Origin of the sequence: Sedimentitalea nanhaiensis DSM 24252 (genome assembly GCF_000473225.1) — a bacterium.
GTDB classification, from domain to species: domain Bacteria; phylum Pseudomonadota; class Alphaproteobacteria; order Rhodobacterales; family Rhodobacteraceae; genus Sedimentitalea; species Sedimentitalea nanhaiensis.
In genome coordinates this window covers 954,095-1,714,382 of sequence record NZ_KI421509.1, presented here as the reverse complement: position 1 = coordinate 1,714,382, position 760,288 = coordinate 954,095, and the positions used below count along the sequence as shown (strand labels likewise).

Annotated in this window: 726 protein-coding genes, 9 tRNA genes, 1 other RNA gene, 13 pseudogenes and 2 riboswitches; of the genes and pseudogenes, 420 read left to right on the top strand and 329 right to left on the bottom strand. The window is 61.1% G+C overall.

Annotation, left to right across the window (positions count from 1 at the left end):
* Window positions 1-439 precede the first annotated feature (439 nt).
* The 3 genes from NANH_RS0110085 to NANH_RS0110075 form a co-directional block, all read right to left on the bottom strand.
* Window positions 440-514, bottom strand: a tRNA-Gln gene (locus tag NANH_RS0110085).
* Between the two features lie 67 nt (window positions 515-581).
* On the bottom strand, window positions 582-1,892 hold the full coding sequence (locus NANH_RS0110080) for a mechanosensitive ion channel family protein (RefSeq protein ID WP_027261936.1): 1,311 nt from the start codon (window positions 1,890-1,892) through the stop codon (window positions 582-584).
* A 75-nt stretch (window positions 1,893-1,967) separates the two neighbouring features.
* Window positions 1,968-2,957: an NADPH:quinone reductase gene (locus tag NANH_RS0110075; RefSeq protein ID WP_027261935.1), complete on the bottom strand. Its 990-nt coding sequence runs from the start codon at window positions 2,955-2,957 to the stop codon at window positions 1,968-1,970.
* A 314-nt stretch (window positions 2,958-3,271) separates the two neighbouring features.
* On the opposite strand from NANH_RS0110075, the gene NANH_RS0110070 reads away from it, so the two are divergent.
* Window positions 3,272-3,880 (top strand): LysE family translocator, encoded by a 609-nt coding sequence (locus NANH_RS0110070; protein ID WP_027261934.1) that lies wholly within the window; start codon window positions 3,272-3,274, stop codon window positions 3,878-3,880.
* 87 nt (window positions 3,881-3,967) lie between these two features.
* Window positions 3,968-4,930, top strand: coding sequence for an acetyl-CoA carboxylase carboxyltransferase subunit alpha (locus NANH_RS0110065; protein ID WP_027261933.1), 963 nt, complete (start codon window positions 3,968-3,970; stop codon window positions 4,928-4,930).
* A 37-nt stretch (window positions 4,931-4,967) separates the two neighbouring features.
* Here NANH_RS0110065 and NANH_RS0110060 read toward each other — a convergent pair whose 3' ends face one another.
* From NANH_RS0110060 to NANH_RS0110040, 5 genes are all read right to left on the bottom strand, one after another.
* A complete protein-coding gene (locus NANH_RS0110060) occupies window positions 4,968-5,762 on the bottom strand; it encodes an ABC transporter permease (protein WP_027261932.1) in 795 nt (264 codons plus the stop codon).
* Window positions 5,755-6,522, bottom strand: a complete 768-nt coding sequence (locus tag NANH_RS0110055; protein ID WP_027261931.1) for an ABC transporter ATP-binding protein — start codon at window positions 6,520-6,522, stop codon at window positions 5,755-5,757. Before NANH_RS0110055 ends, NANH_RS0110060 begins: the two co-directional genes overlap by 8 nt.
* Window positions 6,523-6,528: 6 nt before the next feature.
* Window positions 6,529-7,542 (bottom strand): ABC transporter substrate-binding protein, encoded by a 1,014-nt coding sequence (locus tag NANH_RS0110050; protein WP_027261930.1) that lies wholly within the window; start codon window positions 7,540-7,542, stop codon window positions 6,529-6,531.
* A 131-nt stretch (window positions 7,543-7,673) separates the two neighbouring features.
* Window positions 7,674-8,852 carry a YbfB/YjiJ family MFS transporter gene (locus NANH_RS25910; protein WP_036049664.1) on the bottom strand — a complete coding sequence of 393 codons (1,179 nt, stop codon included), beginning with the start codon at window positions 8,850-8,852 and terminating at the stop codon, window positions 7,674-7,676.
* Between the two features lie 3 nt (window positions 8,853-8,855).
* Window positions 8,856-9,995 carry a serine hydrolase domain-containing protein gene (locus tag NANH_RS0110040; protein WP_036049662.1) on the bottom strand — a complete coding sequence of 380 codons (1,140 nt, stop codon included), beginning with the start codon at window positions 9,993-9,995 and terminating at the stop codon, window positions 8,856-8,858.
* A 255-nt stretch (window positions 9,996-10,250) separates the two neighbouring features.
* Between NANH_RS0110040 and pheS the strand changes: the two genes are divergently transcribed.
* Window positions 10,251-11,324, top strand: coding sequence for a phenylalanine--tRNA ligase subunit alpha (pheS, locus tag NANH_RS0110035; RefSeq protein ID WP_027261928.1), 1,074 nt, complete (start codon window positions 10,251-10,253; stop codon window positions 11,322-11,324).
* Between the two features lie 343 nt (window positions 11,325-11,667).
* On the opposite strand, the gene NANH_RS0110030 is transcribed toward pheS, so the two are convergent.
* The 7 genes from NANH_RS0110030 to NANH_RS0110000 form a co-directional block, all read right to left on the bottom strand.
* Window positions 11,668-12,342 carry an energy-coupling factor ABC transporter permease gene (locus tag NANH_RS0110030; protein WP_027261927.1) on the bottom strand — a complete coding sequence of 225 codons (675 nt, stop codon included), beginning with the start codon at window positions 12,340-12,342 and terminating at the stop codon, window positions 11,668-11,670.
* A 31-nt stretch (window positions 12,343-12,373) separates the two neighbouring features.
* Window positions 12,374-12,584: riboswitch (cobalamin riboswitch) on the bottom strand.
* A 28-nt stretch (window positions 12,585-12,612) separates the two neighbouring features.
* Window positions 12,613-13,377, bottom strand: a complete 765-nt coding sequence (cobF, locus tag NANH_RS0110025; RefSeq protein ID WP_027261926.1) for a precorrin-6A synthase (deacetylating) — start codon at window positions 13,375-13,377, stop codon at window positions 12,613-12,615.
* Complete coding sequence (gene cobA / locus NANH_RS0110020) at window positions 13,370-14,098, bottom strand: uroporphyrinogen-III C-methyltransferase (protein WP_027261925.1); 729 nt, start codon at window positions 14,096-14,098, stop codon at window positions 13,370-13,372. Before cobA ends, cobF begins: the two co-directional genes overlap by 8 nt.
* The gene (locus tag NANH_RS0110015; protein WP_027261924.1) at window positions 14,095-15,411 is read right to left on the bottom strand and encodes a cobyrinate a,c-diamide synthase; all 1,317 of its coding nucleotides are present in this window, start codon (window positions 15,409-15,411) and stop codon (window positions 14,095-14,097) included. Before NANH_RS0110015 ends, cobA begins: the two co-directional genes overlap by 4 nt.
* Window positions 15,401-16,195 carry a precorrin-4 C(11)-methyltransferase gene (gene cobM / locus NANH_RS0110010; RefSeq protein ID WP_027261923.1) on the bottom strand — a complete coding sequence of 265 codons (795 nt, stop codon included), beginning with the start codon at window positions 16,193-16,195 and terminating at the stop codon, window positions 15,401-15,403. Before cobM ends, NANH_RS0110015 begins: the two co-directional genes overlap by 11 nt.
* Window positions 16,192-16,575 carry a cobalamin biosynthesis protein gene (locus NANH_RS0110005; protein WP_245601433.1) on the bottom strand — a complete coding sequence of 128 codons (384 nt, stop codon included), beginning with the start codon at window positions 16,573-16,575 and terminating at the stop codon, window positions 16,192-16,194. Before NANH_RS0110005 ends, cobM begins: the two co-directional genes overlap by 4 nt.
* On the bottom strand, window positions 16,557-17,756 hold the full coding sequence (locus NANH_RS0110000) for a bifunctional cobalt-precorrin-7 (C(5))-methyltransferase/cobalt-precorrin-6B (C(15))-methyltransferase (protein WP_027261921.1): 1,200 nt from the start codon (window positions 17,754-17,756) through the stop codon (window positions 16,557-16,559). The genes NANH_RS0110005 and NANH_RS0110000 overlap by 19 nt, the downstream gene beginning before the upstream one ends.
* On the opposite strand from NANH_RS0110000, the gene NANH_RS0109995 reads away from it, so the two are divergent.
* Complete coding sequence (locus NANH_RS0109995) at window positions 17,755-18,507, top strand: cobalt-precorrin-6A reductase (RefSeq protein WP_027261920.1); 753 nt, start codon at window positions 17,755-17,757, stop codon at window positions 18,505-18,507. The two genes, NANH_RS0110000 and NANH_RS0109995, sit on opposite strands and share 2 nt — an antisense overlap.
* On the opposite strand, the gene cobJ is transcribed toward NANH_RS0109995, so the two are convergent.
* From cobJ to NANH_RS0109955, 8 genes are all read right to left on the bottom strand, one after another.
* Window positions 18,480-19,232, bottom strand: a complete 753-nt coding sequence (gene cobJ / locus NANH_RS0109990) for a precorrin-3B C(17)-methyltransferase (RefSeq protein ID WP_027261919.1) — start codon at window positions 19,230-19,232, stop codon at window positions 18,480-18,482. The genes NANH_RS0109995 and cobJ overlap by 28 nt on opposite strands.
* On the bottom strand, window positions 19,229-19,957 hold the full coding sequence (locus NANH_RS0109985) for a precorrin-2 C(20)-methyltransferase (protein WP_027261918.1): 729 nt from the start codon (window positions 19,955-19,957) through the stop codon (window positions 19,229-19,231). Before NANH_RS0109985 ends, cobJ begins: the two co-directional genes overlap by 4 nt.
* Complete coding sequence (locus NANH_RS0109980; RefSeq protein ID WP_027261917.1) at window positions 19,954-20,583, bottom strand: precorrin-8X methylmutase; 630 nt, start codon at window positions 20,581-20,583, stop codon at window positions 19,954-19,956. The genes NANH_RS0109985 and NANH_RS0109980 overlap by 4 nt, the downstream gene beginning before the upstream one ends.
* A complete protein-coding gene (gene cobG, locus NANH_RS0109975) occupies window positions 20,583-21,716 on the bottom strand; it encodes a precorrin-3B synthase (RefSeq protein ID WP_027261916.1) in 1,134 nt (377 codons plus the stop codon). The genes NANH_RS0109980 and cobG overlap by 1 nt, the downstream gene beginning before the upstream one ends.
* On the bottom strand, window positions 21,713-25,009 hold the full coding sequence (gene cobN, locus NANH_RS0109970) for a cobaltochelatase subunit CobN (protein WP_027261915.1): 3,297 nt from the start codon (window positions 25,007-25,009) through the stop codon (window positions 21,713-21,715). The genes cobG and cobN overlap by 4 nt, the downstream gene beginning before the upstream one ends.
* A gap of 21 nt (window positions 25,010-25,030) precedes the next feature.
* On the bottom strand, window positions 25,031-26,086 hold the full coding sequence (cobW, locus tag NANH_RS0109965; protein ID WP_027261914.1) for a cobalamin biosynthesis protein CobW: 1,056 nt from the start codon (window positions 26,084-26,086) through the stop codon (window positions 25,031-25,033).
* A 1-nt stretch (window position 26,087) separates the two neighbouring features.
* On the bottom strand, window positions 26,088-26,477 hold the full coding sequence (locus NANH_RS0109960; RefSeq protein WP_036049659.1) for a DUF1636 family protein: 390 nt from the start codon (window positions 26,475-26,477) through the stop codon (window positions 26,088-26,090).
* Window positions 26,478-26,557: 80 nt separating this feature from the next.
* A riboswitch (cobalamin riboswitch) is annotated at window positions 26,558-26,751 on the bottom strand.
* Between the two features lie 785 nt (window positions 26,752-27,536).
* Entirely contained in the window at window positions 27,537-28,457 is a 921-nt protein-coding gene (locus tag NANH_RS0109955) for a manganese-dependent inorganic pyrophosphatase (RefSeq protein WP_027261912.1), read from the bottom strand.
* 183 nt (window positions 28,458-28,640) lie between these two features.
* Here NANH_RS0109955 and NANH_RS25905 point away from each other — a divergent pair, with 183 nt between their 5' ends.
* From NANH_RS25905 to NANH_RS0109930, 6 genes are all read left to right on the top strand, one after another.
* Window positions 28,641-29,276, top strand: a complete 636-nt coding sequence (locus NANH_RS25905; protein WP_051372332.1) for a sulfotransferase family 2 domain-containing protein — start codon at window positions 28,641-28,643, stop codon at window positions 29,274-29,276.
* Window positions 29,266-29,976 carry a DUF2161 domain-containing phosphodiesterase gene (locus NANH_RS0109945; protein ID WP_027261911.1) on the top strand — a complete coding sequence of 237 codons (711 nt, stop codon included), beginning with the start codon at window positions 29,266-29,268 and terminating at the stop codon, window positions 29,974-29,976. The genes NANH_RS25905 and NANH_RS0109945 overlap by 11 nt, the downstream gene beginning before the upstream one ends.
* A 284-nt stretch (window positions 29,977-30,260) precedes the next feature.
* Entirely contained in the window at window positions 30,261-30,515 is a 255-nt protein-coding gene (locus NANH_RS28470) for a hypothetical protein (RefSeq protein ID WP_139236383.1), read from the top strand.
* Window positions 30,516-30,888: 373 nt separating this feature from the next.
* The gene (locus NANH_RS0109940; protein ID WP_027261910.1) at window positions 30,889-31,200 is read left to right on the top strand and encodes a co-chaperone GroES; all 312 of its coding nucleotides are present in this window, start codon (window positions 30,889-30,891) and stop codon (window positions 31,198-31,200) included.
* Between the two features lie 49 nt (window positions 31,201-31,249).
* On the top strand, window positions 31,250-32,899 hold the full coding sequence (groL, locus tag NANH_RS0109935) for a chaperonin GroEL (protein WP_027261909.1): 1,650 nt from the start codon (window positions 31,250-31,252) through the stop codon (window positions 32,897-32,899).
* A 134-nt stretch (window positions 32,900-33,033) separates the two neighbouring features.
* On the top strand, window positions 33,034-33,849 hold the full coding sequence (locus NANH_RS0109930; protein ID WP_245601431.1) for an isocitrate lyase/PEP mutase family protein: 816 nt from the start codon (window positions 33,034-33,036) through the stop codon (window positions 33,847-33,849).
* 180 nt (window positions 33,850-34,029) lie between these two features.
* Here the strand turns inward: NANH_RS0109930 and NANH_RS0109925 are convergent, their stop codons facing one another.
* The 6 genes from NANH_RS0109925 to NANH_RS0109900 all read right to left on the bottom strand — a co-directional run bounded on the left by NANH_RS0109925 (window position 34,030) and on the right by NANH_RS0109900 (window position 39,952).
* On the bottom strand, window positions 34,030-34,446 hold the full coding sequence (locus NANH_RS0109925) for a F0F1 ATP synthase subunit epsilon (protein ID WP_027261907.1): 417 nt from the start codon (window positions 34,444-34,446) through the stop codon (window positions 34,030-34,032).
* Between the two features lie 11 nt (window positions 34,447-34,457).
* On the bottom strand, window positions 34,458-35,882 hold the full coding sequence (gene atpD / locus NANH_RS0109920) for a F0F1 ATP synthase subunit beta (RefSeq protein ID WP_027261906.1): 1,425 nt from the start codon (window positions 35,880-35,882) through the stop codon (window positions 34,458-34,460).
* Window positions 35,883-35,900: 18 nt separating this feature from the next.
* On the bottom strand, window positions 35,901-36,776 hold the full coding sequence (locus tag NANH_RS0109915) for a F0F1 ATP synthase subunit gamma (RefSeq protein WP_027261905.1): 876 nt from the start codon (window positions 36,774-36,776) through the stop codon (window positions 35,901-35,903).
* A gap of 12 nt (window positions 36,777-36,788) precedes the next feature.
* Entirely contained in the window at window positions 36,789-38,327 is a 1,539-nt protein-coding gene (gene atpA, locus NANH_RS0109910; protein ID WP_027261904.1) for a F0F1 ATP synthase subunit alpha, read from the bottom strand.
* Entirely contained in the window at window positions 38,328-38,888 is a 561-nt protein-coding gene (locus NANH_RS0109905) for a F0F1 ATP synthase subunit delta (RefSeq protein ID WP_027261903.1), read from the bottom strand.
* A 323-nt stretch (window positions 38,889-39,211) separates the two neighbouring features.
* Entirely contained in the window at window positions 39,212-39,952 is a 741-nt protein-coding gene (locus NANH_RS0109900) for a class I SAM-dependent methyltransferase (RefSeq protein WP_027261902.1), read from the bottom strand.
* Window positions 39,953-40,014: 62 nt separating this feature from the next.
* On the opposite strand from NANH_RS0109900, the gene gloB reads away from it, so the two are divergent.
* From gloB to NANH_RS0109885, 3 genes are all read left to right on the top strand, one after another.
* Window positions 40,015-40,782: a hydroxyacylglutathione hydrolase gene (gene gloB, locus NANH_RS0109895; protein ID WP_027261901.1), complete on the top strand. Its 768-nt coding sequence runs from the start codon at window positions 40,015-40,017 to the stop codon at window positions 40,780-40,782.
* A gap of 175 nt (window positions 40,783-40,957) precedes the next feature.
* Entirely contained in the window at window positions 40,958-43,279 is a 2,322-nt protein-coding gene (gene clpA, locus NANH_RS0109890) for an ATP-dependent Clp protease ATP-binding subunit ClpA (RefSeq protein WP_027261900.1), read from the top strand.
* A complete protein-coding gene (locus tag NANH_RS0109885) occupies window positions 43,279-44,241 on the top strand; it encodes a M23 family metallopeptidase (RefSeq protein ID WP_027261899.1) in 963 nt (320 codons plus the stop codon). Before clpA ends, NANH_RS0109885 begins: the two co-directional genes overlap by 1 nt.
* A gap of 3 nt (window positions 44,242-44,244) precedes the next feature.
* Here the strand turns inward: NANH_RS0109885 and NANH_RS0109880 are convergent, their stop codons facing one another.
* The 3 genes from NANH_RS0109880 to NANH_RS0109870 form a co-directional block, all read right to left on the bottom strand.
* Complete coding sequence (locus NANH_RS0109880; protein ID WP_027261898.1) at window positions 44,245-46,608, bottom strand: peptidoglycan -binding protein; 2,364 nt, start codon at window positions 46,606-46,608, stop codon at window positions 44,245-44,247.
* Window positions 46,609-46,611: 3 nt separating this feature from the next.
* Window positions 46,612-47,808 carry a hypothetical protein gene (locus NANH_RS25900; RefSeq protein WP_036050683.1) on the bottom strand — a complete coding sequence of 399 codons (1,197 nt, stop codon included), beginning with the start codon at window positions 47,806-47,808 and terminating at the stop codon, window positions 46,612-46,614.
* A 70-nt stretch (window positions 47,809-47,878) separates the two neighbouring features.
* Window positions 47,879-48,409, bottom strand: a complete 531-nt coding sequence (locus tag NANH_RS0109870; RefSeq protein WP_027261897.1) for a gamma-glutamylcyclotransferase — start codon at window positions 48,407-48,409, stop codon at window positions 47,879-47,881.
* 66 nt (window positions 48,410-48,475) lie between these two features.
* Here NANH_RS0109870 and NANH_RS0109865 point away from each other — a divergent pair, with 66 nt between their 5' ends.
* Window positions 48,476-49,477, top strand: coding sequence for a DUF2125 domain-containing protein (locus NANH_RS0109865; RefSeq protein ID WP_027261896.1), 1,002 nt, complete (start codon window positions 48,476-48,478; stop codon window positions 49,475-49,477).
* Between the two features lie 12 nt (window positions 49,478-49,489).
* Here the strand turns inward: NANH_RS0109865 and NANH_RS0109860 are convergent, their stop codons facing one another.
* The 8 genes from NANH_RS0109860 to rpsD all read right to left on the bottom strand — a co-directional run bounded on the left by NANH_RS0109860 (window position 49,490) and on the right by rpsD (window position 55,612).
* Entirely contained in the window at window positions 49,490-50,332 is an 843-nt protein-coding gene (locus tag NANH_RS0109860; RefSeq protein WP_027261895.1) for an extensin-like domain-containing protein, read from the bottom strand.
* Window positions 50,329-51,249, bottom strand: coding sequence for a prephenate/arogenate dehydrogenase family protein (locus NANH_RS0109855; RefSeq protein WP_027261894.1), 921 nt, complete (start codon window positions 51,247-51,249; stop codon window positions 50,329-50,331). Before NANH_RS0109855 ends, NANH_RS0109860 begins: the two co-directional genes overlap by 4 nt.
* The gene (hisC, locus tag NANH_RS0109850) at window positions 51,246-52,331 is read right to left on the bottom strand and encodes a histidinol-phosphate transaminase (protein ID WP_027261893.1); all 1,086 of its coding nucleotides are present in this window, start codon (window positions 52,329-52,331) and stop codon (window positions 51,246-51,248) included. The genes NANH_RS0109855 and hisC overlap by 4 nt, the downstream gene beginning before the upstream one ends.
* Window positions 52,332-52,396: 65 nt before the next feature.
* A complete protein-coding gene (locus NANH_RS29685) occupies window positions 52,397-52,528 on the bottom strand; it encodes a hypothetical protein (RefSeq protein WP_322786795.1) in 132 nt (43 codons plus the stop codon).
* 111 nt (window positions 52,529-52,639) lie between these two features.
* Complete coding sequence (locus NANH_RS29680; RefSeq protein WP_027261891.1) at window positions 52,640-52,843, bottom strand: hypothetical protein; 204 nt, start codon at window positions 52,841-52,843, stop codon at window positions 52,640-52,642.
* A gap of 64 nt (window positions 52,844-52,907) precedes the next feature.
* Window positions 52,908-53,135 carry a hypothetical protein gene (locus NANH_RS29675; RefSeq protein ID WP_027261890.1) on the bottom strand — a complete coding sequence of 76 codons (228 nt, stop codon included), beginning with the start codon at window positions 53,133-53,135 and terminating at the stop codon, window positions 52,908-52,910.
* Between the two features lie 341 nt (window positions 53,136-53,476).
* Window positions 53,477-54,898 (bottom strand): homospermidine synthase, encoded by a 1,422-nt coding sequence (locus tag NANH_RS0109830; protein WP_027261889.1) that lies wholly within the window; start codon window positions 54,896-54,898, stop codon window positions 53,477-53,479.
* A gap of 93 nt (window positions 54,899-54,991) precedes the next feature.
* Window positions 54,992-55,612: a 30S ribosomal protein S4 gene (gene rpsD / locus NANH_RS0109825; protein WP_027261888.1), complete on the bottom strand. Its 621-nt coding sequence runs from the start codon at window positions 55,610-55,612 to the stop codon at window positions 54,992-54,994.
* A gap of 242 nt (window positions 55,613-55,854) precedes the next feature.
* Here rpsD and NANH_RS0109820 point away from each other — a divergent pair, with 242 nt between their 5' ends.
* Window positions 55,855-56,757: a ribokinase gene (locus NANH_RS0109820; protein ID WP_139236381.1), complete on the top strand. Its 903-nt coding sequence runs from the start codon at window positions 55,855-55,857 to the stop codon at window positions 56,755-56,757.
* On the opposite strand, the gene NANH_RS0109815 is transcribed toward NANH_RS0109820, so the two are convergent.
* From NANH_RS0109815 to NANH_RS27405, 4 genes are all read right to left on the bottom strand, one after another.
* Complete coding sequence (locus NANH_RS0109815) at window positions 56,742-59,057, bottom strand: molybdopterin guanine dinucleotide-containing S/N-oxide reductase (protein WP_027261886.1); 2,316 nt, start codon at window positions 59,055-59,057, stop codon at window positions 56,742-56,744. The genes NANH_RS0109820 and NANH_RS0109815 overlap by 16 nt on opposite strands.
* A 56-nt stretch (window positions 59,058-59,113) precedes the next feature.
* Entirely contained in the window at window positions 59,114-60,856 is a 1,743-nt protein-coding gene (locus tag NANH_RS0109810) for a hydantoinase B/oxoprolinase family protein (protein ID WP_027261885.1), read from the bottom strand.
* Window positions 60,853-62,913 carry a hydantoinase/oxoprolinase family protein gene (locus tag NANH_RS0109805; RefSeq protein ID WP_036050680.1) on the bottom strand — a complete coding sequence of 687 codons (2,061 nt, stop codon included), beginning with the start codon at window positions 62,911-62,913 and terminating at the stop codon, window positions 60,853-60,855. Before NANH_RS0109805 ends, NANH_RS0109810 begins: the two co-directional genes overlap by 4 nt.
* Window positions 62,914-63,002: 89 nt before the next feature.
* Entirely contained in the window at window positions 63,003-63,794 is a 792-nt protein-coding gene (locus NANH_RS27405; RefSeq protein WP_051372330.1) for a copper chaperone PCu(A)C, read from the bottom strand.
* A gap of 30 nt (window positions 63,795-63,824) precedes the next feature.
* Between NANH_RS27405 and NANH_RS0109795 the strand changes: the two genes are divergently transcribed.
* From NANH_RS0109795 to NANH_RS0109770, 6 genes are all read left to right on the top strand, one after another.
* Window positions 63,825-65,231, top strand: a complete 1,407-nt coding sequence (locus tag NANH_RS0109795; protein WP_245601430.1) for a hypothetical protein — start codon at window positions 63,825-63,827, stop codon at window positions 65,229-65,231.
* A gap of 107 nt (window positions 65,232-65,338) precedes the next feature.
* Window positions 65,339-66,631 carry an ABC transporter substrate-binding protein gene (locus NANH_RS0109790; protein ID WP_027261882.1) on the top strand — a complete coding sequence of 431 codons (1,293 nt, stop codon included), beginning with the start codon at window positions 65,339-65,341 and terminating at the stop codon, window positions 66,629-66,631.
* Between the two features lie 38 nt (window positions 66,632-66,669).
* Entirely contained in the window at window positions 66,670-67,596 is a 927-nt protein-coding gene (locus tag NANH_RS0109785; RefSeq protein WP_027261881.1) for a branched-chain amino acid ABC transporter permease, read from the top strand.
* Entirely contained in the window at window positions 67,593-68,537 is a 945-nt protein-coding gene (locus NANH_RS0109780) for a branched-chain amino acid ABC transporter permease (RefSeq protein WP_027261880.1), read from the top strand. The genes NANH_RS0109785 and NANH_RS0109780 overlap by 4 nt, the downstream gene beginning before the upstream one ends.
* Window positions 68,534-69,241: an ABC transporter ATP-binding protein gene (locus tag NANH_RS0109775; protein WP_027261879.1), complete on the top strand. Its 708-nt coding sequence runs from the start codon at window positions 68,534-68,536 to the stop codon at window positions 69,239-69,241. The genes NANH_RS0109780 and NANH_RS0109775 overlap by 4 nt, the downstream gene beginning before the upstream one ends.
* Window positions 69,241-69,936 carry an ABC transporter ATP-binding protein gene (locus tag NANH_RS0109770; RefSeq protein WP_027261878.1) on the top strand — a complete coding sequence of 232 codons (696 nt, stop codon included), beginning with the start codon at window positions 69,241-69,243 and terminating at the stop codon, window positions 69,934-69,936. Before NANH_RS0109775 ends, NANH_RS0109770 begins: the two co-directional genes overlap by 1 nt.
* Window positions 69,937-69,939: 3 nt before the next feature.
* Here NANH_RS0109770 and NANH_RS0109765 read toward each other — a convergent pair whose 3' ends face one another.
* Window positions 69,940-70,371, bottom strand: coding sequence for a MarR family winged helix-turn-helix transcriptional regulator (locus tag NANH_RS0109765; protein ID WP_027261877.1), 432 nt, complete (start codon window positions 70,369-70,371; stop codon window positions 69,940-69,942).
* A 59-nt stretch (window positions 70,372-70,430) separates the two neighbouring features.
* Here NANH_RS0109765 and NANH_RS25885 point away from each other — a divergent pair, with 59 nt between their 5' ends.
* From NANH_RS25885 to NANH_RS0109740, 5 genes are read left to right on the top strand one after another with little or no spacing between them, the layout of a single operon-like run.
* Window positions 70,431-71,318 (top strand): FAD binding domain-containing protein, encoded by an 888-nt coding sequence (locus NANH_RS25885; protein WP_245601429.1) that lies wholly within the window; start codon window positions 70,431-70,433, stop codon window positions 71,316-71,318.
* The gene (locus tag NANH_RS0109755; protein ID WP_027261876.1) at window positions 71,315-74,062 is read left to right on the top strand and encodes a molybdopterin-dependent oxidoreductase; all 2,748 of its coding nucleotides are present in this window, start codon (window positions 71,315-71,317) and stop codon (window positions 74,060-74,062) included. The genes NANH_RS25885 and NANH_RS0109755 overlap by 4 nt, the downstream gene beginning before the upstream one ends.
* A complete protein-coding gene (locus NANH_RS25880) occupies window positions 74,055-75,506 on the top strand; it encodes a 6-hydroxynicotinate reductase (protein ID WP_036049656.1) in 1,452 nt (483 codons plus the stop codon). Before NANH_RS0109755 ends, NANH_RS25880 begins: the two co-directional genes overlap by 8 nt.
* Window position 75,507: 1 nt before the next feature.
* Window positions 75,508-76,356 carry a UPF0280 family protein gene (locus tag NANH_RS0109745; RefSeq protein ID WP_027261875.1) on the top strand — a complete coding sequence of 283 codons (849 nt, stop codon included), beginning with the start codon at window positions 75,508-75,510 and terminating at the stop codon, window positions 76,354-76,356.
* Window positions 76,349-76,930: an amino acid synthesis family protein gene (locus tag NANH_RS0109740; protein ID WP_027261874.1), complete on the top strand. Its 582-nt coding sequence runs from the start codon at window positions 76,349-76,351 to the stop codon at window positions 76,928-76,930. The genes NANH_RS0109745 and NANH_RS0109740 overlap by 8 nt, the downstream gene beginning before the upstream one ends.
* Here NANH_RS0109740 and NANH_RS0109735 read toward each other — a convergent pair whose 3' ends face one another.
* The gene (locus NANH_RS0109735; protein ID WP_245601427.1) at window positions 76,931-78,916 is read right to left on the bottom strand and encodes a multiheme c-type cytochrome; all 1,986 of its coding nucleotides are present in this window, start codon (window positions 78,914-78,916) and stop codon (window positions 76,931-76,933) included. It lies immediately after the preceding gene.
* A gap of 235 nt (window positions 78,917-79,151) precedes the next feature.
* Here NANH_RS0109735 and NANH_RS0109730 point away from each other — a divergent pair, with 235 nt between their 5' ends.
* Window positions 79,152-80,735, top strand: coding sequence for an arylsulfatase (locus tag NANH_RS0109730; protein WP_027261872.1), 1,584 nt, complete (start codon window positions 79,152-79,154; stop codon window positions 80,733-80,735).
* A gap of 593 nt (window positions 80,736-81,328) precedes the next feature.
* Here NANH_RS0109730 and NANH_RS27400 read toward each other — a convergent pair.
* From NANH_RS27400 to NANH_RS29060, 4 genes are all read right to left on the bottom strand, one after another.
* Complete coding sequence (locus tag NANH_RS27400) at window positions 81,329-81,865, bottom strand: hypothetical protein (RefSeq protein ID WP_139236379.1); 537 nt, start codon at window positions 81,863-81,865, stop codon at window positions 81,329-81,331.
* Between the two features lie 71 nt (window positions 81,866-81,936).
* Window positions 81,937-82,200, bottom strand: a complete 264-nt coding sequence (locus tag NANH_RS27395; protein ID WP_027261870.1) for a hypothetical protein — start codon at window positions 82,198-82,200, stop codon at window positions 81,937-81,939.
* Window positions 82,201-82,235: 35 nt separating this feature from the next.
* Window positions 82,236-82,322, bottom strand: a complete 87-nt coding sequence (locus NANH_RS29795) for a hypothetical protein (RefSeq protein WP_081710452.1) — start codon at window positions 82,320-82,322, stop codon at window positions 82,236-82,238.
* 70 nt (window positions 82,323-82,392) lie between these two features.
* Window positions 82,393-82,722, bottom strand: a complete 330-nt coding sequence (locus NANH_RS29060; protein ID WP_211237084.1) for a hypothetical protein — start codon at window positions 82,720-82,722, stop codon at window positions 82,393-82,395.
* Window positions 82,723-82,956: 234 nt separating this feature from the next.
* Here NANH_RS29060 and fmt point away from each other — a divergent pair, with 234 nt between their 5' ends.
* Genes fmt through NANH_RS0109690 form a run of 3 tightly spaced genes read left to right on the top strand, consistent with a single transcriptional unit; the run spans window position 82,957 to window position 84,348 of the window.
* Window positions 82,957-83,868, top strand: coding sequence for a methionyl-tRNA formyltransferase (fmt, locus tag NANH_RS0109700; RefSeq protein ID WP_027261869.1), 912 nt, complete (start codon window positions 82,957-82,959; stop codon window positions 83,866-83,868).
* Between the two features lie 4 nt (window positions 83,869-83,872).
* Complete coding sequence (locus tag NANH_RS0109695; protein WP_027261868.1) at window positions 83,873-84,109, top strand: hypothetical protein; 237 nt, start codon at window positions 83,873-83,875, stop codon at window positions 84,107-84,109.
* A gap of 2 nt (window positions 84,110-84,111) precedes the next feature.
* On the top strand, window positions 84,112-84,348 hold the full coding sequence (locus tag NANH_RS0109690; protein WP_407694885.1) for a GlsB/YeaQ/YmgE family stress response membrane protein: 237 nt from the start codon (window positions 84,112-84,114) through the stop codon (window positions 84,346-84,348).
* Between the two features lie 13 nt (window positions 84,349-84,361).
* On the opposite strand, the gene NANH_RS0109685 is transcribed toward NANH_RS0109690, so the two are convergent.
* The 6 genes from NANH_RS0109685 to NANH_RS0109660 form a co-directional block, all read right to left on the bottom strand.
* Complete coding sequence (locus NANH_RS0109685) at window positions 84,362-84,985, bottom strand: trimeric intracellular cation channel family protein (RefSeq protein WP_027261866.1); 624 nt, start codon at window positions 84,983-84,985, stop codon at window positions 84,362-84,364.
* Entirely contained in the window at window positions 84,982-85,449 is a 468-nt protein-coding gene (gene rnhA, locus NANH_RS0109680) for a ribonuclease HI (RefSeq protein ID WP_027261865.1), read from the bottom strand. The genes NANH_RS0109685 and rnhA overlap by 4 nt, the downstream gene beginning before the upstream one ends.
* Window positions 85,442-86,035: a class I SAM-dependent methyltransferase gene (locus NANH_RS0109675; RefSeq protein WP_027261864.1), complete on the bottom strand. Its 594-nt coding sequence runs from the start codon at window positions 86,033-86,035 to the stop codon at window positions 85,442-85,444. The genes rnhA and NANH_RS0109675 overlap by 8 nt, the downstream gene beginning before the upstream one ends.
* Window positions 86,032-86,481, bottom strand: coding sequence for a DUF3429 domain-containing protein (locus NANH_RS0109670; protein WP_407694883.1), 450 nt, complete (start codon window positions 86,479-86,481; stop codon window positions 86,032-86,034). Before NANH_RS0109670 ends, NANH_RS0109675 begins: the two co-directional genes overlap by 4 nt.
* Entirely contained in the window at window positions 86,481-87,431 is a 951-nt protein-coding gene (ispH, locus tag NANH_RS0109665) for a 4-hydroxy-3-methylbut-2-enyl diphosphate reductase (RefSeq protein WP_027261863.1), read from the bottom strand. The genes NANH_RS0109670 and ispH overlap by 1 nt, the downstream gene beginning before the upstream one ends.
* A 281-nt stretch (window positions 87,432-87,712) precedes the next feature.
* Entirely contained in the window at window positions 87,713-88,288 is a 576-nt protein-coding gene (locus NANH_RS0109660; protein WP_027261862.1) for a LabA-like NYN domain-containing protein, read from the bottom strand.
* Window positions 88,289-88,443: 155 nt separating this feature from the next.
* Here NANH_RS0109660 and folK point away from each other — a divergent pair, with 155 nt between their 5' ends.
* The 12 genes from folK to recO all read left to right on the top strand — a co-directional run bounded on the left by folK (window position 88,444) and on the right by recO (window position 97,682).
* Window positions 88,444-88,995: a 2-amino-4-hydroxy-6-hydroxymethyldihydropteridine diphosphokinase gene (gene folK / locus NANH_RS0109655; RefSeq protein ID WP_245601426.1), complete on the top strand. Its 552-nt coding sequence runs from the start codon at window positions 88,444-88,446 to the stop codon at window positions 88,993-88,995.
* A 91-nt stretch (window positions 88,996-89,086) separates the two neighbouring features.
* Window positions 89,087-89,440, top strand: coding sequence for a DNA-directed RNA polymerase subunit omega (gene rpoZ / locus NANH_RS0109650; RefSeq protein ID WP_027261860.1), 354 nt, complete (start codon window positions 89,087-89,089; stop codon window positions 89,438-89,440).
* 31 nt (window positions 89,441-89,471) lie between these two features.
* Window positions 89,472-91,604: a RelA/SpoT family protein gene (locus NANH_RS0109645; protein WP_027261859.1), complete on the top strand. Its 2,133-nt coding sequence runs from the start codon at window positions 89,472-89,474 to the stop codon at window positions 91,602-91,604.
* A 28-nt stretch (window positions 91,605-91,632) separates the two neighbouring features.
* A complete protein-coding gene (locus tag NANH_RS0109640; protein WP_027261858.1) occupies window positions 91,633-92,289 on the top strand; it encodes a DUF2062 domain-containing protein in 657 nt (218 codons plus the stop codon).
* 33 nt (window positions 92,290-92,322) lie between these two features.
* Window positions 92,323-93,069: a pyridoxine 5'-phosphate synthase gene (locus NANH_RS0109635; protein ID WP_027261857.1), complete on the top strand. Its 747-nt coding sequence runs from the start codon at window positions 92,323-92,325 to the stop codon at window positions 93,067-93,069.
* A gap of 1 nt (window position 93,070) precedes the next feature.
* Window positions 93,071-93,523: a hypothetical protein gene (locus NANH_RS0109630; protein ID WP_027261856.1), complete on the top strand. Its 453-nt coding sequence runs from the start codon at window positions 93,071-93,073 to the stop codon at window positions 93,521-93,523.
* A 73-nt stretch (window positions 93,524-93,596) separates the two neighbouring features.
* Window positions 93,597-94,016 (top strand): holo-ACP synthase, encoded by a 420-nt coding sequence (gene acpS, locus NANH_RS0109625; RefSeq protein WP_027261855.1) that lies wholly within the window; start codon window positions 93,597-93,599, stop codon window positions 94,014-94,016.
* Between the two features lie 80 nt (window positions 94,017-94,096).
* On the top strand, window positions 94,097-94,936 hold the full coding sequence (lepB, locus tag NANH_RS0109620) for a signal peptidase I (protein ID WP_027261854.1): 840 nt from the start codon (window positions 94,097-94,099) through the stop codon (window positions 94,934-94,936).
* Complete coding sequence (gene rnc / locus NANH_RS0109615) at window positions 94,933-95,619, top strand: ribonuclease III (RefSeq protein ID WP_027261853.1); 687 nt, start codon at window positions 94,933-94,935, stop codon at window positions 95,617-95,619. The genes lepB and rnc overlap by 4 nt, the downstream gene beginning before the upstream one ends.
* The gene (era, locus tag NANH_RS0109610) at window positions 95,616-96,518 is read left to right on the top strand and encodes a GTPase Era (protein ID WP_027261852.1); all 903 of its coding nucleotides are present in this window, start codon (window positions 95,616-95,618) and stop codon (window positions 96,516-96,518) included. Before rnc ends, era begins: the two co-directional genes overlap by 4 nt.
* 3 nt (window positions 96,519-96,521) lie before the next feature.
* A complete protein-coding gene (locus NANH_RS0109605; protein ID WP_027261851.1) occupies window positions 96,522-96,854 on the top strand; it encodes a DUF1491 family protein in 333 nt (110 codons plus the stop codon).
* 102 nt (window positions 96,855-96,956) lie between these two features.
* Window positions 96,957-97,682 carry a DNA repair protein RecO gene (recO, locus tag NANH_RS0109600; RefSeq protein ID WP_027261850.1) on the top strand — a complete coding sequence of 242 codons (726 nt, stop codon included), beginning with the start codon at window positions 96,957-96,959 and terminating at the stop codon, window positions 97,680-97,682.
* Here recO and NANH_RS0109595 read toward each other — a convergent pair.
* The gene (locus NANH_RS0109595; RefSeq protein ID WP_245601425.1) at window positions 97,666-98,085 is read right to left on the bottom strand and encodes an META domain-containing protein; all 420 of its coding nucleotides are present in this window, start codon (window positions 98,083-98,085) and stop codon (window positions 97,666-97,668) included. The genes recO and NANH_RS0109595 overlap by 17 nt on opposite strands.
* Window positions 98,086-98,099: 14 nt before the next feature.
* Entirely contained in the window at window positions 98,100-99,797 is a 1,698-nt protein-coding gene (locus tag NANH_RS0109590) for an acyl-CoA dehydrogenase family protein (RefSeq protein WP_027261848.1), read from the bottom strand.
* Window positions 99,798-99,940: 143 nt separating this feature from the next.
* On the opposite strand from NANH_RS0109590, the gene NANH_RS0109585 reads away from it, so the two are divergent.
* On the top strand, window positions 99,941-100,708 hold the full coding sequence (locus tag NANH_RS0109585; RefSeq protein WP_027261847.1) for a sulfite exporter TauE/SafE family protein: 768 nt from the start codon (window positions 99,941-99,943) through the stop codon (window positions 100,706-100,708).
* A 39-nt stretch (window positions 100,709-100,747) separates the two neighbouring features.
* Here NANH_RS0109585 and NANH_RS0109580 read toward each other — a convergent pair whose 3' ends face one another.
* Entirely contained in the window at window positions 100,748-102,346 is a 1,599-nt protein-coding gene (locus NANH_RS0109580) for a phosphoenolpyruvate carboxykinase (protein ID WP_027261846.1), read from the bottom strand.
* Window positions 102,347-102,687: 341 nt separating this feature from the next.
* Here NANH_RS0109580 and NANH_RS0109575 point away from each other — a divergent pair, with 341 nt between their 5' ends.
* Genes NANH_RS0109575 through NANH_RS0109545 form a run of 7 tightly spaced genes read left to right on the top strand, consistent with a single transcriptional unit; the run spans window position 102,688 to window position 108,089 of the window.
* Window positions 102,688-103,389: a response regulator transcription factor gene (locus NANH_RS0109575; protein WP_027261845.1), complete on the top strand. Its 702-nt coding sequence runs from the start codon at window positions 102,688-102,690 to the stop codon at window positions 103,387-103,389.
* A 9-nt stretch (window positions 103,390-103,398) separates the two neighbouring features.
* Window positions 103,399-105,129, top strand: a complete 1,731-nt coding sequence (locus tag NANH_RS0109570) for a sensor histidine kinase (protein ID WP_027261844.1) — start codon at window positions 103,399-103,401, stop codon at window positions 105,127-105,129.
* A 4-nt stretch (window positions 105,130-105,133) separates the two neighbouring features.
* Window positions 105,134-105,583, top strand: a complete 450-nt coding sequence (locus tag NANH_RS0109565) for an HPr kinase/phosphorylase (protein WP_027261843.1) — start codon at window positions 105,134-105,136, stop codon at window positions 105,581-105,583.
* The gene (gene rapZ, locus NANH_RS0109560; protein WP_027261842.1) at window positions 105,580-106,476 is read left to right on the top strand and encodes an RNase adapter RapZ; all 897 of its coding nucleotides are present in this window, start codon (window positions 105,580-105,582) and stop codon (window positions 106,474-106,476) included. The genes NANH_RS0109565 and rapZ overlap by 4 nt, the downstream gene beginning before the upstream one ends.
* Complete coding sequence (locus NANH_RS0109555; RefSeq protein ID WP_027261841.1) at window positions 106,473-106,865, top strand: PTS sugar transporter subunit IIA; 393 nt, start codon at window positions 106,473-106,475, stop codon at window positions 106,863-106,865. The genes rapZ and NANH_RS0109555 overlap by 4 nt, the downstream gene beginning before the upstream one ends.
* Window positions 106,866-106,880: 15 nt before the next feature.
* Complete coding sequence (locus NANH_RS0109550) at window positions 106,881-107,150, top strand: HPr family phosphocarrier protein (protein ID WP_027261840.1); 270 nt, start codon at window positions 106,881-106,883, stop codon at window positions 107,148-107,150.
* Window positions 107,151-107,186: 36 nt separating this feature from the next.
* Window positions 107,187-108,089 carry a lysophospholipid acyltransferase family protein gene (locus tag NANH_RS0109545; RefSeq protein ID WP_027261839.1) on the top strand — a complete coding sequence of 301 codons (903 nt, stop codon included), beginning with the start codon at window positions 107,187-107,189 and terminating at the stop codon, window positions 108,087-108,089.
* Window positions 108,090-108,126: 37 nt separating this feature from the next.
* Here the strand turns inward: NANH_RS0109545 and NANH_RS0109540 are convergent, their stop codons facing one another.
* The gene (locus NANH_RS0109540) at window positions 108,127-109,002 is read right to left on the bottom strand and encodes a 3-hydroxybutyryl-CoA dehydrogenase (RefSeq protein ID WP_027261838.1); all 876 of its coding nucleotides are present in this window, start codon (window positions 109,000-109,002) and stop codon (window positions 108,127-108,129) included.
* Window positions 109,003-109,162: 160 nt separating this feature from the next.
* On the opposite strand from NANH_RS0109540, the gene NANH_RS0109535 reads away from it, so the two are divergent.
* Window positions 109,163-109,975 (top strand): DUF6473 family protein, encoded by an 813-nt coding sequence (locus NANH_RS0109535; RefSeq protein ID WP_036049645.1) that lies wholly within the window; start codon window positions 109,163-109,165, stop codon window positions 109,973-109,975.
* Window positions 109,976-110,024: 49 nt separating this feature from the next.
* On the opposite strand, the gene NANH_RS0109530 is transcribed toward NANH_RS0109535, so the two are convergent.
* The 6 genes from NANH_RS0109530 to NANH_RS0109505 all read right to left on the bottom strand — a co-directional run bounded on the left by NANH_RS0109530 (window position 110,025) and on the right by NANH_RS0109505 (window position 114,324).
* A complete protein-coding gene (locus tag NANH_RS0109530) occupies window positions 110,025-110,951 on the bottom strand; it encodes an electron transfer flavoprotein subunit alpha/FixB family protein (RefSeq protein WP_027261836.1) in 927 nt (308 codons plus the stop codon).
* Entirely contained in the window at window positions 110,951-111,709 is a 759-nt protein-coding gene (locus tag NANH_RS0109525; RefSeq protein ID WP_027261835.1) for an electron transfer flavoprotein subunit beta/FixA family protein, read from the bottom strand. The genes NANH_RS0109530 and NANH_RS0109525 overlap by 1 nt, the downstream gene beginning before the upstream one ends.
* A 215-nt stretch (window positions 111,710-111,924) precedes the next feature.
* On the bottom strand, window positions 111,925-112,497 hold the full coding sequence (locus tag NANH_RS0109520) for a cob(I)yrinic acid a,c-diamide adenosyltransferase (protein ID WP_027261834.1): 573 nt from the start codon (window positions 112,495-112,497) through the stop codon (window positions 111,925-111,927).
* A 5-nt stretch (window positions 112,498-112,502) separates the two neighbouring features.
* The gene (locus NANH_RS0109515) at window positions 112,503-112,706 is read right to left on the bottom strand and encodes a twin transmembrane helix small protein (protein WP_027261833.1); all 204 of its coding nucleotides are present in this window, start codon (window positions 112,704-112,706) and stop codon (window positions 112,503-112,505) included.
* Window positions 112,707-112,776: 70 nt separating this feature from the next.
* Window positions 112,777-113,604: an SDR family NAD(P)-dependent oxidoreductase gene (locus NANH_RS0109510; RefSeq protein ID WP_027261832.1), complete on the bottom strand. Its 828-nt coding sequence runs from the start codon at window positions 113,602-113,604 to the stop codon at window positions 112,777-112,779.
* Window positions 113,605-113,679: 75 nt separating this feature from the next.
* On the bottom strand, window positions 113,680-114,324 hold the full coding sequence (locus NANH_RS0109505; protein WP_051372328.1) for an SH3 domain-containing protein: 645 nt from the start codon (window positions 114,322-114,324) through the stop codon (window positions 113,680-113,682).
* Window positions 114,325-114,523: 199 nt separating this feature from the next.
* Here NANH_RS0109505 and NANH_RS0109500 point away from each other — a divergent pair, with 199 nt between their 5' ends.
* The 3 genes from NANH_RS0109500 to tuf all read left to right on the top strand — a co-directional run bounded on the left by NANH_RS0109500 (window position 114,524) and on the right by tuf (window position 118,839).
* On the top strand, window positions 114,524-116,872 hold the full coding sequence (locus NANH_RS0109500) for a DNA topoisomerase IV subunit A (RefSeq protein WP_027261830.1): 2,349 nt from the start codon (window positions 114,524-114,526) through the stop codon (window positions 116,870-116,872).
* Between the two features lie 99 nt (window positions 116,873-116,971).
* The gene (locus NANH_RS0109495; protein ID WP_027261829.1) at window positions 116,972-117,553 is read left to right on the top strand and encodes a hypothetical protein; all 582 of its coding nucleotides are present in this window, start codon (window positions 116,972-116,974) and stop codon (window positions 117,551-117,553) included.
* Between the two features lie 110 nt (window positions 117,554-117,663).
* Window positions 117,664-118,839, top strand: coding sequence for an elongation factor Tu (gene tuf, locus NANH_RS0109490; RefSeq protein WP_027261828.1), 1,176 nt, complete (start codon window positions 117,664-117,666; stop codon window positions 118,837-118,839).
* Between the two features lie 126 nt (window positions 118,840-118,965).
* Here the strand turns inward: tuf and NANH_RS0109485 are convergent, their stop codons facing one another.
* Complete coding sequence (locus NANH_RS0109485; RefSeq protein WP_027261827.1) at window positions 118,966-119,946, bottom strand: LysR family transcriptional regulator; 981 nt, start codon at window positions 119,944-119,946, stop codon at window positions 118,966-118,968.
* A 93-nt stretch (window positions 119,947-120,039) separates the two neighbouring features.
* Between NANH_RS0109485 and NANH_RS0109480 the strand changes: the two genes are divergently transcribed.
* The 20 genes from NANH_RS0109480 (at window position 120,040) to NANH_RS0109385 (ending at window position 139,932) form a co-directional block, all read left to right on the top strand.
* Window positions 120,040-120,906 carry an ABC transporter permease gene (locus tag NANH_RS0109480; protein ID WP_027261826.1) on the top strand — a complete coding sequence of 289 codons (867 nt, stop codon included), beginning with the start codon at window positions 120,040-120,042 and terminating at the stop codon, window positions 120,904-120,906.
* An 8-nt stretch (window positions 120,907-120,914) separates the two neighbouring features.
* Window positions 120,915-121,700 (top strand): ABC transporter permease, encoded by a 786-nt coding sequence (locus tag NANH_RS0109475; RefSeq protein WP_027261825.1) that lies wholly within the window; start codon window positions 120,915-120,917, stop codon window positions 121,698-121,700.
* Window positions 121,701-121,739: 39 nt separating this feature from the next.
* Window positions 121,740-122,891 (top strand): extracellular solute-binding protein, encoded by a 1,152-nt coding sequence (locus tag NANH_RS0109470; protein WP_245601424.1) that lies wholly within the window; start codon window positions 121,740-121,742, stop codon window positions 122,889-122,891.
* 57 nt (window positions 122,892-122,948) lie between these two features.
* A complete protein-coding gene (locus NANH_RS0109465; RefSeq protein ID WP_027261823.1) occupies window positions 122,949-124,025 on the top strand; it encodes an ABC transporter ATP-binding protein in 1,077 nt (358 codons plus the stop codon).
* Window position 124,026: 1 nt separating this feature from the next.
* Window positions 124,027-125,358, top strand: coding sequence for an aminotransferase family protein (locus NANH_RS0109460; RefSeq protein ID WP_027261822.1), 1,332 nt, complete (start codon window positions 124,027-124,029; stop codon window positions 125,356-125,358).
* Window position 125,359: 1 nt separating this feature from the next.
* Window positions 125,360-126,286 carry a BKACE family enzyme gene (locus NANH_RS0109455; RefSeq protein ID WP_027261821.1) on the top strand — a complete coding sequence of 309 codons (927 nt, stop codon included), beginning with the start codon at window positions 125,360-125,362 and terminating at the stop codon, window positions 126,284-126,286.
* Entirely contained in the window at window positions 126,286-126,762 is a 477-nt protein-coding gene (locus NANH_RS0109450) for a GNAT family N-acetyltransferase (RefSeq protein WP_027261820.1), read from the top strand. The genes NANH_RS0109455 and NANH_RS0109450 overlap by 1 nt, the downstream gene beginning before the upstream one ends.
* Window positions 126,759-127,784 (top strand): histone deacetylase family protein, encoded by a 1,026-nt coding sequence (locus tag NANH_RS0109445; RefSeq protein WP_027261819.1) that lies wholly within the window; start codon window positions 126,759-126,761, stop codon window positions 127,782-127,784. The genes NANH_RS0109450 and NANH_RS0109445 overlap by 4 nt, the downstream gene beginning before the upstream one ends.
* Complete coding sequence (locus tag NANH_RS0109440; RefSeq protein ID WP_027261818.1) at window positions 127,781-128,890, top strand: NAD(P)/FAD-dependent oxidoreductase; 1,110 nt, start codon at window positions 127,781-127,783, stop codon at window positions 128,888-128,890. The genes NANH_RS0109445 and NANH_RS0109440 overlap by 4 nt, the downstream gene beginning before the upstream one ends.
* 7 nt (window positions 128,891-128,897) lie before the next feature.
* Window positions 128,898-129,245 (top strand): RidA family protein, encoded by a 348-nt coding sequence (locus NANH_RS0109435; protein ID WP_027261817.1) that lies wholly within the window; start codon window positions 128,898-128,900, stop codon window positions 129,243-129,245.
* Window positions 129,246-129,562: 317 nt separating this feature from the next.
* Window positions 129,563-130,297 (top strand): universal stress protein, encoded by a 735-nt coding sequence (locus tag NANH_RS0109430; RefSeq protein ID WP_027261816.1) that lies wholly within the window; start codon window positions 129,563-129,565, stop codon window positions 130,295-130,297.
* 311 nt (window positions 130,298-130,608) lie between these two features.
* Window positions 130,609-130,980 carry a DUF2946 family protein gene (locus NANH_RS27390; protein WP_139236622.1) on the top strand — a complete coding sequence of 124 codons (372 nt, stop codon included), beginning with the start codon at window positions 130,609-130,611 and terminating at the stop codon, window positions 130,978-130,980.
* 28 nt (window positions 130,981-131,008) lie between these two features.
* On the top strand, window positions 131,009-133,180 hold the full coding sequence (locus tag NANH_RS0109420; protein WP_027261815.1) for a NosR/NirI family protein: 2,172 nt from the start codon (window positions 131,009-131,011) through the stop codon (window positions 133,178-133,180).
* Window positions 133,181-133,200: 20 nt separating this feature from the next.
* On the top strand, window positions 133,201-135,111 hold the full coding sequence (nosZ, locus tag NANH_RS0109415; RefSeq protein WP_027261814.1) for a TAT-dependent nitrous-oxide reductase: 1,911 nt from the start codon (window positions 133,201-133,203) through the stop codon (window positions 135,109-135,111).
* A gap of 3 nt (window positions 135,112-135,114) precedes the next feature.
* On the top strand, window positions 135,115-136,377 hold the full coding sequence (locus NANH_RS0109410) for a nitrous oxide reductase family maturation protein NosD (protein ID WP_027261813.1): 1,263 nt from the start codon (window positions 135,115-135,117) through the stop codon (window positions 136,375-136,377).
* Window positions 136,370-137,269: an ABC transporter ATP-binding protein gene (locus NANH_RS0109405; protein WP_051372324.1), complete on the top strand. Its 900-nt coding sequence runs from the start codon at window positions 136,370-136,372 to the stop codon at window positions 137,267-137,269. Before NANH_RS0109410 ends, NANH_RS0109405 begins: the two co-directional genes overlap by 8 nt.
* Window positions 137,269-138,090 (top strand): ABC transporter permease, encoded by an 822-nt coding sequence (locus NANH_RS0109400; protein ID WP_027261811.1) that lies wholly within the window; start codon window positions 137,269-137,271, stop codon window positions 138,088-138,090. The genes NANH_RS0109405 and NANH_RS0109400 overlap by 1 nt, the downstream gene beginning before the upstream one ends.
* Window positions 138,087-138,605 (top strand): nitrous oxide reductase accessory protein NosL, encoded by a 519-nt coding sequence (locus NANH_RS0109395; RefSeq protein ID WP_027261810.1) that lies wholly within the window; start codon window positions 138,087-138,089, stop codon window positions 138,603-138,605. Before NANH_RS0109400 ends, NANH_RS0109395 begins: the two co-directional genes overlap by 4 nt.
* A complete protein-coding gene (locus NANH_RS0109390; RefSeq protein ID WP_027261809.1) occupies window positions 138,602-139,537 on the top strand; it encodes an FAD:protein FMN transferase in 936 nt (311 codons plus the stop codon). The genes NANH_RS0109395 and NANH_RS0109390 overlap by 4 nt, the downstream gene beginning before the upstream one ends.
* A gap of 17 nt (window positions 139,538-139,554) precedes the next feature.
* Window positions 139,555-139,932 carry a c-type cytochrome gene (locus NANH_RS0109385; protein WP_036049638.1) on the top strand — a complete coding sequence of 126 codons (378 nt, stop codon included), beginning with the start codon at window positions 139,555-139,557 and terminating at the stop codon, window positions 139,930-139,932.
* Window positions 139,933-140,098: 166 nt separating this feature from the next.
* On the opposite strand, the gene NANH_RS27870 is transcribed toward NANH_RS0109385, so the two are convergent.
* Entirely contained in the window at window positions 140,099-140,236 is a 138-nt protein-coding gene (locus NANH_RS27870; protein ID WP_074920793.1) for an entericidin A/B family lipoprotein, read from the bottom strand.
* Between the two features lie 474 nt (window positions 140,237-140,710).
* Complete coding sequence (locus NANH_RS0109370) at window positions 140,711-141,469, bottom strand: alpha/beta fold hydrolase (protein ID WP_027261806.1); 759 nt, start codon at window positions 141,467-141,469, stop codon at window positions 140,711-140,713.
* A 90-nt stretch (window positions 141,470-141,559) separates the two neighbouring features.
* Between NANH_RS0109370 and NANH_RS0109365 the strand changes: the two genes are divergently transcribed.
* Window positions 141,560-141,934: a hypothetical protein gene (locus NANH_RS0109365; RefSeq protein ID WP_027261805.1), complete on the top strand. Its 375-nt coding sequence runs from the start codon at window positions 141,560-141,562 to the stop codon at window positions 141,932-141,934.
* 52 nt (window positions 141,935-141,986) lie between these two features.
* Here NANH_RS0109365 and glyA read toward each other — a convergent pair whose 3' ends face one another.
* A complete protein-coding gene (gene glyA, locus NANH_RS0109360; RefSeq protein WP_027261804.1) occupies window positions 141,987-143,282 on the bottom strand; it encodes a serine hydroxymethyltransferase in 1,296 nt (431 codons plus the stop codon).
* 173 nt (window positions 143,283-143,455) lie between these two features.
* Between glyA and NANH_RS25865 the strand changes: the two are divergent.
* A pseudogene (locus tag NANH_RS25865) lies at window positions 143,456-144,218 on the top strand (NAD kinase).
* Between the two features lie 266 nt (window positions 144,219-144,484).
* Here NANH_RS25865 and NANH_RS0109350 read toward each other — a convergent pair.
* Complete coding sequence (locus NANH_RS0109350) at window positions 144,485-145,906, bottom strand: amidase family protein (protein ID WP_027261803.1); 1,422 nt, start codon at window positions 145,904-145,906, stop codon at window positions 144,485-144,487.
* Window positions 145,907-146,061: 155 nt separating this feature from the next.
* Here NANH_RS0109350 and NANH_RS0109345 point away from each other — a divergent pair, with 155 nt between their 5' ends.
* Entirely contained in the window at window positions 146,062-147,090 is a 1,029-nt protein-coding gene (locus NANH_RS0109345) for an endonuclease/exonuclease/phosphatase family protein (RefSeq protein WP_051372322.1), read from the top strand.
* Between the two features lie 15 nt (window positions 147,091-147,105).
* Here the strand turns inward: NANH_RS0109345 and prpE are convergent, their stop codons facing one another.
* Entirely contained in the window at window positions 147,106-148,995 is a 1,890-nt protein-coding gene (gene prpE / locus NANH_RS0109340) for a propionate-CoA ligase PrpE (protein WP_027261801.1), read from the bottom strand.
* 212 nt (window positions 148,996-149,207) lie between these two features.
* Window positions 149,208-151,481 (bottom strand): NADP-dependent malic enzyme, encoded by a 2,274-nt coding sequence (locus NANH_RS0109335; RefSeq protein ID WP_027261800.1) that lies wholly within the window; start codon window positions 151,479-151,481, stop codon window positions 149,208-149,210.
* A 147-nt stretch (window positions 151,482-151,628) separates the two neighbouring features.
* Here NANH_RS0109335 and NANH_RS0109330 point away from each other — a divergent pair, with 147 nt between their 5' ends.
* From NANH_RS0109330 to NANH_RS0109285, 10 genes are all read left to right on the top strand, one after another.
* Entirely contained in the window at window positions 151,629-151,955 is a 327-nt protein-coding gene (locus NANH_RS0109330) for a hypothetical protein (protein ID WP_027261799.1), read from the top strand.
* A complete protein-coding gene (locus NANH_RS0109325) occupies window positions 151,952-152,344 on the top strand; it encodes a cytidine deaminase (RefSeq protein WP_027261798.1) in 393 nt (130 codons plus the stop codon). Before NANH_RS0109330 ends, NANH_RS0109325 begins: the two co-directional genes overlap by 4 nt.
* Before the next feature lie 4 nt (window positions 152,345-152,348).
* A complete protein-coding gene (locus tag NANH_RS0109320) occupies window positions 152,349-153,653 on the top strand; it encodes a thymidine phosphorylase (RefSeq protein ID WP_027261797.1) in 1,305 nt (434 codons plus the stop codon).
* Window positions 153,653-154,864 carry a phosphopentomutase gene (locus NANH_RS0109315; RefSeq protein ID WP_027261796.1) on the top strand — a complete coding sequence of 404 codons (1,212 nt, stop codon included), beginning with the start codon at window positions 153,653-153,655 and terminating at the stop codon, window positions 154,862-154,864. The genes NANH_RS0109320 and NANH_RS0109315 overlap by 1 nt, the downstream gene beginning before the upstream one ends.
* A gap of 78 nt (window positions 154,865-154,942) precedes the next feature.
* Entirely contained in the window at window positions 154,943-155,575 is a 633-nt protein-coding gene (gene upp / locus NANH_RS0109310) for a uracil phosphoribosyltransferase (protein ID WP_027261795.1), read from the top strand.
* Window positions 155,576-155,699: 124 nt separating this feature from the next.
* Window positions 155,700-156,692 (top strand): BMP family protein, encoded by a 993-nt coding sequence (locus NANH_RS0109305; RefSeq protein WP_027261794.1) that lies wholly within the window; start codon window positions 155,700-155,702, stop codon window positions 156,690-156,692.
* A 41-nt stretch (window positions 156,693-156,733) separates the two neighbouring features.
* Window positions 156,734-158,248: an ABC transporter ATP-binding protein gene (locus tag NANH_RS0109300; RefSeq protein ID WP_027261793.1), complete on the top strand. Its 1,515-nt coding sequence runs from the start codon at window positions 156,734-156,736 to the stop codon at window positions 158,246-158,248.
* Window positions 158,248-159,312 carry an ABC transporter permease gene (locus NANH_RS0109295; protein ID WP_211237119.1) on the top strand — a complete coding sequence of 355 codons (1,065 nt, stop codon included), beginning with the start codon at window positions 158,248-158,250 and terminating at the stop codon, window positions 159,310-159,312. The genes NANH_RS0109300 and NANH_RS0109295 overlap by 1 nt, the downstream gene beginning before the upstream one ends.
* The gene (locus NANH_RS0109290) at window positions 159,312-160,253 is read left to right on the top strand and encodes an ABC transporter permease (protein ID WP_036049634.1); all 942 of its coding nucleotides are present in this window, start codon (window positions 159,312-159,314) and stop codon (window positions 160,251-160,253) included. The genes NANH_RS0109295 and NANH_RS0109290 overlap by 1 nt, the downstream gene beginning before the upstream one ends.
* 10 nt (window positions 160,254-160,263) lie before the next feature.
* Window positions 160,264-161,553, top strand: coding sequence for an amidohydrolase family protein (locus NANH_RS0109285; protein WP_027261790.1), 1,290 nt, complete (start codon window positions 160,264-160,266; stop codon window positions 161,551-161,553).
* 4 nt (window positions 161,554-161,557) lie between these two features.
* On the opposite strand, the gene NANH_RS0109280 is transcribed toward NANH_RS0109285, so the two are convergent.
* The gene (locus NANH_RS0109280; RefSeq protein ID WP_027261789.1) at window positions 161,558-161,962 is read right to left on the bottom strand and encodes a rhodanese-like domain-containing protein; all 405 of its coding nucleotides are present in this window, start codon (window positions 161,960-161,962) and stop codon (window positions 161,558-161,560) included.
* Window positions 161,963-162,081: 119 nt separating this feature from the next.
* Between NANH_RS0109280 and NANH_RS29575 the strand changes: the two genes are divergently transcribed.
* Together NANH_RS29575 and NANH_RS25860 are read left to right on the top strand one after the other, a co-directional pair.
* The gene (locus NANH_RS29575; RefSeq protein ID WP_254774026.1) at window positions 162,082-162,297 is read left to right on the top strand and encodes an SDR family NAD(P)-dependent oxidoreductase; all 216 of its coding nucleotides are present in this window, start codon (window positions 162,082-162,084) and stop codon (window positions 162,295-162,297) included.
* Window positions 162,254-162,832, top strand: a complete 579-nt coding sequence (locus NANH_RS25860) for an SDR family NAD(P)-dependent oxidoreductase (protein ID WP_254774025.1) — start codon at window positions 162,254-162,256, stop codon at window positions 162,830-162,832. The genes NANH_RS29575 and NANH_RS25860 overlap by 44 nt, the downstream gene beginning before the upstream one ends.
* Before the next feature lie 12 nt (window positions 162,833-162,844).
* On the opposite strand, the gene NANH_RS0109270 is transcribed toward NANH_RS25860, so the two are convergent.
* The 5 genes from NANH_RS0109270 to NANH_RS0109250 form a co-directional block, all read right to left on the bottom strand.
* Window positions 162,845-164,077, bottom strand: coding sequence for a serine hydrolase domain-containing protein (locus tag NANH_RS0109270; RefSeq protein WP_027261788.1), 1,233 nt, complete (start codon window positions 164,075-164,077; stop codon window positions 162,845-162,847).
* A 72-nt stretch (window positions 164,078-164,149) separates the two neighbouring features.
* Complete coding sequence (locus NANH_RS0109265) at window positions 164,150-165,175, bottom strand: extracellular solute-binding protein (protein WP_027261787.1); 1,026 nt, start codon at window positions 165,173-165,175, stop codon at window positions 164,150-164,152.
* A 34-nt stretch (window positions 165,176-165,209) separates the two neighbouring features.
* On the bottom strand, window positions 165,210-166,013 hold the full coding sequence (locus tag NANH_RS0109260) for an ABC transporter permease (protein ID WP_027261786.1): 804 nt from the start codon (window positions 166,011-166,013) through the stop codon (window positions 165,210-165,212).
* Window positions 166,006-166,914, bottom strand: coding sequence for an ABC transporter permease (locus tag NANH_RS0109255; RefSeq protein WP_027261785.1), 909 nt, complete (start codon window positions 166,912-166,914; stop codon window positions 166,006-166,008). Before NANH_RS0109255 ends, NANH_RS0109260 begins: the two co-directional genes overlap by 8 nt.
* A gap of 2 nt (window positions 166,915-166,916) precedes the next feature.
* Entirely contained in the window at window positions 166,917-168,008 is a 1,092-nt protein-coding gene (locus NANH_RS0109250) for an ABC transporter ATP-binding protein (RefSeq protein ID WP_036049631.1), read from the bottom strand.
* A 254-nt stretch (window positions 168,009-168,262) separates the two neighbouring features.
* Between NANH_RS0109250 and edd the strand changes: the two genes are divergently transcribed.
* Window positions 168,263-170,071, top strand: a complete 1,809-nt coding sequence (gene edd, locus NANH_RS0109245) for a phosphogluconate dehydratase (RefSeq protein WP_027261783.1) — start codon at window positions 168,263-168,265, stop codon at window positions 170,069-170,071.
* Between the two features lie 4 nt (window positions 170,072-170,075).
* Entirely contained in the window at window positions 170,076-170,717 is a 642-nt protein-coding gene (gene eda, locus NANH_RS0109240) for a bifunctional 4-hydroxy-2-oxoglutarate aldolase/2-dehydro-3-deoxy-phosphogluconate aldolase (RefSeq protein ID WP_027261782.1), read from the top strand.
* On the opposite strand, the gene NANH_RS0109235 is transcribed toward eda, so the two are convergent.
* Window positions 170,706-171,368 (bottom strand): TetR/AcrR family transcriptional regulator, encoded by a 663-nt coding sequence (locus tag NANH_RS0109235; RefSeq protein ID WP_027261781.1) that lies wholly within the window; start codon window positions 171,366-171,368, stop codon window positions 170,706-170,708. The genes eda and NANH_RS0109235 overlap by 12 nt on opposite strands.
* A 61-nt stretch (window positions 171,369-171,429) precedes the next feature.
* On the opposite strand from NANH_RS0109235, the gene NANH_RS0109230 reads away from it, so the two are divergent.
* From NANH_RS0109230 to NANH_RS0109180, 11 genes are all read left to right on the top strand, one after another.
* A complete protein-coding gene (locus tag NANH_RS0109230; protein ID WP_027261780.1) occupies window positions 171,430-172,746 on the top strand; it encodes a flavin-containing monooxygenase in 1,317 nt (438 codons plus the stop codon).
* A complete protein-coding gene (locus NANH_RS0109225; RefSeq protein WP_036049628.1) occupies window positions 172,746-173,645 on the top strand; it encodes a bile acid:sodium symporter family protein in 900 nt (299 codons plus the stop codon). Before NANH_RS0109230 ends, NANH_RS0109225 begins: the two co-directional genes overlap by 1 nt.
* Window positions 173,642-174,574 (top strand): SDR family oxidoreductase, encoded by a 933-nt coding sequence (locus NANH_RS0109220; protein WP_027261778.1) that lies wholly within the window; start codon window positions 173,642-173,644, stop codon window positions 174,572-174,574. The genes NANH_RS0109225 and NANH_RS0109220 overlap by 4 nt, the downstream gene beginning before the upstream one ends.
* On the top strand, window positions 174,571-175,329 hold the full coding sequence (locus NANH_RS0109215) for an SDR family NAD(P)-dependent oxidoreductase (protein ID WP_027261777.1): 759 nt from the start codon (window positions 174,571-174,573) through the stop codon (window positions 175,327-175,329). The genes NANH_RS0109220 and NANH_RS0109215 overlap by 4 nt, the downstream gene beginning before the upstream one ends.
* Before the next feature lie 103 nt (window positions 175,330-175,432).
* Window positions 175,433-176,383, top strand: a complete 951-nt coding sequence (locus tag NANH_RS0109210; RefSeq protein WP_027261776.1) for an ABC transporter substrate-binding protein — start codon at window positions 175,433-175,435, stop codon at window positions 176,381-176,383.
* 10 nt (window positions 176,384-176,393) lie between these two features.
* Window positions 176,394-177,455: a quaternary amine ABC transporter ATP-binding protein gene (locus NANH_RS0109205; RefSeq protein WP_027261775.1), complete on the top strand. Its 1,062-nt coding sequence runs from the start codon at window positions 176,394-176,396 to the stop codon at window positions 177,453-177,455.
* On the top strand, window positions 177,452-179,518 hold the full coding sequence (locus NANH_RS0109200; protein WP_027261774.1) for an ABC transporter permease: 2,067 nt from the start codon (window positions 177,452-177,454) through the stop codon (window positions 179,516-179,518). Before NANH_RS0109205 ends, NANH_RS0109200 begins: the two co-directional genes overlap by 4 nt.
* A gap of 100 nt (window positions 179,519-179,618) precedes the next feature.
* Window positions 179,619-180,152, top strand: a complete 534-nt coding sequence (locus tag NANH_RS0109195) for a DUF2478 domain-containing protein (RefSeq protein ID WP_027261773.1) — start codon at window positions 179,619-179,621, stop codon at window positions 180,150-180,152.
* A 42-nt stretch (window positions 180,153-180,194) separates the two neighbouring features.
* Window positions 180,195-182,285, top strand: a complete 2,091-nt coding sequence (locus NANH_RS0109190) for a hydantoinase/oxoprolinase family protein (RefSeq protein ID WP_027261772.1) — start codon at window positions 180,195-180,197, stop codon at window positions 182,283-182,285.
* Window positions 182,278-183,984, top strand: coding sequence for a hydantoinase B/oxoprolinase family protein (locus NANH_RS0109185; protein ID WP_027261771.1), 1,707 nt, complete (start codon window positions 182,278-182,280; stop codon window positions 183,982-183,984). Before NANH_RS0109190 ends, NANH_RS0109185 begins: the two co-directional genes overlap by 8 nt.
* On the top strand, window positions 183,984-185,207 hold the full coding sequence (locus NANH_RS0109180) for an NAD(P)/FAD-dependent oxidoreductase (RefSeq protein WP_027261770.1): 1,224 nt from the start codon (window positions 183,984-183,986) through the stop codon (window positions 185,205-185,207). The genes NANH_RS0109185 and NANH_RS0109180 overlap by 1 nt, the downstream gene beginning before the upstream one ends.
* A 31-nt stretch (window positions 185,208-185,238) precedes the next feature.
* Here the strand turns inward: NANH_RS0109180 and NANH_RS0109175 are convergent, their stop codons facing one another.
* A complete protein-coding gene (locus tag NANH_RS0109175; RefSeq protein ID WP_027261769.1) occupies window positions 185,239-186,924 on the bottom strand; it encodes a hypothetical protein in 1,686 nt (561 codons plus the stop codon).
* Between the two features lie 124 nt (window positions 186,925-187,048).
* Between NANH_RS0109175 and NANH_RS25855 the strand changes: the two genes are divergently transcribed.
* From NANH_RS25855 to NANH_RS0109160, 3 genes are all read left to right on the top strand, one after another.
* Window positions 187,049-187,399 (top strand): hypothetical protein, encoded by a 351-nt coding sequence (locus NANH_RS25855; protein WP_139236494.1) that lies wholly within the window; start codon window positions 187,049-187,051, stop codon window positions 187,397-187,399.
* A 146-nt stretch (window positions 187,400-187,545) separates the two neighbouring features.
* Window positions 187,546-188,925, top strand: coding sequence for an amidase family protein (locus NANH_RS0109165; RefSeq protein ID WP_027261767.1), 1,380 nt, complete (start codon window positions 187,546-187,548; stop codon window positions 188,923-188,925).
* A gap of 26 nt (window positions 188,926-188,951) precedes the next feature.
* A complete protein-coding gene (locus tag NANH_RS0109160; RefSeq protein WP_036050662.1) occupies window positions 188,952-189,632 on the top strand; it encodes a DUF1045 domain-containing protein in 681 nt (226 codons plus the stop codon).
* Here the strand turns inward: NANH_RS0109160 and NANH_RS0109155 are convergent.
* Window positions 189,629-190,294: a GntR family transcriptional regulator gene (locus NANH_RS0109155; RefSeq protein WP_027261765.1), complete on the bottom strand. Its 666-nt coding sequence runs from the start codon at window positions 190,292-190,294 to the stop codon at window positions 189,629-189,631. The two genes, NANH_RS0109160 and NANH_RS0109155, sit on opposite strands and share 4 nt — an antisense overlap.
* Window positions 190,295-190,435: 141 nt before the next feature.
* Here NANH_RS0109155 and dctP point away from each other — a divergent pair, with 141 nt between their 5' ends.
* Genes dctP through NANH_RS0109130 form a run of 5 tightly spaced genes read left to right on the top strand, consistent with a single transcriptional unit; the run spans window position 190,436 to window position 196,118 of the window.
* On the top strand, window positions 190,436-191,422 hold the full coding sequence (dctP, locus tag NANH_RS0109150; RefSeq protein WP_027261764.1) for a TRAP transporter substrate-binding protein DctP: 987 nt from the start codon (window positions 190,436-190,438) through the stop codon (window positions 191,420-191,422).
* Window positions 191,423-191,479: 57 nt separating this feature from the next.
* Entirely contained in the window at window positions 191,480-192,028 is a 549-nt protein-coding gene (locus NANH_RS0109145; RefSeq protein ID WP_027261763.1) for a TRAP transporter small permease, read from the top strand.
* Window positions 192,028-193,344 carry a TRAP transporter large permease gene (locus NANH_RS0109140; RefSeq protein ID WP_027261762.1) on the top strand — a complete coding sequence of 439 codons (1,317 nt, stop codon included), beginning with the start codon at window positions 192,028-192,030 and terminating at the stop codon, window positions 193,342-193,344. Before NANH_RS0109145 ends, NANH_RS0109140 begins: the two co-directional genes overlap by 1 nt.
* On the top strand, window positions 193,341-194,588 hold the full coding sequence (locus tag NANH_RS0109135; RefSeq protein ID WP_027261761.1) for a malonyl-CoA decarboxylase: 1,248 nt from the start codon (window positions 193,341-193,343) through the stop codon (window positions 194,586-194,588). Before NANH_RS0109140 ends, NANH_RS0109135 begins: the two co-directional genes overlap by 4 nt.
* Window positions 194,589-194,600: 12 nt before the next feature.
* Complete coding sequence (locus NANH_RS0109130) at window positions 194,601-196,118, top strand: malonate--CoA ligase (RefSeq protein ID WP_027261760.1); 1,518 nt, start codon at window positions 194,601-194,603, stop codon at window positions 196,116-196,118.
* A gap of 683 nt (window positions 196,119-196,801) precedes the next feature.
* On the opposite strand, the gene NANH_RS0109125 is transcribed toward NANH_RS0109130, so the two are convergent.
* The 3 genes from NANH_RS0109125 to NANH_RS25850 all read right to left on the bottom strand — a co-directional run bounded on the left by NANH_RS0109125 (window position 196,802) and on the right by NANH_RS25850 (window position 200,166).
* The gene (locus tag NANH_RS0109125; protein WP_027261759.1) at window positions 196,802-197,587 is read right to left on the bottom strand and encodes a formate/nitrite transporter family protein; all 786 of its coding nucleotides are present in this window, start codon (window positions 197,585-197,587) and stop codon (window positions 196,802-196,804) included.
* A 589-nt stretch (window positions 197,588-198,176) separates the two neighbouring features.
* A complete protein-coding gene (locus NANH_RS0109120; RefSeq protein ID WP_027261758.1) occupies window positions 198,177-199,223 on the bottom strand; it encodes a ketopantoate reductase family protein in 1,047 nt (348 codons plus the stop codon).
* The gene (locus NANH_RS25850; RefSeq protein WP_074920668.1) at window positions 199,147-200,166 is read right to left on the bottom strand and encodes a hydrolase; all 1,020 of its coding nucleotides are present in this window, start codon (window positions 200,164-200,166) and stop codon (window positions 199,147-199,149) included. The genes NANH_RS0109120 and NANH_RS25850 overlap by 77 nt, the downstream gene beginning before the upstream one ends.
* A 191-nt stretch (window positions 200,167-200,357) precedes the next feature.
* On the opposite strand from NANH_RS25850, the gene NANH_RS0109110 reads away from it, so the two are divergent.
* The 10 genes from NANH_RS0109110 to NANH_RS25845 all read left to right on the top strand — a co-directional run bounded on the left by NANH_RS0109110 (window position 200,358) and on the right by NANH_RS25845 (window position 212,671).
* Window positions 200,358-201,074: a GntR family transcriptional regulator gene (locus NANH_RS0109110; RefSeq protein WP_027261757.1), complete on the top strand. Its 717-nt coding sequence runs from the start codon at window positions 200,358-200,360 to the stop codon at window positions 201,072-201,074.
* A gap of 28 nt (window positions 201,075-201,102) precedes the next feature.
* Window positions 201,103-202,863 (top strand): oxalyl-CoA decarboxylase, encoded by a 1,761-nt coding sequence (gene oxc / locus NANH_RS0109105; RefSeq protein ID WP_027261756.1) that lies wholly within the window; start codon window positions 201,103-201,105, stop codon window positions 202,861-202,863.
* Window positions 202,864-202,886: 23 nt separating this feature from the next.
* Entirely contained in the window at window positions 202,887-204,161 is a 1,275-nt protein-coding gene (gene frc / locus NANH_RS0109100; RefSeq protein ID WP_027261755.1) for a formyl-CoA transferase, read from the top strand.
* A gap of 12 nt (window positions 204,162-204,173) precedes the next feature.
* Complete coding sequence (locus NANH_RS0109095; protein ID WP_027261754.1) at window positions 204,174-205,091, top strand: methionyl-tRNA formyltransferase; 918 nt, start codon at window positions 204,174-204,176, stop codon at window positions 205,089-205,091.
* A 7-nt stretch (window positions 205,092-205,098) separates the two neighbouring features.
* Window positions 205,099-206,775, top strand: coding sequence for a formate--tetrahydrofolate ligase (locus NANH_RS0109090; protein ID WP_027261753.1), 1,677 nt, complete (start codon window positions 205,099-205,101; stop codon window positions 206,773-206,775).
* Between the two features lie 11 nt (window positions 206,776-206,786).
* A complete protein-coding gene (locus NANH_RS0109085; RefSeq protein ID WP_027261752.1) occupies window positions 206,787-207,644 on the top strand; it encodes a universal stress protein in 858 nt (285 codons plus the stop codon).
* A gap of 119 nt (window positions 207,645-207,763) precedes the next feature.
* Entirely contained in the window at window positions 207,764-208,726 is a 963-nt protein-coding gene (locus tag NANH_RS0109080) for a Bug family tripartite tricarboxylate transporter substrate binding protein (RefSeq protein WP_027261751.1), read from the top strand.
* 48 nt (window positions 208,727-208,774) lie between these two features.
* Window positions 208,775-209,278 carry a tripartite tricarboxylate transporter TctB family protein gene (locus NANH_RS0109075; protein WP_027261750.1) on the top strand — a complete coding sequence of 168 codons (504 nt, stop codon included), beginning with the start codon at window positions 208,775-208,777 and terminating at the stop codon, window positions 209,276-209,278.
* A 42-nt stretch (window positions 209,279-209,320) separates the two neighbouring features.
* Window positions 209,321-210,841 (top strand): tripartite tricarboxylate transporter permease, encoded by a 1,521-nt coding sequence (locus NANH_RS0109070; protein ID WP_027261749.1) that lies wholly within the window; start codon window positions 209,321-209,323, stop codon window positions 210,839-210,841.
* A 78-nt stretch (window positions 210,842-210,919) separates the two neighbouring features.
* On the top strand, window positions 210,920-212,671 hold the full coding sequence (locus tag NANH_RS25845) for a hypothetical protein (protein WP_036050654.1): 1,752 nt from the start codon (window positions 210,920-210,922) through the stop codon (window positions 212,669-212,671).
* Between the two features lie 29 nt (window positions 212,672-212,700).
* Here NANH_RS25845 and NANH_RS27385 read toward each other — a convergent pair whose 3' ends face one another.
* Together NANH_RS27385 and NANH_RS0109055 are read right to left on the bottom strand one after the other, a co-directional pair.
* Entirely contained in the window at window positions 212,701-213,225 is a 525-nt protein-coding gene (locus NANH_RS27385; RefSeq protein ID WP_051372318.1) for an outer membrane protein, read from the bottom strand.
* Window positions 213,226-213,369: 144 nt separating this feature from the next.
* Window positions 213,370-214,344, bottom strand: a complete 975-nt coding sequence (locus NANH_RS0109055; protein ID WP_036050649.1) for an NAD(P)H-quinone oxidoreductase — start codon at window positions 214,342-214,344, stop codon at window positions 213,370-213,372.
* 197 nt (window positions 214,345-214,541) lie between these two features.
* Here NANH_RS0109055 and cobO point away from each other — a divergent pair, with 197 nt between their 5' ends.
* From cobO to NANH_RS28920, 5 genes are all read left to right on the top strand, one after another.
* Window positions 214,542-215,150: a cob(I)yrinic acid a,c-diamide adenosyltransferase gene (gene cobO / locus NANH_RS0109050; protein WP_027261747.1), complete on the top strand. Its 609-nt coding sequence runs from the start codon at window positions 214,542-214,544 to the stop codon at window positions 215,148-215,150.
* Between the two features lie 6 nt (window positions 215,151-215,156).
* Entirely contained in the window at window positions 215,157-216,602 is a 1,446-nt protein-coding gene (locus tag NANH_RS0109045; protein WP_027261746.1) for a cobyric acid synthase, read from the top strand.
* Window positions 216,603-216,863: 261 nt separating this feature from the next.
* Window positions 216,864-217,517, top strand: coding sequence for a protein-L-isoaspartate O-methyltransferase family protein (locus NANH_RS0109040; protein ID WP_027261745.1), 654 nt, complete (start codon window positions 216,864-216,866; stop codon window positions 217,515-217,517).
* A gap of 77 nt (window positions 217,518-217,594) precedes the next feature.
* A complete protein-coding gene (locus NANH_RS0109035; protein ID WP_027261744.1) occupies window positions 217,595-219,013 on the top strand; it encodes a TolC family outer membrane protein in 1,419 nt (472 codons plus the stop codon).
* A gap of 74 nt (window positions 219,014-219,087) precedes the next feature.
* The gene (locus tag NANH_RS28920) at window positions 219,088-220,173 is read left to right on the top strand and encodes a hypothetical protein (protein ID WP_027261743.1); all 1,086 of its coding nucleotides are present in this window, start codon (window positions 219,088-219,090) and stop codon (window positions 220,171-220,173) included.
* Window positions 220,174-220,679: 506 nt separating this feature from the next.
* On the opposite strand, the gene NANH_RS0109025 is transcribed toward NANH_RS28920, so the two are convergent.
* Window positions 220,680-221,000: a DUF6280 family protein gene (locus NANH_RS0109025; protein ID WP_027261742.1), complete on the bottom strand. Its 321-nt coding sequence runs from the start codon at window positions 220,998-221,000 to the stop codon at window positions 220,680-220,682.
* A 218-nt stretch (window positions 221,001-221,218) separates the two neighbouring features.
* Here NANH_RS0109025 and efp point away from each other — a divergent pair, with 218 nt between their 5' ends.
* Window positions 221,219-221,782, top strand: coding sequence for an elongation factor P (gene efp, locus NANH_RS0109020; protein ID WP_027261741.1), 564 nt, complete (start codon window positions 221,219-221,221; stop codon window positions 221,780-221,782).
* Window positions 221,783-221,789: 7 nt separating this feature from the next.
* On the opposite strand, the gene NANH_RS25835 is transcribed toward efp, so the two are convergent.
* The 3 genes from NANH_RS25835 to NANH_RS0109000 form a co-directional block, all read right to left on the bottom strand.
* Window positions 221,790-222,737: an ABC transporter transmembrane domain-containing protein gene (locus NANH_RS25835; RefSeq protein WP_051372316.1), complete on the bottom strand. Its 948-nt coding sequence runs from the start codon at window positions 222,735-222,737 to the stop codon at window positions 221,790-221,792.
* Between the two features lie 81 nt (window positions 222,738-222,818).
* Window positions 222,819-223,553, bottom strand: a complete 735-nt coding sequence (ygfZ, locus tag NANH_RS0109005; protein WP_027261738.1) for a CAF17-like 4Fe-4S cluster assembly/insertion protein YgfZ — start codon at window positions 223,551-223,553, stop codon at window positions 222,819-222,821.
* A 92-nt stretch (window positions 223,554-223,645) separates the two neighbouring features.
* Complete coding sequence (locus NANH_RS0109000) at window positions 223,646-225,502, bottom strand: ABC transporter ATP-binding protein (protein WP_027261737.1); 1,857 nt, start codon at window positions 225,500-225,502, stop codon at window positions 223,646-223,648.
* A 168-nt stretch (window positions 225,503-225,670) separates the two neighbouring features.
* Between NANH_RS0109000 and NANH_RS0108995 the strand changes: the two genes are divergently transcribed.
* Window positions 225,671-226,882, top strand: a complete 1,212-nt coding sequence (locus NANH_RS0108995) for a pyridoxal-phosphate-dependent aminotransferase family protein (RefSeq protein ID WP_027261736.1) — start codon at window positions 225,671-225,673, stop codon at window positions 226,880-226,882.
* A 12-nt stretch (window positions 226,883-226,894) separates the two neighbouring features.
* Here NANH_RS0108995 and NANH_RS28460 read toward each other — a convergent pair whose 3' ends face one another.
* The 3 genes from NANH_RS28460 to NANH_RS0108980 are packed head-to-tail and all read right to left on the bottom strand — an operon-like array spanning window position 226,895 to window position 228,611.
* Entirely contained in the window at window positions 226,895-227,047 is a 153-nt protein-coding gene (locus NANH_RS28460; protein ID WP_154665567.1) for a hypothetical protein, read from the bottom strand.
* Between the two features lie 60 nt (window positions 227,048-227,107).
* Entirely contained in the window at window positions 227,108-228,214 is a 1,107-nt protein-coding gene (locus NANH_RS0108985) for a pyridoxal phosphate-dependent aminotransferase (protein ID WP_027261735.1), read from the bottom strand.
* Between the two features lie 43 nt (window positions 228,215-228,257).
* On the bottom strand, window positions 228,258-228,611 hold the full coding sequence (locus NANH_RS0108980) for a YbaN family protein (RefSeq protein ID WP_036049617.1): 354 nt from the start codon (window positions 228,609-228,611) through the stop codon (window positions 228,258-228,260).
* A gap of 203 nt (window positions 228,612-228,814) precedes the next feature.
* Between NANH_RS0108980 and NANH_RS0108975 the strand changes: the two genes are divergently transcribed.
* Entirely contained in the window at window positions 228,815-229,597 is a 783-nt protein-coding gene (locus NANH_RS0108975; protein WP_027261733.1) for a crotonase/enoyl-CoA hydratase family protein, read from the top strand.
* Window positions 229,598-229,666: 69 nt separating this feature from the next.
* On the opposite strand, the gene NANH_RS0108970 is transcribed toward NANH_RS0108975, so the two are convergent.
* The 3 genes from NANH_RS0108970 to NANH_RS0108960 form a co-directional block, all read right to left on the bottom strand.
* Window positions 229,667-229,999 carry a DnaJ family domain-containing protein gene (locus NANH_RS0108970; RefSeq protein ID WP_027261732.1) on the bottom strand — a complete coding sequence of 111 codons (333 nt, stop codon included), beginning with the start codon at window positions 229,997-229,999 and terminating at the stop codon, window positions 229,667-229,669.
* A gap of 60 nt (window positions 230,000-230,059) precedes the next feature.
* Window positions 230,060-233,173: a valine--tRNA ligase gene (locus NANH_RS0108965; RefSeq protein WP_027261731.1), complete on the bottom strand. Its 3,114-nt coding sequence runs from the start codon at window positions 233,171-233,173 to the stop codon at window positions 230,060-230,062.
* 293 nt (window positions 233,174-233,466) lie between these two features.
* Window positions 233,467-233,901 carry an Lrp/AsnC family transcriptional regulator gene (locus NANH_RS0108960; protein WP_027261730.1) on the bottom strand — a complete coding sequence of 145 codons (435 nt, stop codon included), beginning with the start codon at window positions 233,899-233,901 and terminating at the stop codon, window positions 233,467-233,469.
* Between the two features lie 106 nt (window positions 233,902-234,007).
* Between NANH_RS0108960 and NANH_RS0108955 the strand changes: the two genes are divergently transcribed.
* The 6 genes from NANH_RS0108955 to NANH_RS0108930 all read left to right on the top strand — a co-directional run bounded on the left by NANH_RS0108955 (window position 234,008) and on the right by NANH_RS0108930 (window position 241,791).
* Window positions 234,008-235,165, top strand: a complete 1,158-nt coding sequence (locus NANH_RS0108955) for a type III PLP-dependent enzyme (protein ID WP_027261729.1) — start codon at window positions 234,008-234,010, stop codon at window positions 235,163-235,165.
* Window positions 235,166-235,197: 32 nt separating this feature from the next.
* The gene (locus tag NANH_RS0108950; RefSeq protein WP_027261728.1) at window positions 235,198-237,498 is read left to right on the top strand and encodes a xanthine dehydrogenase family protein molybdopterin-binding subunit; all 2,301 of its coding nucleotides are present in this window, start codon (window positions 235,198-235,200) and stop codon (window positions 237,496-237,498) included.
* On the top strand, window positions 237,473-238,552 hold the full coding sequence (locus NANH_RS25830; RefSeq protein WP_051372314.1) for a DUF2235 domain-containing protein: 1,080 nt from the start codon (window positions 237,473-237,475) through the stop codon (window positions 238,550-238,552). Before NANH_RS0108950 ends, NANH_RS25830 begins: the two co-directional genes overlap by 26 nt.
* 105 nt (window positions 238,553-238,657) lie before the next feature.
* The gene (queA, locus tag NANH_RS0108940) at window positions 238,658-239,704 is read left to right on the top strand and encodes a tRNA preQ1(34) S-adenosylmethionine ribosyltransferase-isomerase QueA (protein ID WP_027261727.1); all 1,047 of its coding nucleotides are present in this window, start codon (window positions 238,658-238,660) and stop codon (window positions 239,702-239,704) included.
* 110 nt (window positions 239,705-239,814) lie between these two features.
* Entirely contained in the window at window positions 239,815-241,086 is a 1,272-nt protein-coding gene (locus tag NANH_RS0108935) for an MFS transporter (protein ID WP_027261726.1), read from the top strand.
* Window positions 241,087-241,212: 126 nt separating this feature from the next.
* Window positions 241,213-241,791: a DUF924 family protein gene (locus NANH_RS0108930; RefSeq protein ID WP_027261725.1), complete on the top strand. Its 579-nt coding sequence runs from the start codon at window positions 241,213-241,215 to the stop codon at window positions 241,789-241,791.
* 15 nt (window positions 241,792-241,806) lie between these two features.
* On the opposite strand, the gene NANH_RS0108925 is transcribed toward NANH_RS0108930, so the two are convergent.
* A complete protein-coding gene (locus tag NANH_RS0108925) occupies window positions 241,807-242,256 on the bottom strand; it encodes a DUF1515 family protein (RefSeq protein WP_027261724.1) in 450 nt (149 codons plus the stop codon).
* A gap of 156 nt (window positions 242,257-242,412) precedes the next feature.
* Here NANH_RS0108925 and lpdA point away from each other — a divergent pair, with 156 nt between their 5' ends.
* The 4 genes from lpdA to NANH_RS0108905 all read left to right on the top strand — a co-directional run bounded on the left by lpdA (window position 242,413) and on the right by NANH_RS0108905 (window position 247,997).
* Complete coding sequence (gene lpdA / locus NANH_RS0108920; protein WP_027261723.1) at window positions 242,413-243,807, top strand: dihydrolipoyl dehydrogenase; 1,395 nt, start codon at window positions 242,413-242,415, stop codon at window positions 243,805-243,807.
* A gap of 69 nt (window positions 243,808-243,876) precedes the next feature.
* Window positions 243,877-244,437, top strand: coding sequence for a methyltransferase domain-containing protein (locus NANH_RS0108915; RefSeq protein ID WP_027261722.1), 561 nt, complete (start codon window positions 243,877-243,879; stop codon window positions 244,435-244,437).
* A gap of 78 nt (window positions 244,438-244,515) precedes the next feature.
* On the top strand, window positions 244,516-247,368 hold the full coding sequence (uvrA, locus tag NANH_RS0108910; RefSeq protein WP_027261721.1) for an excinuclease ABC subunit UvrA: 2,853 nt from the start codon (window positions 244,516-244,518) through the stop codon (window positions 247,366-247,368).
* Window positions 247,369-247,406: 38 nt separating this feature from the next.
* Window positions 247,407-247,997, top strand: a complete 591-nt coding sequence (locus NANH_RS0108905; protein ID WP_027261720.1) for a VOC family protein — start codon at window positions 247,407-247,409, stop codon at window positions 247,995-247,997.
* 7 nt (window positions 247,998-248,004) lie between these two features.
* Here NANH_RS0108905 and NANH_RS0108900 read toward each other — a convergent pair whose 3' ends face one another.
* The 5 genes from NANH_RS0108900 to NANH_RS0108875 all read right to left on the bottom strand — a co-directional run bounded on the left by NANH_RS0108900 (window position 248,005) and on the right by NANH_RS0108875 (window position 253,314).
* Window positions 248,005-248,385: a hypothetical protein gene (locus tag NANH_RS0108900; protein WP_027261719.1), complete on the bottom strand. Its 381-nt coding sequence runs from the start codon at window positions 248,383-248,385 to the stop codon at window positions 248,005-248,007.
* A gap of 87 nt (window positions 248,386-248,472) precedes the next feature.
* The gene (mmsB, locus tag NANH_RS0108895; protein WP_027261718.1) at window positions 248,473-249,351 is read right to left on the bottom strand and encodes a 3-hydroxyisobutyrate dehydrogenase; all 879 of its coding nucleotides are present in this window, start codon (window positions 249,349-249,351) and stop codon (window positions 248,473-248,475) included.
* A gap of 10 nt (window positions 249,352-249,361) precedes the next feature.
* A complete protein-coding gene (locus tag NANH_RS0108890) occupies window positions 249,362-250,414 on the bottom strand; it encodes an enoyl-CoA hydratase/isomerase family protein (protein WP_027261717.1) in 1,053 nt (350 codons plus the stop codon).
* A gap of 8 nt (window positions 250,415-250,422) precedes the next feature.
* Complete coding sequence (locus NANH_RS0108885) at window positions 250,423-251,565, bottom strand: acyl-CoA dehydrogenase family protein (RefSeq protein WP_027261716.1); 1,143 nt, start codon at window positions 251,563-251,565, stop codon at window positions 250,423-250,425.
* Window positions 251,566-252,198: 633 nt separating this feature from the next.
* Window positions 252,199-253,314, bottom strand: coding sequence for a carboxylate-amine ligase (locus tag NANH_RS0108875; RefSeq protein WP_027261714.1), 1,116 nt, complete (start codon window positions 253,312-253,314; stop codon window positions 252,199-252,201).
* Window positions 253,315-253,481: 167 nt separating this feature from the next.
* On the opposite strand from NANH_RS0108875, the gene NANH_RS0108870 reads away from it, so the two are divergent.
* Entirely contained in the window at window positions 253,482-254,330 is an 849-nt protein-coding gene (locus tag NANH_RS0108870) for a class I SAM-dependent methyltransferase (protein WP_027261713.1), read from the top strand.
* A 120-nt stretch (window positions 254,331-254,450) separates the two neighbouring features.
* Window positions 254,451-254,894 carry a DsrE family protein gene (locus tag NANH_RS0108865; RefSeq protein ID WP_036050637.1) on the top strand — a complete coding sequence of 148 codons (444 nt, stop codon included), beginning with the start codon at window positions 254,451-254,453 and terminating at the stop codon, window positions 254,892-254,894.
* Between the two features lie 64 nt (window positions 254,895-254,958).
* Here NANH_RS0108865 and NANH_RS0108860 read toward each other — a convergent pair whose 3' ends face one another.
* Window positions 254,959-255,552 (bottom strand): L,D-transpeptidase, encoded by a 594-nt coding sequence (locus NANH_RS0108860; RefSeq protein ID WP_027261711.1) that lies wholly within the window; start codon window positions 255,550-255,552, stop codon window positions 254,959-254,961.
* A gap of 283 nt (window positions 255,553-255,835) precedes the next feature.
* Window positions 255,836-257,335, bottom strand: a complete 1,500-nt coding sequence (locus NANH_RS0108855) for a CoA-acylating methylmalonate-semialdehyde dehydrogenase (RefSeq protein ID WP_027261710.1) — start codon at window positions 257,333-257,335, stop codon at window positions 255,836-255,838.
* 103 nt (window positions 257,336-257,438) lie between these two features.
* On the opposite strand from NANH_RS0108855, the gene NANH_RS0108850 reads away from it, so the two are divergent.
* From NANH_RS0108850 to coaD, 3 genes are all read left to right on the top strand, one after another.
* Window positions 257,439-258,335, top strand: coding sequence for a LysR family transcriptional regulator (locus tag NANH_RS0108850; RefSeq protein WP_027261709.1), 897 nt, complete (start codon window positions 257,439-257,441; stop codon window positions 258,333-258,335).
* Window positions 258,336-258,395: 60 nt separating this feature from the next.
* Complete coding sequence (locus tag NANH_RS0108845; protein WP_027261708.1) at window positions 258,396-258,833, top strand: CBS domain-containing protein; 438 nt, start codon at window positions 258,396-258,398, stop codon at window positions 258,831-258,833.
* Between the two features lie 189 nt (window positions 258,834-259,022).
* Window positions 259,023-259,526: a pantetheine-phosphate adenylyltransferase gene (gene coaD, locus NANH_RS0108835; RefSeq protein ID WP_027261707.1), complete on the top strand. Its 504-nt coding sequence runs from the start codon at window positions 259,023-259,025 to the stop codon at window positions 259,524-259,526.
* A gap of 25 nt (window positions 259,527-259,551) precedes the next feature.
* On the opposite strand, the gene NANH_RS28915 is transcribed toward coaD, so the two are convergent.
* Together NANH_RS28915 and gap are read right to left on the bottom strand one after the other, a co-directional pair.
* Window positions 259,552-259,695 (bottom strand): hypothetical protein, encoded by a 144-nt coding sequence (locus NANH_RS28915; protein WP_027261706.1) that lies wholly within the window; start codon window positions 259,693-259,695, stop codon window positions 259,552-259,554.
* Window positions 259,696-259,778: 83 nt separating this feature from the next.
* Window positions 259,779-260,783 carry a type I glyceraldehyde-3-phosphate dehydrogenase gene (gene gap / locus NANH_RS0108825; protein WP_027261705.1) on the bottom strand — a complete coding sequence of 335 codons (1,005 nt, stop codon included), beginning with the start codon at window positions 260,781-260,783 and terminating at the stop codon, window positions 259,779-259,781.
* Between the two features lie 180 nt (window positions 260,784-260,963).
* On the opposite strand from gap, the gene NANH_RS0108820 reads away from it, so the two are divergent.
* Together NANH_RS0108820 and NANH_RS0108815 are read left to right on the top strand one after the other, a co-directional pair.
* Window positions 260,964-261,932, top strand: coding sequence for a DUF808 domain-containing protein (locus NANH_RS0108820; protein ID WP_027261704.1), 969 nt, complete (start codon window positions 260,964-260,966; stop codon window positions 261,930-261,932).
* Window positions 261,933-262,056: 124 nt separating this feature from the next.
* Entirely contained in the window at window positions 262,057-262,332 is a 276-nt protein-coding gene (locus NANH_RS0108815; RefSeq protein ID WP_027261703.1) for a hypothetical protein, read from the top strand.
* A gap of 114 nt (window positions 262,333-262,446) precedes the next feature.
* On the opposite strand, the gene tkt is transcribed toward NANH_RS0108815, so the two are convergent.
* Window positions 262,447-264,465: a transketolase gene (gene tkt, locus NANH_RS0108810; RefSeq protein WP_027261702.1), complete on the bottom strand. Its 2,019-nt coding sequence runs from the start codon at window positions 264,463-264,465 to the stop codon at window positions 262,447-262,449.
* Between the two features lie 268 nt (window positions 264,466-264,733).
* Between tkt and NANH_RS0108805 the strand changes: the two genes are divergently transcribed.
* Window positions 264,734-265,267: a hypothetical protein gene (locus NANH_RS0108805; protein ID WP_027261701.1), complete on the top strand. Its 534-nt coding sequence runs from the start codon at window positions 264,734-264,736 to the stop codon at window positions 265,265-265,267.
* The gene (locus NANH_RS0108800; RefSeq protein ID WP_027261700.1) at window positions 265,267-265,662 is read left to right on the top strand and encodes a cell division protein ZapA; all 396 of its coding nucleotides are present in this window, start codon (window positions 265,267-265,269) and stop codon (window positions 265,660-265,662) included. Before NANH_RS0108805 ends, NANH_RS0108800 begins: the two co-directional genes overlap by 1 nt.
* Before the next feature lie 183 nt (window positions 265,663-265,845).
* Here NANH_RS0108800 and grxD read toward each other — a convergent pair whose 3' ends face one another.
* The 5 genes from grxD to NANH_RS0108775 all read right to left on the bottom strand — a co-directional run bounded on the left by grxD (window position 265,846) and on the right by NANH_RS0108775 (window position 272,387).
* On the bottom strand, window positions 265,846-266,208 hold the full coding sequence (grxD, locus tag NANH_RS0108795) for a Grx4 family monothiol glutaredoxin (protein WP_027261699.1): 363 nt from the start codon (window positions 266,206-266,208) through the stop codon (window positions 265,846-265,848).
* Between the two features lie 26 nt (window positions 266,209-266,234).
* A complete protein-coding gene (locus tag NANH_RS0108790) occupies window positions 266,235-266,477 on the bottom strand; it encodes a BolA/IbaG family iron-sulfur metabolism protein (protein WP_027261698.1) in 243 nt (80 codons plus the stop codon).
* 90 nt (window positions 266,478-266,567) lie between these two features.
* On the bottom strand, window positions 266,568-268,727 hold the full coding sequence (gene purL / locus NANH_RS0108785) for a phosphoribosylformylglycinamidine synthase subunit PurL (RefSeq protein ID WP_027261697.1): 2,160 nt from the start codon (window positions 268,725-268,727) through the stop codon (window positions 266,568-266,570).
* Between the two features lie 164 nt (window positions 268,728-268,891).
* A complete protein-coding gene (locus NANH_RS25825; RefSeq protein ID WP_139236363.1) occupies window positions 268,892-271,171 on the bottom strand; it encodes a mechanosensitive ion channel family protein in 2,280 nt (759 codons plus the stop codon).
* A 298-nt stretch (window positions 271,172-271,469) separates the two neighbouring features.
* Window positions 271,470-272,387, bottom strand: coding sequence for a LysR family transcriptional regulator (locus tag NANH_RS0108775; RefSeq protein ID WP_027261696.1), 918 nt, complete (start codon window positions 272,385-272,387; stop codon window positions 271,470-271,472).
* 167 nt (window positions 272,388-272,554) lie between these two features.
* Here NANH_RS0108775 and NANH_RS0108770 point away from each other — a divergent pair, with 167 nt between their 5' ends.
* From NANH_RS0108770 to NANH_RS0108725, 10 genes are all read left to right on the top strand, one after another.
* Window positions 272,555-275,977, top strand: a complete 3,423-nt coding sequence (locus NANH_RS0108770) for an indolepyruvate ferredoxin oxidoreductase family protein (RefSeq protein ID WP_027261695.1) — start codon at window positions 272,555-272,557, stop codon at window positions 275,975-275,977.
* 76 nt (window positions 275,978-276,053) lie between these two features.
* Window positions 276,054-276,938, top strand: a complete 885-nt coding sequence (locus NANH_RS0108765; protein WP_036050634.1) for a lysophospholipid acyltransferase family protein — start codon at window positions 276,054-276,056, stop codon at window positions 276,936-276,938.
* 18 nt (window positions 276,939-276,956) lie between these two features.
* Entirely contained in the window at window positions 276,957-277,766 is an 810-nt protein-coding gene (locus tag NANH_RS0108760) for a glutamate racemase (RefSeq protein WP_027261693.1), read from the top strand.
* A 91-nt stretch (window positions 277,767-277,857) separates the two neighbouring features.
* On the top strand, window positions 277,858-278,886 hold the full coding sequence (gene argC, locus NANH_RS0108755; RefSeq protein ID WP_027261692.1) for an N-acetyl-gamma-glutamyl-phosphate reductase: 1,029 nt from the start codon (window positions 277,858-277,860) through the stop codon (window positions 278,884-278,886).
* An 8-nt stretch (window positions 278,887-278,894) separates the two neighbouring features.
* Entirely contained in the window at window positions 278,895-279,341 is a 447-nt protein-coding gene (gene ccmE, locus NANH_RS0108750; protein WP_027261691.1) for a cytochrome c maturation protein CcmE, read from the top strand.
* A 113-nt stretch (window positions 279,342-279,454) separates the two neighbouring features.
* Window positions 279,455-280,066 (top strand): holin-associated N-acetylmuramidase, encoded by a 612-nt coding sequence (locus NANH_RS0108745; RefSeq protein ID WP_027261690.1) that lies wholly within the window; start codon window positions 279,455-279,457, stop codon window positions 280,064-280,066.
* Entirely contained in the window at window positions 280,057-280,635 is a 579-nt protein-coding gene (locus tag NANH_RS0108740; protein ID WP_027261689.1) for a holin family protein, read from the top strand. Before NANH_RS0108745 ends, NANH_RS0108740 begins: the two co-directional genes overlap by 10 nt.
* 79 nt (window positions 280,636-280,714) lie before the next feature.
* Entirely contained in the window at window positions 280,715-282,682 is a 1,968-nt protein-coding gene (locus NANH_RS0108735) for a heme lyase CcmF/NrfE family subunit (protein WP_027261688.1), read from the top strand.
* Entirely contained in the window at window positions 282,679-283,161 is a 483-nt protein-coding gene (locus NANH_RS0108730) for a cytochrome c-type biogenesis protein (protein ID WP_027261687.1), read from the top strand. Before NANH_RS0108735 ends, NANH_RS0108730 begins: the two co-directional genes overlap by 4 nt.
* Before the next feature lie 69 nt (window positions 283,162-283,230).
* Window positions 283,231-284,007, top strand: coding sequence for an enoyl-CoA hydratase-related protein (locus NANH_RS0108725; RefSeq protein WP_027261686.1), 777 nt, complete (start codon window positions 283,231-283,233; stop codon window positions 284,005-284,007).
* A 213-nt stretch (window positions 284,008-284,220) separates the two neighbouring features.
* Here NANH_RS0108725 and NANH_RS0108720 read toward each other — a convergent pair whose 3' ends face one another.
* Both NANH_RS0108720 and gltX read right to left on the bottom strand, forming a co-directional pair.
* On the bottom strand, window positions 284,221-285,516 hold the full coding sequence (locus tag NANH_RS0108720) for a citrate synthase (RefSeq protein WP_027261685.1): 1,296 nt from the start codon (window positions 285,514-285,516) through the stop codon (window positions 284,221-284,223).
* A 122-nt stretch (window positions 285,517-285,638) separates the two neighbouring features.
* Window positions 285,639-287,051: a glutamate--tRNA ligase gene (gltX, locus tag NANH_RS0108715; RefSeq protein ID WP_036049602.1), complete on the bottom strand. Its 1,413-nt coding sequence runs from the start codon at window positions 287,049-287,051 to the stop codon at window positions 285,639-285,641.
* A gap of 80 nt (window positions 287,052-287,131) precedes the next feature.
* On the opposite strand from gltX, the gene NANH_RS0108710 reads away from it, so the two are divergent.
* Window positions 287,132-289,198: a ComEC/Rec2 family competence protein gene (locus NANH_RS0108710; RefSeq protein WP_027261683.1), complete on the top strand. Its 2,067-nt coding sequence runs from the start codon at window positions 287,132-287,134 to the stop codon at window positions 289,196-289,198.
* Here the strand turns inward: NANH_RS0108710 and lexA are convergent.
* From lexA to NANH_RS0108680, 6 genes are all read right to left on the bottom strand, one after another.
* A complete protein-coding gene (gene lexA, locus NANH_RS0108705; protein WP_027261682.1) occupies window positions 289,192-289,890 on the bottom strand; it encodes a transcriptional repressor LexA in 699 nt (232 codons plus the stop codon). The two genes, NANH_RS0108710 and lexA, sit on opposite strands and share 7 nt — an antisense overlap.
* A gap of 77 nt (window positions 289,891-289,967) precedes the next feature.
* Complete coding sequence (locus NANH_RS0108700) at window positions 289,968-291,140, bottom strand: molybdopterin molybdotransferase MoeA (protein WP_027261681.1); 1,173 nt, start codon at window positions 291,138-291,140, stop codon at window positions 289,968-289,970.
* Window positions 291,137-291,610 carry a cyclic pyranopterin monophosphate synthase MoaC gene (moaC, locus tag NANH_RS0108695; RefSeq protein ID WP_027261680.1) on the bottom strand — a complete coding sequence of 158 codons (474 nt, stop codon included), beginning with the start codon at window positions 291,608-291,610 and terminating at the stop codon, window positions 291,137-291,139. Before moaC ends, NANH_RS0108700 begins: the two co-directional genes overlap by 4 nt.
* 1 nt (window position 291,611) lies before the next feature.
* On the bottom strand, window positions 291,612-292,424 hold the full coding sequence (trpC, locus tag NANH_RS0108690; RefSeq protein WP_027261679.1) for an indole-3-glycerol phosphate synthase TrpC: 813 nt from the start codon (window positions 292,422-292,424) through the stop codon (window positions 291,612-291,614).
* Window positions 292,421-293,440 carry an anthranilate phosphoribosyltransferase gene (gene trpD / locus NANH_RS0108685; protein WP_027261678.1) on the bottom strand — a complete coding sequence of 340 codons (1,020 nt, stop codon included), beginning with the start codon at window positions 293,438-293,440 and terminating at the stop codon, window positions 292,421-292,423. Before trpD ends, trpC begins: the two co-directional genes overlap by 4 nt.
* Window positions 293,437-294,018, bottom strand: a complete 582-nt coding sequence (locus tag NANH_RS0108680; protein ID WP_027261677.1) for an anthranilate synthase component II — start codon at window positions 294,016-294,018, stop codon at window positions 293,437-293,439. Before NANH_RS0108680 ends, trpD begins: the two co-directional genes overlap by 4 nt.
* A gap of 173 nt (window positions 294,019-294,191) precedes the next feature.
* Here NANH_RS0108680 and NANH_RS0108675 point away from each other — a divergent pair, with 173 nt between their 5' ends.
* Together NANH_RS0108675 and NANH_RS0108670 are read left to right on the top strand one after the other, a co-directional pair.
* Entirely contained in the window at window positions 294,192-295,817 is a 1,626-nt protein-coding gene (locus NANH_RS0108675) for a divergent polysaccharide deacetylase family protein (protein WP_036049598.1), read from the top strand.
* Between the two features lie 220 nt (window positions 295,818-296,037).
* Window positions 296,038-297,456 (top strand): VPLPA-CTERM sorting domain-containing protein, encoded by a 1,419-nt coding sequence (locus tag NANH_RS0108670; RefSeq protein ID WP_027261675.1) that lies wholly within the window; start codon window positions 296,038-296,040, stop codon window positions 297,454-297,456.
* A 72-nt stretch (window positions 297,457-297,528) separates the two neighbouring features.
* On the opposite strand, the gene trpE is transcribed toward NANH_RS0108670, so the two are convergent.
* From trpE to fabI, 6 genes are all read right to left on the bottom strand, one after another.
* The gene (gene trpE, locus NANH_RS0108665; RefSeq protein ID WP_027261674.1) at window positions 297,529-299,040 is read right to left on the bottom strand and encodes an anthranilate synthase component I; all 1,512 of its coding nucleotides are present in this window, start codon (window positions 299,038-299,040) and stop codon (window positions 297,529-297,531) included.
* Window positions 299,041-299,052: 12 nt separating this feature from the next.
* Window positions 299,053-300,897 carry a peptidylprolyl isomerase gene (locus NANH_RS0108660; RefSeq protein WP_027261673.1) on the bottom strand — a complete coding sequence of 615 codons (1,845 nt, stop codon included), beginning with the start codon at window positions 300,895-300,897 and terminating at the stop codon, window positions 299,053-299,055.
* Window positions 300,898-300,986: 89 nt separating this feature from the next.
* Window positions 300,987-302,162, bottom strand: a complete 1,176-nt coding sequence (locus NANH_RS0108655) for an aminotransferase (RefSeq protein ID WP_027261672.1) — start codon at window positions 302,160-302,162, stop codon at window positions 300,987-300,989.
* 72 nt (window positions 302,163-302,234) lie between these two features.
* A complete protein-coding gene (gene gpt / locus NANH_RS0108650) occupies window positions 302,235-302,762 on the bottom strand; it encodes a xanthine phosphoribosyltransferase (RefSeq protein ID WP_027261671.1) in 528 nt (175 codons plus the stop codon).
* A 16-nt stretch (window positions 302,763-302,778) separates the two neighbouring features.
* Window positions 302,779-303,384, bottom strand: coding sequence for a LysE family translocator (locus NANH_RS0108645; RefSeq protein WP_322786794.1), 606 nt, complete (start codon window positions 303,382-303,384; stop codon window positions 302,779-302,781).
* Between the two features lie 5 nt (window positions 303,385-303,389).
* Entirely contained in the window at window positions 303,390-304,196 is an 807-nt protein-coding gene (gene fabI, locus NANH_RS0108640; RefSeq protein WP_027261669.1) for an enoyl-ACP reductase FabI, read from the bottom strand.
* Between the two features lie 131 nt (window positions 304,197-304,327).
* Here fabI and pdxH point away from each other — a divergent pair, with 131 nt between their 5' ends.
* From pdxH to NANH_RS0108620, 4 genes are all read left to right on the top strand, one after another.
* Entirely contained in the window at window positions 304,328-304,933 is a 606-nt protein-coding gene (gene pdxH / locus NANH_RS0108635; RefSeq protein WP_027261668.1) for a pyridoxamine 5'-phosphate oxidase, read from the top strand.
* Between the two features lie 123 nt (window positions 304,934-305,056).
* Window positions 305,057-305,590: a cold-shock protein gene (locus tag NANH_RS0108630; protein WP_027261667.1), complete on the top strand. Its 534-nt coding sequence runs from the start codon at window positions 305,057-305,059 to the stop codon at window positions 305,588-305,590.
* A 1-nt stretch (window position 305,591) separates the two neighbouring features.
* Window positions 305,592-306,056, top strand: a complete 465-nt coding sequence (locus NANH_RS0108625) for a DUF192 domain-containing protein (RefSeq protein WP_036049595.1) — start codon at window positions 305,592-305,594, stop codon at window positions 306,054-306,056.
* A 43-nt stretch (window positions 306,057-306,099) separates the two neighbouring features.
* Window positions 306,100-306,176: transfer RNA gene (locus NANH_RS0108620), tRNA-Pro, on the top strand.
* Between the two features lie 20 nt (window positions 306,177-306,196).
* On the opposite strand, the gene NANH_RS25820 is transcribed toward NANH_RS0108620, so the two are convergent.
* Entirely contained in the window at window positions 306,197-306,643 is a 447-nt protein-coding gene (locus tag NANH_RS25820) for a hypothetical protein (RefSeq protein ID WP_051372311.1), read from the bottom strand.
* A 553-nt stretch (window positions 306,644-307,196) separates the two neighbouring features.
* Here NANH_RS25820 and NANH_RS0108605 point away from each other — a divergent pair.
* Both NANH_RS0108605 and NANH_RS0108600 read left to right on the top strand, forming a co-directional pair.
* Window positions 307,197-310,868: a vitamin B12-dependent ribonucleotide reductase gene (locus NANH_RS0108605; RefSeq protein WP_027261664.1), complete on the top strand. Its 3,672-nt coding sequence runs from the start codon at window positions 307,197-307,199 to the stop codon at window positions 310,866-310,868.
* A gap of 735 nt (window positions 310,869-311,603) precedes the next feature.
* Window positions 311,604-311,843 carry an EF-hand domain-containing protein gene (locus tag NANH_RS0108600; RefSeq protein ID WP_027261663.1) on the top strand — a complete coding sequence of 80 codons (240 nt, stop codon included), beginning with the start codon at window positions 311,604-311,606 and terminating at the stop codon, window positions 311,841-311,843.
* A gap of 63 nt (window positions 311,844-311,906) precedes the next feature.
* Here the strand turns inward: NANH_RS0108600 and NANH_RS0108595 are convergent, their stop codons facing one another.
* Window positions 311,907-313,457, bottom strand: coding sequence for a trimethylamine methyltransferase family protein (locus tag NANH_RS0108595; protein ID WP_027261662.1), 1,551 nt, complete (start codon window positions 313,455-313,457; stop codon window positions 311,907-311,909).
* A gap of 391 nt (window positions 313,458-313,848) precedes the next feature.
* Between NANH_RS0108595 and NANH_RS0108585 the strand changes: the two genes are divergently transcribed.
* On the top strand, window positions 313,849-314,364 hold the full coding sequence (locus NANH_RS0108585) for an outer membrane protein (protein WP_027261661.1): 516 nt from the start codon (window positions 313,849-313,851) through the stop codon (window positions 314,362-314,364).
* Here NANH_RS0108585 and NANH_RS25815 read toward each other — a convergent pair.
* Window positions 314,361-315,566: a pyridoxal phosphate-dependent aminotransferase gene (locus NANH_RS25815; protein ID WP_036049592.1), complete on the bottom strand. Its 1,206-nt coding sequence runs from the start codon at window positions 315,564-315,566 to the stop codon at window positions 314,361-314,363. The two genes, NANH_RS0108585 and NANH_RS25815, sit on opposite strands and share 4 nt — an antisense overlap.
* 234 nt (window positions 315,567-315,800) lie before the next feature.
* On the opposite strand from NANH_RS25815, the gene cysS reads away from it, so the two are divergent.
* From cysS to NANH_RS0108560, 4 genes are all read left to right on the top strand, one after another.
* Window positions 315,801-317,198, top strand: coding sequence for a cysteine--tRNA ligase (cysS, locus tag NANH_RS0108575; RefSeq protein WP_027261660.1), 1,398 nt, complete (start codon window positions 315,801-315,803; stop codon window positions 317,196-317,198).
* Between the two features lie 148 nt (window positions 317,199-317,346).
* Window positions 317,347-318,957, top strand: a complete 1,611-nt coding sequence (gene cimA, locus NANH_RS0108570) for a citramalate synthase (protein WP_027261659.1) — start codon at window positions 317,347-317,349, stop codon at window positions 318,955-318,957.
* Window positions 318,957-319,676, top strand: a complete 720-nt coding sequence (locus tag NANH_RS0108565) for a class I SAM-dependent methyltransferase (RefSeq protein WP_027261658.1) — start codon at window positions 318,957-318,959, stop codon at window positions 319,674-319,676. The genes cimA and NANH_RS0108565 overlap by 1 nt, the downstream gene beginning before the upstream one ends.
* Complete coding sequence (locus NANH_RS0108560; protein WP_027261657.1) at window positions 319,673-320,449, top strand: squalene/phytoene synthase family protein; 777 nt, start codon at window positions 319,673-319,675, stop codon at window positions 320,447-320,449. Before NANH_RS0108565 ends, NANH_RS0108560 begins: the two co-directional genes overlap by 4 nt.
* A 3-nt stretch (window positions 320,450-320,452) precedes the next feature.
* Here NANH_RS0108560 and NANH_RS0108555 read toward each other — a convergent pair whose 3' ends face one another.
* Entirely contained in the window at window positions 320,453-321,667 is a 1,215-nt protein-coding gene (locus tag NANH_RS0108555) for an MFS transporter (protein ID WP_027261656.1), read from the bottom strand.
* A gap of 74 nt (window positions 321,668-321,741) precedes the next feature.
* Between NANH_RS0108555 and NANH_RS0108550 the strand changes: the two genes are divergently transcribed.
* The gene (locus NANH_RS0108550) at window positions 321,742-322,497 is read left to right on the top strand and encodes a cobalt-precorrin-6A reductase (protein WP_027261655.1); all 756 of its coding nucleotides are present in this window, start codon (window positions 321,742-321,744) and stop codon (window positions 322,495-322,497) included.
* A 7-nt stretch (window positions 322,498-322,504) separates the two neighbouring features.
* Window positions 322,505-323,140 (top strand): DNA-3-methyladenine glycosylase family protein, encoded by a 636-nt coding sequence (locus NANH_RS0108545; RefSeq protein ID WP_027261654.1) that lies wholly within the window; start codon window positions 322,505-322,507, stop codon window positions 323,138-323,140.
* Between the two features lie 13 nt (window positions 323,141-323,153).
* Here the strand turns inward: NANH_RS0108545 and NANH_RS0108540 are convergent, their stop codons facing one another.
* Both NANH_RS0108540 and NANH_RS27380 read right to left on the bottom strand, forming a co-directional pair.
* Window positions 323,154-324,050, bottom strand: a complete 897-nt coding sequence (locus NANH_RS0108540) for a DUF2950 family protein (protein ID WP_036049589.1) — start codon at window positions 324,048-324,050, stop codon at window positions 323,154-323,156.
* 4 nt (window positions 324,051-324,054) lie between these two features.
* A complete protein-coding gene (locus tag NANH_RS27380) occupies window positions 324,055-325,329 on the bottom strand; it encodes a DUF3300 domain-containing protein (protein ID WP_051372308.1) in 1,275 nt (424 codons plus the stop codon).
* Between the two features lie 190 nt (window positions 325,330-325,519).
* Between NANH_RS27380 and NANH_RS0108530 the strand changes: the two genes are divergently transcribed.
* Window positions 325,520-326,185: an alpha/beta hydrolase gene (locus NANH_RS0108530; protein ID WP_027261652.1), complete on the top strand. Its 666-nt coding sequence runs from the start codon at window positions 325,520-325,522 to the stop codon at window positions 326,183-326,185.
* A gap of 13 nt (window positions 326,186-326,198) precedes the next feature.
* Window positions 326,199-326,498 carry a putative quinol monooxygenase gene (locus NANH_RS0108525; RefSeq protein ID WP_027261651.1) on the top strand — a complete coding sequence of 100 codons (300 nt, stop codon included), beginning with the start codon at window positions 326,199-326,201 and terminating at the stop codon, window positions 326,496-326,498.
* A 5-nt stretch (window positions 326,499-326,503) separates the two neighbouring features.
* Here the strand turns inward: NANH_RS0108525 and NANH_RS0108520 are convergent, their stop codons facing one another.
* Together NANH_RS0108520 and NANH_RS25805 are read right to left on the bottom strand one after the other, a co-directional pair.
* The gene (locus tag NANH_RS0108520; protein ID WP_051372306.1) at window positions 326,504-326,935 is read right to left on the bottom strand and encodes a VOC family protein; all 432 of its coding nucleotides are present in this window, start codon (window positions 326,933-326,935) and stop codon (window positions 326,504-326,506) included.
* Between the two features lie 20 nt (window positions 326,936-326,955).
* Window positions 326,956-327,513: a pseudouridine synthase gene (locus NANH_RS25805; protein WP_036050620.1), complete on the bottom strand. Its 558-nt coding sequence runs from the start codon at window positions 327,511-327,513 to the stop codon at window positions 326,956-326,958.
* A 221-nt stretch (window positions 327,514-327,734) separates the two neighbouring features.
* On the opposite strand from NANH_RS25805, the gene NANH_RS0108510 reads away from it, so the two are divergent.
* Window positions 327,735-328,319 carry an HNH endonuclease gene (locus NANH_RS0108510; protein ID WP_027261649.1) on the top strand — a complete coding sequence of 195 codons (585 nt, stop codon included), beginning with the start codon at window positions 327,735-327,737 and terminating at the stop codon, window positions 328,317-328,319.
* Window positions 328,320-328,556: 237 nt separating this feature from the next.
* Here the strand turns inward: NANH_RS0108510 and NANH_RS0108505 are convergent, their stop codons facing one another.
* On the bottom strand, window positions 328,557-329,462 hold the full coding sequence (locus NANH_RS0108505; protein WP_161631366.1) for a LysR family transcriptional regulator: 906 nt from the start codon (window positions 329,460-329,462) through the stop codon (window positions 328,557-328,559).
* A gap of 77 nt (window positions 329,463-329,539) precedes the next feature.
* On the opposite strand from NANH_RS0108505, the gene NANH_RS0108500 reads away from it, so the two are divergent.
* The 3 genes from NANH_RS0108500 (at window position 329,540) to NANH_RS0108490 (ending at window position 330,845) form a co-directional block, all read left to right on the top strand.
* Entirely contained in the window at window positions 329,540-329,770 is a 231-nt protein-coding gene (locus tag NANH_RS0108500) for a hypothetical protein (protein WP_027261647.1), read from the top strand.
* A gap of 52 nt (window positions 329,771-329,822) precedes the next feature.
* Complete coding sequence (locus tag NANH_RS0108495; protein WP_027261646.1) at window positions 329,823-330,020, top strand: hypothetical protein; 198 nt, start codon at window positions 329,823-329,825, stop codon at window positions 330,018-330,020.
* A gap of 93 nt (window positions 330,021-330,113) precedes the next feature.
* Entirely contained in the window at window positions 330,114-330,845 is a 732-nt protein-coding gene (locus NANH_RS0108490; protein WP_027261645.1) for a class I SAM-dependent methyltransferase, read from the top strand.
* A gap of 60 nt (window positions 330,846-330,905) precedes the next feature.
* Here the strand turns inward: NANH_RS0108490 and NANH_RS25800 are convergent.
* Together NANH_RS25800 and NANH_RS25795 are read right to left on the bottom strand one after the other, a co-directional pair.
* A pseudogene (locus NANH_RS25800) lies at window positions 330,906-331,676 on the bottom strand (D-alanyl-D-alanine carboxypeptidase family protein); the annotation flags it as partial.
* A gap of 144 nt (window positions 331,677-331,820) precedes the next feature.
* Window positions 331,821-332,978 carry a transglycosylase domain-containing protein gene (locus NANH_RS25795; RefSeq protein ID WP_051372303.1) on the bottom strand — a complete coding sequence of 386 codons (1,158 nt, stop codon included), beginning with the start codon at window positions 332,976-332,978 and terminating at the stop codon, window positions 331,821-331,823.
* A 183-nt stretch (window positions 332,979-333,161) separates the two neighbouring features.
* Here NANH_RS25795 and NANH_RS29265 point away from each other — a divergent pair.
* A pseudogene (locus NANH_RS29265) lies at window positions 333,162-333,283 on the top strand (HNH endonuclease); the annotation flags it as partial.
* A gap of 219 nt (window positions 333,284-333,502) precedes the next feature.
* On the opposite strand, the gene NANH_RS0108475 reads toward NANH_RS29265, so the two are convergent.
* The 4 genes from NANH_RS0108475 to rocF form a co-directional block, all read right to left on the bottom strand.
* Entirely contained in the window at window positions 333,503-334,141 is a 639-nt protein-coding gene (locus NANH_RS0108475) for a ZinT family metal-binding protein (protein WP_211237082.1), read from the bottom strand.
* A gap of 184 nt (window positions 334,142-334,325) precedes the next feature.
* Window positions 334,326-335,372, bottom strand: a complete 1,047-nt coding sequence (locus NANH_RS0108470) for an ornithine cyclodeaminase (protein ID WP_027261643.1) — start codon at window positions 335,370-335,372, stop codon at window positions 334,326-334,328.
* Window positions 335,373-335,383: 11 nt separating this feature from the next.
* Entirely contained in the window at window positions 335,384-336,298 is a 915-nt protein-coding gene (ctlX, locus tag NANH_RS0108465; RefSeq protein ID WP_036049586.1) for a citrulline utilization hydrolase CtlX, read from the bottom strand.
* Window positions 336,299-336,306: 8 nt separating this feature from the next.
* Window positions 336,307-337,221: an arginase gene (rocF, locus tag NANH_RS0108460; RefSeq protein ID WP_027261641.1), complete on the bottom strand. Its 915-nt coding sequence runs from the start codon at window positions 337,219-337,221 to the stop codon at window positions 336,307-336,309.
* Window positions 337,222-337,329: 108 nt separating this feature from the next.
* On the opposite strand from rocF, the gene NANH_RS0108455 reads away from it, so the two are divergent.
* Window positions 337,330-337,755, top strand: coding sequence for an Lrp/AsnC family transcriptional regulator (locus NANH_RS0108455; RefSeq protein WP_027261640.1), 426 nt, complete (start codon window positions 337,330-337,332; stop codon window positions 337,753-337,755).
* Window positions 337,756-337,765: 10 nt separating this feature from the next.
* Here the strand turns inward: NANH_RS0108455 and NANH_RS0108450 are convergent, their stop codons facing one another.
* A complete protein-coding gene (locus NANH_RS0108450; RefSeq protein ID WP_027261639.1) occupies window positions 337,766-338,227 on the bottom strand; it encodes a disulfide bond formation protein B in 462 nt (153 codons plus the stop codon).
* Window positions 338,224-338,802 (bottom strand): YqaA family protein, encoded by a 579-nt coding sequence (locus tag NANH_RS0108445; RefSeq protein ID WP_027261638.1) that lies wholly within the window; start codon window positions 338,800-338,802, stop codon window positions 338,224-338,226. Before NANH_RS0108445 ends, NANH_RS0108450 begins: the two co-directional genes overlap by 4 nt.
* Before the next feature lie 134 nt (window positions 338,803-338,936).
* Between NANH_RS0108445 and NANH_RS0108440 the strand changes: the two genes are divergently transcribed.
* Window positions 338,937-339,022 (top strand) — tRNA-Leu (locus tag NANH_RS0108440).
* A 370-nt stretch (window positions 339,023-339,392) separates the two neighbouring features.
* Here NANH_RS0108440 and NANH_RS0108435 read toward each other — a convergent pair.
* The 13 genes from NANH_RS0108435 to NANH_RS25790 form a co-directional block, all read right to left on the bottom strand.
* Window positions 339,393-340,676 (bottom strand): TRAP transporter large permease, encoded by a 1,284-nt coding sequence (locus NANH_RS0108435; RefSeq protein WP_027261637.1) that lies wholly within the window; start codon window positions 340,674-340,676, stop codon window positions 339,393-339,395.
* On the bottom strand, window positions 340,669-341,196 hold the full coding sequence (locus NANH_RS0108430) for a TRAP transporter small permease (protein ID WP_027261636.1): 528 nt from the start codon (window positions 341,194-341,196) through the stop codon (window positions 340,669-340,671). The genes NANH_RS0108435 and NANH_RS0108430 overlap by 8 nt, the downstream gene beginning before the upstream one ends.
* A 54-nt stretch (window positions 341,197-341,250) precedes the next feature.
* Window positions 341,251-342,231, bottom strand: coding sequence for a TRAP transporter substrate-binding protein (locus NANH_RS0108425; RefSeq protein ID WP_027261635.1), 981 nt, complete (start codon window positions 342,229-342,231; stop codon window positions 341,251-341,253).
* 74 nt (window positions 342,232-342,305) lie between these two features.
* A complete protein-coding gene (locus tag NANH_RS0108420) occupies window positions 342,306-343,196 on the bottom strand; it encodes an NAD(P)-dependent oxidoreductase (RefSeq protein ID WP_027261634.1) in 891 nt (296 codons plus the stop codon).
* Window positions 343,197-343,283: 87 nt separating this feature from the next.
* Complete coding sequence (locus NANH_RS0108415; RefSeq protein ID WP_027261633.1) at window positions 343,284-344,771, bottom strand: aldehyde dehydrogenase family protein; 1,488 nt, start codon at window positions 344,769-344,771, stop codon at window positions 343,284-343,286.
* Between the two features lie 173 nt (window positions 344,772-344,944).
* Window positions 344,945-345,148, bottom strand: a complete 204-nt coding sequence (locus NANH_RS0108410) for a hypothetical protein (RefSeq protein WP_027261632.1) — start codon at window positions 345,146-345,148, stop codon at window positions 344,945-344,947.
* Between the two features lie 115 nt (window positions 345,149-345,263).
* Window positions 345,264-346,403, bottom strand: a complete 1,140-nt coding sequence (locus tag NANH_RS0108405; protein WP_027261631.1) for a M20/M25/M40 family metallo-hydrolase — start codon at window positions 346,401-346,403, stop codon at window positions 345,264-345,266.
* 83 nt (window positions 346,404-346,486) lie between these two features.
* Window positions 346,487-347,662, bottom strand: a complete 1,176-nt coding sequence (locus tag NANH_RS0108400) for a M20 aminoacylase family protein (RefSeq protein ID WP_027261630.1) — start codon at window positions 347,660-347,662, stop codon at window positions 346,487-346,489.
* Complete coding sequence (locus NANH_RS0108395) at window positions 347,659-349,344, bottom strand: ABC transporter ATP-binding protein (protein ID WP_027261629.1); 1,686 nt, start codon at window positions 349,342-349,344, stop codon at window positions 347,659-347,661. The genes NANH_RS0108400 and NANH_RS0108395 overlap by 4 nt, the downstream gene beginning before the upstream one ends.
* A 3-nt stretch (window positions 349,345-349,347) precedes the next feature.
* A complete protein-coding gene (locus tag NANH_RS0108390) occupies window positions 349,348-350,235 on the bottom strand; it encodes an ABC transporter permease (RefSeq protein WP_027261628.1) in 888 nt (295 codons plus the stop codon).
* 1 nt (window position 350,236) lies between these two features.
* Window positions 350,237-351,178, bottom strand: coding sequence for an ABC transporter permease (locus tag NANH_RS0108385; RefSeq protein ID WP_027261627.1), 942 nt, complete (start codon window positions 351,176-351,178; stop codon window positions 350,237-350,239).
* Window positions 351,179-351,274: 96 nt separating this feature from the next.
* Window positions 351,275-352,885 carry an ABC transporter substrate-binding protein gene (locus tag NANH_RS0108380; RefSeq protein WP_027261626.1) on the bottom strand — a complete coding sequence of 537 codons (1,611 nt, stop codon included), beginning with the start codon at window positions 352,883-352,885 and terminating at the stop codon, window positions 351,275-351,277.
* A complete protein-coding gene (locus NANH_RS25790) occupies window positions 352,879-354,486 on the bottom strand; it encodes a M81 family metallopeptidase (protein ID WP_051372301.1) in 1,608 nt (535 codons plus the stop codon). The genes NANH_RS0108380 and NANH_RS25790 overlap by 7 nt, the downstream gene beginning before the upstream one ends.
* Before the next feature lie 132 nt (window positions 354,487-354,618).
* Here NANH_RS25790 and NANH_RS0108370 point away from each other — a divergent pair, with 132 nt between their 5' ends.
* The gene (locus NANH_RS0108370) at window positions 354,619-355,428 is read left to right on the top strand and encodes an IclR family transcriptional regulator (RefSeq protein ID WP_027261625.1); all 810 of its coding nucleotides are present in this window, start codon (window positions 354,619-354,621) and stop codon (window positions 355,426-355,428) included.
* Between the two features lie 181 nt (window positions 355,429-355,609).
* Here NANH_RS0108370 and NANH_RS0108365 read toward each other — a convergent pair whose 3' ends face one another.
* The 9 genes from NANH_RS0108365 to glmU all read right to left on the bottom strand — a co-directional run bounded on the left by NANH_RS0108365 (window position 355,610) and on the right by glmU (window position 364,592).
* Window positions 355,610-356,677, bottom strand: coding sequence for a glycosyltransferase family 4 protein (locus tag NANH_RS0108365; protein ID WP_027261624.1), 1,068 nt, complete (start codon window positions 356,675-356,677; stop codon window positions 355,610-355,612).
* Window positions 356,670-357,977, bottom strand: coding sequence for a 3-deoxy-D-manno-octulosonic acid transferase (locus NANH_RS0108360; protein WP_027261623.1), 1,308 nt, complete (start codon window positions 357,975-357,977; stop codon window positions 356,670-356,672). Before NANH_RS0108360 ends, NANH_RS0108365 begins: the two co-directional genes overlap by 8 nt.
* Window positions 357,977-358,984, bottom strand: coding sequence for a GTP 3',8-cyclase MoaA (gene moaA, locus NANH_RS0108355; RefSeq protein WP_027261622.1), 1,008 nt, complete (start codon window positions 358,982-358,984; stop codon window positions 357,977-357,979). The genes NANH_RS0108360 and moaA overlap by 1 nt, the downstream gene beginning before the upstream one ends.
* A gap of 202 nt (window positions 358,985-359,186) precedes the next feature.
* Window positions 359,187-359,957 (bottom strand): THxN family PEP-CTERM protein, encoded by a 771-nt coding sequence (locus tag NANH_RS0108350; RefSeq protein ID WP_027261621.1) that lies wholly within the window; start codon window positions 359,955-359,957, stop codon window positions 359,187-359,189.
* 232 nt (window positions 359,958-360,189) lie between these two features.
* The gene (locus NANH_RS0108345) at window positions 360,190-360,867 is read right to left on the bottom strand and encodes a DNA alkylation repair protein (protein ID WP_027261620.1); all 678 of its coding nucleotides are present in this window, start codon (window positions 360,865-360,867) and stop codon (window positions 360,190-360,192) included.
* Window positions 360,864-361,250 (bottom strand): pyridoxamine 5'-phosphate oxidase family protein, encoded by a 387-nt coding sequence (locus NANH_RS25785; protein ID WP_322786793.1) that lies wholly within the window; start codon window positions 361,248-361,250, stop codon window positions 360,864-360,866. The genes NANH_RS0108345 and NANH_RS25785 overlap by 4 nt, the downstream gene beginning before the upstream one ends.
* A complete protein-coding gene (locus NANH_RS29670) occupies window positions 361,225-361,410 on the bottom strand; it encodes a pyridoxamine 5'-phosphate oxidase family protein (protein WP_322786792.1) in 186 nt (61 codons plus the stop codon). Before NANH_RS29670 ends, NANH_RS25785 begins: the two co-directional genes overlap by 26 nt.
* A 3-nt stretch (window positions 361,411-361,413) precedes the next feature.
* The gene (gene glmS / locus NANH_RS0108335; protein WP_027261619.1) at window positions 361,414-363,237 is read right to left on the bottom strand and encodes a glutamine--fructose-6-phosphate transaminase (isomerizing); all 1,824 of its coding nucleotides are present in this window, start codon (window positions 363,235-363,237) and stop codon (window positions 361,414-361,416) included.
* Window positions 363,237-364,592, bottom strand: a complete 1,356-nt coding sequence (gene glmU, locus NANH_RS0108330) for a bifunctional UDP-N-acetylglucosamine diphosphorylase/glucosamine-1-phosphate N-acetyltransferase GlmU (RefSeq protein WP_027261618.1) — start codon at window positions 364,590-364,592, stop codon at window positions 363,237-363,239. Before glmU ends, glmS begins: the two co-directional genes overlap by 1 nt.
* A 127-nt stretch (window positions 364,593-364,719) precedes the next feature.
* On the opposite strand from glmU, the gene NANH_RS0108325 reads away from it, so the two are divergent.
* The 8 genes from NANH_RS0108325 (at window position 364,720) to NANH_RS0108290 (ending at window position 373,808) form a co-directional block, all read left to right on the top strand.
* The gene (locus tag NANH_RS0108325; protein ID WP_027261617.1) at window positions 364,720-365,382 is read left to right on the top strand and encodes an HAD-IA family hydrolase; all 663 of its coding nucleotides are present in this window, start codon (window positions 364,720-364,722) and stop codon (window positions 365,380-365,382) included.
* A 49-nt stretch (window positions 365,383-365,431) separates the two neighbouring features.
* Window positions 365,432-366,625, top strand: coding sequence for a DegT/DnrJ/EryC1/StrS family aminotransferase (locus NANH_RS0108320; RefSeq protein ID WP_027261616.1), 1,194 nt, complete (start codon window positions 365,432-365,434; stop codon window positions 366,623-366,625).
* 148 nt (window positions 366,626-366,773) lie between these two features.
* On the top strand, window positions 366,774-367,937 hold the full coding sequence (locus NANH_RS0108315; RefSeq protein WP_027261615.1) for an isovaleryl-CoA dehydrogenase: 1,164 nt from the start codon (window positions 366,774-366,776) through the stop codon (window positions 367,935-367,937).
* A gap of 172 nt (window positions 367,938-368,109) precedes the next feature.
* On the top strand, window positions 368,110-368,478 hold the full coding sequence (locus NANH_RS0108310; protein WP_139236311.1) for a hypothetical protein: 369 nt from the start codon (window positions 368,110-368,112) through the stop codon (window positions 368,476-368,478).
* Between the two features lie 5 nt (window positions 368,479-368,483).
* Entirely contained in the window at window positions 368,484-370,088 is a 1,605-nt protein-coding gene (locus NANH_RS0108305) for a carboxyl transferase domain-containing protein (protein WP_027261613.1), read from the top strand.
* A gap of 77 nt (window positions 370,089-370,165) precedes the next feature.
* Window positions 370,166-372,103, top strand: a complete 1,938-nt coding sequence (locus tag NANH_RS0108300) for an acetyl/propionyl/methylcrotonyl-CoA carboxylase subunit alpha (RefSeq protein WP_027261612.1) — start codon at window positions 370,166-370,168, stop codon at window positions 372,101-372,103.
* Window positions 372,104-372,165: 62 nt separating this feature from the next.
* On the top strand, window positions 372,166-373,023 hold the full coding sequence (locus NANH_RS0108295; protein WP_027261611.1) for a hydroxymethylglutaryl-CoA lyase: 858 nt from the start codon (window positions 372,166-372,168) through the stop codon (window positions 373,021-373,023).
* Window positions 373,023-373,808 (top strand): crotonase/enoyl-CoA hydratase family protein, encoded by a 786-nt coding sequence (locus NANH_RS0108290; RefSeq protein WP_027261610.1) that lies wholly within the window; start codon window positions 373,023-373,025, stop codon window positions 373,806-373,808. Before NANH_RS0108295 ends, NANH_RS0108290 begins: the two co-directional genes overlap by 1 nt.
* On the opposite strand, the gene NANH_RS0108285 is transcribed toward NANH_RS0108290, so the two are convergent.
* Entirely contained in the window at window positions 373,805-374,875 is a 1,071-nt protein-coding gene (locus tag NANH_RS0108285; protein WP_051372299.1) for an NAD(P)H-dependent flavin oxidoreductase, read from the bottom strand. The genes NANH_RS0108290 and NANH_RS0108285 overlap by 4 nt on opposite strands.
* A 248-nt stretch (window positions 374,876-375,123) precedes the next feature.
* Between NANH_RS0108285 and NANH_RS0108280 the strand changes: the two genes are divergently transcribed.
* The 25 genes from NANH_RS0108280 (at window position 375,124) to NANH_RS0108160 (ending at window position 396,556) form a co-directional block, all read left to right on the top strand.
* A complete protein-coding gene (locus tag NANH_RS0108280) occupies window positions 375,124-375,489 on the top strand; it encodes an NADH-quinone oxidoreductase subunit A (RefSeq protein ID WP_027261608.1) in 366 nt (121 codons plus the stop codon).
* Window positions 375,480-376,010 carry a NuoB/complex I 20 kDa subunit family protein gene (locus tag NANH_RS0108275; RefSeq protein WP_027261607.1) on the top strand — a complete coding sequence of 177 codons (531 nt, stop codon included), beginning with the start codon at window positions 375,480-375,482 and terminating at the stop codon, window positions 376,008-376,010. The genes NANH_RS0108280 and NANH_RS0108275 overlap by 10 nt, the downstream gene beginning before the upstream one ends.
* Window positions 376,011-376,092: 82 nt before the next feature.
* Window positions 376,093-376,698 carry an NADH-quinone oxidoreductase subunit C gene (locus tag NANH_RS0108270; RefSeq protein WP_027261606.1) on the top strand — a complete coding sequence of 202 codons (606 nt, stop codon included), beginning with the start codon at window positions 376,093-376,095 and terminating at the stop codon, window positions 376,696-376,698.
* The gene (locus NANH_RS28910) at window positions 376,698-376,871 is read left to right on the top strand and encodes a hypothetical protein (RefSeq protein ID WP_027261605.1); all 174 of its coding nucleotides are present in this window, start codon (window positions 376,698-376,700) and stop codon (window positions 376,869-376,871) included. Before NANH_RS0108270 ends, NANH_RS28910 begins: the two co-directional genes overlap by 1 nt.
* Window positions 376,871-378,112, top strand: coding sequence for an NADH-quinone oxidoreductase subunit D (locus NANH_RS0108260; protein ID WP_051372296.1), 1,242 nt, complete (start codon window positions 376,871-376,873; stop codon window positions 378,110-378,112). Before NANH_RS28910 ends, NANH_RS0108260 begins: the two co-directional genes overlap by 1 nt.
* A complete protein-coding gene (locus NANH_RS0108255; protein WP_027261603.1) occupies window positions 378,109-378,669 on the top strand; it encodes a hypothetical protein in 561 nt (186 codons plus the stop codon). The genes NANH_RS0108260 and NANH_RS0108255 overlap by 4 nt, the downstream gene beginning before the upstream one ends.
* Complete coding sequence (locus NANH_RS0108250; RefSeq protein ID WP_027261602.1) at window positions 378,669-379,898, top strand: NADH-quinone oxidoreductase subunit E; 1,230 nt, start codon at window positions 378,669-378,671, stop codon at window positions 379,896-379,898. Before NANH_RS0108255 ends, NANH_RS0108250 begins: the two co-directional genes overlap by 1 nt.
* Window positions 379,899-379,937: 39 nt before the next feature.
* Entirely contained in the window at window positions 379,938-380,162 is a 225-nt protein-coding gene (locus tag NANH_RS0108245; RefSeq protein ID WP_027261601.1) for a DUF5337 domain-containing protein, read from the top strand.
* A 6-nt stretch (window positions 380,163-380,168) separates the two neighbouring features.
* Window positions 380,169-381,467 carry an NADH-quinone oxidoreductase subunit NuoF gene (gene nuoF, locus NANH_RS0108240; RefSeq protein WP_027261600.1) on the top strand — a complete coding sequence of 433 codons (1,299 nt, stop codon included), beginning with the start codon at window positions 380,169-380,171 and terminating at the stop codon, window positions 381,465-381,467.
* A 148-nt stretch (window positions 381,468-381,615) separates the two neighbouring features.
* Window positions 381,616-381,966 carry a hypothetical protein gene (locus NANH_RS0108235; protein ID WP_027261599.1) on the top strand — a complete coding sequence of 117 codons (351 nt, stop codon included), beginning with the start codon at window positions 381,616-381,618 and terminating at the stop codon, window positions 381,964-381,966.
* A gap of 71 nt (window positions 381,967-382,037) precedes the next feature.
* Entirely contained in the window at window positions 382,038-382,439 is a 402-nt protein-coding gene (locus tag NANH_RS0108230) for a DUF5333 domain-containing protein (RefSeq protein WP_051372295.1), read from the top strand.
* 3 nt (window positions 382,440-382,442) lie between these two features.
* Window positions 382,443-384,464, top strand: a complete 2,022-nt coding sequence (nuoG, locus tag NANH_RS0108225; protein WP_027261597.1) for an NADH-quinone oxidoreductase subunit NuoG — start codon at window positions 382,443-382,445, stop codon at window positions 384,462-384,464.
* A 249-nt stretch (window positions 384,465-384,713) separates the two neighbouring features.
* Entirely contained in the window at window positions 384,714-385,751 is a 1,038-nt protein-coding gene (nuoH, locus tag NANH_RS0108220; protein ID WP_027261596.1) for an NADH-quinone oxidoreductase subunit NuoH, read from the top strand.
* Window positions 385,752-385,753: 2 nt separating this feature from the next.
* A complete protein-coding gene (locus NANH_RS0108215; protein ID WP_027261595.1) occupies window positions 385,754-385,951 on the top strand; it encodes a hypothetical protein in 198 nt (65 codons plus the stop codon).
* 1 nt (window position 385,952) lies between these two features.
* Complete coding sequence (gene nuoI, locus NANH_RS0108210; RefSeq protein WP_027261594.1) at window positions 385,953-386,447, top strand: NADH-quinone oxidoreductase subunit NuoI; 495 nt, start codon at window positions 385,953-385,955, stop codon at window positions 386,445-386,447.
* The gene (locus NANH_RS0108205) at window positions 386,444-386,848 is read left to right on the top strand and encodes a carboxymuconolactone decarboxylase family protein (RefSeq protein ID WP_027261593.1); all 405 of its coding nucleotides are present in this window, start codon (window positions 386,444-386,446) and stop codon (window positions 386,846-386,848) included. The genes nuoI and NANH_RS0108205 overlap by 4 nt, the downstream gene beginning before the upstream one ends.
* Window positions 386,841-387,248: a carboxymuconolactone decarboxylase family protein gene (locus NANH_RS0108200; protein ID WP_027261592.1), complete on the top strand. Its 408-nt coding sequence runs from the start codon at window positions 386,841-386,843 to the stop codon at window positions 387,246-387,248. The genes NANH_RS0108205 and NANH_RS0108200 overlap by 8 nt, the downstream gene beginning before the upstream one ends.
* The gene (locus NANH_RS0108195; RefSeq protein WP_027261591.1) at window positions 387,245-387,847 is read left to right on the top strand and encodes an NADH-quinone oxidoreductase subunit J; all 603 of its coding nucleotides are present in this window, start codon (window positions 387,245-387,247) and stop codon (window positions 387,845-387,847) included. Before NANH_RS0108200 ends, NANH_RS0108195 begins: the two co-directional genes overlap by 4 nt.
* A gap of 73 nt (window positions 387,848-387,920) precedes the next feature.
* Entirely contained in the window at window positions 387,921-388,226 is a 306-nt protein-coding gene (gene nuoK, locus NANH_RS0108190; protein ID WP_027261590.1) for an NADH-quinone oxidoreductase subunit NuoK, read from the top strand.
* 7 nt (window positions 388,227-388,233) lie between these two features.
* Window positions 388,234-390,363 carry an NADH-quinone oxidoreductase subunit L gene (gene nuoL, locus NANH_RS0108185; protein ID WP_027261589.1) on the top strand — a complete coding sequence of 710 codons (2,130 nt, stop codon included), beginning with the start codon at window positions 388,234-388,236 and terminating at the stop codon, window positions 390,361-390,363.
* Window positions 390,363-391,904, top strand: a complete 1,542-nt coding sequence (locus tag NANH_RS0108180; RefSeq protein WP_027261588.1) for an NADH-quinone oxidoreductase subunit M — start codon at window positions 390,363-390,365, stop codon at window positions 391,902-391,904. Before nuoL ends, NANH_RS0108180 begins: the two co-directional genes overlap by 1 nt.
* Window positions 391,905-391,917: 13 nt before the next feature.
* The gene (nuoN, locus tag NANH_RS0108175; RefSeq protein ID WP_027261587.1) at window positions 391,918-393,357 is read left to right on the top strand and encodes an NADH-quinone oxidoreductase subunit NuoN; all 1,440 of its coding nucleotides are present in this window, start codon (window positions 391,918-391,920) and stop codon (window positions 393,355-393,357) included.
* On the top strand, window positions 393,347-394,099 hold the full coding sequence (locus NANH_RS0108170) for a biotin--[acetyl-CoA-carboxylase] ligase (RefSeq protein WP_027261586.1): 753 nt from the start codon (window positions 393,347-393,349) through the stop codon (window positions 394,097-394,099). The genes nuoN and NANH_RS0108170 overlap by 11 nt, the downstream gene beginning before the upstream one ends.
* Window positions 394,100-394,110: 11 nt before the next feature.
* Window positions 394,111-394,884 carry a type III pantothenate kinase gene (locus tag NANH_RS0108165; protein ID WP_027261585.1) on the top strand — a complete coding sequence of 258 codons (774 nt, stop codon included), beginning with the start codon at window positions 394,111-394,113 and terminating at the stop codon, window positions 394,882-394,884.
* Between the two features lie 4 nt (window positions 394,885-394,888).
* Entirely contained in the window at window positions 394,889-396,556 is a 1,668-nt protein-coding gene (locus NANH_RS0108160; protein WP_027261584.1) for a ribonuclease J, read from the top strand.
* A gap of 78 nt (window positions 396,557-396,634) precedes the next feature.
* Here NANH_RS0108160 and NANH_RS0108155 read toward each other — a convergent pair whose 3' ends face one another.
* The 3 genes from NANH_RS0108155 to NANH_RS0108145 form a co-directional block, all read right to left on the bottom strand.
* Complete coding sequence (locus NANH_RS0108155; protein ID WP_027261583.1) at window positions 396,635-398,080, bottom strand: DEAD/DEAH box helicase; 1,446 nt, start codon at window positions 398,078-398,080, stop codon at window positions 396,635-396,637.
* A gap of 151 nt (window positions 398,081-398,231) precedes the next feature.
* Entirely contained in the window at window positions 398,232-399,233 is a 1,002-nt protein-coding gene (locus NANH_RS25780; RefSeq protein WP_051372615.1) for a glycosyltransferase family 2 protein, read from the bottom strand.
* Between the two features lie 17 nt (window positions 399,234-399,250).
* Window positions 399,251-400,858: a peptide chain release factor 3 gene (locus NANH_RS0108145; RefSeq protein ID WP_027261582.1), complete on the bottom strand. Its 1,608-nt coding sequence runs from the start codon at window positions 400,856-400,858 to the stop codon at window positions 399,251-399,253.
* A gap of 222 nt (window positions 400,859-401,080) precedes the next feature.
* Here NANH_RS0108145 and NANH_RS0108135 point away from each other — a divergent pair, with 222 nt between their 5' ends.
* The gene (locus NANH_RS0108135) at window positions 401,081-402,715 is read left to right on the top strand and encodes a SulP family inorganic anion transporter (RefSeq protein ID WP_027261581.1); all 1,635 of its coding nucleotides are present in this window, start codon (window positions 401,081-401,083) and stop codon (window positions 402,713-402,715) included.
* A gap of 37 nt (window positions 402,716-402,752) precedes the next feature.
* Here NANH_RS0108135 and NANH_RS0108130 read toward each other — a convergent pair whose 3' ends face one another.
* Window positions 402,753-403,358: a flavin reductase family protein gene (locus NANH_RS0108130; protein WP_027261580.1), complete on the bottom strand. Its 606-nt coding sequence runs from the start codon at window positions 403,356-403,358 to the stop codon at window positions 402,753-402,755.
* Window positions 403,359-403,438: 80 nt separating this feature from the next.
* Here NANH_RS0108130 and NANH_RS0108125 point away from each other — a divergent pair, with 80 nt between their 5' ends.
* The 7 genes from NANH_RS0108125 to ptsP all read left to right on the top strand — a co-directional run bounded on the left by NANH_RS0108125 (window position 403,439) and on the right by ptsP (window position 409,944).
* Entirely contained in the window at window positions 403,439-403,936 is a 498-nt protein-coding gene (locus tag NANH_RS0108125; protein WP_027261579.1) for a GNAT family N-acetyltransferase, read from the top strand.
* 48 nt (window positions 403,937-403,984) lie between these two features.
* The gene (locus NANH_RS0108120) at window positions 403,985-404,743 is read left to right on the top strand and encodes an EcsC family protein (protein WP_027261578.1); all 759 of its coding nucleotides are present in this window, start codon (window positions 403,985-403,987) and stop codon (window positions 404,741-404,743) included.
* A 122-nt stretch (window positions 404,744-404,865) separates the two neighbouring features.
* Window positions 404,866-405,330: an NUDIX hydrolase gene (locus NANH_RS0108115; protein WP_027261577.1), complete on the top strand. Its 465-nt coding sequence runs from the start codon at window positions 404,866-404,868 to the stop codon at window positions 405,328-405,330.
* Between the two features lie 70 nt (window positions 405,331-405,400).
* Entirely contained in the window at window positions 405,401-405,832 is a 432-nt protein-coding gene (locus tag NANH_RS0108110) for a DUF1178 family protein (RefSeq protein ID WP_027261576.1), read from the top strand.
* Between the two features lie 210 nt (window positions 405,833-406,042).
* The gene (locus NANH_RS0108105; protein WP_051372293.1) at window positions 406,043-406,273 is read left to right on the top strand and encodes a cysteine rich repeat-containing protein; all 231 of its coding nucleotides are present in this window, start codon (window positions 406,043-406,045) and stop codon (window positions 406,271-406,273) included.
* Window positions 406,274-406,415: 142 nt separating this feature from the next.
* Window positions 406,416-407,654: an aspartate kinase gene (locus NANH_RS0108100; RefSeq protein ID WP_027261574.1), complete on the top strand. Its 1,239-nt coding sequence runs from the start codon at window positions 406,416-406,418 to the stop codon at window positions 407,652-407,654.
* A 46-nt stretch (window positions 407,655-407,700) separates the two neighbouring features.
* Complete coding sequence (ptsP, locus tag NANH_RS0108095) at window positions 407,701-409,944, top strand: phosphoenolpyruvate--protein phosphotransferase (protein WP_027261573.1); 2,244 nt, start codon at window positions 407,701-407,703, stop codon at window positions 409,942-409,944.
* A 64-nt stretch (window positions 409,945-410,008) separates the two neighbouring features.
* Here ptsP and NANH_RS0108090 read toward each other — a convergent pair whose 3' ends face one another.
* Both NANH_RS0108090 and NANH_RS0108085 read right to left on the bottom strand, forming a co-directional pair.
* Window positions 410,009-410,698: a GntR family transcriptional regulator gene (locus NANH_RS0108090; protein WP_027261572.1), complete on the bottom strand. Its 690-nt coding sequence runs from the start codon at window positions 410,696-410,698 to the stop codon at window positions 410,009-410,011.
* On the bottom strand, window positions 410,698-412,053 hold the full coding sequence (locus NANH_RS0108085) for a formimidoylglutamate deiminase (protein WP_027261571.1): 1,356 nt from the start codon (window positions 412,051-412,053) through the stop codon (window positions 410,698-410,700). The genes NANH_RS0108090 and NANH_RS0108085 overlap by 1 nt, the downstream gene beginning before the upstream one ends.
* 73 nt (window positions 412,054-412,126) lie before the next feature.
* On the opposite strand from NANH_RS0108085, the gene hutI reads away from it, so the two are divergent.
* Genes hutI through hutU form a run of 4 tightly spaced genes read left to right on the top strand, consistent with a single transcriptional unit; the run spans window position 412,127 to window position 417,316 of the window.
* The gene (gene hutI, locus NANH_RS0108080; protein ID WP_027261570.1) at window positions 412,127-413,323 is read left to right on the top strand and encodes an imidazolonepropionase; all 1,197 of its coding nucleotides are present in this window, start codon (window positions 412,127-412,129) and stop codon (window positions 413,321-413,323) included.
* On the top strand, window positions 413,320-414,858 hold the full coding sequence (gene hutH / locus NANH_RS0108075) for a histidine ammonia-lyase (RefSeq protein ID WP_027261569.1): 1,539 nt from the start codon (window positions 413,320-413,322) through the stop codon (window positions 414,856-414,858). Before hutI ends, hutH begins: the two co-directional genes overlap by 4 nt.
* Window positions 414,855-415,655, top strand: coding sequence for an N-formylglutamate deformylase (gene hutG / locus NANH_RS0108070; RefSeq protein ID WP_027261568.1), 801 nt, complete (start codon window positions 414,855-414,857; stop codon window positions 415,653-415,655). The genes hutH and hutG overlap by 4 nt, the downstream gene beginning before the upstream one ends.
* A complete protein-coding gene (hutU, locus tag NANH_RS0108065) occupies window positions 415,652-417,316 on the top strand; it encodes a urocanate hydratase (RefSeq protein ID WP_027261567.1) in 1,665 nt (554 codons plus the stop codon). Before hutG ends, hutU begins: the two co-directional genes overlap by 4 nt.
* 147 nt (window positions 417,317-417,463) lie before the next feature.
* Here hutU and NANH_RS0108060 read toward each other — a convergent pair whose 3' ends face one another.
* The 3 genes from NANH_RS0108060 to parE form a co-directional block, all read right to left on the bottom strand.
* Window positions 417,464-418,051, bottom strand: coding sequence for a tetratricopeptide repeat protein (locus tag NANH_RS0108060; protein ID WP_027261566.1), 588 nt, complete (start codon window positions 418,049-418,051; stop codon window positions 417,464-417,466).
* Window positions 418,048-418,401 carry an SEL1-like repeat protein gene (locus NANH_RS0108055; RefSeq protein ID WP_139236309.1) on the bottom strand — a complete coding sequence of 118 codons (354 nt, stop codon included), beginning with the start codon at window positions 418,399-418,401 and terminating at the stop codon, window positions 418,048-418,050. Before NANH_RS0108055 ends, NANH_RS0108060 begins: the two co-directional genes overlap by 4 nt.
* Window positions 418,402-418,885: 484 nt before the next feature.
* Window positions 418,886-420,841 carry a DNA topoisomerase IV subunit B gene (gene parE, locus NANH_RS0108050; protein WP_027261564.1) on the bottom strand — a complete coding sequence of 652 codons (1,956 nt, stop codon included), beginning with the start codon at window positions 420,839-420,841 and terminating at the stop codon, window positions 418,886-418,888.
* 312 nt (window positions 420,842-421,153) lie between these two features.
* On the opposite strand from parE, the gene NANH_RS0108045 reads away from it, so the two are divergent.
* Window positions 421,154-421,888: an NYN domain-containing protein gene (locus NANH_RS0108045; protein ID WP_074920556.1), complete on the top strand. Its 735-nt coding sequence runs from the start codon at window positions 421,154-421,156 to the stop codon at window positions 421,886-421,888.
* On the opposite strand, the gene NANH_RS0108040 is transcribed toward NANH_RS0108045, so the two are convergent.
* Window positions 421,885-422,763 (bottom strand): alpha/beta fold hydrolase, encoded by an 879-nt coding sequence (locus NANH_RS0108040; RefSeq protein WP_027261562.1) that lies wholly within the window; start codon window positions 422,761-422,763, stop codon window positions 421,885-421,887. The two genes, NANH_RS0108045 and NANH_RS0108040, sit on opposite strands and share 4 nt — an antisense overlap.
* Before the next feature lie 7 nt (window positions 422,764-422,770).
* Window positions 422,771-424,060, bottom strand: a complete 1,290-nt coding sequence (locus tag NANH_RS0108035) for an alpha/beta hydrolase family protein (protein WP_027261561.1) — start codon at window positions 424,058-424,060, stop codon at window positions 422,771-422,773.
* 163 nt (window positions 424,061-424,223) lie between these two features.
* Between NANH_RS0108035 and ppk2 (NANH_RS25775) the strand changes: the two genes are divergently transcribed.
* Window positions 424,224-425,174, top strand: a complete 951-nt coding sequence (gene ppk2 / locus NANH_RS25775; RefSeq protein ID WP_036049572.1) for a polyphosphate kinase 2 — start codon at window positions 424,224-424,226, stop codon at window positions 425,172-425,174.
* A 223-nt stretch (window positions 425,175-425,397) separates the two neighbouring features.
* Here the strand turns inward: ppk2 (NANH_RS25775) and NANH_RS0108025 are convergent, their stop codons facing one another.
* Together NANH_RS0108025 and NANH_RS0108020 are read right to left on the bottom strand one after the other, a co-directional pair.
* On the bottom strand, window positions 425,398-426,081 hold the full coding sequence (locus NANH_RS0108025; protein WP_139236307.1) for a DUF6778 family protein: 684 nt from the start codon (window positions 426,079-426,081) through the stop codon (window positions 425,398-425,400).
* A gap of 205 nt (window positions 426,082-426,286) precedes the next feature.
* Window positions 426,287-426,748 (bottom strand): peroxiredoxin, encoded by a 462-nt coding sequence (locus NANH_RS0108020; RefSeq protein WP_027261559.1) that lies wholly within the window; start codon window positions 426,746-426,748, stop codon window positions 426,287-426,289.
* An 81-nt stretch (window positions 426,749-426,829) separates the two neighbouring features.
* On the opposite strand from NANH_RS0108020, the gene NANH_RS0108015 reads away from it, so the two are divergent.
* Window positions 426,830-430,198, top strand: coding sequence for an AsmA family protein (locus NANH_RS0108015; RefSeq protein WP_051372288.1), 3,369 nt, complete (start codon window positions 426,830-426,832; stop codon window positions 430,196-430,198).
* Here the strand turns inward: NANH_RS0108015 and NANH_RS0108010 are convergent.
* On the bottom strand, window positions 430,195-430,695 hold the full coding sequence (locus NANH_RS0108010; RefSeq protein WP_027261557.1) for a PaaI family thioesterase: 501 nt from the start codon (window positions 430,693-430,695) through the stop codon (window positions 430,195-430,197). The two genes, NANH_RS0108015 and NANH_RS0108010, sit on opposite strands and share 4 nt — an antisense overlap.
* Before the next feature lie 53 nt (window positions 430,696-430,748).
* A complete protein-coding gene (gene metF, locus NANH_RS0108005; protein ID WP_027261556.1) occupies window positions 430,749-431,615 on the bottom strand; it encodes a methylenetetrahydrofolate reductase [NAD(P)H] in 867 nt (288 codons plus the stop codon).
* A gap of 85 nt (window positions 431,616-431,700) precedes the next feature.
* Here metF and NANH_RS0108000 point away from each other — a divergent pair, with 85 nt between their 5' ends.
* Window positions 431,701-431,895 (top strand): YqaE/Pmp3 family membrane protein, encoded by a 195-nt coding sequence (locus NANH_RS0108000; RefSeq protein ID WP_027261555.1) that lies wholly within the window; start codon window positions 431,701-431,703, stop codon window positions 431,893-431,895.
* Between the two features lie 6 nt (window positions 431,896-431,901).
* The gene (locus NANH_RS0107995) at window positions 431,902-432,807 is read left to right on the top strand and encodes a LysR family transcriptional regulator (protein ID WP_027261554.1); all 906 of its coding nucleotides are present in this window, start codon (window positions 431,902-431,904) and stop codon (window positions 432,805-432,807) included.
* 142 nt (window positions 432,808-432,949) lie between these two features.
* On the opposite strand, the gene NANH_RS0107990 is transcribed toward NANH_RS0107995, so the two are convergent.
* Together NANH_RS0107990 and NANH_RS0107985 are read right to left on the bottom strand one after the other, a co-directional pair.
* Window positions 432,950-433,654, bottom strand: a complete 705-nt coding sequence (locus tag NANH_RS0107990; RefSeq protein WP_027261553.1) for an MOSC domain-containing protein — start codon at window positions 433,652-433,654, stop codon at window positions 432,950-432,952.
* Window positions 433,655-433,661: 7 nt separating this feature from the next.
* Window positions 433,662-434,687 carry an NADP-dependent oxidoreductase gene (locus tag NANH_RS0107985; RefSeq protein WP_027261552.1) on the bottom strand — a complete coding sequence of 342 codons (1,026 nt, stop codon included), beginning with the start codon at window positions 434,685-434,687 and terminating at the stop codon, window positions 433,662-433,664.
* A 172-nt stretch (window positions 434,688-434,859) separates the two neighbouring features.
* On the opposite strand from NANH_RS0107985, the gene NANH_RS0107980 reads away from it, so the two are divergent.
* Window positions 434,860-435,645 carry an inositol monophosphatase family protein gene (locus NANH_RS0107980; RefSeq protein ID WP_027261551.1) on the top strand — a complete coding sequence of 262 codons (786 nt, stop codon included), beginning with the start codon at window positions 434,860-434,862 and terminating at the stop codon, window positions 435,643-435,645.
* Between the two features lie 77 nt (window positions 435,646-435,722).
* Here NANH_RS0107980 and NANH_RS0107975 read toward each other — a convergent pair whose 3' ends face one another.
* The 3 genes from NANH_RS0107975 to putA all read right to left on the bottom strand — a co-directional run bounded on the left by NANH_RS0107975 (window position 435,723) and on the right by putA (window position 440,707).
* Window positions 435,723-436,466, bottom strand: coding sequence for a rhomboid family intramembrane serine protease (locus NANH_RS0107975; protein WP_027261550.1), 744 nt, complete (start codon window positions 436,464-436,466; stop codon window positions 435,723-435,725).
* Between the two features lie 92 nt (window positions 436,467-436,558).
* A complete protein-coding gene (locus tag NANH_RS0107970) occupies window positions 436,559-437,176 on the bottom strand; it encodes a hypothetical protein (RefSeq protein ID WP_027261549.1) in 618 nt (205 codons plus the stop codon).
* Between the two features lie 123 nt (window positions 437,177-437,299).
* The gene (gene putA, locus NANH_RS0107965) at window positions 437,300-440,707 is read right to left on the bottom strand and encodes a bifunctional proline dehydrogenase/L-glutamate gamma-semialdehyde dehydrogenase PutA (protein WP_027261548.1); all 3,408 of its coding nucleotides are present in this window, start codon (window positions 440,705-440,707) and stop codon (window positions 437,300-437,302) included.
* A 105-nt stretch (window positions 440,708-440,812) separates the two neighbouring features.
* Between putA and NANH_RS0107960 the strand changes: the two genes are divergently transcribed.
* The 7 genes from NANH_RS0107960 (at window position 440,813) to NANH_RS0107930 (ending at window position 446,153) form a co-directional block, all read left to right on the top strand.
* Window positions 440,813-441,301 carry an Lrp/AsnC family transcriptional regulator gene (locus NANH_RS0107960; protein WP_027261547.1) on the top strand — a complete coding sequence of 163 codons (489 nt, stop codon included), beginning with the start codon at window positions 440,813-440,815 and terminating at the stop codon, window positions 441,299-441,301.
* 30 nt (window positions 441,302-441,331) lie between these two features.
* On the top strand, window positions 441,332-441,901 hold the full coding sequence (locus NANH_RS0107955) for a tetratricopeptide repeat protein (RefSeq protein WP_027261546.1): 570 nt from the start codon (window positions 441,332-441,334) through the stop codon (window positions 441,899-441,901).
* Between the two features lie 68 nt (window positions 441,902-441,969).
* Entirely contained in the window at window positions 441,970-442,620 is a 651-nt protein-coding gene (locus NANH_RS0107950; protein WP_322786791.1) for a paraquat-inducible protein A, read from the top strand.
* On the top strand, window positions 442,617-443,309 hold the full coding sequence (locus NANH_RS0107945; RefSeq protein WP_081710444.1) for a paraquat-inducible protein A: 693 nt from the start codon (window positions 442,617-442,619) through the stop codon (window positions 443,307-443,309). The genes NANH_RS0107950 and NANH_RS0107945 overlap by 4 nt, the downstream gene beginning before the upstream one ends.
* Window positions 443,310-443,331: 22 nt before the next feature.
* Window positions 443,332-445,431: an MlaD family protein gene (locus NANH_RS0107940; protein WP_027261543.1), complete on the top strand. Its 2,100-nt coding sequence runs from the start codon at window positions 443,332-443,334 to the stop codon at window positions 445,429-445,431.
* Between the two features lie 4 nt (window positions 445,432-445,435).
* Window positions 445,436-446,005, top strand: a complete 570-nt coding sequence (locus tag NANH_RS0107935) for a PqiC family protein (RefSeq protein ID WP_027261542.1) — start codon at window positions 445,436-445,438, stop codon at window positions 446,003-446,005.
* 61 nt (window positions 446,006-446,066) lie between these two features.
* Window positions 446,067-446,153: transfer RNA gene (locus NANH_RS0107930), tRNA-Leu, on the top strand.
* A 222-nt stretch (window positions 446,154-446,375) separates the two neighbouring features.
* Here NANH_RS0107930 and NANH_RS0107925 read toward each other — a convergent pair.
* Window positions 446,376-446,449, bottom strand: a tRNA-Ile gene (locus NANH_RS0107925).
* Window positions 446,450-446,844: 395 nt separating this feature from the next.
* Between NANH_RS0107925 and purM the strand changes: the two genes are divergently transcribed.
* The 3 genes from purM (at window position 446,845) to rnd (ending at window position 449,760) form a co-directional block, all read left to right on the top strand.
* Window positions 446,845-447,891: a phosphoribosylformylglycinamidine cyclo-ligase gene (gene purM, locus NANH_RS0107915; RefSeq protein WP_027261540.1), complete on the top strand. Its 1,047-nt coding sequence runs from the start codon at window positions 446,845-446,847 to the stop codon at window positions 447,889-447,891.
* Window positions 447,888-448,484: a phosphoribosylglycinamide formyltransferase gene (gene purN / locus NANH_RS0107910; RefSeq protein ID WP_027261539.1), complete on the top strand. Its 597-nt coding sequence runs from the start codon at window positions 447,888-447,890 to the stop codon at window positions 448,482-448,484. Before purM ends, purN begins: the two co-directional genes overlap by 4 nt.
* A 118-nt stretch (window positions 448,485-448,602) precedes the next feature.
* The gene (gene rnd / locus NANH_RS0107905; protein ID WP_027261538.1) at window positions 448,603-449,760 is read left to right on the top strand and encodes a ribonuclease D; all 1,158 of its coding nucleotides are present in this window, start codon (window positions 448,603-448,605) and stop codon (window positions 449,758-449,760) included.
* Between the two features lie 17 nt (window positions 449,761-449,777).
* Here rnd and NANH_RS0107900 read toward each other — a convergent pair whose 3' ends face one another.
* Window positions 449,778-450,293, bottom strand: coding sequence for a hypothetical protein (locus NANH_RS0107900; RefSeq protein WP_027261537.1), 516 nt, complete (start codon window positions 450,291-450,293; stop codon window positions 449,778-449,780).
* Window positions 450,294-450,427: 134 nt separating this feature from the next.
* On the opposite strand from NANH_RS0107900, the gene NANH_RS0107895 reads away from it, so the two are divergent.
* Window positions 450,428-450,838 carry a SufE family protein gene (locus NANH_RS0107895; RefSeq protein WP_027261536.1) on the top strand — a complete coding sequence of 137 codons (411 nt, stop codon included), beginning with the start codon at window positions 450,428-450,430 and terminating at the stop codon, window positions 450,836-450,838.
* A 14-nt stretch (window positions 450,839-450,852) separates the two neighbouring features.
* Here the strand turns inward: NANH_RS0107895 and tsaA are convergent, their stop codons facing one another.
* The 3 genes from tsaA to NANH_RS0107880 all read right to left on the bottom strand — a co-directional run bounded on the left by tsaA (window position 450,853) and on the right by NANH_RS0107880 (window position 452,834).
* A complete protein-coding gene (gene tsaA / locus NANH_RS0107890; RefSeq protein ID WP_027261535.1) occupies window positions 450,853-451,332 on the bottom strand; it encodes a tRNA (N6-threonylcarbamoyladenosine(37)-N6)-methyltransferase TrmO in 480 nt (159 codons plus the stop codon).
* Window positions 451,333-451,418: 86 nt separating this feature from the next.
* Window positions 451,419-452,132 carry a DUF1638 domain-containing protein gene (locus NANH_RS0107885; RefSeq protein ID WP_027261534.1) on the bottom strand — a complete coding sequence of 238 codons (714 nt, stop codon included), beginning with the start codon at window positions 452,130-452,132 and terminating at the stop codon, window positions 451,419-451,421.
* Between the two features lie 3 nt (window positions 452,133-452,135).
* On the bottom strand, window positions 452,136-452,834 hold the full coding sequence (locus NANH_RS0107880) for a corrinoid protein (RefSeq protein WP_027261533.1): 699 nt from the start codon (window positions 452,832-452,834) through the stop codon (window positions 452,136-452,138).
* A 192-nt stretch (window positions 452,835-453,026) separates the two neighbouring features.
* Here NANH_RS0107880 and NANH_RS0107875 point away from each other — a divergent pair, with 192 nt between their 5' ends.
* On the top strand, window positions 453,027-454,124 hold the full coding sequence (locus NANH_RS0107875) for a PA0069 family radical SAM protein (protein ID WP_245601421.1): 1,098 nt from the start codon (window positions 453,027-453,029) through the stop codon (window positions 454,122-454,124).
* Window positions 454,125-454,283: 159 nt separating this feature from the next.
* On the opposite strand, the gene bmt is transcribed toward NANH_RS0107875, so the two are convergent.
* Both bmt and NANH_RS0107865 read right to left on the bottom strand, forming a co-directional pair.
* Window positions 454,284-455,309: a betaine--homocysteine S-methyltransferase gene (bmt, locus tag NANH_RS0107870; RefSeq protein WP_027261531.1), complete on the bottom strand. Its 1,026-nt coding sequence runs from the start codon at window positions 455,307-455,309 to the stop codon at window positions 454,284-454,286.
* 174 nt (window positions 455,310-455,483) lie between these two features.
* A complete protein-coding gene (locus tag NANH_RS0107865; protein ID WP_027261530.1) occupies window positions 455,484-455,801 on the bottom strand; it encodes a DUF1476 domain-containing protein in 318 nt (105 codons plus the stop codon).
* A 195-nt stretch (window positions 455,802-455,996) separates the two neighbouring features.
* On the opposite strand from NANH_RS0107865, the gene NANH_RS28795 reads away from it, so the two are divergent.
* The 6 genes from NANH_RS28795 to NANH_RS0107835 all read left to right on the top strand — a co-directional run bounded on the left by NANH_RS28795 (window position 455,997) and on the right by NANH_RS0107835 (window position 461,464).
* Entirely contained in the window at window positions 455,997-456,452 is a 456-nt protein-coding gene (locus NANH_RS28795) for a tellurite resistance TerB family protein (RefSeq protein WP_027261529.1), read from the top strand.
* 108 nt (window positions 456,453-456,560) lie between these two features.
* Window positions 456,561-457,322 carry a phosphoribosylaminoimidazolesuccinocarboxamide synthase gene (purC, locus tag NANH_RS0107855; RefSeq protein ID WP_027261528.1) on the top strand — a complete coding sequence of 254 codons (762 nt, stop codon included), beginning with the start codon at window positions 456,561-456,563 and terminating at the stop codon, window positions 457,320-457,322.
* Window positions 457,323-457,408: 86 nt separating this feature from the next.
* Complete coding sequence (purS, locus tag NANH_RS0107850) at window positions 457,409-457,639, top strand: phosphoribosylformylglycinamidine synthase subunit PurS (protein ID WP_027261527.1); 231 nt, start codon at window positions 457,409-457,411, stop codon at window positions 457,637-457,639.
* Complete coding sequence (gene purQ / locus NANH_RS0107845) at window positions 457,639-458,307, top strand: phosphoribosylformylglycinamidine synthase subunit PurQ (protein WP_027261526.1); 669 nt, start codon at window positions 457,639-457,641, stop codon at window positions 458,305-458,307. The genes purS and purQ overlap by 1 nt, the downstream gene beginning before the upstream one ends.
* Before the next feature lie 36 nt (window positions 458,308-458,343).
* Window positions 458,344-460,116 (top strand): sensor histidine kinase, encoded by a 1,773-nt coding sequence (locus tag NANH_RS0107840; protein WP_081710442.1) that lies wholly within the window; start codon window positions 458,344-458,346, stop codon window positions 460,114-460,116.
* Between the two features lie 13 nt (window positions 460,117-460,129).
* Complete coding sequence (locus tag NANH_RS0107835) at window positions 460,130-461,464, top strand: sigma-54-dependent transcriptional regulator (RefSeq protein ID WP_027261524.1); 1,335 nt, start codon at window positions 460,130-460,132, stop codon at window positions 461,462-461,464.
* Here NANH_RS0107835 and NANH_RS0107830 read toward each other — a convergent pair.
* Complete coding sequence (locus NANH_RS0107830; protein WP_027261523.1) at window positions 461,382-462,014, bottom strand: hypothetical protein; 633 nt, start codon at window positions 462,012-462,014, stop codon at window positions 461,382-461,384. The two genes, NANH_RS0107835 and NANH_RS0107830, sit on opposite strands and share 83 nt — an antisense overlap.
* A 552-nt stretch (window positions 462,015-462,566) precedes the next feature.
* On the opposite strand from NANH_RS0107830, the gene NANH_RS0107825 reads away from it, so the two are divergent.
* Window positions 462,567-465,326 (top strand): Rne/Rng family ribonuclease, encoded by a 2,760-nt coding sequence (locus NANH_RS0107825; RefSeq protein WP_027261522.1) that lies wholly within the window; start codon window positions 462,567-462,569, stop codon window positions 465,324-465,326.
* A 59-nt stretch (window positions 465,327-465,385) separates the two neighbouring features.
* Here NANH_RS0107825 and NANH_RS0107820 read toward each other — a convergent pair whose 3' ends face one another.
* Entirely contained in the window at window positions 465,386-465,619 is a 234-nt protein-coding gene (locus NANH_RS0107820) for a sulfurtransferase TusA family protein (RefSeq protein WP_027261521.1), read from the bottom strand.
* Window positions 465,620-465,723: 104 nt separating this feature from the next.
* Between NANH_RS0107820 and NANH_RS0107815 the strand changes: the two genes are divergently transcribed.
* The 3 genes from NANH_RS0107815 to NANH_RS0107805 all read left to right on the top strand — a co-directional run bounded on the left by NANH_RS0107815 (window position 465,724) and on the right by NANH_RS0107805 (window position 469,145).
* Complete coding sequence (locus NANH_RS0107815; protein ID WP_027261520.1) at window positions 465,724-466,476, top strand: cytochrome c biogenesis CcdA family protein; 753 nt, start codon at window positions 465,724-465,726, stop codon at window positions 466,474-466,476.
* 69 nt (window positions 466,477-466,545) lie between these two features.
* Window positions 466,546-467,796, top strand: a complete 1,251-nt coding sequence (locus NANH_RS0107810) for a hypothetical protein (RefSeq protein WP_027261519.1) — start codon at window positions 466,546-466,548, stop codon at window positions 467,794-467,796.
* Window positions 467,793-469,145: a cytochrome P450 gene (locus NANH_RS0107805; RefSeq protein ID WP_027261518.1), complete on the top strand. Its 1,353-nt coding sequence runs from the start codon at window positions 467,793-467,795 to the stop codon at window positions 469,143-469,145. The genes NANH_RS0107810 and NANH_RS0107805 overlap by 4 nt, the downstream gene beginning before the upstream one ends.
* Window positions 469,146-469,522: 377 nt before the next feature.
* On the opposite strand, the gene NANH_RS0107795 is transcribed toward NANH_RS0107805, so the two are convergent.
* The 3 genes from NANH_RS0107795 to NANH_RS0107785 all read right to left on the bottom strand — a co-directional run bounded on the left by NANH_RS0107795 (window position 469,523) and on the right by NANH_RS0107785 (window position 471,351).
* Entirely contained in the window at window positions 469,523-470,344 is an 822-nt protein-coding gene (locus NANH_RS0107795) for an arginyltransferase (RefSeq protein WP_027261516.1), read from the bottom strand.
* Window positions 470,345-470,406: 62 nt separating this feature from the next.
* Window positions 470,407-470,850, bottom strand: coding sequence for an RDD family protein (locus NANH_RS0107790; RefSeq protein ID WP_027261515.1), 444 nt, complete (start codon window positions 470,848-470,850; stop codon window positions 470,407-470,409).
* Between the two features lie 84 nt (window positions 470,851-470,934).
* Window positions 470,935-471,351 (bottom strand): DUF2852 domain-containing protein, encoded by a 417-nt coding sequence (locus NANH_RS0107785; protein WP_027261514.1) that lies wholly within the window; start codon window positions 471,349-471,351, stop codon window positions 470,935-470,937.
* Window positions 471,352-471,665: 314 nt separating this feature from the next.
* Here NANH_RS0107785 and NANH_RS29790 point away from each other — a divergent pair, with 314 nt between their 5' ends.
* Together NANH_RS29790 and NANH_RS0107780 are read left to right on the top strand one after the other, a co-directional pair.
* Entirely contained in the window at window positions 471,666-472,031 is a 366-nt protein-coding gene (locus tag NANH_RS29790; RefSeq protein WP_081710441.1) for a transposase, read from the top strand.
* Window positions 472,032-472,395: 364 nt separating this feature from the next.
* Window positions 472,396-473,757 (top strand): MATE family efflux transporter, encoded by a 1,362-nt coding sequence (locus tag NANH_RS0107780; protein ID WP_027261513.1) that lies wholly within the window; start codon window positions 472,396-472,398, stop codon window positions 473,755-473,757.
* An 88-nt stretch (window positions 473,758-473,845) separates the two neighbouring features.
* On the opposite strand, the gene NANH_RS0107775 is transcribed toward NANH_RS0107780, so the two are convergent.
* The 3 genes from NANH_RS0107775 to NANH_RS0107765 are packed head-to-tail and all read right to left on the bottom strand — an operon-like array spanning window position 473,846 to window position 475,574.
* Entirely contained in the window at window positions 473,846-474,250 is a 405-nt protein-coding gene (locus NANH_RS0107775) for a hypothetical protein (RefSeq protein ID WP_027261512.1), read from the bottom strand.
* Window positions 474,247-474,375: a hypothetical protein gene (locus tag NANH_RS29570; protein WP_281171013.1), complete on the bottom strand. Its 129-nt coding sequence runs from the start codon at window positions 474,373-474,375 to the stop codon at window positions 474,247-474,249. The genes NANH_RS0107775 and NANH_RS29570 overlap by 4 nt, the downstream gene beginning before the upstream one ends.
* A complete protein-coding gene (locus tag NANH_RS0107765; RefSeq protein WP_027261511.1) occupies window positions 474,372-475,574 on the bottom strand; it encodes a pyridoxal phosphate-dependent aminotransferase in 1,203 nt (400 codons plus the stop codon). Before NANH_RS0107765 ends, NANH_RS29570 begins: the two co-directional genes overlap by 4 nt.
* Before the next feature lie 92 nt (window positions 475,575-475,666).
* On the opposite strand from NANH_RS0107765, the gene NANH_RS0107760 reads away from it, so the two are divergent.
* The 3 genes from NANH_RS0107760 (at window position 475,667) to NANH_RS0107750 (ending at window position 476,889) form a co-directional block, all read left to right on the top strand.
* Complete coding sequence (locus NANH_RS0107760) at window positions 475,667-476,062, top strand: helix-turn-helix domain-containing protein (RefSeq protein ID WP_027261510.1); 396 nt, start codon at window positions 475,667-475,669, stop codon at window positions 476,060-476,062.
* Window positions 476,059-476,319 carry a succinate dehydrogenase assembly factor 2 gene (locus tag NANH_RS0107755; protein ID WP_027261509.1) on the top strand — a complete coding sequence of 87 codons (261 nt, stop codon included), beginning with the start codon at window positions 476,059-476,061 and terminating at the stop codon, window positions 476,317-476,319. Before NANH_RS0107760 ends, NANH_RS0107755 begins: the two co-directional genes overlap by 4 nt.
* 72 nt (window positions 476,320-476,391) lie before the next feature.
* Window positions 476,392-476,889, top strand: a complete 498-nt coding sequence (locus tag NANH_RS0107750) for a MarR family winged helix-turn-helix transcriptional regulator (RefSeq protein ID WP_407694818.1) — start codon at window positions 476,392-476,394, stop codon at window positions 476,887-476,889.
* 1,265 nt (window positions 476,890-478,154) lie between these two features.
* On the opposite strand, the gene NANH_RS0107745 is transcribed toward NANH_RS0107750, so the two are convergent.
* From NANH_RS0107745 to NANH_RS25770, 4 genes are all read right to left on the bottom strand, one after another.
* Window positions 478,155-478,829 (bottom strand): DUF1194 domain-containing protein, encoded by a 675-nt coding sequence (locus NANH_RS0107745; RefSeq protein ID WP_051372285.1) that lies wholly within the window; start codon window positions 478,827-478,829, stop codon window positions 478,155-478,157.
* Window positions 478,830-478,880: 51 nt separating this feature from the next.
* Window positions 478,881-479,309, bottom strand: a complete 429-nt coding sequence (locus NANH_RS0107740; RefSeq protein WP_027261506.1) for a VOC family protein — start codon at window positions 479,307-479,309, stop codon at window positions 478,881-478,883.
* Between the two features lie 69 nt (window positions 479,310-479,378).
* Window positions 479,379-480,815 (bottom strand): tetratricopeptide repeat protein, encoded by a 1,437-nt coding sequence (locus NANH_RS0107735; protein WP_139236303.1) that lies wholly within the window; start codon window positions 480,813-480,815, stop codon window positions 479,379-479,381.
* An 11-nt stretch (window positions 480,816-480,826) separates the two neighbouring features.
* Window positions 480,827-481,717 carry a hypothetical protein gene (locus NANH_RS25770; RefSeq protein WP_074920549.1) on the bottom strand — a complete coding sequence of 297 codons (891 nt, stop codon included), beginning with the start codon at window positions 481,715-481,717 and terminating at the stop codon, window positions 480,827-480,829.
* A 184-nt stretch (window positions 481,718-481,901) separates the two neighbouring features.
* On the opposite strand from NANH_RS25770, the gene thyX reads away from it, so the two are divergent.
* The gene (gene thyX, locus NANH_RS0107725; protein WP_027261504.1) at window positions 481,902-482,804 is read left to right on the top strand and encodes an FAD-dependent thymidylate synthase; all 903 of its coding nucleotides are present in this window, start codon (window positions 481,902-481,904) and stop codon (window positions 482,802-482,804) included.
* A 615-nt stretch (window positions 482,805-483,419) separates the two neighbouring features.
* On the opposite strand, the gene NANH_RS0107720 is transcribed toward thyX, so the two are convergent.
* Complete coding sequence (locus NANH_RS0107720; RefSeq protein ID WP_027261503.1) at window positions 483,420-483,626, bottom strand: cold-shock protein; 207 nt, start codon at window positions 483,624-483,626, stop codon at window positions 483,420-483,422.
* Window positions 483,627-483,843: 217 nt separating this feature from the next.
* On the opposite strand from NANH_RS0107720, the gene NANH_RS0107715 reads away from it, so the two are divergent.
* Window positions 483,844-484,161: an arsenate reductase family protein gene (locus NANH_RS0107715; protein ID WP_027261502.1), complete on the top strand. Its 318-nt coding sequence runs from the start codon at window positions 483,844-483,846 to the stop codon at window positions 484,159-484,161.
* A 27-nt stretch (window positions 484,162-484,188) separates the two neighbouring features.
* Here the strand turns inward: NANH_RS0107715 and NANH_RS0107710 are convergent, their stop codons facing one another.
* The 5 genes from NANH_RS0107710 to thrS form a co-directional block, all read right to left on the bottom strand.
* Entirely contained in the window at window positions 484,189-484,737 is a 549-nt protein-coding gene (locus NANH_RS0107710; protein WP_027261501.1) for a DoxX family membrane protein, read from the bottom strand.
* Window positions 484,738-484,741: 4 nt separating this feature from the next.
* Window positions 484,742-485,497, bottom strand: a complete 756-nt coding sequence (locus tag NANH_RS0107705) for an HvfC/BufC N-terminal domain-containing protein (protein ID WP_027261500.1) — start codon at window positions 485,495-485,497, stop codon at window positions 484,742-484,744.
* The gene (gene bufB, locus NANH_RS0107700) at window positions 485,494-486,351 is read right to left on the bottom strand and encodes an MNIO family bufferin maturase (protein WP_027261499.1); all 858 of its coding nucleotides are present in this window, start codon (window positions 486,349-486,351) and stop codon (window positions 485,494-485,496) included. Before bufB ends, NANH_RS0107705 begins: the two co-directional genes overlap by 4 nt.
* A gap of 62 nt (window positions 486,352-486,413) precedes the next feature.
* On the bottom strand, window positions 486,414-486,716 hold the full coding sequence (locus NANH_RS0107695) for a BufA1 family periplasmic bufferin-type metallophore (RefSeq protein ID WP_027261498.1): 303 nt from the start codon (window positions 486,714-486,716) through the stop codon (window positions 486,414-486,416).
* A gap of 231 nt (window positions 486,717-486,947) precedes the next feature.
* Entirely contained in the window at window positions 486,948-488,894 is a 1,947-nt protein-coding gene (thrS, locus tag NANH_RS0107690) for a threonine--tRNA ligase (RefSeq protein WP_027261497.1), read from the bottom strand.
* Window positions 488,895-489,095: 201 nt separating this feature from the next.
* Here thrS and NANH_RS0107685 point away from each other — a divergent pair, with 201 nt between their 5' ends.
* The 4 genes from NANH_RS0107685 to NANH_RS0107670 all read left to right on the top strand — a co-directional run bounded on the left by NANH_RS0107685 (window position 489,096) and on the right by NANH_RS0107670 (window position 492,171).
* Window positions 489,096-490,220: an alpha/beta hydrolase gene (locus NANH_RS0107685; RefSeq protein WP_027261496.1), complete on the top strand. Its 1,125-nt coding sequence runs from the start codon at window positions 489,096-489,098 to the stop codon at window positions 490,218-490,220.
* 50 nt (window positions 490,221-490,270) lie between these two features.
* The gene (locus NANH_RS0107680; RefSeq protein WP_027261495.1) at window positions 490,271-491,023 is read left to right on the top strand and encodes an alpha/beta fold hydrolase; all 753 of its coding nucleotides are present in this window, start codon (window positions 490,271-490,273) and stop codon (window positions 491,021-491,023) included.
* Between the two features lie 72 nt (window positions 491,024-491,095).
* On the top strand, window positions 491,096-491,524 hold the full coding sequence (locus tag NANH_RS0107675) for a VOC family protein (RefSeq protein ID WP_027261494.1): 429 nt from the start codon (window positions 491,096-491,098) through the stop codon (window positions 491,522-491,524).
* A gap of 17 nt (window positions 491,525-491,541) precedes the next feature.
* Window positions 491,542-492,171 carry a hypothetical protein gene (locus NANH_RS0107670; protein ID WP_027261493.1) on the top strand — a complete coding sequence of 210 codons (630 nt, stop codon included), beginning with the start codon at window positions 491,542-491,544 and terminating at the stop codon, window positions 492,169-492,171.
* Here NANH_RS0107670 and NANH_RS0107665 read toward each other — a convergent pair.
* Together NANH_RS0107665 and phaZ are read right to left on the bottom strand one after the other, a co-directional pair.
* Entirely contained in the window at window positions 492,162-492,740 is a 579-nt protein-coding gene (locus NANH_RS0107665; protein ID WP_027261492.1) for a DUF6151 family protein, read from the bottom strand. The two genes, NANH_RS0107670 and NANH_RS0107665, sit on opposite strands and share 10 nt — an antisense overlap.
* A gap of 20 nt (window positions 492,741-492,760) precedes the next feature.
* Window positions 492,761-494,047 (bottom strand): polyhydroxyalkanoate depolymerase, encoded by a 1,287-nt coding sequence (gene phaZ / locus NANH_RS0107660; RefSeq protein WP_027261491.1) that lies wholly within the window; start codon window positions 494,045-494,047, stop codon window positions 492,761-492,763.
* Between the two features lie 117 nt (window positions 494,048-494,164).
* Here phaZ and phaC point away from each other — a divergent pair, with 117 nt between their 5' ends.
* The 3 genes from phaC (at window position 494,165) to phaR (ending at window position 497,401) form a co-directional block, all read left to right on the top strand.
* The gene (gene phaC, locus NANH_RS0107655) at window positions 494,165-495,979 is read left to right on the top strand and encodes a class I poly(R)-hydroxyalkanoic acid synthase (protein ID WP_027261490.1); all 1,815 of its coding nucleotides are present in this window, start codon (window positions 494,165-494,167) and stop codon (window positions 495,977-495,979) included.
* 122 nt (window positions 495,980-496,101) lie between these two features.
* Window positions 496,102-496,545 (top strand): phasin, PhaP, encoded by a 444-nt coding sequence (locus NANH_RS0107650; protein WP_027261489.1) that lies wholly within the window; start codon window positions 496,102-496,104, stop codon window positions 496,543-496,545.
* A gap of 298 nt (window positions 496,546-496,843) precedes the next feature.
* A complete protein-coding gene (phaR, locus tag NANH_RS0107645; protein WP_027261488.1) occupies window positions 496,844-497,401 on the top strand; it encodes a polyhydroxyalkanoate synthesis repressor PhaR in 558 nt (185 codons plus the stop codon).
* A gap of 39 nt (window positions 497,402-497,440) precedes the next feature.
* On the opposite strand, the gene NANH_RS0107640 is transcribed toward phaR, so the two are convergent.
* From NANH_RS0107640 to secG, 16 genes are all read right to left on the bottom strand, one after another.
* On the bottom strand, window positions 497,441-498,652 hold the full coding sequence (locus NANH_RS0107640; protein ID WP_245601418.1) for a DegT/DnrJ/EryC1/StrS family aminotransferase: 1,212 nt from the start codon (window positions 498,650-498,652) through the stop codon (window positions 497,441-497,443).
* Window positions 498,653-498,773: 121 nt separating this feature from the next.
* Window positions 498,774-500,078, bottom strand: a complete 1,305-nt coding sequence (locus tag NANH_RS0107635; RefSeq protein ID WP_027261486.1) for an NAD(P)/FAD-dependent oxidoreductase — start codon at window positions 500,076-500,078, stop codon at window positions 498,774-498,776.
* Between the two features lie 67 nt (window positions 500,079-500,145).
* The gene (locus NANH_RS0107630; RefSeq protein ID WP_027261485.1) at window positions 500,146-501,504 is read right to left on the bottom strand and encodes a glutamine synthetase family protein; all 1,359 of its coding nucleotides are present in this window, start codon (window positions 501,502-501,504) and stop codon (window positions 500,146-500,148) included.
* Complete coding sequence (locus NANH_RS0107625) at window positions 501,501-502,184, bottom strand: type 1 glutamine amidotransferase (RefSeq protein WP_027261484.1); 684 nt, start codon at window positions 502,182-502,184, stop codon at window positions 501,501-501,503. Before NANH_RS0107625 ends, NANH_RS0107630 begins: the two co-directional genes overlap by 4 nt.
* Window positions 502,185-502,305: 121 nt before the next feature.
* Window positions 502,306-503,112 (bottom strand): ABC transporter permease, encoded by an 807-nt coding sequence (locus NANH_RS0107620; protein WP_027261483.1) that lies wholly within the window; start codon window positions 503,110-503,112, stop codon window positions 502,306-502,308.
* The gene (locus NANH_RS0107615) at window positions 503,109-503,996 is read right to left on the bottom strand and encodes an ABC transporter permease (protein ID WP_027261482.1); all 888 of its coding nucleotides are present in this window, start codon (window positions 503,994-503,996) and stop codon (window positions 503,109-503,111) included. The genes NANH_RS0107620 and NANH_RS0107615 overlap by 4 nt, the downstream gene beginning before the upstream one ends.
* Before the next feature lie 61 nt (window positions 503,997-504,057).
* Window positions 504,058-504,816, bottom strand: a complete 759-nt coding sequence (locus tag NANH_RS0107610) for a transporter substrate-binding domain-containing protein (RefSeq protein ID WP_027261481.1) — start codon at window positions 504,814-504,816, stop codon at window positions 504,058-504,060.
* Window positions 504,817-504,846: 30 nt separating this feature from the next.
* A complete protein-coding gene (locus NANH_RS0107605; RefSeq protein ID WP_027261480.1) occupies window positions 504,847-505,623 on the bottom strand; it encodes an ABC transporter ATP-binding protein in 777 nt (258 codons plus the stop codon).
* A gap of 124 nt (window positions 505,624-505,747) precedes the next feature.
* Window positions 505,748-506,482 carry a phosphate/phosphite/phosphonate ABC transporter substrate-binding protein gene (locus tag NANH_RS0107600; RefSeq protein ID WP_027261479.1) on the bottom strand — a complete coding sequence of 245 codons (735 nt, stop codon included), beginning with the start codon at window positions 506,480-506,482 and terminating at the stop codon, window positions 505,748-505,750.
* Window positions 506,479-506,916, bottom strand: coding sequence for a tellurite resistance TerB family protein (locus tag NANH_RS0107595; RefSeq protein ID WP_027261478.1), 438 nt, complete (start codon window positions 506,914-506,916; stop codon window positions 506,479-506,481). Before NANH_RS0107595 ends, NANH_RS0107600 begins: the two co-directional genes overlap by 4 nt.
* A 36-nt stretch (window positions 506,917-506,952) precedes the next feature.
* A complete protein-coding gene (locus NANH_RS0107590; RefSeq protein WP_027261477.1) occupies window positions 506,953-507,405 on the bottom strand; it encodes a tellurite resistance TerB family protein in 453 nt (150 codons plus the stop codon).
* Between the two features lie 42 nt (window positions 507,406-507,447).
* A complete protein-coding gene (locus NANH_RS0107585) occupies window positions 507,448-507,741 on the bottom strand; it encodes a DUF1330 domain-containing protein (protein WP_027261476.1) in 294 nt (97 codons plus the stop codon).
* A 70-nt stretch (window positions 507,742-507,811) separates the two neighbouring features.
* Window positions 507,812-508,699, bottom strand: a complete 888-nt coding sequence (locus NANH_RS0107580) for a nickel/cobalt transporter (RefSeq protein ID WP_027261475.1) — start codon at window positions 508,697-508,699, stop codon at window positions 507,812-507,814.
* Window positions 508,684-509,334 (bottom strand): DUF1007 family protein, encoded by a 651-nt coding sequence (locus NANH_RS0107575; protein ID WP_027261474.1) that lies wholly within the window; start codon window positions 509,332-509,334, stop codon window positions 508,684-508,686. The genes NANH_RS0107580 and NANH_RS0107575 overlap by 16 nt, the downstream gene beginning before the upstream one ends.
* A 59-nt stretch (window positions 509,335-509,393) precedes the next feature.
* A complete protein-coding gene (locus tag NANH_RS0107570) occupies window positions 509,394-511,037 on the bottom strand; it encodes a CTP synthase (protein WP_027261473.1) in 1,644 nt (547 codons plus the stop codon).
* Window positions 511,038-511,207: 170 nt separating this feature from the next.
* Window positions 511,208-511,570, bottom strand: a complete 363-nt coding sequence (gene secG, locus NANH_RS0107565) for a preprotein translocase subunit SecG (protein WP_027261472.1) — start codon at window positions 511,568-511,570, stop codon at window positions 511,208-511,210.
* A 125-nt stretch (window positions 511,571-511,695) separates the two neighbouring features.
* Between secG and nthA the strand changes: the two genes are divergently transcribed.
* From nthA to NANH_RS28455, 9 genes are all read left to right on the top strand, one after another.
* Window positions 511,696-512,310, top strand: a complete 615-nt coding sequence (nthA, locus tag NANH_RS0107560) for a nitrile hydratase subunit alpha (RefSeq protein ID WP_027261471.1) — start codon at window positions 511,696-511,698, stop codon at window positions 512,308-512,310.
* Window positions 512,307-512,981 (top strand): nitrile hydratase subunit beta, encoded by a 675-nt coding sequence (gene nthB / locus NANH_RS0107555; RefSeq protein ID WP_027261470.1) that lies wholly within the window; start codon window positions 512,307-512,309, stop codon window positions 512,979-512,981. Before nthA ends, nthB begins: the two co-directional genes overlap by 4 nt.
* Window positions 512,978-513,295, top strand: coding sequence for a nitrile hydratase accessory protein (locus NANH_RS0107550; protein ID WP_027261469.1), 318 nt, complete (start codon window positions 512,978-512,980; stop codon window positions 513,293-513,295). The genes nthB and NANH_RS0107550 overlap by 4 nt, the downstream gene beginning before the upstream one ends.
* A 97-nt stretch (window positions 513,296-513,392) precedes the next feature.
* Window positions 513,393-514,685: an adenylosuccinate synthase gene (locus tag NANH_RS0107545; RefSeq protein ID WP_027261468.1), complete on the top strand. Its 1,293-nt coding sequence runs from the start codon at window positions 513,393-513,395 to the stop codon at window positions 514,683-514,685.
* A gap of 1 nt (window position 514,686) precedes the next feature.
* Window positions 514,687-514,926, top strand: coding sequence for a DUF2842 domain-containing protein (locus NANH_RS0107540; RefSeq protein ID WP_027261467.1), 240 nt, complete (start codon window positions 514,687-514,689; stop codon window positions 514,924-514,926).
* A 449-nt stretch (window positions 514,927-515,375) separates the two neighbouring features.
* Window positions 515,376-515,813, top strand: coding sequence for a universal stress protein (locus NANH_RS0107535; protein WP_027261466.1), 438 nt, complete (start codon window positions 515,376-515,378; stop codon window positions 515,811-515,813).
* Window positions 515,814-515,824: 11 nt separating this feature from the next.
* A complete protein-coding gene (locus tag NANH_RS0107530) occupies window positions 515,825-517,372 on the top strand; it encodes an alanine/glycine:cation symporter family protein (protein WP_027261465.1) in 1,548 nt (515 codons plus the stop codon).
* A gap of 427 nt (window positions 517,373-517,799) precedes the next feature.
* Window positions 517,800-518,729 (top strand): SH3 domain-containing protein, encoded by a 930-nt coding sequence (locus NANH_RS29055; RefSeq protein ID WP_211237081.1) that lies wholly within the window; start codon window positions 517,800-517,802, stop codon window positions 518,727-518,729.
* Window positions 518,730-518,802: 73 nt separating this feature from the next.
* Window positions 518,803-518,973 (top strand): hypothetical protein, encoded by a 171-nt coding sequence (locus tag NANH_RS28455; protein ID WP_154665566.1) that lies wholly within the window; start codon window positions 518,803-518,805, stop codon window positions 518,971-518,973.
* A 102-nt stretch (window positions 518,974-519,075) separates the two neighbouring features.
* Here the strand turns inward: NANH_RS28455 and NANH_RS0107510 are convergent, their stop codons facing one another.
* Genes NANH_RS0107510 through NANH_RS0107500 form a run of 3 tightly spaced genes read right to left on the bottom strand, consistent with a single transcriptional unit; the run spans window position 519,076 to window position 521,101 of the window.
* Window positions 519,076-519,870: an iron chelate uptake ABC transporter family permease subunit gene (locus tag NANH_RS0107510; RefSeq protein ID WP_036049561.1), complete on the bottom strand. Its 795-nt coding sequence runs from the start codon at window positions 519,868-519,870 to the stop codon at window positions 519,076-519,078.
* Window positions 519,870-520,625 carry an ATP-binding cassette domain-containing protein gene (locus tag NANH_RS0107505; RefSeq protein WP_027261462.1) on the bottom strand — a complete coding sequence of 252 codons (756 nt, stop codon included), beginning with the start codon at window positions 520,623-520,625 and terminating at the stop codon, window positions 519,870-519,872. Before NANH_RS0107505 ends, NANH_RS0107510 begins: the two co-directional genes overlap by 1 nt.
* Window positions 520,622-521,101 (bottom strand): Fur family transcriptional regulator, encoded by a 480-nt coding sequence (locus tag NANH_RS0107500; RefSeq protein ID WP_027261461.1) that lies wholly within the window; start codon window positions 521,099-521,101, stop codon window positions 520,622-520,624. Before NANH_RS0107500 ends, NANH_RS0107505 begins: the two co-directional genes overlap by 4 nt.
* 91 nt (window positions 521,102-521,192) lie before the next feature.
* Between NANH_RS0107500 and NANH_RS0107495 the strand changes: the two genes are divergently transcribed.
* Window positions 521,193-522,152 carry a zinc ABC transporter substrate-binding protein gene (locus tag NANH_RS0107495; RefSeq protein WP_027261460.1) on the top strand — a complete coding sequence of 320 codons (960 nt, stop codon included), beginning with the start codon at window positions 521,193-521,195 and terminating at the stop codon, window positions 522,150-522,152.
* A gap of 103 nt (window positions 522,153-522,255) precedes the next feature.
* Here the strand turns inward: NANH_RS0107495 and NANH_RS0107490 are convergent, their stop codons facing one another.
* The 5 genes from NANH_RS0107490 to NANH_RS0107470 all read right to left on the bottom strand — a co-directional run bounded on the left by NANH_RS0107490 (window position 522,256) and on the right by NANH_RS0107470 (window position 526,783).
* Window positions 522,256-524,280, bottom strand: a complete 2,025-nt coding sequence (locus NANH_RS0107490; protein ID WP_027261459.1) for a PhoX family protein — start codon at window positions 524,278-524,280, stop codon at window positions 522,256-522,258.
* Between the two features lie 121 nt (window positions 524,281-524,401).
* The gene (locus NANH_RS0107485; RefSeq protein ID WP_027261458.1) at window positions 524,402-525,460 is read right to left on the bottom strand and encodes a YeeE/YedE family protein; all 1,059 of its coding nucleotides are present in this window, start codon (window positions 525,458-525,460) and stop codon (window positions 524,402-524,404) included.
* Window positions 525,461-525,506: 46 nt separating this feature from the next.
* Window positions 525,507-525,863 (bottom strand): ArsR/SmtB family transcription factor, encoded by a 357-nt coding sequence (locus NANH_RS0107480; RefSeq protein WP_027261457.1) that lies wholly within the window; start codon window positions 525,861-525,863, stop codon window positions 525,507-525,509.
* A 24-nt stretch (window positions 525,864-525,887) separates the two neighbouring features.
* Complete coding sequence (locus tag NANH_RS0107475; protein ID WP_027261456.1) at window positions 525,888-526,394, bottom strand: GlcG/HbpS family heme-binding protein; 507 nt, start codon at window positions 526,392-526,394, stop codon at window positions 525,888-525,890.
* Entirely contained in the window at window positions 526,391-526,783 is a 393-nt protein-coding gene (locus tag NANH_RS0107470; protein WP_036049558.1) for a thioredoxin domain-containing protein, read from the bottom strand. Before NANH_RS0107470 ends, NANH_RS0107475 begins: the two co-directional genes overlap by 4 nt.
* Window positions 526,784-526,893: 110 nt before the next feature.
* Between NANH_RS0107470 and NANH_RS0107465 the strand changes: the two genes are divergently transcribed.
* From NANH_RS0107465 to NANH_RS0107375, 19 genes are all read left to right on the top strand, one after another.
* A complete protein-coding gene (locus NANH_RS0107465; RefSeq protein WP_027261454.1) occupies window positions 526,894-527,631 on the top strand; it encodes a cytochrome c biogenesis CcdA family protein in 738 nt (245 codons plus the stop codon).
* A gap of 14 nt (window positions 527,632-527,645) precedes the next feature.
* Window positions 527,646-528,224: a thioredoxin family protein gene (locus NANH_RS0107460; RefSeq protein WP_027261453.1), complete on the top strand. Its 579-nt coding sequence runs from the start codon at window positions 527,646-527,648 to the stop codon at window positions 528,222-528,224.
* 121 nt (window positions 528,225-528,345) lie between these two features.
* Complete coding sequence (gene soxX / locus NANH_RS0107455; protein WP_027261452.1) at window positions 528,346-528,819, top strand: sulfur oxidation c-type cytochrome SoxX; 474 nt, start codon at window positions 528,346-528,348, stop codon at window positions 528,817-528,819.
* Window positions 528,820-528,847: 28 nt separating this feature from the next.
* Complete coding sequence (gene soxY / locus NANH_RS0107450) at window positions 528,848-529,267, top strand: thiosulfate oxidation carrier protein SoxY (protein ID WP_027261451.1); 420 nt, start codon at window positions 528,848-528,850, stop codon at window positions 529,265-529,267.
* Window positions 529,268-529,309: 42 nt separating this feature from the next.
* Window positions 529,310-529,639: a thiosulfate oxidation carrier complex protein SoxZ gene (soxZ, locus tag NANH_RS0107445; RefSeq protein ID WP_027261450.1), complete on the top strand. Its 330-nt coding sequence runs from the start codon at window positions 529,310-529,312 to the stop codon at window positions 529,637-529,639.
* A 26-nt stretch (window positions 529,640-529,665) separates the two neighbouring features.
* Window positions 529,666-530,532: a sulfur oxidation c-type cytochrome SoxA gene (soxA, locus tag NANH_RS0107440; protein WP_036049555.1), complete on the top strand. Its 867-nt coding sequence runs from the start codon at window positions 529,666-529,668 to the stop codon at window positions 530,530-530,532.
* Window positions 530,533-530,627: 95 nt separating this feature from the next.
* Complete coding sequence (gene soxB, locus NANH_RS0107435; protein WP_027261448.1) at window positions 530,628-532,325, top strand: thiosulfohydrolase SoxB; 1,698 nt, start codon at window positions 530,628-530,630, stop codon at window positions 532,323-532,325.
* Between the two features lie 30 nt (window positions 532,326-532,355).
* The gene (gene soxC / locus NANH_RS0107430; protein WP_027261447.1) at window positions 532,356-533,624 is read left to right on the top strand and encodes a sulfite dehydrogenase; all 1,269 of its coding nucleotides are present in this window, start codon (window positions 532,356-532,358) and stop codon (window positions 533,622-533,624) included.
* An 82-nt stretch (window positions 533,625-533,706) separates the two neighbouring features.
* On the top strand, window positions 533,707-534,246 hold the full coding sequence (locus tag NANH_RS0107425) for a c-type cytochrome (RefSeq protein WP_407694808.1): 540 nt from the start codon (window positions 533,707-533,709) through the stop codon (window positions 534,244-534,246).
* 41 nt (window positions 534,247-534,287) lie between these two features.
* Window positions 534,288-534,998: a c-type cytochrome gene (locus tag NANH_RS0107420; protein ID WP_027261445.1), complete on the top strand. Its 711-nt coding sequence runs from the start codon at window positions 534,288-534,290 to the stop codon at window positions 534,996-534,998.
* 27 nt (window positions 534,999-535,025) lie between these two features.
* The gene (locus NANH_RS0107415; RefSeq protein WP_027261444.1) at window positions 535,026-536,285 is read left to right on the top strand and encodes an NAD(P)/FAD-dependent oxidoreductase; all 1,260 of its coding nucleotides are present in this window, start codon (window positions 535,026-535,028) and stop codon (window positions 536,283-536,285) included.
* Window positions 536,286-536,436: 151 nt separating this feature from the next.
* A complete protein-coding gene (locus NANH_RS25760; protein WP_051372280.1) occupies window positions 536,437-536,742 on the top strand; it encodes a peptidoglycan recognition protein family protein in 306 nt (101 codons plus the stop codon).
* 6 nt (window positions 536,743-536,748) lie between these two features.
* Window positions 536,749-536,904, top strand: a complete 156-nt coding sequence (locus NANH_RS27860) for a peptidoglycan-binding domain-containing protein (protein WP_081710440.1) — start codon at window positions 536,749-536,751, stop codon at window positions 536,902-536,904.
* Window positions 536,905-537,053: 149 nt separating this feature from the next.
* Complete coding sequence (locus NANH_RS0107400; protein WP_027261443.1) at window positions 537,054-537,686, top strand: ATP-dependent Clp protease proteolytic subunit; 633 nt, start codon at window positions 537,054-537,056, stop codon at window positions 537,684-537,686.
* 155 nt (window positions 537,687-537,841) lie between these two features.
* Entirely contained in the window at window positions 537,842-539,110 is a 1,269-nt protein-coding gene (gene clpX / locus NANH_RS0107395; protein WP_027261442.1) for an ATP-dependent Clp protease ATP-binding subunit ClpX, read from the top strand.
* A 3-nt stretch (window positions 539,111-539,113) separates the two neighbouring features.
* Window positions 539,114-539,476 (top strand): RidA family protein, encoded by a 363-nt coding sequence (locus NANH_RS0107390; protein ID WP_027261441.1) that lies wholly within the window; start codon window positions 539,114-539,116, stop codon window positions 539,474-539,476.
* Between the two features lie 121 nt (window positions 539,477-539,597).
* Entirely contained in the window at window positions 539,598-539,981 is a 384-nt protein-coding gene (locus tag NANH_RS0107385; protein WP_027261440.1) for an NADH:ubiquinone oxidoreductase subunit NDUFA12, read from the top strand.
* 24 nt (window positions 539,982-540,005) lie between these two features.
* The gene (mlaD, locus tag NANH_RS0107380) at window positions 540,006-540,458 is read left to right on the top strand and encodes an outer membrane lipid asymmetry maintenance protein MlaD (RefSeq protein WP_027261439.1); all 453 of its coding nucleotides are present in this window, start codon (window positions 540,006-540,008) and stop codon (window positions 540,456-540,458) included.
* The gene (locus tag NANH_RS0107375) at window positions 540,458-540,817 is read left to right on the top strand and encodes a DUF2155 domain-containing protein (RefSeq protein ID WP_036050594.1); all 360 of its coding nucleotides are present in this window, start codon (window positions 540,458-540,460) and stop codon (window positions 540,815-540,817) included. The genes mlaD and NANH_RS0107375 overlap by 1 nt, the downstream gene beginning before the upstream one ends.
* On the opposite strand, the gene aat is transcribed toward NANH_RS0107375, so the two are convergent.
* From aat to accB, 3 genes are read right to left on the bottom strand one after another with little or no spacing between them, the layout of a single operon-like run.
* Window positions 540,784-541,416: a leucyl/phenylalanyl-tRNA--protein transferase gene (aat, locus tag NANH_RS0107370; RefSeq protein ID WP_027261437.1), complete on the bottom strand. Its 633-nt coding sequence runs from the start codon at window positions 541,414-541,416 to the stop codon at window positions 540,784-540,786. The two genes, NANH_RS0107375 and aat, sit on opposite strands and share 34 nt — an antisense overlap.
* Before the next feature lie 46 nt (window positions 541,417-541,462).
* Window positions 541,463-542,815, bottom strand: coding sequence for an acetyl-CoA carboxylase biotin carboxylase subunit (gene accC, locus NANH_RS0107365; protein ID WP_027261436.1), 1,353 nt, complete (start codon window positions 542,813-542,815; stop codon window positions 541,463-541,465).
* Between the two features lie 9 nt (window positions 542,816-542,824).
* Window positions 542,825-543,307, bottom strand: a complete 483-nt coding sequence (gene accB, locus NANH_RS0107360; protein ID WP_027261435.1) for an acetyl-CoA carboxylase biotin carboxyl carrier protein — start codon at window positions 543,305-543,307, stop codon at window positions 542,825-542,827.
* 427 nt (window positions 543,308-543,734) lie between these two features.
* Here accB and NANH_RS28445 point away from each other — a divergent pair, with 427 nt between their 5' ends.
* Together NANH_RS28445 and NANH_RS0107350 are read left to right on the top strand one after the other, a co-directional pair.
* Window positions 543,735-543,908: a long-chain fatty acid--CoA ligase gene (locus NANH_RS28445; protein ID WP_139236299.1), complete on the top strand. Its 174-nt coding sequence runs from the start codon at window positions 543,735-543,737 to the stop codon at window positions 543,906-543,908.
* Between the two features lie 26 nt (window positions 543,909-543,934).
* Window positions 543,935-544,234, top strand: coding sequence for an SDR family NAD(P)-dependent oxidoreductase (locus tag NANH_RS0107350; RefSeq protein WP_027261434.1), 300 nt, complete (start codon window positions 543,935-543,937; stop codon window positions 544,232-544,234).
* A gap of 108 nt (window positions 544,235-544,342) precedes the next feature.
* On the opposite strand, the gene NANH_RS0107345 is transcribed toward NANH_RS0107350, so the two are convergent.
* The 6 genes from NANH_RS0107345 to NANH_RS0107320 all read right to left on the bottom strand — a co-directional run bounded on the left by NANH_RS0107345 (window position 544,343) and on the right by NANH_RS0107320 (window position 550,016).
* Window positions 544,343-544,603 (bottom strand): hypothetical protein, encoded by a 261-nt coding sequence (locus tag NANH_RS0107345; RefSeq protein ID WP_027261433.1) that lies wholly within the window; start codon window positions 544,601-544,603, stop codon window positions 544,343-544,345.
* A gap of 173 nt (window positions 544,604-544,776) precedes the next feature.
* Window positions 544,777-545,532 (bottom strand): ABC transporter ATP-binding protein, encoded by a 756-nt coding sequence (locus NANH_RS0107340; RefSeq protein WP_027261432.1) that lies wholly within the window; start codon window positions 545,530-545,532, stop codon window positions 544,777-544,779.
* Between the two features lie 12 nt (window positions 545,533-545,544).
* Window positions 545,545-546,300: an ABC transporter ATP-binding protein gene (locus NANH_RS0107335; RefSeq protein ID WP_027261431.1), complete on the bottom strand. Its 756-nt coding sequence runs from the start codon at window positions 546,298-546,300 to the stop codon at window positions 545,545-545,547.
* Window positions 546,301-546,311: 11 nt separating this feature from the next.
* Window positions 546,312-547,505 (bottom strand): branched-chain amino acid ABC transporter permease, encoded by a 1,194-nt coding sequence (locus tag NANH_RS0107330; protein WP_027261430.1) that lies wholly within the window; start codon window positions 547,503-547,505, stop codon window positions 546,312-546,314.
* Window positions 547,506-547,508: 3 nt separating this feature from the next.
* Window positions 547,509-548,540 carry a branched-chain amino acid ABC transporter permease gene (locus tag NANH_RS0107325; protein ID WP_027261429.1) on the bottom strand — a complete coding sequence of 344 codons (1,032 nt, stop codon included), beginning with the start codon at window positions 548,538-548,540 and terminating at the stop codon, window positions 547,509-547,511.
* An 84-nt stretch (window positions 548,541-548,624) separates the two neighbouring features.
* Window positions 548,625-550,016, bottom strand: coding sequence for a substrate-binding protein (locus NANH_RS0107320; protein ID WP_027261428.1), 1,392 nt, complete (start codon window positions 550,014-550,016; stop codon window positions 548,625-548,627).
* Between the two features lie 230 nt (window positions 550,017-550,246).
* Between NANH_RS0107320 and NANH_RS0107315 the strand changes: the two genes are divergently transcribed.
* The 5 genes from NANH_RS0107315 (at window position 550,247) to NANH_RS25755 (ending at window position 556,266) form a co-directional block, all read left to right on the top strand.
* Window positions 550,247-551,554: a helix-turn-helix domain-containing protein gene (locus NANH_RS0107315; RefSeq protein WP_027261427.1), complete on the top strand. Its 1,308-nt coding sequence runs from the start codon at window positions 550,247-550,249 to the stop codon at window positions 551,552-551,554.
* Window positions 551,555-551,639: 85 nt separating this feature from the next.
* Complete coding sequence (locus tag NANH_RS0107310; protein WP_027261426.1) at window positions 551,640-552,020, top strand: response regulator transcription factor; 381 nt, start codon at window positions 551,640-551,642, stop codon at window positions 552,018-552,020.
* The gene (locus NANH_RS0107305) at window positions 552,017-552,334 is read left to right on the top strand and encodes a hypothetical protein (RefSeq protein WP_027261425.1); all 318 of its coding nucleotides are present in this window, start codon (window positions 552,017-552,019) and stop codon (window positions 552,332-552,334) included. Before NANH_RS0107310 ends, NANH_RS0107305 begins: the two co-directional genes overlap by 4 nt.
* Window positions 552,334-555,012: an ATP-binding protein gene (locus NANH_RS0107300; protein ID WP_027261424.1), complete on the top strand. Its 2,679-nt coding sequence runs from the start codon at window positions 552,334-552,336 to the stop codon at window positions 555,010-555,012. Before NANH_RS0107305 ends, NANH_RS0107300 begins: the two co-directional genes overlap by 1 nt.
* 93 nt (window positions 555,013-555,105) lie before the next feature.
* Window positions 555,106-556,266 carry a FliM/FliN family flagellar motor C-terminal domain-containing protein gene (locus NANH_RS25755; RefSeq protein WP_051372278.1) on the top strand — a complete coding sequence of 387 codons (1,161 nt, stop codon included), beginning with the start codon at window positions 555,106-555,108 and terminating at the stop codon, window positions 556,264-556,266.
* Window positions 556,267-556,331: 65 nt separating this feature from the next.
* Here NANH_RS25755 and NANH_RS0107290 read toward each other — a convergent pair whose 3' ends face one another.
* Both NANH_RS0107290 and NANH_RS27855 read right to left on the bottom strand, forming a co-directional pair.
* Window positions 556,332-556,757 carry a TIGR01244 family sulfur transferase gene (locus NANH_RS0107290; RefSeq protein WP_027261423.1) on the bottom strand — a complete coding sequence of 142 codons (426 nt, stop codon included), beginning with the start codon at window positions 556,755-556,757 and terminating at the stop codon, window positions 556,332-556,334.
* Window positions 556,758-557,072: 315 nt separating this feature from the next.
* Window positions 557,073-557,488 (bottom strand): annotated as a pseudogene (locus NANH_RS27855) (transposase); the annotation flags it as partial.
* A 534-nt stretch (window positions 557,489-558,022) separates the two neighbouring features.
* On the opposite strand from NANH_RS27855, the gene NANH_RS29665 reads away from it, so the two are divergent.
* Both NANH_RS29665 and NANH_RS0107275 read left to right on the top strand, forming a co-directional pair.
* Window positions 558,023-558,448 (top strand): iron-sulfur cluster assembly scaffold protein, encoded by a 426-nt coding sequence (locus tag NANH_RS29665; protein ID WP_027261421.1) that lies wholly within the window; start codon window positions 558,023-558,025, stop codon window positions 558,446-558,448.
* A 275-nt stretch (window positions 558,449-558,723) separates the two neighbouring features.
* Entirely contained in the window at window positions 558,724-558,939 is a 216-nt protein-coding gene (locus NANH_RS0107275; RefSeq protein WP_027261420.1) for a hypothetical protein, read from the top strand.
* A 21-nt stretch (window positions 558,940-558,960) separates the two neighbouring features.
* Here NANH_RS0107275 and NANH_RS0107270 read toward each other — a convergent pair whose 3' ends face one another.
* Window positions 558,961-559,179, bottom strand: coding sequence for a hypothetical protein (locus NANH_RS0107270; protein ID WP_027261419.1), 219 nt, complete (start codon window positions 559,177-559,179; stop codon window positions 558,961-558,963).
* 129 nt (window positions 559,180-559,308) lie between these two features.
* Here NANH_RS0107270 and NANH_RS27850 point away from each other — a divergent pair, with 129 nt between their 5' ends.
* Together NANH_RS27850 and NANH_RS0107260 are read left to right on the top strand one after the other, a co-directional pair.
* Window positions 559,309-559,500: a DUF2312 domain-containing protein gene (locus NANH_RS27850; protein ID WP_407694801.1), complete on the top strand. Its 192-nt coding sequence runs from the start codon at window positions 559,309-559,311 to the stop codon at window positions 559,498-559,500.
* A gap of 101 nt (window positions 559,501-559,601) precedes the next feature.
* Complete coding sequence (locus NANH_RS0107260) at window positions 559,602-559,865, top strand: DUF2312 domain-containing protein (RefSeq protein WP_027261417.1); 264 nt, start codon at window positions 559,602-559,604, stop codon at window positions 559,863-559,865.
* Between the two features lie 518 nt (window positions 559,866-560,383).
* Here NANH_RS0107260 and NANH_RS0107255 read toward each other — a convergent pair.
* The 5 genes and pseudogenes from NANH_RS0107255 to NANH_RS27840 form a co-directional block, all read right to left on the bottom strand.
* Window positions 560,384-561,483 (bottom strand): IS3 family transposase gene (locus tag NANH_RS0107255; protein ID WP_245601386.1). Its coding sequence is split into 2 segments (ribosomal slippage): window positions 560,384-561,234 and window positions 561,234-561,483, totalling 1,101 coding nucleotides; the frame shifts between segments, so codons are not numbered across the junction.
* Between the two features lie 66 nt (window positions 561,484-561,549).
* Window positions 561,550-562,991: pseudogene (gene tnpC / locus NANH_RS25740) on the bottom strand (IS66 family transposase); the annotation flags it as partial.
* Window positions 562,903-563,400, bottom strand: coding sequence for an IS66 family insertion sequence element accessory protein TnpB (gene tnpB, locus NANH_RS27845; RefSeq protein WP_027261416.1), 498 nt, complete (start codon window positions 563,398-563,400; stop codon window positions 562,903-562,905). The gene tnpB and the pseudogene tnpC, both read right to left, overlap by 89 nt.
* A complete protein-coding gene (gene tnpA, locus NANH_RS0107235; protein WP_027261415.1) occupies window positions 563,397-563,801 on the bottom strand; it encodes an IS66-like element accessory protein TnpA in 405 nt (134 codons plus the stop codon). The genes tnpB and tnpA overlap by 4 nt, the downstream gene beginning before the upstream one ends.
* A 399-nt stretch (window positions 563,802-564,200) precedes the next feature.
* Window positions 564,201-564,606 (bottom strand): annotated as a pseudogene (locus NANH_RS27840) (IS5 family transposase); the annotation flags it as partial.
* 82 nt (window positions 564,607-564,688) lie between these two features.
* Here NANH_RS27840 and NANH_RS0107230 point away from each other — a divergent pair.
* Window positions 564,689-565,714 (top strand): IS110 family RNA-guided transposase, encoded by a 1,026-nt coding sequence (locus tag NANH_RS0107230; RefSeq protein ID WP_027260321.1) that lies wholly within the window; start codon window positions 564,689-564,691, stop codon window positions 565,712-565,714.
* A gap of 276 nt (window positions 565,715-565,990) precedes the next feature.
* On the opposite strand, the pseudogene NANH_RS28440 reads toward NANH_RS0107230, so the two are convergent.
* Together NANH_RS28440 and ettA are read right to left on the bottom strand one after the other, a co-directional pair.
* Window positions 565,991-566,353, bottom strand: a pseudogene (locus NANH_RS28440) (transposase); the annotation flags it as partial.
* 82 nt (window positions 566,354-566,435) lie between these two features.
* On the bottom strand, window positions 566,436-568,085 hold the full coding sequence (gene ettA / locus NANH_RS0107225; RefSeq protein ID WP_027261414.1) for an energy-dependent translational throttle protein EttA: 1,650 nt from the start codon (window positions 568,083-568,085) through the stop codon (window positions 566,436-566,438).
* A 78-nt stretch (window positions 568,086-568,163) separates the two neighbouring features.
* Between ettA and NANH_RS25730 the strand changes: the two genes are divergently transcribed.
* Entirely contained in the window at window positions 568,164-568,802 is a 639-nt protein-coding gene (locus NANH_RS25730; protein WP_074920810.1) for a nicotinate-nucleotide adenylyltransferase, read from the top strand.
* Between the two features lie 66 nt (window positions 568,803-568,868).
* Window positions 568,869-570,365 carry a D-alanyl-D-alanine carboxypeptidase/D-alanyl-D-alanine endopeptidase gene (dacB, locus tag NANH_RS0107215; RefSeq protein ID WP_027261413.1) on the top strand — a complete coding sequence of 499 codons (1,497 nt, stop codon included), beginning with the start codon at window positions 568,869-568,871 and terminating at the stop codon, window positions 570,363-570,365.
* 101 nt (window positions 570,366-570,466) lie between these two features.
* Here the strand turns inward: dacB and NANH_RS0107210 are convergent, their stop codons facing one another.
* Window positions 570,467-571,087: an outer membrane protein gene (locus NANH_RS0107210; RefSeq protein ID WP_027261412.1), complete on the bottom strand. Its 621-nt coding sequence runs from the start codon at window positions 571,085-571,087 to the stop codon at window positions 570,467-570,469.
* Between the two features lie 239 nt (window positions 571,088-571,326).
* On the bottom strand, window positions 571,327-571,728 hold the full coding sequence (locus NANH_RS0107205) for a tellurite resistance TerB family protein (protein WP_036049544.1): 402 nt from the start codon (window positions 571,726-571,728) through the stop codon (window positions 571,327-571,329).
* Window positions 571,729-571,863: 135 nt separating this feature from the next.
* Here NANH_RS0107205 and NANH_RS0107200 point away from each other — a divergent pair, with 135 nt between their 5' ends.
* The 3 genes from NANH_RS0107200 (at window position 571,864) to NANH_RS0107190 (ending at window position 577,215) form a co-directional block, all read left to right on the top strand.
* Entirely contained in the window at window positions 571,864-572,979 is a 1,116-nt protein-coding gene (locus tag NANH_RS0107200; protein ID WP_036050587.1) for an NnrS family protein, read from the top strand.
* 86 nt (window positions 572,980-573,065) lie between these two features.
* On the top strand, window positions 573,066-574,646 hold the full coding sequence (locus tag NANH_RS0107195) for a lysine--tRNA ligase (protein WP_027261409.1): 1,581 nt from the start codon (window positions 573,066-573,068) through the stop codon (window positions 574,644-574,646).
* Between the two features lie 283 nt (window positions 574,647-574,929).
* A complete protein-coding gene (locus NANH_RS0107190) occupies window positions 574,930-577,215 on the top strand; it encodes a glycosyl hydrolase family 28-related protein (protein WP_027261408.1) in 2,286 nt (761 codons plus the stop codon).
* 87 nt (window positions 577,216-577,302) lie between these two features.
* Here the strand turns inward: NANH_RS0107190 and NANH_RS0107185 are convergent, their stop codons facing one another.
* Complete coding sequence (locus tag NANH_RS0107185; RefSeq protein ID WP_036050584.1) at window positions 577,303-577,968, bottom strand: hypothetical protein; 666 nt, start codon at window positions 577,966-577,968, stop codon at window positions 577,303-577,305.
* A 137-nt stretch (window positions 577,969-578,105) separates the two neighbouring features.
* Between NANH_RS0107185 and parA the strand changes: the two genes are divergently transcribed.
* The 3 genes from parA to NANH_RS0107170 all read left to right on the top strand — a co-directional run bounded on the left by parA (window position 578,106) and on the right by NANH_RS0107170 (window position 579,591).
* A complete protein-coding gene (gene parA / locus NANH_RS0107180; RefSeq protein ID WP_027261406.1) occupies window positions 578,106-578,741 on the top strand; it encodes a ParA family partition ATPase in 636 nt (211 codons plus the stop codon).
* A 27-nt stretch (window positions 578,742-578,768) separates the two neighbouring features.
* Window positions 578,769-579,089, top strand: coding sequence for an antibiotic biosynthesis monooxygenase family protein (locus NANH_RS0107175; protein WP_027261405.1), 321 nt, complete (start codon window positions 578,769-578,771; stop codon window positions 579,087-579,089).
* 94 nt (window positions 579,090-579,183) lie between these two features.
* On the top strand, window positions 579,184-579,591 hold the full coding sequence (locus tag NANH_RS0107170) for a universal stress protein (protein WP_027261404.1): 408 nt from the start codon (window positions 579,184-579,186) through the stop codon (window positions 579,589-579,591).
* 3 nt (window positions 579,592-579,594) lie between these two features.
* On the opposite strand, the gene NANH_RS25725 is transcribed toward NANH_RS0107170, so the two are convergent.
* The 5 genes and pseudogenes from NANH_RS25725 to NANH_RS0107150 form a co-directional block, all read right to left on the bottom strand.
* Complete coding sequence (locus tag NANH_RS25725; protein ID WP_036050581.1) at window positions 579,595-580,101, bottom strand: hypothetical protein; 507 nt, start codon at window positions 580,099-580,101, stop codon at window positions 579,595-579,597.
* 604 nt (window positions 580,102-580,705) lie between these two features.
* Window positions 580,706-580,834 (bottom strand): annotated as a pseudogene (locus NANH_RS28435) (IS3 family transposase); the annotation flags it as partial.
* A gap of 23 nt (window positions 580,835-580,857) precedes the next feature.
* Window positions 580,858-580,986: a hypothetical protein gene (locus tag NANH_RS29565; protein ID WP_281171011.1), complete on the bottom strand. Its 129-nt coding sequence runs from the start codon at window positions 580,984-580,986 to the stop codon at window positions 580,858-580,860.
* 286 nt (window positions 580,987-581,272) lie between these two features.
* A complete protein-coding gene (locus tag NANH_RS0107155; protein ID WP_027261402.1) occupies window positions 581,273-581,980 on the bottom strand; it encodes a hypothetical protein in 708 nt (235 codons plus the stop codon).
* A 75-nt stretch (window positions 581,981-582,055) separates the two neighbouring features.
* Window positions 582,056-582,132 (bottom strand) — tRNA-Arg (locus tag NANH_RS0107150).
* A 208-nt stretch (window positions 582,133-582,340) separates the two neighbouring features.
* Between NANH_RS0107150 and NANH_RS0107140 the strand changes: the two are divergent.
* The 3 genes and pseudogenes from NANH_RS0107140 (at window position 582,341) to NANH_RS0107125 (ending at window position 586,014) form a co-directional block, all read left to right on the top strand.
* Window positions 582,341-583,468 (top strand): annotated as a pseudogene (locus NANH_RS0107140) (IS3 family transposase).
* 432 nt (window positions 583,469-583,900) lie between these two features.
* Window positions 583,901-584,629, top strand: coding sequence for a response regulator (locus NANH_RS0107130; RefSeq protein WP_027261400.1), 729 nt, complete (start codon window positions 583,901-583,903; stop codon window positions 584,627-584,629).
* Window positions 584,626-586,014, top strand: coding sequence for a sensor histidine kinase (locus NANH_RS0107125; protein WP_027261399.1), 1,389 nt, complete (start codon window positions 584,626-584,628; stop codon window positions 586,012-586,014). Before NANH_RS0107130 ends, NANH_RS0107125 begins: the two co-directional genes overlap by 4 nt.
* Window positions 586,015-586,025: 11 nt before the next feature.
* Here the strand turns inward: NANH_RS0107125 and NANH_RS29780 are convergent, their stop codons facing one another.
* Entirely contained in the window at window positions 586,026-586,202 is a 177-nt protein-coding gene (locus tag NANH_RS29780; protein WP_211237080.1) for a DUF2933 domain-containing protein, read from the bottom strand.
* Between the two features lie 265 nt (window positions 586,203-586,467).
* Here NANH_RS29780 and NANH_RS0107115 point away from each other — a divergent pair, with 265 nt between their 5' ends.
* The 10 genes from NANH_RS0107115 to NANH_RS0107070 all read left to right on the top strand — a co-directional run bounded on the left by NANH_RS0107115 (window position 586,468) and on the right by NANH_RS0107070 (window position 595,875).
* Window positions 586,468-586,920 carry a c-type cytochrome gene (locus NANH_RS0107115; RefSeq protein ID WP_027261398.1) on the top strand — a complete coding sequence of 151 codons (453 nt, stop codon included), beginning with the start codon at window positions 586,468-586,470 and terminating at the stop codon, window positions 586,918-586,920.
* 46 nt (window positions 586,921-586,966) lie between these two features.
* Window positions 586,967-588,361, top strand: coding sequence for a multicopper oxidase family protein (locus tag NANH_RS0107110; protein WP_027261397.1), 1,395 nt, complete (start codon window positions 586,967-586,969; stop codon window positions 588,359-588,361).
* Complete coding sequence (locus NANH_RS0107105; protein ID WP_027261396.1) at window positions 588,358-588,858, top strand: c-type cytochrome; 501 nt, start codon at window positions 588,358-588,360, stop codon at window positions 588,856-588,858. Before NANH_RS0107110 ends, NANH_RS0107105 begins: the two co-directional genes overlap by 4 nt.
* 41 nt (window positions 588,859-588,899) lie before the next feature.
* Window positions 588,900-589,196 carry a hypothetical protein gene (locus NANH_RS29660; protein WP_322786790.1) on the top strand — a complete coding sequence of 99 codons (297 nt, stop codon included), beginning with the start codon at window positions 588,900-588,902 and terminating at the stop codon, window positions 589,194-589,196.
* On the top strand, window positions 589,175-589,663 hold the full coding sequence (locus NANH_RS29655) for a DsbA family protein (protein WP_322786789.1): 489 nt from the start codon (window positions 589,175-589,177) through the stop codon (window positions 589,661-589,663). The genes NANH_RS29660 and NANH_RS29655 overlap by 22 nt, the downstream gene beginning before the upstream one ends.
* 234 nt (window positions 589,664-589,897) lie before the next feature.
* Window positions 589,898-590,557, top strand: a complete 660-nt coding sequence (locus tag NANH_RS25705) for a TVP38/TMEM64 family protein (protein WP_051372613.1) — start codon at window positions 589,898-589,900, stop codon at window positions 590,555-590,557.
* A 115-nt stretch (window positions 590,558-590,672) separates the two neighbouring features.
* Window positions 590,673-591,734 carry a YncE family protein gene (locus tag NANH_RS0107085; RefSeq protein WP_027261394.1) on the top strand — a complete coding sequence of 354 codons (1,062 nt, stop codon included), beginning with the start codon at window positions 590,673-590,675 and terminating at the stop codon, window positions 591,732-591,734.
* A gap of 62 nt (window positions 591,735-591,796) precedes the next feature.
* A complete protein-coding gene (locus NANH_RS0107080) occupies window positions 591,797-594,142 on the top strand; it encodes a copper-transporting P-type ATPase (protein ID WP_027261393.1) in 2,346 nt (781 codons plus the stop codon).
* A gap of 157 nt (window positions 594,143-594,299) precedes the next feature.
* Entirely contained in the window at window positions 594,300-594,482 is a 183-nt protein-coding gene (locus tag NANH_RS0107075; protein ID WP_139236538.1) for a hypothetical protein, read from the top strand.
* A gap of 28 nt (window positions 594,483-594,510) precedes the next feature.
* The gene (locus tag NANH_RS0107070; protein WP_036049541.1) at window positions 594,511-595,875 is read left to right on the top strand and encodes an APC family permease; all 1,365 of its coding nucleotides are present in this window, start codon (window positions 594,511-594,513) and stop codon (window positions 595,873-595,875) included.
* 506 nt (window positions 595,876-596,381) lie between these two features.
* On the opposite strand, the gene NANH_RS0107065 is transcribed toward NANH_RS0107070, so the two are convergent.
* Entirely contained in the window at window positions 596,382-596,693 is a 312-nt protein-coding gene (locus tag NANH_RS0107065) for an ETC complex I subunit (RefSeq protein WP_027261390.1), read from the bottom strand.
* A 199-nt stretch (window positions 596,694-596,892) separates the two neighbouring features.
* Between NANH_RS0107065 and uvrB the strand changes: the two genes are divergently transcribed.
* The gene (uvrB, locus tag NANH_RS0107060; protein ID WP_027261389.1) at window positions 596,893-599,079 is read left to right on the top strand and encodes an excinuclease ABC subunit UvrB; all 2,187 of its coding nucleotides are present in this window, start codon (window positions 596,893-596,895) and stop codon (window positions 599,077-599,079) included.
* A gap of 55 nt (window positions 599,080-599,134) precedes the next feature.
* On the opposite strand, the pseudogene NANH_RS28425 reads toward uvrB, so the two are convergent.
* The 3 genes and pseudogenes from NANH_RS28425 to NANH_RS0107050 form a co-directional block, all read right to left on the bottom strand.
* Window positions 599,135-599,409 (bottom strand): annotated as a pseudogene (locus NANH_RS28425) (transposase); the annotation flags it as partial.
* A 120-nt stretch (window positions 599,410-599,529) separates the two neighbouring features.
* On the bottom strand, window positions 599,530-600,927 hold the full coding sequence (locus tag NANH_RS0107055; protein ID WP_027261388.1) for a diguanylate cyclase: 1,398 nt from the start codon (window positions 600,925-600,927) through the stop codon (window positions 599,530-599,532).
* Between the two features lie 321 nt (window positions 600,928-601,248).
* A complete protein-coding gene (locus NANH_RS0107050; RefSeq protein WP_027261387.1) occupies window positions 601,249-601,746 on the bottom strand; it encodes a single-stranded DNA-binding protein in 498 nt (165 codons plus the stop codon).
* A gap of 184 nt (window positions 601,747-601,930) precedes the next feature.
* Between NANH_RS0107050 and NANH_RS0107040 the strand changes: the two genes are divergently transcribed.
* The gene (locus NANH_RS0107040; protein ID WP_175543429.1) at window positions 601,931-602,530 is read left to right on the top strand and encodes a lytic transglycosylase domain-containing protein; all 600 of its coding nucleotides are present in this window, start codon (window positions 601,931-601,933) and stop codon (window positions 602,528-602,530) included.
* A gap of 101 nt (window positions 602,531-602,631) precedes the next feature.
* On the top strand, window positions 602,632-603,030 hold the full coding sequence (locus NANH_RS25700; protein WP_036049539.1) for a hypothetical protein: 399 nt from the start codon (window positions 602,632-602,634) through the stop codon (window positions 603,028-603,030).
* A gap of 19 nt (window positions 603,031-603,049) precedes the next feature.
* Here NANH_RS25700 and NANH_RS0107030 read toward each other — a convergent pair whose 3' ends face one another.
* From NANH_RS0107030 to miaA, 5 genes are all read right to left on the bottom strand, one after another.
* A complete protein-coding gene (locus NANH_RS0107030; RefSeq protein ID WP_027261385.1) occupies window positions 603,050-605,134 on the bottom strand; it encodes a dipeptide ABC transporter ATP-binding protein in 2,085 nt (694 codons plus the stop codon).
* 94 nt (window positions 605,135-605,228) lie between these two features.
* A complete protein-coding gene (locus NANH_RS0107025; RefSeq protein ID WP_027261384.1) occupies window positions 605,229-606,422 on the bottom strand; it encodes an ABC transporter permease in 1,194 nt (397 codons plus the stop codon).
* A gap of 15 nt (window positions 606,423-606,437) precedes the next feature.
* A complete protein-coding gene (locus NANH_RS0107020) occupies window positions 606,438-607,490 on the bottom strand; it encodes an ABC transporter permease (protein WP_027261383.1) in 1,053 nt (350 codons plus the stop codon).
* A gap of 115 nt (window positions 607,491-607,605) precedes the next feature.
* Window positions 607,606-609,270 carry an ABC transporter substrate-binding protein gene (locus NANH_RS0107015; RefSeq protein WP_027261382.1) on the bottom strand — a complete coding sequence of 555 codons (1,665 nt, stop codon included), beginning with the start codon at window positions 609,268-609,270 and terminating at the stop codon, window positions 607,606-607,608.
* A gap of 305 nt (window positions 609,271-609,575) precedes the next feature.
* A complete protein-coding gene (gene miaA / locus NANH_RS0107010) occupies window positions 609,576-610,466 on the bottom strand; it encodes a tRNA (adenosine(37)-N6)-dimethylallyltransferase MiaA (protein WP_036050568.1) in 891 nt (296 codons plus the stop codon).
* A gap of 111 nt (window positions 610,467-610,577) precedes the next feature.
* Between miaA and pyrH the strand changes: the two genes are divergently transcribed.
* The 13 genes from pyrH (at window position 610,578) to lpxB (ending at window position 622,668) form a co-directional block, all read left to right on the top strand.
* Window positions 610,578-611,324 (top strand): UMP kinase, encoded by a 747-nt coding sequence (gene pyrH, locus NANH_RS0107005; RefSeq protein ID WP_027261380.1) that lies wholly within the window; start codon window positions 610,578-610,580, stop codon window positions 611,322-611,324.
* Between the two features lie 44 nt (window positions 611,325-611,368).
* The gene (gene frr / locus NANH_RS0107000; RefSeq protein ID WP_027261379.1) at window positions 611,369-611,935 is read left to right on the top strand and encodes a ribosome recycling factor; all 567 of its coding nucleotides are present in this window, start codon (window positions 611,369-611,371) and stop codon (window positions 611,933-611,935) included.
* Between the two features lie 9 nt (window positions 611,936-611,944).
* Window positions 611,945-612,679, top strand: coding sequence for a polyprenyl diphosphate synthase (gene uppS, locus NANH_RS0106995; RefSeq protein ID WP_027261378.1), 735 nt, complete (start codon window positions 611,945-611,947; stop codon window positions 612,677-612,679).
* Window positions 612,676-613,467, top strand: coding sequence for a phosphatidate cytidylyltransferase (locus NANH_RS0106990; protein ID WP_027261377.1), 792 nt, complete (start codon window positions 612,676-612,678; stop codon window positions 613,465-613,467). Before uppS ends, NANH_RS0106990 begins: the two co-directional genes overlap by 4 nt.
* Complete coding sequence (gene dxr, locus NANH_RS0106985) at window positions 613,467-614,642, top strand: 1-deoxy-D-xylulose-5-phosphate reductoisomerase (protein ID WP_027261376.1); 1,176 nt, start codon at window positions 613,467-613,469, stop codon at window positions 614,640-614,642. The genes NANH_RS0106990 and dxr overlap by 1 nt, the downstream gene beginning before the upstream one ends.
* A gap of 1 nt (window position 614,643) precedes the next feature.
* The gene (gene rseP, locus NANH_RS0106980; RefSeq protein ID WP_027261375.1) at window positions 614,644-615,993 is read left to right on the top strand and encodes an RIP metalloprotease RseP; all 1,350 of its coding nucleotides are present in this window, start codon (window positions 614,644-614,646) and stop codon (window positions 615,991-615,993) included.
* Window positions 615,994-616,156: 163 nt separating this feature from the next.
* Window positions 616,157-616,282, top strand: coding sequence for a hypothetical protein (locus tag NANH_RS29560; RefSeq protein ID WP_281171010.1), 126 nt, complete (start codon window positions 616,157-616,159; stop codon window positions 616,280-616,282).
* 128 nt (window positions 616,283-616,410) lie between these two features.
* Window positions 616,411-618,798 (top strand): outer membrane protein assembly factor BamA, encoded by a 2,388-nt coding sequence (gene bamA, locus NANH_RS0106970; RefSeq protein ID WP_027261374.1) that lies wholly within the window; start codon window positions 616,411-616,413, stop codon window positions 618,796-618,798.
* 72 nt (window positions 618,799-618,870) lie between these two features.
* The gene (locus tag NANH_RS25695) at window positions 618,871-619,380 is read left to right on the top strand and encodes an OmpH family outer membrane protein (protein ID WP_245601417.1); all 510 of its coding nucleotides are present in this window, start codon (window positions 618,871-618,873) and stop codon (window positions 619,378-619,380) included.
* A gap of 85 nt (window positions 619,381-619,465) precedes the next feature.
* Window positions 619,466-619,930, top strand: a complete 465-nt coding sequence (gene fabZ, locus NANH_RS0106960) for a 3-hydroxyacyl-ACP dehydratase FabZ (RefSeq protein ID WP_027261373.1) — start codon at window positions 619,466-619,468, stop codon at window positions 619,928-619,930.
* A 3-nt stretch (window positions 619,931-619,933) separates the two neighbouring features.
* Window positions 619,934-620,719 (top strand): acyl-ACP--UDP-N-acetylglucosamine O-acyltransferase, encoded by a 786-nt coding sequence (gene lpxA, locus NANH_RS0106955; RefSeq protein ID WP_027261372.1) that lies wholly within the window; start codon window positions 619,934-619,936, stop codon window positions 620,717-620,719.
* A gap of 3 nt (window positions 620,720-620,722) precedes the next feature.
* A complete protein-coding gene (locus NANH_RS0106950) occupies window positions 620,723-621,517 on the top strand; it encodes an LpxI family protein (RefSeq protein WP_027261371.1) in 795 nt (264 codons plus the stop codon).
* Entirely contained in the window at window positions 621,517-622,668 is a 1,152-nt protein-coding gene (gene lpxB / locus NANH_RS0106945; RefSeq protein ID WP_027261370.1) for a lipid-A-disaccharide synthase, read from the top strand. Before NANH_RS0106950 ends, lpxB begins: the two co-directional genes overlap by 1 nt.
* A gap of 1 nt (window position 622,669) precedes the next feature.
* Here the strand turns inward: lpxB and mnmA are convergent, their stop codons facing one another.
* Complete coding sequence (gene mnmA, locus NANH_RS0106940; protein WP_027261369.1) at window positions 622,670-623,815, bottom strand: tRNA 2-thiouridine(34) synthase MnmA; 1,146 nt, start codon at window positions 623,813-623,815, stop codon at window positions 622,670-622,672.
* Between the two features lie 132 nt (window positions 623,816-623,947).
* Here mnmA and sciP point away from each other — a divergent pair, with 132 nt between their 5' ends.
* The 5 genes from sciP to NANH_RS29555 all read left to right on the top strand — a co-directional run bounded on the left by sciP (window position 623,948) and on the right by NANH_RS29555 (window position 629,609).
* Window positions 623,948-624,226: a CtrA inhibitor SciP gene (gene sciP, locus NANH_RS0106935; RefSeq protein ID WP_027261368.1), complete on the top strand. Its 279-nt coding sequence runs from the start codon at window positions 623,948-623,950 to the stop codon at window positions 624,224-624,226.
* A gap of 98 nt (window positions 624,227-624,324) precedes the next feature.
* Window positions 624,325-625,041, top strand: a complete 717-nt coding sequence (gene ctrA, locus NANH_RS0106930) for a response regulator transcription factor CtrA (RefSeq protein ID WP_027261367.1) — start codon at window positions 624,325-624,327, stop codon at window positions 625,039-625,041.
* A 153-nt stretch (window positions 625,042-625,194) separates the two neighbouring features.
* Window positions 625,195-627,288 (top strand): NAD-dependent DNA ligase LigA, encoded by a 2,094-nt coding sequence (gene ligA, locus NANH_RS0106925; RefSeq protein ID WP_175543430.1) that lies wholly within the window; start codon window positions 625,195-625,197, stop codon window positions 627,286-627,288.
* The gene (gene recG, locus NANH_RS0106920; RefSeq protein ID WP_027261365.1) at window positions 627,285-629,375 is read left to right on the top strand and encodes an ATP-dependent DNA helicase RecG; all 2,091 of its coding nucleotides are present in this window, start codon (window positions 627,285-627,287) and stop codon (window positions 629,373-629,375) included. Before ligA ends, recG begins: the two co-directional genes overlap by 4 nt.
* 111 nt (window positions 629,376-629,486) lie before the next feature.
* Window positions 629,487-629,609, top strand: coding sequence for a hypothetical protein (locus tag NANH_RS29555; RefSeq protein WP_281171009.1), 123 nt, complete (start codon window positions 629,487-629,489; stop codon window positions 629,607-629,609).
* A gap of 188 nt (window positions 629,610-629,797) precedes the next feature.
* Here NANH_RS29555 and NANH_RS0106910 read toward each other — a convergent pair whose 3' ends face one another.
* A complete protein-coding gene (locus tag NANH_RS0106910; RefSeq protein WP_027261364.1) occupies window positions 629,798-630,250 on the bottom strand; it encodes an iron-sulfur cluster assembly scaffold protein in 453 nt (150 codons plus the stop codon).
* 67 nt (window positions 630,251-630,317) lie between these two features.
* On the opposite strand from NANH_RS0106910, the gene hisI reads away from it, so the two are divergent.
* A complete protein-coding gene (hisI, locus tag NANH_RS0106905; protein WP_027261363.1) occupies window positions 630,318-630,677 on the top strand; it encodes a phosphoribosyl-AMP cyclohydrolase in 360 nt (119 codons plus the stop codon).
* Between the two features lie 57 nt (window positions 630,678-630,734).
* Here hisI and gluQRS read toward each other — a convergent pair whose 3' ends face one another.
* From gluQRS to NANH_RS0106885, 4 genes are all read right to left on the bottom strand, one after another.
* Window positions 630,735-631,580, bottom strand: a complete 846-nt coding sequence (gene gluQRS, locus NANH_RS0106900; protein ID WP_027261362.1) for a tRNA glutamyl-Q(34) synthetase GluQRS — start codon at window positions 631,578-631,580, stop codon at window positions 630,735-630,737.
* Window positions 631,577-632,191, bottom strand: coding sequence for a class I SAM-dependent DNA methyltransferase (locus tag NANH_RS0106895; RefSeq protein ID WP_027261361.1), 615 nt, complete (start codon window positions 632,189-632,191; stop codon window positions 631,577-631,579). Before NANH_RS0106895 ends, gluQRS begins: the two co-directional genes overlap by 4 nt.
* 22 nt (window positions 632,192-632,213) lie before the next feature.
* Window positions 632,214-633,569, bottom strand: coding sequence for a methylenetetrahydrofolate--tRNA-(uracil(54)-C(5))-methyltransferase (FADH(2)-oxidizing) TrmFO (gene trmFO / locus NANH_RS0106890; RefSeq protein ID WP_027261360.1), 1,356 nt, complete (start codon window positions 633,567-633,569; stop codon window positions 632,214-632,216).
* Between the two features lie 127 nt (window positions 633,570-633,696).
* Window positions 633,697-634,482 carry an enoyl-CoA hydratase gene (locus NANH_RS0106885; RefSeq protein WP_027261359.1) on the bottom strand — a complete coding sequence of 262 codons (786 nt, stop codon included), beginning with the start codon at window positions 634,480-634,482 and terminating at the stop codon, window positions 633,697-633,699.
* A 56-nt stretch (window positions 634,483-634,538) separates the two neighbouring features.
* Between NANH_RS0106885 and NANH_RS0106880 the strand changes: the two genes are divergently transcribed.
* From NANH_RS0106880 to rpsI, 3 genes are all read left to right on the top strand, one after another.
* On the top strand, window positions 634,539-634,970 hold the full coding sequence (locus tag NANH_RS0106880; RefSeq protein ID WP_027261358.1) for a PaaI family thioesterase: 432 nt from the start codon (window positions 634,539-634,541) through the stop codon (window positions 634,968-634,970).
* Between the two features lie 232 nt (window positions 634,971-635,202).
* Window positions 635,203-635,661, top strand: coding sequence for a 50S ribosomal protein L13 (gene rplM / locus NANH_RS0106875; RefSeq protein ID WP_027261357.1), 459 nt, complete (start codon window positions 635,203-635,205; stop codon window positions 635,659-635,661).
* Between the two features lie 6 nt (window positions 635,662-635,667).
* Window positions 635,668-636,171: a 30S ribosomal protein S9 gene (rpsI, locus tag NANH_RS25690; protein ID WP_036049530.1), complete on the top strand. Its 504-nt coding sequence runs from the start codon at window positions 635,668-635,670 to the stop codon at window positions 636,169-636,171.
* Window positions 636,172-636,410: 239 nt separating this feature from the next.
* Here rpsI and NANH_RS0106865 read toward each other — a convergent pair whose 3' ends face one another.
* On the bottom strand, window positions 636,411-637,367 hold the full coding sequence (locus tag NANH_RS0106865) for an IS5 family transposase (protein WP_036049083.1): 957 nt from the start codon (window positions 637,365-637,367) through the stop codon (window positions 636,411-636,413).
* 109 nt (window positions 637,368-637,476) lie between these two features.
* Between NANH_RS0106865 and NANH_RS0106860 the strand changes: the two genes are divergently transcribed.
* Entirely contained in the window at window positions 637,477-638,469 is a 993-nt protein-coding gene (locus NANH_RS0106860) for an LLM class flavin-dependent oxidoreductase (protein WP_027261355.1), read from the top strand.
* A gap of 3 nt (window positions 638,470-638,472) precedes the next feature.
* Here NANH_RS0106860 and NANH_RS0106855 read toward each other — a convergent pair whose 3' ends face one another.
* From NANH_RS0106855 to metA, 3 genes are all read right to left on the bottom strand, one after another.
* On the bottom strand, window positions 638,473-639,087 hold the full coding sequence (locus NANH_RS0106855; RefSeq protein WP_027261354.1) for a TetR/AcrR family transcriptional regulator: 615 nt from the start codon (window positions 639,085-639,087) through the stop codon (window positions 638,473-638,475).
* The gene (gene ppk2, locus NANH_RS0106850; RefSeq protein ID WP_027261353.1) at window positions 639,080-639,949 is read right to left on the bottom strand and encodes a polyphosphate kinase 2; all 870 of its coding nucleotides are present in this window, start codon (window positions 639,947-639,949) and stop codon (window positions 639,080-639,082) included. The genes NANH_RS0106855 and ppk2 (NANH_RS0106850) overlap by 8 nt, the downstream gene beginning before the upstream one ends.
* Before the next feature lie 118 nt (window positions 639,950-640,067).
* Window positions 640,068-640,985 carry a homoserine O-acetyltransferase MetA gene (metA, locus tag NANH_RS0106845; RefSeq protein WP_027261352.1) on the bottom strand — a complete coding sequence of 306 codons (918 nt, stop codon included), beginning with the start codon at window positions 640,983-640,985 and terminating at the stop codon, window positions 640,068-640,070.
* 169 nt (window positions 640,986-641,154) lie between these two features.
* On the opposite strand from metA, the gene NANH_RS0106840 reads away from it, so the two are divergent.
* Window positions 641,155-641,730: a hypothetical protein gene (locus NANH_RS0106840; protein WP_027261351.1), complete on the top strand. Its 576-nt coding sequence runs from the start codon at window positions 641,155-641,157 to the stop codon at window positions 641,728-641,730.
* Here NANH_RS0106840 and NANH_RS0106835 read toward each other — a convergent pair.
* From NANH_RS0106835 to NANH_RS0106825, 3 genes are read right to left on the bottom strand one after another with little or no spacing between them, the layout of a single operon-like run.
* Window positions 641,727-642,587 carry a hypothetical protein gene (locus NANH_RS0106835; protein WP_027261350.1) on the bottom strand — a complete coding sequence of 287 codons (861 nt, stop codon included), beginning with the start codon at window positions 642,585-642,587 and terminating at the stop codon, window positions 641,727-641,729. The genes NANH_RS0106840 and NANH_RS0106835 overlap by 4 nt on opposite strands.
* A gap of 44 nt (window positions 642,588-642,631) precedes the next feature.
* On the bottom strand, window positions 642,632-643,534 hold the full coding sequence (locus NANH_RS0106830; RefSeq protein WP_027261349.1) for a DMT family transporter: 903 nt from the start codon (window positions 643,532-643,534) through the stop codon (window positions 642,632-642,634).
* A gap of 27 nt (window positions 643,535-643,561) precedes the next feature.
* The gene (locus NANH_RS0106825) at window positions 643,562-644,443 is read right to left on the bottom strand and encodes a DMT family transporter (RefSeq protein ID WP_027261348.1); all 882 of its coding nucleotides are present in this window, start codon (window positions 644,441-644,443) and stop codon (window positions 643,562-643,564) included.
* A gap of 296 nt (window positions 644,444-644,739) precedes the next feature.
* Here NANH_RS0106825 and NANH_RS0106820 point away from each other — a divergent pair, with 296 nt between their 5' ends.
* Window positions 644,740-644,994 carry a hypothetical protein gene (locus NANH_RS0106820; RefSeq protein ID WP_139236473.1) on the top strand — a complete coding sequence of 85 codons (255 nt, stop codon included), beginning with the start codon at window positions 644,740-644,742 and terminating at the stop codon, window positions 644,992-644,994.
* A 451-nt stretch (window positions 644,995-645,445) separates the two neighbouring features.
* On the opposite strand, the gene guaA is transcribed toward NANH_RS0106820, so the two are convergent.
* Window positions 645,446-647,008, bottom strand: a complete 1,563-nt coding sequence (gene guaA / locus NANH_RS0106815; protein ID WP_027261346.1) for a glutamine-hydrolyzing GMP synthase — start codon at window positions 647,006-647,008, stop codon at window positions 645,446-645,448.
* A gap of 58 nt (window positions 647,009-647,066) precedes the next feature.
* On the bottom strand, window positions 647,067-647,792 hold the full coding sequence (locus NANH_RS0106810; protein WP_081710436.1) for a DUF2270 domain-containing protein: 726 nt from the start codon (window positions 647,790-647,792) through the stop codon (window positions 647,067-647,069).
* Window positions 647,793-647,919: 127 nt separating this feature from the next.
* Here NANH_RS0106810 and NANH_RS0106805 point away from each other — a divergent pair, with 127 nt between their 5' ends.
* The gene (locus NANH_RS0106805; protein ID WP_027261344.1) at window positions 647,920-649,464 is read left to right on the top strand and encodes a trimethylamine methyltransferase family protein; all 1,545 of its coding nucleotides are present in this window, start codon (window positions 647,920-647,922) and stop codon (window positions 649,462-649,464) included.
* On the opposite strand, the gene NANH_RS0106800 is transcribed toward NANH_RS0106805, so the two are convergent.
* A complete protein-coding gene (locus NANH_RS0106800) occupies window positions 649,457-649,756 on the bottom strand; it encodes a DUF6477 family protein (protein WP_027261343.1) in 300 nt (99 codons plus the stop codon). The two genes, NANH_RS0106805 and NANH_RS0106800, sit on opposite strands and share 8 nt — an antisense overlap.
* Window positions 649,757-649,986: 230 nt before the next feature.
* Here NANH_RS0106800 and NANH_RS0106795 point away from each other — a divergent pair, with 230 nt between their 5' ends.
* On the top strand, window positions 649,987-651,141 hold the full coding sequence (locus NANH_RS0106795; RefSeq protein WP_027261342.1) for a DUF6456 domain-containing protein: 1,155 nt from the start codon (window positions 649,987-649,989) through the stop codon (window positions 651,139-651,141).
* 80 nt (window positions 651,142-651,221) lie between these two features.
* On the opposite strand, the gene NANH_RS0106790 is transcribed toward NANH_RS0106795, so the two are convergent.
* Entirely contained in the window at window positions 651,222-652,145 is a 924-nt protein-coding gene (locus NANH_RS0106790; RefSeq protein ID WP_139236475.1) for a hypothetical protein, read from the bottom strand.
* 223 nt (window positions 652,146-652,368) lie between these two features.
* On the bottom strand, window positions 652,369-652,917 hold the full coding sequence (locus NANH_RS0106785; RefSeq protein ID WP_027261340.1) for a peroxiredoxin: 549 nt from the start codon (window positions 652,915-652,917) through the stop codon (window positions 652,369-652,371).
* Window positions 652,918-653,183: 266 nt separating this feature from the next.
* Between NANH_RS0106785 and lipA the strand changes: the two genes are divergently transcribed.
* The 8 genes from lipA (at window position 653,184) to rpoD (ending at window position 663,755) form a co-directional block, all read left to right on the top strand.
* Window positions 653,184-654,134, top strand: a complete 951-nt coding sequence (gene lipA, locus NANH_RS0106780; protein ID WP_027261339.1) for a lipoyl synthase — start codon at window positions 653,184-653,186, stop codon at window positions 654,132-654,134.
* Between the two features lie 145 nt (window positions 654,135-654,279).
* Complete coding sequence (locus NANH_RS0106775) at window positions 654,280-655,533, top strand: sarcosine oxidase subunit beta family protein (protein WP_027261338.1); 1,254 nt, start codon at window positions 654,280-654,282, stop codon at window positions 655,531-655,533.
* A gap of 68 nt (window positions 655,534-655,601) precedes the next feature.
* Window positions 655,602-655,877, top strand: coding sequence for a sarcosine oxidase subunit delta (locus tag NANH_RS0106770; RefSeq protein ID WP_027261337.1), 276 nt, complete (start codon window positions 655,602-655,604; stop codon window positions 655,875-655,877).
* Window positions 655,874-658,807, top strand: a complete 2,934-nt coding sequence (locus tag NANH_RS0106765; RefSeq protein ID WP_027261336.1) for a sarcosine oxidase subunit alpha family protein — start codon at window positions 655,874-655,876, stop codon at window positions 658,805-658,807. The genes NANH_RS0106770 and NANH_RS0106765 overlap by 4 nt, the downstream gene beginning before the upstream one ends.
* Window positions 658,800-659,345, top strand: coding sequence for a sarcosine oxidase subunit gamma (locus NANH_RS0106760; RefSeq protein WP_027261335.1), 546 nt, complete (start codon window positions 658,800-658,802; stop codon window positions 659,343-659,345). Before NANH_RS0106765 ends, NANH_RS0106760 begins: the two co-directional genes overlap by 8 nt.
* 36 nt (window positions 659,346-659,381) lie before the next feature.
* A complete protein-coding gene (locus NANH_RS0106755; RefSeq protein ID WP_027261334.1) occupies window positions 659,382-659,717 on the top strand; it encodes a hypothetical protein in 336 nt (111 codons plus the stop codon).
* A 1-nt stretch (window position 659,718) separates the two neighbouring features.
* The gene (dnaG, locus tag NANH_RS0106750; RefSeq protein WP_027261333.1) at window positions 659,719-661,656 is read left to right on the top strand and encodes a DNA primase; all 1,938 of its coding nucleotides are present in this window, start codon (window positions 659,719-659,721) and stop codon (window positions 661,654-661,656) included.
* Window positions 661,657-661,769: 113 nt separating this feature from the next.
* Complete coding sequence (rpoD, locus tag NANH_RS0106745; RefSeq protein ID WP_027261332.1) at window positions 661,770-663,755, top strand: RNA polymerase sigma factor RpoD; 1,986 nt, start codon at window positions 661,770-661,772, stop codon at window positions 663,753-663,755.
* Between the two features lie 66 nt (window positions 663,756-663,821).
* On the opposite strand, the gene NANH_RS0106740 is transcribed toward rpoD, so the two are convergent.
* From NANH_RS0106740 to NANH_RS0106730, 3 genes are read right to left on the bottom strand one after another with little or no spacing between them, the layout of a single operon-like run.
* Complete coding sequence (locus NANH_RS0106740) at window positions 663,822-665,513, bottom strand: Na/Pi cotransporter family protein (protein WP_027261331.1); 1,692 nt, start codon at window positions 665,511-665,513, stop codon at window positions 663,822-663,824.
* Between the two features lie 4 nt (window positions 665,514-665,517).
* Window positions 665,518-666,291, bottom strand: coding sequence for an inositol monophosphatase family protein (locus tag NANH_RS0106735; protein WP_027261330.1), 774 nt, complete (start codon window positions 666,289-666,291; stop codon window positions 665,518-665,520).
* On the bottom strand, window positions 666,278-667,078 hold the full coding sequence (locus NANH_RS0106730) for a DeoR/GlpR family DNA-binding transcription regulator (RefSeq protein WP_036050563.1): 801 nt from the start codon (window positions 667,076-667,078) through the stop codon (window positions 666,278-666,280). Before NANH_RS0106730 ends, NANH_RS0106735 begins: the two co-directional genes overlap by 14 nt.
* A 295-nt stretch (window positions 667,079-667,373) precedes the next feature.
* Here NANH_RS0106730 and NANH_RS25685 point away from each other — a divergent pair, with 295 nt between their 5' ends.
* The 3 genes from NANH_RS25685 to NANH_RS0106715 all read left to right on the top strand — a co-directional run bounded on the left by NANH_RS25685 (window position 667,374) and on the right by NANH_RS0106715 (window position 671,666).
* Window positions 667,374-668,396, top strand: a complete 1,023-nt coding sequence (locus NANH_RS25685; RefSeq protein WP_036049520.1) for a putative 2-aminoethylphosphonate ABC transporter substrate-binding protein — start codon at window positions 667,374-667,376, stop codon at window positions 668,394-668,396.
* 118 nt (window positions 668,397-668,514) lie between these two features.
* Window positions 668,515-669,648, top strand: a complete 1,134-nt coding sequence (locus tag NANH_RS0106720) for a putative 2-aminoethylphosphonate ABC transporter ATP-binding protein (RefSeq protein ID WP_245601415.1) — start codon at window positions 668,515-668,517, stop codon at window positions 669,646-669,648.
* Window positions 669,645-671,666 carry a putative 2-aminoethylphosphonate ABC transporter permease subunit gene (locus tag NANH_RS0106715; RefSeq protein WP_027261327.1) on the top strand — a complete coding sequence of 674 codons (2,022 nt, stop codon included), beginning with the start codon at window positions 669,645-669,647 and terminating at the stop codon, window positions 671,664-671,666. Before NANH_RS0106720 ends, NANH_RS0106715 begins: the two co-directional genes overlap by 4 nt.
* Before the next feature lie 5 nt (window positions 671,667-671,671).
* Here NANH_RS0106715 and NANH_RS0106710 read toward each other — a convergent pair whose 3' ends face one another.
* Genes NANH_RS0106710 through NANH_RS0106690 form a run of 5 tightly spaced genes read right to left on the bottom strand, consistent with a single transcriptional unit; the run spans window position 671,672 to window position 677,941 of the window.
* The gene (locus NANH_RS0106710) at window positions 671,672-672,682 is read right to left on the bottom strand and encodes a 2-hydroxyacid dehydrogenase (protein ID WP_027261326.1); all 1,011 of its coding nucleotides are present in this window, start codon (window positions 672,680-672,682) and stop codon (window positions 671,672-671,674) included.
* Window positions 672,679-674,040: a (R)-1-hydroxy-2-aminoethylphosphonate ammonia-lyase gene (pbfA, locus tag NANH_RS0106705; RefSeq protein WP_036049515.1), complete on the bottom strand. Its 1,362-nt coding sequence runs from the start codon at window positions 674,038-674,040 to the stop codon at window positions 672,679-672,681. The genes NANH_RS0106710 and pbfA overlap by 4 nt, the downstream gene beginning before the upstream one ends.
* Window positions 674,037-675,491 carry a phosphonoacetaldehyde dehydrogenase gene (gene phnY / locus NANH_RS0106700; protein ID WP_027261324.1) on the bottom strand — a complete coding sequence of 485 codons (1,455 nt, stop codon included), beginning with the start codon at window positions 675,489-675,491 and terminating at the stop codon, window positions 674,037-674,039. The genes pbfA and phnY overlap by 4 nt, the downstream gene beginning before the upstream one ends.
* Window positions 675,491-676,735, bottom strand: coding sequence for a phosphonoacetate hydrolase (gene phnA, locus NANH_RS0106695; protein ID WP_027261323.1), 1,245 nt, complete (start codon window positions 676,733-676,735; stop codon window positions 675,491-675,493). Before phnA ends, phnY begins: the two co-directional genes overlap by 1 nt.
* A gap of 18 nt (window positions 676,736-676,753) precedes the next feature.
* A complete protein-coding gene (locus tag NANH_RS0106690; protein ID WP_027261322.1) occupies window positions 676,754-677,941 on the bottom strand; it encodes a 2-aminoethylphosphonate--pyruvate transaminase in 1,188 nt (395 codons plus the stop codon).
* 117 nt (window positions 677,942-678,058) lie between these two features.
* Here NANH_RS0106690 and NANH_RS0106685 point away from each other — a divergent pair, with 117 nt between their 5' ends.
* The 4 genes from NANH_RS0106685 to NANH_RS0106670 all read left to right on the top strand — a co-directional run bounded on the left by NANH_RS0106685 (window position 678,059) and on the right by NANH_RS0106670 (window position 684,035).
* Complete coding sequence (locus tag NANH_RS0106685; RefSeq protein WP_027261321.1) at window positions 678,059-678,943, top strand: LysR substrate-binding domain-containing protein; 885 nt, start codon at window positions 678,059-678,061, stop codon at window positions 678,941-678,943.
* A 375-nt stretch (window positions 678,944-679,318) separates the two neighbouring features.
* Window positions 679,319-681,109, top strand: coding sequence for an FAD-dependent oxidoreductase (locus NANH_RS0106680; RefSeq protein WP_027261320.1), 1,791 nt, complete (start codon window positions 679,319-679,321; stop codon window positions 681,107-681,109).
* Window positions 681,106-682,986 (top strand): 2-oxoacid:acceptor oxidoreductase subunit alpha, encoded by a 1,881-nt coding sequence (locus tag NANH_RS0106675; protein WP_027261319.1) that lies wholly within the window; start codon window positions 681,106-681,108, stop codon window positions 682,984-682,986. The genes NANH_RS0106680 and NANH_RS0106675 overlap by 4 nt, the downstream gene beginning before the upstream one ends.
* Window positions 682,986-684,035 (top strand): 2-oxoacid:ferredoxin oxidoreductase subunit beta, encoded by a 1,050-nt coding sequence (locus tag NANH_RS0106670; protein ID WP_027261318.1) that lies wholly within the window; start codon window positions 682,986-682,988, stop codon window positions 684,033-684,035. Before NANH_RS0106675 ends, NANH_RS0106670 begins: the two co-directional genes overlap by 1 nt.
* Before the next feature lie 65 nt (window positions 684,036-684,100).
* On the opposite strand, the gene NANH_RS0106665 is transcribed toward NANH_RS0106670, so the two are convergent.
* Window positions 684,101-684,883, bottom strand: a complete 783-nt coding sequence (locus tag NANH_RS0106665; RefSeq protein ID WP_027261317.1) for a dimethylarginine dimethylaminohydrolase family protein — start codon at window positions 684,881-684,883, stop codon at window positions 684,101-684,103.
* A 143-nt stretch (window positions 684,884-685,026) separates the two neighbouring features.
* Here NANH_RS0106665 and NANH_RS0106660 point away from each other — a divergent pair, with 143 nt between their 5' ends.
* The 4 genes from NANH_RS0106660 to NANH_RS0106645 are packed head-to-tail and all read left to right on the top strand — an operon-like array spanning window position 685,027 to window position 688,161.
* The gene (locus tag NANH_RS0106660) at window positions 685,027-685,827 is read left to right on the top strand and encodes an ABC transporter ATP-binding protein (protein WP_036049511.1); all 801 of its coding nucleotides are present in this window, start codon (window positions 685,027-685,029) and stop codon (window positions 685,825-685,827) included.
* 31 nt (window positions 685,828-685,858) lie between these two features.
* On the top strand, window positions 685,859-686,632 hold the full coding sequence (locus NANH_RS0106655) for a transporter substrate-binding domain-containing protein (protein WP_027261315.1): 774 nt from the start codon (window positions 685,859-685,861) through the stop codon (window positions 686,630-686,632).
* A gap of 9 nt (window positions 686,633-686,641) precedes the next feature.
* Window positions 686,642-687,394: an ABC transporter permease gene (locus tag NANH_RS0106650; RefSeq protein ID WP_027261314.1), complete on the top strand. Its 753-nt coding sequence runs from the start codon at window positions 686,642-686,644 to the stop codon at window positions 687,392-687,394.
* Complete coding sequence (locus tag NANH_RS0106645) at window positions 687,391-688,161, top strand: ABC transporter permease (RefSeq protein ID WP_027261313.1); 771 nt, start codon at window positions 687,391-687,393, stop codon at window positions 688,159-688,161. The genes NANH_RS0106650 and NANH_RS0106645 overlap by 4 nt, the downstream gene beginning before the upstream one ends.
* A 6-nt stretch (window positions 688,162-688,167) precedes the next feature.
* On the opposite strand, the gene NANH_RS0106640 is transcribed toward NANH_RS0106645, so the two are convergent.
* The 7 genes from NANH_RS0106640 to NANH_RS0106610 all read right to left on the bottom strand — a co-directional run bounded on the left by NANH_RS0106640 (window position 688,168) and on the right by NANH_RS0106610 (window position 696,239).
* The gene (locus NANH_RS0106640) at window positions 688,168-689,271 is read right to left on the bottom strand and encodes a mandelate racemase/muconate lactonizing enzyme family protein (protein ID WP_027261312.1); all 1,104 of its coding nucleotides are present in this window, start codon (window positions 689,269-689,271) and stop codon (window positions 688,168-688,170) included.
* On the bottom strand, window positions 689,268-690,899 hold the full coding sequence (locus NANH_RS0106635) for a GMC family oxidoreductase (protein WP_027261311.1): 1,632 nt from the start codon (window positions 690,897-690,899) through the stop codon (window positions 689,268-689,270). The genes NANH_RS0106640 and NANH_RS0106635 overlap by 4 nt, the downstream gene beginning before the upstream one ends.
* Before the next feature lies 1 nt (window position 690,900).
* Window positions 690,901-691,725 carry an ABC transporter permease gene (locus tag NANH_RS0106630; protein WP_027261310.1) on the bottom strand — a complete coding sequence of 275 codons (825 nt, stop codon included), beginning with the start codon at window positions 691,723-691,725 and terminating at the stop codon, window positions 690,901-690,903.
* Window positions 691,725-692,609 carry an ABC transporter permease gene (locus tag NANH_RS0106625; protein WP_027261309.1) on the bottom strand — a complete coding sequence of 295 codons (885 nt, stop codon included), beginning with the start codon at window positions 692,607-692,609 and terminating at the stop codon, window positions 691,725-691,727. The genes NANH_RS0106630 and NANH_RS0106625 overlap by 1 nt, the downstream gene beginning before the upstream one ends.
* Window position 692,610: 1 nt before the next feature.
* Entirely contained in the window at window positions 692,611-693,696 is a 1,086-nt protein-coding gene (locus tag NANH_RS0106620; RefSeq protein WP_139236477.1) for an ABC transporter ATP-binding protein, read from the bottom strand.
* Window positions 693,697-693,762: 66 nt separating this feature from the next.
* Window positions 693,763-694,803, bottom strand: coding sequence for an ABC transporter substrate-binding protein (locus NANH_RS0106615; RefSeq protein ID WP_027261307.1), 1,041 nt, complete (start codon window positions 694,801-694,803; stop codon window positions 693,763-693,765).
* Window positions 694,804-694,901: 98 nt separating this feature from the next.
* The gene (locus NANH_RS0106610) at window positions 694,902-696,239 is read right to left on the bottom strand and encodes an NAD(P)/FAD-dependent oxidoreductase (RefSeq protein ID WP_081710435.1); all 1,338 of its coding nucleotides are present in this window, start codon (window positions 696,237-696,239) and stop codon (window positions 694,902-694,904) included.
* A 155-nt stretch (window positions 696,240-696,394) separates the two neighbouring features.
* Between NANH_RS0106610 and NANH_RS25680 the strand changes: the two genes are divergently transcribed.
* From NANH_RS25680 to NANH_RS0106585, 5 genes are all read left to right on the top strand, one after another.
* Window positions 696,395-697,312, top strand: coding sequence for a LysR family transcriptional regulator (locus NANH_RS25680; protein ID WP_051372267.1), 918 nt, complete (start codon window positions 696,395-696,397; stop codon window positions 697,310-697,312).
* A complete protein-coding gene (locus NANH_RS0106600; protein WP_051372266.1) occupies window positions 697,309-697,899 on the top strand; it encodes a dimethylsulfonioproprionate lyase family protein in 591 nt (196 codons plus the stop codon). The genes NANH_RS25680 and NANH_RS0106600 overlap by 4 nt, the downstream gene beginning before the upstream one ends.
* 297 nt (window positions 697,900-698,196) lie before the next feature.
* Window positions 698,197-698,273, top strand: a tRNA-Asp gene (locus NANH_RS0106595).
* Window positions 698,274-698,323: 50 nt separating this feature from the next.
* Window positions 698,324-698,400: transfer RNA gene (locus tag NANH_RS0106590), tRNA-Asp, on the top strand.
* 50 nt (window positions 698,401-698,450) lie between these two features.
* A tRNA-Asp gene (locus tag NANH_RS0106585) sits at window positions 698,451-698,527 on the top strand.
* A 65-nt stretch (window positions 698,528-698,592) separates the two neighbouring features.
* Here the strand turns inward: NANH_RS0106585 and NANH_RS0106580 are convergent.
* Window positions 698,593-699,363 carry a hypothetical protein gene (locus NANH_RS0106580; protein ID WP_245601414.1) on the bottom strand — a complete coding sequence of 257 codons (771 nt, stop codon included), beginning with the start codon at window positions 699,361-699,363 and terminating at the stop codon, window positions 698,593-698,595.
* A gap of 83 nt (window positions 699,364-699,446) precedes the next feature.
* Here NANH_RS0106580 and NANH_RS0106575 point away from each other — a divergent pair, with 83 nt between their 5' ends.
* Window positions 699,447-700,319, top strand: coding sequence for a glycosyltransferase family 2 protein (locus NANH_RS0106575; protein ID WP_027261303.1), 873 nt, complete (start codon window positions 699,447-699,449; stop codon window positions 700,317-700,319).
* Between the two features lie 14 nt (window positions 700,320-700,333).
* Here NANH_RS0106575 and NANH_RS0106570 read toward each other — a convergent pair whose 3' ends face one another.
* The 3 genes from NANH_RS0106570 to NANH_RS0106560 all read right to left on the bottom strand — a co-directional run bounded on the left by NANH_RS0106570 (window position 700,334) and on the right by NANH_RS0106560 (window position 702,998).
* Window positions 700,334-701,110, bottom strand: a complete 777-nt coding sequence (locus NANH_RS0106570; RefSeq protein ID WP_161631365.1) for an META domain-containing protein — start codon at window positions 701,108-701,110, stop codon at window positions 700,334-700,336.
* A 116-nt stretch (window positions 701,111-701,226) separates the two neighbouring features.
* Window positions 701,227-702,603 carry a M20/M25/M40 family metallo-hydrolase gene (locus tag NANH_RS0106565; RefSeq protein WP_027261301.1) on the bottom strand — a complete coding sequence of 459 codons (1,377 nt, stop codon included), beginning with the start codon at window positions 702,601-702,603 and terminating at the stop codon, window positions 701,227-701,229.
* Window positions 702,604-702,668: 65 nt separating this feature from the next.
* Entirely contained in the window at window positions 702,669-702,998 is a 330-nt protein-coding gene (locus NANH_RS0106560) for a hypothetical protein (RefSeq protein ID WP_027261300.1), read from the bottom strand.
* Window positions 702,999-703,531: 533 nt separating this feature from the next.
* On the opposite strand from NANH_RS0106560, the gene hemA reads away from it, so the two are divergent.
* From hemA to ispG, 3 genes are all read left to right on the top strand, one after another.
* On the top strand, window positions 703,532-704,755 hold the full coding sequence (hemA, locus tag NANH_RS0106555; protein ID WP_027261299.1) for a 5-aminolevulinate synthase: 1,224 nt from the start codon (window positions 703,532-703,534) through the stop codon (window positions 704,753-704,755).
* Window positions 704,756-704,878: 123 nt separating this feature from the next.
* Window positions 704,879-706,093, top strand: coding sequence for a helix-turn-helix domain-containing protein (locus NANH_RS0106550; RefSeq protein WP_027261298.1), 1,215 nt, complete (start codon window positions 704,879-704,881; stop codon window positions 706,091-706,093).
* A 76-nt stretch (window positions 706,094-706,169) separates the two neighbouring features.
* Window positions 706,170-707,300: a flavodoxin-dependent (E)-4-hydroxy-3-methylbut-2-enyl-diphosphate synthase gene (ispG, locus tag NANH_RS0106545; RefSeq protein ID WP_027261297.1), complete on the top strand. Its 1,131-nt coding sequence runs from the start codon at window positions 706,170-706,172 to the stop codon at window positions 707,298-707,300.
* Window positions 707,301-707,390: 90 nt separating this feature from the next.
* Here ispG and NANH_RS0106540 read toward each other — a convergent pair whose 3' ends face one another.
* Window positions 707,391-708,140, bottom strand: coding sequence for a DsbA family protein (locus tag NANH_RS0106540; RefSeq protein ID WP_027261296.1), 750 nt, complete (start codon window positions 708,138-708,140; stop codon window positions 707,391-707,393).
* Window positions 708,137-709,513 carry a M48 family metalloprotease gene (locus tag NANH_RS0106535; RefSeq protein WP_245601413.1) on the bottom strand — a complete coding sequence of 459 codons (1,377 nt, stop codon included), beginning with the start codon at window positions 709,511-709,513 and terminating at the stop codon, window positions 708,137-708,139. The genes NANH_RS0106540 and NANH_RS0106535 overlap by 4 nt, the downstream gene beginning before the upstream one ends.
* Before the next feature lie 22 nt (window positions 709,514-709,535).
* Here NANH_RS0106535 and NANH_RS0106530 point away from each other — a divergent pair, with 22 nt between their 5' ends.
* The 5 genes and pseudogenes from NANH_RS0106530 (at window position 709,536) to NANH_RS0106510 (ending at window position 716,402) form a co-directional block, all read left to right on the top strand.
* Window positions 709,536-710,681: a pyridoxal phosphate-dependent aminotransferase gene (locus tag NANH_RS0106530; RefSeq protein WP_027261294.1), complete on the top strand. Its 1,146-nt coding sequence runs from the start codon at window positions 709,536-709,538 to the stop codon at window positions 710,679-710,681.
* Window positions 710,682-710,765: 84 nt separating this feature from the next.
* A complete protein-coding gene (locus NANH_RS0106525; protein WP_027261293.1) occupies window positions 710,766-711,986 on the top strand; it encodes an N-acetylmuramoyl-L-alanine amidase in 1,221 nt (406 codons plus the stop codon).
* A gap of 96 nt (window positions 711,987-712,082) precedes the next feature.
* Window positions 712,083-714,635, top strand: coding sequence for a penicillin-binding protein 1A (locus NANH_RS0106520; protein WP_027261292.1), 2,553 nt, complete (start codon window positions 712,083-712,085; stop codon window positions 714,633-714,635).
* Between the two features lie 63 nt (window positions 714,636-714,698).
* Window positions 714,699-715,117, top strand: a pseudogene (locus NANH_RS27835) (transposase).
* 185 nt (window positions 715,118-715,302) lie between these two features.
* A protein-coding gene (locus NANH_RS0106510; protein WP_245601412.1) for an IS3 family transposase occupies window positions 715,303-716,402 on the top strand; the annotation gives its coding sequence in 2 pieces (ribosomal slippage) (window positions 715,303-715,552 and window positions 715,552-716,402; 1,101 coding nt in all).
* A 92-nt stretch (window positions 716,403-716,494) separates the two neighbouring features.
* Here NANH_RS0106510 and NANH_RS0106505 read toward each other — a convergent pair.
* On the bottom strand, window positions 716,495-718,408 hold the full coding sequence (locus NANH_RS0106505; RefSeq protein WP_139236569.1) for a hypothetical protein: 1,914 nt from the start codon (window positions 718,406-718,408) through the stop codon (window positions 716,495-716,497).
* Window positions 718,409-719,742: 1,334 nt separating this feature from the next.
* Between NANH_RS0106505 and NANH_RS0106500 the strand changes: the two genes are divergently transcribed.
* The 6 genes and pseudogenes from NANH_RS0106500 to NANH_RS0106475 all read left to right on the top strand — a co-directional run bounded on the left by NANH_RS0106500 (window position 719,743) and on the right by NANH_RS0106475 (window position 725,448).
* Complete coding sequence (locus NANH_RS0106500) at window positions 719,743-720,174, top strand: hypothetical protein (protein ID WP_027261289.1); 432 nt, start codon at window positions 719,743-719,745, stop codon at window positions 720,172-720,174.
* Between the two features lie 15 nt (window positions 720,175-720,189).
* Window positions 720,190-721,311, top strand: a complete 1,122-nt coding sequence (prfB, locus tag NANH_RS0106495) for a peptide chain release factor 2 (protein ID WP_027261288.1) — start codon at window positions 720,190-720,192, stop codon at window positions 721,309-721,311.
* Window positions 721,312-721,407: 96 nt separating this feature from the next.
* A complete protein-coding gene (locus NANH_RS0106490; RefSeq protein WP_081710433.1) occupies window positions 721,408-722,493 on the top strand; it encodes a calcium-binding protein in 1,086 nt (361 codons plus the stop codon).
* Window positions 722,435-723,172 carry a calcium-binding protein gene (locus tag NANH_RS25675; RefSeq protein ID WP_161631364.1) on the top strand — a complete coding sequence of 246 codons (738 nt, stop codon included), beginning with the start codon at window positions 722,435-722,437 and terminating at the stop codon, window positions 723,170-723,172. The genes NANH_RS0106490 and NANH_RS25675 overlap by 59 nt, the downstream gene beginning before the upstream one ends.
* Before the next feature lie 77 nt (window positions 723,173-723,249).
* A pseudogene (locus NANH_RS25670) lies at window positions 723,250-724,646 on the top strand (amidase).
* Between the two features lie 25 nt (window positions 724,647-724,671).
* Window positions 724,672-725,448, top strand: coding sequence for a DUF2189 domain-containing protein (locus tag NANH_RS0106475; protein ID WP_027261286.1), 777 nt, complete (start codon window positions 724,672-724,674; stop codon window positions 725,446-725,448).
* A gap of 44 nt (window positions 725,449-725,492) precedes the next feature.
* On the opposite strand, the gene NANH_RS0106470 is transcribed toward NANH_RS0106475, so the two are convergent.
* The 8 genes from NANH_RS0106470 to fumC form a co-directional block, all read right to left on the bottom strand.
* Window positions 725,493-725,708, bottom strand: a complete 216-nt coding sequence (locus tag NANH_RS0106470; protein WP_027261285.1) for a hypothetical protein — start codon at window positions 725,706-725,708, stop codon at window positions 725,493-725,495.
* A complete protein-coding gene (locus NANH_RS0106465) occupies window positions 725,705-726,865 on the bottom strand; it encodes an aromatic ring-hydroxylating oxygenase subunit alpha (RefSeq protein ID WP_027261284.1) in 1,161 nt (386 codons plus the stop codon). The genes NANH_RS0106470 and NANH_RS0106465 overlap by 4 nt, the downstream gene beginning before the upstream one ends.
* A gap of 111 nt (window positions 726,866-726,976) precedes the next feature.
* Complete coding sequence (locus tag NANH_RS0106460) at window positions 726,977-727,774, bottom strand: helix-turn-helix domain-containing protein (RefSeq protein ID WP_027261283.1); 798 nt, start codon at window positions 727,772-727,774, stop codon at window positions 726,977-726,979.
* A gap of 541 nt (window positions 727,775-728,315) precedes the next feature.
* On the bottom strand, window positions 728,316-728,876 hold the full coding sequence (ilvN, locus tag NANH_RS0106455) for an acetolactate synthase small subunit (protein ID WP_027261282.1): 561 nt from the start codon (window positions 728,874-728,876) through the stop codon (window positions 728,316-728,318).
* A gap of 70 nt (window positions 728,877-728,946) precedes the next feature.
* Window positions 728,947-730,698 (bottom strand): acetolactate synthase 3 large subunit, encoded by a 1,752-nt coding sequence (locus NANH_RS0106450; RefSeq protein WP_027261281.1) that lies wholly within the window; start codon window positions 730,696-730,698, stop codon window positions 728,947-728,949.
* A 926-nt stretch (window positions 730,699-731,624) separates the two neighbouring features.
* Window positions 731,625-731,843, bottom strand: coding sequence for a ribbon-helix-helix domain-containing protein (locus tag NANH_RS0106445; protein WP_027261280.1), 219 nt, complete (start codon window positions 731,841-731,843; stop codon window positions 731,625-731,627).
* Window positions 731,840-732,016 carry a DUF4169 family protein gene (locus NANH_RS0106440; protein ID WP_027261279.1) on the bottom strand — a complete coding sequence of 59 codons (177 nt, stop codon included), beginning with the start codon at window positions 732,014-732,016 and terminating at the stop codon, window positions 731,840-731,842. Before NANH_RS0106440 ends, NANH_RS0106445 begins: the two co-directional genes overlap by 4 nt.
* A complete protein-coding gene (gene fumC / locus NANH_RS0106435; protein WP_027261278.1) occupies window positions 732,016-733,407 on the bottom strand; it encodes a class II fumarate hydratase in 1,392 nt (463 codons plus the stop codon). Before fumC ends, NANH_RS0106440 begins: the two co-directional genes overlap by 1 nt.
* Before the next feature lie 207 nt (window positions 733,408-733,614).
* Between fumC and NANH_RS0106430 the strand changes: the two genes are divergently transcribed.
* Window positions 733,615-734,181, top strand: coding sequence for a hypothetical protein (locus NANH_RS0106430; protein WP_027261277.1), 567 nt, complete (start codon window positions 733,615-733,617; stop codon window positions 734,179-734,181).
* A gap of 63 nt (window positions 734,182-734,244) precedes the next feature.
* Here NANH_RS0106430 and NANH_RS0106425 read toward each other — a convergent pair whose 3' ends face one another.
* The 4 genes from NANH_RS0106425 to NANH_RS0106415 form a co-directional block, all read right to left on the bottom strand.
* Entirely contained in the window at window positions 734,245-734,715 is a 471-nt protein-coding gene (locus NANH_RS0106425; protein WP_027261276.1) for an SspB family protein, read from the bottom strand.
* A 750-nt stretch (window positions 734,716-735,465) separates the two neighbouring features.
* Window positions 735,466-735,897 carry an ester cyclase gene (locus NANH_RS0106420; RefSeq protein WP_027261275.1) on the bottom strand — a complete coding sequence of 144 codons (432 nt, stop codon included), beginning with the start codon at window positions 735,895-735,897 and terminating at the stop codon, window positions 735,466-735,468.
* A gap of 78 nt (window positions 735,898-735,975) precedes the next feature.
* Window positions 735,976-736,321, bottom strand: a transfer-messenger RNA (tmRNA) gene (gene ssrA / locus NANH_RS27830).
* Window positions 736,322-736,452: 131 nt separating this feature from the next.
* The gene (locus tag NANH_RS0106415; RefSeq protein WP_027261274.1) at window positions 736,453-737,184 is read right to left on the bottom strand and encodes a FadR/GntR family transcriptional regulator; all 732 of its coding nucleotides are present in this window, start codon (window positions 737,182-737,184) and stop codon (window positions 736,453-736,455) included.
* 328 nt (window positions 737,185-737,512) lie between these two features.
* Between NANH_RS0106415 and NANH_RS25665 the strand changes: the two genes are divergently transcribed.
* From NANH_RS25665 to NANH_RS0106320, 18 genes and pseudogenes are all read left to right on the top strand, one after another.
* Complete coding sequence (locus NANH_RS25665) at window positions 737,513-738,055, top strand: DUF1326 domain-containing protein (protein ID WP_081710544.1); 543 nt, start codon at window positions 737,513-737,515, stop codon at window positions 738,053-738,055.
* Window positions 738,042-738,551, top strand: a complete 510-nt coding sequence (locus NANH_RS0106405; RefSeq protein ID WP_027261273.1) for a DinB family protein — start codon at window positions 738,042-738,044, stop codon at window positions 738,549-738,551. Before NANH_RS25665 ends, NANH_RS0106405 begins: the two co-directional genes overlap by 14 nt.
* Window positions 738,548-739,657, top strand: coding sequence for a dimethylsulfoniopropionate demethylase (locus tag NANH_RS0106400; RefSeq protein WP_027261272.1), 1,110 nt, complete (start codon window positions 738,548-738,550; stop codon window positions 739,655-739,657). The genes NANH_RS0106405 and NANH_RS0106400 overlap by 4 nt, the downstream gene beginning before the upstream one ends.
* Before the next feature lie 91 nt (window positions 739,658-739,748).
* Window positions 739,749-740,741 carry an acryloyl-CoA reductase gene (gene acuI, locus NANH_RS0106395; protein ID WP_027261271.1) on the top strand — a complete coding sequence of 331 codons (993 nt, stop codon included), beginning with the start codon at window positions 739,749-739,751 and terminating at the stop codon, window positions 740,739-740,741.
* A 221-nt stretch (window positions 740,742-740,962) separates the two neighbouring features.
* A complete protein-coding gene (locus NANH_RS0106390; RefSeq protein ID WP_027261270.1) occupies window positions 740,963-741,382 on the top strand; it encodes a universal stress protein in 420 nt (139 codons plus the stop codon).
* A gap of 61 nt (window positions 741,383-741,443) precedes the next feature.
* Entirely contained in the window at window positions 741,444-743,078 is a 1,635-nt protein-coding gene (locus tag NANH_RS0106385; protein ID WP_027261269.1) for a BCCT family transporter, read from the top strand.
* A gap of 559 nt (window positions 743,079-743,637) precedes the next feature.
* Window positions 743,638-744,861, top strand: coding sequence for an aminotransferase class V-fold PLP-dependent enzyme (locus NANH_RS0106380; protein ID WP_027261268.1), 1,224 nt, complete (start codon window positions 743,638-743,640; stop codon window positions 744,859-744,861).
* Window positions 744,862-744,904: 43 nt separating this feature from the next.
* The gene (locus tag NANH_RS0106375; protein ID WP_027261267.1) at window positions 744,905-746,326 is read left to right on the top strand and encodes a cryptochrome/photolyase family protein; all 1,422 of its coding nucleotides are present in this window, start codon (window positions 744,905-744,907) and stop codon (window positions 746,324-746,326) included.
* Window positions 746,327-746,401: 75 nt separating this feature from the next.
* Window positions 746,402-747,610 carry an SAM-dependent methyltransferase gene (locus NANH_RS0106370; RefSeq protein WP_027261266.1) on the top strand — a complete coding sequence of 403 codons (1,209 nt, stop codon included), beginning with the start codon at window positions 746,402-746,404 and terminating at the stop codon, window positions 747,608-747,610.
* A gap of 15 nt (window positions 747,611-747,625) precedes the next feature.
* Window positions 747,626-748,066, top strand: a complete 441-nt coding sequence (locus NANH_RS0106365) for a TrgA family protein (protein WP_027261265.1) — start codon at window positions 747,626-747,628, stop codon at window positions 748,064-748,066.
* Entirely contained in the window at window positions 748,048-749,220 is a 1,173-nt protein-coding gene (locus NANH_RS0106360; RefSeq protein ID WP_245601411.1) for an NUDIX domain-containing protein, read from the top strand. Before NANH_RS0106365 ends, NANH_RS0106360 begins: the two co-directional genes overlap by 19 nt.
* A gap of 67 nt (window positions 749,221-749,287) precedes the next feature.
* Window positions 749,288-750,322, top strand: a complete 1,035-nt coding sequence (locus NANH_RS0106355) for a cysteine synthase A (protein ID WP_027261263.1) — start codon at window positions 749,288-749,290, stop codon at window positions 750,320-750,322.
* Between the two features lie 5 nt (window positions 750,323-750,327).
* On the top strand, window positions 750,328-752,727 hold the full coding sequence (locus tag NANH_RS25660) for a DUF3772 domain-containing protein (RefSeq protein ID WP_161631363.1): 2,400 nt from the start codon (window positions 750,328-750,330) through the stop codon (window positions 752,725-752,727).
* 507 nt (window positions 752,728-753,234) lie between these two features.
* Window positions 753,235-753,396, top strand: a pseudogene (locus NANH_RS29650) (hypothetical protein); the annotation flags it as partial.
* An 859-nt stretch (window positions 753,397-754,255) separates the two neighbouring features.
* The gene (locus NANH_RS0106335; RefSeq protein WP_074920735.1) at window positions 754,256-755,395 is read left to right on the top strand and encodes an AAA family ATPase; all 1,140 of its coding nucleotides are present in this window, start codon (window positions 754,256-754,258) and stop codon (window positions 755,393-755,395) included.
* Window positions 755,396-755,715: 320 nt separating this feature from the next.
* On the top strand, window positions 755,716-756,894 hold the full coding sequence (locus NANH_RS0106330) for a MobA/MobL family protein (protein ID WP_027261261.1): 1,179 nt from the start codon (window positions 755,716-755,718) through the stop codon (window positions 756,892-756,894).
* A gap of 443 nt (window positions 756,895-757,337) precedes the next feature.
* Complete coding sequence (locus NANH_RS0106325) at window positions 757,338-758,219, top strand: ArdC family protein (protein WP_027261260.1); 882 nt, start codon at window positions 757,338-757,340, stop codon at window positions 758,217-758,219.
* A 146-nt stretch (window positions 758,220-758,365) separates the two neighbouring features.
* The gene (locus tag NANH_RS0106320) at window positions 758,366-760,090 is read left to right on the top strand and encodes a restriction endonuclease (RefSeq protein WP_027261259.1); all 1,725 of its coding nucleotides are present in this window, start codon (window positions 758,366-758,368) and stop codon (window positions 760,088-760,090) included.
* A 67-nt stretch (window positions 760,091-760,157) separates the two neighbouring features.
* On the opposite strand, the gene NANH_RS28420 is transcribed toward NANH_RS0106320, so the two are convergent.
* Window positions 760,158-760,288 (bottom strand): ATP-binding protein (locus NANH_RS28420; RefSeq protein ID WP_245601518.1); only part of this gene is annotated, 131 nt, incomplete at its 5' end.

Below are 760,288 nucleotides of genomic sequence, written 5' to 3'. Positions count from 1 at the left end.
TTCTACAATCCGCGTCGACGGCACTCAGCATTGGGTTGGAAAAGCCCGGTCGCCTTCGAACGGAACGTGGCTTAAACGAGCACTTGGGACAGCACAAAAGCGCGACACGTCCAGTGGACGTCGATCGGGCGGGAGTGCCAAGGGTCCTCTATGTCTCCCATTGTCCACCTATCTTCTTATTCTAGGTCGGGAAGGAAGGATAACACCGGGTCCTCTTCCCTTCCGCTTTCTATTCATTACTTATACCTATTCCCCTAGCCTTAGAACCCCAAGAACTAGGGAAGAGAGGGATCTCCGGCTAGTCCCGAGACATCCACTCAAGCAAGGCTAACGCGGCCCCTAGGCTCGTCTCTGTATGCAAACCAACTGGGGCACTAAACGGGGGCATTTCCCCGCCAGCGGGTGGGTCGGGTGCTTGGTCTGTTGATCGGAAGATCACTGGCTGGGGTGGTAGGATTCGAACCTACGATACACAGTACCAAAAACTGCTGCCTTACCACTTGGCTACACCCCAACGGTGTGCGGCTAATTAGTCTGGTCGGGGCGGCTGTGCAAGACCAGAAATGGGAAAAATCGACTGCCTATTCACTGGGGGCTTCTCTGTTCAGCAGATCATCGTCTTCTTGGCCTGCCCGCTCTTTGTCGACAATGCGTTCCAGTTCCTGATTGGCCGTTGCGGCGACGTCGTGCGGGGCGGGGCTGGACTGGGGGCGTGGGGGGCTTGCGACCGGTTGCGCCTGCGCTGGGGCGAGCGGATCCAGCCCGGAGATTCGAAAGGTCGGTTCGGGCATGGCAATGCCGGCTTTCTCGAAAGCCAGGATTGTCAGGCGAATCGCCTCGCTGCGCGCCAGGGTGAACGAGGTTTCGTGCTGGGCGATCCAACCGGCCATCTGCAGGGTGATGGTGCTGTCACCGACTGTTTCGACCCAGGCCGAGGCGACCGGGCTGGGCAGAACAAAGGGCAAGCGGTGCAGCGTGTCCAATGCCACCTGCCGGGCCATGGCCAGGTCGGTATCGGGTGCGACCGACAGTTCGAACAGGAACCGGCGTTCGTCGTTGCGCGTGTAGTTGATGATCCGGCTCTTGAACACGGTCGCGTTGGGAATACGGATATGATTGCCGTCAAAACTGAGCAAGATGGTGGCGCGGCTGGTCAACCGAATCACCTTTCCGATATCGCCTTCGATCTCAATCGTGTCATTGGGGCGAAACGGCTGGCGTATGGACAACAGCACAGAAGCGATGAAATTCTCAACCGTATCGCGAACCGCGAACCCGATGGCCAGACCGACGATCCCTGCCGCTCCGAGGATGGTCGACAACAGAGCGGTGGCTCCCAGGATGTCCAATGCGATCACAATCGCGGCCACAACAAAAACCAGCCGCAGGATTTGGCGATAGATGTCGGCGATAAAAGCATTCGGTGCCAGCCGGTCCCATGGTTGTGCCCGCCGCGCCAGCAGGAAACCCAGCAGAACCACCAGAACAAAGACCGCAACTGCGATGGTGAGAAGCGGCAGAAAAGCGATGGCCTGAGCCAGACGGGCCATAAACCGGGCGATTGCCGGGTTCAGCCGTTCGACCACGTCGGTGGTTTCCGTCACCTCGTTCTCGATCGCCACCACACCCTGCACCCGGCTGGCCAATGCGTTCAGGCGGCGCGCCGCCTCTCCGTCCAGCGTGCTGCCGCGCAAGGTCACGATCCCGGAGGTCACCGAGACCGTAACGTCGTCGAACCCGTCCAGCTCGTCCAGGATATCGCGGATGCGAGTGGCGATCGCGGCGTCCTGCGCCGCGCTTTCCTCTACCTCGATGATGCCGGTAGGCTGAGTATCCTGGGTTGCGACAAGCGTTGGTGCAAGGCTCAGCATGCAGATAAGAAGAAAACGCATCAAAAAATCTCTCCGATCATGGCCTCAAAGGTGGCCTGCTACAGAACAAATGCCAATGACAATCCGCCAGATTGCTCACGCAGTGCGTAACAGAATCGATCCGGCACGTCCGCCCGCCTGAACCGCCTCATGCGCGGCGGCGCAGTTTGACATCGAAAACACTTGTTGGACCGGGAAATCCAGTACCCGGTCGTTCAGCGCCTGCGTCAGCCGGTCAATGGCCGCGCTCCTCTGTGCGGGCGTCAGCAGATAGATCAGTACGATCTCGATCGTCACGGCCTTGAACAACAAGGGATAGAAGGGCAACACGGGGCTCATCTGGTGGGCTGAACCATAGGCGCAGATCACCCCGTTTTCCGCGATCACTTCGGTGTTTGTCGCAATGTTGGCACCAAATTCAACCTCGACAATCCGCTCGACCGGCTGTCCGTCGTTGGCCGCGAGGATCTGATTCGCCAGATCGGCCGCGGAATAATCCAGCACTACATCGGCGCCTGCTCGCCGCACCCGGTCCACACCTTTGCCGCGCGCCGTCGCGATGACCCGCGCACCGCCCCATTTCGCCAACTGTACCGCAAGCAACCCGACGGTTCCCGCGCCGCCCTGTATAAGGAGAGTCTTATCCGTAACATCACCGCCGCTGAAGACGGTAAAACAGGCGGTCAGGCCGGGGATGCCCAGGCTGGCACCGGTTTGCAGGTCGACATGATCGGGCAGGGGTACGGCCTGTTCCTGCGGCAATGCGATCTGGCTGGCGGCGGTGCCAAAGGCGCGTCGCCATTGTCCGTTCCAGACCCAGACCCGTTGCCCGATACGGTCCGGATCGACCCCGTCTCCGACCGCGCTGATCACGCCTGCGCCATCGCTGTGCGGAATAACGACGGGAAACGGTGGTTTGGTTACGCCAGGGCGGCTTCCTGCCCGCGCCTTTACATCCGATGGGTTCACGCCGGAATATTTCAGATCGACACAGACTTCGCCATTGCCTGGCGCGGGGGTGTCGATCTGGGCCAGTGTCAGAACATCTTGGGCGGGGCCAAAGGCGCTATAGGTCACGGCTTGCATGGATGGGTTCCTTGAGCTGAAGTTTCGGTACGTCAGGGGTGGCGGGACCGGTCGCGCCAGTCAGGTTCGAGGTATCAGAACGGGGAGGCGACATGAAAGCCCTGCGTACTCCCGACGTGTGGTTTATAACCCTGCCCGACTATCCCCATGGCACCAATTACCTGTCGGTCGACGACACCTAAGGCGGCACTCAGCGGGTACATTACCTGGACGAAGGCCCGCACGGCTCCGCCCCGGTCTTTCAGGATTGTGGCGGGCCGATCCGGGTGCCGGCCCGGCTTTACTCGGGGCGGGAGATCCCTTAAATCTACGTCATGAATAATGACCTATTTCTGGCGCTGGTTCTGTTTGCGTTCGTTTCGTCGATCACGCCAGGGCCGAACAATCTGATGCTGATGGCATCAGGCGCAAATTTCGGGTTTCGCCGCACGATCCCGCATATGCTGGGCGTCGGCCTGGGTTTCGTGTTGATGATCCTGCTTTTGGGTGCGGGGCTGGTACAGGTGTTCGATGCCTTTCCGGTGACCTATGACGTGCTGAAAATCGCCAGTGTGGTCTATCTGCTGTATCTGGCCTTCAAGATTGCGACTGCGGCACCGGTGCGCCGTCAGGACACCGGGGGCGCACCGATGACTTTCCTGCAGGCGGCGGCGTTTCAGTGGGTCAACCCCAAAGCCTGGGCGATGGCGCTGACCGCGATCAGTGCCTACACGCCGTCGCAGAGTTTTGGTGCCGTGGTTCTGGTCGCGCTGATTTTTGGTGCCGTCAATATTCCCTCCGTCGGCAGTTGGACGATTCTGGGACAACAAATCGCACGGTTTCTAACCAGTTCCGCGCGCCTGACCGCATTCAACTGGACCATGGCGGCGCTGTTGGTCGCCTCGCTCTATCCGATCCTGTCGCCCATTGGCGGGGTGCAATGATTTGGCGCAATCTGATCGCGACGCGTGCTGCCAATTGCAAACCGTGCAGGCTTTGGCCATATACACGTCAATCTGTGAGGTGCGGCAATGACTCAATATCTGGATTTCGAGAAACCCCTGGCCGAAATCGAAGGCAAGGCTGAAGAGTTGCGCGCCCTGGCGCGGTCCAACAAAGAGATGGATGTGGCCGACGAGGCCGCCGGTTTGGATGCAAAGGCCTCCAAGCTACTGGACGATCTTTACCGGGACCTGACCCCCTGGCGCAAATGCCAGGTTGCGCGGCACCCGGAACGCCCACATTGCAAGGACTACATTGCAGCGTTGTTCACCGAATACACCCCGTTGGCGGGCGACCGCAATTTTGCTGACGATCTGGCGGTGATGGGCGGCCTGGCGCGGTTCGAGGACCAGCCGGTGATGGTGATCGGCCACGAAAAGGGCAGCGACACCAAGTCCCGCATCGAACGCAATTTCGGCATGGCGCGGCCCGAAGGGTACCGCAAGGCGGTGCGCCTGATCCAGACTGCGGACCGGTTCAATCTGCCGGTGGTAACGCTGGTGGATACGGCTGGGGCCTATCCTGGCAAGGGTGCCGAGGAGCGCGGTCAGTCCGAAGCTATCGCCCGCTCGACCGAGGCCTGTCTGCAGGCCGGTGTGCCGCTGGTCAGCGTGATTATCGGCGAGGGTGGCTCGGGTGGGGCGGTGGCCTTTGCCACGGCCAACCGTATCGCCATGCTGGAACATTCTATCTATTCGGTGATCAGCCCCGAGGGGTGCGCCTCGATCCTGTGGAAAAACTCGGAAAAGATGCGCGAAGCCGCCGAGGCCCTGCGTCTGACCGCGCAAGACCTCAAGAAACTGGGCGTGATCGATCGTATCATCCCCGAACCCAGGGGCGGGGCGCATCGCGACAAGGCGCAGACGATTGCGTCGGTCAAGAAAGCTCTATCGACGATGCTCAAGGAGTTTAAGGGCATGGACCGTGCGGCCCTTTTGCAGGACCGGCGCAGCAAATATCTGGACATGGGCTCAAAGGGGCTCGCGGCCTAGGGGAGCGGCCCCGACTCCGCAGGCCAGGCCCATTCAATCAAACCCGCCAGCGCAGCAGTCGTTTTTCGGCCAAGCCAATAAGCCAGCTGCTCAGCACGCCAAGGGCTGACAGGATCACCACCCCTGCAAACAGTCGTTCCAAGTCATAAAGCGAGCCCGCCTGCAGGATATAGGCGCCAATGCCGTATTCGGCACCCAGCATCTCGGCAGCGACCAGCAGGATGATACCGATGGCGATCGAGACCCGCAGACCCGACAGAATGCCGGGCAGTGCACCGGGCAAGACGATTTTGCGCACGATACTGGCCCAGCTCAGCCCGAAACTCTGGCCCATGCGGATCAGGGTGCGGTCTACGTTGTCCACAGCTCCATAGGTTGAGACCACTGTCGGAGTGAACGTTCCCAACGCGATCAGAGCGTATTTGCTGCCTTCGTCGATGCCAAACCAGATTACGAACAGCGGTAACAGTGCAATCTTGGGAATCGGGAACAAGGCGGCAACCAGCGGGATCAGCCCGGCGCGTACATAGCTGAACAGCCCGATCGCCACCCCAACGCCGATCCCGGTAGTAATGCCCAGCACCGATCCCGCCAGCAGCCGTGACAAAGAAAGGCTCAGGTGCGTCCACAACAGCCCCGAGCGGGCGAGATCGATCAGCGTTGTGGCCACGTCGCTGGGGCGTGGCAGGGTGAGGTTGGAAATCCAGCCCACCCGCGTGCCCCATTCCATCAGCGCCAGCAGCGCCACGAAAACCGCCAAGCCGGCACCGCGTTTGGCGACCGGGCGGAACCCGCCGCCGCGAAACGGGACTGGGCGTGCGGCGTCAGACATCCAGCAGCTCCTGATCCGCCGCCATGGCTTCGTCTTTCATCAATTGCCACAGGCGGGCCTGCAGCGCTTCGAGTTGCGGATCGCCCGGCTGTCGGTCCGCCAGCGGCACATCGACATCGATCAGTTCGCGCAGTTGCCCGGGGCGGCGTGACAACACGGCAATGGAATGGCCCAGCCGCACCGCCTCGGCCAGGTTGTGGGTGACATAAACGCCGGTAAAGGGTGCGCGTTCCCACAGCGCCACCAGATCCTCCATCAGCAATTCCCGGGTCTGCGCATCCAACGCGGACAGGGGCTCATCCAGCAGCATCACGGCCGGGTTCACCGCCAGCGCGCGGGCAATTGCGACCCGTTGCTTCATGCCGCCGGACAGCTGTCGCGGCAGAGCATTGTGAAAATCGTTCAGCTTGGTGCGAGCCAGAACATCGTCGATGATAGTCTCCGCCGCCGGGCCGCGAATGCCGTGATCTTCCAGCACCAGCGAGATGTTGCCCGCCACACTGCGCCATGGCAACAGGGCAAAGTCCTGAAACACATAGGTCAGCGGGTTCAGACAACCGGGCGGCGGCGTGCCCAATTGCAGAACCTGCCCTTCGTCGGGCCGCTCGAGCCCGCCGATCAGCCGCAACAGGGTGGACTTGCCACAGCCCGACGGGCCGATCACGCACAGGATCCGCCCCGCCGGAATGCGCAGCGAGATATCCTTTAGCACCGGCATGTCGCCATACCGGTGCGTTACCCTGTCCAGCGTCAGATCCATGTCGCGTCAGATTGTTTGCACATATGTTTGATCGACCAGCGTATCGGTGGTGATGCCGTCCTTGACCAGACCTTCGGCTTTGAACCAGTTCAGTTGATCGGTGACCGACCCCATGTTCAGCGCCGCATCCTTGTTGATGCGCATGGCACCGTTGATGATCGACGGCGCTGCCTTTTCAAGAGGTTGATCCGCATAGACATATTTGTGGATCAGCGAGACCATCCCGGCCTCAGCATCCGGGCCTGCCGACTTGTCGACCAGCGCGGCGTTGAAATCATCCGCCCCCTTGCTGAAGGCGCGCAGGAATGCTTCGGACTTGGCGCGTTCGTTCGCGGCATTGGCGGCCGAGGTGAAAACCGTGGTGACCTGATAATCGGGGATGTAGTCGGCGACCATGCCGATGTGCTGCACCGCGCCCGCCCCGGTCAGCGCCTTGCCGATATGGGGCACGATGGTCCAGGCATCGACCTGGCCGGATTTCATCGCACCGATGATCGTGCCGACTTTCTGCAGGGGCTTAAAGGCCACATCCGCGTCATAGGCGTCGGCGATCCTGGATCCCATGTAGTGGAACGAAGACCCGGTTTGCGTCACTGCAAAGCTCTTGCCGTTCAGTTCCGACGGGGCGTTCAACCCGGCCGCATACGCGGCGTTGCTGGCCAGAATCATCTGTCCGTCGATGCCCGGCTCTTCGCTCAGCGCACCGCCGATTACCTTGGTGGCCCCTTTTTCCGCCAGCGAGATCAACCCGCCGGATATCGCCGTTACCGCGAAATCCGCATCTCCTGACGCGATGGCAACGGCCATCGGCTGCGCGGCCTGAAAGAATTTGAACTCGACATCCAGACCTTCGTCGGCGAAATATCCTCGCTCGAAGGCCACGAAACTGGGCGCGTGGCTGGTAAAGCGCAACGCGCCGACATTGACCTTGGTATTGGCCAGGACCGGGGTTCCCAGCATTGGCAGGCTTGCTGCACCCCCGATCAGCACCAATGCACCCCTGCGTGAAAATTCTGTCATTGTCGAGTCCTCCCTGTTGCTGCCGACCTTATCGCCCGCTGTCTGCTCAAGGGCAATCGCCCGCGTCTTTTTCCTGCCGGAATTGTCCCCGCGGCAGCCTGAAACCGCCAAGCCGCGGCGCGCGACAGCCGTCAATTTTGCGGCAAGGGTTTTTGCTGCAACGCCACCAGTGCTCCGGACAGCAAGACGCCCGAGGCCGCCAATAGGCTGATCCCCAGATCGGTCGTCAGGTCGCCCAGCCAGCCCGCCGCATAAGGGCCAATGGTCTGGGCCACGGCAAACACCAGGGTGAACAGGCTGATCGCCGCCCCCCAATTCTGCATCGGAAGGTTGTGGCGGATAAAGCTGGTTACCGCGCTGGGGGACATGAACACCGACAACCCAAAGGCCATTGCGGACAGCAACAGGCCAACCGGTCCGGGCCACAGCACCGGCAGTGCGGTGCCGGTCGCGATGCAGGTCAGGATCATCGCCAGAGGCGCACCGGAGTTGAAGCGCGCAAAGACCGGTCGCCAGACGAAAGGCGAGACGCACAGGCACAGACCGAGCAGCACCCATACCGTCGCAATCATACCTGCGCCAAACTGCCGTTCCGTCATCCAGACCGATAGAAAGGTGAAATAGACAAAGTAGCCCAGGCCAAAGGTACCATAACCGACCATTTGGGCCAGTATCGGGCGCAGAGGCAGGCGAATGGGCCTGGGACCTTGTTGTCTGGGGCCGCTCAACTGTGCCGCCGCCCACAGGCTGAGCGGGACAAAGGCAAAACTGGTCAGCCCGATCAGGATCCAGCCCTGCGGCCACGCGCCATTCCCGAACCGGTCCAGCATCAAGGGAATGACCGCACCGGCCAAAAGGATCCCCAGCCCGCCGCCGAAGCCGAACAGCAATCCGATCGCCAGCGCATTGCGCCGGGCATCGTGTTGGAACAACTGGGCCGCCAGCGCGCCGCTGGAGGAAAACGACATCGCCCCGAACAGCCCTGCGGCAACGCGCCAAAGGGTCTGCCACCACAGCGCCTCCTGCAACCCGGTCGCCATCAGGCTGGCCGCCGTCGTGACCATGCCAAACGAAAACAGCCGGGTCGCGCCGACGCGTCCGATCAGCCCCATGGTCAGCGCCGCGCCCAAAATGTACCCGATTGCATTGGCGGTGTTCAGCCACCCGGCCTGGGTATAGTTCCAGCCCATTTCCGTTTTCATTGCCGGCAGCATCAAGCCATAGGCGAAGCGCGCAAAGCTGTTGGTTACGCACATGCCCAGGGCCAGCCCGAACAGGACCAGCCAAGGGCGGGTGGGGTCGCGGCTCATGGGTCAGAGCGCGGCATATACAGCCCGTTCATAGGCGTCATAGGCAGCGAGCAACCCCGGCTCGACGAAAGGCAGGCTCTGGGTCATGATCACGGCGGCGACGTCCTTGGCGGGATCGACCCAATAATGCGTGTTGCACACGCCCGCCCAACTGACGGTCCCGGCGCTGCGTTTGCCGGGAATGTCGGTTTCGGTGCGGCAAAAGGCAAAGCTGTGGGTGGTTCCGGGCGGCAGTTCGACGTCCGCGCTGACCGGCGGTGCAACCGATATCATGTTCTGAAAGGTCAGCCCGTTCATCTGATCCGCCATCAACTGGCGGAACGCATCCGCCGACAGCAACCGGTTGCCGCCCAGTTCGCCGCCATTCAGCACCATCCGCAGGAACCGCATGTAGTCAGGCGCAGTGGAATAAAGCGCGTGCCCCATGCCGTAGAATTCCGGTCGCGGCGGCGGAGCGAGTTCGAACGGGCCAAAGCCACCATCCTCGCCGCGCATCGACACGCTGCACAGACGATCGGCCAGCGCATCGGATTCAAACGCCGTGTCCACCATGCCCAGCGGATCGAAAATCTCCGCCTGACAGAACGCATCGATGCGCCGCCCGTCCACCGCCTCGACCATCTGCCCCAGCCAGTCGATCGACGGCCCATAGCCCCAGCGTGTGCCGGGATCGGTGGTGAGCGGATACATCAGCGCCGATTTCAGCCCCGACAGCACCGTTGGGTGGCCGGTCAATTCCATGTATTTCGGCACATCCGGGTTCCAGAACTCGTACTCCATCCCGCTGGTATGGGTGGCCAGATGGCGCAAGGTGGCCACGGTCTTTGGCTCCCGCAGGATCGGGGTCTCGCCGTCGAACCCTTCGAGCACCCTCAGATCGTTCCAGGCCGGCAGTACATCGGCGACCGGAGTGTCCAGGCTTAGCTGGCCGCGATCAACCAATACCATCGCGGCCAGCGAGCCAATCGCCTTGGTCATGGAAAAGATGCGAAACGCGGTGTCTTCGGCAGCTGCGCGCCCTTCGGCCGCATCCCCGGCGGCACCGCTGAAGGTTATCCCGTCCGCGTTGCCGACCATGCCGACGACAAAGGGCACTTGCTGTGCCGCCACCGCCAGGTTCAGAACCGTCTGTAAGTTACTCATGCTATCCCTCCCGCGTTGATATGGCCGAACGCTAACGGCGCGGCCCCGGCCTGTCCATTGCCACGCTGACCGGAAAGCGCACCGACGTGCCCGTTCCGTGCCCTGACTGCATACTGGACATCGGGGGGAAACCGGCCTCGCCCCCCTCCGATGCGATCACGGCAAGATGCGGGATCATCCTCAGAACGACCCGCCCGTCTTGCTTTCATCGTCCCTTGTGATAGCAGGGCGCGAGCAGACTGCAGGAGAGCGGGCATGGATGACCTGAAAGCCAAATATCTGGAACAAATCGCCGGGGCCGCGGATGAATCCGCACTCGAGTCCATTCGCGTCACTGCCATCGGCAAAAAGGGCGAGGTGGCGCTGAAAATGCGCGAGCTGGGCAAGATGACCCCCGAGGAACGCCAGATTGCCGGGCCTGCGCTGAATGCGCTCAAAGACGAGATCAACAGCGCTTTGGCGGCCAAAAAAGCCGCCCTTGCCGATGCCGCGCTGGACGAGCGCCTGCGGACCGAATGGCTGGATGTAACCCTGCCGTCGCGGCAGCGCGGGCAGGGCACGGTGCATCCGGTGTCGCAGGTCACCGAAGAACTGACCGCGATCTTTGCGGAACTCGGGTTCTCGGTTGCCGAAGGTCCACGCATCGATACCGACTGGTACAATTTCGACGCTCTGAATATCCCGTCCCACCATCCGGCACGGGCCGAGATGGACACGTTCTATATGCACCGCGCCGAGGGCGATAACCGCCCGCCCCATGTGCTGCGCACCCATACCAGCCCGGTGCAGATCCGGTCGATGGAACAGCAGGGTGCGCCAATTCGCATTATCTGCCCTGGCGGTGTCTATCGCGCGGATTACGACCAGACCCACACGCCGATGTTCCATCAGGTGGAAGGACTGGCCATCGACCGTGACATCAGCATGGCCAACCTGAAATGGACGCTCGAGGAGTTCTTTGCCGCATTCTTTGAAATCGACGGTATCAAGACCCGTTTTCGTGCCAGCCACTTTCCTTTTACAGAACCGTCCGCAGAGGTCGACATTCAGTGTTCATGGGTCGATGGCCAGTTGCGGATTGGCGAGGGCGACGGCTGGATGGAGGTTCTGGGCAGCGGCATGGTGCATCCGCATGTGCTGCGCTCTGCCGGTGTCGACCCCGATCAATGGCAGGGCTTTGCCTTTGGCATGGGTATCGACCGGCTGGCGATGCTGAAATACGGCATCCCCGACCTGCGGGCGTTTTTTGATTCCGATCTGCGCTGGCTGCGGCATTACGGGTTTGCGGCGCTGGATATGCCGACACTGCATGGCGGGCTGAGCCGCTAGAATCGGGGTTGGCGTACCGGTGAGCGCAATCCAGACTTTGGCCAGTTAGGGCTTGATCGCGCGACCCAGGCCATGCGGGCATTGATGCCGTTTGTACAGCGGATGTATCGTTAACCCTGCGTCCGCTGCTTCAATGGCAGTAAGCCTCTGACACGGCGAAATCGATCCATTCCACGATCCGCGTTCTGTTTGCACCGGATGGCGATCTGGTTGTGCGCTTCTTCGTTGTTGCCGTTCCGGATGGGTACGAGGTCGACGTCCTGGAATGCGGCGCCTGAGGGGCGGGCAAGCAAATGCCCGCCGGAGAGAACCGGCGGGCATCGTTACAGTTGTGACCGGGCGATCAGGCGGCGTTGTACAGCCGACGGGTGACCAGACCGGAGTTGCGCGCCTTGAGCGCCTTGGCACCGGCCAGAACGGCCAGATCGAATACCGGCTCGACCAGAATGACCAGCGCATAGGCCATCCCAAAGGCACCAACCGAAGCAAAGGTTTCCGCAGTCACGCCCTGGCCGTAGAAGGCCCAGAATGCGACCCAGGCGATCACTCCGCCCTGATAGGCGGCGGACAGTTTCAGCACATCTCCATAGCCCAGATCGACATAGGCCACGTTCTGCGGCAGCACCTTGCGGGCCATGGCGTGGATCGCGAACAGTGGCACCAGCAGGGTGGTGATGTTGACGAAATACATCGGCAGATCAGTCGGAGCAAAGAACATCCCCTGAATCGCCAGCCCTGCGGCCAGACCAATGGCGGCTGGTGCCGTTCCAAGTATAAGAAGCAGCGTCGTGCCCATGATAAAGTGGACTTCGGAAACACCGACCGGGAAATGCGGCAGCAGTTCGAAAAAGATAAGAACCGCCAGCGTGGCAGCAACGCTGCGGGCCATTAGCGACGCAATGGGGCGGGTGTTGATTTCGTCGTTGACCAGCTTGACGCTGTAACCGGCAGCGCCAGCCGCCGTTCCATAGGCCAGCACCATTTTGGCCCCGTGGACTACTCCAGGTTCGATATGCATGTCTGTCTCCTTTTCGCCGCACCCGACGATGGTTTGTGTTCAGCGTCCGGCAGGTCTCCTGGCTTGTGGGTCAGTGCCTCTGTCCGCCTTCCCCGTGCAGAAAAGCACGAGTGGCATGCTGAACAGAGGCTCGCCACTTACAGTCGCGGGGGCGGCTCTGGCTTGGGTCACGATTGTGTCCGCACCATATTCCCTCTTAGCCCATGACTTTCGACGATGGGACCAGACGATTTAGTTAACCGAGAATTCGCCGGTCTGGCAATGGGTATTTTATCCGTCAGCGCTGTCAGCGTGGTGTTTTTTCAGCAGGTATATGTCCATGATCCAGCCATGGTCGGCCCGCGCCCGCGCTCGTGCGGTTTCGATCTGCTGAGTGACCTGATCCAGCCGCCCGCTGATCAGCAATTCCTGCTCCATACCCAGGTACGCGCCCCACCAGATATAGAAATTCTTGCCTGTCAGGGTCCGGAATGAACAGTCCCCGTCCAGCATGATGGCTAGCGTTTCGGTGTCTTGCGGCCAGCCTTCGTCGCGCAGTCGTCGTCCCGTCGTCACCGTAAAGGGTTCGCCGATCTCGTTGATCGGGATGGCATGGGCTGCCGTTAGGGCCTGCAATGCTGTGATGCCCGCAATCACGCGAACGCGCGGCTGCGGGTCCAGGCGCGTCATGATCCGCAATGAGCTGTCGTACAGCGAGGGATCGCCCCAGATCAACAGGGCGACGGTCCGCGGGGCCGGGGTGGCCGTGGCAAAGGCTGCCTCCCAGGCGCGGGCGATGGCATCGTGCCAGTCGTCCACTCCTTGACGATAGCCGCTGTCAGACCGGCGGGGCGGGATGTCGAAATAAGCCAACGGCGGAGGGTTGCCGTCGGTCGCATCATCTATGATTCGCTCGCGCAATTCGGCCAGATCCGCCTTGTGGTCACCTTTGCGCGGGATCAGGATGAGGTCGGCGTCGCGGATCGCCCGCGCACCCTGTCGTGTCAAATGGTCCGGGTTGCCGGTGCCGATTCCGATCAGACACAGATCAAACATCGCTTCCCTCTGCCAACGGGCCATACAGGATCAGGGCCGGGGCGTCGCCGATTCCATTGGCCAGCCGGTCCGACAGATTGGCGATGGTGCCGCGATACAGGGTTTGTTCGGGGGTGCTCACGGCTTCGGCCAGAAGCGCAGGCGTCTGTGGCGACAATCCGTGATCGATCAGCATCGCGGCCAGGGCGGGAAATGTGCGCATTCCCATGAAAATTACGGTGGTGGCCTGACTGTCGGCCAATGCAGCCATGTTCAGGTCTTCGGGCAGTTTGCCGGTCACATCGTGGCCCGTTACAAATTGCACCCGTCGTGCCGTCAGGCGCCGCGTCAGGGGGATGCCAATGGCGGCGGCGGCGGCACAGGCCGACGGCACTCCTGGGATGATCTCATGTGTAATACCGGCGGCGCGCACCGCGATCAGCTCTTCCTCGAGCCGCCCGAACATGCCGCTGTCGCCCGACTTCAGTCGCACGACCCGCGCGCCGCCTTGGGCATACTCCACCAGCAGGCGGTTCACATGATCCTGCTTGGCCGAAGGACGCCCGGCCCGTTTTCCAACTCCGACCAGATCGGCACCTGGGCGGGCGTGGCTGAGGATCGGTCCCGAACTAAGGTCGTCGAACAGGATCGCATCTGCCTGTTTCATCCTGTTGACTGCTTTCAGCGTTATCAACTCCGGGTCGCCCGGTCCGGCTCCGACAAACGAGACAAATCCACTCATGTGCTGGCCTCCGCGATCAGGTGAAAGAAGGTGCCGGTGACATTACCGCGAAGCGAGCCGGTTTCGGGTACCTCGGTGTCCTCGGCGTCGGTGACAATGGCCAGCGGGGCGTCGGGTTGCTCGAGAATCGAGCAGTAGTGGAATTCATGCCCGCGCAATGTGCACCCTGCGGCAAAGCCCGGCATTGCCGCGGACAGGCTGGCTTTGCGATAGCCCAGATGAAATTTGCGTTTTTCATACGAGGTGACCAGCCCCAGCAACCCGGCCATTTGGTGCCGCGCGCCGTCCTTGTCAATCAGCGCTGCTCCCAAGGCCATATAGCCGCCGCATTCGCCGTGCACCGGGCGGGTTTGCGCATGGGCGCGCAGCCCGGACAGGAAATGATCGGCGGCTGAAATGCGCCCAGCATGCAGTTCCGGATAGCCGCCGGGCAGCCAGACCAGATCCGCATCCGGGGCAGGGGCCTGATTTGCCAGCGGTGAAAAAGGCAGTATTTCAGCCCCCGCCGCACGCCAGCCTTCCAACAGATGCGGATAGGTGAACGAAAACGCTGCGTCCTGCGCCAACGCAATCCTTTGGGCCGGAGGTTTGGGCAGCGAGCCGCCAGGAGCGATTGCACTGCTTTGGGCCGCCGCCCGAATTGCCGTCAGATCCACATGGTCGCGCAGAAACGCCGCATATCCGGCGATTGCGGTTTCCAGATCCGGATGTTCGACCGCCTGAATCAGACCAAGATGGCGTTCGGGCAAGGTCAGATCGCCCCGGCGCGGCAACACGCCAAGCACTGGCAAGCCGGCGCGTTCCATGCCCAGCCGGGTCAAACGCTCGTGACGCGGGCTGGCGACGCGGTTCAGGATCACTCCGGCAAACGGCAAGTCCGGATTGTACATGCGAAACCCCAGCGCCGTGGCCGCCGCAGATTGCGCCTGACCGCCCACATCCAGCACCAGAACCACGGGCCAGCCCATGCGCAACGCTGTTTCCGCGCTGCTGCCATGGGCGATCTCGCCCGGTTTCGCCACCCCGTCAAACAGCCCCATCGATCCTTCGGCGATTGCGATATCGGCTCCCTCGGCCTGGGCTGCCACGGCGTTCAGCAAACCGTCGTTCATCGCCCAGGTGTCGAAATTGAAGCTGGCCCGCCCGGCGGCGGCGCGGTGAAAGGCAGGGTCTATATAGTCAGGGCCGCTTTTGAAGGGCTGCACCGCCAGACCGTCCTCGGCCAGCGCGCGCAGAAGCCCGAGCATCACGGTTGTCTTGCCGGTGCCCGACGACGGGGCCGAGATTAGCAGGCCGGGGGGGTTAGTCATCATTGTGGCTCCAGCTGGACCAGGGGCTGTCGGCACTCTGTGGGCGATAGCGACGGTCGTAGTCGGTGGAATACAGGCAACTTTCTGTGAACCCCTCGCCCGCAAGCGCGGGGCCAACCAGGATCAACGCGGTGCGTGATATGCCATTGTCCATTGCGTCTTTCAATGTGCCCAGGGTTGCGCGGATGATGCGCTCGTCCGGCCAACTGGCACGATAGACCACCGCCACCGGACAGTCTTTGCCGTAGGCCGGGGACAGATCCGAAATAACCGCGTCCAGGTTGCCAATTGACAGGTGGATCGCCAATGTCGCGCCAGTGGCGGCAAAATTGGTCAGGCTTTCGCCCTCTGGCATTGACGAGGCACGCCCCGGCGTGCGGGTCAGAACCACAGATTGTGCCAACCCCGGCAAAGTCAGTTCCGTGCCCAACGCGGCGGCGGCGGCGGCGAATGACGGTACGCCAGGTGTCACGCTGACCGGGATGCCCAGGTCGCGCAGCCGACGCATCTGTTCACCCATGGCCGACCAGACGGACAGATCACCCGAATGCAGTCGGGCCACGTCTTGCCCTGCGGCATGCGCCTTGCTGCATTCGGCAATGATTGCGTCCAGATCCATCGAGGCCGTGTTGATGATCGTGGCCTCTTTGGGGCAATGGGCCAGGATTTCTTCGGGTACGAGCGAGCCAGCATAAAGGCACACGGGGCAGGTCGCGATGATGTTGCGCCCGCGCAGGGTCAACAGGTCTGCGGCGCCGGGTCCGGCTCCGATGAAATTTACGGTCATTTCTGTTCTCCGATGGCGACCGCGCAGGTGGCGAGGCGGTCGGGCGAAATCTGACGCGGTGCAAGCAGCCGCGCGTTGGGGCCTGCGACAGCAAGTGCGGCGGCTTCGGCAACGCTTCCGGTACCGCGCAATGTCTTGATACGCGATGAGTTTGTGAGAGTTTGGGCCTGTTCGATGGATCTTGCTGATACGGCGTGAACCGGTAGGTTCAGATGCGCGCCCAGGGCCGCCAGGGATGCGGCCTGCGCTTTGTCCGTCGGGGCAGCCAATGCGGTGATCCTTTGCGACCCGGCGGCCATCCGCAACGCCGCCTGCAAGCTGTCGATATTGGCCGCAGCACGAAATCCGAACCCCGCCACGATCACAGCGTCACGCTCCATTGCACCACCGGATATGCGGATTTCCAGCCGGTTCTGGCTCCCAGCGGTGCGGCCTGCGCCAATTCGATCCGCAGCAGATCTCCTCCCAGACGTGCCTGCCAATGGATCAGCAACGCCTCGCTTTCCAGGGTGACGGCATTGGCCACCAGCCTTGTGCCCGTGGGCAGGTGATCATTCAGCCAGGTGAGCAAATCTTGGCTGAGCCCGCCGCCGACGAACACGGCATCCGGGGACTTTAACCCGCTCAGCGATTCGGGGGCCGACCCGGTGATGATCCGCAGCCGGTCCACCCCCAGGGCATCGGCGTTGGCGCGGATCCGCGCCGCGCGGTCTGGGCGCGGTTCGATGGTTGTGGCGCCGGTCGCGGGATGGCTCAGCAGCCATTCGATTGCAATCGATCCCGAGCCGCCGCCAATGTCCCACAGGTGTTCGCCAGGTCGCGGTGCCAGTGTCGACAAGGTCAACGCGCGCACCGGGCGTTTGGTGATCTGCCCGTCGTTCTCAAATATCGCATCCGGCAGCCCTGACACCCGCGGCAACGACAGCCCGCTACCAGCGATATCCAAGCCCACGCAGACAGGGTGGCCAATGTCCTTGAACCCGAGCGCCGCTGCCATTCCGGATCGAACCCGTTCGCGCGGCCCGCCCAGGGCCTCCATCACATGCATATGCGTATCGCCGAACCCCGTTTGCGCCAGCCAATCCGCCAGTTCGGTCACCGCCGCCCCGTTGCGCAACAGGACGACCAACCTTTGTCCCGACACAAGATGCGGTCGCAGCCGGGTAAGTGGGGCCGCGTGCAGGCCCAGCGTCAGCGTGGTTTCCAGTGGCCAGCCCAGCCGCGCGGCGGCCAGCGTAAAGGTCGATGGGCCGGGCAGGGCGCACCATTCGCCACAGTCCAGATGCCGCGCAATCACACTGCCTGCGCCAAACCAGAACGGATCGCCCGAGGCAAGGACCGCCACCGCCCGCCCGCGCAGCTCCAGCAGGCGGGGCAGGCCGTCGGCGAAGGGCACCGGCCATGTTACCCGCTCGGCGGCAAGATCCGGCAGCAATCCCAGGTGGCGCGCCGATCCCATGACGATTTCGGCGTTCTCCAACGCCTTGCGGCTTGCGGCGGCCAGCCCCTGTGGTCCATCTTCGCCAAGCCCGACGACGGTTAGCCACGGAGCCTCAGACATGACACCGACCCTTTTGATTCTCGGCGGCACGACCGAGGCCAGCGCCTTGGCCCGCGTTATGGCGGATCGCGGCATCGCGGCGGTGTTTTCGTATGCCGGACGCACTGAACAGCCGCGCAAACAACCGATTCCCCTGCGCGTTGGCGGGTTTGGTGGCGTTGACGGTCTGGTCCGGTATCTGCGCGACACCGGTATCACCCATGTGGTGGACGCCACCCATCCCTTTGCCGCCCAAATGAGCCGCAATGCGGTTGCGGCCTGTCGAGCGACCGGCGTTGAATTGGCCGCCCTGACCCGCGCTGCCTGGCAGCCGCAACCGGGTGACATCTGGCGCAACGTGGCAGATATTGAGGCCGCCGTGGCTGCCCTGTCTGGCCCGCGCAGGCGGGTGCTGTTGGCGTTGGGGCGGATGCATTTGGCGCGGTTTGCCGTGCAGCCGCAACATCACTACCTGTTGCGTCTGGTGGACGAGCACGGCGCATTGCCCTTGCCCGAATACACCAGCGTGATCGCGCGCGGTCCTTTCACGTTTGCCGACGACATGGAATTGATGCGGCAATATGATATCGATCTTGTGGTGTCCAAGAACGCGGGCGGAAATGGGGCGCGGGCCAAGATCGATGCGGCGCGCGCGCTGAAGGTGCCGGTGATCATGATTGATCGACCTGCCTTGCCCGCGCGACTTGAGTTGTTCGGTCCCGATCAGGTTTTGGACTGGCTGGATCATTCCGGCACCGACCGGGGCGTATAGACGATTGGCGTTCCGGTGCGTTCGATCTTTCGTGTTGCCGAGGATCCGACAATGACCATGGTGCGCATATCCGCCATTTCGGGTGTGGCCTGGCCCAAGGTGGTCACGTTCAGCGTTTCCTCCGGGGTGCTGACCGCGCGGGCAAACAGGATCAACCGTTGCGGCCCGCAGACTTCGCGCAATATATCCAGTGTGCGCTCGAACCCTTCGGGACGAGATGCCGAGCGCGGATTATAGAATGCCATGGCAAAATCCGCCTCGGCGGCCAGGCGCAGACGTTTCTCGATCAGCGCCCACGGCTTGAGATTGTCGCTAAGGTTGATGGTACAGAAATCGTGCCCCAAAGGCGCACCCGCACGGGCGGCAGCCGCCAGCATGGCGGTGATGCCGGGCAGTACGGAAATCTCCAGTTCCCGCCATGCTGGGGGGCCGTTTTCAACCGCCTCAAACACCGCCGCCGCCATGGCAAACACACCCGGATCACCCGAGGACACCACCACGACGCGCCGTCCGTCTGCGGCCATCTGCAGCGCATGCTGGCTTCGGTCGATTTCGACCCGGTTGTCGCTGGCGTGCAGGGTCAGTCCGTCGCGTGGGGCGACGCGGGCGACATAGGGGATATAGCCGACCACGTCGGTGGCGTCGGCCAGCGCAGCGTCGACCTCGGGGGTGATCTTGTTCGGGTTGCCTGGACCCAACCCTGCGATCCTGACCCAGCCGCTCATGGGCGGCGTCCCTGGCCATGCACCACGATAATCGAGAAATAGGGCGCAACACGGTCCCCGGCTTGGGGCAGCGGAGTTACCGTCTGGTTCGGCATTGCGGCATATTCCACCAACCATGCACGGTCATACAGCCCGGTTGCGCGCAGGGCACGGCGGATTTTGTCGATGTTGCGCCCGATCTTCATCACCACCAGCGCATCGGTATCGCCCATGCGTCGGGTCAGTTCGGCCTCTGGCAGAGTGCCCATCAGGACGGTCAGTACATCGTCGCCCCACGTGATCGGGGTGCCGGTGGCGGTCCAGGCCCCTGACATGCCGGTGATCGCCGGCACCACCTGCACCGACGCCGTGTTCTGCAGGCGAGTATAGAGATGCATGAACGAGCCATAGAAGAACGGATCGCCTTCGCACAGGACCACCACGTCCTGCCCCGCAGTGGACAGATCCAGCAGGCGGACAGTGCAATCGGCGTAGAATGCGGACAGCAGTCGATTATAGCGCGGATCACTGAGCGGAATCTCGGTGGTGACAGGGTATTCCATTGCGAATTCGATGGCGTTCGGAGCGAGCATGCCCTGCACGATCCGGCGGGCCTGGCCCTCGCGCCCGGGTTTTCGAAAAAACGCCACATGCCGCGCGCTGCGCAGCAGCCGATCGGCCCGCACGCTCATCAGGTCGGGATCACCGGGGCCAAGCCCGACGCCATATATGGTGCCCGCCTTCATTCGGTGCGGCTCGCGATGGCATTGACGGCGGCGACAGTGATGGCCGAACCGCCCAGACGCCCCTGAACGATGCAGCACGGGGTGGGGTGCGCCGCCCACAGGGCGTCCTTGCTTTCAACGGCACCGACAAAGCCCACCGGGCATCCGATAATGGCGGCTGGGCGTGGGCAGTCGGGGTCTTCCAGCATGTTGAGCAAATGAAACAGCGCCGTGGGTGCATTGCCAATGGCCACTACCGCCCCGGCCAGATGCGGGCGCCACAGCTCGAGTGCGGCGGCCGAGCGGGTATTGCCCATCTTCTCGGCCATGGGGCGCACCCGGTCGTCCTGCAGGGTGCAGATCACGGCATTGTCGGCGGGCAGGCGAAAACGTGTGACGCCTTCGCTGACCATGCGCGCATCGCAGAGGATAGGCGCGCCCGATTCCAGCGCAGCACGGGCGGTGGACACAAAACCGGGTGAAAACCGCACGAACCGTTCCAGCCCGACCATTCCTGCGGCGTGGATCATGCGCACGGCAACCTGTTCCTCGTCCGTCTCAAATCGGGTCAGATCAGCCTCGGCACGGATGGTGGCAAAAGACTGGGCATAGATCGCCGCGCCGTCGGTTTCATATTCATAAGGCATCAGGTCAGGTCCGTAAGGGTCAACAGGTCTTCAGGTGTCAGGCCGCGCATTGCAGGCTCATCCCCCGCGCGGCCCCGCTTTACAAGGTCAAATCGTCCGTTTCGTCCCACGAGCGTCACGCTAGCCGCGGTCTGGCGCGCACAGCCCTTGGTGCAGCCCGAGACATGCAGGCTGCCGCCGATGCGGCCCGCCATCTGGCGGGCGATCATCTGGGTCTCGGCCTGCGCCTGCGGGCAGATTGGTGCACCGCTGCAGGCATCGGCGGTCAACAACGGATCGTCAGGGCGCGTGACAAAACCGGGTGCCGGCGTGGAGTGACCGCCTTCCAGCAGGATCTGCCTCCAGGGGGTGATCCGCAGGGCGCGCGCCCCGCTTTTACGAATGAGGTCGTCCAGCGCCAGGGCCAGTATCTGGCCAAAGGCCGCGCCCACAAGTGGTCCTTTGGGCGTGAATCCGGGTTCGGATCGCGTTGCCAGCGGGCCGGGCGGTTTACCGGTCCAATGGCCTGGCAGCGATGTGTGCCGCACCAAGTTTCGCATCCGGCGCAATTCCGGGCTGCTATGCCTCGCAAACCAGCGCGCCATCCCCAGCGCGGCGTCGATGGCCCGTTCTTCGCTGACGCAAACCCCGGTCTGACTGCCATCTGCCCGCAGGATCAGGCCCCCGGACATCCCGGTTTCCAGCCGGATGTCAGCCGAGTTTTCGCTCAATACGCGGTTTGAACCGGTGTCGATGGCAAAGCCGAACTTGGCTGGCAGTTCCGGCAGATCGGCAAGCCGGTCGAGCAGGATTTCCGTCAAGCGGCAGGTCTGATCGCCGTGTTCATAAAACGGTTGCACCAGAATATTGCGTCTCGATTCCAGTCCGGGTTCGGGATCCAGCAAGTCAAGATTTGCGAGATCGTCCAGGAGCTGGCGATGTGTCTGTTCCGAGACACCGCGCAGTTGCAGGTTGGCGCGGTTGGTCAGGTCGAGCCGGCCATTTCCGTGGCGCTGCGCTGCGTCGCAAAGGCCCAGAACCTGTTCTGCCGTCAGCCGTGCCATCCGGGGGCGGACCCGTACCACCAGCCCGTCACCGGACATCATCGGGCGGTGCGCGCCAGGGCACCAGCCTTTGACCACTGGCGCGCTCATTCCGAGCCATCCAATACGGCGCGGATCGAATTGCGACGCGTGTTCCACAACCCGGCGTCCAGCAGGGCGCGAAATCGGTCTTGCATCGCCTGATGCGCTCGCGGGTTGGCCCGGGCCAGAAACGCGTCGACCTCGGCATCCCCAAGGGTTGCGTCGTGGTACAGATCGAACAGATGCGGCGCGACCGCTCCGGCCAGATGGGCAAAGGCGGCCATGTGATCCAGCGTGGCGGCGATTTCTGCGGCTCCACGAAACCCATGACGCTGCATTCCCTTGATCCAGTTTGGATTGGCGGCGCGGGCGCGTACCACGCGGGCGATTTCCTCGGGCAGGGTGCGCGCGTGTGGGGTCGCCGGATTGGTGTTGTCCAGGTGATACAGTGCCGCCGCGCCGCCGGTTTGGGCCTTGGCGGCGGCAAACCCGGCCTCGTGGGTGGCATAGTCATTGGCCAGCAGCAGGTCGGTTTCGGCCAGGTCCTGAAGATGCACAAAGGCATCCGCATGTTGCACACGGTCACGGATCCCTTGGGCATCGCGGATCGTGTGATCGCCCTCAAGTGCAAAGGCACTGGCATTGAACCAGGCTTCGCCCGCCTGCGCGCGGGCGGTTTCGTTATAGGTTTCGGGCAGCTCGCCCATGCCCAGACCATAACGGCCCGGCGCGGGGCCAAAGACACGCGCTGCCGGGGCGTGACCGGCATAGGGGTTCCAGTCCGGGGCCTCGTCGCGCGCTGCCAGCGCACGCACCGCCTGTCCGAACAGCGCGGACAGGGTTGGAAATACGTCGCGAAAAAGGCCGGATACCCGCAGGGTCACATCCAGACGGGGCCGGTCCAGATCGGTGATCGGCAGCACCTCGATGCCGGACACCCGCTCGCTGCCCGCATCCCAGACCGGTTTCACGCCAAGCAGGTGCAGAGCCATCGCGAACTCTTCGCCCGCCGTGCGCATGGTGGCCGAACCCCAGAGATCGACAATCAGCCCTTTGGGATAATCGCCCTCGTCCTGCAGATGGCGGCGAACCAGTTCTTCGGCCAGTTTGACGCCCTGTGCATGGGCGCTACGGGTGGGAACAGATCGCGGGTCGGTGGTGAACAGGTTGCGCCCGGTGGGCAATACGTCGCGACGCCCGCGATAGGGCGATCCGGATGGTCCGGCGTCGATGCGTTTGCCGCCGAGCGCGTCCAGTAACCCATTGCGTTCCGCATCGGCGGTCGGGATTGTGTCGAAAGGGCCAGAAGACGCTGCGGCGCGGCCATAGACATGCAGCCCGTCGCCGAATTGGCTTTCCTTGATATCACAGACGAACCGGTCGATACGGGTGATTGCCTCGGCCGTCGAACTGGCCAGATCCAGACCGAGATCGTCCTCGACCCCGATGGCCTGCGCCTCGGCGCGGATATCCGATTGCAGGCGGTCGCGGCGGCGCGGATCCAGCCCGTCGGCGTTCGAGAACTCGTCCAGCAGGGTTTCCAGCCGCATCATCCGATCCGGTGTCTCGCTGGCCCGCAGGGGCGGCGGGACATGGCCAAGCGTCACCGCCCCGATGCGTCGCTTGGCCTGTGCTGCTTCGCCGGGGTCGTTGACGATGAAAGGGTAGATGACCGGCAGATCGCCAATCAGCGCTTCGGGCCAACACGTATTGCAAAGGGCCACCGCCTTGCCGGGCAGCCATTCGAGTGTACCGTGCGCACCGACATGGACCAGAGCATCGGCGGCCAGCTCATGGCGCAGCCAGAGATAAAAGGCGACATAGCCATGCCGGGGCGTGCGCGACAGATCATGATAGTCGTTGTCGCGGCGGGCGGGCTGCCCACGCTCGGGTTGCAGGGCAACCACGGCCTTGCCGCGCCGCAGGGCGGTGAATTGCAGCGCACCATCGACGCATGCGGGATCGTCTTCGGGGGGACCCCAGACCGCCTTTAGATCGGTATGCAGGGCCGCGGGCAGGGTTGCCAGCGCCGCCTTGTATGCGGCGAGCGGCCAGCGGATTCGGGCGGTTTGCAGCGTTTCGGCCAGCGGTGCGCCAACGGGGCTATCATACCCCTGATCGCGTAGATCGTCCAAAATCGCCTCTGCAGAGGCCAGTGCGTCCAACCCGACCGCATGGGCCATCTGCCAGTCCTTGCCGGGATAGGTAGAGAGCACGAGCACCGGGGCCTTGTCGGCATTTGGTGTTTGTGCCAGTCGGACCCATCCGGAGATCCGGTCGGCAATGGCCTCGATCCGGTCCGGTTCCGGCTGATGGGCGGTGCGGGCAAACTGTAGCGCCGCGTCGTGCTTGCCCGGTTCCTTAAAGCTGGCAACCCCGGCCAGGATACGGCCATCGACCTCGGGCAGAACCACATGCATCGCCAGGTCGGCCGGCGACAGCCCCCGTTCTGCCTTGGCCCATGCGTCACGGGTCGAAGTGGCCAGCGCGACCTGAAACACCGGGACATTGGCGGCATCCAGCGGCGAAGCACCATCGTCGCCCTTGCCGGAAAAGGCGGTGGCGTTGAGGATGGCGGCAGGGGCGATGACGCGGATCTGCCGGGCCAGCCACCCGGTGGCGTCGGGTGCTTTGAGCGAGGGGACAAACAGGGCGATCACGTCGAAACCACGGTTGCGAAACGCCTCAAACAGCGCCTTGATCGGGGCCAGATCTGCCGCCGTCAGATAGGCGCGATAGAACGTGATCACGATGCGTGGTTTGACGCTATCGCCAAAGGCGGTCGCCGGGCAGATGACGCCATGCTCCGGTGTCCACGCCCCGACCTGTGGCAAGGTCTTGGCCCCCGCCACAGGGGCGGCATACAGCCCCGCCGCCATCGCCAGTTGTGCAAGCGCGGCTTGTGCCGCCACTTCGCCGCCAATGTCGCAAAGATGTGCAAGCCGGTGCAGGGTCGACCGCGGCAAGGTCGAATAGTCGTCCAGCCGCATATCGGGGCGGCCATCGGCGGGCAAAACAGCGACCGCCAGCCCCTTTTGCGCCGCCAGCGCCTGCACCTGTTGCAGCCCATAGGACCAATAGGGCACGCCGCCGATCAAGCGGATCAGGATCCCCTTGGCCCCGGTCAGGGTCTGTTCCACATAGGTATCGACCGACAGTGGATGTTTCAGCGCCGCAAGGTTCGCCAATCGCAGGCTGGGCATCCGTCCGTCGGGGCCGCCACCGCGATGCCAGCCCGCCGCGAAAGCACCGAGGTCGCTGTCGGAAAACGACAACACCACCAGATCCGCCGGGCTTTGACCCAGGTCGGTCGGGGTCTCGGATTCTTCCAGCCCGTGGCTTTCGCGAAAGATCACATGCATCGGCGGCGCTTTCCGCTTGGCCTATTCGGCCGCGACCGGGGTGCCGGTCAGAATCTCGTGGATCGCGGCGGCGTCGATATCGTCATGTTCGGCGATGACCACCAGACGGCTGCGCCGCGCCTCGTCGGCCTTCCAGGGGCGGTCGAACTGATGCCGCACCCGCGCGCCGACCGCTTGCACCAGCAGACGCATGGGTTTGCCGGTGACAGCGGCATAACCCTTGACCCGCAGGATGTTGCGCTCGTTCGCCAGCCGCTTGATCCGTGCCACCAGAACGGCGGGATCGGATTGCTCGGGCAGTTCGATCACGACGCTTTCGAAATCGTCGTGCTCATGGTCCTCGGCGCTGTCGTGATGGCTGGGGCGGGCGTCGATGTCATCCTCTGCGGCCGCTTCAAGGCCCAAAATGACCCGCACATCGACGGCACCTTCGGCGACTTCGACCACGGGCAGAGGACGCGGCGCTTCGGCGGCGATGATCGCACGGGCCTTGGCGACGCCTTCGGCCCCGGCCAGATCGGGCTTGGTCAGCAGGATGATATCGGCACAGCTGATCTGATCCTCGAACACTTCGGACAAGGGCGTTTCGTGATCCAGGCTGGCATCGGCGGCGCGCTGCGCGTCCACCGCCGCCACATTGGGCGCGAAGCGGCCCGCAGCAACGGCCTCGGCATCGGCCAGGGCGATCACACCATCCACCGTGATGCGGCTGCGGATATCGGGCCAGTCGAACGCCTTGAGCAGGGGCTTGGGCAGGGCCAGCCCAGAGGTTTCGATCAGGATGTGATCGGGGCGGGGATCCAGCGCCATCAGCGCCTCGATTGTGGGGATGAAATCGTCGGCCACGGTGCAGCAGATACAGCCATTGGCCAGCTCGAGGATATTTTCGGCGGGGCACTCGGGGATGGCACAGGATTTCAGGATGTCGCCATCCACCCCCACATCGCCGAATTCGTTGACGATGACGGCCAGCCGCTTGCCTTGCGGGTTCTGCATCAGGTGGCGGATCAGCGTGGTCTTGCCGGATCCCAGGAAACCGGTGATTACGGTGACGGGCAGCTTGGACAGGTCGGACATGTTACAAATCTCCAATCGGGGGGATGCGGGCGATACAGTTCTTGCGGAAATGGACCGGGCGTTCGCGCCAGGGTACCAGACCGTCCGGCGCAGCGTGATAGCGGGACGCGACGTCCAGGATCATGTCAGCGTCACGGGTTTCATCGAAATTCCCGTAGACATAGGTCCAGCGGTTTTGCCCACCGCGCAGCACGATGGAACAGCCGCTGTCGCAGTTGGACAGGCATTCGACCGGGCGCAGGGTGACACCATCGGGAATGTCACCGGCGGTCAGCGCGTCAAACAGCACGGTGCCGGGCCTTGGTCCTTCGGTGTCGGTTGGCATGCCCTTGCGGCAGGTGGTGCACACCAGCAATTCGACCGGCGCAGTCCGGGACAGGTTCTGGGTCATCCGGTCACTTTCCTTGTCGGCAGGCGGGGAAACTGCGGGCAAAGCCGGGGCCGGGCCCGTCACCGAGGCACCCCGCCCGGTTAACGTCACATGTCGCTGGCAGGTCTCCCGGCTTGCGGATGTCAGAAAGCGGAGGCTTTCTGGCGGTCATCCCGCCTTCCCGACCCGGTGGTCAGTGGCTTGGGTGTCCTCTCCGGTCACGGTCGCGGGGGCGGCTGCGTATTGCATTCCCTTTTCATCTGCTTGCGCAGAAACCAGCACTTGGGGAATGGGCCATGGCATGGGGTGTTGTCAAGCGGTGGTACGTCGCGCGCGCTCAAAGTCGCGACCGGGTGCCGGTCGGCCGGGAAACGCCGGGGCGAACTGGGGCCACGACACGCCGGCTGACTTGACTGCATCCGCCCGCCCCCGCGACGGATCAATTCATGCGTTGAAGTGCGCCATCATCCGACTCAACCTGGCCGCCTTGCCGGAAATCACCACAGGGGCACCGGGGACCAGGGCTTGCAGAATGTCGCACGGGCGTCCTGCGGACCTCCGATCCAAGCGGGCAGGGGCGTATGACCGCCGCGCTACGCCAGGGCGATGGATACCCCTACGGACAAGATTTCCCAGTGAGGTATCGGAAACGATGACGGGCTGATCAAAAAGCTGAAACTGGCGATGCAAAACAGGATCATGACCGCGGTTTGGCGCTTGCGGATCCGGGGGGCTTCTCTTCAACGCTCCCCCATCCAGTGGTCAATCTCATGCGAGATGGGTGCCCTGGTTTGAGGCAGGCAAGGGCTGTGGAACCTGAGGTCAGGAACAACAAGGGTCAGAAAAATACCGCCCGAATAGCAGGCCGTAACGGCAATGGCCCGTGCTGGTACATTGAGCGAGAAGACGCTGAAAACGACCGAGACCATGGAGGGCAGACGGCATACGTCATGGCGAACTGCCTTGTCGCCAACCCGGGAAGACATGTGGCGGCAGTGCGGTGTTTTGCGGCCCGGCGCCGTTCCGGCTGGCGAGAGGCGCCATCTGGCGCCCCTCGAAAAGACCTGCGCAGGGGGCGGTTTATAACTTCAGATTTGGGATGATCTGTTTCTTGCGGCTTACAACGCCGGGCAGGACTACGGTATCGCCTTCGGCTTGCGCGCCAAAGCTGTTGATCGCGACGCTTTTGACCAGATCGTTGGGCACCAGCAGGGTCGATTGCTCGTTCAGGATATCCACAACGAATAACAATACCTGGTCGACCCCATCCTCGGTGGCGACGGTGATCATGCTGTCCATCAGGCTGGCCTTGCGGTCCAGAACCGTGGACGGCGACGTGGTTTCCAGAACCGAAACCCGGAACTTGGCACCTTCCACCGCGTATTCCTTGCTGTCCATGCGCAAAAGCTCGGCGTCGCTGAACGACGAGACATCGGATTTGGCGGCAAACATCTCGGCGGCGTAATCCGCGATTGAGATGCCCAGCTCGGCGGCCAGTTTCTCGGCTACCGCCTTGTCGTGCTCGGTGGTGGTTGGGCTGCGGAATTCCAGAGTGTCCGACAGGATGCAGGTCAGCGCGGTGGCCTTGGCCCAGTCGGGCATCCTGGCAGCGTCGTCACCCATCAGATCGACCATGATCGTCGCGGTGCAGGCCAGCGGGCGAATGGTAATGTCGATTGGACCCTTGGTTTCCAGGCCGCCGACCAGTTTGTGATGGTCGATGATCGCCTGAATATCCGCATTGTTGATATTGGCAGGCAGTTCCGCGGGGTTGTTGGTGTCCACGATGACAACCGGCGCATCGTCGGCCACGTCGGCGATGATTGCCGGTTTGGGTAGATCCCAGCGTTGCAGCAGGAATGCGGCCTCGGTGTTGGGTTTGCCCAGCAGAACCGCCTCGGCGGGGATGCCCTTGATGTCGTTCAGATACCAGGCCCAGAGGATGGGCGAACCGGTGCTGTCGGTGTCGGGGGATTTGTGTCCAAAAACCTGGATGGTCATATGTGGCGTCCTGTTCAGGAGGGATGATTTGCGCGGGTTATAGAAATGCACCCCGCAAATGTCACCCGTTGTTCGACCGGCTGCGACCCTTGGTCTGGGGTGTCCGAATTGCTGCGGATTTGACTTTCGGGCGAGGCGCTGGTCAAACGGTGTCATGTTGGTGTCTGCCGGACCGTTCTGTCAATGATATCCCACCCCCGAGAAACGCTTTTCGTTCATATCCCCAAGACCGGGGGGCAAAGCGTTGAAACGGTGTTTCTGCGGGATCTGGGCTTGTCCTGGCGCGAACGGGACACACTGCTGTTGCGGCATAATGACGATCGGGCCAAGGGGCCGGAAAAGTTGGCCCATCTCTATGCATCGGAATATGTGGCACTGGGGCATCTGGAGGCGGACCGCTTCGCGCGTTACCTGAAGTTTACCATCGTGCGGCATCCGTTTGACCGCGTGCTGTCGGAATATCGCTATCGCGCGGCGGCCATGCAGCGCCGCAGTGCTGGGCGTGACATGCCTGATCTGGATGCCTTTCTGCAGACCGATTCCAGTGATGAATACAGCGACCTCAGTCGCCATCTGGTTCCGCAGGTGCGTTATATCCGGGATGCGCAGGGCCGTTGTCTGGTGGATGAGGTGTTGCGGTTCGAGGATCTGGCGCAGCAGATAGCGCCACTGTTCACCCGCATCTTTGGGGCTGTGCGTGCGTTGCCACACCACAACAAATCGGCGCAGAACGCCGAGATGAGGCTGACGGCGGCGCAGAAAGAGCAGGTGTTTCTGCGCTATCGCGCCGATTTTGAGGCCTTCGATTATGCCCCCTGAAGGATTTGCGTTGGAGCAGGACCTGTATCCGCCGATCAAGGCGTTGCTTGTGCGGCAGGGCTATGAGGTCAAAGGCGAGGTGGGTGCTGCGGATGTCGTCGCGCGGCGGGTGGGCGAGCCGCCGGTCATAGTGGAGCTGAAACTGCGATTTTCATTGGGGTTGTATCATCAGGCCATCGCGCGTCTGGCGGTTACGGATCTGGTCTATATCGCTGTGCTGCGGCCGGCCGGGCGGACAGCGCGGCGCGCCCTCAGGGACAATCTGGCCCTGTGTCGAAGGTTGGGCCTTGGGCTGATCACTGTCCGAACTGATGGACGAGCCGAGGTGAACTGTGATCCCGGCCCCTATGTACCGCGCAAATCCGCAAAGCGGCAGACGCGTCTGCTGCGCGCGTTTGACCGCCTGCAGGGAGACCCGAATGCCGGTGGTGCGACGCGGCACGGTATCGTCACTGGCTATCGCCAGGATGCGCTGCGATGCGCTGCGCACCTGGCGCAACAGGGGGCGAGCAAAGGGGCCGATGTGGCACGTGCAGCGCAGGTGCCCCGGGCGACGCGAATTATGGCGGACAATCACTATGGCTGGTTCCGCCGCGTCGAAAGGGGGATCTATGCCCTGAGCGATGTCGGTTCGGACGGATTGAAGCATTGGGCTTATAGTTGGGAGAAGCAGGTATCTGCGGACCCCGAGCGGGAATAGTTAATTTGATCAGGGCCTGCTGCGGAAATCGTGGCAAAACACCTCGAATGATTCGCATTTCTGCTAATCGAACGGATTAGTGGTATCCCGTATTGCAACCTGAGGCAGGTAAGCGGCTTTTTGCCTATCAAGGCAAGATTGTATTTTGGGCGTTATTACCTATTTTCAGCAATTTTCAGTAGATTTGCGCGGATTTTCGCCTAACCTGAGGGCGTCTGCACGTTAACCAGCGTCTTTGTTTTTGTTCCTGAGTTACCCAGTGGAGTTGTGAGAGGGGGGATATGATGTTCGACATTGCATACCTCTTGGTGATTTTGCCAGGCGCGGGTATTTTGACCGCGATCTCCCACAGAATGTTATTTCGTTCGGCGGACAATATTTCAGGATCCCTTTCAGGCGGTTTTCGCTTGCAGTCTGTTCCGAGTGCAGACGCGATTGCCTGTGGGTTTATTTCGACGGTTGCCATCGTATCGGCGGCAGGGCTTGCACCTGTTGCAAGTGGCAGGTTGGGATCCATTTCAAGAGGCCATGTTCACTAGTCCGGTGTCTCGGCGTGCTGCCTCAATATTAGCCAGAATGGGTTTCGCCCCCGCGCCATTGTGATGCGGGGGCGGATTTCGTTTTGAAACTGGATGTGCGTCTCGGTGCGTCCAGTCGAGTGTCTCCAATCGTCAAGGTTTCAGCCCTGTAAGAGTGGTGGCACCCCTTTCGCAGAGATGATGATGATGCCGTAAACCCATGCCCGTGATCGGCGGCGGTTCGGGCGTTTTTTTTGTGATCTGGGCTGTTGACTTGGCGTCGGGCTGCCCCTAGCTATGCGTCGTTAGCACTCGACTAGAGTGAGTGATAACGGTCCACCCAAGGGAGCGGTGGACCAGAGAAACAAACTTTGAGCGTTAAGGAGCTGCAAAGATGGCATTCAAACCTCTTCATGACCGGGTGCTGGTGCGCCGCGTGGAAAGCGACGAGAAAACGACTGGTGGATTGATCATTCCGGACAGCGCCAAGGAAAAGCCCGCCGAGGGCATCGTTGTGTCTGTTGGTGCAGGTGCGCGTGACGAAGACGGTGATCGGATCAAGATGGACGTCAAAGAAGGCGACAAGATCCTGTTTGGCAAGTGGTCCGGCACCGAAGTCACACTTGACGGTGAAGAACTGCTGATCATGAAAGAAAGCGACATCATGGGGATCATCGAGGCAGGCGCGGCCGCCAAAGCGGCCTGAACGCCACGCATCGTCTGACCTCAACCAAACGAACTAGGAGACAATCAATATGTCTGCAAAAGACGTCAAATTCGACACCGATGCCCGCAATCGCATGCTTAAGGGTGTCAACATCCTGGCCGATGCGGTCAAGGTGACTTTGGGCCCCAAGGGCCGCAACGTGGTGATCGACAAATCCTTTGGCGCACCGCGCATCACCAAGGACGGTGTAACCGTTGCCAAGGAAATCGAACTGGAAGAAAAGTTCGAGAACATGGGCGCGCAGATGGTGAAAGAAGTCGCCAGCCGCACCAATGACGAAGCCGGCGACGGAACCACCACCGCGACCGTTCTGGCCCAGGCCATTGTCAAGGAAGGCCTGAAATCGGTTGCCGCCGGCATGAACCCGATGGATCTTAAGCGTGGCATCGATCTGGCCACCGCCAAGGTCGTCGCAGAAATCAAAGCCGCTTCGCGCGAAGTCAATGACAGCGCCGAAGTCGCCCAGGTCGGCACCATCTCGGCCAATGGCGAAGCCGAAATCGGCCAGCAGATCGCCGATGCGATGCAGAAAGTCGGCAACGAAGGTGTGATCACCGTCGAAGAGAACAAAGGTCTGGAAACCGAGACCGATGTCGTCGAAGGCATGCAGTTCGACCGTGGCTATCTGAGCCCCTATTTTGTCACCAACGCCGACAAGATGACCGTCGAGCTGGAAGACTGCATGATCCTGCTGCACGAGAAGAAACTGTCTTCGCTGCAGCCCATGGTTCCGCTGCTGGAGTCGGTTATCCAGTCACAGAAACCGCTGTTGATCATTGCCGAGGACGTCGAAGGCGAAGCCTTGGCAACTCTGGTTGTCAACAAACTGCGTGGCGGTCTGAAAATCGCTGCTGTCAAGGCACCGGGCTTTGGCGATCGCCGCAAGGCGATGCTGCAGGATCTGGCCATTCTGACCGGTGGTCAGGTGATCAGCGAAGATCTGGGCATGAAGCTGGAAAATGTCACGATCGACATGCTGGGCAGCGCCAAGAAAGTGTCGATCACCAAGGACGAGACCACCGTTGTCGACGGTTCCGGCGAAAAAGCCGAAATCGAAGCACGTGTGTCCCAGATCCGTCAGCAGATCGAAGAGACCACCAGCGACTACGACCGTGAAAAGCTGCAGGAACGCGTTGCCAAACTGGCAGGTGGTGTGGCTGTGATCCGCGTTGGCGGCATGACCGAAGTCGAAGTGAAAGAGCGCAAGGACCGCGTGGACGATGCCCTGAACGCGACCCGTGCGGCCGTGCAGGAAGGTATCGTTGTGGGCGGCGGTGTCGCTCTGGTTCAGGCCGGCAAAAAGCTGGAAGGCCTGGAAGGCGCGAACAACGACCAGAACATCGGTATCCGTATCGTGCGCAAGGCGCTGGAAGCACCTCTGCGTCAGATCGCCGAAAACGCCGGTGTCGACGGTTCTGTTGTCGCAGGCAAGATCCGTGAAAGCGACGACCCCAAGTTCGGCTTTAACGCGCAGACCGAAGAATACGGCGACATGTTCGCATTCGGTGTCATCGACCCGGCCAAAGTTGTGCGCACTGCACTGCAGGACGCCGCTTCGATTGCTGGCCTTCTGATCACCACCGAAGCGATGGTTGCAGACCGTCCGCAGAAGGAAGGCGCAGGCGCTGGCGGCATGCCCGACATGGGCGGCATGGGCGGCATGGGCGGCATGATGTAACTCAGCCGTTTCCTGACGGAACGATTTCTGAAGAGGGGCCAACTGGCCCCTCTTTTTTATTGAGACGCGGTTGTACGTTGCCTTTCGGCGCAGGCCCGGTACGATCTGATCAGGTGGCGAAAAGGCGGATGGAAATGGAAAAACGGTCCTTGTTTCGTGCGTTGCATGACGAAGAGGGATGTTTCATCATTCCCAACCCCTGGGACACCGGAACGGCGTGCATCCTGCAGGCGTTGGGTTTTCGCGCCTTGGCAACCACCAGTGCCGGCATGGCGTTTTCATTGGGGTTGCGAGAAGGGCAGGCCTCGCGGGATCAGGTTCTTGCGCATTGCAAACAGATCGTTTCCGCAACCGGGCTGCCCGTGTCGGCGGATCTGGAACACGGGTTTGGACACAGTCCCGAAAGCGCGGCGGAAACCATCCGCGCCGCCGCGGCGGTCGGACTCGCGGGCGGTTCTCTGGAGGATCATACGGGCGATCCGGACGATCCAATTTATGAACTGGATCTGGCCGTCGAGCGCATTGCCGCGGCGGCACAGGCCCGTGATGAGCTGCGGGAGGATTTTGTACTGACAGCGAGGTGTGAGAATTTTCTTTGGGACCGACCGGACCTGGACGATACGATCCGCCGTTTGCAGGCCTATCAAGAGGCCGGTGCGGATGTACTGTATGCGCCGGGTTTGCGCGACCTGGCGACGATTGGCAACGTCTGTTCCAGCCTGTCCAAACCGGTGAATGTCCTCATGGGAATGCCGGACGCCACGCACTCTGTTGAAGATTTGGCGCGGGCAGGGGTGAAACGCATCAGTGTCGGGTCGGCGTTGGCGCGGCTCGCCTTTGGTGCTTTTGCCCGCGCGGCACAGGATATGCAGGCGACCGGCCGATTTGCGTTTACAGATGAGGCAATGGGGTTTGTCGAGTTGGAAGAATTCTTTCCGCCCCTGACCTGAGTTTACAGGCGGCGTAACACATCAAGGGGTTGGCATCTCAGGGCAAACGAGCAAGAAATATGCGACAGCGCCTGACAAAAGCATAGGGCGGAACATCGTTGCGCAAGAGCTTTCAGGTTAAAGACAAAAAAAGGGCCCCGAAAAACGAGGCCCTTAAAATTGGTTCAACTCACTGTCGCGTCACATGTTGATGTGATCGCCCAGAGCGACCATGTCGGCCAGCAATTTTGCGGCGTCGTCCACGGGGCCAGGTTCGTTTTTGAACTTTTCCTTGGCGGCGTCATGTGCCACGCGGGCATCTTCGATCATTTCATCGATATGGACGCGCGTCACCTCGGTCAGCGGGATCGCCTTTTCGGCCAGGACCGACAGGCTGGTTGCGTTGATTTCGGCAAACCCACCGGAGACGACGTATTCCGACGTTCCGCTGGGGGTTTCCACACGCAGAACGCCAGGGCGCAGCGTGGTGATGACAGGGGCATGATCAGGCATCGCCGTCATGTCTCCATCCGCACCGGGAATCAGGACCGCGCTGACCTGGAGCGAAGCCAGGCTTCGCTCTGGGCTGACGAGATCGAATTGCATTGTATCTGCCATCAGGCTGCTCCTCAGGCTGCGTCGGCGGCCATACGCTCGGCTTTGGCAATCACTTCGTCGATGCCGCCAACCATATAGAAGGCACCTTCGGGCAGGTGATCGTACTCACCGGCGACAACCGCCTTGAACGAGGCAATGGTGTCTTCCAGCGGCACCTGAACGCCGGGCGAACCGGTGAACACCTGTGCCACATCGAACGGCTGGGACAGGAAACGCTGAATCTTCCGTGCGCGGGTCACGGTCAGCTTGTCCTCTTCGGACAGTTCATCCATCCCGAGGATGGCGATGATGTCCTGCAGCGACTTGTAGCGCTGGAGGGTTTGCTGAACGTCGGAAGCCACTTTGTAATGCTCTTCGCCCAGAACCGCCGGGTCCATCAGACGCGAGGTCGAATCCAGCGGGTCGACGGCGGGGTAGATGCCCAGCTCGGAAATCGCCCGAGAGAGAACCGTGGTGGCATCAAGGTGCGCAAACGACGTGGCTGGCGCGGGGTCGGTCAAGTCGTCCGCAGGCACGTAGATCGCCTGCACCGAGGTGATCGAACCGGCCTTGGTCGAGGTGATGCGTTCCTGCAGGGCACCCATGTCGGTGGCCAGGGTCGGCTGATAACCCACGGCCGAGGGGATGCGGCCCAGCAGGGCGGACACTTCGGAACCGGCCTGGGTAAAGCGGAAGATGTTGTCGACAAAGAACAGAACGTCGGTTCCGGACTGGTCGCGGAACTGCTCGGCCAGGGTCAGGCCGGTCAGGGCGACACGGGCACGGGCTCCCGGAGGCTCGTTCATCTGGCCGTAAACCAGGGCAACCTGGGACTCTTCCAGATTGTCCGGCTTGATCACGTTGGATTCGATCATCTCGTGGTAGAGGTCGTTGCCTTCGCGGGTTCGTTCACCGACACCGGCGAAAACCGAGAAGCCCGAGTGCACCTTGGCGATGTTGTTGATCAGTTCCATGATCAGAACCGTCTTGCCCACACCGGCCCCGCCGAACAGGCCGATCTTGCCGCCCTTGGAGTAGGGGGCCAGCAGGTCCACGACTTTGATGCCGGTCACGAGGATTTCGGACTCGGTGGATTGCTCGGAGAATGCCGGTGCTTCGGCGTGAATTGGACGGTACTCTTCGGCGTTGACCGGGCCACCTTCGTCGACGGGCTCTCCGACCACGTTCAGGATACGGCCCAGGGTGGCGTTGCCAACCGGAACCATGATCGGACCGCCGGTGTCGGTCACTTCGGCGCCGCGTACCAGACCTTCGGTTGCATCCATCGCGATGCACCGCACGGTGTTTTCGCCAAGGTGCTGGGACACTTCCAGCACCAGTTTCTTACCATTGTTTTCGGTGTTCAGCGCGTTCAGAATTTCGGGCAGGTGGTCGCCGAACTGAACGTCCACCACGGCGCCGATGACCTGGGTCACTTTGCCTTTTGCGTTTGCCATGTGTTTGTCTCCGGTTCTCTAGAGCGCTTCCGCGCCCGAAATAATTTCGATAAGCTCGTTGGTGATCACGGCCTGACGCGAGCGGTTGAACTCGATCGTCAACTTGTCGATCATCTCGCCGGCATTGCGGGTGGCGTTGTCCATTGCAGACATCCGGGCACCCTGTTCGCTGGCACCGTTTTCGAGCAGAGCGGCAAAGATCTGCGTCGCTACACCGCGCGGCAGAAGATCGGCCAGGATCGCTTCTTCGTCCGGTTCGTAGTCGTAGACCGTGCTGGCCCCGGCATCCTCGGGGGCCTCAAAGGCTGCCGGGATGATCTGTTGGGCCGTGGGGTTCTGGGTGACCACGTTGACGAATTTCGCGTAGAAGATCGTCGCGACGTCGAATTCTCCTGCATCAAACCGTGCCAGCACTTCTTTGGCGACGGCCTGTGCATCGGTATAGGCGACGCGCTTGATGTCGGACATGTCTACGTGATGCACGAATTTATCAGAAAAATCGCGCTTCAACGAGTCACGGCCCTTTTTGCCGACGGTCAGGATCTTGACCGTTTTGCCCGCCGCGATCAGTCGCTGGGCCTTGACGCGGGCGAGCTTGGCGATGTTGCCGTTGAAACCGCCGCAAAGACCGCGCTCGGCGGTCATCACGATCAACAGGTGAACCTGATCGCTGCCGGTGCCACTGAGCAGCTTGGGCGCGGAATCGGAATTCCCCACCGAGGCGGCCAGTTGCCCCATCACAGCGTTGAAGCGCTCTGTATAGGGGCGTGACTGTTCGGCACTTTCCTGCGCGCGGCGAAGTTTCGCCGCGGCAACCATTTGCATGGCTTTTGTGATCTTGCGAGTCGATTTCACGCTCGCAATCCGGTTTTTTAGGTCCTTTAGATTTGGCATCTGACAGGCCCCTTATGCGAAATCGGCGGCGAATTCGTCGAGAGCTGTTTTGACCTTCTCTTCGGCATCCCCTTTGATCTTGGGGTCTTCGTCGGTGATGTACTGCAGCAGATCGGCGTGCTTTCCGCGCAGATGCGCCAGGAGGCCCGCTTCAAACCGACCGACGTCGCCAACCGAGATCTTGTCGAGATATCCCTTGGTCCCGGCAAAGATCACGCAGACGATCTCGGCGTTGGTCAGTGGGGAATACTGGGGCTGCTTCATCAGTTCGGTCAGGCGCGCACCGCGGTTCAGCAACTGCTGTGTCGCGGCATCCAGATCCGATCCGAACTGCGCAAAGGCCGCCATCTCGCGATACTGCGCCAGTTCCAGTTTCACCGGACCAGCAACGGATTTCATGGCATTGGTCTGAGCCGACGAACCCACGCGCGAAACGGAAAGACCGGTGTTCACAGCAGGGCGGATCCCCTGGAAGAAAAGTTCGGTTTCCAGAAAGATCTGGCCGTCGGTGATCGAGATAACGTTGGTCGGGATAAAGGCCGACACGTCGCCACCCTGGGTTTCGATGATCGGCAGAGCCGTCAACGATCCGGCACCATTGTCTTCGTTCAGCTTGGCCGAACGTTCCAGCAGGCGGGAGTGCAGATAGAAAACGTCGCCAGGATAGGCTTCGCGTCCGGGCGGACGACGCAGCAGCAGCGACATCTGGCGGTAGGCCACGGCCTGTTTGGACAGGTCATCGTAGATTATCAGGGCGTGACGGCCATTGTCACGGAAATGCTCGGCCATGGCGGTCGCGGCATAAGGAGCCAGAAACTGCAGAGGTGCCGGCTCGGAGGCGGTGGCGGCCACGACGATTGAATAGGGCATCGCGCCGTTTTCTTCCAGCTTTTTCACCAGCTGAGCAACGGTCGAACGCTTCTGGCCGATGGCAACGTAAACGCAGTACAATTTCTTGGACTCGTCGTCGCCTGCAGCGTCGTTATAGACTTTCTGGTTCAGGATGGTGTCCAGTGCCACGGCGGTTTTGCCGGTCTGGCGGTCACCAATGATCAGTTCGCGCTGGCCACGGCCGATCGGAATCATGGCGTCGACCGATTTCAAGCCGGTCGCCATCGGTTCGTGAACCGATTTACGCGGGATGATGCCCGGTGCCTTGACGTCGGCAACGCCGCGCTTGTCGGTGTTGATCGGGCCTTTGCCGTCAATCGGGTTGCCCAAGCCATCGACGACGCGCCCCAGCAGCTCGTCGCCAATCGGAACGTCCACGATCGAGTTGGTCCGCTTGACAACGTCGCCTTCCTTGATGTCCCGGTCAGAGCCAAAGATCACCACACCGACGTTGTCGCTCTCCAGGTTCAGGGCCATACCCTGAATGCCACCGGGGAATTCGACCATTTCGCCGGCCTGAACATTGTCGAGGCCATAAACGCGTGCGATACCGTCGCCGACGCTCAGCACGCGGCCCACTTCGGCCACCTCGGCTTCCTGACCAAAGTTTTTGATCTGGTCTTTCAGGATCGCAGAAATCTCTGCAGCTTGGATACCCATTTATCCGACCTCTTTCATTGCATTCTGGAGGGAGTTGAGCCGCGAGCGGATCGAGGTATCGATCATCTTCGAACCCACTTTGACGACAAGACCGCCGATGAGGCTTTCATCGACGGTCGCATTGATGGTGACGGTCTTGCCGATGCGCTCTTTCAGCGTCGCGGCCAGTTTCTCGGACTGCGTCTTGGTCAACGCCTTGGCGCTCACGACGTCGGCGGTGACTTCGCCGCGTTCGTCGGCAAGCTGTTCGCGCAGGGCGACGATCAGTTGCGGGACCACGAACAGACGACGTTTTTGCGCCATCAGTGCCAGCAATTGGGCCAGCACCGGGGCCAGAGTCATCTTTTTGGCGACGGCGGTGATCGCGGCCTCCTGCTCGCTGCGCGAAATCAGCGGCGAGTGGATCAGATTGCGCAGATCTGGACTCTCGGACAACGCAGTTGCCAAATCGTTCAGGCTGGCTTCCAGGCCGTCGAGGTTCTTGTTCTCTTGCGCGATCTCAAAGATCGCGGTGGCATAGCGCGCGGCTATGCCTGCGGAAATCGAAGCTGGTTCGGACACGTCCACCCTTCCGATATTTGGCCCCGGTTTGCCGCATGCGCAGCAGTATCCGAGGGCGTGAAGAGACCCTGCAGGACAGCAGGGCGGCAAAATCAGCGTGGATGTAGCAGAGCAGACCCTCGCCCGCAACATCCTATAGCGATAATGGCGCAACCCATTATCGTTGTATTTGAGTGGCTTAGTGAAACTGCGACGGTTTGCGCCTGATCGGCGCGACAAAAAATGCAGATATCCCGCAGGTTTGTGCGATTCCTGAGGCCCGGTTCTTGTACCTGGGCGGGGCAATGCCCAGTTAAATTTGCCGGATGCCGCACATGACGGCGCTAGGCACCAGCCGGCTCGGCCAGTCCTTTGAGCGCCTTGATCGGCTGTTTGGCGATCTCCCTTATGATGGTGCCAGCCGGCGGTTGCACACGTTTGCTGGCCTCGACCATGAACACGCCGCCGGGCAGCACGCGGGGAAGACGGCCGCCATATTTTTCGAACAGCGGTCCGGATTTCAGCCAGAACCGGCGGCTGGACGGGGGTTGAAACAAGGCTGCCGCGTGGCGTTCGGGCAGGAACTGGTGTTGTTTCAGTTGCGTTTCCAACTGCCCCAGCGTGTAGGGCCGCCCATATCCGAATGGTGTTTGGTCGCTGCGCGACCACAACCCGGCGCGGTTGGGCACGATGAACAGGGCCTTGCCGCCCGGACCCAGAACCCGAAAACACTCTTCAAGCAGCCGCGAGGGGCGTTCCGAGGTTTCCAACCCGTGCATCATCACCAACTTGTCCACATGCCCGGTCTCGATCGGCCACAGGGTTTCCTCGGCAAGAACCGACACGTTGGGCATGCCCGCGGGCCAGGGCATCACGCCCTGCGGGCCGGGCATCAGCGCGATTACCCGCCTCGCTTCGGCCAGATAGGGGCGCAACAGCGGCACCGCAAAACCAAAGCCGACCACGGTCTGACCCTTGGCTTCGGGCCACAGTTTCAGCAGCCGCCCCCGAACCGAGGCCTGCGCCGCACGGCCCAGGGTGCTCCGGTAATAGAAGTTGCGGAGATCTTGAACATCAAGATGCATTGCGAGCGTCCGTTGGATCAGCCAAGCTTGCCTCTAACCTAGCAAAGAACGGATAAAAGACCATGCCTCTCGAAATTCTTACCATTCCCTGCCTTAGCGACAACTATGCGTTTCTGGCACATGATGCGACCAGTGGCGACACCGCATTGATCGATGTCCCAGAGGCGGCTCCTATTCTGGCAGAGTTGAAGGCGCGCGGTTGGCGGCTGACCCACGTTCTGCTGACCCATCATCACGCCGACCATGTTCAAGGGGTGGGTGCGGTGCTGGCGGAACATGACGCCATTGTTATTGGTGCGGCGGCGGATGCGCATCGCCTGCCATCGCTGGACATCGCGGTAACCGAGGGCGACAGCGTGAAGATCGGCCAGGACACCGGGCGAGTCATCGAGGTGCCGGGCCATACCGTGGGGCACATTGCCTTTCATTTTCCCGACAGCCACGCCGTATTCACCGCCGACAGCCTGATGGCCCTGGGCTGCGGGCGGCTATTTGAGGGGACGGCCCTGCATATGTGGGAGTCGTTGTCCAAACTCGCGGCCCTACCTGAAGATACCGTGGTCTATTCCGGCCATGAATACACGCAGGCCAACGGTGCTTTTGCAATGACGATCGAGCCGGACAACGCCGATCTGGCCGCGAGGGTGCAAGAAATTGCGGTGAAACGTGACAACGGTCAGCCCACTGTGCCTTCGGAACTGGCGGTGGAATTGGCCACAAACCCGTTCCTGCGCGCCGCTGTGCCGTCGGTTCAGGCCAATATCGGTATGGTCGGTGCGGATCCGGTTGCCGTTTTTGCGGAGATTCGCGACCGAAAAGACCGCTTTTGATGCTGTCTTTCTGGACGTCAAGGCTTCGGTCACGCGTTTTGTGACCGAAAAATGAAAGAAAAACCTTGAAGCTGGGGCGTGATCAACCAAACTCTAATACTATGAGGACATGGTTGGTCCAGGGGCGCAGCAACGATTTGCTTCCCACCCGACCCAGACAAGAAGGAGCACGCCGGTGCCTTCATTCTCGAGCACACTAGAACAGGCCATTCATGCCGCGCTTGCGCTGGCAAATGAACGGCGCCACGAATTTGCAACGCTGGAGCATTTGCTGCTGGCGTTGTTGGACGAACCGGACGCGACCCGGGTGATGAAGGCCTGCAGCGTCGATCTGGGGGAATTGCGAAACACCTTGGTTGAGTTCGTCGACGAGGATCTCTCAAATCTGGTTACTGATATCGACGGCTCCGAAGCGGTGCCGACAGCAGCATTCCAGCGAGTCATCCAGCGTGCCGCGATCCATGTCCAATCCTCCGGGCGGACCGAAGTGACCGGTGCCAACGTACTGGTTGCCATCTTTGCTGAGCGCGAAAGCAATGCGGCTTATTTCCTGCAGGAACAGGAAATGACGCGATATGATGCGGTGAATTTCATTGCCCACGGGGTTGCCAAAGATCCCGCGTTTGGCGAATCCCGACCAGTCTCTGGCGCGCCGGAGCCCGAGGAGGAAATACAGGGCGTTACCGAGGGTGAAAAGAAGGAAAGCGCTCTGGCGAAATACTGTGTCGATCTGAATGCCAAATCGCGCGAAGGTGACATCGACCCGTTGATCGGACGCAATGAAGAGGTTGAACGCTGCATTCAGGTGCTGTGTCGCCGTCGCAAGAACAACCCCCTGTTGGTGGGCGATCCGGGCGTTGGCAAGACGGCTATCGCCGAGGGGCTGGCGCGCAAGATCGTAGCCGGTGAAACGCCCGAGGTACTGGCAAAAACCACTATCTTTTCGCTCGACATGGGGGCCTTGTTGGCCGGGACCCGGTATCGGGGCGATTTCGAAGAACGTCTCAAAGCGGTGGTGAACGAGTTGGAAGATCATCCCGATGCGGTGCTGTTCATTGACGAGATCCATACGGTGATCGGCGCCGGGGCCACGTCGGGAGGGGCGATGGACGCCAGCAACCTGCTGAAACCGGCCTTGCAGGGCGGCAAGCTGCGCACCATGGGCTCGACCACCTACAAGGAGTTCCGCCAGCACTTTGAAAAAGACCGTGCGCTCAGCCGCCGGTTTCAAAAGATCGATATCAACGAGCCGTCGGTCGAGGATACCGTGAAGATCCTGAAGGGGCTGAAGCCCTATTTCGAAGAGCATCACCGGGTCAAATATACCGCTGACGCGGTGAAAACCGCAGTGGAACTGGCGGCGCGCTATATCAACGACCGCAAGCTGCCCGATAGCGCCATCGACGTGATCGACGAGGCCGGCGCGGCGCAGCACCTGGTGGTTGCCGCCAAACGTCGCAAGACCATCGGCACCAAGGATGTGGAAGCCGTTGTTGCCAAGATTGCCCGCATACCGCCCAAGAATGTCAGCAAAGACGATGCTGAGGTTCTCAAGGATCTGGAAAAATCGCTCAAGCGCGTGGTGTTCGGGCAGGACAATGCAATCGAGGCCCTGTCCAGTGCGATAAAGCTGTCCCGTGCGGGGCTGCGCGAGCCGGAAAAACCGATTGGCAATTACCTGTTCGCCGGTCCGACCGGAGTGGGCAAGACCGAAGTGGCGAAACAGCTTGCTGATACGCTGGGCGTCGAACTGCTGCGCTTTGACATGTCCGAATATATGGAAAAGCACGCGGTCAGCCGTCTGATCGGTGCGCCTCCGGGCTATGTCGGGTTTGATCAGGGCGGTATGTTGACCGACGGTGTCGACCAGCACCCACATTGCGTGCTTTTGCTGGATGAGATCGAAAAGGCGCACCCGGATGTCTATAATATCCTGTTGCAGGTGATGGATCATGGCGAGCTGACCGATCACAATGGGCGGACTGTCAGTTTCCGTAACGTGGTCTTGATCATGACCAGTAACGCGGGTGCCGCCGAACAGGCGCAATCAGCCATCGGTTTTGGTCGCGATCGGCGCGAGGGAGAGGACACGGCCGCGATTGAGCGGACGTTTACACCCGAATTCCGCAACCGTCTGGACGCCGTGATCTCGTTTGCTCCGTTGCCCAAGTCGGTGATCTTGCAGGTGGTGGAGAAGTTCGTTCTGCAACTCGAAGCGCAGTTGATGGATCGCAACGTGACTATCGAGCTGACAAAGCCGGCGGCTGAATGGCTGGCGGACAAGGGCTATGACGACAAGATGGGTGCCCGCCCGCTGGGTCGTGTGATCCAGGAACACATCAAGAAGCCGCTGGCCGAGGAACTGTTGTTCGGCAAGCTCGCCAAAGGCGGTGTGGTCAAGGTGGGCATGAAGGATGGCCAGTTGGATTTGCGGATTGACGGGCCGGACAAGCCTCGCCTGTCGGGCAACAAACCGCCGCTGCTGACGGCAGACTAATGCGTGCGGCGCTGATCGCCGTTACCCTTTCGCTCGCCGCACCGATTGCGGCGAGCGAGTTTTTCTTGGGGTTTCCCGTCGACTGCACGCTTGGGCAAACCTGCCATATCCAACACCTGATGGATCGAGACGCAGGGCCGGGTGCCCGAGACTTCCAATGCGGCAACTTGACGTATGACGGCCACAAAGGAACCGATTTTGCGCTGCAGACCCTGGTCGACATGCAGCGCGGTGTAAACGTTCTGGCCGCTGCGGCCGGAACCGTTGCAGCCACACGTGACGATATGCCGGATGTGGAATACGACCCCGCGAAGGACGATCTTGTCAGCGGCAAGGAATGCGGCAACGGGTTGGTGATCCGCCATCCCGAAGGGTGGGAAACGCAGTATTGTCACATGAAGTCTGGCTCGGTTTTGGTTAGCCCCGGCGATAGGGTCGATCGCGGCACCGTGCTGGGTCAGGTCGGCCTGAGCGGAAAAACCACCTTTCCACACCTGCATCTGTCGCTTCGCAAAGACGGGCAAAAGACAGACCCATTCGATGTTGGGGGCGATGGATCCTGCGGCGCAACAGCCGAATCGATCTGGTCGGAGACACCGCCATATGTCCCCGGTGGGCTGATTTTGGTGGGGTTTGCGGATCGGATGCCGAGATATGATGCGGTCAAGGCCGGTCAAGCCGCAATGAAGAACATGCCCAGAGATGCCGGGGCTTTGGTTCTGTTTGGCCTTGCCTATGGTGGCCATGCCGGGGACCAGATCGAACTGCAGGTCACCGGTCCCGAGGGGGCGGTCATCTCGGAAAAGGTCACTTTGACGCGAAATCAGGCGCAGTTCTTTCGAGCTGCCGGTAAACGGGTGGGTGTTTCAGGTTGGCCTATCGGCATCTACACGGGCACGGTTCGTATTGTGCGTGATGCCAAAGAACTCGATCGCCAAAAGGTGCAGATGACCATAAGATGACAGCTATTTCTCGGTCAACTTCAACTCGATCCGCCGATTCTGAGCCCGCGCCTCGGGCGTGTCGGCGGGATTGACGGGCTGGAACTGACCGAACCCGTTGGCCGACAATCGTTGCGGAGGGATGCCTAACGCGTCAACCATATAGCGCACCACCGATAGGGCCCGGCCCTGACTGAGTTCCCAATTGTCGCGGTATCGACCGCTGCTGAACATCGGCACGTTGTCTGTATGGCCATCGACCCGGATTACCCAGTCGAGCTCGGGGGGGATATCGGCGGCGACGCCGCGCAGGATGGCTGCGACTTTGGCGATTTCGGCCCGGCCTTCGGCTGAAATCACGGCCTGACCGGGTGCAAACAGTACTTCCGAAGAGAAAACGAACCGATCCCCTTCGATCCGCACGCCCTCTTGATTGCCCAGCACGTCGCGCAAACGGCCAAAGAATTCGGACCGATATCGTTCCAGATCCTGCGCTTGCGCCGTCAGTTCCTCGGCCTTGGCGGCCAGAGCGCGCGCTTCGGCCTCCAAACGTTTGCGCTCGGCCTCCTCGAGCATGCGCCGCTTGCGCTCTTCCGAGGCGGCACGGGCCAGCGCCGCGTTCAAATCCGAGCCTAGAGATTGCAGTTGCACTCTGGCCGACGCATCTCGTTCCTCGTAGTCATCCAACAGGGCCTGCAGCCCACCCAGCTGTTCGCGCAGCGCTGCAACTTGTTGGTTCAGGAGTGCAGTCTGGCGCTGTGCTTCGGCAGATATTTTCCGTTCTTCGGACAGGGTTTCGCGGGCCTGTGCAATCAGGGTCGCGCGTTGTTCGGCCAAAGCCCGAGCGGCATCGGCCCCCGTTTCAGACTCTTGCCGGGCGGTCAGGGCCGCAGCCAGTCGGGCCTGTAGAACTTCGCGCTCAGTGGGTGCGACCTGGGCCTGCTCCAGAGCTTCAAGCGCCTGTAGCAAACGTGCCTCTACCGAAGCGCGGTCAAGGGCGGTGGCCTCGGCGGTGTCGCGTGCTGCGGATATTTCCAAACGTGCACTGTCCAGTTCCGATTGCAGTTGGGCCTGAAGGGTTTTCGCCTTTGCCAGATCCTTGCGCAGCGCATTTTGTGCGGCGTCGCTCTCGGCCTCTTGCTGTGCCAACTGCGCTTCAAACGCGGCGCGGTTCTGTGCGCTCTCGTTCTGCAGTCGCGACAATTCCGCTTGAAGGTGTGTTTCGGTTTGCACGGTTTGCGCGCGCTGTCGGTCCAGTTCATTTTGCAGGGCATTGCGGGCCTCGGCGGCCTTGGTTCGTGCTGACGCCAGCTCGGCTTGCAAATCGGCCTGTGTTGTCGCGCTTGCGCGGCGCATCTGATCCAGTTCGGATTGCAATGCGTCGATGGTCCGGGCGTTCGCGGCTTCGCTGGACTGCAACTGGTTCAGAACGCGGGTGAGCCGGTCAACGAGTTCGTCCCGCGCGCCAGCCTCGGTTTTTGCCGCCGCAATTTGCGCCAATGCTTCGGTCAACTTGCCATCCAGCGTTTCGCGGGCGGTTTCGGCGGCCGCCAACAGGGTCAGGGTGTCCTCGGCATCCTTGCGCTGTGCTTCGAGCGACAGGGTCATGGCGGTCAGCTCCGCATCGGCATTTTCCAGCCGCCCGCGCAGCGCCTGGATCGCAGCGGCTTCGCTGAGGCGGGCGGCTTCCTCGGCGCTCAGGGCCTGTTGCAACTCCTGGACTTGCAAAGCCGTTTGCGCATCCTTTTGTTGCAGGTCGGCGACCATTGCCTCCAACGCTTCGCGACGGGCGGCTGCCAGACGGGCAGCCTCGGTCTGGGCGTCGATTTCCGTTCGGTTCTGGGCCAGGGCCAAGTTCAGCGCGTCCTGTTCGGACAGGAGAGCGGCGTTATCGGCCTGCGCCTGTTCGTGCCGTGCGGTCAGTTGGGCCAGGTTTTGTTCGGCCTGGTCGCGGTCCGCCAGAAGGCCGGCCACTTGGGCTTCGAAAGCCGTGATTTCGGTTTTTGCCGCGACCAGCTCCTGGGCCCGGCGATCCCGTTCTGCGGTCAGCCCGGCGATAACCGAAGTCTGGTCGGCAAGTTGGGTGCGGGCCTGGTCCAGATCGGTCTGTGCCTGGGTCAAGGTGCTGTTCAACGTACCAAGCCGCGCAGTCAACTGGTTGGACCGCCGCTCTTCCAGCCCAAGTGCGGTGGCCAGCGCGCTGACTTCGGCTGACAGCGAGTCCAGTTCGCTCTCTTGCCCCGAGATGGTTTCACGCAACACGAATTGCACCACCATGAAGATGGTCAGCAGGAACATCAGCACCAGCAGGAGCCCGGTCATCGCATCGACAAATCCGGGCCAGATCGAGGCCTGGAACCGGGCACCGGTGCGGCGGGACAGCGCCATGGCCTATTCCGCCGGTGTATCGCCCGGCGGCGGGCGACGAAGTTGAGCGGATGCGGCACGCGGACGGGCCAGGGATTTCACCAGCAGATCAATGTCCTTGCGAAGTTCGGCAAGGCTCTCTTGGCGCCCTGCCGAAATCTCTTCGAGGATGCGCAGCATCTGCACGTCGATTGACCGCAGCCGCATCCGGCTTTCGGCATCCATGCCTTCGCCCGGACCATGGGCGCGCAGGGTTTCGATCAGGGTTTCCTGTCCCACCGCAACCCGGTCCAGCGCTGTGGCGATGTTGTCGTTCTGATCCATCCGGGTGTTCATCTCGCCGATGGCATCGACCAGATCGCCCAGTTTCTGATCGACCACCGCACGGCTGGCATCGGATTGGGTGAACATTGTTTGCAGCGATTCCATCTGTTCGGCCATGTGATCCATCACGCCGGAAATGGCATTGGTATCGACGCCACCATCCTCTCCAGAGGAAAATCCGACGCGTGTGATCGAGGACAGCCACTCTTCGAGTTCGCGGTAGAATCGATTCTGACCGTGCCCCGCGAACAGTTCCAGCAGTCCGACAATCAGCGATCCGGCCAGCCCGAGCAGCGAACTGGCAAAGGCAACCCCCATACCTCCCAGTTGTTTCTCCAGACCGCTCATCAGGCGGTTGAACACGTCCAGGCCTTCTTCGCCCTCTTGTGGGGCCAGACTGCGGATGGTTTCAACCACCGCAGGGACGGTCGTTGCCAGCCCATAGAATGTCCCCAGAAGGCCCAGAAAGATCAGCAGATTGACGATATAGCGGGTGATGTCGCGTTCTTCGTCGATGCGGGTGGCGACGGAATCCAGAATCGACCGTGTCGACGAAGAACTCAGCTGCATCCGTGCGCCGCGCGAGCGCAACAGCGATGCCAGCGGTGCCAGCAGTTGCGGTGGCACCCCGTTGTCCGCCTCGCCGCTGGCGAAACGTTCGATCCAACGCACCGACCCGATTAGCTGAGTAACCTGATAGAACGTGGCCAACACGCCGACGACAAACACGAAAACGATAAAGCCGTTCAGATAAGGGTTGGCTTCGAACACCGGCAAGACGCGGGGCAAGGCGACAAATACGCCGAATCCGGCCAAGCCCAAGGCCGTCAGCATCATGAGAATCTGACGGACGGGTTGACTGAATTGCGGTCTGGGTTCGCGATCTGGCTGCGCCATGCGCCCTTTTCCTGACACGTGTCTGCTCTGCGTCCGAGTCTAACGAAAAAATCGAGTGTAGGCCAAGGGTTTATGCCACCAACGTCCGCACACGTGTGGCGAGCCAATCCAGATCGGGATCGCGCAGACCCATCGCCGCCAGATGGTCGGTGGTGTTGAACAGATACTCGGTATTGGGTCCGCGACCGCCCACGGCACGGGCAATGATATGGGCCTGCTCTTCGAGCGGCAATCCTCCACAATACTGCACATGGTGCGGATCGATCACATAGGTGACGGCTGTCACCGACTGGCCGTCCTGCAGCGTCACCGGCAGATCCTTTTCCAGATAGGCCGAAGAAATCAGCTCGCGCTCGCGCAGATAATCCAGAGTTCTGGCCTCGTGCCCAGGCGCCACGGCCAGTGCCAGTCCCTGACAGCACGCGCCCGCGACTTCGTCCAGCGCCAGCACCAGCCCAGGATCCGCTTCGGTGCCGCGATGGTGGATCGAACGCATGCAAAAGGACCGGGCATAATCGCCCAGTGTCGCAACCGAGCTGTGCGCCACTTCGAAACCGGGGTTCCACAGCAGCGAGCCATACCCGAAAACCCACATCGTCATTCATCTGGTCCTTGTTGGTTGCGCCCTATAAACAGCAAAGCGTGGGTCGGGAAAAGGGGCGAGGTCATGATCCGGCTGTTGAAATTGGGCGTGGCGGTGGGCCTGATCTGGTCGCTGTATTGGTATGGCGCTGCCTACAGCCTGCGTCAGGGAATATCTGGCTGGTTTCAGGTCCAGCAACAGCGCGGATGGCAGGCTGATTTTGCCGATATTTCGACCTCGGGCTATCCAATGCGCCATATCACCACACTGACCAGTCCGGCATTGGCCGATCCGTCCAACGGCACGGCATGGCGGGCCGACTGGCTGCATCTTGACAATCCGGCAATCTGGCCTGGTCGCCAAACGATTCAATTCCCACCCACTGCGCAGCGCCTGTCCTATTTCGATCGGACCGTAGTGTTGCAGGCCAAGGGGATGACAACGGATTTGCACCTGGCACCTGGCATCGACCTTCAGGTTCAGCGTCTGGCATTGAACTCGGGACCTTGGCAGATCGACGGCGCTGCGGGGCAGGTCGCCCAGGCGCAGGCATTGACGGTGTCAATGGTGCAGACCGATCAGCCCGAGACCTATCAGTTCGATGTCGTGGCGCCAGAATTCTCTCCGGGGGAATTTGCCCGGCGATCCGCCGGGTCCGACGCCGCCTTGCCAGACAGTTTTCAATCGTTGCAGTTGGACATGCAGGTCCGGTTCGATCGTCCCTGGGATCGTCGTGCGCTGGAAGATCGACGGCCGCAGCCGGTAGAGATCAACCTTAAACTGGGCCGGGCGGAATGGGGCGCGCTGTCTCTGTTTGCCACCGGCGCGGTGACGGTCGATGGCAACGGCGTGCCCACCGGCAGGATTGCATTCAAAGCCGAAAACTGGCGCGATATGCTGGCGGTTCTGCAGGGTTCCGGCGCGATTCCCCAGATTGCGCTGGAGCCAACAGCGAGGATTCTGAACATGCTGTCCAGTATCAGCGGCAATCCCAATGCGCTGGACGTCGAGTTGACTCTAAAGAATGGCAGGGTGAACTTGGGGCCGTTTCCCTTGGGACCGGCGCCCTTTATCTATTTGCGCTAAGCCGGATACGCCTTAGCGGCAGTATGGGCCGCTGCGATAACTGGCGGTGTCGAAATGGAAATGATCGCGATGAAAGCGATCCGATTTGGGACCCAGCGTCGTGCCAAACGGCCCGCAGGCGCGGCGATAGGCCTTTTGCAGCGGGCGCAATGTGGTGCCCTGGCCCCACCCTTTCAGTACTGTGATCACTTCGCCATCCCGCATGGTGAACGCCGACAGGTCGATGGCATTGCCTTTGCCATGCTCTGAAATGCGGGCCCCTTTCTGGTTGTTGCGGGTACGACAGGCATAGTGTGCCGCCACCTTCATCTCGACCACCGGGCCGCGTTGGCGAAAAGCGGGCTTTAGCCCCTTTTCAGTCCATTTTTGCAAGGCTATTGCTGTCTTGCAGTTCATCAGAGCCGGAGGATTCAGCCGTACGCCCGAGACTGCGGTGACCCGGACCGCATCCTGAATGCCGCACGCCTTGATTCGGCCTGGAACATAGCCAACGGTTTCTCCCTGGATTTCGATATCACCACAGACCGCACCCTTGCGGCGCAGTTTCCGCTTGGCCATGGCTTTGAGTTCAAGATCCCTGGGGCGCAGCCAAGGGCGTGGCGAGATTGCAGGAGACAGGAACGCCAGATCCGCGGGTCGTCTTTCTGCGAGGACGGCCTGTTCCGAAGGCGGGCGCAAATGCGGGCGCAACCGCGCCGCTGCGAAAAGCTGGGCCGCTTGCCGGGCGGCGGTATTGTAGATGGCGGCCTGTTGAGGTCGGGCCTTGGGGCGCAACGCGGTGTCGGGGGCCTGGGCGAGCATGGGCGCAGCCCACAGCGCCGCCAGCAAGGCCAACACCGCGCGCGTCACCGTCATTGGGTTGTCTTTTTGCGGCCAAAGTCAGGAGCATCGGTGTCCTGGCCCGCCTGAATGATGCCGCGCCGGATTGCGCGGGTGCGGGTGAAATAGTCATGAAGATGTTCGCCATCGCCAGTGCGGATGGCGCGTTGCAGCGCGAACAGTTCCTCTGTAAACCGCCCCAGGATTTCCAGAGTTGCCTCCTTGTTGTTCAAAAACACGTCGCGCCACATGGTTGGATCAGAGGCGGCAATGCGGGTGAAATCTCGGAATCCAGCGGCGGAATATTTGATCACCTCGCTGTCGGTGACGCGGCGCAGGTCATCGGCCACACCGACCATCGTGTAGGCGATCAGGTGCGGTGCGTGGCTGGTTACGGCCAGAACCAGATCGTGATGATCGGCCTCCATTTCATCGACATAGGCCCCCATCCCTTCCCACAGGGCACGCAGTTGCGCGACCGGAGCGTCGGGGGTGTCAGGGACCGGCACCAATATGCACCAGCGGTCGTCGAACAGTTCGGCAAAACCGCTTTCCGGGCCGGAATGCTCGGTTCCTGCCAGCGGGTGGGCCGGAACGAAATATACATCGTCAGGCAGGTGCGGGGCCACGGCTTCGATCACGGCGCGCTTCACCGACCCCACGTCGCTGACCGTTGCTCCGGGTTTGAGCCCCGGAGCGATATCACGCGCGACCTGTTCCATTGCCCCCACGGGTACGCAGAGTACAACCAGATCGGCGTCTTTCACGGCCTCGGCGGCACTGTCGCAGACCCGGTCGCACAGACCGATGCGCCGTGCGGTGTCGCGGGTGGCCTGGCCGCGGGCATAGCCGGTGACCTCGCCGGCCAGCCCGGCGCGCTTGATCGCCCAGAACATCGAAGAGGCGATCAGCCCGAGGCCGATAAGCGCCACACGGTTGTATATCTGGCTCATGCGGTGCCGCCTTTGAACGCAGCCACTGCGGCTGCGACCCGGCGACATGCGATTTCATCTCCGACCGTGATCCGTAGCGCATTGGGCAGGTTGTATCCTGCCACCCGGCGCACGATCAGGCCCTGGGTTTGCAGATAGGCGTCACAGGCCTCGGCCTCGGTCTGGCTGGCAAAGCGGGCGAGAATGAAATTGGCACAAGACGTATCCGAAGGCACGCCCAGTTCGGCCAGCGCCTTGGCCAGCCAGGCTCGCCAGCGGCTGTTCTGGGCGCGACAGTGTTCGACGTAATCGGTATCGCGAATCGCGGCTTCGGCGGCGAGAAGCGCGGTAGTCGACAGGTTGAAGGGGCCGCGCACCCGGTTCAGCACATCAATGATGGGCTGCGGGCCATAGCCCCAGCCAACGCGCAGCCCCCCCAGCCCGTAAAGCTTCGAGAAAGTCCGGGTCATCACCACGTTATCGCGCTCGGCGATCAGAGCGGCCCCGCCATCATACCCGTCGACGAATTCCGCATAAGCTCCGTCAAGCACCAAAAGTGCCTGTTGCGGCAACCCATCCGCCAGTCGCGCAATCTCGGCGGCACAGATCATGGTGCCGGTGGGGTTGTTGGGGTTGGCGACGAACACCAGTTTCGTCCGCTCTGTGCATCCGGCCAGCAACGCATCGACATCGGTGATCCGATCGCGTTCGCGCACCTCGACCGGGGTGGCCCCGGCCGCCAGTGCGCTGATGCGATACATGGCAAAGCCGTGTTCGGTGTGCAGAACTTCGTCGCCGGGTCCGGCATAGGCCTGGCACAGGAAGCTAATGATTTCGTCGCTGCCCGCGCCGCAGATGATCTGCTCCGGGTTCAGACCTGTCATCTCTCCAATGGCGGCGCGCAGAGGGGCGTGATCGGTGTTGGGATAGCGGTGAATTCCGGCGGCGCTGTTGCGCACGGCTTCAACCGCCTTTGGGCTTGGCCCCAAAGGATTTTCGTTGCTGGACAGTTTGATGACGTTTGCCACCCCGTCCACATGCGCGGCCCCGCCCTGATACAGGGCGATGTCCATGATACCGGGCTGCGGTGCGATGAGGCTCATGAAAGGGCTCCTTGAAAATCGCCTTTCTCATACCCTCTGACCGGGCCGGTGAAAAGCCGCAATGCTCAGGCGGCGTGGCTCTGCCATTTGAACCGGGCTGCGGTTGGATTGACCGGATAGTGCGCCGCGCGGTCTTTCGGTGTGCGGCTCAACTGGTTCAGGCTGTCGATGATGAACGGGACAGTGGTTTGGTTCATCAGATAGCTCAAGTTCAACCGCACCCAACCTGGTTTGCGCAGCTCCTTGCCCGCAGCGAGATCCGCGTGCAAGGCCTCGGACCCGATGCGGTTTATCCCCGCCCCGCAGCGTCAGGCGGGGTTGTCGCGCCAGCCGTCCAGCGCCATCCGGTTGAACCTGGCCTCGCGTTCTGCGATCTCGTTGGCCCCGACCGCATCCTTGACGACAAAGCAAAGTGCCGCACGGATGTCGCCTATCAGATTCGGGGTTCCGGCCTCTTCGCGCGCAGACAGATTGCTGGAATAGTCATGCCGCCAGGGCGAAACAAAGGACACGGTGCCCCCGCCGGGCCAGCATAGTCCCAGACCGAGCGCGCGTCATGCGCCCTGACCAACCGGTTCAGCCCGGCGGTGGCACCGGAACCGGCAAAAACCATCGCGTCGTCCTGATCAGCACCGACCGAACGTGGAATGTCATCCATGCCTGGCGGCGCAGATCGGTCATATATGCGCCGCAATAGGACGCCTCGGTGTGACTGTTGGCATAGTTAGGAAACACATGCGTTGCCACAAAATCTTCGACATGGCGCTGGGCGCGCTCCGACGCGACATAGTCGGCATAGACCAATGCAACGTTGTCGCGCAGGCCCGGAATCAGAACGTTCTCTCCGATCAGCCCATTTCGGAGGTTTCCATCAGCTAGCGGCGGACTCAGCGGTGTCGCGGAATATTGAAAGGGTCATATGCGGGCTCCTTGCGGCCCTTAGAAAATGATCCCTTTTAGGCTCATTTCCTCACATATTTGCGCATTCTGAATATTAATTTCAGCTCATACGATCCGAGTTTCAACTAAACACCGATCATGTGGTCGTTTCCCGTTCAGGGTCTGTAAAGCGATACCAACGCTGTCACAGCCCGACCTGGAGGATCGAAGATTTCTCCATACAACGCCGACAGCCATCGCCGGGCCTAGGTGGCGAGCACGTTGCGGAACTGCCACGGGTCGCTTTCGTCGATATCTTCGGGGAAATGTTCCCATCTATCCTGCAACGGCGTCCAGTCGGTGTAATGCGCCTCGACCGGACCAAGATAGGGGCGTTGCACCTCAAGACAGCGGGCGTGGTCCATCTCGTCGGTTTCGACGATGCCCGCCTGCGGGTTGTCCAGCGCCCAGACCATGCCGGCCAGAACCGCGCTGGTCACCTGCAACCCGGTGGCGTTCTGGAACGGTGCCAGTTTGCGGGTTTCGGCATTGGAGAGGCGCGAGCCATACCACAGCGCATTTTTTTCATGCCCGTAGAGCAGCACGCCCAACTCATCGATACCCTCGACAATCTCGTCGACGTCCAGGATTTCATGTGTGGTCTGCTGACGGCCCGAGCCGAACATCTCGTGCAGCGACAGCACCGCGTCATCGCTGGGATGATAGGCATAATGGCAGGTTGGACGGAAGTCCGGCGCGTCGGCGGCCCCGACGGTATAATAGTCCGAGATCGAGATCGCCTCGTTGTGAGTCACCAGAAAGCCGAACTGTGGTCCCGGTGTCGGGCACCATGTGTGAACCCGCGTGATCGCGCCAGGACGCTCGAGCCAGATGCCAGCCCGGCAGCCGCGGTCATGGGAGTGGGCGTTCTCAGGCATCCATGTCTCATGTGTGCCCCAGCCAAGTTCGGCGGGCTGGAACCCTTCGGAAATGAAGCCTTCGACGGACCATGTGTTCACAAAGGTGCCGCGCGGGCGGGGCAGGCGGCGGGCCTGGGTGTCGCGCTCGGCGATGTGCACGCCCTTGACGCCCAGCGACTGCATCAACGCTGCCCAGCCGTCCCTGTTGTCCGGCGCATCGACCTCGCGCCCGGTATCCCGTGCCAAGGTCAGCAGCGCCTCTTTGACAAACCAGCTGACCATGCCGGGATTGGCCCCGCAGCAACTGACTGCGGTGGTGCCGCCAGGGTTGGCCGCCTTTTCGTCCCGCACTTTTTGGCGCAGGGCATAATTGGTGCGCTCTGCGTTGTTTTCGGTGTCGAAATAGAACCCGGCCCAGGGTTCGACCACGGTGTCGATATACAGAACGCCCAACTCGCGGCAGTGCTTCATCAGGTCCAGCGAGGATGTGTCAACGCTGAGATTGACGCAAAAGCCCTGACCCTCGGGGAACAGGCGGTTCAATACGTCACGGTAATTGTCGCGCGTGATGGCCAGCTGTTCATGGCGAATGCCATGTTGGGACAGGAACAGATGTGTGTCCGGATTGGGATCGATCACCACCAGTTTCTCAGCGTCGTAGTCGAAGTGGCGTTGGATCAGCGGCAGGGTGCCCTTGCCGATCGACCCAAAGCCAATGATCACGATGGGGCCGTCGATACGACCGTAAACCGGGTGAGACTGCGACATGGGACCATCCTGTTCTTGACCCAACTATGGGTCGGTCAACAAAAAGGGCCGCGCCAGTCTGGCACGGCCCCTGAATCTGCAAGGTATGGGGCCTTAGTTCTTGGCGTAGAATTCCACCACCAGGTTCGGCTCCATCATCACCGGATAGGGCACATCGCCCAGCTGCGGTGTGCGCACAAATGTCGCGACCATTTTCGAGTGGTCGGCGTCGATGTAATCCGGCACATCGCGCTCGGCCAGGCCAACGGCTTCGAGAAGCGCGGTCAACTGCTTGGAGCGGTCACGCACTTCGATCACATCGCCTTCTTTGACGCGGTACGAGGGGATATTGACCTTTTTGCCATTCACACGGACATGGCCGTGGTTCACGAACTGGCGCGCGGCAAAGACGGTTGCCACGAATTTGGCACGATACACAACAGCGTCGAGGCGACGTTCGAGCAGACCGACCAGGTTCTCACCGGTATCGCCCTTGACCCGTTCGGCTTCGGCATAGATGCGGCGGAACTGCTTTTCGGTCAGGTCGCCGTAATAACCCTTCAGCTTCTGCTTGGCGCGCAGCTGGATGCCAAAATCGGACAGTTTGCCCTTGCGGCGCTGACCGTGCTGGCCGGGGCCATATTCGCGGCGGTTAACCGGGGATTTCGGACGACCCCAGATGTTTTCGCCCATGCGACGATCGAGTTTGTACTTGGCAGACGTGCGTTTTGTCACGGCTGATCTCCTTCGGTTGTGGGCCACGTGTCCGCCGGGTGGGCGCGCATGCGGCAGTGAAGGGCGTTGTCCTCTGGATTGCTCCCGACAGGCATCCTCTTGCAAGGGCCACCAACACCAACGAAGCCGCGCTTATACGCGGACATGACGGCGAGTCAACAGGCAAAAGAGCCAACTCGGCTTGACAGCCAGCGCCTGTGCCGCCCAACTGCCGCAAACACCGTCTGGCAGGAGAAATCGCAATGGGCAAGGTCGTGGTACTGGGGGTTTTTGTGGCCGACACCGCGTATCGGGCCGCGCGCCTGCCGCGCATGGGCGAGACCCTGATGGGAAAGACCTTTGCGCTTGGCCCCGGCGGCAAGGGATCGAACCAGGCGGTGGCCTGCGCCCGGATCGGGGCAGAGACGCATATCATCAGCAAGCTCGGGCAGGATGATTTCGCCCGAATGGCGCTGGGGATCTGGGAACAGGCCGGGGTGGTGTCGCATGCGCCGCAACTGGCCGACAGTTTCACTGGCGCCGCCTTTATCTTTGTCGATGACGCGACCGGAGATAATGCGATCATCATTTCGCCCGGCGCGGCGGCGTTGATTTCGGCGGGCGATATCGAGGCGCATGCCGAATTGATCGGGTCGGCAAGTGTATTCATCACCCAGTTGGAGCAGCCGATGCAGGCTGCGGTCCGGGGGGTGCAGATTGCCCGCGCCGCCGGGGTGACGACTGTTCTGAACCCCGCCCCGGCGGCGGAACTGCCAGACGGAATGCTGACATACTGTGACTATATCACCCCCAATGAAACCGAAGCCGAAGCGCTGACAGGGCTGGCAGTGGCATCGGATGTGCAGGCCGAAGCCGCCGCGAGACGGTTGTGCGAAATGGGGGTCGGCACGCCGATCATCACCCTGGGCGAACGCGGCGCGTGGCTGCATGGGCACGGGTTGATTCCGGCGGTCAAGGCCGGGCCGGTGGTGGAAACCACCGGGGCCGGAGACGCTTTTAACGGCGGATTTGCGGCAGCACTGGCGCAGGGCATCGATCCGGTTCAGGCGGTGCGGATCGGATGCGCCACCGCGGGGCTGTCGGTGACGCGTCCGGGGGCTGCGGCGTCGATGCCGGAGTGGGCCGAAGTTCAGGCGCTGCTTTGATCGGACACGCGCTGCCGGATCTCCGGCGGCTCGAACGGGCGTGCGGGGGGCGGCGTGCCGGTGAATTTTTCGATCTCGATCAGACAACTGTGCGCGGTCGGTCCCTGACCCAGTTTCGATGTGCCCTGGTCGCGGGTCAACACATTTGGATTGCCATGTCGGCACATGCCGGTTTCGTCCGGGTCCCACCAGGCGCCGGTGCTCATCTGCACGACACCAGGGCGGATCGTGTCTGACACTTGTGCCACGCCCAGACAGGCCCCCCGGTCATTGAACAGCCGCACCAGGTCGCCCGCGCCGATGCCACGCGCCGCCGCATCCGTCGGATTCAGCAGCACCGGTTCCCGCCCGTCGATCTTGCCGCCACGGCTGATGGCGCCCTGATCGAGCTGCGAATGCAGCTTTTTTGATGGCTGGTTTGACATCAGATGCAGCGGCCAGGTGGTCACGTTACCTAGCCATTCGCGCGGTTCAATCCAGGTCGGATGTCCTGGACAGTCGGCATAGCCGAAATCGGCAACCGTTTTGCAGAACACTTCGATCCTGCCCGAGGGCGTGGCCAGCGCATGGGTGTCAGGATCGTCACGAAAGGGTTGCATCATGACGGTCGCGTCTTTCGGCGGAGCGGTTCGAAACCAGCCCTGATCCTGCAAGGTTTGCCAGTCTGGCAGGTCCAGATCCTGTGCGGCAGGGGTTTGCCGTGTCTTGTCGTAAAGCCAGCGCAGCCATTCGGCTTCGCTCATGCCACTGGTGAAGTCCGCCTCGAATCCCATGCGGGCGGCAATGCGGCGAAAGATCTGGTGATCGTTCATCGCCTCGCCCGGTGGCAGAGTGGCCTGTTTCATGGCCACAACATAGGGGTCACGCAGGCTCATCATCAGATCGTCGCGTTCCAGATGGGTGCTGCATGGCAACACGATATCCGCTCTGCGCGCTGTAGCGGTCCAGCACCAGTCGTTGACGATCACTGTGTCCGGTTTCGCCCAGGCGCGGTTCAGCCGGTTCAGGTCCTGATGGTGGTGATAAGGGTTGCCCCCGGCCCACCAGATCAGCCGAATGTCCGGATAGCGCAGCCGTTGGCCGTTAAAGTCGAACCGCTTGCCGGGATTCTCCAGCATATCGGTGATGCGCGCCACCGGAATGTAACGGTTTACCGGGTTCTGCCCTTGCGGCACCGAGGCACCGGGCATCTGGCGGTAATCGCCGCCGATGCTGTTGCTGGCGGAGTAGCCAAAGGTGACGCCGCCGCCGGGCAGCCCGATCTGCCCCAGCATTGCCGCCAGTGTGATGCCCATCCAAAACGGTTGCTCGCCGTGATCGGCGCGGGTCAGCGACCAGCTGACCGAGATCATCGTGCGGTGTTTCGCCATCCGGCGCGCCAATGCGCGGATCTGCTCGGCTGGCAGGCCGCTGATCCCCGCGGCCCAGTCGGCATCCTTGGGCACCCGATCCGTCTCGCCGATCAGATAGGGCAGAAAGCGGTCGAACCCGGTGCAATAGCGGTCCATGAAATCCGGGTCGTGCAGGCTCTCGCAATAGAGCGTATGGGCGAGGCCCAGCATGATCGCCACATCGGTATTGGGCCGGGCCGCCAGCCACTCTGCATCCATCGTGCCCGGCATGTCGCTGGCCAGCGGGCTGATGTTGACAAAACGCACCCCCGCCTCGCGCGCGGCGGACATTCCGTCGGTCTGGATGTGCACGCCGACACCGCCGCTGTCGATCTGACCGTTCTTGACCGGGATACCGCCAAATGCCACCACCAACTCACCGTCCTGTGCCACGGACCGCCAGCCGGTCGTGGTGTTCATGAATTCGCGATAGCTGCCCAGAACATGCGGTATCATCGCCTCGGCAGCGGCAAAGGAATAGGTATACAGAGAACGGGTAAACCCTCCGGCGCAGGTCAGGAACCGTTTGAGCTGGCTGGGGGCATGATGAAACCGCCCTGCGCTGGCCCAGCCGTACGACCCGGCATAAATCGCCTGTGAACCATGGGTGTCGCGCACCCGTGCCAGTTCGTCAGCGACAAGGCGGGTGACCTCGTCCCAACTGACCTGAACAAATGCCTCGTGACCGCGCCGGTCGGTGCGGGTGCCGGGGCCGCCGCTCAGCCAGCTTTCGCGCACCATGGGTGCGGTGATCCGGCTGGGCGCGTTCAGCGCATCGACGATGCCGTGGCCGATCTGGGACGGGTCGGTGTCCTGTTCGAAATCCTGTAACCCGGTCACGCGCCCGTTCTGAACCTTGGCGCGATAGACACCCCAATGGGTGGCGGTCAGGGGCATGTTCCGGGTCATGGCGATTTTTTCTTTCGGTTGGTGGGGGCCGTTTTCCCCAAGTCGAGCGACAGGGATCAGTCCCGGCTGCGCAGGCTGTGGGTAGCGGCACTGTCAACCTGCAAGGGGTCTCCGGTCAAGACCACGCCGAACAGATCACTGGCCTGCTGAGGCGTGTAACGGTCCAACTGGACGTCGCACAGGACCGCATCCGGCGGGCGCTGGAACGGATCGCCATATCCGCCGCCGCCCGGTGTGCGCACATGCACGCGGTCGCCGGGGGCGAGCGGGATGTCCTGTTCCTTGGACAGGTGCGCAGGGGTATGGGGGTTTCCCGCTTGCCAGACGATCACCTGGTTCACACCTCCCTCCGCGCCGCCCATCACGCCCTGGGGTCCGAACCGTCCATGATCCATCACAAAGCTGGCCGTGGCTGCGCCGCGCCGCAGTTCGACCATATAATCCAGCCCGAACCCGCCACGGTGCAGCCCGGCGCCGCCCGATCCCTCGTGCAGGGCATAGTGATGATAGAGCACCGGAAAGGCCTGTTCCATGATCTCGACCGGCGGGGCCTTGGAGATGCCGATGGTGGAACAGCCGTTGGACAGCCCGTCATGATCGGCATTGCCGCCATATCCGCCGCCGGAAATCTGGTACATCACAAAATCGCGGTCGCGTTCGGGGTCATACCCGCCCAGAGCGAAATTGCCGCTGGTGCCCGCAGGGGCGGCTGTAACCCGGTCGGGCAGGGCGGTAACGAGCGCGGCAAATACCGCTTCGGCGATGCGCTGGCTGACTTCGGCGGCACAGCCGGACACCGGGCGTGGATATCGCGCATCCAAAAATGTGCCCTCGACACCGGTGACATGCAGCGGTTCAAACGCACCCGCGCTCATCGGGACTTCGGGAAAGATGTGGCGCATCGCCAGATAGACAGAACTGAGCGTGGTCGCCAGAACCGAGTTCATCGGCCCCGCGCAAGGCGGGCTGGACCCGGAGAAATCGAACCTCAGCTCATCGCCATCCCGTGTCACCGTCAGGTGGATCGCCAGCGGTTCGTTTACGACACCGTCGCTGTCGATCCAGGCGGTCGAGCGATAGGTGCCCTCCGGGATTTTCGCGATAAAGGCGCGCATCTGGATCGCGGCGCGGCGGCGCAGTTCGGCAATGGCCTGGGTCACGGTGTCATCGCCGTACCGGTCCAGCAGCGCGTTCAGGCGGTCCTCGCCGACCAGCAACGCGGCGGCCTGTGCCTTGACGTCGCCGATACGCTGGTCCGCAACGCGGATGTTGCTGGAAATGATCGCCATGATTTCGGGGTCCAGCCGGCCCTGTTTGAACAGGCGTACCGGTGGCAGGCGCAGCCCTTCCTGCTCAACCGCCGTGGCACTGGCCGAAAACCCACCGGGCACCACGCCGCCGGTATCCGGCCAGTGGCCGGTGTTGGAGAGCCAGCAAAAGATTGCCCCGTTGCGATAGAACGGGCGGGCAAAGCGCACATCCATCAGATGCGTGCCGCCGAGATAGGGGTCGTTGACGATATAGATGTCGTCGGGCTGGGGCCCAGCCGCCTTGCCCTGTGCGATCATCGAAATCAGCGTGCGGGTGGAATATTGCATGGTGCCCACAAAGACCGGCAAACCGCCGACGCCCTGGGCGATCAACGCGCCGTCTTCGGCGGCGTATATTCCGTCGCTGCGGTCGTTGGCCTCGGCGATCACCGGGGAAAAGGCCGCGCGGGAAAAGGACAGGTCCATTTCGTCGCAGACTTGCTGCAACCCGGCCTGAATGACCGACAGGGTAACCGGATCGAGGCTCATGTCCGGCCCCCGATCGCAATGATGATATTTCCGTCCGCATCGCCAGTGGCCACATCCCCGGGTTCGATCAGCAGCGTGGTGTCCATTTGCTGTACAATGGCGGGGCCGGGCAGGGTGAATTGCACTGGCAGATGGTCGCGCCAGTAGATCGGAGTGGTCTGCCAAGTGCCGCAGAAATGCACCGGGCGCTCGCCGGTTTGTGCGGCCTGCACAGTGTCCTTGCGCCCGGTTGGATCGATCAGCGCGCCAAGGTCCAGTTCGGCACGCGCGCCGACCACCGATGTATTTGCATTGACCAGATTGGCGTGAATATCGTCCAGTCTGACCCGGAAGCGGCGGAAATAGGCCGCATTGAAGAGGGATTGCAGATCTGCCGGAGTCACGTCGGGCCGATCCAGCGGCACGCGCAACAGGTGTGTCTGGCCGATGAATTGCATGTCGACGCTATACAGCCGCCGGATCTGGCGAATTTCGATGTTCTCGCGCGCGATCAGGGCCTCGCCTTCTTGGGTCTGGAGCGTGAACACCTGTTCCAGCTGTCCCGGTTGCAACAGGTCCAGTGGGGTATTGACGGTGTTGACGAAATCATGCCGCAGGTCTGCCACGACACAGCCGATGGCATTGGTGATGCCCGGTCTGCTGGGCACGATCACGCGCGGTATGGCCAGCTCGCGCGCCAAAGCCGCTGCGTGCAGGGGGCCTGCGCCGCCAAAGGCGAACAGGGCGAAATCGCGCGGGTCCGCTCCCAGCGAGATCGACACCATTCGGATCGCACCGGCCATCTTCATGTTGGCAATCTCGATCACAGCCGCGGCGGCCTGCACAGCGTCCAGCCCCAGGGGGGTGCCAAGCTTCCGGGCAAAGACCTCCTGCACATGATCCAGCGCGACACCGCCCCTGATTGCGTTCAGCCCCGCCGGATCCAGCCGTCCCAACAGCAGGTTGGCGTCGGAAATCGTGGGATCGGCACCGCCCTTGCCATAGCAGATCGGTCCGGGATCGGCCCCGGCGCTGTCCGGGCCGACTTCGAGCAGCCCTGCCGGATTTACCCGCGCAATCGACCCGCCCCCGGCACCCACGGTGCGCACATCGACCATCGGGACATGGATGGGCATTGCATATTCGATCTCGATTTCGTTGCTGACCGACGGTTCGGCATTGCGGATCAAGGCCACATCGGTCGAGGTGCCGCCCATGTCATAGGTGATCAGGTTCCCGATGCCCGCCTTGCGCCCGGTATAGGCCGCCGCCATCACGCCCGAGGCGGGGCCGGACATCACGGTCTTGGCCGCTTCGCGTGCGACACGCGACGAGCTGACCATGCCGCCGTTGCCATTCATCACAAGCACGTCGCCCTGATAGCCGCCGCGCTTCAATTCGGCGATCAACCGTTTGATATAGCGATCCAGCAAGGGTTGTACGGCGGCATTTGCGGCGGCTGTCACTCCGCGCTCGAATTCACGGCTTTCCGACAGCAGCGCGTGGCCCAGCGTGATGTGTTCGTTGGGCCAGAGGCCCGCCAATAACTCGCCTGCGCGCAGTTCGTGCGCCGGGTTGGCATAGGCGTGCAGAAAATGGATCACGACTGCCTCGCAACCGGCGTCGATCAGACGCTGCGCGGCGCTGAGAACCGCGCCTTCGTCCAGCGGCGTGACAATCTTGCCCGCCGCATCCATGCGCTCAGGGACCTCAAGACGCAGATCGCGGGGGATCAGGGGCGTGAATTCTCCCTTCATGCCATAGGGTTGCGGGCGGGTTCGCCGGCCCAGTTCCAGCACGTCGCGAAAACCGGCGGTGGTGATCAACCCGGTGCGGGCCAGCTTGCGTTCAAGCACCGCATTTGTGGTCGTGGTGGTCCCATGCACGATCAGGTCCAGCGCGGCCAGATCGCACCCGGCCTGATCCAGCGCGTTCAGGACCCCGAATGCCTGATTGTCCAGTGTGCTGGGGACCTTGGCCAGCCGTACCTGACCGGTATCGGGCAAAAGCTCGACCAGATCGGTGAAGGTTCCGCCCACATCGACGCCGACAACCGCGCCCGAAGATTTACCCATCATGTCGGTCCCGGTCCTGAAAGTCATATGTATGCGAATGGTGTTCGCAACCGGGCGACGTTGTCAATGTCGTTGATCGGGGGCGGGCGCAATCAGGGTACGACGATTTCGGCTGTGGCGCTCACCGGTGTATCGGATACGACATACGTGCGATGATCCTTGCTGTTCAGCGTCACCCGGATTTCGTGCCTGCCGGGGGGCAGGGTGCCGATCCGGGCACGGGACTCGTACAGGCGCTGCAGTTTGAGGCCGTTCAGATAAAGGTGCGCATGTCCGGTGCCGGGTACATGCTTGCCGTCTTCTGGGTCGGTGTCGAAGCGGAAGTTCCTGGTTTCGACCTGCACCTGCCAGCCGTCTTCGCTGGGTTGAACATCAAGGGTAATGGCGGGGGCCGGTTTATCGTCTTGGACCCGGCGAATATCGCCGATGCCAAACAAGCCATAGCTCGCCGCCTCGCCTTGCGCGCGCGGGGCGATCAGCCGGGCTTGGGTGCGGATCTCGCCGGCTTTTTCGAAACGCAAGGTGATCGGCAGCAATCGACCGTCCTTGAGTGTGCCGCCCACGCGTTCCAACAGGATATACGCCCCGTCGGATGCCAGGGATGGGCTGCTGTCCGCCGGAATGGCCAGCCCGGACTCCGTTGTGGTCGAGACCAGTCGCGACCGCTGTGCCACAATCGAGCGGACCGCGATCAACTTGTCCGCCGATCCCCGGTTGCGGATGGTCAGAAACACCCCGACCGAGCCGGGCGATCCCTGCAGCGGGGCCGCCGTTACATCCTGAACCCACAAGGCATCCTGCGTCGAGCGCCAAATCAATAGAATCGCGCCAACTGCCAACAGTGACAGAATTGCGAGCATGGCAAGTGGTTTTGCCGCTTTCATCCGGACCTCCTCCGGGTAATTATCCGGAACATGAGCATCTTCCAGTATTCGCCAAGGTTCAAGGGGTTGACAGTTTTTGGTCTGTTGCCCGCGCACCAGGCCCAGGCGCATGCCGCCGAACAGGGGTTTGTGCTGCTGTTGCCAACGGATGCCTATATCGTTGCAGGTACGGCCTGTGTGGCGTTGACCGTATTGCTGCTGACAATCCTGCCCGACCGGTTGGCAATGGGTTTGTTCCGACCCGCGCGGCTGACCCGGTGGATCCGCTGCGTCGGGTTGCGGCGCTGGACGAGCTGCCTGTCGTTCGGGGTGCTGGCGGTGTTGATCTGGGCCGGGCTGAACGGGTCGCGCGATCCACTGAGCAATCCACTGCCGCTGACGGTCTGGACGGTTTGGTGGGTGGCGCTGGTGACGTTGCAGGGTATGTTGGGCGATCTTTGGCGCTGGTTGAACCCATGGAGCGGCCCGGTGGCCCTGACGCGACATTTGCTGCGCTTGCCAGTGGTTCTGCGTCTGCCAACCGGTCTGGGGCAGGGCTGCGCGTTGGTGACGTTTCTGGGCTTTGCCGTGTTTTTGCTGGCCGATCCCGCCCCAGCCGACCCGGCGCGTCTGGCCGTCATTGTCATGGGGTATTGGCTGTTCACCTATCTCGCCCTGCTGGCCTTTGGTCCGCGCTGGCATTGGCGCGGTGAGGGGATTTCCATGCTGATGCGCAACTATGCGACGTTGGGCCTGTTTGGACGTACGGGTCGGAACTTGGGCCTGGGCGCGACCGGTTGGCAGGCCATAGCGCGCCGCCCACCGCAGATGGGGGAAGCGGTATTCATGGTGGTGATGCTGGGCAGCGGCAGCTTTGACGGGCTGAACGAGACCTTCTGGTGGCTCGATCTCATGGGGATCAACCCGCTTGAATTCCCGGGGCGGTCAGCGGTGACGATGCAGAATGCCATCGGTCTGATCGCTGCCAATGCCGCCCTGGTGGCAGCCTATGGCCTGGCGATATGGCTGGGGATGCGCCTGATCGGGGGCGAAGTTGCGCCGGGCCGCGCCTTTTGTCTGATGGCCCCGTCTATCCTGCCCATCGCGTTGGGGTATCATATTGCGCACTATCTGCCCAGTTTCCTGGTCGATGGGCAATATGTTCTGGCGGTGCTGAACGACCCGCTGGCACGCGGTTCCGATCTGCTTGGATTGGGGACCTTCTATGTCACCACGGGGTTTTTCAATGCGGCGGACAGTGTGCGTGTTATCTGGCTGAGTCAGGCGGGAGCAGTGGTGATCGGCCACGTGTTGGCGGTGATCATGGCCCATGCCATTGCAGTGCGTGCATTCGGCGATACCCGGCGCGCGGCGCTGTTTCAGACACCGTTGGCCGTGTTCATGCTGGTGTATACCCTGTTTGGTCTGTGGCTGTTGGCTTCGCCGCGCGGCGTCTGAGGCAAAGATGGGCCGAAAACACTGGACAAGAATTCCGCTGGTTCGCACACTAAGCGCAAGACGCGGCGGATCAGGGGCCGTCTTGAAATCATGAGGGGAACGTTTGCATGACCAACGATAGTGGAAAACCGTCCACAACCACGCGCCGTGGGGCGCTCAAGACCCTGGCCGCAGGGGCGGGTGCGGCCAGTCTGCCGCTGTGGGCGCGTTATGCCCAGGCGCAGACATCCGAGCCGATCCGCATCGGGTTTCAGGTTCACCGCACCGGCATCGGTGCTGCCTATGGGCGTTGGTATGATCGTACCACCACAGCGGCCGTCGATATGATCAACGCCGCCGGTGGTATCAACGGGCGGATGGTTGAAATCCTCGCCGAGGATGACGGTACCGACCCCAAGCGCGGTGCGGAGGTGGTCGAGAAATTTGCCAATCAGCACAATTGCGACATCGGGTTCGGGACCCTGTTTTCGCATGTAGTGATCGGCTCGGCCCCGCGCGCGGGCGAGCTGAAACTGCCCTATTTTGTGGTCTCCGAAGGCCACCATGTCGCCAGTGGCATGCTGAACCGCTATACTTTGCAACCGGGCATCACCGACGTCAAAAGCCAGGTCCAGGCGATGGCGCCGTTTGTGTCGCAGAACCTGGGCAAAAAGGTCACGATGATCTTTCCGGATTTCGCCTTTGGCCACGACCATCGCGACTATTTCACCGCTGCGATCCAAGAGCAGGGCGGCGAGGTTGTCGCCCAGATCGCCATTCCGCCGACCGAAACCAGTTTTACCAAGTATTTCCCCAAGATCCCGCGCGAAACCGAAGTGGTCTATCACGTCATGGTCGGCCCTGCCGTCTTGACATTTGTCAAGGAACTGGGCGAGTTTTTTGGCCCTAGTCGCCCCGAAATGTTTGGGTTTATCGACAGTCTGGAGGCGGTGGACATGGCCAGCCCCGGTCTGGAATTCCTGGAAGGCACCTATTTCTGGGAGGGTAACCCACGCTATGCGCAGACCGATCAGTCCGAGTATGACAAACTCTACCGCACTGCCGTGGGTGTGGATGAAAACGGCGCGTCCGTCGGCGACCCCAAGGACATTTCCACCTATGCCCATATGTTCGGCTGCTGGGAAACCCTGTATGTGATCAAGGCCGGGATGGAGGCTGCTGGTTATCAAGGCCCGGCGGATCGCGCCAAGCTGATCGAGGCGGTCGAGGCGATCACGGACATGCCCCATTCCAACGAACACCCACAGGGCACCAAGCTGTTCAACGGCAAGACCCATCAGGTATTCGGGCCACAGTACATCAGCAGGGTCACCGACGGCAAACTGATCGTCGTGCATACCACGTCGATCGAGGACACGATGTATCCTGACGAGGTCGATTATACGACCCAACCGCTTTGATCGCGGTGCGACCGGACCGCGCGAGGGCGGCGTAGCGTATGGAGATCGGCCCCTATCTGATGCTCGCCTCTCTTGAGGGGGCCGTGACGGCTGCGGTACTGGCGCTGACAGCGGTTGGCCTGTCGCTGGTGTTCGGCGTCATGCGCGTGGTCAATGTCGCGCATGGTGAATTCTTTATGCTGGGCGCGGTTCTGGCCTGGTGGATAACCAGCCTGATCGGCGGGCATCCGGCTTTGGGGTTCGCCGTTGCGCTGCTGGTGGTTCCGGTGCTGGTCGGGCTGCTGGCGGCGGCGGCGGACATGACGGTGCTGAAACGTGTTGCCTATGACCCTGAACGCACCATCGTCGCAACCATCGGCATTCTCTATATCCTACAGCAGGTCACCCTGATGACCTATGGCGCCGATGCGCGCCCGGTCGAACCGCCGTTCAACACCCGGCTGGCCTTGCCCTGGGTCGAATTCGTCGGGGGCAAGCTGCAACTGTACTGGCCCTGGGGGCTGAGTACGACCAGCTACAAACTGGCGGTGATCGGTGCGGCGGCCGGAGTTCTGCTGGGCGTCTGGTGGGGAATGACCCGCACCAAGGTCGGGTTGCTGATGCGGGCCACCCAGATGGATCGGGATATGGCGCTGGCCTTTGGCATTCCGGTCGAGCGGGTCTATGCGCTGGTTTTCGGGTTGGGCGCGGGGTTGGCGGCGATGGCGGCGGTGCTGATCGTGCCGATCCAGCAGGCGCATTACCTGATGGGGGGCGATCCGTTGTTGCTATCGTTCATCGTGGTTATCATCGGCGGTTTGGGGAGCCTGCCCGGTACGGTGGTCGCAGCGATATTGATCGGGTTGAGCGACGGTATCATCTCGGTATTCTTTTCACCCACGCTGGCCAAGATCCTGGCCACGCTGCTGGTGGCGCTTGTGCTGGTGTTTCGCCCGCAGGGGCTGTTCGGGGTGCGCCGCGCATGAGCGATCGGGCCAAGACCGTGCTGCTGCATGGCGGGCTGCTGGCCCTGCTGTTCGCGCTGCAATTCATGTTGCCCGCCTATCACCACGGTAATCTGGCGCGCGTGATGGTTCTGGCCAGCTATGCCATCGGTTTCAACGTTCTGTTCGGCTATACCGGTCTGCTCAGCCTGGGTCATGCGATGTTCTTTGCCGCCGGGATGTATGGCATGGGCCTGGCGGTACAGGTCTTTGACGCCGCACCCGCACTGGCGCTGGTGGCCGGGGCTGGTGCGGGGCTGGTCGTTTCCGGCGTGGTCGGGATGCTGGCGCTGCGCACCGCCGGTGTGGCGTTCATGATCGTGACCCTGATGTTTGCCCAGGCCGGCTATCTGACCATCCTGTATTTCGGCAGCTATACGCGGGGCGACGAAGGTTTCGTGATCCAGCAGGCGCAGCGTATCCTGTGGGGCATCGACCTGTCTGATCCCACCAACCGCTATTTCGCCGCTTTCGCGCTGTTCGCGAGCTGCCTTTTGATCACCCTGTGGCTGGTGCGCGCGCCATTCGGCAAGGTGCTGATCGCCATCCGAGAGAACGAAGAGCGGGCGATGATGCTGGGCTATGACGTTTTTGCACACAAGCTGGCGGCGGTGATCGTATCGGGCACGATCGCGGCCATGGCGGGGGCGGTCTATGGGCTGCTGTTCGGCTATGTCGGGGCCAGCTTTGCCTCGGTGCAGTATTCGATCTTTCCGTTGTTGTGGGTGTTGCTGGGGGGCGCGGGCACCATCTTGGGTCCGTTCATCGGCACCCTGTTCATGTTCTATCTGATCGATCTGTCCAGCGGCATCACTACGGCCTATATGCTGGTCGCGGGCGTGGCGCTGGTGGCCCTGACCCTGTTCGCACCGCAGGGGCTGGCGGGCGCGGTGCGCAAACGGATATGGCGGGGGCTGCCATGACGCTGTTGTCCACGCGTGGGTTAAGCAAGCGGTTTGCCGGGCTGCACGCGGTCGAGAACGTCGATTTCGATCTGCCCCAGGGCCAGGTGCGGGCGCTGATTGGGCCAAACGGCGCAGGCAAGACCACTTTTGTCAGCCTGCTGTGTGGGCGCATCGCCCCCACGCAGGGCACGGTGATATTTGATGGCAGGGATATATCGCGCCTGCCGGCGCACAAGCGCATCAATCTGGGCATGGCCTATACCTTTCAGATCACGTCGGTTTTTGCCAACCTGACAGTGACGGAAAACGTGGCGCTGGCAGCGCGGCGCAGGTTGCGCGGGATGGCGATGGTACAGGCGACGGAACAGGCGTTGGCGCAGGTCGGGCTCGAGGGCCGGCTGGATCAGAACGCCGGCGACCTGAGCTATGGCCACCAGCGCCTGCTTGAGATTGCCATGGGGCTGGTGCAACATCCACGCCTGTTGATTCTGGACGAGCCTACGCAGGGACTGGCCGACAGTGAAATCGAAGGGTTCATGGCCCTGATCCGCAGCCTTGCCGGACACACCACGATCCTGTTGGTCGAGCACAACATGTCAGTGGTGATGCAGGCCGCAGACCAGATCACCGTGCTGAATTTCGGCCAAATCCTGGCGCAGGGCAGTCCGGACGAGATTCGCGCGGACCGCGCCGTTCAGGCGGCCTATCTGGGGACGGGCTGATGCTGGAGCTGAGCAACCTGAATGTCGCGTATGGCCGCGCGCAGGTGCTGCGCGACCTGTCGTTGACGGTGGCGTCGGGCGAAATTCTGTGCCTGCTGGGGCGAAATGGGGCGGGCAAGACGACGACGATGAAGGCGATCATGGGGTTGTTGCCCCTGATGTCGGGCCGCATCGCGCTGGATGGGCAGGCGGTCAGCGATCTGCCCCCGCACCGGGTGCCGCGCACCGGTATCGGCTATATCCCGCAGGGGCGGGGGTTGTTCGCCGAGTTGACCGTGGCGCAGAACCTGGAAATCGGGCTGATGGTGCGCAAATCCGGCCCGGAGGTTCTTGAGGGTGTGCTGGAACTGTTTCCGCGCCTGCGCGAACGGTTTCGTCAGCGGGCCGAAACCCTGTCCGGCGGTGAGCAGCAGATGCTGGCTACCGCGCGGGCATTGTGTCTGGAACCCGAGGTTCTGTTGCTGGATGAGCCGACCGAAGGGTTGCAACCGTCCATGATCGAACTGATCCGGCAGGTGATCGTGGTCATGCGTGACCGCGGGGTGGCCGTTCTGTTGGTCGAACAGCGCGTGGATGCGGTGCTGGCCGTGGCGGACCGGGTCGCGTTCATCGAAAACGGCCGCAATCTGGAAACGCTGGATGCGGCGGCCCTGCGCGCCGATCACGACATTCTGCAACGGCATCTGGGCGTCTGACCCTTACAACAGCCTGGATAACAGGCGCAAAAAGGCGCGCTGTTCAGGCTCGTTCAGCGGTGCCAGCGTTTCCTTGGTGATCCGGTGCGCGTGCAGGGTCAGATCCCGAAATGCGGCCAGCCCCGTCTCGGTCGGGCTCAGATGCACGCGCCGCTGATCCGTTGGGTCGGGGGTTGAGGCAACGAATCCCTTGCCCCGTAATCGATCCACCACACCTTTGATCGTCGCCGCATCCATTGCCGTGGCGCGTCCCAGAGCGTTTTGCGACGCTCGCCCCACTTCGCACAGCTTTGCCAGGGCGGCAAACTGGGTTGCAGTCAGTTCGGGAATGTGGTGCGCAAACAACGCCAGATGGCGCTGGTTGGCCCGGCGCATCAGAAATCCGACCTGTTCGTCCAGCACATAGGGGGCATCGCTCTTGGGGCGGTTGTCCATCTGGTGGGTGGCCTCGTTGGTTGTTGTTGACAGGTTGGGATCGCGGTCGCAAAATCCATTTGTATACTAACAAGATTGCCGCACCGGCCAACAAGGGTAAACCAAACGTGTCTGCCTATTATCGCCCGGACTCACTGACAGACGCTCTGGCCGTGCTGGATCGAACCGGGGCGGTCGTGGCCGCAGGATGCACCGACCTGTTCCCTGCGACCGAGCGGCAGGAGCTGGCGGGGCCGGTGCTGGATGTAACCGCGATTGATGGGCTGCGGGGGATATCCGCCATGGCCGGGGGCTGGCGTATTGGCGCGACAACCCGGTGGAGCGATATTGTTGCCGCCGATCTGCCGCCAGCTTTTGACATGCTCAAACAGGCCGCGCGCGAGGTCGGCGCCGTTCAGGTTCAGAATGCGGGGACGGTGGCTGGAAATCTGTGCAACGCCTCGCCTGCGGCTGACGGCGTGCCACCTTTGCTGGCGCTGGATGCGCAGGTCGAATTGACCGGAACTGCTGGCCACCGGGTCTTGCCGCTGGCCGAATTTATCACCGGCGCGCGCCAGACCGGCCTGAAACCGGGCGAATTGATGACGGCGGTTGTTATTCCACACACGTCGGGGGCCGGACGCAGCCGGTTCCTGAAGCTGGGTGCGCGCAAATACCTGGTGATCTCGGTCGCCATGGTGGCGGTGCGGTTGGATCATGCGGCTGGCCGGGTCACCGATCTGGCATTGTCGGTCGGGGCGTGCAGTGCTGTGGCAATGCGTTTGCCGGCGTTGGAACGGCAGCTGATCGGGCAACCTGTGCGCGATCTGTCGGGGCGGGTGGATCAGCGTCTGGTTTCCGACGCCCTGTTGCCGATTTCGGATGTGCGTGCGGATGCGGCCTATCGCCTGCGCGCGGCTGGTGAATTGCTGCGCCGTGCACTGAGGGATCTTGAGGTGGCGGCATGAAGGACGGTACCGCACTGCATCTGTCAGTAAATGGACAGAGCGTCAGCGTTGAAGCGTCGCCTGGTCGGCGCCTGTCGGATGTCTTGCGCCGCGATCTGGGATTGACCGGAACCAAGACCGGCTGTGACGCGGGCGACTGCGGAGCCTGCACCGTTTTGCTGGACGGTGCGCCGTTCTGCGCCTGCCTGATACCAATTGCCCAAGTCGCAGGCCGCGATATTGCTACCGTCGAAGGGCTGGCATCGGGCGGGGCAATGTCCCGGGTACAGGCGGCGTTTCTGCGCCACGGGGCGGCGCAATGCGCCATCTGTACACCGGGCATGTTGATGGCGGCCAGCGCGTTGCTGAAACAGATCGAAACCCCGGATCGCAGACAGGTTGAACGGGCCCTTGGCGGGGTTCTGTGCCGCTGCACGGGGTATGCAAAAATCGTTCAGGCGGTGCTGGATGCCACCGGATCGCACGGCACTGCAGAACCCGCAGCGGGTCTTGCCGTGGGCGCAAGCGTGCCGCGTCTGGATGGCCCGCCCAAGGTGGACGGATCCGAGGTGTTTGGCGCAGATTTCTCCCCGCCCGATGCGCTGCTGGTACGTGCCGTCCGCGCGCCTCATGATGCGGCACGATTCACAATTGGCGATGTCGCCGGGTGGATCGCGCGCCAATCGGCTGCGGTGCAGGTGTTCACCGCTGCCGACATTCCGGGGGAAAACCGCTTTGGAGTTCTCCCGACTTGTTCCGATCAACCGGCGCTGGCCGAATGCCATGTCAGGATGCGTGGCGAGGCGGTGGCGCTGGTCGCGGGTGACCCCGCCGTGATCGAGACGCTGGACCTGACGGAGTTCCCTGTCCGCTGGACTCCGCAACCGGCGCTGATGGAGATGGCTGACGCGCGCGCGCCCGATGCCTCGCGCGTTCATGCCGACAGAAACGACAATATCCTGATCGCTGGCAGGGTGCATACCGGCGATCCCGAAGCCGCGCTGAGCCGGGCGGCCCATGTGGCCGAGGTGTCGGTAAAGACCGGTTATGTCGAACATGCCTATATCGAACCCGAGGCCGGATCGGCCTGGATGGACGGCGACATGTTGGTGATTCAGGCCTGCACCCAGGCCCCCGTGATGGATCGAGACGACACTGCCCGGGTTCTGGGGCTTGCGCGCGAGCGGGTGCGGATCATTCCATCAGCTGCGGGGGGCGGGTTCGGATCCAAGCTGGATCTGTCGGTGCAACCGCTGATCGGGCTGGTGGCCTTAAAAACCGGACGGGCGGCGCGGATGGTCTATTCGCGCCGCGAAAGCATGGCCAGCACCACAAAACGGCATCCGGCCACGATGACGGCGCGCGTGGGGATCAATGCGCAGGGGCAGGTTGTCGGCATGGCGTTTGACGGCGATTTCAACACCGGCGCCTATGCCAGTTGGGGACCAACCGTGGCTGTCCGGGTGCCGGTGCATGCCTCGGGGCCATACCGGGTGCCAAATTACCACGCCCAGGCCCGCGCGGTGCATACCAACGGCCCGGTCGCGGGGGCGTTTCGGGGCTTTGGCGTTCCGCAGGCGGCGATCGTGCAGGAAACGCTGTATGATGACCTTGCCAACAGTGCGGGTATCGATCGGCTGCAGTTTCGCCTGGACAATGCGCTGCGCGACGGTGACCGCTCGGTCTGTGGGCAGCAGCTGTTCGGAGTCGGCATCGTCGATTGCCTGCTGGCGCTGGAGACGCCTTGGAAAGTGGCCTTGCAGGAGGCGCAGGACATCAATGCACGTGCTGGCCCGATCCGGCGCGGCGTCGGGGTCGCGGGATGCTGGTATGGCTGCGGCAACACGGCTCTGCCCAATCCGTCGACCATTCGGCTGGGCATTACGGCGGATGGGCGGTTGCGCCTGCATCAGGGGGCAACCGACATCGGGCAAGGTGCAAACACGGTGATCGCCCAGATCTGTGCCGATGCCCTTGGGCTGCCTTTGCATCAGTTCGACCTGATCGGGCCGGATACGGCGCTGACGCCGGATTGCGGCAAGACATCGGCGTCGCGACAGACGGTGATCACCGGCAAGGCGGCTCTGCTGGCGGGAGCGGCCCTGCGGGCACGCATTCTGGCGCTGAGCAACATGGGCGATGAGGCCCGTCTTGCGCTTGACGGCAACAGGCTTCGGGTCAGCGACGGGGCGGGGCAGCGGGTGATCGACCTGAGCGTTCTGCCGCCGGATTCACAGGGCTATGTTCTGGCAACCGAGCAAAGCTATGATCCACCGACGCAGGCCCTGGATGAAAACGGCCAGGGCAGACCCTATGCGGTGTATGGCTATGGTGCGCAGATGGCAGAGCTGGAGGTGGACATGGAACTGGGCACCGTGCAGGTGCGCCGCATGACCGCCGCGCATGATCTGGGCCGGGCGATCAATCCGCGGCTGGCAGAGGGCCAGATCGAGGGCGGCATTGCTCAGGGGTTGGGCATGGCGCTGATGGAAGAGTTCATCCCCGGACGCACCGAGAACCTGCACGATTATCTGATCCCGACGGTCGGCGATATGCCCGAAATCCGCTCGATCCTGATCGAGAAACCGGATCCCGAAGGGCCAATGGGGGCCAAGGGGCTGGGCGAGCATGTGCTGATACCGACTGCTCCGGCGATTCTGAACGCGATCCGCCACGGTTGCGGCGCGCGTATCACCTGCTTGCCCGCGCTGCCGCACCGGGTTCTGGCTGCGATCCACGCCACTCAGGAGGCGCGGGATGGTTGAAAAGCGCGCGACCCGGCCGGAAAAGATCCGCTGCGATGCCTGCCCGGTCATGTGTTTTATCGCCGAGGGCAAAGTTGGGGCCTGTGACCGATACGCCAATCAGGGCGGGCGCATCATCCGTTGCGATCCACTGACCGTGCTGGATCGGCGCATTGAGGCGGGCGGAGAAATCCGCCCTTTCCTGAAAACGCAATGGGATGGGCAAGTCGTTGGCGGGGATGATCTGTTTCTCACCGCCGTCGGATCCGGGACCACCTACCCCGACTATAAACCTGCGCCTTTTATCGTCAGCCGCAAGGTCGATGGCGTCGATTTTGTCACCGTCGTGACCGAAGCGATATTTTCCTATTGCGGTGTCAAGGTGAAGATAGACACCGACCGTCATCTGGGCCCCGAGGCCGCGCCTGTCCGCGCGCAGGGCGAGCATGTGGGCCATGTGACGACGAGCGAATATGGCAGTCAGATGTTATCGCTGGGCGGTGTCGATCATCTGACCGGCGGCAGCAAACCCGAAGGCCGCGTGACCTGCGATACCTTGCTGCGACTGTGCAATCGCGAAGCGGTGGATCTGACTGTCGACGGCGGGGCCAGCGTCGTGGTGCAGGCCGGCAAACCGCCGATCGTCGATGGTCAGGCCGAGGAACGGATGCGGGTCGGGTGCGGCTCGGCCGCCATCGGCATGTTTGCCAGCCAGTGGCGGGGGCTGGTCGATGAGGTGGTTGTGGTGGACGACCACATCACCGGCGTGGTCAGTGAACATCAGGCGGGCAAGGTGCTGGGCTGGCCCGACACGGGCATCCGTATATTGGGGCGACGCTCGACACCAGGGCGGTACTTTCAGGTGGCGAAACCGGGGCTGGGTTGGGGGGGGACGGACATCCAGGACCCTTTGACCATTCTGGGCGACTGGAACCCGAAAAAGGGCGCGCGTGCCGGTTTGACGCTGCTGATGGTATCCACCACGGGCGAGCAATGGGGGTATTTCGTGCTGGACGAGGATCTGCGGCCACAGCCCGCGACCTTGCCCGAGACACTGCGCCCATCTGTCGAGTTGATTGCAGAAAACTGTGAACCGGCGCTGTGTACGGTGATGTTCATGGGAGGCGCTGGCGGGTCTTTGCGCTCGGGTGTCACGCGCAATCCCGTCCATTTGACCCGCTCGGTTCAGGCGTTGAAAACGCGGGTCACCTGCGGCGGTGCGCCCACCTATGTTTGGCCCGGAGGTGGCATCACAATCATGGCCGACGTGACCCGAATGCCCGGAAACGCCTTTGGATATGTGCCGACCCCGGCCATCGTTGCGCCGTTGGAATTCACCGTCAGCCGGGCGGATTATCAGGCATTGGGGGGGCATGATGCAGCAATACGCTCGGTCGCGGACGTGCTGGAGCATGGGGGCGAATATGGCGCGGATGTGCGTGCGGTTGCGCGGGACAAGGGCTGAGATGGAAGCACAAGCCGCGTTCCTGTCCGACGGGCGATTGCATTTGCATCATGGGCCGATTGATCTGATCGTTGACGCCACGGGGCCGGGGCGGCAGGCGGGGTTGCGCCGGGGGGTGGAGCGGTTCGAAACCGTCCTGACCGAGCTGGTTGCCGAGCTTGATACCCTGCGCCTCCCAGTGGGCCAGAGCCGTGTGTTGCTTGGCAGGGTCGCCTGCGCCATGCACCGCGCGGCAGCCGCGCATGGCACCGTTTTTGTCACGCCGATGGCCGGTGTCGCCGGGGCGGTGGCGGACGAGATCCTGCGCGCAATCTGCGCCGGAACAGGGTTGCACACAGTGCATGTGAACAATGGCGGAGATGTCGCCTTTCATTTGACCGAGGCTCACAGCCTGACGGCCGCGATTGCCGCCGGACCCGCCCCGCGCATTCGTCTGAGCGCGAACTCTCCTGTGCGCGGCATGGCGACATCTGGTTGGCGTGGGCGCAGTCATTCGATGGGGATCGCCGACAGTGTCACGGTATTGGCCCGCACGGCGGTGCAGGCCGATGTTGCCGCCACGCTGATCGCCAATGCGGTGGACTTGCCCGGGCATCGGGCCGTGACGCGGGTTCCGGCAAACAGCCTGTCACCGGACAGCGATTTGCGCGCGCGGTTGGTCACCGTTGATGTCGGCCGGCTGACAGCCGAAGAAACCTGGCGCGCGCTGGACCGGGGCGTGGCCTTTGCCCAAGGCTGTCTGGCGCGCAATCTGATCGACGCGGCGTTCCTGTGTTTGAACGGCGCCTATCGTGCGATGGGCGCGCCCGAGCTGATGAAATATGACCGGAAGGATCCGATTGATGCCTGAATTCACGCTGCGCAAGACCATGGTCTTTGTCGAAGATATCCACCACGATGCCGGTCCTGCACCGCGACTTCCCCGTCGTCGCGCGGCGATCGTGGCGCTGGTGCACAACCCGTTTGCCGGTGGTTTTGTCATTGATCTGCAGTCGGCAATGGAAGATCTGAAACCACTGGGCCTGATGATGACCGATCGCCTCATCGAGGCGATGGGCGGCATCGACGGTATCGACGGCTATGGCAAGGCCGGGTTGGTCGGCGAGAATGGCGAGCTGGAACATACCGCCCTGTGGCATGTGCCGGGCGGCTATGCGATGCGCGAACGGTTGGGCGCGGCCAAGGCGATCGTGCCGTCATCAATGAAAATGGGCGGTGTGGGCACCCGCATCGACATCCCGCTGGGTCACATCAATGCCGCCTATGTGCGCAGCCATTTTGATGGGATGGAGGTTGGAGTGCCCGACGGGCCGCGGGCAAACGAGTTGCTGTTCGCGCTGGCGATGGCGCGCGGGCCGCGCATCCACCACCGCATGGGGGGGCTGGGCGTGGAAGATGTCAAAGGCGAGGACGGGCTGCGCTGATCAGGGCAGCAGATCGGCCCGCATCAGCAGCAGTGCGATATCCTCAGGGTTGGCCGCAATCGCCCGGTTCAAGGTTTCCACAGCGGCCTGCCGGTCGCCCAGGGCATCCTGGATGCGCGCGATCATCGTCCAGGCTTGAACCAGTTGGGGGTCCATTTCGACCGCTTCGCCAAAGGCGCTCAGGGCGGCGGCCATGTTGCGCGTGGTCAGCCCGATCCCGCCCATGACCAATTGCGTTTCGGGCAAATCGGCCTTGTTCTGAAGCGAGCGCTGCCATTCGGTCATGGCCTGCCCCAACGCCCTGGTCGCGCTTTCGGGCATTTGCGCGATCCGCAATCCCAAAAACTCGCGTGCGGCGGCGATCCGGACGCTGCGCATAGGGTCCTGTAACAACGGCAGCAGATGACCTGCGGCTTCGGTGGGGGCGGCCCGTTGCAGCGGCACTGCTGCGGTGCGTACCATCGGGTCGGGGTCTGACAGCAGCGGAACGCCGCGTGCGGCTATGGCCGGTGTGCTCACCGGCGCCAGCAGGTCCAGCGCGCTGGCGCGCACGATGCCGGGCAGGCCACTGTGTTCTGCAATGCCCAGCAAACCCTCGGCCTGGGCGGCCGGATTGTCGCGTGCCGGTGCAAAGACCTGCGAGAAATGCGGGCCGCGATGGCGGCTGTCGGGGTACCAGGCCGCAACCGTTTGCGAGGCCCATGCCGCGGTACGGTCATCGTGGCAATCGGTACAGGCGTTGGGTGCTGTGGTTTCAACGCTCAGATCCGGGCGCGGAACGCGGAACGAATGATCGCGCCGCCCGTCGACACCCATATAGGTTCTTTCGATCATGTGGCAGTTCTTGCATTGGGCGCCGCTGCTGTCTTCGGGGTGGAAATGGTGGGCTGGATCGTCATATTGCGTCAATGGCAGCGATGGGAAACGCGGATTTCCGGCGGCGGAATGGCACTGTGTACAGATCGCGTTGCCCTTGGCCAGACGTTCGCCCGAATGCGGGTTGTGGCAATCGGTGCAGGCAACCCCCTTGGAGTACATCTTGGACTGCAGGAAGGATCCATAGACATAAACCTCGTCCAGGATCTGTCCGTCAGGATGATACAGACCTTCGCGCAAGGGCGACAGGCGATAGGCATCGTGAAACGGCGTTCCGGGCAGGGGGGTGCCATCTTCAAAGGCCTCGCGCCTCGAATGGCATCCGGCGCATTGCTGGATCTCGGCTTCGGCTCCGGTGTTGAAATCCATCGAAAACCCGCTTCCGCTCAGCCCGGCCCAGCGGTCCGGGTCATAATCTCCATTTGCCAGTGCCCAGTCCCGATGCGCCTGACCTGGTCCGTGACAGGATTCGCACCCGACGCCGATCTCGGTCTGGGTGCTGGCATAGCTGGCGGTCTTTGGATCGAAGTTCTTGTCATAGTTGGTCGCGTGGCATTCCGCGCAGCGTGCGTTCCAGGTTTTATAAGGGCCGGTCCAGTGCAGCCCGTCGCCTGCGGGCAGGTCCTGATCCGGATACAGGTGATACCAGCGCTTTTCCTCGACATCCCAAACCACGTCCAGCGATTGCAATCGGCCCGCTTCGGTTTCCAGTATATATTGTTGCAACGGAGCGAGCCCGGCGACGCCGGCCACAGGATAGCGTTGCATTGACCCATCCGGCCCGTCGGTGTGAACGACATACTGGCCGTCCTCGCGGCCAAAGCGGGTGGTGATGCCCCTGTGCAGAAACTGGGTCTCATCGAAATCACCCAGAATGGTATCGGAATTCGGCTGTGTCCACGCCATGGCGTGATGGGATTTCTGCCAGTCATCGGCTTGACGCCGGTGACAATCGGTACAGGCCGCCGACCCGACATAGGCAGGTGTGTCTGCTGTTTGCGCGGTTACGGTCAGCGGGGCCGCGGTCAGAAGAATACCGAATGCCGCCAGCAGCTTTGATAATCCAGCGTATCGGTTTGTGGCCCGACCGCAGTGTTTAAGACGTGACACGGGACAGTACGGCTCCTCAGGTTACATTGGACAGTCGCACGGCGTAAAACACCTGTCCAGCCGGGGTTTTCGCCGGGAACTTGTACAGCACATTCGCGACATTCGCCCATTGGCGGTCTTAAAGGAAATCTTGCGAGGCGGTTGAAATTTCGGTCAGTTTCGTCATGGTAGAATGGCCTGGACTGCAATCGGGCGCATTTCTGACAGCAAACAGAAGATGACATGGAGAGTGAAAATGCTTGATCCAGGATCCATTATCCGAGGCGTTGCAAGGGGGGTGGCTACAGCGGTGGTGGTTGCTGTTGCAGCATCCGCGAATGCCCAGGAGAAACCCAATATTCTGGTGATCTGGGGGGATGATATCGGCCAGTCCAACATTTCGGCCTATACCATGGGCCTTATGGGGTATCAGACGCCGAATATCGACCGGGTTGCCGATGAAGGCATGATCTTTACCGACTATTACGCCGAGCAGTCCTGTACCGCCGGGCGATCGTCCTTCATTACCGGGCAATCGGTATTCCGCACCGGCCTGTCAAAGGTCGGTATGCCGGGCGCGACCGAAGGAATGCAGATCGAGGACCCGACCATTGCTGGTTTGCTCAAGGCACAGGGCTATGCCACGGGGCAATTCGGCAAGAACCATCTGGGCGACCGGGACGAAATGCTGCCCACCAACCACGGGTTCGACGAATTCTTCGGCAACCTCTATCACCTCAACGCCGAGGAAGAGCCCGAGCTGGAAGACTATCCCAAGGATCCCGCGTTCCGCGAACGGTTCGGTCCGCGCGGCGTGGTCAAATCCTCGGCCGATGGCACGATCGAAGACACCGGACCGCTGACCAGAAAGCGGATGGAAACGGTCGACGAGGAAACCCTTGCTGCGGCAACCGATTTCATCAAACGCAAGACCGAAGAAGGCACCCCCTGGTTCGTATGGTGGAACGGAACGCGGATGCATTTCCGCACTCATGTGAAAGACGAGATGCGCGCCAAGGCCAACGACATGTATGGCAACATGAGCGAGTATCAGGCTGGCATGATCGAACATGACATGCAGGTCGGACAACTGCTGGATTTGCTGGATGAACTCGGCATCGCCGACAATACCTTTGTGCAATATTCCACAGACAACGGTCCGCACATGAACAGCTGGCCCGACGCGGGGATGACCCCGTTCCGGGGTGAAAAGAACACCAACTGGGAAGGCGGATTCCGCGTTCCGGCCATGGTGCGCTGGCCCGGCAAGATCGAAGCCGGATCCGTGTCCAACGGGATCATGCACCACATGGACTGGTTGCCGACCTTCCTGGCCATGGCCGGGAACCCCGATATCAAGGAGCAGCTTCTGCAAGGGGTCACCGTGGCCGAAGTCGGCGGTGGTCGTGATTACAAGGTGCATCTGGATGGCTACAACACCCTGCCGTATCTGCTCGGCGAAGTAGACGAGTCCCCGCGCAAGGAAATCTTCTATTTTTCGGATGATGGCGACCTGACTGCGTTGCGTTACAATGACTGGAAGGCTATCTTTCTTGAGCATCGTTTCCCGCAGACCCTACGCGCCTGGGCAGAGCCTTGGACCGAACTGCGTATTCCGCTGCTGTTCAACCTGCGCCAGGACCCCTATGAGCGGGCGCAGCTCACCTCGAACACCTACTACGACTGGTATCTGGATCACGTTTTCCTGTTACTGCCCGCAGCGGATTTTGTGGGGCAGTTCCTGGCCACGTTCGAGGAATATCCGCCGCGTCAGAAGCCAGGCAGCTTCACCATCGGCGATGCCAGAGACAAGATCTTTTCCTCGATGGGGTCCAAATAGATCGCTTGAAGGAACAAAAGGTGGCTGCCCTGCAATGGGCGGCCACATGCCGTTGGTGTTATTTCCTGACGATCCCAGCGTACGTTCACGGGCTTGGGTCGGACGGATAAGGGACAGCCACAGCCCCCACCAACCCCGCGCAGAACACAGGCTGCGATCCTCGTGCCGCAGATAGGTCCCCGGCATCATAGCCGATCACAGCCACTGGACGACGACGCGAAAAGCAGGACAAAAGTCACCGAGAACGCGCGCGAACCGAGCTTCTGTTGGCTGGCTGTATAGAGCCGAGCGCGCCTTCTATGGTCTCATGCCTTTGGATTCAGTCCCGGCAGGGCGGCAGCTTTCCCATGGCGGCGCCGATCTTTGCGCAACTGGCCATGCAACTCGGTAAATATCCGAGCGGCGTCAGCCCATGCGATATCACGGTTGGTTTCGGCCTCGGGAAAATCCGGGCGCCTTTCCGGGGCGTCTTAAAAAGCGCGGGCGCTCGGGCGGTATTCGCGGTTGCGGGACCGCGCCATGCCTTCGCCGAGGGCGGTCTCGGTGCTGTCGCGCCCGGCAAACAGGGCCAGTCTGGGCATATTTCCCCGCCCTCAGCATGGAGTGTCCGTGCCACATCGGGTCGGCAAACAAGGTAGCGGCACGCGCATAGTCTTTGGCCTCGTAGGCCGGTCGCCCTTGCTGATCGGGGGCAGGAACCAGTCGCGCCAGCCATCTGCCTGCGCAGGCAGGGGCAGTTTCAGCGTCAGCCATACCAAACCCACGCCACCCCAGCGCATCGTCCAGCCACGCCGGAACCACAATCGCGCCAGCACTACCAGCGCCCAGATCAGGAAAGCGGCCGTCATCTGCCAGCGCCCACGGCGCAGGATGCTGGACCCTTCTTGCGCCTGAAAACCAGATGCCTCGGTCAATCTGCGGAAAAAGGGCACAGGGGTCGCAGTGACACGGTGGCGGAAAGGGGGGCAAGAGAGCAAGGCCCACGGGAGTGCGAGCGAGATCATGCGGTGTCCGCCTCTTGCACCCGAGGGGTCTTGATCCAGTGCCGGGGCATCGGCGCTGGGCGGCACAAAGGGCAGACCATATTTCCGCGTCCAATCGGCAACCAGAGCCAAGCGACTGTCCATCATGGTTTGCATCCTATGGCGAGTGTTCTCCGTGGTCGCATCGGGTTCGGCCTGCAAACTCCCGTCGGTTGCGATCAGCCGGAACCCGTCGGGCAGGGTGTCTGCCAACGGATCCGCGACGTTGAACAGAAACAGATCGTTGTCTTGCGCCAGCCTGCGTAGTTGGTCTTGGCGCCCCGTGCCGCCGCCTGCAAAACGCGGTTCGAGGTGTCCGATGTCGACGCCTGTGCCTGCGCATGCAGGCGCTGGTTTGCACGGGCCATGGTGGCAAGCAACCGGTGCAACGCGGCCGTCGAGCGGATCGGGCGATGCTCGGCAATGGTACCATCGCCAAACACCGGGCCGCCGACTCGACCGCAACCACGGATTTCATTTAGACCGGGCTGCCAAAGAACATCGACATGCGCTGATCCACCAACAACGGGGTGGGGCGGTCGCGTTCCTCGGTATAGACGCGCACATGCGGATTGCCGGTGCGGGCGGTGACCTTCCAGGCGGATGTTGTCGCCGGTCAGGTAGCCCGCAACTCTTCAAAGTTCAGCCCCCGCCCGCGCAGCTTGCTGGTGTACCGCCCATTCAGCACCCAATGCGCAGGTTGGCGTGGCAACAGGCTGAGATTTCGCGCCCCGCCAGCCAGGCATGGGCGCCACCTCAGTGTCCAGCGCCAGCGAGGCGCGGGGGCTGGTTCCGACCGCGATCTCTTGGCGGCGTATCAGCCGGATCGCCTCGACCTCGTTTTCGACCGGGGGGTGGGCGATGTTGTGACATGCATCAGGAAGCGGCCGGTCTGGCCGATGATGGATTGCGCCATCCGGGCCTTCAGGTCTTGGATCTGTTCGTGCGCGGGCATCAACGCTCATTCTTGGGTCATGGTGCCGGACGTCGAATGCACTACGCCGTTGAACGACGGACTAGCGTGGTGGATGGGATGCGCAAGAACCAGGGGAATGTCGGACAAACGGAACCTATTGCGGCATGGTCTTCCAGCGTGCGAAGCCATAGAAGCGCTATCAAAGACAGCGGGGACAGCACATGCAACCAAGACATGCAGACAGTGGCCGCAGGAGGGCCGCAGCAGGATCGGGGGCCGCAGTATGCGTCTAGTTTTTATGGGAACGCCCGAGTTTTCCGTGCCCGTATTGCAAGCTCTGGTCGATGCCGGGCACGAAATTGCCGCCGTGTATTGCCAGCCGCCGCGCCCGGCGGGCCGTGGCAAAAAGGACCGCCCCAGCCCCGTGCAGGCATACGCCGAGACCCTGGGTCTGGCGGTACGTCATCCGAAGTCGCTGAAAACGGCTGAAGCACAGGCCGAGTTCGCCAGTTTTCAAGCCGACGTCGCAGTGGTCGTTGCCTATGGTCTGATCCTGCCGCAGGCGGTTCTTGACGCGCCGAAACATGGTTGTCTGAACATCCATGCAAGCCTGCTGCCACGTTGGCGCGGGGCAGCACCGATCCATCGGGCGATCATGGCGGGGGATGCCGAAACCGGCGTTTGCATTATGCAAATGGAGGCCGGTCTGGACACTGGCCCGGTGCTGTTGCGCGCATCCACGCCCATTGCAAGGCAAGAGACGACAGGTGCGTTGCATGACCGGCTGTCCGCCCTCGGCGCGGATCTGATTGTGCAGGCGCTTGCCCAGCTGCCGGATCTGACGCCCACACCCCAGCCGACGGCGGGGGTGACCTATGCTGACAAGATCGACAAGGCCGAGGCCCGGATCGACTGGACCCAGTCGGCCGAACGGATCGATCGCCAGATCCGTGCCCTCTCGCCGTTTCCCGGGGCCTGGACGCAGATCGGTAAGGACCGGGTCAAGCTGTTGTCTTCGCGGGTTGTACGCGGGCAGGGTGCGGCGGGGCGGGTTCTGGACGATGCGCTGACCGTGGCTTGCGGTGCGGGGGCTGTATCGATCCTGCGCTTGCAACGGGCGAGCAAGGAGGCGCAGGATACCGAAACCTTTTTACGCGGCTGGCCGGTGCCTGCCGGCACACAGATGGGAGGGTAAGCGGATTTTTCCTGTCATGATCGGCACCGTGGTGATCGCTGGCATCGTCGGTTACCTGTCCGAGAAAACCCAGTTCACTCACAATGGTTACCTGCCCTCGATCATCATCTGCATCGGCGGGGCCTTTCTGTTCTATTTCGTTCGTATCATGTTTGGTTTCGGGTTTGGCAGCCCTGGCATGAATGCGATTGTTTCGTCCATCGGCGCACTGATCGTTGTGCCGACCCATTGGCGGAAATAGCAATGATCAGCATCGTTGGCCTGATCGTCATCGGCGCTGCGGCGGGGTTTCTGGCAACCCGGTTGATGCGGCTGGAGGCAGATATCCCCACCACCATGTTCATCGGCATCCTGGGTGCCCTGATCGGTGGGCTGGTGTTGCGTGTACTGACCTCGGTGATGGGGGCGATGTCCGGGTTCGTCGGGGCGGTGCTGGGCGCGATGCTGTTGATTTGGCTGTGGCGGAAATACCGGCGCTGAACCGGCAGGCGCGTCACGCGCGGGGCGGGCGGCTCTTGTAGACCGGCAGGCTCCAGCCAAAGGCCAGCGAGCCAGCCCGCAGTGCCCAGCACACACCCGCAGCGATCAGCAGTGCCTCGCGTGTAGAAATCCCGATCTCCAATGCGATCAAGGCCGCTGCAGATCCAACCAGCGCGGCGGTGGCGTAGAGTTCTCCCTGCTTGAGCACCAGCGGGATTTCTCCAACGACGACGTCCCGCATCAGCCCCCCCAGGCATCCGGTGGCAACCCCCATCAGCACGACGATCACGCCGGGCTGGAATTGGGCGATGGCAACACCTGCACCGGCGGCCACGGCGATGGACAGGGCAAAGCTGTCCAGCCACAACAACCAGCGATAGCGGCTTTCCATCAGATGCGCGGAAAAGAACACCAGAATTGCCGCCGCGACGCCGATCAGGATATAGGCAGGCTGACCAATCCAGAACACCGGGTCACGATCCAGCAGAAGGTCGCGCACCGTACCACCGCCGACTGCGGTGAGGCAGGCGATAAAGGCAAACCCGACCAGGTCCAGCTGAGCCCGGCTGGCGACCAGAGCGCCGGTCAGCGCAAAGACCAGGACCGAAGCATAGTCTAGCAACGCCAGAAACGTCATTTGGCAGCCCGCTGGGGCTTGAAGGGTGCCATGCCGGCGCGGGCCAGCTCATCGGCGCGTTCGTTTTCCGGGTGGCCTGCGTGGCCCTTGACCCATTTCCAGGTCACATCGTGACCAGCCTGTGCCGCATCCAGCCGCTGCCACAGCTCGACATTCTTGACCGGCTTCTTGGCCGAAGTCTTCCAACCATTGCGTTTCCAGCCGTGGATCCAGCTGGTGACACCGTTCTTGACGTATTGGCTGTCGGTCACAATCGTGATCGCCGTTGCCCGCCCCAGCGTTTCCAACGCCGAGATCGCGGCCAGCAACTCCATCCGGTTGTTGGTGGTGTTGGCTTCGCCGCCCGAAAGTTCGCGTTCCTTCAGGACGACGTCGCCCTCTTTCGCCTGCATCAACACGCCCCAGCCGCCGGGGCCGGGATTGCCCGAGCAAGCGCCGTCCGTATAGGCCAGATACTCAGCCATGGGCGCGTATCACGATCCAGCCTTCGGGGTGGCCCGACAGGCCTGCCGCCTTTCCGGTCCAATGTTCGTCGGGGGTCAGTCCTGCGTCAGTCAACAGGGTCTCCAGTTCTTCGCGTTGGTAGTATTCGTAGTAACGATCCAGCCGGTCCCGACCGCCGCCTGCGCCGCGCTTCATGCCCATGAAAAGCACGCCGCCGGGCTTTAGCGCGGCAGAAATGCGAGTCAGATGGTCAGGCATGGCGCTGCGGGGAGCGTGCAGCAGGCTGAAATAGGCCCAGATCCCATCGTACAGCTTGTCGCCGGACACATCCTCGAACCGCCCCAGTTTGGCCGACACGCCCGGCAGCGTGGCGGCCTTGTCGATCATGGCCTGCGACGCATCGATCGCCTCGACCTTAAGTCCCGCTTGCGCCATGCGGCTGGCATAGTGCCCCGGCCCGCATCCCAGATCCAGCACGCGACCGCCTGCCGGGCAGGCTGCGATGAAGCGGCCGATCATTGGATCGGCTTTGGCTTCGCGGGTCATCATGGCGGTATAGTCGTCGCTGCGACTGTTATAAACCGCCAGAGTGCGCGGATCGCTCATAGCCAGACACCGACCGATAGGCAGGCGATAACCAGGACGGTCATTGGTGCCCGCAGACTCATCCACCAGGGCGGGGTCAAGCGCCACATTGAAAACGCATAGTCCAGTAAAAGAACCCCGGCGAAGCCAAAGATCAGATTGCTGCCCGCGCTGACTGGCCCGCCACCCGTCATGAAAAAGGCCCATAGCGCGGGGATCACCGACAATGCATAGGCCGCCGCAGCCCGGCCGCCGGTCGCTTTGGTGGCAAAGCCCCACAGCACACCGGACATGAACGACAGGATGACCGAGCCATAAAACAGCTGGACATAGGGCCCGACAAACCGAGGCGCCAATGCCGCCGACCCCCAGGCACCTAGGTCGGCGTTCAGATAGGTGATCGCGCCCCAGAAAAAGGGGATTACTCCGGCTATCGCCAGGATCAAAGGAACCCGGGGAATCCGCATCAGCTCGCAGTCCGCAGGACGCGCGGAACCTTGAATTCCACGTTTTCCACGGCGGTTTCCACCGTGCTCACGGTGACGACATAGCGGTCCTTGATCGCGTCGATCACCTCGTCGATCAGTACTTCTGGGGCCGACGCCCCGGCGGTGACGCCGATGCTTGCCGCACCTCGCAGCGCCCGCCAATCGATATCATCGGCGCGTTGTACAAGCTGGGCATAGGGACAACCGGCCTTGGTTCCCACTTCGACCAGCCGCCGCGAATTGGAAGAATTGGGTGCGCCAACGACCAGCATGGCATCGACCAGCGGGGCCATCGATTTGACGGCCTCCTGCCGGTTTGTGGTGGCATAACAGATGTCTTCCTTATGTGGCCCGATGATCGCCGGGAACCGCGCCTTGAGCGCGGCGACGATGTCTGTCGTGTCATCCACACTGAGGGTGGTCTGAGTGACAAAGGCGATCCGTGACGGGTTGCGCACCTGTACGGTGGCCACATCGGAGACGGTTTCCACCAGCAGCACCTCGCCCTGGGGCAACTGTCCCATTGTGCCGATGGTTTCCGGGTGCCCCTTGTGACCGATCATGATCATCTGCAACCCGCTTTCGGCGTGCCGTTGGGCCTCGATATGGACCTTGCTGACCAGGGGACAGGTGGCATCCACATAGATCATGTGGCGTTCTTCGGCCTCGGCGGGCACCGATTTGGGCACACCATGGGCTGAAAAGATCACCGGCCGGTCGTTGGGGCATTCGTCCAGTTCCTCGACAAACACTGCCCCTTTGGCCTTGAGCCCGTCGACCACAAATTTATTGTGCACGATTTCGTGGCGCACATAAACCGGGGCCCCCCATTTCTGCAGCGCCATCTCGACAATCTTGATCGCCCGATCCACACCGGCGCAGAAACCGCGCGGGGCGGCCAGATAGAGGGTCACGGGCGGTTTTTGCATTTGGGTCTCCATGGCGCGTGACCTAAGGGTTTGCGCGGCAATCGTCCAGAGAGATGAAGGGGCGCGCAACCGTGTCCGGGCGGTTCCGAGTTATGTCCCAAAGACCAGAGATATCCTTTGTAAGACTGCAAGCTTTGGGCGCGTTCGCAAATGTGTTCTGGTGCCAAGGGAATGGACAGGTCCCCGGCATCCGGGTGCTGGCATCGCCAAGCGTACCTTGCACCCGTGACCGAACCCGGATCTGGTGCCGCAGGTTCCAGCGTTGGGGCCTGCGGTTATGCCTACTGGCTGCCGGCGACCGCGACGCTGCGCGGTTCGGGCATTACATCGCGCGGCGGGCGTCCAATCACTTCCTTGAGCTCTTCGAGTTCGATGAAGTTGTCGGCCTGGCGCCGCAGATCGTCTGAGATCATCGGCGGTTGGCTGCGGATGGTCGATACCACCGAAACCCGCACACCCTGCCGCTGAAGACTGGCCACCAACGGGCGAAAATCGCCATCCCCGGAAAACAGCACGATATGATCGACCCGAGGTGCCAGTTCCATGGCGTCCACGGTCAGTTCGATGTCCATGTTGCCCTTGACCTTGCGACGCCCCATGCTGTCGGTGTATTCCTTGGCGGGTTTGGTCACCATTGTGAAACCGTTATAGTGCAACCAGTCCACAAGTGGCCGGATCGGTGAATATTCATCGTTTTCGAGCAGTGCAGTGTAATAGAACGCGCGCAGCATTTTGCCGCGGCGCATGAATTCCTGGCGCAGCAACTTGTAGTCGATATCAAATCCCAGCGCCTTTGCTGCCGCATACAGATTCGACCCATCGATGAACAGCGCGAGCCGTTCGTCCTTGTAAAACATCAAAATAGTCCTTCTGGTAATTTCGTCCCGTCACGCGTTCCGTGAGTGAGTGATTAAATTTTGACGGGCCGGTCAGCTTAAAATAGGGATATTCGCATGTACCGCAAGTATAGGGATGTTATGAAAATTGGTCAAAAATGATCGGATCCCGGTCAATGATAGCGTTGGGATTGGGCGGAAACCTGCCTTTTGAGGGTTCCCCAACGGCAACCACGCTGATCCATGCAATTCGAAATCTATGCTCAGACGATCTGGTGATTCGGGCCGTCAGCCGTTTCTATTCGACCCCCTGTTTTCCTGCGGGGGCCGGTCCTGATTACGTCAATGCGGCAGTGCGGATCGAGACCGCGCTTGGCCCTGCCGAACTCTTGCGCAGGCTGCACGATATCGAGCACCGGTTCGGACGGGCGCGTGTACAACGATGGGGGATGCGCACGTTGGATCTGGATATCCTGACCTTCGGGCAATCTGTTTTACCCGATGACGCCGGGCAGCGGGCCTGGTTGAATCTTGCACCCGAAGATCAGGTGCGCGCGACGCCGGATCACTTGATTCTGCCTCATCCTCGATTGCAGGACCGGGCTTTTGCCCTGGTGCCGCTGGCCGACGTTGCGCCGCAATGGTGGCATCCGGTGCTGAAAAAGACCGTGCGCGAAATGTGTGAGGACCTACCGCAGGTGGAAATTGGCGCCGTCAAACCGATTTAGGCCCCGGATCAGATGATTCTGCGCTTGTCAATCTTTAGATTCGCGACTACACACCGCCCTTCTGGACGAAACAATCTGTTGGAGGTCCCATATGGCCCGCGTAACGGTCGAAGACTGCGTTGACAAGGTTCCGAATCGCTTTGAACTGGTGATGCTGGCCGCACACCGGGCCCGCGAGATTTCCGCCGGGGCGGCTATTACAGTGGAACGGGACAACGACAAGAACCCGGTCGTGTCGCTGCGTGAGATTGCCGAGGAAACCCAGCGCGCAGACGATCTGCGCGAGCGGCTGATCGAAAGCAATCAGAACCAGATCGAGGTCGACGAGCCCGAAGAGGACAGCATGGCGCTGTTGATGGGGGCCGAAGCGGACAAGCCGGTCGAAGACGATATGTCTGAAGAGAAATTGTTGCGCGCGTTGATGGAGGCCCAGGGCCAGGGCTGAGTCGGGCGCGACACCCATGGGTGCGGACCGGATGATTGCTGTAGAAGATCTGATCGCGCTGGTCCGCAACTATAATCCTAAAGCCAATGCCGATCGCATTGCTGCGGCCTATGACTATGGTCTGCGCATGCACGAGGGGCAATTTCGACATTCCGGCGAGCCCTATTTTTCCCATCCGGTTGCCGTTGCCGCAATCCTGACCGAGCAACGGCTGGATGATGCCACTCTCATCACCGCGCTGCTGCACGACACCATCGAGGACACCAAAGCCTCGTATTCCGAGGTCGAGAGCCAGTTTGGCCACGAGGTTGCGGAGTTGGTCGATGGTGTGACCAAGCTGACCAACCTGCAACTGTCCAGCACCGAGACCAAACAGGCCGAGAATTTCCGCAAGTTGTTCATGGCCATGTCCAAGGACCTGCGGGTGATCCTGGTCAAATTGGCGGACCGGCTGCACAATATGCGCACCATCAAATCGATGCGCCCGGAAAAGCAGGTTCAAAAGGCGCGCGAGACGATGGATATCTACGCCCCTCTTGCCGGGCGCATGGGTATGCAGTGGATGCGCGAAGAGCTGGAAGATCTCAGCTTTCGGGTACTGAACGCCGAGGGGCGCCAGTCGATTATTCGCCGCTTCATCACGCTGCAACGGGAAACCGGCGACGTGATCCAGCGGATTACCGGCGATATGCGCCACGAATTGGAGCAGGCGGGTATCGAGGCCGAGGTCTTTGGCCGCGCCAAGAAGCCCTATTCGATCTGGCGCAAGATGCAGGAAAAAGAGCAGGGCTTTTCGCGCCTGTCCGATATCTATGGGTTCCGGATCATCACGGGCAGCGAAGAGGATTGTTATCGCGCCCTTGGTGCGATCCACCAGCGCTGGCGTGCGGTGCCGGGGCGGTTCAAGGATTATATCAGCCAACCCAAGACCAATGGCTATCGCTCGATCCACACCACCGTGTCCGGGCGCGACGGCAAGCGTGTCGAGGTGCAGATCCGCACCCGTCAGATGCATGACGTGGCTGAAACCGGTGTGGCGGCGCATTGGTCTTATCGCGACGGGGTGCGCACGAAAAACCCGTTTGCCGTAGATCCGGCCAAATGGATTTCAGGCCTGACCGAGCAGTTCGACGCGGAAGAGGATCACGAGGATTTCCTCGAGGCGGTCAAGCTGGAGATGTATTCCGACCAGGTGTTCTGTTTTACCCCCAAGGGAGATGTGGTGAAATTGCCGCGCGGCGCGACTCCGATCGACTACGCCTATGCGATTCACACCCGGATCGGTGGGGCCTGCGTCGGAGCCAAGGTAGACGGTTTGCGGGTGCCGTTGTGGACGCGGTTAAAGAACGGCCAGTCGGTCGAGATCATCACTGCGGAAGGCCAGACCCCTCAGGCCAGCTGGTTGGATATCGCCACGACAGGCAAGGCCCGCACCGCAATTCGCCGCGCTCTGCGCGAGGTGGACCGAGAGCGTTTTGTCAAGCTGGGCCGAGAGCTTGCGCGCGCCGCGTTTGAACATGTCGGGCGCAAGTCCACGGACAAGGCGCTGGACACGGCGGCGAAACATCTGCGCCTGAAGAATCGCAAAGAATTGCTGGCTCGCCTGGGTAGCGCTGAACTGACCGCACATGATGTTGTGCAGGCGGTTTATCCCGACCTTGCGCCGGATGAGGGGGACCAGATCTCGCCGCGTCGCGCGGTGATCGGTCTGAGCCCGGGACAGTCGTTCGAGCGCGCCCCATGTTGCCAACCGTTGCCCGGCGAACGCATCGTCGGTATTACCTATCGCGGCAAGGGTGTTGTGGTGCACGCGATCGATTGTGAAAAACTGAGCGAATACGAGGAACAGCCGGAACGCTGGATCGATCTGCATTGGCATAGCGGCACCCATCCGGCGGTCTATGGCGCGACGCTGGATCTGACCATTGGAAACGATGCCGGTGTCTTGGGGCGCATTTGTACGTTGATTGGCGAAAAAAAGGCCAATATCAGCGATCTGGAATTTGTTGATCGGAAACCGGATTTTTACCGACTTATCGTCAAGGTCGAACTCAGGGATATCGAACAATTGTTGTCGCTGATGGTGACGCTCGAAGCAGACAGTGACGTTGCCGCTGTTGAACGGTTCCGCGAGAAGACCAAGGTTCACACCGCAGTCGTTTAATTGGACCGAGACAGCAAAGGAAGTACTCTTGGTATTCAGACGCCGTGACCGACGCCCCTTGCTGCGCACGATCGCGGATTTCTTGTATCCCCGGGGTGGCTGGACGCGGGCCTTTCACTATGTAAAGCATCGGGTCCGGCGGCTGCCGGACTCGCCCGAGCGCATTGCGCGCGGCATCTGGGCCGGGGTCTTTACCACCTTTACCCCATTCTACAGTCTGCATTTCCTTGTCGCGTTTCTGGTTGCACGTGTCATGCGCGGCAACATTCTGGCGGCCCTGATGGCGACCTTTTTTGGCAATCCGCTCACCTATGTGCCAATCGGTTTCGTGTCGCTCAAGACCGGGCATTTCCTGTTGGGAAATACGTTTCAGGAACACGAGGCGCGTTCGTTCGTTGGCAAGTTCATTGATGCGGGCGAGGATCTGAAAAACAACTTTGTCGCCTTGTTTACGGGGCACGAACCTGACTGGCGCGGGCTGAGTGTGTTTTACGATCAGGTGTTTTACCCTTACCTGATCGGTGGCATTATCCCCGGGGCCATCACCGCGACGATCTGCTATTTCCTCAGTGTGCCGCTGATCCGGGCCTACCAGAAACGGCGCAAGAAAGTGATCAAGAAGAAATTCCAGGCGATCCGGAAAAAAGCCGAGGCAGAGGCTGACCTTGGCGGAAAAGCGGATTAGGCTGAGGCAGAATTACATACCGGAATCTGTGCGATGACTGAACATGCCCTGCGCCTTGGCGTGAATATCGACCACGTGGCCACCGTGCGGAATGCGCGCGGTGGTGATTATCCCGACCCGTTGCGGGCCGCAAAAATTGCCGAAGCTGCCGGGGCCGATGGTATCACGGCGCATCTGCGCGAAGATCGCCGCCACATCAGCGATGCCGATATCGACGGTTTGATGGATGTCCTGTCGATCCCGTTGAATTTCGAAATGGCGGCGACCGACGAAATGCAGCGCATTGCCCTGCGTCACAAACCCCACGCGGTCTGCATCGTGCCGGAAAAACGCGAGGAACGCACGACCGAAGGCGGGCTGGAAGTGGCACGCGAAGAGAACAAGCTGGCACATTTTATTGCGCCCCTGCGCGAGGCGGGCTGTCGCGTGTCTATCTTCATCGCTGCTGACAAGCGCCAGATCGAGGCCGCCCACCGCATCGGCGCTGAGGTGATCGAACTGCACACGGGTGCCTGTTGCGATGCCTTTGCCGAGGGTCGGATGGACGAACACCATCGCGAATTGCAGGCTTTGCGCGAAATGTCTGCCTTTGGGAATTCACTTGGATTGGAGGTTCATGCCGGGCACGGGCTGACCTATGACACCGTCAAACCCATCGCGGCTTTTCCCGAGGTGCGCGAATTGAATATCGGCCATTTTCTGATTGGCGAAGCGATCTTTCTTGGGCTTGAACCGGCAATTCGACAGATGCGCCGTCTGATGGATGAGGCGCGCGCGTAACATGAGACGTGCGGTCGTGGCAGCGCTTGTGGCGGGTCTTGCCGTTGCCTCCGCCCAGGCCGAACGCCTGGAGCAATGCGCAACGTCGCAAATTGATCTGTCCCGGATGGGCGAAATGCTGGTCGCGGGCCGCAGCTTTGCCAACAATGCGATCCAGATCGGTGTGCTGGACACAGGCGGCGAACCGGCCTGCTGTTCGCGGCACGCGGTGATCATCTTGCCGCAACCGGACAACGGCGATGCGTGCTATCTGCTTTCGCACACCAAACAGGCTGGCTATCGCGAGATCGACCTGACGGCTGTGCGTTCCAGCTATGATCCCGCGCTTGGCCTGTTGGTCGATCTGCCCGTGGGCCACTACGATCCGGACACCGGAGGCGTGGACCCCGGCAGCCGTCACAGGGTGTCGCTTCGGATCAACCAGGCCAAGGGAACCGTGGTGTTCGAAAAGTAACAGAGTCTGGCGCCCGGAGACTGGAACAGCCTGATCCGGGCCAGGGCGCAGACACAATAAATGGACATAGGCAATGATCCTGGGCATCGGCACCGACCTGGCCAATATCGAACGTATCCAGACAACGCTGGAGCGATTTGGCGACCGGTTCCGCAATCGGGTGTTCACCGAAGTCGAACAGCACATGGCCGAACGCAGGCGGGACACGGCGGGCACATACGCCAAACGATGGGCAGCGAAAGAGGCCTGTTCCAAGGCGCTGGGGACCGGGCTGCGCATGGGAATCGCCTGGAAGGACATGGCCGTCAGCAATCTGCGCACCGGTCAACCGGTGATGCAGGTCACCGGCTGGGCGGCATCGCGATTGGCCGAAATGACCCCGCCGGGGCACGAGGCGATCATCCATGTCACATTGACCGACGATCACCCCTGGGCACAGGCCTTTGTCGTGATTGAGGCGCGACCGATTGCCGATACGCCCGCTCATCGCTGAGTTTGCTCTGGGCGCGACCTTGACACTGCTCAAACCGCCCCGCATGTAGCCCCCAATCAACGAGAGCACCGGAGAGCCGTATGGCCGAGAACGTCACAAAAAAAGGAAATGCCGTCATCGAGACGGTCAAGACCATCGTTTATGCGCTCTTGATTGCGGGCATTTTTCGCACCTTGTTCTTTCAGCCATTCTGGATTCCGTCCGGCTCGATGAAGGAAACCCTTCTGATCGGGGATTTCCTTTTCGTAAACAAGATGGCCTATGGCTATTCCTATGCGTCCTGCCCCAGCGTGATACTACCGGCCGTTGGTATCAACATAGATGCCGAGGATGTCTGTGGCGTGTTCCGTGGCGACAACGATCGCCTGTTCGGGTCCGAACCCGAGCGCGGTGATGTGGTGGTGTTTCGCCACCCTGTTTCGGGGCGTGATTTCATTAAGCGTCTGGTCGGGTTGCCGGGTGACCAGATTCAGGTCAAGGGCGGGGTATTGTCGATCAACGGCGAACAGGTCAAGCTGCAGGATGACGGCGTGTTCACTGAAATCTATGAACCTCAGGGGCCGCAAGGCACCCGCCCGCGCTGCTCAAACGGTCCTGTCGGCGAGGGCGCGGTTTGCGAGAAAACCCGCGAGATCGAGACCTTTCCCAACGGCAACACCCATACGATCCTGAATATCGGCAATCAGGGTATGGACAACACCGGGATTTACACCGTGCCAGAGGGCAATTACTTTTTCATGGGTGACAACCGCGACAACTCGAGCGACAGCCGTTTGCCTCAATCCGCCGGGGGGGTCGGTTTCGTGCCGTTCGAGAACCTGATCGGTCGTGCCGATCGCATCATGTTCAGTTCGGCGGGCCGTTCGATGCTGTTTTTCTGGACCTGGCGCGGAAATCGGTTCTTCAAGGCTGTAGAGTGAAACTGTCGGCCGACCTTCAGGCGTTCGAGCGCCGGATCGGCCACAGCTTTGCCCGGCCTGAATTATTGGTCCGGGCCCTGACCCACGGGTCGATTTCTTCTTCCACACGGGCCGATAATCAGCGGCTGGAATTCTTGGGCGACCGGGTTCTGGGCCTTGTCATGGCCACTGCGCTGCTCGAAGATGATCCGCAGGCCAGCGAAGGCCAGCTGGCCCCCAGGTTCAACGCGTTGGTGCGCAAGGAAACCTGTGCCGACGTCGCGCGGCAGATTGATCTGGGCGCGGTACTGAAACTGGGGCGATCCGAAATGCTGTCGGGCGGGCGGCGCAAACAGGCGCTGTTGGGGGATGCGATGGAGGCGGTAATTGCCGCCATCTATCTGGATGCCGGATTGGGTGCTGCGCGGGACATGATTCTGTCCCTGTGGGGCGAGCGGGTCGCCCGCGTCGAGTCGGATGCGCGCGATGCCAAGACCGCATTGCAGGAATGGGCCCAGGCGCGGGGACAGAAACCACCGGCCTATGTCGAACTTGCCCGGTCCGGGCCCGACCACGCGCCGGTCTTCACGATAGCCGCGCGACTGCAAACCGGTGAAGAAGCTCAGGCTTCTGCCGGATCCAAGCGTCAGGCGGAACAAGGTGCCGCCGCGACGCTGATAGAGAGACTGGAGCAAGAGACATGACACGCGCCGGATTCGTTGCCCTGATCGGTGAACCCAACGCCGGGAAATCCACGTTGCTGAACCGCATGGTCGGGGCAAAGGTGTCGATCGTGACCCACAAGGTCCAGACCACCCGTGCCCGCATTCGCGGTGTTGCTATGCAGGATGACAGCCAGATTGTTTTTGTCGACACTCCGGGACTGTTTCAACCGCGCCGCCGACTGGACCGCGCGATGGTCGCTGCGGCCTGGGGCGGAGCTGCTGACGCGGACGTGGTCGTTCTGCTGATCGAGGCTCATCGCGGTGTGACCGAAGGGGTCGAGCGCATCCTCGAAGGGCTGACTGACATCGGCAAGGGCCGCAAGGTGGCCCTGGCGATCAACAAGATCGACCGGGTCCAGTCCGAAGTTCTGTTGGCCCTGACCAAGGATATGAACGAGCGGTATACCTTTGCCGAAACATTCATGATTTCTGCCGAAAAGGGCCATGGCGTGCAGGCGTTGCGCGAATGGCTGGCCAAAGAGATTCCCGAAGGACCCTGGCTGTATCCCGAGGACCAGATCGCCGACCTGCCCATGCGCATGATCGCCGCCGAAATGACGCGCGAGAAACTGACCCTGCGCCTGCATCAGGAATTGCCCTATCAGATGACGGTGGAAACCGAGAACTGGGAAGAGCGCAAGGATGGATCGGCCCGGATCGATCAGGTGATTTATGTGATACGAGACGGGCACAAGGGCATCGTGCTGGGCCACAAGGGCGAAACTATCAAAGCCGTGTCCAAGGCCGCGCGCGAAGAGTTGAACGAATTCCTCGGGCGCAAGGTTCATCTGTTCCTGCAGGTCAAGGTGCGCCCCAATTGGCTGGACGACGCCGAGCGCTATTCCGAAATGGGGCTCGACTTCAAGGACGGTGCGTAACGCATGCCCCGCCTGACGGCGCAATTCTGGGTACAGGCCTATTTGGCACGGCTGCGACTGACCGAGATTCCCGCCTTTGTGGTTGCACATGGCGACGACACCGCCGGTGCGGTACTGGTCAAGCTGAACACTCTGGATGGCAAGGCCGTGGCCTTTCAACGCAGCTTTGATCTGATGACCGGTGAACGACGCTGGATCGAATTGGCAAGCGGATCCGAGGCTGACGTCGATGTGATGATCGCGCGCCAGCGCAGATCTGACCCGGACCTCTGGGTGATAGAGCTGGAAGACCGCCAGGGTCGGCATCTTCTGGATGAGGCGGGTCTGGCAAGCTAGCGCCTGCGTTACCCGAATACGATTGACAGCAACCTGCCTTGGCAATCAGGCAAGGCGGGAACTATGTCTTGCGCGGAACGTCGTGGCGTGAACTATAACATCATGGAATGGCGGGATCAGGGCATATTGCTGAGCATGCGCCGTCATGGCGAATCCGCGGCCATCATCGAGGTGTTCACGCAGGATCATGGCCGCCATGCCGGGGTCGTTCGCGGGGGCGCGAGCCGCAGGATCGCTCCGGTGTTGCAACCCGGTGCGCAGTTGGACCTGTTGTGGCGCGCCCGGTTGGAAGACCATATCGGTACCTATCAGGTGGAACCGATCCGCAGTCGGGCGGCTGCCGCACTGTCGGACCGGTTGACACTGGCGGGTTTGAACGCAGTGACGTCTCTGTTGTCTTTTTGCCTGCCCGAACGCGAGGTGCACGCCAGTTTGTACAGGCGCAGTGAACAGCTGTTGGATCTTCTCGGGCGCAACGACGTATGGCCGCTGGCCTATCTGAACTGGGAAGTCGCACTGCTGGACGACATGGGGTTTGGGCTTGACCTTGGGCGCTGCGCTGTTTCAGGCGCGACCGAAGGCCTGGTCTATGTCTCGCCAAAATCCGGGCGCGCGGTTTCAGTTGAGGGGGCAGGAGATTGGGCGCACCGGATGTTGCCCCTGCCACCAGTTCTGCGCGGTGCTGGCCCGGCGCAGGATGGTGAGGTTGCCGAAGCTTTGCGAACAACCGGCTTCTTTATCGAGAACCACCTGGCTCCAGCGCTGGGAAACAAGCCTGTCCCCGAGGCGCGCGCGCGGTTTGTCGACGTGTTCAACCGACGGATTTGAACACCATTTCGCGCCCGGTTTCGTTGCTCAGGATCAGCACATCGCCGGTCACTTCGGATTGAGTCATGCTGTGCAAGGCACGCAAGAATTCGGCATCGGTCGCCGGATCCGGGCAGGCCGTGCGCGACGCGGAAACCGCGCCCATTTCGAACCAGGGATAGGGAGCCGACATCGGTGCGGCGTAGCTGGCGCAGGGGGTCTTCGCCGCAATCTTGCCAGGCGATGGAAAGGTCAACGTGGCAACCGCGCCAAAGGCGGCCCCATCCAGTTCGGTCAATCGCCAGATACGGCCTGCCGCGCCATAGGCGGCCACGGTTTCACGCGATGCGCAACTGGCCAGCGTCAGAACGACGGCCAGTATTCCTGCCCTCGACGCGACCGATGTTTCGCGGTCGGCGAACACGGTCGCAGCCCAGATCAGCCCAGCAGGCGCCGCGCGATGACCTGCGCCTGAATCTCGGCGGCACCCTCGAAAATGTTCAGGATGCGGGCGTCGCACAGAACGCGGCTGATCTTGTATTCCAGCGCAAATCCGTTGCCGCCATGGATCTGCAACCCGTTGTCCGCTGCAGCCCATGCGACACGCGCCCCCAGCAGCTTGGCCATGCCGGCCTCAAGATCGCAGCGATGACCGTTGTCCTTTTCCCAGGCGCTGAAATAGGTCAGTTGGCGCGCGACCATGATCTCGACCGCCATCATCGCCAGCTTACCGGAGACGCGCGGAAATTCGATCAGGGATTTGCCGAATTGCTTGCGGTCGATGGCATATTGCATGGCAATGTCCAGCGCCGATTGCGCCACGCCGATAGCGCGGGCGGCGGTCTGAATCCGGGCGGATTCAAAAGTCTCCATCAACTGCTTGAAACCCTTGCCTTCGGCACCGCCGAGCAGGTTCTCGCCTTTGACGTGGAAATTGTCGAAGCCCAGTTCGTATTCCTTCATGCCGCGATAGCCCAGTACCTCGATCTCGCCACCGTTCATGCCCTCGGTCGGGAACGGGGCATCGTCAGTGCCGGGGGTCTTTTCGGCCAGGAACATCGACAGGCCCCGATGATCTGTTGTTTCCGGGTCGGTGCGGGCCAACAGCGTCATGACATGGGTGCGCGCGGCATGGGTGATCCAGGTCTTGTTGCCAGTGACCCGGTAATCGTCGCCCTCTTTGACTGCACGGGTGCGCAGGGCCCCCAAGTCGGACCCGGTGTTGGGTTCGGTAAAGACTGCGGTGGGCAGGATCTCGGCACTGGCAATGCGCGGTAGCCAGCTGGCCTTTTGTGAATCGGTGCCGCCACACAGGATCAGTTCGGCCGCTATTTCAGAGCGCGTGCCCAGCGAGCCGACACCGATATAGCCGCGTGACAGTTCCTCGGAGACCACAACCATCGACGCCTTGGACAAACCAAGACCGCCGAACTCTTCTGGGATGGTTAGGCCAAATACGCCCAGCTCGGCCAGCTCCTCGATGATTTCCATCGGGATCAGCTCGTCTTTTAGATGCCAGTCATGGGCGTTGGGTTCGACCTTTTCCACCGCGAAACGGCGGAATTGCTCGCGGATCATTTCCAGCTCGTCGTCCAGACCGCTTGCACCAAAGGTGATGTTGGCGGATTGCTCCTGCATCAGTTCCACAAGGCGGGTGCGGGCCGCCTGGCTGTTTCCTCGGCTCATCAGCGTCTGAATCTCGCTGCTTTGGAATCCGGACAATGCGTCCCATCCCAGGCCCATATCCCGCAGCCGAACGAACTCGCCCTGGTTCATTGGAATCCCGCCGGCAATCTGGTGCAGGTATTCACCAAAGGCGATCTGGTGGATCAACTGTTCGATTTCACCGAACCTGCCCTCCGTTGTCAGGCGTTCGGCCCAGGCCTGCATTTGCTGCAGGCTTTGGGCATAGGTCGCCAGCCAAGCCAGCCCATGTGCAGCGGTCTGGTTCGCTTCGATCAAGGCGCCAGAGATCCGCCCACCTTCGCTGACCCGCTCGCGGACCTGCGCGCGCGCAGCTTCCAGAAGAGCCTGAACCGGGGGTGTTGCAGCGCCGGTCAAATCCAGAAGACCGGGCAGGATCGCAGGCCCATTTTCTCCAGTTGTCATGTGCGGGTCCTGTCCGTCATGGGCCATGAATCATATCCTGTTCTGTGTCGGCTTGTCCTAGTCACTTTGCACTTGCAGCGCAACAAAAATACACATCTTGAGCTGAAAAGGTTCAATAGTTGCGTGGCTTTTTGCGGTGCAGCGTGGCGTGGCAGTGATAAGAGAAGAGCATGACACACCTGTTTGCTTTGCTCACCCCGACAGAATTTGCGCTCGCCTTTGCCGTTACCGCCCTGGCCGGTTTGGTCAAAGGTATGGTCGGTTTTGCCTTGCCGATGATCATCGTTTCTGGCCTTGGCATGTTCTTGTCACCGGAACTGGCCCTGGCGGGGCTGATCCTGCCGACGCTCATTGCCAACGGGATCCAGGCCTTGCGGCAGGGTCCTCGCGCGGCGTTTCAATCGGTGCGCCGGTTTGGTGTGTTTTTGGCCGTCGGACTGGTGTTTCTGTTGGGCAGTGCGCAATTGGTCCGGGTGCTGCCGCAATCCACGCTGTTGCTGCTGATCGGTATCCCGATCATGTTCTTTTGTGTCCTGCAACTGACCGGGGCAGGATTCACGCTACGTACGCCCAGCAAGCGAATCGAGGCATTGGTCGGTGCCGTGGCCGGGTTCATCGGCGGATTATCCGGTATCTGGGGGCCGCCCACGGTGGCCTATCTGACGGCATTGAATACGCCCAAGGGTGAGCAAATGCGCGTGCAGGGTGTGATTTATGGGCTGGGCGCGGTGGCTTTGGCTGTGGCGCATATCGGCTCGGGCGTGTTGCGCTCCGAAACGTTGCCGTTCTCGGTGGCCTTGGTCGTGCCCGCGATACTGGGAATGTGGGTTGGCGGGTTGTTTCAGGACCGGATCGAACAAAAGGCGTTTCGTCGTGTCACCCTGTTTGTCCTGCTGATCGCGGGGCTGAACCTGACCCGGCGCGGCTTGATCGGCTGACGGGGAACCCCGGATCGCTCCGGGGTCCCGTTGGTGTCCTCAGCCGATGGCCGCGGCTTTAACATCGTCGTCGATGAAGGGCAGGTACTGTTCGAAGTTACCAGCGAACATGTCCACCAATTTGGTGGCCTGCCGGTCATATGATTCGGGGTCGTCCCAGGTCCGGCGCGGGTCCAGCAGAACCTCGGCCACGCCGGGCACGCTGACCGGGACGTCAAAGCCGAAATTCGCATCCTTGCGGAACTCGACCTCGCCCAGCGACCCGTCCAGGGCGGCAGTCAGCAGGGCGCGGGTGGCCTTGATCGGCATCCGGCTGCCGGTGCCATAGGCCCCGCCGGTCCAGCCGGTGTTGACAAGCCAGCAGGTGGCACCGTGCTGGGCGATCTTTTCGCGCAGCAGGTTGCCATAGACCTCGGGGCGGCGCGGCATGAACGGCGCACCGAAACAGGTCGAGAACGTCGGCTGTGCTTCGGTTACACCACGCTCGGTCCCTGCCATTTTCGAGGTGAACCCCGACAGGAAGTGGTACATCGCCTGCGCCGGAGTCAGCCGCGCGATCGGGGGCAGCACGCCAAAGGCGTCGCAGGTCAGCATGATGATGTTCTTGGGCGAGCCACCGACACCGGTTTCCGAGGCATTGGAGATATAGTGCAACGGATAGGCACAGCGCATATTTGCGGTCAGGCTGTCGTCTTCGAAATCCAGATCGCGCGTTTCAGCGTCATAGACCATGTTCTCGATTACGGTGCCGAATTTGCTGGTCGTGGCATAGATTTCGGGCTCGGCTTCAGGGCTGAGGTGGATGGTCTTGGCATAGCACCCGCCTTCGAAGTTGAAGATCCCCCGGTCGGACCAGCCATGTTCATCGTCGCCCAGCAGAATGCGGTCGGGATCGGCCGAAAGGGTGGTCTTCCCGGTTCCGGAAAGGCCGAAGAAAATCGCGGAATCCACCGGGTTTCCCTTGGCGTGATTGGCCGAACAGTGCATCGGCATGACGCCTTTTTCCGGCAGCAAGTAATTCATCAGCGAGAAGATGGATTTCTTGTTCTCACCGGCATATTCGGTGCTGGCGACCAGAATCAGCTTGCGGTCAAAGTTCATCGCAATCACGGTTTCGCTGCGACAGCCGTGCCGTTCGGGATCGGCCTTGAAGCTGGGACAGTTGATGACGGTATATTCCGCCTGGAAGGTGTCCAGTTCCTCGCGCTCGGGGCGGCGGAACATGTGGCGGATGAACAAGCTGTGCCAGGCCAGTTCCGTTACCAGTCGCACATCCAGACGGTGGATCGGATCGGAGCCGACGAACATGTCCTGCACGAAATACTCGCGATCCTGCATATGCGCCAGCATGTCTTCATACAGACGATCAAATGCCTCTGGTTCCATCGGGGCGTTGTTGTCCCACCAGATCGTCTCTTTGGTAGAGGCCGAGAGCACGACGTGCTTGTCCTTGGGCGAACGACCGGTGAACTTGCCGGTTTCGACCATGAACGCACCGCCCTGGCCCAACGCGCCTTCGCCGAGGCGCAACGCGGCCTCTATGATTGCGGGTTCCAGCAGGTTGTAGTGAACATTTTCCACCCCTGTAATGCCTTGATCTTCGAGGCGAAAATTCGGGTTTACCCGTCCAACAGTCATGCGGTCGTATCTCCTGTGTGGGCGCGTTGCATCCATTTCTGCGGCCCGTACGGGCGAAACGGCGACAGCGCCATGCCTGCCGCCTTTAACATGAGGCCGAACAGAGTGAACAGGGTGGTGTGCCGGAGTTAGCGCAACCAGGGCAACCTTTAGCGCAACCACGAATTCCGGCGGCACGACCCGGTCGGGCAATGTGCTGTAATTCAGTCATTCCTAACCATTGTCCGCCCAGATTGACAGGAGCGGTCCCGGTGATTCGCGGCTGGCTTTCGCCAAACGGTGCCGAACAGCGACAAGCAAATGAAACGCAATGAAGGCAGAGCAATAGAGGGACACGAAAGATGTCAAAGATCGCATTGGTGGACGACGACAGGAACATCCTGACATCCGTATCGATGACGCTCGAAGCCGAGGGCTTTGAAGTTGAAACCTATAATGACGGCCAGGCTGCGCTGGACGCATTCAACAAGAAGCTGCCCGATATGGCGGTTCTGGACATCAAGATGCCTCGCATGGACGGAATGGACCTGTTGCAGCGGCTGCGCCTCAAGACCCAGATGCCGGTCATCTTCCTGACCTCCAAGGATGATGAGATCGACGAGGTGCTGGGGCTGCGGATGGGGGCGGATGACTATGTAAAGAAGCCTTTTTCACAACGTCTGTTGGTTGAACGGATCCGCGCGCTGCTGCGTCGGCAAGAGGCGGTTGCCGGGGACGTCGAAGGCACTGGCCCGGATGCCAAGGTGATGGATCGAGGCCATCTGCGCATGGATCCGTTGCGCCATTCGGTCAGCTGGAAGGGAAACGATGTATCCTTGACCGTGACAGAGTTTCTGCTGCTCCAGGCGCTTGCGCAACGACCGGGTTTTGTCAAAAGCCGGGATCAGCTGATGGATGTAGCCTATGATGATCAGGTCTATGTGGATGATCGGACCATCGATAGTCATATCAAGCGCTTGCGTAAGAAGATGCGTACGGCGGATGACTCATTTGCGGCCATCGAAACGCTCTACGGTATCGGTTACCGCTACAACGAGGAATAGGCCGCAAGCATGAGCATCGTGGAACGGGCTTTGGGGCGGAACCGCGGCCCGGTTTCCCGGCGCAGCACCGGTGTCGGCCTGCCGTTTGGGGATCGGAACGGACCACAGACCGCCCGTGAAAATACCCGCGGTATTCGCGCGTCGCTGCCAAGGTACTTTTCCAGAAAGGCGTCACCGCTCGCGCGTAAGATCATCACTTTCAACCTGATTGCACTGAATGTACTGGTTGCCGGCATCCTGTACCTCAACAACACGCGCGAGAGCCTGGTGCTACAACGCGCCAGCGCCCTCGTCGGAGACGCGGAACTGGTCGCAAACGTGTTCGAAGCCCGCCTTACCGACAGTGAGCCGATGTCGACATGGACTCAGACGGTGGATATCCCCGCAACCTTGGCACAGCTGAGCTTGCGCAACGGTCTAGACGTTTATGTCTTCGATCGCGGAGGCGCGCTGGCAGGGCAGACCCGTGGTACCAATCAAAGCGACGCTTTAACCGCCCTGGCACCCCCTGACCGCCGTCGGACAGTCATCAACGATGGTTTGACCTTCTTTTGGAGCTGGATCAAGATCCCGTTTTCGCGCATGGGCGGGGCTGGCCCGGACACTATCGAAAATCAACTGCGCAAATTGATGTCGGTCACCATCGCGGGCGGTACCCAGGTCAAGACCGGGCTGGATACCAAAGGCGGCAGGGTGATTTCCGCCACTACGCCCATTCTGTGGAACGGGACCGCTGTGGGGATTATCGGGGTGGCGAGCCCGTCGGGCGAGATCGATGCACTTGTTCGCGGCGAACGCGAGAGAGTTCTGGAAATGTTCGTGGTTGCGACATTGGTATCGATCGGTCTCAGCTTGGTTTTGGCCTCTACGATCGCGACGCCATTGTCGGAGCTGGCCGAGGCGGCGGAACTGGGGCGCGACCGGAACGCCCGCAGCACCCAGCAGGGTCGCATCCGAATTCCAGACCTGTCCGGACGGCCAGACGAAATCGGCCACCTTTCGCGAGCTCTCAGTGGCATGGTTGCCGCCCTTTACAATCGCATTGAAGGAAATGAGCAATTCGCGGCGGATGTCGCGCATGAAATCAAGAATCCGCTGGCCAGCCTGCAATCTGCGGTGGGGACGTTGCGTATGGTTCAGCGCGAAGATCAGCGTACCAAGTTGCTGGGGGTGATCGAACACGATGTTCGCCGCCTCGACAGGCTGGTCAGCGACATTTCGAATGCCTCGCGTTTGGATGCGGAGTTGGTCAAAGAGGACGAAGAGACATTCGACCTATTGAAATTGATTGGCAACCTGAACCAATATCTCGGTGAAGACGCACGCGGAAAGGGAATCGCATATCTTACCGATCTGCCCAGGCAACCGATCATGATACAGGGGCTCGAAGCGCGTCTGGCGCAGGTTTTCGTGAACCTGATTAGCAACGCTGTCTCGTTTTGCGAGGACGGGGATGCAATCCGGGTATGGGCTCGCAAACGCGAGAACCGGGTGCTTGTCGTCGTCGAGGATACTGGCCCGGGGATTCCCGAACAGGCGTTGAGCAAGGTGTTCAAGCGTTTCTACTCGCAGCGCCCGGAAGAGCATTTCGGCAACAATTCAGGGCTGGGTCTGGCCATTTCCAAGCAGATCATCGAGGCGCACGGGGGCGTGATCTGGGCCGAAAACATCCGACCGACCGCAGCGGACATCACTTCCGAACCGCTGGGCGCACGATTCGTAGTGGGTTTACCGGTCTGAGCGAATGAGGGCGGACCGGAACCAGCCCGTGCGGCCCGCAGATATACGGCACGCCACGTGCGTTGCAATTTTCGGGCATGGCTGCCTGATTGTCGGCGCTTCCGGTAGCGGAAAATCGTCTCTGGCCTTGTCTCTGATGGCGCAGGGGGCCATGCTGGTTTCCGATGACAGAGTAGTTCTGCGCCGGAAACAGACGGTTGTGGTTGCGTCTGCACCGTCGGAGTTGAGCGGATTGATCGAAGCGCGCGGCATCGGTCTATTGCGGTGCGATCCGTCCGGTGCGGTGCCGGTAAGAGTAGTGGTGGATATGGATACAGTGGAAACGGCGCGTTATCCGGACATAAGAACGATTGATCTGTTGGGGTTGCAGATCCCGCTCTTACGTCGCGTCGATAGCTTCCATTTCGCCCCGGCTCTGTTGCAATATCTCAAATCCGGACGGCACGAGGAATGAAGCCCAAAACAGTGCAGCCCCGCACCCGCGTTGTATTGGTGACCGGTCCTTCTGGTGCCGGTCGCTCAACCTCGATCAAGGTACTTGAGGACATGGGATTTGAGGCCATCGATAATCTGCCGCTTCATCTGATGCCCCGTCTTCTGGAGGGGCCGGGACCGGACCGTCCGCTTGCGCTTGGGGTCGATACGCGCAACCGGGATTTTTCGACCGCCGCGCTGCTGGATTTGATCGATCAATTGGCCGCCCGCGATGCAACGGATCTGACCGTTCTGTATCTTGACTGTCTCAGCGATATCCTGTTGCGGCGATTTTCCGAAACACGACGCCGTCATCCTCTGGCCCCTGCGGAAAGTCCGGAAATCGGGATCAAGCGCGATCTCGACCTGATGGCACCGATCCGTGAACTGGCCGATATCCTGATCGATACCTCGGATCTGAACGTACATCAGCTGCGCGCGGCGATAGAACGCTGGTTCGCCCCGGATGGCAGTACCAGCCTGGCCGTGTCGGTGCAGTCGTTTTCATACAAACGCGGCCTGCCGCGTGGCATCGACATGGTGTTTGATTGCCGCTTTTTGTCCAATCCCTATTGGCAACCGTCTCTGCGTGAATTGGATGGTCGTGACCCTCGCGTCGCAACGCATGTGATGGGAGATGCGCGTTTCGCGCCATTTTTCGAACGGGTTCTGGATTTGACCCTGGTGTTGCTGCCGGCCTATGTAGAAGAGGGGAAATCGCACCTGTCGATTGCCTTTGGCTGCACCGGCGGACAACACAGATCCGTGGTGCTGGTCGAAACCCTGGCCAAGGCCCTTGCAGAGGGTGGTCAGCAAGTGTCAATTAGGCACCGCGAGCTGTATGGCCGCGAAACGGACGAGAGACCGAATTGATCGGAATAGTGATCGTGGCGCATGGTGGGCTGGCCAGAGAGTATCTGGCGGCAATAGAACATGTTGTCGGTACGCAGCCCGGGATGCGAGCGATTTCCATCGAACCCGACCACGATCGAGAAGCCAAGCAGTTAGAGATTTGCGAGGCCGCCGATACCGTGGACACCGGAGGCGGGGTGGTCATTGTGACCGACCTGTTCGGTGGGTCTCCTTCGAATCTCAGCCTGCGCGCCTGTGCCCCGGACGATCGAAGGATCCTCTATGGTGCCAATTTGCCGATGCTGATCAAGCTGGCCAAAAGCCGTGATGCATCCGTGCCCGATGCCGTGCGGGCGGCAATGGAAGCGGGAAAGAAATACATCAATACCCAAAATGTCAGCCTTGATTGAAAGCCTTTCGCCAAAATGACTGAGCGCACACTGAAAATAATCAACGAAAAAGGGCTGCATGCCCGAGCATCGGCTAAGCTGGTCGAGGTGGTCGAAGGCTTCGATGCCAGCGCCGAGGTGTCGCGCGATGGCTTGTCAGCGTCAGGTGACAGCATTATGGGTCTTTTGATGTTGGCAGCATCAAACGGAACGACTATTGACGTCCAGACCACCGGGCCGGATGCAGATGCGCTGGCAGATGCGCTGGAAGCGCTGGTTGCGGACAAATTCGGCGAGGGGTTCTGAACGCCACCTGTCGGCGTGAAGGACGGGATGAGGAAATTGGCGGACTCCGCACACAACAGCAGACCACCTGTTACCGTCAACGACGCGGCGCCCGATGTGCCGCCGCCGCAGGGTGAAATTTACGACCGCCGCACTCTGACCTATGCCAACTCCTTTGACGATCCTTGGACGGGCTTTGCCATCCGGGCGATCGAGTGGCTCACTGGCAAGCTGACGATCCTGCGAATGGTCAACCGGTTTGAAAGAAACAACGAAAAGTACCGCGGCCAAAAATTCTGGCGCGGAGCGCTGGACGTTATGGGCATCGAGCTGCAGACCCCGCCCGAGCAGTTGGCGAATATCCCAAAGGAAGGCCCCGTCGTGGTGGTGGCCAATCATCCACATGGCATGGTCGACGGGATGATCTTTGCGGACCTGATCGGGCGTGTGCGGCAAGATTACCGGATTCTGACCCGTTCGGTGTTGACCGGCCTGGACGAGGCTGCGACCTCGTTCATGATTCCGGTCCCGTTTCCCCACGACCCCGAAGCGCAGCGCAAGATGGTCGAAATGCGCGCCAACGCAATGGCGCATCTAGAAGAGGGCGGCGTGGTGGCGCTGTTCCCGTCGGGCGTTGTGATGTCTTCGGACAGTTGGTTCGGCCCCACGATCGAACGCGAATGGAACGTGTTTACGGCCAAGATGATCCGCCGTTCGGGTGCCAAGGTTGTGCCGATCTATTTTCCTGGCCGCAATTCCCGTGCCTATCAAATCGCCAATCGCATTTCACCGGTCCTGCGCCAAGGGTTGCTGCTGCACGAAATCGTGCGCTCATGCAACAAGCCGCAGGCACCGGTCATTGGCGAACCGATCAGTGACGCGGATATGGCGCTGCTCGAAACGGATCCGCGCGGTTTCATGGCCTGGCTGCGGCAACACACTTTGAATCTGGGCAAGTAGACGAACGCGATCCAACGCGCGCCCGCCGCTGCGCCGGTCAGCGCGTTGGGACCGGCTCGTCGCCGCGATAGTCATAGAAGCCGCGTTGCGTCTTACGCCCCAGCCATCCGGCTTCGACATATTTGGTCAACAGTGGGCAAGGGCGGTATTTTGTGTCCGCCAACCCGTCGTGCAGCACGTTCATGATCGCAAGGCAGGTATCCAACCCGATGAAATCCGCCAGTTCCAGAGGACCCATCGGGTGGTTGGCGCCCAGCTTCATCGACTGGTCTATGGAGCGCACGTTGCCAACCCCCTCATACAGGGTATAGACCGCTTCGTTGATCATAGGCATCAGGATGCGGTTGACGATGAAGCCGGGGAAATCCTCGGCGCTCGCCGCTGTTTTTCCCAATTTGTCGACGACTGCGCGGCAGGCATCATAGGTGGGTTGATCGGTGGCAATACCGCGGATCAGTTCTACCAGTTGCATCACCGGCACAGGGTTCATGAAATGAAAGCCCATGAAACGTTCGGGGCGATCGGTTCGGCTGGCCAGGCGGGTGATTGAGATCGATGAGGTGTTCGACGTCAGGATCGTTTGCGGTTGCAGATGCGGTTGGAGATCTTCAAAAATCGCCTGCTTTACGCTTTCGCGTTCGGTGGCGGCTTCGATCACCAAGTCGGTTGCGCCCAGATCGGACAGCGCGAGCGTGGTGTTAATGCGCCCAAGAGCGGCGCCCATATCGGCCTCGGCCACTTTTCCCCGAGAGACCTGGCGCTCCAGATTGCCAGCGATCCCCTCTATAGCCGCGTCCAACGCAGCTTGACTGACATCGGTCAGCAGTACGTTGTACTCTGCCAAGGCCATGACATGGGCGATCCCGTTGCCCATCTGACCGGCGCCGATCACACCAATTGTCTGAATGCTCATTGAACTGCCTTTCATCCCGCGTGCCGTGACCATATCGGGCGCAGGTGAGCGGGGGCAAGGGGCAGTTACCACAACAGTTTGCTTCAAATGGGCCAGTTAGCCGAATCGCAACTTCTGCGGGTCAAAGCTGGGATCGGGTGAACTAAAATTGGTGGGTAAGATGAGTTACGAAGTACCAGGCGCCGGTGCGCTTGAAAATGTGCCCTGTCGCTATGGCGACTCCAGGCTGATGGTCCGCGGGCCGCAAAGACCGCTGGACGCGCCTTATGTGGCCTTTCTGGGCAGCAGCGATACATATGGCAAATTTGTTGATCGTCCATTTCCCGCGCTGGCCGAAATCGCGTTGGGGCTGCCCTGCGTCAATCTGGGCTGCTTGAATGCTGGCGTGGATGCCTTTGCGCAAGACGCCGAAATCATGCGCATCGCGGCGGCGGCCAAAGGCGTCGTGGTTCAGGTGTCGGGCGCGCAAAACTTGTCGAACCGATTCTATCGTGTGCATCCCCGGCGCAATGACCGATTTCTCGAAGCGACGCCGCTGCTGGATGCAATCTATCCCGAAGTGGATTTTACAGATTTCCATTTCAACAAGCACATGCTGTATACGCTTTACACGCTGTCGCCCCGACGTTTTGATGCCTTGCGCCAGGAGCTGCAGGCGGTCTGGGTTGCGCGGATGCGCCTGGTTCTGCGGCAGTGCGGATCGCGCGCCGTGGTTTTGTGGCTGCGCTACCGCGATGAGACCGGCCCGCTGGGTGCCGATCCGCTGATGGTGACGCGGGATATGCTGGAACAGCTAAAGCCGGACGTCGGGAAAATTCTCGAGATTCCGGTAACCGCTGCGGGCCGCTGCGGGGACATGCCGCAAATGCGGTTTGGCGCAATGCAGGCACCGGCTGCCGAACTGGCGATCGGGCCGACGGCGCATGCGCAGATCGCAGAGCGCGTTGTAGAGGCGTTGCCCCAGGTGCATTGAAACGACAAAGGCCCGCCTTGATGGCGGGCCTTACCGATGTCGCGTAGGTTCACAACTTCTCGATCAGTTCCGGTACTGTAGTGAACAGATCCGCGACCAGGCCGAAATCGGCGACCTGGAAGATCGGGGCCTCTTCGTCCTTGTTGATCGCGACAATGATCTTGCTGTCCTTCATGCCAGCCAAGTGCTGGATCGCGCCAGAGATACCAACCGCGATGTACAAATCCGGGGCCACGACCTTGCCGGTCTGACCGACTTGCCAATCGTTCGGGGCATAGCCGGAATCGACCGCTGCACGCGATGCGCCGACGGCGGCACCCAGCTTGTCGGCCAGGGCTTCGATGATCTTGAAGTCCTCTTCCGAGCCGACGCCACGACCACCGGAGACAACAACACCGGCGCTGGTCAGTTCGGGGCGATCGCTGGCTGCGACCTTGTCCTCGACCCATTCCGACAGTCCGGGGTTCGCGACGGCGGAAACGGTTTCGATCGGGGCCGGGCCCTGTTCGCCAGCGGCGTCAAAGGTCGAAGTACGAATCGTCACGACCTTTTTTGCGTCGCTGGATTTTACCGTCTGAATGGCGTTGCCGGCATAGATCGGGCGTTCAAACGTGTTGCCATCGACCACACCGGACACGTCCGAAATCACCATCACGTCAAGCAGCGCAGCCACGCGGGGCATTACGTTCTTGGCATCGGTGGTGGCCGGGGCGACGATATGCTCGTAATCGCCAGCCAGCGAAACAATCAGCGCCGCAGTCGATTCTGCAAGCCGGTGACCCAGCGAGGCATCCTCGGCGACCAGCACCTTGGACACACCGCTGATTTTGGCGGCGGCTTCGCCGGCAGCAGCAGCGCTGGCACCACAACACAGTGCAGTGACCTCACCGAGTTTTGCTGCGGCCGCGACAGCCTTTGCGGTTGCATCCAGCGCCAGTTCGCCGTCGGTGACTTCTGCGAGAAGAAGAACAGCCATTATACAGCCCCCACTTCCTTGAGTTTCGCTACAAGCTCGTCAACCGAGCCAACTTTGATGCCAGCGGCCCGTTCGGTCGGCTCGGCGGTGCCGACGATTTCCAGACGCGGGGTGACATCGACGCCGTAATCGGCGGCCGTTTTCTCATCCAGCGGCTTTTTCTTGGCCTTCATGATGTTGGGCAGACTCGCATAGCGCGGCTCGTTCAGGCGCAGGTCCACAGTGATGATGGCCGGCATCTTGACCTTGATGGTCTGCAGGCCGCCATCGACCTCGCGGGTCACCACGGCGTGGTCGCTCTCGATGTCCAGTTCGGATGCAAAGGTGCCTTGCGACCAGCCCAGCAGCGCCGAAAGCATCTGCCCGGTGGCGTTCATATCGTTGTCAATCGCCTGCTTGCCGCACAAAACGATGCCAGGTTGCTCTTCGTCCACAATCGCCTTGAGGATCTTGGCCACCGCCAGCGGCTCGATATCGGTGTGCACGTCATCGGCGGCAATTACCAGGATTGCGCGGTCCGCGCCCATCGCCAGTGCGGTGCGCAGCGTTTCCTGGCTTTGCTTGACGCCGATGCTGACGGCGACGATCTCGTCCGCCTTGCCGGCCTCTTTCAGACGGATCGCCTCTTCGACGGCAATTTCGTCAAACGGGTTCATCGACATCTTGACGTTGGCCAGATCGACACCGCTTCCATCCGCTTTGACACGAACCTTAACGTTATAGTCGATCACGCGCTTGACAGGCACCAATACCTTCATATGCGGTTCTCTCCTCAGTAAAACCCAAGCCAGTCAGCGACTCGGTCCAATGTGTTCCCGCAGTTGATAGCGGGGCGGGGGCGACGAAAACAGAGAAAAATCGTCACGTTTTGGCCCACAGACGTCGCGTTCCTTGTTTGGGTCAGGATTCGCGGCGCAACCTTTGAGCCGTGATGCGGTTGGGCAATCGGCAGATCGCCAGCGGTATGGGCATCTTAGCGATTGGCCCCCGGTACCCAGAGAACGTCGTCCTGGCCTCCATTGTTGGCCACGCGAGCAGCCACAAAGAACCAGTCGCTGAGACGGTTCAGGTATTTCACGGCCGCCGGATTTACAGCCTCTGCTGCCGCCAGTTCTACCGCCAGACGTTCGGCCCGCCGGGCGACGGTGCGACAGATATGCAGATGCGCCGCCAGTGCGGTGCCACCGGGCAGGATGAAACTGCGCAGCGGGGTAAGACCGGCATTCATCGCGTCGATTTCCGTCTCGAGCCGTGAAACCTGGCCATCGATCACCCGCAGGGGCGGGTATTCCGCTTCGGCGTCCTGCTCCATATCGGGGCGGCAGAGGTCGGCGCCGAGGTCAAAAAGGTCATTCTGGATCCGCGACAGGGCGGTATCCAATTCACCCTCGGCATGCAGACGGGCGACGCCCAGGGTGCAGTTCAACTCGTCCGATGTGCCATAGGCCGCGACCCGCGCGGAATGCTTGGCCACGCGATCGCCATTCCCCAGGGCCGTGTCTCCGGCGTCACCGGTCCTGGTATAGATCTTGTTCAGTACAACCATCGCTATTATCCTCCGGATCCTCGCAGCCAGACGTACAGCACCACCAACGCCACCGCAATGAACTGCGCCAGGATTCGCAGGCGCATCAGTTTGTTGCCGTATTTGCGGTTGAACTCTCCGCCCTTGCCAAAGCCGCCGATGCCGATCACCAGCACGACAACGACGGCGGCCACCGCCAGAATAATCAGCAGAAACAGCGGGTCGCCCATGTGAAATGTCCTTCGTTCGGTCTTTGTGCAGTGATCTAGCGGGGTGCCTGGCAAAAGCGAACCGGTTTCTTCAGATCCGCGACACTATGCGGTCGATCATTCGGCTGGACAGGGCGCGCCGCAGGTAACCGCCAATGTAGGTGGCTGTGGTGACGTAATACCGTGGGGCGGGCGAGGCGCTGTCCAGCACTCGGATCAATTTCGCGGTCACCGCGCTTGCGGGCAGCTCGAAACGGTCCGGTCCTGTGCTCTTGTACATGCGCGGCAGCAGCCGATCTTCGTAATCCGCACGCCTGGGCGAGGCCTGCCAGTCAATGTATTTCTCGAAATAGGGGATGCCCTTTTCGCGGAAAAGGGTGGTGATCGGTCCCGGTTCAATCAGCACAACGTTGATTCCGGTGCCGCGCAATTCGATGCGCATGGTGTCGCTCAGCCCTTCCAGCGCAAATTTTGTCGCCGCATAGGCCCCGCGCCAGGGGATCGCGACCAGCCCGATGCCCGAGGAACATTGCACGATGTGACCATGTCGCTGCGCGCGCATCACCGGAATCACCTGTCGGGTCAGGTCATGCCAACCGAACAGATTGGCCTCGAAAATTGCCCGCAACCCTTCGGTCGGCAAATCTTCGACCAGCCCAGCCAACTGATGTGCCCCGTTGTTGAACAGGGCATCCAGGGTGCCGCCGGTCGCATCGAGAACCTGTGCCAGGCCCAGGCGGATGCTGTCAGTATCGCAATAGTCGATTTGCGGACTCTCCAGCCCTTGGGCGATCAGCCGGTCACAATCGGCCTGTTGGCGGCAGGCGGCGAATACGCGCCACCCGCGCACCTGCAGCTGTTGCGCGGCATCAAGCCCGATGCCCGAGGAACAGCCTGTGATCAATATGGATTTTTGCATCGGTTGCCGCGCTGGTCGTGACAGTCGGCTCAGCTATGCCCGCTGCGTCTGCGCTGTGCAAGCGTCACACCGGATTCACCGGTTTCTCTTGCTGACCAAAGAAGAGGAGATCCAGCCCAACTGGCCCTCGGGCAGGGTCCGCAGGCGCAGCCATCCGGTACCGCTTGTACTCAGGACCTCGACCTGATGGCCGATATTCAGCCGCGCCACCACGGGATAGATCGTGCCAGGACCGTCGCGCATGTTGACCCGCGTGCCTGTGACTTCGCGCAAATCGGTTGGCGCGGGTTCGAGCACTGCGGTTCGGGCAGCCGGTTCCGCGTCTGCGGTGGAGCCCAAACCAGATGCGCCAAGCTCCAATGTGGCCAGCGTCAGGCCGCTTGGAGGATTTGAGTCCGGCAACAAGGTCAATCCCTGGCTCAGGCTGGATCGCACACGGCTCAGATCTGCGCTGCCATCTTGTGGGCGCGAAGCTGTTGTATCTCTGGGCGAAACCGTGGCGACGGCCTGTGTCGCCACAAGGGTCTTGGTGGATGTCGTCGCCGTGCGGGCGACTTGTTGTGGCGCCGCGCGGCGCACCACGGGCTTTGGTATCGCTGCAGCGGATGCCTGAGGTGCGGCGTCAATGGCCGGCGGTTCCGGCGGTTGGAAGTCGCGCCCGCCGCTCAATTCATAGAAAACCAGCCCTAGAATGGCAAAAGATGAAAAAACAAAGCGCATGGTCGCGCCCCCCTCATTTACTCGAACACAAAACAGCCCGGACCCACTCTGACCGAACATCCTTTAATATTAACCCAATCAGCGATTCCAAAAAACGGCGAAAGGCTGTTTTTCTGCCTCACTTGCGGATCGCAGATTTCAGTGCCTGAGAAAACAACCCCGCTTTACCCTGCCGGTTTCGGGGCGTATCACAGCATCTATGAGCGATTTGGTTGATGACCCCAACATGAAGCCCGCAAATGGGCCCGGCGAAGTACTCGAACCTTTGCGTCGTGCAATCGGCGAACGCTATCTCACGTATGCGTTATCGACGATCATGCATCGTGCATTGCCGGATGCGCGCGATGGGCTAAAGCCGGTTCACCGGCGAATCCTGTATGCGATGCGCGAATTGCGTCTGGCCAGCAACGGGGGATTCCGCAAGTCCGCCAAGATTTCCGGCGACGTGATGGGCAACTATCACCCCCATGGCGATGCGGCGATCTATGACGCGATGGCGCGGCTGGCGCAGGATTTCAATGTTCGTTATCCGCTGGTCGACGGGCAGGGCAATTTCGGCAATATCGACGGCGATAACCCGGCTGCCAGCCGCTATACCGAAGCGCGCATGACCATCGTTGCCGAGGCCCTGCTAGACGGTCTGAACGAGGATGCGGTGGATTTCCGCGACAACTATGACGGCACGCTGACCGAACCTGTGGTGTTGCCGGCACAGTTTCCCAACCTGCTGGCAAATGGCAGTTCAGGCATCGCGGTCGGCATGGCTACAAATATTCCGCCACACAACATCGCCGAGCTGTGCGACGCCTGCCTGCATCTGATCCGGACACCGGATGCGCGCGACGACACTTTGCTGAACTATGTGCCGGGGCCGGATTTTCCCACTGGCGGGGTGATCGTCGAGCCGCCCGAGAATATCGCCAATGCCTATCGCACCGGTCGCGGCAGCTTCCGTCTGCGCTGCCGGTATGAAATCGAGGACCTGGGCCGCGGTCAGTGGCAGATCGTGGTCACCGAGATTCCCTATCAGGTGCAGAAATCCAAGCTGATCGAACGGGTCGCGGATCTGATCCAGACCAAGAAGATTCCGATCCTGGCCGATATCCGCGATGAGAGTGCCGATGACATTCGCATGGTGCTGGAGCCACGCAGCAAGAATGTCGATCCCGAAGTTCTGATGGGCATGCTGTATCGCAACTCGGATCTCGAGGTGCGGTTCAGCCTGAACATGAATGTGCTGATCGACGGAGTGACGCCCAAGGTCTGCTCGCTCAAGGAAGTGTTGCGTGCCTTTCTGGATCACCGCCAAGAGGTCCTGTTGCGCCGCAGCCGCCACCGTCTGGCCAAGATCGACCACCGTCTGGAAGTTCTCGAAGGCTTTATCGTCGCGTTCCTGAACCTGGACCGGGTGATCGATATCATTCGCTATGACGACGAACCCAAAGCGGCGCTGATGCGCGAAGAATGGGCGCGCGATCACGTGCGTGCCACCGACGAAGCGGATTATGTCAGCCCGCCGCCGGGCGAAGGCGAACTGAGCGAGGTGCAGGTCGACGCGATCCTGAATATGCGCCTGCGCAGCCTGCGGCGGCTGGAAGAGATGGAATTGGTGCGCGAGCGCGACGCGCTGATGGAAGAACGCGCGGGCCTTGAGGATCTGTTGGCCGATGACGTGCTGCAATGGGCCCGCATCTCGGAACAGTTGAGAGAAACCAAAAAGGCCTTTGGCAAGGACTACGAAGGCGGTGCGCGGCGTACTCTGCTGGAAGAGGCGGGCGAGGTCGAAGAGGTGCCCCTGGAGGCGATGATCGACCGCGAGCCAATCACCGTGGTCTGCTCGCAGATGGGTTGGATCCGGGCGATGACCGGCCATATCGACCTGAACCGCGAGCTCAAGTTCAAGGATGGCGATGGGCCGCGTTTCATCTTTCACGCCGAAACCACCGATCGGCTGCTGGTCTTTGGTAGCAATGGGCGGTTCTATACCCTGTCGGCGGCGAACCTGCCGGGGGGGCGCGGCATGGGCGAACCCTTGCGCCTGATTGTCGATCTGCCAAACGAGGCCGAGATCGTCGATCTGTTCATTCACCAACCCGATCGCAAACTGCTGGTGGCATCGTCTGCGGGCAACGGGTTTGTCGTGCCCGAGGCGGACGTGATTGCGCAGACCCGCACCGGCAAGCAGGTGCTGAATGTCGGAGATGCGGCGCGGGCGCAAATCTGTCGGCCGCTGTTGGGCGATCACGTGGCAATCGTGTCCCAGAACGGCAAGTTTCTGGTCTTTCCGGCCTCCGAGCTGCCCGAAATGGGGCGCGGCAAGGGTGTGCGGCTGCAGAAGTACAACATGGCGCGGGGCAAACAGGGATCGTTGGAACTGGATGGCGGGCTGTCGGATCTGACCACGTTTGACTGGTCCGAGGGGCTGAGCTGGGAAATGGGCGGCGGCAAGACGCGGCGTGAACCGGACATGACCGAATGGCTTGGCAAACGCGCCAGTATCGGCAAGCGCCCGCCCCATGGTTTCCCACGCAACAACCGCTTTGGATAAACTGCGGTCAGCCGACGGGCGGTGTTCGCGCCGATGTGGTTTGCACCTGCAGCCCCGCTGGTCTATCTGGTGGCAAAACGAGACTGACGAGAGAGCATCATGATCCGCATTCTGACCCTGCTGGCCGGACTGACTTTGGTTGCTGCCTGCAATATCGGGCCGCAGGACCGAACCCCGGCGTCGCTTGGCGAATTCAAGCTGGGCCACAATATCGTTGTGGCAGACAAGATGCGGAAGGGTCCGATTTCGCGCGATGCCACGGCTGAGGAGTGGGAGGCCAACATCACCTCCGCCGTGCAGCAGCGGTTTGGTGGATTCGATGGCGATCAGCTGTATCATTTCGGCATCAGCGTCGAAGGCTATATGCTGGCACCCGAGGGGTTCATCTATAACCCGCGTTCGATGTTGGTGATCAACGTCACGGTCTGGGATGACGCCGCCAACCGGAAACTGAACGACAAGGTGCATCAGATCACCGTGGTCGAGGACTCCACCACCGCGACCTTCTTTAAGGGCTCGGGGCGCGAACGCACCAAGCAAGAGCAGATGGACGGGTTGACGGCCAACGCTCTGGACCAGCTTGGCGATTGGTTGGTCGAGATGAACGAAACCGAAGGTTGGTTCGCCGCCAAGTCGGGTCCGGCGGGTGACGCGGCCCTTGATTCTCCGAACTCCGAGTAGTCTTCCGGCGCGCACGACAGGCTTGATTTTCCTGATTGAACCTCATATGTGGCGCGCGCAAACGAGGTGAAACCGGGTCACTGGACCCCAGATTGAAAAGGCGCCTGCAGATGGGTAAGGAAAAGTTTGAGCGTAACAAGCCGCACGTCAATATTGGCACGATTGGCCATGTTGACCACGGCAAGACGACGCTGACGGCTGCGATCACGAAGTATTTCGGCGATTTCAAGGCGTATGACCAGATCGACGGCGCGCCCGAAGAGAAGGCCCGCGGGATCACCATCTCGACCGCGCATGTGGAATACGAGACCGAGAACCGTCACTATGCGCATGTGGACTGCCCCGGCCACGCGGACTATGTGAAGAACATGATTACCGGTGCGGCGCAGATGGACGGTGCGATCCTGGTGGTGAACGCCGCAGACGGCCCGATGCCCCAGACCCGCGAGCACATCCTGCTGGGCCGCCAGGTCGGCATCCCGACCATGGTGGTCTACATGAACAAGGTCGATCAGGTCGACGACGAGGAACTGCTGGAACTGGTCGAGATGGAGATCCGCGAGCTGCTGAGCAGCTACGAGTATCCCGGCGACGACATCCCGGTCATCCCCGGCTCGGCTCTGGCGGCGATGAACGGCACCGACGATGAAATCGGCGAGCAGTCGATCCGCAAGCTGATGGCCGCCGTCGACGAGTGGATCCCGACCCCCGAGCGGGCCGTGGACCAGCCGTTCCTGATGCCGATCGAGGACGTGTTCTCGATCTCGGGTCGCGGTACGGTTGTGACGGGGCGTGTCGAACGTGGCGTGATCAACGTGGGCGACAGCATCGAGATTGTCGGCATCCGCGACACCAAGACCACCACCTGCACCGGTGTCGAAATGTTCCGCAAGCTGCTGGACCGGGGCGAAGCCGGCGACAACATCGGCGCGCTGCTGCGCGGTGTCGACCGCGAAGGTGTCGAGCGCGGCCAGGTGCTGTGCAAGCCGGGTTCGGTCAAGCCGCACACCAAGTTCGAAGCCGAAGCCTATATCCTGACCAAGGAAGAAGGTGGCCGTCACACGCCGTTTTTCGCCAACTACCGCCCGCAGTTCTACTTCCGCACCACGGACGTGACCGGCACGGTTGAACTGGCCGAGGGCACCGAGATGGTGATGCCGGGCGACAACGTCAGCTTTGGCGTCGAACTGATCGCGCCGATCGCGATGGAACAGGGCCTGCGCTTTGCCATCCGCGAAGGCGGTCGCACCGTCGGCGCGGGCGTCGTCTCCAAAATCCTCGACTAACGGCGGCATCCGCCACCGGTCGGGCAGCCGTTGTTCCGCAAGAACGACGAGAGCCCGCATCGCCGACCCATCGAAGGCCGTCCCACTCCGGGGCGGCCTTTTTCGTTTGGGGCGTCTGGCGTGGCGTCAGCGATAGGTGCGGTCCTGTATCGGGGTGGTCTCTATGGCCTCTAACAGCGATTGCAGAAAAAGGTCTTCGGCGCGATTTTTGACCGTGTGGCGGTTCCAGACCACATGCACGTCGATTGCGGGCAGCCCATCATACGGCGGCACCTGCCACAGCTGCCGATCACGCACATCCCGCGCGGCCACGTGCAGTGGCAAGGGACCGATGCCCAGCCCGGCAACGATCATGCGACGCACCTCTTCCAGGTGGCTGGACACGCCGGTGATCTTCTGGCCCAGCTCGGCCTGCGCACGCATCACGGTGACCGGTTTCAGCACATCCTGAAGGCGGTCGGTTTCAAAGCTGACCGAGCTGTGCCCGGCCAAATCTGCCAGCGTCAGATCGGTGCGGCCGAACAGGGGGTGGCAGGGGCCACAGAACAGCCCGAAGAATTCGCGATAAAGCCGACGGTATTTCAGTTTCGGATTGTGATCCCGCACCAGGCAGACCGCAAATGACGCCCGCTTGGCCGCAACCTCGGCGATGGCGTCGGAGCTGGAGTACACTTCGATGCCAAAGCTGGCGCGCGGATATGCCGTGTGAAATTCGGCCAACACCCGATCGAACAATGGGCAGACCACATGGCTGGCGGCGGTGATCCTGATGTGTCCCTGCACCTCGTCCGTCAGCTCGCGCATCAGGGTGGACAGGCGCAGCACCGATCCGTTGATCTCGACCGCTTCGCGGTACAGCAAGCGTCCCGCATCGGTGAGCGCGTAATGACCCGGCGATCGGTCCAGCAGTTTGCGTCCGATCCGGTCCTCGAGCCTTTTCAGGGCGACCGAAACCGATGGCTGTTTTAGCCGCAACCGGTTGGCGGCATCGGTGATAGACCGGCTTTCGGCCAGCACCACGAAGGTGCGCAACAGGTTCCAGTCCAGCTCGCGCGCGATCCGGTCGGGGTCAAATCGGCTTTGGGACCGGGTCTGGGGTTGCTCCATAGTCAAAATCTATATCCAGAATTCTAATTATCTATTTGATCTATGAATGCAGGGTTTGCATGGTTCTGGCAAGTTCGCACCTAAGGAAACCCGATGTCCGTAGAAGCCCGTGAAGCCCGACAGCCCTGGATCCTGCTATCTCCTGCGCTGATCGCGGTCGTGCTGCTGCTGATCGTGCCGCTGCTGTTCATCGTGGTCTACAGCTTTTGGTTGCGCACGGCGACAGGGGCCGACCAGGTCGGGTTCTTTCTGGACAACTGGCAAGAGGCCCTAAGCGACGTCTTTTATCGCGACATTCTGTTCGGCACCTTGCGGGTTGCGGCAATCACCACGCTGGTCTGCGGGCTAATGGGGTATCCCGCAGCCTTTTTCATCGCCCGGTCACGGGGCAACAGGGCGATCTTGCTGTTGATGCTGATGCTGCCGTTCTGGATCAGTTATATCATCCGCACGATGAGTTGGATCAATATCCTGGGTGTATCGGGCGCGTTCAATTCCTTTTTGATGGCAGTGGGCGTGATCGATGAGCCGATCCAGATGCTGTACAACCAGACCACTGTAATCCTGGGGCTGGTGCATTTCCTGCTGCCATTCATGATCCTGAATATCTATGTCAGCCTGGACGGCATCGACACCAATCTGGAAGACGCGGCCAATTCCCTCGGCGCGACCCGCTGGCAAAGCTTTCTGCAGGTGACGCTGCCTTTGTCGCTTCCGGGGCTGGCTGCCGGGGGGCTGCTGTGTTTCGTGTTGGGGGCCGGCACCTATATCACGCCGCTGGTGCTGGGCGGGCCGCGCGATGCGATGTTCGCCAACCTTGTATTCGAGGCGATCATCACCCAACTGAACTGGCCGCTTGGTTCAGCGCTCAGCCTGATGCTGCTGGTGGTGCTGGGCGCGCTGGTGCTGATCTACAACCGCTATCTGGGCATGGCGCAGCTTATGAAAGGGTTGGGTTGATGGGGGGCTTGGGCTGGAATCTTATTCGCGGCTGGGCGATCCTGGTCTATATCTTCATGTTCCTGCCGGTGGCGGTGGTGGTGCTGCTCAGCTTCAATGCCAGCCAATTCGGCAGTTTTCCCATGACCGGGTTTTCCTTTCGCTGGTTTGTCGAACTTGCCAACAACGATGCCATCCTGCGCGCCTTTCGCACGTCGATGATTCTGGGGTTCTTGACGGCGGTCATCTCGACCACGCTGGGCGTGTTGGCCAGCCTGGCGCTGGTGCGGTATCGGGTGCCGGGGGCGAGCCTGATCTCGACCTTGCTGATCGCGCCGATCCTGGTGCCCGAGGTGGTGCTGGCGGTGGCACTGCTGTTGTTTCTGAATTTTCTCAGCATTAACAAGAGCTTTGCCCTGCTTCTGGCGGGTCATGTGATCTTTACTCTGCCCTTCGTAATTCTGGTGGTGCAGGCCCGTTTGGTCAGCATCAAGCGCGACATCGAAGAGGCGGCGATGAGCCTGGGGGCCAGTCCGATGCAAACCTTCTTTCAGATCACGTTGCCCCTGATGTTGCCGGCGGTTCTGGCCGGGGGGCTATTCGCCTTTACCATCAGCTTTGACGACATCACCGGCACGCTGTTCTGGAAACCCGGCGGAGTCGAAACCGTACCGACACAGATTTTCGCCATGCTGCGCAACTCGATTTCGCCCGAGATCAACGCACTCGGCACCGTAATGATTGTCATGACGGTGGGTTTGCCCCTGTTGGGGGTGGCCATCGCGCGGCAGATGACCCGCAAAGGCGGCATTTGAAAATCCCATAACATCACCACATCCGACAAGGAGAAAACAATGACAAAGAAGTTGGACAACACAACGCGATACGAACGTTTGCGCGAACGTTATATGAATGGCGACATTGATCGACGTGGGTTTCTGGGGCTGATCGGTGCGGCTGGATTGGCCTATGGGGTGCAAACGCCCTTTGCCAAATACGCTCATGCCGCGGTCGATCAGGTGCGTTTTGACGGTTGGGGCGGAGTGGTGTCCGAAGCTTTTCGTCAATACGCCTTTGAGCCTTATACGGCCGAGTCCGGGATCGCCGTGGTCGATGGCACCTTTGGCGGTGGTGACGAATACCTGAGCCGCGTTAAGGCGGGCCAGCCGGGCGAATATAATATCGCGCATCTGTCAGGGGTTTTCGACTATGCGCGCTATCACGGGCTGGGGCTGAGTTCCGAGTTGAACGAGGCCAATATTCCGAACCTGCAATTTGTGATCCCCAAGCTGATCGAGGTGTTTCGCGGCGTAAGCGGCGGTGCCTTGTCCTGTGTGCCTTATGACTATGGCACCACGGGGCTGGCCTATAATCGCAAATACATCAGCGACGAGCGGATGCAGGAGATGGGGGCCAACATCCTGCTGGATGAGAGCCTGAAAGGTAAGATCGCCGGCTGGAGCGATTGGCGTACCCGGATGTGGTACGCCAGCCTGCAGACCGATCAGGACCCCAACGGTGCCACCGATGTCGAGGCCTGTTGGGATGCGGTGCGCACCCATCGGGATCTGTCGCTGAAATATTGGGGCTCGGGGGCCGAGCTGATGAGCCTGCTTGCCGAAGAGGAGGTTTACGTCACCGAAGGCTGGTCGGGCCGCATCTATGCCTTGCAGGAACAGGGCCACGACATTGGCTATATGGACCCGCCGAACGGCTTTGGCTGGCAGGAGTGCCTGTTTGTCATCAAGGGGTCGCCAATGGAGCCCTGCGAGGAACTGCTGAACTTTATGCTGGCACCGGAAACGTCGATCGCGGTGGCCGAGGGGCAGAACTATCCGCCTGCGCTGGATCCGACCAAGGTGGACCTGGGGGCCAAGATCCCGACCCTGCCGGCGTTTGACCCCACCGGCACCCTGGAAGGGCTGACCTTTGCCGATCCGGTTTATTGGAACGGCCACGAGGCCGAATGGGCCAAGATGTTTGGTCGCGTGCAAAAAGGTTACTGAGCGTGAAATCTTCTCCGGGGGCAGCCCCCGGAGGACCCTTATCCGGAGAATGCCCCCGTGAGTTCCGTTCACCTCAACAACATCGTAAAACGCTTTGGCGGCTTTACCGCCGTGCATCAGACCAGTCTTGCCATACCCGAGGGCGAGTTTGTCACCCTGCTGGGGCCGTCCGGCTGTGGAAAGACCACCAATCTGCGGATGATTGCCGGGTTGCTGGACCCGACCGAGGGTGAGATCCTGATCGGGGGCAAACGGATGAACGAGGTGCCCATCCACAAGCGAAACCTGGGCATTGTATTCCAGAACTACGCCCTGTTTCCGCACAAGACGGTGGCGCAGAATGTCGCCTTTGGGCTGCGGTATCGCGACGTGCCCAAGGCCGATGTAGCAAGTCGGGTGCAGGCGGCACTGGATCTGGTACAGTTGCCCGAGGTCGGCGAGCGCTATCCCAAGGAACTGTCGGGCGGGCAACAGCAACGCATCGCGCTGGCTCGTGCCATCGTGATCCAGCCCGAGGTTTTGCTGCTGGATGAACCTCTGTCGGCTCTGGACGCAAACCTGCGTGAAGACATGCGGGTCGAGTTGAAACGTATCCAGCACCAGATCGGGGTAACCACGGTGTTTGTCACCCATGACCAGTCCGAAGCGCTGGCGATGTCCGACAAGATCGTCGTGATGAGCGCCGGGCGCGTCGAACAGATTGGCACGCCGGAAGAGGTTTACAACACGCCAGCCAGCGCCTTTGTGGCGAACTTTCTGGGGGCCTCGAACATCCTGCAAGGGCGCTGCACCGGGCGTGATGCGCAGGCGGTGCAGATCGAAATCGCCCCGTTCGGGACCGTACCTGTCCCGGCGGACAAGGCTGCCGATCTGCGCGAAGGGCCAGCCAAGCTGATTCTGCGGGCCGAGAAGCTGCTGCTGTTGGGCGCGGCGGCGGATACCTCGGGGCTGATCACCGCGCAGGCAACGGTTGAAACGGTGGATTATCAGGGCCAGACGGTGCGTTATTTCGTGCGCCTGGGCGAAACCCAGCTGCAGGCCATCAACATGATCGACACGCGCCCGTTTGTCGAAGGCAGCACGGTCACTATCGGCTTTCGCCCGCAGGACTGCGCGGCGCTGCAGGAGACGTGACATGAGCAACCTTTTTTACCAGGGCCGGGGCCGCAAACCGGTGCTGGAGCAGGCGCGCGGGGTGTATATGTGGGACCGCGACGGCAAGCGATATCTGGATGGATCGTCGGGCGCGATGGTATGCAACATCGGTCATTCCGATCCGAACGTGCTGGCGGCGATGCGGCGGCAAATGGACAAGGCCACATTCGGTTATCGGCTGCACTTCGAAACCGAAGCCAGCGAACGGCTTGCCGCCAAACTGGCGGGGCTGTGTCCGCCGGGGTTGGATCGGGTGTTTTTTGTTTCGGGGGGCTCGGAAGCGGTGGAAAGCGCGATGAAACTGGCGCGTCAGCATGCCCTCGCGACCGGGCAAGGTGGCCGCTGCAAGGTGATTTCGCGTACACCGTCCTATCACGGCTGCACTTTGGGGGCGCTGGCGGTCACAGGGTACGCAACATTGACCGCTCCGTTTGAACCGATGATGCGAGATATGCCCAAGGTGCCCGCGCCACGGGCCTATCTGGACGACTTGAACCCCAACGACCCGGCCACGGGCCAATACTATGCCGACATGCTGGACGCCAAGATACGCAGCGAGGGGCCGGACAGCGTGTTGGCCTTTATCCTGGAACCGGTGGGCGGGGCCTCGACCGGGGCGCTTGTGCCGCCTGCCGGATATATGCAGCGAGTGCGCGAGATTTGTGATCGTCACGGCGTGCTGCTGATCATGGACGAGGTCATGACGGGGGCCGGGCGCACCGGACGGTTTTTCGCAGCCGAGCATTGGGTCACGCGGCCCGATATCATCGTCATGTCCAAGGGGCTGGGGGCGGGATACGTGCCGCTGGGGGCGATGATTGCCGATGCGCGGCTTGTCGAGCCGGTTCTGGATGCGGGCGGGTTCGCCCATGGGTTTACCTATGCGGGCAACCCTCTGGCCTGCGCCGCAGGGTTGGCGGTGATCGACGAGATCGAAGCGCAGGGCCTGTGTCGCAACGCCACCGTGATGGGCGAAAAGCTGTTGGCGCGGCTGGCAGGGCTGATGCAGAAGCACGAGATCATCGGCGATGTCCGTGGCAAGGGCCTGTTGTGCGCATTCGAGTTCATGGCCGACCGTGACAGCAAGGCACCGTTGCCGCGCAGGCTGAACGCCTATCAGAGGTTCGTCGACATCGCCTATGGGCAAGGGTTGATCGTCTATTCCCGCCGCACCCGCGACGGGATCGAAGGTGACCATATTCTGGTCTGCCCACCGCTGATCGTCAACGACACCCATCTGGACGAGATCGTCGATGGGCTGGAGACGTCGCTGGTGCACTACACGGACGAAATTGCCGGAAAGGTGGCTTGAAATGTCCCTGATCCTGATCAGCTGCGCCGTGACTGGCTCGATCCACACGCCGTCGATGTCGCCCCATCTGCCGGTAACCGCCGAGCAGATCGCCGATCAGGCACTCGGGGCGGCCCGCGCCGGGGCTGCGATCCTGCATCTGCATGCGCGCAACCCGGACGATGGCCGACCTTCGGCCAGCGTCGCGCATTTCATGGGCTTTCTGCCGCAGATCAAACAGGCCACCGACGCTGTGCTCAACATCACAACCGGGGGCAGCGCGGTGATGGCGCTGGAGGACCGGCTGGCCGCACCCCGGCGGGTCGCGCCCGAAATGTGCAGTCTGAACATGGGAACGATGAATTTCGCACTGTATCCGGCGGCCGACCGCATCACGGACTGGAAATATGACTGGGAAGAACCCTTTCTGCGCAATTCTGACGATCTGGTGTTCAAGAACACACCGCGCGACATGGTGCGCATTCTGACCGAGATGGGCAGCGAACGGGGCGCGCGGTTCGAGTTTGAATGCTATGATGTCAGCCATCTTTACATGTTGCGCCATTTCATGGATCGCGGGCTGGTTCAGGCCCCCCTGTTCATCCAGTTTGTGTTCGGGGTGCTGGGCGGCATCGGGCCGGACCCCGAGAACCTGACCCATATGAAACGGATCGCGGATAAGCTGTTCGGCGAGGATTACATGTTCTCGGTGCTGGCGGCAGGGCGGCACCAGATGCCGATGGCAACCATGGCGGCGGCGATGGGCGGGCATGTGCGCGTCGGGCTTGAGGACAGTCTGATGATCGCGCGGGGGAAGCTGGCGCATTCCAATGCCGAGCAGGTGGACAAGATTCGCGGCATCGTCGAGGCCCTGGGGCGCACGGTCGCTACCCCGTCCCAGGCGCGGGCGATGCTGGGGCTCAAGGGCGCGGACGCAACGGCGATCTGATGCAGGTGACGTTTCGCATAGCACAGCCCAGCGATGCCGAGAGGCTGAACCATGCGCTGCAGAGGCTGTCGGATCATCTGGGCGACACCCATCTTGCCACGCCGGATGATCTGGAACGGGCCGGATGGGGGGATACGCCGGTGTTTCGCGCCATGCTTGCGCAAACCGACCGGCTTGTGGGCGCGGCGATGTATGTGCCGGTTTTCTCGACCCGGATCGGCGGCGCGGGTGTCTATGTCTCGGACCTGTGGGTCGCACCCGAGCAGCGTGGGCAGCATATGGGCCAACGGTTGCTGGCCACCGTTCTGGAGGATGCCGCCAACGTCTGGGGTGCGATGTTTCTCAAGCTCGAAGTTGATCAGGGCAATCCCGATGCGCGCCGCTTCTATGACAGGTTGGGGTTCATCCCGGCCAAGAACCAGACCGCGATGATTCTTGACCAGGCCGGCTGTACGGCCCTGAGAGGTAAGCCATGAAAGCAGTGCTCGATGACCGGCAGCGGCAGCATGATCCGAAACATTTCATGGCCAATGGCGTGATCCTGCCCAACCCCGAACAGCCCGAACGGATCCGGGTTCTGACAGCCGGGGCCGAGGCGGCTGGCTGCGAGATACAGGCTCCCCGTGACGCGGGGTTGGGTCCGATTGCGGCGTTGCATTCGGCGGAATACCTGGATTTTCTGCAATCCATCCACACCCGATGGCAGCGCATCGGCGGCGGGGGCGACGAGGTCATCCCCAATATTCACCCGGCGACGCGCGGCGACGGTTATCCGAAATCGGCGGTGGGGCAGGCCGGGTATCACCAGGCCGATACCGCCTGCCCAATCTCGGCCGGCACCTGGGAGGCGGCCTATTGGTCGGCGCAATCGGCGATCACCGGCGCGGATCTGATGATTACGGGCAGCCGCGCGGCCTATGTGCTGTCGCGTCCGCCAGGGCATCATGCGTTTGGCGATCTGGCGGGGGGGTTCTGTTTTCTCAACAACGCGGGCATTGCAGCACAGCGGTTGCGCGGGGTGGGGCTGCGGGCGGCAATCCTGGACGTGGATGTACATCACGGCAATGGTACGCAGGGAATCTTCTATGATCGCAGCGATCTTTTGACGGTCTCGATTCATGCCGATCCGACCCGGTTCTATCCGTTCTTCTGGGGCCACGCGCAGGAGCGCGGGCAAGGCCGGGGGCTGGGCTATAACCTGAACCTGCCGCTGGCGCGCGGAACCGGCGATGACGATTACCTGGAAACGCTGGCGGTTGCCTTGCGCCGGATTGCCAGTTTCGGCACCGATGTGCTGGTGGTGGCGCTGGGGCTGGATGCCTCGATCGATGATCCGTTTCAGGGGCTGGCGGTAACCGGTGACGGGTTTGCCCGGATCGGTGCGGCGCTGGCCAAAACCGGGTTGCCGGTGCTGTTTGTACAAGAGGGCGGATATCTGTCCGATAGCCTGGGCGACAACCTCACACGAACCCTGAGCGGATTTCAGGAGGCGGTATGACCACGGCGGACGTCATTGTCATCGGCGGCGGCATCGCCGGCATCAGCGCGGCGGCCACGCTGGCAACGGATCGCTCGGTGCTGGTCCTCGAAGCCGAGCCGCAGCTGGGCTATCACGCGACGGGACGTTCGGCGGCGGTGTTCATCCGCAACTATGGAAACGCCACGCTGCGCGCGCTGAACGCGGCGTCGGTCCCGATGTTGGAAAATCCTGAAAACGGTAGCACGGAAAGCCTTTTGTCGCCTCGTGGCGAGCTGTTGGTGGCCACCGAAGACGAGTTGCAGGCGCTGGAGGACTATGTCGCCGGGGCAACGGGGCTGCAGACACTGACGCCGATGCAAGCTGTCGAGTTGGTGCCCATCCTGCGACCTGAACGGATCGCCGGGGCGGTGATCGAATGGGATGCGCAGGATATCGATGTCGACCGGATGCTGACCGGCTATACCGGACAGCTAAAGGCAAGCGGCGGGCAGATCTTGACTGGCGCGCGTGTCACAGGCCTGCGGCGTGATGACGGCCTGTGGCGAGTGAGCGTTGCCGGTGCCGAATATGCCGCGCCCGTGGTGGTCAACGCCGCCGGTGCCTGGGCGGGATCCGTCGGGCAAATGGCCGGAGCACTGCCCGTCCCGCTGCAACCTATGCGGCGCACTGCAGCGATCTTGCCGGCGCCCGGGGGGCATGACACCCGCAACTGGCCCCTGTTCGCCAGCGCGGCCGAGCAATGGTATGCCAAACCCGAGTCCGGCAAGCTGATGGTCAGCCCCGCCGATGAGGAGCCGCAAGAGGCGCAGGATGCCTGGGCCGACGATATGGTGCTGGCCGAGGGCTTGCACCGCTATGAACAGACCGTGACTGTGCCGGTGACACGGGTCGAACATGCTTGGGCCGGTCTGCGTACCTTTGCGCCCGACCGCACGCCGGTTGCCGGGTTCGACACCCGTGCCGACGGGTTTCTGTGGCTGGCCGGTCAGGGAGGCTATGGTGTTCAGACCGCGCCCGCGCTATCGCGTTTGGCAGCGGCGCTGATCCGCGACGAACCCGGCACCTTGCCGCCAAGCGTGATCGCGGCCTTGCGTCCGGGACGTTTCAAATATGACCCAGAATGAGGACACCATGACCGAAATTTCCCGCCATCACACCGGTACCCGTATGAGCCAGATCGTCACCCACGGCGACACGATTTATCTGGCCGGACAGGTTGGCACCGCCGGTGCCAGCGTGACGCAGCAGACCCAGGATTGCCTGGACAAGGTCGACGCATTGCTGGCTGAAATTGGCAGCGAAAAGAGAAAGTTGCTGCAAGCCATCATCTGGCTGGCCGACATGGGTGATTTCGCCGAGATGAATGCGGTCTGGGACGCCTGGGTGCCCGAAGGCCACGCCCCGGTGCGGGCCTGCGGCGAGGCGAAGCTGGCCACGCCCGAGTATAGCGTCGAAGTGATCGTGGTGGCCGCGCGCTGACCATCGCAGGCCGGAGACTGTCGCGGTCCCCGTATACTGTAACCGAAGAACTCCACCTGGCAGGCTCCTGATGCGCCGGGTGGGGTTTTTGCCTGTGTCGGGCTTCAGGCGGCGGGCAGCCCGCAGCGCCGAATACGGGCCTCGCGGTTGCAATTTCAGCACTGGTAGCGCATGTTTTTAAACATTCGGATCAGGTTCCAGGCGGAACACTGACGCCGCAAGACGCGTGTGTCCAAAGAGAGTGATCGCGCGACGAAATGGAACTCTGGTCTGATGGTGGAGCGCGCCGCGCGCCCCCTGGCTGATAGGAGTGTAAGATGCGACCAGACGCGAGAGACAAAATCGCCGATCCCGGGGGCAGCTATTCCGCGCCATCCCAGGTTCTGGAGGACAAGGCACTGACGGTCGAGGACAAGATCAGGGTATTGAACGCCTTTGTTCTTGATGCCAAGCTGATGTCGACAGTCACGTCGGACCAAGCAGATAACCAGGGTGCCGCCCGGCTGTTGCAGGCGGCGACCAAAGCGCTTGAAACCCTGCAAGACGGCCCTAAAGCCGCAGCCGATGACGGTCGGGGCCGGGTATCGTTTCGTCGGATTCTGGTGGCGCTGAATACGGACGATCCGCTGGTGGACCGGGTTCTGGAGACCGCGCGGGAAATGGCGGGGCAGTTTGAGGCCAGTATCCGGTTCCTGACCGTTGTGCCCCCGGCGGTTTCGAACATTCCGAATGTGGCCTATGGCCCGGCCGGCGCGGCGGCCCTGTTGCCGGATCCCCTTGAGCAGTCCAGCGCGCAGTTGGTCGAGCACCACCGCAAGAATGCCGACCGGCTGCTGGCCAACTTTGCACCGTTGGGCGACGGACGACATGCGATACGGCGTGGGATATGTGATGATGAGATCGTGCGCTATGCCGCCGAATGGCCAGCGGACCTGTTGATCATGGGGTCGCACAAACACGGCTGGCTGTCAGGGTTGTTTCGCGACAGTACAACACAGGCTGTGATCAACCGAATCGGTTGCGCGGTGTTGCTGGTATCCGAAGCCGGTTGAGGTGTCGCATCGTGTCTGCCGGCCGGGCGGCGCGTCTGCCGTTGCATATGCGGAACCGATCCGTTCGCGCCGCGTCAAGGCGTTTGCGCCTGTGATGCCGTCGCCAGTGGCGACCACAGTTTCCGTATATCCGTTGCGCCAGCCTAATCATGCGGTTTTTGCCGGTTGGCGTTGACATAAATCAAGTCACTCAGATGCATGATTGATTAGGCACGGGCGTACGCATTCCCGTGAGGTGACTTTTCTTGCCGACCGCAAACCGGATACAGCCAGTCCGACCCGCCGCTGCAACGCGGCGGCGGATGTGCGGTTTGGTTTGCATTCTTGCACTTCTGATGCAGATCCTGTTGCCGATGGGGGCCCGCGCGGCAGGCGGTACCTGGATCGAGATTTGCGGCGAAGCCGGGGCCGAGCGGGTACGTGTAATAGTGCCGGGCAACGCCCCTGCGCCTGTTACGCCCGGGTGTGCCGACTGTGGACCCTGCGTGCTGTGCGCCACGATCACGGGTGCTTTGGTGCCGGAGTCGGTCATGGTTCGTTTGATGCCACAGGCGATCATTGCCAGTTTCAGCACCGTACCGGATGAAATCGTTGCACTAGATGCCCGGTTCAGGCCGACCAATCGCGGTCCGCCTGCCACAAACGCAGTTTATGAAAAGATGGACTTTTGCCCATGGTTATGACCGGTTACCAGCGCGAAAGGGCAAGGCCATGACACGCGCTCTCGCTTTCCTGCTGGCATTTGTCGTCATATTCGGCGCTGGCGTTGCCAAAGCCGAAACCCTCGCCAACTTTCTGCCCGATCTGGAGCCCGCCGCCTTTGCCGAGGGCGCGGACGGGTTCGGAGCCATCCGCCAGGATGTACCGGTGGCACCGGTCCTGCGCGGCAGCGAGACGGTCGCCTGGGCCTTTCTGACCTCTGACTTTGTTGGCACCACCGGCTATTCCGGCAAACCGATCCACGTGGTGGCGGCCATCGACGCCGACGCCGTGCTGACCGGGGTCGAGTTGGTCAAACATTCCGAGCCGATCGTTCTGATCGGCATTCCCAACAGCAAGATCCTGAAATTGACCGAAGGCTATCGGGGCATGGACCTGGTGGCCGAGGCTGAGTCGGGCGGCGACTCGCACGATCTGGACATCATTTCCGGCGCGACGGTGACCATCATGGTGATCGACGACAGTCTGGTGCGCGCCGGGATCAAGGTGGCGCGGGCACTGAACCTGGGCGGTTTGGCCCGGGCGGCCAGCGATACCCCGCGCCGTGAGATCGACCTGACCCAGACCGCACCGCGCGATTGGGCCACGCTGACCGGGGATGGATCCGTGCGGCGCCTGACGCTGGATGTGGGGCAAATCAACGCCGCCTTTCAGGCCACGGGTGACAAACGCGCTATCGCCCGTCCGGAAAAGGGCGACCCCGAGGACACCTATATCGACATGCACGCCGCGCTGGTCAGCGTTCCGGCGATCGGTCTCAGCCTGCTGGGAGCCGAGGAATACGCCAACCTGACCGATTGGCTGGAGCCGGGCGAAGCAGCGGTGCTGTTGCTGGGGCGGGGCAAGTATTCCTTCAAGGGGTCGGGCTATGTGCGCGGCGGGTTGTTTGACCGTATCCAGCTGATTCAGGGCGACGATGCGGTGCGCTGGACCGACAAGCAGCACAAGCGCCTGCGTGTACTGGCTACCCCGGATGCGCCCAGCTTTACTGAATTGGACATCTATAAGATTCCTGTCGACAGCGGTTTTGTCGCCACCGAACCTTTTCGCATCCAGTTGCTGGCGCAGCGGGCCGTAGGGGCGGTGGACAAGACATTTCTGACCTTCGATCTGGGCTATGCGCTGCCTGACTCCTATATGTTGCCTGTCGCCGCCCCGGCATCGGTGGCCGTTCAGGATGATGCGGACGAGGCTGCGGCCAAGACCGCCTTGTGGCAGCGTATCTGGCGTGACCGTGTCGTCGAGATCGGCGTGCTGTCGGCGATGCTGATGGTGCTGACGGGCGTGTTCTTCTTTCAGTTCCAGGTCACCGCCAATGCGCGCGTTTTCTACTGGTTCCGCATGGGTTTTCTGACCATGACGCTGTTCTTCATCGGCTGGTATGCCAATGCGCAGCTGTCGGTGGTGAACCTGATGGCGCTGGCCGGCAGCCTGCGGTCGGGTTTCACCTGGGATGCCTTCCTGATGGATCCGCTGGTGTTCATCCAGTGGTTTGCAATCGCTGCGGCGTTGCTGTTCTGGGGGCGCGGGGCCTATTGCGGCTGGCTGTGCCCGTTCGGTGCGTTGCAGGAATTGACCAACCAAGTCGCCCGCGCGCTGAAGATCCCGCAATGGGAGCTGCCCTGGGGGCTGCATGAACGTCTGTGGCCGATAAAATACATGATCTTCCTGGGCCTGTTCGGTGTTTCGTTGGTCTCGATCCCGCAAGCCGAACACCTGGCCGAGGTTGAACCTTTCAAGACCGCCATCATTCTGAAGTTCATGCGCGACTGGCCTTTCGTGGTCTTCGCCCTGCTGCTGTTGCTGGCCGGGCTGTTCGTGGAACGGTTCTATTGCCGTTATATGTGCCCGCTGGGCGCAGCGCTGGCGATACCGGCACGGGTGCGCATGTTCGACTGGTTGCGGCGCTACAAGGAGTGCGGCAGCCCGTGTCAGACCTGTGCCAATGAATGCCCGGTTCAGGCGATCCACCCAACCGGCGAAATCAACCCGAACGAATGCGTCAACTGCCTGCATTGCCAGGTGCTGTACCAGTCCGAGGCGAAATGCCCGGTGGTGATCCGGCAACTGAAACGCCGCGCCGCGGTGGGCAAGGTCAGCGACGATATTCTGAACAAGGGCAAACCGAACAAGAGCCAGCCGCCAAAGCTGGCCAAAACCTGAAATTCAAAAGGAGATACATCATGTCCAATGCTTTCAAGAAACTAGCCATGACCCGGCGCGGTATGCTGGGGGCCACGGCCACCGGCGCGGTGCTGGCCGGATCGGGGATCGGCGGCAGCCTGCTGAACAGCAAGGGCAGTGCCGCCCACGCATCCGGCAAAATCAATCTGGAACCGGGTGAGCTGGACGAATACTATGGTTTCTGGTCGTCGGGTCAGACCGGTGAATTGCGCATCCTGGGTTTCCCGTCCATGCGCGAACTGATGCGGGTGCCGGTGTTTAACCGCTGCTCGGCCACCGGCTGGGGGCAGACCAATGAATCTCTCAAGATCCTGACCGAGGGCCTGCTGCCCGAGACGAAGGAGTTCCTGGCCACCCAGGGCAAGGTCACATACGACAATGGCGACCTGCACCACCCGCATATGTCCTTTACTGACGGCACTTATGACGGGCGCTATCTGTTCATGAACGACAAGGCCAACACCCGTGTGGCCCGCGTGCGCTGTGACGTGATGAAATGCGACAAGATCATCGAGATCCCCAACGCCCATGACATCCACGGCATGCGGCCGCAGAAATATCCCCGCACAGGCTATGTCTTTGCCAATGGCGAACACGAGGCACCGCTGGTCAACGACGGCAAGATTCTGGACGATCCGAGCCAGTATGTGAACATCTTTACCGCGATTGACGGCGACGAGATGAAAGTCGCCTGGCAGGTGATCGTGTCCGGCAACCTGGACAACACCGACTGCGATTATCAGGGTAAATACGCCTTCTCGACTTCGTATAACTCGGAAATGGGCATGAACCTGGCCGAGATGACCGAGAACGAAATGGACCACGTGGTCGTCTTTAACATCAAGGCGATCGAGGCGGCCGTGGCCGCGGGCGATTATCAGGAGCTGAATGGGGTTGCGGTCGTGGACGGGCGCAAGGAGGCGAACAGTCAGTTCACCCGCTATATCCCGATCCCCAACAGCCCGCATGGCTGTAATGCCGCGCCTGACATGAAGCACATCATGATCAACGGCAAGCTGTCGCCGACTGTGTCGGTGATTGACGTGGAAAAGGTCGATGCGCTGTTTGACGGGGCCGATCCGCGATCCTGCATCGTGGCTGAACCGCAGCTGGGTCTCGGGCCGCTTCACACCGCCTTTGACGGCAAGGGCAACGCATTCACCACGCTGTTTCTGGACAGCCAGATTGTCAAATGGAACATCGACAAGGCCATCCGTGCCTATGCCGGTGAAGAGGTCGATCCGATCGAACAGAAGGTCGATGTCCATTACCAGCCGGGCCACAACTCGACCTCGATGGGCGAAACCAAAGAGGCGGACGGTAAGTGGCTGATCTCGATGAACAAGTTCTCCAAGGACCGGTTCCTGAACGTGGGTCCGCTGAAGCCCGAGAACGAGCAGATCATCGATCTGTCCGAAGACGAGCTGCGCGTGGTGCATGATGGCCCCACTTTTGCCGAACCGCATGACAGTATCATCGTGCGCGCCGATATCGTGAACCCGGTCGATGTCTGGGATCGCAACGACCCGATGTGGGAAGAGGCCCGGAAACAGGCCGAAGCAGATGGCGTCGATCTGGATTGGGGGCATGAGGAGCTCATCCGCGACGGCAACAAGGTCCGGGTCTATATGTCCTCGGTGGCACCGGAATTCTCGATGGAGAAATTCACCGTCAAGCAGGGCGACGAGGTCACCATCTATGTCACCAACATGGATGATATCGACGATGTGACCCACGGTTTCTGTCTGGCCAACTACGGCATCGCGATGGAAGTCGGACCCCAGGCCACAGCCTCGGTCACCTTCAAGGCCGAACGCCCAGGCGTGCATTGGTTCTATTGCCAATGGTTCTGTCATGCTCTGCACATGGAGATGCGCGGCCGGATGTTTGTCGAACCCCGGGCGGCCTGACCGATGCGACGGCCCCTGACCCTTGTGCTGGTTCTGATCGCATCGCCCCTCTGGGCGGTCGATTGGGACGTGCCATTGCGGGATGGGGCCATCGCCGAAACGCTGGACCTGGCCGCGCCGGGCGACACTCTGCGCCTGCGGCCCGGTACCTATGTCGAAAAGACCCTGCTGGACAAATCCGTCACTCTGGATGGCGGCGGCGTCGCCACTTTGGACGGGGGCGGGCAGGGCAGCGTTGTCACCATAACCGCGCCAAATGCGGTGGTGCAGGGGCTGACCATCGTCGGTTCGGGGTCGGATCACGAGAGCATCGATTCGGGCGTACAGCTGCTCAAGGGTGCCACCGGTGCCGTGGTCCGTGACAATCACCTGATCGGCAATCTTTATGGGGTGGATATCCATGGTGCGCACGATGCGTTGGTGATCGACAACCGCATAGATGGACGTCAGGATCGTCGCATGAATGATCGTGGCAACGGCATCTATGTCTGGAACGCGCCCGGTGCGCAGGTGACAGGCAACGATGTGCGTTGGGGACGGGACGGTATCTTTGTCAACTCGTCCAAGCGTAACCTGTTTTCCGACAACCGCTTTCGCGACCTGCGGTTTGCGGTGCATTACATGTACGTCAACAATTCCGAAGTCTCTGGCAATATCTCGATCGGCAACGATCTGGGCTATGCGGTGATGTTCTCCAAACGCGTTCGGGTGACCGGCAACCTGTCCGTGAATGACCGTGAACACGGCATCATGCTGAACTATACCAACTCCTCCGAGATCACCGGCAACAGTGTGCAAAACGGAGAAAACCGCTGTGCCTTCCTTTATAATTCGAACAAGAACACCTTTTCAGGCAACCGGTTTCAGGGCTGCGAAATCGGCATTCACTTTACTGCAGGGTCCGCCGACAACCAGATCACCGGCAACGCGTTCATCGCCAACCGAACCCAGGTGAAATACGTCAGCACCCGCTGGGACGAATGGTCGATGGACGGTGTAGGCAACCACTGGAGCGATTTTGCCGCCTATGACGTGGATGGCAATGGCATCGCCGATACGGCCTATCGTCCCAACGACGTGATGGACCAAGTCTTGTGGACGCAACCTGCGGCCAAGTTGCTGCTGGGTTCGCCTGCGGTCCAGTTGGTGCGGTGGTCCCAGGCGGCTTTTCCTGCGCTGTTGCCCGGCGGAGTGATGGACAGCTTTCCGCTGATGCAGCCCGCCCCGGTTTCGGTGCCGGAATTTGGAGGCGATCTCGATGGGTGAAATCGTACTCAACATTGAAAACGCGGGGAAGTCCCGCGCCGCTCTGCAGGTGTTGGACGGTGTCAGCCTGAACGCCGCCACCGGTCAGCGCATCGCGCTTTTGGGGCATAACGGTGCCGGGAAATCGACGCTGATGAAGGCGGTTCTGGGCCTGACACCGTTGTCAGCGGGCCGCATCTCGGTGGCCGGGTCGGCCCCGGGCAGCGCGGCGGCACGTGCGGCCACCGCCTATTTGCCCGAGGCGGTTGCATTTCACAAATCGCTTACAGGGCGCGAACAGCTGACCCTGTTCGCCCGTCTGGCCGATTGTCCCGTGGCGCAGGTTGCCGGTTATCTTGACCGGGTCGGGCTGAGCGAAGCAGCGGACCGCCGAATTGGCACCTACTCCAAGGGCATGCGTCAACGGCTTGGGTTGGCTCAGGTGCTGCTGGGGCGTCCGAAGCTGGCGCTGCTGGACGAACCCACCAGTGGGCTGGACCCGATTTCGCGCCACGAACTCTATGCGATCATCGACGAAATGGCGGAACTTGGCACCGCGGTCTTGATCGCGAGTCACACCCTGACCGAAGTCGAAGCCCGTACCGACCGGATCGCTATCCTGCGTGCCGGACGGTTGGTGGCGGATGATACGCTCGAGAACCTGACGCTGCGCGCCGGGTTGCCGACGCGGCTGCGGATTCGCGCGAATGGGGATGCGGCAGGCCGGATCGTGGATGCGACAGGCGGCACCCGCGTCAATGGCATGTCCGTCGATCTGCTGTGCGCGCCCGAACGTAAGATGACCGAACTGCGCCGCCTGTCGGCCATGGGCGATGTGGTCGCCGACATAGAAATGCATCCGCCGCGGCTCGAAGATCTGTACCGCCACTATTCCACGGGAGAGAACCATTGATCCGTCGCATTCTGGCTGTCGCCATGATTGAGGCGACCATCACACGGCGCAACCGCTGGCTGTTGATGGCTACCGTCATCATGGTTCTGTTCGCCGTGGCCCTGACCCTGGCGGGCAGCGCGCCGACGGGAACGTTGGGGGTGAACATGCTGACGGTCTCGGTTGCTTCGATGACGACGCTGTCGGTCTATCTGGCCCCGCTTCTCGCGCTGATGATGGCGTTTGACTCGATCGCGGGCGAAGCGGAACGCGGCGGGCTGGGCCTGTTGCTGTCCTATCCCGTCAGCCGGGCCGAGATCCTGCTGGGCAAGTTCGTGGCCCATCTAAGTGCCTTGGCCTTTGCCATGATTGTCGGCTTTGGCGTTGCCGGTGGGTTGGCGGCGGTACAGGGCGGCGTCGACGCGGCCAGCCTTGTCGCGCTGGTGCGGCTGATCCTGACTTCGATCTTGCTGGGGGCGGCGTTTCTGGCGTTGGGATACATGCTGTCCGCTCTCGCGGGCAGTGCGACAGGCGCTGCCGGCCTGTCGGCGGGGCTGTGGATGGTATTTGTCGTGCTCTACGATCTGGGTCTGCTGGGGGCGGTGGTGTTCGATGCGGGGGGCTGGTTCACGCAAACCCTGTTCCCATGGGCATTGGCGGCCAATCCCGCCGATGCGTTCCGGCTGTGGAATGTGGCCGCTTCAGACGGGGTCGCGATGGCAACCGGCCTATCCGGAGCGGCCTCGGCTCTGCCCGACTGGGTGGCACCGACCTCGCTGCTGCTGTGGCCGGTTCTGGCGCTGCTGCTGGCGCGGTACTTTTTTGAGAGGCTCGAACCATGAAACGCGCGCTTCTGTTTCTTGCTCTGGTCGCATTGGCAGCCTGCCGTGAAGAGCTTGCCGAGGCACCGCCGCCGTCGCCAATGACCGACGAGGCGCTCAGTTTCTTTTGCCAGATGAATATTTCGGAACATGCGGGGCCAAAGGGGCAGATCCACCTAAAGGGAATGCCGGGACCGATCTTCTTTGCGCAGGTCCGCGATCTTGTGGCCTATCTCAAAAGTCCCGAACGTGACGCCGAGATAACGGCGATCTATGTCAGCGACATGGGGGCCGCGCAAAACTGGCGCGAGGTGGGGCACGAAAACTGGATCTCTGCCGAATCTGCGCATTTTGTTATAGATGCCGGTGTCGCCGGCGGCATGGGGGCACCGGAAATCGTACCCTTTGCCAATGCCGGCGCGGCACAGGATTTTGCCGCGCGCTATGGCGGCAGCATTGTGGCGCTGTCGGCGATACCGGACGCGGCGGCCCTGGCCCCGGTCGATCTTGATACCCCGTTGGAGGACCCGGCATGACACCCAACCTGAACCGACGCCGCTTTCTTGTGATTTCGGCTGCCGCGAGCTTTGCCGCAGCTACCCCGGCCTGGTCCACACAGACCTTACGGTGGAGTGGGCGCGCGCTGGGGGCGCAGACCTCCATGCAACTGACCGGTGTGACCCAGGCGCAGGCCCGCCCGATCTTTCGCGCCGTCGAGCATGAACTGGCACGGCTCGAACGGATCTTCAGCCTCTATCGTCCCGATTCGCAGTTGGTGCAGTTAAACCGTACAGGCACGTTGCGTGCGCCGGCGCCGGAAATGCTGGAACTGCTCAGCCTGTGCGACCGCCTGCACCGGGCTACGGATGGTGCGTTCGATCCCACGCTGCAACCAATCTGGGTGCTGCATGCCCAGGCCGCAGCATACGCCACACCGCCAACGGATCACCAGATGCAGTCCGCGCAGGGATTGATTGGCTGGGACCGGGTGCGGATAACTTCTGACCGGGTTCGACTGGAGCGCGCGGGAATGGCGCTGACCCTGAATGGCGTCGCGCAAGGGTATATCTCGGACAGGATTGCGGCGTTGTTGAAACGGCGCGGGCTGCGGGATGTGCTGATCGACATGGGCGAAATCGTTGCGATGGGTCAACGTCCGCAGGGCGGCGGCTGGAGCGCTGGAATTGCTCTGCCCGATGGCACCATCGTGAATCGCGTTTTGCTGCAGGACCGGGCGCTGTCGACATCGGCACCGGCGGGGACAGTGCTGAATGCCGAACAGGGTCTTGGACACATCCTTAATCCGCGCAGCCCACAAGCGGCATGCGTCAATCAACTGGTCGCGGTGTCCGCACAGCAGGCCGCAATTTCCGATGGCCTGTCTACAGCCGGGTGTCTACTTTCGCCGGTAAAACTGGCACAGGCTATTGGCAGTTTCCCACAGACCAAGCTAGAAACCGTAATATAAACAAAGGAGATCCTATCATGATCAAAGCCATTCTCAGCACAGCCACGTTGCTTGTGACCCTGTCTGCACCGGCCTTTGCCGACGGCGACGCCGATAAGGGCGAGAAAGTATTCAAGAAATGCAAAGCCTGTCACGCTGTGGGGCCGGATGCAAAGAACAAAGTCGGTCCGGAACTGAATGGAATCGTCGGGTCGCCAGCGATGCACAATCCTGACTTCAAATATTCCGATGCGATGAAAGAGGCCGCAGCGGGCGGTCTGGTCTGGGATGAAGCCTCGCTGACCGAGTTCCTGGCCAAGCCAAAAGACTTCATGAAGGGAACCAAGATGTCCTTTGCCGGGTTGCGCAAGGAATCTGACATCGAAAATGTGATCGCCTATCTGCAATCGTTCTGACCCAGAGACACATCATTCCGGTTTCGGGTCACCGGAATGGGCAAATGCCTAACCTCCCCGGCGGATGCGCCGTGGGAGGTTTCGGTTTTTGCGGTTCCATTCAGACGCGGACCCGGCCATGTTTGCACGTCAGCTCGACGAAGCAGCATGCAGTCTTGCGGTCTAGTTACAGAGCGTTCTGCACGTCCTGAGCGGTGCTAGAAATTGCATTTCCAGCCTTCTGAATATCGCGACCCGCACCCTTGGTGGTTTCGCAAGCGGACAGGGTCAGCAGGGCAAAGCCGATAACAAAGACTCTGATCATTGTTTCCTCCGGACTACGGTTGCGACGCAGAAGAACCAGCTTTCGGTTGAATGCGCAAGCCCCAGTTTACGGTGGCGCGGCAAAGGACAGCTAACCAAAAAGGCTGCGCCGCTACCGCTGCACAGCTCGTTCACGCGGTGACGGCAACCCGATGACGTCTCTTTGCCGTAGCAGGACCATAGCAAGCGGAAGCAGAAAGCCGACCCAGCATCCGACAACATACCACATCATGACAGCCCAGAACCCGAATCCCATCCAAACGCTTGTGGTTGCGAAGAAGAAGCCACCAAGCAGAGATGTGATCAGAATTGCCAGCATGCGCGGTTCGCTCCCAGTGTTTGGATCCAACCTATCGCGCATAAGATGAACAGGAGATTAACGGCGATGCCGGACACCGAAGCACTTTGGTCTCGGGCGGTTCATCACCAAAGCCGCACCGCCACGTAAGACCCATGGCGCAGGCCGCCCTGAGGGTCAGGCAGTCAGAAAGGCGCGCAGAGAGGCTTCGAACTCACGCGGTTTTTCCGCGTGCAGCCAGTGGCCGGCACCGGGCAGCTTGGCAAACCGCGCATGTGGAAACCGGGCGCGGATCGCGGGCCGGTGTTCTGGCAATACATAGTCCGAGTCTCCGCCGGACAGAAATAGCGCGGGGCCATCCCACTGCGCCTGGGTTTCGGGAAAGGACATGATCGATGGCATCTCGTTGGCCAGAACGTCAAGGTTCAGTCTCCAACGCTTGTTGGGAACATCCAGCGATTGCGTGAAAAAGCTCTGTAGCGCCTTTTCTACGCCCAACCCGGCCAGCTGCGCCTCGGCATCCGAGCGGCGCACAATGCGTCCTAGATCCACAGAGCGCATGGCGGTGATATAGGGCATTTGTGAATGGCTGTAAGGTACTGGGGCAATATCGGCCACCACCAGGCGCCGCACGGCATCCGGGTGACGCAGAGCCAGCATCATCGCGGTCTTGCCTCCCATCGAATGTCCCAGAACATCGGCCTGCCCACCGAATTGTGCGATCACATCTGCCAGATCATCTGCCATTTCCGGATAGCCGTGGCTGTCCATCCAGGGGCTGTCACCGTGGTTGCGCAGATCGACGGCGATGACCTGGCGGGAATCGGACAGACGTTTGGCGATCACGCCCCAATTGCGTGCCGAGCCGTATAAGCCATGGGCAATCAGCAGAGAGGGCAGGTTCGTCGGTGCGCCGTGGATTATGTGGTTCAACATGCCCAGGTTGATAGCTTTGGAAACGACGGTGTACCAGCCCCATTGAGGCCGACGGCTGCAAGCGATACCAATGCCGCACAGGAGTCCCCAATGGCAGATGACCCAGACTTACAGGCGGAAATTGCACACAGCCTTGTGTTGCTGCGTGACAAATTGGGCATTCGTGCGACGGGTCTGCGCACGGCCATGCCCAAGGCGCGGCGTCAATTGCCGCGCAAGGTCAGAAAAAGTGCGCAGATTCTGGCCGATGCCGAACCGCTGCTGGAACATCCAAAGCTCCGGCAAACACTGGACCGTGCATCCCTGACCGCGGCTGCGGGGGTTCTGTCAGCTCACCTGAATGACATCGACGCGGCGGATCGGCGAAAGGGATGGTGGCTTGGCATGCTGGGCGGCCTGGCCTTTAACATGCTGGCCTTTGCCGCGTTGCTGATCGCTGTACTGGTCTGGCGCGGATATCTCTGAGGTCGGCCCGCCCGGTTTGGGCGGGCGTTCTGGAGTTGTGTCTGGGTGGCGCTCAGAGGTCGGGGTAGATCGGGAACCTGGCGCAGAGTGCGGTGACCTCGGCCTTGACGCGGGCTTCGGTCGCGGCGTTGCCGTCCTCGCCGTCGGCCGCGAGCCCGTCCACCACCTCGATGATCCAGTCCGCGATCTGGCGGAACTCGGCCTCGCCGAAACCGCGCGTGGTGCCCGCCGGGCTGCCCAGGCGGATGCCGCTGGTCACGGTCGGTTTCTCCGGATCAAACGGCACCCCGTTCTTGTTGCAGGTGATATGCGCCCGCCCCAGGGCCCGCTCGGTGGCATTGCCCTTGACCCCCTTGGGGCGCAGGTCGACCAGCACCACATGGGTGTCGGTGCCGTGGGTCACAGTGTCCAGACCGCCCTTGATCAACTGCTCGCTCAACGCCTGGGCATTGGTGATAACCTGTTGAATATACGTCTTGAACTCGGGCCGAAGCGCTTCTCCAAAGGCCACCGCCTTGGCCGCGATCACATGCATCAGCGGGCCGCCCTGGATGCCGGGAAAAATCGCCGAATTCACCTTTTTTGCGATTTGTTCATCATTGGTGAGGATCATGCCCCCACGAGGGCCGCGCAATGTCTTGTGTGTGGTCGTCGTGGCCACATGCGCGTGCGGGAACGGGCTGGGATGTTCGCCCGCCGCCACCAGACCGGCAAAATGCGCCATATCCACATGGAGGTACGCCCCGACCATATCCGCAATCGCCCGCATCCGGGCAAAATCGATCTGCCGCGGGATCGCACTGCCGCCGGCGATGATCAGCTTTGGCTGATGTTCGCGGGCCAGCGCCTCGACCTGGTCGTAATCCAGCATGTTGTCCTGCTGGCGCACGCCGTATTGCACGGCGTTGAACCATTTGCCCGACTGGTTGGGGGCCGCGCCGTGGGTCAGATGGCCGCCGGCATCGAGGCTCATGCCCAGGATGGTGTCGCCGGGCTGGATCAGCGCCTGCATCACGCCCTGGTTGGCCTGGCTGCCCGAGTTCGGCTGAACATTGGCAAAGTCGCAGCCAAACAACTGCCTGGCCCGCGCGATGGCCAGGTTTTCGGCGACATCGACGAATTCGCAGCCGCCATAATACCGCCGCCCGGGATAGCCCTCGGCGTATTTGTTGGTCATCACGCTGCCCTGCGCCGCCATCACCGCCGCGCTGACGATGTTCTCGGACGCGATCAGCTCGATCTCATCGCGCTGCCGGCCCAGCTCCGAACGGATCGACCCAAATATCTCGGGATCGCGCGACGAAAGCGGCTCGGTGAAAAATCCAGTGTCTTGGTGGGGGGCGTTCATGGGGGGCTCCGTTTTCTGGAAAGGGCATGTATTGGCGGATTTCCTATCGGAAACCCCGGCGCACGGGAAGATGGGAAAGCGACGAAACGGCCAAGCGCTGCGGCAAGGCTGGTCATGGGCGGAAAGGTGTGATTGTTTCGGAACCGAATGCGCAACACCGGAAACCCGCCCCCATGACATTACGAATCGCGTTCATGGCTAGCAGCGCACCGGTGGCACAGACTGCGCGGGCCGCTTTGATCGGGCGCTATGGCGACGTTTCCCCCGCAGGCGCTGACGTGATCGTGGCGCTGGGGGGTGACGGGTTCATGCTGAGAACGCTCCACGCGACACAGGAATTGGCCGCGCCGGTCTATGGTATGAATCGCGGAACGATCGGTTTTCTGATGAACGACTACAGCGAAACCGACCTGATGGATCGGCTGAAGGCGGCTGAGGAAGCTGTGATTAACCCGCTATCGATGCAAGCGGTGGATCAGTCCGGGCAACTGCACCGGGCGCTGGCGATCAATGAGGTGTCGCTGCTACGGGCCGGCCCGCAGGCGGCCAAGTTGAAGATCACCGTGGATGGGCGGGTGCGGTTGGCGGAACTGGTCTGTGATGGCGCGCTGTTGGCGACGCCGGCGGGGTTCAACAGCCTATAATTACTCGGCGCATGGGCCAATCCTTCCCATCGAGTCCGATGTTCTGGCGCTGACCGCAATCGCGGCATTCCGCCCGCGCCGTTGGCGCGGGGCACTGTTGCCCAAAACCGCCGAGGTTCGCTTTGACGTGCTCGAGGCGGACAAGAGACCGGTCATGGCGGATGCAGATTCGATCTCGATCATGGAGATCGACTGGGTTTCAATCCGCTCGGACCCGTCGATTCAGCACCGAATCATGTTTGATCCCGGACATGGGCTGGAAGAACGTCTGATTTCGGAGCAATTTACCTGATATTGCGCGGATTGATTCCGGCCGCAACGGAGGGCAGGTCCATTTTTTTGCCCCCACTGCACGAATTTTTCATCTTGTGTGAACAAGCTTACAGAGCGACGGAACCGCTCGTGCCAATATCTGGTCATTGATACAACGCAAGTTGGCAAAGATATTACGCACCGAGAGGGTAGTTTGGTAAAGAGTTCGCTGTTGAAGTCGGGCGCGGGGGAAACCCTGCGCCCGCATCTGCTTTGGCGGCCCCTCTAGTGGGCATGGCACCAGGCTCAGCCCATCTGCGACCACAATGCGTCGCACATCCGCCCAACCCGATGTTCGATCGCAACGCAGGCGTTGACGATCAGGTCTTCGCGCCAGCGTCGTCCGACGACCTGCACGTTGATCGGTTGTGGACCTTTGGGGAGCTTGGCCAGCCGGGTTGGCAGGCAGCCCGCGGGCAGGCCCATGAAATTCATCGCATATGAATAGAGCGCCGAGCCCAGAACTTCTTGCACACCTTCGGCACCCTGGGTGTCGCGATCAGGAGCAAAGAAGGGTTGCGGCAGAAATGGCGTCACAACCAGCGGATAGGTTTCCAGAAACAGCGACCACGTTCGGGCGTAGTGGGTGCGACGGGCCATGACCTGCAAAAGCTCATCGCCCTCAAAGGGGGGGAATTCTTGGAAGTAGGTATCGAAAATGGCGTTGATAGTGTCTGATCCATCCCGGCGCAGATCCGCGCCCATCAAGGCACGCACTTCGCCCATCAGGGCACGGTACCCATCCATACCAGCCTCGCGCAGCAGGGGCGGGTCGATTTCCTCAACAATGTAACCTGCATCGGCCAACGCGTCCCGTGCCGCATCCAGCGCCAGCGATACCTCGGGGTGAAGATCGTACCCAAAAGTCTGCTTGGTAAACCCGACCTTGATCGGGCCATCCAGCAAGGCTCCGCGATAGGGCAGGGGCACATGGAACGGATCGCGCGCATCGGCTGCCACCGCAGCGGGCATCGACAGGTGCAGATCGGCGGCGGAACGGGCGATCAGACCCTGCACCGACATCATTTGCGCCAGCATGCCGCGTTCGGTTGTCTGGCTGGGGTTCCACGCTGGTACGCGTCCAAGGCCGGGTTTGACCGTCACCGCCCCATTGGCGGCGGCAGGAAACCGCAGCGAGCCACCGATGTCGTTGCCATGTGCCAATGCGCCGATCCCCGCCATCACCGCCGCCCCGGCCCCTCCGGACGATCCGCCCGGTGAAATGTGATCTCCCCAAGGGTTGTGGGTGCGCCCGTAGAGCGGATTGTCGGTGTCGGCCCGAAACGAGTACTCGGGGGTGTTCGTGCGTCCGAACACGATGGCCCCGGCCCTTTTCAGGTTGGCCACGATGGGCGCATCCTCGGGCGCGATCAAATCCTTAAGGGCGGGCACGCCGTTTGATGTCGCATGGCCTTTTTGGTCGACATTGATCTTTACCGTCACCGGCACCCCGTGCAGCGGCCCGGTGGGGGCAATCAGCGTATCCTGCGCGGCCGCTTCCCGCAGGGCTTCGTCACCCAGATCCTCGACCACCGCGTTCAGCTTGGGGTTGATCGCGTGCATCCGCTCAAGCGCGGCCTCGGTTGCCTGCACCGCCGTCAGTTCTCGGGCGCGGATCCGGGTGTTAATCTCGGCGGCTGTCAGTTGCCAAATCGGTTGATCGGTCATCATGTCTCTCCCAGTTTGCTGGGCAGAGTAGTCCGCCAACGGACAGGCGCAAGCAAAACAACCCGTTCCGACACCAAGGAAATTTGTCGGCGGGGTCGAACTGCGCTAGACTTGTCACAGATTTCAGATTGTCATTGCGGACCGGAGGTTGTTTCATGGCCTACTACAAATCCATCAAGGACTATGCACCGGGCAGCGAGGTGCCAGGACAAAGCGGCTGGATCGCGCAAGGGTTGTTGCGCCTGCGGGCGGATCTGGCCGATCAGATCCGCAATCAACGTCGGGACAATTCCCTGATCGTTGGGTCGTGGAACATCCGGGCCTTCGATGGAGGCCGCAGCCGGCTGGACGAAAGCTATCACTATATTGCCGAGATCATCGACCACTTCGACATCTGTGCGGTTCAGGAAATCAAACCCGATCTGGGTCCGCTGAAGCGGTTGATGACGCTGTTGGGCGACAACTGGGACTACTTCGTGACCGATGTGACATCGGGAGATGCGGGCAATGACGAGCGTATGGCCTTTCTGTACAATCGCAACCGGGTGTTCTTTCGCAATCTGATCGGCGAAGTCGTACTGCCGCGCGAGGTGCTGATCGAGGGCGAGCAGATTGCCCGCTCGCCGTTCTTTGCGGCGTTCCAGTCCGGCTGGTTCAGGTTCACATTGTGCACCGCGCATATCCGGTTCGGCGACGATCACGGGTTGCGGGCACGCGAGATTTCGGTGCTGGCCAATACGTTGATGCAAAGGGCCAAATCCGAGGGCGAAGTCTATATTCTGCTGGGGGACATGAACATCGAGACCAGCGAGGATGCGATGATGGCCGCTCTCAAGGGAGCGGGGTTCGATGTTCCGGATTTTGGAGCGACCAACCTGGGAGGGGACCGCCTGTTCGATCAGATCGCCTTTTCCGGGCAAGGACAGCGCACCCGGCTGCTGCGCCGGGGCAAGTTCGATTGGCGCGGATCGGTGTACCGCCCCGGTGACATGGCCGCGTATGAACAGATCGCGAAGGATATTCGCGATAAGCCGGATACGGGCAAACCCTATTCGAACTGGTCCAGAACCTATCCGGGCTGGTGCACCCATGAAATGTCCGACCACCTGCCGATCTGGATCGAGATCGAGGTGGATTATTCCGATGAGTATCTGACCGGGATCGCCGACGGCGCTGGCCTTTAGACCAGCGCCGCGCTGTTATCTGGCGTATCCGATGGTTTGCAGCGCCTCGCGGATTTCATCCAGGATCGCGGGGTCGTCGATTGTCGCGGGCATTTTAAAGTCTTCTGCATCCGCGATCTTGACCATGGTGGCGCGCAGGATCTTGCCCGACCGGGTCTTGGGCAGGCGATCGACCACAACTGCATGTTTAAAGGCTGCTACGGGACCGATCCTGTCGCGCACCATCTTGACGACCTCGCCGACCACTTCGGCGTTGTCACGCCCGGCTCCGGTATTCAGGCACAAAAAACCCACCGGCATCTGTCCTTTCAGCTGATCGGTCACGCCGATCACGGCACATTCAGCCACGTCGGGATGGTTGGCCAGAACCTCTTCCATCGCACCGGTGGAAAGACGATGGCCGGCAACGTTGATCACATCATCGGTGCGCGCCATGATCCACAGATACCCGTCCTCGTCCTTCATCCCGGCATCGCCGGTTTCGTAATAGCCCGGGAAGTGATCGAGATAGGATTTGCGGAAACGGTCTTCGGCATTCCACAGATTTGGCAGAGTGCCCGGCGGCAGCGGCAGCTTGATTGCGATGGCGCCCAATTCGCCGGGGGCAACTTCGTGACCCGCCTCGTCCAGGATCTGAACGTCATAGCCGGGCATCGCAACGGTGGGAGACCCAACCTTGACCGGCAGCGGTTCGATGCCCACGGGATTGCCTGCGATGGTATAGCCGGTTTCGGTCTGCCACCAATGATCATACACCGGTTTTCCGGTCATCTTGCGGGTCCATTCGATCGTGTCCGGATCGGCACGCTCGCCTGCCAGATAGATCGCATTCAATCCACTCAGATCGTATTTCCGGATGAACTCGCCCTTTGGATCTTCGCGTTTCACGGCGCGAAAGGCTGTAGGTGCCGTAAAGAACGACTTGACCTTGTGTTCCGAAATCACCCGCCAGAACGTTCCCGCGTCGGGGGTGCCAACGGGCTTGCCCTCGAATACGACTGTGGTGTTTCCGTGAATCAGGGGGGCGTAGCAGATGTAGCTGTGGCCCACGACCCAGCCCACATCCGAGGCGGCCCAGAATACATCGCCAGGGTCGACGTTGTATATGTTCTTCATCGTCCAGTTCAGAGCGACCAGATGCCCGGCAGTATGGCGGATCACCCCCTTGGGTGCACCCGTTGTGCCCGAGGTGTACAGAATATAGGCCGGGTGGTCGCCTTGGACCGGTACACAGTCGGCCGGTTCGACGCCGTATTGGAAACCGTGCCAGTTCACGTCACGGCCCTCGATCAATTGGGCAACTTCCTGCTCGCGTTGAAAGATCACGCAGAAGTCGGGCTTGTGTTTGGCTTGATCGATAGCTCCGTCCAGCAGTGGTTTATAATGCACCACGCGACCCGGTTCCAATCCGCAGGAGGCGGCGATGATCGCCTTGGGTTTGCAATCGTCGATGCGCACCGCCAGCTCGTTGGCGGCAAATCCACCGAACACCACGGAATGGATCGCCCCCAGACGTGCGCAGGCCAGCATCGCCTCAAGCGCTTCGGGCACCATGGGCATATAGATGATGACCCGGTCGCCCTTTTCCACGCCTTTGGCACGCAACGCACCGGCCAGGTTGGCGACGCGGTTGCGCAACTCCACATACGAGATTTCGCGCTTGCTGTGCGTGATCGGGCTGTCATAAATGATGGCGGTCTGTTCGCCGCGTCCGGCTTCGACATGGCGGTCGACGGCGTTCCAGCAGGTGTTCACCATGCCATCGTCGAACCAGGTATAAAGGGGCGCGTTGTCTGCGTTCAGTGCCCGGCTTGGCGGTTCGATCCAGTCAATGCTTTTAGCGGCCTCCATCCAAAAGCCTTCCGGGTCCGACTTCCAGCTCTCATAAACCTCTGCATAGCTCATCGACATCTCTCCTCCAAGGGTGCTGACGATTTAAGAGTGGCATCCGGCCTCGGGCAAGACAGTTACCGGTATCAGTGGCACAACGACGCAAAAAATTTGCAGTTTCCGCAGATATGCCGCTGCAAATTTTGCAAACCAAAGCCCAATATGCGGATACTTTATGCCAAACGCCGGGTTTGCAAACTCTGGAAGCCCGGCGTCGCTCTTTTGGTTCAGCCGTAATGCGCCACCGGTGTCCCGGCAATCGCGGCCATGTTCAGCAGCCCACGTGCGGTAATCGAGGGCGACACGATATGAGCGTTGTTGCCCATGCCCATCAGGATCGGTCCGACCTCCAGCCCTCCGGCTTTCATCTTGAGGATGTTGCGCACGCCGCTGGCCGCGTCCGCATGGGCAAAGATCAGGGTATTGGCCGTGCCCTCCAGACGGGAATTGGGAAAAATACGTGCCCGCAGGTCCGGATCAAGGGCGGTGTCGATATTCATCTCGCCCTCATAGACAAAGTCGCGCGGCTCGCTGTCCAGAATTGCAAGTGCTGCGCGCAGGCGCCTGCCCGACCCTTCGGCCTGATTGCCGAATTGCGACTGGGCACACAGGGCGATCTTGGGCTCGATCCCAAAGCGGCGCACGTGACGCGCCGCTCCGATGACGATCTCGGCCAATTCACGGGCTTCGGGGCGCTGGTGGACGTGGGTGTCGGCAATGAACAGCGGGCCGTCTTCCAGGATCATGAGCGACAAGGCTCCATGCGGGTTGATCTCGGATGTGCCGAGGATCTGGCTTACATAGTTCAAATGCCAGCGGTATTCCCCGAACGTGCCGCAGATCATGCTGTCGGCCTCGCCGCGCTGAACGGCGACGGCGGCAATGGCCGTGGTGTTGGTGCGCATGATCGCCTTGGCGATATCCGGAGTGACGCCGCGCCGCTGCATCAGTGTATGATAAGTATTCCAATAGTCGTAGTAGCGCGGGTCGTTCTCTGGATTGACCAATTCAAAATCACGCAGTGGCCGGATGTCCAGGCCCATGCGCTCACAGCGCTGCTCGATCACCTCTGGGCGACCGATGATAATGGGTGTTTCGGTGGTCTCTTCCAGAATCGCCTGTGCTGCGCGCAGGACGCGTTCGTCCTCTCCCTCGGCGAAAATGATACGGCGGCTGGCGGCGCGCGCGGCTTCAAACACCGGGCGCATCAGCAGGGCGGATTTGAACACGCTCTGTTTCAGTCGCTCCTTATAGGCTTCCAAATCGTCGATCGGCCGCGTCGCGACGCCGCTGTCCATCGCCGCCTTGGCCACCGCCGCCGAGACCACCGCCACAAGGCGTGGGTCAAACGGTTTGGGAATCAGGTAGTCGGCCCCAAAGGTCATCTCTTCGCCGCGATAGGCTGCCGCCGCCTCGGCACTGGTGGTGGCGCGGGCCAGTTCGGCAATCCCTTCGATACAGGCCAGTTGCATCTCGTCGTTGATCTCGGTTGCACCAACGTCCAGGGCACCGCGAAAGATGAAGGGAAAGCACAGGACATTGTTGACCTGGTTCGGAAAATCGCTGCGCCCGGTTGCGATGATCGCATCGGGGGCGACCGCCCGGGCGTCGTCGGGCATGATCTCGGGGTTCGGGTTGGCCAGGGCGAAGATAATCGGGCGGATGCCCATTTTCCGCACCATTTCTGGCTTGAGAACATTGGCGCCGCTTAGGCCCAGGAACAGGTCGGCACCGTCGATCACCTCGTCCAGATTGCGCAACTCTGTGTCCTGCGCAAAGATCGCCTTTTGAGGGTTCATGTCCTCGGTCCGCCCCTTATAGACGAGGCCATGAACATCGCAGAGCCAGATATTCTCGCGTTTCACGCCCATCTTGACCAGCATGTTCAGGCAGGCGATTCCCGCAGCGCCGCCGCCGGTGCTGACGATCTTGATATCTTCGAATTTCTTGTTGGCGACAAGCACGGCGTTCTTTGCTGCCGCGCCGACTACGATGGCGGTGCCGTGCTGGTCGTCGTGAAACACCGGTATGTTCATCCGCTCGCGACAGATCTGTTCCACGATAAAGCAATCCGGCGCCTTGATGTCCTCGAGATTGATCGCGCCAAAGGTCGGTCCCAGCGCGCAGACGATCTCGGCCAGTTTTTCCGGGTCGGATTCGTCCACTTCGATGTCGAAACAGTCGATGTTGGCGAATTTCTTGAACAGTACCGCCTTGCCCTCCATCACCGGTTTGCTGGCCTGCGCGCCGATATTGCCCAGTCCCAGGACGGCTGTGCCATTGCTGACCACACCGACCAGATTGGCGGTGGTGGTATAGCGTGCGGCATTGGCCGGGTCGGCCTGAATTTCCAGACAGGCTTCGGCGACACCCGGGGAATAGGCGCGCGCCAGATCGCGACCGTTGGCCATCGGCTTGGTGGGGCGGATTTCCAGTTTTCCGGGTTTGGGGTGCTCGTGATAAAACAGAGCGGCCTGGCGCAGGCTTTGGTTGTCGGACATGCTTGGGAATCCTCCTGAAATTTGGTTTAACATTAAATTACCGCGTGACGCGGGGGCAACATCGAAAATGGCGAACGGTGTTTCAGTCCTTCGCTTGCAAATCTCATTGGTCCCCGCCAGTGTTTTGACAAAGAAACAGGGATACCCATGAGCGACATCCTAGCCGAATTGCGCCTCCACACCCAGGAATCGCGCGATGACATACCGTTTTTTACCCGCGCGCAAAGGATGGGTGTGGACATGATCTGTTCGGTCGACGATCCACAGGGTGCCATGCCTTCTGGGCATCGGTTGCGGATGAGAGCCGAAAACGGCGCGACCGAGGCGGCGGAACCCCTCTGGATCCTGCGCTCTGCGCACCTGCGCCGCCGTCGCGGCTTGCAAAGCCAGCGGATCGTGTATGGTTGGACCGGGGGCGCAAATGGACCCGTTACAGTTGCACGGGGCCTGAACATCGAACTGGAGACCGCATGACCCTGAAGGACGCCGCAATCGCTGCGCGCGAAAACGCCTACGCGCCGTATTCCAACTTCAAGGTCGGGGCTGCGGTGCGTGCCGCTTCGGGGGCGATCGAGGTCGGGTGCAATGTCGAAAACGTCGCCTATCCGGAAGGCACCTGCGCCGAAGCAGGGGCCATCGCGGCGATGGTGGCGGCGGGCGAGCGCGAACTGGTCGAGGTCTATGTGATTGCCGACAGTCCGATGCCGGTTTCGCCCTGTGGCGGCTGCCGTCAGAAACTTGCCGAATTTGGCAAGGGCGATGTCAAGGTTACGATGGGCACCACCGCAGGGGCAGAGCGGGTGATGACGCTGGCCGAATTGCTGCCGGGGGCTTTTAATGCCGATCACATGGGGGGGCGATAGGGCGATGGATGCTCGTGCGATCATCGCCAAGTTGCGACAGCACCAGGTGCCGCAGGTGGATGAATTGCGCTGGTTCGCACAGGGTCTGTCAGACGGCTCGGTCAGCGACGCGCAGGCCGGTGCTTTTGCCATGGCTGTGTGCATGGGCGGGTTGGGTGCGGCTGGTCGCGCGGGGCTGACCTTGGCGATGCGCGACAGCGGTGAGGTGTTGAACTGGAACTTGCCGGGGCCGGTGGTCGACAAGCATTCCACCGGCGGAGTCGGGGATTGCGTATCGCTTGTGCTGGCCCCGGCGCTGGCGGAATGCGGGGCCTATGTGCCGATGATCTCGGGCCGGGGGCTGGGCCATACCGGCGGTACATTGGACAAGCTCGAAGCGATACCAGGCGTGACGACCGCCGTATCGCGGGACCGGTTGGCCAGTATCGTGGCGGACAGCGGGTGTGCCATCGTCGGGGCAACGGCGCAGGTCGCGCCGGCCGACAAGCGGTTGTATGCGATCCGCGATGTGACCGCGACGGTGGAAAGTCTGGATCTAATCACCGCATCCATTCTGTCCAAGAAGCTGGCTGCCAGCCCGAATGCGCTGGTCCTGGACGTCAAGCTGGGAAGCGGAGCGTTCATGAAGTCGCCGAACGAGGCCCGCGCCCTTGCACACGCGCTTTGCGAGACGGCCAATGCCGCCGGTTGCAAGACCAGCGCGGTGATCAGCGACATGAACCAGCCCCTGGTCCCCGCCCTTGGCAATGCTCTTGAGATTGCCGAGGTGATGAAGGTGCTGACCGGCGCGACCGAGGGGCCGTTGATGCGGGTGTGTGCTGTCCTTGGGGGCGTGGTGCTGACCGATGCCGGGCTGTGCACGGACCCACAGATCGGGGCAGATCGGGTGATCGCGGCGATCCGTGACGGGCGGGCGCTGGACCGTTTCGGTCGGATGATCGCGGCACAGGGCGGCCCGCTTGGCTTTGTGCGGGATTGGGAGCGGTTTCTGCCCGAGTCCAACGTGATCCTTGAAGTGCCCGCGCCGACCAAGGGCCATGTCACCGAGATGGATGGCGAGGCCCTTGGTCTGGCAGTGGTGGGCCTGGGCGGCGGGCGGCAGGTGGAAGGCGACACGATCGATCCGTCGGTGGGTCTGTCGGGGCTCGTGCGGCTGGGCCAGCGGGTCGACCAAGGACAGCCGCTGGCCGTGATCCATGCCGGGCGCGAAGACGTCGCCCGCCGCGCCGAGGCAACGGTCCGCGCAGCGATCACGCTGGGAGCGAAACCCGGAACGCTGCCGGACCTTATTCACGAAAGGATCGGTTGATGGCGCGTGCATTTCTTGTGGTCATGGATTCCGTCGGCATTGGCGGGGCCCCGGATGCCGGGCGTTTCTATAACGGCACGGTGCCCGACACCGGGGCCAACACCATTGCCCATATCGCGCAGGCCTGCATGGCGGGTCGTGCCGAAGATGGGCGCAGTGGCCCGCTGAAGCTGCCCAATCTGGCGGCGCTGGGTCTTGGCGCGGCGGTGCGCCTGGCTTCTGGAGAGCCGGCACCAGGGCTGGGCGTCACGCCGACCGGGCAATGGGGGGCGGCCACCGAGATCTCATCGGGCAAGGACACGCCCACGGGCCATTGGGAGCTGGCCGGGGTGCCGGTTCCCTGGGACTGGCATTATTTTCCCGACACCATACCCACTTTTCCGGAAACGCTCAGCCGACAGGTGGCCGCAGCGGCCGGAACCGAAGGAATTCTCGGGAACTGCCACGCGCCAGGCACGGCTATCATCGAAAAACTGGGAACCGAGCACATGCGGTCGGGATGGCCGATTTGCTATACTTCCGCAGATTCCGTGTTCCAGATCGCTGCGCATGAAGAGAGTTTTGGACTGGATCGCCTGTTGGAGCTTTGCACACGGATTGCGCCGTCCCTGCATGCAATGAAGGTGGGCCGGGTGATTGCTCGGCCTTTTGTCGGCAATGCGCAAAGCGGCTTTGTCCGCACGCCCAACCGTCGCGATTTCGCGATTCTGCCGCCGGCACCGGTTCTGACCAACTGGGTGCAGGAAGCGGGGGGCGTCGTCCACGCCATCGGTAAAATCGGAGACATTTTTTCGATGCAGGGCGTCGACGATTTGCGCAAGGGCGACGATTCGCAATTGATGGTACACCTGTCTGACCTGGTTGACGAAGCTGTCGACCACAGTCTGACATTTGCCAATTTCGTGGAATTCGACAGCCGTTTTGGCCATCGTCGCGACATCGCAGGATATGCTGCCGCGCTGGAAGGGTTCGACGCGGCGCTTGGTCCGATCCTTGGCCGGTTGCGCAAGGGCGACATCATGATTCTGACGGCGGATCACGGCAACGACCCCAGTTGGACCGGCACCGACCACACCCGTGAACGGGTGCCGGTCTTGATCGCGGGGCGCGGCGCAGGATCGGTCGGGCATGTGGGATTTACCGATGTCGCCGCCAGTATCGCACACCATCTGGGGGTGCCGTCGCAAGGGCCGGGGCGCAGTTTTTTCTGAATTCGGGGGCCTTGAAGCGGGTTGCGGGGGCGCGATGGCTGCCCCAAAAGGGGTTAAACTCAGTTTGGGAGAGCCGATATGTCCGATTCCGTCACCGTTGTTGAGCATCCGCTGGTGCAGCACAAGCTGACCCTGATGCGGGAAAAGGGCACCTCGACTGCCGTGTTCCGCCAATTGTTGCGCGAGATTACCCAGTTGCTGGCATACGAGATCACTCGTGAAATGCCGATGACGAAAAAGCCCATCGAAACACCGCTGGAAGAAATGGACGCCCCCACGCTGGCGGGCAAGAAACTGGCGCTGGTATCCATCCTGCGGGCCGGAAACGGTATGCTGGACGGGGTGCTTGAACTGATCCCGTTGGCGCGGGTCGGGTTTGTCGGCCTCTATCGCGACGAAGAGACCCTGGAGCCGGTGCAATACTACTTCAAAGTGCCTGAATCGTTGGAAGACCGTCTGGTGATCGCGGTCGATCCTATGTTGGCGACCGGCAACTCGTCGGCTGCGGCTGTGGATCTTCTGAAACAGGCCGGTGCCACCAATATCCGGTTTCTCTGCCTGCTGGCCTCGCCCGAGGGCATCGCGCGCATGCAAGACGCACATCCCGATGTGCCGATCGTGACCGCAGCTATAGATCGGGGGCTGAACAGTAAGGGCTATATCATGCCCGGTCTGGGTGACGCAGGCGATCGGATGTTCGGAACCAAATAGAGTCGCACAAAATACAGGCGGTTTGTCTTGGCGGAACGTGCGATGCGTTATCGCGACCGAGATTTATTGACCGTTTGATAAAAAAATGCGTCACTGCCGGGATAAGTCACAGGGGGACACGACAATGAGATTCAAGGCGACACTTTCCAGACGGATGCTGATGGCAGGCGCGGTTGCGGCCGGGGTCGGGCTGTCGGCGGGCGCGGCCTGGGCCGAGGCGATCAAGGTGGCGGCGATCTATACCCTGCCGGTCGAACAGCAATGGATCAGCCGTATCCACAAAGCGCTGAATGCGGCGCAGGATCGGGGCGATATCGAATATGTGTTCTCGGAAAATGTCGCAAATACCGACTATGAACGCGTGATGCGCGAATATGCCGAACAGGGCGTCAACCTGATCATGGGTGAGGTGTTCGGGTTGGAACGCGCTGCGCGTAAGGTCGCGGCAGACTATCCCGAGACCGCTTTTCTGATGGGGTCGTCCTTTGGACCCGTCGCGCCTAATTTCTCGGTGTTTGACAACTGGATTCACGAACCCAGCTATCTGACCGGCATGGTTGCCGGGGCGGCCACCAAGAGCAATGTGATCGGCATGGTCGGCGGTTATGCCATCCCCGAGGTCAACCGGCTGATGAATGCGTTCATGGAGGGAGCGCGTGCGGTAAACCCGGATGTGACCTTTCTGGTGAACTTTATCGACAGCTGGTACGATCCGCCCAAGGCCAAGGAAAGCGCCTTTGCGATGATGGATGCGGGTGCGGACATCATGTATGCCGAACGCTTTGGCGTGGCGGATGCGGCGGTCGAACGCGGGGTCAAGGCGGTCGGCAACGTGATCGATACCTCGGCGGATTATCCGGACACCATCCTGACATCGGCGCTGTGGCATATGGAGCCGACCGTGGACAAGGCGATTGCCGAGGTCGCCGGAGGCACATTCGAGGCGGCGGATTACGGGCAGTACAGCTTCATGTCTTACGGCGGCGGATCGCTGGTTGTCGATGAAGCCCTCGTGCCTACCGAAGTGATCCAACAGGTCCAGGAAACCGAAACCGAAATTCTGAACGGCATGTTCCGGGTGAATGTGAACGATGCGCGCCCGGTTTCGGACAACTGAGCAAAAGGGGGGCCGGTGGCGACGCCGGCCCTGATTTTTTCATGACATCACCACGGGTTCTCTCGCTGAACGCGCTGTCCAAGCGGTTCGGCTCGGTTGTTGCCAACGACGCGGTCAGCCTCGATCTGCATCGCGGCGAGGTCCTGGCCCTGTTGGGCGAAAACGGCGCGGGCAAGACCACGCTGATGAATATGCTGTTCGGCCACTACATGCCTGACAGCGGCGGTATCGATGTCTATGAAAACGGCCAGCCGCAGCCCCTGACGCTGGGCCATCCGCAAGCGGCGTTGGCGGCTGGTATCGGCATGGTGCACCAACATTTCGCCCTGGCCGAGAACCTGACCGCGCTGGACAATATCTCGCTGGGGTCCGAGCCGCTGTTTGCATTGCGCCGCTCTCGGGATCGGGTGCGGGCCAAGGTACAGGGGATCATGGACCGCAGCGGGTTGAACGCGCCACTGAATGTGCCGGTGGGGCATCTGTCGGTTGGAGAGCGCCAGCGGGTCGAGATATTGAAAGCGCTCTATCACGACGCGCGTATTCTGGTGCTGGACGAACCCACCGCCGTGTTGACCCCGCAAGAGGCGGACGCGCTGTTTGACAATATCGGGGCAATGACACGTGACGGGCTGTCGGTGATTTTCATCAGCCATAAACTGCGCGAGGTGTTGGCCTTTTCCCATCGCATCGCGGTGCTGCGCCACGGGGTCAAGGTCGGCGAAATGGTGACCGCAGACGCCGATGAACGGGCGATTGCCCGGATGATGGTGGGCGCGGATACGCCGGTTACCGCCCGCGAGCCGATGCGGCCCGGCGCGCCGGTTTTGACGTTGGCCGATGTGACGGTGACCGCGCGGTCGGCTCGCGACAGCCTGCAAAATGCCAACCTGACGGTCCACGCGCACGAGGTGCTGGGTATTGCCGGGGTTTCCGGCAACGGACAATCGGCGTTGGCGGGCGTGATCTCGGGCCTGTTGCGTCCGACCGGTGGCAGCATCAGCGTCGATGGGCGGACCATTGCGCATCCCGACCCGCTGGCGATGATCGGTGCGGGGGTCGGGCGTATTCCCGAAGACCGCCACCACGACGGCATCGTCGGATCGATGTCGGTTGCCGAAAACATGGTGATCGAGCGTCTGGACGACCCGCAGGTGCAGCGCCACGGACTGTTGAACCGCGATGCGATTGCCCAAAACGGGCAGGCCCTGTCTCAGTCCTATGACGTGCGCGGTCCTGGCATCGAGTCGCCGGCGCGGCTGTTGTCGGGGGGCAATATCCAGAAACTGATCCTGGCGCGGGTGTTCGAGCAATCGCCGCGCCTGATCCTCGCCAATCAGCCGACACGGGGTCTGGACATGGGGGCGGCGGCCGAAGTCGGCCGGCGGCTGCTTGCGGCACGTGCCCGCGGCGCTGGCGTATTGCTGATTTCCGAGGATCTTGACGAGATCCTTGGCCTGGCCGACCGTATCGTGGTGATACACGACGGCAAACTGGTCGAAGTGGCAACGCGCGACCGCGAAGAGATCGGCCTGAAAATGGCAGGAGAACCCGCATGATCCGCATCGAGCCCCGCAATGCCCCAACGCGCCTGCTGACGCTGGGGGTGCCGGTCCTGTCTGCTCTGGTTGCGCTGGCGCTGGCGGCGGTGCCATTGGCCTTTGCGGGCGCGGATGTCGCGGCCGCCTATGGCGAGATGGTCAACGGTGTGTTTGGTTCGGTCTTTGCCTTTTCCGAGATGCTGACCCGCGCCACACCGCTGATTTTCACCGGTCTGGCCGCAGCCTTGGCCTTTCGTGCGCGCCTCTGGAATATCGGGGCCGAGGGGCAGCTGTATCTGGGCGCGATGGCGGCCGTTGCCATCGGTGCGGGGGCGGTGGATGCGCCGGGCATCGTTCTGGTGCCGCTGATCGTGGTGCTGGGCGCGGCGGCGGGGGCCGCGGGCATGGCCGTGCCGACCCTGCTGAAGACCCGGTTTGGCGCGGATGAAGTGGTGACCACACTGTTGCTGAACTTTGTCATCCTGATCTTTGTACAAATGATGCTGGAAGGCGCGTTGAAAGATCCCATGGGGCTGGGCTGGCCGCAATCGGCGCCAATCCTGGATCAGGGGATGCTGCCAACGCTGATCGAGCGGATGCGGGTGCATTCGGGGTTGGTCATCGCGCTGATAGCGGCTGGCGTGGCGCAATTCATGCTGGCGCGCTCGGTCTGGGGGTTCCGGTTGCGGGCCGTGGGCGAGAACGCCGCCGCCGCCCGTCACGCCGGTATTCGGGTCAACCGCACCCTGTTCAGTGTCGCCGTGGTGTCCGGTGGGCTGGCCGGGCTGGCCGGTGTCAGCGAGGTTGCCGGGCTCAAGGGTTATTTGACCGCAGACCTGTCGCCGGGATTCGGCTATACCGGTATCGTGGTGGCGATGCTGGCCGGGTTGTCGCCAGCGGGCGTGGTGATCGCGGCGCTGTTCATCGCCTCGGTGTTTGTCGGGGCCGACAGCATGAGCCGGGCCATCGGTGTGTCGAGCTATCTGGCCGATCTGGTGGTGTCGATGTCGCTGCTTTGCGTGTTGATAGGCGGCTTCTTCGCCCGGTTCAAGCTCGTGCGCAGCGGACGGGTGGCGGCATGATGGATGTTCTGCAAATCCTGCTCAGCGAGTCCTTTTGGGCGGCGTCCCTGCGCATTGCAACGCCGTTGATCTTTGGAGTGCTCGGCGCGTTGTTGTGTGAGAAATCAGGCGTTTTGAATCTGGGGATCGAAGGCATTTTTGTCGCCGGTGCGATGGCAGGCTGGATGGCGGTCTGGCTGGGGGCCGGGCTGTGGGGCGGAGTGCTGGTCGCCGCCGGGGCAGGGGCGTTTTTTGGTCTGATCCACGCCATCCTGACCGTGCCGCTGGGGCTATCGCAGCATGTCTCGGGATTGGGCGTGACGCTGTTTGCCACCTCGGTCAGCTATTTCATCTATCGCACTGCGCTGCCCAATGTCACCTCGCCACCCCGGATCGAGCCGTTTCGTCCGCTGGACATACCGGTGTTGTCCGATTTGCCGTTTCTGGGACCGGTGCTGTTTCAGCAGACCGCGCTGACGTTGCTGGCGCTGATCCTGGTGGCATTGGTTTGGTATATGCTGAACCGTACGGCTTTGGGGGTGGCGATACAGGCCGTGGGTGACAATCCGGACAGCGTCGATGCGCAGGGGCTGTCGGTCTATGGTTTGCGGATCGGCGCGGTGATGGCAGGGTCGGCGCTAATGGCGCTGGGGGGGGCGTTCCTGACCATGTCGGCCTTTGATGCGTTCTTTTTCGGCATGGTCAACGGGCGCGGCTGGATCTGTATCGCGCTGGTGATTTTTGCCAGCTGGCGACCGGGCAAGGCGCTGCTGGGGGCGCTGCTGTTCGGCGCGTTCGACGCCTTGCAGGTGCGCCTGCAGACCGAAGTTGGTGCGCTGGTGCCCGGGCAGGTGTTCCTGATGGCACCCTATATCTTGTCCATTATCGCCCTGGTGATCGCCGCGCGCAAAGCGGACTATCCCCGCGCCCTGTTGACGCCATGGTTCAAGGGCCAACGCTGAAGGATATGCCATGTTCGATCTGATCGTCAAAAACGCCACCCTGCCGGACGGGCGCGGGGGCATCGACATCGCCTGTGCCGATGGGCTGATCCGTGCTGTCGAGCCGGGCATTACTGCCAAGGGGTTCGAGGTGATCGATGCCGCCGGGCAACTGGTTTCACCGCCCTTTGTCGATCCGCATTTTCATATGGATGCGACACTGTCACTTGGCTCACCCAGGATGAACGTATCCGGTACACTGCTCGAAGGCATCGCGCTCTGGGGCGAGTTGAAACCGATCCAGAGCGTCGAGGATATCGTCACCCGCGCCCTGCGCTATTGCGATCTGGCGGTGTCGATGGGGTTGGGCGCGATCCGAAGTCACGTGGATGTATGTGATGACGAACTGAAAGGAGTCGCCGCGCTGTTGGAGGTGCGCAAACAGGTCGCGCCGTATCTCGACCTGCAACTGGTCGCCTTTCCACAGGATGGCGTGTTGCGCGCCCCTACGGCGATGGAGAACCTGATCCGTGCATTGGACATGGGGGTCGATGTCGTCGGCGGCATTCCGCATTTCGAACGCACCATGGCCGATGGGGCCGATTCGGTGCGCCAATTGTGCCGGCTCGCGGCGGATCGCGGGCTGATGGTGGATATGCATTGCGACGAAAGCGACGACCCCCATAGCCGCCATATCGAGACGCTGGCCTGTGAAACCCAGCGTCTGGGCCTGACGGGACGGGTGGCGGGCTCGCATCTGACCTCGATGCACTCGATGGACAACTACTATGCGTCCAAATTGATTCCGCTGATGGTCGAGGCCGGTGTGCACGCGATTCCCAATCCTCTGATCAACATCATGCTGCAGGGGCGGCATGACACCTATCCCAAGCGGCGCGGCATGACCCGTGTGCGCGAATTGCGCGATTCCGGGATCACGGTTGGGTTCGGGTCGGATTGCGTGATGGACCCGTGGTATTCTCTGGGCCGGGCGGACATGCTGAACGTGGCGGCAATGGGGCTGCATGTGGGGCAGCTGAGCAGCCGCGTAGACATGAAATGGTGCTTCGACGCAGTGACAGTGAATTCGGCTGCGATCATGGGATTGGACGGCTATGGGCTGGCGCCGGGCTGTGCCGCGAATATGGTGCTGTTGCAGGCGCGTGATGCGATCGAGGCTATTCGCCTGCAGGCGACCCGTCTGGCGGTGATCCGCGCGGGCCGTGTGATCTCGCGCACCGCGCCGCAGGTGGCCGAACTGACCCTGCCGGGTCGACCCGTTTTGGTGAACCCGGCGGATTATGCCCCGAAGGCGGGCTGAGCGCTCAGTCGTTTCTGGCTGCGGGAAATTCGACCGGGCCGCCGTATTTTTCCCAGGTTGAAAACCCCTCTTTCAGGTGGGCGGCCTCAAACCCCATGTCCTGTAGCGTTGCAACCGAAAGGGCCGACCGCCAGCCCGAAGCGCAGTGGAACACGAATTTTTTGTCCTGTCCAAAGACATCTTTGTAGTAGGGGCTTTTCGGATCGACCCAGAATTCCAGCATGCCCCGCGGGCAATGGACACTGCCGGGAATGTAACCCGACCGCTGACGTTCGCGTATGTCGCGGATATCCACGATCACGACATTCGGGTCCTTGACCATGGCGATGGCATCCGGGGTTTCGATTTCCTGAATGCGGCGACGTGCCTGCGCGACCATCTCGGCCGCTGATGTTTTCAGTTCCGGCATCTGTCAGACCTCATCGGTGGGTGCATCGGGGATGATGTGCATTGACGCCACTGAACAGGCAAATCAAGCTGGGATCAACCGGGCGGATGGCCCAAAACCCCCCAAAGGAATATGACAGTATGGCACAACCCATTGCACTGATAACCGGCGGCGCTCAGGGCATCGGGCTGGCCTGCGGCGAGGCTCTGGCCGAACAGGGGCATCGCGTGGTGCTGGCCGACATCAAGGCCGAGGCCGTACGGGAGGCGGCGCACTCTCTGGGGGTATGGGGCAGTTGGATTGCCTGTCGACATGGCGGGGCCGGAACAGGTCAATGCGCTGTTCGATACGATTGAGCGGGACCTGGGCCCGGTATCGGTTCTGGTCAACAACGCCGGCATCGCAATTTCCAGTGATTTCCTCGATTATAGCCTGGAGGATTTCCGCAAGGTGATCGACGTCAATCTGGTGTCGGTGTTTCAGGCCACGCAACGGGCGGCGAAAACCATGGTTGCCCAAGGGATACGCGGGGCGATCATCAATATGTCCTCAATCAATGCGGTGGTGGCGATCCCGAAGATTCCGGCCTATTGCGCGTCCAAAGGCGGGGTGATGCAATTGACCAAATCCGCGGCTCTCGCGCTGGCGCCGCATGGTATTCGGGTCAACGCGGTAGGCCCGGGGTCGATTGATACCGAGATGATGGCCGGGATCAATGCCAGTCCCGAGGCCATGGCAACCGCCCTGTCACGTACTCCGCTGCGTCGCGTTGGCACTGCGCGTGAAATCGGCGACACCGTGGCGTTTTTGGCTAGCGACAAGGCCAGCTATATCACCGGCGAGACGATTTATGTCGATGGCGGGCGGTTGGGGCTGAACTATACCTGCTGACCGTTGCCCCACTCAGCCGCTCGCCTTATGGGCGGCGGCCACGGCCCGCACCCCGGCCAGCCAGTCCAGCGTCCAGTGTTTGTCGCTTAAAAAATCGGGCCAGCTGGACAGTTTAACCGCCACCAGCCCCTGGTCCGGGTCGACAAATATGTGCTGCCCGAAAATCCCCAGGCTCAGATGTGCGGGGCGATCACGATTGGGGATCCAGAACTGATTGCGATATTGCCCGTTTGGAAAAGCAATGCGCCCGTGGTCGTCGAACAATCCGTGATTGCCCCCGCGAATATCGTTGATCCAGGCCAGCGGGACGATCTGTTGCCCGTCGCGCTGCCCGTCTTCCAGCAGCAACCGCCCGAACCGGGCAAGGTCACGCAGCACGGCATTGCATCCGCCATCAGCCAGCGCAAATCCGGCGCGATCCACGGTAAAGAAAGCATCCTGTTCGGCTCCCATCGGTGCCCACAGGAGGTCGGACACAAGATCGGGCAGGCGCTTGCCCGATGCGCGTTCCATGGCATAGCCCAGAACGTCGGTTTCGATCGAGCGATAGGAAAAGCGGTCGCCATGCACCGCCTCGGTTTGGGTCAATGACAGGATCAGATCCCAGGTACAGCCGGGCAGGGTGGCCGGGTCCATATGCGGGCTGGGCGGTTTCACGTTGGCGGCAATATCCAGCATCAAGACATTGGAATTGAACGCGCCATAGGTTTCATCGAACACGACGCCTGTGGTCATGTCCAGAACCTGCTGCAAGCTCGCGCCGTTCCAACCGGTGGCTGCAAGTTCCGGAACATAGGCGGCGATCGGTGCCGCCGGATCCAGCAGCCCGTCGCCGATCAGGACACCTGCTGCTGCGGCAACGATGCTTTTTGATACCGAAAAGGCGATATGCGGGCGGCGCGGTGTCATGCCGTTGCAATAGGTTTCGACGACGACCTGCCCGTCCAACCAGATCAGTGTGGCATCGGTATAGGTATCGTCCAGCATCCGCCCCCAGGTGGTTGCGCCCCCCTGATTGTCGCTGAATGCAACCGCGTCCACATCGCTGCCCGCGCCAGGCAAGTCCCAGACGGTTGGGCCGCGGGGAACATCGACGGTGGTGACAAGCTCGCGCATGTGCTGAAACGCCCAGCGATTCCAAGGTGGCGCGTCCCAGTCCTGCGGCGGGATACGCCACTCCGGAGGTACCGGGCTGCCCTGCATGATGGGGGGCGTCGGATCACAATTGCGATAGCTGCGGTTCATCTGCCCATCCTTGAATAGCGCGGGGGCGACGCGACGCGCCGCCCCTTTCGTGTCGTTTTCGAATCGCAGCCGCTATTTCAGCAATTCGGTCCAGATCGCGGTGTAATATTCCTGCGCCTTGGCCGAGCAGGTGGGCAGGAACTTGCCCGCTGCCTTGAACTCTTGCGGGATCAGAATTTCCGGCGCATCGCTCATGTCCTCGGGCATGAAAGGATCGGATCCGCTGATGCCATTGGCATAGCGCGCAAAGGCCGAAATCAGGGCGGCATTCTCGGGTTCCATGATGAAGTTCAGGAACTGATAGGCTTCGTCCACATTGGTCGCGTCCGACAGCAGTGCGACGGAATCCATCCACAGGGGAAAACCTTCCTTTGGATAGCCGAACTGAACCTTGTCGTTTTGCAGCCGGGCCCGGAACACGGCCCCGTTCCAATAGCTTGATGCCATCACGTCATTGGTGGCCAGCTTGGTGGTCATGCCATAGTCCATCGACTGCCATTTCGGCTTGGCCTCGAGCAGCTTGTCGCGCGCCTTTTTCAGCATTTCGGTGTCTTCGGTGCAGGCCTCGCCTCCGACATACATCAGCGCCAAAGACAACACATCGTTCATTTCCGGATGGACATTGACCTTGCCCACGAGTTCTTCGGGCGGATCAAGAAAGATCGCCGAGGTGTTGATGTCCCCTGAAAAGGCGTCGGAATTCACCGCCATGCCGACCGAACCCCATTGCCACGGCACGGTATAGTGACGGCCCGGATCCCATGGAACTTCCATCCATTCGGGCGCGATGTTTGCGTGGTTGGGCAGGCGGGACAGGTCCAATTCCTGAATCAGACCCTTGGTGACGTAGATCTGTACATAGTTGGCAGATGGCACCACCAGATCATAACCGCCTCCGCCGGCCTCGACCTTGGCAAGGGCGGTGTCGTTGGAATCGTAATCGGTGAGAGTCACCTTGATCCCGGTTTCGTCTTCGAATTTCTTTAGCAGTTCCGGGTTCGTGTAGTCGCCCCAGTTGAACAATTGCAGTTCGCCCTCGGCAAATGCAAAGGACGTGCTGGCCAACAGCAGGGCCGCTGTCGATAGTAGTCGTTTCATGGTCGTCTCCTTGTTGGGTCGTTTTTGGTTTCTTCTAGTCCTGTTTGCGCGTCAGTAGGAAGAACACCGTCAGCATGATCACAGTCAGCCCCAGCAGCAAGGTCGAGATGGCGTTGACCTCGACCGTGATGTTGCGGCGGATCTGACCCAGCATATAGGTGGGCAGGGTTTCCTGCCCGGCCGACTTGACGAACAGGCTGATCACGACGTCGTCCAGCGAGGTGATGAAAGCCAGCATCATGCCGGCAATGATGCCAGGCATCAAAAGCGGCAGGGTGACATGGCGAAACGTCTGCCAGGGTGTGGCGTACAGATCGGCCGCGGCGGTTTCCAGTGTCAGGTCCATGCCCTCTAGCCGGGCCCGGATCGGCAAATAGGCAAAGGGGATACAAAAGGCCGAATGCGCCGCGATCAGATAGCCCAGCCCCTGATATCCGGTCGCCACCTTGATCGACGCAAAGAAGATCAGCAAGGCAACAGCAGTGACGATTTCCGGTACCATGAGGGGTTGGTTGATCATGACATAAATCATGGTCTGTCCCGGTGAACGCTTGCGCCGCGTTGTTCCCAATGCGGCCATCGTGGCCAGCGTGGTCGAGATCAGCGCGGCCGATGACGCGATGATCAAGGAGCGGATAGTGGCGTCCCGGACCTGTTCGTTGCCCCAGGCCTTGGGGTACCATTGCAGGGAAAACCCTTCCCAGATCGCCACGGAAGGACCGGCGTTAAAGGAAAACAGCACCAACAACCCGATGGGCAGGTACAGCATCACAAAAACCATGATCGCGATGGTGTTAAAGCCGGGAAGGCGGGCAACCTGGAATGCGCGATCAGCCATTGTCGGTGCTCCGGTTCACGAAGCGTACATACAGGATCAGCATCGACGTCACGAAGATCAGCAGGATCACAGACAGCGCCGCCCCCAACGGCCAGTTGCGTCCCTGCCCAAACTGCAGATCGATGAAATTGCCAATCATCATATTACGCCCGCCACCAAGAATGCGTGGGGTCACATAGGCCCCCAGGGCCGGAATAAAGACCAGAATCGATCCGGCGATCAGCCCGGGTTTGACAATCGGCAGAACCACCCGGCGCAGCGCCTGCCAGCGGTTGGCATATAGATCATAGGCGGCTTCCAGAAGCCGCATGTCAAACCGGTCAATGGCGGCATAAAGCGGCAGAACCATCAAGGGCAGGTAGACATAGGTCATGCCCAGAAAGACGGCAAAATCGGAATAGATGATCTGGATTGGCGCGTCGATCACACCGATCCACAACAGAAAACTGTTCAGAACGCCTTCGTTGCGGATGATCTGGTTGATCGCAAAGGTGCGAATCAACAGGTTTGTCCAGAACGGAATGGTGATCAGAAACAACATGAAAAGACGCATTCGAGGGGTTCTGGTGGCGATGAACCATGCCGTCGGAAACCCCACCAGAACGGCAAAAACGGTCGTTGTCATGGCCAGCTTGACCGAGCGCCACAGAATGGTCAGATGGGCATCCGCCCAGGTCAATGTCCCGTCAAAGATGTCGCGTTGCAGGATGACGTTGAACCACGCCTTGGTCGAAAACTTCCAGACCACGTTGCCGTATTGGCCGGGCTCCAGAAACGAGTAGATCAGCATGATGAACAGCGGGCCGGTGGCCGCGACCGTCAGCAGAACCAAAGCCGGCGCGGTCAACAGCCAGGTCGAGCGTTCCGTCTTGGCGGCAGGCTTGGGTTTTACAGTCGCCACGATCAGGCCCCGACGACTTGAACGGCACCGGGTTCGAACCGCAGCCCAACCGCCTGGCCGCGCATATAACCCACTTCGCCAGTGGGCAGGCTTTGCAGCCGCGCGACGATCTGGGTGCCATCCTTGAGCGCCAGATGGCAATGGGTGTCAGTGCCAAAATAGACCAGATCGGAAATTTCGGCGTGCAGGGCACCGTCCTGATCGACCGGGCAGAGGCGCACCTGTTCGGGGCGTACGGTCAGAGTGACGTCGCCTGTCCTGCCGTCCAACGGTACCGCGATCATATGGCCAGAGGAAATGCGCACCGCGTCACCCTGGGCGGTTCCGGTCAGGAAATTGGTTTCGCCGATAAAATCCGCAACAAACCGGTTCACGGGACGGTTATAGATTTCGCGCGGGGGGCCAACCTGCAGGATCTTGCCGGCGTTCATGACCGCAATCCGGTCGGACATGGTCAGCGCCTCTTCCTGATCGTGGGTGACAAAGATAAAGGTGATGCCGGTCTCGCCCTGAAGGCGTTTGAGTTCGATCTGCATTTCCTTGCGCAGCTTGTAGTCCAGCGCGCTAAGCGGCTCATCCAGCAGCAACACTTCGGGATGGGGCGCCAGGGCGCGGGCCAAAGCGACGCGTTGCTGTTGCCCGCCCGAAATTTCCGAGGTGCGGCGGTTCTTCAGCGCTTCCATTTGCACCAGTTTCAGCATCTCGTCCACGGTATCGCGGACCTCGGCCTTGGGCTTGCCCAGCATTTGCAGACCAAATGCGATGTTGGCCGCCACACTCATGTGTGGAAACAGGGCATAGTTCTGAAATACGGTGTTGATCGGCCGCTTGTTCGGAGGCAGACGGGAAATGTCGCGCCCGCCCAGCCGCAAACTGCCGCTGGTCGGTGGTTCAAACCCCGCGATCAGCCGCAACAGGGTGGTCTTTCCACAGCCAGAGGGGCCGAGCAGCGTAAAGAACTCGTTTTGTCGAATCGCGACCGACACATCGTCCAAAGCCGTTACGGGCGGTTCACCGCCAAAGATCTTGGAGACCCGATCAACATCGACGGCGATAGCTTCGGACCTGATGTCCGGTTGTGAATTGACGTTCATGTTTCCCGCGGCACTGGTAAAGCCATTCGGCCTGTTGTTTTTTTGAGCCTACAGGAGAATGGATGGACTCGGCAACAATGCTGTTTTGGGGCTGTATTCAAACCGGTAAGCGGGGAATGGGCGGCAAAATTTGTTAGCGTTACCATTCGGTTTGAAAACAGTGTGTGGAATGCGCAATCATCAGATTCAGAGTGCGGCGTTGCCGTTTTGCCGTGTTAAGAGCGAAACAATGTGAGACATGAAGCGAGGGACAGATGAGCCTGCATTCCACAATCGACATGGTTACGGACCGGATCATTGCCCGCAGCGCACCAACGCGCGGTTCTTATCTGGAGCGAATGCGTTTGGCACGGCAAAAGGGACCGGCGCGGGCGCATTTGTCATGCAGCGGGCAGGCCCATGCCTTTGCGGCGGCGGGGTCCGATCAGGATGCGCTGGCGCGGGGTACGTCTGGCAATCTGGGCATCGTCACCGCCTATAACGATATGCTGTCGGCCCATCAGCCGTTCGAGCGGTATCCCGATCTGATCCGCGCGGCCGTACGCGGGGCCGGTGGCACAGCCCAGGTCGCCGGTGGGGTCCCCGCGATGTGCGACGGGGTGACCCAGGGCGAGGCAGGCATGGAACTCAGCCTGTTTTCGCGCGACGTGATCGCGCTGGCGACCGGAGTGGCCATGTCGCACAACACTTTCGATGCGGCGGTGTTTCTGGGGGTGTGCGACAAGATCGTTCCGGGTCTGGTGATCGCGGCGCAAAGCTTTGGGCATCTGCCCATCGTGTTTTTACCCGCCGGACCGATGACCAGCGGGTTGCCCAATGACGAAAAGGCAAAGGTCCGGCAGAAATTTGCTGCCGGAGAAGTCGGACGCGATACGCTGATGGCGGCCGAAATGGCGGCTTATCACGGCCCGGGCACCTGCACGTTTTACGGCACCGCAAACACCAACCAGATGCTGATGGAATTCATGGGGCTGCACCTGCCGGGTGCCAGCTTTGTCACGCCCAACACAGAATTACGCGATGCGCTGACAATAGAAGGTGCGCGCCGGGCACTGGCACTGAGCGCCCTGGGCAACGATTATACACCGGTTAGCGAAATCCTGGACGAAAAGGCGTTTGTGAACGGAATCGTCGGGCTGAATGCGACCGGTGGGTCAACCAACCTGGTGATTCACCTGGTGGCCATGGCCCGGGCCGGGGGGATCGTTCTGGATTGGCAGGATTTTTCCGACCTGTCCGACGTTGTCCCGTTAATGGCGCGGGTCTATCCAAACGGGCTGGCGGATGTGAACCATTTCCATGCCGCCGGAGGGCTGGGCTATATGATCGGCGAGCTGCTCGCCGGTGGTATGTTGCACCCTGACACCCATACCGTCGCGGGGCAGGGGCTGGCGCATTATACGGCTGATCCCAAGCTGATCGATGGTCAGTTGTCCTGGCAGCCCGGATCCGGCAGCAGCCTGAATGACAAGATCCTGCGGCCCTTTGCCGATCCGTTCCAACCCACCGGCGGTCTGAAGCGTCTGACAGGCAGTCTGGGAACGGCGGTCATGAAGGTTTCGGCTGTGGCGCCCGAACATCAGATCGTCCAGGCACCGGTGCGGGTGTTTTCGGATCAGGATGCGGTCAAGGCAGCCTTCAAGGCGGGCGAATTTACCGACGATGTGATCGTCGTGGTGCGGTTTCAGGGCCCCAAGGCCAATGGCATGCCCGAGTTGCATAGCCTGACACCGCTGTTGTCCATTCTGCAGGGGCGTGGGCAAAAGGTGGCATTGGTCACCGACGGGCGCATGTCCGGGGCATCGGGCAAAGTGCCGGCCGCGATCCATGTCTGTCCGGAAGCGCTGGATGACGGCGCGATTGCACGCCTGCAGGATGGCGATATCCTGCGGGTTGACGCCAGGGCCGGGGTGCTGGATATCCTGACCAAAGGGGTGCTGGATCGTCCCGCCGTCAAGGCGGACCTGTCCGCAAACGAGGCCGGTATCGGTCGGGAACTTTTTGCCACCTTCCGCCGATCTGTGTGTTCGGCCGATGCCGGCGCGACAATATTTCAGGGATGAACTCATGACACCGCAAGAGGCAAGCCAGGCCACCCGCGACATCTGTGCCCGTGCCCCGATCGTTCCGGTGCTGGTGATCCACGATGCCGCCCACGCCCGCCCTTTGGCCGAGGCGCTGGTTGCGGGCGGATTACCCGCGCTTGAGGTGACATTGCGCACGCCCGCAGCGCTCGAAGCGATAAAAATCATGTCCCAGGTGCCGGGTGGCATCGTGGGGGCCGGGACGCTGATATCCCCGGAGGATGTACGCGCGGCGCGCAGGGCCGGTGCCCGGTTTGGCGTATCTCCCGGTGCCACCGACCGATTGTTGGCCGCCTGCGAGGCTGAGGGCCTGCCGACGCTGCCGGGGGCGGCCACTGCCAGCGAAGCGATGGTGTTGCTGGAACGTGGTTACGATATGTTGAAGTTCTTTCCCGCCGAAGCGTCGGGGGGCGCTCCCGCGCTCAAAGCCATCGGGGCACCGCTACCACAGATCACCTTTTGCCCCACCGGCGGGGTCACCCCGTCCAACGCACTGAGTTATCTCACTTTGTCCAACGTTCTGTGCGCGGGGGGCAGTTGGGTCGCGCCCGCAGACCTGATGGCCGCAGGAGACTGGGCGGGCATCGAAAGCCTGGCCCGCACCGCCAGCATGCTAGGACGTTAGACTGGCGGTGAGCCCAGCGGCACAGAAGGTAACCAGCGCATCCAACTGTATGTCCGGGCGTATGTCGGTTTCGCCCAAAGCCTGGATCCGCCAGGTCGAGGTCACCTGTGCAAGCATCGCTGATACAGAATAGACAAAGCCCGCCGCGATCGCAGCACGCGGCGCATTCGGGAACAGTGCGCCGATCTCGTCGATGAACCGGTTCGCCGTGGGATCAAAGACTTCTGCCGCTATCGGACGCCAGCGAAGGTCGGACGAGACAAGCGCCACCAACCTCGCATAGGCCAGCCATTGCGGGCCGCCAGCGGCGGCGCGGTCCAGATAGGGGCCAAAGAAGCATTCCAACACATCGCGCAGGATCACAGGCCCGGTCGCCTTGCGCCGGTTCAGCATCTCCAGTCGCAGCGCGGACAGTTCCGCCGCCCGGCGCTGGACAGTGCGGGCAAAAAGCTCTGCTTTGCCGCCGCCGTGATGGTGCACCAAGCCCACCTGTGTATTCGCTGCCGCAGCGATGTCGCGAATGGTGGCGCCGTCGAATCCCTTTTGTGCAAACACCCGTTCCGCAGCGTCCAGAATGCGGTCTCGTGACTGGATCGCACGTTTGGACGGGGCCCTTTGGCGTTGTTTTTCAATGTTAACTTCTTCACTCATTAAATCAGCTTGTCTTATTTTGAACGTTTGTTCAAGTTAGCGGGGAATCATGGAGACCCGCATGGCCGAAACACGCGAACAGTTCGCCCTGATCGGGGCCGGGCCTATGGGTCTGGCTGCGGCCAAAACCCTGACTGAACAGGGGATTGCCTTTCAGGGGTTCGAAGCGCATTCGGACGTGGGCGGGTTGTGGGACATCGAGAACCCGAAATCGACCATGTACGAAAGCGCGCATCTGATTTCGTCCAAACGAATGACCGAGTTCGCCGATTTCCCGATGCGCGACGCGGTGGCGGAATATCCGTCACACCGCGAGATGCGGCAATATTTCAGTGATTTTGCCGACCATTTCGATCTGCGGCGACATTTTCTGTTCGACGCCGAAGTGTTGCGAACCGAACCGCTGGGGGCGGATGGCGAGGGCTGGCGCGTTACCTGGCGCGATGCGCGGGGTGAGCACGAGGCGGTGTTTGCCGGGGTGATGATTGCCAATGGGACGCTGTCCGAACCCAACATTCCGCGCTTTTCCGGAGACTTCTCGGGCGAGCTGATCCATGCCTGCGACTATCGCCGCGCGCGCCAGTTCGACGGCAAACGTGTGCTGGTTGTGGGCGCGGGCAATTCCGGATGCGACATTGCGGTCGATGCCATCCATCATGGGGTCAGTTGCGATCTGTCAATGCGCCGGGGCTACTATTTTGTGCCCAAATACGTCTTTGGCAAACCCGCCGATTCAATTGGCGGTGCGATCAGGTTGCCAATGTGGCTCAAGCGGCGGATCGACAAGCTGATCCTGGGGTGGTTCGTGGGCAATCCGCAGAGATACGGCTTTCCGAAACCGGACTATCAACTTTACGAAAGCCACCCGGTGGTCAACTCGCTGGTGCTGTACCACGCCGGGCATGGCGATTTGCGGGTGCGCCCTGACATTGATCGGCTGGATGGAAATACAGTGCATTTCAAAGACGGAACCCAAGCCGACTATGACATGATCCTGGCGGCGACGGGTTATCGGCTGCATTATCCGTTCATCGACGATGCGCAATTGAACAGGCAGGGTAGCGCGCCGCACTTGTTCCTGAATGCCCTGCACCCCACGCGTGACGACCTGTTCGTGATGGGCATGATCGAGGCCAGCGGGCTGGGGTGGCAGGGGCGGCACGAGCAGGCCGAGATGGTGGCGCGCTATATCGCCGGTTTGCGGCAGGGGCGCAACGAAGCGCGTCTGCTGCAGGCGGAAAAAGCCGACGGGTTCAACCGGGTGACCGGGGGTATGAAATATCTCGATCTGGAACGCATGGCCTATTACGTAGACAAGACCGCCTATCGCGGCACCGTCAATGCCTGGATCAAGGTGCTGGGCGGTCAAGGTGCGTGATGGGAATCGATGACATCACCCTGAATTTCAGCCCCCAGACCCTGGCGCTGTTGAACGGGGTTCTTGCGGTGATGATGTTCTCGGTGGCGATTGATCTGACGCCAGCAGATTTCCGACGTGTTCTTGTGGCTCCCAAACCGCTGATCGTGGGATTGATCTCGCAATTCGTCATTCTGCCTGCGCTGACGTTTCTGCTGGTGCTGTCGACCGCGCCGCGCCCGTCTATCGCTTTGGGTCTGATCCTGGTGGCCGCCTGTCCGGGCGGCAACCTGTCGAACTATATGACCCATCGCGCCGGGGGCAATGCGGCGCTGTCGGTATCCATGACGGCATTTTCCACGGTGGGGGCCATTCTGATTACGCCGCTGAACATCGCCTTTTGGGGCAGCCTGTACGATCCGACCCATGCGATCCTGCACGATACCGCGATTGACCCGGTGTCGGTGGCGATCACCGTTGGCGGCATGCTGATCCTGCCGCTGATATCGGGTGTCTTGCTGAACGCCCGGCGTCCGGACCTGGCCGGGCGTATCCGCAAACCTCTGCAGCTGTTGTCGGTTGCGATTTTTATATCTTTCGTGATCCTGGCGCTGGCGGCAAACTGGACCTATTTCCTCCTGTACGCGGGCGCTGTCGCGGCGCTGGTTATCGCGCATAACGCACTGGCGTTTGCGGGCGGATTCGGTCTGGCCACGTTGACCGGGCTGTCCCCGTTCAACCGGCGCGCCATCACCATCGAAACAGGTATCCAGAATTCGGGTCTGGGCTTGGTGCTGATCTTCGGCTTCTTCGGGGGCTTGGGCGGTATGGCTGTGGTCGCCGCCACCTGGGGGATATGGCATGCGATTTCCGGGCTGGCACTGGCCGCAGTGATGAACCGGACCGTGGCCTCCCGATGAGCAGGATCCTGATCACCGGGGCGGCGGGCATGATTGGGCGCGCCATGCTGCGCCGCCTTGATGGGCACGAGGTGATTGCCACCGACCTGGCCGCGCCGCCGAACTTGCCGACAAGCATGCGATTCGAGCGCATGGATGTAACCGGACAGGATCCGGTGCGGCTGATCGGACGGATCCGCCCCGATGTGATCGTGCATCTGGCCTCGATCGTCACCCCGCCAAAGGGGATGCGTCCCGAAACCGCCTATGCCGTGGATGTGACCGGAACGCAGAACGTCCTGAACGCGGCCATTGCAAACGGGGTGCGGCGGCTCGTGGTAACGTCATCCGGTGCGGCCTATGGCTATCATGCCGATAACCCCATGCCGCTGCGCGAAAGCGATCCGTTGCGTGGGAATGCGGTCTTTCCCTATGCCCATCACAAGCGCCTGGTCGAAGAGATGCTTGAACAGGCCCGTATCGATGCGCCTCAACTGGAACAGGTGGTGCTGCGCGTGGGCACCGTCCTGGGCAAGGGCACCGAGAACCAGATTACGGCCCTGTTTCATAAGCCGCGTCTGTTGGGCATCACGGGCTGTGAGAGCCCGTTTGTCTTTATCTGGACCGAGGATCTGGCCCATATCCTGCGCCGCGCCGCCACCGATGGACCAGCGGGCATCTACAACGTCGCGGCTGACGGTGCGTTGGGAGTCAGCGATCTGGGGGCTGCGCTAGGCAAACCGGTGCTGCGGGTGCCGGCCTGGCTGCTGCGCGCCGTATTGGCGGTGGCCCGCCCGCTGCGGGTCAGCCGCTATGGGCCGGAACAGGTGCGATTTCTGCAATTCCGACCGGTGTTGGACAACCAGGCCCTGAAGGAGCGGTTCGGCTATGTCCCGATGAAAACCAGCGCCCAGGTTTTCGAATTGTGGCAACGCGAGGCGGGGCTGTGAAAACTGCGGTGATCACGGGGGGCGCGGGCGGTCTGGGGCGTGCGCTGGCGCAGGCCTTGCAGGAGCGTGGGTGGTGCACAGTCTTGCTGGATCTGGATGTAACCGGGTTGGCGGAGACAAATAACCAGCTACCGATTGATTGCGATCTGACCGACGGCGGCCAGCTGGATGCGGCGGTCGAGCAGATTGTCCGGTCCCGTCCCAGTATCGATCTGGTAATCTACAACGCCGGTGTCACCAGCGTTGCGGCGTTCCAGGACACATTTTATGCCACCATGCGCAAACTGTTCGAAGTCAACTATTTCTCGGCGACTGCCCTGACCCGTGCCCTGCTGCATCCGGTGCGCGCAGCGCGGGGCACGCATCTGGCCATCTCTTCCGTGGCCGGCTTTGCGCCGCTTTATCACCGCACGGCCTATGCGGCGTCAAAACATGCGTTGCAGGGTTTTTTTACGTCCCTGCGCTCGGAAGAAGCGCCTCACGGGGTGCGATGCGTGATTGCCGCGCCGTCCTTTGTTGCGACCAATATCGGTGCCGATCGATCCGCCAAGGGTGGGCTTGCCCGCCCCGGTTCGGCCGGTGACGCCATAGGCTCCATGAAACCCGGCGAGGCGGCGGCCCACATCCTTCGCGGTCTGGACCGTGGGGCGACGATGATTCCCGTGGGTCGGGTCGCATGGATGGCCTGGTGGATCAACCGACTGTCGCCCCGCCTGTATCGGCATCTGATGGAGCGCAATATCCGCAAGGCGTGAACCGATCCTGTCGACCCCGATCTGCGTCTCTGCTAATCGTGACGTGACATGCAGGCTGATTTTCAGAATACTGCCGCAAAACAACGGAACAGGGAGAGACACGATGAAATCACTTGGCTTTGGGCTGGTGCTGTCCGCGCTGGCAGGCCCGATGACCGCCGCAGAACTGGGTGCGGTGGATGAACCGATCAAGCTGGCGATCAATGAATGGACGGGCCAGCATGTCACCACCCATATCGCGGGCGAAATGCTGAAAGCCGCCGGATATCAAGTCGAATATGTCACTGCCGGCATGATGAACCAGTTTCAGGCCATCGGGGATGGTGACGTACATGCGACGCTGGAAATCTGGTCTTCCAACGTGTCGGATGAATATGCCAAGCAGGTCGAGGCTGGCGGTGTGGTCGAGATCGGAGATCTGGGGCTGGATGCGAAGGAAGGCATCGCCTACCCCGCACATGTGGCCGAGATTTGCCCAGGCCTGCCTGCCTGGGAGGCATTGATGGACTGCGCGCCGCAATTCGCGACTGCCGACACCATTCCCCTGGGGCGTCTGGTGGACTATCCGGCGGATTGGGGTACGCCGGGGGCGGACCGCATGATCGGTCTTGCACTGCCGTTCAAGGCTGTTCCGGCGGGGTCCGAAGGGGCGTTGATCACTGAGTTGCGCGCCGCCACCGAAAAGAAATCGCCACTGCTGATTACCTTCTGGCAGCCGCATTGGGCGATGTCCGCCTATGATGTGAAATTTGTCGATCTTCCTGTCGGCAACGAGGATTGCTTTACCGATCCGGCCTGGGGGCCGAACCCGGATGCGGTTAATGACTGCGATTTTGCACCGTCGCGGATCTTTAAGGCGGCCTGGTCGGGAACCGAGGAAAAGTGGCCCGCAGCCTTTGAAATCCTGTCCAACTATCAACTGAGCGTCGAGGACCAGCAACCGATGATGGGTGCGATTGATGTCGATGGCGGCTCGGTCGAAACGGTGGTGGCCGAATGGATGGCCGCGAACCAGGACAGTTGGCGCCCCGTCGTCGATGCCGCGCTGAACTGAGACGCACCGCGTGAGCAGCGACACAGCACCTGCCATCACCTGCCGCCACGTGTGGCAGGTGTTTGGGCCGGACTCAGAACCTGCGCTGGCCCAGGCACTGGCGCAATCGGGCGGCGATGCCGCTGCGGCGGCGGTGGCCTTGCGCGACAAGGGGCTGATCCCGGCGGTACAGGACGCGACATTCGAAGTCGCCGAGGGCGAGTTGTTTGTTATCATGGGCCTGTCAGGCTCGGGCAAATCCACTCTGGTGCGCTGTATTTCGCATCTTCTGGATCCGACCGGCGGCGAAATCCGCATCCACGGCGAGGATATTGTTACCGCCAGCAAGCAGCGGCTGATCGAGTTGCGGCGCAACAAACTGGGCATGGTGTTCCAGCATTTTGGCCTGTTTCCGCATATGACCGTGGCGCAGAACGTGGCCTATCCGCTGCGGGTTCAGGGCGTGAAACAGGCCGCGCGGCGGGCCAAGGCACAGACCGTGATAGATCTGGTCGGCCTGTCGGGGCGCGAAGACACCTATCCGCGCGAGCTGTCAGGCGGACAGCGCCAGCGTGTCGGCATCGCGCGCTCGCTGGTGGCCGATTGCGAGGTTTGGTTTCTGGACGAGCCGTTCTCGGCTCTGGACCCGCTGATCCGCCGCCAGTTGCAGGACGAGTTCCTGCAGATCCGTGCCAATCTGAACACCACCATCGTGTTCATAACCCATGACATCAACGAAGCCCTGAAACTGGCCGACCGGATCGCGATCATGCGCGATGGCAGGATCGTGCAGATCGGCACACCGACCGAAATCGTGCTGAATCCGGTGGATGACTATGTCCGCGAATTTGCCAAGGACGTCGCCAGGGGGCGCCATGCGCGGGTCGCCTCGGTCATGCACAGTGGCGATGGCGGCGGCCATGTTCGGGGGCCGGACGATCCTGGACTGCGCCGCAATATGACACTGGATGCGGCGCTGGCCAAATGCATGGATCTGTACGAGCCGGTTCCGGTCTGGGACGACTCAGGCATGTGTGTGGGCACCGTGCATCCCGCCGAACTGGCCGCTGCCCTGCAGGTGGACGAGGCATGACGACCGCCGCAGATCCGGTTTCGGCGGCGCGCGCAAGGCTGACCCCCGGCGCGCAGGCGGCGCTGGTGACGGTTCTGGTCGGGTGCGTCTGTCTGCTGCTGGGCCCCAATTTGCCGTGGCTGACCGCGTGGCCAGCCGCCTGGACGGCACCGGCCACGCAATGGGTCGGGGTTGGGGCCGAGTGGTTCCTGAACGCGATAAAGCCGGCGGCGCGCGGTTTCTCCGAGGTGCTGCGCTTTCCGATGGACTGGGCGAATTTTGTCCTGGGCGCGACGCCATGGCCGCTGCTTGTCGGTGGGGCCACGGCTTTGGGCTGGGCCATCGGCGGGGTGCGGATGGCGATGCTTGGATTTGCCGGGCTGAGTTTTGTTCTGGCGTCGGGCTATTGGGCGCAGAGCATGAACACGCTGGCCTTGGTGGCCGTGTCCGTGCCTCTGGCGTTGCTATTGGGCGGCGCAATTGGGATCCTGGCCAACGAATTCACCCGCATCCGTGGGGCGGTGCAGGCGATGCTGGACGTGATGCAGACGGTGCCGACCTTCGCCTATCTGACCCCGCTTCTGCTGTTGTTCGGCTTTGGTCCTGTGGTCGGGCTGATTGCCAGTGCCATTTATGCCGCCCCGCCGATGGCGCGCAACGTGATGCTGGGTCTGGAGCGGGTAGACGCCGAGATCAAGGAAGCCGCAGTCATGAGCGGTGGCACACGGCTGCAACAGCTGTTTCAAGTCGAAATTCCATCGGCGGCCTCGCAGATCATGGTCGGGGTCAATCAATGCCTTATGGCGGCACTGTCAATGGTGATCATCGCGGCGGTGATCGGCGGGTTTGACGATATTGGCTGGGAAGTGCTGTTGACCATGCGCAAGGCCCAGTTCGGTCAAAGCCTGCTGGCGGGTCTGGTCATCGTTGCCTTTGCCGTGATCATCGACCGGATGAGCGCGGCACTGGCGCTGGAGCGCCGCCGGTATGACCCGCGCGTGGCCTATTCTCTGATCGGGCTGGCCGTGGTCTTTACGGTCGTGTTCTGGAGCCACCTGCCGGACCCCGCCACTTTTACGCTTCTGGATCCGCTGGCCGCAGCCGTCGACCACGGTCTGGGCGCGTTTACCGCTGACAATGGCGCAAGGCTGGATGCGATCAAGAACGGCGCGATGTTTTACGGATTGCTGCCGCTGAAGATCGGGTTGGACGATGCGGTGCTGGACTTTACCTGGGGATTTCAGTGGACCGCCGCCATGAGCCTGGCGCTGTACGCGCTGGCCCTTGTCGCCGGTTTGCTGCTGGCCTTGCGCGAGCGCCTGACAGGCGGGCTGTTGTTGGTGATCGCGGTCGGGATGCTGGAGACCGGCATCGCAAATCTGCCCTGGCCTTTTGTACTGACTGCGACAGCGGCGCTGGCATGGGTCGCGCAGGGGCGTGGGTTTGCAGCGATCGCAACCGGGTTGCTGTTGACTATCCTGCTGTCGGGCCTGTTCGAGCGGGCGCTGCTGTCCCTGTATCTGTCCGGCGCGGCGGTGTTTGCATGTGCGCTTGTCGGTGGCTGCATCGGTCTGCTTTGTGCGGTCAGCCCGCTGGCGTGGCGGATCATGCGCCCGATTTGCGACATGTTGCAGACCATACCTCTTTTTGTGTTCCTGATCCCGGTCCTTATGTTTTTTCAGATCGGTGAGTTCAGTGCCTTTCTGGCGATCTGCCTCTATGCGGTGGTGCCGATGATCCGCTATACCCGCCACGGGTTGATCTCGACGCCTGGCGAAATGATCGAGGCCGCCACCGCATCGGGGGCAACCACCTGGCAGACGATGCGCGACGTTCGCGCGCCCTATGCGGCGCCAACCATTCTGCTCGGGCTGAACCAGACGATCCTGTATGCGTTCGCGATGCTGGTGATCGCGGCGTTGATCGGCACCACCGGGCTGGGCCAGTCGATCTATCTGGCGCTGGGGCAGGCCGATGTGGGGCTGGGCCTTTCCGCCGGGGCTTCCATGGCCGTTCTTGCATTGATTGCAGACCGGCTGGTGCAGGGCTTTGCCGAGGAACGCCGGCGCGCGCTTGGACTGTGATGCGACAACCTCTTGCCCAGCCAAGCGAAATCCGGCACCAATCCTGCGGGGGGCAAAAGGATCGGCGTCTCCGGGCAGCATGAAACAGGGAGCGGGCGCAATGGCGTTGGCCTATATCAGAACCCAGGCACGTGGGCAGACCGATTTGCTGTTGTCCGAACTGGCCGTGCATCTGACCCGGGCCGGTGTTCCGCTTGGCGGGGTGGTTCAGTCCAACACCCAATGCTCGGATTCCGAACTGTGCGACATGGATGTTCGGGTGCTGCCCGATGGGCCGGTGTTTCGGATATCGCAATCGCTGGGAGCAGGATCGCGCGGTTGTCGGCTGAACCCGGCGGCACTGGAACAGGCGGTGGCGCATGTTCTGTCGGCGCTTGATGGCACGGTCGGGAACCGGCCGGACCTGCTGATCATCAATAAATTCGGCAAGCATGAAGCAGCCGGTCGCGGATTCCGTCCCCTGATCGCCGAGGCGTTGATGCTGGATATCCCCGTCCTGACGGCGGTGAATCCAACCAACGAAGCGGATTTTCTGGCTTTTGCCGAAGGCATGGCCGAATGCCTTCCCACGCAGCTTACGTCGGTGCGGGATTGGGTTTCCGCCATTCTGGCATCGGCAACGGCACGCGTATGATGGGCCAGTGGCGGGCAATCTGAAATCGGGAGTGAGGGCAGAATGTCAGGGCAAGAGGCGCGGTTGGGCGTGGATATCGGCGGTACTTTTACCGACGTGGTTATCGAAATCGGATCGGCTCGGTTTTCGACCAAGGTTCTCACCACCTATTCAGCCCCCGAAGACGCAATCGTGCAGGGGCTGCATCAGGTCTGTGCCCAGGCCAGTATCGCGCCGCATCAGATCGGGCAGATCATTCACGGCACCACCCTGGCAACCAATGCGCTGATCGAACGGCGCGGGGCCAAGACGGCGCTGGTCACGACGCAGGGGTTTCGCGATGTGATCGAGATGCGCACAGAGTCCCGGTTCGAACAATACGATCTGAACCTGACGCTGCCTGACCCCCTGCTGCCGCGCAACCGGCGCTATGTGCTGCGCGAACGCATGGATGCGCAGGGGCAGGTGCTGATCCCGCTTGAGCGGGACGATATAATCGCATTGGCACAGGATCTGCGCGCCGCCGCCTATGAAAGTATCGCCATCGGGTTGCTGCATTCCTATGTCAATCCGGCACACGAACGGATGATCCGCGAGGTATTTGCCGCGCAACTGCCGGGGGTGATGATCTCGTTGTCCTCTGAGGTCAGTCCGCAGATGCGCGAATACGAACGGTTCAACACGACGATCGCCAACGCCTATATCAAGCCTTTGATGAAAAGCTATCTGGGGCGTCTGCAGGGACGTCTGCAGTCGGAGGGCGTCGATTGTTCGATCTTTCTGATGCATTCCGGCGGCGGCATCATCTCGCTGGACAGTGCGGCGGAATTTCCCGTGCGGTTGGTGGAATCGGGCCCCGCCGGGGGCGCGGTGTTTGCCGCCGATATCGCGGCGCGGCATGGGCTGGACAAGGTACTGTCCTTTGACATGGGTGGCACCACCGCAAAAATCTGCCTGATCAAGAACCAGACCCCCAAAACCAGCCGCGTGTTCGAGGTTGCCCGCAGCTATCGTTTCAAAAAGGGGTCAGGTATGCCGATCTCGATTCCGGTGATCGATATGGTCGAAATCGGGGCCGGGGGGGGATCTCTGGCGCATGTGGATGTGATGAACCAGATCCGCGTCGGCCCCGAAAGCGCCGGGTCCGAACCCGGCCCGGCCTGCTACGGGCGCGGCGGGGACCGTCCGGCGGTCACCGATGCAGATCTGGTCCTTGGTAAGCTGGACCCAGAGAACTTTGCCGGGGGCTCGATCCCTCTGTATTTAGACGCGGCAGAGGCCGCATTGCGTTCGGTTCTGGGCGACCGGCTGGAGATGGACGCGACCGAATCCGCCTGGGGCTTGGCCGAGGTGGTGGACGAGAACATGGCCAATGCCGCGCGGGTCCACGCGGTGGAAAACGGCGAGGATCTTTCCGAATATACGATGATCGCCTTTGGCGGTGCCGCCCCGTTGCACGCCGCGCGGCTGTGCGCAAAACTGGGCGTGGATCGCTGTCTGGTGCCGCAAGGGGCAGGCGTCGGATCGGCCATCGGATTTTTGCGTGCGCCCTTCAGTTTTGAGGCCAACCGGAGTGTGTTCATGAAACTGTCGGCCTTTGATGCTGTCGCCGTCGCGGCGTTGTTTTCCGAGATGGAACAAGAGGCCACGAGATTTGTGCGCAGCTGTGACGCCAGCGCCGAAATCCTGAGCGACCACAAGGTTTACATGCGCTATTCCGGGCAGGGCTGGGAAATTCCGGTGGCGCTGAGCGCCCAACAAGCCAGTGCACCGGATGCCGCGACGTTTCTGGCGCTGTTTCAGGCGGATTACATCAAACTGTTTGGCCGCTCTGTTCAGGGCATGGAGGTTGAGATCACCGTCTGGTCGGTCAATGCCTTTACCCGCCCGGATCCGGTTCCGCCCGCGGATCCGGTGGTTGCCGCTCCCCCCCCGGAGGCAGACGGAGAAAGGGCGCTGTTTGATCCGGCTGAGGGCAGAATTGCGCAGGCCCGAATTTACGAGCGCGCCGGGATCTGCCCCGGTATGCAGATCGCCGGCCCCGCCCTGATCACCGAGTCGGAAACCACCATCGTGCTCCCTGCCAGCCGCAGCGCACAGGCGCTGGGCGACGGCTGCATCGACATCCATAGCAAGGAGCCCCGACATGGCTGAGCTTTCCCGTGTCGCCTATCAGGTCATGTGGAATCGCCTGATTTCAGTGGTCGAGGAACAGGCGCAGGCCTTGGTGCGCACCGCCTTTTCCACCAGCGTGCGCGAGGCGGGCGATCTGTCGGCCGGTGTGTATGACGGGCAAGGTCGGATGCTGGCGCAGGCGGTCACCGGCACGCCGGGGCATGTGAATGCCATGGCCGACGCGGTCCCTCATTTCATTCGTCGCATTGGGTGCGACAATATCCACGAGGGCGATGTCTATATCACCAATGATCCGTGGGAGGGCACAGGCCACCTGCATGACATCACGGTTGTCACCCCCTCGTTTCATCAAGGGCGGCTTGTCGGTTTCTTTGCCTGCACCGCGCATATCGTCGACATTGGCGGCCGCGGGTTCGGGGCGGATGCGAACTCGGTCTACGAAGAGGGGCTGTACATCCCGATCATGAAACTGGCAGCGCGTGGCGAGGTCGATCAGACGCTGATCCGGATCATCCGGGGCAATGTGCGAGAACCGGACCAGTTGGTCGGTGACATCTATGCGCTGGTCACTTGCAATGACATCGGCCACCGCCGCCTGATCGACATGATGACCGAATTCGATCTGGCCGATCTGGATGGTATCGCCGACTTTATCCTGACCAATTCGCGCGAGGCGACACTGGAGCGTATTCGGGCGCTGCCCCGTGCTGGCGCATCGGGCGCGATGCAGATCGATGGCTATAGCCACCCGGTGGATCTGAAGGTGCATCTGAGTTTTGCCGGCGACCATGTCCTGTGCGATTTTGCCGGCACTTCGGGGGTGGATAAAAAGGGCATCAACGTGCCGCTGGTCTACACCAAGGCCTATGCCTGTTATGCGCTGAAATGCGCGATTGCTCCGGAAATTCCCAACAACGCTGCGTCCCTCGATCCTTTCCGTGTGGTCGCACCGGAAAGCAGTATCGTCAACGCGGTGCATCCCGCGCCGGTGGCGCTGCGTCACGTGATCGGTCACATGATCCCCGACACGATCTATGATGCGCTGGACAAGCTGTTGCCCGACACGGTGCCCGCCGAAGGGGCTGGTTGTCTGTGCAATTTCCAACTGTCTTTGCGGCCCCGCACCGATGCCCCCGCACCAGAGGACGCGGTGCGCGCCGAAGTCTTGACCTTCAATTCGGGCGGTTCGGGCGCACGGCCCAAGTTGGACGGGATGAATGCCACCGCCTTTCCATCCGGTGTCATGACCATGCCGGTCGAAGCCACAGAGCAGGTCGGCCCGGTGATCGTCTGGCGCAAGGAGTTGCGCCCGGACAGTGGTGGCGCGGGGGCATGCCGAGGCGGGTTGGGGCAATACATGGAAGTTGGAGCCCGCGAGGGCCACGAATTCGACCTGCAGGCCATGTTCGACCGTGTCGATCATCCTGCACGCGGTCGGCGCGGGGGCCGGTCAGGTGCGCCCACCACCATTGCCCAGGACGATGGCACCGCGATGAAAGGCAAGGGCAAGCAGTTTGTGCCCCATGGGCGGCGCGTCATGATGGGCTTTCCGGGCGGTGCCGGGTATGGCGCTCCCATGGACCGCAGGCCCGAACAGATCAAACGGGATCTGGCCCTGGGGTATATCGGCATCGCCTCGGCGCGAGCGGATTACGGGCTGGACGAGGCCGAAATTCAGGACGTGATGCAACGAGCCAAACTGGGAGATATTTTCTGATGAGCCGAGCGAGCATGCACCAGACCCCCGCCCGCGCCACCTATGATGTTGTCATCGTTGGCGGTGCGATGCTGGGGTCTTCGACAGCGTGGTTTCTGACCGAAAACCCGGATTTTGACGGCTCGGTCCTCGTCATCGAGCGTGATCCCTCTTATGGGATGTGTTCGACGGCGCATACCAACTCGTGCATTCGGCAGCAGTTCAGCAGCGCCTTGAACGTGCGGATTTCCCAGTTTGCCGCCGATTTCATCAAGAACTTCCGCGCGTATATGGGGGGCGACACGCGGGTGCCCGAACTGTCGATCCAGAGCTACGGCTATCTCTATCTGGCTGATTCTCCTGCCTTTGCCGAAGTTCTGCGCCAGAACCAAAAGGTGCAATTGGCCGAGGGTGTCGCGACACAGCTTCTGACGCCGGACGAGATCGCGCGCGACTATCCATTCTACCGGCTGGACGACATTGTTCTGGGCAGTATCAACCGCATTGACGAAGGGTATTGGGATGGCGGCACGGTGTTTGACTGGTTGCGGCGCAGCGCACGCGAGCGGGGCGTCGAATACATCAGCAACGAAGTCGTGGAGATGAGCCGCAATGCCGCTGGCGACCGGGTTGAAACGGTGACGCTGAAATCGGGCGAAAAAATTGCCTGCGGTCAGGTTGTCAACGCCTCGGGGCCACGCGCGACGCGGACAGCGGCGATGGCCGGGATCGAGATACCGGTCGAGCCGCGCAAGCGGTTCACATGGATCTTTTCGGCGGAACGCCCGCTGGACCGGGAATTGCCGTTGACCATTGACCCATCGGGTGTCCACATGCGTCAGGATGGGCCGACCACCTATATGGCCGGAGGGCATGCCGATCCTGATCCGGCTGTGGATTTCGACGATTTTACCATGGATCACGGGCTGTGGCAGGATCAGGTCTGGCCCACAATCGCCACTCGTATCCCGCAATTCGAGGCGATCAGGGTGGTGACCGAATGGGTCGGGCACTATGCCTATAACACGTTGGATCAGAATGCGATTGTCGGTCCGCATTCGCAGATCGAGAACTTTGTTTTTCTCAACGGCTTTTCAGGGCATGGGCTGCAGCAAGCGCCGGCGATGGGGCGCGGCACGGCAGAATACCTGACCTATGGCGAATTTCGCAGCCTCGATCTGTCACCCTTGGGATACGGGCGGATCGAGCGCGGCGAGCCCGTTGTGGAGAAAGCGGTGATCTGATCTGCGGCAGGCCGGGTATGCCTCGCCAGGCTTATCCTTTGGATTCCCGCTGAAAGGCGCGTTGCAATTGCGATAGCAGGGCCTGTTCCAGATCGCGATGATATCGGCGGTTTTTAACGAATTCGACGAGGCTATCCTGAGTGGGAAGACCCTGGCGCGCGAGAAGGGTTCGCAAGCGTTGCATCTCATTTAACTGGCCGACCCGCGAGGCGGCAAGGTAGCGCAACAGCAATTCAGGCTTGGATGTCGGCGTTGTCAGCGGCAGGGTGGCCGCAACAGCCGCAGCATCGTCCGATCCCATGGCGGCATGAAAGGCACGGGTCACAAAGAACGCGCTAGGGGGCGTTTGCTCCAGTGCGATGGCTTGATCAATCTGGGCCAAGCCTTGGTTCCACTGACCCACAAATTCTGCCCGCATCGATCCGATTAAGGCAAGGGCCATTGGATGGCGCGGGAACAATTCTAGCAGTTTTCGCCCATGTTTCGCGGCCTCTGACAGGTTTTGGCTCGGTCCCTGCACATCCAGCACGATGGCGGCTGTGAGTGTCGGGTTGCGCAGGGGGGCCAGTTGCAGCCCCTTGTCGATCGCGGCGCGCGCATCGGCCCAGCTATCGCGCCCGGGCCGCGGGTTCCGGCCAAACCTGACTTCGTCCATGTAGAGTATGCCCAGACCGGCCCAGGCTTCGCCGTATTTGGGGTATTGCGAAACAACGCGTTCCAGACACTCCCGCAGTTTCAGGTGTTCGGTATTGGTGGGCGCGTCAATATATTTGTAGATGCTAATGAAACAGATAAAGGCCTCGAGGCTCGTTTCGGAATGGCGGGCGTTCCGGGCAATGATCAGATCCGGTGAAATGCCGTTTTCGGAGCCAATGCTCTGGGCAATCCCACTGGTGATGCGATTCTGGGCTGACTGGATATCCGACACCGTGATGGCGACGGAATCCGACCAGCTCCAGACCAGATTCTGATCCGGCAGGGCCACCAGCTGCGCGTTCGACAAGAGTTGGCTTCCCTGCCACAATATGCTGCTTTTGAGGACATAGTCGGCCCCGAGTTCCTCGGGGTTCAGCGGCGAGACCACCGCGATCCAGGGATAGGCCGACAGATCCATGGAAAGCTCCGAGTACAACCCGAATGCGATCTCTTCGAGACTCGCGTGATCGCCGGCCTTTTCAAATGGCAGGACAGCGATGCGCAGCACGTCGTAAGGCATGCGTTCTTCGGCGTTTTGCGACAGCCAGGCCCGTGGGCTGGCCAATGTCCAGACCGCCACCAGTGCTGCCGTAACCCCGGCGGTCGCCGCGGCCCAAACCCATCTCGGCCTGCGGGTCGGTTTGCAGGGCCGCGCTGGCCGGGTGATCCTGGGCCGGTATGTCCCCTTTGGAATGTCGATCAACACCAGTTCCGGATCTGTATTTCCGGCAAAGAAAAGGTTCAGCGCATCGCGTAGCCGCCCGACCTCAGAGCGCACGATACTGTCGCTGGCCGGATCAAACGAGTCGTCGCGGCCAAACACGTCCAGGGCGATTGCAAAGGCCTTGATCTCTGCACCCTTGCCCGCGCACTCCTGCCCGACGAGATAGTCCAGAAGATGGGTGCGGCGTTTGCCCCGACCCAGTTTGCCAGAGGCCTTTATTGCGGCCATGGTCTTTTCGATCCGCGCTAGATGAGTCGGGTCGCAGATCTGTTGTTCATTTTCCGAATCGTTCGTCATGGATTGACTGGCTCATCTTTATTTGTTTTAAAAACAGTGCTTTAATTACGTTTATGCGGGGCACGTGCTATCAATGGCTGTGGATTGGGTGCAGTGTGCCACGATAAACTCCAGGAAAGAGATCATGCCAGATATGCCAAAGAAACCACCGCGAAGCGTTTCAGCACAAGAGGCTGCTGAAGAGGTGGTGGAAGAATTGTATCGTCTGGCCGAGATTATCAAGTCCCCTTCCGGGGACAACCTGAGCGGGCGCGAAGACGAAAAACACCTTGCAACGGAGCGTCTGGCCGAGTTGTTGGATATGGCCGGACCCGGATCTCTTCCAGAGGCGCAGACTGAGCATGAATGGGTTTTGGATGTTCTGCAGGATTTGGCGCAATATGCAGAGAGCCGGAATCTTGGCGATCTGAATCGTCTCCTGTTGGATGCACGGTTCGTTGCGGCCCAGATGCTTGAAGAAGGCTACGCCAACTAAGACCGGCGGCAAGCACGGAGCAGAATGACAAGAGCAACGCAGGCCCCCTGCCGGGAAAACAGCGGTCCGCATGGCATTCTGACGTTATTTCAATTGATCTGCCCGGGGCTTGGCGTCAACTTGCGCTGAACAAGAGGGGACATGGCATGGCAGAGCTGTGGGAACTGACGGCCGCCGAAATCGCGGCCGAAGTGCGCTGTGGTCAACTTTCGGTGGTCGAAATCACTCAGGCGCACCTGCAGCGGCTGGAGCAGGTCAACCCGCGCATCAATGCCGTCGTACAGGAGTTTCCGGACGAGGCGCTGGCATCGGCGCGCGATCTGGATCAGAGGATTGCCAAGGGCGAGACGCCGGGGCCTCTGTGCGGTGTGCCGATCACCATCAAGGTGAACGTCGATCAGAAGGGCCATGCAACCACAAACGGTTTGAAACAGCTTGCGGGTCTGGTGGCGGACCAAGACAATCCTGTTGTGGCCAACTTGCGTCGCGCCGGGGCGATCATCGTGGGGCGTACGAACACGCCAGCGTTTTCGCTGCGCTGGTTCACCAACAACGATCTGCACGGCCAGACGCTGAACCCGCGTGACGCGGCGCTTACACCGGGTGGATCCTCGGGCGGGGCGGCGGCGGCTGTGGCCAGTGGTATCTGCGCGGTGGGGCATGGCACGGATATTGCAGGGTCGGTGCGTTATCCTGCCTATGCCTGTGGCCTGCATGGGTTGCGCCCCAGCCTGGGGCGGGTCCCGGCCCATAACGCGACCGGCGCGGACCGGTTCATCGGCGCGCAGCTGATGGCCGTATCCGGCCCGATCACCCGATCAGTGGAAGATATCCGCTTGTCGCTTCTCGCGATGGCGGCCCCCGATCCGCGCGATCCGTGGTACACTCGGTCGCCGTTGGAGCAGGGCAATTTCGAACGGCGTGCGGCGCTGTGTATCGCACCAGAGGGCTTGGTGGTCGCCGACCAGGTTGCGGTGGCGCTGCGCGAGGCAGCAGAACGGCTGCGCGCGGCTGGCTGGACGGTTGAAGAGACCCCAACGCCTCCGCTGCGCAAAGCCGCCAGAATCAATGCCCAGCTATGGATGGCGGAAACACAGTTTTCGACCGTTCAGATGATCCGCAACGAAGGCGAGGCGGATTCGCAATTTGTCTATCGGCAGATGGCGCTGGATGCCGGAAACATCGATCTCGATGGTCTGATGCAGGCCACTCGAAGCCGGGCCACCTTGATTCGCGAGTGGGAGACGTTCTTGCGCCGATACCCGGTGGTCTTGTGCCCGGTTTCGGCAGAATTGCCTTTCCCGCAACAGCTGGACGTACGGTCCGAGGCGGATTTCCAACGGGTCTTTGAGGCACAGTTGATTCAGCGTGCGCTGCCGGCATTGGGATTGCCCGGATTGACGGTTGCAATGCAACCGGTGGGGGTGCAACTGATCGCCGGGCGCTTTCGAGAAGATATCCTGATTGCGGCCGGGGCGGCAATCGAGGCGGCAGGGCCCGTGGTGACGGTTTGCGATCCAGAGTGATCGGAGCGACCGGTATGGGCGGCGGCATGTTCACAAGGATCGCGATTTATCATGTCCCGGCTGGCGACCTGGGCGCATTTGGTGCGCGGTGGCTGGGGTGGGACATCGCGCAGGGGCACGTGAGCGCGCAGACCGGCGAACTTTATCCGGCACAGGCCGAAGTCACCGCCCGCCCGCGCCGGTATGGGCTGCACGCGACGATCAAACCCCCTTTCCGGCTTGCGGGCAGGGCCTCGTTTGCGGCGCTTTCACAGGCGATGGAGAAGCTCTGCGCGCAGCTTGAACCGGTCACGTTGTCGGGGTTGGAGATTGCGCGGATGGGACGATTTCTGGCGCTGCTTCCCAAGGGCGGTGTCGATGGGCTGAACGCCTTGGCCGCGCGGGTGGTGGTCGATCTGGACGAGTTTCGCGCACCACTCAGTGCAGCAGAACTGGACCGGCGGCGCAAGGGCCGGCTGAGCCCGTCCAAAGCCAGCAACCTGCTGCGTTGGGGCTATCCCCATGTCATGCAGGATTTTCGGTTCCACATCACCTTGACCGGGCCGCTGGACGATGAAACTGCAGGGCGGGTTTATACAAGCTTGCGGTCGCATCTGTCCGAGTTGGTGTCTGGCCCGTATCCGGTGGATAGCCTGTCCTTGGTAGGGGAAGACGACCAGGGCCATTTTCACGAAATCGAACGCTATCCGCTCGCCAGCGTGCCCTAGATTCCGGATGGGGCCTGGGTTTTCAGGTAAGCCATGAGGTGGTGGAATTTTTCGCCTTGAACGGCGACATGCTCGCGCAGGATACTGGCCGCGCGGTCAGCCTCACCGGATCTCAGGGCTGCCACGATGGCCAGGTGTTCTGCCATGGATTGCTGCAAACGTCCGCGCAGGCGCAGTTGGATCCGGCGATAGGGTTTCAGGCGATGTTGCAGCCGCTGCGCTTCGCGTGCCAGGAACCCATTGCCCGATTGCTGGTATATCAGGCGGTGAAACTGTTCGTTCTCTCGATAATAGCCATCGGTATCGTTCTCGGCGACAGAGAGCCGGGAGCGCCGGTTGACAGCGTCCAGTTCCTCCAGAGCTCCATCCGAGATGCGAATGGCAGCCAGTCGCCCGCAGACCGCCTCGATCTCGGCCATGGTTTCGAACATCTCGACCAGTTCGACAGGGCCGGGTTGACGCACAAAAACACCGCGCCGTGGAATTTGGGCCGCCAGTCCCGAGGCCACGAGCCGCTGCAGCGCCTCGCGTATCGGGGTGCGGGAAACGTCGAATTCCGTGGCCAGACGAATTTCGTCCAAACGATCACCGTCGCCGAACCGACCGGTAAAGATCAGCTCTTCCAATGCGTCGGCAATCTGGTCTGCGCGTCTGCTGTCCATGCGAAATCCTAGCGCGCGCCCGCTTTGTGTGCAATACGATGCTTCTTGTATACACGAATCTTGACTTTGGGGTCACCAGCGCAAACACTGCCGCCCACACGCCGGGGTTCAAAACGACCGGACGGAAAACGGGAGGATAAAATGACAAGAAATTTCCTGACAGCGACCGCTGCGGCGGCGCTTGTGGTTCTGGGAGGGGTGGCGAGCGCAACCGAATTGCGACTGTCGCACCAATGGTCCAACAACGATGTGCGTCACCAGGTGGCACAGATTGTGGCGGATGAGGTGGCTGCCGCCGACGTCGATCTCGAGATCAAGATCTTTGGCAGCAAATCGCTGTTCAAGCCGCGTGAACAATACAAACCATTATCGCGGGGCCAGTTGGACATGACTGTGTTTCCGCTGTCCTATGCCGGGGGGCAGCAGCCCGCGTTCAATCTGACTCTGATGCCGGGGCTGGTCAAAAACCACGATCACGCCGCGCGTCTGAGCGACTCGCCCTTTATGGAGGCGATCGAGGCCAAGATGGCCGAGGATGACGTCATGGTGCTGGTGCATGGCTATCTGGCGGGCGGATTCGCCGGCAAGGACAAATGCATCACCAAACCCGAGGATGTCGTCGGCTTGCAGACACGGGCCGCAGGCAAGGCGTTTGAGCAGATGCTCGCCGGGGCCGGGGCATCGATTGCCTCGATGGCCAGTTCGGAAATCTACAACGCGATGCAGACCGGAGTCCTGAACGCGGCGAATACCTCGTCCAGTTCCTTTGTCAGCTATCGCATCTACGAGCAGGTCGCTTGCTATACTCCCGCAGGCGAAGTCGCTTTGTGGTTCATGTATCAGCCGCTGTTGATGAACAAATCCACGTTCGAAGGGCTGACCGATGCACAGCAGGCCGCCTTGTTGGCCGGGGCCGCAAAAGCCGAGGCATTCTATCTGCAAGAGGCCAAGAAAGAGGATGCGGCGTCAGTCGAGATGTTCCGAAATGCAGGCGTCGAGATTGCCGAGATGACACCAGAAGATTTCGAGGCCTGGCGCGCGGTTGCGCGGGAAACATCCTATAAGGCCTTTGTCGAGCAGGTCCCGGACGGGCAGGCGCTGCTGGACATGGCCCTGGCGGTTCAGTGATCGGCTCGGGCGGTGCCGCATCGGGGCCGCCCCAATTGAATTCATAAGGAGCATAGCATGGCGGGCCACAGTTCGGCCGTTCCGGCGCAAGTCGGAAGTAACCGCTTTCTGCGCGTCGCGGCGGGCCTGTCCACCCTTGCCGGGTGGATTTCGGCGGGCATGATCGTGGCGGCGGTAGCGATCACCTGCCAAATGATCGTGGTCCGCTTCGTGCTGAACGGTTCGACCATTTGGCAAACCGAAGCTGTCATCTATCTGGTCATTTCGGCCACCCTGATCGGGTTGCCCTATGTACAGCGGTTGCGTGGACATGTGAATGTCGACCTGGTGCCGCTGTCGCTGCCCAAACGGGCCCGCAAGGTTCTGGCGGTTTTCACCCTGTCGCTGTCTATCGCCATTGTCGCGCTGATGCTGTGGTATGGCTACGACTACTGGCATTTCGCCTGGGCGCGGGGATGGACCTCGGACACGGTCTGGGGAGTCCGGCTTTGGATTCCGTACCTGGCGTTGCCGGTCGGGTTCGGCCTGTTTCTGTTGCAATTGGTGGCTGATCTGGTTGCGGTGATCCTGGGAATCGATGCGCCCTTTGGGCTGGAGGACAGCTGATGGATCCACTGCTGCTGGGGGCCTGCGTCGCCGTCATTACCATACTGGTGCTGTTTTCCGGGGTTTCGGTGGGCCTGGGCCTGCTGATCGTGTCGGCGGGCTTTCTGATCGTGTTCGACGGCGTGCGCAGCCTCGAGCTGATGCCGGAAATCCTGTTCGGCAAGCTCGACAATTTCGCGCTGCTGTCGATCCCGATGTTCATTATCATGGGCGCATCCATCGCCTCGACCCGCGCCGGGGCGGATCTGTACGAGGCGCTGGAGCGCTGGCTGACCCGCATTCCCGGCGGTCTGGTGATTTCCAATCTCGGCGCTTGCGCGCTGTTTGCGGCCATGTCCGGGTCCAGCCCCGCCACCTGTGCCGCCATCGGCAAGATGGGCATTCCCGAGATGCGCAAGCGGGGCTATCCCGACGGTGTCGCCGCCGGATCCATCGCGGCCGGGGGGACGCTTGGCATCCTGATCCCGCCGTCGGTCACAATGATTGTCTATGGCATTGCCACCGAGACCAGTATCGGGCGTCTGTTCCTGGCGGGCGTTTTACCGGGTGCACTTCTGGTCGGGCTGTTCATGGCGTGGTCTCTGTATTCGACCTGGCGGTCAGGCAACATCGCCCTGTTGAACACAGGTAGCTATACTTGGAGGCAGCGCATTGAGATCCTGCCACGGGTGTTGCCGTTTCTGGCGATTATTCTGGGCGTGTTGTATGCGATGTACGGTGGCATCGCCACACCAAGCGAAACCGCAGCAGTGGGAGCGTTGCTGTGTCTGGTGATCGCGATGGTGATCTACCGCCTTTGGCATCCGCGCGATTTGTGGGTCGTGCTGCGAGACAGCACCAAGGAATCGGTCATGATCCTGTTCATCATCGCAGCCGCCGGGGTGTTTTCCTATATGCTGTCCAGCCTGTTCATCACCCAATCCATTGCCGAATGGATCGGCACACTGGATGTGAACCGCTGGGTTCTGATGGCGGCGGTCAATGTTTTTTTGCTGATCGCGGGTTTCTTTCTCCCGCCGGTTGCGGTGATTCTGATGGCGGCACCGATCCTGCTGCCGATCATCACCACCGCCGGGTTCGACCCGATCTGGTTTGCGGTGGTGCTGACCATCAACATGGAAATCGGCCTGATCAGCCCTCCTGTCGGGCTGAACCTGTATGTCATCAACGGTATTGCGCCGGACATCTCGTTGAAAACAATTCTGACCGGATCGCTGCCTTTTGTGGCCTGCATGGTGCTGGCAATTGTACTGTTGTGCCTGTTTCCCGGGCTGGCGACCTGGCTGCCTGACTATGTGATGGGCACTGCGATATGAGCTTTCTTGCAGATCTTCTGTCCACCGTGTTCGAGCGTCGTTATCGCGGTGCGTCTGAGCCAGACCCGGCCGGGCGTACGATCAAGGAGTTGTCCAACGACCTTTTGGGCAGCTCGGGCGAGGTTTCGGGCATGGCGCTGGCCCGCCATATTCTGGATCGCTATGCTGGGATGGATGACAGTGAAAAGCTGGCTTTCTTCCAATTCACGATACAGGGATTGGGTATTGATCCGGATGCCGTGCGTCGCACATTGGACGCGTTTCAGGCCGACCCGAACAAATCCACGTATCGCGCCTTTCTCGCCGCATCCGAGCCGCGTCGCCAGGAATTGGCGCGTCGGCTGAACCAGGTGCCCGGCGCAACCGGGCAGTTGGTCGAGATGCGCAAGGATCTGCTAAGTCTCTCTCGCGATGCACCGGACCTGCTGATGGTCGATCTGGATTTCCGGCACTTGTTCGCCTCTTGGTTCAACCGCGGTTTTCTGGTGCTGCGCCCGATCAACTGGGAAAGCCCGGCAGACATTCTGGAGAAGATCATTGCCTACGAGGCGGTCCATGCCATCGACAGCTGGGAGGACCTGCGCCGCCGCTTGAAGCCCGAAGACCGGCGCTGTTTTGCCTACTTTCATCCGGCGATGCCCAATGAGCCGCTGATCTTTGTCGAAGTGGCTCTGACACGCGGAGTTCCCGGCTCTATTCAGGCGTTGCTTTCGGACGATCGTGCCGCCCTGCCTGCAGGGCAGGCAGATACGGCGGTGTTCTATTCGATTTCGAATTGCCAGGGTGGATTGGCGGGAATTTCGTTCGGCAATTCGCTGATCAAGCAGGTGGTGGCCGATCTGTCGCGGCAACTGCCGGAGCTGAAAACTTTTGTCACCCTGTCCCCGATTCCCGGCCTGAACCGGTGGGTGGGCGAGAACGGCGGGCGAATGCCAATGAAAACGCCAGAAGACAGGCAGCGCTGCGCAGCCCACTATCTGCTTAACGCCAGGCGCACTGATGGCAGCCCCTATGATCCGGTCGCACGTTTCCATCTGGGCAACGGGGCCATGATCCATGCCGTTCATGCGGACGCCGATGTGTCGGCCAATGGCATCGCCCGGTCCAGCGGGGTCATGGTCAATTATCTCTACGACCTGTCCTTGATTTCCCAGAACCACGAGCGCTATGCCAGCGGGCAAGACGTTGTTGCCGCGCCCGAGGTGATGGCTCTGGCTCAGGCGGCCCAGACGCAAACCGCATAAGGAAACACTTGGATGGCGAACCCACTTTACGACACCCTGTTTGGCGCACATGCCGGGCGCGACACGCCATTCTTGTATCTGGAAGATGACAAGGTGCTGACCCATTCGGCGTTTCTGGCAATGACCGCCCGGTTCGCACATGTTTTTGCCGATCTCGGCGCTCAGCCCGGTGACCGGTTGGCGGTGCAGATCGAGAAGTCACCCGAGGCGCTGGCCATCTATGCCGCATGCATTCAGGCCGGAATTGTCTTCCTGCCGCTCAACACCGCCTATACGGCGGATGAGGTGAGTTATTTCGTCGAAAACAGCGGTGCGCGGATCCTTGTTTGCGACCCGGCCAACAGCGAACGACTGGCTCCGGTTGCGACTGCGGCAGATGCCGTTCTGGAAACCCTGAGTGGGGATGGCAGCGGGTCTCTGCCGCTCAAGGCACAGGCGCAATCGGATCGGTTCGACACCGCGCCGCGCACCGCCGACGATCTGGCTGCGTTTCTCTATACATCCGGCACCACCGGACGTTCAAAGGGGGCGATGCTGACCCAGACCAACCTGTTGTCCAATGCCCAGGTGCTGGCCGATTATTGGCAGTTCACCGACCGGGATCTGCTGTTGCACGCGCTGCCGATCTTTCACACCCATGGCTTGTTCGTGGCCACCAACATCACGCTGATTGCAGGCGGCGCTATGATCTTTCTGCCCCGGTTCGATCCGGATCGCATCATCGCCGAAATGCCGCGCGCCACCTCGATGATGGGTGTGCCGACGTTTTACACCCGCCTGCTGGACGATCCCCGTTTCACCCGCGATCTGGCCGCACATATGCGCCTGTTCGTGTCGGGCAGCGCCCCCCTGCTGGCGGAAACCCATGTACAGTTTCAGAACCGCACCGGCCACCGGATTCTGGAACGCTATGGCATGACGGAAACCAACATGAACACCTCCAACCCCTATGCGGGCGAACGCCGGGCCGGGACCGTCGGTTTTCCACTGCCGGGGGTCGAGCTGAAGATCACCGATCCTGCAACCGGAGAGACCCTGGCTGACGGTGAAGTCGGCCAGATCGAGGTACGCGGGCCGAATGTCTTCGCGGGTTATTGGCAGATGCCTGAAAAGACCCGTGAAGAGCTGCGTCAGGACGGGTTCTTCATTACTGGCGATTTGGGCAAGATTGACGATCGGGGCTATGTCCACATCGTCGGACGCAACAAGGATCTTATCATTTCGGGAGGCTACAACATCTATCCCAAAGAGATCGAACTGGTGCTGGACGAGCAGCCCGGTGTACTTGAAAGTGCAGTCATCGGTGTGCCGCACCCGGATTTTGGCGAAACCGTCGTCGGCGTTCTGGTGCCCGATGGCGCATCTGTACCGGATGTTTCAGCCATCAGCGCGGCGGTCGGGCAATCGCTGGCCCGGTTCAAACATCCGCGCAAACTGGTCATTGTTCCCGAGTTACCGCGCAATACGATGGGGAAGGTGCAAAAGAACCTGCTGCGCGCGCAGTTTGCGGGCATGTTTCAGCCCAAATGAGGATAAAAGGGGCTGTTGGCACAATGGCCCAGACGTGGACATGACCCAAGCGATAGAACGTGACCTGCGCGCCAAGTTCCCTCCGGCCTTGCGCAGAGTCCTTGGGTTTAAATCTGTGCCCTTAGGCGGCCCATTTTGTCCATCGCCTTTCTCTGCAAGACGTCCGGCGGGTTCAGGTTTCCCAACGCTGATTGCGGCCTGCGCCAATTGTAATCCTCCTGCCATTATTCCAGCCTTTCGCGCGCATCATGCAATGTGTCAAACAGCGTTTCAGCAAAGCATTCGGCTTTATGTATGAAACACACCAAGGGTGTGAGCGATGATTAGGGCGTTGGCGCTGCTGAATAATTCTCTGCCTATGCAGCTCAAAGCCGCGTCGCAGACCCGCCATAACGTGCCTCACAGTGTCCGCTATCACTCTATTGGCAGTGCACGCAGCCCCGACGTTACCGCTCTAGCTTGAGTTTGTGTCGGTCCTTCATGGCCTGCAAGGATGTCTTGTTGCCCAAGGCTGATTGAGAAAGCTGCCGGTTGCAGAGCCATACGTAGCGGTGCAGCGTTGCCTTCCTGATGCGGACCTATGCGTTGTACACCCATGAGATACTGTGGGTCCTTCAAATCCGGGCAAGGCGGTCTGTGGACGCTTTTGTGGATCGGGAACGACATTAATCGCCGCCGTCTGTTCAGCTTTGGGAAGGGCCGTGATAGGCGAAGCGATAGGACAGCGCGACGCCGCCCGCTCCTCCGACGACATTCCCGAGCGTGACCCAGATCAGGTTTGCCAAGGCGGCCCCCGGCGTTACCGCTGACCCGGCGAACCAGCCCTGGGGAAAGAAGTACATGTTCGCGACGGAGTGCTCGAGCCCAAGCAACACGAACGCACCGACAGGCCAGATAATCGCCAGAATTTTCCCCGCCGCAGTCCGCGCGGCGAACGAAAGCCAGATCGCGAGGCACACCAGCGCATTGCACAAGGCTCCGCGCATGAAGGCTTCGAGTGGTCGCAGCGCGATCTTGGCCTCGGGGATTGCCACCGCTGCAGCGCTCATCTGACCATCCAGCAGGCCGCTCAGACCGAACGCGGTTGCAAGCCCGGCCGCGCCGACAAGATTTCCCGCATACACGATCAGCCAACTGCGCAACAACAGACTCATCGTGATCTTTCGATCGACTACCGCCATCACCATAAGCGCGTTGCCGGTGAATAATTCCGCGCCGCCGATGACGACCAGAACAAGCCCAAGTGAAAACACCACACCACCAAGCACCCTCGACGGCCCAAAGCTGGTGTCAACTCCGGTCATCGCGGCGGTGTAGGCGGCGGCTCCAAAGCCGATGAACGCTCCGGCAAGGATCGCCAGCACAAACATTTGCGAAATCGGAAGCCGCGCCTTGGTCACGCCGACGGCTTCTACCAGAACGGCGATCTGCGCGGGCTTGTGGGCATCAAAGTTGTTCTCGTCCTTCATGCCATGCACGATAGCGGATCATACGAAAAGGGAAAGGTCGCCGCGTCGCATCGCGCGATCGATCCGGCCACGAAATGCGCGCTCGTCAAATCGTGGTCCTGCGTGGCGCCGCGGCACGCAGCTTATGCGCAGGAAATCCCGGCTCGACACGGTCGCGCACCACCTGCCCGGGATCCGGCACGTCAGGACGCACAATTTGCGCCCCATAATCGATGTGGACGGGCCGACCCCTTCGCGGACGGGTAGGGCGGCGACCCGTTCGAAAATACCGGTTCCGAACGTTCCCTCGCTTGCCTGAACCGGGCTGACCGGAATGGCCGGAGATAAAAGCATGGGTTGCCCAGCAGGGCGGGGTCAGCACCGGGTGCGAGATTGGCCTTGGGTGGCCAGAGCTGGAGCGGCATCCAAAATCCCTGTTTTGCCCCCCTGCGGTGCCAAATCCGGCGAAATCGGCAACGCCTGCCACGCCCGCGCCGCGTTCACAGCCCGAGCGAGCGGCTCTCGGGGACGCCCAGACCGTTGCCGCAGGTCAGACGTTCCTTGAGTATACCGATCGCCGAATGCCGGTTCACCCAAGCAGGGCCACGTGTCACCCGGTGCGGTTCCTGGCCAGGTGGGCGTCCACCAGGGCGACAGTGGCGTCGATTTCGGGGTGGCGCATGTCCACGGCGCGGCCCGCCAGCATCATCAGCTTGTCCACCCGCTCGATGTTTGGTGCCCCGGCATAGACCGCGCGAGCGGCGGATGAGGGTTTCAGCAGGTTCTCGGCGGCCTTGGCGTATTTCTCAAAGGGCACCATGTCCGCCGGATCCGCGCCCAGACGCACCACCAGATCGGTGACAAAGCCATAGATTTCGCGCGACAGGTTCAGATCGTCATGCACCGCCTGCTGGATCGCGCGCGGGCCGTCCGCCGTGATGCAGCGATAGTTGCCGGTGGCCAGCATCGCCCATTTGGCAAAGGGCACGAACAGCGAGTCGTACACCCGCAGCTTGACCGGGACATCCTTGCCGTCGATGCGGTAGTCTAGAATGCCCTGTTCCAGTTCGGCCAGCATGGCGTCGTGCCGTTCGTTGTGGAATTTGGTGACTTTGAAGTTGGTCGGCAGGCCCACGTGCAACACGTTTGCCTCTTCTTCCGGGGGCCGGAAGGCCTGGGGGTCGGGCGAGCACAGCGTCATGCAGGCGGGGTCAAACGGCTTCCAGATGGCGGGGTCCAGATAGGCCGCGCCCAGTTCCGAACAGTCCAGATCGGGAATGCGTTTCAGATAGGGCAGGGGCGGCATGTTCATGATCGACATGCAGGGCACGCGCGACTTTGCTGCGCGCGTCAGCAGGTCGCTGAGCGTCGGGTGGGAATACTGCGGTTCCTGCATGGCCAGACAGACCAAGTCGTAATCCTGCGGGATTGCGGCCTCGGGCGTCGTGGCATCGACATTGCCGGCAAGATCGGCGGAAAAGAAGCTGCGGTGGTCATCTTCGTCGCGCAGCTTGATTCGGACTTCGGTGCCCTTGGCGTTAATCAGCGCGGCGGTCTGGTCGCGGCAAACCAGCGTGACGTCATGGCCCGCAGCGGCAAATTTGGTCCCGAGAAGAGAGCCGTAGGAGGCACCGAGAATCAGAATCTTGTAGGGCATGCCACGTGTTTCCTTGTTTTGTCGCTTGCTGGTCGCTGATGCGCCGCAGCTTTGGTGTATTGATATGGCCCGGCTGGCGGGAGTGTTGGCGGGATGTAGAAAACATCGCGTCAGAAAGCGCAATATTATTGCGCCCGCAATCGCGACTTTTGGAGGTGCCGGGGGCAGGCCCGCTCAACAGGCGCCCGCCTGACCGGGTCGGCCCAACAGGTCGACCAGCGTTTCGTCCAGCTCGGCGGGGGAAGGCTAGACCCGGATACCGGCGATATTCACAGGCCCGATCTTGTCTTCGGCGCCGCTCTTGCCGCCCGAGATCACCGCGTCGGCATGGCCCATAGTACGCCCCGGCGGTACGCCCGGTAATAAAGCCGAGCACGGGGTTCTTGCGACGGCGCTTGGCCTGGTCGATCAGAAATTGGGCGCCTTCAAAGGCTGGGGTGCCCGCCCGTCCCAGCCATTCGAAAACGACCATTTCCGTGGTCACGATGCTGACGCCCGACGCGCTGAGCCGCGCCAGGCAGGGGCGTTCGCTGTCCAGGCTGCGCGATGCGGTGGCGTCCGAAACGACAAAGACGTCATGCCCGGCTTCGACCATGCTTTCGGCGGTCTGCACCACGCAGATATGGGCCTCCATTCCCGTGATGACAGCTCGTTTGCGGTCAAGAGCGCGGAAGGCGCGAGCAAAATCGTCGTCTTCCATGCAGGAAAAGTACATCTTGGGTAAAATTGGCGCATTGCCTGCGGCCTTGCGGATTTCGGGCACGGTGTGGCCCAGGCCTTGAGGGTATTGTTCGGTCAGGATCGCCGGCACATCGGTACGTGCAGAGGCGTGCAACGGAAGGCGGGTATTTGCGATGGTGCGGGCAGGGGCCTGCATGGCCGGAACCAGCCGTTCCTGCATGTCGATGACGATGACCGCCGATTCCCGTGCCCTGATCAGCATCGTGCGATTCCGTTGCTTGTGGATATTGGTATTTGGTATACCAGCGGGTGTGATGTCAAGTTTTGCAGCTCAATCAGCCACAAGACTACACCGTTGACGGATGGCCGTGCCGGTGTATGGTATACCAGATACAAGGATCGAATCTGACCGAAAGGAAAAGCGATCCGGACATCTTGGGAGGGATGTATTTCGTGTCGATCGGCGACAAATTGAATCCGATTTCGGTGAACTTCACGTTGAAGGATCACACGTTCGAGGTTCTGCGCGATGCGATTCTGGGCATGAATATCTATCAGCCTGAAACCAACCTGCGGCTGGATGAACGCCATCTGGCCGAGCGTCTGGGCATATCGCGCACCCCGATCCGCGAGGCGTTGGCGCGACTGGCGCAAGACGGGCTGGTCGAGATCCTTCCGCGCAAGGGTGTGTTCGTGATCCGCAAGTCACGCACGGAAATTCTGGAGATGGTGGTGACCTGGGCGGCGTTGGAAAGCATGGCGGCGCGGATGGCGACGGAACATGCCAGCGACGCAGACCTCAAGGCGCTGCGGTTGTTTGCGATGAAGCACAGCAGCGACGCTGTGCGGGCCGAGCTGGAGGAATACTCGGATGCCAACATCCGGTTTCATCAGACCATTCTGGAGCTGTCGGGCTGTGCCTTGCTGAAGACGACGGCGGATGGGTTGTTCATGCATATGCAGGCGATCCGCCGCCGGGCGATGGGCGAAAGCGACCGGGCGCGGCGCTCGGTGGCCGATCACATGGAAATCATCGAGGCGCTGGAGATCCGCGACGGAGATCTGGCGTCGCGGCGGGTGCGCGAGCACACCATGCGGCTGCATGATCACATCCACAAGACCTGGACCCGGTTGGAAAATCTCGGCTCGGCCAAGACGGAAGCCGGTTAGAAATTATGGACTTTATCGGAGACCGAACATGACACAATCCGCTGTTGCGCAGGTAACGGGTGAAGATGCGCCGCTGGAATTGACCGATGGGTTTCATCTGCTGATCGATGCGCTGAAGTTGAACGATATCAACACGATCTACAACGTGCCGGGTATTCCGATCACCGATCTGGGGCGGTACGCGCAGGCGCAGGGGATGCGGGTAATTTCGTTTCGGCATGAACAGCACGCCGGATATGCGGCGTCGGTCGCGGGTTTTCTGACCAAGAAGCCGGGCGTGTGCATGACGGTTTCGGCGCCGGGGTTCATGAACGGTTTGACCGCGCTGGCGAACGCGACGACGAATTGCTGGCCGATGATCCTGATCTCGGGCTCGTCCGAGCGCGAGATCGTCGATTTGGCACAGGGCGATTATGAAGAGATGGACCAGTTGGCCATGGCCCGGCCGTTCTGCAAGGCGGCGTATCGCCTGACCTATGCCGAGGATATCGGCATCGCCGTCGCGCGGGCGATCCGCAGCGCTGTCAGCGGGCGGCCCGGCGGGGTCTATCTGGACATTCCGGGCGCGATGCTGGGCCAGACGATGGATGCGGCCAAAGGCGCGCAGTCGCTGGTCAAGGTCATCGATCCGGCTCCGCGTCAGACACCGGCGCCAGGCGCCATTGCCCGCGCAATCAGCGTGATGAAAGAGGCCAGGCGCCCGCTGATCGTGATCGGCAAGGGCGCGGCGTACGACCAGTCCGACGATGTGGTGCGCGAGTTGGTGGAGAAGTCGGGCTATCCGTTCCTGCCGATGTCGATGGCCAAAGGGCTGTTGCCGGATACCCATCCGCAATGCGCCGCCGCTGCGCGGTCGCTGGCGCTGAAGGACAGCGATGTGGTGATCATGTTGGGCGCGCGGATCAACTGGCTGCTGAGCCACGGCAAGGGCAAACAGTGGGGCGAGCCGGGCGGCAAGAAATTCATTCAGATCGATATCGACGCCGAGGAAATGGACAGCAACGTCGAAATCGCGGCCCCTTTGGTGGGCGATGTGGGGTCCTGCGCACGGGCATTGATCGATGCGATGGAAAACGAAGGCATCGCACCGCCCGAGGCCTGGCTGGATCAGGTCCATTCCAAGGCTACGGTCAACATGGAGAAGATGGCTTCGCGGTTGCAGAATAACAGCAATCCGATGGATTACCATTCCGCACTGGGTGTGCTGAAACAGGTCATCAACGAACAGCCCGACACCATTCTGGTGAACGAAGGGGCGAATACGCTGGATCTGGCCCGCTCGATCATCAACGTGCACAAGCCGCGCCACCGGATCGACGTGGGCACATGGGGTGTCATGGGAATTGGCATGGGCGCGGCCATCGCGGCCTCGATCGAGACCGGCAAGCGGGTGCTGGCGGTCGAGGGCGACAGCGCCTTCGGGTTCTGCGGCATGGAGGTCGAAACCATCTGCCGCTATAAACTGCCGATTTGCGTGGTGGTGTTCAATAACAACGGTATCTATCGCGGCGACGGCGAGAACTGGGGTGGCGGAGATGATCCGGCGACCACGTCGTTTGTGCCGGATTCCCGCTATGACATGATGATGGAAGCCTTTGGCGGCGTCGGTGTCTGGGTCAAGACCCCGGACGCGTTGCGCCAGGCGGTGAACGCGGCGCTGGCCAGCGGCAAGCCAACCCTGGTCAACGCCGCCATCGATCCGGCAGCGGGCAAGGAAAGCGGCAATATCGGCAATCTCAATCCGCAGTCGGTGGTGGCGCAGGCGCGCTATCCCCAGGCACGCAAGTAAATTTTCGGAACAGGAAGACAGCCATGAAAGCACTTGAAGGTATCAAGGTTCTCGATTTCACCCACGTTCAGTCGGGACCCACCTGTACACAGCTGCTGGCCTGGTTCGGCGCAGATGTGATCAAGGTCGAACGCCCCGGCGTCGGGGATGCCACCCGCAAGCAGCTGGTCGATGTGCCGGGGGCTGACAGCCTGTATTTCACGATGCTGAATCACAACAAGCGTTCGATCGAATTGAACTCGAAGAACGAGACCGGCAAGGAGATCCTGACCCGGCTGATTCAGGAATGCGATGTGCTGGTGGAAAATTTTGCGCCCGGTGCGCTGGACCGGATGGGGTTCTCCTGGGAGAATATCCAGAAGATCAACCCGCGTATCATCATGGCGTCCATCAAGGGGTTCGGGCCGGGCAAGTATCAGGATTGCAAGGTCTATGAGAACGTCGCGCAATGTGCCGGCGGGTCGGCCTCGACCACGGGGTTCCGCGATGGTCCGCCCCTGGTTACCGGCGCGCAGATCGGCGATTCCGGCACCGGGCTGCATCTGTGTCTGGGCATCGTGACCGCTTTGTTTCAGCGCGAGAAAACCGGGCGCGGGCAAAAGGTGTCGGCCGCGATGCAGGATTCCGTTCTCAACCTGGCGCGGGTCAAGCTGCGCGACCAGCAGCGTCTGGCTGCCGGGCCGTTGACCGAATACAGCCAGTTTGGCGAAGGCGTGCCCTTTGGAGAGGCAACGCCGCGCGCGGGCAATGACAGCGGCGGCGGGCAGCCGGGGCGCATCCTGAAATGCAAGGGCTGGGAGCAGGATCCCAACGCCTATACCTATTTCATCATTCAGGCCGCGATCTGGGAAAAGGTCTGCGATGTCATCGGCGAGCCCGAGTGGAAGACCAAGGAAGGCTATGCCAAGCCGCCCGAGCGTCTGGACAAACTGAACGAGATTTTCGAGCGCATCGAACAGTGGACCATGACCAAGACCAAGTTCGAGGTGATGGACATCTGCAACCCGCATGACATTCCGGTCGGTCCGATTCTGTCGATGAAAGAGATTTCCGAAGACGAGGGGCTTTATGCCACCGGAACGCTGGTTCGGGTCGATCATCCGGAACGCGGCGAATACATCAGCGTCGGCTGTCCGATCAAGCTGTCGGACAGCGATGTGGTGGTCGAACGTTCGCCATTGCTGGGCGAACACACCGAAGAAATCCTGTCTCAGGTTCTGGGCTATGCCGGCGAGGATCTGGACCGGGTGATCGGCTCGGGCGCTGTGGGCGACATCAAGCGCCAGGCGGCGGAATAAGGGGGCGGGGCGATGCGGATTATCGTCATGGGACAACAGGCGTTCGGCAAGGATGCGCTGGCCAAGATCATCGAGGCAGGCGTGGACGAGGTCGTGGCGGTCTATTGCGAGCCCGACCGTGACGGCAAGCCGGTCGACCCGATCAAGGAATACGCGCTGGAACAGGGATTGCCGGTGCTGCAGCCTGCGCATTTCAAGGAACAGGTCACCATTGACGAACTGGCCGGGTTCAAGGCGGATCTGATGGTGATGGCCTTTGTCAATGTCTTCGTGCCTGAGGCGGCGCGCGAGACACCGACACATGGCTCGATCTGTTTCCACCCGTCGCTGCTGCCGCTGTATCGCGGGCCGTCGGCGGTGAACTGGCCGATTATCATGGGCGATACGATGTCCGGATTTTCGTGGTTCTATCCCAGCGATGGGCTGGACGAGGGCGATGTGCTATTGAACTGGAAGTGCGAGATCGGCCCCGATGACACGGTGATCGACCTCTATTTCAAAAAGATCTATCCGGCGGCCATCGAGTCGGTGTTGCAGGTCTGCGATCTGTACCGCTCGGGCAATCCGCCCCATATGGCGCAGGATGAAGCGCGGGCGACCTACGAACGACGCTGCACCCGCAAACATGCCAGGATCGATTGGAACAAGCCGGTCAAGCAGGTCTATGACCTGATCCGCGGCACCAATCCGGCACCCGGCGCCTGGACCACGCATGAGGGCGCGGAACTGGGCATCTATGACAGTGCCCGCGTGCCCGGTGACGGGGTTTCCAGCCGAGTCATCGAGGTTTCAGAGGCGGGCGTGACGATGCAGTGCATCGGTGGGCGCATCCAGATCAAACGCGTGAAACCGGCCGGAGGCGGCAAGATGCCCGCCGCCGAATGGGCCGCACAGGCCGGGTTGACCGCCGGTGACACACTGGGAGAGTGAGAGAGCAATGCCCTTTAAGAGCGACATAGAGATAGCGCGAGGCGCGGTTAAGTTACCGATCGTGGAGATTGGTGGCAAGGTGGGGATCGGGAGTGACGATCTTTTGCCGTACGGGCATGACAAGGCGAAGGTGAGCCAGGGTTTTATCGACAGCGTTCAGGGGAATGCGAGCGGCAAGCTGATCCTGGTGACGGCGATCAACCCGACGCCTGCGGGCGAGGGCAAGACGACGACGACGGTTGGTCTGGGGGACGGTCTGAACCGGATCGGCAAGAAGGCGATGATCTGCATCCGCGAGGCGTCCCTGGGTCCGAACTTCGGCATGAAGGGCGGGGCCGCGGGTGGCGGTCAGGCGCAGGTTGTGCCGATGGAGGACATGAACCTGCATTTCACCGGCGATTTTCACGCCATCACCAGCGCGCACAGCCTGCTGAGCGCGATGATCGACAACCACATCTACTGGGGCAACGAGCTGGGCATCGACACCCGCCGGGTGGTGTGGCGCCGGGTGGTGGACATGAACGACCGGGCGCTGCGCCAGATCACGGCGTCTCTGGGCGGGGTGTCCAACGGCTTTCCGCGCGAGGCGGGGTTCGACATCACCGTGGCGTCCGAGGTGATGGCGATCCTGTGCCTGGCCAACGACCTTGGGGATCTGGAAAAGCGGCTGGGGGACATCATCGTGGCGTATCGGCGCGACAAGACGCCGGTCTATGCGCGTGACATCAAGGCCGACGGGGCGATGACGGTGCTGCTCAAGGACGCGATGCAGCCCAATCTGGTGCAGACGCTGGAGAACAACCCGGCGTTTGTGCATGGCGGCCCCTTCGCCAATATCGCCCATGGCTGCAACTCGGTGATCGCGACCAAGACGGCGCTGAAGATTTCCGATTATGTGGTCACCGAGGCGGGTTTCGGCGCCGATCTGGGAGCCGAGAAGTTCATGAACATCAAGTGCCGCAAGGCCGGGATCGCGCCGTCGGCGGTGGTCGTGGTGGCGACGGTGCGGGCGATGAAGATGAACGGCGGCGTGGCCAAGGCGGATCTGGGGGCGGAAAATGTCGCGGCGGTGCGCGCCGGCTGCGCCAATCTGGGACGGCATATCGAAAATGTTAAGTCCTTTGGCGTACCGGTGGTGGTGGCGATCAACCATTTTGTCACCGACACCGATGCCGAGGTGGCGGCGGTGAAGGATTACGTGACCAGCCACGGCTCGCAGGCGGTGCTGAGCCGGCACTGGGAACTGGGCGGCGAAGGGGCCGAGGATCTGGCCCGCAAGGTGGTCGAGATCGTCGATGCCGGTCAGGCGAATTTCTCGCCGATCTACCCGGACGAGATGGGACTTTTCGACAAGATCGAAACCATCGCCAAGCGGATCTACCGCGCCGATGAGGTGCTGGCGGATGCCAAGATCCGCACCCAGCTGCGCGACTGGGAGGCGGCGGGCTATGGCCACCTGCCGGTGTGCATGGCCAAAACGCAATACAGCTTTACCACCGACCCGAACCGGCGCGGGGCACCCACCGGGCATTCGGTGCCGGTGCGCGAAGTGCGCCTGAGCGCGGGGGCGGGGTTTGTGGTGGTGGTCTGCGGCGAGATCATGACCATGCCCGGCCTGCCCAGAACCCCCAGCGCCGAAAACATCCGCCTCAACTCCGACGGCCAGATCGAAGGCCTGTTTTAGGGAGCGTTCCGATGATCCGCAAAATTCTGGTACCGGTGCGAGGCGATGGCAAGGGCGACAATGTCCTGGCCCATGCCGCCGCGATGGCCCATCGCAACAACAGCCACCTAGTGATCACCCATTGCCGGGCGCGACCGGAGGATCTGTTGCCATTTGGGGTTCCGATCCCGGCGATGTTCCGCAAGCAGATGGTCAAACAGGCCGAAGAACTCGCGAATCTGGAAGAAGCAAGCCTGAAGGACGAACTCAAGGCGCTGGCGAGCGAGCTGAACCTGGTGCTGAGCGATGTTCCGAACGGTAGCGACAAGGCAACCGCATCCTGGGTCGAGGAGACCGGAAAGCAGGTCGATGTGATCCGTCGTCACGGCCGGTTGGCCGATGTGATCGCGGTCGCGCAGCCGGATGTGGATCGAAACCTGGGGGCGAATACGCTGAAGGCGGCGCTGTTTCGCACCGGGCGGCCGGTGATGATGGTGCCAAACAAGATCGCGCCTCCAAACAGCCTGGGCGCGCATGTGAGCATCGCCTGGAACGGGTCGCTGGAGAGTTCGCGCGCGGTCACGATGACGCTGCCGATTCTACATTCGGCCGACCGGGTCACGATCCTGTCCTCGGGCGGCGAGCCCAAATCAGCCACGGCGGAAGATCTTCAGGGCTATCTCGCGGCACATGGCGTGACGGCGCGGATCCACCGTTTCACCGGGTCGGGCAATGTGGGCAAGACACTGCTGTCCTCAAGCCTCGACGTTGGTGCCGATACGCTGATCATGGGCGCCTATGGTGACAGCCATGAAAAGGAAACGATTTTTGGCGGCAATACCCAGCATATCGTCGACAAGGCGAAGATGCCCGTCATTCTGGTACATTGACCGGTGCACCGGATGAGCCAGCCGCAAGGGAGGAATCAATAAACGATCCGTCGATGAAAACGGTGGACAGTGCGGCGCGACATTATCGCGTCAAACGCGAGATATCCTGGGAGGATACCATGACTCTTACGAAACGAATGTTTGTACAGATGGCTGGCGCAGCTGCGCTGGCAGGGGCTTTTGCGGCTCCGGCGGCGGCCTTTGAGCCGACCAAGCCGGTGGATTTTGTCATCATGGCCGGTGCCGGTGGCGGTGCGGACCAGATCGCCCGTTTTTTGCAGTCGGTTGCCGAGAAGAAGGACCTGACCTCGCGCCCTCTGGTGCCCAACAACAAAGGTGGCGGATCCGGGGCCGAGGCTCTGATCGCGCTGAAAGGGACCAGCGATCCGGATCACACCATTCTGGTGACGCTGAACTCTTTCTTCACCACCCCGCTGCGCCAGGAGAACCTGGGCATCGACATCCAGACCTTTACGCCGGTGGCGATGATGGGCGTGGATCCGTTCGTGCTGTGGGTCCACAAGGACAGCGGCATCACCACCTTCGAAGACTGGCTCGCCAAGGTGAAAGAGGGCGGTTACATCATGGGGGGCACCGGCAAGGGGCAGGAAGACAGCCTGGTCATCACCTTCCTTGAGCAGAATTACGATCTGGATATCAAGTATATCCCTTACAAGGGGGGCGGCGCTGTAGCCAAGGATCTGGCTGGGCAACAGATCATGGCCAGCGTCAACAATCCGGCCGAAGCCAAGGGTTTCTATGCGTCCGGTGACGTGGTGCCATTGGTGGCGTTCTCGGACGAGAGGTTGGCGGCGTTCCCGGACGTTCCGACCGTCAAGGAACTGGGTAAGGATTTCAGCTATTACAACCAGCGGGCTGTGGTTGGCGCGCCGGGCATGTCCGATGAAGCGGCGGCCTATTATCAGGAGTTGTTCAAGACCATCTACGACACCCAAGAATGGCAGGATTACATGACCTCGGAAAGCCTGTCGCCGCTGTGGATGGGACCGGACGAGCAGAAGGCCTATTGGAACACCCAGGTCGAGCGTCACAAGGAACTGTTGGCGGCGATGGGCGAATAAGCCCACCCGACCTGAAACGATACCAATAGTGCTTTGAAGGAGGGCCAGATGCGCCTTGCAGAAATCGTCACGGCCGGCGTTCTGGCCCTCTTGTCCATCTATCTGATGTGGAAAAGTACCGAACTGAATGTCGGCTACATTCCCGACGAAGGCCCCGGGGGCGGCTTCTGGCCCTTCTGGCTCTCCGGAATCATGCTGATCTGCACCGGACTGATTGCTTTCAACTGGTTCCGGCGAACGTCACCGCCGTCGCAATCCACCGACGTGTTGCTGGACGGCTATGGTAAGCGGACGCTGGTTCTGGTCGGGGGGGGGCTGCTGGGGTTCATCGCGCTGATCAACATCATCTCGATGTATGGTGCGATGGTGGTGTTTCTGATCTATTATCTGCGGTTTCTGGGACGGCACAGTTGGACACTGACCGCAATCCTGTCGATCTCGATTCCCGTGGTGTTCTTTATCTTCTTTGAGGCGCTGATGCGGATCACACTGCCCAAGGGCATGAAGTTCACCGAGCCGTTTTACAACTTTCTCAACACAATCATCTACTGATCCCGCCCGGCTCTTGCGTGCGCGACAGGGGAGGAAACCGCGATGGAAATTCTGGGTCTACTGACCGACGGCGTTCTGGTTTCGCTGATGCCGATCAACATCATACTGATCCTGATCGGGGTGACGCTGGGCCTTTTCATTGGTGCGATGCCGGGGCTCGGTTCGGTCAACGGTGTGGCGATCCTGCTGCCGATCACCTTTCTGGTGCCGCCGGGCTCGGCGATCATCTTTCTTGCGGCGATCTATTACGGCGCCATGTATGGAGGTGCGATCAGTTCCATCACGCTGGGCATTCCCGGCGCGTCGACCGCCGTGGCGACCACATTCGACGGCCGTCCACTGGCGCTGTCGGGCCGGGCCAGTCTGGCTCTGGTGACGGCGGCCATCGCCTCGTTCATCGGCGGTACCGTGTCCAACGTGTTGTTCACCATTTTTGCGCCGCTGCTGGCGACGGTCGCGTTGGCTTTCGGGCCGCCCGAGATCTTTGCGCTGATGCTGTTGGCCTTTGCCACGTTTGTCGGTTTGGGGGGCGATGACATCCCCAAGACGATCCTGTCGATTTGTCTGGGGCTGGTGTTCGCCGCCGTCGGCTTTGACGAAATTTCGGGCGCGCCGCGACTGGTGTTCTTTGACATCACCGGCTTTCTGCACGGCATCAATTTTCTCGTCCTTGCAATCGGGGTGTACGGCATTGGCGAGATGATCTGGACCATCGAAAGCACGCGTGGCGAAATAACCACGACCGAGGCCAGGATGTCGCTCAAGGGCATCATCACGGATTCCAAAGAGGGCATGCGCCGCGGTTGGAAAGGCACCGCAATCGGGTCGTTCCTGGGCTTTTTCGTCGGTATTCTGCCAGCGGCGGGGGCAACGCCGGGCTCGCTGATGTCTTACGGTGTGGCTAAGCTGATGGCCAAGAATCCCAAAGAATTCGGCAAGGGTCATCCCGGCGGCGTGGCGGCCCCCGAAGCCGCCAACAACTCGGCCTCGACCGGGGCGATGCTGCCGATGCTGACGCTGGGCATTCCGGGGTCGCCGACCACCGCCATCCTGTTGGGTGGCATGGTGATCTGGGGACTGACACCGGGTCCGCGCCTGTTTACCGATCAGCCGGAATTCGTCTGGGGCCTGATCGGGTCGTTCTATATCAGCAACATCTTTGCATTGATCGTGAATCTGGCCTTTATCCCACTGTTCATCTGGATGCTGCGGATGCCGTTTACCGTGCTCGCCCCGCTGATCTTCGTTCTGTCGGTTGTAGGCGGCTATGCCGCGACGCAGGACATGCATGACGTCTGGCTGATGTTGGGATTTGGGTTTGGCGCCTTCTTCTTGCGCAAGCTGGATTATCCGCTCGCACCGGCGGTTCTGGCCATCGTTCTGGGCCCGATCGCCGAGCCGACCCTGCGCCAGTCGCTGTTGTTATCCTCGGGGGATGCGACGATCTTTTTCACACGCCCGATTGCCGGGCCGATCACCATCATCGCGATTATCCTGATCCTGTTGCCGCTGTTCAAGCTGATCGCCGGCAAGATGCGGAGGGCCGGTACGACCCAGGCCTGATGGCCGCCGGGTCGGATTTGATATATACCGGTGGAGGCGCGGATCGCGCGCGCCCACCCCGATCGAAAGGGAAGCCCCATGTCTGACACTGTCCAGGACTTTAATGCGTGGAACCCCGGTCTGAGCTCGGAAATCCCGGCTGACCTGTTTCCATTGGTCACGCTCTACCGGGCCGAGAATTCGTCAGTGTCCTACGCCGAGGCGAAAGAAGCCGCGTCGTTCTGCGGGCGCAAACCGATGGAGATGGTGGCGTTCACCGCCAGCCGGCTTGTGTGTCACGAGTTGCTGGTGCGGCTGATGGCGGATATCAGCCTGCCGGACGGTCCGGAGTATCCCGAGTTGGGTGAACACTTGCGGTCCATGACCGCCACCATTCTGGACCGGTATATCCAGCCCAAGATGCCAATGCTTGAGCAGGAATTTGCCCGGCTGCGCGATCGGATCGAACAAAAGCTGCACGCACGGCTCGCGCAGGATGTCGATGGCCGTGGCATGGCCGGGCGTGATGAGGGCAAGGGGTTGCTGGCGCGGCTGGCCAAGACAAGATCGCAACCCGCCGAAACCGAGCCCGTCGAGGTACAGGCGCTGTTGCAATGGCAGGCCGAGGTCGACAAGCCGGGGGATGCGTTCGAAATCGCCTGTCTCAAGGGGTTGCTGGCCATTGTCGGCGGTATCGTCGGGCAGCGCGGGCGGCTGTTTGCCGAGCGCGATCTGGTGATCCGATGGGCTGCGAACTGGGTCAGCAACAGTTATGGTGGGCACCGCATCGGGCAGATGATTCAGCCGATGATCCGCGAGGCGGTACAGGCCGAGGGCTATCGCACGCTGCCGTTCCAGTCCGCGCCGCTGTTCATGAGCGTCAAGGGTGGCCCCGGTGCGGGCAAGAGCACGCTGCGTCCGCTGCAACGGGGTCTGGCCGACCGGCTGGGGGTGCCGTGGGAGGATTTCGCCAAGATCAGCCCGGATTACTGCCGCAAATTCCTGTTGGATTACGGCAGCTTGGGCGCAGACTTCAAATACGCTGCCGCCCTGACCGCGCAGGAACTGGAAATCATCGACAAGAAGATCGACCGCTATATGGAGGCCAAGGCGGAAAAGTCGGAGATGCCGCATGTGCTGATCGACCGGTTCCGGTTCGACAGCTTCATGCCCGCCCCGTTCCAGAAACCCGGCGGCACGCTGCTCAGCCGCTTTGCCGACACGGTCTATCTGTTTTTCATGATCACCCCGCCTCAGGATACTGTGGAGCGCGCCTGGGAGCGAGGGCTGAAAACCGGGCGCTACAAGGCGTTGGATGACATGCTGCATTTCAATGTCGAGGCCAATATCGGTATGCCGCAGCTGTTCTTCAATTGGGTGAAGAAGACCAATCAGAAGATCCATTTCGAGTTTCTGGACAATCGCGTGCCGCTGGGCGAGCGCCCCAGAACAGCGGCGTTCGGATGGAACGACAGCATCACCATCCTGGACCCCGATTGCATGCGCAGCATGGCGCGGTATCGCAATGTCAACATCGACGCGCGCAGCCCGGACGAGGTGCTTTTGCCGGGCGATCCTCCGGGGCCGGATATTCTGGCGGAATGTCTGACCAAAGTGTCAAACGTGACCATTGCCGACCGCGACACGGTGCAGGTTCTGGCCCAGAGCCGGAACGGCAGATGCACCTATGCGCAACAGGGCGTTCTGGAGCGGCTGTCATTGGGGGAGGTCTGTCAGCGGCTTGCCGGTCGTGATGGCCGGTTGGACGTGTCACAGGATCCGGCGGCGGCTGAGGCGTTGGAAGTTGACGCCGAACAGAAGTATACAGTTGGGCGTTGGGGGCCGGGCTAGGGGCATCGGCGGCACCTGAGTGTCGCTGCTCAGAATTGATAGGAAACGCGGAAGTTCAGCGCGCTCAAACCGGTGCTGACGCTCTGAAAGTCCCGAAAATCCTGTCCAAGGCCCGCACTCAAGTGGAGGCTGTCGTTCAGTTTGTATTTGACGCCCAGGTCATATGTGTACCCGTCTTCCTGCCCGTCATCGGCGCTGATTTCGGCATATCCCAAGATGCCGTAGATCAGCATTGGACCCAAGTCATAGCCAAGCCGGGCCTTGACCCGTTTGGTTGTCAATTCCTTGCCCAAGTTCAAGTCGGAAATTTTGGGGCTGTCCAGATTGATTTCGCCACCCAGCACGAATGCTCTGCCGATACTGTGGTTATAGCCTGCGTGCAGCACGACCGGGACGGGGTTTTCAATGGTTGAAATCTTTTGAAAACTCAGATGCGCGTTCGGTTCGGTCGCTGGGCCTCCAGCGTAAAAGCCGTACCACCCATCGCCCGCAAAGGCCGGTGTGGAAAATTGAATGCCTGCGACAATAGTCGCTGAAATGCATCGACGTCTCATGTTCACGATTCCTTGGGGACATCGGACAGAAACAAGATCTGTGGATCGTTGAACCATAGAAAGGGCGCACGATCATTTCAACGGTGGCAGGAAATCAATCAAGGCGGCGTTGTGCCTTTGCATCACACGCGCGTCTTGTGGCTTCTAACTCCTTGGCGACAAAAGAATCTTGCCGCGGTGGGTCGCTTTTTCCATCATTTCATGAGCCTGAGCGGCCTGTTCAAACGGAAAGACGTGATGGGTCTGCGCCGCAAGCTGGCCATCGGCGAACAGCGGCCAGACCCTGGCGCGCAGATCTGCGGCGACCTCGCTCTTGAAGTTTTCGGGGCGTGAGCGCAGGGTCGATCCGGTATAGACCAGCCGCTTCAGCATGATCGGCATCAGGTTGATCTCGACCTTGGAACCGGCGTTGAAAGCCAGCTGAACGATGCGTGCGTCCGGGCTTGCAGCCTTGATGTTTCGCGCCACGTAATCGCCGCCGATGATGTCCAGGATCAGGTTGGCACCGCCCGCGCCGCGCACCACATCGACAAAATCTTCGTCATGAAAATTGATTGCCCGCTCAGCCCCAAGCCCAGCGACATAGGCGCAATCGTCGGCATTGGCGCAGGTGGTAAACACCCGCAGCCCCAATGCCTTGCCCAGTTGGATCGCGGTCGACCCGATGCCTCCCGCGCCGCCATGAACCAGCAATAGATCACCCGCAGTGACGGTCTGGTCAAAGAACAGGTTGCTCCAGACGGTGAAATAGGTTTCGCACAGGCCCGCTGCGTCGGTTTCGGACACGCTGTCGGGAATGGGCAGGCAATGGGACGCGTCGACCGCCACATATTCGGCATAGCCGCCGCCATTGGTCAGCGCGCAGAGATGATCGCCGACTGACCAGCCGCCGACCGCATCGCCCTTGGCGACGATTTCGCCGGAGACTTCCAGCCCCAACAGATCGGATGCACCCTTGGGCGGCGGATAGTGGCCGCGCCGCTGGACCAGATCCGGACCGTTTACCCCGGCGGCGGAGACGCGGATCAGGACTTCTCCGTCCCGTACGTCGGGCAGGTTGCGCTGACCGGTCTGCAGAACCTCTGGGCGTCCGGGTTCGCGCATCTCAACGGTTTTCATCAGATTCGGCAGCACGTCAAAACTCCTGTTCCGCGGGGCACCGGCGATCGGGCCGGATCGGGCAAAAACTATGGTTTCACGGCCAAAAGGGCAAATGGAAACCGACCGGAGCCCTGCGCGCAATGCATCGCGTTTCCTTGGCTCATGGTGTAGGGAAGATCCGACCACACTCGCCCTCTCAGACCAAGGAAAGCCCGATGGAAGACCAGAACGCCCGCCACAAGGAAAAGAAGCAAAAGATCAAGGCCGCGCGCGACAAGATGATGGCGACCAAGACCGATGAAAAGGGTCTGATCATCGTGCATACAGGGCCGGGCAAGGGCAAATCGTCGTCCGGGTTCGGCATGGTGATGCGGTGCATCGCCCATGGCATGCCCTGTGCTGTCGTGCAGTTCATCAAGGGCAACTGGAAGACCGGCGAAGCGGATTTTCTGCGCGACCGCTTTGCGGATGAATGCAAATTCGTGATTTCAGGTGAGGGGTTCACCTGGGAAACCCAGGATCGTGAACGCGACATCGCTGCCGCGCAGGCCGGGTGGGCCAAGGCCAAGGATCTGATCCGCGATTCTCAAATTCGGTTTGTGTTGCTGGATGAAATCAATATCGCACTGCGTTACGATTATCTGGATATCAACGAGGTGGTCGATTTCCTGCGGACCGAAAAGCCCGAGATGACCCACGTGGTGCTGACCGGGCGCAACGCCAAGGACGAACTGATTGAGGCCGCCGATCTGGTGACCGAGATGACCTTGGTCAAGCATCCGTTCCGTGATGGCATCAAGGCCCAGGCCGGCGTCGAGTTCTGATCGCTCATGCCCGCGCTGATGATCCAGGGCACCGGCAGCAATGTTGGCAAGTCGATGCTGGTGGCGGGGCTGGCGCGGGCGGCGCGTCGCCAAGGCCTGTCGGTGGCACCGTTCAAACCTCAGAATATGTCCAACAATGCCGCCGTGACAGCCGATGGCGGCGAGATCGGGCGTGCGCAGGCGCTGCAGGCGCTGGCCTGTGGGCTTGAGCCGATGACCGATATGAACCCGGTTCTGCTGAAACCGGAGACCGATGTCGGGTCGCATGTGGTGGTGCAGGGGCGGCACCGGGCAACGGTGGCGGCACGGGACTATGCGGCGTTGAAGCCCTCGTTGATGGCTCCGGTTCTGAACAGTTTCAACCGGCTCAGATCGGCGTATGATCTGGTTATCGTCGAAGGCGCGGGCAGCCCGGCCGAGATCAACCTGCGCGCGGGCGACATCGCGAATATGGGCTTTGCCGTGGCGGCCGATGTGCCGGTGGTGCTGTCAGGCGACATCGACCGGGGCGGGGTGATTGCGCAGATGGTCGGGACACAGGCGGTGTTGCCGCCGGGCGACGCCGCCATGGTCGCGGGTTTTCTGATCAACAAGTTTCGCGGCGATCCGCGTTTGTTTGACGACGGTTATGCGCTGATAGAGCAGCACACCGGCTGGCGCGGGTTTGGTGTTTTGCCGTGGTTCGGCGACGCCTGGAAGCTGCCTGCCGAGGACGCGCTGGACATTGCCGCAGGCGGGCGGGATCGGGGGCGAAAGGTCGTGTGCCTGTGCCTGTCGCGCATCGCCAACTTCGATGATCTGGATCCGCTGGCGCTGGAGCCGGGCCTGTCGGTGACCATGCTGCGCGCGGGCCAGCCGATTCCGGGCGACGCCGATCTGGTGATTGTTCCGGGCAGCAAATCCACCCGTGGCGATCTGGCGTTTCTGCGCGCGCAGGGCTGGGATATCGATCTGCTGGCGCATGTGCGGCGCGGGGGGCGGGTGTTGGGCATTTGCGGTGGCTATCAGATGTTGGGGCAGGTGGTGACCGACCCGCTGGGCGTCGAAGGAGTCGCGGGGGAAACGCCGGGGCTCGGCCTGCTGGACGTGCGCACGCGCATGGAACCGGAAAAGCGGTTGACCCGGGTGCAGGCAGAGCATGTGAGCAGCGGCCAGATGATTGACGGTTACGAGATCCATATCGGGCGCACCGAAGGAGCGGACTGCGACCGCCCCTTTGCCCGCATCAACGGCACGGACGAAGGCGCGATCAGCGCGGATGGCCGGATCATGGGCAGCTATCTGCACGGAATGTTCCGCGACGACGGATTTCGTGCGGCGTTTCTGAACGATCTGGGCGTGGCGGCGGGGCCGCAATCCTATGGTGACGCGGTCGAGGCGACGCTTGACGCGCTGGCGGATCATCTGACGCAACATCTGGACCTGCCCGGCTTGTTGTCGGTGGCGCGGTGAGCGCGACATAATCGCTGTCAGGTGACCAGGGCATAGGTGAAACGGGCGTAATGTCATCGGGATCCAACACAACGTCGTACCGTGGGAGCCTATATATTGTGGCATCGGTGGCGGTTTTGACTGTATTCGCCATTTCCTAAGCACGCAGCCTTGGCGTTGCGTTGCCTGTGCCACAACTCGGGTTTTCGCGTCGGTTGCCGTTGCCGGAACCCCCGCAATGTGTCAAAAACAGCGCAACGGACTGAACAGAAGAGTTTAGCAATGACAGATTTCGCCGAACGCCGCCGGATGATGGTCGACACACAGATCCGGCCTTCGGATGTCACCAAATTTCCGATCATCAAAGCCATGCTTGAGGTCGAGCGTGAAGCCTTTTTGCCCGATGCATTGCGAGAGGCCGCCTATAGCGGCGAGAATATCGAACTGGATGGGGGGCGCGTGCTGCTTGAGCCGCGTACCCTGGCAAAGATGCTGGATGCGGTGGATATATCCAACGACGAGCTGGTATTGGATATCGGCTGTACCTATGGATATTCATCTGCGGTTGTCGCACGTATCGCACAGGCCGTTGTTGCCGTCGAAGAGGACGAGACGATGGCAAACGAGGCGCAGGCGATGCTGGCCGACGCCGGAGCGGACAATGTGATCGTGCAAACGGGCGAGCTTGCGGCCGGCGCAAGCGAGCACGGACCCTATGACGTGATCCTGATCCAGGGTGGGGTCGGCGTGTTGCCGCAGGCCATTGAGGATCAGCTGAAAGATGGCGGGCGCATGGTTTGCCTGTTCATGCAGGGCGCGTTGGGCGTGGTCAAAGTTGGCTACAAATCAGGGTCGACGGTGTCGTGGAGATTTGAATTCAACGCAGGTGCTCCGGTTTTGCCGGGGTTCGAGAAACAAGCGGCCTTTGCCCTGTAGCCGGGCAGGGTCGGCAGAAACGCTTTTGGGCAAACATCGGGAAAACCCGGGAAAGATCCAAAGGTCAGGAGGCAGACATGAGTAGTTACTGGAAAGCGGGCGCAAGGACTGCGGCAGCTTGGACTGTCGTCGTGGCCTTGGGTCTGGGCACGTCGCAGGCTGCGCGGGCCGAGAACCTGGCCGACGCGATGATCGGTGCATACAACACCAGCGGATTGCTGGAGCAAAACCGGGCGGTCCTGCGAGCGGCGGACGAGGATGTCGCTGCGGCGGTGTCCACCTTGAGACCGGTTGTCGATTTTGTGGCGCGGGCGGTGGCTTCCAACGACCGCTTGAAACCCAGCGGTGTCCTGAACGAGCTGGTTTCCTCTCGCATTACGGCAGGGCTTGAAGCGACAATAATCCTGTATGATGGCGGGGCGCGTCAGCTGGGCATTCTGGCAGCCAAGGAAATTGTTCTGGCCACGCGCCAATCTCTGGTGTCGTTCGAGCAGCAGGTTCTCCTGCGGGCAGTCGCGGCATTCATGGACGTGATCCTGCAAACTGAAAACGTGTCTTTGAGAGAAAACAACGTTCGGGTTCTGGGCGAGGAACTGAAGGCGTCGCAAGACCGGTTCGAAGTTGGCGAAGTCACCCGGACCGACGTGGCGCTGGCCGAATCCCGTCTGGCCGCCGCGCGCAGCAACCTGGCCGCCGCACGCGGTGCGCTGGTGAGTGCCCGGGCCGAGTACGAGAACGTGGTCGGGCGCAAGCCTGGCAATCTCGTGCCGCCGCGCAATCTCCCGCAAAGAGCGGCCTCGATCGATGCCGCCACTGCTGTCGCAGTGCGCATTCATCCCAATATCTTGTCGGCACAGCGTCAGGTCGCAGCGCGCGAGATCCAGATCCAGCAGGCGACCAAATCGCTTGGCCCGACTGTCGACGGTGCATTTTCTGCAGGCCTGATTGAAGACTACAATCGCGACAACGATGGATATGATTCGGCAGTTTCGCTGAACTTGCGGCAGCCGATCTATCGTGGCGGCGCATTGCAGTCTTCGATCCGCTCGGCGATGGCCGATCGTGACGCGGCACGGGGCAATCTGCTGACGGTACAGCGTGATACGATGCAAGCTGTGAACAACGCTTTTGTGCGCCTCGAAGTGGCCCGCGCAAGCCTTGCGGCGACGGCGGAACGGGTTCGGGCTGCACGGGTGGCCTTTGACGGCATCCGCGAAGAGGCGACGCTGGGTGCGCGCACAACGCTGGACGTTCTAACCGCCGAGCAGGAATTGCTCGACGCGTTGACAGCGCAGATTTCCGCCCGCGCGGAAGAGGCGATTGCCTCGTATCAGTTGCTGGCCGCACAAGGGTTGTTGACCGCCGAACGGATGGGGCTGGCCGTGCAGATTTACGACCCGACGATCTATTACAATCTGGCCAAGGATGCGCCGGCGACACGCTCGAAACAGTCGCGGGATCTGGACCGGGTGCTTGAGGCGCTCGGAAAACGGTGACAATTTTGCCCATCTGTTGTGGGAATCTCTGACCGGGACTAAGGTTGATCCCCAGGTGAGAGAACAGGTGGCACATGTCAGATCCGGTTACAAATATCGAGATTGAGGACGTTCTGTCTTCGATACGACGTCTGGTGGTCGATGAAAAAGGGCCGGTTTCCGGATTGCCGGATCGCGGCTGGTCCGATGTTCGCGACCGGCTGGTCCTGACACCGTCCTTGCGGGTCAGAGAGGTTTCCGATGGCAGCAATCCGGACATCCAGACTGACGACTGCGATGTAACTGATGTACAGCACCGCGAGGCTGACAGGTCGGTGGCCGAGCCGAATGACAGCTTTGCGGACCGCCCGGTACAGCTCAGCGGCGATGAGGCGGTTGTGGGCTGTGGCGCGGACGGCGAAAATTTGGATTTTTCCGAAGTTTTCGCACAGCTGGACGGCGGCTCGGATGACGCGCGCGCAAGTCGCGAACAACCCTCCGGTGACAGGACCCAACGAGATGAGGCCGGAAGTAGCGCGCCGCCATGGCGAGATCCGGAATCTTTCCTGATGAAAGCCGCGCAACTGGCCCGGCAGGCGAATGCGCAAACCACGCCGGATTCGGTGCCGGCAGACATTCTGAACTGGCTGAACGATACCGAAGAGCAGCCACTGGGCGGAGCCGGCGACCCAGAACGTTCCACGGCTGATGATGAGGCGGTGGCCTGTGCGGGTGCAACGCCCGAACCATCTGCAGGCACCGGGTTACCCCCTGACCTTGAGGGCGATGTCGAACGGCCAACCCCCGGTCTGAATGTGAAGCCGGGGGCTTTGGAAACGGACATCGCCAACAGCCGGGATCGGGCGCCGAATACAGCCGTACAAACCGTCCCGGAAGAGCGGGATGCCAACCCCTTTGCCGATGACCCCGAACCCGTACATGAGGCAGTCACAGACGCGGCGGATGCTCAGACGGGCGATCCGTTTCCCGACATATTGGGCGATCTGGATCCGGAGGGCGTGGGCGCTGCATCACTGGATCAGGACGCTCTGCGCGAGATGATCGCCGACGTGGTTCGCGAAGAATTGCGCGGTGAACTGGGCGAACGGATTACCCGCAACGTGCGCAAACTTGTACGCCGGGAAATCAACCGTGCCCTGCCGACACAGGGGTGGGACTAGGGCGGGGCGTGTTCAGGTGTATGCGCGGGGCATCGGGAACGCGTTGTACCCGCAATCGCCACCTCACCCTGTACGATGAGACGTGAAGCCAGATATCGCCCGGTGCGGTTTGGAACGTCTGTCCACCGGGTATTGGGGGTGACGTTGGGGCGCAATTATCGGGTGCCGGGAGCCGTACTGTGATGACGGATGAGGTCCGGGCGGCATACAGTAAGACCAGACATCGCAGGAGCCTGACGCCACCGGTGTCAGCCGGTGGAGTATTCACGCGCCATGCAGGTAGGGCTCGGGTGCCTATATGACCATGACACCGTCTGGTGATGAGCGTCCGCATTGGTCAGACCCAGACGCCATTTTGCCCACGCAGCGACGAAAACGGGCTGAGAGGCTCTAGGTTGCTTTGCCGCTGTACAGGTTGGACCTGACGATCTGGACCACGCCAAGCTGAAAAGGACGGTCCGTACGAGTACGGGCAGTCCTGTTCCAGATTTGCATGGGGGCGTTGTTTAGGCGGCTTCGGCCTGTTGCGCTGCGTTGCGTCGTTCACTTTCTTCGCGCGACAGGGCCACCGAGGTGCGCACACCGCGACCGACAAATTCCATCAGCCCGTTCACCACCCGTTCGTTCGGGTCGATACCGGCGCAGGACAGCACTTCGCGCCCATCGCGTGAACGCGCCCATCGGGCGATCTGCTCGGGACCATTGCCATATTTCTTGTCATCGGCGATGGCGTCGTCCAGTGCGGCCAAAACGACAGCCGCGAAAAGTTTGCGTGCACGATTGCCTTGCTCGTTATTAAAGGCTGTGCCGTCAACGAAATCTTTCATCTCGTTTCCTTTGTTATTCTTGCTCTTGCAATTTTCGGCGTGGCGTTCGTTATGACTGATCGGGATCGATTCGGATACCCCGTTAATGCATAGCACACTTGCAAAATTAGCATAGCTTCTTGCACCTGCAGCACAAAATATCGTTGTCTTGCCAGCCCCGAACCCGCCATATATATGACCGTCAATCCAGCTATCAACCGCTTGTTAAGGTAATACCCATGCCCAAGATCAACGGCAACGAAATCCGCCCGGGGAACATCCTCGAACACAACGGCGGCCTTTGGGCTGCGGTCAAGGTCGACCACGTCAAACCCGGCAAGGGCGGGGCTTTTGCCCAAGTCGAAATGCGCAATCTGCGCAATGGCTCGAAACTGAACGAACGGTTCCGCAGCGCGGACAAGGTCGAACGCGTGCGCCTTGAGCAGAAAGACCAGCAATTCCTGTATGAAAATGACGGAATGTTGGTGTTCATGGACATTGAAACCTACGAACAGGTCGAAGTGCCAGCGGAAATCCTGGGCGAGCGCCGCCCGTTTCTGCAGGACGGGATGACGGTCGTGGTCGAATTCCACGACTCCGAAGCACTGAGCGCGTCACTGCCTCAGAAGGTGACGTGCAAAGTGGTCGAGACCGAGCCGGTCGTCAAAGGACAGACGGCGGCCAACTCGTTCAAGCCTGCGGTGCTGGACAACGGGATCAAGGTGATGGTTCCGCCCTTTGTCGGGCAGGATGAATTGATCATCGTGAACACCGAAACCATGGAATACACCGAACGCGCGTGACGCAACGTTATGCAGCCGGGCCGTGGTGGCGGGCCGACTCGCCCGGGGTTTGTAGAACCTCGCGCAGCAGTTCGAATTTGACTCGGGTGGCGCTGACCTGACGATAAAAGGCGATCAGAAAAGCTGTGGGAGCCTGTATGCGCCCCAGACCGATGGTTGCCGCCACCACGGTTCCCACGTCGGTTTTGCCGTTCAGCACCAACCAGCCTCCCAGCATCAGCACCCCGACCGTTCCGGTCGCGTTCAGGGCGCTGATGATGAACTTTGTCGACAGCTTCCAGATAAACATCCGCCGCCGGGTTTCGAAAATCGTGTCGAAATCGTCGAGGATCGATTGCATTTCGGCATCTGCGCCGCTCAGGATCATTTGGTTGGTGGCGCGGCGCAGTACGCGCACGCGCTCCGCCACCAGCGCGTTGACTTTTCTCTGTGTCAGCAACACCAGCACGACCTGTGGGGCGATTACGGTCAACGCAATCAGACCCAGTCCCGGTTGGGATGAGGCAATGTAACCGATCACCGAGACCAGCGTGCCAATCTGCACCACAGGGTCGGAAAACGCACCTCCGGTAAACTTGCCCAATTCTTCTGATTCCGCCGATACCGCAGTGCTCAGCGTGCCCTTGGGTGTTGCGTCGCCCGCCTCTTGTACCCACCCCACAGTCCGATCAAAGATCCGCTGGCGTAGCAGGCGGACGATGTCCTCTCCCAAAACCCCCGAGCGATAGGAGACCAGCCATTTGAGCGCCAGGCTCAGCAGGATAACGCCTATCATTCCCGCCCCGAGCTGAAACAGGTGTGTCGCGTCCAGGGCGCCATCTGTCAGCTCATTCACGATCGACTTCTGAAAGCTCAGCGGCACCGCGGCCAATGCCGCAACCGCCAGCGACAGTACAATCAGAATGATCTGCCGCCCGCCGCTGACCTGCCAGATGGCCTTGTACATGTCCCACATAGCGACGATCTCCGGTCAACATGGCGCTTAGACCGGATGTTGATCCAAGCCTGACTAAGGCTCAAGCCCGCGCGGACCCGATCAGGCCAAATGCAGACTGGCGTCACCCGCTTGCATCGTGCCCGTGGCGCGATCAAAGCGCAGATAGGCCAGCGCGTGATTGCCGGAACGGGTGTACAGCGTGCCGACCGGCTTGCCTCCATGTGTGATCGGCGTACCCGTTTCGGCCGGGCCATCGATTTGGACACGCCGCAGACCCTTGCGCAATTCGGTTTTGTGCTTCATCCGCGCCGTGACCTCTTGGCCGACATAACAGCCCTTGCGGAAGTCGACGCCGTTCAGACGTTCGAACCCGGCCTCGAGAATGAAGGTGTCCGGTGTCAGTTCGATACCGGTTTGCGGGATGCAATGCGCCACCCGGATCGCGTCCCAGTCGCTGCCGTCGTCAGAAGCGGGGGCAGGGCTGTAGGCGCGCCAGCCCATGTCCGGATGGCGCGGGTCGGGCTGCGACCCGGCCGGCGCGGGGCCGGTGCCCCGTTGCAGGTTCAAACCCGATGGTGTGATGGCCACGTCAGCGCGCAACTTGTACATGGTGAGCCGTTTCACCAGATCGTCGGCAAGCGGTTCCGCAACGTCCAAAAGAACGTCCTCGCCGCTCTGCACAAGGAAGAAATCGGCAATATATTTACCCTGTGGGGTCAGCAGGGCGGTATACACTATCCCTTCGGCCAACCGCCCGACATCATTGGTGACCAGACCCTGCAGGAAATCAAGGGTGTCACCGCCGGTCAGTCGAAGGATGCGGCGCGGGGGCATGGGCGAACTCCTGATCGTTGGTATTTCGTCATATAGGTATGCGCGGGGCAATCAACAGGCCACTTGCCCTTGTTTCGGAAACAGGGCGATCCTTAGCCGAACAGGCGCTGACCGACCCGACGCAGCCACGATGGATTCGGGTCGGTCAGCGCAGGTGTCCGCGGTCGCAGCGCAGCTGTACCTTTGGGATCGATAACGGTCATACCGCTCTGGAATTGCAGATGATATAGGTCGGCATAGATGCCGCCGCGCTTGAGCAACTCGTGATGGGTGCCCGCATCGACGACCTTGCCGCTGTCCATTACGATGATCTTGTCGGCATTGATGACGGTGGACAACCGGTGCGCAATGACCAGGGTGGTGCGCCCGCCTGCCAGCCGGTCCAGCGCCTGTTGAACCACCTTTTCAGACTGCGCATCCAGCGCGCTTGTGGCTTCGTCCAGTAACAGTACCGGCGTGTCCCGCAACAGCGCGCGTGCGATCACCACGCGTTGGCGTTGACCTCCCGACAGCGCCGAGCCGCGCGGCCCCACCAGCGTGTCCAGCCCGCGCGGCAGTTGTGCCAGATAGTCCGTGACATGGGCCGCCTTCAGAACCTGTGCCAGTTTGGCGTCGCTGACGTCGGTGCGTCCCAGCAGGATATTTTCGCGCAGGGTTTCGTCAAACAGCAGGGCCTCTTGACTGACCACGGAAAACAGGCTGCGCAGGTCTGGCAGAGCGATAGAGCGCACATCGATACCGCCAACCTCCACACTGCCTGTATTGGGATCGACCAGTCGGGTCAGCAGGTTGAAAATCGTCGACTTGCCCGCACCCGATGCGCCGACCAGCGCCGTTGTCTTACCCGCCTCGGCGGTCAGGGTCAGCCCGTGCAACACCTCTGCGTCGCCATAGCTGAGCGAGACATCCTGCAGGCGAATGTCGGGCAGGCCAGTCGGGGGTGGCACCGGTTTGGCCGGCGATGTCAGCAGGATAGGCGCGTCCATCAGCTCCTTGATCCGTTCCAGCGAAGCGGCCGCTGCCTGCCAGGCACCGCTCAGTGCGGCCAGACGGCGCATCGGATCAAAGGCCAGGCCAATAGCTGTAAAAAAGCTCATGAACTGACCGACAGTCTTGTCGCCCGAAATGATCTCGCCGCCGCCGTATAGCAGCACTCCCATAAACCCGAGGCCCGCCATTATGTCGATCATGCCGGTGATCGACGCCGTTCCGAATATCGCCCGGATTTCAGATCGGATCAGTGTGTCGGTATGGCCCGAGAACCGATTGGCCTGATAGTCCTCGAGGCTGTTCAGCTTGATAGGGATGATGCCGTGAAACACCTCGTCCAGCCGGGTCGACAGGGTCGCTGCGACATCGCGGGCCTGAGAGGCCTTTCTGCGCACATAGCGCTGTGCCATGCCAATCGGCAGGAACATCAGCGGCACGCCGACCAGCATGGCCGCTGTCCAGCGCCAGTCGATATTGACCGCCACCCCGAGCAGAATCACCAGCGAGACAGCATCCTTGCCCGCCCCGGTGATGATGCCTTGCCAGACCATGTTAACCGCGCCGACGTCGCCCTGCACCCGCTGGATCAGAAAGCCCGGCGGGTGAACCTGATGAAACGCCGTGTCCTGTCGGATCATACGTTTCAGCAGATTGACACGCAGATGCGCTGCGGTCAGTTGCGACACCCGGGCAAGCAGAACCTTTTGCGCCACCCCGGCAAGTCCGCGGACGCTGAAGATCGTCAGAAAAGTCAGGCTGACCCATTTCAGTGCGTCGGTGTTGCCAGCAACAAACACCTTGTCGAACATCGGTTCCATCATGTAGCTGAGCGCCCCGATCATGCTGCCCTCGATCAGCATGAACACCATCGCCAGCGCCATCAAACCGGTGTGCGGGCGCAGATACTCGTGCCAGAGCCACCCCAGCAGTTCGCGGATGGATTTGGGTTGTTCGCGCATTAAGCTATTGATCCGCATGAGGTGTGGGGCTTTGTCGCCCGCGCCAGAATGGTTGCGCCATTTAATCATCTGGGGGCTGCGGTGCAACCCGCGTGATCCGTGGATTGACGATCCGCCGCGCGGCGGTAAGGTATTGGCGAGGACCCACGACCCGTGCAGGAAGCCGAAATGACCAACCCGCCCATGCTGGCCCAGGGCCGCGAATACCTTGCGATTCCGGGGCCCTCGGTCATACCGGATGCGGTTCTGCAAGCCATGCACAGGCCTGCCCCCAATATCTATGGCGGCGCGCTGATCGACATGACCGCGACGCTTATCCCCGATCTGAAACGGGTGGCGCGCACCCGGCATCAAGCCGCGATCTACATTTGCAACGGTCACGGTGCGTGGGAGGCCGCCCTGTCCAATGTGGTGGCACCCGGCGACAAGGTCCTGATCCCGGCCACGGGCCGGTTTGGCATCGGGTGGGGCGAAATGGCGACCGGTCTCGGAGCCGATGTCGCGTTGCTCGATTTCGGCCGATCGGCTCCGATTGACATCGATCGAGTTGCCCAGGCTCTGCGCGAGGACACCGCGCATTCGATCAAGGCCGTTTTGGCGGTGCATGTCGACACATCGAGTTCCGTGCGCAACGATATCGCCGCCTTGCGCGCGGCGATGGATGCGGTGGGGCATCCGGCTCTGTTGATGGCAGATTGCATCGCCTCACTGGGGTGTGATCGGTTCGAGATGGACGCCTGGGGCGTGGATGTGATGGTCACGGCCTGCCAAAAGGGGTTGATGGTTCCACCGGGGATCAGTTTTGTGTTTTTCAACGACCGGGCGGCGGCGAAACGCGCCGCTATGCCGCGTGTCAGCCGCTATTGGGACTGGGTGCCGCGGGCCAACCCCGACGACTTTTATCAGTATTTCGGCGGCACCGCCCCGACGCATCATCTTTACGGCCTGCGCGCGGCATTGGATATGATCCACAATGAGGGATTGGACCAGGTCTGGGCACGGCACACACGTCTTGCACAGGCGATCTGGACCGCCTGCGAGATCTGGGGCCAGGACGGTGACGCGCTTGGCCTGAACATCCGCGAGCGGGAATATCGCAGCCATGCGGTGACGTCGCTGCGGCTGAGCAAGGGGCGGGGCGCAAACCTGCGCGACTGGCTGAGCGAAAACCTGGGCCTGACCCTGGGCATCGGCCTGGGGATGGCGGCGCCCGACGATCCGGCGCGCCATGACTACTTTCGCCTGGGCCATATGGGTCATGTCAACGGGCAGATGATCCTTGGACTTCTGGGCGGGATTCAGGCAGGGCTGACGGCGCTGGGTATTCCACATGGACCCGGCGCGGTCGAGGCGGCGGCATCGGCGATCGCCGGGCGCTGAACGGCGCAGACGTTACCGTGTGTCGTTGTCTTGCCATTGGATCAGCGCCGGACCAAACCCGTAGATCGCCCAGATCGCGAAGAATACCCATACCAAGGGCATGTCCAGCATGGTGATGGCGACGCTGGGATGCTTTGGTGCGGCGGACATCTTGCGCCGACGCATGGCAGCGGCCCAGTGTCAGCCTATCGCGGCACAGGTGAATGTCACGCAAAGCCTGCCCGATCAGCCCCGTGCCGTCGCCAAAGCTGACGGCAGCGCCTTGGCCAATGCATCGAGATCCGAGGCGGTGCCACAGCTGATCCGGATACAGCGGTCCTGGGGGGCGGCAAACGGCATGCGAACAAACAGGCCCCGGTCAATCAGCTGGTTCAGAACCGCCCGCGCGAAACGGGCGTCCTGTCCGCAGTCGATGGCGACAAAATTGGTCGCCGACGGCAGCGGCGTCAGCCCGTTGTCACGCGCGATCCGGGCGATGCGGTCGCGCGCGGCGGCGATCTCCTTGCGCACATGCGCCAACCAGTCATCATCCCGCAGTGCGGCCAACGCACCGGCCTGGGCGGCGCGGTTCATGCCAAAATGGTTACGCACCTTGTTGAAGGCCGAAATCAGGCCGGGTGCCGCGATCCCATAGCCGACCCGCGCCCCCGCCATGCCGTAAACCTTGGAAAAGGTGCGCATACGGATCACACGCGGATCATCCGCATCGACGGGTGCTGCGGTGCCTTGGGGCGCACATTCGACATAGGCTTCGTCCAGAACCAACAGACAACCATCGGGCAGCGCATCCATCGCGGCCACGATCTCCGCCCCCTTGTGCCAGGTGCCCATCGGGTTGTCTGGATTGGCGATGTAGACCAGCTTGGCATTCACGGCAGCGGCCTTGGCGAACAGGCTGGCAGGATCTTCGCGGTCGTCGACATAGGGGACCTCGTGCAAGGTGCCGCCAAACCCGGAGACGTGGTAGTTGAACGTGGGATAGGCCCCTTTCGAGGTGACCACCGTATCCCCGGGTCCAACAAGAAGCCGCACGAGATATCCCAGTAGACCGTCGATGCCTTCGCCGACGACAATGTTTTGCGGGGTTGTGCCGTGGGCCAGGGCCAGAGCCGCGCGCAGATCGTGGTTTTCCGGGTCGCCATACATCCAGATATCCGCCGTGGCCGCTTGCATCGCGGCGATGGCTCTGGGCGAGGGGCCGAACACATTTTCGTTGGCACCCAGACGGGCAGAAAACGGTCGGCCGCGTTGGCGCTCCTGGGTTTCGGGGCCGACAAATGGCACGGTTGCAGGCAGCGACTGGGCAAGCGGGGTGTATCGTGGGTCTGTCATGGGATCACTTAAATCGCAGCCGAAGCAGAGCCGCAAGCCCGTGCTAGCGCGGTGCGTCCGGACGAGTCAGCACGTAGGTTGCCGCCGCGCCCAGACAAATGGCCTGAACGATCAGAACGACGGTCGGGACACCGGCCAGAACGCTGACGCCAAAGACCAGCGCCATGACGCTACAGGCCAGGCGCTTGACCGGGCGCGGGATCGCACCATGAGCCTCCCAATCCGCGATCAAAGGACCAAAAATGCGGTGGGAGATCAACCAGTGGCGCAGGCGGGGCGACCCCTTGGAAAACAGGAATGCCGCCAGAATGACAAAGGGGGTCGTGGGAAGGACCGGCAGGACAACGCCGATCAGACCCAACGCCAACGCTATGCAGCCCAGCCCCGTCCACAGCATGCGATGGGCCGACGGAATGCGGCCCGCGGGCGGGGGGGGCGGCGGTTTTGATGGGCGTATGTCCGGTGCGTTCACGATAACCTGACCATGCCGCCAGTCGGGTCGGTTGTAAATGCGCCGGTCTGGTCTTGTGCCCCGACGTTCGGCTGGAAATGCGCCACCGAATGCGGTCAGATGGCGCAAATTCAGATGGGAGAGTTCACATGGCGCGCGTTTCGGTCGAGTATCAGGATCACATTGCCAGGGTTACCCTGACCCGTGGCGACAAGATGAACGCTTTGGATGATGCGATGTTCGAGGCAATCGTCAACGCCGGTCAGGAAGTGGCCGCATCCGATGCCCGCGCCGTGGTGCTGTCGGGCGAGGGCAAGAGTTTCTGTGCCGGGCTGGATCTGGCCAGCTTTGCCAAGATGGGGCAGGTCGATCCCGAAGCCTGGCTGATGGGGCGCAGCCATGGCGACACCAACATCATGCAGGAGATGTCGCTGGTCTGGCGGCGGGTGCCCGTGCCGGTGATCGCGGCGCTTCATGGCGCGGTCTATGGCGGTGGTTTGCAACTGGCCCTGGGCGCGGATATCCGGATCGCGGCACCGGACACCAAGCTGTCGTTGATGGAGATGAAATGGGGGTTGGTGCCCGATCTGGGCGGCATGGTGCTGTTGCCGCATCTGGTGCGATCCGATGTGTTGCGTAAATTGACCTATACCGCGCGCCCGATTTCGGCGGATCAGGGCGAGCGCTGGGGGTTGGTGACCTCTCTGAGTGACGACCCGGTGGCTGCGGCGGTCGAACTGGCGACCGAGATCGCGGGCAAAAGCCCGTCGGCGATCCGTGCCGCCAAACGGCTGATCGATGTGGCCGAAACCAAGGAACGGGCCGAGGTGCTGCTGGCGGAATCACGCGAATCCACCGGGCTGATCGGCAAGCCGGATCAGATGGAGGTCGTCGCCGCGCAGATGCAGGGGCGAATGCCGAAATTCGGTTAAGGTCCGTCTGCGGTCTGTCAAAGGCGGTGCCGGGCCGGCGCGTCGATTGGGCGGCACCATGGCGTCGGTTCAGCGCAGAAAGGCGCGGCGGGCGTCGCGGGCCATGTTGTAGCGCATTTCCAGATCGGCGACCCGGCGCATCGCGGCCTTGCGATCTGCCGCGCTTTCCATCGCGGCCAAAGCGGCGCGGGCGGCCTGCAATTCTTCTTTCAGGCGAAATTCCTCGGGTCTGACGCGCGCCTCGGCCATGATCCGCATGCCGACCGCAAGACCGGGATCGACCAGCGCCGCTTCGGGCCGGTTGGGCAGAGGCTTGCCTTCTCCCTCAAGGCCCGTCAGCTTGCCTTCGGCGCGGGCCTTGAGGATTTGGCGTTCGATCAGGTTGCGGAACGATCGCGTCATGCGGACAGGATAGCACGCAATCGCCCCAAGGACGAGGGGCCGGGGCAGAGACCTGTTGCGTCAGGCCAGTTCGGCCAGCCGCGCCAGAGCGTCCTTGATCTTGGTTTCCTCTTCCTCGCGGGCGGCCAGGTTCGCACGGGTTTCCTCGACCACGTCGGGGGGGGCTGAAGCCGCGAACTTTGGATTGTTCAGCCGTCCGCGCAGCCCGCCCAGTTCCTTTGCCAGTTTCCCCAGGGTCTTTTCCAGTCGCGCCTGCTCCTCGGCGATGTCGATGATCCCGGCCAGCGGCAGGCCAAAGCTGGCACCTTCGGCGTGAATCGAAACCGTTCCCTTGGGCAGGCTGTCTGCTTCAGTCAGGCTTTCGATGCGGGCCAGTCGCTTGATCAGGGTTTCGTTGCGATCCCATGCTGCGCGGCCCTGTGCGTCGATCCGGGTGACCAGCATCGGCACATGCAACCCGGCAGGTACATGCATCTGCGCCCGAGCCGAGCGCACGCTTTCGATCAGCCCGATAACCCAGTTCATCTCGTGATCCGCCTGCGCGTCTACCAGATCTGTGCCATAAGTCGGCCAGTCGCCATGGATCAGCATCTTGGCCCGGTCGCCGGACAGCCCCCACAGCTCTTCGGTGATGAAGGGCATGATCGGGTGCAGCAGGATCAGGCACTGATCCAGAACCCATTTCATCGTCTCGCGGGTTTCGGCCCGGGCGTCGTTTTCTTGCTGCAACAAGGGCTTTGAGAACTCGACATACCAGTCACAAACCTTGCCCCAGACAAAGCTATAGAGCGCACTGGCGGCGTCGTTGAAGCGATAGCTGTCCAGCGCCTCGTCAACCTCGACCCGCACTTTGGCAACTTCGCCGACGATCCACTTGTTCAATGTCTGTTCGGGGTGGGGCCTCTTGGTTGCCGGGGCCTCGAACACGCCGTTCATCTCGGCAAAGCGCATGGCGTTCCAAAGTTTGGTGCCGAAATTGCGATAACCGGCGATGCGCTGGGTATCCAGCTTCAGCGCCCCGCCCAGGCTGGCCATGGCGGCATTGGTGAACCGCAATGCGTCGGCACCGAATTCGTCGATCAGATCCAGCGGATCGACCACGTTGCCGGTGGACTTGGACATCTTCTTGCCCTTGGCGTCGCGCACCAGCCCATGCAGATAAACAGTGTCGAAGGGCACTTGGCCGACCACCGACAATTGCATCATCATCATCCGCGCTACCCAGAAGAACAGGATGTCGGTTCCGGTGATCAGATCGCTGGTGGGGAAATAGCGCGCCAGTTCCGGTGTTTCTTCGGGCCAGCCCAGCGTGCCGATGGGCCATAGGCCGGACGAGAACCAGGTGTCCAGAACGTCAGGATCGCGCCACACCGGATAGACCAGCTTGGTCGAATCCTGATCAATCGCATATTGCGCGAGGCGCTCGGCCAGCACGTGAATGGCCGCGTGTCTGTCGGCCACCTCGACAACAGCCGAGTGGTTGATCGGAACCGGAGTGTCGGCGATTTCATCCCGGAACGCGCTTTGCACGGCGGTAAAGTCAGCGGCGCAATGCGATACGGTGCCTGCGTGGATCATACCGTCGCGCATCAACAGCTTGTGCAGTTCGACATAGTCCAATTCGCCATCCGCACCGATGGCCTGATCATAGCTCAGATCCAGCCCGTACCAGACCGGGATCTGATGGCCCCACCAAAGCTGGCGGCTGATGCACCAGGGCTCGATGTTTTCCAGCCAGTGGAAATACACTCTTTCCTCGCGCTCGGGCAGGATTTTCACATCGCCATTGCGCACCGCGTCCAGCGCCGGGCCGACGATCTTGTCGGTGTCCACGAACCATTGATCGGTCAGCATCGGTTCGATCACCACCTTTGAGCGGTCGCCAAAGGGCTGCATGATCGGCTTGTTTTCGACAAAGGGTTCGGACACAACGACATCCTCGCCGCTGTCGGGGTCGGTCTTGGTGATGTCCTGCATCACGGCCAACCCTTCGGCGGTGATGTCGGCCACGACGCGTTTGCGCGCTTCAAACCGGTCCAGCCCGCGATAGTCGTCCGGTACCAGGTTCATTGCCGCAATCATAATTTCGTCAAAACTCTGTTCGCCGTTGGCGATGGCCTGCGCGATGGCGGCTTCTTCGGCATAGGGTTTGCCGTCGCTGCGCATTGCGCCCTTGGTGTCCATCAGCCCGTACATCGGGATATTGCCGCGCTTGGCGACCTGATAGTCGTTGAAATCGTGCGCGCCAGTAATCTTGACCGCACCCGAGCCGAAATCGGGATCGGGATAGTCATCGGTGATGATCGGGATCAGACGGCGGTGTTCCTTGGGTCCGACGGGGATTTCGCACAGCTTGCCAATGAGCGGGGCGTAGCGTTCGTCCGACGGATGAACCGCAACCGCGCCGTCGCCCAGCATGGTTTCCGGTCGGGTCGTTGCGATGGCGATATAGTCGCGGGTTTCGCGCAGGGTAACGGTGCCGTCTTCGTCCTTTTCCACGTATTCATAGGTCGCACCACCGGCCAGCGGATATTTGAAGTGCCACATGTGGCCCGCGACCTCGATATTCTCGACCTCGAGATCGGAAATCGCGGTTTCGAAATGCGGGTCCCAATTGACCAGCCTTTTGCCGCGATAGATCAGCCCCTTGTTGTACATTTCAACAAAGACCTTGATCACCGCATCGTGGAAATTGCCCTCTTCACCTGCGGGCGCGCCAGGGGCACCGGACATGGTAAAGGCGTTGCGCGACCAGTCACAGGATGCGCCGAGGCGTTTGAGCTGATTGATGATCGTGTCGCCGCTTTCGGTCTTCCATTCCCAGACCTTGTCCAGAAACGCATCGCGGCCCAGTTCCCGGCGTGAGGGCTGTTGTTCGGCAGCCAGCTTGCGCTCGACCACCATCTGGGTGGCGATCCCGGCATGATCCTGCCCCGGTTGCCACAGGGTATCAAAGCCACGCATCCGATGCCAGCGGATCAGGATGTCCTGCAACGTGTTGTTGAATGCATGGCCCATGTGCAGGCTGCCTGTCACGTTGGGGGGCGGGATCATGATGCAATAGGTTTCGGGGCGCGAAGCATTGGCCCCGGCAGTGAAGCAGCCAGCCTTTTCCCATGCCCGGTACAGGCGGTCTTCGGCTTCGGCCGCGTCGAAGGTCTTTTCCATTGCCATGAAGATGATCCCTTTTTGGTCGCGTTTCATCTAGCGAATGCGGCGCGCAAGGGAAAGGTGGGGGGTGGGGTTTCTTTGATGCGCCAAACCCGGAACGATCCGGCGCTGCGATCCACTGGCTAAATCGGGTGCAGCAAGACTTGATTAACCAGAATCACGCAAGCTGACGTGACGGTACCGGCTGGAGAGCCGATGGCCGCATACGACAGAAGCGACCCCGCCACCGACAACCGGATCCCCCAAGGATGAACGCTGGATGGTGGGGCGCTTCGATTCGCAATCGCCCCTCTGACTCAGGGCATGCGGTCGATCTTGGTTGCCAGATGGATCAGGCTTTCCGAGCTTTTGACACCGCGGGCCTCGCCGATGCGATCCAGCGTGTCGTCCAGTTCCGCAGTGGTGGCGGCCGTGACCTGAATCAACAGATCAAACCGCCCCGACGTCGTGTGTACGGTTTTCACACCGGGCAGGGATTTCAGCCGCCCCAGCACCGTCGGCCCGCTGCGCGGCTCGATGGCCACCAGCACCGTGGCCCGCAGTGTCGGGCGCATCGCATGCCCCTCGCGCAGCGTATAGCCAGCGATGGCTCCGTTGGATTCCAGGCGTTCGATCCGGGCCTGAACCGTAGTGCGGGCCAGGTTCAGGTGCCGCGCCAGCTCGGTCACAGGTGTACGAGCATTGTCGCGCAGAAGATTCAGCAGTTTGTGGTCTGTTTCGTCAATTTTCATGATATTTTCGGCGATCTGACGGATTTTGACTCCTTTTTAGTAAGATTGCCGCATGAAATCGACAGGTATCTGCGCGATCTAGGAAAAAATAGAGAGGTATCTCGCGATGCAGAACCATTCCGCCCTCTGGCGCAATCCCGCCAACCATTTGTGCCGCACCACTCCGGATCAGCCGGTTCTGTATCTGTCGCCGCGCGTGCTCCAGGACACCGCGTTGCGGTTTCGACGCGGTTTCGGCGGGCTGGTGACCTATGCGGTCAAGGCCAATGACCGCGCCGAGGTTCTGGCAAACCTGGTGGCGGCCGGGATCACCACATTCGACGTTGCCTCACCGGCGGAAATGGCTGCGGTCCGGGCAGCCTGCCCGCAGGCGGTGCTGCACTATAACAACCCGGTGCGATCGGTTGCGGAAATCGCCGCTGGTATCGAAATGGGCGTTGCCAGTTGGTCGGTGGACGAAGCCGGCGAACTGGACAAGCTGGCCGATGTGCCGCCAGAGGCCGAGATCGCGGTGCGGTTTGCCCTGCCGGTGAAGGGTGCCGCCTATGATTTTGGCGACAAATTTGGGGCAACGCCGGATCAGGCTGTCGAACTGTTGCGTCGGGTGACCCGGCTGGGGCACGTTCCGGCGCTGTGTTTTCACCCGGGCACCCAATGCGAGGATGCCGGCGCCTGGGACAGCTATATTCGCGAGGCAGCCCGGATTGCCGAACGCGCCGGTGTGCGCATCGCCCGGCTGAACGTCGGTGGCGGGTTCGCGGCCAACCGGACCGGCGCTGCGCCGGATCTGGAAGTTGTATTCGATGCGATCCACTGGGCGGTGCGCGATGCCTTTGGCACCGATGCGCCACAGCTGATCTGCGAGCCGGGGCGGGCCATGGTGGCGGAATCCTTTACGCTGGCGGCACGGATCAAGGCGCTGCGGGCGGGCGGGCGCACGGTGTTTCTGAACGACGGAATCTATGGAAGATTGACCGATCTGCGCGACATGGGGCTGACCCGGCGGGTGGATGTCGTGTGCCCGGCCGGTTGCTTGCGGTCCGGACATGCGGTGTCGCGGGTGATTTACGGGCCAACCTGTGACAGCCTGGATCGCCTGCCTGACGGGCTCGAGCTGCCAGACACAAGTGCGGCTGGCGACTATGTCCTGTTTCACGGCATGGGCGCGTATTCCGTGGCGATGGGCACGGCCTTTAACGGTTATGGAGCCTGTGACGTGGTGACGGTGGATCTCCTGTCTGGACACCACGCAACCGTGAGCTAGTGTCGTCCCCGCCAACAGATCAGGGGATGGCCGTGGAAAAATTCGGAAAGGGCCAGCCGGTCACGCGTCGCGAGGATGTCCGGTTTCTGACCGGGCAGGGGCACTACGTAGATGATGGCGGGCCTGCGGGTTCGCTGATTGCCTTTGTGCTGCGCAGCCAGGTGGCGCATGGGGTAATCACCGCTCTGGCTATGGACGATGCACGCTCTGCCAAGGGGGTGCATCTGATTGTGACGGCACAGACCCTGCTTCAGGCGGGGGTCGAAATCGCTATGGACTCCAATGTGGTGACCAATCGCGATGGGTCGGAAGGGGCGGCTCCCCTGCGGCCTGTCCTGGCACAGGACCGAGTGCGTTTCGTGGGCGAGCCGGTGGCGGTCGTGATTGCCGAAACACTGGATCAGGCGCGCGATGCCGCCGAATTGATCCACATTGAAATCGACGATCTGCCGGCCAAGCTGGATTTGTGCGACGGTGGCGAGACGATTCACGACGTGGCGCCGGACAATCGCGCGTTCGATTGGGGCATGGGGGACGAGGCGGCCACACGCGCGGCCTTTGACGAGGCCGCCCATACGGTCAGCCTGCAGGTCGCGGACAACCGGGTGATCGCCAATGCGATGGAGCCGCGCGGCTGTCATGCGGATTGGGACGGCGCGCGATTGCATTTTGCATTTGGCGGGCAAGGCGTCTGGGGGATGAAGGACCGGCTGGCCAAGGCGTTTCAGCTGGAACCGGCCCAGGTACATGTCACCATTCCCGACGTCGGTGGTGGCTTCGGCATGAAGGCGATGCCCTATCCGGAATATTACGCCGTGGCCCACGCGGCCCGGGTGCTGGGGCGTCCGGTGCGCTGGATGTCGGACCGGGGCGAGGCGATGCAAAGTGACAATGCCGGGCGCGACCTGACTTCGCGGGCCGAACTGGCCTTTGACGAAACCGGTCGGATCACAGCATATCGCGTGCACAGTCGGATCAATCTGGGGGCCTATAACGGATTGATGGGCCAGCCGATTCAGACGCAGTTGTTTTCGCGGGTGCTGACGGGCTGTTACGACGTTCAGGCCGTGTGGATGCAGGCCGAAGGGTTTTATACCAACACCACACAGGTCGATGCCTATCGCGGCGCGGGGCGGCCCGAGGCGATATATGTACTCGAGCGCGCCATGGACCGCGCGGCGCGCGAACTGGACATCGATCCGTGGCGACTGCGACAGCGCAATTTCATACCCGCGGACCGTTTCCCATACACCAGCGCGACGGGCGAGACATATGATGTCGGTGATTTTCACGCGGTCCTGTCCGAGGCCGCCAAGCGGGCCGACCGCGCCGGGTTCGCCGCGCGACGTGCTGCGGACGCCGCGCGCGGCCTGCTGCGCGGTCAGGGACTGTGTTACTATATCGAAAGCATTCTGGGCGATCCTTCCGAGGGCGCGAAGGTCGCGTTTCACGAGGATGGCACCGTGAGCATCTATGTCGGCACGCAAAGCAACGGACAGGGGCATGAAACCGTCTATGCCCGGTTCCTGTCGGATCAGACCGGGATCCCCCAAGACCGCATCCGGGTGGTCCAGGGCGATTCCGATCTGATCCAGCAAGGCGGCGGAACCGGCGGATCCCGCTCGGTCACCACCCAAAGCCATGCGACCCTGGCCGTGGTCGGTACGATGGTCGCGGCCTTTACACCCTATCTGGCGGAACGGATGGGGGTCGAAATCGCGGATGTGGCCTTTGATGGCGAAACCTTTCGCGCGCCGGGTTCGAACCTGACACCAACGCTGATCGAAGCCGCCGATATGGCCCGCGCGGATGGCCGGTCGGATCTGCTGCAACATGAGGCACGCGCCACCCTTCCAGGGCGCAGCTTTCCCAACGGAGCCCATGTGGCCGAGGTGGTGGTTGACCCGGACACGGGGGTGGTCAGGGTTGATCGCTATACGGTGGTCGATGATTTCGGAAATATGATCAATCCGCTGCTGGCCCAAGGGCAGGTGCATGGCGGCGTGGCGCAGGGCATCGGCCAGGCGATCACCGAGCATGTGGTGTATGACGCCGATGGCCAGCTGCTTACGGCGAGTTTCATGGATTATGCCTTGCCTCGCGCGGATGACGTGCCGATGATCGGGTTTACCTCGTGCCCGGTGCCGTCAACGGCCAATCCGATGGGCATGAAGGGGTGCGGCGAGGCGGGAACCGTTGGATCGATGGCTGCTGTCGCCAACGCGGTTCAGGATGCGTTGTGGGATTGCGGCGTTCGGCAAGCGGACATGCCGTTCACGCCGATGAGAGTTTGGGACCTGTTGAAGAATGAACCTGCTGCGGCTGACCAATAAACTTTTCGGATGGCTGGGGCGCCCGCTGCGCTCCGAGCACTCTACCGAGGTCAAGCCGCGCGGCCCGATGGCGCATGTGATCATTCTGGACGGTACGCTGTCTTCGCTTGAGCCCGGGCATGAGACCCATGCAGGCATGACCTATCGATTGTGCCGCGAGATGGGGGCGCAGATTTCCGTCTACTATGAAGCCGGTGTGCAATGGAGCAACTGGCGCAATACCATCGATGTGATGATGGGGCGCGGCATCAACCGCCAGATCCGCCGGGCCTATGGGTATCTGGCGTCGCGGTATCATCCGGGCGACCGGATCTTCTTCTTCGGCTACTCGCGCGGTGCCTTCGCTGTACGTTCGCTGGCCGGGGTGATCGACATGGTTGGCCTGCTTCGCCCCGAACATGCCACCGAACGCAACATCCGTACGGCTTATCGCCATTACGAGAATCATCCGAATGGCCCGCATGCGCGCGCCTTTCGGCAGGCCTATTGCCATGACAGCGTGCCAATCGAGATGATCGGAGTCTGGGATACGGTAAAGGCATTGGGTTTGCGGCTGCCGTTTCTGTGGCGTCGCTCAGAACAGCGGCACGCATTCCACAACCACCAATTGGGGCCCAGTATCCGCAACGGGTTTCACGCCCTGGCGCTGGATGAAACCCGGCAGGTCTATGAACCCGAGCTGTGGTATTGCCCACCGGATTTTCCCGGCCATGTGGAACAGGTCTGGTTCAAGGGGACCCATGGCGACATCGGCGGGCATCTGGGGGGAGTCGAGATGGCCCGCCCGCTGGCCAATATCCCGCTGGTCTGGATGCTCGAGCAGGCCGAATCCTGCGGATTGCCGTTGCCTGAAAACTGGCGTGTGCGCTTTTATACCGACCCCAGCGCCCCATCCGCCGGAACCTGGAGCGGATGGGGCAAGATCTTTCTGCTGCGTCGCGGGCGGATCATTGGACGGGACCGCTCGGAACGGTTGCACGACAGTGTTCGGATCGGGGTCACCACGCAGGGCAGCGTTGAAATTGCGCGGTTCCGATCGAAAGGTGCCGGTTAGTCGGACGATGCCATGCCCCTGCGAAGTGCCTGACACCGCGTTTCCGGTTCAGCCGGACCAATTGATGGATGGCGAATCCTGCGGCCCCGGCCTAGATACCCGGCCATGAAACTGAGCGATTTTGATTTTGACTTGCCGGATGACCGGATTGCCACCCGCCCTGCCGTGCCGCGCAGTGCGGCGCGATTGCTGGTGGCCTGCGGGGATGAGTTGTCAGATGCGCATGTGCGTGATCTGCCAGATTGGCTGCGAGCCGGCGACCGTCTGGTTCTGAATGACACCCGCGTGATACCCGCTCGGCTGAGCGGGCACCGGCTGCGAAGCGGCGCTCAGGGCACGACCCGTGCCCGAATCGAAGTCACCCTGCTTGAACCGCGTCCGGAGGGGGTGTGGACGGCGCTGATCAAGCCGTTGAAAAAGCTGAAAATCGGTGAGACGGTCACCTTCCAGGCCGGGCTGAACGCAGAATTGAAGCATATCGAAAATGGTCAGGGGGTGTTGAAATTCAACTGCGTGGGGGATGAATTCGATGCGGCGCTGAACCTGGCAGGTGCCATGCCGTTACCACCCTATATCGCGGCAAAACGTCCTGCAGATATGCGCGACATGACCGATTACCAAACCGTGTTCGCCCGCCACAGTGGGGCGGTTGCCGCGCCCACGGCGTCGTTGCATTTCGACGATGCATTGATGCACGGGTTACGTGAAAAGGGCATCGATTTCACTTATGTGACGCTACATGTGGGGGCCGGCACGTTCCTGCCGGTCAAGGTCGAAGACGTCACCAGTCACAGGATGCATGCCGAATGGGGGCGGGTGGACGCAGGCGCCGCTGCCGAGATTGCCGCGACCAAGGCAGCCGGTGGACGGATCGTTCCTGTGGGAACAACTGCGCTGCGTCTGATCGAGACGGCGGCAAAAGACGGGAGCATAAAGGCCTGGGAAGGGGAGACCGACATTTTCATTTATCCCGGCTTTCAGTTCCAGGTGACCGACGCCCTGATGACCAATTTCCATTTGCCGAAATCGACCTTGATGATGCTGGTCTCAGCACTTATGGGGCAGGACAGAATCGCCTTGATCTACGATCATGCGTTGAACAAGGGGTATCGCTTTTTCTCCTATGGAGATGCGTCGTTGCTGGTTCCGTGATCCGGTTCTAATGTCACATGCGACACCATGGTGTCGTATCCGTATGGGACGGTTGCCGGTAAAGCCCGGATACCGGACCCGAACGTCACGCCACAAAAGGGAGGCGTCCGATGTTTCAGGTTCTGTCCAGCGCTTGGGCGCTGCTCTTGGGAATGATGCTCTTGATGGTCGGCAACGGCCTTCAAGGTACTTTGCTGGGTGTGCGTGGCGAAATCGAGGGGTTCTCGACGCTGGAGATGTCCGTTGTGATGTCCTCATATTTTGTCGGGTTCCTGGGCGGCTCGCGCATGGCGCCCGAGATGATCCGGCGCGTGGGCCATGTGCGGGTGTTCGCGGCACTGGCCTCTTTCATCTCTGCGGTGATGATCCTGTATCCGGCCTTTACCAACCCGGTTGCATGGTCCTTGGGACGGGTCATCATCGGGTTTTGCTTTTCAGGCGTTTACGTCACCGCCGAAAGCTGGCTCAACAACGCCGCCAGCAACGATAACCGGGGCCAGGCGCTGTCGCTGTACATGATCGTGCAGATGGTCGGTATCGTGACGGCACAGGCACTGCTGTTGGTCGGGGACCCGGCTGGCTATGAGTCCTTTGTCATCGCGTCGGTGCTGATTTCCGTCTCCTTTGGACCCATTCTGTTGTCGATCAGCCCGACTCCGGCGTTTGATACGACCAAACCGATGACATTGCGCAAACTGATGGAAATCTCGCCGTTGGGCTGTGTTGGCATGTTTCTGCTGGGCGGGGTTTTTGCCGCGCAGTTCGGGATGAGCGCAGTCTACGGTGCCAGGGCGGGTCTGGGGCTTGGACAGATCTCGGCCTTCGTTGCCTGCTTCTATCTCGGGGCGATGGTGCTGCAATATCCGCTGGGCTGGCTGTCGGACCGGACAGACCGACGCTTTCTGATTCTTGTCGTGGCCGGTATCGGCGGTCTGGGTTCGGTTTTTGCGATGAATTTTGGCGAGAACTTTCTGGTTCTGCTGGCGGCGGCCTTTCTGATCGGCGGTCTCTGCAACCCGCTGTATTCTTTGCTGATCGCGCATACCAACGATTATCTGGAACATGCCGACATGGCTGCCGCCTCGGGCGGGTTGGTGTTCATCAACGGGCTCGGCGCAATCGCCGGACCTCTGATTATTGGCTGGCTCATGGGGGATAACGTCTTTGGGCCGTCGGGGTTCTTCCTGTTCATGGCCGGGTTGCTGTTCGCGCTGGCGACCTATGCCGGCTATCGCAGCACCCGGCGACCGACTCTGCCGTTTGAAGAAACCGGTTCCATTTCGCCGATGTATCCTTCGGCCACGCCGGTCATGGTGGAATTGGCACAGGAAGTTGCGATCGACGCCGAATTGGAAGAGGCGCAACAGGCGGAAAGCGACTAAGGGAAACGGGTTTTTGGTAACGGAAACAGTTTTTTTCCAGAATGTAGCAATTTGTTACTGTAAAAATTTTGTAAAAGAGTCTTAGCTGAATATGTGCTGGGGGACTTTTGGAGTGGAGAACAACTCATGGTTGGCCCTGAAGATGTATTGAGTTTCTGGTTGGACGAAATCGGCGAATCCGGGTGGTATACGCAGGATGACGCCCTGGATGCCGAGATTTCCCGTAGATTTAAAGACGCATGGCAAGGCGCATGTGATGGGCGATATTCTCTGTGGTTAACCTATCCCAGCGGAACCTTGGCCTATATCATTCTGACCGATCAGTTTCCGCGCAACATGTTCCGGGGCGATAAACGGTCTTTTGCCTCGGACAGGGTGGCGTTGGCTGCGGCCAAGGCTGCCGTTGACCGGGGCTGGGATCTGCGGATCGACGAACCGGCGCGGCAATTTTTCTATCTGCCCATGATGCACTCGGAAAACCTGTGCGATCAGGAGCGTTGTGTCCGTCTGATGTGCCAGCGGATGCCGGAATCCGGCGCATCCAACCTGTTGCACGCACGCGCCCATCGCGAGGTGATCCGCCAGTTCGGTCGCTTCCCGTACCGCAATCAGGCGCTGCAACGCAGCTTTACCCAACACGAAGCCGCCTATGTGTCGGCTGGCGGCTATGGGGAAACCGTGCGGGAATTGCAGGCCGCCGGTTAATCGGATTGCTCGGGATCAGCTGCTTGGCAGCTGATCCGGTGCTTCGCCGGGTACGCACCCGCGCATGCGTGCGATGCCGGCCACCGCCTGATCGGCCGCGCGGTCTATTGCATGATCAAGCAGCTTCGTTGGCGCGTCTCGAAGCTGCTGCATGGAACTCTGCATGCTGGCCATTCGCTCTTCTATCGTGTCGACGCGGGCGTTGATCCGGGTCATGGTTGCTGACGACACGTCCTGTGACTGCCCGCGCAGCGCGGCCAGGTCGCCGCGGAGGGCGGCGATTTCCGAGCCGGTGTCCTGAACGCTTTGGGTCAGCGGACCCACCACATTCAGGTGTTCGGAGAACGACTCGCTCAGCGAATTGACGCGGCTGAACAGCATGAGCAACAGCACCAGACACAACGTCACAAGCATCAGGGTGGCGTTCAGCGCTGCCAGAAACAGGTCTTTCAGAGTCTTGGCCATGGGAGTCTCCGTTGGTTGGACGTCAAACTATCACGTGGTGTCGGGGTGGGAACCGCAATCTCGCGGCGGCGGATCCGCATTGATGTCTTTGCATTGCTCCAAACCTGTTGCTAGGTTAGCTGAACATCGATTTTGCCCCTTTTGACAAGGTAGACCATGACCGAAAAATCCTTCGATCTGATTGTAGTGGGGGCCGGACCCGGGGGGTATGTCGCCGCGATCCGAGCCGCCCAGCTGGGACTGAAAGTCGCCATTGTCGAGCGCGAACACATGGGCGGGATCTGTCTGAACTGGGGCTGTATTCCGACCAAGGCCATGCTGCGCTCGTCCGAGGTGTTCCACCTGATGCAACGCGCCAAGGAATTCGGGCTCAAGGCGGATGGCGTAGGGTATGATCTGGACGCGGTGGTCAAACGCAGCCGTGCGGTCGCCGGGCAATTATCCGGCGGCATCGGCCATCTGATGAAGAAGAACAAGATTACAACCCTGATGGGCGAGGCGACGCTGCCCGCCAAGGGCAAGGTGTCCGTCAAGACCGAAAAGGGCGAACAGGTTCTGACCGCCAAGAACGTCATCCTCGCTACCGGCGCACGGGCGCGCGAGCTGCCGGGGCTTGAGGCCGATGGCGATCTGGTATGGACCTACAAGCACGCGCTGACCCCGAAACGCATGCCGAAAAAGCTGTTGGTGATCGGGTCCGGCGCAATTGGAATTGAATTTGCCAGTTTTTACAACACGCTGGGGGCGGACACCACGGTGGTCGAGGTGATGGACCGGATCCTCCCGGTCGAGGATGCCGAGATCAGCGCCTTTGCAAAAAAAGCCTTTGTCAAGCAGGGCATGACAATCAGGGAAAAGGCGACGGTCAAGCAACTGGACCGGGGCTCGGGAAAGGTGACCGCGCATATCGAAACCGGCGGCAAGGTCGAAAAGCTGGTGTTTGATACGGTGATTTCGGCTGTTGGGATCGTCGGCAATGTCGAAGATCTGGGGCTGGAAAAGCTGGGTGCCAAGATCGACCGCAGCCATGTGGTGGTCGATGAATACTGCCGCACCGGTGTGGACGGGCTGTATGCCATTGGCGACATCGCGGGCGCGCCCTGGCTGGCGCACAAGGCCAGCCACGAGGGCGTCATGGTGGCCGAGCTGATCGCGGGCGGCAATCCGCACCCTGTGCGGCCCGAAAGCATCGCGGGCTGCACCTATTGCCAGCCACAGGTGGCCAGCGTGGGGTATTCCGAGGCCAAAGCCAAAGAGCTTGGCCATGACATCAGAGTCGGTCGTTTTCCCTTTATCGGCAACGGCAAGGCCATTGCCTTGGGCGAGGCTGAAGGGCTGATCAAGACCGTGTTCGATGCCAAAACCGGCGAGCTTTTGGGCGCGCATATGATTGGCGCCGAGGTGACAGAGCTGATCCAGGGCTATGTGGTGGGCCGACAGCTGGAAACCACCGAGGAGGATCTGATGAACACGGTCTTCCCGCACCCGACCCTGTCCGAAATGATGCACGAAAGCGTACTGGATGCTTATGACCGGGTCATCCACATGTAGAGGGCTTTACGGGCGCTCTGCTCTGCGCTGTTTTTACGCCGATTTTCAGAAGCCATAGGGGCGGTGGCGATGGTGTCTCTCAATCGGGTTGTGATGCAGAAATCCAGCCGCGCGTGGATTAATGGCCTGTGTCCCGAAAAACTCGACGTGGCCGAAATCTCGGGTAAATGGGGCGCGGGATTTGGGTTTCGTTCGTACCGGGCCTTTCGCTATCCCCGTTTTGACATCTGCGCCGGGCCGATTACGGATGACAACGGCAAGATCCGCAAGTTCGATTTGATACTGGCCAACCAGGTCTGGGAGCATCTGGACCGCCCCTATGCCGCCACCAACAATGTGCGACGGATGTTGAAGAAGGGCGGGTATTTCTGGCTGGCGGTGCCGTTCCTGGTCCGGTTTCACGCCGCGCCGGCCGACAACTCGCGTTGGTCGGCGCGAGGGTTGAAAAACCTGCTGATCGAAGGCGGGTTCCAGCCCGGCCTGATCCGCGTCGAGCAATGGGGAAACCGCAATGCCGCGCTGCGCAATCTGGAAGACCTCTGGCCGCCCGAGTATGACGCGGGTCGCGACACGCTCGAGAATGATCCGAAAATGCCGATCATGGCCTGGGCCATCGCACAGCGCAGTTAGGTGTTCATGAAATGTTCACATTTTTCTGTTGGAGACTCGCCAGTAAGCCACTATGTCTGACTCGGATACGGGGGCATCATGGCTGAGCTGAAGCATATCGAAGTGCGCGGCGCGCGCGAGCACAATCTGAAGAACATCGACGTGGACATCCCGCGCGATCAGCTGGTGGTGATCACCGGCCTGTCTGGATCGGGCAAGTCGTCGTTGGCGTTCGATACGATCTATGCCGAAGGGCAACGACGCTATGTCGAAAGCCTGTCGGCCTATGCGCGGCAGTTTCTGGACATGATGGAAAAGCCCGATGTGGATCATATCAGCGGTCTTTCCCCGGCGATTTCCATTGAACAGAAAACAACCTCGAAGAACCCGCGCTCGACCGTCGGCACGGTGACCGAGATATATGACTACATGCGCCTGCTGTACGCGCGCGCGGGGACACCCTTTTCCCCGGCGACCGGACAGCCGATCGAGGCCCAACAGGTGCAAGACATGGTCGACAGAATCATGGCGATGCAAGAGGATACGCGCGCCTATCTGCTGGCCCCCATCGTGCGCGACCGCAAGGGCGAGTACCGCAAAGAGTTCCTCGAACTGCGCAAGCAGGGGTTCCAGCGGGTTAAGGTCGACGGCGAATTCTACGAACTGGACGACGCGCCGGTGCTGGACAAGAAATTTCGCCATGACATTGACGTGGTCGTCGACCGGCTGGTGGTGCGCGAGGGGCTGGAAACCCGGCTGGCGGATTCCCTGCGCACGGCGCTGGATCTGGCCGACGGGATCGCGATTCTGGAAACTGCGGGCGATGATCCCGAACGCACCGTGTTCAGCGAAAAATTTGCCTGCCCCGTCAGCGGATTCACCATTCCGGAAATCGAACCGCGCCTGTTTTCCTTCAACGCTCCGTTTGGGGCCTGCCCGCAGTGTGACGGGCTTGGGATGGAACTGTTCTTTGACGAACGCCTGGTGGTACCGGATCAGGGCCTGAAAATCTATGACGGCGCGCTGGCCCCGTGGCGCAAGGGCAAATCTCCCTATTTCCTGCAAACCATTGAGGCCATCGCCAAACATTACGACTTCGATAAGAACACCAAATGGAAAGACCTGCCAGCGCATGTGCAGCAGGTGTTTCTGTATGGGTCGGGCGACGAGGAAATCCCATTCCGCTATGACGAGGGCGGGCGCGTCTATCAGGTGACCCGGGTGTTCGAAGGCGTCATTCCCAATATGGAACGGCGCTATCGCGAGACCGATTCAAACTGGATCCGCGAAGAATTCGAACGTTACCAGAACAATCGTCCCTGCGGCACCTGCGACGGATACCGCCTGCGCGAAGAGGCATTGGCGGTCAAGATCGCCGGGCTGCATGTGGGGCAGGTGGTGCAGATGTCGATCCGCGAGGCATTTGAGTGGTGCGAAAGCGTGCCGGAGCATCTGAGCAAACAGAAGAATGAAATCGCCCGCGCCATTCTCAAGGAAATCCGCGAACGTCTGGGGTTCCTGAACAATGTCGGATTGGAATATCTGACGCTGTCGCGGGCCAGCGGCACGTTGTCGGGAGGGGAAAGCCAGCGGATCCGGCTGGCCAGCCAGATTGGATCCGGGCTGACCGGTGTGCTTTATGTGCTGGACGAGCCCAGCATCGGGCTGCATCAGCGCGACAATGACCGGCTGCTGCTGACGCTCAAGAATTTGCGCGACCAGGGCAATACGGTGATCGTGGTCGAACATGACGAAGAAGCGATTCGCGAAGCGGATTATGTCTTTGACATCGGCCCCGGTGCCGGGGTGCATGGCGGGCAGGTGGTCAGCCACGGGACCCCCGAACAGGTGGCGGCGGACCCGGCCAGTATTACCGGTCAATACCTTACCGGCGTGCGTGAAATCCCGATTCCGGCCAAGCGACGCAAGGGCAAGGGCAAATCGGTCAAGGTGGTCAAGGCAACCGGCAATAACCTGAAATCGGTCACAGCCGATTTTCCCCTGGGCAAATTTGTCTGTGTCACCGGGGTGTCGGGCGGCGGCAAGTCGACCCTGACCATCGAAACCCTGTTCAAGACCGCGAGCATGCGCCTGAACGGCGCGCGCCAGACACCGGCCCCGTGCGAGACAATCAAGGGGCTGGAGCATCTGGACAAGGTGATCGACATCGACCAACGCCCCATCGGGCGCACGCCTCGATCCAATCCGGCCACCTATACCGGCGCCTTCACTCCGATCCGCGACTGGTTCGCGGGCCTGCCCGAGTCCAAGGCGCGCGGATATAAACCCGGCCGGTTCAGCTTTAACGTCAAGGGTGGGCGCTGCGAGGCCTGCCAGGGTGACGGCCTGATCAAGATCGAGATGCATTTCCTGCCCGATGTTTATGTCACCTGCGAGACCTGCCAGGGCGCGCGATACAACCGCGAGACGCTGGAAATCCGGTTCAAGGGCAAGAGTATAGCCGACGTTCTGGACATGACGGTCGAAGACGCGCAGGATTTCTTCAAGGCCGTTCCCAGCATCCGTGAAAAGATGGATGCGCTGATGCGCGTCGGGTTGGGCTATATCAAGGTGGGCCAACAGGCGACGACGCTATCAGGCGGCGAGGCGCAGCGGGTCAAACTGTCCAAGGAACTGGCGAAACGGTCGACCGGGCGCACGCTGTACATCCTGGACGAGCCGACGACGGGGCTGCATTTCGAGGATGTGCGCAAACTTCTGGAAGTTCTGCACGAGCTGGTCGAGCAGGGCAACTCGGTGGTGGTGATCGAACATAATCTCGATGTGGTGAAGACCGCGGATCATATCATCGACATCGGCCCCGAAGGCGGCGATGGCGGCGGCGAGATCGTCGCAACGGGCACGCCCGAACAGGTTGCCGCAGAAGCGCGCAGCCACACAGGGCGCTATCTGAAACAGATGTTGGACAACCGGCGGGTGGCTGCGGAATAGGGTCGTGGCCATAAGAGCGGTGAAATCGGAGGATCCAAATGCGCAAGCTACAGACCCAGGGAGTGCATCACATTACGCTGACCGGGGCGGATCGGCAAACCACCATCGATTTCTGGGAGGGCGTGCTGGGCATGCCCTTTGTGTTCGATCAGCCGAACCTGGATAACCCGGCCGAGGGTCACGTCTATTTCGATCCCGGCGATGGGCGGCTGATCACCGTGTTCACCAACGAAGAACGCAAAGGATCGCCCGAGCGGACCCCGACAGATCCCGGCTGTGTGCATCATCTGGCCTTTGCTGTCAGCCAGGCAACGTTTTGGCAGGCGGTCGAACGACTGGATGAGCGCGGAATCTCTCATTCCGGGGCCAAGGATCGCGGGTTCATGGATTCGATTTATTTCAAGGATCCGCTGGGGATGTTGATCGAACTGGCCAGCTATCGATTCGACCCGCCAGGCGGTTGCACGCATGCCGACGTGATGATTGCCGCCCACCGGATTCGGGTTGCGCGCAACGATCACCACATCGACCGCATTCACCTGGCGGACGCGATTGAACAGCTTGTGGGTGAAACACAAAAATCGCTGTCCAAAGACCGGACACCCAAAGATCCCTATCGCCGGCCCTGACGAAGCATCAGTTCAGCAAGGCGGCTGCCGCTCCGATGAAATCCAGAATTTCGCGGGTGTCGCGATTGACCCGGAAGACACTGTCGCCTACTCGGTAGTAGGTTTCAGTGGGGATCAGCCCGTAGCGGCCTGGGTTTGGGATTACGATATAGTCATCATCGCGATCGATGCGCTCGCCCACACGATAGCGGCGGAGATCTTCACCGTCGTGGTATTTCCTGGCCTGTCCCGGCGGAACGCAGGGCGGGTTTTTCTTTGCCAGTCCCGGTGGGCAACTGGCGGTGGCGTGGTTTGATTTTTGTTGCTTGTTGTCCTTGGCAGAACCGCTGATCGGTGCGGCCAGCGCGAGTGCCAGGGCGGCAAGCAAAATTGGTGTGTTCGGCTTCATTTCGAGCTCCTGTATATGTCCATGATATAAGCGCTCAGCACCCGGAATGTTCCCGAGTGGCCGAATTTTTCCGAGTCCCGGGCGGATTCAAGCGCCGCCGCGATGGCGCTTTTCGAACCGGGGCAGCATGGCACTGAAATCCATTCCTTTGCCGTTCTCATTCTCGACGAACTGCGCGTACAGGGCCTGTGCCAACTGGCCCATGGGCGTGTCGGCATCCGCGCTTTCGGCGGCCTGCTGGGACAGACGCAGGTCCTTCAGCATCAGATCGGCGGCAAAGCCGGGCCTGTACGCATTATCCGCCGGGCTTTGCGGCCCCACGCCGGGCGCGGGGCAATAGGCATTCATGCTCCAGCTATAGCCTGAGGACGTGCTGACCACATCGAACATCTTTTGACGGTCCAGCCCCAGTTTGTCGGCCAGTGCAAACGCCTCGCAGGTGGCGATCATGGTCACGCCCAGTATCATGTTGTTGCAGATCTTGGCCGCTTGGCCGGCTCCGGCATCGCCGCAGTGCACGGCCTTCTGCCCCATGATCTCAAACAAGGGCGCTGCCTTGGCAAAGGCGGCGTCCGAACCGCCCGCCATAAAGGTCAGCGTGCCCCCGGCGGCCCCTCCGACGCCACCGGACACAGGAGCATCGACGGCCATCAGATCGGCCGCCTCGGCTTCGGCGGCCACGGCGCGCGCGCTGTCCACATCCACGGTCGAGCAATCGACCAGAGCGGCCCCCTTGTTCATCGACGGGATCACCTCGGCAGCTACGGCACGCAGGATCTGGCCGTTGGGAAGCATGGTGATCACCACCTCGGCCCCTGTCGCCGCAGCGGCGGCACTGTCGGCCATGGTGACACCATCGATCTGCACTGCCGCCATATCAAAGCCCGTCACCTGATGACCCGCCTTGGCCAGGTTGGCCGCCATCGGGCCGCCCATATTGCCCAGTCCGATAAATCCGATTTTCATGGTCAATTCCTCATATTTCGAAAGTCAGGGTGTCCGCACCAAGGGGTGCGAGCATCTTGTCGATTGTCGGACTTGGCACGTCTCGCCCGGCAAACTGCCAGTCCGGTTGGCGGTCCTTGTCGATGATGGCGGCACGGATACCTTCCAGTATGTCCCCGTGTTCCATGGCGCGGAAGGTAAAGCGGTATTCCAGCTCCAACGCCGTTTGGACGGCCAGAGGGGCGTCGGCGCGCAGACGGGCGATGATTTCGATTGCGCAGGCCATCGACAGAGGCGCGTTGCGCTCCATCGCCCGCAGCGCGCCGCGGGCAAAATCGCTGTTGTGCGCCCGTAGATCAGCCTGAATGCCCGACAGTGTGACGGCGGAAAACAGGCGGTCGATCGCCCCAAGATGTGGCACCATCGACCCTTGCGGCGCTGTCTTTGCATGGCGCACCACATGGGCAACATCGCCGCTGGCCGCGAGCGACTGGATCAGATCGCCCCATATATCGCGCGGGATAAAGTGGTCGGCAAAGCCCGCGTGAATCGCGTCTCCGGCATCCATGCGCGCGGCGGCGATACCCAGATAGATCCCCAATCGACCCGGCGCGCGGGCCAGAAGATAGCTGCCGCCAACATCTGGAACCAGCCCGATCCCGCATTCGGGCATGGCGATGCGGCTGCTGTCTTCGACCACCCGGTGACTGCCGTGGCATCCCAGACCGACGCCGCCGCCCATGGTAAACCCTTGCAGGAAGCTGACGACCGGTTTGGGATAGGCGGCGATCATCGCGTTCATGCGATATTCGTCGCGCCAGAACCTGCGCCCATAGTCGAAATCGCCACGTGTGCCGGTCTCGTAGAGTTCGGCGATGTCCCCGCCAGCGCAAAATGCCTTGTCGCCCTCGGCGTCGATCACCACCAGCGCAACCTGTTCGTCATCGCGCCACAGGCGCAGGGCGGTGTCGATGGCCATGCACATTTCATAGCTCAGGGCATTCAGGGCCTGGGGGCGTGTCAGCGTGATGCGACCCGCCCGGCCTTGGATGCGGATATTCAGGTCCTGTGCTAGATCCGCCATCCTGCGGCTTACCGCTCGGCCAACAGGTGCCGGGCGGTGATTACCCGCATGATCTCGTTGGTGCCTTCCAGAATCTGATGTACGCGCAGATCCCGCACCAGTTTCTCGATGCCATAATCGGCCAGATAGCCATAGCCGCCATGCAGTTGCAGACACTGATCGACAATCCGGCTGCCCGCCTCGGTGACGAACTTCTTGGCCATGGCGCAGAATTTGCTGGCATCGGGTGCGCCGGTGTCCAGCTTCCAGGCCGCCTGACGCAGAAAGACCCGCGCGGCCTGCAATTCGATCTCCATATCCGCCAGCCGGAACTGCAACCCCTGAAACTGGTCGATGGATTTTCCAAATGCCTTGCGCTCGTGCATATAGGCCAGCGTCAGGTTCATGGCTGTTTGCGCCGCCCCCAGACTGCATGCCGAGATGTTCAGGCGCCCGCCGTCCAATCCCATCATCGCGTATTTGAAACCCTGCCCCTCTTCGCCGATCAGGTTGTCAGCGGGGATCTTGCAATCGTCGAACTGCACCTGCGCAGTCGGCTGACTGCGCCATCCCATCTTGTCCTCGAGCCCGCCAAAGGACAGGCCCGGCGTACCGTCCGGCACGTAGACCGTGGACACGCCCTTGGGGCCGTCCTGACCGGTGCGTACCATGCAGACATAGGCGTCAGAATAGCCCCCGCCCGAAATAAACGCCTTGGTTCCGTTCAGGGTAAAGCCTTCGTTGCTGCGCTCGGCGCGGGTTTTCAGTGCCGCCGCGTCGCTGCCTGATCCAGGTTCGGTCAGGCAATAGGACAGCACCGTGTTCAGGCTGAGTATGTCGGGCATGATGCGCGCCTTCATCTCGTCGCTGGCAAAGCTGTCCAGCATCTTGGCGCACATGTTGTGGATCGACAGAAACGCCGCAACAGACGGGCAGGCCATCGACAGGGCCTCAAACACCAGCGTCGCGTCCAGCCGTCCCAGGCCCGAGCCGCCGCCTTCTTCGGTAACATAGATGCCGCCCAACCCCAGTTCGCCGATCTGCGGCCACAGGGACTTTGGAATTGTACCGTCCGCCTCCCATTGACGGGCAAACGGTGCGATATGCTCCTGTCCGAATGCGTGGGCCATGTCAAAGATGGCGGTTTGTTCTTCGGTAAGCGCGAAATCCATGCGGGGCTCCTGGTGTGTTGGAATTGAACGCGTGTTTAATTCCAAATTCTTACAGGAGTTTTGCAAGTCAGCGCAATGGGGGCAAGGTTTAACCCGTCGGCTAAGGATCGGGCTATGCTCCGATAGGCGGTCCTTGCGCGCCGCAATCACGGCGAGGTCTGAAACGATGACGTGGCGGATCGAACCGCGCGGGTCATGGCGGCTTTAACTGCGATGATCGGGTTTGCCAGCGTCTTTCGACCCATTCCAATTGCAAAATCTGGTCCGGTGCGGATGTAAAGTGCGCCTTGCATCTACGCCATCAACAAAGCCAGTCTTAAAGACGATGATGTCTATGATATCGATGCCCTTTCTGGATCCGGATCTTAGTTGATCACGGAAGTGCCGCACATGAAACCGTACACGTTTTCGCCTTTCCTGACCGGTAATTCCCTGACGATCGCTGTGGATGGATAGTACTCGGCGTCCCCGGGGGAATCAGTCGCCGCAAATGCCGTGCGGTTCCGGCCGCCGGCATTCCACTGTTGGCAAGCGTAGGTGATTTTGCTGCCATGCGCCGTCGTCGCAACCCCCGACGATACAGACATTCCGTCTGAAAAGGTGGCCCATGGGCCACCCGGTTTGGGGGTCTGATCATAGATCGGCGTGAAATTCCTCGATCAGGTGACGCACGACCGCCGGGCCGGGGTCCTTGTCGGCGGCGATTGCTTCGGCGTGAACGCGGCGTTGACGCGCGGTGCTGGTGCCATCCTTGACGATTGCGCGCAGGGCGGCCAGTTCCTGGGATGTCCCCAGCGCCTCGGCATCTTCGGCCAGCATCCCGATCAACTCGTCCATCAGTGTGACCATGGGTTTGATCGAACGGTCGCCGAAATCGATCAGCCCCTCGGCGGTGCCATAGCGTTGTGCCCGCCAGCGATTCTCGGCGATCAGGAAGCGGTCATAAGTGCGCCAGCGCTGGTTTCGCGCGCGCAAACGGCACAGCATCCGGATAATTGCCTGGTTCAGCGCGGCTAGCGATAGGGCGTGTTCCAGCCGGGGCGCGACATCCATGATGCGGGTTTCGAGCGTTGGAAAATTATGTGACGGACGCAGGTCCCACCATATCTTGCTGGTATCTTCGATGACCCCCAGTTCAATCAGCGTGCCGGTGGTGCGCTCATATTCGGCCCAGCTTTCGAAATGCGGGGGCAGGCCGGTACGGGGCAGGTTGTCGAACACCGTCAACCGATAGCTTGCCAACCCGGTGTCATCCCCTTGCCAGAAGGGTGATGAGGTCGACAGGGCCAGAAGGTGCGGCAGGAAATAGGACAATTGCGGCATCAAATCCGTACGCAGCGCCTGATCCTCGATCCCCACATGGACATGCATGCCGCAGATCAGCATCCGCCGCGCGACGCCACCCAACGCGCGTTGCAGCGCGTTGTAGCGGTCTTTGTGGGTATGGGTCTGGTCCTTCCAGTCGGCGAAAGGATGACAGGATACGGCAATCGGAGACAGGTTGTAATCGGCGGCATGGCGCGAGACGCAGGCGCGCAGCCGTTTCAGATCGTCGCGCGCCTCGTCGATGGTGGCACAGACCCGGGTGCCGACTTCGATCTGGCATTGCAGGAATTCGGGGCTGACCTGTTTCTGCAGATCAGACTGGCAGGCCGCCATCAATGCAGGTGGTGCTTCCGCCAGATCCAGACTGTCGCGGTCCACCAGCAGGTATTCCTCTTCGATGCCAAGGGTAAATTCCTGCTGCATGGGTTCTCTCCATTCCTGTGTTCTGACCAGTCAAGACAGTCGGGGCCGTGTTGCCAAGCAAAAAATCGGGGTTTTGGGTGCGGCCCCGGGACTTGCGGTACGACGCAGAACAGGGCAAGGCGGGTCCAACGGCATCGTGGCAAGAGACTGCAGAGGCGGCATAAGATATGGGGAACGGCGAAAAAATAAGAACGATCAACAGGCTGCTCGATGGCCTGGATGTACGGATCACCGATGGGACCGAGCATCGGGCCGAGCAGCAACGTCTGCGCGATTTCGAAGCGCGCGGCGGGCTGGATGGACCGGCCTATGCCGTGTCGCCGGGCATGGATGGCTTTGATATCGCGCCGATGAAAGCTGCCTATGACAGCCACCGGGGGGCGCTGGACCGGCTGATGGATCCCGCGCCAAACAATGCTGGATATGTTTCCGGCAATGGCTATTTTGACAGCCCGGATGCCGAGGCGCTGTATTTGATGGTCCGGCGGTTTGCGCCCAAGCGGGTGATCGAGGTGGGCTGCGGAAACTCAACCCGCATCACCCGGCAGGCGATCATCGACGGCGCGTTGCAAAGCCACATCACCGCCGTCGATCCCTATCCGCGTGCCGATATTGCCGATGTAGTGGACCGGTTCGAGCAGGCACCGCTGGAAACCGTCGACCCCGATGTGTTTTCGGCGCTCGAGGCCGATGACATCCTGTTCATCGATTCCAGCCACCAGGTCCGGATGAGCAATGACGTGGCGCATCTGTTTTGTCGCATCGTACCGGCGTTGGCGGCGGGTGTGGTGATCCACGTACACGATGTGTTCCTGCCCTATGAATATCCCAAGCGGTTCTTCTATGACTGCCCATCATGGGCCGAGCAGTACCTGCTGCATGCGCTGCTTCAGGGCGGCGGGTATGATATTCTCTGGCCGGGATATCATCTGCAACGGGATCGCCCGGACACACAGATGGCCCTGCCGTTTCTGAAACAGGGCCGGGCTCAATCTTTCTGGATCCGCAAGCGCTGACCAAGCGCCGCGGACCGAGAGGAACGAGGAAAAACCTTCCCGTGCAGGAAGGTTTGATCTGCATCAATCCACATATAATAAAATTGGAATACTTGAGACCCCTGAAACATGGAGACTCAGATGAAACAGACCCTGATTGCATTTATATTGGCCATCTTGACGACTTTGCCGGTTTCCGCCGCCGCAGAGTCCGAACAGCGCGGCCTGTTCGTCAACCTGACGACGGACGACACCTGGTCGGCGGCCAAGGCCATCATGTTCGCACACCAGAAATCGCTAAAAAATGGCCACGACACGGCGATCTGGCTGAATGTGCGCGCGGTCTATCTGGCCGACAAGAAACGACCGAGCAACGTGCCCGGCCTGATGGCGGGCGATGGGACGTCGATTCAGGATATGCTGCGCGCCTTTATCGCCGATGGCGGTACGGTGATCATGTGCGGAGCTTGCTCGAAAGCGGCCGGGTTGAGCCAGGCCGATTATATCGACGGCGTGCGTATGGGGGAGTACCCGCTGATCGAAAGCTGGCTGTTCCGGGACGGTGTGCAAACCCTGACCTGGTAGGTCACACGACCTTGCATCGCCCCCCCGTCTTGATTGGCCGGGGGGCGTTCTTGGTTTCAGAGGATTACAGCAACCGGACCTGGGTGCCGATCTGGACGAGCGGATACAGCTGTTCGACATGCTCGTTGTAAAGCCCGATGCACCCGGACGAGCTTTGCCGCCCGATCTTGCGCGTGTCATGGGTGCCGTGCACCAGATAAGCGGGCCAGTCCAGGTACATTGCGCGGGTTCCCAGCGGATTGCCTGGGCCGCCCTCCATGCGCAGGGGCAACGAGGGATCGCGTTTGCGCATAGACGCGGTCGGGGTCCAGCTGGGATTTTCCGCTTTTCGTACGATTTTGCTATAGCCGCGGCGCGTCAGTTCTTCGGACATGGGAACCGACGAGGGGAACAGCAGATAGGTTTCGCCGTCCGGTCCCCAATAATGCACCGCGCGGCTGGTGATGTCGGCCAACAGGCATCCTTTGCCCAGGGTTTCGAAATGATCCTGCCAGCGCTGAGCCTGAAACGACGAGTCATTGCGGCGCACCGGTATCTGGGTTTCAATTTCCGGTTCGTTTTCGGGAAAGGCGTCCTGCGCCCGCAAGATCGCGGGGGTCGCCAAGGTGGTCGCGACACCTAACAGGGCGCTGCGCCGGGTCATGGATTTGGGTATCATTGCTCTACCTCGTGCCGTTTTCTTTTTGCGAGATAGTCTTGCCGGCGGGTTGATACCAGCCCCGCAGCGATGAAACCGGACATATCACGTCGAAGTGACGCCGGACACGGTTGTCAGGGTGACGTGCACGCAGGGTTTCCCCTGTGCCAACAGCAATGGCCTGCATATCGAGAGATACGCAAAACCGGGCCCAAAGGCCCGGTTCGGTGTTCCCAGAGAGCTTTCGACTCAGCTTCGGATTCTCATTCGTGCGGAGCCAGGCGGCCACTCGAAGGGATCGGGATCAGTCCATCGGCTTGAAGTGGAACTCGCCGCCGTCTTTCAGCCCCGAGGGCCAGCGCGAGGTCACGGTCTTGGTCCGCGTGTAGAATTTGAACGCATCCGGGCCGTGTTGGTTCAGATCGCCAAAGACTGATTTCTTCCAGCCGCCAAAGGTGTGATAGGCCAGCGGAACCGGGATCGGTACGTTGATACCGATCATTCCGACATTGATACGGCTGGCAAAATCACGTGCCGAGTCGCCGTCGCGGGTAAAGATCGCCGTGCCGTTGCCGTACTCGTGGTCCATGGCCAGTTTCAGCGCTTCCTCATAGCTTTGCGCCCGCACCGTGGTCAGGACCGGGCCGAAGATCTCGGTCTTGTAGATGTCCATCTCCGGCGTCGCGTGGTCAAACAGGTGCGGTCCGACAAAATAACCGTTCTCATACCCTTGCAGGCTGAAACCGCGGCCATCGACAACAAGTTTCGCGCCCTGATCGATGCCGGTCTGCACCAGACGTTCGATATTGGCCTTTGCAGCAGCCGTCACCACCGGACCGTAATCGACGTCGTTGCCGCCGGTATAAGGTCCAACCTTCAGCTTTTCGATGCGCGGCACCAGTTTTTCGATCAGACGGTCAGCGGTCTCATCGCCCACCGGCACCGCAACCGAGATCGCCATGCATCGTTCGCCCGCCGCGCCATAGCCAGCGCCCACCAGCGCATCCGCGGCCTGATCCATGTCGGCGTCCGGCATGATGATCATATGGTTCTTGGCCCCGCCAAAACACTGCACGCGTTTGCCTTGCGAGCAGCCGGTGCCGTAGATGTATTCGGCAATCGGGGTCGAGCCGACGAAACCGATCGACTGGATCACCGGATGATACAGGATCGCATCCACCGCCTCTTTATCGCCGTTCACCACCTGAAGGATGCCCTTGGGCAGGCCGGCCTCTTCCAGCAGTTCCGCCAACATCAGCGGCACCGAAGGATCGCGCTCGCTGGGTTTCAGAATAAAGGCGTTGCCGCAGGCGATGGCGGGGGCAAACATCCACATCGGGATCATGGCGGGAAAGTTGAACGGGGTGATGCCCGCGGTTACGCCCAGCGGCTGGCGCATCGAGTACATATCGATGCCCGGCCCGGCGGCGTCGGTGAATTCACCCTTCAGCAACTGCGGCGCGCCGATGCAATATTCGACCACTTCCAGACCGCGCTGCACATCGCCGGCGGCGTCGGGCAGGGTCTTGCCGTGTTCGCGGCTCAGGGCTTCGGCCAGTTTATCCATGTCGCGGTTCAGCAGGTCGACAAATTTCATCAGCACGCGGGCGCGGCGCTGCGGGTTTGTGGCGGCCCAGGCGGGCTGCGCGGCGGCGGCAATCTGAACCGCGTGGTCCATCTCGGCACTGTCAGCCAATGGCACCTTGGCCTGCACTTCGCCGGTGGCCGGGTTCATCACGTCGGCAAACCGCCCGGATGTGCCTTTGACATGCGCGCCGTTGATGTAATGTGTCAGTTCGTTCATGGTTTCCTCCTGGTCAGTGTTGCGCAGAACATAGGCTTGCAAAAATCCCCTGAACAGAGGCAAGTTCTCAAAAAGGTTTTGCAGAATTGCAAAGGGGGTGGGCATGCAGGCACATTGGGACGACTTGCGGATCTTTTTGTCCGTCGCCCGCGAGGAAAGCCTGTCAGGCGCAGGGCGGGTACTCAAGATCGACCCGGCGACGGTAGGACGCCGCATTGCGCGGCTGGAAAGGGCGCTGGGCGCGTCGTTGTTCGTCAAGTCTCCGCAGGGGTATACGCTGTCCGCAGCGGGCGAACGCCTGCTGTCGCAAGGCGAGCAGGCGGAGCAGGCGATGCGGGCCGTTACCGAAGCGCTCGACGGCCCCAGCGAGGGGCTGGCCGGGCAGATGCGCATCGGGGCCCCCGACGGCTGTGCCAACTACCTATTGCCGCAGGTCTGTGCCCGGATCGGCGAAGAGAATCCGGATCTGGATATTCAGATCGTCGCGCTGCCGCGCATCGTCAACCTGTCCCGGCGCGAAGCGGATATGGCGATTGCGGTCAGCGCACCGTCGGCAGGGCAACTGTTGGTGCAGAAAATCACCGACTACAGGCTGCATCTGGTCGCCAGCCGCAGCTACCTGCGCGATCATCCGCCGTTGGACCGTGTCGAGGATCTGCGCGACCGGCGGATGGTTGGGTACATACCGGACATGATTTTTGATGCCGAACTGGACTATCTGGACAATCTGGGTGTCAGGCGCGTGCCGCTTGCGTCGAATTCCGTGCCGGTACAACTGAAACTATTGGTCCAGGGCACCGGGTTGGGTGTGGCGCACGATTTCTCGCTTCCCAGTCATCCCGAGCTGCGCAAGGTGTTGAGCGATGAGATCAGCCTGACACGCAGCTTCTATTTGGTGCGCCATCAGGGAGATCAGCGCAGCGCGCGATTGAACCGCTTTGCCGCTGCACTGGCGCAGGGGGTGCGCGATGAAGTGGCGCGGTTGGAAAGCCTGACTTGACTCGACCGCATATTGCGGCGACGTTTTTGATATTGAAAGAATATTGCGGAGGTCCCCCGAATGCTCGTTCACCAGATTCTCAAGTCAAAGGCCAAGACGGGTGTGTTGACGGTCGCGTCCAATGCCAAGGTTGCCGAGGCTGCCAGGGTGCTGGCCGAGAACAAGATCGGATCGGTGGTCGTGTCCGATGACGGCGGGCAGACCGCGTCCGGCATCTTGTCAGAGCGTGATATCGTGCGCGAACTGGCCGGTTCTGGCGGCAGTTGTCTGGATCAGCCGGTTAGTGCCTATATGACCGCCAAGCTGGTTACATGCACCAGCAACAACAGTGCGCAAGAGCTGCTGACGACGATGACCGAAGGCCGTTTTCGCCATATGCCGGTGGTCGAGGATGGCAAGATGATCGGTCTTGTCACACTTGGGGATGTCGTCAAGGCGCAACTGTCCGAACTGGCAATGGAAAAAGAGGCGCTGCAGGGTATGATCATGGGCCACTAGGCCTTTGGTTTTAGGTGTGGCATCGGGATCTATCCATAGATTTCGGCTCGTTTGAACGGGGCTTTACCGTGACACAGGCGATGCCTGGCCAAAACACCGCGTTGAGCGGCTGTGCTGCCGGCAGGGTCTTGCATTTGCAGAAACGCCGTGTTTGCATCCGCAGCACGATCCACATGATTGGAGATCGCCATGCGCATCGCCCTGTATCCCGGCACCTTTGACCCGATCACTTTGGGTCATCTGGATATCATACGCCGAGCCACAGTGCTGGTGGACCGGCTGGTGATCGGTGTGGCGATCAACCGCGACAAGGGGCCGATGTTCTCGCTGGAAGAGCGGGTGGTGATGATCGAGGCCGAATGCGCCAAGCTTTCCGAGCAGACGGAAACCGAAATTATCGCCCATCCGTTCGAGAATTTGCTGATCGACTGCGCCAGTGATGTGGGCGCACAGATCATCGTACGGGGGCTGCGCGCTGTCGCCGATTTCGAGTATGAATATCAGATGGTCGGCATGAACCGAGTGCTGAATTCAAATGTCGAAACTGTCTTTCTGATGGCGGACGCCAAGCATCAGGCCATTGCCAGCAAACTGGTCAAAGAGATTGCCCGCCTTGGAGGCGATATTTCCAGATTTGTCACGCCTCAGGTGCGAATCGAGTTGTTGCAGCGTCTGGGGCGGCCAATCGATTGAACTGTCGGGCGATTCGATTTTCGCTTTAGCGCCAGAACGCAAGCCATTCGACGAATTCATACAGTTTCTTGCCCAGGAACACCAGGTTCTGGGCACCGTTCAGCAACGCATCCGCAGCAATGAACGCCAGGATCAGAAGGGCCAGAACAATGGCTAGGCGGTTGGTCATGCGGGCCTCGGGCAATAAAACGCCCGGCCAGATATGCCTGACCGGGCGCCCATCCACAATATGCAGTCTCTGCAGACCCGCGATCAGCCGTTCAGGCGTCCCATTGCAGCGGCGACATCGGCCATCCGCACCGAAAAGCCCCACTCGTTATCGTACCAGGCCAGAACCCGGACCATGCGGCCATCGACCACGCGGGTCTGATCGGGGGCAAAGATGCTGCTCTCTTCGGTGTGGTTGAAATCGATCGAAACCTTTGGCTCGGGGTCATATGCCAGCACATGTCCCATCGGCCCCTTGACCGCTTCGGCGACCAATGCGTTGATCTCGTCCGCGGTAACGTCGCGCCCGGCGCGGAAGGTCAGGTCGACCGCGCTGACATTCGGTGTCGGTACCCGGATTGCCGAACCGTCCAGCTTGCCCTTGAGGTTCGGCAGAACTTCTCCCAAAGCCTTGGCTGCACCGGTCGAGGTCGGAATCATCGCCATTGCGGCGGCACGGGCGCGGTACAGGTCGGAATGACGGCGGTCCAGCGTCGGCTGATCACCGGTATAGCTGTGGATCGTGGTCATGATGCCATGCTCGATGCCGACGGCCTCGTCCAGTACCTTGGCCAGCGGTGCCAGGCAGTTGGTGGTGCAGGATCCGTTGCTGACCATGTTGTCGCCCTTGGCCAGCATCTCGTCATTGACGCCGAACACGATGGTTTTCTGCACGTTCTTCGCCGGGGCTGAGATCAGAACCGATTTTGCGCCCCGCTCCAGGTGCACGCCAGCTTTTTTGCCATCGTTGAAATTGCCGGTGCATTCGAGCACGACGTCACAGCCGGACCAGTCGAGTTCCTGCGGGTCATAGGTCGAGAACATCTCGATCTCGCCCCGGCCCAGGTCCAGCGTGCGCTCGCCAACGCGGATGTCGCTGCCAAACCGGCCATGGATGCTGTCATAGCGGAGAAGATGCGCTGCGGTTTCCAGAGGACCGGTTGCATTGGCTTTGAGGACTCTGATGTCGTTGCGTCCGCTGGCCGCGATATGGGACAGGGTGCAACGGCCGATGCGGCCAAATCCGTTAATTCCGACGTTGATGGTCATGACTGTCGCTCCACAAACTTGCGCTTTAGGGGCATATAGCCCTGCACGGGCCACATAAAAAGGGAAAAAAAAGCGCATTCACAATGTGTTAGCGCAAACTTTCTCCGATTGCGCTAACGCTTGCCCTGCCGGAAGGATGCGCTAGGGTTGCCGGAAACGAACATTTAGCGAGGGCAGGGCATGAGCGGTCTTCTGGCACTTCTGGACGATGTGGCGGCGATCGCCAAGGTGGCGGCGGCATCGGTCGACGATATCGCGGCTGCGGCTGGCAAGGCGGGGGCCAAGACCGCCGGGGTCATTATCGACGACGCTGCGGTGACGCCGAAATACGTGCAGGGCTTTGCCCCGGCGCGGGAATTGCCGATCATCTGGCGCATTGCACGTGGCTCCTTGTTCAACAAGTTGGTGCTGCTGCTTCCGGTGGCGATGCTGTTGGCGAATTTCGCGCCCTTGCTGATCACCCCTCTTTTGATGTTGGGCGGTTCCTATCTTTGTTTTGAGGGGGCGGAAAAAATCTTTCACGTCCTGTTTCCCCATGGCGATTCGCAAATCGAAAAGGACATGGCGATCCAGGATCCAGGCCATTTGGAAGAGCAAAAGGTCAAGGGCGCGATCAAGACCGATTTTATCCTGTCGGCCGAGATCATGACCATTGCACTGGCCGCGATCGACGTGCCCAATGTCTGGATGCAGGCGGCGACGCTGGCCGTTGTCGGGGCTGGCGTGACGCTGGCGGTCTATGGTTCGGTCGGGGTAATCGTAAAGATGGACGATGTCGGGCTGTATATGGCCCGGAATGCGCATACCGGACCGGGCCGGGCCGTGGGGCGCTGGCTCGTCAAGGCGATGCCACGCCTGATGAAGCTGCTGTCGGTTGTGGGCACTGCCGCGATGCTGTGGGTTGGCGGTTCGATCATCACCCACGGTCTCGAGGTGCTGGGCTGGCCCTGGCTATACCACCATATCCATGATCTGGCTGTCGCGACCGGTCACTTGGCGACCGAGCGTTGGGCCCCGACCGTGAAATGGATCGCCAAGGCCGCGATGGACGGGGTTTTCGGACTGGCATTGGGCCTTCTGTTGATCCCGGTCGCGACACGGGTGCTGATGCCGCTCGCGTCCCGGATGCAGGGGCGCGAGGGCGATTAGGGAAATCCGTTTTGTTCGGCAGCCGCTCGCCCGGTGACACCAAGACAATTTCTCTAGGCAGAATTAAGAGAACGTCATAGGCTCGGCGGGTTGAACTTATCCCTTTACCGGAGAGGCATTGCATATGGGCGACAAGAAGAAGGTCGAAAAGCTGACCAAGGAAATCACGACGCTGAACGAGGAAATCGAACGGCTGAAGAAGCTGTGCAAGGGCCTGAAAGGCAATGACAACGAGATGTGCAGCAAATCCGAACGCAAGGCCGCCAGCACCGGTCAGCACGGCATCAAGGACAACGTGACCAGAAAGCAGCTTCGGGAAGGTATCGAAGAGCGGATAGATCAGCTCAAACGCGACGTGTCCGCGAAAGCGACGGACCTCGCCAAGGAGGCCGCCAAATAGCGGGCCATGGATCGCATCACATAACGGCGCGGGGTGGGAGGCCGGCCCCTGCGCCCGTCACCGTCGATGCCGCGGCGCCCGAGTGAAACATTCGGACGCCGCACAGGGCATGTGTCAGCCCAGCAGTTCCTTGACCTTGGCGACCGTGGCCTCGACGGTGATGCCGAACTTCTCGAACAACTCTTCTGCCGGGGCCGAGGCGCCGAAGCTGTCCATGCCGATGAACGCAGACTTGGCTTCGCGACCGCGCTCGCCCAGCAGCCACCGGTCCCAGCCCTGCCGCACGGCGGCTTCGATGCCGACGCGCACCGGGCCCGCAGGCAGAACCTTGCGGCGATAGGCTTCGTCCTGTTCGGCGAACAACTCCATACAGGGCATTGAAACGACCCGGGTGCCGATGCCCTGACCTTCGAGAATGTCACGCGCTTCCAGAGCAATCGAAACCTCGGATCCGGTGGCAATCAGGATCACCTGCCGCTTGCGCACGGTATCGGCAAGAACATAGGCCCCCTGTTCGCTCAGGTTCCGCTGCTTGTGCTCCAGCCGCACGGTGGGCAGGCTTTGGCGGGTCAGCGACAGCACCGACGGTGTTTGCTTGCTGCTGAGCGCCAGTTCCCAGGCTTCGGCGGTTTCCACCGTGTCGGCGGGGCGGAACACCCACGTGTTGGGGGTCGCGCGGCTGATTGCCAGATGTTCGACAGGCTGGTGCGTTGGGCCGTCTTCGCCCAATCCGATGCTGTCATGGGTCATCACGAACACGGTCGGGATTTTCATTAATGCCGCCAGCCGCATCGACGGGCGGGCATAGTCGGTGAAACACATGAACGTGCCGCCATAGGGACGGATGCCGCCATGCAGCGCCATGCCGTTCATCGCGGCGGCCATGCCATGCTCGCGGATGCCATAATAGATGTAGCGACCCTTGCGGTTGTCGGTATCGAAGACGCCCATGTCGCCGGTTTTGGTGTTGTTGGATCCCGTCAGGTCGGCGCTGCCGCCCACGGTTTCGCTCATGATCGGGTTGATCACCTCAAGCACCATTTCACTGGACTTGCGGGTGGCGACTTTGGGCGCGGCTTCAGAGTTCTGCCTTTTCAGCGCCCGGATGGTTGCGGCAAAGCGTTTTGGCACGTCGCGGGCATAGGCGCGGCTAAACTCGTTCCGGCGACGCTCGGACAGGCTCGCCAGGCGGTTTTCCCAGTCCTGCCGGGCGATCGCCCCGCGCGCACCTATCGCTTCCCACGCTGCTTTGATGTCCTCGGGCACAACGAACGGGCCGGTGGTCCAGCCATAGATCTGTTTGGCGGCGGCCAGTTGTTCCGGATCCGTAAGGGCTCCATGGCCCTTTGACGTGTCCTGCGCCGCGTGCCCCAGGGCGATATGGGTCTTGCAGGCAATCATCGTCGGCTTCTTGCCGGTTTTTGCCTTGGTCAAGGCCTCGTCGATTGCCTGGGGATCATGGCCGTCGATCTCGAGCACCTGCCAGCCTGCGGCCTTGAAGCGCATCGCCTGATTGGTGCGGTCGGACAGTTCGACGGTGCCGTCGATGGTGATGTTGTTGTTGTCCCACAGCACGATCAACTTGCCCAGTTGGTGCCGCCCGGCCAGACCGATGGCCTCTTGGCTGATGCCTTCCATCAGACAGCCGTCGCCAGCGATGACATAGGTATGATGATCCACGACTTTCTTGCCAAAGCGGGCGCGCTGGATCTCTTCGGCGATGGCAAAGCCAATCGCATTGGAAAGGCCCTGGCCCAGCGGGCCGGTGGTGGTCTCGATGCCGCTGGCATGGCCGTATTCCGGGTGCCCCGCTGTGCGGGCGCCCCATTGGCGGAAATTCTTGATCTCTTCGATCGGCATGTCGGCATAGCCGGTCAGGTGCAGCAGCGAATACAGCAGCATCGAGCCATGCCCGGCGGACAGGATAAACCGGTCGCGATCCGGCCAGTTCGGCGCGGTGGCGTCGAATTTGAGGTGCTTTTCGAACAGAACCGTGGCGACATCGGCCATGCCCATAGGCATTCCCGAATGACCGGAATTGGCGGCGTGGACGGCATCCAGGGTCAGGGCACGGATGGCCGCCGCTTTGGACCAATGTTCGGGGTTGGCGGTGCGCAGGGCGTTAATATCCACGAGGCAGTTCCTTTGACTGTTCCGCTGCAAGTGGCGGCAATTGGCCTGCTGAATACCAGCCGCACCCCAAAGATCAAGCACCCGCAAGCCGCCTGGGCGGTGTCGCATCAGGTCTGCGGGCCAAGTTGTTGAAACCAAACGGTGTGAAATTTGCACAGGCAGCGTCTAGACTGCTACCAATTGAACAGGATGCCCGATTCGCCCGCGCAGGCCACGCCGGGGCCATCGGGATCTGTGAACATTTGTGCCGCACGAAAAGGTAGGGCGTATGAGTCAGATCGAGGAATTGCACGGTCGTATCACAGCCGCAATGGAGCGTATTGGCGTCGGTGTGTCGGCGATGGCGGAACGTGAGATCACAGCGGCACCGGATCCGATGCTGGCCCAGGCGCTGGAAGAAGAACAGCTGGCAAATGCCCAGCTTCAAGAGCGTTTGCGGTTGCTCAAGGCCCGGCACGCCGATGAGCTGGCGGCCTTGCGGGCGGATCTGGACAACGCTGCCGAGGTTCAGACCCTGCGCGCCGAATTGGCGGCGCAAGGCGACGCCATGCGGCGGCTGGACACGGATGTGCAACGGTTGCGTGCCGCCAACGATCAGCTGCGCCAAAGCAACGCGGCCCTGCGCGCGGCCAACGAAAGCGGTGTCGGCGAGCCCGAACTGATCAACCAGGCGATGCAGGCCGAACTGGAAGGGTTGCGTGCGGCCCGGGCCACCGACGTGGCCGAGATCGGTGCCGTGCTGGCCAAGCTGGAACCGTTGCTGGCGGGATCCGCCGCCGCGCGTCAGGGAGAGGAAGTGTGATGCCCGAAGTGACCATCAAGATCGGCGGACGCGGTTTCGAAGTCTCCTGTCAGGAGGGCGAGGAAAGCTATTTGCACTCGGCCGCCAAGATGTTGGATGACGAAGCCCAGGTGCTGTCGGATCAGATCGGACGGATGCCCGAGGCCCGGATGCTGTTGATGGCGGGGCTGATGCTGGCCGACAAGACCGCCGCATGCGAGGATCGCATCAGGGAGGTCGAGACGTTGTTGGCGCAGCGTACTGCCGAGGTTGAACAGATGCGCCAGGCCCCCGGTCCCGCGCCGGAGCGGATCGAAGTTCCGGTTGTGCCCGCAGTGGTCACCGACACGCTGGCCGAACTCGCCGCCCGCGCCGAGGCATTGGCCGCCGAGATCGAGGAACATGGGGCCAGGTGATTTCGATTTAGCTTTGTTTTACAGTCTGTTAAGTTAGATTAATTTGTTTCGCGCGCGAAACAAATCTCTGTAAGCGGTTGGAATCGCTGCGCCCGGCTCTGCCAAAATTGGCCCCTGTCCGGGTTTTTATGACGTTCTGGCGTTTCAGGGTGACCTGAAACGCCTCACAGGTCAGTGTCGCGGTTATCCGTTGGCTTCGCGGATCTTGTCGGCGGCGTCCTTGTCGTAGCTGACACCGTTTTTCTCAAACAGCGTGTCCAGCTCGCCTGACAGGGTCATTTCGGTGATGATGTCGCAGCCGCCGACGAACTCGCCCTTGACGTAGAGCTGCGGGACTGTCGGCCAGTCCGAGAAATCCTTGATCCCCTGGCGGATCGCTTCGTCGGCCAGTACGTTCACATCGGCGAAATCGACGCCCATATAGTTCAGCACGCCCGCGACGCGGCTTGAAAACCCACATTGTGGCATTTCCTTGGTGCCTTTCATGTAGAGCACGACATCGTTCTTGCTGATGGTGTCCTGGATCTGTGTGGCTGTTTCGCTCATGTCGCGTGTCCTTTGTAAATCTGGTCTCAGTCGGGGGCTTTGGTGGTCAGCGCCAAGGCGTGCAACTCGCCCTGGCTGCCGTCCATCTTGCCTTTGAGCGCGGCATAGACCGCGCGTTGTTGCTGCACCCGGTTCTGGCCGCGAAAGCTGGCGTCGATGACCTCGGCAGCATAGTGGTTTCCGTCGCCAGCCAGATCGGTGATGGTGATCTTGGCATCCGGAAAGCTGGCGCGGATCAGGTCTTCGATCTCGTGGGCTTGTATGGCCATGGGGACTTTCTTTCACTGTGTTGCATCAGATGTAGGACGGTGGCGCGGTGCGTGCAAGGGAGCAACCTCTGCACTATCCAGTCTGGGCGGTCAGGCGACGTGCTCTGCAAAGCTGTTGCGGTATACCCGAGAAAGGTCGGCCAACGGGGCCGACGCATTGCCGATCCAGACCGTATCGCCGGTAAAGCGTCCCACCGAAGTCACCGAAACGCCAACCTGACCCGCCGCGATCATCAAGGCCTCGGCCTGGTCAAAGTTGCAGGCCACCAGATAACGCGCCTGATCTTCGCCAAACAGGAACTCGGTTGATGCGTCTTCCAGATGCACGCCGACGCCCGCGTGTTCGGCCAGTTCGAACGCAGCCAATGCGAGGCCGCCATCGGACAGATCGGTGCAGGCCTTGATCAGATCGCGATTGGCGCGGATAAATTCGCCATTGCGCTTTTCGGCCTCGAGATCGACGTTGGGCGCATCGCCTTCTTCGCGGTTGAACACTTCGGCCAGCAAGGCGGATTGACCCAGGTGACCCACGGTGACGCCAATCAGCAGCGCGACATGGCCTTCGCGTACTTCGTTGCCGATAATGTCGTCCACATGAGTCAACAGACCCACTGCGCCGATCGTCGGTGTCGGCAGGATGCCTGTGCCATCGGTTTCGTTGTACAGCGACACATTGCCCGACACGATAGGCATGTCGAGCGCCGAACAGGCGGCACCGATGCCCTGGATCGCACCGACGAACTGGCCCATGATCTCGGGTTTTTCCGGGTTGCCGAAATTCAGGTTGTCGGTGCTGGCCAGCGGCTTGGCCCCGACCGCGCACAGGTTGCGATAGGCTTCGGCGACCGCCTGCTTGCCGCCCTCGACCGGGTTGGCGCGCACATAGCGCGGCGTCACATCCGAGGTGAAGGCCAGCGCCTTGTCGGTGCCGTGGACCCGAACGATGCCCGAACCCAGCCCCGGCGTGCGGGCGGTGTCGGCCATGACCATGGTGTCGTATTGTTCATAGACCCATTGTTTGGCCGCATAGTTGGGGCTGGCCAGCAGCGCGCGCAGCCCGTCGATGGGGTCGATCTGCGGCACATCGGCCAGAGGTTCGGCAGCCGGTGTGGGGGTCCACGGGCGGTCGTATTCCGGAGCCGAGCCAGAAAGGGTGGCCAGCGGCAGATCGGCCACGACCTGGCCCTTGTGCTCGATCAGGAAACGGTCCTCGGCAATGGTTTCGCCGACGATGGCGAAATCCAGATCCCATTTGTCAAACACCGCGCGGGCCTCGGCCTCTTTCTCGGGACGCAGCACCATCAGCATGCGTTCCTGGCTTTCGGAGAGCATCATTTCGTAGGCCGTCATATTCTCTTCGCGCTGGGGCACCGCGTCCAGGTTCAGGCGCACGCCCAGCCCGCCCTTGTCGCCCATTTCGACGGCGGAACAGGTCAGACCGGCGGCACCCATGTCCTGAATCGATATCACCGCACCGGTCTGCATCAGTTCCAGCGTCGCTTCCATCAGGCGCTTTTCGGTGAACGGGTCGCCGACCTGCACCGTGGGGCGCTTTTCCTCGATCGTGTCATCGAATTCGGCGCTGGCCATGGTCGCTCCGCCAACCCCGTCACGCCCGGTCTTGGCCCCAAGATAAACCACCGGCATGCCGACACCAGACGCGGCGGAATAAAAGATGCCGTCGGTGCGCGCCAAACCGGCGGCAAAGGCGTTGACCAGGCAGTTGCCGTTATATGCGGCGTGAAACCGCACCTCGCCGCCAACCGTGGGGACGCCAAAACAGTTGCCATAGCCGCCGATCCCTTCGACCACGCCATTGACCAGACGACGGGTTTTCGTGTGGTCCGGTTCGCCAAACGACAAAGAGTTCATGGCCGCGATCGGGCGTGCGCCCATGGTAAAGACGTCGCGCAGGATGCCGCCGACCCCGGTGGCCGCACCCTGGTAGGGTTCGATATAGCTGGGGTGGTTGTGGCTTTCCATCTTGAAGACCACGGCCTGCCCGTCGCCGATATCGACGATGCCTGCGTTCTCGCCCGGGCCGCAGATCACCTGTGGTCCCTCGGTGGGCAAGGTGCGCAGCCATTTCTTGGAGGATTTGTAGGAACAGTGTTCGTTCCACATGGCCGAAAAGATGCCCAACTCGGTAAAGGTCGGTGTGCGGCCGATGATCTGCAGGATGCGGTCGTATTCGTCCGGTTTCAGGCCGTGGCTTTGGATCAGGTCAGGCGTGATGGCTGGCTCTTGCATGGCGCGTGGAATTCCCCGGTAGCGGCAGTTGGGCCGCTTTTAGGCCAAGCGCGCGGTCGGGGGAAGGGGAAAGCTGTCGCGGGTCGGGCGAGCTGGCCGCGAGAGATATCGTGCAGGTCGTGGGCATGATTCCGGTGTCAGTTCGGATGCCCGGCTGATGGTTTTCAACCGGCCCCTTTCTCTTTTTCGATCTGCGCCTGGACAACCCCGGTGGCCGCAGCGCCGATGGCACTCTTTTCGTCGTCGGTCAGATCCTCGGCGTGCTCCAGGCCCGGTATCGCGACGCGTACTTCGCGGCGGGCAAATTCGATACCGTTTTCGGCAAAGGCATCCTGCACCCGGTTATAGATTTCCTTGCGGATCATGAACTGGGTACCGGGCCTGGCCATGAACTTGCCCCGGATCGTGATGCCGACATCGTCAATGCCAGACACGCCCTGGCTTTTGAACGGTTCGAGAAAATCGCCCTTGAAACGTTCGTCTGCCCAAAGGTCCTGACCGATTCTCTTGAAGATCTTGCGCACCTTTTCGGGATCGACATCAAAGGGCACGGTGAATTTCAGTTTCATGATCACCCAGTCGCGGCTGAAATTGGTGATCTTGGGGATTTCACCATAGGGCAGGGTGTGTACCAGCCCCAGGTGGTGGCGCAATTGCATGGAACGGATCGATATCTTTTCAACGGTGCCCATCGTGCCATCCACCTCGACATATTCGCCGACGCGAAACGCATCATCGACCAGAAAGAAGATTCCCGACACCACGTCTGCCACCAGCTTTTGTGCGCCAAAGCCAATGGCCAGGCCCAAAATCCCGGCACCGGCCAACAGAGGGGTGATGTCGATCCCCAGGGCTCCGATGGCCAGCAGGCTGAAGATGACCGCGATGGCGATCTGTGCTGTCACGCGCAGCAGCGGCAGAACCGTGGCCAGACGTGAACCGCCCGCGCCACCGCCGTCGGCGGCGCTTTCCTGCTCCAAGGGGGCGGCGCTGGTCTGTTCTTTTGCCAACTGGCGGTTGATCCAGAGGGATACGATTTCATAGACCACATATCCGACCGCAAGCGTTATCAGGAATTCGATCAGGTTTGTGCCAATTCCCTGACGGGCCGAGAGAAAATCATTGATAGTGATATCCCAGCTCTGGGCGATCAGGATCAGCACCAGACCTGCCATCAGAACGCGCCCGATGCGGATATAGCTGCGCTTGGTCGAACGATAGGCGGTTTCGGCCAGCGGGCCTTCGCCGATCATCGGAGGCACCAAATGGCGCACCAGCCCACGGATCACGGTATCCAGCAAAGGCAGCATAAGCAGCCAGAACATGGTGACGTAATGCGCGCCTTTGAGCAATTGGTCCGTTTTGCCGAGCCCTGCCAGTATAGTGACGATCACCCACATGACGGCCGCCACACCCATGGCAAAATATGGATAGAACCGCGCAAAGCATTCGTCGAATTCGGTGCGGTCCGGATCGGTGCCAAGCATCATGTCGGTCAGGCCTTCACGGGCGCTCCAGGCAATGAAGACGATGTACAGATAGATCGAAGAGTCGAGCCAGAACGCCAGCCGGGTTTCCGCCAGATCAGCGCCGTTGGCCATGTTGAAGCCAACAGCAAACAGGGTGAGACCGGCCAGCAGGATCAATCCAACCATGTGCCGGTGCAAGAAGCGGGCCCACTGATCGCTGACATTGACCAGGCGCATGGCGGGCTGTTTCGGGGCCAGGACGAACCGCGATACGGCACCGGCCAGGCGGGGCCACCATACGAGGTAAGTCACAAGCGGGGCAGCAAAGGCCAGCTGCTCCGGCGACAGCAGCAGACGCCCGACCGTCCGCGCGGTGAAATAGAAGACCATGAGGCCGAAGATTTCCCGCATGAAGCGCCGAAACAGGAATTGCACGGACTCTTTCAGACTGCCTGCTTCCGTCGGGTCGGTCTGTTTGCGCCAGTTTCGGGTCAACCGTTCCGCGATCACTTCGACGCCGTAGGCGACGATCAGCACAATACCGATCAGGCCGAACAGCGCCAGCAACTTGACCGCACCGCCAACCGAAGCGGTGAAATCCGCAATGACTCGGGCTTCCTTGGTGATCAGAGTCGGCAGTTTGACGATGGCGTCCAGCGGGTTGGAATAAAGCGCGGTCCAGATGATTTTCAGACGCCCGAAAAAGGATACATTTTCGGGCCGGGTCGAGGATTCTGCGGCTGCGACGGCATCGAGTCGATCCAGAAGCATGCCGCGAACCTGATCGTCGGACATGCGCGCCACCATTTCGCGCACGGCATCCTGGGTCAAGGGGTCAGGTAGCTCTGTAACCGTGGGTTCGCTTTGCGAGGATGATGCCGCAAGCCCCATTTGCGCAGCCGCTGGTCCGCACAGGCCGAGCAGGAGTAGACTGACGACACCTGAAATACGTGAAATACGTGAGAAAAAAGCCATTGGTCCGCTCCCGGTCATCTTCCTGCGTCTGCATTTTCAGCATTTTCAGCATTTTGGACTTGGATGCACGGATAAACTCGGATTTTTGAGATTTCCCTGCCTGGCGTTGCATCCATGCGTAAAGCTTGCCGGGCGTTTGGCAAAAAAAGGGCCGAGCACTAGGCTCGGCCAAAGTCCAACAGGGAGGTATGAAATTGATGAGCAATTGTGCATCGCCAATTTCATAAGTCCAATTAGGCATCGCTTCTTGTCTTATCAAGGATTATTGCATGATGAAGGCGGCAATGCTGTTATGCGCTCACGGCATAGCTCTGGAATCTTCGAGCGCCCGCAGCTGCTTGCGGTAGATCAGGATTTCCTCTTGCACAAAATCCCGGAATGCGGCGATGCGTTTTGATTGGCGCAACTCTTCCGGGTAGGCCAGATACACCGGCACTTCGGCAGACTCAATTTCAGGCAGGATGCGTTGGAGGTCGGGGAAATCGTGGGTGACATAGTCCGGTAACACGCCAATACCCAGATTGTTCAAAACACCCTGCAGCACGCCGAAGTAGTTGTTCACCGTCAGCAGGGAATGAGGGCTATAGGTCATCAGGTGCTGAACCAGCATTGCGCCGGCGCTGACCTGTGCTGCGTCGGTGTTCTGGCAGATCAGACGGTGATCGGCGATATCTTCGAGGCTTGAGGGGGTGCCGCTCTTGTCGAGATAGCCGCGCGACGCATACATCAGCATCTGAACCGTCATCAGCCGCTTGCGGATAAGGTCGGCCTGGCTCGGCGCTTTCATCCGTATTGCCACGTCTGCTTCGCGCATGGGAAGGTCCAGCACCCTTTCCTCGAGCATCAGGTCGACTTTGAGATCGGGGTATTTATCGTATAGTTTGGGCAGGCGCGGGGCCAGCCACAGCAGGCCAAAGCCAAATGTCGTGGTCACGCGGAGTTCGCCGAACACTTCTTCTTCGCTGTCGCGAATCCAGGCCGCGGCGGTTTCGAGACGTTTGGACATGGCCGTGGTGGCATCGAACAGCAATTCACCCTGTTCGGTCAGAATCAGCCCGCGCGCGTGGCGGTGAAACAGGGTGGCTCCCAGGCTGTCTTCAAGCGCGCGAATCTGTCGGCTGACCGCAGATTGTGACAGATTCAGCCGGTCACCCGCATGGGTGAGACTGCCGGCATCCGCCACGGCGTGAAATATTCTGAGCTTGTCCCAATCCATAACGGCAACTTTCGATCTGCAACGGCTGGCCTATATGAAAGGATGGAGTACCCTGCTTGCAACCGCAGTAACGCGGTGTGCGCCATGTTTTTTGCTATACAGGTCATAAATCATGACCTATTGTGGCCGCAATCTGCAATGCAGTTCGACGTTGGGGGAGACGAACGATGAGTGCGCCGAAAATTTCATTGAATGACCGGTTCGATTTGACCAAGAGCCCCGTTCTGCTGAACGGGACCCAGGCTTTGGTGCGGCTGATGCTGATTCAGAAAGAACGGGATCGTGTCGCAGGGCTGAACACCGCAGGGCTGGTGACCGGCTATCGCGGCTCGCCGCTGGGGACCGTCGATCTGAATATGAACCGCGCGGCCAAACCTCTCGCCGCAAGCGACATAACCTTTCAGTGGGGGTTGAACGAAGATCTGGCGGCGACGGCTCTGTGGGGCAGTCAGCAGGCGGAACTGCGCGGTGAAGGCAAGTTCGATGGCGTATTTGGCCTGTGGTACGGCAAGGGCCCCGGCGTGGACCGCTCGGGCGACCCGATGAAACATGCCAACATGGCGGGCACCAGCCGGAATGGCGGTGTGGTGATGGCGATGGGCGACGATCATACCGGGGAATCCAGCACGGTTCTGCATCAGAGCGAATGGGCTCTGGTGGATGCCTATATGCCGGTGGTCAGCCCGGCCGGCGTGCAGGAAATTCTGGATTACGGAGTTTATGCCTATGCCCTGTCGCGATTTTCCGGGCTGTGGGTCGGTCTGAAAACCATGAAGGATACGATCGAGGTAACGTCGGTCGTGGACGGTCGCCCGGACCGGATGCAACTGGTGACACCCGATTTCGACATGCCCAAGGGTGGGCTGAACATCCGCCTGATCGACACGCCGACCGAACAGGAAGCCCGCGTCATCGATCACAAACGCTTTGCCGCCGAAGCCTTTGCCCGCGCCAACCGGATCGACAAGCGGGTCTGGGGCCAGCCGGGCGCCAAGATCGGCTTTGTGGCTGCGGGCAAGAACTGGCTGGACCTGGTGCACGCCATGTCGCTGCTGAACATCGACGAGACCGAGGCCGCGCGCCTGGGCATCACGACCTACAAGATCGGGCAAACCTTTCCGCTGGATATGGACAGTTTCCACGAATGGGCCGAGGGGCTGGATCTGATCGTTGTGGTCGAGGAAAAGCGCAAGCTGATCGAGGTACAGGTCAAAGAGGCGATCTTTGACGATCGCAGCGGTCGGCGGGTCTATGGCTGGCACAAGGGGGACAGCTGGGAGAATGGGCGCCGTCTGGAACTGTTCCCGACCCGAGGGGCGCTGGACCCGATCCTGATCGCCAGCAAGCTGGGTGAGGTTCTGATCGAGGAGGGGCGTGAAACCGACGGTATCCGCGCCGGGCTTGCCGCGCTTGAAGATGCGCGGCGTAACGACAATGCCAAGGATATTGCCGCGCGCCTGCCGTATTTCTGTTCAGGCTGTCCGCACAATTCCAGCACCAAGGTGCCCGACGGCAGCCGTGCCTATGCCGGCATCGGCTGTCATTATATGGTGCAATGGATGGACCGTGACACCATCGGCTATACCCATATGGGGGGGGAAGGGGCGAACTGGATCGGCGAAGCACCGTTTTCCAACACGAAACATGTGTTTCAGAACCTGGGGGATGGCACCTACAACCATTCGGGTATTCAAGCGATCCGCGCTGCCGTGGCCGCAAAAGCCAATATCACCTATAAAATCCTGTATAATGACGCCGTTGCAATGACCGGGGGGCAGCAAAACGAAGGCGATCTGGATGCGCCCCGCATCGTGCGCGAATTGCAAGCCATGGGCGTGCAGCATGTCGCGGTCGTCTATGACCAGAAGGAAGAGCCGGCACGCGACGGATTCCCCAAGGGGCTGGAGTGGTACGAGCGTGCCGAGATGGACAACGTGCAGAAGAAATTCCGCGAGATCCAAGGTGTCAGCGCTATCGTCTATATCCAGACCTGCGCCGCCGAAAAACGCCGCCGCCGCAAGCGCGGCCTGTTTCCCGATCCGGATAAGCGGGTGTTCATCAACACCGATATCTGCGAGGGCTGTGGTGATTGCGGGGTGCAGTCCAACTGTGTTTCGATCGTGCCGGCGGAAACCGAATTGGGGCGCAAACGGGCGATCGATCAGTCCAGTTGCAACAAGGATTTCTCATGTCTCAAGGGGTTTTGCCCGTCCTTTGTGACCCTGGAAGGCGCCAAGGTGCGCAAGGAAGCGACAACCCAGCTGAATCTGCCGGATCTGCCGCTGCCGGACCTGCCGGATATCAGCGGCACCCATAACGTGGTGATCACCGGGGTCGGCGGCACTGGTGTGGTCACGATTGGCGCGGTGATGGCGCAGGCCGCGCAGCTGGACGGAAAAGGCGCGGGCATGATGGAAATGGCCGGGTTGGCGCAAAAAGGCGGCGCCGTCCAGATCCACTGTCGTCTGGCCAACGCCCCCGAGGACATCAGCGCCATCCGTGTCGCCACCGGCGAGGCGCATGCGCTGATCGGCGGTGATCTGGTGGTCAGCGCCGGTGCCAAGACGCTCGGCCTGACCAAGACGGGGCAGACCGGTGCGGTGGTCAACAGCCATGAGATCATCACCGGCGATTTTACCCGTAACACCGAGTTTTCGCTGCCCAGCGAACGGCTGCAACTGGCGCTTGAGGCGCGGATGAAGGATCGTATCGATCTGTTCGATGCCTCCGATCTGGCCAAAGCGGTTCTGGGCGACTCGATCTATTCCAATATGATGGTGTTCGGCGGAGCCTGGCAGCGCGGTCTGGTGCCCCTGGGGCTGGACGCCATCCGGAACGCAATCCGGATGAACGGTGCCGCCGTCGAGCGCAACCTGCGGGCCTTTGAAGTCGGACGCTGGGCGGTTCTGTTCCCGAGCGAAGTTGCGGCGGTCCTGAAACCCAACGTCACGGAGTTGCCGAAATCGCTGGACGACAAGATCGCCTATCGCGCCGATCATCTGGTGGCTTATCAGGGCAAGCGATTGGCCAAACGGTACCGCAAAATGGTGGACCGGATCGAAGACCCGCGCCTGCGCGAGGCGGTGGCCAGGGGCTATCACAAGCTGTTGTCCTACAAGGATGAATACGAGGTGGCGCGGCTGTTGCTGACCAGCCAGGAAAAGGCCGCCGCGGAATTCGACGGCGATTTTCGTATGACCTTTCATCTGGCCCCGCCCATTCTGGGGGGGACCGGGCCGGACGGACGTCCGAAAAAGCGCGAGTTTGGGCCCTGGATGCAGACGCCGCTGAAGATCCTGAAATCGCTCAAGGGTCTGCGCGGCACGCCGCTGGATCCCTTTGGCTATGGGGCCGAGCGCAAGATGGAACGCGCCCTGATCAAGCAATACGAGGCCGACATGACGACGGTGCTGGCCGGGGTGACCCCGAAAACCGCAGAGATTGCGCAGGAGCTTGCCGAACTGCCGCTGGAGATTCGCGGCTTTGGCCCGGTCAAGGCGGCGAATGAAGCCAAGGCGGCAAAACGGCGCGAGGCGTTGCTGGCGGCATTCAAGCAGGGTGGCACAGATATGAGCAAAGCGGCCGCGTAATCGTCATGTGGTTGTCATGGATCTGTGCAAGATCGGTTCGCGGTCGCATTCTGGGTCCGTGAACCGCGAGGGATTGATGGCTGGCAACCGGAACCGATATGGCGCGCGCGATATCAGCTATGCGTATTCTGCCCGCACCAGGGGCGGGCGCGCCATGATTCGGCTGTTGGAGAACACCACCGGGCGGGTGCGGTTGATCCGGCGGGCCAGCGGATATGAGAACGATGTCGCCGGGGGGCGCGATTTCTGGTCGGTCATGGTTCAGCGGTATGGGGTGTCATTGAATGTCACCGGCGGCGCATTGCGTGACATCCCGCGCACCGGGCCATTGATCCTGATCGCCAACCATCCTTACGGCATTCTGGACGGGCTGATGATGGGGCATATCCTGTCCCAGGCGCGGGGCGATTTCCGTATCCTGGCGCACCGGATTTTTCACAAGGCGGAAGATCTGAACAAGATCATACTTCCGATCTCGTTTGATGAAACCAGGGCTGCGGTGCAGATGAACCTGCAGAGTCGCAAGGACGCTTTGGATTATCTCGGGGCCGGTGGCGCCATCGGCATCTTTCCCGGCGGCACGGTCAGCACCGCAGCCACGCCTTTTTCCCACCCGATGGACCCGGGTTGGCGCAGCTTTACCGCCCGCATGGTTGCGAAGTCCAGGGCCACGGTTGTGCCGGTGTTTTTCGACGGTCACACCTCGCGGCTTTTTCAGATTGCCAGCCATCTTCACAGCACGTTGCGTATGGGGTTGCTGATCAAGGAATTCAGCAAACGTGTCGATACGCCGGTCGATGTGGTCATCGGAAAGCCGATTGGCCGCGACATTCTGGACCCGATGGCAGGCAATTCCAAAGCGATGATGGATTTCCTGCGAAAAGCCACGTATGAGCTGTCTCCGAAGCCGTTGAAGTCCTATGACTACGGGTTCGAGTTCGAGGACAGGCATCGCGCCTGAGACAAGGCCTGATGAACCATGGCGGTTGGTATTTTTGATTCCGGGTTGGGCGGTCTGACCGTTCTTGAGGCGGCGCGGCAGCGGTTGCCCGACGTGGATTTTCTGTATCTGGGCGACAGCGCCCATGCGCCCTATGGTGTGCGAGATGCGGACGATGTGTTCGATCTGACCGGCAGGGCGGTTCAACGGTTGTGGGACGGTGGCTGCGATCTGGTGATTCTCGCATGTAACACCGCAAGTGCGGCGGCCCTGCGACGGATGCAGGAGGGCGGTTTGCCCAGGGGCAAGCGGGTGTTGGGCGTGTTCGTACCGCTGATCGAGGCGCTGACCGAACGGCAATGGGGCGACAACTCGCCGCCGCGCGAAGTGGCGGTAAAGCACGTTGCCCTGTTTGCCACTCCGGCGACCGTCGCCAGCCGCGCCTTTCAGCGCGAACTGGCCTTTCGCGCGATCGGTGTCGATGTCGAGGCGCAAGCCTGCGGTGGCGTGGTGGATGCCATCGAGGACGGTGACATGATCCTCGCCGAGGCGCTGGTGCGCAGCCATGTAGAGGCGCTGAAACGCAAGATGCCGCAGCCGCAGGCAGCCATCCTGGGATGTACCCACTATCCGTTGATGGAACAGACCTTTCAGGACGCGCTGGGGGCGGATGTGCAAGTCTTTAGCCAGGCCAGACTGGTGGCCGAAAGCCTGGCCGACTACCTGGAGCGGCATCCCGACATGCTGGGCGCGGGGGCGTCGGGGTATCTGACCACGGGCGATGCGCAACGGGTCAGTGATCGGGCGACGCAGTTCTTGCGACGACAGATCACTTTTCAAGCCGCCTGACTTCGGTCAAGGCGCGGGCGGGCATTCCGCCGCTATGAGGGCTGCGGAAGATTGCGGCATTGACGTAAGACTTCAGGAATAAAGGTCTGACATGACCCACAAAATTGTAATTCTGGGTGCCAGCGGATATACCGGCGCCGAACTGATCCGGTTGATTGCCGGGCATCCCAATATGCAGATTGTCGCCCTGTCGGGCGAACGCAAGGCCGGCATGAAGATGGCGCAGGTCTTTCCGCATCTGCGCCATATGGACCTGCCGGCGTTGTGCCGGATCGAAGAGATCGATTTCTCGGATGTGGACCTGTGTTTCTGTGCCCTGCCGCACAAAACCAGCCAAGAGGTGATCCGCGATCTGCCCGAAGATCTGAAAATCGTCGATCTAAGTGCGGATTTCCGGCTGCGCGATCCGGCGGAATACGAAAAGTGGTATGGCAACGCCCATGCGGCGTTGGAAATACAAGGCGAGGCTGTCTATGGGCTGACCGAGTTTTACCGCGAAGAGATCCGCCTGGCGCGGCTGGTTGCGGGCACCGGCTGTAATGCCGCGACGGGACAATTTGCTCTGCGCCCGCTGATCTCGGCCGGCGTTATCGATCTGGACGATATCATACTGGATCTGAAATGCGCGGTCTCCGGGGCCGGGCGCAGCCTGAAGGAGAACCTGCTGCACGCCGAACTGAGCGAGGGGTACAACGCCTATGCCATCGGCGGAACCCATCGCCATCTGGGCGAGTTCGATCAAGAGTTCAGCGCTCTGGCCGGGCGGCCGGTCAAGGTGCAGTTCACGCCTCATTTGATCCCGGCCAATCGGGGCATTCTGGCCACGGTCTATGTCAGGGGCGAGGCGCAGGCGATTCACGACACCTTTCAAGCCGCCTATGCGGACGAACCGTTCATCCAACTGTTGCCCCTTGGCGAAGCGCCGAGCACGCACCATGTGCGCGGATCGAATTTTGTGCATATCGGTGTGGCGTCAGATCGCATCGATGGCCGCACGATCGTGATTGCAGCATTGGATAACCTGACAAAGGGCAGCAGCGGGCAGGCCTTGCAGAATGCCAATCTGATGCTAGGTGAAAAAGAGGTTGCGGGGCTGATGATGGCCCCCCTGTTCCCATGAGGTGAGCAATGAAGAGCCTGAAAAAACAACGACGGGTTCAGGTGGTCGTGGTCGCGGCGCTGGCGCTGGCGCTGGCCACCGGACTGATCGGGTACGCGATGCGCGATGGAATCAACTTCTTTCGCGCCCCCAGCCAGATTGTGGCCGAACCGCCAGCGCCGGGCGAGGTGTTTCGGATTGGCGGGCTGGTTGAGGCGGGCAGCATCCAGCGCGGCCAGGGCGAGACCATCCGCTTTGTCGTCACAGATGGCGGCGCATCCGTTCCGGTGACCTTTTCCGGCGTTCTGCCTGACCTTTTCGCGGAAAACCAGGGTATGGTCGGGACTGGCCGATACGTGAACGGTGTATTCCAAGCCTCTGAAATACTTGCGAAACACGATGAGACCTATATGCCGTCCGAAGTCGTTGACGCGTTAAAGGAACAAGGGGTGTACAAAGATCCCAACGGCAGCTGACCCTGTGATCGCCGCGCCGTCGTTCTGCGCGGTCGGTATGTGTGGCGAACGGTCTGGTGTGGCGTCATTAACCAATTGAGCGCAGCCTTCCCAACGTGAATTGGGAGGCAGGCATGCAGACCGTACGTCAGATTGCAGAAGAGATCGTGGCCCGTGAAGGCGGGTATGTGAATGACCCCGACGATCCCGGCGGGGCGACAAAATTCGGTGTGACCATTCACACCATGCGCCGGTTGGGGCTGGACCTGACAGGCGACGGGATCGTCGGCGTCGCGGATGTGCGGGCGTTGAGCCGTGAACAGGCCGTGGACATTTTTATCCGGCATTATTTTGAACGACCCCGGATCGCCGAGATGCCGGTGGCCCTGCAGGCGAGCCTGTTTGACATGTATGTCAACGCAGGGGGGAATGCGGTGAAAATCCTGCAACGGATGTTGCGCGACATGGGCTATGCGGTGTCGGTGGACGGGGCAATCGGGCCGCAGACCCTCAAGGCGTCCAGGGATGCGGCGGTCCCGGATGCGCTGGCGTTGCGGGATGCCTATGGGGTGGCGCGGCGGAACTATTATTTCCGGATCGCCGATGGCCGGGTCGCCAGCCGCAAGTACGCCCGCACGACCAAGGGTGGCAAGGGCGGCTGGATCAAGCGCGCCGAGGAATTCCTGTCGTCAAAGTACCATCTGACACAGGAACAGTTTCAACAAAGGATAGCGGCATGGGGTTGATCCAGGGATTTCTGACTTTGATGTTTGGCAGCGGGCGCAACGTGATTCGTGAAACTGCAGAAGTGTTTACCGAAAATGCCGAGGCCGGCGCCAAACGGGCGCAAGCGGTGCAGGGGCAGGCGATGCAGCAATTTGGCGCGGAATTCGCGCTTGCCCGGCACGGGGTATTCGATCGCTTCATGGACGGCGTCAATCGGCTGCCGCGGCCGGCGCTGGCGTTGGGAACGCTGGGGTTGTTCGTGTCGGCGATGGTCGATCCGCTGTGGTTCGCCGCGCGGATGCAGGGGATTGCGCTGGTACCGGAGCCGCTGTGGTGGTTGCTGGGGGTGATTGTTTCGTTCTATTTCGGTGCGCGCCATCAGCTTAAGGCCCAGAGCTTTCAGCGAGAGGTTGCGACCACAATGGCCCGTGTGCCACAGGTGGTCGAGAACATCCGGACGTTGGATGCCTTGCGCGCAGACAGTCCAGGTGCGGCCAATCCCGGTCCGGATGCGCAGTTGAGTGTTGCGGTTCTGCATCCCGAGGACAATCCGGCGCTGGAGGATTGGAAATCGTCGCGGAGCACCTGAGCGCGATTGCGACAATGTGAACCGGGATTGCGTGCAAAAGCCATTGGCCACGCCCGGTCGCGGGCGTATACCAAGAGCCATGATTACAGAACTTGGCCACTTCGCCCTTATCCTCGCCTTCATGGTTGCTGTCGTGCAGATGGTTGTGCCGCTGATCGGTGCCCATAAACGCTGGCCCGGGTGGATGGCGGTCGCAGAACCGGCCGCCAATGCCCAGTTTCTTTTGACGGCCTTTGCATTTGGCGCGCTGGCCTGGGCGTTTATTACGTCGGATTTCAGCTTGCGGCTCGTGGTTCTCAACAGCCACTCTGCCAAGCCCATGCTGTACAAGATCAGCGGAACCTGGGGCAATCACGAAGGTTCGATGCTGTTGTGGGTGCTGATCGTCACGCTGTTTGGTGCCATGGCCGCCTGGTTCGGGGGCGGATTGCCACCGACCTTGAAGGCCCGGGTGCTGAGCGTTCAGTCCGCGATCGCGGTGGCCTTTTTCGCCTTTATCCTGTTTACGTCCAACCCTTTCCTGCGGCTGGCGGTGCCGCCGTTCGATGGGCAGGATCTTAACCCGCTGTTGCAGGATCCGGGTTTGGCCTTTCACCCGCCGTTTCTGTATCTGGGTTATGTTGGGCTTAGCATGGCGTTTTCCTTTGCCGTGGCGGCCCTGATCGAAGGGCGGATCGATGCCGCCTGGGGACGTTGGGTGCGGCCCTGGACGTTGGCGGCCTGGATTTTTCTGACCATCGGTATCGCGCTGGGGTCCTGGTGGGCCTATTACGAATTGGGTTGGGGCGGGTTCTGGTTCTGGGACCCGGTCGAGAACGCGTCTTTCATGCCTTGGCTGCTGGCTGCCGCCCTGCTGCATTCGGCCATCGTGGTGGAAAAGCGCGAGGCGCTGAAAAGCTGGACCATCCTGTTGGCGATCCTGGCTTTCGGGTTCTCACTGATCGGTACATTCATCGTGCGTTCGGGGCTTTTGACCAGCGTGCATGCCTTTGCCAACGATCCCGAGCGCGGGATCTTCATCCTGATCATCCTGGCGGTCTTTACCGGCGGAGCTTTGACGCTGTTTGCGATGCGGGCAGGGGCGATGGAGGCCAAGGGCGTGTTTGGCATGATCAGTCGGGAAAGCGCGGTGGTGACCAACAATATCCTGCTCGCAGTAGCCTGTTTTGTGGTGTTCACCGGAACCATGTGGCCGCTGATCGCCGAGATGTTTTTCGATCGCAAGCTGAGTGTCGGCCCCCCGTTTTTCAACATGGCCTTCACGCCATTTATGGTGGGTCTGGGATTGATCATGCCGGTGGGCGCCATGCTGCCGTGGAAGCGCGGCCGGTTGGGGCGGGCAATTTGGTCATTGCGATATGCCTTTGTTCTGGCGGTGGCGCTGGGAGGGATGGCCTGGGCCATGCAGACCGGTCGCAGCATGTTGGGGCCTGTCGGTCTGATGTTGGGGTCGTGGATGGTGTTTGGCGCGCTAGTGGACCTGTGGTCGCGCACCGGGCGGAGCGGCGGCCGGTTGGGACGTTTGTTGCGTCTGCCGCGCGCGGATTGGGGCAAGGCCTGCGCCCATGCCGGATTGGGCATCACCATGTTCGCGATTGCCGGGCTGACGGCGTGGCAGCAGGAAGATATTCGCGTCGTGCAGATGGGTGAGCCATTTGATGTCGGGGCCTATACCCTGACATTGCAGGACGTGGTGCAGGAAGAAGGGCCAAATTACTTTGTGACGGCCGGAGCGGTGACGCTCGCAAAGGACGGGCGCGAAATCGCGCAGATGCGGCCCGAGAAGCGGCAGTACCCGGTGGCGCGGATGCCAACCACCGAGGCGGCAATCGACTACCGGTTCCTGCGCGATGTGTACGTGGTGCTGGGGGATCGGCAGGCCGATGGCGGCTGGACCATGCGCACCTATGTCAAGCCGTTGACGAACTGGATCTGGGGAGGGTGTCTGTTGATGGCCCTTGGCGGGGCGCTCAGCCTGTCCGATCGTCGCTTTCGGGTTGCAGCCGGCGCGCGCCGTGTGGCGGCGCAGCAGGTTGCGGCGGAATGAAACGGTTGGTTCTGGCGATGGGCCTAATCTATACGGTTGCGCTCGCCGGTCTGATTGTCGCCAACCCGGTCTGGGCGGTGCAGCCAGACGAAGTGCTGGACGATCCGGTGCTTGAAACGCGCGCGCGCGAGTTGAGCAAGGAGTTGCGCTGTCTGGTCTGTCGCAACGAGAGCATCGACGAAAGCAATGCCGACCTGGCGCGTGACCTGCGCCTGTTGCTGCGCGAGCGTCTGGTGGCGGGGGACAGCGACGAAGCGGCCATTGCCTTTATCGTCGACCGGTATGGTGAATATGTGCTCTTGCGGCCCACAACCGATGGCTCGAACTGGCTGTTATGGGCAGCCGGGCCGTTGATGCTGTTGCTGGCCGGAGGCGCTGGGCTCGGCTATCTGCGGGGACGCGAGAGAGCGCCGAAATCGCACGAGGCCACACTGAATGCCGCGGAACAGGAGCGCTTGCGCCAAATTCTGGACGAGTGACGCATGGTTTCGCTTTTACCGGACCCTTGCCTGGGGCAGGGTGGCGTCGATCACAGACACGAGGGCGCAATGGACTATCAGACAATCACGGTTGAGATCACCGACGGGCTGGGCATTCTGACACTGAACCGTCCGGACAAGATGAACGCGCTGACCACCCAGATGCGTGCCGAAATCGACTATGCGATGCGCAACCTGGCAAAACAGGCCCGCGTGATTGTGCTCACGGGGGCGGGTCGAGCATTTTGCACCGGCCAGGATCTGGGCGACCGCAGCGATCCCACCCAGGTCGATCTGGAACGGACCCTGCGCGACGAATACGCCCCGATGCTGGAAGCGATTTACGATTGCCCGGTGCCGACCATCGCGGCGGTCAACGGTCCGGCGGCCGGTGCAGGCGCAAACCTTGCCCTGAGCGCGGATGTGGTGATTGCGACCGAGAGCGCCTATTTTCTGCAAGCCTTTACCCGGATCGGGTTGATACCGGATGCCGGTGGCACCTGGTTCATGCCGCGCCAGATGGGGCTGGCCAAGGCCATGGGCGCGGCCTTGTTTGCGGATAAGATCAGCGCGCGGCAAGCCGATTCCTGGGGGCTGATCTGGGAAGCGGTTGGGGATGAGGCCTTTGACGCGCATTGGCGCAAGCGCGCGGCGCATCTGGCAGCAGGTCCGACGATGGCCTATGCGGCGGTCAAGACAGCCATTCGCAATAGCTTTGACAATCCATTGGCGGAGCAACTGAATTCCGAGGCGCATCTGCAGGGAAAATGCGGTAAGTCGCGGGATTTTCGCGAAGGCGTTCTGGCTTTCATGGAGAAACGCCCGGCGAAGTTCGAAGGCCGCTGACACGAGCGCCAGCCGGCGACAGATCGCAAGGGCCGTGAGGCGGCATATCGAACCGCAGGGCATCTACTGGAACAGTCGGGCTGCGGAAAGGTTGATTACCAACGCGCCGTTGGGGGGGGCGTCTCTCGCAAAAGCTGGCCTTTGAGCGCCCCGCCCGATCGCAAAAGCCCCCGAGTGCCGGGCACCGGGGGCCTTTTTGTCGCAATTTTCCGTTCAGCGGTTTTCGATGTCGACGTAATCGCGGGAAGTGTCACCCAGATACAACTGGCGTGGGCGACCGATCTTGTTCTGCGGATCCGCGATCATTTCTTTCCATTGGCTGACCCAACCGACAGTGCGCGAAAGCGCAAAGATCGGGGTGAACATCGAGGTTGGGAAACCCATGGCCTCGAGGATGATACCCGAATAGAAATCGACGTTAGGGAACAGTTTCTTTTCCGCGAAATAGGGATCTTCCAACGCCTGTTTTTCCAGTTCCTTGGCGACCTGCAGCTTGGGGTTGTCTTCGATGCCAAGAAGATCGAGAACCTCGTCAGCGGACTGTTTCATTACCTTGGCGCGGGGATCGAAGTTCTTGTAGACACGGTGGCCAAAGCCCATCAGACGGAATGGGTCGTCCTTGTCTTTGGCACGGGAGATGAATTCGGGAATGTGATCCACGGTACCGATCTGGGCCAACATCTCCAGGCAGGCTTGATTCGCGCCGCCATGGGCGGGTCCCCACAGGCAGGCGATGCCTGCGGCGATACAGGCGAACGGATTGGCTCCGGATGAGGACGCCAGCCGGACTGTCGAAGTCGAGGCGTTCTGTTCATGATCGGCATGCAGCGTGAAAATACGATCCATTGCACGCGCGAGGATCGGGTTCACATGATATTCTTCGGATGGCACCGAAAAGCACATGTGCAGGAAATTGCTGGCGTAATCGAGATCGTTGCGTGGATACACGAACGGCTGGCCGATAGAATATTTGTAGGCCATGGCCGCAATTGTCGGCATCTTGGCAATCAACCGGTGGGTTGCGATTTCGCGTTGACGCGGGTCGCTGATGTCGGTGCTGTCGTGATAAAAGGCCGACATCGCCCCGACCACGCCCACCATAGTCGCCATCGGATGCGCATCGCGGCGGAACCCACGGAAGAAATTGTGCATCTGTTCGTGGATCATGGTGTGGCGGGTGATCGTGGTCTCAAAGGTCTCCAGCTCGGCGGCAGAGGGCAGATTACCGTACAAAAGCAGATAGCAGACTTCGAGGTAATGCGATTTTTCGGCCAGCTGATCGATCGGATAGCCCCGATGCAACAGTTCGCCCTTGCCGCCATCGATGAAGGTGATGGTGCTGTCACAGCTGGCTGTCGAGGTGAAGCCGGGATCGTAGGTAAAGACGCCAGCGTTGGCATAGAGCTTTCGAATGTCTACGACATCGGGGCCGGTGGTCGGCGAAAGGATTGGCAGCTCAAAGCTGTTTTCACCAATGGTCAGTGTCGCGGATTTCTTGCTGTCGGTCATCTATGTCCCTTCCTCTTGAAACCACGGGGCGGGGCATCGCCTGGCCCGTGCGGGCAGAGCCTGCATTTCAAAAACGCAGACCCAATCGTATCCGCGCCGCATGAAAAGGGAATAGCTCCTGATCAGGCGGTCGCATCCTTAAGCCGGTTCACTGTTTCCTCACGGCCCAGCACCAGCATCATGTCAAATACCGAAGGCGTTACAGTGCGGCCAGCCAACGCAGCCCTGAGAGGCCCTGCCAACTTGCCAAACTTGGTTTCCTGAGATTCGGCAAAGCCATTCAGGACGCCTTCCAGATCGTCTCGGGACCAGCTAGCATTTTGCAGCTGCGGCGTCAATTCGGACAGTATACCATTGGATACCGTTGACAGCGCCCTAGCCGCTTTTTCATCCGGAACGATCGGCCGAGAGGCAAGAACAAAGTGAGCCTTTTCAAGCAATTCCGGAAAGGTGCGCGCCCGGTCCTTGAGGCAATACATCGCACGTTCCAAATCGGCTTCCTGAGTGGGGGTCAGGGCCATTTTGTTGGCGGAGGCCAGATAAGCCACAGTTTCTTTCCGCAGTGCGGCATCGTCGCTGATCGCGATATGCTGTCCGCTCAGGTTCTCCAGCTTCTTGAGATCAAATCGGGCTGGGCTTTTGCCGATCCCGGTCAGGTCGAACCATTCCAGGGCCTGTTGGTCGGTAAAGAACTCATCGTCTCCATGGCTCCAGCCCAGCCGCGCCAGATAGTTTCGCATGCCAGCAGCGGGATAGCCCATTGCCTGGTATTCCTGTGCTCCCAGCGCCCCGTGGCGCTTGGACAGCTTCTTGCCATCCGGGCCGTGGATCAGCGGGATATGTGCCCAGACCGGAACGTCCCAGCCCATCGCATCATAGATCATCATCTGGCGCGCGGCGTTGTTCAGGTGGTCGTCGCCCCTTATGACATGGGTCACACCCATATCATGATCGTCCACCACCACGGCCAGCATATAGACCGGGGTGCCGTCGCCGCGCAGCAGGACCATGTCGTCCAGTTGGTCGTTGCCGATGGTGACATCGCCCTGCACCCGATCGCGGATCACCGTCACCCCATCTTGTGGCGCCTTGATGCGGACTACGTAAGGGGCATCGGTATGAGATGCGGAGTCAGCCTCGCGCCAGGGGCTGCGAAACAGGGTGGATTTGCCTTCGGCCCGGGCCGCATCGCGGAAGGCGGCAATTTCCTCCTGGGTCGAAAAGCACTTATAGGCCTTGCCTTCGGCCAACAGTCGACGGGCCACCTCGGCATGACGCGCCGCGCCGTCGAACTGGCTGATGACGTCGCCGTCGTGATCCAGCCCCAGCCAGTCTAGACCCTGCAGGATTGCGGCAGTGGCTTCGGGGCTTGAGCGTTCGCGGTCCGTATCCTCGATGCGCAGCAGGAACTTGCCGCCGCGACCGCGCGCGTAAAGCCAGTTGAACAACGCCGTGCGGGCACCGCCGATGTGCAGAAAACCGGTGGGAGAGGGGGCGAAACGGGTGACGACAGGCGCAGGGCTGGTCTCGGGCATGAGGCGCAATTTACCTTTTGGTAACCAAGGGAGAGCTAGGATCTGCGTCTGTCTAGCGAGCCGGACGGCGGGGGGCAAGCATGCGCGTTCTGAAGCAGGCGCTGGTCTGGGTTGACGGCGTGTTTCTCGCACAGCGCGGGCACCTGTTTCCATGGGCCCCCGTATTTCTCGCCTTGGGAATCGGCGGCTATTTCTCGCTGCCGATCGAGCCGGTATTGCGAGACTATGTGATGACCTTGGGGTTTGGATCGGTTTGCATCGGGGCCGCCGTGCGTTGGCCCGGAGGCTGGGCAACGTTGGGCTGGGCCCTTGCTCTGACCGCCGCTGGATTCGGGTTGGCGGGCTTGCGTGCCCATCGCGTGACGGGGCCGGTTCTGGACTGGCGCTATTATGGACCGGTAGAAGGCCGGGTGGTGGCGCTGGACCGCTCCGCGTCAGACGCGGTGCGGGTGACACTGGATCAGGTGCGGTTGGAACGAGTCGGACCGCGCAAACTTCCGGATCGGGTGCGGATTTCGCTGCATGGTCCGCCTGCGGATCTGCAACCCGGACAGCGGATCATGACCACAGGCCATCTTTCTCCTCCGCAAGGGCCGGTCGAACCCGGTGGGTTCGATTTTCGCCGTCATGCCTGGTTCCAGGGGCTGGGCGCGGTCGGCTATACCCGTAATCCAGTGTTGACGGTGGTCCCTGCAAGCGAAGGGCAAGCCGGGCTGCGTGTGTTCGCGATCCGCATGGCGGCTTCGCAGCGCGTTCTTGCGGCCCTGCCCGGAGATATCGGGGGATTTGCCGCCGCCGTCACGACCGGCGACCGCAGCGCCATCGGACAGGCGGCGCTGGCGGCATTGCGCGCCAGTAATCTGGCGCATCTTCTGGCCATTTCGGGATTGCATATGGGGCTGTTGGCAGGGTTTGTCTTTGCGGTTCTGCGCCTGTCCCTGTCGATGATCCCGGCACTGGCATTGCGCCTGCCGGTCAAGAAAATGGCGGCCGTCGGGGCATTGGTTGCGGCGGCCGGGTATCTGGCCTTGTCGGGGGGCAACGTCGCGACGGAACGGGCCTTTGTGATGGTTGCCGTGGTGCTATTGGCGGTGCTGGTAGACCGGCGCGCGTTCTCGCTGCGGGCGGTGGCCATGGCGGCACTGATCGTGCTGGTGTTGCGGCCCGAATCTTTGCTGGGGCCAGGGTTTCAGATGTCCTTTGCCGCCACCACGGCCCTGGTGGCCTTTTTCGGTTGGTTGCGGGATGCGGATCTGCCCCATGCGCCGGGGTGGGCCAAGCCGGTGCTGGGCGTGGTTTTGTCGTCGGCCATTGCAGGATTGGCCACCGCACCGGTCGGCGCAGCCCATTTCAACACCATGTCGCATTACGGGTTGATCGCCAACCTGCTGTCCGTGCCGCTGATGGGTGTCCTTGTGATCCCTGCCGCTGTTCTGGCCCTGTGTATGGCCCCGTTTGGGTTGGAAATTGTGGGTCTGTATCCGATGGGATGGGGGTTGAACTGGATATTGGGGGTTGCACGGTTTGTCAGCGGGTTGGACGGAGCGCAGGGCCGTGTTGTCGGGCCGGGACCCTGGGTGCTGCCGCTGATGGCGCTGGGAATGTTGTGGCTGATGCTGTGGCAGGGGCGCGTACGGGTGGCCGGGCTGATCCCGGCGGCCTTTGCGTTTGTCCTGTGGGCGCAGGCCGACCGGCCCGTGGTTCTGGTCGCCGACACCGGCGGGCTGGTCGGGGTCATGACCGGGCAGGGTCGGGCGCTGAGCAAACCGCGCGGTGCGGGGTTTGTGGCACGGAACTGGCTGGAAAATGATGGCGATGCAGCCGACCAGGAAGGGGCCGCCGGGCGTTGGCCCGGAGCAACCGGCAAGCTGCGTATGATCGCGGCGGGCGATACCCAGATCGTGCATGTGATCGGAAAAGGCGGCGCGGCGCAAATCGCCGATTGCACGCAGGGCCAGGTGGTGATCTCTTCGGTCGCGCTGTCCCTAAAGGGCTCGTGTGACGTCTATGACCCTAAGCGCCTGTTGAAAACCGGGAGCCTGGCGATTTCCGACCGCGGTATCGTTACCGCCCAGCAACGCGCCGGGCAGCGCATCTGGAACACGCCGAAACCGCGTCGCGACTGGCGCGCGGCCCAGGCTCAGTAGGTTCGGATCAGCCCGACCAGTTTGCCCTGAACCTTGACCTTGTCCTCGGGGAACACCCGGGTTTCATAGGCCGGATTTGCCGCTTCAAGCGCGATGGCGTTACCCCTGCGCAGGAACCGCTTCAACGTTGCCTCGTGCCCATCTACCAGCGCGACCACGATGTCGCCATCGTCCGCCGCCGAGGTTTCGCGGATCACCACCACGTCTCCGTCGTTGATGCCGACGTCGATCATCGAATCGCCTTTGACCTCGAGCGCGTAATGTTCGCCGGAACTGGACAGCATCTGTGCGGGCACCGCGACCTGGTTTTCCACGTGGCTGATGGCTTCGATTGGCACACCGGCAGCGATACGGCCCATCATCGGGACCTCTACTGCATTCACAGCGACTGGTTCGGACAGGCTTGGACGCGGGCCGTCTGGCTTGTCGCCCTCGATTACACGCGGGGTGAATCCCACGGTGGCCTCGCCGCCCAGGCTCTCTGGCAGCCGGACCACTTCGATTGCGCGGGCGCGATGGGCAAGACGGCGGATAAAGCCACGCTCTTCCAAGGCTGTGATCAAGCGGTGGATGCCCGATTTGCTGCGCAGGTCCAGCGCCACTTTCATTTCATCGAAACTGGGTGGGACCCCGTCGCGTTGCACCCGCTTGTGGATGAATTCCAGCAAATCCAACTGCTTCTTGGTCAACATCGCTTTCACCTCATGCCTGCGGGTTTCCCTTTGTTCTAGGCATGTTCCCGTTTTGTGTCAACGTCTTTGCCGCCTCTCTAAAAGGGCAGACAGTCAACCTGTGTCCCCGCACGGATGGCCGGATCGTTGGGGGCGCGCACCAGCAGCGCGTTGGCCTGCGACAATATCGTCAACAGCGAGCTGTCCTGATTGTCAAAGGCGTTGATCCGGTCGCCATCGACTATGGCGCGCATGTAATGCTCGCGCGGACCATTGGCAGGCAGGTCAGCGTCCAGGATGGCCTTGCGCAGGGGCGGCATGGCGTGGCCCAGACCCAGCATGGCGCGGATCATCGGTGCCAGAAAGACATGGCCACATACCATGGCCGAGACCGGGTTTCCCGGCAGGCCGACCATGGCCGCACCGTTCAAACGTCCGGCCATCAGCGGTTTGCCGGGGCGCATTGCCACCTTGTAGAAAGACCGATCCATGCCCAGGTCTGCCGCGACCTGACCGACCAGATCGTGATCGCCCACCGAGGCGCCGCCAATGGTCACGATCACATCCGCGCCTTGGGCCAGTTCAAAGGCCATGCGCAGCGAAGACACGGTATCGCGGGCAATCGGCAACATCCGCACGGTGGCCCCCAACCCTTGCAACATCGCCCGCAGACCGAAACTGTTGGAGGCGATGATCTGGTCGGGGCCGGGGTCTTCGCCGGGCATCACCAGTTCGTCTCCGGTGGCCATCAGGGCGACCTGCGGTTTGCGAAAGACCGGCACCTGCGGCAGGTTCATCGCCGCCAGCAACGCGACGTCCTGCGGAGTCAGGATACGGGGGGCGGACATCGCGGTGCCAGCCCGGAAATCCGCGCCAAGCGGGCGGATATTGTCCTTGGCCCCCGGGGCGTCGGCAATGGTGATCAGATCGCCCGAGCGGGCCACGTCCTCTTGTATGACGACAAAATCGGCGCCTTTGGGCAGCGGTGCGCCGGTAAAGATGCGCACCGCCTGACCGGCCCCCACGGTGCCGTCAAAACCATGCCCCGCCGCCGATTCACCGATCACCTTGAACATGGCGTGGCGCTCGACCTCGGCGGATTTCACTGCGTAGCCGTCCATGGACGAGGCGGCAAAGGGGGGCTGATCCCGCCGGGCGCGCACCTCGCGCGCAAGCACCCGTCCGGCGGCGTCGATCAACTGCACATCCTCTGCAGGCAGAGGCGCAACCAGGTCAAGCAGGGCGGCGCGGGCCTGTGCGACGGTGATCATGATGCCCGATATCGCCCGGATTTTCCGCCATCCTTCAGGACCACCCGGATGCCGCCGATTTCCATCGCCCTGTCCACCGCCTTGGCCATGTCATAGACGGTCAGTGCGGCGGTCGAGACGGCGGTCAGGGCTTCCATCTCGACACCGGTCTGCCCTGTGGTCTTGACTGTCGCCTCGATCTGCACACCGGGCAGGTCTGCATCCAGCGTCAGGTCGATTGCAACCTTGGTGATCGGCAGCGGATGACACAGCGGGACCAGGTCGGCCGTTTTCTTGGCCCCCATGATTCCGGCCAGCCGCGCAATGCCCAGCACATCGCCCTTTTTGGCACGACCCTGTGCGATGATGTCCAACGTGTCGCGCGCCATGCGGATATGGCCGCGCGCCACCGCGACGCGTGCGGTGGCAGGCTTGTCTGATACATCGACCATGTGGGCGTCACCCTTTGCGTCGAAATGGGTCAATGTCATGTCACATCGCTCCGGGTGTCAGCGGGCTGTCCAGCAGCGCTCGCGTGGCTGCCGCCACATCGTCCTGACGCATCAGGCTTTCGCCGATCAGAAAGTCCCGCACACCATAGCGGGCCATGTCGGACAGGTCGGCAGGCGTGTTCAGGCCGCTTTCGCAGACGATGGTGCGGCCGCCCGGCACCAGCTTGGACAGATGGCGGGTCACATCCAGCGAGGTTTCGAAAGTTTTCAGGTTGCGGTTGTTGATGCCGATCAGGGGCGATTTCAATGCCGCTGCCCGGCCGAGTTCGGCTTCGTCATGCACTTCGATCAACACGTCCATGTTCCAGTCCATCGCCGTCGCTTCAAGCTCGGCGGCCTGTTCGTCGCTGACGCTGGCCATGATGATCAGGATGCAATCCGCACCGAGGCCGCGCGCCTCGACCACCTGGTAGGGATCATACATGAAATCCTTGCGCAGCACGGGCAGTTCGCAAGCCGCGCGGGCCTGTGTCAGATACTCCTTGGTGCCCTGGAAGCTGGGCGTATCGGTCAGAACCGACAGGCAGGTCGCGCCACCTGTTTCATAGGCCTTGGCCAAGGCGGGCGGGTCGAAATCTGGGCGGATGAGCCCTTTGGACGGGCTGGCCTTCTTGATTTCGGCAATCAATCCATAACCGGTACGGCTGGCCTGTTGCAGCGCCTCTGCAAAGCGGCGCACCGGCGGTGCGGCACGGGCGACGGCCTCGACCTCGGTCAGGGGGTGTTCGGCCCGATCCGCAGCGATCTCTTCCAGTTTGTAGGCCTTGATCTTGTCGAGGATGGTGTCGGTCATTCGGAATCCTGGGTAATTTTGGCCAAAGCGGTGATCTTGTCGCGCGCGGCCCCGCTGTCGATGCTGGTCGCAGCCATCGCGACGCCGTCGCGCAATGTGTCAGCCTTACTTGCCACGACAAGGGCGGCGGCTGCATTCAGCAGCACAGCATCACGATAGGCCGAGCGCGTGCCGTCCAGCAGGGCGCGCAGGGCGGCGGCGTTGTGTTCCGGGGTTCCGCCCAGGATATCCTCGAACGGATGCACCGGCAGGCCGGCATCCTCGGGGTGCAATTCGACCTCGGTGATGATCCCGTTTTCCAGCGCCGCGACCCAGCTGACGCCGGTGATGGTCAACTCGTCGGTGCCGTCGCTGCCATGCACCAGCCAAGCGCATTCCGAGCCGAGATCGCCCAGGGTTTCGGCCATCGGACGGATCAGGTCGCGCGAGAACGCGCCGGTCAACTGGCGCCTGACTCCGGCGGGGTTGGTCAGCGGGCCAAGGATGTTGAAGATCGTGCGCGTGCCCAACTCGGCGCGGCTGGGTCCGACATGGGCCATTGCCGGATGGTGCATCGGTGCCATCATGAAACCGATCCCGACCGTATTCAGCGCCTTTTCAACCACGCGCGGGCCGACCATGACGTCGATGCCCATCTGGGTCAGGGCATCTGCCGCGCCGGATTTGCTGCTGAGATTGCGGTTGCCGTGCTTGGCCACCGGAACGCCCGCCCCGGCCACCACAAATGCGGTCGCCGTCGAGATGTTGAGCGTGCCCTTGCCATCGCCGCCGGTGCCGACGATGTCGATGGCACCCGCAGGTGCTTCGACCTTGTGGCATTTGGCCCGCATTACGGCGGCACCGGCGGCAAATTCGTCGACGGTCTCGCCCCGGGTGCGCAGTGCCATCAACAGCCCACCGATCTGGCTGGGTGTGGCTTCGCCGTCGAACAGGATGGTAAAGGCCTGCTCGGCCTCGTCACGGGTCAGGGGGCGCTCGGCCGCGGCACCGATCAATGGCTTGAGAGTATCGCTCATGCCGACACCTTCAGCTCGTTCAGGAAATTCTGCAGCAGCGCGTGGCCGTGTTCCGAGGCGATGGATTCGGGGTGGAACTGCACGCCGTGAATCGGCAGGTCACGGTGCTGCAGGCCCATGATGGTTCCGTCCTCGAGTTCGGCGGTTACGGTCAGCGTCTCGGGCAGGCTGTCGCGCTCAACCACCAGCGAATGATAGCGCGTGGCCTGAAACGGGCTGGGCAGCCCGGCAAAGACACCGGTGCCGGAATGACGCACCGATCCCATCTTGCCGTGCACGATTTCGTGGCAGCGCACCACCTTGCCGCCAAAGGCCTGTCCAATGGTCTGATGTCCGAGACAGACCCCCATCAACGGGGTGCGGGTCTCGGCGGCGGCCTGTGTCAGGGCCAGGCAGATCCCGGCCTGATCCGGGTCACACGGACCTGGGGATAACAGGATTCCGGCAGGGTTCATTGCCATCGCCTGCTGCACATCCAGCGCATCGTTGCGCCGGATCGTTACATCGGCCCCCAACTCGCCTAAATAGTGTACGAGATTGTAGGTAAATGAGTCATAGTTGTCTATCAGCAGCAGCATCGGGCAAACATTCGATATGGGCTGGAGGCAGGTGCCCCCCTCGCGGTATAGTGGTTAGACCATACTTGTTCAGGGTTGCCGGGCAGCGTCAAGGGCGCAAACCGGCTCCGGGCCTGCATAAAACACCGCCCAGACGGTGCTTGCCGTACCCGGTATCAGAGAGGCAGAGCGCAATGCGCGGATTTTACAGCGGTGTGTTTTGGGGCCTCGTGGTCAGCGGGCTGGGTGTGGCGGTAATGTCGGTCCTGACACCTCTGGCCCCGCCGCCGGATATTGCGCAGATCACACCCGACACCGGCCAGGCGCAGGACATGGGCGCTGCCGCGACCCAGAGTGCGGTCACGCAACCGGATCCCGCGATGGTCGAGACGGCACGCACGGCACCGGTGGCGCCTGACCCGGCCCCGGACACTGTGAATGATCGTGTTTCGATGGCGATGGCTTCGACGGGGCGGCCTGAGGTCGGGGACACGGCGCGGCAACCCGCCAGCCCGACCGGGGCAGAGGGCGAGGCCGGCGTAAGGTCGACGGCCAGTGGCACAGCCGCTTTGATGTCTAATCCCGTCACCAAACCACCGGCAGCACCGGTTCGGGACAGTGTCGCGGCACTGCCGCCAGCAGTGGCGGGAGGCCATGGGAGCGCTCAGGTCACGGCACCGCAGGCGTTTGGTATCGCGGCGGAAATGGGAGCGACGGAGCCGCCGCAAATCAAGGCGCCCTCTGACCCAAGCCCCGCCGGGACGGACCAGATTGCGGCGATGCCCCCACCGCAGATCGAGACCGCGCCTGTTGCGGCAACGGCTTCGGCAGGGCGGCCTGAGGGTAATCCTGTGGTGCAAGGTGCCGCACGATCTGACAATGCGGCGGCGGAACCATCCGAGGTCACAACGCCTGCGGGCGGGACCGAGGGTGATACACCAGAGCCATCTGTGGTCGTGCCACGCGAACCCGAACCGCCTGTGGAGTCCGGCGCGGTGTCGGCTCCTCCGCCTATAGCCGCCTTGCCGCAGGCCGGGATCGATGACAGCGCGCCACGTCCCAGTGTCGGCAAGCGGGTTGTTCCGTTGACCGAGCGACAGCCGATCGGGAAGGAAGACGCTTTGGCTGAGCCCCCATTGCGGCAATTCGCCACCCCTTTCGATGTGGCCGCGGATAAGCCGCTGATGGCGATTGTGCTGATCGACGACGGCGATGCGGACGGCGTCGATACGCTGGCGGCGTTTCCCTATCCGGTGAGCATTGCCATCGATCCGGCAGCGCCCGATGCCGTGGAAAGGATGGCGCGCCACCGGTCCGCCGGGTTTGAGGTGATATCGCTGGTGGATCTGCCCCGGGGGGCGAGCGCGCAGGATGCCGAAGTGTCGCTGAGCGCGGGTTTTGACAGGCTGACCGAAGCCGTCGGAGTGCTGGAAGGCCCGGATGCCGGGCTGCAGGGCAATCGAAATCTTTCGGGGCAAGTGGTTGATTTCGCCAAAAATACAGGGCGCGGCGTGGTCATGCGGGCCAGCGGGCTGAACACCGCCTACAAGCTGGCGCTGCGCGACCGGGTGCCTGCCGCGCTGGTGTTTCGTGACTTTGACGGGGCCGGTCAGTCACCCGACGTCATGCGCCGGTTTCTGGATCAGGCCGCTTTGCGCGCGGGTCAGGATGGGACGGTGGTGATGATGGGGCGGCTGCGTCCCGAAACCGTCCGGGCGTTGATCGCATGGGGGTTGCAGGATCGGGGCGCGCGGGTTGCGTTGGCTCCGGTGTCGGCGGTGCTGATGCGGTCGGTTGCAGAGGCCGCGATAACCGACTGACGGGTATGGCAGGCGTACATACGCCATGTGGCGCAGCGCAAACCCGGTCCGACCGGACGCAGGGGGCTGCAGCGTCAACAAATTGACATGAACCATGGTTAACACGGCCCGGATCGTGCCGCTGCAGGATGCGGCATGACATGGGGGTGAGGCACCGGTCACATGGCCAGTGCCGGCATGTGATTTGGAAAGACTGACGATGAATTCGGAAAGATTGACGATGAAACGTACCATTTTTCTCGCCGGATCGGCGATGGCGCTTATTCTGAGCACCGGCATTTCTGCACAGGCCGCGACCTGCACCCTGTCCGCCGGGATGATCGGCTGTACGCAGGCCGACAGCGCCCCGGTGGCGTCGGCTGAAAACAATGTCACGGTCCGGATCGACGCGGCTGCATCGGTGGTCAGCGATGACGAGGAATTTACGGCCGTTGCGCTGAGCGGGGACGCCGTGGCGATCGACAATGCCGGTGCCATCCGGCAGACCGACACCGGAAAGGGCGGCTATGCGATCACCGGATCGGGCGACGGCATGACGGTCACCAACGCCGGGCGCATTGAAAGTGGAGACCGGGGCATCGCAATGCTGGGGGGCTCGGGCCTGACGGTCCTTAACCGGGCGGGCGCGACCATCAGCGCGCGACGCCAGACCATACGTGCCGACGAAAGCTCGCCCGGGGCGCGGGTCGAGAACCGTGGCACGATTTTTTCCCGGGACGGCCGGGCGCTGCAACTGCGCTCTTTCGGGACCACGGTGATCAACCGTGGCGATCTGATCGGTGGCGAGGAAGTGGTCGAGGCGCGGGGCGACTTCACGCTGGAAAACCATGGTACCATCAGGCTGAACGATCTTTTGATCGAGGATGAGGATGGGGTGCAATTCGCCAGCGGCACGGTCAACAATCACGGGCTGATTCAGGGCAGCGACGATGGCATCGACATGGACGAGGGCCTGATCGTCAACCACGCGAACGGTGTGATCCGGTCAACCTCGGCTATTTTGGATACTGGAAACGGTATCGATATCGACCCGCAATATGACGACGAGATCAACCCCGTGCGCGCCTCGGGCGCGGTGGAGATCGTCAACATGGGCCTGATCGAGGGCCAGTACGCCATTGGGGCCGACGATGCCGCGCAGAACGAGATTACCATGACCAACAGCGGCACGCTGCGCGGCAACGGCTCGGCGGCGGTGCAGCTGGCACCGGGGCAGGGCGACAGCCGGTTGAACCTGCTGGGCAACAGCCTGATCTATGGCGATGTCAATTTTGGTGCTGGGAATGATGTGATCGATATCGCGGCGATCCTTTCGGGGTCGCTGATCGACGATGGTGTGTTCGATGGTGGTCCGGGCGACGACATGGTGGTTTTCCAGCTGTTGGAGCTGGCCGATTTTATCGGTGTCGACATTTTTGACGACACCGTCGAGTTGGCCTTTGAAATGGCAGGCGACGTCCTGTTTGGCACTTTTGTCGGTTTCGACGTTTTCAACATCGGCGGGCGGAATTATGGCGCCGCCGAATTGGATGACGCGCTGAGCGACCTGCCCGCGCCATCGGCGGTTCCGTTGCCCGCCGGGCTTTCGCTGTTGCTGGCGGGTCTGGGCGGTCTGGCGCTGATGCGCCGCCGCCGCTGACGGAGTCTGTTTGGTAACCAGTTCAGGCCGGCGGCGCAAACCGGCGGCCTGTGTTATCTCGGGGGAGGGGGCTTAGCGATTGCCGTTGCCGGTGAACCGCGCGGCGTCCGCGGCGGCGCGGCGGATGGCGTTGGATTTGTGCACCGTTTCCTGATACTCGGCCTCGGGGTCGCTGTCATAGACCACGCCGCCCCCGGCCTGAATATAGAGCTTGCGGTCCTGCACCACGGCGGTGCGCAGGGCGATGCACATGTCCATGTCGCCGCCTGCGGAAAAATAGCCGACACCGCCGCCATAGACGCCGCGTTTCTCGGGCTCAAGTTCGTCGATGATTTCCATCGCGCGCACTTTGGGCGCGCCCGACACGGTGCCTGCGGGCATGCCGGCGAAAAACGCATCCAGCGCGTCCTTGTCCGGGGCCAGTTCGCCGACCACGTTGGACACGATATGCATGACATGGCTGTAGCGTTCGATGATGAATTTCTCGGTCGGGCGCACGGTGCCGATTTTGGATACGCGACCGGTGTCGTTGCGGCCCAGATCCAGCAGCATCAGGTGCTCGGCCAGTTCCTTTTTATCCGCCAGCAGGTCGGCTTCGAGGGCGCGATCCTCTTCCGGGCTGGCCCCGCGAGGGCGGGTGCCGGCGATGGGGCGGATGGTGACCTCGTTGCCAAACACCCGTACCAGAATCTCCGGGCTGGCCCCGATGACCTGAAAGCCGCCGAAGTTGAAATAGAACATGAAGGGCGACGGGTTGGTGCGGCGCAGGCTGCGGTACAGCGCAAAGGGCGGCAGCGGAAAGTCCTGGGTCCAGCGCTGGGACGGCACCACCTGAAAGATGTCGCCGGCGCGGATGTACTCCTTGGCGGTGTCCACGGCGGTCTTGTAGGCGGCGGGGCTGAAATTGCTGACCGGCGCGGCGATTTCGGCGGCTTCGCCCAGATCGCGGGTTTCGGCGGGCATGGCACGTTCCAGATCGCGCACCGCATCCATCACCCGTTCAGCGGCCTGGGCATAGGCGGCCCGCGCGGTTTGCCCGTCGCTGACCCAGGCGGGCGAGACCACGGTGACTTCGCCCTTGACCCCGTCGAGCACCGCCACCACCGAAGGGCGCAGCATCAGCGCATCGGGCAGGCCCAGCGGGTCGGGCGGTACGTCGGGCAGGTGTTCCACCAGCCGCACCATGTCATAGCCCAGATAGCCGAACAGCCCAGCTGCGGATTGCGGCAGATCGGCGGGCAGCTCGATGCGGCTTTCGGCGATCAGTGCGCGCAGCGCGTCCATCGGGTTGCCGGTCAGGGGCGTGAACCCGTCGGGGTCGAACCGCGCGGTGCGGTTCAGGTCAGACCGGTCGCCCCGGCAGCGCCAGATCAGATCCGGTTTCATGCCGATGATGGAATAGCGCCCGCGCACCTCGCCGCCGGTGACGGATTCCAGCATGAAGGCGTCTTTTTGCGCGCCGGTCAGTTTCAGCATCAGCGACACCGGCGTGTCCAGATCGGCGGCCAGTCGGGTATAGACCACCTGGTTCTGCCCGGCCTCGTAGGCGGCGGCGAAAGCGTCGAACTCGGGGGTCAGGGCCATGGGGAGCCGCCTTTACTGGAAACTTGCCTGCACCGCGTTCACGGCCTGTTGGTCGATCTGCGGTTTGGAGCGAATCTGAACGTCGCGCGCATAGGCCTGAAACAGCGCCTGTGACAGGGTCTGATCCAGCTGGGCGGCGATGGCCGTGCGCATTTGCGCCAGCTCGGGCGTGTCGTCGGGCGGCAGGATACCATCCAGGCGCACGATCAGCACCGCGCCGTCACCGGTCACGACGCGGATTTCGTTCAGATCCATCTCGAACACCTGGTTCATGAAATCGGCGGGCGTACCGTCCAGAAACGCGGTGCGGGTCAACCCGTTCTCGACCCGGAAGGACAGGCCGGTTTCGGTCAGATCGTCGTTTGCCGCCAGATCCGCGACCACGGCATCGGCGCGTGCCTTGAGCGCGGTTTCGGTCTGGGTCCGGGTCCAGGCCTCGGCCACCCGGTCCCGCGCCGCCTCGAACGGTTCGGGGCGCACCGGCAGAACCCGGTCCAGGCGCAATGCAAAGATGCCGCCGTCTTCGGTAAAGGCGACGGCGGGAAAATCCTCGTCGGTGACGGCGGCGGCGGCTTCGCGGAAGGCGGCATAGGCGGCGGCGTCCTGATCGGACTCATCGGTCCAGTCGATCTGGCCCAGGGCCAGATCGGTTTCGTCCGCCAGTTCCTCGAGCGTGGCCCCACCGGCGAGCAGGTCGTCAAAGTTGCTGGCGCGGGTTTCGATCAGACGCCGCGCGCGGTCGCCGGCCAGTTCGGCGCTCAGCTCTTCGCGGGCGTCTTCAAAGGTTGTGGTGCGCGCCTGAAGGGTGCCGTTGACGCGAAACAGCGCCGGGCCAAGCGACGAGGACAGCGGGCCGACCACATCGCCGACTTGGGCCGCAAAGACACCGTCGGCGGCCTCGCCCAGATCGTCGCGGGTGACATCGCCGAGATCGACATCGGGCAGCGCGAGGCCGCGCTGTTCCACCAGGGTTTCGAACGTGGCGCCGCCGACTTCGATCTGGGCCATGGCATTGGACGCCGCAGCCACATCGGCAAAGGCCAGCCGTTCGACCAGACGGCGTTCGGGAAGCAGGTATTCGGCGCTGCGGCTGTCATAAAGCTCGCGCAGCGCGGTCTCGTCGACCTCGACCTGATCGAGGATCATCTCGGGGGTCAGCAGCACATAGGTCAGCTGTTTGGTTTCCGGCAGGGTAAACTGATCGGGATGGGCGTCGTAATAGGCGCGCAATTCGTCCCCGGTGGGCGCGGGGATCGGGGTCTGAAGATCCTGATCGGTCAGCGCGACCCAGGCAAAGTTGCGCCGGGCGGCGACATAGTCGGTCAGGGTGGTGGTCAGAATCTCGGGCATGCGGGTGCCGGACACGATCGCCCCCTGCACCAGCGTGCGCGCGGATTCGGCCCGCAGGTCGTTTTCGAACTCGGTCTCGTCAATCCCGGCCTGGTTCAGCGCAAAGCGGTAGGATTCGCGGTCAAAGCTGCCGTCGATCCCCTTGAACGCGTCGATTTCCAGGATTTCCTTTTGCAGGTTCGCATCCCCGACGGACAGGCCCATCTGGGCAACCTCGTTGTCCAGCGCGGCCAGCGCGACAAGCCGCGAAAGGACGGCCTGATCCAGCCCCAGCGCCTGAACCTGCGACATCGGCAGAGTCTGACCGGTCTGGGCCTCGAAGCCGCGGATTTCGCGTTGCAACTCGCGCCCGTAGGCGTCGACGCTGATGGTCTGATCGCCCACGTGGCCCAGGGTGCGCACCGTACCGCTGAGGTTGGTGGCCCCAAAGCCGGCCAGCCCGACGATCAGCAATGCCAGGATGATCCAGACAAAGGTCTTGGAGAAACTTTTTACGCCTGCGGCCATGATACCCCCTGAATTGGCAATGAACTGCCCGGTTTTTCGCTGCCTTGTCTACGACGCGGACCTTGGGGGGGCAAGACGTGAAGCGGTGGCTAATAACGCAGGCCCGAGAGGCGCTGAAACAGGGTGGCGATGCCGGCGCGGTCCAGATTGGCAAATGCGATGCGCAGATGGCGTTGGCCCGCGGCATCCCCGGAAGGGGTGAACATGGTTCCGGGCAGGGCCAGCACGCTGGCGTCGCGCAGCATCTGGCGGGCCAGATGGTCCGACGGCATGTCAAAGGGGTGTTCCACATAGGCGAAATAGGCCCCCAGACCGGCCAGTTTCCAGCCCTGATCGGCCAGAACCGGAAAGCCGTCGTGAATCGCGGCGCGGCGTGCCAGAATTTCGGCCCGTTCACCCGCCAGCCAGTCCTGCAGGTTGCGGATGCCCCACAGCGCGGCATGCTGGCCGATCTGCGCCGGGCAGATGGTAACGGTGTCGAGAAATTTCTCGACCTCGGGCATCAGCGCCTCCGAGGTCAGCAGCGCGCCCACCCGGTGGCCGGTCAGGCGATAGGCTTTGGAAAAGGAATAGAGATGCAGCAGCGTGTCGGCCCAGTCGGGGTCGGTGAACAGATCGTGCGCCGCCCCGGTCCGGCTGTCGAAATCGCGATAGGTTTCATCGACCAGCAGTTTCAGTCCGCGCGATTTTGCCAGTTCGTAGAAGGCCCGGACCAGATCGGCGGGATATTCCGCTCCGGTTGGGTTGTTGGGGGTGACCAGAACGATGGCGCGGGTGCGGTCGGTGATCAGCGCCGCCGCCTGGTCCGGGTCGGGCACCATGTCGGCCTGAACCGGCAGCGGCACGGCGCGCACCCCCGCCATGTCCAGCCACATCTTGTGATTGAAATACCACGGCGTCGGCAGGATGATTTCGTCGCCCTGATTGGTCAGCGCGTCGATGGCGGCGGCAAAGGCCTGATTGCAGCCCGAGGTGATCGCCACCTGCGCACCGCGCACCGGCCCGCCGTAGAGACCGGCGATCTGTGCGGCCAGCGCGCTGCGCAGGCCGGGCAGGCCCAGCACCGGGCCGTACAGGTGGGTTTCGTCGTCGGTCAGGATCAGGTCGGCAATGGCCCGACGCAGCTCGGGCGGGGGCGGCGCCACGGGGGCGGCCTGTGACACCAGCATCAGGGGGCGGTCGGCCGGATGGTCAATACCGTCGAGCCAGCCTTTGGTTTCGACGATCGGCGACTGGAAGGTGGATTGCGTGCGGCTGTGGGTCATGTTGAACCTTTGGGCGAAAGTTGGCGTGTTCGTGGCCGGATCGAACCCCGGTGACGGCGCAAAGGTCGCGGATCAGTCGGTGCCCCGATAGGGCTCGACATATTGCAGGGCCATGTCCCATGGGAAAAAGATCCAGGTGTCCTGGCTGACCTCGGTGATGAAAGTGTCCACCATCGGACGGCCCTTGGGTTTGGCGTAGACGGTGGCGAAATGCGCCTTTGGGTACATGGAGCGCACGACTTCGAGCGTTTTGCCGCTGTCCACCAGGTCGTCGACGATCAGGATGCCGGTGCCGTCGCCCATCAGGTCGGTATCCGGCGATTTAAGTACCTTGGTCTCGGACTGGGCCTGATGATCGTAGGATTTGATGCTGATGGTATCGACGGTGCGTATGTCCAGCTCGCGGCTGACGATCATGGCCGGGGCCATGCCGCCACGGGTGATGGCCACGACCGCGCGCCAACCGCCGTCGTCGGGGCCTTCGCCATCCAGACGCCAGGCCAGCGCCCGGCTGTCGCGGTGGATCTGGTCCCAGCTGATGTGAAAGCCCTTTTCATGGGGCAGGCGGCCAGGGTCTTTGCCGGTTTCCTTGGCGGTCATGGGGGCACCTTTCGGGTTAATGATCCAGCAATAACCGTATGCCGAGCGCGCCCAGGACAGCGGCGGCGATACGGTCCAGAATGGTCTTGGCACTCAGATAGGCGCGCCGCGCGGGGGCGGTTGACAGCAGCAGTGCAAAACCGGTGTAGACGATCAGTTCGACCCCCAGATGGTTGAGCACGATCAGCCCCTTGGCGGCCAGCGGCAGGTCGGGGGGAAAGATCACCGCCAGCACCGCCGAGGCGAACAACACGGATTTCGGGTTGCCCAGGTTCACCAGAACGCCGGTGCGAAAGGCGCGGCCCTGTTTCAGCGGTGCCTCGGGCAGAGGATTGCGCGCATCGCGCCACATGCCGATGGCAAGCCACAGCAGGTAGAACGCGCCGACCGTCTTGATGGTGACATAGGCCCAGGGAAACAGATCGAACGCGATCTTCAGCCCCAGCAGGCCCGCGCCGGTCCAGCAGGCGGCAATCAGCCCCAGCCCGGCCCCGGTGGCGATGCCGGCGCGCGGCCCCTGCACCAGCGTGGTGCGCAGGGCCAGCAGCAGGGCCGGCCCTGGGCTGGCCATCGAGGCCAGCAGCACCAGATTGAATGCAATGAGATGGGCCGGTTCGATCACCGGGGTCAGCCTTTGGTCATGTCCGGGGCGTCCACCGCCTTCATGCCGACAACGTGATAGCCCGCATCCACATGCAGCACCTCGCCGGTGGTGCCCGCGCCCAGATCCGACAGCAGATACAGCGCCGAGCCGCCGACATCCTGAATGGTCACGTTGCGGCGCAGCGGTGAATTATACTCGTTCCATTTCATGATATAGCGGAAATCGCCGATGCCGCTGGCGGCGAGGGTCTTGATCGGGCCGGCCGAGATGGCGTTGACGCGGATACCGTCCTTGCCCAGATCCTCGGCCAGATACCGCACCGAGGCTTCGAGTGCGGCCTTGGCCACGCCCATGACGTTATAATGCGGCATCACCCGTTCGGCGCCGTAATAGGTCAGGGTCAGGCAGGAGCCGCCGGGGTTCATCATCTTTTCAGCCTGGTGCACCACGGCGGTGAAGGAATAGACCGAGATGTCCATGGTCAGCTGGAAATTGGCGCGGCTGGTGTCGACGTAGCGGCCGCGCAATTCGCCCTTGTCGGAAAAGCCGATGGCATGGACGATGAAGTCCATCGTGCCCCACCGGGCCTTGAGTTCGGCGAACAGCGCCTCGATCGAGGCCTCGTCTGCGACATCGCAGGGCAGGACGATCTGGCTGCCCAATTGTTCGGCCAGCGGATCGACACGTTTCTTCAGGGCATCCCCCTGGTAGGAGAACGCCAGTTCGGCCCCGGCATCGGCCAGCGCCTTGGCGATCCCCCAGGCGATCGATTTGTCATTGGCAAGACCCATGATCAGGCCACGCTTGCCAGCCATAAGCTGATTTGACATCAAAAATTCCTCGCCTTATCGCATTCAGGCCTTGACCTTTAGGCGATTGACCTGACTGCATCAAGGGCGGTGAAGGGCTTGTTGCGGCCTGTGGCCGGGCAGGAACGCCGAATTCAACCTCAGGGGGTGTTATGGGTGACAGAGATGGAATTTTTGCAGGTGACGATCCGTTCGAGATTGCCCGGCGCTGGTTGTCCGATGCGGAGCGGGCCGAACCCAACGATGCCAATGCCATCGCGCTGAGCACGGTCGACGCCGACGGGTTGCCGAATGCGCGGATGGTGCTGCTGAAAGAGATCGAGGCCGATGCCTTTGTCTTTTACACCAATTACGAGAGCCAGAAGGCACGGGAATTGGACGGCGCGGGCAAGGCGGCTTTTGTGATGCACTGGAAATCGCTGCGCCGCCAGATCCGGGTGCGCGGCGTGATCGGCAAGGAGGACGGGCCGCAGGCCGATGCCTATTATGCCTCGCGGTCGCTGAAAAGCCGTCTGGGGGCCTGGGCCTCCAAGCAGTCGCAGCCCCTGAGCGGTCGGTCCGTTCTGATGGCCGAGGTGGCGAAGGTGACTGCGCGTCATGGCACCAACCCGGCGCGGCCGCCGTTCTGGGGGGGGTATCGGATTACGCCAAGTCACATAGAATTCTGGGCTGACGGCGCCTTTCGCTTGCACGATCGGTTCGCTTGGCATAGGGCCGCAACAGGCGAAAACTGGCGCATTCAGCGTCTCAGCCCGTGAATTTCACGTCGCGCGAAATGCAAGATATTGTAAAAGATTGCTTTTTTTTGGTACAAAATGGTGCTTAATGTTTGTAACAAACTCGTGTAGACTATGTTTAACACTTAGCGTGGCGGTTGGCTTGTGGCAGACGATTTAAGCAGTATGTATCACGTTCGTGGACAGGTAAAATGGTTCGACCCTGTCAAGGGCTTCGGATTCGTTGTGGCCGACGAAGGTGGTCCGGATATCCTGCTTCATGTGAATGTCTTGCGCAACTTTGGGCAAAGCTCGGTTGCCGACGGGGCCGGTATCGAGGTCGTGACGCATCGCACCGAACGCGGTGTGCAGGCTGTCGAGATCGTCAGCATCACCCCACCCGAGCGCGACGACGCACCTGTATTAACGGATTTCGCGGATCTGGATCAGGATCTGCTGCACAGCGCGCCGCTTGAGCCGGCGCGCGTCAAGTGGTTCGACAAGGGCAAGGGTTTTGGCTTTGCCAATGTGTTCGGCCGCTCCGAAGACGTATTTCTGCATATCGAAGTGTTGCGCCAGTCGGGCCTGTCCGATCTGCAGCCGGGCGAGGCGCTGGCGATGCGGGTCATCGACGGCAAGCGCGGGCGTATGGCGGCCGAGGTCATGGCCTGGGAACTGGCGACGACAGAAGCCTCGTGACATGAAATCCATTGTGGTGGCGATGCTGCTGTTGGCCTGGGCGACCGTTGCCGCAGCTGGCGATTGTCGCAGCGATGAAGTCTGGCTGCGCGGCGACTGGGGTGAAACCCGTTTCAGTATCGAACTGGCGGACACTCCCAGGGAACGGTCGCGCGGGCTGATGTATCGCGAAACAATGCCGCGTGGGGCCGGGATGCTGTTTGTGTACGAGCAGCCCCAGCGCGCCAGTTTCTGGATGAAGAACACGCTGATCCCGCTGGACATGCTGTTTATCGACCGCGCCGGGACCGTCACCCGGGTCCATCATCGCGCGGTGCCCGGCGATTTGACGCCGATCGAGGGCGGCGCACAGGTTTACGCAGTGCTGGAAATCAACGGCGGGCTGGCAAAAACCTATGGCATCACCGCCGGTTCGCAGGTCCGTCACCCGGTTTTTTTGGATGGGCCCGCCGTCTGGCGCTGTTAGGGCTTTTCAAATCGGATTGGCCCGGCTAGAGAGACGCACGGTTCGGGGCGTGGCGCAGTCTGGTAGCGCACCTGTTTTGGGTACAGGGGGTCGTAAGTTCGAATCTTACCGTCCCGACCATATTTACCCATTTACGAGAATCAGAGTTCGGGGATTCCGCCGGTGCGCCGGTAGAGCTCTGCGAGTTCGCGGTTCAGCTTGGGGTCGTCCTGGCGCACGTGCAGCGGCGCGCCGTGTTTCTGCGGCACGTTCAGGAACACCTGGTTCTGGACCACATACCCGGGCGCGTCCGGACGGGTCTGAAAGCGAATGACCAGTTGGGGCAAATGCTCGGGTGTGCCGTCGTAGGACAGGATGATGGCGGCTGTCGGTTTTGGCGGCAGGAACTCGCGGCACTCGACTGAATCGGGAGCCGGGCGCACAAAATTTTGGGCCGGACCGTCACAGGCCGCCTCGAGGGCGTCCAACAGCGAGTCGGGATAGTCGGCAAACCGGGCCTTTCCGGTGGTCTCTACCATATCTTGCGGGGAACATGCGGCGACCACCACACCCAGTAGTGTCGGAATCAGGGTCAAAGGTGGGCGCATTTCGCCATTCTCCGAAAAAAAATTGCCACCGGGGCAGGGTCGTGAGATATCCCCATTTCTGGGGATGAGTCGCGCGCTAGCGGGTTCTGCGTTGCAGCATGGGGCGCGGTGCCTGATCAAGTATGTCATTGTCATGTGCCGTCAAACAGGCGGATTTTTGCGGTTCGGGCGAATATGCGGCGCAGCAATCTGGCCGTTAACGAAATGTGGATAACTCTCCCTGTGGTTGAGCACCCCCAAAGCGGTGCCGCAGGTCAATAGAAAACTCTGGGAAATCCGACAAAATTTGCGTTGACCTGATAGGACTGAATACGTCAGATTGTGGGTGCCGGTTGTTGGACCACTAAATCTGGTATGAAAACCCAGGGACGACAGCTGGATCGGGATACACAGACCAAACCTGCAAATCTGGACGCGCACGCCGGGTTGACCCCTTTTTCGGGAAGGGAGCAGATGGAATTTGTCCGACCGATCCGAGGCATCACAAAGCGCCGCCGAACGGCGCTGGCCCGGAGGGGTCGTTACGAAATGCTGGAATACAGAGGCAGCGCACATGAAGATTGAACGTAAATTCACCACCTCCGGACAGGACGCCTATGCGCAGCTGGATTTTGTCTCGGTCACGTCGGAAATCCGCAACCCGGACGGCACCGTCGTGTTCCATCTGGACGATATGGAAGTGCCCGCGAGCTGGAGCCAGGTCGCAAGCGACGTGATCGCCCAGAAGTATTTCCGCAAGGCCGGGGTGCCGACAAAGCTGAAGAAGGTGCGTGAAAAGAACGTTCCCGAATTCCTGTGGCGCTCGGTTCCGGCCGAGGGGGCCGAGATCGGTGGTGAAACCTCGTCCAAGCAGGTGTTCGACCGTCTGGCCGGGGCCTGGGCCTATTGGGGCTGGAAGGGCGGGTATTTCAGCACCGAGGAAGATGCGCGCGCATACTACGACGAGATGCGGTTCATGCTGGCGACGCAAAAGGCCGCGCCCAACAGCCCGCAGTGGTTCAACACCGGCCTGCATTGGGCATATGGCATCGACGGCCCGGCGCAGGGGCATCACTATGTCGATCACAAGACCGGCAAGCTGACCAAATCCACCTCCAGCTATGAGCACCCGCAGCCGCATGCCTGTTTCATTCAGGGCGTGCAGGACGATCTGGTGAACGAGGGCGGCATCATGGACCTGTGGGTCCGCGAGGCGCGGCTGTTCAAATACGGCAGCGGCACCGGCACCAATTTCAGCCACCTGCGTGGCGAGGGCGAGAAACTGTCGGGCGGTGGCAAGTCCAGCGGGCTGATGGGGTTTCTGAAAATCGGCGACCGCGCGGCGGGTGCCATCAAATCAGGCGGGACAACCCGTCGAGCAGCCAAGATGGTGATCGTGGACGCCGATCACCCGGATATTCAGGACTTTATCAACTGGAAGGTTCTGGAAGAACAGAAGGTCGCCAGCATCGTCGCCGGCTCGAAGATGCACGAGGCCAAACTGAACGGTTTGTTCGCGGCGATCAGGGCCTGGGACGGTGCCGAGGCGGATGCCTATGATCCCAAGGTCAACGGTGCGCTCAAGGAGGCGATCCGCGAGGCCAAGAAGGTCGCGATCCCGGAAACCTATGTCAAACGGGTGCTGGATTATGCCCGGCAGGGCCATACCAGCATCGAATTTCCGACCTATGACACCGATTGGGACAGCGAGGCGTATAACAGCGTCTCGGGGCAGAACAGCAACAACTCGATCCGGGTGACCAACGCGTTCCTGACGGCGGTGCAGAAGGATGCGGACTGGGAGCTGATCAACCGCACCGACGGGTCGGTGTCCAAGGTGGTCAAGGCCCGCGATCTGTGGGAGCAGGTCGGCCATGCGGCCTGGGCCTGTGCCGATCCGGGCATCCAGTATCATGACACCGTGAACGAATGGCACACCTGCCCGGCGGATGGCGAGATCCGCGGGTCCAACCCGTGCAGCGAGTATATGTTCCTCGATGACACCGCCTGTAACCTGGCATCGATGAATCTGTTGACCTTTCTCAAGGATGGGGTGTTCCAGGCCGAGGACTATATGCATGCGTCCCGCCTGTGGACCGTGACGCTGGAAATCAGCGTGATGATGGCACAGTTCCCAAGCAAGGAAATCGCGCAGCTGTCCTATGACTTCCGCACGCTGGGTCTGGGCTATGCCAATATCGGCGGCTTGCTGATGAACATGGGCTATGGTTATGACAGCGACGAGGGCCGCGCCCTGTGCGGGGCGCTGACCGCGATCATGACCGGAGTGTCCTATGCGACCAGCGCCGAGATGGCGGGCGAGCTGGGGCCGTTCTCGGCCTATGAGCGCAACGCCGATCACATGCTGCGGGTGATCCGCAACCACCGCAACGCCGCCTATGGTGCGACCGAAGGATACGAGCGGCTGGCGGTCAAACCGGTGGCGCTGGATCATGCCAACTGTCCGGATGCGCGGCTGGTCGAGCTGGCCATGTCGGCCTGGGACGAGGCGCTGAGCCTGGGGGAAAAGCACGGTTACCGCAATGCGCAAGCCACGGTGATCGCCCCGACCGGCACCATCGGGTTGGTGATGGATTGCGACACCACCGGGATCGAGCCGGATTTTGCACTGGTCAAATTCAAGAAACTAGCGGGCGGTGGTTATTTCAAGATCATCAACCGCTCGGTACCGGCGGCGCTAGAGAAACTCGGATACTCCTCCGCTCAGATCGAGGAGATCGTTTCCTACGCCGTCGGTCACGGGACAATGGGCAATGCACCGGGAATCAACCACACCACGCTGGCGGGCCATGGCTTTGGGCCCAACGAACTGGCCAAGGTGGACGCGGCGCTGGAAAGCGCCTTTGATATCCGTTTCGTGTTCAACCAGTGGACCCTGGGGGCGGAGTTCTGCACCAATGTGCTGGGCATCCCGGCGGACAAGCTGAACGATCCGACCTTCGATCTGCTGAAATCCCTGGGTTTTTCGCGCAGGGACATCGAGGCGGCCAACGATCACGTTTGCGGGACCATGACCCTGGAAGGGGCACCGTTCCTGAAAAAAGAGCACTACAGGATTTTCGATTGCGCCAATGCCTGCGGCAAGAAGGGCAAGCGCTATCTGGATGTGAACAGCCACATCACCATGATGGCCGCCGCCCAGTCGTTTATCTCGGGGGCGATCAGCAAGACCATCAACATGCCCAACGATGCCACCATCGAGGATTGCCAGAAAGCATACGAGCTGTCCTGGAGCCTGGGGGTAAAGGCCAATGCGCTGTATCGTGACGGGTCCAAGCTGAGCCAGCCGCTGGCATCGGCGCTGGTCGAGGATGACGACGAGGCCGCCGAGGTTCTGGAAAGCGGCAGCGCGCAGGAAAAGGCGACGGTTCTGGCCGAAAAGATCGTCGAGAAGATCATCGTCAAGGAGATCGTGCGCAGTCACCGTGAAAAGATGCCCCAGCGGCGCAAGGGCTATACCCAGAAGGCCGTCGTGGGCGGGCACAAGGTGTATCTGCGCACCGGCGAATACGAAGACGGCAACCTCGGTGAAATCTTTATCGACATGCACAAGGAAGGCGCGGGCTTCCGGGCGATGATGAACAACTTTGCCATCGCCGTGTCGGTGGGGCTGCAATATGGTGTGCCGCTGGAAGAATTCGTCGACGCGTTCACCTTTACCAAATTCGAGCCGGCCGGAATGGTGCAGGGCAACGACAGCATCAAGAACGCCACCTCGATCCTGGACTATGTGTTCCGCGAACTGGCGGTGTCGTACCTGGACCGCACCGATCTGGCGCATGTGAAACCGCAGGGGGCCACCTTTGACTCGCTGGGTCAGGGCGAGGACGAGGGCGTGTCCAATGTCAGCGAACTGTCAGAGACCGCGGCCAGCCGCTCGCTGGAGGTGCTGAAACAGATCAGTTCGACCGGCTATCTGCGCAAGCGTCTGCCGCAGGAACTGGTGGTGTTCCAGGGCGGCCAGTCGATCGGCGCCACGGCCCTGGCCGGGGGCGATGCCGAAGTAGCGTTGCAGACGCTGGTGCCGAACACGACCGCCGCGATCAGCACCACAACGAGCACCACCGCCATGGCCAGCGGCACCGTATCTCTGGATGCGCGCACCAAGGCCAAGATGCAGGGTTATGAAGGCGAGGCTTGCGGCGAATGCGGCAACTATACGCTGGTGCGCAACGGCACCTGTATGAAATGCAACACCTGCGGCGGGACCAGCGGGTGTAGCTGAGGGGATCGCGTCCCGCAGGGACGTGTAGGGGTCCCGGCGCTGCCACACAGACCGGACCCCGACGAAACATCCGGGATGGCCGAAAGGGTGGCCCTCCTGATCTACCGGGGCAGGACTCCGCAGAAACCCTTGGTTTCCGCTCTGTCCTGCTCGGTGAAACCGGATGGTTTCACCGGAGACAAGGGGCGGGTGCGCTCGCTCTGGACGACGTTCAGGCCGCAGGCAAAAAATATACCGGGCGGTAAACTAGATGAGCCTGAACGGCGAAACTCAAACGGAGGGCTTCGGCCCTCCGTATTTTATTTCGGTACTGGCAGGAGGGGCAGACTCCGCTAAAACCTGACGGTTTTCGCTCTGTCCCTGGATCGCGGGTTTCCGCTGGAAACCCGCGGGGAACGGCGAAACTCGAACGGAGGGCTTTGGCCTTCGGGTCTTTCCTTGGGGACAGCCGTTTTTGGGTGAGGTTGCGGCGTGCGGGTTCCCGCTGACTCGCAAAACCCGGCCCGCTGGGCGGTGCGCCGCCGGTCGGGTTTGCATCCGTCGGTTGCAACACGCCGAGCCATTTTCCGCGCACTTGTTTCTGCGGGTCGCAGCCGATGGTTCGGCCGGTTTTCGGCGGGTCCCGGCTTGGATCGGGGCAAGACGCGCGTGTCTCGTGACAGGGTCAGGGGTTGGGGGCTTTCTGATGTTCGTGTCCGCATCCGTGGACGCCAAATGTCAAACAGGAGACATCTCATGACACTCAAGACCCTGACTTTTCTCAGCGCGTTCGGTCTGGCCCTGCCGGGGCTTGCAATGGCGGCAACCGAACTGGACACCAATGGCGATGGTCTGCTGACCCTGGACGAGGTTCAGGCGGTCCTGCCCGAGACCACCGCTGAAAGCTTTAGCGCGATGGACACCAATGCCGATGGCGCGTTGGATGCCGACGAGGTCAGCGTGGCGCAGGACGCGGGGTTGATGCCCAAGGGCTGAGATTGACATCAGGACTGCGCCCGGCCCGCAAGCCGGGCGCAGTTCCAGGTTTTGGCTTGCCGCTCAGGCGGGCAGATGAATGGTGAACCGTGCGCGGATCCTGGCATCGGTGGCGGGGTCCAGCCGCGCGGCGGCGCGCTGCGACAGGATCTCGTGTTTGCGCGCGGTGGCGTTTGCGACCAGATCGGGCTTGCCCTGTTCATCCCATTCCTTGGGCGACATGCGGTTGCCCAGGGTCGGATAGACGTGGTCGGCCTGCATCCGGCCCAGAGTCTGTTCGGTGCCCAGATAATGCCCGGTGCCGCCGATACAGACCTTGCGGATCTGATCCAGCGCCAGGGTGTCTTCGCTGACTTCGATGCCGCGCACACAGCGCAGGGCCTGTCCGATCAGATCGTCGCTCAGGATCAGCGACTCGTGGCAGAAGCCCAGCAGCGAGGCATGCATCCCGGCGGCCTCGTAGACCATGTTCAGCCCGGACAGACCGGCCATCACGCTGGAACACATCTGTTCCCATCCGGCTTGCATATCGGGCAGTTTGGAATCCGCCGCACCTGCGGCCGCGCCGCCGGGCAGGTCGTAGAACCGGTGCATCTGGGCACAGCCCGCGGTCAGCAACGCCTGTTCGCCCGATCCGATGGTCATCGCCCCGGTGCGCAGGTCCAGCCCGAAAGGCCAGGTGCCGAACACTGCCGGATGGCCCGGTTGGACCGCATTGACATAGACCAGCCCGGCCAGACATTCCGCCACCGCCTGCACGATGGCTCCCGCGATGGTCGACGGCGCGGTGGCCCCGGCCATGCCCGCCGACAACAGCAGCACCGGCATGCCGCCGCGGATGACTTCCTCCATCACCTGACAGCTTTCGGTGGCGAATTTCATCGGCGGCACGACAAAGCAGTTGCTGTTGGACACAAAGGGGCGCTCGCGCCACTTGTCCTCGCCGCCCGCGATCATGTGCAGCAACTCCAGCCCGTGACGCACGAACCCCGGCTCGGTAAAGGACACGCCCACGTGCTTGGTGGTGCCCGAACAACAGGCATAGATCGTGTTCATATCCATCTCCATGTTGTCGGCAATATCGCGGCAGACCATCGGGCGTTGCAGGAAGTGGATGTTGTCCAGCCGATCGGCGATGCGCGCCGCATCGTGCAGATCCTGCACCGTGCTTTCGCGATAGCGCCGCCCGTCGGGGTCCACCATATGCACGGCGGCCCCGGCGGTGCCGTAATGCACGCGGGTGCCGGACAGGGTCATGTCATGCACGGGATCGCGCCCCATCAGGGTGACGCTGCGGTTGGCGCGGGCAATCGTGTCTTCGACCAGCGCACGGGGAAAGCGGATGCGGCCATCGTCTCCCAGGATGGCACCCGCCCGGGTCAGGTGACGGATGCCGCTTTCGGGGGCGTCGGCCAGGCCGATCTGTTCCAGCGCGTCCAAAGCGGTGCGATGGATGTTTTCGATGTCGGTCTGGCTGAGCGGGTTGTAGGTGCCGCCGGACATGCCGGCGCGAATCGGGCGCAGGTGCGCGGCCAGCGGGGCCGCGCGGGCCGCACGGCGCGCGGCGCGACCGCCGCTGCGATTAGGGGCGGAAGATTTGATCTGATCGTTCATCGGACTGTCTTCTTGCTGACAAATGGGGCTGGGCAAAGGCGGTCACAGCTGGCCGGGTCGTCCCCGCGCGGCACGCCCGCGGCCCGCACCGATGGTGCGGATCACCAGGCAAATCTTGCTCTGTTCGGCCTGCATGCGCTCTCCTGTTCCGGCGATCAGTTTGGCGAATCATGCGTGGCAATCTGTTCTGTTTGCGACGCGGGCGCTGGCCTTTTCGGTCCTTCGACAGGATCGGTTGGAGCGAATGCACGATGTGCCGGAGGGGGAAGAATCAGTGCAAATGTATATAATCATGGTATTATTATTAAATTGTCGAAAATCCGCTGCACGTGAAGATTGTGTAAAGGGGTTTGGCCGCACGGTGGTCTGACAGACCAAAGGGAATAGGTTGATGAGAGCTGCCGCTTCAGTTGCCGTTTTTACCTTGTCCGCTTCGGCTGCGCTGGCTGCGGACTGGACCGGCGGGTATGTCGGTGCCCAGGTGGGCTATGCGGATCTTGCCCCTTCGGCCGGTCGAGTCGATGGCGATGGGACGACCTATGGCATCAATGCCGGGTATGACTATGATTTCGGCGAATGGGTGCTGGGTGCCGAGATCGATTATGACCGGCTGAACATCAACGCCGGCACCGGCACCAATTCGGTGAATGCCGATCATCTGTACCGTGCCAAGCTGCGGCTGGGCTATGACTTCGGCGACGCCATGGGCTATGTCGTGGCCGGTCCGGCGCGGTTGCAGACCTCGGCGGGCAGCAAGACCGACGCGTTTTACGGATTGGGAGTTTCTGTCCTGATGTCGCCGCAATGGAGCATCACCGGCGAATACCTGTATCAGAATTTCAACGACGTCGGTGGCGTCGATGCCAAGATCCAGTCCTTTACCCTGCGGGCGGCGTTTCGGTTCTAGGCCGACCGGGCCGTGCCCTCGCGTGACGCGGCGGTGGCCAGTTGCGCCGCATAGGCACACAGCGTTTGCAGAGCGGTGGCAAAACAGGTGTCCTGGATGGTCATGGCCACACGGACATGGCGCGCGGCGGCAGCCCCAAAGCTGCTGCCGGGCATGACGGCGATGTGATGCGTATCCAGCAACGCATTGGCAAAACCCTCGCCGTCCAGCCCGGTGGCGTGCACATCCAGCATCAGATACATCGCCCCCTGCGCGGGAACCAACGCGACGGTGTTCTGAGCTTTCAGAATGTCCTTGGCCAGCGCCAGCCGCCGGCGGAAGGGGGCGGCGATCTCTTGTTCCAGGGTTTCGCCACGGTTCAGGGCGTAGACAGCGGCATCCTGCACGAAACCGGGCACGCCATATGTGGTGTGGGTCGCCAGGTTGATCAGATGTCCGATCGCCTCTTGGGGTCCGACGATCCAGCCGCAGCGCGATCCGGTCATGGCGTGGGATTTCGACATTGACCCGACCACCAGGGTGCGGTCGGCCATGCCGGGCAGGCTGCGGGGCGAGATATGCGCGCCCTCCCAGATCTGGGTGTCATAGACCTCGTCCGAGATCAGCCACAAATCGTGGCGTTGGCAGACATCGGCGATGCCATCCAGCGTGTCGCGGCCATAGATCACCCCGGTGGGGTTGTTGGGCGAATTGATCAGCAGGGATTTTGCCCCTCCGGCGGCGGCCTCGATATCGGCGGCGCGTGGCTGGAATGCGTTGTCGGCCAGGGCCTGCACCGCGCGGGGCACTGCGCCGACGCCGCGGATCGTACCCGGATAAGTGGCGTAATAGGGGTCGATATACATCGCCACATCCCCTGGATCGCACGCCGCCGAATGGGTGGCGAACAGCCCGGCCTGACCGCCCGGTGTGATCAGCACGTTGTCGCGCGTCGTCGGCACGCCGGTGCGGGCCTGGACCCGCGCGGCGACGGTATCGCGCAACTCGGCTGTGCCGGGCACCATGGCGTATCCGGTATGTCCGCCCTTGGCTGCGGCATGCATGGCGTCCAGAATGTCGGGATGTGTGGGAATATCGTGTTCGCCGATGGTCAATTCGGTCACGTCGATGCCGTCGGCGATCATCTCGCGCGAGCGGATGAACAGTTCCCAGCCGTCCGAGCCATCGCCGGTCAGGTTGGTGATGCGTTTGGACAGGGACATGGCGCACTCCGCGAAGATTTTGCCGAAAGGGTTCAGAGTCGCCGGGGATTGTCAATCGGGTCGTTGCGCGAAGCGGGTTGGCGGCGGGGGACCGCTGTGCTATGGGGACAGCATGAGCCGCATCTGCACCATTATCTGCTGCATTCCCTGCTGAACCTTCCAGCGGGCCGGTTTCTGTCGTTTTCTTCCAATGGACAAGTTGCTAAGCCCGCGCTGACTGCGTGAGGATTTGTCATGACGATCAAGCTGTACAACACCAAGACCCGTTCCAGGGTGGATTTTGCCCCCATCGATCCGGACAACGTGCGGATGTATGTCTGCGGGCCGACGGTCTATGACCGCGCCCATCTGGGCAATGCGCGCCCGGTGGTGGTGTTCGATGTGCTGTACCGGTTGTTGCGGCATACCTATGGCGCGGATCATGTGACCTATGTGCGCAATTTCACCGATGTGGATGACAAGATCAATGCGCGGGCGGCGCAGAGCGGGCGCGCGATTGGCGAGATCACCGCCGAGACCACGCAGTGGTTTCTGGACGACATGGGCGCGCTGGGGGCGCTGGAGCCCAACCACATGCCACGCGCAACGCAATATATTCCGCAGATGGTGGCAATGATCGAGGAATTGATCGCCAAAGGCCATGCTTACGAGGCCGAGGGCCATGTGTTGTTTGCGGTGGACAGTTGGCGCGAGCATTACGGCGCGCTGTCGGGCCGGTCGGTCGACGACATGATCGCCGGTGCGCGGGTCGAGGTGGCACCGTACAAGCGAAACCCGATGGATTTTGTGTTGTGGAAGCCGTCGTCCGATGATTTGCCCGGTTGGGAGTCGCCCTGGGGCAGGGGCCGTCCCGGCTGGCATATCGAATGTTCTGCCATGAGCCATGAACTGCTGGGCGAGAGTTTCGATATTCACGGTGGCGGCAACGATCTGATGTTCCCACACCACGAAAACGAGATCGCCCAAAGCTGCTGCGCCCATCCCACGGGCGATTTCGCGCGGGTCTGGATGCATAACGAGATGTTGCAGGTCGAGGGCAAGAAAATGTCCAAGTCGCTGGGCAATTTCTTTACCATCCGCGATTTGCTGGATCAGGGGATACCCGGCGAAGTGATCCGGTTTGTGTTCCTGTCCACGCATTATCGCAAGCCGATGGATTGGACGGCAGAGAAGGAAGTCGAAGCAGAATCTACAATTTTCGGTTTCATCCAGATCGTTGCGGACTTTTGTGATTTTAAATCTGTTGATTTCTGCAAACCTTCACAGAAAGTCATTGATGCCTTGGCCAACGACCTGAATACACATGTCGCCGTGGAACAGCTCAAACGCCTCCGTGATAGCTCAAAAGGCACTCAATTGGCGTGCGACCTGCTATTTCTTGGGTTTTTCGACCGAGAAGGGCTGCAGCGGAGATCTTCGGAGTACCAAGAGGTCTGTGCGCTCGTCTCCCCTCTTGCCGACAGGTTGCAAGAGCTGCGCAGAGAGGCAAAAGAAACCAAGGATTTCACTCAAGTGGACCGAATGAAAACTGAATTACTGGCTGCGAATATTTCAGTGATGATGAGCAATGACAAAGTAGTGTTACGGCCGGAAAAGGATTTCGACCTTGCCAAGCTGGAGGCGCTGAAATGACGGTTCCGCTTTGTAAAGAGGGCAGCCCCCGGCCGCGGGTGGGGGTAAAGCCCCCGCCCGGGGGGGCGGTCGGGGGCTGCCCGTGGTACCCATGGGCAATGGTCTGTGGCGGGGATGGATCGCCCTCATCGCAGGGGGGCATCGCAAAATGACCCGCGAACGGCTCTATCTCTACGACACCACCCTGCGCGACGGGCAGCAGACCCAGGGGGTGCAGTTCTCGACCTCGGACAAGATGCAGATCGCCCGCGCGCTGGATGAATTGGGCGTGGACTATATCGAGGGCGGCTGGCCCGGTGCCAACCCCACCGACAGCGCGTTTTTTAACGAAGCGCCCAAGACCCGCGCGAAACTGGCCGCCTTTGGCATGACCAAGCGGGCCGGGCGGTCTGCGGCCAATGACGAGGTGCTGGCGGCGGTGATGAATGCGGGCACCGATACGGTTTGCCTGGTGGGCAAGGCGCATGACTATCATGTCAGCGCGGCGCTGGGGATCACGCTGGACGAGAACCTGGAAAACATCGGTGCTTCGATTGCCCATATCGTGGCGCAGGGGCGCGAGGCGCTGTTTGACGCCGAGCATTTCTTTGACGGCTACAAGGACAACCCGGACTATGCGCTGGCGGCCTGCCGTGCGGCGCTGGACGCCGGGGCGCGCTGGATTGTGTTGTGTGACACCAATGGCGGTGCGCTGCCCGCCGAGGTGGGCCGGATCGTGACCGAGGTGATCGCGGCGGGTATTCCCGGCGACCGTCTGGGCGTTCACACCCACAATGACACCGAAAACGCGGTGGCCTGTTCGCTGGCGGCGGTGGATGCGGGCGCACGGCAGATTCAGGGCACGCTGAACGGGCTGGGCGAGCGCTGTGGAAATGCCAATCTGATCTCGCTGATCCCGACGCTGTTGCTCAAGGAACCCTATGCCAGCCGGTTTGAAACCGAAGTGACAGAGCATGCGCTGGCCGGGCTGACGCGGGTCAGCCGGATGCTGGACGACATCCTGAACCGGGTGCCGATGCGCCAGTCGCCCTATGTCGGGGCCAGTGCCTTTGCCCACAAGGCGGGGCTGCATGCCAGTGCGATTGTCAAGGATCCGGGCACCTACGAGCATATCGCGCCCGAACGGGTCGGCAATGCGCGCATCATCCCGATGTCCAACCAGGCCGGGCAGAGCAATCTGCGCAAGCGGCTGGCCGAGGCCGGGCTGGAGGTGGCTCGGGACGATCCGGCGCTGGGGCTGATTCTGGACCAGATCAAGGAGCGCGAGGATCAGGGATACAGCTATGACACCGCGCAGGCCAGTTTCGAGCTGCTGGCGCGTGCGGCTCTGGGGCAGATGCCCGAGTTTTTCGAGGTCAAGCGTTACAAGGTCACGGTCGAGCGGCGCAAGAACAAGTACAACCGCATGGTCAGCCTGTCCGAGGCGGTTGTGGTGGTCAAGGTCGATGGCGAAAAGCGCCTGTCGGTCAGTGAATCGCTGGATGACACGGGCGGCGACCGCGGCCCGGTGAACGCGCTGAGCAAGGCGTTGGCCAAGGATCTGGGCCAGTATTCCGCCGTGCTCGAAGACATGCGGCTGGTCGATTTCAAGGTGCGGATTACCCAGGGCGGCACCGAGGCGGTGACCCGTGTGATCATCGACAGCGAGGATGGCAAGGGGCGGCGCTGGTCCACCGTGGGGGTCAGCCCGAACATCGTGGACGCCAGTTTCGAAGCGCTGCTGGATGCGATCCGCTGGAAACTGGTGCGGGACAGCTGATGGATTGGGATGCGTTTTTCACCGTGCACAGCGATTTGCCGCGCGAGGGGCCGGGATGTGCGGCGGATGTGCATTGGGCGCTTGATGCCGCCGGAGTGAGCGGCGCGGTCCCGGTCTGTGACGCGGGCTGTGGGCCGGGGGCGGATCTTGAGGTGCTGGCGGAGGCCCTGCCGCAGGCGCGGTTGACCGGGGTCGAGATGCACGCGGGGTTCGTGCAATCCGCCCGTTCCCGCTGTGCGCGGTTCGGTGATCGGGTGACGGTGGTTCAGGGCGACATGGCGCGACCGGGCGGACCGTATGATCTGATCTGGTGTGCCGGGGCGTTGTATTTTCTGGGTGTGACCGAAGGGTTGAGCGGTTGGCGGGCGGCATTGGCGCCGGGTGGCTGGGTGGCCTTTTCGGAACCGGTGTTGCTGGACGGTGAACAGCCGCAGGCGGTACGAGAGTTTTGGGCCGAGTATCCGGCGATCACCGATCTGGCGGGGATTGCGGCGCGGGTCACCGCCGCCGGGTATCGGGTGCGGGGGCATCGGCTGATCGTGGGGGCACCCTGGTCGGCCTATTACGATCCGTTGCAGGCGCGGATCGATCATTTGCGCGGCACGGAGCCGGATTCGGCGCTGGGGGAGGCGCTGGACAGGGATGCCGCCGAAATCGCCCTGTGGCGGGCGGCATCCGGACAGATCGCCTATGCGCTGATGCTGGTGCAACCGGAATGAAATTCGATGCCGACCTGACCGCCTGCGCCGATCTGGTGCGCCGGGCCGATCCGGACCGTTTCATGGCGGCGATGGCGGCCCCGCCACCGGCGCGGCGGGTGCTGTTTGCGATCTATGCGCTGAATGTCGAGGTCGCCCGTGCGCCCTGGGTCACCCAGGAGGCGATGATCGCGGAAATGCGCCTGCAGTGGTGGCGCGATGCGATGGACGAAATCGCGACCGGAAAACAGGTGCGGCGGCACGAGGTGGTGACACCGGTAGCCGGGTTTCTGACGCCCGATCTTGCTGCGCAAGCGGATGAGATGATCGCGGTGCGGCGCTGGGACATCTATCGCGATCCGTTCGAGGATGAGGCGCATTTTGAGCGTTATATCGACCAGACGTCCGGCACGCTGATGTGGCTGTCGGCGCGCAGTCTGGGGCAGGCCGACGAAACCGTGGTGCGCGATTTTGCCTTTGCGACAGGGGTTGCGAACTGGCTGCGGGCGATTCCGGATCTGGAGGAGCGCAAGCGGGTGCCTTTGCTGGATGGCACGGCGGACGGGGTGCGGGCACTGGCGCAACGGGGGCTGGAGCGGTTGCAGCGCGCGCGCGGGCAACGTGACGCGGTCAGTGCACAGGCGGCACCGGCGCTGTTGGCCGGATGGCAGGCCGGGGCGATTCTGACACAGGCCGCGCGCCATCCGGGTCGTGTGGCGGCTGCGAGCCTTGGCACCAGCGAAGCGCGCAAGCGGTTGAGTTTGATGCTGCGCGCGGCGACCGGACGCTGGTAAGCCTCAGATCTGGCGGGTACGCGGTTGCAGCATCAGCCACAACAGCGCGCCACCGGCCAGGACCAGGAACGGGGCCATCGCCATGTTGACGGCGCTCCAGCCTTCGACGGGGCTGCCGCCAGAGCAGTTCATCAACCCGCCCGAGGCCAGCGAGGCCACTGTGACGCCGCCAAACACCAGCAGGTCGTTCAACCCCTGCATCCGCCCGCGTTCCTGCGGTTCATGGGCCCCGGCCAGCATGGTGGTGGCCCCGATGAAGCCAAAGTTCCAGCCCAGTCCCAGCAGGATCAGCGCGATAAAGAAGTTCTCGAGCGCGACGCCCTGCAGCGCAACAGCCCCGGCTGCGGCCAGAATCAGCAGACCCAGCGCCATGATGCGTTCAACCCCGAAGCGGGCGATCAGATGGCCGGTGAAGAACGACGGCACGAACATCGCCAGGACGTGGCCGCTGACCACATCCGCAGCATTGCCCTGGGTATAGCCGCAGCCGACCACGGCCAGCGGTGTCGAGGTCATCACCAGGTTCATCAACGCATAGGAGACCATGGCGCAGATCACGGCGACCGCGATGCGCGGTGTGGTGATCAGCTCCCACCGGGTGCGGCCACGCGGGGCGTCCGCCGCGGGGGCAGCCGGAGTGGGGATGTCGATCAGAAAGAACAGCAGCGCGCCTATCAGGTTGATGACGATGATGGTGGCATAGGTCCCGAAGAACGGGATGACAAAGGCGTCGCTGGTGGCCTTGACCAATTGCGGGCCGATGATGGCCGACAGCAAGCCGCCAGCCATGACATAGGAAATCGCCTTGGGACGGAAACTGTCGGAGGCGGTGTCGGCGGCGGCAAAGCGATAAAACCCATGCGCGCTCATGTAGATGCCGGTCAGGAAACTGCCGATCAGAAAGATCGGGAACGATCCCAGGTACAGACCATAGGCCCCGACCACCGCACCGGCCGTTCCGCCCGCGGCGCCCAGCAGAAAGCCGACACGGCGGCCGTATTTCTGCATGACGGCGGAAATCGGCGTCGCCGACAGCATCGAGCCCAGCACGATCAACGAAATCGGCAGGGTGGCCAGGCAGGCGTTGCTGGCCAATGATTGTCCGGCCAGACCGCCGATGGTGAAAATCATCGGCATCTGCGCGCCCAGAAAGGCCTGCGCCGCCACCAGCACCCAGACATTCCGCCAGGCGCGCTTATCGTCGATCTGATCTGTCATGGGCATTTCGTACGCCTGGAATGCAGGATGCACAAGCACCTTGCGCCGGGTCCGCGCAGGCGTAGTCTGCGCCTATGACAGGACAATTCCAGACACTGCGGCATTTGTTGCTGTTGGCCGGATCGGGCGAGGCGCGCGAGATTGCGGCGGCATTGCCGGATCGGGCGGATTGGCGCGTGACCGCGTCGCTGCTGTTTCCGCCACGCAGTTTCGGGCCTTTGCCGGTGCCGACCCGGCTGGGGCGGTTTGGCGGCGCGGACGGGTTGGCGCAGTTCCTGACCGCAGAGCGGATTGACGCGGTGCTGGATGCCACGCATCCGTTTGCGGATCAGATCAGCCAGCGCGCCGCATCGGTCTGTGCCCGGCTTGCGGTGCCCTATGCGCAGGTATTGCGCCCGCCCTGGGTGGCCGGGCCGGGGGACAACTGGACCGAAGTGGCGGACGAGGCCGCCGTGGCGGCCCATCTGCGGCCTGCGCAGCGGGTATTCACCACCACCGGGCGGGCGACGTTGGAACGGCTGGTGTCGCGCAGCGATGCGCGGTTCATGGTGCGACAGATGGAACAGCGTATGCCGCCTGCCAATCTGCCTAACGTGCGGTACATAACCGGGGCAGGGCCGTTTTCGGTGGCGGACGAAATCCAGACCCTGCGCGATTTGCGGATCGAGGTTCTGGTGGTCAAGAACAGCGGTGGCGAACCAAGCCGGAGCAAGCTGATCGCGGCGCGCGATCTGGGGCTGCCGGTGATCCTGATCGCGCGGCCACCGCAGCCGGTGGCGCAGCGGCTGGAAACGGTTCCCGAGGCGCTGGAGTGGATAGAGAGAGTGTGAGCGACGCATGAGCATTGGACGCATCATCACCAGCGATGCCTGTGTCGCCGAGGGGGCCGGCTGGCTGGCGCAGCGGCATCCGCGTCTGGCCGATGCGCTGCAACAGACCGGGCCATTGCCGCTGCGGCTGCGCCCCGACGGGTTCGCGCAATTGCTGAGCGCCATCGTCAGTCAGCAGGTCAGCGTGGCGTCGGCCAATGCGATCTGGGCGCGGATGCAGCAGGCGCGCCTGACCGGGCCGCGCAAGATCGCGGCGGCCAGCGACGAGGAGATGCGCGCCGTTGGGTTGAGCCGCCAGAAGATCCGCTATGCCCGCGCCCTGGCGGCGGCGCGGATCGACTATGCCGCGCTGCGCGCCGCGCCCACGGATCGGGTGATCGCCACTCTGACCGAGGTGCCCGGCATCGGCGTCTGGACCGCCGAGATCTATGCCATGTTCAGCCTGGGGCGGGCGGATGTGTTTGCGCCCGGGGATCTGGCGCTGCAAGAGGCGGCCAGGCTGTTGTTCGATCTTCCCGAGCGCCCCAAGGACCGGGTTCTGCGCGGCATGGCCGAAGCGTGGTCGCCCTGGCGGTCGGTGGCGGCGCGGATCCTGTGGGCCTATTACCGGGTTGCCACCACCCGTCAGGGTATTTCAAACTAGCGTTGCCACGATACTATTGCACCGGCGACCAGGTCTCGGACGGATCGTACAGCAGCATGTCGCGCGCGATCTCGAGCGTATTTTCCCCCAGATCCGCCTGCAGGATCAGACCGTTTTCCGACACCATGAAGCTGTGAACGCCGCTGATGCCGTAATCGGCGGGCACCGCCAGCAGGGCGTGGCCGGCCAGCATGTCGTCATTCACCATATAGCTCATGGCCCCGCCCGGCGCGGCATCGGTCTGGCCGGTCAGGATGCGAAAATAGTAACCGCTGTAGGGTTCGGGCTGAAAATCCTGCTCGCCATCGCTGAACCCGTCGGCCGAAGCCCGGGCAAGCCGTTCGCCCAGCGGGCTGTCGGGGCCGGGCCAGTACAGACCGTCCCTGGTCCCCGGCGTCGCGATGATCTGGCGGGCGAATTCCATGATGCCGTCGTCATCGTAATCGGTCAGGCGAAACGCGGCCTGAACGTCGCCATAGGCGTCCACCAGATCAATGACCTCAAGTTCGTTGCCGCCGATTTCACGGTTCAGCACCTCGTCGTACCCGGCAGCGGCGTCAAAGGCCCAGCTGTCGCCGGTCCTGGCCAGCGGAACCGGGAATGGCCAGGCGTCAGCCCCAAAGGCAAGCACGATCGAACCGTCTTGCTGGGGTTCGAACCGATACCCCTCCTGGTACATGTTGAGCAGTGCAATGCGGTTCTTCTTGTCCTGGCCGGGGTCGCCGGTCGAGATCAGTTCCTGGTTCTCGGGTCCGAATACGGTCAGCACCGCTTCGGGGCCACCGCCGTCCAGAGCGGCAACAAATGCCATCAGCGCCTCATAGGGCGATACGTATCTGGCGGGTTCGGCAGCCAATGCGCCCGCGGTCAGGCAGGACAGGGCGAGGCCGGCAACGAATGATGTCTTCATGATCTTATCTCCGCCCTCTGTGGCCGCCGCCGGCTTTGCCGCGATGTGATGAAGCGCGCGCCTGTCGCGCCGGAGCCTTTTTCGTCATGGCACTTGGCCGGTGCGCCGGTGCCGCTTTCCTTGCAACCTGCTTGTGGGCTGCCGGTTTCTTGACTGCGGGCCGGTTGACGGCCGGTTTCTTGGCCGCGGGCCGCGTTTTGGCGATTGCATCCTTTTTGGTGCCCGTCGGACGTGCGGATGGCCGATCCACCTTGGGCAGTTTGTTCGCACCGCCAGGACGGCTGATGTCGGCCGCACCGGATTTCTTGGACAGGTTGGCGCGCATTGCATCGCCTCGGGTGTCGCCCTTGTTGACCGGCAATGTTGTTGCGCCGTCGGGGCCGCGCTTGTTCGCGATCTTGTCCTTGGCGTCCTGGCGGCGTTTGTCATCGGGTTTCCAGCCGATGCCGTCGCCGTCGCCGATATTCACCTTGTTGCCGATGTTGATATTGCCATCGACATCCAGATCGATGTTCGGGTTGCGAACGATCGGGTTACCGCCCCAGCCGCCGCAATTGTGACAGCCCCAGTAGTTGTTCCAGGGATCGTCATTGTCAAAGATCGCATCCATCACGGCGTAGGTGCCAAACGCGATTGCACCGGCCATCACTGCGTCACCGACCGTATTGCTGTCCTGATAGACGACCTGCGGATCGTATTGCGGCACATAGACCACTTCGGGGTCGGTGGGCTGAATAATCACCTCGTTGGTGTTGCTGACCTCAACGGTCTGGGCATCGCCACTGGTCAGGGCGCCTGAATCGATTGCCTGTTGGCGCATGACCTGAACCGCGTTCATCACGTCATCGCTTTGGGCGACCATGGCGTCGCCCATGGTTTCGGTCCATTCCACATGATCGGCCATATCGGCAATCACTTCGGGAAAGGCCGTGGCAAGAACCTCGACGCTGGCGTCATAGCCTTCGGCCTTGATGCTGTCCTGCAACGCGTTGGCTTCGGTGTCCGCGTTGGCATCCAGCAGCCGGTCGGCCTTGACCACATCGAGCGGATAGGTCGAGGCGACCAGGATCTGGATCAGAAGCGTGTCGGGATACAGCGCGACCGGCGCGACCAGGGTTTCCAGTTCGGCCTCGGTCAGCAGGGCATCGTCTGCGCCGGTCTGCGCGGCTGTGGGATCGGCCCCCGGTTCACCGCCTGCCGGTGTATCGGACTGCGCCACGGCCATCGGCGCAGCGGCCAGGCAGATGGCGGTGACAAGGTGTTTGAATGTCTGAGGCACGGCGGTTTCTCCCGGGTGGCTGCATCTCAGACGATAGTCGTTTATCCAGTCATATCAATTCATTTCCTTGTGCTTCGATTTTGCCAAGATCCGTCACCGCCCCGCTGTCGGCGATGGAGTTCCCGGGTCGTCTTGTGTCCGGCGGGGGCGCGTGTCAGGAATTGGCGGGCATAACAAAGCGGAGAACGGCATGACGAGGGTTTTGAACGCGGGTCGCAAGGAGCCGATATCGGGCACGACACGGTCGGTTGTGGTGTTTCTGCATGGGTATGGCGCAAATGGTGCCGACTTGCTGGGGCTTGCCGACCCTCTGGGAGAGCATCTGCCGGATACGCTGTTTGTGGCCCCGGATGCCCCCGAAAGCCTTCCGGGCATGCCGAACGGGTATCAGTGGTTTCCGATTCCCTGGCTGGACGGCTCCAGCGAAGAAGAGGCGATGCGGGGCATGGCGGCGGCGGTCGATGACCTGAACGCCTTTCTGGATGCGCTGATGGTGGACGAGGATGTGCTGCCGGAGCAGGTGGTGTTGTTCGGCTTTTCGCAGGGCACGATGATGGCGTTGTATGTCGCGCCCCGGCGCGAGGACGCGGTGGCCGGGATCGTCGCCTTTTCCGGGCGTCTGCTGTCACCCGAGACGCTGGAGGACGAAGTCGTTGTGCGCCCGCCGGTGCTGTTGGTCCATGGCGATGCGGATGACATGGTGCCGCCGCAATCGCTGCAGGAAGCCGCCGAGGCGTTGCAGTCGGCAGGGTGGAAAGACGTTTTTGCACATGTGATGAAGGGCACCGGCCATGGCATCGCGCCGGATGGGCTGAGTGTGGCGCTGGCGTTCATGCGCGACAAGCTGGGATTGTGAGAGAGGGCTGCACATGCTGATCGTGACCGGAATTGTCGAAGTCAACCCGGACAACCTCGGGCCGGCCCGGGCGGCGGCCATCAAGATGATGGAGGAAACCCGCAAGGAGGCGGGATGCCAGGTTTACGAATTCTCGCAGCTGGTGGAGGCGCCGCATCGCTTTCGCGTCTATGAGGAATGGGACGATGCGGCGGCGTTGCAGGCGCATGGGCAAACGGCGCATATGGCGGCGTTTCGCGAGGCGCTGGAGGATATCGGCGTGATCTCGCGCGCAATCGAGGCCATCGAGTCGGGCGCCCGCAAGCCGTTGTAAACGCTTTAGTCCCAGAGGTGGGGTTCGGCGAACTCGACCGAATTGCCCGCAGGGTCGCGCACATACAGGGAATGCGCGCCGTTGGGCCAGTTGAATTCGGCATCCACGGCGGTGCCTGCGGCGATCAGACGGGCGCGCATGGCGGCGATGCGGTCGCGCGGCATGGCAAAGCAGACATGGCCCGGACCGCGTGCGCCATGCGGCGGAACCGGCAGGCGCGGATTGCGCGCGGGCTGGCCCGTGGCGTCGGGGTTGAACACCAGCAACACGCCGGTGCCGAGACGAAAGAACACATGCCGCCCCTCGACGGTCTGAAACGCCTCAAGACCGAGCAGGTCGCCGTAAAAGGCCGTGGCGGCGCGCAGGTTGTCGACATAGAGCGCGGTTTCAAGAATCGCGCCGGGCGCAGGTGCGGGGGGCAGGGTGGTGTCCGTCATGGGCCCATCCTAGCAGCCGGTCAGCCCGGTGTCAGCGTTTGCCAGTCGCCGGGGGCCAGACCGTCGAGGCTCCAGTCGCCGATGCTGTGACGGATCAGGCGCAGGGTGGGGTGGCCGACGGCGGCGGTCATGCGGCGCACCTGGCGGTTGCGGCCTTCGCGGATGGTCAGTTCGATCCAGCAATCGGGTACCGATTTGCGCAGCCGGATCGGTGGATCGCGCGGCCACAGATCTGCGGGTTGTTCCATGCGCCGCGCCCGGGCCGGGCGGGTGCGCCCGTCCCTGAGGGTCACGCCGTCGCGCAGGGCAGCCAGGGCGTCATCGCCGGGAAGGCCTTCGACCTGGACCCAATAGGTTTTTGCCAGCTTGTGTTTCGGATCGGAGATGCGCGCCTGAAGGCGGCCATCGTCGGTCAGCAGCATCAGCCCCTCGCTGTCGCGGTCCAGCCGCCCCGCCGGGTAAACCCCGGACATGTCGATGAAATCGGACAGGGTGCGGCGGGGGCTTTGGGTCGTGCCCCGGTCGGTGAACTGGGACAGAACGTCAAAGGGTTTGTTGAATCGGATCAGGCGGGTCATGCCGCCGCCATAGCGCGCGACAGCAACCCGGCGCAAGCCTGTGGACCTCTGTCATGCCCCTGTTACCGCGCAGGTGCAGAATGGCGATGAAACAAGGCGACATATTGTGGAACATCAAGGCTTGCCAGCGACCAACCACGATATATAGTTGTTTACATGCTGGGGCGGGTTCCCCGCTCTGGTGCCGAAAACAGGCAGGCAGGGCGAGGACGGAGTCACCCATGATTGCAGAGTTCAGGACAGAGTTCGTCAGAGAACCCGGTGCATTGCGCCAGAACCCGGCATTGGTCCTGAATGCCGACTACCGCCCCTTGTCCTATTACCCGCTCAGTCTGTGGAGCTGGCAGGATGCGATCAAGGCCGCCTGGCTGGACCGGGTGGATATCGTCGCGGAATATGACGATGTGGTGCGCAGTCCCAGTACCGAGATCCGAATACCTTCGGTGGTGGTGCTGAAGGACTATGTGAAACCTCAAAAGCGCGTGGCCTTCACGCGCTTTAATTTATTTCTGCGCGACGAATTCCGCTGTCAGTATTGCGGAGACCGGGGTGATCTGACCTTTGATCATGTGGTGCCGCGTGCCAGCGGGGGCGTGACCAGCTGGCAGAATGTGGTGGCGGCCTGTTCGCCCTGCAATCTGAAAAAGGGCTCCAAGCCGCTGCACCGCACGGGGATGAATCTGCGCAAACCGCCACGCCAGCCGGGGGCCGAAGAGCTGCGCAACATGGGGCGCAGATTTCCGCCCAACCACCTGCACGAAAGCTGGATGGATTTCCTGTATTGGGACGCCGAACTGGAGGCGTGAGCGCGATCGCCCATGGCGGTCGGGGGCTGGACCAAGGGCGGCGGTGCCCATTTTCGATCCAGAGCGGCGCTTCGGACAATATGCAGCGATCTCGCGCTCCCAGGCCAGATCTGACCCATTGTCCTTGGCGAGAACTTGAAATAACGGATTTTCGCGGCACAGGTAGTGAACTGGCAAGTTGCCGGACAGAGCGGTCGTTCGGGGCACAATTCACTATTCCGGTTTCACGGGAAGCCTCTACCTGAAAATGGCGGCATAGCGGGGCGCGAAGAACTTCGCAAAGGCCTTTACTTCGGGGCGCCGATACGCTTCTGGTGCGATCAGCATCAAGTGCTCCGAGTTCATTTCCTCCAGCGGCGCAAAGCATTGGATGAGCGTGTCATCGCTTTCTGCAAGTTTCACGTTCATGATGCCAAGACCATGACCCGACCGGATTGCGGCATGCATCAAATCTATCTCGGAATAGGTTTGCCTGATTTGATCGGCTTTCGCATAGCGGATCAGCCAATCGTGATAGGCTGACGCCACACCTTCACGCAGGAAGCTGACAAACGTATGGTTGAACAGGTCTTCGACCGAGGACGGCAACCCGTGTTTTTCGGCGTAGGAACGGGATCCGAACAGCGCGTAACGCGCGGTGCTGATCTTGCGGCAGATCAGGTCTGGATGGGGGGGGCTTCTTGTCACGCGCAATGCTACATCCGCTTCGCCAGCCGACAGATCCAGGACTTCGACGCTGGGCAGGAATTCGAAGCTGACATCGGGGCGGAGTAAAGAGAATTCGCTGAAGATCGTTGCGACCCGGGGCGAGAAGTTGCCGGAATAGGCCGTGATCCGGATCGGCCTGGTGCTGCGCAGCGTTTCAACCGTCTGGGCCAGGCAGGTCGCCGCCGCTTCGATTTCTTCCGCGTTCTGCAGGATCGCCCGTGCTGTTTCGGTCGGCCGGAAGCCGCGCGTGTCCCGCTCGAACAGGGTCACGCCAAGCTCATGCTCAAGCGCTTCGATGCGGCGCGCAACGGTTGGCTGGGCCATGCCGAGCTGGCGCGAGGCAGCCAAGGTAGACCCCGAGCGCACAACGGCAAGAAAGACCCCGACTTCTGTCCAGCTCCGGAATTCGTTCTTCATTTTTGTAGAATAGCACATCGCCGCGGCCAATACCGGGAAAATCGCGCAGCCGCTACAGTGGGGGCACCTTCGCAGCAACAGAAAAGGCCCGAGAGATGAACGCATTCATGACCAGCGCCTGCACAGTCCCGCCGCTTCAAAAGGCTCTTGGCTTTATCCAGCGTGTATTCAACTTCGCCCCGCGCCCCTGCCCTGAGGAACCGCAGCCCGATGACGCCCGGGCCCGTCGGGAATTCATCTGGGAGGTTCTTTCCCGCAACCCGGACGCCTTCTCCAGCGACGCCGACGTCCAAAGTATGATGAGTATGTATCCCGGCAGGTTCTGACCGGTTCGGGGCCGACCTTGAGCGCTAATCCCCGTCCGCTGCAGACCGTCGAATGGCCGCTATCGCGCCGATCCGCAATGCCCAGCCGCCTTTGCCTTGCAAAGTCAGGAAACTGCGGGTCGCTGCCACCCGTGCCGAACGCAGCATCCAGACCGATATAGCCTGCATGGTTGAGAAGGACATCCACATTGTCGCCCGGTTGGCCGGTATCCCCTTGGCGGGATGCCGGGATGCCGATCACGCGAACTGACCACGCCGATTGCCAGCCTCGGCCTCGCCCTTTCGGACGAGGTTGCCAGGCGTGAAAAACGTGCCTCGTCCTCCCTCTTTTCTGGAGATGAACATGGCACAGAATATCTACGATAATCCCGATTTTTTCGCCGGCTACAGCCAGCTTCCCCGTCAGGTCGACGGGTTGGACGGTGCGCCGGAATGGTCGGCAATTCAGGCACTGTTGCCCGGACTGTCGGGCAAGCGCGTGGCGGACCTGGGCTGTGGCTTCGGCTGGGCGTCCCGCTGGTTCCGCAGTCAGAGGGCCGCTTCAGTTCTGGGGTTTGACCTGTCTCAGAACATGATCGAACGTGCGAGGGCCGACACCGAGGATCCCGCAATCGAATACCGGATTGCCGACCTGGAAACGCTTGAATTGCCCGAGGCGGCGTTCGATCTGGTCTACAGCGCTTTGACCTTCCACTACGTGCAGGATTTTGGGCGGCTGATCCGCATGATCCACCGCGCGCTGACGCCCGGCGGCGATCTGGTCTTCACCATCGAACACCCGATCTTCATGGCCGCCGCCCACCCGCATTGGACGCTGGACGAAGATGGCCGCAAGACATGGCCGGTCAACGGCTATTCTATTGAGGGTGAGCGCCGCACCGACTGGTTCGCCAAGGGAGTGCTGAAGCACCACCGGACGCTGGCCACCACGCTCAACGCCCTGATCGGTGCGGACTTCGCCTTGCGCCGGATCGAGGAGTTTGCACCTACGCCGGACCAAATCGCGGCGATGCCGGGGCTGGCCGAAGAGATGGAGCGCCCAATGATGTTGATGGTTTCGGCGTTCAGGAGATAACCGCGTTCGCCGCCCAGCCTTTTGGGTCAGAGCGGCGAACTTCACATGTCTTGAACGGGCTCACTGCCGCCCAATGCCAATGCGGCGTGATCGAGGTTGAGGGCGGATTGGAACCCGCCGTTCGCCACGCAGGCTTTGTACCTGAGACTCTGCGGCTTCAGTCGATGCGCTGGCATTGGCGCTTCCATAGCCAGCGTCCGGGCAAAACGCCGCGAAAGCGGGCGCAGAGCCCAAATCGAAAAATTTTGCGCCCATCACAACGCCAACGATACACCGGTTTTCCAGTTTGGCAGAGGTCACGAGATCAAACCCTGACCAGTTGGTATGGCCGGTCTTTATCCCATCCACTCCGGCATAGCTGGACAGGAGCCGGTAATGCCCGTAGCGGGAGCGGCCACGAAACTTCATCGCGCGCCGCCTGAACAGCCTGTACTCATCAGGAAAGTCTCGCATGAGTGCGATACCCAGGAGAGCCATTTCACGGGCTGTTGTGAGCTGCTGCCTGTCGGGCAGGCCGGATGCGTTCCTGAAGACGGTTCTGCGCATTCCGAGATCATGTGCGCGCGCCGTCATTATCCGTGCAAAAGCCTTCTCAGATCCCGCGAGCTCCTCGGCAACAACCACTGCCGCGTCATTGCCGGAAACCACAATCATTCCAGGAACGGCTTCCCGGACAGTGATTTTTTCACCGGGGCGGATACCCAATTTTGTCGGAACCCGATTGGCCGCATGGCGGGAGACAGGAAGCTGCTGTACCCATTGCAAGCGGCCAGTCTGAAGGGCTTCGAAGGTCAGGTAGAGCGTCATCATTTTCGTCAGGGATGCGGGATGATTGAGAGAGTCCGCGCTGCTTTAAGTCAGGATCTGCCCGGTTCGCGCGTCCATCATGAAATCTGCGTCTCCGGCCTCAACCCGGTTCACTGCGGTGAATATGATTAGTATACTCAAAGCGTAGCATACCAATGCCCTCATGGTTCATTCCCTCCCTTGCCCGGTACTGATCCTTATGGCGGCGCATATGGTCACTTCTCTATTTCCCAGCAGCAGCAAGACCCTCAGTAGAGCCCTTGCCACTTGTGTCCCCCCTGTCCCGGAATTTTCCCGCACAGCCAGAAACGTAGGCGACCTTGGAAGCGGAGCTCCCGGCATATCAGCCTGAATCCTGATCATAGTTTCCCGCCAGATTTCCGTGGGAAGCCCGCTGCCTGTAACTCCGTGCAGGGGACGGTTGTCGTCATGTCCCATCCAGACGCCAACGACATAATCCGCACTGAATCCAATGAACCAAGCGTCACGGTGCGACTGCGTCGTTCCGGTTTTGCCAGCAAGCTCCAGCCCCGGGATCCTGGCCCGCCTGCCGGAACCGGCCTCAACGGCCCTGTGCAGCATGTAGTTCAGCTGCGCTGCGGCCTTTTCGGAAATCACCCGCTCTTGAATGCCGCTATGATGAGTGATCAGGGGCTCGGTTTCGCCCAGCAGCCGCAATTCCGACACGCCATAGGGAACGACCTGGCTGCCTTTGTTCTGAAATCCTGCATAGGCGCTGCTCATTTCCAGAAGCGACGCCTCGGAAACTCCCAGCACCAGTGCCGGACCGCTCGCCAGACCGCTCCTGATACCGAAACCCTCGGCGACCGAACGGACAGCATCAAGGCCGATCTCCTGGGACAGTTTGACAACCGGGATATTCAGTGACCGGCTGAGTGCATCGAGCAGCGTGACCGCGCCGTAATTGCGGCGGGTGAAGTTGCGCGGAGACCAGGCCGGCGCTCCCGGCGCCCGAATAGTGACAGGTTCATCAACGATGACCTCCAGCGGGCTGCGGCCCAGGTCCAGCGCGGCGGCATAAACAAAGGGCTTAAAGGCAGATCCGGTCTGCCGCTTGGCATGAACGGCGCGGTTGAACTGACCCTCAACGTCTCTGAACTGGCGTCCGCCAACAATGGCACGGATGGCCCCGTCCGCCGAAATAACCACAATGGCGGCTTGAACCTTGGATTCGGGGTCGATCCGGTTTTCGTATACCCAAGCAAGGGCATCTTCCGCGCTTTTCTGGATGCGCGGATCGAAGGTCGTCCGGGTGAACACGTCCTCTGTCGTTTTCCGGGTCAGGAATTCAGGCTCGCTCTCCATCACTCAGTCAGCGAAATACTCGCCTCGAATTCGCTCAGCCGTTTCCGAAAGAACTGCAGGCTCTGTTCGCGCCAATTCCGCTTCGCCTCGTGTCAGATAACCCTGTTCCTCCATCAGGCCCACGACGACGGCGACCCGGTCCTGGCTGCGTTTCAAATCTGCGGTCGGCGCGAAGTACGATGGCGCAAACCGCCACGCCAGCCGGGGCCGAAGAGCTGCGCAACATGGGGCGCAGATTTCCGCCCAACCAGCTGCACGACAGCTGGATGGATTTCCTGTATTGGGATGCGGAACTGGAGGCGTGAGCGCCGCGCGGGCCAAAGATGAACGGATGGTAAACCCGGCGTTGGCTCCGGCGGCGCGAAACGTGACGCAGGCCCAGGTTAACAAGGAGGATGCGGCCAAAACCGCCATATGGCTGCCGTACAGACCCTGTACATACCGCGTATATACGCAGGATCTCCCCGCGCCGGATTAACAGGGCGCGCGCCCCTGTCGAGTCAACCACCGGCGCGGGTGCCGCGTCAATGCGCGAGCATGTCGGCGGCGATTTCCTCGCCGGTCATGCCGGAGGGGAAATATGTGGGCCAGTTGGTCAGTTCGGCCAGCACCTCAGCGCGGTCCTCGCCCCAGTAGAGGTGGTAGTGTCCGACGCTTTCGGGCGCGATATGATGGTCGCTGAACTGAATATACTGCGGGGCTTCAGCGTCCCCGGCGGCTTTCCTGTAGATATAGCGGACCCCCCGGTTGCCCTTTTTATAGGTCAGGATCTCGTAGCCGTCGCTTGCGTAGGTCGCCTGCGCCTGCGCGTCGCCCCGGTCGAAGGTCACGCTATCGCCCTGGATCACGATGCGGTCGACATCGGTCTGATAGCCGGTTTCGTAATAGGCGCGGTACTGCTCGGCGGTTTTGTCGCCATGCTCGGCCTTGTGCGCCATGACCGGGTCCAGTGCGCCGTCCCTAAGATGGGGGTAGACCGATTGCCAGTCACCCTGCCAATCGGCGAGCGTGCGCTCTTTGATCTGGGCGTCGTCGAAATATCCGCGATAGATATCGTCGGTGCCGTGGTTGTGGGTCTTGTCCGAGCCGCTGTGCGCGACATGCGCCTGGGCGGCGATCGCCAGCACCGCGACTGCGGCAAGTCGGCTGAAGGTTTGGATCATCTTTGTGTGCATCATCTGGACCTTTGTAAAGGAACGGGTTTCAGAATTTATGTTATGTTATATCATAACGAATCCGGAATAGACCTGTTCCAGCCAGGTGTCAATGACGCGGCCAGGGATGGGGGAGATTGGGCGGGAGGGGCTTTTGCGAAAGAGATCCGCAAAAGCCGGAATTGGCGCGGGATCAGGACGCCGCGCGCTGGACCATGCCGAACAGGTCGCGCGGGTCGTCCGGGTCGGCCAGCAGGTCGAGCGGGTGATAGAGGCCGGTTGCGGGCAGTTGATCGCGCAGGTAGCGCAGGGCGGAAAAATCCTCGATCGCGAAGCCGACGGAATCAAACAGGGTGATCTGGCGATCCGAGGTGCGGCCCGCCGCAGCGCCCGTGATGACCTGCCACAGTTCGGTCACCGGGTGGTCGGGGGCCAGTTGCTGGATCTCGCCCTCGATGCGGGTCTGGGGCGGGAATTCCACAAAGATATCCGAACGGTGCAGGATCGCCGGCGCCAGTTCGGTCTTGCCCGGACAATCGCCGCCGATGGCGTTGATATGCACGCCTGCGCCGACCATGTTGTCGGTCAGGATGGTGGCATATTGCTTGTCCGCCGTGCAGGTGGTCAGGATCTGCGCGCCCTGGATGGCGTCTTCGGGCGTGTCGCAGGCCACCACGTTCAGCCCGTGCCCGGCCAGGTTGGCGGCGCATTTGGCGGTGGCGGCGGGATCAGTGTCATAGAGACGCACGGATTTCAGCCCGCAGATCGCCTTCATCGCCAGCGTCTGGAATTCCGATTGCGCGCCGTTGCCGATCATCGCCATCGTGTCGGCCCCTTTGGGGGCGAGGTGTTTGGCCACCATGGCGCTGGTGGCGGCGGTGCGCATCGCGGTCAGGATGGTCATTTCGCTCAGCAGCACCGGATAGCCGTTGCCGACATCGGCCAGCAGACCGAAGGCGGTGACGGTCTGCAGCCCCTCGGCGGTGTTCTTGGGATGGCCGTTGACGTATTTGAAGCCGTAGACCTCGCCGTCCGAGGTCGGCATCAGTTCAATCACGCCCTCGGCGGAGTGGCTGGCGACGCGGGGGGTCTTGTCAAACAGCTCCCAGCGTTTGAAATCGGCTTCGATATAGTCGGCCAGCCCGCGCAGCATCGGTTCGATGCCGATGTGGTGGATCAGGCGCATCATGTGATCGACGGAAACGAAGGGCACCAGCGCCTTGTCGGAAGGTTGTGTCATGGTCGTGTCTTTCAGCGTCGGGCCAGGTGCACGCCCGCGATCATGCAGCGGGCCGAGCCTCCGGCGGTTTCGATTGTGGGCAGGTCCAGCGGCAACAGGCTGGCGCTGCGGGAAATGATCTCGACCTGGTCGGGACGCAGGCAGGCGAGGGCGCGGGCCGAGAGCACCAGAACCTGGCCGTCCGTGCCGGTCAGTTCGATGGCGTTGCCCGCGAAGTTGGCGATCTGATCGCCGGTCAGTTCGATCACGGTGCGGCCCGGTTCGGCCAGCCGCGCGGCGACGGTGGCGCGGCGGGCGGCATCGGGGATCAGCGGCAGGCCGGCCAGCGCATAGGCGGTGCCGATGCCCATCAGCACGTTGGTGTGATAGACCGGAAGGCCGGTGGCATCCACGGCGTCGAACACCACGGGCTCAAAGCCGAAATGGGTGCAGAACCGCTCGAGCAGGACCGGATCTGCGCGGTTGGAGCGCGCGACATAGGCGACCCGTTCGGCATGGTCCAGCACCATGGCGCCGGTGCCTTCCAGCGCCAGACCGTCCGGTTCCAGCCCGGAATAGTCGATCACGTCCTGCACCCGGTAGTCGCGTTTCAGCAGGTCGATCACGTCCCAGCGCCGTTCGCGGCGGCGGTTCTCGGCGAACATCGGGTAGACGGCCACATGGCCGCCCGCATGGGTCGAGAACCAGTTGTTGGGGAATACCGAATCCGGCGTGTCGGTGCCCGTGTCGTCAAACACGTGCACGGTGATGCCAGCCTGGCGCATCTTGGCCACGGCGGTGTCGAATTCGGCGCGGGCGCGCTGGGCGATTTCGCCGTCCGTCAGGGGCAGGGCCGATTGAAAGGCGTTGTCGGCGCGGGTTTGCGGATTGGAGCGGAACGCGTGCGGGCGGATCATCACCACGGATGTGGGGGCTTGCAGGGTCATGCCGGATCTCAGGTCGGGCGGTCGAAGACGCGGCGGCCAAGGGCCGAGGCAGCGAGATCGACCATCACCTGGGCGGTCTTGCCCCGATCGTCCAGAAACGGGTTCAGCTCGACCAGATCGAGCGAGGACATCAGGCCGCTGTCGCAGATCATCTCCATCGCCAGGTGGCCTTCGCGGATGGTGGCACCCCCCGGCACCGTGGTGCCCACGGCGGGGGCGATCATCGGATCGAGGAAATCGACGTCCAGGCTGACATGCAGCAGCCCGTTGGCGGCGGCGACGCGATCCAGGAAGGCGGCCAGGGGTTTGGCGATGCCGGTCTCGTCGATCTCGCGCATGTCGTGACGCGAAATCGCGGTGTCCTGCAGGGCCTGACGTTCGGCGGCATCGACCGAGCGCAGCCCGATGATGCAGATGTTTTCCTGCGGGATCGGGTTGGTGATGGCCGGAAAGCCGCCAAAGCCCGCGCGCCCGGTGACATAGCCCAGCGGCGTGCCGTGCAGGTTGCCCGAGGCGGTGCTTTCGGGGGTATGAAAATCGCTGTGCGCGTCCAGCCACAGCACGAATTGCGGCCGTTCCCTGGCTGCGGCATGGTTGGCCACCCCGGCCACGCTGCCCAGCGACAGGGCGTGATCGCCGCCCAGGAAGATTGGCATGCCGCGCGCCATCGCATCTTCGGCGACGCGGATCAGGCGATGGGTCCAGGCGATGGTTTCGTTGGGGCGGTAAAGCGTGCCCTCGCCGGTGTCGGGCGTATGCGCGGCGGGCGAAAGGTTGCCCATGTCCTGCACCCGGTGGCCCAGATCGGTCAGGGCCTCGGCAAGTCCGGCGGTGCGATAGGCGTCAGGGCCCATCAGACAGCCGCGTCGCTCCTTGCCGCTGTCCACGGGGGCGCCGATCAGAATGCAGGTTTTGTGTGTCATGTCAGCCTCGCTTTGTGGGTCTGCATGCAAAGTGTCTCCGGATCGGGGCGAAGAAAAGGCTGTGAATTGATCGTTTCGCATGTATTTTTAGCGAAACGGAGGGGCGAAATGGACAAAATGGATGAACGGCTGATTGCGGCGCTGCGTCATGACGGGCGCGCATCCCTGTCGGAACTGGCGCTGGAGTTGAACCTGTCGCGCACCACCGTGCGGTCGCGGATCGAACGGTTGCAGCAGCGTGGCGTCATTCTGGGCTTTACCGTGGTGCTGAAAGAGGATTCGTTGCGCGATCCGGTGCGCGGTTTGATGATGATCGGGATCGAGGGGCGCGGCACCGAGCGGGTGATCCGGCTGTTGCATGGTCTGCCCGAGGTGCGGGCGGTGCATTCGACCAATGGCCGCTGGGATCTGATCGTGGAACTGGGGACCGAAACGCTGGAGGCGCTGGACACCGCATTGGGCAAGATCCGTCGGTTCGACGGGATCAGCACCAGCGAAACCAGCCTGCTTCTGTCGACGCGCAAGGCGACGTGATGGCGTCGGGTCAGGCGGTCCTGCGGGCGGCCAGGATCCACAGCGTGGCCAGCAGAATCGAGGCGACGGCGTTCCAGCTGGCCATAGACAGGCCCAGCATCTGCCACGGGATATCGTCGCAGCGCACCAGCGGCGCGGCCATGATCTGATCCATCAGTTCCTGCGGGGTCAACTTGCCGATCGGACCTGAGGTGCAGGTGTTCGGTCCTGGCCACCAGCCGTTTTCGACCCCGGTGTGATAGATCCCGATACCTGCGGTCGTCAGCGCGGCCCCCGCGCCCAGCAGGGGCAGAAGGCGGCCCGGGAGCGCCAGCGCCAGCGCCCCGATCAGGATGGCCGCTGCATGGGGCCAGCGTTGCCACAGGCACAGTTTGCACGGGGCCATGCCGCCCAGGTGTTGAAAGCCGTAAGCCCCCAGCAGCAGGGCCAGCGAACCGCCCGCCGCGGCGAGGATCAGGAGTTTGCGTGTCATAGGTATTTTACCAGAAAGAAGCCGCCGCCCAGCAGCAGCAGGAACAGGGTGAACACCAGCCCCAGCCGCTGTTCGATGAAATCGCGAATCGGCGCACCGAAGGCCCGCAGCAACCCCGCGACCACAAAGAACCGCAGGGAACGGGCCAGAATCGAGGTGGCGATGAAGGTGGCCAACGGCATGGCGGTCCAGCCCGACATGATGGTGATCACCTTGTAGGGGAACGGAGTGACCCCCGCCGTCAGCACCGCCCAGAAGCCGAAATCGTTGAACCGTTCGTTAAAGGCGGCCATGGCGTCGGCCTTGCCCATGGCGGCCAGAATCGGCTGGCCGATGCTTTCGAACGCGAACATGCCGATGGCATAGCCCAGCATCCCGCCCAGCACCGACGCCACCAGCGCCACGCCTGCTATCAGCCAGGCCCGCGAGGGGCGGGCCAGAATCATCGGGATCATCAGCACGTCGGGCGGGATCGGAAACACCGAGCTTTCGACAAAGGCCACCAGTGCCAGCCACCAGAGCGCATGGGGATGATCGGCCAGGGTCATGGTCCGGTCGTAAATGCGTCTGATCATCGGGGCGTCGCCTCTGGTTCCTGAACGCTCTGGCAAAACCATGGACCGCCTGTCGGGTCAACCGGACGTTAAAGGGGGGCGGATGATTTTTGGCTCTGGACCTTGCCGCGCACCGGCGCTAGATCAGGGACGAGGCCCAAGTGGCGGAATGGTAGACGCAGGGGATTCAAAATCCCCCGTCCTAACGGACGTGCCGGTTCGAGTCCGGCCTTGGGTACCACCTTGTTTTGCAGGGTTTTCCGTTGAATTTTTGATGGAGATAGAGAGGCAGGCTCATGCTGACTCTATTCCTTTAGCTTGCGCATGGTCACTATCAATGCCGCATTTGTGCCCTGCGCGACATCTGTTTGCGGTTGGGCGAATCTTGTAGGTGGTCTTGCAACCGCGTGACCCAAAAGCCCCGGCAGAGAAATCTGCCGGGGCTTTCGGTCGCTGGTGGTATTTCGGCGGATCCGAGAGATTATCGGCATTGTGCCTCGCCAAACATGGGGCGGACCGTTCCAATCACATCGCCAGCTCGTGCGCGCGCCACCGCCCGAGCGTGCCCGCGCGTGAATGTGCAGCATTGGGGGCCGGGTATGAAATCCGAGCTAGAACCCGCTGACCTGCGGCAGCCAGACGGACAGGGCCGGGATGAAGGTGATCAAAAGCAGTGCTGTCGCAAGGGCCAGGAAGAACGGCGGCATCTCCCTTATCAAGGCTGACGGTTTGAGATGAACGGTCGAGGAGACAACGAATATCAAACTGCCTACGGGTGGCGTGGTCAGGCCCAAAGTCAAGTTGACGATCACGATGATGGCAAAGTGATTGGGATCGATCCCAAGCGCGAAGCTGATCGGGGCGAGGATGGGCACCAGGATCATCACGCCCGGCAGCGGATCCATGAACAGGCCGAAGATGAGCAGGAGCAGGTTCACGCAGAGCAGGAAAACGATCGGAGACAAGTCCCATGCGATGATGGTCTCGGCAAGGAACTGCGGTATGCCTTCGATGATCAGAATCCATGCGAACGCCCGCGCTGCGCCAAGGATCAACAGCACGGCGGCTGAGGTCAGTGCCGCCCTGAGGATGATGTCGGGCAGATCCCGAAAGCGCAACGACCGATAAACGAACATCCCGACGATGAGCGCGTAGAACACGGCGATGACGGACGCTTCGGTCGGTGTAAAGACGCCAAAGCGAATGCCACCCACGATCAGCAGGATCAGCATCAGGGCCGGAACCGCGTAGAGCGCCGTGCGTGCGATTTCAGGGACAGATGGCATTGCCGCGCCCGAGGCGTAACCGCGGAGGTAACTGACGCGCGCGTTGGCGAGCAGCACCATAAAGGTGATCAGGATGCCGGGCAGGACGCCCGCCATGAAGAGCGATCCCACGGAAACGGACTGGTCCTGCATGGCGTAGATGATCATGGTGATCGAGGGCGGAATGATTGGCCCGACGACAGAACTTGCGATTGTGAGGGCCCCGGCATAGGCGCGGTCATAGCCACCGCGTTCCATCATCCTGATCATCATCGTGCCTGGGCCGGCCGCATCGGCAAGCGCGCTGCCCGAAATGCCGGCGAACATGGCGGAACTGACGACATTTGCATGGCCCAGCCCCCCTCTGAGATGACCGACAAGCGATTGGGCCAGACGCAGCATGGCCAGCGTGATCGCACCCCCGGTCATGATTTCAGCGGCCAGGATAAAGAAGGGGACCGCCAGGAGAGGGAAGCTGTCGAGGCCGGAAAACATCTCTTTTACCACGACGAGGTTGGGATAGCTCGATCCGAAGCTCAGCGCGGCAAAGACCGAGATTGCCATGGCAAAGGCGACCGGAACGCCCAGTGCCAGAAGGATAAACAGGAGTGGGAATAGAATTTCAGCCACTGGCACCCCCGGGCAACGTGTTTGGTTCGTCATCATCGGCGTCGCGGCGTCTGTAGGTGCCCGCTGCGATGAACTGGCGGGCGATGAGCGCCAGATGAGCGATCAGCAGCGTGAAGCCGACCGGCATGGCGGCATAGACATAGAGGAATGGGATGCGCAACGCGGGGGTCACCTGATACTGCATCCGCTGCGCGTACTGGATGCCAACAAGGACCATGAAACCGAAGAAGATCAGCAACCCGAGTGCGAGGACCGCGCGCATGATGGTTTGCCCGCGCGCCGGCAGCGCATCCTGAAGATTGGTGATCGCCACATGGCCGCCGTAGCGCAGTGCGAGCCCCGCGCCGCTGAAAGTCATCCAGATCATCAGATAGCGGGCCGCCTCATCCGCCCAGGGCAAGGAATGCGCGGTCACATAGCGCAAGGCAATATTGCTGCCGACGATCAGGGTCATGGCCGCCAGCATCAGGATCAGTGCCCAAGCGTTGAGCAGGACGAAAATGTCTTCCAGTCTCTTCAAGAGGCACCCTTGGTGGAAAGGCCGGCACCCAAGAGGGGCGCCGGCTGTGAAGGTTTATTCGAAATCGACGATCGCGTTGACGAGGCCCTTGTCGTAGGTCTCGTAATAGCCTTCGTAGGCCGAGGCGATGGCCTCCTGGAACTTTGCCTTTTCCTCGACCGACAACTCATTGACCTTCATGCCACGCTCCTTGAGCGTCTCGACGCCGGTGGTCTCTACAGTGTCAACATAGCCGCGCATCGCCTGCACGCCTGCCTTTGCAGCCGTCTCGAAGGCTGCTTTCTGACTGTCGTCGAGCCCTTCCCAGAACGGCTTGGAGACCAGCAGCATCGCCGGGGAGTAGACGTGGCCGGAGAGGGTGAGATATTCCTGCACTTCGTTCAGTTTCACCGAAACGATCACCGAAAGCGGGTTTTCCTGACCGTCGATCACGCCTTGTTGCAGCGACGAGATCACCTCGGGCCAGGCCATGGGAGTCGGTGCCGCGCCCATGGCGTTGAAGGCTGCCAGATGCACCGGGTTTTCCATCGTACGGATTTTCAGCCCTTCTGCATCTGCCGGGGTGTGAATCGGATTGCGGTTGTTGGTGATGTGCCGGAAACCCTGTTCGCCCCAGGCCAGGCCGTGAAGACCGACGTTGTCGAATTTGGCCAGAATGTCCTGACCGATCGGCCCGTCCAGCACCGCACGTGCATGATCGAGATCCCGGAACAGGAAGGGAATGTCGAATACGCCCGTGTCGGGTACGAAGTTCGCCAAGGTGCCGGAAGAGACGATGGTCACTTCGATGGTGCCCAGCTGCAGACCCTCGATGACTTCGCGTTCGCCGCCAAGGCCCGAAGAGGGGAAATGGGTGAAGGTGAACTGATCGCCGGTTTCGGCCAGGAGGACCTCTTCGAAGGTCTTCGCGGCAACACCGTAATGGCTGTCGGGCGCAAGTGCGTAACCGATCTTGACTTCAGTCTGTGCAGAGGCCGGCAGGCCGGTTGCAATGAGAGCGCCGGCAGCAGCCAGCCCGCGGAAGGTGAATGTCATAATGTCCCCTTTGTTTAACATGTGTTTGGTATACAGGCCGCAGTTCGGTCGCAAGTCTCCTTTACAGGGTCAGATCAAACGCCATCAACCCTTGGGGGTTTGCGAAAAAGATTCACCAGTTCAGGTAGATAGGCTTGGCCGTTCCCGCTTTCCGTCACGGCGGAAATTGCGTTCGCGACCCCGTCTGCGATGATCTTTTGCGCGCCTGATTGCCGCGCCATGTCCCGGAAATAGTTGATATCCTTCTGCGCGTTAGCGATGGCGAACGGCAGCCCCTCGCGGTCGCCCTCGACGATGAAGGGGGCCAGCCTGTCCAGCGCCGCGCTGGCGCCGCCCCCGCCTGCGAGGACGTCGACAAGCACCTGTCCATCGACATGCGCATCGGCGGCATGGGCCGCGGCTTCTGCAAGCAGGGTCATAAAACCGATCGAGACGTAATTGTGGAGCAGTTTGAGCTCATGACCCTGACCGAGGGGGCCGACATGCTTTACGTCTTCTGTGAAGGAGGCCAGCACCGGGCGGACTCTCTCCAGAAGTTCGGGATCGCCGCCGACCAGCAGATTCAACTGCCCTTCGTGCGCGTGTTTCGCCGTCCGTGTCATCGGAGCGTCGACATAGCCGCAGCCAGCGGCGCCAACCGCTGCGCCCATGCGTCGGGTCGTTTCCGGCAGCGCGGTAGAGCAATCGACGATCACCGTTCCGGGAGTCAGGCCCGAAAGGAGCCCGGTTTCGCCGGTCACGACGGCTTCGACTTGGGGAGAACCGGTGACGCAAACGATCACCACATCTGAAGCTGCGGCCACTTCCGCGGGGGTCTTGCAGGGGGAAGCGCCGAGACGGATCAATTCGTCCACCGGCTGATTTCCAGGGTGGTCCAGGAAGCTGAGCGAATAGCCCCCGCGCCGCATGACGTTCCGAGCGATGCCGTGGCCCATCAAACCGACCCCGACGATTCCGACTTTCATTGTGGCGTTCTCCTGTTTCTTGTTGTCGATGGATGCGCGGGGGGCCGGACCCGCAAGATGGCCCGGTTCCCCCGCCGGTCGTTTGGGTCAGTCTGCATTGATCCAGATCGCCTTGGTGTCGAGGTATTCTTCCACGTGCTCACGCCCGCCTTCGCGCCCATAGCCCGACATCTTGACCCCGCCGAATGGGACGGCCGGATCGATGGCGTGATACATGTTGACCCATACCGACCCGGCCTTGAGGCGATGTGCGAGCTTGTGCGCCGTTCCCAGGTGGGTCGAGAACACGCCTGCCGCCAGCCCGTAGGGGGTTGCGTTTGCGCGCTCGACCACCTCGTCCAGGGTGTCAAAGGGCATGGCCGAGATCACCGGGCCAAAGATTTCCTCGCGTGCGACGGTCATCTGGTCGGTCACGCCTCCGAAGATGGTCGGCTGGAAGAAGTGCCCGCCGTTCAGCTCCGAACCCTCGGCCCGCGACCCGCCGGCCAGCACTTCGGCCCCTTCGCGCCTGGCGGTATCGAGATAGCCGGCTATGCGATCCGCCTGGCGGGCGGAGATGATCGGCCCAATTTCCGTGGTCTCCTCGATTCCGTGCCCGATTCTCAGATTTTGCGCGTAATCGGCAACCCGACCCAGGAACTCGTCGTGAATCTCGCGGGCCACAAACAGACGCGACCCGGCAATGCAGATCTGTCCGGAATTTGCAAAGACCGACATCGCCGCGATGGGCACGGCCTTGTCAATATCCGCGTCCCGGCAGACGATCACCGGGGACTTGCCGCCCAGTTCCAGCGAGACCCGCTTGAGATTGCCGGTGGCGCCGCGCGCAATAGCCTGCCCGGTCGCGGTCGAGCCGGTGAAGACGATCTTGTCCACCCCGGGATGTGCGGCCAGCGCCGCGCCGGCGTCGGCACCGTACCCGGTGACGATGTTGAGCACGCCATCGGGAAGCCCCGCTTCCTGCATGATCCGGGCTATCATGAGCACGGTCAGGGAGGCTTCCTCGGAAGGTTTCAAGACGGTCGTACAGCCGGTCGCCAAAGCGGGGGCGATCTTCCAGATCGAGCCGGCAATCGGGGCGTTCCACGGGATGATGGAGCCGACGACGCCAACAGGCTCGCGCACGGTCATGGAATAGATCTCGCCGGGGAAGGAGTTCGGAATGGTTTCGCCGTGGATCGCGACCGCCTGTCCCGCGTAGTAGCGCAGCATGCCCAGAACCCTGCGGCTATTGCCGAGGGTGCGCTGGATCGGCATGCCCATGTCCAGCGTGTCCGACAGGCAAAGGGTGTCCCATTCGGCCTCGAACCTGTCGGCGATTCTCAGCAACAGCGCCTGCCGTTCAAAGGGCGTGAACCTGGACCACGGTCCCTCGAATGCCTTGCGCGCGGCGGATACGGCCGCGTCTATGTCGGCGGCTCCGCCCTTGGGGACAGTTGCCAGTACCGACCCATCGGCCGGGTTGTACGCTGTGATTGTCTCGCCAGAGCGTGCTTCGCACCATTGGCCGTCAATGAACATCGGTCGAAAGCTGCCATCATAAAGCTCGGCTGCCCGCGCCTTCCAATTCTTCATGTCATTTCCTATCACGTCAAAAGTCTACTGGACCAGGCCGGTTCTTGCCCCAGAAGGGTATGCGGGGCAATGCTGGATCCTGATCCCTTGGCCGTTGCGGGGCCGCTACGCATTCCGCACTATTTAATCGGGTTCCGCGACGGCGCCGCCCCAAGCGGTGATCACTTCACCGGTTACATGCGCGCATGTTCTATAGCCGGAACAGCGATGGCCTTTGCGCCCGGAACGTTGCGATCTCCGGCCTCCCGCTCCCAAGCGGACAGATCGCCCGCGATACCTGTGCCCGACAGCGGGAAACCCCCAATCCGCAGACCCGCAGGAGCACGCATGCCAAAATCTAGCGCCTGCGCTTTGCCGGTATCGGTGCGCCAGTGCATCGCGGCACCTGGGTTCCGGCTTCAGCCGCCTGCCGGTGCTGAGAGCCGACAACGCCACGGTCGGTGTCCACGACGTGCCTGCGGATTTCCATGGAGCGGGACAGGGCGTCAGACATCAGGCGCCCAGACGGCAGTAGAGCGCGGCGGCCAGTTTTGCCCGTTCGACAAGGCTGTCGACAAAAATATGTTCGGTCAGCGTATGCAGCCCCTTGCCCCGCACGCCGATGGAATCGAGCGTCGGCAGTCCCAGGAAACCTGTGAAATTGCCATCCGATCCGCCGCCCGCTGAACTGCCTGTCAGCCCGAACCCGATCTCGCCGGCAATCTCCTGAGCGAGCGACAACATCGCCATGGTGCCTGGCTGGTCAGGCTCCCAGACAGGGCGGGTGACGCCACGGCGTACTTCCATTACCACTTCACCCTCATTCGAGTTGAGCGCCATCATCTTCGCAACACCCTCATCCAGCAGGGCCTGGGTCTTTGCCATTGACAGCACCTCGGCATTACAGACCGACGAGACGCAATTGACCCATTGCCCCGCATTGAAGACCCCGACCGAGAAGGTGCAGTCGTCGGTTGTCATACTCTCGATCCGGGCCACCGATTTTGCCATTTCTGCGATGGCCGAACGCCCATCGGAAAGAGCCCAGCCGGCATGGCTCGGCTTGCCGCGCGTCTGAAGGTCGAAGCGCGCGATGGCGTAGCGCCCGATCACGGCACCACCGTCGGGGCGCGCAGGTTCGGGGACGAGGATGAATTTGTGCCGCTTTGCCTCGGTTTCGATCAGCTCGCGGGTCGAGGGCGTGCCAATCTCTTCGTCTGGAGTAAACAGCACGGTGACCGGCAGCGGTGTTTGGACACCTGCCGCCAACAGTTTGCGCAGCGCGTCCAGATAGACGTAGTTGCCACCTTTCATGTCCATCAAACCCGGGCCATAGCAGATATCCCCCTCACGCCGGTACGGGAGTTTTGCCAGCGTACCGACCGGATGAACGGTATCAAGGTGACCAAGGAGCAGTATTCCGCCTTCACCTGCCCTGGCATGGGGCATGGTCGCGCGGACACTGTCGCCCAGACCCATACGGCCCGGTATCCGCTCGACCCGGGCACCGAGCGCTGCGAGGTCGTGCTGAACCACGTCCATCATGCGGTTGACAGCTGCGGTGTCGAAAGTCGGGCTTTCGGTCTCGATCCAGGGTGTCAGCCCTGCAAGCATCTCGTCGGCATCAAAAGGCAGAGCCAGCGGGTTGGTCATTGATTGGTTCCTTTCGGGGTCGGCACGGGGCCGATCAGGGAATTTTCGGGTTTCGAAAGAGAACAGCCGGGGCTGTGCCGCGATCAGTCGGCGGTACTTTTGAGCAGCCGTGATTCTACAATGCGCGCATAAATCGAGGCCCCAACGGGAAGGATCGCATCGTCAAGCACGAAGGCCGGGTTATGCAGCGGAACGTTTCCCGCGTGCCCCACCCAGCAATAGGCCCCCGGAACAACTTTGAGCATGTCGGCGAAATCTTCTGAACCGGTCGCCTGGTCCATGGTTTCGGCGGCCATGTCGGCGCCGACGACCTCTGCTGCCGCAGCCACATAGGCCGTCGTGAGGTCTGGGTCGTTCAGCAGCACATCAAACACGTTGCGAAGATTGACATCAATTTCGATCCCGTGTGCCTGTGCCATTCCGCTGCAAAGCTCGCGGATGCGCTGGTCGGCAAGTTCCGAAACGTCGTCATGAAAATATCGGATCGTCCCCGATATGACGGCTGTATCCGGCACGATATTGTAGGCCGAACCCGAGTTGAACCTGGTCACCGAGAGCACCACCGGCTTGGTCGGGGGGGTGTTGCGGCTGACGATGGTCTGCAGTTGCTGAACCAGATTCGCACCAATGACGATGGGGTCCTTGGACTGGTGCGGCATCGCCGCGTGGCTGCCGGTGCCCTTGACGGTGATGTCAAAGAAGGTCGCCCCCGCCATTGCCGGTCCGGGTGTGACGCGGACCACACCGAATTCGGAATTCGGGTCGTTGTGCATGCCGTAAACTTCGTCGCAGGGAAATTTTTCGAAGAGCCCTTCCTGGATCATCCTGCGCGCTCCGCCCAGGCCCTCTTCGGCGGGCTGGAAGATCAGCACGGCGGTGCCGTTGAAATCGCGTGTCTCCGCCAGATAACGCGCCGCCCCCAACAGCATGGTGGTATGCCCATCATGGCCGCAAGCGTGCATGCGGCCCGGGTTGGTCGAGGCAAAGGGGACGCCTGACGCCTCTTCTATCGGAAGGGCGTCCATGTCGGCCCGCAGCCCGATCCGGCGGTTGCCACCGCCCTGGCCCTTGATCAGGCCAACCACGCCGGTGCCGCCGAAGCCTTCGACGACCTCGTCAACGCCGTATTCGCGAAGCTTCTCGGCGACGATGGAGGCGGTGCGAACTTCCTCGAACCCGAGTTCCGGGTGGGCGTGAAAATCGCGGCGGATTTCGGTCAGTTCGTCGGCGAAGGCCTCAATCCTGGGAATAATACTCATGCGATGGCTCCTTTGGGTGCAGGCGCGTGATCGAGCGCGCGGTAGTTGGAAAAATCCCAGTTGCGGCCCGGGGCCGCATTGATCAGATTGCGGGTGTAATCGTGGCGGGGGGTCGACAAGACCTGGCCCGCCGGTCCGTGTTCGACGACAAAACCCTTCTGCATGACCAGCACGTCGTCGCAGATTTGCGCCGCGACCCGCAGGTCGTGCGTGATGAACAACATGGCGACGCCGAATTTCTCCTGGATGTCGTCGAGCAGATCCAGCACTTGCGCCTGCACGCTGACATCCAGCGCCGAAACCGCCTCGTCTGCGACCAGCAGGTCAGGCTTCATGGCGACGGCACGGGCAATCGCGATACGCTGGCGCTGCCCTCCGGAGAACTGGTGCGGATACCGGTCCAATGCGTCGCGTGGCAGGTCGACCAATTCCATCAACTCGGCGGCCTTGGTCATCGCTTCGTCTCGCGAGGTGCCGAAGTTGATCGGCCCTTCGCAAAGGCTGCGCGCCACTGTCCAGCGTGGGTTAAGTGACCGGTAGGGGTCTTGAAACACGATCTGGAGGTGCTTGCGGTGCGGTTGCAACTGGCGGCGGGACAACCGGGCAATTTCGGTGCCCGCGACGGTGATCTTGCCCGCCGTCGGGTCGATCAACCGCATAATGCAGCGCGCCACGGTGGATTTGCCCGAGCCCGATTCTCCCACGATCCCAAGCGTGCGGCCTGGCGGGATGCTGAAGTTCACGTCGCGCGCGGCCTTGACCCTGTCGGACTTTCGGAAGAAGCCGCCACCGCCATAGGCCATGTCCAGCCCCTGAACTGTGACCACGTCCTTTTCGGCAACATCGCCACGTGCTGGGCGGGGGGCAAGGTTGGGCACTGCGGTCAACAGCTTGCGTGTATAGGCTTCTTTCGGGTCGGTCAGCAGCTCACGGATTGGGGCGCGTTCGACGATCCGGCCCTTTTGCATGACGCTCACCGTATCGGCGATTTCCGCTACGACGCCCATATCGTGGGTGATGAACAAGACGGCGGTGCCATGCCGTTCCTGCATTTCCGCGATGAGCTTTAATATCTGCAGCTGCGTGGTCACGTCCAGCGCCGTCGTTGGTTCGTCTGCGATCAGAAGATCCGGATCGAGGATCAGGGCCATCGCGATCATGATACGCTGCCGCTGACCGCCCGACAGCTGGTGCGGGAAGGCGGAGTAGATACGTTCCACATCCGGCAGATGCACCTGCTCCATCATATCGAGAGTAAGTTTCTTTGCTTCAGACGGGCTCAGATCACTGTGCGTGTTCAGCACTTCCAGAATTTGCTCGCCTACCCGAATGACCGGGTTCAACGCGGTCATCGGCTCCTGAAAGATCATCGCGATCCGGCGGGCGCGCAGCTCGCGCATCTGCGACGGGGATGCGCTGGTGATCTCGAAGCCTTCGAGGTCGATGAGACCGCCTTGCACCTCAAGCGCACCCTTGGGCAGCAGCCCCATGGCGGCAAGCGAGGTGACCGACTTGCCCGAGCCGGATTCTCCTACAAGACAGTGGGTTTCCCCGGCGCGGATGTCGAGGTCGATGCCGTCGAGCACCGGCGCCGCGTTCGGGCGGCCGGTCAGACCGACTTTGAGCTTGCGGATCTTGAGGACGCGGGGCGCGTTCGAAAAGTCTTTTGATTTGAACTCCATGCCTTAGCCCTCGCGTTTTTTCATGCGCGGGTCGAGCAGATCGCGTGCCGTGTCGCCCAGCAGGTTTATGGCAAGGATACACAGCGACAGCAGAAGTCCCGGCCAGAAGATCAGACCGGGCTTGATCTGGAAATAGGTTCGCCCCTCCGCCATGATGTTGCCCCAGGTCGGGATCTCGGTCGACACGCCAGCACCGAGGAAGCTGAGGATTGCCTCGATTAGGATCGCGGAGGCGCAGATATAGGTGCCCTGCACGATCAGCGGCGCCAATGTGTTGGGCATCAGATGCTGAATCAGGATTTTGGGCATCGAGGACCCAAGTGCGATGGCAGCCTCTACATATGGCTCTTCGCGCGCCGACAGCACCACCGAGCGGACCAGGCGCACAACCCGTGGTATTTCCGGCACGGTGATCGCGATGATGACAGACCCGAGACTGGGGCCGTTCAGCGCGACCAGTGCGATGGCCAGCAGGATTGCGGGGATTGCCATGAGGCTGTCCATGATCCGCATGATCACACTGTCCGCTGCTCGGAAGAAGCCTGCGACAAGCCCGATGAAGAGGCCCACGGTGACGCTGACCAGCGCGGCGCCGACGCCGATGAGCAGCGAGACCCGCCCCCCGGTCATTACCCGGGAAAAGGTGTCCCGGCCGTAGGGGTCGGTGCCCAACAGGAATTCCTCTGACGGGGGCTTGAGGCGGGCCATGGCATTCATCGCCAGCGGGTCATAGGGCACGTACAACGGCGCCATGACCGAAGCGAGCACGATGATCACGAGGATCGCGGCGGCGATCACCGGGCCGATGCCGACGCGGGCTCCTGGCGGCAGAGAAAACAGCCCCGTAAGCACCTGAAAGGCGCTGCGCCGCGCGTGTGGAAACTCTGTCATGTCAGTACCGGATCCTTGGATCGAAGAGGGAATAGGAAACGTCAACTAAGAGGTTGACGAAGACGTAGATACCGGCGGTCAGCAGGATCATCGCCTGGATAACCGGGTAGTCTCGCGCAAGGATCGCATCAACGGTAAGCCGCCCGATGCCGGGGATGTTGAACACGCTTTCCGTCACCACCACGCCGGAGATCAGAAGCGCGAAACCGGTGCCGATGATCGTCAGGATCGGCACGGCGGCATTGCGCAGCGCATGTCGAAATAGCACGACGTTTTCGCGGACACCTTTGGCGCGGGCAGTGCGGATGTAATCCTCGCCGAGCACTTCCAGCATCGAGGCGCGTGTCATCCGTGCGATCAGCGCGATGTAGATGGTTGCCAGCGTCAGCGAGGGCAGGATCGCGCGGCTGAAGAAGGCACCGAACCCCTCCGAGGGATCCTTGTAGCCCTGCACCGGCACCCAGCGGAGCTCGATCGCGAAAATCTGGATCAGGATGTAACCGATGACAAAAACCGGAACGGAGAAGCCGAGCACCGAGAAGGACATGACCAAGAAGTCAACCCAGGTGCGGTGACGCCACGCGGCGATCACGCCCATCGGAACGGCCAACGCGACGGAAATGACAATCGTCATCAGCGCGATGTTGATGGTCGGTCCCAGCCGGTCCGCCACCATCCCGGCAACAGATGTGTTGGAGAGCAGCGACACGCCCAGATCGCCGCGCGCCAATTGGCCCATCCAGGTGAAGAACTGTGTCAGGAGCGGATCATTAAGGCCGAGACGTTCCCGAATGCGGTCCAGCTGTGCCGGGGTTGCGGCATCGCCAGCCAGAATGGCGGCGGGGTCTCCGGGTGTGAGGCGCAAGAGCAGAAACACGAAGATCGCGACGATCAGCATGACTGGGATCGTGGCCAGCACGCGTTTCAGGATATAGACGAACATGTTCCGGGTCTTCCTTGTGGCGAAACGGGGAGTTCAAGCGAGCGAGGGCGGCCTCTGGAGATGGAGAGCGCGCAGGGCGCGCGCCCTCCGGGCGGATCACTCGGCCGCTTTGGTAATGTTCCAGAACACCGGGACCGGCGATGGGATCATGTTCCTGATCGCGGTGCGCCGTGCTTGCGGGATCAGGTATTCGCCCATCATGATGTAGTTCACGTTGTCCATCACATGTTCCTGGATCTGCACTGCGATCTCATTCCGCGAGGCGTCGTCTTTGGCCGCAACAAATGCTGCGCGCAGCTCTTCGACCCTGGGATCCGTCGGCCAGCCGAACCAGGCGTCATCGCCACGGCCGTTGACCATCACGTTGATCAGGGGATCCGAGATTTCAGGCACCATCCAGTTGGTGAAGAACATGTTCCACCCGCCTTCGGCGACCGGGTTCTGTTGGGCGCGGCGCTGCACGAGCGACTGCCAGTCCATCGACTGCATATCAACTTCGAATCCCGCCTCTCGCAGGGCCTGCGCAGCCACAACCGGCTGGTTGATCAGGCTGGTCACATCCGTCGGCGCCATCAGCACGATGGGTGTCCCATCATAGCCCGCCTCTTCCAGCAGCGCCTTGGCCTTCTCGATGTTTGCGCCGCCGGTCAGGATCTCGGAACCCGCTTCGTTACCCAATGGTGTCGCGCAGCCAAAGATCGCACCGCAAACGTTATAGTAGGCCGGATCGCCTTGCATCGTGGCCAGCATGGATTCCTGATCCAATGCGGCCATTGCAGCCTGGCGGATCAGCTTGTTGTCAAAGGGCGGGAGCAGGTGGTTGGGGCGACCGATGGTCACGTAGCCGAGTTCATCGCGGGTTTCTACGGTGACGTCCGGGTTGCTTTCGAGAATTGGCAGCAGATCGATCTGCACTTGCTCGAGGTAGTCGATCTCGCCGGCCGACAGCGCATTGATCGCGGTCAGCGCGTCGGGCATCGTCGTCCAGACGACCCGGTCGACATTCACGACTTTGCCACCGGCCATCCAGGAGGCGGGTTCGTCACGCGGGACATAGTCGTCGAACTTTTCATAGGTGACGTTCACGCCGGGTTCGTACTCTTCTTCGTTGAATACGAAGGGGCCGGAGCCGACATATTCCGTGATCGTCTCATCCGCAGAGGTTTCGGCCACCCGCGCGGGCATGATGAAAGGCGGTACGGCGGATTGTTTGGAAATCACGTCCAGCAAAGGGGCAAAGGGTTCGGTCAGGGTCCAGACGACGGTTTTGTCGTCGGGCGATTGAAGGCTTGCGGTCACGTCAAAGATCAGTTGACCGCCTGAATCGCGCTTGCCCCAACGTTTCAGTGAGGCGACGACATCCGCGCCGGTGACAGGCGCGCCATCGTGGAATTTCAGCCCCTCGCGCAGGGTAAATGTGTAGGTCCGGTTGTCTTCGGAAATTTCCCAATCGGCCATCTGCGGCTGCGGCTTGAAGTCGGCGTCCACAGCGGTGAGCACGTCATAAATCATGTATCCGTGATTTCGGGTGATGTGCGCGGTCGTGATAACAGGGTCCAAAACACGCAGGCCGGAATGCATTACGGCGGTAATGGTGGTTTCATCCTCCTGGGCCAGAAGGCTGCCGGGCGCGAGCAGCGCGGTCCCCGTCAATAGCGCCGCAGCAAGGCCGCGGGCGTCTTTCAGAGCGGATCTCATAGTCAGCATGTGTATTTCCCATGTTGGTTGGCGTTACGATGTTGGACCGTGGCGGGTGCACCGCCGCGATCGGGACGTGCCGAGTCGGCACGCGCAGCCCCGAAAAAGGGGCCCTCGGGGGACAGCCGCAGATCCGACCGCACCCGCGTGAACGGCAGGTCGGCTGGGTCGAGCGGCATCGGGCCAGGCGCGCGCGCCACAAGAATGGCACGCGCAATCGGCGCGAAGTCGGCCCGGAAATGGGTGGAGCTCTTGACCACGAGAATTGCCTGTTCTTCGGGAACGATTCCGACAAAGCGGAACATTTCGCGGTCGGCCATTTGTGCGATCCCGCTGGTAACGACCACCCGGACGCCACCGATGCATAGGCAGGCCGACAGGCCGAGGTCCAACCGCGTGCCGCCGTAATACGGGCCGGTGGCGTGCAGTGTTCCGTCCGACAGGTTCTCTACGAGGGCCTCGGTTTCGAGTGGCGAGTCACCGGGCACGCCGGGATGGCCACCGATGCGAATACGCACGATGGCGCCTTTTCCGGCCCTATGTGCTGTCCGAGCGGCCTCCGGATCGACGATCAAGCCGATGGCGGCGTTGCGCACCTGCGCATCGATGAGCGCACGCAGCATCCCCGTCGTAGCGGAAACGCCGCCTGCTCCGGGGTTGTCCTGCGTGTCGGCGATGACCACCGGCCCATTGCCGGTTGAAGCCGCCAGCCGTGCGGCCTCTGCCACGGCGTCGGCAGCGGTGTAGGTTGCACCGTCAAACTCTGCCTCTGCCGATTCATATGCTGCGGCGATGCGGTCTGCGGCACGGTCTGCCGACGCCTGTGTTTCGGCAAAGGCGATGGCCGTCGGGCCGCAATCGGGAATGTCCGCTGCTGGAAACCCCATGAAGAGCGACGCCGAAAGTGCGCCCCTTGTTTCGTCGGAAGCAAGTTCGGCGTAGAGGCGATCGGCAGGTGTCAGGTCGGTGGACTGAAATGGGATCGGTACAAGATAGGACATACGGCGGAAGGCTTTGGCTGGCCGGATGCCGGTTGTCATTATCCCGTCCAGCAAACGCGCCGCCGTGGCACCCGTCGCCGCCATGTCTATGTGTGGATAGGTGCGAAAGCCCACCAACACATCGACGAGATCGACAAATTCCTCGGAGATATTGCCGTGCAGATCGAGCGCCGCCGCGATCGGTACGTCCATGCCCACAACGGCGCGTACCCGGCGTACAAGCTCACCTTCGCCATCGTCCAGATGTTCGGCGACCATGGCACCGTGCAGATCGAGAAAAACACCGTCCAGCGGCCCGGCCGCACGGATACCGGCCACGATCTCTGACGCAATCTGCTCGTAGGCGTCGCGGGTCACGTGGGCCGAGGGGATTGCCCCGGCCCACAGGACCGGCACCACATCCCAGCCAAGCGCATCGGCCACGGAGAACGCGCCCGACATCCCCAAATTCACGCTGCGGAACGCCTCGGTCATCTGGCGGCCGCGAACCATCGGGACATAGCCACCGCCGACACGGAATGCCGCGAGATCCGCCCGCGACGGGGCAAAAGTATTGGTTTCGTGAAGAAAGCCGGCCAGGGCGACCCTCGATGCATGCTTATCTTTCACACCATGCTCCTATGCGTTCTCAAACTTGTGCAGAAAGACAGAAGATCATTCCTTGTGTATTGACAGGCGATACAGATTGATTGCAGGTCAATCGTAGTTACCGCTCTCAGGATTCGTCAACAGGAGATTTCAATGGCCAGCATTCTTCGTGCCGATCCGCCAAGACCGCCCGATTTTCAGGCAGACGATGATCGTCTTTTTGTGCGAGCGGCAGGTCGTGCCATGCAGGTGCTCAGTGCCTTTCACCAGGCAAACGGCCCCCTCAGCCTGTCTGAGATCGCCAGGCGCGGGCAGATCAACCGTTCGGCTGCGCAGCGGCTGATCCACACGTTGCTCAGGCTCGGTTACGTCCGCCGCAGCGCGGATGATCGCGGTTATCTTCCCGGAATCCGGTTGCTCGATCATACGCTGGACGTGCTGCGGCTCGATCCCGTGATACAGCAAGCGACGCCGGTCCTGCTCGAGCTGCGCAAGACCATACCCGAGCGCGTCGACTTTAGCCTTTATGACGAGACGCGACTGATCTACGCCCTCCGGATGCAAAGCAAGCGCGAAACCTTCTATGCCAGCCTGGTCGGCCACAGTGTCCCGAGCTATTGCACTGCCGGCGGGCGCGCGGTTCTGTCGACCCTGCCCAAAGAAGAGGCGCGGGCCATCCTGGCGCGCTCTTCTCTAGATAAATACACCTCGCAAACCGAGACTGATCCCGACGCAATTCTGTCTCTGGTAGATCAGGCCGGCCGGGATGGATTTGCGGTCATTGTCAATGAATTTGCGCAAGGAGAAATCGCCATTGGCGTTGCGGTCACCGATCGCGACGGCTTGCCCCTGGGCGCGATCCATGTCGCGGGATCGCTGTCGGAATGGACGCGGGAGGATTTCGTGCGACAGGCGGCCCCGGTGGCGATCGAGGCCGCAGGAGCGATCAGCGGAAGCCTGTGATCGGGGGGCACCCAACACACCGCCGGGGCAGCGCCGAGCACGGCGAACCGACAGCGACGGCTCCGGTCGCCATGCGCGATCCCGATGGCGTCACCGGCGCGTCATCGGGACAGAGCAGGAAAAATCCAGATTCCGGCGCTCCAAGGTTGGAGAGCAGTGCAAATGTCGGGCAGACTCTACATCAGATTGAGGGACGACCAGGGGGCAGGTCGCTCCTCTGCCAGAGGTGTCGGTAGACGTCTTCGATGCCGGCGGCCTCGCTGGCGGCGCTGAAATCGGCGGAGGCGATGGTGCGGGCGGCTGCCGCCATCGTCGCGTGGCGCCCCGGGTCGGTCAGGATTGCGTGCGCGGCCCGGGCTGCATCGGCGGGTGCGTCTTGCTGCACGATGGTTCCGCTGCGTCCCTGCGCCGAGAAGGCGCGGTAATATCCCGCTTCGCTGCCGACAAAGGGCACACCGCTGGCCATGGCTTCGAGCGGCACCATGCCATAGCCTTCGTAGCGGGGCAGTTGCATCGCCAGCGACAGGCCGCGTATCAGGGCGGGCAGCTCGGCGGCGGGAACCTCGCCGGGAAAAAGGATGCGGTGTGTCAGCCCGGCCCGAGCGATCAGGTCCTGAAGGTCATGCTGGAACCCCTGATGTTCCCGCGCGGCCCGGCCCAGCACCAGGGCGGTTGCGCCGGGCAGATCCGGTAGCAGGCGCAGCATCGCCTGCACGAACAGATCGGTGCCTTTCTCCGGGCGGATCCGGCCCACGGTTGCGATGCCGATGTCGCCGCCATATCCCAGTGCGGCCCAGGCGACGGCGCGGTTGGGCGCCGGGGTGAAGAGGGCGGTATCGACGCCGTGGGGCACCACGGCGTGCACATGAGGCACGTGTTCGGCGGCCTTGTCGGTGGTGGCGATTACCGCATCCATTCGTGAAATCAACCAGCGCGGATAGGCCGAGTGCCGCCGTTGTGCGGCCGAGGTGAACACAACACGGATCGGCAGGCGCAGGACATCGCGGGCCCAGATGGCGGTGCGCATTTCCGGGTTTCGCCGGACGTGCCAGATGGCAAACGGAAGTTTGGCACTGCTGCGCGATTCCCGGCGGGCCTGCGCCACGGTGATCGGATCGGGACAGCCGGGCAGGGCGTGGCCCACCAGCCGCAGATCATGGTGCTGCATCTGCTGCCGGATCACGTTGGCGGCGGTGGCCGAAACCCCGGTGAAGCGCGGGTTGAAATTGGTGACGAACAGCTCAGCCATCCGGGGTCAGCCCGAGCCCGTCGCACAGGCTGTCGATCACCCCGTCCAGCTTGCTTTGCTGCTGACCGACAAAGGCGGTGGCGGCGGCGCAGGCGGCTTTCAGGTCGGCGGGGTCGCGCAGCAAGTGGTCGATGGCTGCGGCCAGTTCCGCCGCGTTGCGGATTTCGACCGCGCCGCCGCTGGCGATGAGCGGCGCGAAGGTTTCGGTGAAGTTGCTGACATGCGGGCCGGTCAGCACGGTGGCACCGGCCTGCGCGACCTCATAGGGATTGTGTCCGCCGATTGGCAATAGCGAGCCACCGAGAAAGACCAGTGGCGTCAGCGCATACCAGGTGCCGGTTTCGCCCAGTGTGTCGGCCAGGTAAACCTGGGCCTGCGGGGTGATGCGGTCCTGTGACGTGCGCCGCGCCATCGTCATTCCGGCCTGCGTGACCAGATCCGCCACCGCATCGCCGCGTTCCGGATGACGTGGCACCAGCAGCAGCAGCAGGTCAGGGCGATCGATCAACAGGCGCTTGTGGGCGTCCAGAACCACCTCTTCCTCGTCGGGATGTGTGGAGCTGGCGACCCAGACAGGGCGACCGTTCAGATCGGCGCGTAACCGGGTCAACGTGTCGACATCCACGGGCAGGGGGGCCGAAGTCGCCTTGAGATTGGTGCCGGTGCGCAGGCGGGCAGGGTCCGCACCAATGGTCAGCAGGCGGGCCGAGATCTCGTCGTTCTGGGTCAGCATCAGGTCGAACTGATCCAGTACATAGCGGGCGGTTTCGGGCGCTTTTTGCCAGCCGCGAACGGTTTTCGCTGACAGTCGCGCATTCAGAAGCGCCAGCGGAACGCCGCGCGCCTGACCCTCGGTCAGGGTCAGCGGCCAAAGTTCGCTTTCGACAAAAATTCCGGCATTCGGCCGCCAGTGATCGTAGAACCGTTTGACGGGACCGGGCGCATCCAGCGGGGCAAACTGGTGACGGGTGCGCGGTGGCATTCGTTTTGCAATCAGCGCCGCCGAGGTGGCTGTGCCGCTGGTGATCAGGAATTCGGCCTTGGGCAGGCGTTCGCCCATCCGGGCGATCAGGGTCAGCACCGAAAGGCTTTCGCCGACACTGGCGGCATGAAACCAGATCAGGTTCCCAACCGGGCGCGTTGCGCTGGCATTGCCCAGACGTTCATGCAGTCGGCGCGGCGACACCTGATGGCGGCGCAGTTTGCGGGCGACGACCTGATAGGCCAGTGGCGATATCAGGGTCGCCAGCCCGCGATAGAGGTGAAAAAGCGCCGTCGGTGCCGCGCCTGGCCGGATCATCACCCGCCCGTGTGGCTCATGTGGCGCGACATCTGACCGTCTGCGCGCTGGCGTGAATAGTCGAAATCATGGCCCTTGGGTTTGCGCGAAATCGCGTCCCGAATCGCGGTGCGCAGCGCGTCATCGCTGTCTGGGTGGGACCGCAAGGGCGCGCGCAGGTCGGCCATGTCCTCTTGTCCGAGGCACATGTACAACTCGCCGGTGCAGGTGAGGCGCACGCGGTTGCAGCTTTCGCAGAAATTATGGGTCAGCGGCGTGATAAAGCCGATTTTCTGTCCGGTTTCTTCCAGCCGCACATAACGCGCCGGCCCGCCGGTGCGTTCTGCCAGATCGGTGACGGTATAGGATCTGGCATATTCCGCGCGCACATCGTCGAGCGACCAATACTGGTCCAGGCGGTCCTCGTTGCCCAGATCGCCCATCGGCATGACCTCGATCCAGGTCAGATCCATGTCCCGTTCGGCGCACCACCGGGTGATGGAGGGCAGTTCGGGTTCGTTGAACCCCTTGAGCGCGACGGCGTTGATCTTGATCCGCAAACCGGCGCGTTGCGCGGCATCGATGCCGCGCAGCACCTGTGGCAGGCGTCCCCAGCGCGTGATGGCGGCGAATTTGTCCTGATCCAGCGTATCGAGCGATATATTCACTCGCCGTACCCCTGCGGCGTAGAGATCGTCGGCGAATCTTTCCAACTGGCTTCCATTGGTGGTCAGGGTCAGTTCGCGCAGCGCGCCGCTGTCCAGATGTCGCGACATGGTGTCAAAGAAGGTCATGATGCCCTTGCGCACCAAAGGCTCGCCACCGGTGATGCGCAGTTTTTCCACCCCCATGCCAATGAAGGTGCTGCACATGCGATCCAGTTCTTCGAGGGTCAGCAACTCTTTCTTGGGCAGAAAGGTCATGTTTTCCGACATGCAATACACACAGCGGAAATCGCACCGGTCGGTGACAGAGACGCGCAGATAGGTGATGGCGCGGGCAAAGGGATCAATCAGTGGGGCGGTCATGACCCATAGGTAAGGCGCGGCCGCCGTGGCAGCAAGAGGTCATGTGATGAATGTCGGGCAGGCCGGTGTGGAGTGCCCGATTGCGCCGGATCAATGGAATCGGCGCAATCGCAGGTATAACAAGCCGCCGCGCTGACATTGCCAGAGCAGCCGATGCTTGGCGCGGGCATCGCAGGAGGCGCGCCCACGGATCGATCCGGTATCAGGACGCCTTGCGACGACGACGGTAGGCACCCATGCCACCTAACAGGCCCAGTCCGCTCAGTGTCAGCATGATCGATGCCGGGACAGGAACCGGTGCGATATCGGCAACCTGAAAGGATGCGGCCAGAATGCGCCGGTTGACGCCGCCCTCAGGCGACAGGAAGGCGCTGTCAAACAGGCCGCCTTCGGCGTCGGCCCTCGATGCCGCGAAGCCCAGAATGTTGAGCGTGTACGTCTGATCGCCGATCTGGAAAACGTCGGTATCCTCAGTGCTGGTGATGACCACCTGATCGGCGCATCCATTCGCGTTCACACCCTGACCGTTTGCCCCGCCAAAGGCGCAGGTCCCGCTGTTGGGGGTTTCGGTGTGGGCGATCTGGAAATCGAAGATGCGTTCAACCGCCGTGCCGCCGTCGATCGATACGAGGCCACGAATCGCCATGTTCACACTGGTAATCGACGTGCCCTGGTTGATCGGCTTGTTGAAATGTCTGAAGGCGCCAATGGCGAACACGTCATTTTCGTTCTCCTGAAACGGAGTCACGCGATTCTCGTAGCTGTAGCCCGAGGTTTCGCTCATCAAGATCCCGTCTTGCCCCCAGCGGACTCTCGACTCGGCGGCAAAGGTGTCGGCGATCATGCGGACGTTTCCGCCCTGAGCGTCGTAGAACCGGCTTTCGAGAACTTCGAAGCTGAGGCTGGCGGCGGAGAGCGCTCCTGCGGCCAGGGTGAGCGCGGCAGACGCTCCTAATGTTCGTAACAGAGACATTCGTTACTCCTTTCAAGAAGACAAAGCGAGGCAGAAAAACCGCTACGCGACCCTCGCAGCCACGTTACGTCAACTTCTGAGATTTCATTGATGCGCCATAATACCCACGGCAAAATACTCGCAACAGAATTACTATACCTAAGGAAGTATACGCAAACTATGCATTCGCAACAAGTGCAAATTAAATTGTAGTTAATATTGATCCTTCGGGCCAATCAAAGCGCGTCCGACTCTATCGGTCGAGGTATTTGCCTGCTTCCTTGCGGGCAAAGGGTTTCATGTCGGCGCCGTGCGCGTCGAGAAAGCCCGTCACGCGCGCGGGATCGTGTTTGGACAGATCGCGCAACCACCAGGCAATGGCCTTTTGGATGAACCAATCGCGGTCGGGCACATAGCCGGCGGCCCAGCCCAGGATGCGGTCACGGCGGGCGAGATCTTCGGGTTTGGGGTGATTCTGCTTGGTCCACGGCAGGGTGATGACCAGCGCGGCGCGGCGGCTCCACATGTGCTCGGAGCGGGTCCAGGGTTCGACATCGTCCAGACGGGCCGGGTTGGCCAAAAGGCGTTTCTGACCGGCCATACAAGCATGATCGGCCAACGCCCAACTGTCGAAATCGGGCACCCAGCTCTGGATCAGCGCCCAGACCGCGTCGTCCGGGCGGATGCGGGCCTGGGTCAGCAGTTTGGTGGCCGCCAGTCGCGCCTCGTAGATATTGGTGTGCCACAGGCCGTCGGCCAGCTCGACCCGCTGCGGCACGTCCAATGTCTGCCGCCAGCCGCGGGTCAGAGTGTCGATGACCGGGTTGGAGACGCCGACATATGGGCGGTCGACCTTGTGGTATGCGGCCATGCCGCGTGCGCGCTCGGGGTCGGCATGGGCCTGGATCTGGGCCAGATATGGCGCGATCATGAGACGGGTACGCCGGTCGGTTTGCCGTCAATGGTCCGGGCGTTGCGGTCGCGCCAATAGGTACGGATATCGGTGTCGGACCGATCGGCGGTCCAGTGTTCCAGCGTGTCACGCTCGCCGCCGTACTTCATGAAGGGCACCGCATAGCCGCAAGAGGTCTGGACCATATCGACGGACAGATCGAAGATCTGCCGCGCACCGCGATGCGGCGGGAAGAGGGCGGCCAAATCGGTCCAGTCATCGTCGCCCGTATGGATCGTCCGGGCTTGGCCATAGGCGCGCAGGATCATCGGGCGTTTGGTGAAGGAACACCACATCAACGTGACGCGCGGCTGTTCCAGAAGATGCCCGGCGGTTTCATTGCCGCTGCCTGTGAGATTCATCCATGCAATTTTGATTCGGACCGAGAATCCGAAGCGAATCCATGCCTTTGGGCGAAACATTCACCCGGCCATCCGCCGCTGCGGTGGCGGTGAAGAAAATGTGCTGTTTGCTGATAAATCGCTGATGGGCAGCGTCCAACTGCGGAAATTGCCTGGCCATCGTTCACTCCACGGTCACGGATTTCGCCAGGTTGCGCGGCTGATCGACATCGGTGCCCTTGGCGACGGCGGTGTGATAGGCCAGCAGTTGGGCCGGCACCGCATACAGGATCGGGGTCAGGGAATTGTGGATGCGCGGCATCCGGATTGTCGACCAAACGCCGTCGCTGGCTTCGGCGATGCCTCGTTCGTCGGACACCAGGATCACCTTGCCCTTGCGCGCCATCACCTCTTGCATGTTGCTGACGGTCTTGTCGAACAGCGCGTCGCGCGGTGCCATGACCACCACTGGCATCTGCTGATCAATCAGCGCAATTGGGCCGTGTTTCAATTCTCCGGACGCATAGGCTTCGGCATGTATGTAACTGATTTCCTTCAGCTTAAGCGCCCCTTCCAGGGCCAGAGGATACATCAGGCCACGGCCCAGAAACAGCACGTCCCGTGCTTCGCTCAGGCGTTGTGCCGCCGACCGGATCGCGTCGTTCTGATCCAGCGCCACATTCAGAACCGACGGCAGGCCACGCAGGGCGGCGACGTGATCTGCCAGCGTCTCGGCGCTGAGGGTTCCCCGGTCGGTCGCCGCCTTGAGGGCCAGCATCAGCAGCACCGTCAACTGGCAGGTAAACGCTTTGGTCGAGGCGACACCGATCTCGACCCCGGCATGGATCGGCAGGGCCAGGTCGCTTTCGCGCGCGATCGAGCTTTCCGCGACGTTGACCACCGACACGATGCGGTCGGCCTTGCCGGAACAATAGCGCAGCGCGGCCAGCGTGTCGGCGGTTTCGCCAGACTGGCTGACGAACAGGGCGACCGTGCCGTCCGGGATCGGCGGCTCGCGATAGCGGAATTCACTGGCGACATCGACCTCGACCGGAATGCGGGCAAGCTGTTCGAACCAGTATTTCGCGGTCAGGCAGGCATAATAGGCGGTGCCGCAGGCCACCATGGTCAGGCGCTGCACGTTGCTGAAATCCAGGTCTGTGCCGGGCAGGTGCACCGCATCGTCGCCGCTGGGCAGATAGTGGCGGATCGCCTCGCCGATTACCTCGGGTTGTTCGGCGATTTCCTTGGCCATGAAATGCTTGTGCCCGGCCTTGTCGACGCGGGCCGTGTCCAGCTGGATAGTCCGGATCTCGCGTATGACAGGCTTGCCCTGCTCATCAAAGATGTCGACTCCGGCGCGGGTGACCACGGCGCGGTCGCCTTCTTCGAGATAGCTGATCCGGTCGGTCATCGGGGCCAGCGCAATGGCGTCGCTGCCTACATACATCTCGCCTTCACCGTGCCCGATGGCCAGCGGCGAACCCTTGCGGGCCGCGACGATCAGATCCTCGTGGCCGTCAAACAGAAAGGCCAGGGCAAAGGCACCCTGCAACCGGTCCAGAGTCTGGTTGGCCGCTACGACCGGGTCGGCCCCATTGCGCATGTGCAGTTCGGTCAGCAGGGCGACGGTTTCGGTGTCGGTATCGGTGGTGAACTCGACGCCCTGCTCGGCCAGGTCGGCGCGCAGCTCGCGATAGTTCTCGATGATGCCGTTATGTACAACGGCGACGCCGTCGGCGCGGTGCGGATGGGCGTTGTTGACGCTGGGCGCGCCATGGGTGGCCCAACGGGTGTGGCCAATGCCGGATTTGCCCGCCAGCGGCTGGTGCACCAAGAGGTCAGACAGATTGACCAGCTTGCCGACCGCGCGGCGGCGATCCAGTGCGCCGTTGTTCACCGTGGCGATCCCGGCGCTGTCATAGCCGCGATATTCCAGACGCTTCAAGGCTTCGACCAGCATCGGGGCGACTTCGTGGCTGCCCAGGACTCCTACGATACCGCACATTACGATGGCTCCTTGTCGCGCCGGGCCTTTTTCGCCCTGAGCATGTCGAACAGCTTGCGGGCGCGGCCCGGCTTGTTCTCTTGTTTCGCGCGGGCCATGGCCAGCGCGTCTTCTTCGACGTCGCGGGTGATTACCGAGCCGGTTGCGGTCATGGCGCCCGCACCGATTGTGACCGGGGCCACCAGCATTGTGTTGGAGCCGATGAACGCGTCCGCCCCGATGCTGGTGCGGTGTTTCATCACCCCGTCATAGTTGCAGGTGATGGTTCCCGCGCCGATATTGGCGCGCGGCCCGACGCTGGCGTCTCCGACATAGGACAGGTGGTTGACCTTGGCCCCTTCGGCAATCTGGGTATTCTTGATTTCAACGAAATTGCCCACTTTGGCGTGTTCGGCCAACTCGGCTCCGGGGCGCAGGCGGGCATAGGGGCCAACCACCGCGCCGCGGCTGACGTGGCAGCCTTCGAGATGCGAAAACGCACGGATGGTGGCACCGGATTCGACGGTGACGCCGGGGCCGAACACCACGTTCGGCTCAATGACGCTGTCGCGTCCGATCACCGTGTCCAGCGCCAGATAAACCGTGTCCGGTGCCATCAGGGTGATGCCGTTGGCCAGCAGATCGGCGCGGGCGCGGGTCTGAAACACGCCATCCGCCGCCGCCAGTTCGGCACGCGAATTGATGCCCATGGTTTCGGCTTCGTCGCAGGTCACGGCGGTGGCGGACAGCCCCCGTGCGCGGGCCAGCGCAACGATGTCGGTGAGATAGAACTCGCCCGCCGCGTTGTCATTTCCCACCGCGGCGATCAAGTCGAACAAGGTGGCGGCATCGCAGGCGAGCAGACCGCTGTTGCACAGGGTGATGGCGCGTTCGGTCTCGCTCGCGTCCTTGAATTCGACGATGCGTTCCAGCGTTTCGCCCGCCATCATCAGCCGCCCGTACCGGCCCGGATCGGCAGCCTCGAACCCCAGGATCACCAGATCATGCTGACGGCGTGCGCCGATCATTTTCTCCAGCGTTTCGGGTTGGATGAACGGTGTGTCGCCGTACAATACCACAACGTCGCCGGAAAACCCCTTGAGCGCCGCGCGCGCCTGGGCGACCGCATGGGCCGTGCCCAGCTGTTCGGTCTGCAGCACGATCCGGGCGGTATCGTCTTGGGCAAGTGCCACGTCAGTCACGGCATCGGCGCCGTGCCCGGCCACGATCACCACCCGTTCGGGGTCAAGCGCCGCTCCGCCGCGCATCGCATGCACCAGCATCGGCACCTGCGCGATCGGGTGCAATACCTTGGGCAGGTCCGACTCCATTCGGGTGCCTTTGCCAGCCGCCAGGATGACCAGTGCAATACTCATATGATTTCTCTTTGTGTTTTCACTGCGCCCGTTTTATCCGCTGGGGGCCGCATGGCAAGCGTTGCGGCGATCAAACAAGGTTGCGGGTTGCAACATGGGCGGGCAGAGCGCCGCTGGAAAGGGTGACATGCGCACGGTGATTTTTGATCTGGACGGCACGTTGGCGGATACATCCGGCGATTTGATCGCAGCGGCCAATACCTGTTTTCGCCAGATGGGCCTGGGCGATGTGCTGGTGCCGCAGTCGGATGCGGGGATTGCGCTGCGCGGTGGCAAGACGATGCTGCGGCGTGGGCTTGAGCGGCATGCGCGCTTTGATGCGGACGTGGTCGAGCGGTATTATCCGGTCCTGCTGGAGGCCTATGCCGGTGCCATCGACGTCCATACGGTGCTGTATCCGGGGGCGATGCAAGCGGTGCGGGCGCTGCGGGACGCCGGGTATGGCGTCGGTATCTGTACCAACAAGCCCGAGGCGCTGGCGGAATTGCTGCTGACGCGGTTGGGGGTGCGCGAGCAGTTTGCCTCGATGGTGGGGGCAGATACGTTGCCGGTGCGCAAGCCCGATCCGGAGCCGCTGCGCGAAGCGGCGCGCCGCGCCGGGGGCGATCCCGCGCACTGTGTTTTGATCGGGGATTCCGACACGGACCGCAACACTGCGGCAGCCGCCGGGGTGCCCTCGGTTCTGGTCACGTTCGGCCCGTCGGGCGCGGATATGGCGGCGCTCAAGCCCGAGGCGTTGTTGCATCATTTTGACGATTTGCCCGCGATTGTTTCCGAACTGATCGGTTGACGCCAGGGGGCGGGCTTGACCGTCGCCCGGGAGCACAGCACAAAAGGGCATGCAAGAAAGATTCACCGGCAGTTTCACCCAGCAAGAACCGATCCCCGAGGCGGGGATCGAGGCGGCGGTGCGGGTGCTGCGCCATGGCCGGTTGCACCGGTATAATCTGGCGGGCGAAGAAATCGGCGAGACGGCGCTGCTGGAGCAGGAGTTCGCGGCGTTTACGGGAGCCCGGTATTGCCTCGCGGTGGCCTCGGGCGGCTATGCGATGGCGACGGCCCTGCGCGCGGTGGGGGTGGTGCCCGGCGATCGGGTGCTGACCAATGCCTTTACACTGGCGCCGGTGCCGGGGGCCATTGCCGCGGTGGGCGCGCTGCCTGTGTTTGTCGGTGTGACAGAGGCGCTGACCATCGATCTGGACGATCTTGCCCGGCAAGCGGGAGACGCAGACGTTCTGTTGCTTAGCCACATGCGCGGGCATATTTGCGACATGGACCGGCTGATGGCGATCTGCAATGCCGCCGGGGTACGGGTGATCGAGGATTGCGCCCATACGATGGGTGCCCATTGGGGTAACGTGGCCTCGGGGCGGCATGGGGTGGTCGGCTGTTATTCCTGCCAGACTTACAAGCATGTCAATTCCGGCGAAGGCGGATTGCTGATCACCGACGATGCCGTGGTCGCGGCGCGGGCGGTCATGCTGTCGGGAAGCTATATGCTGTATGAACGCCACATCGCCGCGCCGGAGGCCGAGGTTTTCGAGCGGGTGAAATACGACACGCCGAACATATCGGGGCGGATGGATAATTTGCGCGCAGCGATCCTGCGTCCGCAACTGGCGGCTCTTCCTCGGCAGGTGGAACGCTGGAACGAACGTTACGGCGCGCTTGAGCGCGGCCTGCGCGGCACGCCGGGGTTGTCGGTGATCGAGCGTCCGGAAAACGAAGCCTTCGTGGGCTCGTCGATCCAGTTCCTGTTGCTGGATTGGGAGGCCGCTGCGGTGGGCGAGGTGTTGCGCCGATGCGCGGCGCGCGGAGTTGAATTGAAGTGGTTCGGAGGGGTCGAGCCGGTCGGTTTCACGTCGCGCTATGACAGCTGGCGCTATGCCGATGCGCCGGCGATGCCGCAAACCGACCGCATTCTGGCCAGTATCGTCGATATGCGGGTTCCTCTGACGTTTTCGCCACGGGATTGCGCGCTGATTGCACGCATCATCCGCGCCGAGGTCGGGGCGGTCCATCAGGCGGTGTGACCCAAAGGCGCGCACCTGCGGTGCGCATTCCATCATTTTTTGTCCGCGCCGCCGCAATCGGGGGTGAGCATGATGACGATTGACCGACTCGGAAACCGCTGTTAAGAGTTTATTGAACGACCGTTCATTAATCTGGAGGAGACCGGCGATGTTCAATGCCACAATGCAGTTTGATCTGGGCGAAGATGTAAATGCGCTGCGCGAAATGGTGCATCGTTGGGCGCAGGAGCGGGTCAAACCGATTGCGGCGGATGTGGATCGCAACAACGAATTTCCGGCGCATCTCTGGACCGAAATGGGCGATCTGGGCCTGCTGGGCATCACGGTGCCGGAAGAGTTCGGTGGGGCGGGCATGTCGTATCTGGCGCATGTCATCGCGGTCGAGGAAATTGCGCGGGCCAGTGCAAGTGTGTCGCTGTCTTATGGTGCGCATTCCAACCTGTGCGTGAACCAGATCAAGCTGAACGGTACGGATGAGCAGAGGCGCAAATACCTGCCGGGGCTGGTTTCGGGCAAGAATGTGGGCGCCCTCGCCATGTCCGAAGCCGGAGCCGGGTCAGACGTGGTCAACATGAAACTGCGCGCGGAAAAGCGCAACGACCACTTTCGGCTGAACGGCAACAAGTACTGGATTACCAACGGACCGGATGCTGACACGTTGGTGGTCTATGCCAAGACCGACCCCGAGGCGGGCAGCAAGGGCATCACGGCCTTTCTGATTGAAAAGAGTTTCAAGGGATTTTCCACCGGCCCGCATTTCGACAAGCTGGGTATGCGCGGGTCAAACACCGCCGAGCTGATCTTTGAGGATTGCGAGGTTCCGTTTGAAAACGTGCTGGGCGAAGAGGGCCGGGGCGTGCGCGTTCTGATGTCGGGACTGGATTACGAACGGGTGGTGCTGGCCGGGATCGGCACCGGTATCATGGCGGCCTGCCTGGACGAAATCATGCCGTATATGGCCGAGCGCAAGCAATTCGGAAAACCCATTGGCAGTTTTCAGCTGATGCAGGGCAAGATGGCCGACATGTACACGGCGATGAACAGCGCTCGGGCCTATATCTATGAAGTGGCCAAGGCCTGTGACCGGGGCGACGTGACCCGCCAGGACGCGGCGGCCTGTTGTCTTTATGCCAGTGAACAGGCCATGGTGCAGGCACATCAGGCGGTGCAGGCGATGGGCGGTGCGGGTTATCTGAGCGACAACGCGGTCGGACGCATATTCCGCGATGCCAAGCTGATGGAGATCGGCGCTGGAACCAGCGAGATCCGGCGGATGCTGGTGGGGCGCGAGATGCTCGGGACCATGGGGTGATTCTGTCCCACGGTATTTGGCGCGACCGGCGCGGCGGTGCATTGCGTGCTGTCGGTCTGTGCGCGTTGATCATCAACGCCTCCGCCGGACTTGCTGACGATAGAATCTACAATGTCAGAGACTATTTGGACAGCTGTACGTCTTTGGTGCCAACGTGGAGGCGGTGATCGTAATGGACGCATTATGCATTTCCAACGCTGTGCGGTTTTGTGGCTTGGCAAATGGGCCAGAGCAGACTGAAAGCTGTTTGGTCGCGGCCACAGACTGGATGCAAACCTCGGTTTCAGAGGGGCCGAGCGGTTTGACGACGGCGCGCGCGGGGCAATCCATGCCCTCCAACACGCCGGAATTGAAAGAACTGGGCGTGGCGGCACCGATCGCCGAAATGTTCGACATTCCTGACTGCGAAAAGTTCGGCTCAAGCGACGTATCGGCTAACGCAATTTGTACATACGGTGCCGCATTAAGGGGCTGGCTCGTGTTTCGTGTTTTGGAACGCGGCGAGGCGACGGATCCTACCAATTTAAAAATGGAGAAGTGAGCGCAATGAAGCTTCAATCCCAGGCCCTTCCGTCCTCGGACGGGTTCAAGGCCAATCGCGCAGCGCACCTGGAGGCGCTGGAAACCATCCGCGTTGCAGCGGAAACCGCCCGACTGGGTGGGGGCGAGAAATCCCGCGCCCGGCACGAAAGCCGGGGCAAGATGTTGCCGCGCCGACGGGTGGCAAACCTGCTGGACGCGGGCAGTCCGTTTCTGGAAATCGGCGCGACAGCGGCCCATGGCATGTACGGCGATGCCGCCCCGGCGGCGGGCGTGATCGCCGGCATCGGACGGGTCCATGGCCAGGAGGTCATGGTCGTTTGCAACGACGCCACGGTCAAGGGCGGCACCTATTACCCGATGACGGTCAAGAAACACCTGCGTGCGCAGGAGATCGCCGAGGAATGCTGTCTGCCCTGCATATATCTGGTGGACAGCGGCGGGGCCAACCTGCCCAATCAGGACGAGGTTTTCCCGGATCGCGACCATTTTGGGCGCATTTTTTATAATCAGGCGCGGATGTCGGCCAAGGGCATTCCTCAGATTGCTGTGGTCATGGGGTCCTGTACCGCCGGCGGGGCGTATGTCCCGGCGATGTCGGATGTCACCATCATCGTGCGGGACCAGGGCACAATCTTTCTGGCCGGCCCCCCGTTGGTCAAGGCCGCCACGGGCGAGGAGGTCACGGCCGAGGATCTGGGCGGTGGCGATGTGCATACGCGGCTGTCTGGCGTGGCGGACTACCTGGCCGAAGATGACGCCCACGCGCTGGCCCTGGCGCGCCGGGCGGTGGTCTCGCTGAACCGGGCCAGGCCCGCAACGGTGCAGTGGGAAACCGCCGAAGACCCCGCCTATGATCCCGAAGAAATCCTAGGCGTGGTGCCCGGCGATCTGCGCAAGCCTTACGATATCCGCGAGGTGGTCGCGCGGTTGGTGGACGGCAGCCGGTTCGACGAATTCAAACCGCGCTTTGGCGAAACGCTGGTCACCGGCTTTGCCCATGTGCGCGGCTGCCCGGTTGGCATCGTCGCCAACAATGGCGTGCTGTTTTCCGAAGCGGCCCAGAAGGGCGCGCATTTTGTCGAACTGTGTAGCCAGCGCAAGACACCGCTGCTGTTTCTGCAAAACATCACCGGCTTTATGGTCGGGCGCAAATATGAAAACGAAGGCATTGCGCGCCACGGTGCCAAGATGGTGACGGCGGTGGCCAGCACCAATGTGCCCAAGATCACCATGCTGGTCGGCGGCTCGTTTGGAGCGGGCAACTACGGCATGGCCGGGCGCGCCTATCAGCCACGCTTTTTGTGGACCTGGCCCAACTCGCGGATCAGCGTGATGGGGGGTGAACAGGCCGCCGGGGTTCTGGCCACGGTGAAACGCGACGCAATCGAACGCGGCGGCGGCAGTTGGTCGGCCGAGCAGGAAACTGAGTTCAAGCGCCCGACCATCGATATGTTCGAACGGCAGTCGCACCCGCTCTATGCCAGCGCGCGGCTCTGGGATGATGGCATCATCGATCCGCGCAAATCGCGCGAGGTTCTGGCTCTCAGCCTCTCCGCCGCACTGAATGCGCCCATCGACGAGACACGTTTCGGCGTGTTCCGGATGTAGGTCTTCCTCTTGCTGAAAATATCCCGGGGGTCCGGGGGCTGGCCCCCGGCGATCCGCACTGCCAAAGGAGCAGAGTGATGTTTGACACGATCCTGATTGCCAACCGGGGCGAAATCGCCTGTCGGGTGATTGAAACAGCGCAAGCCTTGGGCGTGCGCTGCGTTGCGGTTTATTCCGATGCGGATGCGGGCGCGAAACACGTTCAGATGGCCGATCTCGCGGTGCATATCGGTGGCTCCGCGCCCGCCGACAGCTATCTGTGTGGCGATGTGATCATCGAGGCGGCCCTGGACACCGGGGCACAGGCGATCCACCCGGGCTATGGGTTTCTATCGGAAAACCCCGATTTCGTCGATCTGGTACAGGACGCCGGGCTGACCTTTATCGGGCCATCGGGGGATGCGATCCGGGCCATGGGCCTGAAAGATGCCGCCAAAAAACTGATGGAAGAGGCCGGTGTTCCGGTTGTACCAGGCTATCACGGTGAAAATCAGGACGATGCATTCCTGGCCGAAGCCGCCGACGCAATCGGCTATCCCGTCCTGATCAAAGCGGTCGCGGGCGGTGGCGGCAAGGGAATGAGGATGGTTGAGAAACCCGCCGATTTCGCCGCCGCGCTGATCAGCGCGCGCAGCGAAGCCAAAACCGCGTTTGGCAACGATGCGGTTCTGGTCGAAAAATACGTGAGCAAACCGCGCCATATCGAGGTGCAGGTCTTTGGCGACGGCACCCGTGCTGTGCATCTGTTCGAGCGCGATTGCTCGTTGCAGCGCCGCCACCAGAAGGTGATCGAAGAGGCGCCGGCCCCCGGTATGACCGACGAGATGCGTCTTGCGATGGGAATGGCCGGGGTGCGCGCCGCCGAGGCGATCGGCTATTCCGGTGCCGGTACGGTGGAATTCATCGTCGACGCCAGCGAAGGGCTGCGCCCGGACCGGTTCTGGTTCATGGAAATGAACACCCGCCTGCAGGTCGAACACCCTGTGTCCGAAGCCATCACCGGCGTTGATCTGGTCGAATGGCAGTTGCGCGTGGCGGCTGGCGAATCGCTGCCGCGCCAGCAGCACGAAATGCGCATAAATGGCCATGCATTCGAAGCGCGGCTGTATGCCGAGGATGTGCCCAAAGGATTTTTGCCCGCCACCGGCACGCTGACGCATCTGATTTTCCCGGCCGGTTGCCGGGCCGACAGCGGTGTACGGGCGGGCGATGTGATCTCGCCCTGGTATGACCCGATGATCGCCAAAGTCATTGTACACGGCCCGACCCGGGCGGTGGCGCTGGCGCGGCTGAACCGGGCACTGGCGGGAACGCAGGTTGGCGGCACCGTGACCAATCTGGCGTTTCTGGGCGCGTTGGCCGCCCATGCCGGTTTCGCCGCCGGCGACGTGGACACGGGCCTGATCGGGCGCGATCTGGACCGCCTGGTCCAACCCATTGTGCCCGAGCCACGGCATTGGGTGGCCGCAGGGATGGCAGCACTTGGGGTGATGGAGGGGGACTGGTACACGGGCTTTACCCTGTGGGAGCCGCTGGCCCGCACCGTGACGCTGTCCTGGCAGGGCGAGGCGTCCGATTTGGTCATGCGCGCCGAAGGGCCGGACCGGCAGCACTGGAGCGTCGGGGAAGAAACGGTGCTGGCCCAACGCATCGGCACCCAGTGGGAGGTCGGTGAAACCGCTCTGGGCGACATTGCCATTGCGGGCGACACGGTTACGGTGTTCGATGCCTTTGGGCTGGCCTTCCGGGTTATAGACCCGCTGGACCGGGCCGCCGGGGCCACCGGTGACGGCAACCTGATCGAAGCGCCGATGCCCGGGCTGGTCAAGTCGGTCGATGCCGTGGTTGGCCAGACGGTGATACAGGGCGACCGCCTGGCGGTGCTTGAGGCGATGAAGATGGAACACGCCCTGCTGGCGGCGCGCGACGGGGTGGTGGCCGAGGTTCTGACCGAGGCCGGGGCCCAGGTCGAGGCCGGTGCTGCGTTGGTGCGGCTGGAACCGGAAGAAGGTTGATCGCAGGGGCGCGCGCCCCTGAAGATGGTAGTTTGAACTGAACAAGGCAGGGATGGGGCGATATGAACGAACGGGTCGAGATTTTTGAGGTCGGGCCGCGGGATGGCTTGCAGAACGAGAACCGCGAGATCCCGGTGGCCGAGAAGATCGCATTGGTCGATTGCCTTGGCCGGGCCGGGTTTTCGCGTATCGAGGTGGCCAGTTTCGTTTCGCCGAAATGGGTGCCGCAGATGGCCGGCAGCGCCGAGGTGCTGGCCGGGATCACCCGCGTACCGGGCGTGCGCTATGCGGCGTTGACACCGAATATGCGCGGATATGATGACGCGCGCCTTGCCGGGGCGGACGAGATCGCGGTCTTTGCCTCGGCCAGCGAGGGGTTTTCCAAGGCCAATGTGAACGCCACGATCGCCGAATGCATCGAGCGGTTCAAGCCGATCCTGCGGGCGGCGCGCCATATCGATCTGCCGGTGCGCGGCTATATCTCTTGTGTGACCGATTGCCCGTTTGACGGGCCCACGGCACCGGAAAAGGTGGCGGAGCTGGCCGATACCCTTTTTGCACAGGGCTGCTACGAAATTTCGCTGGGCGACACCATCGGACAGGCGACCCCGGACAGTATCGTGAAAATGCTGATGGCAGTGCGCGACGTGGTGCCGGTGGGGCGGTTGGCGGGACACTTTCACGATACCGCGGGCCGGGCGATTGCCAATATCGACGCGTCGCTGTCGCTGGGCGTACGGGTGTTCGACGCCGCTGTCGGCGGTCTGGGGGGCTGTCCCTACGCGCCGGGGGCCAGCGGCAATGTCGCGACCGAAGCGGTGGCGGAACACCTGCAACGGCTGGGTTATGAAACCGGGTTGGACATGGCCGTTCTGCACGAGGCTGCGGCAATGGCACGGGCGATGCGCGAGGGGGCGTGATGTATCAGACGATTTCTGTCGAAACCGACCCGCGCGGCGTGGCGCGGCTGACCCTGATCCGGGTCGGTAAACACAACGCCATGTCCGCCGAAATGATCGCTGAACTGACGGATGCGGCGGCGCAACTGGGCGCGGATGATGCGGTGCGGGTTGTGGTTCTGGCCGCTGAGGGCAAGTCGTTCTGCGCCGGGGGCGATCTGGGCTGGATGCGGGCGCAGATGGCCGCAGATGGCGAGACCCGGTATCGCGAGGCGCGCAAGCTGGCCGAGATGCTGGGCGCGCTCAACACCCTGCCCAAGCCGGTGATCGGCGCGGTGCAGGGCAATGCCTTTGGCGGAGGGCTGGGCCTGATCAGCGTGTGTGATGTGGCCGTGGGGGCGGATCATGTAAAGATGGGGCTGACCGAGACCCGTCTGGGCCTGATTCCGGCTACCATCGGCCCCTATGTGGTCGCGCGCATGGGCGAGGCGCGGGCGCGTCGGGTGTTCATGTCGGCGCGGTTGTTCGATGCCGCCGAGGCGATCGATCTGGGCCTGTTGGCCCGCATCGTACCTGCCGCCGATCTGGAAGTGGCGGTCGAGCGCGAGGTCGTACCCTATCTGTCCTGCGCGCCGGGCGCTGTCGCTTCGGCCAAGCAATTGGTGCGGGATCTGGCTCCGACGGTGGACGAGGCCGCGATTGACATGACCATTCGGGCTTTGGTGGACCGTTGGGAAACCGCCGAGGCGGACGAGGGCATCGGTGCGTTTTTTGAAAAGCGCAAGGCGGCGTGGATGCCGGCCTAAGAGCGGGTCTCCAGCAACTTACAGCTTTGTTGCCACAGGCGCGTGACGATGTGCTGCGCGGGTTCAGCGGCGGCAAGCCGGGCAGACTGGCCGGCCCAGGCCTGCATCGCGTCGATATTGTCGGCCTTGGCGGCTGCGGCGCGCATCGGCCCGGTCAAGGCACGCTGCACCGGATAGGGTGCCGGTGCGGGCGCATCCGGTGCGCTGGCATAGGCGGTACGGATCGCGCGGCCCAATCGTCCGGAAAACGCGGCGGTGGCGATGGTGTCTTCGGGGGCGGCGCGACCGATTGCGTCGGACCACGCCGGGTTCAACGCCGCTTCGGGCGCGCGCAGGAAGCCGGTGCCGATCTGCACCGCCGATGCCCCCAGCAGCAAGGCGGCGGCGATGCCGCGGGCATCGGCAATGCCGCCGGTCGCCACCACCGGCAGATCCACCGCGTCCACCACCGCAGGCAGCAGGGAAAACAGCCCCACCAGTGAGGTTGCAGCATCCGGAGCGTGAAACGCGCCGCGGTGCCCGCCGGCCTCCATGCCCTGGGCCACGATGATATCCGCGCCTGCGTCCCGGGCTGCGCGGGCCTCGGCGACGGTGGTCACGGTTGCCATCCAGGTGATGCCGCGCGCTTTCATCTCGGCCACCATGTCGGGTGGATACACCCCCATGATGGACGAAACGGCGGCCGGTCCGGCCTCCAGCATGGCCTGGTATTGGGCCGCGAACTCATGCAGCGGTGCGTCGGCGGCATCGGGCGGCACCTCAGGACCCCACCGCGACAGAAAGGCGCGCCACGCCGCCTCGTGGGCGGAATCACGTTTCGGCTCCGGATCCGGGATCCAGAGGTTCATCTGAAACGCCCCGTTTGAAGCGGCGCGCATCTGCCCGGCCCAGTCCTTGATCTGCTCGGGGCTCATCAACAACGCGCCGCACGCTCCCATGCCGCCGCCTGCTGCCACCGCAGCGGAGAGCGGCACCGGGCAAGCCCCGGCCATCGGAGCCAGCAGAATCGGTGCGGAAATCCCCAGAGAACTGGCAAACTCTGTGGCGCGGGTCAGGGCAGAGTGCATTTTGGCGTCCTGTGCGAGTGAGGGTGCAGCGCCCACATGGGGGCACGGGACTGCCCAGGCGTCAAGCGGTTGTCGCCGCAAATTGCACCGCCGTGCCGCTTTCGCGACCGGCAAACTGCGGCGATATAACAGGACATTCGCCAGTTCGGCCCGTTGACCCTCTGGACATGCGGCGGTAGACACAGGCGAAGTCATCACGCCGATTTAAGGCGCACCCGTTTCCGTGCGCTGCAGATAAGGAGACGCTCGTGGAAGAGATGTTGCGGGAGTACCTTCCCATCCTGGTGTTTATGGCCGTCGCCGCTGGTCTGGGGATCGTGCTGATTCTTGCGGCTGTCGTGCTGGCGGTGCGCAACCCGGATCCGGAAAAGGTCAGCGCCTATGAATGCGGATTCAACGCCTTTGACGATGCGCGGATGAAGTTCGATGTCCGGTTCTATCTGGTGTCGATCCTGTTCATCATCTTCGACCTTGAAATCGCCTTTCTGTTTCCCTGGGCTGTTGCCTTCAAGGATATCAGCATGGTCGGCTTTTGGTCGATGATGGTGTTTCTCGGGGTGCTGACCATCGGCTTTGCCTATGAATGGAAAAAAGGGGCCCTGGAATGGGAGTGATGACAGGAACCCAGGTCGGTGCCGACAAGGAAGTCGCCACCCAGGCGCTGAACGCCGAGTTGCAGGACAAGGGGTTTCTGCTGACCTCGACCGAGGACATCATAAACTGGGCCCGCACGGGTTCGTTGCATTGGATGACATTTGGACTGGCCTGCTGTGCGGTCGAGATGATGCACACATCGATGCCGCGCTATGATGCGGAACGGTTTGGCATCGCTCCGCGCGCCAGCCCGCGCCAGTCGGACGTGATGATTGTGGCTGGCACGCTGACCAACAAGATGGCCCCGGCTCTGCGCAAGGTCTATGACCAGATGCCTGAGCCGCGTTACGTGATCAGCATGGGCAGTTGCGCCAATGGCGGCGGCTATTACCACTACAGCTATTCCGTGGTGCGCGGATGTGACCGGGTGGTGCCGGTGGACATCTATGTGCCAGGTTGCCCGCCGACCGCCGAAGCGCTGCTTTACGGGCTGATGCAGCTGCAACGCAAGATCCGCCGCACGGGGACGATCGTACGGTGATCCGCGCCGGATCACGCCTGTGCGCTCAACCGCGCCCGCTGGGAAATCATGCGTCGATGGGCGTGGGTATGGAGAAATTGGGATGAGTGATGCATTGAACGAGCTGGGTACGCATATCGAGCGCAAGCGCCCCGACTGCGTGCTGAACTGGGACGTCTCCCACGGCGAGCTGAACGTCGATGTGACCCCGGCCAACATCGTCGGCTTTGTCGAATTTCTGAAGACCGACCCAAGTTGCAAGTTTTCGTCGCTGGTGGATATCACCGCTGTGGACTATCCCGAGCGAGCCAAGCGGTTCGACGTGGTTTATCATTTCCTGTCGATGTATCAGAACCAGCGCATCCGCCTGCGGGTCAGCCTGCGCGAAGAGGATATGGTGCCCTCGATCATTTCGGTGCATCCCAGTGCCAACTGGTTTGAACGCGAGGTGTTCGACATGTTCGGCATCCTGTTTTCCGGTCACCCGGATCTGCGTCGCATCCTGACCGACTATGGTTTTCGCGGTCACCCGTTGCGCAAGGACTTTCCGACCACCGGATATACCGAGGTGCGCTATGACGAGGCGGAGAAACGCGTAGTTTATGAGCCTGTATCCTTGGTGCAGGAATACCGCCAGTTCGACTTTATGAGCCCGTGGGAAGGGGCCGAGTATATCCTTCCGGGCGACGATAAATCGGAGGCAAAGTGATGGGCGGCGTCTGGTGGCTTGTCCTGTCGGCGCTGACCGCGATTCCGATGGTCAAGTTGCTGCCGTTCTTTGGCATCAACAAATACTGGGCCGCAGCCTGTCTGGTCCCCTTCGGCACCATCGCTTTGTTGTGGTGGATGGGTCTTAAACTGCAAGAGCTGGAGAAGCTGTGATGGACGGCGATATTCGCATCAACACCTATGACGACGGTTCTTCAGATGCTCTGACCGGCGAACAGAAGATCCGCAATTTCAACATCAACTTCGGCCCGCAACACCCTGCGGCACACGGGGTTTTGCGGCTGGTGCTGGAGCTGGATGGCGAAATCGTGGAACGTTGCGATCCGCATATTGGCCTGCTGCACCGCGGCACCGAAAAGCTGATGGAAAGCCGCACCTACCTGCAGAACCTGCCCTATTTCGACCGGCTGGACTATGTGGCACCGATGAACCAGGAACATGCCTGGTGTCTGGCGATCGAAAAACTGACCGGAGTGCAGGTGCCGCGCCGCGCCAGCCTGATCCGGGTGCTTTATTCGGAAATCGGCCGCATCCTGAACCATTTGTTGAACGTCACAACACAGGCGATGGACGTGGGTGCGCTGACCCCGCCGCTGTGGGGGTTTGAAGAGCGCGAAAAGCTGATGATCTTTTACGAGCGCGCTTGCGGCGCGCGCCTGCACGCGGCCTATTTCCGGCCCGGCGGCGTGCACCAGGACCTGCCCGATGCGCTGTTGGACGACATCGAGGCCTGGAGTCACGATTTTCCACGCGTCATGGACGATATCGACGGGCTGCTGACCGAAAACCGCATTTTCAAACAGCGCAATGCCGATATCGGCGTCGTCACCGAAGAGGACATCCAGCTGTATGGTTTCTCTGGGGTCATGGTGCGCGGCTCGGGCCTGGCCTGGGATCTGCGGCGCAGTCAGCCCTATGAATGCTATGACGAGTTCGATTTCCAGATCCCGGTGGGCAAGAATGGCGACTGTTACGATCGCTATCTGGTCCGCATGGAGGAAATGCGTCAGTCGATCAGCATCATTCAACAGGCCATTGTCAAACTGCGTGCCCCTGAAGGGCAGGGTGACATTCTGGCGCGAGGCAAGATCACCCCGCCATCGCGCAGCGACATGAAAACGTCGATGGAGTCGCTGATCCATCACTTCAAGCTCTATACCGAAGGGTTTCACGTGCCCGCCGGAGAAGTCTATGCCGCCGTCGAGGCACCCAAGGGCGAGTTCGGCGTTTATCTGGTGTCGGATGGGTCCAACAAACCGTATCGCAGCAAGATCCGCGCGCCGGGTTTTCTGCACCTGCAGGCGATGGACTTTGTTGCGGGCGGTCATCAGCTGGCGGATGTCGCGGCGATTATCGGCACCATGGATGTGGTGTTCGGAGAAATCGACCGATGAATTCGCGACCCGCCAACCGCGTGCAGCGCAGCCACTCCAACAGCCTGCTAGCCGGCTCGACGCTGGCTGCGGCGATTTTTGTGGCGGTGCAGGCGTGGTATGCGCGGGTTCAGTTTGTCGAGGCCAACGAAACCCGGCTGCTGGAAAAAAAGCTTGATATCTGCTTTGACAATTTCGATGCCGCAGCCGATCTGGACATGGCCCTGCGCCGGTCTGCGCCGCGCATGGGGTCGAGTGACCGCTGGCCGCCGCGAATTGCGATTACGGACGCGGCCAGTCTACTTGCCTTGCAAGAGCGCGTGGTGCCGCGGTTGAACGTGATGGAAAGCGGTCTGGCCAAGGCGTCGATCCTGGGCGATCTGGACAAGTATCGGGCCTATCTGGCGCAACAATTGCGCGGGCTGTCCAAGCGGTTGCTCGACATTGTACCGGGGCGGATCGGCCAGGACAAAATGGACAATGAAATCGACGCGGTGATAACCTCGTTGAGTGATTTTCTGGGCGCGCAGTATTCGGTCTTTACCGGCTGCCGTCTGGTTGCGGAAGGAAAAGCCTGATGTTGCGTCGTCTTCATGCTGAACAACCCGAGACCTTCACGTTCACCGAGGCCAATCTGGCCTGGGCGGAAGGTCAGATCAGCAAATACCCCGAAGGCCGTCAGGCCAGCGCGATCATCCCGCTGCTTTGGCGTGCGCAGGAACAGGAAGGCTGGCTGACCCGGCCCGCAATCGAGCATGTCGCCGACATGCTGGGCATGGCCTATATCCGCGCGCTTGAGGTGGCCAGTTTCTATTTCATGTTCCAGTTGCAGCCGGTGGGAAGTGTGGCGCATATCCAGATCTGTGGCACCACGTCCTGCATGATCTGCGGTGCAGAGGATCTGATGGCGGTGTGCCAGGACAAGATTGCCGCCAAGCCGCACACACTGTCTGACGATGGCAGGTTCAGCTGGGAAGAGGTCGAATGCCTTGGATCCTGCGCCAACGCGCCGATGGCGCAAATCGGCAAGGACTATTACGAGGACCTGACCGCAGAGCGGTTCGCCGAGATGCTGGACGAGTTGGCCGCTGGCAAGGTGCCGGTGCCGGGGCCGCAGAATGGGCGCTATGCCGCCGAGCCGCTGAGCGGGCTGACCAGCCTGACCGAATATGAAAGCGGCCGCACCCAATATAATGCCAGCGCCCAACTGGCCGTGGACATCGGCGACACGATCAAGCGAATCGACGGCACCGAAGTGCCGCTGCTGACGCAGTGGCGCAAAGAGGCGGCCAACAGCCCGGCCCAACCCGCCGCCAAAACTGAACCGACCCAATCTGCGGCCGCGGCGCCCGCGCCAACGCCTGTCGAACCTGCGGGCGTGTTAAAACCGTCGACCGCATTGCCGGGACAGGATGAACTGGCCTCGCGCAAGGGTGTCTGGCGCTATACGGGCGGCGATGCGACCGAGGCGGACGCCCCCGAGCCGCAGGCTCCGTTGGAAGTCGCCGAAACCGAAGGCGAAAAACCGGCGCTTCTGGACACCGCGCGCGGTGGAAAACCGGACGATCTGAAGATGATCAAGGGGGTCGGACCCAAGCTGGAAAGTGCATTGAACAGCATCGGTGTGTTCCACTTTGACCAGATTGCGAGCTGGAGCCCGGCGGAAGTGGCCTGGGCGGATCAGAATCTGGTTGGCTTCAAGGGCCGTGTCAGCCGCGACGATTGGGTGGACCAGGCCAAAGCCCTGGCTGCGGGGGAGGAGACAGAGTTCTCCAAGCGTGCAGCCAGGGACGAGCTGTACGACTAATCCTGTTCGCTTTGGCGAACCACACGCAGAATGGACCAGATGAATACGGAACAGGACAGAAGCTTTGCCCGCAAGGGTCGCAACACCGGACTGGTGATCGCGGCAGGCGGCATTGCGGCCATTCTGGCCCCCTGGATCGTTCGGGTTCTGGGCCTGCCGATGCGCTTTGAGATGCTGATTTATTTCGGCGCTCTTGCGGCTTTCGTGTGGGCGCTGGTCAACATTTACCAACTCTGGCGCTTGCGCCAGGACAGCCAGAGGTAGGCAACCATGCTGAAAGACCAGGACCGGATCTTTACCAACCTTTACGGGATGCATGATCGCACCCTGGCCGGTGCGAAGGCGCGCGGCCATTGGGATGGGACCGCCGGTCTGATCCAGAAGGGGCGCGACTGGGTTGTGCAGCAGATGAAGGATTCCGGCCTGCGGGGGCGCGGTGGCGCAGGATTTCCGACCGGGTTGAAATGGTCGTTCATGCCCAAGGAAAGCGATGGCCGCCCCAGCTATCTGGTGGTCAATGCGGATGAATCCGAACCTGGCACCTGCAAGGACCGCGAGATCATGCGCCACGATCCGCATACATTGATCGAAGGCTGTCTGATCGCGTCTTTCGCGATGAATGCCAACGCGTGTTATATCTATATTCGCGGCGAATATATCCGCGAGAAAGAAGCACTGCAAAATGCCATCGACGAGGCCTATGACGCCGGTCTGGTGGGGCCGAATGCGGCCGGATCGGGTTGGGATTTCGACATATACCTGCACCACGGGGCCGGGGCTTATATCTGTGGCGAGGAAACCGCGCTTCTGGAAAGCCTGGAAGGCAAAAAGGGCATGCCGCGGATGAAACCGCCGTTCCCGGCAGGCGCGGGCCTGTATGGCTGCCCGACCACGGTGAACAACGTGGAATCCATTGCCGTGGTGCCGACCATCCTGCGCCGTGGTCCCGAGTGGTTTTCCAGCTTTGGCCGTCCCAACAATGCGGGCACCAAGCTGTTTGCGATCAGCGGTCATGTGAACAACCCCTGCGTGGTCGAAGAGGCCATGAGTATCGGTTTTGAGGAGCTGATCGACCGGCATTGCGGCGGTATTCGCGGCGGGTGGGACAACCTCAAGGCGGTGATTCCGGGCGGATCGTCGGTTCCCTTGCTGCCCGGCAAGATCATGAAGGAAGAGTGCATCATGGATTTCGACTGGCTGCGCGAGCAGCGGTCGGGTCTGGGTACGGCGGCGGTCATCGTGATGGACAATTCGACCGACGTGATCAAGGCGATCTGGCGGCTAAGCAAGTTTTATAAACATGAAAGCTGTGGTCAGTGCACGCCTTGCCGCGAAGGCACCGGTTGGATGATGCGGGTTATGGATCGTCTGGTCACGGGCGATGCCGAGCCCGAAGAGATTGACATGCTGCTGGACGTGACAAAACAGGTCGAGGGCCATACGATCTGCGCGCTTGGCGACGCGGCGGCCTGGCCGATCCAGGGTTTGATCCGGCATTTCCGCGACGAGATCGAGGATCGCATCAAGCACAAGCGCACGGGCCGCGTCAGTGCGGTTGCGGCGGAATAGGGGGTGTGTGTCAATGATCGCGACCCATATCTTGCATGCGGCAGCGCTCTGATCCGGGCATGATGAAATTTGTTCGCATATCACCACGACCCTGCCAGGGGACACCGCGGTTGTCCGTAATGGCCCTGCCTTGGAACGGGAGACGTCGATGCGCGTGACTTCGGTTCTGATATCGCTGGGTCTGGTTGCCGCAGTGGCCGTGGTGTCCGGCTGCTCTGGCAAGCGTAAGGATGCGTTTGCCTTTCACGGCGTGGTATTCAAGGCCAAGACCAGGCCCGTGGACAAGAAAGTGTCGCGCGCGGATTTCACGGCGACGATCTTCGATGCAACCCAATCGCTGGACGGGGCCCGCGAAGCGGCGCGGTATGAGGGGACCAAATACTGCATCGCGAACTACGGTACGTCGATGATTGACTGGTCCGTTGGCCCGGAATCCGAACCGGGACGGCTGAGCGTTTCGGACAACGCGATCACCTTTCGTGGCCGGTGCGATCCGTGAGCATATTTTCAAAAGTACGGACCGGCCTCCGGCCTGAGGTCCCGTCGGAGACTGTGGGTCGTGGTGCACCCTTGAGGGTTGCTTTTCTGGCGCTTTCCCTTTGCGCCGCCCCGGTGGTGGCCGCCGAAGGCAAGCCATCGCTGCGCGAAGTACCCGAGGTCGAAAACATTATATTTGCCGCCGCCGTGGCCAATGAGATCAGTGAAAACTGCGACGGTATTGCGGCGCGCCGTCTCAAGGCGATCGGTATGGCCTGGCGGTTGCGTTCGCGGGCAAACGCGTTGGGATACTCGGATGCCGAGATCAAGGCCTATGTCGAGTCCGACGCTGAAAAGGCCAGGATGCGCGCCAAGGGCGAGAGATATCTGGCCCAAAACGGCGTTTCCTATGCCGACCCACAAACCTTCTGCACCTTTGGGCGTGCGGAAATCGAGAAATCCAGCGCGATCGGCGCGCTTTTGAAGGCGAGATAGACCATGTCTGACCTGCGCAAGATCAACATCGATGGCAATGAAGTCGAAGTGGACGGGGCGATGACCCTGATCCAGGCCTGCGAAGTGGCTGGCGTGGAAATCCCACGTTTCTGCTATCACGAGCGGCTTACGATCGCGGGCAACTGTCGGATGTGTCTGGTCGAAGTCGTGGGCGGCCCGCCGAAACCCGCGGCCAGCTGTGCGATGCAGGTGCGTGATTTGCGCCCCGGCCCCGAAGGGCAGGCCCCGCAGGTCAAGACCAACTCGCCGATGGTCAAAAAGGCCCGCGAGGGCGTGATGGAGTTTCTGCTGATCAACCACCCGCTGGATTGCCCGATCTGCGATCAGGGTGGCGAATGTGACCTGCAGGATCAGGCGATGGCCTATGGCGTCGACTTCAGCCGGTTCCGCGAGGCCAAACGTGCCACCGAGGATCTGGATCTGGGTCCGCTGGTGGAAACCCACATGACCCGTTGCATTTCCTGCACCCGTTGCGTTCGGTTCACCTCTGAAGTGGCCGGGATCACCCAGATGGGACAGACCGGGCGCGGCGAAGATGCCGAGATCACCAGCTATCTGGGCCAGACGCTGGACAGCAACATGCAGGGCAACATCATTGACCTGTGCCCGGTCGGTGCTTTGGTTTCAAAACCTTACGCTTTTACGGCGCGGCCCTGGGAGTTGACCAAGACCGAAAGCATCGACGTGATGGATGCGCTGGGGTCCAACATCCGTGTCGATACCAAGGGGCGCGAAGTGATGCGGTTCTTGCCACGCAACAACGATGGCGTGAACGAAGAGTGGATTTCCGATAAAACCCGGTTTGTCTGGGACGGTCTGCGCCGCCAGCGTCTGGATCGGCCTTACGTGCGCGAAAACGGCAAGCTGCGCCCTTCGACATGGCCAGAAGCGCTGACCAAGGCGGCCGAAGCGCTGAAAGGGGCCAAAGCGCCTGCGGGTCTGGTCGGCGATCTGGCCCCGGTCGAGGCGGCATTTGCGCTGAGGCAGATGATCGAGAGTCAGGGCGGCGTCGTCGAATGTCGAACGGACGGTGCAAAACTGCCCGCCGGCAACCGGGGGGCCTATGTCGGCACCGCCATGATCGAGGATATCGATCACGCCGAGCGTATTCTGTTGATCGGCACCAACCCGCGTGTCGAAGCTCCGGTCCTCAATGCCCGGATTCGCAAGGCCTGGAGCCACGGCGCCGATGTGGCGCTTGTAGGACAAGCGGTTGATCTGACGTATGAATATGCCCATATGGGTGATGATCGCGCTGCCTTGCAGCAGGTTGTGGACATGGGCGGAGATGACGAGATTCGCGGTCGGGCCTCGATGGTCATCGTCGGACAGGGCGCATTGCAGGAAGCCGATGGCGCTGCCGTTCTGGCTGCCGCACAGCGCATTGCCGAAGAAACGCAAAGCGGGCTGCTGATTCTGCACACCGCAGCGGGACGGGTCGGCGCGATGGATGCGGGCTGTACCAACGAACGCGGCATGGACGCCATCGGCGAGGCGGATGTGATCTATAACCTTGGTGCGGATGAAATCGACATCGCACCGGGGGCCTTTGTGATCTATCAGGGCAGCCACGGCGATCGCGGCGCGCACCGTGCGGATGTGATCCTGCCAGGCGCAGCCTATACTGAGGAACAGGGTCTGTTCGTCAACACCGAAGGCCGTCCGCAACTGGCACTGCGCGCCGGGTTCGCGCCGGGCGAAGCCAAGGAAAACTGGGCGATCCTTCGGGCACTGTCCGCAGAATTGGGCGCGACGCTGCCTTACGATTCTCTGGCGCAATTGCGTCAGGTGCTGGTGGCAGAGGTGCCGCATCTCGCGCTGGTTGACGCGGTTCCGCAAAACCCGGTTCATCCGTTGGATTCAGCTCCACTGGGGAAGGCGGGCTTTCGCCTCGCAATCAATGATTTTTACCTGACCAACCCGATTGCCCGGGCCAGCGCGCTTATGGCCGAGCTTTCGGCAAACGCCCGTGCGCGCGGCGACTCCAAGATTGCGGCAGAATGATCCGGACTTGGATCATATCCAGACCGGCCATACGAGCGGGCCGATCTGCGGCAGCGGCTTCAGGCCGGTTTCGCGATGGTCACGCAGCGCGGCATTTGCGCACGAATCGACAGGAAAAGGCTGGCATGCGGGCGACAGATGCTGTTTACAGCAACTCGCCGACCCTGCCCGGCAGGCTGGCAGCTTTCGACGCCCAGGTCGTAGTCGCCAACTGCGCGAAACAACGGAATACCCACGGTGTGAGGACTTATGGCTGACTTCTTTTCCACCCCGGGCGGCATTGCCGCGTTGATACTGGCGCAGGTGCTTGCCGTCGTTGCCTTTGTGATGATCTCGCTCCTGTTTCTGGTCTATGGCGACCGCAAGATCTGGGCCGCGGTTCAGATGCGGCGCGGTCCGAACGTTGTCGGTGTCTTTGGCCTGCTGCAATCGGTGGCCGATGCGCTGAAATATGTGGTCAAAGAGGTGGTCATCCCCGCCGGGGCCGACCGCACGGTATTCCTGTTGGCGCCACTGACCAGCTTTGTTCTGGCGATGATCGCCTGGGCGGTGATCCCGTTCAACGACGGTTGGGTGCTGTCTGACATCAATGTCGCCATCCTGTACGTGTTCGCGGTCTCCAGCCTGGAGGTTTACGGCGTGATCATGGGGGGGTGGGCGTCCAACTCCAAATACCCTTTCCTGGGTTCCTTGCGGTCCGCCGCACAGATGATCAGCTATGAGGTGTCAATCGGATTGATCATCATCGGCGTGATCCTGTCGACCGGCAGCATGAACTTTGGCGATATCGTGCGGGCGCAGGACGGCGACTATGGCTTCTTCAGCTGGTACTGGCTGCCACATTTCCCGATGGTTTTCCTGTTTTTCATCTCGGCGCTGGCCGAAACGAATCGCCCGCCGTTTGATCTGCCCGAAGCTGAATCCGAGCTGGTGGCCGGTTATCAGGTCGAGTATTCCGCAACGCCCTTCCTGCTGTTCATGGCCGGGGAATACATTGCCATCTTTCTGATGTGCGCGCTGACTTCGCTGTTGTTCTTTGGCGGTTGGCTCAGCCCGATCCCCGGCATCCCCGATGGTGTGCTGTGGATGGTCGGCAAGATGGCGTTCTTCTTCTTCCTGTTCGCGATGGTCAAGGCGATCACGCCGCGCTACCGCTATGATCAGTTAATGCGGCTGGGCTGGAAAGTGTTCCTTCCCTTCTCGTTGGTCTGGGTGGTGTTCGTGTCTTTTGCGGCCAAGTTCGACTGGTTCTGGGGCGCTTTCGCGCGCTGGGGTACGGGAGGCTGAGCATGTCGTTGGCGCAAAATATCCAGACTGCGGACACGGACGAGTTGACCGCATTGGCCCGCTATCTGACTGATGAGTTCGCGATGCAGGAAACAAATCCGCTCGACGGCGCGGAAAAGCCGGCAGAGCCGACGAACGTCGCGGCCGCCCTGTCAGCCTGGGCCTATATGCAACTGAACGCTCAGGACCAGGGAGACTGATATGGCGCAGATGGATTACACACGAGCCGCAAAATACTTCCTGCTTTGGGATTTCATGATTGGCATGAAGCTGGGGCTAAAGTATTTCTTTGCACCCAAGGCGACTTTGAACTACCCGCATGAAAAGGGTCCGCTGTCGCCCCGTTTCCGGGGCGAGCACGCATTGCGCCGCTATCCCAATGGCGAGGAGCGCTGCATCGCCTGCAAACTGTGTGAAGCGATCTGCCCGGCGCAGGCCATCACCATCGACGCTGAACCGCGCGAGGATGGCAGCCGCCGCACGACGCGTTATGACATCGACATGACGAAATGCATCTATTGCGGTTTCTGCCAGGAAGCCTGTCCGGTCGATGCCATCGTCGAAGGGCCGAATTTCGAATTCGCCACCGAAACCCGCGAAGAGTTGTTCTATGACAAGGACAAACTGTTGGCGAATGGTGAAATGTGGGAAGCCGAGATTGCCCGCAATCTGGAGTTGGACGCGCCCTACCGATGAACATCCCAGTCACCGATACCGGCACCTATGAGCGTGGCCAGGCCCTGTCTGAAAGGGTCAATCCGGGGATGGAGGCAGCCTTGGCTGCGCGTTATGATGCGTTGGTTCCGGGGATGTCCCGCACGATGGTCGATGTGGCCTATGGCCAGTTCTATGCCCGTGAAGGATTGGACGAAAAGACCCGGCTTCTGGCGACCGTCGCTGCATTGACCGCGCTGGGGGGGCAGACCCGGCCGCAGTTGAAAGTGAACATCGCCAGTGCACGCAAAGTTGGTGCCAGCCAGCGTGAGATCGGCGAAGTCATCTTTCAGATGGCGCTGTATGGCGGATTGCCGGCAGTCATCAACGCGATGAACGCTGCAATCGAAGTGTTTAACGAAGAGGCGGCGCGCGATGAGTGACACACCGAACCCTTTCGAAGCCATGATGCAGCAGGCGCAGGACATGGCAAAGGCCTTGAACCCGGCGCTGGAAAGCTTTTCCCCAAAGGGGTTCGAGGCGCTGTGGCCGACGATGCCGAAAGAGGCGATGGAGCTTATGTTCGGCAACGCGGTGAACAAGGATGGGCTGGACGCCAAGACCCGTCTGCTGATCACATTGGCCGGGTTGACGATGCAGGGCGCACAGGCCGACACGGCGGTACGCCAGACCGTGCGCCACGCCGTTGCGGCAGGGGCCAGAAAACAGGAAATCGTGGAAACAATCGGCCAGATGTCGGTGTTCGCCGGTATTCCCGCCATGACACGCGCGCTGGAACTGGCGAAGGACGTCATGAGCGAGACAGAGGATGACAAGTCATGAGCGTGTTTGCCTTTTACCTCTTTGCGATCTGTGTGATCACCGGCGGGTTTTTTACCGTTGTCAGCCGGCAGCCGGTGCATTCGGTTTTGTGGCTGATCCTCAGCTTCATTTCCTCTGCCGGTCTGTTCGTTCTGCTCGGAGCGGAATTCGTGGCGATGTTGCTGGTCATCGTCTACGTCGGCGCGGTCGCGGTGCTGTTCCTGTTCGTGGTGATGATGCTCGACGTGGATTTCGCCGAGTTGAAGGCCGAGATGGCACGGTACATGCCTCTGGCGCTGTTGATCGGGCTGGTGATCCTGATGCAGTTCGTGATGGCCTTTGGTGCTTGGGAAAGCAGCCACGCGGCCATCGACCTGCGCGCGCAGGTCGCGCCGGTGGACCGGCACAATACAGAAGCTCTGGGAATGATCCTGTATGATCAGTATTTCCTGCTGTTCCAATTGGCGGGGCTGATTCTGCTGGTGGCAATGATCGGGGCCATCGTTCTGACGCTGCGCCACCGCACCGATATCAAACGACAGAATATCGTCGCCCAGATGATGCGCGATCCGGCCAAGGCGATGGAACTGAAAGATGTGAAGCCGGGGCAGGGCTTATAAGCCGGTTTCCCGAACGGAAACCGACCGGATACCCGAAAAAATCGGGCAACATAAATGAACGTGGGACGAACAGATGATCGGACTTGAACATTACCTGACAGTGGCGGCGACGCTGTTTGTCATCGGCATCTTCGGGCTTTTCCTGAACCGCAAGAACGTGATCATCCTGTTGATGAGCATTGAATTGATGCTGTTGGCGGTAAACATCAATCTGGTCGCCTTTTCCAGTTTTCTCGGCGATCTGGTGGGGCAGGTGTTCACCTTGTTCGTCCTGACCGTTGCCGCAGCCGAAGCCGCGATCGGCCTGGCAATCCTGGTCTGTTTCTTCCGCAATCGCGGCACTATTGACGTTGAAGACGTCAACATGATGAAGGGCTGAGAGCACAATGGAAACCATCATCCTCTTTGCCCCGCTGGTGGGTTCACTGATCTGCGGTTTTGGCTGGAAACTGATTGGCGAAACCGCTGCGCTGTGGGTGTCGACAGGCCTGCTTTTCCTGTCCGCGCTGCTCAGCTGGGCGGTCTTCGTCAATTTTGACGGCGTGACCGAACAGGTTCAGATCCTGCGCTTTATCGAAAGCGGTTCGTTGACCACCGACTGGTCGATCCGGCTGGACCGGCTGACTGCGATCATGCTGATCGTCATCACCACCGTGTCCAGCCTCGTGCATCTGTACAGCTTTGGCTACATGGACAAGGATCCGCAGTGGAAAGAGGGCGAGACCTACAAGCCGCGCTTCTTTGCCTATCTGTCCTTCTTTACCTTTGCGATGCTGGCGCTGGTAACGGCGGATAATCTGGTGCAGATGTTCTTTGGCTGGGAAGGTGTCGGTGTCGCGTCCTATCTGTTGATCGGATTCTATTACCGCAAGCCTTCGGCCAATGCCGCCGCGATCAAGGCTTTTGTGGTCAACCGCGTGGGCGATTTCGGATTTTCGCTTGGGATTTTCACGCTGTTCTTTCTGGTGGACAGCATTAACTTTGACGATATCTTCAGCGCCGCTCCGACGCTGGCGGAAACCCAATTGACGTTCCTCTGGAGTGAGTGGAATGCCGCGAATCTGGTCGCGGTGCTGCTGTTTATCGGCGCGATGGGGAAATCCGCTCAGTTGTTTCTGCACACCTGGCTGCCGGACGCGATGGAAGGTCCGACCCCAGTGTCGGCTCTGATCCACGCCGCGACCATGGTGACGGCAGGGGTGTTTCTGGTCTGCCGGATGTCGCCACTGATGGAATTCGCCCCCGAGGCGATGGCCTTTGTCACCGTACTGGGCGCGACGACGGCGTTTTTTGCAGCCACGGTCGGATTGGTTCAGACCGACATCAAGCGCGTCATTGCCTATTCCACCTGTTCACAGCTGGGCTATATGTTCGTGGCGGCGGGTGTCGGGATGTATTCGGCCGCGATGTTCCATCTGCTGACCCATGCGTTCTTTAAGGCGCTGCTGTTTTTGGGCGCGGGTTCGGTCATTCATGCGATGCACCACGAACAGGACATGACCAACTACGGCGCCCTGCGCAAACGCATCCCTTATACCTATTGGGCGATGATGATTGGCACGCTGGCAATCACAGGTGTCGGCATTCCATTGACCCAAATCGGTTTTGCCGGATTCCTGTCCAAAGACGCGATTATTGAAAGCGCCTGGGCGGGCGGGTCGTCCTATGGCTTCTGGCTGCTGGTCATTGCTGCGGCATTTACAAGCTTTTACAGCTGGCGGCTGATGTTCCTGACCTTCTATGGCCAGGCGCGTGGGGACAAGCATACCCATGAACATGCCCATGAAAGCCCGTTGACCATGTTGATACCGCTGGGTGTGCTGAGTCTGGGCGCGGTGCTGGCTGGGATGGTGTGGTACAGCAGCTTCTTTGGACATGCGGATCAGGTCGGGAAATTCTACGGAATTCCGGTTGCCGAAGCGGGGGCATATGGCGAGGAAACCTCGGTCGAAGGCGACCACGGCACCGAGAGCCAGTCCGCCGAAAGCCAAGGGCATGGCGAAGGCGCCGGCGATGCCGCCACTGTGGAAGGCGAACATCACTATGTATTCGCCGGCAGGCCGGGCGAAGGGGCGTTGTATTTCGGCAAGGACAACCACGTGCTGGACGATGCCCATGCTGCGCCGGTCTGGGTCAAGGTCTCGCCCTTTGTGGCGATGCTGGGTGGTCTGATTATGGCGATCTGGTTCTATATTCTGAACCCGTCGTTGCCGGGCCGACTGGCCGAAAACCAGCGCCCGCTGTACTTGTTTCTCAAGAACAAGTGGTATTTCGACGAAATCTATGCCGCGATCTTTGTGCGCCCTGTCATCGGCATCGGACGGGTATTGTGGAAACGCGGCGATGGCAGCGCGATTGACGGCTTCCTGAACGGCGTGGCTTTGGGCATCGTGCCCTTCTTCACCCGCCTCGCAGGGCGCGCGCAGTCCGGCTTTATCTTTACGTACGCCTTCTGGATGGTTCTGGGCATTGCCGCCCTTGTGACATGGATGACGATCGGCGGAGGAGCGCACTGATGGACAATATCCTTTCCATTGTCACCTTTATCCCCGCCCTTGCGGCGTTGATCCTGGTGGTGTTCCTGCGCGGCGAAGACGAGGCAGCGCAGCGAAATGCCAAATACGTGGCGTTGTTTGCCACCTCCGTCACCTTCTTGGTGTCGCTGGGCATCTATTTTCAATTCGACCCTGCCGACACCGGTTTCCAGTTCGTCGAACAGTCGCAGTGGTTGCTGGGTCTGCAATACAAGATGGGCGTGGATGGGATCAGTGTGCTGTTCGTCATGCTGACCACCTTCATCATGCCGCTGACCATTCTCGCCAGTTGGAACGTCACCGCGCGGGTCAAGGAATACATGGTGGCCTTCCTGCTGCTGGAAACCCTGATGCTGGGCGTGTTCATGGCGCTGGATCTGGTGCTGTTCTACCTGTTCTTTGAGGCCGGGCTGATCCCGATGTTCCTGATCATCGGGATCTGGGGCGGCAAGGACCGGATCTATGCGTCCTTCAAGTTCTTCCTCTACACCTTCCTGGGATCCGTGCTGATGCTGGTGGCGATGGTTGGCATGTTTGCCGATGCTGGAACCACCGATATCGAAGTGCTGATGACCCATCAGTTTGCCTTTGAGAATTACGATCTGCTGGGCATTCATGTCGTTGGCGGGATGCAGACACTGATGTTCCTCGCGTTCTTTGCCAGCTTTGCAGTGAAGATGCCGATGTGGCCGGTGCACACATGGTTGCCCGATGCGCACGTTCAGGCTCCGACTGCGGGGTCCGTCGTTCTGGCTGCGATTCTGCTGAAGATGGGGGGCTATGGGTTTCTGCGGTTCAGCTTGCCGATGTTCCCGGTCGGCTCAGAGGTGATGGCCCCGCTGGTGCTCTGGTTGAGCGCGATTGCCATCGTCTATACCTCGCTGGTGGCTCTGGTGCAGGAGGACATGAAGAAGCTGATCGCCTATTCCTCGGTGGCGCATATGGGTTTTGTAACCATGGGCATCTTTGCCGCCAATCAGCAGGGCGTCGACGGGGCGATCTTTCAGATGCTCAGCCACGGGTTCATTTCGGCTGCCTTGTTTCTGATTGTTGGCGTGATCTATGACCGGATGCATACCCGTGAAATCGAGGCCTATGGCGGTCTGGTGGTGCGGATGCCGGCCTTTGCGCTGGTGTTCATGTTCTTCACCATGGGTAATGTTGGCTTGCCGGGGACCAGCGGTTTCATCGGTGAATTCCTGACACTGGCGGGGATCTTTCAGGTCAACACCTGGGTCGCCGCAGTTGCGACCAGCGGTGTGATCTTCAGTGCCTGTTACGCTTTGTGGCTGTATCGGCGGGTGGTGTTCGGTGACCTGATCAAGGAAAGCCTGAAGACCATCACCGACATGACGGCGCGCGAGCGGTTCATCTTCGCTCCGCTGATCGCGATGACCCTTCTGTTGGGCATCTACCCGTCGCTGGTGACCGATATCATCGGGCCGTCCACAACGGCGTTGATCAGCAATTTTGACACTTCGCTCGCTGCGGCCGAGGCCGCCAGCCAGCACGCATCGAACTGAGGGGGCCGTGGGCATGATCCAGGCTGATCTGACCATTATCCTGCCGGAAATCATTCTGGCGGTGTTTGCCATGCTGGCGCTGCTTGTCGCGGTGTACAGCGTCAAGGACGGGCTGGCTTCGGTGCTGGTCTGGGCAACCTCGGCGCTGATGCTGGTGCTTGCGGTGTTCATCGCCAGCAAGGGGATGGGCACGAATATCGCCTTTGGCGGTATGTATGTCGACGATGGGTTTTCGCGCTTTTCCAAGGTGGCGATCCTGGTATCGGCTGCTGCCGTTCTGCTGATGAGCCGCGAATACATGGCCCGCCGGGGGCTGTTGCGGTTTGAATACCCGTTGCTGATTGCCCTGTCGGTTGTTGGCATGATGATGATGGTGAGCGCCGGTGATCTGATGTCTCTGTACATGGGGCTCGAACTGCAGTCGCTGGCGCTGTACGTGGTTGCCGCGTTGCGTCGGGACAGTGTGAAATCGACCGAGGCGGGGTTGAAATACTTCGTTCTGGGTGCGCTCAGCTCGGGGTTGCTGCTGTATGGGGCGTCGCTGGTCTATGGCTTTGCGGGCACCACGCTGTTTTCGGGCATCATCCAGACCACCCATCATGGCGAAGTGTCCCTGGGGCTGTTGTTTGGCCTGATCTTCCTGATCTCCGGCCTTGCCTTCAAGGTCAGCGCGGTTCCGTTTCACATGTGGACACCGGATGTGTACGAAGGCTCGCCCACACCGGTCACCGCCTTTTTTGCCACCGCGCCCAAGATGGCGGCAATGGGTCTGTTCGCGCGCGTGCTGCATGACGCCTTTGGTGCCGCTGTCGCCGATTGGCAGCAGGTGATTGCCCTGTTGTCGGTGTTGTCGATGTTCCTGGGGGCCGTCGCTGCGATCGGGCAGCGGGATATCAAGCGGCTGATGGCCTATTCATCGATCGCCCATATGGGGTTCGCAATGATGGGGCTGGCGGCGGGCACGGCGTTTGGCGTGCAGGCGATGCTGATTTACATGGCGATCTATGTGACGATGAACGTCGGCACATTTGCCTTTGTCCTGATGATGGAAAAGGACGGTCAGCCGGTCACGGACATTGCGTCGCTCAACCTTTACGCCAGGCGCGAGCCCGGCAAGGCGCTGGCGATGCTGGTGCTGCTGTTCTCGCTAGCGGGTGTGCCGCCAATGCTGGGCTTTTTCGGCAAATTCTATGTGCTGCGCGCGGCCTATGAGGGCGGTTTGGCCTGGCTTGCGGTTGCGGGTGTTGTCGCCTCGGTAATTGGTGCGTTCTACTATCTGCGCATCGTCTTTTACATGTATTTCGGCGAAGAGGGCGAAGAGCTGGACAAGAATCGCTCGCCGGTTCTTTGGGGGTTTCTGATGGCGTCGGCGGCGGTCATGTTGGTGGGCATTGTCAACATGTTTGGTGTCGAAGGTGCTGCGGTGGCGGCGGCGGTCACGCTTGTCAACTGACTGGCCGGACGGTTATGGCAAACGGGTGCTGGCCGAGGTGGACAGCACCCTGAACGAAGCGGCGCGCATTGCACCGACGCTATCCGGTCCCGAATGGATACTGGCGCATCGCCAGACGGCGGCGCGGGGTCGTCGCGGGCGCAGATGGACCAACACATCGGGTAACCTGGCGGCGACGCTGGTCATGTTTCCCAAAGACCCTGCCGCAACTGCCGCGCTTCGGTCCTTTGTCACGGCGCTGGCATTGTTTGACGCTTGTGTCGCGGTCAGCGGGCGCAGCGATGGCTTTGCTCTGAAGTGGCCGAATGACGTATTGCTCAATGGGGGCAAGCTGGCGGGTATCCTGCTGGAGAGCGCCGGGCAGGCGGGTTCCATGATTCATCTCTCCATCGGGGTCGGCGTCAATCTGATCGACGCCCCGGCAGGCGATGCGGTCGAGGCCGGTGCTGTGCGCCCGGTGTCGCTGTTGTCAGAAACCGGGGCGCAGGTCGACCCCGAGACCTTTCTGACCCATCTGGCGGCTGCTTATGCCCGATACGAAACCCAATTCACCACTTACGGGTTTGCACCGATCCGGGCGGCCTGGCTGGCGCGGGCGGCGCGCCTGGGCGAAGTGATCACTGCACGCACCGTAACAACCGAGACCACCGGCACCTTCGAGACGGTGGACGGGCAGGGCAGCCTGGTCCTAAACACCGCTCGTGGCCGCGTGGGTATTGCCGCAGCGGACGTATTTTTCTGAAAGGAACGCAGATGCTTCTGGCTATCGATTGCGGCAATACAAACACCGTTTTCTCGATCTGGGATGGCACTTCCTTTCTGTGCACCCTGCGCACGTCGACGCATCATGCGCGCACTGCGGATGCCTATTTCACCTGGTACGCGACCCTTGTGAAGCACTATGGAATTGATGCCGACATCACCGATGTGATCATCAGTTCGACGGTCCCGCGCGTGGTTTTCAACCTGAGGGTGTTTGCGGATCGGTTCTTTGGCTGTCGACCGATGGTCGTGGGCAAGCCCGAATGCCTGCTGCCCCACCCGCCACGGGTGGACGAAGGCACCCAGGTCGGTCCAGACCGGCTGGTCAACACCGCAGCTGGTTTCGATCGCCATGGCGGGGACCTGATCGTTGTCGATTTCGGGACTGCGACGACTTTTGATGTTGTGGCTGCGGATGGGGCCTATATAGGCGGGGTGATTGCTCCGGGGGTTAACTTGAGCCTTGAGGCGCTGCATATGGCGGCGGCGGCTTTGCCCCATGTCGATATCAGCAATCCGCAACAGGTAATCGGCACCAACACTGTAGCCTGTATCCAGTCCGGTGTGTTCTGGGGATATGTCGGTTTGGTGCGCGAGATTTGCACAAGGATTAAGGGCGAGCGCGACCGCCCAATGAAGATTGTCGCGACCGGTGGGCTGGCACCGTTGTTCCAGCAAAGTGCGGATCTGTTCGACGTTATGGAAGAAGACCTGACGATGCATGGGCTGACCGTGATTCACGAATACAACAAGGAAAACTCATAACACAATGAGCAGCGAACGATTGATCTACCTGCCCCTCGGCGGGGCGGGCGAAATTGGCATGAATGCCTATCTCTATGGCTATGGCAAACCCGATGCCGAGCGTTTCATTCTGGTCGACCTGGGGGTGACCTTTCCGGATATGGACGGCACGCCGGGCGTTGACCTGATCCTGCCCGATATGACCTGGCTAAAGGAACGCGCCGACCGGCTGGATGCCATATTCATTACCCACGCACATGAGGATCACGTCGGTGCCGTGGCGCATTTTTATCGCGATCTGGGTGCGCCGGTCTATGCGCGGGCCTTCACCGCCAATATTGCACGGCGCAAACTGACCGAGCATGGCCACCCGGAAACGGCGGTCAGAACGGTTTCGGCCTGGCCAGAGCAGATCAATGCGGGTCCTTTCAAGGTCGGCTTTCTGCCGATCTCGCATTCGATCCCTGAAAGCGCCGGACTGGTCATCGACAGCCCGCAAGGGCGGGTCATCCACAGCGGTGATTTCAAACTGGACCCGACCCCGATTGTCGGTGAGGCCTTTGATCCCGAGCTTTGGGCCGAGGTCAGCAAAGGCGGCGTGCGGGCGCTGATCTGTGACTCGACCAACGTGTTCTCGCCTGATCCGGGACGTTCGGAACTCAGTGTCGGACCAGCGATCGAAGAACTTGTTTCAGAGGCACGCGGCATGGTGGTGGCGACGACATTCGCCAGCAACGTGGCGCGGGTCAAGACCCTGGCCGAGGCCGGACATCGGGCCGGTCGCTCTATTGTGCTGTTGGGCCGGGCGATGCGCCGGATGGTCGAGGCGGCGCAGGAAACCGGGGTCTTGTCGGGGTTTCCTACTGTCATCAGCCCCGAGGCGGCCCAGGATGTGCCGCGCGAAAACCTGATGCTGCTGGTCACTGGCAGCCAGGGGGAACGCCGGGCCGCCAGTGCGCAGCTGGCGCGCGGCAAGTACAACGGGTTGGAAATGAAAGAGGGGGACATGTTCCTGTTCTCATCCAAGACCATCCCGGGAAATGAACGCGGTGTGATCCGGATTATCAACGCCTTCAGCGAAAAGGGTGTCGATGTAGTTGATGACAGCGCGGGGCGTTATCACGTTTCGGGTCACGCCAACCGTCCCGATATCGAGCGGCTGCATGACATTGTCCGCCCACAGATGGTGATCCCGATGCATGGCGAGCACCGGCACCTGCGCGAACATGCCAAGCTGGCCATCGCGCGAGGGTATCAGTCGTCTGTTGCGGTCAACGGCATGATGATGGACCTGTCGGGCAATGCGCCCACCGTGGCGGAATTTATCGAGACCGGTCGCACCTATCTGGATGGATCGGTCAAGATCGGTGCCATGGACGGTGTGGTACGTGACCGGATCCGCATGGCATTGAACGGCCACGTTACAGTGACTGTGATCCTGGACGAGGATGACGACTTGTTGGGCGACCCCTGGTGCGAGAGCATGGGCCTGCCGGAAACCGGTAATTCGAACGCGTCTCTGGTCGAGGTCCTGGAAGAGGATCTGGGTCAGTTCATTGGACGGGCCACGGCCAAGACCATGAAAGATGACGACAAGCTGGAAGAGGCCCTGCGTCGCCTCGTGCGCCAGTCTGCTCAGACCGAGATTGGCAAGAAGCCCGAAGTCACGGTGGTGATCAGCCGGATGAGGTAGCCGCAATACAGTCCTAACGAAAAAGACCGCATCCGATTGGGTGCGGTCTTTTGAATTGTTTCAGAGGCCGTGGCCGCCCTAGCTGGCGCTGCGTTCCTGAAAACTCAGCGCGATGAAGCTGGGCAGGTGATCGCCCATCCCGATGACCTTGTTGCCGCTTGCGGCGTTGCGCTGCTGCGCGCGACTTCGCTCCGAAGAATCGTGTTCGGGTGCCGATTTGGGTTCAGGTGCAGACACCGGACCAGCCTCAGATACGGCCTCTGTAATGATGGATTCGGGCAGGGGGGTATTGCTGCTTTTGGAACTGCGGCTCCGGCTGCGCGGCGCAGGTTTCCTGACTTCTTCGGCGGTCCCGTCCACGGGGGGGGTGGCCGATTGCAACGGGTTGCCCAGGCGGGGGATTTCATTTTGCACCAGCCGCTCGATATCGGCCAGATTCTTCTCGTCGCGGGGTACACAGATCATCATGGCCTTGCCATCGCGACCGGCACGGCCGGTACGACCGATTCGGTGTACATAGTCCTCGGCATGGCCGGGCACGTCAAAGTTGAACACATGGCTGACGCTGGGTACATCCAGTCCTCGTGCCGCGACGTCCGACGCCACCAGGAAGCGCAGGCTTCCATCGCGGAACCCGTCCAGCGTACGTGTTCGCTGGCTCTGGTCCAGATCGCCGTGAATGGGTGCTGCATCGTAGCCGTATTTTTTCAGGCTCTTGGCGACGATATCCACATCCGTCTTGCGGTTGCAGAAGATGATCGCGTTGGTGCATTTCTCGCCTTCGGCATCGATCAGCGCGCGCAAGACCTTGCGTTTCTCGCTGGCTTCCCGGTCCTTGCGGCTGCCTTTGAACATGACCACGCATTGCGCGATGTTCTCGCCGGTGGTGGCTTGGCGCGCAACTTCGACCCGGGTTGGTGCCGACAGGAACGTGTTGGTGATACGCTCGATTTCGGGTGCCATGGTGGCTGAGAAGAACAGCGTTTGCCGGGTGAACGGTGTCAGGCTGAAAATGCGTTCGATATCGGGGATGAACCCCATGTCCAGCATCCGGTCGGCCTCGTCCACCACCATGATCTGCACGCCGGTCAACAGCAGCTTGCCGCGTTCAAAATGGTCCAGCAACCGGCCCGGCGTTGCAATCAGCACGTCGACGCCCTTGTCGATCAACTTGTCCTGCTCGCCAAAGCTGACGCCGCCAATGAGCAGCGCCTTGGTCAGTTTGACATGCTTTGCGTATGTGTCGAAATTCTCGGCCACCTGTGCAGCCAGCTCTCGCGTCGGGCACAGCACCAGGCTGCGCGGCATGCGCGCACGCGCACGGCCACGGGCCAGCATGGTGATCATCGGCAGGGTAAAGCTGGCGGTCTTGCCGGTTCCGGTCTGGGCGATGCCCAAGACATCCTTGCCCTCTAGAGCGGGGGGGATGGCGCCTTCTTGAATCGGGGTGGGTGATTCGTAGCCGGCCTCTTCGATGGCCTTAAGCACCTTGGGGTTCAGGTTCAGTTCAGAAAATTTTGTCATGTGTGTCCGTGTTTTGCGGACACTGTTTTGGCCCGCCGTCTGATCAGAGCCGGACCCCACTGGTCCTGCGCTTGTGCGCATCCTGGCTCGTGGCGCTGGACTAGCACGGGGTCGCGCGGCGGTCAAACAATGCTGTGAAATCGTGGATTTATTATGCGGTTGTCGCCGGATTGCCACCGCTCGGGTCAAATTGCGGAAACTGTTTCCGGCATTTTGTGGCCAGATCCAGGTCATGCAAGCGCAACAGGCCCTCGGTGCGCAGCCGGTTGCGATGATCCGGGGTGTCGGCACACAGCTCGTCATAGATCCGGCGCAGACCGGCTTCGCCCTGTTCGCGTTCGATGTTGCTAAGCAGGTCATGCAGGCTGAGCCCACCGGTTTCAGGGCTGCGGTTCGGGGCAAGCCCGGCGCGGTAGGATCCGTGCTCCAGGCGATAGCGATAGGCGCCGATCCAGTGCGCCCACCCCCGTGTGTGGCAATGGCACAGCTCGACTTGCGACAGATCCTGTTCGCCGGGGTTCATGCGTTCGCCCTGAAGCACCTTGTGGATCCTCATGGTGATGCCGGACAATCCGGTGCGCACGAACAGCTTGCCAGCGGTATGGCTGAGAAACCCGCCTTTCACGAAAGCTCCGAATTCAGGATAGAGGCGCCGTACGATGGTGTCGCGGTCCGGCCCGGCGGGGATAAACCCCTTGAAGGCCGCACCGGTGCCATCCAGTGCTTCGATCGGGCGAACGCGCGCACAATGGCAGCCAGGCGGCAGCGCCGACAGCAGAGTGCCCAGCGGGGCTTGCGGCCATAGAAACTCGTCTACATCGATATGGGCCAGCCAATCGACTTCGGGTGGGCGGTGATAGCCATGGGTGGCGTTCAGGCATTGACGGACCTGGTGCTTTTTGGGCCTCTGCTTGCCCATTTTTTCCCAATGCGCGGCATCGCAGGTAAAGACCCGCACCTTGGGGTGTGCCTTAAGAAAGCCAAATGTCGTCGGGTCGGGCGTGTCCAGGTAGAGATATAGCCGATGCGCGCCCAACTCTATGTGATGGGCGGCAAAACCCAGCACTTGATCGATGGGGGCCTTGACGGTTGCGACGATGCCCCAGCGTGCGGTCGGCCCCTCGGACCTGGTGGATACAGGTAAAGGTGTCAAAGCGGCGGGCACGCGCGTCAGACCATCATTTCCTTGGTCGCGGTCAGGCGCACGTCCGGATAGTCGCGTTCGATCCGGTCGATGTCCCATTGCAGCCGGGTGAGGTACACGATGTCGCCGTCGTGGTCATGTGCGATATGCTGTTTGTTGGCATCCACGAATTTGTCCACCGCCGTCTTGTCGCCGTTGACCCAGCGCGCACTTTTGAATTGGCTGGCCTCGAACCGCACCGGCAGGCCGTATTCCAGTTCGATCCGGCTGGCCAGGACTTCGAATTGCAGCGCGCCGACGACGCCGACGATAAACCCGGACCCGATTGAGGGTTTGAACACCTTGGCGGCACCTTCTTCGGCGAATTGCATCAGCGCCTTTTCCAGATGTTTGGATTTCAGCGGATCGCCTGCGCGCACGCCCTGCAACAATTCGGGCGCAAAGCTGGGTATGCCAGTCACGCGCAGGGCTTCGCCTTCGGTCAGGGTGTCGCCAATGCGCAGTTGCCCATGGTTGGGGATGCCGATGATGTCACCGGCCCAGGCCTCTTCCGCCAACTCGCGGTCGCTGGCCAAAAATAGCACCGGATTGGTGATTGCCATGGGTTTCCTGGAGCGCACATGGGTCAGCTTCATCCCACGTTTGAAGTGACCGCTGGCCATGCGCACAAAGGCGACCCGGTCGCGGTGTTTCGGATCCATGTTGGCCTGAACCTTGAACACAAACCCCGACACCTTGGTTTCTTCGGGGGAAATCTGTCGGGGCGTGGCTTTTTGAATCTGCGGTTCGGGGCCATAGGTGCCGATGCCATCCATCAGTTCCTTGACGCCAAAGCTGTTGATGGCCGAACCGAACCAGATCGGGGTCATGTGCCCTTCCAGAACCGCCTGCGGGTTCAGGGAGGGCAACAATGCACGGGCCATTTCCAATTCTTCCCGGAGCTGATCCAGCAGGTTGGCGGGCACATGTTCAACCAGTTTCGGGTCGTCCAGCCCGTTGATCTTGATGCTTTCGGCCACCTTGTTGCGGTCGGCACGGTCCATCAGCTCCAGCCGGTCCCGCAGGATGTCGTAACAGCCGACAAAGTCTCTGCCCTGGCCGATGGGCCAGCTGGCCGGGGTGACGTCGATGGCCAGGTTTTCCTGGATCTCGTCGATGATCTCAAACACGTCCCGGCTTTCGCGGTCCATCTTGTTACAGAACGTCAGGATCGGCAGGTCGCGCAACCGGCAGACCTCAAACAGCTTTTGGGTCTGGCTTTCCACGCCCTTGGCCCCGTCGATGACCATCACGGCGGCGTCGACAGCGGTCAGGGTGCGATAAGTGTCTTCGGAAAAATCGCTGTGACCCGGGGTGTCCACCAGGTTGAAGCGGAAGGCGCCATAATCAAAGGACATGGCCGAGGCCGAGACCGAGATGCCACGGTCCTTTTCCATCTGCATAAAGTCGGACCGCGTGCGCCGCGCTTCGCCTTTGGCGCGCACCTGGCCCGCCATCTGGATTGCGCCACCGTATAGCAGAAATTTTTCAGTGAGCGTCGTCTTGCCTGCATCCGGATGCGAGATGATCGCAAAGGTGCGGCGGCGCGCGATTTCGGGCGGCAGTTCGGGGCGGTTTGTGGCGGTGTCCAACATGTCCGGGCGTATAGGTAAGGTTTCACCCAAGCGCAAGAAAATCGGAGATGGGGCTGCGCTTCCTCGGTGCTCTTCGACGGGCATCGCGGCGGTTTCATCGATGGCTCGGCCATGTTGCTGGCGCATGACTGGCATTTTGCGGGTGGGATGGCCTTTTGAACCCATTGCAGTTAAGAGGGCGGCTTGCTGCGCGAACAGCTTGAAACCAACAGGAACGCCTTCATGCCCCGAGCCATTCTGGCGGCTTTCGCCAATCGTCTTGTTATGCCCGATCTCAGATGGATGCCGGACGACGGGCTGACCCCTTCACGATTGCGCATTGAACTGCTGTCCGGGCTGACCGTTGCACTTGCCCTTGTACCCGAAGCGGTGGCGTTTGCCTTTGTTGCCGGCGTTCACCCGCTGGTCGGTCTGTATGCGGCGTTTCTGGTGGGCTTGATCACCGCGCTGTTTGGCGGACGACCGGGTATGATCTCGGGCGCGACCGGAGCCCTGGCCGTGGTCATGGTGGCGCTGGTGGCGCAGCATGGCGTCGAATACCTGTTCGCTACCGTGGTTCTGATGGGGATACTGCAAATGTTCGCCGGAATCATGCAGTGGGGCAAGTTCATCCGTCTTGTCCCGCACCCGGTGATGCTGGGTTTCGTAAACGGGCTGGCCATCGTGATTTTCCTGGCGCAGATGGGACAGTTCAAGGTGCCCGGCAGCATGCAGAATACCGGTCACGGCATGTCCGGTGGCGAATGGCTGAGTGGCACGCCGCTGTACATGATGTTGGGTCTGGTGGGGCTGACCATGGCGATCATCTGGGTGATGCCGCGAGTCACTCGGATCATTCCTGCACCGCTGGCTGGAATTGGCATTGTGGCGGGGCTGGTGATCGCAATGGGGCTTGACGTACCACGTGTCGGTGATCTTGCGTCGATCCAGGGGGGGCTGCCCGCCTTTCATATTCCGATGGTGCCACTGACATGGGAAACGTTTGAAATCATCCTGCCCTATTCGGTCATCCTGGCCGCTATTGGTCTGATCGAAAGCCTGCTGACCCTCAACCTGGTGGGTGAAATTACCGGCAAACGCGGTGGCGCGAGCCAGGAATGTATTGCGCAGGGAATCGCAAATACAGTGACCGGATTTTTCGGTGGCATGGGCGGTTGCGCGATGATCGGGCAGTCGATGATCAACGTCAAATCCGGCGGCCGGACTCGCGTGGCCGGAATTGCGGCGGCGGTGTTCCTGCTGATATTCATCCTGTTCGCGGCCCCGGTGATCGAGCTGATTCCGCTGGCGGCATTGGTTGGCGTGATGTTCATGGTTGTCATCGGCACCTTCGCCTGGAACAGCCTGACCATCCTGCGCAAGGTGCCGCTGACCGACGCTTTTGTGATCCTTTTGGTTACCGTGGTCACGGTGATGGAGGATCTGGCCGTGGCCGTTGTGGTCGGGGTGATCGTTTCGGCGCTGGCCTATGCGTGGAGCAACGCCCGCCGCATCAGCGCCCATACCCGCGAGTCGGCGACCGACAAGGGGGCCAAGGTTTATGAAATTCGCGGTCCGCTGTTCTTTGGTTCGTCAGACGGGTTTGCGGAACTGTTCGATATCGATGGCGACCCGGATACGGTGATCGTGGACTTTGCCGAAAGCCGGGTGGTGGATCAATCCGCGTTGCAGGCCATCGAGGCGATCGCGCAGAAATATGAAACGGCCGGAAAGCGGATCAAGCTGCGCCATCTCAGCCGCGATTGCCACAGCCTGCTCAAGAAGGCGGGCCACCTGATGGTGGACAGCGACGACGACCCCGATTACGCGTTGGCGGTGGATTATTCGGTTCGTACCGGCATCCTCGGTGGGCACTAGGCGGGGGCATCAGAGTGGGTCGCCTTGGCGACACGGTCTAGTCATCCGGGCGGGCCAGTTCGAAAACCTCGGTCACCCGCGCATAGTCGCGGTATCCCAATCGGGCCAGAGGTTGGAATGTGGTGACATCGAACCGTCCATCGCGCAGGCAATCGTCGCGCATGTGGATGCCGGTCACTTCGCCCAACACCAGGCGGTTGGCTGCACCGGGCAGCGTGACGATTTGTGTCAACTTGCATTCCAGTGACGCCGGTGCCCCCTGAACGCGGCCACAATCGATGGTTTCGCATTCTATCGCCGCGATCCCGGCGGCTGTGAATTCATCCTGATCCTTGTCGAGCGCCGCCGAACTGGCGTTCATCGTGTCGCGGGCGGCGTATTCCACGATGTTGACGCAGAAAACGCCGGTTTCCGCGATGTTTGCAACGCTGTCCTTGGTGCCGTCCCGATCTGGTTTCTCGCCGGTTGAGGCAAACATGACCTGAGGTGGAACATAGGCCACGGCGTTAAAGAACGAATAAGGCGCCAGGTTGTTGGTGCCATCCGCCGCACGGCTTGAAATCCAACCAATGGGGCGCGGTGTAACGATCGCATTGAAGGGGTTATGGGGCAGGCCGTGGCCATCCTCGGGGCGGTAGAACATCGATCTCTCCAGTTGTTTGCCCCAGACCTAGCGGCGTGCTAGGGCGAATTCCACCACATACCGCTGGATGGACCTGCCACGTGCTAGAACTGAAACCCGAAAAACCGGACGATTGGTGGGAGGTCGAAGCGCTGTTTGACCTGTGTTTCGCTCCGGGGCGAGAGGCGCTGTCATCGTACCGGCTGCGTGAGGGGATCGCGCCGGTGCCGGGTCTGTCGCTGGTGGCACGCGACGAGTCGGGCATTCTGGCGGGGGCAATCCGGTTCTGGCCGGTTCGGGTGGGCGGTGCCGCGACACTGTTGTTGGGGCCGGTCGCCGTACACCCGACGCACCAGGGCGAAGGGCTGGGCGGCGTTCTGATCCGGGACGCTCTGGATGCAGCGCGCGCGGAAGGGTGGCAGCGGGTCATGCTGGTGGGCGATGCACCCTATTATGTCCGCTTTGGTTTCACACCGCTGAATGACATCCAGATGCCGCCACCGACCAACCCCGACCGGGTGCTGGGACAGGCACTGAACGATGGGGCCTGGGATGGCGTCACAGGTGAGGTGACCCGGTGGTGGCAGGACGAGCATTGAAAAGCCGGAGCTGAATGCCGATCTAGGGCGTATCCTGGGAGGGGTCGAATGGACGATATCGTGATCGTGCAACCAGTGGATACAGATGCCGAGCTGGACAGGCTGGCCAGGCAGTACCGCGCCGCCGGTGGTGTCGGAGTGCAGTTGCTGAATGCGTTGGGCGGCAAGGCCGAAGGGTTGATCGACCGCCTGCCAGTGGCTGTACGAACCCGATTGACCGATGCCACGGAACAGGCGCTGGCGCTTGCGATGCGGGCCGCGCAGACTTCGCGCACGGCGGTTCCGGATCAAAAAGAGTGGGTGAACACGGCGGTGACGACGGCGATGGGTGCAGCTGGCGGGTTTGGCGGCGCTCCAACGGCGCTGGTCGAGTTGCCAGTGACCACCGCAATGCTGTTGCGCTCGATTCAAGGCGTGGCTGCGGAACACGGGTTTGACCCGGCGGCGGAGAATGTACAGTTCGACTGTATTCGCGTCTTTGCAGCCGCCGGACCTCTGGCGCAGGATGACGGCGCGGACCTGGGCTTTGTGTCCTTGCGGCTGACCCTGACCGGCGGCGCGATGCAAAAGCTGATTGCGACCGTTGCCCCCCGATTTGCCGCGGTTCTTGGACAGAAACTGGCGGCGCAAACCGTACCGGTCCTGGGGGCCGTCGCCGGTGCCACCGCGAACTATGTCTTTACCAGTTACTATCAGCAGATCGCCCATGTGCATTTTGGACTGCGGCGACTGGCTACCGACGGAAATCTGTCTGAAGCCGAGGTGCTGGCCAGGTTCACCGCCCATACAAAATCTCTGGCTTCCTGAGGTTCTATGGTCTGACGGACGGTTGAACCACAAAATATGGGGCGGTCTCCAAGTTTTTTGATGGAATTCTGCGAATCGCACGGTAAACTTGGCCAAGGGGTAATCAGGTTCGGGCGTATGTAATGTTCATCAAGCAATTGCCGATTTCGATACGCGGATCGCACAAGAGCGATGTTCGCAGCCAGTTTTCGGCGTTGTGTTATCGTATCGTGCGCAACAAGCCACAAATCCTGTTGATAACATCGCGTAAGACTGGGCGCTGGATTGTTCCCAAGGGCTGGCCGGTGGATGGTCTGACGCCCGCTCAAAGTGCATTGCGGGAAGCTTGGGAAGAGGCGGGGGTCATCGGCAAACAGCATGATCGCTGCCTTGGGTTGTATTCCTATAAGAAAAGCAGTTGTTCCTTGGGCGGGGTGCCATGCGTGGCGATGGTGTTCCCGGTTCTGGTAAAATCTCTGTCCCGCGACTTTCCCGAGAAAAATCAGCGACGACGCAAGTGGTGCGCCCCCAAAAAAGCGGCTGCAAAGGTTTGCGAGCCTGAGCTTGCCCGGATTTTGCGCGATTTCGACCCCAGAATACTACATTAACTCAAACGGCTACCTTGAACTTGGCAGGGCCGCAGATATCTGTTCTTATGCCCATCCAAAGGGACGACAGATGATCCAGTATGCGTTGAAATGTGTTGACGGCCACGGCTTTGAGAGTTGGTTTCAGTCTGCGGATGCCTTTGATAAACTGTCGGCGGCGGGAATGGTGTCCTGTGCCGTGTGTGGCAGGACGGAGGTGGAAAAAGCGATCATGACCCCTCGGGTCGGCGCGTCCCGCGATTCGCAGATCAAGGAACCCGGGCCGCTGAGTCACCCCGCAAGCCCCGCGGAACAAGCGCTGGCTGAGCTGCGCCGCAAGATCGAGACCGAATCCGATTATGTTGGGGTCAATTTCGCGGCAGAAGCGCGCGCAATGCACGAGGGCGATGCGCCCACCCGATCGATCTATGGCGAAGCCCGGCTGGATGAGGCCCGCAAGTTGCTGAAAGATGGCGTTCCGGTGGCCCCGTTGCCCTTCATGCCGAACCGCAAGACCAACTAGCATCAGCACCAGCGTCGCCAAACCGCAGGACACCGTGTTCGCGCGGTGTTGGTCGACTGGGTCGCTGCCCAGAGTTCTGTTTTCTTGCCCGAGAGGTCTTTCGGCCCTAGGGTGAAACCGGTGCGCCTGGCAAAGCCTGTTTCAGGCACGGCCAGTCAGGCAGAACCGCGCATTGTCTGTGCGTTGGCGTCTGAATCCAGGGAGAGAGATATGAAGAGAATTCTGAGTGTCGTGTTCGCGGGGCTTGTTGCGGCATCAGCCCATGGTGCAACCCAGGAAGCCGAGATCAAGGCGGTGGAAACCTATTGCAAGGCAGACGTCGAGCGCCTTTGCAAAGGCGTCAAATTTGGTGGCGGCGCGTTGAAAAGCTGCCTGAAGACAAACGAAAAGGAACTTTCGGTTGGCTGTGCCGAGGCGTTGAAGTCTCTGAAAGAAGGCTAGCATCGCCGCGACCGCTGCTGCTGTCGGCGATCGTGGTCGTCGAATTCGCGCGCGGATGCGTGACCTGTCCACTTGCCCTCGGGACCCCCCTCGCATATGAGGCGGGCAAACGATAGCCCAGGCGCGTGGAAAGGCCCGGAACATGCCCGTTCTCGTGATGAAATTCGGCGGCACATCAGTTGCCAATCCCGACCGCATTCGCCGTGCGGCCAAACGCGTTGGCGTCGAGGTGGCCAACGGGTACGACGTGATCGTCATTGTGTCTGCAATGTCAGGCAAGACCAACGAACTGGTCGGTTGGGTCAATGAAACATCACCTATGTTCGATGCCCGCGAGTATGACGCGGTGGTGTCTTCGGGCGAAAATGTAACCGCCGGGTTGATGGCGCTGACCTTGCAGGAAATGGAAGTGCCTGCGCGCAGCTGGCAGGGCTGGCAGGTGCCGGTCAAGACCACCGACGCCCATGCCAGCGCCCGGATCGAGGAAATTCCGACCGATAACATCATGGCCAAATTTGGCGAGGGCATGCGCGTGGCTGTCGTTGCTGGGTTCCAGGGGATCGGGCCGGATGGTCGGATCACCACATTGGGACGCGGCGGGTCCGACACCACTGCGGTGGCCTTTGCCGCCGCATTTGATGCGGATCGCTGCGATATCTACACTGACGTGGATGGGGTCTATACCACTGACCCACGGATCACCGATAAGGCGCGCAAGCTGGACCGGATCGCATTTGAGGAAATGCTGGAACTGGCGAGCCTTGGCGCCAAGGTGCTGCAGACTCGTTCGGTCGAGTTGGCGATGCGTTACAAGGTCAAACTGCGCGTGCTGAGCAGTTTCGAGGAACAGTCCGACAGCGCAGGAACGCTGGTATGCGACGAGGAGGATATTATGGAATCCAATGTAGTGGCTGGCGTGGCCCATTCCCGCGACGAAGCCAAGATGACCCTGCTGTCGGTTGCCGACCGTCCGGGCATCGCGGCAACGATTTTCACCGCCCTCTCGGATGCCGGGGTGAACGTTGACATGATCGTGCAGAACATCAGCGAGGAAGGCCGCACCGACATGACCTTTTCCTGTCCCATCGATCAGGTGGCGCGGGCCGAAAAGGCGATGGATGATGCCAAGGGAAAAGGCATCCTGAACTTTGGAGAACTGGTCGCGGACAAGGACGTCGCCAAAGTTTCGGTCGTTGGGATCGGCATGCGCAGCCACACCGGCGTGGCCGCCAAGATGTTTCAGGTCCTCTCGGCCGAGGGGATCAATATCAAGGTGATTACAACTTCTGAAATAAAGATTTCGGTGCTGATCGACCGGAAATACATGGAACTTGCAGTGCAGGCCCTGCATGATGCGTTTGAACTGGACAAGGTTGCCTGAGCGCATTCCGCTGAGGGGCCTGGCCGAAGGGAACTGAAGCGGGCTTATGTCGGAACGTACAGAATCGGAAAGCCGCAAACTGCTTGGACGTTTGCGTGATGCCATGGCCAGCGATTTGGCGGGGCAGGCGCGTCTGGATAAGATCACCCATCTGATCGCCGACAGCATGTTGACCGAGGTCTGCTCGGTTTACCTGTTCCGCGACTCCGAAACGCTGGAACTTTGTGCGACAGAAGGGCTGGATCCAGCCGCCGTTCATCAGACCCGCATGCGCATGGGCGAGGGCCTGGTGGGGCGGGTGGCCCGGACAGGAAAAGCGGTCAATACGCCCAACGCGCCTGCGGAAAAGGGTTTTCGCTACATGCCCGAGACCGGGGAAGAACGGTTTTCATCCTTCCTCGGCATCCCGATTCAGCGGCTGGGCGAAAAGCTGGGTGTACTGGTGGTTCAGTCGCGCGATGCGCGCTCTTATACAGCAGACGAGCTCTACGCACTGGAAGTGGTCGCCATGGTTATCGCCGAGATGACCGAACTGGGCGCATTTGTCGGTGAGGGGGCCGCCTTGTCGGCGCGGCATCAGCAGCCGGTGCTGTTTCGCGGGACCACCGCTCAGGAGGGCGCTGCCGAGGGGCATGTCTGGTTGCACGAACCGCGCGTGGTGGTCTCGAATCCGATTGCCGATGATCCGCACCGCGAACTGGAACGGCTGCACGAGGCGATCGAGGAATTGCGCGTTGGCGTGGATCGGATGCTGGAAATGTCGCGTCATGGCGACAAGGAACAGTTGCAGGTTCTCGAGGCTTACCGGATGTTTGCCAATTCCAAGGGCTGGTTGCGGCGGATGGAGGAGGACATCAGCCGCGGGCTGAGTGCTGAAGCGGCAGTGGAAAAAGAACAGTCCCAGGCACGGGCTCGGCTGGCGCAGGTCAACGATTCCTATCTGCGCGAGCGGTTGAGCGATCTTGACGACCTGTCCAACCGGCTGTTGCGCATTCTGACCGGCCAAGGCAGCGAGACCGGAGCCGAAATGCCAGCAGACCCAATCCTTGTCGCGCGCAACATCGGCCCGGCGGAATTGTTGGAATACGGCCGCGGTCTGCGCGGGATCGTGCTGGAAGAGGGATCGGTTGGCAGCCATGCGGCCATCGTCGCCCGGGCCTTGGCGATTCCACTGGTTGTGCATGCGGGCGGGGTCATTACCGAGGCCCTGAACGGTGACCACATCATGGTCGACGGTGACCAGGCGACCGTCCATCTGCGCCCCGACGATACCATCGTTACCGCGTTTCGTGACAAGATCGCGATGCAGGCGCAGGCACAGGAACGGTATGCCTCGATCCGTGACAAGCCGGCCAAGACGCTGTGTGGCGCAACCATCGGTCTGACGATGAATGCCGGGCTGATGGCGGATCTGCCGTCGCTCGAAGGCTCGGGGGCCGAGGGTGTCGGGCTGTTTCGCACCGAGTTGCAGTTTCTGATCCGCAATCAGATGCCAAAGCGTACCGAGCTGGCCGAGTTATATGCGCGGGTGCTGGATTCGGCGCATGGCAAGCGCGTGGTTTTTCGCACCCTGGACATCGGGTCGGACAAGGTTTTGCCTTACATGAAACCCAATGACGAGCCGAACCCGGCCCTGGGCTGGCGGGCTATTCGGGTGGGGTTGGACAAGCCGGGTGTGATGCGGATGCAGTTGCAGGCCTTGATCCGTGCGGCGAACGGTCGGCCGCTGACGATAATGTTCCCGTTTATTGCCCAGGCAGAAGAATACTATGCGGCCCGGGCGGAGGTGGACAAGACCATCGCGCGCGAACAGCGTTTGGGTCACAGCCTGCCAGAAACGCTGGAAGTCGGTGCAATGCTGGAAACTCCTTCGTTGGCCTTTGCCACAGAGCGGTTCTTTCAGGATGTCGAATTCCTGTCCATCGGCGGCAACGATCTGAAACAGTTCTTCTTTGCCGCCGATCGCGAAAACGAGCGGGTGCGCCGACGCTATGACACGCTGAACGTCAGTTTTCTGAGCCTGATCGAAAAGATTGTCGAGCGGTGCGAGCGCACCGAAACGCCGCTGTCTTTCTGCGGTGAAGATGCCGGTCGCCCCATCGAGGCACTGTGTCTGGCCGCCATCGGCATCCGGACGTTGTCGATGCGCCCGGCCTCGATTGGCCCGGTCAAAAGCCTGCTGCGCCGTTGCAACCTTATGGATGTGCGCAGGGTCATTGCGGATGCGCGCCATCGCGGTGACCAATCCGTTCGTCCGGCGGTTATGGAACTGCTCCGCAATCAGGGGTGAAACGCGCGTGCCTTGATGCTCCCCCGATCAGAGCCTTGTCCCCGCAAAGTCCGCGGTCCGCTAGCTAGATGCTCAGGTGCAGCCGAAATCCGGGCGCATAGGCCAATCGGACATGGGTCACCGGGGTCGTGGGTCCAAAGGTGCGGCGCTCCAGCATCATGACCGGTGTGCCTGCTGGGCATTCCAGATGCGTCGACATTTCAGCGTCTGCGGCCACCGCGCTGTAGTCGAACGTGCCATGATCAAACGGTGCATTCAGCACCAGCCATTCATTCGGGCTGATTTCCTCAAGGTTTGCATCGGCAAAGCCCGGGACCGCAGCCAGGTAGACCCACCGATGTTCCAGGGCATAGGTGCGCCCATCGGCCAGATGGAGGGTGCGCACCTCTTGTGCGGGTACGTCCTGTGGCACCCCGAGAGAGGCGCACACCTGTGGTGGCATCGGTCCTGTCCGCCGGGTCAGAAGCCCATGGGAATAGGTCTGACCGCGCGCTTCGATTTCGTGCCGGATGATAGGTATCGCAAGCTGTGCCTGACGTAACGGGGCCACCGCCACCCTTGTGCCAGCGCGGCGTCGGCGTTCCAGCCACCCGGCCTGGGCCAGTGCGCGCAGCGCGCGGTTGACCGTGGCCCGCGCGCATCCAAGTTCCCGGGCCAGATCGGCCTCGTTGGGGATTTGCGCGCCGGGGGGCCATTCGCGGCTGTGGATCCGGCGCAGTGCCTCATCCTGCACGTTTTGCCAGGACGTTGACATCAGATCGCCGAAGCCAGGCGACGCATGGTGCGGCGATAATCGGCCAGGATCGCGTCGCGGCGGATGTGTCGGCCATCCTTCACGACATGCCGGCCGGCGGCCCAGACATCGCACACCAGCTTGTCGCCAGCGGTAAAGATCCAGGTGTCCAGAACCGTGTCGTCGCTGCGGCCCACCAAATCGACGGCATTGCCGTCCAGGGCCAGCAGGTCGGCGCGGTACCCCGGGGCGATTTGCCCGCTCTTTCGTCCGGTGGCCTGCGCCCCTCCGGCCAAGGCGGCGTCATACAGGCGTCGTGCTGTCGATCCCCCCGTTTCCGCCAGAACGGCCCGTGCGTGGTCACGCAGCCGCTGAGTATATTCCAGCTGACGCAGTTCTTCGCTCAGTGAAATGCGGATGTTGCTGTCTGACCCGATGGCCAGGTTTCCCTTGGCCGACAGCCAGCGCGCGCCGTCAAAGATGCCATCCCCCAGCGATGCCTCGGTGATCGGGCACAAACCCGCCACCGCCCCTGTCGCAGCCAGATCGGTGGTCTCGTCCGGCTGCATTTGGGTGCAATGGATCAGGCACCACCGTTTGTCGGGTGGAAGATTGTCCAGTAGCCACCGCACCGGTCGCGCGCCGTAAGCGGCCTGAATTTCATCTACTTCGGGAACCTGTTCGGCAAGATGCATATGCAGCGGGCCGGTAACGGCGGCGCTGATCTGTTCCAGCGCCTGGGGCGTGACGGCACGCAGCGAATGCGGCGCAGACCCCAGAACGGCATCGCGGGGCAGGTGGGCCAGGGCGGATCTGGCACCTTCCAACAGCATCATGAACCGGTCCGGTTCGTTGCCAAAGCGGATTTGCCCCGGCGCGAGTTCACGGCCATCGACCCCGCCCTGCTGATACAGCACAGGCAGCAGGGTCAGGCCGATGCCGGTCTGCGCGGCGGCGGCGCAGATCTGCTGGCTCATCTCGGCCAGATCCGCATAGGGTTCGCCACCGGGTTGGTGATGCAGATAGTGAAACTCGCCCACGGCCGCATAACCGGCTTCCAGCATTTCCATCTGCACCAGTGCCGTGATGGCCCCAACGTCTTCGGGCGTCAGGTGGTCCAGAAAGCGGTACATCATCTGTCGCCAGGTCCAGAATGTGTCCTGTGCGCCGGTCCCTCGGCGTTCGGTCAAACCGGCCATGGCGCGCTGAAAGGCGTGTGAATGGACATTGGCCGGAGCGGGCAGCAGGATGTCTACCTGGGTTTCGGCCGCAGCGGCATCCAGCCCCGTGATGACCCCATCCTCTGATATGGAAACGGTAACATCCTGAACCCAGCCAGAAGGCAATAGGGCGGATTTGGCGTGCAGGATCGGCATGACAGACCTCTTGACGACTCAATTATGTGCATACATAAGCGAATTAACACTGAAATAAAAAGGGTCAAAATGAATGGCGCAGCAAGTTTTGACAGGGGCGCGGATTGCGACAATGGCAACGGCTGGCGGCTATGGCCTCGTCGATGCAGGGGTGATCGCGTTGGATGGCGGGACAATTGCGCATGTGGGCGCGGAGTTGCCCGAAGCCTACCGAGGCTGGCCACAGCAGGATCTTGAAGGGCGGTTGGTCACGCCGGGGTTGATCGATTGCCACACCCATCTGGTCTTTGGCGGCAACCGGGCGCAGGAATTCGAAATGCGCCTGAACGGGGCCAGCTATGAAGAGGTGGCACGCGCCGGGGGCGGTATCGTCTCGACCGTCAAGGCGACCCGTGCCGCCAGCCAACAGGACCTGATCGCGGATGCACTGCCACGTCTCGACGCGTTGATTGCCGAAGGGGTGTCGACGATCGAGATCAAGTCCGGTTATGGCCTGGATCGGGACACCGAATTGCGGATGCTGCGCGCCGCGCGGGCGTTGGAGCAACAGCGACCGGTGCGGGTGTCCACCAGTTTCCTGGGGGCCCATGCGGTTCCAGTCGAATATGATGGTCGAGCGGACACTTACCTGGAAGAAATCTGCATTCCCACTCTGCGCGCGGCCCATGCCGAAGGATTGGTGGATGCGGTTGACGGGTTTTGCGAAGGGATCGCGTTTTTGCCGGATCAGATCGCGCGGGTGTTTGATGTCGCCCGGGATCTCGGTTTGCCGCTCAAGCTGCATGCAGAGCAACTGTCAAACCTTGGGGGGGCCAAGATGGCGGCGCACTATGGGGCGCTGTCTGCGGATCACATCGAATATCTCGACGAAGACGGTATTGTCGCAATGGCGGGGGCGGGGACTGTCGGGGTCATCCTGCCCGGTGCGTACTATACCCTGCGCGAAACCCAACAGCCCCCGATTGCGGCCCTGCGCAAGCACGGCGTGCCGATGGCGCTGGCCACCGATTGCAATCCTGGATCGTCGCCGCTGACCTCGTTGTTGTTGACGATGAACATGGCCTGCACCCTGTTTCGCATGACCCCGCAAGAAGCGTTGGCGGGCGTTACCTGCAACGCGGCCCGCGCACTTGGGTTGACCGATTGCGGGCAGGTGGCGGTCGGACAGCGCGCCGATCTCGCGGTCTGGGATGTTCAGCACCCTGCCGAACTGGCCTATCGCATCGGGTTCAACCCGCTTTATACCCGCATTTTCGGAGGTGGATCGTGACCAATTTGACACTGATGCCGGGCGCGGTCAGTCTGGATGATCTGGCGCGGATCTATTGGTCCGATGCTGTCGTTCATCTGGACCCGGCGTGCCGCCCTGCCATTGAGCTGGCACAATCGCGCATCGCCAAGGCGGTCGCGGGCACCGACGCGGTTTATGGGGTGAACACCGGGTTCGGCAAGCTGGCCAGCGTCAAGATCGCCTCCGAGGACACGGCCACCCTGCAACGCAACCTGATCCTGTCGCACTGCTGTGGGGTTGGGCCGGCGATTTCGCGGCGCCACGCACGGCTGGTGATGGCACTGAAGCTGCTGAGTCTGGGGCGCGGCGCGTCGGGCGTGCGGCTTGAAGTGGTCGACCTGCTGCAGGCGATGCTGCAAAAAGGGGTCACTCCGGTCATTCCGGCGCAGGGTTCGGTCGGCGCCTCGGGCGATCTGGCACCGCTGGCGCATATGACCGCCGTGATGATGGGCCAGGGCGAGGCAGAGTTCGACGGGCAGATCATGGCCGGGGACAAAGCACTGGCCGCCGCCGGTCTGACCCCGATTGAATTGGGCCCGAAAGAGGGTCTGGCGCTGATCAACGGCACCCAGTTTTCCACCGCCTTTGCGCTGGCCGGGCTGTTGGATGCCTGGCGGGCGACCCATGCGGCGCTGGTGATTTCGGCCCTGTCGACCGATGCGATCATGGGCTCGACCGCCCCATTGCAGCCGGAAATCCATGAATTGCGTGGCCATCGCGGCCAGATCGACGCGGGCCAGACCATGCGTGCGCTGCTGGACGGGTCGGACATCCGCAATAGCCATGTGGTGGACGACGCCCGGGTTCAGGACCCGTATTGCATTCGGTGTCAGCCCCAGGTGACCGGGGCGGCAATGGATGTTCTGCGCATGGCGGCGCGAACCCTTGAAATCGAAGCCAACGCGGCCACGGACAACCCGCTGGTCCTGATCGGGGCCGACATGATCGTATCGGGCGGCAATTTCCATGCCGAACCGGTCGGCTTTGCCGCCGACATGATTGCGCTGGCCGTCGCCGAGATTGGCGCCATAGCGCAGCGCCGGGTGGCGCTGATTGTCGATCCGGTACTCAGTTTCAACCTGCCGCCGTTTCTGACGCCCGATCCGGGGCTGAACAGCGGCTATATGATCGCCGAAGTCACCACCGCCGCGTTGATGAGCGAAAACAAGCATTTGGCCAATCCCTGCGTGACCGACAGCACGCCGACCTCGGCAAACCAGGAGGATCACGTCAGCATGGCTGCCCACGGTGCGCGCCGTCTGGGTCAGATGATCGAGAACCTCAACCGCATTCTGGGAGTCGAACTGCTGTGCGCCGCACAGGGCATCGATTTCCGCGCGCCGCTGACCACCAGCGAGCGGTTGCAGCGTGTCGTCGTGCGCCTGCGCCAGGAGGTGGCAACGCTGGGCGAGGATCGCTACCTGGCGCCCGATCTGGAGCGCGCGGCGGTTCTGGTGGCCAGCGGCGAGATTGCCCAGATCACAGGTGTGCCGATGCCGGAGTTGGGCGCATGACCCCGGTCGAGGTGTGTCAGGGCGACAGCCCCATCGTTCTGGGTATGCCCCATACCGGAACTCATGTGCCCGCCGAAATTGCCGCCGATCTGAACGGTCGCGGTCAGGGGTTGGATGATACGGACTGGCATATCCACCGCCTGTACGACGGGCTGTTGCCCGGGGCGACAACGGTGCGCGCGACCTTTCACCGCTACGTTGTGGACGCCAATCGTGATCCGTCGGGCGTGTCGTTGTATCCGGGGCAGAACACAACCGGGTTGGTACCGCTCACCGATTTCGACGGTCAGGACATCTGGACCACCGCGCCTGACACCGCCGCAACCGAGGCGCGCAGAAGTGCCTTCCATGCGCCGTATCATTCGGCCTTGCTGGCTGAATTGAAGCGCGTGCGCGATCTGCACGGGGTGGCGATCCTGTATGATTGCCACTCGATCCGATCACGGATTCCGTTCCTGTTCGACGGTACGTTGCCCGATTTCAACATCGGCACCAATCTGGGCGCGACCTGTGACCCGCAGATCGAGCGCGCGGTTCAGCAGATCTGTTCCGACGCCGAGGGGTACAGCAGCACAACCAACGGTCGGTTCAAGGGCGGCTGGACCACGCGCCGGTATGGGCGACCCGAAACGGGCGTCCACGCGATTCAGATGGAACTGGCCCAATCCACCTATCTGACGGACGAGGCAGCGCCCTGGAGCTATGACGCCATCAAGGCCGCACGCCTGCGTCCGCATTTAGGCAATATCTTGAACACCTTGGCTGAACTGGCCCTGACACTTGGAGGAAAATCATGAGCGATCCGCGCAAGAACACCCGCGACGTCTTTCCCGCCACCGGCAGCGAAATCACCGCCAAGAGCTGGCTGACCGAGGCGCCGATGCGGATGCTGATGAACAATCTGCATCCGGACGTGGCAGAAAATCCGCACGAGTTGGTGGTGTATGGCGGCATCGGGCGCGCGGCGCGCACCTGGCAGGACTTCGATACCATCGTCGCCAGCCTCAAGGACCTGAACGAGGATCAGACCCTGTTGGTGCAGTCCGGCAAGCCGGTTGGTGTGTTTCAGACCCACAAGGATGCGCCGCGTGTGCTGATCGCCAACAGCAACCTGGTGCCGCATTGGGCGACCTGGGATCACTTTAACGAACTGGATAAGAAGGGTCTGGCGATGTACGGCCAGATGACCGCCGGATCGTGGATTTACATTGGATCGCAAGGGATTGTGCAGGGCACATATGAAACCTTTGTCGAAGCCGGTCGGCAGCATTACGGCGGCGATCTGACCGGCAAGTGGATCCTGACAGGCGGTCTGGGCGGCATGGGCGGAGCCCAGCCGCTGGCTGCGGTGATGGCCGGGGCGTGCTGTTTGGCGGTCGAGTGTAACCCGGACAGCATCGATTTCCGGTTGCGCACGAAATACGTCGATGAAAAGGCTGAAACTCTGGATGAGGCGCTGGAGATGATCGAGCGCTGGACCAAAGCGGGCGAGGCAAAGTCGGTTGGCTTGCTGGGCAATGCCGCGGATGTGTTTCCCGAACTGGTAAAGCGCGGTGTGCGCCCCGATATTGTCACCGACCAGACCAGTGCCCACGACCCGATCAACGGATATCTGCCGCAGGGCTGGACCATGGCCCAATGGCGCGAGAAACGCGAAAGTGACCCCAAAGCAGTGGAAAAAGCGGCCCGCGCCAGCATGAAAACACATGTCGCCGCAATGGTCGATTTCTGGAATGCTGGCGTGCCGACGCTGGATTATGGCAACAATATCAGACAGGTGGCTCTGGAAGAGGGGCTGGAGAACGCCTTTGCCTTTCCCGGTTTTGTCCCCGCCTATATCCGGCCGTTGTTCTGTCGCGGCGTTGGACCGTTTCGCTGGGCCGCGCTGTCGGGAGACCCCGAGGATATCTATAAGACCGACGCCAAGGTGAAAGAGTTGATCGACGATCCGCATCTGCACAACTGGCTGGACATGGCGCGCGACCGGATCGCGTTTCAGGGTCTGCCGGCGCGGATCTGCTGGGTCGGGCTGGGCGTGCGGGACAAACTTGGGCTGGCGTTCAACGAGATGGTGCGCACGGGCGAATTGTCGGCCCCCATCGTGATCGGGCGCGATCATCTGGATTCGGGATCGGTGGCGTCGCCGAACCGCGAGACCGAGGCGATGAAGGATGGCAGCGACGCGGTGAGCGACTGGCCGCTGCTGAATGCGCTGCTCAATACCGCGTCCGGCGCGACCTGGGTGTCGCTGCATCACGGCGGCGGAGTCGGCATGGGGTTCAGCCAGCATTCGGGCATGGTGATCTGTTGTGACGGGACCGAGGACGCGGACCGGCGCATTGCCCGCGTGCTGTGGAACGACCCGGCGACGGGGGTCATGCGCCACGCCGATGCGGGGTATGAGATCGCCAGGGACTGCGCCCGCGAACAGGGGCTGAACCTGCCCGGTATCCTGTAACCGGGCGGCGTCAACCGGGGTTGCCGAAAGGTTAATGCAGAACGCCGTGGCGGGCCGCTCGGGACGGGGTCCGCAGCGGTTTGGTCTTGGTTCGCCGGTTTCCTGGTTGCGAGGCTGTCATTCGCCTGTGGACAGAAACGTGCCTTTTCAAACCGACACACCCGGCGCGTTTTCAACGCTTGGATTCGATTTTCCGGGCTCTCGCGCGGGCTTCTTCAAACCCACCCTCACAACCGCGTTTGTAATACGCGAGAATTTCAGATTTGCTGCGATATCCGCCGCGCAGTCTTTCGCCGAACAGGGCGACATTCGCGCAACTGGTTGCGTTCCCCATCTCGCAGGATTGTTCAAAAGTTCGACGGCGCGGCGATCATCCCGAGGGCGAGCCATCCCTTTCGCATAGATATCGCCCAAGCCGTTGCAACCGCCCGAGTTTCCCAACTGGCAGGCGCGTCTGTAAGCCTGCTCCGCCAGCGGCCCATTCGTTTTGACACCACGCCCGAACTCGTACTTCAAGCCAAGGTTGTGGCATGCGACCGGTTCGTCGAGATCGCATCCAAGTTTTTCGAATTCGAAGGAAGAAACGGGATCTGCTTTGGAAACGAGACCCTCGCCATGCAAATAGCCAGCCTTCGTGCAACTGTCGGCATTGCCGAGGCTACAGCCTCGGGTCAGGCGTCCAAGCGACATGTCGTAGTCGGAAAGCTGCGGATCGGGAATCCGGGTGCGTATCAAAGCGGCCTGATAACATCCATTCCCAAGGCCAAGTTAGCAGGATTTATCGAGCAGCGTGCCGGCGCGCTGCGGGTCCGGTCGCCGGTCTTGCCCAGATCCAGGGAAAGTCCCAAACGCCAACACCCGTCCGCAGAGTCCAGTGCAAAGGCGCGTTCCAATATCTCGACGGCGAGGGGGAGGTCTTTGGGAAACATTTCACCTTCATAATACAGCATTGCATAGCCATAGCAGCTTGCGGCGCTGCCCCTGGCGCAGTCGCCGCTTAGTATTGCCTCGGCTGTTTCATAGTCCGGCGGAATGAGTTTGCCATCGGCATAAACGCTTGCGTGAAACAGGCAGGCTGCGTCCATGCCCCAGCGCATGCCCGCGCGTAGAGATCCGCAACCAGATAGGGGTCGAGAGAATCAGGAAGGTGTTCGGACAGGTACGCAGCGACGCCGAGGCAAGCCGAGCCGACACCGGCATCACAAGCCGGGCCTAACAGGCCCATCGACAAGTCCAGATCACGCGGCAGGTCACGCCCGGACATCAGTTCGCCGCCGACGATCGTGCACGCCAGTTGCTCGCCTTGCAGACACTCAGTGAAATTCTGGGTATGCTCCATGCTTGTGCCGATCTTGCGCCAAACACCCTCGGTATCGAGCCGAGGCACAAGATCGGTGACCCACACGGAGCCCGCAACGGGATCGCAGGCATGGGGGAACGCAGAGGTTGTTGTTCGTCCGATGCCAAAGCAAGCATGAATGAGACGAAAGTGAGAATGTTAAACAGAAACATCGACGAACTCGTACCAGGAAACAGATAGTGTTAGCCTGGAATGGAAATGCCGTCAGCTCAAACATCCAGCTCTTCGACAAACCGCGCATTCTCCTGAATATACTGGAATCGCATTTCCGGCTTTTTCCCCATCAGCCGTTCCACCAGGTCGCCGGTCTCGCCGGGCTCGTCTTCGTCTATGGTGACGCGGATCAGCTTGCGCGACGCGGGGTCCATGGTGGTTTCTTTCAGATCCTTGGCGTCCATTTCCCCCAGACCCTTGAAACGCGAGACGTCGATCTTGCCCTTGCCGCCCAGACCCTTTTCCAGCAGCGCGTCTTTTTCCACCTCGTCGGTGCAATAGACCCGTTTGGCCCCCTGGGTAAGGCGGAACAGCGGCGGGCAGGCCAGGTACAGATGGCCGGTGTCGATCATCGGGCGCATCTGGGTAAAGAAAAACGTCATCAGCAGGGCGGCGATATGGGCCCCGTCGACATCGGCGTCGGTCATGATGATGATCTTGTCATAGCGCAGGTCGTCGACGTTGAACTTGGACCCCAGCCCGACGCCAAGGGCCTGGGTCAGGTCGGAAATCTCGGCGTTGCTGCCCAGTTTGGAACTGGCCGCGCCCAGCACGTTCAGGATCTTGCCGCGCAGAGGCAGCAGGGCCTGGGTCTTGCGGTTGCGGGCCATCTTGGCGGACCCGCCGGCGCTGTCGCCTTCGACGATGAACAGTTCGGTGCCTTCGCGGGTGTTGCTTGAGCAGTCGGTCAGCTTGCCGGGCAGGCGCAGTTTCTTGGTGGCGGATTTGCGCGCGGTTTCCTTTTCCTGACGGCGGCGCAGGCGTTCTTCGGAGCGCAGCACGAGGAAATCGAGGATCGCGCCGGCGGATTTGGTATCGGCCGCCAGCCAGTTGTCGAAATGGTCGCGCACGGCGTTTTCCACCAGCCGTTGCGCCTCGACCGTGGCCAGGCGGTCCTTGGTCTGGCCGACGAATTCCGGTTCGCGGATAAAGCAGGAAACCAGCGCGCAGCCCCCCGTCGTCAGGTCGTCGCGGGTGATCTGGCTGGCCTTGCGGTTGCTGATCAGTTCGCCATAGGCCTTGACGCCCTTGAGGATGGCGGCCCAGAACCCGGCCTCGTGGGTGCCGCCCTCGGGGGTGGGGACGGTGTTACAGTAGGACTGGATGAAGCCGTCGCGCGAGGGGGTCCAGTTGATCGCCCATTCGACCTTGCCCGGGGTGTTGAATTTTTCGCGGAAATCGACGGTGCCGGCAAAGGGGCGGTCGGCATAGGTACTGGCGCTGCCCAGGGTTTCGGTCAGATAGTCCGACAATCCGCCGGGAAAGTGGAACGTGGCCTCGGTCGGGGTTTCGCCGTCGTCAATGGCGGATTTCCAGCGGATTTCGACTCCGGAAAACAGGTAGGCCTTGGAGCGGATCGAATTGAACAGGCGGGCGGGTTTGAATTTGTGATGGCCGAAGATCTCGGCATCGGCATGGAAGGTGACGGTGGTGCCGCGCCGGTTGGGGGCGGCCCCGATCATTTTGACCGGACCCTGTGGGATGCCACGGGAAAACCGTTGTTCGTAGAGTTCCCTGTTGCGGGCGACCTGCACCACCATGGAATCGCTGAGGGCATTGACCACCGAGGCCCCGACCCCGTGCAGACCGCCGGAGGTTTCATAGGCCTTGCCGGAAAACTTGCCGCCCGCGTGCAGGGTGCAAAGGATGACTTCGAGTGCGGATTTGTCGGGGAATTTCGGGTGCGGATCGACCGGGATGCCACGGCCGTTGTCGCGGATGGTGACTGCGAAATCTTCGTGCAGTTCGACCTCGATCCGGTTGGCGTGCCCGGCGACGGCCTCGTCCATCGAGTTGTCCAGCACCTCGGCCACCAGATGGTGCAGGGCGCGTTCGTCGGTGCCGCCGATATACATGCCCGGGCGTTTGCGCACCGGTTCCAGCCCTTCGAGCACTTCGATCGAGGAGGCGTCATAGTCCGTGATGGCCGCTTGGGTCAGAAGATCGTTCATACCGCTGCTCTGTTGTTGTTTTGTCCCATTATGGCAGTGTGGCGGGGAATGGGGAAGGGCGAAGCTGTTGCGAATGGGCAGACGGGTGGCCATGCGGGCCCCATCGGGATGGCGCACAGCCCGCGGCCGCATTCGATCGAGGGGCATATGGTGCTGAACAGGAATGTGCGGTGGATCGGCGACGCGGCGCGGGCGGATGCCATCCGACCGACTGGGGCATCGCCAGGGCGTCAGGGAATCGCCAGTCCGGTGCCATTTTCCTGCCGCGATCGGGTGCCTAGTCTGGTGAAAATCCTTGCTAAAGGCTGCTCCATGACCCTTGCCGCACCCGTTTCGGAGTTATTTGCCGATGATCACACCGTCGCGGTCCTGATCGATGGCGAGAACATTGCCGTCAGTCACGCCGAGATTATCCTGAAACGGGCCAGGCAGCAGGGCGCGCTGCGCATCCGGCGGGTATACGGCAATGCGGCGCTGTTGTCGGGGTGGGATGCCGAGCCGGGCGTGGATCTGATCCACACCCATTGCGGCAAGAATTCGGCGGATATGAAGCTGGCGATAGACGCGGTGGATCTGGCGGCGCGGGGGCTGGCGCAGCGATTCGTGATCGTCAGTTCGGATGGGGATTTTACCCATCTGGCACGGTATCTGCGCGAACGCGGTTACCGGGTGACGGGAATGGGCGGGGTGCAGACCCCGGAGTCGTTTCAGCGGGCCTGCGGATGGTTTGTGCCGCTTGAGAAGCAGCAGGATGAGATGGAACCCAAGCCCGCAGTCATACCATTGCCGTTGCGTCAAACAGAACTGTCCTCCGTTCTGGTCGGCTTGCCACTTCACATGGCGGTTGCGGAAATCCTGCGTCGGGAGCGCGGCAGATCCTGGACCGAGATAGCTACGCTCAACGGGATGGTGCGTCGTCACATGGACATGCAGATCACGAGCTATCCCGAAAAGACATGGAACGGGTTCCTGACGAAACACGGTAACCTTTTCCAGTGTGACAGTTCAGGCAAGACGAAACGGGTTCGGCTGCGCCAGACGGCTTAGGACCGCTCCAGCCAATCCCGGATCGCCTGTGCCACGGCCTGTGGATCCTGGTGGATCAGCCAGTGGTTCAGCCCCGGCAGGTCGATGCGAGTCAGGTCGGGGACAAAATCCTCAAGCCCTTGGGTTGCCTCGGGCAGCAGGGCGGTGTCCTGATCGCCCCAGATCAGCAGATGCGGACAGCGCACCGTCAGGCGGTCCACCGGCAGCGCGGGCAGGTCGGTCAGCGGCTGGCCCGGTGCGGCGATGCGCAGGGGCGATGCGCGATACCAGTGGATCATGGTTTTCAGGCGGCCGGGACGTGCCCATTCGGTCAGGTAATCCTGTTTCTTGGCCTCGGTCAGCCAGCCGCTGTCCATCTTGGCCATGAACAGCGTTTTCATCCGGTCGAAATCATTGGCGGCCAGCGCGTCATGGCTGTCGTCGCGGCGCAGGTAATTGATGTACTGGCTGGCCTCCGATTGCGCCCCGCCAGCAGCCATGGCGCGTTGAAACGGCACCGGATGCACCCCGTTGGCGATGATCAGGCGGCTGACCAGATCGGGTTTGAACATCGCCAGCCCGTACGCCACCGCCGCGCCCCAGTCATGGCCCATTACCATGAGCGGTGCGCCGATCTGGTCGATCAGCGCCACCATGTCCCCGACCAGTTTGGACGTGGTATAGTTTTCCACCCCGTCGGGTGCCCAGCTTTGACCATAGCCGCGTTGATCCGGGGCAATGCAGTGGAACCGGTCGGCAAGGTGCGGCGCGAGATCGCCCCAGGCCCCGCCATATTCGGGAAAGCCATGTAGCATCAACAACGGCGGCAGGTCGGGATTGCCCCAACGGCGGATAAAGAACGGGGCGCCGTTCAGGGTCAGGGTTTGGCTCTGCATCGGTGCGTCATTCGCCCGTTGGCAGCGTTTCGAAGGTCAGCCCCTGTGCGGTGCGCGGGGCAAAGCCGCGCCAATAGGTATGATCCTCGGCCGGATTGCCCGCGTCATCGGTTGCCAGAACGCCGTCCGCGGCACGCGGGATAAGGTCGAGATAGTCGGCGCGGTCCTGCTGACCCTTGAGGTGCAGGTCGAGAAAGGCGGTGGCGAAATGCTGGGCGATGTTGTTCATGCGGTTGGTGTCCCAGACCGCGTCGGCATAATGGTCGAACGGTGCGAAATCCAGCGTTTCGACCATGGCCCAGCTTTCTTCGGGGGCGGGCATCGGAGCGGCGGCATTGTGATTGGCGGATTCAAACGTCAGCAGGTGGCGTGTGGTGTTGGACGCGCCTTCAAAGATCTGGCGGATCGCCGGATAGACCGACACATCGTCGGCACCGCCGGCCATCAGCAACAGCGGTTTCTGGATGCCGGACAGGCCCGAGGCATCCCAGAATCCGGCGTTCATGCCCCAGGGACCGATTGCGATCACCGCCTTGACGCGGTCGTCCACCAGCGCCGCGTGGGTCTCGGACCCGGCCAGGTGGCGGGCCAGCAGCCCGTTCGGCGTACCCCATTCATATTCGGTGGCCGCCTGGGTGACGCCGGCCCCGGCAAATATCAGCGCCCCGTAGCCGCCCATGGAATAACCGATGACGGCAGTGTTGTCCGCGTCGACGATGTCGCCCAGCGGACCGTCCAGCGCGGCCATCTGGTCGATCGCGAATTTCTGGTCGATGGGGCGGTTCAGCAGCGTCGAGCCAAAGGCCGCCTGATCGGAATAGGTGCTGTCGGCATGGTCGATGGACACGGCGACATAGCCCTTGGAGGCGAGGTTCTCGCCCAGATGACTCATCAGAAAGCGGTTGCCGGGATAGCCGTGGCTGATCACCACCAGCGGATAGGCCGTGCCGCTGGCCGGGGCGGCATCGCGCGCCGCCCGACCTTGCAGTGCGACCTCGGTTTTGCCATCGCGCAGCACGGCGGTATAGGTTCCGCCGGGCTGGGTACCGGTGGCGGCGGGATACCAGACCTCGACCGTGAGGGGGCGGTCATACAGCGGTTCGGCATCGGCCGTGGTGTTGACGATGTCGATCTGGTCCGGGTTCACAAAAGTCAGGGTCTGCACGCCGATGGGAAGATCGCCATAGGGGGCCAGGGCCGGAGCGTCGGGGCGGATGCGATCGATGCGGTTCTCGGCCTGAGCCATGGCGGCGGTGAGGCTGGCGGCCAGGCCAAGGGCGATCAGGATGGGGCGCATGGGCGGTTTCCTTCTGGAGTTCAATTTCTGCGACCGGCGTGCAATGGCCGGGACGGGAACCGGAGCCTTAACAGTGACAGTTTTTTGACACGGATCAAGGCTACAAATTCCGCAAGAGGCTAGACTGGAGATAATCATAAAACATGAAAAAGGAAACGTGCCTATGACAGTCCCGCCTGTTGCCAAACCGGTTGCCGCACAACCGACGCCGGTTTCGGCCCAACCGGAACAACCGGCCCAGCCTGCACAACCGCGCACGCAGCCCAGCGGCGAACAGGTGCGTCGTGCCTTTGAGAGCGGGCGGTACCCGTATTCCCGCAAGCTGAGCCGCCGCAGATACGAGGCGGACAAGGCGCTGTTGCAGGCCGAACTGCTGAAGGTGCAGTTGTGGGGTCAGGAGACCGGGCAGAAATTCGTGCTGCTGTTCGAAGGCCGGGACGCGGCCGGCAAGGGCGGTACGATCAAGCGGTTCACCGAGCACCTGAACCCGCGGGCCGCGCGGGTCGTGGCGCTGAACAAGCCGACCGAGGAAGAGCGCGGCCAGTGGTATTTTCAACGCTATATGACGCATCTGCCGACGGCGGGGGAAATGGTGTTTCTCGACCGGTCATGGTACAACCGTGCCGGTGTCGAGCGGGTGATGGGGTTCTGCAATCCGGGCGATTACCTTGAGTTCATGCGCCAGACGCCCGAGTTGGAGCGCATGCTGGTGCGGGCGGGCATCCGTTTGTACAAATACTGGTTCTCGGTCACGCAGCTCGAGCAGAAACGCCGCTTTGACAGCCGTGAGACCGACCCGTTGAAGCGCTGGAAGCTGAGTCCGATCGACAAGGCGAGCCTGACCAAATGGGACGATTACACCGAGGCCAAGGAGGCGATGTTCTTTTACACCGACACCGCCGATGCGCCCTGGACGGTGATCAAGTCCAACGACAAGAAACGCGCGCGGCTCAATTGCATGCGGCATTTTCTGGCGTCGCTGGACTATCCGGGCAAGGATCACGCGATTGTCGATGCGCCCGATCCGCTGATCGTGGGGCAGGCGCATCATGTGATCCACCGCTCCGATCATATTCTTGGCACCGCGCTGCACCCGGACAGCAGGGTGAAATAGGCGCTGTTGCCGCCCCATCGGTCCCGATCAGGAACGGGGATCGATGGGGGCCGGTGACGTTGGCCCCTGTTCCGGCGGACCGCGCGCGCAGGCGGTCGGATATCCGGATATATAGGCACCGCAGACGGCTTTTGCCGGAGTGCTCAGGCGGGGTGCCGCCGGGCGTCCCTTGGGGGCTGGGCGATGCGTTGCAGAGGCGGATGCGCCACCGCCCGCGGCAGGCTCAGCGCCCCAGGCTGCTGAATGTGCCGCGAATGTCGGGGCCGATGCCCAACCAGCCCTGAATCGTTGCGGCGACGTGGGTGGTCACGCGTTCTTTCTGTGACGGTCCGAATTGCAGGGCGTCTATGCCCTGTTCGCGCACCACGGCTGGCAGGTCGGCCTGGATATAGGTGGGTGGCGTCAGCGCGGCACCGGTACGGGAGTCGGTGATCTGAGCCGTGAAGGCGATGTTGTAAACCGCCTCGGGCGCGCGGGCCATGGTGATCGGCGTTACGCCGTGGAACTGTTGCAGGGTAATCGCCAGGGCGACCGGCTTGCCGCCGCGCATCCCGGCGGTGGCGGTGCGGGCGGCGTCGCGAATGATGGTCTGAACCTGTGCGCGGCGATCGCCTGCGGGGTCGCCATGCCAGACGATGTCGGCATTGGGGGCAAACGTATCCTCGTCGGAAACGGTCAGGGTATCGGGCACCGACACCTGCACGCTGCTGACGCGCCAGTTGGCGGTGGTCGCGGCATCCAGCGGTTCGCCATAATCCGTGGCCCATTCGCCACCGCAGGCAGACAGCAACAGCATGGCCGGAGCGATGCAGGCGAACCTGCGTACCCGGTGCAGAACGCGTGCGACCCCCGGGCCAAGGCGGCGCGAATTGCCGTGCTGCGTTGCCGCGGTGGTGGGGTGGGTCATCAGGTTTCTCCGTATCTTACTGTTACCAAACACGATCTGGTCGGCCATGACGGGCATCCGGTTGGCCCGGGATGCATGGCCGCCTCTTGATAGATCGCAAACCGATCTCTTGATAGGCAAAAATGATTAACGAAAACCTGTTTGCGCCCATTGTTGTGCGGTTGCGGCACATGCTGTGTTTTCACGCGATCCGGGTGTGCCGTTCTCAGAGATTCCGAGCGGCCTGCAGAACCTCGTCAACATGGCCCGGCACCTTGACCTTGCGCCAGATCCGCGCGATGCGCCCCCGGGCATCGATCAGATAGGTACTGCGTTCGATCCCCATGAAGGTCTTGCCGTACATCTTCTTTTCCACCCAGACGCCATAGTCTTCGCACGCGGCCCCGTTCTCGTCCGACAGCAATGCGGTGGTCAGCCCGTGTTTGCGGGCGAATTTCTCGTGGCTGGCAACGCTGTCCCTGGAAATCCCCAGCACCTGCGCGCCAGCTTCGGCAAAGGCCTGCAGATGTTCGGAAAATCCAATGGATTCCCTGGTGCAGCCCGGCGTATCATCGCGGGGATAGAAGAACAGCACAACGGCCTGCCCGCGCAGATCGGACAGGCTGACTAGTGTGCCGCCATCGCGCGGCAGGGTGAATTCGGGGGCGATGTCGCCAACGTCGAGCATGTCGTCTCCATTCGATTGATATCGGGTTACGGTCAGCATAGGTCGGAACCGGAAAACTTAAAGGCATTTGGGCCAGGACTCATGGCAGACAAACCCGAAATCCCATCCCCGCAGGATACTGCCGCCGCAGTGGTGCGCCGTCCCAGATCGCGTTGGTGGCGCGCGGGGGGCTGGTCGCTGATTCTCGTATCGGTATTTTCGCTGATGCTGGGCGGTCTGGCGCTGTGGGGTATCGGACAGACGCTGACCCTGCCCGAATGGTTGCGTGACCGCATCGAAACGCGGATCGAGCGCAATCTGGGGGGCATGCAGATCACCTTTGGCGATGTCGAGATGGTGGTCAACCGGGGCTGGCGGCCGCGCGTGCGGCTGCGCGACGTGGCGTTGACCGATGCCCGGGGGCTGCCGGTCGTTCAGTTGTCGGACGCCGAGGCCAGCCTGGCCATGCGGCCTTTGTTGCGCGGGCAATTGCAGGCCAAGAGCATTTCGCTGACCGGGGCCTTTGCGACCCTGCGGCGGGATGCGCAGGGCACGCTGTCGCTGGCGTTGGGCAACAATGCCGCCACCGTGAACCAGGCCGCCAATCTGCCGCGGTTGATCGAAAAGGGTGATCGGCTGTTCCTGCTGCCTGCCTTGGCGGCTCTGGTTTCGGTCGAGATGGATGCGCTGACCCTGCGCTATGAGGACGGGTTGAAAAACCGGGTCTGGACGCTGGATGGCGGGCGGGTGCAGCTGGACCGGGCCGGGGATGAGCTGCGGCTGGCTGCCGGATTCGCCCTGCTGACGGGAACCGATCAGGTCAGCACGATCGAAATGAACTATGCCAGTCGCATCGGGGCGAACAGTGCCGATTTTGGCATCCTGGTTCAGGATATCGAGGCTGCGGATATCGCGGCGCAGGCCGTCGCGCTGGCCTGGATGGATGTGCTGCGTGCGCCGATATCGGGCGCGTTGCGGGGCAGTGTGGATGCCGAGGGCGCGCTTGGCCCGTTGTCGGCGACCCTGCAGATCGGGGCCGGGGTGCTGCAACCCACGGACGCGACCCGTCCGATCCCGTTTGAGGGCGCGCGCAGCTATTTCACCTATCGACCCGCCGAACAGATGATTCAGTTCGACGAGGTCTATGTCGCAAGCAGCTGGGGCACCGGTCTGGCCGAGGGGCGGGCCTATCTGGGGTTGGGCGCGCGGGGATTGGATGCGTTGATCGGTCAGTTCAATCTGAGCGACATGACGATCAATCCCGACGGGCTGTATGAAACCCCGTTGCAGGTGCCGGGGGCCACGGCGGATTTTCGTCTGGAACTGGCCCCGTTCCGCATGACGCTGGGCCAGTTGCATGTCACGCAGCAGGACAGCCAGCTGCACATGTCCGGGGCGCTGGCCGCCGATCCCGATGGCTGGACGCTGTCGCTGGACGGGCGCACCGACAATCTGACGCCTGAACGCCTGCTTGAGCTGTGGCCGGAACGCGCCGTCCCCAAGCCGAGGAAATGGGTGGACGAGAACCTGTCGGGCGGCAGCCTGCGCGACATCGACCTGGCGCTGCGGTTGTATCCGGGGCAGAAGCCGAACCTGTATCTGGATTTCGATTATTTGGAGTCCACCATTGTCTTTCTCAAGACCCAACCGCCGATCTCTGGTGCCTCCGGGCAGGTCAGCATGGTGGGGGGGCGGTTTGTGGCCACGGCGACCGCAGGTCAGATCGTGGCTGACATGGGCGGGGCGGTCGAGGTCAGCGGCACCTCGTTCATCATTCCGGATGTCGATGTCAAACCGGCGACGCCGGCTCTGGTGCGGGTGCAGGGGCAGGGGTCGGTCACCTCGGTGCTGTCGTTGTTGAACCGTCCGCCGCTGGCGGTGCTCAAGGACACGCCACTGCCGGTGGATATGGCACAGGGGCAGGCGCGGGTGCAGGGGACGGTGGCGCTGCCGCTGAAACCCAGGGTGCAGTTCGAAGAGTTCGAGTTTCACCTGAACGGGCAGATCGATGGGGTCCAAAGCGATGTGCTGGTGCCCGATCACACGGTGCGGGCCGATACGCTGATGCTGACCGGGGATCAGACGCAGATCGTCCTGGCGGGCAGCGGCAGCATCGACCAGCTTCCGGTCGAGGTGCGTTGGCGTCAGCCTATCGGACGGGATACCCCAAAGGGCAGCCGGCTGGAGGGGCAGGTGGAACTGTCGCCACGGCTTGTCGAAACCTTTGGTATCGGCCTGCCCAACAACAGCGTGTCGGGCCGGGGCACGGGCCGGTTTACGCTGGATCTCGCCCCCGGCAAGCCGCCGACCCTGACGGTGACCTCGGATCTGAAGGGCGTCGGATTGAGATTGCCGCCGCTGGGCTGGTCCAAACCGGCGTCCGCTGCGGGCATGCTGGAACTGAACGGCGTTCTGGGGGCGCAGACGCGTATCGACCGGCTGGTGTTGCAGGCGGCGGGGCTGTCGGCCACGGGGGCGGTGGTCAATCGGCCCGGTGGCGGGCTGGACCGTGCCTTGCTGAGCTCGGTGCGGCTGCACGATTGGCTGGATGCCTCGGTTGAACTGGTGGGGCGGGGGCGCGCCGCGCCCGATCTGCGGATTCTCAGCGGGACGCTGGACATGCGCCGGGCGACCTTTGACAGCGGCGGCGGCGGCGGGGCGGATGCGCAGCCCGGCGGGTTGCAGGTGTCACTGAGCCGTCTGCAAGTGAGCGACACCATTGCGCTGACCGACTTTTCGGGCCGGTTCAATCTTGCGGGCGGCCTGTCCGGGCCGTTCAGCGGCAAGGTCAACGGGCAGACCCGCGTCAGCGGCCAGCTTGCCCCGCGTGGCGGGCGCAGTGCGGTGCAGGTGCAATCCAACGATGCCGGCGGGGTGATCCGCGCGGCCGGGTTGCTGACCAAGGCCCATGGTGGCGATTTCGCTTTGACCCTGCTGCCGTCCAGCCGCCCCGGACAGTTCGACGGGACGTTGCGGATCACCGACACCAAGGTGCGCGAGGCGCCGGCCATCGCCGCCTTGCTGAACGCGGTCAGCGTGGTCGGTCTGTTGGACGAGCTGTCCGGGCAGGGCATCCAGTTCAGCGAGGTCGATGCCAGGTTCCGTCTGGCCCCCTCGAAGGTGACGGTATTCGAAAGCAGCGCCATCGGTCCTTCTATCGGCCTGTCGATGGACGGGACCATGGATTTGCTCAGCAACCGGCTGCGGATGCAGGGGGTGATTTCGCCGATCTATCTGTTGAATCAGATTGGCAGCGTGGTGGGACGCAAGGGCGAAGGCATGATCGGGTTCAATTATACGCTCACCGGCCCGGCCAGTTCGCCACGGGTGCAGGTGAACCCGCTGTCCGCCCTGACACCCGGACCGCTGCGCAACATCATGCGCGGCGCGCGGCCACCGCTGGATGAAAATGCCCCATCGCCCCGGATCACCCTGCCGAATGCAAATTCGGGCAACGGATCCGGGCGTTAACCGTCGGCGATCTCATTGGGCGTCATCTGCATGACGATGCAGGTGGTCGATCCGGTGGCATAGAGTCTGCCATCCGCGACGCCCCGGATTTCGCCATGGGCGACGCCGGTGGATCGTCCGACATGGTCGGTTTCACCGATGCACTCGATCAGCGTTCCCAGAGGGATCGGGCGCAGGATGTTGATCTTGTATTCCAGCGTCGTATAGGCCGACCCGCGCGGCACGCGGGTCATCACCGCACAGGCCATGGCGCTGTCCAGCAATGTGCCGTACCAGCCGCCATGCACGGTGCCCATGGGGTTGGTGACGCTGAAGTCCGGCGTGCCGCGAAACACGGCGCGGCCTGTGTCGACCGAATACAGTGCATAGCCCAGCGTTTCGCCGATCGGAGGACCGGGCAGGCGGCCCTGCACGATCCCCTGCATGAATTCCAGCCCCGACATCGACAGCACCTCGGCCATCGACAAAAGTTCACTTGGATCGCTTGCGATGTTCATCCTGCCCCTCCTGTGCCGGATCAGGCTAGCAGGCGGCGGGGCCGGGGCAACAGTTACGCGACGTTCTGCAGCTGTACCTTTGGAGTCACCCCAAGGGCGTGACACACATCGCGGGTCAGTTCCGGGCGGTTCAGCGTATAGAAATGCAGCTTGTCCACGCCTTCGTCGATCAGATCGCTGCACAGTTCGGTGCACAGCGCCGTGGCCAGAAGATCTTCGCGCCCGTCGCGCAGCGCCTTGTCAAACGCATCGTCGACCCAGGCCGGAATTTGTGCGCCACACCGGTTGGCAAAGGCCCGCGCGCCTTTCCAGTTCTCGATCGGCAGGATGCCCGGTGTCAGGGCCGCATCGATCCCGGCAGCGGCGCAGGCATCGCGGAACCGCAGAAAGGTCTCGGCCTCGAAAAAGAACTGGGTCAGCGCCTCGGTTGCGCCTGCGTCCAGCTTGGCCTTGAGCCAGTTCACATCGGCGGCCAGGTCGGCGGCTTCGGGGTGCTTGTCCGGATAGGCGCCGACGCGGATGTTGAATTTTCCGGTTTCGGCCAGGGCCGAAATCAGTTCAATGGAATTGGCAAACCCCTCGGGGTGGGGGGCAAAGGCACCGCTGCCCTTGGGCGGATCGCCTCGCAGCGCGACGATGTCGGTGACACCCGCCTTGGCAAACCCGTCGGCGATGGCCATGGTTTCGGCGCGGGTGGCGTTGACACAGGTCAGATGCGCCGCGACGTTCAATCCCGAAGATTTGTGCAGCGTGGCCACCGCATCCCGGGTCAGGTCGCGGGTGGTGCCACCGGCACCGTATGTGACCGAAACGAACCGGGGGTCCAGAGGCGCAAGCGTCTGAACGGTGTCCCACAGACGGAACGACCCTTCGAGGTTCTGCGGCGGGAAGAATTCGAACGAGATGGAGGGAACGGTCATGGTGGCATCCTTTGATTTCGTCCCTTGTGACACGCTCCGCGTTGTGAGACAATTTCATAATACTCAAGAACAACATGAGCCTGACATGAGACTGATAATTGCGATCCTGTTGCCCTTTCTGGTGTTCTTTACCATCGGGCGGCCTTTTCAGGGGATATTGTGTCTGCTGTTGCAGATCACCCTGATCGGGTGGATTCCGGCTGCGATCTGGGCGGTTTACGCGCTGAGCCAATATAATACCGACAAGAAGATTTCGGCGATGAGACGCGGCGAGAGATAGGCGGACATGCATATAGAATTCCGACATCTGCGCACGATCAAGGCCATTCACGATTTTGGCGGGCTGGCCCGTGCCGCGGATCAGTTGAACATCACCCAGAGCGCGCTGAGCCATCAGATCAAGGGGCTCGAGGATCAGGCGGGGGTCGAGCTGTTTGTGCGGCGTTCCAAACCGATGACCCTGTCGCCGGCGGGGTTCCGGCTGTTGCGGCTGGCCGAGCAGGTGCTGCCGCAGGTCGAGGCGACGCTGGCCGAGTTCGGCAATCTGCGCGACGGCAAGACCGGGCGGATGCATATCGCCATCGAATGCCACGCCTGTTTCGAATGGCTGTTTCCGGTGCTGGAAGGGTTTCGCAAGAACTGGGCCGATGTGGATGTGGACATTCGTCCCGGTTTGGCCTTTGACGCGCTGCCGGCGCTGAAAAAGGAAGAGGTTGATCTGGTGGTGTCGTCGGATCCCGAGGACCTGCCCGGTGTGGAATTCGTCGAACTGTTCGATTACGCGCCGGTTTTTGTGGCTGCAGCGGCGCATCCGCTGGCCGCGAAACCCTGGATCGAGGCGGCGGATTTCCGGGGCGAGACGCTGATCACCTATCCGGTCGAGCGCAGCCGTCTGGACGTGTTCAGCCAGCTTTTGATCCCGGCCAAGGTGGAACCGGCCACGATCCGGCAGGTCGAACTGACGGCGGTGATTCTGTTGCTGGTGGCGTCAAACCGGGGGGTGTCGGTGTTGCCCGACTGGGTGGTGCGCGAGGTGAAATATTCGTCCGATTACGTCACCCGCCCGCTGACCGAACAGGGCCTGACCCGGCGGCTGTATGCGGCGATCCGGAGCGAGGATCGCGACAAGCCGTTCGTGCAGAACCTGATCGAGCTGGCCCGTGTCGAGGCGCGTAAATTGCAGGCGGTGTGAGCCGCGCGAAACCGGATCTGCACCGGATTCGGGAATCTCGGGCTAAGCCCCTGTTTGTCGGGAAATGCGAATATGGCAACCCGTACATACCCTGTACATGCTGCGTCCATACGCGCGCCCGACCCCGGGCTATGCACGAACTCTATGACTTGGGCGGGGTCAGGCGGGGGCCGGTGTCTTCGGCGCCGTCGCCCGTTGCCATGCGGGCGAAGGCCGCGCTCCAGCCCTGGGCCAGTTCGGCAACCCGCGACAGGGCAAGCGCCCGATCGGGGGCGATCCGGTGGGTCAGGCGGGCATGGGTCACCTCGGCGACACTCCAGTGGGGGTTGGGCCGTTCTTGCAGGGCGATGCTGTCGCCCGGCGCAACCTGGCCGGTTTCCAGCACCCGGTAATACCACCCGGTGCGGCGGGTTTTCTGGAACAGATAGGCCATGCGATCCTGCCCGGTGTGGGCATTGAGTTTCCAGCAGGGTTGGCGGCCCTGCGAGATCTGCACCAGCGCGGTTCCGAGACGGAAGATATCGCCGATGCAGACATTGGTTTCCACCAGCCCGAGGGTCGAGATGTTTTCGCCAAAGGCGGCAGGCGTGGTGCCGGGCGCGATCAGCCCCTCGGATTGCCAGTCGGCATAGTGGTCGGCCGCATAGTGATGCACCGCCTTGTCCGCCCCGCCATGCACGGCGAGATCGGCCTGCTGATCGGCCTGAAACCCGGTCGGCGTCAGGGTTTGCGGTGCCGCCACGGCGGTCTTGTGGATCGCCGAGGCGGGCCTGTCCGGCCAGCGGGGCCGGACCCTGCCGGTGAACAGGCCCTGAACGGTGCAGGTGTCGGGCGGCTGCGGCGACATGGCGGGCTCAGGCCACCTTGACGATCTGCTTGCCGAGGTTCTTGCCTTGCAGCAGGCCGATGAACGCCTGCGGCGCGTTTTGCAGGCCTTCGGCGATATCTTCGAGATAAGCGATGTCGCCCGCCGCGACCTTGGGGCCGATTTCACCGAGGAAGGTGGGATAGCTGTCCCAGTGATTGCTGATGATATAGCCGTTGATCGACAGCGATTTCACCAGCGCCGCGCGCCAGATCTCGGCTCCGGTCATATTGCCGACCACGTTGCCGTCGTTATAGCCCGCGATCATGCCACAGAGCGGGATGCGACCGAACAGGTTCATCAGGGGCAGAACCGCTTCCAGCACCTTGCCGCCGACGTTTTCGAAATAGATGTCGATGCCATCGGGGCATTCGGCGGCCAGCGCCTTGCGCAGATCGGACGCGCTGTCATAGGCGCGGTGATCCAGGCAGGCGTCGAAGCCGAATTTTTCGGTGGCCAGTTTGCATTTATCCGCGCCGCCAGCGATGCCGACCGTGCGCAGGCCCAGCGATTTGGCAACCTGACCGACCATCGAGCCGACCGGGCCGGTGGCGGCGGCAACCACCAGGGTTTCGCCCGACTTGGGGCGGCCAAATTCCATCAGCCCCTGCCAACCGGTGAAGCCGGGCATGCCCAGCACCCCCAGCGCGGCGGTGATCGGGCCATGCGCCGGGTTCAGCTTGCGCAGCATCTTCGCCGGTTGCACCGCGTGGGTGGCCCAGCCCAGCATGCCAAAGGCGAAATCGCCGGGGGCGAAGTCCGGGCTGTTTGAGGCGATCACCTCGCCGACGCCGCCGCCTTCCATTGTGCCGCCGATCGGCACCGGCGCGGCATAGGATTTGGCGTCGCTCATGCGGCCGCGCATATACGGGTCCAGCGACATGTAATGGACCTTGATCAGCACCTCGCCGTCGCCGGGTGCCGGCATCGGCTGGGCCTCATAGCGGAAATTTTCGGGTGTCGGGGCGCCTTCGGGGCGGCTGGCTAGGGCGATACGGTGCATCTGTTCGGTCATCGGCTGAGTCTCCGGAGTGGTGAATTTGGCCGGACGGTGCCGGTGTGCGGCGGGCTTGGCAAGGGGGGCGCGGGCTTACGCTGCGGCACGCGGCAGCGGGGGCTGTCAAATGGGTTGGCAATGGTGGGCGTGGCGCGTATACGCGCGGCCTGACCCGACAGGAGCCCAAGACATGGTAGGCAGTGCGAATCTGAACGTGATGATCAAGGCGGCACGCAAGGCGGGCCGGTCGCTGGTCAAGGATTTCCGCGAGGTCGAGAACCTGCAGGTGTCGATGAAGGGCGCCGGGGATTTTGTGTCCAAGGCCGATGTTGCGGCGGAAAAGATCATCCGCGACGAGTTGATGGGCGCGCGCCCGACCTATGGCTGGGTCGGAGAGGAAAGCGCGCCGGTGGACGGGCAGGACCCGACACGGCGCTGGATTGTCGACCCGCTGGACGGCACCACCAATTTCCTGCACGGGCTGCCGCATTGGGCGGTGTCGATTGCGCTGGAGCACAAGGGCGAGGTGGTTGCGGGTGTGGTGTTTGACGCCGCCAAGGACGAGATGTTCTTTGCCGAAAAGGGGGCCGGGGCCTGGATGAACGACACCCGTCTGCGGGTCTCCGGGCGTCACAAGATGATCGAGAGCATCTTTGCCACCGGCCTGCCGTTTGCGGGCCGGGCGGATCTGCCTGAAACGCTGAAGGATCTGGCGCGGCTGCTGCCGGCCTGTGCCGGGGTGCGGCGCTGGGGGTCGGCGGCGCTGGACCTGGCCTATGTCGCGGCGGGGCGGTACGACGGCTACTGGGAGCGGCGGTTGAAGGCCTGGGATCTGGCGGCGGGGGTGATCATCGTGCGCGAGGCCGGTGGGCTGATCCAGCCGATTCAGCCGGGCGGTGACATTCTGTCGGACGGCGAAGTGATCTGTGCCAACGAGGCGATTTTCGACGGGTTTGCCAAGGTGATCCGCGTATAGCGCCGGCTGTGGGGCAAACCCACTGGCGGTGAAATTTTCAGTGAGACAATGAGGCGGCCCACCCGGTTCGGGTGGACCTATTTGCGTCTGATTCTCGGGATCCGGCTGGCACCGACCCGATAGCGCGCCTCGGGGTGAGGAGGATGGCCGTGGGTCTGCCGCCAGAACCCTTGCGCGCCGAGCCGCAGCCACAGGGGCAGGGTCAGCGCCAGCCCGACGAGAAAACCGCCCGCATGGGCCCAATAGGCCACCCCGCCGGTGTCCGGATTGGCCCCAAGCCCGCCGATGAACTGCATCGCGAACCAGACCGCCAACACGATCCAGGCCGGGATCGGAAAGATGCGGAAGAATACGATCAGGATCAGGATCACGTCGACCCGGGCCTGCGGATACAGCAGCAGGTAGCCCCCCATCACGCCCGCGATTGCGCCCGACGCGCCGACCGTGGGAATCATCGACCCCGGTGCGGCCAGAACATGCACCAGACCGGCGCCAAGGCCGCAAGCGAAATAGAAGGCCAGAAACGGGAGGTGGCCCATCTCGTCTTCGAGATTGTCGCCGAAAATCCACAGGAACAGCATGTTGCCGGCCAGGTGCATCCAGCCGCCATGCAGGAACATGGAACTGACCAGGGTCATGAATCCCTCGCCGTTGCTGATGCGGGCGGGGATGATGGCATAGTCGAAATAGAGCCGGGACAGGGCGTAGTTGTCCTGCATGGTGCCGAGCTGGCTGAGAAAGATCATGACGTTGGCCGCCACCAGGGCGTAGACGACATAGGGCGTGCGCCCCGACGGGTTATGATCGCGGATCGGAAACATGGCGGAACGCTGGCGAGAAACCGAGGCGAGGTCAAGGGGTTGGCGCGCGCGCAGGGGGGCGACGCATGACTGATTTGCTCGTCTCAGCCGTCCTAGGATTTCTGAATTAGCTCACCACAGACAGTAAGAACTGGCCAATGATCTACGCCCCTGCCAGGTTCATAGTCGAAGAGTAGTGAAGCACTGCGGATACTCGGATGAGGCATGATTTCTTCAACTTCGAGCCATGCCTGCGCTTCGGTCGAAGTTAGCCATGGCTCGGCTGTGTGAATGAGTAGCACATCGATTCTCACTCCAGCTTTCTCGTACTTCTTGCCTTTGTTGGCAATCAGCTCATTTAACTTCGAAACGAATCTCTCTCTCGACCATTGCATATCCTGAAACAACTGGCCCGAAAATGGCGTTTCATCATTTGCAGCCCTTTGTTTGTATTCTTGCTCAACCATCTGAACAAGTTCAACATTTAACTGCTGGCCCCCGATTGAAACGAAGAAATCGGGCGGATCATCGGGATTGGGCTGCGGTGTGTCCGATACGATGCCAAATTCCATTTCGATTGACACGCGCCATTCCTCGATGGTGCTTCGTTCCACAATGCGCATATCGTCCTTGGTATCGGAATTGAAAACGCCCGCATAGCCATGACCCTTGTTGAAAGTTTGAACCCAGCGTTCCAAATTATCGTTATCGTTATCGTTGCTTTCAGCCATCAATAGCCCTCCACCACACGAATTTTCATAACTGTATGGGTTTTGTGCTTTGCGGCAAAGCCAGCAGCGGCGATTTGGACCCAAACCCGCCGCTCACACAGGGCGCGCGGCGGGCGTGGTGTCTCAGGCCATGCCGCCCAGCAGGGCGGCGTTGCCGCCTGCTGCGGTGGTGTCGACACAGACGTGGCGTTCGCCCATCGCGCGGGCGAGGTCGGGTTTGCCGGGGATCAGCGGGACGATCGGGCCGTCGCGCCGGGCCAGCGCCTGTTCGATGGCGCGCCCGGTGCTGTCGTCGCCCCACCACAGCACACCGGCGATGTCGATGATGCCGGTCAGCGTGTCCGGATCGATCTGGCCATCGGCGCGGATCGAGCGGCCCCCCAGGGCCTGCACGGCGGCGGCCTGGGCCTCGGCGGTCTCTGGCCCCGGACCCATGCACAGCAGCGGGGCGCGGGGCACAAAGCTGAGGCGGTTGGATTCGCCGGTGGGACCGGGCAGGATTTGGGCCGCCGGGGGTTTGGCGGCGGTCGAGGGGGCGGGCAGCCTGGTGCATGCGCGGTCCCAGCCGCCATCGGCCTGCTGACGGTCCGGGGCGCAGAAGCGCGGCATATAGTTCGGCCCGCCCGCCTTGGGGCCGGTGCCCGACAGGCCCTCGCCGCCAAAGGGCTGGCTGCCGACGATGGCCCCGATCTGGTTGCGGTTGACATAGATGTTGCCCGCGTGGATCGCGTCGGTCACGTGCTGCACCCGGTCGTCGATGCGGGTGTGCAGCCCGAAGGTCAGCCCATAGCCGGTGGCGTTGATGTCGGCGATCACCTTGTTGAGGTCGCCGGATTTGAACCGGGCGACATGCAGGATCGGGCCAAAGATTTCCCGTTCCAGATCGCCGATGCCGTCGATCGAGATCAATGTCGGGGCGACAAAAGTGCCGCCCGCAGGGGCGAACAGCTCCTTGAGCACCCGGCCCTCGTTGCGGGCGACATCCACATGGGTGCGGATGCCGGTCTGGGCCAGCTGGTCGATGACGGGGCCGGAATCGGTGGACAGGGGCCACGGATCGCCCAGGCCGAGCGCGTCCATCGCGCCCTTGAGCATGGTCAGCACATCGTCGGCGATGTCCTCTTGCACATAGAGGCAGCGCAGGGCGGAACAGCGTTGACCGGCGGATTGAAAGGCGCTTTCGACAATCGCCTGCACGGCCTGTTCGGGCAGGGCGGTGGAATCCACGATCATCGCGTTGAGGCCACCGGTTTCCGCGATCAGCGGCGCGCCGGGGGTCAGGTTGTCAGCCATGGCGGCGCGGATTTTCATCGCCGTTGCGGTCGAGCCGGTGAAGGCCACGCCATTGATGCGCGCATCCGAGGTCAGTGCCGCGCCCACCATGCCGCTGCCGGGCAGCAGTTGCAGGGCGGTGGCGGGCACCCCGGCGCGGTGCAGCAGCGTGACGGCCAGATGGGCGATCAGCGGCGTCTGTTCCGCCGGTTTGGCCAGCACGGCGTTGCCGGTGGCCAGCGCGGCGGCAATCTGACCCGAGAAGATCGCCAGCGGAAAGTTCCACGGGCTGATGCAGGTGAAAAGGCCCGCAGGCGCCGCATCGGGGATGTTGGCGGCATAGTAGCGCAGGAAATCCACCGCCTCGCGCAGTTCGGCGACGCCGTCGAGCAGCGATTTTCCGGCCTCGCGGGTCAGGAGCGCAAAGATTTCGCCAAAGTTCTCTTCGTAGAGATCGGCGGCCAGGTTCAGGATCTCGGCCCGTGCGCTGGCGGGGGCATCCCAGGGGTGCGCATGGGACAGGGCGGTTTGCACGTCCGCGACGCTGGTCGGGGCCACGGTGCCGGTGTGCGTCCCGTTTGCGGGGTTGATCACGGCCGCACCGGCCTCGGGCGCGGAGGGGCCGGCCAGGATTGGCGCGGCAGTCCAGTGATGGTCGCGGAACGGCGCGCGGGCGGCTTCGATCCGTTCCAGCGTCGGCGCGTGGGTCAGGTCGAACCCGCGCGAGTTGGGGCGCTCGGGCGCATAGAGCTGGGCACCGGTGGGCAGCGGCGGGGTGTCGGCGCGCACCGCCAGAAACGGATCGGCGGCCACGGTTTCCGGCGGCACGTTTTCATCGACGATCTGGTTCACAAACGAGCTGTTGGCGCCGTTTTCCAGCAGCCGGCGCACCAGATAGGCCAGCAGGTCACGATGCGCTCCGACCGGGGCATAGATGCGGCAACGGGTGGTGTTCCGGGTCTTGACGATCTGGTGCAGGGTCTCGCCCATGCCGTGCAGGCGCTGGAACTCGTAAAGCTGCGGGTCGGTGGCCATGTGCAGGATCGCGGCCACCGTGTGGGCATTGTGGGTGGCGAACTGCGGATAGATCCGGTCTGTCATGCCCAGCAATTTACCGGCATTGGCGATATAGGACACATCGGTCGCCGGTTTGCGGGTAAAGACCGGGAAGGCGTCCATGCCATCGACCTGGGCGCGTTTCACCTCGGTGTCCCAATAGGCGCCCTTGACCAGACGCACCATGATGCGGCGGTTATGGCGGTTGGCCATGTCATACAGCGTGTCGATCACGATGCCGGCGCGCGGGCCATAGGCCTGAACCACCACGCCGAATCCGTCCCAGCCTGCCAGGGCGGGCTCGCTGAGCACGGTGTCGATCACGTCGAGCGACAGGGCGAGGCGGTTGGCCTCTTCGGCGTCCACGTTCAGCCCCATGCCCGCGGATTTCGCCAGCAGCGCCAGCGAGCGCAGACGTGGCACCAGGTCGGACATCACGCGGGCCTCTTGCGCCACCTCGTATCGTGGGTGCAGCGCCGAGAGTTTCACCGAAATACCGGGGTTGGAGCGAATGTCGTCATCGGTACAGGCGGTGGCAATGGCGGTGATGGCGCGGGAATAGGACAGGTGATAGCGCGCGGCGTCGCCTTCGGTGCGGGCGGCTTCGCCGAGCATGTCATAGCTGTAGGTATAGCCTTTTTCTTCCATCCCGGCGGCGCGTTTCATCGCCGCACCGATGTTTTCGCCCAGCACGAACTGGCGGCCCATTTCCTTCATCGCACGGGTGGTGGCGGTGCGGATCACCGGCTCGCCCAGACGTTTGACGGCGCTGCGCAGGGCGCGCACCGGGCTGGGGGCGTCGTCATCCAGCACCTTGCCGGTCAGCATCAACGCCCATGTGCTGGCATTGACCAGCGAGGACGAGGAATGGCCCAGATGCTTGCCCCAGTCGCTTGGTGCGATCTTGTCTTCGATCAGCGCGTCGATGGTGTCGGCATCCGGCACCCGCAGCAGGGCTTCGGCCAGGCACATCAGCGCGATGCCTTCGTCGGTGGACAGGCCGTATTCGGCCAGAAAGACCTCCATCAGCCCCGGCGCGGCGCTGGCGCGGATATTGCGCACCAGATCTGCGCCTGACGCGCAAATGGCGGCCCGGTCGGCATCGCTCAGGTTGGCCTGGGCGATCAGACGGTCGATCGCGGCGGCTTCGTCGGTGAATTTGCCGGCGTCGATCTGCAGGCGCAGGGCGGTGTTATGGGGCATGTCTGGTCTCCGGGTTATGTGTGCAGTATAGAAGGGAAATGCCGGTTCATTGTCCTGAACATACCGGGATCAAAGTCTTTTGGACCGAAAATTAGGGGAAATACGATGCAAGTGGACTGGCCGGTTCTGGACGGGTTCGATCACAAGATACTGGCGGTGCTGGCCGAGGACGGGCGCATCAGCATAGCCGATCTGGCGCGGCGAATCGGGTTGAGCAAATCGCCCACCCAGGCGCGGCTGCGGCGGCTGGAGGCCGACGGGGTGATCACCGGCTACCGGGCGCTGATCGATCCGATCCGGCTGGGGCTGGATCATGTGGCCTTTGTCGAGGTGCGGCTGAAGGATACGCGCGAGGCGGCGCTGGCGGCCTTCAACGCGGCGGTGGCCCGGATCGGGGAAATCGAGCAGGTGCATCTGATAGCCGGAAACTTTGACTATCTGATGAAAGTCCGAACCCGGTCGATGACCGAGTATCGCATTGTTCTGGCCGAAAAAATATCGACTTTGCCGCATGTGTCCGGCACCTCGACCTATGTGGCGATGCAGGCGGTGAAAGAGGATGCGTCGCTGGGACCGCTCGGAAATGTGACTTGACCGGGGCGCGGATGGCGGCAGCATGGTGCTATGTATACCCGGCTTCCGACCCTGCTGATCTGTGTTGCCCTGACCGGCGGGATGGCGATGGCGCAGGGCTGCCCGCAGGCACCGGACCATGCCGCGCGGATGCAGGACCTGGTCGCGCAGGTGCGGCAGGCCGAAACCGAGACCGAGGCGCGGCGGATCACCACCCAGATGTGGGAGATGTGGACCGATGCCCCCGACGCGGTGGCGCAGGAGATGCTGGATCAGGGGATGGAGCGGCGCGCGGCCTATGATTTTCTGGGCGCGATCACGGTGCTGAACCGGTTGGTGGACTATTGCCCGGACTATGCCGAGGGCTATAACCAGCGCGCCTTTGTCCGTTTTCTGCGACAGGATTTCCCTGCGGCGCTGAGCGATCTGGACCGGGCCATCGCCCTGTCGCCGGATCACATCGCCGCGATTGCCGGACGGGCGCTGACCCTGATGGGGCTCCGCCGGATGGACGAAGCGCGCATCGACATGGCGCGGGCGCTGGACCTGAACCCCTGGCTGCCTGAACGCGGACTGGCCGCGCCGGGTGGCCCGCTGGCCCCGCGGGGTCAGGATATCTGACGGTTGCAGGGCGGTTGCGCGGCGGGCCGGAAACCGTCACTGTCTGCCGCGTGTCAGGAGACCGATCGGTGAGCCAAGCGATGACGACAGACCGGGTTGAGTGCCCTGACCTGAACGGGCTGATTGCCTGTCCGTCCTGTGATGCACTGCATTACGAGACCGATGTGCCGGACGGATCCCAGGCGCGGTGCCGCCGGTGTCATACGGTCCTGATGGCACCGCGGGCCGGGGCGATGACGCGCATTGTCATGTTGGCGGCGACGGCACTGATCCTGATGGTGGCGGCGGTGTTTTTTCCGTTTCTCGATCTCAGCACCCATGGGCTGTCGCAGCACAGTTCGATCTATGACACCGTGATGGCCTTTTCCGACGGGCTGCTGCTGCCGCTGTCCTTTGCTGTCGCGGCGCTGATCGTGGTGTTGCCCACGGTGCGGTTGATTGCGATTCTGTATGCGATTGGTCCGATGATGATCGGCCATGCCCCGGCCCGCCACGCGGCGCTGGCGTTTCGGGTGGCGCAATCTCTGAAACCCTGGGCGATGGCCGAGATTTTTATTCTCGGCACCGCCGTTGCATTGGTCAAGATCGGCGGCATGGCGACCATATCGCTGGGAACGGCGTTTTGGGCCTTTGCCGCGCTGGTTGTGGTGACAACCCTGAAAGACACGTTCATGTGCAAGCTGACGGTCTGGAAAACCATAGAAGAGCGCAGCCGATGACAGCGGATGCCGGATTGCCAGCACAGGCCCCCGCCGCGCGCGGCGATGCGCACCGGGCGGGATCTGCGGCGCAGGTTCTGACGGCGCGGGACGCCGGGCTGGTGGCCTGTACCGGATGCGGGCGGGTGTATCGGGCCACGCAGGCGCGGTGCCGCCGCTGCGGTGCGCGTCTGAGCAGCCGGGACGAGACCAGCCTGCAACGGGTCTGGGCCTGGTGGCTGGCGGGTTTGATTGCCTATATCCCGGCCAATTTATATCCCATGCTGAAAACCACCACCATGGGTCACGAGCTGAGCAGCACCATTGTCGGCGGGGTGATCGAGCTGATCGATTACCAATCCTATTCGGTTGCCGTGATCGTGTTCACCGCATCGGTTGTAATTCCGATCTGCAAATTCATCGCCATCGCCTTTCTGGCCTATAGTGTGCAGTTCCGCCGGGGCCGGGGCCGCGGCGGGTTGGCCCGCCAGCACCTGTACGAGATGGTCGAGTTCATCGGGCGCTGGTCGATGATCGATGTGTTTGTGGTGGCGATCCTGTCGTCGCTGGTGCAGTTTCAGTTTGTTGCCAGCATCCATCCGGGAATCGCGGCGGTTTCGTTCGCCTTGTCGGTTGCATTCACCATGCTTTCTGCCCAAAGCTTTGACTCCAGACTGATCTGGGACGCGGACGAGGCTGAAGACACATGATGCCGCACAAGGCATGGACCCAATGACAGACCCGTCGACCCCCGGCATAGGGGCCGCCGAAATGCAGGTACAGGCGCCGAAACGCTCGCCCTGGCGCAACGTGTCGATTGTCTGGCTGATCCCGGTGCTGGCGCTGGCGGTGTCGCTGGCGGTTGCCTGGCGGACTTTTTCCGAGCGGGGGATCCTGATCAGGATCGATTTCGAGAACGCCGCCGGAGTTACAGCCGGGGAAACCGCGGTACGATATCGCGACGTGGCGATCGGGGTGGTCGAAAAGGTCGGCTTTTCCAGCGATCTGGCGCGGGTTGTTGTCTCGGCGCGGATCGACAAGACCGTTGCGCCGTTTCTGGACGACAGCGCGCAGTTTTGGGTCGTGCAACCCAAGGTCACCGCCGAGGGGGTTTCGGGCCTGTCCACGGTGCTGTCGGGTGTCTATATCGAAGGCACCTGGGACAAGACTCCGGGCGCGCCGCAGGATCAATTCAAGGGGCTGGAAGAGCAACCTCTGGTCGATCCCAACGAAAAGGGCACGCGCGTCACCCTGCGTGCAGGGGATGGCCAGGCGATTACCGGAGGGTCCCCGGTGTTTTACCGTGGCGTTCGGGTGGGCCGCACCGAGACACCCCGGCTGGACGCTTCCGGCGCGGTGGTGCTGGTCGAGGCCTTTATCGAGGCACCGCATGACCGGCTTTTGACCACCGCCACCCGGTTCTGGAACGCGTCGGGGTTTTCGGTTTCGCTGGGGGCCGGTGGGCTCAAGCTCGATGTGGGCAGCCTGGCCGCGCTGATCAGCGGAGGGGTCGCATTCAACACTTTTTTCACTGGTGGTCAGCCGGTAAAGACCGGGCAGGTCTACGATTTGTATGACGATGAAACCGTGGCCCGCGAAAACGCCTTTTCGCGGGTGTCGTCCAATACCATAACGGTGGGGACCGTGTTTGTCGGCGGCGTGTCCGGTCTGACCACCGGCAGCGCGCTGTTTTACAAGGGGGTCAAAATCGGTGAAGTGGGGGCGATTTCGGCCTTTGTCACCGGCGAGGACCGCCAGATGGAGGTTCACCAGCTGGTCAGCCTGGACATCGACCCGAAACTGCTGGGACTGCAGGCCAGCGCGACTCTGCCCGATGTGCTCGAATTCCTGGAAGCGGCGGTGGCGTCGGGCGTGCGTGCGCGGCTGACCAAAGCCAATCTGCTGAGCGGGTCGCTGATTGTAGAATTTGCCGAGGTCGAGGATGCGAAACCGGCCGAGTTGGAGCCCGATGCCAAACCCTATCCGCTGGTTCCCAGCGTCGAATCCGACCTGCAGGACGTCAACGCAACGCTGGAAGGCGTGATGAAACGGGTCAATGCGCTGAAGATCGAGGATCTGATCCAGCAGGCGATCAGCACGCTGGCCACGGTCGAATCCTTTGCCTCGAACAAGGAGTTGCGCGAGGTGCCGAAATCGGTGGTCGAACTGTTGGACAAGACCCGCGATCTGGTGGCCAGCGAAGACATCCAGGCGCTGCCGGGGGATTTGCGTCAGACGGTGGAAGAGCTGCGCGACACGATTGCCCAGATCCGTCAGGACGGCGTGGTGGCCCGGCTGGTGTCCGTTCTGGAGAGCGCCGATGTGGCGATGGCCAATATTTCGCTGGCCTCGCAGGAGGTGCCGGCGCTGGTGGAGGATGTGCGGGCGGTCGCCGCCAAGGCCCGCGATCTGCCGCTGCAGGATCTGGTCGATTCGGCAACCGGGCTGTTGCAAAGCGCCGATGCATTGATCGACACCGATGCCGCCCGTGCGTTGCCGGCGTCGCTGAATGCGTCGCTGGACGAGATGCGCATCTTGCTGAGCGAACTGCGCGAAGGCGGGGCGGTGGCCAATACCAATGCGGCGCTGGCCTCGGCCCGTTCGGCCACCGAATCGCTGGAACGCGCAACGGCGAATCTGCCGCAGCTGACCGCGCGTCTGGATCAGCTGGTTGCGCGGGCCGAGGGGTTGGTCGCGGCCTATGGGGACCGGTCGGACTTTAACGCCGAAACTCTGTCTATGCTGCGCGAGGTTCGTGCCGCCGCGCGGTCGATCACGGCATTGACGCGATCGATCGAACGCAGCCCCAACTCACTCCTGTTCGGAAAGTGATGCCATGACCGCCCTGTTTCGTGCCTGCCTGTTTGCCGCCCTCCCCTTGTCGCTTGTCGCTTGTGGTGAAACGGCGGGGCGCTATATGCTCGACACTCCGGCGACGCAACAACGGACGCGGGTTCCGGTGTCGCGCATCGAAGTGCGCGATGTGACCTTGCCGGACTATGCGTCGGCCTCGGAGATCATGCTGCAATCCGAAGATGGCGCTTTGTTTCCGCTCAAGGGGGCGATCTGGGCCGACGATCCGATGCGGGCCGTGACCCTGGCGCTGGCGCGCAACCTGGACACGGTCACGACGGCGACGGTTGCGGGAGAGCCCTGGCCGCTGGATGCCTATCCGGACGTGCGGATCGATACCCGGATCGAACGCATGGTGGCGCGGGCGGACGGGCAGTTCGAACTGTCCGGGCAATATTCCATCGCCGCCCCCGATCAGGCGGTGCGCGAGTCGATCAACCGGTTCCAGATCCTGCAACCGCTGAGCGGAAACACGCCCGTTGCCGTGGCCCAGGCCACCAGCGCGGCGCTGCTGACCCTGTCCCAACAGATCGCGGCGCGGTTGCGGCGCTGACGCCTGGATGAAAATCGGGGGTTGAGGCCAAAGGCCGGTCTGCTCTACTAGGGAAACTGACGCGGGCGTGATGGAATGGTAGACATACCAGACTTAAAATCTGTTGGGCCTTGTGCCCGTGTGGGTTCGAGTCCCACCGCCCGCACCAGTTTAATTTTATAAATCAATATCTTGCGGTGTTCTTCCACGGTTTCCTTCCCCCTCTGGGGGGCGGTGCATTCATCTTTAATGCGCTAGCAAATGGAAACCTGTCGCAGTTCAGCATGCTGGGTATGGTCGGCGGGCCCCCCCCATCGGGCGCAGCGAAACGGACCAAAAGGCCAAACACAGGACAGGGATTTGTGGGGCTCACCTATTTGTGGGGCTCACCTAGGGGATGAGGGACTTGAACCCCCAGCCAAAGCGTTATGAGCGCTCTGCTCTAACCAATTGAGCTAATCCCCCAGGAGCAGGCGTTGAGTACAGCAATGCCGTCACAACGCCAAGGGCGGTCGATGTTCTGACCGTATTTCTTGCTGGCGGGTTAATTGGCAAGCCCTGTCAGCAAGGATCGTCGCGGTTTTCCAGTCTCAGGGCCAAAGGCCGGTCGTCTGGATCAACCCATCGTCAAGTGTATGCCCAACAACCGGGAGCCGGTCCCCAGCCGAGGCAACAGAGGCGATCCGCTCTTCGCAAACAAGAGCGTCAGGCCCGTCTCGGAGATTGGGTATCACGATGGGCGGGGAGGTCAAGAGGGCGCGCGACAAGAGCATCTGTGTTGCAAGCCGGCGCGCAATGCACTAGGCCCGCGCGCAAGCGAGCAAAGAGGCCCGCGCGCACGCGACAAAGAGGATTGCCCCATGAGCACCGGAAAGAACGGGATCACCTATGCCGAGGCGGGGGTGGATATCGACGCGGGCAACGCGCTGGTCGAACGGATCAAACCGGCGGCCAAACGCACCGTCCGGCCCGGCGTGATGAGCGGGCTTGGCGGATTCGGCGCCCTGTTTGATCTGAAGGGGGCCGGGTATGACGATCCCATTCTGGTGGCGGCCACCGATGGGGTGGGGACCAAGCTGCGCATTGCGATCGACACCGGTGTGGTGGACGGCGTCGGTATCGATCTGGTGGCGATGTGCGTCAACGACCTGGTGTGCCAGGGGGCCGAGCCGCTGTTTTTTCTGGACTATTTCGCCACCGGCAAGCTGGATACCGACACCGCCGCGCGGATCATCGAAGGCATCGCCAATGGGTGCGCGGCATCGGGTTGTGCGCTGATCGGCGGCGAGACGGCGGAAATGCCGGGGATGTATCCGCCGGGCGATTTCGATCTGGCCGGGTTCTCGGTTGGCGCGATGGAGCGCGGCGCGGCCTTGCCCGAAGGTGTGGCGCAAGGGGATGTGCTGCTGGGGCTGGCCAGCGACGGGGTGCATTCCAACGGCTATTCGCTGGTACGCAAGCTGGTAGAGCTGTCGGGGCTGGACTGGGAGGCGGGCTGCCCCTGGGCTGCCGGGACACTGGGTGCGGCCTTGCTGACGCCGACGCGGCTGTATGTGCGCCCGGCGCTGGCGGCGGTGCGGGCCGGGGGGGTGCATGCGCTGGCCCATATCACCGGTGGCGGGTTGACGGAAAACCTGCCGCGGGTTCTGCCCGAAGATCTTGGCGCGACCATCGATCTGGACAGCTGGACACTGCCGGGGGTGTTTGACTGGATGGCCGGTGTCGGCGGCATGGCCGAAGCCGAGATGCTCAAGACGTTCAACTGCGGCATCGGCATGATCCTGGCGGTTCAGGCGGATCGCGCCGAGGTGTTGGGCAATCTGCTGACGCAGGCCGGTGAGACGGTGTATCGCATCGGCACCGTGACCGACCGGCCTGGGGTTGCCTACACGGGTTCGCTGCGTTGAGTCACAAGCGGGTTGCGATCCTGATTTCCGGCGGTGGCTCCAATATGGTTGCGCTGCTGGACAGTATGGTCGGCGACCATCCGGCGCGGCCTTGTCTGGTGCTGTCCAACGAGGCGCAGGCGGGCGGTTTGGCCAAGGCGGCGCAGCGCGGGGTGCCGACGGCTGTGGTGGATCACCGCCCGTTTCAGGGCGACCGCGCGGCATTCGAAGCCGAGCTGATGAAACCGCTTGAGGCCGCGCGGCCCGATATCGTTTGCTGTGCCGGGTTCATGCGCATCCTGACAGGGGGCTTTGTGTCGCGCTGGCAGGGGCGGATGTTGAACATTCACCCGTCGTTGTTGCCGAAATACAGGGGGCTGAACACCCATGCCCGCGCGCTGGCGGCGGGCGACGGCGAACACGGCTGCAGCGTGCATGAGGTGACGGCCGAGCTGGACGACGGGCCGGTCCTGGGACAGGCGCGGGTGCCGGTGCTGGCGGATGACACGCCTGACACCCTCGCCGCGCGGGTGCTGGTACAGGAACACCGGCTGTACCCGCTGGTGCTGCGGCGGTTCGCAACCGGCGACCATACGCCGATCGATCTGGGTTGACACGCTGTCCGGAGGACCGTGGTTTTCAATCGGCGTGGATTGGATTATGACAGAACTGTGAGGGCCCGACCCGGCCTCTTTCACGTGCAACGCATAAATAAGAAACAGAAAAATCCACATGAAGACCATCACCACCACCGAGGACCTGGCCGCGTTTTGCGCCCTGGCACAGCAGCAACCCTATGTGACGGTGGACACCGAGTTCCTGCGTGAGCGGACGTATTATTCGAAACTGTGTCTGGTACAGCTGGCCATGCCGGGCAAGACGGACGACAACGCGGTTCTGGTTGATCCCCTGGCCGACGGCCTGTCGCTGGAGCCGCTGTACGACCTGTTCCGCGATACCGGTGTGGTCAAGGTGTTTCATGCCGCGCGGCAGGATCTGGAAATCTTCTGGGTCGAGGCACATGTTTTTCCCGAGCCGCTTTTTGACACCCAGGTGGCGGCGATGGTCTGCGGCTTTGGCGAGCAGGTCGGTTACGAGACATTGGTGCGCAAGATTGCGCAGGCCTCGGTGGACAAATCCAGCCGGTTCACGGATTGGTCCCGCCGCCCGCTGAGCGACGCGCAGAAGAAATATGCGCTGGCCGATGTCACCCATCTGCGGCAGATCTATGAATTCCTCGCCGCTGAGCTGGAAAAGACCAATCGCGCGCGCTGGGTTGCCGAAGAGTTGCGGATCCTGACCAACCCGGCGACCTATGACATTCAACCCGACGAGGCGTGGAACCGGGTCAAGACGCGGACCAATTCGCCGCGTTTTCTCGCCGTGGTGCGCGAGCTGGCGGCGTTCCGTGAACGGCATGCGCAGGAAAACAATATTCCACGCAACCGGGTCTACAAGGACGATGCGCTGGTCGAAATCGCGTCGATGAAGCCCAGGACCGCATCCGATCTGGGCGGGCTTCGGCTGTTGCTGCGCGAGGCGCGGCGTGGTGCGATTGCCGACGGGATCCTTGCGGCGGTTACGCGCGGGCTGGACTGCCCGCCCGATCAGATGCCCAAACCGGACCGCAGCCGCGAGAAATTGCAGGTCAATCCGGCGCTGGCGGATCTGTTGCGGGTGCTGCTCAAGTCCAAGACGGAAAGTTCGGGCGTGGCGGCCAAGCTGATCGCCCCCAGTGCGGATCTGGACGCCATCGCCGCCGGAATGCGCGATGTGCCGGCGCTGTCAGGCTGGCGGCGCGAGGTTTTCGGCGACGATGCGCTGCGGTTGTGCGATGGCAGGATCGGCTTGGCGGCGCAGGGGCAGTCCGTGGTTGTCGTCGATCTGTAAGGCGGGTCTGGCCGACTTTAGCGGCGTCGCGATTCCATTGCGTTCTGTGCGCCGCGGACCTGCACCTGGTGCACGCCCCGCATCTGCTGGCTGGTGACGGAATAGGCTTCGACCACCTGGCGCGTGCGGTCGCTGCCGACCGGGGTGTTATACTCGGGATAGCTCACCCGGAATTCCAGTTGCAGAACGCCATCCTTGACCTCAGAGCCGGGATCGGTCGGTCGCAGTTCGGCACCATAGACCCCCTGGCGACTGGCCAGTCCTTCGGCCAGGATGATGGATCCGGCGGGCGTCTGTTCGATGCTGAGCTTGGTGACAGAGGCGATCAGCACCGAATTGTCCGCCGCATCGTCCTTGCTTCTGCTGAACAGCCCCTGGCGTTTGGCCGGGATCAACGGGTTCACCGCGGACGGGTTGGCCACGTCAACCGATTCTCCCGGTCCCCAGTTCGACGGGTTGATGCGCGAATCGCGCCAGCCACAGGCGGACAGGGCCAGGCTGGTCGCCAGCAGAATTGTTAGGGTCGTCTTCATGCTATCTCGCCGATTGGAACTGCCTGTCTTTCGACTACCTTATGCGGTGTCGGTTGAAAAGGCGCAAGGCGGGGCTGGACAGGCGCGGGTGGGCGTCATACCTCAAACACACGCACAGATTTGGGGAAAACCGTATGGCCCGCGCCGAATTCGAAGAGATTGTCGAGGATTTCGAGTTCCTGGAGGACTGGGAAGATCGCTATCGCTATGTGATCGAGCGCGGCAAGACTATGGAACCGCTGGATCCGGCGCTGCAGGTTCCCGCGACCAGGGTCCATGGCTGCGCCAGTCAGGTGTGGCTGCATCCGACCATCGAAGACGGCGTGTTCCGGTTTGACGGCGAAAGTGACGCGATGATCGTACGCGGTCTGATCGCGGTGCTGCGCAGCCTGTACAACGGTCTGCCGGTGTCCGAGGTCCCCGGCGTCGATGCGCGGGCGCAACTGGCACGGCTGGGGCTGAACGATCATCTGTCTGCACAGCGCAGCAACGGATTGCGCGCCATGATCGAGCGTATCCGCACCGTGGCGGGCGAACACGCGTGACGATCGGGTGGCTTTTACGACCCCGGTTTGGGCGGGGCCTTGGGTGAAAAGGCGCAGCGATCCGGTTTGATATCGACCAGCGGCGTTCCGTCCAGACAGTCCAGCCCCCGCACGGTCAGCAGAAGCCCCTGGAGTGCCACCAGCGACACCATTGCCGTACCGATCGGATTTGGCCGCACCGGCGAGCGCAGTGCAAAGGTGCCGAACAACTGCCCGTCATGGGCCGGGTTTTGCAGCACCAGATCGCGCCGCGAGTGGTGCAGCCAATAGAGCACCTCTATCCGGTCATATCTTTCCAGTCCGCGCAGCGCCGGCCCCCAGGGCTCAAAGATCTCGATCGTGCATTCGGGTCCATCCGGGCGGCCCTGACGCGGGCAATCCGCGCGTCGCCTCCACGGCGTGTTGATGCGCCCGATGAACCGAAGCGCCGCATCGGTCGGGTGGTCCGTCTCGACGCTCTGTTCGCCGTCGCGTATCGTCTGCTGGTCGGGCATGTGTCTGCGCCTTGTGCCGGTTGAGTCGATTCCGGCACTATGGCACCGGTTGCGCATCGCGGCCAGACGGCTCGGCCCGCGTCGCGTCAGGAGCGGTCCGCCCATGCGGCGAGCGTGGTCTGCAGATCGCCAAAACCGGTCACGCGCCGCTCGAACTCCAGCCCCAGCCGGTTGGCATAGCCCTGCGCGCGGGCGGTCAATTCCGGATTGTCGGTCTGGGCCTGATAGACCAGCTTGGTGTAATTGCCGAAATACATCTCGCGCAATTCCGGATGCCGGTCCAGCCCCAGCGGTTTCCAGATGAAAGAGTCGAACTGTCGGGCCAGGAAGTCTGTCAGGTAAAACGCCGTCGTTTCATCGTCCAGATGTTGTGCGAAACGGTCGTTGCCTTCGTAGAAGGAATAGCAATGCGGACCCTGCACCATTTCCACGCCCAGCCGGTCGCAGGCCTGTTGCAGCTGGCCGCCGGTGCCGCAATCCGCATAGACCACATAGATCTTGTCGTAGATGGCGCTGTTCCTGCCAATCAGGGCCTCGACCGAGGCGGTGATCTGGTCGGGGTGATTGTGCAGGATGGCGGGCAGGCAGGTCAGATCCATGTGATCCCAACCGCCTTGTTTCTTCAGCTGCAGGATTTCGCGGGCCAGCGCGCCGCAGGCGATCAGCAGGATCCGCCCCGATTTTCGCGTCGGCGCGGCAAGCCCCGCTTCGGTCAGGCTTTGGTCATCCAGAGTAGTTCCGGTGGGCGGGCGCGCGGACGCCCGCCGGGCAGGGCGGTCGGCGCTGCGCCGCCGCACCATGGCTCAGGCGCTCAGGCTGTTGTGCTTGCGACCGACGAAGTCCTTGGCCGTTTCCACGGCCACGGCCGCATCGCGGCAATAGGCATCGGCCCCGATGGCCTTGCCGAATTCCTCGTTCAGCGGCGCACCGCCCACCAGCACGATGTAGTCCTCGCGCTTGCCCTGTTCGATCAGCGTGTCGATGACCACTTTCATATACGGCATGGTGGTGGTCAGCAGGGCGGACATGCCCAGGATATCGGGCTGTTCGGTTTCCAGCGCTTCCAGATAGTTTTCAACCGGGTTGTTGATGCCCAGGTCGACCACCTCGAAACCGGCGCCTTCCATCATCATGCTGACCAGGTTCTTGCCGATGTCGTGAATGTCGCCCTTGACGGTTCCGATCACCATCTTGCCGACACGTGGGGCGCCGGTTTCGGCCAGCAGCGGCTTGAGAATCGCCATGCCGCCCTTCATCGCGTTGGCGGCGAGCAGCACCTCGGGTACAAACAGGATACCGTCGCGGAAGTCGGCCCCGACGATGGTCATGCCTCCAACCAGGGCTTTGGTCAGGATGTCATAGGGGGCCCAATTGCGCGCCAGAAGAATGTTGACGCCTTCCTCGATCTCTTCGCGCAGACCGTCATAAAGGTCGTCGAACATCTGTTGGACCAGTTCTTCGTCGTCCAGTTCCGACAGGATGATGTCATCTTCTTCCGACATGCGTGCGATTCCTTGATGTGCGGGGAAGACCCCCGGATGTCCGTCCTGCGGTTCTTTTTGCCAAAAGGTCGCGTTTTAACTGCGTTGATTGCGACATCGGCGGCGCTGCAACCGACCTATACTGTCGAATTCGGGCGATTGATAATGAAGTTCTTGCATGGAAATTATCGAGTTGTTGATGATGTTCATCAAATGTTCTATTTTAGGCGTATGCAATCGGAAACGGAAATCGACAAGGCGCGGCGTCGCGGGCGCGGGGCGGTCAGCAATGCCAGCGGGCGGTTCGATCTGTCGCGCACCGAAGAGAATGACGGTTGGGAGATCGCCGAGGAGCGGGATGGATTTTGCACACAGGTCAGCGAGGAACGGGTGCGCAGCCTGATCACCTGGAACCGCTCGCCTGACCTGCCGTTTGATCGCTCGATCAACCCCTATCGCGGCTGTGAACACGGGTGTGTCTACTGTTTTGCGCGACCCAGCCATGCCTATCTTGGGCTGTCGCCCGGGTTGGATTTCGAAACCCGGCTGGTGGCGCGGCCCAATGCCGCCGAGGTGCTTGATCGCGAACTGCGCTCCAGGCGGTATCTGGTGGCCCCGATTGCGGTCGGGACCAACACGGACCCCTATCAACCGATTGAGAAGGAGCACGAAATCATGCGCGCCTGCCTGCAGGTGTTGGCACGGTTCAACCATCCGGTGGCGATTGTCACCAAGGGCACGCTGATTGAGCGCGATATCGATATTCTGGCACCAATGGCGGCGCGGGGGCTGGCGCGGGTCGGAATTTCGATGACGACGCTGAATGCCGGACTGAGCCGTCGGATGGAGCCGCGCGCGCCATCGCCCGACCGGCGGCTGCTGACCATCCGCAGGCTGGTGCGGGCGGGTATTCCGGTGCGGGTGATGACCTCGCCGATCGTACCCGGTCTGACCGATCACGAGATCGAGTCGCTGCTGGCTGCCGGGGCAGAGGCGGGGGCCGATGCGGCCAGCTGGATCATGCTGCGTTTGCCTCGTGAAGTATCGCCGTTGTGGCAGGAATGGCTGGCCGAACATGAACCGGGGCGCGCGGCCAAGGTGATGGCCCGGCTGCGCGAGATGCACGGCGGCAAGGACTATGACGCCCGGTGGGGTCACCGGATGCGGGGCGAAGGACCCTATGCCGAGATGATCGGGAAACGGTTTCGGGCCGCGGCGCGACGCCACGGGCTGGATGGCCCGACCGCGCCGTTGCGTTGCGATCGGTTTCGAAAACCGGCACAGGTCGGGGATCAACTGGCGCTGTTTTGACTGCGAAATGTACGATTCGGCAGATGCGCCGCTTGGCCGATCCGGTGATTTCAATGGCTTGCAGAGATTTGTTTCGCGCGCGAAACAATCGGAAAATGATACCTGTTTTCAGATCGTTAAGCGGCAGTCCTCATGTATCGTGCTGCACGCAACGGATGGTCAGCTGCGGCGGCGGCCCCGGCGTTCGCGTTTCGGGGCCACATCGTCGCCGGTGCCGTCGCCCGCGGACGAGAACGCGCCCAGGGCGGCGGTGATCTGGTCCAGCGTCGGGGCATCGCCACGCGGGCGGGTGTCCAGGGCTTCGCGCATGTGGCGCAGGTGCTCGGGCATGGTCCCACAGCAGCCGCCGATGATCCTGGCACCGCAATCGCGCGCCATCGCGGCATAGTCGCCCATCAGCTCTGGCGTGCCGTCATAATGGATGTGACCATCGACATATTTCGGGATACCGGCGTTGCCTTTGGCGATCAGGGCGCGCTGGGTGCCGATTTCCTTGGCTTGTGTGGCAAACCCCAGCAGCGTGCGCAGCAGGTCTGATGCACCGGTGCCGCAATTGGCCCCGAAGGCCAGCGGCGCGGGGTCGAGTTCCTCGACCAATTTCACCATGTCGGCCGAGGTCACGCCCATCATGGTGCGCCCGGCGGTGTCAAAGCTCATCGTGCCGCACCAGGGCATGTCCGCCAGGGCAAAGGCTTCGGCGGCAGCGCGATATTCTTCGGGGGCGGAAATCGTTTCCAGCCACAGCACATCGGCGCCGCCCTCTTTCAGCCCGTCGGCCTGTTCGTGGAACATTTCGACCGCAACGGCGTGCGACAGGGTGCCGACCGGCTGCATGATTTCACCGGTAGGGCCGACCGAGCCCGCGACGATTACTGGGCGCGCGGCCTTGTCCGCCACGTCGCGGCCCAGCTCGGCACCGACCCGGTTGAGTTCGCGCACGCGTTTCTGACCGTCGTGCAGTTTCAGACGCGATGCGTTGCCGCCAAAGGTGTTGGTCAGGAACAGATCGCTGCCCGCATCCACCGCGCCCTTGTACAGGGCGGTGATCTTGGCGGGTTCGTCGACATTCCAGAACTCGGGCGCATCTCCCGACATCAGCCCCATGTTGAACAGGTTGGTGCCGGTGGCGCCGTCCGCGAGGATGACATCAAGGCGGTCGAGCATGGTTTGAAATGCGCAGGTCATGGCGAACAGTCCTTTTGCCGTGCGCCAAAGAGGCACCCGTTCAGCGCCGGTTTGTCACAGCGGGGTGCGCGCGGCAAATCGGAATTTTTCAACTTGATTATGAATATGGCACGTCCAAGGACCGGCCCGCATATCCGGGCCGGCGCGGGGCCGGTGCCCGTCCGGGGTGGCCGGCTACTTGAGTTCCTGCATCAGCTGGGCTTTGGCGACCTGCATCAATTCGTCCATTTTCGTGCGGATCGTCTCGGGGCTGGATTTGTCACCGAGATCCGCCGCAACCTTGCGCACCACGTCCTCGTGTCCGGCTTCCTCGAAATCGGCCAGAACCACGGTCTTGGCATAGGCTTCGGCCTCGTCGCCGGTCTTGCCCATCAGATCGGCCGCCCACAGCCCGGTCAGCTTGTTGCGCCGTGCTTCGGCCTTGAACTGCATTTCTGCGTCATGGGCGTATTTGGCTTCGAACGCCTGTTCACGATCGTCGAATGTGGTCATGGATCCGTATCCTCTGGGGTTGGCCTCGGTGGGCAAAGATATGACCATCGCGACCCGCACGCGCAAGTGCCATTTCTGCGGCAAACCGGCCCGGCGGTCCTGGCGTGCGCCACGGGTTTTTCGCTTCGGTGCCTCATTTATGCCGGGATGTGCGACAAGTCTGACATATCTGGTGAGGTGCCGAGGGGGTGGAACATGGGACTATTTTCAAGGCTGCGCAGCGACGATACCGGGCCCGCGGATCAGGCCAGCGAAGTGGCGCGCAGCGTTCTGTCGATGCCGTTTCTGATCGCGGCGGCGGATGGCCGGATGGACGATACCGAGTTGCACCAGATACTGAACATCAGCACCTATAGTCCGATTTTTCTGTCCATCGGAGTCGAACGGACGCTGATCCTGGCGCGCGATATCGTGCGCCAGTTGCGCGCCGAGGGCGGGCAAAAGGTCTTTGAACGCGCGGCAGCGTCGCTGAGCCCGGAGCTGCGCGAAACCGCTTTGTGTTTCGCCATTCGCATCGCGCTGGCCGATGGACGGCTGGATCCCGGCGAACAGGAGATGCTGATTGCCATGGCCAAACGCCTTGAGATTGCAGAGGCGCGGTGCATCCAGATCTTTGAAGTCATCGCCATGATGCAACGGCCCGCAGGCTAGGCATGGGAACCGGCCCGTGGCGCATTGCTTGCGGGATTGCGGGCCTTGCACTATAGCGGCGCCAAGAGTCCGGGATTCCTCCGGTCGTCCTATCCCAAGGGGCTGTACATGGCGCGTCGCAAGAAAATCTATGAAGGCAAAGCCAAGATCCTGTATGAAGGCCCTGAACCGGGCACGATCGTGCAGTATTTCAAGGACGATGCCACCGCGTTCAACGCCGAAAAGAAAGATGTGATCGACGGCAAGGGTGTGTTGAACAACCGCCTGAGCGAGTTCTTCATGACCGGGCTGAACACCATCGGTGTGCCGACTCATTTTATTCGACGTCTCAACATGCGCGAACAGCTGGTGCGCAGCTGCGAGATCATTCCGCTGGAGATCATCGTACGCAACTTTGCCGCCGGGTCGATGTCCAAGCGTCTGGGTATCGAAGAGGGCACCCAGCTGCCGCGTCCGATTGTCGAATATTGCTATAAGGACGACGCGCTGGGCGATCCGCTGGTCACCGAAGAGCATATCGCGGCCTTTGGCTGGGCCAGCCAGCAGGACATGGACGACGTGCTGAGCCTGGCGCTGCGGGTGAATGATTTCCTGTCCGGCGTGATGCTGGCGGTCGGTATCCGGCTGGTGGATTTCAAGATCGAGATCGGCCGGGTCTATGACGGCGATTTCCAGCGCCTGATCATTGCTGACGAAATCAGCCCGGACAGCTGTCGTTTGTGGGATATCGAGACTGGCCAGAAGCTGGACAAGGATGTGTTCCGCCGCGATCTGGGCAGTCTGACGGATGCCTATTCCGAGGTGGCGCGCCGGTTGGGGGTTCTGCCCAAGAACAACGGTCCGGTGACCAAACCGACGCTGATCAACTGAGCCGGTCGGCCCCGCAACGGGCCGGACAGCACGAGCATTTACCAAATGGAAGCGGCATTTGCGCGCTTTGACCAGGGGACGACAAGATGAAGGCACGGGTGCATGTGATGCTGAAGAACGGGGTTCTTGATCCGCAGGGTGAGGCGGTGCGCCACGCATTGGGGGCGATGGGTTTTGGCGGTGTGACCGGCGTGCGCCAGGGCAAGGTGATCGAACTAGACCTGGCCGAGGGCGCATCCGAGGCGGACGTCGCCGAGATGTGCGAAAAGCTGCTGGCCAATACGGTGATCGAATCCTATCAGGTCGAGATGCTCTGATGCGCGCCGCTGTCGTCGTTTTTCCCGGATCGAACTGTGATCGCGATCTGGCGGTGGCGTTTTCCGCCGCCGGGGCCGAGGTCACCATGGTGTGGCACAAGGACAGCGCGCTGCCCGATGGCGTGGACATTGTCGGCATTCCGGGCGGGTTTTCCTATGGCGACTATCTGCGCTGCGGCGCCATCGCGGCGCAGTCGCCGATTTGTCGCGCGGTCAAGGCGCATGCGGACCGCGGCGGCTATGTTCTGGGGGTGTGCAATGGCTTTCAGGTTCTGACCGAAACCGGCATTCTGCCCGGTGCGCTGTTGCGCAACGCGGGGTTGAAGTACATTTGCAAAACCGTTGAATTAAAAGTGGAAACATCCGATAGCGCCTTTACCGACGGGTACAATCAGGGTGACGTGATCGGTATTCCGGTGGCGCATCATGACGGCAACTATTTCGCGGATCAGGCGACTTTGGCCGAACTGCGCGAGCAGGACCGCGTGGCGTTCCGCTATGTCGACAATCCAAACGGAGCCGCAGACGATATTGCCGGGATCCTGTCGCCGAACCGCCGGGTTCTGGGGATGATGCCGCACCCGGAAAGGGCGGCGGATGTTCGCCATGGCGGCACCGACGGGGCGGCGATGTTCCGCAATCTGGCCGGGGTCATGACGGCGGCGTGACTTGAGCGCAGGGCGCGAGGCGCGTAGCCTGTGGCCATGAAAATGCCAGTCACGCCAAAGCCACCGATTTCCGGCTGGCCGCGATCCGATGGGATCAGCTGGCGCGTCAGGCTTGCGCTGGTGTTGTTGCTGGTCATTGCGGTGGCGACGATCTGGGTGACAAACCGGCTGATGACCGACCGGTTTACCGAGAGCACAAGTAACCGCTCTGATCTGCGGCTGACGCTGTACACCGGCAATCTTCAGGCCGAGCTGAGCCGCAATGCCGTGCTGCCGCTGTTGTTGTCGCGGGACCCGACATTGATCGGGGCGCTGAATTCGAACGACTTCAGTCAGTCCACGCAGCGGCTGATTTCCTTTGTCGAGGAGATCGGGGCGGCGTCGCTGATGCTGCTCGATATCGATGGGCGCACTGTCGCCGCCACCGATCGCAACCGGTTGGGGTCGCTGCATCGCAACGCGGCCTATTTCGTCGAGGCGATCCGATCCAACACAACCGCTTTTTCTGTCATCGAGCGGGAATCCGGTGGATTCAGATTTTTCTATTCGCGGCTGGTCGAGAGCGGTGGCACCAAATTGGGCGCCATCGTTGTCGAGGTCGATCTGAGGCAGTTTGAAGGCACATGGGGTGGCATTTCGGATGCGGTAATGGTGGCCGACAGCACCGGGCGCATCATCTTGTCCACCGAGTCGCGCTGGCGCGGTCTGAAGGAGGATGAGGCACTGCAGCGCGAGACGCCGCAAAGCGCCATAGAGCGCGCCATCCGGGCCACCGCGGATTGGAGTGCGTTGCCGGTCGAGGCCTATCTGCAAGGCGAGGCGGTGATGCGCCGCGAAAAGCTTATCCCTTTCCAAGGGTGGCGGATGACATTGTTTACCACCTATTCTTCGATCCGCGAGCGGGTGAACAGCATTCTGGCGCTCGAAATCATGGGATTCGCCATTTTGCTGGCGCTGGTTTTTTACGCCCTCAGCCGCCGTACGGCGCTGCGCATGGCCTTATTTCAGCGCGAGTCGGCAGAGTTGCGCGCATTGAACAAGCGGTTGCAGCGGGAAGTTGCCGAGCGCGAACGGGTCCAGGAGACGCTGGCGGTCACGGAACAGACGCTGGCGCAATCCAGCAAGCTGGCGGCGCTTGGGGAAATGTCGGCGGCTGTCAGCCACGAACTGAACCAGCCGCTGGCCGCCATGAAGACCTATCTGGCCGGAGCGCGACTGCTGTTGCGGCGCAATCGCCCCGAAGAAGCACTGTCGTCCTTTGGTCGGATCGACGATCTGATCGAACGGATGGGGGCCATCACGCGGCAGTTGAAATCCTATGCCCGCAAGGGCGGAGACAGTCTGGCGCCGGTGAACATGGGGGACGCGCTGGCATCATCCCTGTCGATGATGGAGCCGCAGCTGCGTCAGAGACAGGTGCAGATCACGCGTATCCTGCCGGATCATCAGGTCTGGGTGATGGGGGACAGATTGCGTATCGAGCAGGTTCTGGTCAACCTCTTGCGCAATGCGCTGGACGCCACCAAATCGGTCAACGACCCCGAGGTCGAGATTATTCTGGCCGCAGGCGAGACAGCGACGCTGACGGTGCGGGACAATGGCGACGGGGTCGAGGATCTGGAGTCTCTGTTCGAGCCGTTCTATACCACCAAGCGGCCCGGCGATGGCGTAGGTCTGGGGCTGGCGATCTCGTCGGGGATCGTGAACGATCTGGGAGGGCGGCTGTCCGCGCGCAATGCACGCGGTGGAGGGGCCGTATTTGAGATGCGGTTGCCGACAATGGAAACCGGCGTAGAAGCTGCTGAATGACAGGGGTTTGAAGATGGCACAGGCCATGAAGATCGCGATTGTGGATGACGAGCAGGACATGCGCCAGTCGATCAGCCAGTGGCTGGCCCTGTCCGGGTACGATACCGAAACGTTTTCCTGCGCCGAAGACGCGCTCAAGACATTGGGCCCCGAATATCCGGGGATCGTGATATCGGACATCAAGATGCCCGGAATGGACGGGATGCAGTTTCTGAAGAAACTGATGGGCAGCGACAGCGCGTTGCCGGTCATCATGATCACCGGCCATGGCGATGTGCCGATGGCCGTCGAGGCGATGCGTGTCGGAGCCTTTGACTTTCTGGAGAAACCTTTCAATCCGGACCGCATGTCCGAGCTGGCCAAGCGGGCCACCGGGGCGCGTCGTCTGGTGTTGGATAACCGTGCCCTGCGCCGCGAGCTGAGCGACGGCAATCAATTGATGAACAAGCTGATCGGCGCCAGCCCGGTGATGGAACGTCTGAAAGAGGATATTCTGGATCTGGGGCAGGCAGATGGCCATGTGCTGATCGACGGCGAAACCGGCACCGGGAAAACGCTTGTGGCGCATGCGCTGCATGCGGTGGGCAGCCGGGCGGGCAAGAAATTTGTGCTGGTCAGCTGCGCCGCGCTGGAAGAAGAAGCCCTGTCCAAACGCCTGTTTGGTCCGATGCAGCCCGAAGATGGCCAGCTGCCCGCCATGGAAGAGGCCCGCGGCGGCACGCTGGTGCTTGAGGATATCGAGGCGTTGGGCGATCTGTTGCAGGCCCGGTTGCTGAGCGTGATCAACCAACAGGGATCACCGGCCGAAACCCGATTGGTCGCGATTTCCAATTTGCAGGAGGCGGGGCGCACCTGCGAAGACGCCTTGCGGCCGGATCTGTTCTATCGCCTTGCGGCGCTGCGCATCACCGTGCCGCCGCTGCGTCAACGTGGCGAGGATATTCTGACCCTGTTCACGCGGTTGTCGGAACAGTTTTCGGATGAATACGGTTGTGACACGCCGCAGGTCAGCGCCCAGGAGGCGGCGCAGCTGTTGCAGGCCCCCTGGCCGGGCAATGTGCGTCAGCTCATCAACATTGCCGAGCGCGCGGTTCTGCAATCGCGTCGGGGCAGTGGCACTATTGCGTCGCTGTTGATGTCCGACCACGAGGAAATGCAGCCGGTGATGACCACCGAAGGCAAGCCGCTTAAGGAATATGTCGAAGCGTTCGAGCGGATGTTGATCGACAACACAATGCGACGTCACAAAGGCAGTATTGCCGCGGTCATGGACGAATTGTGCCTGCCGCGCCGGACCCTGAACGAGAAGATGGCGAAATACGGGTTGCAGCGGTCAGACTACCTGTAAACTGCCGCCGGGTCATTGGAACGGATTGGCGGGCGGGCGGGTGCACCAGAGCCGCCGCTGACCGTGGATCACGCCAGTATCGCAGCCAGGCCGACGCCGCCGGTTTCAGCCCCTCATTGCGCAGGTTGAGCGAGAGGCGTTGTACAGTTTTCAGGTGGGCCGACAGTCCGGTACGGGCTGTGGTGTTGCTGGTTTCGTCAAAGCAATCGTCCGGTGAATTCAGCAAGAAGCGAGGGGAGCTGACGTCAGGAAGTACGTCGTTTTTCAGCTGTGCGCCATTTGCCATTGCCGAGATACAGATCGTATCCCATTCGGTCCCGGTCAACCGGCGCATATAACACTGCCAGACCGGCGCAACACCCACGCCAATCCAGCTTGATAGACGGTTGCGTGTCGGGCTTGCTCCGGATTGACTGACCCCGTTGGCGACATAATTCGACACAACGCCGGTGTCGATGCCGATGCCGATGCCGAGAAAATAGCGCAAATCGACCGGGCGCGGCAACGGGGTCCTGGCCGTCGCCGAACCCGATAGGATGGCGAAAAACACGCGGGTTTCAGGGCGGGGGCAGGCGTGGCGGGCAAAGTGGAGCAGATTTGCAAAGGGGTGTCCGAATAGGTGTCCAACGGTAGGAAAGAGCCGATCTGCGACGGAAGGTAAGATTGGAATTTACAACTTATGGGCGATTTTGCGGTCACATAATACAGAATACCCATTGTCTTTCCGGTGTTGGTGCCCTTATGTTGACAGAATGGACCTTTCGCATCCGAGCGACAGAAGATCCAGTTTGAGTTTCGCTGTTTCAGACATGCGCAGACAGATGTTCCGCAAGGCTGAACAGACCGATTGGGTTCCGCAAGGAGCCGTTGAAATGCCTTTGCCGCACGTTGCTGGGGCGAAGGATTAGAATGGGCAGGCATGGGAGCGTCCCGCCTGTCGGAGAAGAACCGCGATGACGCGCGCGCACGCATTGAGAAAATCGGCAGGGGGGTGCAAAGCCCGGCCCTGCCGCGCGGCGTCTGACATCGCCCTGACAAGACACCATCCCAAACGCGCGCGCCCGCCTGGGCGTGACCGTTTGCGAGCGTGCACCAAGGATACATGGCTAAGAAAATGCTTATCGATGCCACCCACGCGGAAGAAACCCGCGTCGTGGTGGTGGACGGAAACAAGGTCGAGGAGTTCGATTTTGAATCCGAGAACAAACGCCAGCTTGCAGGCAATATCTATCTTGCAAAGGTAACGCGGGTCGAACCCTCACTGCAGGCGGCTTTTGTGGACTATGGCGGGAATCGCCACGGGTTCCTGGCGTTTTCTGAAATCCATCCGGATTATTACCAGATTCCCGTCGCCGACCGCGAGGCGCTGATGGAGGAAGAGCGCGCCTATGCCGAGGCCATCAAGGCGCACGATGAAGAAGAAGAGAAAAAACCCACCCGGTCCCGCCGGACCCGGTCGCGCAGTAAGACGCAGGCGGCAGATGCGCCGTCCGGCGACGCGCGGGTGACCAAAGAGGTCGATGCCGAAATTACCGGCATGGAAACGATCGACCTGACCGAGGAAGAACCGCAGGAAGGGGCTGCGGTGGATACGCCCGAGGGCACCTCGCCGATGGAACGGGTCGCGGACACGCCGGTGGAGGCACCGCAGGATGACACGGTCGAAACATCTGCCGAGGATGAGGCCGATTTCGATGGCGCGCCTGACGACGATCCTGAAGATGATGACGAAGCCCGAAGCAGCACTGCATCGGACAAGGACGACAGCATTGAATCGGTTGCCGACGAGGACGATATCGAAGATATCCGTCCGCCGCGTAAACCGCGTCCGCGCCGCTATAAGATCCAGGAAGTCATCAAGGTGCGTCAGATCCTGCTTGTGCAGGTGGTCAAGGAAGAACGCGGCAACAAGGGGGCTGCGCTGACGACTTACCTGTCGCTGGCAGGGCGATATTGCGTACTGATGCCCAATACGGCCCGTGGCGGCGGCATTTCGCGCAAGATCACCAACGCGGTGGATCGCAAGAAACTGAAGGAGATCGCCAGCGAGATCGAGGTGCCCAAGGGCGCGGGGCTGATCGTGCGCACGGCAGGGGCGAAACGCACCAAGGCCGAGATCAAACGCGATTACGAGTATTTGCAACGGCTTTGGGAACAGATCCGGGAACTGACGCTGAAATCGATCGCGCCGGCCAAGATCTATGAAGAGGGCGACCTGATCAAACGCTCGATTCGCGATTTGTACAATCGCGAGATCGACGAGGTGTTCGTCGAGGGCGAGCGCGGCTATCGCATCGCCAAGGACTTCATGAAAATGATCATGCCGTCCCACGCGAAGAATGTGAAACAGTACAGCGAGCCGATGCCGCTGTTTGCGCGCTATCAGGTGGAAAGCTATCTCGGGGCGATGTTCAACCCGACGGTGCAATTGAAATCCGGTGGTTACATCGTGATCGGCGTGACCGAGGCCCTGGTGGCAATCGACGTGAACTCGGGGCGGGCGACCAAGGAAGGCAGCATCGAAGAGACGGCGCTGAAAACCAACCTGGAGGCCAGCGATGAGGTGGCCCGGCAATTGCGCCTGCGCGATCTGGCGGGTCTGATCGTGATCGATTACATCGATATGGACGAGCGCAAGAACAACGCCGCCGTGGAAAAACGTTTGAAAGATCGGTTGAAAACGGACCGCGCGCGCATCCAGGTCGGTCGTATCAGCGGTTTCGGCCTGATGGAAATGTCCCGTCAGCGTCTACGACCGGGGATGATCGAAGCGACGACCCAACCCTGCGCGATCTGCCATGGTACAGGCTTGATCCGGTCCGATGACAACATGGCGCTGTCGATCCTGCGCCAGATCGAAGAGGAAGGTGTGCGGCGGCGCAGCCGCGAGGTTCTGGTCAAGTGCCCGGTCAACATTGCAAACTTTCTGATGAACCAGAAACGCGAGCACGTGGCGCAAATCGAAGGGCGCTATGGGTTGTCGGTCCGCATCGAAGGCGATCCGCATCTGGTCAGCCCCGATTTTGCAATCGAGAAGTTCAAGACGGCGTCGCGTGTGGTGCCGGTGGCCAGCGCGCCGGTCGTGTCGGTGGACACGTCCCTGATGGATCAGATCGACGCGGACGAGGGGGACGCCGAGGCCGAGATCGAAGAGGAAGCCGTTTCGGTCACGCCCGAGGACGATTCGGAGGCCCGGCCCAAGCGCAAACGGCGTCGTCGCCGGCGGCGCAGCAGCAAGTCCGGCAGCACGGTGAACGGTGCGGATACAGAGGACACTGGTTCCGACGACGCGTCGGTTTCCGTGACCGGCGAGGCCGAAGACACGGAGGCCCCCAAACCGGAGGCGGCTGTCGTGACGGCAGAAGAAGAGGTCCAGCCCGAGGTTCAGGCGGAGGTGCCGGTCAAGAAGCCGCGCAAGAGCCGTTCGCGTGCCAAGGCTACCAAACCGGTCGAAGCCGAGGTCGGGTCAGAGGCTGAAGCCGACGCTATGCCAGACGCCGCCAAGGCCAGCGATGAGAAGCCAAAGCCGATCCGCACCCGGCGCAAGCCCGCGGCCAAGGCGAAGAAGGCGGAACCCGCAACCGAGCCGACAGTGGCAGAGCCAGAGATGGAAACAGCTGTGGCAGACCCCGTTGCCGAGCCCGTTTCGGCGGAACCAGCGGCCGTGGAACCCGAAGCCACGCCGGAACCGGTTGCTGCCCAAGCTCCGGCAGCGGTCGAAGCAATGCCTGAGTCAGCTGTGACTCCTGAACCTGCGCAAGAGGTCGCGCCTGCGGCCGAGGAGGTGCTGGAGGAGGTGGCAGTGGCCACTCAGGACCCGGACAAGCCAAAGCGGCGCGGATGGTGGTCTTTGGGCAACTGACCCATTGAGCCGAACAACGACACAGTTTTGAGAAAGGCGGGCCAACGGGTCCGCCTTTTCTATTTGCCCTTGCGGATCAGATAGATTTGGTGCGGCCCGTCATCGCGTTGGGACAGCAGTTCATGGCCCGCTTCCGCGCAGAAATGGGGCACGTCCACAATGGCTGCGGGATCGTCGGCCAGCATCTGCAGAACTGCGCCCCGGGGTAAGGATTTCAGCCGTTTGCGCGCCTTGAGGACGGGCAGGGGGCAGAGCAGCCCGGTGGCATCGACGGTATCGGTTATCTGGGTCATGCTGCGCAGATATTGCGGATGTTTCAGCCTGTCCACAAGGATGTGACCATTGGCGTCAGCATGGGACCGTGACCTTGCTGTGCGGATCGCCTATCACCTCAGTCATGTTCGGAATAGATATCATAGATGCGGGCCTGTTGCCGGCCATGATCGTTGCGTTGGCGGCTGGGATTGTCAGCTTTCTGTCGCCTTGCGTTTTACCCATTGTGCCTCCCTATCTGGCCTATATGAGCGGCGTGTCGCTGCAGGATCTGGGCAGCGGCAGCGTGGCGCGCAACCGGGCCATGCTGCCGGCGCTGTTCTTTGTGCTGGGCCTGTCCACGGTGTTTTTGCTGTTGGGGTTCACCGCCTCGGTCATCGGGTCGATGTTCCTGCAATTTCAGGGCTGGTTCAATATCATCGCCGGTGTTCTGGTGATGATCTTCGGCGCGCATTTTGTTGGTGTTTACCGGATCGGATTTCTGGATCGCGAAGCGCGCCTCGATGCGGGAGACCGGGGCGGCAGCGCCTTTGGGGCCTATGTGCTGGGGCTGGCCTTTGCCTTTGGCTGGACGCCTTGCATCGGCCCGCAACTGGGCGCGATTCTGTCGCTGGCAGCCTCCGAGGCCTCGGTCGCGCGGGGTACGGCCCTGTTGGCGGTGTATGCGGCGGGGCTGGGAGTGCCGTTCCTGCTGGTGGCGGCGTTCCTGCCGCGTCTCGGTGGGCTGATGGGGTGGATGAAGCGTCACATGGAGCAGATCGAGCGCGCCATGGGGCTTTTGTTGTGGACCATCGGCCTGCTGATGCTGACCGGGGGATTTTCCAGCTTTTCCTATTGGCTGCTCGAACAGTTCCCCGCCCTGGCGACGCTGGGCTGATCCGGTCGCATTGCACCTTACTCTTGTCGACAATACAGGCTAGGGTTGTGTCAGGGCTTGAGGGCAGGAATGGGCAGCGAACCGCAACGGCAGGTGCATCGGCGCCGGGTGTTCTATATTCCCGGCTATGATCCGATTCCGCCGCGGCGCTATCGGGAATTGTATCGCAGAGAAGGTCTGAAACAGGCCGGAATTTCCGGATATAATATCGCTTTGAAGGCGAAATCGGGGTCCGGTCTGTACGGCTGGAGGGTTTCCGGTCGGATCGGGGATACAGCCACCGTCTGCCAGATCGATGTGCTGGTCTGGTCCGATATCGTGCGCAACAGCATGTCCAATTCGATTGCGGCGACCTATCTGCAACTGCTGCGCACCGCCTGGGTCTATGTTGCGTCGGGCACGTTTCGGCGGCTGATGTGGCTGCGCAAAGGGCCGGTGATTGCGGCGCTTTACCCGGTTGGAATGCTGCTGTTGCAGTTGATCCTGTCCCTTGTGGTGGGGATTCTGGCCGCATCCGCCCTGCGCGTGGCGGTTAGCACGGTCTGGCAGGGCGCAACCGCCGGCAGGGTCTTGCCTTTGGTTTCGGCTGTTCTGGTTCTGTTGGTGATGGTGTTGGTCCTGCGCTGGTTTCGGGCACAGGACGGTCGGTTGTATGCCTATTATCTGATGCATGACTATGCATTTACGGCCCACTCAAACGGTGCGAATCCGCCTGCACTGGAGACCCGCATCGGGCAATTCACCGATATCATCGCCAAAGCGCTGACGCAGGATGTGGATGAGGTGCTGATTGTCGGGCATTCTTCGGGCGCACATATCGGCATATCGGTTCTTGCCGACCTGATCCGCAGCGGCCGGGTGCCTAAGGACGGCCCGGCATTGTCTTTTCTGACGTTGGGGCAGGTGGTGCCCATGGTGTCGTTCCTGAAGGGCGCGCACCGGTTGCGTGCCGATCTGCGCTATCTTTCAACGCGGGACGAGCTGTTCTGGGTCGATGTCTCGGCCCCGGGCGATGGCTGTTCCTTTGCGCTCTGCGACCCGGTCGCGGTCAGCGGGGTTGCGCCCCCGGGCAAGAAATGGCCGCTGGTGATGTCGGCGGCGTTTACCCGGACCCTGTCGCCGGACCGCTGGGCCGAGCTGCGCTGGCGGTTCTTCCGTTTGCATTTTCAGTATCTTTGCGCATTTGACCGCCCGGGGGATTATGACTATTTCCGCATTACGGCGGGGCCGCGTACGTTGGCGGCGCGGTATGGTGGTCGCGCGCCGTCGCGGTCGCGCATCGATGTGGCCGCGTCAAAATATACTTCGGTCGCTGCATGAGGCCGCCAAAACCGTCTGCAAGGCCCGACAAGGTGTCGCTGTGGCGTTATGCGCGGCTGTTTCGCAAAGACCTGTTGTCGGCACAGCCCGCACGCCTGTACCGGGCCTGGATGGCAGAATTCCGCACCCCGTTCTTTCGGTCTTTCCTGTTGAACCAGCCGGAGCTGATCAAAACGGTGCTGCGTGAGCGGCCCGATGATTTCCCGAAATCCGGACGGATCAGCGAGGGTTTGCGACCGCTGTTGGGGGACTCGGTGTTCCTGACCAATGGAGAGATCTGGAAACGCCAGCGCCGGATCATCGACCCGGCGTTCGAAGGCGGGCGGTTGCGGGATACATTTCCAGCGATGCAGGCCGCGGCAACGGCAGCGGTTCAGCGCTTGGAGAAGGCGGATGGCGGCCCGTTGGAGATCGAGGAAGTGACCAGCCACGTCGCGGCGGATGTGATCTTTCGCACTCTGTTTTCGATCCCGATCGAACACGATCTGGCCACGCAGGCGTTCACCCAGTTTCGGGACTATCAGCGCAGCCAACCAATCCTCAACATCGCGGCCCTGGTGCCGATGCCACGTTGGATGCCGCGCTTTCATTCCCGCAAGACGCGCAAGACAGCACGGAAAATCCGCGCGCTGATCACCCAATTGACAACCCAACGGAGAGCCGAAATCGGGGACGGAACTGCTCCGGATGATCTGGCGACGAAAATCATGACCACGCCGGACCCGGAAACCGGAGCGTGTTTCAGCACCCGTGAAATGGTCGATCAGGTGGCGATCTTTTTCCTGGCCGGGCATGAAACCAGCGCATCGGCTCTGGCTTGGGCGTTGTACATGATGGCGCTGTATCCGGAGTGGCAGGATCGCGTTGCCGACGAGGCCGCAGTATTGCAAACAGATCCGGAATTTTCGGTGATGGCGCGGCTGAAACTCAGCCGGGATGTGTTTCGCGAGGTGCTGCGGCTGTACCCTCCGGTGCCGATGATGGTGCGCGAGGCGGATGGCCCGGAAAGGTTTCGCGACCGCGAGGTGCGCAAAGGCGCGCAGCTGGTCCTGAGCCCCTGGCATTTGCACCGCCATGAACGGCTGTGGGAGCGGCCAGACGAATTCGACCCGGATCGGTGGAACACTGAGAATGGCAAGCAGTGTCAGCGCACGGCCTATATTCCTTTTTCTGCCGGACCCAGAGTCTGTACCGGCGCGGGATTTGCCATGGTTGAAGGACCATTGATCCTGTCTACCCTGCTGCGGCGGTTTCGGTTTGCCCCGGTCAATGGGCGCGACCCGGTGCCGGTCGCCCATCTGACGGTCCGGTCTGCCGATGGGATCTGGTTGACCTTGCAGCGCCGCTGACGGGCGCTGACTGGCTCGGGTCCGCGTTCTGGCAGGAACGGGCCGGGGGTGTCATCGGCCCTGGGGCGTGCTGGAAAAGGAATTGAACGAAGCCGCCTGGCTCAAGTCCCAATGACCAAGGTTTTTGTCGGGAGGCTTTGAGGTTCTTGTTGCGATGCTCAGCCGATTTGAAGGACCGTCGCCTGCATCATGGCGCGCCGCGTCGGAGAGAGCGCCGGACAGGATCACTGTGCCAGCGTCGAACCCTGCGCCGGACCCCGCAGCCAAGACCTGTCGATGCCACGATTGCCATCATCGGCAAGCGAAAGATCGAAGCAAGAGTTTCAGCGCCGCACGCGCGTCACCGCACTGGCCGTCGCTTGCGGGATCTGGTCGGGTTAAAACCGTGTCGGGTGGCGGTCGGGCAAGCTGATATTGGCTACCTGTTCCGCAATCGGATCGGTCGACAACGGGTGTGTTTCCGCTGCGAATTCCCGAGGGTCGGCCATCTGTTTCCATTCGCCGCCGATATAGACCTCAAGGCCGGAAAAGTTGGCTTTGTATCCCATCTTTTGGCTGCCGGGCACCCAATAGCCCAGATAGACATAGGGCAATTTGGCGTTTCGGGCGATTTTGATGTGATCCAGGATCATGTGCGTGCCCAGGCTGTATTGTGGACGATCCGGGGCATAAAAGGAATAGACCATGCTCAGCCCATCCTCGAGCACGTCGGTCAGGCTGACGGCGATCAGATCGTCCGCCACAGGGTCGGAGTATTCGATGACGCGACTTCGGATCGGGGTCTCTTCGATCATCGCGGCAAATTCGAAAACATCCATGTCGGCCATGCCGCCATCAGCGTGACGGGCGTCCAGATAGCGGCGGAAAAGTTCGTATTGATCCTCGGTCGCCCAGGGCGATGTAGCCCGGCGCTGCAATTGATTGTTGCGCCGCGCGGTGCGCCGCTGGCTCTTGGAGGCAATGAACCGGGAGACGTCGATGCGGGCTGACAGACAGGCGGAGCATTCTGCGCAGGATGGGCGATACAGCACGTTCTGGGATCGCCGAAACCCTTGCTGCGACAGGCTGTTATTCAGCTTGTCCGCATTTTCACCCTGCAGCGAGGTGAACAGCTTACGCTCCATCCTGCCCTCAAGATAGGGGCAGGGCTGGGGTGCCGTCACATAGAATTGTGGCGCTATGGGCAAGGTGTGGCGCATTTGGGTTCCGTGGTTGCTCTGGAAAAGGATAGCAACCGATTCGGCATCCGCCAAGTACCGATTCAGGCGTTAATTGCAGCCCTGCGGTTCAAGGCGACGGTCCCAAGGAAGGCATCGGTCAATCCCTGGCCACGTGCGCTGGTCAGCATCATGACGATGGAAATGACCTGTAGGATGGGCAGCGCAATACTGATCGTATAGCCGGTGGTATGCGCCAGCGCCATCGGCATGTCCAGGCGCGTGCCCTCGGCGGAGCGGATCTCGATGCCGACAAATCGCATTCCCCAAGTCGCCGATCCATTTGCCAGGGTCACCACGCGATAGGCGAAACCGATGACCAGAACCAGCAAAGGCCACACAAAGGCACCAACAAAGGCGGTAAGGAGCACCGCAATCAGGCTGCCCGCGAGAATGACGAGCATGTCGATGATCCATGCGAGCAGCCGCTTGGTCGGCACCATGGCATAGAATTGGGGCTGACGGTCGGGGTCGGGCAGGTGAAACATCTTGGGCTCTTCCGGATCGATTGGGGAATGTTAATCACAAACACGTCGCCCCCGCAAACAAGCGGAGGCGGCGCAGGGTGGGCGTCAGGCGGATTCGTCGTCGCCGTGCGGTTTACGGGCACGTTCGTCCATGAACTGGTCGAATTCGGCCTTGTCCTTGGCTTCGCGCAGCCGCTCGAGAAAGGCTTCGAAATTGGTCTGTTCCTCTTCCAGGCGGCGCAGGGTTTCGGCCCGATAGGCGTCAAAGGCGCTGTTGCCGGTCGAAGACGACATGGTCATGCGGTTTTGTTTCCAGGACGTACGGGTGCAGGATTTTCCAAACATGCGTTTGCTCCAGATCATATAAAACAGAAGGGCCAGGCCGATGGGCCAGAAGAAGACGAAACCAAGGACCATCGCGGCGATCCACGCGCCCTTGCCTTTGCTGTCAAGCCAAGCTTCGCCACGGGAAAACCAGCCCTGGCGGGACGTGGCGGGGATGGGGTCGGACATCATGGTCATTGTCAGGTCTCTCCAGTTCAAGTGGTTGAGTTGTGATGTGAATGTCTTTCACATTACCAAGATTGGAGCTGTGTCTCGCATTTGCAAGGGTCAATGTGAATGTTTTTTACATTTCTTGTTTGCAGCTGTTGTCGCGCGGAACTTATTCTTTCAAACTTTGACAGAGATATTTGCAGCACACGGTTTTTTGGGCCGGATCCTGCGTGCGGGCCATCATGGGCACCGCTGCCGGGTCCGATTTTGGGCCGCGTTCAAAGATCGCCCAAAGGGTCTGAAAAGCCTTCCTGGTGCCGCAGACCGGCGCAGGATGCCAGATGTCAGGCGATGAACCGCATTGTCCCCTTCCTTTGTTTTCATCGCAAGCGTTGCCTGGTTCCCGCCGTTCTGAAGGCTGCGTGATCTGCAGGTCCGTTTCCGAGTGTGGACCTGGAAGGGAGACAGCGTTGTTAGGACATATAGAGCATCATATTGAGGCCAGCGGCCGCATGGAGGTTCCGGCTGGACCGTCTGGAAAGCGGTGCCGCTCTGACAAGCGCAAGGGCCGTGTTGTGGCGGAAACGCCGGTGCCGGGCCTGTCGGTCAATAAAGTCACCCGGCGGCACGATTTGCGGCCCCATCGTTTGATTTCGTGGCGCCGGTTGGCGACGGACGGTAAAAGGACCGTTCCGGTTCTGGCGTGAGCTGCGTTTGCTCCTGTCGCGATCGAACCCTTGGCCGCGCCGCCAGCGGCTGCACCTGACGGGATTATTGGTATTATCCATGGCGAGGTCATTGTCCGACGGCTGGAGCCGCGGGTTTCGGTGTCCTGCACGGATGAGAGCAGATCGGCCCCTTGGCCCGTTTCCGCTTCGTCCACGCGGGGATATCTCTGCCCCATGACGGTCAGGCTGCGGATTTGGGCTGGCGGGGAAGTGATCGCAATGGAGGGATGTCTGTATCGCAACCGTGAGATCCCGTGCCTTCAGGCGGTTCCCCAGACGGCACCGCCAGGGCTGTGGATGCTGGCTCTTGCCGGGGGTGGATATTGCGCCTAGGGATTTGCGCATGCGTGATGTGATGACATATGCGGGCCATATGCGGGCTATCCTGGTGTTGGGCCTGCCGTTGATCGGCGGGCATCTGGCACAGTTCGCCATCGGGTTGACCGATACGGTGATGCTGGGCTGGTACGGCGTCGCGGAACTGGCGGCGGTAACGCTGGCCAGCAGCTATTTTTTCGTGCTGTTCATCCTTGGGGCGGGGTTTGCGCTGGCCGTGATGCCGATGGTGGCGGCGGCCCATGCCAGCGGCGATAGCACAAGCGTACGACGGATCACGCGCATGGGGCTGTGGTTGTCGCTGGTCTATGGTGTTCTGGCAATGCCGTTCATGATCTGGGCCGGACAGATTCTGCAGGTCTTGGGCCAGAGCGAAGAGGTTTCGGTCTTGGCCGCCAGCTATTTGCGCCTGGCGGGCTGGGGGGTGTTCCCGGCACTGCTGGTCATGGTGCTCAAGTCCTATCTGGCGGCGTTGGAACGGACACAGGTGGTTTTGTGGATCACCTTGCTGGCGGCGCTGACCAATGGGCTGATGAACTATGCCCTGATCTTTGGCAACTGGGGCGCTCCCGAACTGGGGATTGTCGGCGCGGCGATCGCGTCGGTGATGACCCAACTGGTGTCGCTGGTGGCAGTGGTCGCTTATGCGGTGACCGCCTTGCCGGAACACCGGATGTTCCAACGTTTTTGGCGACCCGATTGGGAAATGTTGGGTCGGGTGTTCCGTCTGGGTTTTCCGATCGGTTTGACCACGGTCAGCGAAGTCAGCCTGTTTTCGGCGTCGGCTCTGATGATGGGGTGGTTGGGGACAATCCCGCTGGCGGCCCACGGTATCGTGGTGGCCGTGGCTTCGGCCACCTTCATGGTTCATCTGGGGCTGAGCAACGTGGCGACGATCCGGGCCGGGAACGCCTATGGGCTGCAGGATCGCACGCACATGGCCCGGGGTGCCGTGGTGGTGACGGCGCTGTCGCTGGGCTTTGCCGCGGTGACCGTGGCGGGGTTTCTGCTGTTTCCCGAACCGGTCCTGGCGCTGTTTCTTGAGGCGGATAACCCGCACCGGGCCGAAATCCTGACGATTGGTGTCGGATTGCTGGCGACGGCGGCATTGTTTCAACTGGTGGACGGGGCGCAGGCCATTGCGTTGGGAATGCTGCGCGGTGTGCAGGATACGCAGGTGCCGATGCTGATGGCCGCCTTGTCGTATTGGGTGGTGGGGATACCGACCTCGTATCTTCTGGGCTTCACTTTGGGGCTGGGAGGGGTCGGCGTGTGGCTGGGGCTGGTGGTTGGGCTGGCCTGTGCGGCGGTGTTCCTGATGGCACGTTTCTGGGGCCAGGCCATTGGCAGGATCGGCCAGCTTGTCTGACGACCGCAGGGTTCGATCGGATGGTTTGTCGATTGTTCAGGACGGCACCAGGGCCGGTTTGTCCGGATTGCGGTGAATGGCGGGTCTGTCAGCCCTCTTGCGGCAGGCGTTCGGATTTCTTGCGGACCAGAACGGTGCGCAGATCGTGCATCGCCAGAAGCAAATCATCGGTCACCTGGTCCAGTTCATCGTCACCGGCCCGGGTCTGGGCCCAATGAGCGGTCATGTTGAGGTAATCCACCGCCCGGTGAATGTCGTCGATATCGCGGCGGGCCAGCACCTCGCGCCGCTTGCTCATCCACTTCTCGATTTCTGAGATTTCCGCCTTTGACAGATTGTGCTGACCATGGGGTTTGATCTCGCCATTGCGGATGTTGACGACGGCAACCTGCTTCATCTCGGTCCGGCGCTGCCGGTTTTGGGCGTCGATCCGGAACACGAAAGCGCCGTTTTCACGGACGCGGAAATAGTATTCGGGCAGATCTGGGGTCATTCACTTTCTCCGGTTCCGGTCGCGCGCCATTCGGGGTCGATCAGCGCGAACATGCGCGGCGCGTCGGGCAAAGTGAAAGATGCCGTCAGCCGCACGAACGCACCGCTGATCCGTCTGCCGGTCATGTCAGGGCAGCGCAGAAGGTCTGTATCCGTCGGCAGGCTTCGGTCAGGGCCTCGTCCGAGGTGGCATAGCTGATCCGAAAATTGGGCGACAGACCGAAGGCCGCGCCAAAGACGACGGCGACGCCGGTTTCTTCCAGCAGGGCGGTGGCAAACGTTTCGTCATCGGCGATCACCGTGCCCGCCGGTGACGTCGTGCCAATCAGACCGGCGATGGAGGGATAGACATAGAATGCCCCCTCGGGCGTTGGGCAGGTTACGCCGTCGATGTCGTTCAGCATCGAAAGCACCAGATCGCGGCGCCGTTGGAACACGGTGTTGTTGGTTGGCAGGAAATCCTGGGGGCCGTTCAGCGCCTCGACCGCCGCCCATTGGCTGACGGAACAAGGGTTGCTGGTGCTCTGGCTCTGAATCTTGCGCATGGCGGCAATCAGGGGCTGTGGCCCGGCGGCATAGCCGATACGCCAGCCAGTCATCGCATAGGCCTTGGAAACGCCATTGCAGGTCAGGGTGCGCTCATACAGGGCCGGTTCAACCTGTGCGGGGGTGCAAAAGCGGAAATCGTCATAGGCCAGATGTTCATACATATCGTCGGTCATGACCCAGACATGGGGGTGGCGTATCAGCACATCGGTCAAAGCCTTGAGTTCGTCATGCGAATAGCCCGCCCCGGTGGGGTTGCTGGGCGAGTTGAAGATGAACCATTTGGTCTTTGGTGTGATCGCCGCCTCAAGCTGGTCGGCAGTCAGTTTGAAGCCGGTTTGCAGGGACGTCTCTGCAATCACCGGCTCGCCGCCCGCCAGCAGCACCATATCGGGATAGCTGACCCAATAGGGCGCAGGGATCACCACCTCGTCGCCGGGATTCAGTGTCGCGACAAGCGCATTGTACAGGATCTGTTTGCCACCGGTGCCGACGCTGACCTGATCGGGCGTATAGGACAGACTGTTGTCGCGCAGGAATTTGGCGCAGATCGCCTGTTTCAGTTCGGCGATACCGTCAACGGCGGTGTATTTGGTCTTGCCGGCCTGAATGGCGGCGATGGCGGCGGCCTTGATATTGTCGGGCGTGTCAAAATCGGGTTCGCCCGCGCCCAGCCCGATTACGTCGCGCCCGGCTTCTTTCAACTCGCGCGCCTTGTTGGTGACGGCGATGGTCGGGGACGGTTTGACGCGCGACAGTGTCGCAGACAGGAAAGTCATGAAGGCCTCGGTTTGTATGTTCTACTCAACTGTCATAAGGTGCTGCCGATTGCCGATCAAGCGACATTGAGCACCCCCTGAGGAGAGCAACCATGACCGACGAGAACACTGACTGGTTTGGACCGGATTCCGCCACATTCGGCGACCGTGTGGCCGGGGCGCGCGAGGCGTCCGGGATGACCCAGACCCAGCTGGCCCGACGGTTGGGAATCAAAAAGGCAACGCTGACCGGCTGGGAAAACGACATGTCCGAGCCGCGTGCGAACAAGCTTTCGATGCTGGCGGGTTTGCTGAATGTTTCGATCGTGTGGCTGCTGACCGGCGAGGGCGAGGGCGCTCTGGGTCCCGAGGGCAGTGCCGGGGCAGGATCGGACTTTGGCGAGGTCCTCGCTGAATTGCGCGAGATCCGGGCCGCAATGCGCACCAATGCCGAACGCGCCGCACTGGTGGAAAAGAAACTGCGGCTTCTGGTTCAGAGCGACGCATGAGCGAGTCCCACGGCGACCGCCTGAAGCGGCTGACGATGCGGTCGATGCGGCGTGGGATCAAGGAGATGGACCTGATCCTGTCGGCCTATGCCGCTTCCAATCTGGCCCAGATGGATTCGGCCGGTCTGGATCGCTACGATGCCCTGTTGGAAGAGAATGACCAGGACCTTTACCAATGGGTGACGGGCCAGGTCGCCGCGCCGAACGTCTTTGCGGATTTGATCCGTGACATATCGCAAACGTTTCAAAAACAATAATAATTCGGTTTAACTGATTATTCGGCTTTTCCAGTCAATCTCTGATCTGAGCAGATCGAGTCGGAGAGATAGATGAGTATGGAAATGCAAGTGGGTCCCGTGACCCGTAAGGGGTTCATGACCGGTTACCTGGAAGCGCTGGCGCTGGTCGAGCGGTTGCATCGCTTGCTGCTGGATGTGATCAAGGACGAATTCGAACGGGTTGGCGTGTTGGAGATCAATGCCGTTCAGGCATTGCTGTTGTTCAACATCGGTGAAAACGAGGTGACCGCCGGCGAGCTGAAAAGTCGCGGTTACTATCAGGGCAGCAATGTCAGCTATAACCTCAAGAAGCTGGTCGAAATGGGCTATATGCATCATCAGAGATGCGAGATCGACCGCCGCTCGGTCCGGGTCAAATTGACCCCGCGCGGACGAGAAATTCGCGACGTGGTCGAAGGGCTCTTTGCGCGCCATGCCGAGGGTCTGGAAGGCAAGGGTGTGATCAGCGCCGATGGGATTGAGGATATCACCGGCGCGCTGAAGCGGATGGAGCGGTACTGGACCGACCAGATCAGGTACATTTACTGACCTGCCGGCGGTGGGCCAGGGACCAGATGCATCAGGTTTTCGAGCAGGGCGGACCGAACCGGGTCCGTAAGGGTGCGGACCAGGCAGTCCGCGCCCATTTTACAACCCGCCGCCGAGGTCGGCTTGTTCGACTGTGGACGGGGGCTGCGGCGGAACCGGCGCAGTCGGGCAGGGGACAAATGCGATACTCGGATCCCCCCCGCGACCCGGGGTGCATCTTGTAGATGCATCACAGCTGAGTACGCTCTGAACAGATTCTATCTTGCTTATTTCAATTTTAAGCCGGCTGATTCCGTTAAGTGAGTATTGCAGCGTCTCGTGAGATTTCGGCACCGAGCCTGCAAATTGGAGCCGCCACGTGAAGCTAAGGGAACTGTCCAGAACAAGACAACCTGCTGCACGCCCGCCCGATCGAGATGATCGACATGCGTCACGCGCTGGCAAAGCGCGCCGCTCTGACCGACCGGGAGCTTTGCGAGCGGGAATGGGCCGGATTTTTCCGTCTCACATCGTTCGCCCGACGACCTTGACGCGGCGGGTCGCAAGCCTCCTTTGTCTGCAACATGCCTATGCGCTCTCGGACGAGACGGCCGTGGCACGGTGGCCGAGAACCGTATTGGCAACATTTTCGCGGTAAGACGTTCTTCTGGAAGCTGACCCGGACGAGGTCGAGCGGGCAACACGCTGGTGTGAAGACGGACGCGGATACCGCCGTCCTGGAGAAGACCATTGCCCCGCCCCGGTGATTGCATGCGATCATCCGTCGGCAATGGATGTCGGCTGTATGAAACGGTCCGACGCAAGTTGGCCGAACTGGCCCGTGAGGCCCGGACTACGCTTTGCCAGAACAACACTCGCCGCGCGCCGCGGCTGGCCTGACCGGGTCGGGGGCTTTGCCCATGTCCGCCAGTCCAAGCGGATGCGCAGGGTGTGCACCGGTCGGGTGCTGTGCGACACCTAACGCCAACTGGCGGGGACGCTGCGGGCGTGCTTGCACCGGATCCTCTGGCCGCTCATCCGGCTCGGTCGGATCGACAATGCAGAAATGATGGCCCGGGGGCCGCTTCAAATCGCCGGCATGCCAGCTTGAAACCGTTGCTCAGCGCGGACGGGAGAGTGATTTTGAACTCCAGTGCAGTCTTAACCATGGCTTGCAAGCTCTCGATGACCGAGGCCTCAAAAGGTTCACAGTGCACCGAATTCGATCTGACCGCGATCTCCCGCGCGGGTGGGTTTCTTCGCGGTGATCCTTGCCAGGTGGCGTGTTATCCCGGAGCATTAAGGTCAGGGGGGATCGGAGCGCCAATCACCCGAACGGTCAGTTCGCGCTCCAGCTTACGGCGCATCGCGCGTTCGAAATCCTCAAACCCCTGTGCAACTTCGAGAAATGCTCCGGCACCGTGCAGAACGTGATCGCGGTAAAATTCAATCAGCGAAACCTCGGCTTCGAACTCGGCGGCATTCACCACCAGCCCGTTCACCGTCACTCCGGCAAATGGAAACTCGGCATATGCGTTAGCGGGTGGAAATCCTTCGTTATTTTTGCCGTCACCGGAAATGTCGATCGTCCGAAACAGGCAGGGCGGTGCGCGGCGCATCACCCCCGCACCGTACCCCAAGGCAAAGCCCATGGCAGTTGGGTATTCGGTCTGGCTGCGTTGCGTCCGTGCGATGGTTTCCGCGGCATCGAGCAACGCGGCCGGGCTGTCTATGAGGTGCCAATCCAGGATCAGTTCCTGGTTGTGCCTGCCGCTCCATTCATAGGCGGACAGGGCCACCGGAAGGTCGCTCGCAAAAAAGGCCCGGCGGACTTCGGGGGCGATCAGCGCGGCGGCCAGACCGTCACGCTGAAGTGTATATTCCTGCGCGTCCACAGAAGACGAGACGTCCAGTGCCAGCACCAGCGCAAGCCGACAGTCCGCTGCAACCGGCGTGGACATAAGCGTGCTCAGAGCAATCGCGGATATGCCTCGGGCGCTGGCCACCGGGCGCTACCAGTGGCCGGTGTTTCCCATGCTGGCCCAGGGCTCGGACGCTGGCAGCGACTCGCCCTTTTGCAGCAGTTCGATCGAGACATTGTCAGGGCTGCGCACAAAGGCCATATGCCCGTCGCGCGGCGGCCGGTTGATGATGACGCCATTGTCCATCAGATGCTGGCAGGTCTCGTAGATGTTGTCGACCTCATAGGCGAGATGGCCGAAGTGGCGGCTGTCGCTGGGCAACCCTTCGTCGCCGTCCCAGTTATAGGTCAGCTCGATCGGGCAGTCTTCCTGTCCCGGTGGGGCCAGAAAGACCAGGGTAAAGCGCCCCTGCTCGCTGTCGTAATGGCGGGTTTTCTTCAGGCCCAGCAGTTCGAAAAAGGCGGTGGATTTATCCAGATTGGCGACACGCACCATGGTGTGCAGATATTTGATGGTCATTGTACCCTCCGTTCTGGCCCGGACCTTAGCATTTTGGGCAGGGGGGGCCAGTGCCACAGGACCTTCCGGTTAGAATTTCGAGCCCACACCCAGCGAGACTGACACCTCCTGCGAGGAGAACCGGCTGAAGTTTGAGTTCTTTTGTCCGGTCCGGAGGCGCAGGATGGGAACAAAGCCGGCATAATCATAGCGCTCGAAGATCAGGCTGATGTCGCCATAGGCGGATGTGTCGGTGCGTTGGGTTGGCGGGAGAAACAGGCTTGCAACAAATTGGTCATACCGGGTGTAGCCCACTACCAACCCCATCGACAGGCGGGCAGGGCCCAGGGTGCGGCCCAATGTATAGCTCGCACGTATCGAAGCCGAGGAATAGCTGCCGTTCGGGCTTGCCGCATTGGCATCGCGCAAAGCCATCTGCAGACCGATAATGCCGCCATTGTCCAGTTCGGTTCCGAATTCGGCCCCTAACCCCAGGATGCGGGCATCGTTGGCGGTGTATGACGCCCGATAACGCTGTTCCGCGTTGGCGCGCAATTGTAGGTGGCCGTTGCTGCCCAATGCCCAGCCGCGCCGACCTTCCAGCCGCGCAAACTGATAGCTGCGCGCGCCGCCGTACCAACTGTCGCCCAGAGCGAATTCAACCGCGGCACTGCCGCTTTGGCCCGCACTGCCGATGGCAAAGGCATGGGTCATCGACAGTTCGCCATAGGTCGACCCAAAGTCCGATCCGGTCGCGTGAGGCGCCAGTTCCTTGGCTTCCGAGGACAGTGCGACGCGCTCGATGTACAGTCGCGCGCCCAGTGAGGTGGCGCTGTTGGCATCGCTGCGCAGCCGATAGGACGGCGCCAGGTCCAGCGAGGCGATCAGACCGGACAGCGCCAGTGCGGAGCTGTCGATTGTGCCGCCGTCCGGCACGCCGTCGATGATGTTCAGCGAGGTGTCGGTGCCATTGTTGACGTTGTTTGACGGACGCATATCTGTACGGATGCGAAGCGACCATGGGTTGACTTTTCGCAGCAGGCGATAGTCTCGCGCCACACGTTCTTCGTCGCGTTCCGTTGGGGCGTGGATGGCGGTGCGGCGCAGCCACAGCTGGGACAGGCTGTAACGATCCGCCTGAAATGCCATCTGGGAGGCCAGTTGCGCGGCTTCGAACCGGGCCGGGCCGCTATCGGCAAAGCGATAGGACAGCGCCGCTGCGCGCCGCGCCAGATCAGGATCGCCCAATCGGGCATGCGCCCTGGCAAGAATGTAGTAGATCAGCGGATCTTCGGGGGTGGCCTTGAGCAATTCCTTGGACAGCAGAATGGCTGTTCCCGGATCGCCATTCTCCAACGCTGCGATTGCAAGATTTCGGGCCTGACCGAGATCCAATTCGATGCGATCTGACGTTTGTGCCGCCGCTTGCTGGCAGGCCATTGCGAGCAGGCTGACGGCAAGGATCGCGGCATGCAGCCATCGTCGCGGCGGGTATAGAGATGGGGGCAGGGCGTGCAGGGTCGGCATTGACCGGCCCGTCAGTTGCTGCGCTCCAGCACGAAGATTCCGTATTCTTCCTCGTCGTCCAGACCATCGACGTGATCTTTGACATACAGCCCGCCGGCAACGGCGTTGGAGTCCACGCCGCCAAAGGTACCGCCATATTCGCCCTTGGATTGATGTGAGACAGTGATGTCGCCAGCGAACGTGCCATCATCGGCGATGTCCGTAGGTGCGATTTCCAGATCGGGAAGAGCCATTCCGGCAGCGACATAGGTGCGGTCGTAGACTGTCCCCTTGACGCGGTTGGTGGAAAAGTCAGCATTGATCCGGGCCTGCCCATGAACCCGAGCCGCCTGGCGCGGCGTAAGAGCGGGGGCCGTGCCGGGCGGAACCGGAAGCAGGGCGTTGCCATTGTCGGGATAGTTCATCAGCCCGACATATTCGCCATCATAACGCACATCGGCATTCTGATCGTTGGCCCCCGGGCGGTCATACGATCCCGATCGGGAATAAGACGCACCGCCGTTGAAATAGCCGTTCAAACCGCCAGTGACCACCAACACGCCCTGAGCGCCGTTAACGTCGCGGGCGTAGGCGGTGGAATGGGTGTTCAGGGCGTCGGGCTGGCGGGTGAATGCCTGATATTGCCCCCCCGGCGAGTCCAGCGCGGCATTGCGATCATAGCCCACCGGCAAGGGTGTGCCATTAAAGGCGACACCGGTTACGACAAGGACCGAATTGTTCGGATCGTTGGGGTCCGGCACAAATGTGGCTGCGTCCAGATCTCCGGCCACGGATTCCACGATGGGCGCGCCCGGCGTGCCGGGACCTCCGGGTTCCGGATCGGTCTCCTCGAGAAACGGGTTGCTTCCGCTACAGGCTGACACAGCGCATGCCGTCAGGATACCGTACCAAGTCCGTTTCATATTTGTTGCCCTTGCATCGCCGTTTTTTCCCAAGCCTTGGGTGGGTGGTAGACGAAGTCAACGATAATACACGTTAAAGGAGAATTAACCGTGAATGTGTTGCGGTTATATGGCGGTTCACCTGTGTCCCAACCCAAGATATAGTTGGCGCCTCAATAGATTCTGCAGGGGAAAGGAATCGCGCATGTCATTGTCGCCAGAACAACAGGCCGAAATCGACGAACTGCGGGCCAATCCGCAACCGACGTTGCGTGTCGTGGCACCCGGAATGGAGGGTCACCTGTACAAGGCCCGTCCCGTGCTGGACCACGGATTTGTTCGCGTGGTCGACTATATGGGTGACGACGCGGCGATCTGCCAGGCGGCACGGGTCAGCTATGGCAAGGGCACCAAGAGTGTCCAGAACGACGAAGGTTTGATCCGCTATCTGATGCGGCATTGGCATTCGACTCCGTTTGAGATGTGCGAATTGAAACTGCACGTGAAGCTGCCGGTCTTTGTCGCCCGGCAGTGGATCCGGCATCGCACAGCCAATGTAAACGAATACTCGGCGCGCTATTCGATTTTGGATCGTGAATTCTATATTCCAGCGCCAGAGCACATCAACGCGCAGTCCGTGGTCAACAACCAGGGCCGGGGCGACGTCCTGGAGGGCGAAGAAGCCGCGCGGGTTCTGGAAATCCTAAAGGCCGATTCAGCCCGGTGCTACGACAATTACCAGACATTGATCGATGCGGACGGCGTTGGATTGGCGCGTGAACTGGCGCGAATGAATCTGCCGGCGAATATCTATACTCAATGGTATTGGAAAGTGGACCTGCACAACCTGTTTCATTTTTTGCGACTGCGCGCGGATGCCCATGCACAATATGAAATTCGCGTCTACGCTGAAGCGATTTGCGAGATGGTGTCCGACTGGGTCCCCGCTGCCTACAAGGCGTTCGAGGACTATCGCATGGGATCGGTGACCATGTCCGCCCAGATGGTCGATTGCCTGCGCCGGATGTTGAAGGGCGAGACGGTGACACAGGAAAACGCAGGCATGTCGGCGCGGGAATGGCGCGAGTTCCAGGAGGTCATTGCCTGACCGGCCCGGTTTATACGCCGTATGTCAGTGCGGTTGCGATCCGTGGCGCAATCGCCCTCACGCAGTCTGGGAATGATGTTGCGTATTGAGTACGGCCCGGGATCGACACCTCCGGTGGTTGAATTTGGCCTGAGTGAAAGCTATTTACGAGAGAATCCAGACAGCTACACGTCGTATTCTGCTGAGTTTTGTCGCATTTCAGACCTCTCGGGGCTGGACTCGACTCGGCTCTCGGGGAACAATTGGGGTATTGAGACTGTCGCCTGTCGTGAGTGGTGGGCCATACTATTTCAGCACCATATTTCGGCGGCCTGACAAGTGAGGTGTCCGAGGGAAACAGACGGGGTTCCGTTTGCCGACCTGAAGGTGACCCAGCTTGGAAGGCCGCCGAATTTTTTTCTGGGATGCGTGCAGTCAGAAGATGAATGACAGAAATTGACAGTCAATTTGCACCCCGGCATCTGAAAAGGTCAGGTCAGGTCAGGACTGCGCCAGACGATAACGAACCGCCCAGATCCTGGCACCGGTTTCTGGTGCCAGCACCCGATTGGCAGGCTTGTTTGCATCTGACAATGTCCGCACGCGCGCCGACGCCGGAGCGCGTCAGGAGGTGTTTTATAAAAGTGTCAGGTTCGCAGCCATTTCGCGACCATCGCGGCCCTCTTCAAGATCATAATTGACCTTTTGGTTATCTGCCAGGCCAGTCAGGCCTGAACGTTCCACGGCCGAGACGTGAACGAACACATCCTTTCCCCCGCTATCGGGGGCAATAAATCCGTAGCCTTTCGTCGTATTAAACCACTTCACGGTGCCAGTCGGCATTTCCCGTGTCTCCTTCTACTTAACTTCTCGCTCCGAAGATTCAGAGCTCATGACAGCACGTCCCCTATTCTGCGGCCGGACCCATTGGGCTGGAGCGGACACACACTGAAAGGTTGTACCATGGAATAGGATCGCACGACGTGTCAAAAAATCAAGAAAAAGAGGCTGCGCCGCCGTGAATTGACGGATATTTGCGTAACCAAAGGAGAACCTTGAAATGAACATATACGGGCTCAAAACCTGCGATACGTGCCGCAAGGCATTGAAATCCTTGCCCCAAGCGCAATTTGTCGATGTTCGTGCGCGGGGTGTACCACCTGCGGTGCTGCGCGCGGCACACGAAAAGTTCGGCAAAGCTTTGCTCAACACCCGTTCCGCAACCTGGCGCGGGCTGAATCAGGACCAGCGGGCGTGCGCCGACCTGGTTCTTTTGGTGGACCACCCGACGCTAATGAAGCGGCCCTTGATCGACATGGATGGAGAACTCTATCTGGGGTGGACCGATGATGTGCGCAAGCAATTGGGCGTTGGCTGATTGCGGGCTAGGGCCAAGCCTCTGGGGTCAGGCCAGACGTCCCAACAAACGATCGACAGACAGCGGCCCGGCACCCTTGATGACGATGATCAACAGGACCGTGATCCACAACAGGCGCTGATCCAGGATGACACTGTCTGGTATGCCGTCAAACCATGCGCCCAATGTCTTGGGATCGCTGGCGCCGTGGCCGACAATGTCAGTGGCGGACTGGACGATGATGAATCCGATCATGCCAGCGGCCGACAGTCTGCCGAGCAGGCCCAGAACAACCAATGCCGGTAATAGAAATTCGGCCCACATGCCGGCAACCGCGACCAGCCAGTACAACATACCCAGTTGCGAACTGTCATAGCTGACCGCCTCCATCGCTCGTGGAAAGATCTGCACATAGGCGCCGTCCGAAGGCATCACCAGGCCAAACAGACCGTCGCCCATCTTGGTCACGGCCGATTTCCAGAAATACACCAGCAACACAGCGGCAAAGGTGAAACGCGCCAATGTGGGCAGGATCGCTCCGGACAGACGATCCAGCCAGTCGAACAGGGCATTATGCAGCGAAATCAGGGCGTTCATGGTGTCAAACCTCTTGGGTCAGGGAAATCATCGCATTGCCGGACAACATCAGGGTCAGCGTCTCGGTCGGGTCGAAATCGGCGGCTTCGGTCTGGGCGGCGTGCAATGCGGCGGCAAGGGTCTGGCCGCCAAGCAAGGCTTGGATCCAGGCCGCTCCGCCAGAGGGCAGCGCGTGGGGGGAGGGGTCGAATTCGGGCCGTGTGATCAACACATCCTGTGCCACATGCGCCGGTTTTGGCGCATCTTCCTGGGTGTTGAATCGCCAGATGTCATACAGCGGCCAGTCTGACCGCAGCAATCCGACTGCGGGTGCCAGGGTGACGGTTGCAGCCATCAGGGCGTCGGGATCAAGGACGGCCAACCGGGTGGGGGAGATCGGAGTGCTGTCAGCGGCGTGGTAGGATCTGCGCAACGCCAGTTCCAGCCGGGCAACATCGGGGAGATAACCAAGATGCGCCAGTTGCGGCAAGCTGCCCAGGTAATCGGGCAATCTCTGGCCATAGTGCATCATCAGCGGCGAACTTGGCGGATTCGCGCGCAGATACTGGCGCGACAGTCCATCCATGTTTTGCTGCCCCAGCAGTTTGGTCAGGATCGGGAAACCGGTCCGCAGCGCCTCGATCAATGACACAGCGACGTTGTTGCGATAGACATTGAACCGTGCAGCGGCAGGCTGGCCGTCCCCATCGCTCAGCCCGGCGGGAATGGGGCGGTCCGGGTCCAGAAGGGCGGCACGAAACACGGCCTGCGACACCGTCATGTCGCGACGCGATCCAACGCAAGGGCGACGCGAGCGGCTTGGTCGCGCAGCACGGGCCAGTCCGGAACGTCGTTGTCCCATTCTACCAGAACCGGCGTTGGCCCCAAGCGCGCCAGCGTATGGTCCAGCAGATCCCAGACCGGATCGATCACCGGTCTGCTGTGGCTGTCGATCAGCAGCGGGGCACCGTGATCATCGGCATCCTTGTCATGGCCCCCAACGTGAATTTCGCCGACACGATCCAGCGCGAAGGCGTCGATATAGGCCTGTGGCGAAGACCCCATATTGATTGCCGAAACAAACACGTTGTTCACGTCCAGCAACAGGCCGCACCCGGTGCGCCGTGCCAGTTCCGCCAGAAACTCGGTTTCCGCCCAGGTGCTGTCGTCAAAGGCAAGATAGCTCGACGGGTTTTCCAGCAGCATCCGGCGGCCCAGAGCGGTCTGGACCTGGTCGATATGATCGGCCACCCGCGTCAGGGTGGCATTCGTATAGGGCAGGGGCAGCAAGTCGTTCAGAAATTCGGCGCCGTGCGTGGACCAGGCGAGATGTTCCGAAAAGCTGGCAGGTTTCAGCCAGGCGATCAGGCGTTTCAGCCGGGCCAGGTGATCTGCGTCCGGCGGCGTCTCCGCGCCAATGGACAGACCTACCCCATGCACCGAGACCGCAAAACGTTCGGACAGGGCGCGCAGTTGGGCCAGAGGCCTGCCGCCGTCGCCCATGTAGTTCTCGGCATGGATTTCCAGCCAAGCCACCGGACCGGGCTCTTGCAGGATCTGGGTGAAATGCTGGGGCTTGTATCCAACCCCCGGCGCGGTTGGCAGCGATTCAGGTCTGTGGGCAGAATCCAGCATGGCGCGCCTGTCGGACAAGGTTGGCAGGGGCGCACCCGAAACAGGTCCGCCCCGAGTGGAATTTATGCAGGCAGGTCACGATCCAGCGCGGTCAATGAGCCTTTGCGCGGTGTGCCGTCGGCGGTTGCGGGCAATTCCATGGATTCGCAGGATCCTGCCTCGACCAGGGTCCAGGCGTTCCCCTGATAATCCAATGTCGACGTTCCGGCACAAGTGGTGCCCGGACCGGCAGCGCAATCGTTCTGCCCGGCCAGAGAAACGCCATAACATTTTTCCTTGGACTGGGCGCTGGCCGTGGTGGCCGAGGCGGTCAGAGCGGCGGCAACGGCGCTGGCGACGGCCAGGGTCTTGGCGGTGTTGGACATAAGAAAACTCCCTTAGAAACGGTTGAATGGCGCAGGTTGTGATACAGAAGGCTACGTGCTGCACTGCCCGCAGTGAAGTCACGAGCCCGTGTCTCACAATCCCGTCAGGCCGCGTGACGGCATGTTGGGGTTTCAGGGTCCGGAATCGTGGTCTGTTTGTCAAATGTTTCAATCCAGCCCGTGCTGTCGGACCGGATTGTTACACCTGTCGCACCCCCTGTGTTCGGATTGTTACAGCAAATCGGGCGGTGTGGCTTCGCGTTTCAGGGAGGCCGTAACATCCGCAAGCGGTTGCACGCTGGTTTGTTTCTCGCCCAGCCGACGGATGGACACGGTGCGTTCCTGCACTTCGCGCGCGCCGACGGCAAGAATAACCGGAACCTTGCCGACCGAATGTTCGCGGACCTTGTAGTTGATCTTTTCGTTACGAATGTCGGCTTCTGCGCGCACGCCCGCTGCAGCCAGTTCCGAGACCACCTCGGCCACATAATCATCCGCCTCGGACGTGATCGAGGCCACCACGACCTGGCGCGGGGCGAGCCAGAACGGCAATTTTCCCGCATGTTCCTCGATCAGGATACCGATGAACCGCTCGAAACTGCCCAGAGTGGCGCGGTGCAGCATATAGGGGCGCTGTTTGCTGCCATCGGCGGCAATATAGGTCGCGCCCAGCCGTTCGGGCAGGTTGGGGTCGACCTGAAAGGTGCCGCATTGCCAAACACGGCCAATGGCATCTGTCAGGTAGAAATCCAGTTTCGGGCCATAGAACGCGCCATCGCCCGGTTCCAGCGTGAACGACCGACCGGTGGCCTTGATCGCCTGTTCCAGCGCGTTTTCCACGTGGTCCCAGCTTTCGTCGCTGCCGACGCGCTTTTCCGGGCGGGTGGCGAACTTGATCTCGAACTCGGTGAACCCGAGATCGTCATAAATGTCGGCGAGAAAGTTGATGAACCGCGCGCATTCTTCTTCGATCTGATCCTCGGTACAGAAGATATGCGCGTCATCCTGGGTAAATCCGCGCACCCGCATGATGCCATGCAGGGCCCCCGAAGGTTCATAGCGCGAACACGAGCCGAATTCGGCCAGCCGCAGCGGCAGGTCGCGGTAGGATTTCAGGCCCTGGTTGAAAACCTGCACGTGACAGGGGCAGTTCATCGGTTTCAGCGCGTTGACCGCCTTTTCCTTGGCATGTTCTTCTTCGACCTCGACGATGAACATGTGTTCCTGGTATTTGTCCCAGTGGCCCGAGGCCTCCCACAGCTTGCGGTCGACCACCTGCGGTGTGTTGATCTCGCGGTACCCGCCTGTACGCTGCTTGCGGCGCATGTAATCCTGCAGCGTGGTGTACACGGTCCAGCCGTTGGGGTGCCAAAAGATCTGGCCCGGGGCTTCTTCCTGCATGTGGAACAGGTCCATCTCGCGGCCCAGCTTGCGGTGATCGCGTTTGGCGGCCTCCTCCAGCATTGTCAGGTGGGTCCTGAGCTTTTCCTTGCCGGTAAAGGCCACGCCATAGATGCGTTGCAGCATGGCCCGATTGCTGTCGCCGCGCCAATAGGCCCCCGCGATGCTCATCAGCTTGAAGGAATCCCCCGGCACCTGACCGGTGTTTTGCAGATGCGGGCCACGGCACAGATCCTGCCAGTGGCCGTGCCAATACATGCGCAACGGTTCATCCCCTGGAATCGCCTCGATCAGCTCGACCTTGTAGGGTTCGTTGTTGGCGGTGTAAAAGTCGACGGCACGCGCACGGTCCCAGACTTCGGTGGTCACGGGCTCGCGCTTGTTGATGATCTCTTTCATCTTCTTTTCGATCAGCCCCAGATCTTCGGGGGTGAACGGCTCTTCGCGGTCGAAATCGTAGTACCAGCCGTTTTCGATGACCGGCCCGATGGTGACCTTGGTCGCGGGCCAGATTTCCTGCACGGCGCGGGCCATGATATGGGCCAGGTCGTGGCGTACAAGCTCGTTGGCCTGCGCCTCGTCTTTCATGGTGTGGATGGCAATGTCGGCATCGGCCTGGATTGGCCATGCCAGATCCCAATGCTGGCCGTTCACAGTCGCGCTGATCGCCTTTTTGGCCAGCGACGTGGAGATATCGGCAGCGACCTGCGCGGCGGTGACGCCGGCGTCATAGGATCGTGCATTGCCATCGGGAAGGGTGAGAGAGATCTGAGCCATATCGGCCTCCTCGTCGGTTTGGCGCCCACTGAACGCCCGGTTGCGGGTCTATGTATTGCGCCGCCTATGTGCCGCTGCCGTGTGGCCAAGTCAACCGGGCAAAGCGGGCCGATCCGCGCCTGTGGCATTGCACCGGATTGCCAAGGTTTGTGCCAGCGACTAGGCAAGGGAGGAGCAGTGTCGGTGCGGTCTAGGGGCGATATGGTACACAAGGTTCGCGTTGTCGCAGTGCTCTTGCTGTGTTTTGGCTTGCTCTCCTGTACCCGACCGCCCGATCTGGTTGGCGTCGATAATCGGGACATCCCGGTTCTGAGCGTCGAAAACGCAAGTCGGCACAAGATTTTCATCGCCACCACACGTGCAGGAACCGAGTCCGTTGGGATGCTTTATTCGGGGGCCCGGGCGTCCGATCTGGGGCTGTCGTCGGTCGTGGTCTCGATCCCGCCAAATCACGTGTCGGGGGTTATTGAGCGCGCCCGTCGATTGCCGCCTGATCCGATGGCGGAATTTGCAGTGATCGCACCCGCACTCTATGGGTCGGCGGCGGCGTTCACGGACATGATCAATACCGAACTGGCGCAACGCCCGCCCAGGGATCGCGAGATCCTTTTGTTTGTGCACGGGTACAACAACACCTTCTCGGACGCCGTTCTGCGTATCGCGCAATTCGTTCACGATACCGGGTTCAAAGGGGTGCCGGTGTTGTTTTCCTGGGCCTCGGCGGGGCGCGCTTCGCATTATGTTTACGATCTGAACAGCGCGCTGACCGCGCGGCCGCGGTTTCGTCAGACCCTGCGGCTGCTGGCGCAAAGCAGGGCGCGGGGGATTGATATCTTCGCCCATTCCATGGGGTCGATGCTGACCGTCGAGACCTTGATACAGGCCGAAGCCGATGGCGGCCTGGCCCAGATCGGAAGGTTGAACCACGTGGTGCTTGCCGCGCCGGACATTGATCTGGACCTGTTCAAGGTGCAGCTGTCCCAGATCGGAAAGGCCAGCGGCAAACTGTATGTGTTCGTGTCCAACGACGACCGAATTCTGGGTGTTTCGCAGCGTATTTCGGGCGGGGTCGTCCGGGTCGGGGCCGCGGATGTGGAAGAGTTGGCTGAATTGGGCGTTACGGTCATAGATCTGAGCGAGATTGCCGATTCCGCCTCGGGGTCGCATAACAAGTTCGCCGCATCCCCCGCGGTCGTGCAACTGATCGGCGCGAACCTCAGGCTTGGCAATCGCGATGGGCAGGCGCGCCCGCCTTCGCTGACCGAGGCTTTGAACAATGTGCCGCTGGTGCACGTGCTGGTTCCCGACCGGGCATCGGGTCTGTGATTGCAGCGCATGCGCCGGCGTGCATAGATCGGGGAAAGACAGGAGGCGACATGAGCGATACCACATTTCTGAACACGCCCCAGGGGCGACGGCTGGCCTATCACCTGACCCCGGGGACCGGCCCTTGCGTGGTGTTTCTGGGTGGGCTGAAATCGGATATGAACGGCACCAAGGCCGTGCATCTGGAAAACTGGGCGCAGGCGCGGGGACAAGCGTTTTTGCGCTTTGACTATTCCGGGCACGGGGAAAGCAGCGGCACCTTTGAAGAGGGCTGTATTGGCGATTGGCACGAGGACACGATGGCGGTGGTCGACGCTTTGACCGACGGGCCTGTGGTGGCGGTAGGGTCGTCAATGGGGGGCTGGCAGGCGCTTTTGTTGGCGCGCACCCGACCGGATCGGATCGCGGGCCTGGTGACCGTCGCCGCCGCGCCCGATTTCACCGAAGACGGGTATTGGGCCAATTTCTCCGAGGCGCAGAAACAGGCGCTGGAAACAGCAGGCCAAGTAGAGTTGCCGTCGGATTACATGGAGCCCTATATCATCAGCAAACGCATGATCGAAGACGGTCGCGCCTGGCTGGTGCTGCGTGACCCGTTACCGTTGCGTTTTCCGGTGCGTTGCCTGCAAGGTACGGCGGATACCGCCGTCAGCACCGCGACTGCGCTGGGATTGCTGGATCATGCAGAGTGTCCGGATATGCGTCTGACGCTGGTCAAGGATGCGGATCATCGGTTTTCGGATGGGTCCTGTCTTGGCTTGATCGAGGAGGCCGTGGCTGAGGTGATCGCGATCGCACGCTGAGCGAGCGGTTGCGGCGGCGCAAATAGACGGCGATTGTTGCCCGTCGGGAGGAATTTCATACAGGAGTTGGAGATGGAACAACGTATCAGTCTGATCACCCTGGGGGTCGCGGATCTGAATGAAGCCGCCGCGTTTTACGAGGCTCTTGGCTGGCGGCGGGTGCCGGCACAGGAGGGAATTATTGCCTTTGATCTGATTGGCCAGACGCTGGGTCTGTATCCGCTAGAGCACTTGGCGCGGGATATGGGGCTTGCGTTGTCCGAACTGGGCCACGGCGCAATGACATTGGCCCATAATGTACGTGAAAAGGATCAGGTCGCCCTGCTGCTGCAGGCTGCCAATGCGGCCGGAGCCGAGGTGTTGAAACCGGCGCATGACGTATTCTGGGGCGGGCATATCGGCTATTTTCGCGCGCCCGACCGTTGCATCTGGGAAATCGCGTTCAATCCACATGCGCCCCTGTCGCCCGAAGGCGCGTTTCGCTGGAACGGGTACGGCTGATGCGCCGACCGGGCAGCATGTGGAGCCTTGAGACTCTGGGTCGCGTCCGATTGTCCCGGCACTTTTTCATGCGCGACTTTCTGTATTCGGAGATCGCCAATTTTCACCGGCTGCAGAATATTCCCGAGCATCCCGATCTTGCAATCCAAACCGGACGGGCGTTCTGCGAGGCCCTGATGGACCCGCTTGAAGAGACCTTTGGCCGGGTGGCGGTGCGGTCGGGCTATCGCTCACCGACACTAAACCGGTTTGGCAACGAAAACCGGTTGAACTGTGCGCGAAACGATCATCCTCTAGAATGCCATATCTGGGATCGGGGGCAGGGGCGGGATCGCGTCGCCGGGGCGTCGGTGGTGATTCCGTGGTTTGCCGAGCAATTCGATCAGGGGCGCGATTGGCGCGATCTGGCCTGGTGGCTGCATGACCATCTGCCCTATTCCGAGATTTGGTTTTTTCCAAAACTCTGTGCCTTTAACCTGTCGTGGCGACCCGAACCCCTGCGCCGCATCGACAGCTATATCGCGCCGCGCGGGAGGTTGCTGTGCGCAGGGCACACGCCTGCGGAAACGAATGAGCAACGCCAAGCGCGCTATCGCGATTTCCCGGCGTTCCGCGGCATCAGCGCGCCGCTGTCGTGTCAGTCGTAGAGGGCTGCGCGTTCTTGCTTGGTCAACAGGCGGACGGGAGCCGTCGGTTCTCCGGACTTCAGATCGAAGAACGGGGTCTGCCGCCAGCGCCCGGACAGGCGCGCAGCACCCAGCCGGGTGAAGAAGCGCCAGACCATGGTTGTACCGCCGCGGTGTTTTGGCGGCCCGCCCGCTTGCGGCACAAAGCTGTGCGCGACCACGGGGCCCAGAGGGGCCGGGTCCGAGATGCGCGCAACCATGGCGGTGACAAAAGGAATTCCCGGGCGTGACAACGTATTGAACAGAGGCGTATTGCAGCAGGACGCATACCAGCGCAGCGGCCCCTTTGGGCTGAGCCGCAGCACCGCCAGACGATCCACACCGGCCTGCAGGTGAATCGTGTCGGGCGTGGTCTGGAACAGCTCGACACCTTCGGTGCCGGCTTCAGGCTGTTCCAGGAAACGTTCTGCCGCCCGACAGTCACGGCAATGGCATATCAGGTGGGTGCCAGACTGCGCCGTGGCGGGCGAGATCCGACCGCGAACCTCGCCACAGGTGCAGGAAAATGCGACAGATCCCGTAGATACCATTGTCGGGACGCCCAGTTCCGCTATTTCGCCGCCACGTTTGAATTGGCAGGTTTCTTGCGCCGCACACCGGATGATTTGCCGCTGTTGGCGTCAAAGAAATCCAGCACCAGCGGACGAATGTTGTCGCGCCAGGACTTGCCGGCAAAGATGCCGTAGTGGCCCGCGCCCGGCTCGAGATGGCTGGCTTTCTTGCTGTCCGGCAGTCCGTTGCACAGGTCCAGCGCGGCGATACATTGGCCGGGTGCCGAGATATCGTCTTTGGCCCCCTCGACCGTCATCACCGCCACGTTGGTGATCTTGCCGATATCGACCTTGTGGCCATCCACGACAAATTCGTTCCGGGCGATCTCGCGGTCTTTGAAGACACGCTCGACGGTGGACAGGTAGAATTCCGCTGTCATATCCATCACCGCCAGATACTCGTCATAAAAGCGGTTGTGGGCGTCGTGGTCGGACGCTTCACCACGCGATACGCGCAAAATCTGGTCTTTGAAGGCCGAGCCGTGGCGTTCGGCATTCATCGACATGAATGAAGCCAGCTGAAGCAGGCCCGGATAGACCAAACGCCCGACGCCGGAATGTTTGAACCCGACCCGCTGGATCATGGTTTTTTCAAGTTGCCCCATGTTGACGCGCCGTCCGAAATCGGTGACCTCGGTCGGGGTGGCATCGGGGTCGACCGGCCCGCCGATCAATATCAGGCTGCGCGGCTGGGCCTCAGGATCCTGTTCCGCCAGATAGGCCGTCGCAGCCAGAGTCAGTGGCGCGGGCTGGCAGATCGCGATGACATGGGTATCGGGTCCCATCTTGCGCAGGAAATCGACCAGATACAGTGTGTAATCTTCGATATCGAACTTGCCAGCCGAGACCGGGATATCGCGCGCATTGTGCCAGTCGGTGATATAAACCTCACAATCCACCAGCAAGGATTTCACCGTGCTGCGCAGCAGCGTGGCATAGTGGCCCGACATCGGCGCAACCAGCAGAACCTTGCGACCGGTGTCTTCACGTCCGGGGACGGAGAAATGGATCAGGTCGCCAAAGGGGCGTTCGACTACGGTCTCGATATTGACCAGGTGATCCTTGCCGTCCTTGCAGGTAAAGGTACGAATGCCCCAGTCAGGCTTTGTCACCATGCGGGCAAATGTGCGTTCCGTCACCTCGCCCCAGGCCGACATCCAGTTCAAGGCAGGGTTTGGAATCATGCTGAATATGGGATAGGATGCAAGTGACAGGGCCGAAGCACCCATCCACTGGTTTGTGTTTCGCGCCGCCTCCATAAGGTCGTAGGTCATCATGTAGCGCATTTCGGGACTCCATCCGTATCAATTTCGATCCCAAAGGATCAGACCATCCGTCGCTTTCCCCCCGAAAATCTGCGACGCTTTTCTGCACAGCAGCGAGATTACGAGGAAATCTTCAAAATGACAACTACCCAAGACAGCACATCCGACCTGTCCGGCGAACATATTGAGCGCCTTACGGAAAATCTGGGCAAGATTGAGATTCTGTCAAAGCGCCTGGTGGATGTCATGACGCATAAAACCAAGCACAATGCTGCGTTGGACGCCCCCAAACAGGATCTTTTCGCCAAGGCAGCGACGGCATATTGGGCCGAGGCCATGCAGAACCCCGGCAAGCTGATGGAACAACAGATCGCCTATTGGGGCAATTCGGTGAAACATTTCGCCGAAGCGCAGCAGACTTTGGCCAGAGGCAAGTTCCAGGCACCGGAAAACGCGGGCCCCAATGATCGGCGCTTTGCCAATCCGTTGTGGGACAGCCATCCGTATTTCAATTTCGTCAAGCGCCAGTATCTGATCAACGCCGACGCCATTAAACAGGCGGTGGATGGCGTCCAGGACATGGACAGCAAGGAAAAGCAGCGTCTGTCCTATTTTGCGAATCAGATCGTCGATATGATGGCGCCGACCAATTTCCTGGCCACCAATCCGGACGCTTTGGAAAAGGCTCTGGAAACCGAAGGCCAGTCACTGGTGGACGGGCTGGAGAATCTGATTGCCGATCTCGAGGCCAACAATGGCGAACTGGTGGTGCGGCTGGCGGATGAAAAGGCGTTTGAGCTGGGCAGGAACATCGCCACGACACCCGGCGAGGTCGTGTACCGCAACAGGATGATGGAGTTGATCCAGTACAAGCCAGCAACGGAAACGGTTCATGAAACGCCGCTGATCGTGTTCCCGCCCTGGATCAACAAGTTCTACATTCTCGACCTCAAGGCACAGAACAGCCTGATCAAGTGGATTACCGAGCAAGGCTATACCCTGTTCGTTGTCAGCTGGATCAACCCGGATGCCACATATGCCGATGTCGGCATGGAAGATTATATCGAAGATGGCTATTTGGCGGCGATCCGCGAGGTCAAGGCGATCTGCGATGTGGAACAGGTCAATGCGGTGGGCTATTGCATCGCCGGGACAACGCTGGCGCTGACCCTGTCTTGGATGAAGCAGACCGGCGATAAATCGATCAAATCGGCCACTTTCTTTACCGCCCTGACGGATTTCGGGGATCAAGGAGAATTCACACCGTTCCTGACCGATGATTTCATCGACGGGATCGAGAAAGAGGTCGCTGAAAAGGGCGTCCTGCAATCCTATCTCATGGCCCGCACGTTCAGCTATTTGCGGTCGAACGATCTGGTCTATACTCCGGCAATCCGCAGTTACATGCTGGGCGAGGCACCTCCCGCCTTTGATCTGCTTTACTGGAATGGAGATGGCGCCAACTTGCCGGCCAAGATGGCGCGGCAGTATCTGCGCGGGCTGTGTCAGGACAACAAGCTGACGCAGGAAGGGTTCGATCTGGCCGGTCATACGCTCAAGATCAGGGATGTCGACGTGCCGTTGTGTTCGATCGCCTGCGAAACCGATCATATTGCGGCGTGGAAAGATTGCTATCGCGGGGTCCAGATGATGGGCTCGCGCAGCAAGACCTTTATCATGACGGAATCCGGCCATATCGCCGGCATTGTCAATCCACCCAGCAAGAACAAGTACGGTCATTACACCAACGACGATCTGGGACTCTCGCCGGATGAGTGGAAAAAGAGTGCCGACCGCCATGACGGATCCTGGTGGCCACGCTGGGAGGCGTGGTTGAAAAAGCGGTCGGGCAAGCAGATTCCGGCCCGCGAACCCGGTGATTCGGCCCATCCATCGCTGGCTCCCGCGCCGGGAACTTATGTTCGTCTGCCTGCAAATCTCCGGAATCGCTGAGTTTTCCAAAATTATTCTGCATCGCAGCAAAAAATCCTTGAAATGCTGCGATGCAGCATGCATATTGTCTTCAGTAAGGCAGACACGGGAACGACCCGGTCACAAAATCAAGGATTAAAACAATGGCAAACACCCAAGACTTCACCGCCGTCATGAAAGACATGATGGGCGCATTTCCCGTGGACACCAAAGCCATGGAAGAAGCATTCAAAACCCAAGCGACCCTGAACGAAAAACTGTCGGGCGTTGCACTGGAAGCTGCTGAGAAATCGGCCGAGATCTCCAGCAAATGGACCAAAGACACCATCGCCAAGCTGGCCGAGATGTCCAAAGCCAAAGCAGAGCCCGCCGATTATGCCAAGTCGGTCACCGACTTCGCGTCGGCATCGGCTGAAGTTGCTGCTGAAAACATGGCCGCTTTCGCTGAAATCGCGAAAAAAATCCAGATGGATACCGTTGAGCTGCTGATGGCTGCCGGTAAAGACATCACCGAAGATGCTACCGCCGCTGTCAAGAAGGCCACCAACGACGTGTCCGCAGCTGCAAAAAAAGCAGCAGCCAAGTAAGGCAAGCTGAAACGCGGGTTTGCGCCAACTCCTCCCAACTGGTGCAATCGCGGGGGCAGGTCGAAAGACCTGCCCTTTTTCTGTTTGCACTGCGATTTTGTGCCGCTCGGGCCAAAAAGCCCCGCCGTCGCATATGAGCTCTTGGTCTGCGGCAGCTTGCATGTCGCCAGACGGGACCATTGCGATTTTCCCTTTGGACCAACTGGTTTGCATGGAATAGGGCCGAACGCGGGCTTTCAATTTGTTCTGTGCTCGCATAGGCTTTGCTGCAACGCATCATAAGCCGGGAGGACACCAGGTGACGGATAAGGACAAACCCCTTCTGATCAAGAGGTATGCCAGCCGGCGGCTGTATAACACCGAGACCAGCGACTATGTAACGCTGGAGGATATCGCGGGCTTCATTCGCGCCGGGCGTGAGGTGCAAATCGTCGATCTGAAGTCGGGTGATGATCTGACCCGGCAATACTTGCTGCAAATCATAGCCGAGCACGAAAGCCGGGGCGAGAACGTTTTGCCGGTGACGGTTCTGAACGATCTCGTGCGCAGTTATATGATACCGGGTGGCGGTATGATGCCGCAATTCTTGCAAAGCTCGTTCGACATGCTGCGCGAGAACCAGGCCAAGATGATGGAAAACATGTCGGCAATGAACCCGATTGCCAAGATCCCCGGTTTCGAAGCGATGAAAGCCCAGCAGGAAGCGTTCCTGAAAGCAATGACGGGTGGGATGACGCGCTCCTGGTCCGGCCCCGGTTCCGAGAATGCACAGGACGGCCCCGAGACGAGCGAAGATCTGGACGAGATCAAGCAGCAATTGGCTGAATTGCAGAACAAGCTGTCCAAACTGAAATAGGCCCCGCCCAAGGGGCGAGGCGAGGCCGCGTATCGGTGGTCAGGTTCCGTAGGCGGGTATTGTCGGCCCGGTCACGTCGCCCACCGCATTCAGAAGAATATCGGCGATCGCATCCAGTTCCGGTCGGGACAGGCGCACGGGCAGACGCACGTCGCAGGCGGCCATCAGCATGGCTCGGGTGCGCGGTAGTTCAGGCAGGTCGGGAATGAATTGCCAGTTCCAGAACGCCCGCGCATTGTCGCGGCTTTGGCCAAAGACCTGAACCTTGACGCCACGCGCCTCGGCGGCGCTGGAAAACGCGGCAATCGCGGCATCGTCCAGCCCGACGAGATTGAACTGGATTGAATCCGGCGCACGCTGTTCCTGCGGCAGCGGGGGCGGCACCATGAAGAACGGCGAGGTGTTCAGGCGTTCGGCCACATAATCGTGGTTGCGCAGCCCGTCGCGCACGCGGCGCGCAAGCTCTGGCAATTGCGGACGGATCACAGCGGCGGACAGATTGCTCATGCGCATATTGTACAGGGGCAGGCGGTTCTGCCATCGGGCAAACGCCAATTCCAGGTCCGGCGCGTTTTCACCAACCGGACCTTTGTGCTTTTTCCAGTTGTGTTCATAGGCGCCAGACATGATCACGGCGCGGGCCACCAAGTCTGCGTCGTCTGTGATCAGGATGCCGCCTTCACCGGCATTGATCATCTTGTAGGACTGGAACGAGAAGCAGCCGATCCGTCCGATGGTGCCAATGTTGCGCCCGTTCCATGTGGTGCCCAGGGAATGCGCGGCATCTTCGATCATCGGGATGTCGCGCGCGTCGCACAGGGCCGCGATCGCGTCCATGTCGCTGGTGTGGCCGCGCATGTGGCTGATGATCACCGCATGGACCCCGTCCAGTTTTGCCTCGAAATCGGCGAGGTCGATGCGATAATTCTCACCCACTTCACACAGAACCGGCAGGCAGTCCGCATGCATGACAGATGACGGCACGGCTGCGAAGGTGAAACCGGGGATCAGCACGCGCGCATCCCGGGGTAGTCCCAGGGATTTGAGCGACAGGAACAACGCGGCAGAGCACGACGATACGGCCAGCGCGTATTTGCAGCCCAGCAAGCTGGCGAATTCCGCTTCCAGCAAGGCAACCGGAGCATCCTGTGGCGCGGTATAGCGGAACAGGTCGCCCGAAAGCATCAACGCATCTATGGCTGCGCGGGCGGCGGCGGGAATGGGTTCTGCGTCGTGAACGTTTGGCGGCAAGGTTAAATTCCAAATTTCTGAATTGTACTTTTGGAAAAGATAAAACAGTCGGGCCGGGGAGCCAAGAGGTTGCCGCGCCGGTAGCGCAAAAATCTGCCGGTGTTACAGATTGTCGGCGGTGTCAGACCCCCAACCGGTCGCGCAATGCGTACCAGGTCATTGCCAGGACCAGCAACGGAGACCGCAGGGCCGCCCCGCCGGGAAAGGTCGGGGCAGGGACGCGCGCCAGAGTATCGAAGCCCTCGGCCTGGCCCAGAATGGCAAGCGCCATCAGCTGCCCGGCATGGGTGGCGGTGCCGACGCCGTGGCCGGAATAGCCGGATGCGGACAACATGTTGGGTCCCAACCGCGCCAGAAATGGCATGCGTTTCATGGTAATGCCCAGCGTGCCGCCCCACGCATAGTCGATGCGCACATCCGCCAGATGGGGATAGATCTGCAGCATCGGTTTGCGCACCACCGCGGCGATATCGGAGGGGAATGTATAGCCATAGGTTTCGCCGCCGCCAAACAGCAATCGGCGGTCGGCGCTGAGGCGGAAATAGTTGACCACGAATTTCGTGTCCGCGACCGCGACATCGCGTGCCAGAACCCGGTCAGCCGCGTCCCCCAGCGGCTCGGTCGCGACAATGAAATTGTTGATCGGCATCACCCGCGCGGCCACCCGGCGGTTCAGCCCACCCAGATACCCATTGCAGGCCAGAACGACATGATCGGCGATAACCCGCCCTGTGTCGGTCTGTACCGTCGCGGGGTCGCCTTCGTTGATGTGGTGGACATGGCTGTTCTCGAATATCCGCACCCCGGCTGCGACCGCCGCGCGCGCCAGGCCCAGCGCATAGTTCAACGGATGCAGATGCGCCGCCCCCATGTCCAGCGTTCCGCCCCTATAGGCCGGTGACGGGCAGAGATCGTGGCAGGCTGTCTCGTCCAGCGTTTCGATCAGATCATAGTTATAATGCGTCTGAAGGTGATCGGCATAGCTATGAAGCTCCGCAACGTCACGGGCGTTGAAACCGGTATGGGCCACGCCGGGTTTCAGGTCGCAGTCGATATCGTGGCGCGCGATCAGTCCTTTGACCAGCGTCTTTGCGTCCTCGGCCAGTTGCCACAGCTTGCCGGCCTCGGCCTGGCCCATCAGCGCTTCGAGCCCGTCCTGGTCCATCCGCTGGCCGCTGCCCAACTGCCCGCCATTGCGACCCGAGGCACCAAACCCCACGCGATGCGCGTCCAGCAACACCACGTCCAGACCCGCCTCTGCCAGATGCAGTGCCGTAGACAGTCCGGTATAGCCGGCGCCAACGACGCAGACATCGGCACGGATTTCGCCGCGCAACGGGGAAAACTCATCCAGTGTTTGCGCCGTGGCGGCATACCAACTGGCCGGATACTGTCCGCGCTTGTCGTTGGAGAACAGCAAGTTCATGGTGCAACCCAGCCTCTCTGATCATAAGATACAAGTGCCCGCCGCCATCATCGGCACAGAGTCCGGATCAGACGTTCAGCAGCAGATGCTCACGCTCCCAGGGCGAGATAACCTGCAGGAATTCATCATATTCCGCCCGCTTCACGATGCTGTAGACGCGGGCAAATTCCGAACCCAGGATCGCGTGCAATTCGGGCGCGTTCTCGAACAGGTCCAACGCTTCGCCCATAACACGCGGAATGTCCGGCTCGCCCTCATAAGCATCGCCGCGAAATTGTTTGTCGGGGCGTTCTTCGTTCACCAGCCCCAGATAGCCACAGGCCAGGCTTGCCGCGATACACAGGTAGGGGTTGCAGTCCATTCCCGCCAGCCTGTTTTCGACCCGCCGGGCCTCGGGACCGGACAGCGGGATCCGGATGCCGGTGGTGCGGTTGTCGCGCCCCCATTCCAGATTGATCGGTGCGGCGTGGTCGCGGGTATAGCGACGATAGCTGTTCACATAGGGGGCCATTACCGCGATCGCAGCGGGCAAGTGATGCTGCAGGCCGCCGATAAAGTGAAAGAACGCGTCGGTCTCTCCGCCCTGTGGGCCGGAAAAGATGTTCTTTCCGGTTTCGATGTCCAGCACCGAATGATGGATGTGCATGGCGCTGCCGGGTTCGTTCGCAATCGGTTTCGCCATGAAGGTCGCGAAGCAATCGTGCCGCAGGGCGGCCTCGCGAATCAGACGCTTGAAATAGAAGACCTCGTCCGCCAGCTTGATGGGGTCGCCGTGGCGCAGGTTGATCTCCAACTGTCCGGCACCGCCCTCTTGCGTGATGCCGTCAATCTCGAAACCCTGAGCTTCGGCAAAGTCATAGATATCGTCGATGACCGGGCCGAATTCGTCCACAGCGGTCATTGAATAGGCCTGACGTGCCGCAGCGGGGCGTCCCGAGCGGCCCATCATCGGTTCGATTTCCTTGGCAGGATCGATATTGCGGGCCACCAGGTAAAACTCCATCTCCGGGGCCACCACCGGCTTCCACCCCTTGGCGCGATACAGTTCGACCACCCGCCTCAGAACGTTGCGCGGCGAACAGGCGACGGCATTGCCCTTGCGGTCAAAAGCGTCGTGAATCACCTGCAGTGTCCAGTCGCCGGTCCAGGGGGCGGCGGATGCGGTACTCATGTCCGGGCGTAGGATCATGTCCTTTTCGATAAACCCGTCCGCGCCCGCGGCTTCGCCCCAGTCGCCGGTGATGGTCTGATAGAAAATGCTGTCAGGCAGGTGAAAATACTCTTGCTTGGCAAATTTACTGGCTGGCACGGCTTTGCCACGGGCGATGCCGGGCAAGTCCGAGATGATGCATTCCACTTCGTCCAGGCGCCGCCCTTCCAGATAGGTTTGTGCCGCGGGTGGGGCTTGCGTGATCCAGTCGGTCATTGGGCGGGCTTTCCTTTGAAGACGGCGGCCATTTTGACGGCAATGTCTCGATTGTTGTTGGGACCGTTCAGGTTGGCGGTGGCGGCGTCCAGCAGATCATCAGGCACCACGCCGCGCCCCCGCGTGCGAATCAACCCATCGACAAACGTGGCGTTGAATTCCGGGTGGGGCTGCAGGGTCCAGATGGTGTCGCCATATTCCAGCACGGCATATTTGCAAAAGTCGTTCCCGCCCAGTACCCGCGCGCCCGGCGGCAGTTCGACGACTTGATCCTGGTGCCAGGCGTTCAGGCTCAGCGTTTGGTCCCCGACCCGATAGTCGGTTCGCCCGACGGCCCAGCCGCCCTCGAATTTTTCGACCTTGCCGCCAAGGGCCTGGGCGATGATCTGATGACCAAAGCAGATTCCGACGAGGGGGCGTTTTTCCGCAGCGATATCGCGGATCAGCGCCTCGAGCGGTTGAATCCAGGGATGATCCTCGTAAGCGCCGTGTTTAGACCCGGTGATCAGCCACCCATCGGCGGCATCGGCTCCATCGGGAAATTGGTTGTCAACCACTGCGAAGGTTTCGAATTCGAAACCCTGACCCGCCAACATCTCGGCAAAGATATGGTCATAGTCGCCCGTGTCTTGCACCATGTTGTCAGGCGCATGGCCCGTAAGCAGGATGCCGATCTTCATGAGTCACCTGTAATTTGATCAAATTCAGATTACCCCACGGCCTTGGCCGAGGCAAGAGCAGTTACGACGTATCGAAGCCACTGGGCGGTGCGCGCCCTTGAGTATGATCAAATTCGTGCGTCTAACGCATAAGCGTTGCCGCAAACCGGGGCCGGCTGCGGCGGTCGGCCGGCAGGTGACGGTTCAGTTGTTTGCCGATCAGCCCGAAAACCGAGACGATCACCAGTGTGAACAGGATGAAGTATCCGGCCAGGATGGGGTAGGGCACAAACGGGTTAAAGGTCTTGTCGGCAAAATAGCTGGCATAATACAGTGCGTCTCCGCGTTGCTGCCAAGCCGGGAAGCCGGAAAAGAACACCAGCGTGGTGGCATGAAACAGAAAGATCGCTTCGTTGGTATAAGCGGGCCATGCCAGGCGCAGCATGGTCGGCCAGACGATGCGTTTGAAGCGGGGCCAGCCGGACATGCCATAGGCATCCGCTGCCTCGGTATCGCCTTTTGGAATCGAGCGTAGCGCACCATAGAAGATTTCGCCGGTATATGCTGCGGTGTTCAGGAACAGCACAATCAGCGCCCCCAACCATGCGGCCGTGAATGGATCGAAGAAAGGGTTCACACCCTTGAGGCTGAGAAACAGGAAATAGGCAAAGAAGAACTGAATGAACAGCGGGCTGCCGCGGAACACAAAGATGAACCATTCGGCGGGCTTGCGCAGCCAGCGGTTGCCTGAGCCCTTGGCCACCGCCAATGCAGTGGCCAGAAAAAATCCGGTGATCAGGGCCATGACCCCGAAATAGATGTTCCAGATCATGCCCGATCCGATCAGCGTGATCTGTTCACACAGGGTAAACCCGTCGCGCGGAAGCAGACGCTCACCGATTCCGACCGAACGCAGCGCATAGTCCTGAACGGTCTGCCAGCAACTCATTGCACGACCGCCTTGCGCTGGGTTTCGCCACCCGATGTTGCCTGGCCGTGGGTCAGACGGACCATCACCCGTTCCAGGACAACCTCGGACACGCGGGTGAAGGCCAGATAGAAGATCAGAAGCACCAGAAAATACCACATCCGCCAGTCGCCGTGGGGATAGCTGGTGAACTTGCTGGTCTTGGTGCCACCAAGTTCGCGCGCCCAATAGACGATATCCTCGATCCCCAACAGGAACAGCAGCGGTGTCGCCTTGATCAGCACCATCCACAGGTTGGACAGGCCAGGCAGGGCGTAGACCCACATCTGCGGTACCAGGATGCGCCAAAAGGTTTGCCGGTTGGACATGCCATAGGCCTCGGCTGTTTCCAGCTGGGCATGGGGCACCGCACGCATGCCGCCGAACAGGACGTTGGCGGCGAAGGCACCAAACACGATGGCAAAGGTTATGACCGCCAAAAAGAAGCCATAGGTTTCATGAATGAACTGCGGTGCGGTGCTGAGCGGCATCTTTGCCGCCTGGCAAACAACAAAATCAGACCCTTGGCGGATCGGCTGGTCCCAGCCCGAGCACAGCATCTTATGGCGCAGATATTCGACCGCCTGATCCAGTGCGATCACGAAAAACAGGAAAAAGGCGATATCGGGTACGCCGCGGACAACTGCGATATAGACCTTGCCCAGCCAGCGCAGTGGCAGGAAATGCGACCGTGCCGCCATGGCCCCGGCAAATCCGAAGGCCAGGGCGACGGGGGCGGTGATGGCCAGCAACAGCAGTACCTTTAAAAAGGCGACATAGAACGACATGTGGACGCCGGTCGTGAGGTAGCACGAAAACCAGCGGAAGGTTTCCAGCGTGTCAGGATCGGAGCAGTAGGAAAACATATCGGCGCCTTTACGGGTGTGCCGGGCGGCGCTTGCGCCGCCCGGCGTTCATCTGGGGCGTTTAGGAGCCGCTGGCGGCCGCGCCATCCTCGCCATAGACTTGGGTGTCCTCGCCGAACCACTTTTTCAGCAGCGTGTTCAGCGTTCCGTCCTCTTTCATCGAGGCAATGGCGGCGTCGAACTTGTCGCGCAACTCGGTGTCGCTTTCGCGCAGGCCCATGCCGATACCACCGCCCAGCGGCACCGCATCGCCTACAAAGACCAGTTCGCCGCCGGATTCCTCGACCAGCGGCACAAGATAGTCCAGATCCGCGAATACTGCGTCGGCCTCGCCGTTGCGTACGGCGGCGACTGTTTCTTCGGGTGTCGCAAATTCAACCAGAGTGGCACCGCTTTCGGCGATATACCCGGCCTGAATCGTTGCGGTCTGGGCCGCCACGATGGCGGAGGTCACGTCCAGCCCCTCAGCAGCACCCACATAGGCCGAGGCGGTTGGCGGGTAATAGTTCTGGGTGAAGTCGATCACCTCTTCGCGCTCATCCGTGATGCTCATCCCGGCCATGATGGTGTCATAGTTGCCCGACACCAGGTTGGGAATGATCGAATCCCAGTCGTTCTTGACCCATTCACAGGTCAGTTCGGCGCGTTTGCACAGCTCGTCGCCGACTTCACGCTCGAACCCGTCCACTTCGCCGGCATCATTGATGAAGTTGTACGGAGGATAGGCACCCTCGGTGCCCATGCGGATGGTGTTGTCTTGGGCAAACGCCATCCCGGCAGTCAGGGCGAGGGCGGCAGTGCCCAGGATAAGTTTCTTCATTTTTTGGTACTCCCTTGGTTTCTTTTTGTTTTACGCGGCGTGGGTGGCCGAAAGGAACCCACGCAGCCGTTCCGATTTTGGTGCGTCGAACAGTGTCCCGGGCGGTCCTTGTTCTTCGATCAGCCCCTGGTGCAGGAACACGACATGATCGCTGACATCGGCCGCCAGTTTCATGTCATGGGTGACAATCAGCATGGTGCGCCCTTCGGTGGCCAGATCCTTGATCACCTTGACCACCTCCTGTTCCAGTTCCGGGTCCAGCGCCGATGTGGGCTCGTCAAACAACAGGGCCTCGGGCTCCATGCACAGGGCGCGGGCGATCGCGGCGCGCTGTTGCTGCCCACCGGACAGTTGCGCCGGGTAGACGTCGCATTTGTCGCCGATGCCCACCTTGGCCAGATAGCCGCGCGCGGCCTCTTCGACCTCGGCCTTGTCGCGGTTCAGCACCGTGACCGGGGCCTCCATCACATTCTGCAGGATCGTCATATGCGCCCACAGATTGAATTGCTGGAATACCATCGACAGGTTTGTACGGATGCGCAGAACCTGTTTGGCATCGCCAGGGCGGCGGTTGTGGCCCGCGCCTTTCCAGAAAACCGGTTCGCCTTTGAACAGGATCTCGCCCTGCTGGCTGTCTTCCAGCAGGTTGGCGCAACGCAAAAGGGTGGACTTGCCAGAACCGGAAGACCCGATCAGCGAAACAACGTCGCCACGGCAGGCGTGAATATCGACGCCTTTGAGCACCTCGAGCTGGCCATAGCTTTTGTGCAGATCCTTGATTTCGATAACGGCTGGATTGTCTGTCACGTTGGGTCCGTCATTGGGGCAGTGTTAGAGTGGTAATAGGAATGAAAATTTGGCACAATGCAACTTGCAATACGGCGGGTAACGCTGGCAAATCTCCGATTTGACCAATTGGACAGCGCAATCGTCAGGGTGCGGGCGGATTGGGAACGGCCAGATAGGCCGCCTTGTCGATATCTGCAAGGCCCAGCAGATGCAGGGCGGAACGGTCCGCCGGGGCGATGTCCGCAATCGCCGCCCGCACCGCATGGGCAATCGGGGCCGGGTCCCGATGGCGGGCCGTAATATAGGGCAAACCGGGCGTTGGCGGGGTCGTGGCAATCACTCGAAGCCTTGCCGCTAGGGGGTCATGTCGTTGCAACAGACGCCATGTCATCGCATCCAGTGCAGCCATATCCGCGTGCCCCTGGGCCACGGCCCGGGCCGAATTGGCGTGGGCACCCGTGGGCAGAAACGTGCCGAAGCGCACGCCCGATGCGGCAAAATGGGTCATCGGCGCGGCCCACCCCGATTGCGAGAGCGTCTCGTTATAGGCAAATGTCCCGTCCGCAAAGTCCGCTTCAGAGTCGCCCTTTGCATCCGCATGCACCACGAGAACAGAGCGATAGTGCCCCGGCGGGCACCCTGGCAGACCATAATCGGGGGTGCCGACCAGATTTACTTCGGGATGTAACCGTGTGCGGTACGGCATGCCGCAGGTCTGCGCCAGCAACAGATCCGGCGATTGCCAGATCTGCCAGAAATCTTCGCTGCGGGTCAAATGATCCGGCCCCGCGCCCAGATGGGCGCGAATCAATGTCCAGAACCGGTTGTTGGCGGGCTGAACTGCGGGCATGTCATACATGCCCAGCATTGCGATCATTCTTGCGCGGCCTGGTGACGCGCGACCGCGCTGTCGACGTCGTTGACCCCCAGCAGGCTGGCAACCAGACGCAACAGCGCGTCTTCTTCCTGCGTGCGCTCGCCATCGACAAGAACAACGGCCCACAACGCCTCGACGACCGAGCGGCGGTCTTCGTAGGGAACGGCATCCTTGATCGCCCGGGTAAAGCGCACCGTGTCGGGGGCCTGGGTCTCCAGCGTTTCCGCCTGTCCGCGCAACTCGACGGCCTGAAACGGCGACAGGCCATAGCGCTGTGAAATGATGCGGTCTATGCGGTCGACTTCGGCCGGTGCATAATCATTGTCAGAGCGTGCAACACGCACCAGCAAGGCGGTCAGCGCGAGACGGGCATCGCCATCGGGCAGTTGGGGCGGGTCCGGCTGGGTCAGCCGTTTGAGCAGGTCACCAAACATGAAAGAAGATATAGGCGGTTACTGCGGGTGCGCCAACTAGGAAGTTGAATTTGCGGCCTGTTCGGCGCGCTCCCGGGCGGCTTTGCTTTCGATAAAGCTCAGGCCCATCGCCTTGCGCGCACTTTCCACCACCCGCAATTCATCCTCTTTCGGATCGCCATCTGCCAGCACGACCTCCCACAATGCATCCAGCGCGGCCAATCGGTCTTCAAGCCCGGTTGTCTCGCGGATCAGTTTGGCAAAGGTGTCGGTTTCGGGGGCCGCAGCGTGCAGCTTTTCGCAAGTGGCGCGAATTTTGGCTGCCTCGATGGCGTTGTGCTGAAACAGGCGCGCCAGAATACGGTCGATCAGGCTGATCTCTTCGACCTGATAGTCCTTGTCCGACATCGCCACGCGTACCAGCAACGCTCCCAATGCCAATTCGGCATCCGGGTCGGGCAGTGGCTCGGAGGTGTTGGTGCGGAACGCGGAAAACAGCTTGTTTAACATGATGTAACTCTACGCTGTATGCAGGAGAACGCCAAGAGGGACCTACCCATCGTAGCCCTGGACGATCACCAGATCGCTGACCGACACCGGATCGCGAATTTCCTTGGCGGTCTGATAGCTGACGCTATCGTAACAGGCGAGCGCTGCCTCGTAGCTGTCGAACTCGATAACAACCGTGCGCGTGCGCACAACGCCCTCGGCAATGCGATGTTCGCCGCCCCGCACCAGGAAACGCGCGCCATACTCGGCAAAAGGCGCGGCATTGGCGGCGACGTAATTCTTGTAGGTTTCCATGTCGTCAACATCGACATGTGCGACCCAATATCCCTTTGCCATCGTAAACTCCGCTAAATGGTCTGGTCGCGACCGTGCAGCAGTTTCGGGCCGCAGGCAATGACGATGCCGATCAGGCCAGCGACCGCAGCAACAACCCGCCCGACAACAGCACGACAACCAGCCCGGCTGTCACCTCGATGGCGGGCAACACCTGGGTTGCAAAACGGCTGCCGGTCAACGATCCGATCAGGCCGCCGCGCAAACCCGCCGCACCGATCCCGACCGCGACGGTCACCGTGGCGGTTCCCAGTGCCATGGCAAAGGCACCTGCGATCCCGACCGCGCCGATTCCCATCTGCCAGGTGATGAGCAGCACAAACAGCGCTCCGGTGCAGGGACGAATGGCAATGCTCGCAATCAGGGCCAAACATTCTTTGAACGACTGTGCCTGGCCAACTTCCTGCAATGTCGGACCATGGCGATGTCCGCAGCCGCAATGCTGATCGTGGTGGTGCGTGTCGGGGCGCGCATGCAGGGCACGCCGCATACCGCGCCAGACCAGCCAACAGCCGACCAATGCGATGGCACCGTAGGAAACAGGGGCCATCACCTGTTCGGTCACACCGATCATGCGTTCGCGTCCGATTGAAAGGATCAACACACCGGCATAGACCAGAAATACCGCGGTCACGGCCTGTCCCAAAGACGATGCCAGACCGATGACGGCCAATCGAAACACCGGTATCTGGCGACCCAGCCCGTAGCCCCCGATCAGCACTTTGCCGTGGCCGGGGCCGACCGCGTGAAAGAAACCATAGGCGAAACAGGCGGTCATAAGCAGGGCAAAGGCTCCGGCCTCGCCCGCACGCAGACCACGCAAATTGCGCGCGATCCGGTTCTGGAATTCGCGTTGCTCCAATGCCGCCCAAGAGGTGATGTGATCAAAACCTCCGCTGAACCAGACGAGGCCCAGAACCGTCAGGGCCAACAGCGTCGCGGCAATCAGGATGCGGGGCATGAGACCCGGATCTCGGTGGCGAATTGGGCCCCCATCTTGGGCAGGCCAGCGTCCTGCAAGTCGGTTGAGGCATCGACCTCGAGCAACATCTCCCGCATCTGGGCAAGCTGGGCATCCACATCCGGCAGGATCTGATCCAGCATGCAACCGGCGCCGCCAATCAGCTTGACGGGTTGCCCGATCTCGTAAGCGGTATAATAGGTCGCGTCATAGGGTTTGAGCGACAAGGCATGCCCCGCTAGCACAGGCGCGCCGGCCACACTGCGCACATGGGTCGTGATGATTCGACCAGCCTTTAGCGCAGCCGTTGCCTCGGTCGGTCTTGACAAATCCAGAGGGACGTCGTCCAGAGTCGCCTCGAGATCGCCGTTGAAGCCGTCGACCCATTGCATGTCAAATCCGGTCAGCTTGTCGGTTTCTTCAGCGGTCAGCGCGCCGTCAAAATCCTGATCCAGTTCCAGATCCTGAGTGATGAGCAACGAATAATAGTCGTCATAGGCCCAGGTGACACGCAGATGGGTCAAGCTGCCTGCATCATCCAGAACGATATCGAACCCGACATCGACGAAGATATGCGGATGCGCCGCCGCCGAAAGCGGCATCAAGCACAGGAACGGAACGAGGAAACGGGCCATGCGCTGCAATCTAGTCGTCCTCCCGCGGACGGGCAATAGCAGGATGGCGGTTGCCTGCTTCAGACCAGCCGCGACGTCTCCTTGGCGGCGCGGACAAAATCGGCGAACAGCGGATGCGGGGCAAAGGGTTTGGATTTCAGTTCCGGGTGAAATTGGACGCCGATGAACCAGGGGTGGTCCTGCCATTCGACGATTTCCGGCAGGCGCCCGTCGGGCGACATCCCTGAAAATTTCAGCCCGGTCTCCTCCAGCTTTTCGCGGTACTTGATGTCGACCTCATACCGGTGTCGGTGCCGCTCCTCTATATGGGTGCTGCCATAAACCTGCGCGACGCGCGATCCCTCGGCCAGCGTGGCGTCATAAGCGCCCAAGCGCATGGTGCCGCCCTTGTCATCGCCGACCTTACGTTCGACCCGGCGGCTGCCCTGCACCCATTCCTTGAGATGATAGACCACCGGTTCAAAGCGCTTTTTGCCAGCCTCGTGGTCGAATTCCTCGGAGCCGGCGGTTTTCAGCCCGGCCACGTTGCGCGCCGCTTCGATCACGGCCATCTGCATGCCCAGACAGATGCCCAGATAGGGCACCTTGCGGGTACGGGCGAATTCGGCCGCCTTGATCTTGCCTTCGGTACCGCGTTCGCCAAACCCGCCGGGCACCAGAATGGCGTGGAACCCTTCCAGATAAGGGGCCGGATCCTCGGTATCGAAAATTTCGGCATCGACCCATTCGATGCACACCTTGACACGGTTCGCCATGCCGCCATGGGTCAGCGCCTCGGCGATGGACTTGTAGGCGTCTTCCAGCTGGGTGTATTTGCCGACGATGGCCACCTTGACCTCGCCTTCGGGATTGTAGATCCGGTCGGCCACGTCCTCCCAGCGGTCCAGGTTGGGTTTTGGCGCCGGGGTGATCGCGAAGGCATCCAGCACGGCCTGATCCAGACCCTCGCGGTGATAGGCCAGCGGTGCCTCGTAGATCGATTTCAGATCCTGAGCGGCAATCACCGCATCCGGGCGCACGTTGCAGAACAGGGCCAGCTTTTCGCGTTCCTTTTCGGGGATCGTGCCCTCGGAGCGGCAGACTAGAATATCGGGTGCCAACCCGATGCTGCGCAATTCCTTGACGCTGTGCTGGGTCGGCTTGGTTTTCAATTCACCACTGGCTTTGATAAACGGCAACAGGGTCAGATGCATGAATATGCACTGACCGCGCGGACGGTCCTGGCTGAATTGGCGGATGGCCTCGAAAAACGGCAAGCCCTCGATGTCGCCTACCGTGCCGCCGATCTCGCAGAGCATGAAATCGACCTCGTCTTCGCCGATCGATATGAAGTCCTTGATTTCATTGGTGACATGCGGAATGACCTGGATGGTTTTTCCCAGATAGTCGCCGCGGCGTTCCTTTTCCAGAACGGTGGAATAGATGCGCCCGGAGCTGACGCTGTCGGTGCTGCGCGCGGCAACTCCGGTAAAGCGTTCATAGTGGCCCAGGTCCAGATCGGTTTCCGCCCCGTCATCGGTGACGAAGACTTCGCCATGCTCAAACGGGCTCATGGTGCCGGGATCGACGTTCAGATAAGGGTCCAGCTTGCGCAGACGCACCGAAAAACCGCGCGCCTGAAGCAACGCGCCCAAAGCGGCCGACGCCAGACCTTTGCCCAGCGAAGACACAACGCCACCAGTGATAAAAATGAATCGTGCCATGCTGTTGGCTGCCCCCGTGAGTGTCGAATTCTTAGTGCCTGACCGGTCCATAAAACCGGAATATCACGGGGTTTTATCCTAGCAGGATTCGCCCCACTCGCGCAAGAGAACCGCAAGATCCTGTTGCGCCGGTTAATCTTTGGTCAAAGTGTTGTGGAGCCTACAAGGCCTCAGTCGGCTTTGGGTACCAATGGTGCGGTGTCGTCCGCGCTCGGCGGCAACAGATCGCTGCCGCTGGGCAATGCCGGAACGGTCTCTTCCGCCTGCGGTGCCGAACCGCCCAGACGATCGATCACGGATGTTCCGCTGGCCTTTTGGGCCGCCAGAATGGTCAGCGTGATCGAGGTGCAGATGAAGGCGATCGCCAGGATCCAGGTCAATTTGCCCAATGCCGTTGCCGCCGCGCGCCCCGTCATCGCGCCGCCGCCGCCGCCGCCCATCCCCAGACCGCCGCCTTCGGAGCGCTGCAACAGCACCACGCCGATCAGGCCAAGGGCCAGAATGAGGTGGACGATCAGAATGACATTTTCCATGGGGACCTGCGGCGTAGAGCGTTTCGGCGTTTCGTATCGGGCGGTATGTAGGCAAGAATGCCGACAGGGGCAAGGGAGGATGTTGGGACTGGACAAATCGCCCGGTCTGCCGCCATTCTCGGCCCATGCCACACGATCATCACGACCATCCACATGCGCTTTTACCATCGGACCCGGCGTTGCGGGTCAAGGCGCTGGAGACGATCCTGACCCGCAAGGGGCTGGTCGACCCCGCAGCGCTGGACGAGATCATAGACACGTATCAAAACCGCATCGGCCCAAAGAACGGTGCCGAGGTGGTTGCCCGGGCCTGGAGCGATCCGGCGTTTCGTGGCGCTTTGTTGCGCGACGCCGACTCTGTGATCGCCGAAATGGGGCATTACGGACGCCAGGGCGAGCATGTCGTGGTGGTCGAAAATACGCCGGAAATCCACAATATGGTCGTTTGCACCCTGTGCAGCTGTTATCCGTGGCCGCTGTTGGGGATTCCGCCGGGATGGTACAAATCCGATGCCTATCGCGCGCGGGCGGTGCGCGAGCCGCGCAGGGTTCTGGCCGAGTTCGGCGTGACCTTGCCAGAGGCAACCGCCGTGCGGGTGTGGGACAGCACCGCCGAGGTCCGCTATCTGGTGCTGCCCATGCGCCCCGAAGGCACCGAAAGCATGGACCTGACCCAACTGTCAGAGTTGGTCACCCGCGACAGCATGATCGGCACCGGCTTGCCGAAATCTCCGCGATGACCCGGGTGCATGACATGGGCGGACGTTTCGGGGACGGACCCGTCGTGCCGGAACCGCAAGGCATTCCGGTGCTTGAAGCCGAATGGCAGGCCCGCGCCCTGGCTGTCACGCTGGCCGCCGGATCGCTGGGACAATGGAACATCGACATGTCGCGCCATGCGCGTGAATGCCTGTCGCCAAGGGACTATGCGCGGTTCTCGTATTTCGAGAAATGGATTGCCGCACTGGTGGATATTCTGGTGCAGACCGGTGTTTTGACCCCAGAGGACCTGGCGGATGGAGACGACGGCCCCCATCCGTTGTCCGACCGCAAGCTGACCCGTGACCGGGTTGCACGGGTGCTTGCAAAGGGCGGACCGGCGGATCGCCCTTCGAAGGTTCCCGTGCGGTTCTCGGTGGGGCAGGCGGTGCGCACCCTGCGGCCCGCCGCCAACCGGCTGGTCGAGGGGGGACACACCCGCTTGCCCGCCTATGCTGCCGGTGCTCAGGGATACATTCAGCGCCTGCATGGTGCGCATGTTCTGCCCGACAGCAACGCGCATCGGTTGGGCGAAGCGCCCGAGCCGCTGTATTCTGTGCGCTTTGCGGCTTCGGAGCTATGGGCCGATCCGGAACATCCTGACGATCAGGTCATCCTCGATCTGTGGCAATCCTATCTTGTGCCGCTATGACCACCGCACCAGAGCCCGCATTTCTGGAACCCTGGCATGCACAGCTGTTTGCACTGACCGTGCATCTGAACGACTCCGGGCGTCTGGATTGGGGCGATTGGGCGGCGCGGTTTGGAGCGACGCTGGCGGTGCATGGGCTGGACAGGGACCTGGACGGGGGCGACGACTATTTCAATGCGTGGCTGGAAACGCTGGAAGCGATTCTTGCCGATGTCGGCGCCGCCGCCCCGGATGAAGCGGCGCAACTTCGCGAGGCCTGGCGGCAGGCCTATCTGAACACGCCGCACGGCGCGCCCGTTCGACTGTCCACCTGATCCGCCGGTCGATACCGTTTGCCGCGAAATTGAGGTTTCGCTGCACGAACCACGCGGCTATACCGGCGCGGGTTTCAAATACGCAAAAGGACCGGATATGGCCAATGTCGTCGTGGTCGGCGCCCAGTGGGGCGACGAGGGAAAAGGCAAGATCGTGGATTGGCTGAGCGAGCGTGCCGACGTGATCGCCCGGTTTCAGGGCGGTCACAATGCCGGTCATACGCTGGTCATCGACGGCGAGGTGTTCAAGCTGAACGCCCTGCCATCGGGAGTCGTGCGTGGCGGCAAGCTCAGTGTCATCGGCAACGGCGTGGTGCTGGACCCCTGGCATCTGCTCAATGAAATCGAATCGATTCGCAAACAGGGGGTGACGATCACACCAGAAACCCTGATGGTCGCCGAAAACACGCCGCTGATCCTGCCGATTCACGGCGAGTTGGACCGCGCGCGCGAGGCGGTCGTATCGGTTGCCAAGATCGGTACCACCGGGCGCGGCATCGGCCCGGCCTACGAGGACAAGGTCGGTCGCCGCTCGATCCGGGTGGCAGATCTGGCCGATGACAAGACGCTGGAGCTGCGGGTCGACCGTGCATTGGCGCATCATGACGCGCTGCGCAAGGGTCTGGGGCTTGAGGCGATAGACCGTGTCAAGCTGATTGAGCAGCTCAAAGAAATCGCACCTAAGATCCTTGAATATGCGGCCCCTGTCTGGAAGGTGTTGAACGAGAAGCGCAAGGCTGGAAAACGTATTCTGTTCGAGGGGGCTCAGGGCGCATTGCTGGATATCGATTTCGGCACCTATCCGTTTGTGACCTCGTCCAACGTAATTGCCGGGCAGGCTGCGACCGGCACCGGAATCGGCCCGGGGGCCATCGATTTCGTCCTCGGCATCGTCAAGGCCTATACCACGAGGGTTGGCGAAGGCCCGTTCCCCACCGAATTGCAGGACGACGACGGCCAGCGGCTGGGCGAGCGCGGCCATGAATTCGGCACGGTGACCGGTCGCCAGCGCCGCTGCGGCTGGTTTGATGCCGTGCTTGTGCGCCAGACCTGCGCCACCAGCGGAGTGAACGGCATTTCGTTGACCAAGCTGGATGTTCTGGACGGGTTTGAAACTCTGAAGATCTGCACGGGCTATGACCTGGATGGCGAGCGGCTGGATTATCTGCCGACGGCAGCGGACCGCCAGGCGCGCTGTGTGCCGATTTATGAGGAAATGCCGGGTTGGTCCGAAAGCACCGAAGGCGCGCGCAGCTGGGCCGATCTGCCTGCTGCGGCGATCAAATACGTGCGCCGCGTCGAGGAGCTGATCGATTGTCCGGTGGCCCTGTTATCCACGTCGCCCGAGCGTGAGGATACGATTCTGGTCACCGATCCGTTTGCCGATTGATATGGCAGACAATCGCAAATCAGGCCTCAGCTATAAGGCCCGCCGCCGCTGGTCTCTGGTGATCCTGTTGGTGGGCCTGCCGCTGTATATCATCGCCGCAGTGACGGTCATGAACCTGCTGGACCGCCCCCCGATTCTGGTGGAATTGCTGGTTTACGTTGTGCTCGGATTCGTCTGGGCGCTGCCGTTCAAATTCGTGTTTCGCGGTGTCGGGCAGGCGGATCCCGACGACAGAAAATGATCCCGGACAGGGTCGCACGCAGTGCACCATGTCCGGTGTAATCCATTCTTCACAAACCGGATTTCACGTTTTTACAGAGTGAAATCGGCGGAAAACCATTTTTTCCTGTGACATGCTTTATGATCTGCCTGGCCCGGAGCGGGAAATTCGGCCTATGGCCGGCCCCGCTTACTGTCTGATTTTATTGGATTATCAAAATCCTGCGCGTGTCTTGCAAACAAATTTCGAAATCTGCATTTGTAATAATTTTGCACAATTTTTGATCGTTTCTGTATCCGGGCCCACTTATCCGGCCCTGTTACATGCGCAACCGCCTATAGTCGCATTTGAAAGGCATCAACAACGATACGCGCATTTCGAATCAGGATACGGCCCTCGGCAATCAGTGGGACATGTCTTTCCCGGTACCTGATCTCCGTCAAATGAGTGCGCTGACTGGAGGAAAAAGAATGACAACCAAACTGGTAGTCGGGTTGGATGGGCACAGTTCCGGAGAACGCGCTCTCGACCACGCCAGCAAGCTTGCCCGGCTCATTGGAGCCTGCGAATTGCTGGTCGTATATATCATAGAGTGGTCACCATACTCGTTTCAGACGCCTGAAGAGAACGCCGAGCGCCACAAGCGACGCGAAGACGAGATATCGACTGCGCAAGAGCGTGTGATTGCCCCGGCCGTCGAGGCATTGACTAAGGCGGGACTGAATGCCCGCGGCATGGTGCGCCACGGTAATGTGGCGGATATGCTCAATGAAATTTCACGCGCCGAAGGGGCTGAGCAGATCATTGTGGCTCGTTCACGTGAGAACAGTCTGTCCAAGCGGATTTTCGGCAGCTCCACAGCCAATCTGGTGATGGAGGCAAGCGTGCCCGTCACCGTGGTCGGATAAAGGATTATCAGATGAAACTGTTTAATACAGGAACGCTGTCCCTGCTGGCGGCAACAGTTCTGGCCAACCCGGCCATTGCACAAGAAGCGATGACGCTGGACCAGAAAGTCAACCAAGCCTTTGCCAAGGCGACCGGCCCGTTTGTCAGCCTGATCTTCGCGCCGTTTCCAGGAACGTCGTTCCCGTGGATCGTGATGTGGCTGGTCGTGGCCGCGACAGTCTTTACACTCTATTTCGGCTTCGTTCAGTTCCGCTTTTTTGGCCATGCGATTGCCTTGGTCAAAGGCGACTATTCCGATCCGAACGATGCGGGCGAAGTCAGCCACTTCCAGGCTCTCGCGACCGCTTTGTCGGGCACGGTGGGGCTGGGCAACATCGCCGGTGTGGCCGTTGCCGTCGGCATAGGCGGCCCCGGCGCGACGTTCTGGATGATTCTGGCCGGGCTTTTGGGCATGGCTTCAAAGTTCACGGAATGTACCCTGGGCGTCAAATACCGCAACGAATACCCGGACGGCACGGTTTCGGGCGGTCCGATGTACTACATTTCCAAGGGCTTTAAAGAGCTGGGCTTGCCCGGCGGAAAATTCCTGGCTGTGCTGTTCTCGATTTTCTGCATTCTTGGCGCTTTTGGCGGCGGAAACATGTTCCAGGCCAATCAGGCACATGCACAGATTTCGGGGATTGTCGGTGACTATCCTGGCTGGATTACCGGGCTGATCTTCGCTGCGGTCGTCTTTATGGTTATCGTGGGAGGCGTCAAATCCATCGCGCGCGTGACCGAAAAGGTCGTTCCGTTCATGGGCATTCTCTATGTCGGCGCGGCGCTGATCATTCTGCTGGTGAACTATGACAAGATCGGCTGGGCCTTCGGTCAGATTTTCACTGGTGCCTTTACCGGTCTCGGTGTTGCCGGCGGTATGGTCGGTGCGCTGATCCAGGGGTTCAAACGCGCGGCGTTCTCGAACGAGGCCGGTGTCGGATCCGCGGCAATTGCCCACTCGGCGGTTCGGACCAAGGAGCCGATCACCGAAGGGTTCGTATCATTGCTCGAGCCGCTGATCGATACCGTGGTGATCTGCACCATGACCGCGCTGGTCATCACCATTTCGGGTCAGTTGATGATCGATCCGGATACCGGGAAATATATACTGGAAGGCACGAGCATCGCCACAGTCGACGGAAATTCCGGAGTGGCCCTGACTTCGGCGGCCTTTGGCGCGTCGATTGGCTGGTTCCCCTACATTCTGGCGATCGCCGTGGTATTGTTTGCCTTTTCAACCATGATTTCCTGGTCGTACTATGGCCTGAAGGCGTGGACCTATTTGTTTGGCGAAGGCAAAACCACAGAGTTGGTGTTCAAGCTGATCTTCTGCGTCTTCGTGGTGATTGGCGCCGCAGCCAACCTTGGCCCGGTGATCGATTTCTCGGATGCCGCGATCTTTGCCATGGCTGTGGTGAACATTTTCACGCTCTATTTCCTGATGAAAGTCGTGCGCAAGGAACTGGCATCCTACAGCAGTCGTCTGGACGCGGGCGAAATTCGCAGGTTCAGCCACTGACGCGGGAGGTTTCCCGTTTTGGACGTCAACGGCAGATAATCTTTAGCGCTTGAATTCGTCGCTATTGTAGGTCCAAACAACACCTGACCCGCGGGGCATTTGTCCGGCGGGTCATTCTGTTTCGCAAATCCTGTCACCGTCGTGTTCAATGATTCCGACCGGTGTGGGCGTCTCCGACAGTCTCGGCAAGTTCCGGGCACCAGGGGACCGACATGCCCCGCCCCCTCCAGGGCGTGAGTGGTCCGCAATCCGGTGTTTTTTCTTTTCCTCGACGCTCACTCATAGCGGCACCGCATCTTGTGTAGGTGTGCCATCCAATTGAAGGCCCGCAAGCGCGCGACGCAGCGGCGCGCCTCTTGCCGTTGTGGCAATGCTCTTGAACGCGGGCGGATCTGCATTAGAGTCGGGCCTAAATAGGGGGCTGAAAATGTTTGAACGCCTACGGTATGCTATGCTGGCGATTGCGATTATGGCTCCGGTGTCTTTGAGCGCCGATGCGGACGGGCCTGATTTCTTTCGCGTTACCGGTGTGTCCAGCGATGATGTGCTCAACATCCGGTCGGGGCCGGGTGTGTCGCATGACAGGGTGGGGCAGATCCCGCCGGATGGCGGGGGTGTGCGGAACCTGGGATGCGAGGGTGGGCTGAGTTTTGCCCAATGGTCCGAGGCCAGCGAAGCCGAGCGCGCGGCGGCGGCCAAGCGGCGGTGGTGCCAGGTCGAGTTTCAGGGCGTGACGGGCTGGGTCGCAGGGCGCTATCTGACCGAGGGCAACGCCCCGGTCAGCGCGGTTGCGCCCGGGTTTGATTGCACCAAAGCCGAGAGTGGTGCGCAGCAGGCAATCTGTTCCGATCCGCAGTTGGCGCGGCTGGATCTGGAGCTGACGCGGCTGTATGGGCTGGCGGTGAACGGGCCGCAGATGACGCCGGAACGGATTTCCGAACTGAAAGCCATGCAGCGTGGCTGGATCAAGGGACGTGACGCGTGCTGGAAAGCCGTCGAGGGGCTTACCCCATGTGTTGCTGCCAGCTATGCCACCCGCATCGACGAGATCCGCACCGGTTTTGCGCAGGCGCGTGAGGACGATGGCAGCGGGATTTCGATGGGGCCGTTTGCCTATGTCTGCGAGGGGCTGGGCGCGGCGGTTTCCATGGTGGTGGTCAATGCCGATCCGTCGATCCTGTCGCTGCGTTGGGGCGACACCTGGATTGCACCGGCGGCGCAACCGGCGGCATCGGGCGGCAAGTACCTGGCGCAAACCGCCGAGGGTCCGGTCCAGTTCTGGATCAAGGGGGACGAGGCCCTGTTGATGTGGCCGGGACAACCGGACCTGACCTGTGACCGTGACGGGACCGGCTGATCGCGCCCCGGTTTTGAAGCGCCGGAACGGTGCCGAACTCATTGAGTTCCCAGAGAGAAATCGCAACATAAGAATGCGACCCCCGCAGGTGGGGCTGGGCATGGGGGCGGCAAAGCGCCTATCTGCAGCGCGCAGCAGGCCCTTTGTCAGCGACCACCAGTTGCAGAATTTTCCCTTTGACGAGCAAGAGGACCAGCCGGTTCCTCGTTCGCTGGATCGGGGGGACGAAAACATGCTGTTTTGAGTGGACGAGATCTTGTCATGCAGAGCCACTGCGCTGAACGTGTCGGACGGGCAGACCAGCGACGTGGGGCCATGCCGTTCAACGAAGAGTTCTTTGCATTGATCAGATCCGCCCGCGCAAGGCCCCGGCCAGGGTGGTGGCGGCGAACAACAGCGCTGCGGTGCAGACAATGCTGGGTCCGGTCGGCGTGTCCAGCAGCAGGGCAGCCCATAACCCGCCCAGAACCGCACCCATGCCGATCAGGGCCGCGCCGATCACCATCGCTTCGGGGGTGCGCGACAGCGGGCGGGCGGCGGCGGCGGGGATCACCAGCAGCGCCGCGATCAGCAGCACGCCGACCACCTTGATCGCCACCGCCACCACGGCGGCCAGCGCCAGTGTCATGGCCAATTCCTCGCGCCGGGGATCGATGCCGCTGGCGCGCGCCAGGTCGGGATTCAGGGTTGCGGTCAACAGGGCGGACCAACGCCATGTCATCAAGCCGAGCACAGCGAGTGCGCCGCCCCAGATCACCGCCAGATCCGCCTTGTTCACGGCCAGGATGTCGCCGAACAGAAACGCCATCAGGTCCAGCCGCACATCCGCCAGTAGGGCAACCGCCACCAGACCGATGGCCAGGGCGCTGTGGGCCAGCACCCCCAGGACCGTGTCCATGGCATAGCCGCGCCCGGACAGGGCCGATACGGCGCCCGCCATCAGCAGTGCCGTCACCAGCACCGCAGGCAGAATCGGCAGGCCCAGGGCCAGCGCGAGAGCGACGCCTAGAATCGCGGCATGGGCGGTCGCCTCGCCAAAATAGGCCATGCGGCGCCAGACCACGAAACAGCCCAGCGGAGCGGCGGCCAGCGCCACGCCCAGCCCGGCAAGCGCGGCGCGGATCAGAAAATCGTCGAGCATCAGGCCGCGCCTTTGTGGTCGTGTGGGTGGCTATGGTCGTGGTCGTGCGAGTGGCTGTGTTGATGGCGATACAGCGCCAGTGCGCCGCCGGTTCCGGTGCCGAACAGGGCGCGATACTCTGGCGCGCTGGCGACGATATCCGGTGTGCCCTGACAGCAGATATGGCCATTGACGCACAGCACCCGGTCACTGGCCGCCATGACTACATGCAGGTCATGGCTGACCATCACCACGGCACAGCCCAGATCGCGCCGGACCTCTTCGATCTGGCGGTAAAAGGCGGCGGACCCCGGTTGGTCCAGCCCCTGTGTCGCTTCGTCCAGCAACAGCAGTTGTGGCCGTTCCAGCAAGGCACGCGCCAGCAGGACGCGCTGAAACTGGCCGCCGGACAGATCGACCATCTGCCGCTGTCCCAGATCCGGCACCCCGGCCCGATGCAGGGCTTGCACGGCCTCCGGATCGCCGATGCGGCGGGGCAGCGAGAGGAACCGGCGCACAGTCATCGGAAGGGCGCTGTCGATGGCCAGCTTTTGCGGCACATAACCGATGCGCAGTCCGGGCGCACGGGTGACCGAGCCGGTGGCCGGGGGCAGGGCACCGATCAGGGCGCGCAGCAGCGTGGATTTTCCCGATCCGTTTGGGCCGACGACGGTGACGATCTCGCCCGGCGTGATGCTGAGATTGACGTCCTGCAGCACCCGGTTTGCGCCCAGCAGGATGGACATGTCGCGGAGTGTGATCAGCGGCGCGCTCATGTGCCGGTCCCTGCGCAGGCGGGGCACAGACCTTCGGCCTCGACCACGATACGTTCAATGGCAAAGCCGGTGCTGCGCGCAGCGGTTCCCAACCGGCCCTGGGTCAGTTCGGTTTCTGCCTCGGCCACCGCCTTGCAGGCGCGGCAGACGAGGAAAGCGGGGACATGGTCATGATCCATATGCGCGCAGGCGGCATAGGCGTTCAGCCGTTCGATGCGATGCGCCAGCCCGTGTTGCACCAGAAAATCCAGCGCCCGATAGGCCACGGGGGGCTGTGCGCCCAGGCCTTCGGCGGCCAGCTCCGCGAGGATATCATAGGCCCCCAACGCGCGGTGCTCTCGCAGCAGGATTTCAAGCACCCGCCGCCGCACCGGGGTGAATTGCAATTTGCGCTGCGCACATCTGGCATCGGCGGCGCGCAGGGCGTCGTCGATGCAATGGGCGTGATCGTGGGATTCAAATCCGATGGCGGTCATTTGTGGTCCTTGGTGAGCGATGAGGGATTGATATGTTATAACATGACATATATCAAGCTGAACTTGTCCCACATTCATTTCCGAGGTGTCCATGACCATCTTTCGTTCTTTTGCCACAGCGCTCCTGCTGGCGACTCCCGCCATTGCCCAGGCACCCAGGGTTGCCACCGATATCGCGCCGGTTCATGCGCTGGCAGCGCAGGTGATGGCCGGAGTGGGTACGCCGGATCTGTTGGTGATGCCCAAAGCCTCGCCGCACAGCTATGCGCTGCGCCCTTCGCAGGCGCAGGCCTTGCAGCAGGCCGATCTGGTGATCTGGATCGGGCCGCAACTGACGCCCTGGCTTGCCAAACCGCTCACGGCGCTGGCGGGTGACGCCGGGCAGCTGGTCTTGCTGGCTGCCGAAGGCACTGTGGTTCACGATTTTCGCGCCGGTCTGGATCTCGGGCATGGCGATCACGAAGACCATGACCACGATACGGACGGGCATCAAGAGCATGACGACCATGATCACGAGGATCATGACCATCGCGGCGATGTCGACCCCCACGCCTGGCTTGACCCGGAAAACGGCAAGGTCTGGTTGTCCCTGATTGCCGGAAAACTGGCGGCGCTGGATCCGGACAACGCTGCCGTGTACCGGGCAAACGCGGATCGGGCGCGGGCGGAACTGGATGTCGTGAGCGCCGAAATCGCACAGATTCTGGAGCCGGTGCGCGCCCGGCCCTTCGTGACCTTTCACGATGCCTACCAGTATTTTGAAACCCGGTTCGGGTTGGCCTTTGCCGGGGCGGTCAGCCTGGGCGATGCCACCGATCCCAGTCCGGCGCGGTTGACGGCGCTGGCGGCTGTCTTGCGCGAGGATAACATCCGCTGCGCCTTTAGCGAGCCGCAGTTTGACGATCGCCTGTTGCTGGCCGCAACAGAACAGGGAGATTTGCAGATCGGAAGTCTTGATCCGATGGGTAGCCAATTACAGCCGGGGCCGGATCTGTATGCCAGGCTGCTGCGCGCGATGGCGAACAGCCTGGCAAGTTGTCAGGGGAACTGAGGCGATCGGTCCCTCACGTGTTGTTTAGCCGGTCGCCTTTCGCAGCTTTCCCACTGGGAAATCGCGAAAGGTGATCGACGTATGATCCGAAACGTCCCGGAGTTCAGGAGGCGATCTTGCCGCCGCCCTGACGGGTGATCACCACCACGGACGGGCGCGGCGGCATTGCCGGGTCAAAGTCGGGCCAACGCGTGGCCGGATCTTCGAAGGTCGAGGCGCGCGCAAACCCTTTGATGTCGGTGGTGCCGTCCGTGCCCGGATGCTGGACGGCGACGAACAGGGTTTCGCCATCCTGGCTGAAGTAGGGGCCGCACATCTCGCCGCCGACCGGGCATCGGAAGAACAGTTGGGAATGACCGCGCAGGGCACCTTCGGTTTCCAGCGCATAGAGACCGTCGGATTTTCCGGTCTTGCCCCAGTTGCTGCCCTGATCGGTGCTGATCCACAGACGGCCATCGGCGTCGATGGCGGCATTGTCCGGTGAGCCGAACCAGCCGTTTTCCGAGGTGGCGGGGTTCCACTGGGCCCCGACATCGGCCAGCTTGGGATCGCCGCATTTCACCAAGATCGACCAGGTGCCTGTGTCCGCCGCATGATCGCCATCGGCTTCCTTGATCTCGATGATATGGCCAAAGCTGCTGTCGGGGCGCGGGTTGGCGGCGTTGATCTGATCGGGTTTGCGCCTGGTGTTATTGGTCAGCATGACAAAGGCGGTGCCGTCGCCGCGCGGCTGGACGTCCTCGGGGCGATCCATCGGGGTGGCCCCCAGGGCGTCGGCGGCCAGGCGGGTGTCGATCAGCACATCGGCCTGGCTGGCAAAGCCGTTTTCGGCGGTCAGCGGGCCGGTCCCATGGATCAGTGGCATCCAGGTAATGCTGCCGTCATCGTCAAAGCGGGCAACATACAGCGTGCCGTCGCTGAGCAGGGCCGAATTGGCGGCGCGGTCGTCCGAAACGGTGCCGGTCGAGACATATTTGTACAGGTAATCGAACCGGTTGTCGTCGCCGGAATAGATCACCAGATGCCCGTCTTGCGATACGGTGGTTTCCGCGCCCTCGTGGCGGAACCGGCCCAGGGCGGTGTGTTTTACCGGCTTGGCGGCAGGGTTCATCGGATCGACTTCGACGATCCAGCCAAAGCGGTTCACCTCGTTTGGTTCCTTGTCGATGTTGAACCGGTCGTGATGTTGACCCCAGTTGTACCAAAGGCCCGGCGCACCATAGCGTTTCAGGCTGGCGGCCTCGGGTTGGGCTGACAGGTCGGGCTTGCCATCGGCATCCAGCGTGTCGGTCCAGAAATAGCCGTGAAAGTTCTCTTCGGCCATCAGGTAAGTGCCCCAGGGCGTCATGCCACCGGCACAGTTGTTCAGAGTGCCGACGACCAGTTCGCCGGTCGGGTCGGCGTTGGTCTGCATGCGGGGGTGACCGGCGGCAGGGCCATCGATGGTCATCTCGGTATTCAGAGGCGAGATGCGCCGGTTCAGTTTGCTGTCTTTCACCAGCGTCCATTTCCCGTCTTCGCCCTTGGCAATCTCGACCACGGAGCCGCCGTGGGCGGCCATTTCCAGATCGACCAGTTCCGGTGTCATACCCGCGAAACCGGCCTTGTCCTGGCGTCCGAGGCCGGGGAACATCACCTCTTCGTTGGTGTATTCGTGGTTGACGCACAGCACCGCGCGGGTGCCTGCGTCGTTCAGCGGCCAGAACCCCACATAGTCGTTGTTGTAGCCGAATTGCTGCAACTGGGCCTCGGCGGTCTGGTTCATCACGTCGAATTCCGGCGCATCGGCGGTGATCGGGTCGCCCCAGCGCAACAGGATGTCGGCATCATAACCTTGGGCGACATGGTGGGTTTCGTCGTTGCCCCAGGTCAGTTCGTCAAAGACATAGCGGCTGGCGGTGACGGCGGCGGCCTGGCGCGGCGCGATCATCGCCGAGGTGCCGAACAGCGCGGTGGCGGCGGATACGCCCAGAACCCCCCGCAGAATGTCGCGGCGGCCATAGCGGGTGTTGATCACGTCGCCGAGGGTGGCGGACAGGTTCGGGTTGGTGGGGATGTCGTCAAAGGCTTCGAAGGCTTCGGCCTTGTTGGTGATATCGGGGTCGGCGAGGATACTCTTGCGGTCCATGTCTCAATTCTCCTTGGCAGCGCGCGATGCGCGACTCGGCTTGGGCGAGTGGGCGCACGTAAGGGGGCGGCTGTAACAGCTGCATGAAACGTTGGCGGGATTCCGGAAATAATGTGCGGGGTCATTCGGCGGGGCGAAAGCCAACAATCAGTTGTCGCAGCCCGAAGGCTGCCCCGGCAAAGATCGCCAGCATCGTGACCGGGGCGCTGATTGCCAGAACGCTGAAGGCCGACAGACCCTGTCCGACGGTGCAGCCCATGGCGATTACCGCACCCGCGCCCATGATGGCCGCGCCGATGATCTGGCGGCGCAATTCGCGCGGGTCCTCGCAGGCTTCCCAGCGGAAATGGCCCTTGATCAGCGATCCGATGAAGGCGCCGATCCAGACGCCGCTGATCGATCCGACCGCAAACGAGATTTCGCGCGCGCTGCCGGTCATGGCATAGAGGATGGATTCGCCGACCGGGGCGGAAAAGCTGTGCGAGACGACCTGGGTAGCATCGAACCCGACCTGGCGCACGTATTGGGTTCCGGCCCAGCCCGAGACGATGGCCAGCCCGACCACGGCAGACCAGAACAGCGATTTGCGGTCGGTGCGGAACTTTTCCGACGCCAGCGCGGCAATGCAAAACATCAGTCCCACCGCGATCCCGATTCCGTTCAGAGGCAGCCCGGTCAATGCGGCGGCGTGATGGGCCAGTCCCGGCGGCAGATCAGAGGTGACCGGGCTTTGGTAAAACAGAGCGTTTCGCAGGGGGGCCAGGGGACCTGCCAGCACAACATAGGTGGAAACCCCCATGACCAGAACGATCACGAACGAGCGCAGATCGCCGCCGCCAAGGCGCGCGATTGCGCCGTAGCCGCAATTGCCCGACAGCGCCATGCCATAGCCAAACATCAGCCCGCCGATGACCGATGCCAAAGGCATCCAGCGGATCGACAGATAGAATGTGTCGGTGTCGGTCAGCAGGTCCGTCGCCATCAGTGTAAAGCTGCCGGTGACCGCGACTCCGATGGCCAGAACCCACATGCGCAGGCGCTGGTCACTGCCGCCATAGAGCAGATCCTCGATTGCGCCCAGGGTACAGAAGCGCCCCAGTCGGGCCGCCAGACCCAACAGGATGCCGCCAAACATCCCGACCAGCGCGACCGCGTGACTGTCCGACATCAAATCCAACATGCTCGCCCCCTGATTGCGCTGTGCCTTGCCGGGCAATGCCGACTGTTCAGCCCGCGTTTGATCCGTCGTCCGGGTCCTTGCAGAACAGCTCGTAGACCACTTCGAGGATGCGGCGCGGACGATCATCGGCCAAGCGGTAGTAGATCGCCTTTCCCTCGCGGCGCGGGACCACCAGCCCTTCAAGTCGCAGGCGCGACAGTTGCTGGGACACCGCCGCCTGACGCGCCGACAACAGCTCTTCGAGCTCGGTCACCGATTTTTCGCCGGTGACCAGATGGCACAGGATCATCAGACGGCCCTCGTGGCTGATCGCCTTGAGGAAATTCGACGCGGTCGTCGCGTTCTCGACCATCGCATCGAGTTCGTCGTCTGCCATGTCGGATGAAAATTGCGGAAGTGCCATGCGGGAGCTGTCCTGTTGTCGGCGTCAGAAGGCGATCTGGTCTTCGATGGCGGCGATGCCCGCCTCGGCACAGATGTCATCCAGATCCGGCCCCGGAGCGCCGGAGACGCCGATGCCGGCAACGATCGAACCCCCGCCTTCGTAGACCACCAGCCCGCCGCCGAGAGGGAGGGCCTGGCTGAGGTGACGGATGCCGGACGAAGTCTGTCCTGCCGCGGTCGTCGCCGCCAGTTCGGTGGTGGAGGTGCGGAAACTGACTGCGGTCCAGGCCTTGCGGTGGCTGGTTTCATAGACATGGGCCCCTGCATACCGATCGCGCAGGAACACCTGAGGCAGGCCAAACCGGTCCACCACGGTGACGCCGACCTGATACCCGGCCTCGCGGCAGGCCAGCAGCGCGGCCTCGGCCATCTGCTGGGCCACTTCGGGTTTGAGCACCTGGAAATCGACAAAGGCGCTGCTGTCATCCTGGGCGAGGGCGGGGGTGGCCAGCCCCGCCATCAGAGCCAATGCGCAAACATTTCTCGTCATCGTTTCTCTCCTCTAAAATCGGTGTTCTGCTCAAGCAGCGCGGCCAGAAGCGGCCAGAAGAAATCTTCGCCTGGATAGCCTTCGAGCCGGGCGATTTCGCGGTTGTCGTCGACGATCAGAAAGGTCGGGGTGAAATTGACCCGCCGGGCGATTTCCAGATCCTCGGGCAGGGCGCGCAGATCGACCCGGCGCAGGGGCGCGAACTGACCTTCGCGGGTGTTGGGATAGGCCGGCGCGATTTCATCGTTCCAGCGCGCGCACCATTCACAGCCGACCTGTTCCACCATCACAAGTTCGACGGCCCATGCGGGCAGCGCAGCAAGACCGGCCACAACCGCAGGCACCAGCCATCGGGCGGCCGCAAGCAGGGGAGAGCGCAGATTTAGCATGGTGGACCCGTTGACCTTTGGTTATCACAAAACGTAATCTGAATATGTGAATGATTCAAGCGTTGACGCCTGGCCCCGGGCCAGGGGCGGCCAAAAGGGGGGACGCGCGGGTGCTGGAGATTTCCCTTGTCGGGGCGCTGTTCGCCGGGCTGCTGAGCTTTTTCACGCCCTGCATCCTGCCGATGGTGCCGTTTTACCTGTCGTATATGGGCGGGCTGTCGATGTCAGAGCTGCGCGGCGACGGAGCGATTGCTGCGGGGGCGCAGCGGCGGTTACTGGTCTCGGCGATCTTCTTTGCAATGGGTGTCACCACGATCTTTATGATGCTGGGCATGGGGGCCACGGCACTGGGGCAGGCGTTCGGGCAATATCTGGAGCCGCTGTCCTATGTGGCTGCGGCTATCCTGCTGGTGTTTGGTCTGCATTTTCTGGGCGTTATCAAGGTGCCGCTGCTGTATCGCGAGGCCCGGCTGGAAAGCCAGGCCGAGGCCAGCTCGGTGCTGGGGGCCTATCTTATGGGGCTGGCGTTCGGTTTCGGCTGGACACCCTGTGTGGGGCCGGCGCTGGCGTCGATCCTGATGATTGCCAGCGGGATGGGCGACATCTGGCGCGGCGCGCTGTTGTTGTTCGTCTATGGTGTCGGCATGACCGCGCCGTTCATTCTGGCAGCATTGTTTGCCAAGCCGTTTCTGGCCTGGGTGCAACGCCATCGCGCGGCCTTTGCCTGGGTGGAAAAGGGCATGGGGGCGATGCTGATCGTGTTCGCGGTGCTGATTGCGACCGGTGGCGTGAATCTGATCGCGCAGGCGATGATCGAGTGGTTTCCGACCTTCGGGTCACTGGGGTAAGAGAGGAGAAGACAATGAAACATTGGATTGCGGCGGTTTTTGCGGCGGTTCTGGCTCTGCCGGTTTGGGCGGTCGAAATGGGGGATGACGGTCTGCACAAGACCGCGTGGATGCGCGACACATTCAGGGACCTGCGCGAAGATCTGGCCGAGGCCAATGCCGAGGGCAAGCGGCTGGCGCTGTTTTTCGAGCAGCGCGGCTGTATCTATTGCGCCAAGATGCACAACGAGGTGTATCCAGACCCCGGCCTGACCCAGCTGATCGAGGACAATTTCTTTGTTGTGCAACTGAACCTGCATGGCGATACCGAGGTCACGGATTTCGACGGTGAAGTGCTGTCGGAAAAGAACATGGCGCGCAAATGGAACATCATGTTCACGCCGACGATTCTGTTCCTGCCGGAAGCGGTGGCCGAGGATCAGAGCGCCCAGAAGGCGGCGGTGGCGGTGATGCCGGGGGCGTTTGGCGTGGGCACCACCACCGATATGTTCACCTGGGTTGCGGAGAAACGATACGATCTTGATAACGGTGAGGATTTTCAACGCTATCATGCCCGCCGCATCCAGGAGCGCAGCAATGGCAGTTTAGACTGACCCGGCCGTGCGCGAGATCAGTAATTCATAATTGTGAATTTGTTGTTGCGTTACGCGCGGCCAGTGTCCTACGGTATGCTGGACCAAGCAAGCCACGGCGGTGGCAGTCAGGGGAGGACACATGCAGCTGAAGAAACTTACTGTGGCGGCGGCGCTGGTTGCCGGTGCGGCAACGGCGGGCGAGATCGCGCCTGGAGACGTTGTCTTTACCGAAGATGGCGCGATTGAAATCTCGCTGAGCGGCGCACCCGGTGTGGCCGCCAACGCGCCCGAGATCATGGACAAGGGCGCTGGCAACTGCATTGCCTGTCACCAGATAACGGCACTGAGCGACATTCCGTTCCATGGCGAGGTCGGCCCGTCGCTGGACGGGGCGGGCAGCCGCTGGACCGAGGCCGAGCTGCGCGGGCTGGTTGCAAATGCAAAGATGACTTTCGAAGGCTCTGTCATGCCGTCCTTTTTTAAGGTCGACGGGTTCAACCGCCCTGGCGACGCCTATACCGGCAATGCGGCCCAGGAGCCACTCGAGCCGTTGTTGACCGCACAGCAGATCGAAGACGTCGTGGCCTTTCTGTTGATGCAGAAGGACCAGTGACGCGCACATGATATACAGGAGACAAGAGATGGAATTCTCAAGACGCGACACTATGGCCATGGGGCTGGGCGCGGCGGCGCTGACGGTTCTGCCGATGCGGGCCTTTGCAACGGCCACGGACGATGCGATTGCCGCCTTTACCGGCGGGGCCGAAATGGCCGATACGGGGCTGACACTGACGGCGCCGGAAATCGCCGAAAACGGCAACACGGTGCCGATCGAAGTGTCGGCCCCCGGTGCCAGTGCGATCATGGTTCTGGCCACGGGCAACCCGACGCCGCCGGTGGCGACGTTCAACTTTGGCCCGCTTGCCGCCAGCCAGTCGGCTTCGACCCGGATCCGGTTGGCCGGGACACAGGACGTCGTCGCCATCGCAAAGATGACCGACGGATCCTTTGCCCGCGCCACATCCACCGTGAAAGTGACAATCGGGGGCTGCGGCGGCTGATCGGCCGAGCTGTACCCATTCCGACATTCAGGAGAGAACAACATGGCATCTGGTGTAAAACCCCGCGTCAAGGTCCCGAAAACCGCCGCCGCAGGCGAAGCGGTCACGATAAAGACCCTGATCAGCCACAAGATGGAAAGCGGTCAGCGCAAGGACAAGGAAGGCAACCTGATCCCGCGCTCGATCATCAACCGTTTTACTTGCGATTTCAACGGCCAGAACGTGATAGACATCGCGATGGACCCGGCGATCTCGACCAACCCGTATTTCCAGTTCGAAGCGACCGTGCCCGAGGCCGGTGAATTTGTCTTCAAATGGTATGACGACGACGGATCCGAATACGAAGACAGCAAATCCATCGCCATCGGATAAGGCTTTGAGACGGGAGGAGATCTAGAATGACAAGAAGATCAGGCAGCAAGGCACTGACATGGATGGCGGTGAGTGCGGTGGCATTCTCGGCACCGGCGCTGGCGGACGAAAACGCCAGTCTGGTGGTGAACGGCGAGATCGAGATGGTCACCGAAACCGATGCGCCCGCGCATCTGGAAGGGGTGTTGGGCGACAAGATCCGCTCGGGGTGGACGTTCCGCGCCAGGGAAACCCAGGCGCTGCAACTGGACGATTTCGACAACCCCGGCATGATCTTTGTCGATCAGGCGGCGGAACAGTGGGACACCGTCGAAGGCAGCGAAGGCAAATCCTGCGCCTCTTGTCATGATGACGTCGAAACTGCGATGGCGGGCGTGCGCGCGACCTATCCAAAATGGAACGATCAGGCCGAAGAGGTCCGTACGCTGGTGATGCAGATCAACGACTGCCGCGAGAACCAGATGGGGGCAGAGCCGCTGAAATACACCGACGGCAAGATGACAGCGATGGAAGCGCTGATCAGTGTGCAGTCGCGTGGCATGCCGGTGGATGTGGCGATCGATGGCCCGGCCCAGTCGACCTGGGAGCAAGGCAAGGAATTGTACTATACCCGCTTTGGTCAGCTGGATCTGTCCTGCGCCAATTGCCACGAGGACAATTTCGACAACATGATCCGCGCCGATCATCTGAGCCAGGGACAGGTCAACGGGTTTCCGGTGTATCGTTTGAAGAACACCAAGTTGAACAACTCCCACGCCCGGTTCAAGGGCTGTATTCGCGATACCCGCGCCGAGACGTTCAGCCCGGGCAGCGACGAATTTGTCGCGCTGGAGCTTTATGTCGCCAGCCGCGGGAATGGCCTGTCGGTCGAAGCGCCTTCGGTGCGAAACTGAGCCATTGACCCCGCGCCGGTTTTCTGGCGCGGGGTTTTTCATATCAAATAAATTCACACATGCGAATGTGTGATCTGGGAAAGAAAGACCGTTTCATGATCTCACGGCGCGATTTTCTTCAGGTTTCGATGGCGGCTTCGGCCTTGGTCGGGGCATCGGGGTTCGGAAACTGGGCGCGGTTGGCTGCGCAGCAGGCGCTGACGCAGGATCAGCTTCTGGACTTTGACACGTTTGGCAATGTCAGCCTGATCCATGTCACTGATATTCACGCGCAGTTGAAACCGATCTATTTCCGCGAGCCCGAGGTTAATATCGGTGTTGGAGCCAACAAGGGACAGGTGCCCCATGTCACCGGTGCCGATTTCCGCAAGCTGTATGGCGTCGCCGATGGCAGCCCGTCCGCCTATGCGCTGACCTACAACGATTTTTCCGCCCTGGCGCGGGGCTATGGCCGGGTCGGTGGGATGGATCGGGTTGCGACCGTGATCAACGCGATCCGCGCCGCGCGGCCCGATGCGCTGTTGCTGGATGGCGGGGACACCTGGCACGGGTCGATGACCTGCTACAAGACTGCCGGGCAGGACATGGTCAACGTGATGAACGCGTTGAAACCGGACGCGATGACCTTTCACTGGGAATTCACCTTGGGGTCCGGGCGGGTGCAGGACATCGTCGAGGGATTGCCTTTTGCGGCGCTGGGACAAAACATTTTTGACGCCGAATGGGATGAACCCGCCGAGTTGTTCAAGCCCTACAAGTTCTTTGAACGCGGTGGCGTCAAGATCGCGGTGATCGGACAGGCGTTTCCCTATATGCCCATTGCCAACCCCGGCTGGATGTTCCCGGAATACAGTTTCGGCATTCGCGATGAAAACATGCAGGCGATGGTCGACGAGGTGCGTGCAGCAGGCGCGGAACTGGTGGTGTGCCTGTCTCACAACGGCTTCGATGTGGACAAGAAGATGGCCGGCCGGGTCAGCGGTATCGACGTGATCCTGTCAGGTCATACCCATGATGCACTGCCCGAGCCGGTTCTGGTGGGCCAGACCCATATCATCGCCAGCGGCAGCAACGGCAAATTCGTCAGCCGGGTCGATCTGGACGTGCGCGATGGCAGGATGATGGGCCTGCGCCACAAGCTGATCCCGATTTTTTCCGACGTGATCGCGCCGGATCCCGACATCGCGGCGCTGATCGATGAGCAGCGCGCGCCCTATGCCGCCGAGTTGGCCGAGGTGATCGGGCAGACTGACAGCTTGCTGTACCGGCGCGGCAACTTCAACGGGTCCTGGGACGATCTGATCTGTGATGCACTGATCAGTGAGCGCGAGGCCGACATCGCCATGAGCCCCGGCGTGCGCTGGGGGCCGTCGATCCTGCCCGGTCAGGACATCACCCGCGAGGATATCTTCAACGTCACTTCAATGACCTATGGCAAGGCGTACCGGTCTGAAATGACAGGTGAATTCATCAAGGTGATTTTGGAAGACGTGGGCGATAACATCTTTAATCCCGATCCCTATTACCAGCAAGGCGGCGACATGGTGCGCGTCGGTGGGCTGGGCTATCGCATCGATATCAGCAAACCCCAGGGCGAGCGGATCAGCGAGATGACCCTGCTGAAAACAGGCGAGGCGATTGATCCGGCAAAATCCTATGTGGTTGCCGGCTGGGCCAGCGTCAACGAAGACACCGAAGGCCCACAGATCTGGGATGTGGTCGAAAGCCATATCGGCAAGCAGGGTACGGTCTCCGTGACCCCAAATACATCGGTTCAGGTGATCGGTGCCTGACCGTCAGACATGTAAGAAGGAGCTGAACGCATGACGTTTCGTTTCAAAGGCAATCCCCCATCCCGTCGCCAGTTTCTGACCGGCGCTGCGGCGATTGGGGCAGGGGCGGTGGCGGCGACAACGGCCAGGGCAGCGGGCGATCCGCTGATTACCGAACCCCAGTATTGGGCGCAGGGGCTGGGCGAAGGGGTAGATGCCACGCCCTATGGCCTGCCGATCGAGTATGAATCCGATGTGGTGCGGCGCAATGTGGATTGGTTGACCGCAGACACCATCAGTTCGATCAATTTCACCCCGATCCACGCACTGGACGGAACGATCACGCCGCAGGGCTGTGCGTTCGAGCGGCATCATTCCGGAGCGATCGAGCTGACCAAGGAAGATTATCGTTTGATGATCAACGGGCTGGTCGATACACCTCTGGTCTTTACCTACGGCGATCTGGAACGGTTTCCGCGTGAAAACCACGTCTATTTCTGCGAATGCGCCGCCAATACGGGTATGGAGTGGGCGGGGGCGCAATTGAATGGTGCGCAGTTCACCCACGGCATGATCCACAACATGGAATATACCGGCGTGCCGCTGCGCACGCTGCTGGAAGAAGCCGGGTATCAGACGACGGGAAAATGGGTCTATGTCGAAGGGGCGGACGCGTCTGGCAACGGGCGCTCGATCCCGATGGACAAGGCGCTGGACGACGTGCTTGTCGCGTTCAAGGCCAATGGCGAAGCGCTGCGTATGGAGCATGGATACCCGGTGCGCCTGGTGGTGCCTGGCTGGGAAGGCAATATGTGGGTCAAATGGCTGCGCCGGATCGAGGTCGCCGATGCCCCGGTCGAATCCCGTGAGGAAACCAGCAAATACACCGACACCCTGGCCAACGGGATCAGCCGCAAATGGACCTGGGAAATGGACGCCAAGTCTGTGGTCACCAGCCCCAGCCCGCAATCGCCGATCACCCACGGTCCCGGTCCACTGGTGATCACGGGACTGGCGTGGTCGGGACGCGGTGCGATCAAGCGGGTGGATGTCAGCAAGGATGGCGGCAAAACCTGGGAAACCGCCCGTCTGGCCAAACCGGGCGAGCGCATGGCCCTGAGCAGGTTCTATCTGGACACCGAATGGGACGGCACCGAGATGTTGCTGCAATCGCGCGCCATGGACGAAACCGGCTATGTGCAGCCCACCAAGGCGCAGCTGCGCGAGGTGCGCGGGTTGAATTCGATCTATCATAACAATTGCATTCAGACCTGGTGGGTCAAGCCGGATGGAGAGGCGGAAAATGTCGAAGTATCATAATATTGTTCCCATTTCTTTATTCGTTACATTAACCTTCGTCTCGCCTTTGCAGGCGGGGAAGCTGGGCCTTGGCAGGCCGGCCTTGCCCGACGAAGTTGCCGCATGGGATCTGGACGTGCGCCCCGATGGCACAGGTTTGCCGGACGGTTCGGGCGATGTTTTGACCGGCGAAGAGATCTTTGCCGACAATTGCGCGGTCTGCCATGGAGATTTTGCCGAAGGTGTCGACAACTGGCCCAAACTGGCCGGTGGAATGGGCACGCTGGACCGCGATGATCCGCTGAAAACCGTGGGCTCGTATTGGCCGTACCTGTCGACCACATGGGACTATGTGAACCGTTCGATGCCGTTCGGCAATGCCCAGAGCCTGACCCCGGACGAAGTCTATGGGGTGGTCGCCTATATCCTCTATTCCAACGACCTGGTGGATGAGGATTTTGTGCTGTCGCGGGACACTTTCACCGAGGTGCACTTGCCCAATGCGGACGGGTTTATCGTGGACGACCGCAAGTCCGCCGAGGCGCATTTTGTGACCGATCCCTGTATGCAGAACTGCAAGGACAAGGTCGAGATCACCATGCGCGCGCGGGTGCTGGACGTGACACCGGACACCGGGGACTAGAGGATGGGCGTGGCCATCCCGCTCTTGCAGGGCGCGCAGGGATGAAACGTCTGCTGTGTCTTGTTCTGACACTGTTCGCGCTGACTGGCGCGGCGGAGGCCGAACAGGAGGCGCAGCAAATCGGCGATGCCGAGCGCGGGCGGCAGGTGTTTGTCAGATGTGCCGCCTGTCATCAGGTGGGACCAGAGGCGACGGACCGGATTGGTCCGCATCTGAATGGCATTTTCGATCGCAGGGCTGCCGCCAATGCCGGTTTCGACTATTCTCCTGGCATCCGCCGCGCGGCAGATGACGGGTTGGTCTGGGATCTGCGCCGGCTGGAGGCCTATATCGAGAATCCCAAGGCGTTGGTGTCCGGTACGCGGATGAATTTCTCCGGGCTTGACGACGCACAGGACCGCGCTGATGTTCTGGCCTATCTGCGCGGTTTTTCCGACAGCCCCGCCGACATCCCCGAGGCCGCCCCGACCGCGCGCCCGCGCGAGGTGGATCTGACGCCGGAAATCCTCGCGATTGTGGGCGATCGGGAGTATGGTGAATACCTGTCCAGCGAATGCACGACCTGCCATCAGCGCGATGGCACCAGCGATGGCATTCCGTCGATTACCGGCTGGCCGGTCGAGGATTTTGTCGTCGCGATGCATGCCTATCGACGCCAGATCCGCCCCCATCCGGTGATGCAGATGATGGCCGGTCGGTTGTCGGATGAAGAGATTGCGGCCCTTGCGACCTATTTCGGAGGGCTTGAATAGGGTTTCGTTTTACTGGGAGGAATTGAGATGAAATTGAACAGAAGACATTTTCTGGGAGCGTCGGTCGCAACCGTCGCGACGCTGAGCGCCCCAACGGTCATCGGGCAGGGCAAGCCGCGTGTGGTCGTCGTGGGCGGCGGCGCAGGCGGCGCGACAGCGGCCCGCTATATCGCCAAGGACAGTCAGGGTGCTATCGACGTGACACTGGTTGAACCCACGCGGGCCTATTTCACCTGCTTTTTCTCAAACCTCTACCTGGGCGGATTTCGCGAACTGGACAGCCTGGCCCATACTTATGGCAGGTTGGCGCAGGGCGGGGTGAACGTGGTGCATGACTGGGCCGTCGCCATAGACCGCGAAGCGCGCACTGTCAGCTTGGCCGGGGGTGGGGTGCTGGCCTATGACCGGCTGATTTTGGCGCCGGGGATCGATTTTGTCGACGGCGCTGTGCCGGGCTGGGATATCTCGGCACAACATGCGATGCCGCATGCTTACAAGGCCGGATCACAGACCGAGTTGCTCAAGGCGCAGATCATGGCCATGCCCGAAGGCGGGGTGTTTGCCATGGTCGCCCCGCCCAATCCGTTCCGCTGTCCGCCCGGCCCCTATGAACGGGTCAGCATGGTGGCCCATCTGCTCAAGGCCAGCAATCCGAGCGCCAAGATCCTGATCGTCGATCCGAAAGAGAAATTCTCGAAACAGGCGCTGTTCGAGGAAGGCTGGCAGGCGCATTACGGCGGCATGATCGACCGGATCGGTCCCGATTTCGGTGGGGCCGATGTGCGGGTCGACCCGGCGGCGATGACGGTCGCTATCGATGGGGTGGTGGAAAAGGTGGACGTCTGCAACGTGATCCCGGCGCAAAAGGCGGGGCGAATCTGTGACATGGCGGGCATCACCGAAAACGGATGGGCACCGGTGGACGGGCATGGCATGCAAAGCCGCATGGATGAGAACATTCATGTCCTGGGCGATTCCGCGCAGCAGGGCGATATGCCCAAATCCGGGTTTTCGGCCAACAGCCAGGCCAAGGTCGCAGCGATGACCGTGCGTGGGGTCCTGAGCGGGTCAAAGGTGTTCCCGGCCAAATTCAGCAACACCTGCTGGTCGCTGATCGATACCGAGGATGGTGTCAAGGTTGGCGCAACTTACGAGGCGACCGACGAAAAGATCGCCAAGGTCGACGGGTTCATCAGCCAGACCGGCGAGGACACCGCACTGCGGCGTGCGACGTATGAAGAAAGCCTGGGGTGGTACGCCGGAATAACAAAAGATATTTTTGGCTGACCTCATGTGGCGCCCCGGTATGGCGGGGCAAGGCGCGCTGTCCTGAATGGACTCGGCGCGCCATTTGTGGTGCCAGTCAACCTATTATTGAAAAGCTGTCCGGCAATGCCCGGAGGTTATATTTTTAGGCAAGTCATTGGGAGGGAACAGAATGTTCACCGAACCAAACCGCGAGGTTGATCGCGTCTTTCCGCATTGCCCGGCCTCGGACAACGCGGCCCATGATAATGGCGCCACGATGCGCCAGTGGCACAAGGCACGCGGCTGGAGTGATGTCGGCTATCGTTACTTCATTCGCAAGAGCGGTCAGCTGGAGAACGGACGATCCATCGAACAGACGCCGGCCGCGCAGAAGGGAAACAACCGGGGAACTATTGCGATCAGCCTGTACGGATTGGACGAAGACATGCCGGTTTTGCATCGCGGGGATCGTGGCCCCGCCGTGGCCCTGCTGTAAAAGCAATTGCTGCTCAAGGATGACGGGATCTTTGGCCCCAGAACCGAAGACACCGTACGGGAGTTCCAAACCGCGCACGGTCTGGATCGTGACGGCGTGGTTGGGCCAATGACCTGGAAAAAGATCCTGGGCAACGATCAGATCGAACATTTCGACGAATAGAAACAGGGCCTGCGAAGGTCCGATTTGCGATGCGCCACAACCGCTGCGGTGCGTGCAGCCCCTTGCAGCCCCCGGATGGCGATACTAAGACTCTGCTAACCGATCACCGGGTATGGTCCCGATCCATCCAGAACAGCAGGCAGGCACAGATGTTTGATCCCACAGAAACCTATATGAATACGCTCGTCCCGATGGTGGTCGAACAGACAAGCCGGGGCGAACGCGCCTATGACATTTTCTCGCGGCTGCTGAAGGAACGGATCATTTTCATCAACGGTCCGATCCACGACGGCATGAGCCATCTGGTGGTCGCGCAGCTGCTGCATCTTGAGGCCGAGAACCCATCCAAGGAAATCAGCATCTATATCAACAGCCCCGGCGGTGTGGTGACCAGCGGCCTGTCGATCTATGACACCATGCAATACATCAAGCCCAAGGTCAGCACCCTGTGCATCGGTCAGGCTGCCTCGATGGGGTCGGTTCTGTTGGCCGGGGGCGAGCCGGGAATGCGCTTTTCGCTGCCCAACAGCCGGATCATGGTGCACCAGCCCAGCGGCGGCTTTCAGGGCCAGGCCAGCGACATCATGATTCACGCGGCCGAGACACAAAAGCTGAAGGATCGGTTGTACGACATTTATGTCAAGCACACTGGCCAGACCAAGAAGGCGGTTGAAAAGGCGCTGGATCGGGATAACTTTATGTCCCCTGAGGAAGCCAAGCAATGGGGGCACATCGACGAGATCGTGTCCAATCGCGACAAGGGCGACGACGCGGGGGCGTAAGCCCCCTCGATCTTCCGGGGCGGCGTGGTGGCATCGTGGTGCATCACGTTTTGCGATTGTGATGATTTGATCGCTGGCCTAAGCTGCCCGGTAGTGGGTGAAACCGTCCTGTAGATCACGGGGCGACGTCGAAAACGAAGCCGGAAAGGTTAACCATGGCAACGAACTCGAGCGGCGACAGCAAGAATACGCTCTACTGCAGCTTTTGCGGCAAGAGCCAGCACGAAGTGCGCAAGCTGATCGCAGGCCCAACCGTATTCATCTGTGACGAATGCGTCGAACTGTGCATGGATATCATCCGCGAGGAAACCAAGGCCAGCGGGCTGAAGGCAACCGACGGTGTGCCGACGCCCAAGGATATCTGCGAAGTTCTGGATGATTATGTGATTGGTCAGGCCAATGCCAAAAAGGTGTTGTCGGTGGCGGTGCACAATCACTACAAACGCCTGAACCATGCCCAGAAGGCAGGCAGCGATATTGAGCTGGCGAAATCCAATATCCTGCTGATCGGCCCGACCGGTTGTGGCAAGACGTTGCTGGCCCAGACGCTGGCGCGCATTCTGGATGTGCCGTTCACCATGGCAGATGCGACCACCCTGACCGAAGCCGGTTATGTGGGCGAAGATGTCGAGAACATCATTCTCAAGCTGTTGCAGTCCAGTGAATACAATGTCGAACGGGCGCAGCGCGGCATCGTCTATATCGACGAGGTCGACAAGATCACCCGCAAGTCCGAAAATCCGTCGATCACCCGCGACGTGTCGGGCGAGGGCGTGCAGCAGGCGTTGCTGAAGCTGATGGAAGGCACGGTTGCCAGCGTGCCGCCGCAGGGCGGGCGTAAACATCCGCAGCAGGAATTCCTTCAGGTGGACACCACCAATATCCTGTTCATCTGTGGCGGTGCTTTTGCCGGGCTGGACAAGATCATTTCGGCGCGTGGCAAGGGCAGCGCGATGGGCTTTGGTGCCGATGTGCGCGACAATGACGACCGTGGCGTCGGCGAAGTTTTCACCGATCTCGAACCCGAGGATCTGTTGAAATTCGGTCTGATCCCGGAATTCGTCGGTCGCCTGCCGGTTCTGGCAACGCTTGAAGATCTGGACGAAGATGCGTTGGTTACGATCCTGACCAAGCCCAAGAACGCTCTGGTCAAGCAGTATCAACGCCTGTTCGAGTTGGAAGACACGGAATTGCAGTTCACTGACGATGCGCTGAGTGCAATTGCCAAGCGCGCGATTCAGCGCAAGACCGGTGCGCGCGGGTTGCGCTCGATTCTCGAAGATATCCTGCTGGATACGATGTTCGAATTGCCGGGGTTGGACAGTGTGACCAAAGTGGTGGTGAACGAAGAGGCGGCCAATTCCGATGCCGCGCCGCTGATGATCCACGCGGAGGCCGAAAAGGATTCGGCTTCGGCGGGCTGATAGGTGGCGATCCAGCGGATCTCGTCCGGTGGAGAATTCGAGACCAAGGTGGGCTATTGTCGTGCCGTGGTCGCCGGCGGTTTCGTACATGTCGCCGGCACCGTGGGGCAGGGGGACACCGTGGTCCAGCAATGCCGCAGTGCGCTGGGTATCATCGAAGCGGCACTGACCCGTGCGGGTGTCGGTTTCGCGGATGTGGTCCGCGTGACCTATATGTTGCCCGACCGGGCCGAGTTCGAACCTTGCTGGCCAATTTTGGCGGGCGTGTTTGGCGATCATCCGCCCGCCGCAACCATGATTGAATGCGGTTTGATCGATTCGAAGTACCGGATCGAGATCGAAGTAACCGCCGTGGTGCCGGGCTGATCCGGGGCGGTTCGGGTGCCGCCGTGCGGGGGCCACAAAGACCGGCGGGTGTGGCGTATCGGTATCTGGACCTTGGGCGCGAATTGCGTCATATCGAACCGTAAGCTAATCGGAGACAGCCATGAGCATTCTGAACTCGATCTTGCGCGCCTTTACCTGGTGGAATGGGCAGACTCTGAACACGCAGATTTTCACCTGGCGCAAAGGTATCAAGGTGGGCGAGGATGATCAGGGCAACGTGTTCTACAAGAACACGGATGACAGCAAGCGTTGGGTCATCTTCAACGGCGAAGTCGAAGCAAGCCGGATCAACCCGGATTGGCATGGCTGGCTGCACCGCACCTGGGACGAACCGCCGACGGACAAGCCGCTGGCGCACAAGGTGTGGGAAAAGCCATATCACGAGAATCGGACAGGCACAGCCATGGCCTATGCTCCGGCAGGATCGCTGCGCCGAGCAGACCCGGCCCCGCGCCGCGATTACGAGGCGTGGACCCCGGAATAGCGGGCGCAACAGACGGAGCGCGAGATGTCGCATAACACCACCGAAATTCTGGTCGGAGGAGCGGTCTTGGCCGGTGCCTTGGCATTTGCCGTCTACGCGGGACAGGCGACGGGCCTGTCCGGCACGACCAGCGGATATGAGTTGAACGCCAGTTTTCGCTCGCTCGAAGGCGTGGCCGTGGGGACCGATGTGCGGCTTGCGGGTGTCAAGATCGGCACCGTTACGGATGTCGTTCTAAACCCGCAAACCTATCGTGCCGATACCCGGTTTTCGGTGAAGCAGGGCATCGATGTGCCCGACGACAGCGCCGCCATCATCGCCTCGGAGGGATTGTTGGGGGGCAATTTTCTGGAAATCGTGCCGGGCGGATCAGAGTTCTACTTTGAGCCGGGCGATGTGGTCGAAGACACCCAGGGCGCAGTCAGCCTGATTTCACTATTGATCAAATTTGTGGCGGGCAGCGGGGAAGAGAGTTGATCCGCATTCTGGGCGCCGGTTTGTTGGGTCTTGGCCTGTCGCAGTCGCTGACGGCAGAACAGCAGGCGCAATCCGGTGCCGGTGCGATCCTGCGCGGGTTGGACAAGGTCAACGGACAAACCATTGATGTCCAGGTGCCGACCGGCGGGCTGAGCGAAATGTTCGGCCTAACCGTCGAGGTGGCCGATTGCCGTTATCCTGCGGATAACCCGACTGGCGACGCTTTTGCCTTTTTGACCATTCGCGATACCGGCCAACGCAAGGTACGGTTTCAGGGCTGGATGATTGCATCGTCCCCGGCGCTGAACGCGCTTGATCACAGTCGCTATGACGTCTGGGTGTTGCGCTGTATCAGCTGACAAGGGGAGGGCACCGACGGGGCGGTGAAATCGGCGGGCTGTGCAATCGCCGTGTCCAGCCGACGGTGATATTCAGAGCGCCCGATTTCGATGCCGCCGAGGCTGGCCAGATGTTCGGTCAAAAACTGTGTATCAAACAGCGTGAAACCCGCCTGCCGCAACCGATCCACCAGATAGGCCAGAGCGATCTTTGACGCGTCGGTACGCCGCGAGAACATGCTTTCACCAAAGAATGCGGCACCTATGGCGACGCCGTAGACGCCGCCTAACAATTCGTCGCCATCCCAGACTTCTTGCGAATGGGCATGCCCGGACTCATGCAGGGCGATATAATGCTGCCGGATCTCGGAGTTGATCCAGGTTTCCGCGCGGTCGGCACACCCATCCACGACACCGGCAAAATCGCGGTTGATCGCAATGTCGAACCGGCAGCTGCGCAGGCGGCGGCGCAACGAGCGTGAGATATGGAACCCGTCCAGCGGAATGATCCCGCGCGATTTGGGATCGACCCAGAAAATCTCGGCGTCGTCGCGGTGTTCGGCCATCGGAAAAATCCCGACCGCATACCCCCGCAGCAACATTTCCGGAGTCAGCGTCATGCCTGCGGCCCCAGCCTAGCCACGAACCACCAAACGGAGCACCGGCTTATCCGTCGCCAAGGTGTGTTTGCAGCCAGTGTTCCAGCCAATGGATATTGTAATTTCCGCTGTGGATATCCGGTTCCTGCAACAGCGCGTGAAACAGCGGCACGGTGGTATCGACGCCGTCAACAATCAGTTCACCCAAGGCCCGGTTCAGCCGTGCCAGCGCCTCGGGGCGGTCGCGGCCATGAACGATAAGCTTGCCGATCAGGCTGTCGTAATAGGGGGGGATTGCATAGCCGTCGTACAGGGCGGAATCCATCCTCACACCCAACCCGCCGGGGGCGTGATACTGGGTAATCCGACCCGGACAGGGAGTGAAGTTCGGCAGCTTTTCGGCGTTGATCCGCACTTCGATGGCATGGCCATTGAGGATAAGGTCGTCCTGAGTAAAAGACATTGGCAGTCCGGCGGCGACCCGGATCTGTTCACGGACCAGATCGACGCCGAAGATGCCTTCGGTCACGGGATGTTCCACCTGCAGGCGGGTGTTCATCTCGATGAAATAGAATTCGCCGTTTTCATACAGGAACTCGATGGTGCCCGCGCCGATATAGTTGATCTTGGCCACGGCGTCCGCACAGACTTTGCCGATCCGTGCGCGTTCTTGCGGGCTGATAGCGGGGCCGGGGGCTTCTTCGAACACTTTCTGGTGACGCCGTTGCAAAGAACAGTCGCGCTCGCCCAGATGCACGGCTTGGCCCTTGCCATCGCCGAATACCTGAATTTCGATATGGCGCGGCGTGGTCAGGTATTTCTCGATATAGACCTCGTCATTGCCGAAGTTGCTTTTGCCCTCGGCGCGCGCGGTCTGAAAGGCCGATTTCATGTCGGCGGCGGTTTGCGCCACTTTCATGCCCTTGCCGCCGCCGCCGGCAGTGGCCTTGATGATGACAGGATAGCCGACTTCAGCCCCGATGCGTTCGGCGTCTTGCAATGTCGCTACGCCACCGTCGCTGCCCGGAACGCAGGGCACACCCAGCGCCTTCATCGTGTCCTTGGCGCTGATTTTGTCACCCATGACGCGGATATGCTCGGCGGTCGGGCCGATGAAAGTCAGCCCGTGGTCTTCGACGATCTGCACGAAATTGGCATTTTCGGACAGAAACCCATAGCCAGGGTGGATGGCCTGCGCGCCGCTGACTTCGCAGGCAGAAATGATAGCGGGAAAGGACAGATAGCTTTGCGGGCTGGGCGGCGGGCCGATACAGACGGATTCATCGGCCATGCGCACGTGCATCGCGTCGCTGTCGGCGGTGGAATGCACGGCGACCGTGGCAATGCCCATTTCCCGTGCCGCGCGGACCACACGCAGGGCGATCTCTCCGCGGTTGGCGATCAGTATCTTGTCAAACATGCGGATGCCCTATTCGATGATGACCAGCGGGGTGCCATATTCCACCGCTGCGCCGTCTTCGATCAGGATGCGTTTCACGGTGCCCGATTTGGGGGCCGGAATATGGTTCATCGTCTTCATGGCCTCGACGATCAGCAGGGTATCGCCTTCGCTGACGCTGGCACCGGCGCTGATGAAGGCCGGTGCATCCGGTTCCGGCTGCATATAGACCGTCCCGACCATCGGCGACAGTACCGCGCCGGGGTGGCCCGCCGGATCGTCGGCTTCCGCGACCGGGTCGGCGAGCGGTGCAATCGCAGCCGGTGCAGCGGCTGGTGCGGCAAGGGCGACTGCCGTCGGGGCGTTGGCGGACAAACGGCTGACGCGAACATTCAAGCTGTCATCTTCGCCATAGTCGCGTTTGACTTGCAACTCCGTAAGGTCGTTTTCGCGCAGCAACTCGGCCAAGGCCTTGATGAATGCCACGTCCGACTCGTGTTTGGTGTCTGTCATGATGTCCTCGACCGGTTCCGCTGTGCCCGTCTGTCGTGCGGGATTTCCTCGTAGACGGCTTATAGGCCAAGGTGAAGCCGGTGAAAAGCGCCCATGGGTGCCAGTATTGCGGTTGGTCAGTTCTGTGAAATTGAAGGTGGCGGCAAATGATGCCTGATATCGACCGCCAACAGAGCGTGTCTGGATGACCGACGGAATGATGGGCCGAGCCGCACGGATAGGTGAGGGGCATCGATGAACCGGGCAACTGGTTATCGACAGGCGCAACCGCATCCGCGCCGCCGGTTCTGTCCCTGGAGCGCGAGATGGTTGCGGACTATGGCGGGTTTCACGACTGCGCCGCCCGCCTGGCGCAACGGTTGCGGGATAACGGTGTGACCGAGGCTTCGGTGGTTGGGCCGCCGCATCCGGACTGGGAGAAATCGTCGTGGCCTTTGTGGTCGGCGATGCCCAATGGCCCGACCCGGACCGGCTGTGTGTGGATAACATTGCGCGTTTCAAGCGCCCGAAACGCTATCTTCGGCTGCTGGAATTGCCCAAGAACACCTATGATAAAATGCTTAGGCCCGAGTTGCGAAAGATGCTGGAGGACAAAACCTGACCGATTTAACAGGCTAGACAGCGCTGGTGACCGGATCGGTTCAGGGTATCGGGCTGTCTATCGCCAAGGCATTGGCCGGGGCCGGGGGGGGGCGAATTGCCGTGCATGGGCTGGCCGGGGATGCGCAGATCGAAAAAGCCTGTGCGCAATTGAAACGGGCAGGTGCGCCGCAGGCCGAGTTCCTTGCCGTGGACCTGCGCCACCCGGCGCAGATCGCCGAGCGTCTGGTGGCGTTCGATGGCAACCGCGAGGCCGTGGTTGCCGATCCGGAGAAGGAAAACAACCCGGCTTGCTCGGGTCGGAACCTGCAGAGATTGGCGTTCTGACCCTGTGGCTGTGCGGTTCGATAGCGCATAACGTCACGGGCACAGCCATTCCGGTGGATGGTGGCTGGACCGCACAATAATGGTGGCGGGCCGGGGGCGGAACCTGCGTCAGTCGCGCGGCGATTGCTCCAGTTCACGTGCCTGTTGGTCAAGGATCTCCATGATCTTGATCTGCATGACCGAAGGGGGGGCGGTCTTGAGGCCGTCGTCGGTGCCCTGTTGCCCGGACTGATAGTCGCGTGATGCCTCGCTTTCGGCTGGCGGATCGACGTGTTGTGCCGTGCTGGCCTTGGCCCTGTCGGGCGGCAGCGATGCGGGATGGCCGGTCGGCTGCGGTGCCATGACCGGCAGTGCGATAGGGATATTCATTTGGTTGCTCCGTTTCTTCGTGGAGCCCTCACCCGGCAACATTCTGGGCCGGGAGAGATTAACGATGTCTGAATCGGTGCGGATTTGCGACTGAAATGGTGAACGGACGGCTTGGAATGCGCGATGTATTTTTGGCGAATTTGATCGATACCGTTGGCAGTGTGCGCAGAAATTCAGATTGCGAGATATTCTGAGCGCAGTTCCTCGTTCTCAAGAACCTCGGCGGCGGAACCATCAAAGACGATGCCACCGGTGTCCAGGATCACGGCCCGATCCGCCAGTTCCAGGGCCCGCACGGCGTTCTGTTCCACAATCACGGTGGTCATGCCCTGTTCCTTGATGTGCATGAGCGTCTTTTCGATCTCGTCCACGATAACGGGCGCCAGTCCCTCATAGGGCTCGTCCAGCAGCAACACCTTGATGTCGCGCGCCAGGGCACGGGCAATCGCCAGCATCTGCTGTTCTCCACCTGACAAGGTGACCCCTTCCTGGCCGCGCCGCTCGCCCAGTCTGGGGAACAATTCGTAGATGCGGTCGATCGACCAACCAACGGGCGGTGCAATCTGTGCCAGCTTGATGTTTTCCTCGACGGTCAGGCCGGCAATGATGCGGCGGTCTTCGGGCACCAATCCCAGACCCACAGCGGCAGCCTGGTGGCTGGCCATCTTGTGAAGGGGCTGGTGATCGAGCCAGATCTCGCCGTGCCGCAATTGCGGATCGCCCAACCGGGCAATCGAGCGCAGCGTCGAAGTCTTGCCCGCACCGTTGCGTCCCAGCAGGGCCAGGATCTCGCCCTCGTGGACGTTAAAGCTTATGCCCTGCACGATGTAGCTCTCGCCATAATAGGCATGCATGTCCCAGACCGACAGAAAGGCGGGGGCTGTCTGTGCCAGATTCGCGTTCTTGGAAAAGTCCGGTTTGACGTTCATGGGTCTTGTCCTTTAAGCGCTTTCGCCCAGATACGCTTCGCGCACCTTGGGGTTTCCACGGATATTTTCGGGGGCGTCCTCGACCAGAGGTGTGCCCTGGGCAAGCACGGTAATCCGGTCGGCCAGAGAGAACACCACATGCATGTCATGCTCGATGATCGCGATGGTGATGTCGCGTTCGTCCTTGATCTGCTTGAGCAGGTCGATGGTGTTGTTGGTATCCGCCCGCGCCATGCCGGCGGTGGGCTCGTCCAGCAGCAACAGGCGGGGCTCCTGGGACAGGCACATGCCGATTTCCAGACGCCGCTTGTCGCCGCGTGACATCGAGGCCGCATGCATTTCCCGCTTGTCGATCATGTTCATGTCTACCAGCATCTGCTCGGCTTTTTCGACGACATCCCGTTGCGAAGCGATCGCGGCGATGGCGTTCAATTCGAACGATCCGTCCCGTTTTGCGAAACAGGGGATCATCATGTTTTCCATCACCGACAGATCGCCAAAGATTTCGGGGGTTTGAAAGACGCGGGAAATGCCCATCTGGTTGATCTCGTAAGGCGCGCGGCCCAGGACCGACTGGCCGTCGAACATGACACTGCCGGTGTCTGGAATGAGCTTGCCCACCAGACAGTTCAGCAGCGTGGATTTCCCTGCGCCATTGGGGCCGATGATCGCGTGGACGGTGTTTTCCGCCACTGAAAGGTTCACATCTCCCAGCGCCTGCAGCCCCCCAAAGCGCTTGTTGACGCCTTTGACTTCAAGGATACCCATGGTCGTTCTCCCTATTCCGCTGGCTTGGTTTTGCCGTTGGCCTTTTCTGCATCGTCTGTATTGCGACGACGAATCCAGGCCGAGATCCGCTGGCCGCCTTCGACCAGCCCACCGGGCAGAAAAATCACTACCATCATGAACAGCAAACCCAGCGTCAGGTGCCAGCCCTTGCCGATGAAAGGATGGACGATGAACACCATGAAATCTTCCAGCCCGTCCGGCAGGAAGGCAAACCATTGATGCAGCACGGTATCGTTGATCTTGGAAAAGATGTTCTCGAAGTATTTGATGAAACCTGCGCCCAGAATAGGGCCAATCAGCGTGCCCGCGCCGCCCAGGATCGTCATCAGAACGACTTCGCCGCTGGCGGTCCACTGCATGCGCTCGGCCCCGGCGAGCGGGTCCATCGACGCCATCAGCCCTCCGGCCAGACCGGCATACATGCCCGAGATGACAAACGCCGCCAGGGTATAGGGACGGGTGTTCAGGCCGGTATAGTTCATCCGCTGCTGGTTGGACTTTACCGCTTTGAGCATCAGGCCAAAGGGCGAGCGGAAGATACGGATCGACAAGTATACGGCGATCAGCATGATCAGCGCGCACATGTAATAGCCTGCGTTAAAGTCAAAGGACCAGTGCCCGATGTCCAGTGTATAGGTCGAGCGCATTTCCAGTCCGAACAGGTTTGTGGCCGTCGGGCTGTCCGGTCCCATCAGGTACTGTGGATCGTCGTTATAGACCTGAAGTCCGGTTTCGCCATTGGTGATCGGCGTCAGCACCGAATAAGCCAGCGCAAACGACATCTGAGCGAACGCCAGAGTCAGGATCGAGAAATAGATACCCGAGCGGCGCAGCGATATATAGCCGATGACCACCGCAAACATCCCCGAAACGATGACCGCCAGGATGATGGCGGGCAGGACATTCATGCTCAGCAGCTTGAACATCCACACGGCCGAATAGGAACCTACGCCCAGAAAGGCGGCATGACCAAAGGACAGATACCCGGTCAGTCCAAACAGGATGTTGAAGCCGACGGCAAAGATGCCAAAGATCACGAACCGCTGCATCAGGTCGGGATAGCCGGCATTGAACTGCGCCATGGCCGATCCTTCGGGGAACGGGTTCAGGATGAAGGGGGCAAACAGGGTCAGAATGGCGACCGCGATCAGCAGGGTGGTGTCGCGTTTGTTCAGTCCAAGCATGGGTTATTCCTCCATCACGCCTTTGCGGCCCATCAGACCCCGCGGGCGGGTGAGCAGAATGATGATTGCAACCAGATAGATTATGATCTGGTCGATGCCGGGCAGCAGAGTCTTGACCTCGTTCATCGAGGCGAAACTTTCCAGGATACCCAGCAGGAAACCGGCAAGCACCGCGCCTGGCAGGCTGCCCATGCCGCCGACCACCACGACGACAAACGACAGCACCAGGAAATCCATTCCCATGTGATAGTTCGGCGAATTGATTGGCGCATACATCACTCCCGCCATGCCGGCCACGGCGGCGGCAATGCCGAACATGATGGTAAAGCGGCGGTCGATGTTGATGCCCAACAGGCCCACGGTTTCCCTGTCTGCCATTCCGGCACGCACCACCATGCCAAAGGTGGTGAACTGCAAAAAGGCAAATACAGCGCCGATGATGAGGGCCGAAAAGCTGAAGTAAACCAGCCGCCAGTAGGGATAGATGATCACGTTGGGATCAAAGCCCAGCAGCATGCCAAAATCGAACGATCCGCGAAACACTTCGGGGGCGGGGGTCGGGATCGGATTGGCGCCATAGAAGTATTTGATGATTTCCTGCAGCACGATGGCCAGGCCAAAGGTCACGAGGATCTGGTCGGCATGGTCGCGCCGGTAGAAATGCTTGATCAGCCCGCGTTCCATGATAAAGCCGATTGCGACCATGATCGGGATCGAAAACAGGATCGCCAGCGGAACCGACCAGTCGATGATAGCCGATCCGATTTCGGGGCCGAACCAGCGTTCGATATAGGTGTTTTCGACCTTGAGCGGGTTGCCCAGGAAATCGGTCCTGGTCTCGTCGATGGTGATGTAACTGATGGTCAGGATCTTGTTCAGCGTTACGGCGCAGAACGCCCCTATCATGAACAGGGCCCCATGGGCAAAATTGACCACGCCCAGGGTGCCGAAGATCAACGTCAGGCCAAGCGCAATCAGCGCATAGGCCGATCCCTTGTCCAGTCCGTTAAGAATTTGCAGGATAATTGCGTCCATTGTCCCACCCTCGGGTTATGGCTGGCGGTGCTCCGCATGTGCGGAGGTCCGGCCGCGCAAGGCGCGCGACCGGTATGTTTTGGCTTATGCGCCGGGATTGCACTCGCCCAGCTGGCCGCCTGCAAACATGGGGTGATCCGGCTCGTACCAAACCTGGGCGGTCGGGGTGATCTCGACAACTTCGAGCAGGTCATACTCGTTCGTTGGGTTTTCCTTGCCGCGCATGACCAGAACGTCCTTGAAGCACTGGTGATCGGCGGAGCGATACAGGGTAGGGCCATTGCCCAGGCCATCGAACACAAAGCCGCTGTTGGAGGGCGAATCTATGCCGGGCAGCGAACTGCTGTCGCCTTCGAGCGCCTCAACCACCGCGCAGGGGTTGAACGAGCCCGCGCGCTGGACCGCATCCGCATACAGCAAGGCCTGCGCATAACAGGTCTGTGCGGCGTTGGACGGCGGGAAGCCGTATTTGGTGCCAAAGGATTTAACAAAGGCCTTGGTGCCTTCGTCCTGTAGTGTCCAGGACCAGTTGGTCGATCCCAGAATACCCTGAATATTGGCGCCCGCGCCTTTGGCCATCAGTTCCGAATAGAGCGGAACAACGATTTCGAACTGCTTGCCGTTGGCCATCTTGTCGCGCAGGCCGAACTGCACCGCGTTGGTCAGCGAATTGACCATGTTGCCGCCATAGTGATTGAGCACCAATACATCTGCACCCGAGTTCAGGACCGGCGCGATATAGCTGCTGAAATCGGTCTGGGCCAAGGGGGTGAGAACGTTGTTGACTGTCTCCCAGCCCACGGCCTCGGTGGCGGCTTGGATCGACTCCTGCTGGGTCCAGCCCCATGTGTAATCGGCGGTCAGATGATAGGCCTTGCGATCCGCTCCCAGAACTTTTTCCAGCACCGGTGCCAGTGCAGCACCGGACATGTAGGCGTCAAAGAAGTGACGGAAACCGTTGGCCTTCTTGTCCTTGCCGGTGGTGTCGTTGGAGTGGGTCAGACCGGCCATGAAGATCACGCCAGCTTCCTGACACAGACCCTGAACGGCGACGGCCACACCCGAGGACGAACCGCCGGTGATCATGATGGCGCCGTCTTTTTCGATCATCGACTTGGCCGAGGCACGCGCGGCGTCGGATTTGGTCTGGGTGTCGCCGGTGACGAACTTGACCTCCTTGCCCAAAATACCGGTGCCATCCAGCGCTTTGGAGCTGAATGTGTTCAGGCAACCGCCGTCACCCTTGCCGTTCAGGTGCTCGACCGCCAGTTCATAGGCGCGCAGTTCGTCCAGACCTTCGTCGGCATAGGGGCCGGTCTGGGGCACATTGAAGCCCAGCGTCACGGAACTGCCGGTAGGGTTATTGGTGAAGGCCGAGGCCGACGAGGCGGTAAAAATCGTCGGCAGTGCAAGGCCTGCACCGCTGGCGGCACCGGTCCTGAGCACGCCACGGCGCGTAAAGTTCGACTTGGACATTCATTCCTCCCATTTCGCAAATTGTGCGGCGCGCCCTCCCTCTGCGCGCTGCACGGGCACTTTTGTGCAAAATCAGTATTGGGGACGGTTGGAAAATTTCGCAATAAGCCCCTTGATTGTCACATTTATTTTGTAAATAAATACACAGTGTCGATGGGGGATTTGTAAAATTCCTTATGTCGCAGTGCAGAAAGCCGTTGATATGCCGTTGAAAAGAGCCCGGGGTCGAAATGGCGCGTGACACCCTGACAGGAAGCCGTATTCGCGAGCGGCGTTCAATCGCAGGCTTAAAGCAGGCCGATCTTGCACGGCAGGTGGGAATATCGGCGTCGTACCTCAACCTGATCGAGCACAACCGTCGCAGAATCGGTGGCAAGCTGCTGTTGAACATCGCGCATGAACTGGGAGTCGAGCCGTCGATGCTGACCCAGGGGGCCGAGGCGGCGCTGATTGCGACCCTGCGCGAAGCGGCGGCGGATGCCGGGGCCGTGGCCGCGGAGATCGATCACGCCGACGAATTCGCCGGCCGTTTTCCGGGGTGGGCCGAGGTGCTGGCGGGCGAGCACCGGCGCATTGCCTCACTCGAGCGTACGGTGGAAACACTGGCGGATCGGCTGACCCATGACCCGCATCTTGCCGCGTCGCTGCACGAAGTGCTGTCGACCGCGACGGCGATCCACTCGACGGCGTCGATCCTGGCCGAAACGGGAGAACTCGAGGCCGAATGGCGCGACCGGTTCCATCGGAACCTGAACGAGGAAAGCCGGCGGCTGGCGGAAAGCAGCAAGGCATTGGTGAGCTATCTTGACGAGAGCGGTGATGCCGACGACCGGCGGGGTGTGCCACAGGAAGAGGTTGAGGCCTTTGTGGTGGCGCGGGGGCACCATTTTCCCACGCTCGAGACAGGCACCGCCGACCCGGAAAGCCTGATCCGCGATGCGCCCGAGTTGACCTCTCCTGCAGCCCGGACGATCACGCGGGAGGTTCTGGGGCGGTATTGCAAAGATGCTCAGGCGATGCCGCTGGCCGCCTTCTTGGATGCGGTCAAGGCGCTGGGGCCGGATCCGCTCGCTCTGTCGGCGCGTTTTGGCACGGATCTTGCGGCGGTGTTCCGTCGGATGGCGACCATGCCGCAGGGGGTCTTGCCCTGGGATGTCGGTCTGGTGATTTGCGATGCGTCTGGCAGTATTGTCTTTCGCAAGCAGATCGAAGGGTTCGCCTTGCCCAGATACGGGGAATCCTGCCCGCTGTGGCCGATGTTCACCGCGCTTGGCCGGCCTCTGGTACCGATCCGGCGCCGGGTGTCGCAGATGGGGCGGTCGGTGATGCTGTTTGATTGCCTTGCTGTAGCCCAACCGGTTGGTGCGCCGGACTTCGAGGCCGATCCGTTGTACCAGTCAACCATGCTGATCCTGCCGGTAAAGGGCGGCGATGGGGCGGAAAATGCGGCGCAGCCGGTTGGCAGCAGCTGCCGGGTCTGCACGCGCACCAAGTGCCGTGCCCGTCGCGAGCCTTCGATCCTGAGCGAAGGGTTTTGACAGTGCCACAATGGCAAGGTTAGGTTGGATTAAAAGCAATAATCTTGCGTGGCCGCACTCACGCTCCTGGGGAGGAAAAGCTTAGATGGGCCGACATGTTCTGCTGATCGAGGATGAACCGAACATCATTGAAGCAATTCGCTTTCTGCTGACCCGCGATGGTTGGGCGGTGGAGACCCATTCCGATGGCACGGATGCGGTCGAGGTGATCAGGGCGGCTGAACCCGATCTTGTGATTCTGGATCTGATGCTGCCGGGCAGAAGCGGTATGGATATCTTGCGCGATTTGCGTGGAATTCCCGAAACCGCAAAGCTGCCGATTCTAATGCTGACTGCGCGCGGCCAGTCGCGTGATCGCGAGATGGCAGAACGGGCTGGCGTCAGCCGCTTTATGACCAAGCCGTTCTCGAATGCCGAGGTCCTGACGGCCGTGCGTGACTTGTTGGCGCAGGCTTCGCGGCCATGACCGATCCGGCCCCAGGTCGGGACCGGTCCGGTGCGGTATTTCTGGAACGGCAAAGCTATCGCCGCCGCAGGTTGATGGATGCGGCGCGGTTGCTGCCGCTGTTCGGGGTGCTGCTGTTTACGTTGCCACTGTTGTGGAGCGTCCCATCGCCGGGGAAGGACGCCGCCGATGCCAGCCAGACGGTGCCAATGTCGGATGCGATTATTTACGTGTTCCTGGCATGGTCGGCCCTGATCGTGATTGTTGCGCTGTTCGGGTTCAGTACGCGGCACACGACCCCCCATGACAGCCCGCGCGGACCGAGGCAGGGATAATGGCCTCGCTGAACATGCTGGTGGTGGTATGCCTGGGGTATGTGGCGCTGTTGTTCTTTGTGGCATTTGCGGCGGACAGACTGGCGGCGCGCGGGCGCAGCACATGGCTGCGCAGCCCGCTGATCTATACCCTCTCGCTGTCTATTTATTGCACCGCGTGGACCTTTTACGGTGCCGTGGGATATGCTGCGCGGTCCGGGCTGGAGTTCGTTACCATCTACCTGGGTCCGACACTTGTGATGGTCGGATGGTGGTGGGGTCTGCGCAAACTGGTACGGATCGGGCGTAGCCAGCGTGTGACGTCGATCGCCGATCTGATCTCGTCGCGCTATGGAAAATCCAACACGCTGGCGATCTGTGTCACGCTGTTGGCGGTGATCGGCGTGACGCCCTATATCTCTCTGCAACTGCAGTCGATTACTCTGTCTTTCACGATCTTTTCCGATGCGGATCCGACCGCAGCATATGCCGAAGGTTCCAGCGTGCTGTTGGTCGCGGCAGGGTTGGCGGTGTTCGCGATCCTGTTCGGAACCCGCAATCTGGATGTGAACGAACGCCACCATGGAGTGGTCACGGCGGTGGCGCTCGAGGCGGTGGTCAAGCTGTTGGCGTTGCTGGCCGTCGGTGTCTATGTCGTCTGGGGGTTGTCGGGAGGGGTGGATTCGATGATGGAGCGCATCGACGCTTCTCCCATTGGCACCTGGCAGGTCCATTCCGGTCGCTGGGCTGCCATTACCTTTCTATCTGCGGCAGCCTTTGTATGCCTGCCCCGGATGTTTCAGGTGATGGTTGTCGAGAATGACGACGAGCGTCATCTGCGCACTGCGGCCTGGGCCTTTCCACTGTACATGCTGCTGATGAGCCTGTTTGTCGTGCCCATTGCCGTCGTCGGGCTGGACATCATGCCGCCTGGCGAAAACCCCGATCTGTTCGTGCTGACCATTCCGCTCAGCCAGGGGCGCGAGGGGTTGGCGATGTTGTCCTTTCTGGGGGGCTTTTCCTCGGCGACGTCGATGGTGATCGTGGCTGCCATGGCCCTGTCGACGATGGTGTCCAACCATATCGTGATGCCGATCTGGCTGTCGTCGCGTGGCGACGGTGCCTCGGTGTCCGGTGATGTACGCAATGTGGTCCTGTTGTCGCGCCGGGTATCAATCGCTGCCATTCTGGCGCTTGGGTATTTCTATTATCGCTTGTCCGGGGGCGGGGCCGCGCTGGCCTCTATCGGGTTGATTGCCTTTGCCGGCATCGCCCAGATACTGCCTGCGCTGATTGGCGGCCTGTTCTGGCGCGGTGCCACCCGCACCGGTGCGCTGGTCGGGTTGGTCGTGGGCTTTGTTCTGTGGGCCTATACCTTGCTGCTGCCTGCGTTGGGGGCCGGGCTGTTGCCGCAATCGGTCCTGCAGGATGGTCTGTTTGGGGTGGCGTGGCTGCGGCCGCACGCGCTGTTCGGGATCGACGGGCTGGACCCGATCGTGCATTCGGTGATGTGGAGCATGATGTTGAATGCAACGATATTCTGCGCCGTTTCGCTGGCCAGCTTTCCCAGCCCGCTGGAACGGTTGCAGGGCGCACAGTTCGTCAACGTGTTCGATCATTCCGCCGGTCCGCGCGGCTGGACCGGGTCGGTGGCGCAAAGCGAGGATCTGATGATCATGTCGCAGCGGATTCTGGGCGCGGGCCAGGCCCAGGACCTGTTTCAACGCGAAGCCGAGGCACAGGGCGTGCGGGGTCACCTGCCGGAGCCGACCCCCGCCTTCCTTGAGATGCTGGAGCGTGAATTGGCCGGATCTGTGGGGGCGGCGACGGCCCATGCGATGATCGGTCAGATCGTTGGCGGTTCGTCGGTGTCGGTCGAGGATCTGTTGGCGGTGGCAGATGAGAGCGCGCAGATGCTGGAGTACTCCAGCCAACTTGAGGCCAAGTCGGTCGAGCTTAGCCGCACCGCGCGCAAGCTGCGCGAAGCCAACGAAAAGCTGACACAGCTGTCGATGCAGAAAGACGCGTTCCTCAGTCAGGTCAGCCACGAATTGCGCACGCCGATGACTTCGATCCGGGCGTTTTCGGAAATTCTGCGGGATGCCGACGGGCTGGAAGCTGCAGAACAGACCCGCTGTGCCACGATCATTCACGACGAAGCTTTGCGTTTGACCCGGCTGCTGAATGACCTGTTGGATTTGAGCGTGCTGGAAAGTGGCCAGGTCAGCTTGAACATGCGTTACGGTGTGTTGTCCGAGGTGTTGGATCATGCCGAGGCCGCCGCTTTGGCCGGGGCGGATACGCCGCTCAAGGTTATACGCGAATGGGGGGGCGAGGCGGTCCAGTTGCAGTCCGATCTGGACAGGTTGGCACAGGTGTTCATTAACCTGATCGCCAATGCACAGAAATATTGCAACGCCGAGCAACCCGAATTGCGGATCAGGGTGCAGATGGCCGGGCACCAGGTGGTGATCGACTTTATCGACAACGGTCGTGGTATCCCATCCGAGGCGCAGGATACGATTTTCGAGAAATTTGTCCGGCTGCGCGGAGAAAAGGTGGGAGGGGCCGGTCTCGGGCTGGCGATCTGTCGCGAGATCATGCAGCGACTGGGGGGCAATGTAACCTATCTGACGGATCACGGCGGCGGGGCCTTTCGGGTCGTGCTGCCCGTGGCCAGCCGGATCGCTGCCCAGTAATAGCCCAAGCAAATCCTTCTTGTGTAAAGAGAATTGTAACCAACGCCGCGTTAGATCTGAGCCATGCAGGACGCGAGGGGCAGGTCGGAACCGATGACAACAATTGGGTCCAATTCAGGATTGCAGCGCAAGATGCAGCTCAGCCGGGATGGCGCGGCAAGCAATGGTCGCTCTGCGTCCGGTGCGCTGCGTCTGGCCATGGCGCGTGCGGCGGATGATCTGTTTGATCTGGCGGTTTCGGTGATTGGTGTGATCCATACCCGTGCCAGCCAGGACGAACTGATCAAACATCTGTCTGACGAGCGATTGCAGGTCTTGCTGGATGGCCCGGAAGGTCAGCTGGGGGCGGCGACGCTGGACAGGGCGTTTCTGGTCGCCCTTATTCAACAGCAGACGATGGGGAGGTTGACAGGTGTGGCTGCGGACGAGCGCCCGTTTACCGGGACGGATGCGGCGCTGACGGCCCCCTTGATCGATTCCACTCTGCGACGGGCGAGTGAACTGGCTGACCGGCCACAGGATGTGCTGTGTCTGTCCGGCTTCAAGTTTGGCGCCAGGGCCGAAGACGCGCGCGCCATCGTTCTTGCGATGGAGGCGGAGCGGTTTCGTATTTTCGATCTGACGCTTGAATTCGGCGGAGGACCGCAACAAGGGACCATTTGCCTGATCCTGCCCGAACCGCGGAAACCGGAAAAAAGTGAGGCAGGTGAGGCGGCGGATCAGTCAGTCCCGCGATTGGGGCCAGCAGTTGAAATGGCCCGCGCCGACTTGTCGGCGGTCATCTGCCGGATGCGGATTCCGTTGGCCGAACTCTCCAGGATGCAGCCGGGGGATATGTTGCCGTTAATACAAGAGCATTTGGACCGCACCGATCTGGTGACGATCCAGGGCAAGAAGATCGCAGAGGGCCGGCTGGGCCAGATCAACGGAATGCGTGCGCTGCGGTTGAATGAGACCCGTTTGCCACGACACCACACGCCGGATCAGGATGGGTTCGCCGCGGACATTGGCGTGCCCTCCGCGATGGTCAACGATCCGATGACTGTTGAGGGGCGCAAGATTGACGCGGAAGAGCCCGAACAGGCGGTGCCCGCCGCGACGAAAACGCCGATCGATGAGGACTCTGACGATGCGATCAACCAGATGACAGCCAAGGAAGCTGCGCAGAGAATCTCGGAGCTTGCCGGTATCGAGGAGGATGACGTGGCACCCGACGGCGGTGAATATGCCCCGTTACCGATGACCCTCGACTGACAGGTGGGTATATCTGCCGCTTTGCCAAACGCGGCGCAATTCGGTCAAATGCAATCAGGCGGGGCTCAGGACTGTGACAGCTGTTCCAATGTTGGGCGCAATCCGTCCAGCTGGTATCCGGCAGCAGCGGTACAGGTCAGGATCTCGTCCACCGATTGTGTTCCCGCCTGACCCAGCGCCCAGACAACCGAGCTGCGGGTGCCCGATGCACAATAGGCCAACACCGGGCCGTCCGATGACTCGATCAGCTCGCGTTGCCGGGCGACATTCTGCGCAGTCATCGTTTGATGTGTGAGCGGCAGAGCTTCGAACCGTATGCCAGCGGAGCGTACGGCAGCGCCGATCGCTTGGGCCTGATGGCTGGGCGGGACTTCCTGATCGGGCCGGTTGCAGATCACCAGAACGATGCCCGCATCCACAAGGGCGGAGACATCCTCGACCGAGATTTGCGGCGAGACCAAATAGCGGGGGGATAAGGGGCGCGGTTCCATATCTGTCTCTTACGCCGCCGCCGCCAACCTGTCCAGCCGCACGCCGATCCGGGAGCAAACCCCATTCCGACCCGCATAGCGGACAGAAAGGCAATTCCACGCGCGCCCCCGATACAAAGGCGAGCGTCGGCGACCAGTCGCCGAACACGTCCAACCGCCTCTGAACTCTGGTGGTGTCAGTCATAGGCCTTTACCCGGGATTGGTGAGCGCTTTGGGACTTTGATCGGCTCGGTGCGAGAGCGGGCACCGAGGCGGTTTTTGCACCGAGGACCGGCGTTTCGTCATACGGGCTGTTCTTTGGTTGGTGCGCGAGATCAGGGTTTTTGCCTACGGCGGAAGATTTCGACGATGCGCATAGGGCCGCCGCAGCAGGGGCATGGCCCGCGCAGGGTGAGCGGGGCGGTCTCGGCGGATTTCGGGGTGTTTTGGTCAGTCGGCCTGTGGCCGGGCAAGCCACGGATGCGTGCGATGTCGGTCTTTCGGGTGGCGCTGGCCAGGCGGCCATAGTGACGGATGCGATGGAGCCTATCGGGGAGCACATGCACCAGGAAGCGGCGGATGAACCCGGGCGAGGCCAAACGCATGACCTTCTGTCTGTTGCCGGGCTCGATCCTGTAGTCCTTCTAACGGAATACCACGGTGCCGGCGTCGGTGCTGACGACGCGATGGTTCGGCATGGCCACCCTGTGGGTGCATCGGCTGAGATAGGCGACACGGCTTCCGGACCTCCGCCCAAGGTCGCAAGCGCCCCCGGACTGCAAGCCGTTATCGCCGCCCGCATCGACCGGATGCTCCTCGTTCAGATCGCCGATGACGTCGCCACCCACTTTCCGCCGGAACGCCACGTCAGGAAACCCGCCATTCACGCCCGGTGGCACCGCTCCAAACGCAGCCGCAGATGATCCGGCAGTGCATCCAGAATTCCGGGCGGTCCCGGATAGGCCGCGGACCGAAGGTCGCTTCCGGATTAAAAGGCGTCACTCCGATATAGTTTCTTGCACAACAGAGATCCCGGTTCTCCGTCTGGAGATCCTAGTTCTGAGCTGGGTTCAGTTCGACGACGGCATCTAGAAAACGGCGAAAGTCGTAGTGTTGCGAGGGTATCTTCGCTGGAAACGCGGAGTGAAATGGGCTCTTGTGAATTAAGACGAAGCGAACCAACACGATATGCGGATATCCGCCCAGATTGAGCGCCGCCGGGCAGGGGGGGGATTCTCTGGATCGACTTGTACAGCGTTTTCGAGGGTCCACCGGGGAAATCGCATTGAACGGTGCCGAAATCAGGCATGAACAATGTGTCACCGACAAATCGGCGATTCCTATCGTATATGTCAGGCAAGCGGGCGTGCGGCCTGGCGTATGTGGCACGTCCCAGGCATCTGGCGATCTGAAAACTGTCGCCATGCTGGGGAAGCGCGTTGAACTGGCGGCCGTCGCGCTGAAGCCGGATGATTTCGTCGAACACCTTTCAGAACGTTTTCTGGACCATCGTGATACGGTCGCCGACACCGATACGCCCGCCCAGTGGCTCTTGCAGATAGGGTGCCGCAGAAAAATGCCAGTGTGGACATGGCGCTCCGCGATCTATTCGGTATTGAGATCGTGCTCATGGATCTGGGCGGTGATGGCACAGGCACGCCCCGAAGGTTCGCGTACGGCACCTGCAACAGTATTTTCCGCGTTGCCGTAAAAGGCTTTCACTGGCGTCGTTGTCCGGCTCCCCTCTTTCGCCCTGCATCCGCATTCTATTTTCAAAAGGTGCTTCAGCAGCGGTTTTTGCAAGCGGAATTTGACATGTATCAAAGATTGGCCGAGGTCCGCGTATAGAATTGGAGATAGCTGGTGAAATCAGCTCAGGGTTGTGGTATGGCTTTGGAACACCATGCCAGTTTACAGCTGAGTTTTTTGCGCAGATGTTACGCTGGGGTTGTATGTTCAACAGGCACAATTGGGGGGAGGCCCGATATGATGATCGACGAACTCAAGAAAACCGCTGAAAACCTGGAACAGGAAATTGCCTGTGCCAAGGCTGAAAAGAGATTGGCGTTACAACCACAGCTTTCCCAGGTTCTGGATAAGATAGCCGCCTGCGGGGAAAGGGTGCCGGCACGTTTGCGGACCTTGGATGCCAACCTTACGGACGAGGTGATCGAGGCTAGATTCGACAACATGCCGGTCTGAACGGGGAACTCTTCTGTAAGGTCAGCCTAGGATAATCCCGACCACAATCAGCATGAGACCGATAACCGACACGAACAGCGCCGCCATGTTCATCGGCAGGACCGATTGCAGCGTGGCGCGCATGTCGTCTTCGCTCAGCTTGGCGCGCCGGGCTTTGGCGACGCGCAAGATGCACCAGACAAGGCCAGCCAGGCCGACAAGGGATAGGGCTGCGCCAGCCCAGATCATAATTTCAAACATTGCACTTCTCAGCTTGCGGTGTGTGTATTGCGCCTAGCGGAACGTATGGGAGCGCGCAACCATGATGCCCGGTGTCGCGTGCATTCTGCCTTGCGCAGTGGCCGCGGCGGCGCTATTGCGCAAGTCCCTTTGAGCCGACGACCACGGAGCATCTGGAATGAGCGATACAAATACCGACAGCACTTATCGGGTGACGCCAATGGACTGCGTCAGTTCATCGAGCGGGTCGAGCGACTGGAAGCGGAAAAGAAGGATATCGCCGAGCAGCAGAAAGAGGTGATGGCCGAAGCCAAGGCGCGTGGCTGCAAATACCACCACTAATTCGTTGTGCGAGTGAGTAAACAAAGGCTTAGCGGGAAACACTGTATTCTGATGTGTCTTCCACAGGGCCAATCCGTCCCAAGAATACAAATGAGGTAACGATGAGTGATTACGAAGAAGCAACTGACTCCTACAAAGTAACTGCCAGCGAACTGCGCCAGTTCGTCGAGCGTATCGAGCGACTCGATCAGGAGAAGGCCGACCTCGCCGAACAGCAAAAAGAGGTATTCTCAGAACTAAAAGGACGTGGTTACGACGTAAAGGTAGTTCGCACCCTTATTCGACTCCGCAAAAGGGACAAAGACGATATCGCTGAAGAGGAAGCAGTCCTTGAGATGTATAAAGAAGCTCTTGGGATGGCATAATTTCTCTCTAATAGCTGGATATTGTTGGGTTAAATTTAGGGTGTTGTGCAGGCGTCAAGACGTGTTGTGCAGCACCCGTTTTTTGACCGAAAACGTGCCGTTTTGGAGAGTGAGATTGCCTTTAGGTGTCTTGGGTGACCGGATTTATTTAAGTTATTGAAACGAATGATAAAAAATACGTCCATCGGCATCCATTCTGAAGTTGAGACATAAAATATATCTATTTTTCAATGGGGTACGTGTGCCTTTTTCGTGTGCCAAGCGCTCCTGTGCCTGTGCCAAAATACATGTGCCATCGAGTTTTCCCGGAGCGTTCGGAGACAGATCCATGGGATACTTCAAGTGTCTGTTATTTATTAAAAAATAAAACTTTCTCATGATGCCGAACAAATGGTGGTGGAAGCGTATTCTTTGAGTTCACCGGTGGTTTCCTGAAGATTTCTGGTCCGCGTCTGTATCTGACCTGAGACCCATCTCTCCTCCAGCCTTTGGGAGAATCCGGGTTTTGTTTTCTGGCCTCATGCGGCCTGCTTTTGCAACGTCATTTTGTCTGCGAACTCGTTCGGCGTGAGATTTGCCAGCGACGAATGCGGCCGGTTTCGGTTGTAATCCTCCTTCCATTTTTTGATCTCTGATCTGGCGTCTGCGAGGGACGAGAACAGCGTCTCGTTCAAGCACTCATCGCGGAAACTGCCGTTGAAACTCTCGATGAAAGCGTTCTGTGTTGGCTTTCCTGGAGCGATGTAATGCCAGTCGATCTTTGTTTTCTGGCACCATTTCAAAACCGCTGAACTGGTCATTTCGGTCCCGTTGTCGCTGACAATTGTCTTCGGCATTCCGCGCACCTGAATGATAGCGTCCAATTCACGCGTCAGCCGCGCGCCCGACAGCGATGTATCCGGAACAAGAGCCAAACATTCACGGCTAAAATCATCTACCATCGCCCGAACGCGGAACCTGCGTCCATCTGTGAACGCGTCCGAAACGAAATCCAGGCTCCAACGCTCATTGATGGTCTCTGGCACGATCATCGGGCGGCGCGTGCCCAGGGCGCGTTTCCGGCCACCACGCTTACGCACCTGGAGCCCTTCTTCGCGATACAAACGCCGCAGCTTCTTCTGGTTCATGTAGATGCCTTGACGCTCCAGCATGATGTGTATGCGCCTGTAACCGAAGCGCCGACGTTCAGCAGCCACATCCTTCATGGCTTTGCGCAGGTCAGCATCATCTGGTCGGATGCTGCGATACCGCACACTCGACCGATCCACGTCCAACACATCGCACGCCCGCCGCTGGCTCACCCCGTGCTGATCACAAAGATGAACCACCGCTTTCCGCTTTGCCGCGGGCGTCACCATTTTTTTGAGTTCACATCCTTCAGCATGGCGTTATCCAGCATCTGTTCTGCCAGCAGCTTCTTCAGCTTGCCGTTCTCATCCTCAAGCGCCTTCAGCTTGCGGGCATCGGACACGTCCATTCCGCCGAACTTCGATTTGTATTTGTAGAACGACGCTGTGCTGATGCCATGCTTGCGGCACACCTCAGCCGTTGGGACACCGCCCTCCTGCTCTTTGATCATCCCGATGATCTGCTCTTCTGAAAATCGTGACTTCTTCATATTCCGTCTCCAATGCTTGGGACAGATCCTACTCAAAAGTGGAGGAGGTTTAAGGTCTCAGGTCAAGGTCTCGATCAGTGAAGCGATGCGGCCCCAAGCGCGGCCACCTTCGTCGTGACCGGCGAACAATGCATTCTTGCGATTGAGGACAATCGGGCGAACGAGGTTTTCGACATTGTTGCTGTCGATCTCGACGTGACCGTCGGTCAGGAAAGTCTGGAGGCCGTCCCAGTGGCGGTGGATGTAGGCCAGCTTCTCTCGCCGAGGCGCGATTGCGCCGAGATGCGCAGGCGTTGCGCCTGAAGCCAGCCACCAAAGGCTACGACCAGAGGCGCGGATCGGGCTTGGCGGGCGGACAGGCGTTGGCCAGGTGACGTGCCGCGGATGTCTTTTTCGATGGCGTAGATATCGGCGATCCGGCGGAGGCCCTCAGCAGCGATTTCGGACCCGTGGCGATCGAAGACTTCCTTCAGTTTGCGACGGGCGTGCGCCCAGCAATACGCAACGCTGATCGGCTCGCCTCCCTTGCGGGACGGTTTGGTCAATCGGTTGTATCCAGTGTAGCCGTCGATCTGCAGGATGCCGTTGAAGCCGGTCAGGAACGTTTCGGCATGTGTGCCATGTCGCCCCGGCGCATAGAAATAGACGACCCCCGGCGGATCACCGCCGCCCCAGGCCCTGTCATCCCGGGCCAGCGCCCAAAGGTAGCCGGTTTTTGTGCGCCCGCGTCTGGGGTCGAGCACGGGGGCGGTGGTCTCATCCATGAAGAGCTTCGTTGACGTCTTCAGATGCTCAGCCAGTCTGTCCAAGACAGGCGCGAGATGGAAGCCAGCTACACCCGTCCAATCCGCCAGGGTTGACCGGTGGATGTCGATGCCGGAACGGCCCAGAATTTGCGACTGCCGGTACAACGGGCAATGGTCGGCATACTTGCTGACCAGTACGTGGGCGATGGCCCCTTCGGTGGGCAGCCCGCCCTCAATGAGCCAGGGCGGTGTCGGGGCTTGGGTGATGCTGTCGGTGCATGTGCGACCGGCGTATTTGGGGCGGATCGTCACGATCACGCGGCACTGCGCCGGAACGATATCCAGCCGTTCGTTGCGGTCTTCACCGATCCGGTGCATCGCTCCGCAGCCACAGGGGCAGTCCAGGCTGTCGGGCTCGATCACCTGTTCGATGCGCGGCAATCCCTCGGGTAGGTTACCGCGATTGCGCTTGGCGATCTTTTTTTTGCACCTGAACTTATCGTCGCCAAGGGCCTGCTCCGATTTTTTCTCTTCAACCTCGGCAAGGGCAACCTCAAGGCCCTCGAAGGCCAACTGCCGATCGTCGTCGTTCAGTTTTTCGGACTTCTTGCCGTAGAGCGCATGGTGCATCTCGGCGATCAGATGTTCCTGCCGCTGGTTGGTCTCCTCCAGTTCAGCCACACGTGCGACCTGCGCCTCGAACGCAGCGCGATATTCCGGCGGCAGAACGGACAGATCGAGGTCTTTGGCGGCGGCGGTCATGGCCGGATTTGTAGACCGAAATCAAAGCCATGACCGCTGCATTCGACGCCCTTGAGTCACTCCGCCGCGGCTGGTGGGCGGGCCTCCAGCGCTTTGAACTTGCGCCAGTCCAGACCAGAAAAAGCGCCTCGAATTGGGCGTGGTTCAGCGCCATCATCCCGTCCTTTATTGCGGGCCAAGCGAACGTCGTTTCCTCCAGCCGCTTGTAGGCCATGACAAGGCCGCTGCCATCCCAATAGAGCAGCTTCAACCGGTCCAGGCGCTTGGCCCGGAACACGAAGACCGTCCCGGTGAACGGGGCCTTGCGCAGAACCGACTGGACCAGCGCGGTGAGGCCATCGTGTCCCTTGCGGAAATCGACCGGCTGCGTCGCCACCAGGATGCGCACCCGGTTCGATGGGGAAATCATGCGCCACCGCCGACCGCGCGCACGATCTCCGCAATCCGGCCCGCAGGCGTGGCACCGTCCAGCCGGACGGAAACCGATCCGGCCATGATCTCGACTGTAAAGGTCACCGGTACAGCGTCTTCGGCGGTCGGGGGCGTCTCGACATCAAACACCACCAACGGGGCGAACTCCGCCTCGGCGTCCGGCGCCGACAGAACGAGGTCACCATCCTTGGCCATCCGCCGCCATGCTGACAGGTGGTTCGGTCGCAGGTCATACTTCCGCGCCACGTCATTCACCGTCGCGCCCGGCGCAAGCGTTTCCGCCACGATCTGCGCCTTGACGCGATCCGGCCACCGCCGGTGACCCGTCTGTGAGACCTCAACGCCTAACCGCGTGAGAAACTCGCTCGTATTCTCCATGGAGAAACTCACTTCCTGTTATCCAACAGGACCTGAGTCTCAAATCAGATTGACTCCGGGAAGGTGGGGCTCAGACACCGCATACTGAACTTCAAAGGTGGGCTCAATCCTTTGATACAATATCAAATACGAGCTTGTTGTAGTTTGAGGCTTTGGCGAAGTAGCGTAATCTGTGACGGCGGTCGATCTTATTCAACCCTCTGTGGTCCACCGCGCTTGACCGAGACAACCAATCGTAGTGGCCAGGACCCAAATGGGTGTCTCGCAGTTCTACCAGGCGATACCTCAAGTCGGGTATTTCAGGAAGTTTAGCTCTTGAGATAGATGTAGCGTGTGGGTGGTTGTTCAGCCTGTCTATGATCTCGGCCGCTAACGCGCTTAGGCTTTGGACCCATTGATTTACAGCCAGAACAAGACGGTGGCAGCGAGCGCTATTGCCGACAGCAACGCCTTTGGGCATCGGTCATAACGGGTGGCGACCCGTCGCCGGGCCTTCAGGCGTCCGAACATGATCTCGGTCCGGTTGCGCCGTTCGTCGCGACGCTTGTCCTATCGGCTGGGTTTGCCGCGCGATTTCCGCCTGGAATGCAGGGCTTAATTCCCTTGCCAGTAAGGGCCTCCATGAACCCGTCCGCGTCATATCCTCGGTTTCCCAGCAGCCAATCGGCCGCAGGCTGTCGACCAGAACTCTCGCTCCGGTGTCGTCGCTGATTTGGCCGGCTGTGATGAAGAGGCGGATCGGGCGGCCGCTTGTGTCGGTGACGGCATGCCGCTTCGTGTTCATCCCGCCTTTGGTCCGACGTCCCTCTTGATGGTGTGGACGCCCCCTCACGGCATCGTTGTGCCAAGGTAGCGGTGTCGAAACGTGCTACTAGGAGGAAGCGCCCATGAAAAAGGTTAGCATTGTAGGATTGGATATTGCCAAGAATTCGTTTCACGCACATGGCTGCGCCAAAGACGGATCGAAGGTTTTTAGCAAGGCGCTGCCGCGCGGTCGTGTGTTGGAGTTTTTTGATCAGGTTGAGCCCTGCATCATCGCTTTGGAAGCTTGCGCGGGGGCGCATCACTGGAGCCGGGAGCTTTCCAGACTTGGTCACGATGTCAGGCTGATCGCCCCGCAATACGTCAAACCCTATGTGAAGCGGCAAAAGAACGATGCGAATGATGCCGAAGCTATCGCTGAAGCAGCGTCGCGGCCGACCATGCGTTTTGTGGCGGCCAAGACCACCGAGCAGCAAGGGCAGTCGATGGTACTCAAGACCCGCGACCTGTTGACCGGGCAACGCACCCAGACAATCAACGCATTGCGCGGGCATTTGGCTGAGCATGGAATTGTCGCGCCGAAAGGCCCTCAGCATCTGCCTCGATTGGAAAGAGCTGTGGCTGAGAATGCAGACCACTTGCCACCTGAAGTCATCGGCCTTTGCCAGATATTCTTCGATCTCATCGCCGGGCTAGGCGATCGCATTGATGCTCTGACACGACAGCTCCGCCAGGTTGCCCAGCACAATGATGTTGCACGCAGATTGATGACCATGCCGGGGATCGGCCCGGTGACGGCGGTATCGATTGCCGTGCTGGCTGCACCGCCAGAAATGTTCAGCAAGGGGCGCGACTTCGCAGCCTGGGTCGGGCTGGCACCACGCCAGCATTCTACGGGCGGTAAAACAAGGCTGGGCAAGATATCAAAAATGGGTCAGCGCGACCTGCGGCGTTTGCTGATCATCGGTGCCATGTCCGCGATCCAAGCCGCACAAAAGCGCGGCGGCGCGCCAGATGGGTCGTGGCTGGCCCGTATGTTGGCTCGCAAACCTAAAATGCTGGTTGCAGTTGCGCTGGCAAACAAGATGGCGCGGATGGCATGGGCGATCATGGTTCATGGCGGCGTCTACGAGACCCCTGCCAACGCCTGAGTGCGAAGGCAGGCTGGGGTGCGGTGGTTCTGAACGGAGGTCATGGCAAAGCGTCGACGAGATCAGGAATGGGAAAACCAGTAATGTCCCGAGTAGCTTATACTACGGCCTCTCGTTTTGGACCTGTTCCTCGAACTCACCATGAGGGCCCGCGACGTTGAAGGTCGCAACCAGAGGCCGGATACACGAAGGAACTCGACCGCAGTGCTGTTGCCAAAGTCAAAGAAGCCGCTTGCAACCCCGGGGGCGTCCATACACGGGACATTGCTGTGCGATGCCCTGCCGGGCAGTGATCAGCCTGCAACGCCCCCTTTTTAACCGCAGGCCGGAAGCCGTGCGGCGCGCCTTGAGGCAAGTGGCATCGATCATGATGGACTTGCGATCCGCGGCCTCTGCGGCCGACCCTTCCACGATCCGGGTAAACACCCCCATGCCGCTCCACCGCTTCCAGCGGTTGTAGGGCGTATTGTGAGGACCGTATTCCTTCGGCGCATCCCGTCAACGTAATCCAATGCGATTGATGAAGATCATGCCGCTCGACACTCTGCAGTCATCGACCCGTGGTTTGCCATGGGATTTCGGGAAATAGGACTCAAGACGCGCCATCTGTTCGGCGCTCACCCAGAAAAGATCAGATATATCACCGCTCAATTTTTGACCGGTGAATCATGTCGCATGACTGAAATCAATAGGTCGAGGCCCTGGCAGAAATTCAAGAACTTCACCTTGTAAATTTCTTGAATTTCATACGCTTGGGTTCGACGTCCCCCAATCTCCGCTTCTTGTCTTCCTCGTAATCCTCGAAATTCCCCTCGAACCATTCCACATGGGCATCGCCTTCGAACGCCAGGATATGGGTGCAGATGCGGTCGAGGAAGAAACGGTCGTGGGAGATGACCACGGCGCAGCCGGCGAAATCGACCAGGGCGTCCTCGAGCGCGCGTAGGGTTTCGACGTCGAGATCGTTGGTCGGCTCATCGAGCAGCAGCACGTTGCCGCCCTCTTTCAAGAGCCGCGCCATGTGTACGCGATTGCGCTCACCGCCCGACAGCAGGCCGACTTTCTTCTGCTGATCGCCGCCCTTGAAGTTGAACGAGCTGCAATAGGCGCGCGAGTTCACCTCGGCGTCGCCCAGCTGGATCAGCTCGGCGCCTCCGGTGATCGCCTCCCAGACGGTGTCGTCGGGCTGAAGGTCATCGCGGGACTGATCGACATAGCTCAGATCGACGGTGTCGCCGTATTCGACGGTTCCCGCGTCGGGTTTTTCCTGCCCGGTCAGCATCTTGAACAGGGTCGATTTGCCCGCGCCGTTGGGGCCGATCACGCCGACGATGCCGCCCGGCGGCAGGGCAAAGTCCAGCCCTTCGATCAGTTGTTTGTCGCCCATGTGCTTGGACAGACCCGTGACCTCGATCACCTTGGAGCCCAGTCGCGGGCCGTTGGGGATGACGATCTGGGCGCGGGTCAGTTTTTCGCGCTCGGAACTGTCAGCCATCTCGTTATAGGCGTTGATCCGGGCCTTGGACTTGGCCTGACGCGCCTTGGCGCCCTGGCGCATCCAGTCCAGTTCGCGCTCCAGCGTCTTTTGCTTGGACTTGTCCTCGCGGGCCTCTTGCGACAGCCGCTTGGCCTTTTGTTCCAGCCAGGCGGAATAGTTGCCCTCGTAGGGAATTCCGCGGCCGCGATCCAGTTCCAGAATCCAGCCGGTGATGTCATCGAGGAAATAGCGGTCGTGGGTGACGATCAGGATGGTGCCCTTGTAGTCGATCAGGTGCTGTTGCAGCCAGGCGATGGTTTCCGCGTCCAGGTGGTTGGTGGGTTCGTCCAGCAATAACATGTCAGGTGCTTGCAGCAGCAGCTTGCACAGCGCAACGCGGCGGGCTTCGCCGCCCGAAAGATCGGCAATTTTGGCGTCGTCCGGCGGGCAGCGCAGGGCCTCCATGGAGACGTCGATCTGGCTGTCCAGATCCCACAGGTTTTCGGCGTCGATCTGATCCTGCAAAGCGGCCATTTCGTCGGCAGTTTCATCGGAGTAGTTCATCGCCAGATCGTTGTAGCGGTCCAGGATCGCCTTTTTTCCTGCGACACCCAGCATGACGTTTTCACGTACGGACAAGGTTTCATCCAATTTCGGTTCCTGGGGCAGATACCCGACTTTGGCGCCCTCGGCTGCCCAGGCTTCGCCGGTGAAATCGGTGTCCAGCCCGGCCATGATCTTCATTAGCGTGGATTTACCTGCGCCGTTGACGCCGACGACGCCGATTTTCACGCCGGGAAGAAAGCTGAGGTGAATGTTTTCAAAGCATTTCTTGCCGCCGGGATAGGTCTTGGAGACCCCTTGCATGTGATAAACATATTGGTAGGCGGCCATTTCGATGCTCTCCTGCTTGTGCGCTGCAACGCCGGTGGTCTATCCAAGGGCGGTTGAAAGAGCAATCGGGAAGAAACGGTGGAGCGGAGCGAGTTTCCAATCGCGCGGGCGGGCATGAGTGTGGGCTTGTTGGGGGGATCGTTTGATCCGCCACATACGGGGCATGTGCGCGTGACCGGCGAAGCGTTGAAACGGTTCGGTCTGGACCGGATATGGTGGCTCGTCAGTCCAGGCAATCCGCTGAAGCGGCATGGCCCGGCCCCTTTGGCGCAGCGGATGGTGGCGGCGCGCGCGATCATGCGCCACCCAAGGGTGACGGTGACATCGCTTGAAGAGCAGCTTGGCACGCGGATCACTGCCCAGACACTTGCACGGCTGCGGGTGATATATCCCGGGGTGGGCTTTGTCTGGCTGATGGGGGCGGATAATCTGGCGCAGTTTCACCAGTGGCAAGATTGGCGCCGGATCATGGACACGGTGCCGGTCGGGGTGCTGGCCCGTCCCGGCGACAGGATCAGCGCCCGGATGTCCCCGGCGGCACGGATTTATCGGCAATACAGGTTGAGCGGCGCGGCCAGCCAGATGCTGGCGCGGGCCACGGCTCCGGCGTGGTGTTTTGTGAACCTGCCGATGATCAATCTGAGTTCGAGCGCGATCCGTGCGCACACAGGATGGGGGCAGGGCCCGCGACCACGTGGCGATGGGGTGCCAATCTGACGCTTGTTTACAACCGCAAGCTGCGCTTTAGTGAGGACATGAACAGACACAAGAGCTGATACGCGGATGAGCAGACACTGGACTCGACGGTTCATAATGGGTGGGCTGGGTGCCATGCTGGTGCCTGCGGGTGTGCTCGCGGCTCCGCCTCAGGTGTCCCTGCGTCCCCGATCACGGGGAGAAGAATTCGGCAGGCAGGCCCGTGGCGGTGTCGATGGTCTGATCGCCCGCGCGGGGCTGAGCGGTCAGGCGGTCTGTGCGGTGGCGGATGTACAGTCGGGGCTGGAACTGGAAGCCTCGGGCGGGGATCGCGGGTTGCCGCCGGCCAGTGTCGCCAAAGCCCTTACGGCGCTTTATGCGCTGGAAACGCTGGGTGCGGATCATCGGTTCACGACGCGGTTGCTGGCGGCGGGGCCTGTGCAGAGCGGCGTTCTGAAGGGCGATCTGATCCTGGCGGGAGGCGGTGATCCAACCCTGAACACGGATGATCTGGCGGCCTTGGCCGCGGATCTGAAACAGGCCGGGGTGCGCGAAGTGCGCGGTGATTTTCTGATTTACGAAGCCGCGCTGCCCGTGGTGCGCAGCATTGACCCGGAACAGCCGGATCACGTGGGTTACAGCCCGGCGGTTTCGGGTTTGGCATTAAATTTCAATCGAGTCCATTTCGAGTGGAAACTGGCAGGCAAACGCTATGCCGTGACGATGGATGCGCGCACCGGCAAGTATCGTCCCGATGTGGACATTGCGCAGATGAAAGTCGTCTCGCGCAGCTTGCCGGTTTATACCTATGCCGACCAGAAGGGTGTCGATCAGTGGACCGTGGCGAGCGCGGCCCTGGGCAAGGGGGGCGCGCGATGGTTGCCGGTGCGCAAACCCGGCGCCTATGCGGGCGATGTCTTTCGCACCATGGCGCGAGCGCATGGTATTGTTCTGAAATCGGCCCGGACTGTCGAACGGCTGCCTGCGGGTGCCACGATTCTGGCGCAGCACGACAGCACGACCCTGCAGCCGATTCTGAAGGATATGCTGAAATATTCCAACAACCTGACCGCCGAGATGGTGGGGCTGAGCGCTTCGGTTGCGCACGGACGGCGTCCTGACTCTCTCAAGGCGTCGGCGGCTGAAATGAGCCGCTGGGCGGAGCAGAGATTTGCGATGAAGGGGACTCTGATGGTCGATCATTCCGGCTTGGGGGATGCATCGCGGATGACGGCACAGGATCTGGTCGGGGCGTTGGTGCAGGCCCGCAAGCAGGACATGCTGCGGCCGTTACTGAAACCGTTTAAGTTACGCGATTCCAAGGGACGGGTGAACCGGGCGCATCCGATCAAGGTTGCGGCCAAGACCGGCACGTTGAATTTTGTCTCTGGGCTGGGCGGGTATATGACGGCGGCGGATGGCACTGAATTGGCCTTTGCAATCTTTGTCGCGGACACCGATCAGCGCAAACGCATTCCACGCGCGGCCCGCGAACGTCCCAAAGGGGCGCGGGGCTGGAACTATAAGGCCAAGTCCCTGCAACAAGACCTGATCGAGCGTTGGGGCGCGCTGTACGGAAGCTAGAACTGTCTTTTCCGCCAAAGAAAGCGGCCATTGCAGAATGTATCTGCAATGGCCGGGAAATCACATTTAGGACCGGGTGGATACCGGTGCAATCGTCCGTATCAGAAGCGGTAGGTCGCTTTGAGATAGATCGAGTTCAGGTCTACGTCGCCACCGGTAGAACCCGCACCGCTGAAGGTCTGATACATATATTCGGCACCGACCGTCCAGTTTTCTCCAACCCGCCAATCATATCCGAGACCGACGACATAGCTGTTTGAATCAAAATCAAGAACTGAGCTTACGCTGTCGAAATCCGCATACGCGAAACCCGCGCTGCCATAGAGCAGGCCGTTGCCCAGTTCGTAGCCGGCAATCAGCTTCAGGCGTGCGACAGCGTCGAGGCTGGTGGTGTCACCAGTCGCCGCATCGGTGACGGATATATCCGTGAAGTCGTATTGGAATTCCGGACCCAGATACCAGCCGTTCCCGAGCGCCCAGAGATAACCAGCGGTGATACCGCCGATCACGTTATCTTCGTCGAAATCGCTGAGGGTGTTGGAATCGATGTTGAAGTCGCTAAACGCATAGCCCAGCTGGCCACCGACATAGGCGCCTGCCCAAAACGGCTGTTCAACGGGGGTCAGAACCACCGGTTCGATCGGGGCAGGAGCCGCGTTGCCTGCGAATGCAGTGCTTGCTGCTGCGGAAAGTGCCATCGCGAGTGCAGTTGTCTTAATCATAACTTTTCGCTCCATAAGAGTCACAGTTGTTTCACATCTACCCCGCCCAAGCGGCTGCTGCCGTGAGTCGGTTTAGATACCGTAAATAGAACGGCGCAGGGCTATTGCAAGTTCCATCGACGTGGCAAAAAAATGCGTGTCCAAATTAACACATCGAATCGGCAATATTGCCACGAATCGGCGGAGAGTCGCTTATATATGGGGCATTGGGTGGATTTGGCTGAGATCCGATGCGCCGATTATGTCACGTGCCGCGCCCGTGCACCCCGTTCGATTGCGGCTGCGTGCAACCGGTCGATGTCCAGCTCATAGCGCATTTCTTCCAGCAGGCGCAGTTCCGGTTCCGCCAGGGCCCCATCTGCGGCGGCCACGTCGCAAGCCAGCGCATAGGCGGTTTCAAACAGACGCTCAGGCAAGTTTTCACGGATCAGTCCGAACAGCGCGTCCAACCCGTCTTCTTGTTCGAACAGGTCGAACACCACCTGCGCAGTCGCTTTCATTCGATCGATATCGTATTCGGCAAAAATCGGCAGCATGTTCACGGCGGACTGGATCTTGACCAGTTCGGAGGTGCGCATGTTTTCGTCCGAGGCCGAAACCGCGATCATCAGGGCAACAAGGCAGTCTTGTGCGGTCAGCATGGTGGGGTGGCTATTGGTCACGGCGAATGCGTCCTTTGGATCGGGTCATGTTGCGGTGCAGGTTATTGACGGGTCGCCGACAGCACAATAGCCGGTGTGCGCTCGGATGGAGCCAAAGAATGGAATGAGGTGCGGATGCATATTCTGACAACCGGAGCCTACAGGCTGTTTTTTCCTGCTGCCGGGGCGTTCGCGGCCACGGCGATTGTGGTCTGGCTGTTGATCTGGTCCGGGGTGGATCTGGCAATGCCGTTTGATGGGCTGCGATGGCACCGGCATGAGATGTTGTTTGGCTATCTGGGGCTGGCGCTGGGGGGGTTCCTGCTGACTGCGGTGCCGAACTGGACCAACCGTCCGGCGCTGACGGGCGGGCCTTTGGTCGGTCTGTTCGCCCTGTGGGTATTGGGCCGGTTCGGCTTTGCGCTGCTGCCAGGCGGTGGCCTTCAGGCGGGTTTTGCACTGGCCTATCCTCTGAGTCTGGCGGCGATTGTCAGTCGCGAGATCTGGATCGCGGGCAATCGGCGTAACCTGCCTGTTGCGGGCATGGTATGGCTGTTCGCATTGGCGGATGCGCTGTTTCTGGCCGGGTTTCAGGATCTTGCCTCGCGTCTGGGGTTTGGATTGGCGTTGGTGCTGATCACCCTGGTTGGTGGGCGCGTGACGCCGACCTTTGGCCGCAACTGGCTAAAGGCACGGGGAAGCGGCGTGGAGATTCCTGCCTTTGGCTTGATCGACAAGGTTGCGATTGTGGCGGCGGTTTTGGCGGCGGCGGTCTGGATTGTGTTTCCGGATCATAAAATCGGCTTGGTCACCGCGGCGACTGCGTCAGTGGCGGTTGCGCTACGGTTGCTCCGTTGGAAATTCTGGGCCGTGACCCGCGAACCGCTGCTGCTGGCTCTGCATCTGGGATATGCGTGGGTCGCGGTTTCGTTTGCGCTGTTGGCGGTGTCGGTGTTGGGAGTGGCAGAGCCGGTGCAGGTGGTCCATGCCATCGGGGCAGGCGCAGTCGGGGGCATGACGCTGATCGTGATGATGCGCGCCATTCTGGGACACGCGAACCGGCCCATACGCGGCAATGGCGTCGACGTCGTCCTGTTGGCGGCCGTGCATCTGGGAGCGGTACTGCGCGTGCTGGCGCCGACGGCAGTGGATCAGACCATGCTGATCGATTTGTCGGGCGGTTTGTGGACCCTGGGATTTGCCTTGTTTGCCCTGCGCTACGGGCGCATTGCGGTATTGCCGCGCCTGTAGCGGTGCGTGTTGACGACGGGTTATGGGCGCAATAGGGAGTGCGGCACGGTTGCACACCCCGTGCGGCCCCTGTTTCGGAGTGCAAAATGTCTGATCTGCGCGAAGCTGCCATGACCTCGAAAGCCTGGCCTTTTGAAGAGGCCCGGCGGGTGCTCAAACGCTATCAGAAAGCGCCACCGGAGAAGGGGTATGTGCTGTTTGAAACCGGCTATGGGCCGTCGGGCCTGCCGCATATCGGCACCTTTGGTGAAGTGCTGCGCACGACCATGGTACGGCGGGCCTTTGAGCAGATATCGGATATCCCGACACGGCTGATCTGTTTCTCGGACGATCTGGATGGCATGCGCAAGGTGCCCGGCAATGTGCCGCACCAGGACATGCTGGCAGAACATATGCACAAGCCGCTGACTTCTGTTCCGGACCCGTTCGGCACCCATGACAGCTTTGGCGATCACAACAACGCGATGCTGCGCCGCTTCCTCGACACTTTCGGATTTGACTACGAGTTCTATTCCGCCCGCGAGTATTACAAGTCCGGTCAGTTTGACGAGGTCCTCTGTCGCGCGGCCGAGCGGTATGACGAGGTGATGAAGGTCATGCTGAAGTCGCTGCGCGAGGAGCGGCGTCAGACCTATTCGATTTTCCTGCCGATCCATCCGGACACCGGGCGGGTACTTTATGTGCCGATGAAGCATGTGGACGCCAAGACGCATACAGTAACGTTCGATGATGACGACGGACGCGAATGGACCCTGCCGGTTACCGGCGGGCATGTGAAATTGCAGTGGAAGCCCGATTTCGGCGCACGATGGGCGGCATTGGATGTCGATTTCGAAATGTATGGCAAGGAACATGCCACCAACACTGCGATCTACGACCGGATTTGCGAGATTCTTGGGGGTAGAAAGCCAGAGCATTTCAGCTATGAGCTGTTTCTGGACGAGAATGGCCAGAAGATTTCCAAGTCTTCCGGCAATGGCATTTCCATTGACGAATGGCTGACCTATGCCAGCACGGAAAGCCTGTCCTATTTCATGTACCAAAAGCCCAAGACCGCAAAACGGATGTATTTCGATGTGATCCCGAAAGCGGTGGATGAGTATCACCAGCAGTTGCGGGCCTATCCGGATCAGGACCTGAAGGCACAGTTGAACAATCCGGTATGGCATATTCACGGTGGGGTTGTGCCCGAATCCACGCTGATCGTGCCCTTTGCGATGCTGTTGAACCTGGCCTCGGTCTCGGCCGCCAGGGACAAGGAACAGCTATGGGGTTTCATCCAGCGCTACGCGCCTGACGCTTCGGCTGCGAGCCATCCGGATCTGGATGCGGCGGCTGGGTATGCCGTGCGCTATTTCAACGATTTCGTGAAACCCACCCGTGTCTTTCGGGCACCGTCCGAAATCGAGCGCGAGGCGTTGCTGGACCTGCGCGCGCAGTTGGCGGCCTATGACGGGCGCATCGACGACGAGGCCTTGCAATCCATCGTCTACGCGGTCGGGCGCGAGCGTTTCGATCCGCTGCGGAGCTGGTTCACCGCGTTGTACGAAGTGTTGCTGGGGGCGAGCCAGGGGCCACGGTTTGGTGGCTTCATCGCATTGTACGGTGTGGATGAAACGGTTGCGCTGATCGATCGGGCGTTGGCCGGTGAATTCCTGACTCTTTGAAGGGCCCAGTTCAGCCATTTATCGGCACGGACCGGCGGTCGCCGGGCGGACCGCCTGCGTCTGTGCTGAATTTGAACCTGAGAAGCAATTGAAAACCCAGTAGATTACAGCTTTTCAAGGGGCCGGTTGCGGGTCCTGTTGCCGGGGCACCGCAACGGTGGTGTGAAGCCGCCTTAACCCTTGTAGAATACCTCCTTTCCCGCGTTCGGGAGCGACCCGGACCCATCGGATATGGCCGCGTCCGGAACGATTTCGGGCGCGCGCATTTGGGAAAGGGATTTGTATGAACAAGGCAATCACCGACGGCGTGCAGCTGATGCCGCCTGTTTTTGACACCGGTCTGGATGTCTGGTCGAGCGGCAACGGAACGCCCGGGTCCGATACCTATCAGGGCGCGGTCAACGCAGCGCTGGTTCCGGCGGACCAGGATTTTGGCGGCTGCCTGGAATTGCAAAAGACCAATGGCGTGCAAAAACTGCGCTATATGGGCGAAACGCCGCTGTTGCCGGGCTGCTATCTGCAGATCAAGGCGCGCATCAAGGCGATTGCGGGCAACCTGCCATCGGTGCGCATTGCCGGCTGGGCAGGCGGAGCGGGGGGGAACCATGTCAACGGCCTGACCGAGGTCGGCACAACGGTCACGTTGGAAAGCTATGGCAAAATCGTAGAAGTCACCGCGATCGTTGGTCCGGGTGCGCGCGGCGGCGTCGACCTGCCTTGGGGTACGCAGGCGTTGTATGGCCATTTCGGTCTTGATCTGACTGGTCCGAACGGCGGCATTGTGCGGATCGACGATTTGCAGATCGAGGATGTGACCGGCGTGTTCCTGCGCGACATGATCAACGTGGTCGATGTGCGCGATTTCGGAGCGGTGGGTGACGGCGCAACCGATTGTTCAGCCGCGTTCGAGGCAACCGACCAAGCCGCAGAGGGGCGCAAGATACTTGTGCCTGCCGGTGTCTATTCCTTATCCAACAGTGTTTCGCTGAAATCACCTGTCGAATTCGAGGGCACGGTAACCATGCCTTCCAACAAGGTGTTTATTCTGGCCAAGAGTTTCGATCTGCCAAGTTACATTGCTGCCTTTGGCGACGAAGAACTGGCGTTTACCAAGGCGTTTCAGGCGCTTCTGAACAACTCGGACCATGAATCTCTGGATATGTGCGGGCGCAAGGTGACGGTGACCCGGCCTATCGACATGCAGGCGGCCGTTCCGAACAAGATCACCTATGCAACGCGACGGGTTATTCGCAACGGCCAGTTCACGGCCACCGGCGCCGCAGTGTGGGATACACAGAGCGTCACCGCCCGGGCGACCTATTCGGCAAGCGATCCGCGTAAGTTGACCAACGTGGCGAATATCGCCAATATTGCCGTTGGTTCATTGGTCGAAGGCAACGGTGTCGGGCGTGAAATCTATGTCCGATCCAAGAATATCGGGGCTGCGGAAATCGTCCTGAACGCGCCGCTGTACGATGCCGAGGGAACGCAGAACTTCACCTTTACGGATTTCAAGTACATGCTTGATTTCAGCGGCTTCGGCAGCCTCAGCCAGTTTGCGATGAGCGATATCGAATTTCAGTGCAACAAGCTGTGCAGCGGTATCCGGCTGGCACCATCGGGGCTGACTTTTCAGCTGCGCGACTGCTTCATCAGCCGCCCCAAGGATCGCGGCGTCACCTCGATTGGCACCGGGTGTCAGGGGATTCTGATCGACCGGTGCCAGTTCCTGTCTTCTGAGGAGTCGCTGGACGTTCCCGACCGGACGACCGTTGCCATCAACGTCAATGCCAACGATCCCAAGCTGCGCAACAACCGGGCGACCCGGTTCAAGCATTTTGCCCTGCTGGGCGGGGCCAACAGTGTCGTGCTGGGCAATCACTTTTTCCAAGGCGATGACGTGACGGCCGGGGTTCGGACCGCCGGGTTGATTATTGCCAACAATTTCACCAATGCGACGATTACCGGGAACTATATCGACAATTGTACCGTCGAATGGACCAATGAACGCGATCCCACTCCGGATTTCAATAACGGGTTCTCGTTCAGCGCAATGAGCATCACCGACAACATCATGCTCTGCGGTGATGTTGCGCCGTGGTTCAGCTTTATCGTGCTCAAACCGCATGGGACCGGGCATTTCCTGAACGGCGTCACCATCAGCGGCAACAAGTTCCGCAGTGTGAATGGCACCATCGATCGGGTGGAACGGGTGGATACCAGCTTTGCCGATCTGGATTTTAGCCGCAGCAAGCATGTGACATTCGAAGCCAACACCTTTCATTCGATCAGAGAACAGGCGTTCAACCCGCTGCGTGTGCGCCATTCCGAGAGCACGAATGCGTCGAATTGGATCATTGGTGTGAATGGAGAACTTCCCTTTGGCGGGCAGATCCGGGGCGTGGATTCTATCGTTGCCCTGGGCAAGATCTCGAATGCCAGTTCGGACGCGAATTTCTCGCGGCCATATGCGCTGACCCAGCAGGGCGGGAACAAGGACAAAATCAAACTGGTTTGGAACGAACCGGTGCGCGGCGATATCGTTGTCACGGTCCGCATGGATCTCTGACCCCGGATTTGAACACAGACAACAGGATCGGAAAGGCCGCGCCGAAGATGCGCGGCCTTTTGGCGTTTTGGCGGGGTCCTGTCGGGGTCAGAAATTACGCCATAACCCGAATGTCAGACCAATGGTTTCCAGATTGGTCGAACGGCGTTCCACTCCCAGGACCCAAGTGCTGTTACGAACATCGAACATGATGCCGGGCGTAAAGGACCAACCCAGAGGCTGTCCGGGCACATAGGCGGTTTCCAGCTTTATCAGGGGACGGACCCGCCAGCCCGATGACATGCCGATCACCGTATCCAGTTTAAAGGTCGGGTCAGACAAGCCCGCGCGCTGTTCATAGGCGGCGTCCAGCCCCATCCAGCCGTTGCCCCACCGGCTTTCGAACCCGCGCCCTGCGGCCAGCGCGATTTTGTACATCGAAGCCCATTCCTGTTGCCAGCGATGCATGCCGGCTCCGATTTCGATGCCATAGCGCATGCGCCGATCCGTTCGGCCCAAGGGCAGGCGAACGAACAGCAATGCATGACCCGATTTTCCGCGTGTGTCGTTATAATCCAATCCCAAGGTTAGGCGCGGCACAAGGCCATATTCCGCGTAAAACTTGTTTTCCAGGTCTGGCAATGTCTCGCGGTTTCCACGCACCGTGGCACCGATGGCGATAAAGGCGGTCTTGTGCTCGCGCAGCCAAGCGCCGGCCAGGGCCGGGGGCGCGAGAACTGCGCAGAGCAACAGGACAATGACCGCAAATCGCATTGCGCTTCCTCCGATCGCCAGCATCGGCAGGCTTGGTTAACCGAGTGTTACCAGGGCTTTTGGAAATCCGGGTCTCATTGGCCATTGCGACTCGACCTTAACCGCGTAAGCTGCCTGTCGGCACAACTGGAGCTTTCATGGGATACGTGATCACAGTCGCACAGCAAAAGGGCGGGGCGGGCAAGACAACGTTGGCGGTCAACCTGGCTGTCGGGTTTGCCAAAGCCGGGAAATCTGTCGCCTTGATGGATACCGACCCGCAGGGCAGCGCCGGGCGCTGGTTCATGACACGGCTGGAAACGACTGGCGATCCGGGGATCGAATTCTCGACCGCATCGGCTTGGGGGGTCAGCTATGAGTGTCGCAAGCTGGCGGACCGGTATGACATCGTCGTCATTGATACGCCCCCCAAGGCAGACAGCGACCTGCGTCCCGCCCTGCGTGCGGCGGATCTGGTGTTGATCCCTGTTGCCACCTCGCATCTGGATCTGTGGGCTGTCGAGGCGGTGCTGGATCTGGCCCAACGCGAGAACAAGACGGCGCTGATGGTAATGACCCGTGCGCGGGCCGGAACCCGCCTGTCGGCGGAGGTGGCGGCGAAGGCTGCTGAACTGGATGCCGATACCGCGCTGACTCCGATGACCAACCGTGTGATCTATGCCGAAACGCTGGGGCAGGGGCGGGCGGCGATCGAGGCGCCTAAGGGGCCGGTGCATGAGGAGGTGGCCGCCCTTGTGCAGGAAGTCGAGGCGCGTTTGAAACAGCTGTGCTAAGCTGAAGGGAAACCCAGGGAGGAGCGCATGCAATCCATCACCAAAGACCACAGTATCCAGACTGTTATCACCACCTTCGAGATGTCTCCGGGCACTTGCCAGGATTTGCTGGATGCACTGACCGACGCCTATGAGAAATTCATCAGCAAGCAACCCGGCTTTGTCGCGGCCAGCCTGCATGTGAACGATGCCCAGACCCGCATCGCCAACTATTCGCAATGGAAACGACGCGAGGACTTTCAGGCGATGCTGCGCAGTGACGAGATGCGCAAGCGTAACCGTAAAATCAACGAGCTGTGCCGTTCGTTCGAGCCGGTGATGTACGACGTGGCGGAAACTTTCAGCTAGCGCCGTATGTTACCTTCACGGGACATGACGTGGATCAAGGCGCGCGCGCACGCAAAGACGCAGGCTGGCGGCGACAAAAATAGGGGGCTACACGATGTACCACAATATTCTCGTACCGATTTCCTTTGACGCCGAGCGGGATACGTCCGGCACCATGAAACTGGCTCAGATTCTGGCCACCCCGGACGCCAAGGTCACGCTGTTGCATGTGGTCGAGCACATCCCTGGCTATGCGATTTCCTATATGCCGGTGGATTACCTGCGCGAGGCGCGTCAGGCGATTCAGGCGCAGTTGGACGAAATGGCGGCAACCTTGCCCGATGCGCAGGGCGTGGTGATCGAAGGCCATTCGGGTCGTTCGATCCTGGATTGGGCGGATGAAAACAAGCCGGATCTGATCATCATCGCTTCGCATCGTCCCGGCATGCAGGACCTGTTGCTGGGGTCGACCGCCGCTCAGGTGGTGCGTCACGCGGCCTGTGCGGTGCATGTGGTGCGCTGAGGGTCAGGACCGCAGGAACACCTTGTTGGAATTCAGCACGCTGGCAATACGTGAGAAATGATCGCCCGGATTGCTGGACGAGCGTAATAGCCGGGTCCTGGCCTCGTCCAGCGCGGCGCTAAAGGCCGCCTTGGAACGGGGTACGGCGCTTTCTTGGATGGCGGTAAATGTCCTGCCTCGGCGGCGGATGGAACCGGTGGCCGGGTCGGTGTCGTTGCGCAGGACACTCTGCAATGTGGTCTCGACATCCCGCAGCGCCTTTTGTGCGGGGGCATAGGCGGGGTTGTTGTCCAACTGCTGCGCGGCATCGCGGTAGTTCTGCCGATAGCAATCATAGCGATAGGCCGCGTCCAGCGCCTGACATTGCCGCAGGCCCTTTTCCAGCATCCGGACCACCTTGTTGGTGGTGCGGTTGTTCAGCCCTGAGGACAATCCGCCGTATCCTTGCGCCAGCACGGGAGGGGCGGCAGCGAGCAACAGGATCAGAACAGCGGTCAGAAGGCGTGGCATAGCAGGGCTCCCCTTTGAATGAGGGCAACCTAGCGCGGAAGGGATGGCAGTGGAACGGGCATCGTGCGACGCGCAAAGATAAACGGCAGGCTAACGGCGGCCTTGGCTCGGAACCGGCGAGGCGCCTGTCCGGTTTAGCGATTTCAAAGGCTTGCAGGGAAATGTTTCGCGCACGAAACATTCATATTTTACAATCGGTTAATGGGGTTTTGCCAAGGTTTACGCGACCTTGTGGCAGCTTACGCAGGCGCGCGCGTTCACTTCCGCGCCTTTGCATTGCTTTCAACGGCTTATGAATAAAGCCATGGCATCCCGCCCGCGGCCCAAAATTTGATTTCCCGTATTTGCGGCCTTTCTTCGGTTGCTGATTTCCTTGGCTGGTGCGGTCCAGGTGGTTCTGTACCATGGGGCGGTTCCCAGCGATCTGATGATGATTTCTGTTACCGGCATGGTCGCGGCCGCGGTGCTTGTGCTGCGTCCGAAGAGGCCGTTCGTTGTGGTTGATGGGTCCAACGCGATGCACTGGCAGGACCGGCAGGCTTGGGTCGAAACCGTGCGCAAGGTGGTGCAGGAATTGACCCGGCTGGAGATTTTCCGGGGGGCGATACTCAGGGCGCTTCTTGTAAAATGTGCCATCACTGATGCCGGGCTTCCGGCACAGCTCCCTGGCCGCCATTCCCGCCTGGTGCTCTTTCAGGATGCCAATGATCGGCTCTTCCGCATCGTCTGTCACCTCGGTTGGAGAACAGGCTAACTTCAAAACGCGGACCTTTCAGGGGAGCAGGTCACCCGCACCCCGAACCCGGAAATCCGGCTGTCCCGGACAAAGTGATCGCGCGCCTCCGGGCGCAATGCGTCAATGATCCGTTTGGACAGTTTTGCCACGATCTAACCCCTTGGTCGCCGCGTTCGTGGACGCAAATGGACGCAATCCACAGAGTAAGGCGTAAGAGTTGAGCGTAGTCGCCGCTAATTATAAATAAGCGATTTCAAAAAGATAGGGTGGAGGGGCGCAAAACGGCGCACCCCGTGCAACAGGCCAGACGCGGTCTCGGACTTAGAAGGTCGCTGGTCTACATCTCCAACCGCTTATTACATAAGCGGTTATGATTGCCTTTTTCTGCACTATGCAATTGCGATGCAATTGGCTCATGGGGAAAGCCGCACAGGCCTACGATCCGTCTTTCCAGAACTTGAGGCTGAAATTGTTCAGCCCCATCGAATATTTGTCAGGCACCGCTTGGAACGAATCTGGGATGTCGCGGCCATCACCACCCTCCCGGAAGAAGTCACGGACGGAGTATAGTGCCAATTGCACGAAGTGCTCCCACGCCCTCGACAACGCGTCTTGGAGATCTTGGGCCTGCTGGGCCGCGCTGGGCTTCCTCTTCGGTTTAGGTGCCGAATAATCTCGACGCTCCTTCACCTTGTGATGGAAGGTGATACGTCCGTAGTCCCAATCATCGTCCAGCGATTGCCGCCATTGAAACGAGACAGTGACACTGAAGGTCCGGTTAAAGCGCAGCGGCCAGATGATATTGTCGTCGACCCGAAATAACTGTCGCTCTTGCTCCTCGGTTACCATGCGACTCTTCATCGACGACAGCGCATACGACAGGTCCCGGCCTGCCTTGCTTGCATCATAGAAGGTTCTTTCGCGCTTCTTGGCTGATTTCGAGGCTCGATATTCCTGGAGCGCCTTTTCGAAGTAGTGCAGCTTTGACGCCAGATAAGGTACTCTGCTGGAAGCCTGGTGAGACCTGAGTTGAGTAGCCACCTCTTCTCTCAAAACGTCGTTGATCTCGGCATCGAACGCCGATTGGTCAATTTCGGAAATTGCGCGTTTTTCATCTTCTGTAAGGTAAATTTTCACGCTCATTCCTTTTTCGGAGATGATCCCAATGGTGGCCCCTTAGAAATAGGTAATCAAAAATTTAATGACCGATGGCAATCGTGGCGCTCCCTGAAGGACTCGAACCCTCAGCCTGTCGATTAGAAGTCGACTGCTCTATCCAGTTGAGCTAAGGGAGCATCACCGCGCGATGTTTAAACGACGAAGGCTTTCTGGGCAAGCCGCTAAGCCTCTGGTCGAGGCTCCAATTTAGTCTTCGCTGCATCCCTCCGCGCGCGCTCGCAGTCGAAGCACATGTCGTCTCCCGGCTGACGACACACGCTTTGGACCTGTCGCGGTTTGATGCCGCTCCTTTGATAGCATTTATTGCGACAAAGGAGACTGACTATGGGACTGAACCGAACGGACGAATTCCGAGCAGATGCGGTGCATATTGCGCTGACCAGCGGGCTAACGCGCAAGCAGGTTGCTGACGATCTGGGTGTTGGCGTATCGACGTTGAACAAATGGATCACATTACATCGAGACACGGACGTAGTTTCGAAAGAAGATTTGGACCTCGCCAGAGAAAATGAGCGGCTTCGACGTGAAGTCCGGCTTCTCAAGGAGGAGAGGGAGATTCTAAAAAGGCCACCCAGTTCTTTGCGGGCCTAAAGCAATGAGATTTAGGTTTGTCGAAGAACACACGCCAGCTTCCCAGCCAACCGCTTGTGCGATGTCGTTGGCGTCAGCACACGTGGATTACCGGCATTCCGCAACCGCCCGACCAGTCGGCGGCAGCGGTCTGATCTGGTCACGTTGGCACACATCAAAGAACAATCGCGTCTCAGCCTGGGTAGCTATGGCAGACCAAGGATGACCGAAGAGCTGAAGGAGATTGGGCTGGATGTCGGCCATCGCCGTGTGGGCAGATTGATGCGCCAGAACGGCATATCAGTCATCAGAACGCACAAACACAAGGTGACAACGGACAGCGACCACAAGTTCAGTATTGCGCCCAATCTACTGGATCGTAACTTTATTGCAGATGTCCCGAACCAGAAATGGGCGGGCGACATCAGTTATGTCTGGACCAAAGAAGGCTGGCTGTATCTGGCGGTCATCCTTGATCTGCATTCCCGGCGGGTCATCGGCTGGGCCGTCAGCAATCGCATGAAGCGGGACCTGGAGATCCGGGCGTTGAACATGGCCATTGCGTTCCGTGCGCCGCCCAGGGGCTGCATCCATCACACGGACCGCGGCAGCCAATACTGTTCCCACGACTACCAGAAGATCCTGCGTCAGCATGGCTTCGAGGTATCGATGAGTGGAAAAGGCAATTGTTACGACAACGCTGCCGTCGAAACCTTCTTCAAGACCATCAAGGCCGAGCTGATCTGGCGACGGTCGTGGGAAACAAGGCGGCAAGCCGCGATCGCGATCTTCGAATACATCAACGGCTTCTACAATCCGCGTCGACGGCACTCAGCATTGGGTTGGAAAAGCCCGGTCGCCTTCGAACGGAACGTGGCTTAAACGAGCACTTGGGGCAGCACAAAAGCGCGACACGTCCACTTTTCTTTCGGGTCTCAGTTTTCTGGCGTCTGCTCCAACCATTCTTTCCCGCATGCTCTTGATCCTGTCATCTCGTTACCTTGGGTTCGTCCCATTGCATTTTGCAGAGTTTTGGTTGCACAAAGGATCGATCAGGGAATTGCGGGTGCCCGGAAGCCGTGTCAAGAACGGTTGCTACTTGATTCATAGAAAGACGCGCCCTCTGGGAATGGCCGCAGGGATATTCAAGGATACCTTGATAGATGAAGTGAGAAAGCACGTGACTACCGAGGTTTAGCGGGCGTGTTCAACGAATCCACTCGCGTCGAGCGTTTGACTGTGGTGACTGCCGCAGGCTGATACAAAAATACAAATAGATCGACATCTGAAAGTGAATACAGGCTTGTTGGGACTATGCAGAACTCTACCCCACACATTCTGGTCGTTGATGACCATAGTGAGATTCGGAATGCAGTTTGCCGGTATCTCGAAAAGAATGGTCTGCGCACGACGATGGCAAAGGACGCAAAGGAAATGGATGCCGTTTTGGTGTCCGGAAATATTGATTTAGTCGTATTGGATGTGATGATGCCCGGCGAGGACGGGCTCTCTGCGTGCAAGCGTCTGTCGCAGACCGGGGATGTTCCGATTCTGTTGCTTACGGCCCTGGGCGAGGACATGGACCGAATCGTCGGGTTGGAATCCGGGGCGGATGACTATCTGGCCAAACCGTTCAACCCGCGCGAGTTGCTTGCACGCATCCGGGCCATCCTGCGCAGAGCCAGCCGCACCGTTTCCCCGGCGGGCAGCCTTGCCGGAAAACGCATCAGGTTTGCGCAGTGGATATTAGACAGTGACCGGCGGGTCATAGTGGACAAGGACGGCCGGGAGATCAGTTTAACCAGCGCGGATTTCAAGCTCCTTGTTGTGATGCTGGAACGAGCTCGAACAGTGTTGAGCCGCGAGCAACTGATGGAACTGACATCTGGCCGGGCCGCAGCGCCACTGGACCGGACAATCGACAATCAGATAAGTCGACTCAGACGCAAGATCGAAAGAGATCTGTTGCGCCCGCGTCTCATAACTACATATCGCAATGGGGGATATTGCCTCTCTGCCGATGTAGAAGTTCTGGAGGGGTGAGGTTCGCGCCGCAGAGCCTTCGGCTGCAGATCGTCAGCCTGGTCCTGGTGGCGCTTGTGGTTGCGCAGGGCGTTACGCTTGTGCTGCTTGAAGATCAGCGCAACCTCGCTGTGCGCGCTGCTATTGGCGACGAGGCGACGGGCCGGGCCGTAAATGTTGTACGGCTGATCGAAAAGGCACCGGAAAGTCTGCGTGGGCAGATTGTTAGCGCGGCCAACTCTCCGTTGGTCCGGTTCGAGATCGGTTCCGATCCAGTGGTCGACCATGTCTCCCACGATGCGAAAGGGGCCATCGAAGCACGAATGCGCGCCCTGCTCGACGATGATTTCAGCCGCGAGATTCGGGCCGAAATGCATAAGATCGACAGTTCGGCGCTGCCGCTGCCTTATCTGGAACCGAAGATGGCTGAACAGCATCGCGAGATGATGCGCGGCCAGTTGCTAACGGTGGAACTGCAACTCTCGATTGCTCTTTCCGGCGGCGACTGGCTAAACGTCTCGACGCGGTTCGAACGCCCGCCCTTTCAATGGCCGCAATTTGCTACGCTGTCTTTTGGTCTAAGTGCCGGTTTCATATTTCTGGCCTTGTTCTGGTATCTTCTGGCGCGGGTAACCGGTCCTTTGCGTCTGTTGTCGGATGCTGCCGAGAAGCTGGGACCGGAGCAGGGCGGACCCGTGCTGGCCACCGCCGGACCGCGCGAGGTGAGGGAGTTGATTCAAGCCTTTAACCGCATGCAGGACCGGATCGTCAGGCTTGTGGCAGAGCGCACGCGCATGCTGGCGGCAATGGGTCATGATCTGCGCTCGCCGCTCACCGCCATGCGTGTGCGCAGCGAGTTGGTCGAGGATGACGAGACCCGCGACAGCCTGATCGCTTCGATCGAAGAAATGCAGCACATGGTTGAGGAGACGCTCTTGTTTGCCCGCGGGTTAGCGGATGCAGAACCGATGCAGCCCTGTAGCCTGGGCGTGTTTCTCGAGACGTTGCGGCAGGATATGCCAGAGGGGTTCACGCTGAATCATGGCAGCCCGGTCGAGGTTGCGCAGCGCTCGAACGCGATGCGGCGCGCGCTGCGCAACGTGATCGAAAACGCGCAGACCTATGGTACAGAGGTCGAGGTCAGTTACGCGGCGGAGCGGGGCTTTGCGGTCATCCGCGTCTGCGACAGGGGGCCTGGCATTCCCGAACCGGAGCTGGAACGAGTGTTCGACCCGTTTATGCGCCTGGAGGCCTCTCGCTCGCGCGAGACCGGCGGGCACGGGCTGGGCCTGTCGATCGCGCGCAGCATCCTGCGCGCGCATGGCGGCGACATCGTCCTGAGCAACCGACCGGGCGGCGGTCTCCGCGCCACTCTAACCCTGCCGCTAGAGCCCCGTCAGGGTTAGGCGTGGGGCGTCTATTCATGCTTCTGTTCGGTGTCTGGTTCCGCTGTGTGGCTGGATCGACCCGTTCCTCGGTGCATGATGAAATGCAGGCCCAAGCAGGCCGCAAGCGGCAGCACGATCCATAGATTGCCGGAAAGTGCTGTCAGGCCGGTGCCCATGATCAGAAAAATGGCAACTGGCGCTAGCATCGCCAGACAACACAAAAGCATTCCCCATCTGGAAGGCCACGGGGCCTTGCCCCCTTGGCGCGCATGTCGTGGTCCCATGATATCATCCTTTCATTTTGTCGATGCCGGGTGAGTTCGCCGGTTCCCGCGATGGCAGGTCAAGGATACATATCGATACAAATCGGTGCCTGCTGCGGGATTGACGCTTCTGTATTGGAAAGGGCAATTGGCGGTGACCCGGACTCCCGGAGCAAAGAAACTCCAAGGCTAGGGCAGCGAGAGACATATGAACAAGTTTGGTCTGGCAATTCTGGCCGTTCCCGTCGCAGGGCTTGGCGTTCTGGTCTGGAACATGCTGGTGCCCGCGCCGCAAACCCATTCGATGACACCGCCCGACACCAGCGCCTTGCAGCAGGGCGCGCCTATCGCCGAGGTCAGCCTGCCCGCAACTCTTTCCGAAAACGCCCGCATCGGCCGCCGCGCCTTCGAGGCGAAATGCGCTGTCTGCCACGGCCAGAACGCCGCCGGCCAGAACGGGGTGGCGCCGCCGCTGGTGCATCCGACCTATCGACCCGGCCACCATGCTGACGCGGCCTTTCTGATTGCCGCCCGCAACGGCGTGCGCGCGCATCACTGGAAATTCGGCAACATGCCCCCGGTCGAAGGGATCACCGCGGGCGATGTGCGGATGATCACCCGGTATATCCGCGAACTGCAACAGGCGAACGGGATAGAATAATGCCGACCCCAGCGGGCCGGGCATCCCAACTCAATAAGGCAAGAACATGTTGAGCAGACGTTCCTTTCTCTGGGCATCGAGTGGAGCGGCCGCAGTCGCAGCGCTGCCTGCAACGGCGATACGCGCCCAGGCCGCCGCCCCCGAGCTGGTCGCGCGGGAAAACGCGGTGCAATTGCTGCCGTTGGACTATCCGGAAACCACGGTCTGGGGCTATGGCGGTCAGGCACCGGGGCGCGAGATTAGGGTGGCACAGGGGGATCGGATCCAGCGCCGTTTCGTCAACCGTTTGCCCCAGGCGAGTTCCGTGCACTGGCACGGGCTGCGCGCAGAAAACGCGATGGACGGGGTCTCGGGCCTGACGCAGGAGGCTGTTCGCCCAGGCGGGAGCTTTGCCTATGATCTGGCGGCCGAAGATGCGGGAACCTTCTGGTATCATTCGCACAACCGCTCGGCAGAGCAGGTGGCGCGCGGGCTGTACGGGCCACTGATCGTTGACGAGCCGACTCCGCCCGATGTGGATCGTGACGCGACGCTGATGCTGGATGACTGGCGGGTCGATCCCGAGACCGGCCAGATCGCCGATGATTTCGGTGCATTGCACGATCTTTCGCATGGCGGGCGTCAGGGCAATTTCATCTCGACCAATGGCGAGGCCGCGTATCGGTTGCCGGTCAAGCGGAACGATCGGTTGCGGCTGCGCATCGTCAACGCGGCCAATGCCCGGTTGTTCACGCTTGGCCTTCAGGGGCTGGACGGCTGGCTGATGGCTTATGACGGGATGCCGGTCGCGATCCCCGAACCGGTGCCGGAGACGATCGCCTTGGGTCCGGGCCAGCGGGTGGATCTGTTTGTGGATATCACCGCCGATGAGGGTCAGGAGGCGCTGATCGGGCGGCTGGAGCAGAGCGGCGGCTTTGTTCAGGCGGCCTTTCCGGTGTCGGGCAACGCCAGCGCAAGCCGCCGCCCGCCACCCGCGCCGCTGCCGCCCAATCGCGCGCCCGATCTGACCGGTCTGGCCGAGGCCGCGACCCTGCGATTGGAAATGAGCGGAGGCGCCATGGGCGGCATGAGCGAGGCCATCTGGAAAGGCGCCAGCCGCACCGCGGGTGAGTTGATGGAAGACGGGCAATTCTGGGCCTTTAACGGGCTTGTCGGAATGACCGAAACGCCGCTGGCCCGGCTGCCATTGGGGCAGGTCGCCCGCATGACTGTGGTCAACGACACCGTCTTTCCACATGCCATGCACCTGCACGGAATGCATTTCCGGATCCTGGCCGAAGACGGCACGCCGGGACCGCTGCGGGACACGCTGTTGACCCTGCGGGGTGAAAGCCACGAGATCGTCTTTGCCGCCGACAATCCGGGCCGCTGGGCGTTTCATTGTCACATGCTCAGCCATGCGGCCTCGGGCATGATGACCTGGATTGAGGTAACCGTATGAAACCCATATATCTTATCGGTTCCACCGTTGCGCTTCTGGCCCTGGCCGCGGCGGTCTATGTCTCGCGGCAGCGAACCGGGCCTGCATCCGCGCCCGCCGCTGAATTTACAGGCGGGGCGAGCGGGGCCTCGATCGCACAGGGGCAGGTTCTGTATCGGGAAAACTGCGCGTCCTGCCATGGAAAGTCCCTCGAAGGGCAGCCGAACTGGCGCGAACCGGATGCGGATGGCCGCCTGCCCGCGCCGCCGCATGACGAGACCGGGCATACCTGGCACCACCCCGACAGCATGCTGTTTGATTACACAAAGTTCGGCGGTCAGGCAACGCTGGCGGCAATGGGAGTAGAGTTGGAAAGCGGCATGCCCGCGTTCGGCAAGCAACTGAGCGACGACCAGATCCGGTCGATCCTGGACTATATCAAATCGGCCTGGCCCGCGCGCGTGCGCGCCGCCCAGGCCGAACGGACCCGCGCAGACGAGCAGGCAAGAAAGCAATGACCCGGGCCAAGCAAATCATCCTTTAGGCCAGCCTTTCGGCGGTGCCCCTGATCGCCCGGGCGGGCGAGGGCGGTGGCGAAGAGATCGAAACGCTGGTCTGCGAGGCGATCGTAGAACGCCCCGCGATCCTCCTGCGGACGGTCGGACAGCTGCAACACGCCGAAGAGGCAGCGCAGGCAATCTCGACCCATGCCGCGTTGGCCGCGAACCGTGGCAGCCTGTTCAACGATCCCAATGCGCCGGTACCGGGCAATTCCGGCGGCGACGTGACGGTGGTCGAGTTCTTTGACTGCAACGGCCCTCTTGCCGTCGCGCCATGGCCGAGGTTCAGGGTCTGATCGAGGCCGGTGCGGATGTACGTCTGGTCTATCGCGAGCGGCCGATTTTGGGCGAAGGTTCCGATTTTGCCACCCGCGCCGCATTAGCCGCGCGTGAGCGGGGCAAATACCAAGCGTTTTATTGGGCGCGGATGGGCATGTCGGGCAATGCGAACGAGACCAGGGCATTGCGGATCGCGCGCGAGATCGGGCCGGACACCGACCAGTTGCGCCGCGACATGGAGGCCCCCGAGGTTGCCGCGCATATAGCGCAATCCATGGCGCTCGCCCAGCATCGGGGTTCAACGGCGCCCCTTCCTTTATGGGCCAAGACAGCCCGGCACCCGGTTTCGTGGAGCACCTCCGATTGCAGGCTGCGGTTAACCGAGCACGCGAAGTGGTGGCCGGGCAGTATTGCGCGCAGACAGCGCGGCATATTTGAACTTTCCTCCAGCCGCGCCGTCGCTCCCGGTGCCTGCCGGGGGTGACCCCTTTGAAAAATCGTAACCGTCTGTCGCAGATGCCGGGTTTGGTTACATCCGGATACAAATCGCCCAGGGCCCGGACTGGCGTTGTTTGCCATGGCTTCCAATATCAGACGAGGCGGCGCTCCGGTGCCGCCCTTTCGACCTTCACTGACAGGTGCCAAGTTGCAGAGCAAACCAACGCGCAAGCCCATTTCCGGCCGCCTGCTGGCAGTCGCCGTGCTTGCCGTTCTGGCGATGATGGCGGCGATGGTGGCCGTAACCGGCGGGGTGGCTCTGCCGGATCAGCAGAGTGTGGCGACCCTGCTGGAACGGGCTGGACCCTGGGGGGCGGTCGCCATCGTCGGATTGATGGCGGTGGCGGTGGTGATCAGCCCTCTGCCGTCTGCCCCCATCGCGGTCGCGGCCGGGGCGGCCTATGGGCATACGCTGGGCACCGGGCTGGTGCTGGCCGGAGCCATGTCGGGCGCGGTGATCGCCTTTACCCTGGCCCGGCTTTTGGGCCGGGCATTCGTGACCGGATGGGTCGGGCCCGCGCTCGATGCAGGTTTGCTCGGATCGCAGAATTTCCTGACCTGGACCGTCTTCGTCAGCCGCTTGCTGCCCTTCGTGTCCTTCGATCTTGTCAGCTATGCCGCGGGTTTGTCGGCGCTGCGCTTCTGGCGGTTCGTACTGGCGACCTTTGCCGGGATCGTGCCTGCCAGTTTTGGGCTGACCCATCTTGGCAGCACACTGAACGGACCCGCTTCGGGCGGTATACTCTGGCCGGTTCTGGCGCTGGGGCTGTTGACCGGCCTGCCTCTGGCCTGGTGTGCGTGGCGCTCCCGCCGGTCCTTCGGGCCGCACGATGCGGACCGCTCAACCATTCCATCAAGCAAGATGCCAAGGAGGCTCTGATGATGCTCGTTCTCTACACCCTGCTGTTGTGTCCCGTCGTCGGGCTGAGCCTGCTTCGCGAGGCGCGGCGGCAGCCGGTCCGCACCGAAATCCCGATCTGGAAAGGCGCAACATCATGACCCGCGTTCGCATTCTCTCTGCTCTGAGCCTGGCTGGAAGCCTGATGACATCCTGGGCCGCGCAGGCCGGGATCGTCTATATCCCCGAAGGCAGCGCCGATTCCGTCCTGATGGTCGAAAGCGAGACCGGTGAACCGATCGGGCGGATTGTGGGAGTCGAGGCGGTGCACGGGCTGGCCGGCGCGCCGGGTACCCGCTATCTGGTGGCAGGCAGCTATACTGAGATCAACCCGGAAAGCGTCGCGCAGAGGGCCAAGCCCGAAGGCGTCAGCCAGGCCGATCACAGCGCCCATCATGCCAGGCCCGCCCAGGCATCCATGCCGACCGGCAAGGGGGTGAGCCTCTTGACCGTGCTCGATGCCGGGACGGGAGAGGTGGTGCGGCGGATCGAGGTTCCGGGCGCGGTTCACCATACTGCGGTATCGCCCGATGGCCGCTGGGCCATGGCGACCCATCCAAGCGGCGACGGCGTTTCGCTGATCGACCTGACGACGCTGGACTATGCCGACTTCATTGCAACTGGCCTAATGCCCAACTACGTGTCGTTCAGCTCCGACAGCAGCCGAGCCTATGTCAGCAATGCCGGAAACGGGACGCTCAGCGAACTGGATCTTGGGCGGCGTATCCTGTCCCGCAACCTGCTGGCCGGCGAGGGGCCCGAGCATTTCGCCCTGTCCCGCGATGGCGCCACCGTCTTTGTCGCCGATGCCCAGGCCGGCACGGTGCTGCGGCTGGATATCGCCTCGGGCGCGGTGACCGCGACCTATGAATTCGGGGCCGAGTTGCACGGGCTCGACCTGTCTGATCGCGAGGACACCCTGTTCGTCGCGGTCAAGGGGGCCGACCAGCTGGCCGCGATCGATCTGGCCTCGGGCGCGACCCGGCTCCGGCAACTGGCCCCGGCTCCGTATCACGTGACCGTGGACGATGGCGGCGAAACGCTCTTTGTCAGCAGCCGCGACGCGCCCCGGGTCTGGGTCGTGGACCGGGTCTCGCTTCAGGTGACGAGCGAGATCGGGGTCGAGGGCGAAGGCCACCAGATGGTCGTCCTGCCCTGAAGCGGGCACCGCGCCCGCTTCCTTTCGATCATCGACCGAAACACTCAACAGACGGACCCAGCATGGACCACGCCACTTACAGCGATCAGACGCCGGAAACCCCGGCGCTGTTTACCTGCCCGATGCACCCGGAGGTGCGGCAACCCGAGCCCGGAAACTGCCCGAAATGCGGCATGACACTTGTTTCGGAACAGCAAGCGGCGGGGGTGCCCCATGCCCATGCCGATTGCCATGGGGGTACAGCCGAGCCTGACGGCCGCTATGACAGCGTGCCCGTGGGTTGGACAGGGAGCGTCTATACCTGTCCGATGCACTTGCAGGTGCGCCAGACCGATCCCGGCTCCTGTCCGCTTTGCGGCATGGGGCTGGAGCTGGAAAACGCGGCGATGGCCGAGGACGGCCCCAACCCGGAACTTGTGGATTTCACCCGCCGGTTCCGGGTCGGCGCGGTCCTGACGCTGCCGCTGCTGGTGCTTACCATGGCGCCTTATCTGGGTTTTCCGGGCGTGCGCGCGCTGTTTGGCGAACGCATGACGCTTTGGATCGAACTGGTGCTGGGAACACCGGTCGTCTGGTGGTGCGGCTGGCCGTTCATGGTGCGGGGCTGGAACTCGTTCCGGACCCAGCATCTGAACATGTTCTCGTTGATCTCGATGGGGGTGATGGCGGCTTGGCTGTTCAGCATCGTCGCGGTGCTGCGGCCGCAGGTCTTTCCCGATGGCTTCCGCGATGCCGATGGCAATGTGGGCGTCTATTTCGAGGCGGCGGCGGTCATCGTTACCCTTGTCCTGCTGGGGCAGGTGATGGAGCTGCGCGCCCGTGAGGGCACCGGCAAGGCGATACGGGCGCTGCTGGACATGGCGGCCAAGACCGCGCGGGTCATCCGCGCCGATGGCCGCGAAGAGGAAATCCCCCTGGACGAGGTCCAGCCGGGGGACCGGCTGCGGGTGCGTCCCGGCGACAAGGTGCCGGTGGACGGGGTTGTGACCGAAGGCCGCTCCTCGGTCGATGAAAGCATGATCACCGGCGAGCCGGTCCCGGTCGAGAAGCTGGCGGGCGATACGCTTACCGGCGCCACCATCAACGGCACCGGCAGTCTGGTGATGGAGGCGAAGCGGGTCGGCTCGGACACGATGCTGAGCCAGATCGTCGAGATGGTGTCGAACGCACAGCGTTCGCGTGCACCGATCCAGAAATACGCAGATCAGGTCGCAGGTATGTTCGTGCCAGCCGTCATCGTGGTCGCGGTTCTGGCCTTTGTCGGCTGGGCGCTCTGGGGGCCGGCACCGGCACTGTCCTATGCGCTGGTCGCGGCGGTGGCGGTGCTGATCATCGCATGTCCCTGCGCTCTGGGCCTGGCCACGCCGATGTCGATCATGACCGCTACCGGCAGGGGGGCGCAGGTCGGCGTATTGATCAAAAACGCCGAGGCGCTGGAACAGTTCGAAAAGGTCGATACGCTGATTGTGGACAAAACCGGTACGTTGACCATGGGCAAGCCGCAGTTGGTGGCGATCCTGCCCCAGCTGGGCCATGACGAGGGCGAAGTGCTGGGTCTGGCCGCGACGCTCGAAAAGGGGTCGGAACATCCGCTGGCCGAGGCCATTGTGGCCGGAGCCGAGGAACGCGGCGTCGCTTTGGGCGCGGCCAGCGATTTCCAGGCGGTGACCGGCAAGGGTGTGACCGGCATCGTGGATGGCAAGGCGGTCGCCCTCGGCAACCGCAAGCTGGTCGAGGATCTCGGCCTCGACGCGGGCGATCTGATCGAGATCGCCAATGCCCGCCGGGACGAGGGCGAGACCGTGATGTTTGTGGTGGTCGACGGGGCGCTGGCCGGTCTGGTCGCGGTGTCGGACCCGGTCAAAGAGACCACTCCCGCCGCGCTGAAAGCCCTGCATGAGCTGGGCTTTCGCATCATCATGGCGACCGGCGACAACGAGCGCACCGCCAGGGCTGTCGCCGCGCGGTTGGGCATCGATGAGATCCGCGCCGATGTGCTGCCCGAGGACAAGGCGCGCATCGTCCGCGAACTTCAGGCCGAGGGGCGCAAAGTGGCAATGGCGGGCGATGGGGTGAACGACGCCCCGGCGCTGGCCCAGGCCGATGTCGGCATCGCCATGGGCACCGGTGCCGACGTGGCCATCGAGAGCGCGGGGATCACCTTGGTCAAGGGCAATCTGGACGGTATTGTCCGCGCCCGGCGGCTGGCCCGCGTCACGATGCGCAATATCCGGCAGAACCTGTTTTTTGCGCTGATCTACAATGCCTTCGGGGTGCCGGTGGCGGCGGGTCTCCTGTATCCGCTCCTCGGGATCCTGATCAGCCCGATGTTTGCCGCCTTCGCGATGAGCGCCTCGTCGATCTCTGTGGTGCTGAACGCATTGCGCCTTCGGGGGGCCAGGATTTGACCCAAAGCGCGGGCGCAGCCACGGTATGGGGTCTGGGCGGCGCCGGTGTTGTCGGCCAGCACCGGGCCCGCTTGTTGAGTGGCCCGGAGCTTGGCCGGGTCGTGACGGTATCGCGCTGCGTCCTGCCAGCCCCGACTGTCTGATGGTGATGCGGGACATGGCCCTGCCCGTACAGGGGGCCGGCTATCCGGTCGACGGTTGCGGTGTCGCGCCGGGGTTGGCCAACCTGATGGCCCACCGGCCATTGTCCGATGTGCTGACACTCAGACAGGCGTTTGAGGCAGTTTGCGTGGGACACCCCGGCACAACGCTTCGCGCCACCGCAGCTGCGGTCGCATGACAATGCCAGGGAACAAGGAGAGAATCCGATGACCGGAACCGGACACAAACACGCTGCCGTGCCCGAGGGGGCCGGCAGCATCAGCTTGACCAACGCCGTTGCCATGGGCACCGGGGTGATGATCGGGGCGGGGATCTTTGCCCTGACCGGGCAGATCGCCGGTCTTGCCGGGCCACTGTTCCCGCTCTCTTTCGTGCTGGGCGCGGTGGTGACGATGTTCAGCGCCTACAGCTATATCGTGATGTCGAACACCTGGCCCTCGTCCGGCGGTATCGCGATGATCTTGACCAAGGCCTATGGCCCCGGTGCCGTGGCGGCGGCGGCCTCGGTGCTGATGGCGCTGTCGATGGTTATCAACGAAAGCCTGGTGGCGCGGACCTTTGCCACCTATGCGCTGCGTCCCTTTGGCATTCAGGACGGGCCGCTGGTGCCCGCGATCGGAGTTGCGCTGATCGTGATGGCCTATCTGGTCAACGTTTCCGGCAACCGTTCTGTGGGCCTGTGGTCGGTGGTGATGTCGGCGGTAAAGATCGGCGGCATCGCGTTGTTCGGTGTTGCCGCCCTCTGGGCCAGCGGGATGGAAAACTGGTCACCCGTCGTCCGCCTGTCGGAAAATGGGATCACGGGGTTCGCCGCATCCGTGGCCCTGTCGATCCTGGCGTTCAAGGGGTTCACGACGATTACCAACAGCGGTGGCGAGATCACCGACCCCCGGCGGAATGTCGGGCGCACCATCCTGATCTCGATCATGGTCTGTGTCGTCGTCTATCTGTTGGTGGCGCTGGCCGTCGGATCGGCTCTGACGCCCGGGCAGATCCAGCAGGCGCGCGACTATGCCCTGGCCGAGGCGGCGCAGCCGGTACTGGGCCAGACCGGGTTCTATCTGACCGTCGTCTTGGCCATGGTGGCCACCGCGTCGGGCCTGATCGCCAGCGTCTTTGCAGTGTCGCGGATGCTGACCATGCTGACCGAGATGCAGATGATCCCGCACAGCCATTTTGGCCTGTCGGGCGGGATCCGGTCGCATATGCTGATCTATACCGTGGCGATCGCCAGTGCCCTGACCGTGTTGTTCGATCTTGGCCGGATCGCCTCGCTTGGTGCGTTCTTCTATCTCGTCATGGACATGGTGGTGCATTGGGGCGTGTGGCGGAACCTGCGGCACCGGATCGGCGCGCGGGGCTGGGTGATCCTGACGGCGCTGGCTCTGGACGCGGCGGTCCTTGCCGCCTTCACACTGTTCAAGTGGCGCGCCGATCCCGCCATCGTCATCGTCGCTTTGGCCACCATGCTGACGGCCCTGCTGGCCGAGCGGCTGTATCTCGGGCGGTTCGTGTCCTTCGGTGCCGACGAAGATCACATCGGGCATCAACGGGCCCGGCCTATCGATTAGTAGACCCGGAACCCCGCGATAGGGGATGCGGGTAGACCCCGGCTGCTTCCCGGGACGCCTCGATTACCGACAATCGCGGCTATGTCCCAAAAGTTTCGGTGAAGTTGCGCCGCTTCCAAAATTTATGGAAACGCCATCCCTTCGACCGTGCGCCCACCTCCAACAAACAGGGATTGGGGTAACGGGCATCGCGCTAGCGCGTCGCTGAACCTCCTTTGTGGCGGCCTTGTCGGGCGCGCCTTTGGTGAAGGTTTTTTCTTGGGGCACCCTGATGGGCCTCCATGCAATCAACTATGCAATCGCATGGCATCCAGCAGCGGGGGATATCAACCGAAGGCACTGATTTTCTTGGCAATTACCGCGCCAGAGGGTGTGATCCAGGCCGTATGATCGACTTAGAAGTCGACGGTTCTCTGCAGTTGATCTAACGTTGCATCCTGCAGGCCGATCAAACGCTCGTCCCGGGGTGAGCAAGCGCCAGATCCATGGAGGATCAACACATCCGATCAGTGGGTCCAGACACCGCGCCGGTTGGTGGCAAAGTTCTCGCCATAGCCACCGGGGCGCACGTTGGGTTTGCGCTTCTTCGGCTCGAACACCTGGGCGTCGATTCCGTGCGCCTCGGCATATTCCAGTGCCGCTTCGCAGGTGTCAAAGCGCAACCGCACCTGGCTTTGCATATCATCGGACGAGGTCCATCCCATCAGCGGATCGACATCCCGCGCACTTGCGGGGGCATAATCCAGAACCCAGTTTCGGGTCTTGGCGGTGCCCGAGGACATCGCGGTTCTGGCAGGCTGATAGATGCGGGCGCGCATGGTGTGGCTCCTGATGATCGTCGGCCCGTTTATCCAGGATTTGCCGTCCATGGGCAAGGTCCGTTTTGCCGCGCCGGGGCAAGGCCAGCGGTTCAACCCGATGACAATTTCTGACAACACCAGAGGCGATTTCCGGCAATGGGGCTTGAACCCGATCCAAAAGGCAACAACTCTGTGGCTTGCGCTGCCGGAGTCCCCCATGCCCCATGTCCATACCGACACCTCGATGCCAATGATGAACACGCCACCCGCGCGCGAAAAGCTGGAAGGTGGCAAACGGTTCGTCATGGCAACCGATTTCGAACCGGCTGGCGACCAGCCTACCGCCATCGAAGAACTGTCGCAGGGCGTGCTGGACGGCGAACGCAATCAGGTGCTGCTGGGGGCCACCGGCACCGGCAAGACCTTTACCATGGCCAAGGTGATCGAACAGACCCAGCGACCGGCCATCATTCTGGCCCCCAACAAGACGCTGGCGGCGCAACTCTACGGTGAATTCAAGGGGTTCTTTCCCGACAACGCGGTCGAATATTTCGTCAGTTTCTATGACTATTATCAGCCCGAAGCCTATGTTCCGCGCTCTGACACCTTTATCGAGAAGGAAAGCCAGATCAACGAACAGATCGACCGGATGCGTCACTCGGCCACCCGCGCCCTGCTGGAACGCGACGACGTGATCATCGTTGCGTCCGTGTCCTGTATCTACGGTATCGGAAGCGTCGAAACCTATGGTGCCATGACCCAGGACCTGAAGGTCGGCAGCGAATACAACCAGCGCAAGGTCATGGCCGGTCTGGTCGAGCAACAATACAAGCGCAACGATCAGGCCTTTCAACGCGGCAGCTTTCGGGTGCGCGGCGATTCTCTCGAAATTTTTCCCGCCCACCTGGAAGACCGCGCCTGGCGATTGTCGTTTTTTGGCGAGGAACTGGAAAGCATTACCGAATTCGACCCGCTGACCGGCGAAAAGACCGACGCGTTCGATCAAATCCGCGTCTATGCCAACAGCCACTATGTGACGCCGAAACCGACGCTTAATCAGGCGGTGCTCAACATCAAATCCGAATTGCGCATCCGGCTGGATCAACTGGTGTCCGAAGGCAAACTGCTGGAGGCGCAACGGCTGGAACAGCGCACCAATTTCGATCTGGAAATGATCGAGGCCCAGGGTTTCTGCAACGGCATCGAGAACTATTCGCGCTATCTGACGGGCCGCGCTCCGGGCGAGCCGCCCCCGACTTTGTTCGAATTCATCCCTGACAATGCGATCGTTTTTGCGGACGAATCCCATGTCTCGGTGCCCCAGATCGGCGGCATGTACAAAGGCGACTATCGGCGCAAATTCACCCTGGCCGAACACGGATTCCGCCTGCCCAGCTGCATGGACAACCGCCCGCTCAAGTTCGAGGAATGGGACGCCATGCGCCCGCAATCGGTATTTGTCAGTGCCACCCCGGCGAAATGGGAAATCGAACAGACCGGCGGCGTGTTCACCGAACAGGTGATCCGCCCCACCGGCCTGCTGGATCCGATGGTCGAAATCCGTCCCGTGGACATGCAGGTCGACGACCTGCTGGACGAGGTCCGCCGCGTGGCTGCCGACGGGTTTCGCACCCTGGTCACAACCCTGACCAAACGCATGGCCGAGGACCTGACCGAATACATGCACGAACAGGGCATCAAGGTGCGTTATATGCACAGCGATATCGACACGCTGGAACGCATCGAGATCCTGCGCGATCTGCGGCTGGGGGCGTTTGACGTGCTGATCGGCATCAACCTGCTGCGCGAGGGTCTGGACATCCCCGAATGCGGGCTGGTGGCCATTCTGGATGCCGATAAAGAGGGGTTTCTGCGCAGCGAAACCTCGCTGATCCAGACCATTGGCCGCGCCGCGCGCAACGCCGAGGGGCGCGTCATCATGTATGCCGACCGCATCACCGGCAGCATGGAGCGCGCCTTGGGCGAAACCGATCGCCGCCGCGCCCGCCAGATCGCCTATAATCAGGAACACGGCATCACCCCCGCCACGGTGAAGAAGAACGTCGAAGACGTTCTGTCGGGGCTGTACAAGGGCGACACGGATATGTCGCGCGTGTCGGCAAAGATCGACAAACCGTTGCATGGCGCCAATCTCGAGACGGTGCTGAACGGGTTGCGCACCGACATGCGCAAGGCCGCCGAGAACCTCGAATTCGAAGAGGCGGCAAGATTGCGCGACGAGATCAAACGCCTGGAAGCGGTGGATCTGGCCATCGCCGACGATCCGCTGGCCCGCCAATACGCGGTCGAGAAGGCGTCGGATGCCGCCGTCAAATCGCGGGGCCGGTCAACAGCAGGCAGGCCGGGACAACGGGGCGGGAATGTGAAACGACGGGGGCGCTAGATAGCGGCGTCCGGACATGGCCTCGATCCGGTGGCGTCCTTTTTAGCGTCGCTTGTTGTATCGAGCCGGTTTTCGCGCGATTTCCGGCCAGCCGCAGCAGGACTTTCACGGTCAGGCAGGTCAGGGATCGCGGCATCGCTGAATTGACACCGGCGACCACGCTTTCCGGCCGGCGGTGGTGTCCGGATCTTCTCGGGATCGAACCAACCTCTCACACATGCAGACATGTGTTGCCGGTCAGCGGACCGGCAGCGATCCACGCGGCTTCAGCGCGTCATTGTGAGCAGACCTGTTTGTGGTCTTGTCCTTCGTCGGAGCCCAACGGCTCATGCGCTCCAGCTATCATGCTGGAGTCACACAGCGAGTCCCCACTGGAAATCGTGTAACAAAGCCATTCGGTCTGGATCGGGGATCGAGGCTTCGCTGCATTCGTCAACTCTTTCCAGCCTTTCAAGCTGCTGCGCCGATCAGAGAAACCCGATTTCGACCGCTGCCCTTTGCGCCGTACAGTGCGCGGTCGGCCTGGCCGATCAGGGCGGTGGCGAACTGATCGGGCGTCAGACGTGGATCTGAACCCGCCGGAGGGCCAACAACGACACCGATGCTGGTCGTGACGTGGACCGGCTGGGATGTTCCGGGACACTGAAACGGCAAGGCATTGATCTGGCGGCACAGCCGGTCTGCGGTGACGGTGGCCGCCGCCTGATCGGTGTTTGGCATCACGATTAGAAATTCTTCGCCGCCGACTCGCGCAATCATGTCGATCGGGCGCAACTGGCTTTTCAGGCGCCGGGCAGTTTCGATCAGCACCGCATCACCGGCCTGGTGACCATACGCGTCGTTGATTTGTTTGAAGTGGTCGAGATCGGCCAACATCACCGCAAAGCTGCTGCCGGTTTCCGCCGCCTTGCCGGCGATCGCGGCCAGGTGGGGCAGGGCATAGCGGCGGTTGTAAAGCCCCGTCATCGGGTCGCGAACCGCGGCGCGCAGCCCGTCGCGTACCGAGGCGCGCAACCGATCCGAGCTGGCCTTGCGGCGCAGTTGCGATGTCAGACGCAGCGACAGTTCCTGCGGACAGAACCCGCATTGCAGCACGTCATGGGCGCCGCGGTCCAGCGCATCGGCGGCCAGATGCGGTGCAGCAGCCGGGACGACGGCGATCAGGGCGGCGTGGCTGGTCATGCTGCGTGCGCGCAGGTCGGCCAACAGCCGCAACCCCTGTTGCGGCTGTGCGCCGGTCAGGTCGACCACGATGGCGTCCGGCACCGGGTCGGCCATCAGGGCGTGGATATTGTTCATCTGGTGGCTTTGCAGCCGATGACGGGTCAGCCCTTTGAGCCGGGCTCGCCAGACCGAGCTGGTGGCGGCATCTCGGGTCAGCAACGCAACCTGGGCCGGAGCTTCGAAGCTGGCGACCGGTTCGGCAAATCCCAAGGTGTCCGGGGTGCTGTCGCGCGGGTGCAACTCTTCGGTTCCGCTGCGGGCGCGGATCAGGCTGCGGATTCGGGCCTGCAGGATGAGGTCGTCCAGCGGTTGGGCCAGAACGTCGTCGATTCCGCCCGCCAGTGCGGTCAGTCGGGCGGAAGGATCGTTCTGCGCGGTGACTGCGATGATCGGGATGTGCCGCAGCGATTCGTCCTGTTGCATCACCTCGCGTACCGCCAGGGCATTGCCGTCCGGCAACGACATGGCGGTGACGATCAGGTCGGGGCGGCAGCGCCGCGCCAAGGCCAAAAGTCCTTGCAGGCCATCGCTTTGCACGACGTGATAATAGGCCGCTGAAAGTTGTACTTTCAGCATGATGCGGTTGGTGGAAACACCGTCGAGGATGAGTATGGTGCCTTGCACGCCACGCGCCTTTCATCTTTGTATCAAGATTGTTTCAAACTCTTTACGAGAGGTGTTAACAAACCCCTAAGCTGAAACCGCCACGGCCCATGGGCCAGACTGGGCTGTTTTGTAAATTTATTGATAAAAACATCTTATTACAGTGTGGTTACAGCAGACTGCAGGCCGTTTCATCGCTGATGCGATCAGCGGAATGTTGCGCATTGGCGCATAGCATCGGGAATGGCGGTACGGGATCACAAAAAAGGGACTGCCGAAGGGCAGTCCCGATGCGAGCGTTGCGGTGTTGCTGATCTGGGTCGGCGTAAGGGTGCGCGAGGCTCAGAACGGTATTTCGTCGTCCATGTCGCGCGAAGAGGGCGCGCTTTGACCGCCGCCACCGCCGCCAAACCGGTCATCCTGCGGACCGCTGTCATAGCCGCCGCTTTGACCGCCGCCGTAACCGCCGCCGCCACTCCCGCCGCCGTCGCGGCCATCCAGCATGGTCAGCGTGCTGCCAAAGCCCTGCAGGACAACTTCGGTCGAGTAGCGGTCCTGACCCGATTGATCCTGCCACTTTCGGGTTTGCAACTGGCCCTCGATATAGACCTTGCTGCCCTTGCGCAGGTATTGTTCGGCGACGCGCACCAGACCTTCGTTGAAGATCGCCACCGAATGCCATTCGGTGCGCTCCTTGCGCTCACCGGTGTTCTTGTCCTTCCAGGTTTCAGACGTGGCGATGCGCAGGTTGCACACCTTGCCGCCGTTCTGGAATGTGCGCACTTCTGGGTCGCGCCCCAGATTTCCGATGAGAATGACTTTGTTGACTGAGCCGGCCATGGCAGATCCGTTCCTGTATGTTTCCTTGATATTCCGAATCCGGACGATCCGGTTTGCGGCAGACTATACATGTCTGCCACAGGTGTGAAACAAGGATATGGTGCGGCGGTGACCGAGTCTGGCAATTCGGTCGAATCCCGGTATATTGCACCGCGAGGCAGTTATTGGACAGGGCGGGGACCAGATGCGCAGGCTGGCGTTGAAGATGGTTGTTGCGGGTGTGGTTGTTGTGGGCGTGGGTTTTGACGCGCCTGCTGGGGCGGACATGTTCTCGACCAAGAGCCAGCGCAATCTGTTCAATTCGCAGACACGGGTTCTGGATGGGCGTGCGTCCAAACAATATGCCAATTCGTCAAGGTTGCGGCCGGCCACGATACATACCCCGTCGAAATGGGTCAAAAAGGGATATTTCGGTAAGTACAAGGGCAAGTATCTGACCATGGCCAAAGAGGCAGCGCGGCGTCACAGTATCCCCGAGGATCTGTTCGCCCGTCTGGTCCAGCAGGAATCGGGCTGGAACCCAAATGCCCGGTCACACAAGGGAGCCATGGGGTTGGCGCAGTTGATGCCGTCAACTGCCCGGTCTCTGGGGGTCAATCCGGACGATCCTTACGAGAACCTGGATGGCGGCGCACGGTATCTGGCGCGCCAGTACCGGGCCTTTGGATCCTGGCGGCTGGCATTGGCGGCCTATAATGCGGGACCCGAGGCGGTCAAGAAACACGGGGGCGTGCCGCCCTACAAGGAAACCCGCAACTATGTTCGGGTGATCTGGGGCAGCTGACCGTCGCGCCTCCCATCGGCACAGCCATTTCAAACCATCGCCGCATTTGCGCCGCTTTTGCGGGCCAGACACGAGTGGCATTTGGTTATGGGATATTCAGAATGGCTGTCACCACGTTTCAGGAACGTCTGGCCCGGATCGAAGCACGCCAGGAAACGGTCCCCCAGCATACGCCCGCCCGTTTTTGTGGCGCCGGAAAGCCCGCCCGCCGCAAAGCGGTCAGCCGGGGCAGCCGGGTGCGAAGCAATCTGACCTCGATGGCGACCGGCGGTGTGCTGGGGGTGTTGATGGGCGTCCTGATGCAGGGGGCCGTTCAGCCCGGTTCGCCATGGGGGCCGGGCGCTGAGTACAGTGCCTTGCTGGGAATGACCGGAATGGGCGGTTTGCTCGGCGCACTGCCGCTGGTGCTGATCTCGGTTTATCTGCGCCGGTCGCGACCGGGGTTCTTTTTCTTCTCGGTGGCCTATGCGGCGGCGGCGATTCTCACGGCGCTGATCTGAGGGATCGCGCCAAGAGGGTCTACTGCGCTGCGATCTTGATCACCGGCTCCATCTCGGCAAGTTTTTCATCGCTCAGGTGGCATTTCACCTGATGGTTGCCGGTCAGGATGCGCATCGGCGGCACGTCCTTTTCGCACAGACCGCCGGGCACTTCGGATTTCCAGCGGCATCGGGTCTGGAACGGGCAGCCGGGGGGCGGGTTCATGGCCGACGGGATGTCGCCTTCAAGCACGATATGCTTTTTCTGCACCTTGGTGTCGGCGATGGGAACCGCCGACAACAGCGCCTCGGTATAGGGGTGATAGGGCGGGCTGAACACCTGGTCGGTGGTGCCCAGTTCGACCACATGGCCCAGGTACATCACCATCACCCGGTCTGACAGATAGCGCACGATGGACAGGTCGTGGCTGATGAATAGAAGGGTGGTCTTTTCCTCGCGCTGGATCTCCATCAGCAGATCGGTCACGGCGGCCTGCACCGACACATCCAGCGCCGACACCGGTTCGTCCGCGACCACGATCCGTGCGCCACCGGCAAAGGCGCGGGCAATGCCGACCCGCTGCTTTTGCCCGCCTGACAGCTGCCGGGGCATCCGTTCGGCAAAGGCGCGGGGCAGTTTGACCAGATCGAGCAGTTCCAGCATGCGCTTTTTGCGCGCGGCTTCGTTGTCGCCGATGCCGAATATCTCCAGCGCGCGGATGATCTGGCGGCCCACGGTCATCGACGGATTCAGGGTGTCGAACGGGTTCTGGAACACCATCTGAATGTCGCTGACCGTCTTGGTGTCGCGTTTTTCGATCGGGATCTGCTCGATGTTGCGCCCATCCAGCAGGATCTGGCCCTCGGTTGCGGTTTCCAGCCCCATCAGCACCTTGGCAAAGGTGGATTTTCCACAGCCGGATTCGCCGACGATGGCAAGGGTCTCGGATTCTCGAGCCTCAAAGGACAGGGTCTCGTTGGCCTTGACGACCTTGGTGCTGCCCCCACCGAAAATGGCGTTGGCCGCGACCTCGTAATATTTCTTGAGGTTGTCCATTTTCAGGACCACATTACCGATTTCGCCCTTTTGCTTGACCTCGGCCAATTGCATCGGCGCGTTCCAGTCGATTTCCCGGAATTTCAGACAGCGGGTGTGGTGGCGGTCGTTGCCGGGCACCGGCTCCATCAGGATATTGCCCTTGTCGCACCTGCCTTCCTCGAAATAGTCGCAGCGCGGGCCGAAATTGCAGCCGGGCGGGCGTTCATGCGGCAGCGGGAAATTGCCGGGAATGGCCACCAGCGGGCGGCTGTTCTTGTCGGCACCGGGCAGCGGGATCGATCGGAACAGCGCCTGTGTATAGGGGTGCTGCATCTCGTCGAACACATCCTCAATACTGCCGCGTTCCACCGCCTCGCCGGAATACATCACACAGATCCGGTCGCAGGTCTCCAGCACCAGACCCAGGTTGTGACTGATGAACAGCATCGAGGTGCCGTACTTGCGCCCCAGATCCTTGACCAGCTCGACAATTGCCGCCTCGACGGTCACATCCAGCGCGGTGGTGGGTTCATCGAGAATCAGCAGCGCCGGTTCGCTCATCAGCGCCATGGCGATGACGATGCGCTGCTGCTGTCCGCCGCTGAGCTGGTGCGGAAAGCTGTTGAGGATGCGTTTGGGGTCGGGCAGCTTGACGTCGGTGACCACCTGCAGGGCGCGCTCGTACGCCTCTTTCTCCGAAGCCCCTTGGTGGATCATCGGCACTTCCATCAACTGCCTGCCGATCTTCATCGCCGGATTCAGCGAGGCCATTGGTTCCTGATAAATCATGGCGATTTCGCTGCCGCGGATGTTGCGCAACTCTTCGTCGTTCATTTCGGACAGATCGCGGCCCTTGAATTTGATCGACCCGCCGACGATACGGCCGTTCTTGCCCAGATCCTGCATCACCCCCAGCGCCACCGTGGATTTGCCGCAGCCGGATTCCCCCACCAGACCGACGGCTTCGCCGGGCTGTACGGTGACCGAGAAGTCCATCACCGCCGGGATTTCGCGCAAGCGGGTGAAAAAGGAGATCGACAGCTTGTCGATTTCCAGGATCGGGCCGTCGTATTGCGGTTTTGGCATGTCATCTCTCCCTGTGCAGAGCCGGGATGGTTTTTCCTCTTGCTCCAAATACTCCGGGGGTCCGGGGGCTGGCCCCCGGTCCCTTCGGCACAACTCAGTCCTTCAGGCTTTCCTCGCGCAGACCGTCCGCCAGCAGGTTCAGCCCCAGCACCATTGACAGCAGGGCAAAGGCCGGGGGCAGGGCGGGGTGAAGGTAAATCGACAACAGCTTGCGACCTTCGTTGATCGTGCTGCCCCAGTCCGGGCTCTCCGGCGGCAGACCGAGGCCAAAGAACCCCAATGTCCCCAGCAGGATGGTGGTATAGCCGATGCGCAGGCAGAAATCGACGATCAGTGGGCCGCGCGCGTTGGGCAGGATTTCCCACAGCATGATGTACCACGGTCCTTCGCCGCGGGTCTGGGCGGCGGCGACATAGTCGCGTGTCTTGATGTCCATCGCCAGCCCGCGCACGATGCGAAACACGGTTGGCGAGTTGACGAAGACCACCGAGACGAACACTACCAGAATGCCGCCGGGGATGTCGAAGATGTCCAGCACGCCAGGCAGGATCGAAACCGCCGAGCCGACCTCGGAAATCAGCGACAGGTAGAGCCACAGCATCACCCCCAGCACCCCGATCAGCAGCGGCGTGCGGAAACCGGGCTGGGTGTAATAGCGCGAGTTCAGCAGCACAGCGGTAAAGACGATGGGAAAGATGAACAGGAAGGTCGCCATGTAGCTCGGCACACCGGTCGCCACGATTTCCGGTGTCACCAGAAGGTAGAACAGCAGGATCACCGGGAAGGCCAGGATCAGGTTGGCGAGAAAGGACAGCAGCGTGTCCAGACGTCCACCGTAATAGCCCGCCGGCAGGCCGATCGTGATGCCGACCATAAAGGCGAACAACGTCGCCAGCGGCGCGATCTGCACCACGACCCACGCGCCGCTGACCATGCGGCTGAACACGTCGCGCGCCAGGTTATCGCCGCCCAGCAGATACCAGCCGTATTGCCCGTCTTCGGGGTTGGGCAGCGGCGTGCCGGGCACCTTGTTTTTCATCCCCGAGATCTGCGCCAGCGGATCATGGGTGACAATCAGGTCCATGGCACCGAAAATGCCTGTGAAGACCCAGAACATCACCAGCGCAAAGCCTATCATGCCGATCGGGCTGTCAAACAGCTTGCCGTACAGACCCAACCGCCGCTTGAAGGCCATCGAGACCGCGAACAGGATGATCAGCGCCAGCCAGACTGAGGTGAACTGATAAAAAACGCGGGTGATGATGTCGAATGTCCCGAGAGGTTCCATGTTCTCGTCCCTCCCTTATGAAATGCGGATGCGCGGGTTCAGATAGACATAGCCGATATCCGATATCAGCTGCGTCACCAGAACCACGATCACCGAGACCACCGACACCGCCAGCAGCAATTCGATGTCATTGTTACTGGCGGCTTGCACCAGCACCCAGCCAAAGCCCTTGTAGTTGAACAGGGTCTCGACGATCACCACGCCGTTCAGCAGCCAGGGGAACTGCAGCATGATGACGGTGAACGGCGCGATCAGCGCGTTGCGCAGCGCGTGTTTCATCACGATGTTGCTGAACTTGACGCCTTTCAGCCGCGCGGTGCGGATATATTGCGCCGTCATCACCTCGGTCATGCTGGCGCGGGTCATGCGGGCGATATAGCCCATGCCATAAAGCGCGATGGTCAGGACCGGCAGAAAGAAATTCTCGAAATTGGCGCTTTCCATGGCGCTGGTCGCGGTGCCCTTGAACCATTTCAGCCCGACCGCAGACGAGGCGAAAACCGCGATGAACACCACGCCCGAGACATATTCCGGAGTTGCGGTGGTGATGATGGAAAAGGTCGACAGGGCGCGGTCGGTCACCGATCCTTCGCGCATGCCCGCCAGCACTCCGACCAGCAGCGCCGAGGGCACCATCAGCACCAGCACCCAGAACATCAGCTTGCCGGTCAGGCCCAGACGGGTCGAGATGATGCCCGAGACCTCGTCCTTGAACACCGTGGAATAGCCCCAGTCGCCTTGCAGGATGCCGCAGAAGCGTTTGGCCTGCTCGGCCTCGTCGGCGGTGACCGCGCCCTTGATGCAGCGCCCGGTGACGCCGTCGTCGCCTTGCAGCGTCCAGCCCGGCAAAACCCCCAGCCACTGGCCGTATTTGACCGGCAGGGGTTGCATATACCCTTCCTTGCTCAGCCAGCTGATCACGGCCTCGTCCGACATGCGGAAATTGCCCTGGGTCTTGGCCAGTTTTTCAAGGTTCGGAAAAAGGTTGGTCAGAAAAAATACGATGAAGGTGAGGCACAAGGCCGTCAAGATCATCACGCCGGATCTGCGAAGAATGAACAGTCCCATTGAGTCCCCTGTTGTCAGCTGGCACCAAGCCGGATTTTCCGGTTCTTTTCTGGCTGGCGTCACAAGCGCCGGTCTGTCGCCGCCCGCAGGTCACGAGCGGCGACAGGTCATGTCGTCAGGAGAGCACACCCCATTTGTAATGATGATGCTCGAACGCGATATGCTGATCGGCATTTTCCACGCCTTCGCGCATATGGCGGTAGAGCGAACGCCAATAGGGCTGAATGGTGACGCCCTCTTCCTGGATCAGCGCTTCCATCTTTGCCATCACTTCGCGACGTTTGTCGGCGTCGGCCAGCTTCAACGCATCCGCCAAGAGGGCGTCGAACTCGGGGTTTTCCCAGCCGAATTCGTTCCACGCCTCGCCCGATTTATAGGCCAGAGCATGGATCTGGACACCCAGCGGGCGGTGGTTCCAGTTGGTCGAACTGAAGGGGTACTTGGTCCAGTCGTTCCAGAAGGTCGAACCCGGCAGCACCGTGCGCTTGACCTTGAACCCGGCATCGCGCAGCTGGGCCGCCACGGCATCGGTGGTGTTTTTGCGCCAATCGTCGTCGATCGACATCAACTCGTGCTCGAAGTCCATCATCCCGGCCTCTTCCATCAGGGCCTTGGCGGCGGCGGGATCGACCACTTGCGGTGGCAGTTCGGCATATTCGGGGTGAATGTACCCGACGTGATGGTTTTCGGCCGGTTTGCCGCGATCCCCATAGCCCAGTTCCAGACAGACGGCATTATCCACCGCCATCTGCAGCGCCTTGCGCACCCGCTTGTCGGCATAGGGTTTCATCCCGTCGACTTCGGCCAACTGGTTGGGGCGGACCACCACCGAGGCCATGGTAACGACCTCGGATTTCACATAGCCCAGATCGTCCAGCACATCGATGAACTCGCCGACCGTTTCGTGCAGCATGTCCACTTCGTCGGATTCCAGTGCGGCCATCCAGGCCGAGGGATCGGTGCCGAAATCTATGTATTCGATGCGATCGACCTTGGGTTCGCCATAGACCTCGTTGCCCCACCAGGCGTGATCGGGGTTGCGCACAAGTATACACTTGACCCCGACTTCCAGTGTTTCCAGCAGATAGGGGCCGGTGCCGACATTCTGGGTGAAGTCGTCGGTCTGATAGCTGCTGTGAACGATAGCGGCCGGGTAATCCGTCATGCCGGCAATCAGCGAGATATCCGAGGTCGGCAGATTTAACCGAACGGTAAGATCATCAACCACTTCGATGGACCCATCCAGAGCCTGGCCGGTGGCGTCATCGACAATTGTGGAAAACCGCCCGACCATCGAATTGCCTTCCATCGACTTGTCGCACCAGCCCGCGATGTTGCGGGCGACGTCTTCGGCGGTGAAGGGATCGCCGTTGTTCCAGGTGATGCCGGGGCGAATGTTAAGTGTATACTGCGTGGCGTCGTCGTTGATCTCCCAGCTGTCCAGCAACATGCCGCGGATCGAGCCGTCATTGTTGTATTCCACCAGATATTCCAGCGTGCCGCGTGACTGGTTGCCCATTTCGGACCAGTCGTAAGTGCGCGGGTCCTTTAGCGGACGAACGCCCATCTGAACCCGAAGCGTTCCACCCGATGCGGCCTGAGCCGACGCCGGGGTTGGCATTGCAAGACCGATCATGCCATAGGCGGCGGCGGACGAGACACCCAACGCCGTGGCGCGGGTCAGAAATTCGCGTCGGCTAAGCTTGCCGTCGTGAAACTCCTGGGCGTGCATTTTTGCCGCCCAATGGACGGGTTTGCGGTCGATGGTTGGATGAGTCATGCGTTTCTCCCTGTTCTGCGACTCTTGTTCCGGGTGTTCAACGGTCGGATTGGCACACCCACAATAGGTGGCGCCGTTGCCATTGTTCCCGGATTTTTGGTTTCATGTCGGCATTCCGCACGCTTTCCAGCCTGAGGTCAATGAGCGCTTTCGCCATTTTTAAGGATAAAAGCGACATTGACGCAGTAAAAAAACGACACGGACAACATTTGCTTCACTGCATTGTTACAGGGCGGCAAGGGCCGGGTTGCGCAGAATCGGCGTAGGCGACGGCAATACACCGACCTGCAGGCCGGGGGGTGACATCATGCGATGGGCGCGATGCGGGTCCAATCGGCCATGCGGGCGCGAAACCAGGTGCGCTGGCGCTTGGCATATTGCCGCGTGGCAATGGTGGCGCGTTCGCGCGCGGCCTCCAGGCTGATTTCACCGCGCAGATGCGCCGCAAGTTCGGGCACGCCAATGGCGCGGAAGGCGGGCAGGGCGGGATCGAATCGCTCCAGCATGGTCTGCACTTCGTTCAGTGCGCCGTGCCGGAGCATCTGATCGAACCGGCGGTTGATCCGGTCCAGCAGCCAGTCGCGCGGCGCGTCCAGCACCAGCGTGCAGGCCTCGGCGGTATTCAGAATCGGGGGGCGGGTGTCGGCCTGCCAATCGGAAATAGAGCGACCGGTCGCGGTCTGAACCTCGTATGCGCGCTGCACACGGGCGCGGTTCTGGCGGTCCAACCGGTCCAGGGTGTGGCGGTCCACCCCTGCAAGAAGCGCCTTCAGCGGCATCGAATCAGCCCGTTTGCGGATTTCGTCCGGGATCGGCGGGATGTCGGCCATGCCTTGGGTCAGGACCGAAAAATACAACCCGGTTCCCCCCACGATGATCGGGCGCACCGGACCCTTCAGCAGCGGTGTCGCGTCGCGCAGCCAATGTCCGGTGGAATAGGCGACGGACCACGGTACATGGCCATACAGCGCATGGGGCGCGCGGGCCGTTTCCGCCGGGTCGGGGCGGGCGGTGATCACCTGCCAGCAGGAATAGACCTGACTGGCGTCCGCATTGACGATAACGCCACCGCTTCGCTCGGCAATTGCCAGTGCCAATGCCGATTTTCCCGACGCAGTGGGGCCGGCGATCAGGACCGGTCGGTCGGTGGAAATGTCGGGCAGGCGCGTCACTTTGGCGCCGCCCGGATAAGCCATTGCATGAAAATTGATCCGCTCCTTGCCGTCGATCTCGGGAAGCGCATTGAACCCGGACGAGATTTCCGCCACTTTGCGCGAAATTAACCCCGTGCCGCAGCGGAGCGCAACATGACCTCTTCCTCCCAATCCGAAACCTCCTCCGCCGAGACGACCTATCGGCGCGTGATGCTCAAGATATCCGGCGAAGCGCTGATGGGGGATCAGGGATTTGGCCTGCACCCCCCGACCGTGCAACGCATCGCCCACGAGGTGAAGACGGTGCATGACATGGGGGTCGAGATCTGCATGGTGATCGGCGGCGGCAACATCTTTCGCGGCCTTCAGGGGTCGGCGCAGGGGATGGAGCGCACGACGGCGGATTACATGGGGATGCTGGCGACGGTGATGAACGCGCTGGCGATGCAATCGGCGCTGGAAGCGTTGGACATCCATACCCGCGTGATCAGCGCCATCACCATGAACGAGGTCGCCGAGCCCTACATTCGCCGCCGCGCGGTGCGCCACCTGGAAAAGAAGCGCGTCTGCATCTTTGCCGCCGGGACGGGCAACCCCTATTTCACCACCGATACGGCGGCGACCCTGCGCGCCAACGAGATGAAATGCGAAGCGATCTTCAAGGGCACCAAGGTGGACGGGGTCTATGACATGGATCCGGCCAAGCATGCAGAGGCCCGGCGCTATGACGTGGTGTCGTATGATGACGTGCTGGCCAAGCGGCTGGGGGTGATGGATGCCAGTGCCATCGCGCTGGCGCGGGACAACAATTTGCCGATCATCGTCTTTTCGCTGGACGAACCCGGCGGGTTTCGCGGCATCCTTGCGGGCAAGGGCACCTATACAAAGGTCCAGGGCTAGGGCTATAGAGCGCACAACAAGCAGAATAGATGCGGGAGAACGGAATGTCGGACGAATTCATTCTGGACACGGACGATCTGGAACGGCGGATGGATGGCGCAATGGCCAACCTGCGCGTGGAGTTTGCATCGTTGCGGACCGGGCGGGGCAGCGCGTCGATGCTGGAGCCGGTGATGGTCGATGCCTACGGTGCGATGACGCCGATCAACCAGGTTGGCACCGTGAACGTGCCCGAGCCGCGCATGGTCACGGTCAACGTTTGGGACAAGGGATTGGTGAGCAAGGTCGAAAAGGCAATCCGCGAAAGCGGACTGGGGATCAATCCGCAGCTCAATGGCACCATTATCATGCTGCCGATCCCGGAACTGAACGAGGAACGCCGCCGCGAGCTGACCAAGGTTGCCGGGCAATACGCCGAACATGCCCGCGTGTCGATTCGCAACGTGCGCCGCGACGGCATGGATCAGATCAAGAAGGCCAAGAACGACGGTGCGATGTCCGAGGACGACCAGAAATTCTGGGAGACCGAGGTGCAGGAGATGACCGACAAGCACATCGCCGGTGTGGATGCGGCGCTGGAAACGAAACAAGCCGAAATCATGCAGGTGTAACCCCAACGCATGGCGAATGATCCGCATATTGCGCCTCCGGTTGGTGGTCCGGCCCACGTGGCGATCATCATGGATGGCAACGGGCGCTGGGCGCAGGCCCGCGGACGCCCGCGGCTGTTTGGCCATCACGCCGGTGCCCGCCGGGTGCGCGAGGTCGTCGAGGCCTGCCCCGACCTGGGCATCAAATATCTGACGATATTCGCTTTTTCGACCGAGAACTGGAAGCGCACCCAAGTCGAGGTGGCCGGGCTGATGAGCCTGTTCCGTCGCTATATCGCCAAGGAAACCCGTGCGCTCGATGCGCGCGGGGTCCGGGTGCGGTTCATCGGCGACCGGGTCCGGCTGGATGCAAAGCTGATCGCGCTGATGGATCAGCTTGAGACCCAGACCCGGCATAATGACAGCGTGCACCTGACCATTGCATTGAATTATGGCGGCCGCGATGAGGTCGCGCGCGCCACCAAGCGGTTGGCGCAGGATGTTGCGGATGGCAAATTGCTGCCCGAGAATGTCGACGAGGAAACCCTGCCGCGCTATCTGGACACCTATGTGTTGCCTGATCCCGATCTGGTGATCCGCACCAGTGGCGAAGCCCGGATCAGCAATTTCCTGCTGTGGCAGTCGGCCTATGCCGAGTATGAATTTATCGATACCCTGTGGCCGGATTTTTCGGCCGAGGAATTGCGGCGCCTGTGCACCAGCTATGGCGCGCGGGATCGCCGGTTCGGCGCGGTTCCAGCATGAGCGATCCGAACCGCTGGTCCGACCTGACGGTCCGCGTGGGATCGGCGGTGGTGATGGTCGTGATCGGGATGGCGGCGGTGATCGCCGGGGCGGATGTATTCCATATTTTTATCGCGTTGATCTGCGGTGCCATGGTTTGGGAGCTGGTGCGCATGGTGTCAGGGCCGGGCGGGGCATTGGCTCTTGGTCTGCCGGGGGCGTGTGCGCTGGCCTGTCTGGTTGCGATCTACCTGCCGAGCCAGATTGCCGGGCCGTTGCTTTTGGCCCCCGCTGTCGCGGCCTTTCTGCTTGGGCCGCGGCACAGGATGGTCCTGGCAGCGTTCACCGCCTTTGTCGCCCTGGCGGGCTATGAGATGATGTTGGTCCGGGATCAGAACGGATTGGTCTGGATTTTCTGGCTGATCCTGATTGTGATCACCTCGGATGTGGCGGGCTATTTTGCCGGACGTATTTTGGGCGGGCCGAAATTCTGGCCGCGTGTCAGCCCCAAGAAGACTTGGTCAGGCACCATTGCCGGCTGGATCGGGGCGGCGGCATTGGGGCTGGTGTTTGCGCTGGCGACCGATGCCGGGTTGAGTCTGGTGCCCTATTCCGTGCTGGTCGCCTTGGCGGCCCAGATGGGGGACATCGCGGAAAGCGCTGTAAAACGCATGGTCGGCGTCAAGGACTCCAGCGCGCTGATCCCCGGCCACGGTGGGTTCCTGGACCGGTTCGACGGGATGCTGGGCGCGTCCTTCTTCGTGCTGCTGACCGGGGCGTCGATCGGTCTTCCGCCCGGAGCGGGCTGATGCGCCGGATCTCGATCCTGGGATCGACAGGTTCGATCGGGCAGAATACCGTGGATCTGATCGCCCGCGACTTGGATGAATTTGATGTCGTCGCCCTGACCGGAGGGCGCAATATCGCGCAATTGGCCCACGACGCCCGCCACCTGCGCGCCCACGTGGCGGTGACGGCCTATCCCGAGTGTCTGGACGATCTGCGCGATGCCCTGGCGGGCAGTGACGTGGCGGCGGCGGCGGGACCAGAGGCGCTGGTTGAGGCCGCCGCGCGACCTGTCGACTGGGTGATGTCTGCCATCGTCGGGGCGGCGGGACTGGCGCCTGGGATCGCGGCGCTGAAACAGGGCGCGACCCTGGCGCTGGCCAACAAGGAATCGCTGGTCTGTGCGGGAACGCTGGTTCTGGACACGGCCCGCGCCTCGGGTGGGCGCCTGCTGCCGGTAGACAGCGAACATTCGGCGGTGTTTCAGGCCCTGATCGGCGAAGACATCGACGCGGTCGAGCGGGTGATCATCACTGCCAGCGGCGGAGCGTTCCGGGACTGGCCGCTGGAGGCGCTGAAATCCGCCACCCCGGCCGAAGCGTCGAACCACCCGAACTGGGATATGGGGCAGCGGATCACGATCGACAGCGCGTCCATGTTCAACAAGGCGCTGGAACTTATTGAAACAAAGGAATATTTTGACGTTCACCCGGATCAAATCGAGGTCATCGTTCACCCCGAATCCCTGATCCATGCCATGGTCGGGTTTCGCGACGGGGCGCTTATGGCGCATGTGGGTCCGCCGGATATGCGTCACGCCATCGGCTTTGCGCTGAACTGGCCGCAGCGGCGCGATCTTCCGGTGGCCCGGTTGGATCTGGCGCAAGTCGGCCAGTTGAATTTTCGCGCCCCCGACGCGGCCAGATATCCCGCCTTGCGACTGGCCCGCGCGGTGATGCACCGTGGCGGATTGGCCGGGGCGGTGTTCAATGGGGCAAAGGAACGCGCACTGGACGCGTTCATCGCCGGAACCATCGGTTTTCTGGATATGGCCGCGGTTGTAGAAGAGGTGTTAACCCGGTTTGAGGCAGAACCGGGACTGATGGATGCCGAGATGACCCTTGAAACCGTCACCAAAACCGACCATCTGGCCAGAACATGGGCCGACACCGTGATGGCGCAGCAAGCAGGACAATAACTTGGACTTGATTTCCCTGATTCCGCAATTCGGCGGCCTGATCTATACGCTTCTGGCTTTTGTGGTCGCCTTGTCGGTGATCGTCGCGGTACATGAGTACGGCCACTATATCGTGGGCCGATGGTCGGGCATCCATGCCGAGGTGTTTTCGCTGGGTTTCGGCCCGGTGCTGTACAGTCGCGTGGACAAGCGCGGGACCCGCTGGCAGGTGGCGGCCCTGCCGTTCGGTGGCTATGTCAAATTCCTGGGCGATGCCAATGCCGCCTCGGGCAAGGACGAAGAAACGATGGCGCAGGCGGCGGTCGATCCGGCGCAGCTGCGGCGCACCATGCATGGCGCGCCGCTTTGGGCGCGTGCCGCGACGGTCGCTGCCGGGCCGATGTTCAATTTTGTCATGTCGATCCTGGTCTTCGCGGCCATCTTCATGTCGCGTGGCGTGGCGATGGACCCGCTGACCGTGGGCGCGGTGGTAGAGCTGCCGGGCGAGGTGCAGCAGTTGCAGCCGGGCGATCGTGTGGTCGGCATCGGCGGCGTGCAAACGCCGGAGTTTGACGATCAGGCGGCCTGGAACGCCTTTACCGACGGGCTGCCGCGTCAGCCGGTCCTGGACTATACCGTGCGCCGCGACGGTCAGGAACGGGTAGTGCAGGGGCCCTATCTGTTCCCGCCCTACGTGTCTCAGGTGTCGCCGCGCAGCGCCGCGATGGACATCGAGCTGCAGGCCGGTGACGTGATCATCGCCGTGGACGGATCGCCGATCTTTGCGTTTGACCAGCTCAAGGAAGCGGTCGAAGGCTCCGATGGGCGGGTCTTGCTGCTGGATGTTTGGCGCGATGGCCAGACCCTGGAATTTGCTCTTGCACCGCGGCGTACCGACGAGCCGCGACCCGATGGCGGTTTTGTCACCCATTGGCGAATCGGAATTGCCGGTGGCATGGCCATCGAACCCGCCACCGAGGCTGCTGGGCTGACCGAGGCGATCAGCGGCGGTTTCACGCAAACGGGGCGGATCATCACCAGTTCGCTGTCAGGATTGTGGCACATGGTGACCGGTGCCATCAGTACCTGTAACATGTCCGGCCCAATCGGCATTGCCGAAACCTCAGGCGCGATGGCGGCACAGGGCGCGCAGAGCTTTATCTGGTTCATTGCGGTGCTGTCCACGGCGGTCGGGTTGCTGAACCTGTTCCCGATCCCGGCGCTGGATGGCGGGCATCTGGTATTTTACGCTTATGAAGCGGTGGTCGGAAAGCCCCCCAGCGATCTGGTGCTGCGGGTTCTGATGACGGTAGGGATTGGTTTGATCCTGTCGTTGATGGTCTTTGCCCTGGGCAACGATCTGTTCTGCTGAGCGATAGGCCTGAATGACCGGACCGTCCGACGCAAGGGCTGACCTCAAACCGACCGCATGTCATGCGCCGGGCCATAACCGGCTGCGGCAGATGCGGATATGACAAAATTTCGCCATATGTTTCCTCTATGCTGATGAAAAGATGCTTTGAGAGAGTAGAGACATGCATACGTTGCAACGATCATATCGCGGTTTCAGCCTGGTACTGGAACTCAACTCGGACCGGATTCTGTTCGTTGTGACGCTGGCCGCGGCGCTTTTGGCCGGTGCATTTCTGGCCAGTATCTGAGTCGCTTTCCGGAGCTTTGACAATCCGCACGGCCCACCTCCGATCCTGCCGCGCCGTTTGTGCTTTTGACATCATCGGCCATACCCGATAATCAAAATCCAAACACGCAGGCAATCGGGTAGAATAACATGATCTTGGGCTTTGCCGGGGGCACATCTCGCGACGAACAGCGTCATAGCACCCATATATTGTATCGGGCGCTCACGCTGCTTTTTCTTGTCTTTGCAACGGTTTCGGTGATCCAGCCGACCCGGGCGGCGGCACAGTCCTATACCTTCAATTCGGTAAAGGTCGAAGGCAACAAACGCATCGAAACCTCGACCATCGTGGCCTATACGGGAATCGCCCCGGGAAAGTCGGTCACGGCAGGTGAGTTGAACGAAGCCTATCAACGCATCATTGACAGTGGTGTTTTTGAGACAGTCGATCTTGAGCCGCGCGGTAGCACCCTGTTGATCAGCGTCGCAGAGCGGCCGACGATCAACCGCGTCAGCGTCGAGGGCAACCGGCGGATCAAGGACGAGGATCTGAGCCAGTTGATCCAGTCCAAATCACGCCTGGTGTTCAACCCGGCAACGGCCGAAGCCGATGCCGCCGTCCTTGCCGAGGCCTATTCCCAACAGGGCCGTATCGCGGCAACAGTCACTCCGCGCATTATCCGGCTGAATGAAAACCGGGTCGATCTGGTGTTCGAGATTTCCGAAGGCGACACGATCGAGGTCGAACGGATCAGCTTTGTCGGCAATCGCGCTTTTTCCGACCGTCGCCTGCGCCGGGTGCTGCAAACCAAGCAAGCCGGAATTCTGCGTACGTTCATCCGCTCGGATACACTGATCGAGGATCGTGTCGAGTTCGACAAGCAGATCCTGCGTGATTTCTACCTGTCGCGCGGTTATGTCGATTTCCGCATCCTGGGTACGAATGTCGAACTGACCAACCAGCGCGACGCCTTTTATCTGGTGATGAAAATCGAAGAGGGACGGCAGTTCCGCTTTGGCAAGATCTCGACCGTCAGTGAAATGGCCCAGGCCGATCCGGTCCTGTTTCAGAATGTGCTTAAGGTCCGTCCGGGGGTGGTCTATTCGCCCAGTCTGATCGAGAACTCGATCGCCCGCATGGAGCGGCTGGGCGTCAAGGAAGGCATCGACTTTTTGCGCGTCGAGCCGCGCATCACTCGCAACGACCGCGAGCAGACGCTGGATGTCGAATTCGCGCTGGTAAAGGGGCCGCGCATCTTTGTCGAACGGATCGATGTCGAAGGCAACACCACGACTCTGGACCGGATCGTGCGTCAACAGTTCCGCATCGTCGAGGGCGACCCGTTCAACCCGCGTGAGATCCGTGCCAGTGCCGAGCGCATCCGCGCGCTGGGGTTCTTTTCCACCGCCGAGGTCGAGACCCGCGAAGGCAGCTCGCCAGACCAGGTGATCGTGGACGTGGACGTGGCCGAACAGCCCACCGGCTCGCTGAATTTGGGCGGCGCCTATTCTGTGACCGACGGCTTTGGCATCGCCATCGGCCTGACTGAAAACAACTTTCTGGGTCGCGGACAGCGCGTGTCGTTCAATATCTCGACGGCGCAGGAATACGACGAGTACACATTGGGCTTTACCGAACCCTATCTTCTGGGTCGAGATCTGCGGTTCGATTTGAACCTGGGCGTATCGGGGCGGTCGTCCAGCTTTGCGACATATGATATCGACAGGTCGTTCTTTAGCCCATCGCTGACCTTTCCGATCAGCGAAAACGGATCGTTCCGGGTCCGGTATGGGTATGACGACAGCGAGATGCTGGCGCGTGGCGAGCCTGCATCCGATTACAGCGGCGCGGTGATCACCAATGAAATCGATCAGGGCGCGCGCACCAGCAGTTTGATCGGTCTGACCTATACCTTTGACAGCCGGGTGACGGGGCTGAACCCGAATGCCGGTGTGTTGTTCCAGGTCGGTGCCGATTTTGCCGGGTTGGGCGGAGACAACAAATACGTCAAATCGAGCGCCAAGGTTATTGCCCAGAAACGGATCCTGAACGAGGAAGTGGTGTTGCGGGCGTCCTTGGAAGCGGGCGCTTTGAGCTGGCGCAATACGACCCCCAGCCGGTCGGTCGACCGCTATATACTGACCCCGGAAATTCTGCGCGGGTTCGAACCTGCGGGTGTCGGGCCGCGGGATCAGTCCAACGGGTTCGACGACGCAATCGGCGGCAACTATTATGCGGTGGCGCGCCTTGAAGCCGATTTCCCGCTGGGTCTGCCGGAAGAGATCGGTCTGCGAGGCGGCGTGTTCTATGATGTCGGCAATCTCTGGGGCCTGAACAAGGTCGATACGACCGGCGCGATGTGCGAGGGACAGGTCGGCCCCTGTGGTGCCGATGGATCCTGGCGGCATGTCATCGGGTTCTCGGTGCTCTGGACCACGGGGTTCGGACCCCTTCGGTTCAATTTCTCCAAGGCTCTGAAAAAGGAAACCTTTGACAAAGAGCAGACCTTTGACCTGACGATTCAGGCTAGGTTCTGATCAGAGGTGGTTTTCCGGGTTGCAGGCCTGAGCCCGGTTGTTGCGGCGCTGTGCTGGGCCGCGATGGTGTGCATGATGCCCGTGGTGGGGGCTGCCCAGGAATTGGGCATCCCAAGCAGCGCTATTCTGACCATTTCGTCCGAACGTATGTATGCCGATTCAGCTTTTGGCAAACGCGTCGCACGTGAAATCGAGGCGCAAAGTGACGTGCTGGCCAGCGAAAACAGGCGGATCGAAGAAAGGCTGACCGTCGAGGAGCAGGATCTGACCCGGCGGCGACCGGCTATGGAACCCGAAGCGTTTCGTACTCTGGCCGATGCGTTTGACACCAAGGTGCAGGACATCCGGCGCACACAGGATGCCAAGGCGCGCGCGCTGGTGCAGCGCAGCGAAGAAGAACGGGTACGGTTTTTGCAGGCTGCTCGCCCGATCCTGACCGAGCTGATGCGCGAATCCGGGGCTGGTGTGGTGCTGGAACGCTCAAGCGTGTTCCTGAGCGCCAGTGCCATCGATATGACCGATATCGCGATCAGCCGTCTGGATGCGACCTTGGGCGACGGGACGGTGCCCTCAGCGGACTAGCACCGCTTGCTCAACCCGATCCCGATTGCTACTCAGAAGAGGCTGCAGGCCTGCCCAGGCCGGCCCCCAAGACAGGAAAAAGCCAATGACCGATACGCTTAAAAGCGCCGACATTCACATGATCCAGCGCATTCTGCCGCATCGCTATCCCTTCCTGCTGGTGGACAAGGTGCTTGATATCGACGGCTTTAGCTCGGCACGCGGGATCAAGAACGTGACCATGAACGAGCCGCATTTCCAGGGTCATTTTCCGGGCACGCCGATCATGCCGGGTGTGACCATTATCGAGGCGATGGCGCAGACCTCCGGGGTCATGCTGGGGGTGGGGATGGACATGGTCGATACCGAGCTGCTGATTTATTTCATGGCGATCGACAAGTGCAAGTTCCGCCGCAAGGTGATTCCGGGAGACGTGATGGAGATGCACGTGACCACCCTGCGCGGCAAACCCGGCGGCAAGGTTTTCAAATTCAACGGCCGGGCCATGGTTGGAGATGAAATAGCGGCCGAAGCCGAGTTTTCGGCGCTGATCGACATTCAGAAAGACTGAGCCATGTCCAGGATTCATCCCAGCGCAGTGATCGATGCTGCGGCTCAGATTGGCGTGGACGTTGCCATCGGGCCGTTCTGTGTGGTCGGACCCGATGTCGTTCTGGCTGACCGGGTCGAATTGAAAAGCCATGTGGTTGTGAGCGGCAACACAACCATCGGTGCGGACACGGTGATCTTTCCGTTCTCGGTGATCGGTGAGATACCGCAGGATCTGAAATTCGAGGGCGAAGACAGCCGGTTGGAAATCGGTGCCCGCAATCGGATCCGCGAAAGCGTGACGATGAATGCCGGGACCAAGGGGGGCGGCGGCGTGACGCGTGTCGGCGACGACGGGCTGTTCATGGCCGGGTGCCATATCGCCCACGATGCGCAAATTGGCGACCGGGTGATCGTGGTGAATTCGGCTGCTGTGGCGGGGCATTGCGTGCTGGAAGACGATGTGATCATCGGCGGCCTGTCGGGAATTCATCAATGGGTGCGTATCGGCCGCGGAGCCATCGTTGGCGCGGTGACCATGGTGACCAATGACGTGATCCCCTATGGGCTGGTGCAGGCGCCACGCGGTGAATTGCACGGGTTGAACCTGGTTGGCCTCAAGCGTCAGGGCGTGCCGCGCAGCGACATCACCGCGCTGCGGGCGGCATTCCAGATGCTGGCACAGGGCGAGGGCACATTCCAGGATCGGGTGCAGCGTCTGGGTGACGAAACGGCAAGCGATTACGTGCGTGAACTGGTGGACTTTGTCCTTGGCGATACCGATCGTTCGTTCCTGGTGCCGGGGCGCTAGAGGATGTTGGCTTTGATCGCTGGGGCAGGCGGATTGCCCGCCGAGTTGGCGCGCCAATTGGATGCACCGCCTCTGGTTTGCGCACTTGACGGGTTCGAACCGGATGGTATCGCGGTCGACCGGAGTTTTCGTCTGGAACATCTGGGCACGCTTCTGTCCGAATTGAAGGCGCGCGGGGTTACCGACATCTGCCTGGCCGGAGCCATTCGTCGTCCGGATATCGACCCGGCCCGGATCGACGCGGCCACCTTGCCGCTGGTCCCGATTCTGCAACAGGCCATCCTGAGCGGCGATGACGGGGCGCTGCGGGGCGTGATCGCGATCTTTGAAACCGCGGGGTTTGCCGTGCGCTCGGCGCATCAGGTCGCGCCCGGGCTGCTGGCGGTCTCCGGCTGTGAAACGCGGCGACAGCCCGCCGATGCGGTTGCCGCGGATGCCGCGCGGGCCGAAGCCATTGTCGGCGCATTATCGACGGTGGATGTCGGCCAGTGCTGTGTTGTGCACAAAGGGCAGGCGCTGGCAATCGAAGGCGTGTATGGCACCGACTGGATGTTGGCCTCGCTTGCGGATCGCCCTGATGGGCGGGGTGGCCTCCTGTTCAAGGCCCCCAAAATCTCTCAGGATCTGCGGGTCGATCTGCCGACCATCGGTCCCGATACCATACAGGCGGCGGCGGCGGCCGGGCTGGACGGCGTCGTGATCCAAAGTGGCGGTGTGATCGTTTTGGACCGACCCGGTGTGCTTGCTGCCTGTGATCGGGCGGGGCTATTTCTTTGGGTACGGGACCGGGACGGCTGATGCGGGTGTTTCTGATTGCGGGGGAACCGTCCGGTGACAGGCTGGGCGGTGCTCTGATGGACGGGTTGAAACAGCTGCACCCAGGTGTGGATTTCGACGGTGTCGGCGGGGCACAGATGCAGGCGCAGGGGCTGGTCAGCCGGTTCCCGATGGATGAGCTCAGCGTTATGGGCATTGCAGAGGTTCTGCCGAAATACACCCGGCTGAAACGCCGTATTGCAGAATGCGCCAGGGCGGTGATCGAAACGGAACCGGATGTGTTGATCACCATCGACAGCCCGGATTTTTGCCTGCGTGTGGCCAAGCAGGTCAAGGCGGCCTGTTCGGTGCGCACGGTGCATTACGTGGCACCGACGGTCTGGGCCTGGCGGCCCGGTCGCGCGGCCAAGATGGCCAGGATGATCGACCATGTGCTGGCCCTGTTTCCGTTTGAGCCGCCGCTGATGCAGGCCGCCGGGATGGACTGTGACTTTGTCGGTCATCCCGTGGTGGCGGAACCGGTTGCGACCGAGACCGAGATCGCCTCATTTCGGGACGCCTTTGATCTGCGGGATACGCGGTTTGCACTGGTTCTGCCGGGGTCGCGTCAGGGCGAGGTATCGCGTCTGTCACCGGTGTTCGGGCAGGCACTGGCGCGGCTTGCTCAGTCGCATCCCGATCTGCGCATCGTTGTGCCCGCCGCCGCCCCGGTGGCCGATCTGGTCCGCGCCCGGATGGCCGACTGGCCGGCCAACACGGTGGTGATAGATCCGCGCGACCATACGCCCGGGGTGGCCCAGGCCCACAAGCGTGCGGCCTTTCGCGGTGCAGAAGTGGCGCTGGCGGCGTCGGGAACCGTGTCGCTGGAACTGGCGGCGGCGCAAACCCCAATGGTGGTTGCCTATACGTTCAACTGGCTGAGCTGGCAGATCATCAGCCGCATGGCGCTGGTGGATACGGTGACTTTGGTCAACCTGGTCAGCGACACCCGCGTGGTACCGGAATGTTTGGGGCCTGAATGCCGCTCGGACCGGATCGCGGCGGCGTTGGATCGGGTTCTGCTGGACCCGTCGGCCCAGACCGATGCCATGCGTGTGACCATGCAGCGTCTGGGGCAGGGCGGCGAGGCACCGGGTTTGCGCGCGGCCCGCGCAGTTCTGGCGCGGATGTAGGTCAGTAGCCGCGCCAGATCCAGCCGCCGCCAAAGATGCGGCTGCCTTCGGTTTCATAGAACACACAGGCCTGCCCAGGCGACACGCCTTCTTCGGCGCTCAGCAACTCGATCTCGGCCGCGGTGTCCGAAATCGGGCGCAGGATCGCTTCGCGCGGGGGGCGGGTCGAGCGGACCTTGACCGAAATGTGCCATTCAGACCGACTGGTCAGCGGTGCATCGCCCAGCCAGTTGATCTCGCGCACCGGAATGGTTCGGGTCGCCAGCATTTCCTTGGGGCCGACCACGACCTGTTTCTTTTCGACTTCCAGCCGCACCACGTAAAGCGGTTCGTCCAGCCCACCGATCCCCAGGCCGCGGCGCTGCCCGATGGTATAGTGGATGATGCCCTGATGCTGGCCCAGAACCCGTCCATCCGCATGCACGATCCGGCCAGGATCGGCGGCGTCCGGACGCAGTTTTTCGATCACGGCGGCATAGTTGCCGTTGGGCACGAAACAGATGTCCTGACTGTCGGGCTTGTCCGCCACGCTTAACCCATATTGCGCCGCCAGGGCACGGGTGTCGTCCTTGGACGGCAGGTGTCCCAGCGGAAAGCGCAAAAAGTCCAGTTGTTCGGGGGTAGTGGAGAACAGGAAATAGGACTGGTCGCGGTTGGCATCTTCGGCGCTGTGCAGTTCGGGTCCGTTGACGCCCAGCTTGCGCTGGATATAGTGGCCCGTCGCCATGCAGTCGGCTTCGAGATCCTTGGCCGTTTCCAGAAGATCCTTGAATTTGACCCGCTCGTTGCAGCGGATGCACGGCACCGGGGTTGCGCCCGCCAGATAGCTGTCGGCAAATTCGTCGATTACAGCGTCCTTGAAGATGTTCTCGTAATCCAGAACATAATGCGGAAAGCCGCGTTCCTCGGCAACACGGCGGGCGTCATGAATGTCGGTGCCCGCACAGCACGCACCCTTCTTGGCCAAGGCCGCGCCGTGGTCGTAAAGCTGCAGCGTTACCCCCACCACGTCATAGCCCTGTTCCGCCAGGTGCGCGGCCACGACCGAACTGTCCACGCCACCGGACATGGCCACGACCACCCGTGTTTCGGCTGGCGTTTTGGCAAAGCCAAGTGAGTTCAGCGGTGCATCTGTGTCCAGCGCCATTGCGGCGTCTCCTGTGCGGTTTTGAAAGCCTCGCAGAATATAGGAAAATCCTACAGACTCTCAAGGCCCGGTTTCATGGCTCGTTAAACCTGCTGGGCCAAAGTCGCCAGAGCAATGCAAGGGGAAAGGCGAATGTTTCTAAAGAAGGTGGATGGGCCTAGGGCGGTGAACTTGCCTGATGGAACGGTCATGACGCGTGCGGATCTGCCCCAGGCGGCGACGCGGCGTTGGGTGGCGTCGCGCAAGGCGGCTGTGGTGCGCGGCGTGCTTTACGGGCTGATCACACAATCCGAAGCACTACAGAAATACGGTCTGAGCGAAGAGGAGTTTTCCGGTTGGGTCGCCGCTGTGGCCGATCATGGAGAAGACGCCTTGAAGGCAACAGCGCTCAAAAAGTATAGACAACTATAAGTTGAAATTGCATAATCGATGCCACGGTAACGTGCAGTTAACTTTTATTGTTTTAGGTTAATGCAATACGGGACAACGATTAAGGCGGAGAACTTGTAATGCGCGTTTTGCTGGTCGAAGATGATCCAACCACCTCAAAAAGCATTGAATTGATGCTGACCCATGCCAATCTGAACGTCTATGCCACGGACTTGGGTGAGGAAGGCATCGATCTGGCAAAGCTCTATGATTACGATCTGATCCTGCTGGACCTCAACCTGCCTGATATGAATGGGCACGAAGTGCTGCGCCAATTGCGTTTGTCGCGGGTTGAGACGCCCATTCTGATCCTGTCTGGTGCCGACGATACAGAGAACAAGATCAAGGGGTTTGGATTCGGGGCCGACGATTACCTTACCAAACCGTTCCACCGCGAGGAACTGGTGGCACGAATCCATGCTATTATCCGCCGCTCGAAAGGCCATTCGCAGTCGATCATCCATACCGGGAAGATCGCAGTGAATCTCGACGCCAAGACTGTCAGCGTCGATGAACAGCCGGTGCATCTGACCGGCAAGGAATACCAGATGCTGGAACTGCTAAGTTTGCGCAAGGGCACCACCCTGACCAAGGAAATGTTTCTGAATCATCTGTATGGCGGCATGGACGAGCCGGAACTCAAGATCATCGACGTGTTCATCTGCAAACTGCGCAAAAAGCTCAGCACGGCGACGGGCGGCGACAATTACATCGAAACGGTATGGGGCCGTGGCTATGTTTTGCGCGACCCGCAGGGCGATCAGATGGACGGCCCGCGCATGGCCGTGGGTGCCTGACACCAGCCATTTCGCATGGATTGGGTAGGGTTCGAAACACAAGCCACCACTCACAACGTCTGATATCTGGACCTGACCCCGGCTGCGCCCTATCACTGGTTTGAAAACCGGTGATAGGGCGCAGCTGTGACGGACAAGATCGACATTTCAAACATGACTCCCGAGCAGGCAGAGATCGAACTGGCCGGGTTGGCCGAGTTGTTGAAGACGGCGAACGATGCCTATTATCTGGCAGATTCGCCTCGGATGTCCGATGCCGAGTTTGATGCGCTCAAAAGACGCAATGCCGAAATCGAGGCGCGCTTCCCCGAACTGAAACGCGCGGACAGTCCAACCGAACAAATCGGCGCACAACCCGGTGAGGGATTCGCCAAGGTCACGCATGCGATGCGCATGCTGTCGCTGGGGAATGCGTTCGAAGACGCGGATGTGGCAGGGTTTGATGCCGGCATCCGCAAATACCTGGGGCTGCCTGGGGCTGCGCCGATGGCCTATACTGCAGAACCCAAAATCGATGGCTTGTCCCTGTCTTTACGCTATGACTCCGGTGTCCTGATCCAGGCCGCCACCCGCGGGGATGGGGTCGTGGGCGAAAACGTCACCGCAAATGCCAAAACCATCGCCGACATACCCACCCGCTTGAAAGGCGCACCCGATGTGCTGGAAGTGCGCGGCGAAGTGTATATGTCGCATCCGGATTTTGCCGCGTTGAACCAGCGGCAAGAGCAAAACGGCGGCAAGCGGTTCGCCAACCCGCGCAATGCAGCCGCCGGATCGCTGCGCCAGCTCGACGCGGAAATCACCCGGTCGCGGCCGCTGCGCTTCTTTGCCTATGCCTGGGGAGAGACCTCGACACCGCTGGCAGAAACGCAAATGGGTGCGATTGAACGGCTTGGCGCATTGGGCTTTGCGATAAACCCGTTGACCGTGCGTTGCGATGGCCCGGAACAGATGCTGGAGCACTATCGGCGGATCGAGGAACAGCGCGCCACGCTGGGGTATGACATCGACGGGGTGGTCTATAAGGTGGATGATCTGGCTTTGCAGGCCCGTCTGGGGTTCCGCTCGACCACACCACGCTGGGCCATCGCGCACAAATTTCCGGCCGAGCTGGCCTGGACGCGGCTGGAAGCCATCGACATTCAGGTCGGACGCACCGGTGCGCTCAGCCCGGTGGCGCGTTTGACGCCGGTGACGGTGGGTGGGGTTGTGGTGTCCAATGCCACCCTGCACAACGAGGACTATGTCGCCGGACGCGACGCCAAGGGCGGCGAGATCAGAGATGGCAAGGATATCCGTGTCGGCGACTGGGTACAGGTTTACCGCGCGGGGGATGTGATTCCCAAGGTTGCGGATGTGGACCTGTCCAGGCGCCCAGCCAATGCGCGCCCGTATGAATTCCCGACAAAATGCCCGGAATGCGGCAGCGATGCGATCCGCGAGGAGGGGGATGCTATTCGCCGCTGTACGGGTGGGGTGATCTGTCCGGCCCAGGCGGTTGAAAAACTGAAGCATTTCGTTTCGCGTGGGGCTTTCGACATCGAAGGATTGGGTGCCAAACAGGTCGAACAGTTTTATCAGGATGGCTGGATTCGCGAACCTGCCGACATTTTCACTCTGCGGGACCGCTATGGAGACGGCATGCAGCAATTGAAGAACCGTGAAGGTTGGGGCGAAAAATCGGCTGATAACCTGTTTGCGGCCATCGATGAAAAGCGGTCTATCCCGCTGGGTCGGCTGATCTTTGCCCTGGGGTTGCGCCATGTCGGTGTGGCGGCGTCGAACCTTTTGGCGCTTCATTACGGCACATGGCAGGCGTTTGAATTGGCAATGACTGCGGCGACGGAAACAGAGAGTGCGGAATACGCGGATCTTTTGTCGATCGACGGGGTCGGATCCGTTATGGCGAAGTCCCTGGTCACCGTCTTTGCGCAGGAAAACGAGCGCGCCTCGATCGACCGGCTGGTGGCGCATCTTTCGGTGCAGCAGGCGCAGCGCCCCGATACATCGGGCAGCCCGGTTGCGGGCAAGACGGTGGTTTTCACCGGCACGCTCGAAAAGATGACCCGCGCCGAAGCTAAGGCCCGGGCCGAGGCGATGGGGGCCAAGGTCGCCGGGTCGGTTAGCGCCAAGACCGACCTGCTGGTGGCGGGGCCGGGGGCCGGATCCAAGGCCAAGAAGGCGGCAGAGCTGGGTATCGAAACGCTGGACGAAGACGGCTGGCTGGCCCTGATCGGCGCAGCATGACAGGTCGTCCGGAACAGTTGTTTCCGCTGTTCGCGGAGCTTGAGACGCTGGACGGCGTGGGCCCCAAGACAGCCAAGCTGATGGCGCAGGTCGATGTCGAAACGCCGCGCGACCTGTTGTTTTCGTTGCCCTACGCGGTGATCGACCGGCGGCGGCGTGACACGATACGTGGGGTCGATTTGCCAAAGACCCTGACGGTTGAGGTGACCGTAGGCGCACACAATCCGCCGCGCACACGCGGGGGGGCCTATCGCATTCTGGTCGAAGATGCCCAGACGGATTTTCAGTTGGTGTTCTTTCATGCCCGATCCGAATATCTGAACCGGATTTTGCCGCAGGGCGCAAAACGGGTTGTTTCGGGTAAACTGGAACTGTTCGACGGTATGGCCCAGATGGTGCACCCGGACCATATGTTGCCGCCAGAACAGGCCGCCGAGATCCCGGAATTCGAGCCGGTTTATCATCTGACCCAGGGTGTAACCCAAAAAACCATGTACAAAGCGGTGCAAGCTGCACTGGCGCGATTGCCGGATCTGGCAGAGTGGATTGATCCGAAACAGCGGAACAAGGAAAGCTGGCCGACCTGGTCCGACGCCGTGCGCAGCGCCCATGCACCAACCGGGATGGACGACATCAGCCCGTCCGCCCTGGCGCGCGCGCGCTTGGCCTATGACGAATTGATGGCCCATCAACTGACCCTTGCGCTGGCCCGGCGCCGGGAACGCAAGGCGCGCGGAATTGCCAGTATCGGCACCGGAGATCTGCAACGTAAGGTATTGAAAAAACTTCCCTATACGCCAACGGGTGCACAGTCGCGCGCGATTGAGGAGATCGCTGCCGACATGGCCGCGCCCGAGCGGATGAACCGACTGTTGCAGGGCGATGTGGGGGCGGGGAAAACCCTGGTTGCTTTTCTGGCGCTGCTGGTCGCAGTCGAGGCCGACGGGCAGGGGGTGATGATGGCGCCGACTGAAATTCTGGCGCGGCAGCACCTGGACGGGTTGCGACCTCTGGCCGAAGACGCTGGCGTGGTTCTGGAAATCCTTACCGGGCGCGACAAGGGCAGCGATCGGCAGGCAAAGCTGGCAGCCCTGGCCGAGGGCCGGATCCAGATCCTGGTCGGAACCCATGCCGTATTTCAGCCTGATGTGGCGTTTCGCGACTTGCGGCTTGCCATTGTCGATGAACAGCACCGGTTCGGGGTGCGCCAGCGAATGGAGTTGGCGCACAAGGGGCAGGGCGCGGATGTGCTGGTGATGACGGCCACGCCGATCCCGCGCAGCCTGGCGCTTGCGCAATATGGCGACATGGATGTGTCGGTGCTGGACGAAAAGCCGCCGGGCCGCAAACCGATCAAGACGGCTGTGGTCAGCACCCAGCGGATGGACGAGGTTGTTGGCCATCTGCGGCGGGCGATCGACGAGGGTCGGCAATGCTATTGGGTCTGCCCGCTGGTCGAAGAATCGGAATTGGTTGATCTGACGGCGGCTGAGGACCGGTTCAAACATCTGCGCGCGATTCTAGGTGAGGGCGTCGTGGGGCTGGTGCACGGCCAGATGCTTCCGGCGGATAAGGATGCCGCGATGGCGGCGTTTCAGGCCGGGCAGACCAAGGTGCTGGTGGCGACAACGGTGATCGAGGTCGGCGTAAATGTCACCAATGCGACGATCATGGTGATTGAGCGGGCTGAAATCTTTGGCCTGGCACAGCTGCACCAGCTGCGTGGCCGGGTCGGGCGGGGCGAAGCGGACTCGACCTGTCTTCTGATGTATCAACCGCCTCTGTCCGAAGGCGGGCGGCGGCGGCTGGAAGTGCTGCGCGAAACTGAAGATGGCTTTGTGATTGCGGAAACCGACCTGTCGATGCGGGGGGCGGGGGATGTGATCGGCACTGCGCAATCCGGCCTGCCCCGGTTTCGAATCGCCGACCTGGAACGACAGGCCGCGCTGATGGCCGTGGCACAGTCGGATGCACGGGCCTTGCTGGCCGCCGATCCGGATCTGAACAGCGATCGTGGACGGGCTGCACGTGTTCTGTTGTGGCTGATGCGGCAGGATCGGGCGATCCGATTGATTTCAGTCGGTTAGGGATCTTTGTTCTATAAGGTTCGCAAATGTTCTTAAAAAGTTCTTTACATCGCGGCGGCAAAATGAGAACAAAGGGTCAACAAAGACTTAACGTTGACCGGGAGCAGACACATGTTCAGCCAGATCAAAACCACTCTTCACCGTTCTCAGGATACACTGCTGCAAGACGCGGCCGGGGCGTCGGCATTGATTGTGATGTTGCTGGTTGGGTTGCATCTGCCTGGGATCTTCTGACCCGTTTGACCGTTTCTGCCGGCGATCTCATGCCGGGCGCCTATGCATCTCGTCCCAATTCGATGCAAGGGTGACCTGTCTGTCCCTTCTCCAGAAAGCCATGCCTCTTGGTTTTTTCAGGCGCTCCGGACCCCACATGAGAGAGCTTTACTGCCGCCGCCATCCACCCGGGATGCGCGGCGGTTTTTTTAGGCGCAGTTGGCCTGTTCCGCCTTTTCCATCGCTTCGGCTGTGGCGTCCAGCGCCAGCAGGATCGAGGCATGGCGGTTCTTGTAGTCGCGCGCGGGCATCAGAACCTCAAGCCCGTCAAATGGAGCATCCGGCGCAGGCCCATCCGCCTTGAGCATGGCCGTTAGCTGATCGCGCGCGGTTTCCACCTGGTTCCGCGTGGTTCCGATGATTGCGCCGCCCACAACCGAGGCCGCGGCCTGACCAAGGGCGCAGGCCTTAACGTCCTGACCGAAATCGGTGATTCGGCCATCGTCGACCTTGACGTCGACGGACACGGTCGAGCCGCACAGGGGCGAGCGTTTCTTGACCGTAGCATCGGGGTCGTCCAGCCGGTCGAGATGCGGAATATCCGCAGCCAGCGCCAGAATGCGGGAGGAGTACAGCTTGATCAGATCGGTTTCGCCGGACATGGCTTTTCCTCTTGCGGTGTTCCCCATACATAAGGCGGCAACGCGATGATGCAAAAGGTTTTCCGCCATGTCCTTTGAACCCGATACCTTGGTCTATAACGAGGCGGGGCTGATCCCGGCCATCGCGCAGGATGCCGAAAGCGGCACGGTTCTGATGATGGCCTGGATGAATGCCGAAGCGGTCCGACGCACGCTCAAGACCGGGCGGGTTACCTATTGGTCGCGCTCGCGCCAGACATTCTGGGTCAAGGGCGAAACCTCGGGGCATATTCAGGAACTGGTCGACTTTCGACTTGATTGCGACCGCGATTGCCTGCTGCTGACTATCCGGCAGACCGGCCCGGCCTGCCACACCAATCGGCGCAGTTGTTTTTATACCGCGGTGCGGGAGGGGAACGAGGTCGAGTTGATGGCGCCGATGGGGTAAAAGGCCCTTTGGGCCATGCCTTCGGCGAGAGTATGTTCCGCAAAAGGAAGCGGTGGATCAGAGCCCGACCCACTTGCGGATGTCAGCCCGGGTGGCGCCCTGCTCACGGTAGGTTGCGATAGCGCGGGCGTCGTCACGCTTGGCCAGCCGTTTGCCATGCTCATCGCGGATCAACCGGTGATGATGGTAGGCCGGTGTGGGGAGTTTCAGCAGAACCTGGAGCAGAACCTGTAGTGGCGTGGTGTCAAACAGATCGGCCCCGCGGATCACGGTGGTGATGTCCTGACGTGCATCGTCGATCACGGCGGCCATGACATAGGATACCGTTTCGATTTCCTTGCGCCCCAGCACTGGATCTCCGGTGTGGGTCACAAGCTGTTGTGCTGTGATCGTATGTTCGCCCGGTTGAACGGAGCCGGTGTCGACAAAGGTCAGCGGGAGCCGATCCGCGACAGCATCCAACGCCCGCGCCATGTCAAGGCGCAGAGCATCGCCGGGTTTGCGGCTGCTCATGTCTCGCCCCCGGCAGGTGCCGGGATAGACTGGCGCGCGGGCGACGCCCTCTTGCGGGGCCGAGAGGGCCGCGCGGATATCGCTGCGACGACAAGAGCAGGGATAGATTAGACCCCGGGCAGCCAGTGTCATCAGCTCTGCGTTGTACCGTTCCAGATGCTCTGATTGGCGCAAAACGGGCGTTTCCCAAGCCAGTCCCAACCACGCAAGGTCATCATAGATCTGCGTCTCCCAATGCGCACGCGCCCGGGCCGTGTCGGTATCTTCGATGCGCAACAGGAACCGCCCCTGCGCGGCGCGTGCCATGTCATACGCCAACAGTGCCGAATAGGCATGACCCAGATGCAGCGGGCCGGTCGGAGACGGGGCAAATCTGGTAGTGAATATCACGTTTTCTCAACAACGTAGACATTGGCGTTCAGATCGATCCCCGGCAGGTGCTCGCCATATTCCTTGAACAGCAACCGCGCGTGACCACTGTCCAGCCAGCTGTGCATCTTGGCCTCGTTGACCGGATCCGCCAGTGCGTGATCGTTGAACGAAAACACGAACCGTCCACCGCAGGCGAGTCCCTTCATGAGGGTGTCGAACACCGAAATCGGTGCGGCACCGGCACCGATCACGCCGATGGCGGCGATGGCGGCATAGGTGCCCGGCGCGTGGCTCAGCGCCGCATCGGCGTCGATCCGGGTCAAGGTACGATACAGCCCCTTTGCATGGGCCTTTTCCAGCATCTCGGCGGACAGATCGACCCCGTCCACGGTGGTGAATCCGGCAATCCGCAGCGCCTGCCCGGACAGCCCGGTGCCACACCCAAAGTCCAGGATCGGCCGCGTGTTGTCCGATATCTGATTCGCCAGCGCCCCGGCGCAGCGGCCCGGCGTTGCATAGCCATTGGTGGCGATTTCGGCGTCATAGCTGGCGGCCCAGTCGTCATACAACTGGCGGGTGCTGGCCGCGTCGCGGACCCCGTAGGCCCTGTTCAGGAATCCATCACTCATACCGTCAGACTAGGATGCCAAATCAGGCCACGTCCAGTGCCGTCTGCTCCAGCCAGCCCAGCCAATCCGCCTTGGCGCGGTCTGTATAGGCTTGATAGCGGTCTTTGCGTCCGCGACGCCCGCCCTTGAGGCCCTGAACCGGAGGGAACAGGCCGAAATTCACATTCATCGGCTGAAATGTCTTGGCCTCGGCCCCGCCCGAGATGTGGGTGATCAGGGCTCCGGACGCGGTGGTGCCCGGCGGGGTCGCAACTGGATGGCCCAAAATTTCGCCCGCGGCCATGCGCCCGGCGAGTAATCCCATCGCTGCGCTTTCCACATACCCTTCGACGCCGGTAATCTGACCGGCAAAGCGGACATTGGGCCGCGATTTCAGCCGCATCTGCCCGTCCAGCAGGGTGGGAGAATTCAGGAACGTATTGCGGTGGATGCCGCCCAGGCGGGCGAAACTGGCGTTTTCCAGCCCCGGTATCATCCGCAGCACCTCGGTCTGGGCCCCATATTTCATCTTGGTCTGAAAACCGACGATATTGTACAGCGTGCCCAGGGCATTGTCGCGGCGCAGCTGTACCACGGCATGGGCCTTGACGTCGGGCTGGTGCGGGTTGGTCAGACCGACAGGTTTCATTGGCCCGTGGCGCAGGGTTTCGCGCCCCCGTTCGGCCATCACCTCGATCGGCAGGCAGCCATCGAAGTAGGTGGCGGTTTCGCCTTCGTGGAATTCGGTTTTATCCGCCGCAAGCAGCGCGTCGATAAAGGCCTCGTATTGGTCGCGGTCCATCGGGCAGTTCAGATAGGCAGTGCGCTCGGCTTCGGTTTCGCCCTTGTCATAACGCGATTGCATCCAGGCCCGGCTCATGTCGATGCTGTCGAAATAGACGATAGGGGCGATGGCGTCGAAAAACGCCAGCGCTTCGGCCCCGGTTTCGGCGGCAATCGCCGTGCCCAGCCCGGCCGAGGTCAGCGGGCCGGTGGCAAAAATCCAGTTGCCGTCGTCGGGCAGGGTGGAGATTTCTTCGTAGGATACGGAAATGCGCGGGTGGGCCATCAGCCGTGCGGTTACGGTTTCGGCAAACGGGTCGCGATCCACCGCCAAGGCCCCGCCGGCAGGCAGGCGATTTTGGTCGGCACAGGACATGATCAGTCCGTTCGCGGCGCGCATTTCCCAATGCAGCAGGCCAACGGCGTTCTGCTCGGAATCGTCCGATCGAAACGAGTTGGAACAGACCATCTCGCCCAGATTTCCGGTCTTGTGGGCAAAGGTTTCAACCTTGGGGCGCATCTCGTGAATCACCACGTCGATGCCCATATGTGCCGCCTGCCAGGCCGCTTCGGAACCGGCCATGCCGCCGCCGACGATATGTAAGATGTCGCTCATATCAGGCGATGTAGGGCACAGCCGCCTGCGACGCAATGTTTGGATGGGGTCTTTACGGACATTCCGGGTCACTGCTGCCGGACGGACGATTTGGCCCCCATCGCGCCGGATTTGTCCGCGCTACGATCTATTGCGACCAGTCGGGCGCGCGTTTCTCGATGAAGGCGGCGATGCCCTCTTGGGTATCGCGGTACATCATGTTTTGCACCATAACGTCGCCGGTATAGGCATAGGCCTGCTCGAGCGGCATTTCCAATTGCTGATAGAACGCCTGCTTTCCGATTTTGACCGCCGCACCGAGTTTCGCTGCCAGGGTCTCGGCCAGTTCGGTGGTGGCTGTCCCGAGTTCCGATGCGGGAACCGCGCGATTGATCAGGCCCAGAGCCTCGGCCGCGGTGGCGTCGATAAAAGTGCCGGTGGTCAGCATTTCGAACGCCTTCTTGCGCGCGATGTTGCGCGACAGGGCCACCATCGGGGTCGAGCAGAACAGGCCGATGTTGACGCCATTGACGCCGAATTTAGTATCCTCTGCGGCGATGGCCAGATCGCAGGTGGCCACCAACTGACATCCCGCTGCGGTGGCAATGCCATGAACCTGGGCGATCACCGGTTGGGGCAGGGACCGGACTGACAGCATCACCGCCGCGCAGCGGTTGAACAGGTCGGCAAAATAGGCTTTGCCGCCGTCCTCGGACTGCCGGCCGGCGGTCATCTGTTTCAGGTCATGTCCGGCACAGAAGGCCTTGCCCGCCCCCGACAGGATCACGGCCCGGATCTGCGAATCCTCCCTGAGGTTGTCGAATTGCTCCTGCAGCGCGGCCAGCATCTCGTCGGACAGCGCGTTCAATCGCTCGGGAGAGTTCAGCCGCAGATGTGCTATGGCACCTGTGTCGTTACGTTCCAGAATTGTCATCTTGCCCTCATCTTACTTTGGGGCAACGTTACCGCCGAACCGGAGCGGAGGATAGTATGGACGCCAAATTGACTGCACAGGAGATGATGGATTTCCTGCAAGAGGTGTTTCCGCAGGTCAAAGACGATTTTGCCATCGACCACATGGACGGCGAAACCGTGACCATGCGGCTATTGACCGCCGAGCGTCACCTGCGACCGGGCGGTACGGTGTCGGGCCCTTCGATGTTCGCGCTGGCGGATGTGACCGCCTATGTCGCAACCATGGCCCCCGTCGGTCGCGAGGCCTTGGCTGTAACGACCAGTTGTTCGATGGATTTCATGCGGAAACCCGAGGGCGGAGTCGATCTGATCGCCAAGGGGCGGTTGTTGAAACTGGGCCGCGCCCTGACCGTAACGGACGTGCTGATCTATTCCGAGGGGTCCGACAAACCCGTCGCCCGTGCCAGTATGACCTATTCGATTCCGCCGAACCCCGGCCGGGCATAAGGTATCGCCGCGCGGCCCTCCCTTCGTTGCGTGGCCGGTCGGCACTGAGACGGGGATTTACCGCCGAATTATTGGGGTATTATAATACCTTAATTTTAATCTTTTGTTTTTGAACGGAAAATCCTGAAAAACGCATCTTGACCCGCACTGCCGATAGCCTTAGATCCCGTCTATCGAATTCGGGCGGCTGCGCACGGCGGTCGCCTTTCACGTCAAACAGGAAACCCCTGCCATGAAAACCTTTTCTGCCACACCAGCAGATATCGACAAGAAATGGATCCTGATCGACGCCGAGGGCGTTGTTCTGGGCCGTCTTGCCTCGATCGTTGCCACGCGCCTGCGCGGCAAGCACAAAGCGTCGTTCACCCCGCATATGGACATGGGCGACAATGTCATCATCATCAACGCCGAAAAGGTGCAGATGACCGGCAAGAAGCGCGAAGAGCACTTCTATTGGCACACCGGCCACCCCGGCGGGATCAAGAGCCGCACCAAACAGCAGATCCTTGAGGGCGCACACCCCGAACGTGTCGTCGTGCAGGCGGTCAAGCGCATGCTGCCCGGCAACCGCCTGAGCCGTCAGGTAATGACCAACCTGCGCGTCTATGCGGGCACCGATCACCCTCACGAGGCGCAAAGCCCCGAAGTTCTGGATGTCAAATCCATGAACAAGAAAAACACCCGGAGCTGATGAGTCATGTCTGAAGAAATCAACACACTCGAAGACCTGAACCAGGTGGCTGGCATCACTGCGGCCACCGAGGTCGAACTGACCCCTCGCGAACCCGTACGCGACGAGCTGGGCCGGTCCTATGCCACTGGCAAGCGTAAGGACGCGATTGCCCGCGTTTGGATCAAGCCGGGATCCGGCAAGTTCCTGATTCGCGATAACAAGGGCGAATACATCGACTATACCAAGTATTTCGCGCGTCCCGTTCTGCAGATGATCCTGCGGCAGCCGTTTTCCGTGGCCGGTGTCGAAGGTGAATTCGACGTGATGGCCACGGTCAAGGGCGGCGGTCTGTCCGGTCAGGCCGGTGCGGTCAAGCACGGAATTTCAAAGGCGCTGCAGCTGTATGATCCGTCCCTGCGTGGCGCTCTGAAAGCCGCCGGCTTCCTGACCCGCGACAGCCGCGTTGTCGAGCGTAAGAAATACGGCAAGGCTAAAGCCCGTAAGAGCTTCCAGTTCTCCAAGCGTTAAGCTTAGGTATATTGCGCATATATCGGGCCGGGCAGAGCGATCTGCCCGGCCTATTCTTTTGTGCGCCGGGGTTTCGCCACGCGGTCATGATACCTAGGGAACGTCTGATCAACCGGTTCGGCTGCGCCGAGATTTTGGCTTGATGGTCTGGCAAGGCGTGAGACAGGTTGTTTGCGGCCGGTCAAGCGGCTTCAGGGCTGCCATTTCGGCGTTTTGGCGTATTCTGGGCGGACTCATCCTCATGCCATCAGCCTCCGTCGCACCAGAAACAGGTTCCCGAGTGCGAACAGCGTGAAGAGCTGGGCGCGGTTCTTGGCGAGGCCCCGGTAGCGGGTTTTCACGTGGGCAAACTGGCGCTTCACGATCCGGAACGGATGCTCGACTTTGGCTCTCACCATCGCGATCACCCGGTTGATCCGTTCGTCGAGGGAATGCAGCTTGCCACCCTTGGGCGCCTTGCGCATGACGCCCCAGAACTTGCCCGGTCCCGTGAACGCCGCCTCGCGCTCGGCGCTGACATAGCCCTTGTCGGCCCAGACCGAAGTTTCCTCGCCGTGCAGCAGGTCGTCCCAGACCTGGCTGTCGTGCAGTCTGGCGGTCGAGGTGTCCAGGCTGTGAACAACGCCGCTGTCCGCATCGACGCCGATGTGGGCTTTCATACCGAAATACCAGTCATTTCCCTTCTTCGTGGACGACATCTCGGGGTCGCGTGCACCCGCCTTGTTCTTCGTCGAGGACGGCGCGTCGATGATGGTCGCATCGACCAAAGTCCCCGAGCGCAGGGTGATCCCCTTGTCTGCCAGATGCGCGCTCACCTCCGCGAAAATCGCCTCAGTCAGCCCATGCCGTTCGAGCAGGTGGCGAAAGTTGAGGATCGTAGTCTCATCCGGAATGCGGTCGTCACCCAGCTCGATCCCGGCAAAGCGGCGCATCGCATCGCTGTCATACAGCGTCTCTTCTGCCATCGGGTCGCTCAGGGCATACCAATTCTGGAGGAAATAGACCCGCAGCATCATCTCCAGCGGCATCGGCGGGCGACCGCCCTTGGAGCCGACTTTCGGGTAGTGCGGAGCGATCAGCGCCAGCATGCGGCCCCAGGGCACCACCTCATCCATCTCCGCCAGAAACTGTTCCCGCCGCGTCACCTTCTTCTTCATCACATCGCGAAGACCGGGAAAAACAGGTTGCTTTGGCATCGGAACGGCTCCTTGGCGGGTTGCCTCAAGTCTACCAGATCACGCCAGAAGCGGCAGGTTTTTCAGATGTTCCCTAGATGATTGCGACCCGACTGGCAAAGGAGACCCCATGCAGTATTCCGTTCTCGATCTTTCCCCGGTTCCCGAAGGGGCGGATGCCAAGCAGGCCATTGCCAACACCGTCGACCTGGCACGCCATGCCGAAGGCTGTGGGTATCATCGCTATTGGATGGCCGAGCATCACAACATGCCGGGCATCGCCAGCGCCGCGACCGCGATCCTGATTGGCCATGTGGCGCAGGCCACCTCCAGCATGCGGATCGGCGCGGGCGGGGTGATGCTGCCGAACCACGCGCCGCTGGCCATCGCCGAACAATTCGGCACGCTGGCGAGCATCCACGGCGATCGGATCGATCTGGGCCTGGGGCGCGCGCCCGGCGGCGATCAGGCGGTTTACCGTGCGTTGAGGCGCGGCGGTGGCGATACATTTCCCGAGGATGTGGCCGAGTTGATCGGCTATCTGGACACGCCGCGCCCGGGGGCTGCGGTGCGCGCGGTGCCCGGAGAAGGCACCCATGTGCCGGTCTGGATATTGGGTTCGTCGCTGTTTGGCGCGCAATTGGCGGCGCATCTTGGCTTGCCCTATGCCTTTGCCTCGCATTTTGCGCCTGATGACCTGGAACAGGCGGTTCAGATATATCGCCAGCGATTCCAGCCCTCGGCCCAATGCCAAAGCCCGCGATTCATGCTGGCGGTAAACGTGTTCGCCGCAGATACGGATGAGCAGGGCGCCTATCTGCGCACCTCGATGCAACAGGCGTTTGCACGGTTGCGCACCGGCCAGCCCGGAAAGTTGCCGCGGCCCGTGGAGGATATCGACGCGACGATCGGCTCGCAGATGCGCCAGGGCGTCGACCATGCTCTGAGGATCAGTGCGGTGGGTTCGCCCCAGTCCGTAGAAAACGGACTCTCGACCCTGATCGAGATGTACAAACCGGACGAACTGATCCTGACCGGGCAGATCCACGATCACGCGGCGCGGGTAAAATCCTTTGGCATCGCCGCCGAGGTGATGGCCAATCTGAGCCGCGCGCATGCCTGACGTTCATTCATCCGGGGCGACCAGACCCAGCCCACGCAGATAGATTCCGATACCGCTTTCCAACAGATCCTCGGGCGGAAAGGGCGAGGCGGTTCCGGCATTGCGCGCATACAATTCGACGACCCCATGACTCAGAGCCCAGATATGGGCGCTGACCATGCTGGCGGGGGGGCGCTTTTCCGGCGGGATATGCTGGGACAGGTCGGCGGCGGCCTGTTCCAGAACGCCACGCGCCCGGGCAGCGGCAGCGGCCAGCTCCGGGGTACGGTTCACCGAAATGCTGCTTTCGAACATCGCGATGTAGTGGCCTGAATGCTTGCGGGCAAAGGCCAGATAGGCCCGCCCCGTCGCCTCGAACGCTGCCAAAGCCGAGGGCTGGCCGGTGTCATAGGCGTATTGCATCAGGTCGGCAAACATCTCGAAACCCTGCCGCGCGCCTTCGGCAATCAGGTCTTCGCGCCCTTCAAAGTGACGATAGACCGCCGCAGGCGTGACCCCTGCCTGTTTGGCGGCCTCAGAAAGGGTAAACCCTGCGGGACCCTTGTGTTCGATCAATTCAAGGGCGGCGTCGATCAGGGCCTGTCGCAGGTTGCCATGATGATATCCGCGTTTAGACATTCCAGATTTCCGGCCCGCCACATATAGATTTATCTATCTTTCCCAACGCCTTGGTGTCTTTGAGGTCATAGTCCAACTGGTGCAGAACAGCGCGGATCGCCGCCAGCCGGGCGCGGCGCTTGTCATCGGAACGGACAACCGTCCAGGGCGTGATCTTGGAATGGGTGCGCTGCAGCGTGTCCTGAATCGCATCGGAATACTCATCCCATTTCTTCAAACCTTCAACATCGATCCAGCTGAGTTTCCAGTGCTTCAACGGATCTTGTTCACGGCTGAGAAAGCGGTTCAGCTGCTCGGCCTGGCCAACATTCAACCACAGTTTGAAAAGGTGAATCCCGTCGTCCACCAGAGCCCGCTCGAAGGGAATGGTTTGGCGAAAGAACCTTTCTCGTTCTTCATCGGTGCAAAATCCGAACACCTTTTCCACGACGCCCCGGTTGTACCAGCTGCGGTCGAAAAAGGTGATCTGACCGCCCGAAGGCAGGTGATCGATATAGCGCTGGAAATACCATTGAGACTTTTCGGCGTCCGAGGGCGCGGGCAAGGCGACAACTGCCGCGCCGCGGGGATTGAGATTTTCGCGGAACCGTTTGATCGTTCCGCCCTTGCCAGAGGCGTCCCGGCCCTCGAACACGATCACGACGCGGCTGCCGCTGGATTTGACCCAGGCCTGCATCTTGACCAGCTCGATCTGCAAGGCCGCCATTTCCTTTTCATAGACTTTGCGCGCCAGTTTTTCACCGTGTGGATAGCTGGAACTGAGAATGTCCCCTTTCTCGGCGCGACGGATGGTGTCGCGCACGTCCTTTGGCGCTTTGGTTTCGAAAAAACTGCTGATCGCACCGTCAAAGGGAAGCTGCATCGACCCGTCCTTCTACCTCTGTTTTCAACACTATGAGATGTTACTGGGATTAACGCAAACCGGCACGGTGTGCCGTGCGGTCAATGCGGCGAGGGTCTGGCCCATCGGGCAGAGCGGATTAGCGGCCGATCAGATCCATCTCAAAGGGAGTGGTCTGGTAAATCTCGTTTATCCAGTTCCCATACAGAAGATGTGCGTGCGATCGCCACCGGTTTTGAGGAACCTGTGTCGGATCATCAGCGGGATAATAGTTCATTGGAACGTTGATCGGCGTACCCTCGGACACGTCGCGGTCGTATTCCTGTTTCAGCGTATCGCTGTCATATTCGAAATGGTTGAAGATATACAGCGCCCGGTGCGCGGGATCCTCGACCAGTGCGGGGCCGGCCTGATCACTGGCCAGCAAGGTCGTGAGCCCATCCGCCGCGTCGATCTCATTCTGGCGCATCTCGGTCCAGCGCGACACAGGGATCACACAATCGTCCGAGAACCCGCGCAAATAGGGTGAGGCGGGGGCCATGTTGCGGTGTCTGAAGCAGCCGAAAGCCTTGGTGTCCAGAATGTGTTTTTTGACCCCGTGAAAATGATTGATCATCGCCATGCCTCCCCAGCACACACCAAAGGTGGAATGCACGTTGGACTGGGTCCAATCGAATACCTGCTGGATTTCGTCCCAATAGGTCACCTTGTCAAAGTCCAGGTGTTCGATCGGCGCACCGGTAATGACCAGCCCATCGAATTTTTCGTTCTGGATCTCGGAAAACGGGCGATAAAAGCTCTCCATGTGGTCCGCAGCGGTGTTCTTGGCCTGATGTTCGGACATGCGGATCAGGCTCAGCTCAATCTGCAGGGGCGTTGCACCGATCAGCCGGGCGAACTGATTCTCGGTCTGAATTTTCTTGGGCATCAGGTTCAGCAGCGCAATGCGCAGGGGGCGGATGTCCTGACGCGCGGCCTGATCCTCGGACATGACCATGACGCCCTCGCGGGTCAGGACGTCATAGGCGGGCAGGTCGGCGGGGATCTTGATGGGCATGGGGTCTGCTTTCAAGGGAATTGAAAGGGTTAGATAATACGGTGCGGGGGTGGTGCCAAGGGGGTCTTGGGCGTCCCGGGACCGGGCGCGGGGGGCAGACAGGTGCGCGGACCAGTGTTATGCAGATTTGGCGCAAAAAGATAGGATCGACGATGAACGGGAACGAGGCATGAAAGCGCGCTGGTTGGGACTGCTGGTGGGATTTGCGGCCCAGATGGCGCAGGCGCAATATGTCGACCCGATGGAGCAGCAACGCTGTATCTGGCGTTGTCTGGCGGGTTCCCCCGGCAATACCAGCCCCCAGTATCATCAATGCGTCGCGCGATTCTGTACTCCGCAGACCGCACCGCAATATTCCGCGCCATCATTTGCGCGGCACTGGAAAAGCGGCATTGCCGCAGATGGGCAGACGCGGTTTGCCGGGGCGGATGTGGGGCAAGAGGGCGGACCGGGCCTGTATTATATGTGCGACCGGCAAGGCCAGAGCTATCTGATGTTGTTTCGCCATCAAGGTCCGCCCGGGATGATGCGTTTCCGGATCGGCGCGCAGGATTTCACCGTTCCGTTTGACCGTTCCCGGGGCGAACTGACGGTGAATGTCACGCCGGGTGGGCGGTTTCTGAATGCGTTGTCCTATGGGCAATCGGTCTGGATCAGCGACATGCACGGTGGTCATGTGATGCATTTGAACCTGCAGGGGGCGGCAGCGGCGCTGCAGGGGGCTATGGCGGGCTGTCGGGGCTAGGCGCGGTCGGAAATCGCGCTTTCGATCAGGGCGTCAAAATCCTGGGTGTCCCGAACGGTCGCGATCTGGTCGGCGGTCACCGTCACGCCCCACCGCGCCATGGCTTCGTACCGGGGCTGGCGATGCGCCAGGGCCTGGGCATAGGTCCAGCGGATAAAGGCATTTGGATCAACTTCGTTTTCCACGCAGTTGTTTTCGATGATATATTTTTCCCAAGAGCGGGTCAGGAATTCGGGCTGGTAGGACATCGGCTTTGGGGCTTTGTCGAACCGGCGGATCAGGCTTTGGGTGTGCGCCTCGTCCCCCTTGATCCAGATCATCAATGTCCGCTGGGACAGTTCGGTCATGATCGGGTCTTCGGGATTGTCGGCGTCGACCCATTCACAGATAGAGCCGCCGGTGTCGCAGATGAAATTGGGATAGCCATAGAGCCGTTGCGCGCGGTCAATAAAGTACTCGGTGTCCAGCAACGCGTAGACCTCGGCATGCCGGAACTGTTCCTGGCGACGGCGATATTCTGTCATCGCTAGCCCGCCCTTTTCCGGATTGCCGGGCTTGCCCAGGTAAGCCGCGACCGGAGTCAGGTTGGCAAAGCTGATGTTGGAGCCGATATAGATCGAATCCGACAGCAGAAGGTCGCGCAGAAACGGAACTTTCATCGCTTCGGCCTTGGCGTTATCAGCAATGTATTCACCCATGTAGCGGGTACCGATGCGGTAATCGATACTGTAGTGAAACCAACCGCCGGAATCGCGCAGCATCTGGCTGACATGGGTCTTGCCCAGCCCGGACATGCCAAAGAACAGCACCCGCTTGTGATGCGCCTCGCGCCAATCCCGAGCCGAACTGTACAACATGAACCCGTCCTTTTTGCCCTAGCTACTCAGCCGCGCAGGCGGGGTCAATCGCGCCGTTTGCCGATATTGCCGTTCAGGATCAACAACCCCAGCGCCAAAAGTGCAAATCCGGCATAGGCCTGCGGACTCAGCGACTCGCCCAGCACCAGCGCGCCCAGAGTGATGGCCACCGGCGGGATCAGCAAGGTGACCAGCATCAGGTTGCCGGATCCCGCCATGCCCAGAATGCGGTAATACAGCAGATAGGCCCCGGCGGTTGCGATCAGGGCGTAATAGGCGATGGCCAGCCAGGTGACGGGTTGCAGGTCGAATGCGATGGGCCCGTCGATCAGAATCGCAGCGGGGAGCAGCATCAGGGTCGATCCGCTCAGCATGCCTGCGGCGGCGATTTGCGGCGGCAATTGTCCCAGACGGGCCCGCGCCCAGGCGCTGGCAAAGGCATAACCGAGAGCACCGGCCAGCACCGCCAACTGCGCCGTGCTGCGCAGATCGAAGCTGGCGAATGCGTCCAGCCCGATGGCGGTGGCAACGCCCAGAAACCCCAGCCCGACGCCAATCGCCCGGCGCAGGGTCAGGCGTTCGTCGGCAAAAACAGCCGAGGCGACGATCACACCAAAAATTGCAGTGGCCGCATTCAGGATCGAGGTCAGGCCGGTCTCGATGTGCAACTGCCCCCAGGCCATCAGGGCGAAGGGGATTACGTTGTTGAGCAGCCCCATGATCAGAAACGCGGCCCAGACGCGGGGATCGCGCGGGATTGGCAGGCGCTTGGCCCAGACCACGCCCCACAGCAGCAGCATCGCCCATCCCGTGCGGTGCAGCACGGTTGTGACCACCGGAACCTCGTTCAGCGCGATCCGGATCGACAGAAAGGAACCGCCCCAGATCAGCCCCAGCAACAACATTTCGGCCCAGGCCCGGCCGGATATGGATTTTTGGGTATTCATACCGCCAGCTAAGGGGCGATGCGGTGACTAGGCGACCCGATTCTTGCGGGTTTCGGCCAGGATGTTCAGATAGTTCCCGGCAAAGATCACGGCGGCACCGACAAGAACCCAGATTTCAAGTGGCTCTCCGTAAAGCAGCATGCCGATCACAGCGATAGCGGGCAGGCGGATGAAATCGAAAGGAACAACCACGGTTGCCGGCGCGATGGCCAGCGCGTTGGTAATGCAGAAATGGGCCAAGAGTCCGGCCAGCCCGATCACGATCAGGAACGGCAAAGTGCGGGCGTCGGGCAGGGCGATATCGCCGTCCCAGGCAGAGGTCGCGAACCCCAGCACCAATTGCATCACCGTCAGCCAGAACAGGATGCAGCCGACGCTTTCGGTTCGGGTGAGCTTTTTGGTGAACATCGTTGTTAAAGCGAAGAAAACTGCCGATCCAGCCGCCATCGCAATGCCCGGGCTGAGGGTTTCGGGGCTGGGGCGGGCGACGATCAGGATGCCGACAAACCCGATCAGGGCGGCGAGGGCACGGACCGGGGTTATCCGCTCGCCCAACACCAATGGTGACAGGATGATGACCCACAGGGGCGAGGTGAATTCAAGTGCAAAGACCTGGGCCAGCGGGATCACCGTGACGGCATAGAACCATAGATTCTGACCGGTAAAATGGGCGAGATTGCGGACCATATGGGTGCCCATGGACCGCCGCGTGATCCGTGCCCAACCGCCGGATATCGTCAGCGCTATCGAGACGATCAACACCCCCACCATGCTGCGGTACATCATGATTTCGAACGTATCTAGACCCAGGCTGGCTTCGCGCCCGGCCACGGCCATCGACGAAAACGAAGCGATCGCGCCGGTCATCCACAGAGCGGCTTTCAACGTTTGTGGAGCCCGGGTGCTCATTTTGTCGAGTCAGGCCAAGACGAGAGACGTAGGGTATTGTTCCAATCGCCTGCTCAACATTTCGTAATCCGTCCAAGTGCGCGGCGGTATTGCATGACTGTCGCCCTCGTTTTGCCTCGCCACGTTCAGGTTTCGGCAACCAGTCTTTGCGAATAAACGCAAAGTTGGAGAACATGAACGGGATTGACAGGGGATCCTTGATCCCTGCGCACCAAACCGCCGGGAGCCAACTGAAACACGTGAAAGCCGGGAAGAGTCTGAGACAAGATGCAAAGAGAGTGCCCGCGAAACATGTGATGCCAGTTGAATTCAAGCTGAACGGCGCAAGGGCCGTGCGTTGCAAGGATATTGCACGCGCCCACTCGAACCTCAAGTTCAAAGCTTTCGGTGTCGACCATGATGAAACCGACCATCTCATCGCGGATAGTGTGTTTAAAATATCGTCAAGCGCCACAACGTCGATCGATTGTGTCTGGGTCTTCTTGGCATCGGGCACTTCAGATGCCGTGGCTGCAAAGAAAGCGTGTGAGGCTGTGCTTTCTTCGAGGTGAATTTACAACGTGTCCAGCTTGTCGCCAACGCCGTGGTTCACAGGGATCAGCCGAGAGCCAAATCCGTCAGAGAGGTGGCGCAATTTGGAAAATGTCGTTGCGAGAGGCTCAAAAGCGACCACCTTCGCTGTGGCGACTCTGTCAGCAGCTTTCGGCTGTCGTTCCCTATGTTGGCCCCGGCATCGACTATTATCCTGGTGTTTATTGACCTCGGGAAGGTCCTGAAAAAGCCTGGCGCGGTTTGCGTTCCGTCATGGTCGAAATTGCTGTAGCCATAGGCTTGCGGCACGCGCAGACTGTTGTGCGGTGCCGGGCTTGCAATTCCGGGCGGCAGCAACGCTGGATGTCCTTTCTGGTCAGGACACGGGAAAGCCTGCTGATTCGTTTTTCTCCGGCATAAACCGATTTTTGCCCGGTCTTAGCGCTTTGGCTGGCCCTCAATCCGGGTCGATTACTCCCACTCGATCGTGCCCGGAGGTTTGGATGTGATGTCATAAGTCACCCGGTTGATGCCTTTGACTTCATTGATGATTCGGGTGGCGGTTTCGCCCAGGAATTCGTGGCTGAACGGGTAGTAATCCGCTGTCATACCATCCACAGACGTGACGGCGCGCAAGGCGCAGGCAAAGTCATAAGTGCGACCGTCGCCCATAACACCAACCGTGCGCACGGGCAGGATGGCGACAAAGGCCTGCCAGATTTCGTCGTACAGGCCATGGCGGCGGATCTGGTCGATATAGACGGCATCGGCCTTGCGCAGGATTTCCAGCTTTTGGCGGGTGATTTCACCGGGGCAGCGGATGGCCAGCCCGGGGCCGGGAAAGGGGTGGCGACCGATAAAGCTGGGTGGAAGGCCCAGTTCGCGGCCCAGTTCGCGCACCTCGTCCTTGAACAGCTCTCGCAGGGGTTCGACCAGTTTCAGGCCCATCTTTTCCGGCAGTCCGCCGACGTTGTGGTGACTCTTGATCGTGACCGAGGGGCCGCCGCTGAAACTGACTGATTCAATGACATCCGGGTACAGGGTGCCCTGGGCGAGGAATTTCGCACCGCCGACTTCGCCGGCGTGTTTCTGGAACACGTCGATGAACAGCTTGCCGATGATCTTGCGTTTGGTCTCGGGATCCGATTGTCCGTCCAGCGCCCCCAGGAACAATTCCTGTTCGTCGGCGTGGATCAGAGGCATGTTGTAGTGGTCGCGGAACATGGTCACGACCTCTTCGGCCTCGCCCTGACGCAACAACCCGTGATCGACGAAGACGCAGGTCAGTTGATCGCCGATCGCTTCGTGGATCAGGACCGCAGCCACCGAGGAATCGACGCCGCCGGACAAGCCGCAGATTACCTTGGCATCGCCGACCTGTTCGCGGATCTTGCGTACCGCCTCTTCGCGATAGGCACCCATGGTCCAATCGCCGCTGAACCCGGCCAGCCGCACAAAGTTCTCGTACAGTTTGGCCCCGTTGGGAGTGTGATGTACCTCGGGGTGGAACTGGACGGCATAGAAATTTCGATCCAGGTCTGCGGTGATGGCAAACGGCGCATTGGGCGATGTGCCATAGACCGCGAATCCTGGTGCAATGGCGCTGACATGGTCGCCGTGGCTCATCCAGACCTGTTCGCGTTCTGCCTCGAACCAGCCATACAGCATGTCGATGCGTTCCGGCGCCGGAGTGACATAGGCACGTCCGAACTCTGCCGTTCCGTCACCGCGCTGCACCGTGCCACCCAGCATGTGCATCATGACCTGCTGGCCATAGCAGATCCCCAGAATCGGTACGCCCAAGTCGTACACTTCGGCGGGCGGGCGCGGGCTGGCATGGTCCAGAACCGAAGCCGGGCCGCCAGAGAAAATCACCGCTTTGGGTGAGAAGTCCTCTAAAAACGGCGCGGAAACGTTCTGATAGGGGTGGATTTCGCAATAGACATTCAGTTCGCGCAGGCGGCGTGCGATCAGCTGCGTCACCTGAGAGCCAAAGTCGATGATGAGGAGGCGGTCATGGGATGTCTGGGTCATGGTCTGCCTTTAGGGCCGCGCGTTCATGCTGGCAAGAGGGTTGCACGGCCGGTTTGCCTCAGCCCATGGATTCCGAACTTGTCTTGCCGCTCAGCCTGGCGCGGGCGCGATCGGTGCGGTAGCTCCAGATTGCGATGGCAGACCAGGAGGTCACGTAAACCGCACCGAGCAAAATAATCAGTTCGCCGGGTATCGGGCCAATGTTGGCGCGATCCATGAACTGCTCAAAACTCTGAACCGAGGTGGGATGCACCGCCAGTTTTCCCATATAGGCCAGCGTTTGGATCAAAAGAATCCACAGGTAATTGCGCCGGATACGTCGACCGACAGCAACGAGCAGCCCGATATGATAGCGTGGGCGCAAATAATCCTGTGCCAGAACCTGTTGCCAATTTTCTTCCATGTGCAGATCGCCATCGTACAGCAGAGGCGCATAAAAATGTGTTTCCAGCCAGCGTGACCGCGCCCGCCAGACGTTGAAATACCGGTATCGCCGCGCTTCCTGCATAAGAAACAAGAAGATCAGAACGCCGACCAGAACCAGTGGCAGCGGCGAGGCGTCGGGCGAGGAAAAAGCAATCGACAGCGCCACGCCCAACGTCACGACCGCCCAATTTGTGGTGGTATCCAACCGGGTGCGCCAGATGGTGCTGCGGTAAACTTCGCCGCGATAAAGATGGGCAACGGCACCAATTTCGGCCGCGTTCAGAGTCTTGCGTTCTGGGGATGATCCGGAAATTGCGTTCTCCTCCTCCTGTTTTGTATCATGGCGACTGGATGGCATCGGGTCAAAGGATTCAAGCCGGCCCGGGAATGTCGCTTTTTCCCCTGATGCGCCGCAAATCCCACCAAATGCAAATCGCCGATGGGATATGCAACGGCACAGAGTCCGAATTAGCGGGGATGGGCCTATGAGCGATACGAATATCAGACGCAGAACACGTGGGGGTGGCGGAGCAGCGCGCCGGGCCGAACGCACCGCGATCAGTGTCGAGACGGCCCGTTTCATCGAACGTAACATTCCCAACTACGAAATCCTGACGCCCGAAGCGCTGGATATCATTGAGGCCAATGCCGAGACCGTTTTGGCCGAGATCGGGGTGAACTTTGTCAACAACCCTGCTGCTCTGGACCGTTGGCGAGAGGCCGGCGCCGAGGTCGATGGCGAAAGGGTGCGGATCCCGCGTGGATTGGCCCGCAAGCTGTGTGCCACCGCCCCTGCGCAGTTTACGCAGCATGCGCGCAATCCGGAACGAAATGTAGAGATCGGTGGCAAGAACCTGGTCCTGGCCCCTGTCTACGGCCCGCCGTTTGTTCGTGATGCCGAAGGCGGCCGACGCTATGCGACGATGGAGGATTTCAACAAGTTCGTGAAGCTGGGCTATATGTCCAAGTGGCTGCATCATTCCGGCGGTACAGTGTGCGAGCCGACAGACGTGCCGGTGAACAAGCGGCATCTGGACATGCTGCTGGCGCATATGACGCTGTCGGACAAGCCATTCATGGGGTCGGTGACCGATCCGAGCCGGGCGCAGGATTCGGTCGAGATGTGCGAAATCCTGTTCGGCAAGGAGTTCGTGCAAGAAAACACGGTGATGACCAGCCTGATAAACGTGAATTCGCCGCTTACCTTCGACGATGTGATGATGGGGGCGATGGAGGTTTATGCCAAGAACAACCAGGCCTGCATCCTGTCACCGTTCATCGTTGGTGGCGCGATGGCTCCGGTTTCGGTGGTCGGTACGCTGACGCAGGTTCTGGCGGAAGTCCTTGCCGGTATCGCTTATAACCAGCTGGTGCGACCGGGCGCGCCGGTGATCTTCGGTGCCTTTGTGACCTCAATCGACATGAACAGCGGGGCCCCGACATTCGGCACCCCCGAGGCCAGCCAGATCCTGTATGGGGCCGGGCAACTGGCACGTCGGCTGGGGCTGCCGTTCCGTTCGGGGGGTGGGCTTTGCGCGTCGAAGCTGCCGGATGCGCAAGCCGCCTATGAGACCGCTCATACGCTGAACGCGGCGTTGCTGGGCGGAGTGAATTTCATGCTGCACTCCTGTGGGTGGCTGGAAGGTGGGCTGGTCAGCAGCTTCGAGAAATTTGTGATGGATGCGGACCAACTGGGGGTGTTGCACAAGATGGCCGCCGGTGTCTCTGCGGATGAAAACGCCCAGGCGATGGGCGCGATCGCCGAAGTCGGGCCGGGCGGTCATTATCTCGGTTGCGCACACACCCAGGCGAACTTCAAATCGGCGTTCTGGCGCTCGGAAGTGTTTGATTACAAACCATTCGAGACCTGGGACGAAGAAGGTGCGCGGGACACCCAGGCATTGGCGTCGCGCCGTGTCGCCTATCTTTTGGCCAACTATCAGCAGCCGACCCTAGATCCCGAGATCAAGGCGGCGCTGGAAGCCTATGTCGCCGAAAAGAAGGCGTCGATGCCTGACGCATTCATGTAACCGATTGACATTGCGAGGCGCGCAGCAGTTGCGCCTCGCCCATCATCGCGATCAACACATCCACATGCCGCGTCAGTGAATAGCCAGCATCGTCCTCGCGGCGCTGGTCATTCAGCGTACGCTCGACTTCCATCAGACGCATAATCGCGGCTGCAGGTCGCGGCAATGCGCCGTAGCCAAGCAAACGTTGCAGGTGTCGGTCACGGCGATAGTCCTGTACCCCGAACCGGGCGGCGCGGATCAGAAGTTGTGGGCGGCGCAGTGCGTTCAGCATGCTCATCAGGTCTTGCATCGGGTTCCTTTCAAATTTCGATACATGTCGATCACAGTTGTTGCACAACCTAAGCGGGTGTTGCGGGCGTGATGGATTCACCGTTCGATGCTTTCACCACTGTTTATCATTTAGAAACAATGCTGAGTGCGACCGTGTGTCTTTAACGATCAGGTAACTAATTCGCCTTTAGGTTGAGTCTTCATTGTTGGTTAACCAGAGCGCACATGGGCTCGTCAGGATGCATCAAGATGAACAAACCCGTTGCAACCAGCCTCCCACAATGGGTGCCCGAAGGCGTCAGACGTTATTTGGCACACACAGAGGAAGGCCGGGCGATCCGAGATCTTGCCCGCGGAGCATGCTGTCATGCCTCGACCGTTCTGCGCCAAATACGTCGCGTCGAGACACGACGGGACGATCCACTGGTGGACGCAGCATTGGCCGCGCTGGCGGCAAATCACATTCGGACCTCTCCGCGTATCGGCAAACCTGTGCGCGGCGCAGACGGCACAAATAAGGACTTCTCCAATATGACTCGAAATGCTCGCTGCCAGACTGAAACGCCGGATTCTGCCACGCTCGAAAAGGAAGCCTGCCGCGTCCTGCGCAGGTTGTGTGAAACAGGCGCTTTGCTGGCTGTCGCAGAGAATATGGAAAAGGCCGTTGTTGTGCGGGATACCGACGGGGGGGCGAGCGCACGCACAGCGGTTGTTGATTGTGCGATTGCCCAGGCCATGGCGTTAAACGACTGGATTTCCTGCTCGAATCCTGGTCGGATCAGCCGCTATCACATCACGGCCGCAGGGCGTTCTGCCCTGAGTCGTATGTTGGCAGATCAAGAGAATCGCGCCCGCAACGAAAAGGAATTCGGGTTTGCCGAGGCACGGGCCACGTTTTCCGGTGCCGGGCATTCCGCTGAAAAAACCGTCGATGACCCCAAGACCGGCCGTCCGCGCCGGGTGCGGTACAATATGTCCGAAAGCCCTTTGGCGGCGCTGGCACGGCGCAAGGATCGCGACGGCAAGCCGTTTCTGGATGATTCTCTGGTTGGTGCGGGCGAACGGCTGCGCGAGGATTTTGAACTGGCTCAGATGGGCCCGAGTATCGCTCAGAACTGGGACCGGTTCTTGACGGGAGGGGGGCGGGGCGGGTTTTCTCCTGGCAGCCATATTGGCAACGGCCCCAGTGGCGCACGGGAGAGAGTGACGCAGGCGCTGTCCGATCTGGGACCCGGGTTGAGTGACGTGGCCTTGCGCTGCTGTTGTTACCTGGAAGGGCTGGAAATGGCCGAAAAACGCATGGGGTGGTCAGCCCGTTCTGGAAAAATCGTATTGCGCATCGCATTGCAGCGTTTGAAGTATCACTATGAAAACCGATCCGAACCGGACCGAATGATTGGCTGATTCGGTTCTTTGGCCAAAAACTTGTCCAGGAACCGGCACGATGAACAGCAACTTGGACAACCCGGCAAGGCGATCAATACCTAATTGACCGAGACCGCGTCCAGAACCTTGTCTTCTGCGTCTTCGTAGATTTTCACGTATTTCTTGTGGGTCTTTGCGATCTTGTCGATGACAGCCAGCATCGCCTTCTTGTCGTTGTGAGCGTTGATGACTTTCTTCTGTTTCTTGAAAGCTGTCTGATGCTCTTTGTGTAACGCGTCCAAAGCGTTCTTGTGTTCGGCTGCCATTTTCAGACTTTTCTGGGCCTTCTTGACTTCGTCGCCATCGCCTTCGGCCTGACTGCTGGCGACGCTGGCAAATTTGACGATGTTCTTTTTCATGCGATCCAGTGACTTCAGGGTTTTTCCGCGTTTGTCCTCTTCGAGAAAATCGGGCAGTTCATCGCCGTCGCATTCCTTGACCGCATTGGCGACAATCGCGTCGATTGAAGCGTTCAGCTTGGCCGCGTAAAAAACCTCGTGCGTCTTTAATGTACCAAAGGTACTGCCGGTTTTCTTCAGCCCGTCCAGAATTGCGCCGGACTTTTTAAGGGCCGTCACCGCTTCTTTCTCTTCCTTGCTATTCATGGCGCCCTTGGATTTCTTCAGATCCTTCTCGGCCGCATCGCGTTTTCGCTTCATTGCGGCATAGGCCTTGGTGGCCCCATCGCTGTATTCGCGCAGGGCGTCGATCTCGTTGCGATAGGCCTCAACCGCCTTTTTCCATTTCCCCAGGGCGTCCGTGAAATCCGAGTCGCCGCGGAAGTCGGCCGCCTTTTTGCCGGTGATGCCCTTCAGGCGCGCTTTTGGAATGGTTTCGGCCAGAAGATCTTCTTTTGCCCAGGCTTCTTTCAGAAACTTGAGCGCGTCCTGCTTGATCTTTGCAATTTCGCCTACGGCATTCTCCATGCCCTTCAGGGTTTTGTCGTCGTATTCCTTGCGAAAATCATCCCAAGCCTTGGCCATGCCGACACCTTTCATCCGATTGCGGGGAACGTCCAGCAGAACGCACCGTGAACTTACCAAGCCATTATCAACGCAGAAAGAATGTTCGGGCAAGTGCCTGGTTCACACAAGTCGAACAAACCACACCGCCGGCCACCGATCTGGGCGGGGGAAATGATCTGTCAGGCATGAAAAAGGCCCGCCTGGGGCGAGCCTGATCCGATGCTGTTCGATGTGACGATGTTCAGGCCGCGACATCGGCCTTGTGGTTCACCAGATAGGCCAGGACGGTTTCGGGCGAGGACACACCATAGGGATCTTCGGGATGGTTGTCGCTCATGCCGGGCTCTTCGAACCAGGCTTCGACGACTCCGTCGTTGATAATGGCGGCATAACGCCAGCTGCGCATGCCAAAGCCAAGATTGTCCTTGGCCACCAGCATGCCCATTTTGCGCGTGAACTCGCCCGACCCGTCGGGAATCACGGTGACGTTTTTCAGGTCTTGTGCTTCGGCCCATTTGTTCATGACGAAGCTGTCGTTCACCGACATGCAATAGATCGAGTCGATTCCCTGCTCAGCGAAATCCGCAAATCCGTTTTCAAAGCCGGGCAGCTGGTAGGTCGAGCACGTTGGGGTAAATGCACCTGGCAGCGAGAACAGGACGACCCGTTTGCCGGCAAAGAAATCTGCAGTTGTCATATCTTGCCACCGGAACGGGTTGGGGCCCCCTACGGCTTCGTCGCGCACACGGGTGTGAAAAGTCACTTGGGGCAGCTTTACGCCAGCTTTCATATCGAACTCCTATTTGTTCAGATGCGGTTTGATGTCGATTTAGGGTCAATCATGGGCCGCTTCAACCACCGAAATGCCGCAGCTGCAAAGCGATTGATATTGTTGCAGGGTCAAATGCTTGCGCCTGGATTACCAGGGTATAGAATCCGAAAATATTTGCACATGCAGCATGTATTCCGCATAGCGGCCATGCGTCGCTGGCGGTTCTCGTGACGCCGGGTTATATTAGAGGAACGCCATCGATCCAATTGCCAGGGGCTGTGACCATGCGAGATTTGAAAATTCCCGAGCAGCGCCACCCGGAAAAGGCCCACCGGCCCGATAATGCGCAGCCCAAGAAACCGGCCTGGATCCGCGTCAAGGCACCGGGCGGGCAGGGGTATGCCGACACCCGCAAGATCATGCGGGACAATAATCTGGTGACGGTCTGCGAAGAGGCCGGTTGCCCGAACGTTGGCGAATGCTGGAGTCAGGGCCACGCAACCATGATGATCATGGGCGACATCTGTACCCGTGGCTGTACATTTTGTAACATCGCGACCGGGCGCCCCGATACGCTGGATGCGTTCGAGCCGGGGCGGGTAGCCCATGCGGTCGAAAAACTGGGGCTGAACCATGTTGTGATCACTTCCGTGGATCGCGACGATCTGGAGGATGGCGGGGCGGAACATTTTGCCCAGACCATTCGCGCCGTGCGCCACCGCAGTCCCAAGACGACCATTGAGATCCTGACACCGGATTTTCTGAAATGTGCGCCTGCGGTGCTGGAAGCCGTGATCGAAGCGCGCCCCGATGTGTTCAATCACAACCTTGAAACCGTGCCGGGCCTATATCCCACCGTGCGCCCCGGCGCGCGCTATTTCCACAGTCTGCGCCTTTTGCAGCGGGTCAAGGAAATGGACCCGTCGATGTTTACCAAATCCGGCATCATGGTGGGGCTGGGCGAAGATGCACAAGCCGTGAAACAGGTGATGGACGACATGCGCGCCGCAGATGTGGATTTCCTGACCATCGGTCAGTATCTGCAGCCGACGCCGAAACATCACCGGGTCGACCGGTTTGTGACGCCCGAAGAATTCGCCGCCTATGAAAAGGCTGCATTCGGCAAGGGGTTCCTTATGGTGTCAGCGACGCCCTTGACCCGGTCCAGTTATCACGCGGGGGACGATTTTGCCCGTCTGCGCGCGGCCCGATTGGAAAGGCTGGGACAGGCCTGACCAGGTTCGGTGGTCAAAAACGGTGCTGGTCATCCCCGCATAGGAGATGAGTCTTCTATCCAAAAACGGTCTGGCAGCGTTCAAACGCCATTGCCACTGGCAGCCGGAGTTGCTTTGATCGCCCCGTTCAATTGCGGGGTGAGATATGCGGTTTACTGGTCTGCGCGTACTGAAGGAGGGGCTGACCGGCAACCGGGGCTGGGCACATCATTGGCGCGACCCGGCACCAAAGGCCGAGTATGGCATCGTTATCATCGGTGGCGGTGGCCACGGGCTGAGCACGGCCTATTACCTGGCGCGAGAGTACGGGCTGACCAATATTGCCGTGCTTGAAAAGGGCTATATCGGTGGCGGAAATGTCGGGCGTAACACGACCATCGTGCGCGCGAACTATTTTCTGCAAGGCAATTCCGAGTTCTATTCCCATTCGCTGAAGCTGTGGGAAGGGCTGGAAGCCGACCTGAACTACAATGTAATGCATTCACAGCGCGGGTTGATCAACCTGTTCCATTCGGACGGGCAGCGCGATGCCTTTGCACGGCGTGGCAATGCAATGATCAATCAGGGCGATGATGCGGTGCTGCTGGATCGTGAGGGGGTGCGCAAACATTTGCCCTATCTCGATTTCGACAACACGCGGTTTCCGATTTATGGCGGGCTTTTGCATCCGCGCGGCGGCACCGCACGTCATGACGCGGTGGCCTGGGGCTATGCGCGCGGCGCGGATCAGCGTGGCGTGGATATCATCCAGAATTGCGAGGTCACCGGCATCGATATCGAAAACGGGACAGTCAAGGGCGTGCAGACCACGCGCGGTGCAATCCGCGCCAAGAAGGTGGGCATCGTGGTCGCGGGCCGCTCGGGGCAGGTGGCGGCAATGGCCGGGATGCGTCTGCCGATCGAAAGCCATGTGTTGCAGGCGTTTGTCACCGAGGGGCTGAAGCCGGCGATCGATCATGTGGTCAGCTTTGGCATGGGGCATTTCTATATCAGCCAGTCCGACAAGGGCGGTCTGGTCTTTGGCGGCGACCTTGATTTCTATGCCTCATATGCACAGCGCGGCAACTTGCCGATGGTCGAGCATGTGATGGAGGCGGGCATGACGTTGATGCCGATGATCGGTAAGGCCAAGGTCCTGCGCAGTTGGGGCGGAATTATGGATATGACGCCGGATGGATCGCCCATCATCGACAAGACCGGTGTCGACGGGCTCTATCTGAATTGCGGCTGGTGTTATGGCGGGTTTAAGGCGGTGCCGGCCTCGGGAAATTGTTTTGCGCATCTGATGGCCACAGGTCGGTTTCATGGCGCGGCGGCCGGTTTTCGGCTGGACCGGTTCCGCACCGGGCGCAGGTTGCTGGACGAAGAGGGCACCGGCGCGCAACACAATCTGCATTAGGCGCAGGAGGGCAGGATGGGAGCCTCCGGCGGGGATATTTTTGGCAAGAGAAAGATGGGACGAGCGCAATGAGAATCACCTGTCCATTCTGCGGCGAGCGGGATCGGCGCGAGTTTTATTATCAGGGTGCGGCAGTGGCTTTGGAGCGGCCCGTGGCGGATGCGGGAGAAGAGGCGTGGGATGCATATGTACATCTGCGCGACAACCCGGCGGGCGTGACGAAGGACCTTTGGTATCATGAAAGCGGATGCAGTTCCTGGATCGTCGTGACGCGCAATACGGTAACGCACGAGATATTGGACTGTACGCTGGCCTGCGACACCAAGTCGGAGGTCAGCATATGAGAATTGCGGGCAAAGGGCTGATCGACCGGAGCAAACCGGTGCGGTTTGTATTTGACGGGGTCGGATATGACGGGTTTGCCGGGGATACGCTGGCATCGGCGTTGCTGGCAAATGACGTGCGGCTGGTAGGGAGGTCGTTCAAATATCACCGTCCGCGCGGGGTTCTGACATCGGGCAGCGAAGAGCCCAATGCGCTGGTGACCGTCGGCAACGGTGCAGCCGCCGAGCCCAATGTGCGGGCCACGGTGCAGGAGATCTATACCGGGTTGGAGGCGAAGAGCCAGAACCGCTGGCCTTCGCTGTCCATGGATCTGATGGCGGCGAACGATCTGGCCGCACCTTTTCTGGGTGCGGGATTTTATTACAAGACTTTCATGTGGCCGTCACAATTTTGGGAAAAACTGTACGAACCGATTATTCGCCGGGCAGCCGGTCTGGGGGCGCTGTCGGGTGAAAGCAATCCTGACAAGTATGAGCGTGCGTATGCGTTTTGCGATCTGCTGGTGATCGGGGCCGGGCCTGCGGGGGTGATGGCGGCCCTGGTTGCCGCGCGCGCCGGGGCAGATGTGATCCTCGTCGACGAGGACAGCCGCATGGGCGGGCGGTTGTTGGCCGAGAACTGCGAGATTGATGGCGTGCCGGGCGTGATCTGGGTCGACAGGGTGCTGTCGGAACTGAGCGCAATGGATAATGTGCGGCTGATGTCACGTACAACTGTGACCGGTGCATATGATGGCGGCACGTTTGCGGCGTTGGAACGGGTCGGGCATCACAGGGCGGCGCGTCATGCGGGGCTGCCATTGGAAACGTTCTGGCGGATCGTGGCGAAACGTTCGGTCCTGGCCGCAGGTGCGTTGGAACGCCCGGTGGCGTTTCGCAACAACGACCGGCCCGGCATCATGACGGCCGGGGCCGTGCGCGCCTATCTGAACCGCTGGGGTGTGGTGCCGGGGCAAAAGGTAGCCGTGTTTGGCAACAATGACGATGCCCATCGCACGGCGCGCGATCTGCTGGCCGCCGGGGTGCATGTGGCCGGATTGATCGACAGTCGCCATAATGCGCCGGACGCCACGGGATTTCCCGTGTACAAGGGGGCAATGGTCAGCGACACGACCGGGCGTCGCGGGCTTGAAAGCATCACGATCCGCAGCGTCAGTGGCGAAGACAAGCTGGCCACCGATTGCCTGGCCATTTCAGGCGGTTGGAACCCGACGGTCCATCTGACTTGCCATCTGAACAGCCGTCCGGTTTGGTGCGACGATATTCTTGCCTTTGTGCCCAGCCCAAGCGGGGTTCCCGGCATGGGTGTGGCCGGGGCCTGTAGCGGTGCGTTTTCGACCGACCGTTGCCTGCGTGAAGGCGCGGCGGCGGCAGTTGCGGCTCTGGAAGCGCTGGGCAAAAGCGCGCCCAAGACACAGATCCCCGACGCCGAAGATGCCCCCTATGCCATTGCGCCGCTTTGGGCGGTCCCGGGGCGCGGGCGCGCATGGCTGGATTTTCAGAACGACGTCTGCGTCAAAGACGTCAAGCAGGCGGCGGTCGAGAACTTTCGCTCGGTTGAGCATATGAAGCGCTATACGACGCAAGGGATGGCCACCGATCAGGGCAAGAATTCGAACGTGGCCGCGCTGGCGATCCTGGCGGATGTGACGGGGCGCGCGATCCCGGACACCGGCACCACCACCTTTCGGCCTCCATTCAGCCCGGTGGCGATTGCGGCGATGGGCGCGGGCGCGCAGGGCAAGGGGTTTGCACCCGAACGTTTTACCACCAGTCACGCTGCCAGCGTCGAGCGCAAGGCACCGATGATCGAAGCAGGGTTGTGGTATCGCCCCAGTTATTTTCCCGTCCCGGGCGAGACCACCTGGCGGCAATCCTGCGACCGCGAAGTCGACATGGTGCGCCATACGGTCGGGGTCTGCGATGTCTCGACATTGGGCAAGATCGATATTCAGGGACCGGATGCGGCTGAATTTCTGGATTTTGTCTATACCAACACCTTCAGCACCCTGAAGATCGGGCGGGCACGGTACGGGCTGATGCTGCGCGAAGACGGGCATGTGATGGACGATGGCACCACGGCGCGGCTGGGCGCGCATCATTTCCTGATGACCACAACGACAGCAGCGGCGGGGCAGGTGATGCGCCACTTGGATTTTGTTCATCAAGGTCTGCGTCCGGATCTGGATGTGGCAATGGTATCGGTCACAGAGCAATGGGCGCAGTTCGCGATAGCGGGGCCGAAATCGCGTGAGCTGTTGAACGGATTGTTTGATGCCGACCTGACGGATGCGGAGTGGCCTTTTATGGCGTGTGGTCCAGTTCAGGTGATGGGGGTGCGGGGAAGGTTGTTCCGCATCTCGTTCTCGGGCGAACATGCCTATGAACTTGCGGTTCCATCCCGGTACGGCGACAGCCTGTTTCGAACCCTTCTGGCCCGGGCCGATACCTTGGGCGGCGGTGCCTACGGAATGGAGGCGCTGAACGTTATGCGGATTGAAAAAGGGTTCATCACCCACGCGGAAATTCACGGGCGCGTTACGGCCTTTGACATCGGAATGGAGCGTATGGTGTCCTCAAAAAAGGACTGTATCGGCAAGACCATGAGCGAACGCGACGGGCTGAGCGGGGCGGATCGGGAACAGCTGATCGGGCTGAACCCGGTTGGGGCGGTCAAACAGTTGACCGCGGGGGCGCATCTGTTCAACGCGGATGATGATCCGGTGCGGGTGAACGACCAGGGCTATGTCACCTCGGTGGCGTATTCGCCAACCATGGGGCACATGCTGGCGCTGGGGTTTTTGAAAAATGGACGGGCGCGGCATGGTCAAAAGGTGCGCATGGTGGATCATCTGCGCGATCTGGACGCGCTGTGCGAAGTCGTGAACCCGGTGTTCTTTGATCCGGATGGAGAGCGTGCCCGTGGCTGAACTGATTGCAAGACCACCCTGTCAGGGTTTGTTGCCGCTGGAAATCGGGACTACGACGCTGAGCGAAACCGATGCCGGGGTCCTGACATCGATCATGCCCTTTAAGGGCCAGGAGGCGGCCCTGTCCGAGGCGCTGATTGCGGCGCATGGCATGGCGATGCCAGCGGCCAACCGCACAACTGGCAGGGCCGGTATACGGGCGATCTGGTTCGGTCGTGGACAGGTTCTGCTGATCGGACCCAGTCCGCACGAGGCGCTGGCCTGGTATGCGGCACTGACCGATCAAAGCGACGCCTGGGCGGTTGTCCGGCTCGAAGGGGCGGGGGCTGTGGATGTACTTGCGCGTCTGCTGCCCATCGATTTGCGCGCCACGCAATTCAAACGCGGGCATACGGCGCGCACGGAGCTGATGCATATGATGGCGTCGATCACCCGCGTCGGGGATCAGGCGTTCCAGATCATGGTTTTCCGCTCGATGGCGACAACCTTGGTTCACGATTTGAAAACGGCCATGGAAGGTGTCGCCGCACGCCGGTAGTCTGTGGCAATGCCAACTGATTCCGGAGATCTCTCGATGTATCGTATTGCGCTTGCCGCCTGCCTGCTTGCCACGCCCGTTCTTTCCGCTGAAACCAAAGAGCAAAGCTGTGGCTATCAGGCCCAGGTCATGAGCGCGGTCCAGCAGGCGCGGCTGGACAAGGTGAAAGAGGCGGATGTGGCGACGACGATTGCCGCCAGCAATCCAGTCTGGCCCGACAACTACAGCGCGGCCATCCCGCAACTGGCTCAATTCGTTTACAGCCAGAAGATGCGCGATCTGCGCAAGAACGATCTGGGTGCCGTTCTGCGTGAACAGTGTATCGAGAACTGGGATCAGATCCAGAAGATGCAGAAAGACCTGAAGAACTGATATGTCACTGCCGCCGGGTTTCCTGGATGAATTGCGCAGCCGGTCCAGCCTGTCACAGGTTGTCGGACGCAAGGTCATGTGGGATCCGCGCAAATCCAACCAGGGCAAGGGGGACATGTGGGCACCATGCCCCTTCCATCAGGAAAAATCCGCGTCCTTTCATGTAGATGACCGCAAGGGGTTCTACTACTGCTTTGGCTGTCACGCCAAGGGCGATGCCATTTCGTTCGTTCAGGAAACCGAGAACGTCGGCTTTATGGAGGCGGTCGAGATACTGGCCCGCGAAGCCGGGATGCCGATGCCCGCACGCGACCCGCGCGCCCAGGAAAAATCTGATCGCCGCAGCCAGTTGGCCGAGGTCATGGAGCAGGCGGTGCAGTTCTTTCGCTTGCAGTTGCGGACTGGTCCGGCGGCCGAAACCCGGGCCTATCTGGACCGCCGACGGCTGAGTGCTCAGCAACAGGAGCGTTGGGAGATCGGTTTTGCGCCGGAAAGCTGGAAGGGATTGTGGGACCATTTGCGTGGCAAGGGTGTGGCCGAGGATCTGATCGTCGCGGCTGGGCTGGCGAAATCGTCGACCAAAGGCGGTCGACCCTATGACACTTTCCGCAACCGGATCATGTTTCCGATCCGTGATGCGCGCGGACGCTGCATCGCCTTTGGCGGGCGCGCAATGGATCCTGCGGACAAGGCCAAGTACCTGAATTCGCCGGAAACCGAGCTGTTTGACAAGGGCCGCAGCCTGTACAACCACGGCCCGGCTCGTGCCGCGGCAGGCAAAGGGCTGCCGTTGATCGTGGCCGAGGGCTATATGGACGTGATCGCCTTGGCCTCTGGCGGGTTTGACGCGGCGGTGGCCCCCTTGGGCACGGCGATCACGGAAACCCAGTTGCAGATGTTGTGGCAAATAGCGCCGGAACCGGTGATTGCGCTGGACGGTGACACCGCCGGGCTGAATGCGGCGATGCGGTTGATCGATCTTGCGTTGCCGCAACTTGAGGCCGGGCAATCGCTGCGCTTCGCCATCATGCCCGAAAAGATGGACCCGGACGATCTGATCCGCGACAAGGGGCCGGCGGCGATGCAAAAGCTGTTGGATCAGGCTTTGCCCATGGTTCAGTTGCTGTGGCGACGCGAAACAGAGGGGCGTTCGTTCGACAGTCCCGAGCGCAAGGCGATGCTGGACAAGGCACTGCGCGAAAAGATCAAGTTGATCCGGGACCCGTCGATCCGCAACCACTATGGGCAAGCCATCAAGGCCCTGAGGTGGGAGCTTTTCTCGCCGCGCCGTGGCGGTGCGGGCAAGCCGTGGAAGCCGGGGGGCAAACCGGCAGCGGTGCCATTGGCCGGGACGCGGGCGTCGTTTCTGGTCGCTGCGGATGAGGCGATGCAGGACCATATGCGCGAGGCGGTTATTCTGGCGGTCGCCATCGCGACACCGCAAATCATTGGTGAGTTTGAGAGCGGATTGGAAACCATGCGATGCAGCGATCCGATCCACGCGCGATTGCGTGACCTGATTCTGCAGCATCCCGATGCCGAGAGGTTGCGTGACATTATTTGCACGCAAATGGGTCCCGCGACCCTTGAAAATCTGCAGGCGCTGCGCCATGTGGCAATCAACCCCTGTGTGCGCAATCCTGGCGATGTTGAACTGGCGCGTATGACGCTGGAAGAGGAACTCGCAAAGCTCAAGGCACGGCACGGGCTGAGCGCCGAGATTGCAGACGCGGTCGAGGACATAAGCGGAGTGGCCGACGAGGCTGTGACTTGGCGGCTTTCTCAGGCCGCGCAAGCGCAGAATAGGGCCGTCCGAAGTGAACACGAGGACAGGGCTGAGTATGACACCGGCAACAATGGTGCCCGGATCAATCGCGGTGAACGCGCGCGATTCGATGCCCTTTTGGACAAGATCCGGCATACCAAGCCAACACGGTGATGTGTTTTGGTAAAGAATCGCTAAAGAAAACCGGGTAAACGGGGTGACGAATCACACGATCGCGCTAATGATTCGCTGCAAGCGAATCACCCCAGCCCTTGCAGGAGCATCGAATGGCCGCCAAAGATACCGACGACCGCAAATCCGACAATCAAGACGCCGAGATTTCGCTGGATATGAGCCAGACCGCCGTCAAGAAGATGATCGGAGAGGCGCGTGAAAAGGGATACATCACCTACGATCAGCTGAATCAGGTTCTGCCGCCGGATCAGGTCAGCTCTGAACAAATCGAGGATGTGATGTCGATGCTGTCCGAAATGGGCATCAATATCATCGAAGATGAAGAGGCCGAAGAGGAAGAGAACAAGGGCTCGACCGAAATCGCCACGACAGAAAGCACGCGCGAAGTCACGCTGTCCACCGGTACCGCCGAAAAGCTGGACCGCACAGACGATCCCGTGCGCATGTATCTGCGCGAGATGGGCAGCGTCGAATTGCTGAGCCGTGAGGGTGAGATCGCGATAGCCAAGCGCATCGAAGCCGGGCGCAACACGATGATCGCAGGGCTGTGCGAAAGCCCGTTGACCTTTCAGGCGATCACCATCTGGCACGACGAATTGTTGTCCGAGGACATCCTGCTGCGCGATGTGATCGATCTGGAAACTACCTTTGGTGACCAGATGGATGAGGAGGGCGGAGTAGAGGCCCCCGTTGTCGATGCCAATGCCGCCGCGACCGCCAAACCGACCGAAGAGGAAAAGCCCGAACTGGATGCCGATGGCAATCCGATCGTCAAGGAAGACGATGACGATGAGGACGATCAGGCCAACATGAGCCTTGCCGCGATGGAAGCGGCGCTGAAGGATCAGGTTCTCACGACGCTGGAAACCATCAGCAACGACTATGCCCAGCTTTCCGAGATGCAGGACAGCCGGATTTCCGCCACGCTGAACGAGGACGGCTCGTTCAGCACCGCCAACGAGGCCACCTATCAGGCGCTGCGCTCGGAGATCGTTCTGCTGGTCAATGGTCTGCATCTGCATAACAACCGGATCGAAGCCCTGATCGATCAGTTGTACGGTATCAACCGCCGGGTGATGGCGCTGGACAGTGCCATGGTCAAGCTGGCCGACCAGGCCCGGATCAACCGTCGCGAGTTCATCGACGAATATCGCGGTCGCGAGCTGGATCCGAACTGGTTGTCGGATATGGGGGAGAAGGCCGGTCGCGGCTGGCAAATGTTCATAGAGCGCAGCACCGGCAAGGTCGAGGAGCTGCGCGCGGACATGGCCCAGGTGGGCCAGTATGTCGGTTTGGATATCAGCGAATTCCGCCGCATCGTCCAGCAGGTCCAGAAGGGTGAAAAAGAAGCCCGCCAGGCCAAGAAGGAAATGGTCGAGGCCAACCTGCGCCTGGTGATCTCGATTGCCAAGAAATACACCAACCGCGGCCTGCAATTCCTTGATCTTATTCAGGAAGGAAACATCGGCCTGATGAAGGCGGTGGACAAGTTCGAATATCGTCGCGGGTATAAATTCAGCACCTATGCGACGTGGTGGATCCGGCAGGCGATCACCCGATCCATCGCCGACCAGGCGCGCACGATCCGGATTCCGGTGCATATGATCGAAACGATCAACAAGCTGGTGCGTACGGGGCGGCAGATGCTGCATGAAATCGGCCGTGAACCGACGCCTGAGGAACTGGCGGAAAAACTGCAGATGCCGCTGGAAAAGGTTCGCAAGGTGATGAAGATCGCCAAGGAACCGATTTCGCTGGAAACTCCGATCGGCGACGAAGAAGACAGCCAGCTGGGCGATTTCATCGAAGACAAGAACGCGGTTCTGCCGCTGGATAGCGCCATTCAGGAGAATCTCAAGGAAACCACCACCCGGGTTCTGGCGTCGCTGACCCCGCGAGAGGAACGTGTGCTACGGATGCGGTTTGGTATCGGTATGAACACCGATCACACGCTGGAAGAAGTCGGTCAGCAGTTCAGCGTCACCCGTGAACGGATCCGCCAGATCGAAGCCAAGGCGCTGCGCAAGCTGAAACACCCCAGCCGGTCGCGCAAGCTGCGCAGTTTCCTGGATCAGTAACGCGCCGACAGAGGCTTCCCGGTCAGTATCAAACCCCGCAGCGCTACGCCGCGCTGCGGGGTTTTTCTATGGCGCATCTTCCATGTCGGCCTTTGGCATGTCCTCGATCAGGCGGGTTTCGAGCAACTGACCGTTGCGATAGAGGATCGGATAGGCGATGGCGGAGATATGGCTGTGAAACTCGCGCAGGGCACGCAGGGTTTCCAGGTGGATATCGCTGGTTTCGAAACTGTCGGAATTGCCGCTTTGCAGCCGTTTCAGATGCCGTTTCCGACTGTCGCGTTCGGCGCGCTTGATCTCGGTCTTTTCGACGTTCAGCAGCCGTGCACTTTCCAGGTCGTCCGAGATCAGTACGTTGCAGGCCAGTTTCATGTTCGCCAGGACGCTTTCGTGCAATTGTACCAGCTCGGACCAGCCATCGCGGCTGAAAGTGTAACTCTCGCGACGCATTTCCAGGGCCAGGGCGGTCAGCCGTTGCGCCACGACGTCGCCTGCGGTTTCCAGCCGAATGGCATATTCAGTCAGATCCCGCGCGCGTTTGAGGTTCTGTTTGCCAAAGCTGTCCTGGGGCAGGGCGGCAACAAATTCGCGGATGCCGGACAGTCCGTTGTTGACCTGCTCGTCCAGGGCGCGGACCGCTCGGATTTCGTGGCTCTGACCCGATACATACAGGTCCAGAACCGGGCGGAACATGCTTTCCACCAGATCGATCATGCGCAGCAGTTCGCGTTTCATGTCCGACAGGGCTTGCGAGGGCGGTCCGATGTTCTGGGGGTCCAGCGCACTGCCGGGGCGAACCGCCAGGCCCAGGGAGTCATGATCTGTCGGCAGGTCTGGCAGCATGCGTGCCATTGGGCGTTGCAGCCGCCGGCAGAAGGGCAGGGCCAGAACCAAAAGGGACGCATTGAACATCAGATGCGCATTGACCAGCATCTGCCCGCCGCTCAGCTCGCCGAGCAGGCCCGCCCGCAGCGCCATGTTGGCCGAGAAAAGAACGATGACCGCCCAGGATCCGCGCAGTAGCAGATTGGCATAGGGCACGCGCCTCCCCTGTGGGGCCATGCCGCGCGTCAGCCAGACCGGGATCAGCGCGCTGCCAAGGTTGGCCCCCAGCAGCACTGACAGCCCTGCGGCAAAGGGAATTGCGCCGATCTGTACGAGCGTTACGCACATGAGAATGGCCGCTACCGACGAATGCATGACAAAGGCCAGCGCGGCTCCGACCAGAAAGGCGGTGATATAATCGCGCGCAAGATAATCGGCAATTGCGGGCAGAAAGGCGCTGTCGCGGATCGGATCCATGGCTTCGCGCAGAAAGCGGAGCGATATGAGAATAAAGGCGATACCCATCAAGATCCGGCCCAGCTGGCGCCACTTTTTTGCATCCGATTTGACGAACAGATACCCGCCTGCCGCCAGCAACAACGGCACCAGCCAGTCCAGATCAAAAGACAGAATCTGGATGATCAGCGCGGACCCAAGGTCGCCGCCCAGAACGATGGCGAAACCGGTGGCGAAGCCGACCAGCCCGCTGGCAGTAAAGCCAGATGCCAACAATGCAACGGCGGCCGAGCTTTGCAAGACGACAGCGAGAATCAGTCCCACGATACTGGCCTGCAACGCGCTGCGCTGGCGTGTGATCACCCGCTGAAACGAGGCCCCATAGCTGCGTTCGATCCCGGTGCGGACCATACGCACCGCAAAAAGCAGCAACATGGTTGCACCGGCCAGATTGATGAGGAAGATCATGATGGCCATTTGGTTATCCGTTGACCAGGTCCAATAACGCGCCGTGCAGTGCGGGCGTGGCCGCTGCGACGACCCGGCCACCCGAATTAAGGGTCAGGGGCGCACCATCCCAATCGGTCATCATCCCGCCTGCGGCCTGCACGACCGGCAGGACCGGAAGAAAATCGTAGGGCTCCAGCCCATAGTCAACCAGCGCGTCTATGTGGCCTGCGGCCAGCAGCGCGTATTGATAGCAATCATAGGCGAACCGTCGGGTCTGACCAAATTTGAGCAGACGATCAAATACCTGCGGCTGATTGCGATACAGGCGTTCTGGCTCGTTGATATAGAGGATCGCCCGATCTGGATCGACCTGGGCAGAAACCCGGATAGCCTGTCCGTCGCGGCTGGCTCCGTGGCCGGAAATGCCGAGATAGGTCTCGTTCAGAGCCGGCATGCCGATGACGCCGATGCGTGGTACTCCATCGATCAGATGCCCCAGCAGAAAGCCGAACAGAGGATGACCGGACAGGAATGAACGGGTGCCGTCGATGGGATCGATCACCCACAGGTGCTTGCGATCAAGACCGGACTTGCCCTGTTCCTCGCCGAATATTCCGTGATCGGGAAAGTGCTGAGCCAGATAGGCGCGGACCTGTGCCTCGACACCGCGATCCGCTTGGGTGACCGGGCTTTCGTCGGGCTTGAATTCGACCCCAAGCCGACCGCGAAAATAACCACGCGCGGCCCCGGCGGCGAGACGGGCCATTTCGGCCGCGTGGTGGACAAGATCTTCAGTCGGTTGCATTCTGTGTCGTCCCATCTGTCAGGCGAAGTGTCACGCCCCAATCGTGCAAGGCCTGCGCCAGCGCACCGCTTGGCATCCGGTCCGTGACGATATCGTCGATGTTCCGCGGGTCCGGTCCGCAATGTGGTGCCGAAGCGTTGAATTTGAAGTGGTCCAGAGCCACCAGCACCCGTTCGGCGCAATCTGCGGTGACCATCGACAGGCTCGCCTCGCCGGGGTTGATAAATAGGATCCCGCGTGCCGCATTTACGGCATCGGCGCTGAGGATGGTCAGGTCCAAAGCGAACCGTCGGGCTTGGTTTTCGGTGACCGTGCCGAAGGCTCCGCGCTCATCGCTGTGCATCTCTCCCCCCAACAGGTACACTCGGTTTCCATGATGGTTCGCGAGCGTCTGCGCCACCCCGATCGAGTTGGTGACCACCAGCAGGTCGCGGCGGCTGCGCAGTTCCTCGGCGACAAAGGCTGTGGTCGACCCGACGTCCAGAAACAGGCTGCTTCCGTCCGCGACCCGGGTGGCAACCGCTGCGGCGATGGCGCGTTTTTCCCGCGTGTGTTCGCCGATGCGGCGGAAAAAGCTGGGCTGGTCCTGTGTGCCCGATAGATACGCGCCCCCATGCACCCTGGTGACATCGCCGGATTTGGACAGGGTTTTGATAGTGCGTCGCACGGTTTCTTCGGACACATCCATTGCCCGAGCCAGTTCGGCATTGCGCGCCGATCCGCCAAATCGGCGCAAAGCATCCAGCAATTGAATCGTGCGGTGGGATTGTGCAGAGCGCTGTTTCACAGGTGTTCCGTTTGCATGATTTGCCAGCAGTATCTGAATGCATTTCCACAAAAGTCAAAAGAAATGTTGATTTTTGTGGAGAAACTGTAACTCTAAAAGCCAGGCAAGGGGGCGGGCATACCCCTCTTTCAGAAAGGGAGTACTGCGTGTCGAATGCAGGAATGCATAGGTTGGGCTTATCAAGTGGTAGGTTTAATCGATTTCAGCCGTCACAATTGTGACATAGTCTGTGCGGTATCCGGGCTGCGACAACAAGCAAACGAATCCGGAATGCACTGAAACAGAGGAGTTACTCATGACCAATTCCAAGAAGATGTTGGCGCTACTGCTATCTGGGACCCTATTGGCGGGCCCGCTGGCAGCCGAGACCGAACTGACGGTTTATACAGCTGTCGAAGCTGAAGATCTGGCGCGATATGCCGAGACCTTTAATGCGCAGCATCCCGACATCAAGATCAACTGGGTCCGCGATTCCACGGGCATCATTACCGCCAAGCTGCTGGCCGAGCGTGACAATCCGCAGGCGGATGTGGTCTGGGGGCTGGCGGCGACCTCGCTGTTGCTGCTGAAATCCGAAGGCATGCTGGAGGCCTATGCCCCGGCCGGTGTCGATCTGCTGGACAAGAAATTTGTCGATTCCAGCACCCCGCCAGCCTGGGTTGGTATGGACGCTTGGGTTGCCGCTGTTTGCTATAACACTGTCGAGGCCGAAAAGGCCGGGCTGACGCCTCCGACATCGTGGAAGGATCTGGCCGACCCCAAATACAAGGGGCACGTGATCATGCCGAACCCGAATTCCTCGGGCACGGGTTTCCTGGATGTCTCCAGCTGGTTGCAGTTGTTCGGGGAAGAGGGCGGATGGGCCTATATGGACGCGCTGCATGAAAACATTGCGCGCTATACCCATTCCGGGTCCAAACCTTGCAAACTGGCCGCGTCCGGAGAAATCCCGATCGGTATTTCCTTTGCCTTTCGCGGCGCCAAGTCCAAGGCCGCAGGCGCGCCTCTGGAAATCATCGTTCCGTCCGAAGGGGTGGGCTGGGACATGGAGGCCACGGCCATTGTCGCCGGAACCGACGATCTTGAGGCTGCCAAGACTCTGGTGGACTTTAGCATCACCAAAGAAGCCAACGAGATGTACAATACCGGGTATGCCGTTGTTGCGATGCCAGGCGTCGCCAAGCCGGTAGAGTATTTTCCCGAGGGTCTTCTGGAGGCGATGATCGACAACGATTTCGAGTTTGCCGCCAACAATCGCGCCGCGATCCTGAAGGAATGGCAGGCCCGCTACGACAGCAAGTCCGAACCCAAGGGCTGAGCGCAGCGTTGCACCGGCGAGGGGCCAACCGGCCCTTCGCTCTTGCATGTACAGCGTAGGGCCCGAACCGGGCCTTGATGACCGAATGCCGCCAGCTCCAATGACAAGGACCATTCCTGTGATCGACACCCCCGCAGCCGCTGCCCCCTATTTGAACATCGAGAGTCTTTGGAAAGCTTTCGGAGATTTTCTTGCACTCAAGGACATCTCTCTGAACATCAAAGAAGGCGAATTTGTCTGCTTTCTTGGTCCGTCGGGCTGTGGGAAGACCACGCTCTTGCGCGCGATTGCAGGGCTGGATCTGCAAACCAGAGGCCGGGTGATGCAGGATGGGCGCGACGTTTCCAACCTGCCACCCTCGGAGCGGGATTTCGGCATCGTTTTTCAGTCTTATGCGCTGTTTCCAAACCTGACGATTGAAAAGAACATCGCGTTTGGGTTGGAAAACACCGGACGCAACAAGGCCGAGATCACGGCGCGGGTGGCCGAGCTGCTGCAACTGGTCGGTCTACCCGAACAGGGCCGTAAATATCCCGCGCAACTGTCTGGTGGTCAACAGCAGCGTATCGCTTTGGCGCGTGCAATTGCCACCAATCCGGGCCTGTTGTTGCTGGATGAACCTCTCTCGGCACTGGACGCCAAGGTGCGGGTTCACCTGCGCCACGAAATCAAGGAACTGCAACGTCAACTGGGCGTCACCACCGTGATGGTGACTCATGACCAGGAAGAAGCGCTGGCAATGGCCGACCGTATCGTGGTGATGAACCAAGGGGTGATCGAGCAGGTCGGTAGCCCGACCGAGATCTACCGCGAACCGGCCAACCTGTTTGTTGCGGATTTTATCGGTGAGATGAACCAGATCTCGGCCCTTGCCGGTCCATCGGGGGTTGTTCGGATCGGAGAGAGCGACATGCAGGCAAGGCCACATGCGTTTCAGCCTGGTGCGGCAATCATTGCGGCTATTCGCCCCGAAGATGTCATTCCACACGGCAAAGGTGCCCGGTCACCCGGTGCTCCGGATCGGATCAAGTCCCCGGAGAACGCATTCGAGGTGCTGGTCGATGAAATGGAGTTTCTTGGGTCGTTCTGGCGCTGCAGGTTACAGAACGAGCGGTTCGGTGGCGGCGAATTGATTGCGGATTTCTCGATTAATGCGGTGCGTCGGCTCGAGTTGGCCGCTGGAACCCAGATGATGATCGAACTGCCCAGAAACCGGTTGATGGCCTTTGCCCGATCGGAGTACGGCGCATGAACCTCAGTCACAGCAACCCGGTGACGCTGCCTGCCGGGCGGGACGTGCGCGGGAAACTTAGCCGGGATGACGTGATTATGCGCGGCGGCATGATCGTCATCGCGTTGTATCTGGTCGTCACCCTGGCCTTTCCATTGTATGCGATGCTGTCCAAATCATTCTCGACCTTCCGGTTCGAACTGGCCCAGTACGAATTCCAGGTCAGCGACGAAGCCGGGGTTTTCGACGGCACGATTCTGAATGGGGCGCAGTTGAACCAAAGCACCGGCGCCTATTCAGGAGGTGATCTGGCCGCTGGCTCGGACAGCCGGCTGGCAGTGACGCCATTCTTCCCCGATTTCAGCTTTCGCAGCCCGGTCCAGTACCAGATCCGCAACGCGTCAGACACCGGTCGGTTTCTTGTGGGATCGGACCTGTATGACGATACGGACTGGTTGACCCTGGACAGTAACACGTTCCGGCGGGTTCAGCTGCGACCGGTCAAATCGCGTGGCATCGACAATTTCGTCAACTATTTCTCAACGCCGGCTTTGTTCAACTCAATCAAGAATTCGCTGTGGATCGCAGTGGTCAGCACCATCGTCACGGTCACGCTGGCGTTCTGGTTTGCCTATGCGCTGAACCGTAGTTGCATGCGTTTCAAGGGGCTGTTCCGGCTGGTGGCCATGGCGCCGATCCTGGTGCCCTCGCTTTTGCCTGGCATCGCCCTGGTCTATCTATTCGGCAACCAGGGCATGCTCAAGGAGCTCTTATTCGGGGCGTCCATCTACGGGCCAATCGGCATCGTGATCGGCTCGGTGTTCTTCACTTTTCCGCATGCCTTCCTCATCATTTCGACTGCATTGGCGATTTCCGATGCACGACTGTACGAAGCCGCGATCAGCTTGCGCGCAACGCCTTGGCGCACCTTTTGGACGGTGACAATCCCGGGCGCGCGCTATGGTCTGATCTCGGCGGCGTTTGTGGTTTTCAACCTGGTGATCACGGATTTTGGCTTGCCCAAGGTGATCGGGGGGCAATTCAACGTGCTGGCCGTGGATATCTACAAGCAGGTGATCGGTCAGCAGAATTTCGAAATGGGCGCGGTTGTTTCGGTGGTTCTGGTGGTCCCCGCGATCCTGGCCTTTGCCATCGACCGGTTGGTGCAGTCAAAGCAGGTCGCGTTGTTGTCGGCGCGATCCGTGCCTTATCAACCCACGCCGAACCCACGGGTCGACCGGATCTTTCTGGCCTATTCAACGCTTGTGGCGCTGTTCATCGTCGGTATTCTTGCGGTCTGCCAGTTTGCGGCACTGATCAAATTTTGGCCCTACGACCTGAACCTGAGCCTGAACAACTATGCTTTTGACAAGATGGATGGCGGCGGCTGGGCATCCTATTTCAACTCGATCAAGCTGGGGCTGCTGACGGCGGTGATCGGTACGTCGGTGGTGTTTTTCGGGGCCTATCTGGTCGAGAAATCCAACGGGTTCAAAGTGGGGCGGGCGCTGTTTCAGATGTTCGCCATGTTGCCGATGGCAATACCTGGCATGGTTCTGGGACTGGCCTATATCTTTTTCTTCAACAACCCCGCCAATCCGCTGAACCCGATTTATGGCACCATGGCGATCCTGGTGATCTGTACAGTGACGCATTTCTATACTGTGTCGCACCTGACGGCGGTGACCGCGCTGAAACAGATGGACCGCGAGTTCGAAAGCGTGTCGTCATCGCTGAAGCAGCCGACGATGAAGCTGTTTGCCCGCGTGACGGTCCCGGTTTGCCTGCCCGCTGTTCTGGATATCTCGATCTATCTGTTTGTGAACGCGATGACGACGGTCTCGGCGGTTGTGTTTCTGTATTCGCCCAAGACAACACTGGCCTCGGTCGCTGTGCTGAACATGGACGATGCCGGTGATATCGCTCCGGCAGCGGCGATGGGGATGATGATCTTTTACACCAATGCGGTGGCGCGTATCCTGCATCTGATCGCGTCAAAGGGCGTGTTGGCCCGCACGCAAGCCTGGCGCAACCGCTAGCCCGATCAACGAGAGTAGATCACCCGCGCTTGCCCCTGCAGGCGCGGGTCGGTGGATTTGATCAACACATCGCGCCCCTCGATCAATTCCAGACAGCGATCAAGCGTATCCTGCTCCAGCCGCGCCATGGCCTGTTCGGTGTAAAAGGTCAGATGCGGGCTCAGGATCACGTTGGGGCGATTGAACAGGGCGGCCAATGGGTGGTTCCGCCGCGCCAACGGTTCGGCGCTGAACACATCCAGCCCAGCCGCCGCGATCCAGCCCGCATCCAGCGCCCGGATCAGCGCCGCCTCGTCCACGATCGCCCCGCGCGAGACATTGATCAGGCAGGCGGTGGGTTTCATGGCCCGCAGTTCCGGCGCGCCGATCAGGTGACGGGTGGCATCGTTCAGCACGCAGTGGATGCTGACAAAATCGGACCGGCCAAGCATATCGTGCAAATCGGGGCAGGGCGTAGCCCCCGCGGCGCGTATGGTGGCCTCGGACATACCGGGATTGTAGGCCAGGACATTGGCGCGAAATCCCGCCCCGGCCATGCGCGCCATTGACCGGCCGATCCGGCCCAATCCAACGATCCCGACGGTGCTGCCAGCGATATCGCGGCCCAGCCACTTTGGCTCTGGCCAGGCCCAGCCGTGATCGGACATCTGCGCAGCCAACGCGGGCAGTTTGCGCGCCAGCGCGATCATCAGGGCAAAGGCGCCCTCGGCCACGGTTTCCTCGGCGTATTCCGGGATATTGACCACGGTGATGCCGCGTTTGGTGGCGGCGGGGATGTCGATGGCATCGATGCCGACGCCGTATTTGACAATGCCGCGCAGCCGGGTTGCCGTTTCGATCACATGCCGGGTGATCGGCGCATAGCACATCAGCAAAAGATCCGCATCGCGGGTGTGTGCCGCCAGTTCGGCCTCGGGGATCCCGTCGGGCAGCAGAACCAATTCATGCCCCAACTCGCGCAGCCTCGCATCGACCAGGGGCATTCGCAGTTCGCGGTCGGTGCGAACGATCTTCATTCTGTTTGGTTGTCCTTTATCGCTGAGATGACGATATCCAGCGCACGGTCCAGATCTGCGCGTTCGATGGTCAGGGGCGGGGACAGGGTCAGCACACATCCTTGGCTGATCTTGAAGCTCAGGCCCGCTGCCAGGCAAGCATAGTAGATCCGTTCGGCGCGGGCGTTTCCGGGGGATTTGTCGGTCCGGTCCTCGACGATCTCGACTCCGAACATCAGCCCCCTCCCACGAATGTCGCCCACCGTGGGGACTCCGGCAAGCGCCTCGTTCAGCCGGGTCATGGCATGGTGTCCCAGGTCAGCGGAACGTTCGATCAGCCCTTCGTCTTCGATGATCTGGATCGTGGTCAGGGCAGCGCGGGCGGTGACCGGGTTCTTTTCGTGGGTGTAATGCCCGATGGCAAAATCACCACAGACGTCCAGTTCGCGCCGCGCTAGGCAGGCGGCAATGGGCAGGATGCCGCCCCCAAGCGCCTTGCCAAGGGTCACAATGTCGGGCTGGATGTCGTCATGTTCAAACGCGAACATGCGCCCGGTCTTGCCCAGCCCGGTGGGGATTTCATCCATGATCAACAACGCACCATGCCGGTCACAGGCCGCGCGCACCGCTTTCCAGAATCCCGGTGGCGGCACATAGGGTACGGCGCGCATGGGTTCGGCGATAACGGCGGCCACGTCGCCTTCGCGGCCCAACACGTAGTCGACCATGTTGGCACAGGCCAGCCCGCAGCTGTCAGGCCCGGCGTGACCATAGGGGCAGCGATAACAGGCAAAGGGTGCCACATGTTCGGCCCCCGGCAGCAGCGGCCCGGCGATGTGACTGCGAAACGTTGCCTCGCCGCCAACGCTGGCCGCGCCCATGCCGGCCCCGTGAAATGCATCCCAGAAGCTGACGGTCTTGAACCGGCCCGTTGCCGCGCGCGCGATCTTCAGCGCGACTTCGTTGGCATCCGATCCGCCGGTCGTGAACAGGGTTTTTTCCAGATCTCCGGGCGCGATCTGCGCCAGTTTCTCGGCCAGTTCCACGGCGGGGTCATTGGTAAAGCGACGCGGGGCAAAGGGCAGATCGTCCAGCTGCGCCTTGATGGCGGCGATCAGGCGGGGGTGACCATAGCCGATGTGATGCACCGAGTTGCCGTGAAAATCCATGAACCGGCGACCGTCCAGATCTTCGATCCAGATACCCTCGGCCTTGGCGATGGTACTGACGCAGGGCGAGGACAGGGATTGATGCAGAAACGCATCGGCATCGCGCCGTAGCAGCGGCGCGGATTTGGGGCCTATGGATTCTTGCAACCAGGTCTGGCGTGCCGAGGAGGTGTTGGATTCCCCCTCGGTGTGAACGATCTGGTGGGTCATTCGACCCAGGGCAGCGAGTAGGTTTTGACGTTGGTGAAGAATTTCATCGCTTCCAGCACGCCTTCTTTCACCGCGTTGCCGCTGTCCTTGATGCCCCCGAACGGAGACATTTCGATGCGATATCCGGGTTGCTCCCAGATGTTCACCGTGCCCACGTCCAGCCCGTTGATATAGGCAATCGCGCGGTTCAGATCGTTGGTGCAGACGCCCGAGGACAGGCCAAATTCGGTTGAGTTCGATATCTCCATCACAGCGACATCGTCATCGGGGACGCGGACGATGGGAATGATGGGGCCAAAGGTTTCCTCCATTACCAGTTCGCTGTCATGGGGTACGCGATCTACCACGATAGGAGGCAGAAGAGCGCCCTGGCGACCGGGATTGTACAGGATTTCCGCCCCCTGATCCGCCGCCATATGGACGCGTTTTTCAAACAGTTCCGCGGCTTGGGCATGCACCACACAGCCCAATTGGGTTTCCGGGTCCATTGGATCGCCAAAGCGAATGGCCTTGGCCTTTTGCAACACCAGCGGCACAAACCGATCAGCAACGCTGTCCTGCACGAGAATGCGTTTGACGGCCGTACAGCGCTGGCCCGAATTGCCGGTGGCCCCGGCCACGGCAATGGTCGCCGCCTTGTCCAGGTCGGCATCGGTCAGGTCGTTGCAGATGATCAGCGGATCGTTGCCGCCCAGTTCCAGGGCCGTGCGTTTATACCCGGCCTTGGCGGCAATCATTTTCCCCACCGGCACGCCTCCGGTAAAGGTGATGATGTCGATATTGTCATTGGTGATCATCTCATCGCCAATATCGGCGGGCCAGCCGGTGACAATCTGGAACATCTCGGGTGGCAGGCCCGCCTCGTACAGGATATCCGCAAGCGCAATTGCTGTGAGTGGTGTCAATTCCGTCGGCTTGCAGACGACGCAATTGTTGGTTGCAATGGCCGGGGCAATCTTGTGGCTGACCATGTTCAGCGGGTGGTTGAACGGGGTGATCGCGCTGATCGCCCGCACCGGTTCGCGTTTGGTATAGATTTTGCGCGCCTTGCCTTGTGGGGTCAGGTCGCAGGAAAAGATCTGACCATCGTCAAGAATGGCCATCTGACCGGCCAGCGTGAACACGTCATAGGCCCGACCGGTTTCGTACAGCGCATGCTGATGGCAGATGCCCAGTTCCAGCGTCAGCCATTTAGCCAGCCAGTCACGTTTTTCCCGGATCAATTCACCCGCGCGAAACAGGATCTGCTGGCGTTCGTAGCGGGTCAGCCTGGGCTTGTAGCTGGCGGCAACTTCAAAGGCGCGCGCCGCATGTTCGGCCTGACCTGCGGGCACCGTGCCGATGATCTGATCGGTATAGGGGTAATGTATCGGCACCACATTGTCGGTAAAGACAACCTCGCCGCCGATGCGCATGCCTTCGTTGCGGGGTTCGATTTTCATATCCTTCATCACAGTGCCGCCGCCATGGTGGCATAGAAAAACGCATCGAAGTTGCGCAGGGACGGAGCATCCGGGATGTCGATAACCCGATTGACGATAAAGGGTACCTCCTGTTCGGTGAGCCCGCCATGGCTGCGCAGGGGTTCGTTTAACGCCGCCAAATCATGACGGTGGGCCGAGGTGCCGATGGTCATGTTCTCGCCGGAGACCATGACAATGTCGCCAATCCGGTCGCCGGGCAACTCGAACCGCTCGATCGCTTCTTGCTTGGTCAACACGTGGGTGATGCCATCTGTGGCCTTGAGCCTGGCGATGATGTCGGCCCGGTCGGCGCCCTCGGGAAGATAGGCGGTGGCAAAGGACCCGAGCGCGCCGTGATGCACCACATAGGGGTCGGTGATCGGCAGGATCACGCGGGCGGCTTCCTTGCCCAGCCAGTCGTCCATCAGATCCTGTACATAGACCACGGCGGGGCTGCCGTCGGCCAGGTGCTTGGGCTTCATGCCGTGATCGGCGGTGACCACGATGGCTGCGCCCATGGCATCGAGCTGGGTCAGGTAGCGGTCAAACATCTCATAAAACGCTTTGGCCTGCGCATCGTCGGGCGCGTATTTATGCTGCACATAATCTGTGGTGGTCAGGTACATTACGTCCGGCTTCCATTCCGCCAACAGCTTGACCCCGGCGGCAAAGACGAACTCTGACAGTTCGGCGGAATAGACCTCGGGCACCGGCATGCCCAGCCATGCGCTGGCGTTGTTCTGACCATGTTCAGCCTGTGTGGTGGTGTCGGATTTCTCGGCCGAAAAACATTTGGCGCGGTCGTCGTCAAAGGCGAGCCCAGCTCCCAGCAGCGCGCGCAGCTTGTCCTTGGCGGTAACAATTGCAACGCGGGCCCCGGCGTCGTAGAACTGTTTGAACACGGTCGGCGCGCGCAGGAAGCGCACGTCGTTCATCATCACCTCTTCGCCGGTGTCCGGATCGATCAGATAGTTGCCGCAGATGCCGTGCACGATGGGCGGGCGGCCGGTTGCGATGGAGAGATTGTTGGGGTTGGTAAAGCTGGGGATCACCGAATGGGCCAGCCTGTCTGTGCCGGTTTCGCGCATCCGCTTCAGCGTCGGCATCAGCCCGTCGGCAATCGCCTTGTCCAGATACTCGGGTTCGCACCCGTCCAGACAGATGGCAATCGCGGGCACCTTGGGCATGGGATAAACACGTTCGTTTGCGGTGACGGGGATTTGAATGGTCATTACAGGTCCTTGATCGGTTCAGGCGGCCAGTTTGGCGCGTTCTTTCAGGGCGGCGTCGGGAGGGGCGGCATCGGTCACCCCCATTTCAGCCAGCGATTCTTTGGCGGCGGCGACAACCTGCCGCATCACGGTTTCATCCATCTGCCCGATACAGCCGACGCGGAAACTGTCCACGACAGTCAACTTTCCGGGATAGATGATAAACCCCTTCTGTTTCATCAACTCGTAATACCGGTCAAAGATGAAATTGCCATCGGCAGGGCAAAAGAATGTGACGATGATCGGGCTGAGCCAGCGATTGTCCAGCAGCGTCACAAACCCCAGATCGCGCATCCCGGCCACCATCACGTCACGGTTGCGGGTATAACGCGCGCCGCGCGCCGCAACGCCGCCATCGGCTTGGTGCGCGCGCAGAGCTTCCAGGAATGCGACCACGGCATGGGTGGGCGGGGTAAATCGCCACTGACCGCTTTTATTCATATGCGTCCATTGCGCATGCACATCCAGCGACAGGGAATGGCTGTTGCCCTTGGCGGCCTCCAGTTCCGTCTTGCGGGCGATGATGAACCCGAAACCGGGCACGCCCTCGATGCATTTGTTGGCCGATGATACCAGTGCCTCGTAGCGGATTTCAGATGGTTTCAGGTCGATGGCGCCAAAGGCCGACATCGAATCGATCAACAGCTTGCGGCCGGCGGCATAGGTGGCCTGAGAAATCTCCTCGACTGGGTTCAGGATGCCCGAACTGGTCTCGCAATGAATCGCGATCACATGGGTTATGGCCGGATCATCAGCCAGGATCCGCGTCACGTCGTCGCCGCGCGGCGGCAGGTAGTCGCCTTTGTCCAGCAGCGTGAAATCGCGCCCCAGATAGCGCAGGGTTTCTGCCGACCGCAACCCATAGGCACCGTTTGCCAGCACCAGCGCCTTACCGTCACGGGGTATAAAAGAGCCCAGCATCGCCTCGACGGAAAAAGACCCGGATCCCTGCATCGGCACACAATCGAATTCTTCAGCGCCGTCACCGAGCATCGCCAGCAACCGCGTGCGCAATTCGCGGGTAACGGCACGAAACTCATCATCCCAGCTGCCCCAGTCGCGCAGCATGGCCTGTTTCACGGCCCAGGACGTGGTCAGCGGCCCCGGTGTCAGCAGATAGGGTTCGCCCAGTCGGGGTGGCTCAATCACGGTGTTGTACGAAGTCATTTCGATGTCCCGGTCAGGTGTGTTGAAACCACTATTGCCGCAGCATCTTGTATATGGGAAATTGCATTTAGCAATGTCATCATAGGCCGCGCCTATGGATCTTTCAGGGATGAACCGATGCGTCACAGCCAATTGAAAGCCTTTCATCACGTGGCCCTGCTGGGCGGTTTTTCGCGTGCCGCGGAATCGCTGTATCTGACCCAGCCGGCGATTTCCGAACAGGTGCGCAAGTTGGAGCAGGATCATGATGTGCTGTTGTTTCACCGCGAGCGCAAGCGGGTGCGGCTGACGCGGTCAGGTGAACGGTTGTTTCGCCTGACCCGGCAATATTTCGAGGTGGAGCAGCAGATTGGCGAACTGATGTCCGAAGCCGGTGCGGCCATTGACGGCGAACTGCGCATCGTCGCGGATTCCGCCCATCATGTCACCGCGATCCTTGGGCGGTTTCGCAAACGCTATCCGGAGGTGACTGTGTCGCTGCATGGCGGCAATACCGAAGACATCCTGGAACAGCTGCGCGCTTATGAAGCCGAGATTGGAGTCGTCGGGGACGTATCGCCCGGCAAGGAGATGGTGTCGCTCGGCCTTGGCGGCTCGGATATCGTGGCCTTTGCTGCACACGGGATCCTGCAACCCCCGAGACAGGCGTTGGGCCTAAAGGAGTTGATCGACCTGCCGTTGATTTTCCGCGAGGCCGGGTCCAAAACGCGACAAAAGCTCGAGGCCGCAGCCGCCGTACAAGGTATCGTCCTGCACCCTGCCATTGTCGCCGAAGGGCGCGAGGCCGTGCGCGAGCTGGTCGCTTCGGGCGCAGGCGTTGGATTCGTTTCGCGGGCGGAATATGGCAATGATGACCGGTTGGAGCTGTTCGATTTGCAGGCGGACGGGCTGCATATGCATGAAACAATCGTCCATCTGGCCCAACGCCGTGACGTCAAGGTCATCCGGGCTTTCATGGATATTGCGTGGCAGGAACTGGCGGCCCACCCTCGGTCCGTCTGATCCGGACGCGCCGCCTGACCTGGCAAGACGATGTTTCACGAGTCGCGGGCCTGTTTGCCGTTGAACGGCCATTCATGAACGCGAAACAATCGGCGTGTCCATTCGGGAACGGTGCGTGCCGGTTAATGGTTGCTGCGCGTCGTAACGGGAATTTATGACCCGGATGTCGGGGCGCGCTATGGCGTCTGTATCCCATAGAACCGCGGGCTAGGTCGCCAATACGCGCCTGACTGTCAGGCGGAAACAACCGTGCCGTGTAACTTCTGCATCCTGTCGGCAACAGCCATGGATTCCGGTTGCGCCCTCACGAAAACTTCGCTTGGAATGGACGTATACCGTCGTACACTGGACTCGTGGTTTATGAGGGGGGTGGAGTTGAAGCCGACAAATACCGGGGATCCGGAGTACTTTCACAAAGTTGTCGATTGCCAGTACGCCTGTCCCGCCCACACGCCTGTGCCCCAATATATCCGCCTGATCGCCCAGCAACGTTATAGCGACGCCTATCTGGTCAATTGGGAAAGCAATGTCTTTCCCGGCATCCTTGGGCGCACCTGCGATCGGCCCTGTGAACCGGCCTGTCGCCGAGGGCGGGTCGAAGAGGAGCCGGTGGCGATCTGCCGCCTGAAACGGGTGGCAGCGGATTTCAAGGACGACATTACACCGCGTTTGCCCAAGGCTGGCCCGGGCAATGGCAAGAAAATTGCCCTGATCGGCGGTGGCCCGGCCTCGCTGACTGTCGCACGGGATCTGGCTCCGCTGGGGTACGAGTTGCACCTCTATGATGCGCAGGCCAAGGGGGGCGGTTTCATGCGCAGCGAGATTCCGTCCTTTCGACTGCCTGAAAAGGTATTGGACGAAGAAATCGGCTATGTTCTGGATATGGGTATCAAGGCCCGGTTCGATACCTATGTGGACAGTATGCAGGCGATTCTGGACAAACACTACGATGCCGTCTTTGTCGGCAGCGGTGCCCCAAGAGGACGCAATCTGCCCGATCTGTCGGGGCGGGATACAGCAGATGCCAATGTTCATATCGGGCTGGACTGGCTGGCCAATGTCGCCTTTGAGCATGTGAAAACCATCGGCAAGCGGGTGATCGTGCTGGGCGGCGGCAACACCGCAATGGACTGTTGCCGGACGTCCCGCCGCCTCGGGGGGCAGGACGTCAAAGTGATCGTCCGCAGCCCGTTCGAAGACATGAAGGCCTCGCCATGGGAAAAGGAGGATGCCCTTCATGAAGGCATCCCGATTATCGACAACCACGTGCCCAGGACCTTTGTGATCGAAGACGGCAAGCTGACCGGCATGACGTTCGAGAAGGTGAAGCCGGTTTACGACAAGGACGGGCACCGCGAATTGGTACCGACGGGCGAAGAGCCGGCGTTCTACCCCTGCGACGATGTGCTGATTGCGATCGGTCAGCAGAATGCCTTTCCCTGGATCGAGCGCAGCACCGGAGTGAACTTTGACGCGCACGGTCTGCCTGTGCTGAACAAAGTGACGTTACAGTCCACCCGTCCGGATGTGTTTTTTGGCGGCGATGCGGCCTTTGGGCCAGAAAACATCATCACGGCGGTGGCCCAGGGGCATCAGGCGGCGATCTCGATTGATCTGTATTGCACAGGCAAGGATTTGACTGCGCGGCCAGCTCCCGATGTCACCCTGGTCAGCCAGAAGATGGGCATTCACGAATGGAGCTATGACAGCGCTCCGACCGAGGATCTGCGGCTGACCGTGCCGCTGGCCGATCTGGACCGCGCGCTGGAGGATCGCAAGCTCGAAGTCGAGTTGGGGTTCGACCTGGACGCGGCCTTTGTCGAGGCCGAACGCTGCCTGAACTGCGACGTACAGACCGTGTTCACGGCCGACACCTGTATCGAATGCGACGCCTGCACCGATATCTGTCCGACCAGCTGTATCAATTTCATTGCCAATGGCCCCGAGGATGACTTGCGGACCCGCCTGGCGGTTCCGGCAATAGAGCCGGAACAGGCGCTCTATGTATCGGGTCCGTTGGAAACCGGCCGGGTCATGGTCAAGGACGAAGATGTCTGCCTGCATTGCGGGCTGTGTGCCGAACGCTGCCCGACCGCGGCATGGGACATGATGCGGTTTACCTATTCGGTGACCAAGGCCACCCCGAACCTGATGGAGGTCGGATGAAGACGCTGCTCGGTATCAATGACTTTGTAGTCAAGTTCGCCAATGTAAACGGAACCGGGTCGGCCAGCGCCAACAGCCTGTTTGCCAAGGCGATCTTTCGCATGGGTATCCCCGTCAGCCCGCGCAACATCTTTCCGTCCAACATTCAGGGGCTGCCTACCTGGTACGAGGTTCGTGTCAGCTCGCAAGGGTATCTGGGGCGGCGGGGCGGAGTGGACATCATGGTTTGCGTCAATCCGCAAAGCATGGCCGATGACATCGCCAGCGTCGAACCCGGCGGTTACTTTATCTATGACAGCACCAAACCGCTGGCCCCCCAACTGCAGCGCGACGACATCCATTTCATGGGCATTCCCTTTACCGAGATGTGCATGCGCGAATTTCCGACGCCGCGCTTGCAGCAGCTGCTCAAGAATGTCGTCTATGTCGGTGCGATGGCAGCATTGATCGAGATTGATTTTTCGGTTCTCAAGGGGCTGTTGAATACTCAGTTCAAGGGCAAGGAAAAGCTGATCTCGTCGAATGTGCACGCACTCGAAATGGGATTTCGCTATGCGCGTGAACATTTCGACTGTCCTTTGCCGGTCCGCTTGCAGCAGGGCGACAATATCGCGCCGCATATCCGCGAGTTCGACCACATCCTGATGAGCGGCAACACCGCCACCGCGCTGGGCGCTATCTATGGTGGCGCGACCGTGGCTGCGTGGTATCCGATTACGCCGTCGACATCGGTGGTGGATGCGTTTTCCAAATATGCCGAACGGATGCGGATTGATCCGGGCACCGGCAAAAAGAACTTTGCGGTGGTTCAGGCCGAAGACGAGCTGGCCGCGATGGGCATGGTGATCGGCGCCAGCTGGAACGGCGCGCGCGCTTTTACCGCCACGTCGGGGCCGGGGTTGTCGCTGATGAGCGAATTCCTTGGCCTGGCCTATTTTGCCGAGGTGCCTGTGGTTCTGGTCGATGTGCAACGCTCGGGGCCTTCTACCGGCATGCCCACTCGCAGCCAGCAATCCGATGTGCTGGCGGCGGCCTATGCCAGTCACGGCGACACCAAGCAGGTGCTGTTGTTCCCGGCCACGCCGCGCGAATGTTTCGATATGACCGTGGATGCGTTCGATCTGGCGGACCGCTTGCAGACGCCGGTGATCATGATGTCGGACCTGGACCTGGGCATGAACGACTGGATGTCTCCGCCGCTGGAATGGGATGACAGCCGCCAGTTGGATCGCGGCAAGGTGCTGGATGCCGATGGGCTGGAGCAGATGGAAAACTGGGGCCGCTACAAGGATGTGGATGGCGACGGGATCTGTTATCGTACCCTGCCGGGCACACACCCGTCCAAGGGGGCGTATTTCACCCGCGGATCGTCCAAGTCCGAAATGGCGGTCTACAGCGAGCGCGGCGAGGACTATGTACAGAATGTCGACCGGTTGCTGCGCAAATTCGAAACCGCCAAACAATACGTGCCCAAACCCAAGGTCAAGAATGCGCCCGGCCTGACCAAACCGGCCAGCGATCTGAAGCTGGGGGCGATGTTCTTTGGCACCAGCGCCTCGCCAAGCTATGAAGCGGTCGAGATGTTGGCGTCCGAGGGGTATCCCATTGATACCCTGCGCATCCGGGCGTTTCCGTTTCATCGCAGTCTTGACGACTTTATCCATGCCCATGACCTGATCTTTGTGATCGAACAGAACCGCGACGGACAAATGCGGCGGTTGATCAGCAACGAATGCGAAATTCCACCGGGCAAGCTGACTGCGGTGTTGAATTACAGCGGCACGCCGATCACGGCCCGCCACATCGCGGCCGAAATCCGCGAGACCCTGAACGCTGCCGGTGGAAACGTGATCCCCCTGCATCCGGAGACCGCCTGATGTCCTTTATCAAACCCAAATTCCGCCACCCCCGATTGCCCACCAATGCGCTGGGGTTTACGGTTGCCGATTACGATGGGGCGATCTCGACCCTGTGTGCGGGATGCGGTCATGACAGTATTTCGGCGGCGATCCGAAACGCCTGTTTCAAATCCGCGCTGGAACCGCACCGCATCGCCAAAGTGTCCGGGATCGGCTGTTCGTCAAAGATGCCGACCTATTTCCTGGGCCGTTCGCATGGGTTCAACTCGGTGCATGGCCGGATGCCCTCGGTCGCGACAGGGGCCAGCCTGGCCAACCGGAACCTGACCTATATCGGCGTGTCGGGCGACGGAGATACGGCGTCAATTGGCATGGGGCAGTTCATTCATTTGATCCGGCGCAATGTGAACATGACCTATATTGTCGCAAACAACGGCTGCTACGGTTTGACCAAGGGGCAGGACAGTGCCACGGCAGACCTGGGATCCGTCAGCAAGGGCGGAGCCGCAAACCCGTTTGACGGCATCGATCTGGCCAGTCTCGCGGTTCTGCAGGGGGCCAGTTTTGTCGCCCGCAGTTTCTCGGGCGACAAGGACCAGCTGGAGCCGCTGATCCGGGCGGCGATGGCGCATGATGGGTTTGCCTTTATCGATGTGGTGTCGCCTTGCGTCACCTTCAACAACCATGCCGGGTCGACCAGAAGCTATGGCAGCACGCGCGACCATCTGGACGCCATGCCAGTAGATTTCGTACCCGTGCGCGAAGAGATCCGGGCCGAATATGCCGAAGGTACCAGCCATGCGGTGACGCTGCACGATGGATCGGTCATTCACCTGCTCAAGGCCGATGCCGGCTATGCGGCGGATGACCGGACCGGAGCGCTGACCGCGATCCGGTCGGCGCAACAGGATCGCCGCATCCTGACCGGCCTGCTGTTCCTGGATCCGAATTCGCGGGATCTGAACGATACGTTGGAATTGGCCAGCCGCCCCCTGAATGAACTGGGCAAGGACGAGCTGTGCCCCGGCAGCAAGATGCTGGACAGTATCAATGAAGGGCTGCGTTAGAGCCGGTTGCGTTCAAATGTATTCGCCATGCCACGAATACGCGGATCCGGTGAATGCAAGAGGCCCTAGAACCGCAGTGACAGGCAGGACATGCCACCGTCCAGCTTGGCGCATTCGCTGTTGCCAATTTCGCGCACGTCATATCCGGCAGCCCGCAAAGTGGCGGCGGTTTTCGGGAAACCGGCTGGCATCAGGACAAACTGGTTGAACCGGATCGTATTGGCGGCCGCCTCTTCGCCAGGCGCGGTGTTGATGACGCGGTATCCGTCAAAACACCCGGTGGCCGCGAGGCGCTGAGTTGCCAGGATCGTTTCTGCATCCAGCAGGGAGCAATCGGTCTTGAAATGCAGCACACCCTCGGGGGTGTGAACCTCGCGCACAGCATGACCCCAGGGCGCAACCAGTTCGGTCAGCTCGGCAATCCCGGCGGCATCGGTGCGGGCCGAGCGCCCAACAAGGATCTCGCGCTCGGTGGTCAGGATATCGCCACCTTCGATAAAGCCGGGGCCGGAAATTTCCAGCACTTCGTCATACTGGGCGCGCAGGGTGGGGGCCATCTGGACGACCTCGCCGCGCCGGGTCTCCGCCCCCGGACGCATCAGGATCGCGCCCTGGGGCAGACACAAGGCAGTGTCCTCCACGAACACCGCATCGGGAAAGTCCAGCAGCGCGGGCAGTTCGATCACCCGGGCACCGGTTTCGCGCAGGGTAGCGACGTAGTCGGCGTGGTGTTGCAACATGGTCTCCAGATTGGGAGTGCCGATATCCTGGGCGCGCAACCCGTCGATGATGCTGGCACCGGGTTTGCGGGTGACGGCGCGGGTGAACTCGAAGGATGGGTTGGACATCGTGACCTCAATCAACGGGGGGACGCCGCTTTGTGTTCCAGAATTTCACTGCCACGGCAAGCGCCGGAATTGAATACCCATAATAAGCGCTTGCATCCCCAGCGCAATTTTTCCCTAATACACAGCAAATTCCGGAGAGCCGAATGTCCGCAGATCCCGCCCAAGATGCCGGTGCCGCCGGTGCCGCATCCGAAGACGAAGCCATTCGCGTCGAAAACCTGCATAAGTCCTTTGGCCAGCTCGAAGTGCTCAAGGGGGTGTCTCTGGTGGCGCACAAGGGCGATGTCGTGGCGATCATCGGGGGCAGCGGATCGGGAAAATCGACCTTTCTGCGCTGTGTGAATTTCCTTGAAACGCCCAGCAGCGGACGCATCGTGATCGGTGGTGAGGACATCGCCATGCGCCCGGATGGCACGCCGGTCAGCCGCAAGCAGATCGAAAAGGCCCGCACCCGATTGGGGATGGTGTTCCAGGCCTTCAACCTGTGGACGCACCGAACGCTGCTGGAAAATGTGATCGAAGTTCCGGTGCATGTACTGGGCGTCCCCAAGGCAGAAGCCATCGTGCGCGCCGAAAAACTGTTGGCGCGGGTCGGGCTGTCGGCCAAGGCGGATACCTTTCCGGCATTTCTGTCAGGTGGTCAACAGCAGCGCGCCGCCATAGCGCGCGCGTTGGCGATCGAGCCCAGCGTCATGCTGTTCGACGAACCGACCAGCGCGCTGGACCCGGAACTGGTGGGCGAGGTGCTGTCGGTGATCCGCGATCTGGCCGCCGAGGGGCGCACAATGTTGCTGGTCACCCATGAAATGAAGTTTGCACGAGAGGTCGCCACACATGTGATCTATCTGCACAATGGGGTCATCGAAGAAGAAGGCCCGCCCGAGACCGTGTTCGGGGCACCGAGATCGGATCGGTTGAAACAGTTTCTGAAATCCGTTGCATAGACGACGGAACACACAACAGGGAGAAAGACCAATGAAAATCAAGCATATCCTGACCGCGGGCCTGACCGCGCTGACAGTCGCGGCAGGCGCGGCCACGGCCGATGAGGTCAAGATCGGCATCGCCGCCGAACCCTATCCGCCGTTCGCGGCACCGGACGCGGCGGGCAACTGGGTCGGTTGGGAAATCGAGATCATCGGCGCGGTCTGCGCCGCGGCCAAGCTGGAATGCGTCATCACGCCGGTTGCCTGGGATGGGATCATCCCGTCGCTGACCGGACAACAGATCGACGCCATCATGGCCTCGATGTCGATTACCGAAGAACGTATGCAGACCATCGACTTTACCAACCCTTATTACAACACCCCGGCCGTGATTGTGGCCGACAAGTCGATGGATATAGCGGCAACACCTGAATCGCTGGCGGGCAAGATCCTCGGGGTGCAGGCGTCGACCACCCACCAGGCCTATGCCCAGGCACATTTCGAAGGCGATACGGAACTGCGCATCTATCAGACCCAGGACGAAGCCAACCAGGATCTGGTTGCCGGGCGGATCGACGCGACCCAGGCGGACAGCATCGCCATGGCCGATTTTGTCAACAGCGACGGGGGCGGCTGCTGCGAGATCAAGGGCGCGGTTGCCAATGACGAGGCCATTCTGGGCAAGGGTGTCGGTGCCGGTGTGCGCAAGGGCGACGATGCGTTGCGCGAGGCGTTGAACGCCGGAATTGCCGCCGTTCTCGCGGATGGCACCCACGAGGCGATCACTGCCAGGTATTTCACCACCAGCATCTACAGCGAATAGGCCGGTCCGGTGGGTGGTCTTGTCGAGGCGCTTGGCCTGACCAGCACCTTTGAATTGCTTGCATTGTCCCCCCCGGGGTGGGGGGGCAATCTTTTGCGGGGGCTGGCCAATTCGTTGCAAATTGCCTTTGGCGCGTTTGGTTTTGGCCTGCTGATCGGGCTGTTTGGCGCATACGGCAAGCTGTATGGCGGACCGATCCTGCGCGATCTGCTGGCGATCTACACGACGGTTGTGCGGGCGGTGCCGGAATTGGTGTTGATCCTGATCCTCTATTACGTCGGCACCGACCTTATCAATAAACTGGTCATGGGCTTTGGTGGCGAGCGCGTTGAAATCAGCGGTGTTGTCGCCGGGATCTGGGTGCTGGGGGTGGTACAGGGGGCCTATGCCACCGAAATTCTGCGCGGTGCGATCCTGGCGGTGCCGCCGGGCCAGATCGAGGCCGCGCGTGCCTTTGGCATGCCACCGCTGATGCTGATGCGCCGGGTGACAATACCGGCGATGATGTCCTTTGCCATTCCGGGCCTGGCAAATCTGTGGCTGATCGCGACCAAGGATACTGCGTTGCTGGCCATCGTCGGGTTCAATGAACTGACACTGGAGACCAAACAGGCGGCGTCCAGTACGCGGGCCTATTTCACATTTTTCCTGGCTGCCGGCGGTCTGTACCTGACGGTCACATTGTTGTCGGGGCGCGTCTTTAAGCGGGTCGAGGCCTGGGCGCGCAAGGGGCAGCCCTCGTTGCGGCAGGCCAAGTCATGAGGGCGTTTCTGCTGCCGCACCGGATTGTGATGATCCTGATTGCACTTGGGATCGTGTTGTGGTGTGCGTTTTCCATGCGTTGGGACTGGATCCCGAAATACACCGATCTGGCGCTGTTGGGTCTGTGGCGAACAATCTGGATCCTGGTGGTGACGACGATTTTGGGGTTTCTTCTGGCGATCCCTCTGGGATTGGCACAGGCCATCGGCCCCTGGTATCTGGCCACCCCGGCGCGGGTGTTTTGCACCGTGATCCGGGGCACGCCGCTGCTGTTGCAGATCTGGTTGCTATATTACGGGCTGGGCTCGCTTTTTCCGCAATTTCCCTGGATCCGCAGCAGCGAGCTGTGGCCCTATCTGCGCCAGGCCTGGCCCTATGCGGTTCTGGCGTTGACGCTGTCCTATGCGGGGTACGAGGGCGAAGTGATGCGCGGCGCATTTTCCAGCGTTGCCAAGGGGCAGGTCGAGGCTGCCAAAGCCTTTGGCATGCCCCGTTTCACCCTGTTCCGCCGGATCTGGTTGCCGCAGGCGATCCAGAGCGCGCTGCCGACGCTGGCCGGAGAAACCATTTTACAGCTCAAGGCGACGCCTCTGGTGGCGTCCATCACCATCATTGAGATCTACGCGGTTGCCTCGCGGGTGCGCCAGGACACGTTTATCGTCTATGAGCCGCTGCTGCTGCTGGCGGTGATCTATATGGCAATTGCCGGGCTGATCACGCTGATGTTCCGATGGCTGGAACGGCGGGTTCCAACCAAGGGCGTATGAGACCTGTTATTCGGCCTCACTGACCCGATAGTCCGATTTTGCCAGCCATTCCGGCGCGATCCTGACGCCCCAGCCCGGCGCGTCGGTGACGCAAACCTGTCCATTCTCAATGGTGTAAGGCGACTCGACGAACAGCCCCTCCTGCCAAGGATAATAATCTGCCCCCTCGATGGAAAACTCCAGGTATTTTCCGGCATTGGGAATGGCGCGCAGCAGATGCATGGTAAATAGCGTGACCAGTGACAAGTTGGCGCAATGGGGCGTGACCGGCAGGCCCGCCTCCTGGGCCATACGGACGACGCGCAGGGTGCGGGCGATGCCGCCCAGGTACAGGATGTCAGGCTGCACAATGTCCACGGCGCGCATGTCGATCATCCGTTTCCAGGTCGGCAGGTCGCAATCCTGCTCGCCGCCGGTCACGTCGATCTCCAGTGCGTCGGTCACCTGTTTGGTTTGCTCCAGTTCCCAATAGGGGCAGGGTTCCTCGTAGTGGCAAAAGCCGTTGTCCTGCAGCATATGCCCGACCTCGATGGCGCGGTTCGGGGAATAGCAACTGTTGGCATCGATCAGCAGATCCACGTTCCCGCCCAACTCGCGGCGCATGGTAGAGATGATCTCTTCGGTACGGCCCGGCCATTCGTCCCGGTTTCGGCCGACTTCGGCCCCGGCGCGCACCTTGAAGGCGTCAAAGCCCTGGGTGTCGCGCAGATGTTTCAGTCGCGCGGCCTCGTCCGCCGCGGTAATGTCGCGCTTCATGGAACTGGCATAGGCTCGCAGCGGCCCCGGTGTTCCCCCCAGCAGTTCGACAACCGGCTTGCCCGCCAGTTTGCCACGCAGATCCCAGATCGCGGTGTCAAACCCGGCCATCGCCCGCCGCAGGTACGAGCCGGGAAATTTGTGCTCGCGCTCGGTGACGATATCCAGCAGATCGTCCAGATCTGAGGTGTCCTGCCCCAGCACCCAGGGGGCCACCTGCCGGTGCAGGACTTGCGCCGTGATGTCAGAATGATAGGTCGAAACCTGTCCCCAGCCCTGTGCGCCGTCCTGGGCGGTGACCCGCACAAAACCGACGAACGGGGTGCAGAAGGTTTCGATGCACCGGATTTTCATGAGGAACCCTTTCCTTGCCGGGCATCCTGTCGGATGATGTCGGCGGCTTTTTCGCCGACCATGATGGCGGGCGCGTTGGTGTTGCCGGTGGGGATCGTGGGAAAGATCGACGCATCGGCCACCCTCAGCCCGTCGATCCCGTGTACCCGCAGACGGGCATCCACCACCGATGTCGCAGCGTCGGCACCCATCCGGCAAGTGCCGCATTGATGAAACACCGACCAGCTTTTGTCACGCAGATAGGCATCGATCTGGGCATCGGTCTGCACTTCGCAGCCGGGCGAGATTTCCGAGTCGATCACCGCCGCCAACGCCGGCGCGGCGGCGATCCTGCGCATCAGGCGCATTCCGGCGCGCATCAGGTCGATGTCGTATTGGGTGGAGAGGTAATTGCCCTGCAGCAATGGCGGCGTATACGGGTCGGGAGAGCGGATTTCCAGATGTCCGGTGCTGGTGGGCCTGCACGGATTGAACCCCAGTAGAAAACCGGGAAACGGGTCCGGATTCATCAAGGGGCGCGTGCCAACGGGCGCGCGGGTATAGCTGACCGGCGAAAAGTACAGTTGCAGATCCGGGCGATCCGCTTGCGGGGTCAGGCGAACAAATCCGCCGCCCTGGTTCAGGCTCAGCGACAGTGGCCCCTTGCGCGCCAGGACGTATTGCAAACCAGCCCAAAACTTGCCCCACCAGGGACGCAGTTGCTGGTTCAGGCTGGGAACGCGCGCCCGCAAAAGGGTGTCGGCCCCAAGGTGATCCCGCAGGTTTCGCCCGACCTGCGGCGCGTCGCTCAATACCTTGATCCCCTGCCTTTGCAATACGGCACCGGGGCCGATTCCGGACAATTGCAAAAGTTGGGGCGAGTTGATTGCGCCACCGCACAGGATGACGTTGCGCCGAGCCTGGACGGTTTGCAGCTGTCCCTTGTGGCGGTATTCGACACCCGTCGCGCGCATCCGGTCGATCAGCACCCGCGTCGCCATCGCCCCGGTGCACACGGTCAGGTTCGCACGTCGGCGCGCCGGTTTCAGATAGGCCTGCGCGGCGCTGGCACGCACCCCTCCTCGCGTGGTGATCTGGTAACAGGCCGCCCCGTCCATGGAAGCGCCGTTATAGTCGGGATTGGTCGCAATATTGCACTGGTTGGCCGCCTGCAAAAAGGTGCGGGTCAGGGGGTGGACCTCGGGCGCGACATCATGCACGGCCAGCGGGCCGCTGCGCCCACGCAGGTCACTCTCGTCGCCGTCCCACGCCTCGATCCGCTTGAAGACGGGGGCCACGTCGTTCCACGCCCAGCCCGGCGCGACGGCCCCCCAATCGTCGAAATCCCGGCGATGGCCGCGGACATAGACCATTGCGTTGATCGAACTCGAACCGCCCAGCACCTTGCCCCGCGGCCAGTATACCCGCGCACCGTTCAGGTTTGGATCCGGTTCGGTGGTGTATTTCCAGTTCACCCGGGCGTCATGAAAGATCTTGCCATAGCCGATAGGCACCTGGATCCAGAGACTGCGGTCCGATCCGCCCGCCTCGAGCAACAGAACCGTCGTGTTGGTGTCATCGCTCAGCCGGCTGGCCAGCGCCGACCCCGCCGATCCGGCTCCGACGATGATGTAGTCGAATTGCGGCACGTTATTTGTCCGAGGCGCCGCGCCCAAAAATCTGGGCAAAAATCATCATTAGAGAGGTGATGACAATCATGATTGTTGAAATCGACGCGATAGTCGGATCGATCTGGTCACGTAACGCGTTGAACATGTTGCGGGTCAGGGTCGGGTTGTCGCCACCCGAGATGAACATGGCGATGACCACCTCGTCAAACGAAGTCAGGAACGACAGCAGGGCGCTGGTCACGACGGCAAATCGGATCTGGGGCAGGGTGACAGTCAGAAACGCTTTCCAGCGCGGTGCTCCCAGGCTGCGCGCCGCCATTTCCTGGTTCATGTCATAGCCCTTCAATGCGGATCCGGTCACGATCAGCACCAGCGGCAAGGCCAGAACCGTGTGGGCCAAAACCAGCCCGGTCAGGGTATAAAGCAGGTTCAGCTTTACATAGGCATAAAACGCGCCGATCGCGATCAGCACCACGGGCACCATCATCGGGGTGATCAGCAGCACAAAGGCAACCCGCACGAACCCGATGCGAGAGGCATGTAACCCATAGGCGGCCACAACCCCGATCGGCGTTGCCACCAGCATGGTCAGCAGCGCCGCCTTGAGCGACGTCGCGGTGGCCTGCATCCATTCGGGCGAGCCGAAGTAATGCGCATACCAGCGCGTCGACCAGGTCTCGGGGGGGAATTCGAGATATTGCGAATCCGAAAACGACATCGGGATCACGATCAGGGTGGGCAAGACCAGCAGGATCATGGCGATGCAGGCAAAGACATACAGCCACATCCGTTGCCCGTGCGTGATTTGTGTGTCCGAGGCGGGGCTTTGCAACCAGCGCAACATCAATGCCCGCCTCCGGCCATCTTCTCCAGGTTCAGGAACCGCGACGCGATCCAAAGCACTGCCACCGTCAGCAGCATCAGCACCACGCCAAGTGCGCTGGCCGCGCCCCAGTTCACAAACAGTTCGATGTTGGAAACGATCTTCATCGACACCATGATGACCTTGCCACCGCCCAGCACCGCCGGGGTCACAAAAAAACCGAGGCACAGCACAAAGACCATCAATGCCCCGGCGAACACCCCTGGCGTCGACAGCGGAAAGAACACAGTCCAGAAGGCGCGACGCGGGCTAGCTCCCAGGTTGGCGGCGGCTTTCAGGTAATCGCGATCGATCGCCCGCATCGCGCCATAAACCGGCAGAATCAGGAAGGGCAGCATGATATGTACCATGCCGATCAGCGTGCCGGTCATGTTATGCACCATTTTTATCGGCTCGTCCCACAGCCCCAGCGACATGGCCCAGTCATTCACCAGCCCGCGTTTCTGCAACAGCACCAGCCAAGCATAGGTGCGCACCAGCAGTGAGGTCCAGAATGGCAGCAGCACCGTGATCAGGCACAGATTGGCGATCCGTTGGGGTAACTGCGACATGAAATAGGCCAGCGGATAGCCGATCAGAATGCACAATCCGGTGGTCAACAGGCTGATCTGAAAGGTGGTGTAGAAAATGCGCATGTAAGATTTACGCTTGATCATGCGCTCATAGTTTTCTAACGAGAACTGCCCGTCTGCGCCGATAAAGGACACGTAGAACAGCCATCCCACCGGGATGACCATGATGACCAGAACCAGGATCAATGCCGGAGAACTAAGCCCGAGCAGTCGCATCCGTTCCATCGTTTCGTCCCGGCGCAACCCGGATGCGTTTATCGACATATCGCTCATCTCAGGCGTCCTCATCCGCGATGATCACGGTGTCGGCGACATCCAGCGCCAGAACCACCGGCTCTCCGACACCTGGCAAGCCGTCCACGGTGCCCTTGCGGATCGCTCCGCGCAGGGCGATCTCGGCCCCCCCCGCCAGATGCGCGTACATCAGGTAACTGTCGCCCTGATAGACGACCTCTGACACCCTGGCGTCAAAGCGATTGGCGTCTGGTGCAGTGGTTTCGTTTGCCAGCCGCACCCGTTCAGGGCGCATCATCAACAGCAATCCGGCTGTCTCAGGCACCGGGCCGCACAGGTTCAATCGGGTCTCGCCATGGGCCACCGCATCGCCGCGGCGTGTGACCGGCAAAAAGGTCGAGTCGCCGATGAAGTCGGCGACGAACCGGTTGGCGGGCTGGTTGTACAGGTTTTGCGGCGTGGCCAGTTGCATGATGCGGCCATGGTTCACCACCGCGATCCGGTCCGACATGGTCAGCGCCTCGCGCTGGTCATGAGTCACGTAGACCGTTGTCATCCCCAGCTTTTCATGCAGGTGGCGCAGTTCGATCTGCATGCGGTCGCGCAGCTTCTTGTCCAACGCCGACAGGGGCTCATCCATCAACAGGATGCGCGGCTCGAATATGATCGATCGTGCCAGTGCGACCCGTTGTTTCTGCCCGCCCGATAGTTGATCAATGCGGCGGTCGCCAAAACCGCCGAGTTGCACCGTATCTAGTGCGCGCTCGATCCGTTTGTCGGCTTCGTGTTTGCCGACCTTGCGCAGGCGCAAGGGATAGCCGACGTTACCGGCCACCGTCATGTGCGGAAACAGTGCGTAATTCTGAAACACCATGCCCACATCGCGCAGATGCGGTGCGGTGCGGATCATTTCGGTGTCGCCAAATTTCAGGCTGCCACAATCCGGTCGGGTGAACCCGGCCAGCACCATCAGCAGCGTGGTCTTGCCGGATCCGGACGGGCCCAGCAGGGTCAGAAACTCGCCGCTCTTCACGTCCAGAGACACATCATCCAGCGCATGGACCCGGCCATAGGTCTTGGTGACATTGCGCACCGCGATTGGCAGTGCGCCCTGCTTGGAGTCGATCAATGGCTTTCTCCTTCACGGGATCGCGGGTCAGATCGCGACCCACGATCTATCGGCCTGTCCGGACTATTCGGTCAGCATTTCCTGGTACATTTCGTCGGCGATGGTTTCCCACTTGGCATACCATTCCAATGAGATCGGAAGCTGCAGAGCGGCATTCTCTGGCGACGAGGGTAGGCCCGCCGCGACTTCGGCGCTGATGACTCCGGTGTCATAGGCGGCCTTGTTGGTCGGGCCATAGGTGATGTATTTCGGCAGATCGTCCTGATATTCGGCCTTGCTGATCTCGGCCAGGAATTCCATCGCCGTGTCCCGGTTGGGCGCACCCTTGGGGATTGCGAAACAGTCGTAGTCCAGCAGCGCCTGATTAAAGCTGTATGCGACCTTGGCGCCATCCTTGGCCGCGTTGTCAAACCGACCGTTCCAGCCGGTGGTCATGTCCACCTCGCCATCCTTCATCAGTTGGGCGTGTTGCGCGCCCGAGGACCAGAAGACAGCGATATTTGGCTTCAACTCGCGGATCTTGTTGATGGCCCGCTCGATGCCGTCCTCGGAATCCAGAACCGAATAGACGTCCTCCGGGGCAACTCCATCGGCCATCAGCGCAGGTTCCAGCGCCCCGGCGACCTTGCCGCGGTAAGCGCGGGAACCGGGGAAGGTTTCGACATCCCAAAAGTCCGCCCAGCTTTGCGGTGCAGCGTCGGTATAGGTGTCGGTGTTCCAGGCATAGACGGTTGAAAATACGTCGCCGCCAACGCAGAATTCCGATTTCAGGGTCGGGTAGAAGCTCGACACGTCGATCACATCATAGTCGAGCGGCTCCAAAAGACCCTCGGCCCCGGCGCGGGCCGCAGAGCCTGATCCGCTGGCCACGATATCCAGCGTCACCGCGCCGGAAGACACCTGAAGGCGCACATCGGACATGCCGCCATAGGTTTCTTCCTTGACCGCGATGCCGGTCGCTTCTGCGGCGGGCTGGAAGAGCGCTTTGCTCTGTGCTTCTTGATAGGACCCGCCCCAGGATGCGATGGTCACCTGCTTGTCCTGTGCCAGCGCCGTGCTTGCCAGCAAAGTCGCCGCCAGTGTCAGTCCGATTGAAGTTTTCATGTCTAGTCCTCCGGTTGTTGGGTGGGCACCGTTGGTGCCGTGCTGTCCATTGTCTGTTCCGGACGGTGCGACAGCACGACCGCCCGGTTGTTCGCGGGTTACATGGCCTGTGCCCTGCGCCATTGCATCCGGTCACGCCACCGATACCAGGCAACGGTCGCCGGAAGAAACCAAGGACGCCCTGTGTACAGGGGGCGGGTGGGAAACGGCAAGTCGTCGAACGCCGTGCGCCCGTCTTTCAGGCCCAGCATTTTCTGGCCTGCGCGCATTCCCAGATAACTGGCCATCGACACGCCCGACCCGCAATATCCCATCGCGTAATGCACACCGTCATGCACGCCGGTATGGGCCAGTTCGTCAAATGTATACGCAACCTGGCCCGCCCAGGAATGTGTAATCGCGTAATCGGCCAGTTCCGGAAAGATCCGGCACATGTCCTGATACAGGCGCGGGCCGCTGATCGCGGCGTTGGTTTCGCCAGCCGAGACCCGCCCGCCGAACAGGATGCGTGTACGGTCCGGGCTGGGACGATAGTAATAGACCACCTTGCAGGTGTCGCTGGCAATGCGGTTCGTGGGAAACAGCCGGTCCATCAAATCCGGAGCAATGGGTTCAGTGGCGATGACATAGCTGCCGATTGGAATAACCCGCCGCCGCAGCCAGGGACTGGGGTGCCCGGTATAGCCATTGGTAGCCACCAGAACCTCGCGGGCCTGCACCGGCCCCTTTGCGGTGGTCAGAAGGAACCCGGTGTGTTGCCGCTCAAGTCCTTGCACGGTGCAATGCCCGGTGACATGCACGCCTGCTGTGAGCGCCAGATCGAGCAGCCCCCGATGGTAGAGGGCCGGGTCCAGCGCTGCGTGGCGCGGAAAGACAACGCCGCCAAAATAGGCGTCGCTGCCCAATTCGTTGTGTTGCTCGGATCGTGGTACGGCATGGGCCTGGACACCCTCTGTGTGGCTGATGATTTCGGCTTCTCGCGCGATCACTTCGTAATGCGCCGGTGTGTGCGCCGCGTGATAGCGTCCGCAGCGCGTAAAGGCACAGTCCAGGTTCTCGCGGGCGACAAATGCGCCGATCCAGTCCAGGGCAGACTCCCCCTCTTGTCGGATGGCACGCCCGCGTGCCGCGCCGAACCGATTTGTCAGACGCTGGAGCGACGGCTTGATGCTGGTGCTGATCTGTCCACCGTTGCGGGTGCTGCAGCCCCAGCCCGGGTTTTCGGCATCCAGGACAAGCGTCGAACGGCCTGCGCGCGCGGTCTGGATGGCCGCGTTCAGTCCGGTATATCCCGACCCGATAATGGCGATATCCACTTTGCGCAGCGGAAGGTCCGGAATCGTGGGCGCCGGTGGCAAGCCGTCCAGCCAGTAGGCGCTGTCTTTCCAGCCCTCGCACAACGGCTCGTTCGAGGTCTGTCGCGGTATCTTGTTCAATCGCGAGCTCCATGTTGCCTGTGTGTCGGAACCGTTGGAAGACGGAATGGCTTGACGGTAGAAAGGCGGGGGGATTAGATCAACTTAATTTCTGTTATCTCTGTATTCGAAATTTTTATGAAGTTTGGAACAGACTACCAACGAACGGGCGGAGCGTGCAGCTAAAGCTGAGACATTTGCAGGTGTTCAATGCGCTGATCGAAGCCGGGTCCGTTACCAGGGCCGCAGATCGGTTGAACCTGACGCAACCGGCGGTCAGCATCGCGCTGAACACGCTGGAGGCCGACCTGGGGTTCCGCCTGTTTCACCGCGAACGCGGGTTCTTTGCCCCGACGGGCGATGCGATGTTGCTGCACAATGAGGTCGCCAAGGGACTGGTGGCGGTTTCGCGTATCCAGCAGCGTGCCGAAGACATTCGGCTGGGCACGGCGGGCAGTGTGAGCATTGCGACAAACGGTGCGCTGGCGGTGAATTTCCTGCCGCGCCTGATCGCCGCGTTTCAGCGTGACCGACCAGGGATCACCGTGGATCTGCGGGTACACAGTTCGCGCCAGATCGCGTCCTGGGTCAGTGGCGGACAGATGGATATCGGTGTGATCGACCCTCCTGTGCCGGTCGCTGGCCTGAATGCCGAAATATTCCGTTTGGAGTGTGTCTGTATCATGCATCGGAACGATCCACTGGCGCTGGCCGAGGTGATCCGGCCCGACGCGCTGAACACCCGTTCCGTTGTCGGTATCACCGGCGATCACGTGGTGGATCGCGAACTAGAGCGCATGCTGTCGGAGACCGGTACAAGCGTGCGGCGCAACGTGACCAGTTACTTTTTTGCAATTGCCCGCAATATCGTGGCGGCCGGCAATGACGTGGCCGTGATCGACCCCATCAACGGAAAGGCCGAATTGGCCGACGGTGTGGTCTGGCGGCCGTTTGAGCCGCGTATAGATCACGAATTGGCCGTGATCACTGCGAAAGGACAGAAGATGGGCACCGCCGCGACCGAACTGTGCCAGCGCATTCGCGACGGGTTGCTGGTCCACGATGCTGTGGTGGCGCAGGAGAACCCGGGTTGAGTGGGGCGCGCAGACTGCGGCTGCAGGCTCTGCTGGACGCCTTGGTTGCGCGCTTGCAGGTCCACGACAGCGCGATTGCCGGACAGTTGCGCCGCGAGGTGCTGAGGCTAGATATCTCGGGCCCGATGCCCGATCCTGTTTGGATGGACACCTGCGATCTGCTGCCCGATCTGGTCGCGCAGATGCGGGATGACTTGTCCGCGCCCTTGTCGGCCGCTGTACGCGATCTGTTCTGGCGACGGCCCGGGTTTGGCAGGTTGCCCGCGTCTTTGACCGACAACATGGCGGTGACAGAAATTCTGGGTCCGGATGGCATGTTTGCGGCGCGCAATCTGCGGTTTGGCCTGCTGTTGCAAGGGCCATGGGTGAGCTATCCCAGTCACAGGCACGCCGCCGGAGAGTTGTATCATATCCTGCGGGGGCAAGCGGAGTGGCAAGTAGGGGTTGGCCCCGCTCGCCTGCAAGAGGCGGGGGCGTTCATCCATCATCTACCCGGTCAGCCGCATGGGATGCGAACCGGGGCGGGCGGCATGCTGGCGCTATGGGGATGGACCGGCGATCTGGGCGCCGATTCTTACGCCGTGTAACCGGACACGCAGGTTTACCGGCGGTGCGCACGGCGGGTGGGCCGCGTCACATCTGGCGGAACCTTCCGGCCCCGACCGATGAAATGACCCGTGTCGCAAAGACGACCTGGCGCACAGGGATTTGGATCATGGCTGGTTTGGGTACTGCGCGTTTGCAGAGCCGAATTCGCCCTGACGCCGGGCCACTGGCGACCGGCGCGGGGCCTCGCGTCACACCCCAAGCTGAAAAGTGAGATTTTCGCATAAACCCCGCTTGACGGGGCAGGGTCCGCGCCATATTACCCCCTGACGCAGCGGGCGGTTGTAGCTCAGCTGGTTAGAGTGCCGGCCTGTCACGCCGGAGGTCGCGGGTTCGAGCCCCGTCAACCGCGCCACTGCTGCGTTCCTGGGCCGGGGGTATCCGGCACTGCCGAAAGGCATGCGCGCGGTTGTAGCTCAGNTGGTTAGAGTGCCGGCCTGTCACGCCGGAGGTCGCGGGTTCGAGCCCCGTCAACCGCGCCACTNCTGCGTTCCTGGGCCGGGGGTATCCGGCACTGCCGAAAGGCATGCGCGCGGTTGTAGCTCAGTTGGTTAGAGTGCCGGCCTGTCACGCCGGAGGTCGCGGGTTCGAGCCCCGTCAACCGCGCCATTTCACTCTCTGTTCACGGCAGCATCAGTGTCACCCGGAGCCTGCGGGCATCCGTAGCGATTGTATCAGTAAACGTATCCCAACAGGGCTTCCTGATCCGGGTCGGTCTGGGTGCGTAAAAATGCGAGATCCTTTTCAGCCAGATGATCGGGGGTTGCCGGGCGCGATTGGATCGCCGCCTTGAACCGTGACCCCAGCCGTTTCACCACCGGGCGAAACGGGGTGATGCGCGCGGGCTGATCGAGGCCCGACAAGACCGCATCGACTATCGTTTCTGGCTCCGCTTGCAGGGTTTCGATTCGCAGTACCACACAGGTACAGCCTCTGTTCAGGTAGCTTATCAAGCCTGTTAACTTGGCGCGGCGCAAGGCGAAGAGGTTCGCGAATGCGCAACCGGATTGAGGATCGCGATCCTGCTGCAGGGGTTGACCGACCATCCCCTTGGAGGCGGGAAAATACCGCGGTCGGTCGATGGTGCTGTGCCATGGCGCGCGCAGAAATTCAGAAAACTCCATGGCCTGCATCTCTGCAGCTGTGTGCCAGGGTTTGGCATGCATCGAGCGCGCCCAGCCCGCCGCGTTGCGCACCATGCAGATCACCGCCAGATCCGCGGGAATGGCGATGGCCGCCGGAAAGCCGTGTTTCCACCCGAGTGCGTCCGAGGGTTGCATGTGCGAGTTGCGCGCCAGCAGGCGGCTGGCCAGGTTGGTGCCGCTGGAACGTTCGCCCAGCACCTGGAACCGGGTCGGGGGCGGGCCGATGCGGTTTACGACCAGACCGGAACTGGCAAAATCAGCAGGAAGCAGGGCGCAATCCTTATTGTGGCGACGACCCATGAAAACGGTCACCGGAAGCTATCGATTCTCTTATAGTGCCATTGTCGTTAACACGATGCACATCAAACAGCAGGATCCTGGACATGCAAACCGCCGCCGCACTGACCATGGTACGAGACGACACATTCTTTCTGAAGTTGTGGCTGCACCACTATGGCGGTCTGTTGGGGCGCGAAAACTGTTACGTAATCAACCACGGGTCCGGATCGAGGGTCGCTGACATGGCGCGGGGATGCAATGTGATTGGCATTCCGGGCGATCCGCATCGAAATTTTGACATGAAACGCTGGCGCATGCTGAATAATTTTGTCATGGGGCTGCGCTGTTACTACAACCATGTGATCGTTGGCGACGTGGACGAATTGGTGGTGCTGGATCCAGAAGCGGGCAGTGATCTGTTCAGCTGGTTGAAAACCGTGCCGACCAACCGCGTGTTGACCCCATTGGGGCTTGAGGTGATCCACCGCATCGACGTCGAGGACGAACGCATCGAGGACTACGTGTTGGGACCGCGTCGCCATGTGCGTCCGGCGCCCCATTACTCCAAACCCTGTGTCGTGTCGGTGGGCACCAAGATCGCGCGCGGCGGGCATTTTACCCAATATGACAAGCTGCACACACCGCAACACCTGTACCTGCTGCATCTCAAGTTCTGTGACATGACGGCCTATTCCGATGCCATGGACCGGCGCAATGCCGTCACGGCAGCAACCGGTGCCAGTGTCAAGGAGGCGGCGATCGGGCGGCATTGGTTCGCAGAAACGCGCGGCGAGGATCACGAGGTCTTCGCCGGATTTCAGGCGCTGCGGATGCAGGAGGGATTCGAGATGGGCCCGCTACGCCGCCACATGCACCGCAGCTGGGCGGCGCGCGGAAGCACCGGATACTGGGCGTTCGAACGGGCTGAAACCGACACGCAATATCTGTTGCCCGAACGGTTCAATCGCCTGATCTGAGCGCAGCACGCCGATCAGCGCCGCGCGGTCAGGGTTTGTCCCCGGGCGTTGGTCATCACCAAAGCGCCGGTTTCGGATATCTGCAGCTTGAGGGGGCCGTTCAGCAAGGCAAAGAACGCCTGTTCCTGCGCCCCCACAGCCGGAACACAGGCCATGCGCGTTGCGGCAATTCCCCCAATATTCAGTGTTTCTCCGTTCAGCTCATAGCTGGCATTATAGCGGTTGCACCCGCCGCTGCCGGACACGCCACCCTGGGTATCGAATGCAATCGTGGTCTGGGCAATGTCGATCACGCCGCGCCCGTCGATATCTTCGATGCGCCATGCGTCGCCCGTCAGGATCTCCGACCCGGATGCCGGTGCGGCGGCGACCGGAGTCAGGTCGATTGCACCGACATCGGTCTGCGGTTGCGTCGGGTCAACCGGGATCACGGTGTCGGTCGTCCATAACAGTGCACCGTCTGCCCCACGGATGGACGCGCTGACCGAGTAGCTGTGACGCGGATCCAGAAGATCGCCCGCAATCGCCAGTTCAAACGGGATCGGAACCTGGTGGCCAGTGTACGAGGCGTCGACAACGACCTTGGACGGGGCGTCGGCCAGCGAAATGTCACGCAGCGAAACGGTGGCGATGCTGTCCGGTGCCAGCGCGATGCGTTGACGATAGGTGATCTGTCCGGAAACGGTGACCGCCTGCGCGGAGTCAGTTTGGGCGCGGGCAGGGGGGGCCAGTGTCGTGGCGGCAAGCAGGAATGCCAGGGCGAGTTTGAACGGGCGCAATATGAGGGGCATGGCGGGGCTCGCTTTGTTGGGCAGCGTCATGTGCCAAGATGGGAAGCACGCGCGGTTTCACAACCGCCGGGTTTGGGATGCCGGGCCGTTTCCCGACGTGGACAAGAACCGCGCATTCATCTGCGGGCCAACGCATCCAGAACGCGTGCCCAGCTGCGTATGCCCTTGTGAAAGCTCTCGACGTCGTATTTCTCGTTCGGCGAATGGATCTGGTCGTCGTCCTTGCCGAATCCGATCAGCATCGGCGTGGTGCCCAGGATGTTCTGGAAATGCCCGGCAATCGGAATCGAGCCGCCACAACCGATATAGGCCGCCGGATCCGGCCATTCATCGCTCAGCGCCTTGCGCGCCGCCTCAAAGGCCGGGGCGGTGGTTTCAAAGGCTCCGGCCCTGGATGCGCCATGCGCGGAAAACGCGGCAGTGCAATCTGGCGGCAGGGCGTCTGTGACCATCTTGCGGAAAGCCTGCCGGATCGCGACCGGGTCCTGATCGCCGACCAGCCGAAAGCTGATTTTGGCGCTGGCCTTGGAGGGCAGGACGGTCTTGAACCCGTCACCGGTATAACCGCCAACGATTCCGTTTGCTTCGCAGGTCGGACGCGCCCAGATCATTTCGAGCGGTGTGCGGTCCTGTTCGCCTGCGGGTTGGGACAGGCCGACATCGCCTAGGAACCGGGCATGATCAAAGGCCAGCCCCTGCCATTGGGCGCGCAAGTGTTCGGGCACTTCGGAGACGCCGTCATAAAAGCCGGGGACGGTGATGCGCCCGGTGTCATCGTGCAGCGATGCAATGATGCGCGACAGCACCCTGATCGGGTTCATCGCAATGCCGCCATACATGCCCGAATGCAGATCACGGTCCGGGGCGGTGATCGTCACTTCTTCGCCCAGCAAACCGCGCAGCATGGTGGTGATCGCAGGCACCCGACTGTCGAACAGACCGGTGTCGCAGATCAGGGCGAGGTCGGATTTCAGTTCGTCCGCATTTTCCTGCATGAACGGCACCAGACTGGGCGAGCCACTTTCTTCTTCGCCTTCAAGAAAAAAGGTCAGCTTGCAAGGCAGGGTGCCGTTAACCGCTTTCCAGGCGCGGCAGGCTTCGACAAAAGTCATCAGCTGCCCCTTGTCGTCCGATGATCCGCGGCCGCGGATTACCCGGCCATTGGCGGTTTCCTCGATGGCCGGGTCGAACGGATCGCGATCCCACAGGTCCAGCGGATCGACAGGTTGCACATCGTAGTGGCCGTAAAACAGCAGATGCGGGCCGGGGCCGTCCAGATGGCCGACAACCATCGGGTGACCCGGTGTCTGGCGCTTTTCGGCGGCAATGCCCAGACTGTTCAGATCTGTAACCAGCCAATCGGCGGCTGCGTCGCAATCGGCCTTGTATGCCGGGTCGGTGGAGATCGACGGGATCCGCAGCAACTCCATCAGCCGGTCCGTGGCTGCGGGCAGGTCGTTGTCAATACGGCTCAGGACATCGGTCAGGGACATGGGGCGGCTCCTTGGTCTTTGCGTTTCGAGCGACCGTAGCAGCGCCGCAGGCCGTGTCCAGCCTGTCAGGTGAGGACCAGACCCACGCCCAGCAAGAGCAGAGACGCCCCCAACACCTGTTGCGCGCTGAGTGTGTCACCAACGGCCGCTGAAATGCTTAGCACAAGCAGAGATTCAAAGGCTATGATCCCCAGATAGATCACGGCCAGATTGGCATGACGCAACACCACGATTTCCGCCAAGGCCGCACTGGCCAGCCCGATCACAATCAACGTCAGGGCCTGCGCGTTCAATTGGTCCGATGCAAGTTTCATGCCCAATGTGGCCACGGCATAGCCCCCGGCCGTCAAGATCATCAGGATTACGGAGGCAGCCAAACCCAGGTGTATTGTCATATCAATGCTCCGTTACGCTGGCCCAAGATTTGCAAGCCGTGATACGCGTCGCAGAGGCAGTCAAGCTCTGCCACAGATAGTGGTTTGCAATAGATGCATTATGCGTGTGCGCTTTGGAGATGGAACAACGACCGGTAAGAGTGCCCATGCAGGCGACCGGTCGTTGCCGTTTATCCCAACCAGGGTTCGCTCAGAACCCTGAACCACAAACCTACTAAGACTTTATACCAATAAACGCAGCGGGATACGTCGAATACCGACCACTAAACCACACACCTAGAAACAAAAATCGTTACCATCCCAATAGCTTGAAGATGCTGTATCGAGACCAAACCGACAAGTCAGGTATTCCGGACCTTTCGCCGGAATGGCCTGCGTGGCGCAGGCTTGATATATGTCAATGCTGCGACGTATGGTCTATCGTTAATCAGTTGATCAAGGTGTGAGCAATCTGTATTCACTGCGCAACGTGAATGCGGTTTTTGCACCGCCAAGCTGCCGCCGAAAATGGCGCAAACAGATGGAGGAGCCCGGTGGACTACACCGCGAAACTCGACACGGCGATTGCCCGCCTGCACGAAGAAGGTCGCTATAGGACGTTCATCGATATTGAACGCCGCAACGGCCAGTTTCCGCATGCCGTCTGGACATGTCCTGATGGCAGCGAACGAGATATCACCGTTTGGTGTGGCAACGACTATCTGGGCATGGGGCAAAATCCGGTTGTGCTGGCCGCGATGCACGAAGCCATGGATGCCACCGGAGCGGGATCGGGCGGGACACGTAACATTTCGGGCACGACCGTCTATCATAAGCGGCTCGAAGCGGAACTGGCCGATCTGCACGGCAAGGAAAGTGCGCTGCTGTTCACCAGCGCTTATATCGCCAATGACGCGACGCTTTCGACCCTGCCCAAGCTGTTTCCGGGGTTGATCATCTATTCCGACGAATTGAACCACGCCAGCATGATCGAGGGTGTGCGCCGAAATGGAGGTGCCAAGCGTATCTTCCGTCACAACGACGTGGCGCATCTGCGAGAACTTTTGGCCGCAGACGATCCGGAAGCTCCCAAGATTATTGCCTTTGAATCGATCTATTCGATGGATGGCGATTTCGGCCCCATCGAGGCAATCTGCGATCTGGCGGACGAATTCAATGCATTGACCTATATCGACGAAGTGCACGCGGTTGGCATGTATGGTCCCCGCGGGGCCGGGGTGGCGGAACGCGACCGCCTGATGCATCGTCTGGACATCATTAACGGTACGCTGGCCAAAGCCTTTGGCGTGATGGGTGGCTATATAGCGGCCAGCTACAAGATGTGTGACGCCATCCGCTCTTATGCGCCCGGGTTTATTTTCACGACGTCTCTGCCGCCTGCGGTTGCTGCGGGGGCCGCGGCCTCGGTGGCCTATCTCAAGCAGGCACCGGAATTGCGCGATGTTCAGCAAACGCAGGCCAAGATCCTGAAGATGCGCTTGAAGGCCCTGGGACTGCCAATCATAGATCATGGCAGCCATATCGTTCCGGTTATTGTGGGCGATCCGGTCCATACCAAAAAGCTGAGCGACATGCTGCTGATGGATCACGGTATCTATGTGCAACCGATTAATTTTCCGACTGTACCCCGGGGCACCGAACGGCTGCGGTTCACCCCGTCGCCTGTGCATGGCCCCAAAGAGTTGGACAGGCTGGTCAAGGCCATGGACGCTCTGTGGTCTCATTGTGCGCTAAATCGCGCCGAACTGAGCGCCTGAACGCATCTCCGAGTGCAATTTGCCTGAGCTGTGTTAACCTGATCGAAATAAAAGCGTGACTGAGTCGATGGGGACGACTCCAAGCGTTGAGACAGACGCGGCAGGCTAAATGAGGCAACAGGCATGATTGGGCGCAAACAGACGCGCAAATCAGAGGAAGATGATGTCGTGAAGCCGAAGGGCTTTGACGACTTTGAGTTGCGTCTGGGCGATACTATGCGCGGCGAACGCGCCACCATGGGCAAATCTTTGTTGGACGTTCAGCGCGAATTGCGCATCAAGGCCAGCTATATCGCCGCCATCGAAAACTCCGATCCGTCTGCCTTTGATACACCAGGCTTTATTGCTGGTTATGTGCGTTCCTATGCCCGCTATTTGGGCATGAGCCCGGATGAGGCTTTTGCCGCCTTTTGCCAGGAAAGCGGGTTTTCGGTTGCCCACGGAATGTCGGCCGAAGCGTCGGTTATCAAGGCATCGGCCGCTCCGGCGCGCAAAGGTTCTGCTGCGAAGCGCGATCCGTTTACCGCACCCAGCACCCCGTTCATCCCGTCCCGCGAGGGCGTGTTCAGCCAGATTGAACCGGGGGCCATAGGGTCGGTTCTGGTGCTTGTCGCCTTGATCGGCGGCATCGGCTATGGTGGTTGGGCGGTGCTCAAACAGGTCCAGCAGGTCCAATTCGCACCGGTTGAGCAATCGCCGGTGGTACTGTCGGACCTCGATCCTCTGAACGGTGCGACCCGTCCCGTCGATGCGGCGGGCGAGGGCGGCGGTGTCAGCGGGTTCGACGCCCCATCGGTCGAGGCGCTGGATCGGTTATATCGCCCACAGGCACTGGACGTACCGGTCCTGGTGGCCCGCGATGCGCCGATATCGACACTGGATCCGCGCAGCGTCGGCAGCTTTATCCCGCCCGAACTGCCCCAGGTTCAGGTGGCCGAACGTTATCTGGATCCGAGGCTGCAGGGACCCGTTCCCCAGCCTCAGGTTGTCGAGGAGTCCGCTCCGCAATTGCGCATGGTCGCGGTGCGCCCGTCCTGGGTGCGGGTCAGCGCGGCCGACGGTACGGTCATCTATGAGGGAATCATGGAAAGCGGGCAGAGATATGACGTGCCTGCAACTGAGGAACCGCCGACTTTGCGGGCCGGGGAATCCGGCGCAATTTATTTCGTATTGAATGACGATCATTTTGGGCCGGTTGGCGAACGTGGCACCGTAACGTCCAAGCTGCCATTGTCCATCAAAGCGGTGAAAGAGCGTTTCCAGGTCGCCGATCTGAAGCGGGACCGCGATCTGGCCCGTATGGTGGCCGAAGCGCAAATGCTCGAGCCACAACCCTGACCCACGTCCATTGCCCTGGGCCGGTGGAGTGGTTATCTACTCACCCGATACCGACCCGGAACATGGAACAGTTCGCATGTCACTGAATCCAGTGCGCCCATGGCGCAATATCTATCGTCGAAATTCGCGCCGGATCATGGTGGGGAACGTGCCCATTGGCGACGGCGCCCCGATTGCCGTGCAAACCATGACCAATACGCTGACCACTGACGTGGCCGCGACGGTTGCCCAGGTTCAGGCCGCGGCCGAAGCGGGGGCGGATATCGTACGAATCTCGGTGCCGGATGAGGCTTCGTCCCGCGCATTGAAACAGATCGTTGCCGAAAGCCCGGTGCCGATCGTGGCGGATATTCACTTCCACTATCGGCGGGGCATCGAGGCCGCAGAGGCAGGTGCCGCCTGCCTGCGGATCAATCCGGGCAACATCGGGAACGAACAACGGGTGAAAGACGTCATTCAGGCCGCACGTGACCACAATTGCTCGATCCGGATCGGTGTCAATGCGGGCAGCCTGGAAAAACACCTGCTGGAAAAATACGGCGAACCCTGTCCCGATGCGATGGTGGAAAGCGGTCTCGAACATATTCGAATTCTGCAGGACAACAATTTCCACAACTTCAAGATCAGCGTCAAGGCGTCCGACGTGTTCATGTCCGCTGCCGCCTATCAGCAATTGGCCGAAGCCACCGACGCGCCGATCCATCTGGGCATTACCGAGGCGGGTGGCCTGGTCAGCGGCACGATCAAATCTGCCATTGGGCTGGGCAATCTGTTGTGGATGGGCATTGGCGATACCATCCGCGTCAGTCTGTCGGCAGATCCGGTGCAAGAGGTCAAGGTTGGGTTCGAGATCCTGAAATCGCTTGGCTTGCGCCATCGCGGTGTCAATATCATCAGCTGTCCCAGCTGCGCCCGGCAGGGGTTTGACGTCATCAAGACGGTCGAGAAACTGGAAAATCGGCTGGAGCACATCAAGACACCAATGAGTCTGAGCATCATTGGCTGTGTCGTGAATGGACCGGGCGAAGCGCTGATGACGGATGTCGGTTTCACCGGTGGGGGTGCTGGCAGCGGTATGGTCTATCTGGCGGGTAAGCAAAGTCACAAACTGGACAACGAGGCGATGGTGGATCACATCGTCGAGCAGGTCGAGAAACGCGCATCCGAAATTGAAGCTGCCAAGGTCGTCGCCGAGGCAGCGGAGTAATCCCTGTTCCAAGCGGGACGGCGTGTGCATCTCTGCCGCCCGCATTGGAATATGGTTTCAGGCCCGTTTCAGGGCGCGCATTCGGACGAATCAGCCGTCGCGTTTGTCCGCGACAATCAGTTCCAGCTGGTCGGCGGGCAAGAAGCCACGAAGCAATTCGTCCTGCAGCACGAATGTCGGTGTGCCGCTGATCTGCAGCCGCTGGGCCAGCTCCCGGGTACTGGCGATTTCGGCGCTGACCTCGGCGCTGTCCATCTTCGCCAGGATCGCATCGCTGTCCAGGCCCAGCCCATCGGCCAACCGGCGCAGCGTCACGTCGGTCATGTCGCCCCCCATATCCATCAACGCGTCATGTACCTGACCATAGGCCTCGTCCCCGGCCACATGCCTGGTCGCAATCGCAAAGCGTGACGAAATCATTGACGCTTCACCGAGGATCGGGAACTCCTTGATGATCAGGCGGATGTTGCCGTCATTGGCCAGCAGTTTGGCGACTTCGGGCTTGGCCTTGCGGCAATAGCCACAGCGATAATCCATGAACTCGACCAGCGTGATGTCGCCATCCGGGTTCCCGCCGACCCAGGAAAATCCATCGTTAAACAATGCGTCCGCGTTAGCCTGAACCAGTGCCTGATCGGTCTGGACCTGCGCCTGGGCCTTGCGTTCTTCGAGCAGGTTGACGGCCTCGATGATCACTTCGGGATTGTCCAGAAGATAGGCACGAACTTCGGCACGGAATGCCTCACGTTCGGTATCTGTCATCGCCGCCAGGTCGGCGGCGGCAACCGGACTTGCCACCAGGGCAAGTGCGGTCAGGGCGGGGGCGGCAAAGCGGATCATCGTTTTTTCCTTTTCTTCAGTTGTTCTGCTGCAATGAGCACATCCTGCGCGCGCTGCCAAGACACCGAACCGCGCGGCAGAAACCGAACGGCGCGTTGGGCCTGACGACCCGCGTCTTCCATGCGGCCCTGCAGCGCATAACGTTCTGCGGTAACCAGTGCGGCCATTCCGTCGTTGCCGGTCTCGGCATAGGCCAGGGCCAGATCCCGCAATACCCGGCCATTGCGGAAATCGCGCGCGCGGCTGTCTTGCAGCGGTGCCAGCGCGGCCTGCGGCTGGCCAGCGGCCAACAGCGCGCGGCCATAGCCACCCAGGATCAGCGCCTCGCGCGGAGCGAGACCGACCGCGACCTTGTAGGCGGCCAACGCGTCGTTCATCTGCCGGTTCTCCAGCATGATTTGTCCCTTGAGGTCGTAATAATAGGCATCGTCCGGACGGGCTTCGATCAGGGCATCGAGCGCCAAACGGGCGCGGGCCAGATCGTTTTCACGGTGATACGCCACCGCCTGCCGCATATGCCGCACGTCTTTGTACGGGTCTTCCGCGGCCCGGCGCCGGGTCCATTTGGGCGAGCGCGTATAGGCCGACAGCTTGCCGCGTATCCGGTCGAACCAATAGGCGTCGTCCGGGTTGGTCGCGTCGATCTTGCCGTGTGCCGTGACATAGGACTCGGCCGCGCGTATCCGGTCACGGGTCAGCGGATGCGACTGCATATAGGGATCCTGTCGTCCGACGGTGAGGGCCTCTTGTCCGGCGAAGGTTTTGTGCAGATCCACCAGCCCCTGCGGATCCAATCCAGAGTTGCGCATGTAGTTGGCAGCCGAGCGATCGGCCGCAGCTTCTTCGGCGCGGGTATGGGCGAGAAATCCGCGCATCGCCGATGTCGTTGTGCCAAGGGCAATGCCACCGGCGGCCTGACCGGCACCTGCGGCCCCGGCGATGATCGCAAGTGCGGTCCCCAGCCCGGCGGCGGTGCGGGCACTGCGCATGTTGCCCATGCGGCGGGCAAGGTGTCCGTTCGATATATGGGCCGCCTCATGCGCGATCACCGCCTGCAACATTGCGGCGGAATTCACCTTGAGGATCAAGCCGTAGTTCACGAAAATGGTCTGCCCGTCGATGACAAAGGCGTTCAGTGAACTGTCATTGACCACCAGAACCCGCACACGTTTGGGGTTCAGGCCCGCCGCGCGCAGGACCGGGGCCGACAATTGCAGCAGACCGTTTTCGATATCTGCGTCCCGCAACAGGCCGATTGCCGCAGAAGGCACCGCCGATACCAGATAGAACAGGACAATAGCAGCGCCAATCTGGACCCGCCTCCCGCACCATGCAAGGATTGACGCCAGCCGGGATAAACGGTCAATACACATGGCCGCACCATGGGAGAAGCACATGCGAAACTCAACCCGGTCTCAGGTCGATCCCTTCATTGTGATGGACGTGATGGAAGCCGCGCGCCGCGCCGAGGAATCAGGGCGCCGAATCATCCACATGGAGGTCGGTCAGCCCGGCACCGGCGCGCCCAAGGGGGCGGTACGGGCGTTGGCCGGGGAACTGCAGAACGATGCGCTGGGGTATACGGTTGCATTGGGACTTCCGACGCTGCGCCGCCGCATCGCGCAATTGTATGGGGACTGGTACGGCGTCGATCTGAATCCAGAACGTGTGGTCATCACCCCGGGGTCGTCGGGCGGCTTTATCCTGGCCTTTACGGCGCTGTTCGATACCGGTGATCGGGTTGGCATTGGCGCGCCGGGCTATCCCAGCTATCGACAGATCCTGAGCGCGCTCGATTTGGTGCCGGTCGATCTGGCGACGGCACCGGAAAATCGCCTGCAACCCGTGCCCGCCGATTTTGTGGGGCAGGATTTGGCCGGGCTGATGGTGGCCTCGCCGGCCAACCCAACCGGTACGATGCTGGATCGCGGTGCGATGGCGGCATTGATCGACGCGACACACGCGCAGGGCGCAGCCTTTATCAGCGATGAAATCTATCACGGCATCGAATACGAGGCCAAAGCGGTGACCGCACTGGAACTGACCGACGAGTGCTATGTGATCAATTCGTTTTCCAAGTATTTCAGCATGACCGGCTGGCGGGTCGGCTGGATGGTCGTGCCCGAAGATCATGTGCGCGTGATAGAACGGATTGCCCAGAACATGTTCATCTGCGCGCCGCACGCCAGCCAGGTCGCGGCGCTGGCGGCGATGGATTGCGAAGAGGAGTTGCAGGCCAACCTCGCGGTCTACAGTGCCAACCGGGCTTTGATGCTGCAGGGCTTGCCCGCAGCGGGGTTCACCAACATCGCCCCCCCGGATGGGGCGTTCTATGTCTATGCGGATGTGTCTGATCTGACCGATGACAGTCGTGCATTTGCGGCCGAGATCCTTGACCGGGCCGGTGTGGCGGTGACGCCGGGGCTGGATTTCGACCCGATTCGGGGAAACACCACTCTGCGGTTTTCCTATGCGCGCGCGACCGCGGACATTGAGGAGGGTCTGGTGCGGTTGACCCGCTACATGGCGGCGCGTGGCTAGGGCGTTTTCAACCCCAGGTGGGTCAGCTATTGTCGTGCCCAGAGGGTCGGCGCAACGATCTGCCATAAAACCGGAAACACAGGCATGAGCAGGATTCTCGCGGCGTTGGCCGCCGTATGGCTGATAGCGACGACCACGAGCGCGCAGGATTTCAGCGGGCTTGCCCGCGTCGATGCGACCCAAAGTCGAATTGAAGCGGATGGGCGCAGCGGCGTCAGGATCGATCTCTTGCTCAGTCAGGGCGTACCCTATCGGCTGTTTACGCTGGATCGGCCTCCCCGGCTGGTGCTGGACTTTCAGGAAGTCGACTGGACCGGGCTTGCGCCTGAAACGGTACTGCAAACTGACCGGCTGACGGAGGTGCAATTCGGGACCTATGTGCCGGGGTGGTCGCGTATGGTGGCCGAGCTGGCGCGGCCGATGGCCGTGACATCCGCGGCGATCCAGATCGACCCGGTCACCAGTGCGGCGATGCTGGCCGTCAGGTTGATGCCGGTGTCCGCCGAAACCTTTGCCGCCCAAGCGGGGGCACCACATGACCCGCGTTGGGATTTGCCGTCGCCTGCCGACCTGTCGATTCCGTTGAAGCGCGGCGCCGATGCGCCGCTTACGGTTGTGCTGGATCCGGGACACGGGGGCATCGACCCCGGTGCCGAAACGGACACCATCGACGAAAAGGATCTGATGCTGCAATTCGCCCGTGAACTGCGCGAAATCCTGATGCGCAGCGGTGACTTTCAGGTGGTATTGACCCGCGACGGCGATCATTTCGTGTCGCTTGAACAGCGCATCGCTCTGGCGCATCAGGCCGGGGCAGATGTCTTTCTGTCGCTGCATGCGGACGCTTTGGCCGAAGGGCAGGCGCATGGGGCAACTGTGCATGTGCTGTCGCGCGCGGCGTCGGATGTGGCCAGCGCCAAGCTGGCCGAACGTCATGACCGGGGTGATCTGTTGTCAGGCGTCGATCTCAGCAAGGCCGACGATCGCGTCACCGGTATCCTGCTCGATCTGGCGCGGCAGGAAACCCGGCCACGCACCGAAGCGCTGGCCCGCGCGTTGGTCGAAGGTATGGTACAGGCGGGCGGGCCAATGAATCGCCGTCCCCTGCGCCGGGCCGGGTTCTCGGTTTTGAAAGCGGCCGATATTCCCTCGGTCCTGGTTGAAATCGGGTTTCTCAGCAGCCCACGGGATCTGGTCAACCTGCAGAATCCGCAGTGGAGGGCCGCGATCGCCCGCGGCATCCGCAATGGCTTGCAGGCCTGGCAACAGTCCGATTCTGCCCGTCGACCATTGGTGCGCCAGTGACCGCCGCAGGGTCAGGCGATTTATCGCCCTGTTGTGTTTTGACCCGGCCCGCAGGCGTCCCTATATAGAAGTCATCGCGCGAGTAGAGGCAGTCAAGTGATCCGGTTTGTATTATCCTTTTTCGGGGCGATTTTCACGCTCCTGACCCTGGGCATCGCCATCGTTGCCCTGAGCATCGGTGCGGTGTTCTGGATCTATGGCCGCGACCTGCCCAGCCATGAATCGCTGGCGCAGTACAAGCCGCCGACGATCAGCCGGATCTATTCGGGCAAAGGTCACATGATCGACGAGTTTGCTCAGGAACGACGCCTGTTTGTGCCCGCCGATGAAATCCCCGATCTGGTCAAGCAGGCCTTTATTTCAGCAGAAGACAAGAATTTCTATAGCCACAAAGGCTATGACATGCGCGGCATCGCGGCCGCCGGGATCGAGGCGGTGCGCTCGCGTGGCGACAACGTCCGCGGGGCCTCGACCATTACTCAGCAGGTGATGAAGAATTTTCTGCTGTCCGGAGACCGGCGCATCGAGCGCAAGATCAAAGAGATCATCCTGGCCTCACGTCTCGAGGAAACGCTGGACAAGGACCAGATACTCGAACTTTACATGAACGAGATCTTTCTCGGGCAGAATTCCTATGGCGTGGCGGCGGCCAGCCAGACCTATTTCAACAAGACGCTCTCTGAACTGGCCCCGCATGAGGCCGCGTTCCTGGCGTCGCTGCCCAAGGCCCCCAGCGACTTTCACCCTGTACGCCGCAAGGATCGGCTGTTGTCGCGACGCAATTTCGTCCTGCGGGAGATGTACGAGAACGGATACATTGATCGCGCGTCCTATGAAGTCGAAGCTGCGTTGCCGTTGCGCTCGGTCCAGAATGGCGATTTCGAGAGCTTTCGCACCGCGTTGCCACCCCGGGATTATTTCACCGATGAAGTCCGCCGCCAGCTGAGCGAAGACTTTGGCGAGGGCGAATTCTTTACCGGTGGCTTCAGTGTGCGTGCCACGATCGACGAGGAAATGCAGGAGGTTGCAGCAGAGTCTCTGCGCGCCCAGCTGGAAAAGTATGACCGCGGTCGTGGCATCTGGCATGGAACAAAGGCACGGATCGCGGCGGATCTGTTAACGGACGAGGCGTCCTGGCGCGCTGCCCTGTCGGATGCCGACATCCCCCGCGATGTCCGGTTGAATGGTCAATGGTACCCAGCAGTGGTGCTTGAGGTTGGCGACAGCGATGCCCGGATTGGCATCGAAAACGTAGCGGATGACGAAGATGGCCACTGGATCACCGCCAAGGACGTGCAATGGGCGCGCAAACGGCGCAGTGATGGAACCCTGGCAAAAAAGGCGCGGGTGGCTGGCGATCTGCTGGATGTGGGCGACGTCGTGCTTGTCCGCAGGATGACCAGTGACGAGGACGGGTCATTCATCCGCTGGACCTTGCGGCAGGTCAGCGAGGTCCAGGGCGGGTTCATGGCGATGGACGTGAATACCGGGCGTGTTCTGGCCATGCAGGGCGGCTTCAGCTATCAGGATTCAGTGTTCAACCGCGCCACGCAGGCCCAACGTCAGCCCGGCTCCAGCTTTAAACCCTTTGTCTATGCGGCCGCGTTGGACAGTGGCTATTCTCCGGCCACCATCGTGGTTGACGCCCCGATCGAGATCAATACGCCCCAGGGTCTTTGGCGGCCGCGCAATTCGTCCAACAAGTTCTACGGCCCCACGCCTCTGCGCACAGGGATCGAACAATCGCGGAATCTGATGACCATTCGATTGGCCCAGGAAGTGGGCATGCCCGTGGTCGCCAATTATGCCGAGAAATTCGGTGTTTATGACGAGATGGGCCCCTATCTGGCCAATGCGCTGGGGTCCGAGGAAACCACATTGTACAAGATGGTCGCTGCCTATGCGATGTTTGCCAATGGCGGTGAGCGGGTGGAACCGACGCTGGTCGACCGGATTCAGGACCGGTACGGCGAGACCATTTATCGTCATGACAAGCGCGACTGCATCGACTGCGGCTCGCCCGGGATCGCTCCAAACGCGACGCCGCGCATCATCAGCAATCGTGAGCGGGTGATGGATGCGATCACCGCCTATCAGCTGACCTCGATGATGAAAGGTGTGGTCGATCGCGGTACGGCCAGCGGCGTCGTCAAACTGCCGGTGCCGACGGCGGGCAAGACCGGCACCACCAATGACGCGCGCGACGTCTGGTTCATCGGCTTCACCAGCAATATCGTGGCTGGCTGCTACATCGGCTATGATCGCCCCCGTCCGCTGGGGCGCAGCGCATATGGATCGTCCATGTGTGGCCCGGTGTTTCAGTCGTTCATGACCAAGGCGACGGAAAAATACGGTGGCGGCCCGTTCGAAGTGCCCCCGGGTGGGCATTTTATCAAGATCGACCGCTTTACCGGTGGGCGGCTTCCGGACGATGCCAGCGGTGCATATGTGGTGGCCGAATATTTCCGCGACGGTGCCGATCCGGTGTTTGGCCTGACCTATGACGGCGGATTTGCGATGGGTTCGAACCTGCCGTTGATTGAAGAGGTGGTCAGCAGCGGTCGGCAGGTCAGGACATCGACTGGCGGCACGGCAGTGGTTGGTCCCAAGGCGAATTTCGGCACGGTCAGTTCAGGCGGACTCTATTAGGGACGGGACCCGTTGATTTGGGCAACATGATGTGCTTCGCCGACAGAAAAGCGAGCGATGAACATGTCTGGTCTTTTCCGGCTGACCGAAGCGCAGGTGGCGCGCCTTGATCTGTATTTCCCGAAATTTCACGGCACACCTCGCGGGATGATCGCAGGGTGTTGGGCGGAATTATCTTCTTTAATCACAAAGTGTTACGGTGTCGCGACGCCCCGAAGGAGTGCGGGCTGCTCACGGGACTCTATAATCGCCGGAAGCGATGGAGCGAAAAGGGCGTTTTGCGAAGATAATGGCGCGGTTACCCTGCATCCCCGCTCGAAAACAACGCAAGACCCCGCTCAGAAACGACAAGCGCCGGTACAAGCCGAGATCATGTTCGGCAGGCATAAAGATTGGCGGCGCGTGGCAACCCGTTGTGACCGATGCCAAAAGCCTTCCTCTCGGCCATCGCCCTCGCAGCAGCCGCCATCTGTTGGCTGTGAATTCTGACCCAAAAGATAGTCGCCGGGCTCACACCTTACGAATTCATCCGCAAAATCCGGGCTCCATAACCAGGTCGGTTCTTCCTAAATCCGATCAACCAGATGCCGGGGCTGAACCCCTGACCTGAGACCTTAAACCTCCTCCACTTTTGAGTAGGATCTGTCCCAAGCATTGGAGACGGAATATGAAGAAGTCACGATTTTCAGAAGAGCAGATCATCGGGATGATCAAAGAGCAGGAGGGCGGTGTCCCAACGGCTGAGGTGTGCCGCAAGCATGGCATCAGCACAGCGTCGTTCTACAAATACAAATCGAAGTTCGGCGGAATGGACGTGTCCGATGCCCGCAAGCTGAAGGCGCTTGAGGATGAGAACGGCAAGCTGAAGAAGCTGCTGGCAGAACAGATGCTGGATAACGCCATGCTGAAGGATGTGAACTCAAAAAAATGGTGACGCCCGCGGCAAAGCGGAAAGCGGTGGTTCATCTTTGTGATCAGCACGGGGTGAGCCAGCGGCGGGCGTGCGATGTGTTGGACGTGGATCGGTCGAGTGTGCGGTATCGCAGCATCCGACCAGATGATGCTGACCTGCGCAAAGCCATGAAGGATGTGGCTGCTGAACGTCGGCGCTTCGGTTACAGGCGCATACACATCATGCTGGAGCGTCAAGGCATCTACATGAACCAGAAGAAGCTGCGGCGTTTGTATCGCGAAGAAGGGCTCCAGGTGCGTAAGCGTGGTGGCCGGAAACGCGCCCTGGGCACGCGCCGCCCGATGATCGTGCCAGAGACCATCAATGAGCGTTGGAGCCTGGATTTCGTTTCGGACGCGTTCACAGATGGACGCAGGTTCCGCGTTCTGGCGATGGTAGATGATTTTAGCCGTGAATGTTTGGCTCTTGTTCCGGATACATCGCTGTCGGGCGCGCGGCTGACGCGTGAATTGGACGCTATCATTCAGGTGCGCGGAATGCCGAAGACAATTGTCAGCGACAACGGGACCGAAATGACCAGTTCAGCGGTTTTGAAATGGTGCCAGAAAACAAAGATCGACTGGCATTACATCGCTCCAGGAAAGCCAACACAGCGCGCTTTCATCGAGAGTTTCAACGGCAGTTTCCGCGATGAGTGCTTGAACGAGACGCTGTTCTCGTCCCTCGCAGACGCCAGATCAGAGATCAAAAAATGGAAGGAGGATTACAACCGAAACCGGCCGCATTCGTCGCTGGCAAATCTCACGCCGAACGAGTTCGCAGACAAAATGACGTTGCAAAAGCAGGCCGCATGAGGCCAGAAAACAAAACCCGGATTCTCCCAAAGGCTGGAGGAGAGATGGGTCTCAGGTCACCCCCAATGCCAAGGCGTGGCAAGACATTTCCATCATGCACTATCTGGGCGCTTTGGCACGGGTTCGAAAAAGGCCGCGGATCCGGATTTCAGCATTTTCATTTCTTCAGCGACGGCTTTGCGCAACTGGGCATTGACCGCCACACCGTATGCCTTGAACAAGGCAGATAGTTGGTTCAACGAAGATACTCCAAACATTTCCCGAATTTCATTGATCGCGAAAGCCTGTATCTGTTCGGCTTCGAGTTTTGCGGTTTCGATCGGGTCGCCGGTGTCTTTTACTTCGATCTTGATCGCGCCCTTACGCAGCGCCAGAAGCCCATCAGCGGTCTTGGATTTGAGTGCGGAAACCGGCGTCGTGATGCCCGGTACATTCGGGTCAAAGGCTATTTCGTCCGGCAGCGCCTCTTTTGCCTTTTGTTTCAACAAGACGGCTGCATCGAACAGCCGATCCATATACTTTGAACATCTGTAAAACCCTGAACCGGGAAGGTCTTCCTCGGCGTAATGTTTGAGATCCTTGACCAGATCGCCAAGCTGTTCATTGAAGGATTGAAGACAGGAATGCAGACTCAGCCCGTCGCGTCGTTTCTTGCGTTCTTCTTCAACGATCTTCTTGAACGCGCCTTCGGGCATTTCTTCCCATTTCGGGTAGTCTTTCTTAATATCGCTTTCTACCGCCTGCGTGGCCTCTACAATATGTTTGAAGGGGCCCTCGGCGTGATACGCTTCATTTGCAAAGAACACCGCGTCGGCAAATAGATCCTTTGCCCGGGCGATCTTGCCATTCAGTTTTTCCTGAATCCCGGGATCGGGAGGTGTGCCGAGACTTTTCTGCAACTCGTCTATTTCCGCCTGCAGCAGGCGAACGTTTTCGGTCGCGGTGACGTAGATTTCATTATTGACCTCAAGCAGCACCTTTTCGAATTTGTGCCCTTCCAGAGCGTGGGCCGCGTCCAGCAGTTTCTTTGCGGAAGCGGCGTCACTGCCTTGGTCGGCAGCCGCCAGCGCGTCGACCACCATTTTCAGTGCCTCCCGCTCGTCGTCGCCCAAGGTTTCCTTTAGAGTCAGCATGTCACGGGTTTTGATCAGTATCTCCTGTTGCGCCATCTGATAGCGCACATCGGCCTCTTCGAACTGGTTGCGGGTGGAAGCGATGTCTTCGGGGGTGGCATCGTCCCTTTTCATCTGAGCCAGAATGTTCTGTGTAAATGTTTCGTATTCTTCCCAGCTCATGAACCTGCGCTGCTTCATCAACGCGCCGACATCCTGACCTGAACGCCCCATGGCGGCCATGGCCTTTTCACCGGGATCCTTCGGAAATTCTGCGATGGCGTGCCGGGCAGGCGCCGAGGCATAGAGGTTGGTGTCAAACAACATTCCGGGTTGGGTTTTGAAATCCGATTGGAATGTCGCGTTGAAATCCTTGACGATCTCGTGATCGTCGGCTTTGCCGCCATGTTTCATTACCGAGATATCATAATCCGATTCCAGATTTGTCGAACCGACGGCAACCCAGCCGGTTTTTTCGCCGTCCAGATCGTGTTTCTTTTCCAGTTTGCGCATCAGGCCGTCTACAGTGCGTTTGCGGAACATCCAAAGCTGCCACATGGCATTGGTACCATCGGTTTCCGTGCTCTTGAAGATCTCTGATACCCTGTCCAGAAAGTCCTGGGTCTTATATACTTTCTTTAGTTCAAACCAGTTATTGTGATACTCGGCAAAGATCTTTCTGCAGACATCGTCATTATAGCGCAGCTTTGGAAGCTCTTGTTTTTCGAACGAGACTTTTTCGATTTTTCCAGAGAACTTCGGAAGATTTTCTTCGTAGGCATCACGAAGCGTGCTGAGGGGGAATTTTTCGACCGTGTCCGGCGACAGGCCGACTGCGTTCATTTCGGCCACCAATCTGGCCCGTTCGTTTTCCAATTGCTCAAGCTTTTCCAACAGCGCCTTGCCTGTCAATTTCTCGGCTTTCGAGATCGCATCGGGCCATTCCTGTGTTTCCTTGATCTTCGCCCTTTCGCTCAGCTCGTTCTTGATCTCGGCGATCCCTGCCGTCACGGTTTCTCCCATGCGGCCAAGCCGGCGATCGGCCGTTGACAACAATCCGCCGGGCATGTTGTCCCGATCCCGATCTATCATCTTTCGATAAATCCCCAGATCGCGCTCCAGCCATTTGAGATTGAGATAGCGATCCCGCGGCTCCATGGTCTCGAGCTTTTTCAATCGCTCCTGCCATTTGCTGTAGGCCTTGGCAAAGACGGTAGCCGTGTCGACAGCCGAAGCGTTGATATCATATTCGTTTGTTTCGCTTTGGATGCGCTGGACTTCGTCCTCGACTGCCTTGTGGATGGATTGAAGCTTCCGTTCAGAAGCTGAAAGCATCGACGGCGGAATGAGCGCGCGATCCCGATCCACCAGTGCGGACAATGTTGTGATCTCGCGCCCAAGACGCTCAAGATCACGAAATTGGTCGTTGGGAGCCTTTGACGGCAATTGCGACAGCCGGTCCTGCCACTGGCGAAAGGATCGGGCCAGGGCTTCTACAGTTGCCAATGCGGATCGGTCGACACCAAGATCGGTTGTCCCGGTTTCCGGGCGGTCAGGTGCGTCGGTTTCCTTGACCGGGTTTAAGACATAGGTTTCAAGAAATTCTTGCTGGGTTGCATTCAATACTGAGTCATTCATCGAGAATACCTCTACATTATTGTATTTTGAGAACCTGGAGCGCTACGGTGTCGTTCAATTCTTCTCGACTGAAATCTCTTTTGTGCGTTTCCGCCGCCCGCGCGGCAGTGTTGCGCAAATCGTTATAAGGCGGGACTCCGCTTTACCCCTGACGGGTTTATCCTAGGGCAACAGTCTCTGGTATGCCAAGCGTTGCGACACTATCGGTGATCGCGGCGCGGACCGGACAGTTTCACGCAATGCATTCTTGTCTCAGCGCGGCTTCGGCGGTGGGCTCGGGTCAGGCGTCGCAACAACACAGGCTCAGATACCTTGAAATTCCAAGGGCTTCGCTTTGCGCCCTGATACCGGGCGAGTCCGGGTTCCACCGCATTTCGATTTCGCGGGGGATAAGAGCACGAGTTCTGCGGGCGGCAAGTGGACCGTGGCATTTGCGGGTATCGAAACCGCCTGAGACAAAGCCTCTGCGCAGCGCCTCACACCGGTCGCCCGGCGACCTTGACGCGCCCAGTTTTATTTATCGTGGCCACGGTGGCAAGGCCGTGAAGGTTTTAATCCGCGCTGCCCGGCGCGCAGATGGGAATGATTTCATGCACGGCGGAGGAAACGACACTTTTCGCGGTGACGATGGTGCCGATGCTTTGCGTGGCGGCGATGGAACTGGCGTGTCGCGCAGAGGCACTGGCAACGACGTTCTCTTCGACGGGGCCGCAGTTTTTGTCTTTGACGTCAATCCAGACAAGATCAATCTGTCGAAGCGGTCCGGCCTGAACAATTTTTCCCAGGTGCAGGCCGCGATGTTCGACTTTGGCGGCGGCACCGTGACCGGATCGGGTGGACATTCGCTGCAATTGATCGACGCCACCGTCGCTGGACTGGACGCAAACGGCTTTGTTTTCGGGTCCGCGTCAGGCCCGCAAAGAAGACCGGCCCCGTCCAGGGCCGGTTTTTTTGCTGTCTGCGATCAGCCCACCGCTTGCCGCCCCTGCGGTGCTGGTCTATCACCTGCATTCACAGAATGAACCGCAGGGACCGCCATGCGCGCCGAGATCCAGAACGCAGTTGCCGAAATCGAGAAATCCCTGGACCTGTTGGCTCAGCGGATGGACTGGGAAACGGCATCGCACCGGTTGGAGGAATTCAATGCCCGTGTCGAGGATCCAAACCTGTGGGATGATCCCGACGCGGCGCAAAAACTGATGCGCGACCGTCAGATGCTGGTGGATGCGATGGAGACCTACAGTTCGATCAAGCAGGACATGTCCGACAATGTCGAGATGATCGAATTGGGCGAGATGGAAGACGACGTCGAAGTTGTGACCGACGCCGAAAACGCTCTCAAGGCGCTGGCAGTGAAGGCGGCCCAAAAAGAGCTTGAGGCGCTGCTGGACGGAGAGGCCGACAGCAACGACACTTTCCTTGAGATCAACGCCGGGGCAGGCGGCACCGAAAGCTGTGACTGGGCCAGCATGCTGGCGCGGATGTATGTCCGCTGGGCCGAGAAAAAGGGTTACAAGGTCGACCTGCAATCCGAAAGTGCCGGGGATGAGGCCGGGATCAAATCCGCGACCTACAAGATTAGCGGCCAGAACGCGTATGGCTGGCTGAAATCGGAAAGCGGCGTGCACCGGCTGGTGCGGATCAGCCCGTTTGATTCCGCAGCCAAGCGACACACGTCTTTCTGTTCGGTCTGGGTCTATCCGGTGGTCGACGACAATATCGAAATCGAGGTGAACCCGTCCGACATCCGCATCGATACCTATCGCAGTTCCGGTGCCGGCGGGCAGCACGTCAACACCACGGATTCCGCTGTCCGCATTACCCACCATCCGACCGGGATCGTGGTGACAAGTTCCGAGAAATCCCAGCACCAGAACCGTGATATCGCCATGAAGGCGCTGAAATCGCGGCTGTATCAGATGGAACTGGACCGCCGCAACATGGCCATCAACGAAGCGCACGAAAGCAAGGGAGACGCGGGTTGGGGCAACCAGATCCGGTCCTATGTTCTGCAGCCCTATCAGATGGTGAAAGACCTGCGCACCAATCATGAAACCAGCGATACCAAGGGTGTTCTGGACGGCGATCTGGACGGCTTTATGGCCGCCACGCTGGCGCTGGACGTTTCGGGCAAGTCGCGCGCCGAAGCTCAGGGCTGATCTAGCCCGAGTAGGCTAGCCCATCAGGGCGAGACGCTGATCAGCATCATTGTGCTATTCTCTGTCCATTCTCATTAACGAGTGGAGGGACGGAAAATGGCCACCAAATTACATAATATTACAGTTGACGGCATCAATGACATACCCAGACTGTCCGGAACATCGGTTCGCACATGGAGCGGAACTCCGCCCGATATCACTCGTATGGATATCTACAGCGAGTATCTTGCGGGGCCCGACGACCTGGTTGCAACGGCAGATCTGACCGGCTCGAACTGGGCGATCAGGTATTTCCGCATCGCAGGCGATAAACATCACACGACCATCACCGATTTGAACGATGACCCGGGGCGCAGGATCGAAATGCTGGTGCTGGGGCTGAACTCGGATGTCGATCTGATTTCGACACGGGTTGATCACATGGTTGGGTGGGACGGCGACAGCCACGATGTGCAACTTGGGTCAGGTTACACGAGTTCTGTGCAACTGGATGCAGAGACAAACAACGTCCGAACCGGCAGTGGAGATATCGGCTCGATCAGGACCAGTGGAACCAGCACCATTGAAATCGGCGATGTCTGGGTCGGATCCGTGAGAACCGGAAATGGCGATGACACGATCACCACGGGATCGAAGTTTGCCGAATTCATTGGCACCAGCAAAGGCAACGATACCGTGAACATCGGATCGGGTGGCGGGCTGGTCTGGCTGGGCTCGGGGGATGACATCATACGGATCAGCGAAATGGAACAGGACGGCGGCGTGTCCGTCAACGGATCCTCAGGACAGGACACGCTGGACTTTTCATCGTTCAGCCAGGGGATCAGCTTCGATCTGAACAATCACGGCTGGCAGGATGTCGCGCCCGCCACGAACGGTGCATTGGGGTACGTGTCCCAGTTAGGCATGGAAAACCTGATCGGCAGCCATAAGGACGACACCCTGACCGGCGACCAGGGCGACAACGTGTTGCGGGGCAAGAAGGGCTTTGACACGTTGAGCGGGCAGGATGGCCATGACGTTTTGCGTGGCGATGACGGCAATGACACGATCCATGGCGGCGCTGGAAACGACCGGATCTTTGGCGGCAATCAGTACGACATCCTGCATGGCGGCGATGGCAATGACGTGGTTTGGGGGGGGCAATGGCAAGGACAAGGCGTTTCTGGGCAGTGGCAATGATGTGTTCCATGACAATGGCCAGAACGACGCCAATGGGTCCGACATGGTGCGGGGAGGCAACGGAAATGACAAGATCAATGGTGGTGGCGGTGCCGATGAATTCCACGGCGAGGCCGGGAACGATCTGATCTGGGGCGGCATCGGCGACGACAGGATTTACGGCGGCACCCATTCCGACACCATCTGGGGCGGCGACGGCAACGACCGGGTCTGGGGCGGCTACGGAAAGGACAAGGTCTATCTGGGCAACGGCGACGATATCTTTTTCGACAACGGCCAGAACGACGCCAACGGAGCGGATCTGGTCTGGGGCGGCAACGGCAACGACACATTCAACGGTGGCGGCGGTGCGGACGTGTTTCGCGGCGAGGCCGGCAACGATGTGATCCGTGGCGGCAACGGCAATGATACCTTGGTCGGTGGCACAGGAAACGATGCGCTGATCGGGGGCAACGGGGCCGATACTTTTGTCTTTGGCAATGGTGGCGGCACCGACAGGGTGCAAGATTACGAGCTTGGATTGGATACGCTGCGGCTTTTGGGTCATACCGGTGGCTTTGCGGATTTGACAATTGTCAATCAGGGAGCGGATCTGCGGGTGGACTATGATGGCGGTGTGATCCTGTTGGTCGGGTCGGCGGGGGTCACACTGACGGCGTCGGAGTTCGATTTTGCCTGATCGGGCGGCATTCGGGGCTTGCCTGGCACGGAACTGGGACTAGGCTGGCGGCAATCAATACACAGGATTGAGCCGCGATGCTATTGAGCCAACGTCCCGCAACCCAGCTTGCTGCCGATCTGGCAAGCGGTGCCGTTTCAGCCGTCGAATTGATGCAGGCGACGCTGGATCGGATCGATCAGGTCAATGGGCAGGTCAACGCCATCGTTGGACTGCGGGATTCAGAGGGCTTGTTGGCCCAAGCGCAGGCATTCGATGCAGGCCCCAATCGCGGTCCGCTGCATGGCCTGCCGATTGCGGTCAAGGATTTGATGGATGTGGCTGGCATTGTATCCAGCCACGGATCGCCATCGCTTGCAAGCAACGTGCCGGAACAGGACGATCTGGTCGCGGCGCGGATGCGGGCGGCGGGTGCTATCCTGATCGGCAAGACCAACACGCCCGAATTCGGTTTGGGCAGTCATACGTTCAACCCGGTCTATGGGGTGACCCGCAACCCCTATGACGTGACCCGCAGTTGTGGTGGATCTTCCGGTGGCGCGGCTGTTGCGCTGGCTGCCGGATGACGGCGCTGGCGGATGGCTCGGACATGATGGGCAGCCTGCGCAATCCGGCGGCCTGGAACAACGTTTACGGGTTCCGGCCCAGTTGGGGACGCATACCGTCCGAAGCCAGGGGCGATACGTTCCTGCACCAGCTCGCGACACTGGGGCCGATGGCGCGCAGCCCCGAAGATATCGCATTGTTGCTGGACGTGATGTCCGGACCCGATCTTCGGCAGCCACATGGTTTTGCGGCAGCGCCGGTTTCCCCTCTGCGGGCCGCCGACCCAAAGGGGCTGCGCATTGGCTGGTTGGGGGATTGGGATGGCGCTTTGCCCATGGAAGAGGGCATCCTGGACAATTCCAAGGCCGCGCTTTCGGTGTTTGAAACACTGGGTTGTATCGTCGAACCGGTTGTCGCCCCGTTTTCCGCCGAAGCCATCTGGCAAAGCTGGATCGACCTGCGATCGTGGCAGGTTGCGGGCGGGCTTGCGCATTTGCTGCAGCAAGATGCGCCGCTCAAGGACAGTGCCCTGTGGGAGATCGAACGCGGCCTGAGCCTGTCGGCGGAAGACGTACACAAGGCCAGCGTGATCCGGTCGGACTGGTTTCAGGTTGCGGCAAAGCTGTTTGAAAAATACGATGCGTTGGTTTTGCCTTCGGCCCAGGTCTGGCCCTTCGATGCCGAGTTGCCGTACCCGACCAGCATCAATGGGCACGCGATGGATACCTATCACCGCTGGATGCAGGTGGTTATTCCGGTCAGCCTGATCGGTCTGCCTGCGCTGGCCGTGCCGACCGGGTTCGGGGCGCAGGGACTGCCGATGGGAGTGCAGATTTTTGGCCCACGCGATAGCGACGCGGCGTTGCTGCGACTGGGTGCAGCGTATCACGCCGCAACGGGCTGGCCGCAAAAACACCCGGCCATGTAACCGTGTGCCTGGGAGGAGGCGAATGATGGCAGAGCAGAAACACGGCGCGCCCGCGCTGAGCCCCATGACTGGGGACATCCTGCGCACGGCTCTGGCGCGGGGGTGGCAGGATTTTCGGCGCGCGCCGGTGTATGGGCTGATCTTTGCTGGCTTTTACGTGCTGGGGGGATGGCTGATGGCCTGGATCACGGCATGGACCGGGACGACCTTTTGGCTGGTATTGGCCGCGATCGGATTTCCGCTGATTGGTCCCTTTGCCGCAGTCGGCCTGTATGAGGTTTCGCGGCGGCTGGAGCAGGGTGTACCGTTGGACTGGCGCGGGATCTTTGGGGTGGTGTTACACCAGGGACGGCGTCAGTTGCCGTCAATCTGTGCCATAATCATCGTGGTATTCCTGTGGTGGTTCTTTATCGGTCACATGATCTTTGCGCTGTTCATGGGGCTGTCGACGATGACTAATATCTCATCTTCGTTCGATGTTTTTCTGACCCTGAACGGTCTGACGATGTTGGCTGTGGGCACCCTGGTGGGGGCAATGTTCGCGTTGCTGTTGTACATGATTACGGTGCTCTCTCTGCCGCTGCTGCTGGACCGTGAGGTTGATTTTGTCACCGCAATGATCACAAGTTTCAAATATGTGATGGCCAACCCGGTCCCGATGATGGCCTGGGCGTTCTGTCTGGCTCTCCTGACGTTTGCCGCCCTGATCCCCTGGTTCGCCGGACTTTTTCTTGTGCTGCCGCTGCTTGGCCATGCCAGCTGGCATGTCTATGATCAGATAAGGGTCGATTCAGCCTGTTAGAGCACTCTTCGTTTTACTGGCAAAACAACTGAACGCGACATGTCCTACTCCCGTTCCCGTCCGCTGGCCACCAGCCGCGCACGCAAGGCCGGGGCCGATGGATGGTTCAGTTCCAGCGCATAAACATAGGCATGGGTCAAATAGAACGCTGCCGCGTCCGGATTGGACACGTTATCAGCAGCTTCGGCATATAACCCAACCAGAGCGGCCCGATCGCGCGCGCCATGGGCATCCAGCAGCCGTGCGCCCAGGTCGCTCATTCGGCGGCGCAGGCTGCCGAGCGATGATCCTGTATCTTTGAGGCCACCCAATCGTGAAACAGATGGGTCGGGCCATCCATCGCGGGCGAGAAACGACCACCATCGAACCCGGGTGCCCGGCGACCGCGCTGCATGCCTTCGACCACAAAGATGTCTTCCTCGAAAACGGTTTTCCACTGCTGCGCATTTCGTGCGCGCAGGCCTTCGTCGGTTGCGGGCTGTGGGTAATAAAGATGCACGTGTTCGACTGTGTAGTCCGGCGCATCAGGCACCAGAATGATGGCAAAGGCATGGTCCCGATGAACGCCCAGCAATACGTTGGGATAGGCTGCAATATACTCGGCGGCAGTGTTCCACTTGGAGTTCAGCCCTTCGAAATCGGGAAATACCTCGCCGTTCTCGTTGGTGATCTGGCGATAGACCAGAGTGCCCTGACCGGAATATTCGCCTGGCTTTTCTATATGATAGTGATCTTCCAGCCTGGAATAGCTGTTCAGACCGGGATGCACCCAAGGCAAGTGATAGCTTTCGCAATAGTTCTCGACCGCCAGTTTCCAGTTACAATTCACGTCCAGCTGGAACCGGCTTTCCGGGCCGCCGTGGAACAGGGGTTTGTCGAACTCGGCCCATCGCGCCAGTAGGTCCGACATGGCGTCGGCAAAGTCCGCCGCGTCGCCTGAGACATTGATCCAGACGACATCAAACCAGACATGGCTGCGCACCTCGATCAAGCCCAGCGTGGCGCGGTCGATGCCGACATGGGCGTTTTGTCCCGGCCCACCCACATGCGGGGTACTGACCAGGTGCCCTTCGGTTGAATAGCACCAGCTGTGATAGGGGCAGCGGATCGCACCCTCGATCTTGCGTGGGGCATCGACCAGGATCATACCGCGGTGGCGGCAGGTGTTCTGGAACACGCGCACGATGCCCTGCTTGTCCCGAATCAAAAGCAGTGGCATGCCCAGGAACGTCATTGGCACAGCATCGCCCGGTTCGGGCACTTCCGAAGCCGTCGCCAAACCGGCCCATTGGTTGAACAGCAGCGCTTGCTTTTCTTCTTCAAAAACCGCGGCATCAATGTAGTGCGGGTTGGGCAGGCCCTGAGCGCTGTCGATCGGACGGCGAACGGTGGACAGATCGGTTAGATTAGGGGGCATGGCACTCTCCGCAGGTCTTTCGCTTTTCTGTTCCCAAATGTGGGCCATGTCCGCTCCTTGAGCGACGAAAGTTTTCTCACCGCGACATCACCGGCCCAATTTCCGATTCCGTCAGCGAAAGGGCTGGTCAGTTTGCAACAATCGGCGGTGAAACGGCAGTAACTCTTCCTTGGTCTTGAAGCCGGTCTTGCGGGCGGCATCCAGAACGCCCGCCCATTGATCGCCGAGATGTTCGTAGACCATGCGGGTCACACGCTCTGTATCAGCGTTCTCCCGAACGGCGCGGCTGACGAAGCCGACCCAGAAATTGTTCTCGAACGAGGCCACGCGGGCAAGGTAGTTGAAAGAACTGGTCATTGCCTTGCGGCGCGAAATCATCAGCGCGACACCGTCTTCGTGGCGGATGGCATACCCGCGAAATTCCCGCGCCCGCGCTTCCACGGGTTGGCCCTGTTGGCGCATTGCTTCACGCGCCTCGTAACCACGTACATAGGTGTGCCTTGCGCTGCGAAACACATAAACAAGGCCGACCAGAAATCGGGTGTTGTCGGTAAAGCTGCGGCGTGAGAACCGGAAAAACCCGTTTGGGAAATCCTCTTGCGGAATGGCGTTGACCCCTGCGCCAACAAACTCCGCCAGAACCGGGCCGTGCAAAACCGAATCCGCAAGGCCCAGGCCGCCGACCGGTTCCAGCAGGATACGCGCATCCACGTCAAAAAAGGTGCAGATCCGGTCCAGAACATCCGGGCGTGGAAAGCTTTCGCCAGAAAGGTAACGATTAAATTGGGTCCGGTTAATGCCCAGACGGCGCGACAGCTCCGAGATTGAAGGGTACTGGCGGGATAGCAAACGCAAATTTGCGCCGAACATGTTGCGCAGCTCTATCGGGGATTTGGCCGGTTTTGACATAGCCCCTCAGGGCCTCCTAAAGGTTCGAATGGCGCTTCCCAGAATCCGCTTTTGACAAGGTCGTATCCTGCAAGTGAGCCGTAAAATATGATGCTGATTAGCATCAATTATATTGCCAATCTGTTTCATAAAGCTACGCTTTCGGGCACAAAATGCAAGAGACTGGCACCTGCTATTTATGGTGCGTTCGCGAGGTTTTGTTTCAGAGTCGAATTAATGGGAAGGACGGGCAGTGAATGTTCGGTGCGGCGCCGTGGAGCACGACCAAGCACAATGAGGCCGTGATATGGGGCAGGGATCAAGGGGACCTGGCCCATTATCGGCGTCCGGAGTGGACCCAAGGCGTCAGGTTGTAGGTGAGAGATTGAATTCCACCTTTGTCCTGCGTGCATCTGCGGTTGGTGCAGAACCGGGAATCGGTGCCCGCAGACCCTGAATCCGGGCCGGCGTGACACCTGCTTTGCTTGCCTGCTATCGCGTATACACCTGCGCGCCGCATCGAGAACTTGCGCTCCGCGCGTTTACTTCGACAGCGCCTGAGTCAGTCGCCGCGCAACAGGGCCGCCACGCCGGTCCTGGCCACTTCAACCAGGCCAAGAGGGCGCATCAAATCGGCAAATGCGTCGATCTTGTCGGGTGCGCCGGTGATTTCAAAGACAAAGCTGCCCAGGGTGCTATCCACCACGCTGGCGCGGAAAATGTCGGCCAGGCGCAGCGCCTCGACCCGCTTGTCGCCTTCGCCAACCACTTTCAGCATTGCCAGTTCGCGCTCAACCGATGCGCCTTCGACGGTCAGATCATGCACTTCGTGGACCGGAACGATACGGCCCAGTTGCGCCTTGATCTGCTCGATCACCTGGGGCGTGCCGGTGGTGACGATGGTGATGCGGGACAGATGACCGGTGTGATCGACTTCGGCCACCGTCAGGCTTTCGATGTTATAACCGCGCCCCGCGAAAAGTCCGATCACACGGGCCAACACGCCCGGTTCGTTTTCGACCAGGACCGCCAGCGTGTGACGTTCGTCTACGTCCGAAAATGTCGGACGTAGATTATAGGCCGAGTGCTTGGAGGCACCTTTTTTGATGTGTAGGGCAGACATGTTGTCCCTTCCTTTGATCGCAACGTCGGGAAAATCCGTGGTTTCCCGGTAAATTTTTGCGGGAAAATTCTTATACCAGAACCGCGCCACCGGCCTGGATCACACCTTGGGTTTCCGCTTCGCCCAGCAGCATCTCGTTATGCGCCTTGCCTGAGGGAATCATCGGGAAGCAATTCTCGTGCTTCTCGACCAGGCAATCAAAGATCACCGGTCCATCGTGGTTGATCATCTCCATGATCGCGTCATCCAGATCCGCCGGATCCTTGCAAATGATGCCTTTTGCGCCAAAGGCTTCGGCCAGTTTGACAAAGTCAGGCAGCGCCTCGGACCAGGAATGGGAATAGCGTTCGCCGTGCAACAATTCCTGCCATTGGCGCACCATGCCCAAACGCTCGTTGTTCAGGATGAATTGTTTGACTGGCAGTCGATATTGCACCGCGGTTCCCATTTCCTGCATGTTCATCAACCAGCTGGCCTCGCCTGCGACGTTGATGACCAGGCTTTCGGGATGCGCCATCTGCACCCCGATCGAGGCAGGAAACCCATAACCCATCGTGCCCAGCCCGCCGGACGTCATCCAGCGGTTGGGGTCCTCAAAGTTCAGATACTGCGCGGCCCACATCTGGTGCTGTCCGACTTCGGTGCAGATATAGCGGTCATGGCCTTTGGTCAGCGCCTCAAGACGCGCCAGCGCATGCTGCGGCTTGATCGAGTTTTCGTTGGCGGTAAAGGCCAGGCAATCGACCTTGCGCCAAGTATCAATCTTCATGTGCCATTTCGCAATGGCTTCGGCCTGGGTCTTGCGGCCGCGCGATTTCCATACCTTGAGCAGGTCTTCGAGCACATGCGCCACGTCGCCGACGATTGGTATGTCGGCCTTGATTACCTTGTTGATCGAGCTGGGGTCGATGTCGATATGCGCCCGGGTCGATTTCGGGCTGAAGGCATCGATACGCCCTGTGATCCGGTCGTCGAACCGTGCGCCGATGTTGATCAGAAGATCGCAATCGTGCATCGCCAGATTGGCTTCGTACAACCCATGCATGCCCAACATGCCCAGCCAGTTCTTGCCGCTGGCCGGATAGGCCCCCAGTCCCATCAGTGTCGAGGTGATCGGAAAGCCAGTGGCGTCCACCAGTTCACGCAACAGCTGGCTGGCGGCGGGACCAGAGTTGATCACGCCTCCGCCGGTATAGAAGATCGGGCGCTTGGCCTTTTCCATCGCCGCAACCAGTTCAGTGATTTCCTCGATGTCGCCTTTGACCTGCGGCTGATAATGCGACGCCGTCGTGGAGGGTTTTAAATAGGTGCCAGTGGCGAATTGTACATCCTTGGGAATGTCCACCAAGACCGGACCCGGACGGCCCGACGTTGCCACGTGAAACGCCTCGTGGATGGTGGTGGACAGCTTGTCGGTGTCTTTGACCAGCCAGTTGTGCTTGGTGCAAGGGCGGGTGATGCCGACGGTATCGGCCTCCTGAAAGGCGTCCGAGCCGATCATGAAGGTTGGAACCTGGCCGGTGAACACAACAATTGGGATGCTGTCCATCAGCGCATCCGTCAATCCGGTGACCGCGTTGGTCGCGCCGGGTCCGGAAGTCACAAGAACGACTCCGGGCTTTCCGGTCGAGCGGGCATAACCTTCGGCAGCATGAACCGCGCCCTGTTCGTGACGCACCAGAATATGGCGGATTTCGTTCTGCTGAAAAATCTCGTCGTAAATGGGCAGTACGGCACCGCCGGGATATCCGAATACCGTGTCGACGCCCTGATCCCTCAGTGCTTGCACCAACATCTTTGCTCCGGTCATTTCACGTGTCATCTGCTTTGCTCCATCCGCGACAGCGTCTTGCGCATAAAAAAGCCCCCGGTTTGACGGGGGCGCATGGGTCTTGATATGGTTTACCGTTACCGGCCCATGCGCTTGTTTCCCGAAATTACGACTAGGGTCGTCATACCCAAGGCTCCTTGAATGCTGGGCGGACATTATGGGCGGAGGAAAGGGGCGTCAACCGGCAATGTGGGTGAAAATGTGATCCGTTGAAGGCTATTTTTGAAACTTTCTTACGTTTGGCGGGCCTTGGGTGGAATATCAGCCAAAAAAATACTCGGCGGGCGGGCGCAACCCTGTTGTCGTTGGTCGTTTGCCCCCTGCACGAGATCAAAAACGCCTGACCTTGCCTAAGGATCGCGCCAGAGGGCCGCGCGTTCATAGCGCCTTTCGATATCGTTTTGAGACGTATCTGCAGCCTTGATGTGGGCTCTGTAGCCCAGTGGAGGGGGTACATTTGACAGATGTCGCCGATGGCCTTGGACACTGAAGTGAATGAACCCACGCCGATGCATTGGCGATGGGCTTTGCGCTTTTTTTTTTAGAAGGCTCGTACGCCCGGGTCGATGTTCGGCGAGTATGGCGGCTGATAAAGGAACCGGCAGCCGTGCTTCTCGCGCGCGTCGGCGGTTGCTTTATTGCGATGGTGCGACCAGTGCATTGTATTGTGTACAAAGCTTGGGCGTTTCAAGAGTCGAGCAACAACAGAACGCCCCCAGATAGGCGCGCAAAGCGCCTTCGATACGGGGGCTGGCATCTATGATCCTGTCAATTGGAGCGACCTAAAAAGAACCTTGCTAGACTCCTGCCGCTTCAAAATTTTGTCGAACGGCTTTACGGGGAAATAGCGAATACTCCTGAAATGGGGATCCTTTGGATGAGACCGGGGTGCAGGGCCGTGCAGAAGTCAAATCGCGCTAAGTTTGCCGCAACCGGGCCAATACGAAGAGGCGAATTGCAGAGGCTAAGCCGGTATCGCTGCCGCGTTCGGCGTCGATTTGGGCTGCCAGGGCATTGATGGGTTGCTCGTCTTGTGCGGCGATTTCGCAGAAGGCACTCCAGAATTCATCCTCCAGGGACACCGAGGTGCGGTGTCCGTGCAGGGTCAGCGATCGTTTCTTGGGCCGCCTGCTCATGTCTCGCCCTTGTGGGCGTCCAGGTCGCGGCGGGCCTTGTCCTTGCGGGCGCGGTCCAGGTCCCGCTCGGCCTTGCCGCGCCCGAATTTCACACTGTTCGTGTCGGCGCGGGCCTTGCTTTCGGCCCGCTCCTTTGCCTTTCGAAACCGGTTCAGATTGACCGGTTCTGCCATTACCTGGGTCCGACCATCAGTTCGGGACGCACCACACGGTCAAAGGTTTCTTCATCGACATAGCCAAGCGCAATGGCCTCATGCTTAAGCGTGGTTCCGTTCTTGTGCGCAGTCTTGGCGACCTTGGTGGCGTTGTCATAGCCGATCTCGGGGGCCAATGCGGTGACCAGCATCAGGGATTCGCGCATCAGTTTCTCGATCCGAACTTCATCGGCGCGAAGCCCCGCGACCAGGTTGTCGGTGAACGCGCTCGCCGCATCGCCCAGAAGCTGCATCGATTGCAACACGTTATAGGCCATCATCGGCTTGTAGACGTTCAGTTCGAAATGACCCTGGCTGCCGGCAAAACCGACTGCGGCATCATTGCCCATCACTTGGGCGCAAACCTGGGTCAGTGCCTCGCACTGGGTCGGGTTGACCTTGCCGGGCATGATCGAACTGCCGGGCTCGTTTTCCGGCAGAATCAGTTCGCCAAGGCCGCAGCGCGGCCCCGACCCCAACAGGCGGATGTCGTTGGCGATCTTGAACAGGCTGACGGCAACAACGCGCAGCGCACCGGAGATCTCGACCATGGCGTCATGTGCGGCCAGGGCTTCGAATTTGTTGGGGGCGGTGACAAAGGGCAGGGTGGTGATTTCGGCCATGTTGGCGGCGACCTGTTTGTCCCAGCCAGGCTGGGTGTTCAGCCCGGTGCCCACGGCTGTGCCGCCCTGTGCCAGCTCGTAAATCCGACCCAGGGCATCCCTGACCCGTTGGATGCCCATCGCGACCTGATGAGTATAGCCGGAAAACTCCTGGCTGAGGGTCAGGGGGGTTGCGTCCTGTGTATGGGTGCGGCCGATCTTGATGATGCCGTCGAATTCGTCGACTTTGGATTGCAGGGCGGCATGCAGCTTTTCCAGTCCCGGCAGCAGCACGTCACGTGCGCTCATCGCCGCCGAGATGTGCATCGCGGTGGGGAAGGTGTCGTTCGAGGATTGCCCCATGTTGCAGTGGTCGTTCGGATGCACCGGATTTTTCGATCCGATCACCCCGCCCAGGATTTCAATGGCGCGGTTGGCGATCACCTCGTTGGCGTTCATGTTGGACTGGGTGCCCGATCCGGTCTGCCAGACCACGAGCGGGAAATTATCGTCGAACTTGCCTTCGATCACCTCGCCCGCTGCCTGTATAATGGCATCGGCCAGACGTGCGTCCAGTTTCCCGTTGGCCTTGTTCGCCTGCGCGCAGGCTTTCTTGATCACGCCAAGGGCGCGAACGATGGCCACCGGCTGCTTTTCCCATCCGATTGGAAAGTTCAGAATCGAGCGCTGGGTCTGTGCGCCCCAATACTTGTCGGCTGGAACGTCAAGCGGGCCAAAACTGTCGGTTTCGGTGCGGGTATTGGACATCTGGTCACTCCGTCAGGTCTGCGGTTGCGCGCGGTTTAACTGCCGTGGGGGCAGGGTGCAATCGGCCAGTTGCGCGCAGTCCCGTCTGACAGGTGGTCAAATCCCGCGCATTGCGGATTTGCCACGTTGTTCTTAACCCGTCAGCCTGTAAGGTGAAGGTCGGGCTGGCGGCCCGTGACACAACAGGAAAAACTGACAGGAAGTGACGTGCACCCTATCTGCCCATTGTCGGTAACCGGCCTCCGCCGCGTTTTATTTGGCGCGTTGATCTTTCTTTTCGGGTTGAATGTGCAGGCCGCGCTGGCCGATATTCAGCGGTTCGTTGGCAGTTATTCCGGATCGGCCGAGATGGTTGAATCCGATGGCACCATTTCGCCGCGCGACTTGAGCGTGACGATCCGCGAGACCCAAAAGGGGTTCTCGGTGCAATGGACGACCCTGACCCACAAAGCGAAAGGGGAGACCAAGGAAAGCACCTATGATATTGATTTTGTGCCCAGTGAACGGGCGGGCGTCTTTGCGGCAGCCATGAAAAAAAATGTCTTCGGCCACGCGGTCCAGTTGGACCCGATGAAGGGAGAGCCCTATGTCTGGGCCCGGATCACCGGAGATACGCTGACTATCTATTCGCTTTTTGTCGATGCCGATGGCGGCTATGAGTTGCAACAGTTCGACCGGACCCTGTCACAGGATGGGCTGGACTTGCAATTCAACCGGATCAGTGACGGAAAACACCAACGCACGATCGAAGCTTACTTGAAAAAACTCGACTAAGTTGTTGGTTCTTGGTCCAAACAGGGGGGCTTGCGTCGAAAATTAGCGCATCGCCCCTGCTGTTCATTTGCGGAAACTGTCAAGCGACACGACCTCGGCGTCCGGCTTGGACGATGTTGGTTCGTCTTCTTCGACGTGATCTGTATTGATGGCTGCCGGAACCGGGGCTTCGTCGTCGTCCTCGGCGGATTCGAACCGCAGGCCAAACTCGACGGATGGATCGACAAAGGTCTTGATCGCATCATAGGGAATATACAGAGGTTCGGGCGCGTCTCCGAAATTCAACGTGATAGAAAACCCGTCCTCTGCCACCACCAGATTGTCGAACCAGTGTTGTATGACCACGGTCATTTCCCCCGGGTACCTGTCGGCCAACCAATCGGCCAATTCTGCATCGGCATGTGAGGTGTCAAAGGTGATAAAGAAATGATGCGCGCCAGGCAAGCCGTGGTCGGCCACGTCCTGCAGCACGGTCTTGATAAGACCGCGCATTGCAGTGTGCATCAGGTTTCCATAGTCAATTTCACGGGACATCGTGTTTCCCCAGATACGGTTGGATTCAGCATGGAGGGATTCGATCAGAAACAAAACCCTGCAACAACCAGAATTTGTTTCATACCAAATAGGTGCGGGCTCTCAGCGCCGCCATCACTGACAATGCGGGCACCATCCCAAAGCGCGGACCTACGACCGGAATTAGGGCGATCCCGGCTAGCCCAACGCCTGTGAGGCAGGCTGCTGAGGTTTGGCTGCGGCAAAGATATCGGTCGAAATGTGCGGGTTTGCACTGTGCGGAACAGAAAATGCATCGTGAACCGCAGGTGCGTGGCCCTTGGCTCGGGCAGCGCCAGGAGCAAAGGGGCGCAGAAAACTCTGTATTCTGCGCCAGGCGCATTTCTTGGCCGGGGGCTGTGCATCAGCGCATTTTGCGCCGCGGGTCCGCCTAAGAGCAACATTCGAATTTACCCGAATGCGTGTGCCAGTTTCCTGATATCCGGTGGTGTCATGGGATAGGTGCCGAGTGTCCGGATCGCCTCAGGGCGCAGTTCAAGCCTTGGGTCAACATCGACGCTGCCCCGATCAGATGGCTTGGCCTTGACGGCGGGAAGATCGGAAAATTGGCCTGCGGGTCGCCGTTTTGAGCATGTCTTCCGCTTCAGGGTAAACATGCGGACGTTGACCGTGGTGTGGCGGGGCGTTCGTGGGGGATGTGGCCACAAGGCACCCTTGGATATCCGACTATGCCATTTGCTGGTGCCCCGGCTTGGGGATCCGATTCGGACCTCAGGCCCAAGCCAGCCGTTGACCGGTCATGCAGATCGGGAGGGTATCGGGCGGCAATTGGCCCAGCTGTTCGAACAGCGAGACATAGTCGAATTGATTGTACGCTTCGACCAGCTTGTCGCCTTCGAAACGTGCCATGGTCTGACCGGTCACTTCCACCGGTGCGCCATTGTCCGCACGCGAGGTGCGGGCCTTGATGATGCCAGCAGCCCATTCGCCATTTTCGATCACGATGGGCATATCGATATCGATTTCGCCCAAAAGGTTGCGGACGGCAAAGACAAGTTCTCGAAACTCGTCAGGGCCAAAACTCATTTCGGGTATGATGCCGCCCGCTTCGGCGTTGGCCGAAAAGTAGAGATCAATGGCGTCAAGATTGTTCTTGACCCAAACATCTTCGTAGAACTTTCGTAGCAAGTCGGCTTTGTTCATCGGTATCTCCATCGTTAAGACAGAGGATGCGCCCCAAGCGTGAACAAATTCTCAACTCAAGCGCAAACTTTACGGGAAAGTGCAGGCTTCTGTTGCCAGGTGCCTGCGAACCCCGCCTTGCGCTGCTAGGCGCAAGGGCTTAAGTTTCGGTTTGGTTACTGCTTACGCAGCAACGGCAACCGGAGCACGATTGTCATTTGCAATTGTACTTTTCGGGCCGATACGGTGGCACCCCGCCGAGACAAAGCTAACCCCTTTAGACGTTCGTCGATCCTATTTCGGCCCCATGATCCCCAAATGAAGGATGGTGGTGGAGCCGCCGGGTACCGCCCCCGGGTCCGATCCGCTTATGACGAGCGCGTTTATGTCCATAGTCCCGAAGGACAAATGCAATATAGGCGGCTGCTGCTGCGTTTGCAATCGCCGCAGCGTGTTGCGATCAATTTTCTGGCAAGGTTAAAATCGGGACATTCGTTGTAGGGCCGCCGCCGGGGCAGGTCGAGGTCATCCCCTTGCGAAGAGCGCTGTGGCGGGACCGGACCCAACTGCATTGGATCATTGTCCGGCCGAGCGGAGGACAAAGACACTGTGCGCAAGTTTGAGAGTTTCGGCTTCGAGCGCGGAAAGTCTCTCGCTTGCGGCAACCCCGTCGCGTTCATCAATCGCGTCTGCGATGGCGACGTGCAATGCAACGATGGCATCGCGGGATCGGGCGGTGAACGTAATCATGTTCATCAACGGTTGCATGGCTTCGACCGCGCCGACCAATTGATAGGACAGCACCGGGTTGCCAGCACCATCCACAAGCGCACGATGAAAGGCGACGTCGCTGGCGCAGAATGCCTCGTCGGTCAGCCCCGATTGGGATTGGCGGTGGATTTCGGCGCGCATGGTGGCAAGGTGATCGCGGCTGCGCCGCTGCGCGGCCAGCGGCACGCAGGCCCGCTCCATCGCATAACGCGCCTCGCAGGCGGTTTCGAAACTGATTGCATTCATCGACAGCAGCAATGTCGACGTGGTAATTTGCTGCGCATAGGCATCCGGATAGCTGAGCCGATTGACAAAGGCTCCGCCGGTGGCACCGCGCTGAGTGCGGATGAGCGATTGCGCCGCCAACCGTTTCAGGGCCTCGCGCACCGTCGGGCGCGAAACGGCAAATTGATCCGCCAGTTCCGCTTCCGAGGGCAGACGCTCGTCCACGATCAGATCCCCTTGCATAATTGCGTCGCGAATTGCGCCCGCAATCTGTGCTGACAGGTCGGCGGTGCTCTTGGGGTCAATTTTCATCGGGTTCACTTTTTATTTGTCTGACATTTAAAAGTCTGACATTTAAAACGCAAGAGGTTGAGTCGCCGGAGGAGACATGTTCGCAGATCGGATCCGATCCATGGCGGCACTGCATTGGCGGACCATGTTCGGCATGATCTTTGTGGCATGTGTCGTTTTTACTTGGTGTCCGTGCCTGTGGATCTGCGGGCCGCCAGAGAGATCTATGGCAGCGCGTTCCGGGCGGGTCTGTGTACACTGACGCCGGATGCCGCCGGGTGGCCTCGCTGGTCGCTTCCGGTTTGACGACGATAAAATTGATCTGACTGGACATATGGAGGAAATGCCCATGGCCTTGGATGAAATGGCGATTGGAACCGTTCCCCGGACGCTAAAGGATGAATTGATTCTGAACTGCAATTGTACGGTATTCTGCCCATGCGTGGTCCGTCTGGGCAAGCATCCACCCACGGAAGGGCATCGCCAGACATGGGGCGGCGTACGCCTCGACAGCGGCGCGTATGGAGGCCTTGATCTGAGCGGTTTGAACACTGGCCCGATGATCGAGATCCCCGGCATTATGGGGCGCGGCAACTGGAAGGTCGCGTTATTGATCGATGACCGCTCCAGCGACGAACAATACGATGCGCTGGTCACCCTCTTCAGCGGCACCGCCAAGGGATCCACCGGATTGATCGAGATTCTGGCGCGCGAGAGTCCGGGCCATGAGCGTCAGCCGGCCAGTTATGAACCCGAGGGAAAGTCCCGCCACATCACGGTTGGCCGTAAGATTCAGGGTGTCGTCACCCCGGTCGGCGGATCGGATGCTGACAAGGATATGGTGATTATCAACACGCCATACTGGATGGGGCCAAGCAATGATCACGCGTGAATATTGCAGGGTGATGGCGCGATACAATGCGTGGCAGAACCGGCAATTGTCGGTTCTTCTGCAAGCAGTGGACCCCGAAGAGTTGACCCGGGATCGCAAGGCGTTTTTCGGCTCGATCCTGGGAACGTTGAACCATTTGTTGTGGGGCGATCTGGCATGGATGTCGCGCTTTGATGGGGGGGCTGCTCCGGGTGGCGGAATTGCCGACAGTCCCAGCCTGTGCCCTACGCTGGGTGCGTGGGATGCCAAACGGTTTCGCACGGACGGTCGCATCCGCCTGTGGGCTGACGCGCTGGACAGTATCGCTCTGCAGGGTGACCTGAGCTGGTATTCGGGGTCGATGGGTCAACAGGTTTCCCGACCTTTGGCGCTGTGCGTTACTCATATGTTCAACCACCAGACCCACCATCGGGGGCAGGTTCATGCGATGATGACCGCCGCTGGCCTGAACGCCCCGGTCACGGACCTTGTGTTTTTGCCGGAGGAGAACGAATGAACGCCCCGCTGATTGCCCTGTCGCGCCGCCTGCGCCGAACGCCTTTTTCCGACGGAGTCGAGGCTGCTGGCGTCAAGGCCTTTACGGTCTACAACCACATGCTGTTGCCGACCGTCTTTCGCAGTGTGCAGGAAGACTATCGTCATCTGAAAGAGGCGGTACAGGTCTGGGACGTTGCCTGTGAACGCCAGGTGGAATTGCGCGGACCGGATGCGGCGCGTCTGATGCAGATGCTGACGCCGCGCGATCTGCGGGGCATGACGCCAGGGCAATGTTCCTATGTCCCCATCGTAGATGAAACCGGCGGGATGCTGAACGATCCGGTGGCGGTCAAGCTGGCCGAGGATCGGTGGTGGATTTCGATTGCGGACAGCGATTTGCTGTACTGGGTGCGGGCCACGGCCATTGGCTGGCGGCTGGACGTCTTGGTGGACGAGCCGGATGTCTCGCCATTGGCGGTACAGGGTCCGAAGGCGGACGATCTGATGGCGCATGTTTTTGGGGATCGGGTGCGCGATCTCCGCTTCTTCCGGTTCGGGGTCTTTGATTTCCAGGGCCGTGACATGGTGATTGCGCGCTCGGGGTATTCCAAGCAGGGCGGGTTCGAGATCTATGTCGAGGGCAGCGATATCGGCATGCCCCTCTGGAACACGCTTATGGAGGCGGGCAAGAGCATGGATGTGCATGCGGGGTGTCCCAATCTGATCGAGCGGATTGAGGGCGGGTTGCTGAGCTATGGCAATGACATGACCGATGACAACACGCCGCACGAATGCGGGCTGGGCCGGTTTTGCAACACACATACGGCGATTGGCTGCATCGGCCGGGACGCGCTGTTGCGGGTTGCCAAGGAAGGCCCCGTCCAGCAAATCCGTGCGATTTCCATCGACGGGCCGCCGGTGCCGAACTGTGACCGTTGGTGGCCGATCATGGCCAATGACACGCAGGTGGGGCGGATCAGTTCCGCGGCCTGGAGCCCGGATTTTGAAACCAACGTTGCCGTGGGGATGGTGCGCATGACGCACTGGGATCCGGGAACTGAGATCATGGTGAACGTGCCAGGGGGGCCGCATCGCGCGACGGTGCAAGAACGGTTCTGGGCCTAGCGCCAAAAGGTCCGGCGCATCCGGTGGGATGCCCTCAGCTACACAGATAACGGTCGGGCGTTGGGCAAGGCTGATAGAAAAGGAGTGAACCATGTTCAATGCTTTGGTTGTGAACAAGGATGAAGACAGCGGCAAGACCAGCGCCGCGGTGCAGCAGATCGGGTTGGATGATCTGCCCGAGGCCGATGTGACGGTGGCCGTTGAATATTCGACCATCAACTACAAGGATGGATTGTGCATCGGATCCGGCGGCGGGTTGGTACGCAAATACCCACATGTCCCGGGCATCGATTTTGCCGGAACGGTCGAGGCTTCTGGGGACGATCGCTATAAGGCGGGCGACAAGGTGGTGCTGACGGGATGGCGAGTGGGCGAAGCCCATTGGGGCGGTTATTCCCAAAAGGCACGGGTACGTGCCGATTGGCTGGTACCGCTGCCTGACAGGTTGGACACCCGCGCCGCGATGGCCGTGGGGACCGCCGGGTTCACCGCGATGCTGGCAGTGATGGCACTGGAAGATCACGGGCTGACGCCGGGTCACGGTCCCGTACTGGTCACCGGCGCCGCCGGTGGCGTGGGGTCGGTTGCAACCGCGATCCTGGCCAATCTGGGCTATGAGGTCGCCGGGGTGACCGGGCGCCCGGAAACGGCCGAATACCTCAAATCTCTGGGCGCGAGCCAGATCGTGGCCCGCGAAGAGATCAACGAGACCACCAAGCGCCCGCTGGAAGGCGAGACCTGGGCCGGGTGCATCGATGCGGTGGGCGGTACGATGTTGGCCCGCGTCTTGGGGCAGATGAAATATGGGGCGTCCGTTGCGGCCGTCGGTCTGGCGGGCGGTGCGGCGTTGCCGACAACCGTTATTCCGTTCCTGCTGCGCGGCGTGAACCTGTTGGGGATCGACAGCGTGATGCAGCCCTATGACAATCGCCTGCGGGCCTGGAAGCGAATTGCCAGCGATCTGCCGATGGACAAGCTCGAGGCGATGGTGACGCCGGCAACACTGGCGGATCTGCCGCAATTGGGGGCCGACATCCTGAAAGGCCGCGTCAAGGGCCGGGTTGTAGTCGACGTGAACGGCTGACGTCGCCTCGCGTTGACATGGGGGCACATATGCCCCGATCCCGGTCGCAACCGGACGCACAAGTGTCGTGTCCGGTTGCACGCCCGGACCTGTTCACGTTACGCTGATCGTCATGAAACTGTTCCAAAGGGACTGTTTCACAGGGCCGCTGCCCTGAGGAACGACCTGTGCATACCGGAAAACCGGCGATGCAATGTATCAATAACAGGGAGAAATAACCCGTGTTCACCAAGATAATGGTACCGGTTGATCTGGCTCACGCTGCCCGACTGACGCGGGCGACGCAGGTGGCTGCCGAACTGGCCCGTCTTTATCAGGCCGAGACCTGCTATGTCGCAGTCACCGCGCCGACACCCGGCCCGGCGGCCCATAATCCACAGGAATTCGCCGCCAAACTCGAAGCCTTTGCCCAGGGCGAGGCGGCCAGCCATGGTCACAAGGTCAGTTCGCACAGCGTAGTCTGTCATGATCCTGCAGTAGACTTGGACCACGCCCTGCTGGAGACGCGCAAGGAGATTGGCGCCGATCTGGTGGTGATGGCCAGTCACGTGCCGGGGGTAACGGACTATCTGTTTCCCTCACATGGCGGTCGGATGGCAAAACACTCGAAGGTTTCGGTGATGATCGTGCGCGAAGACTGACACGCGCGCAGATTTCCCCCCCTAGAGAAACGGACCAAAAGACCAACAACAGGAGGTCAGAATGACCGACGAAACTACCAACCAGGGCATACCCGAACCCGAGGGTGAATCGGATATCATCCAGACTGATTACGAAATCGGACAGGATAATTTCGAAGGCTCTCTCGGTCCGATCGGGTTTGACATTCACAACCCGGTGTTTGTGGTGTCTGGCGCGACCATTGTGGCATTCGTTTTCTATGCCCTGGCTCTGCCCGAGCAATCCACCACATTCTTTGGATGGCTGCGTCCGGCGGTCACGGCACAGTTCGACTGGTTCTTTTTTGTGGCGGCCGACATCTTCGTTCTGTTCTGCCTGTTTCTGATCGTTTCGCCCTATGGCAGGGTGCGGCTGGGCGGCGTAGATGCGACGCCGGATTATTCCTATATCGGCTGGTTCGCGATGCTGTTCGCCGCTGGCATGGGCATCGGGCTGATGTTTTATGGCGTGTCCGAACCAATGAGCCATTTCTCGACCGCTTTTGGCGGCTCAAATGTCGAAAACGGGGTGCGCACCGACTGGGCCCCCTTGGGCGCGGCTGCGGGCGATGAGGCCGCGGCGGTCCGCCTGGGCATGGCGGCGACGATCTTTCACTGGGGTCTGCATCCCTGGGCAATCTATGCCATCGTGGCGCTGTCGCTGGCTTTGTTCACCTATAACAAGGGCCTGCCGCTGACCATCCGTTCGGCGTTCTATCCGATCTTCGGCGAGCGGGTCTGGGGCTGGACCGGCCACATCATCGACACGCTGGCTGTGTTTGCCACCCTCTTTGGACTGGCGACCTCGCTGGGATTCGGAGCCACTCAGGCCAATGCCGGGTTGAACGAACTGTTCGGCGTTCCTGTTGGACCTACAACCGAAGTGGTGCTGATTACGGTCATCACCGCGGTGGCGTTGGTTTCAGTGGTGCGCGGTCTGGATGGCGGCGTCAAGATCCTGTCCGAGATCAACATGGGCCTGGCCTTTGTATTGCTGATCTTCGTGCTGTTGGTGGGGCCTACATTGGCCATCCTGACCGGGTTCGCGGACAGTCTCTTGGCCTATGTCGAATACCTGCCCGCCCTGTCCAACCCGTTTGGACGCGAGGACGTGAACTTCAGCCAGGGCTGGACGGCGTTCTATTGGGCTTGGTGGATTAGCTGGTCACCCTTTGTCGGCATGTTCATCGCCCGGGTCAGCCGGGGCCGCACCGTGCGCGAATTCTTGATCTGCGTGCTGTTGATCCCGTCGCTGGTCTGCGTGTTGTGGATGAGCGTTTTTGGCGGAACCGCGATCCATCAGGTGATCGCAGACGGGTTTACCGGGGCACAGGATGCGACGCTGGAACTGAAGCTGTTCAAGATGCTGGGCGAGCTGCCTCTGGCCTCGATCACTTCGTTTGTGGGGATCATCCTGGTGGTGGTGTTCTTTGTCACCTCGTCGGACTCCGGCTCGCTGGTGATCGACACCATCACGGCTGGGGGCAAGGTTGACGCTCCGGTGCCACAGCGGGTGTTCTGGTGCATCTTCGAAGGCGCGGTGGCCATCGTGCTGTTGCTGGGCGGCGGATTGGCGGCTCTCCAGGCCATGGTGATCTCGACCGGGTTGCCGTTCACTGTTGTCTTGCTGATGATGTGCTGGGCGATCTTAAAGGGTTTGCATACCGAGACCCGCTGACGCTGATGAAATAGATGAAACGCCCCGGCCAATGTGCCGGGGCGTTTTGCGTTCAATCGCGGGCTTGGAAAAAGCCGATTGAATTGGCATCGGGATCCTTGGTCCAAAAGAACCGCCCCGGCGGGATGTCTATGACGGGCGAAATGACCTCGCCCCCGGCGTAATTTACTCTGTCCGGTGTGTCTTCAAGCGTTCCGTCACTGGCCGAATGGCAAGGTCGGGTCGCGCCCGCCGCCCCGCAGGCCGATCGGGGTAAAGATGCAAGACGGTTCCCTGGTCCAAAGTCTGAAACACGACGCTCGGGTTGGAACCGCTGTCATCGCGGCTGAGCGTTCCGCCAGTCGTTACAGTGTAAAGGGCATTGCCCTTGTCCAGAGCCGGGAGCGGTATTTCGCCCCGGAAAAAGCGTTTGAGGGAGCGTTCGCCATGAAAGTTCCTTCGCTGTTTCGATGCGATCAGGCTGCAACAGGGTGTTGACGGGTTCTGTCATCGTCCGTGGCGCTTGACCTCTGTGATCGGGACCGGCATCCATACCGGCAACAATTATCGGGGTGAACTTATGGTGTTGGATATCGATTTCGTACGGGCGCAGTTTCCGGCCTTTGCCGAGCCTTCCTTGCAGGGACAGGCGTTCTTTGAGAACGCAGGCGGGTCCTATACGTGCAAGCCGGTGATCGACCGTCTGTTCCGGTACTATACGCAGCGAAAGGTTCAGCCCTATGCCCCGTATCAGGCCAGCCAACTGGCCGGACAGGAAATGGACGAGGCCCGCGAACGTATGGCGGCAATCCTTGGGGTGGAGCCGGACGAGCTGAGTTTTGGCCCGAGCACTTCGCAGAACACCTATGTTCTGGCGCAGGCCGTGGGTGCATGGATGCAGCCGGGCGAAGCGATCGTGGTCACGAACCAGGACCACGAGGCGAATACAGGCGTTTGGCGGCGTTTGGCGGACCGCGGGATCGAGGTGCGCGAATGGCGGGTCGATCCGGTCACCGGGCATCTCGATCCAAACGATCTGGAACCGCTGCTGGACGATACGGTGAGACTGGTCTGTTTCCCTCATTGCTCGAATGTGGTGGGTGAGATCAATCCGGTCACCGAAATTACCGCCATGGCCCACGCCGCCGGTGCCTTTGTCTGTGTCGACGGGGTGTCCTATGCACCACACGGGTTCTGCGATGTGGGCCAGATGGGGCCGGACATCTACCTGTTTTCGGCCTACAAGACATATGGCCCGCATCAGGGCCTGATGGTCGTTCGCCGCGCTCTTGGCGAGATGCTGCCAAACCAGGGGCACTATTTCAACGCCGGCTCCCTGTACAAACGGTTTACCCCTGCAGGTCCGGATCATGCACAGATCGCTGCCTGTGCAGGGATGGCGGATTACGTTGACGCGTTATGTAACCATCACGGGGGGCCGACGGGCAGCGGCGCTCTGCGGGGCGCTTTTGTGCACGATCTGATGCGGGCGCATGAGATCGCGCTGTTGCAACCCTTGCTGGATGCGGTAAAGGACCGCAATGCGGTGCGGCTGCTTGGGCCATCCGATGCCACCCTGCGTGCGCCGACGGTGGCACTGGCGCTGAACCGGAACGCTGAAACGGTCGCGGCGGAACTGGCGGATCACGGGATCATGGCGGGTGGCGGCGACTTTTATGCCCTGCGCCCTTTGCAGGCCATGGAGGTCGATATCGAGCGGGGCGTGCTGCGGCTGAGCTTTACCCACTACACCTCGCAACAGGAACTGGACCAGCTTGTAAGCGCTTTGGAGCGCGTTATCTGATCCGATCTGGCGCGGTTTGCGTAACAGCAGGAAAGGGGGAGAGATGAACGACAGATCACCCATTCTGCTGTGGTTCAGGCGCGACCTGCGCCTGAGCGACCACGCGGCGCTCAGCGCGGCCTGTCAGACCGGACGCCCGGTGATACCGGTCTTCATTCTGGACCCGGTTGCCCAAAGTCTTGGTGCGGCTGCCAAATTTCGTCTGGGGCTTGGTCTCGGCCATTTCGCGCAAACGCTGCAAGGCAAAGATAGCCGTCTGATCCTGCGCCGGGGCAAGGCCTTGACCAAGTTGCAAGAGGTGATCGCGCAAACGGGCGCCCGGGCGGTCTGGTGGACACGGCTGTATGACCCAGAGACCATCCGACGTGACAGCGACGTCAAAACCGTACTGAAAGGGCAGGGGATCGACGCCCGTTCGTTTGGCGGTCACTTGATGTTCGAGCCCTGGAACGTCGAGACCCGGACCGGCGGGTATTACAAAGTCTACACCCCGATGTGGAACGCGGTGAAAGCCCGCGATGTCGACACGCCATTGGCCCCGCCAGGGCGCATACCCACGCCCCAAGACTGGCCCCGGTCCGACCGGTTGGCCGATTGGGCGCTGGACCGGGCGATGAACCGGGGCGCGGCGGTGCTGCGCAACCACGCCCGCGTTGGCGAAGAGGCGGCTCTGGACCGGCTGGACGGATTCATGGGGGACGGAGTCGATTGTTATGTGGGCCGGCGCAACCTGCCGTCCGAGGATGGCACGTCGGGCCTGTCAGAACACCTGAGCCTGGGTGAACTCAGCCCAAATCGCTGTTGGTACGCCGCCCTGCGGGCCGCAGACGAGGGTAAATCCGGCGCCGAGACGTTTCGCAAGGAACTGGTCTGGCGGGAATATGCCTATCATCTGATGCACCACACCCCGCACATTCTGACCGACAACTGGAAACCGGGCTGGGACCGCTTTCCCTGGTGTACCGATCCAGAGGACGGGCGCGCGCTGGCGTGGAAACAGGGACGCACGGGAATCGCGTTTGTCGATGCAGCGATGCGCGAGATGTATGTCACCGGGCGAATGCACAACAGGGGGCGGATGATCGCGGCAAGTTATCTGACCAAACATTTGATGTGTCACTGGAAAATTGGAATGGACTGGTTCGCGGACTGCCTGACCGACTGGGATTCGGCCAGCAATGCGATGGGCTGGCAATGGTCCGCCGGATCCGGGCCGGACGCCACGCCCTATTTCAGGGTGTTCAATCCGGTCACCCAATTGGACAAGTTCGATCCCGACCGGCGTTACGTCCGACGCTGGATAGCCGAGGGGCAGGAGACTCCGCCTGCCTCGGCCCTGGACTATTTTTCGGCCATCCCGCGCAACTGGAAAATGAAACCCGACGCGCCGTATCCCGAACCGGTTGTCACCGCATCGGACGGGCGCCAGGCTGCGTTATCCGCCTATGAACACCGGGATTTCTGATCGGGACGCCGATGGCTTGCCAGAAAGCCGGTTTGGACCTAACCTTTTTTGCTGAGACCAGCTGGAGAGGAGCGGATGGTTTTAACAACGACAGAGGGGCAGGGGAACCTGCCACGATTCTTCGCCCAGGTTCTGGACATGGTTCAAAACCTGGAACAGGGGCGGCTTGACATCCGGCTGGACGACGGGCGGGTTTTTCGGGCTGAAGGCAACAAACCGGGACCGGTCGCGCAGTTGGATGTACACCACCCGGACCTGTTCGCACGCCTGATCCGAGAGGGCGATCTGGGGTTCTGCGATGCATATCTGGACAAATGGTGGAGCACACCGGACCTGCAGGCCTTTATGGATCTGGTGCATTTGGGCAACGATACGATTTATGACGGCTTTCCGGGGATGGGCCTGGTGCGCGCCTACGAACGGCTGCGGTTCTGGATGCAGCGCAATCATCGCGCCCAGGCCAAAAAGAACATCAGCCACCACTACGATCTGGGCAATGATTTCTATAAATTGTGGCTGGATGACACGATGACCTATTCCAGTGCCTTGTTCAAAACCGGGCAGGAAAGTCTGGAAGCGGCGCAGATCGCCAAATATTGCAGCCTGATCGACCAGATGGGCGCACGGCCCGGCGATCACATCCTTGAAATCGGCAGCGGCTGGGGTGGGTTTGCACAATACGCGGCGCGTGATCGCGGGCTGCGGGTGACCGGGCTGACCATCAGCCGGGAGCAGCTGAAGTATGCCAGGGAGCACATTGAAAAAGAAGGACTAAGCGACCTGGTAGACTTTAAGCTTCTGGATTATCGCGACGAACGGGGCAGCTATGATGGCATCGCCAGCATCGAGATGTTCGAGGCGGTCGGTGAGAAATATTGGCCGGCCTATTTCAAGACAGTGCGGGATCGCCTGAAGCCGGGAAAAAACGCCACCCTGCAGATCATTACGGTCGCTGACAGGCGCTGGAAGGTCTATAAACGCGGGGTCGATTTCATCCAGAAATACATCTTTCCTGGGGGCATGCTGCCCTCTCCTTCGATCCTGCGTGAACAGATCGAGCGGGCGGGGCTTAGTGTTGCACGTTCGATCGAATTTGGGGCCAGCTATGATCTGACCCTGCGACGCTGGCACGAGACATTCAACGATCAGTGGGACCAGATCGCGCAGTTGGGATTTGACGACAGGTTCCGGCGGATGTGGAATTTCTATCTGACCTCTTGCGCCGCGGCCTTTGACAGTTCCAACGTGGACGTGACACAGATTACACTAACCCGTCGTGCCTAGGACCTGAACGACCATATGCCGAACGCCGCCCGCCTTGTCGCCGCAGCCTGTCTCGCGCTTCTGGCCTTTGTCCTTTCCGGTCAGGTCATGGCGTTGATGCCTGCGGGAACCGGGTTTGGCTACTTCACCTGGGTGAACATCCTGCTGGGGGTTCTAGTGGGCTGGATCGTGATGGGCAAGCGGGCCGGGCGCGGTCTGACCCCGGCGATCAACAACGGGCTGACCGGAGCGGTGGCCTTGCTCTTCTGGGCGCTGTTCATCTATGGCGGTTATGAAATGATGCGCCAGGCGTTGCGCAACCGCTTTGAAAGCCCCTTCGATGCCGTTCTGGCGATTTTCCGCAACGGCGTGGATTACGGCATGATCCTGTTGGAGTCTCATGTCATTGCCACCATAGCCATAGGTGGCGTCTTGGCCGGTTTGGCGACCGAACATGCATGGCGTCGCTGGCGCTGATTTCTGACAAGGACGAACCGTTGGCCGATCTGTTTTTCTATGGCTCGCTGCGCCATTTGCCCTTGTTGGGCGTCGTGCTGGGCCGCGAGCCGCGAACGCTGGAAACGGTATCGGCTGAGTTGCCCGATCATGCGGTGTTTTGGGTGCGCGATCAGCCGTTTCCGATTATCCACCCGCAAGCAGGAGCCACAACACCGGGTCTGATGGTGCGCGGGCTGTCGAGCGAAGATATCGTCCGACTGCGGTATTATGAAGGCGGTTTCGACTATCGCCTGCGCCCGATGCATCTGCGGTTGGAGTCGGGGCAATCGGCGGTGGCGGACGTGTTTTTCCCGGCTCCTGATCTGTGGCCACTGGGCGCGCCGTGGTCGCTGGGGGATTGGGTCGCGGATTGGGCCGATATCAGCGAACAGGCCGCGCGCGAGGTCATGGCCTGGTATGGGCGCAAGTCACCGGAGCAGATTGCCCGGGCGTTCCCCGGGATCCGCCGCCGTGCTGCGGCCCATGTGGCGGCCCGGCAGCGGGCGCGTGGCCGTGAACGGGATCTGTCCAGCTCGGTGATCGTGCATGCGCAGAGATACCCGTACGCCAATTTCTTTGCGGTACAAGAGGTCGATCTGCAGGTCCGTCAATACGACGGGGCGATGGGGCCGGTGGTGAACCGGGCGGCCCTGCTGGTCGGAGAGGCCGCCGTGGTATTGCCGTATGATCCGGTGCGCGACACCGTATTGTTGATCGAGCAGTTCCGCGCGCCGTTGCTGATTGCGGGCGATCCGACCCCCTGGGTGTGGGAGCCTGTGGCCGGTTTGCTGGAGCCAGGCGAAAGCGCCGAAACCGCGGCGCGGCGCGAAACCTTGGAGGAGGCGGGGCTGACGATCGCGCATCTGGAACCGGCGGGGCAGGTTTATTCCAGCACCGGCTCGTCGACCGAATTTCTGCATCTGTTTATCGGCCTGGCTGATCTGGGCGGCGATATTCCGACCGTCGGCGGTGCCGACGAAGGCGAAGACATCCGCAGTCGGGTGATGGGGTTTGACGCATTGATGCAGGGGGTCGATGAACGGCTCTATCTTGACATGCCGCTTGTCACAACGGCGCTGTGGCTGGCGCGGCATCGCGGCCGATTGCGACAGGCCCACGGGGCACAAGCGTGAGCGTCAACGCTTGAGGTCGGTCTTGTGCGGGGCTACAGGTGAGAGCGACAACAAGGATAGGATAATCATGCATATCGCACGCGATCTGGCAGAGGCCGTTGGAAACACACCCCTGATCCGGCTGCGCCGTGTCAGCGAGCAAACCGGTTGTGAAATTCTGGGCAAGGCCGAATTCATGAACCCGGGCCAATCGGTCAAGGACCGCGCGGCCCTGTACATCATCCGCGACGCGGTGGCGCGCGGGGCGCTGAAACCCGGCGGTACCATCGTCGAGGGCACGGCGGGAAATACCGGTATCGGTCTGGCGCTGGTGGGCGCGTCGATGGGGTTCAAGACGGTGATCGTGATCCCGGAAACCCAGAGCGAAGAGAAAAAAGACATGCTGCGGCTGGCCGGTGCTGAGCTGGTCCAGGTGCCCGCAGCCCCCTATCGCAACCCCAACAACTTTGTGCGTTATTCCGAGCGGCTGGCCAACGAACTGGCGCAGACCGAGCCCAACGGCGCGATCTGGGCCAACCAGTTCGACAACGTCGCCAACCGGCAGGCCCATGTGGAAACCACCGGACCGGAAATCTGGGACCAGACTGACGGCAAGGTTGACGGGTTCGTCAGCGCTGTTGGATCGGGCGGGACCTTGGCCGGTGTGGCCGACGTGCTTCAACCCAAGGGTGTCAAAATTGCCCTGGCCGATCCCATGGGCGCGGCGCTGTACAGCTATTACACGACGGGTGAGCTGGCGATGCAAGGCAGCAGCATCGCCGAGGGCATCGGGCAGGTTCGCATCACCGAGAATCTCAAGGGCTTCAAGCCCGATTACGCCTATCAGGTGGCCGATGACGAGGCGCTGCCCTATGTGTTCGATCTGCTGCGCGAAGAGGGGCTGGTGATGGGCGGTTCGACCGCGATCAACATCGCGGGTGCGGTGCGACTGGCCCGCGATCTGGGTCCGGGCCACACCATCGTGACCATCCTGTGTGATTTTGGCACGCGTTATCAGTCCAAGCTGTTCAACCCGGATTTTCTCCGAGAGAAAGACCTTCCCGTTCCCGATTGGATGACACGCGCACCAGCAAGTATTCCAGGTGTGTTTCAAGACACATGAGTCCGATGCGGTCCTTGTTGCGGTTCTGTTGTGCCCTGGTACTGGTGATCAGCGCCAGGGTCGCGATGGCACAGTTGTCGGAAACGCAACGTGATTTTCACCAGAACTGGCTGGCCACTGCTGGCAGTGTCGAACGGCTCGTCGATAACGGCGAGGCGTCCAATGCCGTTCTGGAAAAGCTGCGATCCGATCTCGTCGAATTTCGGGAAGCCTTCACGGTGGCACGCGATCAGAACTCGGCCCGGATCAAGACGCTGGAATCGCAGATCGACGCGTTGGGGCCGAAACCGGATTCTGAAACCGGCGGAGACGAGCCGGCCGATATCGCCGACCTGAGACAATCTCTGAACGAACAGCTTGAAAAGCTGAAGGTTCCCCAGGTGGTGGCCGACGAGGCGTACAAGCGGGCCAACGGGTTGATCGGCGAGATCGATCGGATCGTACGGGATCGGCAGGCGTCGCAATTGCTGTCACGGAGCCCGTCGCCACTAAATCTGGTGTATTGGCCTGCAGCGCTGGACGACGTCCATTCAGCGATTTCAGCCATGATCAATGAAACGGTTACAGCATGGAAAGGCAGAGCCAAGCCTGAAAAATTTGACGAGCAATGGCCAATACTGCTGCTGATGGTGGTCGCGGGAACCGTGCTTATCCTTGCCGGTGCGCTCTTGTCCGCGCGGTTGGGTACCTACCTGCGCGGCTTTGGTGGCAAGGGGTCCGGGGTCTGGGGGTTTATCGTCTCTCTGGTTCGAATCTTCTTGCCGTTCATCGGGATCGTTCTCTTGTGCAAGGCTGCGGAATTGACAGGGCTGCTTGGAGAACACGGACAATATCTGCTTCAGGCAATTCCGGACTGGAGTGCCATCTATCTGGTTTTCAAATGGTTGGGCGATCAGATCTACGGGCAACCGGATCGCGAGCAACTGGTTGAATTCAATCAGAACAGGGCGCCTCAGGCGCGGCTGTTGGTCCAGACACTGGCAGTCATGTTGATCATATATGACGGGATCAAGATTTTCGACGATGTCGAGGACGTGTCCATCGCGTCCCGTGCGGTTGTCGCGTTCCTGCCGATCCTGTTGGCATCCATTGCCTTGATGCGCCTTCAGCAGGTCGGCATGCGGCGCGGCCCTCGGACCGAGGATGACATTGACGACATGTCCCGACGCCGCGAGAGGCCTCGGGTCACCCTCGCCATCCGGCGCGGGATTGCCACACTTGTCACGATCTCGCCGATCATGGCGATGACCGGCTATATCAATGCCGCCGAAGCCATTGTCTATCCTGCGATTCTGACGTTGGCGACCATTGCGACCGTTTTGATCCTGCAACGGTTTATAGGCGATCTTTACGGCTGGCTGTCGGGCAAGGGCGAGGCGGCACAGGATTCCCTGTTCAGTGTGATAGTCGGACTTGTGTTGATGTTGGCCGCGCTGCCTGTCCTGTCGATTTTCTGGGGCGCTCGAGTGTCTGACCTCACAGAGCTCTGGACCAAGTTTCTTGTCGGGTTTTCTGTCGGCGGGGTGATGATTTCACCCAATGTCATTCTGATGTTCGCTGCAATCTTCGTGATCGGCTATACCCTGACCCGTTTGCTGCAAAGCAGTCTTCGAACCAACATCTTGCCCAAGACCGGGATCGACCCGGGCGGCCAGAATGCGATCGTTTCCGGCGTTGGGTATATCGGGGTCTTTCTCGCGGCGCTGATTGCCGTCACCGGCACGGGCATCGACCTGTCATCGCTGGCGCTGGTCGCCAGTGCGCTTAGTGTCGGGATCGGTTTTGGACTTCAGGCGGTTGTATCGAATTTTGTCAGCGGCATAATTTTGCTTGTGGAGCGACCGATATCCAAGGGCGACTGGATCGATGTGGGAGGCCTGCAAGGCTATGTGCGTGACATCTCGGTGCGCTCGACTCGGATTGAAACCTTTGACCGCACCGATGTGATCATTCCCAATTCGGACCTGATCAGCGGCACCGTGACGAACTATACCCGCGGCAATACCATCGGTCGGCTGATCGTGCCGGTCGGTGCCGCCTATGGAACCGACACCCGCAAGGTCGAGGCCCTGTTGCGCGAGATTGCGAATAAACACCCCATGGTACTGGCCAATCCGGCTCCTAGCGTCGTGTTTCAGGGGTTCGGAGCGGATTCTCTGGACTTCGAAATCCGGGCTATCTTGCGAGACGTGAACTGGGTGCTTTCGGTAAAGTCCGATATGAACCACGAAATTGCCCGCTGTTTTGCCGAAGAAGGGATCGAGATACCCTTTGCACAGCGTGACATCTGGCTGCGCAATCCCGAATCTCTGCCCGGTGCCTCGACCTTTGCGCCATCGGCCCGCCACAACTTTACGGCTGACAGTGTCATAGAACTTGATCCGCCCAAGTCCGGGAACAAGTGACTTTGTGGCACTGGCTTCGGTTGGTGTGTCTGTTGCGCGGGTGGCGCGGCGCTAGGCGATGCACGCAAACCTGATGTTCAAGTGGCTGCGCGACCCGCGCGATGCGCAGGAGCCGCCGGCAGAGCAGGATGCCGCCTGTTTCCTGCCGGTCGAGATCGTCGGTCGGCCCATGCATTGACGATAACACTGTTGTCACAGACGCGGCCTCACGACAGGCGCGAAAGTGATTGACACCGCCTGTGTTCCTCGGCTGATCCGGGGTCGGTTCGGATGATCCTGTCCCCGCAACCACAGGCGTGTGGTTGCAGCCGGGGTGCAGGACATGCGTGCGGGTTCACCACGCTCACAGCTCGGCGCAGACTGCGCTGAAGCAGGACCCGTTTGCGGGTCATCTATGCGTCTTCCGGGGAGCGGCGCGGCGATCTGATCAAGGTCATCTGATGTCGGCGCAGCTGGCATCGACAGAAGCGCGGGATTCTCGCTTCAACCCTGTTTTCTACGATTTGCATGCTGGATGTGGCCAAATCCCTGCCGGAAGCTCACGGTGCTGTCGATCTTCGACCTTTGCGGCGTGGCGGAGCTGCCATGCATTCGAAGACTGTCCCCGGGCGACCTGACCTCGTGTTTCCGAAGCATCACGCAATCGTCTTCGTGCATGGCTGCTTCTGGCACCGCCAAGAGGGCTGTCGTTACACAACCACTCCATCGACACGTCCAGAGTTCTGGCAGGCGAAGTTCGACGCGAACGTTGCGCGGGACAGGTCGGTGCACGATCAGCTGCTTGATGCTGGCTGGCGTGTGGCAACAGTCTGGGAGTGCGCACTCAGGAGACCGGAGGAGACTGCATTGGCAGCCAATCTCTTGGCCGCTTGGCTCCGCAGCAGTGCTGCCGAAATCCAAATTGGGAATGCAGATGTCATCGCCGACGAAAATGCAGAATGATGTGCTTCAAGCTTATTGAAATTCCGATCCCAGTTCCATTTGGCCGAACGCGACTGGCATCGAAGTCAATTTTTGACATCCAGAAAATCGCATTAGAAACAACGCTTTACAAGATATTCACCAAATCGGCGCAGTCATCAGGTTCAGAGAATATCGTCCCAGAGAGAACGTCGCCGGTCGTCTTGGCGCCAAGGTGGTGTTTAGGCGAACTCTTATAACCCTTTAGGATAACCGAAAAATCCGGCTCCAGCCGAATGGGGAGAACGCTTTCGCAGGGGTAAGTGGCGGAGAGACAGCCCGAGCAACCTTGGCTATAAGTATCTGAAAATACTGATGCCGTGAAGGGTCTTATGTCACCTACCCCACATAAAATCCACATTTCTGTTTTGGGTGTTCAATGAGGTCTGCGCCCAACCCCGTTTTCGGACGGACGGACAGGACCACGCCCCCTTATGGGGGCGGTATGGTCCTGTCCGTCCGTCCGAAAAAAGATGCGGATTCGTTTTTGTCCGGATTGCCTCGGAACCATGTCCCTTTCGGGATCGGCAGCATGGTGCTGACCGGACCACACCCGAGGTGAATACCAATGTATGAAAATGAAGTCTCGAACACAAACGCCCTTCCGATGCCGATGCCAATTGTGACTCGCGCGCCCGACTACCGGCCTGAGATCGACCGCCCGTATTCCATCAAGGGGCTGTTCCATCCCAAAGAGGTTGTCATGGTTGCTGGTGCTCCTGGCCTCGGAAAGACCAATGTCGTTGCGGCGGCTTGCGCCCATGTTTCGCAGGGCCGCAACTTCGGAGGGCGTCCCGTCCGTCGTGGTCTCGTTGTGTTTTACGGAGCGGAGGACCCCGAAGGCGTTCTCAAAAGGGCCTACCCGCTGTTGCGCGATCCTGCCTGCGCCACGGCCCCGTTTTTCGTCATTCATGGAGCGCCGAACCTGATGGACCCAAACATCGTTCCCAAGGTTCGATCTTTCGTTGAACGAAAGAAAATTGAGCACGAATGCGATACGGTGGTTGTCGTGTTCGACACCCTGAACCGATGCCTCGGAGGCGCAGACGAGAACCTCGCCTCGACGATGGGCGCGGCAATCGGGCACGCGGATCAGATCGCCAAGTTGACCAACGCCTGCGTTGTCCTCGTGCATCATGTCGGCGCTGGGAACGCCGACCGGCCCCGTGGTTCCAGCGCACAAGAAGGCAATCTTGATGGTCTCTACATTCTCAAACCTGCCGAGGATTGTAATTCGCCTCAAAAGGTCGTCCTCTTAATGCCAAAGAAACAGAAGAACGCAAAACCTGCCGGACCAATCCCCTTCCAACTTAAATCCTTCTTCATCGGGAAGGATTCCGACGGCGATGAAGTTTCGGTTCCCTATGCCGTTGCTCTTGAACCGAGTGCGTTTGCCAAGTTGAAACCCGCAGCAAACGATAACAGGAAGACTGACAACTCACGGGCAGAGCGTCGTGAAGATCTGGCTCGCACGCTGACTGAATTGAGTAAGCAAGAACCTGACCGGTTTTTCACGCGACCCGAGATCGCCGAACGGTCAGGGTCCGCCTTCAATACGGTGCGAGACAACAAGGACTCACTCCGCAAAGCAATTGGGCGCGCGTTGGGTGACCTCGTTGCCGAGGGGCTTGTCGAGGCTGGCGAGGATGGTTTCAGGCGCGCCCTCACGCCTCCGGCTATTGAAGAACCGGCTTTCGAGAGCGCCTGACAGGGTTTGACTGAGCAGGGTTGCCGGGGTCGCCAGAAGGCCCCGGCACTGAAACCTTCCCATTCTTAGCGGCCTTCAATTTCTCGGCTTCGCGCTCGAAGAGATCGAGCATGAGGCTCGCAATTATTCGAACCTGCTCAATTGAGAGACCATCAGCAGGATCGCATAGGCGATGACGCAGGCAGTGCCTGTTGGCTTGTATCCAAACCATATCAAGAGACTTATTATGTTTTTCAGTCATGGGTCCTGTTCCTATCTGATTTTAAGGCGCACAACGGACAAAATAGTCATTTTGTCCCGGCAACCGAAATCGCAGGGAAATGGCACTCTTCTCATTCAAACACTCCGTCAGGACTTTCTCCGAAAAGCGGACCGCCGACGCGCGGCGGGCCGAGCACGGGCAGACTGCTGCCCATTTGCGATACATCACCCGCAAGCAGGCGGCGCGCTGCGTGCTTCGGGAGCGTCTGGCAGGAAAGAGCGACGCGGAAACTGCCATTCTCGCAGAGAAAGAGGCAGCCAAACGCAAAGGGCGAGTTTGCGAGCGTTTCATCCTGGCCTTGCCCGTGGAAGCAACGCCAGATCAACGCGAGGCATTGGTGAAAGAGTTCTGCGAAACTCTCACGAAGGGCGTCGCGGGGTATGTCGCCGCGATCCACGACATGACTGGCAACGACATTACCAATCCCCACGCGCATGTCGTCGCTTTCGATGTTCAAGTGAAGACCGGCGGACGCGGACGACCACGCAGCACCCTTGGGATGGCAAGGAAGAAGGCCGTCGAGACGACAGCAGCCCAGTGGGCAACGATTCACAACAGGATGATGGATGGCTGGGGATACGGCTCTGACAGCCACATCTCACATCTATCATTCGCCGCGCGTGGCATCGACCGCATTCCGCAAATCCACGAAGGCGCAGCCAGCCGAAAGATCGCGGAACGCGGCGATAAGATCAAACCGAAGGCCGACTGGCATCACATAGACGCCGGGCACAGCAGAGCAGAAGCCAATGCTGTTATCCGGGAAATTAACGCAATGAAGGACATGGAACATGAACAGGCAGAACGCAACAATCGACTGGGAAGACATAATGACGACGACGGAGTGCAGCGCGGGGATCGCAGCGCGAATGTCAGAGCGCACGGTAGCGGCACTGGCCGAAGCGCTGGAAAACCAGCGCCGCCATTCTCATCAACTGAACCAGTTGGCAAAGGTCTGCGAAGAGATGAGTGCGCGACCGACGCCAACGCCCCAGCCATGCCCCCGCCATTCCTCACCCGGCCAGCCTCAACCGAAGATTCGCCTTTTCCCTTTGATCGTCGCTTTCGTCGTAGGTGCGGCTTCCGCTGGGTTTATCGCGAGTTGGTGATGCTTCGGGATAGCCTGCGCGCCCGATTGTCTCGCCGGTCGAGGGGAGGCCGACAAGAACCCGATACAGGGCCTCTGCCGATTATGCGTCCGTTCCAACGGACCCAATCCGACCAGCATCTTCGCTGAAAAACAATGCTGCCGCAGATCGTGGAGGTTTGAAGATCATGGCGTTCTTCGAACGGCTTTGAACAGGAGACAGCCGCGGGACTCGACGGGCTGCGCCCGCTCGTCCCACGCCTGACATCTTCATATTCTTTGTTTCCACCTGCCACTCGATCCGGTCTGCGCCAACCGGCAAGCGCCGCTGCGCGTCGGCTCCGGTCGAGAAACCCGGTTCCTCCCACGCGCCATGCGCGCGGTTCCCTCCCATTTTCACGACCTACACCCGGATGACTCATCCCGTATCGACCGCAGGACGGGCTTCGCCCCTCCTGCTCTGCCGTCCGAAAAACATGGGTTTTTCGACGGAAGAGCAGGAAGGCCCGCCCGATGTGCGGAAGATGGCGCAAACACCTTTGAAGCCGAGTGAAAGGGCCAATGTCGCTTTTCCAAACCATAGGAGCGATGCCATGACGGCCCCAAAAATTGACCTTCACAAGACCATCACCGACCAGATCATTGACGCTATTGAGGCCGGTTGCCCGCCATGGCGCAAGCCATGGACCGGGAGCGCGGCTTGCCCCGGTCTTCCCGTGCGACACAACGGCGAACCCTATCGCGGTATCAATGTCCTCGTTCTGTGGTCCGTGGCAGCGGCGAAGGCCTACAACTCGCCGCGCTGGATGACATTCAAACAGGCGAAAGACCTGGGCGGTTCGGTCAGGAAGGGCGAAAAATCTGCCCTTGTTATGTATTTCGACACCTTCAAGAAAGAGGACGAGACAGGGGAAGAGAAAGTCATTCCCTTCACAAAGGGCTACCGCGTCTTCAACGCTGACCAGATCGACGGACTTCCCGCCGAGTTTTACATGCAACCCGAAGCCCCCATCGACCTTGGGACAGAACATGACGCCGCACTTGAAGCCTTCTTCGCCGCAACTGGGGCGCTCATCGAGACCACCCAAGAACCGCGCGCCTTCTACGACATTGCACGCGACCGCATCCACATGCCACCCATCTCGACTTTCCATGACGCGGGCGGATATTACGGCACGCTTGCCCATGAACTCACCCATTGGACAGGCGCGGCTTCCCGGCTGGACCGCTTCGGACGGTTCGCCGAACGCAAAGCCTATGCCTTCGAGGAACTGGTCGCCGAAATCGGCAACTGCCTGCTCTGTGCGGAACTCGGATTGACCCCGGACTTCGAGCAGAGCGGAGCATACATCCATGGATGGCTTCGGGCTATGAAGGAAGACAACCGCGCTATCTTTCGCGCGGCCAGCGAGGCGCAGAAAGCCATCGACCTTATCTTGACCCTTGGGCACCCCTCGCAGGTGGCGGCTGAATAGCCGCCCCTTGCCAGCGGCCAGCACGGCCACCTTTCGGTGAGGCCGAGAGGCGAACTGCTTGCGCCTCGCACACCGTCATGAGCAAATGACGCTGAAATCAGCGGATCGAAAGAATCCGCCACTTCCAGATTTGACGAGGCGGGCGTATGTCGCATTCACTTGATGCTATTCTTGAATCTTTCCGTGATAGCGCGCGAACCGAAAGGGAAAAGGGCACATATTTCGAACGCCTTTGCGTCGCCTATTTGATCCATGACCCTATGCAGGCAGAACATTACGAGGATGTTCTATCGTGGGCCGACTGGGCCAAGGAAAATGGATGGGACGGGAAAGATGTCGGCATTGATCTGGTCGCGAAACTGCGCGGGCACGAAGGCTATGCCGCTATTCAATGCAAGTTCTACAACCCGACCCACAAAATAGCCAAAGCGGACATAGATTCATTTTTGGCGGCTTCTTCTAAGCCGCCATTTGCTCGCCGGATCGTGATCGACGCGACGGAAGTCGAATGGTCATCGAATGCGGCGGAAATGCTTCATGGTCAATCAATCCCGGTCATCAGGATCGGCCTGAACGACCTTCGAAACAGCCCGATTGATTGGTCGCAGTTCGCCGCGCAAGGCCAAGTCGTCTTTGAAGCAAAAAAGGAACTCCGAAAGCATCAGTCGGACGCGCTTGAAGCCGTGCGCAAGGGGCTTGACGAGCATGATCGCGGCAAGGTCATCATGGCCTGCGGCACCGGCAAGACCTTCACGAGCCTGAAAATCGCGGAAGACCTTGTCGGAGCCGATGGAACGGTCCTATTCCTCGTGCCTTCGCTTGCGCTCATGGCGCAGACGGTCCGGGAATGGACAACCGACTCAGAGATCCCGCTTCGGTCTTTTGCCGTTTGCTCTGACACGCAAGTAGGCAAACGCCGTCAGTTCAAAGACGATGTCGCCGAGATTGACATCCTCGACCTCGCATTCCCGGCGACCACCGACCCGGCAAAACTCGCCGCTGGGGCAGCGGATGAAGCCCAAGGCCGCATGACCGTGGTCTTTGCCACCTATCAGTCAATCCAAGTCATTGCCGATGCCCAAAGCGATCACGGTTTGCCGCCCTTCGACCTCATCATCTGCGACGAGGCACACCGCACCACCGGGGCAACGCTGGACGGACAGACCGAAAGCAACTTTGTTCGCGTCCATAATAATGAGACCATCCGCGCCAAGAAACGCCTCTATATGACCGCAACGCCGCGCATCTTTGGCGACGGGGCCAAGAGCAAGGCCGACGATCTGGGCATTACCCTCACGACCATGGACAACGAGGAAATGTTTGGCCCGACCCTGTTCTATCGAGGGTTCGGCTGGGCGGTTCAGGAAGGTTTGCTGACCGACTACAAGGTGATCGTTCTCGCCATGGACGAGAAACTTGTCGCGAAGTCCATCCAGAACCGGATCGAAGACCCGACCACCGGCCTAATCCTTGACGATGCAACCCGCATACTTGGCTGCTACAAGGCCCTCACCAAAGTTGATATCGCATCAGACCTCGGGGCAGACACACAGCCTATGCGCCGCGCTCTGGCGTTCTGCCGCGACATTGCCAGTTCCAAACTGGTTCAGCGCGAATTCTCGGATGTTGTGTCCGACTTCTTGGCCGACGATGAAGTCATCGAAACCGAGGCCGACATCGCCAAGCATCGGCTCAACTGCGAGATCGAGCATGTCGATGGCACGTTCAATGCCAAGAGCAGGGGCGAGTTGCTGGACTGGCTGAAAGCCGAGAGCGAAGAAAACACCTGCCGTATCCTGTCGAATGCACGCTGCCTGTCTGAGGGCGTGGACGTTCCCGCGCTCGACGCCATCATGTTCCTGCATTGTTGATTGTCGCTGAGAACTGACCCGGCATTGTCACCGAGACTTGACCCACCCAGCTGTTATGTTCTTTGCGTCATGATGGCGTCAATGCTGCTGTCTCCTTTCGTTTCTTTTTCGCTGTCTCCGAGCTGGCCTTGAACCGATAGCTGTCATTGCCGGTCTCCAGGATGTGGCAGCGGTGGGTAAGGCGGTCGAGTAGCGCGG

Bases quoted from the DNA above. Each gene is read 5' to 3' on its own strand.
- NANH_RS0106790 (WP_139236475.1), bottom strand. From the start codon at position 652,145: ATGGCCAAGGCTTGGGATGATTTTCGCAAGGAATACGACGACAAAACC.
- NANH_RS0107835 (WP_027261524.1), top strand. From the start codon at position 460,130: ATGGCACAGGCCATGAAGATCGCGATTGTGGATGACGAGCAGGACATG.
- NANH_RS29560 (WP_281171010.1), top strand. From the start codon at position 616,157: ATGCATACGTTGCAACGATCATATCGCGGTTTCAGCCTGGTACTGGAA.
- NANH_RS0108445 (WP_027261638.1), bottom strand. From the start codon at position 338,802: ATGATCAGACGCATTTACGACCGGACCATGACCCTGGCCGATCATCCC.
- NANH_RS0109955 (WP_027261912.1), bottom strand. From the start codon at position 28,457: ATGACCATCCAGGTTTTTGGACACAAATCCCCCGACACCGACAGCACC.
- NANH_RS0109515 (WP_027261833.1), bottom strand. From the start codon at position 112,706: ATGGGCGACCCGCTGTTTCTGCTGATTATTCTGGCGGTGGCCGCCGTC.
- NANH_RS0108905 (WP_027261720.1), top strand. From the start codon at position 247,407: ATGCGCAAGCTACAGACCCAGGGAGTGCATCACATTACGCTGACCGGG.
- pbfA (WP_036049515.1), bottom strand. From the start codon at position 674,040: ATGACCCACCAGATCGTTCACACCGAGGGGGAATCCAACACCTCCTCG.
- soxC (WP_027261447.1), top strand. From the start codon at position 532,356: ATGACGTTTCGTTTCAAAGGCAATCCCCCATCCCGTCGCCAGTTTCTG.
- NANH_RS0106475 (WP_027261286.1), top strand. From the start codon at position 724,672: ATGGCAGAGCAGAAACACGGCGCGCCCGCGCTGAGCCCCATGACTGGG.
- NANH_RS0107715 (WP_027261502.1), top strand. From the start codon at position 483,844: ATGAACATATACGGGCTCAAAACCTGCGATACGTGCCGCAAGGCATTG.
- NANH_RS0109530 (WP_027261836.1), bottom strand. From the start codon at position 110,951: ATGGCTGTTCTTCTTCTCGCAGAAGTCACCGACGGCGAACTGGCGCTG.
- NANH_RS0109080 (WP_027261751.1), top strand. From the start codon at position 207,764: ATGACTCTTACGAAACGAATGTTTGTACAGATGGCTGGCGCAGCTGCG.
- NANH_RS0108470 (WP_027261643.1), bottom strand. From the start codon at position 335,372: ATGACACAACCTTCCGACAAGGCGCTGGTGCCCTTCGTTTCCGTCGAT.
- NANH_RS0108625 (WP_036049595.1), top strand. From the start codon at position 305,592: ATGAAATCCATTGTGGTGGCGATGCTGCTGTTGGCCTGGGCGACCGTT.
- phaZ (WP_027261491.1), bottom strand. From the start codon at position 494,047: ATGCGCTACATGATGACCTACGACCTTATGGAGGCGGCGCGAAACACA.
- NANH_RS0106385 (WP_027261269.1), top strand. From the start codon at position 741,444: ATGACCGACGAAACTACCAACCAGGGCATACCCGAACCCGAGGGTGAA.
- tuf (WP_027261828.1), top strand. From the start codon at position 117,664: ATGGGTAAGGAAAAGTTTGAGCGTAACAAGCCGCACGTCAATATTGGC.
- NANH_RS0108250 (WP_027261602.1), top strand. From the start codon at position 378,669: ATGTTGCGTCGTCTTCATGCTGAACAACCCGAGACCTTCACGTTCACC.
- NANH_RS0109165 (WP_027261767.1), top strand. From the start codon at position 187,546: ATGGCAGAGCTGTGGGAACTGACGGCCGCCGAAATCGCGGCCGAAGTG.
- lexA (WP_027261682.1), bottom strand. From the start codon at position 289,890: ATGTTGACCAAGAAGCAGTTGGATTTGCTGGAATTCATCCACAAGCGG.
- bufB (WP_027261499.1), bottom strand. From the start codon at position 486,351: ATGCTGGATTCTGCCCACAGACCTGAATCGCTGCCAACCGCGCCGGGG.
- lepB (WP_027261854.1), top strand. From the start codon at position 94,097: ATGGCCGAGAACGTCACAAAAAAAGGAAATGCCGTCATCGAGACGGTC.
- nuoK (WP_027261590.1), top strand. From the start codon at position 387,921: ATGATCGGACTTGAACATTACCTGACAGTGGCGGCGACGCTGTTTGTC.
- NANH_RS0109855 (WP_027261894.1), bottom strand. From the start codon at position 51,249: ATGAGCCAGATATACAACCGTGTGGCGCTTATCGGCCTCGGGCTGATC.
- NANH_RS0107510 (WP_036049561.1), bottom strand. From the start codon at position 519,870: ATGCTCGACGATTTTCTGATCCGCGCCGCGCTTGCCGGGCTGGGCGTG.
- NANH_RS29575 (WP_254774026.1), top strand. From the start codon at position 162,082: ATGGCACAACCCATTGCACTGATAACCGGCGGCGCTCAGGGCATCGGG.
- NANH_RS0107895 (WP_027261536.1), top strand. From the start codon at position 450,428: ATGGCCCGCGCCGAATTCGAAGAGATTGTCGAGGATTTCGAGTTCCTG.
- NANH_RS0109125 (WP_027261759.1), bottom strand. From the start codon at position 197,587: ATGAAGGACGAGAACAACTTTGATGCCCACAAGCCCGCGCAGATCGCC.
- NANH_RS0108935 (WP_027261726.1), top strand. From the start codon at position 239,815: ATGTTTCAGGTTCTGTCCAGCGCTTGGGCGCTGCTCTTGGGAATGATG.
- NANH_RS0109040 (WP_027261745.1), top strand. From the start codon at position 216,864: ATGACAGATTTCGCCGAACGCCGCCGGATGATGGTCGACACACAGATC.
- NANH_RS0106795 (WP_027261342.1), top strand. From the start codon at position 649,987: ATGAACAAACCCGTTGCAACCAGCCTCCCACAATGGGTGCCCGAAGGC.
- lpxA (WP_027261372.1), top strand. From the start codon at position 619,934: ATGTCCAGGATTCATCCCAGCGCAGTGATCGATGCTGCGGCTCAGATT.
- NANH_RS28455 (WP_154665566.1), top strand. From the start codon at position 518,803: ATGCGACCCCCGCAGGTGGGGCTGGGCATGGGGGCGGCAAAGCGCCTA.
- NANH_RS0106860 (WP_027261355.1), top strand. From the start codon at position 637,477: ATGCAGTATTCCGTTCTCGATCTTTCCCCGGTTCCCGAAGGGGCGGAT.
- NANH_RS0109440 (WP_027261818.1), top strand. From the start codon at position 127,781: ATGACCACGGCGGACGTCATTGTCATCGGCGGCGGCATCGCCGGCATC.
- NANH_RS0109765 (WP_027261877.1), bottom strand. From the start codon at position 70,371: ATGGACAACCGCCCCAAGAGCGATGCCCCCTATGTGCTGGACGAACAG.
- NANH_RS0106865 (WP_036049083.1), bottom strand. From the start codon at position 637,367: ATGCCAAAGCAACCTGTTTTTCCCGGTCTTCGCGATGTGATGAAGAAG.
- NANH_RS0108970 (WP_027261732.1), bottom strand. From the start codon at position 229,999: ATGACGCGATCGTTCCGCAACCTGATCGAACGCCAAATCCTCAAGGCC.
- NANH_RS25850 (WP_074920668.1), bottom strand. From the start codon at position 200,166: ATGCTGATCAGGGCACGGGAATCGGCGGTCATCGTCATCGACATGCAG.
- NANH_RS0109745 (WP_027261875.1), top strand. From the start codon at position 75,508: ATGGAAGCACAAGCCGCGTTCCTGTCCGACGGGCGATTGCATTTGCAT.
- NANH_RS0107575 (WP_027261474.1), bottom strand. From the start codon at position 509,334: ATGGCCCGTTTCCTCGTTCCGTTCCTGTGCTTGATGCCGCTTTCGGCG.
- lipA (WP_027261339.1), top strand. From the start codon at position 653,184: ATGCGAGATTTGAAAATTCCCGAGCAGCGCCACCCGGAAAAGGCCCAC.
- NANH_RS0107130 (WP_027261400.1), top strand. From the start codon at position 583,901: ATGCAGAACTCTACCCCACACATTCTGGTCGTTGATGACCATAGTGAG.
- NANH_RS0107210 (WP_027261412.1), bottom strand. From the start codon at position 571,087: ATGATTAAGACAACTGCACTCGCGATGGCACTTTCCGCAGCAGCAAGC.
- NANH_RS0106370 (WP_027261266.1), top strand. From the start codon at position 746,402: ATGGTTTTAACAACGACAGAGGGGCAGGGGAACCTGCCACGATTCTTC.
- ctrA (WP_027261367.1), top strand. From the start codon at position 624,325: ATGCGCGTTTTGCTGGTCGAAGATGATCCAACCACCTCAAAAAGCATT.
- NANH_RS0109685 (WP_027261866.1), bottom strand. From the start codon at position 84,985: ATGACGTTTCTGGCGTTGCTAGACTATGCTTCGGTCCTGGTCTTTGCG.
- NANH_RS0109325 (WP_027261798.1), top strand. From the start codon at position 151,952: ATGACCCTGAAGGACGCCGCAATCGCTGCGCGCGAAAACGCCTACGCG.
- ettA (WP_027261414.1), bottom strand. From the start codon at position 568,085: ATGGCCGCCTACCAATATGTTTATCACATGCAAGGGGTCTCCAAGACC.
- trmFO (WP_027261360.1), bottom strand. From the start codon at position 633,569: ATGAGCGACATCTTACATATCGTCGGCGGCGGCATGGCCGGTTCCGAA.
- NANH_RS0108985 (WP_027261735.1), bottom strand. From the start codon at position 228,214: ATGACAGACCCACGATACACCCCGCTTGCCCAGTCGCTGCCTGCAACC.
- NANH_RS0109395 (WP_027261810.1), top strand. From the start codon at position 138,087: ATGAAACGCGCGCTTCTGTTTCTTGCTCTGGTCGCATTGGCAGCCTGC.
- NANH_RS0110000 (WP_027261921.1), bottom strand. From the start codon at position 17,756: ATGTCTGAGGCTCCGTGGCTAACCGTCGTCGGGCTTGGCGAAGATGGA.
- NANH_RS25695 (WP_245601417.1), top strand. From the start codon at position 618,871: ATGATGCCCGTGGTGGGGGCTGCCCAGGAATTGGGCATCCCAAGCAGC.
- metA (WP_027261352.1), bottom strand. From the start codon at position 640,985: ATGCCCATCAAGATCCCCGCCGACCTGCCCGCCTATGACGTCCTGACC.
- NANH_RS29060 (WP_211237084.1), bottom strand. From the start codon at position 82,722: ATGAGCGTTGATGCCCGCGCACGAACAGATCCAAGACCTGAAGGCCCG.
- NANH_RS0108275 (WP_027261607.1), top strand. From the start codon at position 375,480: ATGGGAGTGATGACAGGAACCCAGGTCGGTGCCGACAAGGAAGTCGCC.
- NANH_RS25905 (WP_051372332.1), top strand. From the start codon at position 28,641: ATGATATCCCACCCCCGAGAAACGCTTTTCGTTCATATCCCCAAGACC.
- cimA (WP_027261659.1), top strand. From the start codon at position 317,347: ATGACCCGCGAACGGCTCTATCTCTACGACACCACCCTGCGCGACGGG.
- atpD (WP_027261906.1), bottom strand. From the start codon at position 35,882: ATGGCAAACGCAAAAGGCAAAGTGACCCAGGTCATCGGCGCCGTGGTG.
- NANH_RS0107065 (WP_027261390.1), bottom strand. From the start codon at position 596,693: ATGCGCGCCCGCATCTATCAGCCTGCCAGAACCGCGATGTCCTCGGGC.
- NANH_RS0110015 (WP_027261924.1), bottom strand. From the start codon at position 15,411: ATGATGACTAACCCCCCCGGCCTGCTAATCTCGGCCCCGTCGTCGGGC.
- NANH_RS0107900 (WP_027261537.1), bottom strand. From the start codon at position 450,293: ATGAAGACGACCCTAACAATTCTGCTGGCGACCAGCCTGGCCCTGTCC.
- NANH_RS0106320 (WP_027261259.1), top strand. From the start codon at position 758,366: ATGTCGCATTCACTTGATGCTATTCTTGAATCTTTCCGTGATAGCGCG.
- NANH_RS0106810 (WP_081710436.1), bottom strand. From the start codon at position 647,792: ATGCCATCCAGTCGCCATGATACAAAACAGGAGGAGGAGAACGCAATT.
- atpA (WP_027261904.1), bottom strand. From the start codon at position 38,327: ATGGGTATCCAAGCTGCAGAGATTTCTGCGATCCTGAAAGACCAGATC.
- NANH_RS0109090 (WP_027261753.1), top strand. From the start codon at position 205,099: ATGCCCTTTAAGAGCGACATAGAGATAGCGCGAGGCGCGGTTAAGTTA.
- NANH_RS0106855 (WP_027261354.1), bottom strand. From the start codon at position 639,087: ATGTCTAAACGCGGATATCATCATGGCAACCTGCGACAGGCCCTGATC.
- NANH_RS0107620 (WP_027261483.1), bottom strand. From the start codon at position 503,112: ATGAGTTGCTGGCAGACCGTTCAGGACTATGCGCTGCGTTCGGTCGGA.
- NANH_RS25770 (WP_074920549.1), bottom strand. From the start codon at position 481,717: ATGAAACGGACTTGGTACGGTATCCTGACGGCATGCGCTGTGTCAGCC.
- NANH_RS0109070 (WP_027261749.1), top strand. From the start codon at position 209,321: ATGGAAATTCTGGGTCTACTGACCGACGGCGTTCTGGTTTCGCTGATG.
- NANH_RS0110005 (WP_245601433.1), bottom strand. From the start codon at position 16,575: ATGGAGCGTGACGCTGTGATCGTGGCGGGGTTCGGATTTCGTGCTGCG.
- NANH_RS0109860 (WP_027261895.1), bottom strand. From the start codon at position 50,332: ATGACGGTGACGCGCGCGGTGTTGGCCTTGCTGGCGGCGCTGTGGGCT.
- grxD (WP_027261699.1), bottom strand. From the start codon at position 266,208: ATGAGCGAAACAGCCACACAGATCCAGGACACCATCAGCAAGAACGAT.
- NANH_RS0109185 (WP_027261771.1), top strand. From the start codon at position 182,278: ATGGCTGAGCTTTCCCGTGTCGCCTATCAGGTCATGTGGAATCGCCTG.
- NANH_RS0106360 (WP_245601411.1), top strand. From the start codon at position 748,048: ATGGCGTCGCTGGCGCTGATTTCTGACAAGGACGAACCGTTGGCCGAT.
- NANH_RS0107735 (WP_139236303.1), bottom strand. From the start codon at position 480,815: ATGCCGACCCTGCACGCCCTGCCCCCATCTCTATACCCGCCGCGACGA.
- NANH_RS0109820 (WP_139236381.1), top strand. From the start codon at position 55,855: ATGGGCAAGGTCGTGGTACTGGGGGTTTTTGTGGCCGACACCGCGTAT.
- ispG (WP_027261297.1), top strand. From the start codon at position 706,170: ATGTCACTGAATCCAGTGCGCCCATGGCGCAATATCTATCGTCGAAAT.
- NANH_RS0106405 (WP_027261273.1), top strand. From the start codon at position 738,042: ATGATCACGCGTGAATATTGCAGGGTGATGGCGCGATACAATGCGTGG.
- NANH_RS0108420 (WP_027261634.1), bottom strand. From the start codon at position 343,196: ATGAAAGTCGGAATCGTCGGGGTCGGTTTGATGGGCCACGGCATCGCT.
- NANH_RS0108105 (WP_051372293.1), top strand. From the start codon at position 406,043: ATGAAGAGAATTCTGAGTGTCGTGTTCGCGGGGCTTGTTGCGGCATCA.
- NANH_RS0108555 (WP_027261656.1), bottom strand. From the start codon at position 321,667: ATGACAGATCAGATCGACGATAAGCGCGCCTGGCGGAATGTCTGGGTG.
- prfB (WP_027261288.1), top strand. From the start codon at position 720,190: ATGCGCGCCGAGATCCAGAACGCAGTTGCCGAAATCGAGAAATCCCTG.
- NANH_RS0106415 (WP_027261274.1), bottom strand. From the start codon at position 737,184: ATGAAAATTGACCCCAAGAGCACCGCCGACCTGTCAGCACAGATTGCG.
- NANH_RS0108720 (WP_027261685.1), bottom strand. From the start codon at position 285,516: ATGACCGACAGCAAGAAATCCGCGACACTGACCATTGGTGAAAACAGC.
- NANH_RS0109495 (WP_027261829.1), top strand. From the start codon at position 116,972: ATGATCCGCATTCTGACCCTGCTGGCCGGACTGACTTTGGTTGCTGCC.
- NANH_RS0108725 (WP_027261686.1), top strand. From the start codon at position 283,231: ATGGACTATCAGACAATCACGGTTGAGATCACCGACGGGCTGGGCATT.
- NANH_RS0109455 (WP_027261821.1), top strand. From the start codon at position 125,360: ATGTCCCTGATCCTGATCAGCTGCGCCGTGACTGGCTCGATCCACACG.
- fumC (WP_027261278.1), bottom strand. From the start codon at position 733,407: ATGTCCAATACCCGCACCGAAACCGACAGTTTTGGCCCGCTTGACGTT.
- cobA (WP_027261925.1), bottom strand. From the start codon at position 14,098: ATGAGTGGATTTGTCTCGTTTGTCGGAGCCGGACCGGGCGACCCGGAG.
- NANH_RS0107470 (WP_036049558.1), bottom strand. From the start codon at position 526,783: ATGCTAAATCTGCGCTCTCCCCTGCTTGCGGCCGCCCGATGGCTGGTG.
- NANH_RS0106645 (WP_027261313.1), top strand. From the start codon at position 687,391: ATGAGGGCGTTTCTGCTGCCGCACCGGATTGTGATGATCCTGATTGCA.
- frr (WP_027261379.1), top strand. From the start codon at position 611,369: ATGTCGGACGAATTCATTCTGGACACGGACGATCTGGAACGGCGGATG.
- NANH_RS29570 (WP_281171013.1), bottom strand. From the start codon at position 474,375: ATGACCGGCAGACGGATCAGCGGTGCGTTCGTGCGGCTGACGGCATCT.
- NANH_RS0107840 (WP_081710442.1), top strand. From the start codon at position 458,344: ATGAAAATGCCAGTCACGCCAAAGCCACCGATTTCCGGCTGGCCGCGA.
- NANH_RS0108245 (WP_027261601.1), top strand. From the start codon at position 379,938: ATGAATACGGAACAGGACAGAAGCTTTGCCCGCAAGGGTCGCAACACC.
- NANH_RS0109570 (WP_027261844.1), top strand. From the start codon at position 103,399: ATGAGCATCGTGGAACGGGCTTTGGGGCGGAACCGCGGCCCGGTTTCC.
- NANH_RS0106525 (WP_027261293.1), top strand. From the start codon at position 710,766: ATGAGCAGGATTCTCGCGGCGTTGGCCGCCGTATGGCTGATAGCGACG.
- NANH_RS0108270 (WP_027261606.1), top strand. From the start codon at position 376,093: ATGAGTGATGCATTGAACGAGCTGGGTACGCATATCGAGCGCAAGCGC.
- NANH_RS0109045 (WP_027261746.1), top strand. From the start codon at position 215,157: ATGCCCGCGCTGATGATCCAGGGCACCGGCAGCAATGTTGGCAAGTCG.
- rnd (WP_027261538.1), top strand. From the start codon at position 448,603: ATGAAGACCATCACCACCACCGAGGACCTGGCCGCGTTTTGCGCCCTG.
- guaA (WP_027261346.1), bottom strand. From the start codon at position 647,008: ATGACCCAGACATCCCATGACCGCCTCCTCATCATCGACTTTGGCTCT.
- NANH_RS0107825 (WP_027261522.1), top strand. From the start codon at position 462,567: ATGGCTAAGAAAATGCTTATCGATGCCACCCACGCGGAAGAAACCCGC.
- NANH_RS0107820 (WP_027261521.1), bottom strand. From the start codon at position 465,619: ATGACCCAGATAACCGATACCGTCGATGCCACCGGGCTGCTCTGCCCC.
- NANH_RS0106580 (WP_245601414.1), bottom strand. From the start codon at position 699,363: ATGGGTCGTCGCCACAATAAGGATTGCGCCCTGCTTCCTGCTGATTTT.
- folK (WP_245601426.1), top strand. From the start codon at position 88,444: ATGATAGCGTTGGGATTGGGCGGAAACCTGCCTTTTGAGGGTTCCCCA.
- NANH_RS0107550 (WP_027261469.1), top strand. From the start codon at position 512,978: ATGACCACCGCACCAGAGCCCGCATTTCTGGAACCCTGGCATGCACAG.
- NANH_RS0106325 (WP_027261260.1), top strand. From the start codon at position 757,338: ATGACGGCCCCAAAAATTGACCTTCACAAGACCATCACCGACCAGATC.
- NANH_RS0107780 (WP_027261513.1), top strand. From the start codon at position 472,396: ATGCGTGATGTGATGACATATGCGGGCCATATGCGGGCTATCCTGGTG.
- NANH_RS0108395 (WP_027261629.1), bottom strand. From the start codon at position 349,344: ATGGAGTTCAAATCAAAAGACTTTTCGAACGCGCCCCGCGTCCTCAAG.
- ispH (WP_027261863.1), bottom strand. From the start codon at position 87,431: ATGCAAAAACCGCCCGTGACCCTCTATCTGGCCGCCCCGCGCGGTTTC.
- NANH_RS0108295 (WP_027261611.1), top strand. From the start codon at position 372,166: ATGAACGAACGGGTCGAGATTTTTGAGGTCGGGCCGCGGGATGGCTTG.
- NANH_RS0108325 (WP_027261617.1), top strand. From the start codon at position 364,720: ATGCGCACGGTGATTTTTGATCTGGACGGCACGTTGGCGGATACATCC.
- NANH_RS0109900 (WP_027261902.1), bottom strand. From the start codon at position 39,952: ATGCATCTTGATGTTCAAGATCTCCGCAACTTCTATTACCGGAGCACC.
- NANH_RS0106715 (WP_027261327.1), top strand. From the start codon at position 669,645: ATGAACCTCAGTCACAGCAACCCGGTGACGCTGCCTGCCGGGCGGGAC.
- NANH_RS0107705 (WP_027261500.1), bottom strand. From the start codon at position 485,497: ATGACGGTGTCGCAGGCCGTGTTTCGTGCCGCCCTTCTGGACCCGGAC.
- NANH_RS25665 (WP_081710544.1), top strand. From the start codon at position 737,513: ATGGCCTTGGATGAAATGGCGATTGGAACCGTTCCCCGGACGCTAAAG.
- NANH_RS0106655 (WP_027261315.1), top strand. From the start codon at position 685,859: ATGAAAATCAAGCATATCCTGACCGCGGGCCTGACCGCGCTGACAGTC.
- NANH_RS0107875 (WP_245601421.1), top strand. From the start codon at position 453,027: ATGTTCTATTTTAGGCGTATGCAATCGGAAACGGAAATCGACAAGGCG.
- NANH_RS0106500 (WP_027261289.1), top strand. From the start codon at position 719,743: ATGCACGGCGGAGGAAACGACACTTTTCGCGGTGACGATGGTGCCGAT.
- NANH_RS0109995 (WP_027261920.1), top strand. From the start codon at position 17,755: ATGACACCGACCCTTTTGATTCTCGGCGGCACGACCGAGGCCAGCGCC.
- NANH_RS0107495 (WP_027261460.1), top strand. From the start codon at position 521,193: ATGACCATCTTTCGTTCTTTTGCCACAGCGCTCCTGCTGGCGACTCCC.
- NANH_RS0108390 (WP_027261628.1), bottom strand. From the start codon at position 350,235: ATGACAGAGTTTCCACACGCGCGGCGCAGCGCCTTTCAGGTGCTTACG.
- ligA (WP_175543430.1), top strand. From the start codon at position 625,195: ATGACTCCCGAGCAGGCAGAGATCGAACTGGCCGGGTTGGCCGAGTTG.
- NANH_RS0109345 (WP_051372322.1), top strand. From the start codon at position 146,062: ATGGCCTACTACAAATCCATCAAGGACTATGCACCGGGCAGCGAGGTG.
- NANH_RS0106530 (WP_027261294.1), top strand. From the start codon at position 709,536: ATGCGAAACTCAACCCGGTCTCAGGTCGATCCCTTCATTGTGATGGAC.
- NANH_RS0109930 (WP_245601431.1), top strand. From the start codon at position 33,034: ATGGAAAAACGGTCCTTGTTTCGTGCGTTGCATGACGAAGAGGGATGT.
- NANH_RS0107685 (WP_027261496.1), top strand. From the start codon at position 489,096: ATGGTACACAAGGTTCGCGTTGTCGCAGTGCTCTTGCTGTGTTTTGGC.
- NANH_RS0108010 (WP_027261557.1), bottom strand. From the start codon at position 430,695: ATGAACATCGCAAGCGATCCAAGTGAACTTTTGTCGATGGCCGAGGTG.
- NANH_RS29685 (WP_322786795.1), bottom strand. From the start codon at position 52,528: ATGAACCAAACCACTGTCCCGTTCATCATCGACAGCCTGAACCAGTTG.
- NANH_RS0106420 (WP_027261275.1), bottom strand. From the start codon at position 735,897: ATGAACAAAGCCGACTTGCTACGAAAGTTCTACGAAGATGTTTGGGTC.
- NANH_RS0107720 (WP_027261503.1), bottom strand. From the start codon at position 483,626: ATGCCGACTGGCACCGTGAAGTGGTTTAATACGACGAAAGGCTACGGA.
- NANH_RS0110070 (WP_027261934.1), top strand. From the start codon at position 3,272: ATGAATAATGACCTATTTCTGGCGCTGGTTCTGTTTGCGTTCGTTTCG.
- phaC (WP_027261490.1), top strand. From the start codon at position 494,165: ATGACAACTACCCAAGACAGCACATCCGACCTGTCCGGCGAACATATT.
- NANH_RS0108120 (WP_027261578.1), top strand. From the start codon at position 403,985: ATGGACGATATCGTGATCGTGCAACCAGTGGATACAGATGCCGAGCTG.
- NANH_RS0108310 (WP_139236311.1), top strand. From the start codon at position 368,110: ATGGACGCATTATGCATTTCCAACGCTGTGCGGTTTTGTGGCTTGGCA.
- NANH_RS0107205 (WP_036049544.1), bottom strand. From the start codon at position 571,728: ATGCTGACCGCACAAGACTGCCTTGTTGCCCTGATGATCGCGGTTTCG.
- NANH_RS0106445 (WP_027261280.1), bottom strand. From the start codon at position 731,843: ATGAGCAGGCGGCCCAAGAAACGATCGCTGACCCTGCACGGACACCGC.
- NANH_RS0106840 (WP_027261351.1), top strand. From the start codon at position 641,155: ATGAAAGCGCGCTGGTTGGGACTGCTGGTGGGATTTGCGGCCCAGATG.
- NANH_RS0107155 (WP_027261402.1), bottom strand. From the start codon at position 581,980: ATGAGCGTGAAAATTTACCTTACAGAAGATGAAAAACGCGCAATTTCC.
- NANH_RS0109575 (WP_027261845.1), top strand. From the start codon at position 102,688: ATGTCAAAGATCGCATTGGTGGACGACGACAGGAACATCCTGACATCC.
- NANH_RS0108045 (WP_074920556.1), top strand. From the start codon at position 421,154: ATGACCCTTGCCGCACCCGTTTCGGAGTTATTTGCCGATGATCACACC.
- NANH_RS0107960 (WP_027261547.1), top strand. From the start codon at position 440,813: ATGCAAGTGGACTGGCCGGTTCTGGACGGGTTCGATCACAAGATACTG.
- NANH_RS0110060 (WP_027261932.1), bottom strand. From the start codon at position 5,762: ATGTCTGACGCCGCACGCCCAGTCCCGTTTCGCGGCGGCGGGTTCCGC.
- NANH_RS0109230 (WP_027261780.1), top strand. From the start codon at position 171,430: ATGGCCGAAACACGCGAACAGTTCGCCCTGATCGGGGCCGGGCCTATG.
- tnpB (WP_027261416.1), bottom strand. From the start codon at position 563,400: ATGATTTCCCCATCGAACCGGGTGCGCATCCTGGTGGCGACGCAGCCG.
- argC (WP_027261692.1), top strand. From the start codon at position 277,858: ATGACCCACAAAATTGTAATTCTGGGTGCCAGCGGATATACCGGCGCC.
- NANH_RS0107030 (WP_027261385.1), bottom strand. From the start codon at position 605,134: ATGCCAAAACCGCAATACGACGGCCCGATCCTGGAAATCGACAAGCTG.
- accC (WP_027261436.1), bottom strand. From the start codon at position 542,815: ATGTTTGACAAGATACTGATCGCCAACCGCGGAGAGATCGCCCTGCGT.
- NANH_RS0106355 (WP_027261263.1), top strand. From the start codon at position 749,288: ATGCATATCGCACGCGATCTGGCAGAGGCCGTTGGAAACACACCCCTG.
- NANH_RS0108605 (WP_027261664.1), top strand. From the start codon at position 307,197: ATGAAGATTGAACGTAAATTCACCACCTCCGGACAGGACGCCTATGCG.
- NANH_RS0107590 (WP_027261477.1), bottom strand. From the start codon at position 507,405: ATGTTAAACAAGCTGTTTTCCGCGTTCCGCACCAACACCTCCGAGCCA.
- NANH_RS0107115 (WP_027261398.1), top strand. From the start codon at position 586,468: ATGAACAAGTTTGGTCTGGCAATTCTGGCCGTTCCCGTCGCAGGGCTT.
- parA (WP_027261406.1), top strand. From the start codon at position 578,106: ATGGGATACGTGATCACAGTCGCACAGCAAAAGGGCGGGGCGGGCAAG.
- NANH_RS0106535 (WP_245601413.1), bottom strand. From the start codon at position 709,513: ATGTGTATTGACCGTTTATCCCGGCTGGCGTCAATCCTTGCATGGTGC.
- NANH_RS25725 (WP_036050581.1), bottom strand. From the start codon at position 580,101: ATGCCACGCCTTCTGACCGCTGTTCTGATCCTGTTGCTCGCTGCCGCC.
- NANH_RS0108130 (WP_027261580.1), bottom strand. From the start codon at position 403,358: ATGTTCTACCGCCCCGAGGATGGCCACGGCCTGCCCCATAACCCCTTC.
- NANH_RS0108855 (WP_027261710.1), bottom strand. From the start codon at position 257,335: ATGAACGAACTGACACATTACATCAACGGCGCGCATGTCAAAGGCACA.
- NANH_RS0107385 (WP_027261440.1), top strand. From the start codon at position 539,598: ATGAGCATTCTGAACTCGATCTTGCGCGCCTTTACCTGGTGGAATGGG.
- NANH_RS0108670 (WP_027261675.1), top strand. From the start codon at position 296,038: ATGAAACGTACCATTTTTCTCGCCGGATCGGCGATGGCGCTTATTCTG.
- thyX (WP_027261504.1), top strand. From the start codon at position 481,902: ATGTCATTGTCGCCAGAACAACAGGCCGAAATCGACGAACTGCGGGCC.
- NANH_RS25855 (WP_139236494.1), top strand. From the start codon at position 187,049: ATGCCAGATATGCCAAAGAAACCACCGCGAAGCGTTTCAGCACAAGAG.
- NANH_RS0110030 (WP_027261927.1), bottom strand. From the start codon at position 12,342: ATGCATATCGAACCTGGAGTAGTCCACGGGGCCAAAATGGTGCTGGCC.
- NANH_RS0108100 (WP_027261574.1), top strand. From the start codon at position 406,416: ATGCCCGTTCTCGTGATGAAATTCGGCGGCACATCAGTTGCCAATCCC.
- trpD (WP_027261678.1), bottom strand. From the start codon at position 293,440: ATGAGCGATACTCTCAAGCCATTGATCGGTGCCGCGGCCGAGCGCCCC.
- NANH_RS25910 (WP_036049664.1), bottom strand. From the start codon at position 8,852: ATGAGCCGCGACCCCACCCGCCCTTGGCTGGTCCTGTTCGGGCTGGCC.
- NANH_RS0108160 (WP_027261584.1), top strand. From the start codon at position 394,889: ATGAGCAGCGAACGATTGATCTACCTGCCCCTCGGCGGGGCGGGCGAA.
- NANH_RS0108300 (WP_027261612.1), top strand. From the start codon at position 370,166: ATGTTTGACACGATCCTGATTGCCAACCGGGGCGAAATCGCCTGTCGG.
- NANH_RS0109535 (WP_036049645.1), top strand. From the start codon at position 109,163: ATGAGTTACGAAGTACCAGGCGCCGGTGCGCTTGAAAATGTGCCCTGT.
- cobF (WP_027261926.1), bottom strand. From the start codon at position 13,377: ATGTTTGATCTGTGTCTGATCGGAATCGGCACCGGCAACCCGGACCAT.
- NANH_RS0109740 (WP_027261874.1), top strand. From the start codon at position 76,349: ATGCCTGAATTCACGCTGCGCAAGACCATGGTCTTTGTCGAAGATATC.
- NANH_RS0109180 (WP_027261770.1), top strand. From the start codon at position 183,984: ATGAGCCGAGCGAGCATGCACCAGACCCCCGCCCGCGCCACCTATGAT.
- NANH_RS0109940 (WP_027261910.1), top strand. From the start codon at position 30,889: ATGGCATTCAAACCTCTTCATGACCGGGTGCTGGTGCGCCGCGTGGAA.
- NANH_RS25830 (WP_051372314.1), top strand. From the start codon at position 237,473: ATGAACCTGCTGCGGCTGACCAATAAACTTTTCGGATGGCTGGGGCGC.
- NANH_RS0107420 (WP_027261445.1), top strand. From the start codon at position 534,288: ATGAAACGTCTGCTGTGTCTTGTTCTGACACTGTTCGCGCTGACTGGC.
- NANH_RS0107540 (WP_027261467.1), top strand. From the start codon at position 514,687: ATGGCAGACAATCGCAAATCAGGCCTCAGCTATAAGGCCCGCCGCCGC.
- NANH_RS0106820 (WP_139236473.1), top strand. From the start codon at position 644,740: ATGCCAGTTGAATTCAAGCTGAACGGCGCAAGGGCCGTGCGTTGCAAG.
- NANH_RS0106740 (WP_027261331.1), bottom strand. From the start codon at position 665,513: ATGGCCATCATGATCTTCCTCATCAATCTGGCCGGTGCAACCATGTTG.
- NANH_RS0109485 (WP_027261827.1), bottom strand. From the start codon at position 119,946: ATGGAGCAACCCCAGACCCGGTCCCAAAGCCGATTTGACCCCGACCGG.
- purL (WP_027261697.1), bottom strand. From the start codon at position 268,727: ATGCAAGAGCCAGCCATCACGCCTGACCTGATCCAAAGCCACGGCCTG.
- NANH_RS0108255 (WP_027261603.1), top strand. From the start codon at position 378,109: ATGAATTCGCGACCCGCCAACCGCGTGCAGCGCAGCCACTCCAACAGC.
- NANH_RS0106885 (WP_027261359.1), bottom strand. From the start codon at position 634,482: ATGACAATTCTGGAACGTAACGACACAGGTGCCATAGCACATCTGCGG.
- NANH_RS0106400 (WP_027261272.1), top strand. From the start codon at position 738,548: ATGAACGCCCCGCTGATTGCCCTGTCGCGCCGCCTGCGCCGAACGCCT.
- era (WP_027261852.1), top strand. From the start codon at position 95,616: ATGACACGCGCCGGATTCGTTGCCCTGATCGGTGAACCCAACGCCGGG.
- NANH_RS0108015 (WP_051372288.1), top strand. From the start codon at position 426,830: ATGGCAGACAAACCCGAAATCCCATCCCCGCAGGATACTGCCGCCGCA.
- bamA (WP_027261374.1), top strand. From the start codon at position 616,411: ATGATCTTGGGCTTTGCCGGGGGCACATCTCGCGACGAACAGCGTCAT.
- NANH_RS0107020 (WP_027261383.1), bottom strand. From the start codon at position 607,490: ATGGGACTGTTCATTCTTCGCAGATCCGGCGTGATGATCTTGACGGCC.
- NANH_RS0108875 (WP_027261714.1), bottom strand. From the start codon at position 253,314: ATGCAGCAGGAATTTACCCTTGGCATCGAAGAGGAATACCTGCTGGTG.
- NANH_RS0108860 (WP_027261711.1), bottom strand. From the start codon at position 255,552: ATGATACCCAAATCCATGACCCGGCGCAGCGCCCTGTTAGGTGTCGCG.
- edd (WP_027261783.1), top strand. From the start codon at position 168,263: ATGAGCCTGCATTCCACAATCGACATGGTTACGGACCGGATCATTGCC.
- NANH_RS0108525 (WP_027261651.1), top strand. From the start codon at position 326,199: ATGCTGATCGTGACCGGAATTGTCGAAGTCAACCCGGACAACCTCGGG.
- NANH_RS0107795 (WP_027261516.1), bottom strand. From the start codon at position 470,344: ATGCGCCACACCTTGCCCATAGCGCCACAATTCTATGTGACGGCACCC.
- NANH_RS25755 (WP_051372278.1), top strand. From the start codon at position 555,106: ATGACAACAATTGGGTCCAATTCAGGATTGCAGCGCAAGATGCAGCTC.
- NANH_RS0108655 (WP_027261672.1), bottom strand. From the start codon at position 302,162: ATGACCCACAGCCGCACGCAATCCACCTTCCAGTCGCCGATCGTCGAA.
- NANH_RS0107680 (WP_027261495.1), top strand. From the start codon at position 490,271: ATGAGCGATACCACATTTCTGAACACGCCCCAGGGGCGACGGCTGGCC.
- NANH_RS0106895 (WP_027261361.1), bottom strand. From the start codon at position 632,191: ATGAGTGATGGATTCCTGAACAGGGCCTACGGGGTCCGCGACGCGGCC.
- NANH_RS0107195 (WP_027261409.1), top strand. From the start codon at position 573,066: ATGTCTGATCTGCGCGAAGCTGCCATGACCTCGAAAGCCTGGCCTTTT.
- NANH_RS0107650 (WP_027261489.1), top strand. From the start codon at position 496,102: ATGGCAAACACCCAAGACTTCACCGCCGTCATGAAAGACATGATGGGC.
- NANH_RS0107500 (WP_027261461.1), bottom strand. From the start codon at position 521,101: ATGACCGCCATCGGATTTGAATCCCACGATCACGCCCATTGCATCGAC.
- NANH_RS25685 (WP_036049520.1), top strand. From the start codon at position 667,374: ATGACCAATTCCAAGAAGATGTTGGCGCTACTGCTATCTGGGACCCTA.
- NANH_RS0107710 (WP_027261501.1), bottom strand. From the start codon at position 484,737: ATGAACGCCCTGATTTCGCTGCATAATGCCCTGTTCGACTGGCTGGAT.
- NANH_RS0107980 (WP_027261551.1), top strand. From the start codon at position 434,860: ATGGTAGGCAGTGCGAATCTGAACGTGATGATCAAGGCGGCACGCAAG.
- trpE (WP_027261674.1), bottom strand. From the start codon at position 299,040: ATGGCCCTGACCCCCGAGTTCGACGCTTTCGCCGCCGCCTACGAGGCC.
- NANH_RS29655 (WP_322786789.1), top strand. From the start codon at position 589,175: ATGGCCGAGGTTCAGGGTCTGATCGAGGCCGGTGCGGATGTACGTCTG.
- cobN (WP_027261915.1), bottom strand. From the start codon at position 25,009: ATGCATGTGATCTTTCGCGAAAGCCACGGGCTGGAAGAATCCGAGACC.
- NANH_RS0106690 (WP_027261322.1), bottom strand. From the start codon at position 677,941: ATGACTTCGTACAACACCGTGATTGAGCCACCCCGACTGGGCGAACCC.
- NANH_RS0107945 (WP_081710444.1), top strand. From the start codon at position 442,617: ATGACAGCGGATGCCGGATTGCCAGCACAGGCCCCCGCCGCGCGCGGC.
- gap (WP_027261705.1), bottom strand. From the start codon at position 260,783: ATGACCATCAACGTCGGAATTAACGGATTTGGCCGCATCGGCCGTTGC.
- phnA (WP_027261323.1), bottom strand. From the start codon at position 676,735: ATGACCATTCAAATCCCCGTCACCGCAAACGAACGTGTTTATCCCATG.
- NANH_RS0106710 (WP_027261326.1), bottom strand. From the start codon at position 672,682: ATGAAGATCGTTCGCACCGACCGCGAACTGCGAATGCCCCTGGTCGAT.
- nuoH (WP_027261596.1), top strand. From the start codon at position 384,714: ATGGCTGACTTCTTTTCCACCCCGGGCGGCATTGCCGCGTTGATACTG.
- NANH_RS0108815 (WP_027261703.1), top strand. From the start codon at position 262,057: ATGGGCGACAAGAAGAAGGTCGAAAAGCTGACCAAGGAAATCACGACG.
- NANH_RS0107075 (WP_139236538.1), top strand. From the start codon at position 594,300: ATGGCCCTGCCCGTACAGGGGGCCGGCTATCCGGTCGACGGTTGCGGT.
- NANH_RS25860 (WP_254774025.1), top strand. From the start codon at position 162,254: ATGGCGGGGCCGGAACAGGTCAATGCGCTGTTCGATACGATTGAGCGG.
- NANH_RS25660 (WP_161631363.1), top strand. From the start codon at position 750,328: ATGCGGTCCTTGTTGCGGTTCTGTTGTGCCCTGGTACTGGTGATCAGC.
- NANH_RS0108545 (WP_027261654.1), top strand. From the start codon at position 322,505: ATGAGCATTGGACGCATCATCACCAGCGATGCCTGTGTCGCCGAGGGG.
- nuoI (WP_027261594.1), top strand. From the start codon at position 385,953: ATGGCGCAGATGGATTACACACGAGCCGCAAAATACTTCCTGCTTTGG.
- NANH_RS0110055 (WP_027261931.1), bottom strand. From the start codon at position 6,522: ATGGATCTGACGCTGGACAGGGTAACGCACCGGTATGGCGACATGCCG.
- NANH_RS0109290 (WP_036049634.1), top strand. From the start codon at position 159,312: ATGGATGTTCTGCAAATCCTGCTCAGCGAGTCCTTTTGGGCGGCGTCC.
- NANH_RS0107270 (WP_027261419.1), bottom strand. From the start codon at position 559,179: ATGTTTGAAATTATGATCTGGGCTGGCGCAGCCCTATCCCTTGTCGGC.
- NANH_RS0106800 (WP_027261343.1), bottom strand. From the start codon at position 649,756: ATGCAAGACCTGATGAGCATGCTGAACGCACTGCGCCGCCCACAACTT.
- NANH_RS27405 (WP_051372330.1), bottom strand. From the start codon at position 63,794: ATGAAAGCGGCAAAACCACTTGCCATGCTCGCAATTCTGTCACTGTTG.
- NANH_RS0107535 (WP_027261466.1), top strand. From the start codon at position 515,376: ATGACAACCAAACTGGTAGTCGGGTTGGATGGGCACAGTTCCGGAGAA.
- NANH_RS0109270 (WP_027261788.1), bottom strand. From the start codon at position 164,077: ATGAACCGCAGCTATCGCAATTGTGATCCGACGCCCCCCATCATGCAG.
- NANH_RS0109780 (WP_027261880.1), top strand. From the start codon at position 67,593: ATGAGCGATCGGGCCAAGACCGTGCTGCTGCATGGCGGGCTGCTGGCC.
- NANH_RS0107595 (WP_027261478.1), bottom strand. From the start codon at position 506,916: ATGTTTGGTGACCTGCTCAAACGGCTGACCCAGCCGGACCCGCCCCAA.
- NANH_RS0109265 (WP_027261787.1), bottom strand. From the start codon at position 165,175: ATGAAACGACTACTATCGACAGCGGCCCTGCTGTTGGCCAGCACGTCC.
- NANH_RS0108760 (WP_027261693.1), top strand. From the start codon at position 276,957: ATGGCGGTTGGTATTTTTGATTCCGGGTTGGGCGGTCTGACCGTTCTT.
- NANH_RS0109450 (WP_027261820.1), top strand. From the start codon at position 126,286: ATGCAGGTGACGTTTCGCATAGCACAGCCCAGCGATGCCGAGAGGCTG.
- NANH_RS0109370 (WP_027261806.1), bottom strand. From the start codon at position 141,469: ATGTTGAACCACATAATCCACGGCGCACCGACGAACCTGCCCTCTCTG.
- NANH_RS0108805 (WP_027261701.1), top strand. From the start codon at position 264,734: ATGAGTCAGATCGAGGAATTGCACGGTCGTATCACAGCCGCAATGGAG.
- NANH_RS0107955 (WP_027261546.1), top strand. From the start codon at position 441,332: ATGTATACCCGGCTTCCGACCCTGCTGATCTGTGTTGCCCTGACCGGC.
- NANH_RS0107865 (WP_027261530.1), bottom strand. From the start codon at position 455,801: ATGACCACATTCGACGATCGTGAACAGGCGTTCGAAGCCAAATACGCC.
- NANH_RS0107755 (WP_027261509.1), top strand. From the start codon at position 476,059: ATGAGCGAGTCCCACGGCGACCGCCTGAAGCGGCTGACGATGCGGTCG.
- NANH_RS0110080 (WP_027261936.1), bottom strand. From the start codon at position 1,892: ATGCGTTTTCTTCTTATCTGCATGCTGAGCCTTGCACCAACGCTTGTC.
- nuoF (WP_027261600.1), top strand. From the start codon at position 380,169: ATGCTGAAAGACCAGGACCGGATCTTTACCAACCTTTACGGGATGCAT.
- rocF (WP_027261641.1), bottom strand. From the start codon at position 337,221: ATGACACACAAAACCTGCATTCTGATCGGCGCCCCCGTGGACAGCGGC.
- NANH_RS0107580 (WP_027261475.1), bottom strand. From the start codon at position 508,699: ATGCCCCGCATCCTGATTGCCGCGACGCTGTTGGCCCTGACGGTTCTG.
- NANH_RS0106365 (WP_027261265.1), top strand. From the start codon at position 747,626: ATGCCGAACGCCGCCCGCCTTGTCGCCGCAGCCTGTCTCGCGCTTCTG.
- NANH_RS0109135 (WP_027261761.1), top strand. From the start codon at position 193,341: ATGAGCTTTCTTGCAGATCTTCTGTCCACCGTGTTCGAGCGTCGTTAT.
- NANH_RS0106450 (WP_027261281.1), bottom strand. From the start codon at position 730,698: ATGACACGTGAAATGACCGGAGCAAAGATGTTGGTGCAAGCACTGAGG.
- NANH_RS0108035 (WP_027261561.1), bottom strand. From the start codon at position 424,060: ATGCGCCCCATCCTGATCGCCCTTGGCCTGGCCGCCAGCCTCACCGCC.
- NANH_RS0106825 (WP_027261348.1), bottom strand. From the start codon at position 644,443: ATGAGCACCCGGGCTCCACAAACGTTGAAAGCCGCTCTGTGGATGACC.
- uvrB (WP_027261389.1), top strand. From the start codon at position 596,893: ATGCCCCATGTCCATACCGACACCTCGATGCCAATGATGAACACGCCA.
- NANH_RS0108345 (WP_027261620.1), bottom strand. From the start codon at position 360,867: ATGATCGCGCCATATCTGGCCCAGATCCAGGCCCATGCCGACCCCGAG.
- NANH_RS0109095 (WP_027261754.1), top strand. From the start codon at position 204,174: ATGCGGATTATCGTCATGGGACAACAGGCGTTCGGCAAGGATGCGCTG.
- hutG (WP_027261568.1), top strand. From the start codon at position 414,855: ATGACCCCGGTCGAGGTGTGTCAGGGCGACAGCCCCATCGTTCTGGGT.
- nthB (WP_027261470.1), top strand. From the start codon at position 512,307: ATGACCCGGGTGCATGACATGGGCGGACGTTTCGGGGACGGACCCGTC.
- NANH_RS0106380 (WP_027261268.1), top strand. From the start codon at position 743,638: ATGGTGTTGGATATCGATTTCGTACGGGCGCAGTTTCCGGCCTTTGCC.
- NANH_RS0107570 (WP_027261473.1), bottom strand. From the start codon at position 511,037: ATGGCACGATTCATTTTTATCACTGGTGGCGTTGTGTCTTCGCTGGGC.
- NANH_RS0106765 (WP_027261336.1), top strand. From the start codon at position 655,874: ATGAGAATTGCGGGCAAAGGGCTGATCGACCGGAGCAAACCGGTGCGG.
- NANH_RS0108775 (WP_027261696.1), bottom strand. From the start codon at position 272,387: ATGGATTGGGACAAGCTCAGAATATTTCACGCCGTGGCGGATGCCGGC.
- NANH_RS0107750 (WP_407694818.1), top strand. From the start codon at position 476,392: ATGAGTATGGAAATGCAAGTGGGTCCCGTGACCCGTAAGGGGTTCATG.
- NANH_RS0109960 (WP_036049659.1), bottom strand. From the start codon at position 26,477: ATGACCCAGAACCTGTCCCGGACTGCGCCGGTCGAATTGCTGGTGTGC.
- NANH_RS29055 (WP_211237081.1), top strand. From the start codon at position 517,800: ATGTTTGAACGCCTACGGTATGCTATGCTGGCGATTGCGATTATGGCT.
- NANH_RS0109190 (WP_027261772.1), top strand. From the start codon at position 180,195: ATGTCAGGGCAAGAGGCGCGGTTGGGCGTGGATATCGGCGGTACTTTT.
- NANH_RS0108885 (WP_027261716.1), bottom strand. From the start codon at position 251,565: ATGGATTTCGCGCTTACCGAAGAACAAACCGCCATCTTTGACATGGCC.
- NANH_RS0107810 (WP_027261519.1), top strand. From the start codon at position 466,546: ATGGGCAGCGAACCGCAACGGCAGGTGCATCGGCGCCGGGTGTTCTAT.
- NANH_RS0109200 (WP_027261774.1), top strand. From the start codon at position 177,452: ATGACGACCGCCGCAGATCCGGTTTCGGCGGCGCGCGCAAGGCTGACC.
- NANH_RS0109790 (WP_027261882.1), top strand. From the start codon at position 65,339: ATGACCAACGATAGTGGAAAACCGTCCACAACCACGCGCCGTGGGGCG.
- ilvN (WP_027261282.1), bottom strand. From the start codon at position 728,876: ATGTCTGCCCTACACATCAAAAAAGGTGCCTCCAAGCACTCGGCCTAT.
- NANH_RS25825 (WP_139236363.1), bottom strand. From the start codon at position 271,171: ATGGCTTTTTTCTCACGTATTTCACGTATTTCAGGTGTCGTCAGTCTA.
- clpX (WP_027261442.1), top strand. From the start codon at position 537,842: ATGGCAACGAACTCGAGCGGCGACAGCAAGAATACGCTCTACTGCAGC.
- fabZ (WP_027261373.1), top strand. From the start codon at position 619,466: ATGACCGATACGCTTAAAAGCGCCGACATTCACATGATCCAGCGCATT.
- NANH_RS0108320 (WP_027261616.1), top strand. From the start codon at position 365,432: ATGCAAGAAAGATTCACCGGCAGTTTCACCCAGCAAGAACCGATCCCC.
- NANH_RS0108040 (WP_027261562.1), bottom strand. From the start codon at position 422,763: ATGCAGAGCCAAACCCTGACCCTGAACGGCGCCCCGTTCTTTATCCGC.
- NANH_RS0109730 (WP_027261872.1), top strand. From the start codon at position 79,152: ATGCTTGATCCAGGATCCATTATCCGAGGCGTTGCAAGGGGGGTGGCT.
- NANH_RS0109775 (WP_027261879.1), top strand. From the start codon at position 68,534: ATGACGCTGTTGTCCACGCGTGGGTTAAGCAAGCGGTTTGCCGGGCTG.
- NANH_RS0107805 (WP_027261518.1), top strand. From the start codon at position 467,793: ATGAGGCCGCCAAAACCGTCTGCAAGGCCCGACAAGGTGTCGCTGTGG.
- NANH_RS0108000 (WP_027261555.1), top strand. From the start codon at position 431,701: ATGAGACTGATAATTGCGATCCTGTTGCCCTTTCTGGTGTTCTTTACC.
- nosZ (WP_027261814.1), top strand. From the start codon at position 133,201: ATGTCCAATGCTTTCAAGAAACTAGCCATGACCCGGCGCGGTATGCTG.
- cobJ (WP_027261919.1), bottom strand. From the start codon at position 19,232: ATGAGCGGCTGGGTCAGGATCGCAGGGTTGGGTCCAGGCAACCCGAAC.
- NANH_RS0108960 (WP_027261730.1), bottom strand. From the start codon at position 233,901: ATGAAAATTGACGAAACAGACCACAAACTGCTGAATCTTCTGCGCGAC.
- coaD (WP_027261707.1), top strand. From the start codon at position 259,023: ATGCGCATCGCCCTGTATCCCGGCACCTTTGACCCGATCACTTTGGGT.
- NANH_RS0107480 (WP_027261457.1), bottom strand. From the start codon at position 525,863: ATGGCACTTCCGCAATTTTCATCCGACATGGCAGACGACGAACTCGAT.
- NANH_RS0107320 (WP_027261428.1), bottom strand. From the start codon at position 550,016: ATGTCCAAGTCGAACTTTACGCGCCGTGGCGTGCTCAGGACCGGTGCC.
- NANH_RS0107505 (WP_027261462.1), bottom strand. From the start codon at position 520,625: ATGAGCGCGCCGCTGATCACACTCCGCGACATGTCCATCCTGCTGGGC.
- NANH_RS0107600 (WP_027261479.1), bottom strand. From the start codon at position 506,482: ATGATCGCAATGCTGGGCATGTATGACATGCCCGCAGTTCAGCCCGCC.
- NANH_RS0109580 (WP_027261846.1), bottom strand. From the start codon at position 102,346: ATGACTGTTGGACGGGTAAACCCGAATTTTCGCCTCGAAGATCAAGGC.
- NANH_RS0107475 (WP_027261456.1), bottom strand. From the start codon at position 526,394: ATGACGAGAAATGTTTGCGCATTGGCTCTGATGGCGGGGCTGGCCACC.
- bmt (WP_027261531.1), bottom strand. From the start codon at position 455,309: ATGACCTGCGCATTTCAAACCATGCTCGACCGCCTTGATGTCATCCTC.
- ygfZ (WP_027261738.1), bottom strand. From the start codon at position 223,553: ATGCCCCCGCGCCGCATCCTTCGACTGACCGGCGGTGACACCCTTGAT.
- NANH_RS0109260 (WP_027261786.1), bottom strand. From the start codon at position 166,013: ATGGCTGATCGCGCATTCCAGGTTGCCCGCCTTCCCGGCTTTAACACC.
- NANH_RS0107310 (WP_027261426.1), top strand. From the start codon at position 551,640: ATGGGCCGACATGTTCTGCTGATCGAGGATGAACCGAACATCATTGAA.
- phnY (WP_027261324.1), bottom strand. From the start codon at position 675,491: ATGAAGGATATGAAAATCGAACCCCGCAACGAAGGCATGCGCATCGGC.
- NANH_RS0107015 (WP_027261382.1), bottom strand. From the start codon at position 609,270: ATGACTCATCCAACCATCGACCGCAAACCCGTCCATTGGGCGGCAAAA.
- NANH_RS0106570 (WP_161631365.1), bottom strand. From the start codon at position 701,110: ATGCCCCTCATATTGCGCCCGTTCAAACTCGCCCTGGCATTCCTGCTT.
- cobO (WP_027261747.1), top strand. From the start codon at position 214,542: ATGGAAGACCAGAACGCCCGCCACAAGGAAAAGAAGCAAAAGATCAAG.
- NANH_RS0107935 (WP_027261542.1), top strand. From the start codon at position 445,436: ATGACCGCCCTGTTTCGTGCCTGCCTGTTTGCCGCCCTCCCCTTGTCG.
- NANH_RS0109445 (WP_027261819.1), top strand. From the start codon at position 126,759: ATGAAAGCAGTGCTCGATGACCGGCAGCGGCAGCATGATCCGAAACAT.
- queA (WP_027261727.1), top strand. From the start codon at position 238,658: ATGAAACTGAGCGATTTTGATTTTGACTTGCCGGATGACCGGATTGCC.
- NANH_RS0109420 (WP_027261815.1), top strand. From the start codon at position 131,009: ATGACACGCGCTCTCGCTTTCCTGCTGGCATTTGTCGTCATATTCGGC.
- NANH_RS0107665 (WP_027261492.1), bottom strand. From the start codon at position 492,740: ATGGTATCTACGGGATCTGTCGCATTTTCCTGCACCTGTGGCGAGGTT.
- NANH_RS0109025 (WP_027261742.1), bottom strand. From the start codon at position 221,000: ATGAAAGATTTCGTTGACGGCACAGCCTTTAATAACGAGCAAGGCAAT.
- NANH_RS0107695 (WP_027261498.1), bottom strand. From the start codon at position 486,716: ATGTCCAACACCGCCAAGACCCTGGCCGTCGCCAGCGCCGTTGCCGCC.
- ccmE (WP_027261691.1), top strand. From the start codon at position 278,895: ATGAAGAGCCTGAAAAAACAACGACGGGTTCAGGTGGTCGTGGTCGCG.
- thrS (WP_027261497.1), bottom strand. From the start codon at position 488,894: ATGGCTCAGATCTCTCTCACCCTTCCCGATGGCAATGCACGATCCTAT.
- NANH_RS0108350 (WP_027261621.1), bottom strand. From the start codon at position 359,957: ATGTCTCTGTTACGAACATTAGGAGCGTCTGCCGCGCTCACCCTGGCC.
- purS (WP_027261527.1), top strand. From the start codon at position 457,409: ATGAAGGCACGGGTGCATGTGATGCTGAAGAACGGGGTTCTTGATCCG.
- hutI (WP_027261570.1), top strand. From the start codon at position 412,127: ATGGCGCAGCAAGTTTTGACAGGGGCGCGGATTGCGACAATGGCAACG.
- cobW (WP_027261914.1), bottom strand. From the start codon at position 26,086: ATGTCCGACCTGTCCAAGCTGCCCGTCACCGTAATCACCGGTTTCCTG.
- NANH_RS0108660 (WP_027261673.1), bottom strand. From the start codon at position 300,897: ATGGCCGCAGGCGTAAAAAGTTTCTCCAAGACCTTTGTCTGGATCATC.
- NANH_RS0109385 (WP_036049638.1), top strand. From the start codon at position 139,555: ATGATCAAAGCCATTCTCAGCACAGCCACGTTGCTTGTGACCCTGTCT.
- NANH_RS0108475 (WP_211237082.1), bottom strand. From the start codon at position 334,141: ATGATCCAAACCTTCAGCCGACTTGCCGCAGTCGCGGTGCTGGCGATC.
- NANH_RS0109645 (WP_027261859.1), top strand. From the start codon at position 89,472: ATGATTGCTGTAGAAGATCTGATCGCGCTGGTCCGCAACTATAATCCT.
- lpdA (WP_027261723.1), top strand. From the start codon at position 242,413: ATGACCGAAAAATCCTTCGATCTGATTGTAGTGGGGGCCGGACCCGGG.
- NANH_RS0108405 (WP_027261631.1), bottom strand. From the start codon at position 346,403: ATGACCAACCCGCTGGCTCTGCCTTTTGATGCCGACGAGATGCTTGCA.
- NANH_RS0109145 (WP_027261763.1), top strand. From the start codon at position 191,480: ATGGCGGGCCACAGTTCGGCCGTTCCGGCGCAAGTCGGAAGTAACCGC.
- NANH_RS0110050 (WP_027261930.1), bottom strand. From the start codon at position 7,542: ATGACAGAATTTTCACGCAGGGGTGCATTGGTGCTGATCGGGGGTGCA.
- NANH_RS0108380 (WP_027261626.1), bottom strand. From the start codon at position 352,885: ATGCTGACTATGAGATCCGCTCTGAAAGACGCCCGCGGCCTTGCTGCG.
- NANH_RS0107630 (WP_027261485.1), bottom strand. From the start codon at position 501,504: ATGACCGACTGGATCACGCAAGCCCCACCCGCGGCACAAACCTATCTG.
- cysS (WP_027261660.1), top strand. From the start codon at position 315,801: ATGACGATCAAGCTGTACAACACCAAGACCCGTTCCAGGGTGGATTTT.
- NANH_RS0107585 (WP_027261476.1), bottom strand. From the start codon at position 507,741: ATGGCAAAGGGATATTGGGTCGCACATGTCGATGTTGACGACATGGAA.
- NANH_RS0106835 (WP_027261350.1), bottom strand. From the start codon at position 642,587: ATGTTGTACAGTTCGGCTCGGGATTGGCGCGAGGCGCATCACAAGCGG.
- NANH_RS0108305 (WP_027261613.1), top strand. From the start codon at position 368,484: ATGAAGCTTCAATCCCAGGCCCTTCCGTCCTCGGACGGGTTCAAGGCC.
- NANH_RS0108365 (WP_027261624.1), bottom strand. From the start codon at position 356,677: ATGGCTGAGCTGTTCGTCACCAATTTCAACCCGCGCTTCACCGGGGTT.
- ppk2 (WP_027261353.1), bottom strand. From the start codon at position 639,949: ATGCAGCTTCCCTTTGACGGTGCGATCAGCAGTTTTTTCGAAACCAAA.
- NANH_RS0109305 (WP_027261794.1), top strand. From the start codon at position 155,700: ATGAGATTCAAGGCGACACTTTCCAGACGGATGCTGATGGCAGGCGCG.
- NANH_RS0107175 (WP_027261405.1), top strand. From the start codon at position 578,769: ATGCAATCCATCACCAAAGACCACAGTATCCAGACTGTTATCACCACC.
- NANH_RS0108205 (WP_027261593.1), top strand. From the start codon at position 386,444: ATGAACATCCCAGTCACCGATACCGGCACCTATGAGCGTGGCCAGGCC.
- NANH_RS0107300 (WP_027261424.1), top strand. From the start codon at position 552,334: ATGGCCTCGCTGAACATGCTGGTGGTGGTATGCCTGGGGTATGTGGCG.
- NANH_RS0107760 (WP_027261510.1), top strand. From the start codon at position 475,667: ATGACCGACGAGAACACTGACTGGTTTGGACCGGATTCCGCCACATTC.
- NANH_RS0106440 (WP_027261279.1), bottom strand. From the start codon at position 732,016: ATGGCAGAACCGGTCAATCTGAACCGGTTTCGAAAGGCAAAGGAGCGG.
- NANH_RS0108115 (WP_027261577.1), top strand. From the start codon at position 404,866: ATGTTCATCAAGCAATTGCCGATTTCGATACGCGGATCGCACAAGAGC.
- NANH_RS0106675 (WP_027261319.1), top strand. From the start codon at position 681,106: ATGAAGACGCTGCTCGGTATCAATGACTTTGTAGTCAAGTTCGCCAAT.
- NANH_RS0106685 (WP_027261321.1), top strand. From the start codon at position 678,059: ATGCGTCACAGCCAATTGAAAGCCTTTCATCACGTGGCCCTGCTGGGC.
- NANH_RS0108360 (WP_027261623.1), bottom strand. From the start codon at position 357,977: ATGATCCGGCCAGGCGCGGCACCGACGGCGCTTTTTCACCTCTATCGC.
- nuoL (WP_027261589.1), top strand. From the start codon at position 388,234: ATGGAAACCATCATCCTCTTTGCCCCGCTGGTGGGTTCACTGATCTGC.
- NANH_RS0108285 (WP_051372299.1), bottom strand. From the start codon at position 374,875: ATGCACTCTGCCCTGACCCGCGCCACAGAGTTTGCCAGTTCTCTGGGG.
- NANH_RS0107200 (WP_036050587.1), top strand. From the start codon at position 571,864: ATGCATATTCTGACAACCGGAGCCTACAGGCTGTTTTTTCCTGCTGCC.
- NANH_RS0107330 (WP_027261430.1), bottom strand. From the start codon at position 547,505: ATGCTTGGACTGAACAAACGCGACACCACCCTGCTGATCGCGGTCGCC.
- trpC (WP_027261679.1), bottom strand. From the start codon at position 292,424: ATGACCGACACCATCCTCGACAAGATCAAGGCCTACAAACTGGAAGAG.
- NANH_RS0109335 (WP_027261800.1), bottom strand. From the start codon at position 151,481: ATGTCCGACAACCAAAGCCTGCGCCAGGCCGCTCTGTTTTATCACGAG.
- NANH_RS0108260 (WP_051372296.1), top strand. From the start codon at position 376,871: ATGGACGGCGATATTCGCATCAACACCTATGACGACGGTTCTTCAGAT.
- NANH_RS0107635 (WP_027261486.1), bottom strand. From the start codon at position 500,078: ATGAACTTGCTGTTCTCCAACGACAAGCGCGGACAGTATCCGGCCAGT.
- NANH_RS0106470 (WP_027261285.1), bottom strand. From the start codon at position 725,708: ATGAGCGACCTGGGCGCACGGCTGCTGGATGCCCATGGCGCGCGCGAT.
- NANH_RS0108800 (WP_027261700.1), top strand. From the start codon at position 265,267: ATGCCCGAAGTGACCATCAAGATCGGCGGACGCGGTTTCGAAGTCTCC.
- NANH_RS0109430 (WP_027261816.1), top strand. From the start codon at position 129,563: ATGCGACCAGACGCGAGAGACAAAATCGCCGATCCCGGGGGCAGCTAT.
- NANH_RS0108565 (WP_027261658.1), top strand. From the start codon at position 318,957: ATGGATTGGGATGCGTTTTTCACCGTGCACAGCGATTTGCCGCGCGAG.
- NANH_RS0109565 (WP_027261843.1), top strand. From the start codon at position 105,134: ATGAGGGCGGACCGGAACCAGCCCGTGCGGCCCGCAGATATACGGCAC.
- aat (WP_027261437.1), bottom strand. From the start codon at position 541,416: ATGACGCTGACTCCGGAAATGTTGCTGCGGGGGTATGCGGTCGGGATT.
- tsaA (WP_027261535.1), bottom strand. From the start codon at position 451,332: ATGCCCGACCAGCAGACGATACGCGACGGCGAACAGAGCGTCGAGACG.
- acuI (WP_027261271.1), top strand. From the start codon at position 739,749: ATGTTCAATGCTTTGGTTGTGAACAAGGATGAAGACAGCGGCAAGACC.
- NANH_RS0109675 (WP_027261864.1), bottom strand. From the start codon at position 86,035: ATGAGCGATCCGCGCACTCTGGCGGTTTATAACAGTCGCAGCGACGAC.
- NANH_RS0108530 (WP_027261652.1), top strand. From the start codon at position 325,520: ATGACGAGGGTTTTGAACGCGGGTCGCAAGGAGCCGATATCGGGCACG.
- NANH_RS0107230 (WP_027260321.1), top strand. From the start codon at position 564,689: ATGAAAAAGGTTAGCATTGTAGGATTGGATATTGCCAAGAATTCGTTT.
- ctlX (WP_036049586.1), bottom strand. From the start codon at position 336,298: ATGACCCTGCAAGCCCCCACATCCGTGGTGATGATCCGCCCGCACGCG.
- NANH_RS0106330 (WP_027261261.1), top strand. From the start codon at position 755,716: ATGGCACTCTTCTCATTCAAACACTCCGTCAGGACTTTCTCCGAAAAG.
- glmS (WP_027261619.1), bottom strand. From the start codon at position 363,237: ATGTGCGGTATCGTAGGAGTCCTGGGCAGCCACGAAGTCGCCCCGATG.
- upp (WP_027261795.1), top strand. From the start codon at position 154,943: ATGTCCGATTCCGTCACCGTTGTTGAGCATCCGCTGGTGCAGCACAAG.
- NANH_RS0108560 (WP_027261657.1), top strand. From the start codon at position 319,673: ATGAAATTCGATGCCGACCTGACCGCCTGCGCCGATCTGGTGCGCCGG.
- NANH_RS0107985 (WP_027261552.1), bottom strand. From the start codon at position 434,687: ATGACCGAACAGATGCACCGTATCGCCCTAGCCAGCCGCCCCGAAGGC.
- NANH_RS0106910 (WP_027261364.1), bottom strand. From the start codon at position 630,250: ATGTCCGGCGAAACCGATCTGATCAAGCTGTACTCCTCCCGCATTCTG.
- NANH_RS0106615 (WP_027261307.1), bottom strand. From the start codon at position 694,803: ATGAAAACTTCAATCGGACTGACACTGGCGGCGACTTTGCTGGCAAGC.
- NANH_RS0109690 (WP_407694885.1), top strand. From the start codon at position 84,112: ATGATCAGCATCGTTGGCCTGATCGTCATCGGCGCTGCGGCGGGGTTT.
- oxc (WP_027261756.1), top strand. From the start codon at position 201,103: ATGACACAATCCGCTGTTGCGCAGGTAACGGGTGAAGATGCGCCGCTG.
- NANH_RS0108085 (WP_027261571.1), bottom strand. From the start codon at position 412,053: ATGCCGATCCTGCACGCCAAATCCGCCCTATTGCCTTCTGGCTGGGTT.
- accB (WP_027261435.1), bottom strand. From the start codon at position 543,307: ATGACAGACACCAAACACGAGTCGGACGTGGCATTCATCAAGGCCTTG.
- nuoG (WP_027261597.1), top strand. From the start codon at position 382,443: ATGTCTGACCTGCGCAAGATCAACATCGATGGCAATGAAGTCGAAGTG.
- NANH_RS0108495 (WP_027261646.1), top strand. From the start codon at position 329,823: ATGGCCGCTATCGCGCCGATCCGCAATGCCCAGCCGCCTTTGCCTTGC.
- NANH_RS0109540 (WP_027261838.1), bottom strand. From the start codon at position 109,002: ATGAGCATTCAGACAATTGGTGTGATCGGCGCCGGTCAGATGGGCAAC.
- NANH_RS0107340 (WP_027261432.1), bottom strand. From the start codon at position 545,532: ATGAACGTCAAACCGGACTTTTCCAAGAACGCGAATCTGGCACAGACA.
- NANH_RS0108680 (WP_027261677.1), bottom strand. From the start codon at position 294,018: ATGCTGCTGCTGATAGACAACTATGACTCATTTACCTACAATCTCGTA.
- NANH_RS29790 (WP_081710441.1), top strand. From the start codon at position 471,666: ATGTCAGGCGATGAACCGCATTGTCCCCTTCCTTTGTTTTCATCGCAA.
- soxX (WP_027261452.1), top strand. From the start codon at position 528,346: ATGCAGCTGAAGAAACTTACTGTGGCGGCGGCGCTGGTTGCCGGTGCG.
- NANH_RS0107970 (WP_027261549.1), bottom strand. From the start codon at position 437,176: ATGGCTGAAAGCAACGATAACGATAACGATAATTTGGAACGCTGGGTT.
- NANH_RS0108765 (WP_036050634.1), top strand. From the start codon at position 276,054: ATGGCTGGCAACCGGAACCGATATGGCGCGCGCGATATCAGCTATGCG.
- NANH_RS0107885 (WP_027261534.1), bottom strand. From the start codon at position 452,132: ATGGTGCGGCGGCGCAGCGCCGACCGCCCTGCCCGGCGGGCGTCCGCG.
- soxB (WP_027261448.1), top strand. From the start codon at position 530,628: ATGATCTCACGGCGCGATTTTCTTCAGGTTTCGATGGCGGCTTCGGCC.
- NANH_RS0109550 (WP_027261840.1), top strand. From the start codon at position 106,881: ATGACTGAGCGCACACTGAAAATAATCAACGAAAAAGGGCTGCATGCC.
- NANH_RS0107335 (WP_027261431.1), bottom strand. From the start codon at position 546,300: ATGGGTATCCTTGAAGTCAAAGGCGTCAACAAGCGCTTTGGGGGGCTG.
- NANH_RS0106660 (WP_036049511.1), top strand. From the start codon at position 685,027: ATGTCCGCAGATCCCGCCCAAGATGCCGGTGCCGCCGGTGCCGCATCC.
- NANH_RS0108550 (WP_027261655.1), top strand. From the start codon at position 321,742: ATGACAGGACAATTCCAGACACTGCGGCATTTGTTGCTGTTGGCCGGA.
- NANH_RS0108675 (WP_036049598.1), top strand. From the start codon at position 294,192: ATGCGCGGATTTTACAGCGGTGTGTTTTGGGGCCTCGTGGTCAGCGGG.
- NANH_RS0109175 (WP_027261769.1), bottom strand. From the start codon at position 186,924: ATGACGAACGATTCGGAAAATGAACAACAGATCTGCGACCCGACTCAT.
- NANH_RS28460 (WP_154665567.1), bottom strand. From the start codon at position 227,047: ATGCGTCGGCGCAAGATGTCCGCCGCACCAAAGCATCCCAGCGTCGCC.
- tnpA (WP_027261415.1), bottom strand. From the start codon at position 563,801: ATGGAGAATACGAGCGAGTTTCTCACGCGGTTAGGCGTTGAGGTCTCA.
- NANH_RS0107485 (WP_027261458.1), bottom strand. From the start codon at position 525,460: ATGTTGGATTTGATGTCGGACAGTCACGCGGTCGCGCTGGTCGGGATG.
- NANH_RS0109510 (WP_027261832.1), bottom strand. From the start codon at position 113,604: ATGCAAAAATCCATATTGATCACAGGCTGTTCCTCGGGCATCGGGCTT.
- NANH_RS0107275 (WP_027261420.1), top strand. From the start codon at position 558,724: ATGATGATCGACGAACTCAAGAAAACCGCTGAAAACCTGGAACAGGAA.
- fabI (WP_027261669.1), bottom strand. From the start codon at position 304,196: ATGTCAAATCAGCTTATGGCTGGCAAGCGTGGCCTGATCATGGGTCTT.
- NANH_RS0109000 (WP_027261737.1), bottom strand. From the start codon at position 225,502: ATGCGCGAACAACCCAAATCCATCCGCGAACTGCTGGGGTGGCTCTGG.
- NANH_RS0107460 (WP_027261453.1), top strand. From the start codon at position 527,646: ATGAAACATTGGATTGCGGCGGTTTTTGCGGCGGTTCTGGCTCTGCCG.
- purM (WP_027261540.1), top strand. From the start codon at position 446,845: ATGAGCACCGGAAAGAACGGGATCACCTATGCCGAGGCGGGGGTGGAT.
- acpS (WP_027261855.1), top strand. From the start codon at position 93,597: ATGATCCTGGGCATCGGCACCGACCTGGCCAATATCGAACGTATCCAG.
- NANH_RS0108315 (WP_027261615.1), top strand. From the start codon at position 366,774: ATGTTCAATGCCACAATGCAGTTTGATCTGGGCGAAGATGTAAATGCG.
- NANH_RS0107790 (WP_027261515.1), bottom strand. From the start codon at position 470,850: ATGTTTCACCTGCCCGACCCCGACCGTCAGCCCCAATTCTATGCCATG.
- NANH_RS0108055 (WP_139236309.1), bottom strand. From the start codon at position 418,401: ATGGACGCAGCCTGCCTGTTTCACGCAAGCGTTTATGCCGATGGCAAA.
- NANH_RS0106775 (WP_027261338.1), top strand. From the start codon at position 654,280: ATGCGGTTTACTGGTCTGCGCGTACTGAAGGAGGGGCTGACCGGCAAC.
- NANH_RS0109130 (WP_027261760.1), top strand. From the start codon at position 194,601: ATGGCGAACCCACTTTACGACACCCTGTTTGGCGCACATGCCGGGCGC.
- pdxH (WP_027261668.1), top strand. From the start codon at position 304,328: ATGGGTGACAGAGATGGAATTTTTGCAGGTGACGATCCGTTCGAGATT.
- NANH_RS0109585 (WP_027261847.1), top strand. From the start codon at position 99,941: ATGACACACCTGTTTGCTTTGCTCACCCCGACAGAATTTGCGCTCGCC.
- NANH_RS0106990 (WP_027261377.1), top strand. From the start codon at position 612,676: ATGAGCGATCCGAACCGCTGGTCCGACCTGACGGTCCGCGTGGGATCG.
- NANH_RS0109280 (WP_027261789.1), bottom strand. From the start codon at position 161,962: ATGCCGGAACTGAAAACATCAGCGGCCGAGATGGTCGCGCAGGCACGT.
- NANH_RS0109635 (WP_027261857.1), top strand. From the start codon at position 92,323: ATGACTGAACATGCCCTGCGCCTTGGCGTGAATATCGACCACGTGGCC.
- NANH_RS0106670 (WP_027261318.1), top strand. From the start codon at position 682,986: ATGTCCTTTATCAAACCCAAATTCCGCCACCCCCGATTGCCCACCAAT.
- NANH_RS0106785 (WP_027261340.1), bottom strand. From the start codon at position 652,917: ATGAAAGCTGGCGTAAAGCTGCCCCAAGTGACTTTTCACACCCGTGTG.
- NANH_RS0109155 (WP_027261765.1), bottom strand. From the start codon at position 190,294: ATGGACAGCAGACGCGCAGACCAGATTGCCGACGCATTGGAAGAGCTG.
- nthA (WP_027261471.1), top strand. From the start codon at position 511,696: ATGCCACACGATCATCACGACCATCCACATGCGCTTTTACCATCGGAC.
- NANH_RS0107670 (WP_027261493.1), top strand. From the start codon at position 491,542: ATGTGGAGCCTTGAGACTCTGGGTCGCGTCCGATTGTCCCGGCACTTT.
- NANH_RS0109880 (WP_027261898.1), bottom strand. From the start codon at position 46,608: ATGGCGCTGTCCCGCCGCACCGGTGCCCGGTTCCAGGCCTCGATCTGG.
- NANH_RS0109330 (WP_027261799.1), top strand. From the start codon at position 151,629: ATGAGCGACATCCTAGCCGAATTGCGCCTCCACACCCAGGAATCGCGC.
- NANH_RS0108425 (WP_027261635.1), bottom strand. From the start codon at position 342,231: ATGACATTCACCTTCCGCGGGCTGGCTGCTGCCGGCGCTCTCATTGCA.
- NANH_RS25785 (WP_322786793.1), bottom strand. From the start codon at position 361,250: ATGAATCTCACAGGCAGCGGCAATGAAACCGCCGGGCATCTTCTGGAA.
- NANH_RS0109210 (WP_027261776.1), top strand. From the start codon at position 175,433: ATGAAATCACTTGGCTTTGGGCTGGTGCTGTCCGCGCTGGCAGGCCCG.
- NANH_RS0107070 (WP_036049541.1), top strand. From the start codon at position 594,511: ATGACCGGAACCGGACACAAACACGCTGCCGTGCCCGAGGGGGCCGGC.
- NANH_RS0109925 (WP_027261907.1), bottom strand. From the start codon at position 34,446: ATGGCAGATACAATGCAATTCGATCTCGTCAGCCCAGAGCGAAGCCTG.
- NANH_RS0107305 (WP_027261425.1), top strand. From the start codon at position 552,017: ATGACCGATCCGGCCCCAGGTCGGGACCGGTCCGGTGCGGTATTTCTG.
- NANH_RS0109120 (WP_027261758.1), bottom strand. From the start codon at position 199,223: ATGCCCTACAAGATTCTGATTCTCGGTGCCTCCTACGGCTCTCTTCTC.
- NANH_RS0109525 (WP_027261835.1), bottom strand. From the start codon at position 111,709: ATGAAGGTATTGGTGCCTGTCAAGCGCGTGATCGACTATAACGTTAAG.
- NANH_RS0108200 (WP_027261592.1), top strand. From the start codon at position 386,841: ATGAGTGACACACCGAACCCTTTCGAAGCCATGATGCAGCAGGCGCAG.
- NANH_RS0106465 (WP_027261284.1), bottom strand. From the start codon at position 726,865: ATGCCCCCTAATCTAACCGATCTGTCCACCGTTCGCCGTCCGATCGAC.
- ptsP (WP_027261573.1), top strand. From the start codon at position 407,701: ATGTCGGAACGTACAGAATCGGAAAGCCGCAAACTGCTTGGACGTTTG.
- mlaD (WP_027261439.1), top strand. From the start codon at position 540,006: ATGTCGCATAACACCACCGAAATTCTGGTCGGAGGAGCGGTCTTGGCC.
- NANH_RS0108845 (WP_027261708.1), top strand. From the start codon at position 258,396: ATGCTCGTTCACCAGATTCTCAAGTCAAAGGCCAAGACGGGTGTGTTG.
- NANH_RS0106560 (WP_027261300.1), bottom strand. From the start codon at position 702,998: ATGACAATACACCTGGGTTTGGCTGCCTCCGTAATCCTGATGATCTTG.
- NANH_RS0108700 (WP_027261681.1), bottom strand. From the start codon at position 291,140: ATGATCACCGTCGCACAGGCCCGCGCCGCCCTGCTTGACCTGGTTGCG.
- NANH_RS0107990 (WP_027261553.1), bottom strand. From the start codon at position 433,654: ATGTCGCCGCAGCCGCCCGACACCTGCACCGTTCAGGGCCTGTTCACC.
- NANH_RS0107315 (WP_027261427.1), top strand. From the start codon at position 550,247: ATGGCGCGTGACACCCTGACAGGAAGCCGTATTCGCGAGCGGCGTTCA.
- NANH_RS0109590 (WP_027261848.1), bottom strand. From the start codon at position 99,797: ATGGCCCATGACGGACAGGACCCGCACATGACAACTGGAGAAAATGGG.
- NANH_RS0108135 (WP_027261581.1), top strand. From the start codon at position 401,081: ATGCCCCGAGCCATTCTGGCGGCTTTCGCCAATCGTCTTGTTATGCCC.
- NANH_RS0107040 (WP_175543429.1), top strand. From the start codon at position 601,931: ATGCGCAGGCTGGCGTTGAAGATGGTTGTTGCGGGTGTGGTTGTTGTG.
- NANH_RS0109055 (WP_036050649.1), bottom strand. From the start codon at position 214,344: ATGAAAACCGTTGAGATGCGCGAACCCGGACGCCCAGAGGTTCTGCAG.
- NANH_RS0107110 (WP_027261397.1), top strand. From the start codon at position 586,967: ATGTTGAGCAGACGTTCCTTTCTCTGGGCATCGAGTGGAGCGGCCGCA.
- NANH_RS0110075 (WP_027261935.1), bottom strand. From the start codon at position 2,957: ATGCAAGCCGTGACCTATAGCGCCTTTGGCCCCGCCCAAGATGTTCTG.
- uvrA (WP_027261721.1), top strand. From the start codon at position 244,516: ATGGCTGAGCTGAAGCATATCGAAGTGCGCGGCGCGCGCGAGCACAAT.
- NANH_RS0108025 (WP_139236307.1), bottom strand. From the start codon at position 426,081: ATGACCCACCCCACCACCGCGGCAACGCAGCACGGCAATTCGCGCCGC.
- NANH_RS0107170 (WP_027261404.1), top strand. From the start codon at position 579,184: ATGTACCACAATATTCTCGTACCGATTTCCTTTGACGCCGAGCGGGAT.
- NANH_RS0107415 (WP_027261444.1), top strand. From the start codon at position 535,026: ATGAAATTGAACAGAAGACATTTTCTGGGAGCGTCGGTCGCAACCGTC.
- NANH_RS27870 (WP_074920793.1), bottom strand. From the start codon at position 140,236: ATGATCAGAGTCTTTGTTATCGGCTTTGCCCTGCTGACCCTGTCCGCT.
- NANH_RS0106640 (WP_027261312.1), bottom strand. From the start codon at position 689,271: ATGAAAATCCGGTGCATCGAAACCTTCTGCACCCCGTTCGTCGGTTTT.
- NANH_RS0108735 (WP_027261688.1), top strand. From the start codon at position 280,715: ATGATTACAGAACTTGGCCACTTCGCCCTTATCCTCGCCTTCATGGTT.
- NANH_RS0108865 (WP_036050637.1), top strand. From the start codon at position 254,451: ATGAAACAGACCCTGATTGCATTTATATTGGCCATCTTGACGACTTTG.
- moaC (WP_027261680.1), bottom strand. From the start codon at position 291,610: ATGACATTGACCCATTTCGACGCAAAGGGTGACGCCCACATGGTCGAT.
- NANH_RS0107995 (WP_027261554.1), top strand. From the start codon at position 431,902: ATGCATATAGAATTCCGACATCTGCGCACGATCAAGGCCATTCACGAT.
- NANH_RS0108740 (WP_027261689.1), top strand. From the start codon at position 280,057: ATGGGGTTGATCCAGGGATTTCTGACTTTGATGTTTGGCAGCGGGCGC.
- rpsI (WP_036049530.1), top strand. From the start codon at position 635,668: ATGTCTGAAGAAATCAACACACTCGAAGACCTGAACCAGGTGGCTGGC.
- ppk2 (WP_036049572.1), top strand. From the start codon at position 424,224: ATGACAGTCCCGCCTGTTGCCAAACCGGTTGCCGCACAACCGACGCCG.
- NANH_RS0106565 (WP_027261301.1), bottom strand. From the start codon at position 702,603: ATGTCCCTGACCGATGTCCTGAGCCGTATTGACAACGACCTGCCCGCA.
- NANH_RS0109985 (WP_027261918.1), bottom strand. From the start codon at position 19,957: ATGAAGGCGGGCACCATATATGGCGTCGGGCTTGGCCCCGGTGATCCC.
- moaA (WP_027261622.1), bottom strand. From the start codon at position 358,984: ATGACCGCCCCACTGATTGATCCCTTTGCCCGCGCCATCACCTATCTG.
- NANH_RS0107815 (WP_027261520.1), top strand. From the start codon at position 465,724: ATGTTCGGAATAGATATCATAGATGCGGGCCTGTTGCCGGCCATGATC.
- NANH_RS0109915 (WP_027261905.1), bottom strand. From the start codon at position 36,776: ATGCCAAATCTAAAGGACCTAAAAAACCGGATTGCGAGCGTGAAATCG.
- soxA (WP_036049555.1), top strand. From the start codon at position 529,666: ATGACAAGAAGATCAGGCAGCAAGGCACTGACATGGATGGCGGTGAGT.
- fmt (WP_027261869.1), top strand. From the start codon at position 82,957: ATGCGTCTAGTTTTTATGGGAACGCCCGAGTTTTCCGTGCCCGTATTG.
- NANH_RS0108410 (WP_027261632.1), bottom strand. From the start codon at position 345,148: ATGCACTGGCGCACCGATACCGGCAAAGCGCAGGCGCTAGATTTTGGC.
- NANH_RS0110040 (WP_036049662.1), bottom strand. From the start codon at position 9,995: ATGAGTAACTTACAGACGGTTCTGAACCTGGCGGTGGCGGCACAGCAA.
- NANH_RS29670 (WP_322786792.1), bottom strand. From the start codon at position 361,410: ATGGCCAGGCAATTTCCGCAGTTGGACGCTGCCCATCAGCGATTTATC.
- NANH_RS0106540 (WP_027261296.1), bottom strand. From the start codon at position 708,140: ATGATCCGCTTTGCCGCCCCCGCCCTGACCGCACTTGCCCTGGTGGCA.
- NANH_RS28470 (WP_139236383.1), top strand. From the start codon at position 30,261: ATGTTCGACATTGCATACCTCTTGGTGATTTTGCCAGGCGCGGGTATT.
- soxZ (WP_027261450.1), top strand. From the start codon at position 529,310: ATGGCATCTGGTGTAAAACCCCGCGTCAAGGTCCCGAAAACCGCCGCC.
- NANH_RS0109225 (WP_036049628.1), top strand. From the start codon at position 172,746: ATGGGAATCGATGACATCACCCTGAATTTCAGCCCCCAGACCCTGGCG.
- NANH_RS25820 (WP_051372311.1), bottom strand. From the start codon at position 306,643: ATGCGCCCACCTTTGACCCTGATTCCGACACTACTGGGTGTGGTGGTC.
- groL (WP_027261909.1), top strand. From the start codon at position 31,250: ATGTCTGCAAAAGACGTCAAATTCGACACCGATGCCCGCAATCGCATG.
- NANH_RS0107400 (WP_027261443.1), top strand. From the start codon at position 537,054: ATGTTTGATCCCACAGAAACCTATATGAATACGCTCGTCCCGATGGTG.
- NANH_RS0107975 (WP_027261550.1), bottom strand. From the start codon at position 436,466: ATGTTTCCGATCCGCGATCATAACCCGTCGGGGCGCACGCCCTATGTC.
- gpt (WP_027261671.1), bottom strand. From the start codon at position 302,762: ATGACCGCCAAGGAAACCGGCAAAGACCCTGGCCGCCTGCCCCATGAA.
- gloB (WP_027261901.1), top strand. From the start codon at position 40,015: ATGCCTCTCGAAATTCTTACCATTCCCTGCCTTAGCGACAACTATGCG.
- NANH_RS0109795 (WP_245601430.1), top strand. From the start codon at position 63,825: ATGAGCATCTTCCAGTATTCGCCAAGGTTCAAGGGGTTGACAGTTTTT.
- NANH_RS0108110 (WP_027261576.1), top strand. From the start codon at position 405,401: ATGATCCAGTATGCGTTGAAATGTGTTGACGGCCACGGCTTTGAGAGT.
- NANH_RS0108090 (WP_027261572.1), bottom strand. From the start codon at position 410,698: ATGTCAACGTCCTGGCAAAACGTGCAGGATGAGGCACTGCGCCGGATC.
- rpoD (WP_027261332.1), top strand. From the start codon at position 661,770: ATGGCCGCCAAAGATACCGACGACCGCAAATCCGACAATCAAGACGCC.
- NANH_RS0109410 (WP_027261813.1), top strand. From the start codon at position 135,115: ATGCGACGGCCCCTGACCCTTGTGCTGGTTCTGATCGCATCGCCCCTC.
- NANH_RS0108995 (WP_027261736.1), top strand. From the start codon at position 225,671: ATGACCAACCCGCCCATGCTGGCCCAGGGCCGCGAATACCTTGCGATT.
- lpxB (WP_027261370.1), top strand. From the start codon at position 621,517: ATGCGGGTGTTTCTGATTGCGGGGGAACCGTCCGGTGACAGGCTGGGC.
- NANH_RS0107745 (WP_051372285.1), bottom strand. From the start codon at position 478,829: ATGTCCACGCCGGTTGCAGCGGACTGTCGGCTTGCGCTGGTGCTGGCA.
- NANH_RS0109670 (WP_407694883.1), bottom strand. From the start codon at position 86,481: ATGCGGATTCCCCGGGTTCCTTTGATCCTGGCGATAGCCGGAGTAATC.
- NANH_RS0106630 (WP_027261310.1), bottom strand. From the start codon at position 691,725: ATGTTGCGCTGGTTGCAAAGCCCCGCCTCGGACACACAAATCACGCAC.
- miaA (WP_036050568.1), bottom strand. From the start codon at position 610,466: ATGGCTTATCCGGGCGGCGCCAAAGTGACGCGCCTGCCCGACATTTCC.
- NANH_RS0107740 (WP_027261506.1), bottom strand. From the start codon at position 479,309: ATGACCATCAAATATCTGCACACCATGGTGCGTGTCGCCAATCTGGAT.
- NANH_RS0109390 (WP_027261809.1), top strand. From the start codon at position 138,602: ATGACACCCAACCTGAACCGACGCCGCTTTCTTGTGATTTCGGCTGCC.
- NANH_RS0106950 (WP_027261371.1), top strand. From the start codon at position 620,723: ATGTTGGCTTTGATCGCTGGGGCAGGCGGATTGCCCGCCGAGTTGGCG.
- NANH_RS0109945 (WP_027261911.1), top strand. From the start codon at position 29,266: ATGCCCCCTGAAGGATTTGCGTTGGAGCAGGACCTGTATCCGCCGATC.
- eda (WP_027261782.1), top strand. From the start codon at position 170,076: ATGACACCGCAAGAGGCAAGCCAGGCCACCCGCGACATCTGTGCCCGT.
- NANH_RS0107530 (WP_027261465.1), top strand. From the start codon at position 515,825: ATGAAACTGTTTAATACAGGAACGCTGTCCCTGCTGGCGGCAACAGTT.
- NANH_RS0109140 (WP_027261762.1), top strand. From the start codon at position 192,028: ATGGATCCACTGCTGCTGGGGGCCTGCGTCGCCGTCATTACCATACTG.
- NANH_RS0108290 (WP_027261610.1), top strand. From the start codon at position 373,023: ATGTATCAGACGATTTCTGTCGAAACCGACCCGCGCGGCGTGGCGCGG.
- NANH_RS0108790 (WP_027261698.1), bottom strand. From the start codon at position 266,477: ATGGCCATACAAGCCCACGAGATCGAAGACCTGATCCGCGCCAGCTTT.
- hisC (WP_027261893.1), bottom strand. From the start codon at position 52,331: ATGAGCCTCATCGCACCGCAGCCCGGTATCATGGACATCGCCCTGTAT.
- NANH_RS0108870 (WP_027261713.1), top strand. From the start codon at position 253,482: ATGGGGAACGGCGAAAAAATAAGAACGATCAACAGGCTGCTCGATGGC.
- NANH_RS0108710 (WP_027261683.1), top strand. From the start codon at position 287,132: ATGCGCGTTCTGAAGCAGGCGCTGGTCTGGGTTGACGGCGTGTTTCTC.
- NANH_RS0108930 (WP_027261725.1), top strand. From the start codon at position 241,213: ATGGTTGGCCCTGAAGATGTATTGAGTTTCTGGTTGGACGAAATCGGC.
- NANH_RS28910 (WP_027261605.1), top strand. From the start codon at position 376,698: ATGGGCGGCGTCTGGTGGCTTGTCCTGTCGGCGCTGACCGCGATTCCG.
- NANH_RS28795 (WP_027261529.1), top strand. From the start codon at position 455,997: ATGGGACTATTTTCAAGGCTGCGCAGCGACGATACCGGGCCCGCGGAT.
- NANH_RS0109815 (WP_027261886.1), bottom strand. From the start codon at position 59,057: ATGACCCGGAACATGCCCCTGACCGCCACCCATTGGGGTGTCTATCGC.
- NANH_RS25705 (WP_051372613.1), top strand. From the start codon at position 589,898: ATGATGGCGGCGATGGTGGCCGTAACCGGCGGGGTGGCTCTGCCGGAT.
- pyrH (WP_027261380.1), top strand. From the start codon at position 610,578: ATGACCTCTTCCTCCCAATCCGAAACCTCCTCCGCCGAGACGACCTAT.
- NANH_RS0109755 (WP_027261876.1), top strand. From the start codon at position 71,315: ATGAAGGACGGTACCGCACTGCATCTGTCAGTAAATGGACAGAGCGTC.
- NANH_RS0106490 (WP_081710433.1), top strand. From the start codon at position 721,408: ATGGCCACCAAATTACATAATATTACAGTTGACGGCATCAATGACATA.
- NANH_RS0107080 (WP_027261393.1), top strand. From the start codon at position 591,797: ATGGACCACGCCACTTACAGCGATCAGACGCCGGAAACCCCGGCGCTG.
- NANH_RS0108215 (WP_027261595.1), top strand. From the start codon at position 385,754: ATGTCGTTGGCGCAAAATATCCAGACTGCGGACACGGACGAGTTGACC.
- NANH_RS0109805 (WP_036050680.1), bottom strand. From the start codon at position 62,913: ATGATGGGTAAATCTTCGGGCGCGGTTGTCGGCGTCGATGTGGGCGGA.
- NANH_RS0108165 (WP_027261585.1), top strand. From the start codon at position 394,111: ATGCTTCTGGCTATCGATTGCGGCAATACAAACACCGTTTTCTCGATC.
- NANH_RS0108600 (WP_027261663.1), top strand. From the start codon at position 311,604: ATGACACTCAAGACCCTGACTTTTCTCAGCGCGTTCGGTCTGGCCCTG.
- NANH_RS0107190 (WP_027261408.1), top strand. From the start codon at position 574,930: ATGAACAAGGCAATCACCGACGGCGTGCAGCTGATGCCGCCTGTTTTT.
- hutU (WP_027261567.1), top strand. From the start codon at position 415,652: ATGAGCGATCCGCGCAAGAACACCCGCGACGTCTTTCCCGCCACCGGC.
- NANH_RS0108505 (WP_161631366.1), bottom strand. From the start codon at position 329,462: ATGTGCTATTCTACAAAAATGAAGAACGAATTCCGGAGCTGGACAGAA.
- NANH_RS0109470 (WP_245601424.1), top strand. From the start codon at position 121,740: ATGACAAAGAAGTTGGACAACACAACGCGATACGAACGTTTGCGCGAA.
- NANH_RS25805 (WP_036050620.1), bottom strand. From the start codon at position 327,513: ATGACCCGCCTGATCCGATTCAACAAACCCTTTGACGTTCTGTCCCAG.
- NANH_RS0109810 (WP_027261885.1), bottom strand. From the start codon at position 60,856: ATGAGCCTCGATCCGGTTACCCTGTCGGTCATTCAGGCCGGGTTGCAG.
- NANH_RS0108510 (WP_027261649.1), top strand. From the start codon at position 327,735: ATGATTGCAGAGTTCAGGACAGAGTTCGTCAGAGAACCCGGTGCATTG.
- NANH_RS0107940 (WP_027261543.1), top strand. From the start codon at position 443,332: ATGACAGACCCGTCGACCCCCGGCATAGGGGCCGCCGAAATGCAGGTA.
- NANH_RS0108730 (WP_027261687.1), top strand. From the start codon at position 282,679: ATGAAACGGTTGGTTCTGGCGATGGGCCTAATCTATACGGTTGCGCTC.
- NANH_RS25835 (WP_051372316.1), bottom strand. From the start codon at position 222,737: ATGTGGGACATGTACAAGGCCATCTGGCAGGTCAGCGGCGGGCGGCAG.
- NANH_RS0106460 (WP_027261283.1), bottom strand. From the start codon at position 727,774: ATGTCAAAACCGGCCAAATCCCCGATAGAGCTGCGCAACATGTTCGGC.
- NANH_RS0108595 (WP_027261662.1), bottom strand. From the start codon at position 313,457: ATGAACGATCAGATCAAATCTTCCGCCCCTAATCGCAGCGGCGGTCGC.
- NANH_RS0106550 (WP_027261298.1), top strand. From the start codon at position 704,879: ATGATTGGGCGCAAACAGACGCGCAAATCAGAGGAAGATGATGTCGTG.
- NANH_RS0108370 (WP_027261625.1), top strand. From the start codon at position 354,619: ATGGCCAGCATTCTTCGTGCCGATCCGCCAAGACCGCCCGATTTTCAG.
- NANH_RS0107765 (WP_027261511.1), bottom strand. From the start codon at position 475,574: ATGACTTTCCTGTCTGCGACACTGTCGCGCGTCAAACCGTCCCCGACC.
- rplM (WP_027261357.1), top strand. From the start codon at position 635,203: ATGAAAACCTTTTCTGCCACACCAGCAGATATCGACAAGAAATGGATC.
- NANH_RS0108980 (WP_036049617.1), bottom strand. From the start codon at position 228,611: ATGCTGTGGACGGGGCTGGGCTGCATAGCGTTGGCGTTGGGTCTGATC.
- pheS (WP_027261928.1), top strand. From the start codon at position 10,251: ATGGATGACCTGAAAGCCAAATATCTGGAACAAATCGCCGGGGCCGCG.
- NANH_RS0108020 (WP_027261559.1), bottom strand. From the start codon at position 426,748: ATGCTCGACGTTGGCGACATCGCCCCCGAATTCACCCTGCCGCGCGAT.
- NANH_RS0109480 (WP_027261826.1), top strand. From the start codon at position 120,040: ATGTCCGTAGAAGCCCGTGAAGCCCGACAGCCCTGGATCCTGCTATCT.
- NANH_RS0106425 (WP_027261276.1), bottom strand. From the start codon at position 734,715: ATGTCCCGTGAAATTGACTATGGAAACCTGATGCACACTGCAATGCGC.
- NANH_RS0109035 (WP_027261744.1), top strand. From the start codon at position 217,595: ATGAGTAGTTACTGGAAAGCGGGCGCAAGGACTGCGGCAGCTTGGACT.
- recO (WP_027261850.1), top strand. From the start codon at position 96,957: ATGGAATGGCGGGATCAGGGCATATTGCTGAGCATGCGCCGTCATGGC.
- NANH_RS0107785 (WP_027261514.1), bottom strand. From the start codon at position 471,351: ATGACCATGATGTCCGACCCCATCCCCGCCACGTCCCGCCAGGGCTGG.
- NANH_RS27385 (WP_051372318.1), bottom strand. From the start codon at position 213,225: ATGAGACGTCGATGCATTTCAGCGACTATTGTCGCAGGCATTCAATTT.
- NANH_RS0109460 (WP_027261822.1), top strand. From the start codon at position 124,027: ATGAGCAACCTTTTTTACCAGGGCCGGGGCCGCAAACCGGTGCTGGAG.
- NANH_RS25815 (WP_036049592.1), bottom strand. From the start codon at position 315,566: ATGTCCCTGTCCAAACGCATCACCAACCTGACCGGCGATGGCTCGGAC.
- soxY (WP_027261451.1), top strand. From the start codon at position 528,848: ATGGAATTCTCAAGACGCGACACTATGGCCATGGGGCTGGGCGCGGCG.
- NANH_RS0107325 (WP_027261429.1), bottom strand. From the start codon at position 548,540: ATGGACGCAATTATCCTGCAAATTCTTAACGGACTGGACAAGGGATCG.
- NANH_RS0106770 (WP_027261337.1), top strand. From the start codon at position 655,602: ATGAGAATCACCTGTCCATTCTGCGGCGAGCGGGATCGGCGCGAGTTT.
- NANH_RS0106625 (WP_027261309.1), bottom strand. From the start codon at position 692,609: ATGAGCGATATGTCGATAAACGCATCCGGGTTGCGCCGGGACGAAACG.
- dxr (WP_027261376.1), top strand. From the start codon at position 613,467: ATGCGCCGGATCTCGATCCTGGGATCGACAGGTTCGATCGGGCAGAAT.
- rnhA (WP_027261865.1), bottom strand. From the start codon at position 85,449: ATGGCTGAGTATCTGGCCTATACGGACGGCGCTTGCTCGGGCAATCCC.
- cobM (WP_027261923.1), bottom strand. From the start codon at position 16,195: ATGACCGTAAATTTCATCGGAGCCGGACCCGGCGCCGCAGACCTGTTG.
- NANH_RS0106575 (WP_027261303.1), top strand. From the start codon at position 699,447: ATGCAAACCGCCGCCGCACTGACCATGGTACGAGACGACACATTCTTT.
- NANH_RS28920 (WP_027261743.1), top strand. From the start codon at position 219,088: ATGTCAGATCCGGTTACAAATATCGAGATTGAGGACGTTCTGTCTTCG.
- NANH_RS0109500 (WP_027261830.1), top strand. From the start codon at position 114,524: ATGAGCGATTTGGTTGATGACCCCAACATGAAGCCCGCAAATGGGCCC.
- secG (WP_027261472.1), bottom strand. From the start codon at position 511,570: ATGGAAAATGTCATTCTGATCGTCCACCTCATTCTGGCCCTTGGCCTG.
- nuoN (WP_027261587.1), top strand. From the start codon at position 391,918: ATGATCCAGGCTGATCTGACCATTATCCTGCCGGAAATCATTCTGGCG.
- NANH_RS0107185 (WP_036050584.1), bottom strand. From the start codon at position 577,968: ATGCGATTTGCGGTCATTGTCCTGTTGCTCTGCGCAGTTCTCGCGCCC.
- NANH_RS25760 (WP_051372280.1), top strand. From the start codon at position 536,437: ATGTTCACCGAACCAAACCGCGAGGTTGATCGCGTCTTTCCGCATTGC.
- NANH_RS0109505 (WP_051372328.1), bottom strand. From the start codon at position 114,324: ATGCGCTTTGTTTTTTCATCTTTTGCCATTCTAGGGCTGGTTTTCTAT.
- glyA (WP_027261804.1), bottom strand. From the start codon at position 143,282: ATGAACGCCCCCCACCAAGACACTGGATTTTTCACCGAGCCGCTTTCG.
- NANH_RS0107105 (WP_027261396.1), top strand. From the start codon at position 588,358: ATGAAACCCATATATCTTATCGGTTCCACCGTTGCGCTTCTGGCCCTG.
- NANH_RS0109235 (WP_027261781.1), bottom strand. From the start codon at position 171,368: ATGAGTGAAGAAGTTAACATTGAAAAACAACGCCAAAGGGCCCCGTCC.
- NANH_RS0109520 (WP_027261834.1), bottom strand. From the start codon at position 112,497: ATGGTTGTACTGAACAAGATCTATACCAGGACCGGTGACGCCGGAGAC.
- NANH_RS0108520 (WP_051372306.1), bottom strand. From the start codon at position 326,935: ATGACGGACACCACCCTGCCCCCCGCACCTGCGCCCGGCGCGATTCTT.
- NANH_RS0108455 (WP_027261640.1), top strand. From the start codon at position 337,330: ATGGACAAAATGGATGAACGGCTGATTGCGGCGCTGCGTCATGACGGG.
- prpE (WP_027261801.1), bottom strand. From the start codon at position 148,995: ATGAGCTATGCAGAGGTTTATGAGAGCTGGAAGTCGGACCCGGAAGGC.
- NANH_RS0108400 (WP_027261630.1), bottom strand. From the start codon at position 347,662: ATGAGTATTATTCCCAGGATTGAGGCCTTCGCCGACGAACTGACCGAA.
- uppS (WP_027261378.1), top strand. From the start codon at position 611,945: ATGGCGAATGATCCGCATATTGCGCCTCCGGTTGGTGGTCCGGCCCAC.
- dacB (WP_027261413.1), top strand. From the start codon at position 568,869: ATGAGCAGACACTGGACTCGACGGTTCATAATGGGTGGGCTGGGTGCC.
- NANH_RS0108900 (WP_027261719.1), bottom strand. From the start codon at position 248,385: ATGAAGCCGAACACACCAATTTTGCTTGCCGCCCTGGCACTCGCGCTG.
- NANH_RS0109285 (WP_027261790.1), top strand. From the start codon at position 160,264: ATGTTCGATCTGATCGTCAAAAACGCCACCCTGCCGGACGGGCGCGGG.
- NANH_RS0107625 (WP_027261484.1), bottom strand. From the start codon at position 502,184: ATGAAGATCGGCATCCTGCTTACGGGCCATGCGCCTGACAACATGGTG.
- rapZ (WP_027261842.1), top strand. From the start codon at position 105,580: ATGAAGCCCAAAACAGTGCAGCCCCGCACCCGCGTTGTATTGGTGACC.
- putA (WP_027261548.1), bottom strand. From the start codon at position 440,707: ATGCCCCATAACACCGCCCTGCGCCTGCAGATCGACGCCGGCAAATTC.
- NANH_RS0108770 (WP_027261695.1), top strand. From the start codon at position 272,555: ATGAGTGCGCCGAAAATTTCATTGAATGACCGGTTCGATTTGACCAAG.
- NANH_RS0108450 (WP_027261639.1), bottom strand. From the start codon at position 338,227: ATGACACGCAAACTCCTGATCCTCGCCGCGGCGGGCGGTTCGCTGGCC.
- NANH_RS0106880 (WP_027261358.1), top strand. From the start codon at position 634,539: ATGGACGCCAAATTGACTGCACAGGAGATGATGGATTTCCTGCAAGAG.
- NANH_RS0109300 (WP_027261793.1), top strand. From the start codon at position 156,734: ATGACATCACCACGGGTTCTCTCGCTGAACGCGCTGTCCAAGCGGTTC.
- NANH_RS0109630 (WP_027261856.1), top strand. From the start codon at position 93,071: ATGAGACGTGCGGTCGTGGCAGCGCTTGTGGCGGGTCTTGCCGTTGCC.
- recG (WP_027261365.1), top strand. From the start codon at position 627,285: ATGACAGGTCGTCCGGAACAGTTGTTTCCGCTGTTCGCGGAGCTTGAG.
- NANH_RS0109315 (WP_027261796.1), top strand. From the start codon at position 153,653: ATGGCGCGTGCATTTCTTGTGGTCATGGATTCCGTCGGCATTGGCGGG.
- NANH_RS0108490 (WP_027261645.1), top strand. From the start codon at position 330,114: ATGGCACAGAATATCTACGATAATCCCGATTTTTTCGCCGGCTACAGC.
- NANH_RS0109785 (WP_027261881.1), top strand. From the start codon at position 66,670: ATGGAGATCGGCCCCTATCTGATGCTCGCCTCTCTTGAGGGGGCCGTG.
- NANH_RS0108415 (WP_027261633.1), bottom strand. From the start codon at position 344,771: ATGAAGAATTGGAAGGCGCGGGCAGCCGAGCTTTATGATGGCAGCTTT.
- NANH_RS0108965 (WP_027261731.1), bottom strand. From the start codon at position 233,173: ATGGCAATGGAAAAGACCTTCGACGCGGCCGAAGCCGAAGACCGCCTG.
- NANH_RS0108850 (WP_027261709.1), top strand. From the start codon at position 257,439: ATGCAGGCACATTGGGACGACTTGCGGATCTTTTTGTCCGTCGCCCGC.
- NANH_RS0109160 (WP_036050662.1), top strand. From the start codon at position 188,952: ATGTTCACAAGGATCGCGATTTATCATGTCCCGGCTGGCGACCTGGGC.
- NANH_RS0107050 (WP_027261387.1), bottom strand. From the start codon at position 601,746: ATGGCCGGCTCAGTCAACAAAGTCATTCTCATCGGAAATCTGGGGCGC.
- sciP (WP_027261368.1), top strand. From the start codon at position 623,948: ATGTTTCTAAAGAAGGTGGATGGGCCTAGGGCGGTGAACTTGCCTGAT.
- NANH_RS0109830 (WP_027261889.1), bottom strand. From the start codon at position 54,898: ATGTCGCAGTCTCACCCGGTTTACGGTCGTATCGACGGCCCCATCGTG.
- NANH_RS0108235 (WP_027261599.1), top strand. From the start codon at position 381,616: ATGCGCGTGACTTCGGTTCTGATATCGCTGGGTCTGGTTGCCGCAGTG.
- NANH_RS25880 (WP_036049656.1), top strand. From the start codon at position 74,055: ATGGTTGAAAAGCGCGCGACCCGGCCGGAAAAGATCCGCTGCGATGCC.
- NANH_RS0108745 (WP_027261690.1), top strand. From the start codon at position 279,455: ATGCAGACCGTACGTCAGATTGCAGAAGAGATCGTGGCCCGTGAAGGC.
- NANH_RS0109195 (WP_027261773.1), top strand. From the start codon at position 179,619: ATGGCGTTGGCCTATATCAGAACCCAGGCACGTGGGCAGACCGATTTG.
- NANH_RS0107345 (WP_027261433.1), bottom strand. From the start codon at position 544,603: ATGAATATCCCTATCGCACTGCCGGTCATGGCACCGCAGCCGACCGGC.
- NANH_RS0109870 (WP_027261897.1), bottom strand. From the start codon at position 48,409: ATGACGATGTGGGTTTTCGGGTATGGCTCGCTGCTGTGGAACCCCGGT.
- NANH_RS0108500 (WP_027261647.1), top strand. From the start codon at position 329,540: ATGAACGCATTCATGACCAGCGCCTGCACAGTCCCGCCGCTTCAAAAG.
- NANH_RS25700 (WP_036049539.1), top strand. From the start codon at position 602,632: ATGGCTGTCACCACGTTTCAGGAACGTCTGGCCCGGATCGAAGCACGC.
- NANH_RS0107615 (WP_027261482.1), bottom strand. From the start codon at position 503,996: ATGTTTTCCTACTGCTCCGATCCTGACACGCTGGAAACCTTCCGCTGG.
- NANH_RS0106755 (WP_027261334.1), top strand. From the start codon at position 659,382: ATGTATCGTATTGCGCTTGCCGCCTGCCTGCTTGCCACGCCCGTTCTT.
- cobG (WP_027261916.1), bottom strand. From the start codon at position 21,716: ATGAGCGCGCCAGTGGTCAAAGGCTGGTGCCCTGGCGCGCACCGCCCG.
- NANH_RS0106335 (WP_074920735.1), top strand. From the start codon at position 754,256: ATGTATGAAAATGAAGTCTCGAACACAAACGCCCTTCCGATGCCGATG.
- NANH_RS0107260 (WP_027261417.1), top strand. From the start codon at position 559,602: ATGAGTGATTACGAAGAAGCAACTGACTCCTACAAAGTAACTGCCAGC.
- mnmA (WP_027261369.1), bottom strand. From the start codon at position 623,815: ATGGCGCTGGACACAGATGCACCGCTGAACTCACTTGGCTTTGCCAAA.
- NANH_RS0109405 (WP_051372324.1), top strand. From the start codon at position 136,370: ATGGGTGAAATCGTACTCAACATTGAAAACGCGGGGAAGTCCCGCGCC.
- hisI (WP_027261363.1), top strand. From the start codon at position 630,318: ATGTCCTTTGAACCCGATACCTTGGTCTATAACGAGGCGGGGCTGATC.
- NANH_RS29780 (WP_211237080.1), bottom strand. From the start codon at position 586,202: ATGCTAGCGCCAGTTGCCATTTTTCTGATCATGGGCACCGGCCTGACA.
- NANH_RS0108195 (WP_027261591.1), top strand. From the start codon at position 387,245: ATGAGCGTGTTTGCCTTTTACCTCTTTGCGATCTGTGTGATCACCGGC.
- NANH_RS25675 (WP_161631364.1), top strand. From the start codon at position 722,435: ATGACGTGGTTTGGGGGGGGCAATGGCAAGGACAAGGCGTTTCTGGGC.
- NANH_RS0107610 (WP_027261481.1), bottom strand. From the start codon at position 504,816: ATGAAGAAACTTATCCTGGGCACTGCCGCCCTCGCCCTGACTGCCGGG.
- frc (WP_027261755.1), top strand. From the start codon at position 202,887: ATGAAAGCACTTGAAGGTATCAAGGTTCTCGATTTCACCCACGTTCAG.
- NANH_RS28915 (WP_027261706.1), bottom strand. From the start codon at position 259,695: ATGACCAACCGCCTAGCCATTGTTCTGGCCCTTCTGATCCTGGCGTTC.
- purC (WP_027261528.1), top strand. From the start codon at position 456,561: ATGGCGCGTCGCAAGAAAATCTATGAAGGCAAAGCCAAGATCCTGTAT.
- NANH_RS0107775 (WP_027261512.1), bottom strand. From the start codon at position 474,250: ATGACCCCAGATCTGCCCGAATACTATTTCCGCGTCCGTGAAAACGGC.
- NANH_RS25900 (WP_036050683.1), bottom strand. From the start codon at position 47,808: ATGGCGCAGCCAGATCGCGAACCCAGACCGCAATTCAGTCAACCCGTC.
- NANH_RS0108145 (WP_027261582.1), bottom strand. From the start codon at position 400,858: ATGTTGGACACCGCCACAAACCGCCCCGAACTGCCGCCCGAAATCGCG.
- NANH_RS0107085 (WP_027261394.1), top strand. From the start codon at position 590,673: ATGACCCGCGTTCGCATTCTCTCTGCTCTGAGCCTGGCTGGAAGCCTG.
- NANH_RS0108925 (WP_027261724.1), bottom strand. From the start codon at position 242,256: ATGGCCAAGACTCTGAAAGACCTGTTTCTGGCAGCGCTGAACGCCACC.
- purQ (WP_027261526.1), top strand. From the start codon at position 457,639: ATGCGCGCCGCTGTCGTCGTTTTTCCCGGATCGAACTGTGATCGCGAT.
- NANH_RS0107545 (WP_027261468.1), top strand. From the start codon at position 513,393: ATGGCCAATGTCGTCGTGGTCGGCGCCCAGTGGGGCGACGAGGGAAAA.
- NANH_RS0106805 (WP_027261344.1), top strand. From the start codon at position 647,920: ATGAGCGATACGAATATCAGACGCAGAACACGTGGGGGTGGCGGAGCA.
- NANH_RS0109885 (WP_027261899.1), top strand. From the start codon at position 43,279: ATGCGTGCGGCGCTGATCGCCGTTACCCTTTCGCTCGCCGCACCGATT.
- NANH_RS0108180 (WP_027261588.1), top strand. From the start codon at position 390,363: ATGGACAATATCCTTTCCATTGTCACCTTTATCCCCGCCCTTGCGGCG.
- NANH_RS0110065 (WP_027261933.1), top strand. From the start codon at position 3,968: ATGACTCAATATCTGGATTTCGAGAAACCCCTGGCCGAAATCGAAGGC.
- NANH_RS0106830 (WP_027261349.1), bottom strand. From the start codon at position 643,534: ATGAATACCCAAAAATCCATATCCGGCCGGGCCTGGGCCGAAATGTTG.
- NANH_RS0109605 (WP_027261851.1), top strand. From the start codon at position 96,522: ATGCCCCGCCTGACGGCGCAATTCTGGGTACAGGCCTATTTGGCACGG.
- NANH_RS0108385 (WP_027261627.1), bottom strand. From the start codon at position 351,178: ATGTTCGTCTATATCCTGAAACGCGTGCTGGCCACGATCCCAGTCATG.
- NANH_RS0108820 (WP_027261704.1), top strand. From the start codon at position 260,964: ATGAGCGGTCTTCTGGCACTTCTGGACGATGTGGCGGCGATCGCCAAG.
- NANH_RS0106375 (WP_027261267.1), top strand. From the start codon at position 744,905: ATGAACGACAGATCACCCATTCTGCTGTGGTTCAGGCGCGACCTGCGC.
- NANH_RS0107490 (WP_027261459.1), bottom strand. From the start codon at position 524,280: ATGGACCGCAAGAGTATCCTCGCCGACCCCGATATCACCAACAAGGCC.
- NANH_RS0109085 (WP_027261752.1), top strand. From the start codon at position 206,787: ATGATCCGCAAAATTCTGGTACCGGTGCGAGGCGATGGCAAGGGCGAC.
- dnaG (WP_027261333.1), top strand. From the start codon at position 659,719: ATGTCACTGCCGCCGGGTTTCCTGGATGAATTGCGCAGCCGGTCCAGC.
- NANH_RS0109865 (WP_027261896.1), top strand. From the start codon at position 48,476: ATGATCCGGCTGTTGAAATTGGGCGTGGCGGTGGGCCTGATCTGGTCG.
- NANH_RS0108955 (WP_027261729.1), top strand. From the start codon at position 234,008: ATGCAGAACCATTCCGCCCTCTGGCGCAATCCCGCCAACCATTTGTGC.
- NANH_RS25845 (WP_036050654.1), top strand. From the start codon at position 210,920: ATGTCTGACACTGTCCAGGACTTTAATGCGTGGAACCCCGGTCTGAGC.
- NANH_RS0107675 (WP_027261494.1), top strand. From the start codon at position 491,096: ATGGAACAACGTATCAGTCTGATCACCCTGGGGGTCGCGGATCTGAAT.
- metF (WP_027261556.1), bottom strand. From the start codon at position 431,615: ATGACCGTTCCCTCCATCTCGTTCGAATTCTTCCCGCCGCAGAACCTC.
- NANH_RS0109350 (WP_027261803.1), bottom strand. From the start codon at position 145,906: ATGACCGATCAACCGATTTGGCAACTGACAGCCGCCGAGATTAACACC.
- NANH_RS0109320 (WP_027261797.1), top strand. From the start codon at position 152,349: ATGGATGCTCGTGCGATCATCGCCAAGTTGCGACAGCACCAGGTGCCG.
- NANH_RS0108915 (WP_027261722.1), top strand. From the start codon at position 243,877: ATGGTGTCTCTCAATCGGGTTGTGATGCAGAAATCCAGCCGCGCGTGG.
- NANH_RS0108585 (WP_027261661.1), top strand. From the start codon at position 313,849: ATGAGAGCTGCCGCTTCAGTTGCCGTTTTTACCTTGTCCGCTTCGGCT.
- NANH_RS0109435 (WP_027261817.1), top strand. From the start codon at position 128,898: ATGACCGAAATTTCCCGCCATCACACCGGTACCCGTATGAGCCAGATC.
- NANH_RS25795 (WP_051372303.1), bottom strand. From the start codon at position 332,978: ATGGAGAGCGAGCCTGAATTCCTGACCCGGAAAACGACAGAGGACGTG.
- NANH_RS0108975 (WP_027261733.1), top strand. From the start codon at position 228,815: ATGGCGCGCGTTTCGGTCGAGTATCAGGATCACATTGCCAGGGTTACC.
- efp (WP_027261741.1), top strand. From the start codon at position 221,219: ATGCCCAAGATCAACGGCAACGAAATCCGCCCGGGGAACATCCTCGAA.
- parE (WP_027261564.1), bottom strand. From the start codon at position 420,841: ATGAACGATCTTCTGACCCAAGCGGCCATCACGGACTATGACGCCTCC.
- NANH_RS0109220 (WP_027261778.1), top strand. From the start codon at position 173,642: ATGAGCAGGATCCTGATCACCGGGGCGGCGGGCATGATTGGGCGCGCC.
- NANH_RS0107025 (WP_027261384.1), bottom strand. From the start codon at position 606,422: ATGGAACCTCTCGGGACATTCGACATCATCACCCGCGTTTTTTATCAG.
- NANH_RS0109770 (WP_027261878.1), top strand. From the start codon at position 69,241: ATGCTGGAGCTGAGCAACCTGAATGTCGCGTATGGCCGCGCGCAGGTG.
- gltX (WP_036049602.1), bottom strand. From the start codon at position 287,051: ATGCCCGAGACCAGCCCTGCGCCTGTCGTCACCCGTTTCGCCCCCTCT.
- NANH_RS0108155 (WP_027261583.1), bottom strand. From the start codon at position 398,080: ATGACAAAATTTTCTGAACTGAACCTGAACCCCAAGGTGCTTAAGGCC.
- NANH_RS0109980 (WP_027261917.1), bottom strand. From the start codon at position 20,583: ATGCCTTATGAATATGAAACCGACGGCGCGGCGATCTATGCCCAGTCT.
- NANH_RS0108890 (WP_027261717.1), bottom strand. From the start codon at position 250,414: ATGGCGGATCTAGCACAGGACCTGAATATCCGCATCCAAGGCCGGGCG.
- NANH_RS0109075 (WP_027261750.1), top strand. From the start codon at position 208,775: ATGCGCCTTGCAGAAATCGTCACGGCCGGCGTTCTGGCCCTCTTGTCC.
- NANH_RS0106665 (WP_027261317.1), bottom strand. From the start codon at position 684,883: ATGTCCAACCCATCCTTCGAGTTCACCCGCGCCGTCACCCGCAAACCC.
- NANH_RS0109365 (WP_027261805.1), top strand. From the start codon at position 141,560: ATGGCAGATGACCCAGACTTACAGGCGGAAATTGCACACAGCCTTGTG.
- dctP (WP_027261764.1), top strand. From the start codon at position 190,436: ATGACAAGAAATTTCCTGACAGCGACCGCTGCGGCGGCGCTTGTGGTT.
- NANH_RS0107290 (WP_027261423.1), bottom strand. From the start codon at position 556,757: ATGGAACCGCGCCCCTTATCCCCCCGCTATTTGGTCTCGCCGCAAATC.
- mmsB (WP_027261718.1), bottom strand. From the start codon at position 249,351: ATGAAAATCGGATTTATCGGACTGGGCAATATGGGCGGCCCGATGGCG.
- NANH_RS27400 (WP_139236379.1), bottom strand. From the start codon at position 81,865: ATGATGGACAGTCGCTTGGCTCTGGTTGCCGATTGGACGCGGAAATAT.
- NANH_RS29555 (WP_281171009.1), top strand. From the start codon at position 629,487: ATGTTCAGCCAGATCAAAACCACTCTTCACCGTTCTCAGGATACACTG.
- glmU (WP_027261618.1), bottom strand. From the start codon at position 364,592: ATGAGTATTGCACTGGTCATCCTGGCGGCTGGCAAAGGCACCCGAATG.
- NANH_RS0109660 (WP_027261862.1), bottom strand. From the start codon at position 88,288: ATGTTTTACAAGGACGAACGGCTCGCGCTGTTCATCGATGGGTCGAAT.
- NANH_RS0107880 (WP_027261533.1), bottom strand. From the start codon at position 452,834: ATGTCGGAAGAAGATGACATCATCCTGTCGGAACTGGACGACGAAGAA.
- rpoZ (WP_027261860.1), top strand. From the start codon at position 89,087: ATGGCCCGCGTAACGGTCGAAGACTGCGTTGACAAGGTTCCGAATCGC.
- NANH_RS0109250 (WP_036049631.1), bottom strand. From the start codon at position 168,008: ATGAACGTCAATTCACAACCGGACATCAGGTCCGAAGCTATCGCCGTC.
- NANH_RS0108540 (WP_036049589.1), bottom strand. From the start codon at position 324,050: ATGAAGACATCATTCGTTGCCGGCCTCGCCCTGTCCTGCCTGACCGCG.
- NANH_RS0106735 (WP_027261330.1), bottom strand. From the start codon at position 666,291: ATGCAACCGACTGAAGATCTTGTCCACCACGCGGCCGAAATGGCCCGT.